821 protein-coding genes, 14 tRNA genes and 8 pseudogenes (2 of these 843 cut by a window edge) are annotated in these 893,363 nt (G+C 67.1%); 432 read left to right on the top strand and 411 right to left on the bottom strand.

Translation table 11 applies throughout. From position 1 onward, the window contains the following. Positions 1-2,142: the 5' portion of a YccS family putative transporter gene (yccS, locus tag ACEOAB_RS22355; RefSeq protein WP_495653125.1), read on the bottom strand. 69 nt of this gene lie to the left of the window's left edge; the window shows 2,142 of its 2,211 coding nt (coding positions 1-2,142); it begins with the start codon at positions 2,140-2,142; its stop codon lies beyond the left edge, outside the window. Between the two features lie 39 nt (positions 2,143-2,181). Then, positions 2,182-3,516 carry an NUDIX hydrolase gene (locus tag ACEOAB_RS22350; protein WP_495653124.1) on the bottom strand — a complete coding sequence of 445 codons (1,335 nt, stop codon included), beginning with the start codon at positions 3,514-3,516 and terminating at the stop codon, positions 2,182-2,184. A 128-nt stretch (positions 3,517-3,644) separates the two neighbouring features. On the opposite strand from ACEOAB_RS22350, the gene ACEOAB_RS22345 reads away from it, so the two are divergent. After that, positions 3,645-4,862, top strand: a complete 1,218-nt coding sequence (locus tag ACEOAB_RS22345) for an acyl-CoA dehydrogenase family protein (RefSeq protein WP_413751222.1) — start codon at positions 3,645-3,647, stop codon at positions 4,860-4,862. A gap of 24 nt (positions 4,863-4,886) precedes the next feature. Here ACEOAB_RS22345 and ACEOAB_RS22340 read toward each other — a convergent pair whose 3' ends face one another. The 3 genes and pseudogenes from ACEOAB_RS22340 to ACEOAB_RS22330 form a co-directional block, all read right to left on the bottom strand. Beyond that, positions 4,887-5,585 carry a response regulator gene (locus tag ACEOAB_RS22340; RefSeq protein WP_056594144.1) on the bottom strand — a complete coding sequence of 233 codons (699 nt, stop codon included), beginning with the start codon at positions 5,583-5,585 and terminating at the stop codon, positions 4,887-4,889. After that, the gene (locus ACEOAB_RS22335) at positions 5,582-6,832 is read right to left on the bottom strand and encodes an ATP-binding protein (RefSeq protein ID WP_495653123.1); all 1,251 of its coding nucleotides are present in this window, start codon (positions 6,830-6,832) and stop codon (positions 5,582-5,584) included. The genes ACEOAB_RS22340 and ACEOAB_RS22335 overlap by 4 nt, the downstream gene beginning before the upstream one ends. A gap of 77 nt (positions 6,833-6,909) precedes the next feature. Continuing rightward, positions 6,910-7,161, bottom strand: a pseudogene (locus ACEOAB_RS22330) (ATP-binding protein); the annotation flags it as partial. A gap of 170 nt (positions 7,162-7,331) precedes the next feature. Between ACEOAB_RS22330 and ACEOAB_RS22325 the strand changes: the two are divergent. Both ACEOAB_RS22325 and ACEOAB_RS22320 read left to right on the top strand, forming a co-directional pair. Continuing rightward, positions 7,332-7,487: a hypothetical protein gene (locus ACEOAB_RS22325; protein ID WP_495653122.1), complete on the top strand. Its 156-nt coding sequence runs from the start codon at positions 7,332-7,334 to the stop codon at positions 7,485-7,487. Then, entirely contained in the window at positions 7,484-8,323 is an 840-nt protein-coding gene (locus ACEOAB_RS22320) for an intradiol ring-cleavage dioxygenase (RefSeq protein WP_413750936.1), read from the top strand. The genes ACEOAB_RS22325 and ACEOAB_RS22320 overlap by 4 nt, the downstream gene beginning before the upstream one ends. A 46-nt stretch (positions 8,324-8,369) precedes the next feature. Here ACEOAB_RS22320 and ACEOAB_RS22315 read toward each other — a convergent pair whose 3' ends face one another. The 3 genes from ACEOAB_RS22315 to ACEOAB_RS22305 all read right to left on the bottom strand — a co-directional run bounded on the left by ACEOAB_RS22315 (position 8,370) and on the right by ACEOAB_RS22305 (position 12,216). Beyond that, positions 8,370-9,050 (bottom strand): response regulator, encoded by a 681-nt coding sequence (locus tag ACEOAB_RS22315; protein ID WP_495653121.1) that lies wholly within the window; start codon positions 9,048-9,050, stop codon positions 8,370-8,372. A 17-nt stretch (positions 9,051-9,067) separates the two neighbouring features. Beyond that, positions 9,068-11,470 (bottom strand): outer membrane protein assembly factor BamA, encoded by a 2,403-nt coding sequence (gene bamA / locus ACEOAB_RS22310; protein ID WP_413750934.1) that lies wholly within the window; start codon positions 11,468-11,470, stop codon positions 9,068-9,070. Between the two features lie 77 nt (positions 11,471-11,547). Continuing rightward, complete coding sequence (locus ACEOAB_RS22305) at positions 11,548-12,216, bottom strand: nuclease-related domain-containing protein (protein WP_056594129.1); 669 nt, start codon at positions 12,214-12,216, stop codon at positions 11,548-11,550. Positions 12,217-12,408: 192 nt separating this feature from the next. Here ACEOAB_RS22305 and ACEOAB_RS22300 point away from each other — a divergent pair, with 192 nt between their 5' ends. The 5 genes from ACEOAB_RS22300 to ACEOAB_RS22280 all read left to right on the top strand — a co-directional run bounded on the left by ACEOAB_RS22300 (position 12,409) and on the right by ACEOAB_RS22280 (position 15,446). Continuing rightward, entirely contained in the window at positions 12,409-13,569 is a 1,161-nt protein-coding gene (locus ACEOAB_RS22300) for a porin (protein WP_413750522.1), read from the top strand. Positions 13,570-13,656: 87 nt separating this feature from the next. Continuing rightward, positions 13,657-13,905 (top strand): hypothetical protein, encoded by a 249-nt coding sequence (locus ACEOAB_RS22295; RefSeq protein ID WP_413750521.1) that lies wholly within the window; start codon positions 13,657-13,659, stop codon positions 13,903-13,905. Next, positions 13,905-14,528 (top strand): ATP-binding protein, encoded by a 624-nt coding sequence (locus ACEOAB_RS22290; protein ID WP_413750520.1) that lies wholly within the window; start codon positions 13,905-13,907, stop codon positions 14,526-14,528. Before ACEOAB_RS22295 ends, ACEOAB_RS22290 begins: the two co-directional genes overlap by 1 nt. A gap of 94 nt (positions 14,529-14,622) precedes the next feature. Further along, positions 14,623-15,156: a hypothetical protein gene (locus ACEOAB_RS22285; RefSeq protein WP_495653120.1), complete on the top strand. Its 534-nt coding sequence runs from the start codon at positions 14,623-14,625 to the stop codon at positions 15,154-15,156. A gap of 98 nt (positions 15,157-15,254) precedes the next feature. Then, positions 15,255-15,446 (top strand): DUF3606 domain-containing protein, encoded by a 192-nt coding sequence (locus tag ACEOAB_RS22280; protein ID WP_235507977.1) that lies wholly within the window; start codon positions 15,255-15,257, stop codon positions 15,444-15,446. Positions 15,447-15,467: 21 nt separating this feature from the next. Here ACEOAB_RS22280 and ureG read toward each other — a convergent pair whose 3' ends face one another. The 3 genes from ureG to ureE all read right to left on the bottom strand — a co-directional run bounded on the left by ureG (position 15,468) and on the right by ureE (position 17,666). Beyond that, a complete protein-coding gene (gene ureG / locus ACEOAB_RS22275; protein WP_056594123.1) occupies positions 15,468-16,118 on the bottom strand; it encodes an urease accessory protein UreG in 651 nt (216 codons plus the stop codon). Positions 16,119-16,134: 16 nt separating this feature from the next. Further along, the gene (locus tag ACEOAB_RS22270; RefSeq protein ID WP_413751341.1) at positions 16,135-16,815 is read right to left on the bottom strand and encodes an urease accessory protein UreF; all 681 of its coding nucleotides are present in this window, start codon (positions 16,813-16,815) and stop codon (positions 16,135-16,137) included. Positions 16,816-17,093: 278 nt separating this feature from the next. Beyond that, positions 17,094-17,666: an urease accessory protein UreE gene (ureE, locus tag ACEOAB_RS22265; protein ID WP_413751200.1), complete on the bottom strand. Its 573-nt coding sequence runs from the start codon at positions 17,664-17,666 to the stop codon at positions 17,094-17,096. A gap of 71 nt (positions 17,667-17,737) precedes the next feature. Between ureE and ACEOAB_RS22260 the strand changes: the two genes are divergently transcribed. Next, positions 17,738-17,965: an AbrB/MazE/SpoVT family DNA-binding domain-containing protein gene (locus tag ACEOAB_RS22260; RefSeq protein ID WP_007833196.1), complete on the top strand. Its 228-nt coding sequence runs from the start codon at positions 17,738-17,740 to the stop codon at positions 17,963-17,965. Further along, the gene (locus ACEOAB_RS22255; protein WP_413751199.1) at positions 17,962-18,366 is read left to right on the top strand and encodes a type II toxin-antitoxin system death-on-curing family toxin; all 405 of its coding nucleotides are present in this window, start codon (positions 17,962-17,964) and stop codon (positions 18,364-18,366) included. Before ACEOAB_RS22260 ends, ACEOAB_RS22255 begins: the two co-directional genes overlap by 4 nt. Positions 18,367-18,369: 3 nt before the next feature. On the opposite strand, the gene ureC is transcribed toward ACEOAB_RS22255, so the two are convergent. Genes ureC through ACEOAB_RS22235 form a run of 4 tightly spaced genes read right to left on the bottom strand, consistent with a single transcriptional unit; the run spans position 18,370 to position 21,335 of the window. Then, complete coding sequence (gene ureC / locus ACEOAB_RS22250; RefSeq protein ID WP_413751198.1) at positions 18,370-20,088, bottom strand: urease subunit alpha; 1,719 nt, start codon at positions 20,086-20,088, stop codon at positions 18,370-18,372. Positions 20,089-20,090: 2 nt separating this feature from the next. Continuing rightward, positions 20,091-20,396: an urease subunit beta gene (locus ACEOAB_RS22245; protein WP_056594107.1), complete on the bottom strand. Its 306-nt coding sequence runs from the start codon at positions 20,394-20,396 to the stop codon at positions 20,091-20,093. 2 nt (positions 20,397-20,398) lie between these two features. After that, positions 20,399-21,004: a HupE/UreJ family protein gene (locus ACEOAB_RS22240; RefSeq protein ID WP_495653119.1), complete on the bottom strand. Its 606-nt coding sequence runs from the start codon at positions 21,002-21,004 to the stop codon at positions 20,399-20,401. Between the two features lie 28 nt (positions 21,005-21,032). Beyond that, positions 21,033-21,335, bottom strand: coding sequence for an urease subunit gamma (locus ACEOAB_RS22235; protein ID WP_056594100.1), 303 nt, complete (start codon positions 21,333-21,335; stop codon positions 21,033-21,035). 104 nt (positions 21,336-21,439) lie between these two features. On the opposite strand from ACEOAB_RS22235, the gene ACEOAB_RS22230 reads away from it, so the two are divergent. The 4 genes from ACEOAB_RS22230 (at position 21,440) to ACEOAB_RS22215 (ending at position 28,250) form a co-directional block, all read left to right on the top strand. Next, positions 21,440-25,033, top strand: coding sequence for a hybrid sensor histidine kinase/response regulator (locus tag ACEOAB_RS22230; protein ID WP_495653118.1), 3,594 nt, complete (start codon positions 21,440-21,442; stop codon positions 25,031-25,033). After that, positions 25,030-26,061: a response regulator gene (locus tag ACEOAB_RS22225; RefSeq protein WP_495653117.1), complete on the top strand. Its 1,032-nt coding sequence runs from the start codon at positions 25,030-25,032 to the stop codon at positions 26,059-26,061. The genes ACEOAB_RS22230 and ACEOAB_RS22225 overlap by 4 nt, the downstream gene beginning before the upstream one ends. A gap of 88 nt (positions 26,062-26,149) precedes the next feature. Then, positions 26,150-26,872 (top strand): PA4824 family protein, encoded by a 723-nt coding sequence (locus tag ACEOAB_RS22220; RefSeq protein ID WP_495653116.1) that lies wholly within the window; start codon positions 26,150-26,152, stop codon positions 26,870-26,872. A 133-nt stretch (positions 26,873-27,005) separates the two neighbouring features. Next, complete coding sequence (locus ACEOAB_RS22215) at positions 27,006-28,250, top strand: threonine synthase (protein ID WP_495653115.1); 1,245 nt, start codon at positions 27,006-27,008, stop codon at positions 28,248-28,250. A 35-nt stretch (positions 28,251-28,285) separates the two neighbouring features. On the opposite strand, the gene ACEOAB_RS22210 is transcribed toward ACEOAB_RS22215, so the two are convergent. Beyond that, entirely contained in the window at positions 28,286-28,912 is a 627-nt protein-coding gene (locus ACEOAB_RS22210) for a helix-turn-helix transcriptional regulator (protein WP_056594086.1), read from the bottom strand. A 94-nt stretch (positions 28,913-29,006) separates the two neighbouring features. On the opposite strand from ACEOAB_RS22210, the gene ACEOAB_RS22205 reads away from it, so the two are divergent. Continuing rightward, the gene (locus ACEOAB_RS22205; protein WP_413749495.1) at positions 29,007-30,158 is read left to right on the top strand and encodes a threonine synthase; all 1,152 of its coding nucleotides are present in this window, start codon (positions 29,007-29,009) and stop codon (positions 30,156-30,158) included. A gap of 4 nt (positions 30,159-30,162) precedes the next feature. Here ACEOAB_RS22205 and ACEOAB_RS22200 read toward each other — a convergent pair whose 3' ends face one another. Together ACEOAB_RS22200 and ACEOAB_RS22195 are read right to left on the bottom strand one after the other, a co-directional pair. Next, positions 30,163-31,149, bottom strand: a complete 987-nt coding sequence (locus ACEOAB_RS22200) for an ornithine cyclodeaminase family protein (protein ID WP_413749494.1) — start codon at positions 31,147-31,149, stop codon at positions 30,163-30,165. A 57-nt stretch (positions 31,150-31,206) separates the two neighbouring features. Then, a complete protein-coding gene (locus tag ACEOAB_RS22195; protein ID WP_007833220.1) occupies positions 31,207-31,515 on the bottom strand; it encodes a hypothetical protein in 309 nt (102 codons plus the stop codon). 180 nt (positions 31,516-31,695) lie between these two features. Here ACEOAB_RS22195 and secA point away from each other — a divergent pair, with 180 nt between their 5' ends. Genes secA through ACEOAB_RS22165 form a run of 6 tightly spaced genes read left to right on the top strand, consistent with a single transcriptional unit; the run spans position 31,696 to position 41,016 of the window. Then, complete coding sequence (secA, locus tag ACEOAB_RS22190) at positions 31,696-34,482, top strand: preprotein translocase subunit SecA (protein WP_413749493.1); 2,787 nt, start codon at positions 31,696-31,698, stop codon at positions 34,480-34,482. Positions 34,483-34,512: 30 nt separating this feature from the next. Beyond that, positions 34,513-35,742: a bifunctional glutamate N-acetyltransferase/amino-acid acetyltransferase ArgJ gene (argJ, locus tag ACEOAB_RS22185; RefSeq protein WP_413749492.1), complete on the top strand. Its 1,230-nt coding sequence runs from the start codon at positions 34,513-34,515 to the stop codon at positions 35,740-35,742. Further along, the gene (locus tag ACEOAB_RS22180) at positions 35,739-36,614 is read left to right on the top strand and encodes an ATP-binding protein (protein ID WP_413749491.1); all 876 of its coding nucleotides are present in this window, start codon (positions 35,739-35,741) and stop codon (positions 36,612-36,614) included. Before argJ ends, ACEOAB_RS22180 begins: the two co-directional genes overlap by 4 nt. Then, positions 36,611-37,057 (top strand): NUDIX domain-containing protein, encoded by a 447-nt coding sequence (locus tag ACEOAB_RS22175; protein ID WP_413749490.1) that lies wholly within the window; start codon positions 36,611-36,613, stop codon positions 37,055-37,057. The genes ACEOAB_RS22180 and ACEOAB_RS22175 overlap by 4 nt, the downstream gene beginning before the upstream one ends. 3 nt (positions 37,058-37,060) lie before the next feature. Then, the gene (locus ACEOAB_RS22170; RefSeq protein ID WP_413749489.1) at positions 37,061-39,028 is read left to right on the top strand and encodes an acyltransferase family protein; all 1,968 of its coding nucleotides are present in this window, start codon (positions 37,061-37,063) and stop codon (positions 39,026-39,028) included. 17 nt (positions 39,029-39,045) lie between these two features. After that, positions 39,046-41,016, top strand: coding sequence for an acyltransferase family protein (locus ACEOAB_RS22165; protein WP_413749488.1), 1,971 nt, complete (start codon positions 39,046-39,048; stop codon positions 41,014-41,016). Positions 41,017-41,028: 12 nt separating this feature from the next. On the opposite strand, the gene ACEOAB_RS22160 is transcribed toward ACEOAB_RS22165, so the two are convergent. From ACEOAB_RS22160 to ACEOAB_RS22115, 10 genes are all read right to left on the bottom strand, one after another. Continuing rightward, entirely contained in the window at positions 41,029-41,241 is a 213-nt protein-coding gene (locus ACEOAB_RS22160; RefSeq protein ID WP_007833230.1) for a DNA gyrase inhibitor YacG, read from the bottom strand. Further along, a complete protein-coding gene (zapD, locus tag ACEOAB_RS22155) occupies positions 41,238-41,993 on the bottom strand; it encodes a cell division protein ZapD (RefSeq protein ID WP_056512709.1) in 756 nt (251 codons plus the stop codon). Before zapD ends, ACEOAB_RS22160 begins: the two co-directional genes overlap by 4 nt. A gap of 30 nt (positions 41,994-42,023) precedes the next feature. Beyond that, positions 42,024-43,058 carry a hypothetical protein gene (locus tag ACEOAB_RS22150; protein WP_413749487.1) on the bottom strand — a complete coding sequence of 345 codons (1,035 nt, stop codon included), beginning with the start codon at positions 43,056-43,058 and terminating at the stop codon, positions 42,024-42,026. 1 nt (position 43,059) lies between these two features. Continuing rightward, positions 43,060-44,553: an MBOAT family O-acyltransferase gene (locus ACEOAB_RS22145; RefSeq protein WP_413749486.1), complete on the bottom strand. Its 1,494-nt coding sequence runs from the start codon at positions 44,551-44,553 to the stop codon at positions 43,060-43,062. Positions 44,554-44,622: 69 nt separating this feature from the next. Next, positions 44,623-45,231 (bottom strand): dephospho-CoA kinase, encoded by a 609-nt coding sequence (gene coaE / locus ACEOAB_RS22140; protein ID WP_413749485.1) that lies wholly within the window; start codon positions 45,229-45,231, stop codon positions 44,623-44,625. Positions 45,232-45,239: 8 nt separating this feature from the next. Continuing rightward, the gene (locus ACEOAB_RS22135; RefSeq protein WP_495653114.1) at positions 45,240-46,205 is read right to left on the bottom strand and encodes a prepilin peptidase; all 966 of its coding nucleotides are present in this window, start codon (positions 46,203-46,205) and stop codon (positions 45,240-45,242) included. After that, a complete protein-coding gene (locus ACEOAB_RS22130; protein ID WP_007833240.1) occupies positions 46,205-47,434 on the bottom strand; it encodes a type II secretion system F family protein in 1,230 nt (409 codons plus the stop codon). Before ACEOAB_RS22130 ends, ACEOAB_RS22135 begins: the two co-directional genes overlap by 1 nt. 28 nt (positions 47,435-47,462) lie before the next feature. Beyond that, on the bottom strand, positions 47,463-49,196 hold the full coding sequence (pilB, locus tag ACEOAB_RS22125) for a type IV-A pilus assembly ATPase PilB (RefSeq protein ID WP_056594045.1): 1,734 nt from the start codon (positions 49,194-49,196) through the stop codon (positions 47,463-47,465). A 113-nt stretch (positions 49,197-49,309) separates the two neighbouring features. Beyond that, positions 49,310-49,386: transfer RNA gene (locus tag ACEOAB_RS22120), tRNA-Pro, on the bottom strand. 51 nt (positions 49,387-49,437) lie between these two features. Next, positions 49,438-50,430, bottom strand: a complete 993-nt coding sequence (locus ACEOAB_RS22115; RefSeq protein ID WP_056594043.1) for a polyprenyl synthetase family protein — start codon at positions 50,428-50,430, stop codon at positions 49,438-49,440. A gap of 191 nt (positions 50,431-50,621) precedes the next feature. Here ACEOAB_RS22115 and rplU point away from each other — a divergent pair, with 191 nt between their 5' ends. From rplU to proB, 4 genes are all read left to right on the top strand, one after another. Next, positions 50,622-50,933 carry a 50S ribosomal protein L21 gene (rplU, locus tag ACEOAB_RS22110; RefSeq protein ID WP_007833243.1) on the top strand — a complete coding sequence of 104 codons (312 nt, stop codon included), beginning with the start codon at positions 50,622-50,624 and terminating at the stop codon, positions 50,931-50,933. Between the two features lie 12 nt (positions 50,934-50,945). Then, complete coding sequence (rpmA, locus tag ACEOAB_RS22105; protein ID WP_007833244.1) at positions 50,946-51,206, top strand: 50S ribosomal protein L27; 261 nt, start codon at positions 50,946-50,948, stop codon at positions 51,204-51,206. A gap of 71 nt (positions 51,207-51,277) precedes the next feature. Then, entirely contained in the window at positions 51,278-52,354 is a 1,077-nt protein-coding gene (gene cgtA / locus ACEOAB_RS22100) for an Obg family GTPase CgtA (protein ID WP_413749759.1), read from the top strand. 79 nt (positions 52,355-52,433) lie between these two features. Continuing rightward, entirely contained in the window at positions 52,434-53,573 is a 1,140-nt protein-coding gene (gene proB, locus ACEOAB_RS22095; RefSeq protein WP_056594037.1) for a glutamate 5-kinase, read from the top strand. Positions 53,574-53,614: 41 nt separating this feature from the next. Here proB and ACEOAB_RS22090 read toward each other — a convergent pair whose 3' ends face one another. Then, complete coding sequence (locus ACEOAB_RS22090; protein WP_413749758.1) at positions 53,615-54,064, bottom strand: CNP1-like family protein; 450 nt, start codon at positions 54,062-54,064, stop codon at positions 53,615-53,617. Positions 54,065-54,155: 91 nt separating this feature from the next. Continuing rightward, the gene (locus ACEOAB_RS22085; protein ID WP_007833253.1) at positions 54,156-54,824 is read right to left on the bottom strand and encodes an RNA pyrophosphohydrolase; all 669 of its coding nucleotides are present in this window, start codon (positions 54,822-54,824) and stop codon (positions 54,156-54,158) included. Positions 54,825-54,971: 147 nt separating this feature from the next. Between ACEOAB_RS22085 and ACEOAB_RS22080 the strand changes: the two genes are divergently transcribed. Continuing rightward, positions 54,972-56,717, top strand: a complete 1,746-nt coding sequence (locus ACEOAB_RS22080; RefSeq protein WP_413749756.1) for a proline--tRNA ligase — start codon at positions 54,972-54,974, stop codon at positions 56,715-56,717. Further along, complete coding sequence (locus tag ACEOAB_RS22075; RefSeq protein WP_056594031.1) at positions 56,714-57,385, top strand: lytic transglycosylase domain-containing protein; 672 nt, start codon at positions 56,714-56,716, stop codon at positions 57,383-57,385. Before ACEOAB_RS22080 ends, ACEOAB_RS22075 begins: the two co-directional genes overlap by 4 nt. Before the next feature lie 7 nt (positions 57,386-57,392). On the opposite strand, the gene paeA is transcribed toward ACEOAB_RS22075, so the two are convergent. The 6 genes from paeA to hemA form a co-directional block, all read right to left on the bottom strand. Beyond that, positions 57,393-58,703, bottom strand: a complete 1,311-nt coding sequence (paeA, locus tag ACEOAB_RS22070) for a polyamine export protein PaeA (protein WP_413749755.1) — start codon at positions 58,701-58,703, stop codon at positions 57,393-57,395. A gap of 55 nt (positions 58,704-58,758) precedes the next feature. Next, entirely contained in the window at positions 58,759-59,265 is a 507-nt protein-coding gene (locus tag ACEOAB_RS22065; protein WP_056594024.1) for a cupin domain-containing protein, read from the bottom strand. Between the two features lie 16 nt (positions 59,266-59,281). Next, positions 59,282-59,611, bottom strand: a complete 330-nt coding sequence (gene grxD / locus ACEOAB_RS22060) for a Grx4 family monothiol glutaredoxin (protein ID WP_413749754.1) — start codon at positions 59,609-59,611, stop codon at positions 59,282-59,284. 29 nt (positions 59,612-59,640) lie between these two features. Then, on the bottom strand, positions 59,641-60,492 hold the full coding sequence (gene prmC / locus ACEOAB_RS22055; RefSeq protein WP_056594017.1) for a peptide chain release factor N(5)-glutamine methyltransferase: 852 nt from the start codon (positions 60,490-60,492) through the stop codon (positions 59,641-59,643). Further along, positions 60,492-61,580 (bottom strand): peptide chain release factor 1, encoded by a 1,089-nt coding sequence (gene prfA / locus ACEOAB_RS22050; RefSeq protein ID WP_413751020.1) that lies wholly within the window; start codon positions 61,578-61,580, stop codon positions 60,492-60,494. The genes prmC and prfA overlap by 1 nt, the downstream gene beginning before the upstream one ends. Positions 61,581-61,676: 96 nt before the next feature. Next, positions 61,677-62,948 (bottom strand): glutamyl-tRNA reductase, encoded by a 1,272-nt coding sequence (gene hemA, locus ACEOAB_RS22045; RefSeq protein WP_413751019.1) that lies wholly within the window; start codon positions 62,946-62,948, stop codon positions 61,677-61,679. Between the two features lie 112 nt (positions 62,949-63,060). Here hemA and ACEOAB_RS22040 point away from each other — a divergent pair, with 112 nt between their 5' ends. Further along, a complete protein-coding gene (locus tag ACEOAB_RS22040) occupies positions 63,061-63,339 on the top strand; it encodes a hypothetical protein (protein ID WP_413751018.1) in 279 nt (92 codons plus the stop codon). Positions 63,340-63,394: 55 nt separating this feature from the next. Here the strand turns inward: ACEOAB_RS22040 and ACEOAB_RS22035 are convergent, their stop codons facing one another. The 6 genes from ACEOAB_RS22035 to ugpB form a co-directional block, all read right to left on the bottom strand. Continuing rightward, a complete protein-coding gene (locus ACEOAB_RS22035; protein WP_495653113.1) occupies positions 63,395-65,704 on the bottom strand; it encodes a DUF3772 domain-containing protein in 2,310 nt (769 codons plus the stop codon). A gap of 210 nt (positions 65,705-65,914) precedes the next feature. Further along, a complete protein-coding gene (gene ugpQ, locus ACEOAB_RS22030) occupies positions 65,915-66,658 on the bottom strand; it encodes a glycerophosphodiester phosphodiesterase (RefSeq protein ID WP_413750498.1) in 744 nt (247 codons plus the stop codon). Between the two features lie 124 nt (positions 66,659-66,782). Beyond that, positions 66,783-67,790 (bottom strand): sn-glycerol-3-phosphate ABC transporter ATP-binding protein UgpC, encoded by a 1,008-nt coding sequence (gene ugpC, locus ACEOAB_RS22025; RefSeq protein WP_413750497.1) that lies wholly within the window; start codon positions 67,788-67,790, stop codon positions 66,783-66,785. A 140-nt stretch (positions 67,791-67,930) separates the two neighbouring features. Further along, positions 67,931-68,782: a sn-glycerol-3-phosphate ABC transporter permease UgpE gene (ugpE, locus tag ACEOAB_RS22020; protein ID WP_007837107.1), complete on the bottom strand. Its 852-nt coding sequence runs from the start codon at positions 68,780-68,782 to the stop codon at positions 67,931-67,933. Position 68,783: 1 nt separating this feature from the next. Then, positions 68,784-69,665: a sn-glycerol-3-phosphate ABC transporter permease UgpA gene (ugpA, locus tag ACEOAB_RS22015; RefSeq protein ID WP_056593996.1), complete on the bottom strand. Its 882-nt coding sequence runs from the start codon at positions 69,663-69,665 to the stop codon at positions 68,784-68,786. Positions 69,666-69,766: 101 nt separating this feature from the next. Beyond that, positions 69,767-71,080 carry a sn-glycerol-3-phosphate ABC transporter substrate-binding protein UgpB gene (ugpB, locus tag ACEOAB_RS22010; protein ID WP_413750496.1) on the bottom strand — a complete coding sequence of 438 codons (1,314 nt, stop codon included), beginning with the start codon at positions 71,078-71,080 and terminating at the stop codon, positions 69,767-69,769. A 228-nt stretch (positions 71,081-71,308) separates the two neighbouring features. Here ugpB and serA point away from each other — a divergent pair, with 228 nt between their 5' ends. From serA to ACEOAB_RS21915, 19 genes are all read left to right on the top strand, one after another. After that, a complete protein-coding gene (serA, locus tag ACEOAB_RS22005; RefSeq protein WP_056593990.1) occupies positions 71,309-72,541 on the top strand; it encodes a phosphoglycerate dehydrogenase in 1,233 nt (410 codons plus the stop codon). Between the two features lie 212 nt (positions 72,542-72,753). Continuing rightward, positions 72,754-76,632 carry a DUF3683 domain-containing protein gene (locus tag ACEOAB_RS22000; protein WP_413750819.1) on the top strand — a complete coding sequence of 1,293 codons (3,879 nt, stop codon included), beginning with the start codon at positions 72,754-72,756 and terminating at the stop codon, positions 76,630-76,632. Further along, entirely contained in the window at positions 76,629-77,066 is a 438-nt protein-coding gene (locus ACEOAB_RS21995) for an HIT family protein (RefSeq protein WP_413750818.1), read from the top strand. The genes ACEOAB_RS22000 and ACEOAB_RS21995 overlap by 4 nt, the downstream gene beginning before the upstream one ends. Beyond that, positions 77,066-77,479 (top strand): gamma-butyrobetaine hydroxylase family protein, encoded by a 414-nt coding sequence (locus ACEOAB_RS21990; RefSeq protein ID WP_056593986.1) that lies wholly within the window; start codon positions 77,066-77,068, stop codon positions 77,477-77,479. Before ACEOAB_RS21995 ends, ACEOAB_RS21990 begins: the two co-directional genes overlap by 1 nt. 134 nt (positions 77,480-77,613) lie before the next feature. Next, positions 77,614-78,345 carry a bifunctional demethylmenaquinone methyltransferase/2-methoxy-6-polyprenyl-1,4-benzoquinol methylase UbiE gene (gene ubiE, locus ACEOAB_RS21985; RefSeq protein WP_056593984.1) on the top strand — a complete coding sequence of 244 codons (732 nt, stop codon included), beginning with the start codon at positions 77,614-77,616 and terminating at the stop codon, positions 78,343-78,345. 32 nt (positions 78,346-78,377) lie between these two features. Next, positions 78,378-79,406, top strand: a complete 1,029-nt coding sequence (locus tag ACEOAB_RS21980) for a Tim44 domain-containing protein (RefSeq protein ID WP_495653112.1) — start codon at positions 78,378-78,380, stop codon at positions 79,404-79,406. A gap of 712 nt (positions 79,407-80,118) precedes the next feature. Beyond that, positions 80,119-81,684: a ubiquinone biosynthesis regulatory protein kinase UbiB gene (ubiB, locus tag ACEOAB_RS21975; RefSeq protein WP_056593976.1), complete on the top strand. Its 1,566-nt coding sequence runs from the start codon at positions 80,119-80,121 to the stop codon at positions 81,682-81,684. 13 nt (positions 81,685-81,697) lie between these two features. Further along, entirely contained in the window at positions 81,698-83,146 is a 1,449-nt protein-coding gene (locus tag ACEOAB_RS21970) for a high affinity choline transporter 1 (protein ID WP_413751051.1), read from the top strand. 70 nt (positions 83,147-83,216) lie between these two features. Further along, positions 83,217-83,552: an FmdB family zinc ribbon protein gene (locus ACEOAB_RS21965; RefSeq protein ID WP_495653111.1), complete on the top strand. Its 336-nt coding sequence runs from the start codon at positions 83,217-83,219 to the stop codon at positions 83,550-83,552. A 15-nt stretch (positions 83,553-83,567) separates the two neighbouring features. Then, entirely contained in the window at positions 83,568-84,200 is a 633-nt protein-coding gene (locus tag ACEOAB_RS21960) for a DUF502 domain-containing protein (RefSeq protein ID WP_007837133.1), read from the top strand. A gap of 37 nt (positions 84,201-84,237) precedes the next feature. Continuing rightward, complete coding sequence (gene aspS, locus ACEOAB_RS21955; protein WP_007837135.1) at positions 84,238-86,043, top strand: aspartate--tRNA ligase; 1,806 nt, start codon at positions 84,238-84,240, stop codon at positions 86,041-86,043. Between the two features lie 7 nt (positions 86,044-86,050). Then, positions 86,051-86,527 (top strand): dihydroneopterin triphosphate diphosphatase, encoded by a 477-nt coding sequence (gene nudB, locus ACEOAB_RS21950; RefSeq protein WP_413750809.1) that lies wholly within the window; start codon positions 86,051-86,053, stop codon positions 86,525-86,527. Next, positions 86,524-87,291: an endonuclease/exonuclease/phosphatase family protein gene (locus tag ACEOAB_RS21945; RefSeq protein ID WP_056593968.1), complete on the top strand. Its 768-nt coding sequence runs from the start codon at positions 86,524-86,526 to the stop codon at positions 87,289-87,291. Before nudB ends, ACEOAB_RS21945 begins: the two co-directional genes overlap by 4 nt. Before the next feature lie 73 nt (positions 87,292-87,364). Continuing rightward, positions 87,365-88,096, top strand: coding sequence for a GTP cyclohydrolase I (folE, locus tag ACEOAB_RS21940; protein ID WP_007837141.1), 732 nt, complete (start codon positions 87,365-87,367; stop codon positions 88,094-88,096). A 3-nt stretch (positions 88,097-88,099) separates the two neighbouring features. Then, the gene (locus tag ACEOAB_RS21935) at positions 88,100-88,522 is read left to right on the top strand and encodes a BLUF domain-containing protein (protein WP_056593965.1); all 423 of its coding nucleotides are present in this window, start codon (positions 88,100-88,102) and stop codon (positions 88,520-88,522) included. A 7-nt stretch (positions 88,523-88,529) separates the two neighbouring features. Then, positions 88,530-89,411, top strand: coding sequence for an EamA family transporter (locus ACEOAB_RS21930; protein WP_413750810.1), 882 nt, complete (start codon positions 88,530-88,532; stop codon positions 89,409-89,411). A gap of 4 nt (positions 89,412-89,415) precedes the next feature. Beyond that, positions 89,416-90,240 (top strand): DUF429 domain-containing protein, encoded by an 825-nt coding sequence (locus ACEOAB_RS21925; protein ID WP_495653848.1) that lies wholly within the window; start codon positions 89,416-89,418, stop codon positions 90,238-90,240. A 124-nt stretch (positions 90,241-90,364) separates the two neighbouring features. After that, the gene (locus ACEOAB_RS21920; protein WP_413749886.1) at positions 90,365-90,562 is read left to right on the top strand and encodes a CsbD family protein; all 198 of its coding nucleotides are present in this window, start codon (positions 90,365-90,367) and stop codon (positions 90,560-90,562) included. Positions 90,563-90,609: 47 nt separating this feature from the next. Next, positions 90,610-91,128 carry a BON domain-containing protein gene (locus tag ACEOAB_RS21915; protein WP_413749885.1) on the top strand — a complete coding sequence of 173 codons (519 nt, stop codon included), beginning with the start codon at positions 90,610-90,612 and terminating at the stop codon, positions 91,126-91,128. 93 nt (positions 91,129-91,221) lie between these two features. On the opposite strand, the gene ACEOAB_RS21910 is transcribed toward ACEOAB_RS21915, so the two are convergent. From ACEOAB_RS21910 to ACEOAB_RS21885, 6 genes are all read right to left on the bottom strand, one after another. Further along, positions 91,222-91,782 (bottom strand): ferritin-like domain-containing protein, encoded by a 561-nt coding sequence (locus ACEOAB_RS21910; protein WP_413749884.1) that lies wholly within the window; start codon positions 91,780-91,782, stop codon positions 91,222-91,224. Continuing rightward, entirely contained in the window at positions 91,779-92,303 is a 525-nt protein-coding gene (locus ACEOAB_RS21905) for a hypothetical protein (RefSeq protein ID WP_413749883.1), read from the bottom strand. Before ACEOAB_RS21905 ends, ACEOAB_RS21910 begins: the two co-directional genes overlap by 4 nt. Further along, a complete protein-coding gene (locus ACEOAB_RS21900) occupies positions 92,290-92,673 on the bottom strand; it encodes a hypothetical protein (protein WP_413749882.1) in 384 nt (127 codons plus the stop codon). The genes ACEOAB_RS21905 and ACEOAB_RS21900 overlap by 14 nt, the downstream gene beginning before the upstream one ends. 36 nt (positions 92,674-92,709) lie before the next feature. After that, positions 92,710-93,087 (bottom strand): hypothetical protein, encoded by a 378-nt coding sequence (locus ACEOAB_RS21895; RefSeq protein ID WP_007837164.1) that lies wholly within the window; start codon positions 93,085-93,087, stop codon positions 92,710-92,712. Positions 93,088-93,141: 54 nt separating this feature from the next. Beyond that, complete coding sequence (locus ACEOAB_RS21890; RefSeq protein WP_007837165.1) at positions 93,142-93,306, bottom strand: DUF1328 domain-containing protein; 165 nt, start codon at positions 93,304-93,306, stop codon at positions 93,142-93,144. Positions 93,307-93,502: 196 nt separating this feature from the next. Next, positions 93,503-94,822, bottom strand: coding sequence for a CHASE3 domain-containing protein (locus ACEOAB_RS21885; protein ID WP_413749888.1), 1,320 nt, complete (start codon positions 94,820-94,822; stop codon positions 93,503-93,505). A 130-nt stretch (positions 94,823-94,952) separates the two neighbouring features. Here ACEOAB_RS21885 and ACEOAB_RS21880 point away from each other — a divergent pair, with 130 nt between their 5' ends. Next, positions 94,953-95,585: a response regulator gene (locus ACEOAB_RS21880; protein WP_007837167.1), complete on the top strand. Its 633-nt coding sequence runs from the start codon at positions 94,953-94,955 to the stop codon at positions 95,583-95,585. A gap of 45 nt (positions 95,586-95,630) precedes the next feature. On the opposite strand, the gene ACEOAB_RS21875 is transcribed toward ACEOAB_RS21880, so the two are convergent. Then, on the bottom strand, positions 95,631-96,035 hold the full coding sequence (locus ACEOAB_RS21875) for a response regulator (RefSeq protein ID WP_413749881.1): 405 nt from the start codon (positions 96,033-96,035) through the stop codon (positions 95,631-95,633). Positions 96,036-96,280: 245 nt separating this feature from the next. On the opposite strand from ACEOAB_RS21875, the gene ACEOAB_RS21870 reads away from it, so the two are divergent. Then, entirely contained in the window at positions 96,281-98,290 is a 2,010-nt protein-coding gene (locus ACEOAB_RS21870) for an AsmA family protein (RefSeq protein ID WP_495653110.1), read from the top strand. Here ACEOAB_RS21870 and ACEOAB_RS21865 read toward each other — a convergent pair. The 3 genes from ACEOAB_RS21865 to gpmA all read right to left on the bottom strand — a co-directional run bounded on the left by ACEOAB_RS21865 (position 98,287) and on the right by gpmA (position 101,365). After that, a complete protein-coding gene (locus ACEOAB_RS21865) occupies positions 98,287-99,063 on the bottom strand; it encodes a HesA/MoeB/ThiF family protein (protein ID WP_413749879.1) in 777 nt (258 codons plus the stop codon). The genes ACEOAB_RS21870 and ACEOAB_RS21865 overlap by 4 nt on opposite strands. 12 nt (positions 99,064-99,075) lie before the next feature. Next, positions 99,076-100,518, bottom strand: coding sequence for a S41 family peptidase (locus tag ACEOAB_RS21860; protein ID WP_413749887.1), 1,443 nt, complete (start codon positions 100,516-100,518; stop codon positions 99,076-99,078). A gap of 103 nt (positions 100,519-100,621) precedes the next feature. Beyond that, positions 100,622-101,365 carry a 2,3-diphosphoglycerate-dependent phosphoglycerate mutase gene (gpmA, locus tag ACEOAB_RS21855; protein WP_007837175.1) on the bottom strand — a complete coding sequence of 248 codons (744 nt, stop codon included), beginning with the start codon at positions 101,363-101,365 and terminating at the stop codon, positions 100,622-100,624. Positions 101,366-101,437: 72 nt separating this feature from the next. Here gpmA and ACEOAB_RS21850 point away from each other — a divergent pair, with 72 nt between their 5' ends. From ACEOAB_RS21850 to nadA, 6 genes are all read left to right on the top strand, one after another. Further along, the gene (locus ACEOAB_RS21850; RefSeq protein ID WP_007837177.1) at positions 101,438-101,854 is read left to right on the top strand and encodes a rhodanese-like domain-containing protein; all 417 of its coding nucleotides are present in this window, start codon (positions 101,438-101,440) and stop codon (positions 101,852-101,854) included. 20 nt (positions 101,855-101,874) lie between these two features. Beyond that, positions 101,875-102,135, top strand: coding sequence for a glutaredoxin 3 (grxC, locus tag ACEOAB_RS21845; RefSeq protein WP_413749878.1), 261 nt, complete (start codon positions 101,875-101,877; stop codon positions 102,133-102,135). 208 nt (positions 102,136-102,343) lie between these two features. Next, positions 102,344-102,808, top strand: a complete 465-nt coding sequence (secB, locus tag ACEOAB_RS21840; RefSeq protein ID WP_007837580.1) for a protein-export chaperone SecB — start codon at positions 102,344-102,346, stop codon at positions 102,806-102,808. A gap of 25 nt (positions 102,809-102,833) precedes the next feature. Beyond that, complete coding sequence (locus ACEOAB_RS21835; protein ID WP_495653109.1) at positions 102,834-103,874, top strand: NAD(P)H-dependent glycerol-3-phosphate dehydrogenase; 1,041 nt, start codon at positions 102,834-102,836, stop codon at positions 103,872-103,874. Positions 103,875-103,899: 25 nt separating this feature from the next. Further along, positions 103,900-104,778, top strand: a complete 879-nt coding sequence (gene nadC, locus ACEOAB_RS21830) for a carboxylating nicotinate-nucleotide diphosphorylase (RefSeq protein ID WP_495653108.1) — start codon at positions 103,900-103,902, stop codon at positions 104,776-104,778. A gap of 7 nt (positions 104,779-104,785) precedes the next feature. After that, positions 104,786-105,901, top strand: coding sequence for a quinolinate synthase NadA (nadA, locus tag ACEOAB_RS21825; RefSeq protein WP_413751232.1), 1,116 nt, complete (start codon positions 104,786-104,788; stop codon positions 105,899-105,901). Positions 105,902-106,018: 117 nt separating this feature from the next. Here nadA and ACEOAB_RS21820 read toward each other — a convergent pair whose 3' ends face one another. From ACEOAB_RS21820 to ACEOAB_RS21790, 7 genes are all read right to left on the bottom strand, one after another. Next, positions 106,019-106,381 carry a 6-pyruvoyl trahydropterin synthase family protein gene (locus ACEOAB_RS21820; RefSeq protein ID WP_056593910.1) on the bottom strand — a complete coding sequence of 121 codons (363 nt, stop codon included), beginning with the start codon at positions 106,379-106,381 and terminating at the stop codon, positions 106,019-106,021. Positions 106,382-106,416: 35 nt separating this feature from the next. Beyond that, entirely contained in the window at positions 106,417-107,055 is a 639-nt protein-coding gene (gene queE, locus ACEOAB_RS21815) for a 7-carboxy-7-deazaguanine synthase (protein ID WP_413749654.1), read from the bottom strand. Beyond that, on the bottom strand, positions 107,052-107,894 hold the full coding sequence (panC, locus tag ACEOAB_RS21810; RefSeq protein WP_413749655.1) for a pantoate--beta-alanine ligase: 843 nt from the start codon (positions 107,892-107,894) through the stop codon (positions 107,052-107,054). The genes queE and panC overlap by 4 nt, the downstream gene beginning before the upstream one ends. 10 nt (positions 107,895-107,904) lie before the next feature. Then, positions 107,905-108,801: a 3-methyl-2-oxobutanoate hydroxymethyltransferase gene (panB, locus tag ACEOAB_RS21805; protein WP_413749656.1), complete on the bottom strand. Its 897-nt coding sequence runs from the start codon at positions 108,799-108,801 to the stop codon at positions 107,905-107,907. A gap of 74 nt (positions 108,802-108,875) precedes the next feature. After that, positions 108,876-110,459 carry an L-aspartate oxidase gene (gene nadB / locus ACEOAB_RS21800; protein WP_056593898.1) on the bottom strand — a complete coding sequence of 528 codons (1,584 nt, stop codon included), beginning with the start codon at positions 110,457-110,459 and terminating at the stop codon, positions 108,876-108,878. A gap of 20 nt (positions 110,460-110,479) precedes the next feature. Beyond that, the gene (locus ACEOAB_RS21795) at positions 110,480-111,316 is read right to left on the bottom strand and encodes a segregation and condensation protein A (RefSeq protein ID WP_007837595.1); all 837 of its coding nucleotides are present in this window, start codon (positions 111,314-111,316) and stop codon (positions 110,480-110,482) included. Positions 111,317-111,392: 76 nt separating this feature from the next. Continuing rightward, the gene (locus ACEOAB_RS21790; RefSeq protein ID WP_056593896.1) at positions 111,393-111,599 is read right to left on the bottom strand and encodes a DUF3460 family protein; all 207 of its coding nucleotides are present in this window, start codon (positions 111,597-111,599) and stop codon (positions 111,393-111,395) included. Positions 111,600-111,668: 69 nt separating this feature from the next. Between ACEOAB_RS21790 and ACEOAB_RS21785 the strand changes: the two genes are divergently transcribed. After that, positions 111,669-112,142, top strand: coding sequence for an outer membrane protein assembly factor BamE (locus ACEOAB_RS21785; protein ID WP_413749657.1), 474 nt, complete (start codon positions 111,669-111,671; stop codon positions 112,140-112,142). A gap of 3 nt (positions 112,143-112,145) precedes the next feature. On the opposite strand, the gene ACEOAB_RS21780 is transcribed toward ACEOAB_RS21785, so the two are convergent. The 3 genes from ACEOAB_RS21780 to metG form a co-directional block, all read right to left on the bottom strand. Beyond that, entirely contained in the window at positions 112,146-113,825 is a 1,680-nt protein-coding gene (locus tag ACEOAB_RS21780; protein ID WP_413749658.1) for a SulP family inorganic anion transporter, read from the bottom strand. 177 nt (positions 113,826-114,002) lie between these two features. Further along, positions 114,003-114,209 carry a hypothetical protein gene (locus ACEOAB_RS21775; protein ID WP_413749659.1) on the bottom strand — a complete coding sequence of 69 codons (207 nt, stop codon included), beginning with the start codon at positions 114,207-114,209 and terminating at the stop codon, positions 114,003-114,005. 17 nt (positions 114,210-114,226) lie between these two features. Continuing rightward, positions 114,227-116,320: a methionine--tRNA ligase gene (gene metG / locus ACEOAB_RS21770; RefSeq protein ID WP_056593886.1), complete on the bottom strand. Its 2,094-nt coding sequence runs from the start codon at positions 116,318-116,320 to the stop codon at positions 114,227-114,229. Between the two features lie 195 nt (positions 116,321-116,515). Here metG and ACEOAB_RS21765 point away from each other — a divergent pair, with 195 nt between their 5' ends. Genes ACEOAB_RS21765 through ACEOAB_RS21755 form a run of 3 tightly spaced genes read left to right on the top strand, consistent with a single transcriptional unit; the run spans position 116,516 to position 119,000 of the window. Continuing rightward, a complete protein-coding gene (locus tag ACEOAB_RS21765; RefSeq protein ID WP_413749660.1) occupies positions 116,516-117,547 on the top strand; it encodes an isocitrate/isopropylmalate dehydrogenase family protein in 1,032 nt (343 codons plus the stop codon). A 25-nt stretch (positions 117,548-117,572) separates the two neighbouring features. Next, on the top strand, positions 117,573-118,271 hold the full coding sequence (locus tag ACEOAB_RS21760; RefSeq protein ID WP_413749661.1) for a phosphodiester glycosidase family protein: 699 nt from the start codon (positions 117,573-117,575) through the stop codon (positions 118,269-118,271). Between the two features lie 48 nt (positions 118,272-118,319). Next, positions 118,320-119,000 (top strand): YceH family protein, encoded by a 681-nt coding sequence (locus ACEOAB_RS21755; RefSeq protein ID WP_413749662.1) that lies wholly within the window; start codon positions 118,320-118,322, stop codon positions 118,998-119,000. 31 nt (positions 119,001-119,031) lie between these two features. On the opposite strand, the gene ACEOAB_RS21750 is transcribed toward ACEOAB_RS21755, so the two are convergent. After that, positions 119,032-120,237, bottom strand: coding sequence for a patatin-like phospholipase family protein (locus ACEOAB_RS21750; protein ID WP_413749663.1), 1,206 nt, complete (start codon positions 120,235-120,237; stop codon positions 119,032-119,034). Positions 120,238-120,418: 181 nt separating this feature from the next. Here ACEOAB_RS21750 and apbC point away from each other — a divergent pair, with 181 nt between their 5' ends. The 12 genes from apbC (at position 120,419) to fdhD (ending at position 132,079) form a co-directional block, all read left to right on the top strand. Further along, the gene (apbC, locus tag ACEOAB_RS21745; protein WP_413749664.1) at positions 120,419-121,510 is read left to right on the top strand and encodes an iron-sulfur cluster carrier protein ApbC; all 1,092 of its coding nucleotides are present in this window, start codon (positions 120,419-120,421) and stop codon (positions 121,508-121,510) included. 362 nt (positions 121,511-121,872) lie between these two features. After that, entirely contained in the window at positions 121,873-122,817 is a 945-nt protein-coding gene (locus ACEOAB_RS21740) for a LysR substrate-binding domain-containing protein (protein WP_413750943.1), read from the top strand. Between the two features lie 132 nt (positions 122,818-122,949). Next, positions 122,950-124,647, top strand: a complete 1,698-nt coding sequence (locus ACEOAB_RS21735; RefSeq protein ID WP_413750944.1) for an OFA family MFS transporter — start codon at positions 122,950-122,952, stop codon at positions 124,645-124,647. A 65-nt stretch (positions 124,648-124,712) separates the two neighbouring features. Next, positions 124,713-125,060 carry a winged helix-turn-helix domain-containing protein gene (locus ACEOAB_RS21730; protein WP_042674408.1) on the top strand — a complete coding sequence of 116 codons (348 nt, stop codon included), beginning with the start codon at positions 124,713-124,715 and terminating at the stop codon, positions 125,058-125,060. A gap of 89 nt (positions 125,061-125,149) precedes the next feature. Further along, positions 125,150-125,833 carry a molybdate ABC transporter permease subunit gene (modB, locus tag ACEOAB_RS21725; protein ID WP_495653107.1) on the top strand — a complete coding sequence of 228 codons (684 nt, stop codon included), beginning with the start codon at positions 125,150-125,152 and terminating at the stop codon, positions 125,831-125,833. 28 nt (positions 125,834-125,861) lie between these two features. Beyond that, positions 125,862-126,611 (top strand): molybdate ABC transporter substrate-binding protein, encoded by a 750-nt coding sequence (gene modA / locus ACEOAB_RS21720; RefSeq protein ID WP_413750946.1) that lies wholly within the window; start codon positions 125,862-125,864, stop codon positions 126,609-126,611. Positions 126,612-126,951: 340 nt separating this feature from the next. After that, positions 126,952-127,740 carry an ABC transporter ATP-binding protein gene (locus tag ACEOAB_RS21715; protein ID WP_413750728.1) on the top strand — a complete coding sequence of 263 codons (789 nt, stop codon included), beginning with the start codon at positions 126,952-126,954 and terminating at the stop codon, positions 127,738-127,740. Positions 127,741-127,774: 34 nt separating this feature from the next. Continuing rightward, positions 127,775-128,056, top strand: coding sequence for a YlcI/YnfO family protein (locus tag ACEOAB_RS21710; protein ID WP_413750729.1), 282 nt, complete (start codon positions 127,775-127,777; stop codon positions 128,054-128,056). After that, complete coding sequence (locus tag ACEOAB_RS21705; protein ID WP_413750730.1) at positions 128,053-128,367, top strand: type II toxin-antitoxin system RelE/ParE family toxin; 315 nt, start codon at positions 128,053-128,055, stop codon at positions 128,365-128,367. Before ACEOAB_RS21710 ends, ACEOAB_RS21705 begins: the two co-directional genes overlap by 4 nt. A 106-nt stretch (positions 128,368-128,473) precedes the next feature. After that, positions 128,474-130,834, top strand: a complete 2,361-nt coding sequence (locus ACEOAB_RS21700) for an FdhF/YdeP family oxidoreductase (RefSeq protein ID WP_413750731.1) — start codon at positions 128,474-128,476, stop codon at positions 130,832-130,834. Further along, the gene (locus tag ACEOAB_RS21695) at positions 130,831-131,121 is read left to right on the top strand and encodes a hypothetical protein (protein ID WP_413750732.1); all 291 of its coding nucleotides are present in this window, start codon (positions 130,831-130,833) and stop codon (positions 131,119-131,121) included. The genes ACEOAB_RS21700 and ACEOAB_RS21695 overlap by 4 nt, the downstream gene beginning before the upstream one ends. A gap of 31 nt (positions 131,122-131,152) precedes the next feature. After that, a complete protein-coding gene (gene fdhD, locus ACEOAB_RS21690) occupies positions 131,153-132,079 on the top strand; it encodes a formate dehydrogenase accessory sulfurtransferase FdhD (protein WP_413750733.1) in 927 nt (308 codons plus the stop codon). Here fdhD and mnmH read toward each other — a convergent pair. From mnmH to ACEOAB_RS21665, 5 genes are all read right to left on the bottom strand, one after another. Continuing rightward, positions 132,013-133,083, bottom strand: coding sequence for a tRNA 2-selenouridine(34) synthase MnmH (gene mnmH, locus ACEOAB_RS21685; RefSeq protein ID WP_413750734.1), 1,071 nt, complete (start codon positions 133,081-133,083; stop codon positions 132,013-132,015). The genes fdhD and mnmH overlap by 67 nt on opposite strands. 303 nt (positions 133,084-133,386) lie before the next feature. Further along, complete coding sequence (gene phnE, locus ACEOAB_RS21680) at positions 133,387-134,187, bottom strand: phosphonate ABC transporter, permease protein PhnE (RefSeq protein WP_413750985.1); 801 nt, start codon at positions 134,185-134,187, stop codon at positions 133,387-133,389. Next, complete coding sequence (locus ACEOAB_RS21675) at positions 134,184-135,014, bottom strand: PhnE/PtxC family ABC transporter permease (protein ID WP_413750984.1); 831 nt, start codon at positions 135,012-135,014, stop codon at positions 134,184-134,186. The genes phnE and ACEOAB_RS21675 overlap by 4 nt, the downstream gene beginning before the upstream one ends. Next, positions 135,011-135,826, bottom strand: a complete 816-nt coding sequence (locus tag ACEOAB_RS21670) for a phosphonate ABC transporter ATP-binding protein (RefSeq protein ID WP_056593838.1) — start codon at positions 135,824-135,826, stop codon at positions 135,011-135,013. The genes ACEOAB_RS21675 and ACEOAB_RS21670 overlap by 4 nt, the downstream gene beginning before the upstream one ends. A 40-nt stretch (positions 135,827-135,866) precedes the next feature. Then, positions 135,867-136,727, bottom strand: coding sequence for a putative selenate ABC transporter substrate-binding protein (locus ACEOAB_RS21665; RefSeq protein ID WP_413750983.1), 861 nt, complete (start codon positions 136,725-136,727; stop codon positions 135,867-135,869). Positions 136,728-136,810: 83 nt separating this feature from the next. Here ACEOAB_RS21665 and selD point away from each other — a divergent pair, with 83 nt between their 5' ends. Next, complete coding sequence (gene selD, locus ACEOAB_RS21660) at positions 136,811-137,878, top strand: selenide, water dikinase SelD (protein WP_413750982.1); 1,068 nt, start codon at positions 136,811-136,813, stop codon at positions 137,876-137,878. A gap of 80 nt (positions 137,879-137,958) precedes the next feature. Here selD and ACEOAB_RS21655 read toward each other — a convergent pair whose 3' ends face one another. Beyond that, complete coding sequence (locus tag ACEOAB_RS21655) at positions 137,959-138,186, bottom strand: hypothetical protein (RefSeq protein WP_495653106.1); 228 nt, start codon at positions 138,184-138,186, stop codon at positions 137,959-137,961. Positions 138,187-138,390: 204 nt separating this feature from the next. On the opposite strand from ACEOAB_RS21655, the gene ACEOAB_RS21650 reads away from it, so the two are divergent. Both ACEOAB_RS21650 and ACEOAB_RS21645 read left to right on the top strand, forming a co-directional pair. Further along, positions 138,391-140,907 carry an ABC transporter permease gene (locus tag ACEOAB_RS21650; RefSeq protein WP_495653105.1) on the top strand — a complete coding sequence of 839 codons (2,517 nt, stop codon included), beginning with the start codon at positions 138,391-138,393 and terminating at the stop codon, positions 140,905-140,907. A gap of 89 nt (positions 140,908-140,996) precedes the next feature. After that, positions 140,997-142,481: an AAA family ATPase gene (locus tag ACEOAB_RS21645; RefSeq protein ID WP_413750835.1), complete on the top strand. Its 1,485-nt coding sequence runs from the start codon at positions 140,997-140,999 to the stop codon at positions 142,479-142,481. Between the two features lie 18 nt (positions 142,482-142,499). Here the strand turns inward: ACEOAB_RS21645 and ACEOAB_RS21640 are convergent, their stop codons facing one another. Then, on the bottom strand, positions 142,500-142,823 hold the full coding sequence (locus ACEOAB_RS21640) for a type II toxin-antitoxin system RelE/ParE family toxin (protein WP_056593821.1): 324 nt from the start codon (positions 142,821-142,823) through the stop codon (positions 142,500-142,502). Further along, the gene (locus ACEOAB_RS21635) at positions 142,820-143,101 is read right to left on the bottom strand and encodes a type II toxin-antitoxin system Phd/YefM family antitoxin (protein WP_056593818.1); all 282 of its coding nucleotides are present in this window, start codon (positions 143,099-143,101) and stop codon (positions 142,820-142,822) included. Before ACEOAB_RS21635 ends, ACEOAB_RS21640 begins: the two co-directional genes overlap by 4 nt. A 103-nt stretch (positions 143,102-143,204) precedes the next feature. Here ACEOAB_RS21635 and ACEOAB_RS21630 point away from each other — a divergent pair, with 103 nt between their 5' ends. Next, the gene (locus tag ACEOAB_RS21630; RefSeq protein WP_056593815.1) at positions 143,205-143,429 is read left to right on the top strand and encodes a SlyX family protein; all 225 of its coding nucleotides are present in this window, start codon (positions 143,205-143,207) and stop codon (positions 143,427-143,429) included. 7 nt (positions 143,430-143,436) lie between these two features. Here ACEOAB_RS21630 and trhA read toward each other — a convergent pair whose 3' ends face one another. The 8 genes from trhA to cyoA are packed head-to-tail and all read right to left on the bottom strand — an operon-like array spanning position 143,437 to position 150,960. After that, positions 143,437-144,123, bottom strand: coding sequence for a PAQR family membrane homeostasis protein TrhA (gene trhA, locus ACEOAB_RS21625; RefSeq protein ID WP_413750834.1), 687 nt, complete (start codon positions 144,121-144,123; stop codon positions 143,437-143,439). A 37-nt stretch (positions 144,124-144,160) separates the two neighbouring features. Then, a complete protein-coding gene (locus ACEOAB_RS21620) occupies positions 144,161-144,706 on the bottom strand; it encodes a response regulator transcription factor (RefSeq protein WP_413750833.1) in 546 nt (181 codons plus the stop codon). After that, positions 144,687-146,084: an ATP-binding protein gene (locus ACEOAB_RS21615; RefSeq protein WP_413750832.1), complete on the bottom strand. Its 1,398-nt coding sequence runs from the start codon at positions 146,082-146,084 to the stop codon at positions 144,687-144,689. The genes ACEOAB_RS21620 and ACEOAB_RS21615 overlap by 20 nt, the downstream gene beginning before the upstream one ends. Beyond that, positions 146,068-146,871 (bottom strand): SURF1 family protein, encoded by an 804-nt coding sequence (locus ACEOAB_RS21610; protein ID WP_495653104.1) that lies wholly within the window; start codon positions 146,869-146,871, stop codon positions 146,068-146,070. The genes ACEOAB_RS21615 and ACEOAB_RS21610 overlap by 17 nt, the downstream gene beginning before the upstream one ends. Further along, positions 146,871-147,275 (bottom strand): cytochrome o ubiquinol oxidase subunit IV, encoded by a 405-nt coding sequence (cyoD, locus tag ACEOAB_RS21605; protein WP_007839253.1) that lies wholly within the window; start codon positions 147,273-147,275, stop codon positions 146,871-146,873. The genes ACEOAB_RS21610 and cyoD overlap by 1 nt, the downstream gene beginning before the upstream one ends. Beyond that, positions 147,272-147,934, bottom strand: coding sequence for a cytochrome o ubiquinol oxidase subunit III (cyoC, locus tag ACEOAB_RS21600; protein WP_056594488.1), 663 nt, complete (start codon positions 147,932-147,934; stop codon positions 147,272-147,274). The genes cyoD and cyoC overlap by 4 nt, the downstream gene beginning before the upstream one ends. After that, on the bottom strand, positions 147,927-149,930 hold the full coding sequence (gene cyoB / locus ACEOAB_RS21595) for a cytochrome o ubiquinol oxidase subunit I (RefSeq protein WP_056593802.1): 2,004 nt from the start codon (positions 149,928-149,930) through the stop codon (positions 147,927-147,929). Before cyoB ends, cyoC begins: the two co-directional genes overlap by 8 nt. 1 nt (position 149,931) lies before the next feature. Beyond that, positions 149,932-150,960: a ubiquinol oxidase subunit II gene (gene cyoA / locus ACEOAB_RS21590; protein ID WP_056593799.1), complete on the bottom strand. Its 1,029-nt coding sequence runs from the start codon at positions 150,958-150,960 to the stop codon at positions 149,932-149,934. Positions 150,961-151,138: 178 nt separating this feature from the next. Between cyoA and ACEOAB_RS21585 the strand changes: the two genes are divergently transcribed. The 3 genes from ACEOAB_RS21585 (at position 151,139) to ACEOAB_RS21575 (ending at position 153,568) form a co-directional block, all read left to right on the top strand. Further along, positions 151,139-152,479 carry an MFS transporter gene (locus tag ACEOAB_RS21585; RefSeq protein WP_413750172.1) on the top strand — a complete coding sequence of 447 codons (1,341 nt, stop codon included), beginning with the start codon at positions 151,139-151,141 and terminating at the stop codon, positions 152,477-152,479. A gap of 64 nt (positions 152,480-152,543) precedes the next feature. After that, positions 152,544-153,236: an HAD family hydrolase gene (locus tag ACEOAB_RS21580; protein WP_056593796.1), complete on the top strand. Its 693-nt coding sequence runs from the start codon at positions 152,544-152,546 to the stop codon at positions 153,234-153,236. Continuing rightward, positions 153,233-153,568, top strand: coding sequence for a hypothetical protein (locus tag ACEOAB_RS21575; RefSeq protein ID WP_056593793.1), 336 nt, complete (start codon positions 153,233-153,235; stop codon positions 153,566-153,568). Before ACEOAB_RS21580 ends, ACEOAB_RS21575 begins: the two co-directional genes overlap by 4 nt. Here ACEOAB_RS21575 and ACEOAB_RS21570 read toward each other — a convergent pair. The 5 genes from ACEOAB_RS21570 to ACEOAB_RS21550 all read right to left on the bottom strand — a co-directional run bounded on the left by ACEOAB_RS21570 (position 153,511) and on the right by ACEOAB_RS21550 (position 157,696). Beyond that, positions 153,511-154,524, bottom strand: coding sequence for an isopenicillin N synthase family dioxygenase (locus ACEOAB_RS21570; protein WP_413750173.1), 1,014 nt, complete (start codon positions 154,522-154,524; stop codon positions 153,511-153,513). The genes ACEOAB_RS21575 and ACEOAB_RS21570 overlap by 58 nt on opposite strands. A 16-nt stretch (positions 154,525-154,540) precedes the next feature. Then, positions 154,541-155,284 carry an amino acid ABC transporter ATP-binding protein gene (locus ACEOAB_RS21565; protein ID WP_413750174.1) on the bottom strand — a complete coding sequence of 248 codons (744 nt, stop codon included), beginning with the start codon at positions 155,282-155,284 and terminating at the stop codon, positions 154,541-154,543. Further along, positions 155,281-155,991: an amino acid ABC transporter permease gene (locus tag ACEOAB_RS21560; RefSeq protein ID WP_413750175.1), complete on the bottom strand. Its 711-nt coding sequence runs from the start codon at positions 155,989-155,991 to the stop codon at positions 155,281-155,283. Before ACEOAB_RS21560 ends, ACEOAB_RS21565 begins: the two co-directional genes overlap by 4 nt. 13 nt (positions 155,992-156,004) lie before the next feature. Continuing rightward, positions 156,005-156,700 carry an amino acid ABC transporter permease gene (locus tag ACEOAB_RS21555; protein WP_413750176.1) on the bottom strand — a complete coding sequence of 232 codons (696 nt, stop codon included), beginning with the start codon at positions 156,698-156,700 and terminating at the stop codon, positions 156,005-156,007. A gap of 168 nt (positions 156,701-156,868) precedes the next feature. Beyond that, positions 156,869-157,696: an ABC transporter substrate-binding protein gene (locus tag ACEOAB_RS21550; protein WP_413751118.1), complete on the bottom strand. Its 828-nt coding sequence runs from the start codon at positions 157,694-157,696 to the stop codon at positions 156,869-156,871. Between the two features lie 186 nt (positions 157,697-157,882). Between ACEOAB_RS21550 and fabV the strand changes: the two genes are divergently transcribed. From fabV to ACEOAB_RS21535, 3 genes are read left to right on the top strand one after another with little or no spacing between them, the layout of a single operon-like run. Further along, positions 157,883-159,079, top strand: a complete 1,197-nt coding sequence (gene fabV, locus ACEOAB_RS21545) for an enoyl-ACP reductase FabV (RefSeq protein ID WP_056593775.1) — start codon at positions 157,883-157,885, stop codon at positions 159,077-159,079. A gap of 27 nt (positions 159,080-159,106) precedes the next feature. Further along, complete coding sequence (locus ACEOAB_RS21540; protein ID WP_007839268.1) at positions 159,107-159,526, top strand: group II truncated hemoglobin; 420 nt, start codon at positions 159,107-159,109, stop codon at positions 159,524-159,526. A gap of 38 nt (positions 159,527-159,564) precedes the next feature. Continuing rightward, positions 159,565-160,788, top strand: coding sequence for an NAD(P)/FAD-dependent oxidoreductase (locus tag ACEOAB_RS21535; protein WP_495653103.1), 1,224 nt, complete (start codon positions 159,565-159,567; stop codon positions 160,786-160,788). A gap of 145 nt (positions 160,789-160,933) precedes the next feature. Here the strand turns inward: ACEOAB_RS21535 and ACEOAB_RS21530 are convergent, their stop codons facing one another. Both ACEOAB_RS21530 and radC read right to left on the bottom strand, forming a co-directional pair. Then, positions 160,934-161,590 (bottom strand): Smr/MutS family protein, encoded by a 657-nt coding sequence (locus ACEOAB_RS21530; RefSeq protein ID WP_413335519.1) that lies wholly within the window; start codon positions 161,588-161,590, stop codon positions 160,934-160,936. Further along, a complete protein-coding gene (gene radC / locus ACEOAB_RS21525; RefSeq protein ID WP_007839271.1) occupies positions 161,590-162,267 on the bottom strand; it encodes a RadC family protein in 678 nt (225 codons plus the stop codon). The genes ACEOAB_RS21530 and radC overlap by 1 nt, the downstream gene beginning before the upstream one ends. 108 nt (positions 162,268-162,375) lie before the next feature. Here radC and ACEOAB_RS21520 point away from each other — a divergent pair, with 108 nt between their 5' ends. The 3 genes from ACEOAB_RS21520 to ACEOAB_RS21510 are packed head-to-tail and all read left to right on the top strand — an operon-like array spanning position 162,376 to position 164,746. Next, entirely contained in the window at positions 162,376-162,819 is a 444-nt protein-coding gene (locus ACEOAB_RS21520) for an FKBP-type peptidyl-prolyl cis-trans isomerase (protein ID WP_056593764.1), read from the top strand. Then, on the top strand, positions 162,816-163,784 hold the full coding sequence (gene ispH, locus ACEOAB_RS21515) for a 4-hydroxy-3-methylbut-2-enyl diphosphate reductase (RefSeq protein WP_007839273.1): 969 nt from the start codon (positions 162,816-162,818) through the stop codon (positions 163,782-163,784). The genes ACEOAB_RS21520 and ispH overlap by 4 nt, the downstream gene beginning before the upstream one ends. Next, positions 163,781-164,746, top strand: a complete 966-nt coding sequence (locus tag ACEOAB_RS21510) for a threonine/serine dehydratase (RefSeq protein ID WP_413749728.1) — start codon at positions 163,781-163,783, stop codon at positions 164,744-164,746. The genes ispH and ACEOAB_RS21510 overlap by 4 nt, the downstream gene beginning before the upstream one ends. Positions 164,747-164,851: 105 nt before the next feature. On the opposite strand, the gene ACEOAB_RS21505 is transcribed toward ACEOAB_RS21510, so the two are convergent. Further along, positions 164,852-165,253, bottom strand: coding sequence for a VOC family protein (locus ACEOAB_RS21505; RefSeq protein WP_007836081.1), 402 nt, complete (start codon positions 165,251-165,253; stop codon positions 164,852-164,854). Between the two features lie 61 nt (positions 165,254-165,314). On the opposite strand from ACEOAB_RS21505, the gene serS reads away from it, so the two are divergent. Beyond that, positions 165,315-166,646: a serine--tRNA ligase gene (serS, locus tag ACEOAB_RS21500; RefSeq protein WP_413749729.1), complete on the top strand. Its 1,332-nt coding sequence runs from the start codon at positions 165,315-165,317 to the stop codon at positions 166,644-166,646. 57 nt (positions 166,647-166,703) lie between these two features. Beyond that, positions 166,704-166,793 (top strand) — tRNA-Ser (locus tag ACEOAB_RS21495). 113 nt (positions 166,794-166,906) lie between these two features. Here the strand turns inward: ACEOAB_RS21495 and ACEOAB_RS21490 are convergent. Both ACEOAB_RS21490 and ACEOAB_RS21485 read right to left on the bottom strand, forming a co-directional pair. Next, on the bottom strand, positions 166,907-167,767 hold the full coding sequence (locus ACEOAB_RS21490; RefSeq protein ID WP_413749730.1) for a YihY family inner membrane protein: 861 nt from the start codon (positions 167,765-167,767) through the stop codon (positions 166,907-166,909). A 128-nt stretch (positions 167,768-167,895) separates the two neighbouring features. Beyond that, positions 167,896-168,099 carry a hypothetical protein gene (locus ACEOAB_RS21485; RefSeq protein WP_413749731.1) on the bottom strand — a complete coding sequence of 68 codons (204 nt, stop codon included), beginning with the start codon at positions 168,097-168,099 and terminating at the stop codon, positions 167,896-167,898. A gap of 177 nt (positions 168,100-168,276) precedes the next feature. Between ACEOAB_RS21485 and ACEOAB_RS21480 the strand changes: the two genes are divergently transcribed. The 3 genes from ACEOAB_RS21480 (at position 168,277) to ACEOAB_RS21470 (ending at position 172,144) form a co-directional block, all read left to right on the top strand. Next, positions 168,277-169,095 (top strand): SDR family NAD(P)-dependent oxidoreductase, encoded by an 819-nt coding sequence (locus ACEOAB_RS21480; protein WP_413749732.1) that lies wholly within the window; start codon positions 168,277-168,279, stop codon positions 169,093-169,095. Positions 169,096-169,250: 155 nt separating this feature from the next. After that, positions 169,251-170,267 carry a TRAP transporter substrate-binding protein gene (locus ACEOAB_RS21475; RefSeq protein WP_056593755.1) on the top strand — a complete coding sequence of 339 codons (1,017 nt, stop codon included), beginning with the start codon at positions 169,251-169,253 and terminating at the stop codon, positions 170,265-170,267. Positions 170,268-170,272: 5 nt separating this feature from the next. Next, positions 170,273-172,144, top strand: coding sequence for a TRAP transporter large permease (locus ACEOAB_RS21470; protein WP_413749734.1), 1,872 nt, complete (start codon positions 170,273-170,275; stop codon positions 172,142-172,144). A gap of 10 nt (positions 172,145-172,154) precedes the next feature. Here ACEOAB_RS21470 and ACEOAB_RS21465 read toward each other — a convergent pair whose 3' ends face one another. From ACEOAB_RS21465 to ACEOAB_RS21445, 5 genes and pseudogenes are all read right to left on the bottom strand, one after another. Then, positions 172,155-173,873 (bottom strand): tannase/feruloyl esterase family alpha/beta hydrolase, encoded by a 1,719-nt coding sequence (locus ACEOAB_RS21465; RefSeq protein WP_082572081.1) that lies wholly within the window; start codon positions 173,871-173,873, stop codon positions 172,155-172,157. 93 nt (positions 173,874-173,966) lie between these two features. After that, entirely contained in the window at positions 173,967-174,857 is an 891-nt protein-coding gene (locus ACEOAB_RS21460) for an OmpA family protein (protein ID WP_235507969.1), read from the bottom strand. 32 nt (positions 174,858-174,889) lie between these two features. Further along, positions 174,890-181,717, bottom strand: a complete 6,828-nt coding sequence (locus ACEOAB_RS21455; protein ID WP_414930048.1) for an adhesin — start codon at positions 181,715-181,717, stop codon at positions 174,890-174,892. 387 nt (positions 181,718-182,104) lie between these two features. Further along, positions 182,105-182,227, bottom strand: a pseudogene (locus ACEOAB_RS21450) (ESPR domain-containing protein); the annotation flags it as partial. A 421-nt stretch (positions 182,228-182,648) separates the two neighbouring features. Then, complete coding sequence (locus ACEOAB_RS21445; RefSeq protein ID WP_056593743.1) at positions 182,649-183,434, bottom strand: 4'-phosphopantetheinyl transferase family protein; 786 nt, start codon at positions 183,432-183,434, stop codon at positions 182,649-182,651. Positions 183,435-183,669: 235 nt separating this feature from the next. Between ACEOAB_RS21445 and ACEOAB_RS21440 the strand changes: the two genes are divergently transcribed. Then, positions 183,670-183,915 (top strand): hypothetical protein, encoded by a 246-nt coding sequence (locus ACEOAB_RS21440; RefSeq protein WP_056593739.1) that lies wholly within the window; start codon positions 183,670-183,672, stop codon positions 183,913-183,915. An 85-nt stretch (positions 183,916-184,000) separates the two neighbouring features. Continuing rightward, the gene (locus tag ACEOAB_RS21435) at positions 184,001-185,923 is read left to right on the top strand and encodes a glycoside hydrolase family 15 protein (protein ID WP_082572069.1); all 1,923 of its coding nucleotides are present in this window, start codon (positions 184,001-184,003) and stop codon (positions 185,921-185,923) included. Here the strand turns inward: ACEOAB_RS21435 and ACEOAB_RS21430 are convergent. The 3 genes from ACEOAB_RS21430 to ACEOAB_RS21420 are packed head-to-tail and all read right to left on the bottom strand — an operon-like array spanning position 185,889 to position 187,983. Beyond that, the gene (locus tag ACEOAB_RS21430; RefSeq protein WP_056512319.1) at positions 185,889-186,227 is read right to left on the bottom strand and encodes an EthD domain-containing protein; all 339 of its coding nucleotides are present in this window, start codon (positions 186,225-186,227) and stop codon (positions 185,889-185,891) included. The two genes, ACEOAB_RS21435 and ACEOAB_RS21430, sit on opposite strands and share 35 nt — an antisense overlap. A gap of 43 nt (positions 186,228-186,270) precedes the next feature. Next, positions 186,271-187,173, bottom strand: coding sequence for an NAD(P)-dependent oxidoreductase (locus ACEOAB_RS21425; RefSeq protein ID WP_056593735.1), 903 nt, complete (start codon positions 187,171-187,173; stop codon positions 186,271-186,273). A 30-nt stretch (positions 187,174-187,203) separates the two neighbouring features. Continuing rightward, entirely contained in the window at positions 187,204-187,983 is a 780-nt protein-coding gene (locus tag ACEOAB_RS21420; RefSeq protein ID WP_200955432.1) for an SDR family oxidoreductase, read from the bottom strand. Between the two features lie 127 nt (positions 187,984-188,110). Here ACEOAB_RS21420 and ACEOAB_RS21415 point away from each other — a divergent pair, with 127 nt between their 5' ends. Both ACEOAB_RS21415 and ACEOAB_RS21410 read left to right on the top strand, forming a co-directional pair. Then, a complete protein-coding gene (locus ACEOAB_RS21415) occupies positions 188,111-189,064 on the top strand; it encodes a 2-hydroxyacid dehydrogenase (RefSeq protein WP_056593732.1) in 954 nt (317 codons plus the stop codon). A gap of 13 nt (positions 189,065-189,077) precedes the next feature. After that, the gene (locus ACEOAB_RS21410; protein ID WP_413748271.1) at positions 189,078-190,160 is read left to right on the top strand and encodes an L-idonate 5-dehydrogenase; all 1,083 of its coding nucleotides are present in this window, start codon (positions 189,078-189,080) and stop codon (positions 190,158-190,160) included. 56 nt (positions 190,161-190,216) lie between these two features. Here the strand turns inward: ACEOAB_RS21410 and ACEOAB_RS21405 are convergent, their stop codons facing one another. Next, positions 190,217-191,182 (bottom strand): LysR family transcriptional regulator, encoded by a 966-nt coding sequence (locus tag ACEOAB_RS21405; RefSeq protein ID WP_413748270.1) that lies wholly within the window; start codon positions 191,180-191,182, stop codon positions 190,217-190,219. Between the two features lie 84 nt (positions 191,183-191,266). Between ACEOAB_RS21405 and ACEOAB_RS21400 the strand changes: the two genes are divergently transcribed. From ACEOAB_RS21400 to ACEOAB_RS21385, 4 genes are all read left to right on the top strand, one after another. Continuing rightward, positions 191,267-192,142, top strand: a complete 876-nt coding sequence (locus tag ACEOAB_RS21400) for an amidohydrolase family protein (RefSeq protein ID WP_413748269.1) — start codon at positions 191,267-191,269, stop codon at positions 192,140-192,142. 19 nt (positions 192,143-192,161) lie between these two features. Next, a complete protein-coding gene (locus ACEOAB_RS21395) occupies positions 192,162-193,151 on the top strand; it encodes a tripartite tricarboxylate transporter substrate binding protein (RefSeq protein WP_413748268.1) in 990 nt (329 codons plus the stop codon). 172 nt (positions 193,152-193,323) lie between these two features. Further along, positions 193,324-196,401 carry a D-2-hydroxyglutarate dehydrogenase YdiJ gene (ydiJ, locus tag ACEOAB_RS21390; RefSeq protein WP_413748274.1) on the top strand — a complete coding sequence of 1,026 codons (3,078 nt, stop codon included), beginning with the start codon at positions 193,324-193,326 and terminating at the stop codon, positions 196,399-196,401. Positions 196,402-196,594: 193 nt separating this feature from the next. Then, positions 196,595-197,320: a DUF4336 domain-containing protein gene (locus tag ACEOAB_RS21385; RefSeq protein ID WP_413748267.1), complete on the top strand. Its 726-nt coding sequence runs from the start codon at positions 196,595-196,597 to the stop codon at positions 197,318-197,320. Positions 197,321-197,362: 42 nt separating this feature from the next. On the opposite strand, the gene ACEOAB_RS21380 is transcribed toward ACEOAB_RS21385, so the two are convergent. From ACEOAB_RS21380 to ACEOAB_RS21360, 5 genes and pseudogenes are all read right to left on the bottom strand, one after another. After that, positions 197,363-198,598 (bottom strand): dienelactone hydrolase family protein, encoded by a 1,236-nt coding sequence (locus tag ACEOAB_RS21380; RefSeq protein ID WP_413748266.1) that lies wholly within the window; start codon positions 198,596-198,598, stop codon positions 197,363-197,365. Positions 198,599-198,617: 19 nt separating this feature from the next. Further along, complete coding sequence (locus ACEOAB_RS21375; protein ID WP_256220245.1) at positions 198,618-199,079, bottom strand: flavin reductase family protein; 462 nt, start codon at positions 199,077-199,079, stop codon at positions 198,618-198,620. A gap of 33 nt (positions 199,080-199,112) precedes the next feature. Beyond that, positions 199,113-200,351 (bottom strand): annotated as a pseudogene (locus tag ACEOAB_RS21370) (styrene monooxygenase/indole monooxygenase family protein); the annotation flags it as partial. A gap of 14 nt (positions 200,352-200,365) precedes the next feature. Then, entirely contained in the window at positions 200,366-201,604 is a 1,239-nt protein-coding gene (locus tag ACEOAB_RS21365; RefSeq protein ID WP_413748265.1) for a styrene monooxygenase/indole monooxygenase family protein, read from the bottom strand. 42 nt (positions 201,605-201,646) lie between these two features. Then, a complete protein-coding gene (locus ACEOAB_RS21360) occupies positions 201,647-202,438 on the bottom strand; it encodes an SDR family oxidoreductase (RefSeq protein ID WP_413748264.1) in 792 nt (263 codons plus the stop codon). A gap of 194 nt (positions 202,439-202,632) precedes the next feature. Here ACEOAB_RS21360 and ACEOAB_RS21355 point away from each other — a divergent pair, with 194 nt between their 5' ends. After that, on the top strand, positions 202,633-203,640 hold the full coding sequence (locus tag ACEOAB_RS21355; protein ID WP_413748263.1) for an AraC family transcriptional regulator: 1,008 nt from the start codon (positions 202,633-202,635) through the stop codon (positions 203,638-203,640). Positions 203,641-203,778: 138 nt separating this feature from the next. On the opposite strand, the gene ACEOAB_RS21350 is transcribed toward ACEOAB_RS21355, so the two are convergent. After that, positions 203,779-204,207 carry a winged helix-turn-helix transcriptional regulator gene (locus tag ACEOAB_RS21350; RefSeq protein ID WP_056593709.1) on the bottom strand — a complete coding sequence of 143 codons (429 nt, stop codon included), beginning with the start codon at positions 204,205-204,207 and terminating at the stop codon, positions 203,779-203,781. Between the two features lie 109 nt (positions 204,208-204,316). Between ACEOAB_RS21350 and ACEOAB_RS21345 the strand changes: the two genes are divergently transcribed. The 3 genes from ACEOAB_RS21345 to ACEOAB_RS21335 all read left to right on the top strand — a co-directional run bounded on the left by ACEOAB_RS21345 (position 204,317) and on the right by ACEOAB_RS21335 (position 206,476). After that, the gene (locus ACEOAB_RS21345; RefSeq protein WP_056593706.1) at positions 204,317-204,937 is read left to right on the top strand and encodes an FMN-dependent NADH-azoreductase; all 621 of its coding nucleotides are present in this window, start codon (positions 204,317-204,319) and stop codon (positions 204,935-204,937) included. A 174-nt stretch (positions 204,938-205,111) separates the two neighbouring features. Continuing rightward, entirely contained in the window at positions 205,112-205,753 is a 642-nt protein-coding gene (locus ACEOAB_RS21340; protein ID WP_413748262.1) for an SDR family oxidoreductase, read from the top strand. A 15-nt stretch (positions 205,754-205,768) separates the two neighbouring features. After that, on the top strand, positions 205,769-206,476 hold the full coding sequence (locus ACEOAB_RS21335; protein ID WP_413748261.1) for a DsbA family oxidoreductase: 708 nt from the start codon (positions 205,769-205,771) through the stop codon (positions 206,474-206,476). On the opposite strand, the gene ACEOAB_RS21330 is transcribed toward ACEOAB_RS21335, so the two are convergent. The 4 genes from ACEOAB_RS21330 to ACEOAB_RS21315 form a co-directional block, all read right to left on the bottom strand. Further along, complete coding sequence (locus ACEOAB_RS21330) at positions 206,444-206,833, bottom strand: GNAT family N-acetyltransferase (protein WP_413748260.1); 390 nt, start codon at positions 206,831-206,833, stop codon at positions 206,444-206,446. The two genes, ACEOAB_RS21335 and ACEOAB_RS21330, sit on opposite strands and share 33 nt — an antisense overlap. A 53-nt stretch (positions 206,834-206,886) precedes the next feature. Next, positions 206,887-207,279, bottom strand: a complete 393-nt coding sequence (locus ACEOAB_RS21325; RefSeq protein WP_413748273.1) for a VOC family protein — start codon at positions 207,277-207,279, stop codon at positions 206,887-206,889. Between the two features lie 221 nt (positions 207,280-207,500). After that, a complete protein-coding gene (locus tag ACEOAB_RS21320; protein ID WP_413748259.1) occupies positions 207,501-207,896 on the bottom strand; it encodes a VOC family protein in 396 nt (131 codons plus the stop codon). 79 nt (positions 207,897-207,975) lie between these two features. Next, the gene (locus ACEOAB_RS21315; protein WP_413748258.1) at positions 207,976-208,392 is read right to left on the bottom strand and encodes a 4-oxalocrotonate tautomerase; all 417 of its coding nucleotides are present in this window, start codon (positions 208,390-208,392) and stop codon (positions 207,976-207,978) included. 99 nt (positions 208,393-208,491) lie between these two features. On the opposite strand from ACEOAB_RS21315, the gene ACEOAB_RS21310 reads away from it, so the two are divergent. Together ACEOAB_RS21310 and ACEOAB_RS21305 are read left to right on the top strand one after the other, a co-directional pair. Further along, positions 208,492-209,136 (top strand): TetR/AcrR family transcriptional regulator, encoded by a 645-nt coding sequence (locus tag ACEOAB_RS21310; RefSeq protein ID WP_413748257.1) that lies wholly within the window; start codon positions 208,492-208,494, stop codon positions 209,134-209,136. Between the two features lie 26 nt (positions 209,137-209,162). Continuing rightward, positions 209,163-209,708 carry a PM0630 family protein gene (locus ACEOAB_RS21305; RefSeq protein ID WP_413748256.1) on the top strand — a complete coding sequence of 182 codons (546 nt, stop codon included), beginning with the start codon at positions 209,163-209,165 and terminating at the stop codon, positions 209,706-209,708. A 69-nt stretch (positions 209,709-209,777) separates the two neighbouring features. On the opposite strand, the gene ACEOAB_RS21300 is transcribed toward ACEOAB_RS21305, so the two are convergent. Next, on the bottom strand, positions 209,778-210,647 hold the full coding sequence (locus tag ACEOAB_RS21300; RefSeq protein WP_413748255.1) for an NmrA/HSCARG family protein: 870 nt from the start codon (positions 210,645-210,647) through the stop codon (positions 209,778-209,780). A gap of 29 nt (positions 210,648-210,676) precedes the next feature. Further along, entirely contained in the window at positions 210,677-211,615 is a 939-nt protein-coding gene (locus ACEOAB_RS21295; RefSeq protein WP_413748254.1) for an NADP-dependent oxidoreductase, read from the bottom strand. A 103-nt stretch (positions 211,616-211,718) separates the two neighbouring features. Between ACEOAB_RS21295 and ACEOAB_RS21290 the strand changes: the two genes are divergently transcribed. Continuing rightward, positions 211,719-212,600 (top strand): LysR family transcriptional regulator, encoded by an 882-nt coding sequence (locus tag ACEOAB_RS21290; protein ID WP_413748253.1) that lies wholly within the window; start codon positions 211,719-211,721, stop codon positions 212,598-212,600. Between the two features lie 73 nt (positions 212,601-212,673). Here ACEOAB_RS21290 and ACEOAB_RS21285 read toward each other — a convergent pair whose 3' ends face one another. Beyond that, positions 212,674-213,684, bottom strand: coding sequence for a LacI family DNA-binding transcriptional regulator (locus ACEOAB_RS21285; protein ID WP_056593673.1), 1,011 nt, complete (start codon positions 213,682-213,684; stop codon positions 212,674-212,676). A gap of 284 nt (positions 213,685-213,968) precedes the next feature. Here ACEOAB_RS21285 and ACEOAB_RS21280 point away from each other — a divergent pair, with 284 nt between their 5' ends. Genes ACEOAB_RS21280 through ACEOAB_RS21265 form a run of 4 tightly spaced genes read left to right on the top strand, consistent with a single transcriptional unit; the run spans position 213,969 to position 218,612 of the window. After that, positions 213,969-214,892, top strand: a complete 924-nt coding sequence (locus ACEOAB_RS21280) for an SMP-30/gluconolactonase/LRE family protein (protein ID WP_413748252.1) — start codon at positions 213,969-213,971, stop codon at positions 214,890-214,892. After that, on the top strand, positions 214,889-216,409 hold the full coding sequence (locus tag ACEOAB_RS21275; protein ID WP_413748251.1) for a sugar ABC transporter ATP-binding protein: 1,521 nt from the start codon (positions 214,889-214,891) through the stop codon (positions 216,407-216,409). The genes ACEOAB_RS21280 and ACEOAB_RS21275 overlap by 4 nt, the downstream gene beginning before the upstream one ends. Then, entirely contained in the window at positions 216,406-217,503 is a 1,098-nt protein-coding gene (locus ACEOAB_RS21270; RefSeq protein ID WP_413748250.1) for an ABC transporter permease, read from the top strand. Before ACEOAB_RS21275 ends, ACEOAB_RS21270 begins: the two co-directional genes overlap by 4 nt. Further along, on the top strand, positions 217,500-218,612 hold the full coding sequence (locus tag ACEOAB_RS21265) for an ABC transporter substrate-binding protein (protein WP_413748249.1): 1,113 nt from the start codon (positions 217,500-217,502) through the stop codon (positions 218,610-218,612). Before ACEOAB_RS21270 ends, ACEOAB_RS21265 begins: the two co-directional genes overlap by 4 nt. A 40-nt stretch (positions 218,613-218,652) precedes the next feature. On the opposite strand, the gene ACEOAB_RS21260 is transcribed toward ACEOAB_RS21265, so the two are convergent. Beyond that, complete coding sequence (locus tag ACEOAB_RS21260) at positions 218,653-219,054, bottom strand: phage holin family protein (protein WP_056593660.1); 402 nt, start codon at positions 219,052-219,054, stop codon at positions 218,653-218,655. A 168-nt stretch (positions 219,055-219,222) separates the two neighbouring features. Between ACEOAB_RS21260 and shkS the strand changes: the two genes are divergently transcribed. Then, positions 219,223-220,638, top strand: a complete 1,416-nt coding sequence (shkS, locus tag ACEOAB_RS21255) for a surface-behavior sensor histidine kinase ShkS (protein ID WP_413748248.1) — start codon at positions 219,223-219,225, stop codon at positions 220,636-220,638. A 160-nt stretch (positions 220,639-220,798) separates the two neighbouring features. On the opposite strand, the gene ACEOAB_RS21250 is transcribed toward shkS, so the two are convergent. From ACEOAB_RS21250 to ACEOAB_RS21215, 8 genes are all read right to left on the bottom strand, one after another. Beyond that, a complete protein-coding gene (locus ACEOAB_RS21250; protein WP_007837193.1) occupies positions 220,799-221,401 on the bottom strand; it encodes a LuxR C-terminal-related transcriptional regulator in 603 nt (200 codons plus the stop codon). Between the two features lie 73 nt (positions 221,402-221,474). Continuing rightward, complete coding sequence (locus tag ACEOAB_RS21245) at positions 221,475-222,815, bottom strand: tryptophan--tRNA ligase (RefSeq protein ID WP_413748247.1); 1,341 nt, start codon at positions 222,813-222,815, stop codon at positions 221,475-221,477. 14 nt (positions 222,816-222,829) lie between these two features. Then, positions 222,830-223,501 (bottom strand): site-2 protease family protein, encoded by a 672-nt coding sequence (locus ACEOAB_RS21240; protein ID WP_056593650.1) that lies wholly within the window; start codon positions 223,499-223,501, stop codon positions 222,830-222,832. A 40-nt stretch (positions 223,502-223,541) separates the two neighbouring features. Next, positions 223,542-224,177 (bottom strand): L-threonylcarbamoyladenylate synthase, encoded by a 636-nt coding sequence (locus tag ACEOAB_RS21235; RefSeq protein WP_056593646.1) that lies wholly within the window; start codon positions 224,175-224,177, stop codon positions 223,542-223,544. An 18-nt stretch (positions 224,178-224,195) separates the two neighbouring features. Beyond that, positions 224,196-225,173 (bottom strand): DMT family transporter, encoded by a 978-nt coding sequence (locus tag ACEOAB_RS21230; RefSeq protein WP_413748246.1) that lies wholly within the window; start codon positions 225,171-225,173, stop codon positions 224,196-224,198. Continuing rightward, a complete protein-coding gene (locus ACEOAB_RS21225; RefSeq protein ID WP_413748245.1) occupies positions 225,170-226,027 on the bottom strand; it encodes a 3',5'-nucleoside bisphosphate phosphatase in 858 nt (285 codons plus the stop codon). Before ACEOAB_RS21225 ends, ACEOAB_RS21230 begins: the two co-directional genes overlap by 4 nt. Before the next feature lie 97 nt (positions 226,028-226,124). Beyond that, complete coding sequence (locus tag ACEOAB_RS21220) at positions 226,125-227,168, bottom strand: transporter (RefSeq protein ID WP_495653102.1); 1,044 nt, start codon at positions 227,166-227,168, stop codon at positions 226,125-226,127. Between the two features lie 9 nt (positions 227,169-227,177). Further along, entirely contained in the window at positions 227,178-228,821 is a 1,644-nt protein-coding gene (locus tag ACEOAB_RS21215) for an inorganic phosphate transporter (protein WP_413750736.1), read from the bottom strand. A gap of 146 nt (positions 228,822-228,967) precedes the next feature. Here ACEOAB_RS21215 and ppk2 point away from each other — a divergent pair, with 146 nt between their 5' ends. Continuing rightward, positions 228,968-229,888 (top strand): polyphosphate kinase 2, encoded by a 921-nt coding sequence (gene ppk2 / locus ACEOAB_RS21210; RefSeq protein WP_413750737.1) that lies wholly within the window; start codon positions 228,968-228,970, stop codon positions 229,886-229,888. 63 nt (positions 229,889-229,951) lie between these two features. After that, complete coding sequence (locus ACEOAB_RS21205; RefSeq protein ID WP_413750738.1) at positions 229,952-230,992, top strand: extracellular catalytic domain type 1 short-chain-length polyhydroxyalkanoate depolymerase; 1,041 nt, start codon at positions 229,952-229,954, stop codon at positions 230,990-230,992. Positions 230,993-231,016: 24 nt separating this feature from the next. On the opposite strand, the gene ACEOAB_RS21200 is transcribed toward ACEOAB_RS21205, so the two are convergent. Continuing rightward, a complete protein-coding gene (locus ACEOAB_RS21200) occupies positions 231,017-231,943 on the bottom strand; it encodes an AraC family transcriptional regulator (protein ID WP_056593628.1) in 927 nt (308 codons plus the stop codon). A gap of 116 nt (positions 231,944-232,059) precedes the next feature. Between ACEOAB_RS21200 and ACEOAB_RS21195 the strand changes: the two genes are divergently transcribed. The 8 genes from ACEOAB_RS21195 (at position 232,060) to urtE (ending at position 240,363) form a co-directional block, all read left to right on the top strand. Continuing rightward, entirely contained in the window at positions 232,060-232,449 is a 390-nt protein-coding gene (locus tag ACEOAB_RS21195; RefSeq protein WP_413750739.1) for a nuclear transport factor 2 family protein, read from the top strand. A 73-nt stretch (positions 232,450-232,522) separates the two neighbouring features. Continuing rightward, positions 232,523-234,001 carry an MFS transporter gene (locus ACEOAB_RS21190; protein WP_495653101.1) on the top strand — a complete coding sequence of 493 codons (1,479 nt, stop codon included), beginning with the start codon at positions 232,523-232,525 and terminating at the stop codon, positions 233,999-234,001. 88 nt (positions 234,002-234,089) lie between these two features. Next, positions 234,090-234,416: a nucleotide pyrophosphohydrolase gene (locus ACEOAB_RS21185; RefSeq protein ID WP_413750330.1), complete on the top strand. Its 327-nt coding sequence runs from the start codon at positions 234,090-234,092 to the stop codon at positions 234,414-234,416. 116 nt (positions 234,417-234,532) lie between these two features. Then, on the top strand, positions 234,533-235,801 hold the full coding sequence (gene urtA / locus ACEOAB_RS21180) for an urea ABC transporter substrate-binding protein (RefSeq protein ID WP_413750329.1): 1,269 nt from the start codon (positions 234,533-234,535) through the stop codon (positions 235,799-235,801). A gap of 161 nt (positions 235,802-235,962) precedes the next feature. Beyond that, positions 235,963-237,510 carry an urea ABC transporter permease subunit UrtB gene (urtB, locus tag ACEOAB_RS21175; RefSeq protein ID WP_413750332.1) on the top strand — a complete coding sequence of 516 codons (1,548 nt, stop codon included), beginning with the start codon at positions 235,963-235,965 and terminating at the stop codon, positions 237,508-237,510. Then, the gene (gene urtC, locus ACEOAB_RS21170; protein WP_413750328.1) at positions 237,507-238,724 is read left to right on the top strand and encodes an urea ABC transporter permease subunit UrtC; all 1,218 of its coding nucleotides are present in this window, start codon (positions 237,507-237,509) and stop codon (positions 238,722-238,724) included. The genes urtB and urtC overlap by 4 nt, the downstream gene beginning before the upstream one ends. A 55-nt stretch (positions 238,725-238,779) precedes the next feature. After that, positions 238,780-239,658 carry an urea ABC transporter ATP-binding protein UrtD gene (gene urtD / locus ACEOAB_RS21165; protein WP_056593612.1) on the top strand — a complete coding sequence of 293 codons (879 nt, stop codon included), beginning with the start codon at positions 238,780-238,782 and terminating at the stop codon, positions 239,656-239,658. Between the two features lie 12 nt (positions 239,659-239,670). Continuing rightward, positions 239,671-240,363, top strand: coding sequence for an urea ABC transporter ATP-binding subunit UrtE (urtE, locus tag ACEOAB_RS21160; protein WP_007837230.1), 693 nt, complete (start codon positions 239,671-239,673; stop codon positions 240,361-240,363). 19 nt (positions 240,364-240,382) lie between these two features. On the opposite strand, the pseudogene ACEOAB_RS21155 reads toward urtE, so the two are convergent. Further along, positions 240,383-240,544 (bottom strand): annotated as a pseudogene (locus tag ACEOAB_RS21155) (fumarylacetoacetate hydrolase family protein); the annotation flags it as partial. Positions 240,545-240,549: 5 nt separating this feature from the next. Here ACEOAB_RS21155 and ACEOAB_RS21150 point away from each other — a divergent pair. From ACEOAB_RS21150 to ACEOAB_RS21135, 4 genes are all read left to right on the top strand, one after another. Then, a complete protein-coding gene (locus ACEOAB_RS21150; RefSeq protein WP_413750327.1) occupies positions 240,550-240,654 on the top strand; it encodes a DNA adenine methylase in 105 nt (34 codons plus the stop codon). A 388-nt stretch (positions 240,655-241,042) separates the two neighbouring features. Further along, entirely contained in the window at positions 241,043-241,708 is a 666-nt protein-coding gene (locus tag ACEOAB_RS21145) for a peptidoglycan recognition protein family protein (RefSeq protein WP_413750326.1), read from the top strand. Further along, positions 241,705-242,274: a hypothetical protein gene (locus ACEOAB_RS21140; protein ID WP_413750325.1), complete on the top strand. Its 570-nt coding sequence runs from the start codon at positions 241,705-241,707 to the stop codon at positions 242,272-242,274. The genes ACEOAB_RS21145 and ACEOAB_RS21140 overlap by 4 nt, the downstream gene beginning before the upstream one ends. Before the next feature lie 345 nt (positions 242,275-242,619). Continuing rightward, positions 242,620-243,870 (top strand): MFS transporter, encoded by a 1,251-nt coding sequence (locus ACEOAB_RS21135; RefSeq protein WP_495653100.1) that lies wholly within the window; start codon positions 242,620-242,622, stop codon positions 243,868-243,870. A gap of 22 nt (positions 243,871-243,892) precedes the next feature. Here ACEOAB_RS21135 and ACEOAB_RS21130 read toward each other — a convergent pair whose 3' ends face one another. Continuing rightward, positions 243,893-244,555 carry an anti-sigma factor family protein gene (locus tag ACEOAB_RS21130; protein WP_495653099.1) on the bottom strand — a complete coding sequence of 221 codons (663 nt, stop codon included), beginning with the start codon at positions 244,553-244,555 and terminating at the stop codon, positions 243,893-243,895. Further along, positions 244,542-245,129: a sigma-70 family RNA polymerase sigma factor gene (locus ACEOAB_RS21125; protein ID WP_413751022.1), complete on the bottom strand. Its 588-nt coding sequence runs from the start codon at positions 245,127-245,129 to the stop codon at positions 244,542-244,544. Before ACEOAB_RS21125 ends, ACEOAB_RS21130 begins: the two co-directional genes overlap by 14 nt. 149 nt (positions 245,130-245,278) lie before the next feature. Between ACEOAB_RS21125 and ACEOAB_RS21120 the strand changes: the two genes are divergently transcribed. The 17 genes and pseudogenes from ACEOAB_RS21120 to ACEOAB_RS21040 all read left to right on the top strand — a co-directional run. Further along, on the top strand, positions 245,279-246,535 hold the full coding sequence (locus ACEOAB_RS21120) for a YVTN family beta-propeller repeat protein (RefSeq protein WP_495653098.1): 1,257 nt from the start codon (positions 245,279-245,281) through the stop codon (positions 246,533-246,535). A 78-nt stretch (positions 246,536-246,613) separates the two neighbouring features. After that, positions 246,614-248,161: an alkaline phosphatase D family protein gene (locus ACEOAB_RS21115; RefSeq protein WP_495653847.1), complete on the top strand. Its 1,548-nt coding sequence runs from the start codon at positions 246,614-246,616 to the stop codon at positions 248,159-248,161. A gap of 86 nt (positions 248,162-248,247) precedes the next feature. Beyond that, on the top strand, positions 248,248-249,258 hold the full coding sequence (locus ACEOAB_RS21110; RefSeq protein WP_413751386.1) for an aldo/keto reductase: 1,011 nt from the start codon (positions 248,248-248,250) through the stop codon (positions 249,256-249,258). 198 nt (positions 249,259-249,456) lie between these two features. Next, entirely contained in the window at positions 249,457-250,932 is a 1,476-nt protein-coding gene (locus ACEOAB_RS21105) for an efflux transporter outer membrane subunit (protein WP_495653097.1), read from the top strand. 4 nt (positions 250,933-250,936) lie between these two features. Continuing rightward, the gene (locus tag ACEOAB_RS21100) at positions 250,937-252,175 is read left to right on the top strand and encodes an efflux RND transporter periplasmic adaptor subunit (protein WP_413749180.1); all 1,239 of its coding nucleotides are present in this window, start codon (positions 250,937-250,939) and stop codon (positions 252,173-252,175) included. Beyond that, positions 252,172-255,339 (top strand): efflux RND transporter permease subunit, encoded by a 3,168-nt coding sequence (locus ACEOAB_RS21095; protein ID WP_413749179.1) that lies wholly within the window; start codon positions 252,172-252,174, stop codon positions 255,337-255,339. Before ACEOAB_RS21100 ends, ACEOAB_RS21095 begins: the two co-directional genes overlap by 4 nt. 33 nt (positions 255,340-255,372) lie before the next feature. Continuing rightward, the gene (locus tag ACEOAB_RS21090) at positions 255,373-256,092 is read left to right on the top strand and encodes a heavy metal response regulator transcription factor (RefSeq protein ID WP_413749178.1); all 720 of its coding nucleotides are present in this window, start codon (positions 255,373-255,375) and stop codon (positions 256,090-256,092) included. Continuing rightward, complete coding sequence (locus ACEOAB_RS21085) at positions 256,089-257,486, top strand: heavy metal sensor histidine kinase (RefSeq protein ID WP_413749177.1); 1,398 nt, start codon at positions 256,089-256,091, stop codon at positions 257,484-257,486. Before ACEOAB_RS21090 ends, ACEOAB_RS21085 begins: the two co-directional genes overlap by 4 nt. A 122-nt stretch (positions 257,487-257,608) precedes the next feature. Continuing rightward, positions 257,609-258,547: a VTT domain-containing protein gene (locus ACEOAB_RS21080; RefSeq protein WP_413749176.1), complete on the top strand. Its 939-nt coding sequence runs from the start codon at positions 257,609-257,611 to the stop codon at positions 258,545-258,547. Positions 258,548-258,685: 138 nt separating this feature from the next. Next, positions 258,686-259,912: an MFS transporter gene (locus tag ACEOAB_RS21075; RefSeq protein WP_413749175.1), complete on the top strand. Its 1,227-nt coding sequence runs from the start codon at positions 258,686-258,688 to the stop codon at positions 259,910-259,912. A 67-nt stretch (positions 259,913-259,979) separates the two neighbouring features. Beyond that, a complete protein-coding gene (locus tag ACEOAB_RS21070) occupies positions 259,980-260,966 on the top strand; it encodes a hypothetical protein (RefSeq protein WP_413749174.1) in 987 nt (328 codons plus the stop codon). A gap of 37 nt (positions 260,967-261,003) precedes the next feature. Next, positions 261,004-262,395 (top strand): cache domain-containing protein, encoded by a 1,392-nt coding sequence (locus ACEOAB_RS21065; protein WP_413749173.1) that lies wholly within the window; start codon positions 261,004-261,006, stop codon positions 262,393-262,395. Further along, a complete protein-coding gene (locus ACEOAB_RS21060; RefSeq protein WP_413749172.1) occupies positions 262,392-263,033 on the top strand; it encodes a response regulator in 642 nt (213 codons plus the stop codon). The genes ACEOAB_RS21065 and ACEOAB_RS21060 overlap by 4 nt, the downstream gene beginning before the upstream one ends. A 336-nt stretch (positions 263,034-263,369) precedes the next feature. After that, a complete protein-coding gene (locus ACEOAB_RS21055) occupies positions 263,370-263,618 on the top strand; it encodes a hypothetical protein (protein ID WP_413749171.1) in 249 nt (82 codons plus the stop codon). 291 nt (positions 263,619-263,909) lie between these two features. Then, positions 263,910-265,169 carry a PIN domain-containing protein gene (locus tag ACEOAB_RS21050; protein ID WP_413749170.1) on the top strand — a complete coding sequence of 420 codons (1,260 nt, stop codon included), beginning with the start codon at positions 263,910-263,912 and terminating at the stop codon, positions 265,167-265,169. Between the two features lie 151 nt (positions 265,170-265,320). Beyond that, on the top strand, positions 265,321-265,830 hold the full coding sequence (locus ACEOAB_RS21045) for a hypothetical protein (RefSeq protein WP_413749169.1): 510 nt from the start codon (positions 265,321-265,323) through the stop codon (positions 265,828-265,830). A 17-nt stretch (positions 265,831-265,847) separates the two neighbouring features. Next, a pseudogene (locus ACEOAB_RS21040) lies at positions 265,848-266,009 on the top strand (SAM-dependent methyltransferase); the annotation flags it as partial. 77 nt (positions 266,010-266,086) lie between these two features. Here ACEOAB_RS21040 and map read toward each other — a convergent pair. Then, a complete protein-coding gene (map, locus tag ACEOAB_RS21035; protein WP_413749168.1) occupies positions 266,087-266,833 on the bottom strand; it encodes a type I methionyl aminopeptidase in 747 nt (248 codons plus the stop codon). Between the two features lie 206 nt (positions 266,834-267,039). On the opposite strand from map, the gene ACEOAB_RS21030 reads away from it, so the two are divergent. Then, positions 267,040-267,717, top strand: a complete 678-nt coding sequence (locus ACEOAB_RS21030; protein ID WP_413749167.1) for a methyltransferase family protein — start codon at positions 267,040-267,042, stop codon at positions 267,715-267,717. 89 nt (positions 267,718-267,806) lie between these two features. On the opposite strand, the gene ACEOAB_RS21025 is transcribed toward ACEOAB_RS21030, so the two are convergent. The 5 genes from ACEOAB_RS21025 to ACEOAB_RS21005 form a co-directional block, all read right to left on the bottom strand. Then, positions 267,807-268,370 carry a hypothetical protein gene (locus ACEOAB_RS21025; protein ID WP_413749166.1) on the bottom strand — a complete coding sequence of 188 codons (564 nt, stop codon included), beginning with the start codon at positions 268,368-268,370 and terminating at the stop codon, positions 267,807-267,809. A 149-nt stretch (positions 268,371-268,519) separates the two neighbouring features. Beyond that, positions 268,520-268,930, bottom strand: a complete 411-nt coding sequence (locus tag ACEOAB_RS21020) for a GFA family protein (RefSeq protein WP_413749165.1) — start codon at positions 268,928-268,930, stop codon at positions 268,520-268,522. Positions 268,931-269,145: 215 nt separating this feature from the next. Next, positions 269,146-269,394: a DUF1272 domain-containing protein gene (locus ACEOAB_RS21015; protein ID WP_413749164.1), complete on the bottom strand. Its 249-nt coding sequence runs from the start codon at positions 269,392-269,394 to the stop codon at positions 269,146-269,148. Positions 269,395-269,505: 111 nt separating this feature from the next. Beyond that, positions 269,506-271,305 carry a sensor histidine kinase gene (locus tag ACEOAB_RS21010; protein ID WP_413749163.1) on the bottom strand — a complete coding sequence of 600 codons (1,800 nt, stop codon included), beginning with the start codon at positions 271,303-271,305 and terminating at the stop codon, positions 269,506-269,508. Between the two features lie 25 nt (positions 271,306-271,330). Continuing rightward, positions 271,331-272,035 (bottom strand): response regulator transcription factor, encoded by a 705-nt coding sequence (locus ACEOAB_RS21005; protein WP_495653096.1) that lies wholly within the window; start codon positions 272,033-272,035, stop codon positions 271,331-271,333. A gap of 239 nt (positions 272,036-272,274) precedes the next feature. Here ACEOAB_RS21005 and ACEOAB_RS21000 point away from each other — a divergent pair, with 239 nt between their 5' ends. The 4 genes from ACEOAB_RS21000 to ACEOAB_RS20985 all read left to right on the top strand — a co-directional run bounded on the left by ACEOAB_RS21000 (position 272,275) and on the right by ACEOAB_RS20985 (position 276,325). Next, on the top strand, positions 272,275-274,422 hold the full coding sequence (locus tag ACEOAB_RS21000; RefSeq protein ID WP_413750310.1) for a carboxypeptidase regulatory-like domain-containing protein: 2,148 nt from the start codon (positions 272,275-272,277) through the stop codon (positions 274,420-274,422). Between the two features lie 150 nt (positions 274,423-274,572). Beyond that, positions 274,573-275,199, top strand: a complete 627-nt coding sequence (locus ACEOAB_RS20995) for a DUF938 domain-containing protein (RefSeq protein ID WP_056593551.1) — start codon at positions 274,573-274,575, stop codon at positions 275,197-275,199. Between the two features lie 181 nt (positions 275,200-275,380). Beyond that, positions 275,381-275,671, top strand: a complete 291-nt coding sequence (locus ACEOAB_RS20990; RefSeq protein ID WP_056593546.1) for an HU family DNA-binding protein — start codon at positions 275,381-275,383, stop codon at positions 275,669-275,671. Between the two features lie 123 nt (positions 275,672-275,794). Further along, a complete protein-coding gene (locus ACEOAB_RS20985; protein WP_056593543.1) occupies positions 275,795-276,325 on the top strand; it encodes a C40 family peptidase in 531 nt (176 codons plus the stop codon). A 4-nt stretch (positions 276,326-276,329) separates the two neighbouring features. Here the strand turns inward: ACEOAB_RS20985 and ACEOAB_RS20980 are convergent, their stop codons facing one another. The 5 genes from ACEOAB_RS20980 to ACEOAB_RS20960 form a co-directional block, all read right to left on the bottom strand. Continuing rightward, positions 276,330-277,013, bottom strand: a complete 684-nt coding sequence (locus ACEOAB_RS20980; RefSeq protein WP_413750311.1) for a DUF2894 domain-containing protein — start codon at positions 277,011-277,013, stop codon at positions 276,330-276,332. Continuing rightward, positions 276,988-277,641, bottom strand: coding sequence for an OmpA family protein (locus ACEOAB_RS20975; protein WP_413750313.1), 654 nt, complete (start codon positions 277,639-277,641; stop codon positions 276,988-276,990). The genes ACEOAB_RS20980 and ACEOAB_RS20975 overlap by 26 nt, the downstream gene beginning before the upstream one ends. After that, positions 277,641-280,001, bottom strand: coding sequence for a DUF802 domain-containing protein (locus tag ACEOAB_RS20970; protein ID WP_413750312.1), 2,361 nt, complete (start codon positions 279,999-280,001; stop codon positions 277,641-277,643). Before ACEOAB_RS20970 ends, ACEOAB_RS20975 begins: the two co-directional genes overlap by 1 nt. Then, positions 279,998-280,708 carry a DUF3348 domain-containing protein gene (locus ACEOAB_RS20965; protein WP_056593530.1) on the bottom strand — a complete coding sequence of 237 codons (711 nt, stop codon included), beginning with the start codon at positions 280,706-280,708 and terminating at the stop codon, positions 279,998-280,000. Before ACEOAB_RS20965 ends, ACEOAB_RS20970 begins: the two co-directional genes overlap by 4 nt. Positions 280,709-280,821: 113 nt before the next feature. Next, positions 280,822-282,069 carry an FAD-dependent oxidoreductase gene (locus ACEOAB_RS20960; protein WP_495653095.1) on the bottom strand — a complete coding sequence of 416 codons (1,248 nt, stop codon included), beginning with the start codon at positions 282,067-282,069 and terminating at the stop codon, positions 280,822-280,824. A gap of 227 nt (positions 282,070-282,296) precedes the next feature. On the opposite strand from ACEOAB_RS20960, the gene ACEOAB_RS20955 reads away from it, so the two are divergent. The 5 genes from ACEOAB_RS20955 to ACEOAB_RS20935 all read left to right on the top strand — a co-directional run bounded on the left by ACEOAB_RS20955 (position 282,297) and on the right by ACEOAB_RS20935 (position 287,920). Then, positions 282,297-284,372: a carbon starvation CstA family protein gene (locus tag ACEOAB_RS20955; protein ID WP_056593525.1), complete on the top strand. Its 2,076-nt coding sequence runs from the start codon at positions 282,297-282,299 to the stop codon at positions 284,370-284,372. Between the two features lie 4 nt (positions 284,373-284,376). Continuing rightward, positions 284,377-284,583 carry a YbdD/YjiX family protein gene (locus ACEOAB_RS20950; RefSeq protein WP_413750351.1) on the top strand — a complete coding sequence of 69 codons (207 nt, stop codon included), beginning with the start codon at positions 284,377-284,379 and terminating at the stop codon, positions 284,581-284,583. A 204-nt stretch (positions 284,584-284,787) separates the two neighbouring features. Beyond that, complete coding sequence (locus ACEOAB_RS20945) at positions 284,788-286,962, top strand: TonB-dependent receptor (RefSeq protein ID WP_413750352.1); 2,175 nt, start codon at positions 284,788-284,790, stop codon at positions 286,960-286,962. A 115-nt stretch (positions 286,963-287,077) separates the two neighbouring features. Next, the gene (locus tag ACEOAB_RS20940; protein ID WP_413750353.1) at positions 287,078-287,497 is read left to right on the top strand and encodes an SEL1-like repeat protein; all 420 of its coding nucleotides are present in this window, start codon (positions 287,078-287,080) and stop codon (positions 287,495-287,497) included. A gap of 147 nt (positions 287,498-287,644) precedes the next feature. Then, complete coding sequence (locus ACEOAB_RS20935) at positions 287,645-287,920, top strand: hypothetical protein (protein ID WP_413750354.1); 276 nt, start codon at positions 287,645-287,647, stop codon at positions 287,918-287,920. On the opposite strand, the gene metC is transcribed toward ACEOAB_RS20935, so the two are convergent. The 4 genes from metC to ACEOAB_RS20915 form a co-directional block, all read right to left on the bottom strand. After that, positions 287,893-289,137, bottom strand: a complete 1,245-nt coding sequence (gene metC, locus ACEOAB_RS20930) for a cystathionine beta-lyase (protein WP_413750355.1) — start codon at positions 289,135-289,137, stop codon at positions 287,893-287,895. The genes ACEOAB_RS20935 and metC overlap by 28 nt on opposite strands. A 49-nt stretch (positions 289,138-289,186) precedes the next feature. After that, positions 289,187-290,197, bottom strand: coding sequence for a Bug family tripartite tricarboxylate transporter substrate binding protein (locus ACEOAB_RS20925; protein WP_495653094.1), 1,011 nt, complete (start codon positions 290,195-290,197; stop codon positions 289,187-289,189). A gap of 57 nt (positions 290,198-290,254) precedes the next feature. Next, complete coding sequence (locus ACEOAB_RS20920) at positions 290,255-291,835, bottom strand: rhodanese-like domain-containing protein (protein ID WP_495653093.1); 1,581 nt, start codon at positions 291,833-291,835, stop codon at positions 290,255-290,257. An 82-nt stretch (positions 291,836-291,917) separates the two neighbouring features. After that, positions 291,918-292,508, bottom strand: coding sequence for a cysteine dioxygenase family protein (locus ACEOAB_RS20915; RefSeq protein ID WP_413750292.1), 591 nt, complete (start codon positions 292,506-292,508; stop codon positions 291,918-291,920). Between the two features lie 107 nt (positions 292,509-292,615). On the opposite strand from ACEOAB_RS20915, the gene ACEOAB_RS20910 reads away from it, so the two are divergent. Next, on the top strand, positions 292,616-293,494 hold the full coding sequence (locus ACEOAB_RS20910; RefSeq protein ID WP_413750291.1) for a LysR substrate-binding domain-containing protein: 879 nt from the start codon (positions 292,616-292,618) through the stop codon (positions 293,492-293,494). Between the two features lie 27 nt (positions 293,495-293,521). Here the strand turns inward: ACEOAB_RS20910 and ACEOAB_RS20905 are convergent, their stop codons facing one another. The 9 genes from ACEOAB_RS20905 to ACEOAB_RS20865 form a co-directional block, all read right to left on the bottom strand. Beyond that, positions 293,522-295,069, bottom strand: coding sequence for a diguanylate cyclase domain-containing protein (locus tag ACEOAB_RS20905; RefSeq protein ID WP_413750290.1), 1,548 nt, complete (start codon positions 295,067-295,069; stop codon positions 293,522-293,524). A gap of 139 nt (positions 295,070-295,208) precedes the next feature. Continuing rightward, the gene (gene lplT, locus ACEOAB_RS20900) at positions 295,209-296,414 is read right to left on the bottom strand and encodes a lysophospholipid transporter LplT (RefSeq protein WP_413750289.1); all 1,206 of its coding nucleotides are present in this window, start codon (positions 296,412-296,414) and stop codon (positions 295,209-295,211) included. Beyond that, entirely contained in the window at positions 296,411-297,238 is an 828-nt protein-coding gene (locus ACEOAB_RS20895; protein ID WP_082572059.1) for a GNAT family N-acetyltransferase, read from the bottom strand. The genes lplT and ACEOAB_RS20895 overlap by 4 nt, the downstream gene beginning before the upstream one ends. Positions 297,239-297,249: 11 nt before the next feature. After that, positions 297,250-298,344, bottom strand: coding sequence for a hypothetical protein (locus ACEOAB_RS20890; RefSeq protein WP_413750288.1), 1,095 nt, complete (start codon positions 298,342-298,344; stop codon positions 297,250-297,252). Further along, on the bottom strand, positions 298,344-299,288 hold the full coding sequence (locus ACEOAB_RS20885) for a methyltransferase (protein ID WP_413750287.1): 945 nt from the start codon (positions 299,286-299,288) through the stop codon (positions 298,344-298,346). The genes ACEOAB_RS20890 and ACEOAB_RS20885 overlap by 1 nt, the downstream gene beginning before the upstream one ends. Next, positions 299,285-300,196, bottom strand: a complete 912-nt coding sequence (locus ACEOAB_RS20880) for an iron-containing redox enzyme family protein (protein WP_413750286.1) — start codon at positions 300,194-300,196, stop codon at positions 299,285-299,287. The genes ACEOAB_RS20885 and ACEOAB_RS20880 overlap by 4 nt, the downstream gene beginning before the upstream one ends. A 107-nt stretch (positions 300,197-300,303) precedes the next feature. Beyond that, complete coding sequence (locus ACEOAB_RS20875) at positions 300,304-301,134, bottom strand: urease accessory protein UreD (RefSeq protein ID WP_495653092.1); 831 nt, start codon at positions 301,132-301,134, stop codon at positions 300,304-300,306. 135 nt (positions 301,135-301,269) lie between these two features. Continuing rightward, positions 301,270-301,797 (bottom strand): nucleoside deaminase, encoded by a 528-nt coding sequence (locus ACEOAB_RS20870; RefSeq protein WP_056593473.1) that lies wholly within the window; start codon positions 301,795-301,797, stop codon positions 301,270-301,272. Next, positions 301,794-302,819, bottom strand: a complete 1,026-nt coding sequence (locus tag ACEOAB_RS20865; protein ID WP_413751099.1) for an ABC transporter substrate-binding protein — start codon at positions 302,817-302,819, stop codon at positions 301,794-301,796. Before ACEOAB_RS20865 ends, ACEOAB_RS20870 begins: the two co-directional genes overlap by 4 nt. 334 nt (positions 302,820-303,153) lie before the next feature. On the opposite strand from ACEOAB_RS20865, the gene ACEOAB_RS20860 reads away from it, so the two are divergent. Then, the gene (locus ACEOAB_RS20860; protein WP_413751098.1) at positions 303,154-304,236 is read left to right on the top strand and encodes an aromatic ring-hydroxylating dioxygenase subunit alpha; all 1,083 of its coding nucleotides are present in this window, start codon (positions 303,154-303,156) and stop codon (positions 304,234-304,236) included. A gap of 300 nt (positions 304,237-304,536) precedes the next feature. On the opposite strand, the gene ACEOAB_RS20855 is transcribed toward ACEOAB_RS20860, so the two are convergent. Further along, complete coding sequence (locus ACEOAB_RS20855) at positions 304,537-305,838, bottom strand: D-amino acid dehydrogenase (protein ID WP_413751131.1); 1,302 nt, start codon at positions 305,836-305,838, stop codon at positions 304,537-304,539. Positions 305,839-305,966: 128 nt separating this feature from the next. Between ACEOAB_RS20855 and ACEOAB_RS20850 the strand changes: the two genes are divergently transcribed. The 3 genes from ACEOAB_RS20850 to lpxO all read left to right on the top strand — a co-directional run bounded on the left by ACEOAB_RS20850 (position 305,967) and on the right by lpxO (position 307,851). Next, positions 305,967-306,434, top strand: a complete 468-nt coding sequence (locus tag ACEOAB_RS20850) for an Lrp/AsnC ligand binding domain-containing protein (protein WP_007836101.1) — start codon at positions 305,967-305,969, stop codon at positions 306,432-306,434. Between the two features lie 25 nt (positions 306,435-306,459). After that, positions 306,460-306,861 carry an OsmC family protein gene (locus tag ACEOAB_RS20845; protein ID WP_413751130.1) on the top strand — a complete coding sequence of 134 codons (402 nt, stop codon included), beginning with the start codon at positions 306,460-306,462 and terminating at the stop codon, positions 306,859-306,861. A 93-nt stretch (positions 306,862-306,954) separates the two neighbouring features. Next, on the top strand, positions 306,955-307,851 hold the full coding sequence (gene lpxO / locus ACEOAB_RS20840; RefSeq protein ID WP_413751129.1) for a lipid A hydroxylase LpxO: 897 nt from the start codon (positions 306,955-306,957) through the stop codon (positions 307,849-307,851). On the opposite strand, the gene ACEOAB_RS20835 is transcribed toward lpxO, so the two are convergent. Next, the gene (locus ACEOAB_RS20835; RefSeq protein WP_495653846.1) at positions 307,852-308,766 is read right to left on the bottom strand and encodes a LysR family transcriptional regulator; all 915 of its coding nucleotides are present in this window, start codon (positions 308,764-308,766) and stop codon (positions 307,852-307,854) included. Between the two features lie 86 nt (positions 308,767-308,852). Between ACEOAB_RS20835 and ACEOAB_RS20830 the strand changes: the two genes are divergently transcribed. The 3 genes from ACEOAB_RS20830 to ACEOAB_RS20820 all read left to right on the top strand — a co-directional run bounded on the left by ACEOAB_RS20830 (position 308,853) and on the right by ACEOAB_RS20820 (position 310,355). After that, positions 308,853-309,281 (top strand): GlcG/HbpS family heme-binding protein, encoded by a 429-nt coding sequence (locus ACEOAB_RS20830; RefSeq protein ID WP_413751433.1) that lies wholly within the window; start codon positions 308,853-308,855, stop codon positions 309,279-309,281. A 215-nt stretch (positions 309,282-309,496) separates the two neighbouring features. Then, positions 309,497-309,718 carry an oxidoreductase-like domain-containing protein gene (locus ACEOAB_RS20825; protein WP_495653091.1) on the top strand — a complete coding sequence of 74 codons (222 nt, stop codon included), beginning with the start codon at positions 309,497-309,499 and terminating at the stop codon, positions 309,716-309,718. A gap of 190 nt (positions 309,719-309,908) precedes the next feature. Then, positions 309,909-310,355, top strand: a complete 447-nt coding sequence (locus tag ACEOAB_RS20820) for an SRPBCC family protein (protein ID WP_413749081.1) — start codon at positions 309,909-309,911, stop codon at positions 310,353-310,355. Positions 310,356-310,427: 72 nt separating this feature from the next. On the opposite strand, the gene ACEOAB_RS20815 is transcribed toward ACEOAB_RS20820, so the two are convergent. The 5 genes from ACEOAB_RS20815 to ACEOAB_RS20795 all read right to left on the bottom strand — a co-directional run bounded on the left by ACEOAB_RS20815 (position 310,428) and on the right by ACEOAB_RS20795 (position 319,632). Then, positions 310,428-310,808 carry a cupin domain-containing protein gene (locus ACEOAB_RS20815; RefSeq protein WP_413749082.1) on the bottom strand — a complete coding sequence of 127 codons (381 nt, stop codon included), beginning with the start codon at positions 310,806-310,808 and terminating at the stop codon, positions 310,428-310,430. A gap of 126 nt (positions 310,809-310,934) precedes the next feature. Further along, positions 310,935-312,302 (bottom strand): HlyD family type I secretion periplasmic adaptor subunit, encoded by a 1,368-nt coding sequence (locus ACEOAB_RS20810; RefSeq protein ID WP_056593449.1) that lies wholly within the window; start codon positions 312,300-312,302, stop codon positions 310,935-310,937. Between the two features lie 44 nt (positions 312,303-312,346). Then, complete coding sequence (locus tag ACEOAB_RS20805; RefSeq protein WP_413749083.1) at positions 312,347-314,071, bottom strand: type I secretion system permease/ATPase; 1,725 nt, start codon at positions 314,069-314,071, stop codon at positions 312,347-312,349. Further along, positions 314,068-315,861: a type I secretion system permease/ATPase gene (locus ACEOAB_RS20800; protein WP_413749084.1), complete on the bottom strand. Its 1,794-nt coding sequence runs from the start codon at positions 315,859-315,861 to the stop codon at positions 314,068-314,070. The genes ACEOAB_RS20805 and ACEOAB_RS20800 overlap by 4 nt, the downstream gene beginning before the upstream one ends. 90 nt (positions 315,862-315,951) lie before the next feature. After that, positions 315,952-319,632, bottom strand: a complete 3,681-nt coding sequence (locus ACEOAB_RS20795) for a beta strand repeat-containing protein (protein WP_413749085.1) — start codon at positions 319,630-319,632, stop codon at positions 315,952-315,954. Between the two features lie 295 nt (positions 319,633-319,927). Between ACEOAB_RS20795 and ACEOAB_RS20790 the strand changes: the two genes are divergently transcribed. Then, a complete protein-coding gene (locus tag ACEOAB_RS20790; RefSeq protein WP_413749086.1) occupies positions 319,928-320,761 on the top strand; it encodes a helix-turn-helix transcriptional regulator in 834 nt (277 codons plus the stop codon). Positions 320,762-320,772: 11 nt separating this feature from the next. Here ACEOAB_RS20790 and ACEOAB_RS20785 read toward each other — a convergent pair whose 3' ends face one another. From ACEOAB_RS20785 to ACEOAB_RS20770, 4 genes are all read right to left on the bottom strand, one after another. After that, complete coding sequence (locus ACEOAB_RS20785; protein ID WP_413749087.1) at positions 320,773-321,543, bottom strand: ABC transporter permease; 771 nt, start codon at positions 321,541-321,543, stop codon at positions 320,773-320,775. A gap of 10 nt (positions 321,544-321,553) precedes the next feature. Continuing rightward, positions 321,554-322,399: an ABC transporter ATP-binding protein gene (locus tag ACEOAB_RS20780; protein ID WP_413749088.1), complete on the bottom strand. Its 846-nt coding sequence runs from the start codon at positions 322,397-322,399 to the stop codon at positions 321,554-321,556. After that, positions 322,399-323,433, bottom strand: coding sequence for an ABC transporter substrate-binding protein (locus ACEOAB_RS20775; RefSeq protein ID WP_413749089.1), 1,035 nt, complete (start codon positions 323,431-323,433; stop codon positions 322,399-322,401). Before ACEOAB_RS20775 ends, ACEOAB_RS20780 begins: the two co-directional genes overlap by 1 nt. A gap of 181 nt (positions 323,434-323,614) precedes the next feature. Continuing rightward, positions 323,615-325,915, bottom strand: a complete 2,301-nt coding sequence (locus tag ACEOAB_RS20770; protein WP_413749090.1) for an NADP-dependent malic enzyme — start codon at positions 325,913-325,915, stop codon at positions 323,615-323,617. Between the two features lie 231 nt (positions 325,916-326,146). On the opposite strand from ACEOAB_RS20770, the gene ACEOAB_RS20765 reads away from it, so the two are divergent. Then, positions 326,147-327,481 (top strand): NAD(P)/FAD-dependent oxidoreductase, encoded by a 1,335-nt coding sequence (locus tag ACEOAB_RS20765; RefSeq protein WP_413749091.1) that lies wholly within the window; start codon positions 326,147-326,149, stop codon positions 327,479-327,481. Positions 327,482-327,591: 110 nt separating this feature from the next. Here ACEOAB_RS20765 and ACEOAB_RS20760 read toward each other — a convergent pair whose 3' ends face one another. From ACEOAB_RS20760 to gcl, 3 genes are read right to left on the bottom strand one after another with little or no spacing between them, the layout of a single operon-like run. Continuing rightward, the gene (locus ACEOAB_RS20760; RefSeq protein WP_056593422.1) at positions 327,592-328,500 is read right to left on the bottom strand and encodes a 2-hydroxy-3-oxopropionate reductase; all 909 of its coding nucleotides are present in this window, start codon (positions 328,498-328,500) and stop codon (positions 327,592-327,594) included. A gap of 23 nt (positions 328,501-328,523) precedes the next feature. Then, on the bottom strand, positions 328,524-329,309 hold the full coding sequence (gene hyi / locus ACEOAB_RS20755; RefSeq protein ID WP_413749092.1) for a hydroxypyruvate isomerase: 786 nt from the start codon (positions 329,307-329,309) through the stop codon (positions 328,524-328,526). 24 nt (positions 329,310-329,333) lie between these two features. Next, positions 329,334-331,124 (bottom strand): glyoxylate carboligase, encoded by a 1,791-nt coding sequence (gene gcl, locus ACEOAB_RS20750; protein ID WP_495653090.1) that lies wholly within the window; start codon positions 331,122-331,124, stop codon positions 329,334-329,336. Between the two features lie 111 nt (positions 331,125-331,235). Between gcl and ACEOAB_RS20745 the strand changes: the two genes are divergently transcribed. Continuing rightward, positions 331,236-332,138: a LysR family transcriptional regulator gene (locus tag ACEOAB_RS20745; protein ID WP_413749094.1), complete on the top strand. Its 903-nt coding sequence runs from the start codon at positions 331,236-331,238 to the stop codon at positions 332,136-332,138. Between the two features lie 323 nt (positions 332,139-332,461). Here ACEOAB_RS20745 and ACEOAB_RS20740 read toward each other — a convergent pair whose 3' ends face one another. From ACEOAB_RS20740 to ACEOAB_RS20690, 11 genes are all read right to left on the bottom strand, one after another. Next, positions 332,462-333,958: a carotenoid oxygenase family protein gene (locus ACEOAB_RS20740; protein ID WP_413750769.1), complete on the bottom strand. Its 1,497-nt coding sequence runs from the start codon at positions 333,956-333,958 to the stop codon at positions 332,462-332,464. A 7-nt stretch (positions 333,959-333,965) separates the two neighbouring features. Then, positions 333,966-334,412 carry a DUF2141 domain-containing protein gene (locus ACEOAB_RS20735; protein WP_413750768.1) on the bottom strand — a complete coding sequence of 149 codons (447 nt, stop codon included), beginning with the start codon at positions 334,410-334,412 and terminating at the stop codon, positions 333,966-333,968. A 136-nt stretch (positions 334,413-334,548) separates the two neighbouring features. Beyond that, positions 334,549-335,664: an AI-2E family transporter gene (locus ACEOAB_RS20730; protein ID WP_056593404.1), complete on the bottom strand. Its 1,116-nt coding sequence runs from the start codon at positions 335,662-335,664 to the stop codon at positions 334,549-334,551. A 161-nt stretch (positions 335,665-335,825) separates the two neighbouring features. Continuing rightward, the gene (locus tag ACEOAB_RS20725) at positions 335,826-336,530 is read right to left on the bottom strand and encodes a GntR family transcriptional regulator (protein WP_413750767.1); all 705 of its coding nucleotides are present in this window, start codon (positions 336,528-336,530) and stop codon (positions 335,826-335,828) included. 8 nt (positions 336,531-336,538) lie between these two features. Continuing rightward, positions 336,539-337,876 carry a C4-dicarboxylate transporter DctA gene (locus ACEOAB_RS20720; RefSeq protein ID WP_413750766.1) on the bottom strand — a complete coding sequence of 446 codons (1,338 nt, stop codon included), beginning with the start codon at positions 337,874-337,876 and terminating at the stop codon, positions 336,539-336,541. A 213-nt stretch (positions 337,877-338,089) separates the two neighbouring features. Then, positions 338,090-338,614: an SCO family protein gene (locus ACEOAB_RS20715; RefSeq protein WP_495653089.1), complete on the bottom strand. Its 525-nt coding sequence runs from the start codon at positions 338,612-338,614 to the stop codon at positions 338,090-338,092. 71 nt (positions 338,615-338,685) lie between these two features. Then, complete coding sequence (locus tag ACEOAB_RS20710) at positions 338,686-339,162, bottom strand: hypothetical protein (protein ID WP_495653088.1); 477 nt, start codon at positions 339,160-339,162, stop codon at positions 338,686-338,688. A 2-nt stretch (positions 339,163-339,164) separates the two neighbouring features. After that, positions 339,165-341,078: a galactose oxidase-like domain-containing protein gene (locus ACEOAB_RS20705; RefSeq protein WP_413750337.1), complete on the bottom strand. Its 1,914-nt coding sequence runs from the start codon at positions 341,076-341,078 to the stop codon at positions 339,165-339,167. A 150-nt stretch (positions 341,079-341,228) separates the two neighbouring features. Continuing rightward, positions 341,229-342,443 (bottom strand): L-dopachrome tautomerase-related protein, encoded by a 1,215-nt coding sequence (locus ACEOAB_RS20700; protein ID WP_413750336.1) that lies wholly within the window; start codon positions 342,441-342,443, stop codon positions 341,229-341,231. Positions 342,444-342,488: 45 nt separating this feature from the next. Further along, entirely contained in the window at positions 342,489-342,782 is a 294-nt protein-coding gene (locus tag ACEOAB_RS20695; protein ID WP_413750335.1) for a putative quinol monooxygenase, read from the bottom strand. Between the two features lie 14 nt (positions 342,783-342,796). Beyond that, positions 342,797-343,591: an SDR family NAD(P)-dependent oxidoreductase gene (locus ACEOAB_RS20690; protein ID WP_056593385.1), complete on the bottom strand. Its 795-nt coding sequence runs from the start codon at positions 343,589-343,591 to the stop codon at positions 342,797-342,799. Positions 343,592-343,722: 131 nt separating this feature from the next. On the opposite strand from ACEOAB_RS20690, the gene ACEOAB_RS20685 reads away from it, so the two are divergent. From ACEOAB_RS20685 to ACEOAB_RS20675, 3 genes are all read left to right on the top strand, one after another. After that, the gene (locus ACEOAB_RS20685) at positions 343,723-344,628 is read left to right on the top strand and encodes a LysR family transcriptional regulator (RefSeq protein ID WP_413750334.1); all 906 of its coding nucleotides are present in this window, start codon (positions 343,723-343,725) and stop codon (positions 344,626-344,628) included. Positions 344,629-345,030: 402 nt separating this feature from the next. After that, the gene (locus ACEOAB_RS20680) at positions 345,031-345,309 is read left to right on the top strand and encodes a phage integrase family protein (protein WP_056593379.1); all 279 of its coding nucleotides are present in this window, start codon (positions 345,031-345,033) and stop codon (positions 345,307-345,309) included. A 44-nt stretch (positions 345,310-345,353) separates the two neighbouring features. Beyond that, positions 345,354-346,004, top strand: a complete 651-nt coding sequence (locus ACEOAB_RS20675) for a hypothetical protein (protein ID WP_413750333.1) — start codon at positions 345,354-345,356, stop codon at positions 346,002-346,004. A gap of 27 nt (positions 346,005-346,031) precedes the next feature. Here ACEOAB_RS20675 and ACEOAB_RS20670 read toward each other — a convergent pair whose 3' ends face one another. After that, the gene (locus ACEOAB_RS20670; RefSeq protein ID WP_056593373.1) at positions 346,032-346,991 is read right to left on the bottom strand and encodes a Bug family tripartite tricarboxylate transporter substrate binding protein; all 960 of its coding nucleotides are present in this window, start codon (positions 346,989-346,991) and stop codon (positions 346,032-346,034) included. Positions 346,992-347,065: 74 nt separating this feature from the next. Then, positions 347,066-348,325: a CaiB/BaiF CoA transferase family protein gene (locus tag ACEOAB_RS20665; RefSeq protein ID WP_495653087.1), complete on the bottom strand. Its 1,260-nt coding sequence runs from the start codon at positions 348,323-348,325 to the stop codon at positions 347,066-347,068. Positions 348,326-348,433: 108 nt separating this feature from the next. Between ACEOAB_RS20665 and ACEOAB_RS20660 the strand changes: the two genes are divergently transcribed. Then, positions 348,434-349,315 carry an SMP-30/gluconolactonase/LRE family protein gene (locus ACEOAB_RS20660; protein ID WP_413750202.1) on the top strand — a complete coding sequence of 294 codons (882 nt, stop codon included), beginning with the start codon at positions 348,434-348,436 and terminating at the stop codon, positions 349,313-349,315. An 8-nt stretch (positions 349,316-349,323) separates the two neighbouring features. Here the strand turns inward: ACEOAB_RS20660 and ACEOAB_RS20655 are convergent, their stop codons facing one another. Continuing rightward, a complete protein-coding gene (locus ACEOAB_RS20655; protein ID WP_413750203.1) occupies positions 349,324-350,235 on the bottom strand; it encodes a LysR family transcriptional regulator in 912 nt (303 codons plus the stop codon). A 99-nt stretch (positions 350,236-350,334) separates the two neighbouring features. Between ACEOAB_RS20655 and ACEOAB_RS20650 the strand changes: the two genes are divergently transcribed. From ACEOAB_RS20650 to ACEOAB_RS20605, 10 genes are read left to right on the top strand one after another with little or no spacing between them, the layout of a single operon-like run. Further along, positions 350,335-351,426, top strand: a complete 1,092-nt coding sequence (locus ACEOAB_RS20650) for an LLM class flavin-dependent oxidoreductase (RefSeq protein ID WP_056593364.1) — start codon at positions 350,335-350,337, stop codon at positions 351,424-351,426. A gap of 37 nt (positions 351,427-351,463) precedes the next feature. Further along, a complete protein-coding gene (locus ACEOAB_RS20645) occupies positions 351,464-352,420 on the top strand; it encodes a flavin reductase (RefSeq protein ID WP_413750204.1) in 957 nt (318 codons plus the stop codon). A 56-nt stretch (positions 352,421-352,476) separates the two neighbouring features. Continuing rightward, positions 352,477-353,679 (top strand): acyl-CoA dehydrogenase family protein, encoded by a 1,203-nt coding sequence (locus ACEOAB_RS20640; protein WP_056593361.1) that lies wholly within the window; start codon positions 352,477-352,479, stop codon positions 353,677-353,679. Positions 353,680-353,682: 3 nt separating this feature from the next. Continuing rightward, complete coding sequence (locus ACEOAB_RS20635; protein WP_495653086.1) at positions 353,683-354,819, top strand: acyl-CoA dehydrogenase family protein; 1,137 nt, start codon at positions 353,683-353,685, stop codon at positions 354,817-354,819. Then, the gene (locus ACEOAB_RS20630; RefSeq protein ID WP_413750206.1) at positions 354,816-355,577 is read left to right on the top strand and encodes an enoyl-CoA hydratase/isomerase family protein; all 762 of its coding nucleotides are present in this window, start codon (positions 354,816-354,818) and stop codon (positions 355,575-355,577) included. Before ACEOAB_RS20635 ends, ACEOAB_RS20630 begins: the two co-directional genes overlap by 4 nt. A 3-nt stretch (positions 355,578-355,580) precedes the next feature. Beyond that, positions 355,581-357,713, top strand: coding sequence for an acetate--CoA ligase family protein (locus ACEOAB_RS20625; protein ID WP_495653085.1), 2,133 nt, complete (start codon positions 355,581-355,583; stop codon positions 357,711-357,713). Further along, positions 357,710-358,474 (top strand): SDR family NAD(P)-dependent oxidoreductase, encoded by a 765-nt coding sequence (locus tag ACEOAB_RS20620; RefSeq protein ID WP_495653084.1) that lies wholly within the window; start codon positions 357,710-357,712, stop codon positions 358,472-358,474. The genes ACEOAB_RS20625 and ACEOAB_RS20620 overlap by 4 nt, the downstream gene beginning before the upstream one ends. Then, a complete protein-coding gene (locus ACEOAB_RS20615; protein ID WP_413750701.1) occupies positions 358,471-358,860 on the top strand; it encodes a VOC family protein in 390 nt (129 codons plus the stop codon). Before ACEOAB_RS20620 ends, ACEOAB_RS20615 begins: the two co-directional genes overlap by 4 nt. Continuing rightward, positions 358,857-359,408 carry a nuclear transport factor 2 family protein gene (locus ACEOAB_RS20610; RefSeq protein WP_413750702.1) on the top strand — a complete coding sequence of 184 codons (552 nt, stop codon included), beginning with the start codon at positions 358,857-358,859 and terminating at the stop codon, positions 359,406-359,408. Before ACEOAB_RS20615 ends, ACEOAB_RS20610 begins: the two co-directional genes overlap by 4 nt. Further along, on the top strand, positions 359,405-360,571 hold the full coding sequence (locus ACEOAB_RS20605; protein WP_413750703.1) for an acyl-CoA dehydrogenase family protein: 1,167 nt from the start codon (positions 359,405-359,407) through the stop codon (positions 360,569-360,571). The genes ACEOAB_RS20610 and ACEOAB_RS20605 overlap by 4 nt, the downstream gene beginning before the upstream one ends. Positions 360,572-360,579: 8 nt before the next feature. Here the strand turns inward: ACEOAB_RS20605 and ACEOAB_RS20600 are convergent, their stop codons facing one another. From ACEOAB_RS20600 to ACEOAB_RS20590, 3 genes are all read right to left on the bottom strand, one after another. Beyond that, the gene (locus ACEOAB_RS20600) at positions 360,580-361,920 is read right to left on the bottom strand and encodes an MFS family transporter (protein ID WP_413750704.1); all 1,341 of its coding nucleotides are present in this window, start codon (positions 361,918-361,920) and stop codon (positions 360,580-360,582) included. A gap of 149 nt (positions 361,921-362,069) precedes the next feature. Beyond that, positions 362,070-362,684, bottom strand: coding sequence for a response regulator transcription factor (locus tag ACEOAB_RS20595; RefSeq protein WP_007839077.1), 615 nt, complete (start codon positions 362,682-362,684; stop codon positions 362,070-362,072). Beyond that, positions 362,681-364,861, bottom strand: coding sequence for a sensor histidine kinase (locus tag ACEOAB_RS20590; RefSeq protein ID WP_495653083.1), 2,181 nt, complete (start codon positions 364,859-364,861; stop codon positions 362,681-362,683). The genes ACEOAB_RS20595 and ACEOAB_RS20590 overlap by 4 nt, the downstream gene beginning before the upstream one ends. Before the next feature lie 117 nt (positions 364,862-364,978). Between ACEOAB_RS20590 and ACEOAB_RS20585 the strand changes: the two genes are divergently transcribed. The 11 genes from ACEOAB_RS20585 (at position 364,979) to ACEOAB_RS20535 (ending at position 371,381) form a co-directional block, all read left to right on the top strand. Next, a complete protein-coding gene (locus tag ACEOAB_RS20585) occupies positions 364,979-365,866 on the top strand; it encodes a LysR family transcriptional regulator (protein WP_056593326.1) in 888 nt (295 codons plus the stop codon). 476 nt (positions 365,867-366,342) lie between these two features. Beyond that, positions 366,343-366,618, top strand: a complete 276-nt coding sequence (locus tag ACEOAB_RS20580) for a hypothetical protein (protein ID WP_495653082.1) — start codon at positions 366,343-366,345, stop codon at positions 366,616-366,618. 93 nt (positions 366,619-366,711) lie between these two features. Further along, positions 366,712-367,038: an NIPSNAP family protein gene (locus ACEOAB_RS20575; RefSeq protein ID WP_056594446.1), complete on the top strand. Its 327-nt coding sequence runs from the start codon at positions 366,712-366,714 to the stop codon at positions 367,036-367,038. 271 nt (positions 367,039-367,309) lie between these two features. Then, positions 367,310-367,582: a hypothetical protein gene (locus tag ACEOAB_RS20570; protein WP_413749911.1), complete on the top strand. Its 273-nt coding sequence runs from the start codon at positions 367,310-367,312 to the stop codon at positions 367,580-367,582. A 126-nt stretch (positions 367,583-367,708) separates the two neighbouring features. Then, the gene (locus tag ACEOAB_RS20565) at positions 367,709-368,218 is read left to right on the top strand and encodes a hypothetical protein (RefSeq protein WP_413749912.1); all 510 of its coding nucleotides are present in this window, start codon (positions 367,709-367,711) and stop codon (positions 368,216-368,218) included. 91 nt (positions 368,219-368,309) lie between these two features. After that, positions 368,310-368,702 (top strand): hypothetical protein, encoded by a 393-nt coding sequence (locus tag ACEOAB_RS20560; RefSeq protein WP_495653081.1) that lies wholly within the window; start codon positions 368,310-368,312, stop codon positions 368,700-368,702. Between the two features lie 188 nt (positions 368,703-368,890). Next, entirely contained in the window at positions 368,891-369,295 is a 405-nt protein-coding gene (locus tag ACEOAB_RS20555; protein WP_413749914.1) for a VOC family protein, read from the top strand. Between the two features lie 98 nt (positions 369,296-369,393). Beyond that, a complete protein-coding gene (locus tag ACEOAB_RS20550; protein WP_413749915.1) occupies positions 369,394-370,017 on the top strand; it encodes a DUF2625 domain-containing protein in 624 nt (207 codons plus the stop codon). Positions 370,018-370,103: 86 nt separating this feature from the next. After that, the gene (locus tag ACEOAB_RS20545; protein ID WP_413749916.1) at positions 370,104-370,361 is read left to right on the top strand and encodes a hypothetical protein; all 258 of its coding nucleotides are present in this window, start codon (positions 370,104-370,106) and stop codon (positions 370,359-370,361) included. 65 nt (positions 370,362-370,426) lie between these two features. Continuing rightward, a complete protein-coding gene (locus tag ACEOAB_RS20540) occupies positions 370,427-370,801 on the top strand; it encodes a hypothetical protein (RefSeq protein ID WP_413749917.1) in 375 nt (124 codons plus the stop codon). 58 nt (positions 370,802-370,859) lie between these two features. Further along, positions 370,860-371,381, top strand: a complete 522-nt coding sequence (locus tag ACEOAB_RS20535) for a phosphatase domain-containing putative toxin (RefSeq protein ID WP_495653080.1) — start codon at positions 370,860-370,862, stop codon at positions 371,379-371,381. 469 nt (positions 371,382-371,850) lie between these two features. On the opposite strand, the gene ACEOAB_RS20530 is transcribed toward ACEOAB_RS20535, so the two are convergent. From ACEOAB_RS20530 to ACEOAB_RS20490, 9 genes are all read right to left on the bottom strand, one after another. After that, the gene (locus ACEOAB_RS20530; protein WP_413749920.1) at positions 371,851-372,741 is read right to left on the bottom strand and encodes an NAD(P)-dependent oxidoreductase; all 891 of its coding nucleotides are present in this window, start codon (positions 372,739-372,741) and stop codon (positions 371,851-371,853) included. Between the two features lie 7 nt (positions 372,742-372,748). Next, the gene (locus ACEOAB_RS20525; protein WP_495653079.1) at positions 372,749-374,197 is read right to left on the bottom strand and encodes an aldehyde dehydrogenase family protein; all 1,449 of its coding nucleotides are present in this window, start codon (positions 374,195-374,197) and stop codon (positions 372,749-372,751) included. Between the two features lie 22 nt (positions 374,198-374,219). Then, complete coding sequence (locus ACEOAB_RS20520) at positions 374,220-375,623, bottom strand: amidase (RefSeq protein ID WP_413749922.1); 1,404 nt, start codon at positions 375,621-375,623, stop codon at positions 374,220-374,222. A 4-nt stretch (positions 375,624-375,627) separates the two neighbouring features. Further along, complete coding sequence (locus tag ACEOAB_RS20515; protein ID WP_413749923.1) at positions 375,628-377,121, bottom strand: ABC transporter substrate-binding protein; 1,494 nt, start codon at positions 377,119-377,121, stop codon at positions 375,628-375,630. Between the two features lie 50 nt (positions 377,122-377,171). Beyond that, positions 377,172-377,993, bottom strand: coding sequence for an ATP-binding cassette domain-containing protein (locus ACEOAB_RS20510; protein WP_495653078.1), 822 nt, complete (start codon positions 377,991-377,993; stop codon positions 377,172-377,174). Next, positions 377,990-378,985: an ABC transporter ATP-binding protein gene (locus tag ACEOAB_RS20505; RefSeq protein WP_413751339.1), complete on the bottom strand. Its 996-nt coding sequence runs from the start codon at positions 378,983-378,985 to the stop codon at positions 377,990-377,992. Before ACEOAB_RS20505 ends, ACEOAB_RS20510 begins: the two co-directional genes overlap by 4 nt. Positions 378,986-378,990: 5 nt before the next feature. Beyond that, on the bottom strand, positions 378,991-379,872 hold the full coding sequence (locus ACEOAB_RS20500; protein ID WP_413751340.1) for an ABC transporter permease: 882 nt from the start codon (positions 379,870-379,872) through the stop codon (positions 378,991-378,993). After that, on the bottom strand, positions 379,869-380,819 hold the full coding sequence (locus tag ACEOAB_RS20495; protein ID WP_056593294.1) for an ABC transporter permease: 951 nt from the start codon (positions 380,817-380,819) through the stop codon (positions 379,869-379,871). The genes ACEOAB_RS20500 and ACEOAB_RS20495 overlap by 4 nt, the downstream gene beginning before the upstream one ends. 333 nt (positions 380,820-381,152) lie before the next feature. Beyond that, a complete protein-coding gene (locus ACEOAB_RS20490; protein ID WP_413749508.1) occupies positions 381,153-382,235 on the bottom strand; it encodes a tartrate dehydrogenase in 1,083 nt (360 codons plus the stop codon). 311 nt (positions 382,236-382,546) lie between these two features. Here ACEOAB_RS20490 and ACEOAB_RS20485 point away from each other — a divergent pair, with 311 nt between their 5' ends. Continuing rightward, positions 382,547-383,404 (top strand): aldo/keto reductase, encoded by an 858-nt coding sequence (locus tag ACEOAB_RS20485; protein WP_413749509.1) that lies wholly within the window; start codon positions 382,547-382,549, stop codon positions 383,402-383,404. Positions 383,405-383,420: 16 nt separating this feature from the next. Here ACEOAB_RS20485 and ACEOAB_RS20480 read toward each other — a convergent pair whose 3' ends face one another. From ACEOAB_RS20480 to ACEOAB_RS20470, 3 genes are all read right to left on the bottom strand, one after another. Beyond that, entirely contained in the window at positions 383,421-384,917 is a 1,497-nt protein-coding gene (locus ACEOAB_RS20480; RefSeq protein WP_413749510.1) for a nucleobase:cation symporter-2 family protein, read from the bottom strand. A gap of 148 nt (positions 384,918-385,065) precedes the next feature. Beyond that, complete coding sequence (locus ACEOAB_RS20475) at positions 385,066-386,322, bottom strand: alpha/beta hydrolase family protein (protein WP_413749511.1); 1,257 nt, start codon at positions 386,320-386,322, stop codon at positions 385,066-385,068. Between the two features lie 10 nt (positions 386,323-386,332). Further along, a complete protein-coding gene (locus ACEOAB_RS20470) occupies positions 386,333-387,382 on the bottom strand; it encodes an SDR family oxidoreductase (RefSeq protein ID WP_413749512.1) in 1,050 nt (349 codons plus the stop codon). Between the two features lie 149 nt (positions 387,383-387,531). Between ACEOAB_RS20470 and ACEOAB_RS20465 the strand changes: the two genes are divergently transcribed. Beyond that, positions 387,532-388,230: a TetR/AcrR family transcriptional regulator gene (locus ACEOAB_RS20465; protein WP_413749513.1), complete on the top strand. Its 699-nt coding sequence runs from the start codon at positions 387,532-387,534 to the stop codon at positions 388,228-388,230. A 53-nt stretch (positions 388,231-388,283) separates the two neighbouring features. On the opposite strand, the gene ACEOAB_RS20460 is transcribed toward ACEOAB_RS20465, so the two are convergent. Genes ACEOAB_RS20460 through ACEOAB_RS20450 form a run of 3 tightly spaced genes read right to left on the bottom strand, consistent with a single transcriptional unit; the run spans position 388,284 to position 391,309 of the window. Beyond that, positions 388,284-389,039 carry a GntR family transcriptional regulator gene (locus ACEOAB_RS20460; RefSeq protein WP_495653077.1) on the bottom strand — a complete coding sequence of 252 codons (756 nt, stop codon included), beginning with the start codon at positions 389,037-389,039 and terminating at the stop codon, positions 388,284-388,286. 14 nt (positions 389,040-389,053) lie between these two features. After that, positions 389,054-389,794: an aspartate/glutamate racemase family protein gene (locus ACEOAB_RS20455; protein ID WP_413749514.1), complete on the bottom strand. Its 741-nt coding sequence runs from the start codon at positions 389,792-389,794 to the stop codon at positions 389,054-389,056. 21 nt (positions 389,795-389,815) lie between these two features. Further along, positions 389,816-391,309 carry an NCS1 family nucleobase:cation symporter-1 gene (locus ACEOAB_RS20450; RefSeq protein WP_413749515.1) on the bottom strand — a complete coding sequence of 498 codons (1,494 nt, stop codon included), beginning with the start codon at positions 391,307-391,309 and terminating at the stop codon, positions 389,816-389,818. A 364-nt stretch (positions 391,310-391,673) separates the two neighbouring features. On the opposite strand from ACEOAB_RS20450, the gene ACEOAB_RS20445 reads away from it, so the two are divergent. Together ACEOAB_RS20445 and ACEOAB_RS20440 are read left to right on the top strand one after the other, a co-directional pair. Further along, positions 391,674-392,060 (top strand): VOC family protein, encoded by a 387-nt coding sequence (locus ACEOAB_RS20445; protein WP_413315623.1) that lies wholly within the window; start codon positions 391,674-391,676, stop codon positions 392,058-392,060. Positions 392,061-392,069: 9 nt separating this feature from the next. After that, positions 392,070-392,981, top strand: a complete 912-nt coding sequence (locus ACEOAB_RS20440; RefSeq protein WP_413749516.1) for an amino acid ABC transporter substrate-binding protein — start codon at positions 392,070-392,072, stop codon at positions 392,979-392,981. Positions 392,982-393,066: 85 nt separating this feature from the next. Here ACEOAB_RS20440 and ACEOAB_RS20435 read toward each other — a convergent pair whose 3' ends face one another. Continuing rightward, positions 393,067-394,002, bottom strand: a complete 936-nt coding sequence (locus ACEOAB_RS20435) for a LysR family transcriptional regulator (RefSeq protein ID WP_413749517.1) — start codon at positions 394,000-394,002, stop codon at positions 393,067-393,069. Between the two features lie 135 nt (positions 394,003-394,137). Between ACEOAB_RS20435 and ACEOAB_RS20430 the strand changes: the two genes are divergently transcribed. The 3 genes from ACEOAB_RS20430 to ACEOAB_RS20420 all read left to right on the top strand — a co-directional run bounded on the left by ACEOAB_RS20430 (position 394,138) and on the right by ACEOAB_RS20420 (position 397,134). Continuing rightward, positions 394,138-395,790, top strand: coding sequence for a sensor histidine kinase (locus tag ACEOAB_RS20430; protein WP_495653076.1), 1,653 nt, complete (start codon positions 394,138-394,140; stop codon positions 395,788-395,790). After that, a complete protein-coding gene (locus tag ACEOAB_RS20425) occupies positions 395,787-396,473 on the top strand; it encodes a response regulator transcription factor (RefSeq protein ID WP_056589494.1) in 687 nt (228 codons plus the stop codon). The genes ACEOAB_RS20430 and ACEOAB_RS20425 overlap by 4 nt, the downstream gene beginning before the upstream one ends. Positions 396,474-396,648: 175 nt before the next feature. Beyond that, complete coding sequence (locus tag ACEOAB_RS20420; RefSeq protein WP_413749518.1) at positions 396,649-397,134, top strand: SgcJ/EcaC family oxidoreductase; 486 nt, start codon at positions 396,649-396,651, stop codon at positions 397,132-397,134. A gap of 14 nt (positions 397,135-397,148) precedes the next feature. On the opposite strand, the gene ACEOAB_RS20415 is transcribed toward ACEOAB_RS20420, so the two are convergent. Further along, on the bottom strand, positions 397,149-398,879 hold the full coding sequence (locus ACEOAB_RS20415) for a CehA/McbA family metallohydrolase domain-containing protein (protein WP_495653075.1): 1,731 nt from the start codon (positions 398,877-398,879) through the stop codon (positions 397,149-397,151). Positions 398,880-399,044: 165 nt separating this feature from the next. On the opposite strand from ACEOAB_RS20415, the gene ACEOAB_RS20410 reads away from it, so the two are divergent. Further along, positions 399,045-401,078, top strand: a complete 2,034-nt coding sequence (locus ACEOAB_RS20410; RefSeq protein ID WP_495653074.1) for a putative bifunctional diguanylate cyclase/phosphodiesterase — start codon at positions 399,045-399,047, stop codon at positions 401,076-401,078. Between the two features lie 6 nt (positions 401,079-401,084). Here the strand turns inward: ACEOAB_RS20410 and ACEOAB_RS20405 are convergent, their stop codons facing one another. The 4 genes from ACEOAB_RS20405 to ACEOAB_RS20390 all read right to left on the bottom strand — a co-directional run bounded on the left by ACEOAB_RS20405 (position 401,085) and on the right by ACEOAB_RS20390 (position 405,838). Beyond that, entirely contained in the window at positions 401,085-402,311 is a 1,227-nt protein-coding gene (locus ACEOAB_RS20405; protein WP_413749032.1) for a M20 family metallopeptidase, read from the bottom strand. 20 nt (positions 402,312-402,331) lie between these two features. Next, positions 402,332-404,110 carry a 2-oxo-4-hydroxy-4-carboxy-5-ureidoimidazoline decarboxylase gene (gene uraD / locus ACEOAB_RS20400; protein ID WP_413749033.1) on the bottom strand — a complete coding sequence of 593 codons (1,779 nt, stop codon included), beginning with the start codon at positions 404,108-404,110 and terminating at the stop codon, positions 402,332-402,334. An 81-nt stretch (positions 404,111-404,191) separates the two neighbouring features. Further along, entirely contained in the window at positions 404,192-405,157 is a 966-nt protein-coding gene (gene puuE / locus ACEOAB_RS20395; protein WP_056589509.1) for an allantoinase PuuE, read from the bottom strand. Positions 405,158-405,163: 6 nt separating this feature from the next. After that, complete coding sequence (locus tag ACEOAB_RS20390) at positions 405,164-405,838, bottom strand: GntR family transcriptional regulator (protein WP_007838350.1); 675 nt, start codon at positions 405,836-405,838, stop codon at positions 405,164-405,166. Positions 405,839-405,920: 82 nt separating this feature from the next. Between ACEOAB_RS20390 and uraH the strand changes: the two genes are divergently transcribed. Beyond that, the gene (uraH, locus tag ACEOAB_RS20385) at positions 405,921-406,271 is read left to right on the top strand and encodes a hydroxyisourate hydrolase (RefSeq protein ID WP_007838349.1); all 351 of its coding nucleotides are present in this window, start codon (positions 405,921-405,923) and stop codon (positions 406,269-406,271) included. Between the two features lie 119 nt (positions 406,272-406,390). On the opposite strand, the gene ACEOAB_RS20380 is transcribed toward uraH, so the two are convergent. Further along, positions 406,391-406,891 (bottom strand): hypothetical protein, encoded by a 501-nt coding sequence (locus tag ACEOAB_RS20380; RefSeq protein ID WP_413749034.1) that lies wholly within the window; start codon positions 406,889-406,891, stop codon positions 406,391-406,393. 52 nt (positions 406,892-406,943) lie between these two features. Between ACEOAB_RS20380 and xdhC the strand changes: the two genes are divergently transcribed. The 3 genes from xdhC to ACEOAB_RS20365 all read left to right on the top strand — a co-directional run bounded on the left by xdhC (position 406,944) and on the right by ACEOAB_RS20365 (position 410,576). Then, positions 406,944-407,753, top strand: coding sequence for a xanthine dehydrogenase accessory protein XdhC (gene xdhC / locus ACEOAB_RS20375; protein WP_056589514.1), 810 nt, complete (start codon positions 406,944-406,946; stop codon positions 407,751-407,753). A 214-nt stretch (positions 407,754-407,967) separates the two neighbouring features. Then, positions 407,968-409,173: a urate hydroxylase PuuD gene (locus ACEOAB_RS20370; RefSeq protein ID WP_413749035.1), complete on the top strand. Its 1,206-nt coding sequence runs from the start codon at positions 407,968-407,970 to the stop codon at positions 409,171-409,173. Between the two features lie 62 nt (positions 409,174-409,235). After that, positions 409,236-410,576, top strand: coding sequence for a glycerate kinase type-2 family protein (locus ACEOAB_RS20365; RefSeq protein ID WP_413749036.1), 1,341 nt, complete (start codon positions 409,236-409,238; stop codon positions 410,574-410,576). 12 nt (positions 410,577-410,588) lie between these two features. On the opposite strand, the gene ACEOAB_RS20360 is transcribed toward ACEOAB_RS20365, so the two are convergent. Beyond that, complete coding sequence (locus tag ACEOAB_RS20360) at positions 410,589-411,176, bottom strand: LURP-one-related family protein (RefSeq protein WP_413749037.1); 588 nt, start codon at positions 411,174-411,176, stop codon at positions 410,589-410,591. A gap of 235 nt (positions 411,177-411,411) precedes the next feature. Here ACEOAB_RS20360 and ACEOAB_RS20355 point away from each other — a divergent pair, with 235 nt between their 5' ends. Next, positions 411,412-412,854, top strand: coding sequence for an NAD-dependent succinate-semialdehyde dehydrogenase (locus ACEOAB_RS20355; protein ID WP_056589527.1), 1,443 nt, complete (start codon positions 411,412-411,414; stop codon positions 412,852-412,854). A gap of 16 nt (positions 412,855-412,870) precedes the next feature. Here ACEOAB_RS20355 and ACEOAB_RS20350 read toward each other — a convergent pair whose 3' ends face one another. The 10 genes from ACEOAB_RS20350 to ACEOAB_RS20305 form a co-directional block, all read right to left on the bottom strand. Then, the gene (locus ACEOAB_RS20350; RefSeq protein WP_056589530.1) at positions 412,871-413,587 is read right to left on the bottom strand and encodes an MgtC/SapB family protein; all 717 of its coding nucleotides are present in this window, start codon (positions 413,585-413,587) and stop codon (positions 412,871-412,873) included. 361 nt (positions 413,588-413,948) lie between these two features. Continuing rightward, positions 413,949-416,714 (bottom strand): magnesium-translocating P-type ATPase, encoded by a 2,766-nt coding sequence (mgtA, locus tag ACEOAB_RS20345; protein WP_413749038.1) that lies wholly within the window; start codon positions 416,712-416,714, stop codon positions 413,949-413,951. A gap of 218 nt (positions 416,715-416,932) precedes the next feature. Continuing rightward, complete coding sequence (locus tag ACEOAB_RS20340) at positions 416,933-417,127, bottom strand: hypothetical protein (protein ID WP_413749039.1); 195 nt, start codon at positions 417,125-417,127, stop codon at positions 416,933-416,935. 342 nt (positions 417,128-417,469) lie between these two features. Further along, positions 417,470-417,892: an acyl-CoA thioesterase gene (locus tag ACEOAB_RS20335; protein ID WP_413749040.1), complete on the bottom strand. Its 423-nt coding sequence runs from the start codon at positions 417,890-417,892 to the stop codon at positions 417,470-417,472. Continuing rightward, a complete protein-coding gene (locus ACEOAB_RS20330; protein WP_056589542.1) occupies positions 417,892-419,193 on the bottom strand; it encodes a TRAP transporter large permease in 1,302 nt (433 codons plus the stop codon). The genes ACEOAB_RS20335 and ACEOAB_RS20330 overlap by 1 nt, the downstream gene beginning before the upstream one ends. Further along, positions 419,190-419,714 carry a TRAP transporter small permease gene (locus ACEOAB_RS20325; RefSeq protein WP_235507884.1) on the bottom strand — a complete coding sequence of 175 codons (525 nt, stop codon included), beginning with the start codon at positions 419,712-419,714 and terminating at the stop codon, positions 419,190-419,192. Before ACEOAB_RS20325 ends, ACEOAB_RS20330 begins: the two co-directional genes overlap by 4 nt. 3 nt (positions 419,715-419,717) lie before the next feature. After that, complete coding sequence (locus ACEOAB_RS20320) at positions 419,718-420,794, bottom strand: TRAP transporter substrate-binding protein (RefSeq protein WP_413749041.1); 1,077 nt, start codon at positions 420,792-420,794, stop codon at positions 419,718-419,720. 46 nt (positions 420,795-420,840) lie between these two features. After that, the gene (locus ACEOAB_RS20315; RefSeq protein WP_413749042.1) at positions 420,841-422,082 is read right to left on the bottom strand and encodes an alpha-hydroxy acid oxidase; all 1,242 of its coding nucleotides are present in this window, start codon (positions 422,080-422,082) and stop codon (positions 420,841-420,843) included. 22 nt (positions 422,083-422,104) lie between these two features. After that, positions 422,105-423,721, bottom strand: a complete 1,617-nt coding sequence (locus ACEOAB_RS20310; protein WP_495653073.1) for an indolepyruvate oxidoreductase subunit beta family protein — start codon at positions 423,719-423,721, stop codon at positions 422,105-422,107. An 11-nt stretch (positions 423,722-423,732) separates the two neighbouring features. Beyond that, complete coding sequence (locus ACEOAB_RS20305) at positions 423,733-425,892, bottom strand: thiamine pyrophosphate-dependent enzyme (protein ID WP_056589552.1); 2,160 nt, start codon at positions 425,890-425,892, stop codon at positions 423,733-423,735. 91 nt (positions 425,893-425,983) lie between these two features. Here ACEOAB_RS20305 and ACEOAB_RS20300 point away from each other — a divergent pair, with 91 nt between their 5' ends. From ACEOAB_RS20300 to ACEOAB_RS20215, 18 genes are all read left to right on the top strand, one after another. Further along, positions 425,984-426,901, top strand: a complete 918-nt coding sequence (locus ACEOAB_RS20300) for a LysR family transcriptional regulator (RefSeq protein WP_495653072.1) — start codon at positions 425,984-425,986, stop codon at positions 426,899-426,901. A 64-nt stretch (positions 426,902-426,965) separates the two neighbouring features. Then, positions 426,966-428,219, top strand: a complete 1,254-nt coding sequence (locus ACEOAB_RS20295) for an Nramp family divalent metal transporter (protein ID WP_200955401.1) — start codon at positions 426,966-426,968, stop codon at positions 428,217-428,219. Positions 428,220-428,229: 10 nt separating this feature from the next. Next, positions 428,230-429,009 carry a sulfite exporter TauE/SafE family protein gene (locus ACEOAB_RS20290; protein WP_495653071.1) on the top strand — a complete coding sequence of 260 codons (780 nt, stop codon included), beginning with the start codon at positions 428,230-428,232 and terminating at the stop codon, positions 429,007-429,009. 174 nt (positions 429,010-429,183) lie between these two features. Further along, a complete protein-coding gene (gene xdhA, locus ACEOAB_RS20285; protein WP_413750106.1) occupies positions 429,184-430,788 on the top strand; it encodes a xanthine dehydrogenase small subunit in 1,605 nt (534 codons plus the stop codon). 2 nt (positions 430,789-430,790) lie between these two features. Next, positions 430,791-433,241, top strand: a complete 2,451-nt coding sequence (gene xdhB / locus ACEOAB_RS20280; RefSeq protein ID WP_413750105.1) for a xanthine dehydrogenase molybdopterin binding subunit — start codon at positions 430,791-430,793, stop codon at positions 433,239-433,241. Positions 433,242-433,403: 162 nt separating this feature from the next. Continuing rightward, the gene (locus ACEOAB_RS20275) at positions 433,404-434,396 is read left to right on the top strand and encodes a LysR family transcriptional regulator (RefSeq protein WP_413750104.1); all 993 of its coding nucleotides are present in this window, start codon (positions 433,404-433,406) and stop codon (positions 434,394-434,396) included. A 79-nt stretch (positions 434,397-434,475) separates the two neighbouring features. Further along, on the top strand, positions 434,476-435,876 hold the full coding sequence (locus ACEOAB_RS20270; protein ID WP_056589570.1) for an NCS2 family permease: 1,401 nt from the start codon (positions 434,476-434,478) through the stop codon (positions 435,874-435,876). A 111-nt stretch (positions 435,877-435,987) separates the two neighbouring features. Further along, entirely contained in the window at positions 435,988-437,502 is a 1,515-nt protein-coding gene (locus ACEOAB_RS20265; RefSeq protein ID WP_495653070.1) for an ABC transporter ATP-binding protein, read from the top strand. After that, on the top strand, positions 437,495-438,640 hold the full coding sequence (locus ACEOAB_RS20260; RefSeq protein WP_056589579.1) for an ABC transporter permease: 1,146 nt from the start codon (positions 437,495-437,497) through the stop codon (positions 438,638-438,640). Before ACEOAB_RS20265 ends, ACEOAB_RS20260 begins: the two co-directional genes overlap by 8 nt. 334 nt (positions 438,641-438,974) lie before the next feature. Next, complete coding sequence (locus ACEOAB_RS20255; RefSeq protein ID WP_007839100.1) at positions 438,975-439,895, top strand: ABC transporter permease; 921 nt, start codon at positions 438,975-438,977, stop codon at positions 439,893-439,895. A 47-nt stretch (positions 439,896-439,942) separates the two neighbouring features. Beyond that, the gene (locus ACEOAB_RS20250; RefSeq protein WP_413750481.1) at positions 439,943-441,115 is read left to right on the top strand and encodes a BMP family ABC transporter substrate-binding protein; all 1,173 of its coding nucleotides are present in this window, start codon (positions 439,943-439,945) and stop codon (positions 441,113-441,115) included. 315 nt (positions 441,116-441,430) lie between these two features. After that, entirely contained in the window at positions 441,431-445,459 is a 4,029-nt protein-coding gene (locus ACEOAB_RS20245; protein WP_413750480.1) for a TOMM system kinase/cyclase fusion protein, read from the top strand. An 18-nt stretch (positions 445,460-445,477) separates the two neighbouring features. Then, positions 445,478-446,272 (top strand): BMA_0021/BMA_0022 family TOMM bacteriocin, encoded by a 795-nt coding sequence (locus ACEOAB_RS20240; RefSeq protein WP_413750479.1) that lies wholly within the window; start codon positions 445,478-445,480, stop codon positions 446,270-446,272. A gap of 19 nt (positions 446,273-446,291) precedes the next feature. Then, positions 446,292-447,122 (top strand): class I SAM-dependent methyltransferase, encoded by an 831-nt coding sequence (locus ACEOAB_RS20235; protein WP_495653845.1) that lies wholly within the window; start codon positions 446,292-446,294, stop codon positions 447,120-447,122. Then, positions 447,115-449,253, top strand: a complete 2,139-nt coding sequence (locus ACEOAB_RS20230) for a TOMM precursor leader peptide-binding protein (protein WP_413750536.1) — start codon at positions 447,115-447,117, stop codon at positions 449,251-449,253. Before ACEOAB_RS20235 ends, ACEOAB_RS20230 begins: the two co-directional genes overlap by 8 nt. Positions 449,254-449,275: 22 nt before the next feature. Then, positions 449,276-450,214, top strand: coding sequence for an FHA domain-containing protein (locus ACEOAB_RS20225; protein WP_413750535.1), 939 nt, complete (start codon positions 449,276-449,278; stop codon positions 450,212-450,214). A 104-nt stretch (positions 450,215-450,318) separates the two neighbouring features. Further along, on the top strand, positions 450,319-450,975 hold the full coding sequence (locus ACEOAB_RS20220) for a RhiA family protein (protein ID WP_413750534.1): 657 nt from the start codon (positions 450,319-450,321) through the stop codon (positions 450,973-450,975). Positions 450,976-451,034: 59 nt separating this feature from the next. Continuing rightward, on the top strand, positions 451,035-451,478 hold the full coding sequence (locus ACEOAB_RS20215; protein WP_235507889.1) for a hypothetical protein: 444 nt from the start codon (positions 451,035-451,037) through the stop codon (positions 451,476-451,478). A 150-nt stretch (positions 451,479-451,628) separates the two neighbouring features. Here ACEOAB_RS20215 and ACEOAB_RS20210 read toward each other — a convergent pair whose 3' ends face one another. Further along, positions 451,629-452,021, bottom strand: coding sequence for a nuclear transport factor 2 family protein (locus tag ACEOAB_RS20210; protein ID WP_413750533.1), 393 nt, complete (start codon positions 452,019-452,021; stop codon positions 451,629-451,631). A gap of 222 nt (positions 452,022-452,243) precedes the next feature. Between ACEOAB_RS20210 and ACEOAB_RS20205 the strand changes: the two genes are divergently transcribed. Next, positions 452,244-453,305 (top strand): adenosine deaminase, encoded by a 1,062-nt coding sequence (locus ACEOAB_RS20205; protein ID WP_413750532.1) that lies wholly within the window; start codon positions 452,244-452,246, stop codon positions 453,303-453,305. Here ACEOAB_RS20205 and ACEOAB_RS20200 read toward each other — a convergent pair. Beyond that, positions 453,266-454,570: an MFS transporter gene (locus ACEOAB_RS20200; RefSeq protein WP_495653069.1), complete on the bottom strand. Its 1,305-nt coding sequence runs from the start codon at positions 454,568-454,570 to the stop codon at positions 453,266-453,268. The two genes, ACEOAB_RS20205 and ACEOAB_RS20200, sit on opposite strands and share 40 nt — an antisense overlap. Before the next feature lie 96 nt (positions 454,571-454,666). Here ACEOAB_RS20200 and ACEOAB_RS20195 point away from each other — a divergent pair, with 96 nt between their 5' ends. Then, positions 454,667-455,608, top strand: a complete 942-nt coding sequence (locus tag ACEOAB_RS20195) for a LysR substrate-binding domain-containing protein (protein ID WP_413748765.1) — start codon at positions 454,667-454,669, stop codon at positions 455,606-455,608. Between the two features lie 161 nt (positions 455,609-455,769). Continuing rightward, the gene (locus tag ACEOAB_RS20190) at positions 455,770-456,873 is read left to right on the top strand and encodes a BMP family ABC transporter substrate-binding protein (protein ID WP_413748764.1); all 1,104 of its coding nucleotides are present in this window, start codon (positions 455,770-455,772) and stop codon (positions 456,871-456,873) included. Between the two features lie 110 nt (positions 456,874-456,983). On the opposite strand, the gene ACEOAB_RS20185 is transcribed toward ACEOAB_RS20190, so the two are convergent. Continuing rightward, positions 456,984-457,865, bottom strand: a complete 882-nt coding sequence (locus tag ACEOAB_RS20185; protein WP_413748763.1) for a LysR family transcriptional regulator — start codon at positions 457,863-457,865, stop codon at positions 456,984-456,986. Between the two features lie 103 nt (positions 457,866-457,968). Here ACEOAB_RS20185 and ACEOAB_RS20180 point away from each other — a divergent pair, with 103 nt between their 5' ends. The 6 genes from ACEOAB_RS20180 to ACEOAB_RS20155 all read left to right on the top strand — a co-directional run bounded on the left by ACEOAB_RS20180 (position 457,969) and on the right by ACEOAB_RS20155 (position 464,149). After that, entirely contained in the window at positions 457,969-458,574 is a 606-nt protein-coding gene (locus ACEOAB_RS20180) for a short chain dehydrogenase (protein ID WP_413748762.1), read from the top strand. Next, the gene (locus ACEOAB_RS20175) at positions 458,571-459,557 is read left to right on the top strand and encodes an NHL repeat-containing protein (protein WP_413748761.1); all 987 of its coding nucleotides are present in this window, start codon (positions 458,571-458,573) and stop codon (positions 459,555-459,557) included. Before ACEOAB_RS20180 ends, ACEOAB_RS20175 begins: the two co-directional genes overlap by 4 nt. A 76-nt stretch (positions 459,558-459,633) precedes the next feature. Beyond that, positions 459,634-460,920 carry a guanine deaminase gene (gene guaD, locus ACEOAB_RS20170; RefSeq protein ID WP_413748760.1) on the top strand — a complete coding sequence of 429 codons (1,287 nt, stop codon included), beginning with the start codon at positions 459,634-459,636 and terminating at the stop codon, positions 460,918-460,920. A gap of 73 nt (positions 460,921-460,993) precedes the next feature. After that, positions 460,994-461,560, top strand: a complete 567-nt coding sequence (dcd, locus tag ACEOAB_RS20165; RefSeq protein WP_015866656.1) for a dCTP deaminase — start codon at positions 460,994-460,996, stop codon at positions 461,558-461,560. A gap of 109 nt (positions 461,561-461,669) precedes the next feature. Further along, positions 461,670-462,554, top strand: coding sequence for a KPN_02809 family neutral zinc metallopeptidase (gene ypfJ, locus ACEOAB_RS20160; RefSeq protein WP_007837323.1), 885 nt, complete (start codon positions 461,670-461,672; stop codon positions 462,552-462,554). Positions 462,555-462,685: 131 nt separating this feature from the next. Further along, on the top strand, positions 462,686-464,149 hold the full coding sequence (locus ACEOAB_RS20155; protein ID WP_007837321.1) for a DEAD/DEAH box helicase: 1,464 nt from the start codon (positions 462,686-462,688) through the stop codon (positions 464,147-464,149). A gap of 36 nt (positions 464,150-464,185) precedes the next feature. On the opposite strand, the gene ACEOAB_RS20150 is transcribed toward ACEOAB_RS20155, so the two are convergent. The 5 genes from ACEOAB_RS20150 to ACEOAB_RS20130 all read right to left on the bottom strand — a co-directional run bounded on the left by ACEOAB_RS20150 (position 464,186) and on the right by ACEOAB_RS20130 (position 468,983). Then, positions 464,186-464,407, bottom strand: coding sequence for a hypothetical protein (locus tag ACEOAB_RS20150; RefSeq protein ID WP_082571993.1), 222 nt, complete (start codon positions 464,405-464,407; stop codon positions 464,186-464,188). A gap of 133 nt (positions 464,408-464,540) precedes the next feature. Further along, on the bottom strand, positions 464,541-466,166 hold the full coding sequence (locus tag ACEOAB_RS20145) for a rhodanese-related sulfurtransferase (RefSeq protein WP_495653068.1): 1,626 nt from the start codon (positions 466,164-466,166) through the stop codon (positions 464,541-464,543). Next, complete coding sequence (locus ACEOAB_RS20140; protein WP_413748758.1) at positions 466,163-466,768, bottom strand: cysteine dioxygenase family protein; 606 nt, start codon at positions 466,766-466,768, stop codon at positions 466,163-466,165. Before ACEOAB_RS20140 ends, ACEOAB_RS20145 begins: the two co-directional genes overlap by 4 nt. Further along, positions 466,765-467,745, bottom strand: a complete 981-nt coding sequence (locus tag ACEOAB_RS20135) for an ABC transporter substrate-binding protein (protein ID WP_413748757.1) — start codon at positions 467,743-467,745, stop codon at positions 466,765-466,767. Before ACEOAB_RS20135 ends, ACEOAB_RS20140 begins: the two co-directional genes overlap by 4 nt. Beyond that, on the bottom strand, positions 467,742-468,983 hold the full coding sequence (locus ACEOAB_RS20130) for an acyl-CoA dehydrogenase family protein (protein ID WP_413748756.1): 1,242 nt from the start codon (positions 468,981-468,983) through the stop codon (positions 467,742-467,744). The genes ACEOAB_RS20135 and ACEOAB_RS20130 overlap by 4 nt, the downstream gene beginning before the upstream one ends. 110 nt (positions 468,984-469,093) lie before the next feature. Here ACEOAB_RS20130 and ACEOAB_RS20125 point away from each other — a divergent pair, with 110 nt between their 5' ends. From ACEOAB_RS20125 to ACEOAB_RS20100, 6 genes are all read left to right on the top strand, one after another. Further along, positions 469,094-470,104 carry an ABC transporter substrate-binding protein gene (locus ACEOAB_RS20125; RefSeq protein ID WP_413748755.1) on the top strand — a complete coding sequence of 337 codons (1,011 nt, stop codon included), beginning with the start codon at positions 469,094-469,096 and terminating at the stop codon, positions 470,102-470,104. A 31-nt stretch (positions 470,105-470,135) separates the two neighbouring features. Further along, positions 470,136-471,254, top strand: coding sequence for an LLM class flavin-dependent oxidoreductase (locus ACEOAB_RS20120; protein WP_413748754.1), 1,119 nt, complete (start codon positions 470,136-470,138; stop codon positions 471,252-471,254). A 147-nt stretch (positions 471,255-471,401) separates the two neighbouring features. Beyond that, positions 471,402-472,220, top strand: coding sequence for a class II aldolase/adducin family protein (locus tag ACEOAB_RS20115; protein ID WP_413748753.1), 819 nt, complete (start codon positions 471,402-471,404; stop codon positions 472,218-472,220). A gap of 14 nt (positions 472,221-472,234) precedes the next feature. Continuing rightward, entirely contained in the window at positions 472,235-473,206 is a 972-nt protein-coding gene (locus ACEOAB_RS20110; protein WP_413748752.1) for an ABC transporter substrate-binding protein, read from the top strand. Positions 473,207-473,569: 363 nt separating this feature from the next. Continuing rightward, positions 473,570-474,268, top strand: coding sequence for a fumarylacetoacetate hydrolase family protein (locus tag ACEOAB_RS20105; RefSeq protein WP_413748751.1), 699 nt, complete (start codon positions 473,570-473,572; stop codon positions 474,266-474,268). Positions 474,269-474,365: 97 nt separating this feature from the next. Further along, positions 474,366-475,283, top strand: a complete 918-nt coding sequence (locus tag ACEOAB_RS20100; RefSeq protein ID WP_413748750.1) for a helix-turn-helix transcriptional regulator — start codon at positions 474,366-474,368, stop codon at positions 475,281-475,283. 49 nt (positions 475,284-475,332) lie between these two features. Here ACEOAB_RS20100 and ACEOAB_RS20095 read toward each other — a convergent pair whose 3' ends face one another. The 8 genes from ACEOAB_RS20095 to pdxR all read right to left on the bottom strand — a co-directional run bounded on the left by ACEOAB_RS20095 (position 475,333) and on the right by pdxR (position 487,003). After that, positions 475,333-476,451: a hypothetical protein gene (locus ACEOAB_RS20095; protein WP_413748749.1), complete on the bottom strand. Its 1,119-nt coding sequence runs from the start codon at positions 476,449-476,451 to the stop codon at positions 475,333-475,335. A gap of 115 nt (positions 476,452-476,566) precedes the next feature. Further along, the gene (locus ACEOAB_RS20090; protein WP_056589646.1) at positions 476,567-477,673 is read right to left on the bottom strand and encodes a DUF6708 domain-containing protein; all 1,107 of its coding nucleotides are present in this window, start codon (positions 477,671-477,673) and stop codon (positions 476,567-476,569) included. Positions 477,674-477,862: 189 nt separating this feature from the next. After that, positions 477,863-478,987: a hypothetical protein gene (locus tag ACEOAB_RS20085; RefSeq protein WP_413748748.1), complete on the bottom strand. Its 1,125-nt coding sequence runs from the start codon at positions 478,985-478,987 to the stop codon at positions 477,863-477,865. A 9-nt stretch (positions 478,988-478,996) separates the two neighbouring features. Further along, entirely contained in the window at positions 478,997-481,411 is a 2,415-nt protein-coding gene (locus ACEOAB_RS20080; protein ID WP_495653067.1) for a T6SS effector BTH_I2691 family protein, read from the bottom strand. Next, a complete protein-coding gene (locus ACEOAB_RS20075) occupies positions 481,375-481,668 on the bottom strand; it encodes a toxin VasX (protein WP_413750915.1) in 294 nt (97 codons plus the stop codon). The genes ACEOAB_RS20080 and ACEOAB_RS20075 overlap by 37 nt, the downstream gene beginning before the upstream one ends. Before the next feature lie 19 nt (positions 481,669-481,687). Beyond that, entirely contained in the window at positions 481,688-482,650 is a 963-nt protein-coding gene (locus ACEOAB_RS20070) for a DUF4123 domain-containing protein (protein ID WP_413750914.1), read from the bottom strand. A gap of 118 nt (positions 482,651-482,768) precedes the next feature. Further along, a complete protein-coding gene (locus ACEOAB_RS20065; protein WP_413750913.1) occupies positions 482,769-485,150 on the bottom strand; it encodes a type VI secretion system Vgr family protein in 2,382 nt (793 codons plus the stop codon). Positions 485,151-485,506: 356 nt separating this feature from the next. After that, positions 485,507-487,003 carry a MocR-like pyridoxine biosynthesis transcription factor PdxR gene (gene pdxR, locus ACEOAB_RS20060; protein WP_495653066.1) on the bottom strand — a complete coding sequence of 499 codons (1,497 nt, stop codon included), beginning with the start codon at positions 487,001-487,003 and terminating at the stop codon, positions 485,507-485,509. 104 nt (positions 487,004-487,107) lie between these two features. On the opposite strand from pdxR, the gene ACEOAB_RS20055 reads away from it, so the two are divergent. Next, a complete protein-coding gene (locus ACEOAB_RS20055) occupies positions 487,108-487,824 on the top strand; it encodes a GNAT family N-acetyltransferase (RefSeq protein WP_413749286.1) in 717 nt (238 codons plus the stop codon). Positions 487,825-487,836: 12 nt separating this feature from the next. Here ACEOAB_RS20055 and ACEOAB_RS20050 read toward each other — a convergent pair whose 3' ends face one another. Next, positions 487,837-488,682 carry a symmetrical bis(5'-nucleosyl)-tetraphosphatase gene (locus ACEOAB_RS20050; protein ID WP_413749287.1) on the bottom strand — a complete coding sequence of 282 codons (846 nt, stop codon included), beginning with the start codon at positions 488,680-488,682 and terminating at the stop codon, positions 487,837-487,839. 23 nt (positions 488,683-488,705) lie between these two features. Here ACEOAB_RS20050 and ACEOAB_RS20045 point away from each other — a divergent pair, with 23 nt between their 5' ends. The 5 genes and pseudogenes from ACEOAB_RS20045 to ACEOAB_RS20025 all read left to right on the top strand — a co-directional run bounded on the left by ACEOAB_RS20045 (position 488,706) and on the right by ACEOAB_RS20025 (position 493,823). Then, positions 488,706-490,019, top strand: a complete 1,314-nt coding sequence (locus tag ACEOAB_RS20045) for a hemolysin family protein (RefSeq protein ID WP_413749288.1) — start codon at positions 488,706-488,708, stop codon at positions 490,017-490,019. A 59-nt stretch (positions 490,020-490,078) separates the two neighbouring features. Then, entirely contained in the window at positions 490,079-491,017 is a 939-nt protein-coding gene (locus ACEOAB_RS20040) for a lipopolysaccharide kinase InaA family protein (RefSeq protein ID WP_413749289.1), read from the top strand. Positions 491,018-491,050: 33 nt separating this feature from the next. Beyond that, the gene (locus ACEOAB_RS20035) at positions 491,051-492,031 is read left to right on the top strand and encodes a VWA domain-containing protein (protein ID WP_413749290.1); all 981 of its coding nucleotides are present in this window, start codon (positions 491,051-491,053) and stop codon (positions 492,029-492,031) included. Further along, positions 491,928-493,387 (top strand): annotated as a pseudogene (locus ACEOAB_RS20030) (adenylosuccinate synthetase). Before ACEOAB_RS20035 ends, ACEOAB_RS20030 begins: the two are co-directional and overlap by 104 nt. A 232-nt stretch (positions 493,388-493,619) precedes the next feature. Then, positions 493,620-493,823 (top strand): hypothetical protein, encoded by a 204-nt coding sequence (locus ACEOAB_RS20025; RefSeq protein ID WP_495653065.1) that lies wholly within the window; start codon positions 493,620-493,622, stop codon positions 493,821-493,823. A 56-nt stretch (positions 493,824-493,879) separates the two neighbouring features. Here ACEOAB_RS20025 and ACEOAB_RS20020 read toward each other — a convergent pair whose 3' ends face one another. Next, the gene (locus tag ACEOAB_RS20020) at positions 493,880-495,079 is read right to left on the bottom strand and encodes an amylo-alpha-1,6-glucosidase (RefSeq protein ID WP_495653064.1); all 1,200 of its coding nucleotides are present in this window, start codon (positions 495,077-495,079) and stop codon (positions 493,880-493,882) included. A gap of 47 nt (positions 495,080-495,126) precedes the next feature. Then, positions 495,127-497,028, bottom strand: a complete 1,902-nt coding sequence (locus ACEOAB_RS20015) for a GspE/PulE family protein (protein ID WP_413749294.1) — start codon at positions 497,026-497,028, stop codon at positions 495,127-495,129. Positions 497,029-497,190: 162 nt separating this feature from the next. Between ACEOAB_RS20015 and ACEOAB_RS20010 the strand changes: the two genes are divergently transcribed. Next, complete coding sequence (locus ACEOAB_RS20010) at positions 497,191-497,532, top strand: hypothetical protein (RefSeq protein ID WP_056590389.1); 342 nt, start codon at positions 497,191-497,193, stop codon at positions 497,530-497,532. Positions 497,533-497,570: 38 nt separating this feature from the next. On the opposite strand, the gene ACEOAB_RS20005 is transcribed toward ACEOAB_RS20010, so the two are convergent. From ACEOAB_RS20005 to ACEOAB_RS19975, 7 genes are all read right to left on the bottom strand, one after another. Beyond that, positions 497,571-498,011 carry a cupin domain-containing protein gene (locus ACEOAB_RS20005; protein WP_413749295.1) on the bottom strand — a complete coding sequence of 147 codons (441 nt, stop codon included), beginning with the start codon at positions 498,009-498,011 and terminating at the stop codon, positions 497,571-497,573. An 80-nt stretch (positions 498,012-498,091) separates the two neighbouring features. After that, the gene (locus ACEOAB_RS20000; protein ID WP_413749296.1) at positions 498,092-498,553 is read right to left on the bottom strand and encodes a GNAT family N-acetyltransferase; all 462 of its coding nucleotides are present in this window, start codon (positions 498,551-498,553) and stop codon (positions 498,092-498,094) included. Positions 498,554-498,630: 77 nt separating this feature from the next. After that, the gene (locus ACEOAB_RS19995; RefSeq protein ID WP_413749297.1) at positions 498,631-499,611 is read right to left on the bottom strand and encodes a LysR family transcriptional regulator; all 981 of its coding nucleotides are present in this window, start codon (positions 499,609-499,611) and stop codon (positions 498,631-498,633) included. Between the two features lie 432 nt (positions 499,612-500,043). Beyond that, positions 500,044-500,766 (bottom strand): Crp/Fnr family transcriptional regulator, encoded by a 723-nt coding sequence (locus tag ACEOAB_RS19990; RefSeq protein ID WP_413749298.1) that lies wholly within the window; start codon positions 500,764-500,766, stop codon positions 500,044-500,046. Between the two features lie 52 nt (positions 500,767-500,818). After that, positions 500,819-501,451 (bottom strand): helix-turn-helix transcriptional regulator, encoded by a 633-nt coding sequence (locus ACEOAB_RS19985; RefSeq protein ID WP_413749299.1) that lies wholly within the window; start codon positions 501,449-501,451, stop codon positions 500,819-500,821. Further along, positions 501,448-502,230: a Crp/Fnr family transcriptional regulator gene (locus ACEOAB_RS19980; RefSeq protein WP_413749300.1), complete on the bottom strand. Its 783-nt coding sequence runs from the start codon at positions 502,228-502,230 to the stop codon at positions 501,448-501,450. The genes ACEOAB_RS19985 and ACEOAB_RS19980 overlap by 4 nt, the downstream gene beginning before the upstream one ends. Before the next feature lie 30 nt (positions 502,231-502,260). Next, positions 502,261-503,637 (bottom strand): EAL domain-containing protein, encoded by a 1,377-nt coding sequence (locus tag ACEOAB_RS19975; RefSeq protein ID WP_413749301.1) that lies wholly within the window; start codon positions 503,635-503,637, stop codon positions 502,261-502,263. A gap of 377 nt (positions 503,638-504,014) precedes the next feature. On the opposite strand from ACEOAB_RS19975, the gene ACEOAB_RS19970 reads away from it, so the two are divergent. Further along, on the top strand, positions 504,015-505,016 hold the full coding sequence (locus ACEOAB_RS19970; RefSeq protein WP_413749302.1) for an alpha/beta hydrolase: 1,002 nt from the start codon (positions 504,015-504,017) through the stop codon (positions 505,014-505,016). Positions 505,017-505,031: 15 nt separating this feature from the next. Here ACEOAB_RS19970 and ACEOAB_RS19965 read toward each other — a convergent pair whose 3' ends face one another. From ACEOAB_RS19965 to ACEOAB_RS19940, 6 genes are all read right to left on the bottom strand, one after another. After that, positions 505,032-508,118, bottom strand: coding sequence for an autotransporter outer membrane beta-barrel domain-containing protein (locus ACEOAB_RS19965; RefSeq protein WP_495653063.1), 3,087 nt, complete (start codon positions 508,116-508,118; stop codon positions 505,032-505,034). A gap of 400 nt (positions 508,119-508,518) precedes the next feature. After that, positions 508,519-509,823: a c-type cytochrome gene (locus ACEOAB_RS19960; protein WP_413751321.1), complete on the bottom strand. Its 1,305-nt coding sequence runs from the start codon at positions 509,821-509,823 to the stop codon at positions 508,519-508,521. Continuing rightward, complete coding sequence (locus ACEOAB_RS19955) at positions 509,820-512,072, bottom strand: xanthine dehydrogenase family protein molybdopterin-binding subunit (protein WP_495653062.1); 2,253 nt, start codon at positions 512,070-512,072, stop codon at positions 509,820-509,822. Before ACEOAB_RS19955 ends, ACEOAB_RS19960 begins: the two co-directional genes overlap by 4 nt. Beyond that, positions 512,069-512,572 carry a (2Fe-2S)-binding protein gene (locus tag ACEOAB_RS19950; RefSeq protein ID WP_056589718.1) on the bottom strand — a complete coding sequence of 168 codons (504 nt, stop codon included), beginning with the start codon at positions 512,570-512,572 and terminating at the stop codon, positions 512,069-512,071. The genes ACEOAB_RS19955 and ACEOAB_RS19950 overlap by 4 nt, the downstream gene beginning before the upstream one ends. Positions 512,573-512,757: 185 nt before the next feature. Next, positions 512,758-512,979 (bottom strand): DUF1059 domain-containing protein, encoded by a 222-nt coding sequence (locus ACEOAB_RS19945; protein WP_007835573.1) that lies wholly within the window; start codon positions 512,977-512,979, stop codon positions 512,758-512,760. 19 nt (positions 512,980-512,998) lie between these two features. Then, on the bottom strand, positions 512,999-514,060 hold the full coding sequence (locus ACEOAB_RS19940) for a class I SAM-dependent methyltransferase (protein ID WP_413747924.1): 1,062 nt from the start codon (positions 514,058-514,060) through the stop codon (positions 512,999-513,001). Between the two features lie 144 nt (positions 514,061-514,204). Between ACEOAB_RS19940 and ACEOAB_RS19935 the strand changes: the two genes are divergently transcribed. Together ACEOAB_RS19935 and ACEOAB_RS19930 are read left to right on the top strand one after the other, a co-directional pair. Further along, on the top strand, positions 514,205-514,693 hold the full coding sequence (locus ACEOAB_RS19935; protein ID WP_413747925.1) for a helix-turn-helix transcriptional regulator: 489 nt from the start codon (positions 514,205-514,207) through the stop codon (positions 514,691-514,693). A gap of 87 nt (positions 514,694-514,780) precedes the next feature. Next, positions 514,781-515,983, top strand: a complete 1,203-nt coding sequence (locus ACEOAB_RS19930) for a DUF2252 domain-containing protein (protein WP_413747926.1) — start codon at positions 514,781-514,783, stop codon at positions 515,981-515,983. 10 nt (positions 515,984-515,993) lie between these two features. On the opposite strand, the gene ACEOAB_RS19925 is transcribed toward ACEOAB_RS19930, so the two are convergent. Then, positions 515,994-516,515, bottom strand: coding sequence for an Lrp/AsnC family transcriptional regulator (locus ACEOAB_RS19925; protein ID WP_056589728.1), 522 nt, complete (start codon positions 516,513-516,515; stop codon positions 515,994-515,996). A 92-nt stretch (positions 516,516-516,607) separates the two neighbouring features. Here ACEOAB_RS19925 and ACEOAB_RS19920 point away from each other — a divergent pair, with 92 nt between their 5' ends. The 9 genes from ACEOAB_RS19920 (at position 516,608) to ACEOAB_RS19880 (ending at position 522,194) form a co-directional block, all read left to right on the top strand. Further along, complete coding sequence (locus ACEOAB_RS19920; protein WP_413747927.1) at positions 516,608-520,216, top strand: indolepyruvate ferredoxin oxidoreductase family protein; 3,609 nt, start codon at positions 516,608-516,610, stop codon at positions 520,214-520,216. A 132-nt stretch (positions 520,217-520,348) separates the two neighbouring features. Next, a complete protein-coding gene (locus ACEOAB_RS19915) occupies positions 520,349-520,558 on the top strand; it encodes a hypothetical protein (protein ID WP_157610012.1) in 210 nt (69 codons plus the stop codon). A 205-nt stretch (positions 520,559-520,763) separates the two neighbouring features. Next, positions 520,764-520,840: transfer RNA gene (locus ACEOAB_RS19910), tRNA-Leu, on the top strand. 20 nt (positions 520,841-520,860) lie between these two features. Beyond that, positions 520,861-520,938: transfer RNA gene (locus ACEOAB_RS19905), tRNA-Pro, on the top strand. Between the two features lie 16 nt (positions 520,939-520,954). Beyond that, positions 520,955-521,030 (top strand) — tRNA-Trp (locus ACEOAB_RS19900). A 19-nt stretch (positions 521,031-521,049) separates the two neighbouring features. After that, positions 521,050-521,125: transfer RNA gene (locus ACEOAB_RS19895), tRNA-Asp, on the top strand. A gap of 139 nt (positions 521,126-521,264) precedes the next feature. Continuing rightward, positions 521,265-521,338 (top strand) — tRNA-Cys (locus ACEOAB_RS19890). Between the two features lie 27 nt (positions 521,339-521,365). Continuing rightward, a tRNA-Asn gene (locus tag ACEOAB_RS19885) sits at positions 521,366-521,442 on the top strand. A 35-nt stretch (positions 521,443-521,477) separates the two neighbouring features. Beyond that, positions 521,478-522,194 (top strand): SIR2 family NAD-dependent protein deacylase, encoded by a 717-nt coding sequence (locus ACEOAB_RS19880; RefSeq protein ID WP_056589735.1) that lies wholly within the window; start codon positions 521,478-521,480, stop codon positions 522,192-522,194. A 106-nt stretch (positions 522,195-522,300) separates the two neighbouring features. Here the strand turns inward: ACEOAB_RS19880 and ACEOAB_RS19875 are convergent. The 6 genes and pseudogenes from ACEOAB_RS19875 to ACEOAB_RS19850 all read right to left on the bottom strand — a co-directional run bounded on the left by ACEOAB_RS19875 (position 522,301) and on the right by ACEOAB_RS19850 (position 528,905). Beyond that, positions 522,301-522,376 (bottom strand) — tRNA-Thr (locus tag ACEOAB_RS19875). Between the two features lie 25 nt (positions 522,377-522,401). Beyond that, complete coding sequence (locus tag ACEOAB_RS19870; protein WP_056589738.1) at positions 522,402-523,412, bottom strand: class 1 fructose-bisphosphatase; 1,011 nt, start codon at positions 523,410-523,412, stop codon at positions 522,402-522,404. A 26-nt stretch (positions 523,413-523,438) separates the two neighbouring features. Further along, positions 523,439-526,116: pseudogene (gene pepN, locus ACEOAB_RS19865) on the bottom strand (aminopeptidase N). After that, complete coding sequence (locus ACEOAB_RS19860) at positions 526,103-526,774, bottom strand: HAD family hydrolase (RefSeq protein WP_056589745.1); 672 nt, start codon at positions 526,772-526,774, stop codon at positions 526,103-526,105. The pseudogene pepN and the gene ACEOAB_RS19860 overlap by 14 nt, the downstream one beginning before the upstream one ends. After that, a protein-coding gene (gene prfB, locus ACEOAB_RS19855; RefSeq protein WP_413747929.1) for a peptide chain release factor 2 occupies positions 526,774-527,878 on the bottom strand; the annotation gives its coding sequence in 2 pieces (ribosomal slippage) (positions 526,774-527,796 and positions 527,798-527,878; 1,104 coding nt in all). Before prfB ends, ACEOAB_RS19860 begins: the two co-directional genes overlap by 1 nt. Before the next feature lie 214 nt (positions 527,879-528,092). Further along, positions 528,093-528,905, bottom strand: a complete 813-nt coding sequence (locus ACEOAB_RS19850; RefSeq protein WP_413747930.1) for a MetQ/NlpA family ABC transporter substrate-binding protein — start codon at positions 528,903-528,905, stop codon at positions 528,093-528,095. Positions 528,906-529,141: 236 nt separating this feature from the next. Between ACEOAB_RS19850 and ACEOAB_RS19845 the strand changes: the two genes are divergently transcribed. The 4 genes from ACEOAB_RS19845 to ACEOAB_RS19830 are packed head-to-tail and all read left to right on the top strand — an operon-like array spanning position 529,142 to position 531,906. Beyond that, positions 529,142-530,014 carry a methionine ABC transporter ATP-binding protein gene (locus tag ACEOAB_RS19845; RefSeq protein WP_413747931.1) on the top strand — a complete coding sequence of 291 codons (873 nt, stop codon included), beginning with the start codon at positions 529,142-529,144 and terminating at the stop codon, positions 530,012-530,014. Continuing rightward, a complete protein-coding gene (locus tag ACEOAB_RS19840) occupies positions 530,007-530,669 on the top strand; it encodes a methionine ABC transporter permease (RefSeq protein ID WP_007835547.1) in 663 nt (220 codons plus the stop codon). Before ACEOAB_RS19845 ends, ACEOAB_RS19840 begins: the two co-directional genes overlap by 8 nt. Before the next feature lie 33 nt (positions 530,670-530,702). After that, a complete protein-coding gene (locus ACEOAB_RS19835; protein WP_413747932.1) occupies positions 530,703-531,530 on the top strand; it encodes a MetQ/NlpA family ABC transporter substrate-binding protein in 828 nt (275 codons plus the stop codon). A 25-nt stretch (positions 531,531-531,555) separates the two neighbouring features. Then, a complete protein-coding gene (locus ACEOAB_RS19830; protein WP_056589758.1) occupies positions 531,556-531,906 on the top strand; it encodes a cupin domain-containing protein in 351 nt (116 codons plus the stop codon). Between the two features lie 197 nt (positions 531,907-532,103). Here the strand turns inward: ACEOAB_RS19830 and ACEOAB_RS19825 are convergent, their stop codons facing one another. Continuing rightward, on the bottom strand, positions 532,104-533,033 hold the full coding sequence (locus ACEOAB_RS19825; protein ID WP_056589761.1) for an alpha/beta fold hydrolase: 930 nt from the start codon (positions 533,031-533,033) through the stop codon (positions 532,104-532,106). Positions 533,034-533,159: 126 nt separating this feature from the next. Between ACEOAB_RS19825 and ACEOAB_RS19820 the strand changes: the two genes are divergently transcribed. Genes ACEOAB_RS19820 through ACEOAB_RS19805 form a run of 4 tightly spaced genes read left to right on the top strand, consistent with a single transcriptional unit; the run spans position 533,160 to position 535,759 of the window. Then, positions 533,160-534,221, top strand: a complete 1,062-nt coding sequence (locus ACEOAB_RS19820; protein ID WP_413747933.1) for an aldo/keto reductase — start codon at positions 533,160-533,162, stop codon at positions 534,219-534,221. Next, positions 534,218-534,709, top strand: a complete 492-nt coding sequence (locus ACEOAB_RS19815; RefSeq protein WP_413747934.1) for an aminoacyl-tRNA deacylase — start codon at positions 534,218-534,220, stop codon at positions 534,707-534,709. The genes ACEOAB_RS19820 and ACEOAB_RS19815 overlap by 4 nt, the downstream gene beginning before the upstream one ends. Positions 534,710-534,762: 53 nt before the next feature. Next, complete coding sequence (gene plsY / locus ACEOAB_RS19810; RefSeq protein WP_413747935.1) at positions 534,763-535,398, top strand: glycerol-3-phosphate 1-O-acyltransferase PlsY; 636 nt, start codon at positions 534,763-534,765, stop codon at positions 535,396-535,398. A 7-nt stretch (positions 535,399-535,405) separates the two neighbouring features. Further along, a complete protein-coding gene (locus ACEOAB_RS19805; protein ID WP_413747936.1) occupies positions 535,406-535,759 on the top strand; it encodes a RidA family protein in 354 nt (117 codons plus the stop codon). A gap of 10 nt (positions 535,760-535,769) precedes the next feature. Here ACEOAB_RS19805 and ACEOAB_RS19800 read toward each other — a convergent pair whose 3' ends face one another. Both ACEOAB_RS19800 and ACEOAB_RS19795 read right to left on the bottom strand, forming a co-directional pair. Beyond that, a complete protein-coding gene (locus ACEOAB_RS19800) occupies positions 535,770-536,414 on the bottom strand; it encodes a retropepsin-like aspartic protease family protein (RefSeq protein WP_413747937.1) in 645 nt (214 codons plus the stop codon). 10 nt (positions 536,415-536,424) lie between these two features. Continuing rightward, the gene (locus tag ACEOAB_RS19795; RefSeq protein ID WP_007835529.1) at positions 536,425-536,910 is read right to left on the bottom strand and encodes a YajQ family cyclic di-GMP-binding protein; all 486 of its coding nucleotides are present in this window, start codon (positions 536,908-536,910) and stop codon (positions 536,425-536,427) included. A gap of 45 nt (positions 536,911-536,955) precedes the next feature. Between ACEOAB_RS19795 and murB the strand changes: the two genes are divergently transcribed. Next, positions 536,956-538,008: a UDP-N-acetylmuramate dehydrogenase gene (gene murB, locus ACEOAB_RS19790; RefSeq protein ID WP_495653061.1), complete on the top strand. Its 1,053-nt coding sequence runs from the start codon at positions 536,956-536,958 to the stop codon at positions 538,006-538,008. A 4-nt stretch (positions 538,009-538,012) separates the two neighbouring features. Further along, complete coding sequence (locus ACEOAB_RS19785; RefSeq protein WP_413747939.1) at positions 538,013-538,855, top strand: glycine-rich domain-containing protein; 843 nt, start codon at positions 538,013-538,015, stop codon at positions 538,853-538,855. Positions 538,856-538,939: 84 nt separating this feature from the next. Here ACEOAB_RS19785 and argG read toward each other — a convergent pair whose 3' ends face one another. The 4 genes from argG to ACEOAB_RS19765 form a co-directional block, all read right to left on the bottom strand. Continuing rightward, complete coding sequence (gene argG, locus ACEOAB_RS19780) at positions 538,940-540,280, bottom strand: argininosuccinate synthase (protein ID WP_413747940.1); 1,341 nt, start codon at positions 540,278-540,280, stop codon at positions 538,940-538,942. A gap of 16 nt (positions 540,281-540,296) precedes the next feature. Next, the gene (ppnP, locus tag ACEOAB_RS19775) at positions 540,297-540,623 is read right to left on the bottom strand and encodes a pyrimidine/purine nucleoside phosphorylase (RefSeq protein ID WP_413747941.1); all 327 of its coding nucleotides are present in this window, start codon (positions 540,621-540,623) and stop codon (positions 540,297-540,299) included. A gap of 125 nt (positions 540,624-540,748) precedes the next feature. Then, positions 540,749-541,327, bottom strand: a complete 579-nt coding sequence (locus ACEOAB_RS19770; RefSeq protein ID WP_413747942.1) for a hypothetical protein — start codon at positions 541,325-541,327, stop codon at positions 540,749-540,751. Positions 541,328-541,385: 58 nt separating this feature from the next. Next, a complete protein-coding gene (locus ACEOAB_RS19765; RefSeq protein ID WP_056519447.1) occupies positions 541,386-541,739 on the bottom strand; it encodes an ArsC family reductase in 354 nt (117 codons plus the stop codon). Positions 541,740-541,775: 36 nt separating this feature from the next. Here ACEOAB_RS19765 and folC point away from each other — a divergent pair, with 36 nt between their 5' ends. The 9 genes from folC to ACEOAB_RS19720 all read left to right on the top strand — a co-directional run bounded on the left by folC (position 541,776) and on the right by ACEOAB_RS19720 (position 549,073). Next, positions 541,776-543,083, top strand: coding sequence for a bifunctional tetrahydrofolate synthase/dihydrofolate synthase (gene folC / locus ACEOAB_RS19760; RefSeq protein ID WP_413747943.1), 1,308 nt, complete (start codon positions 541,776-541,778; stop codon positions 543,081-543,083). Positions 543,084-543,144: 61 nt separating this feature from the next. Continuing rightward, positions 543,145-544,035, top strand: coding sequence for an SPOR domain-containing protein (locus ACEOAB_RS19755; RefSeq protein ID WP_056589794.1), 891 nt, complete (start codon positions 543,145-543,147; stop codon positions 544,033-544,035). A gap of 21 nt (positions 544,036-544,056) precedes the next feature. Then, a complete protein-coding gene (locus ACEOAB_RS19750; RefSeq protein WP_007835514.1) occupies positions 544,057-544,542 on the top strand; it encodes a CvpA family protein in 486 nt (161 codons plus the stop codon). Between the two features lie 12 nt (positions 544,543-544,554). Beyond that, positions 544,555-546,057: an amidophosphoribosyltransferase gene (gene purF, locus ACEOAB_RS19745; RefSeq protein WP_056589797.1), complete on the top strand. Its 1,503-nt coding sequence runs from the start codon at positions 544,555-544,557 to the stop codon at positions 546,055-546,057. Positions 546,058-546,068: 11 nt separating this feature from the next. Continuing rightward, complete coding sequence (locus ACEOAB_RS19740; protein ID WP_056589800.1) at positions 546,069-547,295, top strand: O-succinylhomoserine sulfhydrylase; 1,227 nt, start codon at positions 546,069-546,071, stop codon at positions 547,293-547,295. 4 nt (positions 547,296-547,299) lie between these two features. Beyond that, entirely contained in the window at positions 547,300-548,688 is a 1,389-nt protein-coding gene (gene gltX, locus ACEOAB_RS19735) for a glutamate--tRNA ligase (protein ID WP_413747944.1), read from the top strand. Between the two features lie 36 nt (positions 548,689-548,724). Continuing rightward, positions 548,725-548,800: transfer RNA gene (locus ACEOAB_RS19730), tRNA-Ala, on the top strand. A 51-nt stretch (positions 548,801-548,851) separates the two neighbouring features. Further along, positions 548,852-548,927 (top strand) — tRNA-Glu (locus tag ACEOAB_RS19725). A 69-nt stretch (positions 548,928-548,996) separates the two neighbouring features. After that, positions 548,997-549,073: transfer RNA gene (locus ACEOAB_RS19720), tRNA-Asp, on the top strand. Positions 549,074-549,292: 219 nt separating this feature from the next. Here ACEOAB_RS19720 and ACEOAB_RS19715 read toward each other — a convergent pair. Together ACEOAB_RS19715 and ACEOAB_RS19710 are read right to left on the bottom strand one after the other, a co-directional pair. Then, positions 549,293-550,468: a M20 aminoacylase family protein gene (locus tag ACEOAB_RS19715; RefSeq protein WP_413747945.1), complete on the bottom strand. Its 1,176-nt coding sequence runs from the start codon at positions 550,466-550,468 to the stop codon at positions 549,293-549,295. A gap of 10 nt (positions 550,469-550,478) precedes the next feature. Further along, a complete protein-coding gene (locus ACEOAB_RS19710) occupies positions 550,479-551,462 on the bottom strand; it encodes a tripartite tricarboxylate transporter substrate binding protein (protein ID WP_413747946.1) in 984 nt (327 codons plus the stop codon). Between the two features lie 132 nt (positions 551,463-551,594). On the opposite strand from ACEOAB_RS19710, the gene ACEOAB_RS19705 reads away from it, so the two are divergent. Continuing rightward, positions 551,595-552,479, top strand: coding sequence for a LysR family transcriptional regulator (locus ACEOAB_RS19705; protein WP_056589812.1), 885 nt, complete (start codon positions 551,595-551,597; stop codon positions 552,477-552,479). Between the two features lie 103 nt (positions 552,480-552,582). Here the strand turns inward: ACEOAB_RS19705 and ACEOAB_RS19700 are convergent, their stop codons facing one another. Beyond that, the gene (locus ACEOAB_RS19700; protein ID WP_413747947.1) at positions 552,583-553,200 is read right to left on the bottom strand and encodes a TetR/AcrR family transcriptional regulator; all 618 of its coding nucleotides are present in this window, start codon (positions 553,198-553,200) and stop codon (positions 552,583-552,585) included. Between the two features lie 54 nt (positions 553,201-553,254). Here ACEOAB_RS19700 and ACEOAB_RS19695 point away from each other — a divergent pair, with 54 nt between their 5' ends. Beyond that, a complete protein-coding gene (locus ACEOAB_RS19695; protein WP_413747948.1) occupies positions 553,255-553,983 on the top strand; it encodes a nitroreductase family protein in 729 nt (242 codons plus the stop codon). Between the two features lie 72 nt (positions 553,984-554,055). Here ACEOAB_RS19695 and ACEOAB_RS19690 read toward each other — a convergent pair whose 3' ends face one another. The 3 genes from ACEOAB_RS19690 to ACEOAB_RS19680 all read right to left on the bottom strand — a co-directional run bounded on the left by ACEOAB_RS19690 (position 554,056) and on the right by ACEOAB_RS19680 (position 556,412). Beyond that, positions 554,056-554,514: a hypothetical protein gene (locus tag ACEOAB_RS19690; RefSeq protein ID WP_413747949.1), complete on the bottom strand. Its 459-nt coding sequence runs from the start codon at positions 554,512-554,514 to the stop codon at positions 554,056-554,058. Between the two features lie 147 nt (positions 554,515-554,661). Then, the gene (locus ACEOAB_RS19685) at positions 554,662-555,714 is read right to left on the bottom strand and encodes a HAMP domain-containing sensor histidine kinase (RefSeq protein WP_413747950.1); all 1,053 of its coding nucleotides are present in this window, start codon (positions 555,712-555,714) and stop codon (positions 554,662-554,664) included. Positions 555,715-555,716: 2 nt separating this feature from the next. After that, the gene (locus ACEOAB_RS19680) at positions 555,717-556,412 is read right to left on the bottom strand and encodes a response regulator (protein ID WP_495653060.1); all 696 of its coding nucleotides are present in this window, start codon (positions 556,410-556,412) and stop codon (positions 555,717-555,719) included. A 143-nt stretch (positions 556,413-556,555) separates the two neighbouring features. Here ACEOAB_RS19680 and ACEOAB_RS19675 point away from each other — a divergent pair, with 143 nt between their 5' ends. Genes ACEOAB_RS19675 through ACEOAB_RS19665 form a run of 3 tightly spaced genes read left to right on the top strand, consistent with a single transcriptional unit; the run spans position 556,556 to position 562,247 of the window. Next, on the top strand, positions 556,556-558,022 hold the full coding sequence (locus ACEOAB_RS19675) for an efflux transporter outer membrane subunit (RefSeq protein WP_495653059.1): 1,467 nt from the start codon (positions 556,556-556,558) through the stop codon (positions 558,020-558,022). An 8-nt stretch (positions 558,023-558,030) separates the two neighbouring features. Then, on the top strand, positions 558,031-559,149 hold the full coding sequence (locus ACEOAB_RS19670; RefSeq protein ID WP_413747953.1) for an efflux RND transporter periplasmic adaptor subunit: 1,119 nt from the start codon (positions 558,031-558,033) through the stop codon (positions 559,147-559,149). Continuing rightward, complete coding sequence (locus tag ACEOAB_RS19665) at positions 559,146-562,247, top strand: efflux RND transporter permease subunit (RefSeq protein WP_413747954.1); 3,102 nt, start codon at positions 559,146-559,148, stop codon at positions 562,245-562,247. The genes ACEOAB_RS19670 and ACEOAB_RS19665 overlap by 4 nt, the downstream gene beginning before the upstream one ends. A 16-nt stretch (positions 562,248-562,263) precedes the next feature. Here the strand turns inward: ACEOAB_RS19665 and ACEOAB_RS19660 are convergent, their stop codons facing one another. Then, entirely contained in the window at positions 562,264-563,163 is a 900-nt protein-coding gene (locus ACEOAB_RS19660) for a LysR family transcriptional regulator (RefSeq protein WP_413747955.1), read from the bottom strand. Positions 563,164-563,271: 108 nt separating this feature from the next. Between ACEOAB_RS19660 and gstA the strand changes: the two genes are divergently transcribed. Both gstA and ACEOAB_RS19650 read left to right on the top strand, forming a co-directional pair. Then, positions 563,272-563,883 carry a glutathione transferase GstA gene (gene gstA, locus ACEOAB_RS19655; RefSeq protein ID WP_413747956.1) on the top strand — a complete coding sequence of 204 codons (612 nt, stop codon included), beginning with the start codon at positions 563,272-563,274 and terminating at the stop codon, positions 563,881-563,883. A 133-nt stretch (positions 563,884-564,016) separates the two neighbouring features. Beyond that, complete coding sequence (locus tag ACEOAB_RS19650) at positions 564,017-564,391, top strand: HU family DNA-binding protein (RefSeq protein WP_056589839.1); 375 nt, start codon at positions 564,017-564,019, stop codon at positions 564,389-564,391. Positions 564,392-564,492: 101 nt separating this feature from the next. Here the strand turns inward: ACEOAB_RS19650 and ACEOAB_RS19645 are convergent, their stop codons facing one another. Then, positions 564,493-564,702, bottom strand: coding sequence for a hypothetical protein (locus tag ACEOAB_RS19645; RefSeq protein WP_056589843.1), 210 nt, complete (start codon positions 564,700-564,702; stop codon positions 564,493-564,495). Positions 564,703-564,857: 155 nt separating this feature from the next. Between ACEOAB_RS19645 and ACEOAB_RS19640 the strand changes: the two genes are divergently transcribed. From ACEOAB_RS19640 to ACEOAB_RS19630, 3 genes are all read left to right on the top strand, one after another. Next, positions 564,858-565,334 carry a hypothetical protein gene (locus ACEOAB_RS19640; protein ID WP_495653058.1) on the top strand — a complete coding sequence of 159 codons (477 nt, stop codon included), beginning with the start codon at positions 564,858-564,860 and terminating at the stop codon, positions 565,332-565,334. Between the two features lie 93 nt (positions 565,335-565,427). Further along, on the top strand, positions 565,428-567,266 hold the full coding sequence (locus tag ACEOAB_RS19635; RefSeq protein WP_495653057.1) for a bifunctional metallophosphatase/5'-nucleotidase: 1,839 nt from the start codon (positions 565,428-565,430) through the stop codon (positions 567,264-567,266). A gap of 169 nt (positions 567,267-567,435) precedes the next feature. After that, complete coding sequence (locus tag ACEOAB_RS19630) at positions 567,436-568,020, top strand: BPSL1445 family SYLF domain-containing lipoprotein (protein WP_007833372.1); 585 nt, start codon at positions 567,436-567,438, stop codon at positions 568,018-568,020. A 35-nt stretch (positions 568,021-568,055) separates the two neighbouring features. Here ACEOAB_RS19630 and ACEOAB_RS19625 read toward each other — a convergent pair whose 3' ends face one another. Further along, complete coding sequence (locus ACEOAB_RS19625) at positions 568,056-568,883, bottom strand: plasmid replication/partition related protein (protein ID WP_413747959.1); 828 nt, start codon at positions 568,881-568,883, stop codon at positions 568,056-568,058. A 156-nt stretch (positions 568,884-569,039) separates the two neighbouring features. Between ACEOAB_RS19625 and ACEOAB_RS19620 the strand changes: the two genes are divergently transcribed. The 10 genes from ACEOAB_RS19620 (at position 569,040) to ACEOAB_RS19575 (ending at position 603,383) form a co-directional block, all read left to right on the top strand. Further along, positions 569,040-569,552 carry a sigma-70 family RNA polymerase sigma factor gene (locus ACEOAB_RS19620; protein ID WP_413747960.1) on the top strand — a complete coding sequence of 171 codons (513 nt, stop codon included), beginning with the start codon at positions 569,040-569,042 and terminating at the stop codon, positions 569,550-569,552. Between the two features lie 144 nt (positions 569,553-569,696). Continuing rightward, positions 569,697-569,948 carry an MbtH family protein gene (locus ACEOAB_RS19615; protein ID WP_413747961.1) on the top strand — a complete coding sequence of 84 codons (252 nt, stop codon included), beginning with the start codon at positions 569,697-569,699 and terminating at the stop codon, positions 569,946-569,948. Beyond that, entirely contained in the window at positions 569,948-570,691 is a 744-nt protein-coding gene (locus tag ACEOAB_RS19610; RefSeq protein ID WP_413747962.1) for a thioesterase II family protein, read from the top strand. Before ACEOAB_RS19615 ends, ACEOAB_RS19610 begins: the two co-directional genes overlap by 1 nt. A gap of 66 nt (positions 570,692-570,757) precedes the next feature. Continuing rightward, entirely contained in the window at positions 570,758-576,049 is a 5,292-nt protein-coding gene (locus ACEOAB_RS19605) for a non-ribosomal peptide synthetase (RefSeq protein WP_413747963.1), read from the top strand. Then, positions 576,049-580,689, top strand: coding sequence for a type I polyketide synthase (locus tag ACEOAB_RS19600; protein WP_495653056.1), 4,641 nt, complete (start codon positions 576,049-576,051; stop codon positions 580,687-580,689). The genes ACEOAB_RS19605 and ACEOAB_RS19600 overlap by 1 nt, the downstream gene beginning before the upstream one ends. Positions 580,690-580,699: 10 nt before the next feature. Further along, entirely contained in the window at positions 580,700-580,924 is a 225-nt protein-coding gene (locus ACEOAB_RS19595) for a hypothetical protein (RefSeq protein WP_495653055.1), read from the top strand. Beyond that, positions 580,855-587,184, top strand: coding sequence for an amino acid adenylation domain-containing protein (locus ACEOAB_RS19590; protein WP_495653844.1), 6,330 nt, complete (start codon positions 580,855-580,857; stop codon positions 587,182-587,184). The genes ACEOAB_RS19595 and ACEOAB_RS19590 overlap by 70 nt, the downstream gene beginning before the upstream one ends. Continuing rightward, complete coding sequence (locus ACEOAB_RS19585; RefSeq protein ID WP_495653054.1) at positions 587,184-596,159, top strand: amino acid adenylation domain-containing protein; 8,976 nt, start codon at positions 587,184-587,186, stop codon at positions 596,157-596,159. Before ACEOAB_RS19590 ends, ACEOAB_RS19585 begins: the two co-directional genes overlap by 1 nt. 4 nt (positions 596,160-596,163) lie before the next feature. Continuing rightward, positions 596,164-599,316 (top strand): non-ribosomal peptide synthetase, encoded by a 3,153-nt coding sequence (locus ACEOAB_RS19580; RefSeq protein ID WP_056589885.1) that lies wholly within the window; start codon positions 596,164-596,166, stop codon positions 599,314-599,316. Then, positions 599,316-603,383 carry a non-ribosomal peptide synthetase gene (locus tag ACEOAB_RS19575; RefSeq protein ID WP_413748338.1) on the top strand — a complete coding sequence of 1,356 codons (4,068 nt, stop codon included), beginning with the start codon at positions 599,316-599,318 and terminating at the stop codon, positions 603,381-603,383. Before ACEOAB_RS19580 ends, ACEOAB_RS19575 begins: the two co-directional genes overlap by 1 nt. A gap of 53 nt (positions 603,384-603,436) precedes the next feature. Here the strand turns inward: ACEOAB_RS19575 and ACEOAB_RS19570 are convergent, their stop codons facing one another. The 4 genes from ACEOAB_RS19570 to fhuF all read right to left on the bottom strand — a co-directional run bounded on the left by ACEOAB_RS19570 (position 603,437) and on the right by fhuF (position 608,975). Next, complete coding sequence (locus ACEOAB_RS19570) at positions 603,437-605,818, bottom strand: TonB-dependent siderophore receptor (RefSeq protein ID WP_413748339.1); 2,382 nt, start codon at positions 605,816-605,818, stop codon at positions 603,437-603,439. Positions 605,819-605,984: 166 nt separating this feature from the next. Beyond that, positions 605,985-607,286: a lysine N(6)-hydroxylase/L-ornithine N(5)-oxygenase family protein gene (locus ACEOAB_RS19565; protein WP_413748340.1), complete on the bottom strand. Its 1,302-nt coding sequence runs from the start codon at positions 607,284-607,286 to the stop codon at positions 605,985-605,987. A gap of 66 nt (positions 607,287-607,352) precedes the next feature. Then, positions 607,353-608,189, bottom strand: coding sequence for a formyltransferase family protein (locus ACEOAB_RS19560; RefSeq protein WP_413748341.1), 837 nt, complete (start codon positions 608,187-608,189; stop codon positions 607,353-607,355). 45 nt (positions 608,190-608,234) lie between these two features. Beyond that, positions 608,235-608,975 (bottom strand): siderophore-iron reductase FhuF, encoded by a 741-nt coding sequence (fhuF, locus tag ACEOAB_RS19555; protein ID WP_413748342.1) that lies wholly within the window; start codon positions 608,973-608,975, stop codon positions 608,235-608,237. Positions 608,976-609,245: 270 nt separating this feature from the next. Here fhuF and ACEOAB_RS19550 point away from each other — a divergent pair, with 270 nt between their 5' ends. Continuing rightward, positions 609,246-610,937 (top strand): cyclic peptide export ABC transporter, encoded by a 1,692-nt coding sequence (locus ACEOAB_RS19550; protein WP_495653053.1) that lies wholly within the window; start codon positions 609,246-609,248, stop codon positions 610,935-610,937. A gap of 62 nt (positions 610,938-610,999) precedes the next feature. Here ACEOAB_RS19550 and ACEOAB_RS19545 read toward each other — a convergent pair whose 3' ends face one another. From ACEOAB_RS19545 to ACEOAB_RS19530, 4 genes are all read right to left on the bottom strand, one after another. Further along, on the bottom strand, positions 611,000-612,037 hold the full coding sequence (locus ACEOAB_RS19545; protein ID WP_413748344.1) for a FecR family protein: 1,038 nt from the start codon (positions 612,035-612,037) through the stop codon (positions 611,000-611,002). Continuing rightward, on the bottom strand, positions 612,034-612,651 hold the full coding sequence (locus tag ACEOAB_RS19540; protein WP_056589912.1) for an RNA polymerase sigma factor: 618 nt from the start codon (positions 612,649-612,651) through the stop codon (positions 612,034-612,036). Before ACEOAB_RS19540 ends, ACEOAB_RS19545 begins: the two co-directional genes overlap by 4 nt. A gap of 192 nt (positions 612,652-612,843) precedes the next feature. Beyond that, a complete protein-coding gene (locus ACEOAB_RS19535) occupies positions 612,844-614,271 on the bottom strand; it encodes an FAD-binding oxidoreductase (RefSeq protein WP_413748345.1) in 1,428 nt (475 codons plus the stop codon). Continuing rightward, positions 614,268-614,681: a DUF2069 domain-containing protein gene (locus ACEOAB_RS19530; protein ID WP_413748346.1), complete on the bottom strand. Its 414-nt coding sequence runs from the start codon at positions 614,679-614,681 to the stop codon at positions 614,268-614,270. The genes ACEOAB_RS19535 and ACEOAB_RS19530 overlap by 4 nt, the downstream gene beginning before the upstream one ends. Before the next feature lie 109 nt (positions 614,682-614,790). Between ACEOAB_RS19530 and ACEOAB_RS19525 the strand changes: the two genes are divergently transcribed. Continuing rightward, complete coding sequence (locus ACEOAB_RS19525) at positions 614,791-616,002, top strand: YihY family inner membrane protein (protein WP_007835041.1); 1,212 nt, start codon at positions 614,791-614,793, stop codon at positions 616,000-616,002. Here ACEOAB_RS19525 and ACEOAB_RS19520 read toward each other — a convergent pair. After that, complete coding sequence (locus tag ACEOAB_RS19520) at positions 615,999-616,337, bottom strand: Mpo1-like protein (RefSeq protein ID WP_413748362.1); 339 nt, start codon at positions 616,335-616,337, stop codon at positions 615,999-616,001. The genes ACEOAB_RS19525 and ACEOAB_RS19520 overlap by 4 nt on opposite strands. A 123-nt stretch (positions 616,338-616,460) precedes the next feature. Between ACEOAB_RS19520 and ACEOAB_RS19515 the strand changes: the two genes are divergently transcribed. Next, complete coding sequence (locus ACEOAB_RS19515) at positions 616,461-616,844, top strand: thioredoxin family protein (RefSeq protein WP_056589928.1); 384 nt, start codon at positions 616,461-616,463, stop codon at positions 616,842-616,844. A gap of 12 nt (positions 616,845-616,856) precedes the next feature. After that, on the top strand, positions 616,857-617,519 hold the full coding sequence (locus ACEOAB_RS19510; protein ID WP_413748347.1) for an NAD-dependent epimerase/dehydratase family protein: 663 nt from the start codon (positions 616,857-616,859) through the stop codon (positions 617,517-617,519). 9 nt (positions 617,520-617,528) lie between these two features. Here the strand turns inward: ACEOAB_RS19510 and ACEOAB_RS19505 are convergent, their stop codons facing one another. After that, a complete protein-coding gene (locus tag ACEOAB_RS19505) occupies positions 617,529-618,470 on the bottom strand; it encodes a LysR family transcriptional regulator (RefSeq protein ID WP_495653052.1) in 942 nt (313 codons plus the stop codon). A gap of 114 nt (positions 618,471-618,584) precedes the next feature. On the opposite strand from ACEOAB_RS19505, the gene ACEOAB_RS19500 reads away from it, so the two are divergent. Together ACEOAB_RS19500 and ACEOAB_RS19495 are read left to right on the top strand one after the other, a co-directional pair. Then, a complete protein-coding gene (locus ACEOAB_RS19500; RefSeq protein ID WP_413748349.1) occupies positions 618,585-620,012 on the top strand; it encodes a M20 family metallopeptidase in 1,428 nt (475 codons plus the stop codon). An 8-nt stretch (positions 620,013-620,020) separates the two neighbouring features. Further along, entirely contained in the window at positions 620,021-621,010 is a 990-nt protein-coding gene (locus ACEOAB_RS19495; protein WP_413748350.1) for a Bug family tripartite tricarboxylate transporter substrate binding protein, read from the top strand. 7 nt (positions 621,011-621,017) lie between these two features. On the opposite strand, the gene ACEOAB_RS19490 is transcribed toward ACEOAB_RS19495, so the two are convergent. Continuing rightward, positions 621,018-621,824 (bottom strand): alpha/beta fold hydrolase, encoded by an 807-nt coding sequence (locus tag ACEOAB_RS19490; RefSeq protein ID WP_056589944.1) that lies wholly within the window; start codon positions 621,822-621,824, stop codon positions 621,018-621,020. 326 nt (positions 621,825-622,150) lie between these two features. Further along, on the bottom strand, positions 622,151-623,488 hold the full coding sequence (locus tag ACEOAB_RS19485) for an O-acetylhomoserine aminocarboxypropyltransferase (RefSeq protein ID WP_056589948.1): 1,338 nt from the start codon (positions 623,486-623,488) through the stop codon (positions 622,151-622,153). A 153-nt stretch (positions 623,489-623,641) separates the two neighbouring features. On the opposite strand from ACEOAB_RS19485, the gene ACEOAB_RS19480 reads away from it, so the two are divergent. Continuing rightward, positions 623,642-624,097, top strand: coding sequence for a CBS domain-containing protein (locus ACEOAB_RS19480; RefSeq protein ID WP_056589951.1), 456 nt, complete (start codon positions 623,642-623,644; stop codon positions 624,095-624,097). Positions 624,098-624,238: 141 nt separating this feature from the next. Here ACEOAB_RS19480 and ACEOAB_RS19475 read toward each other — a convergent pair whose 3' ends face one another. Together ACEOAB_RS19475 and add are read right to left on the bottom strand one after the other, a co-directional pair. Then, a complete protein-coding gene (locus ACEOAB_RS19475) occupies positions 624,239-625,216 on the bottom strand; it encodes a Bug family tripartite tricarboxylate transporter substrate binding protein (RefSeq protein ID WP_495653051.1) in 978 nt (325 codons plus the stop codon). 8 nt (positions 625,217-625,224) lie between these two features. Further along, entirely contained in the window at positions 625,225-626,316 is a 1,092-nt protein-coding gene (add, locus tag ACEOAB_RS19470) for an adenosine deaminase (protein WP_413748352.1), read from the bottom strand. Positions 626,317-626,402: 86 nt separating this feature from the next. Here add and ACEOAB_RS19465 point away from each other — a divergent pair, with 86 nt between their 5' ends. Then, positions 626,403-627,368, top strand: coding sequence for a LysR family transcriptional regulator (locus ACEOAB_RS19465; protein WP_413748353.1), 966 nt, complete (start codon positions 626,403-626,405; stop codon positions 627,366-627,368). A 5-nt stretch (positions 627,369-627,373) separates the two neighbouring features. Here ACEOAB_RS19465 and ACEOAB_RS19460 read toward each other — a convergent pair whose 3' ends face one another. Continuing rightward, complete coding sequence (locus ACEOAB_RS19460) at positions 627,374-628,591, bottom strand: polyhydroxyalkanoate depolymerase (protein WP_413748354.1); 1,218 nt, start codon at positions 628,589-628,591, stop codon at positions 627,374-627,376. Positions 628,592-628,672: 81 nt separating this feature from the next. On the opposite strand from ACEOAB_RS19460, the gene ACEOAB_RS19455 reads away from it, so the two are divergent. After that, the gene (locus ACEOAB_RS19455; RefSeq protein WP_056589967.1) at positions 628,673-629,329 is read left to right on the top strand and encodes a glutathione S-transferase; all 657 of its coding nucleotides are present in this window, start codon (positions 628,673-628,675) and stop codon (positions 629,327-629,329) included. 21 nt (positions 629,330-629,350) lie between these two features. On the opposite strand, the gene ACEOAB_RS19450 is transcribed toward ACEOAB_RS19455, so the two are convergent. Next, positions 629,351-630,178 carry a helix-turn-helix domain-containing protein gene (locus ACEOAB_RS19450; RefSeq protein WP_056589969.1) on the bottom strand — a complete coding sequence of 276 codons (828 nt, stop codon included), beginning with the start codon at positions 630,176-630,178 and terminating at the stop codon, positions 629,351-629,353. 111 nt (positions 630,179-630,289) lie between these two features. Here ACEOAB_RS19450 and ACEOAB_RS19445 point away from each other — a divergent pair, with 111 nt between their 5' ends. Both ACEOAB_RS19445 and ACEOAB_RS19440 read left to right on the top strand, forming a co-directional pair. Further along, positions 630,290-631,276: a tripartite tricarboxylate transporter substrate binding protein gene (locus ACEOAB_RS19445; protein WP_413748356.1), complete on the top strand. Its 987-nt coding sequence runs from the start codon at positions 630,290-630,292 to the stop codon at positions 631,274-631,276. Positions 631,277-631,305: 29 nt separating this feature from the next. Continuing rightward, positions 631,306-632,625 (top strand): Rieske 2Fe-2S domain-containing protein, encoded by a 1,320-nt coding sequence (locus ACEOAB_RS19440; RefSeq protein ID WP_413748357.1) that lies wholly within the window; start codon positions 631,306-631,308, stop codon positions 632,623-632,625. Here the strand turns inward: ACEOAB_RS19440 and ACEOAB_RS19435 are convergent. The 6 genes from ACEOAB_RS19435 to ACEOAB_RS19410 are packed head-to-tail and all read right to left on the bottom strand — an operon-like array spanning position 632,622 to position 636,790. Beyond that, positions 632,622-632,969: a DOPA 4,5-dioxygenase family protein gene (locus tag ACEOAB_RS19435; protein WP_413748358.1), complete on the bottom strand. Its 348-nt coding sequence runs from the start codon at positions 632,967-632,969 to the stop codon at positions 632,622-632,624. The two genes, ACEOAB_RS19440 and ACEOAB_RS19435, sit on opposite strands and share 4 nt — an antisense overlap. A gap of 7 nt (positions 632,970-632,976) precedes the next feature. Next, the gene (locus tag ACEOAB_RS19430) at positions 632,977-633,609 is read right to left on the bottom strand and encodes a DUF4166 domain-containing protein (RefSeq protein WP_413748359.1); all 633 of its coding nucleotides are present in this window, start codon (positions 633,607-633,609) and stop codon (positions 632,977-632,979) included. Continuing rightward, positions 633,606-634,670, bottom strand: a complete 1,065-nt coding sequence (locus ACEOAB_RS19425) for an SRPBCC family protein (RefSeq protein ID WP_413748360.1) — start codon at positions 634,668-634,670, stop codon at positions 633,606-633,608. Before ACEOAB_RS19425 ends, ACEOAB_RS19430 begins: the two co-directional genes overlap by 4 nt. Before the next feature lie 42 nt (positions 634,671-634,712). Beyond that, the gene (locus tag ACEOAB_RS19420) at positions 634,713-635,672 is read right to left on the bottom strand and encodes an SAM-dependent methyltransferase (protein WP_495653050.1); all 960 of its coding nucleotides are present in this window, start codon (positions 635,670-635,672) and stop codon (positions 634,713-634,715) included. Positions 635,673-635,704: 32 nt separating this feature from the next. Further along, positions 635,705-636,127, bottom strand: coding sequence for a thiol-disulfide oxidoreductase DCC family protein (locus tag ACEOAB_RS19415; RefSeq protein ID WP_413750590.1), 423 nt, complete (start codon positions 636,125-636,127; stop codon positions 635,705-635,707). Between the two features lie 60 nt (positions 636,128-636,187). Then, a complete protein-coding gene (locus tag ACEOAB_RS19410; protein ID WP_413750591.1) occupies positions 636,188-636,790 on the bottom strand; it encodes a GbsR/MarR family transcriptional regulator in 603 nt (200 codons plus the stop codon). A gap of 116 nt (positions 636,791-636,906) precedes the next feature. Here ACEOAB_RS19410 and ACEOAB_RS19405 point away from each other — a divergent pair, with 116 nt between their 5' ends. The 3 genes from ACEOAB_RS19405 (at position 636,907) to ACEOAB_RS19395 (ending at position 640,359) form a co-directional block, all read left to right on the top strand. After that, positions 636,907-638,001: a PA0069 family radical SAM protein gene (locus ACEOAB_RS19405; protein ID WP_413750592.1), complete on the top strand. Its 1,095-nt coding sequence runs from the start codon at positions 636,907-636,909 to the stop codon at positions 637,999-638,001. A 390-nt stretch (positions 638,002-638,391) separates the two neighbouring features. After that, a complete protein-coding gene (locus tag ACEOAB_RS19400) occupies positions 638,392-639,318 on the top strand; it encodes a LysR family transcriptional regulator (protein WP_413750593.1) in 927 nt (308 codons plus the stop codon). A 339-nt stretch (positions 639,319-639,657) separates the two neighbouring features. Continuing rightward, entirely contained in the window at positions 639,658-640,359 is a 702-nt protein-coding gene (locus ACEOAB_RS19395) for a hypothetical protein (protein ID WP_056590004.1), read from the top strand. 58 nt (positions 640,360-640,417) lie between these two features. Here the strand turns inward: ACEOAB_RS19395 and gnd are convergent, their stop codons facing one another. Continuing rightward, positions 640,418-641,839 carry a decarboxylating NADP(+)-dependent phosphogluconate dehydrogenase gene (gene gnd, locus ACEOAB_RS19390; protein ID WP_413750594.1) on the bottom strand — a complete coding sequence of 474 codons (1,422 nt, stop codon included), beginning with the start codon at positions 641,837-641,839 and terminating at the stop codon, positions 640,418-640,420. Positions 641,840-641,984: 145 nt separating this feature from the next. Here gnd and ACEOAB_RS19385 point away from each other — a divergent pair, with 145 nt between their 5' ends. Next, positions 641,985-642,956 (top strand): AraC-like ligand-binding domain-containing protein, encoded by a 972-nt coding sequence (locus ACEOAB_RS19385; protein ID WP_056590411.1) that lies wholly within the window; start codon positions 641,985-641,987, stop codon positions 642,954-642,956. A 99-nt stretch (positions 642,957-643,055) separates the two neighbouring features. Next, positions 643,056-643,784: an alpha/beta fold hydrolase gene (locus tag ACEOAB_RS19380; protein ID WP_413749331.1), complete on the top strand. Its 729-nt coding sequence runs from the start codon at positions 643,056-643,058 to the stop codon at positions 643,782-643,784. A gap of 5 nt (positions 643,785-643,789) precedes the next feature. Here ACEOAB_RS19380 and ACEOAB_RS19375 read toward each other — a convergent pair whose 3' ends face one another. Genes ACEOAB_RS19375 through ACEOAB_RS19330 form a run of 10 tightly spaced genes read right to left on the bottom strand, consistent with a single transcriptional unit; the run spans position 643,790 to position 650,851 of the window. Further along, the gene (locus ACEOAB_RS19375) at positions 643,790-644,401 is read right to left on the bottom strand and encodes a 3'-5' exonuclease (RefSeq protein WP_413749330.1); all 612 of its coding nucleotides are present in this window, start codon (positions 644,399-644,401) and stop codon (positions 643,790-643,792) included. Next, positions 644,398-644,793 carry a TfoX/Sxy family protein gene (locus ACEOAB_RS19370; RefSeq protein ID WP_056590016.1) on the bottom strand — a complete coding sequence of 132 codons (396 nt, stop codon included), beginning with the start codon at positions 644,791-644,793 and terminating at the stop codon, positions 644,398-644,400. The genes ACEOAB_RS19375 and ACEOAB_RS19370 overlap by 4 nt, the downstream gene beginning before the upstream one ends. After that, positions 644,790-645,179 carry a VOC family protein gene (locus ACEOAB_RS19365; protein ID WP_056590019.1) on the bottom strand — a complete coding sequence of 130 codons (390 nt, stop codon included), beginning with the start codon at positions 645,177-645,179 and terminating at the stop codon, positions 644,790-644,792. Before ACEOAB_RS19365 ends, ACEOAB_RS19370 begins: the two co-directional genes overlap by 4 nt. 25 nt (positions 645,180-645,204) lie before the next feature. Then, complete coding sequence (locus ACEOAB_RS19360) at positions 645,205-645,699, bottom strand: GNAT family N-acetyltransferase (protein WP_235507899.1); 495 nt, start codon at positions 645,697-645,699, stop codon at positions 645,205-645,207. Positions 645,700-645,742: 43 nt separating this feature from the next. Next, positions 645,743-646,621 (bottom strand): S-formylglutathione hydrolase, encoded by an 879-nt coding sequence (gene fghA / locus ACEOAB_RS19355; RefSeq protein WP_413749329.1) that lies wholly within the window; start codon positions 646,619-646,621, stop codon positions 645,743-645,745. Further along, on the bottom strand, positions 646,618-647,541 hold the full coding sequence (locus ACEOAB_RS19350; protein ID WP_495653049.1) for an alpha/beta fold hydrolase: 924 nt from the start codon (positions 647,539-647,541) through the stop codon (positions 646,618-646,620). The genes fghA and ACEOAB_RS19350 overlap by 4 nt, the downstream gene beginning before the upstream one ends. A 20-nt stretch (positions 647,542-647,561) precedes the next feature. After that, a complete protein-coding gene (locus ACEOAB_RS19345; protein ID WP_056590032.1) occupies positions 647,562-648,668 on the bottom strand; it encodes an S-(hydroxymethyl)glutathione dehydrogenase/class III alcohol dehydrogenase in 1,107 nt (368 codons plus the stop codon). A 38-nt stretch (positions 648,669-648,706) separates the two neighbouring features. Beyond that, the gene (locus ACEOAB_RS19340) at positions 648,707-649,357 is read right to left on the bottom strand and encodes a glutathione S-transferase family protein (RefSeq protein ID WP_413749327.1); all 651 of its coding nucleotides are present in this window, start codon (positions 649,355-649,357) and stop codon (positions 648,707-648,709) included. Further along, a complete protein-coding gene (locus ACEOAB_RS19335; RefSeq protein ID WP_413749326.1) occupies positions 649,354-650,196 on the bottom strand; it encodes an aromatic ring-hydroxylating dioxygenase subunit alpha in 843 nt (280 codons plus the stop codon). Before ACEOAB_RS19335 ends, ACEOAB_RS19340 begins: the two co-directional genes overlap by 4 nt. A 10-nt stretch (positions 650,197-650,206) precedes the next feature. Next, positions 650,207-650,851, bottom strand: a complete 645-nt coding sequence (locus ACEOAB_RS19330) for a Rieske 2Fe-2S domain-containing protein (protein ID WP_413749325.1) — start codon at positions 650,849-650,851, stop codon at positions 650,207-650,209. Between the two features lie 229 nt (positions 650,852-651,080). Here ACEOAB_RS19330 and ACEOAB_RS19325 point away from each other — a divergent pair, with 229 nt between their 5' ends. Together ACEOAB_RS19325 and aroQ are read left to right on the top strand one after the other, a co-directional pair. Beyond that, positions 651,081-652,052: a LysR family transcriptional regulator gene (locus ACEOAB_RS19325; protein ID WP_413749324.1), complete on the top strand. Its 972-nt coding sequence runs from the start codon at positions 651,081-651,083 to the stop codon at positions 652,050-652,052. A 27-nt stretch (positions 652,053-652,079) separates the two neighbouring features. After that, positions 652,080-652,520 carry a type II 3-dehydroquinate dehydratase gene (gene aroQ, locus ACEOAB_RS19320; protein WP_007835124.1) on the top strand — a complete coding sequence of 147 codons (441 nt, stop codon included), beginning with the start codon at positions 652,080-652,082 and terminating at the stop codon, positions 652,518-652,520. A gap of 73 nt (positions 652,521-652,593) precedes the next feature. Here aroQ and ACEOAB_RS19315 read toward each other — a convergent pair whose 3' ends face one another. The 19 genes from ACEOAB_RS19315 to ACEOAB_RS19225 all read right to left on the bottom strand — a co-directional run bounded on the left by ACEOAB_RS19315 (position 652,594) and on the right by ACEOAB_RS19225 (position 674,664). Next, complete coding sequence (locus ACEOAB_RS19315; protein ID WP_413749323.1) at positions 652,594-654,117, bottom strand: SpoVR family protein; 1,524 nt, start codon at positions 654,115-654,117, stop codon at positions 652,594-652,596. Continuing rightward, positions 654,114-655,406 (bottom strand): YeaH/YhbH family protein, encoded by a 1,293-nt coding sequence (locus ACEOAB_RS19310; protein ID WP_007835132.1) that lies wholly within the window; start codon positions 655,404-655,406, stop codon positions 654,114-654,116. Before ACEOAB_RS19310 ends, ACEOAB_RS19315 begins: the two co-directional genes overlap by 4 nt. Positions 655,407-655,454: 48 nt before the next feature. Then, on the bottom strand, positions 655,455-657,377 hold the full coding sequence (locus ACEOAB_RS19305; RefSeq protein WP_056590049.1) for a PrkA family serine protein kinase: 1,923 nt from the start codon (positions 657,375-657,377) through the stop codon (positions 655,455-655,457). A gap of 916 nt (positions 657,378-658,293) precedes the next feature. Continuing rightward, a complete protein-coding gene (dnaJ, locus tag ACEOAB_RS19300) occupies positions 658,294-659,433 on the bottom strand; it encodes a molecular chaperone DnaJ (protein ID WP_007835135.1) in 1,140 nt (379 codons plus the stop codon). A gap of 108 nt (positions 659,434-659,541) precedes the next feature. Next, on the bottom strand, positions 659,542-661,479 hold the full coding sequence (gene dnaK, locus ACEOAB_RS19295) for a molecular chaperone DnaK (protein WP_056590052.1): 1,938 nt from the start codon (positions 661,477-661,479) through the stop codon (positions 659,542-659,544). A 121-nt stretch (positions 661,480-661,600) separates the two neighbouring features. Beyond that, a complete protein-coding gene (grpE, locus tag ACEOAB_RS19290) occupies positions 661,601-662,176 on the bottom strand; it encodes a nucleotide exchange factor GrpE (RefSeq protein ID WP_082572003.1) in 576 nt (191 codons plus the stop codon). Positions 662,177-662,401: 225 nt separating this feature from the next. After that, entirely contained in the window at positions 662,402-662,752 is a 351-nt protein-coding gene (locus ACEOAB_RS19285; protein ID WP_056590059.1) for an FKBP-type peptidyl-prolyl cis-trans isomerase, read from the bottom strand. Between the two features lie 84 nt (positions 662,753-662,836). After that, entirely contained in the window at positions 662,837-663,259 is a 423-nt protein-coding gene (locus tag ACEOAB_RS19280) for a winged helix-turn-helix transcriptional regulator (RefSeq protein ID WP_056590415.1), read from the bottom strand. 176 nt (positions 663,260-663,435) lie between these two features. After that, positions 663,436-664,287: an archaetidylserine decarboxylase gene (gene asd, locus ACEOAB_RS19275; protein WP_413749571.1), complete on the bottom strand. Its 852-nt coding sequence runs from the start codon at positions 664,285-664,287 to the stop codon at positions 663,436-663,438. Positions 664,288-664,380: 93 nt separating this feature from the next. Further along, the gene (locus ACEOAB_RS19270; protein WP_413749572.1) at positions 664,381-665,376 is read right to left on the bottom strand and encodes a Bug family tripartite tricarboxylate transporter substrate binding protein; all 996 of its coding nucleotides are present in this window, start codon (positions 665,374-665,376) and stop codon (positions 664,381-664,383) included. A gap of 35 nt (positions 665,377-665,411) precedes the next feature. Beyond that, entirely contained in the window at positions 665,412-666,479 is a 1,068-nt protein-coding gene (locus ACEOAB_RS19265; RefSeq protein WP_413749573.1) for a lactonase family protein, read from the bottom strand. Positions 666,480-666,489: 10 nt separating this feature from the next. After that, positions 666,490-667,467 (bottom strand): tripartite tricarboxylate transporter substrate binding protein, encoded by a 978-nt coding sequence (locus tag ACEOAB_RS19260; RefSeq protein WP_413749574.1) that lies wholly within the window; start codon positions 667,465-667,467, stop codon positions 666,490-666,492. A gap of 72 nt (positions 667,468-667,539) precedes the next feature. Continuing rightward, on the bottom strand, positions 667,540-668,301 hold the full coding sequence (locus ACEOAB_RS19255; RefSeq protein ID WP_056590071.1) for an SDR family NAD(P)-dependent oxidoreductase: 762 nt from the start codon (positions 668,299-668,301) through the stop codon (positions 667,540-667,542). Between the two features lie 22 nt (positions 668,302-668,323). Beyond that, positions 668,324-669,898 carry a galactarate dehydratase gene (gene garD / locus ACEOAB_RS19250; protein ID WP_056590074.1) on the bottom strand — a complete coding sequence of 525 codons (1,575 nt, stop codon included), beginning with the start codon at positions 669,896-669,898 and terminating at the stop codon, positions 668,324-668,326. 50 nt (positions 669,899-669,948) lie between these two features. After that, positions 669,949-671,244: a TRAP transporter large permease gene (locus ACEOAB_RS19245; RefSeq protein ID WP_056590077.1), complete on the bottom strand. Its 1,296-nt coding sequence runs from the start codon at positions 671,242-671,244 to the stop codon at positions 669,949-669,951. A gap of 146 nt (positions 671,245-671,390) precedes the next feature. Beyond that, complete coding sequence (locus ACEOAB_RS19240) at positions 671,391-671,879, bottom strand: TRAP transporter small permease (RefSeq protein WP_056590080.1); 489 nt, start codon at positions 671,877-671,879, stop codon at positions 671,391-671,393. Between the two features lie 66 nt (positions 671,880-671,945). Further along, positions 671,946-672,923, bottom strand: coding sequence for a TRAP transporter substrate-binding protein (locus ACEOAB_RS19235; RefSeq protein ID WP_413749575.1), 978 nt, complete (start codon positions 672,921-672,923; stop codon positions 671,946-671,948). 39 nt (positions 672,924-672,962) lie between these two features. Then, positions 672,963-673,859: an SMP-30/gluconolactonase/LRE family protein gene (locus ACEOAB_RS19230; RefSeq protein ID WP_413749576.1), complete on the bottom strand. Its 897-nt coding sequence runs from the start codon at positions 673,857-673,859 to the stop codon at positions 672,963-672,965. Further along, positions 673,849-674,664: an NAD-dependent epimerase/dehydratase family protein gene (locus tag ACEOAB_RS19225; protein ID WP_413749577.1), complete on the bottom strand. Its 816-nt coding sequence runs from the start codon at positions 674,662-674,664 to the stop codon at positions 673,849-673,851. Before ACEOAB_RS19225 ends, ACEOAB_RS19230 begins: the two co-directional genes overlap by 11 nt. Positions 674,665-674,883: 219 nt before the next feature. Here ACEOAB_RS19225 and ACEOAB_RS19220 point away from each other — a divergent pair, with 219 nt between their 5' ends. The 6 genes from ACEOAB_RS19220 to ACEOAB_RS19195 all read left to right on the top strand — a co-directional run bounded on the left by ACEOAB_RS19220 (position 674,884) and on the right by ACEOAB_RS19195 (position 681,318). Continuing rightward, on the top strand, positions 674,884-675,753 hold the full coding sequence (locus ACEOAB_RS19220; RefSeq protein WP_413749582.1) for a FadR/GntR family transcriptional regulator: 870 nt from the start codon (positions 674,884-674,886) through the stop codon (positions 675,751-675,753). A gap of 110 nt (positions 675,754-675,863) precedes the next feature. After that, positions 675,864-676,865, top strand: coding sequence for a Bug family tripartite tricarboxylate transporter substrate binding protein (locus ACEOAB_RS19215; RefSeq protein ID WP_413749579.1), 1,002 nt, complete (start codon positions 675,864-675,866; stop codon positions 676,863-676,865). Between the two features lie 54 nt (positions 676,866-676,919). After that, entirely contained in the window at positions 676,920-677,831 is a 912-nt protein-coding gene (kdgD, locus tag ACEOAB_RS19210) for a 5-dehydro-4-deoxyglucarate dehydratase (protein WP_007836417.1), read from the top strand. Between the two features lie 47 nt (positions 677,832-677,878). Next, entirely contained in the window at positions 677,879-678,328 is a 450-nt protein-coding gene (locus ACEOAB_RS19205; protein WP_413749580.1) for a nuclear transport factor 2 family protein, read from the top strand. 112 nt (positions 678,329-678,440) lie between these two features. Continuing rightward, positions 678,441-679,796 (top strand): glucarate dehydratase, encoded by a 1,356-nt coding sequence (gudD, locus tag ACEOAB_RS19200; RefSeq protein WP_413749581.1) that lies wholly within the window; start codon positions 678,441-678,443, stop codon positions 679,794-679,796. Between the two features lie 85 nt (positions 679,797-679,881). Then, positions 679,882-681,318, top strand: a complete 1,437-nt coding sequence (locus ACEOAB_RS19195) for an aldehyde dehydrogenase family protein (RefSeq protein WP_495653048.1) — start codon at positions 679,882-679,884, stop codon at positions 681,316-681,318. A 294-nt stretch (positions 681,319-681,612) separates the two neighbouring features. Here ACEOAB_RS19195 and ACEOAB_RS19190 read toward each other — a convergent pair whose 3' ends face one another. Further along, positions 681,613-683,166, bottom strand: a complete 1,554-nt coding sequence (locus tag ACEOAB_RS19190; protein ID WP_413751207.1) for an ABC transporter permease/substrate-binding protein — start codon at positions 683,164-683,166, stop codon at positions 681,613-681,615. Between the two features lie 113 nt (positions 683,167-683,279). On the opposite strand from ACEOAB_RS19190, the gene ACEOAB_RS19185 reads away from it, so the two are divergent. Further along, positions 683,280-684,344 (top strand): ROK family protein, encoded by a 1,065-nt coding sequence (locus tag ACEOAB_RS19185; protein WP_413751208.1) that lies wholly within the window; start codon positions 683,280-683,282, stop codon positions 684,342-684,344. A 13-nt stretch (positions 684,345-684,357) separates the two neighbouring features. Here the strand turns inward: ACEOAB_RS19185 and ACEOAB_RS19180 are convergent, their stop codons facing one another. The 5 genes from ACEOAB_RS19180 to ACEOAB_RS19160 form a co-directional block, all read right to left on the bottom strand. Continuing rightward, complete coding sequence (locus tag ACEOAB_RS19180) at positions 684,358-685,890, bottom strand: efflux transporter outer membrane subunit (RefSeq protein ID WP_495653047.1); 1,533 nt, start codon at positions 685,888-685,890, stop codon at positions 684,358-684,360. A 15-nt stretch (positions 685,891-685,905) separates the two neighbouring features. Beyond that, positions 685,906-687,024, bottom strand: coding sequence for an ABC transporter permease (locus tag ACEOAB_RS19175; RefSeq protein WP_413750940.1), 1,119 nt, complete (start codon positions 687,022-687,024; stop codon positions 685,906-685,908). Positions 687,025-687,035: 11 nt separating this feature from the next. Beyond that, positions 687,036-688,166 (bottom strand): ABC transporter permease, encoded by a 1,131-nt coding sequence (locus ACEOAB_RS19170; RefSeq protein ID WP_413750941.1) that lies wholly within the window; start codon positions 688,164-688,166, stop codon positions 687,036-687,038. Further along, a complete protein-coding gene (locus ACEOAB_RS19165) occupies positions 688,163-689,941 on the bottom strand; it encodes an ATP-binding cassette domain-containing protein (protein ID WP_413750942.1) in 1,779 nt (592 codons plus the stop codon). Before ACEOAB_RS19165 ends, ACEOAB_RS19170 begins: the two co-directional genes overlap by 4 nt. Before the next feature lie 153 nt (positions 689,942-690,094). Further along, a complete protein-coding gene (locus ACEOAB_RS19160) occupies positions 690,095-691,105 on the bottom strand; it encodes an HlyD family secretion protein (protein ID WP_495653046.1) in 1,011 nt (336 codons plus the stop codon). A 103-nt stretch (positions 691,106-691,208) separates the two neighbouring features. Between ACEOAB_RS19160 and ACEOAB_RS19155 the strand changes: the two genes are divergently transcribed. Next, a complete protein-coding gene (locus ACEOAB_RS19155) occupies positions 691,209-691,880 on the top strand; it encodes a TetR/AcrR family transcriptional regulator (RefSeq protein ID WP_413749599.1) in 672 nt (223 codons plus the stop codon). On the opposite strand, the gene ACEOAB_RS19150 is transcribed toward ACEOAB_RS19155, so the two are convergent. Genes ACEOAB_RS19150 through ACEOAB_RS19140 form a run of 3 tightly spaced genes read right to left on the bottom strand, consistent with a single transcriptional unit; the run spans position 691,858 to position 695,087 of the window. Next, on the bottom strand, positions 691,858-693,237 hold the full coding sequence (locus ACEOAB_RS19150; protein WP_056590134.1) for a phospholipase D-like domain-containing protein: 1,380 nt from the start codon (positions 693,235-693,237) through the stop codon (positions 691,858-691,860). The two genes, ACEOAB_RS19155 and ACEOAB_RS19150, sit on opposite strands and share 23 nt — an antisense overlap. A 34-nt stretch (positions 693,238-693,271) precedes the next feature. Continuing rightward, a complete protein-coding gene (locus ACEOAB_RS19145; protein WP_056590137.1) occupies positions 693,272-693,937 on the bottom strand; it encodes a glutathione S-transferase family protein in 666 nt (221 codons plus the stop codon). A gap of 28 nt (positions 693,938-693,965) precedes the next feature. Then, positions 693,966-695,087, bottom strand: coding sequence for a 5-methyltetrahydropteroyltriglutamate--homocysteine S-methyltransferase (locus ACEOAB_RS19140; protein WP_056590139.1), 1,122 nt, complete (start codon positions 695,085-695,087; stop codon positions 693,966-693,968). A gap of 277 nt (positions 695,088-695,364) precedes the next feature. On the opposite strand from ACEOAB_RS19140, the gene ACEOAB_RS19135 reads away from it, so the two are divergent. From ACEOAB_RS19135 to ACEOAB_RS19115, 5 genes are all read left to right on the top strand, one after another. Further along, positions 695,365-696,537 (top strand): ABC transporter substrate-binding protein, encoded by a 1,173-nt coding sequence (locus tag ACEOAB_RS19135; RefSeq protein ID WP_413749854.1) that lies wholly within the window; start codon positions 695,365-695,367, stop codon positions 696,535-696,537. A gap of 139 nt (positions 696,538-696,676) precedes the next feature. After that, positions 696,677-697,549, top strand: a complete 873-nt coding sequence (locus tag ACEOAB_RS19130) for a branched-chain amino acid ABC transporter permease (protein WP_206178198.1) — start codon at positions 696,677-696,679, stop codon at positions 697,547-697,549. Beyond that, the gene (locus tag ACEOAB_RS19125; protein WP_056590149.1) at positions 697,550-698,548 is read left to right on the top strand and encodes a branched-chain amino acid ABC transporter permease; all 999 of its coding nucleotides are present in this window, start codon (positions 697,550-697,552) and stop codon (positions 698,546-698,548) included. After that, positions 698,545-699,306, top strand: a complete 762-nt coding sequence (locus ACEOAB_RS19120; protein ID WP_056590151.1) for an ABC transporter ATP-binding protein — start codon at positions 698,545-698,547, stop codon at positions 699,304-699,306. The genes ACEOAB_RS19125 and ACEOAB_RS19120 overlap by 4 nt, the downstream gene beginning before the upstream one ends. Beyond that, positions 699,299-700,003, top strand: a complete 705-nt coding sequence (locus tag ACEOAB_RS19115) for an ABC transporter ATP-binding protein (protein ID WP_413749853.1) — start codon at positions 699,299-699,301, stop codon at positions 700,001-700,003. Before ACEOAB_RS19120 ends, ACEOAB_RS19115 begins: the two co-directional genes overlap by 8 nt. Here ACEOAB_RS19115 and ACEOAB_RS19110 read toward each other — a convergent pair. From ACEOAB_RS19110 to ACEOAB_RS19100, 3 genes and pseudogenes are all read right to left on the bottom strand, one after another. Further along, positions 700,000-700,656 carry a DsbA family protein gene (locus ACEOAB_RS19110; protein WP_413749852.1) on the bottom strand — a complete coding sequence of 219 codons (657 nt, stop codon included), beginning with the start codon at positions 700,654-700,656 and terminating at the stop codon, positions 700,000-700,002. The genes ACEOAB_RS19115 and ACEOAB_RS19110 overlap by 4 nt on opposite strands. Next, positions 700,650-701,543: pseudogene (locus ACEOAB_RS19105) on the bottom strand (MBL fold metallo-hydrolase); the annotation flags it as partial. The pseudogene ACEOAB_RS19105 and the gene ACEOAB_RS19110, both read right to left, overlap by 7 nt. 140 nt (positions 701,544-701,683) lie before the next feature. Then, positions 701,684-702,586, bottom strand: coding sequence for a LysR family transcriptional regulator (locus ACEOAB_RS19100; protein ID WP_413333890.1), 903 nt, complete (start codon positions 702,584-702,586; stop codon positions 701,684-701,686). A 100-nt stretch (positions 702,587-702,686) separates the two neighbouring features. Here ACEOAB_RS19100 and ACEOAB_RS19095 point away from each other — a divergent pair, with 100 nt between their 5' ends. Genes ACEOAB_RS19095 through ACEOAB_RS19085 form a run of 3 tightly spaced genes read left to right on the top strand, consistent with a single transcriptional unit; the run spans position 702,687 to position 705,891 of the window. After that, complete coding sequence (locus tag ACEOAB_RS19095; protein ID WP_413749851.1) at positions 702,687-703,634, top strand: hydroxymethylglutaryl-CoA lyase; 948 nt, start codon at positions 702,687-702,689, stop codon at positions 703,632-703,634. After that, complete coding sequence (locus tag ACEOAB_RS19090; RefSeq protein ID WP_413749850.1) at positions 703,631-704,839, top strand: CaiB/BaiF CoA transferase family protein; 1,209 nt, start codon at positions 703,631-703,633, stop codon at positions 704,837-704,839. The genes ACEOAB_RS19095 and ACEOAB_RS19090 overlap by 4 nt, the downstream gene beginning before the upstream one ends. 41 nt (positions 704,840-704,880) lie before the next feature. After that, a complete protein-coding gene (locus ACEOAB_RS19085) occupies positions 704,881-705,891 on the top strand; it encodes a tripartite tricarboxylate transporter substrate binding protein (protein ID WP_413749849.1) in 1,011 nt (336 codons plus the stop codon). Positions 705,892-706,021: 130 nt separating this feature from the next. Here ACEOAB_RS19085 and ACEOAB_RS19080 read toward each other — a convergent pair whose 3' ends face one another. The 3 genes from ACEOAB_RS19080 to rpoD form a co-directional block, all read right to left on the bottom strand. After that, on the bottom strand, positions 706,022-707,149 hold the full coding sequence (locus ACEOAB_RS19080) for an HPP family protein (RefSeq protein ID WP_495653045.1): 1,128 nt from the start codon (positions 707,147-707,149) through the stop codon (positions 706,022-706,024). Between the two features lie 14 nt (positions 707,150-707,163). Continuing rightward, complete coding sequence (locus ACEOAB_RS19075; RefSeq protein ID WP_413748297.1) at positions 707,164-708,399, bottom strand: multidrug effflux MFS transporter; 1,236 nt, start codon at positions 708,397-708,399, stop codon at positions 707,164-707,166. Between the two features lie 90 nt (positions 708,400-708,489). Further along, positions 708,490-710,676, bottom strand: a complete 2,187-nt coding sequence (rpoD, locus tag ACEOAB_RS19070) for an RNA polymerase sigma factor RpoD (RefSeq protein ID WP_235507900.1) — start codon at positions 710,674-710,676, stop codon at positions 708,490-708,492. Between rpoD and ACEOAB_RS19065 the strand changes: the two genes are divergently transcribed. After that, positions 710,669-711,001, top strand: a complete 333-nt coding sequence (locus ACEOAB_RS19065) for a hypothetical protein (RefSeq protein ID WP_413748298.1) — start codon at positions 710,669-710,671, stop codon at positions 710,999-711,001. The genes rpoD and ACEOAB_RS19065 overlap by 8 nt on opposite strands. Positions 711,002-711,124: 123 nt before the next feature. Here ACEOAB_RS19065 and dnaG read toward each other — a convergent pair whose 3' ends face one another. Then, entirely contained in the window at positions 711,125-713,152 is a 2,028-nt protein-coding gene (dnaG, locus tag ACEOAB_RS19060; protein ID WP_056590426.1) for a DNA primase, read from the bottom strand. Positions 713,153-713,239: 87 nt separating this feature from the next. On the opposite strand from dnaG, the gene ACEOAB_RS19055 reads away from it, so the two are divergent. Continuing rightward, a complete protein-coding gene (locus ACEOAB_RS19055; protein WP_413748299.1) occupies positions 713,240-714,181 on the top strand; it encodes a YihY/virulence factor BrkB family protein in 942 nt (313 codons plus the stop codon). Here ACEOAB_RS19055 and ACEOAB_RS19050 read toward each other — a convergent pair. Then, positions 714,129-714,887 carry a 3-hydroxyacyl-CoA dehydrogenase gene (locus ACEOAB_RS19050; protein WP_007830663.1) on the bottom strand — a complete coding sequence of 253 codons (759 nt, stop codon included), beginning with the start codon at positions 714,885-714,887 and terminating at the stop codon, positions 714,129-714,131. The two genes, ACEOAB_RS19055 and ACEOAB_RS19050, sit on opposite strands and share 53 nt — an antisense overlap. A gap of 130 nt (positions 714,888-715,017) precedes the next feature. Further along, a complete protein-coding gene (locus ACEOAB_RS19045; protein WP_007830664.1) occupies positions 715,018-715,569 on the bottom strand; it encodes a phasin family protein in 552 nt (183 codons plus the stop codon). 185 nt (positions 715,570-715,754) lie between these two features. Between ACEOAB_RS19045 and ACEOAB_RS19040 the strand changes: the two genes are divergently transcribed. Further along, positions 715,755-716,198 carry an acyl-CoA thioesterase gene (locus ACEOAB_RS19040; protein ID WP_056590190.1) on the top strand — a complete coding sequence of 148 codons (444 nt, stop codon included), beginning with the start codon at positions 715,755-715,757 and terminating at the stop codon, positions 716,196-716,198. Here ACEOAB_RS19040 and ACEOAB_RS19035 read toward each other — a convergent pair. Further along, positions 716,188-716,628 carry a hypothetical protein gene (locus ACEOAB_RS19035; RefSeq protein ID WP_056590193.1) on the bottom strand — a complete coding sequence of 147 codons (441 nt, stop codon included), beginning with the start codon at positions 716,626-716,628 and terminating at the stop codon, positions 716,188-716,190. The two genes, ACEOAB_RS19040 and ACEOAB_RS19035, sit on opposite strands and share 11 nt — an antisense overlap. Before the next feature lie 41 nt (positions 716,629-716,669). Next, positions 716,670-716,903, bottom strand: coding sequence for a CsbD family protein (locus tag ACEOAB_RS19030; RefSeq protein ID WP_056590196.1), 234 nt, complete (start codon positions 716,901-716,903; stop codon positions 716,670-716,672). Between the two features lie 184 nt (positions 716,904-717,087). Between ACEOAB_RS19030 and pncB the strand changes: the two genes are divergently transcribed. The 5 genes from pncB to ACEOAB_RS19005 are packed head-to-tail and all read left to right on the top strand — an operon-like array spanning position 717,088 to position 723,302. Next, the gene (pncB, locus tag ACEOAB_RS19025) at positions 717,088-718,308 is read left to right on the top strand and encodes a nicotinate phosphoribosyltransferase (RefSeq protein ID WP_413748300.1); all 1,221 of its coding nucleotides are present in this window, start codon (positions 717,088-717,090) and stop codon (positions 718,306-718,308) included. A 35-nt stretch (positions 718,309-718,343) separates the two neighbouring features. After that, positions 718,344-719,756, top strand: coding sequence for a sodium:proton antiporter (locus ACEOAB_RS19020; protein WP_495653044.1), 1,413 nt, complete (start codon positions 718,344-718,346; stop codon positions 719,754-719,756). An 11-nt stretch (positions 719,757-719,767) separates the two neighbouring features. After that, entirely contained in the window at positions 719,768-720,754 is a 987-nt protein-coding gene (locus ACEOAB_RS19015; RefSeq protein ID WP_413748302.1) for a 2-hydroxyacid dehydrogenase, read from the top strand. Positions 720,755-720,774: 20 nt separating this feature from the next. Next, a complete protein-coding gene (locus ACEOAB_RS19010; RefSeq protein WP_413748303.1) occupies positions 720,775-722,142 on the top strand; it encodes a DNA recombination protein RmuC in 1,368 nt (455 codons plus the stop codon). Continuing rightward, entirely contained in the window at positions 722,139-723,302 is a 1,164-nt protein-coding gene (locus tag ACEOAB_RS19005; RefSeq protein WP_007830685.1) for an MFS transporter, read from the top strand. The genes ACEOAB_RS19010 and ACEOAB_RS19005 overlap by 4 nt, the downstream gene beginning before the upstream one ends. Here the strand turns inward: ACEOAB_RS19005 and ACEOAB_RS19000 are convergent. The 3 genes from ACEOAB_RS19000 to earP all read right to left on the bottom strand — a co-directional run bounded on the left by ACEOAB_RS19000 (position 723,299) and on the right by earP (position 726,078). Further along, complete coding sequence (locus ACEOAB_RS19000; protein WP_007830686.1) at positions 723,299-724,162, bottom strand: LOG family protein; 864 nt, start codon at positions 724,160-724,162, stop codon at positions 723,299-723,301. The genes ACEOAB_RS19005 and ACEOAB_RS19000 overlap by 4 nt on opposite strands. 119 nt (positions 724,163-724,281) lie before the next feature. Continuing rightward, positions 724,282-724,836, bottom strand: a complete 555-nt coding sequence (efp, locus tag ACEOAB_RS18995; RefSeq protein ID WP_007830687.1) for an elongation factor P — start codon at positions 724,834-724,836, stop codon at positions 724,282-724,284. 153 nt (positions 724,837-724,989) lie between these two features. Continuing rightward, a complete protein-coding gene (gene earP / locus ACEOAB_RS18990; RefSeq protein WP_495653043.1) occupies positions 724,990-726,078 on the bottom strand; it encodes an elongation factor P maturation arginine rhamnosyltransferase EarP in 1,089 nt (362 codons plus the stop codon). Between the two features lie 75 nt (positions 726,079-726,153). Here earP and ACEOAB_RS18985 point away from each other — a divergent pair, with 75 nt between their 5' ends. Then, entirely contained in the window at positions 726,154-727,578 is a 1,425-nt protein-coding gene (locus tag ACEOAB_RS18985) for a M20/M25/M40 family metallo-hydrolase (protein ID WP_413748305.1), read from the top strand. A gap of 51 nt (positions 727,579-727,629) precedes the next feature. On the opposite strand, the gene ggt is transcribed toward ACEOAB_RS18985, so the two are convergent. Beyond that, on the bottom strand, positions 727,630-729,699 hold the full coding sequence (ggt, locus tag ACEOAB_RS18980) for a gamma-glutamyltransferase (protein WP_413748306.1): 2,070 nt from the start codon (positions 729,697-729,699) through the stop codon (positions 727,630-727,632). Positions 729,700-729,840: 141 nt separating this feature from the next. On the opposite strand from ggt, the gene uvrC reads away from it, so the two are divergent. From uvrC to ACEOAB_RS18965, 3 genes are read left to right on the top strand one after another with little or no spacing between them, the layout of a single operon-like run. Beyond that, the gene (uvrC, locus tag ACEOAB_RS18975; RefSeq protein WP_056590218.1) at positions 729,841-731,805 is read left to right on the top strand and encodes an excinuclease ABC subunit UvrC; all 1,965 of its coding nucleotides are present in this window, start codon (positions 729,841-729,843) and stop codon (positions 731,803-731,805) included. 47 nt (positions 731,806-731,852) lie between these two features. Further along, a complete protein-coding gene (pgsA, locus tag ACEOAB_RS18970; protein ID WP_007830693.1) occupies positions 731,853-732,419 on the top strand; it encodes a CDP-diacylglycerol--glycerol-3-phosphate 3-phosphatidyltransferase in 567 nt (188 codons plus the stop codon). After that, positions 732,416-733,303, top strand: coding sequence for a DMT family transporter (locus tag ACEOAB_RS18965; protein ID WP_413748307.1), 888 nt, complete (start codon positions 732,416-732,418; stop codon positions 733,301-733,303). The genes pgsA and ACEOAB_RS18965 overlap by 4 nt, the downstream gene beginning before the upstream one ends. A gap of 18 nt (positions 733,304-733,321) precedes the next feature. Here ACEOAB_RS18965 and ACEOAB_RS18960 read toward each other — a convergent pair whose 3' ends face one another. Then, positions 733,322-734,281: a LysR family transcriptional regulator gene (locus tag ACEOAB_RS18960; protein WP_413748308.1), complete on the bottom strand. Its 960-nt coding sequence runs from the start codon at positions 734,279-734,281 to the stop codon at positions 733,322-733,324. Positions 734,282-734,352: 71 nt separating this feature from the next. On the opposite strand from ACEOAB_RS18960, the gene ACEOAB_RS18955 reads away from it, so the two are divergent. From ACEOAB_RS18955 to ACEOAB_RS18930, 6 genes are all read left to right on the top strand, one after another. Next, positions 734,353-735,273 (top strand): alpha/beta fold hydrolase, encoded by a 921-nt coding sequence (locus ACEOAB_RS18955; protein WP_413748309.1) that lies wholly within the window; start codon positions 734,353-734,355, stop codon positions 735,271-735,273. Continuing rightward, positions 735,270-736,355 carry a tartrate dehydrogenase gene (locus ACEOAB_RS18950; protein ID WP_056590230.1) on the top strand — a complete coding sequence of 362 codons (1,086 nt, stop codon included), beginning with the start codon at positions 735,270-735,272 and terminating at the stop codon, positions 736,353-736,355. Before ACEOAB_RS18955 ends, ACEOAB_RS18950 begins: the two co-directional genes overlap by 4 nt. 219 nt (positions 736,356-736,574) lie before the next feature. Beyond that, on the top strand, positions 736,575-736,847 hold the full coding sequence (locus ACEOAB_RS18945) for an HU family DNA-binding protein (RefSeq protein WP_007830705.1): 273 nt from the start codon (positions 736,575-736,577) through the stop codon (positions 736,845-736,847). A gap of 29 nt (positions 736,848-736,876) precedes the next feature. Beyond that, a tRNA-Val gene (locus ACEOAB_RS18940) sits at positions 736,877-736,952 on the top strand. Between the two features lie 78 nt (positions 736,953-737,030). After that, complete coding sequence (locus ACEOAB_RS18935; RefSeq protein ID WP_495653042.1) at positions 737,031-738,947, top strand: peptidyl-prolyl cis-trans isomerase; 1,917 nt, start codon at positions 737,031-737,033, stop codon at positions 738,945-738,947. Positions 738,948-739,061: 114 nt separating this feature from the next. After that, entirely contained in the window at positions 739,062-739,736 is a 675-nt protein-coding gene (locus ACEOAB_RS18930; RefSeq protein WP_007830713.1) for a histidine phosphatase family protein, read from the top strand. Between the two features lie 16 nt (positions 739,737-739,752). On the opposite strand, the gene ACEOAB_RS18925 is transcribed toward ACEOAB_RS18930, so the two are convergent. Both ACEOAB_RS18925 and ACEOAB_RS18920 read right to left on the bottom strand, forming a co-directional pair. Further along, a complete protein-coding gene (locus ACEOAB_RS18925) occupies positions 739,753-740,088 on the bottom strand; it encodes a hypothetical protein (RefSeq protein ID WP_413748311.1) in 336 nt (111 codons plus the stop codon). A gap of 40 nt (positions 740,089-740,128) precedes the next feature. Next, positions 740,129-740,377: a GlsB/YeaQ/YmgE family stress response membrane protein gene (locus ACEOAB_RS18920; RefSeq protein WP_007830716.1), complete on the bottom strand. Its 249-nt coding sequence runs from the start codon at positions 740,375-740,377 to the stop codon at positions 740,129-740,131. A 275-nt stretch (positions 740,378-740,652) separates the two neighbouring features. On the opposite strand from ACEOAB_RS18920, the gene ACEOAB_RS18915 reads away from it, so the two are divergent. Next, a tRNA-His gene (locus ACEOAB_RS18915) sits at positions 740,653-740,728 on the top strand. Positions 740,729-741,014: 286 nt separating this feature from the next. After that, entirely contained in the window at positions 741,015-741,359 is a 345-nt protein-coding gene (locus ACEOAB_RS18910) for an H-NS histone family protein (protein WP_413748312.1), read from the top strand. Positions 741,360-741,443: 84 nt separating this feature from the next. Here the strand turns inward: ACEOAB_RS18910 and ACEOAB_RS18905 are convergent, their stop codons facing one another. Beyond that, the gene (locus tag ACEOAB_RS18905; protein ID WP_413748316.1) at positions 741,444-742,430 is read right to left on the bottom strand and encodes an NADPH:quinone oxidoreductase family protein; all 987 of its coding nucleotides are present in this window, start codon (positions 742,428-742,430) and stop codon (positions 741,444-741,446) included. A 127-nt stretch (positions 742,431-742,557) separates the two neighbouring features. On the opposite strand from ACEOAB_RS18905, the gene surE reads away from it, so the two are divergent. From surE to rlmD, 5 genes are read left to right on the top strand one after another with little or no spacing between them, the layout of a single operon-like run. Then, positions 742,558-743,316: a 5'/3'-nucleotidase SurE gene (surE, locus tag ACEOAB_RS18900; protein ID WP_056590693.1), complete on the top strand. Its 759-nt coding sequence runs from the start codon at positions 742,558-742,560 to the stop codon at positions 743,314-743,316. Position 743,317: 1 nt separating this feature from the next. Continuing rightward, positions 743,318-744,091 carry a protein-L-isoaspartate(D-aspartate) O-methyltransferase gene (locus ACEOAB_RS18895; RefSeq protein ID WP_056520707.1) on the top strand — a complete coding sequence of 258 codons (774 nt, stop codon included), beginning with the start codon at positions 743,318-743,320 and terminating at the stop codon, positions 744,089-744,091. An 11-nt stretch (positions 744,092-744,102) separates the two neighbouring features. Continuing rightward, positions 744,103-745,014 (top strand): peptidoglycan DD-metalloendopeptidase family protein, encoded by a 912-nt coding sequence (locus tag ACEOAB_RS18890; RefSeq protein ID WP_413748313.1) that lies wholly within the window; start codon positions 744,103-744,105, stop codon positions 745,012-745,014. Positions 745,015-745,018: 4 nt separating this feature from the next. Next, positions 745,019-746,065: a sigma-70 family RNA polymerase sigma factor gene (locus ACEOAB_RS18885; protein WP_413748314.1), complete on the top strand. Its 1,047-nt coding sequence runs from the start codon at positions 745,019-745,021 to the stop codon at positions 746,063-746,065. Between the two features lie 30 nt (positions 746,066-746,095). After that, positions 746,096-747,544, top strand: a complete 1,449-nt coding sequence (gene rlmD, locus ACEOAB_RS18880; RefSeq protein ID WP_495653041.1) for a 23S rRNA (uracil(1939)-C(5))-methyltransferase RlmD — start codon at positions 746,096-746,098, stop codon at positions 747,542-747,544. Between the two features lie 45 nt (positions 747,545-747,589). Here rlmD and ACEOAB_RS18875 read toward each other — a convergent pair whose 3' ends face one another. Continuing rightward, entirely contained in the window at positions 747,590-748,291 is a 702-nt protein-coding gene (locus ACEOAB_RS18875; RefSeq protein WP_056590706.1) for a Bax inhibitor-1/YccA family protein, read from the bottom strand. 165 nt (positions 748,292-748,456) lie between these two features. Here ACEOAB_RS18875 and ACEOAB_RS18870 point away from each other — a divergent pair, with 165 nt between their 5' ends. Next, positions 748,457-748,864, top strand: coding sequence for a GlcG/HbpS family heme-binding protein (locus ACEOAB_RS18870; RefSeq protein ID WP_007830736.1), 408 nt, complete (start codon positions 748,457-748,459; stop codon positions 748,862-748,864). A gap of 181 nt (positions 748,865-749,045) precedes the next feature. On the opposite strand, the gene hemP is transcribed toward ACEOAB_RS18870, so the two are convergent. The 6 genes from hemP to ACEOAB_RS18840 all read right to left on the bottom strand — a co-directional run bounded on the left by hemP (position 749,046) and on the right by ACEOAB_RS18840 (position 752,385). Continuing rightward, the gene (gene hemP / locus ACEOAB_RS18865) at positions 749,046-749,258 is read right to left on the bottom strand and encodes a hemin uptake protein HemP (protein WP_056590709.1); all 213 of its coding nucleotides are present in this window, start codon (positions 749,256-749,258) and stop codon (positions 749,046-749,048) included. A gap of 93 nt (positions 749,259-749,351) precedes the next feature. After that, positions 749,352-749,765, bottom strand: coding sequence for an ExbD/TolR family protein (locus ACEOAB_RS18860; protein ID WP_007830740.1), 414 nt, complete (start codon positions 749,763-749,765; stop codon positions 749,352-749,354). 5 nt (positions 749,766-749,770) lie between these two features. Beyond that, positions 749,771-750,484 carry a MotA/TolQ/ExbB proton channel family protein gene (locus tag ACEOAB_RS18855; protein WP_056590712.1) on the bottom strand — a complete coding sequence of 238 codons (714 nt, stop codon included), beginning with the start codon at positions 750,482-750,484 and terminating at the stop codon, positions 749,771-749,773. Positions 750,485-750,506: 22 nt separating this feature from the next. Further along, positions 750,507-751,190: an energy transducer TonB gene (locus tag ACEOAB_RS18850; RefSeq protein WP_414930041.1), complete on the bottom strand. Its 684-nt coding sequence runs from the start codon at positions 751,188-751,190 to the stop codon at positions 750,507-750,509. A 125-nt stretch (positions 751,191-751,315) separates the two neighbouring features. After that, positions 751,316-751,588 (bottom strand): (2Fe-2S)-binding protein, encoded by a 273-nt coding sequence (locus ACEOAB_RS18845; RefSeq protein WP_081502622.1) that lies wholly within the window; start codon positions 751,586-751,588, stop codon positions 751,316-751,318. Positions 751,589-751,704: 116 nt separating this feature from the next. Continuing rightward, a complete protein-coding gene (locus ACEOAB_RS18840) occupies positions 751,705-752,385 on the bottom strand; it encodes a Fe2+-dependent dioxygenase (protein ID WP_413751421.1) in 681 nt (226 codons plus the stop codon). Between the two features lie 214 nt (positions 752,386-752,599). Here ACEOAB_RS18840 and ACEOAB_RS18835 point away from each other — a divergent pair, with 214 nt between their 5' ends. The 4 genes from ACEOAB_RS18835 to ACEOAB_RS18820 all read left to right on the top strand — a co-directional run bounded on the left by ACEOAB_RS18835 (position 752,600) and on the right by ACEOAB_RS18820 (position 755,595). Continuing rightward, entirely contained in the window at positions 752,600-753,136 is a 537-nt protein-coding gene (locus ACEOAB_RS18835; RefSeq protein ID WP_413751254.1) for a hypothetical protein, read from the top strand. A 128-nt stretch (positions 753,137-753,264) separates the two neighbouring features. Beyond that, a complete protein-coding gene (locus ACEOAB_RS18830; RefSeq protein ID WP_413751255.1) occupies positions 753,265-754,587 on the top strand; it encodes a DDE-type integrase/transposase/recombinase in 1,323 nt (440 codons plus the stop codon). A 1-nt stretch (position 754,588) separates the two neighbouring features. Beyond that, the gene (locus tag ACEOAB_RS18825; protein ID WP_495653010.1) at positions 754,589-755,383 is read left to right on the top strand and encodes an ExeA family protein; all 795 of its coding nucleotides are present in this window, start codon (positions 754,589-754,591) and stop codon (positions 755,381-755,383) included. Continuing rightward, positions 755,380-755,595: a hypothetical protein gene (locus ACEOAB_RS18820; RefSeq protein WP_413751391.1), complete on the top strand. Its 216-nt coding sequence runs from the start codon at positions 755,380-755,382 to the stop codon at positions 755,593-755,595. The genes ACEOAB_RS18825 and ACEOAB_RS18820 overlap by 4 nt, the downstream gene beginning before the upstream one ends. Positions 755,596-755,829: 234 nt before the next feature. On the opposite strand, the gene ACEOAB_RS18815 is transcribed toward ACEOAB_RS18820, so the two are convergent. From ACEOAB_RS18815 to bfr, 7 genes are all read right to left on the bottom strand, one after another. Then, a complete protein-coding gene (locus ACEOAB_RS18815) occupies positions 755,830-758,226 on the bottom strand; it encodes a catecholate siderophore receptor Fiu (RefSeq protein ID WP_413748223.1) in 2,397 nt (798 codons plus the stop codon). A gap of 234 nt (positions 758,227-758,460) precedes the next feature. Continuing rightward, the gene (locus tag ACEOAB_RS18810) at positions 758,461-759,822 is read right to left on the bottom strand and encodes a sulfite reductase subunit alpha (protein WP_413748224.1); all 1,362 of its coding nucleotides are present in this window, start codon (positions 759,820-759,822) and stop codon (positions 758,461-758,463) included. Continuing rightward, positions 759,819-760,823, bottom strand: coding sequence for an FAD:protein FMN transferase (locus tag ACEOAB_RS18805; RefSeq protein WP_413748225.1), 1,005 nt, complete (start codon positions 760,821-760,823; stop codon positions 759,819-759,821). Before ACEOAB_RS18805 ends, ACEOAB_RS18810 begins: the two co-directional genes overlap by 4 nt. A gap of 17 nt (positions 760,824-760,840) precedes the next feature. Continuing rightward, a complete protein-coding gene (locus tag ACEOAB_RS18800; RefSeq protein ID WP_413748226.1) occupies positions 760,841-761,650 on the bottom strand; it encodes a DUF4198 domain-containing protein in 810 nt (269 codons plus the stop codon). Between the two features lie 50 nt (positions 761,651-761,700). Next, entirely contained in the window at positions 761,701-762,201 is a 501-nt protein-coding gene (locus ACEOAB_RS18795) for a DUF2271 domain-containing protein (protein WP_371127353.1), read from the bottom strand. 65 nt (positions 762,202-762,266) lie between these two features. Beyond that, entirely contained in the window at positions 762,267-762,911 is a 645-nt protein-coding gene (locus ACEOAB_RS18790) for a PepSY-associated TM helix domain-containing protein (RefSeq protein WP_413748227.1), read from the bottom strand. 120 nt (positions 762,912-763,031) lie between these two features. Beyond that, the gene (gene bfr / locus ACEOAB_RS18785; RefSeq protein WP_007830763.1) at positions 763,032-763,508 is read right to left on the bottom strand and encodes a bacterioferritin; all 477 of its coding nucleotides are present in this window, start codon (positions 763,506-763,508) and stop codon (positions 763,032-763,034) included. 263 nt (positions 763,509-763,771) lie between these two features. On the opposite strand from bfr, the gene ahpC reads away from it, so the two are divergent. Then, positions 763,772-764,335, top strand: coding sequence for an alkyl hydroperoxide reductase subunit C (gene ahpC, locus ACEOAB_RS18780; protein ID WP_007830764.1), 564 nt, complete (start codon positions 763,772-763,774; stop codon positions 764,333-764,335). An 89-nt stretch (positions 764,336-764,424) separates the two neighbouring features. After that, a complete protein-coding gene (gene ahpF / locus ACEOAB_RS18775; protein ID WP_007830766.1) occupies positions 764,425-765,996 on the top strand; it encodes an alkyl hydroperoxide reductase subunit F in 1,572 nt (523 codons plus the stop codon). A gap of 60 nt (positions 765,997-766,056) precedes the next feature. Here ahpF and ppsR read toward each other — a convergent pair whose 3' ends face one another. Then, the gene (gene ppsR, locus ACEOAB_RS18770) at positions 766,057-766,878 is read right to left on the bottom strand and encodes a posphoenolpyruvate synthetase regulatory kinase/phosphorylase PpsR (protein WP_007830768.1); all 822 of its coding nucleotides are present in this window, start codon (positions 766,876-766,878) and stop codon (positions 766,057-766,059) included. 185 nt (positions 766,879-767,063) lie between these two features. Here ppsR and ppsA point away from each other — a divergent pair, with 185 nt between their 5' ends. The 7 genes from ppsA to dnaB all read left to right on the top strand — a co-directional run bounded on the left by ppsA (position 767,064) and on the right by dnaB (position 773,251). Further along, positions 767,064-769,457, top strand: coding sequence for a phosphoenolpyruvate synthase (gene ppsA / locus ACEOAB_RS18765; protein WP_056590729.1), 2,394 nt, complete (start codon positions 767,064-767,066; stop codon positions 769,455-769,457). Between the two features lie 163 nt (positions 769,458-769,620). Continuing rightward, entirely contained in the window at positions 769,621-770,097 is a 477-nt protein-coding gene (locus tag ACEOAB_RS18760) for a hypothetical protein (RefSeq protein WP_413748228.1), read from the top strand. A gap of 114 nt (positions 770,098-770,211) precedes the next feature. Further along, entirely contained in the window at positions 770,212-770,586 is a 375-nt protein-coding gene (gene rpsF, locus ACEOAB_RS18755; protein WP_007830775.1) for a 30S ribosomal protein S6, read from the top strand. A gap of 4 nt (positions 770,587-770,590) precedes the next feature. Further along, positions 770,591-770,905, top strand: a complete 315-nt coding sequence (priB, locus tag ACEOAB_RS18750; protein WP_056590733.1) for a primosomal replication protein N — start codon at positions 770,591-770,593, stop codon at positions 770,903-770,905. A 21-nt stretch (positions 770,906-770,926) separates the two neighbouring features. Further along, complete coding sequence (gene rpsR / locus ACEOAB_RS18745; RefSeq protein WP_007830781.1) at positions 770,927-771,208, top strand: 30S ribosomal protein S18; 282 nt, start codon at positions 770,927-770,929, stop codon at positions 771,206-771,208. A gap of 12 nt (positions 771,209-771,220) precedes the next feature. Beyond that, entirely contained in the window at positions 771,221-771,673 is a 453-nt protein-coding gene (rplI, locus tag ACEOAB_RS18740) for a 50S ribosomal protein L9 (protein ID WP_007830783.1), read from the top strand. Positions 771,674-771,844: 171 nt separating this feature from the next. Continuing rightward, positions 771,845-773,251 (top strand): replicative DNA helicase, encoded by a 1,407-nt coding sequence (gene dnaB, locus ACEOAB_RS18735; RefSeq protein WP_413748229.1) that lies wholly within the window; start codon positions 771,845-771,847, stop codon positions 773,249-773,251. A gap of 9 nt (positions 773,252-773,260) precedes the next feature. Here dnaB and ACEOAB_RS18730 read toward each other — a convergent pair whose 3' ends face one another. The 8 genes from ACEOAB_RS18730 to ACEOAB_RS18695 form a co-directional block, all read right to left on the bottom strand. After that, positions 773,261-774,010 (bottom strand): helix-turn-helix transcriptional regulator, encoded by a 750-nt coding sequence (locus tag ACEOAB_RS18730; protein ID WP_413748230.1) that lies wholly within the window; start codon positions 774,008-774,010, stop codon positions 773,261-773,263. Beyond that, on the bottom strand, positions 774,010-774,141 hold the full coding sequence (locus ACEOAB_RS18725) for a hypothetical protein (protein WP_268810529.1): 132 nt from the start codon (positions 774,139-774,141) through the stop codon (positions 774,010-774,012). The genes ACEOAB_RS18730 and ACEOAB_RS18725 overlap by 1 nt, the downstream gene beginning before the upstream one ends. Further along, positions 774,138-774,587 carry a GyrI-like domain-containing protein gene (locus tag ACEOAB_RS18720; RefSeq protein ID WP_413748231.1) on the bottom strand — a complete coding sequence of 150 codons (450 nt, stop codon included), beginning with the start codon at positions 774,585-774,587 and terminating at the stop codon, positions 774,138-774,140. The genes ACEOAB_RS18725 and ACEOAB_RS18720 overlap by 4 nt, the downstream gene beginning before the upstream one ends. A gap of 11 nt (positions 774,588-774,598) precedes the next feature. Beyond that, entirely contained in the window at positions 774,599-775,048 is a 450-nt protein-coding gene (locus ACEOAB_RS18715; protein WP_495653040.1) for an EVE domain-containing protein, read from the bottom strand. A gap of 7 nt (positions 775,049-775,055) precedes the next feature. Continuing rightward, positions 775,056-775,433 (bottom strand): VOC family protein, encoded by a 378-nt coding sequence (locus tag ACEOAB_RS18710; RefSeq protein WP_007830797.1) that lies wholly within the window; start codon positions 775,431-775,433, stop codon positions 775,056-775,058. A gap of 145 nt (positions 775,434-775,578) precedes the next feature. Next, positions 775,579-777,354, bottom strand: coding sequence for a PhoH family protein (locus tag ACEOAB_RS18705; protein WP_056590748.1), 1,776 nt, complete (start codon positions 777,352-777,354; stop codon positions 775,579-775,581). Positions 777,355-777,565: 211 nt separating this feature from the next. Continuing rightward, positions 777,566-778,042, bottom strand: a complete 477-nt coding sequence (locus ACEOAB_RS18700) for a peroxiredoxin (protein WP_007830801.1) — start codon at positions 778,040-778,042, stop codon at positions 777,566-777,568. 149 nt (positions 778,043-778,191) lie between these two features. Continuing rightward, positions 778,192-778,575 (bottom strand): Mth938-like domain-containing protein, encoded by a 384-nt coding sequence (locus ACEOAB_RS18695; protein WP_056590750.1) that lies wholly within the window; start codon positions 778,573-778,575, stop codon positions 778,192-778,194. 121 nt (positions 778,576-778,696) lie between these two features. Here ACEOAB_RS18695 and ACEOAB_RS18690 point away from each other — a divergent pair, with 121 nt between their 5' ends. The 6 genes from ACEOAB_RS18690 to ACEOAB_RS18665 are packed head-to-tail and all read left to right on the top strand — an operon-like array spanning position 778,697 to position 784,822. Continuing rightward, on the top strand, positions 778,697-779,929 hold the full coding sequence (locus tag ACEOAB_RS18690; RefSeq protein WP_413748232.1) for a pyridoxal phosphate-dependent aminotransferase: 1,233 nt from the start codon (positions 778,697-778,699) through the stop codon (positions 779,927-779,929). Positions 779,930-779,987: 58 nt separating this feature from the next. Then, positions 779,988-781,310 (top strand): homoserine dehydrogenase, encoded by a 1,323-nt coding sequence (locus tag ACEOAB_RS18685; protein WP_056590756.1) that lies wholly within the window; start codon positions 779,988-779,990, stop codon positions 781,308-781,310. Beyond that, positions 781,307-782,722: a threonine synthase gene (gene thrC, locus ACEOAB_RS18680; RefSeq protein ID WP_413748233.1), complete on the top strand. Its 1,416-nt coding sequence runs from the start codon at positions 781,307-781,309 to the stop codon at positions 782,720-782,722. The genes ACEOAB_RS18685 and thrC overlap by 4 nt, the downstream gene beginning before the upstream one ends. An 18-nt stretch (positions 782,723-782,740) precedes the next feature. Next, the gene (gene mobB, locus ACEOAB_RS18675; RefSeq protein WP_413748234.1) at positions 782,741-783,286 is read left to right on the top strand and encodes a molybdopterin-guanine dinucleotide biosynthesis protein B; all 546 of its coding nucleotides are present in this window, start codon (positions 782,741-782,743) and stop codon (positions 783,284-783,286) included. After that, on the top strand, positions 783,279-784,565 hold the full coding sequence (locus tag ACEOAB_RS18670) for a molybdopterin molybdotransferase MoeA (RefSeq protein ID WP_413748235.1): 1,287 nt from the start codon (positions 783,279-783,281) through the stop codon (positions 784,563-784,565). Before mobB ends, ACEOAB_RS18670 begins: the two co-directional genes overlap by 8 nt. A gap of 5 nt (positions 784,566-784,570) precedes the next feature. After that, the gene (locus tag ACEOAB_RS18665; RefSeq protein ID WP_056590769.1) at positions 784,571-784,822 is read left to right on the top strand and encodes a MoaD/ThiS family protein; all 252 of its coding nucleotides are present in this window, start codon (positions 784,571-784,573) and stop codon (positions 784,820-784,822) included. On the opposite strand, the gene dapA (ACEOAB_RS18660) is transcribed toward ACEOAB_RS18665, so the two are convergent. Further along, positions 784,809-785,705 (bottom strand): 4-hydroxy-tetrahydrodipicolinate synthase, encoded by an 897-nt coding sequence (gene dapA / locus ACEOAB_RS18660; protein ID WP_413748236.1) that lies wholly within the window; start codon positions 785,703-785,705, stop codon positions 784,809-784,811. The two genes, ACEOAB_RS18665 and dapA (ACEOAB_RS18660), sit on opposite strands and share 14 nt — an antisense overlap. A 255-nt stretch (positions 785,706-785,960) precedes the next feature. Between dapA (ACEOAB_RS18660) and ACEOAB_RS18655 the strand changes: the two genes are divergently transcribed. Next, the gene (locus ACEOAB_RS18655) at positions 785,961-786,437 is read left to right on the top strand and encodes a molybdenum cofactor biosynthesis protein MoaE (protein ID WP_056520632.1); all 477 of its coding nucleotides are present in this window, start codon (positions 785,961-785,963) and stop codon (positions 786,435-786,437) included. Between the two features lie 121 nt (positions 786,438-786,558). On the opposite strand, the gene ACEOAB_RS18650 is transcribed toward ACEOAB_RS18655, so the two are convergent. Further along, positions 786,559-787,551 (bottom strand): Bug family tripartite tricarboxylate transporter substrate binding protein, encoded by a 993-nt coding sequence (locus ACEOAB_RS18650; RefSeq protein WP_413748237.1) that lies wholly within the window; start codon positions 787,549-787,551, stop codon positions 786,559-786,561. Between the two features lie 109 nt (positions 787,552-787,660). On the opposite strand from ACEOAB_RS18650, the gene clpB reads away from it, so the two are divergent. The 5 genes from clpB to ACEOAB_RS18625 all read left to right on the top strand — a co-directional run bounded on the left by clpB (position 787,661) and on the right by ACEOAB_RS18625 (position 793,027). Further along, the gene (gene clpB, locus ACEOAB_RS18645) at positions 787,661-790,282 is read left to right on the top strand and encodes an ATP-dependent chaperone ClpB (RefSeq protein ID WP_056590775.1); all 2,622 of its coding nucleotides are present in this window, start codon (positions 787,661-787,663) and stop codon (positions 790,280-790,282) included. 6 nt (positions 790,283-790,288) lie between these two features. Next, positions 790,289-790,633, top strand: a complete 345-nt coding sequence (locus tag ACEOAB_RS18640; RefSeq protein WP_495653039.1) for a hypothetical protein — start codon at positions 790,289-790,291, stop codon at positions 790,631-790,633. Positions 790,634-790,742: 109 nt separating this feature from the next. Next, positions 790,743-791,927 (top strand): acetyl-CoA C-acyltransferase family protein, encoded by a 1,185-nt coding sequence (locus ACEOAB_RS18635; RefSeq protein ID WP_413748239.1) that lies wholly within the window; start codon positions 790,743-790,745, stop codon positions 791,925-791,927. Between the two features lie 4 nt (positions 791,928-791,931). Beyond that, positions 791,932-792,339, top strand: coding sequence for an alternative ribosome rescue aminoacyl-tRNA hydrolase ArfB (gene arfB / locus ACEOAB_RS18630; protein ID WP_413748240.1), 408 nt, complete (start codon positions 791,932-791,934; stop codon positions 792,337-792,339). A 106-nt stretch (positions 792,340-792,445) separates the two neighbouring features. Next, the gene (locus ACEOAB_RS18625; protein ID WP_056590787.1) at positions 792,446-793,027 is read left to right on the top strand and encodes a DUF3299 domain-containing protein; all 582 of its coding nucleotides are present in this window, start codon (positions 792,446-792,448) and stop codon (positions 793,025-793,027) included. Between the two features lie 21 nt (positions 793,028-793,048). Here ACEOAB_RS18625 and ACEOAB_RS18620 read toward each other — a convergent pair whose 3' ends face one another. From ACEOAB_RS18620 to ACEOAB_RS18605, 4 genes are all read right to left on the bottom strand, one after another. Further along, on the bottom strand, positions 793,049-793,933 hold the full coding sequence (locus ACEOAB_RS18620) for a LysR substrate-binding domain-containing protein (protein ID WP_056590791.1): 885 nt from the start codon (positions 793,931-793,933) through the stop codon (positions 793,049-793,051). A gap of 13 nt (positions 793,934-793,946) precedes the next feature. Then, positions 793,947-795,665, bottom strand: coding sequence for a SulP family inorganic anion transporter (locus ACEOAB_RS18615; RefSeq protein WP_495653038.1), 1,719 nt, complete (start codon positions 795,663-795,665; stop codon positions 793,947-793,949). Between the two features lie 166 nt (positions 795,666-795,831). After that, positions 795,832-796,275 carry a DUF2501 domain-containing protein gene (locus ACEOAB_RS18610; protein ID WP_413748242.1) on the bottom strand — a complete coding sequence of 148 codons (444 nt, stop codon included), beginning with the start codon at positions 796,273-796,275 and terminating at the stop codon, positions 795,832-795,834. An 85-nt stretch (positions 796,276-796,360) separates the two neighbouring features. Next, a complete protein-coding gene (locus ACEOAB_RS18605) occupies positions 796,361-797,716 on the bottom strand; it encodes a M20/M25/M40 family metallo-hydrolase (protein WP_495653037.1) in 1,356 nt (451 codons plus the stop codon). Between the two features lie 134 nt (positions 797,717-797,850). Here ACEOAB_RS18605 and ACEOAB_RS18600 point away from each other — a divergent pair, with 134 nt between their 5' ends. Then, positions 797,851-798,738, top strand: coding sequence for a LysR substrate-binding domain-containing protein (locus ACEOAB_RS18600; protein WP_056590803.1), 888 nt, complete (start codon positions 797,851-797,853; stop codon positions 798,736-798,738). On the opposite strand, the gene ACEOAB_RS18595 is transcribed toward ACEOAB_RS18600, so the two are convergent. The 4 genes from ACEOAB_RS18595 to ACEOAB_RS18580 form a co-directional block, all read right to left on the bottom strand. Beyond that, positions 798,735-799,943 (bottom strand): beta-ketoacyl-[acyl-carrier-protein] synthase family protein, encoded by a 1,209-nt coding sequence (locus ACEOAB_RS18595; protein ID WP_495653036.1) that lies wholly within the window; start codon positions 799,941-799,943, stop codon positions 798,735-798,737. The two genes, ACEOAB_RS18600 and ACEOAB_RS18595, sit on opposite strands and share 4 nt — an antisense overlap. Next, positions 799,940-800,191, bottom strand: a complete 252-nt coding sequence (locus tag ACEOAB_RS18590) for an acyl carrier protein (RefSeq protein WP_056520612.1) — start codon at positions 800,189-800,191, stop codon at positions 799,940-799,942. The genes ACEOAB_RS18595 and ACEOAB_RS18590 overlap by 4 nt, the downstream gene beginning before the upstream one ends. Positions 800,192-800,287: 96 nt before the next feature. Beyond that, positions 800,288-801,022, bottom strand: coding sequence for a phosphatase PAP2 family protein (locus ACEOAB_RS18585; RefSeq protein ID WP_413748481.1), 735 nt, complete (start codon positions 801,020-801,022; stop codon positions 800,288-800,290). Between the two features lie 63 nt (positions 801,023-801,085). After that, on the bottom strand, positions 801,086-801,967 hold the full coding sequence (locus ACEOAB_RS18580) for an AraC family transcriptional regulator (protein ID WP_495653035.1): 882 nt from the start codon (positions 801,965-801,967) through the stop codon (positions 801,086-801,088). Between the two features lie 89 nt (positions 801,968-802,056). On the opposite strand from ACEOAB_RS18580, the gene ACEOAB_RS18575 reads away from it, so the two are divergent. Further along, a complete protein-coding gene (locus tag ACEOAB_RS18575; protein WP_413748479.1) occupies positions 802,057-803,316 on the top strand; it encodes an MFS transporter in 1,260 nt (419 codons plus the stop codon). Positions 803,317-803,359: 43 nt separating this feature from the next. Next, positions 803,360-804,112: a sulfite exporter TauE/SafE family protein gene (locus tag ACEOAB_RS18570; protein ID WP_056590817.1), complete on the top strand. Its 753-nt coding sequence runs from the start codon at positions 803,360-803,362 to the stop codon at positions 804,110-804,112. Positions 804,113-804,133: 21 nt separating this feature from the next. Here ACEOAB_RS18570 and ACEOAB_RS18565 read toward each other — a convergent pair whose 3' ends face one another. Next, a complete protein-coding gene (locus ACEOAB_RS18565; protein WP_200936029.1) occupies positions 804,134-805,051 on the bottom strand; it encodes an AEC family transporter in 918 nt (305 codons plus the stop codon). Positions 805,052-805,153: 102 nt separating this feature from the next. Between ACEOAB_RS18565 and ACEOAB_RS18560 the strand changes: the two genes are divergently transcribed. The 7 genes from ACEOAB_RS18560 (at position 805,154) to ACEOAB_RS18530 (ending at position 811,325) form a co-directional block, all read left to right on the top strand. Continuing rightward, entirely contained in the window at positions 805,154-806,128 is a 975-nt protein-coding gene (locus tag ACEOAB_RS18560; protein ID WP_413748478.1) for a tripartite tricarboxylate transporter substrate binding protein BugE, read from the top strand. A 69-nt stretch (positions 806,129-806,197) separates the two neighbouring features. After that, entirely contained in the window at positions 806,198-807,118 is a 921-nt protein-coding gene (xerD, locus tag ACEOAB_RS18555; protein ID WP_413748477.1) for a site-specific tyrosine recombinase XerD, read from the top strand. Positions 807,119-807,146: 28 nt separating this feature from the next. Continuing rightward, the gene (locus ACEOAB_RS18550) at positions 807,147-807,893 is read left to right on the top strand and encodes a DUF72 domain-containing protein (protein ID WP_413748476.1); all 747 of its coding nucleotides are present in this window, start codon (positions 807,147-807,149) and stop codon (positions 807,891-807,893) included. A 102-nt stretch (positions 807,894-807,995) separates the two neighbouring features. Then, positions 807,996-808,988 carry a Bug family tripartite tricarboxylate transporter substrate binding protein gene (locus tag ACEOAB_RS18545; RefSeq protein ID WP_413748475.1) on the top strand — a complete coding sequence of 331 codons (993 nt, stop codon included), beginning with the start codon at positions 807,996-807,998 and terminating at the stop codon, positions 808,986-808,988. 44 nt (positions 808,989-809,032) lie between these two features. Beyond that, positions 809,033-809,608 (top strand): TetR/AcrR family transcriptional regulator, encoded by a 576-nt coding sequence (locus ACEOAB_RS18540; RefSeq protein WP_413748474.1) that lies wholly within the window; start codon positions 809,033-809,035, stop codon positions 809,606-809,608. A 95-nt stretch (positions 809,609-809,703) separates the two neighbouring features. Beyond that, the gene (locus ACEOAB_RS18535) at positions 809,704-810,837 is read left to right on the top strand and encodes a thiolase family protein (protein ID WP_413748473.1); all 1,134 of its coding nucleotides are present in this window, start codon (positions 809,704-809,706) and stop codon (positions 810,835-810,837) included. A gap of 41 nt (positions 810,838-810,878) precedes the next feature. Further along, positions 810,879-811,325, top strand: coding sequence for a MaoC family dehydratase (locus tag ACEOAB_RS18530; RefSeq protein WP_413748472.1), 447 nt, complete (start codon positions 810,879-810,881; stop codon positions 811,323-811,325). A gap of 11 nt (positions 811,326-811,336) precedes the next feature. Here the strand turns inward: ACEOAB_RS18530 and ACEOAB_RS18525 are convergent, their stop codons facing one another. Beyond that, positions 811,337-812,158, bottom strand: coding sequence for a ferritin-like domain-containing protein (locus tag ACEOAB_RS18525; RefSeq protein ID WP_413748471.1), 822 nt, complete (start codon positions 812,156-812,158; stop codon positions 811,337-811,339). A 36-nt stretch (positions 812,159-812,194) separates the two neighbouring features. Here ACEOAB_RS18525 and ACEOAB_RS18520 point away from each other — a divergent pair, with 36 nt between their 5' ends. Both ACEOAB_RS18520 and hslO read left to right on the top strand, forming a co-directional pair. Beyond that, positions 812,195-812,719, top strand: a complete 525-nt coding sequence (locus ACEOAB_RS18520) for a gamma carbonic anhydrase family protein (protein ID WP_007830877.1) — start codon at positions 812,195-812,197, stop codon at positions 812,717-812,719. A gap of 30 nt (positions 812,720-812,749) precedes the next feature. Further along, entirely contained in the window at positions 812,750-813,757 is a 1,008-nt protein-coding gene (gene hslO, locus ACEOAB_RS18515; RefSeq protein WP_413748470.1) for an Hsp33 family molecular chaperone HslO, read from the top strand. A gap of 30 nt (positions 813,758-813,787) precedes the next feature. Here hslO and ACEOAB_RS18510 read toward each other — a convergent pair whose 3' ends face one another. The 7 genes from ACEOAB_RS18510 to pyrG form a co-directional block, all read right to left on the bottom strand. Beyond that, on the bottom strand, positions 813,788-814,750 hold the full coding sequence (locus tag ACEOAB_RS18510) for a hypothetical protein (protein ID WP_413748469.1): 963 nt from the start codon (positions 814,748-814,750) through the stop codon (positions 813,788-813,790). Between the two features lie 28 nt (positions 814,751-814,778). Further along, positions 814,779-815,450: an AAA family ATPase gene (locus ACEOAB_RS18505; protein ID WP_413748468.1), complete on the bottom strand. Its 672-nt coding sequence runs from the start codon at positions 815,448-815,450 to the stop codon at positions 814,779-814,781. Next, positions 815,447-816,070, bottom strand: a complete 624-nt coding sequence (pnuC, locus tag ACEOAB_RS18500) for a nicotinamide riboside transporter PnuC (protein WP_413748483.1) — start codon at positions 816,068-816,070, stop codon at positions 815,447-815,449. The genes ACEOAB_RS18505 and pnuC overlap by 4 nt, the downstream gene beginning before the upstream one ends. Positions 816,071-816,205: 135 nt before the next feature. Next, positions 816,206-816,484 carry a cell division protein FtsB gene (gene ftsB / locus ACEOAB_RS18495; RefSeq protein WP_007835683.1) on the bottom strand — a complete coding sequence of 93 codons (279 nt, stop codon included), beginning with the start codon at positions 816,482-816,484 and terminating at the stop codon, positions 816,206-816,208. 21 nt (positions 816,485-816,505) lie between these two features. Next, positions 816,506-817,789 carry a phosphopyruvate hydratase gene (eno, locus tag ACEOAB_RS18490; RefSeq protein ID WP_413748467.1) on the bottom strand — a complete coding sequence of 428 codons (1,284 nt, stop codon included), beginning with the start codon at positions 817,787-817,789 and terminating at the stop codon, positions 816,506-816,508. Between the two features lie 48 nt (positions 817,790-817,837). Beyond that, a complete protein-coding gene (locus ACEOAB_RS18485; protein ID WP_007835679.1) occupies positions 817,838-818,128 on the bottom strand; it encodes a DUF1330 domain-containing protein in 291 nt (96 codons plus the stop codon). Further along, positions 818,125-819,807, bottom strand: a complete 1,683-nt coding sequence (pyrG, locus tag ACEOAB_RS18480) for a CTP synthase (protein ID WP_007835677.1) — start codon at positions 819,805-819,807, stop codon at positions 818,125-818,127. The genes ACEOAB_RS18485 and pyrG overlap by 4 nt, the downstream gene beginning before the upstream one ends. Before the next feature lie 124 nt (positions 819,808-819,931). Between pyrG and coaBC the strand changes: the two genes are divergently transcribed. The 4 genes from coaBC (at position 819,932) to ACEOAB_RS18460 (ending at position 822,750) form a co-directional block, all read left to right on the top strand. Next, entirely contained in the window at positions 819,932-821,155 is a 1,224-nt protein-coding gene (coaBC, locus tag ACEOAB_RS18475; protein WP_413748466.1) for a bifunctional phosphopantothenoylcysteine decarboxylase/phosphopantothenate--cysteine ligase CoaBC, read from the top strand. Continuing rightward, positions 821,155-821,622, top strand: a complete 468-nt coding sequence (locus ACEOAB_RS18470; protein ID WP_056590869.1) for a hypothetical protein — start codon at positions 821,155-821,157, stop codon at positions 821,620-821,622. The genes coaBC and ACEOAB_RS18470 overlap by 1 nt, the downstream gene beginning before the upstream one ends. After that, positions 821,619-822,065, top strand: a complete 447-nt coding sequence (gene dut / locus ACEOAB_RS18465; RefSeq protein ID WP_056590872.1) for a dUTP diphosphatase — start codon at positions 821,619-821,621, stop codon at positions 822,063-822,065. Before ACEOAB_RS18470 ends, dut begins: the two co-directional genes overlap by 4 nt. A gap of 184 nt (positions 822,066-822,249) precedes the next feature. Continuing rightward, the gene (locus ACEOAB_RS18460; RefSeq protein ID WP_413748465.1) at positions 822,250-822,750 is read left to right on the top strand and encodes an outer membrane lipoprotein; all 501 of its coding nucleotides are present in this window, start codon (positions 822,250-822,252) and stop codon (positions 822,748-822,750) included. A 64-nt stretch (positions 822,751-822,814) separates the two neighbouring features. Here ACEOAB_RS18460 and ACEOAB_RS18455 read toward each other — a convergent pair whose 3' ends face one another. Further along, the gene (locus tag ACEOAB_RS18455; RefSeq protein ID WP_056591127.1) at positions 822,815-823,339 is read right to left on the bottom strand and encodes an FKBP-type peptidyl-prolyl cis-trans isomerase; all 525 of its coding nucleotides are present in this window, start codon (positions 823,337-823,339) and stop codon (positions 822,815-822,817) included. Positions 823,340-823,353: 14 nt separating this feature from the next. Between ACEOAB_RS18455 and ACEOAB_RS18450 the strand changes: the two genes are divergently transcribed. The 3 genes from ACEOAB_RS18450 to ACEOAB_RS18440 all read left to right on the top strand — a co-directional run bounded on the left by ACEOAB_RS18450 (position 823,354) and on the right by ACEOAB_RS18440 (position 825,343). Then, positions 823,354-824,496 (top strand): JmjC domain-containing protein, encoded by a 1,143-nt coding sequence (locus ACEOAB_RS18450; protein WP_413748464.1) that lies wholly within the window; start codon positions 823,354-823,356, stop codon positions 824,494-824,496. Then, positions 824,486-824,989, top strand: coding sequence for a hypothetical protein (locus ACEOAB_RS18445; protein ID WP_056591122.1), 504 nt, complete (start codon positions 824,486-824,488; stop codon positions 824,987-824,989). Before ACEOAB_RS18450 ends, ACEOAB_RS18445 begins: the two co-directional genes overlap by 11 nt. Before the next feature lie 93 nt (positions 824,990-825,082). Then, positions 825,083-825,343, top strand: a complete 261-nt coding sequence (locus ACEOAB_RS18440; protein ID WP_413748463.1) for a hypothetical protein — start codon at positions 825,083-825,085, stop codon at positions 825,341-825,343. A gap of 79 nt (positions 825,344-825,422) precedes the next feature. Here ACEOAB_RS18440 and ACEOAB_RS18435 read toward each other — a convergent pair whose 3' ends face one another. The 6 genes from ACEOAB_RS18435 to ACEOAB_RS18410 form a co-directional block, all read right to left on the bottom strand. Next, a complete protein-coding gene (locus ACEOAB_RS18435; protein WP_413748462.1) occupies positions 825,423-826,199 on the bottom strand; it encodes an MBL fold metallo-hydrolase in 777 nt (258 codons plus the stop codon). A gap of 5 nt (positions 826,200-826,204) precedes the next feature. Next, complete coding sequence (gene bamC / locus ACEOAB_RS18430; protein WP_413748461.1) at positions 826,205-827,284, bottom strand: NlpB/DapX family lipoprotein; 1,080 nt, start codon at positions 827,282-827,284, stop codon at positions 826,205-826,207. A gap of 116 nt (positions 827,285-827,400) precedes the next feature. Beyond that, positions 827,401-828,291, bottom strand: a complete 891-nt coding sequence (dapA, locus tag ACEOAB_RS18425; protein WP_413748460.1) for a 4-hydroxy-tetrahydrodipicolinate synthase — start codon at positions 828,289-828,291, stop codon at positions 827,401-827,403. 78 nt (positions 828,292-828,369) lie between these two features. Beyond that, positions 828,370-828,939, bottom strand: coding sequence for a class I SAM-dependent methyltransferase (locus ACEOAB_RS18420; RefSeq protein WP_413748459.1), 570 nt, complete (start codon positions 828,937-828,939; stop codon positions 828,370-828,372). 13 nt (positions 828,940-828,952) lie between these two features. Continuing rightward, the gene (locus ACEOAB_RS18415) at positions 828,953-829,093 is read right to left on the bottom strand and encodes a hypothetical protein (RefSeq protein WP_413748458.1); all 141 of its coding nucleotides are present in this window, start codon (positions 829,091-829,093) and stop codon (positions 828,953-828,955) included. A gap of 18 nt (positions 829,094-829,111) precedes the next feature. Beyond that, the gene (locus ACEOAB_RS18410; RefSeq protein ID WP_056591104.1) at positions 829,112-830,338 is read right to left on the bottom strand and encodes an MFS transporter; all 1,227 of its coding nucleotides are present in this window, start codon (positions 830,336-830,338) and stop codon (positions 829,112-829,114) included. Positions 830,339-830,518: 180 nt separating this feature from the next. Here ACEOAB_RS18410 and ACEOAB_RS18405 point away from each other — a divergent pair, with 180 nt between their 5' ends. From ACEOAB_RS18405 to ACEOAB_RS18385, 5 genes are all read left to right on the top strand, one after another. Then, positions 830,519-830,974, top strand: a complete 456-nt coding sequence (locus tag ACEOAB_RS18405) for a DUF2846 domain-containing protein (protein ID WP_413748457.1) — start codon at positions 830,519-830,521, stop codon at positions 830,972-830,974. Positions 830,975-831,065: 91 nt separating this feature from the next. Continuing rightward, complete coding sequence (locus tag ACEOAB_RS18400) at positions 831,066-833,063, top strand: DNA topoisomerase IV subunit B (RefSeq protein ID WP_413748456.1); 1,998 nt, start codon at positions 831,066-831,068, stop codon at positions 833,061-833,063. Between the two features lie 14 nt (positions 833,064-833,077). Then, on the top strand, positions 833,078-833,995 hold the full coding sequence (locus ACEOAB_RS18395) for a lytic transglycosylase domain-containing protein (RefSeq protein WP_413748455.1): 918 nt from the start codon (positions 833,078-833,080) through the stop codon (positions 833,993-833,995). Between the two features lie 73 nt (positions 833,996-834,068). Continuing rightward, complete coding sequence (gene parC, locus ACEOAB_RS18390) at positions 834,069-836,480, top strand: DNA topoisomerase IV subunit A (RefSeq protein ID WP_495653034.1); 2,412 nt, start codon at positions 834,069-834,071, stop codon at positions 836,478-836,480. Beyond that, entirely contained in the window at positions 836,480-836,671 is a 192-nt protein-coding gene (locus ACEOAB_RS18385) for a hypothetical protein (RefSeq protein WP_413751378.1), read from the top strand. The genes parC and ACEOAB_RS18385 overlap by 1 nt, the downstream gene beginning before the upstream one ends. A 25-nt stretch (positions 836,672-836,696) precedes the next feature. Here ACEOAB_RS18385 and ACEOAB_RS18380 read toward each other — a convergent pair whose 3' ends face one another. Beyond that, the gene (locus tag ACEOAB_RS18380; RefSeq protein WP_413751377.1) at positions 836,697-837,818 is read right to left on the bottom strand and encodes an MBL fold metallo-hydrolase; all 1,122 of its coding nucleotides are present in this window, start codon (positions 837,816-837,818) and stop codon (positions 836,697-836,699) included. Positions 837,819-838,286: 468 nt separating this feature from the next. On the opposite strand from ACEOAB_RS18380, the gene ACEOAB_RS18375 reads away from it, so the two are divergent. Beyond that, a complete protein-coding gene (locus ACEOAB_RS18375; protein ID WP_413750238.1) occupies positions 838,287-839,879 on the top strand; it encodes an esterase/lipase family protein in 1,593 nt (530 codons plus the stop codon). A gap of 22 nt (positions 839,880-839,901) precedes the next feature. Further along, entirely contained in the window at positions 839,902-840,432 is a 531-nt protein-coding gene (locus ACEOAB_RS18370) for a cysteine hydrolase family protein (protein ID WP_413750237.1), read from the top strand. On the opposite strand, the gene ACEOAB_RS18365 is transcribed toward ACEOAB_RS18370, so the two are convergent. After that, entirely contained in the window at positions 840,433-842,142 is a 1,710-nt protein-coding gene (locus tag ACEOAB_RS18365; protein ID WP_413750236.1) for a hypothetical protein, read from the bottom strand. A 142-nt stretch (positions 842,143-842,284) separates the two neighbouring features. On the opposite strand from ACEOAB_RS18365, the gene ACEOAB_RS18360 reads away from it, so the two are divergent. From ACEOAB_RS18360 to ACEOAB_RS18305, 12 genes are all read left to right on the top strand, one after another. Next, positions 842,285-842,956 carry an amino acid ABC transporter permease gene (locus ACEOAB_RS18360; RefSeq protein WP_007835644.1) on the top strand — a complete coding sequence of 224 codons (672 nt, stop codon included), beginning with the start codon at positions 842,285-842,287 and terminating at the stop codon, positions 842,954-842,956. A 24-nt stretch (positions 842,957-842,980) separates the two neighbouring features. After that, complete coding sequence (locus ACEOAB_RS18355) at positions 842,981-843,634, top strand: amino acid ABC transporter permease (protein ID WP_056591074.1); 654 nt, start codon at positions 842,981-842,983, stop codon at positions 843,632-843,634. Positions 843,635-843,688: 54 nt separating this feature from the next. Further along, positions 843,689-844,486 carry a transporter substrate-binding domain-containing protein gene (locus tag ACEOAB_RS18350; protein WP_413750235.1) on the top strand — a complete coding sequence of 266 codons (798 nt, stop codon included), beginning with the start codon at positions 843,689-843,691 and terminating at the stop codon, positions 844,484-844,486. Between the two features lie 27 nt (positions 844,487-844,513). After that, positions 844,514-845,269, top strand: a complete 756-nt coding sequence (locus tag ACEOAB_RS18345; protein ID WP_007838571.1) for an amino acid ABC transporter ATP-binding protein — start codon at positions 844,514-844,516, stop codon at positions 845,267-845,269. Continuing rightward, the gene (locus ACEOAB_RS18340; protein WP_495653033.1) at positions 845,270-846,013 is read left to right on the top strand and encodes a sugar phosphate isomerase/epimerase family protein; all 744 of its coding nucleotides are present in this window, start codon (positions 845,270-845,272) and stop codon (positions 846,011-846,013) included. Between the two features lie 16 nt (positions 846,014-846,029). Beyond that, positions 846,030-846,983 carry a sugar kinase gene (locus ACEOAB_RS18335; RefSeq protein ID WP_495653032.1) on the top strand — a complete coding sequence of 318 codons (954 nt, stop codon included), beginning with the start codon at positions 846,030-846,032 and terminating at the stop codon, positions 846,981-846,983. Further along, positions 846,983-847,972, top strand: a complete 990-nt coding sequence (locus ACEOAB_RS18330) for a 2-hydroxyacid dehydrogenase (RefSeq protein ID WP_413750233.1) — start codon at positions 846,983-846,985, stop codon at positions 847,970-847,972. Before ACEOAB_RS18335 ends, ACEOAB_RS18330 begins: the two co-directional genes overlap by 1 nt. Before the next feature lie 198 nt (positions 847,973-848,170). Next, positions 848,171-849,196 (top strand): LacI family DNA-binding transcriptional regulator, encoded by a 1,026-nt coding sequence (locus tag ACEOAB_RS18325; protein WP_056591058.1) that lies wholly within the window; start codon positions 848,171-848,173, stop codon positions 849,194-849,196. Positions 849,197-849,242: 46 nt separating this feature from the next. Beyond that, entirely contained in the window at positions 849,243-850,085 is an 843-nt protein-coding gene (locus ACEOAB_RS18320; RefSeq protein ID WP_413750406.1) for a MurR/RpiR family transcriptional regulator, read from the top strand. Positions 850,086-850,326: 241 nt separating this feature from the next. Beyond that, entirely contained in the window at positions 850,327-851,781 is a 1,455-nt protein-coding gene (locus ACEOAB_RS18315; protein WP_413750405.1) for an MFS transporter, read from the top strand. A gap of 20 nt (positions 851,782-851,801) precedes the next feature. Next, complete coding sequence (locus ACEOAB_RS18310) at positions 851,802-852,461, top strand: aspartate/glutamate racemase family protein (protein ID WP_413750404.1); 660 nt, start codon at positions 851,802-851,804, stop codon at positions 852,459-852,461. Between the two features lie 16 nt (positions 852,462-852,477). After that, complete coding sequence (locus tag ACEOAB_RS18305; RefSeq protein ID WP_413750403.1) at positions 852,478-853,845, top strand: MFS transporter; 1,368 nt, start codon at positions 852,478-852,480, stop codon at positions 853,843-853,845. 15 nt (positions 853,846-853,860) lie between these two features. Here the strand turns inward: ACEOAB_RS18305 and ACEOAB_RS18300 are convergent, their stop codons facing one another. From ACEOAB_RS18300 to ACEOAB_RS18280, 5 genes are all read right to left on the bottom strand, one after another. After that, positions 853,861-854,319: a RidA family protein gene (locus tag ACEOAB_RS18300; protein WP_056591047.1), complete on the bottom strand. Its 459-nt coding sequence runs from the start codon at positions 854,317-854,319 to the stop codon at positions 853,861-853,863. Then, on the bottom strand, positions 854,316-855,287 hold the full coding sequence (locus tag ACEOAB_RS18295) for a transglutaminase family protein (protein ID WP_413750402.1): 972 nt from the start codon (positions 855,285-855,287) through the stop codon (positions 854,316-854,318). Before ACEOAB_RS18295 ends, ACEOAB_RS18300 begins: the two co-directional genes overlap by 4 nt. A 25-nt stretch (positions 855,288-855,312) precedes the next feature. Further along, positions 855,313-856,140 (bottom strand): basic amino acid ABC transporter substrate-binding protein, encoded by an 828-nt coding sequence (locus ACEOAB_RS18290; protein WP_413750401.1) that lies wholly within the window; start codon positions 856,138-856,140, stop codon positions 855,313-855,315. 127 nt (positions 856,141-856,267) lie between these two features. Beyond that, positions 856,268-859,009 (bottom strand): circularly permuted type 2 ATP-grasp protein, encoded by a 2,742-nt coding sequence (locus ACEOAB_RS18285; RefSeq protein ID WP_495653031.1) that lies wholly within the window; start codon positions 859,007-859,009, stop codon positions 856,268-856,270. Positions 859,010-859,071: 62 nt separating this feature from the next. Beyond that, positions 859,072-862,584 (bottom strand): transglutaminase family protein, encoded by a 3,513-nt coding sequence (locus tag ACEOAB_RS18280; protein ID WP_495653030.1) that lies wholly within the window; start codon positions 862,582-862,584, stop codon positions 859,072-859,074. A gap of 141 nt (positions 862,585-862,725) precedes the next feature. Between ACEOAB_RS18280 and ACEOAB_RS18275 the strand changes: the two genes are divergently transcribed. The 3 genes from ACEOAB_RS18275 (at position 862,726) to ACEOAB_RS18265 (ending at position 867,794) form a co-directional block, all read left to right on the top strand. Next, positions 862,726-865,164 carry a DNA internalization-related competence protein ComEC/Rec2 gene (locus ACEOAB_RS18275; RefSeq protein WP_495653029.1) on the top strand — a complete coding sequence of 813 codons (2,439 nt, stop codon included), beginning with the start codon at positions 862,726-862,728 and terminating at the stop codon, positions 865,162-865,164. Positions 865,165-865,326: 162 nt separating this feature from the next. Beyond that, positions 865,327-866,823 carry a circularly permuted type 2 ATP-grasp protein gene (locus ACEOAB_RS18270; RefSeq protein ID WP_056591025.1) on the top strand — a complete coding sequence of 499 codons (1,497 nt, stop codon included), beginning with the start codon at positions 865,327-865,329 and terminating at the stop codon, positions 866,821-866,823. Between the two features lie 14 nt (positions 866,824-866,837). Beyond that, the gene (locus ACEOAB_RS18265; protein WP_007831588.1) at positions 866,838-867,794 is read left to right on the top strand and encodes an alpha-E domain-containing protein; all 957 of its coding nucleotides are present in this window, start codon (positions 866,838-866,840) and stop codon (positions 867,792-867,794) included. Positions 867,795-867,812: 18 nt separating this feature from the next. Here ACEOAB_RS18265 and ACEOAB_RS18260 read toward each other — a convergent pair whose 3' ends face one another. The 3 genes from ACEOAB_RS18260 to ACEOAB_RS18250 all read right to left on the bottom strand — a co-directional run bounded on the left by ACEOAB_RS18260 (position 867,813) and on the right by ACEOAB_RS18250 (position 871,851). Next, entirely contained in the window at positions 867,813-869,435 is a 1,623-nt protein-coding gene (locus tag ACEOAB_RS18260) for a phosphoethanolamine transferase (RefSeq protein ID WP_495653028.1), read from the bottom strand. A gap of 121 nt (positions 869,436-869,556) precedes the next feature. Continuing rightward, on the bottom strand, positions 869,557-871,053 hold the full coding sequence (gene glpK, locus ACEOAB_RS18255) for a glycerol kinase GlpK (protein ID WP_495653027.1): 1,497 nt from the start codon (positions 871,051-871,053) through the stop codon (positions 869,557-869,559). A 27-nt stretch (positions 871,054-871,080) separates the two neighbouring features. Then, positions 871,081-871,851, bottom strand: a complete 771-nt coding sequence (locus tag ACEOAB_RS18250; RefSeq protein WP_007831595.1) for a DeoR/GlpR family DNA-binding transcription regulator — start codon at positions 871,849-871,851, stop codon at positions 871,081-871,083. Between the two features lie 189 nt (positions 871,852-872,040). Here ACEOAB_RS18250 and glpD point away from each other — a divergent pair, with 189 nt between their 5' ends. From glpD to ACEOAB_RS18170, 16 genes are all read left to right on the top strand, one after another. Beyond that, complete coding sequence (gene glpD, locus ACEOAB_RS18245; RefSeq protein ID WP_495653026.1) at positions 872,041-873,621, top strand: glycerol-3-phosphate dehydrogenase; 1,581 nt, start codon at positions 872,041-872,043, stop codon at positions 873,619-873,621. 23 nt (positions 873,622-873,644) lie between these two features. Further along, the gene (locus ACEOAB_RS18240; RefSeq protein WP_056591006.1) at positions 873,645-874,718 is read left to right on the top strand and encodes an ABC transporter ATP-binding protein; all 1,074 of its coding nucleotides are present in this window, start codon (positions 873,645-873,647) and stop codon (positions 874,716-874,718) included. A 1-nt stretch (position 874,719) separates the two neighbouring features. Next, positions 874,720-875,790 (top strand): ABC transporter ATP-binding protein, encoded by a 1,071-nt coding sequence (locus tag ACEOAB_RS18235; RefSeq protein ID WP_413750099.1) that lies wholly within the window; start codon positions 874,720-874,722, stop codon positions 875,788-875,790. A gap of 34 nt (positions 875,791-875,824) precedes the next feature. Continuing rightward, on the top strand, positions 875,825-876,715 hold the full coding sequence (locus ACEOAB_RS18230) for a carbohydrate ABC transporter permease (protein WP_056591001.1): 891 nt from the start codon (positions 875,825-875,827) through the stop codon (positions 876,713-876,715). Next, positions 876,712-877,524 (top strand): carbohydrate ABC transporter permease, encoded by an 813-nt coding sequence (locus ACEOAB_RS18225; RefSeq protein WP_056590998.1) that lies wholly within the window; start codon positions 876,712-876,714, stop codon positions 877,522-877,524. Before ACEOAB_RS18230 ends, ACEOAB_RS18225 begins: the two co-directional genes overlap by 4 nt. Before the next feature lie 134 nt (positions 877,525-877,658). Beyond that, positions 877,659-877,967 (top strand): DUF2160 domain-containing protein, encoded by a 309-nt coding sequence (locus ACEOAB_RS18220; RefSeq protein ID WP_007831606.1) that lies wholly within the window; start codon positions 877,659-877,661, stop codon positions 877,965-877,967. A gap of 100 nt (positions 877,968-878,067) precedes the next feature. Beyond that, the gene (locus ACEOAB_RS18215) at positions 878,068-879,801 is read left to right on the top strand and encodes an ABC transporter substrate-binding protein (RefSeq protein WP_007831607.1); all 1,734 of its coding nucleotides are present in this window, start codon (positions 878,068-878,070) and stop codon (positions 879,799-879,801) included. A 200-nt stretch (positions 879,802-880,001) separates the two neighbouring features. Continuing rightward, positions 880,002-881,006, top strand: a complete 1,005-nt coding sequence (locus ACEOAB_RS18210) for a dialkylrecorsinol condensing enzyme (protein ID WP_413750100.1) — start codon at positions 880,002-880,004, stop codon at positions 881,004-881,006. After that, positions 880,996-882,129 (top strand): beta-ketoacyl-ACP synthase III, encoded by a 1,134-nt coding sequence (locus ACEOAB_RS18205; RefSeq protein ID WP_413750101.1) that lies wholly within the window; start codon positions 880,996-880,998, stop codon positions 882,127-882,129. Before ACEOAB_RS18210 ends, ACEOAB_RS18205 begins: the two co-directional genes overlap by 11 nt. Positions 882,130-882,131: 2 nt before the next feature. After that, entirely contained in the window at positions 882,132-882,527 is a 396-nt protein-coding gene (locus ACEOAB_RS18200) for a DarG family dialkylresorcinol biosynthesis protein (protein ID WP_413750102.1), read from the top strand. After that, positions 882,524-883,504, top strand: coding sequence for a BtrH-related acyltransferase DarH (darH, locus tag ACEOAB_RS18195; RefSeq protein WP_413750103.1), 981 nt, complete (start codon positions 882,524-882,526; stop codon positions 883,502-883,504). The genes ACEOAB_RS18200 and darH overlap by 4 nt, the downstream gene beginning before the upstream one ends. A gap of 315 nt (positions 883,505-883,819) precedes the next feature. Beyond that, on the top strand, positions 883,820-884,728 hold the full coding sequence (locus ACEOAB_RS18190; RefSeq protein WP_495653025.1) for an ABC transporter ATP-binding protein: 909 nt from the start codon (positions 883,820-883,822) through the stop codon (positions 884,726-884,728). A gap of 8 nt (positions 884,729-884,736) precedes the next feature. Continuing rightward, positions 884,737-885,894 (top strand): ABC transporter permease, encoded by a 1,158-nt coding sequence (locus tag ACEOAB_RS18185; protein ID WP_413750252.1) that lies wholly within the window; start codon positions 884,737-884,739, stop codon positions 885,892-885,894. Further along, positions 885,891-886,166 (top strand): acyl carrier protein, encoded by a 276-nt coding sequence (locus tag ACEOAB_RS18180; RefSeq protein WP_007831618.1) that lies wholly within the window; start codon positions 885,891-885,893, stop codon positions 886,164-886,166. The genes ACEOAB_RS18185 and ACEOAB_RS18180 overlap by 4 nt, the downstream gene beginning before the upstream one ends. Beyond that, a complete protein-coding gene (locus ACEOAB_RS18175) occupies positions 886,163-887,233 on the top strand; it encodes a beta-ketoacyl synthase N-terminal-like domain-containing protein (RefSeq protein ID WP_413750251.1) in 1,071 nt (356 codons plus the stop codon). Before ACEOAB_RS18180 ends, ACEOAB_RS18175 begins: the two co-directional genes overlap by 4 nt. After that, on the top strand, positions 887,230-887,718 hold the full coding sequence (locus ACEOAB_RS18170) for a hypothetical protein (RefSeq protein WP_413750250.1): 489 nt from the start codon (positions 887,230-887,232) through the stop codon (positions 887,716-887,718). The genes ACEOAB_RS18175 and ACEOAB_RS18170 overlap by 4 nt, the downstream gene beginning before the upstream one ends. Before the next feature lie 9 nt (positions 887,719-887,727). Here the strand turns inward: ACEOAB_RS18170 and ACEOAB_RS18165 are convergent, their stop codons facing one another. The 5 genes in view from ACEOAB_RS18165 to ACEOAB_RS18145 are tightly spaced (at most 53 nt apart) and all read right to left on the bottom strand, a layout consistent with a single transcriptional unit that may run on beyond the window. Then, entirely contained in the window at positions 887,728-888,348 is a 621-nt protein-coding gene (locus ACEOAB_RS18165) for an HD domain-containing protein (RefSeq protein ID WP_413750249.1), read from the bottom strand. Between the two features lie 4 nt (positions 888,349-888,352). Then, positions 888,353-889,453 (bottom strand): lytic murein transglycosylase B, encoded by a 1,101-nt coding sequence (gene mltB, locus ACEOAB_RS18160; protein ID WP_056590962.1) that lies wholly within the window; start codon positions 889,451-889,453, stop codon positions 888,353-888,355. 53 nt (positions 889,454-889,506) lie between these two features. After that, a complete protein-coding gene (locus ACEOAB_RS18155; protein ID WP_495653024.1) occupies positions 889,507-891,528 on the bottom strand; it encodes a transglutaminase TgpA family protein in 2,022 nt (673 codons plus the stop codon). Between the two features lie 13 nt (positions 891,529-891,541). Continuing rightward, complete coding sequence (locus ACEOAB_RS18150; protein WP_495653023.1) at positions 891,542-892,519, bottom strand: DUF58 domain-containing protein; 978 nt, start codon at positions 892,517-892,519, stop codon at positions 891,542-891,544. Then, a protein-coding gene (locus ACEOAB_RS18145) for an AAA family ATPase (protein WP_007831639.1) crosses the window boundary here: on the bottom strand, positions 892,516-893,363 show its 3' portion. The gene runs 73 nt beyond the window's last position; 848 of the gene's 921 nt are visible here — the last part of the coding sequence; the start codon falls outside the window, past its right edge; the stop codon is at positions 892,516-892,518. The genes ACEOAB_RS18150 and ACEOAB_RS18145 overlap by 4 nt, the downstream gene beginning before the upstream one ends.

Raw genomic sequence — 893,363 nt, 5'->3', positions numbered from 1 at the left:
GTCGATCTGCAGCCAGATCAGGCCGAGTTCGGTGTGAAGGGTTCGCGCCTGCGGGTCGTTGCTGGTGGCGACGGCCTGCGCCAGTGCGGCCCGAGCCGCCGGCTCCGCGGCGGCATCGCCCGGCGCCTCGATCAGGCCCTTTTCCAGCCCGGCCGCCAGCCCTTCGAGGGCCGCGATCGCTCCTTCGGCCGCCGTTTGCAGCAGTGCCATCTGCGCCGAGTCGGGCAGCGCCGCACGGTGGGCGCCCAGGGCCGAGAGGTAGCTCAGCAGCGTGTGCGAGCGGATCAGAAAGCGCAGCGCCACCCCCGCGCGCGGCCGCACGTAGCCCGGCTCGCGGAACATGTCCGACACCGCCGTGGACAGCGCCGCGTCCGCGTTGTGGTCGTTGCGCCGCGCCAGCCGGTAGTCGAGGTGGTCGCGCGCGCCGGTGCGGTACTGGCCGACGATCTGCCGCAGGTAGCCGGCATGGCCGCGCATCGCGGCCGCGGCCAGCTCGTTGATGCGCCGCGCCTGCCAGTGCGGCAGCACCAGCAGCACGGCCAGCCCGGCGATCGCGCTGCCGATCGCGGTGTCGACCAGCCGCGGCACCAGCAGCACGCCGCTGTCGCCGACCTGGTTGAAGCACATCAGCACCAGCAGCGTCATCGATGCGGTGGCCAGCAGGTAGCGCGTGGCGCGGGTCGCGAAGAACAGCACGCCGGCCGCCACCGCGATCACCGACTGCACCAGCGGCTGCGGAAACAGCTGCAGCAGCGCCCATCCGGCCACCACGCCGAGCGCGGTGCCGGCGATGCGCTGCCCCATGCGCGAAATGGTGTCGCCGTAGGTCTGCTGGCAGACGAACAGCGTGGTCAGCAGGATCCAGTAGCCCTGCGCCGGGTGAATGGCCCGCATCACCCCGTAGCCCGCAACCAGCGCGATCGACAGCCGCAGCGCGTGGCGAAACAGCGCAGAGCGCGTGGTGAGCTGCCGCCGCACGCGCTCGACCGCATCGCGCCACGAGCGTGGCGAGCGGTCGAACAGGCCCATCTCGGTGCGGCCCGCGCGCGCCGACGGCTGGCTGGCACCCGAGAGCTGGCCGTCGAGCAGCGCGAGGTTGCGCGCCAGCGCCTCGACCGATGCCAGCAGCGCCAGCCGCGCGGGCGTGTCGGCCCGCGCGCGCTCGTGCTCGATGGCACTGCGCAGGTCGGCCAGCGCCTGCACGGTCTCGGGACCGACCTCGAAGGGCTCGCGCCGCGCGATCGAGTCGGCCAGCCGCTGGCAGGCCAGCCCCTGCAGGCCCAGCACGCGCTGGCAGCGGTAGAGCAGGTCGCTGTGGAAGAAGGCATCGGCCAGCGCGTTGTAGTCGTCGTGCGAGGAGCTGGCGCGCTCGTGCACGTCCTGCGCGATCAGGTAGAGCCCGCGGTAGCGCGAGAGGCGCCCGGTCGGGGCGCGCGCGCCGATGCGCAGGAAGATGCTTTCCTTCGCGGCGTTGAGCTCCGCCACCACCTCGGCATTGAGCTGCGCGAGCGCGAGCCGCTTGCGCTCGATGTCGATGCCGCGCAGCGGCTCGAACAGCGAAGCCTTGAAGCGCACGAAGTTGCCCAGCACCGTGAACAGCGTCACCAGCCGCGCCTGCACGGGCTGCGCCGGAAAGGCCGCGCACCACAGCACCGAGAACACGCCGTACCAGGCCGCGCCGGCCAACAGCAGCAGGGGCTCGCGCCCGCGCTGCACCACGCCGTGCGAGCCCAGGTTCTCGATGCCGAGCGTGGCGTACATCGCGAGGATCAGCGTCGCGTATGCGATCGCCTTGTAGCGCGCTCCCACCGCACCGAGCATCGTGAGGCAGAAGGCCGCGAGCGCCAGCCCGGCGATGAACAGCAGCGGAAGGCTGAACGCCGCCTCGACCGCGAACGCGATGGCGGCGAAGCAGCCCAGCGTGACCACCTGCGCGCGCAGCCGGCCGCGCCAGCTGTCATCGGTCTCGGCGAGCGCGCTGGCGATGGCGCCGAGGAACAGCGGGATCACCGCATCGGGATGGCCGGTCCAGGCGCAGCCCGCCATGAGGCTGCCGAGGGTGAGAAGGATGCGCACGGGCTGCGCGCGGGAAGCGAAGGACCGCAGCCGCTGGCGCAGCGCGTCGGGAGACAGGGGAGGCATGGGCGCCGATCTTGCACGATGCGTGCCACCGTCATGCGGCTAGGAGGCCGGTAGGCTGCGCAGGAAGCCGTGGCGCAGAGCGATCCACCTGGCCTGGCCGTCGTCAGCTGCTGGGCCGGCGCCGAGGCCCGCGAGCACCATCCGGTCTTCGACCTGCAGGAACTGGCGGGACGGCGCGCCGCCGGTGCCGGGCAGCACGCGCAACTTGGCATCGCCGAGATCGATCTGCTCGCCCGGTGCGGGCGATGCGGTGGATGCATCGGGCCAGGCCTCGCGCAAGGCGCGCGTCTCTTCTTCGGTCGTTGCCTGCGTCGACAGGAGCCATCGCACCCGGCCAGGTGCCGCCGCGACGAGGGCCGCGAGGTGCCCGGGGCTCGCGGGCAGCGCGTCGATCAGTGCGCAATCGCCGCCCGCGATGCCCACGAAATAGCTGTGCGTCAGCGCGCCCGATGCATCGGCCTCGCCCGTGACCCGCAAGACCCGCGCCGACAGCCGCATCACCAGACCGGCCTCGTGCGCATAACGGCCGCCGCCCTTGCCATCCGGATCGACGTGCCCGACTTCCTCGTACGCCGGCTCTTCCATGTTCACCGGCCGCCGGCCCGCCGGACCGTCCGCCAGCCGCGGCATGACGCGCGGGATGTGCGCCAGGCCGCGCGCATGGGCCATGAGCTCGGCTGTGCTTGCGAACTGCGCGAGCTGTTCGAGGATGCGGCGCGTCACGTTCATCAGCTTGAGCCCGCGCGCGGGCGCCACGGCCTCGGCCGGCCGCAGCCACATGTGCTCGACCGTCTCGCGCCCGTCGGGCCGCACGTTTTGCGCCTCTGGCATCGGCGCGAGAAAGAAGCGCGTGTCGAAGCGGCGCGGCATGCCCGGCGGCGTGAGCCAGTGGCTGAAGTAGGCGAGCCGGTCGGCCGCGAGCTGCCAGCCGTGCCGGTCGCACAGCGAAATCAGCGCGTCGGTGCCTTGCTCGGCCTCGTCGCGCATGGCGGCGAGTTGCGCGGGCGGCAGCTTGTCGAGCGCCACCGGCCGGCCCGTGCCGTCGGTCGCGAACAGCACGCCGGCTTCCTCGAAGCATTCGCGGATCGCGGCCGCGTAGTAGTCGAGGCCGCCCTCCGGCACCGCGAGGCGTTCGCTCGCGGCGCTGTCGTCCAGGCCGCCGCAGTGCCCGTGCAGGCTGCGGTCGTGGGCGTCGATCACGCCGCCCGGGAACACGCTGGCGCCGCTGTTCTGGTCGTCGGCCTTCTCGGCCCGCCGCAGCATCAGTACCTCGAGCCCATGGCTGCCGTCGCGCAGGACGATGAGGGTGGCGGCCGAGCGCACGGGGCGCGGCGAAGCGGGGCGTGGCGTGGCGTCGGAGGTGCTGGCGGTCATGCGCACATTGTCGCGCCGGCGGCTGCTGCGAAGGCGACAGCACAGGCCCTCGGCTGTCGCATGAACGACCGTGCGAAACACCATGCGCCGCGTACCTTCAATGCACATCGACTGTTGAAGGACGCACCATGCATTTCGAATTCACCCCCCGGGCGATCGCGCTGCGCGACGAGCTGCTCAAGTTCATGGACGAGTTCGTCTACCCGAACGAGAAACGCCGCGAGGAAGAGCTGGCCGCCAACGCCCGCGCCGGCCGCCCCTATGCCGAACTGCCGATGATGGCCGGCCTCAAGGCCAAGGCGCGCGAGCGCGGGCTGTGGAACCTGTTCCTGCCCGAGGCCGAGCATGGCCCCGGCCTCACCAACGTCGAGTACGCGCCGCTGTGCGAGATCATGGGCCGGCGCTACTGGTGCGCGGAAATCTTCAACTGTTCCGCACCCGACACCGGCAACATGGAAGTGCTGGCCCGCTACGGCACCAAGGCGCAGCAGGAGCGTTGGCTCACGCCGCTGCTCGCGGGTGAGATCCGCTCGTCGTTCGCGATGACCGAGCCTGAAGTCGCATCGAGCGACGCCACCAACATCCGCTGCAGCATTCGCCGCGAAGGCAACGAGTACGTCATCAACGGCCGCAAGTGGTACATCACCGGCGCGATGAACGAGCGCTGCGAGATCTTCATTCTGATGGGCAAGACCGACCCCGACAACGCCGACCGCCACAGGCAGCAGTCGATGATCCTCGTGCCGAAGAACACGCCGGGCATCACCATCGTGCGCGACATGCAGCTGCTCGGCATGTACGACCCGCCGTTCGGCCACCCCGAGATCGTGTTCGACAACGTGCGCGTGCCGGCGGAGAACATCCTGCTCGGCGAAGGCCGCGGCTTCGAGATCGCGCAGGGCCGCCTCGGCCCCGGGCGCATCCACCATTGCATGCGCGCCATCGGCATGGCCGAGTCCGCGCTCGAGATGATGTGCCGGCGCCTCGTGTCGCGCACCGCCTTCCACAAGCCGCTGTCGGAGCAGGGCGTGTGGCGCGAGCGCGTTGCCGAGTCGCGCATGCTCATCGAGCAGTCGCGCTGGATGGTGCTCAACGCGGCCTACCGCATGGACACCGTGGGCAACAAGGTCGCCGCCAAGGAGATCGCGATGATCAAGGTGCTCACGCCCAACAACTGCGTGAAGGTGATCGACTGGGCGATGCAGGCCTTCGGCGCGATGGGCCTGAGCCAGGACACGCTGCTCACCCACTTCTACGCCTACGAGCGCCACCTGCGCGTGGCCGACGGCCCCGACGAGGTGCACCGCAACGCGATTGCGAAGCAGGAGCTGGCGGCCTACCAGTAAGAAGAGGAGGAGCGCGAAAGGCGCTCAGCGCGCGGCGTCGGCCGGCGCCTCCCACGCGAAGCCGACGCCGTACACCGACCGGATCCAGTCGTATTCGGGCGTCACCGCGCCGAGCTTGCGGCGCAGGTTCTTCACGTGGCTGTCGATGGCGCGTTCCGTCACGTCCACCGTGTCGTCGTAGGCCAGCTCCAGCAGGCGGGCGCGCGAGAAGATGCGCCCCGGATGCCGCGACAGCACCTGCAGCAGCCCGAATTCGCGCCGCGTGAGGTTCAGCGGCGTGCCTTCGAGCGACGCGCGCCAGTGCACGTCGTCGAGCACCAGCCCCGGCGCCTCGCTCTGCGACGCCGAGCCCTGCAGGCCCGGTGCGGTGCGCCGCAGCACGGCGCGCACGCGCGCCACCAGTTCGCGCGGCGAGAAAGGCTTGCACACGTAGTCGTCGGCGCCCAGCTCCAGGCCCAGCAGCCGGTCGACCTCCTCGATGCGCGCGGTCAGCATGATGATCGGGTGCGCCGTGTGCTCGCGCGCGCGGCGCAGCACCTCGATGCCGTCGAGCCGCGGCAGCATGATGTCGAGCAGCGTGAGGTCGGGCGGCGTGGCGACGATGCTTTCCAGCGCGCTGTGCCCGTCGGTGAAGTGCTCGGTTTCGTAGCCCGCGTGGCGCAGGTAGTCCTGCACCACCGAGGCGATGTCGATTTCGTCTTCGACGATGACGATGCGTGTCATGACGGTGCCGCCAATGGAAGTGTGATGGTCACGCGCAGCCCGCCCAAGGGCGAGGCCGACGCGTCGATGGTGCCGCCGTGCGCCTCGATGGTCGCGCGGCAGATCGAGAGACCGAGCCCGGAGCCGCCGTGTTCGCGGCTGCGCGAGCTCTCGCCGCGGAACAGGCGGTCGAACAAGCGCGGCAGCTCGGCCTCGGGTACGCCGGGCGCGCTGTCATCGAACAGCAGGGTGAGGCAGTTGCCGGTCCATGCGCCTTCGACCGTGACGTCGATGCGCAGCGTGCCGCCGTCGTTGGTGTAGGCCAGCGTGTTCTCCAGCAGGTTCATGAAGACCTGGTGCAGCCGGTGCGCGTCGCCGTCGATGGTCGGCTGCGCGGAGGCGCCGATGAGGTCGATGGCGCGCCGGTCCACCGCGATGGCGCGCCTGGCGAAGCGGTCGCGCGTGTGGTCGAGCGCCTCCTTCAGCAGCGACAGCGGGAACACCGTGGTAGTGAGCAGGTCGCTCTGCGGTTCACGCATGCTGCTGCGCAGGTCGTCGACCAGCTGGCCGAGGCGGATCACCTGCCGGTGCAGCCGCAGCGCGGTGCGTTCGTCGAAGGTGCGAACGCCGTCCTGCAGCGCCTCGATCTCGGCACGCATGGCCGCCAGCGGCGTGCGCAGCTCGTGCGCCGCGTCGGCCAGCCAGGCGCGGCGCGAGGCTTCCACCGTGTCGAGGCGCTGCGCCATGTCGTTGAAGGTCCGCCCGAGCAGCGCCAGCTCGTCCGAGCCCTGCACCGCGACGCGGGTGGACAGCCGCCCGCGCGCCAGGTCCTGCGCAGCCTGCGTGAGCTCGTCGATGGGCCTGAACCAGCGGCGCGCCAGCAACCACGACAGCATCAGCGCGAAGCCGAGGCCGCACAGGCCGGTGAGCACGATCACGCCCGACCGCCGGGCGACGAAGGCGCGGTCGGCTTCGCTCTCGAGGCCCCGCATCGGCGTGAGCGCGAGGTAGCCGATGACCGTCCGGTCGCGCCGGATCGGCGTGCGCGCGGCGTTTTCCAGATCGACGTTGGCGCCCACCACGCGCGCGCCGTGCGCGTCGAGCACGGCCAGCCGCTGGAAGATGGAGTCCGGCATCTCGCGCAGATCCGGGAAGGGCCACGGCGGCGGCATGGCCGGCCCCCGGCGCGGCAACAGGTCGAGTTGCTGCGGCGGCAGGGGCGGCGGGCCGCCGTCGGCGCCGTTGTCGGGCGGGGCATCGCCGCGCATGGCGCGGTGTTCGTACCAGGGGGCAACCGCCGCTCGTCTGCGTTGCCGTTGCCCGCGGCGCCGTCGAGCACGGCAGCCAGCCGGCCCATCTGCAGGCGGCGCCAGGCGTCGTCGTTGTCGTGCAGGCTCTTCCAGTCGCCATTGGCGACGTAGTGCTTCAGCAGCAGCTGCGAGAGCCAGTCCATGCGCCGGATCTCGATCTCGGCCACGTAGGAGCCCAGGCCGCGCTGCAGCGCAATGATCGAGAGGCCCGCGAAGCTGATCAGCAGCACGATCAACAAGGCGGCCAGCGCCAGGAAGATCTTTCTGGAAAGGGTCAGGTGAGGCATGGGCTCGGGGAAGGCATGGCCGCATTCTGCGACATGCACTGCGGGCAGGCGTTGGGGGGCTTCATGGGCAAGCGGTTGATCATCGGGGTCGAATGTGGAGGAAATTGGGAGAGAGGTTCTCCCACATTTCTCCCGAATCGAGCCGCACGATGGAGCCCATGAGCCCTCGCATGGACCTGCCGCTGCTGCTGGCGATCACGGTGTTTTTCTGGCTGGTCGCGCAGGCATGGACGCTGCTCGTCTTTTGGGCGGAAGAAGGCGCCACGCGGCCCTCGGCGCCCGTCGCGCCGCGTCCTGGGCCGATCAGGAAGGATAAGAAGCCATGACACCCCCCGATTCACAACTTCCCCTCGGGCGCCGCGGCCTGCTGGCCGCCCTCGGTGCGGCGGGCCTTTCGGCATCGGCACGCCCGGCGCCGGCCGCGCAGCGCCGGTTGCCGCTGACCGCGCAGACCACCGAGGGACCGTACTACCTCGACCTTGCGTTGGACCGCAGCGACATCACCGAAGGGCTTGAAGGCGTGCCGCTGGACGTGCGCTTCACCGTGTGCGACACCGCCGGCCGGCCGCTGCCGAAGCTGCGCGTGGACCTGTGGCACTGCGACATGCAGGGGCGCTACTCGGGCTTCGGCGAGCAGGGCGACGACCGTGCGCAGTCGTTCGAGGGCAAGACCTTCCTGCGCGGCAGCCAGCGCACCGACCGCGAAGGCATCGTCTCCTTCGGCACCGTGTACCCGGGCTGGTATGCGGGCCGCACCACGCACATCCATTTCAAGGTGATCAATGGCGCGCATGTCGTGCTCACCTCGCAGTTCTTTCTGCCCGATGCGCTGAGCGAGTTTCTCTATACGCAGGTGCCGCTGTACCAGCGTGCGCGAATGCGCGACACGCTGAACAGCGTCGACGGCATCGCGCTGAAGGCCGGCGGGACGGTGCTTGGTGCGGTGCGCGAGGAGCGTCAGCGCTATGTTGCCACGCTTGCGCTGGTGGTGGACCCGGCGGCGGTCCCGGTGATCGACCGGCCTCCGAGGCCGGGCGGTCTGCCCCCGGGTAGCCCATTTCCCGGTTCGACGCCGCTCCCTGGTGCCCGTCCACCGCGGCCCCGCGCTCTGGAAGGCTCCGCGCGCATCCGCGCGATGGTGCCGCCGCGCGCCGAAGGCTGAGCCTCGCCAGCCACATGCGCACGCGGAGTCGCGACGGCGCGCCGCCTCAGGCCGGCCGCTCCGCGAAGCAGAAGCCCACGCCATAGACCGAGCGGATCCAGTCGTGCGACGGCACGGCGTCAGCGAGCTTCCTGCGCAGGTTCTTGATGTGCCCGTCGACCGCGCGCTCGTTCACGTCGAACGCTTCCGGAAAGGCCGCTTCGAGCAGCTTGGAGCGCGTGAACACCCGGCCGGGGTCGCGCGAAAGCGCACGCAACAGCAACAGCTCGCGGCGCGTCGGCCTCAGCGCGCGCCCTTCCAGGCAGGCGTTGCCGCGCGGGTCGTCGAAGCGCACCGCGGCCGAGGGCATGGCGGCTTCGCGCCACTGCGCGTGCCGGCGCAGCACCGTGTGGATGCGCGCCACCACCTCGCGCGGCGAGAAGGGCTTGCAGACATAGTCGTCGGCGCCCAGGTCGAGCGCCAGCAGCCGGTCAGCCTCCTGCGTGCGCGCCGTCAGCATGATGATCGGGTGGTTGCCGTGCGAGCGCACCTTCTCCAGCACCTGGATGCCGTCGATGCGCGGCAGCACCACGTCGAGCAGGGTGAGCGCCGGCGGCGCGCTCAGGATGCGCTCCAGCGCCGCCGCGCCGTCTTCGATCTGCTCGACCTCATGGCCCGCGCCCTGCAGGTGGCCCAGCAGCAGCGGCGCGCTGTCGCGCCCGTCTTCCACCAGCAGGATGCGGCTCATGCTCAGGACCCTGGTGCTCAGAAGGAGGTTCCGATCTGGAACTGGAAGCGCTGCGTGCGGTCGGCCGCGATGCCGTTGGCGGTGTCGGCCTTCTGGTAGAGCAGCGGCACCGCATAGGCCAGCCGCAGCGGGCCCAGCGGGGAGATCCAGCTGATGCCGATGCCGGCGGAGGCTCGCAGGCGGTTCTGCGCCTTCCATTGCGCGTCCGTCATGCTGGCGGTGCGGTCGGCGAACACGTTGCCTGCATCGAAGAAGCTGTACAGGCGCAGCGTCTTGTCGTTGCCCGCGCCCGGGAAGGGCGTGCTGAACTCCATGTTGAAGATCGCCTTGCGCGTGCCGCCGAGCGCGCCGCCCGTGACCGAGTCGACCGGGCCGAGCGAGTTCTGCTCGAAACCGCGGATCGAGCCCAGGCCGCCGGCGTAGAAGTTCTTGAAGATCGGGTAGGTGCTGCTGCCCAGCGCGCGCGCATAGCCTAGCTGGCCGTTGATGGCCAGCGTGTACTGCTTCGACAGCGGGAAGTACTGCTGGTACTGGTAGTTGGTCTTCAGGTAGCGCAGTTCGCTGCCCACGCCCATTTCGAGGTTGGCGCTCTGCAGCTTGCCGCGCGTGGGGACCAACGCGCTGTCGCGGTCGTCGCGCGACCAGCCCAGCGTGGCCGGGATACCCACCACGCTCGAATTGGCGCAGGTCACGCTCGGCACGGTGCCCGTGCACTTGAAGTAGTCGAGGTACGCCTGCGGCGTGGCGGTGTAGACATAGGAGCCGTTGACCAGCGTGTAGGTGCCGTTGGTGCCGGGCGTGAACGACCAGCGCTCCAGGCCGATGCCGAGGAACACGGTGTCCTGCTCGCCCACCGGGAAGCCGAAGCGGACCGAGCCGCCATCGCTCGCGAGCTTGTAGTTGCCATCAGCCTCGTAGTAGGGCCGCGTGGTGGTGTGGAATACGTTCAGCGTGCGCGAGATGCCGTCCTTGGTGAAGTACGGATCGGTGGCCGTGAGCGAGATGGTGCGGTTGTACGAACTGGTGTTCACGCTCAGCCCCAGGTAGTTGCCGCTGCCGAACACGTTCTCCTGCGTGATGCCGAAAGTCAGCGAGATCTTGTCGGTCGACGAGTAGCCCGCGCCCAGCTGCAGCGAGCCGGTGGGTTTCTCGGTCACGTTTACCACCAGGTCGACCTGGTCGGGCGAGCCGGGCACGTCGACGGTGTCGACGTTCACCTCGGTGAAAAAGCCCAGGCGGTCGACCCGGTCGCGCGAGGCGCGGATCTTGTTGCCGTCGTACCAGGCGCCTTCGTACTGGCGAAACTCGCGGCGGATCACCTCGTCGCGCGTGCGGGCGTTGCCGCCGATGTTGATGCGGCGCACATACGCGCGCCGCGAGGCCTCGGCCTTCAGCACCAGCGTGACGCGGTTGTTCGTGCGGTCGATCTCGGGCTCGGCCTTTACGCGCGCGAAGGCGTAGCCGAAGGTGCCGAAGTAGTCGGTGAAGGCCTTGGTGGTGGCCGCCACGTCCTCGCCGTTGTAGGGCTTGCCGGGGCGGATGGTGACCAGGGTCTTGAACTCGTCCTCGTGGCCCATGTAGTCGCCCGCGAGCTTCACGCCGGCCACCACGAACTTCTCGCCCTCGGTGATGTTGATCGTGAGGGTCAGCGTCTGCCGGTCGGGCGAAATGGCGACCTGCGTCGACTCGATGCGGAACTCCAGGTAGCCGCGCGTGATGTAGTAAGAGCGCAGCGTCTCCAGGTCGCCGTTGAACTTGGTGCGCGAGTACTGGTTGGACTTCGTGTACCAGTCGAGCCAGCCGCCCGTGTCCTGGTCGAACAGATCGAGCAGTGTGCTCTCGCTGAAATCCTTGTTGCCGACCACGTGCACTTCCTTGATGCGCGCGCTCTCGCCCTCGGTCACGGTGAAGGTGATGTTCACGCGGTTCCTCTCCAGCGGCGTGACGGTGGTGACGACCTGCGCGTTGTAGAGGCTGCGGCTGATGTACTGCCGCTTGAGCTCCTGCTCGGCGCGGTCGGTCAGCGCCTTGTCGTAGGCCTGGCCTTCGGCGAGGCCGACCTCGCGCAGCGCCTTCTGCAGTGCGGCCTTGTCGAACTCCTTGGTGCCCACGAAGTCGACATCGGCGATCGAGGGGCGTTCTTCCACGATCACCACCAGCACGCTGCCGTTGACGTCGATGCGCACGTCCTTGAAGAGGCCGAGTTTGAAAAGCTCACGGATGGCGGCGCTGCCGCGTTCGTCGCTGTAGGTATCGCCGGTGCGCAGGCCCATGGTGGCGAAAACGGTGCCGGGTTCGACGCGCTGCAGGCCTTCGAGGCGGATGTCCTTGACGGTGAACGGCTCGACGGCCCAGGCGGGGAAAGCGGCGAGCGAGGCGAGCAGCGCGGATGCCGCTGCGAGAGACTTCGGTAAGTGCATCGCCGCATGGTCCTTGCCAATGTCGGAGAAATTTGGGACTTTTCTCCGGCTGCCCCGGGGTGCTCGGGGTCTTTACCTTACTGCAACCCCATGGCGTTTGTGGTCATCCACGCCGGCACGGTTTCGGTGCCGGCAGCCTGGCTGATTTTTTCGCGGCAGTTCTGCAGATGGTCTTCGAGCGACAGGCCGCCCTGTATCTCCAGCAGGCGCTCCACCGTGCGGTCGATACCTTCGGCATCGAGCAGCCGGCAGGTGCGCGCGGTGCGGCCGTTGTTGCGCACGAGGCGCGCGATGTAGGGCAGGTCCCGCTGCGTGATGACGGCGGCCGGCATCACGCCTTCGAGCTCGATCCCTTCGCACGGCAGCAGCACGAAGTACTGCAGCCGCAGGTCGTCAGGCAACAGGCTGCGCAGCTGCGTGGTCTTGCGCCCGCCCTGCCATGCGGGGTCTTTCACCTCGCGAGCGCTCTTGCAGCCGTTCAGGCGCAGGAACCAGCGCGGCGGGGACTGGTCCGATTTCTTGCGATAGACGAAGGCATTGCGCCAGGCCTTGATCTCGAACAGGTAGATGCCGGTCTCGCAGACCAGCACGGCGTCGATGCGCGCGGTGGGCACCGCGTGCCCCTCGGGCATCGGGATGATGAGGTTGCGAAGAATGCGCAGGTAGGAAAAGGCGGGGCTGAATGCGCTGGCGAGTTGCTGCACGCCCAGCGAGGTGGCAATGGTGCTTTGCAAGGCAATGGTCATGGAGGACTCCTTCGGCCATCGAGCATCGCGCGGCTTTGGGGAGACTTCTTGTGCAAGGTGTTTCCTGCGGTGGCGTGCAGGCAAACAACAGTCCGTGCAAAGCAGGAGGCATTCACAAGATTCCTCCGAATTTGAACGAGACGATGCGTGCCGGCTGCTCGATGGAGAGCCGCTGCAACTGGAGAACCCTGAATGAAGAAAACCCTCACGGCATTCGCTGCCCTGGCCGTCTGCGGGCTGGCCTCTGCCCAATCCTCCGTCACGTTGTTCGGCGTCGTCGACGCGGGCCTGACCTACCAGTCGGCGACCTCGCGCGACGCGACCACCGGCGCATCGGTGAAGTCCAGCAAGACCAGCCTGGCCAACTCCGGCTACAACTCCAGCCGCATCGGCTTTCGCGGCACCGAAGACCTCGGCGGCGGCCTGGCCGCGAGCTTCTGGCTCGAAGCGCCCATCACCAACGACGACGGCGCCACCGGCATCGCCACCTTCGCCCGCCGCTCCACCGTGAGCCTGTCGGGTGGCTTCGGCGAGCTGCGCCTGGGCCGCGACTACACGCCCACCTTCTGGAACGACACCGTGTTCGACCCGTTCGGCACCAACGGCTCGGGCACCAACGTCATCAGCACCGTCAGCGGCAACACCACCATCAACAACGCCAACTACGTGCGCGCCAGCAACTCGGTGGGCTACTTCCTGCCGCCGAACCTGGGCGGCTTCTATGGCCAGGTGCAGTACAGCCTGCACGAGAACGCCAGCACCGACGCGACCAGCACCACGGCTGCTTCCAGCAGTACCGCCGGGCGCTACGTCGGCGGGCGCTTCGGCTACGCCAACGGTCCCCTGGACGTGGCACTGAGCGTGGGCCGGAGCACGGTGGTGGACACCACCGCGCTGGAGCGCAAGGTGCAGACCATCAACCTGGGCGCTTCGTACGACTTCGGTCCGGTGAAGCTGTTCGGTGAGCTGTCGAACGTGAAGAACAAGTTCGACTACGCGGCAGCGGCCGACACGCACGACACCTACAACGGCTACCTGATCGGCGCGACCGTGCCGGTGGGTGCGGGCCTGATCCGCGTGGCGTACTCGCAGGTGCGCTACAACGAAGGCACGGCCGGCATCACGGGCGAGGACCCGCTGGCGCGCAAGTTCGCGGTCGGCTATGTGCACAACCTGTCCAAGCGCACGGCGCTGTATGCGACGGTGGCGCGCGTGAACAACCGCAACGACGTGAACTACACGGGCAGCCTGGTGTCGGCCAGCACCACGGGCTACGGCAGCGCGGGCGTGAGCTACACGGGCCTGCCGCGTTCTTCCACCGGCTACGACTTCGGTATCCGTCACGCGTTCTGATGCAGGGCGCGCGCCGCGCGGGACAAAAGGGCGCGTGCTCTTTTCTCCCGCACGGCTTTTGTTTTTCAGTCAGCAGTGAGATTTCCAATGGACCGAATCCGACTCTTCGCGAGCGTGCTGATGGCCGGCGGCTTGGCCGGCTGCATCATGCTGCCTCCGCCCCCTCCACCCATGCTCCATGGTCCCGCGCCGGGCTTTCGCGGCGAAGGGCCACCGATGAACTACGGCGCACGCAGGCCGCCGCCGCCCGGCTGGGAAGCCTGCGACGGCGCGCGGGACGGCTGCATGCGCGGCATGCCGGGCCAACCCGACGGCCAGGCTCCAGGAGCCCGTTGATGACCGGGGCGCAACTGCACTCCGGCAACCTCGGCACGATCATCGCCGGCGTGATTCTCCTCGGCATGGCCGGCGTGGCCTGCATGATGATTTCGCTGTTCGTCACCAACCTGCGGCAGGGCGCGAGGGCGCGCGAGCTCGCGGCGCAGGCCCGCGGCGAGGCGCAGCAAAGGCTGGGCGCGAGCCGCGTGCAAGACCTGCGGCCGCTGCTCGATGCCGCCCCGGCCTGCCGGGACATCCGCCTCGACATCCAATTGCCGCCAGAGGCCGTTCCCGTGCTGGCGATAGAGGCCGAGCTGCGTGAGCTGCTCGCCAAGGTCGCGGCATATGCGGCCAGCGTGATGCGCGCAGGCGCGACGCTGCAGGTTTCCGCCCAGGCGGAGGGCGGGCAGGCGGTGATCCACTGGCGCGACCTCGATGCCGTCGACGTGCGGCCGCCGCTGGCGAGGTTCTTCGACAACGCCCATGCGGCGGCAGCCGACGCCAGCGCCCGGGCCTGCGAGCGCATCGCCAGCCGCCATGGCGGACGCATCTACTCGGCGCCGCATGCAGGAGGCGTGCTGGGGCTGACGCTGCGCCTGCCGCTGCTGGCCGGCGAGCGCGTTCTGGGGTTGGCCGGCTGAACGGCTGACTGATCGACGCCGGCCGGCCGGAACGGGCCTCCTGGAACTCCGCGCGATACTCGCGGTCCCACGGTGCCGCCGCCTTTCTTCCCCGATGCCGAACGTGCGATCCATTGCTTCCCCGACCTCTTTTCTCCGCGCGTTCGCCGCGAGCGCGGCCCTTCTCGCCGCCGGTGCGCTGCATGCGCAGGCCTTGCCGGCGGGCGTGCACCTTGGCATGTCGGCCGAGGAACTGCGGGCCGTGCTGCCCGCGGCCGAGCGCGTGCAGCGCCCGCAGCGGCTGAGCGGCGGGCTGGCCGGCAGCTGGCGCGCGGCCCCGGTCGAGATGGCGGGGCTGCTGTTCGAGCCGACCTTCTTCTTCGCCGCCTCGGAGCTGCGCCGCGTCGAATACGTGGCAGCGGTACAGGTCACGCCCGACAACGGCGCGGCCGCCTTCGCGGCGCTCGTGCGATGGGGCCGAGGGGTGTTCGGCAATGAGCTCGCATCGCGCGACCCGGGCAGCGCGTACGCCGCATGGGTGAGCAACGACACCGACGTCTACGTGCAGCAGCAGGCCGGCGATCCGCGCCGCGCGAGCGTGCGGCTGGTCTACAAGGCGCGGCAGCTGCGCGACGGCAGCGAACTTTGAGCTTCGCCGCACCATGGGAAGTTGTCCTGCAAGCCGATTCGAATCTGTCTGGCCGGCGGCGCCCGGCCGGCGGAGAGACTGCCGTCTCCAAATTCTTCATGGAGACGACGATGCCCGAGGCCAGCGAGGTCCGCATTCCGCAGGACGATGAGCAGATCGATGTCACCGACCTGAAAGAGGTCGACTACTGGACAAAATGGTTCGGCGTGACCGAGGCTCGCCTGCGCACGGCCGTGGCGTCTGCCGGCACGCGCAGGGACGATCTGCGCGTCTACCTCGGGTTGCCCTGAAGCGGCTGCAGCCGCGCTGCTTCAGGCGGCGGCCAGCATGCCCCGTTCCTCGATGAACGCGACCACCTCGGCCACGCCGGTGAGCGTCTTGAGGTTCGTCATCACGTAGGGCCGCTGGCGGCGCATGCGCTGCGTGTCCTGCTCCATCACGTCGAGGTTGGCGCCCACGTAGGGGGCGAGGTCGGTCTTGTTGATGACGAACAGGTCGCTCTTGGTGATGCCGGGGCCGCCCTTGCGCGGAATTTTTTCGCCGGCCGCCACGTCGATCACATAGATCGTGAGGTCCGACAGCTCGGGGCTGAAGGTGGCCGCGAGATTGTCGCCGCCCGATTCGACGAACACGATGTCGGCGTCCGGAAAATCCTCGAGCATGCGGTCGATGGCTTCGAGGTTGATCGACGCGTCCTCGCGGATGGCGGTGTGCGGGCAACCGCCCGTCTCGACGCCCATGATGCGTTCGGCCGGCAGCGCACCAGCCACCGTCAGCAGGCGCTGGTCTTCCTTGGTGTAGATGTCGTTGGTGATGGCGATCAGGTCGTACTTGTCGCGCATCGCCTTGCAGAGCATTTCGAGCAGCGTGGTCTTGCCCGAGCCGACCGGGCCGCCGATGCCTACGCGCAGCGGGGGCAGTCTCTTGGTGCGATGGGGGATGTGGTGCAGGGCGGAGGTCATGGAGGGTGTGTCCGGTTCAGCTTCGGAAGAGGCGGGAATATTGTGTTTCATGGCGGGCCGACAACACCGCCAGCAGGGGCGCGAAGGCCTGGCGCTGGTCGTCGCCGAGGGCCATGGCGCGGGTCACGGCATCCGGGATTTCCTGCGCCAGCCGCCCGAGGATGCGCTGGCCCGCGCTCTGGCCGAGCGGCACGGCCTTGACGGCGGCGGCGACCATGTTCTCGGCCCAGCCGAAGGCGAAGGCCAGGCAGCCGTCGTGCACCGTGGCGCCGGTGCGGCCAACTGCGAACGCGAAGGCGATGGGGTAGCTTGCAGGCAGGTCGGCGAAGACGTCGGCGGTGTCGGCATGGTGCAGCTTGAGCCACTCGACGAAGGAGCGGCCCATCTGTTCGGTCTGCAGGAAAAATTCGGCCGATTCGCGGGTGCTTATCACCCACTGATTGAGTTCGCGGATGCGCGGCAGGTCGTTGGCGCGCCAGGCCGCGATGGCCTGCGCGAAGGCGGCGAGATCGCCACGCGCGAAGCTCAGGTGCAATTGGTCTGCGATCCATTCGGCGGCCTTGGCCTCCGAGTCGACGCCGGCCCATTCCACCGCCGCCTCTATGCCTTCGGAATACGAGAAGCCGCCCACCGGCAGGGCCGGGGAGGCGAGCCAGATGAGCTGCAGCAAGCTGTTGGCGCTGACTGGGTTGGGCATGTCAGTTTTGCACCGGGCGGCTTTGTTCGGGGTGCGTGCACAGGCCACCGGGTACTCCCCTCCGCGAATGTCCCCCGCCTTCGGCTCCTCCTTTATTTCGCTGCGGGGAGCACCCGGTGCCCTGTGCACGATGGGCGCTGCCGTTGTTTCGCTCGATCAACAAGTGCTCTGAACGATCACGACGGCGGGGTGCCTTGCGCAGCGAAATAAAGGAGGAGGCCGCAGGCCGGGGGACATTCGCGGAGCAAGGTACCCCGTCGGCGTGAGCGCGCCCCGGATCACGCATGGCCATGATCGTCGAGCAGTTCCGGCGCGAGCACGAGCGGCTTCGGCCCTTTGCTGCCGCTATGCGAGTGCCCATGGTCATGGCTGTGACCCCCGCCGTGCGAATGCTCATGCGAACCATAGGCGCCGCTCTCGGGCTCGAAGGCTTCTTCCACCGCGACGACGATCAGGTGCATCGAACGCAGCATGTCGGCCAGCACATGATCGGGCTCGATCTTCAGGTGGTCGGGTCGGAGCTCGATCGGCACATGGCGGTTGCCCAGGTGGTAGGCCGCGCGCGTCAGGTCGAAGGGCGTGCCGTGGGCCGTGCAATGCGTGATGCGCAGAACCGGCTGCGGCGCGGCGATGACGCGGACCAGCGAGCCGTCTTCGGCCACCAGCACATCGCCGCCCCGCACGGCGGTGCCGCGTGGCAGGAACACGCCGATCTGGCGGCCCTGCGAGTCGGTGGCGTCGAAGCGGCTTTTCTGACGGATGTCCCAGTCGAGTTCGATGGTGGCGGCGCGCTTGAGCAGCACGGGCGCAAGGCCGCGGCCCAGGGGCATGAGTTTGTTGGCGGTGAGCATGGTGGCTTGCGGCTCCAAATGAGGCGGGCTAATATAACGTTCGTTATAACTTCTGTTCAACGGAGCGTCCAATGTCCGCCCTCAAACTGACTCAGATCGGTAACTCTGTCGGCATCATCCTGCCCAAGGAAGTGCTGGCGAGCATGAACGTGGGCAAGGGCGACACCGTCTACCTCACGCAGGCCGCCAACGGCGGGGTCACGATCACGCCGTACGACGACGAGTTCGAGCGGCAGATGGAGGCGGCGCGCCGCGTCATGAAGAAGCGGCGCAATGTTCTGCGCGAGCTTGCCAAGTGAGCGCCGCCAACCAACACTGGGTCTGGCTGAACCTGAGTGTGATCCAGTTGGTCCATGAAGAACAGCTCGCCGAGCATGGTGGTCCCGCCGGTGTGCGTGACGAGGGAATGCTTGCATCCGCCATGGGCCGACCGCAGAGCCGCGCGATGTACGAATCTCCCGATGCGGCCACGCTGGCCGCGAGCTACGCATTCGGCATCGCCCGCAACCACCCGTTCGTGGACGGCAACAAGAGAACCGCATTCGTTGCGATGGAAACTTTCCTCGATCTCAACGGATTCGAGCTCCTCGCGTCCGACGAGGACTGCGTACTGAAGACGCTCGGCCTCGCGGCGGGGGAGATCGACGAAGCCTCCTTTGCCCAATGGATTCGCGAGAACCTCGCACCGCGCAGCCCCTGACATTCAAAACAGGAAATACCGCTGCGCCATCGGCAGCAGCTTCGCCGGCTCGCAGGTCAGCAGGTGCCCGTCGGCGCGCACCGCGTAGGTCTGCGCATCGATCTCCATCTTCGGCGTGTAGCCGTTGTGGATCAGATCCTTCTTGCGCACGTTGCGGATGTTCTTCACCGCGCTGAGGTTCTTGCTCAGGCCGTAGCGTTCCTTGATGCCCGAGGCCAGGCCGGCCTGCGAGACGAAGGTCAGCGAGCTCTTCGCGAGCGAGCCGCCGTACGCGCCGAACATCGGCCGGTAGTGCACCGGCTGCGGCGTGGGGATCGACGCGTTCGGGTCGCCCATCGCAGCCATTGCGATGGTGCCGCCCTTCAGGATGGTGAAGGGCTTCACGCCGAAGAAGGCGGGCTTCCAGATCACGATGTCGGCCCACTTGCCGACTTCGAGCGATCCGACCTCGTGCGCGATGCCGTGCGCGATGGCCGGGTTGATCGTGTACTTGGCAACGTAGCGCCTGGCGCGGAAGTTGTCGTTGCGCTCGTTGTCTTCGGGCAGCGTGCCGCGCTGCAGCTTCATCTTGTGCGCGGTCTGCCAGGTGCGGATGATGACTTCGCCGACGCGGCCCATGGCCTGGCTGTCGGAGCTGAACATGCTGATCGCGCCGAGGTCGTGCAGCACGTCTTCGGCGGCAATCGTTTCCTTGCGGATGCGCGATTCGGCAAAGGCCAGGTCTTCGGCGATGCCGGCGTCGAGGTGGTGGCACACCATGAGCATGTCGACGTGCTCGTCGAGCGTGTTCACGGTGTAGGGCATCGTGGGGTTGGTGGACGACGGCAGGAAGTTGGCCTCGCCCACCACGCGCAGGATGTCGGGCGCATGGCCGCCGCCCGCGCCTTCGGTGTGGAAGGCGCAGATGGCGCGCCCGCCCACGGCCGCGATGGTGTTCTCGACAAAGCCCGATTCGTTGAGCGTGTCGCTGTGGATGGCCACCTGCGTGTCGGTGGCGTCGGCCACGTCGAGGCAGTTGCTGATGGCCGCGGGCGTGGTGCCCCAGTCTTCATGCAGCTTCAGGCCGATGACGCCGGCTTCGATCTGCTCGTGCAGCGCGTGCGGCAGGCTTGCATTGCCCTTGCCGAGGAAGCCCAGGTTCATCGGGAACGCATCGGCCGCCTGCAGCATGCGCTCGATGTGCCAGGGGCCGGGCGTGGCGGTGGTCGCGAAGGTGCCGGTGGCGGGGCCGGTGCCGCCGCCGAGCATGGTGGTGACGCCGGAGGTCAGCGCCTCCTCGATCTGCTGCGGACAGATGAAGTGAATGTGGCTGTCGATGCCGCCGGCGGTGACGATGTTGCCCTCGCAGCTGATGATCTCGGTGCCGGGGCCGATGACGATATCGACGCCCGGCTGCACGTCGGGGTTGCCGGCCTTGCCGATGGCGGCGATGCGGCCGTCCTTCAGGCCGATGTCGGCCTTGACGATGCCCCAGTGGTCGAGGATGAGCGCGTTGGTCAGCACCGTGTCGACGGCGCCCTGCGCACGCGTGCGCTGCGATTGCGCCATGCCGTCGCGAATCGTCTTGCCGCCGCCGAACTTCACCTCTTCGCCGTAGCCGCCGGCGCGCAAGGTGTAGTCAGCCTCGACTTCGATCAGCAGGCCGGTGTCAGCAAGACGGACCCGGTCGCCCACGGTGGGGCCGAAGATTTCTGCGTAGGCGCGTCGCCCGATGGTGGCCATGTTTAGAGCTTCCCTTGAACCAGGCCGCGAAAGCCGTAGACGATGCGATCGCCCGAAAAATCGACCAGCTCGACCGTGCGCTGCTGGCCCGGTTCGAAGCGCACCGCGGCGCCCGATGCGATGTTCAGCCGCATGCCGCGCGCGGCCTCGCGATCGAAGCCGAGCGCGCCGTTGGTCTCGGCGAAGTGGTAGTGCGAGCCGACCTGGATCGGCCGGTCGGCGGTGTTCTGCACCACCAGCGTGAGGGTGCGGCGGCCGGGGTTGAGCGTGTGCTCGCCGTCGTCGGTGAGGAGTTCGCCGGGGATCATGTTCAGACGGCCTGTGCCAGCAGCGACGCACCGAGCACCACCACCGCGGCGCCGGCCACGCGCGGCAGCCATGCGTTGGCGTGGCGCAGCGCCCAGCCCACCGCGATGCCCGCGAGGTGCAGCAGCACGGTCGCACCGACCATGCCGGCCAGCGTAAGGGCCGCGCCTTCTTCGCTCGCCAGTTCGTGGCCGTGGGCCACGCCATGGAAAACGGCGAACACGCCGACCACCGTCATGGCGACCACGGCCGGCAGGTGAACGCGCGTGGCCACCAGCAGGCCCAGCACCAGCAGCGAGGCCGCGATCATCGGCTCGACCGCCGGCAACTGCACGCCGGCCAGGCCCATCAGCGCGCCCACCAGCAGCATGCCGGCGAAGGCCAGCGGCGCCCAGAGCAGATCGGGCCAGGCGCGGCGCGCGGCCAGCGCGCTCCAGAGGCCGACCGCGACCATGGCGGCGAGGTGGTCGGCACCGGTCAGCGGATGCAGGAAGCCGGTGGTGAAGCCGTGATGCAGGCCGCCGTCGACGCCGGTGTGGGCGCTGGCTGCGAGGGGCAGCACGAGGGCGGCGAACAGTGCGAGGCTTCTGGAAGCAGTGGTCTTGCGCATGGAAAAAATCCTTCTTGTTCTGGGTGTGTCAGACGATCGGCTGGTGGACGGTTACCAGCTTGGTGCCGTCGGGGAAGGTGGCTTCGATCTGGATGTCCGGGATCATCTCGGCGATGCCGTCCATCACGTCGGCGCGGGTCAGCACGCCGCGCCCGTCGCTCATGAGCTCGGCGACGCTCTTGCCGTCGCGAGCGCCTTCCATCACGGCGGCGGAAATCAGGGCGATGGCTTCGGGGTAGTTGAGCTTGAGGCCGCGGGCCTTGCGGCGTTCAGCCAGCAGCGCCGCGGTGAAGATCAGCAGCTTGTCTTTTTCGCGCGGGGTCAGTTCCATGGGATCGGCATCGGGTGGCGGAGGGTGGCGGCCATTATGGGCAAGCCGGCTTCTTTGCAACAGTCGTGCCCTGTTCGCCAAAAGTCGTACGTGTGGCACGAAAGATGCACCGAAACGGTGTGAACGCTGCCAACACACCCACCACCCCCGACGACGCGCCGCAGCGCATCGTCAAGGTGCGGCGCGACTACAACAGCTGGGTGGCCAGCGAGACGCTGGAAGACTACGCGCTGCGCTACACGCCGCAGCGCTTTCGCAAGTGGTCCGAATGGCGGGTGGCCAACACGGCCTTCGGGGCGGCGTCGTTCCTGATCCTGGAAGCGGTGGGCGCCACGCTGCTGGTGCAGTACGGCTTTGCCAACGCCTTCTGGGCGATCCTGGCGACGGGGCTCATCATCTTCCTGGCGGGCGTGCCGATCAGCGTGTATGCGGCGCGCTATGGCGTCGACATGGATTTGCTCACGCGCGGCGCGGGTTTCGGCTACATCGGCTCGACGCTCACCTCGCTGATCTATGCGAGCTTCACCTTCATCTTCTTCGCGCTCGAGGCGGCAGTGATGGCCTATGCGCTGGAACTGGCGCTGGGCATCCCGCCTGTGTGGGGCTACCTGGTGTGCGCGCTGGTGGTGATCCCGCTGGTCACGCATGGCGTGTCGGCCATCAGCCGGCTGCAGCTGTGGACGCAGCCGTTGTGGCTGCTGATGCTGGTGGTGCCTTTTGCCTATGTACTGGTGCGCGATCCTGGTGCATTCGCGGGCATCGTGCACTACAACGGGGTTCGCTCGGGCACGAATGGCTTCAATCTGCACCTGTTTGGCGCCGCGCTCACGGTCGGCATCGCGCTGATCACGCAGATGGGCGAGCAGGCCGACTACCTGCGCTTCATGCCCGCGCGCACCGCGACCACGGCGCGCCGCTGGTGGGCCGGGGTGCTGGCCGGAGGGCCGGGCTGGGTGGTGCTGGGCGTGCTCAAGATGCTGGGCGGGGCGCTGCTGGCCTACCTGGCGCTCACGCACATGGTGCCGGCCGACCGGGCGGTCGATCCGAACCAGATGTACCTCGCGGCCTACGAATACGTGTTTCCGCACTACGGGTGGGCGGTGGCGGCCACGGCGCTGTTCGTGGTGATCTCGCAGCTCAAGATCAACGTGACGAACGCCTATGCCGGCTCGCTGGCCTGGAGCAACTTCTTCTCGCGCGTGGCGCACAGCCATCCGGGGCGCGTGGTGTGGGTGGTGTTCAACGCGCTGATCGCCTTCATGCTGATGGAGATGAACGTGTTCGAGGCGCTGGGCGACGTGCTCGGTCTGTTCGCCAACATCGCCATCGCCTGGATGATGGCCGTGGTGGCCGACCTCGTCATCAACAAGCCGCTGGGGCTGTCGCCGCCGGGCATCGAGTTCAAGCGCGCGCACCTGTGGGACATCAACCCGGTGGGCGTGGGCGCGATGGCGCTGGCCTCGGTGCTGTCGATCACCGCGCACCTGGGCATGTTCGGCCCGCTGGCGCAGGCCTTCTCGGCGCTGATCGCACTCGGCACGGCGCTGGTGGCGTCGCCGCTGCTGGCCTGGGCGACGGGGGGCAAGTACTACCTGGCGCGCGGCTCCGATGAACACCACGGCGCGGTGGCCTTCGCGCCCGCCGAAGGTCCGCGCGCGGTGCGCTGGGCCAAGGTCGAGACCGGCAGCTACCAGCGCCTGAAGGTGCAGCACTGCGTGATCTGCGAGCGCGAGTACGAAGGGCCGGACATGGCGCATTGCCCCGCCTACCAGGGCGCGATCTGCTCGCTGTGCTGCACGCTCGATGCGCGCTGCGGCGACCTGTGCAAGCCGCATGCGAGCCTCTCGTCGCAGTGGTCCGGCGTGCTGCGCTGGCTGCTGCCGCGCCGCAGCTGGCGCTACCTCGACACCGGGCTCGGCCACTTCCTGCTGCTGATGCTGGTCATCGTGCCGCTGCTGGCCGTGGTGTTCGGCGTGCTGTACCAGCAGGAGCTGCGTGCGTTCGGCGAAGGCGCGCTGGAGCTGGCCTCCGAGGCCGACGTGGCCGCGGCGCTCATGGGTGTGCAGAAGCTGTCGCTGCGCTCGGGCTTCCTCAAGGCGTACATGGCCTTGCTGGTCATCGCCGGCATCGTCGCGTGGTGGCTGGTGCTGGCGCACCAGAGCCGCAAGGTGGCGCAGGAAGAATCGAACCGCCAGACCCATCTGCTGGTGCGCGAGATCGAACTGCACCGCGAGACCGACCGTGCGTTGCAAGCCGCAAAACAGATCGCCGAAGAGGCGAGGGCCGTGGCCGAGCAGGCCCAGCGCGCCGCCGACCAGGCCAACCAGGCCAAGAGCCGCTACATCAGCGCCATCAGCCACGAGCTGCGCACGCCACTCAACAGCATCCTCGGCTATGCGCAGCTGATGGGCGAAGACCATTCGGTGCCGCCGCACCGCCAGCAGGCGGTGGCGGTCATCAAGCGCGGCGGCGAGCATCTGCTGTCGCTCATCGAAGGTACGCTGGCCATCGCGCACATCGAGGCCGGCAAGCTCACGCTGCATGCGCGGCCGATGCGCTTCGCCGACACGATGCGCGAGCTGGCCGACATGTTCGAGCTGCAGGCGGCGGAGAAGGGGCTGCAGTTCCACTTCGATGCTGCAGGCGCGTTGCCCGAGGTGGTGCGCGCGGATGAAAAGCGCGTGTGCCAGATCCTCATTAACCTGCTGGGCAACGCGATCAAGTTCACGGCGGCCGGGCAGGTCACGCTGCGGCTGGCCTATGCGCGCGAGTTCGCGTCGGTGGAGATCGAGGACACGGGACCGGGCATGCCGGCCGAGGACATCGAGCGGATCTTCGAGCCGTTTGCGCGCGGGAATGCAGCGGGCGCATCGGCCGCGCCGGGCGCGGGCCTGGGGCTCACCATCGCCAAGATGCTCACCGACCTGATGGGCGGCGAGATGAAGGTGCAGAGCACGCCGGGCGTGGGCTCGCTGTTCTGCGTGCGCCTGTTCCTGCCGCGCGTGCACGACGCCATGGCCGGCACCGGCCGACCGCTGCCGGTGCAGCGCGCGCGGCGCGGCTACGAAGGCCCGCGCCGCCGCCTGCTGGTGGTCGACAACGAGGAGGCCGACCGCGACCTGCTGGGGCATGTGCTCGCGCCGCTGGGCTTCGAACTGCGCAGCGCGGCCAGCGGGCACGATGCGCTGGACCTCATCGCCGCCGGCTACCGGCCCGACGCGATGTTCGTCGACCTCGCGATGCCCGGCATCGACGGCTGGGAGACGATCCGCCGCGCGCGCAAGCTCGGGCTGACCGAGGCCTCGGTGGCCATCGTCTCGGCCAATGCGTTCGACAAGGGGCTCGACAACGACGTGGGCATTGCGCCCGAAGACTTCTTCGTGAAGCCCGTGCGCCACACCGAACTGCTCGACTGGCTCGAACGCCGGCTCGGGCTGCAATGGACCGACACCGCCGCCGGGCCTGCGCCCGTTGCCGTTGCGCGCCCGCTGCTGCCACCTTCGCTGGAGCGCCTGCGCGCACTCGAGGAAGCGGTGGGGCTGGGCTACTTCCGCGGCATCATGAACCAGCTCGACGCCATCGACGCGGCGCAGCCCGAATGCAGTACATGGACCGAGGCCCAGCGCACGCTGGCCCGCCAGTTCCAGTTCGAAGCCATGAGCCGCGCGCTCGCCGACGCCCTCGAAAGCGCCGCATGACACAGACGCCACCCCCCGCCGTGGAAACATCGCCGCTCGCCAGGACGCTGCGCGAGCAGCAGGGCGCCAACAGCGACCTCGTGCTGATCGTCGACGACGTGCCCGACAACCTCGCGGTGCTGCACGACGCGCTCGACGAATCGGGCTACACCGTGCTCATCGCCACCAACGGCGAACAGGCGCTGCAGCGCGCCGCGCAGGCGCGGCCCGACATCGTGCTGCTCGACGCGATGATGCCGGGCATCGACGGCTTCGAGGTGGCGCGCCGGCTCAAGGCCGATGCGGCCACGGCGCACATTCCCATCGTGTTCATGACCGGGCTCACCGAGACCGAGCACCTCGTGGCCGCGCTGGAAGCCGGGGGCGTCGACTACGTCACCAAGCCCATCAAGCCCAAGGAAGTGCTCGCGCGCATGAACGTGCACCTGCAGAGCGCGCACCGCGCGCGGCAGGACGCGCGGCAGGCCGGGCAGGCGCGCAATGCGCTCGATGCCTTCGGCTACGCGAGCATCACCGTGCGCCTGCCCGAAGGCCGGCTGATCTGGCAGACGGCGCTCGCACGCGACCTGCTGCAGCGCTACTGCGACACGCGCGCGCCCGAGACGCCGCCCGCGGTGCTCGAATGGCTGCGCAGCCACACGCCCGATGCGCGCCAGCGCGGCATCGAGCCGCCGGCGCTGTCCATCGTGCAGGGCGCGAGCAGCCTCACCCTGCGGCTGCACCAGCAGACCAGCAGCGACGACGAAGGCGACGAGTGGATGATCGTCATGCGCGAGGTGTCCGACACCGCCGTGATCGAGGCCATGAGCCTGAGCCTGAAGCTCACGGCGCGCGAGGCCGAGGTGCTGTACTGGGTGGTCAAGGGCAAGACCAACAAGGACATCGGCGAGATCCTCGGCAGCAGCCCGGCCACCGCCAAGAAGCATCTCGAGCGGGTGTACGTGAAGCTCGGCGTCGAGACGCGCACGGCCGCGGCCGGCGTGGCCATCAAGCGCATCCGCGAGTTGCAGCCGCAGTTCGAGCTCTGAGGTTCCATGGCCGACGGTTCCCTGCGCTGTGTCATGGCGCCTCCTTGCAGCGTCCCTAGAATGGCTCGAGGGCCACGGGACACGCGCGATGAAGAACAACAGGCACAACAGGACAACACCCCGACCGCCATGCCGCGGCTGGATGCTCGCTGCTTCCTGCCTGTTCGTGAATCTGGGCACGAGTCCTGGCGCACGGGCCGCCGGCCATTTCGACGTGGACGACGCCAGCACCCTCGACCCGGGCCAATGCCAGTACGAGACCTGGTGGAGCCGCACGGGCACGGAGCCGGTCACGGGGTTCCACCTCGGGCCCGCCTGCCGGGTCGGTCCCGTCGAGCTGGGCCTGAACTTCGACCGCACCTCGGTGCAGGGCGTGCACTCGGTCACCGGCGGGCCGCAGGTCAAATGGAATTTCTACGGACAGGCGGCGGATGCGCCGTTCAGCGCCGCCGTGTCGGCCGGCATCGTGTCGGACCTGCGGCGCGGCGGCCGCATGGGCGGGCAGTTCGTCGTGCCGGTGACGTGGCGCCCGGCCAGCAGCCTGCAGGTGCACGTCAACCTCGGTGCCGACTGGGCGCAGGGCACCGGCCTTCGCACGCCGCGCGGCGGCGCGGGCGTCGAATGGGCGCTGAACGACACCGTGTCGCTCATCGCGGAACGCAACCGCGCGGCGGGCGTCTGGACTTCGCGCATCGGCGGGCGCTTCAGCCTCACGCCGCTGATCAGCGTGGACGTGAGCGCGTCGCGCACCGGGCCGCAGGGCGTGCGCGGCTTCGCGATCGGGCTGAACCACGAATTCACCTGGAAGTGAGCGGCGAGTGCCTGCCGCCGGAGGCGCTGTATCCGATTTCCGCGAATCGCATCGATGAGCCTGGTTGTCGATCGCGTATCCGGCCCTGCGCAATTTTTGATTCCGACTGCAAAAGATTTGGTGACAACCTCCCATGCCTGATCCCGTGACGACATCGCCCGTGCTGGACTTCAAGTTCGCCGCTCCTCCCCTCGATTCCGCGGCTCATCCTTCGGGCAACCCCTTGGGCATGGCGGCGCGCAACCGGACACCCAGGCCCGTGCGCAACCCGAACCTGCGCGGCCTGCAGTGCCTGCGGTGCGATGCGCTCTTCCCCCTCGCGCTGGCGCACGACGGATGTCCCGCGTGCAGGCGCGGAGGCCTTCACGTCGCGCTGCGCGCCAGCTACCTGCCCGGCGGCGCCGAAGCGATGCCCATGCCCTACACCTCCGGCTTCGCGCTGGGCGAAGGGCAGACGCCGCTGCAGGACGTGCCCGAGCTGGCGCAGCAGTTCGACGTGGGGCGGCTGGCCATCAAGGACGAGTCCTGCAACCCCACCGGCTCGCACAAGGACCGCATGACCGCGGTGGGCGTGGCGCAGGCGCTCGATTTCGACGCCCACACGCTGGTGCTGGCCTCGTCGGGCAACGCGGCCGTGTCGGCGGCGCACTATGCATGGGCCGCGGGCCTGGGCTGCGAAGTGGCCACCTACGAAGGCATGCCGGCCACCTATGCGCGGCAGCTCGACGCACTCGGCGCGCGGCGCTATGTGTTCGCCGACAACGCGGGCCGCTGGGCCTTCGTGCGCGAGCGTGCGCAGCACCCCGGCTACTTCGCGCTGACCAACTACCGCCTGCCCGCGCTGGGCAGCGCGCCGCTGGCGATCGAAGGCTACAAGCCGATCGCGCTCGAATGCGTGGCCGATGGCGGGTTGCCGGACCACATCGTGATTCCCACCGCGCGCGGCGACCTGGCCTGGGGCATCTACGCGGGCTTTCGCGACCTGCTGGCCGCGGGGCGCATCGCACGCCTGCCGAGGCTCTGGCTCGTGGAGCCGTTCCCGCGCCTGGCGCGCGTGCTCGCGGGCGGCCCCCTCAACGACAGCTACCCGGGCCACACCGCGCAGTTCTCCACCGCCGGAGCCACCGTCACCTACCTGCAATGGCAGGCCGCCGCCGCGACGGGCGGCGGCGCGGTGGTCGTGGGCGACAACGAAGCGCGCGCCGCGCGGCGGCTGCTCTCGGCCTCCGGCATCAGCGCCGAGCTGTGCGCGGCCGGCGGCCTGGCCGCCCTGCGGCAGCTGCGAGAGAGCAACGCCGTCGCGGCCGACGCGCATGTGGTGCTGATGCTGACCGCCAGCGCGGCCGGCGATCCGAGCTGGCCCGACCGTCCTGTCTAGCCTTCGGCCTGCAGCCGCAGTAGACGGCGAGCGCCTTACTTCGCGTCGCTATAGACCGTGGCGCGCGACACGCCCATGTGCGCCGCGGCAATCTCGGCGCCGCGGCGGACCTCCAGCAGGCCGGCCTTCTTCAGTTCCTGCACCAGCTGCTTGCGGTCGGCGGGCTTCAGTGAGCGCGAGGTGGTCGCGCGCGATGCCGCGAACTCGTCGATGCGCGCATGGATGCGGTCCGAGTGGTTGCCGCCGGTCTCGAGGTGCTCGTGCACATCCTTGTCGTCGATCTTCGTGAACTGCGAGATCGCGCCCTGGAAGCTCTGGAACAGCGTGAGGTCGACGTTGAGGCAGAGCGCGGCCACGTATTCGCCGCTGTCGTCCTTGATGCCGATGGACGTGCTCTTGACCTTGCGCCCGTCGGGAAAGGTGTTGGCGTAGTTCGCGATCACCGCCGGAAACTCCGGGTCGCGGATGCGCGCGAGGCCCAGCTCGGTGACCGGCTGGCCGACCTCGCGGCCGCTCAGGCTGTTCTCGATGGCGTAGATCGCGTTCTTCGGGTTGCTCAGGTCGTGCACCACCACTTCGCAGAAGGGCGCAAAGGTCTGGCCCAGGCCTTCGGCCATGTTGCGCAGCATGTCCAGGAGCTGCTTGTTCGGCTTCTTCTTCATGCCGTGGAATGTATCCAGCTCTGGACGGACAATCCAATTCATACAAAAAGTACAGTGTTGGATGTATTATCCAGTTTTGTACTGGAGCCCGCGAATGACCGCGAGAGAACGCGCACGCTATGTCGATCCCCGCACCGGCAGGCACTACGACCTGTCCGAACGCCGATGGCGCTCCGACGACGGCCACCCGATGATGGTCACGCCGCTGCCCGGCATCGGGCGCGACGACATCGATTCGCGCGTCCGCTCGCTGTGGCGCTATCGCGCGGCGCTGCCCGTGGCGATCGACCAGCCCGCGAGCATGGGCGAAGGCTGCACGCCGCTGGTGCAGAAGCGCTGGGGCGGCTTCGAGCCCTACTTCAAGCTCGAGTGGTTCAACCCGACCTGCAGCTTCAAGGACCGCGGCGCGGCGGTGATGATGTCTTTCCTGCGGCAGATCGGTGTCGATGCGGTGCTGGAAGACAGCTCGGGCAACGGTGGGGCGGCCATCGCCGCGGCCGGCGCGGCGGCGGGCATGCGCGTGAAGGTGCTCGCACCGAGCTACACGCCCGCGCCGAAGGTGGCGCAGATCCGCGCCTTCGGCGCCGAGGTGCAGCTGGTGCCGGGGCCGCGCGAAGAGTCCGAATACGAGGCGGTGCGCCAGTCGGAATCGATCTTCTATGCGAGCCACAACTGGCATCCGTTCTTCCTGCAGGGCACGAAGACGCTGGCCTACGAGCTGTGGGAAGACCTGGGCTTCACCGCGCCCGACAACGTCGTGATTCCGACCGGCGCGGGCAGCAATGTGCTCGGCTGCTGGATCGGCTTCAAGGAACTGCTGGCGGCGGGGCAGATCGCGAAGCTGCCCCGCATCTTCGTGGCGCAGCCGCTGAATTGCTCGCCGATCGATGCGAGCTTCCTGGCGGGGGCCGACACGCTGGTGGAGCGCATCGTGCGGCCGACGATTGCCGAAGGCACGGCGATCAAGCGGCCCGTGCGGCTGCGGGAAATCCTGCAGGCGCTGCGCGAGACGGATGGCAAGACGGTGGCGCTGACCGAAGAGCAGATCGCGGCGGCGGTGCGCCGGCTGGCAGCGAGCGGGCTTTACGCGGAGCCGACGTCCGCCTCGGCCGCGGCGGCCATCGAGGTGCTGGCGCAGCGCGGTGACATCAAGGCCAGCGAGACGACGGTCGCGTTGCTGACCGGCACCGGCCTGAAATCGACGCAGTTCATGACCGAGCTGTTCGGCAGCGCCGTCGCCGTGTAGCCAGCTACCAGGGCCACGCGATGCGTGTGCCCGTACCCGTTTCGTCGGCGCGCGCATGCAGCAGGCGCGCGACGGTCAGGTCCTGCAGCGCGAGGCCGGTCATGTCGAAGACGGTGATGTCGGCAGGGCCCCGCTCGAAGGGCGTCTTGCCGCTCAGCAGGTCGCCCAGTTCGATGCATGCCGTGTCGGGCGCCCATTGGGTTTCGCCGATCTGCTGCGCCTGCGTCCGGTCGTCGACGAACAGCCGCACGCGCGGCAGCAGGCCGTCAGGAAGTTCGCGCTTGCCCCGGGTGTCCGCGCCGACGCAGTTCAGGTGCGTGCCGGGCTGAACGGCTTCGAGATCGAAGAGCGCGCCGCCGCCCGGGGTGGCGGTGATCACGATGTCGCTCCGGGCGACTGCAGCGTTGCGGTCGGTGGCCGGCACGATGTTGCAGCGGCCGGCGAAATGCGCCTCGAACGCCGCATTGCGCTGGCCATTCGCGCTCACATAAAGAACCTCGCGCAGCAAGGGCATCAGCCGCAGCGCGAAGTCGAGCTGGATGCGCGCCTGCACGCCGGTGCCGAAGAGGCACAGCCGCGTGCTGTCGGCGCGTGCGAGCTGCTGCAGGCCGAGCCCGCCTGCCGCGCCGGTGCGCACGGTCGTCACCGTGTTGCCGTCGATGACGCACAGCGGCCGGCCGGTCGCGGGGTCGATCAGCAGGATCGTCGCCTGATGCGGCTCGCCGCCGCGCTGCCGGTTGGCAGGCCAGAAGCCCGCGGCCTTGAAGCCGAGCAGGCCCTGGGCCTGCACGTCGCCGGACTTGATGCCGAACACCCCGCCCGTGCGCAGCGGCTCGCGCACGACCGGAAAGACGCGGCCCTCGCGCTCGCTGTGCAGCACGAAGGCCTCGCGCACGGCCTGCAGCACATCGTCGGGGGAGAGGAGGGTGTCGACCTGGTGCTTGTCGAGCAGCAGGAGCTGGGCATTGGAAGGCGCGATCGCGGATGTCATCTGGAAATATTATCTACTTCCAGACAAAACATCAAACTTCGACGCATTGACCGACTGTCAGCGTCCGGTGTGAACCTTGATCCGGATGGTCGCCACGTCCCATCCCCGGTTCTTGAGCCGCGTCACCAGCATCGGCGACAGCTGGCGCAGCTTGGCGGCCGCGGCGCTGCCCTTGACCAGCAGGCACCAGACGTCGCCCTCCGCCGGTCCGGCCTGGATGGCGCTGCGCATGGCCGGCGGGATCAATCCCTCGACAGCCTTGAGCCGCTCCGCAGCGTCGCGTGCGCGCGCCATCAGGCTGCCCAGGGTGGGCGAGCCTTCCGCTGCGTCCTGCAGCGAGATGGGAGGGGGCGTGCGGCGATACATGGGTAATCCAGGGGTTAGAAACAAGACAGCTAAAATGCCCGGTTTGCCGGCGTTCGCGCCGGAAAAAGGCCGCTTGCTTCAAGCTTGATTTTGAAGCGGGTGCGCCCAACTGCTTTCACCATATCTTAGGGAATCCGGTCGCAGTGCCTGCCGTATCAGGCGCCCGCCCATCTCCACCCAATGGCAACCAACTTCCTGACCCAGATCTTCGGCAGTCGCAACGACCGGCTCCTCAAGCAGTATCGCAAGACGGTGGAACGCATCAATGCGCTCGAACCCGAGTTCGAGAAGCTCAGCGACGATGCGCTGCGCGCCAAGACACAGGAGTTCAAGGACCGCATCGCCAAGGGCGAAACGCTCGACGACCTGCTGCCGGAAGCCTTCGCCACCGTGCGCGAAGGCTCCAAGCGCGTCATGAAGATGCGCCACTTCGACGTCCAGCTGCTCGGCGGCATGGCGCTGCATAACGGCAAGATCTCCGAAATGCGCACCGGTGAAGGCAAGACGCTGACCGCCACGCTGCCGGTGTACCTGAATGCGCTGTCGGGCCAGGGCGTGCACGTGGTCACGGTGAACGACTACCTGGCCAACCGCGACGCGACCTGGATGGGCCGCCTCTACAACTTCCTCGGCCTCTCGGTGGGCATCAACCTGCCGCAGATGCCGCGCGAGGAAAAGCAGGAGGCCTACCGCAGCGACATCACGTACGGCACGAACAACGAATACGGCTTCGACTACCTGCGCGACAACATGGTCTACGAGCCCGGCGACCGGGTCCAGCGCGGGCTGAACTACGCGATCGTCGACGAAGTGGACTCGATCCTGATCGACGAGGCCCGCACACCGCTGATCATCAGCGGCCAGGCCGAAGACCACACCGACCTCTACCTGGCCATCAACAAGGTGGTGCCGTTGCTCACCAAGCAGGAAGGCGAAGCCGATCCGCGCACGGGCGAGGGCGTCACGGTGCCCGGCGACTTCACGGTCGACGAGAAGACGCACCAGGTGTTCCTGACCGAAGACGGCCACGAGAACGCCGAGCGCATCCTGGGCGAACTGAAGCTGATTCCCGAGGGCGCGTCGCTCTACGACCCGGCCAACATCACGCTGATGCATCACCTGAATGCGGCGCTGCGTGCACGCCACCTGTACCACCGCGACCAGCACTACGTGGTGCAGCAGGGCGAGGTGGTCATCGTCGACGAATTCACCGGCCGCCTGATGACGGGCCGCCGCTGGAGCGATGGCCTGCACCAGGCCGTGGAAGCCAAGGAAGGCGTGGAGATCCAGGCCGAGAACCAGACGCTGGCTTCCATTACCTTCCAGAACTACTTCCGCCTATACGGCAAGCTGGCCGGCATGACCGGCACGGCCGACACCGAAGCCTACGAGTTCCAGGAGATCTACGGCCTCGAGACCGTCATCATCCCGCCCAACCGCGTGAGCAAGCGCGAAGACCAGCTCGACCGCGTCTACAAGACGACGCGCGAGAAGTACGAGGCGGCCATCCAGGACATCCGCGAATGCTACGAGCGCGGCCAGCCGGTGCTGGTGGGCACCTCGTCCATCGAAAACTCGGAAATCATCGACGGCCTGCTCACGCAGGTGGGCCTGCCGCACCAGGTGCTGAATGCCAAGCAGCATGCGCGCGAAGCCGACATCGTGGCGCAGGCCGGCCGCACGAAGATGATCACCATCGCGACCAACATGGCCGGCCGCGGCACCGACATCGTGCTGGGCGGCAACATCGAGAAGATGATCGAGGCCATCGAGGCCGACGAAGGCCGCGATGAAGCCACCAAGCAGGCCGACATCGCGCACGTGCGTGCCGAGTGGACCAAGGACCACGAGTTCGTCAAGTCGCTCGGTGGCCTGCGCATCATCGCGACCGAACGCCATGAATCGCGCCGCATCGACAACCAGCTGCGCGGCCGTTCGGGCCGCCAGGGTGACCCGGGCTCCTCGCGCTTCTATCTGAGCCTGGACGATCCGCTGATGCGCATCTTCGCGGGCGACCGCGTGAAGGCGATCATGAACCGCCTGAAGATGCCCGACGGCGAAGCCATCGAGGCCGGCATCGTCACGCGCAGCATCGAGAGCGCGCAGCGCAAGGTCGAGGCGCGCAACTTCGACATCCGCAAGCAGCTGCTCGAATACGACGACGTGTCGAACGACCAGCGCAAGGTGATCTACCAGCAGCGCAACGACATCCTCGACGCGGGCGACCTCACGGCGCAGATCGCGGCGCTGCGTGAAGGCTGCTTCACCGACCTCGTGCGCCAGTACGTGCCCAGCGAATCGGTCGAAGAGCAGTGGGACCTGGACGGGCTCGAGAAGAGCCTGTTCAACGAGTGGGGCATCGACATGCCGCTCAAGAAGGAAGTCGAAGCCTCGGACGCCATCGCCGACGAGGACATCGTCGAGAAGGTGCTCAAGAATGCCAACGAAACCTTCGACGCCAAGGTCGCATTGATCGGCCAGGAGAACTTCACCCAGTTCGAGCGCATGGTGCTGTTGCAGAGCATCGACACCCACTGGCGCGAACACCTGGCCTCGCTCGACTACCTGCGCCAGGGCATCCACCTGCGCGGCTATGCGCAGAAGCAGCCCAAGCAGGAGTACAAGCGCGAAGCCTTCGAGCTCTTCGGCCAGCTGCTCGACTCGGTGAAGAACGAAGTCACGCGCCAGCTGATGACGGTGCGCGTGCAGTCGGGCGAGCAGCTCGAGGAAGCCGCGGAAGCGATGGAAAGCCGCGGCGAGAACGTCTCGAACATCACCTACTCGGCACCGACCGAGACGGGCGAGGTCGAGGTCCGCGTCGACGAGGAAAACCAGCGCCGCATCGCGGCTGCCGGCCTGGGCGCGCTCAGCGCGGAGGCCGCGGCTTTCGCGCGCGTCGGCCGCAACGATCCGTGCCCCTGCGGCAGTGGCAAGAAGTACAAGCAGTGCCACGGCAAGCTCAGCTGACCCCGCAACCCATTCGTTAGAGAAATCGCCATGCCAGTGAATCTGTCCGCCCCCGATCCTGCCGCCTTGTTCGCGGTGCCCGGCGTCCGCATCGGCGTGGCCGAAGCGGGCGTGCGAAAAGCCAACCGCAAGGACCTGACGGTCGTGCTGATCGACGAGGGCTCGGCGGTCGGCGGGGTGTTCACCCAGAACCGTTTCTGCGCCGCGCCGGTGCAGGTCTGCCGCGACCATCTGGCCGCGAACTACGGCATCCGCGCGATGGTGATCAACACCGGCAATGCGAACGCCGGCACGGGCGAAGACGGCCTGATGCGCACGCGCTCCACCTGCATTGCGCTCGCGCGCAAGCTGGAAATCGCGCCTGAGCAGATCCTGCCGTTTTCCACCGGCGTGATCATGGAGCCGCTGCCCGTCGACCGCATCGAGGCGGGCCTGCCTGCTGCACTGGCCGATGCCGATGCGAACCACTGGGCGCGCGCGGCCGAGGGTATCATGACCACCGACACGATCCCCAAGGCCTTCAGCCAGCGGGTGCAGATCGGCGATGCCACGGCCACCATCACCGGCATCAGCAAGGGCGCCGGCATGATCCGTCCGAATATGGCGACCATGCTGGGCTTCATGGCGACCGACGCGAAGATCGATCCCTCGCTGATCCAGCCGTTGGCCAGGCTGTTGGCCGACGCCTCGTTCAACCGCGTGACCATCGACGGCGACACCTCGACCAACGACTCGTTCGTGGTCATCGCCACGCAGAAGGCGGCGCACGCCCCCATCACCTCGCTCGACTCGGCCGATGGCCATGCGCTGGTGGCCGCGATGCAGAACGTGGCGCGCCAGCTGGCGCAAGCCATCGTGCGCGACGGCGAAGGCGCGACCAAGTTCATCACCATCCAGGTCGATGGCGGCAAGGACGCTGCCGAGTGCAGGCAGGTGGCGTACGCCGTGGCGCATTCGCCGCTGGTCAAGACGGCCTTCTATGCCAGCGACCCGAACCTGGGCCGCATCCTCGCGGCCGTCGGCTATGCGGGCATCGCCGACCTCGACCAGACCGGCATCGACCTGTTCCTCGACGACGTGCACGTGGCGGTCAAGGGCGGGCGCAACCCGTCGTACCGTGAGGAAGACGGCCAGCGAGTGATGAAGCAGAGCGAGATCACGGTGCGTATCGGCCTGGGCCGCGGCAATGCCAGCGAAACCGTGTGGACCTGCGACTTCAGCCACGAATACGTGACGATCAACGCCGATTACCGGTCATGAACGAGCAGTTCCAGAAGCTGCTCGAGCGCGCCGAACAGCTGATCGGCCGCATCGAGTCGATCCTGCCGCAGCCGCTGTCGGCCCCCGCCGACTGGAACGCGTCGATCGCCTGGCGTTACCGCCGCCGCAGCTCGGGCCATGGCGTGCTCGAGCCCGTGAAGCACGTGGCCGCGATGGCGCTCGACAGCCTGAAGGAAATCGACGTCCAGAAGGAAAAGATCGAGCGCAACACGCGCCAGTTCGTCGAAGGCAAGCCGGCCAACAACGTGCTGCTGACAGGCGCGCGTGGCACGGGCAAGTCGTCGCTGATCCGCGCCTGCCTGCAGGCCTACGCGCCGCAGGGCCTGCGGTTGATCGAGGTCGACAAGGCCGAGCTGACCGATCTGCCCGACATCGTCGAGGTGGTCTCGCAGCGGCCCGAGAAGTTCATCGTGTTCAGCGACGACCTGAGCTTCGACGAGGGCGAGCCGGGATACAAGGCGCTGAAGTCGATCCTCGACGGCTCGATTGCGGCGTCGACGCCCAACGTGCTGATCTACGCGACCAGCAACCGGCGCCACCTGCTGCCCGAGTACATGAAGGACAACCTCTCGTACACCCACACCGAGGATGGCGAGGTGCATCCAGGTGAAGTGATCGAGGAAAAGATCTCCCTGTCGGAGCGCTTCGGCCTCTGGGTGAGTTTCTATCCCTTCAGCCAGAACGAGTACCTGGCGATCGTCGCGCAGTGGCTCTCGTCGTTCGACGTGGACAAGGCTGCGATCGAGGCCGCGCGGCCCGAGGCGCTGGTCTGGGCGCTGGAGCGCGGCTCGCGCAGCGGCCGCGTGGCCTACCAGTTCGCGCGCGACTACGCAGGCCGGAGCAACGCGTGACCGAAGCGCGCAAGCACACCGAGGTCGCGGTCGGCGTGCTGATCCGCCTGTCCGACGACGCACTGCTGCTCTCGACCCGGCCCGAAGGCAAGGCCTATCCGGGCTACTGGGAGTTTCCCGGCGGCAAGATCGAGGCGGGCGAGACGGTCGAACAGGCATTGCGGCGCGAGCTGCATGAAGAACTCGGCATCACCATCGACGGCGCCGAAGTCTGGAAGGTCACGGAGCACGACTACCCGCATGCGCTGGTGCGCCTGCACTGGTGCAAGGTCACGGCCTGGAGCGGCGAGTTCGAGATGCGCGAGGGCCAGCAGATGGCCTGGCAACAGCTGCCGCTGGAGGTGGCGCCGGTGCTGCCGGGTGCCTTCCCGGTGCTGCAGTGGCTGTGCGAAGAGCGTGGCCTGCCGTTCGTGGCGCCGCCGGTTGTCGCGCCGGCTTCCTGATTGATGCACCCCAAGTACCGTCCGGACATCGACGGGCTGCGCGCGATCGCGGTGGGCTCCGTGCTGGTCTATCACGCCTTCCCGAAGGCGCTGATGGGCGGTTTCGTCGGGGTCGACATCTTCTTCGTGATCTCGGGTTTCCTGATCACGACCATCATTCTCCAGAGCCTCGCGGCGGGCGACTTCACGTACCGCGACTTCTACGAGCGGCGCATCCGGCGGATCTTTCCGGCACTGATCGTGGTGCTGCTGGCGACGCTGCTTGCCGGCTGGTACCTGCTGCTGTCAGACGAGTTCGCCGAGTTGGGCAAGCAGACCGTGGGCGGCACGGCGTTCGTCGCCAACCTGGTGTTCTGGGGTGAAGCGGGCTATTTCGACACGGCCGCTGAAACCAAGCCGCTGCTGCACCTGTGGTCGCTGGGCATCGAGGAGCAGTTCTACATCTTCTGGCCGCTGCTGCTCGGGTTCGCATGGCGCAAGCGCTGGCCGATCGTGCGCATGGTGCTGGCGGTGGCGGCGGTCTCGTTCGTGGTGAACGTGGCGACGGTGCATCCGCTGCCGGCGGCGTCGTTCTACTCGCCGGCCTCCCGTTTCTGGGAGCTGATGGTCGGCGGCATCCTGGCCTGCATGCGGCTGAAGCCGCCGGCGCCGAGCGCATGGCGCAGCCATGTGCAGTCGGTGCTGGGCGTCGGGTTGATCGTGCTCGGCCTGGTGATGATCCGCAGCAACAAGGCGTTCCCGGGCTGGTGGGCGCTGTTGCCCACGCTGGGCGCGGTGAGCTGCATCGCCGCGGGGCCGGCCGGGGTGCTGAACAGGTACCTGCTGTCGAACCGGGTGATGGTGTGGGTCGGGCTCATCAGCTACCCGCTGTACCTGTGGCACTGGCCGCTGCTGGCGTTCGTGCGCATCGTGGAAGCCGATCCGCTGCATCCGGTGCCGGCCTACCGCGCTGCCGCGATGGTGGCGAGCGTGCTGCTCGCGTGGGCCACGTACCGCTTCGTGGAGCGCTTCGCGAGGAATCGCCCGGGGGCAGGCACGTTGAAGGCGCTGGGCGCCGGCATGGTGCTGGTGGCCGTGGCGGGCGCCGCGATCTTCCTGGGCGTGCCCGAGCCGCGCAACAGCAGCCCCAAGCTGCAGACGGTGGCCAACGCCACGCTGGACGCCGATTACTACGGGGGCTTCAAGCTCGACCAGATCGGCGAGCAACTGATCTACAAGGTCGGTGGCGGGCCCAAGCGGGTGCTGTTCCTGGGCGACAGCCACGTGCAGCAGTACGCGCCGCGCGTGATGGAGCTCGCACGCACGCTGGCGATGGAAGGCAAGTCGGCCTGGTTCGCGACCCAGGGCGCCTGCCCCGCGGTGCCCGGCGTGTACGCGGACAAGAACATCGGCTGCGCCGAGCGGCGCGACGCGATGCTGGCCTATGCGCTGGGCCCCGAGGTCGACTCGGTGGTGATCGGCGGCTGCTGGAACTGCTACTTCGTCGGCCAGGGCGCCACCGACTACTACTTCCGCGACAGCAGCAACAAGATCCACTCGTTCCAGAACGGCGACGGCATCGAGCGTTCGCTGGCTTCGATGGAGTTCACGCTGCGCGAGCTGGCGCGCCACAAGAAGGTCTACCTGCTGCTCGACAACCCTGCCGGCACCGAGTTTTCGCCGAAGCGCCTGATCGAGGGCAGCCGCCTGACGCACATGGAGGTCATGACCTCGACGCCGACGGCGCCGCTGCCGGCCGACCAGAAGCAGCTCAATGACCGGCTGCGCGCGATCGCGGCCGCGAGCGGGGCCGAAGCCATCGACGCGATGGCGGTGCTGTGCAAGGACGACCAGTGCCTGCGCACGATGCCCGACGGTTCGCCCGCCTACAAGGACGCCGACCACCTGCGCCCGCGCTACACCCGGGAAGAGGCGAGCTACTTCGACCGCACGGTGCGCACCGCGCCTGCCGCACAGCAGCCGTCGCGCTGAGCGGGCTCTCGCCAACCATGCATCCCAAGTACCGCCCCGACATCGACGGCCTGCGTGCCATCGCGGTGGGCTCGGTGCTGGCGTACCACGCCTTTCCGAGCCTGCTGCCGGGCGGCTTCATCGGGGTCGACATCTTTTTCGTGATCTCGGGCTTCCTGATCACGACCATTCTTTTGCAGAGCCTGGCTGCGGGCGATTTCAGCTACGGCGATTTCTATGCACGGCGCATCCGGCGCATCTTTCCGGCGCTGGTGCTCGTGCTGCTCGCGACGCTGGCTTTCGGCTGGTACGTGCTGCTGCCGGGCGAGTTCTCGCAGCTCGGCAAGCAGACCACCGGCGGGGCTGCCTTCTTCGCCAACCTCGTCTTCCTGGGCGAGGCGGGCTACTTCGACGCCACGGCGGAGACCAAGCCGCTGTTGCACCTGTGGTCGCTGGGCATCGAGGAGCAGTTCTATATCTTCTGGCCCTTGCTGCTGGGGCTGGCCTGGCGCAGGCGCTGGCCGATGCTGCGCGTGACGCTGGCGGTGGCGGTGATCTCGTTCCTGGTCAACGTGCTGACCGTGCAGCCGCACCGCGCGGCGGCGTTCTATTCGCCGCTGTCGCGTGCGTGGGAGCTGATGGCCGGCGGCCTGCTGGCGGCGATGCGGCTGAAGGCCGCCAGCAATGGTTCGGCGCAGCAGCGTCCGTGGACGAAGCATGTGCAGTCCGTCGTCGGCATGGGCCTGATCGTGCTCGGCCTCTTCATGACGCGCAGCACCAAGGCGTTTCCGGGCTGGTGGGCGCTGCTGCCGGTGCTGGGCGCCGTGAGCTGCATCGCCGCCGGCCCCAACGGCGTGCTCAACCGGTATCTGCTGTCGAACCGCGTCATGGTGTGGATCGGGCTGATCAGCTATCCGCTGTACCTCTGGCACTGGCCGCTGCTTTCGTATGCGCGCATCGTGGCGGGCGGGGAGCCGCCGCTGCAGGTGCGCATCGTGCTGGTGGCGGCTGCGGTGGTGCTGGCCTGGGCCACTTATCGTTTCCTGGAGCGCTTCGTCAAGCTTCATCTCTCGCAAGGCATGCTGCGCGGACTGGCGGGCAGCGGCGCGGCGCTGGCGCTGGCCGGCGCGCTGGTCTTCCTGGGTACGCCTCCTCCGCGCAACGACAGCCAGGCCCTGCAGGCGGTGGCCGACGCAACGCGCGAAGACAACTACTACGGCGGCTTCGAGGAGACCGCGCTGGGCGGGCAGTTCGTCTACCGCACCGGCAGCGGCAGGCACAACGTGCTGCTGATCGGCGACAGCCACGTCGAGCAATACGCACCGCGCGCGCTCGAGCTGGTGCGCACGCAGCCCGGCAAGGCCCGCACGGTGTACTTTGCGACCAAGGGCTCGTGCCCGCCCGTGCCCGGCCTGTTCAGCAGCGCCGACACGGGGTGCGAGGAACGGCGCCAGGCCGTGCTCGACCTGGCGCTCAAGCCGGACATCGATTCGGTGGTGATCGGGGGCTGCTGGAGCTGCTACTTCACTGGCGCGGGGCCCACGGTGAACTACTTCCTGGACGACAGGAAGGCCGTGCACCCGTTCCTCAACGGGGACGGCATCGAGCTGTCGCTGAAGTCGCTGGGCGAGGTGCTGAAGCGCCTGTCGGCGCACAAGACGGTCTACCTCGTGCTCGGCAATCCGGTCGGGATGGATTTCGATCCGCTCAAGCAGATCCAGGGCAGCCGACTCGGGGGCATGACGGCCGCCGGCGGACAGCTCAAGGCCCCGATGCCGCAAGACCAGGCCGTGCTCAATGCGCGGCTGAAGCAGGTGGCCGAGGCCAACGGCGCGCGGGTCATCGAGCCTTTTGCGAGCCTGTGCGCCGACGGCCAGTGCATTCGCAGCATGCCCGATGACGGTTCGCCGGCCTACAAGGACATCGGCCACCTCCGGCCCAGGTACGCACGCAGCTTCGCGACCTACATCGACCCTGCATTGCTCGACGAGGACGCCGGCGGCAAGTAGCCCTGCGGCCGCCTACTGGATCTTCGGGTCGCCGAAAGGCTCGTCGTCCGGCGGCGCTTCGGCCGGCATGCGGAATTCTTCGCTGGCCCAGGCGCCCAGGTCGACGCCCTTGCAGCGTGCGCTGCAGAAGGGCCTGTAGGCGTTGCTCGGCGCGTATATGCTGTCGCCGCCGCACGTGGGGCAGCGGACGATCCGCTCGCCCTTGCTGTTCAACCGCGTTGTCATGCGCAGAGGGTCAGCTCGAAGGGCGCGTCGTCCGAGCTTTGGTGAAGGCGATCGTCCGCGTCGTGGCGCATCAGGCGCACCGAGACCATGAGGCGGTTGCCGCTGATTTCAGGGATCAGGCCCAGCTTGGGATCGATGCGCAGGCGCAGCAGCTGGAAGCTGCGGCCCTGCGGCAGGTTCTGCTGGAACTGGCCGTTGCTGGCGATCACCTTGTAGGGCACGTCGGCATCGCGCAGCAGCTTGAGTAGCAGGTAGATCGACGAGGCCAGGGGCGAGAGCGTGTTCGACCAGCGTTCGAGATCGGCGCGGCGGCTGGCGGCGGGGCGGTGCTGCCAGGCGTAGTAGGCGGGCAGGTCGAACTCGCAGGTGCCGCCCGGAATGCCGGCGCGGCTGCGAATGCTCATGAGCCACTCGTTCTCCGTCAGCGCCTGGCCGGCCTTGCCGGCCACGCTGTTGAGGGCGGTGAAGTTGCCTTCGAGCTGGCCGACGACCTGGTCGAGCACGGCCTCGGCGATGGCCGGATTGCCCCGATAGCTGTTGAAGACGTTCTTGTGCTTGTCGAGGTCGCGCAGCACGTCGGCCTTGAGGTCGGCGCGCGCGGCGACGTCCATGATCTCGAAGATCGTGACCAGGGCGTAGTGATGGGACAGCGGCGATTCAGCGGGCACCAGTTCGCCGAGGCGGCGAAACAGGTGCTCCAGCCGCAGATACGTGCGGATGCGCTCGTTGAAGGGGTACTCGTAGAGGATCACGCGTTTCGTTTTTTCACGTCGGGTTCGGGCTCATTGCGATCTGGCCGCCGGTGCGGGCAACACCTCGCGCACAGCCTCCAGCATACGCTGGCCGAAAAGAATGTAACCCCGGGTCGAAACGTGGGTCTCGTTGGCGGGGAAAAGATCCTTCACCTTGAATCGGTTCTGCTCGGCCAGCGCAAACAGGTCCGGCCCGATATTTTGCGGGTTGAATGCGGCGCGGAATGCATCGGCATGGTTTTGTTGCAAATACACGGTGGTCTTGTTGGGCACGACCATCCACACCACCTTGTAGGGGGCGGCCGTGCGCTCGAAGCGCTTCATGAATTGCGCGGACTCGGCCGTCAGAGCCTCGTTGACGCGGTCTTCGGCGGTCATCAGCAGCTTGTTGCAAGCGCGGTGGCTGAACTGCTTGCAGCCATCGGGCACCACGCGCGCGTCGATCAGCGGACCCCAGCGCTCGGGCGTGTTGGTCCAGCTGTCGGAGGCCAGGATCTCCTTGGTGTTGTGGTACGTGAACCAGCCGCTGAGCAGCTGGGCGTCCCAGTTGAGCTGGAAGCCGGGCGCGGGCCTGGCCGGGTTCTCGAACGGCGGCGGCGTCGGCTTGAAGGCGTGCTTCATCGTCTTGCAGCTCTCGGACTTCTCGATGCGGTCCTGCAGCAGGCGCTCGATGCTCTCGACGATCACGACCTTGCCCTTGAAGCCCGACTTCTCGAGCCAGCTCGGGAAGTCGTCGCACAGCGTGCCGCCGAGATTGTCCCAATGGGTGGTCGTCATCTTGTAGCCTGCGCCCACGAGGGACGCCTGCCAGGCGTAGCGCACGGAGAAGCTGTCGCCGATCACCAGGATGTCGGATTCGTTGATTGGCCAGGTCTTGACGTCGGCATCGGGAATCGGCGGCGGTGGCACCTGCCAGCCGAACTCGCGCTCCGAGATGCGCCCGATGCGGGTCAGGTCGCCGTAGGGAACGGGGGTGAAGAGGCTGGCGACCAGCAGCGCGCAGCACACCAGGTAGCCCGCGGCGAAGATGCGAAGCCAGGTCCTGGCCGATTTCGTGTCTTCCATGTCAGAACTGGAAATAGAGGAAGGGGCTGTAGCTGCCGAACTTCGACACGCACAGGCCAAAAAGATAGACGCAACCCAGGCCCGTGACCCAGGTGGCCAGGCGCTGCAGGCGGGGGCGTCCGGCCAGGCCCGCGACGTTGGGAATCCAGCGGTCGAGCGTGATGGTGGGCGGCAGCGCCAGGCAGATCACCAAGCCGGCGAAGACGGTCTGGAAGAACTCGGGCTTGCGGAACGGCACGCGGAATTCGCTGAAGGCCGACACGGGCGCGCCGTGCAGGCCCAGCATGCCCTTGTAGATCTCGACCGCGGCCGTCATGCTGTCGGCCCGGAACACCACCCAGGCGATCATCACGCACAGGAAGGTGATGAACCAGCCGATCACGCGGCCGTACCAAGTGGTCTTGGTGTTGCCGCGGCGCACCTTGGCGTTCCAGAAGTGGTTGACCATCAGGTACGCGCCGTGCAGCGCGCCCCAGATGACGAAGGTCCAGGCCGCGCCGTGCCACAGGCCGCCCAGCAGCATCGTGAGAAAGAGATTGATGTAGCGCCGCGCCGGGCCCTTGCGGTTGCCGCCGAGCGGCACGTAGAGGTAGTCGCGCAGGAAAGTCGACAGCGAGATGTGCCAGCGCCGCCAGAACTCGATCATGTTGGTCGACTTGTAGGGCGACCTGAAATTGAGCGGCAGCTGCACGCCCACGCACAGCGACAGGCCCACCGCCATGTCGGAGTAGCCCGAGAAGTCGAAATAGATCTGCAGCGTGTAGGCCAGAACACCGAACCAGGCCGTGTACAGCGAGGGCATCACGCCTTCGTGCACGCCCTTGAACATCATGTCGGCGTACTGTCCCAGCGGGTCGGCGATCAGCATCTTCTTGGCCAGGCCGAAGACGAAGATGCCCAGTCCGAGCGCCACGTTGTTCGCGTTGAACCGGTAGGTGGCCGGATTGTTGAACTGCGGCATCATCTGCGCGTGATGCAGCACCGGGCCCGCGATCAGGTGCGGGAAGTAGGTCACGAACAGCGCGTAGTGGACGAAGCTGCGCTCATGCACCTTGCCCTGCCAGCAGTCGACCAGGAAGGCGATCTGCGTGAAGGTGTAGAACGAAATGCCGATCGGCAGCACGATGTGCACCAGGTCGATCTGCGAGAAGCCCGCGGCCGCCAGCCCGGCATCGACGTTTTCCAGGAAGAAGTTGGCGTACTTGAAGACGGCCAGCACACCGAGGTTGACCACCAGCGCGATGATCAGCAAGGCCTTGCGATGCTTGTCCTCGCGGCCCGGAGAAGGCGTCAGCCGCAGTCCGAACCAGTAGTTGATGCAGATCGATCCCAGCAGGAGGGGCAGTGCCTTGACGCTCCACCACCCGTAGAAGAACAGTGACGCCAGTGCCAGGAAACCCGCCGCCGACCGGGGGCTGCGCGTACCGATCAGGAAGAAGCCGATCAGGACCAGCGGGAAGAAAACGAAGATGAAGGGATACGAATTGAAAAGCATCGTGAGGGGCGCTGAGGCGTGCGCCGTTTGACGTGGTCGTCGTGTAGCCGTCGCGGCGTCAACCCCAAATTATCGCGTGCCTGCCCGGATCCACCGTTCCCAGAGACCCTGAACCTGCTGGCCGAGTTCCTCCAGCGTCAGGGACTCGTTGAAAATGACCGCATCGGCGGCGGCCCGGCGCGCCGGGCGCGTGGCCTGCTGGGCAATCACCGCCTTGACCGCTTCGGGGGCCCAGCCCGAGCGCGCGACGACGCGTTTCAGCTGCGTTTCCTCGGTGGCGTCGACCACCAGCACCCGGTCGACGAGGGTGCGCCAGCGGCCGGATTCGACGAGCAGGGGAACATCGAACACGACGACAGCGTCCTCGCCGGCCGCCGCGGCCAGGCGCTGGGTTTCGGCGCCGATCAAGGGGTGGAGGATGGATTCGAGGCGGGCCTTGGCACCTGCATCCGCGAACACGATCTGCCGCATGGCGGCCCTGTCCAGGCCCCCATCGGAGGCGATGATTTCGGCGCCGAAAGCGGCTTCGAGGGCCGGCATGGCGATGCCGCCCGGGAGCGCGATGGCCCGCGCGATGGCGTCGGTGTCCACCAGCACCGCCCCCTGGGCCACCAACAGCCCCGCGACGGTACTCTTGCCGCTGCCGATGCCGCCCGTCAGGCCGATGCGCCGCACCATGCGGTGTGTCAATGGATCAGTGCGCCGAGGGGAAAGGCGAACGGAATCCATTGCCTCACGATTTCGGGGCCCGCCACGAGGCAGACGAGGCCCGCGCCGGCCAGGAAGGGGCCGAAGGCGATGGGAATGTCCTTGTGCGCCAGTTTGCCGGCGACGCGCAGCGTCACGCCGATCACCGCGCCCACCAGCGAAGAGACGAGGATGATCGCGATGAGATAGTCGGCGCCGAGCCAGGCGCCCAGCGCGGCAAGCAATTTGAAGTCTCCATAGCCCATGCCTTCCTTGCCCGTGACCAGGCGAAAGCCATGGTACACAAGCCAGAGGCTCAGGTAGCCGAACACGGCACCCCAGACGGCAGAGTTCAGCGGCACGCCGGTCCAGCCCATGGCCGCACCGACCAGGCCGAGCCAGAGCAGGGGGTAGTTGAGCGAGTCGGGCAGGAACTGGGTGTCGAAATCGATCAGGAACTGACAGATCAGCAGGGCGCCGAATGCGGCCCAGAGCACCCCGGCCGGCGTGATGCCGAAACGCCAGGCGCAGAGCGCGAACAGCGCGCCCGTGACCAGCTCGACCAGCGGGTAGCGAGGACTGATCGAAGTCTTGCAAGACGCGCAACGCCCGCGCAGCACCAGATAGCTCAGCACGGGAATGTTCTCGTACCAGCGGATCTTGTGCCCGCAGTTTCCGCAGCGCGATGCGGGGCGCGTGAGGTCGAAAGGGGGCTGCGCTTCGAGGACCGCGGCGGCCTTGTCGGCCGCCGCTTCCAGCCCCGCGGGAGGCGACACTTTCGGACCGAAGGCCAGCGACCACAGCGAGGGCGCATCCTTCGACGGCATGAGGTTGGCAACGGCATCGGCGAGCCAGTCGCGATACATCATCACCGGCGTGCGGTAGATGACGACGTTCATGAAACTGCCGATCAATAGCCCCAGCACACCGGCGAACGCGGTGTCGAACTCCCTCGAAACGAGCATCAGACGACCTGGCCGAGCTTGAAGATGGGCAGGTACATCGACACCACGATGCCGCCGATGATGGTGCCGAGGAACACGATGATGATGGGCTCCATCAGGCTCGAGAGGCCCGCGACCATGTCGTCCACTTCGGATTCGTAGAAGTCGGCGGCCTTGCCCAGCATGTGGTCGATGGAGCCCGACTCTTCGCCGATGGCGGTCATCTGGATCACCATGGAGGGGAACAGATTGGCGTTGGTCATGGCCGAGGTGAGGCTGGTGCCTGTGGAAACCTCCTGCTGGATTTTCGCCGTGGCGTCGCCATAGACGCTGTTGCCCGAGGCGCCGCCCACCGAGTCGAGGGCTTCGACGAGGGGGACGCCTGCCGCGAACATGGTGGCCAGCGTGCGGGTCCAGCGTGCCACGCAGGATTTCTCGATCAAGGTACCGAAGATTGGAATGCGCAGCAGCAGGCGGTCCATGACCTTCTGCACGCGCTCGTTGCGCTTCCACGCCTGCATGAAGAAGTAGAGGCCGCCGCCGATGCCGCCGAAGATCAGCCACCAGTACGAGACGAAGAATTCGCTCATGGCCATCACGAACAGCGTTGGCGCAGGAAGGTCGGCTCCGAACGAAGTGAACACCTGCTTGAACGCAGGAATCACGAAGATCATGATGATCGCGACCACCACGAAGGCCACGACCACCACCGAGGTCGGGTACATCAACGCCGACTTGATCTTGGATTTGATCGCCTCGGTCTTCTCCATGTACGTGGCAAGGCGGTCCAGCAGGTCTTCCAGAATACCGGCCGCTTCGCCGGCCTCCACCAGGTTGCAGTAGAGATTGTCGAAATACTTCGGGAACTTGCGGAAGGCGGCCGACAGCGAGGTGCCGGTTTCCACGTCGCTGCGGATGTCGTTGAGGAGCTTGGCCACGCTCGCGTTCGCATTGCCGCGCCCGACGATGTCGAAGGACTGCATCAAGGGCACGCCGGCCTTCATCATGGTCGCCAGCTGGCGCGTGAAGATGGCGATGTCCTTGGGCTTGATCGCCTTGCCGGAGCGCATGCGGCGCTTCTTGATCTTGGAGGCGAGCACGCCCTGGCGGCGCAGTGCGGCCTGTACCTGGTTTTCGCCGGCGGCCCGAAGTTCGCCGCGCACCGCCTTGCCGTTGCGGTCCTTGCCTTCCCATTCGAAGACAAATTCCTTGTGCGTGGGCTGGGAGCGGGTGGATGCCACTGTTGCCATTCGATCTCCGGTTCTCAGTGTGTGTTCGTTATTCGTTGGTGCAGGCCACCACTTCTTCCAGCGAAGTGAGACCTTGCATGACTTTTCGCAGACCCGACTGGCGCAGCGAACGCACGCCTTCTTTTTCGGACTGCTGAGCGATGTCGAGCGCGCTACCGTCGCGCAGGATGATTTCCTGGATGGCTTCCGAGATCGGCATCACCTGGTAGATGCCCACGCGGCCCTTGTAGCCGCCGTTGCAGGCGGAGCAGCCGACGGGGCGGTAGGGCTTCCAGGTGCCGTCCAGATCTTCTTCCCTGAACCCTGCGTCGAGCAGCGTTTCGCGCGGAACGTCGGCCGGCATGCGGCAGAGGGTGCACAGCCGCCGGGTCAGGCGCTGTGCGGTGATCAGGATCACGCTCGATGCGATGTTGAACGGCGCGATACCCATGTTGCGCATCCGCGTGAGCGTCGTCGGCGCGTCGTTGGTGTGCAGCGTGGAGAGCACCAGGTGGCCCGTTTGCGCCGCCTTGATCGAGATGTCGGCGGTTTCGAGGTCGCGAATTTCGCCGACCATGATGATGTCCGGATCCTGCCGCAGGAAGGCGCGCAGCGCGGCCGCGAAGGTCAGGCCCGCCCGTTCGTTGACGTTGACCTGGTTGACCCCGGGCAGGTTGATTTCCGACGGATCTTCCGCCGTCGCGATGTTGACGCCCGGCTGGTTCAGCAGGTTCAGGCAGGTGTAGAGCGACACCGTCTTGCCGGAGCCCGTGGGGCCGGTCACCAGGACCATGCCGTAGGGCCGGCCGATGGCGTGAAGGAGCCGTGCCTTTTCGTCTGCGTCGTAGCCCAGAGCGTCGATGCCCAGGCGCGCGCTGCTGGGGTCAAGGACACGAATGACGATCTTCTCGCCGAACAGCGTGGGCAAGGTGCTCACGCGGAAGTCGATGACGCGATCGGGCCCGATCTTGAGCTTCATGCGGCCGTCCTGCGGCACGCGCTTTTCCGAGATGTCGAGCCGAGAGATGACCTTGATGCGCGAGGCCAGCTTGTCCTTGATGACGGTGGGCGGGCTGGCGATTTCGCGCAGCTCGCCGTCGATCCGGAACCGCACGCGGTACTGGTGCTCGTAGGGCTCGAAATGGATGTCCGATGCGCGCATGCCGATCGCGTCGAGCAGCATCTTGTGGAGAAAACGCACGACCGGTGCGTCTTCGACTTCGGCGACCGCCTGCTCGTTGCTGTCGCCCGAGGTGTCGGCCGTGACGTCATCGAACTCGAACTCGCTGCCGACGATGTTGTTGATCGTTTCCGCTGCACTGACGGCGGCGGCTTCGATCATTCGCGACAGCTTGTCGTATTCCGCGATGACCCAGTCGACGCCCATCTGGGAAGCGAACTTGATCTTCTCTGCCGCCTGTTGGTCCGAGGGGTCGGCTGTTGCAACAATCAGACGGTTGTTGCGCTTGCTGAGGACGACGATGCGGTACGCGTGGCACAGCTTCGGGTCGAGCAGGTCCTTGGGCAGGCGCTGGGGATCGATTGCGTCGAGGTCGAGCAGCGGGGCGCCGAAGGCGGTGGAAAGGGTGTGGGCGAGATCGGCGGCCGAGACGGCGCCAGAGCCGGTCAGCTCCGCGATGAAGCTGGTGCGGCCGCTCAGGGACTTCTGGTAGATGTCCTCGGCCGCCCTGGCAGGAAGCTTGCCTGCCGACACCAGGGCGCGAGCAAGCCCGGGGAGGGCAATCTGCGAGGTTTCTTTAACTGGAAGTTCGGCTGCGGCCATTCAACGAATGAAAAAGATGTGAAAAAATGCTTCACGATCATCGCTGAACAGGCCTTTGCTGTAAATCGCTACACAGCAACAGGCATGGCCATTTATTTATGCCAGCCAATGGCTGGTCGGGGTGAGAGGATTCGAACCTCCGGCCTCTACGTCCCGAACGTAGCGCTCTACCAGGCTAAGCTACACCCCGATGGTTGCAAGAAAAAAGAAATCGTCCTAGATGCCAACTCAGGTGAGGTGTTCAGGCACGTCGCTCAAGCAACTGAGCCGCCAATTGTAGCAAACCTGAAGCGTGCAAATTGGACGGGAGGTCCTTCAATGCATGAATTGCTCGCTGTGCTTCGGCGGCGGCGGCGGCGCGCGAGGCAGCAAGGGCGCCGGTTTCGCGCACGATCTCGACGACCTTGCCCAGCTGGGTGGTGTCGCCCGCTTCGATGGCGGCGCGCACCAGTTCGCTCTGCGCCGGGGTTCCGTGCTGCATCGCGAAGATGAGCGGCAGTGTGGTCTTGCCTTCGCGCAGGTCGTCGCCGACGTTCTTTCCTGTCTCGTTGGCATCGCCCGCGTAGTCCAGTACGTCGTCGATCACCTGGAAGGCGGTGCCGAGCGCCTGTCCGTAGGTGGCGCAGGCTTCCTCCACTTCGGGGGTGGCGCCCGCCAGCACGGCCGCCAGGCGGGTGCTGGCTTCAAACAGCTTCGCGGTCTTGGAGCGGATCACGCGCAGATAGGCGGCCTCGTCCAGCGATGCGTCGTGCATGTTCATCAGCTGAAGCACCTCGCCCTCGGCGATCACATTGGTTGCTTCGGCCAGGATCTGCATGACGCGCATGTTGTTGGCATCCAACATCATCTGGAACGCGCGCGAATAGAGAAAGTCGCCGACCAGCACGCTGGCCGGGTTGCCGAACGATTCGTTGGCAGTCGCCCGGCCGCGCCGGAGGGTCGATTCATCGACCACGTCGTCGTGCAGCAGGGTGGCTGTGTGAATGAACTCCACGACAGCCGCCAGATTGAAGCGCTGCTCGCCCGTATAGCCCAAGGCGCCCGACATCAGCAGCAGGAGCGCCGGCCGCAGGCGCTTGCCGCCAGCCGAGATGATGTATTTGGAAACCTGGCTGACCAGCGGCACGCCCGTGTCGAGGCGGCGGGCGATCACACGGTCGACTTCGACCATGTCGCCGGCAATCAGGTCCAGCACGGTGGCGGTGGGGGAGGTGTCGGCGGCGGGAACTGGCAAAGCGGAGGCGCGGAGCGCTGCGGAGGATGAGGGCGACCCAGGCTGGGGAAGGGCCGGAAGGCGCAAATTATAGGGAGCCGCCACGGTTTGCCGGGAGCGCTTTGGGCTGGGAGTGGTTAGCAAGCACAAACCGCGCTATAATCTTGGGCTCTGCGGAATTCGCTGCGGAGACTCATTTCTAAGAGGTTTACATGTACGCGGTCATAAAAACCGGCGGCAAGCAGTATCGCGTTGCTTCCGGCGAAAAAATTAAAGTAGAACAGATTGCTGCGGACGTAGGCCAGGAAATCGTGATCGACCAGGTTCTGGCCGTCGGAAACGGCGCTGAAATCAAGGTTGGCACGCCCCTGGTGTCCGGCGCAACGGTGACAGTCACGGTACTGTCACACGGCAAGCACGACAAGGTGCACATCTTCAAGATGCGTCGTCGCAAGCACTATCAGAAACGTCAAGGCCATCGCCAGCAGTTCACCGAACTGCAAATCGGCGCGATCGCCGGCTAAGGAGCACATTCCATGGCACAGAAAAAAGGCGGCGGCTCAACGCGAAACGGGCGCGATTCCAAGCCCAAGATGCTCGGCGTGAAGGCTTTCGGCGGCGAACTGATCAGCGCAGGCTCGATCATCGTGCGCCAGCGCGGCACCCAGTTCCACCCCGGCGTGAACGTCGGGGTGGGCAAGGACCACACGCTGTTTGCCCTGGTCGACGGCCACGTGTCGTTCGGTCACAAGGGTGCACTCAACAAGCACACGGTCAACGTGACCCCCGCGGCGTAAGCCTCGAGTCACTTCGACCTGCCCGAGGCCCCGCATTGCCGGGGCTTCTTCATTTGTAAACTGGACATCCCATGAAGTTCGTCGACGAAGCCTTCATCGACATCGCCGCGGGCGATGGCGGCAACGGCTGCGTGTCGTTCCGTCATGAGAAGTACAAGGAATTCGGCGGCCCCAACGGCGGCGACGGTGGCCGCGGCGGCCACGTCTTCGCGGTGGCCGATTCGAACCTCAACACCCTGGTCGACTTTCGCTACTCGCGCCGGCACGAAGCCAAGCGCGGCGAGCACGGCATGGGCTCCGACATGTTCGGTGCCGCGGGCGACGACATCACGCTCAAGATGCCGGTCGGCACGATCATCTCCGACGCCGAAACGGGCGAAGTGCTGTTCGAACTGCTGAAGGAAGGCGACGTTATCACCATCGCCAAGGGCGGCGACGGCGGCTTCGGAAACATGCGCTTCAAGAGCGCCATCAACCGCGCGCCGCGCCAGAAGACCCCGGGCTGGCCGGGCGAGAAGCGCAGCCTCAAGCTCGAACTCAAGGTGCTGGCCGATGTCGGCCTGCTCGGCATGCCGAACGCGGGCAAGTCGACGCTGATCAGCGCGATTTCGAACGCCCGCCCGCGCATCGCGGACTATCCCTTCACCACGCTGCACCCGAACCTGGGTGTCGTGCGCGTCGGTCCGGAGCAGAGCTTCGTGGTGGCCGACCTTCCCGGCCTGATCGAAGGCGCTTCCGAAGGCGCTGGCCTGGGCCATCTCTTCCTGCGGCACCTGCAGCGCACGCGCCTGCTGCTGCATGTGATCGACATGGCGCCGTTCGACGACAACGTCGACCCGGTCGCACAGGCCAAGGCCATCGTCGGCGAGCTCAAGAAGTACGACGCGGCGCTCTACGAAAAGCCGCGCTGGCTCGTGCTCAACAAGCTCGACATGGTGCCGGCCGAAGAACGCGCAGCGCGCGTCAAGGACTTCGTGAAGCGCCTGCGTTTCAAGGGGCCGGTGTTCGAAATCTCGGCGCTCACGCGCGAAGGCTGCGAACATCTGGTGCAGGCCATCTATCAGCAGGTCAAGGCGCAGCAGGTGGCCGAGCATGCGCCGGTGGTCGTCGACCCGCGCTTCACGCCGCTGCCTCCCGAGGGCGCTTGAGCGGCACCGCAGCATTGCCCGTGATGCTGCCAACGGACAGATAGACAGACAAAAGCAACCTCGCAGCCTTCACCGCAAAATGACCTCGAACTCCGGATCCACAGCCTTGCGGGATGCCCGCCGTATCGTCGTCAAGGTGGGCTCCAGCCTCGTGACCAACGAGGGACGCGGCCTCGACGAGGCAGCCATCGGCGAGTGGTGCCGGCAACTGGCCGCGCTGGTGCGCGAGGGTCGCGAGGTCGTCATGGTGTCGAGCGGGGCGATCGCCGAAGGCATGAAGCGCCTTGGCTGGCGCACCCGGCCGCACGAGGTCCATGAACTGCAGGCCGCCGCGGCCGTCGGCCAGATGGGCCTGGCCCAGATGTACGAAACCAAGCTGCGCGAAAACGAGATCGGCAGTGCGCAGGTGCTGCTGACCCATGCCGACCTGGCCGATCGCGAGCGCTACCTCAATGCCCGTTCGACGCTCGTCACGCTGCTCAAGCTGGGCGTGGTGCCGGTCATCAACGAGAACGACACCGTCGTCAACGACGAAATCAAGTTCGGCGACAACGACACGCTCGGTGCGCTCGTGGCGAACCTCGTCGAGGCCGACGCGCTGGTCATCCTCACGGACCAGAAGGGCCTGTACACGGCCGACCCGCGCAAGGACGCCGACGCGAAGTTCGTGCACGAAGCCGCCGCGGGCGACCCGGCGCTCGAGGCCATGGCGGGTGGCGCCGGCTCCAGCATCGGCCGCGGCGGAATGATCACCAAGATTCTTGCGGCCAAGCGTGCGGCCGGCTCGGGCGCCTCCACCGTCATCGCCTGGGGGCGCGAGTCCGATGCCCTGCTGCGCCTGGCGCAAGGCGAATCCATCGGTACGCTGCTGGTGGCGCAGACCGCCAAGCACCAGGCCCGCAAGCGCTGGATGGCCGATCACCTGCAGCTGCGCGGCGCCGTCGTCGTCGACGCGGGCGCTGCCGCCAAGGTGCGTGCCGAAGGCAAGAGCCTGCTGCCGATCGGCATGACCAGTGTCTCGGGCGAGTTCTCGCGCGGCGACGTGATTGCGGTGCGCGACGTCGATGGCGTCGAACTGGCCCGGGGCCTGGCCAACTATTCGAGCGTGGAAGCACGCCTGCTGTGCCGCAAGCCCTCGAGCGAATTCGAGCGCCTGCTGGGCTATGTCGCGGAACCCGAGATGGTCCATCGCGACAACATGGTGCTGATGCCCAGCTGATGAAAACAACAACGGGGCGCAAGGCCCCGTTGATGGATTGACTACTGCACTTCCCGTATCGGGTTGCGTATGTTCTGGACCATTTCCCCGATCGAGGCGCGCGGCGCATTGCCGCGGCACAGGGCCTGGCGCGACAGCGCCCGGGTGTAGCTCGAATTCAGGTCGCTCAGGCGCTTCCACTCGGGCTTGGCGACGTCTTGCCAGGCGCCGTTGTTGTAGCGCGCATAGCTCTTCATTTCCGCGGTCGAGCAGCGTACGCCTTCATAGAAGGCATTGACGGCGCCGCCATTGCGGTTGTGTGCCACCACCACGTAGCGCACGATGCCGTCGCCCGTGATCGCAATCGTGTTCGGGTCGATGCCGAACTTCAAGCTCATGTACGGCGGCATTTCGATCGGCAGCAGGCGGCTTTCGCTGAAGGCCGGTGGTGGGGGCGTTGCGGTTTCCTCCCACTCTTTATCCGTCTCGTAGCGCTTGGGCGGCGGCGGCATGCCTGCCTGGGCCCAATCGGCATTGTCCGTGTCGTGCGGCCCCGAGGCGCATCCTGCAAGGATGCCGAAGCAGGCCAAAAGAAGGGCGCGTTCAGCGTTGCGTCGGAAGGAACGGCGCTTTGTTGTCGTGGACAGGAGGTTCATCGCTCGCAGAAGGAATGTCGGGATGCGGATCGAAACTGCCGCCGGGCGGCAGGTCCAGTCCGGGAGGCGCCCCGGCGTCCAGCGAATGGCGCTCGAATTCTCGGGCGCGCACGTTGCTGCGCAGGAAGCGGTTGCGGAAATCCTGCCGTGGCAGGTAGCGAGCAAGCTCGGTCAGCGCCATCTCATAGACGCCGCGCTTGAACTCGACGACCACGTCGAGCGGCACCCAGTAGTCATGCCAGCGCCAGGCGTCGAATTCGGGATGGTCGGTGGCACGCAGGTTGAGATCCCAGTCGTGGCCGGTGAGTTGCAGCAAATACCAGATTTGTTTCTGGCCCTTGTAGTGGCCCCGTGCGTCACGGCGGATGAACCGATCCGGCACCTCGTAGCGCAACCAGTCGCGGGTACGGGCCACGATGCGCACATGCTCCGGATGGAGCCCCACTTCCTCGTGCAGTTCCCGGAACATGGCTTGCTCGGGACTTTCGCCGCGGTCGATGCCGCCTTGCGGAAACTGCCAGGAATGCGTGCGTATGCGTTTGCCCCAGAAAACCTGGTTTCTCTGGTTGAGCAGGATGATGCCGACGTTGGGCCTGAAGCCGTCCCGGTCGAGCATAATCAAACCCCAATTTTTGAACTGAGTCGATTATGCATGCCGGGTTGCCCTCGGCAAGCTGCCGATGCCAGGCTCTCAGGGTCTCTCCGGGGGAGCAGTCCCCCACTTCCAAACTTCGAATCCAGCGAATCCATCACCGCAATCCCGATGAAAGCTTCCCGATTTTTTGTCTCCACCCTCAAGGAAGCGCCCGCTGACGCCGAGGTCGCGAGCCACCGGCTCATGATGCGCGCCGGCATGATCAAGAAGCTCGGCACGGGCATTTACACCTACATGCCCATGGGACTGCGCGTGATCCGCAAGGTCGAAGCCATCGTGCGCGAGGAGATGAACCGCGCCGGCGCCGTCGAGATGACGATGCCCGTGGTGCAGCCGGCCGAGTTCTGGCAGGAGACCGGCCGCTTCGAGAAGATGGGCCCCGAGCTGCTGCGCATCAAGGATCGGCACGACCGCGACTTCGTGATCCAGCCGACCAGCGAAGAGGTGGTGACGGACATCGCGCGCCAGGAAATCCGCAGCTACAAGCAGCTGCCGAAGAATTTCTACCAGATCCAGACCAAGTTCCGCGACGAGCGCCGTCCGCGCTTCGGCCTGATGCGCGGGCGCGAATTCATCATGAAGGACGCCTACAGCTTCGACCGCGACCTCGACGCCGCCAAGGCCAGCTACCAGGTCATGGCGCAGGCCTACCGCAACATCTTCGACCGCTTCGGCCTGCGCTATCGCGCCGTGGCGGCCGACAGCGGTGCCATCGGCGGCGACCTGAGCGAAGAGTTCCAGGTGATCGCCGCCACGGGTGAAGACGCCATCGTCTATTGCCCCGACAGCAATTACGCCGCCAACATGGAAAAGGCCGAGGCCCTGGCCCCGGCCGGCCCGCGCCCCGCCGCCGCCAAGGCGCTCGAGAAGACGCCCACTCCGGGCAAGGCCACCTGCGAAGACGTTGCAGTGCTGCTCGGCGTGCCGCTGTCGACCACAGTCAAGTCGCTCGTGCTGGCCACCGACATCGTCGACGACGCAGGCAACCTCAAGGGCTCGCAGGTCTGGCTGCTGCTGCTGCGCGGCGACCACGAGATGAACGAGATCAAGGTCGGCAAGCTGCCGGGCCTGGACAAGGGCTTTCGCTTCGCGACCCTGGCCGAGATCGACGAGCACTTCGGCTGCAAGCCGGGCTACCTTGGCCCGCTGAACCTCAAGAAGCCCGTCAGGATGGTGGCCGACCGCGAGGTGGCTGTCATGGCCGACTGGATCACGGGCGCCAACGAGATCGACTTCCACATGACCGGCGTCAACTGGGGCCGCGACCTGCCCGAGCCCGACCTGGTCGCCGACCTGCGCAACGTGGTCGCCGGCGACGCTTCGCCCGACAGCAAGGGCGTGCTGGCCATCGAACGCGGTATCGAGGTCGGCCACGTGTTCGTGCTCGGCACCAAGTACAGCAAGGACATGAACGCCACCTACCTCGACGAAGGCGGCAAGCCGCAGTTCCTCGAGATGGGCTGCTACGGCATCGGCATCACGCGCCTGCCGGCGGCGGCCATCGAACAGAACCACGACGAGCGCGGCATCATCTGGCCCGACGCGCTGGCCCCGTTCACGGTGGTGGTCTGCCCGATCGGCATGGACCGCAGCCCCGAGGTCAAGGTGGCGGCCGAAGCGCTGTATGAGCAACTGCTCGCTGCCGGCGTCGACGTGCTGCTCGACGACCGCGGCGAGCGCCCCGGCGCGATGTTCGCCGACTGGGAGCTCATCGGTGTGCCGCACCGCGTGGTGATCTCGGACCGCGGCCTGAAGGAAGGCCAGCTCGAATACCAGCACCGCCGTGACACGGCGGCCACCAAGGTGCCTGCGGCCGGCATCGCGGAGTTCATCACCGGCAAGCTCGCGAAATGAGCGTGGAGGGCGGCCTCTCGCGACGCCAGTGCCTGGGCGGCGCCGTGACGGCAAGCGCCCTCGCCATGCTGTCGCTGCCTCAGACCGCCCTGGCCGGTGCGCAGATCGAGGAGCCGCTGATCGACTCGGTGCGCACCGCGCTCAGTTCGGCCATCCACAACAAGGCACCGCCGGTGCCCCAGTTCGCGAACACCGAGGCCCGGCTCGCCTACCTGCGCTGGCTGGGCGAGATGAGCGAGCGGCTGCGCAAGAAGGTTGCCGATGCGCCGTCGCGCATCGAATTCCTCCAGACCGCCTGGTACGAAGCCAAGCGCTCGGGGCTCGACGTGAGCCTGGTGCTCGGGCTGGTCCAGGTCGAGAGCAATTTCCGCAAGTTCGCCGTGTCGAGCGCCGGTGCGCGTGGCTACATGCAGGTCATGCCGTTCTGGACGCGCGTGATCGGCGACGCCGACCCGGCCAAGCTGTTCCACATGCAGACCAACCTGCGCTTCGGCTGCGTCATTCTTCGCCACTATCTCGACCGCGAGAACGGCGACCTGTACATGACGCTGGGCCGCTACAACGGCAGCCGCGGCAAGTCGCCATACCCGAACGCGGTGTTCGCGAACCAGCGGCTCTGGGTGTTCAACGACAGGGAGCGCGAGAAGGACCCCGCCTCCGCAGGCTGAGCCTCCGTCAGCCGGCCGGCGCCTTGGCGGTGGCCGAGCCCTTCGTGACCATCACCTGGTCGATGCGGTAGCTGTCCACGTCCATCACCTCGAAGGTGTAGCCGCCCCAGGTGACGTTGTCGGTGCGCTTGGGTACGCGGCGCAGCATCACCATCAGGAAGCCGGCCAGCGTCTCGTACTCTTCCGAGTGAGGCAGTTCGTCGATGTGCAGCGCGCGCTGCACGTCCTGGATGGGCGTGACGCCGTCGATCAGCCACGAGTTCTCGTCGCGCTGCACGATCTGCTCCTCGTCCGGCATGGAGACGAGGTCGCCCATCACCGTACTCATCACATCGTTGAGGGTGATCACGCCCACCACGAGGCTGTATTCGTTGACGATGATCGCGAAGTCCTCGTGCGCCTGCTGGAACTGCTCGAGCACTTCGGTGAGCGACAGGCGATCGGGAATCACCAGCGCCTTGTGCAGCGGCAGGCCCTGGTCGAAGGCCAGCGGCTGGCCGCTGAGCACACGCTGGAACATGTCCTTGGCATCGACGTAGCCGAGCACGTGGTCGATGTCGCCATCGCACACCGGGTACGCCGAGAAGGGCTCGGCCACGATGCGCGCACGCAGCACCGTCTCGGGGTCGTCGTGCAGGAACCAGGCGATGCTGTCGCGCGCCGTCATCACACTGCTGACCAGGCGCGTCTCCAGCTCGAACACGTTGGCGATCACCTGCTGCTCGCGCACCGCGAGCACGCCGGCCCGTGCGCCGGCCTCGGTCATCGCGAGGATGTCGGCCGAGGTGATCTTGTCGTCGCGCGCCATCGGCATGCCGAGCACTTTGAACAGCAGGTCGGTGCAGCGCGTGAAGAACCACACCAGCGGCTTGAAGGTGGTGATCAGCACCTGCATCGGTCCGACCATGCGCACCGCCAGTTGCTCGGGGTTGCTCATGCCCAGCCGCTTGGGGAACAGGTCGGCGAACACCAGGAACACCGCGATGATGATGACGAACGAGCACAGGAAGGCCGCGTTGGTGGAGGCCTCGGCACTCAGCCATTTCTCGAAGAAGACCGCGAAATACGGGCTGAGCGAGCCCTCGCCCACGACACCGCCGAGGATCGCCACCGCGTTCAGGCCGATCTGCACCACGGTGAAGTAATGGCCGGGTTGCTCCTGCACGCGCAGCACCTTCTCGGCCCGGGGGTCGCCCTCGTCGGCCATCTGGCGCAGGCGCAGGCGGCGCGAGGCGGCCAGGGTGATTTCGGCAAGGGAGAAGAACGCGCTCATCGCGATCAGCAAGGCGATGATGAGCAGGCTTTGGGTCAGGGTCATGGTGGCACGTCGAAGACGGCCACCATGGTGCCATGACTCGGCACCCGAAAAGTGCTCAGACCCCGCCCTGCGGATGCGTGGGGTCGACCCAGAGGACCGATTCGGGTTTTTCGACGGGTTCGATGTCGAGGTTGACCGCCACCGCTTCGCCATCGCTGCGGCACAGCACGCATTCAAGCGTCTCGGTCGCGCTGGCGTTGATCTCCTGGTGCGGCACGTAGGGCGGCACGTAGATGAAGTCGCCCGGTCCGGCCTCGGCCGTGAACTCGAGCTTCTCGCCCCAGCGCATGCGGGCCCTGCCGCGCACCACGTAGATCACCGATTCGAGGTGCCCGTGGTGATGGGCGCCGGTCTTGGCATCGGCGTGAATGGTCACGGTGCCGGCCCAGAGCTTCTGCGCGCCCACACGGGCGAAGTTGATGGCCGCTGCCCGGTTCATGCCGGGCGTCTGGGCGGTGTTGGCGTCGAGCTGGTTGGCCGCGATCACGCGCACGCCGTCGTGCTTCCAGGCCTGGTCGCCTTCTTCATGCGAATGGCCGTGATCCGCGTGATCGTGGCTCATTGCGGGCCCCGTGGAATCAGGCCGCGGCGTCGCCGCCGATGACTTGCTGCAGTTCGCCCGATTCGTACATCTCCATCATGATGTCCGAGCCGCCGACGAATTCGCCCTTCACGTAGAGCTGCGGAATCGTGGGCCAGTTGCTGTATTCCTTGATGCCCTGGCGGATGCCGTCGTCTTCGAGCACGTTGACGGTCTTGAGCGTCTTCGTGTCGACACCGACCGCCTTCAGGATCTGGATCGCGCGGCCCGAGAAACCGCACATCGGAAAGCTTGCGTTGCCCTTCATGAAGAGCACGAGGTCGTTGGTTTTGACGAGGTCGTCGATGCGTTGCTGGGCGTCGGACATGGGGACTCCTGAAAAGTGGGCTGGGGGGATTATTTCACCGTGCGCCAGATTCCGCCGGAGCAGCGCTGGATGCCGGCGAGGTCGTCGCGGCTTTGCACTTCGGCGAAACCGCGCGCGGCGAGCAGTTGACGCACGGCCGCGGCCTGGTCGTGGCCGTGCTCGAGCAGCAGCCAGCCGCCTTCGGCGAGGTGGCCGGGAGCGTTCTGCACGATCTGGCGGATGTCGTCGAGGCCGTCGGCGCCCGCGACCAATGCGGAAACGGGTTCGTGGCGCAGGGCGGGCAGGTGCGGGTCGCCGGCGGCGATGTACGGCGGGTTGCTTGCGATCACCGTGTAGCCGCTGCTGGCGCCGTCGAGCCAGCTCGCTTCGGTGAAGCACACCGGCAGGCCGAGGCGCTGCGCGTTGGCCTGGGCGACCGCCAATGCGTCGGCGCTGGCGTCGACCGCGTCGACTTGCGCATCGCGGCGGGCATGTTGCAGGGCCAGCGCGATCGCACCGCTGCCCGTGCCCAGATCAAGCACGCGCGGGGCGACATGACCTTCGAGGCACTGCAGCGCCCATTCGACCAACGCCTCGGTGTCGGGCCGCGGCACCAGCACGCGTGGATCGACCTGCAGGGCGAGGCCGTGGAACTCCTTCTCGCCGAGCAGGTAGGCGACCGGCTCGCCCGCGAGGCGGCGTGACAACTGCGCGGAGAGCGCGGACCACGCCGCGTCGGGCATCGCATCGGTGTCGTGCGCCAGCAGCCAGGCGCGGTCATGCGGCGCCCGGCCCAGCGCGTGCAGCAGCAGCAACTGCGCGTCGAGCCGCTCCACGCCCAGCGCGACGGCCGCGGCCAGCGCCTGCGCCACGGTGGACGGCTTCGGGTCGTCGGCGGTCATCACGCTGGCAGGCTCGATTCCAGCTCGACCAGCTGTTCGGCCTCACGCGCGGCGCGCAGCGCGTCGAGCACGTCGCCAAGGTCGCCTTCCATGATCGCGAGCAGCTTGTAGAGCGTGAGGTTGATGCGGTGGTCGGTGAGCCGCCCCTGCGGAAAGTTGTAGGTGCGGATGCGGTCCGAGCGGTCGCCGCTGCCGATCAGGCCCTTGCGCATGGCCGCGTCCTTGGCCGCTCGCTCGCTGCGGTCCTTCTCCTGGATGCGCGCCGACAGCACCTGCAGCGCCTTCGCCTTGTTGCGGTGCTGGCTGCGGTCGTCCTGGCACTCGGCCACGATGCCGGTCGGGATGTGCGTGATGCGCACGGCCGAGTCGGTCTTGTTGATGTGCTGTCCGCCCGCGCCGCTCGCTCGGTAGGTGTCGATGCGCAGGTCGGCCGGGTTGATCTGCACGGCCACGGTTTCGTCGGGCTCGGCCAGCACGGCGACCGTGCAGGCGCTGGTGTGGATGCGGCCTTGCGTTTCGGTCGCCGGCACGCGCTGCACGCGGTGGCCGCCCGATTCGAAGCGCAGGTGGCCGAACACCTCGTCGCCGATGATGCGGATCACCACTTCCTTGTAGCCGCCGAGTTCGCTTTCGCTTTCGCTCACCACCTCGCAGCGCCAGCCGGCACGCTCGCAGTAGCGTGTGTACATGCGCAGCAGGTCGCCCGCGAACAGGGCCGATTCGTCGCCGCCGGTGCCGGCGCGGATTTCGAGGAAGGCGTTGCGCGCGTCGTCGGGGTCCTTCGGCAGCAGCAGGCGCTGCAGTTCTTCCTCGAGCTGCACCAGCTCGGCTTCGGCGCCCGCGATTTCTTCCTTCGCCATCTCGGCCATGTCGGGGTCGTCGAGCATTTCCGTGGCACCGGCGATGTCAGCCTCGCGCTGCCTGTAGCGCTCGTAGCGGCCGGCGATCTGCGTGACCTCGGCATGCTCGCGCGAGATGGTGCGGTACTGCGCCATGTCGCTCATGATGTCTTCGCGCGAGAGCAGGAAGTCGAGCTCGCCCAGGCGTTGGGCGTAGCGTTCGAGTTGGTGGCGCAGAAAGGATTTCACGGAGGAACGGGGCTCGAAAAAATGGGGAGGTGCTGCCGCAAAAGGGCAGCGCGCATGAAGACCGCGGCCGATCGGGCCTGGCGACGACGAGCGCCGCTAACGCTCTTTGCGCAGGAACAGGCGCGAGATGGCCTGCGCCGTCTGTTCGCGCGAGGCGGCATCGCCCGCGTGCAGCTCGGCCATGGCGCCGTGCATCATCTTCTGCGTGAGCCCGCGCGACATGGCCTCGAGCACGGCATCGACCGATTCGCCCCTGGCCAGCAGCTTGCGCGCGCGCGCCATTTCGGCGGCACGCCATTCGTCGGCTTGCGCGTTGAGCTGCTGGATCAGCGGCACGGTGCCGCGCTGGCCCAGCCAGTGCATGAAGCTCTGCACGCCCGCGTCGATGATGACTTCGGCCTGCGCGACGGCCGCCTGGCGGTTGGCCTGGCCCTGTTGCACGACCTGGGCGAGGTCGTCGACGGTGTAGAGATAGATGTCCTCGAGCGCCTTCACTTCGGGCTCGATGTCGCGCGGCACGGCCAGGTCGACCATGAACATCGGGCGGTGCTTGCGTGCCTTGAGCGCGCGCTCCACGGCGCCCAGGCCGATGATCGGCAGCGTGCTCGCCGTGCAGCTTACGATGATGTCGAACTCGGCGAGCCGCGACGGCAGGTCGGCCAGACGCATCGCTTCGGCGCCGAAGCGCGAAGCCAGTTTTTCGCCGCGCTCGAGCGTGCGGTTGGCAATGGCGATCGACCTGGGTTCCTTGGCCGCGAAGTGCGTGGCCGCGAGGTCGATCATTTCGCCTGCGCCGACGAACAGCACGCGCGTTTGATGAATGTCTTCGAAGAGCTGGCCAGCGAGCCGGACCGCTGCGGCGGCCATGCTGATGGAGTGCGCGCCGATCTCGGTGGCCGTGCGGACTTCCTTGGCCACCGCAAAGGAGCGCTGGAACAGCTGGTTCAGCGTGCTGCCGAGCGCGCCGGCGGTTTCGGCCGCGCGCACGGCGTCTTTCATCTGGCCGAGGATCTGCGCTTCGCCGAGCACCATCGAGTCGAGCCCGCTGGCCACGCGGAAGGCATGGCGGGCGGCTTCGTCGTCCTGAAGCGTGTAGGCGTGCGATCGCAGCAGGGCCGGGGCCACGCCGCCGCTTTGCGCCAGCCAGCCGAAAGTGTGGTCGAGTGCGGCGTGTTCCGAGGCGCAATAGATCTCGGTGCGGTTGCAGGTGGAGATGATCGCGGCCTCGACCTGGGGGTGGCGGCCGGGGGCAAAGGAACTGCGCAGGCTCTGCAGCGTGGGGGCGATCTGGTCGAGCGCGAACGCGAAGCGACCGCGCAGGTCGAGCGGCGCGGTCGTATGGTTCAAGCCGAGAGCCCAGACTGACATGGCCGTGATTATAAAATCAGCAGCCGCATGAGCTTTGCGGAGGGACAAATGGCTTTCCCTATGACAGCCATATCCTTCGCCGCATATCCCGGCGCATGCGCAATCCCCTCCGATGGACCTGCTGGCCCTCCTCGATCACCTGCTCAATTTTGTCGCTCCTGCGGCCTTCCTGGCCCTGGTGCTGGCTCTTGCCGGCCGGTTCCTGGGCAGCGGGCGCACCGGCGTCCCGCGCTGGTGGGTGCAGTGGGCGCTGACCTTTGCCGTGGGTGTGGGCGTGTCGGTGATCGGCCTCGTGGTGTTCGGGCGCGACGGGATGATGGCGACCTACGCTGCGCTCGTGGCGGCCTGCGGCACCGTCCAGTGGCTGGCGATGCGCGGCTGGCGCCGCTGAGGGCCAGCCAGCCCCGAACCTGGCCTGCCTTGGCGCGCTGCCGCCGCAGCGAGGCTCAGGTCGGCATGCCGGGGATCGGCGAGTTGGACGTCGCGGGCGCCGGCGCTGCCGCGGCCGGCTCGGAGGGGGCCATCATGAATGTGGTCGGCGTCGCCATCGGCAGCGCGGCCTTCCTGAGCTCGTCGAGGATCACGAACAGCAGGTCGCTGCGCACGCCGCCCGCAAGCCGGGGGCTCGCCACATAGGCGATCGCCTGGAAGATCAGCAGCCCGTTCTCGATGCCCTCGAGCGTGAGCGATGGCGCCGGCGTTTCCAGCACGCCTTCGTGCCCCCTGCAGGCCGCGAGGATCAGATCGCGCACGCGCTGCGCGTCGGTGGTCAGCGGCATCGGCAGGCGGATCAGTACGCGGCCCTCGGCATTGGCCAGCGTCATGTTGCGAACCGTCTTGGTGATGAACTCCGAGTTCGGCACGATGAGTGTCGAACGGTCGCCCAGCTGGATCTCGGTGGCGCGCACATTGATGCGCCGCACGTCGCCCTCGGCCGTGCCCAGCACCACCCAGTCGCCCACCTTCACCGGCTGCTCCGCCAGCAGGATCAGCCCGGAGATGAAGTTCTGCACGATCGCCTGCAGGCCGAAGCCGATGCCCACCGACAGTGCGCTCGCCACCCACGCGATGCGCTCGATGCCGATGCCCAGTGCCGACAGGGAGAACGCGATCACCAGAATGCCGCCTACGTAGCCCAGCAGCGTGGAGATCGAGCTCTGCATGCCTGGTTCGAACTGCGTGTTCGGCAGGTAGCTGCGCGTGAGCCAGCGCTTGAAGATGCGCAGCACGATCAAGCCCACCACCGCAACCGTGATCGCGCTCAGGATCGCGCCCGGAACCAGCTGGAACTCGCCCACCTTCACGCCGGTTCCGAGCTTGCCGCTGCGCTGGAACACTTCGCTCGGAGATGTGCCCAGCGGCGCGGCCAGAGCGATCAGCATGTAGACGAACAGCGCCACGCGGCTGATGCCCGACAGCACCGTGGCCGCCTGGTCCAGCGTCTGCGGTGCGAGGCCGAAGCTCTTCTGCAGCTTCTGGCCGAAGGTGCTGCGCGAGGCCACGCTGGCCATGAACACATCGTCGGCGAACTTGAACAGCACGTAGAAGGCAGCGGCCACGATGCCGCTCCAGGTCAGCTGCGAGGCCAGGAAGCTGCCCAGCGCCACGTAGCCCAGCGCCACCAGCACCCAGATGGCGATCATCAGCATGCCGATCAGCGCCACCAGCAGGCCGACCCACATCGGCCGCTCGGGCAGGCCGGCCTCGGGCGCGTCGGCGCGCAGCGCCTTGAGCCGGTAGATCACCGTGCCCACCAGGGCGGTCAGCACCAGCGCCGTCAGCACATGCGTGGTCACCACGGCGGCGAAGCTGGCGTCGATCAGCGCATTGATCTCGGCCGGCGTCCAGGCCAGTGCCGCCACCAGCGCCACCAGCCAGGGCAGCGCGGCAAGCCGGCTGGCCGTGGCGTCGGGGATCGGCGGCAGCCGCCACGAGGGGCGCGAAGTGGCCAGCAGCGCGCGGCCCAGGCCGATGACGAAGGCCATGAAGGTCAGCGCCTGCGCCGCCGATTGCAGCGCCTTGCGCGCCTGCGGGTCCCAGGTGGCATAGGTCTTGAGCACTTCCACGAAGCCGTGCGCGGCCACCGCCACCAGCAGCACGTGGCTCGCGACGATGGCGATCACCAGCAACGAGCGGCGCAGCCGGCCGGCCGGCAGCACCCGCATGGAGAGCCGCGCCAGCAGGTGCTCGGCGCCCCAGACGCCCAGGAAGGCCAGCAGCAGGGCGCCGATCAGCGCGGCGATCACCGCCGTGCGCGACGCGGGTGCCAGCGCCTGTTCGATGCCGTCGCCGAGGGCCGTGCCCATGGCCTGCAGCCGCGCCAGGTCATCGGGCCAGGCCTCCTGCAGGTCGTTCCAGAAGGCCTCGGTGAGCGGCGAGGCCGCGCGCTCGGTGAGCTGCGCCTCGAACAGCGCGCGCCGCTGCGTGACCAGGTCGGCGCCGCGCTGGCGCACGTCGATAGACAGAAGCTTCGCAAGCCGGATATCGGCGTCGAGCGCGTTGCGCTCCTTCGTCAGCTGCGCGCGCTGGCGCGTGATGCCGGGGTCTTCGGTGGTGCCGGCAGCGGGCGGGTTGCCGAGCTCGCCCAGGCGTGCGTTGAGGTCTGCGAGGTCGCCGGTGCGCGCGGCGACGAATTTGTCCGCCTGCGCGCCGATGTCGTTGATCTGCCCGATTTGCTTGCGCGGGTCGTCCTCGGCGTCGCCGCCCTTGCCCGGGTCGGCGGTGAGCTTGTTGAATTGCGCCCGCAGCTCGGCCACGGTGGGCGCGGGGCTGCCGCGGCGGCGGTGTTGGCGCTGTTGTTGGGATTGCCGGTGCCGGCGTTCATGCTGGCCTCGGGCTGCGCGAACGCGCCGCACACCGACAGGGCCAGCAGGATGGCGAGGCCGAAGCCCGCCAGGCGAGAGGTCCGATTCATGGCCGCATCATAGAAGCGGCCATGAGGTAAGAGCCTGTAAGAAGCGTGCGCCTCAGCCGGCCGGGCTGAAGAGGTCGACCCGGTCGGTGATGATGCCGTCGGTACCCAGGCCGATCAGCCGCTGCGCCGCCCATTCGTCGTTCACCGTGTAGCTCAGCGCGCGCATGCCGGCGCCGTGCACCTGCGCCACCACTGCGGCGTCCCACAGCGCGTGGTTGCAGACGATGGCCACGCAACCCAACTGCTGCGCGGCTTCGAGCCAGCCGTTCCACAGCGTGTCGAGCAGCAGGCCGCGCGGCAGCTCTGGCTGCACCGCTTGCGCGCCTTTCAGCGATTCGACCTCGAAGGACGTGAGCAGCGGCGGCACGGCAGCGCCTTGCCACAGGCGCGCAGCCTCACGCGCCACCACCTCGCCGGTTTCGCGCTCGACGCCCGGCGTGGGTTTGATCTCGATGTTCAGCAGGTGGCCGTTCGCCAGGCAGTAGCGCGCGAGGTTCTCCAGCGTGGGCAGCGGCTCGCCCGCATGGGCGCGTGAGTGCCAGCTGCCCGCATCGAGGTGCGCCAGCGCGCTCCAGGGCTGCGCGCCGCCGGTGCCATGGCCGCTGGTAGTGCGGTCGAGCGTGGCGTCGTGCATCAGGAAGACAACGCCGTCGGCGCTGAGCTTGGCGTCGCACTCGAACATGCGGTAGCCGTATGCCGCGCCAAGCCGGAACGCGGCAAGCGTGTTCTCGGGAGCCAGCTTGCCGGCGCCGCGGTGAGCGACCCAGCGGGGGTAGGGCCAGGGTTTCATGAGCATTTCTTGAGTTGGCTTTCGGCTTCTTCGTGGGACACCGCGGAACCGGCTTTGCCGGGCCGCTGGTGTCGCCCCCGGTAGGGGGTAGGAGAAGCGACACGAAGTGCGCGAAGCCTGGGGGCGAGCATTAATCCGCGCGCTTGCCGGAGCCGGCGTCGAACCAGTGCAGCTTGTCTTCGCGCGCGGCGATCTTCACCGTGTCGCCTGCCACCGGCGGATGGTCGCCTTCGTCAGTGCGCATGATGATCTGCTCATCACCGATGCGGCCGTACACCAGGCGCTCGGCGCCCAGCAGCTCGACCTGCTCGACCTGCACCGTCCAGCCGCTCTCGTCCAGCTTCAGATGCTCGGGGCGAATGCCCAGGATCTGGCCCGGGCGCACGCCCGGCGCGTGCTTCAGCAGGTTCATCGGCGGCGAGCCGATGAAGCTCGCCACGAAGGTGGTGGCCGGTTTGGAGTACACCTCTTCGGGCGTCGCGAACTGGTCCATCACGCCGCCGTTCATCACGATGATGCGCTGCGCCAGCGTCATCGCTTCGACCTGGTCGTGCGTGACGAACAGCGAGGTGATGCCGAGTTCGCGGTGCAGCTTCTGGATTTCGAGGCGCGTCTGCGCGCGCAGCTTGGCGTCGAGGTTCGACAGCGGCTCGTCGAACAGGAAAACCTGCGGCTGGCGCACGATGGCGCGGCCCATGGCCACGCGCTGGCGCTGGCCGCCGGAGAGTTCGCGCGGCTTGCGCTCCAGCAGGTGGCCGAGTTCGAGGATCTTCGCGGCCTTGTCGACGCGCACCTTGATCTCGTCGACCGGTACCTTGGCGATCTTCAGGCCGTAGGCCATGTTCGCGAACACGCTCATGTGCGGGTACAGCGCGTAGTTCTGGAACACCATGGCGATGTCGCGCTCGGAGGGCTCGAGCTGGTTCACCACCTTGCCGCCGATGGCGATCTCGCCGGCCGAGATTTCCTCCAGGCCGGCCACCATGCGCAGCAGCGTGGACTTGCCGCAGCCCGAAGGGCCCACGATCACGATGAATTCATGGTTGGCGATCTCGGCGCTCACGCCGTGGATGACCTGGTTGGCTTTCGGCCCGTGGCCGTAGCGCTTGATGACGTTGCGTAGGGAAAGTGCAGCCATGTTCTTCTCGATTTCGGCCTCGACCACGAGGCGCTGTTATTTCCAAAACCACCGCGGAACCGGCTTTGCCGGGCCGCTGGTGGTGCCCCCGGCAGGGGGAAGGCGTAGCGACACGAAGTGCGCGAAGCCTGGGGGCGAGCCTATTTCTCTGTATCAACAAGGCCCTTGACGAACCACTTTTGCATCAGCACAACCACCAGCGCGGGCGGCAGCATGGCGAGGATGGCGGTGGCCATCACGACGTTCCATTCGTTCTGGCCGTCACCGCCGGCGATGAGTCGCTTGATGCCGACCACGATCGGGTACATGTCCTCGTTGGTGACCGCCAGCAGCGGCCACAGGTACTGGTTCCAGCCGTAGATGAACTGGATCACGAAAAGCGCGGCAATGCTGGTCTTCGACAGCGGCAGCAGCACGTCGAAGAAGAAGCGCATCGGGCTCGCGCCATCCATTCGCGAGGCCTCGGTGAGTTCCTCGGGCACGGTCAGGAAGAACTGGCGGAACAGGAAGGTGGCCGTGGCCGACGCGATCAGCGGCACCGTGAGGCCCGCGTAGCTGTTCAGCATGCTCAGGTCCGACAGCACCTTGTAGGTGGGCAGGATGCGCACTTCCACCGGCAGCATCAGTGTCACGAAGATCGCCCAGAAGCAGATCTTCTTGAAGGGGAAGCGGAAGTAGACGATGGCGAAGGCTGACAGCAGCGAAATGGCGATCTTGCCGATGGCGATGACCAGTGCCGTTACCAGGCTGACCCACATCATGTGGGCCACCGGGGCGTTGGAGCCTGCGCTGCTCGCGCGGCCGAAGAGCGCGCCCTTGTAGCTGTCGAGCATGTTCGAGCCTGGCAGCAGCGGCATCGGCCGCTGCACGATTTCCTGCGCGGTGTGGGTGGACGCCACGAAGGCGAGGTAGATGGGGAAGGCGACGATCAGGACGCCGAGGATCATCACCACGTGGGCCAGGACGCCCTGAGTGCTTCTTCTTTCAACCATGTCAGTACTGCACCTTTTTCTCGACGTAGCGGAATTGCACGATGGTGAGCGCGATCACGATCACCATCAGCACGACCGACTGCGCGGCCGAGCCACCCAGGTCCAGCGCCTTGAAGCCGTCGTGATAGACCTTGTAGACGAGGATTTCCGTGTCCTTGCCCGGACCGCCTTCGGTGGCCGCGTGAACGATGGCGAAGGTGTCGAAGAACGCGTAGACCACGTTCATCACCAGCAGGAAGAAGGTGGTGGGCGACAGCAGCGGGAACTGCACCGTCCAGAAGCGGCGCCATGGGCGCGCGCCGTCGATGGCCGCCGCCTCGATCAGCGACTTGGGAATGGACTGCAGGCCGGCCAGGAAGAACAGGAAGTTGTACGAGATCTGCTTCCACACCGCGGCCATCACGATCAGCGTCATCGCGTGCTTCGAATTGAGCAGGTGGTTCCAGTCGATGCCGATCTTGCCGAGCGCGTAGGCGACCACGCCCAGCGAGGGGGAGAACATGAAGACCCAGAGCACGGCTGCCACGGCGGGCGCCACGGCGTAGGGCAGGATCAGCATGGTCTTGTAGAACATGCCGCCGCTCACGATGCGATCGGCAAAGACGGCCAGCGTCAGCGACAGGCTCAGGCCTATGGTGGCCACCAGCACCGAGAAGACGGCGGTGGTCTTGAACGACTCGCCATAGGCCGGGTCGTCGAACAGGTCCTTGAAGTTCTGCAGCCCGACGAAGTCGACGGATGTGCCGAATGCGTCCTGCTGCTGGAGCGATTGCAGGATGGCTTGCCCTGCCGGCCAGAAGAAAAACACGAGGATCACCGCCATCTGCGGTGCCAGCAAAAGCCAGGGCAACCAGCCCGAGCGAAAGAAAACGCGTTTTTCCATGAACCCTCTACATAAAAAATCCCGCCCAGCCCACTCTTGCGCAAGAGCGGACGGGGGCGGGCGATGTTAGCCGGACACGCGAGGGGTCCGGTCGTCGATCGTCAGCTCTTGTTGGCCTTCTGGAAGCGTTCCAACTGCTCGTTGCCGCGGGTCACGATGGCGTCGAGGGCTTCCTTGGCGGTTTTCTTGCCGTTCCAGACCTGTTCGAGCTCTTCGTCCTCGATGGCGCGGATCTGCACGTAGTTGCCCAGGCGGATGCCGCGACTCTTGTCGGTGACCTTGCGGATCATCTGCGTCACGGCCACGTCGGTGCCGGGGTTCTGCTTGTAGAAGCCCGATTCCTCGGTGAGCTTGTACGAGGCAGTGGTCACCGGCAGGTAGCCGGTGCGCTTGTGGCTGGCCGACTGCACTTCAGGCGTCGAGATGAAGCTGAAGAACTTGGCCACGCCCTTGTACTCGGCCGGTTTCTTGCCCGACATGACCCACAGGCTGGCGCCGCCGATCACGGTGTTCTGCGGTGCGCCCGGCACGTCCGGGTAGTAGGGCAGGGGAGCCAGGCCGTAGGCGAACTTGGCGTTCTTCGCCACGTTGCCGTAGAAGCCCGAGGACGTGTTGATCATGGCGCACTCGCCAGAGACGAACGAGGCTTCAGGCACGTTGCCGCGGCCCTTGTAGATGAACAGGCCCTGCTTGGCCATGCTGGCCAGGTTCTCGATGTGGCGCTGGTGCAGCGGCGAGTTCACCTTCAGGCGCGCGTCCAGGCCCTGCAGGCCGTTGGCCTTGCTCGCGAACTCCACGTTGTGCCAGGCCGAGAAGCTCTCGACCTGCGTCCAGTTCTGCCAGGCCGTGGTGAACGGGCACTTGTGGCCGCTGGCCTTGAGCTTGGCGGCGGCGGCTACGACTTCCGGCCAGGTCGACGGGGCCTTGTCGGTGGGCAGGCCGGCGGCCTTGAAGGCGTCCTTGTTGAAATAGAAGATGGTGGTCGAGCTGTTGAACGGGAAGCTCAGCATCTGGCCGTTGGGGGCGGTGTAGTAGCCGGCCACGGCGGGGATGTAGGCGGCCGGGTCGAACTTCTCGCCCGCGTCCTTCATGACCTGGCCCACCGGCACGATCGCGCCCTTGCTGGCCATCATGGTGGCGGTGCCCACTTCGAACACCTGCAGGATGTGCGGCGCGTTGCCGGCACGGAAAGCCGCGATGGACGCCGTCATCGATTCGTCGTACGTGCCCTTGAAGGTCGGGATGACCTTGTATTCCTTCTGGCTCTCGTTGAACTGCTTGGCCAGGTCGTTGACCCACTCGTTGTTGACGGCGGTCATCGAGTGCCACCACTGGATCTCGGTCTGGGCCTGCGCCACGTTGAACAGCGTGGTGGCGGCCAACGCCGATGCCAGCGCGAGCGTCTTGAATCGCATGAAGACTCCTGAAGGGAAAAATGGAAAGCGCGGATGCTAGGGCATGTGCATGACACAGCCGCGTCACATTGGCGCACGGAGCGCCGCTTTCTTCCAATCAGGGAAACCCCTTTGGCCTCATGCCCGGCGCGGGCGGCGGCCCTGCATGCTGCGCTGCACCATGCTAGCATCGCCCTCCCTTTTTCTGGCCTAGCTTGTCGCCATGGCCGGGGCTTCCGCGAGACCGCCATGAGCAGCAAAACCTCCCTCGACAAAAGCAGGATCAAGTTCCTCTTGCTCGAAGGCATCCACCCCTCGGCCGTGGAGGTGCTGCGCGCCGCCGGCTACACCAACATCGAGTCGCTGCCGGGCGCGCTGCCCGACGCCGAACTCAAGGCCAAGATCGCCGACGTTCACTTCCTGGGCATCCGTTCGCGCACCCAGCTGACGGCCGAGGTGTTCGCCGCCGCCCACAAGCTGGTGGCCGCCGGGTGCTTCTGCATCGGCACCAACCAGGTCGACCTCGAAGCGGCGCGCGAGCATGGCGTGGCCGTTTTCAACGCCCCGTACTCCAACACCCGCTCGGTGGCCGAGCTGGTGCTGGCCGAAGCCATCCTGCTGCTGCGCGGCGTGCCCGAGAAGAGCGCGGTGGCGCATCGCGGCGGCTGGCTCAAGTCGGCCGACAACGCGTTCGAAATCCGCGGCAAGACGCTGGGCATCGTGGGCTACGGCTCGATCGGCGCGCAGCTGTCGGTGCTGGCCGAGGCGCTGGGCATGCATGTGGCCTTCTTCGACGTGGTCACCAAGCTGCCGCTGGGCAATGCGCGCCAGGTGCGCGAGCTGCACCAGCTGCTGGCGCAGAGCGACATCGTGACGCTGCACGTGCCCGAGACCCAGGCCACGCAATGGATGATCGGCGCGGCCGAGATCGCCGCGATGAAGCCGGGAGCCATCTTGCTGAACGCCTCGCGCGGCACGGTGGTCGAGATCGAGCCTCTGGCCGAGGCCCTGAAGAGCAAGAAGCTGCTGGGCGCCGCCATCGACGTGTTCCCGGTGGAGCCGCGTACCAACAAGGACGAGTTCCTGTCGCCGCTGCGGGGGCTGGACAACGTGATCCTGACGCCGCACATCGGCGGATCGACGATGGAGGCGCAGGCCAACATCGGGCTGGAAGTGGCCGAGAAGCTGGTCAAGTACAGCGACAACGGCACCTCGACTTCTTCGGTCAACTTTCCCGAGGTGGCGCTGCCGGCGCACCCGGGCAAGCACCGCCTGCTGCACGTCCACCGCAACGTGCCGGGCGTGCTGTCCGAGATCAACAAGATCTTCTCGGACAACAACATCAACATCTCCTCGCAGTTCCTGCAGACGAACGAGAAGATCGGCTACGTGGTGATGGACATCGACGCGGCTTCTTCCGACCTGGCGCTGGAGAAGCTGGCGAAGGTGAGCGGGACGATCCGCAGCCGCGTGCTGTTCTGAAGGTCTTTCTCCTTCCCCCGCGGGGGTATGGGCGGGATGGGGGCATCTCCCAACTGGACGCCATGCATTTGCGAGCGCCGTCGTGCCCCCACCCCAACCCTCCCCCAGCGGGGGAGGGAACAATACCGGTACCGAGGCAGGGACCCGTCCCCTGACCTAAAATCCCCAGCCCGGCTATGGGCGCGCAGCGCCCGGCCGAGGCGCCCCACCCGATGAATGCTCCGACCGCGTTGAATACGCTGTTGTCACAGGCCGCAGAGCCCGTACGACTGCGCGAGATCCCGTACAACTACACCAGCTTCTCCGACCGAGAGATCGTGATTCGCCTGCTGGGCGAGCGCGGCTGGGAACTGCTCCAGACCCTGCGCGCCGAGCGCCGCACCGGCCGATCGGCGCGCATGCTCTACGAGGTGCTCGGCGACATCTGGGTCGTCCAGCGCAACCCCTACCTCGTCGACGACCTGCTCGACAACCCGCGCCGCCGAGGCCAGCTGGTCGACGCCCTGCGGCACCGCCTGGCCGAGGTGCAGAAGCGCCGCACACCCGACAGCGACCTGCCGCGCGACCAGCTCGTGGGTGAACTCACCGGCCTCGTGGGCGAGGCGGTGGCGGCCTTCGACACCAAGTTCCGCGACGTCGCCGCCCTGCGCCGCAAGGCCACGCGTGCGCTGCGCCGGCTCACGGCCAAGGACAACATCAAGTTCGACGGCCTGTCGCGCGTCTCGCACGTGACCGACGCCACCGACTGGCGCGTGGAGTACCCGTTCGTGGTGCTGTGCCCCGACACCGAGGCCGAGATGGCGCTGCTGGTGAAGGGCTGCATCGAGCTGGGCCTGACCATCATCCCGCGCGGCGGCGGCACCGGCTACACCGGCGGCGCCATCCCGCTGACATGGAAGAGCGTGGTCATCAACACCGAGAAGCTCGAGGCGATGACCGAGGTCGAGCACATGTCGCTGCCCGGCCTGGCCGACCCCGTGCCCACCATCTGGACCGAGGCCGGCGTGGTCACGCAGCGCGTGGCCGATACGGCCGAGCGCGCCGGCTTCGTGTTCGCGGTCGATCCGACCTCGGCCGAGGCCTCGTGCGTCGGCGGCAACGTCGCCATGAACGCCGGCGGCAAAAAAGCCGTGCTCTGGGGCACCGCGCTCGACAACCTCGCCTCGTGGCGCATGGTGACGCCGCAGGCCGAATGGCTCGAAGTCACTCGCATTGGCCACAACCTCGGCAAGATCCATGACGCCGAAAGCGCCGTGTTCGAGCTGCAGTACTACGCGGCCGACGGCAAGACGAAGCTGCGCACCGAGCGCCTCGACATTCCGGGCCGCACCTTCCGCAAGGAAGGCCTCGGCAAGGACGTGACCGACAAGTTCCTCTCGGGCCTGCCGGGCATCCAGAAGGAGGGCTGCGACGGCCTCATCACCAGCTGCCGCTGGGTGGTGCACAAGATGCCTGCGCACACGCGCACCGTGTGCCTGGAGTTCTTCGGCAACGCCAAGGACGCCGTGCCCAGCATCGTCGAGATCAAGGACTTCATGTTCGCCGAGCAGAAGCGCTCGGGCGTGCTGCTGGCCGGCCTCGAACACCTGGACGACCGCTACCTGAAGGCCGTGGGCTACGCCACCAAGTCGAAGAAGCACGGCGGCCTGCCGAAGATGGTGCTGTTCGGCGACATCGCCGGCGACGACGCCGATGACGTGGCCCGCGTCACCTCCGAGGTGGTGCGCATCGCCAACTCGCGCAGCGGCGAAGGCTTCATCGCCATCAGCCCCGAGGCGCGCAAGAAGTTCTGGCTCGACCGCAAGCGCACGGCCGCCATCAGCAAGCACACCAACGCCTTCAAGATCAACGAGGACGTGGTGATCCCGCTGCCGCGCATGGCCGAGTACAGCGACGGCATCGAGCGCATCAACATCGAGCTCTCGCTGCAGAACAAGCTCGCGCTCACCGACGAACTCGAAGCCTTCCTGCTGCGCGGCAACCTGCCGCTGGGCAAGACCGACGACGCGCATGAAATCCCGGCGGCCGAGCTGCTCGAAGACCGCGTGGCTCAGGCCGTCGCGCTGGTGCAGGGCGTGCGTGCGCTCTGGGCCGAATGGCTGCGCGACGTCGACACGCTGTTCCCGCAGCTGCAGGACCACACCCTGCGCGCCAGCTGGAAGACCCAGCTGCGCCAGCCGCTGCAGGAAATCTTCAGCGGCGTGGAGTTCGCTCCCATCGTTGCCGAGTGCGCGGCCATCCACAAGCAGGTGCTCAAGGGCCGCGTGTGGGTTGCGCTGCACATGCACGCGGGCGACGGCAATGTGCACACCAATATCCCCGTCAACAGCGACAACTACGACATGCTGCAGACCGCGCATGCCGCGGTGGTGCGCATCATGGCGCTGGCGCGCAGCCTCGACGGCGTGATCTCGGGCGAGCACGGCATCGGCATCACCAAGCTCGAATTCCTGAGCGACGAGGAGCTGCGTCCGTTCACCGAATACAAGGCCAAAGTCGACCCCGAAGGCCGCTTCAACAAGGGCAAGCTGCTGCGTGCGCCGGCAGGCCAGGCTCAGACGCTGCACGCCGACCTGACCAACGCCTACACGCCGAGCTTCGGCCTCATGGGGCACGAGTCGCTGATCATGCAGCAGAGCGACATCGGCGCCATTGCCGACAGCGTGAAGGACTGCCTGCGCTGCGGCAAGTGCAAGCCGGTGTGCGCCACGCACGTGCCGCGCGCCAACCTGCTCTACAGCCCGCGCAACAAGATCCTCGCGACTTCGCTGCTGGTGGAGGCCTTCCTGTATGAAGAGCAGACGCGGCGCGGCATCAGCATCAAGCACTGGGAAGAGTTCGAGGACGTGGCCGACCACTGCACCGTGTGCCACAAGTGCCTCACGCCGTGCCCGGTGAAGATCGATTTCGGCGACGTGTCGATGAACATGCGCAACCTGCTGCGCAAGATGGGACAGAAGAGCTTCCGTCCCGGCAACGCGGCCGCGATGTTCTTCCTCAACGCGACCAATCCGCAGACCATCAAGGCGGTGCGCGCGGGCATGGTGGGCGTGGGCTTCAAGGCGCAGCGCCTGGCCAACGACCTGCTGCGCGGCCTCGCGAAGAAGCAGACCGCGGCGCCGCCGGCCACGCTCGGCCCGGCACCGGTCAAGGAACAGGTGATCCACTTCATCAACAAGAAGATGCCGGGCAACCTGCCGAAGAAGACGGCGCGCGCGCTGCTCGACATCGAGGATGCGGACTACGTGCCGATCATCCGCAACCCGAAGGCGACCACGTCGGAAACCGAGGCGGTCTTCTACTTCCCGGGATGCGGGTCGGAGCGCCTGTTCTCGCAGGTCGGCCTTGCCACGCAGGCCATGCTGTGGCATGCGGGGGTGCAGACGGTGTTGCCGCCGGGCTACCTGTGCTGCGGCTATCCGCAGCGCGGCAGCGGGCAGTACGACAAGGCGGAGAAGATGATCACGGACAACCGCGTGCTCTTCCACCGCGTGGCCAACACGCTCAACTACCTCGACATCAAGACGGTGGTGGTGAGCTGCGGCACCTGCTACGACCAGCTGCAGGGCTACCAGTTCGACAAGATCTTCCCGGGCTGCCGCATCATCGACATCCACGAGTACCTGCTGGAGAAGGGCATCACGCTGGCCGATGCCGGCGGTGGCGGCTACCTCTATCACGACCCGTGCCATTCGCCGATGAAGCAGCAGGACCCGATGAAGACCGTGAAGGCGCTGGTCGGCGACAACGTGCTCAAGAACGACCGCTGCTGTGGCGAGTCGGGCACGCTGGGCGTGTCGCGGCCCGACATCTCGACGCAGATCCGCTTCCGCAAGGAAGAGGAACTGAAGAAGGGCGAAGCCGCGCTGCGCGACAGCGGCAAGGTCGGCGAGAAGGACAACGTGAAGATCCTCACCAGCTGCCCGAGCTGCCTGCAGGGCCTCTCGCGCTACGGCAACGACCTGAACAACGGCCTGCTCGAAGCCGACTACATCGTGGTCGAGATGGCCAACAAGCTCCTCGGCAAGGACTGGATGCCGGAGTACGTGGCCGCGGCCAACCAGGGCGGGATAGAGCGGGTGCTGGTATGACGGTGCAAGGCTGCCCGCTCTGCGAAGGCCATGGCGGACGCGTCGTGTTCGAGGGCGTGAAGCTGCGCGTCATCCACGCGGAAGAGGCGGGTTTCCCGGCCTTCTATCGCGTGGTCTGGCGCGCGCATGCGCCGGAGTTCTCGGACCTCGACGCAGCCGACCGCGCGCTGTGCATGGACGCGGTGGTGGCGGTGGAGCAGTGCCTGCGCGAGCACCTGCATCCCGCCAAGATGAACATCGCCGCGCTCGGCAACATGGTGCCGCACCTGCACTGGCATGTGATCGCGCGTTTCGCCGATGACAGCCATTTCCCGGGCTCGGTATGGGCACCCGTGCAGCGCGCGCGGAATACCGCGCACGAGGCGCATGTCGCTGCGCGTCTGCCGGCCGTCGAGGCTGCGATGATCGAACGCCTGGGTACAAGGAGCTTCTGATGGCAGGCTTGAAACAGGGCGCACCGACGCCGCAGTCGATCACCGTGCACGGTCAGTCGCGCGTGCTCGAAGTGGGCTTCTCGGATGGCGCGACCTTCCGCATTCCCTTCGAGCTGATGCGCATCTACTCGCCGTCGGCCGAAGTGCAGGGCCACGGCCCGGGCCAGGAAATCCTGCAGACGGGCAAGCGCGACGTCGAACTCGTCGACCTCCAAGCGGTCGGCAACTACGCCGTGCAGCCGACCTTCAGCGACGGCCACAGCACCGGCATCTACTCGTGGGACCTGCTCTACGAACTGGGCGCGAAGCAGGCCGAGCTGTGGGCTGCCTACGAGCGACGGCTGGCCGAAGCGGGCGTCGAGCGCGACGCGCCGATGCTCGACAAGGGCGGCCACGCCTGCGGCAGCCACTGAGCCGCGAATCCGCGCGGTGCTCTTGAAAAGATAGCCCCGCGCCCAGGAAGGACGGGCGGAAAAAGCAACAAATGTCCGCCGTACGCGCGGGGTCGTCGGCTTGATGTGAAGGCTTCCGGCCTAACATCGGTTGCATGAGTACCACACACTTCGGCTTTGAAACGGTCGACGAAAGCGAGAAGGCGCGCCGCGTGCGCGGCGTCTTCGATTCGGTCGCCTCGCGCTACGACGTCATGAACGACCTGATGTCGGCCGGACTGCACCGCGCCTGGAAGGCATACACCGTGATGGTCGCGAACGTGGGCGAAGGCTCGCGCGTGCTCGACATCGCAGGCGGCACCGGCGACCTCGCGCTCGCCTTCGCGAAGAAGGTCGGCGCCAGCGGCCAGGTGGTCCACACCGACATCAACGAGGCCATGCTGCGCACCGGCCGCGACCGTCTGCTCGACGCCGGCGTGTCGCTGCCCACCATGGTCTGCGACGCCGAGAAGCTGCCCTTTCCCGACGATCACTTCGACGTGGTGACGGTGGCCTTCGGCCTGCGCAACATGACGCACAAGGACATCGCGCTCAAGGAAATGAACCGCGTGCTCAAGCCTCGCGGCAAGCTGCTCGTGCTCGAGTTCTCGAAGGTCGCGAAGCCGCTGGCCAAGGCCTACGACTGGTACTCCTTCAACGTGCTGCCACGCCTGGGCAAGCTCGTGGCCGGCGACGACGCGAGCTATCGCTACCTCGCCGAATCGATCCGGATGCATCCCTCGCAAGAGGAGCTCAAGACCCTCATGAAAGAGGGCGGTTTCGGACATGTGGACTATCACAACATGACTGGGGGAATCGCCGCCCTCCATGTTGGAATCAAGTGTTGATGACGCGAATCTTTCGCTCAAGAGGAGACGACATGAAGAGTTTGGGTTCTTTGTTTTTGGCAGCTGCATTGGTGCTGGTCAGTGTCCAGGCCGAGGCTGCCCGCTTGGGCGGTGGCAAGTCCGTCGGACGGCAGTCGTCCAACGTGACGCAGCGCGAGGCCGCCCCGTCGGCAGCGCCCGGCGCCCCCGCGCAGAGCGCGACCAACGCTGCAGCGGCGAAGCCCGCAACACCCGCACCCGCGGCAGCCGCGCCGAAGCGTCCGTGGGGCGCCATGCTCGGCGGCCTGGCCGCCGGCCTGGGCCTCGCATGGCTCGCGCATTCGCTCGGCCTCGGCGCCGGGTTCGGCAACATCCTGCTGATCGGCCTGCTCGTGCTCGCTGCAGTGGTGGTGTGGCGCATGATCAAGTCGCGCTCGCAGCCTGCCGGCAACGGCCAGGGCGGCTTCGCCTTCCAGGGCGCGGGCGCCAGCCCGAGCAACGCCAGCGCGCCGGCGCAATACAGCCCGGCCAACGTGGGCAACGACGCATCGGCACGTCCATGGGAGCGCAATGCCGCCGCCTTCGACGCCACCCCGTCGAACGACGCGCCGCACGGCAGCAGTCTCTCGGCAGCGGGTGCCGCGGCCGGTGGCAGCATGATCGGCTCGGCGCTCGGCGGTTCGCAGTCCTGGGGCATCCCCGCGGGCTTCGACGTCGACGGCTTCCTCGGCGCCGCCAAGCGCAACTTCGTGACGCTGCAGGACGCCTGGGACCGCGCCGACGTGTCGATGCTGCGTTCGATGATGACCGACGGCATGGTGGACGAGATCCGTACCCAGCTGGCCGACCGCGCCAGCCACACGGGCGGCGCCTCGAACAAGACCGAAGTCGTGATGCTCGACGCCAAGCTGCTCGGCATCGAGGAATTGCCCGACGCCTACATGGCCAGCGTGGAGTTCTCCGGCATGATCCGCGAAGACGCCTCGGCCGGCCCGGGCCCGTTCCGCGAAGTCTGGAACATGACCAAGCCGACCAGCGGCAACGGTGGCTGGCTGGTGGCCGGCGTGCAGGCCCTGCAGTAAATAAAGGCGCGCCCCCAGGCTTCGCGCACTTCGTGTCGCTTCTCCTACCCCCTACCGGGGGCAACACCAGCAGCCCGGCAAAGCCGGTTCTGCGGTGTTTCTGGAAAAGGGCATGCGGTCCATGAGTCGCAGGGCGCTACAGTGACGGGATAATGGGGACATGGCCACACCATCGTCCCCATTTTCTTTTCTCGGCGACCTTTTCAACCGCATCGGCGAGCGTCTGCAGCCCCCGGACTGGGCGGTCCACGAGATCCAGCATCGCGCGGTCCTGTTCCTGAACCACGTGCTGCAGCAGGAGCCCGAGGCTCAGCAGCGGCTGCTGCGCCAGCAGGGGCGGGTAGTGCGTTTCCAGTGGCGCTTCGTGACGATGGAGCTGGTGGCCACGCCGGCCGGCCTGCTCGACCTGGCGCCTGAGGGCTCGGTGCCCGAACTGACGCTCACCGTCATCGACGAATCCCCCTTCGAGATCGCCCGCGCCACGCTGCGCGGCGACAAGCCGGCCGTGCAGATCATCGGCGACGTGCAGCTGGCCGCCGAGGTCAACTGGCTGGTCGACCACGTGCGCTGGGACGTCGAGGACGACCTGGCCCGCCTGATCGGCGACGTGCCCGCACACGCTCGGCAACGGCGTGCGGCGCGTCGTGGGCGCGCTGCGCCAGTTCGTCGGCGATCGCTCGGCCAAGGCTGGCGGCTCGGCGAGCGCGGCCGAATGAGGCGCTTCTACCGCGGCCTGTTCATCGTCTGGGTCGCACTGCGCTACGGCCTCGACGAGCTCGTGCTCACGAGCTTCCAGAAGCCCTGGCTGCGCGTGGTGGCGCGTGTGGTCTCGTTCGGGCGCAACCTCGACGCGCCGCGCGGCCAGCGCCTGCGTGAGGCGCTCGAGCGGCTCGGCCCCATCTTCGTGAAGTTCGGCCAGGTGCTGTCGACCCGGCGCGACCTGCTGCCGCCCGACATCGCCGACGAACTGGCTTTCCTGCAGGACCGCGTGCCGCCGTTCCCGTCGGCGGTGGCCATCGCCACCATCGAGCGTGCGTTCCGCCGTCCGGTGGGCGACGTGTTCGTGCAGTTCGACGAAACACCCATCGCCAGCGCGTCGATCGCACAGGTGCACTTCGCGACCATCCGCACCAACCAGGGTGAGGAGCGCGAAGTGGCGGTCAAGGTGCTGCGTCCCAACATGCGCGGCGTGATCGAGAAAGACCTGGCGCTGATGGCCATGATGGCCGGCTGGATCGAGAACCTCTCGGCCGACGGCAAGCGCCTGAAGCCGCGCGAGGTGGTCGGCGAGTTCGACAAGTACCTGCACGACGAGCTCGACCTAGTGCGCGAGGCCGCCAACGCGGCCCAGCTGCGCCGCAACATGGCCGCGCTCGACCTGGTGCTGATCCCCGAGATGTTCTGGGACTTCTGCCATCCCGAAGTCATCGTGATGGAGCGCATGAAGGGCGTGCCCATTGCGCAGATGGACCGCCTGCGCGCGGCCGGCGTCGACATTCCCAAGCTGGCGCGCGACGGCGTCACGATCTTCTTCACGCAGGTGTTCCGCGACGGCTTCTTCCACGCCGACATGCACCCCGGCAACATCCAGGTGAGCCTGGCGCCCGAGACCTTCGGGCGCTACATCTCGCTGGATTTCGGGATCATCGGCACGCTGACCGAGTCGGACAAGGAATACCTGGCGCAGAACTTCGTGGCCTTCTTCCGGCGCGACTACAAGCGCGTGGCCGAGCTGCACCTCGAAAGCGGCTGGGTGCCGGTGGGCACCCGCATCGACGAGCTGGAGGCGGCCATCCGCACCGTCTGCGAGCCGTACTTCGACCGGCCGCTGAAGGAAATCTCGCTGGGCATGGTGCTGATGCGCCTGTTCCAGACCTCGCGGCGCTTCCACGTCGAGATCCAGCCGCAGCTGGTGCTGCTGCAGAAGACGCTGCTGAACATCGAGGGCCTGGGCCGCAACATCGACCCCGAACTCGACCTCTGGGCCACGGCCAAGCCCTTTCTCGAGAAGTGGATGGTCGACCAGATCGGCCCCAAGAAGCTGTTCCAGCAGCTCAAGGCCGAGGCGCCGCGGTACGCCAAACTGCTGCCCCAATTGCCGCGCCTGCTGCACGATTTCCTGGAGAATCGCCCCGCCGACAACCGCCGCGAGCTGCTCGAACTACTGGCCGAGCAGAAGCGGACCAACCGGCTGCTGCAGACCATCGTCTACGGTGGCATAGGTTTTGTATTGGGGTTGCTCGCCATGCAATTGCTGGTGCGCGTGCGTCTGTTCTAGAGGAGTTTCTGCCGTGTTGCTGACGCTGGTCATCGTCTATTTGCTGGTCACCATCGCGATCGGTCTTTATGCCGCCAAGCGGGTGAAGAACACCACCGACTTCGCCATCGCCGGGCGGCACCTGCCGCTCTACATGATCGTCACGACCACCTTCGCGACCTGGTTCGGCTCCGAAACGGTGCTCGGCATTCCGGCCAAGTTCATCGAGGGCGGGCTCAACGGCGTGATCGAGGACCCATTCGGCGCGGGCACCTGCCTGATCCTGGTGGGCCTGTTCTTCGCGGGCAAGCTCTACCGCATGACGCTGCTGACCATCAGCGACTACTACCGCGAGCGCTACGGCCGCGGCGTCGAGGTGGCCTGCTCGCTCATCATCATGCTGAGCTACCTGGGCTGGGTGTCGGCGCAGGTCACGGCGCTGGGGCTGGTGTTCAACCTGCTGTCGGGCGGCGTCATCAGCATTCCCATGGGCATGGTGATCGGCGTGATCTCGATCCTGGCGTACACGCTGTTCGGCGGCATGTGGTCGGTGGCCGTCACCGACTTCATCCAGATGATCATCCTGGTGGCCGGCCTTGCCGTGATCGCGATGTTCGCGGGCAACATGGCCGGCGGCGCCGACAAGGTGGTGGCCTTCGCGGTCAGCAAGGACCTCTTCAAGTTCTGGCCCGAACCCAACTGGCACGACATGGTGTTCTTCCTCGCGGCCGCCATCACCATGATGCTGGGCTCCATCCCGCAGCAGGACGTTTTCCAGCGCGTGATGTCCGCCAACAGTGCCAAGGCGGCGCAGCGCGGGCCGGTGATCGGCGGCCTGGCGTACATCCTGTTCGCCTTCGTGCCGATGTTCCTGGTGGCCAGCGCGCTGCTGATCATGCCGGAGCAGACCGCCACCCTGCTGAAGGAAGATCCGCAGAAGGTGCTGCCCACGCTGGTGCTGCAGAAGATGCCGTTCGTGATGCAGGTGCTGTTCTTCGGTGCGCTGCTGTCGGCCATCAAGTCGACCGCCTCGGCCACGCTGCTGGCGCCCAGCGTCACCTTCACCGAGAACATCTGGCGCCAGTTCCGCCCCGCCGGCACCGACCGCCAGAACCTCATGACGATGCGCATCACGGTCCTGCTGTTCAGCGCCGCGGTGCTTGCCTACGCCATCCGCATGCAGGGCACGCCGATCTACGAACTGGTGTCGGGCGCCTACCAGGTGCCGCTGGTCGGCGCCTTCGTGCCGCTGGTGTGCGGCCTGTACTGGCGCCGTGCCACCACCCAGGGCGCCATCGCCTCGATCGTCCTGGGCATCGGCATATGGCTGCTGTTCCTGTGGATGCCCTGGGGCAGTGCGTTTCCGGCCCAGCTGGCAGGGGTGCTGTGCTCGTTCGCGGGCATGGTGGCCGGATCGCTGCTGCCGCAATGGTTGGCGAACACTCACACGCCGCACCGGCCTTTGACGACGGAACCGGCCTGAAGCAGGGGGCAGCCCTATAATCGAGGGCTTTGCGAGCGGCAGCTGCGCCGCTTTTTTGACCTCATTTCCCATGCCCATCTACGCCTACAAGTGCAGTGCCTGCGGCTTTGCCAAAGACGCTTTGCAGAAGATGTCCGACGCGCCCCTCACGGTGTGTCCGGCGTGCGGCGCGAGTGCGTTCGAAAAACAGGTCACGGCCGCCGGCTTCCAGCTCAAGGGCTCGGGCTGGTACGTGACCGATTTCCGTGAGGGCGGCGGCAAGAAGTCCGAACCGTCCACGGCGCCCGCGTCCAGCGACGGCGGCAAGTCCGCCGAGTCTTCCTCTTCCACAACCGTCGTCGCGCCGAGCCCCGCTCCGGCGCCCGCCGCACCGGCCCCCGCGCCGGCCGCGGCCAGCGGCGACTGATCGATCCCGACCGCCATGCTCGCCCTGCGCAAATGGTTGCTGTCCGGCCTGCTGGTCATCGTGCCGCTGGTCATCACGCTCGGCGTGCTGAACTGGATCATCGGCACGCTCGACCAGACGCTGTGGCTGCTGCCCGCGCAGTGGCAGACCTGGCTCAGCGACCACAAGGTGCGCGGCCTGGGCGTGCTGCTCACGCTGGCCATCCTGCTGGTGGTGGGCGCCACGGCCAGCAACTTCGTCGGCAAGCGCCTGCTCGGGTGGGGCGACGCCGTGGTGCGCCGCATTCCGGTGGTGCGCTCGATCTACTCCAGCGTCAAGCAGGTGTCGGACACGCTGTTCTCCGAGAACGGCAATGCCTTCCGCACGGCGGTGCTGGTGCAGTGGCCGCGCGAAGGCGTGTGGACCATCGCCTTCGTGACCGGCGCGCCCGGCAACGAAGTCGCTGAACACCTCGGCGAAGGGGAATTCCTCAGCGTCTACGTGCCGACCACGCCCAACCCCACGGGTGGCTACTTCGTGATGCTCAAGCGCAGCGACTGCATCGAACTGAAGATGAGCGTGGACGAAGCGCTCAAGTACATCGTCTCGATGGGGGTGGTCGTTCCAGGCGGCCCCGCCACGGTGGCGGTGAAGTCTTCCAACTCATAAAAACGAACGCGCCCACAAGGCGCCGGAATAGATTCTTATGGCCATGCGTACTCACTATTGCGGTCTCGTGACCGAAGCCCTGCTGGGCCAGACCGTCACCCTGTGCGGCTGGGTCAACCGCCGCCGCGACCATGGCGGCGTGATCTTCATCGACGTGCGCGACCGCGAAGGCTACGTGCAGGTGGTGTGCGACCCCGACCGCGCCTCGACCTTCGCCGTCGCCGAGAACCTGCGCAACGAGTTCTGCGTGCAGATCACCGGCCTCGTGCGCGCACGTCCCGAAGGCACGACCAACGACCAGCTCAAGAGCGGCAAGATCGAAGTGCTGTGCCATGAACTCAAGGTGCTGAACCCCTCGGTCACGCCCCCGTTCCTGCTGGACGACGACAACCTGTCGGAAACCACTCGCCTCACGCACCGCGTGCTCGACCTGCGCCGCCCGGCCATGCAGCGCAACATGATGCTGCGCTACAAGGTGACGATGGAAACGCGCAAGTTCCTCGATGCCAACGGCTTCATCGACATCGAGACGCCGATGCTGGGCAAGTCCACGCCCGAAGGCGCGCGCGACTACCTCGTGCCCAGCCGCGTGCACGACGGCAGCTTCTTCGCGCTGCCGCAGTCGCCCCAGCTCTTCAAGCAGCTCTTGATGGTGGCCGGCTATGACCGCTACTACCAGATCGTGAAGTGCTTCCGCGACGAAGACCTGCGCGCCGACCGCCAGCCCGAATTCACGCAGATCGACATCGAGACCTCGTTCCTCGCCGAAGAAGAAATCCGCGAGATGTTCGAAGGCATGATCCGCAACGTGTTCCGCAACGCCGCGGGCATCGACCTGCCGGTGTTCCCGACCATGACGTACGGCGACGCGATGTTCAAGTACGGCTCGGACAAGCCCGACCTGCGCGTGAAGCTCGAGTTCACCGAGCTCACCGAACTGATGAAGCGCGTGGAATTCAAGGTGTTCTCGAATGCCGCCACCATGAAGGGCGGCCGCGTGGTCGCGCTGCGCGTGCCTGGCGGCGGTGCCGAAGGCGGCCTGTCGCGCGGTGAAATCGATGCGTACCAGGAGTTCGTGAAGATCTACGGTGCCAAGGGCCTGGCCTACATCAAGGTCAACGACGCAGCCGCCGGCCGCGAAGGCCTGCAGAGCCCGATCGTGAAGAACCTCGACGACAGCTCGCTGGCCGAGATCATCGCCCGCACGGGCGCGCGCAACGGCGACATCCTGTTCTTCGGTGCCGACAAGGAAAAGGTCGTCAACGACGCCATCGGCGCGCTGCGCGTGAAGATCGGCCACAGCGCCTTCGGCAAGAAGGCGGGCCTCTTCGACGACCGTTGGGCGCCGCTGTGGGTGGTCGACTTCCCGATGTTCGAGTTCGACGAGGAAGGCCAGCGCTGGAGCGCCGTGCACCATCCGTTCACCGCACCGAAGGACGGCCATGAAGACCTCATGGACACCGCGCCCGAGAAGTGCATCGCCAAGGCCTACGACATGGTGCTCAACGGCATCGAGATGGGTGGTGGCTCGGTGCGTATCCATCGCGAGGAAGTGCAGAGCAAGGTGTTCCGCGCGCTCAAGATCAGCGCCGAGGACGCGCAGCTCAAGTTCGGCTTCCTGCTCGACGCGCTGCAGTACGGCGCGCCGCCGCACGGCGGCATCGCCATCGGCCTGGACCGCCTCGTCATGCTCATGACCGGCGCCGAGTCGATCCGCGACGTGATCGCCTTCCCCAAGACCCAGCGCGCGCAAGACCTGCTGACGCAGGCGCCGAGCCCGGTCGACGAGAAGCAGCTGCGCGAGCTGCACATCAAGCTGCGCAACACGCCCCAGGCAGCCTGATACGGCCATGACGACCAGCCCCCGACCCTGGAAGATCCCGGAGTCGGTGCTGGTCGTGATCCACACGCCGGCGCTCGATGTGCTGCTGATCCGGCGTGCGGATGCCGAGACCGACTTCTGGCAGTCGGTCACCGGTAGCAAGGACGCCGCCGACGAGCCCCTCGCGCTCACCGCGGCGCGAGAGGTGGCCGAGGAAACCGGCATCCGGTGCGGCGAGGGCACTGCGCTCGCCCCGCAGCTGGCCGACTGGCAGCTGCGCAATGTCTACGAAATTTATCCACGGTGGCGCGCCCGCTATGCGCCCGGCGTGACGCACAACACCGAGCACCTGTTCGGCCTCTGCGTACCCGATCGCCTGACGCCCACGCTCGATCCGCGCGAACACACCGACTGGAAGTGGCTGCCGTACCGCGAAGCGGCGGACGCCTGCTTTTCCCCGTCGAACGCCGAAGCCATCCTGTTGCTGCCAGAATTTGCGCGATGAACCAGCCGGCAGCCACATCAGCGCAGAACCTCCGGGTCGCGACCTACAACATCCACAAGGGTGTGCAGGGCATCGGGCCCGCGCGACGGCTCGAAATCCACAACCTGGGCCACGCGATCGAGCAGCTCGACGCCGACATCGTCTGCCTGCAGGAGGTGCGCAAGATGAACCGGCAGGCCGCCACGCGCTTCGCGCACTGGCCCGAACTGCCGCAGGCCGACTTCCTCGCGCCAGAGGGCTACACCGCGGTCTACGAGACCAATGCCGTCACGCGCCACGGCGAGCACGGCAATGCGCTGCTCACGCGCTGGCCGGTGCTGCGCACCAGCCACCAGGACATCTCCGACCACCGCTTCGAGCAACGCGGGCTGCTGCACGTGGTGATCGACGTCGAGGGCCGCAGGGTGCACGCCATCGTGGTGCACCTGGGGCTCATCAGGGGCAGCCGGGTGCGGCAGGTCGCGCGCCTGCGCGAGTTCATCGACCGAGAGGTGCCGCCCGAGGAGGCCGTGGTGGTCGCGGGAGACTTCAACGACTGGGGTGCCCGCATGCGCTACGCCATGAACGCCATGGGACTGCGCGACACCAGCGATCTGCGCGGTGCGCGCACGCTCACTTACCCCTCGCGCCTGCCGGTGGCGCAGCTCGACTTCGTCTACGGGCGCAGGTTGGAGCCGCAGGCCTGCACGGTGCCGCGTGGGCCGATCTGGGCCCGCATGTCCGACCACTTGCCGCTGGTGGCTGATTTCTCGCTCCTCAATTGATAGCATTGCTCCAAGAAGGGACGGGCGTTGCGGGCCCGAATGTCTGGAGCCATTCACTGGTACGATCCCCGCCATGCTGAGGAAAACCGACGTCGACCCGCGCCCCGATCGAAACGACGATGACGAGGGCACGCCCGTCTCCGTGAAGATCCGCGAGCGCATCACCGCAGCGCGCAAGCGCTTCAACGCCAACGACAACATCGCCGAGTTCATCGAGCCCGGCGAGCTGGAGACCTTGCTCGACGAGGTCGAGGTCAAGATGAAGGGCGTGCTCGAAAGCCTGGTCATCGACGTCGAGAACGACCACAACACCGACAACACCGCGCGCCGCGTCGCCAAGATGTACCTCAACGAGGTGTTCAAGGGCCGCTACGTGGCGCCACCCTCGCTCACCGAGTTTCCCAACGCCGAGCACCTGAACGAGCTGATGATCGTCGGCCCGATCACCGTGCGCAGCGCCTGCTCGCACCACTTCTGCCCGATCATCGGCAAGCTGTGGATCGGCGTGATGCCCAACGAGCACACCAACGTGATCGGCCTGTCGAAGTACGCGCGCCTGGCCGAGTGGGTCATGGGCCGTCCGCAGATCCAGGAAGAAGCCGTGGTGCAGCTGGCCGACCTGATCCAGGAAAAGACGCAGCCCGACGGCCTCGCGCTGGTCATGGAAGCCGAGCATTTCTGCATGGCCTGGCGCGGCGTGAAGGAAATGGACAGCAAGATGATCAATTCCGTGATGCGCGGCGTGTTCCTGAAAGATCCGAGCCTGCGCCGCGAATTCCTCTCTCTCCTGCCAAGAAAGGGCTGAGCCATGCTGGTCCGACTTCTCTACGCCAGCCGCGCCGTCGACACCAGCCCCGAGGCCATCGAGGCGATCCTTGCGCAATCGCGCTCGCACAACACGACATGCGGCATCACCGGCATCCTCTGCTACGGCGCGGGCACCTTCCTGCAGGCCATCGAAGGCGGCCGCACGGCGATCAGCGAGCTCTACGGCCACATCCAGCGCGACGGGCGCCACAAGGACGTGGTGCTGCTGCACTACGAGGAGATTTCCGAGCGCCGCTTCGGCGGCTGGACGATGGGGCAGGTCAACCTGTCGAAGCTCAATGCCTCGACGCTGCTGAAGTATTCCGAGAAACCCGAGCTCAACCCGTATGCGGTCTCGGGCAAGGTTTCGCTGGCGCTGCTAGAGGAACTGATGGCCACCGCGGCCATCGTCGGCCGCCACTGATCCAGGGGTGCCGCTTTCCGCGTTCGCACTGATCCTGCTCGCCGGGATCATCCATGCAGGCTGGAACATCGTCGCCAAGAAGGCGAACGGCGATGCGCGCTTCAGTTTCCAGGCCAGCGTGTTCAACATGCTGGTCTGGGCCCCCGTGGGCATCACGCTGGGCTGGAACGTGGTGCCCGGCTGGGGCATGGCCGAATGGGGCTTCGTCGTGCTCAGCGGCGTGCTGCACGTCTTCTATTTCATCGTGCTGCTGCGCGGCTACCGCAGGTCGGACCTGACCGTGGTCTATCCGCTCGCGCGTGGTTCGGGGCCGCTGCTGTCGTCGCTGGTGGCGGTGCTTTTTCTCGGCGAGAAGATCAGCCTTTTCGGCGTGGCCGGCATCGCAGGCGTGGTGCTCGGCGTGTTCCTGGTGGCGGGCGGCCCGAAGCTGTGGCGCAAGGCGCACGACCCGGTGCAGCGCGAACGGGTGCACAAGGGCATTCGCTATGGCGTGCTGACCGGCGGCTTCATCGCAGCCTACACGGTGGCTGACAGCTATGCGGTCAAGTTCCTCGTCATGTCGCCGATCCTGCTCGACTACTTCGGCAACCTCGCGCGCATCGTGCTGCTGCTGCCGGTCGCGCTGAAGGACCGCGCCGCGACCGCGCGCATGTGGCGCTCGCAGTGGAAGTATGCGCTGCTGGTGGCGGTGTTCAGCCCCGTGTCGTATGTGCTCGTGCTCTACGCGGTGCAGCAGGCGCCGATCTCGCACGTCGCGCCGGCGCGCGAGGTGTCGATGCTGTTCGCCGCGCTGATCGGCGGCCACCTGCTGCGCGAAGGCGACCGGCTCTTGCGGCTGCTGGGCGCGCTGTTCATCGCCGCCGGTGTCGTGGCGCTCGCGATGGGCTGAGGCCGTGGTGCTGTTCGGCTGCGATTTTTCCAGCGCGCCGACGGCACGCAAGCCGATCGTGGTGGCTGCCGGTGAACTCGCCGATGGCAATCGCGTCGTGCTGACTGGCTTGCAGCGCTTCTCGACTCTCGGGGCATGGGGCGAATGGCTGTGCGCCACGCCCGCCTGGACCGGCGGTTTCGACTTTCCATTCAGCCTGCCGCGCGAACTCGTCGAGCATCTTGGATGGCCGGTGCAATGGGAGCCGTTGATGGCCCATTACGCCAGCCTGAGCCGCGCCGAAATCCGCGAGACCTTCGCCGCATTCTGTGCGGCGCGTCCCGTCGGCGGCAAGTTCGCCCGCCGTGCGACCGATGGGCCCGCAGGTTCAAGCCCGTCGATGAAATGGGTCAATCCGCCGGTAGCCTACATGCTCCACGCAGGCGTGCCGCGTCTGCTGGCGGCCGGTGCACGCATTCCCGGCCTGCACGCCGGCCCTGGCGCGGACCGCATTGCGCTGGAGGCCTATCCCGGCCTGCTGGCGCGCGAACTCATCGGGCGCCGCAGCTACAAGAGCGACGAGCTGCCGAAGCAGACGCCCGAACGGCTCGCCGCACGCACCGATCTGCTGGCCGCGCTCGAAGCCGGCACCTCGCGCCTCGGCCTGCGGCTTGGCGTCACCGCGCCGCAGCGCGCCGAACTGCTGGCCGATGCCCGCGGCGACGACATCGACGCGGTGCTGTGCCTCGTGCAGGCGGCCTGGGCCCTGCAGCGCGCGCAAAGCCCCGGGCCCGGCCATGGCCTGCCGCGGGATTTCGATCCGCTTGAAGGATGGATCGTCACCGCCTGAGCCTCGTTGTCCTACACCGCTTCGGGCTTCCGTCGGCGTTCGCGACCGTCGGCCAAAGCCTAGATTGAAATCGGCGGGTCGTTCCGGCCCACGCATTTCATCACCCGATCAGGAAGGAAGCGACATGAACAAGGACCAATTGGCAGGCCGCGTAGAAGAAGCCAAGGGCAAGTTGAAGGAAGTGGCCGGCAAGGCCATTGGCAGCGAAAAGCTCGAAGGCAAGGGCATTGCCGAACAGGCCGCCGGCAAGGTGCAGAAGACCTACGGCGACGTCAAGGAGCGGGCCAAGGACGCCATCAAGTCGGGCGCCAACAAGCTGTGACGCCCATTTCCCGTGCGCAATCGAGCGACGGACAGGAGGATTTCCATATGAACAAACACACTACCCCCATCACCATGCCGCATTCGCGCGTGTGGCTCGCCGTGCTCGTGGCCGGCGCTGCGCTGACGCTGGTCGGCTGCGACAAGTCCGACAACCGCACGGCGGGCGAGAAGCTTGACAGTGCGGTGAGCAAGACCGAGAAGGCCGCCGATACCGCGGCGGCCAAGACCGGCGAGGCCGTCAGGGATGCCAAGGCCAAGGTCGAGTCGTCCAGCACCACGGCCGAGGTGAAGGAAGGCATGGCCAATGCCAAGCAAGCCGCCAAGGACGCCGGCGCCGCAATGAGCGCGACGGTGGACGATGCCGCCATCACGGCCTCCGTGTCCGCAGGCCTGGCCAAGGACCCGGACCTCAGCGCGATCAAGATCGACGTCGACACGAAGGGCGGCGCCGTGAGCCTGAAGGGACCCGCACCCACCGCTGCGGCCAAGGCGCGCGCCGAGGAGATCGCCAAGGGCGTGCGGGGCGTGACATCGGTGAACAACCAGCTCGAAGTGAAGGGCTGATCGCCATCGTGCGCCAGCCGCAAAAATGAAGAAGCCCGGTCTCTGCCGGGCTTTTTCTTTGGCGAGAGCCCTCCAGGCCCTCGGCTCGATGGCTCAATGGCCGAGCCAGTCCTTCAACTCGTCGGCATGCTCTTCTTCTTCCGAGAGGATGTCCTCGAGCATGCGGCGCGTGGTCGGGTCCTTGTCGCCGATCAGGGTGATCATCTGGCGGTACGCCTCCACCGCGATGCGTTCGGCGACGAGGTTGGCGCGCACCATCGATTGCAGGTCGGTCGACTCGTCGTAGGCCGCATGGCTGCGGTCCAGCAGGTGGCCGGGTGCGAAGTCGGGCTCGCCGCCCAATTGCACGATGCGCTCGGCGATGCGGTCGGCGTGTGCCGACTCGGCGTTGGCATGCACGAGAAACTCGTCTGCAATGGCGGGCGACTCCACGCCGTTGGCGGTGAAGTAGTGGCGCTTGTAGCGCAGCACGCAGACCAGCTCGGTGGCGAGGGCGTCGTTCAGCAGCTTGACGACGTCGTCGCGCCAGGGGCCATAGCTGGGCGTGACGGCGCCTTCGTCGAGGCTGTTGCGCGCGGCGTCCAGGCCGCCCTGGTCCAGCACCAGGTGCTTGTGCTGAGCCGCCTTGGAGGATGAGGAAACATCGACTTTCATGGAGGGTCCTTTCGTGGGGGGCTTGTGGTCTTGCGCATCAACGTGTTGACGAGGTCGGCCACGTCGGATGTCTTCAGTACCGCTGCAAGCACGGCCGTGGTCGACAGCAGGCGCCACGGCTTCACGAGTACCAGCACCGCGCCTGTGGCCGCGGCCGCGGCCATCAGCTTGGCCGGCTCCTTGCGAGCGTAGTGTTCGAGCAGCGGGCGGGCCAGTTGGCCGACCGCGTGTGCCGGATGCCGGCGCCACCAGCGTTCCACCACGCCGCGGCCCATCGAGAGCCACACGTTGTTTCGTCCCCGCCGCGGGTTTTGCAGGTGCCGGTTGCGTCGCGGCGCGGCGGCCGATGTGTCGTCGAACGCGTATTCCAGTTCGTCCTCGGGCTCGCGGCCGCGTTCCGCCCGGGGTTGTGCGTCGTCGTTCGCGGCGTCCGCATCGCCGTTCAGCTGCCGCACCAGCGCGCGCCGCGAGAGGGCCAGGCGCTGCTGCGGGGTGAGGGGGGAGCGTTCATCGCTGTTCATGGGCAGCTCCGGCGTCGCGCAAGGCCTGCAGGTCGGCACCGAGCTGCGAGCGCAGATCGTCGAAACCGTAGCTCGGAACGGACTTCATCGCGTACCACGTACAGATGGCCGCTATCACCAGCGCCACGCCCGGCACGGCCACGAGCACCCAATGAAAGCTGCCGTGCATCACGCCCAGCAGCACGGCTACCCCCGTCAGTCCAAGGGTCAGCGCGGCGCAGGCCGCAGCCAGCACGCCTGCGACGATGCGGGCGACGAGCCCGCGCCCCGCCTGCGCGGATTCCTGGCGCACGAGGGCGGCGTAGTTGGCGAGGTGTTCAGCGACCAGTTCCGGATGCCCGAGCACCGTGGAGAAAATCGGATGAAGCATGGTGCCGGGATGGGTGGAGCGAAAAAGGTCGGCGGATCAGTAGTCGTCCCGGCTGCGGCGGCTGGCCAGCACGATGAGCGCAGTGATGGCCGCGCCGGCGGCTGCGGCCAGAAGCACCGAGCGCACCGGCTGGTCGGAGATGTAGCGGCCCGTGACGTCGGCAGCCTGTTCGAGTCGGCGCTGCGCACGTGCGCTGGTGGTGGACGCGGCGTCCAGCCCGCGCTGAACGGCCTGCTGCACGCGGGCAGCCAACTGCTCGACGGCGGGTTCGGCATCGCGTTGCAGGTCGCGGACCTTTTCGCCCGCCGCATTCACCGCGTTCTGTGCATAGGCGCGGGTCGTTTCGACCGCTTCGCGCGCGGTCTGGCGGGCGTCGTCGGCGAGTTGCGAGGGAGTCTTGGTCGTCGTGTTCATGTGAAAGTCCTTTCCGGAAAAATGAAATGCGCAAGCCTGTTGATCGTAACGACGCTACTTGCGTCGTAGCAAGCCGGCAAGGAAGCTCGCAATCGCGAGGATCGCGAAGATCACGAAAAGGATCTTGGCAATGCCGACCGCGCTGGCGGCGATGCCACCGAACCCGAACAGGGCCGCGATCAACGCGATGACCAGAAACACCACGGCGTAATGCAACATGCGGAACTCCTTCGAGGCTGCCCTCGTTGTGTTGTAAGCGGCGCATGCCGGACCCCGCGGAGGAAGTACCGGATGGCACAGGTGCAACCTTAAGTGGGGCACTGCCGCAGACCTGTCAGCGGCCGGGGGCGGGGTGCGTAGGAGATGGCCGAGTCGCCCTGCGCCGATGTGTGAAGGAGTACCGCTGTCCGGCGTCTCAAACGGGTTTGACGATGGGCAGCATGGCACTCAGGCGCGTGCCCCTGCCCGGCGTCGACGACACCGTGAGCTTGCCGCGCGCCGCCTCCACCCGATGCCGCATGCCCGCGAGGCCGTGCGTCGATGGCCGCATGCGCTGCGTGTCGAAGCCCTTGCCGTTGTCCGCCACTTCCACGATCACGTGGTTTTCATAGTTCTTCAGCACGATGGTGGCTTCGCTGGCCTCGGCGTACTTGCCGATGTTGGTGAGGCTCTCCTGCACCATGCGGTAGATGGTGAGCTGGCGCGATTCATCCATGGTCACCGGCTCCAGCGCCATCTCGATCTGCAGGCCCGAGCGCTCCCCGAATTCGCGCCCCAGGATCTCCAGCGATGCGACCAGCCCCAGGTTCGAGAGCGACGACGGCCGCAGGTCTTCGATGATGCGGCGCTTGAGCGCGATGCCGCTGTTGAGCAGCTCGGTCAGATGCTGCAGCCGCTGGGTGGCGTCGGGTGCGTCCGTCAGCCGCGACTTCAGCCGCGCCACGTCCAGCTTGGCGGCGGTGAGCAGCGAGCCCAGTTCGTCGTGCAGCTCGCGCGCGAGGTAGCCGCGCTCGGTTTCGCGCACATCCTGCAGGTGGGTAGCCAGTTCAGCCAGCGAGGCGGTGCGTTCGAGCACTTCGTCTTCCAGCGCATTGCGCTCGCGCTGCAGGGCCTCCTGCTGGCGCTCGCCGATGGAGCGCAGCGCATGCGTCTGGCGCAGGTACAGGAAGAAGGCGATCAGCGCCGCCAGCGCCACGATGGCGGTGCCGATGCGCGCCAGCTGAAGCGAGCGCAGCACCTGCTGCTGGCTTCGCTGCAGGGTGTTGTTGCTGGCCTTCACCAGTTCGCTCGCTGTCGTGCGGATGGCGTCCATCTCTTCGCGGCCGACGTCGGTGGTGATGACGAATTTCCAGGCGTCGTCCTTGCCGTCCTGGCGCAGCCGCACGCTCATGTCCATCTCGGCCACCTTGCGCAGCACGTGCTTCGACAGTTCGGCCTGCTGGGTGAGTTCGGCCGGCTTGGCGGCGTACAGCCGGCGCAGCGTGGCGAGATGGCCGTCGACCTGCTTGACCGCGTCGTCGTAGGGCTTTCGGTAGCTCGCCTCGCCGGTCAGCAGGTACCCTCGCTGGCCGGTTTCGGCATCCAGCATGTTCTGCAGGATCTGGTTGAGCGTTCCGCGCACCTGCTGCGCCTCGTCGATGTCGGCCAGGGCGCGGCTCGACTGCCGGTAGCCGGCCTCGTTGATGCCGACGAGGGCCAGTGCAGCCAGCGCCGCGAGCAGCAGGCTCACGGCCATTCGTGGAGGGGCTAACCAGTGCATGAAACTTTCAAGGTCGCTTGACGCGCAAGTTCGTGAATAATTGATAACAATCAGGGACCGGTATGTTGCGACCCGCATGCCCGCAACACAACGACGAAAGTAACAGATGATCAAAATCGGAATTGTGGACGACCACGCCATCGTGCGATCGGGCCTCCGGCAGTTCTTCTCCGAGCACGTGGACCTGCGCGTGGCGGGTGAAGCGGCCAGCGGGCGCGAGGCCATCGAACTGGTGCGCACCACGGAGCTGGACGTGCTGGTCATGGATCTTTCGATGCCGGGGCAGAGCGGGATTGACGCGCTCGCGATGATTCGCGCCAAGGCGCCGGACGTGGGCATCCTGATCCTCAGCGGCTACCCTGAAGAGCACTACGCGATGAACCTGATCCGGCAGGGTGCGAGCGGTTACCTGAACAAGGAATGCGATCCCATCGAGATCGTCAACGCCATTCGCACCATTTCGCTGGGCCGGCGCTACATCACGCCCGCTGTGGCCGAACTGCTGGCCCGCCAGCTCGACCGCAAGGACGACGCCGCGCCGCACGAGCAGCTCTCGGAGCGCGAGTTCCAGGTGTTCCTGAAGCTCGCCAAGGGCGAGACCGCCGGCGACATCGCCAAGACGCTGTCGCTGTCGGTAAAGACCGTGAGCACCTACCGCACGCGCCTGATGGAGAAGATGAACCTCTCCTCCAACAGCGACCTCACGTACTACGCACTGAAGAACAAGCTGATCGATTGAGATCGGCCAGCGAGCGGGAAGGGGCCCCATGCAGCGGCTCCTTCTTCAACCCGTTCCGGACGAGGAATGCAGCGCCTTGGCCTGCCCGATGCAGAAGTCGACCAGCGCGTCGATTTCGTTCGACTTGTCGAACACCGCATCGACCCCGAACTCGGCGCAACGCCGCCTGATGTCGGGCGTCGCATAGTTGCTGAGAACCACTACCTTCTGCACGGGCTTGCGCGACTGGCAGGCCTGGAGCACCCCCAGGCCGCTGCCTTGCTTGAGAAAGAGATCGACGATGACGAGGTCCCACTCGCCATCGTGGCCGAGCAGCCATGCGCGGGCGCCGCTTTCGGTTTCGGCGAAGCCAACCACCGTGGTGCAGGTAAGTTCTTCGAGCGTACCAATGAGGTTTTCACGGATCGTGAGGTTGTCTTCGACGACGTAGGTCTGCAATCTGGAATGCATGCCGAACCGCGCTTCCTCTGAGGTTGGCAGGCGCATTCGCGGCGCCTAGCTCCATGACCGCCTGCATATCGAGTGTGGGACGCTTCTGTCGCCCCATCATGCAAGCTTCGGCGTGCGGCTGTTGTAGGCGGGTTCCGACGCGTACACCCGCCCAAGTCTGCAACGCACCTTCGTAGGCGGCGCCTCACGGTTTTTGCGGCCCGCCGCCGACCCGGACGACGCGATGCCCGGAGTGACAATGACCCATGGCAACGATGATCCTTCGCAACCGGCCTCTCTGGCAGAAGCTGCTCGCATTCGTCGTGCTGCTGTTCGCGGCGCTGCTCATCGCGCTCGTCTTCTTTCCTTGGGACACGCTGCGCGGACCGGTCAGCCGCTATGTCAGCGAGCAAACGGGGCGCAAGTTCGAGATCACGCGGCGGCTCGACGTGGGCCTTGGCTGGGGGCAGGCGACGGTCAAGCTGGACGGCATCGAGTTTGCCAATCCCTCCTGGGCGCGCGACCCGTACCTGGTCAAGGCGGACCGCGCCGAGTTCGACATCCGCGTCTGGCCGCTGATCAGGAGCAAGGTCGTCATTCCGCGGCTGTTGCTGTTTTCGCCCACGCTCGGGTTGCAGATGGAGGCCGACGGGCGCCGAACCTGGGCGCTCGGCAAGGACACCTCCGACCCCGGCACGGTGCCCGACATCGGCCTCATCCAGGTCGATACCGGCGTGGTCGACTTCCTTGCCAAGCACCTGGCCGTCGACCTGCATGCCGACCTGAGCTACGACAGCAGCCGCGGCGAAATGCCGCTCGACTACCGCATCAAGGGCCGCTACAAGGGCCAACCGCTGACCGCCAGTGGCCGCACCGGCAACGTGCTGCAGATCAATGCCGCGGGTGCGCCGCCATTCCCGATGGAAATCAATGCGGCCGCCGGCCAGACCCAGCTGAAGGCCGCCGGCACCATGGCCGAGCTGTCGGGGCTCGACGGCATCGACGCCAAGTTCGAGATCAAGGGCCAGACGCTGGGCGCGCTGTACCCGCTGCTCGGCATCGCGCTGCCGCAGACTTCGCCCTATGTCCTGAGCGGCAAGCTGGGCAAGCGCGGCAAGCTGTGGCAGGCCACCGGCCTCAACGGCAGGCTGGGACTGTCCGACATCGCCGGCGACATGCGCTTCGACCAGGCCGGCCAGTTGCCGTACCTGGCGGGCGAGCTGCGGTCGCGCGTGATGGACATGGACGACCTCGGCCCGTTGATCGGCCTGCAGCCCACGGCGCGCACTGCCAACGCCGTGGAAGGCGTGGCCCCGCCCCCGACCATCACGCAGGTCAGGCGCCCGGGTGGCAAGGTGCTCCCCGCGACCCCGCTTGACTTCGAGCGCGTGCGCGCGATGAACGCCGACGTGAAGTACACGGCCGACCGCATCCGCAACGTGCGCGACATCCCGCTCGAGCGCGGCAGCGTGCAGGTCAAGCTGGCCAACGGCGTGCTCACGCTCGATCCGCTCGACCTCGGCATGGCTGGCGGCAGGTTCGCCGGCGCGATCCGCATCGATGCCTCGAAGAACCCGGCGGATATCCGCGCCTCGCTCGACGTGCGGGCGATGCAGCTGGCCCGCCTCTTTCCCAAGCTCGAAACGACGGGCAACAGCGTGGGGCGGCTGGACGGGCGCATCAACCTGTCGGGCTCCGGCAGTACCGTGGCCAACTGGCTCGGGGGCGTGTCGGGCGACGTGGCGGTCATGTCGGGGCGCGGCCAGTTCGGCAACCTGCTGCCGGTGTTCGCGACGCTGGTGGGCGGTGACATCATCAAGTTCGTGCTGCGCGGCGACCGCAACGTCGAGCTGCGCTGCGCGGCGTTGGCCTTCGACGTGAACAAGGGGCTGATGACGGGGCGCACGATGATGGTGGACACGACCAACGCCGTGTTCATCGCCACCGGCCAGGCCAACCTGGCAACCGAGGGGCTCGACTTCGTGATCCACCCGGAGCCCAAGAGCAAGAACATCCTGTCGATCCGCACGCCGCTGGTATTGAATGGCACCTTCGGAGCGCCGAGGGGCGGCCTGCAGGCGGGGCCGTTGGCGGGACGCGGTCTGGCCGCGCTGGCGCTGGGCGCCGTCAATCCGCTGCTGGCACTGGCCGCGACCGTCGAAACCGGTCCGGGCGCGGATTCCGATTGCAAAGGCGTGCTGGCTCAGGCGAACACCCCCGCGGCCGGGGCGCCCGCCAAGGGTGCAGCCCGCGCGAAGGGCGCAAAGCAGCCCTAGATGACGCCGTGGACGGGTAGGGCGGGGCGCTGCGCGCAGACGCTGCAGTGCGGGTCGCGCGCCACGCGCAGCGTGTCGAATGAGGTGCTGCGTCCGTCGAACATCAGCAGCCTGCCCGCCAGCGACGGCCCGATGCCGGCCAGCAGCTTCAGCGTTTCGCTGGCCTGCAGCGTGCCGATAGTCCCGACCACGGGGCCGAACACACCCAGGACGGCGCAGCGCGTTTCCTCGAAGGCCGCATCGGGCGGAAACAGGCAGGCGTAGCAGGGCGAGGCGGCGTCACGCGTGTCGTAGACGCTCAACTGCCCGTCGAAGCGGATCGCCGCACCGGCCACCAGCGGCCTGCCATGGGCCACGCAGGCGCGGTTGACGGCATGCCGCGTGGCAAAGTTGTCGCAGCAGTCGACCACCACGTCAGCCTCGGCCACCAGGCGCGACAGCAGCGCCTCGTCGGCGCGCAGGGCGTGGGTTTCGATGGCGATGTCGGGGTTGATGTCGCGCATGGCCTGCGCGGCCGATTCGACCTTGGCGAGGCCCACCCGCGCATGGGTGTGGGCGACCTGGCGCTGGAGATTGGTGAGATCGACTTCGTCGTCGTCGACCAGCGCGATGTGGCCGACGCCTGCTGCCGCAAGGTAAAGGGCAACCGGCGAGCCCAGCCCGCCGGCACCTATGACAAGAACTCGCCCGGCACTGACGCGCGCCTGCCCGTCGATGCCGAACTCCTCCAGAAGGATGTGGCGCGAGTAGCGCAGCAGATCGCTATCTTCCATGCGCCGCCCGGCTCAGTTCTCTTTCTTTTCTTCCTTGTTGTCGACGATGACCTGCGTCTTGCTCACGAGCACCGGCTGGCCCTTCAGGCGGTTGAGCGCCTGCACCAGCGGGAAGTCCTTGTCGGTGCCGAATTCGGGCACCTTGCGGTCCTGCGGCGGCTTCTTGGCTTCTTCCTCGAGGCGCTTGCGGGCTTCGTCGCGGGCCTTTTCACGTTCCGGGTCCTTGACTTCGGGGCCCTGGCCGCTGGCCAGGTGCTTCTCGAGGTCGGCTTCGCGCATGCGCAGGGCGGCAAACGGGCTGCCTTCGGCGCTTTCGTCGATCAGCACGTTGGGCACGATGCCCTTGGCCTGGATGGAGGTGCCGCTCGGCGTGTAGTAGCGCGCCGTGGTGATCTTCAGGCCGGTGTCGGGGCCCAGCGGGCGCACCGTCTGCACGGAGCCCTTGCCGAAGGTCTGGCTGCCCATGACGGTCGCGCGCTTGTGGTCCTGCAGCGCGCCGGCCACGATTTCGCTGGCCGAGGCCGAGCCTTCGTTCACCAGCACCACCAGCGGCACGTTCTTCAGCGCGGCCGGCAGGCTGCGCAGCGGGTCGCTTCCGGAGCGGCGCTGGTAGAACTCCGGCGCCGCCTTGTAGACCGACTTGCTTTCGGCCAGCTGGCCGTCGGTGGTGACCACCGTGACGTTCTCGGGCAGGAAGGCCGACGACACCGCCACCGCCGCGTCGAGCAGGCCGCCCGGGTCGTTGCGCAGGTCGAGCACCAGGCCCTTGAGGTTCGGATCTTCCTTGTACATCTCGTCGATCTTCTTCACGAAGTCGTCGACGGTGCGTTCCTGGAACTGCGACAGGCGGATCCAGCCGTAGCCGGGCTCGATGATCTTGCCGCGGACCGATTGCGTGCGGATTTCCTCGCGCGTGATCGTGACCGGGAAGGTGCGGCTCTCGTCCTTGCGGAAGATGGTCAGCAGCACCTTGGTGTTGGCTTCGCCGCGCATGCGCTTGACCGCCTCGTTCAGCGACAGGCCGCGCACGGCGGTGTCGTCGATCTTGGTGATCAGGTCGTTGGGCTTCAGTCCGGCGCGGAAGGCCGGGGATCCTTCGATGGGCGAGACGACCTTGATCAGGCCGTCTTCCTGCGAAATCTCGATGCCCACGCCGACGAAGCGGCCGGTGGTGCCCTCTCGGAATTCCTTGAAGGACTTCTTGTCGAAGTACTGGGAATGCGGGTCGAGACCGGCGACCATGCCCGAAATGGCGTCGGAGATGAGCTTTTTCTCGTCGACCGGCTCGACGTAGTCGCTCTTGACCATGCCGAAGACGGCAGCGAGTTGCTGCAATTCCTCGAGCGGCAGCGGCGCAAGCGATCCGCGTGCGACGGTCTGCAACGAGACGGTGGTCAGGACGCCGGCAACGGCGCCGGCGGCGACCCAGCCGGTGATCTTCAGTTTCTGGCCCATCATGAGTGGTTGTCCTTGTCGGCGGCTGTCAAACCAATATACACAGCTTGGAAGCAATTTGCCTGCCGGGGTTCCACGTAGGGACCGGCAGAAAAGGGTTTCTTCAGCCTTTACCTTGCGAAGCCACCGCGGCGGCGGCCTTTTCGGCGGCCGCGGCATCGCCCAGGTAGTAGTGGCGCATGGGCTTGAGGTCGTCGTCGAGCTCGTAGACCAGCGGGATGCCGTTCGGGATGTTCAGGCCGACGATGGCGTCGTCGGAGATGCCGTCGAGGTATTTCACCAGCGCCCGGATCGAGTTGCCGTGGGCCGCGACGACCAGGCGGCGCCCGGTGCGGATGGCCGGCGCCATCGATTCGTTCCAGAACGGCAGCACGCGCGCCACCGTGTCCTTCAGGCACTCGGTCAGCGGGATCTGCTCGGGCGACAGCTTGGCGTAGCGCACGTCGCTGCGCTCGCTGCGCGGGTCGTCGGCTTCCAGCGGCGGGGGCGGGGTGTTGTAGCTGCGGCGCCAGACCAGCACCTGCTCGTCGCCGTACTTCTTGGCGGTTTCGGCCTTGTTCAGGCCCTGCAGGCCGCCATAGTGGCGCTCGTTCAGGCGCCAGGAATGGACCACCGGCAGCCATGTGCGGTCGAGCTCGTCGAGCGTGTGCCACAGGGTGCGGGTGGCGCGTTTGAGGACGCTGGTGTAGGCGACGTCGAAGTCGTAACCTTCTGCTTTGAGCAGCCGGCCGGCCTGCTTGGCCTGCTCGACGCCGGTTTCCGTCAGGTCGACGTCGGTCCATCCGGTGAAGCGGTTTTCGAGATTCCAGGTCGATTCGCCGTGACGGATCAATACCAGTTTGTGCATGTGGGAGGCCTTTGGCTGCGCTTGCGAAACCTCGCATTCTAAAATCCCCGGTTTGCCATTCAAGGAACCCCCGTGAAATTGATCGAATTCGTCACCGCGAACTGGATGCTGATCCTGATCGCGCTCAGCTCCGGCGCCATGCTGGCCTGGCCGCTGGTACGGGGTGCGGGCGGCGGAACGCTCACGGCCCAGGGCGCCGTGCAGCTCATCAACCGCGAGCGCGCGGTGCTGGTCGACGTGCGCGAGCCGGAAGAATTCGCCACCGGCCACATGATCGGCGCCAAGAACGTGCCCCTGAACCAGCTCGAGGAAAAGCTGACGGGTGCTGTCAAGAACAAGACCGTGCCGCTGCTGCTGGTATGCGCCACCGGCACCCGCGCCCAGCGTGCCGTGGCCATGGCCAGGAAGCTGGGCTACGAGCAGGCCCAAGCCGTGGCTGGCGGACTCAAAGCCTGGAAAGACGCTAACCTGCCGGTTGAAAAAGCCTGAGTCTTCCCAAGGTAGAGAGCATGCAAGCCGTCAAGATGTACACCACCGCCGTCTGCCCCTACTGCATTCGTGCGAAGCAAATCCTGAAGTCCAAGGGGGTCGAGCAGATCGAGGAGATCCGCATCGACTCCGACCCGCAGGCCCGCAACACCATGATGGAGATCACCCAGCGCCGCACGGTGCCGCAGATCTTCATTGGCGACACCCATGTGGGCGGCTGCGACGACCTGATGGCCCTCGACGGCCGCGGCGGCCTCGTGCCCCTGCTGCAGGGCGCGTAAATAGGCTGCTCTCCCCCAGGCTTCGCGCACTTCGTGTCGCTTCTCCAACCCCCTACCGGGGGCAACACCAGCGGCCCGGCAAAGCCGGTTCCGCGGTGTTTCACGGATGAGCCTCATCGTGGGGCGATAATCTTGAGTCCATTCATCTGCAGCCCGCTGCGGGAACCTCTCCCCGGCGGGCATTGTTTTGATCCTCGAAAGTTCAGTCATGGCCGACCAGCAAGCCCAAGATCCCGTGTTCCAGATCCAGCGCGTCTACCTCAAGGACCTGTCGCTCGAGCAACCCAATTCGCCCGCGATCCTGCTGGAACAGGAACAGCCCACGGTCGACATCCAGCTCGGCGTGGACGCCCAGCCCGTGACTGACGGCATCTTCGAGATCACCGTCTCGGCCACCGTGCAGACCAAGATCGGCGACAAGACCGTGTTCCTGGTCGAGGCCAAGCAGGCCGGCATCTTCGAGATCCGCAACCTGCCGGAAGACCAGATGGGCGCGATCCTGGGCATCGCCTGCCCGCAGATCGTCTACCCGTACCTGCGCGGCAACGTTGCTGACGTGATCCAGCGCGGCGGCTTCCCGCCCGTACACCTCGCCGAGATCAACTTCCAGGCGATGTACGAACAGCAGCAGGCGCAGGCCGCCGGCCAAGCCGCGCCGACCCTCGCGCAGTAAACCGGCACAGACGCCGCCAACGCCGATGAAGATCTGCGTTCATGGCGCCGGTGCCTGGGGCACGGCAGTCGCCGTCAACGCGGCGGCTCGCCACGAGGTCACGCTCTGGGCGCGCGATGCCGCCCAGGCCGACGCCATGTCGGCCGCGCGCGAAAATACCCGCTACCTGCCCGGGCTGGCTTTGCCGGCCTCGCTCGCCGTGCGCGCGGGCGACATCGGCCAGGCGCAGGCCGGCGCCGACCTCGTCATCGTGGCCACGCCCATGGCCGCCCTGCGCGAACAGCTCGTCGCGCTGCGCGGTACCACCGCGGCGGTGGCGTGGCTGTGCAAGGGCGTCGAGCCCGCGCTCGACAGCTCTCCCGAATCCTTTGGCCTGCTGGCCCACGAAATATGGGCGCAGGTTGCTCCTGATTTGAGAGCGGGCGTGCTCAGCGGCCCCAGCTTCGCGCAGGAGGTTGCCGAAGGGCGGCCGACCGCGCTGGTGGCCGCCAGCCCGCATGCCGCCGTGCGCGACACACTGGTCGACGCCTTCCACGGACCCGCGCTGCGCGTCTACGCCAACGAGGACATCGTGGGCGTGGAAGTGGGCGGCGCGGTCAAGAATGTGCTGGCCATCGCCACCGGGCTGTGCGACGGCCTCGCGCTGGGGCTCAACGCCCGCGCGGCACTCATCACCCGCGGCCTCGCCGAAATGACCCGCTTCGGCCTCGCGCTGGGCGCCCGCGCCGAGACCTTCATGGGCCTTTCGGGCCTGGGCGACCTCGTGCTGACCTCCACCGGCGACCTGTCGCGCAACCGCAAGGTCGGCCTGCTGCTGGCCCAGGGCCGCACGCTGGCGCAGGCCGTCGATTCGCTGGGCCATGTGGCCGAAGGCGTGTATTGCGCCCGCACCGTGGTGCAGCGCGCGCGCGGCCTTGGTGTCGAGATGCCGATCGCCGAGGGCGTGGTCGCCCTGCTCGACGGCCGCGTGAGCCCGCAGGACGCCGTGGCCGCCCTGACGGGCCGCGACCCGGTGCCGGAATCGGTCCAGCCAGGCGCCGAGGCTTCCCCTCGTCAATCCTCCTGAAGAAAAAACGCAGAGACAAAGAGCCATGAGCCTTCGCTTCGATTTTTCAGCGTCGGCCGTGGCCGCGCTGGCCCTGTCCGATGCCACCCGCGCATTGCAGGATGACGTTGCCGACGGCGACCTCACCGCGTCGCTGGTCGATCCCGTCCGCACCGCCCGCGCCCGCGTGCTGGCGCGCGAATCCGCCGTCGTGTGCGGCGCGCCCTGGGTCGAGGCCACGCTGCGCCAGCTCGACCCCGGCGTGCGCATCCACTGGCTTTGCGCCGAAGGCGAGCGTTGCGCGGCCGACCAGACCGTGCTCGAGATCGAAGGCTCTGCCCGCGCACTGCTGACGGCCGAGCGCACCGCGCTCAATTTCCTGCAATTGCTGAGCGGGGTTGCCACCAAGACCGCCCTGTATGCCGACGCCGTGCGTGGCACGCGCGCCCGCATCGTCGACACCCGCAAGACGATTCCGGGCCTGCGCCTCGCTCAGAAATACGCCGTGCGCACCGGCGGTGGCCTGAATCACCGCATCGGCCTGTACGACGCGGTGCTCATCAAGGAAAACCACATCGCCGCAGCTGGCGGCGTGGCGGCCGCCCTGCGCGCCGTGGCGCCGGTGGCTGCACAGGCCGCCTTCGTCGAGGTCGAGGTCGAAACGCTGGCCCAACTGCACGAGGCGCTGGACGCCGGCGCGCGCATGGTGCTGCTCGACAACATGGATTTGCCCACGCTGCGCGAAGCCGTGCGCATCAACGACGAAGCGGGCGAAGGCCGCAAGGCCGTGCTGGAAATCTCCGGCGGCGTCACGCTGGACGGCCTGCGCGCCCTGGCCGAAACCGGTGTCGACCGGATATCGGTGGGCGCGTTGACCAAGGATGTCAAAGCCATCGACTATTCGATGCGTTTCCAGGAAGGCTGATCCGCCCATGTCGTCTCCGGTCATCGACATCGACTACGAACAGCCCGCGCCGCAAGGCTCGGCCTGCGACACGCGCCACGCCTGGGCCCGCGTGCCGCCCGAACCTTCGTCCCACGAGCGCATCGCGCTGAAGGAGCGCATTCGCCGCCTGCTGCGCGAACGCAACGCGGTGATGGTTTCGCACTTCTACGTGCATCCCGACCTGCAGGACCTGGCCGAGGAAACCGGCGGCATCGTGAGCGATTCGCTCGAGATGGCGCGCTTCGGCCGCGACCATGCCGCGCAGACGCTGGTGGTGTCGGGCGTGCGCTTCATGGGCGAGACCTCGAAGATCCTGTCGCCCGAAAAGCGCGTGCTGATGCCTGACCTGGACGCGAACTGCTCGCTCGACCTGGGCTGCCCGGTCGAGCAGTTCAGCGCCTTGTGCGACCAGCACCCCGACCGCACCGTGGTCGTCTACGCCAACACCAGCGCGGCCGTGAAGGCGCGCGCCGACTGGCTCGTCACGTCGAGCTGCGCGCTCGACGTGGTGAGTGCCCTGCACGCGGCGGGCCAGAAGATCCTCTGGGGGCCCGACCGCCACCTAGGCGACTACATCCAGCGCCAGACTGGCGCGGACATGGTCAGCTGGAACGGTGCCTGCATCGTGCATGACGAATTCAAGGCGCTGGAGCTCGAGCTGCTCATGAAGGAGCACCCGAAGGCGAAGGTGCTGGTGCACCCGGAATCGCCGTCGGACGTGATCGCGCTGGCGGATGCGGTGGGTTCCACCTCGGCCATCCTGAATGCCGCGCGGCGCATGGACGCCAGCGAATTCATTGTCGCCACGGACACCGGCATGCTGCACAAGCTGCGCACGCTGAACCCCGGCAAGACCTTCATCGAGGCGCCAACCGCCGGCAACGGTGGCACCTGCAAGAGTTGCGCGCATTGCCCGTGGATGGCGATGAACGGGCTGGTGGAGCTGGCGAATGCGTTGGAGAGCGGTGCGGGCGAGATCCATGTCGATCCGGCGCTGGGCTTGCGGGCGCGTGTGCCGATCGACCGCATGCTGGCGTTTACTGCCGGGCTGAAGAACGGCCAGGCCCCGGGCAGCTTGGTTGCCGGCATCGGCGCGGCTTGACCCCGTCTTGCTCCTTCCCCCTCTGGGGGAAGGTCGGGATGGGGGCAGGCAGAGCGCTCGATGGTGACGCCGCTTGCCCCCACCCCGGCCCTCCCCCAGCGGGGGAGGGAGAAAAACCTAGAAATCCACGGTGCAGGAGTCGCCCAGCGCCTCCCGCCACACCTTCACGCGCGCCAGCGACGGCCGCAGGTCCGGCAGCGCATCCGCGATGAACACGCACAGGTTCTCCAGCGTCGGCGGATGCAGCCCCGGCACGTCGTCCAGCAGGTGATGGTCCAACTGCTCGCGCACGTCTTCCAGCCGACGGCGCAGCAACCCAAGATCGATCACCATCCCCGTCACGGGATCGCGTTCCCCCGCGAGCCAGACCTCGGCGTGGTACGTGTGGCCGTGGATACGGCGGCTGCCTTCGATTTCGATCTCGCGCTTCAGCGTGTGGGCGGCGTCGAAGAAAAAGCGTTGGCTGATGGTGAAGCGCATCGTCAAAAAGGAAACTCAAAAATAAGGGCCGTCACTCAGCGGATGCCAGTGATCTTGTGCGTCTGGACGCTGAGCCGCCACACGGGTTGCTTCATGCATTCGGCAATGCAAAGCTCGGTGTTCGCGACCCGGTCGGGGTCGTCCATGGGTTGCAGGAAGCGGTGCGTGAACTCGCCGGTGCGTGCCATCGTGTCGAGGTCGAACTCGGTCTGCGGCCACACCAGTTTCAGTTCCTGGCCGCGCTGCTGCACCCACGGCGCACCGGCCTTGGGGCTAATGCACAGCCAGTCGATGCCCTCGGGCGCCTCGACGGTGCCGTTGCTCTCGACCGCGATGCGGAAGCGCCGCGCATGCAGCGCATCGACCAGCGCCGTATCGACCTGCAGCAGCGGCTCGCCGCCGGTCAGCACCACGAGGCGATGCTCGGCGTCGTTCGCCGGCCATTGCGCGGCGATGGTGTCGGCGAGCTGGTCGGCATTCTTGAACTTGCCGCCCAGCGTGCCGTCGGTGCCCACGAAGTCGGTGTCGCAGAAACGGCAGATGGCCGAAGCTCGATCTTCCTCGCGGCCGGTCCACAGGTTGCAGCCCGCAAAGCGACAGAACACGGCCGGCATGCCGGCCTGGCCACCTTCGCCCTGCAGGGTGTAGAAGATTTCCTTGACGCTGTAAGTCATAAGGCGGAGGGAGCTTCGATTTCCAGGTTGTCGATCAGCCGCGTGGTGCCCAGGCGCGCAGCGGCCAGCGCCACGAGCGGTTCGCTGACGGCCGGTGCCTGCAGGTCTGAGCGGCGCCGCAGCACCAGATAGTCCGGCTGCCAGCCGCGCTGCGTGAGCGTTTGCATGGCCCGCGCTTCGATCGCGGCCAGGTCGCGTTCGCCCGATCGCACCGCCTCGGCCATGGCCTTCAGCGCCTTCGACAGCTGCACCGCCTCCGCGCGCTCGTCCTTGCTCAGGTAGCCGTTGCGCGACGACAGTGCGAGCCCGTCCTCCGCGCGGAAGGTCTCGCCGCCCACGATCTCGATGGGTAGCGCGAACTGCCGCACCATGTGACGGATCATCATCAGTTGCTGGTAGTCCTTCTTGCCGAACACGGCCACGCGCGGCTGTACGCACTGAAAGAGCTTCATCACCACGGTGCACACGCCGATGAAGAAGCCGGGGCGAAAGTGCCCTTCGAGGATGTCGGCCAGGGCAGGGTCGGGGTGCACCTTGCAGGTCTGTGGTTCGGGGTAGAGCGCCCTTTCGTCGGGCGCGAACAGCACGTCGCAGCCGGCGGCGCGCAGCTTCTCGCAGTCGCTGTCCCAGGTGCGCGGGTAGGTGTCGAAGTCTTCGTGCGGCAGGAACTGCAGGCGGTTCACGAAGATGCTCGCCACCGTCACGTCGCCCAGCGGTTTCGCCTGCTTCACCAGGGCCAGGTGGCCGTCGTGCAGGTTGCCCATGGTGGGAACGAAGGCAGGGCGCTTGAAGGCGGCGAGGTGGTCGCGCAGTTCGGCGACGGTGTGTGCGATGTACATGAGCGGTTCCTTACCAGGCGTGGCGTCGGTCGTCGGGGAAGCTGCCGTCCTTGACGGCCTGCACATAGGCCTTGAGCGCGGGCAGCACGCCCGGCGCATCGGCCATGAAGTTGCGCACGAACTTCGGCATCTTGCCGAGGTTGATGCCCAGCATGTCGTGCAACACCAGCACCTGGCCGGCGGTGGCCTTGCCGGCGCCGATGCCGATGGTGGCGCAGTGCTGCAGTTCGGCGGTGAGTTCGGCGGCCAGCGCGGCCGGAACCATCTCCAGCACCAGCATCGCGGCGCCCGCGTCCTGCAGCGCATGGGCCTGCTGCTTCAGCAGTGCGCCGGCGGCGTCGCCCTTGCCCTGGACGCGGTAGCCGCCCAGCGCATGCACGGTCTGCGGCGTCAGGCCGAGGTGCGCGCACACCGGGATGCCGCGCTCGACCAGGAAGCGCACGGTCTCGGTCGTCCAGCCGCCGCCTTCGAGCTTGACCATGTGCGCGCCGGCCTGCATCAGCACCGTGGCGCTGCGCAGGGCCTGTTCGCGCGACTCCTGGTAGCTGCCGAAGGGCAGGTCGGCGATCAGCCAGGTCGTGCCCTGCACGCGGCGCAGGCCGCGCGAGACGCTGTCGGTGTGATAACGCATGGTGTCCAGGCTCACGCCCACCGTGCTGTTCAGGCCCTGGCAGACCATGCCGAGCGAATCGCCGACCAGCAGGCAGTCGATGCCCGCTGCATCGGCCATGGCCGCGAAGGTGGCGTCGTAGGCCGTGAGCATCGCGATCTTCTCGCCGCGTGCATGCATGTCGGCCAGGCGCGGCAGGCTCACGGGCTTGCGCGAGGCGAGCGGGGAGGCCGGCGGCAGCGTGCCGTAGGGCGAGGACGGTGGTGCCTCGGGTGCGGGGGGTGTGGTGTTCGACATGGTTGGGTTTCTCCCTGCGGGCGTCGGTGGCCGGGCATCCTTGAGTGAAGAAGACAACGAAGCGGGTGGGTCGATCAGTCGGCCGGCGGCACCAGCACCGTGGGCGCGGTGGGCTCGGCGAGCGAAGGATAGTCGCGGCTGAAATGCAGGCCACGGCTCTCGTGCCGGGCCTGCGCGGAACGCACGATCAGCTCGGCCACCTGCACCAGGTTGCGCAGTTCGAGCAGGTCGCGCGTGACGTGGAAGTTCGCGTAGAACTCCTGGATCTCGGCCTGCAGCAGCGCGATGCGGTGGCTCGCGCGCTCCAGGCGCTTGTTGGTGCGCACGATGCCGACGTAGTCCCACATGAAGCGGCGCAGCTCGTCCCAGTTGTGCGAGATGACCACGGCTTCGTCGGCATCGGTGACGCGGCTCTCGTCCCACGCGGGCAGCTCGGTGCGTTCGCGCACCGGAGTCGCGGCAATGGCGCCGGCCGCCGCGCGCGCGAACACCATGCACTCGACCAGCGAGTTGCTCGCGAGGCGGTTGGCGCCGTGCAGGCCGGTGCAGGCGGTCTCGCCGATGGCGTAGAGGCCCGGGATGTCGGTGCGCCCGCTCAGGTCGCTGAGCACGCCGCCGCAGGTGTAGTGCGCGGCCGGCACCACGGGGATGGGCTCGCGCGTGATGTCGATGCCCAGCTCCAGGCAGCGCGCCAGGATGTTGGGGAAGTGTTCCTTGAGGAAGGCGGCCGGCTGGTGCGAGATGTCGAGGTAAACGCAGTCGAGGCCGTGCTTCTTCATCTCGAAGTCGATGGCGCGGGCCACCACGTCGCGCGGCGCGAGTTCGGCGCGCTCGTCGTGCTTCGGCATGAAGCGCGTGCCATCGGGCAGCTTGAGCAGCCCGCCTTCGCCGCGCACCGCCTCGCTGATCAGGAAGGACTTGGCGTGCGGGTGGTACAGGCAGGTCGGGTGGAACTGGATGAACTCCATGTTCGACACCCGGCAGCCCGCGCGCCACGCGGCGGCAATGCCGTCGCCGGTGGCGGTGTCGGGGTTGGTGGTGTACAGGTACACCTTGCCCGCGCCGCCCGTCGCCAGGATGGTGTGCGGCGCGCGGAAGGCCAGCACCTCGTCGGTCTTGTCGTCCAGCGCGTACAGCCCCTGGCACGACGGATCGTCCAGACCGAGCTTGGTGCCGGTGACGAGGTCGACCAGCGTGTGGTGCTCGAACAGCGTGATGTTGGGCGTGCGGCGCACGCGCTCGATCAGCACCTGCTGCACGGCCGCGCCGGTGGCGTCGGTCACGTGCACGATGCGGCGCTGGCTGTGGCCGCCTTCGCGCGTCAGGTGCAGGTCGCCGCCTTCTTCCGAGAACGGCACGCCGAGTTCGCGCAGCCAGCCGATGGCCTCGGGCGCATGCTCGACGACGAAGCGCGTGGCTCCGGGGTCGCACAGGCCGGCGCCGGCCACCAGCGTGTCTTCCACGTGCGCGTCGAAGCTGTCGCCAGCCGCCAGCACCGCCGCGATGCCGCCCTGCGCCCAGGCACTGGAGCCATCGTTCAGCGCGCGCTTGGTCAGCACGGCCACGCGGTGCGTGGGGGCCAGGTGCAGCGCGGCAGAAAGACCGGCGAGGCCGCTGCCGACAATGAGGACATCGAAGTCGCGAACGGCGGAAGTCACAGGCGTGGGAATTGGTTGGGTCAGGCCGGCGAGTAGGCCAGTCGAACGTAAATAGGGGCGAAGGCTTCCGCCTGCGTGATGTCGATCAACGTCTCCTTCGCGAGCTCGAGCATCGCGATGAAGGTGACGATCAGCACCGGCGTGCCGCGCGACACGTCGAACAGCTTCTCGAACTCCACGAAGCGCTGCCCCTGCAGGTGGCGCAGCACGATGCTCATATGCTCGCGCACGTTGAGCTCCTCGCGCGAGATCTTGTGGTGCTGCACGAGCTTGGCGCGCTTCATGATGTCGGCCCACGCGTCACGCAGCTCGACCACGTCCACGTCGGGGAAGCGCGGCTTCAGTGACTGCTCGATGTAGACCTGTGCCTTCCAGAAGTCGCGGCCGTAGGTCGGCATGGCGCTGATGGCGGCGGCCTGCAGCTTGGTCTGCTCGTACTCGAGCAGGCGGCGCACGAGTTCGGCGCGCGGGTCTTCGGCCTCCTCGCCGTCGGCCACCTTCTTGGGCGGCAGCAGCATGCGCGACTTGATCTCGATCAGCATCGCGGCCATCAGCAGGTACTCGGCCGCGAGTTCGAGGTTCGTCTGGCGAATCTCGTCGACGTAGCTCAGGTACTGGCGCGTGAGCCCCGCCATCGGGATGTCGAGGATGTTGAAGTTCTGCTTGCGGATCAGGTAGAGCAGCAAGTCCAGCGGGCCTTCGAAGGCCTCCAGGAACACCTGCAACGCCTCGGGCGGGATGTACAGATCCTTCGGCATCGCGAACAGCGGCTCGCCATAGAGCCTCGCGAGCGCGACCTGGTCGACCACATCGGGCATGGCGACCACCAGCGTGCCGTTGTCCTCGTCTTCGCTCATCGGTCGATCACTATTGTTTTAATAGCGACCGACGCAATGCGGACGGGCATTTGCTGCCAATTCGGCATCAAGAAGATTACTTGGATTGCGTCTGGTAGACGTAGGGTTGCATCGGGATGCGGGCTTCGCTGTACTCCTCGAGCAGGCTGCGGTCGAGGTGCTTGTCCCAGAGCAGGGCGCGGCCGGCGCGCTGTTCGGCCTCCAGCGTCGGCTTCTTTTCCTTCATCTCCTCGATGAAGTTCGTGATCTCGGAGGTGTAGTGGGGGCGGCGGAAGATGGACATAGACTGGACCTTTATGGCGCGAATTTTACCGGGGACGGCATGAAGCAACGGCAAGGGTGGCGGATCGGCATGGCAACAGGGTTTCTGGCAGCGGTGATCGGGCTCGCGGCATGCGACCCGAAGAACATCAGCGAACTTGAAGAGGGCGTCTCCACCGAGGCCGACGTGCGCGCCCGGTTCGGCGAGCCCGAGAACATCTGGGACGTGCCGAACGGCCGCGTCCTCGAGTACAACCGCCAGCCGCAGGGCCAGAAGAACTACATGATCACCATCGGCGCCGACGGCAAGATGAGCGCGCTGCGCCAGGTGCTCACGCCACAGAACTTCGCCAAGGTGCAGCCCGGGATGATGATGGAAGACCTGCGCAAGCTGCTCGGCAAGCCCGCCAAGATCACGCCCTATGCGCTCAAGCGCGAGACCGAATGGGAATGGCGCTGGGTGCAGCCGCCGAACTCGGCCATGGTCTTCACCGCCACGCTGAACGACGACCAGCGCGTGGTGCGCAGCGGCTCCTCGCCCGACCGCGGCACCGAGGCGCCGTAGCGTTCAGGCGCCGTGGCCCGCGCCGGGCCGGCCGGTCGTCAGTTCCTCGGCGAAACCCGAGCGCTCCAGCACTTCCAGCGGCTGCGGCTGCAGCGACTCGATGCGCAACTGCCCATCGCGCGCCAGCACCGCGCGGTGCAGCTGCCGCAGCGCATCGACGCCCGTGGCATCGATGTAGATCAGGTGCGTGGCGTCCAGCACCAGCGTCATGCCGCGCGGCGCGCGCTCGGCGGCGTTCACCGCCTCGTCGAGCTTCGCGGCTGCACCGAAGAACATCGCGCCGTAGAGGCGGTAGGTGATCACCGGCGGCTGCAGCGTCACCAGCTCGACGCCGAACAGCCCGCTCATGCGCCGGATGAAGAGCGCGCAGGCCAGCACGATGCCTGCCTGCACCGCCACCGTCAGGTCGAACACCACGGTGAGGAAGAAGGTGCCGAGCATCAGCAGCCGGTAGTGCCGGCTGAAATGCCGCAGCTGGGTGGGCGTGAACTCGCGCCATTCGCCCATATTCAGTCCCACGAACACCAGGATGCCCGCCAGCACCGCGAGCGGCACGTGGCGCGCCAGCGGCGCGGCCAGCAGCACCACGGCGAGCAGCGTGAGCGCATGCACGATGCCCGCGATCGGCGAGGTGCCGCCCGAGCGGATGTTCGTCACGGTGCGCGCGATGGTGCCGGTGGCCGGCATGCCGCCGAAGAAGGGCGTGACGACGTTCGCGATGCCCTGCGCCATCAGCTCCTGGTTGGGGTCGTGGCGCGGCTGGCCGCTGAGCTGGTCCGACACGCGTGCGCACAGCAGCGACTCGATGGCGCCGAGCAGCGCGATGGTGAGCGTGGGCGTCACGAGCTGCTTCACCGTTTCCCACGAGAAGTCGGGCAGCGCGAAGCCCGGTACGCCTTCGGGAATGCCGCCGAAGCGCGTGCCGATGGTTTCCACCGGCAGCGCGAAGCCCCACGACACCAGCGTCAGCGTGACCAGCGCCACGATGGGCCCTGGCATGCGTGCACCCACCTGCACGGCGCGCGTGCGCGCCACGCGGCCCGCGACGCGCAGCACCGCGGTGCCCACCTTCGAGTCGCCGCTCAGCAGCAGCGGCCACAGCGCCAGCCCGGCCACGCAGGTCACGCCGAGCGCGAAGGCATAAGGGTTGAAGGTGCCGATCTGCAGCGCCATTGCATGCAGCTGCGAGAACACGTCGGCCGGCATCTTCGCCACCGTCAGCCCGAGCAGGTCTTTCAATTGCGACAGCAGGATCAGCACCGCGATGCCGTTGGTGAAGCCCACCACGATCGACAGCGGCACGAAGCGCACCAGCCGCCCGAGCCCGAACAGCCCCGCCATGAACAACAGCACGCCTGCGCAGGCGGTCGAGATCAGCAGGTTCGCCACGCCGTAGCGCTCGACGATGCCGTAGACGATCACGATGAACGCTCCCGCCGGCCCGCCGATCTGCACCGCCGAGCCGCCCAGCAGCGAGATCAGGAAGCCCGCGATGATCGCCGTCCAGATGCCCGCCTCGGGCTTCAGCCCCGAGGCGATGGCGAAGGCCATGGCCAGCGGCAGCGCCACGATGCCGACCGTGGCGCCCGCGCCCAGGTCCTTGAAGAAGCGCTCGCGGTTGTACCCCGTGAGCGAGTCCATCAGGCGTGGGCGGAAACGGGTGAGGTTTAGCGGGGATTGCATGGGATGCCCATTGTGGACTGCCGTTCCCGTGCGAACTTTCGATTAACTTATCCAATTTCTTCGATGCCCGCGAGCCGCATGCGGGGGCTGAGGTCCGCCTTCGTGCGCAAGGAGAAGGCGCCGCACACGCCGCCGCACCTGGCCCGGCTGGGCCTGGCGGACTGACCGAGTTCCCGCCTACTCGCTGTCGGGAATCACCGCATCGGCCGCCGCGCCCACGGCCTTGCCGGTGATGCGCGCGGTGCCGATGGCCGCGTCGGCTGCGAGGCCCACCACGCCGGCGCCCACGCTCACTGCGGTGCTCGCCACCGACACCACGGCGCAGCCGCTCAACAGGGCGGAAAGCGGGAGAAGCAGAAGGGCGCGATGCAGCAGCGTGGCCATGGCGATGTCCTTTGCGATCAGCGAACCCGCATGCCCGGCGTTGCGCCAGGCCACGGTTCCAGCACGTGGATGCCCGGATGGGCCTTCTCGTCGCCGTGGCTGGCGGCCAGCACCATGCCTTCGCTGATGCCGAACTTCATCTTGCGCGGCGCCAGGTTGGCGACCAGCACCGTGAGCTTGCCCACGAGCTGCTCCGGCTGGTAGGCAGAAGCAATGCCGCTGAACACGTTGCGCGTCTTGCCTTCGCCGGCGTCGAGCGTCAGGCGCAGCAGCTTGGTCGAGCCCTCGACCTTCTCGCAGGCCACGATCTTCGCGATGCGCAGGTCGATCTTCGCGAAGTCGTCGATGGTGATGGTGGGCGCGATGGCTTCACCGCCTGGCAGTGCGCCTTCCGAGGAGGCGGCAGCGGCCGGTGCGGGTTCGGGCGCGTCGAACAGCTTGTCGACCACCTTGGCGTCGGCGCGCTGCATCAGGTGCTTGTACTCGCCGATGGCGTGGCCCGCCGGCAGCGACTGCGCGGCGTCCGTCCAGGCCAGCGGCGAGATCTTCAGGAAGGCTTCGACGTTCACGGCCAGCGCCGGCAGCACCGGCTTCAGGTACAGCGTGAGCAGGCGGAAAGCCTCGATGCAGACCGTGCACACGTCGTGCAGCCGTGCCTCGGCGCCTTCCTTCTTGGCCAGCTCCCAGGGCTTGTTCTGGTCGACGTACTCGTTCACCTTGTCGGCCAGCGCCATCACCTCGCGCAGCGCGCGGGCGTAGTCGCGGCCGTCGTACAGCGAATGCAGTTGCGAAGCCGCGTCGCGCAGCGCGAACAGCAGCGCGTCGCCGTCGGCCGACACCTCGCCGAGCTGGCCGCCGAAGCGCTTGCCGATGAAGCCGGCCGCGCGGCTCGCGATGTTGATGTACTTGCCCACGAGGTCGCTGTTGACGCGCGCGACGAAATCCTCGGGGTTGAAGTCGATGTCCTCGTTGCGGCCATTGAGCTTGGCCGCGATGTAGTAGCGCAGCCATTCGGGGTCGAGCCCGATCGACAGGTACTTCAGCGGGTCGATGCCCGTGCCGCGGCTCTTGCTCATCTTCTCGCCGCTCACCGTGAGGTGGCCGTGCACGTACACGGCGTCGGGCGCCTTGCGGCCGCTGAAGTGCAGCATCGCGGGCCAGAACAGCGTGTGGAAGGTGATGATGTCCTTGCCGATGAAGTGCACCTGCTCCAGCTCGGGGTCGGCCATGTACTCGGTGTACGAGATGCCGTCGCCGCCGAGCTCGATGCAGCGCTTGTCGAGCAGGTTCTTGAGCGAAGCCAGGTAGCCCACGGGCGCGTCCAGCCACACGTAGAAGTACTTGCCCGGCGCATCGGGGATCTCGATGCCGAAGTAGGGCGCGTCGCGGCTGATGTCCCAGTCGCCGAGGCCGCCCTTGCCTTCGTCGTCCTTGTAGAGCCACTCGCGGATCTTGTTCTGTACTTCGCTCTGCACGTGGCCGGCGGCCGCGGTCCATTCCTTCAGGTAGGCCTCGCAGCGCGGGTCCGAGAGCTTGAAGAAGAAGTGGTCGGAGCTGCGCAGCTCGGGCTTGGCGCCCGACAGTGCCGAGTAGGGGTTGATCAGCTCGGTGGGCGCGTACACGGCGCCGCACACCTCGCAGTTGTCGCCGTACTGGTCCTTCGAGTGGCAGTTGGGGCACTCGCCCTTGATGAAGCGGTCGGCCAGGAACATGCCCTTTTCGGGGTCGTAGAACTGCTCGACGCTCTTGGTCTCGATGAGGCCGTTGGCGCGCAGGTCGCGGTAGATGTCCTGCGCGAGCTGGTGGTTCTCGGGCGCGTCGGTCGAGTGCCAGTTGTCGAACGAGATGAAGTAGCCGTCGAGGTAGGGCTTGCGGCCCGCGGCGATCTCGGCCACGAAGGCCTGCGGCGTCACGCCGGCCTTGTCGGCCGCGATGGTGATGGCCGCGCCGTGCGCGTCGTCGGCGCAGACGAAGTTGACCTCGGCGCCGTTCATTCGCTGGTTCCGCACCCAGATGTCGGCCTGGATGTACTCCATCATGTGGCCGATGTGGAACTTGCCGTTGGCGTACGGCAGGGCGGTGGTGACGAAGAGCTTGCGCGGGGCGGACATCGGGGAGGGCGCTTTCGGGAGTGGCTGACGGGAGAACCGCGCATTTTAGGTGGCGGCGTCGACCGGTGTGTTTGACGGCACTTTCGCGTACCACAAACACCTCAAGCAAAAACCGTCTTGAGCACCGGGCCACTCGGCACTGTCTCGTGCGCGACGTATGCTCCAGCCCCCGATACACAACGCGAGACGCAGCCGATGACCACTTCCATTCCCGCAACCCTCATCCCCGGCGACGGCATCGGCCCCGAAATCGTCGACGCCACGCTGGCCGCGCTCGATGCGCTGAAGGCCCCCTTTGCCTGGGACACCCAGATCGCCGGCCTCGGCGGCGTCAAGGCTTCGGGCGATCCGCTGCCACAGGCCACGCTCGACAGCATTCGCCGCACCCGCCTCGCCCTGAAGGGCCCGCTGGAGACGCCTTCGGGCGGTGGCTACCGCTCGTCGAACGTGCGGCTGCGCGAGGAGTTCCAGCTGTATGCCAACCTGCGCCCGGCGCGCACCATCATTCCCGGCGGCCGCTTCGACAAGATCGACCTCGTGGTCGTGCGCGAGAACCTCGAAGGCCTCTACATCGGCCACGAGCACTACGTGCCCATCGACGGCGACCCGCACGCCGTGGCCATGGCCACCGGTATCAACACCCGCCAGGGCAGCCGCCGCCTGCTGGAGTACGCCTTCGACACCGCCGTGGCAACGGGCCGCAAGAAGGTCACGATCGTGCACAAGGCCAACATCATGAAGGCGCTCACGGGCATCTTCCTGGAGACCGGCCTCGACCTCTACGAGAAGAAGTACAAGGGCAAGTTCGAGCTCGACACGGTCATCATCGACGCCTGCGCGATGAAGCTGGTGCTCAACCCCTGGCAGTTCGACATGCTGGTCACCACCAACCTGTTCGGCGACATCCTGTCCGATCTCGTGGCGGGCCTGGTCGGCGGCCTGGGCATGGCGCCCGGCGCCAACATCGGCACCGACGCGGCGATCTTCGAGGCGGTGCACGGCTCCGCGCCCGACATCGCCGGCAAGGGCATCGCCAACCCGACCGCGCTGCTGCTGGCCGCCGCGCTGATGCTCGACCACGTGAAGCTGCCCGAGCTGGCCACGCGCCTGCGCAAGGCCATCGACGAGACGCTGAACATCGACAAGGTGCGCACGGGCGACCTGGGCGGTACGGCGGGCACGGCGGCGTTCACGACGGCGCTGGTCAGCCGCATCAACGGCGGTTGAGCGGCGCAGGGCTCGCAGACGCTGTATGAAACGGCTTCTGCTGCTCCTGGCGGCCCTGCTGTTTGCAGGACTCGCGGCGGCGGACCGGGGCTTCACCGTGGTGAGGGTCGACCTGCGCACCGAGCGGCTCGAGCTGTTCCTGCGCGACGACGCAGGCGTGCCGTTCAAGCGCTTCGACCGGCTCGATGCCTGGCTGAAGGAGCACCACCGGCAACTGGACTTCGCGGTGAACGCCGGCATGTACCACGAGGACTTTTCCCCGGTCGGCCTGCTGGTGCGCGACGGCCGCGAAGAAGCGCCGCTCAACCTGGCGGATGGCGCGGGTAACTTCTTCCTCAAGCCCAACGGTGTGTTCCTCGTGTCGGACGCGGGGCCGCGGGTGGTCGAGTCGTCGGAATATCCGGCGCTGGCCAAGGGCGTGCGCCTCGCGACGCAGTCGGGTCCGCTGCTGCTGCGCCATGGGGTCGTGCATCCCGCCTTCATTCCCCATTCCGATTCGCGCAAGATCCGCAACGGCGTCGGCGTGATCGGCCACACGGCCATCTTCGTGATCAGCGAAAAGCCGGTGAATTTCCACGAGTTCGCGCTGTACTTTCGCGACGTGCTCCACTGCCGCGATGCGCTGTACCTCGACGGCACGGTCTCGGCCCTGCATTCGGCAGCGCTGCACCGGAGCGACTTCGTGCGGGAGCTGGGGCCTATGCTCGGCATCGCGTCGCCTTGAATGCGGTTGCCGCCCTTCGCGTTTTCACCCTCGATCCTTGCCTGAGCCATGTCCACCCCATCGCTGCCCGTCCTGTCCCTCCTCGAAACCCGCGTGCTCGGCGTGCTCGCCGAAAAGCAGCGCACCGTGCCCGACAGCTACCCGCTCACGCTCAATTCGCTGGTGTCGGGCTGCAACCAGAAGACCAGCCGCAACCCGGTGCTCGAGCTCACCGAGTCGCAGGTGCAGGCCGCCATCGACAGCCTGAAGGGCTACAGCCTCGTCGCCGAAACCAGCGGCGGGCGCGCCTTCCGCTACGAGCACAACGTCGACCGCGTGCTGCGCATTCCGTCGCAGTCGGTCATCCTGCTCACCGTGCTGATGCTGCGCGGGCCGCAGACGGCGGGCGAACTGCGTATCGCCTGCGACCGCATGCACAACTTCGCCGACATCTCGTCGGTGGAAGGCTTCCTCGACGAGCTGGCGGAGCGCCCGGCCGGCGCGCTGGTGGTGAAGCTGGCGCGCCTGCCCGGCGCGCGAGAAAGCCGCTGGGCGCATCTGTTGAGCGGTGCGCCGGCCGAAGAGGTGGCAGGGCCGGCGTCCGAGGCATCGCACGCCGGTCACGATGTGTCGCTCGGCGAGGTCGCGGCGCTGAAGGCCAATGTGGCACGCCTCGAAGCCGAGGTGGCATCGCTGAAGGCGCTGCTGGGGCGAGTGTGTTCCGAGCTGGGTATTTCCGAAGGGGGCTGAGCACGCCCGCCAGACAGCCGGGAAGCGGGGCTCACGTCGCGGCGAGCGTCTCCCACCCGAAGAACCGGAGCACTTCGTCGCGCTGCCGCATCGCATCGGCGCGTCCGAGCGCCATCAGGTCGCGCGTGTACGCCGAGTCGAACAGCAGGTAGCTCGCGAGCGCGCCGCCCTTCACGTCGGCTGCAACCTTCGAGCCGCCCAGCAGGTGCCGCACCGCGCCGGGCAATGCATCGACGTGGCGCGCAGCGATCACGTCCAGCCGTTCCGAGGGCGAGATCACCAGCAGGTCGAGCGGGCGCAGCGTGCTCGCCGCGCGCGCCTCTTCGGGAACCAGCCCCAGCGTGTGGTTGATGCGGCGCAGGCGCTCGATGTCCACGGCCAGCGCATCGAGAAAGATGCTCGACAGCGCATGGCCCGCGATCTGCGCCATCGTCGGATAGCCGCTGTGGGTGTTGGGCGCCGTGGTGTCGCGCGGCTCGTGCATGCGGCCCGCGCCGATTACCACGATGCGCTGCGCGCCGAGGTGGATCGCTGCCGCGATGGGCGCCGACTGGCGCATCGAACCGTCGCCGAAGTATTCGGTATGGCCTTGCATCGGCAGGGCCGTGGCCGGAAACACGAACGGAATGGCCGACGACGCCAGCAGGTGCGCATGCGTGATGCGGTCGCGCACCGACAAGCGCTGCGATCGCACCCACGGCTCCATCGGTACGGCGGCCTCGAAGAAGGTGACGTGCTCGCCCGAGCTGTAGCTCGATGCGGTCACGGCCAGCGCCTGCAGGTGGCCGTCCTTCATGAGCTGCGGCAGCCGCTCGAGCGGCACCATGCGCTGCAGAAGCTCGGCCAACGGCGCGTTGTCGAGCAGCGACTTCGGCTTGATGCGCATCCAGTTGGCCGCGAAGCGCCCGAACCCGAGCAGCATGCGCCAGCGCGTTCCGCTGCCGATCACCGAGAGCGAATCGGCACGGTACACCTGCTCGGCGCGGAACCGGCTCCAGACCTCGGCGATGTTCGCCACCACCTGGTCGAAGTCGTCGGCGCCGCAGGCCAGCGCGGCCGCGTTGATGGCGCCGGCGGAGGTGCCGGTGATGACGTCGAAGGGATTGCCGGTGCCGGTGGCCGCCGGTCCGGCCGCGCGGCGGATATCGGCAATGGCTTCGAGCACGCCGACCTGGTAGGCGGCCCGGGCGCCGCCCCCGGTGAGCAGGAGGCCGGTGGCGGGACTGGTCTCTGTCATTTTGTCGTTGCCATGAGCCATTGAAAGAAGACCTGGATTCCCCGTTTTCTTGCGGAACACCGCGGAACCGGCTTTGCCGGGCCGCTGGTGTTGCCCCCGGTAGGGGGCGGGAGAAGCGACACGAAGTGCGCGAAGCCTGGGGGCGAGCCACTAGACTACCGGCCATTCAGGAGTTTGATCAATGGCACTCACCCCAGAAGGGCTCATGGACGCGCTCAAGGCCGTCACGGACCCTAACACCGGCAAGGAATTCGCGGCGAGCCGGTCGCTCAAGAACCTGCAGATAGCGGAGGGCGACGTCTCGTTCGACCTCGAACTCGGTTATCCGGCGAAGAGCCAGCACGCGGCCATCCGCAAGGCGCTGGTGGCGGCAGCCAAAGCGGTACCGGGCGTGGAGAACGTGTCGGTCAACGTCGTCACCAAGGTCATCAGCCATGCGGTGCAGCGCGGCGTGCAGCTGATGCCCAACGTCAAGAACATCGTCGCGGTGGCCTCGGGCAAGGGCGGCGTGGGCAAGAGCACCACGGCGGCCAACCTGGCGCTGGCGCTGGCGTCCGAGGGCGCCACGGTCGGCCTGCTCGACGCCGACATCTACGGCCCGAGCCAGCCCATGATGATGGGTATCGAAGGCCGCCCCGAAAGCGCCGACGGCAAGACCATGGAGCCCATGGAGCGCCACGGCGTGCAGGTGATGTCCATCGGCTTCCTGGTCGACCCCGACCAGGCCATGGTCTGGCGCGGCCCCATGGCCACCCAAGCGCTGGAGCAGCTGCTGCGCCAGACCAACTGGAAAGACCTCGACTACCTGATCGTCGACATGCCCCCGGGCACCGGCGACATCCAGCTCACGCTCAGCCAGCGCGTGCCGATGACCGGCGCGGTGATCGTCACCACGCCGCAGGACATCGCGCTGCTCGACGCGAAGAAGGGCATCAAGATGTTCGAGAAGGTCGGCGTGCCGATCCTCGGCATCGTCGAGAACATGGCGGTGCACATCTGCTCGAACTGCGGCCATGCGGAGCACATCTTCGGCGCGGACGGCGGCAGGAAGATGGCGGCCGAGTACCAGATGGAGTACCTGGGCGCATTGCCGCTGGACATCAAGATCCGCCTGCAGGCCGACAGCGGCGCGCCCACCGTGGTGTCCGATCCGGACGGCGATGTGGCCGGCATCTACAAGGCGGTTGCACGCCGCGTGGCCGTGGGCATCGCCGAGAAGGCGAAGGATTTTTCCTCCAAGTTTCCGACGATCTCGATCAGCAAGAACACCTGAGGGATGAAGCCCTGCTTTTCGATTGGGTGCGTTGCGCGTGATGTGTGTCGTTGTTCGGGGCGCGCTCACGCCGACGGGGTACCTTGCTCCGCGAATGTCCCCCGGCCTGCGGCCTCCTCCTTTATTTCGCTGCGCAAGGCACCCCGCCGGCGTGATCGATCAGAGCACTTGTTGATCGGCCAGCACAAGAGCAGCGCTGGTTGTGCACAGGGCACCGGGTGCTGCCCGCAGCGAAATAAAGGAGGAGCCGAAGGCGGGGGACATTCGCGGAGGGGAGTACCCGGTGGCCTGTGCACGCGCCCCGGACAAGAGCCTCAGAAACACAAGCACCCCGCGACACGACACGCGCCGGAGCCACAGGCATGAACCTGCTCGCCTCGATGCGCTATCTGGTGGCGCTCAACGAGCACAAGCACTTCGGCCGCGCCGCGCAGGCCTGCCACATCACGCAGCCGGCGCTGTCGAACGCGCTGCGTGCGCTCGAAACCGAGTTCGGCGTGGTCATCGTCAAGCGCGCGCGCGTCTATGTCGGCCTCACACACGAAGGCGAGCGCGTGCTGGCCACGGCGCAGCGCATGCTGCGCGACAACGAAGTGCTGCTGCAGGAGCTGCGCAGCGACGTGGACAACCCGCACGGGCGCCTGCGCATGGCCGCGGTGCCCACCGCCATTCCGATGCTCTCGCGCTTCGCGGCCATGCTGAACCAGCGGCATCCGGGCATCCTGCCGGTCGTGCTGTCGATGAGCTCGCAGGAACTGGAGACGGGGCTCGAAAGCCTGTCGATCGACCTTGCGCTCGGCTACACGGAGCGCATGCACCTGCCGGGCATCAAGCTCACTGCCTGGCCGCAGAGCGTCGAGCACTACTTCCTGCTGCGGCGTGCCGAAACGCCCTCGGTGGACGAACTGCGCATCGGCCAGCCCGTCACCTGGGCCGAGGCCGGCAAGCTGCCGCTGTGCCTGCTCACGACCGACATGCACAACCGCGCCATCATGGACCAGGCGCTGCGCGAAGCCGGCGTTCCGGTGGCGCCCGCCATCGAGACCAACTCCGTGCTTGCGCTCGCGCTCGCGGTCAGCGCGGGCACGGTCAGCAGCGTGCTTCCGGGCGCCATGGTCGCGGCCGTGCGCAGCCATCGCGAGCTGGAGGCGCTGCCGCTGGTGGCGCCCGAAGTGCTCACGCCGATCGGCTTCATGACGCAGGACGGCGTGCGCTCCTCGCGTGCGCTCGAAGCCGCGCTGGCCTTCCTGCAAACCGCCGAGTGGCGTGAGCAGGTGCGCATCCACAGCGGGGCGCTCGGCGACTGAGCACTGGCTGGGCATTTAATTATTGAATCGGCCGATGCGCCGAACGAATTTGACGGAGTGTGAAACGTTCTGACACACTCCGCGGCCCGGATTCAAACACAAGAGTTACAAATCCGGCCAACAAGGAGAAATATGGCAGGCTCAACTGCAGGCGTTCTCGATGGAGATCGCATCGTCGGAGGAGGGGCGCAACCGCAACCTGGCTTCCTGGAAAAGGAACGCATCATCGCGGGCCCTGGCTTCAACCGCTGGCTGGTGCCCCCCGCCGCACTGGCCATTCACCTGTGCATCGGCATGGCGTATGGCTTCTCGGTGTTCTGGCTGCCGCTGTCGAAGGCGCTCGGCACGGCCGGCACCGGCGCCCAGGCCTGCGCCAAGGACATGAGCTTCTTCGCCGAGCTCTTCGCCACCAACTGCGACTGGCGCGTGGCCACCCTCGGCTGGATGTACACGCTGTTCTTCGTCTTCCTCGGCTGCTCGGCGGCCCTGTGGGGCGGCTGGCTCGAGCGCGCCGGTCCTCGCAAGGCCGGCGTGGTGTCGGCGCTGTGCTGGTGCGGCGGCATGCTGTTGTCGGCGCTGGGCATCCACCTGCACCAGTTCTGGCTGATGATCCTCGGCTCGGGCGTGATCGGTGGCATCGGCCTCGGGCTCGGCTACATCTCGCCGGTGAGCACGCTGATCAAGTGGTTCCCCGACCGCCGCGGCATGGCCACCGGCATGGCCATCATGGGCTTCGGCGGCGGCGCGATGATCGGCTCGCCGCTGGCGGTCGACCTGATGAAGCGCTTCAGCACCGCTACCGACGTGGGCGTGATGCAGACCTTCGTCGTGATGGCGCTCGGCTACTTCGTGTTCATGATGGCTGGCGCGCTGGGCTACCGCGTGCCGCCCTCGGGCTGGAAGCCCGAAGGCTGGACCCCACCTCCGGCGCAGACCACCAACACCATGATCACGCAGCGCCACGTGCACGTGAAGAAGGTCTGGGGCATTCCGCAGTTCTGGCTCGTGTGGCTGGTGCTGTGCATGAACGTGAGCGCCGGCATCGGCGTGATCGGCATGGCCTCGCCGATGCTGCAGGAAGTGTTCGGCGGCGCGCTGATCGACCTGCCGGCCAAGTACGGCCAGCTCGACAAGACGCAACTCGCGGCCATCGCGGTGGTGGCGGGCGGCTTCACGGCGCTGCTGTCGCTGTTCAACATCGGCGGGCGCTTCGTGTGGGCCAGCCTGTCGGACAAGCTGGGCCGCAAGCTCACCTACACGGTGTTCTTCGTGCTCGGCGGCATCCTGTACGCGAGCATTCCCTCGTCGGCCGGCGCGGGCAGCAAGCTGCTGTTCGTGGGCGCCTGCTGCGTGATCGTGTCGATGTACGGCGGCGGTTTCGCCACGGTGCCGGCGTACCTCGCCGACCTGTTCGGCACGCAGTTCGTGGGCGCCATCCATGGCCGCCTGCTCACCGCGTGGGCCACGGCCGGCATCCTCGGCCCGGTGGTGGTGAACTACATGCGCGAATACCAGCTGGGCCTGGGCCTGCCGCGCGAGCAGGTCTACAACCAGACCATGTACATCCTCGTGGGCATGCTGGTGATCGGCTTCATCGCCAACCTGCTGGTGCGCCCGGTGGCCGACAAGCACTTCATGACCGACGCCGAGCTGGCCGTCGAGAAGAAGCTGGCGCATGAAAAGGCCTCTGCGGCCGAAGTGGGCAGCGGCTCTGGCCGCGCCGACACGGTGAGCCCTGCGGTCGTGGCGCTGGCGTGGGTGGCAGTGGGTATTCCGCTGGCTTGGGGCGTCTACAAGACGCTGGTGAGCGCGGCGAAGTTCTTCAACTAGGAACGCTTTCCCGGGGCTTTGCGAAGGGAACCGAGCCTTGCGGCATGGTTTACCCTTCGCGCCAAATGAAATCCAAAGTCCAGTTCCGTCTGCGCGTCTATCGAGACGACGCCATCGCCATCGGCCCCGGCAAGATCGCCGTGCTCGAAGCGGTGGCCGAGACCGGTTCGATCTCGGCGGCGGCCCGCCTGCTGGGCATGTCGTACCGCAGGGCGTGGATGCTGATCGACGAGATGAACCAGGCACTGGTCTCGCCCGCCGTGAACACCGCGGCCGGCGGCTCGCGCGGCGGCGGCACCGCGCTCACGCCGGTGGGCGAGGAAGTCGTCAGGCACTACCGCGCCATCGAAAACGCGGCGAAGCTGGCCACGGCTGCGGACATCCGTGCGCTGACGCGGCTGCTGGCACCGTAACGCTATATCGATCGGTATATGGGGCAGCTCACGCCGTGCATCTTTGCGGTGTGGCAGCGTCCGTCGTGCAACAATCCCGTCGTATCCCAATGAATACGACGAATGCCTTCATCGCCTCGACCGACTGGTCACCCCTGGCGCTGTCGCTCAAGGTCGCCGCGGTCGCGACCGTGCTGGCGCTGATTGCGGGCGTGGCGCTGGGCTGGGTGTTCGCACGCAAGAAGTTCTTCGGTGCCACCGTGCTCGAAGCCGTGTTCATGCTGCCTCTGGTGCTGCCGCCCACGGTGATCGGCTACGCCATCCTTGTGGCGGCCGGGCGCCGCAGCCCTCTGGGTGCGTGGCTGCGCGAGCACCTCGACTACACCATCATCTTCAGCTGGCACGGCGCCGTGGTGGCCTCGGCCGTGGTGGCGCTGCCGCTGGTGCTCAAGTCGGCCAGCGCGGCATTCTCGGGCGTCGACCGTTCGCTCGAAGCCGCGGCCAGCACGCTGCGTCAGTCGCCGCTGTCGGTTTTCCTGCGCGTCACGCTGCCGCTGGCATGGCCCGGCATCCTGGCCGGCACGCTGCTCGCGTTCGCACGCGCGATGGGCGAATTCGGCGCGTCGCTGATGGTGGCAGGCTCCATTCCCAAACAGACCCAGACGCTGTCGATGGCCATCTACGACGCTGTGCAGGCCGGTCACGACGACCTCGCGCTGCTGCTGGTCGTCGTGACCTCGCTGCTGTCGATCACTGTGCTGGTGCTGTCGAGCCGCTTCTTCTCGCTTCGCTGATTTCGTTTCCATCATTCTGGAGTTCTTCATGCGTCCGTTCCGCCTTCTGTCGTTGGTTCTCGCACTCGCCCTGCCGCTGGCTGCAGGCGCGCAGCAGATCACCGTGTCCGCCGCCGCGAGCCTGACCGACGCGTTCAAGGAAATCGGGCCGAGGTTCGAAGCTTCCAAGGCCGGCGCCACGGTGCGCTTCAACTTCGCCGCGTCGGGCGTGCTGCTGCAGCAGATAGGCCAGGGCGCGCCGGTGGACGTGTTCGCCAGCGCCGACCAGGAAACGATGAACCGCGGTGTCGAGCAGAAGGCCGTCGACGCCGCCACGCGCAAGGACTTCGTCACCAACAGCCTGGTGCTCATCGAGCCCGCCAAGGAGGGCGTGGGCGTCAAGACGCTGCAGGACCTGGGCGGCGCGAACGTGAAGAAGATCGCCATCGGCAAGGTCGCCACCGTCCCGGTCGGCCGCTACACCAAGCAGGTGCTGGACAACGCCAACCTCTGGACCGCGCTCGAACCGAAGTTCGTGCAGGCCGACAGCGTGCGCCAGGTGCTCGACTACGTGAGCCGCGGCGAGGTCGAGGCCGGTTTCGTCTACCGCACCGATGCAGCCGTGGCCGGCGACAAGGTGAAGATCGCCTTCACGCCCAACGGCCACACGCCTGTGACGTATCCCATCGCCGTGGTGGCCGAGAGCAGGCAGAAGGCTCTGGCCGGTGACTTCATTGCCTTTCTTTCGACGCCTGCCGCGCAGGAAGTGCTTACGCGTTACGGGTTCGGGAAGCCGTGACTCCCGAGATGAGATCCTGTTGCTTCATGCGTCGCGTTGTGGGGGCTTCGGGGTGCGCTCACGCCGACGGGGTACCTTGCTCCGCGAATGTCCCCCGGCCTTCGGCCTCCTCCTTTATTTCGCTGCGCAAGGCACCCCGCCGGCGTGAGCGTTCAGCGGAGCGGTCGAACGGCCGGCACAAGCGCCGCGTCCATCGTGCACAGGGCGTCGGGTGCTCCCCGCAGCGAAATAAAGGAGGAGCCGAAGGCGGGGGACATTCGCGGAGGGGAGTACCCGGTGGCCTGTGCACGCATCCCGGAACGAAACAGGTACCGTGCCCCAGAACAATGGAGCAGCAAGGATGATCGATGTCGACCTGAAGCTCACGGTAGCCGACGGCAGTCGACGCTTCGATCTGGCCGTGCGTTTCGCAACGGACGTGCCCTTCGCCGCGCTCTACGGCCCTTCGGGTGCAGGCAAGTCGCTGACCCTGCAGGCCATTGCCGGCCTGCTGCATCCCAGTGCCGGCCACGTGCGGCTCGACGGCCGCACGCTGTACGACGCGGCCCAGGGCATCGACGTGCCCGCGCCGGCGCGGCGAATCGGCTACCTGTTCCAGCACTACGCACTGTTCCCGCACCTGAGCGTGCGCGAAAACGTGGGCTTCGGCTTGACCGCATGGCACCGTCGCAAGCCGGCCGCGCAAGACGCCGAGCGCGTACAGGCCCTGCTCGAAAGCTTCGGCCTCGCCGCACTGGCCGACAGCCGGCCGCAGAACCTCTCGGGCGGCCAGCAGCAGCGCGTGGCGCTCGCGCGCGCGCTGGCCTGCGAGCCGCAGGTGCTGCTGCTCGACGAACCCTTCGCCGCACTCAACCCCATGCTGCGCGCGGAGTTGCGTAACGAACTCGCGCAAGTGCGCAGGCAATGGGGCATTCCCGTGCTGATGATCACGCACGACATCGAGGACGTGCTCGCACTGGCTGACGTGGCCTTCGTCTACAAGGACGGGCAGGTGGTGCGCGAGATCGACTTGCACAACGCCCAGAGCCGCGACTTTGCGTTGCGGGATATCGCTGGTGTGCAGGATGCCGAAGACACGCCGCTGCGCAGCAAGTTGCGCAGACTGCTGATGCAGGACGCACGCGGTTGACGATCGTGTATCGCATACGCGATACAATTTGGCGATGAAAACCGCCACCATCCCTTCTGTGCGTGTGGAGCCCGAGTTTCGGGACGAAGTCGAGCAGGTACTCGGCGAGGGCGAGTCCTTGTCGCAGTTTGTCGAGGCTGCGGTGCGCGCTTGCGTTTCGCAGCGAAAGAGTCAGGCCGAATTCATTGCGCGCGGCATGAAATCGCTGGCCAGCGCGCGCCGCAGCGATGAATACTTCGATGCAGGCGAGGTGATGCGTCGCCTCAAGACAAAACTCGATTCGGCGAAGAAGCAGCAGAGTCAGGCGCGCCGGTGAGTTATGCGGTCCGGTTTACCCGGGAGGCGGCCGAAGACCTTGAACGCCTGTACGACTTCGTGATCGAGCGGGAGCTCGCCAGGGGTGGTGATCTGGCATTGGCCGCCCGCGCCCTCGAGGCCATCGAAAACGGCATTGCCGCGCTCAGTTTTTCACCATTTACTTGCCGCAAGGCGGGCGACAGCCCATTCATTCGCGAACTCGTGATTCCATTCGGCGGAAGCGGTTACGTTGCATTGTTCGAAATTGAGGCGAACGACTCGATCGTCGTCGCCGCTGTCAGGCACCAGCGAGAAGACGACTACCACTGAGCGAGGATGCATGCCGCTGCGGCGGTGCCCTTCATTTCCTTTTTGAATCACCGCATGTCCCGATTCAATTTGACGCTCTGAAGGCCCACGGCGAACACTCGCTGCCATGAGCAGTGAGCAGAAGATCGAGTTTTACAAGGGCCCCGCGGGCGGTTGGGGCGCGTTGCGCAGCGTGACCAACGCGCTGCTGCGGCAGGACATTCCCATCAAGGGCGCGAAGACGCTGCTCTCGGCCAACCAGCCCGACGGTTTCGACTGCCCCGGCTGCGCATGGCCCGACCGCAACCATGCCTCCACGTTCGAGTTCTGCGAGAACGGCGTCAAGGCCGTGGCCGCCGAAGCCACCGCGCGGCGTGCCGGCCCGGAACTCTTTGCAAAGCACACCGTGGCGCAACTGGCCGAGCAGAGCGATTTCTGGCTCGAAGACCAGGGCCGCCTCACGCACCCGATGGCCTACGACGCGGCCAGCGACAAGTACGTGCCGATCGAATGGGACGACGCCTTCGCGCGCATTGCGAAGCACCTGAACGCGCTGCCCGACCCGGACCAGGCCATCTTCTATACCTCGGGCCGCGCGAGCAACGAGGCCGCCTTTCTCTACCAGCTGTTCGTGCGCGAGTACGGCACCAACAATTTTCCCGACTGCTCGAACATGTGCCACGAGCCCAGCGGCAGCGGCATGCGCCCGCAGTTCGGCGTGGGCAAGGGCACGGTCACGCTCGATGACTTCGAGAAGGCCGACGCGATCTTCATCTTCGGCCAGAACCCCGGCACCAACCATCCGCGCATGCTCGGCGAGCTGCGCGCGGCCTCGAAGCGCGGCGCGCGCATCGTGAGCTTCAACCCGCTGCGCGAGCGCGGGCTGGAGCGCTTTGCCGATCCGCAGGACAAGCTCGAGATGGCCACCATGGGCTCCACGCCCATCAGCACGCACTACTTCCAGCTGCGCGTGGGCGGAGACTTCGCCGCCGTCAAGGGGATGATGAAGCACGTCATCGAGCGCGAGGACGAAGCCATGGCGCGCGGCGAGCCTCCGGTGCTCGACCATGAATTCATCGCCACGCACACCACCGGCTTCGAAGCGCTGGCGGCCGACCTGCGTGCCGAGTCGTGGGACATCCTGGTGCAGGAGTCGGGCCTGAGCGAAGCGCAGATCCGCGCCGCGGCCGACGTGTACCTGGGTGCGAAGAGGGTCATCGCCTGCTGGGGCATGGGCATCACGCAGCACCAGCATTCGGTGGCCACCATCCAGATGATCGGCAACTGGCTCATGCTGTGCGGCCACATGGGGCGCGAAGGCGCGGGCGCCTGCCCGGTGCGCGGCCACAGCAACGTGCAGGGCGACCGCACCATGGGCATCTGGGAAAAGCCGCCTGCCGCGCTGCTCGACCGGCTGCAGCAGGTGTTCGGTTTCGAGCCGCCGCGCCGCAATGGCGTCGACACGGTCGAGGCCATACAGCTCATGCTCGAGGGCAAGGGCAAGGTGTTCTTCGCGCTCGGCGGCAACTTCGCGGCGGCCACGCCCGACACCTACCAGACCTGGAAGGGCCTGCAGAAGTGCGATCTCACGGTGCACGTGACCACCAAGCTCAACCGCAGCCACGTGATCCACGGGCGCGAGGCGCTGATCCTGCCGTGCCTGGGACGCACCGAGATCGACATGCAGGCCGGCGGCCCCCAGGGCGTGACGGTGGAAGACTCGATGAGCATGGTGCACATCTCGATGGGCATCAACCCGCCCGCATCGGAGCACCTGCTGTCCGAGCCGGCCATCGTGGCACGGCTCGCCGCGGCCACCCTCGGCGCGCGCAGCGGCACGCCGTGGCTGTCGCTGATCGAAGACTACGCGCGCATCCGCGACAAGATCGAAGCCGTGTTCGACGACTTCAAGGATTTCAACGCGCGTGTCGCGCACCCCGGCGGCTTCCGCCTGCGCAACACCGCGAGCGAGCGGGTGTGGAACACCGCATCGAAGAAGGCCGTGTTCTTCACGCACGCCGTGCCGCTGGACACCCATTCGCACCGCGCCCGCGCGCGCTTTGCGAAGAAGGGCGACACCATCGTCTTCACGCTGCTGACCACGCGTTCGCACGACCAGTACAACACCACCATCTACGGAATGGACGACCGCTACCGCGGCGTGTTCGGCCAGCGTCGCGTGGTCTTCATCAACGCCGAGGACATTCGGGCGCTGGGCATGAAGGACGGCGACTGGGTCGATCTGCAGACGGTGTGGAACGACGGCCAGGAGCGCCGCGCCGACCGCTTCAGGCTGGTGGCCTACGACATCCCGCGCGGCAACCTCGCGGCGTACTACCCCGAAACGAACCCGCTGGTGCCGCTGTCGTCGGTGGCGGAGAACGCGGGCACGCCGACTTCCAAGTCCATTCCCGTGGTGCTGGTGCCGCACGAACTGCCGATCCAGAAACTGGCGGAGGACGAGGCCGCTGCGGAGGCGCTCGAATGAGCGCATTGCTCGAAGACAGCCTGTCCGTGGCGATCCTGCGCATGCTCGCGCAGGCGCCGGACGACGCTGGCGTCTCGCTGCCGCGCCTGGGCAAGCGGCTCGGGCAGGGCGCGAGCGTGCTGATGCGCCGGCTCACGCTGATGGGCGATGCGGCCATTGGCGGCGTGCGCGGCCCCGGCTGGGTGCGCGTGGTGCAGCACGACGACCGCTGGGTGGCACACCTCCAGGCGCCCGGACGGGCCCAGGTGCAAACGCTGCCGCCCCTTGCGGACGAAAACCGCGACTGAGCAGACAATGGCAGGCCCACCCGGAGCCACCATGTCGAAGCCAGACCTCGCCAATCTCGCCGATCCCGAAGACACCCTGCCGCCGCTCTCGCGGCATGCCGTGCATGTCTTCGGTGAGCGCGGCGTTGCGCCCGAAGGCGTGGTGCGCGACGACACGCTGGCGGCCGAAGTGCCGGTGGCGCTGGTGTTCAACGGCGTCTCGCACGCGGTGATGATGGCCACGCCGCAAGACCTCGAAGCCTTCGCGCTCGGCTTCGCACTGAGCGAAGGCATCCTCGACACCGCGGCCGATTGCCGCGGCATCGAGGTGCGCACGGTCGATGCCACCGACGCGGGGCTGCCCGAAGGCATGCCCGGCATCGAGGTGCAGCTCGAGATTTCCACGCGCAGCTTCGAGCGCCTGAAAGACCGCCGCCGCAGCCTCGCGGGCCGTACCGGCTGCGGCGTGTGCGGTGTCGAGAGTTTCGCGGGGCTGGACCTCACGCCGCAGCGCGTGCCGCAGCGCGACTGGATCGAGCGCATCGATCTGGCCACCGTGCTGCGCGCCTTCGCCGCCATGCCGCCGCGCCAGATCCTCAACGCCGAAGCCGGCGCGATCCACGCTGCCGCGTGGGCCACGGTCGGCGGTGAACTCACCGACCTGATGGAAGACGTCGGCCGCCACAACGCGCTCGACAAGCTGCTCGGCAAGCTCGCGCTGGCGGGCCGCCTCGAGGAGCCGGGTTTCGTGCTGATGTCCAGCCGCGGCAGCCACGAGCTTGTGCGCAAGTGCGCGCGCCTGGGCATTGCGGCGATGGCGACCATCTCTGCGCCGACCTCGATGGGCGTGCGCATGGCCGAGCTCAGCGGTCTGCGTTTCTGGGGCCTGTGCCGCGCACCGCGCGGCGTGCTCTATGCCGACGGGCTCGCGGGTTCGCCGAGCGCCAGCACCGCATCGGCCACCGCCTCGATGCCCTGATCCGACAGGTCGGGCGCCGCCACGCGCTGGCGCTGCGCCCAGGCGCGGAAGTGCAGCTCCTGCGATTTCTGGTAGTGCGGGTCGTAGTGCAGCGCCATCAGTTCCGCGAACAGGTGCGGCAGGTCGGCCTCGTGTGCCCACTGCTGCCAGCGCGCCACCGTTTCCTTGCCCTGCAGTTCCTTCAGCACGCCGAGCTTGTCGGCCAGCGCGTTGCGGTCGTCGCCCAGGTAGGCGTAGTCGCGCAGCAGGTAGGCCAGGCGTGCCTCGGGCGTGGCGGACACCTCGATGCACGGCGCCGCGCGCATCTGCGCCACCAGCGACAACGGCAGCGACAGCCGCCCGATGCGGATGCTCTCGCCCTCGACGTACAGCGGGCGCGACAGGTCGATGGTTTCGAGCACGGCCGCGATGCGCGTCTCGAAATGCTTTTGCGACGGCTGCGGTACGCCCGGCAGCGAACCCAGCAGCGAGCCCTTGTGGCTGGCGAAATCTTCGAGGTCGAGCACCTGCGCACCGCGCGCGGCCAGCGCATGCAGCACGCGGGTCTTGGCGCTGCCGGTGGCGCCGCAGATCACGCGCAGGTCGAGCTTGGGCGTTAGTGTGTCGATTTGCGAGATCACGTGGCGGCGAAAACTCTTGTAGCCGCCCGCGAGTTGCTGTGCGTCCCAGCCGACGAGACGAAGCCACGTGACCATCGAGCCGCTGCGCATGCCGCCACGCCAACAGTAGACCAGCGGCTTCCAGTTCTCGGGCCGGTCGGCCAGCGTCTCGCGCAGGTGCCTGGCGATGTTGGCCGCGACCATCGCTCCGCCGATGCGCCGGGCCTCGAAGGCGCCGGTCTGCACATAGACGGTGCCGACGATGTGGCGCTCCTCGTCGTCGAGCACGGGGCAGTTGATGGCGCCGGGAATGTGGTCGAGCGCGAACTCGGCCGGCGAGCGGGCGTCGATCAGCGTGTCGAAGGCGTGGCGGTCGGCGACTCGTACGGGCTGGCGGTGACTCATGGCTGGAACCTCATGGTGTCGATTGTCGGTCTTGCTGTTCGGGGCGCTTGCACAGGCCACCGGGTGCTCCCCTCCGCGAATGTCCCCCGCCCTTCGGGCTCCTCCTTTATTTCGCTGCGGGGAGCACCCGGTGTCCTGTGCACGAGGGCACGCTGCTGGTTTGCGGCCGATCAATCAGTGCTCTGAACGATCACGCCGGCGGGGTGCCTTGCGCAGCGAAATAAAGGAGGAGGCCGCAGGCCGGGGGACATTCGCGGAGCAAGGTACCCCGTCGGCGTGATCGCACCCCTGACCGGGAGCACATCAAGCGTAAGCAGGCCCCAGTCCCTTGCGCAACCGAGCGCTGGCAAGGTCGACAAAGGTGACCAGCACGAACATCGCGATGAGCACCGTCATCGCCTGCTGCTGCTGGAAGATCGACAGGTGAAAGTACAGCAGCTGCCCCAGCCCGCCGCCGCCCACGAAGCCCAGCACGGCCGCCATGCGGATGTTCATCTCCCATCGGTAGAGCGTGTAGGCCACCCATTGCGGCAGCACGATGGGCAGGCTGGCGTAGCTGAAGGCGGTGACCGCGTTGGCGCCCGAGAGCGTCAGCGCATGCTCGGGCTCGCGCGGCGCGTTTTCCAGTGCTTCGGCGAACAGGCGGCCCAGCACACCCGTGGTGTGCAGCGACAGGGCCAGCGCGCCGGCGAATGGGCCGATGCCCGCGGCCAGCACCATCAGCGCGGCCCACACGAGTTCGGGCACGCTGCGCAGGAAGTTCAGGACGAAGCGCGCCACGTGGCTTGGCAGCCAGCCGGTGCGGCCCGATGCAGGCAGCGCAAGCACCGCTCCCGCAATGGCCGCCAGCACCGTGCCTAGGGCCGACACCGCCAGCGTCTGCAAGGCACCGTTGCCCACCTTGGCGAGGAAGTCCGGCGAGTGGTCGGGCGGGAAGAACTCGGCGATGAACTTGCCCATGAGCCGGAGCGACTCCGACGAGCCGAGCGCGCGGTAGTCGATGCCCAGGTAGACAAAGCTCGCGACCACCGCCGCGCCGATCAGCAGCAGCGCGATGCGGCAGCGCCAGCACGGCGGCGGGCGCGGGGGCAGCGGCGCGGTCATGCCAGCAGCCTCCGCAACGCATTGCTCAGCAGGTCGGCCAGCAGCACCAGCGCGAGGAACACCAGCAGGATGCTGCTGGCCTCGCCGCCGTTGAGCATCTTCATCGACTGGTCCATCAGCTGCCCCAGCCCGCCAGCGCCCACGAAGCCCATCACCACCGAGGCGCGCACGGCGCATTCCCAGCGGTAGACGGTGTACGAAGCCAGTTCCTGCGCTGTGTTCGGCAGCAGGCCGTAGCACAGCGCCACGACCCGGCCGCTGCCGCTTTCGAGCAGGGCGCGCGCGGGGCGCGTGTCGGTCGATTCGAGGATCTCCGCGTAGACCTTGCCCAGCATGCCGCCGTAGGTGATGGCCAGCGCCAGCACGCCCGAGGCCGGGCCGAGCCCGAGCGCGCGCACGAACAGCAGCGCCCAGACGATTTCCGGAATGGCGCGCAGCACCATCAGCAGCCAGCGCGCGGCCTGCCGCACGATGCCCGCCTGCACGCGGCCGGGCCCGGGGCCGATGCGCGAGATCGAAAGCGCGCGCGTCGTCACGAAGCCGAGCGGCGCACCGATCAGCAGCGCCAGTGCGGTGCCGGCCGTGGCCATGGCCAGCGTTTCGAGCGTGGCCTTGAAGAGCATCGCGAGGAATGCGGGCGAGCCTTCGGGCGGAAAGAAGCCCGCCAGGAATCCGCCGATGACGGCGAGGTTGCCGCTGCCGAACAGTGCCCACGGCTTGAACTCCGACAGCGCCAGCATCGGCCACGCGATGACGAGCGCGGCGAGCCATCCGGCCAGCCGGCGCGCCGCATGCGGGTCGCGCTGCGCGATGGCGTTCGAGGTCAAGGGCAGTCCGGCCGGTGGAAGGCCGCCTCCATCGCAGCGCCCGCCGGCAGCGGCCGCTGCGTGGCGATGCCGCCTTCGCTCGCATACAGCGCGTCGAGCATCGCGGCCGTGACCTGCGTGGCAGGCAGGTCGAACATCACCTGCCCGTTGCGCATGCCGACGATGCGCGGGAACCAGCGCAGCGCCAGGTCCACCGCATGCAGCGAGGCCACCAGCGTGGCCCCTGTCGATTCGCTTTGCGCAACGAGCTGGCCGACGGCGGCATCGGCCAGCGTGGGGTCGAGCGCGGACACGGGTTCATCGGCCAGCAGCAGGGCGGGGCGCTGGTACAGGGCGCGCGCGATGCCGACGCGCTGCAGCTGCCCGCCCGAGAGGCGGTCGCAGCGGTCGAACAGGCGGTCTTCCATGGCCAGCCGCGACAGCGCTTCGTGTGCGCCGGCAATGTCCGACGGATAGAACAGCGAGCCCAGCGCGCGCAGCGTGGACCATTCGCCGAGCCGGCCCGCGAGCACCGCGGTGACCACGCGCAGGCGCGGCGCGATCGGCGGCGCCTGGTGCACGGTGCCGATGCGGGTGCGCAGCTTCTTCAGCGCTGCGGCCGGCAACTGCCAGGGCTGTGCGCCCAATGCCTGCACTGCGCCCTCCGTCGGCCGCAGCGCCGCACCGAGTACGCGCAGCAGCGTGGTCTTGCCGGCGCCCGAAGGGCCGATGACGGCGATGCGTTCGCCGTCCTGCGCGGCGAGCGTCACTCCGACCAACGCGCGCTGGCCGTTGGCGTGGACCACGCCGATGGCATCGAGGGAGAAGCTCACGCTGTGGGGCTTTCGGGGGGCGCCCCCGCCTTCCACAAACTCACTTGATCAAACCCGCCGACTTCCCCGCCGTCTCGATCCCGTCGTAGTTCGACGCCTTCGTCGGGATGAACTTGCTCGCGCGCTGCAGCGCCATGATTTCCTTGTGCGCGGGGTTCGCCGGATCGAGCTTCAGGAACGCGTCGGTCAGCTTCTTCTGCAGCGTGGCGTCCATGCCCGGGCGCACCGTCCAGTTGTAGTCGTAGTAGGTCGGCGTGGTCGCCAGCACGCGCACCTTGGCGGCATTGGGGTTCTTCGATTCGACCAGCTTGTCCCACACCGACGCGTTGAGCACGCCCGCTTCGGCGCGCGACGCGGCCACGAAGGCCACGGTGGCGTCGTGCGCGCCCGAGAACGCGACGGTCTTGAAGTCCTTCTCGGGGTTGATGCCGGCCTGCAGCAGGAAGTAGCGCGGCATCAGGCTGCCCGAGGTCGACGAGGGCGCGCCGAAGGCGAAGGTCTTGCCCTTCAGGTCTGCCAGGGTCTTCGCGGTGCTGTCCACCGGCACGATGAACTTGCTGGTGAACACCTCGTCTTCCGCGCGCTGCACGATCGGCACCGCGCCGCCGTTGGTGCGGATGCGCGCCTGCACGAAGGTGAAGCCGCCGAGCCAGGCCAGGTCGATCTTGTTGGTGGCCAGGCCTTCGACCACTGCGGCGTAGTCGGTCACGGGCGTGAACTGCACGTCCATGCCGGTTTCCTTCTTGAGGTAGTCGCCCAGCGGCGTGAACTTGCGCTGCAGCTCGGTGGGCGCCTCGTCGGGAATGGCCGAGACGCGCAGCACGCCCTGGGCGAGCGCGCCGAAGCTGGCGACGGAAACGGCGAGCGCGAGCGCCAGCTGGGTGAGAGTTGTCTTCTTCATGGATGTGCCTCGAAAACGTGCAGCGGGTGCGGGAAAGGTAAGGACGGGATTGTAGAAAGCGGGGCCGCTTCGATAATCGGCCCATGAACCCAACGCTCATGAACCCGCTCGCGCCCTTGCGCCTCACGAGCTTTTCGCATGGTGGCGGCTGCGGCTGCAAGATCGCGCCCGGCGTGCTGTCGCAGATCCTGAAGAACCACGCCGGCGGCATGATTCCGCCCGAACTCATGGTGGGCATCGAGACCGCCGACGACGCGGCCGTCTACAGGCTCAACGACCAGCAGGCACTGATCGCGACCACCGACTTCTTCATGCCCATCGTGGACGACCCCTACGAGTTCGGCCGCATCGCCGCGACCAACGCCATCAGCGACGTGTACGCGATGGGCGGCCGGCCGATCATGGCGCTGGCCCTGGTGGCCATGCCGATCAACCAGCTGCCGGTGGAAGTCATCGCGGAGATCGTGCGCGGCGGGCAGGACGTGTGCCGCGCGGCCGGCATCCCGATCGCGGGCGGCCACACCATCGATTCGGTCGAGCCGATCTACGGCCTCGTCGCAATGGGGCTGGTGCACCCGGATCGCGTGCGGCGCAACGCCGATGCGAAGGCGGGCGACGTGCTGGTGCTGGGCAAGCCGCTGGGCGTGGGCGTGTTGTCGGCCGCGCTCAAGAAGGAGCAGCTCTCCGAGACGGGCTACCGCCAGCTGATCGAGAACACGACGAAGCTCAACACGCCGGGCATCGCGCTGTCGGCGCTCGACGGCGTGCACGCACTGACCGACGTCACGGGCTTCGGGCTGGCGGGCCACACGCTCGAACTGGCGCGAGGCGCGAAGCTGACGGCAGTGGTCGAGTGGTCGAAGGTGCCGTTGCTCGACAACGTGGTGGCGATGGCTGGCGCGGGATTCGTGACTGGCGCCTCGGGGCGCAACTGGGCGGGCTATGGCACCGAGGTCGAACTCGCAGCCGGCCTGCCGGCCACTGCGCAGAACTTGCTGAGCGATCCGCAGACATCGGGCGGCCTGCTCGTGAGCTGTGCGCCGGAAGCGGTCGATGCAGTGCTGAAGATCTTCCGCGACGAAGGCTTTGCGCGAGCGGCAGTCATAGGCCGTGTGGAGGCTGGCGAACCCTCGTTGCGCGTGATTTCGTAGGCCCCGGCATTTCTCCCTCCCCTTCCGGGGGGGCAGGGGTGGGGCAAGCGGCGCTCGATAACCGGATCTGGCGGCCGGCGCTACTTGGGCGCCGCAGCGTCGCCGCCGCTCGGCGCGGGTGCCGCGCCGCCGGAGGAACTGCCGCCATTCGGGCCGCTCATGCCGCCGACACCGGAGTCGGCGGGCCTGATGCCCGCCGGGCTCGCGCCGGTCACCTTCGGTGCGGGGGGTTTGGGATCGCAGGCACTGGCCAGCACACCTGCAACCAGGCACAGGCCGACGATCTGCAAGCGCTGGCATCGTGGCATAGACACTCCTTGAGAAAGGATGGTCCGACAAACAAACAGGCTGTTTTTCTTGCCTCGTCCGTCGCTCGCCGAATGCCCGGTTTGCGACAGAACGGGGCGTGTTTGCCGCATCATGCGGCAGCATCCTGTCGGGATCAAGGGGCGCAAGGGCGCAATAACCCTTGGAGCCGGCCGTGCCCCCGACTGTCGGCTATCGTTCGCGCCATGAATGCCTCCCTTCGCCTGGGTTGGCGCACGCTCTGGCGCGACCTGCGCGCCGGCGAGTTGCGCCTGTTGATCGTCGCCGTGCTGCTGGCCGTGGCTGCGCTCACGGCCGTCGGCTTCTTCGCCGACCGGCTGCAGGGTGGGCTGAAGCGCGATGCGCGCCAGTTGCTGGGCGGCGATGCGGTGATCGTCAGCGACAACCCGACCCCCGCGGCCTTCGTGGCGCAGGCCAGGGCGCTCGGCCTGGAAGGTTCCGGCACCTACGGCTTTCCGACCATGGCCCGGGCCGAAGACGCGCAGGGCGGCGCCAGCAAGCTGGTGGCGCTCAAGGCCGTGGCCGCGGGTTATCCGCTGCGCGGCAGCCTTTTGACCTCGGCCACCCTCGAAGGCCCTGGCAAGGCCACGCGAGACATCCCACTGCCGGGCGAGGTGTGGGTCGATGCCTCGCTGCTCGACGCGCTCGCGCTCAAGGTCGGCGACACGCTGCTGCTCGGCGATGCCGGCCTGCGCGTCGGCCGCGTCATCACGCTGGAACCCGACCGCGGCGCCGGCTTCATGAGCTTCTCGCCGCGCGTGATGATCAACCAGGCCGACGTCGCGCGCACCGCACTCGTGCAGCCGGCCAGCCGCGTCGGCTACCGCTATGCGGTGGCGGGCAGCGACGCGGCGGTGAAGCGCTTTTCCGACTGGGCCGACGCCACCATCAAGAAGGGCGAGCTGCGCGGCGTGCGGCTCGATTCCTTCGAGAGCGGCCGGCCCGAGATGCGCCAGACGCTGGATCGCGCCGAGAAATTCCTGAGCCTGGTCGCGCTGCTCGCCGCGCTGTTGTCGGCCGTGGCCGTGGCGCTGGCCGCGCGCGGCTTTGCGGCCAGCCACCTCGACGACTGCGCGATGCTGCGCGTGCTGGGCCAGAGCCAGCGCACCATCGCCGTCGCCTATGCCTTCGAGTTCGCGGTGATCGGCATCGTGGCCAGCGCGCTGGGCGTGGCGATCGGCTTCGCGGTGCACTACGTTTTCGTGCTGCTGCTGGCCGGGTTGGTCGAAACCGCGCTGCCCGCGGCCACAGCGTGGCCGGTGGCCTTCGGGCTGGGCATGGGGCTCACGCTGTTGTTCGCCTTCGGCCTGCCGCCGGTGCTGCAGCTGGCCCGCGTGCCGCCGCTGCGCGTGATCCGGCGCGACGTGGGCGGCCTCAAGCCCGCTTCGCTCGCGGTGCTGGGTGTCGGCGTCGCGGGATTCGCGGCGCTGCTGATGGCGGCGAGCAGCGACATCAAGCTGGGCCTCATTGCCGTCGGCGGCTTCGCGGGCGCGGTGGCCGTGTTCGCGCTGCTGAGCTGGCTCGCTGTGAAGGTGCTGCGCCGCAGCGTCAACGAAACCACCGCGCCGCGCTGGCTGGTGCTGGCCACGCGGCAGATCTCGGCGCGGCCGGCGTATGCGGTGGTGCAGGTCAGTGCGCTGTCGGTGGGGCTGCTGGCGCTGGTGCTGCTGGTGCTGCTGCGCACCGACCTCGTCGCGAGCTGGCGCCAGGCCACGCCGCCCGACGCGCCGAACCGCTTCGTCATCAACGTCATGCCTGACCAGAGCGACGCCTTCCAGAAGTCGCTGCGCGACGCGGGCGTGCGCAAGTTCGACTGGTATCCCATGATCCGCGGCCGCCTCGTGGCCATCAACGACAAGCCGGTGTCGCCCGACGACTACGCCGAGGACCGCGCCAAGCGGCTGGTGGACCGCGAGTTCAACCTCAGCAACAGCGTGGCCGCGCCCGCGCACAACAGCATCACGGCCGGCAGGTGGACGCCCGACGCGACCGGCGAGGTGAGCGTGGAAGAGGGCCTGGCCGAGACGCTGGGCCTGAAGCTCGGCGACTCGCTGCGCTTCGACATCGGCGGCATGCAGAGCGAGGCGCGGATCACCTCGCTGCGCAAGGTCGACTGGGGTTCGATGCATGCCAACTTCTTCGTCATGTACACGGTGGCTTCGCTGGCCGACGTGCCCACCACCTACATGGGCGCCTTCCGCGCGCCCGAGACGCGAGGCTTCGACAACGCGCTGGTGCGCAGCTATCCGAACGTCACCAACGTGGACATGAGCGCCACCATCAACCAGGTGCAGCGCGTGCTCGACCAGGTGATCCGCGCGGTCGAATTCCTGTTCGGCTTCACGCTCGCGGCCGGGCTGGTGGTGCTGTTCGCGGCTGTCACGGCCACGCGCGAGGAGCGCGCGCGCGAGTTCGCGGTGATGCGCGCGGTGGGCGCGCGCGCCAGCCTGCTGCGGCAGGTGCAGCGCGCAGAGCTGGCGGGTGTCGGGCTGCTCGCGGGTTTTCTTGCGAGCATCGTGGCCTCGGCGATCGGCTGGGCGCTGGCGCGCTATGTGTTCGAGTTCACGTGGAGGGCCTCGCCCATCGTGCCGGTGGCCGGTGCGCTGGCCGGCGCGGTGCTCGCGCTGGGAGCCGGATGGTGGGGCCTGCGCGACGTGCTGCGCCGCCCGGTGGTCGACACGCTGCGCCGCGCTGCCGAGTAGCAAACTTTTTCTTCGGATGCGGGCCGGACGGGGCCGGGGAATGCAATACATTCCCCGGCCCCGTATTCAATTCAGAAGAAGCTTTCTACATGCGCTTGGCGTCATTCCAGATCACCAACTTTCGCTCGATCAACGACAGCGGCCTCATCGATTCCACACAGCAGATCACGGCGATCCTCGGACGGAATGACAGCGGCAAATCGAACCTGCTGCGCGCACTCCACAGCCTGAACCCGGCAGAGGGCCTGGCCGAACTCAGCCCCATCAAGGACTTTCCGCGCCACCGGCGGCTTGAGGAGTGCACTGGCGATACGCCGGTCGTCTTCACGCGCTGGCGCCTCGACGAAAGCGAGCAGGCTGAACTGGCCGGGATCCTCCCGCGCGCGTCAGGCGTGCGCTACGTCACGGCGGCCCGCGGCTATGCCACCGTGCGCCGGGCCGGGCTCGAAGGGCTCAGTGCGCTGTCGCTCGACGTGAGCGACATCAAGGGCAAGGTCCGCAAGATCGTGCCGGCCGTCAAGGCCGCCGCCGAGAAGGTCGCCGAGGAAGCGAAGGCGACGCTGGAGCAGGAGGCCGACACCTTCGACGCCGCGATGATCATGAGCCCCGACTACATCAAGTGGTCGGCTGGCGCGGTGCAGGCGGCGCAGGCCTTGCGCAAGGCGCTGGCCGTGGCGCGCGCCGAACTCAGCGACAAGCAGGAGCAGATGCTGGCCGAGCTCGAGGACATGGCCCTGTCCATCGCCAACGACGCGCCCGCGCTCGCCCGCGCGCAGGCCTGGGTGCTCGAGAAGCTGCCGCGCTTCATCTACGTCGACGAATACCCGACGCTGCCCGGCCGCCAGAACATCGCCGAGTACCTGGGGCGCGAGGGCTGGGGCCAGCTCACGCCCGAGCAGCAGAGCTTCGGCAGGCTGTGCAAGGTCGCGGGGCTCGACCTGCGGCAGCTGCAGGCCCTGCTGGAGAAGAACGACCAGGCCACGCGCAACCAGCTCGTCAACCGCGCCGGCTCGGTGGTGACCGCCGAGATCCGCCGCCTGTGGAAAGACCGGGCGCTGAAGGTGCGCTTCAACCTCGACGGGCAGTATCTCGACACGCTGGTGTCGGACCCGAACGGCGCCTACGAAGTCGAAGTGAACCTGGAGGAGCGCAGCCGCGGCTTCCAGTGGTTCTTCTCGTTCTACATCGCGTTCTTCGCCGACACCCGGGGCGGCCGTGCGGAAGACGCGATCCTGCTGCTGGACGAGCCGGGCCTGCACCTGCATGCCCATTCGCAGGCGGATCTGCTCGCGCATTTCGAGAAGGACTTCGGCAACCAGATCGTCTACACCACGCACTCGCCGTTCATGGTGCCCGTGCACCGGCTCGACGCGGTGCGCACGGCCAGCCTGGACGAAGCCACCGGCACGACGGTGAGCAACACCGCGCAGGGGGATGCGCGAACGTTGTTTCCGCTGCAGGCCGCACTGGCGCTGGGCCGGATGCGGAGCGAGCCCGCGAAGGCGCCGCCGCAGGAGGCGCGCGTCGAACGCTCCGAAGCGCCGGCCAGCACCATGAATGAAGAGGCTGCCTAACAGGCACCGGCCGCCTGCTCAAGCGCCTGCGACCAAGCGTCGCATGAGCAGGCCTTTCAAATCTCTTCGTGTATCGCAGACGACGTGGATGTAGGCAGTGTCTGCTCTCACTTCGTAAATGATGCGATTCATGCCCGCGATGACTTGCCGGTATTGGGCCGCGTTCAGGTTTTCGAGCTCTTCGGGAATCCGGCCTGCCTGCGGATGTGCTTCGATCATCGCGACGGACTTCCTGATCTTCCCGTAGCTGGACGCCCAGGCCTCCGTGCCGAAATTCTTGATTACGTAGCGCCTCAGGTCCTTCAGGTCGGTTTCTGCGGAGCGCAGGAACACAACTTTCATTGCGCGTCTGCTGCGTCTTCTTGGTCCAGATCGGCAAATACGTCCGTTGCGGACCGGAACTGGCCCTGTTCGATTTCCCTGTTGCCGAGTGCCAGGACCTTGAGAAGCGCGAGCGTGGCTTCTTGCTCTTCGTAGGAGCGAACGTCCATCACGACGAGCTTGGCTTCACCATTCTGGGTAATGAGCAAGGGTTCGCGGGTATCGGAGAGAGTCTTCACGATGTCCGCGGCGTGGCTCTTGAGATAGCTGATGGGCTTGACTTGAGTTGAAAGATTCATGGCGCGTCATCCCGGTGCCGTTGTCGATCGGACTCATTATGGTCCGAATTCAGTCCGACTCATCGCGCCGGAGCTTTGTACGCTCTTCCTGTCCAATAGCGCCATGGAAAACCCACCCCACGACCTTGCGGAACGCCTGACCGAACTCGAAATCAAGTCGAGCTACGCCGAAGACCTGCTCGACCAGTTGAACATGACGATCTACCGCCAGCAGCAGCAGATCGACCGGCTGATCCTGCAAGTCACCCAGCTCCGGGAGCAGAGCCAGAACGTGGCGCAGGATGGCTCGGCGCGCAACCCGCGCGACGAGCTGCCGCCGCACTATTGAAGGCAGGTCAGCCGTGCGAGTGCCAGAGCACGGCGAAGAAATGGCAGGTGCTGCCGGCCAGCACGAACAGGTGCCACACCGAATGGGCGAAGCGCACCTTGTTGTCAAACAAGAAGACCACGGCCCCAGCCGTATAGAAGAGCCCGCCGGCCACGAGCCAGCCCAGCCCCGCCGGCGACATGCGCTCGTACAGCGGCACCGCCGCCATCAGCGCCATCCACCCCATTGCCACATAGAGCCCGGTCGACCACAGTGGATGCTGGAGCCGGTTGAACAGCTTGGCGCTCACGCCCAGCACGGCCGCCGCGCAGATGGCGCCGAACAGGGTCCACCCCAGCGGACCGCGCAGCACGCCGAACACGAAGGGCATGTAGCTGCCCGCGATGAACAGGTAGATGGCCGCGTGGTCCAGCCGGTTGAACCAGGCCTTGGCGCGACCCATGGGCAGTGCGTGGTACAGCGTGGAGATCAGGTACAGCACGATGGCCGTGCCCGCGAACAGGCAGGCGCCGACTATGCCCGCGGCCTGCCCCTTCTGCGCCGCGCTGTAGACCAGGATGGGCAGCGCGGCGATGGCCAGCGCCAGGCCCAGGCCGTGGCTCAGGGCGTTGAAGAGCTCCTCCATCGCCGTCTGGTTGCGTGCCGCCAGGGCGGAGGTGCGTGGCGAAGTTTGCGTCCGGGAAAGGGCTGTCATCGGGACCTCATGCGAGTTGGATGGTTGGGCTGCTCGGCTACTTGACCTGCTGCTTGCCCAGCTTGCGCGCCAGCGTGCGCCGGTGCATGCCGAGCCTGCGCGCGGTCTCCGAGATGTTGAAGCCGGTTTCGGCCAGCGTCTCGTGGATGCGCTCCCATTCAAGCGTCTTGATCGAGGTGGAGCGGTTGGTCAACTCCACCTCGGTGGTGCCGGTGGCGCGGCCGAAGGCGGCCTCGATGTCGTCGGTGTTCGACGGCTTGGCAAGATAGTGGCAGGCGCCGAGCTTGATTGCTTCCACCGCGGTGGCGATGCTGGCGAAGCCCGTCAGCACCACGATCAGCATCTTGGGGTTGTGCCGGTGCAGCATCTGCACGCAGGCCAGGCCCGAGGCCTCGCCGTTGAGCTTGAGATCGACCACCGCGTAGCCCGGCGATGAGGTGGCGAGCAGCGCCTCGACGTCTGCGAGGTTGCTGGCGAGCGCCACGGCATAGCCGCGCCGCTCGAAGGAGCGGCCGAGCGTGCGCGCGAAGGCGTCGTCGTCCTCGACGATCAGCAACTGGCGCTCAGCTCCGGTTTCGGTCATGGCCTTCCGTTTCGATGGTCTCGCCGGCGAGGACTTCTTCGTCCTCTGCTTCCTCTTCTTCCAGCACGATGGCCGCGAGCGGCAGCGTGATCGTCACGATCGCGCCGCCCTCGGGCCGGTTGGCCGCCGCGACGCGGCCGCCCACGGTGCGCGCCACGTTGACGACCAGGAACAGCCCCAGCCCGCCGCCGGGGCGTCCCTTGCTCGACTGGTAGGGCTTCCCGAACTCCTTCAGGATGGCCGGCAGGAAGCCGGGGCCCGCGTCGGTGACCGTGATCGTCAGCGCGTCGGCGTCATGCGCCGCCTCGAGGCGCAGCCAGTGCGGCGACGCCTCCAGCGCATTGTCGAGCACGTTGCAGATCATCTGCTTCAGCGCCGAGTCCGAGACCATGGGCAGGTCGCGGCCGAAGCGGTTGTCGTATTCGAAATCTTCCACCGGGCGGGTGGTGCGCCACTCTTCGATCAGGTCGTCGAGGAAGGTGCTGACGGTGGTTTCCTCGGAAGACTCGCCGCGCGCCTCGCCGGCCGACAGCAGGATGCCGCTCACGATGCTCTTGCAGCGCTGGATCTGCAGCTCCATCTCGGCCACCTCGGTCAGCAGCTCGGGGTCGGAGCTGAAGTGCGGCAGCCGGCGCCAGTCGCCGAGGATCACGGCCAGCGTCGCCAGCGGTGTGCCCAGCTCGTGCGCCGCGCCCGAGGCCAGCAGGCCCATGCGCACGATGTGTTCTTCCTCCGAGGCGCGCTGGCGCAGGTCGGCCAGCCGCGCGTCGCGCGCGCGCAGGTTGCGGCTGATGCGGGTGATGAAGATCACGAGCAGCGCCGCGTTCAGCGCGAAGCACACCAGCATGCCCTGGACGAAGGGGCTCCAGAGGCCGCGGTCGTGGTCCAGCGGCAGCGCGAGCGGGCGCGAGAACAGCGCCAGCCCGGCGAAGCAGATGCTGGTGATGACCACGATGGTCCAGGTCGACCATGGCTTCAGCAGCACCGCGCCCAGCGTCACCTGCAGCAGGAACAAAAACACGAAGGGGTTGGTGGCGCCGCCGCTCAGGTAGAGCTGCGCGGTGAGCGTGGCCACGTCGACCAGCAGCGCGAGGAACAGCTCGCCGTTCGCCACGCGCCGGTGGTTGCGCGAGCGCAGCAGGCTGACCATGTTGAAGAGCGCCAGGCAGGCCAGCACCTGCAGCATGTGGTCCAGCGGCAGGCGGATCGCGAAGCCGTAGTGCACCACCAGGATGGTGACTACCTGCCCGACCACGGCGAACCAGCGCAGCTGGATCAGCTGCTGCATGTTCTGGTGGCCGGTGGCGTTGTCGAGGCTCGCGACACCGGCGCGGGGGGCGTGCAGCTCCCCTGCGATCGCCTCAATCGCGGCGGGCATCTTCGGCGGGGCGGGTGTCGGCATGGGCCGCATTTTCGCTGCGCCGCACGAACCAGGCGGCGATCAGCACCATCAGCGCCAGGCCATACCAGGTCAGGGCATAGACGAGATGGCTGTTGGGGAAGGCGATGACCGTGAGGCCGGCAGCGGGCCACGCGGGGGTGTCGGCGTTGGCCATGGCTTGCGCGGGGGGCGCCTCGGCATCGACGAAGTAGGGCGCGACGTCGTTCAGGCCGCGCGCCGCGGCGATGGCCTGCACGTCGCGCGAGAACCAGCGGTTGCTAGCCGGATCGTTCTTGCGCAGGAAGCCGCCCTTGGGCTCGGTCAGGCGCAACAGGCCGGCGACGGTGGTTTCGCCCTGCGGCTCGGGCGCGGTGCGGGCCGGGCGCTCGCGCGCCTCGGGTGGCACGAAGCCGCGATTGACCAGCACCACGGTGCCTTCGGTCGTGCGCAGCGGGGTCAGCACCCAGAAGCCCGCGCCGAGCTTCGTGCTGGCCTGCACCAGCGTTTCCTTGTCGTGGAGGAAGGTGCCGGCGAGGCGGACATGCCGGTATTCGTCGTTGGCCGCGTTGACCGTGGGCCATTCGGTTCGCCCTGGAGCCGTGGCGGCCGGGGCATGCACGCGCTGGTCGACGCGGGCGATGAGATCGAGCTTCCAGGCCCTGCGCTCGACCTGCCAGGTGCCGAGCGCGAAGAAGCCGGCAAAGGCGAGTGCGGCGCAGACCGCCAGCGCTACCCGCGCCACCCGCGAGGTATCGGAGCGCTGGCACGCGGCCTGCTGCGCCATCAGGGCATGTTCTTCATGTCGTGCATCGAGTGCGGCATCATGTTGGTGTTCATGTGGTACATGACCCACAGCGAACCGGCCAGCGTGATGACCACGAGCACCAGCGTGAAGATCAGCGCCAGCATGTTCCAGCCGCCTTCGGACTTGGCGTCCATGTGCAGGAAGTACACCATGTGCACCACGATCTGCACCACGGCAAAGGCCAGGATGACCAGCGCGGTGGTGCCGGGCTTGTCGAAGACCTTGCCCATCACGATCCAGAACGGAATGGCGGTGAGGATCACGGCCAGCACGAAGCCGGTCATGTAGCCCTTGAAGGTGCTGTGGCTCACCGGGCCGTCGTCGTGGCCGTGGTCGTCATGGCCATGGGCGCCATGGCCGGCGGTTTCGATATGCGCGCTCATTGCAGCGATCCCATCAGGTACACGAAGGTGAAGACGCCGATCCAGACCACGTCCAGGAAGTGCCAGAACATCGACAGGCACATCAGGCGGCGGCGGTTGGCGGCGGTGAAGCCGTGCTTGGGCAGCTGGATCATCAGCACAATGAGCCAGACGATGCCGAAGGTCACGTGCAGCCCGTGGGTGCCCACCAGCGCGAAGAACGACGACAGGAAGGCGCTGCGCTGCGGGCCGGCGCCTTCGTGGATCAGGTGCGCGAACTCGTACAGCTCCAGGCCGATGAAGCCCGCGCCCAGCAGGCCGGTGATGGCCAGCCAGACCAGCACGCCGCCCATGCGGCGCTGCTGCATCTGGAGCACAGCGAAGCCGTAGGTGATGGACGAGAACAGCAGCAGCGAGGTGTTGATCGCCACCAGCGGCAGGTCGAACAGGTCGGCGCCCGAGGGGCCGGCTGCGTAGCTGCGGCCCAGCACGCCATACACCGCGAACAGGCAGGCGAAGACCAGGCAGTCGCTCATCAGGTAGAGCCAGAACCCGAGCAGCGTGCCGTTCTCGGGGTGGTGGTCTTCGTTGCGGACGTTGAACACCTCGAAGGTGGGCACGCTCGAGGCGTTGCCCACGGTGTTCGCGTGGCTGGAGGGGAGGGCGGTACTGTTAAGCATGGGCGGCCAGCAGGCGCGTGCGCGCGTCTTCGGTGCGAACGACTTCATCCGCCGGGATGTGGTAGTCGCGCTTGTAGTTGAAGGTATGGATGATCACGGCGGCGAGCATGGAGAAGAAGCCGATGCCGGCCACGAGCCACATCTGCCAGATCAGCGCGAAGCCGCACACCGCCGCCAGCGCGGCGATGATGAAGCCGGCGGCCGTGTTCTTGGGCATGTGGATCGGGCTGAAGCCTTCCACCGGACGCTCGTAGCCGCGGGCCTTCATGTCGGACCAGGCGTCGTTGTCATGGATGCGCGGCGTGAACGCGAAGTTGTAGGCCGGCGGCGGCGACGAGGTCGACCACTCCAGCGTGCGGCCGTTCCACGGGTCGCCCGTGGTGTCGCGCAGCGACTCGCGGCGGATGTAGCTCACCACCAGCTGGATGATGAACGAGCCGATGCCCAGCGCGATCAGCACGGCGCCGAAGGCGGCGACCTGGAACCAGATCTGCAGCGACATGTCCTGGAAGTGGTTCATGCGGCGCGTGACGCCCATCAGGCCCAGGATGTACAGCGGCATGAAGGCGAACCAGAAGCCGACGATCCAGAACCAGAACGAGCACTTGCCCCAGAACGGATCGAGCTTGTAGCCGAAGGCCTTCGGGAACCAGTAGGTGATGCCTGCGAGCATGCCGAACAGCACGCCGCCGATGATCACGTTGTGGAAGTGGGCGATCAGGAACAGGCTGTTGTGCAGCACGAAGTCGGCCGGGGGAACGGCCAGCAGCACGCCGGTCATGCCGCCGATCACGAAGGTGATCATGAAGCCGATGGTCCACATCATGGGCAGTTCGAAGCGGATGCGGCCGCGGTACATGGTGAAGAGCCAGTTGAAGATCTTCGCGCCCGTCGGGATCGAGATGATCATCGTCGTGATGCCGAAGAACGAGTTCACGCTGGCGCCCGAGCCCATGGTGAAGAAGTGGTGCAGCCACACGAGGTACGACAGGATCGTGATCACGACCGTGGCGTACACCATCGAGGCGTAGCCGAACAGGCGCTTGCCGGAGAAGGTCGAGACCACTTCCGAGAAGATGCCGAAGGCCGGCAGGATCAGGATGTACACCTCGGGGTGGCCCCAGATCCAGATCAGGTTCACGTACATCATGGCGTTGCCGCCGAGGTCGTTCGTGAAGAAGTTGGTGCCGACGTAGCGGTCGAGCGACAGCAGGGCCAGCACGGCGGTCAGCACCGGGAAGGCGGCGACGATCAGCACGTTGGTGCACAGGGCGGTCCAGGTGAAGACGGGCATCTTCATCATGGTCATGCCGGGCGCGCGCATCTTCACGATGGTCGCCAGCAGGTTCACGCCGGACAGCAACGTGCCCACCCCCGCTATCTGCAATGACCATATGTAGTAGTCCACCCCCACGTCGGGGCTGAAGAGGATGCCCGACAGCGGCGGGTAGGCCAGCCAGCCCGTCTTGGCGAACTCACCGACGAACAGCGACGCCATTACGAGGCCGGCGCCGAAGGTGGTCATCCAGAAGCTGAAGTTGTTCAGGAACGGGAAGGCCACGTCGCGCGCGCCGATCTGCAGCGGCACCACGAAGTTCATGAGGCCCGTGACCAGCGGCATCGCCACGAAGAAGATCATGATCACGCCGTGGGCGGTGAAGACCTGGTCGTAGTGGTGCGGCGGCAGGAAGCCGGCGTTGTCGCCGAAGGCCATGGCCTGCTGGGCCCGCATCATCAGGGCGTCGGCGAAGCCGCGCAGCAGCATCACCAGGCCCAGGATGATGTACATGATGCCGATCTTCTTGTGGTCGATGCTGGTGATCCAGTCGCGCCACAGCATGCCCCACAGCTTGAAGTAGGTCAGTGCGCCCAGCACGGCGATGCCGCCCAGCACCACGCCGGCGAAGGTCGCGAGCAGGATGGGTTCGTGGAAGGGAATCGCCTCCCAGGAGAGGCGGCCGAAGACGAGCTTCGTCAGGTCTAGGTTCTGCAACATCTTATTCTTCGGTGGTGCACATCGCGGTGACGTACTTGCGCTTGGGCGAATCGAGGGAGTCGGCCTGCCAGGCCTGCTTGGTGGCGACGTTGAAGGCACCGGGCTTGCCCAGGCCGCCGTCGGCGTCGATGGCCATCATTTCCTTCATGCACATCTTGTTGCGGTCGACGCACAGGTTGAGGATGGCGTCGTACAGCGCGGGGTCCACCGATGCGTAGTGGCGCACGGGCTCGCGCTCGCTCGGCACTTCGAGCTTCTTCTGGTAGAGCTCGCGCGTGAGTTCACCGTCCTTGCCGGCCTTGACCTTCTGCACCCACTGGTCGAAGTCGCCGTTGCTCAGGCCGTGGAACTTGAAGCGCATGCCCGAGAAGCCGGCGCCGCTGTAGTTGGCGGAGAAGCCTTCGAACTCGCCCGGCTTGTTGATCACCGCGTGCAGCTTGGTCTCCATGCCCGGCATGGCGTAGATCTGGCCGGCCAGCGCGGGGATGAAGAAGGAGTTCATGACCGAGGAGGCCGTGATCTTGAAGCTGATCGGGCGGTCCACCGGGGCGGCCAGCTCGTTCACCGTGGCGATGCCCTGCTCGGGGTAGATGAAGAGCCACTTCCAGTCGAGTGCCACCACTTCGACCACCAGCGGCTTGGCTTCGGCCGGGATTGCGCGTTGCGCGTCGAGGCGGCGCAGCGGCTGGTAGGGGTCGAGCGTGTGGGTGCTGATCCAGGTGATGGCGCCCAGCGCGATGATGATGAGCAGCGGTGCCGCCCAGATCGCCAGCTCGAGCTGGGTCGAGTGGTCCCAGTCGGGGCTGTAGGTGGCCTCCTTGTTCGACTGGCGATAGCGCCAGGCAAAGAAGATGGTCAGGGCGATCACCGGGATGATGATGATCAGCATCAGCACGGTGGAGACGACGATGAGGCGTCCCTGCTGATTGGCGATGTCGCCGGAGGGGTTCATCAACACCGTGTTGCAGCCCGCCAGGAGCATGGCGGAAAGCAGCAGGAGTGATCGGCGAAGGTTCTTGAGGATGTGCATGCCGGGGGAAAAGAGGTGCAGGGGCGACGCAAAAAGACCCCACAATCTACGCTCGAAGACGGGTTTCGCCTATTGGACGTTTTGTCCTATGGCGGTAAATGTGTTTCGGTGCGACGCTCTAGGTTCTCCATGGTCTTATGTGTCGCGTCCAGGCGTGACACCTGAATTACAGCAAGCAATGACGACGTCCAGCATCAGTCCGCAAGGCGCACAGCCGCTGCCGAACTCGCCCGAGCAAGGCGGCGCCCGGCAGGGCGACGACCACTCGCACATCGCCCCCGGCGAGATCGCGGTCGGCGTGATCATCGGCCGCGCCTCCGAATATTTCGACTTCTTCGTCTACGGCATCGCCTCGGTGCTGGTGTTCCCGGCGGTCTTCTTCCCCTTCGAGCAACACCTCGAAGGTGTTCTGTACTCGTTCCTGATCTTCTCCTTCGCCTTCATCGCGCGTCCGTTCGGAACTGTCATCTCGATGATGATCCAGCGACGTTTCGGGCGCGAGGCCAAGCTCACGCTGGCGCTTTTCGTGCTGGGCACCTCCACCGCCGGCATCGCCTTCCTTCCGGGCTACGCGAGCCTCGGCTTCACGGCCATCGTGTTGCTGTCGGTGTTTCGCTTCGGCCAGGGCCTGGCACTGGGCGGCTCGTGGGACGGCCTGCCTTCGCTGCTGGCGCTGAATGCGCCCGCCAACCGCCGCGGCTGGTACGCGATGCTGGGCCAGCTGGGTGCGCCCATCGGCTTCTTCATTGCCAGCGCGCTGTTCGCCTATCTGTATTCGAGCCTGCCGTCCGAGGACTTCCTCGACTGGGGCTGGCGCTATTCCTTCTACGTGGCCTTCGCGATCAACGTGGTGGCGCTGTTCGCCCGCCTGCGCCTGGTGGCCACCGACGAATACTCGCGCCTGCTCGAGGAACGCGAACTGGAGCCCACCAGCGTGACCGAGCTGGTCCGCTCGCAGGGCGCCAACCTGCTGATCGGCGCCTTCGCCGCGCTGGCCAGCTATGCGCTGTTCCACCTGATCACCGTGTTCCCGCTGTCGTGGATCACGCTGTACTCCGATCAGTCGGTCAGCGAATTCCTGGTCGTGCAGATGATCGGCGCGGTGCTGGCCGCAGCCGGCATCGTGGCCTCGGGCCTGCTGGCCGACCGTATCGGCCGCCGCTTCACGCTGGGCGGCCTGGCTGCCGTGATTGCCGCATTCAGCGGCTTCGCCCCCACGCTGCTCGACGGTGGCCGTCTCGGCCAGGACATCTTCATCCTGGTGGGCTTCGTGATCCTGGGCCTGTCGTACGGCCAGGCGGCCGGCGCCGTGACCTCGAACTTCGCGCCCAAGTACCGCTACGTCGGCGCGGCCCTGACGGCCGACCTGGCCTGGCTGATCGGCGCGGCGTTCGCGCCGCTGGTCGCGTTGGGCCTGTCGGCCCACTTCGGCCTGGCGTACGTCAGCGTCTACCTGCTGTCGGGCGCGGTCGCCACGCTCGCGGCGCTGGGGCTGAACCGGGCGCTGGCGCGCGACTGACCCGCTGCGCAGCCGTTTCTTACAAAAGGGGGCGGTTAGGCCCCGTTTTAATTAGGATGCTCCGATGTTCGCCGCCGCAATTTTCGACATGGACGGGCTGCTGATCGATTCGGAGCGCCCCATCATGGCCGCCTGGATCGAGGCCGCCCGCACGCTCGGCATCGAGCTTTCGCATAGCGAGTACCTGCAGGTCGTGGGCCTGGCCACCGCCGAGTCCGAACGCATCCTCGCGTCGCTGCTCGGCGGCCCGGAGGCCTACCGCCATGCCATCGGCCATGTGCGCCAGCGGCTGCAGCTGGCGCGTTCCGACGGCACGCCGCTGTTTCCCATCAAGCCCGGTGCGGGCGAATTCCTGGCGGCGCTGCGCGAGCGCGGCACGCGCTGCGCCGTGGCCTCGTCGTCGACCAGCGGGCAGATCCAGGCCTGTCTCGGCAGCCTCGACGTGCTCCATCACTTCGAGGCCTTCGCGGGCGGCGACGAGGTGGCGCGCGCCAAGCCCGATCCGGCGCTCTACCTGCTCGCGGCCGAGCGCCTGGGCGTGGACCCGGCGGACTGCATCGCCTTCGAGGACAGCGAGAACGGCGCCAAGGCGGCGCTGGCGGCCGGCCTGCGGGTGGTTGTGGTGCCCGATCTCAAGCATCCGCCCGAGTCCATCGTCGAGCAGGCCTTCCACGTGCTCGATTCGTTGCACGACGCGCTGGGGCACCTGCCGCGCTGGTTTCCGCAACAGGCGGCGCAGAAGGCGCAACCCGCATGATCAAGATCGGCACGCTCTGCCACGTGGTCGACAGCTGCCTGGCGTCGCCTTTCACCGAGCGTGCCGTGGGCCGGATTGTGGAAGTGGTGTCCGCGCCCTACGAAGCGCCCAGCGAGCGCTACCTGCCCGGCACCTACTACGACGTGCTGTTCGAGGGCTGGACCTTCTACTGCCGCAGCGACAAGCTCGTGCCCATTTCCGACCCCGACGCCGAAGTCGAGCGCTGGGAGGACGTCTTCCTCGAAGAGCCCGGCCTCCTGCCTGCGCCTGCTCCTCAGAGCACCTCGTCGCGCAGCTGCGGAAAGACCTTCGATACCTTCGCCAGCAGGTAGTCGCCATAGCGCCCGCTGAAGGCGTGCACGTTGGCACGGTCCCAGCGCTCGGCGCTGTCGTCGCGCGCTTCGGCACCTGCAAGGCCGTCGATGCGCTGCACGCGAGCCTCGAAGTTCGGATCGAAGAACAGCGGGAACGACAGCCGGTCGTGCCCCGAGGTGTTGCGCTTCACGCGGTGCGGCGTCGACTTGTAGAGCCCGCCGGTCATGCGGTCGAGCATGTCGCCGATGTTGCAGACGAAGGAGCCGGGAATCGGCGGCGCGTCGATCCATCCGTCCGGCGTGTGCACGGCGAGGCCGCCTACGGTGTCCTGGTGCAGGATGGTGAGCAGCCCGTAGTCGGTGTGCTCGCCCACGCCCCATTGCACGTCGAGCCCTTCGGGCACTGGCTGCGAGGGGTAGTTGAAGAGGCGGAACAGGATCAGCGGGTCGGCCGTGTAGCGTTCGGCGAAGTAGCTCGCGGGCAGGCCCAGGCTCAGCGCGATGCCTTCCATCAGCCGGTGGCCGAGCTGCGTGACGGCCGCCATGTAGTCGAGGATGGTCTCGCGAAAGCCCGGCACATCGGGGAACAGGTTCGGCCCGTGCACCGGTGTCTTCGCCTGCACCAGCGGATGTGTGGCGGGCAGCTCGGTGCCGAGGTAGAGGCCTTCCTTCCAGTCGGGCCGGCCCGAGGTCAGCTCGCCGCCCAGCGGGAAGAAGCCGCGCCAGGCGCGCCCGCCGAGCGCCATGCGCCACTGCATCTTGGCTTCTTCAGGCAGGTCGAAGAAGCGGTGGCTCAGGTCTTCGAGCCGCTGCACCAGCGCGGCGTCGACGCCGTGGCCGGTCACGTAGAAGAAGCCGTGCGCGCGGCAGGCGGCGCCAATCTGCGCGGCCACGCCATCGCGTTCGGGCGCACCGGCCACGAGGGGCGAGACGTCGATCACGGGCAGCGAGAGAAGGGATTCGGATGTGGACATCGTCGTCGAAAGCATGTCACGCGTCCCGCGCGAACGGCGAGCGGATGTCCGAAAGAAACTGCTGCGCGCGTGGGTGCTGAGGGCGGTTGAAGAAATCATCGGGCGTGGCGCGTTCGAGCACCTTGCCCTCGTCCATGAACAGCACGCGGTCGGCCACCTCGCGCGCGAAGCCCATCTCGTGCGTCACGCAGACCATCGTCATGCCGTCGCGCGTGAGGTCGCGCATCACCAGCAGCACCTCACCGACCATCTCGGGGTCGAGCGCGCTGGTGGGTTCGTCGAACAGCATCAGCGGCGGCTGCATGGCCAGCGCGCGGGCAATCGCCACACGCTGCTGCTGGCCGCCCGACAGTTCGCTGGGCCACGCGTTCGCCTTGTTCGACAGGCCCACGCGCTGCAGCAGCGCCATCGCGCGCTCCTCGGCCTCCTTGCGCGTGAGCCCGCGCAGCTGCATCGGCGCCATGGTGCAGTTCTGCAGCACCGTGAGGTGCGGAAAGAGGTTGAACTGCTGGAACACGAAGCCGATGCGCGAGCGGAAGGCGTTCACATCCAGGCCGGGCGCATGGATGTCCTGGCCGTCCACCGCGATGCGGCCCGACTGGATCGGCTCCAGCCGGTTGAAGGTGCGGATCAGCGTCGACTTGCCCGAGCCCGAGGGCCCGCACACCACGACGACTTCGCCCTTGTGGATGGTCTCGGTGATATCGACCAGCGCGTGGTAGCTGCCGTACCACTTGTTGACTTTTTCGAGTTCGATCATGCGGACACCTTGGGTGCGACGGTGGACATGCCGCGGCGCGCGAGCCGGCGTTCGAGCCAGTAGGCGAAGCGCGACAGGCCGAAGCAGAGGATGAAGTACGTGCCGCCCAATATGAGGTAGATCTGCGCGGGCTTGGTGAACACCTGGGTGTTGATCTGCGTCGCGATGAACGACACCTCGGCCAAGCCGATGATGTAGCCCAGCGAGGTCTCCTTGATGGTCGAGACGAACTGGTTCACCAGCGAGGGCAGCATGCTGCGCAGCGCCTGCGGCAGCACCACGAGGCGCATCGCGCGGCCATAGCCCAGGCCGAGCGCGCGGGCGGTTTCCATCTGCCCGCGCGGCAGGCCCTGGATGCCGGCGCGCACGATCTCCGCGAGGTAGGCGGCGTCGAATATCACCAGCGCGATCAGCATGGTGGTGAACTGGTCGGTCTTCACGCCCGTGACGCTCGGCAGGAAGAAGTAGGCCCAGAAGATCACCATCAGCAGCGGCAGGCCGCGCACCACGAACACGAAGCCCGTGACCGGCCAGCGCAGCCAGCGCCATGGGCTGACGCGCGCCAGCCCGAGCACGATGCCCAGCGGCAAGGCGAGCACCAGCCCGCAGGAGGCCAGCAGCAGCGTGAGCACCAGTCCGCCGAGCGGGCCGTTGGGGTACTGCCCGATGAGGAAGTAGACCCAGTAGTCGTTGATGATGTCGAGCATCAGCGGGCTGCCTTCATATGGTTCTCACCGGAAAGCGGTGGTGATACCAGGTCGCCAGCCCCGTGATCGCCAGCGACACCGTCAGGTAGGCCGCGCTCGCGAAAGCGAAAGACTCGAAGCTGCGGAAGGTCGCGCTCTCGACCTGGCTAGCCTGGTACATCAGCTCGGCCACACCGATCACAGTGGCGATGGAGGTGTTCTTCCAGAGGCTCAGCGTCTGCGAGATCAGCGGCGGCACCGTCACGCGCAGCGCCTGCGGCAGCACCACGCGGCGCATGGTGGCGAGGTAGCTGAAGCCCATCGCGCGGCCGGCCTCGAACTGCACCGTGGGGATCGCGCGGATGCCGCTGCGGATGTCCTCGGCCATGAAGGCCGCCGTGTACAGCGACAGCGCGATGACCGCGCTGTAGGCCTCGATGTGCCCCGCGTAGAGCCATTGCTTGATGTCCTCGGGCAGCAGCTCGGGCGCGCCGAAGTACCAGAACAGCATGTGCGCGAGCAGCGGGATGTTGCGGATCGACTCGACGTACGCGAAGCCGAGCCAGCGCAGCGGTGCGAAGGGCGAAAGGCGCAGCAGCGCGACCACCAGCGCGAGGGGGAGCGCCAGCACCAGCGCGGCCGCGAGCAGCTGCAGCGACAGCAGCAGGCCCGCGACCAGCATGTCGTGGTACTTGCCGGTGAGCAGCAAGGAATAGTCGAACAGGGGCATGGGGGGCGACAGTATCACCGTCGCAGAGGGAATTTGCTCCCTCCCCCGCTGGGGGAGGGTTGGGGTGGGGGCACGACGGCGATCGAAACGTCATGGCCTGTGCTGAGGCCGCTTGCCCCCATCCCGGCCTTCCCCCAGCGGGGGAAGGAGAAAGACCGAAGACCGGGCTCAGTCGATCTTGTCGCTGTCGAGCTTGAAGTCGCGCGACTGGAAGCCCGAGGCCGTGTTCGGGCCGTACCACTTGATGAAGATCTTCTGCGCCTCGCCCGACTTCTCGAGCTCGCGCAGCGTGTCGTCCACCACGGCCTTCAGGCCGCTCTCGCCCTTCTTGATGCCGATGGCCAGCGCCTCGGTGCTCAGGTTCTGCTTGAGCACCACGTACTGCGCCTTCTGCGGGCCGAGCTTGGCGTAGCTGCGCAGCAGCGCGGCCTCGTCGTCCACATAGCCCACGCCCTTGCCCTGCTGCAGCGCCTGGAAGGCCTGCTGGCTCGTGTCGAAGGTCACGACCTCGACGTTGGGCACGGCCTTGCGGATGTTGGGTTCCTGCGTGCCGCCGCGGATGGTCAGCACCTTCTTGCCGGCGAGCTGCGGCACCTCGGTGATGCCGCTGTCCTTCTTCACGATGGCCTTCTGGCCGGTCACGAAGGTGGTGAGCGAGAAGTCGATTTGCGCCTCGCGCTCCTTGTTGTGCGTGAGGCCGGCGGCGACCAGGTCCACGTGGCCCTGCTGCAGCTCGGGAATGCGCGCGGCCACCGCGATCTGCTTGAGCACCGGCTTCACGCCGATTTTCTTTGCAATGGCGTTCACCAGGTCGACTTCGTAGCCGACGATCTGGCGCGTCTTGGGGTCGACGAAGGTCGCGGGCTCGTCGGTGCCGAGCACGCCGACGACCAGCTCGCCCTTTTTCTTGATGTCGGCCAGCTGGTCGGCGTGGGCGAGGGTACCGAGCATGAAGGTGGAAGCGGCGACGGCCGCGGCGAGCAGGGTGTGGCGCATGGGTTGTCTCTCTCCTGGAGGAAATTCAGGGCCGAACCATATCAACAAAGCCCTGGAACCATAAATCTTCAATCGACATATGCATATGGGTAAGCTGAATACGTTCGTTGCAGGCTGGGTTAAATTCGCGGCCCAAAAAGCGCGCGTCCACCGTCTTCTTCCCGCATCTCATCCAGCGAGATCCCCATGATCATCAAACCCCGCGTGCGCGGCTTCATCTGCGTCACGACCCATCCCACCGGCTGCGAAGCCAACGTCAGGCAGCAGATCGACTACGTCAAGGCCCAGGGCCCCATCGCGGGCGGTCCGAAGAGGGTGCTGGTGATCGGCGCATCGACGGGCTATGGCCTGGCCGCGCGCATCACGGCAGCCTTCGGCTGCGGCGCCGACACGCTCGGCGTGTTCTTCGAGCGCGCGGGCAGCCAGAGCAAGCCCGGCTCGCCCGGCTGGTACAACACCGCCGCCTTCCACCGCGCAGCGGCCGCCGAAGGCCGCTATGCGAAGAGCATCAACGGCGACGGTTTTTCCGATGCGGTGAAGCAGCAGGCCATCGACACGATCCGCGCGGACCTCGGCCAGGTCGACCTCGTCGTCTACAGCCTGGCTGCGCCGCGCCGCACGCACCCGAAGACGGGCCAGGTCTTCAACTCGGTGCTCAAGCCGGTCGGCAAGTCGGTGAACCTGCGCGGCCTCGACACCGACAACGAGACCATCAAGGAAACGGTGCTCGAAGCCGCGACACAGGAAGAGATCGACAACACCGTGGCCGTGATGGGCGGCGAAGACTGGCAGATGTGGATCGACGCACTACAGCAGGCCGGTGTGCTGGCCGACGGCGCGAAGACCACGGCCTTCACCTACCTGGGCGAGCAGATCACGCACGACATCTACTGGAACGGCTCCATCGGCGCCGCCAAGAAGGATCTCGACCAGAAGGTGCTGGGCATTCGCGCACAGCTGGCCGCCAAGGGTGGCGACGCGCGCGTGTCGGTGCTGAAGGCGGTGGTCACGCAGGCGAGCTCGGCCATTCCGATGATGCCGCTGTACCTGTCGCTGCTGTTCAAGGTGATGAAGGCACAGGGCACGCATGAAGGTTGCATCGAGCAGGTGCACGGGCTCTATGCCGACAGCCTCTACGGCAGCGCGCCGCACCTCGACGAGGAAGGCCGCCTGCGCGCGGACTACAAGGAGCTGGCGCCGCAGGTGCAGTCGCTGGTGCAGGCGCAGTGGTCACAGGTGACCAACGACAACCTCTACGAGCTCACCGATTTCGCCGGCTACAAGACCGAGTTCCTGCGCCTCTTCGGCTTCGCGGTGGAGGGCGTGGACTACGAGGCCGACGTGAACCCGGATGTGGACATTCCGGGCCTCGTGCAGGTCTAGGAAGCGACCGGAGGGATACTCCCGCCCATGCAGATTCAAGAAAAGCCGCCCGCCGGCACGCCGTTCGACTGGATCGGCGGCGAACCGAAGGTGGAGGCGCTGGTCGAGCGCTTCTACGACCTGATGGACCTCGAGCCCGCGTATGCGCAATTGCGCGCCGTGCACGGCACCAGCCTCGACAACGCGCGCCAGCGCCTGTTCTGGTTCCTCTGCGGCTGGCTCGGCGGGCCGCAGCACTACACCGACCGCTTCGGCCATCCGATGCTGCGCGCGCGCCACCTGCCGCAGAGCATCGGCGGCCACACCATCGGCATCAAGGAGCGCGACCAATGGCTGGCCTGCATGGACCAGGCCATGGGCGAGACGGGTGTGCCCGAGGACTTGCGCGCAAGGCTGCGCGACTCCTTCTTCAAGACCGCCGACTGGATGCGCAACCGCGGCGAGTGACCGACCCCACAACGATTCCGAAAGACGTTTCTCTCATCATGAATTCCATCGTCATCATCGGCGGCGGCCATGCCGCGGCCCAGCTCTGCGTCGGCCTCGCTGAAGCCGGGCAGGGCGCGCGCGTGCAGCTCGTGTGCGAAGAGGCGTGCGAGCCCTACCACCGCCCGCCGCTGTCCAAGGCCTTCCTCAAGAGCGCGGAGGAAACCACGCAACTGCACAAGGCCGCCGACTGGTACCGCGAAGCGGGCATCACGCTGCACCTGGGCGACGCCGCCGTGGCGATCGACCGCGAGGCGCGCACCGTCACGCTGCGTTCGGGCGCGGTGCTGCCGTGGGAGCGCCTGGTGCTGGCCACCGGCACGCGCGCACGCCAGATGCCCGATCTGAAGCCGGGCCTCGAAAACGTCGCGAGCCTGCGTGCTGCCAATGAAGCGCACCGCCTGCGCGAGCGGCTTGCATCGGCCGAGAAGGTGACCGTGCTCGGCGGCGGCTTCATCGGGCTCGAGGTGGCGGCCACCGCCAAGGCGCTCGGCAAGTCAGTGCAGGTGATCGAAAGCGCGCCGCGCCTGCTGGGCCGCGCCGTGTCGCCCGAGCTGTCGGCGCATGTGCTCGCCACTCATCGCGCGGCCGGCATCGACATCGTGCTCGGCGCGCAGACCGGTGCCTTCGAAGTCGAAGGCGACCGGCTGGTGTCGATCCAGGTCAACGGCGTGAAGCAGCCGGTCGACCTCCTGCTGCTCGGTATCGGCGCCGTGCCCGAGACGGCGCTCGCACAGGCGGCCGGCATCGAGTGCGCCGACGGCATCGTGGTCGACGGCCACATGCAGACTAGCGCGGCCGGTGTGCTCGCGGTGGGCGACTGCACGCGCTTCCCCGATCGCCGCGCGGGCCGCGCGCTGCGGCTCGAATCGGTGCAGAACGCCAACGACCAGGCGCGCACCGCGGTGGCCACGCTGACCGGCGCGGCGCGTGCGCACGACGCGGTCGCGTGGTTCTGGTCCGACCAGGGCGGCATGCGACTGCAGATGGTGGGCCTGATGCCGGCCGAAGGCACGCCGGGCCTGAGCAGCGTGCGCCGGCCAGGGCCGAAGCCCGATGCGTTCTCGCTGTTCCACTATGTCGATGGGCAGCTCGTGTGCGTGGAATCGGTGAACGCGCCGGTCGACCACATGATGAGCCGCAAGCTGCTTGAAGCGGGGCGTAGCCCTGATGCTGCGGCGGTGGCGGATGCGGCGGTTCCCTTGAAGAACCATTTGGCTTAAGCCGCCTGCGTGTCTTGCTCCCTCCCCCGCTGGGGGAGGGTAGGGGTGGGGGCACAACGGCGGTGGATGAGGCGCGGCCCGTGCAAAGGCGGCAAGACCCCATCCCAGCCTTCCCCCGGAAGGGGAAGGAGCAAGGCAGAACGCGTCAGCGCCGCGTGGGCGCCAGCAGCACGACGAGGGCCCCGGCGCCGCCTTCCGCCGGCTTCGCCTGCACGAACGCGATCACCTCGTTCTTCTGGATCAGCCAGCGCTGCGCCTTGGTCTTCAGCACCGGCTGCCTGCCTGGCGAGCCCAGGCCCTTGCCGTGCACCACGCGCACGCAGCGCAGCCCCTGCTTGCTGGCATTGCGGATGAAGCCGCCGAGCGCCTCGCGCGCCTCGTCGCTGCGCAGCCCGTGCAGGTCGACCTGCCCCTGGATCGCCCATTCGCCCTTGCGCAGCCGCGCCGTCACGTCGGTGCCGATGCCGGGTCGGCGGAAGCTCATGGCGTCGTCCACGTCGAGCAGCGTGGTCACGTCGAACTCGTCGGAGAGCGACTCGCGCAGCACGCGCTGTTCGTCGAGCTGGTGCTGCACCGGGATCGGTGCTGGCGGCAGCGGCGCAAGCGGCACTGCGGCCTTGCGGCGCAGCGGCTCGGTGGCGCCGATGGCACGGGCAAAGAGGTCTTTCTCGGCGGCGAGCTTGCGTTCGGCCGCGGCCTTTGCGGCCGCCTCGGCGGCTTCGCGCTCGCGGGTTTCGGCGAGCGTGCGCTGCACCTGCTTGAGGTCGGCGAGGTTCTTGAGAGACGGGGCGCGTGCGGCCATCAGAGCACGCCCTTCTCGGCCATCGAGAAGCTCTGTCCGGGGCTCACGATGATGTGGTCGAGCACCCGCACGTCCACCAGCGCCAGCGCGGCGCGCAGCGTCTGCGTGAGCGACTCGTCGGCGCGCGAGGGCTCGATGTTGCCGCTGGGGTGGTTGTGCGCCAGCACCACGGCCGCGGCCTGGTGGTGGATGGCGCGCGTGACGACCTCGCGCGGATAGACGCTGGTCTGCGTGAGCGTGCCGCGGAACATTTCCTCCAGCGCGATCATGCGGTGCTGCACGTCGAGGAACACCACCGCGAACACTTCGTAGGGGCGCGAGCCGATGTGCAGCTGCAGGTACTGCTTGACCGCGTCGGGCGAGTCGAACACCGTGCGCTCCCGGAGCCTTTCACCCATGGCGCGGCGCGCCAGTTCGAGCACCGCGATCAGTTCGGAGCGCTTGGCGCTGCCGCCCATGCCCTTGATGGTCTTGAGCTCTTCGGCGCCGGTATGCAGCAGGCCCGAGAGGCCGCCGAAGCGCTCGAGCAGCTGCTGCGCCAGCTGCAGCACGTTCATGCCCGCCACGCCGGTGCGCAGCAGCAGGGCCAGCAGCTCGGCGTCGGCCAGCGCGGATGCCCCTCGCGAGATGAGTTTTTCGCGGGGACGGGCGTCGAGAGGGAGATCCTTGAATGCCATGAAACCCTGGGGTGAAACCTTGGCGGAGCCGGGTGAAGCCCCGGTCCTTAAAATGAGGTCCAGTTTATCGGGACACCCACCTTGTCTTTGCCCACCTCCGTTGCCCCCATGTCCCAACTCGTGACTTCCGGCTCCTTCCTGACCCTGCACTACCGGCTGGCCGGCCCGGCGGGCGACATCATCAACACCTTCGCCGACAAGCCCGCGACCCTGTCGCTCGGCACCGGCGAGCTTTCTCCAGCCATGGAGCAGCGCCTGATGGGCCTGGAAGAAGGCACGCATGCCACCTTCGAGCTGCCCGCCGGCGAGGCCTTCGGCGAGCGCAACCCCGACATGCAGCAGTGGGTGGCCAGGAAGCTGCTCGCGCAGATGGGCGACCCCGACGAGCAATACGCCACGGGCGACGTCGTGCAGTTCCCCACGCCCGACGGCACGGGCAGCTATGCGGGCGCGGTGATCGAATCGAATGACACGGCGGTGCGCTTCGACTTCAACCATCCGCTGGCCGGCCAGCCCGTCACCTTCGAAGTGAAGCTGATCGGCGTGCTATGAACCCCGATATCTCGGAAGTCATCCTTGCCGAACCGCGCGGCTTCTGTGCGGGTGTCGATCGCGCCATCGAGATCGTCGAGCGCGCCATTGCCAAGTTCGGCGCACCGATCTACGTGCGCCACGAGATCGTGCACAACACCTACGTGGTGAACGAGCTCAAGGCCAAGGGCGCGATCTTCATCGAGGAACTGTCCGACGTGCCGCCCGGCGCCACGCTGGTGTTCAGCGCACACGGCGTGAGCAAGGCGGTGGAGCAGGAGGCGCGCGACCGCGGCTTCGAGATCTTCGACGCCACCTGCCCGCTGGTGACCAAGGTGCACGTCGAGGTCGCCAAGCTCGCGAAGGAGGGCTTCGAGTTCATCATGATCGGCCACAAGGGGCACCCCGAGGTCGAGGGCACGATGGGCCAGCTCAGCAGCGGCATTCACCTCGTCGAAGACGTGGCCGACGTGGCGAAGGTCTCGCCCTCGCAGACCGAGAAGCTCGCGGTGGTTACGCAGACCACGCTGAGCGTGGACGACGCGGCCGAGATCGCCGCCGCCGTGCGCACGCGCTTTCCGGCCGTGCGAGAGCCCAAGCAGCAGGACATCTGCTATGCCACCCAGAACCGCCAGGACGCGGTGAAGATCATGAGCCCGCAGGTCGACCTCGTGATCGTGGTCGGCAGCCCCACCAGTTCCAACAGCAACCGGCTGCGCGAACTGGCGCAGCGGCTGGGCACCGAGAGCTACATGGTCGATTCGGCCGAAGAGCTCAAGCCCGAGTGGTTCGAGGGCAAGACGCGCATCGGCCTCACCGCCGGCGCCTCGGCCCCCGAGGTGCTGGTGCGCGAGGTGATCGAGCGCGTGCGCGCGTTCGGCGCGGTGTCGGTCCGCAAGATGGACGGCATCGAGGAAACCATCAAGTTTCCGCTGCCCAAGGGGCTCAAGCTCGACGACATTCCGCCTCCAGGACACATCTCTTGAACGACAAGAAAACCCCCGACTGGCGCTCTGAAATAGATAGCGCCTCCCGCAGGCTGAGCGAGCGTGCTGGCCACTTTTTGCGCGAAACCCCGCTATGGAAGCTGCCCGCGGCCGCCTTCGGCGTCGCGGCGCCGGGCGCCGAGATCTGGCTGAAGCTCGAGCACATGCAGGTCAGCGGCAGCTTCAAGGCGCGCGGCATGATGAACCGGCTGCTGGCCAACGACATTCCCGACAGCGGCGTGGTTGTGGCCTCGGGTGGCAATGCGGGCATTGCCACGGCGGCCGCGGCGCGCGCGCTGGGCGTGCCTTGCCAGGTGTTCCTGCCGGGCGTGTCGCCTGAGGCCAAGCGCGCGCGGCTGCGTGCGCTGGGTGCGGAAGTGGTCGTCGTCGGCGAGCTCTACCCCGATGCGCTGGCCGCCTGCCTGACGCGTCAGAAGGAATCCGGCGCCTTGCTCACCCACGCCTACGACCAGCCCGAAGTGGTGGCCGGCGCGGGCACGCTCGGCCGCGAGATCGAAGAGCAGGGCGGTCTTCCCGATGCGGTGCTCGTGAGCGTCGGCGGCGGTGGGCTGATCGGCGGCCTCGCTGGTTGGTTCGAGCAGCGCGCCCGTGTGGTGGCGCTCGAACCCGAAAAAGCGCCCACGCTGTTTCGCGCTCGCGAGGCCGGCGAGCCGGTCGACGTGGAGGTGGGCGGCATCGCGGCCGATTCGCTCGGGGCGCGCCGCCTCGGCGCCATTTCGTGGGAGATCACGCAACAGCAGGTGCGGCACGCCCTCCTGCTGTCCGATGAATCCATCCGCGCCGCCCAGCAGTGGCTGTGGAAAGAGCTGAAGCTGGCGGTGGAGCCGGCCGCAGCGCTGCCGCTGGCCGCGCTGCAGACCGGTGCCTACGTGCCGAGTGCGGGCGAGAAGGTGTGCCTGATCATCTGCGGGGCGAACGTCGACCCCGCGACGGTCGCCTGAGAGTCGAAGGCCGCCGCCGCCGGGCCGCCCCAAGGCGAGCCGCGCCTCCCCCTTGGGGGGTGGCGAATTACACGGAGCGAAGCGCAGTGAAAAGCCGGGGGGCCTTCATTTTTCGCAGTTCACCATCCACGCCACGCCGAACTTGTCGGTGAGCATGCCGAAGCCCTTGGCCCAGAACTGCGGGCCGTAGGGCATCGTGACCTTGCCGCCTTCGGCCAGCGCGTCGAACAGCTTCTTGCCTTCGTCCACGCTGTTCGCCTGCACCGAGAGCGAGAAACCCTTGTAGCCTTCGAAAGGCCACTCCGGCGGGGCGTCCGAGGCCATCAGCTTGTGGCCGCGGGCCTCGAGGGTGGCGTGCATGATCTTGTCCTTGTGGCTGGCCGGCGTCTGGGCGCCCATCGGGCTCTCGCCGAAGGTCATGCTGAAGGCGACCTTGCCGTCCAGCGCCTTGGCATAGAAGGCGAGCGCTTCGGCGGCATTGCCGTTGAATGTCAGATAGGCTTCCATCGTTTTCCCCTTCGAGGTGGGTGAGTGGGATCGCGATGCTACGCCCACCTAAAATCCCCCCATGCTTGACATCACCCTGCTCCGCAAAGACCTGGCCTCCGCCGTGGCCGGCCTCGAAAAACGCAAGAAGAACCAGCCGTACCTCGACGTGTCGGCGTTCACCGCGCTCGAGGCCGAGCGCAAGACGCTGCAAACCCGCACCGAGGAAATCCAGGCGCGCCGCAACACGCTGAACAAGCAGATCGGCCCGCTCAAGGCCAAGGGCGAATCGGTCGATGCGCTGATGGCCGAAGTCAACGCGCTCAAGGCCGAGCAGGAATCGCAGTCCAGGCGCCTCGAAGAGATCCAGCCCGCGCTGCATGCGCTGCTGCTCGCGGTGCCCAACCTGCCGCACGCCAGCGTGCCGGTGGGCGAAGACGAGGCCGGCAACGTCGAGATGCGCCGCTGGGCCCCGAAGGGCGGCGCCGGCGCCAGCGCCACGCTGCTGGGCTTCGCGCCCAAGGACCACGTCGACCTCGGCGCGCCGCTGGGCCTCGACTTCGAGATGGGCGCCAAGCTCTCGGGCTCACGCTTCTCCGTCATGAAGGGTCCGATCGCCCGCCTGCATCGCGCGCTCGCGCAGTTCATGGTCGACCTGCAGACCGAACAGCACGGCTATACCGAGTGCTACGTGCCCTACGTGGTCAACGCCGCCACGCTCAGCGGCACCGGCCAGCTGCCCAAGTTCGAAGGCGACCTGTTCGCCGCGAAGAAGGGCGGCCAGGACGGCGAGCCCGCGCCCGACCATTCGGCGCTGTACCTCATCCCGACCAGCGAAGTGCCGCTGACCAACTTCGTGCGCGACGAGGTCGTGCCCGAGGCGCAGCTGCCCATCAAGCTCACGGCCCATACGCCATGCTTCCGCTCCGAGGCCGGCAGCGCCGGGCGCGACACGCGCGGCATGATCCGCCAGCACCAGTTCGACAAGGTCGAGATGGTGCAGGTCGTGCATCCTGAGAAGAGCTACGACGCGCTCGAGCAGATGACCGACCACGCCGAAGCCGTGCTGCAGGCGCTGGAACTGCCGTACCGTGTGGTGCTGCTGTGCACCGGCGACATGGGCTTCACGGCCGCCAAGACCTACGACCTCGAGGTGTGGCTGCCGGCGCAGGACACCTACCGCGAGATCAGCTCGGTCTCGAACTGCGAAGCCTTCCAGGCGCGCCGTTTGCAGGCCCGTTTCAAGAACGCGCAGGGCAAGAACGAACTTGTGCACACCCTCAACGGCTCCGGCCTGGCGGTGGGCCGCGCGCTGGTAGCCGTGCTGGAAAACCACCAGAACGAAGACGGCTCCATCAACGTGCCCGCGGCGTTGCGTCCGTACCTCGGTGGGCTCGAAGTTTTGCGCGGCTGAGACGCGAGGCCTCGAAGACTCGTTTTTCTCGGCTATAATCTGAGGCTCGACAGCACCGGAGAGGTGGCAGAGTGGTCGAATGTACCTGACTCGAAATCAGGCGTACTAGCGATAGTACCGAGGGTTCGAATCCCTCCCTCTCCTCCAAGAAGTCAATAAACAAGCGCCTTTCGGGGCGCTTTTTTATTTTCTGAACCGTTGTTTCCATCCGCATTCTTCGCTGTTGGCAAAGAACGCCCAAAGGGCGCTCGGGGCGGAGACTAGGGCCGCTGCATGACTTCCCGTTGACTTCGCTGCCCGGTCCGAGCTGCCTTCCCCGGCTGTCGCCGTCGCGCAAGAGCCAGGTTGGCCGTGATCATGGCCGCGACCAGCGTGATCAGCCACGAGAAGTACACCCACAGCAAGAAGATCGGAAATGCCGCGAACGCCCCGTACAGCGCCTTGTAGGTCGGCACCTTGACGAGGTAGGTGGCGAAGCCCCGTTTGCCCAGCTCGAAAGCCGCGCTGGCGATCAAGCCGCCCGCGATGGCGTCGCGTAGCCGCACCTTCGTGTTCGGAACGAAATAGAACATGCTCGTCAGCGCGGTCACGCCGAGCACGAGCGGCCCGAGGTCGAGCACGAAGGCGAGCGATGGTGGCAAGGCGCCGATCAGACCCAGGGAAACGCCCAGCACGTACGACGTTGCCCACAGACTCAGACCCATCACGGGTGGCCCGACGGCCAACATCAGCAGGTACAGGCCGACCCTTCTGAAGAAGGGCCGATTCCTCCTCACTTCCCACATCTGGTTCAACGCGTTCTCCACGGTCAGCAACATCGCGACGGCGGTTCCCAGCAGGAAGAGCGAGCCGACCCAGGTCAGGCTGCTGGCATTAGCGGCGAACTGGTCCAGATACTTGAGGACCGTGCGCGCGATGTCTGGCGGCAGCAGCCTGCTCAGCAGGAACTCATGAATCGCGTCTTTGAATCGCTTGAAGATCGGGAATCGCGTGAACAGCGCGAAACTCGTCGCCAGCAAGGGCACGATGGACAGCAAGGTCGTGAATGTCAGGCTTCCGGCGACCTGGGGCAGGCGTTCTTTCCTGGCGCGGTGGATCGTCAGGCGGGTCAGAGTGAACATGTATCGCTGAAAGAGGAGGGGGCGGCTGGCTTCGCGGACGGACAAGCCGCTGCATGCGATTTTGAGGCCTGCAGCTGACGCCTTTCGGCAAGGCCCACCTTCGATGCGTCGTAGATCGAGGCATTCACTCAGCCGCCCCGCTGCCGGATCTTCGGCAAGCACGACAGCAGCGCCTTCACCTGCGGCGAATCGTCGGACTTGCGCCAGATGGCGACGGTCTCGACGATGGTCTTCTCGCCCTTCATGCTGGTAGTCCTCGTGAAGGCGCGCAGCATCGGCGGCAAGAATGAATAGGCCGGCAGGCTGATGAAGCCGAGCGGCAGCGAACCCATGAAGCACGCTTGCGCATGGTGTCGGCCGGCGGCCAGCACGGCGCGTGCGTCGCGGCGGCCCCGAAGCACTAAGCTTCTGCCCGGCCCGCACGTGACCTTCGAGGTCAGGCTCGAGGAATGGCTGCCGGCTTCCGGATCCCGAGTTCCTTTTTTCCCTTCAACCCAACGCACCACATCATGAGCACCACATCACCAGCCCGCATCGCCGTCGTCACCGGAGGCGCCCGCGGCATCGGCCGCGCCGTCGGCGAATGGTTTCTTCGCCACGGCTGCAAGGTCGCCTTGCTCGACTGCGACAGCGCAACGCTTGACAGCACGATCTCGGAGATCGCCCGCCCCGGCGATCTGCTCGGCATCCATTGCGACGTGTCCGATCCGGCGCAGGTCGACCGCGCCGTGGCGGCCGTCGTTGCAAAGTTCGGCCGCGTGGACGCGCTGGTCAACAACGCCGGTGTGGCCATCTTCAAGCCGGTGCTGGAAACCTCCTTCAAGGAATGGCGCACGGTGATGGCCACCAACCTCGATGGCGCCTTCCTCTGTACCCAGGCGTTCGGCGCGGTGATGGCCGGCAACGGCGGCGGTGCCATCGTCAACGTCGCCTCGATCTCCGGGCTGCGGGCCAGCACGCTGCGCGTGGCCTATGGCACCAGCAAGGCCGCGCTCATCCACATGACGAAGCAGCATGCGGTCGAACTCGGCGATGCCGGCGTGCGCGTGAACGTCATCGCCCCCGGCCCGGTAGAAACCGAAATGGCCAAGCTCGTGCACAGCGTGGCGATCCGCTCCGACTACTACGACGCGATTCCGCTGAACCGCTACGGCACCACCGAGGAGATGGCGAATGTCATCGGCTTCCTGTGCAGCCCCGAAGCGAGCTTCATCAACGGCCAGGTCGTGGCCGTCGACGGCGGCTTCGACGCGGCGGGCGTCGGCCTGCCAACCCTTCGCCGCCGCAAGGCCGAAGCCGGGGCGGAACTGCCAGGGGCCAAGGCATAACGAAACTGCCGTACATCATCGGCTGGGGCCACACGCGCTTCGGCAAGCTCACCAAGAACGACATTCGAACGCGCCTCGTCGAGCACGGAGAATCGCAGCCGGCCATGCACGGCTGAGCCACCGATCACAATTACGAACCACCAAGGAGACAAACCATGAGCATTTCCCGTCGCACCATTCTTCGCAGCGCCGCCGCGGCCGCCGTTGTCGCCGCCCCCGCGGGCAGCGCCTTCGCGCAAACCAAGGCCGAGTTCACCTACAAGTACGCGAACAACCTGCCGGTGACGCATCCGATGAACCTGCGCGCCAAGGAGATGGCCGATGCGATCCGCACCGAGACCAACGGCCGCGTCAACATCCAGATCTTCCCGAACAACCAGCTCGGCTCCGACACGGATGTGCTGAGCCAGCTGCGTTCGGGTGGCGTCGAGTTCTTCACCCTCTCGGGCTTGATCCTCTCGACGCTGGTGCCGGCGGCATCGATCAGCGGCGTCGGCTTTGCGTTCAAGGACTACCCGAGCGTGTGGAAGGCGATGGATGGCGAACTGGGCGCCTACATCCGCGCGCAGATCGCCAAGGCCGGCATCGTGCCGATGGAAAAGATCTGGGACAACGGCTTTCGCCAGATCACCTCGTCGTCCAGGCCCATCGCGACGCCCGCCGACCTGAAGGGCTTCAAGATCCGCGTGCCGGTGTCGCCGCTGTGGACCTCGATGTTCAAGGCCCTCGATGCGGCGCCGGCGTCGATCAACTTCGCCGAGGTCTATTCCGCGCTGCAGACGAAGATCGTCGACGGGCAGGAGAACCCGCTGGCCATCATCTCGACGGCCAAGCTCTTCGAGGTGCAGAAGTACTGCTCGCTGTCCAACCACATGTGGGACGGCTTCTGGTTCCTGGCCAACCGCCGCGCCTGGGAGAAGCTGCCGGCCGACCTGCGCGCCATCGTTGCCAAGCACATCGACGCGGCCGGCCTGAAGGAGCGCGACGACGTGGCGCAGCTCAACGCCGGGCTGCAGACGGAACTGGCCGGCAAGGGCCTGGCCTTCAACCAGCCGGATGCCGCCGCCTTCCGCGACCAGCTTCGCAAGGCCGGCTTCTATGGCGAATGGAAGGGCAAGTACGGCGACGAGGCATGGGCCCTCCTGGAACGCTCCGTCGGCAAGCTGGCATGAGCGCGATGAGCCCCACCGGCCACGGCGTGCAGGCGTCGCCGGCGGTGAGCCCCGCTTCGCCGGCGGCGCGCATCGACCGCGTTCTCGGGTTCATCGTCGAAGCGTCCGCCGGTGCGCTCGTGCTGGCGGACATCGCCGTGCTGCTGGCCGGCGTCGTGGCGCGCTTCGCGTTCCACAGGCCGCTGGTCTGGTCCGACGAACTCGCCTCGATGCTCTTCATCTGGCTGGCGATGCTCGGTGCCGTGGTCGCCCTGCGGCGCGGCGAGCACATGCGCATGACGGCGCTGGTCTCGCGCCAGGCGCCAGCGCGCCAGCAGTTGCTCGAGGCCATCAGCGTGTGCGCGTCGCTGGCCTTCCTCGCGATGGTGGCCTGGCCGGCGTGGGAATACGCCTCGGAGGAGCGCTTCATCACCACGCCGGCTCTCGAGATCTCGAATGCATGGCGCGCTGCGGCGCTGCCTTGCGGCATCGCCCTGATGATGCTGTTCTCGGTGCTGCGGCTGTTCAAGGAGGCCGACTGGCGCACGGGCACCAAGGCCTTCGCCGCCGTGGCCATCGTGATCGGCGCCTTCGCGCTGGGCCGCGGCGTCTTCGAAGACCTGGGGCGCTACAACCTGCTGATCTTCTTCGTGGGCGTGGTCGGGGCAAGCGTGTTCAGCGGCATTCCCATTGCCTTTGCGTTCGGCCTGGGGACCATCGGCTACCTGGCGCTGGGAACGGACACCGCGCTGCCGGTGATCATCGGCCGCATGGACGAGGGCATGTCGCACCTGATCCTGCTGGCCGTGCCCCTGTTCGTGTTCCTGGGGCTGCTCATCGAAATGACCGGCATGGCCAAGGCCATGATCGCCTTCCTCGCGGGCCTGCTGGGCCACGTGCGCGGCGGCCTGCAGTTCGTGCTGGTCGGGGCGATGTACCTCGTCTCCGGCATCTCGGGGTCGAAGGCCGCCGACATGGCCGCGGTGGCGCCGGCGCTCTTTCCGGAAATGAAGAAGCGCGGCGCCAGCGAGGGCGACCTGGTGGCGCTGCTCTCGGCCACCGGCGCGCAGACCGAGACCGTGCCGCCGAGCCTGGTGCTGATCACCATCGGATCGGTCACGGGCGTCTCGATTGCGGCGCTGTTCACCGGCGGGCTCCTGCCGGCCGTGGTGCTGGGGCTCACGCTGTGCGTCGTTGTCTGGCTGAGGGCGCGGGGCGAGGATCTCAGCCATGTGGAGCGCCCCTCGCGGCGGCAAGTGGCCAAGCTGGCGGCGATTGCAGTGCCGGCGCTGGCATTGCCCTTCATCATCCGCGCGGCTGTCGTCGAAGGCGTGGCCACGGCCACCGAGGTCTCGACCATCGGCATCGTCTATGCCGTGCTGTCGGGCCTGCTGGTGTACCGCCAGTTCGACTGGAAGCGCGTCGGGCCGATGCTGGTGGCGACGGCATCGCTGTCGGGCGCGATCCTGCTGATCATCGGCACCGCGACGGGAATGGCCTGGGGACTGACGCAGTCGGGCTTCTCCAGCTCGCTGGCGCAGGCCATGACCGGGCTGCCGGGTGGCGCGCCGATGTTCCTGGCCGTTTCGCTGGTCACCTTCGTGGTGCTCGGCTCGGTGCTCGAGGGCATCCCGGCCATCGTGCTGTTCGGCCCGCTGCTGTTCCCGATCGCCCGCCAGCTCGGCATCCACGAGGTGCACTACGCCATGGTCGTCGTGCTGTCGATGGGACTGGGGCTGTTCGCGCCGCCGCTGGGCGTGGGCTACTACGCGGCGTGCGCGATCGGGCGGGTGCATCCGGACAAGGGCATCCGGCCCATCGTCGGCTACATGCTTGCGCTGCTGGTCGGCACGGTGCTGGTCGCCGCGGTGCCGTGGCTCTCCATCGGGTTCCTTTGATGGAGCCTGCTCAAGGCGTCGCCGCGCGGCACTGGTAGCTCGACGCCTGCATGCGGTCGCCACCTGCGTAGTGCGGGTACGCGGGGTAGCGGCACATCGGTCGAGACGCCTGAACGGCAAACGGCGGCAGCGGCGCGTTGACCGTTTGCACCAGCGCGTCTGCGGGCGCAGCGCCCGTGCTCACCCATCGGTCCAGCGGATCCAGGAGGTCCACCATCGTCGGCACCGGCGCGCCGCCTCCGACCGCCCGGGAATTGCCGCTGTGTGTCGAGCCCGGTGAAACATACAGCCGCACGGATCTTTCCACGGCCGGTGCTCCCATGCGCGCCACGAGCGCACCGTGGTACTGGATTCCCATGAGGGGGCTCTGTGCGCGGTCGGCGGCGTTCTCGCGCACGATCAGCTTGCCGCCGCGAGCGAAGAATGCCGAAAGGTCCGGGTCGGTGGCGTCGATCATCGCGGAGGTCTTCTGGACCTGCGCCTGGAACTCCTGGGGACGATAGCGGCGCACGTCGTAGTCCTTGTCGCGGGCGACGGCGTAGCGGATCCAGTTGCTGCCGTAGATCCACTGCGTCGAATGGCGCGCCGCATCCGGAGGAGCAATGGGCGCCGCCGTGCCGGAGACCCAGCGCACCATGTTCAGGGCGGAGGGACCGTCGAGGCTGTCCTCATGGCCGTACAACCACTGCGGGTAGGTGGTGAGCCCGTTGGCGATGGGAAAGGGAAAAACATACGGCGAGTGGATGCCGCGGACCAGCCGCAGCTGCGCGTCCGACAGGCATTGCAAGCCTGCATCGCCGCCGCCGGGGCAGCGCAGCGCCTGCAGGTCGACGCGGGCCTGGCAAGCCATGTAGTTGTTGACGACGCCGTCGGCCAGCCCGTCGAGCGCGTCGCAGGCATCGGAGGTGGCTTTCGCGATCAGCGGGACCTTGCCGGCCTGGAGCCAGTCGTCGTGCTGCGGCACCTGGTTGCGCACGAATGCATGGAACAGGCCGGTCCAGTTGATGACGGGCACCACGCTGACGATGCCGTCGTAGTCGGCCGGGAACCGCTGCGCCATCATCATTCCTTCGCGCCCGCCCTCCGAGCCGCCGAAGTAGTACGTGCGCTGCGGCGGTCGTGCGTAGTAGGCGCGCATGAGGTCCACGGCCGCGTCCTTCACCTTCTTGTACGAAGCGAACGCGAAGTTCTCGAGCATCTCGTCGTTCAGCGCAAAGGCGCCTGGCTCGCCGGGAGGGAAGGCGCTCGCCTGGTGGCCCGAGTCCTGGCCAAAGGTCGCATAGCCCCGCGCGATGGGCAGCGGGTCGCCCGGCGCGGCGTCGCGCAAGGGCGCGAGGCCGGTGATCAACACGCCGTTGAAGCCACCGCCGCCGTATTGCAGGGCCTTTCCGTTCCATTCGGTCGGAAGGTTCAGCTGGAAGTTGATGACTTGCGCGGCAGGGTCACGCGATGCGATCGTGCCCGTGACCTTGCAGAACCGGGGAAGGGCCGGCACAAATGCACCGGCGTTGTCCGCTCCTGCCGTGGCGGGCGCCAGCACGGCGGAGGTGACCGAGGCCCTGCCGCTGGGCAAGCCGATGGCGCCCGGTTCGATGACATGGCGTGCCAGTGACGCACAGGAAGTTGCCAACTGCTCGGCGGTCGGCGGCACGGTGCCGCAAGCCGTCAGCGAGAGCCCGGCCGCGGCGAGGGCGGCGTGAGCGAAGGCACGGAGGGTGAAATGGGGCATCGTGTCTCCAGACACCGCTCTGCGGCGGCGCGGCGCCATCTTACGGTCGAAACTGCCGGCGGGCCGTGCGTTCGGCATGGCCCGCCACGGAGTTCACCGCTGCGCAGACACCTCGATCTCCACGCGGCGGTTCGGGGCGAGGCAGTCGATCAGGTCCGAGCGCCTCGTCTGCGCGCAATGCACCTTCGGCTCCGATTCGCCCTTGCCCTGCACCTGCACGGCCTGCGCCGGCACGCCGGCCTGCACCAGGTAGTCGCGCACGGTGTTGGCGCGCGCCAGCGAGAGCGCCTGGTTGTAGCTGTTGCTGCCGAGCCGGTCGGTATGCCCGGTCACCCTGATCGAGTCCACCGGCCTGGCGCTGTTCCTGAGGTCGCGTGCCAGTGCGTCCAGCTTGCGCCGTCCCTCGGGAAGCAGGTCGGCCAGCGAGCGGCCGTCGAAGCGGAACAGGCCGTCGGCGCCGAGCGTCGTCTTTGCAGGCAGAACCACCTGCTGGACGGTAGCGGCCGGCTTCGCCGCGGACATCGGCTTGAGCAGGTCCGCGCAGCCCGGTCCCTTCCAGTACATGCCGTCGGTCAGCACGTCTGCATTGAAGCGGACCATGTACTGGCAGGTGATGTATTCCGGGCCGGCGCCGGTGCGGAAGTGGAAGATGTAGTTCCACTCGCGCACGCCGCCCAGGCCTTCGCGAAAGTGCGGAAAGCCCAGCAGCTCGCGCACCTGGTCCTTGCCCATGCCGGTGCGCATGGCGCGCAGGGCCTCGGGGCTCGGAAAGGCGCCTTGCTGCCATTTGGCCGAGTCCAGCGCGGGGAAGTCCTCGTCCTTCGGCGGTGCCGGGTTCTCCGAAGCGGCCCTGGCCTGCATCTCCGGCGTGATGGTGTAGCTCGGGCTGGCGCAGCCGCCGGCCACGAGTGCCGCGAGGCAGAGTGCGGCGAGCGGTGCGGTACGGACCGTGAAGAAAGTCTTGGCTTGAAGAGGCTTGTTCATGATGGAGTTCGTCCAGTTCATCCGTATGGCGATCAGTTGAAGACCCATTCCGCGCCAACGGTGGCGCCCACCCCGGCACGGCTGGTGGCCACGCCGCCGGTGATGCTCCAGGCGTTGTTCTCGGAGGTGCGCCGGAAACTGATGCCCACCGCGCCCTGGCCCTTGAAGGAGCCCGCGCCGATGCGCATGACCGTCTTGCCCGGAACGTAGCTCGCAGGCATTTGCAGGGCCATGGCCGCGGCAACCCCGGCATAGGCGTTCTTCTCGACGTTGTCGATGCGGCTGTTGGTCGCATCGATGCGGTTGTTCAGGCCGCCGCTGACCGCGTTCAACTGGTTCACGTTGACGGCGTCGGTGCCCGCCACGCCCGGCGCCACGTTGTGCACCGTGACCGGGCCGGTGGCGTTGCTGCCGCCCATCGTCACGCTGTTGTGGTTGATCGTGCCGTCCGCGTTGCTGTCGTACTTGACCGCCGACTGGTCGATCGCAGCGACCGTGCCCTGTACACCCCGCAGCTGCGAGACGTTGACCGCATCGCTGTCGGCCGTGCCCGCGGCCACGCCGCTGATCTGCCGGAACTGGCCGCTGGCTGCATTGCCCACCGATACCGCCGCCAGCGTGCTGGTGGTCGCGCCGATGGCAATGCGCTGCGCGGCAGTGGCGGTGGGCGGGATGTAGCCGGCCACGCCCGCGGCGGTGGAGGCCACCGAGCCCGCGCCCAGCGCCACACCGCCGGCCTGCGTCACGCTGGTGCCCGCGCCCAGCGCCACGCCTTGCACGGCGGCGGCCGACGACTGCGTGCCCAGCGCGATGGAGTCGGCCATGTGCGAGGTCGCGCCCTGGCCGATCGCAATGCCGCCCGGCGCGCTTTGCTGCACCACCGCGCCGTTGCCGATGCCCACGCCGTTGTTGCCGTTGACCACCGTCTGCGGGCCCACGGCCACCGACTCCGCGCCGATGGCCAGCGAGTCCGCCGCGGCGGAGTTGGCGTGGAAGTACAGCGTCGGCGTCACCGCGAAGGACGTCAGCGCGCCCGACAGCTGCCGCACCGTGACCGCGTCCTGCGCTTGCGTGCCGTCGGCCACGTTGGTGATCTGGCGGTAGGTGGTTGCACTGCCGACCGACAGTGCGCCCAGCAGGGTGCGGTCGGTGGTGTTGTAGGAAATCAGCGAACTGCCGGCCGGAATGCTGCCGGTGGAAGGCGCGACCGCCCGGTCGGAGACGGCACCCGAACCGATGGCCACTGCACCGGCAACCGTTGCGCTCGCATCCTTGCCCGACGCGATGGCATCGGCACCCGTCGCACCGAGGTTGTCTTCGTTGCCGCCGCCGGTGGAGTTGACGCTGTAGTACCTGATCTTGTTGGCCGTGACCGTGGTGCTGAGGTTCTCGATCGACTGGTTGGTGGCGAACAGCTGCGAGCCGTTGATGGCATCGGTGCTGGTGCCGGAGATCCGACCGGCCGCCACGTTGGTGATGGTGCGTTCGGCACCGACCGTGCCCACGCTGACCGTGCCCACCGGGGTGGTGCCCTGGAAGTTGTAGGTCGTGCCGTTGATCGTCGTGCTTGCAGTCCCCACGGCAGCGGCCGTGGCCGAACCCGCGCCCAGCGCCACGCTGTTGGCGTCCGCGGCCGTGGCCCCCAGGCCGATGGCCACCGCCGAAGCGCCACCCGCCGCCGCGTTCTTGCCCGACGCGATGGCGTTGGTGCCGGTGGCGCCGAGGTTGTCTTCGTTGGTGCCGCCGGTGGAGTTGACGCTGTAGTACTTGGTCTTGTTGGTCGTGACCGTCGTGCTGAGGTCTTCGATCGACTGGTTGGTGGCGAACAGCTGCGAGCCGTTGATCGCATCGGTGCTGGTGTTGGAGATCCGGCCGGCGGCCACGTTGGTGATCGTGCGCTCTGCGCCCACCGCACCCACGCTCACCGTCGAAGTCGGCGTGGTGCCCTGGAAGTTGTAGGTCTTGCCGTTGATGGTCGCACTGGCCGTGCCGACGGCCGCCGTGGTGATCGAGCCGGAGCCCAGCGCCACATCGCCCGCACTGGCAGTCGCCGTCGCTGCATCGCCGATGGCCACGCTGCCGGCCTTGCCGGCCGTGGAGCCGTTGCCCAGTGCCACCGAGCCCTGGCCGATCGCCTTGTTGCCATTGCCGATGGCGACTGCACCGTTGGCCTGGTTGGCCGCGGTGGCCGAGGCCGTGCCGTCGCTGTTGGCGATGTTGTTGGCACCGCCGGTGAAGGCCCCGGTACCGCTGGCATAGCTCGGATCGCCGATGGCAACCGCCCCGTCGCCGTAGGCCGTGTTGCCCGAGCCGATCGAGATGGCCTTGCCGCCCGTGGCCTTCGCGTTCTTGCCGATGGCCACCGCCTCCGCCGAATCGGCCGTCGCAGTGCTGCCGATGGCGATGGTGTCCGCGGCGCTGGCGCGCGCGCCGTTGCCCATGGCAATACCGCTTGCACCCGCGGCCAGGGCGTTCACGCCGGCAGCCAGGGCATTGATGCCCGTGGCGCCGTCGTTCGCATAGTTCCCCTGCTGCGTGCCGTTGTCGTTCACGCTGTAGTAGTGGATCTTGGACGCATTCACCTGCGTGGTCAGCTGGGTCACGTTCACCGCATCGGTGGGCGCCACGCCGGGCGCCACGTTGGTGATGACCGTGTTGCCGGCATTGATGCCGGTATTGGTCACGCTCGGTCCGCCCGTGATCGTGAGGCCGTTGTTGTTCAGCACCGTGCCGCCGGTGGTCACGCTGGTGAAGTTGGGCGTTGCGCTGGTGGCGATCTGCACCTCCGAGCCGTTCTGCGTGATGGCGACGTTGTCTCCCGCCGTGTAGGTGGCGGTGCCGCCCGGTGCGATGTTCTGCACGCTGGTGCCCGTCGCCGTGCCCGTGCCCGTCCGGGCCGTGGTCATGTTCCAGCCCTTGCTGGCCGTGGAGCCGATGTTGGCCAGCTCGGCGTTGGTGGCGAACAGCTGGCTGCCGTTGATCGCGTCGGTGCTGGTACCGGAGATCCGGCCGGCCGCGACGTTGGTGATCGTGCGCTCGGCGCCCACTGCGCCCACGCTCACAGTGCTCGTCGCGGCGGTGCCCTGGAAGGTGTGGACCGTGCCGTTGACGGTCGCGCTAGGTGTGTTGACCACGGCCGCCGTGACCGAGCCCGAGCCCAGTGCCACGTCGCCCGCGTTGGTGCCCGCCGACGCGCCGGTGCCCAGTGCCACCCCGTTGACGACGCTGGCCGCGGCGCTATTGCCCATGGCCACGCTGCCGGTGGCTGCCTTGGTGGTGCTCGCGCCCACGCCCGCGGCGATGGAGTTGATGCCCAGTGCGCCGTCGTTGTTCACGTTGGCACCGGCCACCCCGTTGTCGTTCACGCTGTAGTACTTGGTCTTGCTGGCTGCCACCGTGCTGGTCAGCTGGGTCACGTTCACCGCATCGGTGGGTGCCACGCCGGGCGCCACGTTGGTGATCACCGTGTTGCCGGCATTGATGCCGGTGTTCGTCACGCTCGGCCCGCCCGTGATCGTGAGGCCGTTGTTGTTCAGCACGGTGCCGCCGGTGGTCACGCTGGTGAAGCTGGGTGTGGCGCTGGTGGCGATCTGCACCTCTGCACCGTTCTGCGTGATGGCGATGTTGTTGCCCGCCGTGTAGGTGGCGGTGCCGCCCGGGGCGATGTTCTGCACGCTGGTGCCGGTGACCGTGCCGGTGCCCGTCTGGCCTGTGGTCACGTTCCAGCCCTTGTTGGCCGTGGTGGCCACGTCGTCGATCGCGGCGTTGGTGGCGAACAGCTGGCTGCCGTTGATCGCGTCGGTGCTGGTGCCGGAGATTCGGCCGGCCGCGACGTTGGTGATGGTGCGCTCGGCGCCCACCGTGCCCACGCTCACCGTCGAAGCCGGCGTGGTGCCCTGGAAGTTGTAGGTCTTGCCGTTGATCACGGTGCTGGCCGTGCCGACCGCAGCGGCCGTCGCGGAGCCGGAGCCCAGTGCCACGCTGTTGGCGTTCGCAGCCGTCGCGCCCAGGCCGATGGCCACTGCCGAGTTCCCCGCCGCCGTCGCGTTCTTGCCCGATGCAATGGCATCGGTGCCCGTGGCGCCGAGGTTGTCCTCGTTGCCGCCGCCGGTGGAGTTCACGCTGTAGTACTTGGTCTTGTTGGCCGCCACCGTGCTGGTCAGCTGGGTCACGTTCACCGCATCGGTGGGCGCCACGCCGGGGGCCACGTTGGTGATGAAAGTGTTGCCGGCATTGATGCCGGTATTGGTCACGCTCGGCCCGCCCGTGATCGTGAGGCCGTTGTTGTTCAGCACCGTGCCGCCGGTGGTCACGCTGGTGAAGTTGGGCGTGGCGCTGGTGGCGATCTGCACCTCCGCACCGTTCTGCGTGATGGCGATGTTGTTGCCCGCCGTGTAGGTGGCGGTACCGCCCGGGGCGATGTTCTGCACGCTGGTGCCCGTGACTGTGCCGGTGCCCGTCTGGCCTGTGGTCACGTTCCAACCCTTGTTGGCCGTGGCGGCCACGTCATCGATCGCGGCGTTGGTGGCGAACAGCTGGCTGCCGTTGATCGCGTCGGTGCTGGTGCCGGAGATCCGGCCGGCCGCAACGTTGGTGATCGTGCGCTCGGCGCCCACCGCGCCCACGCTCACCGTCGAAGCTGGCGTGGTGCCCTGGAAGTTGTACGTCTTGCCGTTGATCACGGCGCTGGCCGTGCCGACGGCCGCAGTCGTGGTCGAGCCGGAGCCCAGTGCCACGTCGCCTGCATTGTTGGCGACCGAATTCGAGCCCAGCGCCACGCTGTCCGCCGCCTTGGCGCTGGCCGTGTCGCCCACGGCGACGCCGCCCGCAGCCGCGACGGACGAGGCATTGCCGAGCGCCGTGGCACGCGCTGCCGCGGCGTTCGCGCCGGGGCCGACGGCCGAGGCGTTCACGCCGGATGCGCTGGCAAATTCGCCGACCGCCAGGCTGTTGGTGGCGCTGGCGGTGGAGAAGGCGCCCACCGCCGTGGAGCCGCTGACGCCCGATGCCACGGCGTTGACGCCAATCGCGGTGCTGCTGACCGCCGACGCCTTGGTGCCGGTGCCGATCGCAATGGCGTCGCCGGCCGATGCGCTCGACTGAAAGCCCTGCGCCACGGACTGATCGCCCGAAGCCGACGCGGCGACGCCCGCTGCCAACGAATTCGCTCCGGTCGCGCCGTTGTTCGTGTAGTTCGCCTGCTGCGTGCCGCCGTCGTTCACGCTGTAGTAGTGGGTGGGCGTGCTGGCCGCGATGGCCTGCACCGCCTGGTTGGTGGCGTAGAGCTGCGAGCCGTTGATGGCATCGGTCGAACTCGACGAGATCCGCCCCGCCGCCACGTTGGTGATGGTCCGCTCGTTGCCCCCGCTGCCCACGCTGATCGTGCTGGTTGGCGTAGTGCCGGCGAAGTTGTAGGTGGTACCGCCGATCACCGCGCTGGCCGTGCCCACCGCAGCGGCCGTCACGGAGCCCGAGCCCAGCGCCACGTCCCTTGCATTGTTGGCAATGGCCGTATCGCCGAGGGCGACGGCGCCCGCCGCCAGCGCCTTGCTGGTGCTGCCGAGCGCGACGCTGCCCTGGCCGACCACGATGTTCTGGAAGCCGATGCCCACCGCGCCGCGCGCCGCCGTGCCGGCAGTGCCGACCGCCTGGCCGCCGCCGCCGACCATGTTGGTGTTGCCCATGGCCACGGAGCCGTCGCCCGTGGCTGTGTTGTCCAGGCCATTCGCAATCGCGCCGTTGCCGGTGGCGGTGTTCGGGTCGCCGATCGCCACGGCGCCATTGCCGTTGGCAACGTTGCCGGCGCCGATGGCCACTGCTCTGCCGCCGGTGGCCGTCGAGCCGGTGCCGATCGAGACTGCATCGCCGGAATTGGCGATCGCGCCGTTGCCCATGGCGATCGCATTGAGCGCCGAGGCCTTGGCGCTGCTGCCGATCGCGATCGCCTGCGCTGCAGTTGCACTGGCGAGCGCGCCCAGTGCGGTGGCGTTCTGGTCGGACGCCAGTGTGCCGAACCCCAACGCGGTTGCGCGTGCGACAGTCGCCGTGGCGTTGTTGCCCATTGCCACGGTGCCGTCGGCCGCGGCATTGGCCCCCGACCCTGCCGCGACCGAACCCACGCCACCCGAAACAGCCTGATTGCCCATGGCCAGCGAGAAGTCGGCCGAGGCATTGGCGAGGTTGCCGAGCGCTGCTGAACTGATGCCTGCCGCGTTGGCCCGTGTGCCGATGGCCGCGGAATCGGTGCCTCCCGCCTGAACTCCCCAGCCGCCGGCGAACGCACGCGCACCGGTGGCCGTCGAGCTGACGCCGACCGCGGTGGAGTTCGTGCCAGCGGCATTGGCGAAGGTGCCCAGGGCGCTGGCGCCGGCAGCAGTAGCTTGCGCGGCGGCGCCAAGCGCGACTGCGTTGGTGTTGCTCGCGACTGTGCCGGAGCCAAGCGCCACTGCTGCGGCGCCCGAAGCCGCGGCGTTCGGGCCGAGAGCTGCCGAATTCGCCGCGGTTGCTCTGCTCTGGAAGCCGAGGGCGGTAGTGTTGGTCTGGGATGCCGTCACGTCGGTGCCGATGGCAACGGCACCGACCCCTGTGGCCCCCGTGCCCGCAACCGTGCGCGAGCCGAGGTAGAGCGAATTCAGCTGGGTCGCGATCGACTGGAAGCCGATGGCAACGGCATTCTGGGCTGTCGCGGTGGCGGAAGTACCTTGGGCGACGGTATCCAATGCGGCCGCGTTCACCTGGTACCCCAGGGCGACGCTGCGCAATCCGGCCGCACTTGAGCCTGCGCCCAAGGAGACGGCGTTGGCCCCGCTGGCAACCGCAAGCGTGCCCATTGCAACGGCATTGCCGCCGCTGGCGGTCACGTCCGTGCCAATTCCGATGGCGCCGCCGGCGAGTGCACCTGTCGTGGGTCCGGTACGAGCGCCCAGATAGATGGAGTTGATGGCCGAGGAATAAGCCTGAAAGCCCAGGGAAATGGAATTCTGTCCGGAGCTCAGGGAGGCATATCCCACTGCGAGCCCGCCGAGCAATTGGGCTTGCGCGCTAGCACCCAGCGCGGTGGCTCCGATCCCCGATGCCGCGGCGCCAAAGCCCATGCATGAGGCGGTGCTGTTGTACGCGTTGTAAGGCGCTGGAGTGCAAGTCACCGACTGTGCCAGCGCCAGCGAAGACCACCCGATCCCGCCTAGCGCCAGCAGCGCGCTCACGATCCCGGCCCTCAAGTGTCCCGATGCGGGCGATGTCAGCGCGCCGGTCGCGCCGGCGGCCGCCACGGAACTCCCGCTGCGCTTGCCACAGGCCCGTGTGTTTTCCGACGCGGCGACCCAGGCGCCAAGGGATTCATTCCAGAGTGAGCGATAAGTTCTATTCATGACCCCATCCATCCAATTAAAAAAACAGTGATCGGTCCTAGGACCTTGTCCCTGCGCACTATTTGTTAGTTATTGCAAACAAATGTTAATTGGAGGGTGGGCGATTGCAATCTGCCTTGTCGCTTTTAGGAGGCAGTTTGTCGAATTGATTTAAATTTTCAAACGCAGATTATTTATTAATAGTAATAACAAGTTACTAAAGAATTGAATGTTTACCATGGAAACTTCCTTTGTCAATCGTAGATTTTGGTGGTAATGAATATCTGTTTCTCGCAGGAGAAAAGGAACCGATAGCTCTTTTTAGTGCATCGTTCTACTTGCGAGATATTTATGGAAACGATGTTCCATGGCAGTCATGCCGCTTGACAAGGCCCGCGATCGGCCTCGTGCGAAATTTGGAAGACCGTTCCGCCCCGGGGAGTCAACCGACCGGCGACCGGCGCGTCACCGCGCTCTGGAACTCTTCGACCGAGGCAAGCAGCGGCGATGCCTTCCAGCACACGAGTTGCACGCCTTCCTCCGGTTGCATGCGCTCCAGGCAGAGGGCGACGGCATGCGCGTTGTCCGGCTGGAGCTGCCAGAACTGCCAGCGCGCAGCTGAATCGTCGAGGTCGTCCTCGAAGCCGATTGCCACCTCATGCGCGCCTTCGAAACCGAAGGAGAACCGGTCCAGCGGAAGCGACAACCCCATGCCGCGCGCCTTGATGTAGCTTTCCTTGAGCGTCCAGAGATCCCAGAACCGGGAGGGCTGAAGCTCGGCCGGAAGCTGCTGCAGCGCCTGCGCCTCGTGGGCGGAAAAGAACTGCTGCGCAACCTCCAGCGGGGCGGCCCTGGCCGTGTGCTCGACGTCCACGCCCACTTCGCGCTCGACCGTCAGCGCCACCACGATGAGCGAGGCGCTGTGCGAAATGTTGAAGCGAAGACGCTGCGCCTGCGGCAGCGCATTGGCGATCCGCGGGCGCCCATAGGCGTTGGTTTCGAACCGCCAGTCGCGCGGCGCGATGGGTGCGTAGCGGGAGAGCAGCGAGCGGATCAGCCACCGCGTCATGAGGTACCGGCGCCTGTCGCGGGCGAAGTGGAAGCGCCCGTGCTTTTCGCGCTCCTCGGGCGTCAGCAGGGCCATGCCTTCTTCGTGGGCGGGGTCGTCCTGTTCGGGAACGTACAGGTGCCACAGGTGGACCTGGCGCGAGTCGATCTGCAGTTGCATTCGCAATTCTTGCTTGATTTTTCAACTCGTCCGGCGGGTTCTTCAGCTGGGCTTAAGGTGGCCCGCCCATACTGGTGTCGACGGTCTGCTGGCGTTGGTAGAGGTCGCTCAGGCACCCACCCATTGGGGGTGGTTCCTCGAGGCCGGCGATCGTCACATTTTCAGGAAAAGGCCCTTGGCACCGCTGGCTGGAACATTGAGCCGCGGCTCCCGGAGAACTATTCTTCGATCTGCCATGGCCCACAAATTCTCCGACTTCGATCTCCCCGAAGGCTGGACTTGCCAAGTGGACCTCAAGAAGGCCCCGGAAGGCACCTGCGCCGGCAAGGCCGAACTCCGCCAGGGGCGGGTGCAGCGCTGCGTGTTCGTGCTGGCGCAGCAGCCTTCGCGCGAAGCCGCGCTCGAACGGGTCAGGTTCCGTGCACGGTTTTTCGTGGACGAATGGATGACCCGCCCTGGGGGGCGTGATCCTCAGGCCTGACACGCCCGCGGAAAGGCGTTGTCCGTCAGCAATCCGCGCCTGCCGCTGGCGCACCCCGCCCGCGCGCGCGAAAAGACTCGGGCTCTTGCCAAAGACCTCCAAGCACCCCTCCGGACGGCTCCATGCCGACCGCCTCATCGGCGACTACGCGCTCATCGGCTCGACCCACAGCGCGGCGCTGGTGCACCGCGGCGGCGACATCGAATGGCTGTGCCTGCCGCGCTTCGATTCCGCGGCCATGTTCGCCAGCCTGCTCGGCGACGAGCGCAACGGGCACTGGACGATGCGTGCCAAGGACCGCAATGCGCGCATCACCCGGCGCTACCTGCCCGGCACCGTGGTGCTCGAGACCACGATCCGCACGGCCAAGGGCGTGGCCATCGTCACCGACTTCATGCCCCGCCCCGCCATCGACGGCACGCACGAGGTGGTGCGCATCGTGCGGGGCGTGCGCGGCATCGTCGCCATGCACACCGAGTTCCGCATCCGCTTCAACTACGGCGAGTGGTGCCCGTGGATGGAGCGGCGTGACGGCGCGGTGTTCGCCACCGCCGGGCCCGACTCGGTGCGCATCAGCTCCGGCGTGCCGCTGACCAACGAGAACTTCGCGAGCTTTGCCGACTTCTCCGTCTCGGCGGGGCAGTCGATCGCGTTCAGCCTCGACTGGTTTCCGTCGCACCTGAAGCCGCCGGTGACGCGCGACGCCAGCGCGCTGCTGGCGCGCACCGTGATCGAGTGGAGCGCATGGACCGGGCGCTGCGGCTACGGCGGCGAATTCCACGAGCCTGTGATGCGCTCGCTGCTCACGCTCAAGGCGCTCACCTACGAGCCCACCGGCGGCATCGTCGCCGCGCCGAGCACTTCGCTGCCCGAGCGGCCCGGCGGCGAGCGCAACTGGGACTACCGCTTCTGCTGGCTGCGCGACGCGGCGCTCACGCTCTACGCGCTGATTGGCTCGGGCTACGTCGAGGAGGCCAGCGCATGGCGCTGGTGGCTGATGCGGGCGGTGGGTGGCTCGCCCGAGGAGCTGCAGGTGATGTACGGCCTGCACGGCGAACGCTCGCTCACCGAGCTCGAGCTCGGCTGGCTGCCGGGCTACGAGAACAGCCGGCCGGTGCGCATCGGCAATGGCGCGCACGGACAGCGGCAGCTCGACGTGTACGGCTCGGTCATCGCGGCCTTCCATGCGGCGCGCAAGGCCGGGCTGGCGGACATGGACAAGGTGTGGCCGCTGGAGCGCGCCGTCGCGAAGCAGCTGACGGCGCTGTGGAAGGAGCCCGACTGCGGCCTCTGGGAAGTGCGCGGCGAGCCGCGCCACTTCGTGCACTCCAAGATCATGTGCTGGCTGGCCTTCGACCGGATGATCGCGAGCGCGACGGAATACGGGCTCGAAGGCCCTGTCGAGCGCTGGCGCGAGGTGCGCGACGAGATCCACGCCGAAGTCTGCGCACGCGGCTACGACGCCGGGCGCAATTCTTTCGTGCAGTTCTACGGCGCTGACACGGTGGACGCGGCGCTGCTGTGGATGCCGCTGATCGGCTTCCTGCCCATTCACGACGAGCGCGTGCAGGGCACCATCGCGCGCATCGAGAAGGAGCTGATCTTCAACGGGCTGGTGTACCGCTACCGCACCGAGAAGGGCGTGGACGGCCTCGAAGGCGGGGAGGGCGCTTTCCTCGCGTGCAGCTTCTGGTTGTCGAACGTGTACGTGGCCATGGGCAGGATGCGCAAGGCGCGGGCGCTGTTCAAGCGCCTGCTGGCGCTGGGCAACGACCTGGGCCTGTTCGCCGAGGAGTACGACCCCGTCGCACAGCGGCAGCTCGGCAATTTTCCGCAGGCGTTCTCGCACATCGGGCTGATCAACAGCGCGCATGCGCTGGTGTCGGCGGCCGGCGGCGTGTGGGAGTTGGCGGACCTCGACGGCAAGGCGCAGCCGAAGAAGCCAAACAAGACGGCGAGGAAGAAGACGCCGCTCAGGCGGCCGCGAGCGCGAACTCCTCGGCGCTGAACACGGTGTGGAAGACCGTGCCGTCGAACATCTCGAAGAGCTTCTTCGAGACCTCGCGGCTCTCGTAGCGCACGGGCGAATCGAGCGCGATGGCGATGTCCTCGCGGCTCGCATAGCGGATCGACAGCACCATTGCCAGTTCGGGATCGCTCACGTCGCTTTCGAGCTGGCGCAGCACGCGCACCTCGAGCGCGCCGGGGAAGCGGGTCCACAGCGGCACGAGCTTTTCGTGCACGTGGCGGTCGAATGCTTCTTCCATGCCGGCCTTGACCCGGCCCCTGAAAAACGCGCAGCGGATGAACATGGGTTTTCTTCTTTCCTGGTTGAAATCCGTGGGTGCGGCCGTTTCAGCCGCGGGCGTAGCCGTCGAACTGCCGCATCATGGCCGCCGTGTCTTCGGCACCGAGCCCGGCCGCAACGAAGCTGCGGTGCAGTTCCGAGACGGCGCCCGCCAGCGGCATCGGCAGGCGCTGGCCCTGCGAGAAGGCCTGCACCGCCTCGAGGTCCTTCAGCATGTTGTCGATGCGCCCGGTAGGCGTGTAGTCGCGCGCGGCCATCTTGGGGCCGAACTCGCGCAGAATCTGGCTGTCGGCGCGGCCGCCGGCCAGCGCGGCGGGCAGCTTCGAGGCATCGACGCCGCCGGCCTCGGCCAGCCGCACCGCCTCGGCCACGGCCTGGAAGCCGATGGCGCAGAGCAGCTGGTTGACGAGCTTGGTGGTCTGGCCCGCGCCGCTGTCGCCCATGCGGGTGTAGTTGGCGCACAGGCTGTCCATCACGGCGCATGCGCGCTGCACGTCTTCGGCGCTGCCGCCGGCCATCACCGTGAGCTGCCCGAGCAGCGCCTTGGGCGCGCCGCCGGAGAGCGGTGCGTCGACGAAGCCCATGCCCGTGCGCTCGCGCAGCGACTGCGCGAGCCGGCGCGTGGACGGCGGGTCGATGGACGACATGTCGATCAGCAGCCGCTTCGCATCGACCGGCGCAGTGGCGATGCCGGCCTCGCCGAAGATCGCGCGCTCCACCACCGCCGCCGAGTTGAGGCTGGTGATCACGAAGTCGCTGGCCGCTGCTGCCGCCTGCGCGGTGCCGGCGGCCTGCGCGCCATGCGCCTGCAGCGCCGCGACCTTGGCCGTATCGAGATCGAACACGTTCACCCGGTGCCCGCATTCGAGCAGCCGGCGCGCGATGGCCGTGCCCATGATGCCCACGCCGATCACGGCGACGCGCTGGCTGGGGGCAGGTGCGGTCGTCATGCGGAGGCTTTCATCATGCAGTGCACGGTGCTACAGGCTCGCGGTGATGCCGCCATCCACATACAGGATGTGGCCGTTGACGAAGCTCGACGCCTCCGAAGCCAGGAAGATGGCCGCGCCGCCCAGCTCTTCCACGTCGCCCCAGCGGCCGGCGGGCGTGCGGCCCGAGAGCCACGCCGTGAAGGCCTCGTCGGCCACCAGCGCCTGCGTGAGTTCGGTCTTGAAGTAGCCCGGCCCGAGGCCGTTGACCTGGATGCCGTGCTTGCCGAGGTCGATCGCCATGCCCTTGGTGAGCATCTTCACTGCGCCCTTGGTGGCGGCGTAGGGCGCAATGCCCGGGCGGCCCAGCTCGCTCTGCACCGAGCACACGTTGATGATCTTGCCGCGCTTGCGCTCGATCATGCGCTGGGCCACGAAGCGGCCGACCAGGAACACGCTGTCGATGTTGGTGGTGACTATCTTGTGCCAGGCATCGACCGGGAATTCGGCGAACGCGCCGCGGTGCTGCATGCCGGCGTTGTTGACGAGGATGTCGATGGCGCCGATGTCGGCCTCGATGGCGGCCACGCCCGCCTCCACCGCGGCGGCGTCGGTCACGTCGAAGGCCATGGCCTCTGCCGCAATGCCCTTGGCGCGCAGGGCGTCGCGGGCGGCGGTGAGCGCCGCTGCGTCGCGTGCATTGAGCACCACGCGCGCCCCGGCGTTGCCCAGCGCCGCGGCCAGCGCGAAGCCGATGCCCTTGCTGGAGCCGGTGATGAGGGCGGTGCGCCCGGAAAGGTCGAACAGTTTCAAGGGAGGCTCCTGGTCCATGACAGCCGGAGAAGTTACCGGTATCTTTTGGAGTCGTCAATGGGTAAAACCTGCGCTGGCGTTATCTCTTGCGGGCGATTAAAGTTACCGGTATCTAATTGAATCGACACCCGCAGGAGAGACCCGTTTGAACGCTACCGCTACATCCCCGCACGTGCTGATGCCCGGCGCCTACCCGGAATGGGACATGGCGCCGATGCAGGCCGCTTACACGCTGCACCGCCTGTGGGAAGCGCCCGACCGGCAGGCTTTCATCGCCGAGCACGCGCCGCACATCCGCGCGGTCGCCACGCGTGGCGAACTGGGCGCGAATGCCGAGCTGATCGCCGCGCTGCCGAAGCTGGAGCTGATCGCCTGCTACGGCGTGGGCACCGACGGCATCGACCTCGCCGCCTGCCGTGCACGCGGCATCCGCGTGAGCAACACGCCCGACGTGCTCAACGGCGACGTGGCCGACCTCGCCGTGGGGCTCACGCTCGCGCTGCAGCGCCGCATTCCGGCGGGCGACCGGTTCGTGCGCAGCGGCGCATGGGCCAACGGCGGCATGCCGCTGACCAGGCGCGTTTTCGGCCAGCGCATCGGCATCGCGGGCTTTGGCCGCATCGGCAGCACCATCGCGCGCCGGCTCTCGGGTTTCGACGTGGAGCTGGGCTACTTCAGCCGCACGCCGAAGCAGGACAGTCAGCATCGTCACTTCGCCAGCTTGCCCGCCATGGCCGACTGGTGCGACGTGCTCATCGTCATCCTGCCGGGCGGCGAAGCCACGCGCGGCATCGTCAATGCCGAGGTGCTGCAGGCGCTGGGCCCCAAGGGCTGGCTGGTGAACGTGTCGCGCGGCACCACCGTCGACGAAGGCGCGCTGCTGCAGGCGCTGGAGGCGCGCGCCATTGCCGGCGCCGCGCTCGACGTGTTCCTCAACGAACCGCGCATCGACCCGCGCTTTGCCGCGCTCGACAACGTGGTGCTGCACCCGCACCATGGCAGCGGCACCGAACAGACGCGCCGCGCCATGGGCGAACTCGTGCGCCGCAACCTCGAGGCCCACTTCGCGGGCCAGCCCCTGGTCACTCCCGTTGCCTGAAGGAAGAAACATCATGCGTTTGCGTTGTATGTGCCTCGTGATCCACGCCCCCGACGACCTGCGCCTGGACGAACAGGACGCCGGCGAGATCGGCCCGGGCCAGGTGCTGGTGAAGGTCGGCATGGGCGGCATCTGCGGCTCCGACCTGCACTACTTTCACAACGGCGGCTTCGGCACCGTGCGCATCAAGGAGCCGATGGTGCTGGGCCATGAAGTGGCCGGCACCGTGGTGGCGGTGGCGCCCGGCGTGGAGAGCGTGCGCATCGGCGACAAGGTGGCCGTCAACCCGAGCCGCCCGTGCGGCGCCTGCAAGTTCTGCCTCGAGGGCCTGCCCAACCAGTGCCTCGACATGCGCTTCTACGGCAGCGCAATGCGCACGCCGCACGTGCAGGGCGCGTTCCGCAACATGCTGCTGTGCGAGGCCACGCAGTGCGTGAAGGTGGCCGAGCACGTGCCGCTGCGCCTGGCTGCGCTGGCCGAGCCGTTCTCGGTCGGGCTGCACGGCGTGTCGCGTGCCGGCCCGCTGCTGGGCAAGCGCGTGCTGGTGTCGGGCTGCGGGCCCATCGGCGTGCTGGCCATCGCGGCGGCGCGCGCGCACGGCGCGGCCGAGATCACTGCCACCGACGTGGTCGACGAGCCGTTGGCCATCGCGCGGGCCATGGGTGCCGACAACGTCATCAACGTCGCGAAGGAAAAGGCCTGGGTGTCGCGCCATTCGGCCGACAAGGGCACCTTCGACGTGATGCTCGAATGCTCGGGCAACGAGCGCGCACTGCGCGACGGGCTCGAGGTGATGCGCCCGCGCGGCGTGGTCGTGCAGCTGGGGCTGGGCGGCGATGTGAGCATTCCGCAGAACATGGTGGTGGCCAAGGAACTCAGCATCTGCGGCTCGTTCCGCTTCCATGCGGAGTTTGCGCTCGCGGTGCGGCTCATCAACGAAGGGCGCGTCGACCTGTCGCCGGTGGTGACGCACACCTTCCCGATGCTGCAGGCGCGCCAGGCCTTCGAGCTGGCGAGCGATCGGCAGAAGGCGATGAAGGTGCTGATCGATTTCGCGGATGCGGGTGCGGAAAGCGCGGAGGCTGCCGCGGCCTGAGTCGCGAGGAATGCAAAGGCCGGGGAAGGGCTTTTGCCCCGCTCATCGATCCGTCGTCAGTCCTGGACCTGGGATTGGCGATGGGCATCCTGAAAGATCCGATGGATCAGCTCCCTGAACCATTTATGGCCGGCGTCCTGGTCGTTGCGTGGATGCCAGACGGCGTCGATGGACAGCGCCAGTTCAGGCAGCGGGAACGGAAAGGCGACGCAGCCCGAGCCTGAAAGCACGCTGCCCATCCAGTGGGCCGGCATGGCGGCCACCAGGTCGGTGGATTCGATCACCGGCACCATGCCTTGCCAGGTGGGCACCTGGATCATGACCCGGCGTGCCAGTCCGCGTTCCGCCAGCAACTCGTCGATGATGCTGCTGCCCACGCCCGAAACCTTCAGGTGCCCCAGTTCGAGGTATCTCTCGAGGGTCAGCGGAGCCGACGCAGCAGGATGGTCCTTCCTCATCAACACCATCCATCGGTCATCGAGTATTCGTCGCGAGGCGGAAAGCACGGACTGCCCCCGCGAAACCGAGAGCCTGATTTCGACCCCTTCGTATTCCACACGGTCCGTGGGCTGGCGCATCTCGAACGATTGCACCGACAGACTGACGCCCGGCGCCACGTGGCGCAGCTCGGTGCACAGACGCGGCAGCAGCAGGACGCCGACGTAGTCCGACACGCGCAGGAGGAAGGTTCTTCGTGCCGTACCGGGATCGAAGTCTCCTGCGACGCCGATCGCGTTCTCGATTTCGCTGAAGGCCTTTCGAAAGCTCTTCGCGAGGCGAACGGCTTCCGGCGTTGGAACCATGCCTTCCGCGGTTCGCAGCATCAACGGGTCTGCGAACTGCTCCCGGAGGCGGCGAAGTGCGTGGCTCACTGCCGAAGACGTCAAGTTGAGGCGGGCCGCTGCCCTGGTCACGCTCCGCTCTTCGACCAGCGCTTCGAACATCACCAAGAGGTTGAGATCGATCTTCCGAAGGTTGATGCCGGCGCGATCTTTGCTCTCGGAATGCTGAATGTTATTCATTTTAATGATGATAACAATGAATTTGACTAACCTCCTGCGCGGCCAAAACAATCGCTCTGCATTTGAAACAGGCGGTTGGAAACGATGGAAATCACAGGTCAGGGCGGCTCCGCGTCACAGGCATCAGCCCGTGAACAAGAACGAATCTTCGCGAAGGGGGCCTGCGATACGCACCTGCATGTCTTCGGATCTGCAGAAGAATTTCCGCTGATCCCCGAGCGTTCGTACACCCCGGCGCCGGCCACGATCGAGCAGTACTGGGCCGCCTATCGGCCTCTCGGCGTCGATCGGTGCGTTCTCGTCCAGCCGAGCGTGTACGGCCGCGACCACTCGCTCCTGAAGCGGACATTGCGCCAGGCCGCCGAGGGCAGCATGCGCGGCGTGGCCGTGATCTTCGAAGACACGCCCGACGACGAGCTGGAGGAGCTGCATCGAACCGGAGTCCGCGGCGCCCGATGCAACGCGCTGTTCAATGGCGGGGTGTCGGCCGCCAGCCTGCTGTCGATCGCAGACCGGGTGAAGCAGTTCGGGTGGCATATCCAGTTGCTCGTTAACGTCGATGTGGACATCAGCCTAGTCCAGCGCCTGTGCGAGATGGGCACGACCGTCGTGGTGGATCACTTCGGCCATCCATCGAACTGCAGCGATGCCGAGGGCAGGGGCGTCAGGAGCCTTCGCAGCCTGCTTCGCGAGGGATGCGCCTGGGTCAAGTTCTCGGGCGCCTACCGGCTGTCTGCGACGGCTTCGGGTGTCGATCCCGCCGTGCTGCCGCTCGCGCACAGCCTGGCAGAGGCGAATCCCGATCGCATCCTCTGGGGATCGGACTGGCCTCACCCCGGCATCGACGCCAAATCGACCGCCAGCATCGAGCTGGCAAACCTGATCACCCGCTGGTTTCCCGAGGAAATCAGACACAGGGCCTTGGTCGAAAACCCGACCCGGCTCTATTGGAAAGACTGATTTCTAAAAGGAGACATCCATGTTCAATCAAAAGTCCAGCCGCAGAAACTTCTTGCAGGGTGCAGCGTCGCTCGCTGCCTGCGCAGCGATACATCCGGCCGTTTCACAGAGCCGTTTTCCCTCGAAGCCGATCATCCTGGTGGTTCCCTTCGCGCCTGGAGGGAACGTGGACATCGTCGCCCGGTCGCTGAGCGTGCCGCTGATCAGGCTGGTCGGCCAGTCCGTGATCATCGACAACCGTGCCGGCGGCGGCGGCGCCGTGGGAACGGGCGCGGTTGCGAGAGCCGAGCCCGACGGGCACACCCTGCTGGTAGCGACGCCCGGTCAATTGGGAACCCTTCCGGAGATCATCAGGCTGCCCTACAAGGCCGACAGTCTGACGCCGGTTGCTTTGCTCAGCCGTACGCCCGTCGTCGTGGTCGTGCGCGCCAACGACGCACGGTTCAAGACCGCTGCGGACTTCCTCAAAGTCGCCAAGGCTGCCAACCAGAGTGTGACGGTCGGTCACGCAGGCCCCGGCTCTCCCAACCACCTGGCGCTGCTCCAATTCGAGGATTCCGCCAAGGCGCAAGTCAATGCCGTGCCCTACAAGGGTTCGGGCCCCGCCCTGGTCGATCTGATGGGCGGCCAGATCGACGCCGTGGTCGACCAGATCACAAGCTCCACCCCGCACATCAAGAGCGGCGCGTTGCGTGCTCTCATCGTGCTGGGCCCTCAGGGCGGCGGGCTTCTCGCCAACGTCCCGACACTTGCTCAACTGGGCCTGCCGGTGTTCGACGCAACCACCTTCGTCGGATTGTTCGTGCCCCGTGGCGCGCCCGCCGCCAGCGTCGCCAGCCTGCAGGACTGGGCCGCCAAGGCCGTGGCCCAGCCGGAGTTTTCCAACGTGATCAGAGACCTGGGCAGCGAGCCCGTGGGAGGCACCGGCGCTGCACTCCAGAAGCTGGTCAGCGCCGAGGAGGCCCTGGCTGCGCAGATGGTCAAGCAGGGACGCCTGAAGTCCGACTGATCGGCACCGGATCGCCTGGCGCGAGGATCGCGAGGCGCATGACTTCTTGGAAGGAAAGCGGCCGTGCGGGCGCTGCCGGTTGGCGCAGGCTCTTGCGGCTTTCCCGGCCGCGACCTTGCAAGCACAGGCGGGCCGGCCGACTGCCCCTCGCAACCGTGGGACCCCGAAATTGATTGAGATCATTCCCGCCCCAGTCGCGCTGCAAAGCGGCTACCGGCGCTTTCTTCATGCATTGGCCGCGGCAAGCTTCCGGGGCGAGATATCGCCGCGATACGCCGACCGCACCGTCCTCGCCACGGACAATTCGATCTACCAGCGCCTGCCCCAGGCCGTGGTCTTTCCGCTGGATGCGGCGGACGTCGAAACGCTCACAAGGCTGCTCGCCGCGCCGGAGCATCGGCAGGTGGTCGTTTCCGCGCGAGGCGGCGGGACGGGCACCAACGGGCAGTCACTGACGGACGGCATCGTGGTGGACCTTTCCCGGCATCTCAATCGGATTCTCTGGATCGATCCCGTCCGGCGAGTGGCGAGGGTGCAGGCGGGCGTGGTCAAGGACCAGCTCAACGCGGCGTTGCAGGAGCACGGGCTCTTCTTTGCCCCGGAGCTGTCGACCTCCAACCGCGCCACGATAGGCGGGATGATCAACACGGACGCGAGCGGCCAGGGAAGTTGCACCTACGGCAAGACTCGTGACCATGTGCTCGAACTGGACGTCGTCATGCTGGGCGGCATTCGCTTCTCGAGCAGGTCTGTCGATGCCGGCGAACTGCAGAGGCAGCTGCAGCAAGACGGGCCGGTGGGCGCCGCCTGGCGCTGTGCACACCGGATCGCCACTCGGCACGCCGACTTGATCGCCGCACGCTTTCCTCCCCTGAATCGCTGCCTCACCGGCTATGACCTGGCGCACCTCAAGGAACCCGGCGAACGCTTCAATCTCAACAGCGTCCTGTGCGGCGCCGAGGGGTCCCTGGGATTCGTCGTCGAGGCCGAAATCGGGCTGCTCCCCATTCCCCGGCATTCGATGTTGGTCAACGTGCGATACGCCGGCTTCATGGATGCGCTGCGGGACGCACGATTCCTGATGCAGCATCGCCCGCTGTCGATCGAAACCGTCGATTCGCAGATGTTGAGCCTGGCGATGGGCGACATCGTGTGGCAGGACGTGGCGGAGTATTTCCCCGTCGATGGCGACAGGCTGCCGACCCGTGGGATCAACCTGATCGAATTCTGTGGCGACTCGGAGGAGGAACTGCGCGCACGCGTGGCCGCCTTCGTCGATCGTCTGGCCGACGACGCCGCTACAGCTCGCATCGGCCACACGGTCGCTTCGGGCAAGGCATGCGTCGAGAAGGTCTACGCCATGCGCAAGCGCGCTGTCGGATTGCTGGGCAACGTGCCGGGGGAGGCCCGACCTCAGCCTTTCGTCGAAGACACCGCAGTGCCGCCGGAGAAGCTTGCCGACTACATCGAAGAGTTCAGGTCGTTGCTCGATGGGCATGGGCTGAGCTACGGCATGTTCGGCCATGTGGATGCGGGTGTGCTGCATGTCCGGCCGGCGCTGGACCTGAGAAACCCAGCCCACGCGGCGTTGATCCGCACGATCTCCGACGAGGTCGCCAGGTTGACGCTGAAGTACGGCGGCGTGTTGTGGGGGGAGCACGGAAAGGGAGTCCGCTCCGAGTACGCACCCAAGTATTTCGGTCCGCTGTATCCGGCACTGCAGGAACTCAAGGCTGCGTTCGATCCGTACAACCAGTTGAATCCGGGAAAGATCGCCACTCCCGCGGGGCAGCCGGCGCGGTTGCTGCGCATCGACGAGGTCCCTTTGCGTGCCGACGCCGATCGCCAGATCGACGAGCGCGTCTGGCAAAGCCATGCAAGTGCGGTTCGCTGCAATGGCAACGGCGCCTGCTACAACTTCGACCCCGACGATGCGATGTGCCCGTCATGGAAGGCCACGCGTGAACGCAGGCATTCGCCGAAGGGCCGTGCGGCCCTGATGCGGGAGTGGCTGCGTTTGCAGGGCAATGCGGGGGTCGACGTACTCGGGGTGGCCGCGCAACGGCCTTCGTTCGTCGCCGGATTCGTCAGCCGCTGGAAGAGCGGCCGTGGGCGCATGGCGGCCGGCAATGGTTCCGATGATTTTTCCCACGAGGTCTACGAAGCGATGAGCGGCTGCCTGGCCTGCAAGTCGTGCGCGGGGCAGTGCCCTGTCAAGGTCAATGTCCCGGATTTCCGCTCGCGCTTCCTGGAGCTCTATCACTCCCGCTACTCGCGACCGATGAAGGACTACCTGATCGGCTCGCTCGAATTCAGCGTGCCGTTCTTCGCGCGGGTTCCGTGGCTCTACAACGGCGCGATGTCTTCGGCCCTGTTGCGCCGCATGCTCGAGCGCTATGCGGGCATGGTCGACAGTCCGCTGCTGAGCCGCTTCGACTTCCAGGCCACGCTGCGTCGCTGGGGCATACGCAGGGCCACTGCGCGATCGCTGGCAGCGCTGACGGATGCGGAACGGGGCAGATCCGTCGTCCTCGTGCAGGATGCCTTTACGCGCTATTTCGATACGCATGTGTTCTCGGCCCTCATCGAGCTCGCTTCACGGCTGGGGTACTCGGTGTGGCTGGCGCCCTTCATGCCCAACGGCAAGCCGCTTCATGTACTGGGGTTTCTGCAGGGGTTCGGCCGTGCGGCGCTCAAGAACGCGGCGATGCTCGACGAGTTGGCGTCGTGCGGCGTGCCGCTCGTCGGCCTCGACCCTGCCATGACGCTCGCGTATCGACAGGAATACGCGAAGCTTCCCTCGCTGGAAAAGCCTCCCGCCGTGCTGCTTCCGCAGGAGTGGCTACTGGATGTCCTGCCCCGGAGGAATCCGGAACCCGCATCGGGAGACTTCCGGCTTCTGGGTCATTGCACCGAAAGGACGAACGCCCCTGCAGCCGCGGCGTTGTGGCCCGAGGTGTTCGCCCGCGCCGGATTGAAGCTCCAGCCGCAAGCCAGCGGCTGCTGCGGTATGTCGGGTACCTACGGCCATGAGAGCGTGAACGTCGAGACTTCCCGCCATATCTACTCCCTATCCTGGGAGCCAATACTGAAGGACGGGGAGACGCGGAAGACGGAGTTCCTGGCCACGGGCTACTCCTGTCGCAGCCAAGCCAAGCGAATGGAAGGCCGGCAGCTTCGGCATCCCGTGGAGATACTGCTCCAGCTCTATGCCCAGCCTGCGTCATCCGCAACGGGCCAACGGCACTGACCTGCGCTGCGCGATGAGGGATGCGGGCGCCGAAGCTGCTGCGGCCTGACGGGGCTCTTCCGCTGAAATCCTGGAGGAAGTTGTTTCGGGCATCGCTATTCCTACGTGAACTGGCGCAAGAGGCCGGCGGCGCGGTGCGAACCGCAGGCTCAGGTTGCTGCATATCGACGTTCAACAAAACGGAGGTATGCAGATGTCCAGACTCAACGACGAATGGAAGGTCGAGAAGCACGGCCCGCTCGAAATGCTCGGCGAAGGCTTGCACACCGTGGCGGGCGAAATCGTCATGCCGCTCGGCCATTTTCCACGCCGGATGACCGTGCTCACATTGCGGGGCCGGCGACTCGCCGTGTGGAGCGCCATTGCGCTGAGCGAGCCGCAGATGGCGCAACTTGAAGCGCTGGGGTCGGTCGACTTTCTGATCGTGCCCGGCGCATCGCACCGCCTCGATCTCAAGGCCTGGAAGCGGCGCTATCCGAACGCGAAGGTTGTCTGCCCGCCCGGCGCGCGCGAAGCCGTGGCCGAGGCCGCGCCGGTGGATGCGACCACGGACGTGCTCGACGACCCGACTGTGGCGTTCCAGACCGTGCCGGGCGTCGGCGACAAGGAGGCCGCCCTGGTCATCCGGCGCGCGGACGGCACCTCGCTGGTCGTCAACGACATCATCGCCAACGTGCACCATCCCGACGGCCTGGGCGCCAAGGTGATGGCGCGCCTCATGGGCTTTGGCGTCAAGGAACCGCAGATGCCCTGGGTGGGCGAAAAGATGTTCGTCAAGGACCATGCGGCGCTGGCGGCTGCACTGCGTGCCTGGGCGGCCGAGCCGGCGCTGGCGCGTATCGTGGTGAGCCATGGCGACGTGATCGCCGAACGACCGCGCGAGGTGCTGGAGAAAATCGCAGCCGACATTGCACAGTGAGGCTTGAAGTGCCGCGGCGCCCCTTCGAGCCCCGGTCGCCCTCTAACGGGTCATCAACGTATTCGACGGCAGCGTCTCGTCCAGCAGCTTGCGCGCCGTCTCGATGCCCGCCACCGGCAGCAGCTTGGCGTCGAGCAGGCCGACCTGCACCAGCACGCTGGCCTGGTCCCAATAGATGTGCTCGTGATAGAGCTTGTTGCCGCGGAACTTGATGACGGCGAGCAGCGGTATCTCCACGCGCTTTCCGGTCGGCTTGACCCCCGGCAGCATCCACGGGATCTCGGTGGTGTGCGTGAAGCAGAACAGCATCTCGTCGACCACCTGCGTGGCGCCCACCGTGCGCGAGATGGGCACCAGAGAGGTGTCGGGCGGATTGCTGTTGACGAAGTGGTTCGTATAGAACGCATGCAGCGCCTTGTAGCCCACGCCGCCGGTCATCGTGGGAATGTGATTGACGTACGGCTCGGCCACCATGGTGCTCATCGTGTCGTCGACGTTGCGCGTGGCGAACTCGTATTCGCAGTGCTTGTCCCACAGCGCCGAGAGGTCGTAGTGCGGGCCGATGGCGTCCTTCAGCGTGGCGATGCTGCGCTCGTGCGCCATCAGCGCGGAAGGCTTGTGGAAGTGCTCGCCGCCGGCGCGCGCGAAGGCGTGGTCCATGCCCGGATACACGTACAGGGAAACGCCGGGGCGGCCCTTGAGCGTGGCGACGATGCGGTCGCGCGCCTCGGGCGGGCAGAACTTGTCGAGCTCGGCGATGTGCAGCGTGAGCGGCCGCTTGATTCGGTCGGCCTCGCCGAGCGCGGCGTCGATGCCCACGCCGTAGTAGCCGACCGCCGCGTCCGCGTCGGTGCGGCATGCGGCCAGGTACGCGAGCTTGCCGCCAAGGCAGAAGCCGAGCACGCCGACCTTCTTGCCGGGCACCTCGGCGCGCGCGCGCAGCGCATCGATGGCGGTCTGCATGTCTTCCATGCCCTTGGCCTCGTCGAAGCCGCCGTAGAGCGCGAAGGCGCGCTGCCAGTCGGCCTCGCTGTAGCCGAGCTCCACGTTCGGCTCCTGCCGCCAGAACAGGTCGGGCACCAGCGCCACGTAGCCTTCCTCGGCGTAGTAGTCGGCCACCTCGCGCATGGTGTGGTTGATGCCGAAGATTTCCTGGGCGATCACCAGGCCCGGGCCAGTGCCCGCCGCGGGCAGCGCGAGGTAGCCGCGGAAGGTGCCGCCGCCGTCGGCGGCTTTCATTTCGATGTATTGGCCTGAAGCCTGAGCTCTCTCTTGCATGTGGTTCTCCGTGTGCGTTCTATTGCAAACATTCCGGGTGCCGCGTCGTCACCTGGTAGTAGCCCGAGTGAAAGACCAGCGGCTCGCCGTCGAAGCGGTCGTAGCGCTCTACTTCGCCGATGAAGATGAGGTGGTCGCCTCCATCGTACTGCCGCACGTTGCGGCAGACGAATCGTGCGATGACGTCGTTGAGCAGCGGCACGCCTGCCGTGCCCTCGCAGCAATCCACGCCGCCGAACTTGTCGGCCTGCGGCGTCGAGAACTGGCGCGACAGGTGATGCTGGTGCGCCGCCAGCACGTTGATCGCGAAATGGCTGGCGCCGGTGAAATCCGCCACGCTCGGTGCGTTGCGGGCCAGGCTCCACAGCACGAGTGGCGGGTCGAGCGACACCGACGAGAACGAGTTGGCCGTCATGCCCACGCGGCGCCCGTCGATGGCGCGCGTGGTGATGACGGTCACGCCGGTCGAGAACTGGCCCAGCGCCTTGCGGAAGTCGCGGCGGTCGAACCGGTCGACTGCCGCCTCGCGGGCCCTGGCTTCCAGGAAGCGGTCGGCCTCCGCGGCATCGAACCACCAGGGCGCGAAGGTGCGCGGATCGTCGAAGCCGTTGACCAGCGTGCTCGCCACCGGGGGCATGTGCGTCGCGCTCTGCAGCAGCTTGTGCACGTGGGGCAGGGGCGGCGCGAGCAGGCTGTGGGTCCATGCGGTGGCCCAGCGTGCGTAGCCTTCCCAGTAGCGGTCGAAGGTCTGCTGCATCCACTCGGCATCGAATGGCGCGTGGCCGTGCTCGAGGATGCGCTTGAGATAGATGTCGGCGCTCTTGGCCGCGTTGTTCGAGCCCTGCCCGGTGATCGGGTCGTTGAGCACCACCACGTCGGCCAGGCCCAGCACCTTGCGCCCGGAAGGCAGCGTGGCCACCGGCTTGCGCACCGTCGGTGCGAAGCTGCCGACGAGCACGCCGTTGTCGTCGGCCAGTTCGATGTGCCGGCAACGCTCGGCTTCCCAGGGCAGGAAGGTGTCGAGGATCCACTTGCTGCGCGCGAGGTGCTCCTGCGGCGTCTTCACATCCGCCCAGCAATCCATCGGACCGCCCCGCACGCCTTCGAACACCATGATCTCGCACGGACCGGTGGTGGTCAGCGCAGGGAACACGAAGTACTCGCCGACACCGGGAATCAGGTTGAAGCACACCCGCGCATACGGCTGCGCCGGCAGCATGCCCTTGACGTAGGTGAGGGCCAGCACGCGCTGCGGTGCGTCGAACGGGGAGCGCTCGGCATCGCGCTCGAACAGCTTCGAGATCTCGCCCTTGCCGCTGGCCACGACCACGAGGTCGTGCGTCTGCGCGCATGCCTCCAGGTCGCCGAGGCCCACATCCTGCAGCACGAGGCGGCCGCCGCGTTGCTCGAACTCGTTCATCCATCCGGGGATCTTGATGCGCTGGTCGACCGACTGCGCCGGCCCGTCGAGCCTCGCGCTCCATTCGATGGCCTTGCCGCCCTGCGGATTGCGCACCGTCATGCCGATGCCTTCCACGCACGGGCATTCACCGGCCCAGAAGTCCAGCCCGAGCTCGCGCTCGGTCTGCAGTGCGGTTTCGAACATGCACTGGCTGGACATGACCGGCCCTTCGAAGATCTCCCGCGCCGTGCGGTTCGAGAAAACCGTCACCTCGTGCCCGGCCCGCTGCAGGCCCAGCGCGAGTTGCATGCCGGACTGTCCGGCGCCGACGATGGCCACGCGTCTTGTCATACGCTGTACCCGCGTCAGGCGGCGGCCGCCCAGGTCTCGATGTAGCGGTCCGCCTCCACCGAGTCCGCGAACCACGGGAAGAAGGTGCGCGGATCGTCGAAGCCGTTGGCGATCGCGCTGGCCAGCGGTGGCATTGCACCGGCGCTGCCTAGCAGCTTGAGCACGTGGGGCGGCGGCGGCGCGAGCAGCATGTTGGTCCACTGCGTGACCCATTGCGAGTAGCCGAACCAGTAGCGGTCGAAGGTCTGCTGCATCCACGCCGCATCGCCGGGACCGTCGCCGCGCGCGAGGATGCTCTTCAGGTAAGAGTCGGCGCACTTGGCCGCGTTGTTCGAGCCCTGTCCGGTGATCGGGTCGTTGAGCACCACCACGTCGGCCAGGCCCAGTACCTTGCGCCCCGAGGGCAGGGTGGCCACCGGCTTGCGCACGGTGGGCGCGAAGCGGCCTGCGAGGATGCCGTTGTCGTCGGTCAGCTCGATGTCGCTGCAGCGCGCGGCCTCCCACGGTGTGAAGGTGTCGACGATCCACTTGCTGCGCGCGAGGTGCTCCTGCGGCGTCTTCACGTCCGCCCAGCAGTCCATCGGCCCGCCGGGCACGCCTTCGAACACCATGATCTCGCAGGGCCCCGTGGTGGTCAGCGCAGGGAACACGAAGTACTCGCCGACGCCGGGAATCAGGTTGAAGCAGACGGCCGAGAACGGATCGCGCGGCGCCATGCCCTTCACGTAGGTCAGCGCCAGCGCGCGCTGCGGCTTGTCGTAGGGCGACTTGTGGGCATCGCGCTCGAACAGCTTCGAGATGTCGCCCTTGCCGCTCGCTACCAGCGTGAGGTCGTGGCTTTGCGCGCAGGTCTCGAGCTCGTCGATGCCCGCGTCCTTGAAGACCAGTTCGCCGCCCTTGCGCTGGAACTCCGCCATCCACGCCGGGATCTTCACGCGCTGGTCGACCGACTGCGCGCTCGAATTCAGCCGGGCCGCCCAGTCGATGGCCTTGGCTCCCTTCTGCTCGGGATGCGGCACGGCCAGGCCGATGCCGTCCACCGTGGGGCATTCCTTCGCCCAATGGTCCAGCCCCAGGTCGCGCTCGATCTGCAGCGAGGTATGGAACATGCACTGGCTCGACATCACCTTGCCGTGGCGTATGTCGTCGCCCGTGCGGTTGCTGAACATCGTGACCTCGTAGCCCGCGCCCAGCAGGCCTAGCCCCAGTTGCAGGCCCGACTGGCCCGCGCCGACGATTGCGATTCGCTTCATTGCCTTGCTCCTTGTCTGTTTGCTTGCTTGCTTGCTTGCCGGTCAGTCCATCAACCTGGGAATGGCGGGCACGGCCTGCTCCGGGCCCATGGCGGCGTAGCCGCCGTCCACCGCGTAGTCGGCGCCGGTCACGAAGCTCGCGTGGTCCGAGCACAGGAACAGCACCACCTGCGCCACCTCGTCCGGATCGCCGACGCGCCCCAGCAGGTGATAGGGCGCGGCCACGCGATCGGTCTTGGCCCGGTCGCCGCCGGTGAGCCGGTCCATCACGGCCGACCACGTCCAGCCCGGCGACACGCTGTTCACGCGGATGCGGTCGGGCGCAAGGTCCATCGCCATGTTGCGGGTGAGCTGCGCCATCGCGGCCTTGCTGACCGGGTAGAGCCATCGCCCCGTCTGCGCCACGCGCGACGAGATGCTCGTGAAATTGACCACCGCGCCGCCGCCCGCCGCGACCATGTGCGGATGCACCGCCTGCAGCATCGCCACCGCGCTCGCCACATTCACGTTGAACGATGTGAGCCAGTCGGCGCGCGGCGACTTGAAGCCGTCGTCCACGTACGAGCACGCGAGGTTCACGAGAAAGTGCACGCCGCCGTGCCGCTGCACCGCCTGTGCCACGCACGCCGCCACCTGCGCGTCGTCGGTGATGTCGGTGTGCACGAAACGCGCGCCAGTGCCGAGCGAATCGGCCAGCGCCTGTCCGTTGGCGGCGTCGATGTCCGCGATCACGACCTTCACGCCGGCCGCGTGCAGCGCACGCACCACGCCGGCCCCTATCAATGTGGAGCCACCGGTGACGATGGCGCTCCTGCCTTCGAGTCCCTTGAACATGACGCTTGCTCTCCTTGGTGGATCGACCGGGCCGGGCTGGCCCGTGGGTCGTACCTTAGGAGGCGAGGGGGCGCCGGCGCATCCCGCAAGCGCAGGCCCTGTCCCTGGCGCGCATGTTTTTGCCGAGGGGCGATCCGAATTGTGGGCTGGGATGCTTTTTGCTAGGGTGACCTGGCCCCATGGAAACCGCTGCCATGACCCCCCGGCTGCCGCTGCAGCGCTATCGATTGTTCGAGAGCCACGACATGGACGAGGCGCGCGAAAGCGTGGCCCGCGTGTTCTGCCCGCATGGCCTGACCATGCTGCGGCCCCGCACCGAGCTCGACGCCTGCCACCACAGCGCGCGCCTGCACCGCGACGTGAGCCTGAACTATGTGCAGTACGGCCCGGGCGTGCAGATCGAGCCGGGCTATCTGCAGGATTTCTTCCTGTTGCAGATTCCGTTGCGCGGCGGCGCCGAAATCCGCTGCGGTGCGCAGCAGGTCGACGCAACGCCGAGCCTCGCCTCGCTGCCGTCGCCGACCGAGCCGCTCTCCATGCGCTGGGCCGACGACAGCCCGCACCTGATCGTGCGGCTGGCCCGGGCGGCACTGCTGTCGCGGCTCGAGTCGCTGCTGCAGGCGCCTGTGCGGCAGGCGCTGGTGTTCGACCTCGGCGTGCCGCTCGACAACCCCGCGCTCGCGCCGCTGGTGCACTTCATCGACTACCTGCGGCTCACGCTCGACGCTGGCGGCAATGCGCTACAGGCGGGCAACCGCCTTGCGGAGCACGCCGAGGAATACCTGATGTCCAGCCTGCTGATGTCGGCGGGCCACAACCACTCGCGCGCCCTGGCCAGCGATGCGCAGCGCAGCCTGCTGCCGCGCGTCGTGCGAAGGGCGCAGGAATTCATGGCGGCGCATGCCGAGCAGCCCGTGTCGCTGGCCGACGTGTGCCGCGAAGTCGGCTGCAGCGCGCGTGCGTTGCAGCTGGCGTTTCGCCAGCACGCGGACCAGGGGCCGATGGAATTCCTGCGGGAGCTCAGGCTCGACAGGGTGCGGGCCGAACTGCTCGTGTCGGCGGCAAGCAATGACGGCGGTGTGCGCGAAGCGGCGGAGAAATACGGCTTTCTGCACCTGGGCCATTTCGCTGCGCAGTACCGTGCGCGCTTTGGGGAGCGGCCGTCGGAGACTTTGGCGCGCGGAGCGCTCGCTCGCGACTAATGCCCAACCTGCGCTGCTTATTTCAAACCGCTTCTCCAGCGTGAGCCGTCAACTGCGCCTCGGATCGGAGGAGCCGCTGTTTATGCACACATTTCTGTACCGCTGCGCACCAGTCGGCCGACGGGCGGCCTGGCCTATTCAACGCTGCCGGTAAGCCGGATATTGCCCTGCAGCCTGCCCTTCGGGCGCCTCGTCGAAGCGCTTCTGCGATTCCGCGATGGTCGACTTGTTCTGCTCTGCCCAGACCACCAGCGCCATCACCGGCTCCAGAAGCGTCTCTCCCAGCTCCGTAAGCTGGTAGTCCACGCGCGGCGGAATGGTCGGAAACATCGTCCGGGTGACCAGGCCGTCGCGCTCGAGCCCACGCAATGTCAGCGTCAGCATGCGCTGGGAGATGCCCTCGATCTCGCGTCGCAGTTCATTGAACCGTCGGGTTCCGCTGCGCAGCGTGGCGATGATGTACAGGCTCCACTTGTCGCCGATGCGGTCCAGGATTTCGCGCGTTGTCTCGCATGCGCGATCGGAAGGCTTGGGAATCTCGGAGAGGTCGATGTGACTCGGTGACATATTTGTACCTTCTTGTGGAGCTTCGGTAGGAACCATACCATCCTTTGTACCGATGGGTAATCAAGTTCTTCTTGATTATCTGGTTCCTTTTTTAGCCCTCAAGAAGTTCATGAGTCACATCCTTCTCGTCATCTCCAGCCCCCGCGGCTCGGAGGCCCTGTCCACTCGGTACGCGACCCAATTGGCGAAGCAGCTTGCAGCGCGGCGCCCAGGCACCACGCTCACCGTCCGCGACCTGGCAGCGGCCCCGCTGAACCACATCGGCGAGGCCTACGTGGTGGGCCGCGCCACGCCTCCCGACGCCCGAACGGCGTCGCAGGCTGAGGCCGTCCAGTTGGCCGAAAGCCTGGTCGCCGAACTGGCTGCAGCGGACACCATCGTGATCGGCTCGGCCATGATCAACTTCGGGCCGCCCACGCCCTTGAAGGCCTGGTTCGACTACGTGACCTGGCCCGGTGTCACCTTTCGATACGCGGGCGGTTCGGTCGAAGGCCTGCTCAAGGGCAAGAAGGTCTACCTGGTCACTGCCAGCGGGGGCGACTTCTCCAAAGCGCCACTCGCCGCCTGGGACTACCAATCCGGCTATCTCAAGCACCTGCTCGGCTTCATCGGCTTGACCGACATCGAGCACCTGCGCGTCGAGGGCATGGCCTACGGGCCCGAGGCGGCCCAGGCCGCCCTTGCTTCGGCGGACGACGCCTTGCAATCCCTGCTCAAGCAGGCCGCCTGACCCGGAGCACCCCATGCCGAACGTTCGATTGATCAGCCTGCCCCCCTCCGCATCTCGGGCATGGCGGATCGGACCCTGGACCGCGCAGATGCCCGGCCTGAAAACTAGCGCGACCCTTGGCACCGAACGCGGCTGCCCGTTGACCGCACATCCCGACCGCGTGGAGGCGACGCGATGAGGATCGCCCTCTTTGGCGCGACCGGGCCCACCGGCAAGTTCGTGATCGAGGAAGCGTTGCGACAGGGGCACAGCCTGTCGGTCTACACGCGCGACGGCAGCAAGCTTCAGGCGTTCAACGGGCGAATCGACGTTGTCGTGGGCGATCTGCAAGACAAGGGCGCGATCGCCAGGTGCGTGCACGGTGGCGACGCTGTCATAAGCGCGCTTGGCCCCAACGGCCTCAAGGTGCAGGGCGACCGGCCCGTGATGCACGGCCTGTCCAACATCATCGCGGCCATGAAGCAGTCGAACATCCGCCGCCTGATCCAGATCTCCACCGCGGCCTATCGCGACCCGAAAGACGGATTCGCCTTCAACGTGCGCGCCTTCGCGCTGCTGTTCAAGGTCATCGCCCGCAAAGGCTTCGAGGACATCAGGGCCACCGCCGAACTGATCGCGCAGTCGGACCTCGAATGGACGCTGGTGCGGATCCCGAACCTCAAGGACGGCCCCGAGGCGGGCGCGATCGACATCGGTTGGTACGGCAAGACCGGGCTCGGCATGAAGCTGTCGCGAGGCAACCTGGCCAAGTTTCTGGTCGACCAGGTCGACGACACCCGGTTCATTCGCTCGGCCCCTGGCATCGCGGACCACTGAGAAGGAAAGGCAATCATGCTTCACATCGACCTCTACGCCGAGATCACGTGCCCGTGGTGTTTCGTCGGCCTCCATCGGCTCGACAAGGTACTGCAGGAGCACTTCTGCGATGTCCGCGTGGCCATCCGGCATCGTCCGGTCGTGCTGCTGCCCGACGCACCCGCCACGGGACTCTACATTCCCGAATTGCTTCATTCGCGCTATGGTGTGACCGATCCGAAGACGGCGTTTGCGCGACCCGAGGCCGCGGCGCGCGCCTCCGGCTTCGGCCTCGAACTCAGTCGACAGTTGTGGACATATCCGACCCAGCCGGCTCACGCCCTCATCCTTGCCGCCGCTGAGCGGGGGACTCAGCATCAACTCGCGATCGCCATCACCGACGCCTACTTCCTCGATGCGCGCAACATCGGCGACGTCGATGTCCTCGCGGACGTTGCCGTACACCATGGATTCGATCGCCAGGAAGCCCGTGCGGTCACGCTCGATCCTGCGGCGCGCAAACAGGTCGAAGAAGAAGTCGCCACGGGCGCCGCTGCGGGCATCCGATCTGTCCCTCACTTTGATTTCGGTTCTGGAGTCGCCATTAGCGGCGGCCGGAGCGAAGAAGAAATAGCGGCGGCAGTTCGCGAAGCCATCTATCGCCGAGCTTCGGGGCGGCCGCATTCTGCCCGTCGGACGCTTCATCCCACATCAACATCGCGGGCGCTCCATGGCGGTCGTTGAAGCGCTGAAGCCTAGCTTCGCGAAGAACTCGGCGGCACCTTCTCTTCCTGCTCGAAGCACCCATGTGATGCTCGGTTCAGACCCGACGAGCCGCTCGACGAGTGCCCGTCCGATGCCTCGCGTGCGATGCGACTCAGCGACCACCACCATAGACAAGTACCCATTGGAAATTCCATCGGTGATTGCGCGGGCGAAGCCGACAATTTGGTCATCTGCCACCGCAACCAGCGCTCGCTGCGACGCCGATATCAGTCGGCCGAGATCCTCAACGTCACCGACCCGATGGGCCCACCCGTTGCTCACCAGCAAGCGATGGACTGTGTCGAAATCGGCAGGGGCAATGCTGCGAACTAGCATCCCTGCTCCTCGTGAAAACTTGCGTGACTGCGCCGTTGTTGGGAAGGTCCGGTTCAAGCGCCGATGGGCGAGCAAAGCTCAACAAGTGCACCATCCGGGCAGCGCAAGTAAGACACGACCTGTCCCCAGGGCTTAGTACGAGGCGGGGCCAGTTCTATTGCACCAGCCGCCAGCGCTCGCGAATGCGCAGATTCAACATCGTCGGTGACAAAACCAAGCTCCATCCCCAAAGGCTTCGTCGATTCCGAAGCGGAAACATGACCGCCTTCGAAGTTCGCGGACGCCAACTCGTGTGCGGCAAATGCAAGGGTCGTCCCCCCACTCTCCAATTCACCATACGTGCCGGATTCATGCAGGAAGCGCTTGGAGAAGCCAAATGCCTGCTCAAAGAATTGAAGCGAAGCCTTGACGTTTGGCACGTAGATGATGGTGTATCCGAACTTCATTGAAGATTTGACTGTTGGTTCGCCTACCAGCCCGATGCTGCGGCGCACAGTTCGATCTTGCCACGTCACTATCGGTAAGGATGCCTCGAACGTCCGGGCGGCCTCCGTCAACACTTCCGCCAGTGACTCCGCCTGCGGCCGGCCTGGCCGCAGGATCTGTTGCAGCGGAACGGCCCCCGTCTCGAAGAAGACCGTGCCCAACAGGTGCGCTGCCAATGATCTCACTCAGCGCAGTTCAGCATCCACTGAACACCGAAACGATCGGTCAATTTGCCGTAGTAGTCGCCCCAGGGCTGGATGCCCAAGGGGGTTGTGATTGTCCCGCCAGCACCCAGGGCCAGGAAGAGCTTGTTCGTGGAATCTCGGTCGTCCATCGCGAGCAAGTGCGCGGAGCCCCGCATCGGCTCGGCGTCTTCGTTGTCTGAGGCATAGAAGAGCAGGCCTGGCCCCTCAAACTTGGCGTGCATGACCTTGCCGCGCATGGCCTCGTTCTTCACGGGCATGCCATCGACTCCGTAGCGAAGCACCTCGACGACACGGCCAAGACCGCATTGCGCATAGAAAGACAGGGCCTGATCGCAGGTTGTGGTGAAGAACAGATAGTTCGAGAGTTGCATGATGGCGTAGTTGATGTGAGTGGGGCTACGACAAGGTCCGCACCAGTAGGGAGACCGCGTTGCTGCCCCCCCGGATGTGTCAGGCCGAAGCGGCCCCTTCGCCGAGCTGCGCATTGGTGAGGGCCATCCCGGCAATGCCCCAGGCCCCGTCCACCGCGTGCACCACGTTGACCCATATGCGCTCCTTCGGGTGGCGCGCGCCAGACAGCTCATGAATGATGCTCGTGGCCTCTTCGATGTAGCCGACTTGCACATCCCGACTGGCGAACGCAAAGGATGGGACCTTCCATTCGACGAAGGCCACGGAGGCCTCCTTTGATCCGGAGTAGGTGTGCTCCTTCGGCAAGACGTGGATCGAGCCAACGATGTTGGGCGTCAACGCCTTGTTTCCTGCGAGGCCGTGCCACTTGAGCATGGCATCGGACAGGCGGCTGAACGCGACTTTCTCCTGGCCTTTCGGGAGAACGCCCTCGGTGAGGGTGAGCGTAAGTGGCATGGGTACTCCAAGTAGAAGGAACGGCGTCGACTCACACGCTGCGATCTGCAGGGCATTTCAAGTAACGACCGTTATTCGATAATACATAACGATCGTGTTTTGAACAACTACAATCGTCGACTTCACATGTCGAAGGAGCTCCTCGTGTCAAGGTCCGAACAGAAGGTGCAGACGCGGCAACGCATCCTTGAGGGCGCAGGTCGCGGGTTTCGCAAAGCTGGATTCGGCGGGATCGGGGTGGACGGCCTGGCGAAGGAGGCAGGCCTGACATCGGGTGCCTTCTACGTTCATTTCGACTCGAAGGCCGACGCATTCCGAGAATCGGTCGCACAAGGCATGGCCGAATTGCGGGGTGGCGTGCTGTACTTTCAGGAAAAGCACGGACGCGCTTGGTGGGCGGAGTTTGTACGCTTCTATCTCAGTGCGAAGCGCACCTGTGACTTGTCAGAGAGTTGCACGCTGCAGACGATGCCGGCGGAAGTGGCGCGATCGGACGAAGCCTCCCGTACAACGTTTGAGAAGGCTTTGCGCGATGTTGCGCAGGCGATCGTCGATGGTCCCGCCTCACCCGCTGCGCCGCGGGATATCGGAGCCGCTTGCGCCGCCCTCTCTTCGCTGGCGGGCGCTGTCACGCTCGCACGTGCCGTTGGGGGCGGCGCCTTCGCGGACCAGATCGCTGCAGGGACGGAACACGCGTTGCTCGGCGCATCAGGCGGAAAGAGTCGGTCAAAGCCAGTTTCTTGAGAGTCGCTTGCTGAGCCTCATTCACCATGAAATATATTCGCCACCTTCTTGTTCTTTTCGCCGCGGTCGCGTGCACCCACATTGGCGCCCAAACGACGGGCGCCGCGTCGCATGGATCCATTTCTGAATCCAATGCCGCAGTGTTCAAAGCTTGCGCCGTCGCTCCGAAAGCGAATGGAGCGTGTCCGCTCGATGCGGTCTTCGGCCTCTTCAAGCTCGCGCCGAACAACGACGTGCTGGACTTCAAGGTTTCGAACACCGTCCCTCGGGTCGTCAACCAGAGCTACGGTTGGATCCTGAAACTCAACCAGAAGACTGGCAAGGTCCGCGTTCTCGAACGCATGACATTGCCGGAAACCCCGAAGACATGGGGCGCCGGTGGCCAGCCTTATGGCATGTCAACGGATCGGAAGACTCTTTCGCTGGACGTGACCCTGACCATCTACGACGGCACCATTTCGAAGTCTTGGAGCGTGGCCAACGGCGACCCTCCCGGCCACTACCTGATCAGCGCCTACGTCGAAGGCTCCGCCCCGGTGCAGTTCGAGTTCGACGTCATCGATCCAAGATGACCAACTGCCGTAAACCTGTGGGTTGAACTCGTTTCAACTCCACAGATTTCCGACTGGGTCGAGGCCGGGCTACGACGCGGCAATGGCCTGCTTGACGAAGTCGGCGTATTTGCGCAGAGGACGGCCGAGCATGGCCTGCAGGCGATCCGCTGCGCCGTCCGCGCCATGCATGCCGAACTTCTGAATCCCCGCCATCATCAAGCGCATGTCGTAGGCAAGCCAGGACGGCGCCATCGAGGCCATCTGTCCTTCGAAGGCCGCCACGTCGTCTCCGCCATAAGTCACTTCGCGACCGAGCGCGGCACTCCAGATCCTGGCCACCGACTCTCCGGTCAGCCGCTCGGGCCCGACCAGCTCCAGCGTCGCACGTGGCAGCGGCGCGGGGGCGCGGTCGCGGCGCAGCAGTTCGGCAACAGCGACGTCCGCGATGTCTCGTGCATCGATCATCGCGACGCCTGCCGAGCCGATCGGCATCGGGTAGACGCCGTAGCCCTGGATCACCTGCTGGACCATGCGATCGTTCTGCATGAAGTAGGCAGGGCGAAGAATGGTCGCCGGAATGTCGAGGCTCTCGATCATTCGTTCGACCGTGTGCTTGCCGGTGAAGTGCGGTACGTTGGTGAACTTGTCCGCGTGGATGACCGACAGGTAGACGACGCGCTCGATACCGGCCTCGCGCGCCAGGTTCAGCGCGACGAGGGCTTGCGTCACTTCGTCGGGCGTGACGGCGTTCAGCAAGAACAGCGTGCGCACCGACGACAGTGCCGCGCGCAATGAGGCCACGTCGGTCAGGTCGCCGACGATCTCCTTGACGCCCGCCGGAAAGCTTTGCTTTCCGGACGTGCGAACGAACGCACTGACTTCGGCGCCGGCGGCGGCCAGGCCTTGGACAACGAGGGAACCGATGGTGCCGGTGGCACCGGTGACGAGAATGCTCATGGAAGTCTCCAGGGGTGGTCGGGGGTAAATCAAAGTGAAAAGTCCGCGACGACCTTGCCGATGCGAGGGTCTGTGCGATTGCGTTCGATGGCCGCGGGGATGTCGTCGAAGCCCACGACTTCGCCGAGCTTCGAGATCAGCGTGCCTTGGGCGATTTCCGCCCCCAGCCGCTCCAGGAGGGCGGTGTCCGGCTTGTTCATGAACCACAGTCCGCGGCGGCCAGGAGGCGTGCGTGCAAGGATGTCGGGCGAGGTCGTGCCGACGATCGCGCCGTCCTTCGTCAGCACCTGCCACGAGCGATCGAGCACTTCGCCGCCGACATAGTCGAGCACCAGATCGATGTCCCGAGCGATCGACTCGAAGCGTTGGGTCCGGTAGTCGATGACGTGGTCCGCGCCCAGGCTGCGCACATATTCGACGTGTGCGGTCGACGCCGTTGCGAAGACTTCGGCGCCTGCCTGCTTGGCGTACTGCACGGCATAGCCGCCCAGCCCGCCCGCCGCACCGTGGATCAGGATCCGCTGGCCTGCGGCGATCGGGCCCGCGTGGTGCAGGCTTTGCCAGGCTGCCACGGCCGCTACCGGGACGGCGGCCGCATGGATGTCATCCATGCCTTGGGGCGTGCGCACCAGGTTCGCCTCGTCGACGGCCACGACATCGGTATAGGCACCGAGGCCGCCCAATGGCCCCATGACGCGATCGCCCACGCGAAAGCGCGAGGTGCCCGGGCCGAGCGCCTCGACGGCGCCCGCGAGTTCGATACCCAGCACGGCGGGCAGCTGAAGCGGGAATGCCTCCCGGACGAAGCCTTCACGAACCTTCCAGTCGATGCCGTTCACGCCGGCGGCTCGAACGCGGACCAGGACCTGGCCCGGTCCGGCTGCGGGCCGCGCGATCTCGGCGATCTCGGCAGCGGCAGCACCGCCATAGGCCCGGATCAGCACAGCGCGTTGCGTGGTGGTGGTCATTTCAATTTCCTCATCTCGAAGTTGCGATGAGGAGAAGATAGGCCGTTGCATCGGCAAAACGAAGACGCGAAAATGAAGACACCTCGTCTCAAATTCGGAACACATGGACCTGAACGCATTGACCGACTTCGCACTCGTCGCAGCGAATGGAGGCCTCGGAAAGGCAAGCCGTGCGAGCGGAAGATCGAAGGCCACCCTGTCCCGGCGCATCGCGGACCTGGAAGAGCAGCTCGGTGTGCGGCTCATCGAGCGCAGCGCCCGCGGGCTCAAGCTCACGGAAGCCGGCCAGATGCTGATGGATCGCACCGAAGGGCCGATGCACGAGGTGGCCGACGCCATGACGTCCGCTCGCGAGGGCTTGTCGATACCGCGCGGACGCCTGCGCGTTGCTTCGCCGGTGCTGTTCTCCCAGCTTGCGATGGGGCGCATTTCCGCCGAGTTCTGCGCGGCTTACCCCGACGTCACGTGCGAGGTGGTGGCGGACGATCGCCTGGTCGACCTCGTCGAGGAGCAGTTCGACGCCGCGATCCGGATCAATCCAAGCCCTGACAGCAGCCTCGTAGGTCGGTGCTTCGCGAAGGACCGGCTGGTGGTCGTGGCCGCGCCATCCGTGCCCATGCCCAAGCCAGGCAAAGGCAAGGTCAGCCCTGTTCCCAGCGTCGTTTCAACAAGCTTTCAACCCACGAATTGGACGCTCGACGACGGACGCCTTGTCCTGGAGCCGATCCCGAGGCTGAGACTTTCCTCGTTCCTGATGATTCGCGACGCTGCGATTGCGGGTGCGGGCGCCGCCCTGATGCCGCAGTCCATCGCGTGGAACCAACTGACTCGCGGAGATCTGGTTCAGTGGGGCACGGTTTCGGGCGTGGAGGTCGCGCTCTGGGTCCTGCATACATCGCGACGGCTTCCCGCGCCGAAGGTCCGCGCGTTTGTCGAATTCATGTGCGGGCGATATCCGGAGGGGTCTCTCGTACTGAACGGCTAGAAGACCGGTCGGTCGAATTCGCGAGGGAAGTGATGGACCTGGTACAGGTCTGCGCGCTGCGAGAGCGCTGGGCCTACGAACTCTCCCGCTGCTCGATGTGGAACGGAATCAGCACCGTCTCCGCAGGCGGCCGATGCCCTTCGCGCGCACCGTCGATCACGCGCAGCAGCAGCTCGCCGGCCGCCTTGCCGATGCCCACGCAATCCACCGCCACGGTGGTGATGCGCGGATGGCAGGCGCGCGCCACCTCGAAATCGCCGAAGCCCGCGATCGCGATGCGGCCCGGCACGTCCCAGCCGCGGCGCTGGCATTCCATGAGTGCACCGAAGGCCGAGAGGTCGGACACGCAGATCACGGCATCCACGTCGGGCCACTGCCGGATCAGCTGCGCCACCGCCTCGCCGCCTTGTGCCATCGAAATGGGCGGCTGGCCGAAGCTGATGACGTGGCCGTCGGGCAGACCCAGTTCGCGGATCGCCTGCGCGTAGCCACGCTGCCGGTCGGCGCCACGCGTGTCGCGGTTCGAGGTGCCGCCGATGAAGGCGATGCGCCGGTAGCCCTTGCTGTGCAGATGCCGCACCATCGAGGCCGCTGCCTCCGCGTTCGAGAAGCCGACCGTGTGCTCGATCGGCGTGGCGGGCAGGTCCCAGGTCTCGACCACCGGCACGCCGGCCGCCTGCAGCATCGCGCGTGCGGCGGGCGTGTGCGAGCCGCCCGTGAGGATCACGCCCTCGGGCCGGCGCGCGAGCATGGCGCGCAGCAGGCGCTCTTCGGTTTCCACGCGGTAATCGGTGTAGCCCAGCAGCACCTGGAGGCCGCGCGCTTCCACGGCCGCGGTGATGCCCTGTGCGGTTTCCGAAAAGTTGGAGTTGTTGAGCGAGGGGATCAGCACCGCGATGAAGCCCGAGCGCTTGCTGGAGAAGGTGCGCGCCGTCTGGTCGATGACGTAGCCCATTTCCTCGCAGGCCTGCAGGATGCGCTGGCGCAGCGCCTCGGAGGTCACGCGGTCGCTGCTCGCGCCCCGGTTGAGCGCGCGCGACACCGTCATCTTCGACACGCCGACGCGCGCGGCCACGTCGGCCATCGTCGCAGGACGGGCGAGGGGGGCGGCGGTGGCTTTGTTTGGAGGCAAGGGGCTTCTTTCTCTCTCGGAAATGCGGGTTCGAGGATATGCGACGCAAGAGCGACGTGTAATCAGATACCGATAACCAATGACGTGCAGAAATCGATGCACAAAAGAATACGGCGAATCAGGATTTTCCAAGAGTGAAAAAGGCGCAACAGGCATACGGGAAAAGCCTAAGTTACCGGTATCTTTTTGAGTGCCACACTGCGAGCCCCAAGTTCAGGGAAACCAGCGCTGTGGCCATGACCATCGAAGTCTTCGACTCCCGTTTTGCCTCCGTTGCCCGCGATGCCGGCCCGCTCGAGCGCCTGTGCACCGGCGCTGCCTGGAGCGAAGGCCCGGTGTGGATGCGCGAAGACGGCGCGGTGCTGTGGAGCGACATCCCCAACAACCGCATGCTGCGCTGGCATGCCGAGGCCGGCATGAGCGTGTGGCGCGAGGGCGTGGAGTTCACCAACGGCCACACGCGCGAAGCCGATGGCGCCCTGCTGCACTGCTCGCACGGCCGGCGCGCCATCGTGCGCACGCGCTTCGGCTCGGGGCTGCTGCCGCAGGACGACGAGGTGGTGGTCGACCGTTACCAGGGCCGCCGCCTCAACTCGCCCAACGACATCGTCGTGAAGCGCGACGGCAGCATCTGGTTCACCGATCCGCCGTACGGCATCGTGTCCGACCATGAAGGGCACAAGGCACAAAGCGAGCTGGGCCGAAACCATGTGTTCCGCTTCGATCCCGCGAGCGGCGCGCTGCGCTCGGTGAGCGACTTCGTCGAGGAGCCCAACGGCCTGGCCTTCTCGCCCGACGAAAGCCTGCTCTACGTGAGCGACACGTCGGCCGCGTTGCGCACCGACGGCTCGGGGCATCACCACATCGTCGCCTTCGACGTGATCGGCGGGCAGGACCTCGGCAACCCGCGCGTGTTCGCGGTCGTGGCGCCGGGGCTCGCGGATGGCTTTCGCGTCGACGTGCACGGCTTCGTCTACACGAGCAGCGCCGACAGCGTGCAGGTCTACCACCCCGACGGCACGCGCATGGCGCGCATCGCGGTGCCGGAGAAGGTGGGCAACCTGACCTTCGGCGGCAGCGACGGCGACGAGCTGTACGTGTGCGCCTCGACCTCGCTCTACCGCATCCGCCTGAACACCCGCGGGGCGGCCGGCGCATGAGCACCGCCTCTCCACTGCTGCAGTTCCAGTCGATCAGCAAGCGCTTCGGCGGCACGCAGGCCGTCGACAGCGTCACGCTCGACGTGCGCGCCGGAGAAATCATCGCGCTGCTCGGCGAGAACGGCGCGGGCAAGTCGACGCTCATCAAGCTGCTCGCCGGCATCTATCCCGCCGACCAGGGCGAGATTCTTTTCGACGGCAAGCCGCAGGCCGACTGGCGGCGCAGCGACCGGCGCGAGCAGCCGGTCGCCTTCATCCACCAGGACCTGGGCCTCGTCGAATGGATGACGGTCGCCGAGAACGTGGGCCTGGGCACCGGCTATCCGCGCCGCTTCGGGCTCATCGACTGGTCCGCCGCGAACGACACGGCGCGCCGCGTGATGGCGCGCGTGGGTTGCGACATCGACCCCGGCCGCCGTGTGTTCTCGCTCACGCGCGCCGAGAAATCGCTGCTCGCCATCGGGCGCGCGCTCGAGGTGAAGGCGCGGCTGCTGGTGCTCGACGAGCCCTCGGCCAGCCTGCCGATGAGCGACGTGGAGCGCATGTTCGGCGTGCTGCGCGAACTGCGCCGCCAGGGCATGGCGATGCTGTACGTGTCGCACAGGCTCGACGAGGTGATGGCGATTTCAGACCGCGCGGCCGTGATGCGCGACGGCAAGCTGGTGGCCGTGAAGACCACGGCGCAGACGAACGAGGGCGAGCTTGTCGGGCTGATCGTCGGCAAGGCGCTGTCGGCTTCGGTGCAGAAGGCGAAGGCTCCGGCGCGGCGCGAGCCCGTGCTGCAGCTCGATGGCGCGGCCAGCGGCAACGCCGGACCATTGAGCCTCGCGGTGCACCGCGGCGAGGTGCTGGGCCTCGTCGGCCTGCGAGGTGCGGGCCACGAGGCCATCAGCCGCGCGATCTTCGGCCGCGAGCCGCTGTCGGCCGGCCGCATGCAGCTGCTCGGCAATGCATGCGATTTCACCTGCCCGGCGGACGCCATTCGAGCGGGCGTGGCCTACGTTGCGGGCGAACGGCTCGAGGAGAACCTCGCCGGCTCGATGACCGTGCTCGAGAACCTCTTCCCCAACGCCGCGTTGCACGGCGACCGCGGCCTGGCCTTCGACCGCCCGCGCCGCGAGAACGGCCACGCGCTCTCGCTCATCGCGCGCTTCGACATCAACCCGCCCGCGCCTTCGGCCGAAGTGCAGCAGCTCTCCGGCGGCAACCAGCAGAAGGTGGTGCTGGCGCGCTGGTTCCATCTCGACAAGCCGCTGGTGGTGCTCGAGGAGCCGACTGCCGGCGTGGACGTCGGCGCCAAGCGGCAGATCTACGGCGTGCTGCGCGAGCGCGCAGAGGCCGGCACGGCGCTGGTCGTCGTCTCCACCGACTTCGAGGAAATCGCGACTGTGTGCACGCGCGTGCTCGTGTTCCGCGACGGCCTGATCGCCGCCGAACTCGCGGGCGAGGCGATCACGGTCGAAAGACTCCTGGCATTGGCAGCAGGCGCGGCAACGCGCGAGGAAATATCAGCATGAGCAGTTCGATCAAGTCCACGGCGCTGGAGCCCGACAAGTCCCTCGACGGCGAAGCCATCTCCCTCGCGCAGAGCATCGGCCGCGCGATGCCGGTCTACGGGCTGGTGGTGCTGATGGTGGCGCTGGCGCTGCTGTTCTCGCTGCTGCTGCCCGACACCTTCCCGACGCTGTTCAACCTGCGCGCGATCCTGGCCGACAAGTCGGTGATCGCGCTGCTGGCGCTGGCCGCGACCATCCCGATGATCACCGGCAAGATCGACCTCACGGTGGGCTACGGCATCGTGCTGTGGCACATCCTCGCGATCAGCCTGCAGACGCAGCTCGGCCTGCCGTGGCCGGCGGCGGTGCTCGTCGTGCTGCTGTGCGCGGCGCTGTTCGGCGTGCTCAACGGGCTGCTGGTCGAGCTCGCGCAGATCGATTCGTTCATCGCCACGCTGGGCACCGGCACCGTGATCTACGCGGTGGCCATGTGGCACAGCGGCGGTCGGCAGGTGGTGGGCGAACTGCCCGACGGCTTCGTGGGCATCGCGGGCGGCAGCCTGCTGGGGCTGCCGGTGGGCGCGTTCTATGTGCTCGCGGTGAGCGTCACGCTGTGGATCGTCACCGAGTTCACGCCGCTGGGCCGCGCGCTGTACGTGATCGGCGCGAACCCGAAGGCGGCGCAGCTCAACGGCATTTCGGTGCGCAGGCATGTGATGGGCGCGTTCGTCGCCTCGGGGCTGCTGTCGGGCTTCGCGGGCGTGCTGCTGGCCTCGCGGCTGCAGATCGGGCAGGCGAGCGTGGGGCTCGAATTCCTGCTGCCGGCGCTGGTCGGCGCCTTCCTCGGCTCCACCACCATCCGGCCGGGCCGCGTGAACGTGTGGGGCACGCTGGTCGGCGTGGCCATTCTTGCCATCGGCATCTCGGGCATCCAGCAGTTCGGCGGCGCCTTCTATGTGGAGCCACTGTTCAACGGCCTGACGCTGCTGGTGTCCATCGGCATCGCGGGTTGGGCGCAGCAGCGGCGCAACCGTTCGATCAAGCGGCGCATCGCCGAGCGCCAGCTCGACCACGCGCAGCCCGTTCCCATCACAACCACCGGAGACAAAGCATGAAGAAGAGTGTTCTCGCGCGCACGGCCGCCGCCGTGCTGGCCCTGTGCGCCGCCACGCTGGCGCATAAGGCGATGGCCGACGACTTTCTCGCAGCGGCGAAACAGAAGGTCGAGGTCGCGACCATGACCAAGGAGAAATGGGACGGCCCCACCGCCGGCCCGAAGGCCGCCGCCGGCAAGACCATCGTCTTCGTCGCGGGCGACATGAAGAACGGCGGCATCGTCGGCGTCAGCAAGGGCGTGGAAGAAGCGGCCCGCGCCATCGGCTGGACGGTGCGCGTCATCGACGGGCAGGGCACTGTGAGCGGTCGCACCGCCGCGCTCAACCAGGCGCTGGCCGTGAAGCCTGCGGGCATCGTGGTCGGCGGCTTCGACACCACCGAGCAGAAGGCCGCGTTCTCGGGCGCGGCCAAGTCGGGCATTCCGCTGGTCGGCTGGCACTCGGGCGAGCAGCCCGGCCCGAACGACAAGGCGGGCCTGTTCGCCAACGTGACCACTGTGACCGACGACGTGGCCGACGTTGCCGCCTCGTGGGTGGTGGCCGACTCCAACGGCAAGGCCGGCGTGGTGATCTTCACCGACTCGCAGTACGCGATTGCGCTCTACAAGGCGCGGGCGATGGAGGCCGTCATCAAGAAGTGCGGCGGCTGCACCGTGCTGAGCTTCGAGGACAGCCCGATTGCCGAAAGCTCCACCCGCATGCCGCAGCTCACCACCTCGCTGCTGCAGCGCTTCGGCGACAAGTGGACGCACTCGCTGGCCATCAACGACCTGTATTTCGACTTCATGGGCCCGTCGCTCACGGCGGCCGGCAAGAAGGGCGACGCCAACCCGAAGGCCGTGTCGGCCGGCGACGGCTCCGAGGCCGCGTACCAGCGCATCCGCACGCAGCGCTTCCAGGCCGGCACCGTGCCGGAGCCGCTGAACATGCAGGGCTGGCAGATCGTCGATGAGCTGAACCGCGCCTTCGCCAAGGAGAAGTGGTCGGGCTACGTGCCCAAGGTGCACCTCGTGACGGTGGGCAACGTGGGCAAGGACGGCGGGCCGAAGAACGTGTTCGATCCGGACAACGGGTACCGCGACAAGTACAAGGCCGTCTGGGGCAAGTAGGGCGCGTCGCTCGATGTCTTTCGCCTGAGCGCGAAGGCGCTCAGAGCCAGTTGCCGCTCTGCGGCATCTGCACCTTCTCGGCCGGGTCGCTGCCCGTGACGAACGAGCCGATGAAGATGCTCAGCAGCGAGATGAAGATGCTCGCGAACAGCGCGGTCCAGAAGCCCGACACCCGGAAGCCTTTCACCAGCGCGGCCACCAGCAGGATCATCAGCGCATTGATGACCAGCAGGAAGAGGCCGAAGGTCACCAGCGTCAGCGGCAGCGTGAGCACGATCAGCAGCGGCTTGACGATCGCGTTGGCCAGGCCCAGCAGCAGCGCCGAGACCACCAGCGCACCGGTGCTGTCGAACTTGAGCCCGCGAAAGAGGTGGCTGGCCACCCACAGAGAGAGGGCGGTGATGGCCCAGTGGATGAGGAAGGGGGTCAGGTTGTTCAGCATGGGGTTCGGGTTGCACAAGCAGATGCCATGTTAGCCGGGTGCCCGTGCCCACCCCGTCCACCGGCAAGGGCATGAACTCTTCCTGCTTAAGGGCCGGATTGGCGGGTGCCGTTTTCGAAGGTTACGTGGTGAAACGATGTCGGGCGGCCCGTTAAGATCCCCGGTCTTATGGCCAATGCGTCTATCGCCAGCATGACCCCCGCCCCGGCTTCGGCCGACGAAGCCGAATCATGGGTGCGCGGCGAACTCATTCGCAGCCTCATGCGCTCTGCGAAGGGCTCGTATTTCGTTTCGGGTGCGCTGATGCCGGCGATGGTCGGCCTGAGCTGGGCCTACGTGCCCCGCTGGGAGCTGCTCACCTGGCTGATGGCAGGCTTGCTCGCCACTGCATGCCGTGCCTGGGGCGCACAGGTCTACGCGGTGCGCTATGCCGGGCGCAGTGCGGCGGCGCAGCAGCAGTTCACCGAACGCTATGGCTTCGTCTGGAGCACCAGCGCGGTGGTGTGGGGCCTCTCGGTGCTGCTGTTCTTCGAGCGCACGCCGCAGGTCAACCAGTTCATGAGCTGGCTCATCGTGGCCGGCGTGGGCACCTTTCCACTGAACGGGCTGGCGCTGCATCCGCCGCTGCTCAAGCGCTACGTCAACACGCTGTTCATCACGATGCTGGGCGCGGTGCTGATCCGGCTGGTGTCCATCACGCTGCAGCATCCGCAGTTCCAGTTCGGCTACCTGATGCCGGTGCTGCCGGTGCTGCACTGGTTCCTGCTGCTGCGGGCGGGGAGGCACATCCACGAGACGGCGCGCAACAGCCTGGAGCTGCTGTTCCATAACCATATCCTGATCAAGTCGCTGACCCAGCAGCGGCAAGCGGCGGTATCGGCCGTGGCCATGAAGAACCGCTTCCTGGCCAGCGCTGCGCACGACATGCGCCAGCCGGTACTGGCACTTTCGTTGTATGCGGATTGGCTGCGCAACGAGCCTGAACTGGTGCTGGAGCTCGCGCCCAAGATCGTGCGCGCCACGCACGCAGTGAATGCGTTGTTCGACTCGATGTTCGACCTGGCGCGCATCGATTCGGGCCAGGTGCGCCTGCACGTCGAGCGGGTCGACATGTCCGAGCTACTGCACGACCTCGAACTGCAATACCGCCCGGTAGCCGAGAGCCGCGGGCTGGACTTCCGCGTGCACGTGTGCGAAGGCTCGTTCCTGACCGACCCGATCCGCGTGCGCCGCATGATCGGCAACCTGCTGGCCAATGCGATCAAGTACACGACGGAAGGCGGCGTGCTGCTGGCTGCGCGGCAGACGCGCGACGGCCTGCGCGTGGAGGTGTGGGACACCGGCATCGGCATCGCGCCCGAGCACCTGCGCGATGTGTTCCTGGAGTTCTACAAGGTGGCAGACCATGCCGGCACCTCCGACGGCTTCGGCCTCGGGCTGGCCATCGTCGCGCGGCTGTCGCACGTGCTGGGCCACCCTGTCAGCGTGCGTTCGCGCCTGGGCCGCGGCAGCGTGTTCCGGGTGGCGCTGCACGACGCCGACGAGGCGGTGGCACAGGCGCGGGTGAGTGCGTCGGGTGGTTGAGCAATCGTCCTCCAGCGCCCTTGTGCCGCCCATAAAAAAACCGCGCAGATGCGCGGTTTTTCATTTCCAGAAACACCGAGGAACCGGCTCCGCCGGGCCTCAGGTGTTGCCCCCTGCAAGGGGGTTGGCGCAGCGACACGAAGTGCGCGAAGCCTGGGGGTCAACCAGACAACAAACCGTTCGTGCGCGCGTAGTGCAGCGCCTGCGTACGGCTCTTCACGCCCAGCCTGCGGAACAGGCGCCACAGATGCACCTTCACCGTGTGCTCGCTGATCTCCAGGTCAGTGGCGATGTCGCGGTTGCTCATGCCCTTGTCGAGCATGGCGATCAGCTGCGTCTGGCGCTTCGAGAGCTTGCCGCTGTTGGCGGCCGGCATCTCGTCGGCTTCATCTTCCGAGCCTGCCATCAGCAGGCCGCGCAAGGCCGCCGCCAGCTCGTTGGAGCTGGCCGACTTCTCGATGTAGGTGTCGGCGCCGGCCTCGATGCAGGCGTCCTCCATGTCCGCGGACGGCGCCGCCGAATACACGGCGATCGGCACGTTCGGATAGACCTGCTTGACCGCGATCACGCCCGACACGCCATTGGTGTCCGGGAGCTTCAGGTCCAGGCAGAAGAGGGTCGGCGCGCCACGCTGCTGCACAGAGCCTGCGAGCTTGTCGAGGCGCTCGAGCTCGACGATGTTCTCGGCCGGGCGCAAGCGCCGCAAGACCATCACGATCGCGTCGCGCATCAGGGGGTGGTCGTCGATGACATAAATGCTCATGTTTTCTTCCTTTGTGATCGCACCGTCTTCTCTCGTCCTGCTCACCGGCAGGTAAGCCGATGGGTTTGCCGGATCAACTCCCGCTGGTCGTGGGTGTTGCCTCCGCCAGTGCCTCAAGCGCCTCGGTGACGGCGCGTGTTTCTTCTGTCCCGATGGGTTCCAGCTGGCCGGCCAACGCGGCCAGCGTGGTCAGCGTCTGGCCGCGCTGCGCCTGCAAGAGCGCGATGGTACGGCCCGCTTCCTGCGGCGACGTGAATCCACGGCTCTGCAGCAGGGTTTCGCCGCGCGCATCCAACAGCTTGAAATAGAAAAGCCCGTCCGCCTTCTCACGGTACTGCTTGAAGCTGGGCTTCGCGACCTTGGCCGCCCGGGCTTGCCCGGAGTCCTTGCCGGCCGCGAGATTGCGCAGGCCGACCGCATGGCGCAGGCTGGCCATGAAGGGCTTCGACAGGGCCTGCGCCTTCGCGGCGCCGGCGAGCAGGATGCGCTCGATTTGGGCCGGGTCGTTCATGAGCGCGTCGTAGCGTGCGCGCAGCGGTGCCACTTCCTGGTCGATGCGCTCGAACAGCAGCTGCTTGGCGTCGCCCCAGCCGATGCCGCCGGCATATGCCTTGCGAAGCGACTCGGTTTCCTCGGCGCTGGCAAAGGCCTGGTAGATCTGGAACAGGGCCGAGCCCTCGGTGTCCTTGGGCTCGCCGGGCGCGCGCGAGTCGGTCACGATGCTGGCGATCTGCTTTTGCAGCTGCGCGCGCGGCGCGAACAGGGGGATCGTGTTGCCGTAGCTCTTGCTCATCTTGCGGCCGTCGAGGCCGGGCAGGGTGGCGACGGCGTCGTCGATCTCGGCTTCGGGCAGCGTGAAGTGTTCGCCGTACTGGTGGTTGAAGCGCTGCGCCATGTCGCGCGCCATCTCGATGTGCTGTACCTGGTCGCGGCCCACGGGCACCTTGTGGGCGTTGAACATCAGGATGTCGGCGCCCATGAGCACCGGGTACATGAAGAGGCCGGCCGTCACGTCGGCGTCGGGGTCCTCGCCCTTGGCCACGTTCTTGTCGAGCTGCGCCTTGTAGGCGTGCGCGCGGTTGAGCACGCCCTTGCCGGTGACGCAGGTGAGGAACCAGGTCAGCTCGGGGATCTCGACGATGTCCGACTGGCGGTAGAAGGTGACGCGCTCGGGGTCGAGCCCGCAGGCCAGCCAGCTGGCGGCGATCTCGAGGGTGGAGCGCTGGATCAGCGCCGGCTCCTGCACCTTGATGAGTGCGTGGTAGTCGGCCAGGAAGAAGAAGCTCTGCACGCCAGTCGCGACGCTTTGCCGCACCGAGTGGCGGATCGAGCCGACGTAGTTGCCGAGGTGCGGCGTGCCCGAGGGCGTGATGCCGGTCAGGACGCGCAGGGGAGCTTTGGAGGACGGGGCCATGGGACGAACAGGACTTAGAGCAGCAATGCCTTGAGCGGCGTGATGAGCAGGTTGATGACGAAGTAGCCCACGTCCATCAGCGGGCGCAGCCAGTAGGTGCTGACGACGCCCGCGATGACGAGGCCCATCACGATGAAGAAGCCGTACGGCTCGATGCGCGCCAGGAACATCTGGGCCTGCCCGCTGGGCAGCAGGCCCGCCAGCACGCGCCCGCCGTCGAGCGGGGGCAGCGGAAACAGGTTGAAGGCCCACATCACGAGGTTGACCAGGATGCCGCCTTGCGCCATCTGAATGAAAAAGTGTTTACTGTCGAAGCCGGCCGCGACCAGCACTATGAACAGCACGGCCCACAGGATCGCCTGGATGAAATTGGAGACGGGCCCCGCCAGCGCCACCCAGATCATGTCGCGCTTCGGGTGGCGCAGCCGCCCGAAGTTGACAGGCACCGGCTTGGCATAGCCGAACAGGAAGGCGCCCGAGGTTGCGAAGTACAGCATCAACGGCATCAGGATGGTCCCGATGGGATCGATGTGCTTCATCGGGTTGAGGGTGACGCGTCCCATGACCTCGGCCGTGTCGTCGCCGAAATGGCGGGCTACATAGCCGTGTGCCGCCTCGTGCACTGTGATCGCGAAGATCACCGGCAGCGCGTAGATCAGGATGGTCTGTATCAGGTTGGAATCCACTGGGCGATTGTGTCAGATGGGAGTGGTTATCAGCCCGATTTCAGAGGCCGAGCACGGCCAATGCGCCGCGCCCTTGCCGCACCACGACCGGGTCATCGCCCGTGCCCATGGGCGTGAGGTCGACCACGGTGGTCGGTTGCGAAGGGCAGGCGCCGGCATCGATGACCGCAGCGATCTGCTTCTCGAAGCGTTCTCGAATCGTCTGCGCGTCGTTCAGCGCTTCGGTCTCGCCCGGTGCGATCAGCGTGGTGGCCAGCAGCGGCGCGCCGTGCAGCGCAAGCAGCTCCAGCAGCACCTTGTGGTCGGGCACGCGCAGGCCGATGGTCTTGCGCTGCGGATGGCTCACGCGGCGCGGCACTTCCTTGGTCGCTTCGAGCAGGAAGGTGTAGGGGCCGGGCGTGGCCGCCTTCAGCAGGCGGTACTGCTTGTTGTCGACGCGTGCGTAGTTGGCCAGCTCGCTGAGGTCGCGGCACAGCAGGGTGAGGTGGTGCTTCTCGTCGACCTGGCGGATGCGGCGCAGCTGGTCGACCGCGTCCTTGTCGTCGAGGTGGCAGGCCAGCGCGTAGCTGGAGTCGGTAGGCACGGCCACGATCTCGCCGCGCCCCAGCAGCGCGGCGGCCTGCTTCAGCAGCCGCTGCTGCGGGTTCTCGGGGTGGACTTCGAAGTACTGGGCCATGAAAGAACAATCTCCTGATCAGGATTCGGTGGGTTCGATCGGCACGCGGCGCTCGCGCACCGTGAGCCACGCACCGGCCGCGCCGCAGACTGCGATCAGCGCCATGCCGATGAGCGAATAGCGGTCGGGCATCTGTGAAAAAACGAGCCAGCCGCCCAGCATGGCAAAGGCGATCTGGGCATAGAGGTACGGCGTGAGCGTGGAAGCCGGCGCGCGCTGGTAAGCCAGGATCAGGATGAAGTGGCCCACCGTGCCCATGAAGCCCATCAGGCACAGCAGCGCCCACCATTCCCACGAAGGCAGCGTGGCCCATACGAAAGGCAGCGCAAGCGACGCGAGCAGCGTGCCGACCCAGCCCGTGTAGAAGTGCATGGTGAGCGGGTTCTCGGTCTGCGCCAATTTGCTCGTGAGCACCTGGAACCACGCGTTGGTCAGCACCAGCCCGATGGGCAGCAGGACCGCCCAGCCAAAAGCCTCGCCGCCCGGGCGCAGGATGACGAGCGTGCCGATGAAGCCGCCCGCCACCAGCATCCAGCGCAGCGGCGAGACCTGCTCCTTGAGCACGGTGGCCGCCAGCAGCGTGATCACCAGCGGCGCGATCAGCACGATCGAAGTGAACTCGGCCAGCGGCATGTAGCGCAGGCTCAGGAAGGCCAGCGTGCTCGACACCAGCAGCAATGCGCCGCGCAGCACCTGGTAGCGCGGGTGCCGCGTGCGCAGCAGCGCCGCGCCGTGCAGCGGGAGCAGCACCGCCGTGGTTGCCACCGCCTGGAAGGCATAGCGAAACCAGACGGCCATCAAGATGGGCACGCCGGCGGTCGAGAACTTGGTGGCGGTGTCGAGCGTGGCGAAGCAGGCGCTCGCGACCAGCACCATGCCGATGCCCGCGAGGATGCGTTCCGATTCCTTGCTGCGGCTGCGCTGCTGCGCCACGCGTGCATTCGCCAGCGCAACAGTAGCCGCGTTGTCGATACCGGGCCCGGAGCTCTGCCTCACTGCTGGATGCGATCGCCGAGCAGTTCCCACACAGGAGTGAGCGCACCGGGCAACGGCGGCAGCTTGCCGAGGTCGCAGTGGCTCTCGTCGGGGCTGTGGAAATCGCTGCCGCGCGAGGCGGCGAAATCGAACTCGAGCGCCTTGTCGGCGTACTCGACGAACTCGGCCGGCGTGTGGCTGCCGGTGACGACCTCGATCGCCTTGCCGCCGTGCGCCTTGAATTCGAGGAACAGCGCGTACTCCTCGTTGGCCGTGAACTTGTAGCGGCCCGGGTGCGCGATCACGGCCATGCCCCTGGCGCCGGTGATCCATTGCACCGCGTCCTTCAGCGTGGCCCAGCGATGCGGCACGTAGCCGGGCTTGCCTTCGGTGAGGAACTTGCGGAACACCTCGGGCGTGTCGCGGCAGTGGCCCTTCTCGACGAGGAAGCGCGCGAAGTGCGTGCGCGAAATGAGTTCGGGGTTGCCGACGAACTTGAGCGCACCTTCGTACGCGCCGTGGATGCCGACCTTCGCCAGCCCCTCGGACATTTCCTGTGCGCGCTTGCCGCGGCCGCCGCGCGTGTCGTAGAGGCCTTGCGACATGGCCGCGTCGTCGGCATCGAAGCCCAGGCCGACGATGTGCACCGTTTCGCCCGCGAAGGTCACGGAGATCTCGGTGCCGGTGAGGTAGCGCATGCCATTGGCACGGGCCGCGGCGGCGGCGCGATGCTGGCCGCCGACCTCGTCGTGGTCGGTGAGGGCCCAGAGTTCGACCCCGTTGGCGGCTGCGCGCGCGGCCAGTTCTTCGGGCGTCAGTGTGCCGTCGGAGACCACGGAGTGGCAGTGAAGATCGGCATTGAGGATGGAGGACACCCCGCCATTCTAGGGGGTCTGGAACATCGATGCGGGCGCATGGATGCTGCGCGAGACGCTACTAAATAAATAGCATTACTGCGCCGTGGCGCGGGGCTCAGCGCTTCTTGCGGAAAGCCGCCCAGGCCGCCACCGCGGTGAAGCTCGCGACGATCGCCACCACGATCCAGAAGCCGTGCTTGTGGTCCGCCAGCGGAATGCCGCCCACGTTCATGCCGAACAGGCCCGCCAGGATGTTGATCGGCAGCGCCAGCACCGTGACCACCGTCAGCACGAACAGGCTGCGGTTGTTGTCCTCGTTGACGTTGGCGGCAATTTCTTCCTGCAGCAGCTTGATGCGCTCCTGCAGCGCCTGCATGTCGCGCAGCACCACCGAGAACTCCTCGGTCGAGCCGCGCAGCGCCTGCGCGTCGGGCTCGGCCATCCACGCGGGAGGCCCCTGCAGCAGGCGGAAGAGGGCGGCCGGCTCGGGCGCCAGCAGCCGCTGCAGCCGCACCAGCAGCCGGCGCAGCACGCCCAGCCGCGCGCGCTTGTGGTCGAGGCGGCCGGCGAGCAGTTCGTCCTCGATGCGGTCGATGCGCGAGGTGACGCCGCGCACGATCTTCACCAATACATCGGCCTGCGCGCGCAGCAGGTGCTCGAGCAGCTCGGTGCTCGAGCGCGGCGCGTCGCCCGCCTTCACGGCCGTGCGCAGCGTGTCGACCGAGCGCAGCGGCTTGGTGCGCGCGGTGACCACGAGGCGCGGGCCCACGCTGATCCACAGCGTGGAGATGTCCGAAGGCTCGAAGCTGAACTCGAAGTGCACGTCGTTGATGACGGCGATCAGCGAGTCGTCGTCGCGCTCGATGCGCGTGGAAGGCAGGCCTTCGTGCAGCGTCTCGTAGAAGGTGTCGGACAGGTTCGCGTGCCGCAACAGCCAGCGCTCCGCATGCGCGTGGCTCAGGTTGAAGTGGAGCCAGACGTACGCGGGGTTTTCCTCGGTGCATTCACGGTCGCGCTCTTCGGCCAGCCATGCGGCGGCCTGCGCCGAGTCGATGGCCCGCGCGGGCTCTGGCGCCGAGGCGTCGAAGAGATAGCCGGAGATCAGCCCGGCTTCGTCGCCGCCATAGGACTGGGCGGCGAGGTCATGGAGTGCCGACAAGATGCGTGGTCAGAAAATGCGGGTGAACAGCCAGTAGAGCGACCCCGACAGCAGCATCGCCACCGGCAGCGTGAGCACCCAGGCCAGTGCGAGGTTGCGCAGCGTGGACATCTGCAGGCCCGAGCCGCTCGCCGTCATGGTGCCGGCCACGCCGGAGGACAGCACGTGCGTGGTCGACACAGGCAGCCCGTACATGTCGGCCGCACCGATGGTGATCATCGCCACCACCTCGGCCGAGGCGCCTTGCGCGTAGCTCAGGTGCGTCTTGCCGATCTTCTCGCCCACCGTGACGACGATGCGCTTCCAGCCGATCATCGTGCCCAGCCCCAATGCGATGGCGACCGCAACCTTGACCCACAGCGGGATGAAGCGCGTCGCATCGTCGAGTTCCTGGCGGAACGCGCCCACGCGCAGCTTCGTCTCGCCGTCGAACTTGGCGGCGCCGCTCTTGTCGAGGTGGCGGATGGCTTCGGAGGCCAGGTACATGTCGTTGCGCACGTTGGCGACGGCCTCGGCGGGCACCGCTGCGAGCGAGCCGTGCCTGCGCACCTGCTCGCCGATGCTGCCCGCGGTCGCGGCCAGCGCGGGCACGACGGCAGGACTGAATTCGCGCGTGCGCACGTAAGTGGAAAGCGTCTCGCGCGCAGCGGCGGGTTGCGGCGCCGCCTGCTGGGCGGGCAGCGAACCGGGCACGCTGCGGCTCAGCGCGTTCTGCGCCATCTCGGCCACGGCCACGAACTTCACGGTCTCGTTGGCGGGCATCGCGCGGTTCAGCGCATAGGCCATCGGCACCGTGCCCACGAGGATCAGCATGATCAGTCCCATGCCCTTCTGGCCGTCGTTGGAGCCGTGCGCGAACGACACGCCCGTGCAGGTCAGGATCAGCAGGCCGCGGATCCACCACGGCGGCGGCTCGCTGCCCTTGGGCTCTTCATACAGTGCGCGGTTCTTCACGAAGGCGCGCAGCGCCAGCAGCAGAAGGGCGGCGCAGCCGAAGCCGACCATCGGCGACAGCAGCAGCGAGTAGCCCACCTTGGTGGCCTGCGCCCAGTCGACACCGCTGGTGCCGTCGCGGCCATGCATCAGCGCATTGGCCACGCCCACGCCGATGATCGAGCCGATCAGCGTGTGCGACGAAGAAGCCGGCAGCCCCAGCCACCACGTGCCCAGGTTCCAGATGATGGCGGCGATCAGCAGCGCGAACACCATTGCGAAGCCCGCGCCCGAGCCCACCTGCAGGATCAGTTCCACCGGCAGCAGCGCGATGATGCCGAAGGCCACCGCACCGCTGGACACCAGCACGCCCAGGAAGTTGAAGAAGCCCGACCACACCACCGCGAAGTTGGGCGGCAGCGAGTGCGTGTAGATCACTGTGGCCACCGCGTTGGCCGTGTCGTGGAAGCCGTTGACGAACTCGAAGCCCAGTGCAATCAGCAAGGCCACGCCCAGCAGGATGTAGGGCACCCAGGTGGTGACCGGCGCACCCGAGGCCGTGACGTCGCCGACCAGGCTCCAGGCCGTGAAGAGCAGGCCGGCGGCCAGCAGGCCCACGAAGGTGATCAGCGTGAGCGGGCCGGGCTTGGCGTCGAGCTTGGGCCGGTGCGCGGCGGACGCCGGCGGCAACTCGGCATGCGGGGCTGCGAGCGTGTTCATGGACGATTCTGGGGTGTTGGAATGGCTCCAGATGGTGTTCGCGCCGTGTGACAACGGCGTGTCAGTCGGCCTCGAACCGTCACGCAGCCGTCATATGGGGCGAGCAGCATGCTTTTTCCGACCCTTTCACTTTCTTCTTGCCCACCATGCTGACGAGCGCACTTCCCGACCACGAAGACCTGATGCAACGCATCGCCCGCGACCTGATCGACAGCTACGACGAAGAGCTCGAACTGGAGATCGAGGACCGCAACATCGACGGCCTCGATCCGTCAGCCACCGCGTCCGCCGACAAAGCCGCCCGCCAGGCCTACTTCAAGGAGCTGTTCCGCCTGCAGGGCGAACTGGTCAAGCTGCAGGACTGGGTGCAGCACAGCAAGCAGAAAGTCGTCATCCTGTTCGAAGGCCGCGATGCGGCGGGCAAGGGCGGCGTCATCAAGCGCATCACGCAGCGCCTGAATCCGCGCGTGGCCCGTGTCGCCGCATTGCCCGCGCCCAACGACCGCGAACGCACGCAGTGGTACTTCCAGCGCTACGCCGCGCACCTGCCTGCCGCGGGCGAGATGGTGCTGTTCGACCGCAGCTGGTACAACCGCGCCGGCGTCGAGCGCGTGATGGGCTTCTGCACGGACGACGAGTACGAGGAGTTCTTCCGCACCGTGCCCGAGTTCGAGAAGATGCTGGTGCGCTCGGGCATCAAGCTCATCAAGTACTGGTTCTCCATCACCGACGACGAGCAGCACATGCGCTTTCTCGGCCGCATCCACGATCCGCTCAAGCAGTGGAAGCTGAGCCCGATGGACCTCGAAAGCCGCCGCCGCTGGGAGGAATACACCAAGGCGAAGGAAATCATGCTCGAGCGCACCCACATCCCCGAGGCGCCGTGGTGGGTGGTGCAGGCGGTCGACAAGAAGAAGGCGCGGCTGAACTGCATCAGCCACCTGCTGGGCCAGCTGCCCTACAACGAGGTGCCGCATCCGCCGGTGGAGCTGCCGGAGCGCGTGCGCCATGCGGACTACCTGCGCCAGCCCGTGCCGGCCAACATGATCGTGCCGGAGATCTACTGAGGCTCCGGATGGCGGGAGGGCCGCCGTTTGGCCGCCCGGCGCTTTGCCTTCACACTGCGCGCCATGGCCCGTCGTTCCACCGCTTCCGTCTTCGCCCGTGCCTACGAGCGCAACCTCAAGGCACTCACCAAGATCACGCTGAGCAACAGCAAGCGCGTGGCGGGGCAGGTGCAGCGCGCCACCGCCAAGCGGCTCAAGCCGCCGCCGGGCCGTGGCGACTGGCTCAGCGGCATGGCGATGGGGCCGGGCGGCGCGCGCGGCTATCACCTGTTCCGTCCGGCCGACCTGCAACTGCAGCCCGGTGAGAAACTGCCGCTCATGGTCATGCTGCACGGCTGTGGCCAGACCGGGCGCGACTTTGCCGCGAGCACGCGCATGAACGCGCTGGCCGTGCGCCAGCGCTTCCTGGTGCTCTACCCCGAGCAGGACCGCATCGCCCATCCGCAGGGCTGCTGGAACTGGTACGAGCGCCGCTCCGGCAAGGCCGACGCCGAAGCCGCGACGCTGATGGCCGCCATCGACCAGGCCTGCATGCTGTATCCCGTGGACCGCGACCGCGTGGCGCTTGCCGGTCTCTCGGCCGGCGCGAGCATGGCGGCCCTGCTTGCGACGCGCTATCCGAACCGCTTCCGCGCCGTCGTCATGCATTCGGGTGTGGCGCCCGGCGCAGCGAAGTCGTCGGCCACCGCCCTCGGCGCCATGCGCGGACAGAACGTGCCGCCGATGCCCGCCACGGCGGTCGGCAAGGCGATGGGCGCCGCGGCTGTCTTCACCACCTTGCCGCCGATGCTGGTGCTGCACGGCGATGCCGACGCAGTGGTCGCGCCGAGCAATGCCGTCAGCAGCGCCGCGGTGTGGGCCACGGCCGTGGGCGCGCGGCCCGGACTGCCGCGCGACATGCAGCGCGGTAAGCGCCGCGCGATGCGCGTGACCGACTTCAGGCGCAAGGGCCGCGCGCTCGTCACGCTGTGCGAGATCGCGGGGCTGGGCCATTCGTGGAGCGGTGGCGCGCCGAAGCTGCTGTTCAGCGACCCCGAGGGGCCCGATGCCACGCGCATGGCCTGGGCCTTCGCGGCGGCGCAGTTCAAGGCCGCAGTGCCGTAGTGAAGGCCTGAAGAAAGGAAGGCGCTACGCCGTGGCGCCTTCGCGCGCGGCGGCCCGCCACGCACCGGGCGCAATGCCCTTCTCGCGCTTGAAGGCCTTGCTGAACGCGGCCTCCGATTCGTAGCCCACCGCGCTTGCGATCGCACCCACCGCGGCATCGCCCTGGCCGAGCATGTTGCCGGCCTTGAACATGCGCCATTGCGTGAGGTACTCCAGCGGCGACTGCCCCACGCGCTCGCGAAAGCGCTGCGCGAAGGCGGAGCGCGACAGGCTCGCAGCGCCGGCCAGCGCCTCCACCGTCCAGCCGCGTGCGATGTCCTTGTGCATCGCGCGCAGGGCCGGGCCGATGCGCGCGTCGGCCAGCGCGGCCAGCCAGCCCGTCTGCGATTCGCCATTGGCCGCGACGTGCGCGCGCACCGCCTGCACGAACACGATGTCGGCCAGCCGGCTCACGAGCAGGCTGGAGCCGAGACCCGGCTCGCCTGTTTCCATCGCCAGCAGCTGCAGCGTGCCCTGCAGCGCCAGGGCGCGTGCCTGCTCCATCTTCACGTGCAGCAGCACCGGCAACAGCGCCAGCAGCGGCTGCGCTGCGCGCTGGTCGAAATGAAACCAGCCGCAGATCACCGAAGCGGCGGTGCCCGTGCCGCCCAGTTCCACCAGCCCGCCGATACGGTCGCGCACGACGGAGGTGCAGCTCACCGTGGGCGTGTTCGGATGGTCGCGCAGGATGTAGGGCGTGCCGTGCGCCAGCACATAGCAGTCGCCCGCCGCCAGCGCCACCGGCTGCGCCACGCCCTCGACCTCGAGCAGGCAGCCGCCGCGCACCACGAGCCCGAAGCGCGCGCTCTCGCCGCCGGCCAGGCTCAGGCCCCACGGCGCACCGGCCTCGAGGCGGGCATACAAGGCGCTTCGCACGCGCATCGCGGCAAAGACATCGTCGAGCGGGTCCATGGGCGGCTCCTGTGGTGTTGGACGAATGGACAAGAAGGGCGGATTTTCAGGCATTCACTGTCCAACTGTCGAGGCCGAAACTGCGGCTTCACTCTTGCAGAACACCGGAGCAGACCATGAATGAAAGCAATGAATCCGCCGAAGAACTCGCCGAGCGCTACGTCGCCGCCTGGAACGAGCCCGACGCCACCGTACGCCGCACTGCAATCGCCGGCCTCTGGGTGCCCGAGGGCGAGCACTACGTGCGCACGCAGCAGGCCAAAGGCTACGAGGCGCTGCACCAGCGCGTCACCGGCTCGCACGAGAAGAACGTGCGCGATGCGGGCTTTCGCTTCGTCCGCGCGGGCGATGCCCAGTTCCTGCGCGACGCGGTGATGTTCCATTGGCACATGGTCCCGACTGCCGGTGGTCCCGTGGCAGCGCTGGGGCTGGAGTTCCTGGTGCTGGCCGGGGACGGCCGCATCGCCGTCGACTACCAATTCATCCTGCCGACGCCTTCCGTCTGAGCGGCCGGCGCATCGGCCATGACCTCGCAGGTCATTGTCGTCGCGCCCCTTTCTCCCAACACTGGTTACCACCATGACTCAGTCGAACATCGCTGCCTCGGCAGCATCGCTTTCTCCATCGGGCGGCCAGCAGAGCGCAGGCGCGACCGGGCCCGGCCGGCTCGGCCTGTGGGTCATGCTCAGCGGCACCTTCCTGGTGGTGCTGGACTTCTTCATCGTCAACGTCGCGCTGCCGTCGATGCAGCGCGAACTGCTGGCAAGCGCCGGCACCTTGCAACTGGTGGTGGCGGGCTACGGACTGGCCACCGCGGCGGGACTGATCACCGGCGGACGGCTCGGCGACCTGTTCGGCCGGCGCCGCATGTTCATGCTGGGCCTGTTGCTGTTCACGCTGGCCTCCGCGGCCTGCGGCTTCGCGCCGAATGCCGAGCTGCTGGTGTCCGCGCGCGTGCTGCAGGGCCTGGCCGGCGCGCTGCTGCAGCCGCAGGTGCTGGCGATGATCGGCCTGGCCTACACCGGCGAAGGCCGGGCGCGCGCCTTCGCGGCCTACGGGCTCACGCTGGGGCTCGGTGCCACGCTCGGGCAACTGGTCGGCGGCCTGCTGATCCACGCCGATCCGGCGGGGCTGGGCTGGCGCAGCTGTTTCCTCATCAACGTGCCCATCGGGTTGCTGGCATTGGTGCTCGCGCCGCGCGTCATTCCGCCGCTGGCGAACCACGGCAACAGCAGGCTCGACCTCGCCGGCATGCTGCTGGCGGCCGCGGGCTCGGTGGCCGTGGTGCTGCCGCTGGTGGAAGGCCGCGAGCAGGGCTGGCCGCTGTGGAGCTGGCTGTGCCTTGCGGCTGCGCTGCCGTTGCTCGCCGCATTCGCTTTTCAGCAGCGCCGGCTCGCCGTGCGCGGCGGTGCGCCGCTGGTGGCGCCGGCGCTGCTGGCCAACGGCCGCTTCGTCACCGGCCTGCTCACCACGCTGGCCTTCTACGTGGGCAACGCCTCGCTGTACTTCGTGCTGGCGCTGTACCTGCAGCAGGGCCTGGCGCTGGGCCCGTTGACGTCGGGCATGGTCTTCACTTCGCTCGCGGTCGGTTTCTTCGCGACGTCGATGGCCGGTGCGCGCCTCGCACGGCGTTTCGGCGGCAAGCCGCCCATCGCGCTCGGCGCCCTCGTGCTGGCGGCGGGGCATGCGCTGCAGTTCGTCAACGTGGCGGGATGGGCGGGCCATTCGCACGTGGTCGCCTGGATGGTCCCGCTGCTGCTGGTGCAGGGCGCGGGCCTCGGCATGGTGATGGCGCCGCTGGTGTCCACCGTGCTGGCCGGCCTGCCGCCGCAGCATGCGGGCGTGGCCTCGGGCGTGCTGTCGATGGTGCAGCAGGCGAGCAACGCTCTGGGGGTGGCGTTGATCGGGATCCTGTTCTATGGGAGGCTGGGAGATGCGGCGGACACCGCTGCGTATTCGGGCGCATTCGGGGTGGCGCTGGTGTACCTGATGGTGTCGGCTCTTCTCGTCGCGATGTTCCACTGGCGAGGCACCCGGCCCTCGGCGCCCCGGTTGTGACGTCTTGCCCAATCTGGGTATTTGCATGCCCAGATTGGGTTTCTTCCCTGGAGCCGTGCCACACTCGCCGCCCGACGACTGGTGTGCCATGGAATCCGATCTGACCTCACTCACCCAAGCCTTGCGCGACTTCGCCCAGGCCCGCAACTGGGAGCAGTTCCACTCCCCCAAGAACCTCGCGTCGGCGCTCTCGGTCGAAGCCGCCGAGCTGCTCGAACATTTCCAGTGGCTCACCGAAGCGCAGAGCCGCTCGCTGCCGGCCGACAAGCGCGCCGAGATCGGCACGGAGATCGCCGACGTCTTCCTCTACCTGCTCCAGCTCGCCGACAAGCTCGGCATCGATCTGATGGAAGCGGCAAGAAGCAAGATGCTGGTCAACGCCCGGAAGTACCCGGCACCGCCGCCGTCCGCCTGAGTACCTCCGTGTACGCCACCCGGCGTATTTCCCCGTCCTGGTGCATTCCGCAAACTCCCTCCCACGCCAGCACAGCGCTGGCGCCAAGGTCAACCAACCCCGGAGCAGGAGTCCACATGCAACGTCGTTTCACACTCAAGGCGCTCACCGCCGCCGTCGCGCTGGCCAGCATTTCTGCTGCGCCCGCATTTGCCGCCGACACCATCAAGGTCGGCGTGCTGCACTCGCTGTCGGGCACGATGGCTATCTCGGAAACCGTGTTGAAGGACACCGTTCTGATGGCCATCGACGACATCAACAAGAAGGGCGGCGTGCTGGGCAAGCAGCTCGAGCCCGTGGTGGTCGATCCGGCTTCCAACTGGCCCCTGTTCGCCGAGAAGACCAAGCAGCTGCTCGGCCAGGACAAGGTCTCGGTGATCTTCGGCTGCTGGACCTCGGTGTCGCGCAAATCGGTGCTGCCAGTGGTCGAGGAAATGAACGGCCTGCTGTTCTACCCCGTGCAGTACGAGGGTGAAGAACTCTCGAAGAACGTGTTCTACACGGGCGCCGCGCCCAACCAGCAAGCCATTCCGGCCGTCGACTACTTGATGAGCAAGGAAGGCGGCGGCGCCAAGCGCTGGGTGCTGCTGGGCACCGACTACGTGTACCCCCGCACCACCAACAAGATCTTGCGCGCCTACCTGAAGAGCAAGGGCGTGAAGGACACCGACATCGACGAGAAGTACACGCCGTTCGGCCACAGCGACTACCAGACCATCGTTGCCGACATCAAGAAGTTCTCGGCCGGCGGCAAGACGGCGGTGGTCTCGACCATCAATGGCGACTCCAACGTGCCCTTCTACAAGGAACTGGGCAACGCCGGCCTGAAGGCCAAGGACGTGCCGGTCGTCGCCTTCTCGGTGGGTGAAGAAGAACTGCGCGGCGTGGACACCAAGCCGCTGGTGGGCCACCTGGCCGCATGGAACTACTTCATGTCGATCAAGAACCCGACCAACACGGCTTTCATCAAGCAGTGGAGCGAGTACGCCAAGGCCAAGAACATCGCCGGCCACAAGGACAAGCCGCTCACCAACGACCCGATGGAAGCCACCTGGATCGGCATCCACATGTGGAAGCAGGCGGTCGAGAAGGCCAAGTCGACCGACACCGACAAGGTGATCGCCGCCATGGCCGGCCAGACCTTCACGGCGCCCTCGGGCATCGTCTCGAAGATGGACGAGAAGAACCACCACCTGCACAAGAGCGTGTTCATCGGCGAGATCAAGGCCGATGGTCAGTTCAACGTGGTGTGGAAGACGCCGGGTCCGGTGAAGGCGAAGCCTTGGAGCCCGTACATCGAAGGCAACGACAAGAAGCCGGATCAGCCTGCTGGCAAGTCGATGTAACTGGGCTCGCCCCCAGGCTGCGCGCACTTCGTGTCGCTTCGCCTTCCCCCTACCGGGGGCAACACCTGAGGCCCGGCAAAGCCGGTTCCTCGGTGTTCCCGAATGAGAGAACCGCTGTGCATTCATTACTGCGCTCAATTTCCTTCTGTGCGACGGCGCTGCTGCTGCTGGCGGCGGCGCCTGTTCACGCGCTGACCGCCGACGAAGCAAAGGCCATCGCCTCCGGCGAATCCGAAGCCCGCATCGCCGCGCTCAACAAGGCCGTGCTCACGGCCGACGAGAAGACCGCCGCCTTCATCCAGGCGATGTCCGACGACGCAGTCAAGTACACCGAAGACAAGGTCTTCCTGATGAAGGACGACAAGGGCTTCGACCCCGTCACCGGCGCCGAGCTGAAAGTGCCCGACACCGCCGAAGACGTCGTCAACAACAACCTCATGCGCGGCGCGCTCGATGCCGCGCAGGCCGCGCTCAAGCTCACGAGCAAGGACGACGCGGTGCGCGCCGAAGCCGCACAGGCCCTGTTCAAGGAGCCCGACGAATCGCGCATCCCGATGGTCGAGAAGGCGCTGGCCGCCGAGACCAACCCGAAGATCAAGGCGCAACTCGAACTGGTGCGCGCCGCCAGCATGCTCACCAGCGCCGACAAGGCCAAGCGCCTCGTGGCCGCGAAGGAACTGGGCAACAACCGCAACCCCGACACCAAGCTGCTGCTCAACCAGCGCCTGACCGACGAAACCGAAGCGGACGTCAAGGCCGCCATCGTCGCGTCCATCGCCAGCATCGACGGCTCGCTGGTCTGGGGCGACCGCATCAACGCCGTGTTCAGCGGCATCAGCCTGGGCTCGGTGCTGCTGCTCGCCGCGCTGGGCCTCGCCATCACCTACGGGCTGATGGGCGTCATCAACATGGCGCACGGCGAGCTGATGATGATCGGCGCCTACGCCACCTACGTGATGCAGGGCATCTTCCAGAAGTACCTGCCCGAGTCGATGTTCGGGCTGTACCTCGTCGCTGCGATCCCGGTGTCGTTCCTCGCATCGGCGCTGGTCGGCGCGGTGCTCGAACGCGGCGTGATCCGCTTCCTCTACGGCCGCCCGCTCGAGACGCTGCTCGCTACCTGGGGCATCAGCCTGATGCTGCAGCAGCTCGTGCGCACGCTGTTCGGCGCGCAGAACGTCGGCGTGGAAAACCCCGGCTGGATGAGCGGCGGCTTTTCGATGCTGAGCAACGTGACGCTGCCGTGGAACCGCATCTGCATCATTATTTTTGCGGCGCTGGTATTGATCGCGATGGGCTGGCTCATCGGCAAGACGCGGCTGGGCCTGTTCGTGCGCGGCGTCACGCAGAACCGTCCGATCGCCTCGTGCATGGGCGTGAACACGGCACGCATCGACACCTACGCTTTCGCGCTCGGCTCCGGCATCGCGGGCCTCGCGGGCTGTGCGCTGAGCCAGATCGGCAACGTCGGCCCTGATCTCGGCCAGAGCTACATCGTCGACAGCTTCATGGTGGTCGTGATGGGCGGCGTCGGCCAGCTCGCAGGCACCGTGTACGCGGCGCTGGGGCTGGGCATTCTCAACAAGTTCATCGAAGGCTGGGCTGGCGCGGTGCTCGCGAAGATCGCGGTGCTTGTCTTCATCATCATCTTCATCCAGAAGCGGCCCCAGGGCATCTTCGCGATGAAGGGCCGGAGCGCGGAAGCATGAGCAAGGTCACGTTGCCAACCAAGGGTCCGCTGCTGAGCGGAAAGGGCTGGACGGCCTTCTTCGTCGCGCTGATCGTCGTGTGCGCGGTCGCGCCGGTGCTCAACATGTGGGTGCCCGCGGACAGCCCGCTGCACATGAGCGACTACGCCGTGGCGCTGGTCGGCAAGATCATGTGCTACGCCATCTGCGCGCTGGCCATGGACCTGATCTGGGGCTACACCGGCATCCTCTCGCTGGGCCATGGCCTGTTCTTCGCGCTCGGCGGCTACATGATGGGCATGTACCTCATGCGCCAGATCGGCCGCGACGGCAACTACAAGAGCGACCTGCCCGACTTCATGGTGTTCCTCGACTGGAAGGAGCTGCCCTGGCACTGGACCTTCAGCGGCAGCTTCCCGCTGACGCTGCTGCTCATCGTCGCGGTGCCCGGCCTCATCTCCTTCGTGTTCGGCTTCTTCGCCTTCCGCTCGCGCATCAAGGGCGTGTACTTCTCGATCATCACGCAGGCCATGACCTTCGCGGCGATGCTGCTGTTCTTCCGCAACGAGACGGGCTTCGGCGGCAACAACGGCTTTACCGATTTCAAGCGCATCCTGAACATCCCGATCGCCACGCAGGAAATGCGCATGACGCTGTTCGCGCTCACCGGCCTCACGCTGCTGGGCTTCTTCCTGTTCGCGAAGTGGCTCATCGGCAGCAAGTTCGGCCGCGTGCTGCAGGCCATTCGCGACGCCGAGACGCGCGTGATGTTCTCGGGCTACAACCCGCTGCCGTACAAGCTCACGATCTGGGTCATCTCCGCCATCATGTGCGGCGTGGCCGGCGCGCTGTACGTGCCGCAGGTCGGCATCATCAACCCCGGCGAGATGAGCGCGGCCAACTCCATCGAGATCGCGATCTGGGCCGCGGTGGGCGGGCGCGCGACGTTGATCGGGCCGATCATCGGCGCCTTCATCGTCAACGGCGCGAAGAGCTGGCTCACGGTGGCGTACCCCGAGTACTGGCTGTACTTCCTGGGCGCCTTGTTCATTGCTGTCACGCTGTTCCTTCCGAACGGCATCGTGGGGCTGGTGCGCAAGTGGTTGTCGAGGGAGAAGAAGCAGGCGCAGCCAGAACACGTGCAGGATGCACGCCGCGCCGTTGCGGCAGAGCAGGGCGTCGAGCCCGATGCTCTTGCATCGTTGCCCGTCGATGCGAAGGGAGCACGCGCATGAGCCGCCGGGCCGCTCCCCAGGCGAATACCGCAGCGCGAAGCGCGGAGGTTTCTCAATGACTCCCGACCTGATGGAAGCCGGCGCCGAGCGCGCCGCACGGGCCCATGGCCTGCCGTACGACAGCGGCAGCACCGAATCGGGTGGCCGCGCCGCCGACTTCGGCCGCCACGTCACGCCGGGCGAGGTCGACGTCACGCACGGCCGTATCCTCTACCTCGAAGACGTGAGCGTGAGCTTCGACGGCTTCAAGGCCATCAACAAGCTGTCGCTCGACATTGCGCCCGGCGAACTGCGCTGCATCATCGGCCCCAACGGTGCGGGCAAGACCACGATGATGGACATCATCACCGGCAAGACGCGGCCCGACTCGGGCACCGTGTTCTTCGGCAGCACCATCGACCTGCTGCGCCACCGCGAAGCCGACATCGCGCAGCTGGGCATCGGCCGCAAGTTCCAAAAGCCCACCGTGTTCGAGCACCTGACCGTGTTCGAGAACCTCGAGCTCGCGCTGAAGACCGACAAGGGCGTGCGCGCGTCGATGCTGTTCAGGCTCGACTCGGCGCAGAGCGACCGGCTGGCCGAAGTGCTGCAGACCATCCACCTTGCCGACAGCGTGTCGCGCCTGGCCGGGAACCTGAGCCACGGCCAGAAGCAGTGGCTCGAAATCGGCATGCTGCTGATGCAGGACCCGAAGCTGCTGTTGCTCGACGAGCCCGTGGCCGGCATGACCGACGAGGAAACGGCGCGCACGGCGGAGTTGTTCCTCACGCTCAAGGGCAAGCATTCGCTGATGGTGGTGGAGCACGACATGAGCTTCATCCGCACGATCTCCGAAATCGTCACCGTGCTGTGCGACGGCTCCGTGCTTGCGCAGGGCACGCTGGACGAAGTGCAGGCCGACGAGCGCGTGATCGAGGTCTATCTCGGCCGCTGAGGAACCGAACCCATGCTCACAGTCAAGAACATCCACCAGTACTACGGCGGCTCCCACATCCTGCGCGACGTGAGCTTCGAGGCCACGCTGGGCAAGGTCACCGTGCTGCTCGGCCGCAACGGCGTAGGCAAGACCACGCTGCTCAAGTCGCTGATGGGCCTCGTCCCCATCAAGAGCGGCAGCATCGAACTCGAAGGCAAGCCGATCCAAAAGGCCACGCCCTACGACAGGGCCAGGGCCGGCATCGGCTTCGTCCCTCAAGGCCGCGAAATCTTCGCCAGGCTCACGGTGGAAGAAAACCTGCGCATGGGCCTCGCCTACAAGAGCGGCAGCACGCCCATCCCGCAGGAACTGTTCGAGCTGTTCCCCGTCCTCAAGCAGATGATCAACAGACGAGGCGGCGACCTCTCCGGCGGCCAGCAGCAGCAGCTCGCCATCGCGCGCGCGCTGGCCCCCAAGCCCAGGCTCCTGATCCTCGACGAGCCCACCGAAGGCATCCAGCCGAGCATCATCAAGGACATCGGCCGCGTCATCCGCATGCTGGCCGACCGCGGCGACATGGCCATCGTGCTGTGCGAGCAGTACTACGACTTCGCCCAGGAATTGGCCGACGACTACCTCGTGATGGAGCGCGGCGAAGTCATCGCGCGCGGCCTCGGCAAGGACATGGAGGCGCAGGGCGTGCGCCAGCTCGTGGCGATCTGAACACGCCACGCGTCGTCCTTCAGACGATGCGCACGGAGAGGTTCGGCAGGCCGTCGATGTGGATCTCGACTAGGTCACCGCGCACCACCGGACTCACGTTCTCGGGCTTGCCCGACTAGATGATGTCGCCGGGCATCAGCTCGAAAGCCTGCGACAGGCGGCTGATCTGCTCGGCCACCGATTTGCATGGCCATCGACTACACGGTGGGCGGCGGGGCCAACCGGGCGGAGCGGCAGGAACTGATCATTTGCAACTGGGATCGGGAGGCCGAGCCGGCGGGGTTGCTCTGAGTCCGGCAGTTCGTCAGGCGGAGAAAAGCGGCACGGGGCGTGACAAATTGCCGCTCTGCCCACGGGCGCTGGCTGCGCTCGGCGATGAAACGTCTCGCGCCCCGCGTACAAATCTTCATCCGCGCCGGAGATAGCCTGGGACGCAATCACCGTAGTCTTTTGGTTGACTGGTGCCTATGCCCGAGTCGATAAGATGCCGCGGGATCGCCCGTTCGGGCGGTCGAATAGGGAGAGAACTCATGTCAACGAACACGAATTCCGTAGCACAGGCGCCGTGCTCGGAGCCCAGATCACACGGGCGCGTCGAAGCAAACCCCATCGTTAGTTGACTTGGCATGTTCTGCGCACCGCACGCCAACGGGCGATAAATAATTCTTCAGGAGGCCGCATGACAGTTCAAATTGATACAGACGGAATGATCATTCACGCCAGAGTCCGCAATGCTCGCAGCCCTGCCATCGAACGCGGCAGACGCGCCAGCACGATCGCAGGCATCGTCGTGCACCAGACCGATGCGGATACTTCGGCATCCTCATTGAACAGCTACACACGCCCAAAGGCCAATGGCGCGCACTTTCTCATCGACACCGATGGGACCATTTACCAGACAGCGGCGATCTACCAGCGTACGAACCATGTCGGGCCGTTGAAGGCGAGATGCCTGATCACTGGGAAGTGCTCTCCGCGAGATTACCCTGCGGGAGTGAACGCGGTGGACCCAATGCATCGCGTCGAGATGCGCAGGGCAACTGGCGACCGGTACCCAAGCAACATGGAAGCCATTGGTATTGAGATGGTGGGCAGAGCCAGGCTGCCAGCAGGTTTCCAACCGCCAAGAAACAACAAACTCTCCGCGGACGAGTTGAGAGGAAGGTACGGCGTATACGACACACCGAACGCCGCCCAGAACCAAGCGCTCTCGTGGCTTGTCAGGGCGCTTGAGGACTCCATGCAGATCGCACCGAGTGAGGTCTTTCGACATCCAGAGGCCAGCAGAAAAAATACGACAGAGGCGCAAGGTGCAAATTGGAACCTGCCCATCCCGACGCCATGAGAAAGGTCAACATTTTTGCGGTAACGCTGGTTACCGTCGCTATGGCCTTGTCGGCTCACGCGGCAGATAAACGCTATCCGGCAACCTTTGTAAAGTCGATCAAGATCGACGAGCCGTCGGGGAAAACAGCGTGGGAGAACAAGGATTTTCTAGACTGTCAAGATGTTGTTTTGACTGACGAAGATGTGCTTTACGCGCTACGTCATATGCGCAGGGTCTCAAAGAGGTCGTATCTCAGGCCGCAGGCGCAAGAAACTGGATGCGAGGGCAGCGCACTCATTACCTTCAAGAACGGAAAGACGCTCGCTATTGGCATTGAGCCTACGGGGAGAATCAGCACTGCGGAGTTGGGCGAGGAACTTGAGCCCACGACTGATCCTGGAAGCTATTACGACTGCGAGCCCTGCAATCATCGCAAGATGGCACGGCTCAAAGACGCTCTGAACCGGGCAGATGAGCGGCGACTCAAGCGGCTAGAGGCAGAAGGTCAGATTCCACCAGATCAGGCAGAACCACGGCTCAAAGCGCTGCGAGAAAGCCGCGAGCCCAAACCATCCAAGAACTGAGGTCCACACTGCCTGATATCCGGGTACGGGATCAGACACCAGGTTGGGAGAGCCCTGTGCTGGAACACTCTGGCTGTCCTTCTGGACCATCGGTGCGCTGAGAAGGTCTGAATGAACCTGCTGCGCCTCCCGATCTTGCATCTGCGGTTCTCACCGTACGCGAGTACGGTTCCGGTTCTCGATGCAAGCTCGGGGCGCTCGCGACGGTTCCTTCACACCGTCTGAGCACCCGGCGGGGCCCTGTGAGTACCGGGCCTTCGGCATCTCCGTATCGGTGCAAATTCAGGGTTTACCCTAAAATTCGGCTTCTGCCCGTCGCCGCCGGGCACCTCCAGGAGCCTGGCCTTGAACGCCTCCCCACCCGCGCTGGACAGCGCGGACACCGACATTTCCGCTTCTTCCTCTTCGCCTGCGCCGCGCGTCAACTTCCTGCGGGCCGTGCTCGCGCTCGGCGTCGGCGGCTTCGCCATCGGCACCGGCGAGTTCGTCATCATGGGCCTGCTGCCCGAAGTGGCGAAGGACATCGACGTGAGCATCCCGCAGGCCGGCCACGTCATCAGCGCCTATGCGCTCGGCGTGGTCATCGGCGCCCCCGTGCTCGCGGTGCTCGCCGCCGGCTGGCGCCGCCGCGCGCTGCTGATCGCGCTCATGGCCGTGTTCGCGGCCGGCAATTTCGCCAGCGCCGCGGCCCCCAACTACCTGCTGCTGAACCTGCTGCGCTTTGCCACCGGCCTGCCGCACGGCACCTACTTCGGCGTGGCCGCGCTCGTGGCCGCCACGCTCGCGCCGCCGGGGCGCCGCGCGCGGGCCGTGGGGCTCGTCATGCTGGGGCTCACTGGCGCCACGCTGGTCGGCGTGCCCATCGCGGCGTGGCTGGGCCAGTACTTCGGCTGGCGCGCGGCCTTCGTGTTCGTCGGCCTCATCGCGCTGGTGGCCATCGCGCTGCTTCGCCGCGACATCCCCGACCTTGCGCCGCCCGCGGGCGCCAGCCCCTGGCGCGAGCTCGGCGCGCTCAGGCGCAAGCAGGTGTGGTTCACGCTCGGCATCGCCGCCATCGGCTTCGGCGGCATGTTTGCGGTGTTCAGCTACATCAAGCCCACGCTGATCGAGGTGGCCGGCATGTCCATCGGCGGCGTGCCCTTCGTGCTTGCGCTGTTCGGCCTCGGCATGGTGGTGGGCAACCTCGTGGGCGCGCGGCTGGCCGACAGATCGGTGATGCGCACCATCGGCGGCGTGATGGTCTATGCGGCGCTGGTGCTCGCCGTGTTCACCTTCGCGGCGCACAACGTGGTGGCGGCATCGATCAACGTGTTCCTCATCGGCACCACGGTGGCCATCGGCCCGGCGCTGCAGATCCGTCTGATGGACGTGGCCGGCGATGCGCAGACCCTTGCCGCCGCGCTCAACCACTCGGCCTTCAACATGGCCAACGCGCTCGGCGCATGGCTCGGCGGCGTGGCCATTGCGGCGGGCCTGGGCTGGACTTCGACCGGCTGGGTCGGCGCGCTGCTGGCGCTCGCCGGCATGGGCATCTTCGGCTGGGCGGTTGCGAGCGCGCGCGCCGCTGCGCGCCGGCCGGAAACGGTCGCCTGCTGAGGAGCGGCCTTCGGCCGGCGTTTCAGGGGGCGCTGCGTTCGCGCAGCAGCGCCGCGAAGCGGGCCAGTTCCGCTGCGTTCAGGTCCGACACCGCCCAAAGCTGCATGCCGCCCCGCGCCCAGCGCTCCAGCTGGTAGCCCTGCCGCGTGGAAGGCACCGGCGCCTCTGCTTGCGCCTTCCGGCTCGGCCAGACAAACACATTGATCACATGCGGCCCCGAGCGGTACACCAGCGCCGCCACGGTGCGCCCGTCGAGATAGTCGAGCCGCCCGCCCGTCAACGGAAAGCCTTCGGCGGCCAGGTCGATCACCGGTGGCGAAAAGTCGAGCTTGCCCGCGAACCACGGCTTGACCGTGTGCTGGTCGGACGAGGCCACGTCGGCCAGGTGCGAGGCCATCAGCGAACGCACGTGGTTGGCGGTGACGGCTTCGGCGAGCGCATCCGAAGCGGAGGGCAGGGGCGTCACGAGCAACGCCAGCGCCACGCCCCAGGCCGTGGCGGCACCGGTGGCGAACCAGGCCAGCCCGTGCCACCAGGTGCGGCTTTCGCGCGCGCGCGACGAGGGGGCGGCTACGGTTTCGGCCCGCACCGCGCGCGTGATCCGTTCGGCGAGTCCGCCGGGCGGCGCATGCCGTGCGGCGTGGCGCCGGATCAGCATGCCCAGTTCGTCCTCAGACATTGACATGGCGTGTCTTTCCTCCTTCATCCCCGTGCCCGCCGGGGCGTTCGTCGCGCAGGCTCTCGCGCAGCAGCGCCCGCGCGCGCGACAGCCGCGACATCACCGTGCCCAGCGGCACGCCTGCGATGCGCGCGATGTCCTCGTAGCGCATTTCTTCCAGCTCGCGCAGCACCACGACCTCGCGGTACACCGGGGGCAGTGCGTCGATGGCGGCGTTGACGCGCTCGCCCTGCGTGCGCTGCTCCCACTGCCGCGCCGGATCGCCCGCGTCGGCAGGCGAGGGGAAGTCGGCAGCCTCGCTGTCGCGCAACTCGTCGAACTCCACCTGGTCGGCCAACTGCCGGTTCTGCCGCATCCAGTCGTAGCAGGCATTGCGCACGATGCCCAGCAGCCACGGCCGCGCGCTCTCGCCGCGCAGGCTTTCGAAGAAGCGGAACGCGCGCAGGTAGGCCTCCTGCACCGCGTCGTCGGCGAGCTGGTCGTCGCGCAGCAGCCAGCGCGCAAGGTTCCAGGCCGCATCGAGGTGCGGCAGTGCGGCGGCTTCGAACTGGCGTGTGCGATCGGTCGTCAACAGGCTCAAGGGGCTCCTTCTTCCTGCATGACGGGGCGGCCCGGCGCTTTATTCCATCTTTTTTCAACGACCTGCCTGGAATAAGCAGGGCACGTCATGCGTCATGCCCTGTACGGATTCTGCTTGTTCGCGCTCTCTTCATCAGGAGGTTTTCCACCATGATCGCCACGCCCGGTTTTGCACGCATCCTCGTCCTGCTCTCGGCCCTCGCGGCCTCGGCCGCACCCGCGCTCGCGGCCGGGCCCAAGGCCTACGTCGGCAACTTCAAGGACAGCACCGTCAGCGTGATCGACACAGGCACCGAGCGCGTCGTCGCGACCGTGCCCGTCGCGGCGGGGCCCGACGGCATCGTCATTGGGCCGGACGGGCGCAGCGTGTTCGTCAGCGGCTCCGGCGCCTCGGCCGTGAGCGAGATCGACGCGGCCACCGACCGCGTCGCGCGCAGCATCGACGTCGGCAAGGGCCCGCAGGGCCTGGCCATGACGGCGGACGGCAAGTGGCTGCTGGTGGCCGTCAACGGCGACGACCGCGTGGCTTTCGTCGACACCTCGGCCCACGGCGTGAGCGCCACGGTGCCGGTGCCCAAGCCGCACACCATCGCCATCCGGCCCGACGGGCGGCAGGCCTACGTGGCGTCGCAGGAGCCCGGCCACTTCGCGCTGGTCGTGATCGACATGGCGACCCGGGCCGTGGTCACGCAGATTCCACTCGACAAGCCGCCGCGCGACCTGGAGTTCGATGCCGACGGCAAGGCGCTGTATCTCACGCTGGCCGGCGTGGCCGCGGTGCAGGTGCTCGACCCCGCCACCAACCAGTGCGGCGCGCCGGTTCCCACGGGGGTGTCGCCGCACATCGCGCAGCACTTCGCCGCAATGGCGAGCGGCGTGGTGGTGGTGCAGGGGCCTGGCGAGGTGTTGCTGTTCGACCCCGCCACGCGTGCGTCGGTGCGCAGCATCGGCGTGGGCAAGCAGCCGCACTGGCTGGACCTGTCGGCGGACGGAAAGAAGCTGTGGGTGAGCAACGAGGGCTCGAACGATGTCAGCGTGGTTGACCTCGCGGGCGGCCCGATGCACACGGTGGCGGTGGGCAATGCGCCGCGCAAGATCGCCGTGCAGCGCACGGGCGCTTCGGAAGGCGCGCATGCAGGGGGTTCGGCGCACGTGGCCATCCGCAACTTCGCCTTCGAGCCCGCGCAGATCACCGTCAAGGTCGGCCAGACGCTGACCTGGCAGAACGACGACGGCGCGCCGCACGGCGTGGTCTTCAAGGACGGTTCGAGCGGCATCGACCTGCTGCTGCCCGGCAAGGCCTTCGCGCGCAGCTTCGACAAGCCGGGTGTGTACGAGTACGCCTGCTCTGTGCATCCGTACATGACGGCGCGCGTCACCGTGGTGGGGGCGCAGTCCCGGTCGTGACGGCACCGGTTGACAGCTGCGAGCGAAGCGAACGACAGTGCGGCGAATGATCTGTGTAGACATCGTCGCGTGCCTGGAATGAAGGTGGCGCAACTTTCTCGCCGTCGCCTGTTGCGCGGCGGGCTGGCGGCCGCGTCGCTGGCGCATCCCTTCCTGAGGCTGAATGCGCAGCAGGCCTCGCGCGAACTGTTCACGCTGGGCGTGGCCTCGGGCGTGCCGCGCCCCGATGGCTTCGTGCTCTGGACGCGGCTGGCGCCCGATCCGCTGCAGGGCGGCAGCATGGGCGATGCGCCCGTCGAAGTGCGATGGGAAGTCGCTGCCGACGAGGGCTTCGGGCGCGTCGTGGCGAAGGGCTCGGCCACTGCGGCAGCTGAGCTCGCCCACTCTGTGCATGTCGAGGTGCAGGGCCTGCTGCCGGGGCGCCCGTACTGGTATCGCTTCACCGCAGCCGGCGCGCGCAGCCCCATCGGCCGCACGCGCACCGCGCCTGCCGAAGGCGATGAGTCCGCGCAACCGCTGCGCTTCGCCTTCGCCTCCTGCCAGCAGTACGAGCAAGGCTTCTACGCGGCCTACCGCGACATGGCCGCGCAGCCGCTGGACTTCGTCGTGCATCTCGGCGACTACATCTACGAAAGCTCCTGGGGCTCGCGCCACGTGCGGCGCCACGAGGGCGGCATTCCGACCCAGCTGGCCGGGTTCCGCGACCGCTACGCGCTCTACAAGACCGATCCGCACCTGCAGGCCGCGCACGCCGCCTTTCCCTGGCTCGTGACCTGGGACGACCACGAGGTGGCCAACGACTACGCGAACGACGTATCGCCGCGCACCGTCGATCCCGCACAGTTCCTCGCGATCCGCGCGGCCGCCTACCAGGCCTGGTACGAGCACATGCCGGTGCCCGCCAGCATGCGCCCGCGCGGGCCCGATGCCACCATCTACGGCCGCCATCGCTTCGGCCGCATGCTCGACGTGCTGTTGACCGACGGACGCCAGTACCGCTCGCGCCACGCCTGCCTCGCGGGCCGCAGCGCGTCGCCGCTGGCCGACTGCCCCGACCGGCTCGCGCCCGAACGCAGCTTCTTCGGCGCGGCGCAGGAGGCCTGGCTCGCGCGCGAACTCGCGGCGCCGCCCGCGCGCTGGACCGTGCTCGCGCAGCCCACGCTGCTCGCCGAGGCCGATCGCAAGCGCGGCCCCGAGCACGGATACTGCATGGACGGATGTGACGGCTACGTCGCCGCCCGCGCGCGCCTGCTCGACGGGCTGGCCGCACACAAGGCGCGCGGCGGCAACGCGCTGGTCGCGAGCGGCGACGTGCATGCCTTCTGGGCCGCCGACCTGCGGCGCGAGGCGCAAGGGCAGGCGGTGGCGACCGAATTCGTCGGCGGCGCCATCACCTCCGAAGGGCCGAGCGCCGCCAACGTGGCGAACATGCTCGCGAAGAACGAGCACCTGCGCTACGGCCGCGGCGACAAGCGCGGCTACGCGCTCGTGACGCTCGATGCACGCGGCTGCGAAGTCGAGTTCCGCGCGGTGGAGGACGAGAAGAACGCCGAGTCGGCCGTGGCGCCCATGGCCCGCTTCTCGGTGGCCCGGGGCGCGCCCGGCGTGCATCTCGAAACCACCTGAATCTCCGCCGCCTGCAGGATCGCGCGCCCGTGCCTATGATGGCCGCCGCCATTCTTCATCCCTCTCTTTCCTCGGAGCGAGACCCCATGAGCATTCCCACCATCCGCCTCGGCCGCACCGGCCTCACCGTGTCGCGGCTCGCCCTCGGCACCATGACCTTCGGCCTGCAGACCGACGAGACGGTGTCGCACCAGATCCTCGACAAGGCGGCCGAAGGCGGCATCAACTTCCTCGACACTGCCGACGTGTACCCGCTCGGCGGCACGGTCGAGACCACCGGCCGCACCGAGGAAATCATCGGCCGCTGGCTGCAGAAGCAGGGGCCCGCGGGCCGCCGCCGCTTCGTCGTCGCCACCAAGGCGGTCGGCAAGGTCGGCCCGAACAGCTGGGACCAGGGCGCGTCGCGCAAGCACCTGCTGGACGCCATCGACGCTTCGCTCAAGCGGCTGCAGACCGACCACGTCGACCTGTACCAGCTGCACAGCGACGACCGCGAGACGCCGCTCGAAGAGAGCCTGGAGGCGCTCGACGTGATCGTGAAGTCGGGGCGGGCGCGCTACATCGGCGTGTCGAACTTCCTGGCCTACCGGCTGGCGCGCGCGCTGGGCAAGGCCGAGCTGCACAAGCTCACGCGCTACGTGTCGGTGCAGCCGCGCTACAGCCTGCTGTTTCGCGAGATCGAGCGCGAGCTGCTGCCGCTGGCCGCGGAAGAAGGCCTGGGCGTGATTCCCTACAACCCGCTGGCCGGCGGGCTGCTGACCGGCAAGTACAAGCCCGGTGCGAAGCCGGAGGAGAACACCCGCTTCACGCTCGGCACCGCCGGCGGCGTGTACCAGGACCGCTACTGGAACGAGCGCAGCTTCAACACCGTGACGCGGCTGCACAAGCTGGCGGACGAGGCCGGCGTGCCGCTGGCCACGCTGGCCGTGGCGTGGGTGATGGCGAATCCGCTGATCACCGCGCCGCTGCTGGGTGCGAGCCGGCCCGATCAGCTGGATGCGACGCTGGCCGCCGCCGAATACAAGCTTGATCCGGCGCTGAAGCAGAAGCTCGACGAGCTGACTGCCGAATACCGCAAGGGCGACGCCCCGCGCTGAGTTTGTCTTGCTCCTTCCCCCTCTGGGGGAAGGCCGGGATGGGGGCAGGCCGTCGCGCAGGTGCCGCGCTTTTTCGATCGCCGTCGTGCCCCCACCCCAACCCTCCCCCAGCGGGGGAGGGAGCAAAACCGAAACTGTCAAAACTGTCAGTTAGTCGACAGCGAGGGGTTTGATGGGGGTGCCTAGAGTGCCCTCATCATGGTTCTTTCCGACATACCTCATCTCCCGCGCGCAGCCCTCGCGCTGGCCGCCTTGCTCCTCGCGGGCTGCGCCGTCGGCCCCGACTACGTCCGCCCGCAGCTGGATGTGCCCGCCGCGTTCAAGGAAACCGGCGGCCCCTGGAAGACGGCCGCCCCACAGACCATCGACGCCGACCATCCCTGGTGGGACGCCTACGGCGACAGCACCTTGAGTGCGCTGATCGTGCAGGCCAACGCGGCCAACCAGAACATCCGCGTGGCCGAGGCGCAGTACCGGCAGGCACAGGCCATCACCGCGGCAGCGCGCGCCGGCTTCTTCCCCTCGGTGGGCCTGAATGCCGGCGCCACGCGGGCCCAGACCAACAGCACCGGCACCGTCAAGCTCGGCACCACCGACACCTTGGGCCTCGGCGCGAGCTGGGAGCCCGACATCTGGGGCGCGGTGCGCCGCTCGGTCGAGGCCGGCAATGCCGGCGCGCAGGCCAGCGCCGACGACCTGGCCGGCGCGCGGCTCAGCATCCAGACCGCGCTCGCGCAGGACTACCTGCAGATCCGCGTGATCGACCTGCAGCGCAGCCTGTACGCCAGCACCACCGCCGCCTACGCCAAGGCGCTCGAGCTCACGCAGCACCAGTACGCGGCCGGCACCGTGCTGCGCTCCGACGTGGCGCTGGCCGAGAGCCAGCTCAAGACCGCGCAGGCGCAGGCGGTCGATCTCGAAGCCCAGCGCAGCCAGCTCGAACACGCCATCGCAGTGCTGACCGGGCAGGCGCCCGCGTCATTCACGCTTCCGCCGCTCGAAACATCGTCGAATCCGCCCACCGCCGAATCGCTCTCGTCGGCCGCCGCGCTGCACCTGCAGCTGCCCGTGACGCCCGCCGGCCTGCCTTCGGCGCTGCTTGAGCGCCGCCCCGACATCGCCGGCGCCGAGCGCCGCGTGCAGGCGGCCAACGCCAACATCGGCGTGGCCAAGGCCGCCTACTACCCGCAGATCGTGCTCAGCGCCAGCGGCGGCTTCAGCGCGGCCACGCTGGGCACGCTGTTCAACACGCCCAGCCGCGTGTGGTCACTGGGCGCGGCGTTGGCGCAGACCGTGTTCGACGGCGGCCTGCGCAAGGCACACACCGACCAGGCCGTGGCTGCCTACGACGCCTCGGTTGCGCAATACAAGCAGACCGTGCTCGCCGGCTTCCAGCAGGTCGAAGACAACCTCGCCACCCTGCGCGTGCTCAACAACGAATCGACGCTGCAGGCCGACGCCGTGCGCGCCGCGCAGCTCGCCGAGCGCCTGGCGCTGAGCCAGTACCGCGCGGGCACTGCCACCTACCTCAGCGTGGTGACGGCGCAGACGCTTTCGCTCACCAACCAGCGCACGGCCGCGCAGGTGCTCGGCCGCCAGCTGGCCGCCAGCGTCTCGCTGATCGCCGCCACGGGCGGCGGCTGGAGCGCCGCAGAAACGACTTCCGGGAATTGATGCCATGACGACGACCGCAGAAACCACCACGCCCCCCTTGTTCCAGCGCCGCTCCACCTGGCTCGCGACTGCCACCCTGGTGCTCGTGCTCGGCGGCGGCGCCTGGGCGCTCACCCATCACACCGCCAACGCCGCCAAGCCCGATGCACCCAAGACGCCGCCCGTGCAGGTGACCACCGCGCGCGTCACGCCGCAGACGGTGCAGGTCTACCGCTCGGGCATCGGCACCGTCGCCTCGATGGCCACCGTGACCGTCAAGGCGCGCATCGACGGCCAGCTCGACAAGGTCGGCTTCGTTGAAGGGCAGGACGTGAAGGCCGGCCAGCTGCTCGCCCAGCTCGACCCGCGCACGCTGCAGGCGCAGCTCGCGCAGGCGCAGGCCACCCGGGCCAAGGACCAGGCCACGCTGGCGAATGCGCGTGCCGACCTCAAGCGCTACACCACGCTGCTCTCGCAGGACGCCGCGACGCAGCAGCAGGTCGACACGCAGAAGGCCCTGGTCAACCAGCTCGAAGCCGCCGTGCAGAACGACGCCGCCCAGGTGCAGTACGCCGAGGTGCAGCTCAGCTTCACGCGCATCTCTTCGCCCATGAACGGCCGGGTGGGCGCGCGGCTGGTGGACCCGGGCAACATCGTCCATGCAGCCGACACCGGCGGGCTGGTCGTCATCAACCAGATCGACCCCATCGCCGTGCAGTTCACGCTGCCCGAGGACGCTGTGCAGGACATCAACCGCGTGCAGCAGCAGAGCAGCCAGCCGCTCTCGGTGGTGGCCTATGACCGCGCTGGCACGCAGATGCTGGGCACCGGCAAGCTGATATTGCTGAACAACCAGATCGACACCACCAGCGGCACCGTGCAGCTCAAGGGCAACTTCGCCAACCCGCAGCACACGCTGTGGCCCGGCCAGTACGTCAACGTGCGGCTGCAGCTCGACCGCAGGCCCGACTCGCTCACCTTGCCCGCCGCCGCCGTGCAGCGCGGACAGGACAGCACCTACGTCTGGACGGTCGATGCCGAGAACAAGGTCGCCAACGTACCGGTGCACGTGGTGCAGATCGCCGACGGCACGGCGGTGATCGACAAGGGCCTGGAGGCCGGCCAGCGCGTGGTGATCGATGGCCAGTACAAGCTCAAGCCCGGCGCCACCATCGTCGAGCCGCCGCCCGCGGCGAAGACTGCCGTGAAAGACGCGGTGAAGGACGCAGCGAAGGTCGCCAGCAGCAGCGGGAGCCGCAATTGAGCATCTCCGCCGCATTCATCAAGCGCCCCATCGGCACCACGCTGCTGGCGCTGGCCATCCTGCTGGTCGGCGCGGCGGTGTTTCCGCTGCTGCCGGTGGCGCCGCTGCCGCAGGTCGACTTTCCGACCATCCAGGTCTCGGCCAATCTGCCGGGCGCCAGCCCCGAGACCATGGCGTCGAACGTGGCGCAGCCGCTGGAGCGGCAGTTCTCGCTGATCGCCGGGCTTTCTCAGATGACCTCGACCAGCGGCCTGGGCTCCACCCAGATCACGCTGCAGTTCGACCTCGACCGCAGCATCGACGCCGCCGCGCTCGACGTGCAGGCCGCCATCAATGCATCGACCGGCCAGCTGCCCGCCAACCTGCCGAGCCCGCCCACCTTCCGCAAGGTGAACCCGGCCGACGCGCCCATCCTCATTCTTTCGGTGCAGTCGAAGACGCTGCCGCTCACCGAGGTGAACGACTACGCCGACAACATCCTCGCGCAGCAGATCTCGCAGATATCGGGCGTGGGCCTGGTCAACATCGGCGGGGCGCAGAAGCCAGCGGTGCGAGTGCAGCTCGACCCGGCCAAGCTCGCCGCGCTGGGCCTGAGCCTGGAAGACGTGCGCACCGTGCTCGCATCGGCCACCGTCAACGCGCCCAAGGGCACCATCGACGGGCCCAACCAGAGCTTCACCGTCTACACGAACGACCAGCTGCTCAAGGCCAAGCCGTGGAACGACGTGGTGCTGGCCTACCGCAACGGCGCGCCCATCCGCGTGAGCGACCTGGGCGTGGCGGTGGACGGGCCCGAGAACGCGAAGATCGCCGGCTGGGCCTACGCGGGCGCCGCAGCGCCCGAGGGCAGCAACGTGCAGAACGGCCGCTCCATCGTGCTGGCCATCACCAAGCAGCCCGGCGCGAACGTCATCGAGACGGTGGACCGCATCAACGCAGCGCTGCCGAGGCTGAAGGCGTCGATCCCGCCGACGGTGGACGTCAACGCCATCATCGACCGCACCCAGACCATCCGCGCCTCGGTGAAGGACGTGGAGTTCACGCTGCTGCTGACCATCGCGCTGGTGGTGGCCGTGATCTTCGTGTTCCTGCGCAACGTGCCGGCCACGCTCATTCCCAGCGTGACGGTGCCGCTGGCACTGCTGGGCACGGTGGCGGTGATGTACCTGCTGGGCTACAGCCTGGACAACCTCTCGCTCATGGCGCTGACCATCGCGGTCGGCTTCGTGGTGGACGACGCCATCGTGATGCTGGAGAACATCTACCGCTACGTCGAAGAGGGCATGTCGGCGGTGGAGGCCGCGTACAAGGGCGCGGGCGAGATCGGCTTCACCATCATCTCCATCTCGGTGTCGCTGGTGGCGGTGTTCATTCCGCTGCTGCTCATGGGCGGCATCGTCGGGCGGCTGTTTCGCGAGTTCGCGGTGACGGTCACGCTCACCATCGTGGTGAGCGTCGTGATCTCGCTCACGCTCACGCCCATGCTGTGTTCGCGCTTCCTGAAGAACGAGCACGGCAACCAGCACGGTCGGCTCTACCAGCTCTTCGAGCGAGGCTTCGACGCCATGCTCGGCGCCTACAAGCGCGGGCTGCACGTGGTGCTCGACCACCAGTTCATCACGCTCATGACCTTCATCGCCACGGTCGCGGCCACGGGCGTGCTGTTCGTGTTCATTCCCAAGGGCTTCTTTCCGCAGCAGGACACGGGCTTCATCTCGGGCTTTGCAGAATCGGCGCAGGACGCTTCCTTCGCGTCGATGAACGCCCGCATGGTCGAGCTGGCCGACGTGGTGCGCAAGGACCCGGACGTGACCGGCTTCGGCATGAACGGCAGCTCGTCCACCTACAACACCGGCAACTTCTACATCAGCCTGAAACCGAAGGACGAGGGCCGCACCGCCAGCGCCGACGAGGTCATCGCGCGGCTGCGACCGCAACTGGCCAAGGTGCAGGGCGTGAACCTGTTCCTGCAGGCCGGGCAGGATATCCGCGTGGGCGGCCGGGCATCGCGCACGCAGTACCAGTACACGGTGACCGACGCCAACCTCGACGAGCTCAACACCTGGGCGCCCAAGCTGCTGGAGCGCTTCAAGCAGCTGCCCGAGATCACCGACCTGGCCACCGACCAGCAGAACGCCGCGGCCTCGGCCGTGCTCACCATCGACCGCGACCGCGCATCGAGCTTCGGCATTTCGCCGGCCGCCATCGACGCCACGCTGTACGACGCCATCGGCCAGCGGCAGGTGGCGCAGTACTTCACGCAGCTCAACAGCTATCACGTGGTGCTGGAAGTGACGCCCGAGCTGCAGCAAGACCCGGCGCTCTTCAGCAAGCTGTACCTCAACTCGCCCCTCACCGGCCAGCAGGTGCCGCTGTCGACCTTCGTGAAGGTGGACACCAGCAAGACGGCCTATCTCTCGATCAGCCACCAGGGCCAGTTCCCGGCCGTGACCATCTCGTTCAACCTCGCGCCGGGCCATGCGCTGGGCGACGCGGTGAACGCCATCAACAAGGCGCAGGCCGACATGGGGCTGCCGCAGTCGCTCACCGGTTCGTTCCAGGGCACGGCGCAGGCCTTTCAGGATTCGCTGTCCTCTCAGCCCTACCTGATCGCGGCGGCGCTGGTGGCGGTGTACATCGTGCTGGGCCTGCTGTACGAGAGCTACATCCACCCGCTGACCATTCTCTCGACGCTGCCCTCGGCCGGCGTGGGTGCACTGCTGATACTGATGGCGGGCGGCTACGACCTGAGCGTGATCGCGCTGATCGGCATCATCCTGCTCATCGGCATCGTGAAGAAGAACGGCATCATGATGATCGACTTCGCGCTCAAGGCCGAGCGCGAGCAGGGCATGACGCCGCACGACGCCATCTACCAGGCCTGCCTGTTGCGCTTTCGCCCGATCATGATGACCACCATGTGCGCGCTGCTCTCGGGCCTGCCGCTGATGCTGGGCCACGGCTCGGGCTCGGAGCTGCGCCGGCCGCTGGGCTACGCGATGGTCGGCGGGCTGATACTCTCGCAGGCGCTCACGCTGTTCACGACCCCGGTGGTCTACCTGTACCTCGACCGCGCCCACTACTGGTACATGCGCCGCAAGGAAGCGCGCAAGGCCCGGAAGGAAGGCAAGGCCCAGTCGGCCGCCGCGGTGCAGCACGGATGAGCGCCACCGGTTGACGCAGCGCTAACCCAAGCCATGAAGATCCTGATTGTCGAAGACGAACTGAGAACCGCGGACTACCTCTCCAAGGGGTTGACCGAGCAGGGCTGCGCGGTCGACATGGCGCACAACGGCATCGACGGCCAGCACCTGGCGCTCACGCACGAATACGACGTGATCGTGCTCGACGTGATGCTGCCGGGGCAGGACGGCTTTTCGGTGCTGCGCGCATTGCGCGCCGTGAAGCAGACGCCGGTCATCATGCTCACCGCGCGCGATCGAGTCGAAGACCGCATCAAGGGCCTGCACGAGGGCGCGGACGACTATCTCGTCAAACCTTTCTCCTTTCTCGAACTGCTGGCGCGGCTGCAGGCGCTCAACCGGCGCGGCCGCAAGCAGGAGCCGATGCAGCTGCGCATTGCCGACCTGCAGATCGACCTGCTGGCACGCAAGGCTTCTCGTGGCATCGGCGGCGGCAGCACGCGCATCGACCTCACGGCCAAGGAGTTCGCGCTGCTGGCCGTGCTGGCGCGCCGCCAGGGCGAGATCCTCTCGAAGACCGCCATCGCCGAGCTGGTGTGGGACATGAACTTCGACAGCAACACCAACGTGGTCGAGGTCGCCATCAAGCGGTTGCGCGACAAGATCGACGTGCCCTTCAGCCCGAAGCTGCTGCACACCATCCGGGGCATGGGCTATGTGATGGAAGTGCGCGACGGCGAGAACGCAGCGCAGGGGGAGGGCGCGGCGCCGTGAAGCGCTCAATCACCGCGCGGCTGGTCATCATGTTCGCCGCGGCGGCGCTCGCGACCTTTGCGCTGATCGGGTTCGCACTGCACAACGTGTTGGCCCGCGAGCTGGAGCGGCATCAGTACGAAGAACTCGACACCACGCTCAAGAGCCTGCAGTTCTGGATCAGGACCATCGGCACCCCCGAGCGCTGGAGTCGCGTGCAGGCGCGCATGGACACGCTCACGCCCGAGGACGGCAGCGTGCGCTTCTGGGTGCTCAGCGACGATCCGCGCTTTCAGTACGGTAAGGGCCTGGCCGAAATCGACGGCCTTGCGCGCGAGGCCAACGGCCACACCGGCAGCATCGTGCTGCCGGGGCAGGAGCGGCCGTTTCGCACGCTGTCCGTGCACATCGACGCCTTCGAGCAGCGGCCGGCCGTGCGGCTGATCGTCGGGCGCAACACCGAGCCTTATGCGCGCACGCGCCAGGCCTTTCTGACCGCGCTGGTCGCGCTCGGGCTGGGCGCGGTGCTGGTGGTGGCCGTCGCGGGCTACTGGATCGCGCGCGTGGGGCTGAGGCCGCTGGAGCGGCTGTCAAAAGAGGCGCAGGCGCTGCGGCCCAAGACCTTGTCGCAGCGGCTGCAGTCGCAGTCTTTGCCGGTCGAGCTCTCGGCGCTGGCCGAGGCCTTCAATGGCGCGCTCGCCCGGCTGGAGGAAGCCTACGGCCAGCTCGAGGCCTTCAACGCCGACGTGGCGCACGAGCTGCGCACGCCGCTGGCCAACCTCATCGGCAGCACGCAGGTGGCGCTGTCGCGCCAGCGCAGTGCGGGCGAGTTCCAGGAGGTGCTGCAGGCCAACCTCGAAGACCTGGAGCGGGTGCGCTCCATCGTCAACGACATGCTGTTCCTCGCGCGCGCCGACCGCGGCGAAGTGGCCACCGGACTGGTGCTCACGCCGGTGGCGCAGGAAGTGCGCAAGACCATCGAGTTCTTCGAGTTCGTGCTGGACGAGACTCACGCACAAGTGGTCATCGAGGGCGACGTGTTGGCCGAGGCGCGGCTGGAAAGCGCGCTCTTCCGCCGCGCGATGTCGAACCTGCTGCAGAACGCCATCGAGCATTCGAAGCCGGGTGCGCAGATCGCGGTCACGCTGCGCGAGGAAGCGGCTGCGACGTGGATCACCGTGTCGAACCCGGGCGAGCCCATCGGCGGGCACCATCTGCAGCACCTCTTCGACCGGTTCTACCGCGTCGACGAGGCGCGCAACGACGGCGGCGAGCACCACGGCCACGGGCTGGGGCTGGCCATCGTGAAGGCGGTGGCGAGCATGCACGGCGGGCAGGTGTGCGCAGCCAGCGAAGGCGGCCTAAATACCTTCGGCTTCAGCGTATCGCGCGCTTCGGGAAAGCTTGCTGGCTGAAGCCATCCTGCAATGGCCTGTGCCCGGTACGTTCTTGGGCCATGCCGGAGAATCGCTGCCGGCATGAACAGCACGCAACCTCCGCAATTTCCACCCCCATCCGGGCCACGACAAGGGCAGCCATGGCGCAGCTGATGTCCCTGCTCGTGCAGAACGCGATCCTGGTGGTGTTCGCCGCCAGCTTCGCCGCGCGCCTCGGGCTACCCGTGCCGGCGGCCGCGGTGCTGGTGCTCACCGGCGCGCTGCTGGCCGCCGGCGATGTCTCGGTGCCCGGCGTGGTGATGGCTGCGGTCATCGCCAATCTGCTGGGCGACGGTGCGTGGTTCTATGCCGGGCGGCGCTTCGGCTACCGCTTCATGCGCATGCTGTGCCGCATCTCGCTGTCGCCCGACACCTGCGTGCGGCGCGGCGAATCGCTCATCACCGATTGGGGCGGCCTCTCGCTCGTGGCTGCCAAGTTCGTGCCGGGCGTGTCGGTGGTGGCGCCGCCGATGGCCGGGGCGCTGGGCATGTCGGTGCGGCGCTTCATCGGCTTCGACGTGGGCGCGGCGCTGGTCTGGACGGGGCTGTTCCTCGGGCTGGGCTGGGTGTTCCGCAACCAGATCCAGGAAGTGCTGGCCGTGCTGGCGCAGGCCGGCGGCATCGCCACCGCGGCAGTGGCCGTTGTGCTGCTGGTGATCCTCGCGGTGCGCTACTGGCGCCGGCGCGCTTTCATGCGGCTCACGGGCATGCCGCGCATCTCGGTGGAAGAGCTGCACGAACTGCTGAACGGCGAAGAGCCGCCGCTGGTGATCGACGTGCGCGGCCAGGCCGGCGTGCAGGTCGATCCGCGCCGCATTCCGGGTGCTCAGTCGTACACGCTCAAGGCGCTGCAGCAGCGCAGCCTCGACCTGTCGCACGCGGCAGGGCGCGACGTGGTGCTGTACTGCAATTGCCCCAACGAGGTGTCGGCCGCGCAGGCCGCGCGCGTGCTGTTGGCGCGTGGTGCGCGGCGGGCCCTGCCGCTGACGGGCGGGCTCGATGCGTGGGTGGCCTCCGGCCGGCCCACCAGCACGGACTGACCGAGGCAGCTGAGCGAAGAAGGGTCAGCCCCTTCGCCTGCAGAGACCAGGCGCCCGTGCTAAGGTGCCGCGCTCCGGGTTAACCCTTGTGTTGACCCCGCTGCCCGACACCTCCCCCGCCAGCCAAAGAGGCTCCTCGTGCCATCTCCTCAAGCTCCACTTTCTTCCGGCGCGCAAGCGCCCGGCCTCAGCCCGGCCCTCACGCTGGTCTTCGCCGTCGCATGCGGCCTGTGCGTGGCCAACATCTACTACGCGCAGCCGCTCATCGGCCCCATCTCCGACACGCTGCAGCTGCACACCGGCCTGGCCGGGCTCATCATGACGCTCACCCAGCTCGGCTACGGCGCCGGCCTGCTGCTGCTGGTGCCGCTGGCCGACGTGGTCGAGAACCGCCGGCTCATCGTGGGCGCGCTGTTCGGCGCGGTGATCGGGCTGGTGGGCATCGCGTTGTCTGACTCGGCCATCACCTTCCTGGCCGCTTCCTTCGTGGTGGGGGCTTGCGCGGTCGCGGCGCAGGTGCTGCTGCCCTTCGCCTCGCACCTCGCGCCCGAGGCCACGCGCGGCAAGGTGGTCGGCAACATCATGGCCGGCCTGCTGGGCGGGATCATGCTGGCACGTCCCTTTGCCAGCGTGGTGGCTTCCGCGCTCGGCTGGCGCGCGGTGTTCTGGGTGTCGGCCGTGCTGATGGCCACGCTCATCGCCGTGCTGTGGCGCGCGCTGCCGCAGCGCCGGCCGCATGCGTCGGTGGGCTATGCGCGCACCATGGCCTCGCTGCCGGGCATCGTCTGGCACACGCCCGTGCTGCGCCGGCGCGGGCTGTACCAGGGAATGATGTTCTCCGGCTTCCAGGCCTTCTGGACGGCCGCGCCGCTGGCGCTGGCGCATGAATTCGGCATGGGCCAGGGCGGCATCGCGGCCTTTGCGCTGGCCGGCGCCGCCGGTGCGCTGATGGCCCCCATCGCCGGCCGGCTGGCCGACCGTGGCCTGACCCGTCCGGCCACCGGCGCCGCCATTGCCGTTGCGCTGTTCTCCTTCGTGCTGGGCGCCGTCGCCATGCACTACCGCTCGCTGGCGGGGCTGGTCGCGGCCGGCATCCTGCTCGACGGCGCGGTGCAGCTGTGTCAGGTGCTCAACTTCCGCAGCCTCTTCATGCTCGCGCCGGAGCTGCGCGGCCGGCTCAACGGCCTGTTCATGACCTTCATCTTCATCTGCGCGGCCGTGGCCTCGGGCATTGCGGCCGCCGTGTACGCCTTTCATGGATGGAGCGGGCTGTGCCTGCTGGGCGGCGGGTATGTGCTGGTGGCGCTGCTGCATTACGCGACCGAGTTCCGCCGGCAGCCTTTACCCGCAGCCGTGGGCCAGTAGCCGGTGGTAGCCGGCAGCCGACGCATGCGCCCGTAGACTCGCCCGCTTTTGCGTTCAATTGCCTTCAATGAGTTCTCCGGCTTTTTCGCGGTCCATCCAGGTCACGCAGATCGATGCCAGCGGCATCTGGCCCATCCTGCTGCTTTGCACGGCCTACTCCGTCCTGATGTTCGCGGGGACCGTATGGCTTCTCGACCCCGACGCGACGGGCTGGCGCATTGCGCGCGACATGGCGGCCATGCTCGTGCTCTTCGTGCTGTGGCTTGTGGGCCTGGTGGTCGTCGTGCGTGCTTGGCTCTGGGTCGAAGCGCATTGGCTGCCATCGGGCAAGCGCCGCGCAAAGCTGTTCAGCGGACGCACGCAGGTCGACGCCGGTGAAGGCGGCTTCTGCGTGCAGGGCCTGGGCCATGTCGACTGGATCGACGTGCTGGCCATCGAAGGCATTCCCGACAGCGACAACTACCTGATCGTTCACACCCGGCCGTTCAGGAAGCTGCTGCTGACCGTGTGCGTCGACGAACTGGCCCCGGTCATCAGCCACTACCTTGCCCTCAGGAGCAGCATCGAGGCAACGCGCTGGGGCAAGCGGCAAAGCCGCGCCATGGTTTTCTGCTGGCGGTGCTTCAGGGCCTGGATCTGGGCGGGGTACGCGCTCGCGGGCGCGGTGGGCATTGCGCTGCTCCTCAATGCGGGGGATGCGGGCTTCGTGAAGACTGCGGTGGGCCTTTGCGTGCTCATGCCGCTGGTCGCGTGGCTGGTCTGGGCCATTCCCATCTCGCAGATCAGCACCTTCTCGCCTTCGCGGGTGCGCGCCTTCGAGCTTGATGGCACACGGCTGCACAGCACCGACGGCGAATGGCAGTTCGACCTGCGCCGGGACCGCATCAGCCGCCGCCGTGTGAGCGGCATCGGCTACGAGTTCACCTTCCTCGCCATTCGTCCGGAGTCGGGGAAGGGGCTCGACCTGATCCTCGAAGGCGGCGCCGACCAGGACGCGCTGCTCGACGCCCTGGACGACCGCGGCCTGCTGCCGCTGACGAACCCCGAGTTCTGAAAGGCCGGCCAGGCGGCGGTGGTAGCCTTGCCCCCCGATGAACCTCCGCACCAAGATCGTTGCGCTCGCCGTGGCACCCTTGCTCATCGCACTGGTGCTCGTGGCCCTCGCGGTGCGCCACCAGGAGCATGACCTCGCCCAGCGCGAGCGCGCCCTCATCGAGCGCAGCTACATGGACCAGCGCCGCAGCGAACTGCGCAGCTACGTCGACCTGGCCGTGAGCAACCTGCTTCCGCTGTACGAATCCGGCCAGGACGACGAAGCCACCCGCAACGAGGCCCTGCGCCGCCTCGCCGCGCTCAACTACGGCGACGACGGCTACTTCTTCGTCTACGACCTCGAGGGCAACTCGCTCATGCACTCGCGCCAGCCCGAGCTGGTCGGCAAGAACCTCTGGGAGCTGCGCGACTCGCGCGGCCGCTACACCATCCAGGAACTGATCAAGGGCGCGAAGGAAAACGGCGGCGGCTACATCGAATACGAGTGGCGCAAGCCATCGAGCGCGCAGATGGCGCCCAAGCTCGGCTACGTTACGGCGCTGCCGCGCTGGAACTGGATGGTCGGCACCGGCCTGTACCTCGACGACATCCAGTCGACCATGGACACCCTCGACCGGCAGATGAACGCCAACGTCACCGCCACGCTGCTGTGGATTGCCGGCATCGCTGCGCTGTGCCTCGGCGTGGTCAGCGCCGCCGGCCTCTTGTTGAACCTCAGCGAGCACCGCACGGCAGAGGCCAAGCTGCGCTTGCTCGCGCGGCGCGTGGTGCAGTCGCAGGAAGAAGAACGCGGCCACCTCGCGCGCGAGCTGCACGACGGCACCAGTCAGACGCTGGTGTCGGCCAAGCTGCTGATCGAGTCCGCCGTGGAGTCGCTCGACCGCCAGCAGCACACCACCACGCCGCCCGCGCTGGCCAAGGCGCTGCAGCGGCTCAACGATTCGCTGATCGAGGTGCGCCGCATCTCGCACCGCCTGCGCCCAGCCTTGCTCGACACACTGGGCCTGCCCGCCGCGCTGGAGCGGCTGGTCGACGAGTTCAGGGAAGAGGGCGGCGTCGATGCGTCGATGATGGTCGGCGGCGAATCCTTCGAGCTGCAGCCCGAAGTGAAGACCGCGCTCTTCCGCCTGACGCAGGAAGCATTGACCAACGTGCGCAAGCACGCGCACGCACAGCACGTGCACATAGCGCTGAACTTCGACGACGAAGAGGGCGTGCGACTGGAAGTGAGCGACGACGGCACCGGCTTCGACATTCAGGCCGTGCAGCTCGACCCGCGGCGCGGCATCGGCCTGCGCAACATGCGCGAGCGCATGGAGGCCATCGGCGGGCGGCTCACCATGAACTCCAACGCGGGGCGCACCTCCATCGAGGCCGAGGTGCCGGCCCGCAGCGCGAAGGCCGAAGCACCCGCATCCACGACAACATGATGACGACGAAGACCATCCGGCTTTTTCTTGTCGACGACCACCCGCTGGTGCGCGACGGCCTGCGCGCCCGGCTCGGCTCCATGCCCAACCTGCAGATCGTCGGCGAGGCCGGCAGCGCCGCCGAAGCGCTGGAGCTGGTGGAAAGCGTGCGGCCCGACCTCATGCTGATGGATGTCGGCATGAAGGACATGAACGGCATCGAGCTCGCGGCACTGCTGCTGCAACGCCAGGGCGCGCCGCACATCGTGATGCTCAGCATGTACGACAACCCCGAGTACGTGCAGAAGGCCCTGCAGGTGGGCGCGCGCGGCTATGTGCTGAAAGACGCGCCCGCGGCCGAGATCGTCGCGGCCATCGAGGCCGTGTCGGCGGGCGGTACGTTCCTGAGCCCGGCCGTGTCGAAGAAGCTGTTCCGCACGCAGGAGCCGAGGCCCTTGCTCACCCCGCGCGAGAGCGAGATTCTTTCTGCGCTGGGGCGAGGGGAATCGAGCAAGCAGATTGCGCGTGACCTGGGCCTGAGCGTGCGCACGGTGGAGGCGCACCGGCAGAGCATCAAGCGGCGGCTGGGGATCGAAGGGCAGGCCGAGCTCATCAAGTACGCGGTGGAGCATGCGCGGGAGTTTGGGCAGGGCTCCTGAGTCGCGCTTGCCTGCTTTGTTGACTGTCAGCGCTTTGTGTACCGACGCTGCCGATTGGCGATTACTCGAAGGAATCGAGGAATCTTCAACAGAAGTTCTTTCTGTGCGAGGCTGGCCTTCTATACAGTGAATGCCCCTGTGGTCGAACGACCCACCAAGTGGGCATGGAGGGCACTACTTCTTTTTGCACCAATGAACGAACCGCTTCGCCTCACGGCGGGCTGTTGATGCGGCATGCATCGACGCGAACGTGGGGCACAAAAGGCGACGGCCAAGGTGCGCGAACACCCTGACCGTCTAACCAAGTGACGTGCTGAACTATGGAAGGGCACACCAATGGCTGAACGAATTATGGCCGGGCCTGCGAGGCCGGCATCTGCGGACGCGACCACGACACCCGATGCGTCCGATCTTCTTGAGAACAAGTTGGAGCAGTTGAACTCACTGCTTTGGTGCTTCTACGGCGCCGGAGACGGATGGTTCCAGGATGCGGGGGAGGCACATCGGGAGAATCTGCTTTGGATTGCTTCTGATTTGGCGCGGGAGGCGGTGGAGTTGTATCAGGAGATGAGCCCGGCTGGGTGAGGGCTCTGGGCGCCAAGTCTTCGAAGATGGCTTGGCGCTCGATGTGGCACTTCGGTTTCTACAGCGAGCTTCCGCTTCGCAGCAGTTGCGGTCTTCTGGTGGGTTCGTGCCAAACTTCGGCATCCGGGCGGGAAATGATCCCGCACGTCTGCGGCAGAGCTCGGCGTCTGGCCAAGACCTATCCACTGAAGAACTATTCTTCAAGATCTCGATGGATGTGCACGGTCTTCGCTAGTTGGCTCGGATTTCCCGCCTGCTCGGTCGACCGCAATAGGCCTCAGGAGTTTCTTGGTGAGCACAATCTCTAACCAGACCTTTGTCGTCCTCGATACAAACCTGCTGCTTCACTTCAGGCAGCCGGACCAGATGGACTGGACCCCCGTCGGCGACGATGTCGTACTGCTTGTCTTACCCATTGTTTTGAGAGAACTCGAGAAGACAAAAGCGCTTGGTGCAAATCTGCGTGTGAAGCAACGGGCGGGCAAGATGGTGTCATGGCTCGCACATCTTCTTGATGACGGGCAAGAAGTTCCACTCAGACCAGGCGTCGCTCTCCGTTTTATCGGCGACGAGCCACAGTTGGACTTCGCGATCCATAACTTGGTTCGCGAAGTTCAAGATGATCAAGTTGTCGCTTCGCTGATAGACCTAGTGAATCGGCTGTCATCCGCCCCCGTCTTGTGTACTGCCGACATGGGACTTCGCGTCAAGGCCAAGCAGCGGGGGTTTAAGCTTCATGTTCCGCCGGAGAGCGAACGACTAGCTGAGGAGTCTGATCCGAAAGATAAAGAGCTCTCCGAGCTTCGTCACGAACTGCAGCAGCTCAGAGTCAAGGTGCCAAAGCTGTCTGCTGGCTTTGTGGATGGGAATCTGCACTTCAAGCCCAAACTAGTTCCCGTGCCAGCAGTCCCGTACAGCCTAGAGCAGGTGAAATTGCTGTACCGACCCATGGCGGCTGTAGAGCAGACTCCGTCTCCCGGTTCCATCGGAGACTTTGTGAAGATGTTTAGCGCACCAACTGGGTATGTGGTTGAGCTCTATAACAAGCAATTGGAGGACTTCTTTTCGGAGTACGAAAGGTACTTGGAAAAGTTTGATGCATGGTCTCGCGCCATTCAACGATGCTTCCTATTCGACCTCAGGCTGACGAATGCAGGCACAACGCCTGCGACTGATGTCGACGCGATCTTCACGTTCCCGGAGGGAGTGAAAATTCTGCAAGCTTCGAAGATCCCAGAGCCCCCCAAAAGTCCAGTGGCGCCCGAGGTGCCGAAGCATGCTTTTGGTCCGTTAGGTGGCGTGAATCTCGTGGCACCGCGCTTGCACGGAGGCCCGATGCCCGGGGGAATCAAACACCCGTGGGTGCTGTCTTGTCAAGCGAATCGAGTTCACCTTAAGCTCGACAGACTCAAACATGGCTTCGATTTTTCGGTCCCCCAGTTGGCAATCGCATTCTCAGATCAAGGCGTTCGTTCAATCTCGTTCCAGGCAGAGTTGACGGCGAACGAACTATCTTCTCGGATTGAATCTGAACTTCATCTTGTTTTTTAAGCATGAGGTTGGTTTTCACGCAATTGAGGCGGTCGCTATTACTCTGGAGAGGCCCTTCTTTACTGCGGAAGAATTAGGTAAAAATATTTCAACTTACCGTCGCTGGAGACATTAGGTCTTCAAAGACCTAGGCCTGCTCTTGTCGTTCTCTATGACTAACACCGAATTGTTGTCCTATTTGGGCGCAATCACAGGCGTGATTGGCTCTGTTACTGGCATCTCCGGAGCCATCATGGGCTACCTTAGCTATCGCAAAGCAGGAGTGATCAAGTCGCTTGAGTTACGTCTGGAGCTCACGAAGGTTGGCGTCGAGGTGTTCCAGAAGGCAGACGACCTTGGCGCTCTTCTCAATCGTGCTAAACGGTCTAGAGATGCTGTTGCAGCAGCGACCGGAATGTATATGTCCGGCGCTCGTGAGAAATGGTTGCGGCAACTTGCGGCTGACGAAGAGTCTCTAGCAACGATAAACGAGTCGGTCGACGATCTGAATGTTGACTATTCCAAGTCGACGTTGCAACAGCTTGAGAAGGCAATGGGAGAACTTCACGCACTTCGAGTGAGCGTGGAGGGAATATCTGCGAGATATGCAGCCTCCGTCAGCGAAGATGATCGAGCCCGCGAATTTCTCCGTGATCAGGCGCACGCAAGGAGCAATCACTAGACTCAAGCGGTGAAGGCGCCTACTGCCAGGGAACGCCGCTACGCAGCGAGATCGAGGCGCGCGATGCCAATGCGCTTCAGGCGGCGACGGACTGGCCGGCGCAGCTCATCGCCAGCCGCCATGGCGAAGGCCCGGTGGCCGGCAAAATCCAGGCGCATGTGATCGTGGCGACGGGGTAGAGCCGGAGGTGAGGGCGCTGTCTTCAGCGTCCGGTTGAAGAGCCCAGGCCGGCTTCTGCGCGAAGCCGGTCGATCGATCAATGCATCGTGACAACGATGGGCGCACCCTTCGTGATGATCATCGTGTGCTCGTACTGCGCAGACAGGTTGCCGTTCACGCCCGCAAGCGTCCAGCCGTCGGAAGCCTCGGTGACGATGCGGCTCTTGGTCGACAGGAAGGGCTCGATGGTGATGACCATGCCTTCGTGCAGCGTGCGCATGTCCGAAGGATCGAAGTAGCCGGGAATGTGCTCGGGCTCCTCATGCAGCGCGCGGCCGACGCCGTGGCTCGCGAGGTTCTCGATGATCTTGAAGCCGTAGGCCTTTGCAGTGCGCTCGATGGCGGCGCCGATCCTGTTGATCGGCTGCCCGGCCCTGGCGGTCTTCATCGCTTCGGCGAGGGCGGTGCGGGTGGCGTGGCAGAGGCGGGTCTTCTGTGGCGTGGTCGGCGGCACCACGGTGGTTCCGCCGGTGTCGGCGAAGTAGCCGCCGAGCTCGGCCGACACATCGACGTTCAGCACGTCCCCGGCCCGGATGATCCGGTCTCCGGGAATGCCGTGCGCGGCCTCTTCGTTGATGCTGATGCAGGTCGTGCCCGGAAAGTTGTACGTGAACTTAGGCGCTGACCGTGCACCGTGCTCCTCCAGCAGCCGCTCGCCGATCAGGTCGAGCTCGCGCGTGGTCATGCCGGGTTCTGCGGCATCGAGCATCCGCTGCAGCGTCAGTGAAACGATGCGGCCGATTCGCTTCAGGGCTACGACGTCGTCTTGTGTTTCGATGGTCATATCGGGTCCTTGTGAAAGAGATGGGCGCAGGACGAAGGCCCGCCGGACTGGGGCTTGTCGTCAATTCTGGCCGACTGTAGCCGCAGGAGCGGTCGGCGCGAAGGCCCCTGAGTTGCCGGTTTTCGCCCTCCAGAGCGGGCATCGGAAATCTCGCACTTGGGCCGCTTGTTGCGGAGCGGGGCCTCGGATATACCATTCACTCGTTTATGGACCCGCTCTACAAGAAAGCCATCGCGCAAGGGGTTGCGGGGATGGCCGTATTCGTCGTCTTCATTTTCTTGCCCGCGGGCACGTGGCAATACTGGCAAGGCTGGCTCTTCATCGCAGTCTTTTCCGCCTCGACCATCGGCTTCACCGTCTATCTCACCCTCCACGACAGGCCGCTTCTCGAACGCCGCATGAATGCCGGGCCACAGCATGAGAAAGAGTGGTCGCAGAAGATCATCGTGTCGCTCATCATCCTCGCGTTTTTTATTTTCATCATCCTGCCTTCACTCGACTATCGATTCGGCGTCTCGCCGGTGCCCGCATACCTGTCCCTTGTCGGGAACATCGTGATCGTCTTGTCGTTCCTCTTTATTTTCTGGGTGCTGAAGGTCAATAGTTTTGCAGCAGCCAACATCAGTGTCGCGGAAGATCAAAAAGTGATCGACAGCGGCCCCTACGCTTATGTGCGTCATCCCATGTACGCTGGCGCGCTCTGGCTTTTCATCGGCATGCCGCTTGCGCTCGGCTCGTGGCTCACGATCTGTCTCGTCCCGCTCATCCTGCCGGTGCTTCTCTGGCGGCTTCTCGATGAGGAAAAAATCTTGCGCCGCGATCTTCCCGGGTACAACGAATACGCAAGCCGTGTACGTCATCGTCTCATTCCGCACCTCTGGTAGGAAGTGGGGCAGCCGCTTACAAGAAGTCGGTGCGCTGGAGGCGGTCGGTTGGCGGTGAGCGCCGGGGTGCCTATCGAACAGTCCGAACCTTAGATGGCGGGCCGCGGATCCTTATCTGCGATGGAGAGATCGATCGGAACCCGGATCTCGCGCGTGACGTTCCCGGGCATCTCGAACATCAGCGTGATGTGCCCTTTGACGCGTTCGAAGGTCTTGTCCAACTTCACCTGGAAGCCTCGTTGACTGCACAGGACGTTGTCGTAGGTCCAGAGTGCAAAGTCCTGCAGCGACGCAGCCCTGATGTCGTCCTTCATCCGGAGCTTTTCGTGCTTCTCGTTGGTTAGTTCGTAGTCCTTGACCCTGTAGGTGACGAATTCGGCGATGTCGTCGTTTCTGCTGACGATGTGACCGTTCCGCTTGTACTCGTCGACCTTGGCCTTGGGCAGCGGGTAGTAGGTCAACAGGTCGAACTCGCTCGCCGGCTTCTTCTTGATCAGCGTCATGTCGGAATTGAGGACCATCACATGGGCGCCGAGATGCGTGAGCAACGCTCGTGCTTCGTCTGCCGGATACGGAAAGCGTGGTGTGGCGTAGGCCTGACAAGCGAACAGGGCAAGCAGGGCGGACAGGACCAGCGGCAGCAACTTCTTCATCGATGAACCAATGTGAGGTGAATGGCAAATGCTACGCCGGCGATTCCACGATCAAGAATGGTCTTCATTGGTCATGCGTGCTTTTCTAGTTCCGCTTTAGCCCGATTCAGCCTTGACCTCCAGAGACCGGTTCTTGCCGATTCTTGCCTCTACGACCGTCCTCGCGGAAAGTGTTGAACAGGCTCAGGAATCACAACCCAATCGTGCTTGCGCTCCTCCCAAACCGACCGAACGGGCGCCGGGTATGTTGGATCGCAGATTGCGCCAACAGCGATGCCAATCAACGCGGGATGCCGCCCGGCGCGGGCATAGACGGTAGATCCGCAAGTCGGGCAGAAAAAGGTTTCGAATGTGCCACCTGTTGCGGTCGCCCTCTCGTAGCGAGTCGCTTCGCCTGTGATCTTGACGCTCTCATCGGCGTAGTAGGCCAATACGCCGAAGGGTGACCCGCTTCGCCGCTGACAGTCGTGGCAATGACAAGCGACAACCGAGGAGCTCGGCCCCGGTAAATTTACGGAGAGCAGACCGCACTGGCACTTGGCCAAGAGTTCAAGGGGCATGAGAGAGGCATGCATAGTGGTCCGGTGCTCGAAAGGCGAAGCTGGGGGAGCCTTCGTGGACGTCACCACAGCAACTGCATTTGAAAGCGAAGATGGCAGCCATGAGCTCTGAGCCCTCCATTTGAAATCGGCTTCGGGGCGAACTGATCGCGCCCTCCAAGCGTCCGCGTGTGGCCGCGACAAGTCGGCGGCATAACTGAGCCAGCGAAGTGAAGTCAGGTTGCTGCCGCGCAACCCCCGGGCTTGAACACCCGCGCGGTCGAGCCCGGGTACTTCTCAAGCTTGGCAGCCGACCGCGACGGGCGCGGGAGCAACTCCCCGCCGCAGTTTGGGCATGTCCCGGCGAGGCGCTGGATGGAGCAATCGCTGCAAAACGTGCATTCGAAGGAACAGATACGGGCATCCGCTGAATCCGGCGGCAAATCTCGGTCGCAGCACTCACACCCAGGACGCATTTGAAGCATGGGGAAACCTCGGGAAGCTTGGTCGGTGGAGCTTAAACGAAGGCGAACTGGACGATGACGGCGAGCGTCGGCTCCTGGCCGCGTCCGGCCGTCTTCCTATGCGCTTGGTGCCTAAGCCATGGGCAAACTCAGCTCGACGATGGTGCCGTGCGGCTGCGCATGCTGGATGACAAGGGCCGCGCCGATGGACTGCGCCCGTGCCCGCATGTTGCCCAGGCCGTGGCCGGACACGCGGCCCTGTTCCGCGGAAATACCGGTTCCGTCGTCTTGCACGCGCAGTTCGAGCCGGTCGGGGCCTTCGACCCGCCTTGCCGTCACGCGCACGGTGGTGGCCGCTGCGTGCTTCAGCACGTTGGTGAAGGCTTCGAGCAGGATGCGTTGGACGTTGAGCACCGTGGTCGGCGTCAGGCCGTGCATCTCGGGCAGCGCCGCCACCTCCCATTCGACCCGCAGCCCCGCGGCCTGCAGCCGCGGCTGCAGCCGATAGCGCAGCGTGGCGAGGACCGTGGCGAGGTCGCCGTTCACCGGCTGCAGCGAATCGACCGCAATGCGCAGTTCGTCGAGCGCCGCGTGAGCCTGTTCCTGTAGCGCCTCGGCAGCGGCGCCGCCTTTCTTCATCATGCTGAGCAGTCCTACCAGATGTGCGCCCACGCCGTCATGGATGTCGCGCATGATGCGTTGGCGCTCCTGCAGCGCGGCCTGCTCCTCGCTCTGGCGCTGCTGCAGTCGATGAGACACGCCGAGCTCGGCTTCCCGCTCGGCGATGCGCCGCACCAGCGAGGCATTGAGCTCCCTGTATGCGGCCACCTGACGAACGTAGTGCCCCGCGACTGTCCCGCCCATTGCCAACACCAGGAAGAACACGGCCAGCGGCAGCATGGCGTAGGACATCGAGCCCGACTCGGGAACGCGGACCACCATGAGGTCGCGCGCACCGGCGACGATCGCCGCGACGCCGGCCAGGCACATCAGCGTCGACTCCCATGTTGGCGCCAGCCACATCTTGCGCACGATGCTGTACACCATCACCGTCGCCGGTAGTTGCAGGCTGCCGAGCACCAAGGTGTAGATCAACGGCTGGCGCCACAGAAAGCTGGCCGTTACGGCGCATACGCACAGCCCGAGGTACACCCAGAAGGCAACCCGCATCCAGGGGCGCAGCTCGGCGATCGCCACCATGACGAAGCGCGCCATCAGCAGCAGGAGCACGCAGAGCGCGATGCCGCCGACCGCGCCCCACGCCGGCCACGGCAGCGGCGGCGTGATCAGCAGCCGGCCGGAGATGGTCGTCACCCCGAAAAGCGAGATCAGCGCGAAGATGCCATACAGGCCCTCCCGGTGCTGCCACCACAGGCCGCCCGCAATCAGCCCCATGAACACCAGTGCCCAGGTGATCGCGGTGGGCGCGGACTGGCGCCAGAATTCATTGGTGCGATACATCGGGACCACCACCGACTGGACGCCGAAGATGACCGCGCTGAGTCCGCCCCAGCGGGCGGGCTGCACCGCCGCATCCACCTGCAGTTCGGTGGGGGCGTCATGCGAGAGCAGGGCTGCCGGCACGGTCATCAGGACCGGTAGTTTGGCCATGTCCGTCGACTCGTCGCCCAGCTTGCCCAGCTTGGCCACCAGATGGCCGCCGACGCGCACCTCGACCTGGTTGCCGATGCGCGGAAAAAAAAGCGCGTATGGCTCCTCACCGCGGACCGGCGGCAGCATGAGCTGATAGCGGGCCCTGCCGCCGCCGTGAGGGTGGTCGATGTCCCACCGATGCGGCAGGGCGCGCTCGACAGGCGGCTCGGCCGGGCTTCCATCGGGCCAGAGCGTGACGAGCGCGCGGTCGATCTGCACGAAGCCCGCGTCGGCCCCACCGCCCGCATCGCCGGCATTGCCCGCCTCGGCGCTTGGCACGGCCAGCAGCAGCGCGAGCGCCAGGCTAGCGATCCAGCAAGCCCAGTTGACGGGCCTCGAAGACCGCCTCGGTTTTCGAATGCACGGCAAGTTTGCTGTAGATGCTCTTGACATGGGTCTGGATGGTGCTGAGCGAAATGCCGAGCAGGCTCGTCAGTTCGGGGTAGGTGTAGCCGCGGGAAACCAGGGCGAGGACTTCGGTCTCGCGCGGCGACAGCGAGGCGGCGGCGGGCGCCTGGGCTGGCCCGGGCGCGGCCGCAGCGACCGGTGCGACCGGTGCGACCGGTGCGGCCGCGCCGGGCGCCATGCGGGTCAGCAGCTGGCGCGCAATGATCGGCGACATGGGCGAGCCGCCGGCGTGCAGCTGCAGCACGTGGCGCGACAGATCGTCCTCGGTGCCATCCTTGAGCAGGTAGCCGCGCGCGCCGGCCTCGAAGGCCCGGATCATGTTGGCCTCGTCGCCGAACATCGTGATCACCATCGTCTCGGCCTTCGGCGCGAGCTGGCGGCACCACTCGATGACCTCGAAGCCCGAGCCGTCGGGCAGGCCGAGATCGACCAGCAGCACATCGGGCCGCCCCTCGCGCAGCCATGCGCGGATCTCGCCGGCCGTGGCCGCCGTGAACACCAGTTCCAGCGCCGGGCTCTGGGCCACCGCGCTGCACAGGCGCTCGCGCGTGCCGGCCTCGTCCTCGACCAGCGCGACGCGGACGCGGTCAACGGCGGTCATTGCACAGCGCGGCCGCAGGGGGTGTCGCGAGCACAGTTTTCATTCAGGTCTCTTTCCTGGGAACCGGTGAGTGACAGGCCCGCACGCATGCGCGCGTGGGCTTCCGATGCGCGAGCTTTGCCTGCTTTGCACAGGCCGCGTATCCCGCGATCAGGGGAGGCGGCCTTCAGCCTTCTTTCGCACACTGCGCTCCACATTTTGTGACATCCGGCTCTGCTTTTTTACGAGGACCTCCCGACATGACATCTTTCAAGAAAACGCTGTGCGCGACTGCGGCAAGTACCAGCTTGGTGCTGTTGGCCGCTTGTGGTGGTGGCGGCGGCGGGGGCAGCGGCGCTGCCCTGTTCCCCATTGCCGGGTCGCCGCCAGCGGCCCCGCCGTCGACGCCCCCATCGGCGCCGCCAGCCTCGAACCCGCCGCAGACCTCATCGCAGTTGTCCGGCGTGGCCGCCACCGGCGCGCCCTTCGCGGGCGCCAACATCGTCGTCGTCGACCAGACCGGCGCCACCGTGTGCACGACGCAGACCGACAGCGCAGGGGCCTACGCCTGTGCCCTGCCCGCCAGTGCCAAGGCCCCGTTCGTGATCACGGCCCAGCGCGACGACCTGACGCTCTACAGCACGACCGCCAGCACTACGGGGGGCACGGCCAACGTCTCGCCGTTGACCACCATCATCGTTTCCCGGCTGTCGCCGGACGGCAACCCCGCCAGCCTGGCCGGTGCCATCCAGGCGAACCCCGGCGCCCTGACCGCAGCCTCGATCCAGCAGCAGGTGACGAGCCTGGTCGCCGCACTCCAGCCGCTGCTGAGCACGCTGGGCCAGGGGACGCTCGATCCGGTCTCCGGCGTCTTCGTGGCCGACGGCACCGGCCCGGACAAGGTGCTCGACGCCATCTCGGTGAGCGTGCGCCCCGACGGCACCGCCGCCAACATCGAGATCACGGTCAAGACCGTCCCCGCGACCGAGGGCAGCGCGCCCGTTTCGATCACTTTCCGTTCCAGCGACAGCAACACGCCGACGCTGCCTCCGATCGCGGCCGGCGATCTGGCGCAGGTGCCGTCGCCCGCGGCGGTCGCGGCGCTGTTCGACAAGGTCACGGCATGCTTTGCACTGCCGCTGTCGCAGCGCGTCAACGCGCCGAACGACACGTCGGCCGTGACGGGTACGGCCACCGACGTGATCGCGCCTGCCTGCCGCACGATGTTCGTCGGCGACGACCCCGGCACCTACTACCAGAACGGCTCGTACGTGGGGCGCGACAGCAGCAACGCCGGCGCCTTCGCGGGCCTGTTCAGGCCCGGCACCACCGGCCTCAAGTGGGACCGCGGCAACTTCGAGCATGTCCGCGCGAACGGCGACCTGCTCCTGAGCTACCGCACGACGGACGTGTCCGGCAACGTCGACTACGACACCATCGTCGCGCGCAACGTGAACGGCACGCTCAAGCTGTCGGGCAACGGCTATACCTACGCCGCCCGCGTGCGGCCTTATTCCGAACATCGCGAGCTGATCAATACGCCGGACTTCAGCTACTACACGACGGGCTACAACGTCAACATCGACAACAAGACGGACGGCAACGGCAATTCGATCTTCAGCCAGGTGGTGCTGACGACCCCCACCGGCTCGACGCGGGTCTACCTGCCGACCGCGGGGCTGTCCTATCTCGTCGCCGCGAAGGACGATGGCGTGACGCCGACGTCCGGCAGCGTCTTCCGCCTGCGCGGCGAGTACCAGAACACCGCGACGGCGGGCAACCCCAGCGACAGGGAGAGCAGCCTGTTCTTCCTGAGCCCGCAGTACAGCGACGCGCAGATCAGCGCGCTGAACGACCAGAGCGTCTGGAAGCTCGAGTTCGTGCCGGTGGGTGGCGCTGTCGGTAATCCCGGCAACGTGACGCAGTCCTACCGCACGCTGTCGCGGGCGCAGAGCATCGGGGAGATCCGTCAGGTCGCCTTCGTCGGCCTGACGGCGGCGATGCGCTCGCAGCTGATCTCGGCAAGCTCGGCCACGGGCAACATCGTCTTCGGCGCGCCAAGCCAGAACGATCCGAACCTCATCGACTTCAGCGCCGACGGCAACCTGGACGCATGGACCGTGCCGCAAGGCGCGCTTCCCCCCACGTCGTTCACGGCGTACGGGCGCGCACCGAGCCCCGGCCCGGGCCAGCAGGGCGCGCGCTTCAACGACAGCACGGGCGTTGCGAGCCAGGCACGCTCGGTGGTCCTGCGCTGCTCGACGCAGACCGTGAACGATCTGCACTGCGACAACAGCCTCGGGCTGCAGTACGCCGCAGGCACGTCGGTCAACAACTTCGAGCTCTGGGCACGCACGTCCCGCCAGCTGGAGGTGAGCAAGAAGGTGGCGCTCTACGAGTTCCACTGAATCGGCATCGAGCCCGTTGCACGGCCCCGCCTCGGCGGGGCTTTTTCATTTGCGGGTTGGCGCTCGATGCGCGGTAGCTGGGCCTTCATGGCAACATTGAAATACCCTTGCCCCGATGTCTTTCAAACCACCTCATCAAAGTCCCCCCGAATGCCCGACCTTCCCCACAGCCCCGCCGCCGACCGCAACAAACAGCCCATTCTGGATGCGCTGACCCGCATCCTCGGCGAGCGTGGCACTGTGCTGGAGATCGCGTCCGGTACGGGGCAGCACGCTGCCTGGTTCGCGGCAGCCATGACTCAATGGGTATGGCAACCCACCGACGCAGATGCCCGCATGCTCCCCGCGATTGCAAGCCGAGTCGCAGAAGCTGCGCAGCCCAATCTCCGCCCGCCGCTCCTGCTCGACGTGATGGCCCCTCAATGGCCATTGCAGGGTTCCGCATCCGCTGAAGAAGAAAAGAAGTTCGACGCGATCTACTGCGCCAACATGCTGCACATCGCGCCTTGGACCACATGCGCTGCCTTGATGCACGGGGCCGCGCGGCATCTGCTTCCTGGCGGCGTGTTGATCACGTACGGGCCGTATTTGGAAGATGAAGTTCCAACGGCGCCGGGCAACCTCGCGTTCGACGAAGACTTGCGTGCCCGAAATTCCGCATGGGGCATTCGCCGCCTGGAAGACGTGACGGCAGAGGCGCACCGAGCAGGCCTCGTGCTGCGCGAGCGGCATGTAATGCCTGCGAACAACCTGCTGCTGGTCTTCGGCTTCCGGTGAATACGGGGTGCAGTCCGTTGCGCGGGAGATTCTTCCCGCGCCAGCGTGCATCGATCACGATGTTTCACTTTTGAAACGCGCGCGTGTCCCGCTCCTTCGGCGGGGCGTATAAAGTTCGAGCCCGGTGCGCTCTGCGCCACTCATTTCCCTTCAACCGTCCGATCAAAGAAAGAACCTCATCTTGAACAAGACCGACCTCATCACGGCCATCGCCGCCGACACCAACCTCAGCAAGGCCGACGCCGCCCGCGCGCTCGACTCCACCATCGAAAACCTGTCGCGCGCCCTGGCCGGCGGCGACACGGTGCAACTGATCGGCTTCGGCACCTTCGCCGTGGCAAGCCGCCCCGAGCGCACGGGCCGCAATCCGTCGACCGGCGAGCCGATGACCATCAAGGCCAGCAAGGCGCCCAAGTTCACCGCCGGCAAGGCGCTGAAGGACGCGGTCAACGCGCCCGCCGCAGGCCAGTAAGAGCTTCTTTCCTTCCTCCGTGGCGCCGGCGCAGCAGCGCACGGCCTGCGGAGGGGCCATCTTCAGGTCGCCGTCGCGTTCCGCGCTAGAGTCCGTGCACGTTCACAAGCTCAGCCATCCGACATGCCCGACGCACCTGTGCCAACGCCACGTTCCCACGCGCTCTTGCTGCCGCTGCTGCAGTGGCTGCTTCGGCTCCTTCCGATAGGGGCCTGTCTTCTGGTTCTGGGCTGCGCAGGCCCTACCGGGCCAAGGCCGGGAGCCGCCGTCACCAGCACGCTGACGGCCGAACAAACCAACAGCATCGCGATCCACGCACTGGGGCTGGTCGGCACGCCGTACCGCTATGGCGGCAACACGCCGGACGGCGGCTTCGACTGCAGCGGCCTCATCGGCTACGTCTATCTCAACAGCGTGGGGCAGTCGCCGCCGCGCACGGTGGCGCGGATGGCGGCCTTCGGCAGTCCGGTCGCAATGTCCGACGTTCGCACCGGCGACCTCGTGCTCTTCGGTTCGTTCGCACCGACGCATGCCGGCATCTACGTGGGCGGAGGTCGCTTCGTGCATGCGCCGTCGACCGGCGGCGAGGTGCGGCTCGACAGGCTCGATGGCGTGTATTGGTCGCGCCAGCCGATGCAGGCGCGGCGGCCCTGAGGGGTCAGGCGGACTTGCCGCGACCGCTCTTCTTGGCAGGGCCTTCGGCGCGCGGGCTCGCCGCACCCGCCGCGGCACTGCTGCCGTTCAACTGATCGACCCACGACAACGCATCGACATACGACATGAACCGGTTGAGGTATTCCGGCGACAGGTCGCGCATCAGCTTGAGCGAACGGTGCACGAGGTGATGCGAGTTGAGGGGGCCTGCGTTTTCCGGCACCTTCGCCAGCGATTGCGTCAAGCGCCGATCCGCGCTGAGCTTGGACCATGTGCTCTTGAAGTAGCGGATCGACTTTAGTTCGGTGGAAGGCGAAGAGGCAGGGAGGCCGCGTGCCGCATTGCCCGCAGCGGGGGGCGAGCTATCGCCAAGCACTGGTGCATGCCGGGCAATGTGATCGACGAGGCCGGCAAGCGCCCCGCGCTCCGGTGCGGCTTCCTGTTTCGCCGCATCCGCGGGCCGCGCCTTCTCCAGATCCTCTCCGTACGCAGCAAGCAGCGTGAGCACCTTGTCGTCCAGAATGCGCCGGGCCTCGCCGCTGTACGCGGCCGCGCGCCTGGCCATCGCCTCGATGACACGAAAGCGCACGGGATCGAAGCGATGATCGCCGCGCTTGATCGACGCGGCGACCATCGCGGCGGTGTCGAGGCAAGTCTCGTGATCAGTCACGGGGCTTTGCGCCGGCATTGTTGGAGGGCCTCGGCGTGGGCGCCATTTCCACGCGCCTGTTCTTCGAGCGCCCCTCGGCATCCGCATTCGAGGCCACCGCCTGCTCAGACCCGAACGCCGCCGCGAAGATCGACGACGACGGAATGCCCGATTCGATCAGCGCCCGCGTCACCGTCAAGGCACGCTGCGCCGACAGCTCCCAGTTGTCTGCAAACTGTCGCGCGTTGTCGCGCATCTGCCGGTCGTCGGTGAAGCCGCTCACCATCAGGATCTCGTCGCGCGACTTGAGGTACGCGCTCAGCGGCGCGGCCAGGCTCTTGAGCAGTTGCCGGCCTTCGGGCTGAAGCTCCGCGGAGTTGAAGGCAAACAGCACGCTGCCGCTGATGCCGATGCGGCCGTTGTTCAGCGTCACGCGGCCGGCCGCGAGCGGCCCCGCGAGAGCCTGCTCCAGCGTTTGCCGTCGCTTGGCCTCGGCCTGCCGCTGCTTGACCTCGGTCTCCAGCTTGGACGCGAGCTCCAGTTGCATGCCGATCGCGCACACCAGGATCAGCACAAAGGCCCCGAGCAGGCCCGCCATCAGGTCGCCGAACACCGCCCACACCGGCACGCCCGGTTCGTCGAAGCCGGCGTCGAGGTCTTCGCGCATCATGCTTCGCTGTCCACCGGTGCCTGCTGTTGCTGGCGGCTGGCGATCTGCTGCATGTCTTCGACGATCTGCTTCTGCGACATGATGCTCAGGTCGATGACTTCGCGCGCCTGCGCGACGTAGTAGGCCAATTGCTCGTCGCTGCGCGCGATGGACTTGCCCAGCGCGCCTTCGATGCGCTGCAGGTGGCCCACGAGCTTGTCGTTCGACTGGCTGAACAACTGCACGGCAAGGCCGAAGGCTTCGCCGAGGCTCGCCACTTCGACGGCGCTGCCGGTGATCTGCGCGGCAACGGCGGCCATCTTCTCGGACTCGGCGTCGGCCTTCTCGGTGAAGCGGCTGCCCACGCGCTCCAGCAGGTCCGCCGATGCGGACACCAGCGTGTCGATGGCCGTGCGCTGTTCGGTGGAGGCATGGTTCACGGCGTCGAGCAGGGTGGCCAGCGTTTCGAGGATGCGGCTGCGCTCTTCCAGCATCGCGTTGTCGCGGGTCATGCTGTCGGCGAGTTTCTGGCGCAGCTCGGTGACAACCTCGGCTGCGGCGCGCGGTGCTTCCGCTGCGGCTTGCAGCAGCTGCGCGATCTCGGCAACGGTGTTCTTCGCATGCGCCTCGGTCTGGGCCGACATGTCCCGCGCGGTTTGCGCCATGGCGTCGATCAGCTGCTGTTGCTGGCTCGCGTTGTGTGCGCCGGCCTGCTGCCATTCCTGCTGCAGCGAGGCAGCCATGGTGGTCAGCGATTGCGTCCACGCCAAGAGGCGTTGTTCGTCGCGCGATGCCATCTCGGACACGATCTCGGCCGCGGCCCGTGGCGCTTCCGAAGCCGCCTGCAGCAACTGTGCGATCTCGGCGACGGTGCTCTTCGCGTGCGCTTCGGTCTGGGCCGACATGTCGCGCGCGGCCTGCGCCATGGTGTCGAGCAGCTGTTGTTGCTGGCTCGCGTTGTGTGCGCTGGCTTGCTGCCATTCCTTTTGCAGCGAGGCGGCCATGGCCGTGAGCGATTGCGTCCAGGCCGCGAGGCGTTGCTCGTCGCGCGATGCCATGTCGGTCTGCAGCTTCGCATGTGCGCCATCGACCGTGTGCAGCAGCGACGCGGTGTGCTGCGCGAAGGCGGCGGCGGCCGACGACAGGGCCTGGTGCGTATCGCCCGAGAGTTTTTCGCTCACGCGCTGATGCTGCGCAAGCGCATTGCCCCAGGTGTCCGACACGTTGCCCACGGCGCTTTCGAGGCGGGCGGAGACGGTGTCCACCAGCGCGGCCGAGCGTTGCTCGAAGGTCTGCGCGAACTGGTCGTGCGAGCCGCGCATGTCCTTCGACAAGGCTTCGCTCGTGCGCTGGTGTTCAGCGAGCGCTGTCCTCCAGGTATCGGCCACGCGGGTGGTGGTGGCCTCGAAGCGGGTCGACAGGCCGTCGAGCTGCTGCTGCACGGTCTGCGAGATGGTGTCGTGCAGCGTGGCCGTTTCGCGCGCGATGCCGGCCATGGTGGCTTCGACCACCGGCTGGATCGCCGCGCCGGCGACGCGTGCGCTCTCGGTCAGGCTCTGCTTCAGCGACTGGTCGACGGAAGCGGCGAGGCTGCCGTACACGGCCTCGGCCTTGCTGTGGAAGTGGTCCTGGCTGGTGGCGAGGCGTTCGTTCAGCGCGTGGCTCTGGCGTTCCATCGCCAGCATCATGGCCTGCAGCTGGCCGACCAGCTCGGGCATGGCGTGGGCCTGCTGCTGCAGCAGCTTGAACGATTCCTCACGCTGATGCGTGAGCGAGAAGACGCGCAGGGTGGTCGCGATCTGGGTGTCGAGCAATTGCCCGGCCTGCAGCCGCTCGCGCCGGCTCAGCGCCGAGGCCAGGCCCAGCATCGCCGATGCGGCCACGCCGGCCACCGAGGTGCCGAAAGCCAGTCCGAGGCCCTTCACGGGAGCGGACAGCGAGTCGCGGATGGTCTGCAGATCGGTCGAGCTTTCCAGCGCGAGGCCGGTGCCCTTGAGCGTGACCACCATGCCGACGAAGGTGCCGAGCATGCCCAGCAGCACGAGAAAGCCGGCGAGGTACGGCGTCATCGCCGGGCCGGGCAGGCCGACGCGTTCGCCCTCGATGCGCAGGCGCACCGCGTTCTGCAGCGAAGGATGCAGCCGGCCGAGCCATGCGCCGAGGTTGTCGGGCGGGGCGGAGAGGTCCGCCACGGCCTGCGTCAATGTGGAGGTGGCCTGCTGGAAGCGATGCAGTTCCAGCGCGCCCATGAGGTAGGACGCGCCGATGATCGCGGTGACGGCCAGCGCCAGCGGGTTCGTGCCGATGTATCCGGCGCCCACCCAGCCGACGACGGCCAGGCCTGCGACAAAGACGGCATATTGAAGGAAGCGGGTCATGGGGTCCTGGTGGCCTGGGTGCGAAGTGCTTCGAGCAGCCCTTCGACCGGTTGAAATCGAAAGTCCAGTTCGGCGAGCAGCACGTCCTGGGCGTCTTTGCGGAACACGTCCAGCCACGCGTCGGTGGGCTGGGTGCCGCTGTCTGTCTCTGCTTCGTCAGGCGTCTCGGCGGCCTTGCGCAAGCGCTCGAAGTGCTTTTCGAGCATCCCGGGCACGGCCGACAGCAGGCTGTGCTCGCGCGCCTCCAGCACCTGCGCCATGACCACGTCCACCGACGCCAGCCGGGCCATGGCCGGCGATTTGGCCGCCAGCGCCGAGCGCAGCCGGCTGCGCAGCGAACCGACACCGGCCTCCATCGCCTGTTGCCGGGCGAGGTAGCGCCGGCGGTACGGGGTGAACTCTGGCGTCGCGTCCTTGCTGGTGCCGAAGGTGCTGTCCTCGGCGATGGCATTCGCCAGGGCGGCTCTCACGCGTTGGCATTCGCCTTCTTCGGTGTTGCGGGGAGCTCGGGTGCCGGGCTGTGCCGTCGTTGCCGGTGCGCCATCGAGCGCCGCGGACAGCGAGATGGCATCGGTCCATCCGAACCACTGGCTCAGTCGGTCGGCGGTGGGTTGTGCGGGTTCGCGAGCATCGATGTCGGCCAGTCGGGAAAGCAAGCGAATGAGCGCCGAGCCGTTGAAACTTGTGCGCCTGAAAACTTGCCCCATACCGCTTGAACGCGCCTGATCGAAAAACCTGGCAGTCTACAACAGCGACCTCTCGCAGAGGCCTGCCCGGCGGCCTCCCCAGGCCCCGGCTGTGTAACGAAATGCCAGTTCCATCACGCCCGTGGCGACTTCACGTGCTCGGGCCGCACGCCCATGCCCACGGTCCGCGCCGGCAGCCTGCGCAGCAGCGGCCAGCGCGCCAGCAGCCGCAGCGGCCAGGGCAGGTGCCCGGAACCGGACGCCAACTCGCCGCCGAGCACGGGCACCAGCACGCGGTCCTGTACCAGACGCTGCGCCGCCTGCGTCACGCGCACCGGCCATTCCCTGCGGCGCTGGAGCTGGGGCAGCAGGGCGTCGATTTCCTTCTCGCTCGCAGCGCCGGCCAAGGCCTGGGCCAGCAGGTTGGCGGCGGCCCCGGCATCCTGCACGGCGAGATTGATGCCGACGCCGCCCACCGGCGACATCGCATGCGCCGCGTCGCCGATGCACAGCAGCCCTCGGCACGACCAGGCCTCGAGGCGGTCGACCGTCACCTCGAGCAGCTTCACCGCGTCCCAGCCGGGCAGTGCCGATGGCAGCCGGGCGGCGAGAAAGGGGGCGACCGTTCCGATCTCTTCATGGAACGCCCCGATGCCCCGGGCCTGCAGCGCGGCGTGGCCGCCCTTGGGAATCACGAAGGCGCATTGCCAGTAGTCGCCGCGGTTCAGCATCGCCAGGAAGCGCCCGCGCGCGATGTAGCCCCCGGTGGTGGAAGGGTCGCCGGCCTGCTTGGGAATGGCCATCCACAGCGCGTCGATGGGTGCGCCGTAGCTGATGTGCGGCAGCGCCGCGGCATCGCGCAGCGCGGAGTGCCGGCCATCGGCTGCCACCACCAGCGAGGCGTGCAGCTCGACATCCTGCGGCTGGCCCGCGCGGCCGCTGCGCCGTACCTTCACACCGTTGACGCGTCCCTTGTCCTGCAGCAGGCCGATGACCTCGGCATCGGTCCACAGCTCGAAGCCCGGGTAGCGCCGGGCCTCGTCGCACATGAAATCGAGGAACTCCCATTGCGGCATCAACACCAGGAACTTGCCGTGCGCGGGCAGGTGCGTGAAATCGGCCACCGGGATGCTGCGGCCTTCGAAGGTGACGCGCAGTTCCTCGATGCGGTCGTGCGGGCGCTGCAGGAAGGCGTCGAGCAGGCCCAGCTCGTGCAGGATCTCGAGCGTTGACGGGTGCACGGTGTCGCCGCGAAAGTCGCGCAGGAAGTCGAGATGCTTTTCCAGCACGACGACGGGCACGCCGGCCCGGGCCAGCAGAAGGCCCAGCACCATGCCGGCAGGACCGCCACCTGCGATGCAGCAGCGTGGTTGTGTGTCCATGGCTTCGATTCTTTCGCCCCCTGATCGCGTCCTGATGAGGGCTCACATGTTCGCGCCTGGTCCGGTTCCTGCGTGTAGGCCCGCAGGCATTGCACTGCGGGACGGCGCTTGCCGTACCCGGGTTTTCCATTACGCAAAGCCACGCATGCACTCCGCGCAGTCCGACGGATGCGCCCGCGCCGCAGCCCGGCAAAACTCCTCGGGTTCAATATAGAGGAGACATCCGCATGCACAGCATCCGACGCCATCTGGTGTGGCTGGTCGTGGCCGTGGTCGGCGCATTCGCGCTCGGCACCGTGGCCCTGACCCGAGGCGAAAGCGTCAACGCCCTCTGGGTGGTGGCCGCCGCGATCTGCACCTACCTGATCGCCTACCGCTACTACAGCCTGTTCATCGCCGACAAGGTGCTGGGGCTGGACGGCAACCGCAAGACGCCGGCACACCGCCACAACGACGGCCTGGACTACGTGCCGACCGACAAGAACGTGCTGTTCGGCCACCACTTCGCGGCCATCGCGGGCGCGGGTCCGCTGGTGGGCCCGGTGCTCGCGGCGCAGATGGGCTACCTGCCCGGGCTGCTGTGGATCCTGGCGGGCGTGGTGTTCGCCGGTGCGGTGCAGGACTTCATCATTCTGTTCATCTCCACGCGGCGCGACGGCCGCTCGCTCGGCGACCTCGTCAAGCAGGAGATGGGCGCGGTGCCCGGCATGATCGCGCTGTTCGGCACCTTCATGATCATGATCATCATCCTGGCGGTGCTGGCGCTGATCGTGGTGAAGGCGCTGGCCGAATCGCCGTGGGGCACCTTCACGGTGGCCGCGACGATTCCGGTGGCGCTGTTCATGGGCGTGTACCTGCGCTACATCCGCCCGGGGCGCATCGGCGAGGTGTCGCTGATCGGCTTCGTGCTGCTGATGCTGGCCATCTTCGGCGGCCAGGCCGTGAGCCAGAACCCCGAGTGGGCGCCGCTCTTCACCTTCGACGGCAAGGCGCTCACGTGGATGCTGGTGGGCTACGGCTTCATCGCTGCGAGCCTGCCGGTGTGGCTGCTGCTGGCGCCGCGCGACTACCTGTCGACCTTCCTGAAGATCGGCACCATCATCGCGCTGGCCATCGGCATCGTGTTCGTGATGCCGACGCTGCAGATGCCGTCCGTCACGCAGTTCGCGCAGGGCAACGGCCCGGTGTGGGCGGGCAGCCTGTTCCCGTTCTTGTTCATCACCATCGCCTGCGGCGCCGTCTCGGGCTTCCATGCGCTGATCTCTTCGGGCACCACGCCCAAGATGCTCGACAACGAGCGCCATGCGCGCTTCATCGGCTATGGCGGCATGCTGGCCGAATCCTTCGTCGCGGTGATGGCGCTGGTCGCGGCCTCGTGCATCGAGCCCGGCATCTACTTCGCGATGAACAGCCCCGGCGCGCTGGTCGGTACGACCGCGCAGCAGGTGGCGGCCACGGTGTCGAGCTGGGGCTTCGTGATCACGCCCGAGATGCTGCTGCAGACCGCCAAGGACGTGGGCGAGACGACGATCCTCGGCCGCGCAGGCGGTGCGCCGACGCTGGCCGTGGGCATGGCCCACATCCTCCATCAGGTGATCGGCGGGCAGGCCATGATGGCCTTCTGGTACCACTTCGCGATTCTGTTCGAGGCGCTGTTCATCCTCACGGCCGTCGATGCCGGCACGCGCGCCGGCCGCTTCATGCTGCAGGACCTGCTGGGCAGCTTCGTGCCCGCGCTCAAGCGCACCGATTCGCTGCCGGCCAACCTCGTCGCCACGGCGCTGTGCGTCGCGGCCTGGGGTTACTTCCTGTACCAGGGCGTGGTCGATCCGCTGGGCGGCATCAACACGCTGTGGCCGCTGTTCGGCATCTCCAACCAGATGCTGGCCGCGGTGGCGCTGATGCTGGGCGTGGTCGTGCTGTTCCGCATGAAGCGCGAGCGTTATGCGTGGGTGGCCATTGCGCCGGCCGCGTGGCTGCTGGCGTGCACGCTCACGGCGGGCTGGCAGAAGATCTTCTCGGCCGACCCGAAGATCGGCTTCCTCTCGCACGCCGCGAAGTACACCGACGGCATCGCCAACGGCGTGCTGGTGGCGCCGGCCAAGACGCCCGAGGCCATGTCGCGGATCGTCTTCAACGACCGCCTCGACGCGGCGCTGTGTGCGCTCTTCATCTTCGTGGTGCTGAGCGTGCTGGTCTACAGCATCAAGGCCTGCCTCGCGGCGCGCGCGGCCAACCGGCCGACCACCAAAGAGACGCCGTTCGAGCCGGTGGGCGCCGCCGCCGCAACGGCCGCGCACTGACGCCATGGGCCTCGCATTGCCGGAAGCCGGGCGCTACTTTGCGCGCTCGCTCAAGCAGTCTCTGCGGCTCATGGTCGGGCTGCCCGACTACGACGCCTACCTGACGCACATGGCGGCCACCCACGCGGACCGCGCGCCGATGAGCTACGAGGCCTTCTTCCGCGAGCGGCTGGAGGCACGCTACGGGGCCGGCAAGGGGCGTTGCTGCTGACGCGTCGCTGCATCTAGAATCCTGCGGTCGCGCGACGCGATCCCTTCGCCCAAAGCCCTGGCCACCGAGCCGGTGCGAGCTGGCGAAGGCACCCAACCCAGATTTTCTCCAGGCAGGGCGTACACGGTTTCTCCATCCGAGCGATGGGGAGCCGGTGTGGCGCTTCGCGATTTCAAGAACAAATCGCCCTGAGGGAATTTCGCCATGTCCGTCCGTTCTCGCGCGCCGCGTTTTCGCCTGCGCCATCCGTCCCTGTTCGTTGCCGCCCTGGCCGCCGCTCACTGCGCGGCACAGGCCCAGGCCCAGAGCGCCCCCAATGAAGGCAGCACGCTCAAGGAAGTGACCGTCAGCTCCGAGCAGGACGTCGGCTATGCACCGTCCATCGGCAGCACTGCCACCAAGGGTTCCGCGCCCCTGCGCGACATTCCGCAGGCGGTCAATGTGGTGCCGGCGCAGCTGCTGCGTGATCAGGGCGCGACCTCGATGCAGGACGCGCTGCGCAACGCGCCCGGCGTGTCGTTCAACGCGGGCGACGGCCAGCGCGACCAGGTGGTGATCCGCGGCTTCACCGCCATCGCCGACTGGTTCGTCGACGGCGTGCGCGACGACGCGCTGTACTTCCGCGACCTCTCGGACACCGAGCGCATCGAGGTGCTGAAGGGGCCGGCCGCGGTGCTGTACGGTCGCGGCTCCTCGGGCGGCCTGGTTAACCGCGTGACCAAGAAGCCGGTCTTCGACCGCACCTTTGGCGAAGTCTCGCTCGGCCTCGGCACGCACGACTTCAAGCGGCTCACCACCGACCTCAACACGCCCATCGGCGAGAACATGGCGTTTCGCCTCAACGTCGCGCGCGAGAAGTCGGGCAGCTACCGCGACCAGCAGTTCATCGACCGCTACAACATCGCGCCATCGCTGGCCATCAAGTTCAGCCCGCAGACCGACCTGCTGCTGCAGTACACCAACGCCTACGACCAGCGGCTCACCGACTTCGGCATTCCGGCGCTCAACGGCCGCCCGGTGAACGTGCCCATCGGCACCTACTACGGCTCGGCCTTCGGCAAGCGCGACGACACGACCACGACGAAGGTGCAGTCGTTCACCGCCACGCTGAACCACCGCTTCAGCGACACGCTGAGCCTGCGCAACACCACGCGCTATTCCAGCTACGAGCTCGACCGCTACAACACGCTGCCCAGCGGCACCACCGACCCCGTTCGCCTGACCGTGGGCCGCACGCGCGGCTTCATCCTGCGCGACGAGAGCAGTTGGTTCAACCAGACCGACCTCACATGGCGCAACGAGCTCGGCGGCTTCAAGCAGGAATGGCTGCTGGGTGCGGAGTTCGGCCAGCAGGAGAAGCGGGCGTATTCCGTGTCGTCGGCCACCGGCTTCGAACGCGTGAGCATCCTGAATCCGGCGGCCGCACCCGCGCCGATCCCGCTCGCGAGCTACCTGGCCAGCAGTGCGATCCCGAGCAACACGCGCTTCAAGACCGCCGCGCTCTACGCGCAGGACCAGATCACCCTGGCACCGCAGTGGAAGGCGCTGATCGGCGGGCGCTACGACGTTTTCGGGCAGGACACCTCGTTCGAACGCACGCTGGCGCCGCTGTCGCGCACCGATCGCAAGTTCAGCCCGCGCGCGGGCGTGGTCTGGCAGCCGAGCGAAACGCAGTCGTACTACGTGTCGTACAGCCGCTCGTTCCAGCCTTCGGCCGAGACCTTCGCGCTGTCGGCCAGCAACACCGCCAACGACCCCGAGATCACGGTGAACAAGGAGATCGGCGCCAAGCTCGACTTCCTGGACGGCGCGCTCAACCTCACTGCGGCGGTGTTCAATCTGGAGCGCTCGGGCATCAAGAACACCGACCCGACCAATCCCGCACGGCAGATCAACGTGGGCACGCAGCGCACCAACGGCATGGAGCTGGCGCTGGCCGGCAAGCTGCCGGGGCGCTGGGACATCAGCGCGGGCTATGCGTACCTCGACGGCCGCATGACCAAGTCGCTGGCCACGGTGAGTTCGCTGCAGTTGCCGGTGGGTGCGGCGATGCCGGTGCAGGGCAAGATCGCGCCCCTCACGCCGCGGCACTCGGCTTTCGTGTGGCTCATGAAGGACCTGGGCAACGGCCTGAGCGCGGGCGGCGGCGTCAACTACGTGGCCGCGCGCTATGCGTCGCTGAGCAACCTCGTCACCCTGCCTTCCTATGTCACGGCAGACCTGGCCGCGAGCTACAAGACCGGTCGCTACGAGATTTCGGCGAACCTGAAGAACATCACGAACCGCAAGTACTACGTGTCGGGGCATGGCAGCGTGGACAACCTGATCATGCCGGGGCCCGGGCGCGAATTGCAGGTGATGCTGACCGCGAAGTTCTGAGGCGCGGGCGCAGGCTCAGTCTCCGGCTGAGGCGGCCTGCGCGAAATCCGGCTTCTCCGTTCGGCGCGGCCGCGCGACGATGCCTCCACGACAACACTATTCGTGGAGAACATCGATGCCATCCGAACTCAACCTGATGACCGGCCTGTCGCTGCGCTTTCGCGTGCTGCTGTCGGGCGTGCTGTTGCTGGTGGCCGCGCTCAGCGCCGCGCATCCGTCGGATGCGGGCGTCGAGCTGCATGCGGAGCAACGCTTCCAGCTGGCCCTCGAAGCAGAGGCCGATCGCGACTACCGCACGATGCTCGTACAGCTGCGTCAGGCCGCCACCGAAGGCCATGCCGAGGCGCAGGAGATGCTCGGCATGGTGCTGCTTACCGGCCCGACGCTGTACGGCACGGCCGTGAAGGCCGACCGCTGCGAGGCAGGGGCGTGGATGCGCCGCGCGGCAATGCAGGGCAGCGAGACGGCGAAGGTGCAGCTGACCTTCCTGAACCGGCTGCGCGCCTCGCCTGCGGGGAAGCGCGCCTGCGAATGAAGGCGTCTTCGTTCGCCGGGCTCGCGAAGATTTCGCCGCTGCAGGCGGGAAGTTGGCCTACTCGCAGCGTCTGCGCCCGCGCATGGGCGAAGGCCGCGGGGCAGCGCAAGCTCAAGGCTCGACCATTCCGCTACAAGGATCTTCACCATGCGCAAGCCGACGACTCTCCCACGCCATCCCGAGGACGTCACGCAACTCGATGTGTCCCAGGCCGTTCTCGAGGACGAGGAGAACCCCAGCGCCCTGCGCGCACTCACGCCGCATGAGCGCGCCTTGCTGTTTCCCGCGCGCGATGGCTGGGGCGCCGCGTGCGGGCGCGCCGTGCGCAGCCTGACGAGCAGTCCCGTGAAGCTGCTGGGCGCCGCGGCGGTGGTGGGGCTCGCGCTGGCCCTGGTCTACGCGAAGCGCCCGGACCGGGCCTGAGCGTCCGCGCCGTGCTGCTGAGTTTGCATTGCAGCAAACCCGCGCTCCAGATCGGCCATCAGATCCGAGGGCGCCTCCAACCCGATGTGCAACCGCACCACCGCCCCGCGCCCGCTCCAGTCCGTCACGCTGCGCGCCGCACGCATGTTGGTCCACGCCACCAGGCTTTCATAGCCGCCCCATGACGAGCCACGCCCGAACAGCGTGAGTGCATCGACGAAGCGCTCGACTGCAGCGCTTTCGATGCCTGGCTGCAGCTCGATGGACAGCAGCCCGTTCGTGCCCTTGCAATCCCGTTTCCAGAGGTCGTGCCCCGGATGCTGTGGCAGTGCCGGGCAGAACACGGTCGCCACCTCGGGCCGCTCCTGCAGCCAATGCGCCACCTCCAGCGCATGCCGCTCGTGCATCTGCAGCCGTGCCGACAGCGTGCGCATGCCGCGCAGCACCAGCCATGCGTCGTCGGGGCTCACGGTCATGCCGAATGCATCGCAGCGTTCGTTGAGCGGGCGCCATGCGGCTTCGGTCGTGGCGACGGTGCCCATCATCACGTCGGAGTGGCCCGAAAGGTACTTGGTCGCGGCCATCGTCGAGATGTCCGCGCCCAGCGCGAGCGGGCGGTACTGGACGCCCGATCCCCAGGTGTTGTCCGCCGCGAGCAGCGCGCCGCGCGCATGCGTCAGTTCCGCGAGCTTGGGCAGGTCGCACATCTCGTAAACCAGCGAGCCGGGGCACTCCGCATACACGAGCCGGGTGTTCGGCTCGAACAGTTCCTCGATGCCGCTGCCATCCGCCGCGAAGAACGAACTGCGGATGCCGTACGGCTCGAGGAACGAATGCACGAGATTGCGCGTGGGCTCGTACACGCTGTCCGACATCAGCACGTGGTCGCCCGGCTTCAGGTACGACAGCAGCACCATGCCGATGGCGGCAAGGCCTGTCGGAAAGAGCCGGGTGCGGTAGGCGCCTTCGAGTTCGCTCACCGCATCCTCGAGCGCGAAGGTGGTCGGCGTGCCGCGTGCGCCATAGCTGAAGATGCGTTCGTCATCGCGCCGTGCACGCGCGTCGCGCATCACGCCCACGCTGTCGAACAGCACGGTGCTCGCGCGCACCAGGGGCGTGTTGACGGGCGATCCGCCGGCGTATGACGGCGTCTTGCCGGTGCGTGTGAGCCGGGTGTCGAGCGTCAGGTCGGCGGGGACGGTGTGCGAGTCGGACATGGTGAGGAGAGGGCGAAAGGAGGTCGGGCCGCTATGTTGCGCCAATCATTCAATCGGCGCGTGCACCCGAAAGCTTGACGATGCGCGACCAGCGGTCGATGTCCTGGCGCAGCTGCGCCGCGAAGGCGTCCGGCGAATTGGCCACCACCTCGCTGCCGCCGTCGGTCACGAGCTTGCTCACTTCGGGCAGATGCAGCGTGCGCACGATGGCTTCGTTCAGGTAGGCCACGCGTTCCGGCGGCGTGCCGGCGGGCGCGAAGAAGCCGTACCAGTCTTCGAAGCGTGCGCCGGCATAGCCCAGTTCCTCCAGTGTCGGCACCTTCGAGAACACGCCGATGCGGCGCGGGCTGGTCACGGCCAGCACGCGCAGCTTGCCGCTCTGCACGAAGCCGGCGACCGAGGCGGTTGACGTGACCAGCACGTCCACCTGTCCGCCGAGCAGGTCGGTCAGCGCAGGGCCGGCGCCCTTGTAGGGCACGTGCGTCATCTCCACGCCGTTGTCCTTGGCCAGCACCACGCCGACGAGGTGCGACAGCGTGCCGTTGCCGGGCGTCGCATAGGTCACCTTGCCGGGGCTGGCCTTGGCCTTCGTCGCGAGGTCGGCGAAGCTCTTGAGGGGCGAGTTGGCGTCCACCACCAGCGCGAGCGGTGCGGCGTTGATCTGCGTGATGGGAATGAAGCTCTTGATCGGATCGAAGCCCGGCGCCGCATACAGCGTGGGATTCACGGCCATGATCGACACCTGCGAGGTGAGCACGGTGTAGCCGTCGGGCTTGGCGTCGGCCACGGCCTTGGCGCCGATGTTGCCGCCCGCGCCGCCGCGGTTGTCGACCACTGCCGCCTGCCCCATGATTTCCGGCAGGCGCGTGGTGACGAGGCGCGCCGTTGCATCGTTGCCGCCACCGGGCGGAAAGGGCGAGATGAACTTCACCGTCTGCGAGGGGAAGCCGTTGCGTGGCGCCAGCGGTTCGGCGGCGGCTGGCTGCAGGGCGAGCGCCGCGAGCCATGCGGCGGCGACGGCATAACGGGCGATGTGCGGGATGCGGCTGGCGAACGACATGACGGAACTCCTGGAATAGGAACGGACAAGGACGAACGGAAAGCGGAACCGGGGATGTCAGCCGTGCGATGCGGCGGCGGGCAGACGGAAGGCGGCGCGCTCCTGCGCATCGAGCTGCGCGACGAGGCCTGTCTCCCATGCGAGGTAGCGGCGCGCGGCTTCCTTGTTGCCGTCGTGGCGGTCGTGCACGAAGAACAGGTAGTCGATGCAGTCGACGTCGGCGGGCAGCGCGGGCGTGGCCTCGACGGGCAGGCCGGCGGCGCGCCATGCGGCCATGCCGCCCGCCAGCAGCAGCGGGGCGCTCGGCAAGCCCGCGAGCTCGGAGGCCGCGGCCCATGCCGCGAGTGCGGCGTCGTCGGCAACCAGCACGAGCTGGCGCGTCTCGGTGTTCGCGTCGCGGGCGAGGCGGGGGCGGATCGACCAGCGGGCCTGCGCGATGTGGCCGGCGCGAAACTGCATGCTGGCGCGCAGATCGACTACCGCCACCTCGTTGCGCTCGATGCGCGCGGCGAGCGCCTGCGCATCGATGGTGGCCAGTGCGGGCGCGCGGGGCGGGGCGGCAGGCGCGAGCGACAGCCCGCTCGCCAGCCCGCCTTCGAGCACGCTCGCGTCGTGCCCCATCTGCCGCAGCCAGCTCGCGATGGTCGGTGCGCGCACGCCGTCGTTGTCGAACAGCACGAGCCGCGCGCCGCGCACGCCGACGTACTGGTCACCGGCCTGCATCAGCTGTCCGCCCGGCGTGTGCTGCGCTCCGGGCAGGCTGCCGGCCGCGAATTCTTCCGGCGTGCGCACGTCGCACAGGAACAGGCTGCGCTCGGCGTCGTCGGCCCACTGCCGCACGGCCTGCGCGTTCACCATCGGCACGTCGAAGCGGGCGGCCAGCGCCCTGGCGGCGGGACGCAGGTCGGTGTTGCCGCTGTCGTCCGCGTAGCGCCGCGTGCCGCCGTGCTCCAGCGTGTGATCGGCCAAATACCAGCCCTGCGTGCCGTTCTCAAGTGCATAGACGGGGTTGGGCAGCCCCAGGTTGATGAGCGTCTGCGCGCCGATGATGCTGCGCGTGCGGCCCGCGCAGTTGATGACGATGGGCGTGGTGGTGTCGGGCACCAGCCGGCGCACGCGGTAGGCCAGCTCGCCGTTGGGGCAGCAGGTGGCGCTCGGGATGTTCATCTTGTGGAACTCGCTGGCGGGGCGGCCGTCGAGCACCACGACCTTGTCCTTGCGAGCCAGCATCTCCGCGAGCTGGCCGGCGCTGACGCGGGGCGTGTGATAGACCTCCTCGGCCAGTTCGCCGAAGGTCTTCGAGGGCAGATTGACGCCCGCGAAGAGCACGTAGCCCGCGGCCTTCCAGGCGCGGGCGCCGCCTTGCAGCACGTGCACGTTGCCGTAGCCCAGCACGGCGAGGCGCGCGGCGGCGCGTTCGGCCACGTCGGCATCGCCTTCGTCGTACACCACCACGCGCACGCCGCGGCGCGGCACGAGGCGCGGCGCATCGATCTCCAGCCGGCTGAAGGGCAGGGGAATGCCGTAGAAGAGATGGGCCTCGCCGTACTGGCCGTGCTCGCGCACGTCGAGCAGCGCGATCTCGCCGCCGTCGTGCAGCCAGGATTTGAGGGTCTTCGGGTCGATGGAAGAAGTCATGAGGCGAGTCGTCGGGACGAATGGAATCCTGCGAGACCACGCTGCGCGGCCCGCATGAAGGCGAAGCGAAAAAAAGATGCGGTTAGCGGCGCGTCTGCACGCCGATGCCCATGGTCTGGTACGTGCCCGCGTCGAGGTCGTAGGCGGTGCGCTGGTTCAGCGTTTCGAGCGCGCGGCCGTACATGTGCAGGTGGCGGATGACCTGCTCGCCCTGGATCTCGACCGAGTGGATGTCCTCGGGCATCAGCGCGATGCCCTTGCCCGGCGCGACGACCACCAACTCCGTCTGCTTCAGCTTGCCCACGCCCGGCACGCTGCCGTCGTCGGTGCGCTCGTACACGCGGTTGTGCTCGGTGCCTTCCACGGCCGCGATGCAGGCCCAGGTCGTGTGGTTGTGCGGCACGATCTTCTTGCCCGGGCGCATCACGTTCAGGTACAGCGCATAGCTCTGGTCCGGGTCTTCGGCGATCAGGTAGCGGGCCTGGTGCTCGCCGGCCTCGGGCGGCGGGAAGTCGGCGGCGCCCCAGTATTCGGTGTGCGCGGCCAGGCCTTGAAGCGAATCGAGCACCGCGTCGAGCTTTTCCCGGGTGGCTTCAGCGCCGGCTATGGCCTTCTTCATGTCGGCGATGGACGCCTCGACGGCCCGGCTGCGTTGCTCGGATGGGGTGCTCATGCGGTTTTCTCCAGTGGGGTTGCCTGTTCGGTGTGCATCCACTGTAGTGACGGGGGCGTGACGCAACAATCCAGCTGGCGCAGGAAACACTTCAATAAAATTAATACATGCCCACGCTCGATCTCGAACTGCTGCGCTCCTTCGCGGCCGTCGTCAGCCACCAGAGCTTTGCCGCCGCCGCTGTGCACCTGGGGCGCACGCAGTCGGCCATCACGCAGCAGATGCAGCGGCTGGAGGAGCAGATCGGCCACCCGCTGTTCGCCAAGCAGGGCCGGCAGAAGCGGCTCACGCAGCACGGCGAGAGGCTGCTCACCTACGCGCACCACATGCTCGCGGTGAACGACGAGGCGCTGCGCAGCCTGCGGCAGGGGCAGCTCGAAGGCAACCTGCGCATCGGCGCGCCGCACGACGTGGCCGAGACCATGCTGCCGCTGCTGCTGGCCGAGGTGGCGCGCACGTCGCCGCTGCTGCAGCTGGACATCCACATCGGCCGCAGTCCCTACCTGATGACCTCGCTCAAGAGCGGCGAGGTCGACATGATCATCTCCAACCGCGCCGATGCGCAGTCGCAGTTCGAGGGCGTGGTGCTGCGCAACTCGCCCACCGTGTGGCTGTGCGCCGCGGGCTACGTGCACGACCCGGCCAAGCCGGTGCCGCTCATCATGGCGGACGGGCCCAGCATCTTCCGCCGCATTGGCCACGAGGCGCTCGACGCGGCGGGCGTGGCCTGGACGCCGCGCTACACCTCGTCGAGCCTGATCGGCATCAAGGCTGCGCTGCGTGCGGGGCTGGGCGTGACGGCCCGCGGCGTGGAGCAGCTCGACGCGGGCCTGCGAGTGCTCGGCGCGGGCGACGGCATGCCGCGGCTGCCCGACCTGGCGTACTACCTCTACGTGCGCAGCCACGTGGTGAATCCGGTCACGCGGCAGGTGTTCGAGACGTTGAAGAAGCACCTGCGGCTGCCTCGGACCGACATGCCGGCGTAGGGGCCGCGGCAGCGGACGAGGTCGCGCTCAGCGCGGCGTCGGCGTCACCGCATAGTTGCCGTGTCCGCTCTGCTTGGCCCGGTACATGGCCGCGTCGGCCGCGGCGAGCAGGTCTCGCGGCGTTTCGTCGCCGTTGCCCAGCGCGATGCCGATCGATACGCCGATGACCGTGTCGCAATGCCCCATCCCCAGTTGCAGCGGCCGGGCGATCGCGTCGATGCAGCGCTGGGCCAGGGTCGTCGCGCCCTGTTCCGCGGAGCTTTCGAAGTCGGCGGCCAGCAGCACGAATTCGTCGCCCCCGATGCGCGCCACCGTGTCGGTCTGCCGTACCAGGCCCTGCAGCCGTTGCGCGATTTCCAGCAGCGCCTTGTCGCCCGCCTCGTGGCCGAGCGTGTCGTTGAGTTTCTTGAATCCGTCGAGGTCGAGGTAGAGCACGGCCATCTGGCGCGCATGCCGCTTGGCCCGTGCCAGCGCCTGCTGGAGCCGTTCGTCGAGCAGCTTGCGGTTGGGCAGGCCGGTCAGGCTGTCGTGGTGGGCCAGGCGCGCCAGGGCCTCCTGGTTGTCGAGCAGCTTGGCCAGCAGCCGGTTGAAGGCCTGCGTCAGGTGCCCGATCTCGTCGTCGCGCACCACCCGCAGCGGCGTCAGCGCGAGTTCGCCGCGGGTCATCCGGTCGGCCTGGTCGGCGGCGCGCAGCAGCGGCCGCAGCAGCCACGCCATGATCAGCCCGATCACGATGAGTACCGCTGCCACGGCGGGCGCGCGTTGCTGCAGGATGAAGGTCTGCATGCGCCCCACCGGGGCCAGCGCTTCCGAAACGGGCAGCCGAGCCACCACGAACCAGCCGCTGTTCGGCACCGATGCGATGGCGGAGATCTCGTCGATGCCCTTGGCATTGCGCGTCGTCCCGCTGCCGCGATAGCCCGCCATGGCGCGGTCGTGCAGAGGGTTCACACCGTCGGGCGGGGTGGGCGTGAGGGACATCGAGACGTCCGTCGAGGCCACGAAGATGCGGTCGCGCGGTGACACCACCAGGATGCCGCCGGCTTCGCCCACGCGCCCCTGTTGCAGATGGTCGAGCAGGCCGTCGGCCGAGAGGTCCGCCGTGCCGAGCAACACGGCGGCCACCTGCCCGGCTGCGTTGCGCACGGGCACGGCCATGGGCAAGACCGAGTGTCGGGAGGCTGTGGCCCACGGACGGCCCGGCGCGGACTGCCCCGCGCGCGCGGACGCGAATTCCGAACCGTCCGTTGCGAGCTGCCCCGTGCCGTCGAGCCGCTTGCCGGTGGCGTCCGCGACCATCAGGCCGAGCGGAAAGACGGGGCTCAGCGTGCTGCGCTCCGCCAGCCATGCCCGCAGCCGGTCGGGCTGCGTCAGGAGTTCCGGCGGCAGGGTGGCCGCCAGGCGTTCGAGGAACGACAACCGCTCGCCCAGGTAGTTGTCGACGTTGCGCGCCACGTAGGCGGCCAGCGCCGTTTGCTGTACCGCCACCGATCGGGTCAGCTCCTCCCGCAGGAAGCGGCTGAGCTGGATGTAGCTGCCGGCGGTTCCCACCACCGCCATCAAAAGGCCCATCATGAGCAGTCGAACAACCAGGCTGTTGGCAGATTTTCTGAAGTTCACTCTGGCGGCTGGGCGTGGGGCGGTAGGTGCGGGACTGTATCCCAAGCGCCCATGCGCCCCCTCACGGATGCCTCCTGGCAGGCACCCTTGCGGGCTACACGTTCTGGGATGCGAGCGCGTCGCGTGCCGGCCGCAGCCGACGCGACCAGGCGAAGATGCCGCCCATGGCCAGCACCAGGAAGCCAGCGAATCCCGCCAGCGTGGGCAACAGCGGCGCCTCGAAGTAGATCAGCGCACCGTACATCCCGAGCATGGCCAGCGAGGCCAGGCTCTCGTTGAAGTTCTGCACCGCGATCGACTGGCCCGGGTTCATGCGCAGCAGGCCGCGGCTTTGCAGCAGCGCGTTCATCGGCACCAGCAGCAGGCCCGCGAGCGCGCCGATCACCACCAGCAGCGCGGCGGCGATGGCGGGCTGCGTCACCAGCGTCATCAGCAACACCATGGCACCCAGCGCGATGCCCAGCGGCAGCGCACGCAACGCGCGTTCGAGCGGAAACCAGCGGGACGCACCCATGGCACCGCCCGCCATGCCGATGGCCACCGCGATCTGCAGCAGCGCGCCCTGCGACAGCGCCAGCCCCAGCCGCTCGGCGGCCCAGCGCAGCACCAGGAACTGCAGCGTGGCCGACGCGGCCCAGAACAGGCTGGTGACGGCCAATGAGATGCGTGCGTCGACATCGCGCCACAGCAGCATCAGCGAGCGTCCGAAATCCCGCAGCAGCCGGCCCGGATGCGCCAGCGCCGCGCGATCGCGCGCCGGGTTGTGCGGAATCGCGAGCGTGCAGGCGGCGGCCAGCAGGTACATCGCACCGATGGCGGGCAGGGCCAGGCCCCTGTCGACCAGCGTGCTGCCCAGCGCCACGCCGAGCAGGATCGACAGCACCGTGCCCGCCTCGATCCAGCCGTTGGCGGCGACCAGCTCGTCCCGCGGCATCAGCTCCGGCAGGATGCCGTACTTGGCCGGCGAGTAAGCCGCCGCGCCCAGGCCGACCAGTGCGTAGGCCACCAGCGGCTGCACGTGCCACAGCAGCAGGGCACAGCCGCCGAGCTTGACGAGGTTGGTGGCCATCAGCACGCGACCCTTCGGTGCCGCATCGGCCACCGCGCCCGCGAAGGCGGCCAGCAGCACGTAGGAGAGGTAGAAGAACAGCCGCAGCGCGGGCGTCATCCAGCCGGGCGCGTGGCGCTGCATGAGCAGGCCGATGGCGACGATCAGCAACGCGTTGTCGGCCAGCGAGCTGAAGAACTGCGCCGCCACCACCGAGGCGAGTGCGCGCCGTGATCGCGCCCGCAACGTCACGCGGCGACGCCGAAGAAGTGCTGGCGGTAGCGCGGCGCCACGTCGTCCACGCGCAGCATCATCGGCAGGTCGGCGGTGTTGAACGCGACATCGAGCGCGGGCGGTCCGAGCAGGCGCGCGCCGCAGCGCAGGTAGCCCTTGATGAGCGGCGGCGCGGCGGGAGGCGCGGTGTCGCTGTCGGCATCGGCTTCCGCGTCGGTGTCCAGCGGCAGTGCGATGCGCGGCTCCACGCGCCAGCGCTGCTCGACCAGGTGCGTGCGGCACAGCCGGTGCCACAGCCGCGCGGCAGTCAGGCCCTGGTCGTCGAGCCCGATGCTGGCGCAGCCGATCATGGTGTCGAGTGCGTGGTCGACCATGTACTGCCCCAGCGCGGCCCACAGCGCCATGATCACGCTGCCCGAGCGCCAGTCTGCATCCACGCACGAGCGGCCCAGCTCCAGCGCCCGCGCACGCAGCGGCGCGAGCGGCGCCAGGTCGAACTCGGTGTCGGTGTAGAAGCCGCCTGCGCGGCGCGCTGCTTCCGGAGTCAGCACGCGGTAGGTGCCGATGAGCGGGCCGCGGCCGTGCACCGGGTCCACTGCATGCACCAGCAGGTGGTCGCAGAAGGCGTCGAAGCGGTCGGCATCGAGTCCTGGCGGCGTGCCTTCGGGCGGCGTGAGATGGGCGCCCATTTCCTGCGCGAACACGCGAAAGCGCAGGCGCTGGGCGTCGCGCACGTCCTCTTCGCAATCGGCCCAGCGGGTTTCCAGCACGGGCGCCGCGGTAGCAAGCGGCGCGAGCGAACGGCGGGGCAGGGCGTGCGAAGCGGTGATGTCCATGTGCATGTGGCAACGATTCAGTTGGATGGCGGATAGCGGTCGACCAGACGGTTCTGCCGCCGGTTGAGCCGTGCGAGGGCGAGCAGGCCAATGGGCTGTACGCCGGCCTTGCGCTGCGCGGCGCCGATGGCGAACAGCAGCCGCTGCTTGGCGAAGACCATGCGAAAGCCCTGCAGCACGCCGATGTCGGGGTCCCAGGCCTCGATGGCTTCGGAGCCCGCGCCGTTGATTTCCATGATGGTGAAGCCGCGCCCGGCGCCGAGTTCGCGCAGGCTCTCGTAGCGCACGTCGAAGCGTCCGAAATGGAAGTCGGGCATGTCGCGCGCGATGGCGTCGATGGCGCGCACCAGATCGGACGTGATGAGCGCCGCGCCGTCGCGGTACAGCCCGCCGACGCGGGTCGAGCCGATGGTGGCCAGCCGAACCTGCTGGCCAGCCGCCGGCACGCTCTCGGATGGCACGCTGCATTCGTGGCGCGGCGAGCGCGCGATGCGGCGCGCGCGCACGTCGGCCGCTACGAGCTGGGCCACGGTGCTTCGGCCGTCGCCCGTCACGCGCGGGAAGTAGCGCAGCGCGAGGCCGATGATGCGGCCCTCGCCGGTGACGGGATCGCGTGCGTAGAAGATGCCCGCCTCGCCTTCCTGCGGCAGGTAGCGTTGCAGCACGACCGTTTCGCCGGAAGGAAAGACGGCCAGGTACGCTCGCAGCGCAGCCATGTCGGACAGCAGACGAACGCCGTAGCCGCACAGGCCGAGGTCGGGCTTGGCGACGATGGGAAATGCGAGGCCGTTCTCAGCCATGGTTTGCCGCAAGGCGTCTTCGTTCGCCGTGCCATCGTTGAACACCGCGCAGTAGTCGGCCGTGAGCGAGCGCGCCAGCGGCCCCATGCCGCGGAAGTATTCGAGCTTGCCTTCGCCCACCAGCCCGCCCGAGGTGAGATGCGGGTTGGCCGCCGACGGCAGGGTGGCGCCACCGTAGCGCAGCGACAGCCACAGCCACTGCACCACCAGCGGCACGCAGATGAGCCACTTGGGCATGCGCTCCAGCACACTGCATTCGCGCACCACGGCGAGCCGCGCGGTGTCGGCGCCGAGGTCGAGTCCGGCGGCCATCACGCGGCCTCCGCTGTGCGCGTGGCAACGAGCCCGACGGCGGCGATGCGGTCGATGTGCGCATACACCGGGCGTTCCAGTTCCTCGCCGAACACGTCGGGGTCGATCTCGGCATAGGACCACTCGAAACCCGACGCGGTGAGCAGCGGCCGTATCTCGGCAAGGAACGGGTCTTCGCCATCGACCATCGCCACGCCGGTGTAGAGCAGCAGCTGCCCGCCCGGCGCCAGCCGCTTCAGCGACTCGGCCGCGATGCGTACGCCGAGTGCCCGCCCGAGCCGCGCGCCGCCGTGGCGGTAGGCGCGCTGCGCGGCATCGTCGAGGTAGGGCGGGTTCGACACGATGAGGTCGAAGTCGCCTTCGACCGCCGACAGCGCATCGCCCTGCGCGAGCGTCACAGGGATGCCGGCGGCCTCTGCATTGACGGCTGTGTACTCCAGCGCCAGCGGGTTGATGTCATTCATCACGATCGTGCAGGGCGCGTCCATCGCCGCCAGCGCCCGCGCCACGGCAATGCCGCCCGCGCCGCTGCCGCAGCCCACGTCGAGCACGCGCAGGGGCTGCTTCGTCTTGCGCGGGTTCAGCGTATCGCGGATGAAACGCCCGAAGCGATGCGTGTCAGGTCCGAAGAACACGGCGTTCTCCTCGACCGTCGGGTAGGCCGAGTGAAAGAACAGGTCGTCGCCGAGGCTGGCGATGCGCACCGTGCTGCGCAGCAGCGACCCCGTGTGCCGCACGATGCCGGCCTGCTCCATGCCGGCCAGCAGTTCCGGCGGCACGGCGCCCGCTTCGAACGGCAGGTTCCAGCCGAAGATGTCGCGCAGCGTTGCACCCGGTTCGCGCCCGCGCCGCGCGAGCACGCGCTGGTGGGTCAAGGGCGTGACGGTCGTGAAGCGATAGTCCGTGGCCGCCACCTGGCGCAGCACGCCGGCCGCGTTCATCATGCGGCGACCTCCTCGGTCTGTTGCAGTTCGGGCAGTTCGGCGGTGTAGCGCGCGAAGCAGCGTTCGCCGCAAACGAGCCGCATCAGAGCGCCTTCGGCGATGAACTGCCCGCAGGACGGATCGGCCTCGACCAGCGGCCGGATCACCTCGCGTATCCACGCGCGCGAGTGCGACACGTCGAGCGCCGCATGCAGGTCGAAGTAGGCGCGCGCACGGCCGCTCAGGCCCAGGCGGCGCATGCCGGCCGCCACCTGCTTCACGCGCCCGGGCGCCGTGAGCTCGATGACGCCGAGCGCGCCGATGGCGTGGTACGCATAGCGGCGCGTGGTCGCCAGCCCGACCATGGTGTTGGCGAGCGCGAGCGACTCCCACACGGTGGTGTCGATGGCCGGATGCAGGTCGAGTTCGCGCACCATGTGCTCCAGCATCTGGCCGTGCATGGCGCTGCGCTTGCCGTGGCCCATCTCGTCCCAGAAGTTGCGCGCGCATTCGAGCTTGGGCTGCGGCGGCAGCTTGACCTGGGTGCAGGCCAGCAGGTCTTCGAAGCCCGCCTCGCCCGCGGCCTCCTGCGTGAGGAACCAGCGCATCTGCGGCAGCGCGGCCTCTTGAGCCAGCCAGTCGAACAGCGGGTGATGCTGGCCGGGGCCCGTGCGCGAGAGCGACTCGAACCAGTTGGCGAAATGGTCCGCATTGCCGGCCGAGGCCGATGCCGCCACCTGCACCGTGGTGCGCAGGGCTTCGAGGTACCTGCCTTCGATCAGGCGGCATTCATGCTCGCGGGCGAGTTCGTCCTGCCAGTGGGGCGACGGGCGGCCGAACTTCAGCCGTGCGGCGTTGAAGTGCGCCAGATGCCGATGAAGCTGCGTTTCCGCGTGGGTGTGGGCGTTCGGGGCGTCGTCTGGAGACATGGCCGATCCTCGTCATCCGCTGGGCAAAAGAGGCAGCGTGCGCCTTTGCAAAGCGGCTGTCCGTCAGACGGCGCCTACAGATTGGCCCCCAGGGCCGAAGATGGGGCTCAGGTCGCCCAGATGCGCGGCGTGGCCGCGGGCAGCTGCCACAGCTCGCCGCGCCATGCCTGCCAGACCTGCCGCAGCAGCTGCATCGCGGGCTCGACCACGGGCGCGAGCACGCGCAGTACGACCACTTCGGCATGCGGGCTTGTGGCACCGGCGCTGCCGGACAGGGGGCTTGCTTCGAGCAATGTGCGTGCGTGCGCCAGCAGGGCGTCGCGCCGGGCGCGCGCCACCGGCGAGCCCGCGACGAAGAACAGCGAGGCCAGGCAGCGATGGCCGCCGAGTCCGATGTGGCTTTGCAGCAGCCGGTGGTCGGCCGCGTCGATGCGCCCGCGCTCCAGCCACACGCCGGGCACCTCGATGTGCTGCAGGTAGCTGCCGCGCTCGAAGGGCTGGTTGGCATTCGGCAGGCCGAGCGCGGTGATGTCCCAGCCGATCAGCTCGGCGCCGGGCTCGAGCTCGATGGAAAGCCGGTTCTCCGCCTGGCAGCCGCTGTAGCAGATGGCTTCGAGCGGCAGCCATTCGAGCCGCGCGCCGGCCGCGAGGCGGATGCGCGTGCGCTGCAGCGCCAGCTCGCCCTCGCTGCGGTAGAAGCGCGAGGCGCCCGGCGTGGTGATGAGCCCGTGGCTGCCGTCGGTGCCTTCGATGTCGATGTCCAGCGTGTCGCCGCCCACCAGCCCGCCCGGCGGATGCACCAGCACGTTGTGGCAGACGGCATCGCCCTCGGGGTACAGGCTCTGCAGGATGCGCAGCGGGCCGTCATGGCGAAAGCGGGCGACGGTGCGGGCGGCTTCTTGTTTGTAGTCGAGATGGAGACGGGCGTGCCAGGGCATCGAGAGAGTCTAGAGCGTGTCGGCCAATCGGATTTTTCGTGGAACACCGCGGAACCGGCTTTGCCGGGCCGCAGGTGTTGCCCCCGGTAGGGGGTTGGCCAGCGAAACGGAGTGCGCGCAGTCTGGGGGCGAGTCCTATTTCCAGGCGCCGTCGTGCGCGGCACTCGCTTCGTCGATCAGCGCCGGTCCGATGCATTCGATCGGATGCGGCGAGGCGCGGAAGACGTCGCGGCACGACAGCTCTGCATCGCGCTGGTCCTGCCGCTCGCCGCGGAACACGCGCAGTCGCTCGGCATCGATGCCGAACACCACGCGGCCGATGTTCGACCAGAAGATCGCGCCCGCGCACATCACGCAGGGCTCGCCCGAGGCGTAGATCGTGGCGCCAGCGAGTTCCTCGCGCGAGAGCTTGCGCTCGGCCAGTGCGCGCAGCGCATTGATCTCTGCATGCGCCGTGCAGTCGCCGGTCTCGGCATTGCTGTTGCCAGCCTCGGCCAGCACCTCGCCGGCGGCCGAGACGATCACGGAGCCGAAGGGGCGGTTGCCCCGGCGGCGTGCCGCGTGCGACCAGACGATGGCCTTGCGCAGGTAGCGGCCGTCGCGTTCATCGAGTGCTGTTTCGGCGGGATAGTTGACGGTGTGGGTGTCGCTGTGGAAATTCATGCTTTGGGAAGGGAGCGTTCGCTGCGCAATGGGAGCATCGAAGTATTGAAGATGGCGTCGGACGCGGGCTTGATCTTGAGGCCGAAGACATCGGCCACTTCGTCGACCTGCTGTTCGAGCAAGAGCTTCCGGATGTCGCCGAGGCCATGGTCGCGCGTGTCGGCCGCGCCCACGTACTGCGCGGTGATGCCCCAGCGCTCGAGTTCGATTTTCTCATCGAGGATGGGCTCGCGCTGGCGCATGGCCGCGATGCTCGGCGCCGGATTGGAAAAAGTCTCGACGATGGCGCGGTTGCTCGCGCGCAGGAAGGCCGCAACCACCTTCGGGTTCTGCGCGATGAGGTTGCTGCCCGCGAGGATCGCGTTGCCGTACAGATTGACACCCGCGTCGGCGTACTTGAGCACCGACAGTTCCTCGGGCTTCATGCGCGCGAACAGCGACACGGCCGAGTCGTGGAAGTAGGTGGCGGCATCGACGTCGCCGCGCACCATCACGTTGTCGCGCGCGCTGAAGTCGGTGGTCTGCCACTGGAAGGCGTCGGCGCGCATGCCCTGCTTGCGCGCGACCAGGGGCCATGCACGGCGGGTCGATTCGACGGCGGCGGCGGCCACCTTCTTGCCCGCGAGGCTCTTGAAATCCCCGGTCACGCCGCGGTCCTTGCGGCCGATGATCGCGAACGGTGCGCGGTTGTAGTACTGGTAAACGGCCTGCACCATCGGCGTGCCGGGGTTCTGCGCGTTGAACTCGACCAGCGAACTGATGTCGCCCAGGCCGAGCTGGTAGACACCGCTGGCGATGCGGGTGATGGAGGCGACCGAGCCGGCGCCGGTGTCGATGCTCACGTCGAGCCCCTCGTCCCTGTAGTAGCCCTTGGTCTGCGCGAGGAAGAAGGGCGCGGTCTGGCCGTTGATGCGGAAGTCGAGCGTGAACTTGAGCGGGGTGAGCCTGGCGCCGCCCTGCGCGAAGACGGCGGGAGCGGCAAGGGTGGCGGCGCTGGCCGCGAGGAAGGATCGACGTTGCATGTGGGGCCTCGGAAGCTTCGGTTCTTGAATCCCTCCGCAAAAATGCGACGGGCGTTTCAAGAGCAATTTCCGGGCGGGCGCACGTTCGTGGTGCGTGCGCTGCTGAACGCTTCTACTCTTGCGGTGGGTCATGCACGACGCATGCCAAGGGATTTCGCTCGGGCATTGCAAGGGAAAACGTGCACCGACCAGGAAGCCGCGCCACAATCCGGGCGCGCAATTTGCAAGGCAGATTACGCAGAGTAGAAGCGTTCAGCCAGGCGACGGTTCCCGTCGATGGCAGGAAATTGCTCTTTCAGTTCGTCCCCCACACGACCACCGAAGGAGTCCGCGCATGCTCGTCACCCAACAACCCGCCTTCCGCAAGTTCTGGCATGCCGTCATGCCGCTTACCGAATTGGCCAACGGCCCGAAGCCTTTCAGGCTGCTGGGCGAAGACATCGTTCTCTTCATCGACGCCGACGGCCAGCCAGCCGCGTTGCGCGACCGCTGCTGTCACCGAACCGCGAAGCTCTCGAAAGGCTGGTGCGTGGACGGCGAAGGCCGGGCCTGCGGCACCGGCGCCATCCAGTGCGGCTACCACGGCTGGACCTACGACCGCAGTGGCCAGGTCATCCGCATTCCGCAGTACGAGGCCGACCGCAAGATCTCGCCCGAGTACCGCACCACGGCCTACCGCTGTACCGCGCGCTACGGCTATGCATGGGTGGCGCTGGAGGAGCCCATCGCCGACATCCCGGCCATTGCGGAGTTCGACGACCCGGGCTACCGCACCATCTTCCAGTTCTACGAAGAGTGGCAGACCAGCCCCATGCGCGCGCTGGAGAACTCCTTCGACAACTCGCACTTCAGTTTTGTGCACCGTGCCACCTTCGGCGTGGCCGCGAGCCCGAAGCCGAGCAAGTACGAACTGGTGGAGAACGAATCGGGCTTCTATGCGGAGACGGTCATCGATGCGGCCAACCCGGTGAAGTTCCACGCGATCAGCGGCGTGACCGACCCGATCACCACGCGCCACATGCGCAACGCGTATTACCTGCCGTTCTCGCGCCGGCTCGACATCGAGTACCCGAGCGGCGTGCGCCACATCATCATCAACTGCTTCACGCCCATCGACGACGGCCGCATGCAGCTGTGCCAATGGCTGTTCCGCAACGACACCGAGGCCGACTGCACGGCGCAGATGCTGATCGACTTCGACGACGCGGTGACGCGCGAGGACAAGGACATCCTCGAATCGACCGACCCCGATGCGCTGGTCGATACGCGGCGGCGTGGCGTGGAGTATTCGATGGAGTCGGACCGGCCCGGCATGCTGATCCGCAAGCACCTGATGCAGCTGCTGGCGAAGCATGGCGAGGCGGAGGTTTATCGCGGCATGAGCAACGCGGTGATTCCGATTGCCAAGGTTGCTTGAAGACCTGTCTTCGGTTTGTGTGTGCGCGCTGTTCAGGGCGCGCTCACGCCGACGGGGTACCTTGCTCCGCGAATGTCCCCCGGCCTGCGGCCTCCTCCTTTATTTCGCTGCGCAAGGCACCCCGCCGTCGTGATCGATCAGCGCGGTGGTTGAACTGCCGGCATAAGCAGAGCGCCCATCGTGCACAGGGTGCCGGGTGCTCCCCGCAGCGAAATAAAGGAGGAGGCCGAAGGCCGGGGGACATTCGCGGAGGGGAGTACCCGGTGCCCTGTGCACACGCCCCGAACGACAGCGCCAGTGTCAGGCAGCAGCAGTCGCGGGGTTCGGGCGCGAAGCGTGCGACGAGCCCTGTTCGTAGCGGTCCATCGCAAGGCCATCGGTGCGGATCTCCGGGCGCTGGCCCATCACCATGTCGGAGATCAGCTTGCCCGAGCCGCAGGCCATGGTCCAGCCCAGCGTGCCGTGGCCGGTGTTGAGGAACAGGTTGGCATAGCGCGTGCCGCCGACGATGGGCGTGCTGTCGGGCGTCATCGGGCGCAGGCCGGTCCAGAAGCTGGCGCGCGGCACGTCGCCGCCGGGGAACAGGTCGGTCACCACTTTCTCGAGCGTGGCACGGCGGGCAGGGTTCAGGCGCAGATCGAAGCCGCCGAGCTCGGCCATGCCGCCCACGCGGATGCGGTTGTCGAAGCGCGTGACTGCGACCTTGTAGGTCTCGTCGAGCACGGTCGATTGCGGCGCGAGCGACTCGTCGAGCAGCGGTACGGTCAGCGAGTAGCCCTTGACCGGGTACACCGGAATGTCGAGGCCCAGCGAGGCGATGGCGGCGCGCGAGTAGCTGCCGAAGGCCATCACGTAGCGGTCGGCCGTGAGGATCTTGCCGGCGGTGGTGCGCACGCCGGTGATGCGGCCGCCGTCGGTTTCGAGGCCGTCGATGGTCTGGCCGAAGCGGAAGTCGACGCCCAGGCCGCGTGCGATCTCGGCGAGGCCGCGCGTGAACAGATGGCAGTCGCCGGTTTCATCGTTGGGCAGGCGCAGGCCACCCGTGAGGCGGTCGCGCGCGCCGGCCAATGCGGGCTCGACGCGGGCGAGCGCATCGCGGTCGAGCAGTTCGTAGGGCACGCCGCATTCCTCGAGCACCGCGATGTCGCGCTGCACCGCGTCGAGCTGGGCCTGCGTGCGAAAGAGTTGCAGCGTGCCGCCGGTGCGCTGCTCGTACTGCAGGCCGGTGTCGGCGCGCAGCTGCTGCAGGCAGCCGCGGCTGTATTCGGCCACGCGCATCATGCGTTCCTTGTTCACCGCATAGGCCTCGGGCGAGCAGTTGCGCAGCATCGCGGCCATCCAGCGCAGCTGGAACAGCGTGCCGTCGGGGCGGATCGACAACGGCGCGTGCTTCTTGAACATCCACTTGATCGCCTTCAGCGGAATGCCCGGCGCGGCCCACGGCGTGGAGTAGCCCGGCGACACCTGGCCGGCGTTGCCGAAGCTGGTTTCCTCGGCGGGGCCGGCCTGCCGGTCGAGCAGGGTGACCTCGGCGCCCGAGCGTGCGAGGTAGTAGGCCGTGGTGGTGCCGATCACGCCGCCGCCGAGAACGATGACTTTCATGGTGTATTCGCCGATTCAGATGGAATGAGTGGAATCTAAAGTGCACAATGCAGTGGATTCCATTGTTTTCAGTGAATTGACAGTGAAATTCACTGAGACTCATCGTCCAATGCCGCGCCAGAAGTGAAATGCCCGAACTCGACCGAATCGACCGCCGCATCCTCGATCTTTTGCAACGCCAGGGCCGCGTTTCCATGACCGAGTTGGCCGAGCACATCGGCCTGTCGGCCTCGCCCTGCGCCGAGCGCGTGAAGCGCATGGAGCGCGACGGCGTCATCACCGGCTATCACGCGCACGTGTCGCCCGAGGCACTGGGCAAGACGCTGCTGGTGTTCGTCGAGATCAAGCTCTCGGCCAAGTCGGGCGACGTGTTCGACAAGGTGCGCAAGGAGTTGCTGCACATGCCCGAGGTGCTCGAATGCCATCTGGTGTCGGGCAGCTTCGACTACCTCGTGAAGGCGCGCCTGAGCGGCATGAGCGAGTACCGGCACCTGCTGGGCGACATCCTGAAGAAGCTGCCGGTGGCGGCCGAGTCGCACAGCTACGTGGTGATGGAAGAAATCAAGGAAACGCTGATGCTGGCGGTCGACCGCTGAGCACACGCATCATTCAAGGACAGGCATGACCATTTCGATTCGCCGCGACGGCACCACCGGTACGCGCCACATCCTCAAGATCCGCAACCACGAGATTCCGGTCGACGCCTCGCCCGCGGGCGGCGGCAGCGACGCGGGCCCCGAGCCGCATGACCTGTACGACGCTTCGCTCGCCGCATGCAAGGCGCTCACGGTGCTGATCTACGCGCGCCGCAAGGGCATTCCGGTGGAAGACATCGAGGTCGTGGTCGACCGCGACGCCAGCGAAGAGCGCAAGGGCGTCTACCGCCTCAAGTCGGGCCTGCGCCTGAGCGGCGAGCTGAGCGAAGCGCAGCGCGACGAACTGCTGCGCGTGGCGGGCAAGTGCCCGGTGCACAAGCTCATGACCGAGGTGAAGACCGAGATCGAGACCGGCTGGGCGGACTGAGCGCCAGGTGCCGCACGGCCAAAAGGCGTGGTCAGGTCCGTTTTGGAGCAAGGATTTACACTAGCCGGTGCCGTTTACAGGACACTTTCAACAATGAAGTGGGTCATTCTTGCCATCTTCGCGCTCAGTGCGCTCTACGTTCATTTCCGCGGCCAGGTGCGGCATCGCTTCTTCAGGCAGCTCTCCGACCACTCGACCTTCCTCGCTCCGCTGAACGTCTTCATGTACCTTTTCTCGAAGGTGCCGGGTACACCGTACCTGTCGCCCGCGCAGTTCCCCGAGATGCGCGTGCTCGAAGAGAACTGGAAGGTCATTCGCGAGGAAGCGCTGGCCATGCGCAATGGCGGCAGCATCAAGGCGTCGAGCCAGTTCAACGACGTGGGTTTCAACTCCTTCTTCAAGAGCGGCTGGAAGCGCTTCTACCTGAAGTGGTACGACGAGGCGCACCCCTCGGCCGCCGTGCTGTGCCCGCGCACCACCGAGCTGCTGAAAGGCATCGGCACCATCAAGGCCGCCATGTTCGCCGAGCTGCCCCCGGGCAGCCGCCTGGTGCGCCACCGCGACCCGTTCGCCGGCTCGCTGCGCTACCACCTGGGCCTGTGGACGCCGGGCGTCGAAGGCTGCTACATCGACGTGGACGGCCAGCGCTACCACTGGCGCGACGGCGAGGCCGTGGTGTTCGACGAGACCTTCATCCACTACGCCGAGAACACGACCGACCACGACCGCGTGATCCTGTTCTGCGACATCGAGCGTCCGCTGAAGTACCGGTGGGCCAGCGCCGTGAACCGGTGGTTCGCGAAGAACCTGCTGGCCGCCGCCGCGTCGCCCAACGATGCCAGCGACAAGACCGGCGGCATCAACCGCGCCTTCAAGTACATCTATCAGATCCGCGTGATCGGCAAGCGCCTGAAGGCATGGGACAAGCGGGCGTACTACCTCGTGAAGTGGGCCATCTTCGGCGGCCTGGCGCTCTGGATCTTCTGGTAATCACGCAAGGCGCCCGGCGTGGGCGCCGACCATTTCCGCCAGCGCGTCGGCCACGGTCCTGACGCGCGGCGAGCGCCTCACGTCGGGGTGCACCACGCTCCACACCTCCCGCATCACAGGCCGGACTTCGCCCGGCACTTCGATAAGTGCGGCATCGTCGCGCGCCATGAAGTCCGGCAGCATCGCGAGGCCCAAGCCGCAGCGGCAAGCGTTGTGCAGGGCCGTGAGGTCGTTGCTGCGGAAGACGAAAGGACGCGTGCCGGCAAGCTCGATCAGCAACTGCTGGTGCGGCACGTTGCCGGGCGAATCGCTGTAGCCCAGAAAGCGCCAGGCAGCCTCCGCGCGCGTGAGCCACACCGGCGCTGCGTAGAGGCGGAAGGCCAATTCGCCGAGCTTGCGTGCGGCGAGGCCGGGCTCGGTCGGGCGCATGAAGCGGACCGCGATGTCCGCGTCGCGGCGCTGCAGGTTGGCGCTGCGGAGTTCGCCGACGATGTCGAGCGCGATGCCGGGCCACCGGTCAGCCTGCGCGGCCCACAGCGGCACGATAAAGTGCCTGGCAAAGGCCGGCGGCGCCGAGACGCGCACCGTGCCTTGGTCCGCCGTGTTCGCCGCGGCGACACGCGCGAAGGCGAGCACTTCCTGCTCGAGCCGCTCGGCGGGTGCGAGCAGCGCTTCACCTTCGTCCGTCAGCGCCCAGCTTCGCGGCAGGCGGTCGAAGAGGCGCACGCCGATGTGCGACTCCAATGCGCCGACGCGGCGCGCGACCGTCGAATGCTCCACGCGCAACTGCCGCGCGGCACCCGAGAGGCTGCCCTCGCGCGCCACGGCCACGAAGAAGCGAATGTCGTCCCACGCAAGGGACGCAAGGGAAGCGGGCGCGGAGGCATCGGGGCGGTGAGCTGGCGATTCGTGCACAACGGATGCGAAGTTTTGGGGAATGGCCAATCATTCTGCCCGCCGATATCGTCCTGTGCATCGTTCGTCACTTCACAGGATTCGCCATGAGCACCGCGCAACAAAGCTTCGTTTCCTACGGCCCGCCCGTCTCCCTCGACACCGCCCGGCGCGTGGCCGCGGCCGCCGAAGCCGAGGCGCGCGCCAACGGCTGGCCGATGGTCATCGCGGTGATGGACAGCGCCGCCAACCTCGTGGTGCTGCACAAGATGGACCACGCGCAGACCGGCAGCGTCGAGATCGCACAGGCCAAGGCGCGCAGCACCGTGCGCTTCAAGCGGCCGACGCGCGTGTTCGAAGAGGCACTGGCCGCGGGCGGGCTGAACCTGCGGCTTTTGGCCACCGAGGGCGCATGCCCGCTCGAAGGCGGCTTGCCGCTGATGCACCAAGGCTGCCTCGTCGGCGCCATCGGCGTCTCGGGCATGCAGTCGACGCAGGATGCGCAGGTGGCGGCCGTGGGCGCGGAGGCGCTCTGACCGCGCGATCCGCACGCGCTCATGGTGCGCGGCGATGCACCGTCGCTCGAACACGCGCTCACCAACCTGCGCGGGCGGGGCGCGGGGGCTGGGTCTTCACCTCGTGGCCCAGGTCACTCGGCTGCATCGCGGGCGGCTGACCATCGGGTCGAGCGAATCGGGCGGCGCGAAGATGGGGCTCGAGTTGAATCTGGATGTGTGAGAACCTCGCCGCCATGAATCTCATCGACCGGCTGCCCGAGCCCACGAACCTTGCCGGCGCGCAAGCGTTGATTGCCCGCGTGCAGGCGGTGCTCGATGCCCAGGGGATCGCCATGCGCGCGCCGCCGCCCGAGCCCACCACCTGCAGCGGCCGCGGCTGCAACGGCTGTGTGTGGGAGGGCTGGCTTGCCGCCGTGGCCTACTGGCGCGACGAGGCCTCGCTGCTGCTCGATTGAAGGCTCAGGCATGGCGCCTCTGGCCGCGGCAAGGGGCGCTCTCCCTGCCGGACAGGACATCGATCAGGCCGGTGCGCCGGAGGACTTTGCGGGTGTCCTACCCGGCCGGCAGATTTCCGCTGACGGTTACGAGTCCGCAATGCACCCACGATGGTTCCGACCAATGCGCAAGAGGTCGAACGAGAACGTCATGACAATTGCAGAACCCGACCTTTCCGCCCGCCCCATTCATTGCGTCGTCGAGCGCAGGATGGCCTGTGCCCCGCACGCGATCTTCCTGGCCTGGACGCAGCAATTCGATCGCTGGTTCGCCGCACCGGGCACCGTGTTGATGGCGCCGAAGGTGGACGCGCCGTTCTTCTTCGAAACCCGGCATGGCGAACAACGGCATCCCCACTATGGTCGATTCCTCCGCCTCATGCCCGATCGACTGGTCGAAGTCACGTGGTTGACCGGCGCAGGCGGCACCGAAGGCGCCGAGACGGTGGTCACTGTCGACATCGCGCCGAATGGTTCCGGGGCACTTGTCCGCCTGACGCATTCCGGCTTTCCGAACGAGGCCTCCATGCGGCGCCATGACGAGGCATGGAGGGCGGTACTGGAACACCAGGAAAACATGCTGTCGAGTGGCACTTGACAACTATTCATCGGGAACCGGCAGCGTCGCGGAAGCGAGGTAGAACATGCTCGCCAATACAACCACGTCGGGTCAGCTCTTGGGCTTTGCGTATTCCTCTGCGCTCATCACCTCGAGGCCGACGAACGAGTCGTTGCCTTCGACCCACGCGTCGTGACCCGGCGGAATGGTGTACGACATGCCTTCCTCGATGACGGTCTGCGAGCCGTCATTCATTTGCACGGTGATCCGCCCGGACACTGCGTACCCGACGTGAGCCACCTGGCAACTGTCCGTGCCCACGACCGGCTTGATGCATTTCGACCAGCGCCACCCGGGCTCGAACCTGAAGCGTCCGAGCGTGTAGCCCTCGAGACGGACCACTTCGACGCGGGTCTTGTCGGGCTGCCGAACCTCGTCCGGTTCGTCATGGGATTTCGTCTGAAGCTTGCTGACGTTCATTGGACTTGCCATCGCGACTCTCCTTGCACGAGCGAGCAACTGGTTCGCGGCAGCCTCGTGCCAAGCCGCACGTGAACGATTGAACAGTAGTCCAGGGCCACCTGTGCGGTGACCCGGAAGCCGTGTTTTCTTTACTGGTCATTCTTCCTTCATGGAGGCTGCGACGCGCTTGGTGAGCGGGTGCAGGAGGTAGACGAGCAGCGAGCGTTCCCCCGTCTTGAAGACCACCTCGACCGGCATACCCGGCTGCAGCGAGCGTTTGCCCAGCTTCCTCAGGCCCTCCTGCGTCACCGCCACCCGCGCGAGGAAATAGCTCGTGTTGGTCTGTGGGTCCGTCAATAGATCGCCGGATACCGAAACCAGCCGGCCCTGCACCACGAGCTGCGGAGAATGGGCAAACGTCGAGAAACGCACGTCCACCGGTATGCCGGCGTGGACGCGGTCGATCAGATGGGGTGGCACTCTTGTTTCAAGCAGCAAGGGCTCGTTGGCAGGCACCACATCCATCAGCTTTTGCCCCGGCGCGATCACGCCGCCCACGGTCTGCGCCACCAGCGCCACCACCTGGCCCGAAGCGGGCGAGCGGATCTCGGTGCGGCCCAGTTCGTCCCGCAAGGCGAGGAACTTCTCGAAGTCTCCAAGCACCTCGCGGCTGACTTCCGCCTGCTGCGTCTCCACTTCCTTGTGGTACTCCTGCTGCCTGGCGATGGCACGCTGGCGAAGCTCCGCGACCGACCGCCGGGCCCGGCCCATGTTGCCGATGAGCTCGGCAATGAAGGTGCTCGATTCCGCTGCCTGGCGTTCCATCTCCAGCTGGCGAGTGCGCGGGACATAGCCTTCGGCAACCATCTTGCGTGTCTGGGTCAGTTCCTCGTCGAGAAGCGAAAGCTGGGTTCGGCGGCTGCTCAACATGCTCGCGTAGGCTTGGGACAACGCTTGCTGGCCCTGGATGTTCTCTTCGATCGATTGCAGGTCGGCGCGCAAGGCGGCGCGGCGCGACCTGAGCAATTGCTCCTGGTTGAACATCTGTTGCCGGATCAGCGGGTCCGTGGCAGCCGCCTGCAAGTCCGGATGGAATTCGATGATGTCCTGTCCCCCCTGCTCGGCCAGCAGGCGGCCTTGTATGGCGCGAAACCCCAGGTAGCGCTGCCGCACGGTTTCGAAGCTCGCCCTGGCCGCGGCGTCGTCGAGCTTGAACAGCAACTGGCCTTCCTGGACTTGATCGCCTTCGCCGACCCGCACCTCCTTGAGGATGCCTCCGATCTGGTGCTGGACCGCCTTGCGCTTCGTGTCGATGGCGACCTGCCCCTGGCTCGGCACGCCCTCGTCCAGCGGAGCAAATGCGGCCCACAGCAGAAACCCGCCGAACCCTGCGACCAAGGCCCATGCGCCGATTCGCCCTGCGCGTCCAAGCTCGTTTCCGAGTCCATTGGCATCTTGCGATCGATCGTCCTCGATCGGCGAGGGGACGGAACTCACGTCTCTGAGAAGATTCGGTTTGGCCATTTGGAACTCCCTGCGAGATGAATCGAGGACAGGACGGCGCCGGATCAGGCCGACTGCACCAAGGCCGCCGGTCGCACGTCGGGCCGAGGGCGACGAAAAGACGCGAGCACGGCATCGCGTGGTCCGTCCGCCGTCAATTCGCCATCGCCCAGAACCATGAGGCGGTCGGCCACGGCCACCGCGCCCTGACGGTGGGTCACCAGGAACACTGTTGTCCCCTTGGCCTTCAGCTCCCGTATGGCTCGCAGCAGCGCTGCTTCCCCGGCATCGTCCAGATTGGCATTCGGCTCGTCCAGAACAATGAGCGATGGGGCGCCATAGAGCGCCCGGGCCAGCCCGATGCGCTGCCTCTGTCCCCCGGAAAGCAGGCGCCCCGCGTCCCCGATGGGGGTGTCGTAGCCTTTGGGAAAGCGCAGGATCGTCTCGTGCAGGCCGGCGCTGGATGCCGCCTCGATGACCTTGCGCGAATCGACCTCGCCGAGCCGCGCGATGTTCTCGGCAATGGAGCCCCCGAACAATTCGACGTCCTGCGGCAAATAGCCAAGATGCGGGCCCAGCTCGAGGCGATTCCAGCCCCGGACCGGCACGCCGTCGAGCAGCACCGCGCCACGGGACGCCGTCCAGATTCCGACCATCACCTTCACCAGCGTGGACTTGCCCGAGCCGGAAGGTCCCAACACCGCGACCACGGTTCCCGCGGGGACCGCGAATGAAATGTTCTTCAGGATCGGGGCCATGCGCCCTGCGGCCTCCGCAAAGACGCCTTGCAGGCTGATCTCGCCGGTGGGCGCGGCTCGGGCAGGGACAGGCGCCTGCTCGGGGAAGTCGGCCAGCAGTTTCTCAAGACGTTCGAGTGCGGCACGGCAGGAGACAAACCCTCGCCACGCGCCGAGCAGCTGGTCGATGGGCGCGAGGGCACGGCCCATCAGCACATTCGCCGCAATCATGGCGCCTGCCGACAACTGGCCATCGATCACCAGCAGCGCGCCCGCCCCCAGCGCGAGCGACTGTTGGCTGTAGCGTATGAATTTGCTCCAGCCGGCGACGCGATTGACAAAGCCGTGCGCGGACGCGCTCTTGTCCATGCAGGCCGCGTGCTGGCGATTCCAGCGCTCTTGCAGGTTGGTGACCATGCCCATCGATTCGAGCACCTCGATGTTCCGAAGCTTGCTCTGCAGGTCGCTCATCGTCTCGCTCGCGGCTTTCAGGGCCGCTTCCGATGGCGCGACGGTCTTCCTCTGGCCGAACCAGGCCAGTGCGGCCTGGACCAGGGCGAACCCAAGCGCCAGGACGCCGAGCCAGGGATGAAGAAAGAAGATCACCGCGATGTAGATCGGCGCCCAAGGTGCATCGAAGAGCGCAAAGACGCCCAGGCCGGTCAGGAACTGGCGGATCTGGTTCAGGTCTGCGAACGGCCTGGACGCTGTGGATGCCGACTGGCCGAGGTAGGCCTGAAAGCTCCCGTTGAACACCCGGGTGCTCAGTTGCCGGTCGAAGCGCAGGCTGGCCCGCACCAGCAGGCGCGAGCGCAGCCATTCCGACAAGGCCAGCGCACAGAAAAGGAACATCGTGATCAAGGAAACCGCGAGCAGGGTCAGTTCGCTTTGACTGGCCAGCACGCGGTCGAACAGCTGCAGCATGTAGATGGTCGGCGCGAGCATGAGCAGATTGGTCAGGAAGCTCAGCATTCCGACCAGCAGGAACTCCCTGCGGAAACCCCAGAGCGCGCGCCCCAGTTCGCTGCGGTTGAAGAGCGGAGGTTTCTTCATGGCAGTGGACTCGCCTGAAGCGCGGCGCTCGCAGCGGTTGCGGCATCGCGCGGCTTCGGTACGGGGCTGTTGGCCGCCTTGCGCATCCGGTCCACCGCCTGCTCGCCGGCTTGCCGCAGCGCAGCCAGGACCTCGTCGCGTGCGCCGAATGCCTGCATTGCGCCGTCGCACAGCACCAGCATCTTGTCCGCCACGGCCAGCACGCTGGTGCGGTGCGTCATGACGACGAATGTCGTGCCGCGCGCCTTGAGCTTCGAAATGACAGCCGCCAATGCGGCGTCGCCGGCGTCGTCGAGGCTCGAATTCGGTTCATCGAGCACCACCAGCGCGGGCTCGCCGTAGATCGCGCGTGCCAATGCGACCCGCTGCCGCTGCCCGCCCGACAGCACGGTCCCTTCGGGGCCGATCGGGCTGTCGTAGCCCAGCGGAAGGCTCGCGATGCAGGCGTGCAGGTCGACGGCCAAGGCTGCCGCTTCGACCTTCGCGGGCCGCACCTCCCCGAAGCGCGCGATGTTCTCGGCCACCGTGCCCTCGAGCAGTTCCACGTCCTGGGGCAGATAGCCGATGTGCGGGCCGAGTTCGCTCTTGTCCCACGCGAACACGTCTGCGCCGTCCAGCCGCACCTTGCCGCTCGTCGCGGGCCAAAGGCCGACGATCAGGCGTGCCAGGGTCGTCTTCCCCGCGGCAGAAGGACCCACGACGGCAAGCACCTCGCCGGGCACCAGGCCGAAGGCCACGTTCTTCAGAATGGCCGGACCGCTGCCCGGAGCGCCGGCAACGAGGCTTTCGACTTGCAGCGCGCCTTTGGGCGGCGGCAAGGACATCGTGTCCGGTCTTTGGGCGATGACGCCCAACAGGCTGTTCAGGCGCTGCCATGCATCGCAGGCATTCACCACCGCGCGCCATTGCGTCACGAGCTGCACCAGCGGCGCCAGGGCCCGGCCGCCGAGGATCGAGCCGACGACCATCATTCCGGCGCCGCCGTTGAGCTGGTTCTTCAGCAGCAGCCAGGCACCCAGGCCGAGCAGCAGGGAACCCATGGCGACCTGCAGGAACTTGCTGACGGCCTGATAGGCCCCGGCACGGTCCGAAGCGATGGCCTCGCGCTGCAGGAAGTCGCGTCGCTTGCCCATCCAGCGGCGATGGACGTCCGGCAGCATGCCCATCGACTCGATGACCTGCGAGTTTCGGAGCGCGGCGTCCGCATACTGCTGCGCTTCGATCGCGCTGCGATTGGCCGACACCAGCGGCGGCCGCGTGCTCCGGTCGTTGATCCACCCGACGAACACCTGCAGCAGCGAGCCCACGACGGCCGACAGGCCCAGCACAGGGCTGATGGCGAACATCAGCCCCACGAAGACCAGCGAAACCGGCGCTTCCATCAACGCCAGCAACGGCGGTGAATACAGGAACTCCCGCAAGGTTCGAAGGTCATTGAGCGGCTGCACGGTCCCGCCCGGCAGCCGCTTGAGACCCGCTTCGAAGATGGCGCAGAACACGCGGTCCCGCATCTTCCGATCCAGTTTCTGCCCGGCCTGGTACATCACCTCCGCGCGTGCCCAGTCGAGTATTTCCATCAGGCAGTAAGCGGCCAGGACCAGCAATGTCAGCATGGCCAGCGTGAGCGTGCTGCGGCTGTTCACCACTCGCCCATACACCTCCAGCATGTACCCGCTCGGAGCCAGCAGCAAAAGGCCGGAGCAAACACTGAACCAGGCCGCCCGCACGAAGTAGGCGCGGAGCGTTGTCACCGCCTGCCGCAATTCGCCAGACTTTTCCTGAGGCTTCATACCACCTCGCAGGTTCGACATCAGTACGCCTGAGCACAGGCCAGGTGAGAAGGGGGCGGCATTTCTGCTGCCCCCTTGCGCCAGGACTCGCTACGCAATCGCTTCCGTTTGCTGGGTCGTGCCTATCAGGTTGGCCACGCCGTCGATCTCCAGGTGGACATCGAAGTTGAAGCCCGCGAAGTCGGCATCGCCATCGATCACCTGACCCACGAAGTTCAGGTCCACGTCCGAATTGATCGTCGTCGATGTGATCACATCGATCTTGATGATCTTGAACACATCGTTGTCCGCCGTATCGGCATAGTTCGAGCCGGTCGCGGTCAGATTCACCGTGTTATGCCCGGTTAGGCTGATGCCCGTGCCGGTGATTTCTTCGGTGCTGCTCAGGACCTGCACGCCCGTGATCTGGTAGTTGGCGCTGTCGTAGTCGTCCTCGCCGATGCTGACCACCTTCAAGCCTCCTCCGGCCGATTGATAGTCCGCCGCGGAGTTGGCGACCAGGAGCCTGGTCGTGGTGGTGTTGTCCGACGCCTTGAACAGCTTCAGCAGAACAACCACATCCTCGCCGTCCGTGATCTGGTCGATCGTGATGTTGATCGCGTCGGCGTAGGCCGTGTCCGTACCGACGATGGCCGCCCCTGGGCGCTGCGGTGGACTCGTCAGATTGGGGTTGCTCACCGGATTCGACTTGTAGAAGTCGAAGTTCAGCAACTCGCCGGATTGGACGGTATCGGAGTTCACGCCGAGGGTGTTGGTTGCGACGTTGACGAAACCGGCACTCTCGCTGGTGAAGGTTTCACCCGCCGCAAACGCGTGATTGTTGCCCGCCAACAGATCGCTGGAGTCGCTCGGAGGCGTGGACGCCCTGGCCGAAAGCACGCCGAAGAAGTCGTTGCTGTATTTCTGGACCACGATCTCCGGCGAGTTGTTGCCTTCCGTGTCGTAGTTGAAGGATGCCAGCGGCGCACTCGTGGAGAACGTCGTTTGTCCTCCGAAGACCTGATCCAGGTCGAAGGAGAAGGTGCCGTCCGTCTTGTTGAAGACGACCGTGCCCGTTGCCGCCTGCGTCGTCGTCGACGTCGGCCCGGGGTAGTAGTTGAAGCCGAACTTGTAGGTGACCGTCGTGGCGTCTTCGGCGAAGTGCGAGACGGTTGCATCGGTGATGGGCCGCCCGCCGCCGGTCGTTCCGGTCAGGCTGTTCAGCACGATGCCGTCGGTCGACGCGTTGTCCACGTCGTCGGCGCCAACGGAGATGTTGTAGGTCCCCGCAATGGGCTGGGCGTTGTTCGTTCCGTTGAGGTCGGAGATGGAGGTCACCGTCGGGCCGTCGTCGTCGAACTTGATGTTGGCGCCGATATTGAGCACCTTGGAATCGGTCGCGGTATCGCCATCACCGTCGGTGAGCGTCACGGCATTGGTCAGGGTGATCAACGTGTCGACCAGCGTGGCCTGCTGGGCCGCGTAATTCGACGAAGAACCCGGCAGCGCGTGGTCGATCTCGGCAAACTGCTGCAGCGTCACCGAACCGGTCCCGCTCACCGTGAGGTCGAAGATGGTGTTGGCCGCCGTGATGCCGGCCGCGGTGGCGGAGGACGATCCGACGACCGTCGTGCCAATCAGGTACAGCTTGATGCTTGCACCGTCGCTCGAGAGCCCCGAAGCTCCCCCTTGCGTTGCCACGCCGAGCGCATAGGTCGATGTGGTGCTGCCCGCTCCATCGGCGCCATAGCTGCTCGACGTCACGCCGAAGGCCGTCGAGAAGTTCTGGGTGGCGGAGTCGGTGGCCGCTGCGATGGTCTGGGCGTCCTGGGTATTGAGCAGCGCCGTGTCGGTGGGCGTTGCCAGCACGATCGTCGGGCCGTCGTCGTCGAACTTGATGTTCGCGCCGATGTTGAGCACCTTGGAATCGGTGGCGGTGTCGCCATCGCGATCGGTGAGCGTCACGGAATCGGTCAGGGTGACCAGATCGTCGGCCAGCGTGGCCTGCTGCGCCGCGTAGTTCGATGAAGCACCCGGCAGCGCGTGGTCGATTTCGGCGAACTGCTGCAGCGTGACCGAACCGGTTGTGCTCACGGCCAGGTCGAAGATGGTATTGGCCGCTGCGACGCCGGCCTCGGTGGCGGAAGTCGAACCGATGACCTTGCCGCCCAGCAGGTACAGGTAGATGGTCGCGCCATCGCTCTTGAGTCCGGAATCTCCCCCTTGCGTCTTCACGCCGAGCGCGAAGCTCGAGTCGGTCGTTCCCGCCCCGTCGGTGCCGAAGCTGCTCGAAGTCGTGCCGAAGGCGGTCGCGAAGTTCTGGGTGGCGGAGTCGGTGTTGGTTCCGATGGTGTCGGCGTCCTGCGTGTTGAGCAGCGCGGTGTCGGTGGGCGTCGCCAGCACGATGGACGGGCCGTCGTCCTCGAAGTTCATCATGGAGCCGACTTCTGCCGTTGCATTGGAAACCTGCAGCAGCCGGAAACCCCCGATGTCGAAGTCGGCGTGGGTGTTGCCCGAGGCATTGAGGGCCGCCCCGTTTTCGACGAGTACGCGGTTGTGGTCCGCCGAGGTCGTGTATTCGATCGAGTAGCCGGCCTTGACGCCGGTGATCATCGCGACGCCGTTGGTGATGCTGATGGCGATGGTCGAACTCTGTCCGCCCTCGGTGCCGCCCGAGAAGGTTTCGAGAACCGCTCCGGTGACGGAGTCGAGCACGCGCACGCTCGTGATCGAAATCATCGCGTCGTTCGCATAGCCGTCGATGAAGCTGTTGCCGGACTCGACTGCCGTGCTGTATGCGGTGACCTTGACCTGGGCACTCTTTCCGCTTTGCAACTGCACGACGTCGAAATCGGCGGTCCTGGCTCCGAACATGCCGGTGAAGTCGATGTTCGACTCCAGATCGGCCTCGTTCTGGTCCAGGTTCGGAATGGTGACATCCGCCCTGGCGCCGGTCACGAACGTGAAGCGGATGCCTTCCTGCTCGGTGATCATCTGGCTGTTGGTGCCGAACGTGGTCGGCCCGCCGGCCTGGCTGGTGTTGATCGTGTCGCCGGTCGTGATGTTGATGTCGTCGGCGGTGCTGTTGGGGTTGGGGCCTGACTGATTTGCCGGGTCCTTGCCCGTCGCGATGATCGACACGTCGGAAATCCGGCCGTTGACGATCGTCGGGTTGTCTTTCGTGAACATCAGGAACAGGTTCTGGCCGGATGGCGCGTTTGCGAGGTTGAACTCCGTATCCTGGCTGACGCTGACGAAGACCTTGTTCAGGAGGTTGACCGCATCGTCGGGATTGGTCGCATCGGGGTTCGCTATCGCTTCATACTGGACCATCCACATCTTGGCGCCGGTCACCGGGGTTCCCGTCTCCTCCAGGTAGGCGGCGAACACGACGACATTGAGGGCCGTCTTTCCGTAAACGATGTTGTTGTTGGTCGGATCGGTGTACAGGAAGATGTCTTCGCCGTCAGCGGTGTTGAGACCGCTGTCGAAGCCATTGAGCGGAGCGCCGTTCGCGTCCGTGAAGGAGATATCGGTGACTGTGCCGGATATGCTGAACGTGAATGCGTTGGTGCCGGTATTGGTCCCGTTATAGCCGCTCAAGGCGGCGTTGATGGCGGTGCCGACACTTTGGGCCGCCAGGCGGCTGCTGAAGGCCGTCGGCAGCGAGCTTGCGGAGATGTCATTGTCGTTACTGTCGCCGGCAGGAGCGGGAGTAGCGGCAAGGTTCTGCAAATTGGCGGATTCGTCCAGAGTGACGGTCGAGCCGGCCGTCAGATTTAGCGCGGGCATAAACACTCCTCGGTTTGGAAAAAAATGCCGACAGGTCGATGCACCCGATCGATGCGCATTCGCTGGCAATCAGTCAGGTCCATGTATCAGCAGGGAGGGATGCTGAACCGCGAGGCGGCGCGCTGTCCATAGGATAAAAGTTGTCACCCAAAGGATGACGCGCTGTGTCGGGCGTGCGCCCGTCATGCCCCTAACCTTTTGATACCTTGCGAGGGCCGCGGACCTATCTGCACGATGACGCGGTCTTTATCATTACCTCCCGGATACCTCCAAAACAAGCGCTTCGGAGGAAGCCATGGCAGAAGCCCCACAGTCGTCTGCTGGGCTGGAACCTGTGTGGAACGTAGATTCGCGGCCGTTCACGCAAGACTTCCGCCCGCTGTCGCCATTTGCACCACCCGCGCTGTGGACATCGAGCTGTTTTCAGCCAGCTTGCCTGGAGATTCCATCTCCTGCGCCGTACCCTGCGGTCGAAAGCCGTGTTCCGGTTCTCGTCGCAACCTGCCTGGGCCGCGCATCGACGCTGTTCGGGCTGGTCCTGTTGGCCTCGAGGCACTCGGCCGGACGGATGTACCGGATCGAGCACGCGGAAATGAACAGCATCTCCGAGCTGGAAGCGCGCTGCCTGCAGCAGGCGCCCCGTCTGCTGCTGGTGGACATCGCGTTGATTGCGCCGGAAAGAGTCAACAAATTGGACGATCTGCGCCGACGCTTTCCCGCCACCGACTGGCTCCTCGGCTGGGAGGAGCCCTCAATGCTCGGGCTGGATGCAGCGATCCGAAGTCAGGCGCGCGGCTGCGTCGAGTGGGCCGCGAGCGCAGAGCAGTTCGCGCAATCGCTGGATGCCGTGCTGGCAGGCACCCTGGGCTTCCCGGGGCCGGTGTTGCAGGCACTTTATCTGTCCGTGCTGCGATTGAAGGCATCCGGCGGGCGGCCGGCGTCCTGTGCGATATCGCCTGCAATGACACTGACCGCACGAGAGAACGAGGTGCTGTCGCTGATGTACCGTGACATGACCAACAAGCAGATCGCCGAGCGACTCGGCATCAGTGTCAACACGGTCAAGAAGCACCTCGCCCATGTGTTCGCGAAGCAGGGGCAGCACAGCCGACGCTGGCACCTCGCCTGATCCGGCGCGGCCTACTGGTTCTGCGACCCGCGGTGTGCCCAGCCTGTGGTGTGCTTCTCGATCACGCTGAACAGTTCGTACATCAGCATGGCCATCGCGCCCACCACCATCAGGCCCGCAAAGGCCAGGCCCATCTGCATGGCCGAGCCGGCCGAGATCAGCAGGTAGCCGATGCCTTCGTTGGCCGCCGTCATCTCGCTCACCGTGGTGCCCACGAAGGCCAGCGTGATGGCGACCTTCAGCGAGCCGAAGAAGTACGGCATGGAGCGCGGCAGGCCGATCTTCATGAGCACGTCCCAGCGCTTGGCGCCCAGCACGCGCAGCACGTCTTCCAGCTCGGGCTCGAGCGTGGCGAGGCCGGTCGCGATGTTCACCATGATCGGGAAGAAGCTGATCAAAAAGGCCGTGAGGATCGCCGGCCCCGCGCCGATGCCGAACCACACCACGAGGATGGGCACGAAGGCCGCCTTGGGCAGCGCGTTGAAGGCCGTCATCAGCGGGTAGATCGCCGCATACGCGATGCGCGAGCTGCCGATCACGAAGCCCAGCAGCACGCCCACCACGATCGCCAGGCCGAAGCCCGCCATCGTGACCCAGAAGGTGCGCCACGCGTGGCCCGCGATGATTTCCTTGAATTCCCAGAACTGGCTCCAGATGCGCAGCGGGCTCGGAAAGATGAAGTCCGAAACCTCGAAGCCCGCGCAGATCACCTGCCACAGCAGGATCACCGTCACGAGCAGCAGCCATGGCGACCAGCGTTCGATTTGCTTGGTGTTCTTCATGGCGCGTTCCTCAGTGCGCCGCCGCCGTGGCGCCGGCGGCATTGCCGCGGATCGCGCCGATGTGCCCGCGCAGCTCCAGCACGATGTCGGTGAACTCCTTGGTGTAGGTGAGTTCGAGCTCGCGCGGACGCGGCAGCTCGATGTTGCGCTTCACCACGAAGCGCCCCGGGCTCTTGCTCATCACGTACACGGTGTCGGCCAGGAACACCGATTCGCGCAGGTCGTGCGTCACCAGGATCACGTTGAACTGCTGCTCGGTCCAGAGGTCGCGCAGGATGCACCACAGCTCTTCGCGCGTGAAGGCATCGAGCGCGCCGAAGGGCTCGTCGAGCAGCAGCATCTTGGGCTCGTGGATGAGTGCGCGGCAGATGCTCGCGCGCTGCTGCATGCCGCCCGAGAGCTGCCACGGAAACTTGTCTTCATAGCCCGCGAGGCCCACCTTCTGCAGCAGCTTGCGTGCGCGCTCGACGTACTCCTTGCGCTTGGCCTTGAAGTTCGAGCGGTAGGGCTCGACGATCTCCAGCGGCAGCAGCACGTTGTCGACCGTGGTGCGCCACGGCAGCAGCGACGGCGCCTGGAAGGCCATGCCCGAGATCTTCAGCGGCCCGGTCACGTTCTGTCCGTCGATGCGGATCTTGCCCATTGACGGCATCTTCAGCCCGGTCGTGAGCTTCATGAAGGTCGACTTGCCGCAACCCGAGGGGCCGACGATGGCGATGAACTCGCCGCGCTTGACCTTCAGATCGATGGCCTCGACCGCGAAGTGGTTGGCGCGAAGAAGCTCCTCGTTGTAGGCGAGCCAGACGTCCTGGAAGTCGACGAAGGGTGCGGTCGCGTCCTGCGATGCGTCCACCATCACTTCTTCGACAGGATGTTCAGTTCGGCCGCCGGCGGCAGCAGCGAGGCGGTCCACACCGCGTCGGGACTCACGCGCGTCTTGGTGCCGAACGCGTCCGACACCTGCGAGGCCATCAGCGACATGCGGCCCGCGTTGACCGTGCCGAAGCCTTCGGCGCGCGCGTCGGCGCTGTTGATGACGGTGTCGATGGCCAGCTGCAGGCGGCGCGTTTCGAGCTTGCTGTCGATGATGCCGTCGCGCGCCTTCACCGATTCGATGGCCACGGCCGGGTTGGCGACGACTTCCTTCGCGCCCTTGGCAAAGGCCGAGAGGAATTTCTTCACCGCTTCCGGGTTCTCCTTGATGAGCTTGGGCGACGCGATGATCACGTTGCCGTACAGCTTCACGCCGTAGTCGGGGTAGGGCAGCACGACGATGTCGGCTGCCTTGGCGCCGCGCGCCTCGAGGTTGAGCAGCGAGGTGAAGGTGAAGCCGGTGATGGCGTCGATGTCGCCGCGCATCAGCATGGTCTCGCGCAGCGTCGGGTCCATGGCGGTCCAGTTGACGGGACCGATGTTGTTGGCCTTCGCGAAGATCGGGAAGGCGCGGCGGCCGGCATCGAACACCGGCGCGCCGAGCTTCTTGCCGGCGAGGTCGGCGGGCTTGGTGATGCCGCTCTTCTTGAGCGCCATGACCGAGGCCGGCGTGTTGTTGTAGACCATCATCACCGCGACCGGCTTGTTGGGGCTGTCGGGGTTGTTGGCGTGGAACTCCATCAGCGCCGCGAGGTCGGCAAAGCCCATGTCGTAGGCGCCCGAGGCCACGCGCGTGACGGTGCCGCCCGAGCCGTTGCCCGCGTCGATGCTCACGTCGAGCCCGGCGGCCTTGAAGTAGCCCTTGGCGGCGGGATGCAGGAACAGCGCGGCCGGTCCTTCGAAGCGCCAGTCGAGCTGGAACTTGATCGGCGTCGGGCTCTGGGCAAGGGCCGGTGAGAGGCCGAAGCTGAGGGCCGAAGCGGCGAGGAAGGACTGGAGCAGTTGGCGCTTGTTCATGCGGTATCCGTGATGTGAATGCTTCGGCATTCAAGCAAAAACGGTGCCCGCACGCGATTGGTGCGAACCCTCCCGGTGGATCGATGCGGTGCGCCATCTGCACCTCCCAAATGCAAAAACGCGGCATTGCCGCGTTTTTGGCACCGAAGGCGGGCAGTTCGCCCGCCGGATGGCCCGGTGGTTACTTGTCGACGGTCACTTTCGCCACCGCCAGCGCCGTCATGTTGATGATGCGGCGCACCGTCGACGACGGCGTGAGCACGTGCGCCGAGCTCGCGGCGCCCAGCAGCACCGGGCCGACCGTGATGCCGTTGGCACCGGTCATCTTCAGCACGTTGTAGAGGATGTGCGCCGAATCGAGGTTCGGGCACACCAGCAGGTTGGCTTCGCCGCTCAGCGTGGTCTCGGGCAGGGCGGTGCGGCGGACGTCTTCCGACAGCGCCGCGTCGCCGTGCATCTCGCCGTCGCATTCGATGTCGGGCGCCAACTGCGCGAACAGGTCGCGCGCCAGCCGCATCTTGCGGGCCGAGGCGCGGCTGGAGGTGCCGTAGTTCGAGTGCGACAGGAAGGCCACCTTCGGCGGCAGGCCGAAGCGGCGCACTTCCTCGGCGGCCATCACCGCGATGCTCGCCAGCATCTCGGCGCTCGGGTCTTCGTTCACGTTGGTGTCGGTGATGAAGATCGTGCCCTTGTCGAGCGTCAGCGCGTTCAGCGTGGCGAAGCCGGGCGCGTCGCGCTTCAGGCCGATCAGGTTGCGGATGTGCTCCAGGTGCACGTCGAAGCGCCCGACCAGGCCGCAGATCATCGCGTCGGCGTCGCCCAGGTGCAGCATCAGCGCGGCGATGGTGGTGTTCGAGCGGCGCACCATGGTCTTGGCGGCCTCCGGCGTCACGCCGCGGCGGCCCATGATCTTGTGGAAGCTCTCCCAGTAGGTGCGGAAGCGCGGATCGTCCTCGGGGTTGACGATCTCGAAGTCGGTGCCCGCGCGGATGTGCAGGCCCGCCTTCTTGATGCGCGCCTCGATCACGGCAGGGCGGCCCACCAGGATCGGCTGGGCCACGCCTTCGTCCACCGCCCACTGCGCGGCGCGCAGCACGCGCTCGTCTTCGCCTTCCGCGTAGGCCACGCGCTTGGCGGTGGCGATCTTGGCGGCGCTGAACACCGGGCGCATGAACATGCCGGTCTGGTAGACGAAGCGCGTCAGGTGCTGGCGGTAGGCGTCCATGTCCTCGATCGGGCGCGTCGCGACACCCGAGGCGGCGGCGGCCTTGGCCACGGCCGGCGCGATGCGCAGGATCAGGCGCGAGTCGAAGGGCTTCGGAATGATGTAGTCGGGGCCGAAGGCCAGCTCCTGGCCGGCGTAGGCGGTGGCCACTTCCTCGCTGATGTCGGCCTTGGTCAGCTCGGCGATCTCGCGCACGCAGGCCAGCTTCATCTCTTCGGTGATCTTGCTGGCGCCGCAGTCGAGCGCGCCGCGGAAGATGTACGGGAAGCACAGCACGTTGTTGACCTGGTTCGGGTAGTCCGAACGGCCCGTGGCGATGATGCAGTCCGGCCGCACGGCCTTGGCCAGCTCGGGGCGGATCTCGGGCTCGGGGTTGGCCAGCGCCAGGATGATGGGCTGCGTGCCCATGGTCTTGACCATCTCGGCGCTCATGACGCCGGGGGCCGAGCAGCCCAGGAACACATCGGCGTCCTTCACCACGTCGGCCAAGGTGCGGGCACCGGTGTCTTTCTGGGCGTAGCGCGCCTTGGATTCGTCGAAACCGCCCGCGCGGCCCATGTAGATCAGGCCCTTGGAGTCGCAGGCGTGGATGTTGGCCGGCTTGGCGCCCAGGCCGACCATCACGTCGAGGCAGGCGATGGCTGCGGCGCCCGCGCCCGAGACGGCGATTTTCACGTCCTCGATCTTCTTGCCGACCAGCTCCAGCCCGTTGAGGAGGGCTGCGGCCGAGATGATGGCCGTGCCGTGCTGGTCGTCGTGGAACACCGGGATGTTCATGCGCTCGCGCAGCTTCCTCTCGATGTAGAAGCACTCGGGCGCCTTGATGTCCTCGAGGTTGATGCCGCCCAGCGTGGGCTCCAGCGCCGCGATGATCTCGACCAGCTTGTCGGGGTCGCGCTCGGCCAGCTCGATGTCGAACACGTCGATGCCGGCGAATTTCTTGAACAGGCAGCCCTTGCCTTCCATCACCGGCTTGGCGGCCAGCGGGCCGATGTCGCCCAGGCCGAGCACGGCGGTGCCGTTGGTGATGACGCCCACCAGGTTGCCGCGCGCCGTGTATTCGGAGGCCGTGGCGGGGTCTGCGGCGATGTCGAGACACGGATAGGCCACGCCCGGCGAATAGGCCAGCGACAGGTCGCGCTGGTTCAGCAGGGGCTTGGTCGGGGTGATCGAGATCTTGCCCTTGACGGGTGAGCGGTGGTATTCGCGCGCTGCCTCGCGAAGTGCTTCTTCTGCGGGGGAAAGGGGTGCAGCCATGAAAGTCTCCTTGTTTCTGACGGGCAATGAGGCTACCGCAAAAGCGCGGCCCCTTTGTACAGGGGGAATGCCGAAAACGCCTGAATCCATATCTTCGGCGTGATGGAGTTGGCCGGCCGGTTGGCTAAACTGCGCGATCGTTACCTGCGGGGGCTCACGGCTTGCGATTGGCTGGTGCTGGCCCCGGGGTAGCGCCAACAGCGATAAAACCACAACGAGGGGCAACAACGCATGACATCAGGACCTTTCACCGGCAACGACCCCGATGTCGTGGTCATTGGCGGGGGCCCTTCGGGCTCCACTGTGGCCGCCTTGCTCGCGGACAAGGGCCACGACGTGGTGCTGATCGAGAAGGCGCAGCATCCGCGCTTTCACATCGGCGAGTCGCTGCTGCCGATGAACATGCCGCTGTTCGACCGGCTGGGCGTGCGCACAGAGGTCGAGGCCATCGGCATTCGCAAGCACGGCGCCGAGTTCGTTTCGCCCTGGCACGACCACAGCAGCCACTTCAACTTCGGCGAGGCGATGGACAAGAGCTTTCCGTACGCGGTGCACGTGCGCCGCTCGGAGTTCGACGAGCTGCTGTTCCGCCACGCCGCCGCGCGCGGCGCACGCACCTTCGAGGGCCGGCGCGTCACCGGCGTGGACATGGACGCCGACACCGGCGGCGAGAAGCGCCCGCTGGTCAAGGTCAAGGCCGACGACGGCACCGAAACCACCTGGCGCCCGCGTTTCGTGATCGACGCCAGCGGGCGCGACACCCTGCTGTCGAACCAGTTCGACGCGAAGCAGCGCAACCGCAAGCACGCCAGCGCGGCCCTGTACGGCCACTTCGCCAACGCCGAGCGCCGGCCGGGCCGCTTCGAGGGCAACATCACGCTGTTCTGGTTCGACCACGGCTGGTTCTGGTACATCCCGCTGAAGGACGGTACCGTGAGCGTTGGCGCAGTGGCTTCGCCGGCCTACTTCAAGCGCCGCAAGGGCTCGCTCGAAGAGTTCCTGATGGAAACCATCGCGCTCGCGCCCAAGCTGGCCGCGCGCCTGAAGAACGCCACGCTGATGGAAGGCGCCACCTCCACCGGCAACTACGCCTACGACTCCAAGTTCTGCCGCGGCGACCGCTTCATGATGGTGGGCGACGCCTATGCCTTCGTCGACCCGATGTTCTCCTCGGGCGTGTACCTGGCGATGAACAGCGGCTTCGAGGCCGCCACCGCGGCCGACCACTGGCTCAAGGGCGAGGCGAAGGAGGCCGAGAAGGCCTTCCGCCACTACGAGAAGGTGATGAAGCGCGGACCCAGGATGTTCTCGTGGTTCATCTACCGCATCACCTCGCCGGCCATCCGCCGCCTGTTCATGAACCCGCGCAACGTCTGGCGCATGCAGGAGGCGATGCTGTCCATCCTGGCCGGCGACCTGTTCCGCGACACGCCCATCGGGCCGCGCTTCTGGGGCTTCAAGGTGACCTACTACGCGTCGTGCCTCGGCATCCTGCCGCAGGCCTTCAAGACCTGGGCATGGCGCCGACGCAACCTGAAAGAGTCGCTCGAAGCCGCCAAGACCTGATTCTTTCCGAGGAACACCGCGGAACCGGCTTTGCCGGGCCGCAGGTGTTGCCCCCGGCGAGGGGGAAGGAGAAGCGACACGAAGTGCGCGAAGCCTGGGGGAGTGCCTGGTCAGTCCGGGGTCACCGTGTGCTGCGCGAGCGCTTCGAGCGCGCGCACCAGCGCCGAGTGGTCCAGCTGGCCGTAGCCCATGGCCGCACAGGCGTTCATCAGCTGCGCCGCGTTCGCCGTCTGCGGCAGCGCCACGCCCAGCGAGCGCGCGCTCTGCATCGCGAGGTTCAGGTCCTTCTGGTGCAGCGCGATGCGAAAGCCCGGCGCGAAGGTGCGCTTGATCATCCGCTCGCCGTGCACTTCGAGGATGCGCGAGCTGGCGAAGCCGCCCATCAGCGCCTGCCGCACCTTGGCGGGATCGGCGCCGGCTTTGGAGGCGAACACCAGTGCCTCGCCCACGGCCGCGATGTTCAGCGCCACGATGATCTGGTTGGCCACCTTGCAGACCTGGCCGTCGCCCGCGCCGCCCACCAGCGTCACGTTCTTGCCCATCCTGTCGAGCAGCGGCTTCACGCGCTCGAAGGTGCCTTCGTCGCCGCCGCACATGATCGTGAGGCTGGCGGCCTTGGCGCCCACTTCGCCGCCCGAGACCGGCGCGTCGATGTAGCCGGCGCCGAGCGCGACGATGCGTTTGGCGAAGCCCTTGGTGGCAATCGGGTCGATGGAGCTGCAGTCCACCACGATCTTGCCGCGCGAATCCTTCAGGCCTTCGGCCACGCCGTGCGTTCCCGGCTCGCCGAACAGCACCTTTTCCACGTCGGGCGTGTCGGGCACCATGATGAAGATCACGTCGGCCTGGCGCGCCACTTCGGCTGCCGAGGCGCAGATTGTGGCCTTCGAGATGAAGGGCTCGGGCGTGTTGCCCTGCGTGTTCACGAACAGCTGATAGCCCGCGTCGAGCAGGTGGCCCGCCATGGGCGCGCCCATGATGCCGAGGCCGATGAATCCGATTTTTTGCTGGGTTGTCATGTCTCTGTTTCCTTGTTCGATGCTTATTGCTGTTGGGTGAGCGCCTGGCGCCATCCCAGGCCTTCGACCGTGGAGGCGCGGGGCTTGTATTCGCACCCGATCCAGCCGTCGTAGCCGAGCGAATCGATGTGCCGGAAGAGCCACGGGTAGTTGATCTCGCCCGTGCCCGGCTCGCCGCGGCCCGGGTTGTCGGCCAGCTGGATGTGGCCGATGCGCGCCAGCTGCTTCGTGAGCGTGTTGCCCAGTTCGCCTTCCATGCGCTGCGCGTGGTAGATGTCGTACTGCACGCGCAGGTTGGCCGAACCGACTTCGTCGATCAGCGCCAGCGCCTGGTCGGTGCGTGTGAGGAAGAAGCCCGGAATGTCGAAGGTGTTGATGGGCTCGATCAGCAGGCGCAGGTCGGCCGTTTCGAGTTCGCGTGCGGCGAGGCGCAGGTTCGCGACCACCGTCTTGTGCGCGGCCTCGGTGGTCACGCCCGCGGGCACCTTGCCGACGAGGCAGTTGACCTGCGGGCAGCCGAGCGCCGTCGCGTAGTCGATCGCCATGGCGATGCCTTCGGCGAACTCGCCCGTGCGGTCGGGGTGGCAGGCGATGCCGCGCTCGCCCTTGTCCCAGTCGCCGGCGGGCAGGTTGTGCAGCACCTGCTGCAGGCCGTTGTCGCGCAGGGCGGCAGCGAGTTCCTTCTTCTCGAAGGGGTAGGGGAAGAGGTACTCCACGCCTTCGAAACCCGCCTTGGCGGCGGCCTCGAAGCGTTGCATGAAGGGAAGCTCGGTGAAGAGCATCGTGAGGTTGGCTGCGAACTTGGGCATGTCGGTTCCCTTCTTTCTTTCTCTTCAATCGAGCAGGGCCGCGACGGCAGTCGGCGCATCGGCCAGCGTCTCGGCCAGCGGCTCGAACTCGGTGATGTTGTCGATCTCGGTGCCCATCGCGATGTTGGTCACGCGCTCCAGCATCACCTCGATCACCACCGGCACGCTGAACTCCGCCATCAGCGCTTCGGCGCGGCGGATGGCCGGTGCGATCTCTTCCTGCCTGTTCACGCGGATCGCCTTGCAGCCCAGGCCTTCGACCACTTTGAGGTGGTCCACGCCGTAGCTGCTCTCGATGCCGGCGTCCGGGCCGGCGTTGATGTTGTCGAACGCGAGCTGCACGCAGTAGTCCATCTCGAAGCCGCGCTGCGCCTGGCGGATCAGGCCGAGGTAGGAGTTGTTGACCACGATGTGGATGTACGGCAGCTTGAACTGCGCACCCACGGCCAGCTCCTCGATCATGAACTGGAAGTCGTAGTCGCCCGAGAGCGCGACGATCTTGCGCGTCGGGGCGGCGGCGCGCACGCCGAGCGCGGCCGGAATGGTCCAGCCCAGCGGGCCGGCCTGGCCGCAGTTGATCCAGTGGCGCGGGTTGTACACGTGCAGGAACTGCGCGGCCGCGATCTGCGAGAGCCCGATGGTGCTCACGTAGCAGGTGTCGTTGCTGAAGTTGTTGTTCATGCACTGGTACACGCGCTGCGGCTTCATCGGCACGTCGTCGAAGTTGGTCTTGCGCAGCATGGTCTTCTTGCGCTCGATGCATTGCCTGGCCCAGTCGCGGCGGTCGGGCAGGCGGCCTGCGGCCTTCATTTCCTCGGCCACTTCGACGAACAACTGCAGCGCGGCCTTGGCGTCCGAGACGATGCCGAAGTCGGGCGTGAACACGCGGCCGATCTGCGTGGGCTCGATGTCCACGTGCACGAACTTGCGCCCCTTGGTGTAGACATCGACCGAGCCCGTGTGGCGGTTGGCCCAGCGGTTGCCGATGCCGAGCACGAAGTCGCTCGCGAGCATCGTCGCGTTGCCGTAGCGGTGGCTGGTCTGCAGGCCGCACATGCCGGCCATCAGCGGGTGGTCGTCGGGAATCGCGCCCCAGGCCATCAGCGTGGGAATCACCGGCACGCCGGTGGCTTCGGCGAAGCGCACCAGCAGGTCGGACGCATCGGCGTTGATGACGCCGCCGCCGGCCACGATCAACGGGCGCTCCGCCGCGTTGAGCATCGTGATGGCCTTCTCGATCTGCGCGCGCGTGGCGGCGGGCTTGTAGGGCTTGAGCGGTTCGTAGCTGTCGATGTCGAACTCGATTTGCGCCATCTGCACGTCGAAGGGCAGGTCGATCAGCACCGGGCCCGGACGGCCCGAGCGCATCAGGTGGAAGGCCTGCTGGAACACCTGCGGCACCTGGCCCGGCTCGCGCACCGTGACCGACCACTTGGTGACGGGCTTGGAGATCGACTCGATGTCGACCGCCTGGAAGTCTTCCTTGTAGAGCCGTGCGCGCGGCGCCTGGCCGGTGATGCAGAGGATGGGAATCGAATCCGCCCAGGCCGAGTACAGGCCCGTGATCATGTCCGTGCCCGCCGGGCCCGAGGTGCCGATGCACACGCCGATGTTGCCGGCCACGGCCCGCGTGTAGCCCTCGGCCATGTGCGAGGCGCCCTCGACATGGCGCGCGAGGATGTGCGCGATGCTGCCGCGCTGGCGCAGCGCCGAATACATCGGGTTGATCGCCGCACCCGGCACGCCGAAGGCCTGCGTCACGCCTTCCTTCTCCATCACCAGAACCGCGGCCTGGACCGCTGTCATCTTTGCCATCTAAGTCTCCTTTGGGATGCGCTCACTGTAGGAAGCGGGGCGAATTCCAAGAAGACGGCTGCGGACCATATAACCTATTCCAGGTTGGAATAAGTGACTACCATCCGGCCCATGGACAGATTGCTTGCAATGGAAATGTTCGTTCGCGTGGTCGAGACCGGCAGCTTCTCGAAGGCCGCGCGCGAGTTCAACACCACCCAGCCCACCGTGACCAAGCAGATCGCCGCCACCGAGGAGCGGCTGAAGGTGCGGCTGCTCAACCGCAACACGCGCGGCGTGAGCCTCACCGAGCCGGGCGCGCTCTACTACGAGAAATGCAAGACCATCGTGCGCGAGGCCGAGGAGGCCGACAGCATCGTGCAATTGCTGCAGAACCAGGCGCAGGGGCTGTTGCGCGTGGGCACGTCGGTGGCGTTCGGGCGGCGCGTGGTGGTGCCGCTGGCGCTCGAATACATGAGCCGGCATCCGCAGGTCCAGCTCGACCTGAGCTTCGAGGACCGCTACGTGGACCTGATTGCGCAGGGCATCGACGTCGCGATCCGCATGGGCAAGCTGGCCGATTCGTCATTGGGCGCGCGCTACCTGGGCGTCAATCCTTGGGCGATGGTGGCGTCGCCGGCCTACCTGAAGAAGCACGGCACGCCCAAGCGCGCGCAGGACTTGAGCGCGCATGTGGCGCTGATCTACAGCAGCGTGGTGGGCGACGAGTTCTGGCGCATGCACACGCCCAGGGGCGAGCCGGTCACGGTGCCGGTGTCGGGCCGTTTCCGCTCGAACAACCTCTCGGCCGTGCTGGCCGCGGCGCGCGACGGGCTGGGCATTGCGCTGATGCCGCGCTACGTGGCCAGCGACTCGCTCGCCACGGGCAAGGTGCGCGAAGTGCTTGGCGACCATGCGCTGCCCGAGCAGGAGATTCATGCCGTCTTTCCTTCGCCCAAATTGGTGCCGGGCAAGGTGTCGGGCTTTGTTGCCTTCCTGCAAGGGCGCTTCGACGAAGGATGGTGGGCGAGCTGAGGCGTTGTTTCGCGGGCTGTTCAGGGCGCGTGCACAGGCCACCGGGTACTCCCCTCCGCGAATGTCCCCCGGCCTTCGGCCTCCTCCTTTATTTCGCTGCGGGGAGCACCCGGTGCCCTGAGCACTGGACGCGCTGCTGGTGTACAGCCGATCAACGACCGCTCTGTCCAACGATCACGCCGATGGGGTGCCTTGCGCAGCGAAATAAAGGAGGAGGCCGCAGGCCGGGGGACATTCGCGGAGCAAGGTACCCCGTCGGCGTGATCGCACCCCGAACAATCACGACGTGCGGCCACAAAGGACTATAGACAGCACATCCCTCGTCAGGCAGGCACGAAGGCCCCGTGCAAACCCAACGGCAGTGCGTAGGGCAGCGTGGCCTGTGCCACCGGCCCTGCCCCGAGGTGATCCGCCGCCAAGCACGACAGCACGGTTTTCTGCCGGCCGAAGTCGAGCGCCGTGCCCAGCACCCAGCCCGGCTTCGAGCCGTCCGGCACGAAGACGTGTTCTTCCACGATGGCCTGCGCGCCGTAGCTGAAGCGCTGGCTGCGGCCGGTCTCGACATCGGTGCGTGCAATTGCGCCGAAGCCCGGCAGATCGCGCCGGATCTGCGTGGCATGGACCACATGGCGGTGGCGCAGGCCCACGCGGCGTGGATCGATGCGCGGGAACTCGGCGTCCTGCGCCAGCGCCGTTTGCGTGGCCTGGCCCGTGCTCAGGTTCAGCGTGGCGACGGTCAGATACGGCTCGGTGCTTTTCACGCGGCGCCCGCGCATCACTTCGCGGCTGCTCGTGAACACCGAGTCGGCGTTGTCCGAGCGCACATAGTCGACGTGGATCAGCGTGCCGCGCGGCGTGACTTCTTCCCAGGCGTTGCCGACGTGGAACAGGAAGCCGGCAGGCAGCGTCAGCAGCTGGCGCCGCTCCCAGTTCTGCTTGTCGACGACCAGCACGCGCATGCCGAGCTCGGGCCGCCAGACGTGGGCATCGAGAAAGCTCGCACCGGCCTCCTTGCGCTTGCCGTCGTAGACCAGTGGCGGCATCAGGAACACGAGATGCCGCTCGGTCACGGCGAAGTCGTGGACCATCGGCATGTCGGCCACCGGCACCACGGCAGCGCGCCGCAACGTGCCCTCGGAGCTGATCTCGTACAGCGCCAACAGGCCCTGGCCGGAGCTGACGCCGAAGTTCCAGACCGTGCCGTCCGAGTCCACCTTGGGGTGGGCCGAGAAGGGCATGCCCGCGAGGTCGGCGCGCCAGGTTTTCAGGCCCAGCGTTTCCAGCGTTCGCGCGTCGATGCGCGTGGCCGAGCCGCCTTCCCAGAGCGCCAGCACCTCGCCCTGCATCGGCAGCACACTGGTGTTGGCGACGTTGATGCTGTCGGCCGAGGTCGGCGGCTCGACGCCCGGCGGCATGGTGCCGAAGGCCTCGAACAGCCGGCGGCCGGCTTTCACCTCGGCCACGCGCTTGGGCGTGGCGACATAGCGGCCCTGGTGCCGCACGTCGGTCCCTTCGATCGCGAGGCGATGCACCATGCCGTCGCCGTCGAACCAGTGGTGGTAGCGCTCGCCGCCCAGGTCGTGCCCGGCCGGACCGATGCGGAACAGCGTGCCGGCCACGGCGTCGGGAAAGCGACCGCGCACCGTGGCGCGGGTGAGCGGCATGTCGTCTGGCGGCGTGGCGAAGCCGATCTTCCAGGGGGCGCCGGAGGCTTCGTACTGGGCTTGCCAGTCGTCGGTGCCCGCGGCGCGCGCCAGCGGTGCCAGAAGCGGAAGGGCGCCGGCGGATGCGAGCAGGCGCAGGAGTTCGCGTCGTTCCATGCTTGCCTCAGCGCAGGTGAATGATGGTTTGGAGATCGGCGTCGACCCGGATCGCAGCGGCCTCGAAATCAGGCGCGGCGCGGTTGCCCTTGGCATCGTTCGAGAAGCCGTAGCGCTCGGTCGGCATGCCCATGAGATTGGTGTCGAGCTTGCCGTTGCCGTTCTCGTCGGCGAATGCCCGCAAGGCGTAGCGGCCCGGTGCCAGGCCCGCGAACACGAGGCGGGCCTTGCCGGCCTGCATCGGCACGGTCTGCGCGGCCACCGACTTGCTGTCGGCGTAGCCGGCGGCGTCGCTGTACAGCGCGACGTAGAGCGTGGCATCGGCGGCGGGGCCGTCGGCGACGCTCAGGCTCAGGTCGGCGGCAAGGGCGCCCAATGGCGAGAAAGGCGCAAGGATCGCGGCGGTGCACAGTACGCGCACGGCCGGGCGGGACAGGAGGGCGGGAGGTTGCATGGCGGGGCCTCTGGAAGTTGGAGGCCCGACGATCTCGCAGGCCACCCGCTGTGCCCAGCGCCATGCGACGGAATGCAGGATTGCGCGCGCGAAATGCACGCGGCGGGGAGCAGGCGGGCTCGCACCCGCCCGTGCCTCAGCCCCTTTTCCTGTCCTTGAGGCTTTCCGCGCGTTCTGAACTTTCGGCCGGTTCGTGCTCCACGCCCACGTGCCCCGAGTCCGCGAACAGACTCCACGCCGCCATGAACAGCGCCGCGATCACCGGCCCGATCACGAAGCCGTTGATGCCGAAGATCGCCATGCCGCCGATGGTCGACATCAGCACGATGTAGTCGGGCATCTGCGTGTCCTTGCCCACCAGCACGGGGCGCAGGATGTTGTCGACCAGGCCGATCACGAACACGCCCACGAAGATCAGCACGCCGCCCTGCCAGAAATGCCCCGTGGCCAGGAAGTAGATGGCCACCGGCCCCCAGATCAGCGCTGCGCCCACGGCGGGCAGCAGCGACAGGAAGGCCATCAGCACCGCCCACAGCAGCGCGCCCTGCACGCCGAGGAACCAGAAGGCCAGCCCGCCGATGGTGCCCTGCGCGATGGCCACTGCCACGTTGCCCTTCACCGTCGCGCGGATCACGGTGGTGAACTTGTTCAGCAGGTAGTGCGTGTGCGGCTTGGCCAGCGGCACGGCGTCGCGCATGGTCTTCGACAGCGTCGCGCCGTCGCGCACCAGGAAGTACAGCAGGTACAGCATCACGAAGAAGCTGACCACGAAGTCGAAGGTGTTCTGGCCGATGGCGAGCGCCTGGCTTGCGATGATCTGGCTGGCCTGCCCGGCGATGGCCGAGATGCGCGCCTGCCATGCCGCCATGTCGCCGAGGTCGAAGCGCTCGACCAGGTTCAGCAGCCATTGCGGCGAGGCATCGAGGATCTGCTGGAAGTAGGCCGCGAAGTTGATCTGGCCCGAACGGATGTTCTGCGTGACCAGCGCGATCTCCTGCACCAGCGAAACGCCCACCATGGCCAGCGGCAGGATCACGATGAACAGGCAGATGGCCAGCGTCGACAGCGCCGCGAAATTGGGTTTGCCGCGCATCTTCTTCAGCAGCCATTTGTAGAGCGGCGTGAACAGGATCGCCAGCGCCACGCCCCACAGCACCGCGCCGAAGAACGGCATCAGCACCCAGAGGAAGGCGACGGTCACGGCGGCGAGAAGGGCGAGGAACACGCCGCGCTGGAGTTGGGGTGAGTTCATAGGTGTCCCGGACTGTAGCCGAGCGGGAACCCGCGGCCGTGTCAGCCGGCGCGCCCTTGCGCAGTGCAACAGACTCGAGGGCGGGATTCGCCCCAAACGATGGCGGGCTGGTTGTTGCCTGCTATCGAATAAAGAGCGTTTCGCGGCAATAGTGCACAACTTCAGCGCTTGGTGCGCGGCAGCGCCACGGGCGCCAGCGTGGCGCGCAAGCGGCTTGGCGCGTCCGCTTCGGCGGCAGCATCCACTTCGAGTGCACGCTCGACATTGCCGATGTGATCGAGCATCAGCAGGCGCGCCTTGGCCGTGTCGCCCGCTTCGAGCGCCGCCACGATGGCGCGATGCTCCGTGCACGACTGTCCCGCTTCGTGCTTCGACTGGTAGAGCGTGGCCGCCAGCGTGGTGCGCGCCGTGAGGTCGCGCAGCACGTCGACCAGCAGCTGGTGCCCCATCTGCTCGGCCAGGCAGACGTGGAAGTCGGCCAGCAGGAAGGCGCGGGTGGCGGCGTCGGCGCCGTCGATGGCGCGCTGCTCGTCGGCGATGTGGTCGCGCAGCTTGCGGATCACCTTCGACAGCGGCCGCCCCGCGCTCGCTTCCAGGATGCCCGCCTCGACGATGCGCCGTGCCGAGAACGCATCGCGCGCCTCTTCGGCCGAGGGCTCCACCACGTACCAGCCGCGGCGCGATTGCACTTCGACGAAACCGCGCGCCTGCAGCTGCATCAGCGCCTCGCGCACCATCGTGCGGCTCACCGAGAAGTTCTCCGCCAGCGCCTGCTCGCCGAGCCGCTCGCCCGGTGCGAGCTTCTGCGCGAGGATGGCCTCGACGACGCGTTCGGCAATGACGGTGGGGCTGACGTCGGCAGGCATGTCTTTTTTCAGTGGGCGCTGGAGGCGGTACCGGTGCCAGCGTTTACCACGGACCCGGCTTCGGCCAGCGGCTCGTCGTCGGGCGAATAGCTGCCGTTGAGCACCGCATGCGCGCGTTCGCGGTCGATGTCCCCTTCCCAGGCGGCAATGGCCACGGTCGCCACGCAGTTGCCGATCAGGTTGCCCAGCGCGCGGGCGATGCCCATGAACCAGTCGACCGACAGCACCAGCACGAGGCCGATGGCGGGAATTGCGGGAATGGCATGCAGCGTAGCAGCCAGCACCACGATGGCCGAGCCCGGCACGCCGTGCGCGCCCTTGGAGGTGACCAGCGCGATCGCGAGGATCGTCAGCAGGTCGGCCATCGAGATCGGTGTGTTGGTGGCCTGTGCGATGAACACGGCCGCCAGCGTGATATAGATCGAGAAGGCGTCGAGGTTGAACGAGTAGCCGGTCGGGATCACGAGGCCCACGGTCGAATCGCGGATGCCCATGCGGCGCAGCTTGGCCATGATCTGCGGCAGCACGCTGTCCGACGAGGTGGTGGCGAACACGATGGTGAGCTCTTCGCGCAGGTAGCGCAGCAGCTTGATCAGGCTGAAGCCCGACATGCGCATCACCAGCCCGAGCACCACGAACACGAAGATCAGCACCGCGCCGTAGAAGAGCGCGACCAGCATGCCCAGCTGCTTGAGCGAACCGATGCCGTACTGCCCCACGGTGAACGCGATGGCGCCCAGCACGCCCAGCGGCGCCAGCTTGATGATGATCCCCATGATCTTGAACAGCACCAGCGAAAGCACGTCGACCACCACCGCCACCGGCTTGCCGCGATCGCCCAGCAGCGTGAGCGCGCAGCCGAACAGCACCGCGAACAGCAGCACCTGCAGCACGTCGCCGGTGGCGAAGGCATTGACCACCGTGGTCGGAATGAGCTTCATCAGGAAGTCGATCGTGCCGCCGCTCGTGAGCTTGTCGGCGTTCGACGCATAGGCACTCATCGCGGTCGCATCGAGCTTGGAGGGGTCGACGTTCATGCCCGCGCCGGGCTGGAACACGAAGGCCAGCACCAGGCCCATGGCCAGCGCGATGGTAGTCAGCACCTCGAAGTAGATGAGCGACTTCACGCCCACCCGGCCCACGCGCTTGAGGTCTCCCGCGCCGGCGATGCCATGCACCACCACGCAGAACACCAGCACCGGGATGATCATCTTGATCAGCTTGATGAAACCGTCACCGAGCGGCTTGAGCTTGACGGCGTACTCGGGCGCCAGGAGCCCCGCGAGCACGCCGAGCACCAGCGCGATGACCACCTGACCGAAAAGCGATTTGGCGAAGCGGGGCATGGAGTCTCCTGTCTGTCTTTGCCTGAGGTTTGCATGCAAGCAAACGCTTGTCTTGCATACAAGAACTGTAGGCAAGAAGACTTCGGAGGAGACAGAGGGTATTCCCGGGCACGGGTGATCGTGACGCCGAGCGCGGCCGCCTTTGAGCGCCTTTCGCTTGTCAGCATTGGCGCGCGGGACCACGCGACCGCGGGCGCGAATGCGAACTGCAACCTAACCGATCTGCCGCAGCCCGGCCATGACCTCTTCGGCCGGCGGCAGTTCGCTGGTACGCCAGACCAGGCGGGCATGGCGATCGAACAGGTAAACCTGGCCGGTATGGCGGTCGCCCGCCGCCGCGCCTCCCGTGAACAGCGAGAACATCGACTCGAGCGCCTCGGGGGCCGGCGCCGCCGCACTCCATGTTGGCCTGGCGCCGAAACGCCGCAACCAGGCGCTCAGTGCGGCGGGGTCGTCGGCGAGCGGGTCGATGCTCAGCGACAGCAGGCGCACCGCCGTGTGGCGCTCGGCCAGCAATGCCGCCTGCAGCGTCGAGAACAAGGCCCCCTGGATCGGGCAGACGGTGCTGCAACCGGTGAACATCAATTGAACGGCGGTCGGGCCGCCCCGCAACTGCGCCGCGAGCACCGGCGTGGCGCCGTCGTGGCGCCGCAGCGGCAAGGCCGGCGCCGACACCGCCGGCATCACGGGGCCGACGCTGGCGTTTGCACGGGCCGCAGGCACACCCAGCCAAGCCATTGCACCGGCGGCAATCAGGCGCCGGCGCCCGAGGGGTGCAGCCCGGGCGGGTATGAGGGGGCCACGCGCGTTCATTCGGGAAGGGCCTGCGTGAGGTAGTCCCACAAGGCCGCGCACTGGCCCTGGTCGGCATCGAAGCGCGGCATGGCTCGGGGCAGCGTGACGTGGGCCGGGTCGACGCCGGTGCGCAGCGTGCGGCAGAAGGATGCGCTGTCGTACGCGACGGGCGGGCCGCCGCGCCGCGGAAAGACTTCGCGCAGTTGGCGCCGGTCGAGCGGCGGCGCGAAGCCGGAGACCGCGGCAGTGGACTTGCCGGGGCCCGCATGGCACTGGATGCAGCGTGTCGCTGCGCCCGGCAGCGGCGCGCTGTGGCCGGACAGCGTGCCGGCGAGTGGCTCGGTGCCATCGAACAGGCGCGCACCACGCGCCGCGGAGGAATGCCCGCCGGCCTCACGCTCGCCGGGCCATGCCTGGCCGGCGGCCAGTGCGGTTCCGAGCGCCAGCGCCAGCGTCATCGAAAGCCTCGGCTTGCGAAGCGTGCCGGCCACTGCTACCGGATGTTGATGGTGCGCGCCACGCTCGGCACGCCGCCGTCGTCGAGCGCGAACAGCATGTAGTTGCCCGGCAGCACCGTGCCGCGATCGGCCGGAATCGCCAGCTGGTAGTTGCCTGCCGTGCCCGTGAACGACAGCGGGATGCGACGCTGGTCGGTGTTGACCGAGTGCGTGGCGGATGCCATGCGCACCAGTGCAAAGCGGGCCGCCGCGCGGTCGGTCGCCACGGCGATCTGGCTCCCCCACGTGGCGCTGGCCGGCGCGGCCGTGATGGCCGGGCGGGGTGCCGGCGAACCGTCGCTCGTCAGCAGGTAGGGTGGCGTGTAGATCTCCGCATCGGGGTGGTCGCCCGCGCAGTCGCACAGCCCGCCGCCGCCCGCCAGCACGCGTCCGTCCATCAGCAGCAAGGCCACGCTGTGATAGTTGCGCGGTTTCTGCATCGGCGGCAGCGTGATGAAGCTCTCGAGCCCCGGGCTCCACAGCTCGGCCGCCAGCACGCTGTAGGAGTCGGAGAACGGAACGGGCTGCGTCTGCCCGCCGATCACGAACACCTCGCCGTTGGGCAACACCACGCTGTTGACAAAGGTTCGGCCATAGGCCATCGGCGAGAGCTTGCGCACCGTGGGCGGCGTCGGCGCGCCCGCGCTGATGTCGATGATGTATGCGGTCTTGAAGGCGTCTCCGCTGTCGTGGTTGGGCGCGCCGCCGAGCTTGAGGATCTTGCCGATGTCGTACATCACGGCGCTGGCCGTCATGGCATAGGGGTCGTCGCTGCGTGGACCGGCCTGCAGGATGGCGCCGCTGCCGCGCGTGTCGATCCAATGCATCGCTGCCGCGGGACCGGCGTGGAACACCCAGCCGTTGGCGGCGCCGAACAGCCACATGTGGTTGTCGCCCCGGTAGACCCCGGCCGCGTCCGGGCCGGCCAGCGGCGGGTCCGAGACATTGCTCGCGTCGGGCATGTTGGCCGGCACGCCGGACAGCGTGCGCCAGGTCTGGGTGACGGCCGACCACACCTCGCCGTACTTGCCGCCCTGCCCACCGTTCCACGACCCCCCGACTGTGAACACGGAGCCGTCGGACATCGTCGTGCTCGCCTGGTAGGCACGTGTGATACCGAGTTGCGCACCTGCCACCCAGCCGCCCAGCGCCGGGTTGTAGATCGAGGTCTTCGCCGCGTCGCTGCCGCCGCTGACCAGCACGCTGCCATCGCCCAGCATGCTCAGGCCGGGGCAGAACATCTGGTGGCCCGTGGCCGTGACCATCAGCGGGCTGGCGCTTCGCGTGACGGGGTCGAACACCGAGGTGTAGGTGTAGGCCTCGTTGCTGTTCGTGCTGAAGCTGGTGGGCGAGCGGGCCGCCCACATCAAAAGCTTGCCGTCCGGCAGGTTGGCGGCCGACGCGGGCACGAGCGGCAGCGCGATCGGATCGGACCAGGGCTTCACTGCGGCGGTCGATTGCGCTGCCGTGTACCCGGCGGCCGTGAACGGGTACTCGTTGGCCGGCAGCCACTTCCCCTTGAATCGGGAGCGCAGCCTGACCACGAGTCCCGCGCCGTCGATGGGAAGGTTTGTCACCGTCAGCGTTGTCGCGCTTGTCGTTGTGTCCACCACGGGTGTCGTCGAAGAGGCCGACAGGATCGTCAAGCCGTACTGGTTGGCGCCCGTGTTGCTCCAGACGAAGGTCGCGCTGCGGCTGGCGAACTTGGTGCCGGGGGACGGGCTGGTGAGGGTCGCCGGCTGTCCGTCCGGCGGCACCGGCTTGTTGGCCGATGCGGACGTGCTCGCCAGCGCCGGATCGTGGCCCTGCGCTCTGGCGCCGCCTCCTCCGTCGCCGCCGGACCCCACCAGGAACACCAGGGATGCATATGCAAGCCCGCGCGCGGCGCGCGGCGATGGAACGCTGATCATCGCTGCTCCTTTATTTTTGTTCGTCGTCAGACGAGTGCGCAGCTTATTCCTTGGGTGTGCGAGAAGCAATAAAAAGTATTCAATATTGGCCCGCCGTGGGACGGGTCATCGCCAGGAAGCGGGTGACAACCCCTCCATGCCCCCGTACTTTCAGTTGGCCTTGGTCTTCCGGCCGTCGAGCGGCAGACGCCACAACTCATAGCGCTCCTCGCCACTCTTGACCGAACCCGCGAAGTGGTTGTTCAGCGCGCTCGACGTGAAAACCAGATCGCCGCCCGGAAGGATCGCGGGCGTATCGGGCCACTGAACGCCGTCGTCGGATGCGATCAGCGACATCGCCCGGGTGCGCGGGTCGTACTTCACGATGCCGTTGCGGGTGACGTCCGTGATGTAGAGCTTGCCCTTGGTGTCGGTCACGATCCCGTCCGTGTTGCCGCCTACCGCGCCGAGATCGCGGATGGCTGCGGCGATCTGTTCATCGCTCGACACCGCATTGCGCAAGACCGATGTCGGGACCGAGCGGGCGCGCGTTCCTGTCGTCACGGTCCAGTACAGCGTGCGCGCATCGGGCGACAGCGCGATGCCGTTGATGCCGAGCAGCAGCGGGTTGCCCGGCCAGACTTCCGCGCCGTGGGAGACGACCTTGACGCCGGGTTCGATCTGCAGGCTCGGGTGCCTGTCGAGTACGCGTCGGGCCACACCCGAGGCGAAGTCCACGACGATCAGGCCCACCATGTTGGCGGGTGCGCTGCGCATGCCGCTGTCGGAGATGTAGGCGATGCGGCGGCGCTCGTCCACGGCGATGTCGTTGAGGAAGCTGCCCTTGCGGTCGGCCACGCCGTCCAGCGCGATGCGCTTCACGGTGCGCCCCGACTTCAGATCAAGTACCAGCACTTTCTGGGCACCCGCGGGAGCCTCGGTCTCGCCGGCGACGAAACCCATGTCGAGCGCCCACAGCCAGCCGTTCCTGCGGTCGACATGGAAGCCGAGCACGTTGCGCAGGCTGTCCTGCGGCGCGGCAGCCACGGCGTTGCCCGAAATCGAAGGAAATGCGGTCAGCCGCGCGGGACCGGTCTCCGCCCGGGTGTCGAGCCTGCTGAGTGTTGCGGGCGCAGACGCCGACACGAGGCGTGGCGTGCTCACGTAGGCGGTGCCTCGTGCATCGAAGTGCAGCCCTGCGATGGGCGCGCTGACCGAGGAGGCGAACGGGGCCGGGTCCTTGCCGTCCTTCGAGGGCTCCCAACTCACGCCGGCATAGCTGCGCCAGCGCTCGAGTGGAAGGCTGTCCGCCGCGTTGGCGGCTTGCTGGTGATGGAGGAGGGCGGCCAACGCGAGGGCCGCGAGTTGAAATGAACGATGGCGCATGATGAAAAAACCTGATGTGAAAAGAAATGGCCAGGCGAGCCGCGGTCAAGCCACCTGGCGCAACTGCAGAAGTTCAAAGGCCCCGATCAAGGGACCCGCATTGGCGCGAAATGCGTCCATGTGGGCTCCGCGCATATGGCGCTCCCAGGATGTCCGGTCGAGCCACCGTTCGAAGAACACGACCTTTCCAGGCTGATCGATGGCCTCATGCAGTTCATAGCTGATGCAGCCCGGCTGCTCGCGTACAACCTGGACCAGCTTCGCCTGGGCCTGGACCAGCGCCTTTTCGTGACCTGGCTTGGCTTGAACGAGTGCGACGATGACGAGATCGTTGGGCATGCTGGATTTCCTGTTCAAAGGATCGAGCGGAAGGTCCCGCCTTCGACGCGCACGGCGGCGCCGTTCGACGCCGCACCCAAGGGGCTCGCAAGCAGCGTCACCATGGCCGCGATCTCATCCGCTTCGATCATTCGTGCGATCAGGGAACTGGGCCGGTAGGTCTGGAAGAAGTGGGCCTCGATCTCGGCGTCGGTCATGCCGGCGCGCGGCGCCGTCTGCCGCAGGTAATCCACGATGCCTTCCGAGCGGGTGGCGGAAGGCAGCACGCTGTTGACGGTGACCCCGGTGCCCTTGGTCAGCTCGGCCATGCCGCGCGACACCGCGAGCTGCGCCGACTTGCTGACGCCGTAGTGCACCATGTCCGGGGGCGTGAAGGCGCCGACCTCGCTCGACATGAAGATCACGCGGCCCCAGTTCTTCTGGAGCATGCGCGGGAAATAGTGGCGCGACAGGCGCACGCCCGACATCACGTTGACGTCGAGCATCCGAAGCCAGTCTTCGTCGGTGATGTCGGCAAAGGGCTTGGCCTCGTAGTAGCCGAGGTTGTTCACGAGGATGTCCGTGTCCGGCTGTGCGCCGATCAATGCAGCCACCCCTTCGGTGGTGCTCTGGTCGGCGACGACGGTCTTCACCTCGCTGCCTGGCGCCGCGCCAACGATTTCGGCGGCTGCCGCATCGAGCTTGTCGCGGCTGCGTCCGGTGATCGTGACCGACACGCCTTCGCGCGCCAGGGAGCGGGCGATGGCCAGTCCGATGCCGGCCGTCGCGCCGGTGACGATGGCGGTCTTGCCCTTGAGTTGCATGTCCATGGTGGGTTCCTGTTGGTTGTTGGTTATGGCCGGTGACGCGCTCGCGGTCGCAGCGATGACTTGAATGTATTGATTGCACTCGTGGGGATAAACTGGCCTTCGAGGAAAATATTTATTCTCGAAAGGACCAAATGAGTCGCAGATTCGGTCACCTCGGTGATGTGGAGACCTTCGTCACAGTGGTCGAGAAGGGATCGATGACGACGGCCGCGGTCGCGCTGGCCACGACGCCATCAGTGCTGAGCCGGGCGATCACGCGCCTCGAGGCGCGCTTGGGCGTGCAATTGCTGCGGCGAACCACCCGGCGCCTGAGCCTGACCGAGCAGGGGCGGCTGTACCTGGAGCAGTCGCGCGCGGCCTTCGCGCTGATCGACGAGGCCGAGCGCACGATGCAGGGACAGGGCGATGAGTTGAAGGGCAGCGTACGGTTGAGTGCCCCCACCACCTATGCCCATCATCGATTGCCTGCGTTGCTGCAGCGCTTCTCGGCACAGCATCCACAGGTGCGCATCGAGTTGAACATCACCAACCGCAACGTAGACCTCGTGGCGGAAGGCTACGACCTGGCCATCCGGATGGGCAGCCTGCCGGACAGCGGACTGGTCGCGCGCAAGCTCGAGGACGCGGCCATGTGCCTGATCGCCGCACCGAGCTATATCGCCCGCGCCGGGGCGCCGGCAGGCATCGGCGACTTGGCGCGGCATAGCTGCCTGGCTTTCGTGATGCCCAGCACCGGGCGGGTGTCGCCGTGGATCCTGCGGGCGGATGGACGCGACGTCGATTGGGTGCCGCAAGGCGGCTTGCAGGTATCAGACGATGTGCTGGGCGTGGTCACGCTCGCCCAAAGCGGCCTTGGCATATGCCAGACCTATGACTTCATCGCGCAGGATCTCATTGCGCAAGGGCGAGCCGTCGAGGTCCTGGCACCGGCGCGTGGTCGTTCGCGGCCGTTTTCGGTAATCTATGCACCGCATCGGCGGCTGTCGTCTGCATCGAGGGCGCTGATCGATTCGCTTGTCGCGACCACATCCGAATAGTCGTGGTGCTTGGTAGTTTGCGAGTCCGACTCGCCTCGATATCGAGGTTCTCGCAACGCCAGCTTCCGCAGGCTTGGCTGATCAACGGTTTGCGTGTCTTTGGGGCCTCCGGTTTGTTCCCCGTGGGCAATAAGGAGGAGCAACAGGCTCTTCTGCGGTAAACCCTGATCGTCTACCAGACACATGTCCAAGAATCGGACACGCAATTTGTCTGAATGACTTGCATCACCCAGCCGGCCATTCAGAAATCCCTTGCGGATCAACGCCTTGGCGGTTGGCACGCCCCGTGCAAAGTACAGCGGAAGCCCATCCGATCCACCCCGGCCAGTGCGCTCGCTGCGACGCACGGGTTCGCATTCGCGCAGGGGGCCGGTACACGTTGCGCAGGAAGAAGAAGACCCCATGGACACACCGCAAGCGCGCCGAAATGCGCCGCAAGCCCACGACAGCGTTGCAGCCTGGTTCGAACCGCTGCTGTCCGAAAGACTTTCACAGGCGGGCTTCGGCACGCTGAGGCAGCTGGTGCGGCGCATCAACGATGCGGGCATGACGTGGTGGTATCCGGTGCGCGGCATCGGCGTCAGGCGCGCCGAACGCGTCGTGCAGTGGCTGCATGAACAGCAGGAAAGCACAGGCATGGAAGTGAGCCTGCCGCCGCACGGGCGCCGCCATGCGCCTTGACCCATCCGGATAATGGCGCCCTTCGTATCAGCAGCAAGGCAAGGATGAGCGCCGCGGATTTCCTTTTCTCCCCCGAAGTGCAGAAGCTCCTCACGGTGTTGTACGCGGCCCCCGATCAACAGTTCCCGACGAATGAGCTTGCACGGCGCTCGAAGCTGGCCGAGGCCGAGGCCGCCCTCACCGTTGAGCATCTCGTTCGCAGCGGCATCGTGAGGCGGCAGGCGGCGAAGGCAGACCAGGCCGAGACGGTCCAGGTCGATCGCTCCTTCGTCTTCCACGACGAACTCCGGAGCATCGCGCTGAGATCGTTCGCCGCGGCAGAGCCGATCCGCTCCATGCTGCGGTCCAGGTTCAAGGACTCGGTGGTGCGCGCGTTCGTGCTGGGAGAGGACGCGCAGGGCACCGTGGAACTGCTCGTCGTGCACGGCCAGCTGGTCCCGGACGAAGCCGCCATGGCGGCGGCTTGCCAGAAGCTGTCGAAAACCATGGGCCGGCACCTCAAGGTGCACGTCATCCCGCTCGGGAGATTCAACGACATGTCACCGCGCGATCCGTTGTCATCCAGGATCTCGGCAGCCACCGTGCATGAGATCGTCGCGCTGGGGGATACCAAGGCAGCGCTGCCCGTCGAACGAGGTGGCCTCTTGCAGGCGGCCAGGAAGAAGTTGGCGACGCTGGCCAGGCCGTCTGCCTGACGACCCACGGCGCGCGCCGCGCCCGGCTCAGTGCGACTGCTTCGGCAGGTTCAGGCTCTTGAGCATCGGCACCCAGCGCTCGAACTCGGTCTGCACGAACTTCGCCAGCTCTTCAGGCGTGCCGCCGCGCGGCTCCATGCCCATGGCGCGCGCGCGAGTGACGAAGTCGGGCTGCGCGATCACCTCGTTCACGGCCTTGTTCAGGCGGCGGATCGATTCGCCCGGCGTGCCGGACGGTACCGAGAGCGAATACCACAGCACGGCCTCGAAGTCGTAACCCTGCTCCTTGAAGGTCTGGGCGTCGGGTACCTGCGGCAGGCGCTGGCTGTCCATCACGCCCAGCACGCGCAGCTTGCCGGCCTGGATCAGCGACAGCGAACCGGTCAGCGAGGTGCCGTGGATGTCGATGGTGTTGCTCAGCAGCGCCTGCACGGCCGGTGCATCGCCGTTGAAGGGCACGTGCGTCGTGCTGAAGCCGTTGTTGCGCTCGAAGCTCAGCGGCGCAAGGTTGGTCAGGATGGCCTCGCCCGGCGAGCCGCGGTTGATCTTGCCCGGATGGGCCTTGGCGTAGGCGACCATCTCCTTGATGTTCTTGTAGGGCAGGTCGATGCGGCCGACGATGATCGCTGGCTGGTAGCCGATCTGCGAGACGGGCGCGAAGTCCTTCTTCGGGTCGTAGGGCAGCTTGTCGTACAGCACGGTGTTGTTGGCCAACGTGCCGAGCGACGAGACCAGCACCGTGAGCCCGTCGGGGCGCGAGCGGGCCACGTAGTCGGCGGCGATGATGCCGCTGGCGCCGGGCTTGTTCTCCACGATGACCTGCGTGCCCTTCTTCGTGAGCTCGGAAGCCAGCAGGCGCACGTATTGGTCGGTGCCGCCGCCGGCTGCGAAGGGCACGACCAGGCGGATGGGTTGCTGTGCCTGCGCCGCGCCTGAAACCACGGCCAGCCCGAGCAACAGCGGGGCGATGAGTTTTCGATAAATCACTTTGTCTCCGATCTCTTTTAGGGGGTGAATGGCTGCCGCCAGTCCAGTCGAGGCAGTCTATCGACGGGGCCGGCTCAAGGTGCTGCAGGGTGTGAAAAGCTGCTTTGTAGGTTGCGCACCGGCACGGGCGGGTTCGCCCCCTTGACGACGCCGGCTTCGCGCAGTGCCTCGATCTCGGCGGCGCCGTAGCCCGCCTCGCGCAGCAGTTCCTCGGTGTGCGCGCCGTGTGCCGGCGCGGCCTGGGTCCGGCGGCGCGGCGTGTCGCACAGCTCGTAGGGCAGGCCGAAGCTGGCGTAGCCCGGCACGTCGCCGTTGGGCGCGGCCTCGATGACCATGCCGCTGGCGCGGAAGTCCGCTCCCGCGAGCGCATCGGCATAGCTGCGCACCACGCCCACCACGATGTTGTTGCGCGTGAGCAGTTCGACGCACTCGCCGGTACCGTAGTGCGCGAGCCGCTCGCTCACGGCCGCCTTCATGGCGGGGCGGTTGGTCACGCGCAACTCGTTGGTGAGAAAGCGCGCGTCCGTCGCGAGCTCGGGGCAGCCGATGGTCTCGCACAGCCGCACCCAGTGCGCCTGCACGTAGGCCGAGATCACCACCATGCCGTCGCGCGTGCGGAAGGTGTCGGCCGCCGGCGCGCTCAGCGGCTGGCCGTCGCCGCTGCGCGTGGGCTCCACGCCGCGCACCATGTAGTCGCTCCAGTTGGCCAGCTGCAGGTTCAGCGCCACCTCCAGCAGCGACACGCGGATGGTCTCGCCGCGGCCGGTGCGCTCGCGGCGGAACAGCGCGGCCAGGATGGCCTGCGTCGCCACCTGCACGCTGGCCGTGTCGATGATGGTGGCGCCCACCTTCTGCGGCAGGCCCTGCGGCTCGCCGGTCACGGACATGAGGCCGCTCTCGGCCTGCGCCGCGATGTCGTAGCCGGGCCGGTCGCGCGAGGGCGCATCGGCCGGGAAGCCGCTGATCGAGACGTGCACGAGGCCCGGGTGCGCCGCGCGCAGCGCTTCGGCGCCCAGGCCCAGCGCGTCGGCGGCGCCGGGGCGAAGGTTCTGCACCATCACGTCGGCGCCGGCGATCAGGCGGCGCGCCACCTCCAGCCCGCGGGGCTGGCGCAGGTCGAGCGCAATCGACTTCTTGCTGCGGTTGTAGGCGCGCAGCATCGCGTGGCCGAAGTGCCCGGTGTGGCGCGCCATGTCGCCTTCCATCGATTCGATCTTCAGCATCTCGGCGCCGAGGTCGCCCAGCGACATCGCCGTGCCGGGGCCCGCGATGTAGTTGCCGAGCTCGACGACGCGAATGCCCTGCAGGGGCGGTGGAGCGGTGGGTTCGTTCATCTGCCGGACTCTAGGAGCGTGCGGCCGCCATGGGAGAGCACGACGCGCAAAGCTGGTTTTCACGATGCGCCGCCGGCCGTGCGCCGTGCGTTGCCACACTGCGGTCCCATGGATGCATTCACTGTTCGGGAACTCGGCACGACCCGGGACCTGCTGGGCGAAAGCCCCTGCTGGGATACGCGCTCGGGCGCCGTCTGCTGGATCGATTCGCTGGCGGGCACGCTGCACCGCCACTGGCCCGGCAGCGGGGAGTCGGAGCAGCACAGCCTGCCCGCGCCCGTCGGCTCGATTGCGTTGTGCGAAAGCGGCGCGGTGCTCGTGGCGTTGAAGCACGGCTTTGCGCACTACGACCTGAGCACGCGCACGCTGCAGACCATCGCGCTGATCGACACCGACCGCCCGGACGTGCGCCTCAACGACGGCAAGTGCGACCCGTGGGGCAACTTCGTGGCGGGCACGCTGCACGTGCATCGCCAGCCCGGCGAGCCCATCGGCGGTGGGCTGTACCGGTTACGGCCCGGTGGCGACGTCGAACTGCTGGCGGACGGCTTCGCATTGACCAACGGCCCCTGCTTCAGCCCGGACGGCCGAACCTTCTACGTGGCCGACAGCCCGCTGCGCACGATCTGGGCCTACGACTATTCACCGCACGGGCCGCTCGCCAACAAGCGTGCCTTTGCGCAGACCGACAGCTTCGGCTCCGGCCCCGACGGCGCGACCGTGGACGCGGAAGGCTTCGTGTGGAGCGTGCTGCCACGTGTCGGCAGGATGGCGCGCTTTGCGCCCGATGGCCGCGTGGACCGCGTCGTCGAACTGCCCGCAACGCATCCGACCAGCCTGTGCTTCGGAGGGCCCGGGCTCGACAGGGCCTTCGTCACTTCGCTCTCGAAGAGCACCAACCTCTCGGGCGACCGCCCGCAGGACGGGGCGCTGTTCGAAGTGAGCGGATTACCCGCCCCCGGCCTGCCGCCGCACCGCTTCGGCGGCTGACGCCTTCTTCAGGCGCCGTCGTTTTCGCGCAGCGCCTCGGCCATGAAGTCGACGAAGGCGCGCACCTTCAGCGGCAGCGTGCGGCTCTGGCGGAACACCGCGTAGACACCGTTCGAGAACGCGCGCACCGCGAAGCGGTATTCGGGCAGCAGGCGTACCAGCGTGCCGTCCTGGATGCAGCCGCGCACCGTGGGCTCCGACAGCAGCGCGATGCCCATGCCGCCCATGGCGGCCAGCCGCAGCAGCTCGCCGTTGTTCGAGTTCAGCACGCCCTGAACGGCCAGCTCCTGCTGCACGCCCTGTTCGTCGATGTACTTCCAGGTGACCGCCTCGTGCTCGCGCTTGTAGGTGAGGCAGCGCACCTGCAGCAGGTCATTCGGGTGGCGGATGCGCTTGTGCACCTTCATGAAGGCGGGGCTCGCCACCAGCACCTCGTCGCTGCTGAGCAGCCGCTTGATGACGAAGTTGGAGTCGTTCGATTCGCCGGTGCGGATGTCGATGTCGAAGTCCTGCTCCACCAGGTTCACCGGGTGCTCCGACAGCTCCAGTTCGAGCCGGATGTCGGGGTGGCGCTGCGCGAAGCCCGGCAGCAGCGGCCCGATGACGCGCAGGCCGATCTGCGTGCGCGAGTGGATGCGCAGGCGCCCCTCGGGCAGCAGCTTCGAATTGCGCGCCGCTTCCTCGGCCCGTGCCATGGCCTCCAGCACCACCTCCGCATGCTCCAGGAAGGCCTGGCCCGCCTCGGTCACCTTGAGGTTGCGGCTGGTGCGGTCGACCAGTTGCACGCCGAGTTCTTCCTCCAGCGCGCTGATGCGCCGAGAGATGGTGGCGGGCGACAGGCTCAGGCTGCGGCCGGCCGCCGAGAGGCTGCCCTTCCTCTGGACGATGACGAAGATCCGCAGCGAATCGAGGGCCTTCATTTCAATAAGCGCAAAGAAGCTGTGCGAAGCGTGGTGAGCCGGGCGGGGACCCCACTCCTACGATCAAGGCACGTAACCAAGCCCACAAGGAGACCAGCAATGGATTTCGGAATCTTCATATTGATGCAGCAGCGAAACAAGCACAAGACGTCGCACCAGATCCTGCGCGACGCGGTGGAACAGACGCGCCTGGCCGACGAGCTGGGCTTCGGTGCCGCGTGGTATGCCGAGCACCACTTCAGCAACTACGGCCTGTGCTCGTCGCCGCTGACCATGATCGCGCATTGCGCCGCGGTCACCCGCAACATCCGGCTGGGAACCGGCATTGTCGTCGCACCGCTGTACCAGCCCGCGCGCCTGATCGCCGATGTGGCCATGGTCGACCAGCTGTCCAACGGCCGTCTCAACCTGGGCATCGGTTCGGGCTACCAGCATTTCGAATTCGAGCGCTTCGGCGTCTCGCTCGACACCGCCAAGGCGCGCACGCTGGAGATGCTCGACATGCTCGAGCTGGGCCTGAAGCAGCCCAAGTTCAGCTATGACGGCGAGTTCTACCAGCAGCCCATGAGCGCCATCAGCCAGCGCGCGGTGCAGCAGCCGATGCCGCCGATGTGGATCACCAGCGTCGACCCGACCTTCGTGACCCGCGCGGTGCGCGGCGGCCACCATGTGTTCGTCTCGGGCGGCGACGGCGGCGTGGAAAAGCTGCGCCAGACCCGCAACCTGATCGACAAGGTCGCGCTCGCCGAAGGCAAGGACCCGGCCCAGGTGCAGGTCGGCGTGCTGCGCGCGGCCTACGCCAGCGACAACAAGGACGAGGTCGAGCGCTACCTCGACTGCGCACGCTTCCAGCGCCGCATTGCCGTGAGCCTGAAGCGCCGCACCGCCCAGGTGGCCGACGACTACCAGGTCGAGGAAGGCATCGTCGAAGGCGAGGCCACGCTCGAGGAAATGCGCGCCAACCTGCCGGTGGGCTCGGTGGACCAGGTAATCGAGCGCGTGGTGAAGGAAATCCGCACGCTCAAGCCCTGCCACTACGCGTTCCAGACGCAGATGGGCGACTTCGACCACCCCACCATGCTGCGCCAGCTGGAGCTGTGGGCCAAGGTGATCATGCCCGCGGTGCAGCGCGAGATTGCCAACGACCCGCCGCACGTCGCGCAGGTCGTGCCCGAACTCGCAGCCGCCTGAAACGGCGCGGCCCGGTGACTCATCCGAGGGGAAAGCCATGACCCATGCCCTGTCCGACGTGACTCAGGCCCCGCCGATCGAGCCGATGCTGTTCCGCCAGCTGCTCGGCTGCTTCCCGACCGGCGTGGCCGTCATCACGACGCGCGACGCGAACGGGCGGCCGGTCGGCCTGACCTGCAACTCGTTCAGCTCGGTGTCGCTGGAGCCGCCGCTGGTGCTGTTCAGCCTGCGCAAGGCCAGCAGCCTGGTGGGCGCGTTCAGCGAGGCCGAGGGCTTTGCCATCAACATCCTCTCGCAGAGCCAGGACGCGCTGTCGGGCCGCTTCGCCTCCAGCAAGATCGCCGACAAGTTCGAAGGCGTGGCATGGCGCGCCGGCCCGCTGGGCATGCCGGTGATCGACGACTGCCTGGCCAGCTTCGAGTGCAGCGTGCATGCCTGCCACGAGGCGGGCGACCACCACATCTTCATCGGCGAAGTGAAGCACATGGGCGGCGGCGGCGCCGACCATGCGCTGGTGTTCTACAAGGGCGCCTACATGATGCTGGCGGAGTCGCTGCGCACGCTGGTGATCCAGGGGCGGCTGGGCTCGGCCGATCTCGACGAGGCCTACCGCACGCTGTACGGCACGCTGCTGCGCCTGGCCTGCGAACGCGCGAGCGAAGCCGAACTCGAAGCGGTCGAGCAGGCCGTCGATGCCATCGAACGCCACCAGCCCGCCGACACGATCGCACAGCGCATCGAATCGGCCAGCCGCTTCTTCTGCGCCATCGCGGACGCGGGACACAACGAGGCGCTCATGCTGATGGCGCAGACCATGACCGCCATCCTGCGCGAACGCATGACGCATGTCGTTCCCGTGCTGCCGCGGCCCGACCTGTTTCCGCTGCGGCGCGAAGTGGCGCGGTGCCTGCGCCGGCGCGACGCCGGCGGCGCCGTGGCCGCGCTCGACGAACTGATCACCAGGCTGCGCAAGGACGCCCCCGCGGCCGCCTAGCACCGATTGGCGCGGCAAGGCGCCGCGCATGGACCACAGGACAGGAGACAACGAACATGTCGAACACCGACACCCCCGCCGCCACCGCTGCCAGCGGCGAGGCGCACGCCTACGCGGACTTCCGCCGCGAGCTCGAGGACTTCGCGCGCAGCGCATGCCCCCCGGAGATCCGCGCCGTCGTGGCCGCGGGCCAGAAGATCACCAAGCGCGAATACCTCGGCTGGCAGAAGATCCTCACCGCCAGGGGCTGGGGCGCGCCCAGCTGGCCGCGCGAGCACGGCGGCACCGGCTGGGACATCATGCAGCGGCTGATCTTCGAGGAGGTGATGGCCGAGGCCGACTGCCCGCCGCTGTACCACCATGGCCTGGGCCACATCGGCCCTGTCATCATCCGCTTCGGCACGCCCGAGCAGAAGGCGCGCTTCCTGCCGCGCATCCTCGACGGCAGCGACTGGTGGTGCCAGGGCTACTCCGAGCCGGGCTCGGGCTCCGACCTGGCCTCGCTCAGCACCAGCGCGCGGCTGGACGGCGACGAGTACGTCATCAACGGCCAGAAGATCTGGACCTCGCACGCGCACGAAGCCAGCATGATCTACATGCTCGTGCGCACCTCGAAGGAAGCGAAGAAGCAGGACGGCATCTCGCTGGTCCTGGTGCCCATGGACACGCCCGGCATCACCGTGCGGCCGATCCACACCATCGACGGCTGGCATCACCTGAACGAAGTGTTCTTCGACGAAGTGCGCGTGCGCGCCGACAACCTGATCGGCGAACCCGGCAAGGGCTGGACCTGCGCCAAGTTCCTGCTCGAGCGCGAGCGCCTGCCCCCGGCCAACGTGGCGCGGCTGGAGCTGGTGCGCCGGCAGGTCACGCAACTGGTCGAACAGGCCGCCAAGGCTGCAGCGGGACGCCGCGATTTCGGCAGCCTGCGCTACCGCCTGCTGCTGGCGGAGGCCGACGTGAAGGGCGCGCGCGTGATGATGGCCCAGGCCACCGACGACCTGATCCACCAGCGCCCGCTGGGCGTGCAGCCCTCGGCCATCAAGATGACCTGCGCCGACGTGGCCCAGCGCCTGACCACCATCGCGCTCGACGCGGTCGGCCCCGACGCCGCGCACCGCTTCCTGGTGGAGCAGGGCGAGGGCGAGCCCGGTGCCGCCTGGGTGCAGAACTACCTGTTCACCCGCGCCCGCACGATTGCCGGCGGTACCTCGGAAGTGCAGCGCAACGTCGTTGCCAATGAATTGCTGGGAGCCTGAAAAGTGTCGACGTCATTCACCCCTTTGTTCCCCGGCATGCTGCTGGACGCCGCGGCGCGCTTCGCGCAGGACAACGAGACCACCAAGGACTTCGCCGGCACCGACCCCGTGCGCGAGATGGGCTGGACCTGCACGCTGGTGCCCGAGGAAGCAGGCGGCGTCGGCGGCACGCTGTCCGACCTGGCCTCCATCGTCGTCGGGCTCGCCACGCACGGCGTGCACCTGCCCGTGATCGAAACCTGCGCGGTCGCGCCGCTGCTGTTGCAAGCGGCCAATGCCGACACCTCCGCGCGCTGGCTCGAAGCGGTGTGCGAAGGCAGCGCGAAGATCGCGCCGCTGACCTCGCTCTCGGCCTCGCTCGACGAGGTCGCCCTGACGGCGAAGCAGCTGGACATCGGCTACGCGTTGACCGGCGAGGTGAAGGGCGTGGACGTGTCGCTGGCGGCCACGCACCACCTGGTGCCCGCCACGCTGCAAGGCAGCGGCGAAACGGCGCTTTTCCTGGTCGATCACGAACACATGCCCGCACCCAGCGCCACCTATCGCACCATGGAAGGCCGGCGCAGCGCCGACTTCAGGCTCGACGGCCTGACGGTGCCGGCGGTGGCGTGCATCGCACGCGGCGCCGCGGTGGACGCGGCCATCGAGCAAGCCGACAACGCCGCGCTGCTGCTCACCGCGGCAGATACCGTGGCCGCGCTCGCCACGCTGATCGAGCAGACCGTGAAGCACCTGCAGGAGCGCCGCCAGTTCGGCGTGGCGCTGGCGTCGTTCCAGGTGCTGCGGCACCGCACGGCGGACATGTATGTGCGCTATCTCTGCGCCAAGGGCCTGCTGATGCACGCCTTCCAGGAACACGAGCGCGGCGCCGCTGACCTGCGCCGCACGCTGCGCCTGATGAAAGTCTCGCTGGCCGAGACGGCCCGGCTGTGCGCCGAAGGCGCGATCCAGATGCACGGCGGCATGGGCGTCAGCGAAGAGGTGCTGGCCACCCGCATGGCGCAGCGCCTGCTCGCCTCCGAGTTCCGCTACGGCGACCGCATGGCGCATGCGTCGCGGCTGCTGTATTCCCCGACCGAAGCCGCCGCTGCCGATGCGGCGGCCTGCGGCATGTCCCACGTTGCCAGGAGTTCGTCATGAGCGTCAGTCTTGAAGTTTCCGAGTTCGTCGCCGTCGTGCGGCTGGACAAGCCGCCCGTCAATGCGCTGAGCCGCGACACGCGCCACCGCCTGATCCAGGTGTTCGACGAGATCTCCGAGCGCGACGACATCCGCGTGGCCATCCTCACCGGCACCGGCAAGTTCTTCTGCTCCGGCGCCGACCTGAAGGACCGCCCCTCGGCCGACAAGCCCGGCGACTTCCTCGACCACAACCGCTGGACCCGCGAGACCGGCAACGCCATCCGCGAATGCGCCAAGCCCGTCATCGCGGCCGTCAACGGCCCGGCACTGGGCGCGGGCTTCGGCCTGATGGCCGCGTGCGACATCTTCCTGGCCTCCGACGACGCGAGCTTCGCGATGCCCGAGATCAACGTGGGCCTGGCCGGCGGCGTCTCGATGCTGCGGACCATGTTCGGGCGCTCGTTCACGCGCCACATGTTCTTCACCGGCATGCGCGTGCCGGCTGCCGAGCTGTACCGCCGCGGCGTGCTCGACGAGGTGGTTCCGGCGGAAGAGCTCATGCCCGCCGCGCTGCGCCTTGCGCAGGAGATGGCCTCCAAGAGCCCGATCGCGCTGGCCTATGCCAAGCAGGCCGCCAACATGATGGACGTGATGCCGCAGCGCGACGGCTACCGCTTCGAGCAGAACATCACCATGGCGCTGTCGCGCACCGAGGACGCCAAGGAAGCGCGCCAGGCCTTCCTGGAAAAGCGCCCGCCCGTGTTCAAGGGGCGCTGAGCGATGGCGACAGTCGAAGTCGAAGTGGGCAAGGGGCTGGAGGCGCTCTTCAAGCCGCGCTCGATCGCGATCTTCGGTGCGTCGGACGACGTGACCAAGATCGGCGGGCGGCCGCTGCAGTTCCTGCAGAAATACGGCTACCGCGGTGCGATCTATCCGGTCAACCGCAAGGGCGGCACGGTGCAGTCGCTGCCCGCCTATGCGAACGTTGCCGAGCTGCCGTCGGTGCCCGACCTGGCCGTGATGGCGGTGCCGCCCGATGCGGTACTCGAAGCGGTGAAAGACTGCGCCGCGCGCGGCGTGCGCGCGGCCGTCATCCTGTCTTCGGGCTTCTCGGAGATGGGCGAAGAGGGCAGCCGGCTGCAGGCGGCCATCGGCGAAGTCGCCAGGGCATCGGGCATGCGCGTAGTGGGGCCGAACTGCCTGGGCTCCATCGGCGTGGCGGACAGGAGCATCGCCACCTTCTCGGTGGCGCTGGAGTCGTCGTTCCCGACGGCGGGCCCGGTGGGCATCGTGTCGCAGAGCGGCAACCTCGGCAGCTACACGATGCGCCTGGCCGTCGAGCGCGGCATCGGCATCAGCCGCCTGCTGACCACGGGCAACGAATGCGACGTCGACATTGCCGACGGCATCGCCTCGCTGGCGACCGACCCGGCCACTTCGGTCATCCTGTGCTGCATGGAAACTTGCCGCGACGCGGCCAAGCTGGTGCGTGCACTGGCCATGGCGCGCGAGGCGGGCAAGCCGGTCGTGGTGCTGAAGGTGGGCGTGTCGTCGGCCGGCAGCGAAGCGGCTGCCTCGCACACCGGTGCACTCGCCGGTTCGGACGCGGTGTTCGACGTGGTGCTGCGCAATGCCGGCGCCATTCGCGTGCCCAGCATCGAGCAGCTGCTCGAAGTGGGCCATGCCGTGTCGGTGGTCGGCACGGCGCGTGCGCCGAAGGGGCCGCGCGTGGCGCTGGTCACGGCATCGGGCGGCTTCGGCGTGCTGATGGCGGACGCCGCCAGCGCACAGGGGCTGGAACTGCCGAAGCTCTCGGCCGCCACGCAGGAGCGCATCGTGGCCGCGCTGCCCTACGCATCGCCGGGCAATCCCGTCGACATGACGGCGCAGGTGTCGAGCCGGCCCGAGCTGCTGGTGCAGGTGCTGTCGGCGGTGGCGCAAGACGCGAGCTGCGACGCGGTGATCCTGCAGTCGGCATACGCCTTCCAGATGCCGCGGCTGCGCGACATTTACATCGCGGCGCTGGAGCAGGTGCGCCGCGCGCATCCGTCGCGGCTCGTCCTGCTGTGCTGCAAGGCACCCCCCGACACCATGGCGCAGCTGAACGAGATGGGCTTTCCGACGGTGGAGACCATCGATGCCGCGTGCGCCACGCTGGCGGCGCTGGTGCGCCTGGGCACGCGCGGCGACCAGGCCGAGGTGGCGACCACGCTGCCTTCGTCCGAGGCGCTGCCGTCCGAAGCCTTCGCCAACGAGGCCAGTGCCAAGGCCGTGCTCGCGCAGGCCGGCATCCCGGTGCTGAAGGAAGTCACGGCCAGCGGTTGGTACGAGGCACTGGCCGCGGCGCGCGACATCGGTTTTCCGGTGGTGCTGAAGATCGTCTCGCCCGACATCCCGCACAAGACCGAGGTCGGCGGCGTGGTGACCGATGTGCGCTCCGAGGCGCAGCTGCGCGACGAATACGACAGCCTGCTGGCGCGCGTCGCGCAGAAGGCACCGCAGGCGCGCATCGCCGGCGTGCTGGTGGCGCAGATGGCGCAGGGCGGCACCGAGCTGATCCTCGGCACCACCAAGGATCCGGTCTTCGGCCCGGTCGTGATGGTGGGCCTGGGCGGCATCTATGCCGAGGTGCTGCGCGACGTGGCGCTGCAGGTGGCGCCGGTGACCGAGGCGCAGGCCATGCAGATGCTTCGCTCGCTCAAGGCCTTTGCGCTGTTCGACGGCGCACGCGGCCGGCCGAAGGCCGACGTGGCGGCCGCGGCGCGCGCCGTCGCGGCACTTTCGCAGTTCGCCGCGCGGCATGCGCGCAGCGTCGCCGAGATCGACATCAACCCGCTGGTGGTCCTCGACCACGGGCACGGTGCCTTCGCGCTCGACGCGCTGCTGGTGCCGGAAACGAAAGACAAGCCATGAATGCATCACAGTCCCTCGAAGGCCGCGTGGCCTTCATCAGCGGCGCGGGCCACGGCATCGGCCGAGCCACCGCGCTGGCCTTCGCCCGGCTGGGCGCGACGGTCGGCGTGAACGACCTCAAGGCCGAGTTCGTGGAAGACACCGTCGCGGAGATCCGCCGCCTTGGCGGCAAGGCCGTGGCGGTGCCGCAGGACGTGTCGAGCCGCGAAGGCATGCGCCTGGCGGTGCAGCGCCTTGCCGGCGAGGCGGGCCGGCTCGACGTGATGGTCAACAACGCGGCCTGGGTGCGCTACCAGCCGCTGATGGAAATCACGCCCGAGGTGATGGACCGCATGGTCGACATCGGCTTCAAGTCGGTGATCTGGGGCATCCAGGCCGCGGCCGAGGCGATGGACCCGGAACGCGGCGGCGCCATCATCAACGTGGCCTCCGTCGCCGGCTTCAAGTCGCCCGCGCGATCGGTGGTGTACAGCGGCCTGAAGGCCGGCGTGCTCGGCATCACCCGTGCCGCGGCGGCCGACCTGGGCGCGCGCCGCATCCGCGTGAACGCCGTGGCGCCCGGCGCAGTGCCGACCGAAGGCACGGCCAAGCACCGCAACGCCGAGCTCGACGCGAAGCGCATCGCGCGCACGCCGCTGGGCCGGCTCGGCACCGTGGAAGACATCGCCGACGCCATCTGCTTCCTGGCCGGCGACGGCTCGCGCTTCGTCAACGCGGAGGTGATCCGACTGGACGGCGGCGCATCGGAGACTTCGCTGTGAGCGCCGAGGGCATTTCTCCCCAGCGCCTGCAGAACGTGTACGTGGTGGCGCAACGCCCGGCCGAGCTGCATGCCTTCTACGAATCGGCACTGGGGCTGAAGCTCAAGTTCCGCGACAAGGACCGCTGGTTCCAGTACGGCGTGGGAAACACCAGCGTGGCACTGGCCTGCACCGAAGAGGCCGCACCGGCGACCTCCGGCGTGGTGATGGTGTTCGAGGTGGGCGACTTCGCCGGTGCGCAGGAGCGCATCACCGGCGCGGGCGGCGAGGTGATCGGCACGCGCGACATGGGCGCGCACGGCGCGGTGATGTCGCTGCGCGACCCGGAAGGCAACGTGGTGCAGCTGTTCAAACGCGCCGCAGCGCCAACGGCCCCGGCGGCATGAACCCGCGCGCACCGCTGCAGGCGCTGCTCGATCGCGAGGCGATCCGCGAGTGCCTCTACCGCTACTGCCGCGGCATCGACCGCGTCGACGAAGAGGCCCTGCGCTCGGCCTACTGGGAAGACGCCACCGACTGCCACGGCGCCTGGAACGGCAGCGCCGAAGGCTTCATCACGCAAGCGCTGCAGCGGCTGCGCCAGGGCGGGCGGCGCGTGCACCAGGTGAACAACATCGCGATCGAGCTGCATGGCGACGTGGCTGCGGTGGAGAGCGGCTTCTTCGCACTGCAGGCCCCTGCCGATGCGCCCGCGAAGCGCACCCTGCTGTGCGGACGCTACCTCGACCGCTTCGAGCGCCGCCAGGGCGAATGGCGCATTGCCGCGCGCACGGTGGTGTACGACTGGATCGAGGAGCGCGAACGGCCCGAGCTCACACGCAGCGACGCCGTGCTGTTCGGCGCGCGCCAGCCGGCCGGCTGCGCGGCGCCGAACGACATGCTTTATGCGCTGCTGCGGGATGTGCGCGCGGCGGACAACGAGGCGAAGCCATGATCAGAGACAGCGAGAAATTCCAGGCCATGCTCGCCGAGGTGCGCGGGTTCATTCATGACGAATGCCTGCCGCTGGAGGAGCAGGTCGACCGCGACGACCTGATTCCCGAACCGGTCGTCCAGCGCATGCGCGAGATCGGCCTGTTCGGCCACAGCATCCCCGAGGCCTTCGGCGGCGCCGGCCTGACCACCGAGGAACTGACGCTGGTGAACCTCGAGGTGTCGCAGGTCGCGACCGCATTCCGTGCGCGCTTCGGCGGCAACACCGGCATCGCATCGGAGTCGCTCGTGGTCGACGGCACGCCCGAGCAGCAGCGCCATTACCTGCCGCGGCTGGCCAGCGGCGAGCTGACCGGCTGCTTCGCACTCACCGAGCCCGAGGCCGGATCGGACGCCACGGCGCAGAAGACGGTGGCGGTGCGCGACGGCGACAGCTTCGTCATCACCGGGCAGAAGTGCTTCATCACCAACGCGCCGATCGCGAACCTGTTCACCGTGTTCGCCCGGACCGACCCGAACGCGAAGGGCGCGGCCGGCATCAGCGCCTTCCTGGTCGAGCGCGGCGTGCCCGGCCTGTCGACCTCGCAGCCCTACCGCAAGATGGGCCAGCATGGCTCGCCGGTGGGCGAGGTCAGGCTGGAAGGTGTGCGCGTGCCGGCCTCGGCCATCGTCGGCGGTGTCGAGGGGCAGGGCTTTCGCACGGCGATGAAAACGCTGAACAAGCAGCGCATCAACCTGGCCGCGCTGTGCATCGGCCCTGCTATCCGGCTGGTGGAGGAAATGGCGCGGCAGGCGCAGTCGCGCCGGCAGTTCGGCCAGCCCATCGGCGACTTCCAGCTGGTGCAGCAGATGATTGCCGAGAGCAACACCGAGGTGCATGCGGCGCGCGCGCTGGTGCTGGAGACGGCGCGCAAGAGGGACGAGGGCATCGACGTGACGATGGAAGCGTCGATGTGCAAGCTGTTCGCCTCCGAGATGTGCGGCCGGGTCGCCGACCGGGCCGTGCAGGTCTTCGGCGGCAGCGGCTTCATTGCCGGCAACGTGGCCGAGCGCTTCTACCGCGACGTTCGGCTGTTCCGCCTCTACGAGGGAACGAGCCAGATCCACCTGGTCAACATCGCGAAGCGGACCCTGGCGCTGGCCGCGCAGGGCGCCGCTTCCTGAAGCACTGTTTACTTGTCGTGATGCAGGTACGTCGCCTGCTTCGGCAGCAGCAGGCTCACCAGGAACACCACGCCCATCATCGCCGTCACGTACCAGTAGAAGTACGACTCGTGCCCGATCGACTTCAGCCCCAGCGCCACGTACTCCGCGCTGCCGCCGAAGATCGCATTGCCCACCGCGTAGGACAGCCCCACGCCCAGCGCGCGGATCTCGGGCGGGAACATCTCGGCCTTCACGATGCCGCTGATCGAGGTGTAGAAGCTCACCACCGCCAGCGCGAGCGTGATGAGCACGCCCGCCACCATCGGGCTGCCGACGCTCTGCAGGTTGCTCAGCACCGGCACCGTCATCAGCGCACCCAGCGCGCCGAACAGCAGCATGTTGTTGCGCCGGCCGATGCGGTCGGACAGCGCGCCGAACACCGGCTGCATGCACATGTAGATGAACAGGCAGGCCGTCATCACGTTGCTGGCGGTCTTGATCGACATGCCCGCCGAATTCACCAGGTACTTCTGCATGTAGGTGGTGAAGGTGTAGAAGATGAGCGAGCCGCCGGCCGTGTAGCCCAGCACCACGAAGAAGGCGCGCTTGTGGTTGGTGAACAGCTCGCGCATGGTGCCGGCGCCCTTGGCGGCGCGGGTCTTGGTGCTGGCGGTCTCGGTCAGCGTGCGGCGCAGCATGAGGGCCACCACGGCAGCCACGGCGCCGAGCACGAAAGGAACGCGCCAGCCCCAGCTTTTGAGCTCGGTCTCGTCGAGCATCTGCTGCAGCACCACGACCACCACCACGGCCAGCAGCTGGCCGCCGATCAGCGTGACGTACTGGAACGACGAGAAGAAGCCGCGCTGGCCGCGCATGGCCACTTCGCTCATGTAGGTGGCGGTGGTGCCGTATTCGCCACCGACCGACAGGCCCTGCAGCAGCCGCGCCGCCAGCAGCAGCGCGGGCGCGGCGGCGCCGATCTGCGCGTAGGTGGGCAGGCAGGCGATGACCAGCGAGCCCACGCACATCATGACCACCGAAGTGACCATCGATGTCTTGCGGCCCTTGCGGTCGGCCAGGCGGCCGAACAGCCAGCCGCCGATCGGACGCATCAGGAAGCCGGCGGCGAACACGCCGGCGGTGTTCAGCAGCTGCACGGTCGGGTCCGACTTGGGGAAGAAAGCCGGCGCGAAATAGATGGCGCAGAAGGCGTAGACGTAGAAGTCGAACCATTCCACCAGGTTGCCCGACGAGGCGGCAAAGATGGCGAAGATGCGCTTGCGCTTTTCTTCGAAGGTATACGGCGTGTTGTTGGCGGTCGCGTCCGGGCCGGAGGCGCCGACGCTCGCACTGGCGATGGTGGTCATGGAAAGGTGTCCTTGTCTCTGGCTGCGGCTCGCCGCAAAGCCGCGCGAAACCGTACCGGCAAGTCTGTCCGGCCGCCGCCGCGCTGTCGTCCGTAGCCGCCCCCCCGGCGGCTACGTATCGGTACGCAAGGGTAAATACCTAGAAAGAACTACAGCCCGTGTTCCCGCAGGAACCGGTCGAGCTGGTGGCTGTTCGCGAGCCCCAGCTTGGCGAACACGTGGGCGCGGTGGGTTTCCACCGTGCGCTGCTCCAGCGGCGCGAGCTCCAGGGCGATCTGCTTGTTGGGCTTGCCTTCGGCCACCAGCCGGGCGACCTGCATTTCGCGCGGCGTGAGCTTGTCCCACAGCGCCTGCGCGGCTTGGCGGGCCTGTCGGCGCACGGCGATTTCGCCGGCGCGCTGCAGGGCCCGGGCGATGCTGTCGAGCAGGCGCTCGTCATTGCAAGGCTTCTCGAGCCAGCCGAAGGCGCCGTTCTGCACCGCCTCGACGGCCATGGGGATGTCGCCGTGGCCGGACAGGAAGATCACGACCAGCGGGCTGTCCTGTGCGCGCAATGCATCGAACACCTGCAGCCCGCTCACGCCCTCCATGCGCAGGTCGAGGATCACGCAGCCCGCGCGCTGCAGGTCGGCGCCAGCCAGGAAGGCCTCGCCCGAGGCAAAGGTCTGCACCGCGTAGCCGCGCGACAGCAGCAGGAGGCCCAGCGAGCGGCGCACGGCCTCGTCGTCGTCCACCACGCACAGGTTGTTGGCAAGAGCGTTCATGGGGGTGAGATCTCCAGCTCGAGGGTGAAAACCGTGCCACCGCCGTCCCGGTTGGCAAAGGACAGCCGGCCGCGATGGGCCTCGACGATGGTGCGGCAGATGTTCAGGCCCAGTCCCAGTCCGCCGGTCTTGGTGGTGAAGAAGGGCGCGAACACCTGCTCGGCCAGCGCTGCGTCGATGCCCGGCCCGCGGTCGGCCACGCGGATGTGCATGCGTCCTGCCAGCACCTCGGCCTCGACCTCCACGAGCCGCTGTTCCGGCGGCGTGGCCTGCATCGCCTGCAAGCTGTTGGACAGCAGGTTCAGCAACACCTGCTCGAGCAGCACGCGGTCGCCGCGCACCTCGGGCAGCCCCGCCGGAATACGGACTTCGGCGCGCGCCTGCCGCATCCGCATCTCGCCCTGCAGCAGTGCCAGCGCGTTCGCCACCAGCGCCGCCACGGCGCAGTCCTCGGTGCCGACGGTGCGCTGGCGCACGAAGCCGCGGATGCGCCGCACGATCTCGGCGCTGCGCTGGGCCTGCGCCATGGTCTCGTCGAGGCTGCTGACCAGCAGCTGCTGGTTGCCCTGTTCCGCGAAGGCCTTGGCCGCGCTCGCGAAATTGCTCAGCGCCATCAGCGGCTGGTTCAGTTCGTGGGCCAGCGTGGAGGCCATCTCGCCGAGGCTGGCCAAACGCTGGGCGTGCTGCAGCTGCTCGTCGTTCTGGCGCTGGCGCAGCTCGGCGCGCTTCTGCTCGGTGATGTCCACCACCGAGCTCATCCAGCCGCTGTGCTGGCCGTCGGCGTCGATCAGCGCGGCGGTGTAGACCATGGTGATCACGTCGTGCCCGTCGCGGTGCCGCAGGCGCGACTCGAAGCCCGAGCGCGCGGGCTGGCCGCTCATCATGGCGTCGTACTGGCGCCAGTGCTGCGCCACGTCGTCGGGGTGCCAGTAAGGGTAGGGCGGCAGCTTGCCGAGCAGTTCGTCGGCGTCGTAGCCGGTCATCTCGCAGAAGGCCGGGTTGACGTAGATGATGCGGCCCTCCAGGTCGCGTGCGCGCATGCCCACAAGCAGCGAGTCTTCCATCGCCTTGCGGAACGCGTGGGCCTCGTCGAGCTCGTGGGTGCGTTCGCGCACGCGCAGCTCCAGGTCGCGCCGTGCATCGCGCTGCTCGGCGAAGCGGCGTTCGCGCAGCTGCCAGTACAGGCCGCCCAGCAGCAGCACGCCCGCGCACAGCAGGCCCAGCATCCAGGTGCGCTCGCGTGCGCGGGTGACTTCGGCGTGGTCGGCCATCACCGTCAGCGTCCAGCCCAGGTCGGGCAGCGGCTCGTCCACTGCGAGGAAGCGGCGCGGCTGGCCGCCGATGTCGGTGCGCACGAGGTAGCCGGGCTCGCCTTCGGCACGTTCCACTTTCCACGGCAGTGCCGCGAAGCTGGTGCGCGCGCCGTACTGCTGGTCGCGCTGCATGCCGTCGAGTTCCGCGGCGCCCAGCGCGCGCGTGGCCTGGTACATCCACGACGGCACCGAGCTCAGGAACACGATGCCGCGCGCGTCGGTCAGCAGGATCGGGTCGCGCGAGAAGGTCCAGGCTTCCTGCAGCTGGCGCAGGCTGACCTTCACCGCCACCACGCCCAGCACGGCGCCGCCGTCGGGCCGCACCGGCGCGGAGATGAAGAGCCCCGGCTCGCCGGTGGTCTGGCCCACGCCGTAGAACAGGCCGTTGCGCCCCGCGCGCGCGTCGCGGAAGTAGGGGCGGTTGGCATACGACTCGCCGACGAAGCTCTGCGGCGTTGCCCAGTTGCTGGCCGCCAGCGTAAGGCCCTGCAGGTCGATGAGGTAGAGCGCGTCGGAGCCCGCCTGCCGGTTCACCTCTTCGATGTAGCGGTTGGCGCGCTGCTTCACGGCCGCGTCCTGGGGATGGGCCAGCGCGGCCAGCACGTCCGGATGCAGGCTTGCAGTGAATGGCAGGTAGCTGTACTTGCCGGCGGCGTCGCGCAGGCCCAGCACGTGGACTTCCATGGCGCGGCGGATCGAGTCGGCCTGGAAGTTCGCCTCGCGCCTCGCGGCCCACTGGCCCGCCACGCCGATCAGCAGCAGTGCCAATACGCCCGCGGCGATCCAGCCGGCCAGCGCGCGGTGGCGCGGGCGGGGCGGGGAGGGCGGAGGTGTTTCGGGCGTGATGGGCGGCGGGGGCGGCATGGACGGCACGGGGGATGGGGCCGATCGGCGCGGCCCGGGGGATTTTGCCCTCATCCTTGCGCCTGCGCCCGCCCTCGCGGGCGCGACAATGCCAGCCTCCCAGATCGACCCGAACCCATGAGACCCGACCTCGATTCGCTGGCGCTTTTCCTGCGTGCCATTGAGCACGGCAGCCTGTCGAAGGCCGCCGCCGAGAGCCACATGGTGCTGTCGGCCGCGAGCCGCCGCCTCGCCATTCTCGAAGGCCAACTTGGCGTCGCGCTGCTCAATCGCACGTCGAAGGGCGTGACGCCCACCGGTGCCGGCGAATCGCTCGCCATGCATGCGCGCCAGATCCTGCGCGACGTCGACCGCATGCGCGCCGACCTGTCCGACTACGCGCAGGGCGCCACCGGCCGCGTGCGGCTGCATGCCAACGCGTCGGCCATGGGCCAGTTCCTGCCCGACGACGTGGCGAGCTTCCGCCAGCGCTACCCGGAGATCCGCGTGAGCGTGGAGGAGCACCGGAGCGTCTACATCGTGCAGGCCATCCGCGACCGGCAGGCTGACGTGGGCGTCATCACCAGCGAGGCGGCCGACCCGGCGCTCAACTTCATTCCCTACCGCACCGACCGGCTGGTGGCCATCGTGCGGCAGAAGCATCCGTGGCGCGGGCGCGAGGTATCGTTCGAGGAACTGCTCGATTTCGATTTCGTGGGGCTCGAAGACGATTCCGCCATCTCCCGCACGATGGAAGACGCCGCCATGAGCGCGCGCAAGGTGCTGCGCCTGCGCGTGCGGGTGAAGAGCTTCGAGGCGGTGTGCCGGATGATCGAAGCGGGCATGGGCGTGGGCATCCTGCCCGAGGGTGCTGCTGTGACTTACCGCAAGGAGATGAAGCTGCGTTTCATCAATCTCACCGATGCATGGGCTTCACGGCGGATGTACTTGTGCACGCGGCAGGAGGCGTTGAGCTTTCCGCAGCGACGGCTGGTCGATCACTTGCTGGCGCGCGGGATGCCTTAGAGCTCGCGCTCGGGGTCATTCGGGGCGACGCTCACGCCGACGGGGTACCTTGCTCCGCGAATGTCCCCCGGCCTGCGGCCTCCTCCTTTATTTCGCTGCGCAAGGCACCCCATCGACGTGAGCGTTCAGAACCGCTGCTGACTGACACGGCACTGGCCCATGAGGTCCGCGCGCGGCGCATTGCGGAAGCTGCATTTGTTGGCGGTTGCCGAGACTTCGTGCCGTCTGGAATGGCTGCTTCGCTGGGTTCTTCTCTACAGTGGATGCCCCTGTCACTCCATACCCCAACAAGGGAACAAGGAAGGCGCAACAAACCAAGCCACCGAGATGTTTGAAGGCTGCTTGCCTCGCGGCAGGTTGTCGGTGCGAAAGCAGCGATGCAGATGCGAGGTATCAAAAGGCGACGGCCGAGGTGTTATCAGCACCCCGACCGTCTAACCAAGTTCGTGCAACTACCTTGGAGGAAACGCACAAAAATGGCTACCAAGACTATAGCCCGGCCTCGCACGCCGGTAGCTTCCGAAGAAAACGCCCAAGACCCGGCGGATCTTCTCGAAAACACACTCTCTCAACTCGAAGCTCTTCTGTGGGTGTGCCACGGGGAAGACATCGACTGGTGCAGCGGGGATGGGCCTCGACAACTGAACAACCTGCTTTGGCTTGCGGCTGAACTCGCTCGCAAGGCTGGGGAGCTGTTTCAGGTGAGCGAGAAGGCGCGACGCGGAATGCCTGAGACTGTTCATCTCCTTTGACGGCGGATGGACCTCTGGCAGCACAATGTGAGCTTGGCGGTCACGCCCGCCGCCTCGTCAACTTGCAACAGCTTTTCTTAAGGACTGATGTCGATGATCTACGAACTACGCATCTATACCGCAATGCCTGGCCGGCTACCCGACGTTCTTGCCAGATTTCGCGATCACACCGCGGGCATCTGGAACCGGCTGGGAATTCGTCAACTCGGATATTGGACGACTGCAATCGGGCCTGACAGCAACGCGCTTACCTACATGCTTGTCTGGGAGAGCCTGGCCGATCGTGAGGTCAAGTGGGGCAAGTTTGTCGTCGATCCCGAATGGGTCGAGGTCAGAAAAGCGAGCGAGGCAGCCGGACCAATTGTTGCGAAGATGGACAACTCGTTCTTGGCGCCAACCTCTTTCTCGCCTGCGAAATAGTCTCTTCCGCGGCGGACGACACAGTTGGCTGGGACGCGGTATCAACGCCCAATGCCTCTTCAGTCTGTCCTGGAGTGCTAATGACCGGGTCTACGCACCACCATTCAGCCCGTCGTGGACGTTGACGTTCAAGAAGAGTATTGGTCAACGATTCGAGAGGTCGTGTTGGCGCGAAGCGCCGAAAAGCAGGTTGCTTGAACCCAGGTACGTGTGCTCCTACGGCAGAATTCGGCAACTAACGGACCTTTGACGGTGGGTTAGATTCGGGCCCATGACGCGTTCACGAAAACCTCTAGAGGCCGCCGTCGGCAAGCTCATTGCGGCGATTCAGAAGGAATGGGGCAATGAGGCTGGCGAGCCGGAATCGGCTGCAAGCGAAAATGCCATGCATGCGGCGCACAAACTGCTGCAAGCCGCGTCCAAGCTCGGGTCAATCGAGAGTGTCATCGGCCCGGGCCCCGTATCTACGTATTTGGGCGCGCAGTGGGTTCAGGCCCATCCGCGAGTCCTTCCATACATAGAGATCCTCGAAGGCAGTCAATGAGCAGCGGACGGGCCGTTGGGTTTGACGCCTGCCGGCCAAGACCGGTCGGTCGACGCCACGGCACAATTTGCCCAGAACCGGACGTTCGGTCGATTTCGTCGAAACTGCCAAGGTGATTCGATGGGGATGAAAAGCTTTCTGTATGGTTACATCGAAGAGGCATGGCCAGGAGCCAGGGCTGATGGCTCGGCCGTTCGCCGACAACTCCTTCTAGACAACACGCGGTCTATCGAGAAGCACAACGAAGGGAAGCTTCAAATGTTGCCCCTTGAAGACAAGTGGCCCCCTGTAAGCAGGCACATGTTTGCATGCCCACCGTTGGATGCATCGATGATCAACTTCAGGACTCGCCTGATCCACTTCGCCGCGTCACTCAAAGAGGTCGACTTCGAATTGCGCGACTGGCTCGATAAGTTCGAAGCGCTGCTACGTCAGCTCTACTGGGAGAAGGCCGTTGTTCACTTCGACGGCGCTTACATTGGTGCGCAGAAATTTGAATGGCGCCCAGCCATCGAGTGGGTTCATCGCTTAACGGATGGCGTCTTGGAGCCTATCGTCGATTGGACATTTGACAGTTCCATTGAAAAATTTGAGCTCAATCAATTTCGTAATGATCCAACCAGAGATTTCAGGTGAGGCTCACAATGTTCACGCAACTTCCGAAGTACCGCGATAGTGGCTACATTCGCCCAAAAGCCGACTTTTTACATCGTTAACAAGGCACAGCATGCTTGCATTTCGAGTCCAACTCAACGATCAGCAGCCAGCAATTGGAGGAGCGGACGATTTGGGCGTGCTGACGACAACCATCACAGCTGTTGGCAAGCTTGGGTCTGCAAGCCGCCCTCACAGAGCCATCGAGGACGTTGACATTCACCTCCGTCTTGGTGGGCTTACTTCGCGAGGCCCCGGAATCCAAGACGATCATCTGGTCTGGTTTGAGGCCCACGACCTCAAGCCGGGTGACAAGGTGTTCTTGGAGGTCATCGAAGCCGCTGCAGCAGATCCTGTCCAAAGTGGAGAACCAGCTCGGCAAAGAGCGGATGACGAGCGGGATTACTACGAGCATTGCAAGAGGGTGTACTTCGAGTTGAAGGAGAAGTACGACGGCACTGTCTAACCCAACCTTAAAGAGCATGTCACCCAGTCTGATTGACTTAGGATTCAGCGCAACACGCCGCTTCTGAGCGTCCGCTATTTGGCAATAGCGAGGATCGCTTGGGGCCCTTTCGCGACGGTAGCGCGACCGGCTACAGTCGGCCACAAGCGGACGTTTGGAGCTACCCTCCAATCTCTAGAGGAGCCAATGTGTTTTCTCATATCTTTGTGAGCGTCAGTGACTTCGAGCGTGCCTTGCGCTTCCACAGTGCGGTGATGGAAAGCCTTGGTGTGCAGTTACGCTTCTGCGAGCGAGGCAAGCCCTGGGCTGGCTGGCACAGCGAAAATAGCACGCGCCCATTCTTCGTCATTTGCAAACCTTACGACGGACGACCGCACAGTCCTGGAAATGGGCAGATGATTGCCTTCGAGGCAGCCAACAGAGAGGTGGTCCGAACGGCATATCAAGCCGCCTTGGAGAACGGTGGCACCAGCGAAGGTGCTCCAGGGCTTCGCCCGCAATACCACGCCCAATACTATGGCGCCTACTTTCGCGACCCTGACGGAAACAAGTTCTGCGTTGCGTGTCATGCCTCGGTGTCTGAAGACGCATGAAGGTGCGTCGGCGAACGGACCGGCCGGCTGCAGTCGGCTACAACCGGACGTTCACCTGTGCGGCTGAATTCCTAGAACTAGACGTTGAGGGATGAAAATTGCGTTCGCTAAATGAGCTTGTGGAAGTCGAAGAGCCAGCGTTGCCCCTGGTTGAGGAGTGGGCTGCGAATGCCGAACTGCCCGTCGAGATACTGCCCCCTTCCTCACACTGCAATGATGTCCTCGTCGAATTGCAAGTGACCACTCGGTCCGTCCTGGGCGCCATCACCCATGGGACGGGCGGCATCCTGGTAGACGGTGGATGGCTAAGAATGCTTGGCTCTGGGCATCAAAGACTGACCCGCAACATAGCGACGTGGAACAGCGGGCGGTCTAACGGGTTTTGTCTTGTGGCGGACGATGCCGTTGGTGGTTTTTTTGCGCTTAATGGTGGCGCATTCGGCGACGACCGAGGTTCGGTGTACTACTTTGCGCCCGAGACCCTCAAGTGGGAGAGCTTGGGGGTTGGTCACGCCGCATTCACGCAGTGGGCATTCACCAAGCGGCTTCATACCTTCTATGCTGGCATGCGCTGGGCCGGCTGGGAGGAAGAGGTCGAGAAGCTTCCGGGAGATCAGTGCTTTAATTTCTATCCATTCCTGTGCAGCGAGCAGGGGTCGACGCAGACCAGCTCGAGACGCCCCGTCCCTGTAGCCGAGCAGTACGCCTTCAACACGGCATAGCGGCAACTTCCAAGCCATTTCGGTGTGGCAGGATGCGGCCAGAACCAGCCACTCAGCCATCCCTGCAAATCACTTCGGAAAAGAACATGATCTTCCTAGCAATTACGCCCAGCGGCCTGAAGGACGCACTGCGTGAAGCGGCAAGATCTGGTGCCACAGTTTGGTGCGGTGCAGATGCTGTCTCAGAAGAAGACTTCGACACTTTAAAAGTGGGAGGCCTGACGCGCTTCGACTACCAATTGGAGTCGCGCGATCCGCTCGTATTGGCTGACGCGCTCGATACCGTCCACCAGCACCACCCGGATGAGGTCGTCTGGGTCGAAGCTGCGGCTGCCAAACGCTGACGCCATCCGGCTACAACCAGTCATTTGCTGCAAGGGCACAATCGGGGCAAGAGCGGAGAGTCACTATGGACGAAGTAGAAGCGCTGTCGAAGACCATCGAGATGGGACGTCCACGCTGGGGCGCTATCCTACCGACCTTCTGGTGGGATCTTGAAGACAAGGAATGGCACGTGACTTTTGACTCTGAAGTGACGTTCCGATTTCGCCAGAGCGACGGCCAATTTGTTGACGATACCAATGGTTTGGATGCGGTGACTGCCTTTCGCATAGCCAGAAATCATGCCCTGCGAGAAGAGGTGCGATGGGCTCCTGCTTTTTCTATCAGCCGAAAGACTGGCGAATGGCACGTCGGTGCTCGGCAATCACAACTCGGCGGCCAGATATCCATCGTCGTTGGTGATGATGGCTCTATAAAGTCGATGTCTGTCAACCCCAAATAGGAGCAGTTGGCGGCCAGAAGCGGCTGACCCCCGAGATGGACCGGTTCCCTACAACACGTTGAAACGTCTATTCATGTTTGAGCCGTCGCTTCGCTGGGTTAGTGGCATTAATCCTCATCGCTTAGCCCTAATGCCGCGTCCACGTGGTGGTGAATGGCTCCGTGAAGAGGTCGAAGCATGGCGCGGCGCAAAAGTCGGATGGGTCGTCTCTCTGCTCGAGTCTCATGAGGTTCGCGAACTGGAGCTTGAGTCGGAAGCCTCTCTGTGTTCCGAATACGGCATTGAGTTCCGGTCCTTCCCCATTGCCGACCGCGGCACACCGGCATCGACACGCGAGCTATCCGTCTTGCTTAGTCAATTGCACTCCGAGCTTGTGCAAGGCGAAGCAGTCGCCATCCATTGCCGCGCAGGTATCGGTCGCACTGGATTGGTAGCTGGCTGTCTGCTTCATTTGCTTGGCGTACCTGGCAAGGACATCTTTCACGTGCTCAGCCGCTCTCGCGGCGTGGCCGTTCCTGACACTGTGGAGCAGGCCGAGTGGGTTGAGAGGTTCGCGCGTGCACACCCCAAGGCGATTTAGCCGTATAGCTGGCCGGCTGATTTCCTCCGCGACGAACTTCCGCTTTGGAGAAAGCCGTACAGCCGCTTCGGTTAAGGGTTGTCCAACACCTGCCCATGTGAGAGGACGACGCCGAGCATGAGGACGGCTTGAGGGCAGGTGTTGGACAACCCTTAACCGAAGCGAGCATTGAACGCAGTCATGCCAGTGTCGACCGTGGCCGACGCCGGGCCCTTCGGAGTTCTGCTTGTCCAGTGCCCGTCTCTCACAAAAGCTCAGTGGTGCGCCCGAGCATGTCCACCTGCAATCCGCCGCAGCGCTCGAACCGCCAACGCCACAGCCGCGCTCATCGTGCGCAGGGCATCGGGTGCTCCCCGCAGCGAAATAAAGGAGGAGGCCGCAGGCCGGGGGACATTCGCGGAGGGGAGTACCCGGTGCCCTGTGCACGCGCCCCGAACAACGGCGCCACAAAGAGCAAGAGCAAAAAGAATCAGCGCAGCGCTTCGACCAGATCGAGCACCATCCGGTCCGGCCCGAATTTCTCGACACCCTGGGTCAGCAGCGCATCTACAGCCTGCGCAATGCCATGGCTGGAAGACGACTGCTCCGCCATGTCGTTGTAGTACCCGAGATCCTTCTTGGCATTGGCCATCGAGAACTTCAACGAGTCGGTGCTGCCCGTCAGCAGCTTGGGCTTGACGCGTTCCAGCGCCACGCCGTTGCCGCCGCCTTTGGCGAGCACATCCACGAACACATCCGGCGCCACGCCCGCGCGCTGCGCGCAGGCAGCCGCTTCGCACAGCAGCGCGACCGTGCCGAGCGACACGAAGTTGTGCAGCAGCTTCATCGCATGACCGGCGCCGATGCCGCCCACGTGCGTGACGTTCTCGGCAAAGCAGCGCAGCAGCGGCAGGCACGAAGCCAGCACCTCGGCGTCGCCACCCACCAGCAGGTTCAGCCGGCCCTCGGCGGCTTCCTTCGCGGTGCGCGTCATGGGCGCGTCGATGAACCTGCCGCCCTTGGCGCCCACCGCTTGCGCCACATTCGCGGTGGAGGCGGGCACGGCCGTCGAGCAGTCGATCACCACCGTGCCGGGACGCAGGGCAGTCAATGCACCCTTGTCGCCGAGCATCACCGCCTCTACCTGCGGCGTGCCGGTGACGCAGAGGATCAGCACGTCGACTTGCGCGGCCAGCGCGGCTACGTCCTTCACCGAGGTGGCGCCGGCCTTCAGCAGGCCGTCGATCGGCTGGTTGCCCGCGTGTTCCAGCACGGTCAGCTGGTGGCCGTGCTTGACGATGTTGCTTGCGATGCCGTGGCCCATCAGGCCGACGCCGACGAGGCCGACTTTGCGTGGGGCTTGCTGTTCAGTGGTGGTCATGAATTGTTCATCCGTGCTTGATGGCGATGGTCTTGAGGGTCGTGAATCCGAGCAGGGCCTCGAAGCCCTTCTCGCGGCCGAAGCCACTCGATTTCACGCCGCCGAAAGGCAGTTCTACACCACCCGCCGCACCGTAATTGTTCACGAAGACCTGCCCGCAATGCAGCTTGTGCGCCATGCGCAGCTGGCGCGCGCCGTCGCGCGTCCACACGCCGGCCACCAGGCCGAAGTCCGTGCCGTTGGCCAGGCGCACCGCCTCGGCCTCGTCGGCGAAGGGTGTCACGGCCAGCACGGGGCCGAAGACCTCGCGCTGCGCCAGGTCGCTGTCGTGCGGCACGTCGCGGAACAGCACGGCCTCCTGGTAGAAGCCGGTGGCTGATGCGTTGGGCGACACCGCGCCGCGTGCCGCCACCTTCAGGCCGCTGGCCTCGGCGGTCGCGACCATGTCGCGCACCTGGCGAAACTGCTTCTCGTTGATGAGCGGACCCATGTCCAGGTCTTCGGCGGGCGTGCCTGCGCGAACGGCCGCGAAGCGCTTCGCGAGGCGCTGCACCACCTCTTCGTACACCGACTGCTCCACCAGCACGCGGCTGCCCGCCGAGCAGGTCTGGCCGGCGTTCTGGATGATGGCGTTGAGCAGCACCGGCTCGGCCGCGTCGAGGTCGGCGTCGGCGAACACGATCTGCGGCGACTTGCCGCCCAGCTCCAGCGTCACCGGGCAATGGCGCTCGGCCGCGGCCAGGCCCACGCTGCGGCCCGTCATCGTCGAGCCGGTGAACGAGATGTGGTCGATGCCCGGGTGCGCGCACAGTGCCGCGCCGGCTTCCTTGCCGTAGCCCGTCACCACGTTGAGCGCGCCGGCCGGAAAGCCCACCTCGGTCGCGATCTCGGCCAGGCGCAGCAGCGACAGGCTCGCGTCTTCTGCCGGCTTCACCACGCAGGCGTTGCCCGCCGCGAGCGATGCGCCCACGCTGCGGCCCGCGATCTGCATCGGGTAGTTCCAGGGAATGATGTGCCCCGTCACGCCGTGCGGGATGCGCACGGTCAGCACGGTGTAGCCGCGCTCGTAGGGCAGGGTGTCGCCATGCAGCTTGTCGCAGGCGCCGGCGTAGTACTCGAAGTAGCGGGCCAGCGCGGTCGCGTCGTTGCGCGCCACGCGCAGCGCCTTGCCGGTGTCGCGCGCTTCCAGCTGGGCCAGCTCCTCGTGGTGTTCCAAGACGGCGGCACCGAGCTTGGCGAGCAGGCGGCCGCGCTGCAGCGCGGTCATGCCGCCCCAGGGGCCGTCGAAGTTCTCGCCCATGGCCTGGCGTGCGGCGCGCACGGCGGTGTCGACGTCGGCAGCCGTGCCGCGCGCGATCTCGCCGAATTTCTGGCCGTCGCTCGGGTCGATCACGTCGATGGTGGCGTTGCCTTCGGACGGTACGTGGCGGCCGTCGATGTAGTGGGTGGCGTTCATGAGGTTGTCTCCTTGCGGCCGATCACTTGGGTTCGGGCCAGGGGTGTTGGGCTTCGCGGATCTGCTCGAAGGCGCGGCTGAACTGCAGCACGCCCAGGTCGTCGAAGCGGCGCCCGGCGATCTGCAGGCCGATGGGCAAGCCCTCGGCTGAATAGCCGCAGTTGATCGAAGCAGCAGGCTGCTCCGACATGTTGTAGGGCACCGTGAAGCCGATGTGCTCCAGCGGCAGCATCGGGTCGTTGGTCGGCGAGGCGTGGTCCGCGGGCGCGGGCATGTTGGGCGACACGGGCGAGATCACGAAGTCGTAGGCCTTGGTGGCAGCGACGGTGGCCGCGCGCGTGGCGACGAACTGGCTGTAGGCGTCGAAGATGTGCGCGCCCGAAAAGCCGGCGGCACTCTCGGCCCACTCGCGGATGTACGGCAGGATCTTCGCGCGCTTTTCCGCAGCCATCGCCTGCATGTCGATGCACGAGCGCATGCGCCAGAAGTGGTCCATGCCCTGCAGCATCTTCGGCGTCATGAAGGCACCGATTTCCTCCACATGCGCGCCGGCCGCCTCGATGCGCTTCGCGGCGCGGCGCACGGCCTCGGCAATCCGCGGATCGAGCGGCAGGCCGCAACCCGCGTCCATGTGCAGCGCCACGCGCTTGCTCTTGAGGAACGACGGGTCGACCTCGAAGGCGCTCCAGTCGATCGCCGGTGGCGGTAGTTCCGAGTAATCGCGGTCGTCGGGCTGCGCGATCGACGCCATCATCAGCGCCGAGTCGGCCACCGTGCGCGTCATCGGCCCGGCGCAGCGGCCCATGTAGGGCGTGCTCAGCGGAATGCGGCCGAAGCTGGGCTTGAGCGTGTAGATGCCGCACCAGCTCGCCGGCAGGCGCAGCGAGCCGCCGATGTCGGTGCCCACGTGCAGCGGGCCGTAGCCGGCGGCAGCCGCCGCACCCGCACCTGCGCTGGAGCCACCGGGCGTGCGCGACAGGTCCCACGGGTTGCGCGAGAGCTCATGAAAGCTCGACAGGCCCGACGACAGCATGCCCAGGTCGGGCATGGTGGTCTTGGCGACCAGCACCGTGCCGTCTTCCTTCAGGCGCGCGGCGGGTGGCGAGTCTTGCAGCATCGGCACGAGGTCGTAGGCCGCGGTGCCCAGCGGCATCGGGTCGCCTTCGGTCGCGAGGTTGTCCTTGATGGTCACGGGCACGCCGTCGAGCGTGCCGCGCGGCTGGCCGGCCAGCCAGCGTGCTTCGGAGGCGCGCGCCTGTTCGAGCGCCAGTTCGGGGCGAAACAGCCACGTGGCATGCAGCTCGGGCTCGTACGCGGCGATGCGCTCGTTGACCGAGCGTGCCACTTCGACCGGCGAGAGTTCCTTGGCGGCGTAAGCTGCATGCAGCTCCTGCACGCTCAGGGAATACAAGGGCTTGGTCGTCATCGCATCAGCTCCACGAGATCGCGGCCAGGTCGTTCACGACGATCGGCATGCTCGGCCACAGGCCCTTCACTTCCTTGCGCGCGATGGTCGGGAACACCGCCTGGTACAGGAAGCCGTTGACCGCGTCGGTGGCCAGCTCGCGCTGCGCCTCGGCCAGCAGGTCGGCGCGGCGCTTCTTGTTCTCTTCGTTCTGGATGGCGGCGAACAGGTCGCGGAACTTCTTCGAGTCGTAGCCCCAGTAGTAGTCGGGCTCGGTGTACTTCACGAGGTCGAAGGGCTCCACGTGCGCGACCATCGTCAGGTCGAAGTCGTGCGCACCGCCGAAGGTGCCGCTGAGCCACTGGGCCCATTCGACGTTCTGGATCTTCACGTTGATGCCGACCTGCGCGAGCTGGGCTGCAATCATCTCGCCGCCTTGCCGCGCATACGAGGGCGGGGGCAGCTGCAGGCGCAGTTCGAGCGGCGTCTTCACGCCGGCCTCGGCCAGCAGCTTCTTCGCCTTCTCTACGTCGTAGGGGTTCAACGCCGTGGTGTCGATGAAGCCTGGCGCGCCGAGCGCGTAGTGGCTGCCGATGGGCTTGCCGAAGCCATCTGCCGCGCCCTGGACGATCGCGTTGCGGTCGATGGCCGCCAGGATCGCCCGGCGCACGCGCACGTCGTCCAGCGGCTTCTTGCGGTTGTTGATGGTGAGGATCACCTTGCCGCGCGTACCGACCTCGATCACCTGGAAGCGCGGGTTGCCCTTGAACTGGCTCACCGAGCGCGTGCCGGCGCGCGGGAAGATGTCGATGTCGTTCGACAGCAGCGCGGCGGTCTGCGCGGCGGTGTCCGACATGAAGCGGAAAACGAACTTCTCGGTCTTCGCGAGGTTCGGGTCGCGGTACGTTGGCGACTTCACCAGCGTGCACGAGGCGCCGCGCTGCCAGGCGCTCAACTTGTACGGGCCGGTGCCCACCGGCGCGGTGGCGTTGGTCTCGGCGCTCTTGGGCTCCACGATGCAGGCGGTCGACTGGCCGAGCATGAAAGGCAGGTCCGGGTTGGGCAGCGTGCTGTTCACGCCGACCATGTACTCGTCGAGCACCACGGTGCCGATCTCGCTGAAGAAGCGCTTGTCCTTGTTGGTGCTCTTGGCGCCGCCCGCGCGGTCGAACGAGAACTTCACGACCGATGCGTTGAAGGGCTGGCCGTTCTCGAAGCGCACGCCCTTGCGCAGCTTGAAGACGAAGGTCTTCATGTCGGGCGACGAGGTCCAGCTCTCGGCCAGCATCGGCGTGACCGAGCCGTCGGCGTTCACCTTGGTGAGCGTCTCGAAGATGTTGTACTGCGTGATCTCCGCGATGGCCGATGCGGCGCCGGTCGTCGGGTCCAGGCCCGGCGGTTCGAGCGGCATGCCGATCGTCAGCGTGTTCTTGCCGGCCTGCGCGCGCGCCTGGGGCAGGAAGACACCCGGGATTGCCGCGGCCATGGCGGAAGTCATGAGTGTGCGTCGCTTCAACATTCGGTAGTTCCTGGAGGTGAGGGTGGTGGAAAGAAAGAACGACTGCCCGGCTAGCGGGACGGCGTGTGCAGAACGGCGGAAAGCAGGGTGCGCGTGTACTCGTGCTGCGCGTGCCGGAACAGGTCGGCCGGGCGACCTCGCTCGACGATGCGGCCCTTGAAGACCACGCACACTTCATCGCACAGGTGGTTGACCACCGCGAGGTCGTGGCTGATGAGCAGGTAGCTGATGCCGAACTGCTGCTGCAGGTCCTGCATGAGGTTGAGCACCTGGGCCTGCACCGACACATCGAGCGCGCTGACGGGCTCGTCGGCCACGATGAGCTTGGGCCGCGTGATGAGAGCGCGCGCGATCGCTATGCGCTGGCGCTGGCCGCCCGAGAACTCGTGCGGGTACTTGTCCATGTCGGTGGTGCGCAGGCCGACTGCGGCGAGCGCTTCGGAGGCACGCTCGCGCTGCACGGCGCGGCTCGTTTCGGCCAGCGCCTCGAGCGGCTCGGCGACGATGCGCGCGACGGTCTGGCGCGGGTCGAGCGAGCCGTAGGGGTCCTGGAACACCATCTGGAAATCGCGCCGCGCGGTGCGCAGCTCGGCTTTCGGCAGCGTGTGCAGGTCGCGGCCTTCGAGGCGTACGCTGCCCGAAGTCGGCGTGTCCAGCGCCATCACGAGGCGCGCGATGGTCGACTTGCCCGAGCCCGATTCGCCCACGATGCCGACGCTCTTGCCGGCGCGCACCTCGAAGCTCACGCCATTGAGCGCCTTCACGGTCGGCGGCGGGCCGAAGAGCTTTTCGCGCGGCAGCGCGTAGTGGCGGTAGAGGTTGCTCACGGCCAGCAAGGGCTGGCCGGCGGTGGTGCTGGGTGGCTGGCTCATGCGGTGGCCGCCCTGGCGTTCGACGCGGCGATCTCGCCCAGCCGCAGGCAGCTCACGGCATGGTCGTTCGGCAGCATCGTGGCGCGTGGCCGCGTGCTCTGGCAGAGGTCGATGCTATGGGCGCAGCGGCCCGCGAAGGCGCAGCCCCGGGGCATGTCGACCAGCTCGGGCACGCTGCCCTGGATGGTCGGCAGCCGGCCTGCGCGCACCGCGCCAATGGCGGGGCGCGCCGCGAACAGGCCGCGCGTGTAGGGATGGGCGCGACCGGCAAAGACCACGTCCGTCGGGCCGCTCTCGACCGCGCTGCCGCCATACATCACGAGCATGCGCTGCACGCTGTTGGAAATCACGCCGAGGTCGTGCGAGATCAGGATCAGCGCCATGCCCATTTCCTTGACCAGGCCCTGGATCAGGTCGAGCACCTGCTTCTGGATGGTGACGTCGAGCGCGGTGGTCGGTTCGTCGGCAATCAGCAGGTCGGGCCCGCAAGCGAGCGCCATCGCGATGCCGATGCGCTGGCGCTGGCCGCCGGAGAATTGGTGCGGATAGGCGTCGAGGCGCGAGGCCGCGTCGGGAATGCCCACGCGGTCGAGCAGGTTCAACGCCTCCTTGCGGGCCTGTTCCTTGGTCAGGCCGCGGTGCAGCCGCAGCGGCTCGCCGACCTGGCGCGCGATGGTGTGCACCGGGTTCAGCGCCGTCATCGGCTCCTGGAAGATCATGCCGATGCGGTTGCCGCGGATATGGCACATCTGCTTCTCGGGCAGGCCGACGAGTTCCTTCCCATCGAGCTTGATGCTGCCTGCGACCTTGGCGCTCGACGGCAGCAGGCCCATGAGCGACATCACGGTGATCGACTTGCCGCAGCCCGATTCGCCGACGATGCCCAGCGTTTCGCCGCGCTCCAGCGAGAACGAAATGCCGCGCACGGCCTGCGCCGGCCCGCGCTGGGTCTGCAGGCCTATCTGGAGGTTGTTGACTTCGAGGAGGGGCATGGCGCTTACCGGGCTCTGGCCAGGCGCGGGTCGAGCAAGTCGCGCAACCCGTCGCCCAGGAGGTTCAGCCCGAGCACAGCGAAGGCGATCGCCATGCCGGGGAAGACGGCCAGCAGCGGCTGCTGGAACATGAGGGTCTGCGCCTCGCTGAGCATGCGGCCCCACGAAGGCTGCGGTGGCTGCGTGCCCAGGCCCAGGTAGGAGAGGGCGGCCTCGGCCAGGATGGCGATGGCGAAGCGGATCGTGATCTGAACGATCAGCACGGCCGAGATGTTCGGCAGCACATGCTGCATCGTGATCGCGAAACTGCCCTTGCCGCAGGCGCGCGCGGCGGCCACGTACTCGCGCGACCAGATGGCGTTGGCCGAGGCGCGCGTGATGCGCGCGAAGGTCGGGATGTTGTAGATGCCGATGGCCACGATGGCATTCACGATGCCCGCGCCGAACACGGCGGTCATCATGATGGCCGAGAGGATCGCGGGAAAGGCCAGCGTGAAATCCGACAGCCGCATCACTGCTTCCTCGACCCAGCCGCGCTTTGCGGCGGCCAGCAGGCCCAGCGCCGTACCGACCACAAGGCCGATGCCGACCGCGATCACGCCGACAAGGATCGACGCGCGCGCGCCGACCAGCAGCAGTGAAGCCACGTCGCGCCCGAACGCGTCGGTTCCGAGCCAATGCGATGCGGAGGGCGCCTGCATCTTGTTCGCCATGTCCATCGCATACGGCGACCACGGCGTCCACACGAACGAGACCAGGGCGGCGACGAGCAGCAGCGCGGCCAGCACGCCGCCGATGACGAAGCTGCGGTGTTTCAGCGCGCGGCGCCAGAAGCCGGGGAGCTTGATGAGCGGCGCAGCACTTGGGGCGGTGATGACGGAGCTCATATGTCGCTGGCCTTGATGCGCGGATCGATCACTGCGTACAGCACGTCGACCACGAAGTTCACGATCACCACCATGGCCGCCAGCAGCATCACGCAGTTGCGCACCACGATCAGGTCGCGGTTGCTGATGGCTTGGAAGATCAGGCGGCCCAGGCCCGGCAGGTAGAACACGTTCTCCACCACGATGGTGCCGGCCAGCAGCTCGGAGAACTGCATGCCCATGACCGTGATGACCGGGATCATGGCGTTGCGCAGCACGTGGGTCCACAGCACGGCACGCTGTGAGACACCCTTGGCGCGCGCCGTGCGCACGAAGTCCTCGCGCATCACCTCCAGCACTGCCGAACGCGTGATGCGCGCGAGGATCGCGGCCTGCACCACCGCCAGCGACAGCGCAGGCAGCAGCAGCGACTTGATGCCCGCGAAGAAGCCCTCGCCCCAGCCCTCGAAGCCGCCAGCGGAGAACCACTGCAGCTGCACCGAGAACACGAGGATCAGCAGGATGGCGAACCAGAAGTTCGGGATCGCGATGCCGACCTGGGCCATGCCCATCAGCCCGACGTCGCCGAGCTTGTTGTGGCGTGCGGCAGCCGTCACGCCCACCAGCAGCGCGATGACGACGGTCAGGGCCATCGCCATCATGGCCAGCGGCACGGTGAGCGCGAGGCGTTCGAGGATCAGGTCGAGCACGGGCGAGCTGTAGGCGTAGCTGTCGCCGAGGTTGCCGGTCAGCAGGCCGCCGATCCAGTGCCAGTAGCGCGTCCATGCGGGCTGGTCGAGACCGAGCTTGGTGGCCAGGGCGGCGACGGCTTCGGGCGAGGCGTCCGGCCCCATGAGCATCTGCGCTGCGTTGCCCGGAAGAATTTCCAGAACGAGGAACACGATGACCGAGGCGCCGATCAGCGTGCCGATCAGCGTCAGCGTGCGCTTGAGCAGGAAGAGGCCCATGTCAGTGACTCCGCTGCGTGGTGTTGTGTTGCGGTGTGTTCGGGGTGCGTGCACAGGCCACCGGGTACTCCCCTCCGCGAATGTCCCCCGGCCTGCGGCCTCCTCCTTTATTTCGCTGCGGGGAGCACCCGGTGTCCTGTGCACGAGGGCACGCTCTGGGTGCACGGCTGATCAACGACTGCTCTGTCCAACGCTCACGCCGACGGGGTGCCTTGCGCAGCGAAATAAAGGAGGAGGCCGAAGGCCGGAGGACATTCGCGGAGCAAGGTACCCCGTCGGCGTGAGCGCACCCCGAACGACGCACCCCGTACCGACCCCTGGCTTCCAGATGCGTCATGCAGAAATGCACTCGGCAATCGCGCGGCCCACGTCCATGGTGTTGGCCGTGCCGCCCATGTCGCGGGTGCGCGGACCTTCGCTCAGTACAGTCTCGATGGCCGACAGCACGGCGGCGGAAGCCTGCGCGTAGACGGGATCGTCGCCGCCGAGGTGGTCCAGCATCAATGCGGCCGACCAGATCTGGCCGATGGGATTGGCGATGCCCTTGCCTGCGATGTCGGGCGCCGAGCCATGCACGGGCTCGAACAGCGACGGGAACTTGCGCTCGGGGTTCAGGTTGGCCGAGGGCGCGATGCCGATGGTGCCGGTGCAGGCCGGGCCCAGGTCGGACAGGATGTCGCCGAAGAGGTTGGAGGCCACGACCACGTCGAACCAGTCGGGGTGCTGCACGAAGTGCGCGCAGAGGATGTCGATGTGGAACTTGTTCGTCGCCACGTCGGGGTAGCGCGTGGCGATCTCGGCCAGGCGTTCGTCCCAGTAGGGCATGGTGATCGAGATGCCGTTTGACTTGGTGGCGGCCGTCAGGCTCTTGCGCTTGCGGCGGCTGGCGAGCTTGAACGCGTAGTCGATGATGCGGTCCACGCCGGTGCGGGTGAACACGGCTTCCTGGATCGCCATTTCGCGCGGCGTGCCTTCGAACAGGCGGCCGCCCACGGAGGTGTATTCGCCCTCGGTGTTCTCGCGCACCACCAGGAAGTCGATGTCGCCGGGCTTGCGGTGCGCCAGCGGCCCGGGCACGCCGGGCATCAGGCGCACGGGGCGCAGGTTGACGTACTGGTCGAAGTCGCGGCGGATCTTGATGAGCAGGCCCCACACGGCGATGTGGTCGGGCACCTTGTCGGGGGCGCCCACCGCGCCGAAGTAGATGGCGTCGTGGCCCTGGATCTTGTCGGCCCAGTCGGCCGGCATCATCAGGCCGGTGCGCACGTAGTGATCGGAACCCCAGTCGAAATGGTCGTAGGAGAAGTCGATGCCGAAGCGGCGACCCACCGCGTCGAGCACGCGCAACCCTTCGGGCATGACCTCGACGCCGATGCCGTCTCCGGGAATGACGGCAATCCTGTGCTTCTTCTGCATTGACTCAACCTGTTCCAAGTTCGTTGCGTTCGGGGGCCGGCGCCTGCGACGCTGGGCTGTTGAAAAATTCTAGGAGCGAGGGGTGGGGGTGCGGTGGGGGTTGGCACTCAAACCGCATTGACAAGATCAGAAGGCGAAGCGTCGAGGTTTCAGAGAGGAGCTCGTCAATCCACTGTCACGGAATCGACTTCGATTTCGAAAAATTAGAAGGCTGGAGGCGCCCTGGGCGAACGCCGTGCTGCTGCACGGAGCACCGGGACAGTCGTCGCCGGAGGGCTGACACGGCCTTGTGTCCCCCGTACCATGGCCCGATGCGAACACTCCAACTTCCCACCGGCGGCGAGATGCCCGTCCTCGGCCTGGGCACATGGCGGATGGGCGAAAACGCGGGTCATCGCGCGGCGGAGGTGAAGGCCGTGCGCGAGGCCATCGCCCTCGGCTACCGGCTCATCGACACCGCCGAGATGTACGGCGAAGGCGGGGCCGAAACGGTGGTGGGCCAGGCCATTGCCGAGGCCCTGCGCGCGGGCGACGCTCGGCGCGAAGAGCTCTTCGTCGTCAGCAAGGTCTATCCGCACAACGCCAGCCGACACGGCACGCGCGACGCGTGCGAGCGCAGCCTGAAGCGGCTGGGCCTCGACGCCATCGACCTCTACCTGCTGCACTGGCGCGGCAGCCATCCGCTGCGCGAGACGGTCGCCGCGATGCAGTCGCTGGCGGCCGACGGGCGCATCGGCCACTGGGGCGTGAGCAACTTCGACACCGACGACATGGAAGAGCTGATGCAGGCCGTGGGCGACGGGCCGGGCTGTGCGGCGAACCAGGTGTACCTGTCGCTCGGCGAGCGCGGCCCCGAGTTCAGCCTGCTGCCCTGGCAGTGCGAACGCGGCATGCCGCTGATGGCCTACAGCCCGATCGACCAGGGGGCGCTGGCCGAAGACGATGGGCTGGGCGAACTGGCCGGCCGGCTCGGCGTGACGGCTGCGCAGCTTGCATTGGCCGCCGTCGTCGCACGGCCCGGCGTGGCCGCGATTCCGAAGGCAGTGCGCAGCGCGCACCTGAAGGAGAACCTGGCCGCCGCCGATCTTCAGCTCGATGCGGCGACCCTGGCCGAGCTGGACCGCCTGCATCCACCGCCGCGGCGCAAGACGCCGCTGGCGATGATCTGAGAAGAAGAAAGACGGATCAGTGCGCCTCGGCCTGCTTGGCCGCGGCGATCACAGCCTGCTCGTCGTGCTTCGCGCCGTTGAGGAACAGGTTGAGCAGCACGGCCGCAATCGACGCCAGCAGAATGCCCGACTCGATCAGCGAGTGGATCGCGTGCGGCATCCATTGCTTGAAGTTGGGTGCGATCAGCGGAATCATGCCCACGCCGATAGCCACCGCGACGATCATCGCGTTGTGGCGGTTGGTCTTGAAGTCCACGCCCGAGAGGATGCGGATGCCCGTGGCCGCCACCATGCCGAACATCACGAGGCCCGCGCCGCCGAGCACCACGGTGGGTAGCGATTCGACCAGCGCGGCCATTTTCGGCAGCAGGCCCAGCACGATCAGGATCGCGCCGCCGGCCACGCACACGTAGCGGCTCTTGATGCCCGTGACGGCCACGAGGCCCACGTTCTGCGAGAAGCTGGTGTACGGGAAGGTGTTGAAGATGCCGCCGATCAGCGTGCCCAGGCCGTCGGTGCGCAGGCCGCGCGCCAGGTCCTTCTGGCTGATCTTGCGGTCGGTCATTTCACCGAGCGCGAGGAACATGCCGGTCGATTCGATCATCACCACGATCATGATCAGCGTCATGGTGAGGATCAGGATCGGGTCGAACTGCGGCATGCCGAAGTGAAAGGGCAGCACCACGTCCACCCACGCGGCCTTGCCCACCTTCTCATAGGTCATGAGGCCGGTGACCGAGGCCACCACCGCACCGATCACGATGCCCAGCAGCACCGAGATGTTGGCGATGAAACCCTTGGCGTACTTGACGATCAGCAGGATCGACACGAGCACCAGCGCAGCCACGCCGAAGCCAGAGAGGTCCGCGTACTTGGGGTTGGGCACGGTGGGCATGATCGCAAAGCCCTTGGGCACCGCGGGAATGGAGCTGCCGGGCGAGGTGACCTCGGCCAGCCACTTCGCATACACCGGGTCGACCAGCGCGGGCGCCGTCGGGCCCACGGGGTTGCCGAAGATCCAGTTGATGCCCACGCGCATCAGGCTGATGCCGATGACCGTGATGATGGTGCCCGTGACCACCGGCGGAAAGAAGCGCAGCATGCGGCTCACCAGCGGCGCGATCAGTATCGACACCACACCCGCGCCGATGATGGCGCCGAACAGCAGCTGCGCGCCGTTCTGGCCCGGGTTGGCGTTGGCGATGGCGACCATTGGCGCCACCGACGCGAAGGTCACGCCCATCATCACGGGCAGCTTGATGCCGAAGAACTGCGTGGCACCCAGCGCCTGGATCAGCGTGGCGATACCGCAGCAGAACAGGTCGGCCGAGATCAGCAGCGCGACCTCGTCGGGCGAGAGCTTGAGCGCTCGGCCGACGATGAGCGGCACCGCGACCGCGCCCGCATACATCACCAGCACGTGCTGCAGGCCTAGGGCCGCGAGCTTGCCTGAAGGCAGGCGCTGGTCCACGGGATGGACTGTTGGAACAGTGGAAGAGGTCTCGGCCGTCATCGTGTATCTCCTGGCGCAGCAAGGGGAGAGAGGCGTGAACGGCGCGGTGTTCCGTGGCGTCCACCTAGTGTGTACGCCAAACTGTATACAATTTATGCGGCAATCCGGATGCAGGAAAACCCGCATCGCGGGCGCCGGGCGAAGACGATCAGTTTTCCAATTTCAGCCGCCGCATGAGCCAGTTCGCGGTGAACTCGAAGTGCTCTCGCATGTTCGACTCCGCCGTGTGGCCATCATCCCCAAATACCAGTTGCGTCACATTGAAGCCAAGAGCCGCAAGAGATGCAGGTTCATCTCTGGAGACGAGGTCTTCGCGGGCGCCGTTCACCATGAGAATGGGTTTGTGCAACTGCACCGCGGTTGGCATCTTCAATTGACGTGAGAGTTGGAAGGCCTCGTAGTATTCGCACATCGCCTGACGAGGCGTCGTCTGCGGATTCATGTTGGCAAACACGGTGTAGGGCGCGACGATCCATGCAGGCGCTGTCTTGCAATGCGCTTGTCCGAAGCTCGAGTCGCTGGGGCCGCCTATGTTGACGATCGCTTTGTAGAAGTCGTTCTTAAGCCCGCCAAGCGTTCCCAAGTAGCCCCCCATGCTCCAGCCGTACACGGCCACTCGGCTTGCGTCCAGATCGCTGCGGGTCTTGATGTAGTCCGCAACCGCGTCGAGCATCGCGGAGGACTCCGGACGGAATCCCAACTGGTTCTCCCCGGTGTCCGGATTTTCCACAATGAGGGTTGCGAACCCGCGGCCCATGAAGTAGTCGCTGTGCCGGATCATCTCCGTCTTCAGGTTGTCGAGGCCGCCGAGAACGACCAGCACCGGCAGCTTTTCGTTGCTGCCGCGTCGTGCCGACGGGGCTCGGAGGTAGCCAATGAATTCTTTCTCTCCGGTCTTGAACGTGATCCGCTGGAACGGTTTTCCCAGGACCGCGTAGGCTCGTTCGGTCGCCTGCAGATCCGCAGTGGGGGCACGCTTGGGCAGCCGATTCATCCGCAGATAGAAGGCGGCCTTCTTGTATTCGGCCGATGCGGCTGCGCTGTCGCCCCGCTCTTCGGCCACGCGGGCTCGTTCCAGATGCACCTGGGCGGGCTTGCTGAATGTCGCTTGCCAGGCTGCCTGCGACGGCCCGGCATGTTCCGGCAGCGTTCCAACGACGTCGTCGAACGTGCTTGCTTCGATGCCGGCATCCTCGAGCCACCAACAGATGTTGAATTTGAACGAAGGATGCATGCGAGCGATGCCTCCCGGGTACTCCGCCTGTCCTTTCCTGCAGAACTCGGCCATGCTGTCCGCCGCCCTGAGCGAGGGGATGCCCTGCGCCGCGGATTCGTGCGGCGCTGCCGCGACAAGAAGGACGGCTCCGAAGGCCGTCAAAAGTTTCAAGATCGATTTGTTCGTCACGGTCTTTCCTTTATTGGGGCGACGCACTGGGCAGCCAGCCATTGCCGCGGTACCAGGCGACCGTATCGGCAACGGTTTGCTCGATCGGGCGAAACTTCAGTTGAAGCTTCTGCTCGCTCTTCGTGTGGTTGAAATGACTGCGCCCCGCCTCCTTGCGCATCAGCCGCACCGTCGCCAGGCTGAGCAGGATGGGCTTGCCGCTGATCCGCGCGTAGAGCTCCTGTGCCGCCGCCAGGAGATACAGGAGCGGGAAGGGCAAGTTGCGTGTCGGCGTCTTGATGCCCGCGATCTTCCCCAGCAAGGGCACCAATTCCTGCATCGTCATGTGGCGGCCGGCAGCCAGATAGCGTTCGCCGCGCTGCCCGTGCTCCGCGGCCGAAATCTGCGCCCTCGCTACATCGCGGGCATCGACAACGGAAAAGCTTCCAGGCAGCAACCCAGGCAATTTCCCAAGCACCACATCGTTGACAAATTGCCCTGACGAGGTGGGGCCGATATCGGCTGGCCCCCACATCCACCCTGGCAAGACAAAGCTCGCGTGCATGTCCGGGTGCGCTGCAAGAAAGGCCGACACGACTTGATCGGCCAGTATCTTGCTGCGGTAGTAGTCGTCGTCGGCATCTGCCAGGTCACGCAGACAGGTCTCGTCGATGGGCATGCCCGGCTCGCCATTCAGCACCGCGATGGATGAGGTCTGAACGAAGCGCCGGATGCCGGCGTCGTATGCCCGCTCGATGAGCTGCTGCGTGCCGTCCACATTGATGCGTTTGAGCTCTTCCCAGTGGCTGCCGCCCTTGAAGTTGTCCCGGAAGAAGGCGGCGGTGTGGAACACCACGTCGCATCCTTGCAGTGCCCTGGAGAAAGCGGGTACATCCGCCATGTCGCCCAGCACCAATTCGACGCCTTTCACCCCCGCAAACTGCTGCTGACCTTTGGTCTTCGAGCGGGCGAGGGCCTTGACGGAGACCCCGCGCGCGACCAGCTCGCGCACAAGGTTGTTGCCGAGAAGGCCGGTGGCGCCGGTGACAAACGCGAACCTCGGGCTCTTGGGTTTTTCCATATCGATTGAGTTTCAAAGATCAAGTGAGCTTTGAATGTATCTTCGGCATTTTGAAATATCAAGTGATATCTGAGGCGGTGTGCAGCCTTGCCTACGGAAGCACGCGACCGCCGGTCGATATCCAAAGTTCATGTGATATCTTTTGAGGCATGAGTCCCACGACAGCAAGAAGGCGCCTGACCCGTGAGGAAAGCCGGGCGCAGACTCGCGAGCGTCTGATCGACACCGCGCAGCACCTGTTCGTGTCGAACGGCTATGGGGGCGCGTCGATCCGCGACATCGCGGACAAGGCGGGCTACTCCCAAGGCGCCTTCTATTCGAACTTCTCGAGCAAGGAAGACGTCCTGCTGGAGTTGCTGCGACGGCACATGGAAGCGGAAGCGACGCAGCTTTCCACGGTCTTGGGCAACGACGCGCAACAGCCCGAACAGATGCTGGCCGAACTGGAAGCCTGGGCTTCCACGCTCAATCACGATGCCGACTGGTGCATGCTTTCCATCGAACTGCAGTTGCATGCCAACCGCAGCCCGACGTTCGCTGCGGAGTACCGGAAGGTGTGGGACAAACACCGCTCCGAGATCGGCGGCGTGATCGGCCTGTTGTTCGACAAGCTCGGGCGCTCGCCCCCTGCCGCACCGGACGAACTGGCCGCGGCCTTCATGGCACTCTCGCATGGGCTGGCACTGCAGCGGATGAGCACGCGCCCGGATCCCTCGGGCCGGCTGATCATGGTGTTCCTGCGCGGACTAATCGCAAGTGCGGAATGCCGGGGAACTGCAGCTGTCGCACCGGCCGACTCCTCTTCGCGCGCGCCTAAGAAGCACGCTGCGAAGAAAGCTCGGCGCTGAATCGCACCCGGGTGCCCAGGGCACCTTCGAGGTGTCTGTCCTGCTGACCCTTCCTAGGCGAGCAGCGCCTTCACCAGATCGAGCTGCCGGTCGGGCTTCTCGGTGCCCAGTTCGAGGCTCGCCTCGATGCGCTCCAGATGGTCATTCATGCTCTTCACGGCGGCCTCGGCATCGCCCTTGCGGCACAGGCGCAGGAAATCGGCGTGCTCGTCCGACGAGCAGTGCGGGTCGTTCGACGAGTGGTACAGCATGGCGATCAGCGAGCTGCGCGCCACCAGTTCGCGCACCAGCTCGGCCAGCGTGCGGTTGCCCGTGGCCTCGGCCAGCGCCACATGGAAGTCGCCCAGCAGCTTCTCGCGCACGGTGCCCGTGGTGGTGGTCTGGCGCAGCGCTGTGCGTTCGAACTTGATGTGCTGCTCCAGCACTTGGTAGTCGCGCGTCCGTGCGGCCGCGACGAACAGGCGCACCACCTCGCTTTCGAGAATGCGGCGCACCGCGAACACCTCGCGGGCCTCTTCCACCGTCGGCTGGCAGACGAACGCGCCCTTGTCGGGAATCATCTCGATGAGCTTGTCCTTCGACAGCATCAGCAATGCGGCGCGCACCTTGGTGCGGCTCACCGAATAGACCCGGCCCAGCGCCTCTTCTCGCAGCCAGGTGCCGGGCGGCAGGCGCTTCTCGACGATCGCGGTGGCGATGTCGTTGGCGATGCTTTCGATGGAGCTATTCTTGTCGGCTGCGGCCGCGCCGTTCTCGGCTGGAACGGCGATGGCGGGGGGTACGGAAGATTTGGAACTGGCGCGGGGCATGCGCGGATTGTGGCCTAGCTCGAAAGCGTAAAGCCTTCCAGTGCGCCAACGATGGGCTTGGGCAAGGGCTTCGCCAGCTCCCCGCGCTTGCTGGTGCGCAGCTTCAGGGCGACGAGCGACTCGATGAGCTTGGTGCCCGCGGCCACGCCGTCGATCACGGGCACGCCGAGCACTTGCTCGATGTGCGCGCACAGGTCGGTCATGCCGGCGCAGCCCAGCACGATGCAGTCGGAGCCGTCTTTCTCGAGTGCGCGCCGGCATTCGTCGACGATGCGTTCGCGCGCACGCGAGCCGGGCTCCTCGAGTTCGAGCACCGGCAGCTCGCAGGCGCGCACGTTGGCGCAAAAGCGCTCCATGCCGTAGATCTCGGCCAGGTGCCAGGCCTGGCCCATGGTGCGGCCCAGCGTCGTCACTACGCTGAAGCGGCTGCCCACCATGCTGGCCAGGTGCATCGCGGCTTCGGCGATGCCCACCACCGGTCCGCGCGCCAGTTCGCGCGCGGCCTTCAGGCCCGGGTCGCCGAAGCAGGCGATCACGTAGCCGTCGATGTCGCCCTCGCGTTCGCCCGCCGCGATCTCCTGCAGCAGGCCCGGCACGGCCAGCGCCTCGTCGTAGTGACTCTCGATGGAGACCGGCCCCATGGCCGGGCTCACGGCGACGATCTCGGTGCCGGAGTGCGCCACCGCGCGGGCGCAGGCACCGATCTTCTCGGTCATGCTCCAGGTGGTGTTGGGGTTGATGATCTTGATGCGCACGGCGCTCCCTTTCTCTTCAGTTCAAGTCTTGTTGTTGCGGTTCAGCACGGCATAGAGCACGAAGCCCAGGCCCATGCCGATGAACCACGCATAGTTCGCGCCACCGCGCAGCGTCGGCACCATCACGCACAGGATGGGCACGATGGCCGCCGGCACCAGCGCCTGGATCGCCTTCGGGTTGTAGCCGCTGCTGTACCAGTACTCGCCCTTCGGGCTCATGCTGTAGAGCGCGTCCACGTCGATGCGCTGCTTGCGCACGATGTAGTAGTCGGCAATCAGAATGCCGAACAGCGGCCCGATGAACGAACCCAGCACGTCGAGCGTGTAGTGAATGACCTCGGGGCTGTTGTACAGGTTCCATGGTGTAAGAAACACCGAGCCCACCGCGGCGATCATGCCGCCCGTGCGCCAGCTGATGTGCTGCGGGGCCACGTTCGAGAAGTCGAAGGCCGGCGAGACGAAGTTGGCCACGATGTTGATGCCGATGGTCGCGATCATGAAGGTCAGCGCGCCCAGCACGACGGCGGTGGTGCTGTCGATCTTGCCCACGGTGTGCACCGGATCGGTGATCAGTTCCCCAAAGACGGGCAGCGTGGCGGCGGTGGTGATGACCGTCAGCAGCGAGAAGAATACGAAGTTCACCGGCAGGCCCCAGAAGTTGCCCTTCTTCACCGCATCGAAGCTCTTGCCGTAGCGCGAGAAGTCGCCGAAGTTGAGCATCGGGCCGCTGAAGTAGCTCACCACCAGTGCAATGGCCGAGAGCATCACGGGCAGCGCGTCCCAGCCCTGGAACTTGATGCCGCCCAGGTTCAGGTCGATCTTGCTCCAGCCCGCCTTCCACACCAGCCAGCCGCACAGAACGGCCATGACCACGTACACCGCCGGGCCGGCCCAGTCGATGAACTTGCGGATGGCGTCCATGCCATGCCAGAACACGAAGGCCTGCAGCACCCACATGACCATGAACGCGACCCAGCCGAGGGCCGACAGGCCGACGAAGCCGTGCTGCGCAACATCGGCATACGGCGCCAGGCCCGGCGCCATGTGCAGCGCCAGCACCATGAACGCCGCCGACGCGAGGTACGTCTGCACGCCGTACCAGGCCACGGCGATCAGCCCGCGGATGATGGCCGGGATGTTGGCGCCCAGTACGCCGAAGGGCGCGCGGCACACCACCGGGTAGGGCACGCCCGTCACCTGGCTGGGCTTGGCCACGAGGTTGCAGAAGAACTGCACGATCACGATGCCGACCAGCAGCGACACCAGCACCTGCCAGCTCGACAGGCCCAGCGCGAACAGGCTGCCGGCCGTGATGTAGCCGCCCACGCTGTGCACGTCGGACATCCAGAAGGCAAAGATGTTGTATTGGCCCCAGGTCTGTTTCTTCAGCGGGGCGAGGTCTTCGTTGGTCAGGCGCGGGTGGTAGCCCGGCTTGATGACGGCGTTCGATTCCGCGTGCGGCGCAATGCCGGCTTCGCTTGCCCCCGCGGGGGCCTGGCTGACGACTGTGCTCATGGTCATTCCTCGTGCGGGTGGTGGATTGGAATCCGTTTTGACGCAAATTTCGCGCCGGTTTTTCGGATGCGTTATTTGTATACAAAAATTGCACTCAATCAAGACCATTCGAGGAATCATATATCCGTAGATTCCCTGATGTGTGTGGCGCTGTTGTTCGGCTGGGCCACGGCGCACAGGCACGACGGTGGCAGGTCGCCGGACCTCCATGGGCGATTGATCGAAATTCTTGTCGCTCAGATGGAAAATATATCGTTTTCCATTGTGAGAGGTGCTGCTTAGAGTCGGGTCCATCCCCACTCTCCCGATGGAAAGCCCCATGAGCAACACAGCCACCCGCATTCCGTTTCATCTTGCGTTCCCGGTGCGAGACATCGCCGAGGCGCGCGCGTTCTACGGCGACTTGCTTGGATGCCCTGAAGGCCGCAGCGCGCCTGAATGGGTCGACTTCGATTTCTACGGCCACCAGATCGTGGCGCACCTGGCACCCGACGAATGCGGCCACCGCCAGAGCAGTTCGGTCGACGGTCACGACGTACCCGTGCGCCACTTCGGCGCGATCGTTCCGATGGATCAATGGCAGGCCATGGCCGACAAGCTCGTGGCTCGCCAGACAAAGTTCGTCATCGAGCCCTACATCCGGTTCAAGGGAGAGCCCGGCGAGCAAGCGACGATGTTCTTTCTGGACCCCTCGGGCAACGCGATCGAGATGAAGTCGTTCGCCGACTTGAGCTCGCTCTTCGCACGCTGAAAGAACTGCATGGCCAAGAGCAGCAAAAGGAGCCTTGCCTTCGCAGCGGCGCTTGCCGTCGTCTGCGGGGCTGCGGCGGCGCAAACCGACACCTTGAAGAAGGTCAAGGAGTCGGGCTCGATTTCCGTGGGTGTCCGCGATGCGTCGGGTGCCATGTCGTTCACCCTGGGTCCCAACAGGTACACCGGCTTTCACGTGGAGATCTGCGAGCGGATCATTGCCGACATCAGGAAGGCGGTTCAACTCGACAGGATCGGCGTGAGGTACCAGCTCGTGACGCCACAGAACCGGATTCCCCTGGTTCAAAACGGTACGGTGGATATCGAATGCGGCACGACGACCAACAATGCAGCGCGGCAGAAGGAGGTTGCCTTTGCACCGACGCTCTATGTCGAAGGCGTTCGCATCGCGGTCAAGGCCACGTCGGGCATCACGCGCCCCGCGCAGCTGGCCGGCAAGACCGTGGCGGCCACGACAGGAAGCACGTCCGTGCCGGCGCTGAGAAAACTCAAGCGTGAGGGCGCGAACGGTATCGAGGAGGTGCTCGCCAAGGACAACAGCGAAGGATTCCTGCTCCTCGAGGCGGGCCGCGCCGAAGGATTCGTCGCCGACGGGCAGATCCTCGCGACGTTGATCTCGAAGAGCAAGGAGCCGGAAAAATACAGGCTCCTGGACCAGGTTCTCAGCGTCGAGCCGCTCGCGATCATGTTCCGCACGGGAGATCCTGCATTCAAGAAGCTGGTCGACGACAGCGTCGTGGCATTGGCCAGGAGCGGCGAAGTCGCACGGATCTACGACAAGTGGTTCATGCAGCCGATTCCGCCTCACAACGCCAGGGTTGGGCTGCCGGCAAACGCCATGACAAAGGCTGGCTGGGCCGACCCCACGGACAAGCCGATGGAGTCTTACGAGTCCCATTGACTGCCGATGGTGCGCGGAAAGTCGGCAGAACCAGCGGTTCCGAGTCCGGCCCGCATGCGAGGCGATCGAGCGGCGCTCCCCGGCTTCAGGTACGGCGCGGGATCGATGCCCTTGCGCGGCTGGCATTCCGCGCAGGCGATGTGTTCGGCTTCGCTTCAGCCGCATCGCGCAGGCATTGGGCGAAGTGCGCAACCATGGGCGGGCTGGCCCGGGGCTTTCGCTGGAGCAGGCCGATCTCGCGGTGGAAAGTGACCGCGCCCAAGGAGACGATGCGCACCTGCGCAGGCAAGGGCAGATGCGCCTCGACCAGCGGCACGAGCGCCACGCCCAGGCCCCTGGAGGCCAAGTGGATCAATCCGGGAATCTCGTCGACCTCGATCGCATCGTTGACCGCCAGGCCTTCCCGACGCAGAAACCCCTCGACCATCCGCCCTCCGAACGAAGCCCTGTCATAGCGCAGGAATGGCTGTTCCTGGATCAGCGTGCGCCAATTCTTCGTTGCCGGCAGGGCCTTGGGCACCACCAGCACGTAGGGCTCGTGCACCAGTGGCTGCCACGTCAGGTCGGCAGGCATGCCGAACGGAGGGCGGATGATCACTGCGGCATCGATCTTTCCGGCGTCCAGGTCGTCCATCAGGCGCATCGAGACGCCAGGCGACACATGGACACGCACGAGAGGAAAGGATTTGCGCAGTTGCTCAAGCGCACGCGCCAGCAGCGTGGGCTGCGCCGAGGCAATCGAACCTACGCGAAGAAGCCCCTGGGTGGCGTTGTCGTGAGGAAGCTCCCCGAGCTTGGCGAACAGCGCGCAGATTTCTTCTGCCCGCGGCAAGGTCGTCTGGCCTGCGACATTCAAGGTGGCCGATCGGCCTGTTCTGTCGAAGAGCTCGAACCCCAGGGCTTCTTCGAGTCGCTTCATCTGGCTGCTCACCGCCGATTGAGTAAGCCCGATTCGATCGCCGGCCGCCGCGAAGGTGCCGAGCTTGCACACCGCAATGAAGGTCTTGAGTTCGTTGATCACCCTGGAAGCATCGCAAACATCGATGCTCGGGTCAACCAAGCATCATCGCAGGTGATCGATGCCGACCCGTCGAGCGGCATGGGCTATTCTTCGAACCCTTCAAAACGAGTGTTCGCCAGCGCGCCGCACCGATCGATGCCTTCCATCAAATTCCGCACGCGGCTCTCGCTGGCCTTCGCAACGCTCGTTGCGCTGGTGTGCATCCAGGCCGGCTTCATCTACCTGGGTTCCGAGCGCGTTACTTTCGCCAAGCAGCACAGCCGGCTTGCGAGCGACATCCTGTCCGATCTGCTGGAGCTGTCCACCAACAAGCAGCGGCTGCGGGTCTGGGCCTCGCAGCGGCTGATGAATGGCGACGCACCGATCGAGGCACGCGACCGCTGGCTGGCCGGCATGCGGACCAGCGCGGCCAGCCTGCGCGACCTGACGCAGCGCGACCTGGACTGGTGGACCCAGGCTTCCTCGGCGCGCGGCACGCCGGTGCCCGAGGCGGCGACCCAGCTGGCGGCCAGCATCGACCTGCTCGACGCCAACATCGCCGAAGTCCAGGCCCGCCTGCTGCGGCTGGAGCCGTTGGAGCAGGGCGCGGAGTTTTCATCGGTGTGGCAGCAGCTCAACCAGGTGTTCGACGTGACGCGCGGGCGCGACCTGCGCGAACTCGTCAACGGTGCGATCGCGCGCCAGCGCGAGGCCGTGCCGGTGGCACGCAAGGCCACGGAACGCGCCGTCGAGGTGCTGCGCCTGCAGGCCATCGGCCTCGCAGTGCTGACCCTGGTGGCCGCGGTGCTGATCGCCATTCGCCTGAATCGGCGGCTGCAGGCGCCCATCGCCGGCCTGCTGGCCGGCACGCAGGCCCTGCAGGCCGGCCGCATGGACCACCGCCTGGAGGTCGGGTCGAGGGACGAGTTCGGCCAGGTGGCGGAGCATTTCAATGCCATGGCCGCTGAGCTGCAGCAGCGCCGAAGCGATGCCGAAGCCGCGCGGCACAAGCTCGAAGCGGCGGTGGACGCGCGCACGGCCGAGCTGCAGTCCGCCCACGTCACGCTGCAGAACATCGACCAGCGCCGCCGTCAGCTGTTCGCCGACTTGAGCCACGAACTGCGCACGCCGGCCACCGCCATCCGCGGCGAGGACGAGATCGCACTGCGCGGCGCCGACAAGCCGCCGGCCGAATACAAGCTGACGCTGTCGCGCATCGTCGGCGGCGTGGAGCAGCTCGCGCGGGTGATCGACGACCTGATGCTGATCGCACGCGCCGAGGCCGACCAGCTCGTCATTCGGCAGGACCGGGTGGACCTGGGCCTGCTGGTCGGCGATGCGGCCGAGCAGGCCGAGGCGCTGGGTGCGCTGCATGGGGTGGGGGTGCGCCTCGATGCGCCGCACGACGCGCAGCCGGCGCTTGTCCACGTGCACGCCGATGCCGATCGGCTGCGCCAGGCCCTGATGATCGTGCTGGACAACGCGGTGCGCTATTCGCGCCCGGGCGGCGCGGTTCGCATCGGTTGGCGCGAGCTCGACGGAGGCGTGGAAATCGCCGTGCGTGACCAGGGCATCGGCATCGACGCCGACGAGCTGCCCACGGTGTTCCAGCGCTTCACGCGTGGCCAGCGCGCCCGGGCACACCGCGTCGACGGCACCGGCATCGGCCTGTCGATCGCGCAGGTGATCGTTTCCGCGCACGAAGGCCGCATCGACATCGAGAGCGAGCCGTTCGTGGGCACGACGGTCCGCATCCGGCTGCCCCGTTTCGACGGCACCGATTTCCCCACGGCGCCGGAGGCCGCATGAACAACATCCTGGTGGTCGAAGACGATCCGCGCGTGGCCGACTTCCTGCAGCGCGGCCTGCGCGCCGAAGGCTATGGCGTGCAGCTGGCCCGCACCGGAACCGAGGGCCTGGCGCTGGCGCGCAGCGGCGAGCCCGCGCTGCTCATCCTCGACCTGATGCTGCCCGGCCTCAGCGGCCTGGAGCTCTGCCAGACGATGCGCGCCGAAGGCCACCATGTGCCCGTGCTGATGCTCACGGCCATGAGCTCGCTGGAGGCCAAGGTCAACGGCCTGCGGCTGGGCGCGGACGACTACCTCACCAAGCCTTTCGCTTTCGAGGAACTGCTCGCGCGCATCGAGGCGCTGCTGCGGCGCGGGCGCGAGCAGCGCGTGAAGGCGAGCAGCCTGCAGGTGGCCGACCTCGTGCTGGACCGCGAGCGCATGCAGGTCACGCGGGCCGGCCAGCCGATCGCGCTGACCGCGAAGGAGCTGGCTTTCCTGGAACTGCTGATGAGCGCACCCGGGCGCGTGTACAGCCGCGAGCGCATCCTCTCGAACGTGTGGGGCACCAACGAGGACCCGCTGACCAACGTGGTCGACGTGTACGTGCGCCGGTTGCGCGCCAAGATCGACGAGGGTCATCCGCTCGCGCTGCTCAAGACCGTGCGCGGCTTCGGCTACCGGCTCGACGCGCAGGAGGCCTGAGCGCGCGCGGGGGCGCCCGTTCATCCGTTGTTCATCTGCGCTTCAACTCGCATTCATGGCCCGACACGGGTCGTGTTCATGAGCGCGCCACAGACTTGATTCCTGCCTCGCGAATGCGGTGCAGCGCCGGCCGAAACCGGTGCTTCAACAACTTCCACAACAAGGAATCATCTCCGTGAAGAAAAGTCTCGTCGCCAGTGCCGCCCTCGGCGTCCTCTCTCTCACGCTCGCCACCGGCGCGCTGGCCCAGGGATCGGGTACGGCCGTCTGCACGCCGGTGGATGCGGCGCAGGTCAGCGCCCTGTTCGACCGCTGGAACAACTCGCTGCGCACGCTGGACCCCGACAAGGTGGTCGCCAACTACGCCGCCGACGGCGTGCTGCTGCCGACCGTGTCGAACCAGCCGCGCACCAACCCGGCCGAGATCCGCGACTACTTCGTCAAATTCCTCAAGGGCGAGCCGCAAGGAAAGATCGACCAGCGCGTCATCAAGATCGGCTGCAACGTGGCGCAGGACGTCGGCACCTACACCTTCCGCTTCAAGGACGGCGGCACGGTGCACGCGCGCTACACCTACGTCTACGAATGGGTGAACGGCCAGTGGCTGATCGCGCATCACCACTCGTCGGCGATGCCCGAGGCGCGCGCCCCGAAGAGCTGACCGGCAGCGACTGCCTACTGTGCGGCGACCTTCACGAACACCGGGTTCGAATAGAACCAGAGGTCGCTGTAGTTGCGCGCGTTGATCGCGTTGAAGCGCGCCACGTTGTCGGTGCCCGTGGTCTGCGCATCGGGCAGCGGCTCGCCGCCGGCGGTTTCGTTGGGCACGTCGGTGCCCAGGTTGGTGCCGCGCAGGCGGAAGTACTGGTTGTTGCCGGCCTTCACCGTGTAGCTCACGGTGAAGTAGCCGTCGGCGTCGAGCTTCCAGTCGCTGCGGGTGAAGCGCTTGAGCACGCGCGTCGACGGGTTGGTGTCGCGCGAGTAGCCCGGCGTGCCCGGCAGCTCGGGGCCGGTCACGTCGCCCGCGATCAGGTCGATGTGGTCGACCACCGGCTTCACGTTGGCGAAGCGGCCGCTGCCGAGCTGATACTCGAAGTTGTTGCGCTCGGGGCTCTTGAAGCGGATGGTGATCTTCAGGTCTTCACCCGAGTTCGCGCCCAGCTCCGAGCCCATTTCGCCCGTGCCCTTGGCGCCTTGCACCTTGAAGTCGAGCGCGTCGATCAGGCCGCCGTTCACAGCGAAGAGCTTGCCCGTGCGCATGGCCGCGAGCAGCGACTTCGGGTCCTTGATGTCTCCCCACAGGTGGTTCCTGGCGTACTCGCCGGGCGCGTAGCCGCTGCTGTACTGGCCCTGCGAGACGGTGAAGTGGTAGTCGGAGTCGGCCACGTTCCAGATGTGGCGGCCTTCGGAAAGCAGCGCGTCCCAGGTGCCACCCAGTTTGGCGACGAGGTAGTCGACGCCGCCGTAGGTGCGCGAGGGCAGGTTGGCCGCGATATAGGCGCTGTTGTAGCCGCCACGGTCGGGCTCCATCTGGTTGCCGACCATGCCTTCGAGCGAGAACACGATGTTCGGCGCGAGGTCGTTCATCTCGCGCAACTGGGCGATCGTGTACTTGCCAGGGTTGCGCGACGGGTGGTTGATCTGCAGGTAGCTGGTGTCGGGGTAGTTCTTCTTGAGCCAGGCGATGGCCGCGAGCGTCTCGGCGTGCGTGTTGTAGCCGGTGCCGGCCTTCGGACCCCATGCGGCGACGTCGGCGGCCGGGAAGAGGGCGGGGTCGCGGTTGGTGAAGAGGTACTCGAACTGGTTCGCCGCCTTGAGCGCGGCGCCCGACATGGGGTTGTCGGTCAGGATGCCGACGTTGCCGTGGTCGTGCGAGGGCATGTCCCATTCGAAGGCCGTGAAGATCGTCTTGTCGGCGTACTTGCCGCTGGCCTGCAGCGCCTTGATGCGTGGCACCTGGTACTTGGCCATGCCTTCCGAAAACGGAATCTGCGCGGCCAGCTTGTTGCCGTCGTTGTCGTAGGAAGACAGGCGCAGGTGGTCGGACAGCGCCGCCCAGTCGAGCCCGAACTGGTCGAAGGCCTTGGCCAGCACCTGGTCGAGCGTGGAGATCTGCTGGGTGTCGTCCGACTGCATCGTGTGGATGTGCAGGTCGCCGACGGTCCAGCGCCCGGGCGGCACGGACGGAGCGGGATCGGCCGGCTGCGCAGGGGCTGGGGCCGGGGCGGGCGCGGGTGCGGGTGCAACGGCAGTCGGGCTGCTGGGTGTCGTGGGGAAGAAGGCCGGGGCGCTGGAGCCGCCTCCGCCACCGCAACCGGCAAGCGCGAGCGTGCCGATGGCGAGTGTGGAGAACAGGCTGCGGCGGAAGGGCAGGGTGGTTGGGAGAGCAGTCGGGAAGGTGGGCATGGCGGGCTTGAAAAAAGCGACGCGCACCTGGAGTGCGCGTCTCTGCGAAAGCCGCGAGTCTGGGATGGGGCCATGACATCCGGGTGAAAGTCGAACGAAAGTTCGTTGTTACCGCGCACCAGTCGGGGCGCCGGCGTGGCCCACGCCCTAAACTGTGCCCCTTCCATGATTCCCCGCGCGCCTTCCCCCGAGCTCACTGCGTCCGTCGACGACCAGGTGCTGTCTCGCACGGTGCGCACCGACCAGCTCGTGGCGATACGCCGCAGCGTGCTGCGGGCCCTTCCGATCAACGTGGTGCTGAGCTGCGCGGCGGCGCTGATCGCCGTCAACGCCGGCCGCGCGTTCGCAGGGCTGTGCTGGCTGCTGCTGTCCCTCATGGTGAGCGGAGTACGCAGCTACATCTGCCGCTGGCCGTTCGCACCGTCGCCGGGCACCACGCCCGACAGCAGCGTCGCCACATCGCCGAGCGCCCGTCCGGTCGAATGGCACCTGCGGTTGACGGCCGGCCTGGCCGCGGTGTCGGGCTGTGTGTGGGCGCTCATTCCGCTGCTGTGCGACGGCTACTCCTCGCCGCAGGCGGTGTTCTACCTGACGGTGGTGTGCGGCATCTGCGCGGGGGCGGTCACCTATGGCATCGCCTATGCGCTCGTGCCCATCGGCTTCATCGCGCCGGCGCTGCTGTCGGTGGCGGGCTGCCTGGTGTATGCGGGCGGCTTCGACAACCTGTGCCTGGCGGCGCTGGTGCTGCTGTACCTCGGGGCGCTGACGCGCGGCGCGCTGCACAGCGACAAGGCCTTCCGCGAAGGCAGCCGCATCCGCAACGAAGCCACCGCCATGGCCGCCCAGCTGCGGCTGGCGCACGCGCTCTCGCTGGATGCAACGCAGCAACTGGCCTTCCGGGCCTCGCACGATTCTCTTACCGGCCTGTTCAACCGCGAGGGCTTCACCGAGGCCGCGACGCTGCGCATCGCCACGACCGATGGCCGCCAGCACGGCCTGCTGCTGCTGGACCTCGATGGCTTCAAGGCGGTGAACGACGCCTTCGGCCACAAGGCCGGCGACCGCGTGCTGCAGGACGTGGCCCGCTGGCTGCAGCGGGAAACTGCAGACATGGAGGCCATCCTCGGGCGTTGGGGCGGCGATGAATTCGCGCTGCTCTACAGCCTGGGGGGCGAGCGGCAGGCGCCCGCGGCCATCGCGCAGGGGCTGATCCGTTCGGTCTCCTTCGCCACGGCGCACTACGGCGGCCACCTGGGCGTGAGCATCGGCATCTCGGTGTCGGGCGAGGCCGAGATCGCCGACATGATCAGCTTCGCCGACGAGGCGCTCTACGAGGCCAAGCGCCTTGGGCGCAACCGCTGCCAGCTCTTCGACAAGGCGCTCAACCAGCGGCTGGCCACGCGGCGGGACGTGGAGCGCGACCTGCTGCGCGCCATCGAGGCGCGCGACATCGGCGTGTGGTTCCAGCCGATCATGAACAGCGAAGGCTGCGAGGTCCACAGCCTCGAGGCGCTGATGCGCTGGAACCATCCGCGCCACGGCCAGATCGCTCCCGAGGAGGTGATCTACGCGGCTGCGAGCACCGGCGTGGCGGAGCCGCTGCTGCGGCACCTGGTCGACGAGGTCTGCCTGGCCATGCGCCAGCTCGAGGCCGCGGGCTCCAGCCTGGCTGCCGCGCCGGTCGCCATCAACGTCTCTCCACGCGAGATGGCGCAGCTCGCGGTCGACGACATCGTGCTGGGCATGCTGAAGGAGCGCGGCATCGCGCCGCGCCGGCTGCAGATCGAGATCACGGAAGAGGTGGCGCTCGACACCCATGCCACGCGCGGCCGGTTGAGCACGCTGTCGGCCGCGGGCGTGGCGATCGTGGTCGACGACTTCGGCGTGGGCTATTCGTCGCTGGCGTCGCTGCGCAGCGAGCACGTGCGGCAGGTGAAGATCGACCGCAGCTTCACCCTCGGCCTGTCGTCCTCGCCGGGCAACGTGGTGTTGGTGGATGCCATCGTCCAGCTCGGCCGCTCGCTGAACATCCAGGTCGTGGCCGAAGGCGTGGAAACGCAGGACGAGCTCGAGGCCCTGCGCGCGCTGGGCTGCAAGCTGGTGCAGGGCTACCACCTGGCGCGGCCCGCGCCGCTGGCCGAACTGATGGCGTGGGCGGCTTCGCGGGTGGCGCTGCCGGCGCTCGCCAAGGGCGCCTGAGCCGGATCAGGCCAGCAGGTCGCAGAGCGTGCGCGCGATCACCTTGGTGGCGCGGCGCAGGTCTTCGAGCACCACGCGCTCGTCGCTGCGCTTGGCATGCGACTCGAGCACGGTGCGCGGGCCGGCGCCGTAGATCACGCCCGGAATGCCGGCTTCGACATACAGGCGCACGTCGGTGTACAGCGGGGTGCCCATGGCCTTGATAGGCTCGCCGAACAGTTCGCCGCCGTGCTTCTGGATGGCATCGACCAGCGGCTTGTTGCCGGCCAGCGGCTGCATCGAATTGGCGAGCAGCAGGCGCTTGATGTCCACCGTGATGCCCGCGCTTTCGGCGGCGGCATCGGCGATCACCTTGCGGATCGTGGCCTCGACCTCGACCGGGTTTTCCTCGGGGATCATGCGGCGGTCGAGCTTGAACACCACCTTGCCGGGCACCACGTTGGTGTTGGTGCCGCCCTCGATGCGGCCCACGTTCAGGTACGGGTGCGTGATGCCCTCGACCTTCGACGTCACCTGCTGGTAGAGCGTGTTCTGCGCATAGAGCGCGTTGAGGATCTTCGTGGCGCCCTGCAGCGCATCGACGCCGGTGGTCGGAATGGCGGCATGTGCCATCTTGCCGTGCACCGTCACTTCCATCTGCAGGCAGCCGTTATGCGCGGTGACCACTTCATAGCTGAAGCCGGCCGCGATCATCAGGTCGGGCTTGGTCAGGCCGTTCTTGAGCAGCCAGCCCGGGCCGAGGATGCCGCCGAATTCTTCGTCGTAGGTGAAGTGCAGCTCGACGCTGCCCTTGGTCGGTTTCGCTACCGCTTCGAGCGCGCGCAGCGCGAAGGTGAAGCTCGCGAAGTCGCTCTTGCTGACCGCGGCGGCGCGGCCGTAGAGGCTGCCGTCGGCGATCTCGCCACCGTACGGGTCGTGCGTCCAGCCTTCGCCCGGGGGAACCACGTCGCCGTGGGCATTGAGCGCCACGGTGCGGCCTTCGTTGCCGTACTTGCGGCGCACGATCAGGTTGGTGATCGATTCGAGGCCGTACTCCTTCACGTCCTGCACGGGCACGGCGTGCTTCTCGGCGTCGAGGCCGAAGTCCTTCAGCAGTTCGGCGGTGCGTTCGGCGTGCGGCGCGTTGTTACCGGGCGGCGTGTCGGTGGGCACGCGCACCAGTTGCTGCAGGAACTGCACTTCTTCGTCGAAGTGGGCGTCGATCCAGGCGTCGAGTTTGGCGTAGTCGGTCATGGTTGTTCTTCTGTGGTCGGTCAGTGGGCTTGCTCGGTGGCGAGGTTGTCCAGCAGGAGCTGGAATGCTTGCACCGCCAATTGAATATCGTCGTTGGTGCTCGATTCGAGCGGGTTGTGGCTGATGCCCGAGTTGATGCCGCGCACGAAGAGCATGGCCTGCGGCATCACCTCGTGCAGCTTCATCGCGTCGTGGCCGGCGCCGCTGGGCATGCGGAAGAGCGGAATGCCGAGGGCATCGACCGCTTTTTCCCAGCGCTGCTGCCAGGCCGGCGCGCTCGGGGCGGCGGCGGCGCGCATCGTCTCCTCGAGCTCGTAGCGAACGCCGCGGCGCTCGCAGATGTCCTTCAGTGCGTTGACCACGTCGTTGGCCAGCGCGTCGCGCTGCGCGTTGTTGGGCGCGCGCAGGTCGAGGCTGAACTTGCAGCGCCCCGGCACCACGTTGATGGAGCCGCTGGGCACTTCGAGCATGCCGACGGTGCCGACCGAGTCGCCGTCCTTCGCCGCGCGCTGCTCGGTGTAGAGGATCAGTTCGGCGACGGCGGCGGCGGCGTCGCGGCGGCGGTCCATCGGCGTGGTGCCGGCGTGGCTGGCCATGCCGATGACCTCGCCCACGTAGCGCACGCTGCCGTTGATGGAGGTGACGATGCCCAGCGGCAGGTCGAGCTCGGTCAGCACCGGGCCCTGCTCGATGTGCACTTCGACGAAGCCGAGGTAGCGGACCGGGTCGCGCTGGATCTTCGGAATGTCTTCCTGCTTCAGGCCCGCGTGCTGCATGGCCTCCCGCATGGTTATGCCGTCGGCGTCCTTCTGGTCGAGCCAGCGCGGGTCGAAATGGCCGATGAGCGCGCCGGAGCCCAGGAAGGTCGCCTTGTAGCGCTGGCCTTCTTCTTCCGCGAAACCCACCACCTCGAAGGCGAAGGGCAGGCGCCTGCCTTGCCGCTTGAGTTCGCGCACGCAGGCCATAGGCACGAAGATGCCGAGGCGGCCGTCGTACTTGCCGCCGTTGCGCACGGTGTCGTAGTGCGAACCGGTGAGCAGCGTCTTCGCGTCGGGCGTGCTGCCTTCATAGCGACCCACCACGTTGCCGACCGCATCGATGTGCACCGAGTCGAAGCCGCACTCGCGCATCCACGTGGAGATCTGCGCGGCGCAGGCACGGTGCGCATCCGTCAGGTAGGTGACGGTGAGCTGGCCCTTCTCGGCGTAGCCCGGGTCGGTGTGCACCGCGAGCTGTTCCTGCCAGTCCCACACGTCGTTGCCGAGCGTGACGTCGGCGGCGAACTTGTCGTCCAGGCGGATCTCGGCGATGCGATGGATGTTGCGCAGCGCCTCGCCGAGTTCGAACCCCGGGTGGTTGTACAGCCGGCGCTCGAAGGTGTCGATGATTTCGCGCTTGGCCAGCCCCGTGCCGCGCGGGCCGCGCACCGCGAGGATGAACGGAAAGCCGAACTTCGCGTTGTAATCGGCGTTGAGCTGCTGGATCTTCGCGAACTCCTCGGGCGTGCAGTCGGTCAGGCCGGCCTTGCTCTGCTCGTTGGTCGATTCGGCCGTCAGCGTCTTGCTGACCATGGCCTTGCCCGCGAGCTCGGGGTGGGCGCGGATCAGGCCGATCTGCTCGTCGGCCGACGACGCGGCCAGCGCCTGCACCAGCGCGTGCTTGAGGTGCGCGAGCGAGCGGAAGGGGCGCGCGGCCAGCGCGCGCTGCGCGATCCAGGGCGAGTGCTCGTAGATGCCGTCGAGCAGTGCGACGGCTTCGGCCGGCACCGCGGCGTTGAGTTGGGCGATGGTGAGGCTCATGTCGTTCCTTGTCTTTCTCCCTCCCCTTTCGGGGGAGGGTTGGGGTGGGGGCACGCGGCGCTCGCAAAGTGGCGGACCATGTCAGGCACCCGGCAAGGCGGCATCGAACGGATGAGTCTTCATCCAGTGGCGCGCGATGTCCAACCGCCGGCAGACCCACACGCGGTCGTGCTGCGCGATGTGATCGAGAAAGCGCTGCAGCGCCGTGATGCGGCCGGGCCGCCCGAGCAGCCGGCAGTGCATGCCGATGCTCATCATCTTCGGGCTGTTGTCGCCGTTCGGGTCGCCCTCGGCATAGAGCGCATCGAAGCTGTCCTTCATGTACTGGAAGAACGGATCGGCGTGCGAGTAACCCTGCGGCAGCGCGAAGCGCATGTCGTTGCAGTCGAGCGTGTAGGGCACGATGAGCTGGGGCACCACGCTGCCGTCGGTCTTCTGCACCTTCATCCAGAAGGGCAGGTCGTCGCCGTAGTAGTCGCTGTCGTATTCGAAGCCGCCGTAGTCGGCCACGAGGCGGCGCGTTCTCGGGCTGTCGCGGCCGGTGTACCAGCCAAGCGCCCGCTCGCCGGTGAGCTTCTCGATGGCTTCCATGCCCAGGCGCATGTGCTCGCGCTCGGTGGCTTCGTCGAGGTTCTGGTAATGAATCCAGCGCCAGCCGTGGCAGGCGATCTCGTGGCCGAGTTCCTTGAAGGCAGCCGTGAGCTCGGGGTAGCGCTCCAGCGCCATGCCCACGCCGAACACGGTCAGCGGCAGGCCGCGCTTCTCGAACTCGCGCAGGATGCGCCACACGCCGGCGCGCGAGCCGTATTCGTAGATGCCTTCCATGCTGATGTGCCGGTCGGGAAAGCTCGCCGGGTTGAACATCTCGGAGAGGAACTGTTCGGAGCCCGCATCGCCGTGCAGCGTGGCGTTCTCGCCGCCCTCTTCGTAGTTGAGGACGAACTGCACCGCGATGCGCGCGCCGCCCGGCCACTGGGCGTGCGGCGGGTTGCGGCCGTAGCCGACGAGGTCGCGCGGGTAGGGCAGGGTGGTGTCGTAGACGGTCATGGATGTTCAGGCCAGGGCGAGCGAGATGTCGTTGGTGGGAACCTTGCGGTCGAACGTGAGGTTGGCCTCTACGTGCTCCAGGTGTTCGGTCATGAGGCGCACGGCGCGCTCCTCGTCGCGCGCGGCCAGCGCCTTCACGATGTCGGCGTGCTCGTCGTTGGAGTGCTCGGCCGCGCTGGCGCTCTGGTACATCAGCGTGATGAGGGCGCAGCGCGAGATGAGTTCGCCGAGGATCTGCGCCAGCACCTGGTTGCCCATGAGCTCGGCCATGCGCACGTGGAAGTCGCCGAGCAGTTCGGTGCGGCCCGAGATGTCCTCGCCCGAGACGGCGGATTTTTCGAGCGCGACGTGTTCCTTCAGCGCCTTGATCTTGGCCGGCGTGACGGTGCGCACGAACTCGCGCGTCATCTCGGCCTCGAGCATGCGGCGCACGGCGAACACCTGCCTGGCCTCGTCGACCGCGGGCGCGGCCACGAAGGCGCCGCGCGCGGGTTCGAGCCGAATGAGCTTGTTCTGCGACAGCTGGAACAGCGCCTGCCGTACCAGCGTGCGCGACACGCCGAAATGATCGGCCAGCTTCTGCTCGGCCAGCTTGGTGCCGGGCTGAAGCCGGTGCTCGACGATGGCCTTCGTGAGGGCATCGACGATCGAACGGGTGGTGGAGGACTCCATGTTTTTCATGATAGACCCAAAGCCGGTAACTGTATACACTTTTGTCCACCGGAATTTCCCGCACCCGATTCCATCTTTGAAGGAGCGCCCCATGGGCCTGAGCACTCACGTACTGGACACGATGCACGGCGGCCCGGCGGCCGGCATGGAGGTGGCGCTGTACACCACCGACGGCGACGCCGCCACGCTGGTGAAGCGCTTCACGCTGAATTCGGACGGCCGCAGCGACGGGCCGCTGTACGACAACAACTCGCTCAAGGCCGGCACCTACCGGCTGGTGTTCGACGTGGCGGGCTACTTCAAGGCCCGCGGTGTGAAGCTGCCCGAGCCGAACTTCCTGAACAAGGTGTCGCTGGACTTCGGCGTGGCGCACACCGACCAGCACTACCACGTGCCGCTGCTGGTGAGCCCGTGGAGCTACTCGACCTACCGCGGGTCTTGATGCTCGCCCCCAGGCTTCGCGCACTTCGTGTCGCTTCGCCAACCCCCTACCGGGGGCGGGCCGGCCGCTTCGGGCGGCCGTGCGCGGCGGCCCCCGCGCAAATGCCTCCGGGTGTGTCTTCAGTCCCCTTGCTGTTGGCCTTCAGTCAGGGTGTCGAGCTGGAAGCGCCCGCTCTTGTCCCACAGCCAGGTGTCGGTCCATGTGACCGCGCCGAGGCGGGGGGCGGCGGGGAAGGGCGCGGCCTTCAGCACCATGCGCTCGATCTCGGCAATGACCTCGGGTGCATGCTTGGGCGCGCGCAGCCAGTGCATCGACAGCACCTTGCCGCCGGCATCGATGTGGACCTGCAGCGTGCCGACCGCATAGAGCATCGGCGGCAGCTGGCCACTGTAGATGCGCGACTTGTTGGCGTCGTAGATATGGCGCGCTGCGTCGCGACGGTAGTCTCGCGCATTGGCCGCATTCGATCCGTGCGACACCGGGGCGGCCGCACTCTGTTCGACCTTGGCCGCGCTCAACTGGCCGGGAACGGTCCCGGGGCTCCCGCAGCCGGCGAGCCAGAGTGCGGAAATGACGGATGCCACCAGGGCAAGGTGGCGCGGCGTAAGCTGACGGTTCATCGCAGGTTTATACCGTGAGTCTCGTGCAACCCCGCAACCGAAGGTGTCGGAAATGAACGGCATGGTCGATCAGCTGCTGGCCCGTCTTGCCCGCGAAGACGCGGTGCTGGTGCGCGTCGAGTCGACGCAGGGCTCGGCGCCGCGCGAGGCCGGCACCTGGATGGCGGTGTGGGCCGACGCGCTCACGGCCACCATCGGCGGCGGGCAGCTCGAATTCCAGGCCACGAAGGAAGCGCGCGAGCTGCTGGCGGGCACGCGCGCCCCCTTCGACGGCATCCAGCGCTATCCGCTCGGGCCCAGCCTGGGGCAGTGCTGCGGCGGCGTGATGTTCCTGTCGTACCAGCGCATCACGGCGGCCGATGCGCCGAGGCTGCAGCGCGAACTGGTTGCGCAACTCAAGCCCGTGGCGCTGTTCGGCGGCGGTCACGTGGGCGCCGCCTTGGCTCGGCTGCTGGCCGCGCTGCCGTTCGCGGTGCGCTGGATCGACAGCCGCGACGGCGTCTTCCCCGAAGAGCTGCCGGCACAGATCGACACCGAGCATTCCGAGCCCGTGCAGGACGCCGTGGCCGCGCTCGCGCCGGGCAGCCGCGTGCTGATCATGAGCTTCAGCCATGCCGAAGACCTCGACATCGTCATCGCCTGCCTCAAGCGCCTGCGCGAGCGCAATGACCTGCCGTACATCGGCCTGATCGGCAGCAAGACCAAGTGGGCCACCTTCAGCCACCGGCTCGAGGCGCGCGGCTTCACGGCCGACGAACTGGCGCGCATCACCTGCCCCATCGGCGTGCCCGGCATCACCGGCAAGGAGCCCGAGGTGATTGCCGTCGCAGTGGCGGCACAGTTGTTGCAGTCGCTGGGCTGAACAGGGTTTTCCCCGGCGGCGACGCTCAAAAAACCATCCCGCCTTGTGTCAAAACTGTATACACTTTCGGTCCACAACAAGCCGCAGCGGAGCGAGGCCCATTTCATGGCGCCTGCGTTCGCGGCACTTTCTCTGCTTACAGCGCCCGCGGTGGTGAGCAGGCTGAAACCCTTTGGCGGCGTCCCCACGCGCCGAAAGGGCTGAGAGAGAGCACATGGAAAGCTACTACCTCGACTGGGCCAACCTGCTGCTGCGCTGGGTCCACGTCATCACCGCCATCGCCTGGATCGGCGCCTCCTTCTACTTCGTGATGCTGGACAACAGCCTCGAGAAGCCGCAAGACCAGGAATCGCTCGACAAGGGCGTGGGCGGCGAACAGTGGGCCGTGCACGGCGGCGGCTTCTACAACATGCAGAAGTACGCGCTGGCGCCGAAGAAGCTGCCGGACCACCTGCACTGGTCGTACTGGGAGAGCTATTCGACCTGGATCACGGGTTTCTCGCTCTTCACCATGTCGTACCTGTGGAATGCGAGCACCTACCTGATCGACAAATCGAAGATGGACTGGCAGCCCGGCGCCGCCATCGGCGTGGCGCTGGCCTTCTTCGTCGTGTTCTGGATGGTCTACGACGGCATTTGCCAGGTCTTCGGCCGGCGCAAGAACGGCGACACCATCGTCGGCGTGCTGATCGCTCTCTTCATCGTCTTCGCGACCTGGCTGGCCTGCCAGTGGTTCGCGGGCCGCGCGGCCTTCCTGCTGGTGGGCGCCATGATGGCCACGACCATGAGCGGCAACGTGTTCTTCTGGATCATTCCCGGCCAGCGCAAGAACGTGCAGGCCCTGCGCGAGGGCCGCCCGGTAGACCCGGTGCACGGCCAGCGCGGCAAGCAGCGCAGCGTGCACAACACCTACTTCACGCTGCCGGTGCTGTTCGCGATGCTGAGCAACCACTACAGCTTCACCTACACGCACAAGTACAACTGGATCGTGCTGCTGCTGATCATGCTCGGCGGCGCGGCGATCCGGCAGTTCTTCGTGGTGCGCCACCGCTTCAAGCTGGGCAACGCGGGCAACCCGCTGCCCTATGCGCTGATCGGCATCGTGGTGCTGGGCCTGACCATCGTCTGGATGAAGCCCGAACCCGCGGCCGCGACCGCCGTGGCTGCCGCTGCGCCCGTTGTGCCGTTCAAGGACGTGCAGAAGGTGCTCGAGCAGCGCTGCTACATGTGCCACGGCGCGGCCACGCAGATGAAGAACGTGCGCGTCGATTCGCCCGAACAGGTGGCCGCGAATGCGCAGGCGATCTACCAGCAGGTGGTGGTCACGAAGATCATGCCTATGAACAACGCCACGGGCATTACCGACGAAGAGCGGGCCCTCGTCAGCCGCTGGTTCCAGGCTGGCGCCAAGACAAACTAGACCGGGATCAAGAGTGCGGGGCGCCGTGCCCTGCACAATCGCCGGTTGGAGACAAGCAAGCCATGACCGCATCGAATCCATCCTTCGGCCCCGCCCCCGATCCGCGCGAGGCCCCGCGCGCCTTCCTCGAACACATCTACCGCGTGGCGGTGGATCGGGCACTGCCGCTGTCCACCTTGGGCGCCCACCTGCCGCCCCCGCCCAAGGGCCGCACGCTGGTGCTGGGCGCCGGCAAGGCCGGCGGCTCGATGGTGCAGGCGCTCGAAGCCCTGTGGCCGGCCGATGCGCCGCTGTCGGGGCTCGTCGTCACGCGCTACGACCACATTCCGCCGCGGCCCGAAGGCGTGCCGCAACGCATCGAGATCGTCGAGGCCGCGCACCCCGTGCCCGACGCGGCCGGCCAGCAGGCCGCCGAACGCATCCTCGCGCTGACGCAGGGCCTGACGGCCGACGACCTCGTGCTGTGCCTGATCTCGGGCGGCGGCTCGTCGCTGCTGGTGCTGCCGGCCGAGGGCCTGACGCTGGCCGACAAGCAGCGAATCAACAAGCAACTGCTCGAAAGCGGCGCGGGCATCGGCGAGATGAACTGCGTGCGCAAGCACCTGTCGCGCATCAAGGGCGGCCGGCTGGCGGCTGCATGCGCGCCGGCGCGCGTGGTGACATTGACGATCAGCGACGTGCCCGGCGATGACGCGGCCGTCATTGCGAGCGGCCCGACCGTGCCCGACGCCACCACCTGCGCCGACGCGCTCGCGATCCTCGACCGCTACGGCATCGAGGTGCCTGCGCCGGTGCGCGCCCGGCTCGAAAGCGGCGAACTCGAAACGCCCAAGCCGGACGATGCCGTGTTCCACGGTCACGCAACCCACATGATCGCGACGCCGCAGCAGTCGCTCGAAGCAGCGGCCAGGGCGGCCCGCGAGGCCGGTATCGAGGCGCACATCCTCAGCGACGAGATGGAAGGCGAGTCGCGCGAGGTCGGCAAGGTACATGCCGCATTGGCCCGCGCCGTGGCGCACCGCAGCGAGCCGTTCGCGCGGCCCTGCGTCATCCTTTCGGGCGGCGAGACCACGGTCACGATCCGCCCGCGCCAGCCCGGCCAGGCCAAGGGCCGCGGCGGCCGGGCCGGCGAGTTCTGCATGGGGCTGGCCGGCGCGCTCATGGGTCAGCCGCAGGTGTGGGCGCTGGCCGCCGACACCGACGGCATCGACGGCGTGGAAGACAACGCCGGCGCCTTCGTCACGCCCGACACGCTGGCGCGCGCCGCGGCGGCCGGCAAGAAGCTGTCGGACCACCTCGACCGCAACGATGCGTACGGCTATTTCGACGCCATCGGCGACCTGTTCGTGACGGGCCCGACGCACACCAACGTCAACGACTTCCGCGCGCTGCTGGTGCTGTAGGCCGGAAGCGCCTCACTCCTTGAGGACCATGTCGATGCACATCACCGCCGCCACGATCAGCAGGCGGCGGGCGTCGTTGGACGGCACGCCCGGATCGATCGACAGCATGTAGTTGTCGGCGGTGGTGAACAGTTCCTTGCCCAGCCCGGCCCACTTCTTGGACACGGCGGCGAACTCGGTGCTGCCCTGCACAAAGCGGAAATCCCAGCTGGTCCACTTGCCCCTGAGCGTGCAGGCGATCCGCTCCTGTGCGTCGAGCACGTCGAACTTGCCGCCGATGGAGAAGAGCTTCTGCTTGAACGAGCCGACGACCCGGTCGTTGCCGTCGAGCACCTGCACCTTCGACAGGAAGATGGACACGCCGCGCTTGACTGACAGCACCTTCTGCCCCTCGGGCGTGGACACGACCACGTCGAACGGCGTGAAGCGCTTGTAGTCGGTGAAGCGCAGCAGCTTGCTGAAGAAGCCGAGGTTCGGCTCGCGGCATTCCAGGATCTTCTGCTGCGAGTGCGGATCGAAGATGTCGTAGTTGTTGGCGGCCTTGAAGATGCCGACGTGTTCCTTGATGAAGAACAGGTTGTTGCTGAGCGCTGCGTGCATGGATTTCCCTCGGTCCTCTGTGTGTTGGTTTGGCGGGGATTATGTTCGGCGCGCATGACGGCCCCATGCCCGGCCCGTGACCGGTGGTGGGCGGGGTTTGCGAACTCGGGTTAATCTATGCCCCCCGGCGGCCTGTGGCTGCCGTTGTCGCCGGCGCACCCTTCCGGGTGCCGCGTCGCACATCCAGATTTCCCATTCCTCCTTTCATCATCCAGTCCCGAAGGAAAAGTTCGCCATGACCGCCACCTACACCGACACCCGCCTGCTGATCGACAACGAATGGGTCGACGCCACCGGCGGCAAGACGCTGGACGTCGTGAATCCGGCCACCGGCAAGGCCATCGGCAAGGTGGCGCATGCCAGCATCGCCGACCTGGACCGCGCCCTGGCCGCCGCCCAGCGCGGCTTCGACAAGTGGCGCAACACCCCCGCCAACGAGCGCGCTGCCGTGATGCGCCGCGCTGCCGGCCTGATCCGCGAACGCGCCGGCGACATCGCCAAGCTGCTGACGCAAGAGCAGGGCAAGCCGCTGGCCGAAGCCAAGGGCGAAACGCTGGCCGCCGCCGACATCATCGAGTGGTTCGCCGACGAAGGCCGCCGCGTGTACGGCCGCATCGTCCCCTCGCGCAACCTTGCCGCGCAGCAGCTCGTGCTGAAGGAGCCGCTCGGCCCCGTCGCAGCATTCACGCCGTGGAACTTCCCGATCAACCAGATCGTACGCAAGCTCGGCGCCGCCCTGGCGACCGGCTGCTCGTTCCTGGTGAAAGCGCCTGAAGAAACTCCCGCATCGCCCGCCGCGCTGCTGCAGGCTTTTGTCGACGCCGGCATCCCGCCCGGCACCGTCGGCCTCGTGTTCGGCAACCCCGCCGAGATCTCGAACTACCTGATCTCGCACCCGATCATCCGCAAGGTCACGTTCACCGGCTCCACCCCGGTCGGCAAGCAGCTGGCCGCGCTGGCCGGTTCGCACATGAAGCGCGTCACGATGGAACTGGGCGGCCACGCTCCGGTGATCGTGGCCGAAGACGCCGACGTGGCGCTGGCCGTCAAGGCCGCGGGCGCCGCCAAGTTCCGCAATGCAGGCCAGGTCTGCATTTCGCCGACCCGCTTCCTGGTGCACAACAGCCTGCGCGAAGAATTCGCCCGCACGCTGGTCAAGTACACCGAAGGCCTGAAGCTCGGCGACGGCCTCGCCGAAGGCACGACCATCGGCCCGCTCGCCAACGCGCGTCGCCTCACTGCGATGGCCCATGTGCTGGAAGACGCGCGCAAGAAGGGCGCCACCGTGGCCGCAGGCGGCGAACGCATCGGCGACACGGGCAACTTCTTCGCCCCCACCGTGCTGACCGACGTGCCGCTGGACGCCGACGTGTTCAACAACGAACCCTTCGGCCCCATCGCCGCCATCCGCGGCTTCGACACGCTCGAAGAAGCGATTGCCGAAGCCAACCGCCTGCCGTTCGGCCTGGCCGGCTATGCCTTCACCAAGTCGATCAAGAGCGCGCACCTGCTGAGCCAGAAGCTCGAGCTCGGCATGCTGTGGATCAACCAGCCCGCCACGCCTTCGCCGGAAATGCCGTTCGGCGGCGTGAAGGATTCGGGCTACGGTTCGGAAGGCGGCCCGGAAGCGCTCGAGGCCTACCTGAACACCAAGGCTGTTTCGATCCTCGGCGTTTGAGTCGGCCCCGACTCATTCACTCCTCGGCGGTGGCATTCCAGAAGGCTTGCTGCACGCCGTCGAGCGATTCGAGATCTTCAATGACACGGTCGAGCTCCGCGGGCTCGACCGCCGTTGCATAAAGCGTCGCACCGATCTCGGTGTCGGCCGGCCCGAACGGATGCTGGTCGACATCGCGTACCGGATAGTTCGCGGCTTCGAGCAACAGCAGCAGCTGGTCCATCACCTCGGGCCGTGCCGCGCGTGAACAGATCACGCGCACCACATACGTCGCCTCGCTCGCTTCCTCGCTGATCGGCTGCCGGTTGATGCGGTTCACCACGGGCCGCAGCAGCGTGTTGCTCGCCAGCACGAACAGCGCTGCGATCAGTGCTTCTCCCAGCAGGTTCGCGCCCGCGCAGGCGCCCACCGCGGCCGACCCCCACAGCGTGGCCGCCGTGTTTAGCCCCGTGACGTTGGCGCCTTCCTTCATGATCGCGCCCGCGCCCAGGAAGCCAATGCCCGACACCACGTAGGCCACCACGCGCACTGCGCCGCCGCTGCCGTCGAGCCGGTTCGCCAGATCGACGAATACCGCAGCACCTACCGCCACCAGTGTGTTCGTTCGCAGGCCTGCGGTGCGTTGCCGAACCTGCCGCTCCAGGCCGATCAGCGAGCCGAGGATGAAGGCCGCCGCCACGCTGACGAAGGTGTCGAGCAGCGAGTGGAAGTTGATGTTCTGGATGGCTTGCATTGGATGGATTCCTTTCTTGTTGTGATTTCGGTGTGCAGTTTGTGGGGGCCGGGTGTCATGTGCGTGTCACGGGGCGTTCGGAAGGTTGCTGTTCGGGGTGTGCTCACGCCGACGGGGTACCTTGCTCCGCGAATGTCCCCCGGCCTTCGGCCTCCTCCTTTATTTCGCTGCGCAAGGCACCCCGTCGGCGTGAGCGATCAGAGCGGTCGTTGATCGGCCGGCACAACCGCAGCGTCCATCGTGCACAGGGCGTCGGGTGCTCCCCGCAGCGAAATAAAGGAGGAGGCCGCAGGCCGGAGGACATTCGCGGAGGGGAGTACCCGGCGGCCTGTGCACACGCCCCGAACACTCAACGGAAAGATCACTGCCACCCATACCGCCGCGTGTACCATCCCTTCACACCCTGCGTCAGCAGCGCATACCCGAGCAGCATCGCGACCAGCCAAGGGAAGTACATCAACGGCAGTGCCTGCAGCTTGAAGTAGTGCGCCAGCGGCCCCATCGGCAGCCAGATGCCCACGGCCGCGATCGCCGAGCCCATGATCAGCAGCGGCCACGCCGCACGGCTTTGCAGGAACGGGATCTTGCGCGTGCGGATCAGGTGCACGATCAGCGTCTGCGACAGCAGTCCTTCGACGAACCAGCCTGACTGAAAGAGCGTCTGGTGGCCCACCGTGTTGGCTGCGAACACGAACCACATCACCGTGAACGTGAGGATGTCGAACACCGAGCTCAGCGGCCCGAAGAACACCATGAAGCGCCCCAGGTCCGCCGGGTTCCAGCGCTGCGGCGCCTTCAGGAATTCATCGTCCACGTTGTCGAACGGAATCGCGATCTGCGACACGTCGTACAGCAGGTTCTGCACCAGCAGATGCAGCGGCAGCATCGGCAGGAACGGAAGGAACGCGCTCGCCACCAGCACCGAGAACACATTGCCGAAGTTCGAGCTCGCCGTGAGCTTGATGTACTTGAGCATGTTCGCGAAAGTACGGCGCCCCTGCACCACGCCTTGCTCCAGCACCATCAGGCTCTTCTCCAGCAGGATGATGTCGGCCGACTCCTTGGCCACGTCCACCGCGCCGTCCACCGAGATGCCGATGTCCGCGGCGCGCAGCGCGGGCGCGTCGTTGATGCCGTCGCCCATGAAGCCGACCACATGCCCGTTGGCATGCAGCGCGTGCACGATGCGCTCCTTGTGCGCGGGCGTGAGCTTGGCGAACACCTGGTGCTGTTCCACGAAGATGCGCAGGTGGGCGTCGTCCAGCTCCTCGACCTCGCGGCCGAGCACCATGCGGCCGACCTCCAGCCCCACGTCGGCGCAGACCTTGCGCGTGACCAGTTCGTTGTCGCCCGTCAGCACCTTCACCGACACGCCATGCTCGGCCAGCGCGCGCAGCGCCGGTGCGGTCGATTCCTTCGGCGGATCGAGAAAGGCCACGTAGCCCAGCAGCGTGAGTCCCGATTCGTCGGCCACGCCATAGGCTGGCTTCTGCGCCCCGGCCGCCAGCGCACGGCTGGCCACGGCCACCACGCGCAGGCCCTGGGCATTGAGCTCCGACGCCACGCGATGGATGCGCGCCAACACCTCGGCATCGAGCGCCAGCACCTCGGCGCCGCGCTCGACCGAGGTGCACACCGACAGGATCTCCTCCAGCGCACCCTTGCAGATCAGCAGGTGCTCGCTGCCGCCATTGGCCACCACCACCGACATGCGGCGGCGCGAGAAGTCGAAGGGCACTTCGTCGATCTTGCGCCAGGCTGTCTGCAGGCGGGTCTCGAGCTGCATCTCGGCGTGGCTCAGCACGGCCTTGTCGAGCAGGTTCTTCAGCCCCGTCTGGTGAAAGCTGTTCAGGTAGGCCAGCTGCAGCACATGGTCCGACTCCTCGCCCCAGGCGTTGGTGTGGCGCTCGAGCACGATGCGGTCCTGCGTCAGCGTGCCGGTCTTGTCGGTGCACAGCACATCCATCGCGCCGAAGTTGTGAATCGCCTCGAGCCGCTTCACGATCACCTTCTGCCGCGACATCACCACCGCGCCCTTGGCCAGCGTGGCGGTCACGATCATCGGCAGCATCTCGGGCGTGAGACCGACCGCGATCGACAGCGCGAACAGCGCCGCCTCCCACCAGTCGCCCTTGGCCACGCCGTTGATCACCAGCACCAGCGGCGCCATCACCAGCATGAAGCGGATCAGCACCCAGCTCACGCGGTTGATGCCGGCCTGGAAGGCGCTGGTGCCGTGGTCGGTGGCCGTCACGCGCTGGGCGAGGGCGCCGAAGAAGGTGCGGTCGCCGGTGTGCACGATCAGCGCGGTGGCTGTGCCGCTGATCACGTTGGTGCCCATGAAGAGCAGGTTCTCGCGCTCGAGCACGCCCGCCGCGTGGTCGCCGCGGTCGACGACGAATTTCTCCACCGGCATGGCCTCGCCCGTCAGCGCGGACTGGCTGATAAACAGGTCCTTGGCGGTGAGCAGGCGGCAGTCGGCCGGAATCATGTCGCCGGCCGACAGCGCGATGACTTCGCCCGGCACCAGGTCGCGCATCGGCACCTCGACGCGCACCGTGCCGGCGTGCGTGGCGTCGAAGCCCTCGGTGGCGGCCACGCCCGCCTTGTAGCCCGGTGCGGGGCGCAGCACGGTCGAGGTGTTGCTCACCATCGCCTTGAGCCGGTCGGCCGCCTTGTTGGAGCGCGACTCCTGCAGGAAGCGCAGCACGGTCGACAGCACCACCATGCTGCCGATCACGAGCGTTGCCTTCATGTCCTCGGTGACGTACGAGACCAGCGCCAGCACCGTCAGCAGAAGGTTGAACGGGTTGCGATAGCACTGCCACAGGTGCTGCCACCAGGGCAGCGGCTGCTCGTGGCGCACCTCGTTGCTGCCGAGGCGCTTGCGCAGCACTTGCGCGTGGCCTTCGCTGAGGCCCCGAGGCGAGCTGTCGAGCCTGGCGAGCATGTCGCCCGCATCGGTGCGCGAAGCGGCGCTAAGCGCCCTGGCGATGTCCGGCGGCATGCTGGCGGAGCCGGTGCCGACGGGCTTCGAGCCCAGCAGCGTCTGCCAGCGCTCGAAGTGATGCAGCATGTGGCGGCTGCGCAGGAAGCTTTCGAAGAAAGACTTCAGGACGTTTTTCATGGGGTTCTCCTTCGGGGCGGCCGCCGCCCGCCCCGGGGAGAACCACCGGCCTCAACGAGCCAGGGGCAACCCTTTGCGAAGCGCGGCGGCGGGCCGCGTTGTTATTGCTGCAATCGATCGAAGCGAAGGGGGCGCGCTACGGCGCCAACGAGAGGCTGGGTCCATGGAGTGCTCCTGTGTTGCTGGCAGGTCGAGGAAGGACGGGCGCGTGGAGCGGCTCAGCGGCGGCGCGTGCAGGTCGGCTGGAGCACGAGAAAGCTGCGGATGCGGCGCGTGGTCCACAACGCGGCGGCCTGGTCCAGCGCCGCATCGACGGCCGGCGCTGCGGCAGCATCGACGGTGCGCGCAGGCTCCTGCGCAGACGAGCGAACGCGCTGTTCGTGCGGCTGACGACGAAGATGAAAGTGACGCATGACAAGGCTCCTTCGCGTTGAAGGGCCTCGCGCACGGACGCACGCAAGCTGACTGAAAAAGTCAGTAACGAGAACGACGGGAATCGGGAGGAGGGAGCCGCTTGCCGCAAGGCAAGAGAGTCACGCTGTGTGCACACCGGCACGCAGCGCGGGGGGAGCCTGCGCTAGAGAGCCGGGTGTGTCACGCCTGCCGAGGCACGCGTCTTGTCACTGATCCAACTGGCACTGTCCACGCACGGGGCTCCGAAATGAAGATTCCGGATTGTTGCACTGCGGCATGCGGCGAGTCAACCCTTGGGACGGCGTTCCATGATGCGGTGCAAGGTCTTCTCGCGACGCGACCTATTCGCAGAGCGCGCGAATCGATGGCGGAATCTGCACCGCGCGGATGCCGCCGCCCTCGCGCTTCGCAGCGAAGATCCGCACCTCTTCGCATTCGAGGATCAGGTCGTCCCCGCGCGTCGCCCGGTACGTCTGCACGAAGCTCTTCTCGCGCCACTCGGTGATGCGCACCGCAATGTGCAGCGTGTCGCCGTAGGTCGCCGCCTTCACGAAGCGCGTGTGCGTGTCGACCAGCGGCGTGCCGATCACGCCGAGCGTGCCCGTCGCTTCTTCCCAGCGCGGCACGCCGCATTCGGCAAAGAAATGCCGCGAGGCCGCATCGATCCAGCGGAAGAAGTTGGGAAACCAGACGATGCCGGCCGGGTCGCAGTCGCCGAATTCGATGCGCACGGTGTAGACGATTTCTTTGTCGCTGTTGCTCATCAGCCCATTCTCGTCGGCAGCCACAGGGCAATGATGGGAAAGGCGATCAGGATCACCAGCCGCACGATGTCGGTCACGATGAACGGCAGCACGCCCTTGAAGATGGTGGTGAAGCTCACGTCCTTCACCACGCTCTTGATGACGAACACGTTCATGCCCACCGGCGGATGGATCAGCCCCAGCTCCACCGTCATCACGATGATCACGCCGAACCAGATCGGGTCGAAGCCCAGGTGCACGATCACCGGATAGATGATGGGCACGGTCAGGATGATCATGGCCATCGCGTCCATCAGGCAGCCGAGCACCAGGTACATCAGCATGATGAGCGCCAGCACGCCGTAGCGGCCGATGCCCAGGCCGGTGAGGAACTCGGTGAGCTTCTGCGGGCTTTGCGTGATGGTGAGGAAGTAGCCGAACAGCAGCGCGCCGATCAGCACGGTAAACACCGCCGCCGCCGTGCGCGTGGCCGAGAGCAGGGCCTCGCGGATCTTCGGGCCGTCGAGCTTGCGCCGCACCAGCCCGAGGATGAATGCGCCGCTCGCGCCCACGCCGCCCGCTTCGGTCGGCGTGAAGAAGCCGCCATACAGGCCACCGATCACGAACACGAACAGCACCAGCGGCGCCCACACGTTCTTCAGGTCCTTGAAGCGCTCCGACCACGGCTTGACCTCGCCGCCAGGGAGCCAGTCGGGCCGCAGCTTGACGATGATGGCAATGGTCATCACGTACATCGCCATCGCGAGAACGCCGGGCACGATGCCCGCCATGAAGAGCTTGCCGATGTCCTGCTGCGTGAGGATGGCGTACACCGCCAGCACCGTCGATGGCGGCAATATCGCGCCCAGTGTGCCGCCCGCGGCAATCACGCCGGTGGAGAACGACTGCGGGTAGTTGAAGCGCCGCATCTCCGGGTACGCCACCGCCGAGAAGGTCGCGGCCGTGGCCACCGACGATCCGCAGATCGCCGCGAAGCCGCCGCACGCCACCACGGTGGCCACGCCGAGCCCGCCGCGCAGGTGGCCGATCATCGAGTTGGCGGCCTTGAAGAGCTCGCGGCTCACGCCCGAGACCGACACCAGCGCGCCCATCAGCATGAACATCGGGATCACGCCGAAGGTGTAGTCGGTCACGGTGCGCATGGAGGTCTGGCCGACCAGCTTCAGCGCGGGGCCGGGGCCGACGAGGTAGCTGTAGCCGGTGACGCCCACCAGCCCCATCGCCATGCCGACCGGCACGCGCAACAGCATCAGGACAAAGAGGGCGACGAAGCCCAGGACTGCAACTGCATCGGGACTCATTCGTCGGCCTTCTGTTCAGCGTGGACTTCTTCGAGCTGCTCCGGATGGAAGATCAGCCGGTAGGTGCGGATGGCGATCAGCAGCACCGCGCACACGTCGCCCGTCCAGGCCACGGCGTAGAAGGGCCAGGTCGGGATGTTGAGGTCGTAGGTCTGCACGTTGTCGACGTAGGTGCCGCGCACCTTGTCGAACAGCATGATGGTCTGCACCGCTACCACGAACAGCAGAACCAGCGTGGCGAACACGTCGATCACGCGCTTCATGCGCGGGCTCGCCGCCGTCCACACCAGGTCGACGGTGATGTGGCCGCCCCGGTAGCTGGTGGCCGCGATGCCCCAGAAGATCAGGATGCCCAGCAGCATGCGGCCGAAGTCGTACGCATCGGGAATCGAGGTGTCGAAGAACTTGCGCAGCACCACGGCCACGAAGATGTTGAGCGCGACGATCCCAACGAAGATGGCGGCGAGCCATTCGATCGTGTTGATCGCGCGGTCCATGTAGCGGACGGACCGGGCAGCCATCGTTCAGAGCGCCGACTTGTTCTTGGCGAGGCTGGCTTTCAGCGCATCCATCACCGCCTTCGGGTCTTCGCCCACTTTCTTCACGCTCTCGGCCCATTGCGCTTCCGACGGCGCCGCCGCCTTGCGCCATGCATCGAGCTGCTCCGGCGTGAGCTTGTAGATCTCGTGGCCCGGCAGCGCGGCCATCTTGGCGTGCCCCGCGAACTCGAAGTCCGCCCACGGACCGGCCACCTTCTGTGCCCATTCGCTGGTGCAATGGCCGTCGATCACCTTCTTCTGTGCGGTGGACATGGCGTCGTACTTGCCCTTGTTCATCACCCACACGAAGGGCGTGACGTAGAGCGGCACGTCCATGTGGTACTTCACCACCTTGTCGATGCCGAACAGGCCGATGGAGCCCCACGGGAAGGTGATGGCGTCGGCCACGCCGCGCTCCAGCATGTCGCGCGACTCGGGCGCGGAGGCCTGCACGTTGGTGCCGCCCAGCGAGGTGATGAGCTGGCCCACGGTGCTGGTGGCCGGGCGCACCTTCATGCCCTTGATGTCGGTGGGCATGGTGATCTTCTTGCGCGAATGGAAGGTGCCGGGGTCGTGCACGAACGCGAAGCAGTACTTGACGTCCTTCATCTCCTTGGCCGCGTAGTTGCGGTACCAGGCGTCGATGGAGGCCGAGCCCTCCTTGCCGTTGGCGAACAGGAAGGGCAGCGACGCACCCGCCATCACCGGGAAGCGGCCGGGCTGGTAGCCGGGGTTCACGTACGAGAAGTCGGCGATGCCGTCGCGCGCCATGTCGTAGTGGTCGAAGGCCTTGCCGAGCTGTTCCGACGGAAACAGGATCGCGGTGATGGTGCCGCCCGATTCCTTCTTGATGTCGTCGGCCCAGGCCTGCAGCGCGGGGTTGAGCGGGTGTTGCGCGGGCACCCAGCTCGACAGCTTGAGCTGCACCGGCTTGTCTTGCGCCTGCACGGCGGGCGTGCCCGCGACGAGCGCGGCGCAGGCTGCGAGCAGGGCGAGCGGGCGGATGCCGGCGATGCGTTGCGGGCGCGTGCCGCGGCGGCGGGGATGGCGATTGGTTTTCATGGTCTCCTTCGTTATGGGTGGCGTGAATCGTCGAACTGAGGTGAGCCTAGGCAGGCGCGTGTGCGGGGTAAATGGAGGGTTTCCCGCGCGTGCCTTCCAGCGGCCGTTGCGCGAAGCCGTTCTGTGCGTCGGGCGAACGCGGTGCGGGCTGGTCGACGTGGCGCGGCCCGAGCTCGCACGCATGCGCCGCGCCGAGCAGCGTCATCGTGCGTTCGGTCTCCTGCGCCAGCAACTGCAGCACCGACAGCGCGCCCTGCTCGCCGTCGCAGGCCAGTCCATAGAGCGGCGCGCGGCCAAGGAGGACCGCGCGAGCGCCCAGTGCGAGCGCCTTCACGACGTCGCTGCCGCGCCGGATGCCTCCATCCATGAGCACGGGAATGCGGCCGCCGACCGCATCGGCAATGGCGGGCAGCGCTGCGATGCTGGCCGGTGCCGCGTCGAGCTGGCGTCCGCCGTGGTTCGAGACCACGATGCCGTCCGCGCCGTGCCGCACGGCACGCCGGGCGTCTTCCGCGCCCAGCAGGCCCTTGACGAGCAGTGGGCCGTCCCAGAGCCGGCGCAGCCACGCCAGGCTTTCCCAGGTCAGCGTGCGGTCCATGGTGCGCGAGAGCAGCGCGGCCTGGGCTTGCGGGGAGATGGGGGTGCCGTCGTCGTCGGGCAGCAGGTTGGCGAACCGCGGCATGCCACTGCGCGCGAGCCGCAGCAGCCATGCGGGGCGCCGCGCCATGTCGAGCAGCGTACCGGGCGTGAGCCGCATCGGCACGCGGAAGCCGTGGCGCAGGTCGCGTTCGCGCAGGCCGCCGACGGGCACGTCCACCGTGAGCACCAATGCCTCGAAGCCGGCCGCGCGCGCACGGTGCACGATGCGCTCGGCGATGGCCCGCTCGCCCATCACGTAGAGCTGCATCCACAGCGTGGCATCGGGGGCGGCGGTGCGCACGTCCTCGATGCGGGTGTTCGATGCGGTCGAGAGGATGAAGGGCACGCGCGCGGCCTGCGCGGCGCGGGCCAGCAACGCATCGGCATGCGGGCGCACGATGCCGGCCAGCCCGATAGGCGCGACCGCGAACGGCGCGCGCCAGCGGCTGCCGAAGAGTTCGATGCCGATGTCCAGCATGCTCGTGTCGCGCAGACACTCCGGGATCAGCGGCAATGCTTCCAGCGCATCGCGGTTGCGCCGGAGGCAGCGTTCGTCTTCCGCGCCGCCGTCGACATAGTCGAACACCAGGCGCGGCAGCACGTGCCGGGCGCGGCGCCGGTAGTCCTCGACATTGAGCAGCAGTGCCATCGCGGGGGCCTTCCTTTCTGTCTCAGGCGCTGCCGGCGGGCTTGCGCTTCATCCAGCGGATGGGCTGCGCCTTGACGGGGCGGGCGGGCGCGCCGTGTTCCACCAGCGCCGCATCGAGTGCCTTGCCTGCGTCGTCGGCCAGTGCGGCCGTGCGCGCGGCGGCGACGGCCCGCGCGCGCTCGGCCGGCGCAATGCCGGGCTGCGCGGCGAGGTGGTCCGTCATGTGCAGCAGGTTCTCCTTGCCGCGTTCGTTGGTGCTGCCGTAACCCTTGATGAGCCGCCCGCACAGCGCCAGCTCGTGGCCCAGGGCCCACGCTTCGCGCGTGCCCGCCTCCACGGCGGCGAGCCAGCGTTCGATCAACGCCTGCTCCTCGGCAAAGCGGCTGCCGCGGCGGCGCAGCCAGCGCAGCGAAGCCAGCAGCCGCAGCGAGGCCATGCCGAACACCGAATGGCTGCCCACCTTCAGCGGCAGCGCCCACGGCGCGAGGCCGCGCGCCTGCCGGCCCCGGTCCCAGGCCGTCACGCGGCGTGACAGCGCAGGAGGCAGCAGCGCCGCGAACTCTGCGGCGCCGGGCTTGAAGTGGTCGTAGACCTTCACGATGTCGTCGTCGGCGGCCCGCACCTCTTGCCGCACCCGCTGTGCGCGGCTCGCGCGGCCCTTGAGCGCGGCAACGCGCACGATGTCGTCGAAGGCCATCCACAGCGCGAGCCAGCGCGCCATCTCCCGGGTGATGGCGAAACCCTGCGTACCGGCCGGATCGGCTGCGCGCTCGGCGTCGAGCACGCGGGCCAGCCGCTCGGCATAGAGCGCGGCGTAGGCGGCGTCCTGGTAGTCGAGCACGCGGGCATGGCCGAGCGTGAGCATGTCGTGCACGGCGGGCGGGAAGCGCCGTGCGAGGTCGGCGGGCAGGGCGCCGGCCGGCGGAGGCGCGTCGTGGGTGTCGCCGGCGAGCACGCTGCTGACGAACGCAGCCTGCACGCGCGGCGCACTCACCGCGTCGAAAGCCGCCGCAAAGCCGCGCAGGCTGGCGGCCGCCATCTTGCCGAGCTTGCCGGGTGCGCTGGTATCGCCGCCACGCACCACGTGTTCATAGGCCCCACGCGGGAACGGGAACAACCCGCTGCCCGCGATGGCGCCGAGCATCACCGCGCTGACCACCGTGCCGCTGTCGCGCGCGATGGCATTCATGTCGAACACGTGGTGCTCGCGGCTGAAGGCCTTCACCACGTCGACGAGGCGCTGCGCATCGGCGCGGCCGTCGCCGGGCTCCATGCGTTCGGCCGTCGTGAGGATGCGCGCCGACGAACTGATGACCAGCGTGCGCAGCGGCGCGCTCATGCCGTTGCCGATCTGGCGCGCGGTCTCGAGCAGCTCGGACGACACGATCGCGTCGAGCGTGCCCGGCACCGGGCTCAGGCTGAACACCGGGCGCCTGCCGCCAAGCTGCGCGAGCGGCACGGGAAACACCTCGATGTAGTAGGTGGTGGCGCCCGTGCGCTGCGCCACGTCGGGAATCGACGTGCTCTGCGCGGCGTAGCCGGCGTGGCGCGCGATGTCGACCAGCCATTCGGTGAGCACGCCGCCGCCTTCGCCGCCGAGGGCGCAGACGAGCAGGGTGATGGGGCGGTTGTTCTCCATGCCTTCGCTCCTCATGCCGGTTGAAGTGCACGCACGACCGCGCCGCGCAACCCGTGCAGCAGGCGTTCATGCCACTTCGGGTTCTGCACCACCTCGGCCCGGTAGAAGCTCGGGCACAACGTGGCCGCGTGCGCATTGGCGCCGCACAGCCCGCAGCCCACGCAGCCGTCGATCACGGTGGCCACGGGGTCGACCTTGAGCGGATCGGGGTTGTCCTTGAGCGTGAGCGTCGGGCAGCCCGACAGGCGGATGCAGGCGTGGTCGCCGTTGCACACGTCCTCGTCGACGCCGTACTTCACGCGCACCACGCGCTCGCCGCGTTGAAGCAGGCCGGCGAGCCACGGCTTGATGCGGCGCTGGCGCTCGAGCTGGCATTCACCCTCGGCGATCACCACCTTCAGGCCGTTGAAGTCGCTGGTGAGCGCTTCGGTGAGCGTCTTGCGCATGCGCTCCACGTCGTAGGTGGTGACGGTGCGCATCCATTTCACGCCCAGGCCCTTGAGCGTGTCCTCGATGGTCTGGTTCTTGTCGACCAGGCTCTGCTGCTTGTCGACGGCGCGCTCCTTGATCTCGTCGTCGGGCGTGGAGATGATGTCCTGCGTACCGGTGGCCGAGGTGTAGCCGTTCTTGAAGATCAGCAGCACCGCGTCGTCGCCGTTGAACAGCGCGCTCTGCACGCCGGTGAGCAGGCCGTTGTGCCAGAAGCCGCCGTCGCCCATGATCGAGAGCGTGCGGCGGTTCATCATCGGCGCCACGCCCGCGCGGCTCGCGAGGCTCATGCCGTAGCCGAGGATCGAGTGGCCCATCGAGAAGGGCTCGAAAGTGCCGAAGGCATGGCAGCCGATGTCGGCTGCAATGTGCACCGGGCCGGTCTCCTGCTGCGCGAGCTTGAGCGCCGAGAACACGGGCCGCTCGGGGCAGCCGATGCAGAAGCTCGGTGGCCGGTTGGGCAGCGGTGTGGCCAGCTGCCGCGCCACCGCTTCGCGGCGTTCGCGATTGCCTGCCAGCCAGGCCTGCGCGGAAGACAGGGCCTCGCTCGCCGCGATGTACTGCGCGGCGAATTTGCCGATACCGCCCGACAGCACTTCGACGCCGTACTCGCCCGCCGAAGGCAGCATGTCCTTGCCGTGCAGCGGCGTCTGGATGTCGCGCCGGCGCAGCAGCGTGGCGATGTCCTGCTCGATGTATTCGGGCTGGCCTTCCTCCACCACCAGCACCGCGCGCTTGCCCACGCAGAAGTCGGCAACCTGCTCCGGCACCAGCGGATAGGTCACGTTGAGCACGAGGATCGGGATGTCCGTCTCGCCGAAGGCGTCGGCCAGCCCCTGTTGCTGCAGGCTGCGGATCAGCGCGTTGTAAAGCCCGCCCTGCACCACGATGCCGAGGTCCGCGTGGCGCCCGCCGGGCATCAGCTCGTTGAGGCCGTGCTCGACGATGTAGCGGCGCGCCGCCGGCATGCGTTCGTCGCCCTTGAGCTTCTCGTGGCGGAAGGTGACGGGCGGGTGTGCGAGCCGCATGTAGTCGAAGCCCGCGGGCTCGGTCATCAGCGCGCGGGTCGAGACGGCGGGCGCGATGTTGTCCTTGCACTCGAAGCTGCCGCGCACGTGGCAGGTGCGGATGCGCAGCTCCATCAGGCAGGGCATGTTCGAGCTTTCGGACAGGCGGAAGCCTTCCTCCACCATGCGCACCATCACGCCGAGGTCGGGCCGCGGATCGAGCAGGCACATGCTCGACTTGAGCGCATAGGCATGCGTGCGTTCCTGGATCACGCTGGCGCCTTCGCCGTAGTCCTCGCCCACCACGACCAGTACGCCGCCCGTGACGCCCGGCGAAGAGAGGTTGGAGAGCGCATCGGCCGCCACGTTGGTGCCGACTATCGATTTCCAGGTGACCGCGCCGCGCAGCGGGTAGTGGATGGAGGCGCCGAGCATGGCCGCGGCCGAGGCCTCGTTCGAGCAGGCTTCCACGTGCACGCCCAGCTCGTCCATGTAGGCCTTGCCCTGGACCATGACGTCGAGCAGGTGCGACACCGGCGCCCCCTGGTAACCGCCGACGTAGGCCACGCCCGACTGCAGCAGGCCCTTGGTGATCGCGAGGATGCCCTCGCCGTGGAAGGTGTCGCCTGCGCCGAGGCGCAGCATCTCCACTTCCTTGCTGAATGAAACTTCCATCGTGTCTCGCCGTGTTCTGGTCTTGAGGGGGGAACGCGGCAGTGTGGTGGGTGCGGCGCCATACTTCAATAAAATAATCCAGCTATCCAATATGAACTCGGTGCATATCGACGAGGTGGACCTCAACCTGCTGCGGCTCTTCGATGCGGTCTACCGGACCCGCAACGTGAGCCGCGCGGCAGAGGCCCTGGGCCTGACGCAGCCGGCCGCCAGCCACGGCCTGACCCGGCTGCGCCTGCTGCTGGGCGATGCGCTCTTTACGCGCACCCCCGGCGGTGTGGCGCCGACGCCGCGCGCCGAGCGGCTGGCGGTGTCGGTGCAGTCGGCGCTGGCCACGCTGCAGCAGGCGCTGAGCGAGCCCGAGCGCTTCGATCCGGCGGCCTCGCGCAAGCTGTTCCGCATCCACATGAGCGACATCGGCGAGGGGCGCTTCCTGCCGCCGTTGATGGCGCGGCTGCGCGAGCTGGCACCGGGCCTGCGGGTCGAGACCAAGCCGCTGGCGGCGGGCGAGATCACCACCGCGCTGGACAGCGGCAAGGTCGACTTTGCTTTCGGTTTTTTGCCCCACGTGAAGGACACGCAGCGCGCCCAGCTGCTGAAGGACCGCTACATCGTGCTGCTGCGCAAGGACCATCCCTTCCTGAAGCGCCGGCGCAGCGGCCAGGCATTGCTCGATGCGCTGCAGGAGCTCGACTACGTGGCCGTGCGCACGCACGCCGACACCCTGCGCATCCTGCAGCTGCTGAACCTCGAGGACCGGGTCCGGCTGACGACCGAGCACTTCATGGTGCTGCCGGCCATCGTGCGCGCGACCGACCTGGCGGTGGTGATGCCGCGCAACATCGCGCGCGGCTTTGCCGGGGAGGGCGGCCATGCCATCGTCGAGCCGCCGTTTCCGCTGCGCGACTTCACGGTGTCGCTGCACTGGAGCAAGCGCTTCGAGGCCGACCCGGGCAACCGCTGGCTGCGGCAGGTCATTACGGCGCTGTTCTCGGAGAAGGCGTCATGAGAAGCCATGAGCCCGCGCGCGATTCATGTACTGGTCAGGCTCGGCATGCCACCATCGGGCGAACATGAAGAAACGCATTCCCTCCTTCCTGCGCCACGTCGGCCCGGGCGTCGTCACCGGCGCGGCCGACGACGATCCGTCCGGCATCGCGACCTACACCCAGGCCGGCGCGCAGTTCGGCACCGGGCTGCTGTGGACGGTGTTCCTGTCGCTGCCGTTCATGGTGGCGATCCAGCTGGTGTCGGCGCGCATCGGGCGCGTGACCGGCAAGGGCGTGGCGGCCAACCTGCGCGAGCACATGCCGCGCAGCTTCCTGGTCGTGCTGGTCTTCCTGCTGGTGGTGGCGAACACCATCAACATCGCGGCCGACATTGCGGCGATGGGGGAGGCTCTGCAGCTGGTGGTGGGAGGCGGGGCGCATTTCCACGCGCTGGTCTTCGGCGTGGTGACGGTGCTGCTGCAGGTGTTCGTGCCCTACCGCAAGCTGGCCCACATCCTCAAGTGGCTGACGCTCACTCTGTTCGCCTACGTTGCCGCGGTGTTCGCGGTGCAGGTGGAATGGGAGCGGGTGCTGCACGACCTCGTGGTGCCCAGGCTGCAATGGAGCGGCGACTACTGGATGATGATCGTGGCGCTCCTGGGCACCACGATCTCGCCCTACCTGTTCTTCTGGCAGGCGTCGCAGGAAGTCGAGGAGCTTCGGCTCAAGGGCGGGCGGCGCGGAACGGACGAGGAGGTGCGGCACGACCTGCGGCGCGTGCGCCTGGACACCTGGGTGGGCATGACCTTCTCCAACCTCATCGCCTTCTTCGTGATGGTGGTGGGCGCATCGGTGCTGTACACGGCCGGGGTGCACGACGTGACCTCCGCGGCGCAGGCGGCCGAGGCGCTGCGCCCGCTGGCCGGCGATTTCGCCTTCTGGCTGTTTGCCGGCGGCATCATCGCCACCGGCCTGCTGGCCGTGCCCGTGCTCGCGTCTTCCGCGGCTTATGCGGTGGCCGAGGCTTTCGGCTGGGGAGAAGGGCTGGAGCGGCACTGGCGCGAGGCCAAGGAGTTCTACGGAATCATCGCAGTGGCCACGCTGGTCGGCACGGCGCTCGACTTCACGCCCATCGACCCCATGAAGGCGCTTTATTGGAGCGCGGTCATCAACGGGGTGGTAGCGGTTCCGATCATGGCGGCCATGATGATCCTGGTGACGCGCGAGAAGGTGATGGGCGTGTTCACCTCCGGGCGCCGGACCCGGTGGCTCGGCTGGGGCGGCACCGCCCTGATGGGATTCGCGGCCCTGATGATGGGCTGGGACATGATGCGCTGAGACCGGACCCGTGCAAGCGATTCTTTCGGGGGCCGGCCCGGTGCTGGTCTTCATGGCCTGCGTCGCGCTCGCCACCTACGCGCAGAACCTCACGGGCTTTGCATTCAGCCTGATCCTGCTCGGGCTGGTGTCGGTGCTCCACGTCGCCAGCGTGAGCGACACCGCCAACGCCGCCACGGTGCTGAGCCTGATCAACGCATGGACGTACTTCCGCGCCCGGCCCGGCGTGGTGCCCTGGCAGCTCATGAAGCCGGCGCTCAATGGCAGCACGGTCGGCGTGATCGTCGGGCTCGTGCTGCTGAACTGGCTCAGCGGCGACGCGGTCGACTGGCTGCGCGGACTGCTGGGCGTGTCGATCCTGGGCTGCGCGGTGCTGCTGGTGCTGCAGGCCAGGCCGCGGCCGGCGGTGTCCGGCCGCGCGAGCTTCGCCGTCGTCGGCGGGTTGTCGGGCGTGCTGGGCGGGCTGTTCTCGAGCTCGGGGCCGCCCATCGTCTTCCACATGTACCGCCAGCCGCTGGACCGCGAGCTGGTGCGCCGCGCGCTGCTGCTGATGTTCGCGTTCAACTCGCTGGTGCGGCTCGTGATCGTGGTGCCGACGGGGCACTTCTCGTGGCGCGCGGCGCTGCTGGCCGGCTGCGCGATGCCGGTCGTCTACGGCGCGACGCGGCTGCACCACCGGCTGCCGAACAGGCTGCAGCCGCGCACGCTCAAATGGCTGGTCGGCGGCCTGCTCGCGGCGGCGGGTTCCACGCTGGTCGCCACGGCGTGGGTGGCCATCGCGCACAGCTGACCGCCGACGGGGCCTTCGCGTGGCCCGGGAATTGCAGCATGCGCGCAAGGGTTTCCCCGTACGTGGCATACCGACCCCCACATACGCGTTATGGGCGCCCCCGTATGCAGGACCCCGGACAAGCCGCTAACGTCCATGACTGACCCACGACGGGTCTCCCACGAGCCCAAAAGCATGAGCACCGACAGCAGCACCAGCAGCCAGATTCAACCGATCCGCTTCTTTCATCGCGGAAGGATCGTCGACGTCACCGGCGTCCACCCGACCCGCTCCGTGCTCGACTGGTTGCGCGAGGACGCCCGCTGCACCGGCACCAAGGAAGGCTGCAACGAGGGTGACTGCGGCGCCTGCACCGTCGTCATCGGCGAACTCGCCACCGATCCCGACGCCGAAGGCACCATCGACGGGCTGAACCTGCAGACCATGAACGCCTGCATCCAGTTTCTTCCCACGCTGCATGGCAAGGCGCTGTTCACGGTCGAGGACCTGAAAAGCCAATGCAAGACCGGGAAGACCGCTGAAAAGAAGCAGCATGCCGTGCACACACTGCACCCCGTCCAGCAGGCCCTGGTCGACTGCCACGGCTCCCAGTGCGGCTTCTGCACGCCCGGCTTCGTGATGTCGCTCTGGTCCGCCTACGAGCACCACCAGGCCGAAGGCACGCAGCCCACCCGCCAGCAGCTGGCCGACGAACTCTCGGGCAACCTGTGCCGCTGCACCGGCTACCGCCCGATCCTCGATGCCGGGCAGCGCATGTTCGACCTGCCGGCCGTGCGGCTCGACACGAAACCGGTGGTCGCGGCCCTCACCGCGCTGCATAACGACGGCCTCGACTATGCCGCGCCGCTCGGCGCGCGCATCGACCACTTCCATGCGCCGAAGACACTGGCCCAGCTCGCCGCGCTGCGCGAGCAAAAACCGCGTGCCCAGCTGCTGGCCGGCTCGACCGACGTCGGCCTCTGGGTCAACAAGCAGTTCCGCGACCTGGGCGACATCATCTACGTGGGCGACGTGGCCGAAATGAAGACCATCGAAGACCGCAAGGACGAGCTCTACATCGGCGCCGGCGCCTCGCTCGAATCCGCTTTTGCCGCGCTGGTCGAGCGCGTGCCGAGCCTCTCCGACGTATGGCTGCGCTTCGCCTCCCCGCCGATCCGCCATGCCGGCACCATGGGCGGCAACGTCGCCAACGGCTCGCCCATCGGCGATTCGCCGCCGGTGCTGATGTCGCTCGATGCGCAGATCGAGTTGCGCCGCGGCGATGCGGTGCGCCGCATGCCGCTGTCAGAGTTCTATCTCGACTACATGAAGAACCAGCTGCAACCGGGCGAGTTTGTCCAGGGGCTGGCCGTTCCGCACGCTGCGCTGCGCCGCCAGGTGCGCGCCTACAAGATCAGCAAGCGCTTCGACTGCGACATCTCGGCGCTGTGCGCGGGCTTCGCCATCGAACTCGAAGCCGGCAGCGACACGGTCAAGGCCGTGCGCCTGGCCTTCGGCGGCATGGCCGCCATCGTCAAGCGCGCTGCGAACGCAGAGGCGGCCTTGCTCGGCAAGCCATGGACGCAGGCCAGCGTTGCCACCGCCAAGCTCGCGCTGGCACAGGACTTCAAGCCGCTGTCGGACATGCGCGCCTCGGCCGACTACCGGCTGCAGGTGGCGCAGAACCTGATCCAGCGGCTCTGGCTCGAGACCCGCGCCGAAGACGCCCTGTCGCTGGAAGAAACCAGTGTCTGGAGCGTGATGCCCCATGCCACCAAGGCCGCCGCCGAAGGAGTCTGACCATGAACAAACCCATCGACGCCCGCCTGCTGCAGCCCGCCGAGGCCTTTGCCGATTACCTGGCCAACACCGCCGCGCGCATCGACGTCGGTGCCGAAGCGCTCGCGCACGATCTTGGCGCGCGTGTCGGCATCAGCCGGCCGCACGAGTCGGCCCACCTGCACGTGGCCGGCGAAGCGACCTACATCGACGACATTCCCGAACTCGCCGGCACGCTGCACTGCGCGCTGGGCCTGTCGCCGGCCGCTAACGGCCGGGTCACGGCGCTGTCGCTCGACGCGATCCGCGCGATGCCCGGCGTGGTCGCGGTGCTCACGGCCGACGACATTCCCGGCAGCAACGACTGCGGCTCGATCGTCCACGACGACCCGATCCTGCTGCCCGTGAACCACGGCGGCGAGATCCGCTACCTCGGACAACCCGTGTTCGCCGTGATCGCCGAGACGCGCGATGCCGCGCGCCGCGCCGCTGCGAAAGCCAAGGACGCGATGACCATCGAGGCGCAGCCGCCGGTGCTCACGCCGCAGGCAGCGCACGAACGCGGCCAGTACGTGGTGCCGCCGATGCACATCGTGCGCAGTGGAGGCAGCGCCAACGAGGGCGACGAGGCCGCTGTGCGCGCCGCCATCGCCAAGGCGCCGCACCGCCACAAGGCCACGCTCGACGTGGGCGGCCAGGAACAGTTCTACCTCGAAGGCCAGATCAGCTACGCCATTCCGAAGGAAGGCGGCGCGCTGCACATCCACTGCTCGACGCAGCACCCGAGCGAAATGCAGCACCTGGTGGCGCATGCGCTGCACCTGCAGTCGAACGAAGTGCATGTCGAATGCCGGCGCATGGGCGGCGGCTTCGGCGGCAAGGAGTCTCAGTCGGCGCTGTTCGCCTGCGTGGCGGCCATCGCTGCGCGGCAGCTGCAGCGCCCGGTCAAGCTGCGGCTCGACCGCGACGACGACTTCATGATCACCGGCCGGCGCCACTGCTTCTGGTACGAGTACGAGGTCGGCTACGACGACGAGGGCCGCATCCTCGGCGCCGAGATCACCATGGTCTCGCGCGCCGGCCACTCGGCCGACCTGTCGGGTCCGGTGATGACGCGCGCGCTGTGCCACTTCGACAACGCCTACTGGCTGCCCAACGTGGCCATGCACGGCTTCTCGGGCAAGACCAATACGCAGAGCAACACGGCGTTCCGCGGCTTCGGCGGCCCGCAGGGCGCCATCGCCATCGAGAACATCATGGACTCGGTGGCGCGCGAACTGAAGTGCGACCCGCTCGACGTGCGGCGCGTCAACTTCTACGGCAAGACCGACAACAACGTCACGCCGTACCGCCAGACCGTGACCGACAACATCGTCCATGAACTCGTGGCCGAGCTGGAAGCCAGCAGCGACTACCGCGCGCGGCGCGAAGACATCGCGGCCTTCAACAAGACGAGCGTGGTGCTCAAGCGCGGCCTCGCGCTGGCGCCGCTGAAGTTCGGCATCTCGTTCAACGTGAAGCACTTCAACCAGGCCGGCGCGCTGGTGCACGTGTACACCGACGGCTCGATCCTCGTGAACCACGGCGGCACCGAGATGGGGCAGGGCCTGAACACCAAGGTGGCGCAGGTGGTGGCGCACGAGCTGGGCGTGAGCTTCGAGCGCGTGCGCGTGACCGCCACCGACACCACCAAGGTGGCGAACACCTCGGCCACGGCAGCATCGACCGGCGCCGACCTGAACGGCAAGGCCGCGCAGGACGCGGCACGGCAGATCCGCGAGCGCCTAGCCGAATGCGCGGCCGAGCGCCATGGCGGCAAGGCCGGCGAGGTGCGCTTCGCGAACGACAAGGTCGAGGTCAATGGCCGCTCGCTGGCCTTCAGCACCGTGGTGGGCGAGGCGTACCTCGACCGCAAGCAGCTGTGGTCCGATGGCTTCTACGCTACGCCCGGCCTGAGCTGGGACAAGGACAGGATGCAGGGCCGCCCGTTCTACTACTACGCCTACGGCGCGGCCGTGAGCGAGGTGATCGTCGACACGCTCACCGGCGAGTGGAAGTTGTTGCGCGCCGACATCCTGCACGACGCGGGCAAGTCGCTGAACCCGGCGGTGGACATCGGCCAGGTCGAAGGCGCCTTCATCCAGGGCATGGGCTGGCTTACCACCGAGGAGCTGGTGTGGCATCCGCAAAGCGGCATGCTCACCACGCACGCGCCCAGCACCTACAAGATTCCGACGGCCAACGACTGCCCGCCGGTATTCAACGTGCGTCTGTTCGAAGGCCAGAACTTCGAGGACTCGATCCACCGCAGCAAGGCTGTGGGCGAGCCGCCGCTCTTGCTGCCGTTCTCGGTGTTCTTCGCGATCCGCGATGCGGTGTCTGCCGCGGGCGGCCACCGCATCGATCCGCCGCTGAAGGCGCCGGCCACGAGCGAGTCGATCCTTCGTGCCATTACCGCTGTCCAGTCCGCATAGTCACTCGTAGACTTTGGCGCATGTCCAAAGTCCTCCCAATGCCCTACCTCCTGATCCCCTTCGCGAAACACCGCGGAACCGGCTTCGCCGGGCCGCTGGTGTTGCCCCCGGCAGGGGGTTGGCGAAGCGACACGAAGTGCGCGAAGACTGGGGGGGCGCCACATGCGTGACCAAGCGCTTTTCGACAAGATCGATCTCCATCTGATCCGGGTGCTTCACACCGTGCTGACCGACCGCAGCGTCTCGCGCGCCGCCATTCGCCTGGGCATGTACCAGCCGGCCGTTTCGGCCGCGCTGAAGCGCCTGCGCGAGCTGTCGGGCGACCCGCTGCTGGTGCGCTCGGGCTCGGGCATGGTGCCGACCGATGCGGGGCTGCGCATGATCGAGCCCGCCGCCAGCATCCTGCGCGCGGCCGAGATGCTGTTCTCCGACGCGCGCGGCTTCGAGCCGCAGTCGGCCGCCACCACCTTCCGCATCGCGGCCAGCGACTACATGGACCCGCTGTTCCTGCCGATGCTGGTGGCGCATGTGAAGCGCGAGGCGCCGCTGTGCCAGATCGAGATCCATGCGCTCTCACCCGACTCGGACTACCACGGCCACCTCGCGCTCGGCCAGGTCGACCTCGTGATCGGCAACTGGCTCAAGCCGCCGGAAGACCTGCACATGGCGCGGCTGTTCGGCGACGAGGTGGTGTCTCTGGTCAACAAGGACCATCCGGCGGTGCGCCGCGGCTGGGACCTGGAGACCTGGCTCGCGGCCGAGCACATCGCGCCCACGCCCATGCACCCGGGTGGGCGCGGCATCATCGACCAGATGCTCGACGAGCTGGGGCGGCAGCGCAACATCACGGCGCGCTGCGCGCACTTCAGCCTCATTCCGGACATGGTGGCCTCGAGCCTGCTGGTGCTGACCACCGGGCGCCAGTACTGCGAGCGCTTCGCGTCGCGGCTGCCGCTGAAGATTCTCGATTGCCCCGTGGCGCTGCCGCGCCTCATGTACTACCAGCTCTGGCACGAACGCACCCATTCGTCGAGCTCGGCGCGCTGGCTGCGCGAATGCATCAAGGACGTGGCGGCGTCGCTGCGTCCAACGGTTTCCGCGATACCGGGCGCCGCGGCGCGCCTGCCCGCAGCGCCTGAAACCTTCGATCCCTGAGAGATCCCCGTTCGCGCCGGCGTCGTGAGCGGGGGCAACGATGAAGCAACCGCCACTACAACAGCTGGAGACAAGCGAAATGAGTACGTTCGAACAGGCGCCGCAGGGCGCCGATCCCCGCGCGCCGGGGCATGTCGAGTCCGCCCGTGCGCGTGCGGCCGTGAGCGGCGCAAGCGGCCCTGGCCTGCTTGAACGCGTGTTCAAGCTCAGCGCGCACAACACCACGGTGCGCACCGAAGTCATCGCGGGGCTCACCACCTTCCTGACGATGGCCTACATCATCTTCGTGAACCCCTCGATCCTGGGCGACGCGGGCATGCCGAAGGGCTCGGTCTTCGTGGCCACCTGCCTCATTGCGGCGCTGGGCACGCTGATCATGGGCCTGTACGCCAACTACCCGATCGCCATGGCGCCGGGCATGGGGCTGAACGCCTACTTCGCCTATGTGGTGGTGCTCGGCATGGGCTACACGTGGCAGGTCGCGCTGGGCGCGGTGTTCATCTCGGGTTGCCTGTTCCTGATCGTCACGGTCACGGGGCTGCGGGAGCTGTTCATACAGGGCATACCGCAGTCGCTGCGAACGGCGATCACGGTGGGCATCGGCATGTTCCTGGCGCTCATCGCATTGAAGAGCGCGGGCGTCGTCGCGGCTTCGCCCGCCACCTTCGTCACGCTGGGCGACCTGCACTCGGCGCCGGTGATCCTGGCTACGCTGGGCTTCCTCATCATCGTGGCGCTCGACAAGCTCAAGGTGCGCGGCGCGATCCTGATCGGCATCGTCACGGTGACGGTGCTGTCGTTCTTCTTCGGCGGCAACAAGTTCCACGGCGTGTTCGACGCGCCGCCGTCCATCGCGCCGACCTTCATGCAGCTCGACATCCTGGGCGCGCTCAAGGGCGGCATCCTGAACGTGGTGCTGGTGTTCTTCCTGGTCGAGATGTTCGACGCCACCGGCACGCTGATGGGCGTGGCCAAGCGCGCCGGCCTGCTGGTGCCGGGCAAGATGGAGCGTATGAACAAGGCGCTGCTGGCCGACAGCGGTGCGATCTTCGCGGGCTCGCTGCTCGGCACCTCGAGCACCACGGCCTATGTGGAGAGCGCGGCCGGCGTGCAAGCGGGCGGACGCACCGGCCTCACGGCCGTTGTGGTGGCGCTGCTGTTCCTGGCCTGCCTGATGATCTCGCCGCTCGCGGGATCGGTGCCGGCCTACGCCACCGCGCCGGCGCTGCTCTTCGTGGGCTGCCTGATGCTGCGCGACCTGGTCGAGCTCGACTGGGAAGACACGACCGAGGTGATCCCTGCCGCTGTCACCGCGCTCACGATGCCCTTCACCTATTCCATCGCCAACGGCCTGGCCTTCGGCTTCATCACATACGCCGTGCTGAAGCTCTGCACCGGCCGGGCACGGGAAGTGCATGCAATGGTCTGGGTCATCGCCGCCGTGTTCATGTTCAAGTTCGCCTATATCGGCGGACACTGACTTGAACTGAGCAAAGCGCCGTCGGGCGCCGATGGTCGCGGGGACGTTATTAAACTGATAGCTGTTTCCGCTTTGTTGCTGTTGACGAGACAAAAATCCACGAAACCCGGCATGACAACCCCAAGACTCCAACTGGCGAACATCACCAAGCGATATCCCGCGGTGGTCGCCAACAGCGACATTTCCCTGGCCGTGCAGCCCGGCGAGATCCACGCCGTGCTCGGCGAGAACGGTGCCGGCAAATCGACCCTGATGAAGATCATCTACGGCTCGGTCAAGCCCGACGAAGGCACCGTCATGTTCGACGGCCATGCCGTGAACCTGCGCAACCCGCAGCAGGCGAGGGCGCTGGGCATCAGCATGGTGTTCCAGCACTTCAGCCTGTTCGATACGCTCACGGTGGCCGAGAACGTCTGGCTGGGACTCGACAAGTCGCTGCAACTGGCCGAGGTGGCGCGCAGCATCACGGCCAAGGCGAGCGAATACGGGCTCGACATCGACCCGGCGCGGCCGGTGCATACGCTGTCGGTGGGCGAGATGCAGCGGGTCGAAATCATCCGCGCGCTGCTCACCAACCCCAAGCTGCTGATCCTCGACGAGCCGACCTCGGTGCTGACGCCGCAGGCGGTCATCAAGCTGTTCGCCGTGCTGAAGAAGCTGTCGTCCGAGGGCTGCAGCATTCTCTACATCAGCCACAAGCTGCACGAGATCCAGGAGCTGTGCAGCGCCTGCACCGTGCTGCGCGGCGGCAAGGTCACGGGCGTATGCAATCCGCAGAACGAAAGCACGCAGTCGCTGTCGCGGCTGATGATCGGCAGCGAGCCGCCGCCGCTGCAGCACCGGCCGGTGCATGCGGGCGCGGTGGCGCTGCGCGTCGACGGGCTGTCGCTGGCGCGCGAAGACCAGTTCGGCATGGACCTCGAGGGAATTTCGTTCGAGGTCCGCGCGGGTGAAGTGGTCGGCATCGCCGGTGTCTCCGGCAATGGCCAGCGGGAGCTGCTCTATACGCTGTCGGGCGAGGACGTGCGCGCCGATGCGCCGATGGTCCGGGTGTTCGACCAGCCCGCCGGCCGGCTGCGCCCGCGCGCGCGCCGCGCGCTCGGCCTGCACTTCGTGCCCGAAGAGCGGCTGGGCCGCGGGGCGGTGCCCACGCTGGGGCTCGCGCACAACCTGCTGCTCACGCGCGGCGATGCGGTGGGCCGGGGCGGATGGATCCGCACCGGCGCGCTCGAGCGGCAGGCGAAAGCCATCATCGAGCGTTTCAAGGTCAAGGCCGGCGGCCCGCGCGCGGCGGCGCGGTCGCTGTCGGGTGGCAACCTGCAGAAATTCATCGTCGGGCGCGAGATCGACGCCAACCCGAAGCTCTTCATCGTCTCGCAGCCGACCTGGGGCGTGGACGTGGGCGCGGCCGCGCTGATCCATGCCGAGATCCTCGCGCTGCGCGATGCCGGCTGTGCGGTGCTGGTGATCAGCGAGGAGCTCGACGAGCTGTTCAACATCTGCGACCGGCTGCACGTGATCGCCAAGGGCCGGCTGTCGCCTTCCATCGACCGCGCGGCCGCGACGCTGCCGCAGATCGGCGAATGGATGAGCGGCCTGTGGAAGAAGGAGGCGGCCCATGTTTAAGCTCGAACCCCGTCCGGAGCTTTCGCGCTTCTGGAGCTATGCCTCGCCGATATTGGCGCTGGCGATCACCGTGCTGATCGGCGTGGCGCTGTTCGCGGCGCTCGGCAAGGACCCGGTCAAGGGCCTGCTGGTGTTCTTCTACGAACCCATCAAGAGCGGCTACGCCATCGGCGAGCTGATGGTCAAGGCCACGCCGCTGCTCATCATCGCGCTGGGGCTGGCCGTGTGCTTTCGCTCGAACGTGTGGAACATCGGCGCCGAAGGGCAGTTCGTGTTCGGCGCCATCGCGGCCGGTGGCGTGGCGCTGCTGGCTGACAAGACCACCGGCCAGTGGATCGTGGCCGCCATCCTGGTCGCGGGCGTCCTCGGCGGCATGGTGTGGGCGGGCATAGTCGCGTTCCTGCGCGACAAGTGCAACGCCAACGAGATCCTGGTGAGCCTGATGCTGGTCTACGTGGCGACGCTGCTGCTGGGCTACATGGTCTATGGGCCGTGGAAGGATCCGAACGGCTACAACTTCCCGCAGACCAAGACCTTCGAGGCGGTCACGCAGATTCCGCGCCTGTTCAAGGGCTCGCGCGTGAGCATCGGGCTGGTCATCGCGCTGGTGGGTGCCGGGGCGCTGTGGGTGTTCCTGTTCCGCACGCGCGCGGGCTTTGCGCAGCAGGTCGGCGGGCTGGCGCCGGCAGCCTCGCGCTACGCAGGCTTCTCGGCGCGGCGCGCGGTGTGGATCGCGCTGCTGACCTCAGGCGGCGCGGCCGGCCTCGCCGGTGCGCTCGAAGTGGCGGGGCCGCTCGGCCAGCTCACGCCCTATGTGCCGGCGGGCTACGGCTTCGCGGCGATCATCGTGGCCTTCGTCGGGCGGCTGCATCCGGTGGGCATGATCTTCTCGGCCCTCCTCATGAGCATGTTCTACATCGGCGGCGAACTGGCGCAGTCGCGGCTCGGCCTGCCGAAGTCGTTGACCGGTGTGTTCCAGGGGCTCTTGCTCTTCACGCTGCTGGCATGCGACACGCTCATTGCCTATCGCATTCGCCGCAAGGCGGCTGTCAAGGCTGCTGGCTTGACGACAAGTTCTCTGCAGGCGAGCACACCGCTCACTGCGCCTGTCGCGCGGCCGAGCGAAGGAGCGCTTTGAATGAAGGCCTTGGCTTCGATTCGAGTGCCGCGTGTGTCGTGGGGCGCTCACGCCGACGGGGTACCTTGCTCCGCGAATGTCCCCCGGCCTGCGGCCTCCTCCTTTATTTCGCTGCGCAAGGCACCCCGCCGGCGTGAGCGTTGGACAGAGCCGTCGTTGATCAGCCCGCACCACAGCCGCGCCCATCGTGCTCAGGGCACCGGGTGCTCCCCGCAGCGAAATAAAGGAGGAGCCGAAGGCGGGGGACATTCGCGGAGGGGAGTACCCGGTGCCCTGAGCACACGCCCCGAACAACAGCCCTCGAACACAAGCAACCCGCGCCGGAGCAACTGACATGGACAGCTACGCACTCCTCCTGGGCTCCACCCTGAGCGCCGGAACGGTCCTCGCCATCGCGGCGCTGGGCCTGTTGATCAACGAGAAGGCCGGCATCGTCAACCTCGGCGCCGAGGGCCTGATGCTCTGCGCCGCCATCGCCGGCTTCGCGACGGTGGTCACCACGCACAACCCCTGGCTCGGCTTCCTCGCCGGCATGGCGGCCGGCGCGCTGCTCTCGGCCTTCTTCGGCGTGCTGGTGATCTGGCTCAACACCAACCAGTACGCGACCGGCCTCGCGCTCAGCCTGTTCGGCGTCGGCTTCTCGGCCTTTGCCGGCATCAACTTCGTGCAGGCCAAGCTGCCCGCGAGCGTGAGCTACGCCATCCCCGTGCTGGGCGACATCCCGCTCGTCGGCCCGGCGCTGTTCCGCCATCACCCGATGGTGTATTTCGCGGTGGTGCTGACCGTCGCGCTGATCTGGTTTCTCTACCGCACGCGTGCCGGCCTGGTGCTGCGCTCGGTCGGCGAGTCGCCCGAGTCGGCGCATGCGCTGGGCTATCCGGTGCGGCGCATCCGCTTCATGGCGGTGATTGCGGGCGGCGCGCTGTGCGGACTCGCGGGCGCCTACCTCTCGACGGTGTACACGCCGCTGTGGGTCGAGGGCATGGTGGCAGGGCGCGGCTGGATCGCGCTGGCGCTCACCACCTTCGCCACCTGGCGGCCGGTGCGCGTGCTGCTGGGCGCGTACCTGTTCGGCGGCGTGTCGATGCTGGGCTTTCACCTGCAGAGCAGCGGCGTCGACGTGCCGGCGCAGTTCCTCAGCATGCTGCAGTACATCGCGCCCATCGTGGTGCTTGCGCTGATCTCGCGCAACCCGGCGTTCATTCGCGCCAACATGCCGGCCTCCATCGGGAAACCGTTCTACCCCGGCTCATAATCGTGTTTCGTTTTTCCGCCAACCTGTCCTTTTGAGGATTTCCGACAATGAATGATCTGAACAAGCGCTCCCTGCTCAAGCTGGCCGCCCTCACGGCGGTCGCTTCGGCGGCCCTGATCGGCTGCGGCAAGAAAGAAGAAGCGGCAGCACCGGCCCCAGCGCCCCCGCCGGCCCCGGCACCCGCCGCTGCCGCACCGGCTCCGGCAGCGCCGCTGAACATCGCATTCGCCTATGTCGGACCCGTGGGCGACGGCGGCTGGACCTTCGCGCACGACAACGCGCGCAAGGCGCTCGAAAAGGAATTCGGCGACAAGATCAAGACCACCTTCGTCGAAAGCGTGCCCGAGGGCGCCGACGCCGAGCGCGTGTTCCGCGACATGGTCGGCCAGGGCAACAAGCTGATCTTCGGCACCACCTTCGGCTACATGGAGCCGATGCTCAAGGTCGCCGCCGACAGCAAGGACGTGAAGTTCGAGCACGCCACCGGCTACAAGACCTCCGACAACATGCGCACCTACGACAGCCGCACGTACGAAGGCGCGTACATGGCAGGCGTCATTGCCGGCGCCATGACCAAGAGCAACACGCTGGGCGTGGTCGGCTCGGTGCCGATCCCCGAAGTGCTGCGCAACATCAACAGCTTCACGCTGGGCGCGCAGTCGGTCAACCCGAAGATCACGACCAAGGTCGTGTGGGTCAACGAGTGGTTCAGCCCGCCCAAGGAAACCGAGGCCGCCACCGCCCTCATCAACGGCGGCGCCGACGTGCTGTTCCAGAACACCGACTCGCCTGCCGTGCTCAAGACCGCGCAGGAAAAGGGCAAGCGCGCCTTCGGCTGGGACTCCGACATGACCGCCTATGGTCCCAAGGCCCACCTGGCCTCGGCCACCATCAACTGGGCGCCGTACTACATCAAGGCCACCCAGGAAGCCCTGGACGGCAAGTGGACCACCGGCCAGAGCTGGTGGGGCGTGAAGGAAGGCGCCATCGACCTCGTGTCGATCGCCGATGACGTGCCGGCCGAAACCAAGGCCAAGGTCGAGGAAGTGAAGAAGGGCCTGAAGGACGGCAGCTTCGTGATCTGGAAGGGCCCGATCCTCGGCCAGGACGGCAAGGAAGTGGTCGCCAAGGACGCGGTGGCCGACGACAAGTTCCTCTCGGGCGTGAACTTCTACGTCAAGGGCGTCGAAGGCAAGGTGCCGGGCGGCGACAAGAAATAGGCTCGCCCCCAGGCTGCGCGCACTTCGTGTCGCTGCGCCTTCCCCCTACCGGGGGCAACACCTGCGGCCCGGCAAAGCCGGTTCCGCGGTGTTCGCGAAGGGGCCCGGGCTGCGCCGGGCGGCAGCATATACACCGAAAAGTTCTAACAACCCGCACTTGTTGCGGGTTTTCTTTTTTTGGAGTGTTGCCCGCCTGAAAAGTCTTTGTGTCCGCTACAGTAACAATTAGTGTCACTATTGCGTACCGTGGCAGCGCGGGACGCGGCCGAGGCAGGTCCCGGAGGACCATCAACGTTCCATCACGACGAGGCTGAAATGCAGGATGTCGCCACCAACCCCACGCACGCAGCGTTGCAACCGCAATTGCCGGAACCGCTGGAGATTCCGGGCTACGACCTGTTGGAGGAGCTGGGCGCAGGCGGCTACGGCACCGTCTATCGTGCGCTGCAGCAGCGCACGGGCACCGTGGTCGCGATCAAGGTCGTCAAGCTGCAGGTCGGCAGCCAGCGCGTTGCGCGTTTCCACCGCGAGACCAAGCTCTGTGCCGCGCTGCACCATCCGCACATCGTTCAGCTGCTCGACAAGGGCGAGCAGGGCGCCTGCGTCTATGGCGTCTTCGAGTACGTGCCGGGAGAAACGCTCACCAGCCTGATCCGGCGCAAGGGCGCTTTGACCGCCCCCGAAACCGCCCACCTCATGGCGGAAGTGCTGGATGCGCTGGACTGCGCGCATGCCGCGGGCATCGTGCATCGCGACCTGAAGCCAGACAACGTGATGGTCACGTTCACCGGCGCCGTCCCGCATGCGAAGGTGCTGGACTTCGGCATCAGCACCGTCATTCCCACGAACAGGGGCGCCGAATTCCTGACGCTCACGATGACGGAAGAGTCCCTGGGCACGCCGGCCTACAGCGCACCCGAGCAGCTGCGCGGCGAACCGCCCGGCGTCAAGTCCGATCTGTATGCCTGGGGCCTGATGTTCATCGAATGCCTGACCGGCGTGCCCGCCATCCGCGGCGCATCGGCGGCGGAGATTCTTCATCAGCAACTGAGCCCGCAGGAAGTGCCGCTGCCCTCGGAAATCGCCAGCCATCCGGTGGCCTCCGTGCTACGGCAGGCATTGAGGAAGAAGGCCGCCGACCGCTGCGATTCCGCGGCCACGCTGCTGGCCGAACTCGGGCGCCTGCGGCTGGACGACCTCGTGGGCGTGCTGCGCTCGGCCAAGCAGGCGCAGGACGAGGCGCTGGCCCATACCGTGGTGACGACGCGCGGCTTCTCCGAGAAGCGGCAGCTCACGGTGCTGTGCTGCAGCGTCTCGGTCTGGCCGGACGCCGACGCCGAGGGCGCCGACGATGCCTTGCCCTCGGACATCGAAAAACTGGAGCTGCTGCAGCGCAACGAGCTCACCCTGTTCGCGGAGACCGCCACGCGGCGCGGCGGATTGCTGGCGGGCACGCTGGGCGACCGGATGATCGTGCTGTTCGGCTATCCGCACGCCAGCGACACCGATGCGCGGCAGGCCGGCATGACGGCGCTGGAGTTGATTGCATTGAGCCGCCAGCGCTCGGCTGCCATCGAGCAGGCGCACGGCGTGCATCTGGGCATCCGCATGGGCATGCACACCGGCATGGCGGTGGTGGCCGCCGGAGAAATCCCGTCGGGCCATGCCGTCAACGTTGCGGTGCGGCTCGAGGGCGTTGCCGAAACCGGCACGCTGCTGGCGAGCGAAAGCAGCTACCGGCTGCTGGGGCGCCATGCGCGCTTCGACAAGGCCGGTAGCGTGGCCCTGCCGGGGCAGTCCGGCGGCATCCAGACCTATTGCCTCAGCAGCAAGCGGCAGGCGTCCATGCTGCACGAGTCGGCGGAACAGGCACTGCACGAGGCGTGCATTGGCCGCGAGCCCGAACTGCAGCAGCTGCGCGAGGCGTGGGCCCAGGCCCGGCAAGGCCAAGGCGGCGCGGTGTGGATTCGCGGCGAGCCCGGCATCGGCAAGTCGTGTCTCGCCGACATGTTGCGCGAGCAAGTGGCGCAGGAAGGCTGGCAGACCGTCAGTGCGCAGTGCCAGCCCGAAAGTCAGAACAACGCGCTGACGCCGTTCCTGGCACTGCTGCGCCAGCGGCTCGACGCAGCGCCCGACGCCGCCACGCCAGACGCCCGGCGCGAGCGGCTGCGCGAGGCCCTGCATGCGGCCGGCTGCGACGGCGAGGTGGTGCTGCCGATCTTCTGCGCATGGCTTTCCCTGCCGCTGGGCGACAGCGCGCCCAGCCAGATGTCTCCCCCGATGCAGAAGGCGCTGTTGCTGCAGTCGATCGCGCAGTGGCTGCTGCACATGGCCGAGGCGGCGCCGCTGCTGCTCCTGCTCGAGGACGTGCATTGGGCCGACCCCACGAGCATCGAGTTTCTCGAGCAGCTGGTTGCGCAGCTGCCGCAGCGGCGCGTACTGCTGGTGCTGACCGCGCGGCCGGAATGGGAGAAGCCGCCGGAACTGCAGGCGGCGTGCATCGAGGTGCGCCGTCTGGAAGACGCGCAGGCGGCCGAGCTGGCCCGGCAGGCGCTGGCGCCGAGGGTCGCTGCGCCGCAGGTGATCGACAACGTGGTCGCGCGCACCGACGGCGTGCCGCTGTTCATCCAGGAAATGGCGCGCATGCTGCTCGACGCCTACCTGGTGGAGAAGGACGGCGTCTGGGTCTTCAAGGACACCGCGCAGCCGGCGGCCATTCCGGTCACGCTGCGCGACTCGCTGGTCAGCCGCTTCGACCGGCTGGGCCCCGTCAAGGGCCTGCTGCAGCTGGCCGCCACCATCGGGCGGCAGTTCGATGCCGAGCTGCTGTGCGCCTGTTCGGGCAAGCCTCCCGAAGCCATGGACAAGGACATGGCCGTGCTGCACGACGCGGGCCTCGTTGCGCCGGCCGGGCCGCCGGGCGCCTTCATCTTCCGCCACGCGCTGATCCGCGACACCGCCTACGAGTGCATGCTCGTCGCGCAGCGCCAGCAGCAACACCGCAACGTGGCGCAGACGCTGCTGGACAGCCAGCCGCAGCGCGTGGCGGACGAGCCGGGCAGCGTGGCCCAGCACTGGGCGGATGCGGGCGAGCACGCGCAGGCCATGGCGCTGGCGGTGCAGCAGCTGCGCATTACCCAGCACCGCTCGCTGAACGACGAAACCATTTCCTACGCCCAGCACATCGACGGCTGGATGGCGCGCCTCGATGGCGCCGCGCAGCGCGAGGCGCGCCTCGACGTGAACAGCTACGTCACGCAGGCGATGATGAACAAGTACGGCTGGGCGCATGCGCAGGTGGTGGACCGCATCGCCCTGTCGCAGGAACTGCTCGACGACAACGTGCCCCGCGAGAAGCAGGTGCAGCACCTGTGGACGCTGATCACCTTCCACCACGTCGCGAGCAACCGCGCCGAGGTGCAGCGGCTGAGCCAGCGGCTGCTCGACCATGCCGTGCAGCAGCAGGACCAGGGCGTGTTCGTAGCGGCACAGACCTATCTTGGGCTCGCGCACTATTCCGACGGCCAGTTCGAACTCGGCGAGCAGTCGCTGACCGACGCCATCGAGCGCTACAGCCCCGAAGCGCACGCGCACCATGCCGCCGACTTCGGCTTCGACACCCGCGTATGGGCCACCACGGGGCGCGCGCTGGTGCGCTGGTTCGCGGGCCACGACGCGGCCGCCCGCACCGACGCCGCGAACGCCGTCCGGTGGGCGCGGGAGATGTCGCACATTCCGTCGCTGAGCATGGCCCTGCTGTACCAGAGCCTGGGCCACCAGGCCCGCAACGACAAGGCGCGGGCGCTGGTCAGCACGGGCGAACTGCTCGGCATCACCGCGCGCTATGGCCTGCCGGCGTTCCAGGGGTATGCGGAAATCATCCGCTGCTGGGCCACCGGCGACGTCGACAGCATCGCGCAAGCCGACGCCTGGGTGCAGGCGCTGTGGGGCATGGGCTGCCGCTATTGCCAGACCTACTACCGCGCCTTCGCCGCCGACACGCTGGCCGCCAACCAGCGCTGGAGCGAAGCGCTCGAGCGCATCGACGAGTGCCTGCGCATGGCGGATGAGCTCAAGGAAGGGCTCTACAGATCCGAGCTCCATCTGCAGAAGGCCCGCTACCTGCAGGCCTCCGGCGGTGAGCGTGAGGCGGTGGCTGCGTGCTTCGCGCAGGCCGCCGACGTGGCGCGCGAGGGGGCCAAGCACAGGACCGAGTACGAGGCCCTGGCGGCGTTGCAGGCGCTGGCACCAGAAAGCCCCGACGTGGCCGCACGCCTGGAGGAACTGGCCGGCCTGCGGTCGGAGTTGTCTGCACGCATGCCCCTGCATGCATCTGTTTCTTGAACCAAGGATGAAGTGACCATGACCCCTCAACGCCAAAGCGCCGAACCGCTGCTCGAATTCCGCCTTGCCTATCTCCGAGGCGTTGCCCGATCGTGGCAGGACGATGCCTACCGCCGCGAACTGCTCGACCAGCAGGACATCCAGCCCATGCTGCGCCGCGACTTCGGCCTGCCGACGATGTGGCCGCAAGTCGACATCAGGCTCTTCCAGAATCCGGATCCGGACATGCGCGCCGAATGGAAGCCGATGCAGACCTCCGGCTGGGTCGGCCCCGACGATTCCTTCATCATCGTGCTGCCGCAGGCGCCGTCCTCGCATGCCGCGGAGGCGCTGGCCGCCTACTACCAGGTGTTCCCGAACTTCATGGGCGGCGCCGTCGCCTTCGAAGCGCCCGAAGCGTCCACCCCCGGCCTGATGAAAGCCGCGCTGCCCACGGGCCTGGGCATCCCCGGCGGCGGCGAAGGTTCGCTGCTGGCGTTCGGCGGCCTGGTGCTGCGCGCGATCGCGCTCGCATGGCAATCGCCGGAGTTCCTTTTCGACCTGACGCGCGACCCCGACACCGACAAGGCGCCGGTGCTGAGCCAATGGCTGGGCTACAACAATCCGTTCAATTTCAAGATCCTGTTCACGACCAATTCCGCCTTCACGTGGGACACGGCGCGCGGCGAATGGAACCTGGAGAATGCCGACGGCTCGCCGATCAAGAACGGCCTCCTGCTCAACTACCCGAACGCGCCGGTGGAAGAGGGCATGCGGGCGATCGCGCTCACCTCGTACAACAACACGGGCGACCCCTATCCCTTCACCTGCTGAGTCCGCGGTCGACCGGGGGCTGGCCACGGGCGCGCTGCAAGGCGCCACGGCCACGCTCCTGCTGACGCTGGCCGCGCGCGCCGAGGCCAGTCGCCTGCGCGGCGATGCGCAGGCGTTCTCCGATCCCGAGGCGCAGCGCATCGCGGCGTCGCTGCCCTTCGACCTCTCGGCCTATGCGATGGACGCGGCATTCGTCAGGAGCGTGGTCCTGCGTGCCGCGCTGTTCGACCGTTTTGCGGCCGAGTTCCTCGCAACCCATCCGGGCGGCCTGTGCATCACGTTGGGCGCGGGGCTGTGCACGCGGCGCAGCCGGCTCGGGGCCGCCGTGGCGGCAGGCTCCCGCTGGTTGAACATCGATCTGCCTGAGGCCATCGGCCTGCGGGCGCAGCACATGGCGCGCGGCGAAGGCGAGACCGACCTCGCATGCTCGATCCTCGACGACGCGTGGCTCGACGCCGCCGGCCTGCCCGGCGAGCGGCCCGTGCTCGCGATGCTGGAGGGCGTCTGCCCCTACCTGCCGCAGGCGCCGCTGGAGGCCCTGCTGCGCCGGTTGGCCGGGCGCTTCGAGCACGGCGCGACGCCGTGCACCGTCGTGCTCGACCATGTGCATCCGGTGCTCGCGCGCCAGCCCATGGCGGTGGGCGGCAAGCGGCTGCCGGTGGTGTCGGGCTTCGAAGATGCCGTGCAGATCGCGCGTCTGCATCCGTCGATGCGGGTGCTGTCCGAAGACCACATCTATGCCCAATTCTCCGAACAGCATCGGCTGTTCGAAGCGGCGTTCCAGGCTGCGACAGGTGCCTGGCCCTATGCCGTCGTGCGCCTTGCACTGGGCCCGCAAGACGATGCGTAGCGCCGCGGCACCGGATTTCTTCGGCGACGTTTTCCGGTGGCATGAGAAGCACCTGCCGCCGGTCGTGCTGAAGGACAACCTGCTGCTGTTGAGCGAGAACGAGCTGCTCGTGCTCGGCTCGCCGGGCGTCATTGCCCTCGAGCAGGTGCTGCGCGAGCGTGTCAGCCTCGCGGCGCATTGCCGCAGCGAAGGCGCGGCGGCGCCGCTCGCGGAAATGCTGCATGCGCTCGAAGCATTGGCGCGCCAGGGCCTCGTGCGACCCGCTGCGATGGACGGCGGCGAGCCGTACCTCGTGCCCGATTTCTCGGTGGAGCCCGTGCGCGCGGCCGTCTCCGATCACGTCGATTTCGTCGTGCTGTCGCAGGCCGTGAACGACGATGCGGCACGGCACTGGGGGCAGGGGATCGCCGAGGCGGGCGACGCCGGCCTCACCCTCGTGTTCTGCGACGACTACCTGGACCCGCGGCTCGGCGTGATCGATGCGCAGCAGCGCGCTTCGGGGCGTCCGTGGCTGCTGGTCAAGCCGACCGGCGAGCAGGCCATGGCCGGCCCGGTCTTCAGGCCGCGCGCGAAGCCGGCCGGCCCCTGCTGGCATTGCCTCGCGCATCGGTGGCTCGGGAACCGGCCGGCGCGCGCCTGGTGGCAGGACCGTCACGGCGGCATGGTCATCGGCCTGCCCGTGCGCGCCGGCGACGGGCTTGTCGGCGAACGCCTCGATCGACTGCTCCCCATCGCCACGCAACTCGTCGCGCACGCCGATGCGCAGGTGCGCACGCTGGATTCACTGCAGCCGCATTTCGTCTTCGGCCGTCCCCAGTGCCCGCAGTGCGGAACGCCGGGACTCATGGCGCAGCGGCAACGCGAACGCATCGCGCTGGCGCCTGGCCTTCCCACCGCCCGGCGCGATGGCGGCTGGCGCACGGTACCTGCCTCGGCCACGGTGGAGCGGCTGGCGCGCCACGTCAGTCCGCTGTGCGGGGTGATCGCGCAGGTGCGGCCGCTCAACGCCGAATCCGACGACGCGCTGACGGTCTATCGCAGCGAGATCTTCAGGACTGCACCGGCCGGCGGCGACGCGCTGCCCGGCCCGCTGACCCAGGTTTGCCTCGGCAAAGGCATGTCGCTGACGCAGTCCCGCGCCAGCGCTTTGTGCGAGGCGGTCGAACGCCACGCCGCCTTCTACCAGGGCGACGAGGCCTCGGTCGTCGCGCTCGCCGCCGACCTCGACGCGCGCTGCGTCCAGCCGCAGGCGCTGGCGCTCTTCAGCGATCGGCAACGCGCGCGGTTCGACACGGAGAAGCCACCGCACGCCGTGGCGAGCTCGTCCGCCGCGCCGGGGCAGCCCGCGTGGTGGACGCCCGCCTGGTCGCTGACTTCCGATGCCCGCTGCTACCTGCCGCTGGCTTTCTGCTTCGCGAATGCGCCGGTGCCAAGCCAGTGCCACGTCAACTGGACATCGAACGGATGCGCCGCCGGGAACACGCGCGAGGAAGCCATCCTGCAGGGCTTTCTGGAACTGGTGGAGCGCGATGCCGCAGCCATCTGGTGGTACGGCGAGATCCGCAGGCCGGCCATCGACCTGGGCGGCCTGTGCGCCGAAATCCGCCAGCGCGTCGAGCGCACCTGCGGCCCGGAGTGGGAGCGCTGGGTGCTCGACATCACCCATGACTTCGGCATCCCGGTGGCGGTTGCCGTCGGCCGGCATGGGCAAACGGGCGAGTGGGCCATCGGCTTCGGCTGCAGCACCGACCGCGCGCTGGCCTGCGAACGCGCGCTCACGGAAATGAGCCAGCTGATCGCGGCCGGCAAGACCTTCGCAATGCAGCGCGCCGGCTTTCTCATGCCGTCGAAGGTGAGCGACGCCGTGCCGGCGCCGGCCGCGCAGACGGATATCGCCGAAGAAATCAGGCGATGCGTCTGCATTGCCGCTGCCCTCGGCTTGGAGACCATCGTCCTCGACCACACGCGCCCCGACATCCCGCTGTGCACGGTGAAGGTGGTCGTGCCCGGCCTGTGCCACATCTGGCCGGAGCTGGGCAACCCGCGCCTGTACAAGGTGCCCGTCGCCATGGGATGGCGCGACACTCCGATGAGCGAGGGCGACCTCAATCCACAGGCGCTCTACGTCTGACCTCGCGAGAGAGAATGCACCGATGGCTATTTTCAGGAACAAGCTCGACGGGCGCGCCACCATGCTGCGGCCCGTGCATGCCTTCGGCCGCCGCGCCTCGGCGTGCCAGACGGTGCTGAAGGCGCCGGACGTGTCACAGGTCCATGCGCTGGTCCGGTGGAACAGCCGCGCATGGGAGATCGTCGACCAGAGCCGCAACGGCACCACGTTGAACGGCGAGCGGCTGCCGGGCGGCCGCTGGACCGTCTTGCCCGCGGGGGCCGAAGTCCGCATGGGCGTGGGCGATGAAACGGTCTGGATCGCGGACGACCTCGCGCCGCCGGCCACCTGCCTTTTTCCGAGCGAGGGGCGCGGCGCCGCCGTGGTGCTGAACCTCCGCGAAAACCTGCTGCCGGACGAGCAGCAGCCTGAAGTGAACGTGTATTTCCACGAAGGCAAATGGATGCTCGAGCACATCGGCGGCATCGAGTACCTGAGCGATGGCACCGTGGTGCGCACCTCAGGCAGCACCTGGGAGTTCGTGCTGGGCGACGACCTGGCGTCCACGTCCGAGAACCCGATCGCAGCCTCGGCGCCGGCCTCGGCGGAGGTTTCACTGCACTTCAACGTCAGCCAGAACGAGGAGCACACGAGCCTGAGCGTGGTGGCGGACGGCAAATCGGTGTCGCTCGGCGAACGCATCCATCACTACACCCTCGTCACGCTGGCCCGCGTGCGGCAGCAGGACGCGCAAAGAGGCGTAGCGCCGCAGAGCCAGGGCTGGATCGGGCTGGACGAACTCTCGCGCATGCTGGGCGTGGAGCCCTCGTACGTGAACATCCAGATCTTCAGGGCGAAGCACCAGATCCTCAATGCGTTGGCGCCCCGGCTGGCCGAGCCGCCGCTGGTCGAGCGGCGGCGCGGAAACGTGCGCCTCGGCAACTATCCCTTCGAGATCCAGGGCGGCGCACAGCGCGTGTAATCGCCTGTAATTTCATTCTCCCCCGGCGATCCCTAGAGTGAGGTCCAGTTCGGTGCCGTTGCGGCACCAGCTGCCCGATCCATCACTTCCGGAAGAGAGTTGCCATGGGGATGATCTATTCAGTCACGGTCAACAACCATGCAAGTCATTCGGCTTATTTCATGGTGTTCCAGAACGACCCGACGCAATGGGCGCCGAATGCGCTGTCGCTGGCCTGGTTCGCCGAGTTCTCGAACCCGGGCCCGAGTTCGCGCGTCAAGTTCCAGTGGAGCGTCGACACCGGCTTCTCCTGGGCTGAAACTGGCGAACTGCAGCCCGGCACCCAGTTCACCGCCACGGAAACCTACGACGCGACCGGCCTGAACAACAAGATCACGCTCGACTACGACCGTGCCTACCGGTTCGTGAACCCGATCCCGGGACCCGATCGGTCGCGGTTCTATCTCGCCGAGTCGGCCAGCGTCCCGGGCAGGTCCGCGGCTGCCGTGGGCGTGACCATGGGAGGCAGCACGGTGTATGCGGCGCAGGCACGCCCCAACCAGAACCTGGCCTTCTCGCCGCGCCCCCGCTACTTCATCGCCTATGGCGACTACGAGGAAGGCGATGTGATCGACGTCAGCGCGATCAACAACCCACTCGAGTTGTCGTATCCGGCCGGCGTCTATGCGCTGACCACCACATTGAACGCCGATGGAACCTGGGACCAGCCAAAGAGCCTGGCCCATTCCAACGCGAGCCGCCTGCGGCTGCTCGCGGTTTGAATTTTCAGCTGTCACACCTCCTGGTTCCCTCGAGGCACCCATCATGAGAAGCACACGCCATGCTGCAGAACATCCTTTCACCGTTTCTTGCACCTCGCCAGCCGCTTCAATCGAGCTTGGGGAGTCAGGCAATGCGCCCACAGCAAGCCGCCGTTGAGCGGGTAGCGACGCGGCGCGTGTTCCTGGTGCCCCCAGGTGCCCGTCTGCAGGACCCCAACGTCGATTGCCTGGCCATGGACGAGGAGGTCTGGGAGCGCGGCTATACGCTCGTGATTGACGAAGTGAAGCGCGGCCCGCTGCAGGACTTCTGGAAGCACTACTACGGCACCTCCGCCGAAATGGCGATGTCCGGCAACGGGCTGATGGAGTTCCGCAAGGACATCATGGCGATCACCCCGGATTGCCTGAGCGAGCCGGCCGTGTTCCGGTTTCTCGTGCAGCTGACCCGGATGTGCGTGCGGGCGTACAGCGTGCAGGGCAGCCTGCACGTCGTCGCTGAATAAACACTCCCCCAGGCTACGCGCACTTCGTGTCGCTGCGCCAACCCCCTCGCCGGGGGCGACACCTGCGGCCCGGCGGAGCCGGTTCCGCGGTGTCTCGCGAAGGGGCCGCGCTGGTTCGACGCTCTGGGCGTGCCGGGCGCATTGGCACTGTCAGGATTGCGGGGGCTGGAGCTGCGCCGCCATCTTCTGGTGGATCAGGTTCACGGCATTCAGCGGGCGCAGCATCACCTTGAACTCGGTGATCCTGCCTGCGTCGTTCCACTTCATCATGTCGACGCCGTTGATCTGGATGCCATCCAGCTCGAGCGCGAATTCGAGCACCGCATCGCGCTCTGACCTGAGTTCGCGCACATAGCGGAAGCTCTCGTTGAAGAAGACCTGGAACGCCGCCGCCAGATACTTCTGCGTGATGGCCTTCCCGACCTGGGGCTTGTGCACCACCGGCGAATGGAAGACGGCGTCGTCGTCGAGCAGGGCATCGAGCCCCGCCGCATCGCGTTCCTTGACGAGCCGGTGCCAGGTGGCGAGGGTGTCGATGGGCATGTGTCTCCTGAAGGGGCGGTGGAAATGCCGACATTTGACGTACTCGCACACGGCATGGCAAGGCATCGGGCGCGCCTATGCGACTGCGCGGCCGGCGTCTTCTGCCCCGCGCTGACCAGCTCGGCACGCAGCATCGACTGACACCTATACGGTTTCGGGCATCGCGCCGGCGGTGGCTGGCTTTATGCTGCGAGGGATCACAACGCAGCAGCAGTCCCCACCATGACCGATTTCCGCCCCTCTTTCGACAAGAGCTTCGACCGCATCGCCGCCGAGCGCCTGCCCGAGCTGCTGCGCGCCATGCCCAAGGCCGAGCTGCACATGCACATCGAGGGTTCGCTCGAACCCGAACTCATCTTCGCGCTCGCGCAGCGCAACGGCGTGTCCATTCCGTACGCCAGCGTCGAGGAGTTGCGCCGCGCCTACGCCTTCACCAACCTGCAGAGCTTTCTCGACATCTACTACGCCGGCGCCAGCGTGCTGCTGAAGGAACAAGATTTCTACGACATGGCCTGGGCCTACCTGGAGCGCGCCGCGGCCGACAACGTGGTGCACACCGAGATGTTCTTCGACCCGCAGACGCACACCGCGCGCGGCGTGGCGATGGAAACCGTCGTCAACGGCCTGCACCGCGCATGCGTCGATGCGCGGCCGAAGCTGGGGGTGAGCGCGGCTCTCATCCTGTGCTTCCTGCGCCACCTGAGCGAGGAAGAGGCTTTCGAGACCCTGGAGCAGGCGCTGCCGTTTCGGGACAAGTTCATCGGCGTGGGGCTCGATTCGAGCGAAGTCGGCCACCCTCCGGAAAAGTTCGCGCGCGTGTTCGCGCGCTGCCGCGAGCTGGGTTTTCACCTCGTCGCGCACGCGGGCGAAGAAGGCCCGCCCGAGTACGTCTGGAGCGCGCTCGACGTGCTCAAGGTCGAGCGCGTCGACCACGGCGTGCAAAGCACCAAAGACCCGGCGCTGATGAAGCGGCTCGCACAAGACCGCATCCCGCTCACCGTGTGCCCGCTGTCGAACCTCAAGCTCTGCGTGTTTCCCGACCTGTCGCAGCACAACCTGGGCGCGCTGCTCGACGCGGGCCTGGTCGCCACTGTCAACTCGGACGACCCGGCCTACTTCGGCGGCTACATGAACCAGAACTTCACGCAGACCTTCGCGGCCACGGGGCTCAACGCGCAGCAGGCCTGGCAACTCGCGGCGAACAGCTTCGAGGGCAGCTTCATCGACGCGGCCGCAAAGCGCGCCTACGTCGACCGGCTCAACGCGGTCTTCGCGACCTTCTGATCGGCAGTGGCTGCGGTATTGGGCGGCACCAGCAGTGGCATTGCCACCAGTGCACAGGCGCTGGCCGTGAGCGACACCAGCGGCCAGCCTTGCAGCGCCAGCAGGTGCGGAATAGAGAAGGGCGTGATGAAGCACACCAGGAACACGCTGGTGTTCGCCATACCCAGGGCCGTGCCGGCGCGTGCCGCACCGGCCAGCGTGGCGAGCTCGGTGTAGGCCACGCCGTGCCATGCCGACACGCAGACACCGCTCACACCCAGCAGCCCGACCAGCGCGATGCGCAGCGCCAGTGAATCGGCGACATGTGTACCGGCGGCCATCACCAGCACCGCGAGTGCAGCGAACAGCAGCACGCTGAGCGCGCTGCAGGCGCGCAGGTAGGCCGGCCGGTTGCGGCGGCGGTCGGTCCAGCGACCGCTCCACACGCGCATCACCATCGCACCGACCTGCGTGAAGACCATCGTGGCGGTGATCGTCGCCAGGCCCGCGTGTCCGAAGTCGTGCAGGAACACAGTGCCGAAGGACAGCACCGCGAACTGCGGCGCGCAGAGAATGCCGATGCCCAGCACGATGCGCCACACGCGGGCGTCGCTCAGCGGGCCGCTCTTCGGCATGGCACGCGCTTCGGCCGTGGCCTTGGTACGGGGCGCAATGGGCGGCTCGTGCACCCAGGCCCAGCTCATGGCCGCGCTCAATGCGCACAGCAAGGCCAGCAGGCCGTAGAGCGCGGCAAAGCCGAAGTGCAGCGCGACGAAGGGCAGCACCAGCGCGCCGATCCCGCCGCCCAGCGGCACGGCCGTCTGCCGGATGCTCATTGCAAGGCCGCGCTCGCCGGCCTCGAACCAGGTCATCACCGCGCGGCCGCTGGCACCGTTGACGCTGCCGCCCAGCAGGCCGACCAGCAGCAGCCCGGCGCCGAGCCAGCCGAGGCCGGGAATGTGCCCTGCGCCCGGCGCGGCCCACAGCGCCATCGCCACCAGCGCGATGGCCGTGCTGCCCAGGCCCGTCAGCAGCACGGGGCGGTCGCCCCAGCGGTCGGTCAACAGGCCCCACGGCAGCTCGCTCACGGCAATGCCCAGCCCCATGACGCCCAGCACCAGCCCGAGCGTGGCGTTGTCGAGCTGGTAGCCGGTGCGCATCAGCACGGCGGTCATGGGAATGCCGCTGAAGGCCACGGAAAAGGCCGCGTTGGCAGCCACGCCTGCAGCCAGCACCTTCCAGCGGTGGCGCGGCGAAAACGAAGAGGAGTGGGGTGAAGGGGTCATGTTGCAGGGCAGTGTCGGCTGCTGCAAAGGTTTTGAAAATCAGAAAATAATGAGCCCATCGTCCCGAAAATCAGGACGATAAGAAAAGGACCCGACATGAGCCAGGTGATGTTCGATCTCGACGTGCTGCGCACCTTCTCCACCGGCATCGCGCTCGGCAGCTATGCGCGCGCGGCCGACAGGCTGGGCCGCTCGACCTCGGCGGTGAGCGCGCAGCTGAAGAAGCTGGAGTCGCAGGCCGGCACCGTGCTGTTCCGCAAGGCCGGCCGCGGGTTGGAGCTCACCGATGCAGGCGAGACGCTGCTGACCTATGCCCACCGCATGCTCGAACTGAATGAAGAAGCCGGCGCCGCCATGCGCGGCACCGACCTGCAGGGCTGGGTGCGCCTGGGCCTGCAGGAAGACTTCGGCGAGACGCTGCTGCCCGCCGTGCTTGGCCGCTTCGCGCGCGCCCACCCCAAGGTGCGCATCGAGGCCTGCGTGGCGCGCAGCGGCGAACTGCGCGAGCGGCTCGAACTCGGCCAGCTCGACCTGGCACTGGCGTGGGACGCGGGCGACCAGCCCCTGTCGCCCTACGCCGAACGCGTCGCGCGCCTGCCGCTGTTGTGGATCGGCCCGAAGACGCCCGACAGGGTCGAAGCACCCTGGTGGACGGAGCGCGAGAGCCGCGGCGCCGGGACGCGCCAGGCCAGGAGCAAGGAGCCGCTGCCGCTGATCATGCTCGACGCCCCGTGCCCGTTGCGCGAGATCGTGATCACCGCGCTCGACCGCGCCGGCGTGCCGTGGCGCCGGGCTTTCGGCAGTGCCAGCCTCGCGGCGCTGTGGGCTGCCGCATCGGCCGGACTGGGTCTGACGGTGCGCACGCCCTTCGGGCTGCCCTCGCACGTGCGCGCCATCGATCGCGCGACGCTGTCCCTGCCGCCGCTGCCGCAGATTTCGCTCGTGCTCTATCGCGCGCAGGCCCACTCCGAGGCCCCGGCGAGCCGGCTGGCCACGCTGTTGCTGGAGGCTGTGCGCCAGCATGTGCAGCTCGAGTAGAAAAACGGCCGAACGACGGACGGCGACCCCGTTGCGCGCCTGCCGTTTGGCGGCGGCACCCATCGCGGTGCCGGGAAGGCCGCACTAAAATCCGAACCCCGCAGCCGGGCGTCCCGGCCGGTTGCGGGTTGTGCTTTTCCGGGGCCATGTAGAGGAACACCATGTACAAAAACCTCGCGGGCCGCGCCGTTCTGGCGTGCGTTGCCGCTTGCTTTTTCTTTTCTCCCGCCTTCTCGCAGACGCAGCCGCCCAAGGCGCCGCTGAAGATCGGCTTCGTCTACGTCACGCCCGTCACCGATGCCGGCTGGGTGCGCCAGCACGAGGAAGGCCGCAAGGCCGTCGACGCGGCGCTGGGCGGCAAGGTCCAGACCACCTACGTCGAGAACGTGGCCGAAGGCGCCGACGCCGAGCGCGTGATCCGCGACCTCGCGCAGCAGGGCAACACGCTCATCTTCACGCCGAGCTTCGGCTACATGGAGCCGACGCTGAAGGTGGCGAAAGACTTCCCCGAGGTGAAGTTCGAATCGATCACCGGCTACAAGACCGCGCCCAACGTCGCGACCGCCAATGCGCGCTACTACGAGGGCCGCTACCTCGCGGGCATCGCGGCCGGCCGCATGACGAAGACCAACATCGCCGGCTACGTCGCGGGCTTCCCGATTCCCGAGGTGCTGCAGGGCATCAACGCCTTCGCGCTCGGCATGCGCTCGGTGAATCCGGCTGCGAAGGTCCACGTGGTGTGGCTCAACGAGTGGTTCGATCCGCCGAAGGAGCGCGACGCCGCGATGGCGCTGTTCGACCGGAACGCCGACGTGGTGGCCTTCCACACCGGCTCCACCGCCGTGATGGCCGCGGCGCAGGAGCGCGGCAGGATGGCCGTCGCCTATCACTCCGACATGCGCAAGATCGCCCCCGACGCCCAGATCGTCGCGGTCACGCACCAGTGGGGCGGCTACTACACGCAGCGCGCGAAGGCCGTGCTCGAAGGCAGCTGGAAGAGCAGCAACCTCTGGGGCGGCGTGAAGGAAGGAATGATCCGCGTCGGCGACTTCGGCACCAAGGTGCCCAAGGCCGTGCAGGACGAGGTGCTGGCGCGGCAGAAGGACATCGCGGCCGGCAAGCTGCAGCCGTTTCGTGCGGTGGCCGCCGACGTGCGCGACAACGAAGGCCACGTCGTGATCGCCAAGGGTGCGCAGCTCAATGACGAGCAGATCCTGAAGATGAACTGGCTGGTCGAGGGTGTGCAGGGGCGGGTGGCCCGTTAACGGGCTTGCGGGCCGACGGCTTTGCCCGTGGCGATGGAGCTTCGGCGCAACAGGGTCTTGATTCGCTGGCGAAGCAGCGCAGGCGTCATTTATCAGTGGAACGCGGATCTTCAGCCCAGCCGCTCGACCACAAAGTCCACGAAGGTCCGCAGCTTGGCACTCGGCCGCGCCTCCGGCAGCCGCATGATGTGCACCTGCCGCGTGGGAAGTTCCCACCCGGGCAACAGCCGCACCACCTGGCCCGAAGCGATGGCGGGCCCGAGCAGCGCGTCGGCCTGCACGATCACGCCTACGCCGGCCATGGCTGCGGCCAGCAGGGCCTGGCCGTTGTTGGTGGTGAGCGGGCCGCGCACGGGCACATGCACCGTCTTGCCCTTGCGCGTGAAGCGCCATGCATGGTCCGGCCCCCAGGTCGCGAAGCCCAGCAGCGGGAAGGCCTCCAGCTCGGATGGGTGCTTGGGTTGCCCGTGGCGCGCGACCCATTCGGGGCTGGCCACCGCGTACATGCGCGACAGCGCCAGCGGCCTCGCAATGAGCCGTTCGTCGACCGCGGCGCCCGAGCGGATGCCGCAGTCGAAGCCTTCCTCCGCGAGATCGACCACGCGGTCGTTGAGGCTCAGCTCCACCTTCACCTGCGGATAGGCGGCGATGTACTCGCCGATCACGGGCGTGAGCCGGTGCGCGCCATACGCCACCGGCGCGGTCACGCGCAGCACGCCCTGCGGCATGGCGCGCAGCGACTCGGCCACGCCGTCGGCGATGTGCACGCTGGAGAGCACGTCGCGGCAACGCTCGAGATAGGCAGCGCCGATTTCCGTGAGCGAATGGCGGCGCGTGGTGCGCTCCAGCAGGCGCGCGCCGAGCTGTTCTTCGAGCGCGCGGATGTGCTTGCCGACCATCACGGCCGACAGGTCGAGCGCCTCCGCGGCGGCAGCGAAGCTGCCCGCATCCACCGTGGCAACGAAGACTTCCATGGCGCGCAGCTTGTCCATATTGAAAACCCAAAGTTTCGAATGACCGAACCGGATGGCAATTTATCAAATTGATGGTTCGCAAAACAATGGCCACCTGTTCATTCAATCCGGCGAGGTTTTCATGAGAGTTCTGGTTGTGGGCGCGACAGGCGCCATCGGCAGTGCGGTGGCGCAGGCACTGGCCGAGCGCCACCACGAGGTGATTCGCGCAGGCCGCACGCGTGGCGAGCACCAGGTCGACATCACGAGCGACGCGAGCGTCGAGGCGCTGTATGCGGCGGTCGGTCGGGTCGATGCCATCGTGTCGGCGGCGGGCGGGCTGTTCTTCGGGCCGCTGAACGAGATGCGGCCGGCCGACTTCAATGTCGGCCTGCAGGACAAGCTGCTCGGCCAGGTGCGGCTCGCGCTGCTGGGCCAGCATGTGCTGCGCGACGGTGGGTCGATCACGCTGACCACGGGTGTCGCGGCCGACGATCCGGTTCGCGGCGGAGGCAATGCGGCTGCCGTGAATGCGGCGGTCGAGGGTTTCGTGAAGGGCGCGGCGATCGAGCTGTCGCGCGGCCTGCGCATCAACGCCGTGAGCCCGACGCTGCTGACCGAATCGGTGGCGGCGTACGGCGCGCTCTTCCCGGGCGTTGAAACGGTATCGGCCGCGCGCGTGGCGCTGGCCTACGTGCGCAGCGTCGAAGGTCCGCTGACGGGGCGCGTTTTTCGCGTGTGGCAATGAGGAGGGCGCGCGCACTGCTGCTCGGAGCGTCGCTCGCGTACGTCGCGGCGACGGCCTCGGCCGCGCCGCCCGCCGTACAGGCCCTGCCTGACGACTGGTATCCGGAAAGCGTCGCCATCGGCCCCGACGGTACGTTCTACGTCGGCAGCTGGCGCGAGGGCGCGGTCGCGCGGCTGAAGCCGGGCGTCGCCCCGAAGGCCGAAGTGCTGGTGAAGCCCGGCGCCAACGGGCTTGCGAACGGGCAGGGCGTGCTGGTCGATGCGAAGCAGCGGGCGCTGTGGATCTGCTCGGGCAACAGCGGCTTCACCACCGTGCCGCAGACGCCGAGCGCGCTCAAGCGTTACGACCTGGTCACCGGCGCACCGCGTGCCAGCTATGCGATGCCCGACAACGGCTACTGCAACGACCTTGCGCAGGACGCGCGCGGCAATCTCTACGTGACCGACTCCTACCACCCGCGCGTGCTGAAGCTCGCACCGGGTGCTGCCGCACTCGCGGTCTGGAAGGAAGACCCGGTGCTGTCCGGTCCGGGTCCCTACAAGGGGCTGAACGGCATCGCCATCGACGGCGGGCGCGATGTCTACGTGAGTCTCGTGGCGGCAGCTTCCTACGTGCTGCGCATCGGCCTGGGCACCGACGGCCATGCGGGCGAGGTCACGCGCATCGAAGCTCCGCGCGTGCTGAAGAACGTCGACGCGATCCGCGCCTGGAAGCCGGGCCGGCTCGTGCTGTTCGAAAGCAATGCCTTCGGCGACGGCCCCTATGGCGGCCAGGTCACCGTGGCGCGCATCGACGGCACCAAGCTCGGCCTGCAGACGGTGGTGGCGGGGCTCAACGACCCGTCGTCCGGTGCGGTGTGGGGCAACCGCGTCTATTTCATCGAGTCGAAGTATTCGCTGCTGACCAAACGCAAGGACGGCGATGGGCCTGTGCCGACCGGCGTGCCCTTCGACATCCAGTCGCGCGAACTGCCAGCACGCTGAGTGCATTCCGCATATAGCACTCATACGCGAGTGGAAATCGTGGGCCGGCGGGGCTGGATTACCCTCCCTACCCACGATGAAAAAAGCCTACCGCGCCTCCCTCCTGCGATTCGATGCCGCCGGCCAGCCCGTTTTCGATGAAGACGGGCTGCTGGTCGTCGCCCCTGACGTCACCGGCCGCCAGCGCGTGCTCGACGCCGGCAGCCATGCCGCCGTTGCGCCGCGCCACCCCGATGCGCACACGACCCACCTGCCCGGGCGCATCCTCGCGCCGGGCTTCGTGGACATGCACATCCACTTTCCGCAGACCGACATCATCGGTTCGCCCTCGCCGGGGTTGCTCCCCTGGCTCGAGAACTACACCTTCCCCGCCGAAAGCAAGTTCGTCGACCCTGCGCATTCGAACGAAGTGGCCGAGGTGTTCTTCGACGAACTGCTGCGCAACGGCGTCACCACCTCGCTGACCTTCGCGACTTCGCACGTGGCCTCGGTCGACGCCTTCTTCGAAGGCGCCCAGCGCCGCGGCCTGCGCATGATCACGGGCAAGGTGCTGCAGGACCGCAACTCGCCCGACGGCGTGCGCGATGAAACCGAGCAAAGCCTGATCGATACCGAGGCACTGATCCGCAAATGGCACAACGTCGACCGCCTGGGCTATGCCATCACGCCGCGCTTCGCGCCCGCGAGCACCGAAGCCCAGTTGCGCGGCGCGGGCGAACTGGCCGCGAAGTACGCCGACACCTGGGTCCAGTCGCACGTGGCGGAGAACCGCGACGAAGTGAACTGGGTGCGCGAGCTGTACCCGAAGGCGCGCTCCTACCTCGACGTGTACGCCGGCTTCGGCCTGATGCGCGAGCGCGCCGTGTACGCGCACTGCATCTACCTCGACGAGGCCGACCGCGAACTGCTGCGCGAGACGAAGACGGCCGCGGCCGTGAGCCCGACCAGCAACCTGTTCCTCGGCAGCGGCTTCTTCGACTTCGGCGCGGCCGACCGCGTGGGCTATCCCTATGGCCTGGCCAGCGACGTGGGCGGCGGCACCAGCTTCAGCCCCTTCCACACCATGATGGCGGCCTACTACGTCGGCCGCGAGGGCCAGACCAAGGCCGGCCTGAGCATCGCGCCTTCCGAACTCTGGTGGCGCCACACCGGCGGCGCGGCGCGCGCGTTGGGGCTCGACGGCGTGGTCGGCAACCTGCAGCCGGGCTGCGAAGCCGACTTCCTGGTGCTCAACCCTTCGGCCACGCCGTTGCTGGCGCGCAAGACGAAGCTGGCGAACACGCTGGAAGAAATGCTCTTCGCGATGATCGTGCTGGGCGACGACCGGTTGGTCGAGCGCACGGTGATTTCGCAGGCGCTGTAGCACCCGGGGCCGCTGGGAGGGTGGTGGCGCATGCCACAATTCGCGCCATCTCCCCCCGCAGCAGCGACAGCAAATGAGCATCAAGAGCGACAAATGGATCCGGCGCATGGCCGAGCAGAACGGCATGATCGAGCCCTTCGAGCCCGGCCAGGTGCGCGAGGCCGCAGGCCACAAGATCATCAGCTACGGCACCTCGAGCTATGGCTACGACATCCGGTGCGCGCCTGAATTCAAGGTCTTCACCAATATCCATAGCACGGTCGTCGACCCGAAGAACTTCGACGAGAAGAGCTTCGTCGACATGCACGGCGACTACTGCATCATCCCGCCCAACAGCTTCGCGCTGGCGCGCACCGTCGAGTACTTCCGCATCCCGCGCAACGTGCTGACCATCTGCCTGGGCAAGAGCACGTACGCGCGCTGCGGGATCATCGTCAACGTCACGCCGTTCGAGCCCGAATGGGAAGGCTACGTGACGCTCGAATTCAGCAACACCACGCCGCTGCCCGCCAAGATCTACGCGGGCGAGGGCTGTGCGCAGGTGCTGTTCTTCGAGAGCGACGAGGTCTGCGAGACCAGCTACAAGGACCGCGGCGGCAAGTACCAGGGCCAGCGCGGCGTCACTCTGCCAAAAACCTGACGTATTGCCAGCCGGCCGCTGACGGCCGGTTACCCTGGGGGGCGCCGGGGCAAGTACCATCCTGCGAACGCCGGCAAATCCTCCTGCAATGGCCGGCAAGGAGACTGCGATGAGATGGGAAGGCAACGAACAATCGGACAACGTCGAAGACCGCCGCGGTGAAGGTGGTGGCGGTGGGGGTGGCTTCATCGGCGGGCGCAGCATCGGCATCGGGACCATCGCGGTCGCGCTGATCGCGGGCTGGGTCTTCGGCATCAACCCCCTCACGGTACTGAGCCTGCTCAGCGGCGGTGGCGGTCCGGCCCAGGTACAGCAACAACAACAGGGACCCGCGCCCAAGCCGCCGTCCGGCGACCGCGAAGCGGCGTTCGTCTCGACGGTGCTCAAGAACACCGAAGTCGTGTGGACGGCCGTATTCCGGCAGAACGGGGGCACCTACCACGCACCGCGCCTCGTGCTGTTCCGCGATGCCACGCCCACGGCCTGCGGCACGGGGCAGTCGGCCATGGGGCCGTTCTACTGCCCGGGCGACCAGAAGGTCTACATCGATCTCGGCTTCTACGACACGCTGAAGAACCAGCTCGGCGCGCCGGGCGAGTTCGCGCAGGCGTACGTCATTGCGCACGAGGTCGGCCATCACGTGCAGGACGAACTCGGCATCACCGCCAAGGTCGACGGCATGCGCGGCCGACTCAGCCAGACGCAGAACAACGCGATGAGCGTGCGCGTCGAGCTGCAGGCCGACTGCTTCGCGGGCGTGTGGGCCCACCATTCGCAGGAGTCGAAGAAATGGCTCGACCCGGGCGACATCGAGGCCGCGATGAACGCTGCACAGAAGATCGGCGACGACGCTTTGCAGCGTTCCGCGGGCCGTGCGGTGGTGCCCGACAGCTTCACCCACGGATCGAGCGCGCAGCGCCAACGGTGGTTCGGCTCGGGCTATCAAAGCGGCGACATCAAGGCCTGCGACACTTTCAATGCACGCAGCCTTTGAGCTGCATGCCTCCGAATGCCTCGTAAGTGCTGGCTGGATTGCTATTGAATAAATAGCAATTCCATGGGCGCGGGCGTTGTCATGCCGAAGTCACTGCCGTTTTTTGCGGCGATGCGACAATAGCGGGCTCAATGACAAGCTCCTTCTCCAATCTAATGCTGGCGGAACCGCTGGCGCGCGCCGTGGCCGAAATGGGCTACGAGACCATGACACCGATCCAGGAGCAGGCCATTCCGGTCGTGCTCTCGGGCCAGGATGTGATGGGCGCCGCCCAGACAGGCACCGGCAAGACGGCGGCGTTTTCGCTCCCGCTGCTGCAGCGCATGCTCAAGCATGAAAACGCCTCGACCTCGCCGGCGCGGCACCCGGTCCGGGCCCTCGTGCTGCTGCCCACGCGCGAACTGGCGGACCAGGTCGCGCAACAGGTCAAGCTGTACGCCAAGTACACCAACCTACGCAGCACGGTCGTGTTCGGCGGCATCGACATGAAGCCGCAGACGCTGGAACTGAAGAAGGGCGTCGAAGTGCTGGTGGCCACGCCGGGCCGGCTGCTCGATCACATCGAAGCCAAGAACGCGGTGCTCAACCAGGTCGAATACGTTGTGCTCGACGAAGCCGATCGCATGCTGGACATCGGCTTCCTGCCCGACCTGCAGCGCATCCTGAGCTACCTGCCCAAGCAGCGCACCACGCTGCTGTTCTCGGCGACGTTCTCGCCTGAAATCAAGCGCCTCGCCAGCAGCTACCTGCAGAACCCCGTCACCATCGAAGTGGCGCGGCCGAACGAAACGGCTTCCACCGTCGAGCAGCATTTCTACAGCGTGGGCGACGACGACAAGCGCCGTGCGCTCAAGCAGATCGTGAAGCAGCGCGGCATCACGCAGGCCTTCGTGTTCGTCAACAGCAAGCTCGGTTGCGCGCGCCTCGCACGCTCGCTGGAGCGCGATGGCCTGCGTACCACCGCACTGCACGGCGACAAGAGCCAGGACGAACGCCTGAAGGCGCTCGCCGCGTTCAAGGCCGGCGAAGTCGATCTGCTGGTGTGCACCGACGTCGCGGCACGCGGCCTCGACATCAAGGACGTGCCGGCGGTCTTCAACTTCGACGTGCCGTTCAACGCCGAAGACTACGTGCACCGCATCGGCCGCACCGGCCGCGCCGGCGCTTCGGGCCTCGCCGTGAGCTTTGCCAGCGGTGGCAACGACGCGCGCCTGGTGGCCGACATCGAGAAACTGATCAAGAAGAAGATCGAACTTGAGCCGGTCGAATTCGAGGAAGACCGCCCGCGCGGCCGCATCAACGACGGACGCCGCCACTGGCGCGAAGAAGGCGAAGCCGGTGATGCACGCGATGTGCTCGACCAGCCGCGCGAGCGCCGCGAAGCCGAAGCCCGCCGCGGCGGTGGACGCCCGCACCGCGCGCCGTCGGCGCCGCGCGATCCGTTCTTCGACAAGCCCTACGAGCCCGGCGAGCCGGACGCCACGCCCGCCTGGGAAGCTGCCGCCAAGGCAGCTACGCCCGCGCGCGGCATCTCCAGCAACATCAAATCCAAGCGCAAGGTTGCGGCGCTGTTCAAGAGCGCCGAACCGAGCTAGCTGGCCTGGCTGCGCAGCGGCGTCAGCCGCCGCAGCTCAGCGCCATCCGCGGTGCCAGCCGTATTGCGGGTGGCGCCAGCCCCAGCCGTAGCGCGGGTGGTAGGCCCATGTGAACCCGACGCCTGGCGACACGTACGTCGGAGCGACGTAGGCCACGCCCGGAGGCGCCGCATAGACGGGTTGAGCCGGCGCAACCACGCAGCCGGTCAGGGTGGCTGCCAGCGCGGCAGCGGACAGGGTAAGAACGGGAAATCTCATGGCAAAGCTCCTGGAACGAGTTGTTGTCGATATGAATCTCCAACGCCTTGCCGCTTAGCCGGATGACGGCCTTTACCCTGGCGACACAGTGTCACCAGCGTGTCGAAATCCTTTCAAAATGCTTTCTCGCGTGTCAGATCACGTTGAAGTGATGCGTGCCGTCGCGTCCCAGCTGTGCGACCAGGCCGTACTCCCAATCGAGGTAGGCCTGCATCGCTTCGGTGGGGGCCTCAGTGCCCTCGTAGGGGCGGCGGTAGCGGTCGGTGCGGGCGGTCGCGAGGCGCGTCTCGCCGGTCTCCGCTTCGAGGCCTGCTGCGAACCAGGCCGCGTTGCCACCCGCCAGCACACGCACCTCGATGTCGCCCTTGCCGCGCGCATCGAGCAGGGCGCGCAGGTCGGCTGCGGCATAGCGTGCGAGCAGGCTGCTGCCGCAGGTCAGCACGTAGCGCTGCGCGGGTGGCATGACGGCGTCGAGCGCCTGCGCGAGTTGTGCGCGGATCGCGTACCAGGCGCCCGGAATGTGGCGCTTCACGTAGTTCGCGCTGGAGGTCACGTCGATCACCGCCGTGCCGGTTTGCTGCTGCAGCAGCACCGCGAGGTCCTTCGGTGCGATCTCGCCCACGGCAGTGGCGACAGGTGGATAGGCGCTCGCCGGTGCCGCCGTTTCGGTGAACGCCGCAGCCGTCGGCACCACTTCCGGCACGTAGGCCTCCCACCCCATCTGCGCGAGCCATGAGGCGCTCATCGAAGCGCGCACGCCATCGTCGTCCACCAGCACGATGCGCGCGCCGCGCACCGGCACCTGGTGATCCGTTTCCTGCACCAGTTGTCCGCCGGGTGCGCTGGCAAAGCCGGGCAGGTGGCCGGCCGCATATTCCTCAGGTGTGCGCACGTCGAAGCGATACACGGTGCGTCCCGGCGCTTCGAGCGTTTGCAGTGCGTCGAGTGCAATGCGGCGCACGCTGGCCAGATCGGCCACGCGCCTTGCATCGGCCTGCGCTTGCGCGCGATGCGCCGGCGACACCGCAAGGGGCGCCTGCCGGTCCGCGCCATGGTCCAGCACCTGCCCCGCGAGCTTCCATCCGATCGTGCCATTGCGAAGCGCCGCCACCGGGTTCGGAATGCCCGCATTCACCAGCGACTGCGTGCCGATGATGCTGCGCGTGCGCCCCGCGCAATTCACGATCACCTGCGTGGCCGGATCGGGCGCCAGCTCGCGCACGCGCAGCACCAGCTCCGCGCCCGGCACGCTGGTGGCCGAGGGAATGCTCATCGTCTGGTATTCGTCGAAGCGGCGCGCGTCGAGCACCACCACGTTGGCCTTCGCATCGACCAGCGCTTTCACCTCGGGTGCAGAGAGCGAGGGCGTGTGCCGCTCGTGCGCGACCAGTTCGCCGAACGACTTGCTCGGCACGTTCACGTCGCGGAACAGTTCGCCGCCCGCCTTGCGCCAGCCCTCGAGGCCGCCTTCGAGCAGGTGCACGTTCGTGTAGCCCAGCGCGGCCAGCGTGTTCGCGGCCAACGGGGCAAGGTCGGCGTCGTCGTGCTCGCCGTACAGCACGATCAGCGTGTCGAGCCGCGGAATGCGCCGCCAGGCCTCGATCTCGATGCGCGAGAGCGGCAGGTTCGCTGCCCACAGCGGGTGTTCCTGTGCGAACGGATCTTCCTCGCGCACGTCGAGCAGGGCGGTTTCTTCGCGTGCGATGAGCCGCGCGCGCACGGCGGCGAAGGGCAGGGTGGGAAAGGAGGCAGTCGTCATGCGGTTGTCGAAGAAGATCCGAGTTCGGCGCAGCGGTCCCACAGGTTGGGCAGCAGCGCATTGGAGTATCCGGAGACGAAGGGCTTGCGGCCGCCCTGCGCCGGGTAAGTATGCCGCCGCACGGCGCCGATGTTCGCGCCGTAGACGTGGATGCTGATCGATACGCGGTCCGCATGCGCGTTGTGAACGCGGTGCAGATCGCCGACGGTGGGCGACACGGCTTCCACGTCACCGGCATCGAGCCGCACCGCTTCGCCTTGCGGCTGCGCGCGGCCCTGCGCGTCGAGCACATGGCCCTGGCTGTACTCCGCGCCGCGCAGCATGCCGATCAGTCCCCACACCGTGTGGTCGTGCACCGGCGTGGCCTGCCCTGGTCCCCACACGAAGCTCACGACCGAGAAGCGCTCGGTGCTGTCCGCGTGCAGCAGGAATTGCTGATAGCGCACCGGGTCGGGTTGTGCAAAGGCCTCGGGCAGCCAGTCGTCGCGCGCCACCAGCGTGCGCAGCAGCGCGCCGCCTTCCGAAAGAATGCGGGGCTCGTCGGGCGCGCTGTCGAGCAGCCGGCCGAAAGCGCCGACGAATTCGCGCAACGGCGCGATCACGCCGCGCGCTTCCAGACGTTGGTGTCCGTGATCGCGCGAACGTCGACGCGTACTGGCAGGATGCCGTCGCGCGCCGAGCGGTCGGCCACGGCCTGCAGCGCGACGATGTCCGCCTCGCTCACCGGCCGGCCCGCCACGGACGCCCGCGCCGTGATGATGCGAGAGGACTCGATCGGAAGCCGCGTGAGCTGGCTGTAGGCCTGCGCGTAGGCCTCGGGGTTGGCCAGCGCCCAGTCGCCCGCGCGGGCCAGCCGGTCCAGAAACTGCACGATGGCCGTGCGCCGGGCCGGATCTGCCAGCGAATGTTCGCTCGCGGTGATGAAGCCCAGGGCGGTATTGATGCCGCGCCCGTCGCGCAGGATGCGCCCGCCCTGCTGCAAGGCAATCGTGTAGTACGGATCGAAGATGGCCCACGCATCGATCTGCTTCGACGCGAAGGCGGCTGCCGCATCGGTAGGCAGCACGAACTTCACCGTCACCTCGCTGCGCGGCACGCCGGCTTCTTCGAGCGCACCGTACAGCTGGTACTGCGAGATGCTGCCGCGCGCCGACGAGACGATCACCGTCTTGCCGCGCAAGTCGGCCACGCTTCGCAGCGGCGAATCAGGCTGCACCACGATGCCCAGCGAATCGGCCTTGCCGACGCGCGTGGCGACGATCTTCAGCGGCGTCTTTCCGACGGCCGCCGCCAGCACGGGCAGGTCGCCGGCCATGGCCGTGTCGACCGCCGCGCTGCGCTGCGCCTCGAACAACGGCGCCGCGCCCTGGAAGTTGGCCCAGCGGTAGGCGAAGGGGGCGCCTTCGAGCGTGCGCGAGGCCTCGAACAGCGAGCGCAGGCCGCCGGCCTGGTCGCCGAGCACCAGCGTGGCTTGTGGCTGTGCAAAGGCGCGCAGCGAACCGGCTGCAGCCAATGAGAGTGCGGCGCCTTGCTTGAACCAATCGCGGCGCGAAGTTTTCGGGAAGAAACGGGATGTCATGCGGCGACTCCCGGCGACAGCAGCGCACGCTTGCCCGCCGCGACCAGGATTGCGTCGTTCTGCGGCGTGTGGATGCGGCTGCACAGCACGTCGCGGTAGTGCCGCTCCAGCGGGTTCTGCCGCGTGAGGCCGTGGTTGCCGCTCAGCTGAAGGGCCAGCTCGACCGCGCGGACCGCGTTGCCCGTTACCGTGTACTTGAGCAGGCCGCTGTCGGCGGCCGGCGGTGGATGGCCGTCATCGACAGCGGTGGCCGCCTCGTCGAGCAGCACGCGGTCGGTTCGCAGCAGCGCCTCGATCTCGCCCACATGCTCCTGCGCGCGCGGCAGGCTCGCCAGCGGCGCGCCGAGGCTGCCGGGCGCGCGCTGGTTCAGGAAGCCCACCAGCCAGTCGCGCGCGGCCGTCGCTACCGCGTCGTAGAGGCTGCCGAGCAGCACCGTCATCCATGCCTGTTGCGTGGCACGGGCGTCAATGTCGGTCTGGCTGCCCGCGTCGGCCGCCCAGTCGGCCGGCGCGCGCAGGTCTGCTGCATGGTCGAGGCCGATGGCGACGTTCTCGAACACCACCTCGTGGCTGCCCGAGGCGCGCAGGCCCAGGTGGTCCCAGCTGGGAATCACGCGCACGCCGGGTGCTTCGCGCGGCACCAGGAACACGCCGGTGCGCGGCGTGGCCTCGTCGGTGCGGGCCCACACCGCGAGCCAGCTCAGGCCGTCGATGCCGGTCGTATAGAGCTTGTGGCCATCGATCTTCCAGCCGCTACCCTCGCGCCGCGCGACCGTGCCGGGCAAGCCGCCGCGGGCGGGCGAACCCAGCACGGGCTCCACCCGCAGCGCATTGATCAGCGCGCCGCGCGCCACCGCATCGCGCGCCACGCGTTCGCGCAGCTGCGGCGGCCAGCGGCTGTCGGTGCGCGTCAGTGCGTGGTGCTGCAGATAGGTCATCGTGAGGATCAGCGCCGTGGCTGGCTCGCCGCGCGCCACGGCCGCGATCACGCGCCGTGCCGTTGCCAGCGTGGCGCCGCCGCCGCCGTGTTCGGCGGGAGCGACGAGCCCGATGAGCCCGTGCGCCTGCAGCGCCGCGAAGTTCTCGCGCGGAAAGGCGCCACTGCGGTCATGGTCGGCTGCGGTGGCGGCGAACTGCACCGACAGCCGCGCCAGCACCGCGGCATCGACGTTGGCGGGCGGGGGAGGCGATGGTTCTTCAGGCGTGGCCGGCGCGCGGCGCAAGGGGAGTGCACTCATGGTGCCCAGACGTTAGCGGGCCGCCTGGCGCCGGAAAACGACGCATCCCGCATATGCAAACTCGTTTTTCTGCGTTCGCTTCCGCTGCCTGTCTGGTTACGGTCCGGTGGATGAAAACAGACTTCCTTCTTGACCGGCGCCGCCTGCTGCAAGCCGCCGCCGCGTGGGGCACGGCTGCAACCGCCGGAGCAGCGGGCCTGGCCCAGGCTGCGTCGCCCTCGCGCGACCTGTCGGGCGTCACGCTGCGCGTGGGCACCTACAAGGGCCTCTGGCGGCCGCTGCTCGCCGCTTCGGGCCAGGCCGACACGCCCTACAAGATCGACTGGCGCGAGCTCAACAACGGCGTGCTGCACATCGAGGCCATCAACGGCGACGCGCTCGACCTGGGCTCGGGCAGCGAGATTCCGCCGGTGTTCGCGGCGCGGCAGAAGTCCAGCGTGAAGCTGGTGGCCGTGACGCACGAAGACCTGAACAACCAGGCCACGCTGGCGCGCAAGGATGCACCCATCCGCAGCATCGCCGACTTCAAGGGCAAGCGCGTGGGCTACGTGCGCGCCACCACTTCGCACTACTACCTCGCCAGGCAATTGGCCGAAGCGGGCCTGTCGTTCAGCGACATCCAGGCCGTGAGCCTCACGCCGTCGGACGGCCTCTCGGCCTTCGCGCGCGGCGATCTCGATGCCTGGGCCATCTATGGCTACAACGGCCAGTTGGCGCGCACGCAGTACGGCGCGCGGGTCATCAAGACCGGCGTGGGGTATCTCTCGGGCAACTTCCCCATCTACGCCAATCCGCGTGCGCTCGACGATGCATTGCGCCGTGCTGCGCTGGGCGACCTGCTGCAGCGACTGCAACGCTCGTTCGCGTGGATCAACGGCAACTTCCTGGCCTACGCCCGCGCGCAGTCGGCCGAAACGCGCGTGCCCGTGGGCGACATCGTCGAGCTCTTCAACCGCCGCAGCGGCGAGTACAGCCTCGGCCCCGTCAGCGATGCGGTCGTGCGCAGCCACCAGGACGTGGCCGACACCTTTCTGAAGATCGGCGTGCTCGACGGTCCGGCTGACGTCAAACCGCTGTGGGACCGCAGCTTCGAGAACGTGCTGCGCCTGCCCGCCGCCTGACATCCACTTTCCATTCACGAGGACAAGAACCATGAGCCAGCAACACCAGGACGGCGTCGAATTCATCGGCATGATCCAGGGCCAGAAGGTCTCGGAGATCCATGCCGCCAAAGGGCCGTCGATCGACCGCGACTACGTGCGCGCCTTCGCGCAAGCCCACGAGAAGGCCGGCTTCGACCGCGTGCTCGTGCCGCACCACTCGACCAGTCCCGACGCCACGCTCACGGTGGCGTACGCCGCCTCGGTCACCGAGCGCATCCACTTCATGCTTGCGCACCGCCCCGGCTTCGTCGCGCCCACGCTGGCCGCGCGGCAGTTTGCCTCGCTCGACCAGTTCAGCGGCGGCCGGCTTGGCGTGCACTACATCTCGGGCGGCTCCGACGAGGAACAGCGCCGCGACGGCGACTGGCTCGATCACGACCAGCGCTACGCCCGCACCGACGAATACCTCGAGGTGCTGCACAAGGTATGGACGGCCGACAAGCCCTTCGATCACGAAGGCGCGCACTACCGCTTCCAGAACGCCTTCTCCGAAGTCAAGCCGGTGCAGACGCGCGGCGGCAAGCCGCATGTGCCGGTGTATTTCGGCGGGGCTTCCGAGGCCGCGATTCCGGTCGCGGGCAAGTACGCCGACGTGTACGCGCTGTGGGGCGAGTCGCTCGACCAGGCGCGCGAGCTCACCACGCGAGTGCGCGCCGAGGCGGCGAAGCATGGGCGCGGCGTGCGCTTCTCGGTGTCGTTCCGTCCGATCCTGGCGGAGACCGAAGAGGCCGCGTGGGCGCGCGCCGAGAACATCCTTGCGGAGACCAAGCGCCTGCGCGTGGTGCAGGGCTACAACCGCGGCGGTCCGCAGCAGAGCGAAGGCGCGAAGCGTTTGCTGGCTGCGGCCGAGAAGGGCTCCCGGCTCGACAAGCGGCTGTGGACCGCGGTGGCACAGGAGATCGGCGGCCGCTCGAACAGCACCGCGCTGGTCGGCACGCCGGAGCAGGTGGCCGATGCGCTGCTCGACTACTACGACCTGGGCGTGACGACCTTCCTGATCCGCGGCTTCGATCCGCTGGAGGATGCGCTGGACTATGGGCGCGAGCTGATTCCGCGCACGCGGGAGTTGGTGGCGCAGCGCGCTGCGTCCATCCGCAAAGCTGCGTGAGTCATGAATTTCTCCCTCCCCCTCTGGGGGAGGGCAGGGGTGGGGGCAAGCGGCGTTCAACACCGTCATGGCTTTGAAGCCGTCGAGCCCCCATCCCAACCTTCCCCCAGAGGGGGAAGGAGCAAAAACCGAATACCTGGAGTGCCCATGAGTGCCGTTCTTTCCATCGACCGCCACGCGTCGCTGAAGCTCAACCCGAACCCGCAACAGAAATACTGGTTCGACCCCATTCCTGCGCGCCCCACCGTCCAGGCCGAGCGCCGCCATCGTCAGGAGCGCCTGGCCGGCGCCTTCCGCCTGTTCGCGCGCTTTGGCTTTGCGCAGGGCCTGGCCGGCCATATCACCGCGCGCGACCCCGAGCTGAGCGACCACTTCTGGGTCAACCCGCTCGGCATTCATTTCTCGCGCATCAAGGTGTCCGACCTGCTGCTCGTCAATTCGAAGGGCGAGACCGTCATCGGCGAAAGGCCGCTCAATAAGGCCGCCTTTGCCATCCACGCCGCGATCCATGAGCACAACCCGAAGATCGTTGCCGCCGCCCACACGCATTCGACCTCCGGCAAGGCCTGGTCCACGCTGGGCCGCAAGCTCGACACCCTCACGCAGGACAGCTGCGTGTTCCACGAGGACGTGGCGTTGTTCGACGACTTCACCGGCATGGTGGTCGACACCAGCGAGGGCGAGCGCATCGCCCGGGCGCTGGGCGACAGGAAGGGCGCCATCCTGAAGAACCACGGCATCCTGACGGCCGGGCCTACGGTGGAAGCCGCTGCGTGGTGGTACATCGCGCTCGACAACGCCTGCCACACGCAACTGCTCGCCGAAGCCGCCGGCAAGCCGCAGCCGATCGACGAAGAAACCGCGCGCCACACGCACAGCCAGATCGGTGGACCCGAAGGTGCCATCCATTCCTTCGACAGCCTCTACGAAGGTCTGCTCGAAACCGAGCCCGAACTCCTGCTGTGACGACGGGCAATGTCATGAACTTCAGCACATCCATTGCCCCCGGTTCCCGCCGCCGGTTTCTCGTCCAGGGCGCATCGGTTGCCGCCGCTGTCGCCCTGCCGGGAGCGGTTGCCGCACAGGGCCGTCCGGTGCTCAAGGCCGGCGACCAGAAGGGCGGCCTGCGCGCGTTGCTCGAAGCGGCGGGCGGGCTCGAGGGGCTCGGCTACGACATCCAGTGGTCGGAGTTCCCGGCCGCGGCACCGCTGGCCGAAGCACTCAATGCCGCTGCGGTCGATTCGGGCCCGATCGGCGACGCGCCGCTGATCTTTGCGCTGGCGGCGGGCACGCGCGTCAAGGCCATAGGCGCGAACCGCTCCGACTCCTACGGCACGGCCGTGCTGGTGCGGCCCGACTCACCGCTGAAGACCGCCGCCGACCTCAAGGGCAAGAGCATCGCGACGAACCGCGGCTCCATCGGCCACTACGTCACGCTGAAGGCCATCACCTCGGCCGGCCTCAAACCCGAGGACGTGAACATCCGGTTCCTCGCGCCCGCCGACGCCAAGCTTGCGCTCACGCAGGGTTCGGTCGATGCCTGGGCCACGTGGGAGCCATACACCGCATTGGCCGAGGTCAGCCACCATGCGCGCGTGCTCGTCAGCGGGCGCGGCCTGCTGCCGGGGCTCAGCTATCTCGCGGCCACCGACAGCGCCATCGCGGCCAAGCGGCCCGTGCTGCAGGACTTTCTGCAGCGCGTGGTGAAGGCGCAGCTCTGGTCGTACCGCAACGTCGACGCCTACTCGGCCGCGTTGGCGCGCATCATCGGCATTCCTCCCGAGGCGGCGAAGCTGCAGTTCGAACGCCGCCAGCAGAAGTGGGTGGCCATCGACGCGCAGGTCATCGCCGACCAGCAGGGCACGGCGGACTTTTACCGGCAGGTCGGGCTTATCAAGCAGCCGCTCGATGTGAAGGGCACCTTCGATACGGGGTTCGGTGTGGCTGGCTAGCAATTCGTGCAGCAGCTGTTCAGGGCGCGATCCCGCCGACGGGGTGCCTTGCTCCGCGAATGTCCCCCGGCCTTCGGCCTCCTCCTTTATTTCGCTGCGCAAGGCACCCCATCGGCGTGATCGTTGGACAGAGCGGTCGTTGATCAGCGGTTCACCAGCAGCGTGCCCTCGTGCTCAGGACACCGGGTGCTCCCCGCAGCGAAATAAAGGAGGAGGCCGCAGGCCGGGGGACATTCGCGGAGGGGAGTACCCGGTGGCCTGTGCACGCACCCCGGAAAAAAACCGAGATGAAACCGTAGCTGAGTCCAAGACTCGCATAAATGCGTCCCCAGGGCGCAGGGCGGTGGTGGCTAGAGTCGTCGAATGACCACCGACACTCCTTACGCCATTCCCCCCGCGCCCGTTCATTCGCTGCCCATCCAGGGCGAACGCGCGCGCTTCCCGGTCAACCGCATCTTCTGCGTGGGCCGCAACTACTCCGAGCACGCCCGCGAGATGGGCCACAACCCCGACCGCGAACCGCCGTTCTTTTTCATGAAGCCGGCCAGCGCCATCGTGGCCGATGGCGGCGAGTTCGCGTACCCGACGCTGTCGAACGACGTGCACCACGAGATCGAACTCGTGGTCGCGCTCAAGACCGGCGGGTCGAACATCGCCGCTGCGGACGCGCTGAGCCATGTGTATGGCTACGCCGTCGGCCTCGACATGACCCGCCGCGACCTGCAGGGCGAGGCCAAGAAAATGGGCCGCCCCTGGGACACCGGCAAGGCCTTCGACGGCTCCGCGCCCTGCGGCGAACTCGTGCCCGTGGCAAAGGCCGGCCACCCCTCGACGGGCGAGATCCGCCTCGAAGTCAACGGCACGCAGCGCCAGGTCGGCGACCTCGCCGACATGATCTGGAACGTGCCCGACACCATCTCCTACCTGTCGACACTGTTCACGCTGCAGCCCGGCGACCTGATCTTCACGGGCACCCCGGCCGGCGTCGCGGCCGTGCAGCGCGGCGACCGCATGCGCGGCACGGTGGCGGGCGTGGGCGCGCTGGAAGTCGCGGTCGTCTGAGCTCGAGGACGGCCCGCGCATCGAGCCGGGCCGGCCTTCCGGGCCGCGAGTTGGCGTACCCTCGCGGGCAGACGCCTGCCGACCCGCCCGTTTTCCGATGCGCACCTCTCCCTCCACGTCCGTCCGCACCTACGGCATGCACGAGCGTGCCGACCACCTCGACTTCGACATCCGCTTCCAGGGTGCGCGCAACGAGCTCACGCTGCCGCACCGGCACGCGTACTTCCAGATCCAGATCGGCATCGAGGGCAGTTCGCAGCAGGCCATCGGCGGCGAGGTGCGCCCCTTCGGCCCGCGCCACCTGAGCTTCGTGCTGCCGTACCGGGTGCACGTGATTCCACATCCGCCCGATGCGCTGTACTGCATCGTCAACTTCGACCAGCGCTTCCTGTGGCCCGAGCTCGAGGTCGATGCGCTCGACCTCGATGACGTGTCGCTCGCGCGCTACCCCGACCTCGCGCCCTTCCTGTTCCAGGAGTACGTCGACTTCGCCTTCGACGAGGCCGACTTCGCCCGCGTCCGCGGCTGGCTCGACGAGTTGCACGCGCTGAACGCGGGCCGCAGCTTCGGTGCCAAGATCGCGATGCGCGGCATCGTGCAGCAGATCATCGCCCTGGCCTGCATGCGGCAGGAGCAGGCGCTGATGCGCCTTTCGCTGCAGCACAACGGCAAGACCTCGCAGCGAGACGCGTTGCAACGCGTGGTGCGCTACGTGCGCGACAACCTCGACAAGCCACTGTCGCTGACCGATGCCGCGGCCGCCGCGTTTCTCTCGCCCAACTACCTTGCAAACCTGCTGCGCAAGGAAACCGATCGAACATTCACCGACCTGGTGACCGAGCGGCGCATCGAGCGGGCGAAAGAACTGCTGTCCTCCACCTCGCTGCTGGTGCGGGAGATTGCGCACCAGTGCGGGTTTGCGGACGAGGCCTATTTCAACCGGCGGTTCCGGCAGTGGGTGGGGAACACGCCGAGGAGCTTTCGGCGTGAGCATGTGGTGAGTACGCGGGGGTGATTCGTGCCGGATGGATTGCGGGCGCCGGCGGCCACGCATGGAGTCGCACTCATGCCTTGCGCGACATTGCTTTCTGCAGCGCCTCTGCCGTTCCCCAGTGCTGCAAGAACTCGATCTCGTCGGCCTTGCTCAGCTTGCCATGCGACCGATAGACGAGCGCTGTCATCACCGCACCCGTTTGCACAGGCTTGTCTTCCGGCTCGCCAATGCCCGAGTCGCTTTGCCACTCCTTTGGGAATGCCGGCCAGGAGCAGGTGAGCTGGCTCATCATGTGAAAGCTGGTCTCCATGAAGCCCGGCTTTTGCTCCAGCCTGTACTGGCGAGCGTCGGGCTTGCCGCAATAGGTGGTGTAGTCCGGATGCAGGTAGCGGGCAATGCCCTTGTAGGTGGAAGAGGCGTCGGCGGGAAGGTGATCGACCGTGGGGCCGACCTCCATGTACTGGCGGATGTACTCCCACAGATACGCCGCGTTCTGCGTGCCCGAAAGGCCCGGGCCGACGAAGATGCAGTCTTCACCCTTCGCACTCGGATCGGCCGGGTCGAAGGGCGGGTGGTAGAGCGCCAACGCCTTGATGGTCTGCTTGGCGCCCGCGCTGGCACCTTCGGGTTCGAAAAGCGCCACCAGACGCTCCCAGTCAAGCACCACATTGCCTCCGCAATAGCCGGGTCGCAGCACGTACACCTTGCGGGTGAGCCGGTTGAAGCGAATGCGTCCGCGTGCGTCAGTGAAGAAGCAGGTTCGCATGCCCATGTAGTGGAACCACGCGAAGATCATGAAGGCGCTGGCCAGGGCGAGGGGAAGCAACAGGAGCCAGCCGAGCCACAGATCCGTTGACGAAACACGGTCGCTGATCATGAAGAAGAAAATGATCTGCCCGAAAAGCAAAGGATGAACTGCCAATCCGTACCACATCCAGATCAGCACGGCAGCCGGCAAGACGACGTAAAGGTTCCCCATCCCTGCACGCCACTGCAAATCCCATCCCGGATTGCATAGTTCCAGGTACGCATCGTTCTGGGCATAGGCCGCTCGGCCTGGCATCTCGATGCCGCGTGCGCCGGAGCGGTGAGTCGGCCAGTATTTTTGTCCCTCAAGGTTGATATGGGCGCGGCTTTTTCCAGGGGAGCGGTGCCGGGCCAACCGGTAGCTGTTTTCGCGAACGAACATGAACTCCTCAGTTCGGTTGTGGCTCGGCCTGCAAAGCCTCAGATCGATTGCAGTTTGGCCCGCAAAGTCGAAGCCTTGCGTACACCCGCAGATGCTCGGCTATTGATCGTCGGGCTCATGCCTTGCGCGACGTTGCTTCCTGTAGCGCCTCGGAAGTTCCCCAGTGTCGTAGGAACTCGATTTCGTCGGCCTTGCTCAGCTTGCCTTGTGCCCGATAGACGAGCGCTGTCATCACCGCACCCGTTTGCACCGGCTTGTCTTCCGGTTCGCCAATGCCAGAGTCGCTTTGCCACTCCTTTGGGAATACCGGCCATGAGCAGGTGACCTGGCTCATCATGTGGAAGCCTGTCTCCATGAAACCTGGACGTTGCTCAAGTTTGTACTGCTCGGCACTGAGTTTGCCGCAGTAGGTGGTTTGTTCCTGGCCAATGCGTTCGGGAATGCTTGCTTGGCCCGGGCCGTGCGCCATATAGCGGCGGATGTATTCCCACAGTGGAGCAGCTTCACTCGAAGCGGATAGGCTGGGGCCGACGAACAAGCAGTCTTCGCCAAGGCCTCGGGGGTCGTTGATATCGATGGGCTTGCAGTAAAGCACCAGCGCACGCCGTTGCAAGCGGGTGTTCTCACGGCGCCGGAAGATCGTGTCGTAAATCGTCCAGTCCAATACCGCGCATATGCGATCCCAATCGAGCACGACGTTCCCACCGGCGAACTTCGGCCGCAGTACGTAGACCTTGCGTGTAACACGATTGAATCGAATTCGGCCGCGAGCGAAGGTGAAGAATGATGGCCTGATGACTCCAGGGAATACGGAGAGGTGCCAATAGGCATACATCAATGCCGCGCATGGAGACAGGAAGAGCCAGCCGAACCAGATATAGATCGCGCGTGCCTCAAGTGAACCAAACCAGAGAAAAAGTATGTTTCCAGTGAGCAGTGGGTGTATTGCAAGTCCATAGAACATCCATAGCGTCAGAAAAACTGCAGTTCCCACAAAAAGCAACATGGGGACGGCCATCCATTGTTCTGACCAACCCGGATTGCACAGTTCCAGGTACCGATCATTTTGCGCATACACAGACCGGGCAGGGAACTCGGCTGCAGCGTCGGCGCGTTCGTTAACTCGCCACAACCTGTCGGTCTCATCCGCGTGCGCACAACGGCGGCTTTCGACCAATGAGCGCTGGCGAACAATTCGGTAGAAGTTTTCAAATGCAAACATCGGACTTCGATCAGTTGGCCGACTGGAGCTCAGCCTGGACGTTGGCGAACTTCTGGGAGGGCTCCCGCAGATTGGCGTGAATCAGCGTCTTCCTCTTATTGTTGAACGGACAGCCTGCTGGCTAGTTGATTCACTCTCCTCCCTCTACACAGAGACAGCGACATCGCCGCTGGCTATTTGCAGTCGCTTTCACTCCTTGTGTGACATTGCTTCCTGCAGCGCCTCTGCTGTTCCCCAGTGCTGCAAGAACTCGATCTCGTCGGCCTTGCTCAGCTTGCCTTGTGCCCGATAGACGAGCGCTGTCATCACCGCACCCGTTTGCACAGGCTTGTCTTCCGGTTCGCCAATGCCCGAGTCGCTTTGCCATTCCTTCGGGAATGCCGGCCATGAGCAGGTGATCTGGCTCATCATGTGAAAGCTGGTCTCCATGAAGCCCGGCTTTTGCTCCAGCCTGTACTGGCGAGCATCGGGCTTGCCGCAATAGGTGGTGTAGTCCGGGTGCAGGTAGCGGGCGATGCCCTTGTAGGTGGAAGATGCGTCGGCGGGAAGGTGATCGACCGTAAGGCCGACCTCCATGTACTGGCGGATGTACTCCCATAGATGCGCTGCTTCTTGCGGGCCCGAAAGGCCCGGGCCGACGAAGATGCAATCTTCACCCTTCGCACTCGGATCGGCCGGGTCGAAGGGCGGGTGGTAGAGCGCGAGCATGGCAATGCTTTGTTTATCCCAACGATTGGTGCTTTGCGGATCAAAGAGGGCGATGAGTCGCCCCCATTCCAATACAACATTGCCGCCGCAATAGTCGGGGCGCAGTACATACACTTTGCGAGTCAGTCGGTTGAAGCGGATGCGGCCCCTTGCATAAGAGAAAAAGCATGAGCGCATTCCCATTCGATAGAGCCACATGTAGATCAAAAAGGAACTGCCTATCGCCAGCGGAAAAAGCACTATCCAACCCATTAGCAAAAATGGCCAATCTCTTGGCTGATAGTCGACTACAGGAAAGAAGAAAATAATCTTTCCAAACAGCGCCGGGTGAACCGCGAAACCATACCAGCACCAGATAACTAAAAGCGCAGGCAAGATAACAAAGAGATTGCCGATGCCGGCACGCCATTGCAAATCCCAGCCGGGATTGCACAGTTCCAGGTACGTGTCGTTCTGGGCATAGGCAGTCCGACTGGGCATCTCGACGCCTCGTGCCCCGGAGCGGTTGATCGACCAGTGCTTCTGGCCTTCCAGATTGATATGTGCTCGACCTTGACTTATTCCCGAGCGACGCAAATGCGCGTAACCCTCTTCTCGTACAAACATGTCCGTTCCTTATGCAGGCTGCAACTCAGCCTGCACGTTGCTTAGCGTCTGCAGGGTTTCTTGCAGGTTCTCATGAATTGGTTTTTTCCCACTCCGATCCTTGTTCAAAGGGATATCGCGGAGCCATGCGATCCAGCTGTCTTCGCTCAGCAGAAGAATTGCAATGGCTGCACCGATGACAAGTACGGCGCCAACTAGTCCAAACACGGCGGCTGCAATGGCCCATCCAGCAGCGCCGGCACCTGCTCCAACTGCAAAGACTCCTGCCGCTGTTCCTGCGATTGTGAATAGAGTACCGACTGCGCTGGCGACTTGAAACGCTGCCAAGCCAATTTGTCCTCTTTCTCTCGACTTCCACGCATCCATCGCATCCAACACCGCCGATACGGCTGCTGCGGGCCCCAGGAACTTGAAAGCCGTCAACCGGAGGCTACTCAAGTGCGCAGCCTTGATCGAGTCCAGCCCTTGCTCCAAGGCCTTGTACTTGTAGATGTCTGCACCCTTCACCCCCTTGTAGATGGTGTCCTCATAGGCCTTGGCCCGCCAGTCGTACAGACTGCCGATGCCTTGCAGGGTCTGTCCCATCATGTCGACGCCGCTGCGCGCGTCGAGCTTATTGCCAAACTGGTTGCCCTTGATGATGGCGCTGGCTACATCGAACAGTCCGCCCAGCATGGCTGCGCGCGTGCCAGGTGCGGCCCTGCGCGCGCGCTGTAGCGCCTTTGCCTTGTCCGCTCGGGTGACCGGGTCGGCGATACCCTGCAGTTTTTTGGCGCGCAGCTCGATACGCTTGATGTTTTCGGCTACGTCGCTCTTGAGTTGCGCGATTTCACTCTGCACGGTATTGCCCATGGTGCTCATGCCTGCAAGCGCCAAATGCTGCGTCAGCCGCGCGCCCACGGCGGAGGCAGGCAGCGCGTTGATGCCTGTCATCGCACGCGCGCTCAGCAGGGAGAAAACCTGACCGGCCCAAGCCGACCTGCGCAACAAGGCGGGCGCATCGTGTCGGCCCGCTTGCTCGATGAAAGCCAATGCCTTGTCGCCCAGTGCCAACCGGCCCGCGACGAGTTTGAGGGTGTTGGCCAGCCCGTCGGCCAGCGCAGTTTCGGGGTTCGGTGCCGGCAGAGGCTTCGGGGCACTGTCGATTTCCTTGTAGGTGGCCTTGAGCGTGGCGCTGTTGAAGCACAGCATGCGAGACAGGGCATGGTTGTCCCAGACGGCGATTTTCTGCAGCCAGGTTCGTCCCCATGTGTGGCTCTCCAGATTCACCATGCATTGCGCCAGCTGCAAACTCAAGCTGGCACCGCCGCCCAGCTTGTCGATCCTGTCGTCTTTACCGCTATAGCGATCGATAGCTTTCCAGATTTCCTCGCTGGCCAGCCAATTGCCTTGGTCGTGCCCAAGCTTGTCGCGCAAGGCTGAAAGGCGATCGTACGCAGGCTTGTGCGCGTGTTCCAAGAAGGCCTCTGCAGCGGTGGCATCGAACAGCTCTGAAAATTTTCCGTCTATCTCCTTGATGGATTCGTCCAACTGTCTCTTCTTGTTGTATTCCCGGTTCTCGTTGCGCGTAGCAAGTGCCGACGCGCGCTCACGTGGATCGTTTGGCAGCGGGGCGTAGAACATCTTGGACTCCTCATAGCCCTTGTTCACGGATATCGCGGCCCCTTTCTTGATCAGGTCGCGGAGGCTTTGCGCGCCGATCGCCGTTTGGAGTACCCACTCGTTCGTGACGCCCGTGGCGAAGCCAGCTGCCCGATGCACCTGCCAATGGGCATAGGTGACCTGCACCTCGGATTGCAGATGTCCCAACTCCTGACAGATGCCGATGGCATCGTTGCAGGCCACCACCGCTCCCTTGTGAACTTGCAGGAACTCGGCCATCTTCCTCAGCCGCTTGCCATGGGCGTTGTCATAGGTCGGGCCGGTGCGTTTTCGGGTGTCGTAGGACACGTCGTCGGTTCCGGTGAAGTCACCCATGGCCGTCACCCCCGGTGTTCGGACTTCCACTTGCTCCTCATAGTCGCCCCAGCCCCGCTCCTGCGCATTGCTTCCCATCAGTCCGTACATCTGCGGCTCGCAGGCATCGCGAACTGCTTCGGTGCTCAACGCACTGAACTCCACCACCTGCCCATTGAGCTGCCCGGGCTGCAGCGTGTCCTTCTGGCTCGTGCTCCCGCCCGCCCATCCCGCAACGTCGAAGCCTTGCATGTACTTGCCCAGGTTCGGCTCGATCTCTTTCTTCAAGTGTTCGTAGTCGATGGGGTCCGGGTGGAACATGTAGTCGAGCTTTGTGACGTTCTTTGCGTCACGCACCCACACCATCGAGCTGTTGGCCCCGCGGAACTCCATTTCGCACGCCGGATGAGACTCGGCCGCCTGCGGCAATGTCACCGGAAACTCGCCCAGGTAGCCGTGCGGATGCACGATGTAGCCCTGCCATTCGGGGGGACGCCCTTTCGCTCGATGCGCACGTAAAGATAGCCCGCGCGCAGCATGCGCACGTTGTACAGCGCCGTCTGCATCGAGACGCCTCCGGGTCGGGCTTGCAACTGGCCCATGGGTTGCAGCGGCTTGAGGGCGTTCATGCCTTTGGTTTGCGCGCTGTAGGCCGCCGCATAGCGGACAAAGAGTATGGGCAGGCCTTTGCGGTCGCAGTTCTTGCAAGGTGTGGCGCAGGGCATCGGGGCTTTCTTTCTTTTCTTATCTCGCAGAAACGGCGTCGGCGTATGCGGTGCCAAAACGCAGGTCCGGCTGGCGGCGCAACGCGTCCAGGATCCGGGCGAGCAGGGCGGCTTCGCTTGGCGACTGCCAGAAGGCCTCGCGGTTCGCCCCTTGGGTCGGATGTGCTCGCCAGGTGAGGTCGACGAAATCTTCCAGGTTGTCGTCGTTCAGGCCGAGGCTCTGGCCTTGGGCCAGCAGGTGGCTCATTGCGGCGCCGTCGGGTTGCCGGTCGACGGGCACGCCATTGCCCGCAAGGCGCGCCCAAACGCGATGGCCCGCCGGCGCAGAATGCGCAGCCTGCCATTGGGGCAGGTCGAAACCCAGGCGGCCGACGGATGACGACGACAGCGCTTCGGCGTTGCCGTCGGGCCTGGCGGATGCCTGGAACCACTCGGGCTCGCGAGAGGTGGCTAGGACGTCCTGCTGCACCAAGTCGGCCAAGGACCATGGTCCCCACGGCTGCTCCAGCGTCCACCAGCGCCGCACGGGGCCGAGCCACTGTTGCCGCTGCGCGTCGGACAGCACGGGCCATGCGCGCTGCAGCACGCGCGGGTCCTGATAGCGGAAGAGGCGCGCGCTGCCATCGGCAGGCGACAGCTGATCGCCCAGCACCGCCCAATGATCGGCAATGGCCACGGCGATAAATTCGCTGAAGAGGACGCCGCACAGGGGTTGCCGCATCTGGCGCTGTTCGGCCTGCACCCAGGCTTGCACGAGCCATCCGGGCAGATCATTGGCGACCAGGCGTGCGAGCGCTGGGTGCGGGGATGAATCGGCCCAATGCTCCGGCAACTGCAGCAGGCAGGGCGCGTCTTCCTCGCGGTGCTTGAAGTGGCGGTCGGGCACGGCCACGCGTTCCTCGGCCATGCCGGGGTAGTGTTCTTCGAGGGCGGCGGTCAATGCGCCGGCGTGCCAGTTCTCGAGCACGAGATAGGCGCGCAAGGGGCGCCTTCCGGCAGCGTCGGACACTCGAGCTGCTGCGTTGAATGCCGATCGCAGTTGCCGGACCAGCGCAACGCAGCGTGGGTCCGAAGGTGTGTTGTCGGGAAGCGTCATCGGGTCAACGTGCCAAGGAGCCCGAGCCTTCGTTGGCCGCGCCGTTTTCCCTGAGCTTGCAGTCCGATTCGCTGTGCGGCTTGACCGGCAGGCTGGCTGGCCCGACCAGGCTGTGGCTCGCCGCATGCTCGCGCCAGATGCCCATCGTGCCGTGCTCGATGCCATTCGCGTTCCAGCGCGTGTAGCTCGAGCCGCCGTTGATCAGCACTTCGTCCCTGGCGGTGATCGTGATGCGGTTGGCCTCCAGCTTGATGTTCATCTTGGCCAGCACATTGACGCTGGCCTTCAGCGCCCTGATGTCGATGTCGGAACTGCCGGAGGTGAGTTTCATGCCCGCCTTGTGGGCGAACATGCGCACGGCCTCCTTCGCACTGACCAGCAGGCTCTTGCCGGCGCCGATGCTGGCATGCGCGCCGCTGGTGATGGCCGTGTGCTCGCCACTCACGATGTGCGTGCTGCCGGCGGCCGTGGCCTGGATGCCCGCGGGGCTGGCCAGCGTCAGGTGCGGCTCCTGGAATTCGGGGAAGATGCCGTGGGCCGGGTCGCTGCCATGGCCCTTGATGTCGTCGTTCTGTTCCTTGAGCGCCTTGGCTACCTCGTCCTGGTCGCCTGCCTGGTGCGCCTTGGCCTCCTGCGCAGCCTGACTCAATCCCTCGTGCAGGTCGCGCCCCTGCGTAAGCCGCGCCACCGTCTCGCCCATGTCGGTAACGTGGGCCTGCGCGTTGTGGCGTGCCTCGGTGCTCAGCAGCAGGCCGTTCGCGGCCCGCACCGCACCATGCCCGTCGGTGCGCAGTTCGAAGCCCTGGCCCCGGTCGTCCTTGCGGCCTGCCACGTCCTCGATGCGCGCGATGTACCCCAGGCTCAGGCTGGAGCTTTGATGGTCGCTCTTGAGCTGGGCCTGGACCTTGCCGCTCGAATCATCGAGTGCGAGATGGTTGCTGCGCCCGCCGCCCAGTTCCCGGCTGCGGATGCCCGAAAGGTGCTTCTGATCGGGCAGCTGCCAGGCCGGCATCTCGTCGGCGTTGTGCACACGGCCGGTGACGATGGGGCAGTCCGGATCGCCATTGAGGAAGTCGATGATGACCTCCTGCCCGATGCGCGGTAGCGCCGCCATGCCGAAGGTCGAACCAGCCCAGGCCGTCGACACGCGCACCCAACAGCTGGAGTGCTCGTTGTCCTCGCCGATGCGGTCCCAGTGGAACTGGACCTTGATGCGGCCGTACCGGTCGGTCCAGATTTCTTCGCCGGCCGGTCCCACCACGACGGCGGTCTGCGGGCCTTGCGTGCGCGGCTTGGGTGTCGTGCGCCGCGGGCGCCAGGCGAAGCTCGCGGGCTGTGCATCGAAGGTGAAGCGCTGCACGGAGCCCTCGGCGCCGTTTTGTCCTTCACTGGCCTGGATGGTCTCTTGCAGGTGATAGCCGACACCGAGCAGCAGGTACTGCCGGTTCTGGTCGTCGCGCGGGTGGCCGGCGAGGCGGAAGGTGTAGCCCGGCGCCAGTTCGCGCAGGTTGGAGCGGCCCCTGGCCCGGCTGCGCTCGCTCAGTTGTTCCTCCGTGCGGAGGCGCGCGTAGTCCTCGCCGTCGCCGTGCTGAATGAAACCACCCGGCCACTCGTAGGCTTCGTGGCTGTCGTGGTCATGGCCGGGCGGCATTTGCTGGCGGCTCGCCAGGTCGGCCCTCGGCTTTTCGAAGTCGTAGTCGTCGGTGTAGTGGTGGCCGGAGCGAATCTCTTCAGCCTGCTCCCATGCATGAATGCGCTCGCTGGGCTCCAGGCCTCCCGTCATGCCCGAGTTTTCGTGGGGGTGGTAGCGCACCGTCTCGCCGCTGGGCAAGGGGCCGTGTGAGCAGGCGATGTCGTCGGCAAAGACCAGCACGTGCTGCTCGGCCTCGTGCCGGAAGTAGTAGTAGATGCCTTCGTGCTCGCACAGGCGCGAGACAAAATCGAAGTCGCTCTCGTGGTATTGAACGCAGTAGTTCCAGGTGCGGTAACTGCGGCTGAGCTTCTGTTCGAGGGGATAGCCGTAGCGGCTGAGCACAGCGCTCAGGATGTCCGGAACGGTCTGGTCCTGGAAGATGCGGAAGTCGCTTCGGCGGGTGGCGAGCCATAGCCATGGGCGCAACCGCATCTTGTAGAACGACTGTCGCGCATCTTCCTGCGAAAGACCGAAGCGCGTGACGATGCCGGCAAGGTAGCGCAGGGCGCCGCTCTCGGTTTTCATCGCGACGGTGGCGGCCTTGCCCAGCAGGGTCTTGGGATCGATGGCGTTGCTGTTGCCCAGCAGATCGACTTCAAAGACGTAAGCCTGGCTGAGCGTCTCTCGACCGACGAGGCGGCGAAATTGCAGTGCTGTGCCCAAGGGCGTCTGGATCGTGACGCGTCGGTTCACGGATGGCGCCCCCACGGGATCGGCAAGATCACCGGGGACGCGACGAATGTTGTCGCAATGGCGTGAGTCACGCACTCTCCCTGCTGTCGTTATTGATTGCTGCTTGCCTGTGAGAGCGAATGGCCAGCTCTCGATGCGTCGTCGTGCACTGCGACAGGACGCTTCAAGCGATTGCAATTATGTGATTCCAATGTTCGGCAACGCGCAGGTTTTGCCTTTTGGCGTAGGGATTCTTGTGGCAGGTATGCCAACAAGTTGACATGCCAAATCAACGCTTGCTTACGACGGATGTAGTCAATGGTCTCCGAGCCCCTTCTTTGTTTAAACGAAAGGACTCTTGAGCCGTGTGATGCTGGCTAATCCTGCGATGCAGCTGCGCGCGCGAACTGTGACAAGCGTTTGACCAGCGGCTCGATCAGCTCCATGGGCGTGTTCCCGTAGCCCAGTACCAACCCGTTGTCCGATGGCGTCGGCCGCATTGCAAACCCCGACAGCGGAAACGGCGCGATGCCATGTCGCAGCGCCTCGGCCGCGATCCGGCGGTCATCGATGCGCGCGGGCAACCGCACCGTCAGATGCAGCCCGCAGTAGCCGCCGTCGATTTCGTGCGGCACCTTGAAATGCCTGTTCAGCGCGAGCCGCAGCGCCTGCTGCCGGCCGCGGTACAGCCGCCGCATGCGGCCAAGGTGCCGGCTGAACTGCCCGCTCTCGATGAAGTCGGCCATGGCCAGCTGCTCGTAGCGATGCCCGCCGCGCAGCATTTCTTTCAGCGGTGCCTGCACGGCCGGCAGCAGCTGCGCGGGCAGCACGAGAAAGCCCAGCCGCAGCGACGGAAACATCGTCTTGCTGAAGGTGCCGACGTAGAGCACGGGCGCGTCGTCCACCAGCCCCTGCATCGCGCCGATGGGCTCGCCCGTGTGGCGGAACTCGCTGTCGTAGTCGTCCTCGATGATCCACGCGCCGTGCTGGCGGGCTTGCGCGATCAGCGCGAGCCTGCGCGCGATGCTCAGCACCGAGCCGCCCGGGTACTGGTGCGAGGGCGTGGTGTAGATCAGCCGGGGCGGGTGCTTTTGCCAGTCGCGCTCGTTCACGCACAGGCCTTCGGCGTCGACCCGCACCGGCACGATGCGCAGGTCGCCCGCATGCATGGCGGCCTTCACGCCGCGGTAGCCAGGGTCTTCGACCCAACCGGTCTCGCCCGGGTTGGCCAGCAGCCGCACGCACAGCGAGATGGCCTCCTGCGCGCCTTCGGCGACGACGACCTGTTGCGGCTCGCAGCGCACGCCGCGCGCCACCGATAGGTGCCGCGCGATGGCCGCGCGCAGCGGCGGTTCGCCCAGCGGGTCGCCGTAGCCCAGTGCCAGGGAGCCGCCGAGGCGGATCGCGCGGTCGAGCGAGCGCCGCCATGCGGCCAGCGGAAAGTGCGACAGCGCGGGTACGCCGGGGCGCAGCGCGGCGCCCGTGTCGGCGCGCGAAAAGCTCGGCGCGATCTTCGCGAGCCGCTGCGCGGTGGCCGGCTCGCCGGGCGGCCCGGCTGATCGCTCACGCTCGCGTTTCGATGGCGCCGGCGACGAAAGCTCGGTCACGCGCGTGCCCTGCCGGTCGGGCCGCACATAGCCTTCGGCTGCCAGATGCTCGTAAGTCGCGGTGACCGTGTTGCGCGAGATACCCAGCGCCTCGGCCAAGGCGCGCGAACCCGGCAGGTGGCTGCCGGGCGCGAGGCTGCCATCGAGGATGGCGCTCGTGAGCCGGTCGTGCAACTGGCGTTGCATCGGGCCGGCCTCGGGTTCGCGCGAGAGCGGGGAGTCGAGCAGAGCGGACGAGAGAGAAGGGCGGGTAGATCGTGGCACCATGAAATTTCTCTTTCATGGCACTTTCCGTGGCGCCACGTTGGGGGTACTTTAGCGGTCTTCGGCCCAGCCGTTCACCTCTTCATCCAATGAAAGTGCCTTCACCCATGTCCGCCCGCCAAAACGAGTTCGGCCAGTCCATCGGTCCCGATCTTCCCGAATGGACGCCGCGCGCCCAGCCGCCGCGCCGCCTGGTCGAAGGCCGTTTCTGCAGGCTCGAACCGATCGATGCCTCGAAGCACGCCAACGATCTGCACGCCGCCTACGCGCAGGCCCCCGATGGGCGCGACTGGACCTACCTCGGCATCGAGCGCCCCGCCGAAGCGGAAGGCACCCGCGCCTACATCGAGCGCATCGCGAAGAGCACCGACCCGCTGCACTTCGCCGTCATCGACAGGCAAAGCGGCCGCGCCGTGGGCTCGCTGGCGCTGATGCGCATCGACCCGGCCAACGGGGCTATCGAAGTGGGCACCGTCAATTTCTCGCCGCTGCTCAAGAACACGCCGATGTCCACCGAAGCGCAGTACCTGCTGATGAAGCTCGCCTTCGACGAACTCGGCTACCGCCGCTACGAGTGGAAGTGCGACAACTTCAACGAGCCATCGAAGCGCGCGGCGCTGCGGCTGGGCTTCAAGTACGAGGGACTGTTCCGCCAGGCGGTGATCTACAAGGGCCGGGGCCGCGACACCGCGTGGTTCTCGATCATCGACAGCGAGTGGCCCGCGTTGCGCACCGCGTTCGAGCGCTGGCTGGCGCCCGGCAACTTCGACGCGCAGGGGCGGCAGCGCATGTCGCTCGACAAGTTCCGGCTGGCTTCCGCCTGACGGCCCTGCCAGTTATTTGCCCGGCTTCTGCGACTGCTCGCAATCGACCTGGATCAGCTCGCGCTCGTCCAGCGTCGCGCCGATGCGCACCGCGCTCAGGCAGCCGCCCCACACGCAGCCGGTGTCGATCGAGAGCAGGTCGGGCCGCGACAGCCAGCCCAGCGTCGACCAGTGGCCGCAGGCGATCGTGGCCTTGGCCGTCTTGCGCCCGGGCACGTCGAACCACGGCATGTAGCCTGCGGGCGGGGCGGCCGCGCTGTCTTTGGCCTCGAACTCCATCACGCCTTCAGGTGTGCAGAAGCGCAACCGCGTCAGCGCATTGACGATGGCGCGCAGCCGAGCGCTGCCCGTGAGCGTGTCGTGCCATTGCGCCGGCTCGTTGCCGTACATCGACATCAGGAACTCGCCCAGCGCCGGCCCGCGCAGCACCGACTCGACCTCGGACGCCAGCGCCAGCGTGTCGCCCACCGTCCACTGCGGCAGCACGCCCGCATGCAGCATCAGCAGGTCGCCGTCGCCAATGCGCATGTGCAGCGCCATGTGCTGGCGGCGCACCCATTCGAGCAGCGCCTCGCTGTCGGGCGCGGCCAGCACTTGGGCCAGCGTGTCCTTGCGGCCGGCCTTGCGTGCGCCGTGCGCCACGCCCAGCAGGTGCAGGTCGTGGTTGCCGAGCAGGCTCATCGCCGAGGCGCCGTAGCCCTGCACGCGGCGCAGCACCGCGAGTGAATCGGGGCCCCGGTTGACCAGATCGCCCAGCAGCACGATGGTGTCGCGGCTGGGGGAGAAATCGATCTTCTGCAGCAGCCGGCCGAGGGGGGCGTCGCAGCCTTGCAGGTCGCCAATCAAGTAAAGTGACATTCCCTCATTCTCTCCCTCAGTTCATGGATGTCTTCCTCCTGGCCTTGCTGACCACGCTCAACGCGTTGTTCGCAATGTCCGAAATGGCCCTTTCCACCAGCCGGCGCGCACGCCTCGCGGCACTGGCCGAAACGGGAGACACCGGCGCGGTGGCCGCGCTGAAGCTGATGGAGTCGCCCACGCAATTCCTCTCGACGGTGCAGATCGGCATCACCTCCATCGGCATGCTCAGCGGCATCGTCGGCGAAGCCGCCTTTGCCGAGCCGCTCGCGGTCTGGATGGAAGGCGTCGGCATGGGACGCGGCACCGCCAGCGTCGCGTCCACCGCGGTGGTTGTCACCTGCATCACCTTCTTCACCATCATCTTCGGCGAGCTGGTGCCCAAGCGCATCGGCCAGCTCTACCCCGAGCCGGTGGCGCGATGGGTGTCGCGCCCCATGCGCGGGCTGGCCAAGGGCGCCAAGCCTTTCGTGTGGCTGCTGGCGGGCGCCACGGCCACCATGCTGAAGGTGCTGCGCATCGACGCCAACGCGGCCCGTTCTGTCACCGAGGAAGAAATCTCGGCCAGCCTCGAAGAAGGCGTGGACGCCGGCGTCATCGAACAGCACGAGCACCAGATGGTGCGCAATGTGTTCCACCTCGACGACAGGCGCCTGTCGTCGCTGATGATCCCGCGCGCCGACATCGAATGGCTCGATGCTTCGTTCACCGTGGAGCAGGCGCTGCAGCAGGTTGCCGACGCGGCCGAGCTCAACCTCGTTCATTCCTGGTACCCCGTGTGCCGCAACTCGCTCGACGACGTGGTCGGCGTCGTCAGCGTGGCGCAACTGCTGCGCCTGGGCTCGGCGCATCGCGGCGTGCTGGGCCAGGAGGCGACGCCCGCCGTGTTCGTGCCCGAGACCCTCACCGGCATGGAGCTGCTGGAGCAGTTCCGCGCCCGCGCCGGCCGCCTCGTGTTCGTGGTCGACGAGTACGGCGTGGTGCAGGGCCTCATGACCCCGCGCGACCTGCTCGAAGCCATCACCGGCGAACTGCAGCCCGGCATGCAGACCGACGCCTGGGCGCGCGAGCGGGCCGACGGCGTGTGGGAGCTCGACGGCCTCATGCCCGTGTCGGAGCTGCGCGCACGCCTGGGCATCCGCGAATTGCCCGATGAAGAGCGCGGGCGCTACAACACCGTCGCCGGTTTGCTGATGTCCGTGTCGGGCCACCTGCCCGAGGTGGGCGAGCGCATCGACTGCGCCGGCTGGTGCTTCGATATCGTCGCGCTCGAAGGCCGCCGCATCGACCGGGTGCTGGCGTCGCCCGACCCGACGGCGCCGCCCAAGGAAGATTGAGGCGGGGGCCGGCCATGCTGTCTTTGCTGGCTCTCAGCTGCCCCCAATGCTCCGCGCCGTTGCCGCGCGCTGCCCGCTGGCGCACCGTCAACTGCAGCTACTGCGGCACCACCGTCACCCGAGGCACGGAAACCGTCGAGCGCGAGAGCTTCCGCGCCGCGCTGCGCCGGGCCAATGCCGACGTGCCCGGCGGCCGCATCCTCACATGGCGCGGCGCACGCTACCGCGTGCTCGCACCGCTGGCCACCGGGGAGCACAGCGAAGTGCTGTTCGCCGAACGCCTCGGTGCACTGCCCGAGCGCGTCACGCTCAAGCTCGCGCGAGACAGCGCCGCCAACAGCGTGCTGGTGCGCGAAGGCGCGGTGCTCCAGTCGCTGCAAGACCTGCCGGTGCCGGGCGCTGCCTATTTCACCCGCCGCCTGCCGCAGCCGCTGGGCCTGGGCATTGCCGAAGGCCTGGGCGACGGTGCCCGCCAGGCGCTGGTGCTGCGCCACCCGGCAGGCTTCTGGGGCAGCCTGCAAGACGTGCAGCAGGCCAACGCCCAAGGCATCGATCCGCGCCACGCCGTGTGGATCTGGCGCCGCATGCTCGAAGTGCTGGCCTTCGTGCACGGTGCCGGCTGGACGCACCGCGACCTGTCGCCCGCGCATGCGCTCGTGCATCCGCGCGACCATGGTGTGCTCGTCATCGGCTGGTCGCGCGCGCAACATGCGAGCGGCGCGGCCCACAATGCCGCCGCCGCACGCGACCTGATGCAAGCCGCCTGGACCGTGCGCGCCGTGCTGCACGGCGGTGCGGCCGGCGAGCCAGGTTTCGGCGCTCACACACCTGCGCCGCTCGTGGCCTTGCTGCGCCAGTGCAGTGAAGACAGTGCCGCCTGCCAGCGCCTTGGCGCGCAGGGCATCGAGCAAGCGCTCTCCACCGCGTCGCGCGAAGCCTTCGGCGCGCCGCAGTTCGTTCATTTCGATCCCGCGCCGACGCACCGCACCGGCGCCTGAACCGCACATACGCACCAAGCTAGGAGTCACTTCATGGGCTACGGAAACTACTCGCATGCCGCCCACACGGCACTCATCGCCGACCGTGCCACCAAGCCGGGCGCCGAGGTCTTCACCCAGCGCTCCACCCATCCGCTGATGAACCCGCAAGGGCTGAAGGTGCGCGAGTCGCGCGACAACGCCGATCATCCGAACTCGCTGGGCATCGTCTTCGCGCTCGATGTCACTGGCTCCATGGGCGATATTCCGCAGACGCTGGCGCGCAAGGAGCTGCCCACGTTCATGAAGCTGCTGACCGACTGCGGCGTGGCAGACCCGCAGCTCATGTTCATGGCCATCGGCGATGCCACCTCCGACCACGCGCCGCTGCAGGTCGGCCAGTTCGAATCGACCGCCAATCTCATGGACCAGTGGCTCACCTGGAGCTATCTCGAAGGCGGTGGCGGCGGCTCGGGCGAAGAGAGCTACGAGCTCGCCTTCTACGTCATGGCCCAGCACACCGACATGGACTGCTGGGTCAAGCGCAAGAAGCGCGGCTACCTGTTCGTCACCGGCGACGAACTGCCGTACCCCGCCGTCTCGCGCCACCAGATCGAAGGCCTCATCGGCGAGAAGCTCGACGAGGACATTCCCATCGAGGAGGTCATCGCCGCCGCGGCCGAAACGACGAACCTGTTCTTCCTGATTCCCGATGCCCAGCGTCGCCGCCGCTGCGAGCCGCGCTGGCGCGAACTGCTGGGCGATCACGTCATCTGCATGGATTCGCCGGACGACGCCTGCGCCGTGGCCGCCGGCATCGTCGCCCTCACCGAAAAAGCCGTGCCCAGCCTCGACGCGCTGGCCGGCGTGATGGGCGGCACCGGCATGGCAAGGGAACGCGTGGGTGGCGTGATGCACGCGCTCGAGGGCTATGCCGCGCTGCTCGATCCGACTGCGCCGCGCCGCGCGCCGCCGGCCGTGGCCATGGGCGCGGCAGGCCCGCGCTCCTCGTGGTGGAAGCGGCTCTTCGGCTGATGACCGAGTGAGCTCCAGCACCGCAGCGGCGGCCACGCGCTACGTCTCGCTGCTCGGCCTCGGCTTCGGGGACTGCGGCAAGGGGCTCTTCACCGACCACCTGTGCGGCGCGCTGCAGGCCCACACTGTCGTTCGCTTCAACGGCGGCGCGCAGGCCGGGCACAACGTGGTGCTGGCGGATGGGCGACATCACACCTTTTCTCAGTTCGGCGCCGGCAGTTTTCATGCGGGCGTGGGCACCGTGCTTGCGAGTCCGGTGGTGGTGCATCCGACGGCGCTGCGCGTCGAGGAAGCGGCATTGCGGCGGGTGGGCGTGGAAGATGCGTTCTCGCGCCTGCTGATCGATGCGCGCTGCCGCGTGACCACGCCCTTCCATCAGGCGGCAGGCCGTTTGCGCGAATGGACGCGGGGGAGGGGGCGCACGGCAGCTGCGGTGTAGGCGTTGGCGAAACCGTGCGGCATGCACTCGCCGCGCCTGATGAAGCTCTGCACTACGGCGATCTGCTGCACCCCGTCCGCGCGCTCGACAAGCTGGAAGCGTCGCGCACCGCGCTGCTGCGTGAGTTCGCCACGAACGCGGCCTCCGCGCATGCCGATGCAGCGCAGGAACTCGCGATGCTCCATGACGACTCGCTTGCACAGCGCTGGCTCGATGCCGCCGCGCCGTGCCTGGCGCAGTCACCGCCTGCGGGGGCGGACCGCATCGCCGAGCGTCTTGCGCTGCCCGGCGCCGTGGTCTTCGAGGGCGCGCAGGGCGTGCTGCTCGACGAGTGGCGCGGGTTCCATCCGCACACCACGTGGAGCACCATCTCCACGGCGGCGGTCGAGGCCGTGCTGCGCGACGTGGGCATCGACGCACCCGTGCAGCACCTCGGCGTGCTGCGCAGCTATCTCACGCGCCATGGCCCGGGACCGCTGCCCACGCACGACCGGGCGCTCGACGCGCGGTTGCGCGAGCCGCACAACGCGGACGAAGGCTGGCAGGGCGTGTTCCGCAGGGGCCACCCCGATGCGGTGCTGCTGCGGTACGCGCTGGATGCGGCAGGCACGCTCGACGGGCTGGTGGTGAGCCACCTCGATGCGGTCGAAGGCGCGGGGCTGCGCTGGTGCGCCGGTTACCGCACGGCGGAGGCGGGCCGCCTCGCGTCGCTACCGCTCGGCGGCGTGCGCGATCTCGACCATCAGCATGCATTGACCCGACTGCTGCAAGGCGCCGAGCCGATCTATGAGCCGCACGCCGTCGCAAGCCCGCATGCATGGGTGGCGTACGCCGAGGCAACGAGCGGCTTGCCCGTGCGCTTCGGCGCTTTCGGCCCGACGCGCGAAACCGTGCGCGACCGCAAGCATCTTCCTTGAGAGACTTCGTGAGCTACAACATTCCCTTGATCGTCGGCGCCGCATCGAGTGCCATTGCCGCGCTGCTGCACATCTGCATCATCTTCGGCGGACCGGCGTGGTACCGCTTCTTCGGCGCGGGCGAACGCATGGCGGCGGGCGCGGCGGCCGGGCATCTGTATCCGCCCATCGTCACGGCGGGCATCGCCTGCGTGCTGGGGGGTGGGCGGCCTATGCGTTGTCAGGGGCCGGGGTGTTGCAGCCGCTGCCGCTGCTGGGGTTCGTGCTGCCCGCGATCACGGCCGTGTACCTGGTGCGGGGCCTGGTGGCACCGGCGATGTTCGTGTTCGCCCGGCGGCGGTTGACCGCCTTCTGGGTATGGAGCTCGATGATCTGCCTGGGGTTCGGCATCGTGCATCTGGTGGGGGTGGTGCAGGTGTGGGAGCGGCTTTCTTGAGGGGCGACGGGGCGATGTCGAGGCCGGCGGCGGCCTGACGGGCCGGCCGCCCTCATTCACCAGGCCACCCCATACCCCAGCAACTCCCGCCGCGCCAGCAAAAACGCGGCCGCAATCCAGCTCTGCCCCGCCATCCCCATCGGCGCGAGCGTGCGCCCATGGAACCACTCCGTGAACCGCCAGTCGTCCTGCGCGTTCGCTTGCGCCAGCCGCGCAAGCTCGGTCCACGCCTGCTGCTGCAGCCCCAGCCGCGCCAGCGCCATCACCCAGAACCCGCCGACGAACGGCCAGATTCCCCCGTTGTGGTACTGGTGCACGATGTTCTGTCGATGCCGCCCCATGTAGGCCCGCCACAGCTCATGCTGCTGAGACAGCGGATGCAGCACCACGCGCAACGGGTAGGGCTGCGATGCATGCGCCGCGTCGATGGTCCGCACGATGCGCTGCGCCATCGCCGCATCGGCCAGTCCGCTCTGAATCGCCAGCACGTTGCCGAACACGTCGCCTTCGTCGCCGACCACCGCGAGATTGACGAAGCTCAGGTACAGCCCCGGGTCGCGCCGGCCGCGCCGCGCATAGTGCCGCAGCAGCCTAGCGCGGTGGTACTCGGGCAGGTCGCGCTGGAACGGATTGAACAGGTGATTGAAATGGTGCCGCGTTTCCTCGGCGTGCTCGAGCGCGAAGCGGCGCTTCACGTCGAACCACAGCGCGTTGGTGTACAGCACGTAGCCCGAGCGCGGCATGATGTCGGCCCAGTCGCTGGCCTCGTTCTGCTGCAGCAGGCGGAAGTGCTGATGCTCCTGCGCGAGCAGCCAGTGGATCGCGCGTTCGACTTCGGCGCGCCAGTGCATGGCGCCCACACTGCCGTGCCTGCGCACGTGGTCCACCGCGATGAGCCACCACAGGGTGGCGTCGATGCAGCCCAGGTACCAGAAGTCGGCGTCCTGGCCCTCGGGATCGACGTACTTCGGAATCTGCCCGTTGGCCGCCTGCTGCGACGCGAGCGCGTCGAGGCTGGCCACGGCGCCTTGCTCCAGCGCGGGCACGCCGCTGCCGCACATGGCCATGACGCAGATGGCGGCGTCGCGGCCGAAGATGCGCGTGTAGCGCCGCGCCACGGCGGCCTTAGTACGGCTGGCGGCCAGGATGCCATGCGGCGTGAGGTTGCCTCCCAGCAGTTCGAGCGAGGCCCGCGCACAGGCATCGATCAGCGCCAGCGCGGAAGCGTCGAGGTTCGGGGCCGGGCGCGTGGTCATGGGGTGGGGCATTCGCAGGCTCGGGCCGCCGGACCGTCGTGCCTCGCTCACACGTTGCTGGTCGCGCGCACTTCCTCGATGGTGGTGTGCCCGGCCAGCACCTTCTCGATGCCGTCCTGCCGCAGCGTGCGCATGCCCTCCTGCAGCGCCGTCTGCTGGAGTTCTTCCGCACGCGCGCCGGTCTGCACCTGGCGGCGCAGCGTTCTGGACATCGTCATCAGCTCATGGATGCCCACGCGCCCCTTGAAGCCGGTGTCGCCGCAATGCTTGCACCCGGTGCTGGTGTAGCTGTGCAGGTGGCCGTCGCGGCCGTAGCGCTGCATCCAGTCGTCCTGCACCGTCTTGCGCTGGACCGCGTCGTTTTGCTGCGTGCCGAATGCGTGCATGTAGTCGTTCAGCAGTTCGTCGACCGTCTCCGGGCTCGCGGGCGTGCTGCTGGTGCAGCGGGTGCAAAGGCGGCGCACCAGCCGCTGCGCCAGCACGGCCAGCAGCGAGTCCGCGAAGTTGAACGGGTCCATGCCCATGTCGAGCAGGCGGGTCACGGTTTCTGGTGCGCTGTTGGTGTGCAGCGTCGACAGCACGAGGTGGCCGGTCAGCGAAGCCTCGATGGCGGTCTTCGCGGTTTCCTCGTCGCGGATCTCGCCGACCATGATCACGTCCGGATCGGCGCGCACGAAGGCCCGCAGCGCCTTTGCAAAGGTCCACTCGATGCGCGGGTTGATCTGCACCTGGCGCAGCCCGGTCTGCGTGATTTCGATCGGGTCTTCGGCGGTCCAGATCTTTCGCTCCGGCGTGTTGATGTGCATCAGCGCCGAGTGCAGCGTGGTGGTCTTGCCCGAGCCCGTGGGGCCCACGCACAGCACCATGCCGTAGGGGCGCTCGACGGCCTTGGTCAACTCCGCGAGGTTGTTCGGCGAGAGGCCCAGCTTGTCCATGGGAATGGGCCTGGCCGACGCCAGGATGCGCATCACCACGTCTTCGAGGCCGTTGTTGGTAGGGATGGTCGCCACGCGCAGTTCGATGCGGTGCTGCGGCGAGTACTTGGCGAAGTTGATCTTGCCGTCCTGCGGGTTGCGCTTTTCGCTGATGTCCAGGTCGCACATGATCTTCACGCGCGCGACGATGGCGTTGCGGTAGCTTGGCGGCAGCTCCAGGTAGGTGTAGAGCAGGCCGTCGCGGCGAAAGCGGATGCGGGTCTTTTCCTGGCCGGGATAGCTTTCGATGTGGATGTCCGACGCTCCGTCTCGGTGCGCCTCCAGGATCATGCTGTTGATCATCCGCACCAGGGAGTTGTCCGACTGCTCGATGGGCGCCTCGGGGGCGGGCGCGGCGGGGCCTTCCTTCTCGAGCGTCTGCAACAGTTCGCTGGTGCCGGCCATGTCGAATTCGAGGGGCCGGCTGGGATCGAGGTTCGACGAAAAGACGCCGGGAGCGGGGGTCGTCGACTCGCCGATTTTTTCGTAGGCTGCGTGCAGCACGTTGTCGAGGTCGATGCATTGCCCGACGACCGGGGTGACCTTCATCTGCGCGATGAACTCCACCTCGTCCAGGGCCGAATGCCGGCTGGTCGGGTCGTCGATCGCAACCACGAGGCGCCCCTCGTGCAGCTTCAGCGGCATGACCTGCAGGCGCTGGGCCACTGCGTACGGCAACTTGCGCAACGCGTCGGCCGCCGCAGGGAACAGGTGCAGGTTGACGAGGGGATAGCCCATCTTGCGCACCAGCGCGGTCTGGAGCTGGCCCTTGCTGACGATGCCCATGCGCACCAGCATCTGGCCCAGCGGCACCGTGGGCTCGAGCTGTTGCCGCGCCAGCCCCGAGCGAAGCTGATCCTCGGTGATCATGCCCAGCGAAATCAGCGCTTCGCCGATCCGTGCGATCGGCGTGCGGCTCTGGGCTTCGAGTGCGCTCAGGAGCTGCTCGGGCATGACGACTTCGTTGGCGGGCATGGGCGATTTCCTGTCTGGTTTCGGACACTGCATCGTAGAGCGGGATTCATGCGCTTGCCATCACTTCAACTTGTGAGTACGCAAGTTCTCATGTCAGGGCCCGAACCCTGAATCTCCTTTTGTCCTACGCGGACCGCCTGCCACCCGCCTAGCATGTCGGCGATGCGTCAATTGATTCTTGCGACAACCCTGGTGCTGGTCGCTGCCGCCGCAGCGGTGCAGGCCGAGCCCGTCAAGGTGCCCGTCGACAGCGATGAGAAGGGCACCGTCTACGTGGCCCCCAACGTGAACCCGACCGAAACCTCGGCCACCGTCAAGGGGGCGAGTTTCGGCGTGCTGCGGCCGGACGGCAGCGGCACCTACATCGGCACCGACACCTCCACGCCACGGCCCACCTACTCGCTGGGTGCGAGCACCGGCGGCAATCTGTCGCTCTCGGGCGGTGTTCAGTCGGACGGCAAGGCCAACAACGGCGTGAAGGCCGGCATTACCTTCAGGTACTGACAGGAGGGCCGCGCGCGCGTCAGAAGGTTTTGTCGGACCTACGCAGCAGGCTGCGCGGGCAGCGCCGGCGTCAGCCCGTAGCGCGACATCACCGCGACCAGCTTCGCCTTGTCGGGCGGTCCGCCCGCATTGACCACGGCCGCGACCTCGCGAAAGTACTGCGCGCCGATGTCCGGCGTGAGCACGACGATCGCGCGCGCCGTCTGCGATCCGACATTGCGAAAGCCGTGCACCGAGCCGCGCGGCGTCGACATCCATTCGCCGGGTGTCAGCTCGCGCGTTTCGGCATCGACCGAATAGGTGACCGCGCCTTCCACGACATAGAAGAACTCCTCGTTGTCCCGATGGCTGTGCGGTGGCGGCACGTTGGCGCCCGGCGGCAGGGTGAGTTCGAACACCCCCATGCTCCCTGTCGCGGTGCCATCGACCAGATAGCGAATTTCGAGCTGACCTGCCTTGATCACTTCATCGCGGTTCATGTGTTTCTCCTGTCGCTGGTGCCCTGGCGTTGACTCTACGGCGTTGCAGGAAAAAGATAAATCGCCTATTTTTCGCAGGCTCAGACCAGCGTGCCGTAGACGATGAAGCCGTCGTGCGTCGCGACCTTGTCGTACAGCGTGCGGCCGGCCGTGTTGGTCACATGGGTCTGCCAGTACACGCGGCGTACGCCCGCGTGCTTCGCGCGCTCGTAAACGCCCTGGATCAGCTGGCGGCCCACGCCGCGGCCGCGTTCTGAGGGCAGCGTGAACAGGTCCTGCAGATAGCAGGTCGGCTCGAGCCGCGTGGTGCTTCGGTGAAACAGGTAGTGGGTGAGCCCGACCAGTTGCCCGTCGCGCTCGGCGACCAGCGCATGCACCGGCTCGTAGGCATCGAAGAAGCGCTGCCAGGTGGCCTGCGTGATCTCGTCGGCAAGCGCGGTCGCGCCCTCGCGTCCGTAGAAGGCGTTGTAGCCGTCCCACAGCGGCTTCCATGCCGCGTAGTCGTCGGGTGTGGGAGGGCGGATCTGGAGGGGCGTACTCATCGCGTGTGCTGCCTGCATCTTAAAAAATGCGATTGCAACACAACGCGTGCCGCTCCCAAGCTTCGGTCAGCTCGGCGCTATTGGCTACTGCCGACCTGCTCCTGCGCCTTGGAACGGGTGCATCCAGGCGGCATCACCGCCACCGGTAGCGCGGGCGGCAGCGCCGGACCCTCGGTCAGGGCGCCCATCGATTGCTCCAGGAAGTCGAGCATCGCGCGCATCGCGGCGCTGTTGTGGCGGCGCTGCGAGTAGGCCGCGTACAGCCAATGGTCGCGCGGCATGTGCTCGCGCAGCACCGGCACCAGCGCTCCGCGCTCCAGGTGCGACTGCGCCAGCGGCTCGGGCACGTAGGCCACGCCCACACTGCGCAGCGCCAGCTCGATCAGCGCGACCGCGTCGTTGGCTTCCATGCGGCTGTGCACGGGCACGTCGTACTGCCTGCCGTCGGTCTCGAAGGGGAGGTGGGTGGTCGGCTTCGCCGAGTAGCTCAGCACCTCGTGGCGGCTCAGATCCTCGGGCGTCTGCGGCATGCCGCGCTGCGCCCAGTAGGCCGGCGTGGCGCAGACCACCATGTCGAACTGCACCAGCCGGCGCACGATCAGGTTCATGTCGTCGATGCGTCCGCCGGTCAGGTGCACGTCGATGCCTTCCTCGATCAGGTCGAGGTCGTCGTTGGTGAACACCAGGCTCACGTACACGTCGGGGTAGCGCTTGATGAACTCGGCGATCACGTCCGAGAGCCAGCCGGCGATCAGCCCATGCGGCGCGCTCATGCGCAGGCGTCCGCGCGGGTGCGAGCCGTGGGCCTGCAGGTCGTTCAGGGTGTTCTCGGCCATGGTCACCAGCTCGGTGCTGCGGTCGAGCAGCACCTGGCCGGCGTCGGTCAGGCTCAGGGAGCGGGTGGAGCGGTTCAGCAGGCGCACGCCGCTGCGGGTTTCGAGCTCCGCCACGTAGCGGCTGACCGTGGCTTTGGACATGCCCAGCGAGATCGCTGCGCGGGAGAAGCTGCGCCGGAACGCGACTTCGCGGAATGTTTTGATGAGATCGAGGCCGTCCATGGGTGGACGCATTGTTCCAGCATCGGAGATGAGGCCGTGGGCGTAGGGACATACCACCTGCCATGTGGCTGTACGGCGCCTGTCTTGCCAACGAGCGATACGGAAGCGTATTACCCGACCCGCATCACTGTCCCGTATACCCCACAGCGCTCGCCTCCCGCGCACGCGCATCATCCACCGCTCGTTCGGAGCGAAGCTGGCGTCTTCCACAATTCGCACACCGATAAAGACGCAGCCAGGGCAGCAGGCGCATCCACCCACTGCGATGAATGCGCCCAAGGTGCGCGATGCTGCACGGACAAGCGACGAACAGGTGAGGCATGGAATGTCTGTGTAGAAACAACGGGATGAAATCTTTGTTCGATTCTTCCGCCTCCCCCTGGCGAATGCAACTCACCGGTTCCAGCTATTTTTTCGCTCTTGTGTGTTCGGCTACGGCGTGGAAGGCGGCAAGCCGAAGTCTGTCCCCGCGAAGTCCTGGGGAACATGCACGCCCTGCGAATCGCGCAGCAACACGCCGCGCCTTTCCATCTCCCGCATCGTCCTGTTGACGACCTCGCGAGAAACGCCGGCGTAGGAGGCGATGACACCCTGCGTGACGCGCTTGTCGTAGGCCTCGTGGCCAGCGGGAGCTATCTGGGTCATCTTGTGGAGTACACGGCCGACCATCTCTTCCGAAGAAAGCGAAGAGATGCGCCTGATCTGACGGCGCAGGACATTCATGCGGGCAGCCTCTGCACCAAGCAATTCCAGTGCGATGCCGTGATGCCGCTCGCAAAGCGCCCTGATCGCCGGCACGGGAACGAGGTATATCGTGCTGGGAAGCACCGCGATCAATCTGTGCGGAGCCAGATACTGCGGTTCGCTCAGTGAGCCGCCAAGATAGAAGTCGTGCCGGCGAATGAAATCCGTGGTCACTTCCGTATCTTCCTGCGCGCCGTCACGGCCTTGGGCAACCACGCGCACCAGGCCGCTTTCCACGCAGTAGAACGAACGCGTCCATTCGTTCGACGCAAGGATGGTCTCGTTGCGAGCGTATGAACGCAGCTCGCAAAGCTGCCCGATGGCCGAACGTTCCACCAGCGGCAAGCGGGCAATCAATGGATGCAGGTGCACGCTGCGATGATGAAAGCCGGCAGGTCGAAACGCAATCACCCGAATTAGGGATTCCTTACTACAGCATCCCATCGCGCCGCGGCAGCTATTTCTATTCGCAGGCCTCCAGATCGATCAAGCCCTTCTGCATGGCATCGCGCACCGCCTGGGCACGCGACTTCACTGCCAGCTTGCGATAGATGCTCTTCGCATGCGCATCCACCGTGTGCAGCGAGCGATGGCTCAGTTCGGCAATCTGGCGGTTGCTCAGGCCTTGAGAAATCATCCGAAGCACGTCGAGTTCGCGACGCGAGAGCGCGCGGCCTCCAGTGCCCGAGCTCGCCGATGGCGGGAGGCGCGTTTCCTCTGGTTGCAACGGGACCTTCGCTTGTGCCGGCAACGAAGCCGAAGGCGGTAGTTCAGGCCCCAGGACCGCACGCCCCCGTTCCACGATGCACCACGCGATCCGCATCGCCGTGGCCGAATCGCCCTCGGCAATCAGGCGCATCAGAAGGACGAGTTCCCGCTGAGCCGCTTTGGCGAACAGCAGGGCAGCGGCGGTTGAGGAAGTCGACGAATCGATTTGTGGCACTCCATTGCTGATCCCGTCCATGCGCGGCTCGCCGCCGTTGGAACCGGCCGTGTGCACGGACGATGATTCCCGCGAGCCTTGTTCGGGCCGCGTGGCAATCCGCATGCTCTTTTCTTTGGACATCGATGCCTTCAAATAGCGCAGTGCGATCAATCGTCCTCGGGTTTGCGCCCAGATGGGGCGCTCGCCGGGTCCGGGAAGCTCTCGAAGAAGATCGGTTCGACCTGGTTCGGCTCGGTACGCGCCAGGTTTTCCTCGGCGGGCAAGAGGCTGCCGAAGTCGGTGGACGCGAAATTGGCGGGCACGTGCACGCCTTGATCGTCGCGTCGCACGAGGCCGCGTTGTTCCATGTCGCGCATGGTCTTGTTGACCACTTCGCGCGACAGACCCGAGTAAGAGGCGATCACCGATTGGGAGATGCGCTTGTCGAACGCCCCCATGCTCGAGGGGGCCAGCACGGTCAGCTGGTGCAGCACGCGGCTCACGACGTCTTCGGTGGACAGCGCCGACATGCGCCGCAGCTGGTTGCGCATGACGGCCATGCGTTCGATCGCGAGTTCCAGCAGCCTGATGGCCACCTCGGGGTACGAACTGCAGATCTTGCGCAACGCCACGACGGGGATGAGGTGCACTGCCGCGGGCAACGCGGCGACCAGCGTGTGCTTGGCCTGGTAGGTGTCCTCGGAAAGAGACGGACCGATGAAGAACTCGTTCTGGCGGATGAAGTCGGTCGTGACATTGGTGGCATGGGCGCGGCCCTTGCCATGCTCCACCACGCGCAGCAGTCCGCTGGCCACGCAATAGACGCAATCGCTCGAGCTGCCGGCCGCGAGCACCACTTCATTGCGCCGGTAGGAGCGCAGCTGGCTGCTCTGGACCAGCGCAACGCGTTCGGCCTGCGACACGTTGGCGAAGAGAGGGTTCAGGTACATGGTTGAAGAAAATCCGTGCCGGGGATCGAGTCACCCGAAAGGATGCCCGGGAGCGACAGCAGCAGGCCTGGCGGCCGGCTCGGTGCCACGCACGCCGTAGCCCTGCAGCCACCGCGCGCCCACGCGCGAAGCGATGTGCATGTCGTCTTCGCGCTCGATGCCGTCGACCACGACCTGGGCCGCGAAGTGCGTGCAAAGGGAAATCATGCCCTGCAGGCACTCGATGCCGAAGGTGTCGTCGCGCGCACGCCGCAGCAGCGACGCGTCGAGCTTCACGATGTCAGGCCCGCAGGACTGCAGCGCGGCGAGGTTGTCGTTGCCGCCGCCGATGTCCCGCACGGCGATGCGGCAACCGCGCAATTGCATCTGCACGCAGAAGTCGTGGGCGGCCTCGAGATCGGCTAGCGTGGCGCTGCCCACGATCTCGATCACGAGGCGCGAGGCCAGCGCGGGCTCTTCGTCGAGTGCCGAGCACAGCGAGGCCCACCAGTGGTCGAGCTTGGTGCTCTGCGCGCAGATGCCCACGCCGATGTGCGCGGAGGTTTGCGACCGCAGTTCCGCCAAGGCCTGGCGCACCGCGATGCGATCGAACGCGCGAGCCAGCCCCAGCCGCTGCAGGCACGGCAAGAACACCTCCTGTGCAAGAAGCGCCGGTTCGCTGCGGCTCGGCGGCAGACGCACGCGCCCTGCGAGGTAGAAGGTGCTGGCATTGCCGCCAGCGTGCACCACAGGCTGCCATTCGAAGGAGAGCGCCTCGGTGCGCAGCGCTTCGCTGACGCGCACGGCGACTTCCATGTCGGAGCGGTAGCGCTGGCACCATTCGTCGGCCCTGTTCTCGCGCAAATCCGGAAACGGTTGCGCAGTCCACAGGGCGAACTCGATCTCCGACGTGCCGAGCTGCTCGGGCGGACGCACCTCGATCCAGTCGGCATGCAACTGCACCATCGCGGCGATGCCCTTCGCACGCACCGGTTCGGCGCCAAGCACGGCAAGCAGCGTCTCGATGGGGCGGCTCCGGTGGCGCACGTCGTGCGGCAGCTCACGGATGTTGCGCGCGCCGCAGACGAACGCGTCGTTGGCCCACAGCAGGAAGCAGTCGTCGCGCAGCCGGGCCATGTCGGTGGCGGCCGAGGTGAGGAAGTGGGCGCACAGGCGGCGCTGTATTTCCAGGCTGGCGGCGGCTCCGAAATCCTGCCCGTAGGCTTCAATGAGGTGCGGCAGGTTCGCGATGAACACATAGGCGCAGGGCCTGCGCGGCGCAGTTTGCAGGGCGGGTGCGGCGTCGGTTGCAACAGATGGCGCGGCCCGCGCGCTTCGCTCGGCATGCTCCCCGTGCACGCGGCCTTCCGCCGCTGTGCGTGGAGCCCATGCGACGGACCACGGAGTCTGTGGTGAGAGGGCGACCATCTGATCCTCCTTCGAACATTTCGTTTTATGAACCTTCCGGATGCTACGGATTGCAACGGTAGTTGACAGCGCTTTCGCTTCCCAACTGTGTTTCCCGTCACATCTGCCCCGTGGCTCGCACTGCGCCAGCGAAAATTTCATTCCCTTTTGGCGTGCATGGAGTAGCGCATTCCAGGCAGGTTTTTTCAAGATAGCCAAAAGGCTGCGCGCCGACAGCGAAAGATCGATTGCACAAAGGGTGCGGTCGATAAGCTGAAGCGGAAAGTACGCGTACGGCAAATCTGCGTTGTCGATGGACGACCATGGAAAGCCGTCGTGAGAGAACGCCGGTGGTGGCACCATCGGGATCAGTGAAGCACTCGTCGAAACTTCTGGTGATGCGCATGATCCTTTGGAGCGCTGCAATCGTCGCCCTGGCCATCCTCATGGGCGTCGTGTACGAGCAGGCCGGCCGCTACCGCGCGGCGCGCGACTTCCCCGCGCCCGGGAAGATGGTCGACATCGGCGGGCGAAGAATCCAGCTGGATTGCCGAGGCTCCGGCTCGCCGACCGTCGTGTTCGAAGCAGGCCTGAGCGCCGACGGTTCGTTGAGCTGGTCGGCCGTCCAGCCGAAGATCGCAGCGCACACACGCGCCTGCTCATACAGCCGCGCGGGGCTGATGTGGAGCGATCCTTCGGAGGCGCCTCACAGCGCAAGGCAGGTGGCGCACGATCTTCACGCGGCACTCGCCCGTGCGGGCGAGCAAGGCCCCTACGTGCTGGTCGGCCAGTCGCTGGGCGGCCTCTTCGCCACGAGCTTCACGAGGCACTTCGGCGCCGAGGTGGCGGGGCTGGTTCTCGTCGACCCTTCGCATCCGGACCAGGTCGCGCGCGTCGCGGACTTCATGACGGAGACGCGGTCGTTGCGCTCGCGCATCGCCGTGTCGCTTGCGTGGTCCGGCCTGCTGCGCGCGGCGGCTCCCTCGCTGCTGCCGCAGGCGCGGAACCAGGCTGCGCGCGATGCGCAGGCGATCCGCGCCTTTGCGCCGAAGTCGTTGGGCACGCAGTTGGTGGAAAGCGATGCGACCGACGCGATGCTCGCCGAGGCCGGCGCCTTCCGCGACCTGGGCAACCGCCCGCTGGTGGTGCTCACCGCGATGGCACCGTACACCGAGGCGGAGCTCCGGGGGATGAAGATCACGCCCGCGCAGGGCACGCAGGTACAGGCCATCTGGAAGCAGCTGCACGAGGACGAGGCGACATGGTCCTCGCGAGGCAGGCAGGTGCTGTTGCCGAACGCCGGTCACGACATCCAGTTCGACGACCCGGATGCGGTGATCGACGCGGTGCTGTCCGTCGTCGCGGCGGTTCGCGCGGATCTCGGCGCCGCGCCGCACTGACGCAGCGGCAGTGCCTTACCAGCGGACCTTCACGCCCACGCTGGCGTCGATGCTGCTCTTCGTGCGCGTGGCGCCGCCCGAGGCCCACAGCTTGCCCAGCTCCGCGTACAGGCTCATGTTCGGCGTCAGCTGCAGCGTGGCGCCTGCCGCCAGCTCGGTGCTGGTGCCGCCGGTGCGCGTGGCGATGTCGGTGTACGCCGCGGGGCCGATGAAACGGGTGAGGTCGGTGCCGCCGCCGCTGCGGTAGACGTTGACCCGCACGTAGGGCTGCAGCAGGCCGGCGGAGGTGGTGATCTCGCCCTTGACCCGCACGCCCGCGCGCGCCAGCCAGCCGCTGTGGCTGTCCTGCTGCACCAGGGCGCCCGGGATGCCCGTGTCGTGCAGGCTCACGCGCTGGTGCACCAGCTGCAGCTGGGGCTCGAGGGTCCAGTTCGGCGCGATGGGGAAGGCCTGGCCCACCTCGATGGAGGCCAGCAGGCTGTTGCCGCTGCCGGAACTGCCGAAGCCCAGCGTGGGTGCCGCCGTGTAGCGGTGGCGGCCGGCCTGCAGCACGCCGTCCACGTACAGGCCGCTGCCGTTCTTCCAGGTGGCATAGGCGCCCAGGTACTGGTTCTGCAGGTCGTTGGAACCGGCCGCGTAGTTCGCAAGGCCGCGGGCGAAGCCGGTCACGCGCACGTCGCCGTCGAGTTCGCCGATATAGACGCCGGCGCGCCAGTTGGCGTCGGCCCACAGGTCGGTGCCGGCCTGGAAGCCCGTGAGGCGCCCGTTGCTCGCGGGGCTGACCGTGCCGCTCTGGTCGATGGTGCGGTTCGTGCTGATGAGGCGCGCCCAGGTCTGGCGGTAGCCCTGGTCCGGCGTGGCCGTGTTGGCACCGGCCGGGCCGTCGTCGCCCACGCGCTGGTGCATGTTGCCCAGCATCGCCAGGTTGGATTGGCGCAGCTGCTCGGGCAGCGCCGCGTACAGCGGCACTTCGGCGCGGTAAGTTGGCACGATCACGCCGCCACCATTGCCGCCAGTACCACCCCCAGTGCCGCCGCCAGTACCGCCACCGTTCCCGCCACCGGCCGGCGGGACGATGACGGCGCTGGAGCGCAGGTACCAGTTCTCGCCTGCGCCGGTCGCGTCGGCGGCGTACAGCCGGTACTCGAAGGCGCCGGCATCGACGTGGCCGCCCGCCAGGGCGAAGGCGCTCTTCGTGGTCTGCGCGGTGGTCGTGGCGCCGTTCAGCGCGCTGACGACTTCGATGCCGTTGCCGGCGGTCAGCGCACCCAGGCCTCCCAGGTTGGTGATCTGCACGTTGGTCGTGCCGCTGGCAATGGCGGTGCTGCCGCTGAGGACCAGCCGGTCGCTCGCGCTGGTGCTGTCGCCCAGCGCCGTGCCCAGGCGCAGCGTGCCGCCGTTGCCCACCCACGGTCCTGTGACCGTGAGGATGGTGCCGGGCGCGCCGCCCAGCAGCGAGACGGTGCCGCCGTTGGCCATGGATGCGATGGTCTGGCTCTGGCCGGCCAGGTCCAGCGTCGCGCCCGAGGCGAACGTGAAGGCGCTGATGCTGCTGAAGGTGCTGGCAGCGCCGGCGCGCAAGGTGCCGGCGGCGACGTTGGTGGCGCCGGTGTAGATGTTGGCGCCGCTCAGGGTGAGGGTGCCCGCGCCGTCCTTCACGAGGCTGCCGGCGCCCGAGATCGGGCCCGTCCAGCCCATGTCGTGGCCGTTGGTGTTGAAGGTGCCCGTGACGCCCAGCAGCAGGGCATTGCCCAGGCTCAGGCCACCCGCGCCGGCGATGATGCTGGCCGTGGCGCCGCTGTCGATGGCAACGGCGCCCGACAGCGCCGCGCCGGTGTTCAAGGTGAGGCTGTTGCTGCCGCCAGTGAACTGCACGGCCGACGCGCGGGTGATGCCATCGCCGCCCAGTCCGCCGGAGATGGCGCCGCTGCTGCTGATGGCGAGGTTGGCGCCCATCACGCCCACGCCGCCTGCACCGTTCGCGCCGCTCGCGCCCCCGTTGCTGTTGGCGCCGCCGATGCCGCCGGCGCCACCGGCGATGGAGCCGCTGTTGGTGATCGTTGCCCCGGCGCCCGTGGCCCCCAGGCCGATGCCGCCGTCGCCGCCAGCGCCCGGCGCGCCGGTGCCTCCCGCGCCGCCGCCGCCGGCTCCGCCAGCACCCCCGGCGCCAGCCGTGACTGCGCCGGTGTTGACCACGGTCACGACGCTGCCGGTCAGCGTGATGCCGTTGCCGCCGGCGCCGCCGCCGCCGCCCGAGGCGTTGCTGCGCGCCGGCAGCAATTCGGACCCGCCTGCGCCGCCGGCCCCGCCCGCGATGGTGCCGCTGTTGGTGAACGTGAGGCCCGGCGTCGTGGCGTTCAGGAAGAACCCGCCGCCGCCGCTGCCGCCGCCACCGCTTTGCGAGAAGGCGCCGCCGCCCTGGCCGCCCGCGCCGCCCGTCGAACTGCCGGAGGCCGTGTAGTTGCCGAGCGGGCCGATGAGGATGGACCCATAGCCTCCCGCGCCGCCGCCGCCGGCCGCCCAAAAGCCGTTGCCGCCCGCGCCCCCGGTGCCGCCCGTGTAGCTGTCCGAGGAGGAAGAGACGCCGCTGCCGATCGACGCGCCCTGGAAGCCACCCCCGCCGCCGCCGCCGTATCCGTTGCCGTTGCTGAAGTCGCCGGTCTGGGACTGGCCCGCGCCGCCGTTGTCGCCCTGCATCACGCCCGGGCCGACGACGTTGCTGGTGGTTCCTGCCGCGCCGCCCGTGCCGGCGGTGGCGCCGCCGAAGGAGCCGATGTTCGCGTTGGAGCCCGCCGTGACGCCGGTATCGGTCGACGACCCACCGGCTCCTCCGCTGGCGCCCACCGTGGTGTCGTTGAGCCCGCCGCTGCCACCGCTGCCGTTGCTGCCGCCGCTACCGGCGTGCAGCGTCGGGTCGCCGACGGGCTGGCCGCCGGCGCCGCCAGCCGCCAACGCCGGCCCGGCGCCCAGGAGCAGCACCGCCACGGCCACGGCCCCCAGTTCGCCCAGCCGCGCTGACCGCGCGTGGCCGCGCGAGGTTTCGGGGGCGGCGACCCAAGTGCCGAGCGTTGGATTCCACAGGGTTCGAAAAATCTTGTTCATGGCTTCAATCGTCCGTTCGTTACCTGGCGGGCAGGCTCCCGTGCGCCGGAGCACTCTCTTCTTGCGCATGCAGATGTCTTGGTTTCTGTTTGCAAGACAAAATGTAAGTACGCGTATGGGGCGGCGATATGCCCGGAACCGGGTACCCCTGAGGAGGCCGACGGGGAGTGCGTGGGAGCATGCAGCCGGGGCCGTGACCTCTCGGCATGGCTCGCGGCGCGACGGCGCGGGCCTCTTGGGGCCGATCTCGAGGGCCGCAGGCGTCAGGGGCGGAGCGCCGACTGCCGCGGAACTCCTTCGAACTGTGTCTTAAAGTAACCGATGTTTCGTGCCGGATACAGCACTGTTCGGCCGTTGCGGCCGTTGCGGCCGATCCGGTCCTCCCCCGGGGGAGGGGGCGTCACTGCATGCGCTGCTTCGCGACGAACTCCGGCGTCACCGTGCCCTGCTTGTTGCCGAATTGCGCGATCACGTAGTTGGCGAGCGCCGCGACTTCGGTGTCCGTGTAGGCCTTGCCGAAGGCCGGCATGTAGACCTCCTTGTCGTGCACGCGCATCCTCACGCCCTGCAGGATCATCTGCGTGACGTTGGAGCCATCGGGGTCGTTCACACCGCGCGTTCCCAGCAGCGATGCGTTGGCCGTCTGCTGGCCTTGCCCGTTCCACTGGTGGCAGCTCGCGCATGCCGCAGCAAAGAGCCTGAGCCCTTGCTCGTGGCCCTCGGCCGTGTTGGCGGCCGGTGCCGCCGCACTCGCCGCAACGGCCCACGGTGCCTTCGCATCGACCTCGATCGGCGCCTTGCCCGACTTCGCCGGCACCGTGCGCAGGTAGCTCACGAGCGCCGAGGCGTCCTCCGGCTTCAGGTATTGCAGGCTGTGTTCCACTGCCTCGCCCATGGGCCCTGAAGCCGAGCCTCGGCCCTCGGCATACCCGGTCGTGAGGTACGAGGCAAGCTCGGCATCGCTCCATGCGCCGATGCCGTTCTTCGCATCCGACGTGATGTTGTATGCGCGCCAGCCCTGGACCGACTCGCCCGCGAGGTCGTTGCCCCTTTCCATCGCGAAGGCGAAGTTGCGCGGCGTATGGCATTCCGCGCAGTGGCCGAGCGCCGTCGCGAGGTACTTGCCCTGGTTCCATGCCGGCGGCTTGGACGCATCGGCCTCGAAACGGGTGCTCTTGAAGAAGGCCGCATTCCAGAAACCCATGGCCCAGCGCTGGTTGAACGGAAAGCCCAGGTCGGCCTCCCTGTTCGGCTGGTTCACCTTGGGCAGGCTGAAGATGTACGCCTTGATCGCGAGGATGTCCTTGCGGCTCAGCGCGGTGTACGAGGTGTACGGGAACGCCGGGTACAGGCGCTTGCCGTCCTCGCCCACGCCGTCGTGCAGCGCGCGCACGAACTGGTCGTCGCTCCAGTTGCCGATGCCCGTGGCCGGGTCCGCGGTGATGTTCGACGAGTAGATCGTGCCGAAGGGCAGTACAAAGGGCAGGCCGCCCGCAAAGGGCTGCCCCTTGCCGGGCACCGTGTGGCAGGCGATGCAGTCGGCGGCCTTGGTGAGGTATTCGCCGCGCACCAGCAGCGCCGCATCGGCCGGCGCACCGGCCAGCACCGGCGCCTCGCCCTCGGAACCGTCGGTGCGGTTCAGGAAGAAATACAGCGCCGCGCCAACGACGAACAGCACGACCAGCACCTTGAGGAACCGCTTCATGCCGCGCTCCTTGCGCCGTGCCCGGCATCGGCGATCTTTTTCTTCAGCGCCTCCTTGTCCTGCGCCAGCAGCGCACGGTTCACCGGCAGCGCGCGCAGCCGCACGCCCGTGGCCGCGAAGATCGCGTTGGCGAGTGCGGGCGCCGCAATGGCGGTGCCGACCTCGCCGAGCCCGCCGGGCGCCTCGCCGCTCTTGACGGTATGGACCTCGACCGGCGGCGCCTCGTTGATGCGCAGCATCCGGTAGTCGTGGAAGTTGCTCTGCTCGATGGCGCCTTCGCGCAGCGTGATCTCGCTGAAGAGCGCGGCGCTCAGGCCGAACAGCAGGCCGCCCTGGATCTGCGCCTCGATGGAGCTCGCGTTCACGGCAATGCCGCAGTCGAGCCCGACCACCGCGCGCCGCATGCGCACCTCGCCCTGCGGCGTGACCTCGACCTCGACGATGGCGCACACGCGGCTGCCGAATGCATCGCCCACGGCCACGCCGCGCCCGACGCGGGCCGGCAGCGTGCCCTTGCCCCAGCCGATCTTGTCGGCGGCCAGGTCGAGCACCGCGAGCGTGCGCGGGTTCTTCTTCAGCATCGCGCGCCGATAGGTCACGGGGTCTTTCTTCGCGCGCTGCGCCAGTTCGTCGATGAAGCTCTCCATCACGAAGAGGTTGTGCGTCGGCCCCACGCCGCGCCACCAGCCGACGTTCAAACCGGGCGGCATGTCGTGCCGCACCCACTCGACCTTGAGGTTCGGCAGGTCGTAGCAGGGCTCGGCCACGCATTCGATCAGATCGCTGTCCATGCCGTCCTTGCCCATGAAGGCCGGAGCCCATCGGCCCAGCACCGTGCCGCCCGCAATGCGGTCGCCGAACCAGAGGATCTGGCCGTCGCCGTCGACCACAGCCGAGATGTCGTCGTGGTACATAGGCCGCACGATGTCGTGGCGAATGTCTTCCTCGCGCGTCCACACCACCTTGAGCGGGTAGGGCACCTGCTTGGCGAAGGCCACGGCCTGCTCGACCGAATCGGTCTCGAGCCGGCGGCCGAAGCCGCCGCCCAGGTACTGGTTGTGCAGCACGACCTTGTCTTCCGCAAGGCCGGTGACCTTGGCCGCGGCGCTCACGCAGCGCGTTGGCACCTGCGTGCCGACCCAGATCTCGCACTCGCCGGGCCGCACGTGCACCGTGGTGTTGAGCGGTTCCATCGTTGCGTGGGCCAGCATCGGCAGGTCGTAGGTCGCCTGAACCAGCGTGCCTTCGGGCCGCTTGCCCGTTTCCTTGCCGCCCATCGCCTTGTCCTTCGCCAGCGCACCGGCCAGCGCCGCGCGCAGCTGCTGCGTGGTGAGCGCGGCGTTCTGTCCCGGCGTCCACTGCACGTTCAATGCATCGAGACCCCGCTTCGCGGCCCAGAAATGCTCACCCACCACCGCAACCGCGTCCTTGATGCGGAGCACGTCGATCACGCCCGGAATCGCACGCGCGGCCTTGTCGTCCACCGAGGCCAGCACGCCGCCGAGCGTGGGGCAGGCCTTGACCGTCGCCACCTTCATGCCCGGCAGGCGCACGTCGATGCCGAACTGCGTGCTGCCGTCGACCTTGCCGGCCGAGTCGACGCGCCGCAGCGGCTGGCCGATGAGCTTGAAATCCTTCGGTTCCTTCAGCGTCACCTTGGCGGGCATCGGCAGCTTGGCGGCCGCACCGGCGAGCGCGCCGAAGCCGAGTTGCCGGTTCGACGGCGCGTGGCTCACCACGCCGCGCGCGACCGTGCAGCTCGCAGCATCGACCTTCCACTGCGCGGCGGCAGCGCTCACCAGCAGCGTGCGCGCCACGGCGCCGGCCTCGCGCAGCACGCCGTAGGTGCCGCGCGTACTGGTCGAGCCGCCGGTGATCTGGCCGCCGAGCAGCGGCATGCCGTACAGCGCCTCGTTCGGCGGCGAGTGCTCCACGCGCACCTGGTCGAGCTCGACGCCGAGCTCCTCGGCCAGCAGCATCGCCGAGCCGGTGTAGATGGCCTGGCCCATCTCGGCCATCGGCATCACGAGGCGCACGCCGCCATCGGCGTCGATGCGAATGAACGCGTTCGGCGCGAAGGCGGGGTTGCCATCCGCCAGCGCAGCGGCCGCGTCGGCGGGCTGCTGCCGCGGGCTGATGGCGGCAAACGCCTTGCTCCCGCCGACCCAGGTGAAGGCCAGCGCAAGGCCACCGGCCTGCAGTGCGCCGCGCCGGCTGATACCCACGGCACCCACGGCGGCCGGCTTCACGATGCGCTCCTGACAGGCATCGCGACGACTGACTGCAGCACCTCGGCCTTGCCGGTGGCGGCCTGCTTGATGGCCGCGCGAATGCGCGAGTAGGTGCAGCATCGGCAGATGTTGCCCGACATGGCCATGTCGATGTCGGCGTCGCTCGGGTTGGGCGTGCGCTTTAGCAGCGCGGTCGCGGACATGATCTGGCCGGACTGACAGTAGCCGCACTGCACCACGTCGACGTCGAGCCACGCCTTCTGGATGCTCTTGCCGGCCGGTGTCTGCGAAACGGCTTCGATGGTGGTGACGGCCTTCTTGCCGATGGTGCCGATCGGCAGCACGCATGAACGCACGGGCTGGCCGTCGAGGTGCACGGTGCAGGCGCCGCACTGCGCGATGCCGCAACCGAACTTGGTGCCGGTGAGGCCGACGACGTCGCGCAGTGCCCAGAGCAGCGGCATGTCGTCGGGAGCGTTGAGGGCAACGGACTGGCCGTTGATGTTGAGATCGATCATGGACCCGCCTTCTTGTCTGGTTCGCCGTGGTGGCAGCGAACCATAGCGCGACTTCGGAAAGCGCGCTCGGCGGGCAAGGCAGCACTCAAGCGGGCTGCTCGGATTTCATCGGCGGGTGCTCATTGCAAGCACCCGAAGGTATTCATCGCCGTGCGAAACGGCGCTCGGGTCCGCGCAGGATCGTCTCAGGCGGGAGCCTTCTGTGCGGGCGCTTGCACCGGCGGCGTGCCGGTCTTGAACATGCTCGCCAGTTGCTTGCGCAATTCGGGCGTGTCGGTGTGGCCGTGGACGGCCACGGCGTGCTGGACGGCGGCATCGAGCAGTTCGCTCTCGCTGTCTGCGGACAGCGCGACACTGCAGTTCATCGTGCTCGGATACTCGCGGCAGTCGATGTATTGGCGTGACATGGCAGCTCCTGGAATGTCCTCACGGACGTGCTTCGAAAATCAGGTTGAATGGCGTCTCGCTGGCGCGGCGGAAATGCGTGAATCCGCCTTGCGTGACGACGTCGCGCAGGCGCGCCTCGCCCGCCTGCGCACCGAGGCAAAGACCCACCTCCTGCGAGCGCGAGGCCGGCGTGCAGATGAAGTTCGACGCTGAATAGAACACGCGCCCCACGGGGTTGATGTTGTCCTCCAGCCGGTCGTTGGCGAACGGCTCCACGAGCATCCACGTGCCCTGCGGCTTGAGGCTTCGCCGCACGTGCGCCGCTGCGCCGACGGGGTCGCCCATGTCGTGCAGGCAGTCGAAGAACGCAACCAGGTCGTAGTCTTCGCCGGGAAAGTCCTTCGCGCTCGCGACCTCGAAGCGCAGGCGCTTCGCATCGTCGATGCCGGCCTTGCGCGCCGTTTCGCGCGCGCGTTCGATCGAAGGTGCGTGGTAGTCGAAGCCGACGAAGCTGGACTCCGGATAGGCCTGCGCCATCAGCAGCGTCGATGCACCGTGCCCGCAGCCAACGTCGGCCACGCGCGCGCCGCGCTCCAGCAGCGGGCCGACACCTTCGAGCGCCGGAATCCACTGGCTCACCAGGTTGGCCGCATAGCCGGGCCGGAAGAAACGCTCGGTGCCGTTGAAGAGGGCGGGGTCGTGTTCGTGCCAGCCGATGCCCAGGCCCGTGCGCATGGCCTGGACCATCTTGGGAATAGCCTTGAACTGCGCCACGGCGATCTGGAAGGCGCCGGGTACGAAGGCCGGGCTGCCTTCCTCCGCGAGCGCGAAGGCCTGCTCCTCGGACAGCGAGAACAACTCGCCCTTCGGTTCGTACTGCACATAGCCGCTGGCGGCCTGTGCCGAGAGCCATTCGCGCAGGTAGCGCGGGTCGGTCTGGGTGCGGCGGGCCAGCGCCTCGGCGGTGGCGGGGCCTTCGGCCAGCGCCTTGTACAGGCCCAACTGGTCGCCTACGACGATGGTGGCTGCGTGCATCACGGCACCGATGTCATGGACGAAGTTACCCATGAACGCGTTAAGCCGTGTTTCGTCGATAGCCATGTGTATCCCCTTCGCCCGCCGTCGGCATACGCGGCGCTTGCCTGCCTATACTGAGTCGGCGGCAAGGGCCTGCGAGCATCCTGCGTCTCGATGCATGCAGGCGCCATACGCAGCAATGCGTATGTGCCGTGAAAGGGGCATGCCATGACGCACCTGACGCGCAACGACTGCGCAAGCGCACTTCGCCTGCTGGAGCAGCTGGAGTCCGGGCATTCGCCCGTGCGGCATCGCGAGGCCGGCAGCAATGGCTTGCGCACGACCCTGCACGTCGCCAAGGCACCGGGCCGGCGCGAATTTCGCCAAGCCGAACTGCAGGCCGACTACTGCCGGCGCGTGGGGCTGGAGCATGCGGTGGCGGTGGCCTTGCTATACCGGCTGGCCCACCGCACCGAGCCGCCGTTGCCCGATGGGCCGGCCATGAACGCACCGCCCCCCGGCCTCACGCCCCGCGAGGGCGAGGTCATGCAGTGGCTCTCGCGCGGCAAGACCGACGCCGAGATCGCCGCCCTGCTGGCGATCAGCCCGCGCACCGTGCACAAGCACCTGGAGCACGTCTACGTGAAGCTGGGCGTCGAGACGCGCACGGCGGCCGTGCTGCGCTCGCTCGGCATGGGCAGGCCCGACATGCCCTGAAAAAAGCGCGCCCGGCAGGCAAAGCCGGGTATCGGCACGCGTTGGCCGAGAATCTGCCGCTCATTCAAGCGGGAAACGAACAACGCCATGCTGAACGTCGCCAAGATCATCCGCAACTTCAACGCCGGGCGCGACCCCGAGCGCCTGGTGATGAAGTACGCCAATCTGCGCGCCAATCCCTTCGTCTTCCTGCGCGGCACCTGCCACCTGTTCTACGACCGCCTGCCGGCCGATGCGCTGTTCACCAAGGCGCCAGCGGCCTGGCTGTGCGGCGATGCCCATCTGGAGAACTTCGGCAGCTACAAGGGCGACAACCGGCTCGCCTACTTCGATCTCAACGACTTCGACGAGTCGGCACTGGCGCCTGTGACGTGGGAACTGGTGCGCTTCCTGTCGAGCATCCTGGTGGCCGGCGGCAGCCTGCGCGCCACCCCCGACGATTCGAACGCGCTGTGCAAGGTGTTTCTCCAAGGCTATGCCGATGCATTGGCGCTCGGCAAAGCCCGTTGGGTGGAGCGCGACACCGCCAGCGGCCTCATTCATGAACTGCTCGCGACGCTCAAGGCCCGCACGCGCGCCGCCTTTCTCGACAAACGCACCGAACGGAAGAACGGCGGCCGGCGCATTCGCCGCGACGGCGAGCACGCGCTGCGAGCTGACAAGGACGGGCGCGACCGGGCGGCCAGGCTGATCGACGCATTCGCGGCGTCGCAGGACAACCCGGGCTTCTTCAGGGTGCTCGACGTGGCGCGGCGCATCGCCGGCACCGGCAGCCTGGGAATGGAGCGCTACGTCGTCCTGGTCGAAGGCAAGGGCTCGCCCGACGGCAACTACCTGCTCGACCTGAAGCAGGCAACGTCGTCGTCGCTCGTGCCGCACCTGAAGATCAGGCAGCCCGCGTGGCCATCGCAGGCGCATCGCGTGGTGGCAATCCAGCGCCGCATGCAGGCTGTGTCGATGGCCTTCCTGCACCCGATCGTCGATGGCAACTCTTCCTATGTGCTGCGCGACTTGCAGCCCAGCGAGGACCGGGTGAGCCTCGACGTGCGCCGCACCGGACTGGGCCAGGTCAGCGGCGTGATCGAAGAGATGGGGCAACTCATGGCCTGGGCGCACCTGCGCAGTTCGGGGCGCCAGGGCTCGGCCATCGCAGACGCGCTGATCGACTTCGGCACCTCGGCCAAGTCGTGGCGCCGCGACCTGCTGGACGCTGCGCACCAGTGCGCAACGCAAGTCGAGAGCGACTGGAAGGCCTACTGCCAGGCTCATGACGCGGGGAAGATGGCGTAGCCATGCAGCCCTAGCTTCGCCGCGGCCCAGCGGCGCGTGCCTTGCCAGGCAGCAGGTGGTCGAGCGGCAGCGCTGTCTCCGACTTGATCTCGCGCAGCACGATGCTCGAGCGCACGTGCGTCACGCCGGGCAGGCTGAACAGCACCTCGTGCAGGAAGCGTTCGTAGTGCTTCATGTCCGGCACGGTCACGTTGAGGATGTAGTCCGCCGGTCCGGTGGCCGACACGCAGCGGATGATCTGCGGGCTCGCGGCCACGGCCTCCTCGAAGCGCTGCACCATCGCCTCGCTATGGCGGTCGAGGTTCACCTCGGCCACGGCCGACACGTGCAGGCCCACCAGTTCGGGGTCGACCAGCGCCGTGTAGCCGCGGATGACGCCGGCCGCCTCCATGTCCTTGATGCGCTTCCAGCAGGGCGTGGGCGACAGGCCTACGGTCTCTGAAATCTGCTGCACCGTCTGGCGGCCGTCATGCTGCAGTGCAGAAAGAATCTTGAGGCAATGCTCGTCAAGAGAAAGAGAATCGACGTTCATGGCGAACTCCGAGAAGATTATTCTTCAAACAAGGGTTGGCGCCAGTGTATTGAAGAAGCACTTCCGCGGGGCATCGCAGAACAATTCCGGGCATGAACGCCCCACACAACGCGACCGCACTCAGGCGGCCCGGCTACCAGCTCTCCGACAACCTCTGGGCCCCGTCGGGCTCGGTCTTCCTCACCGGCACGCAGGCACTGATCCGCGTGCTGGTGATGCAGGGCCGACGCGATGTGCAGCGCGGCCTGCACACGCAGGGCTTCGTCAGCGGCTACCGCGGCTCGCCGCTGGGGATGGTCGACCTGGCGATCTGGAAGGCCGGCGAACGGTTCAAGGAAACGGGCATCCGCTTCGTGCCGGCCGTCAATGAAGAGCTGGCGGCCACGCAGGTGCTGGGCACGCAGCGCGTCGAGTCCGACCCCGAGCGCACCGTCGAAGGCGTGTTCGCCATGTGGTACGGCAAGGGCCCGGGCGTGGACCGCGCGGGCGATGCGCTCAAGCACGGCAACGCGTACGGCTCGTCGCCGCATGGCGGCGTGCTGGTGGTGGCGGGCGACGACCACGGCTGCGTGTCGTCGTCGATGCCGCACCAGAGCGACCACGCCTTCATGGCCTGGCGCATGCCGGTGATGCAGCCCTCGTGCATCGCCGAGTACCTGGAGTTCGGCCTGTACGGCTACGAGCTGTCGCGCTACTCAGGGGCGTGGGTCGGCATGGCGGCGCTGTCGGAGGTGGTCGAAAGCGCGGGCACCGTGGACCTGGACGTGGTCAACGCGCGCGTCGAGGCCTGGGAAGACGCCGACACCGTGCGCGCCGCCACCGGCCATCGCGCGCCAGCGGACGGTCTGCACTACCGCTGGCCCGACCTGCCTTCGCTGCGCATCGAGTCGCGGCTCGAAGACAAGCTCGCGGCCGTGGCCGCATTCACCAAGCGCAACAGCATCGACCGCTACGTCATCGTGAGCGAGCACGCGAAGGTGGGCATCGTCACCTGCGGCAAGGCGCATCACGACTTGATGGAGGTGCTGCGCCGGCTCGAACTGTCGCCGGAGCAACTGGCCCGCGCCGGTGTGCGGCTCTACAAGATCGGCCTGAGCTTTCCGGTGGAGCAGACGCGCATCAAGGCCTTTGCGCAGGGGCTCGAAGAAATCCTCGTCGTCGAGGAGAAGGGCGCGGTCGTCGAGACGCAGCTGCGCGACATCTTCTACAACGCACCGGCCAATGCGCGGCCCCTGCTCGTGGGCAAGCACGACCGCGAAGGCCAGCCGCTGGTGTCGGCGCTCGGCGAACTGCGCCCGTCGCGGCTCATCGAGCTGGTCGCGCACTGGCTGGCCGTGCACTTCCCCGACAACCACGACCTGGGCGACCACCTGCAGCACGTGCGCGACTTCACGCCGCCCGAGCTGCTCGGCAACGCGAGCGACGCCGTCAAGCGCGTGCCGTACTTCTGCGCCGGCTGCCCGCACAACACCAGCACCAAGGTGCCCGAAGGCTCGACTGCGCGCGCCGGCATCGGCTGCCACTTCATGGCCAACTGGATGGACCGCAGCACGGCAGGGCTGATCCAGATGGGCGGGGAGGGCGTCGACTGGATCTCGCACGCCATGTTCACGAAGACGCCGCACGTGTTCCAGAACCTGGGCGACGGCACCTACTACCACTCGGGCTATCTCGCGATCCGGCAGGCCGTGGCGGCCAAGGCGACGCTCACCTACAAGATCCTGTTCAACGACGCGGTGGCGATGACCGGTGGCCAGCCTGTCGACGGCGCGATCAGCGTGGACGCCATCGCGCGGCAGGTCGAGTCCGAAGGCGTGAGCAAAGTCGTCGTCGTCAGCGATGCCATCGGCAAGTACGACGACATCAAGGACCGCTTTCCCAAAGGCACCGAGTTCCACGACCGCGCCGCGCTCGACGACGTGCAGCGCCGCCTGCGCGAAATGGCCGGCGTGACCGTGCTCATCTACGAACAGACCTGCGCGGCCGAGAAGCGCCGCCGCCGCAAGAAGGGCGAGCTGGCCGATCCGCCCAAGCGCCTGTTTATCAACGAAGCCGTGTGCGAAGGCTGCGGCGACTGCGCCGTGCAGAGCAACTGCGTGGCCGTGCTGCCGCACGAAACGCCGATGGGCCGCAAGCGCAAGATCGACCAGACCAGCTGCAACAAGGACTATTCCTGCGCCAAAGGCTTCTGCCCCAGCTTCGTGGGCGTGACAGGCGGCAAGCTGCGCCGCAAGAGCGGCGCGCTGGCCGCTGGGCGCGACGCCTTCCTGCATCGCGTGGCCGCACTGCCGCACCCCGCAGAGCATGTGTGGGCCGCGCCGTACGACCTGCTCGTGACCGGCGTGGGCGGCACCGGCGTGGTGACCGTCGGCTCGGTGATCGCGATGGCCGCGCACCTCGAAGCCAAGGCCGCGAGCGTGCTCGACTTCATGGGCTTCGCGCAGAAAGGCGGCTCGGTGCTGAGCTTCGTGCGGCTGGCCGATTCGCGCGAGCGGCTGCACCAGGTGCGCATCGACACGCAGCAGGCCGACGCCATCCTCGCCTGCGACGTGGTGGTCGGCGCGTCGGCCGATGCGCTGCAGACCGTGCGGCACGGACGCACGCGCGTGCTGGCGAACATCCACGAGATTCCGGTGGCCGAGTCGCTGCGCAACCCCGATGCCGATCTGCATGTGGACCTGCTGCTGGAGAAGATGCGCTTCGTCGCCGGAGAGGAGCAGGTCGAGACCTTCGACGCGCAAAGCCTCGCGGAAGAATTCCTCGGCGACACGCTGGCGGCGAACATCGTGGCGGCGGGCTATGCATGGCAGCGCGGCTTGGTGCCGCTGAGCCTTGAGGCGCTGATGCATGCGATCGAGCTGAACGGCGTGGCCGTGGCGGCCAATCAATCGGCGTTCTCGCTGGGGCGGCTCGCGGCGGGCGACCCTGCGGCGCTCGACCAGTTGCGCGCAGCGCCCACGGACGCACACGCTTCGCAGGCCGACGAGCGCCCGCTCGACGTGCTGATCGCCGATGCACGCCGCCACCTGACGGGCTACCAGAACGCCGCGTGGGCAGACCGTTTCGAGGCGCGCATCCGCAGCCTGCGTGCGCGCGAGGCTGCACTGGCGGGCGGCGATGCGAGCCTGCCTTTCACGCGCAACGCGGCGCGCAGCCTGCTCAAGCTCATGAGCTACAAGGACGAGTACGAGGTGGCGCGGCTCTACACCGACGGCGAGTTCGTGAAGAAGCTGTCGGAGCAGTTCGAAGGCGACCTGAAGCTCGAATTCCACATGGCGCCCCCGCTGGTCTCGCGCGCCGCGAACGGGCATGCGCCCGCCAAGATCCGCATCGGCGGCTGGATGCTGCCCGCCATGCGCTGGCTGGCGCAGGGCAAGCGGTTGCGCGGCACGGCGTTCGATCCGTTCGGCCGCACCGGCGAGCGGCGTACGGAGCGCGAGCTGATCGCGCATTTCGACGGGCTGTTCGATGCGATGGCCGGCGAACTCTCGGCCGGCAACCAGGCAACGGCCGCGCGCATCGCGGCACTGCCGCTGTCGATTCGCGGCTTCGGCCACGTCAAGCTCGCGAACCTCGAAGCCGCGAAGGTGCAGGAGGCGGAGCTGCTGCACCGGTTTGCACCGGCGCACTATGCGAAGCCGGAGCGTGCGCCGGGGGCAGGGCAGATTCGGGGGATTGCGATCGTGGCTGGTGCGCGATAGTGGCTGCCTTGATGAGCTTGTCGCGTGGGCTGTGTGGCCACCACGGGACTTCAAAAAAAGTCGATCAAAGTTGTTGACGATTGTGTAAAGACTATTTACAGTCCAATCCACTCAACGCCAACAGGACATATCGTGAAAGCCGCACAGATCCGCATCTACAGCACCTGCCCCGCATCGGGCAATGTGTTCGTGCGTGTCGCGTCGCGTGACGGCCTTGGCTTTGGTCTGCTGCCGTCGTTGCAGCAACTCGATCAATACCCGTACCCCATGCAAGAGCCGCAGGCCAATCTGTGGCCGAGCGATTGCAAGGATCAGGTGCAACCGGGTGGAGGATGCGTGTAGACGCAGACCTCCCAAGCTCTCTCAAGCAGAGGCCCGGACACCGCAAGGTTCCGGGTCTCTTTGTTTTTGCCTCACTCAATCTTTTCAGGCAGCGATCGTGCTGCATGACATCGGGCTCCAGCCCCGTGAACGCTCTTTAAAAATTCGCAAGCAACGAGGCGAGACCGGCCACTGGAACGGATCGTCGCCTCACATCACCTATTCAGCCCTGGTGACGAAACTGGCAAACGTGTCCGCCTTAGAAGCGGAATTCTGGGAGTTCGAGTCTCCCCCGGGGCACCAATTTTCTCGAACAGATTTCTCTGGGTGTAGTGTCAATCTGGTAGACGGCCTGCCTTGGAAGCAGGAGGCTGCAGGTTCAAATCCTGCCACTCAGACCATCTATTTTTTCTCTTCGCGTGTGTAGCTCAATTGGCAGAGCACTGGACTCCAAACCCAACGGTTGAAGGTTCGACTCCTTCCGCGCGCGCCAGTCACTCTTTTTCTTCCTCGTTCCGCTAACTCAGTGGCCAGAGTGCCTCCCTGTCCAGGAGGAAGCCAGGGGTTCGACTCCCCTGCGGAACGCCATTCATCAACTCGTCTCTTCGCGGATCGTGAGCAGCACTGGCGACTGCAGCGGGCTGTAACCCCGCCTCCTTTGGAATACTTCGTTCGACTCGAAGACGATCCACCATCTTCTTCCCTCCACAAATCAGCAGCAGTTTTCGGCGCGGTAGCAAAGCGGCTGTGCAGCGGATTGCAAATCCGTCCAGACCGGTTCGACTCCGGTCCGCGCCTCCATTCACATCACATTCTTCAATCCATTTTTCCCCGATAGCTCAGCTGGTAGATGCGGCGCACTGTTAATGCGCAGGTCACACGTTCGATCCGTGTTCGGGGAGCCAATAATTCAACAGCAAAGCCAAAGGAGTGCCGAAGCATGAAATCCCGGGTCCAGCCGAACAAGATCGTCGTGCTCTCGGGCTCCGGCGTGAGCGCCGAGAGCGGCCTGCCCACGTTCCGCGATGCCAAGGGCTTGTGGAACAGCTACTCGTGGCAGGAGCTCGCAAGCCCGGACGGCTGGCAGCGGCACCCGGAGGCGGTGCTTGCCTTCTACAACGAGCGGCGTGAGAAGGCATGGCAGGCACAGCCGAATGCCGCGCACATCGCGATCGCCTCACTCGAGCCAGCGTATGAGGTGGTGATCGTCACGCAGAACGTCGACGCCTTGCACGAGCGCGCGGGCTCGCGCAACGTGCTGCATCTGCACGGGCAACTCGCGTATGCGCGCGGAACGCCCGAGTCCGACCCGAAGCGCTATCGCATCGACAGCGATCCCATCGCAATGGGTCAGCTGTGCGAAGACGGCACGCAACTGCGGCCCGACATCGTCTGGTTTGGCGAAGCCGTGCAGCACTTCGAGGAAGCCGAAGAGCACGTGGCCACCGCAGCGCGCGTGCTGGTGGTGGGCACGTCGCTCACGGTCCATCCGGCTGCATCTCTTGTTCGATACGCGGACCGCACCGCGCAGAAGGTGCTGGTTGCGCTCGACATGGAAGAGGTGCCGCATGGCTTCACTTTCCTGCAGGGCAGGGCGACGGAGGTCGTGCCTGCGCTGGCCCTGAAATGGTTGAGCGAGGTGTCGGCGGCTTCGTAGCTGAACTCGACGCGGCAAACCAAAAGGCCCGCCATCGTTCGATGGCGGGCCAAATTCCGCATAACGAAAAAGCCCGCTACCTTTTTGGATAGCGGGCTTTTAGTTTTGGTGCCGGAGAGATGAATCGAACACCCGACCTTCTCATTACGAATGAGCTGCTCTACCGACTGAGCTACACCGGCGAAGCCTCAGATTATAGCCAAGAAATCAAGGCTTCTCGGCGTGGTACTGCGTCAACCGCTCAACTTCGTTACGCGAACCCAACATCACGCTCACCCGCTCATGCAGTTTCGTGGGCTGCAGGTCCAGGATGCGCTGCTTGCCGTTGGTCGCGGCGCCGCCGGCCTGCTCGACCAGCCAGCTCATGGGGTTGGCCTCGTACATCAGGCGCAGCTTGCCGGCCTTTTCGGGCTCGCGCTTGTCCCACGGGTACATGAAGACGCCGCCGCGCATCAGGATGCGGTGCACGTCGGCCACCATGCTGGCGATCCAGCGCATGTTGAAGTCCTTGCCGCGCGGGCCTTCCTTGCCGGCCAGGCATTCGTCGATGTAGCGCTTCATGGGCTCGTCCCAGTGGCGCATGTTGCTCATGTTGATCGCGAATTCCTTGGTGTCGGCCGGAATCTGGATGTCTTCCTGCGTCAGCACGAAGCTGCCTTGCTCGCGGTCGAGGGTGAACATGGCCACGCCGTTGCCCACGGTCAGCACCAGCGTCGTCTGCGGGCCGTAGATGCAGTAGCCGGCGGCCACCTGCTGGGTGCCGGGCTGCAGAAAGTCGCTTTCCTGCACGCCGGGGTGGTCGTCGGGCTTCTTCAGCACGCTGAAGATGGTGCCGATGCTGACGTTCACGTCGATGTTGCTGCTGCCGTCGAGCGGGTCGAACATGAGCAGGTATTCGCCCTGCGGGTAGCGGTTGGGCACCACGTAGATGCTGTCCATTTCCTCGCTGGCCATGGCCGCGAGGTGGCCGCCCCATTCGTTGGCCTCGATGAGCACTTCGTTGGCGATGATGTCCAGCTTCTTCTGGATCTCGCCCTGCACGTTCTCGCTCTCGGCGGTGCCGAGCACGCCGCCCAGCGCGCCCTTGTTGACGGCCTGGCTGATGCTCTTGCAGGCGCGCGCGACCACTTCGAGCAGCAGGCGCAGCTGGCCGGGGATGAGGCCGTCGGCGCGTTGTTGTTCGACGAGGTAGCGGGTGAGGGAAATCTTTTGAGCCATGTGTTTTCCGGGTTCGGGTTTCTTCTTCAGTTGCCTGCGAGAGCGCGGGTCACCACTTCATGTGTGTCCTTGCTCAGGTCGGGCTTGGAGGCCACGCGGGCGATGGCTTCGCGCGCGGCGCTGCGGTACGGTTCGGCCAGCTTGCTCCAACGATCGAGCGCACGCGCGAGGCGGGCGGCGACCTGGGGGTTGATGGCGTCGAGCTCGATCACGCGCTCGCTCCAGAACACGTAGCCGGCCGCGTCGGGGCGGTGGAAGGCGCCGGGGTTGGCGCTGCAATAACTGAAGATCACGCTGCGCGCGCGGTTCGGGTTCTTCAGCGAGAAGTCGGGGTGCTTCATCAGCTGCTTCACCAGCGGCAGGATGTCGCCGCCGCGGTCGCTGGCGCCGGCCTGCAGCGAGAACCACTTGTCGATGACCAGCGCCTCGTCCTTGAAGATGGCGTGGAAGCGCGCGAGCGCCTGCGCCGCCAGCGTGTGGCCCGACGACACCAGCGCGTTGAGCGCGTTGAAGCGGTCGGTCATGTTGCCCGCGTCCTTGAAGCGCTGCAGCGTCTTGCCCGGCCACACGGCGTCGCCCGAGGCGCGCGCCGCCAGGCACAAAAAGTTGAGCGCCATGCCGGCCAGCGCGCGGCGGCCCGACGAGGTCGGGTCGGGGCTGTAGGCGCCGGTGTCGTGGTGCTCTTCATAGGCCCACTGCCAGTCGGCGAAGAGGGCGGTGGCCAGCTGGGCGCGCATGGCTTCGCGTACGAGGTGCACACGCTGCGGGTCGACCACGTCGAGCTGCTCGGCGATGTAGGTTTCCGACGGCAGCGTGAGCACCAGTTCCTTGAAGGCGGCGTCGAGCTGCGGGTTGCGCAGCACGCTGCGCATGGCGTCGATGTACGCGTCGTTCAGTACCGGCGTGGTGTCGGTGGCCAGCGCTGCAGGGCATTGCCGCGCTGGCCGGCTTCCCAGCGATTGAACGGGTCGGGGTCGTTGGCCAGCAGGGTGAGCAGTTGGGCGTCGGTGTACTCGAAGTCGAGGATCACCGGCGCGCTGAAGCCGCGCAGGATGGAAGGCACGGGCTCGGCGTCGAGGCCGGTGAAGGTGATCTGCTCGCCGGCGCGCGACAGCACCACGGTGCGCGTGCCCTGCGTCGCTTCGCTCTCGCCTTCGAGCTGCAGCGGCAGTTCGCGGCCGCTGCTCGCGTCGAGCAGGCCCACGTTCAGCGGAATGACGAAGGGCTCCTTGGTCGGCTGGCCCGGCGTGGGTGGGCAGCTCTGCACCACGCTCAGGGTGTAGCTGCGGTTCTGCGCGTCGTACACGCCGTGGGCCGCGAGGCGCGGCGTGCCGGCCTGGCTGTACCAGCGCTTGAACTGGGGCAGCAGGCGGGCCAGTTCCGAGTCGGGGTTGGCGTCGGCAATGGCCTGCGCAAAGTCGTCGCAGGTCACGGCCTGGCCGTCATGGCGCTCGAAGTAGAGCGTGATGCCGCGCTCGAAGCCCTTGCGGCCGACCAGCGTCTGCATCATGCGCACCACCTCGGCACCCTTCTCGTAGATGGTGACGGTGTAGAAGTTGCTGATCTCGATGTAGCTGTCGGGCCGCACCGGGTGGGCCATGGGGCCGGCATCCTCGGGGAACTGGGCGGTGCGCAGCACGCGCACGTCTTCGATGCGCTTGACGGCGCGGGCCGATGCATCGGCGCACAGGTCCTGGCTGAATTCCTGGTCGCGGAAGACGGTGAGGCCTTCCTTCAGCGAGAGCTGGAACCAGTCGCGGCAGGTCACGCGGTCGCCGGTCCAGTTGTGGAAGTACTCGTGGCCGACCACGCTCTCGATGTTGCTGTAGTCGGCGTCGGTGGCGGTGGCCTGGTTGGCCAGAACGTACTTCGTGTTGAAGATGTTCAGGCCCTTGTTCTCCATGGCGCCCATGTTGAAGTCGCTGGTGGCGACGATCATGAAGCGGTCGAGGTCCAGCGGCAGGCCGAAGCGGGCTTCGTCCCATAGCACCGAGTTGATGAGCGAGTTCATCGCGTGCTCGGTCTTGTCGAGGTCGCCGGCGCGCACGTACACCTGCAGCAGGTGTTCCTTGCCGCTGCGCGCCTTGATGCGCTGCTCGCGTGCCACCAGCTTGCCGGCCACCAGGGCGAACAGGTAGCTGGGCTTCTTGAAGGGGTCGACCCACTTCGCGAAGTGGCGGCCTTCGGGCAGTTCGCCCTGCTCGACGAGGTTGCCGTTCGACAGCAGCACCGGGTAGGCAGCCTTGGCGGCGCGCAGCGTCACGGTGTACATCGCCATCACGTCCGGACGGTCGAGGAAGTAGGTGATGCGGCGGAAGCCCTCGGCCTCGCACTGCGTGAAGAAGGTGTCTTCGCTCACGAACAGGCCCATCAGCTTGGTGTTCTTGATGGGGCAGCAGGTGGTGAAGATTTCGAGCTCGAATGCGTCGGGCAGGCCATCGATGACGAGCTGGTCGCCCTCCATGCGGAACGACGCGCCCTGGCCATTGACGAGCACGCGCGCCAGGTTCAGTTCGTCGCCGTGCAGGCGCAGCGGTTCCAGCGGCACCTCGGGGTTGCGGCGCATCTGCATGCGGTTGAGCACGCGGGTCTTGGCGGGGTCGAGGTCGAAGGTGAGGTCGACGGTGTCGATCCAGTAGGCCGGAGCGGCATAGTCTTCGCGGCGAATGGCAATCGGTTGCCCTTGAGCGTCACGCAACATCATCGAGTGTCTCCAGAAAATTCGAATGGGCGAGTTCGTCGTAGTCGCGAACCGCGGCAATCACATGGGGGCCGGCAAGCTCGGCGGCGGTATGGGTGCTGCATACGGCCACGGCACGCATACCGCCGCGGCGGGCGGCTTCGATGCCGAAGGGCGCGTCTTCAAAAACGATGCAGCGTTCGGGCGCAACGCCGATGCGGCGTGCAGCTTCGAGAAAAATGGCGGGTGTGGGCTTGCCGCTGAAGCCTTCGTCGCCGCCCACTATGGCCAGCGGCAACGGATCCATCTTCAGGCGCGACATGGCGAACTCGATGTTGTGCCTGTCGCCGGCCGTGCCGACCGCCACCTTCAGCCCGCGCGCGACGGCCGCCTTGGCGAAGGCGGAGAAGCCCGCCACTTCGGCGAAGTTGTCGCTGAACATGGCGCGGTAGATTTCTTCCTTCTCGTGCACCAGCACCTGGCACTCGGCGTCGGAGAGGTCGCGCTCGAACAGCTCGCGCATGCACTCGGTGCCGGTGCGGCCCGTGGTGCGCGCGAGGATGTCGCTCACGTCGAGCTTCAGCCCGTGGCGCGCCACGAACTCCACCCACGACCGCGCATGCCAGGGCATGGAGTCGATCATGGTGCCGTCCATGTCGAAGATCAGCGCTTCGACCTTCATCAGACGCCTTGCTTCAGAGAGGCTTCGATGAACACGTCGAGATCGCCGTCCAGCACCTTCTGCGTGGCCGACACTTCGACGTTGGTGCGCAGGTCCTTGATGCGGCTGTTGTCCAGCACGTAGCTGCGGATCTGGTGGCCCCAGCCCACGTCGGTCTTGCTGTCCTCGAGCTTCTGCTGCTCTTCCTGGCGCTTGCGCATCTCGTGGTCGTACAGGCGCGAGCGCAGGCGCTTCCACGCCACGTCGCGGTTGCTGTGCTGGCTGCGGCCGTCCTGGCACTGCACCACGATACCGGTCGGGATGTGCGTCAGCCGCACGGCCGAGTCGGTCTTGTTGATGTGCTGGCCGCCGGCGCCGCTGGCGCGGAAGGTGTCGGTGCGCACGTCGGAAGGGTTGATCTCGATCTCGATGGAGTCGTCGATCTCCGGGTACACGAAGATGCTGGCGAAGCTGGTGTGGCGACCGCCCGACGAGTCGAAGGGCGACTTGCGCACCAGGCGGTGCACGCCGGTCTCGGTGCGCAGCAGGCCGAAGGCGTAGTCGCCCTCGACCTTGATGGTCGCGCCCTTGATGCCGGCGGTGTCGCCGGGCGTTTCGTCTTCGATCTGCGTCTTGAAGCCCTTGCGCTCGGCGTACTTCAGGTACTGGCGCAGCAGCATGCTGGCCCAGTCGCAGGCCTCGGTGCCGCCGGCGCCGGCCTGGATGTCGACGAAGGCGTTGAGCGGGTCGGCCGGGTTGTTGAACATCCGGCGGAATTCGAGCTGCTTGATGTCGGCTTCGAGCGTGGCGGCGTCATCGGCAATGGCCTGCAGGCCGTCAATGTCGCCTTCTTCCTTCGACATCTCGTAGAGCTCGGTGTTGTCCGAGAGCCCGTTGGTGAGCCGGTCGAGCGTGACGACCACGTCGTCGAGCGACTTCTTTTCCTTGCCCAGTTCCTGGGCCTTCTTCGGGTCGTTCCAGACGTTCGGGTCTTCGAGCGATGCGTTGACTGTCCTCAGTCGTTCAGCTTTGGCATCGTAGTCAAAGATACCTCCGTAAATCGACCGTACGGACGCTCAGGTCCGCGAGCATTGCGCCGATTTGGTTGATCTGTTCTGCGTCCATGGGGTGTCCTGACTGTGAGGGTTGGTGTTCGGGGGAACCCGACATTTTCTCACGCTCCGAAAACCCGCCCTGCCGAGGCCCTGTATTGCTCCTTCCCCCTCTGGGGGAAGGCTGGGATGGGGGCGGCTCCCGCATTCGGCGCGGCTCAGGTTCGAGCGCCGCCGTACCCCCACCCCAGCCCTCCCCCAGCGGGGGAGGGGGAAATACCCCGAAATCAGAACGCGGGGATCAGCGAACCCTTGAACTGCGTCTCGATGAAGCTCTTCACCTCCGGCGACTGGTACGCCGCCACGAGGCGCTTGGCCCAGGGCTTGTCCTTGTCGGCGCGGCGCACGGCGATCAGGTTGGCGTACGGGCTCTTGGCGGCTTCCTTGATGACGGCGTCCTTGTTCAGCGACAGGCCGGCCTTCTCGGCGTAGTCGTTGTTGATGGCGGCGATGGTCAGGTCGTCGAGCGAACGCGGCAGCTGGGCTGCGTCGAGCGCCACCAGCTTCAGCTTTTTCGGGTTGGTCACCACGTCGAGCGGCGTGGCGGTGTTGTTCTTCACCGCCTCGGGCTTCAGCGTGATGAGGCCGGCGGTCTGCAGCAGCAACAGCGCGCGGTTGCCGTTCGACGGATCGTTCTGAATGCCGACCGCCGCCCCATCGGGCAGCTGGTCGATCGATTTGATCTTGCGCGAGTAGAAGCCCAGAGGCGCGGTGATGGTCAGGCCCACCGGCACGATGTCGAAGCCGCGCGCCTTGTTCTGGTTGTCGAGGAAGGGCAGGTGCTGGAAGGCGTTGGCGTCGAGGTCGCCCGAGGCCAGCGCCGCATTGGGCAGCTGGTAGTCGTTGAACACCACGACCTGGATGTTCAGGCCGTCCTTGGCGGCGACCTTCTTGACCACCTCGAAGATCTGCTCGCCGTTGCCGACGGAGACGCCGACCTTGAGCGTGTTCTTGTCCTGCGCGAAGGCGGTATTGCCGGCGAGGAGGGTGGCGGCGAGCGCGGCCAGGGCGAGGGTGCGGCGGCGGAAAGTGCTGTGCATGTCGTTGTGCGAAATCAAAAAATGAAGGCGCGAATGTGGCATTGCGGACGCCGTTTGGAAACGAACCAATGCGCATATCTATATGGCGCATTGGTTTACACGTTCGTGCCCTTATGTGTTCTGAGGCATAAGCAAGCGCCGATTTGTTCGTTCCCTTTCGTTGCCTTTCTTTTCATACTCGACACCTTTTCGCGAACCTCCGCGACCTGCGCGCTGCGCGGGCCGCGCTTTTCTCCATGACCCAACCCACGCCTGACTCGGGCCGCGACATTCACGCGGCGCCAGTCATCCGTCTTCAATCGGTGCAGAAGTCCTTCGCCTTGCCCAACGGCGAGGTGTTCGACGCCGTGCAATCGCTGTCGCTCGACATCCAGCAGGGCGACGTGTTCGGCCTGATCGGCAAGAGCGGCGCCGGCAAGTCCACGCTGCTGCGCCTCATCAACCTGCTGGAGCGGCCCGACGCGGGCAAGGTGCTTGTCGGCGGGCGCGACCTCACCACGCTCTCGCGCCGCGAACTGCGCGACACGCGCCAGAACATCGGCATGATCTTCCAGCAGTTCAACCTGCTGCAGAACGCCACGGTGTTCGACAACGTGGCCTTCCCACTGAAGATTCACGGCCGCCACTCGAAGGCCGAGATCGATGCCCGTGTGCGCGAGTGCCTGGCCCTGGTCGGCCTGGCCGAGAAGATCGACACCTACCCGGCCCAGCTCTCCGGCGGCCAGAAGCAGCGCGTGGCCATTGCCCGCGCGCTGGCGCCGCGCCCGCAGGTGCTGCTGTGCGACGAGCCCACCTCGGCGCTCGACTCCGAAACCACGCGCTCGCTGCTCGAAACGCTGCGCGAGATCAACCAGAAGATCGGCGTGACCATCGTGATCGTCACGCACGAGCTGTCGGTGGTCGAAGTGCTGTGCCGCAACGTGGCCATTCTCGAGAAGGGCCGGCTCGTGGAGCAGTTCGCGGTCGATGCACCGAGCGAAGAGCGCAAGACCGCACTGGGTCGCGAGATCGACGAGCTGGTGCGTCGCCGCGAACGCGAGGCGCGCCTGCCGGTCGAGCCGCGTCCGGCTTCGGTACAGCGCAACGTGCTGGAGGCGGCCTATGTTTGAGAACATCGCCCCCATCCTCCCCGAGCTGTGGGTCGCCACCGGCCAGACCTTCATGATGCTGGCCATCGGCCTCTCGGCCGCGGTGCTCATCGGCGGGCCGCTCGGCATCCTGCTGTTCCTGCTGGGCCCCGGCCAGTCGCTGGAGAACAAGCCCGCGTTCCTGGTGCTCAACTGGCTCGTGAACACGGTGCGTTCGTTCCCATTCATCATCCTGCTGGTGGCCTTGGTGCCGTTCACGCGGGTGATTGCGGGCACGTCGATCGGGCCGCTGGCAGCAGCGGTGCCGCTGTCGTTTGCGGCCATTCCCTACCTGGCGCGGCTGGTCGACCAGTGCCTGCGCGAAGTGCCGCGCGGCGTGATCGAGGCGGCGCATGCCATGGGCGCGACCGAGCTGCAGATCGTCTGGCGCGTGCTGCTGGTCGAGGCCCGCTCGGGCCTGGTGCTGGCGCTGACCGTGCTGGCCGTGAGCTTTCTCTCGTACTCGGCCGTGGCCGGCGTGGTGGGCGGCGGCGGCATCGGCGACCTGGCCATCCGCTACGGCTACTACCGTTTCCAGACCGACGTGATGGTGCTCACCGTGGCGCTGCTCGTGGTGCTGGTACAGATCCTGCAATTCGTGGGCAACACCACGGCAAGCAGGCTCGACAAGCGTTGATTCCTTCTTTTTCCCCCTAGCTCTCCCTTTCCCATGAAGACCGTATTCCTGCGTCGTTCCGTTCTCGCCCTGTCCCTGGCTGCCGTCTCGCTCGGCGGCCTCTCGCTGCAGGCCCACGCGCAAGACCCCGCCAAGAAGAACCTCGTGATCGGCGGCACCGCCGGCTCCAACGCCGACCAGCTCAAGGCCGGCATCGTGCCCATCCTCGAGAAGAAGGGCTACAAGGTGAAGCTGGTCGAGTTCAACGACTACGTGCAGCCCAACCTCGCGCTGGCCCAGGGTTCGCTCGACGCCAATTTCTTCCAGCATCAGGTCTACCTGAAGAAGTTCGCGGCCGACCAGAAGCTCGACCTGGCCGAACTGGTGCAGGGCCCGATCGCGCCGATGGGCGTGTATTCGACCAAGCGCAAGACGCTGGCCGACGTGAAGGAAGGCGACCGCGTGACGCTGCCGAACGACCCGAGCAACCTGGCCCGAGCGCTCGTGCTGCTGGAGCAGAACAAGCTGATCACGCTCAAGCCCGGCATCGACGCGTTGCGCTCGACGGAAAAGGACGTGGCCGAGAACCCGAAGAAGCTGAAGTTCATTCCGCTCGACGCCGCGCAACTGCCGCGTTCGCTGGGCGACACCGAGTACGCCATCGTCAACGGCAATTTCGCGATCTCGTCGGGCCTGAAGCTCACCGAGGCCGTGGTGCTGGAAAAAACGCCGGACTACTACCTGAATGTGGTGGCCGTGAAGACCGCCGACAAGAACACCCAGTGGGCCAAGGACATCGCCGAGGCCTACCGCTCGAAGGAGTTCAAGGCGGTGGTCGACAGCAAGTTCCAGGGCTATGCCAAGCCCAGCTTCCTGCAGTAACTTCGCAGACAACAAAGGACGCCCCATGCCCGTGCTCGCCGTATTCGATGCCCAAGGAAGCTGGCGCGACACGCATGTGTGCGACGGCTGGATCACCGAGCACCTGGCCGGGCAGGGCGTGAGTTGGGGGCGTGGCAAGAAGAAGGGGCAGCGCGTGCTGGAGAGCGCTGGGCTGTTTTATGTGCCGACCGCCGACGGCTACCTGGGGCTGCTTGTCGAGGCCGGCGAATGGGTGTCGGTGCCGGACGGCAAGCCGCATTTCTTCGATGCGGGCGAGGTTGAGTCGTTCGACGCCTTGCCTGCTTCGTTGCCGCTCTTCGAGGCTTTCGTCGAAGAAGTTCTCTCGCTGACGGGCAACGACGCAGACGAAGAGTAAAGAGCGGGTGCTCCTGTTCAGGGCGCGTGCACAGGGCACGCTGCTGGTGTGCGGCCGATCGACAAGTGCTCTGAACGATCACGACGGCGGGGTGCCTTGCGCAGCGAAATAAAGGAGGAGGCCGCAGGCCGGGGGACATTCGCGGAGCAAGGTACCCCGTCGGCGTGAGCGCGCCCTGAACAGCGCCCCCCGTCCCCTCAGGATGCCAGGAACGCTTCGATCATCCGCGCCACGCGCTGCGGCTGGTCGTGGTGCAGCATGTGGCCCGCGTCTTCGAGGCGCTCGATGCGGCTGTTGCCGACCGACTTCAGCCGCTCGTGGAATTCTTCTAGCGTGTAGCGGTTCTTCCACCAGCCTTGCAGGCTGTCGTCCGCGGCCTCGACCATCAGCAGCGGCGCGGTGATGCGCGCATACAGCGCCAGCGTTTCGTCGACCCGGAAGATGTGGGCGTTGACGATCTTGTGGGCCGCCTCGCCGAGGATCTGCCAGCGTTCGCTGCCATCGGGCTGCGCCTGGTTGGCCGACCAGTGGCTGGCGAGCCACTGGGCCTTGTCGGGCGTGAGGCGCGGGTTGGTCTTCATGAGGCGGCGCGCCACGCCGTCCACGGCCGAGTAGCCGGCCAGCGCCATTTCGCCGCGGTGCAGGCGCTTGAGCTCGTCGATCCACTGGCCGTAGCGCGCGGGGGCTTCCTCGGGCTTGCGCGCGGGCATGCCGAAGCCTTCGAGGTTGACGAGGCGGCGGATGCGCTGAGGCCGCACACCGGCATAGTGCATGACGACGTTGCCGCCCATGCTGTGGCCGACGAGGTCGACCTGCCGTGCGTTGTCGCCCTCGCCAGCGTAGTGGTCGAGCAGCCATTCGAGGTCGGCCAGGTAGTCGGCGAGCCAGTAGTTGTCGACGCCGCCGCCGTCGGTCAGGCCGAAGCCGCGCCAGTCGGGAGCGATGATGAAGCGGTCCTGCTCCATTGCATCGACCACGAACTGCCACGACGCCGCCACGTCCATCCAGCCATGCACCAGCACCAGCGGCGGTCGCGCATCGGAGGGCTGGCCCCAGAGGCGCACGTGGTAGCTGAGGTTGCGCACGGGCACGAATTCGCTGCGGGAGGGGCGGAGGACTTGGTACATGGGCGCCGATGATAAGGAGGCCTTTGTGATGACGCAGTCCGGCGCACGACAGCCGGCCGTCACGGATTGCTCGGGTTTTGGCGCAGCGGCCAGCGGGTTGCGGGTCGGGGCGGTAGCATCCCGCGCATGAAAAAGATCCAACTCGGTCAAAGCGACCTGCACGTCACCCCGATCTGCCTCGGCACGATGACCTTCGGCGAACAGGTCGACGAGCCCACCTCCCACGCCATCCTGAGTCGCTCGCTCGAGCGCGGCGTCGACTTCATCGACACCGCCGAGATGTATTCGGTGCCCGCGCGCAAGGAAACCTACAGCGTCACCGAAACCATCATCGGCAACTGGTTCGCCGCCAACCCCGGTGCGCGCCAGAAGCTGGTGGTTGCGACCAAGGTGGCCGGCCCGTCGCGCGGCATGCCCTGGGTGCGCGAGGGCAGCGGCATGACGGCGGCCGACATCGAGGCCTCGTGCAACGCCAGCCTGAAGCGGCTGCAGACGGACGTCATCGACCTCTACCAGATCCACTGGCCGGAACGCCACGTGCCGATGTTCGGCAACGTCTACTACGACCCGGCGAAGGAAACATCGCAGACCCCGATCCAGGAGCAGCTCGAAGCGCTGGGCAGGCTGGTGAAGGCGGGCAAGGTGCGCGCCATCGGCCTGTCGAACGAAACGCCCTACGGCGTGCACGAGTTCGTGCGGCTGGCCGAGCAGCACGGGCTGCCGCGCGTGGCGACGGTGCAGAACGTGTACAGCCTCATCAGCCGGGGCCACGAGAACGCGCTGGACGAGACGATGCACCGGCTGGGCGTGTCGCTGCTGGCGTATTCGCCGCTGGCCTTCGGCCTGTTGACGGGCAAGTACGACCAGAGCGGCATCGAGGGGCCCGATGCGCCCAAGGGCGCGCGGATTTCGAGTTATGAATCGGTGCGCAAGCAGCGTTGGGGCCGTCCCGATTCGCTGCGCGCGGCCAGGCGCTACAACCAGCTGGCGCGCGACAACGGCCTGACGCCGACCCGACTGGCGCTGGCCTTCTGCTACACGAAGTGGCAGGTGGCGAGCACGATCATCGGCGTGACCTCGCTGGCGCAGCTGGAAGAAGAACTGGACGCGTACGGCACCACGCTGTCGCCCGAGATCCTGGCGGAGATCGACAAGATCCGCTGGGAAATCCGCGATCCGGCGGCGTGAGCAAGAAGACCCACGTGTCCGAAACGCCCGCAACGCAGCTGTTGCGGACGCACAAGGTCGCGTTCACGGAGCATCCCTACGAGTACGTCGAGCACGGCGGTGCGCAGCGGGGCGCCGAGATGCTCGGGCTCGACCCGTTCACCGTCATCAAGACGCTGGTGATGCAGGACCAGGACGCCAGGCCGCTGATCGTGCTGATGCACGGCAACCGCACGGTGTCTACCAAGAACCTCGCGCGGCAGATCGGCGCCAAGTCGGTCGAGCCCTGCAAGCCCGAGGTGGCCCAGCGGCACAGCGGCTACATGGTGGGCGGCACGTCGCCGTTCGGCACGCGGCGCGAGATGCCGGTGTACGTGGAGGCCACCGTTCTCGAGCTGCAGAAGATCGTGCTCAACGGCGGGCGCCGGGGCTACCTGATCGGCATCGATCCGCAGGTGTGCGTGGCGCTGCTGGGCGCGAAGCCCGTGCAGTGTGCGCTGGCAGAATAGCCGGCGGCGGTCGTCGCCGGATAGAACAACAACCATCTCCGCGGAGCGCCGCCTTGAGTTTCAACTTGCCTTCCCTCATCGCCATCGTGGCGTCGTACCTGATCGGCTCGCTGTCCTTCGCGGTCATCGTGAGCAAGGCGCTCGGCATGGCCGATCCGCGCAGCTATGGCAGCAAGAACCCGGGCGCCACCAACGTGCTGCGCTCGGGCAACAAAGGCGCGGCGTTGGCCACTCTGCTGCTCGATGCGGTCAAGGGCTGGGTGCCGGTGTTCTTCATTCACCGATTCGGCGCGCAATGGGGGCTGGGGGAGGGGGTTGCCGCGCTGGCCGGCCTGGCTGCGTTCCTCGGCCACCTGTATCCGGTGTTCTTCGGCTTCCAGGGCGGCAAGGGCGTGGCCACCGCGGCGGGCGTGCTGGTGGGCATCGCGCCCTGGCTGGGGTTGGCGACGGGCGCCACATGGCTGATCGTCGCGGTCTTCTTTCGTTACTCGTCGCTGTCGTCGCTGGCGGCCGCCTTCTTTGCGCCGGCCTACTATCTGATCGGCGGCGGCATCGCGTGGCCACTCGACCGCACGGTGCTGATCGCGATCATCGTCATGAGTCTGCTGCTGATCTGGCGGCACCGCGAAAACATCCGCCGGCTCGCGGCCGGCACGGAGTCGAAACTCGGCTCGAAGAAAAAGGCTTGAAAACACCATGGCTTCCATCACTCGCTTCCACGTCGGCCCCCGCCTCTCCGAGACGGCAGTGCACAACGGTACCGTCTACCTCGCGGGCCAGGTGCCCGACGACACCACGCAGGACATCCGCGGCCAGACCGCGCAGGTGTTGGGCATGGTCGACCGCCTGCTGGCCGAGGCCGGCAGCGACAAGTCGCGCATCCTCATGACGCAGATCTTCCTGGCGGACATCACCGACATCACCGCCATGAACGAGGTGTGGGACGCGTGGATTCCGGCCGGCAATACGCCGCCGCGTGCGACCGTGCAGGCCAAGATGGCCAATGCGGCCTACAAGATCGAGATCGTCGTCACGGCCGCGCAGGCCTGACACCGGGGCTTCAATAGCGTTTTTCGAGGACCATCTGGTCCGCGTCGCGCCGCATCGAGAAGCGATTGATGAAGCTGTTGCCCAGCAGCACGAAGGGCATGGCCTGCGGCGAGACGATGGCGTCGATGTCGTAGACCTCGACGTCGCCCACGCGCACCGATTGCAGGCGCAGCCGGTAGCCCTGCGCCTGCCCGTTGGCGGTGTTCATCACGACGCGCTGGCCCTTGCTGTAGTCGAGCCCGATGCGCAGGGCATCGTCGGCCGACAGTGCGATCGACGTGGCGCCCGTGTCGAGCATGAAGGTGACGGGCCGGCCGTTGATGGCGCCCTGTGTCATGAAATGCCCGCGGCTGTCGGCCGACAGCACGACGCGGCTGCCCCCACCGCCCGTTCCGCCCCCGCCACCGATGCTGACCGGCGTGTCCATGCGCAGATTGACGCGCTTGCCATCGAGTTCGACCACGGCCTGCTCGGCCTGCAGCGACACCAGTTTCACGCCCTGGTAGCTCTCGCCAACCGCGACGGTCTTGGGCGGGTTGCCGTTCACGATCAGGATGGCGCGGCTGCCGATGCTGCCGGTCAGGGTGACCGAGCCGGCGGCATGCGCCACGGCAGCGGCAGCCAGCAGCTGCGCTGCGACGACGAGCGCTTTCATGCGGGCGGGCTCAGTCGCGGAAGTTGTTGAACGTGAGCGGCATGTCCGGCACGTCCTTCTTGATGAGCGCCATCGCGGCCTGGAGATCGTCGCGCTTGGCGCCGGTGATGCGCACCGCGTCGCCCTGGATCGCGGCCTGCACCTTGAGCTTGCTGTCCTTGACGATGCGGGTGATTTTCTTGGCCTGCTCGCTCTCGATGCCGCTCTTGATCTTGATGACCTGCTTGACCTTGTCGCCGCCCATCTTCTGGACGTCGCCCTTGTCGAGGAAGCGCACGTCGACGCTGCGCTTGGTGAGCTTGCTGCGCAGGATGTCTTCGACCTGCACGAGCTGGAACTCGGCGTCGCCGATCATGGTGATCTCCTTGTCCTTGAGCTCGACGGCGGCGGCCGTGCCCTTGAAATCGAAGCGCGTTGCGATTTCCTTGGCGGTGTTCTCGACCGCGTTCTTCACTTCGGGCAGGTTGGGCTCGCAGACGGTATCGAAGGACGGCATGGACTCTCTCCTGAATTCACTTGTGCTGGATGCGACAATTCTCCCATGATCGTGGAGTCCAACGTCCCGCTGCAGCCCTACAACAGCTTCGGCATCGTCGCGCGTGCGCAGCATCTGGTGCGCATCGCCAGCAAGGCCGACCTGGTCGCGCTGCATGCCGACGAGGCATGGCGCGATGCGCCCCGCTTCGTGCTGGGCGGCGGCAGCAACATCGTGCTCACGGGCGACGTCAAGCCGCTGGTGCTGAAGATCGAGATCAAGGGCCTGCGGCTGGTGGAAGAAACCCCGCGCGCCTGGATCGTCGAGGCCGGTGCCGGCGAGAACTGGCACGACGCCGTCGAATGGATGGTGCGCAGCGGCTACCCGGGGCTCGAAAACCTGGCGCTGATTCCGGGCACGGTGGGCGGCTCGCCGGTGCAGAACATCGGCGCCTACGGGGTCGAACTGCAGGACCGCTTCGAGTCGCTCGACGCCTACGACCTGGAAACCGGTCGCAGCTTCGTGCTCGACGCCGCGCAGTGCGCCTTCGGCTATCGCGATTCGGTGTTCAAGCACGTGCGCAGCGGCCCGAACGACTTCGGACTGGCAGGCCGGGCGGTGATCACCCGGGTGCGATTCCGTTTGCCCAAGCCGTGGAAGGCCGTGGTCGGCTACCTCGACCTGGAGCGCAAGATGGAAGAAACCGGCAACTTCACGCCGGACGCCCAGGACATCTTCGACTGGATCTGCGCCATCCGCCGCGCCAAGCTGCCCGACTGGCGCGTGCTGGGCAACGCCGGCAGCTTCTTCAAGAACCCGACGGTCACACCCGAGCAGTGCGCCGACATCATTGCGCGTGACCCGAAGATCGTGCACTACCCGATGGCCGACGGCAGCATCAAGCTTGCGGCCGGCTGGCTCATCGACGCCTGCGGCTGGAAAGGCAAGTCGGTGGGCAACGCCGGCGTGTACGCGCGGCAGGCGCGGGTGCTGGTCAACCGCGGCGGCCGCGAGAACCCGGTGACGGGCGGCGAGGTGATGACCCTGGCCAAGGCCATCCAGACCAGCGTGTACGAGCGCTTCGGCATCCGGCTGGAGCCGGAACCGGTGGTGGTCTGACGGCATGGATCTCGATTTCCTGCACCTGAATTTCCGCCGCCGCATCGGCGCCCTCGTGTGGGCCCGGCGCGCGGTGCCGCTCGTCGCGCTGGCCGCCGTGTTCCTGGGTTCGCGCCGCTGGGGCTCGGTGGTGGCCGTGATCGTGGTGGCGCTGCTGTTCTCGGCGGTGCTCAAGTTCCTCGAAACCAGCCTGCGCCGCCAGTTCATCCGCGAGGCCCGGCTGCCGCCGTTCCTCATCGGCAAGCTGCGCGAGGCGCATCCGCAACTGAGCCGGCGCGACGCCGAGCTGGTGCTGCGCGGCCTGCGCCAGTTCTTCATGTCGCACCTGCGCAGCGACCGCAAGTTCGTCGCCATGCCATCGAAGGTGGTCGACACGGCGTGGCACGAGTTCATCCTGCACACGCAGGGCTACCAGAACTGGTGCAAGGCGGCCTTCGGCGCCATGCTGCACCACAGTCCGGCCGAGGTGCTGGGCAAGGACGCCCGGCGCAACGACGGCCTGCGCCGCACCTGGTACTGGGCCTGCAAGGAGGAGAGCATCGATCCGCGCAAGCCGGCTCGGCTGCCGCTGCTGTTTGCGCTGGACATCAAGTTCGCCATTGCGGGCGGCTTCCACTATGTGCCCGACTGCCGTGCGGTCGAGCGGCACATCGGTTCCGACGCCCAATGCGGCACCAGCTTCGGGGAATCGTCATCGTCGGATGGCGGCAGTGCGGGCGATGCCGGCGGGTTCGGCGGCAGCGAATCGAGCAGCAGTGGCGGCGATGGCGGCTCCAGCGATGGCGGTGGCTCGTCCGACGGCGGAGGCGGTTGTGGCGGCGGCTGTGGTGGAGGCGGCGGCGACTGATACCCTGTCAGCGCGCACCAAAGAAAAACGGGCCCGAAAGGGCCCGTTGGCGTTTCTGCCCCCGGGGGAGGCAGGGCGCGGCGATCAGTTCGCGTCGCCGTCGTTGGCCAGCTTCGGCAGCGAAGCGCCTTCGCTCGACGACAGCAGGCCGACCTGCGTGTAGATCGCGAGCTTCTCGCGCGTGTCGACGATGTCGAGGTTGCGCATCGTGAGCTGGCCGATGCGGTCCAGCGGCGTGAACGCGCCCTCGACCTTTTCCATGCTCAGGCGCTCGGGCTTGTACGTGAGGTTGGCCGACTCGGTGTTCATGATCGAGTAGTCGTTGCCGCGGCGCAGCTCGATCGTCACCTCGCCGGTGATGGCGCGTGCCACCCAGCGTTGCGCCGTCTCGCGCAGCATGATGGCCTGCGGGTCGAACCAGCGGCCCTGGTAGAGCAGGCGGCCGAGCTTGCGGCCGTTGTCGCGGTACTGCTCGATGGTGTCTTCGTTGTGGATGCCGGTGACGAGGCGCTCGTAGGCGATGAACAGCAGCGCGAGGCCGGGCGCCTCGTAGATGCCGCGGCTCTTGGCTTCGATGATGCGGTTCTCGATCTGGTCGCTCATGCCCAGGCCGTGGCGGCCGCCGATGCGGTTGGCTTCGAGGATCAGGTCGACCAGGTTCGAATAGCGCACGCCGTTTAGCGCAACGGGTACGCCTTCTTCGAAGCGCACCGAGACGGTCTCGCGCTTCACTTCGACTTCGTCCTTCCAGAAGGCCACGCCCATGATGGGCTGCACGATCTGGATGCCGCTGTTCAGGTGCTCGAGGTCCTTGGCCTCGTGCGTCGCGCCGAGCATGTTCGAGTCGGTCGAGTAGGCCTTCTCGGCCGACATCTTGTAGGCGAAGCCGGCCTTCTGCATGAACGCTGACATCTCGGCGCGGCCGCCCAGCTCGTCGATGAAGACCTGGTCGAGCCAGGGCTTGTAGATCTTCAGGTTGGGGTTGGTGAGCAGGCCGTAGCGGTAGAAACGTTCGATGTCGTTGCCCTTGTAGGTGCTGCCGTCGCCCCAGATGTGGACGTCGTCTTCCTTCATGGCCGACACCAGCATCGTGCCGGTGACGGCACGGCCCAGCGGCGTGGTGTTGAAGTAGGTGACGCCGGCGGTGGTCACGTGGAAGGCGCCGGCCTGCAGCGCGGCGATGCCTTCGTTGGCGAGTTGCACGCGGCAGTCGATCAGGCGGGCGTTCTCGGCGCCGTAGAGCATCGCCTTGCGCGGGATCTCGTCGTAGTCGGGCTCGTCGGGCTGGCCGAGGTTGGCGGTGTAGGCGTAGGGGACGGCGCCCTTCAGCTTCATCCAGTGCAGCGCTGCGCTGGTGTCCAGGCCGCCCGAGAAGGCGATGCCGACCTTCTGGCCGGCGGGTACGTTTTGGAGGATGGTCGACATGTCAGGAGGTCCGGTTTCAGCCGAAGTGGCAGATGTAGCTGTAGGGCTCGCCAGTCACGCGGATCTGGAAGCTCGAGTTGCCCGGCACGTTGAACTTCTGGCCCGGACCCGAGGCAATCCATTCGGTGCTGCCCGCGAGCTGGTACTCGCAGCTGCCGCCGGTGCCTTCCATGATTTCAGGCGCGCCGGTGTTGAAAGTGAGGGTGGACGGCAGGATCACGCCGACCGATTTCTTCGTGCCGTCCGCCAGCGTGAGGCTGTGGCTCACGCATTTGCCGTCGAAGTACACATTGGCCTTGGTGGCCACTGCGGCGCTGTTGAGAGTGTCGGTAGTCGTCGTCATTGGATGGCGCCGGCGCGGGAGCGGTCGGCAAATCGAGGACGCACCGCACCAGCGGCGCACCCGTCAAGGGTTGGAAAAGTCCTCGATTTTAGGGGCTCGGGCGGCATGGGCCGCCGGCCAGCGGCTCAGCGGTGCCAGCCGCGGTATCCGCCACCCCAGCCGCGGTAGTAGCCACCGCCCCAGCCGCGCGAATAGCCGAGGTTCAGCGAGAAGCCGACCGGCGGATAGACGTAGGGATAGGCATAGGGGTACGGGTAGGCCGGCTGCACGTAGACGGGGGCGGCATACACCGGTGCCGGCTGGTAGACCGGCGCGGGGGCGTTGGAGACGACCACGCCCGGCTCGGGCACCACGTTGTCCCATGGCGAGCCGCCGTACTGCGGATAGCCGTTGTCGGCCTCGACCGGATAGGGCTGCAACTGCGGCTGTGGCGCCACCGGTGAGGTCGTCACGCCGTAGGCGCTGGCCTGGATCGAAATGGTCGCGCCGGGCCGGCTGTTCATGCGGGTGGTGTACTGGCGGCCGTTGTATTCATACGTGACGTTGTAGTTGACGTCGCTGCCGGTCGTTTCGCGGATCGGCGTGGCGGAGATCACGCGGGCCTGGACCATCTGGTTCTGCTGGGCGTGCACGAGCCCGGTGCCGGCGGCCAAGGTTGCGGCCACGGAAATGCCGGCGAGGGTGCGAAAAACGTGCGTGTTCATGGTGTGTTTCTCCTGCGGATCGGGGTTGGAGGCCGGGCAGCAGGCCGGGTTCCGGCGTTTACACGGCGTTGACAGCCCAGGCGTCGGCGTCGAACCCTGTCGTAACGGGTTTTTTCGCCCCCCAGTTGACCACCGGCCGCTTGATCAGGCTGGGGTTGGCCAGCAGCACGGCGCGGGCCGAGCCGGCATCGACCACGCCCTCGCGGGTGGCGTCGTCCAGCTTGCGCCAGGTAGTGCCCTTGCGGTTGACCAGGGCCTCCCATCCGGGCTTTTTCAGCCACTGGTCGAGCTCGGCCTCGGGCACGCCCTGTTTCTTGAAATCGTGGAAGGTGTAGGCCACGCCATGTTCATCGAGCCAGGCGCGGGCGCGCTTGACGGTGTCGCAGTTCGGAATGCCGTATAGGGTTGTCATGCCCGCGATGATGCCCTGGGCGGCCAGTCGGCGACAATGCCGGCCTCCATGGAAACCCTTAACGACTGGCTCGCGCGCGCCGAGCACCTCCATCCCAAGAACATTGAACTCGGGCTCGAGCGCGCCAAGGAAATGGCGCAGCGCCTCGGCCTGCGCTTCGGCTGCCCCGTGATCACGGTGGCGGGCACGAACGGCAAGGGCTCGACCTGCGCCATGCTCGAATCGATCTTGACGCACGCGGGCTATCGCACGGCGGTGTTCACCTCGCCGCACCTCGTGCGCTTCGAAGAGCGCCTGCGGCTCAAGGGCGAAGCCGTCGATGCTTCCAAACTGATAGCAAGTTTCGAAGTGGTGGAAAAGGCGCGCGGCGACATGAGCCTGACCTACTTCGAGTTCACGACGCTCGGCATCCTGCATTGCATGACCGAGGAAAAGCCCGACGTGGCGATTCTCGAGGTCGGCCTGGGAGGGCGGCTCGACGTGGTCAACATCATCGACACCGACTGCGCGGTCATCACCAGCATCGACCTCGACCACATGGAATACCTCGGGCCCGACCGCGAAAGCATCGGCTTCGAGAAGGCCGGCATCATGCGGCCGGGCAAGCCCGCCATCGTGAGCGACCCGATGCCGCCGCAGAGCGTGATCGACCATGCGAACGCGATCGGCGCCGACCTCTGGCGCTTCGGGACCGACTTCAACGTGTCGGGCGACAAGCAGCAGTGGGGCTGGTCGGGTCGTGGCCGGCGCTACAGCGGGCTGGCCTACCCGGCGCTGCGCGGGGCCAACCAGCTCATCAATGCGGCCGGCGTGCTCGCGGCGCTCGAAGCCCTGCGGCCGCAGTTGCCGATCACCGCGCAGGCCGTGCGCAACGGGCTCGCGATGGTCGAGTTGCCGGGCCGCTTCCAGATCGTGCCGGGCGAGCCCGCGCTGGTGCTCGACGTGGCGCACAACGCCCATGCCGTGGCCGCGCTGGCCGAGAACCTCGACGCGATGGGCTTCTATCCCACCACGCACGGCGTATTCGGCGTGATGGCCGACAAGGACCTCGCACCGATCCTCGCGCGCATCGGGCCGCTGATCGACCGCTGGTACTTCACCGACCTGCCCACGCCGCGCGCCGCCAAGGCCGCCGACCTGCTGGCCAGCTGGCAGGCGCAGAACACGCGCACCGACGCCTCGGGCAGCGTGCACGCGGGCCCGATGGAAGCGTTGCGCGCAGCCATCGAGCAGGCGGGGCCCGCTGATAGAATCGTGGTCTTCGGATCGTTCTTCACCGTGGGTGGCGTGCTCGAAAACGGCACCCCCCGGCTGCAAGCCAAACACCTGCTGCCAGGCGGCTGATCGTCGGGCTGTCCACACCATCTGGCACCACCTCGCTGCACTCCTTCAGGGATCGAACTTCATGGCGTTTTTCAAGTTCCGCACGCGCGGCCCGCAAGGCAACGAAGGACGCAGCGCCCCAGCCGCCGTCCCCGCGGAAAGTGTCGAAACCATGCGTCGGCGTGCACGCCACCGGTTGCTCGGCGCAGCGGTGCTGGTGCTGCTCGGCGTGATCGGTTTTCCGCTGCTGTTCGATACGCAGCCGCGCCCCGTGTCGGTCGACATTCCCATCGAGATTCCCGACCGCAACAAGGTCAAGCCACTGCCCGTGCCCGCTGCACCGGCGCCCACCACGAGCAGCGCGCCGGCAGCGCCCGACAGCGGCAGCAGTTCGCGCGTGGCTTCGGCGTCGTCCGGCGGCATGATCACCGAGACCGCCGACGGCACGGTGATCGAATCCGGCAGGCCCGTGCCCAGCACGCCGCCCGTCGCGGCCGCCGAGCCCAAGCCGGAGCCGAAGCCCAAGCCGGAGCCCAAGCCCGAGGCCAAACCTGAACACAAGCCGGAGGCCAAGCCCGAACACAAGCCGGAACCCAAACCCGAGCCCAAGCCGAAGCCCGAACCCAAGCCCGAAGCGAAGCCCAAGCCGGCCGACTCGGGCGATGCTGCCCGTGCCCGCGCGCTGCTCGAAGGCAAGCCCGTCGCGACGGCTGCCGCGCCGAAGCCCGCCGCCGATGAAAGCGGCCGCTTCGTGGTGCAGGTCGGCGCTTTCGCCGATGCCGACAAGGCGCGCGAAGTGCGCCAGAAGCTCGAGAAGGCCGGCCTCAAGACCTACGTGCACGTGGCCAAGACGGCCGACGGCGAGCAGCGCACGCGTGTGCGTGTGGGCCCCTTCGGTTCGCGTGCCGAGGCCGACCGCGCGGCGGAAAAGGTCAAGGGCTTGTCTTTGGCGGCTGCGATCCTCACGTTGTAAGAGCTGTCGCCTGCTGTTGCCGTGGCCTTGCTCGACTGGATCGCCGTCGCGCTCATCGGGGTGTCGATGCTGTTCGGCCTGATGCGCGGGCTGGTGTTCGAAGTGATTTCGCTGATCGGCTGGGTGGCGGCTTTCATTGCCGCCCAGTGGCTGGCTTCCGGCGTGGCGGCATGGCTGCCGTTCGGCGATCCGCAGGGGGCGTGGCGTTATCCGCTGGCCTTCGTGCTGGTCTTCGTGGCGGTGGTGTTCGGCGTGGGCCTGGTGGCAGCGCTCACGCGCAAGTTGATCACGGTCGTGGGTCTGCGGCCGGTGGACCGGATTCTGGGAGCGGCGTTCGGTGCGGCGCGGGGTGCGGTGGCCCTGCTCGTGCTGGCCGTCGTTGTTCATTTGCTGGTGTTGAGCGACAGTGCCTGGTGGCACGAATCGCGCAGCGCCATTGTTCTCGATGCGGCATTGCAGGGCCTGAAACCCGCGCTGCCTGAAAAGTTGGCAAGCTACCTGCCCTGAGAGGAATCGTTCATGTGTGGAATCGTCGGCGTTGTCAGCAACGCACCCGTCAATCAGCTGCTCTATGACGCGATGCTGCTGTTGCAGCACCGTGGCCAGGATGCGGCCGGCATCGTGACCTTGCTCGAGCGCAAGTTCTTCATGCACAAGGCCAAGGGCATGGTCCGCGACGTGTTCCGCACGCGCAACATGCGCGCGCTGCCGGGCAGCGTGGGCCTGGGCCAGGTGCGCTATCCGACCGCCGGCAATGCCTACAGCGAGGAAGAGGCGCAGCCCTTCTACGTGAACGCGCCCTTCGGCATCGTGCTGGTGCACAACGGCAACCTGACCAACGCGCATGCGCTGCGCGCGGAGCTGTTTTCCACCGACCACCGCCACACCAACACCGAGAGCGACTCCGAGGTGCTGCTCAACGTGCTGGCGCACGAGCTGGAGCGCTCTTCGCGCGGCGTGCCGCTGCACCCGGCCGAAGTGTTCGCCGCGGTCAAGAACATGCACAAGCGCCTGCGCGGCTCGTACGCCGTGGTGTCGCTCATTGCCGGCCACGGCCTGCTCGCCTTCCGCGACCCCTACGGCATTCGCCCGCTGTGCATGGGCCGCAGCGCCGACGGCGCCGTGATGGTGGCCAGCGAATCGGTCGCGCTCGAAGGCTCGGGCCATGTGTTCGAGCGTGACATCGCCCCGGGCGAAGCCGTGTTCATCGACCTCGAAGGCAAGGTGCACTCGATGCAGTGCGCCGAGTCGCCCACGCTGAACCCCTGCATCTTCGAATTCGTGTACCTCGCGCGCCCGGACTCCGTGCTCGACGGGATCTCGGTCTACCAGGCGCGCCTGAACCTCGGCGAAACGCTGGCCAAGCGCGTGGTCTCGACCGTGCCGCCGAACCAGATCGATGTGATCATCCCGATCCCCGAGTCGAGCCGCCCGAGCGCCACGCAGCTCGCGCACCTGCTGGGCGTGCCGTACCGCGAAGGCTTCGTGAAGAACCGCTACGTGGGCCGCACCTTCATCATGCCGGGGCAGGGCGTGCGCAAGAAGTCGGTGCGCCAGAAGCTCAACGTGATCGCCAGCGAATTCAAGGGCCGCAACGTGCTGCTGGTCGACGACTCGATCGTGCGCGGCACCACCAGCCAGGAAATCGTGCAGATGGCGCGTGACGCCGGCGCGCGCAAGGTCTACCTGGCCAGCGCCGCGCCGCCGGTGCGCTACCCCAACGTCTACGGCATCGACATGCCGACCAAGGGCGAACTGGTGGCGCACGACCGCACGGTCGAGCAGATCCGCGAACTTATCGGCTGCGACGCGCTGATCTACCAGGACGTCGATGCCATGAAGCGCGCGATCGGCTCGCTCAACCCCAAGCTCGACGGCTTCGACGCATCGTGCTTCGACGGCGTGTACGTGACCGGCGACATCGACACCGAGGCCATCTCGCGCATGAACGGCAACCGTCCCCGCATCGAAGAGACCGAAGAAGATTCTTCGCGCCTCGCGCTTCCCAACCTCAGCGAGTGAGAGCAGACGAAGTGACCGACGAAGAACGAACACTGCCGCCCGGGCTGCATCCGGAGACGCTCGCACTGCGCACCGGGCTCGCGCCGAGCCAGTACGGCGAGCATTCCGACGCGCTTTTCCTGACCAGCGGCTTCGTGCAGCCCGACGCCGAAACCTCGATGCGCCGTTTCGCGGGCACCGAGCCGGGCTTCACCTACTCGCGCACCTCGAATCCGACCGTGACCAGTTTCGAGCAGCGTATCGCGGCGCTCGAAGGTACGGAAGCGGCGATCGGCGCTTCGACCGGCATGGGCGCGATCCTCATGATGTGCATGGGCCTGCTGAAGGCCGGCGACCATGTGGTCTGCTCGCGCTCGGTGTTCGGCTCCACGCTGAACCTGTTCGGCAAGGAGTTCGCCAAGTTCGGCGTCGAGACCACCTTCGTGTCGCAGACCGACGTGGCCGAATGGCGCGCAGCCGTGAAGCCCAATACCAAGCTGTTGTTTGCCGAGACGCCGACCAACCCGCTGACCGAGGTCTGCGACATCCGCGCGCTGGCCGATGTGGCGCATGCGGCGGGCGCGCTGCTGGCGGTCGACAACTGCTTCTGCACGCCGATCCTGCAGCGTCCGGCGGCGCTGGGCGCCGACCTCGTCATCCACTCGGGCACCAAGCACCTCGACGGCCAGGGCCGCGTGATGGCGGGCGCGATCTGCGGTCCCTCGAAGCTCATCGTCGACGTGTTCGGGCCCATCGTGCGCACCGCCGGCATGGCGCTGGCGCCGTTCAATGCGTGGGTCGTGCTCAAGGGTATCGAGACGCTCGGCATCCGCATGAAGGCGCATTGCGCGAACGCGATGGACATCGCTCAATGGCTCGAGAAGCAGCCGGGCGTTGCACGCGTCTACTATCCCGGGCTCGCCTCGCATTCGCAGCACGAGCTGGCGATGCAGCAGCAGTCGGGGCAGGGCGGCGCGGTGGTGTCGTTCGACGTGGTCGGCGACTCGCCCGAGACGGCGCGCGCCAATGCCTTCCATGTCATGAACAGCACGCGCGTGGTGAGCCTTGCCACCAACCTCGGTGACGTGAAGACCATCATCACGCACCCCGGCACCACCTCGCATGGCCGCCTCACCGAAGCGCAGCGCCAGGCGGCCGGCATCGGCCAGGGGCTGATCCGCCTCGCGGTCGGCCTCGAGCACGCCGACGACATCAAGGCCGACATTGCGCGCGGCCTGAGCACCCTGAATCCACGATAACGAAATGACCGGCAAAGTACGCACCCGCATCGCACCATCCCCCACGGGTTTCCTTCATCTGGGCACGGCACGCACGGCCCTCTACTCGTGGGCCTATGCGCGCCACCATGGCGGCGAGTTCGTGCTGCGCATCGAGGACACCGACGTGGCCCGCTCCACGCAGGACTCGACCGACCAGATCCTCGCGTCGATGCACTGGCTCGGCCTCGACTACGACGAAGGCCCGATCTACCAGATGCAGCGCCTCGAGCGCTACCGCGAAGTCATCGCACAGATGCTCGCGGCCGGCACCGCCTACCACTGCTACTGCACGCCCGCCGAACTCGACGAGATGCGCGAAGCGCAACGCGCGCGCGGCGAGAAGACGCTGTATGACCGCCGTTGGCGCCCCGAGCCGGGCAAGGTGCTGCCGCCCGTGCCCGAAGGCGTGCCGCCGGTGGTGCGTTTCTGCAATCCGCCCGAAGGCGACGTGACGTGGAACGACCTCGTGAAGGGCGAGATCACCATCAACAATCGCGAGATCGACGACCTCATCATCCTGCGGCCCGACGGTGTGCCGACCTACAACTTCGCGGTGGTGGTCGACGACTGGGACATGAACATCACCCACGTGTTCCGCGGCGACGAGCACATCAACAACACGCCGTGGCAGATCAACATCTTCCGCGCACTCGGTGCACCGCTGCCCCAGTTCGGCCATGTGCCCGTGATCCTGGGCGACGATGGACAGAAGCTCTCGAAGCGCCGCGGCGCGGTGAGTGTCACGGCCTACGAAGAGAACGGCTACCTGCCCGAGGCCATGCTCAACTACCTCGCGCGCCTCGGCTGGAGCCACGGCGACGACGAGCTCTTCACGCGCGAACAGATGGTGAGCTGGTTCGACGGTTCGCACTTGTCGAAGAGCCCCGCGCAGTGGGACGCGGCAAAGCTTGCCTGGGTGAATGCGCAGTACATCAAGGCGAAGAGCGGCGACGAGCTCGCCCCGCTTGTTGCAGCACAGTTGCAAAAGCGCGGCATCGTTGCCGATGAACGTTTGCCTGCGATCTGCGCGCTGTTCAAGGACCGTTGCGACACCACGGTGGCGCTGGCGGGGTGGGCTGCCGCGTTCTATGCGGACATCGACGTGACCGAAGCCGATCGCGCGCAGCACATCACCGATGCAGTGAAGCCCGCGATTGCAACACTCGTTGAAAAATTGATGGGCGTGACCTGGGATAAGGCCTCAATCGCAGTTACCATCAAGGAAGTTCTCGCCGCACATGCATTGAAAATGCCGGTGTTGGCGATGCCAGTACGAGTGCTTGTGATGGGAACATCGCAGACACCGTCCCTCGATTCAGTGCTCGAAATTTTTTCCCGCGAAAAAGTTATCGAGCGATTGAAAAAGGCCTGAAAAATCGGGCTATAATTCGAGGCTCGACACCCACACGGGGGTATAGCTCAGCTGGGAGAGCGCTTGCATGGCATGCAAGAGGTCATCGGTTCGATCCCGTTTACCTCCACCATCAAAGTGTCGAGAAGGTTAGAGATGCTGATCGCAGCACGTCCAAGGTTTTGACCCTATCGTCTAGAGGCCTAGGACACCACCCTTTCACGGTGGCTACCGGGGTTCGAATCCCCGTAGGGTCGCCAGTTTCATGCAAGTGAAGCAGGCACGAGTCGTCAACACTCGGCTCCGCAAGGAGTGAACGTTGTCTACCAGGAGTGGTAGTTCAGTTGGTTAGAATACCGGCCTGTCACGCCGGGGGTCGCGGGTTCGAGTCCCGTCCACTCCGCCAAGCTTAGAAGCCCTTGCGAGTCAATGACTTGCAAGGGCTTTTTCTTTGGTGGCGCTAGCAGTTTTGGTGGCAGCCCAATGCTCTGCCTGCGTACCTGGGTGGGCGCTCGTGCTCCTCTCATGCCACGCCTTCGTGGGCCCCGGTTCGGTGCAGTGGCGCGCCTTCCTCGGCCAACCCCATGTCCAAGCGGTCCAGGGCAACAACGAGCGCGGTCTGCCGTTAGTTCAAGAAGCGCTCGGTCAGCAGCACCCAGTAAGCCGCACCGACCGCGACGTTGCCGTCGTTGAAGTCATAGCCGGGGTTGTGCACCATGCATGCACCGTGGCTGTCGCCCTCGCCGTTGCCGATCAGCAGGTAGCTGCCAGGCACGCGCTCCAGCATGAAAGCGAAATCCTCGCTGCCGGGCACCGCCGGGGCCTGCAGCGTGACGCGTTCCGGGCCCAGCAGTTCCAGCGCGACCTCGCGCGCGAAGGCGGTTTCCTTGGGCGTGTTGACCAGCACCGCGTAGCCCGCGCGCCAGTCGATCTGCGCCTTCACGCCAAAGCTTTCGGCCTGCGCCGCGATCAGGGCCTTGATGCGCTCTTCCAGGTGCTGGCGGACGCCGCGATCGAGTGCGCGCACGCTGAGTTCGAGCGTGGCGCTCTGCGGGATCACGTTGTTGGCCTTGCCGGCGTGCACCGCCCCCACCGTCACCACCGCCATCTGCAGCGGATCGATGTTGCGCGACACGACGGTCTGCAGCGCCATCACGATGCTGGCCGCGGCCACGATCGGATCGGCCGCCCGATGCGGCATGGCGCCGTGGCCGCCGATGCCGGTGAGCGTGATCGTCGCGTAGTCGGACGACGCCATCGCCGCGCCCTCGCGCAACGCCAGACGGCCCTGCGGCAGGCCCGGCATGTTGTGCATCGCGAAGATGGCGTCGCAGGGGTACTTGTCGAACAGGCCCTGTTCGATCATGCGCAACGCGCCGCCGCCGCCTTCTTCGGCCGGCTGGAAGATCAGGTTCAGCGTGCCGTCGAAGCGGCCGCGCTCGGCCAGGTGATGCGCAGCGGCGAGCAGCATGGCAGTATGGCCGTCGTGGCCGCAGGCATGCATCACGCCGCCGTGCTCGCTCGCGTAGTCGAGCCCGGTGGCTTCGTCGATGGGCAGTGCATCCATGTCGGCACGCAGGCCAAGGCGGCGCTCGCCGTTGCCGCGCACCAGCCGGCCGACCACGCCGGTGCCGCCGAGGCCGCGTTCCACCGCATAGCCCCAGGCCTCCAGCCGCTCGGCGACCAGGGCCGAGGTGCGGTGTTCGTCGAAGCCGAGCTCGGGATGGCGATGGATGTCGCGCCGGATGTCGATGAACGCATCGGCCTGCGCGTGCAGATCGTCGAGGAGGGTGGTGTTCATGGGTGTCGCTTCACTGGGGTTGCAGGTGGATGGACTTGGCGATCTCGCGGTAGCGCGCGGTCTCCGCCTCGAAGAACCTCGCCGACTCGGCCAGCGTCATCGGCGCCGCGACGACCTGGGTCTGGGCCGCGAGCTGCGTGCGCACGCCCGGGTCCTTCAAGGTCGCACCGATGGCCTTGTGCAGTTTCTGCACCACCTCTTCAGGCGTGTTCTTCGGCACCATGAAGCCGCTCCAGATCTTGTATGCGAAGTTCTTGAGTTCCTTGCCTTCGCTCGCGGTCGGCACGTTCTTCAGCAGCTCCGAGCGCTGCGCACCGAGCTGGCCGATGACCTTGAGCCGGCCCTGCTCGGCCAGCGCGCCCATGGCGGCGCTGTAGACCAGCACCGCGAAGTCGACCTGGCCCCCACCAATGTCTTGCAGCAGCGGCGCGTTGCCCTTGTAGGGCGCGTGCACCAGCTTGATGCCGGCGTCCTGCTGCACCTTTTCAAGAATCAGGTGGTAGAGCGAGCCGATGCCCACGCTGCCATACGAGAGCGGCTTGTCGGCCGACTTGCGGGCCAGCGCGATCAGCTCGTCCACGCTGTCGGCCGGCAGATCCTTGCGGGCGACGAAGACCATCACAGCGTCGGACACCGGATGCACCAGGCGGAAGTCCTCGGTCTTGAGCTTGACCGCCGCGTTGGCCAGCGGCGCGAGGATCACCTCGTTGGGCGAGCCCTGGAAGATGTAGTAGCCGTCGGCCGGCGCCGCCAGCACCTTCTGCGCCCCCATGGCGCCGCTCACGCCGCCCAGGTTTTCCACGATCACCTGCTGGCCCAGTTCCTTGCCCAGTGGCGTGGTGAAGATGCGCGCCGCAGCGTCCGACGGACCACCGGCCGGATAGGGAACCATCAGGTTGACGGGTTTGGTCGGGTAGCCCTGGGCGCTTGCAAGGCCGGCGGCCATCAGCAGGGCGCAACAGAGAAGAAGCGGACGTCGGTACAACGAGGCCATCGGAACTCCTGAAGGGATGCCGGCGCGGTAGGCCGGATGCGGACGAATCCTAGGAGCCGGCAAATCGAACGTCCAATGCATTGTTGGATGCATTAGCATGAATGCAATGCATCCATCCCGAGGGCGCGCGCCGTGAAACTGGTCCAGCTCCGACACCTGATCTCCCTGGCGCAGACCGGTTCCTTCAGCAAGTCCGCGCTGGACCTGCACCTGACGCAGCCGGCGCTCAGCCGCAGCGTGCGTGCGCTCGAGGACGAACTGGGCATGCCGCTGGTCGACCGCATCGGCCGGCGCAACGAGCTCACGGCCTTCGGGCGCGAGGTGCTTGAGCGCGCGCGCGAGCTGGTGTTCGAGGCCGACGAACTGCGCGACAGCGGCCGCAGGCTGCGCGAGGGGGAGAGCGGCGTGTTCCGTATCGGACTGGGCTCGGGGCCGGGCGCCATGCTGATGACACCGTTCCTCCTGCATATGGCGACGCGGCATCCGAAGATGCGCGTAGCGGTGGCGCGCGGCGGCACCGATCTGCTGGCCCAGGCATTGCGCGAGCGCACGCTCGATGCGCTGGTGGTGGATGCGCGCTCGCTCAAGCCCGCGCCCGACCTGAACGTGAGCCTGGTGAGCGAGATGCGCGGAACCTTCATGTGCCGCCGCGGCCATCCGCTCACGCGGCTGCGCAAGGGCGTGAGCTTCGAGGCCGTGCAGCGCTATCCGATCGCCTCCATTCCCTTGAGCGACGAGGTCGCCCGCATGCTGGTCGAGGCCTATGGGCCGCAGGCGCATCCCGCGCATTGCGTCAACGTTCAGTGCGAGGAGATTCCGAGCCTGGTCGAAGTGGCTCGTCGCAGCGATGCGGTGCTGCTGTCCATCCGCGCCGCGGCGCCCGACCTCGTCGAGCTGAAGATGGAGCCATCGCTCCTGGGCGTGGCCCGCTTCGGCATCGTGACGCTGCGCCGGCGCACCGAGGCGCCGGCGATAGGGATCCTGCGTGCCCTGGTGCAGGAACTGATGCACGACTGAGGCTCAGGCGAAGTCGATCCCGCACCTATGCCAGGAGCAGCCTCCCCGCGAGGTTTGGAACGCACCTTGCCGGCGACCTCGGTGCGCAGCGCCCGAACGCGCCTCAGCGCCGACGCGCGAGGTATCCCTCCAGGAGCGCCACGATCTCCTGCACGAAATCCGCCCGCGCCAGAACTTCGGGCCGGTGCGAGGCGTTCTCGTGGATCACGGCGTGCGCCGCCACGAGCCCGATCTGGAGTGCGAATTCGGGATCCGGAACGTTCTTCATGTAGGGGCGCAGCGCTTGCAGCAGCCGCTGGTCAACGGGGCTGCCATCGCGCCGCACGCACCTGACCGATCGCGGCAGTTCCTCGGCGATCGCCCGGTGGACGGCTGGAGCGATCTTGTGCTCGTCCACCATCGACTGCACGAGGACGCCGAGCGCATCGCGCAGCGAGCGCTGGACGGGTAGCTGCGAGAGCGCGTTCGCCAGCGTTTGCCGTGCCTGGGCCACGTGGCGGCGCTCCAGCTCGGCGACGATGGCCTCCTTGTTCGGGAAGTACTGGTAGAGCGAGCTGATGTTGACGCCGGCGCGCTCCGCGATCGCATTGGTGCTCAGCTTGTCCCATCCGCGCTTCACCAGAATGTAAGTAGCAGCTTGCGTTATGGCGTCCACCGTGGCGCGCGAACGCTCCTGGCGCGGTGTTTTCCGGGGAGTCACCGATGGCTTCTTCGTTTTCAAGCGCGGCTCCGAATGCGAGTATCGAATAACAAAGCAAAAGCTTAGTATTTCTCCATGCAGAAGCAAGACATTTCTTTATCGTGGGCCGCGTTCCAGGACCTGAACCGCCGTCGCCGAGCCATCAGGGACTTCGATGGCAACCCGATCCCCGAGGAACAGGTCAGGGCCCTGCTGTCCGAGGCCACCCAGGCGCCCTCCAGCGGCAACCTGCAGCCCTACAGGCTGCACTGGGTCCGGGACCCGGGCGTGAAGGCAAGGATCGCCGCCGCCTGCAATGGCCAGCGCGCGGCCAGCTCGGCGCCGACGCTGGTGGTCATCGAGGCGGGTCGCGAGATCGCGCTCGGCACCGCGGCCCTGCAACGGGCTCACATCGAGGGATCGAGCGACTTCACCGAGCGCGGCAAGAACTATCACCGCGGCCAGATGCGGATGTTCGATCGCGTCCTCGGGCTGGGCTCCTGGCCGATCTGGACGCCGCTCGTGTCGATTGCCGCGCTCCTCAAGCCCAGCCTCTCGCTGCTGCCCATCGGACACCTGGGCAGCCGCGCCTGGGCTGCCCGCAATGCCGCCTTTGCAGCTCAGACGCTCATGCTGGCTGCATCGGCCAGCGGGATCGACTCCTGTCCGATGGAAGGCTTCTCGGCCCCGAAGGTCGCCGGAATCCTCGGGCTGCCTCGCGCGACGGTCATCCCGGTGGTCATCGCACTGGGCTACCGGGCCGTGGAGGCAAGGATCGATGCCAAGTGGCGCAGGCCCATGGCAGACGTGGTCGTGGAGCACTGAAGCCATTCGTTCCGCCGGGGCGGACGGCTCGACCGTCAAGCGGCGTCCACGTGCGTCAAGAAGTGCAAAGCCTCAGGTCCGCGCGCACCATCGGCCGGCCCATCGGGCAGGCCAGCGGGAGCGAGGAGCCTGTTCTGCGCTCATCCAGTGCCCGAATGCCTGCCTGCCGCTGCCGGACCAGTGCAGGTGGACGCTTCGCATGTCCGCGGTGGAGCGCATGGCGTTGCGGCCCATGCTGCACGGATGGAAGACCCTGAAGCCGCGTGCAAAGACGATCTCCAGTATCCAGTGGGACCGGCTGTCCGGCCGGCCGTGCAGTACGAAGCGGCCGTCGGCGGCGAGAACCTTCGCGCCATGTACCTGATGGATGCCGGGTTCGATGTCGTTCCATCGCCTGACGTAGCGCCCGTACATGCGGAACAGCGCCAGCCTCGTCTCGGCATCGTCCAGCACCGCGCCGAAGTCGGCGCAGGACCAACGGTCTCCATCCGGAGGTTGCCCGCCTGTCCAGTACGCATCCGTTTCGTTCATGTTCGCCTCTTCCGAGCTGCCCGTATCCTCGTGCGTGAGGACGGACGGGTATGGCTCGAATGTCGCGGACCGCGCCGTAAAGGGACCTCCGGATACGTCAAGAACTGCAAAGGCCGGCGCAGCCTTGCAGCCGCGTCCGCCGCGCCTTCAGTTGCGCACCGGCAGCGCCAGCGTGACGACGAGCCCGCCCCCTTCGCGCAGGGTGGCCTCCACGGTGCCGCCATGCAGCAGCATCGCGCGCCGCGCGATCGCGAGGCCGAGGCCCGTGCCGCTCACCGATTCGCTGCCCTCGACTCGCGTGAACGGCTCGAAGATGGCCTGCAGCATTCCCGCAGGCACGCCGGGGCCGCGGTCCTGCACGGTGGTGACGAGCATCCTGCCGCCTTCGGCGATGCGCGCGTCCACCTCGATTCGGCTGCCGGGCGGGCTGAACTTCAGGGCGTTGCGGATGACGTTCTCGAAAGCCCGGTAGACGAGCTCGCCGTGCGCCACGATGACGAAGCTGCCCGACGCGTCCAGGCACAGCGTGCGCTGCGATGCGCGGGCCTCGAAGTCCGCGTCGTCGGCAATGGCCTGCAGCAGCTCGATGACGTCGATGCGCTGCTGCGGCACGCCATTTGGCCCGGCATCCAGGCGGTGCAGGGTCAGCAGCTCCTCGATCAGCATGTCCAGCCGCTCGCTCTCGAGCATGATGCGCTCGATCATCGCGACCGCCTGCGCCGGGTCCTGTTGCAGCAAGCCGATCGCCGCCTGGAGCCGGGTCAGCGGCGAGCGCAACTCGTGGGAGATATCGTGCATCAGCGCGCGGTTGGCCTGCGCCAGCTGCTCGATCCGCGCGGCCATGCGGTCGAAGTCGTGCGCAAGGTCGGCGATCTCGTCGCGCCGGCCGCTCATCAGCGGTCCGACCCGAGTATCGAGGCGGCCCTCCGCGAAGCGGTCCATCGCCCAGCTCAGGTGATGCAGCGGGCGCGACAGATACCACGCGAACAGCAGGCTGATCAACAGCACGGCACCGGTGACCGCCAGGAACGGCACCACCGGCACCGGGCCCCACATCGGCAGGCCTTCGGGCGGCGGCGGTGCCTCGTGGCCGGTGAGATACAGGTAGCCCGTCATGGCGCCGATCGCCAGCACCATGCTCATGACGATGGCGAACAGCAACTTCCAGAAGAGGCTGCCGAGCCGGCGTTCGCTTCTCACGGCTAGTCCTCGAGCAATTGATAGCCCCTGCCGCGCACGCTCTGGATCCACGATTCGCCGTCCGGCCGCATGCCGAGCTTCTGGCGGATGCTGCTGATGTGCACGTCGATCCGGCGGTCGAAGCGCGCCAGAGGCTTGCCGAAGGCCTGCTGCGAGATGGTTTCCTTGCTGACGAGCTGCCCGGCGTGGCGCGCCAGCACGTCGAGCAGGACGAACTCGGTGCCTGTCAGCTCCAGGGGGTGGCCGCGCCACAGCGCACGCCGGCTGCCGGGCCACAGCGCGAGCTCTCCCACCTGCAGCATGCGCGGATTCGCCGCGGTGCTGGTCGGCTCGCGCGTTTCGGTTCGCCGCAGGATCGCGCGGATGCGCGCGGCCAGTTCGCCGGGCGTGCAGGGCTTGGGTACATAGTCGTCCGCGCCCATGTCGAGCCCGACGATGCGGTCGATGTTCTCGCCGCGGGCGGTCAGCATCAGCACCGGCACCTGGCTCGTGGCGCGAATGCGCCGCAGCGCCTCGATGCCCGACATGCGCGGCATCATGATGTCGAGCACGACGATCGCATAGACGCCGCGCGCCGCTTCCGCGACGCCGCTTTCGCCGTCGCGCACCACATGCACGTCGAAGCCCTCGCGCACGAGGTACATCGACAGCATCTCGGTCAGGTCTACGTCGTCGTCGACAAGGAGTACGCGGGGCATGGATCGGTCGTGAATACGGCCCGGAGTATCGCGCCGTTGGACGCAGGGCTCCCGCCGGTGCCTGTTCTTTTTACCCAACTTAACGCCGCCGAACCGTGGCGAACGGAGGGCATTCCTACGATGCCTGAACTCCCATCGACACCATGCGTTCCTTCTTTCCAACCCGTCTTGCCGTCGTCCTGGTGCTGCCCCTCGCGAGCCTCGTGCTCGCGGGTTGTGCCGTCGGGCCCACCTATTCGGAGCCGGCGCCCGCGACTCCAGTCGCCTGGCAGGCCGTGCGGCCTCACGGCGGCAATGCCGGCGCGATGCGCGACTGGTGGCGGCAGTTCGACGACCCCACCGTCGCGCAGTTGGACACGCTCGCGGATGCGAACAGCCCCAGCCTCGCGAAGGCATGGGCGGGTATCGAGAAGGCGCGCGCAACGCTGACCACCGCGCGTGCAAGCGGCTTGCCGAGCCTCGACGGCAGCGCATCGCTTTCCCGGGCGCGCCAGCAATCCATGTCGGGCGCCCTGGCCACGGACACCACGCGCAGCGCGGGCCTCGACGCGGCATGGGAGGTCGACCTGTTCTCCAAGGTGCGGCGCAATGCCGAGGCGGCCGAGGCGCGCGCCGATGCACGCGTGGCGGACTGGCACGACGCGCGCGTGTCGCTCGCGGCCGAGGTGGCCGACACGTACGTGCAATATCGCGCCTGCGAGCTGCTGGCCGATGCCTACGAGCGCGAGCAGGCGTCGACGCAGCAGACCGAACGGGCGACGGCTGCATCGGTGCGGGCGGGCTTCAGTGCGCAGTCCGATGCCGCCCTGGCGCGCGCGAGCCTCGCGAGCGCGGCCTCGACGCTGATCTCGCAGCGCGCGCAGTGCGATCTGCTCGTCAAGTCCCTGGTCGACCTGACCGGGCGCGACGAGCCCGCGCTGCGCACGTTGTTGACCGTCGGCAAGGCCGCCGACGGCCGCCTGCCCGAGCCCGCGGGCCTGGAGGTGCAGAGCGTGCCGGCCAATGCGCTGCGGCAGCGGCCCGACCTCGCCTCGCTGGAGCGCGAGCTGGCCGCGAGCAGCGCCGAGATCGGCGCTGCGCAGGCCGACCTGTACCCCAGCCTGTCGCTGTCGGGCTCGGTCTCGATCTCGGCCACGCCGGGCACCTCGGCCTTGACGACGTGGTCGCTCGGCCCGTCACTGTCGATCCCGCTGTTCGACGGCGGCAAGCGCCGCGCCGCGGTGGTCACCGCGCAAGCCAGCTACCAGATGGCGCTCGCCAGCTATCGGCAAGGCGTGCGCACCGCGGTGAAGGAGGTCGAACGCTCGCTCGTCAACCTGGACAGCACGGCGCGCCGCGTCGAAGAGGCCGAGCGTGCGGACCAGAACTACCGGCACTACTTCCAGGCCACGCAGGTGAACTGGCGCGCGGGCCTCGAAAGCCTGCTGACGCTGGAAGAAGCGCGCCGCTCCGCGCTGTCGGCGGAAATCAGCCTGATCACGCTGCGGCGCGATCGCATCGAATACTGGATTGCGCTCTACAAGGCGCTCGGCGGAGGCTGGCAGCCGGGCACGCCGGCAGCGGCATCCGGCGACACGCCCACCGAAGCTTCGAACAAGACAAACTCATGAGAATTCCGTTGAACAAATCCCTGCGCGCCGCTGCGGTGGCGCTGGCCATCGCTTTGGCGGGCGGCGCCGTCGTCTGGAGCAAGGCCCCGGCATCCGCGTCCGATGCAAAAACGCCCAGCGTGCTGACCGTGGTTGCCGTCACGCCGAAGACCGAGGCCTGGCCGGAGGTCGTTCAAGGCAGCGGCCCGCTGGCTGCCTGGCAGGAAATCATCGTCAGCCCCGAGACCGGGGGACTGCGCATCGCCGAGCTCCTGGTCGACGTGGGCGCGAGCGTCAAGCGCGGCGATGTGCTCGCGCGGCTGGCCAACGAAAGCCTGCAGGCCGACCTGCGCAAGCAGGAGGCCTCCGTTGCGCAGGCACGCGCCACGCTGGAGCAGGCCGCGTCGAACCTGCGGCGAGCCCGGGATGTCGAAAGCAGCGGCTCGCTCTCGGCGCAGAAGGTCGAGGACTACCGCATCACCGAGGCGACGTCGCGTGCATCGCTCGCGTCGGCCGAGGCCGAGCTCGACAGCATCCGGCTCAAGCTGCGGCAGACGCGCATCGTCGCCGTCGACGACGGCGTGGTGTCGTCGAAGTCGGCGGTGCTCGGCAACGTCGTCAGCGCGGGCGCCGAGATGTTCCGGCTGGTGCGCCAGGGCCGCGTGGAATGGCGCCCGGAACTCGATGCCCGGCAGGTGTCGCGCCTGCGGGTTGGTCAGAAGGCGTACGTGAGCTTGCCGAACGGCGAGCGGGCCGAGGGCCGCGTGCGGCTGGTCGGCCCGACGCTGAGCACCAGCACCGGTCGCGCGACGGTCTACGTCAGCCTGCCGACCGGCGGGCCGCAGCGGCTCGGCATGTTCGTGAACGGTGTCATGGAGCTCGACCCCCGGCCGGCGCAGACGCTGCCGCAGACGGCCGTGACACTGCGCGACGGCCGCGCCTATGTCTACCTGCTGGGCAACGGGAACAAGGTCGCAAGCCTCGCGGTGACGACCGGACGCCGGCAAGGCGAGCGCGTGGAAGTGGAGGGCCTGCCTGCCGGCGCGCGCGTCGTCGCCGAAGGCGGGGCCTTCCTGTCCGAGGGTGCGCAGGTGACGGTGGCTGCGGCGCAAGAGACGGCCGGTGCGCAGCAGGAGGCGGCCCGATGAACTTCTCGTCATGGTCCATCCGCAACCCGGTGCCGGCGCTGCTGCTTTTCGCGCTGCTGACCGTGCTGGGGATCGTCGGCTTCCGCCAGCTGCAGATCCAGAATTTTCCCGACATGGACCTGCCGACGGTCCAGGTCACGGCCACGCTGGAAGGCGCGGCGCCTTCGCAGCTCGAGACCGAGGTCGCGCGCAAGATCGAGGACAAGCTGGCCTCGCTGAGCCGCCTCGACCACATCGCGACGACGATCACCGACGGCTCGGTGTCGATCAGCGTGAGCTTCGAGATCGACAAGAACGGCGAGGAGGCGCTGAGCGAAGTGCGCAACGCGGTGGACAGCGTGCGCGCCGAGCTGCCCTCGAGCATGGCCTCGCCGACGGTCTCCAAGCTCACGACGGCGGGCTCTGCCTTCCTGACCTACACGATCGAATCGGCAACCCTGGACGAGCAGGACCTGTCCTGGTTCGTCGACAACGACGTCACGAAGGCGCTGCTCGCGGTGAAGGGCGTCGCATCGGTCGCCCGCGTCGGCGGGCTCGACCGCGAGGTGCACGTCGACCTCGATCCCACCCTGATGGCGGGCCTGGGCGTGACGCCGTCGGACGTGTCTGCGAAGCTGACGGCGACACAGAAGGAAAGCTCGGGCGGGCAGGGCGACATCGGCGGCCTTCGCCAGTCGACGCGCATGATCGCGACCGTCGGCACGCCGGCCGAGGTCGGCGCGATCACCCTGGCCCTGGCCGATGGCCGCTATGTGCGGCTCGACCAGATCGCGCGCATCACCGACGGACGCTCGGACCCCACGACGCTCGCATTCCGCGACGGGCGCAAGGTCATCGGCTTCCAGGTGACGCGCTCGCGCGGCTACTCGGACGTTGGCGTCGCCGACGCGGCGCGCGCCGCGGTGGGCCGTTTCGCGCAGGCCCATCCCGAGGTCCGGATCGCCGAAGCGAGCGACACGGTCGCTCCGATCCAGGACAACTACGAGGGCTCGATGCACCTGTTGATCGAGGGCGCATTGCTGGCGATCGTCGTCGTCTGGTGCTTCCTGCGCAACTGGCGCGCGACCTTCGTCGCGGCCACCGCGCTGCCGCTGTCGATCGTGCCGACCTTCGGCGTGATGGCGCTCGCCGGCTACTCGCTGAACACGATCACGCTGCTGTCGCTGTCGCTCGTGGTCGGCGTTCTCGTCGACGACGCGATCGTCGAGATCGAGAACATCGAGCGTCACCTGCGCATGGGCAAGACGCCATTCCAGGCGGCGATGGAGGCGGCCGACGAGATCGGCCTGGCGGTCATCGCGACGACCTTCACGCTGGTGGCCGTGTTTCTGCCGACCGCGTTCATGGGCGGCATCCCGGGTAAGTTCTTCCGCCAGTTCGGCATCACCGCATCGGTCGCGGTGCTGATGTCGCTGCTGGTCGCGCGGCTGCTGACGCCGATGATGGCCGCCTACATGCTGAAGCCCGCGAAGGCCGGTGCGCAGGCCGAGGCCGACGGCCCGCTGATGTCGCGCTACCTCGGCTGGGTACGCGCCACGCTGTCGCACCGCCGCGCGGTCATCGCGGCCTCGGCCGTCTTCGTGCTCGCCTCCCTGGGCATCGCCATGTTCCTGTCGACCAGCTTCCTTCCGGCGCAGGACAAGGCACAGAGCAGCGTGACGATCAAGCTCGCACCGGGAAGCACCCTGCAGGCAACTGCCGCGGCAAGCCGGCGCGCCGCCGAGCTGCTGCGCGCGCTGCCCGAGGTGCGCACCGTCTTCGTTTCGGCAGGCACCGCGACCTCGGCGTCCAGTCCCACCTCGTCGTCGTCCGCCGCCGACCTGACGAGCGCGACCTTGACCGTCGATCTCGTGCCGCGCGGCGACAGGCACCTGAAGCAATCGGGCGTGGAGGCGAAGATGCGCGAGGTGCTGCGCGGCATCCCGGGCGCACGCGTCACGGTCGGCAGCGGCGACAGCGGCGAAGCGCTGCAGATCACGCTCGCCGGCGACGATCCGGGAACCCTGTCGAGCGCTGCGGCCGAGGCCGAAGTGCAGCTGCGTGCGCTGAAGGGCATCGGCAACGTGACGTCGAGCGCGGCGCTGCAGCGCCCCGAGATCCAGGTGCGGCCCGACACCGCGCGGGCTGCCTCGTTCGGCGTCACGTCCGAGGCGCTCGGCGATGCCGTGCGCCTGGCCACCTACGGCGACTATTCGACCGCGCTGCCCAAGCTGAATCTGCCGCAGCGCCAGATCGCGATCCGCGTGCGCATGGACCCGGCGCTGCGCGGCGACCTGGACAGGGTGGCCGACCTGCGGGTGCAGGGCAGCAACGGCAGCGTGAGCCTGGGCTCGGTGGCCGAGGTCGCGCTCGGCAGCGGACCTTCGCAGATCGACCGCCTCGACCGCTCCCGCAACGTCACGCTGTCGGTGGAGCTGAACGGGCGCCCCATCGGCGACGTGCAGCGCGAGGCGCTGGCGCTTCCGGCGCTGCGCTCGCTGCCGGCCGGCGTGCGCAGCGTCGACCAGGGCGAGGTGCAGCGCATGGGCGAGCTGTTCCGCAGCTTCGGCACGGCGATGGCCATCGGCGTCTTCTGCATCTACGCCGTGCTCGTCCTGCTGTTCCACGACTTCCTGCAGCCCGGCACCATCCTGGCCGCGCTGCCGCTGGCCCTGGCCGGTGCGTTGTTCGCTCTGTGGATGACCCAGCAGCCGTTCTCGATGCCGGTCGTCATCGGCGTGCTGATGCTGATGGGGATCGTGACGAAGAACTCCATCTTGCTCGTGGAGTACGCCATCCTGGCGCGGCGCGAGAGGGGCCTCGGACGCTTCGAGGCGCTGATCGACGCCTGCCACAAGCGGGCGCGGCCGATCGTGATGACGACGATCGCCATGGGCGCCGGCATGCTGCCGAACGCCCTGGGCCTGGGCGCCGAACCGAGCTTTCGCCAGCCGATGGCGATCGTGGTCATCGGCGGCCTCCTGACTTCGACGGTGCTGAGCCTGCTCGTGGTGCCGGTGGTCTTCACGCTGGTCGACGATCTGCTGCTGCGGGCTCGCCGCTTCGTCGGGCGTCGCTCGCAGGCAACCGGCAGCCGCGACCCTGCCGTCGAGATGTGATTGCCGGGCGCTTGCCTCAGCCTGCTGCCGGGCGCGTCACACCTGCAAGATGCTGCTCGCTCGACAGCAGGAAGTCGATGAAGGCGCGTACGCGCCGAGGCATCGATCGGCCTGCCGGATAGACCAGCGACGCGAGCTTGGGCGCGGGTTCGAACTCGCGCAGCAATCGTTCGAGCCGGCCGTTGGCGAGGTGCTCGCCCACCACGAACATCGGCAGGTGCGCGACGCCCAGTCCGGCCACTGCCATCGCTGCGAGATGGTGCATGTCGTCCGAACGCACGTCGGCCCGTGCCGCGATCTGCAGCGGGCCTTCGGGTGTCGTGAAATTCCATGGGTCCTCGCGGCCGTCGGGCCGCGAGGGCCGCGTCGCCGGCTTCGCGAAGCAGCCAGGCGCAGCCACCGTGACGAACTGTCCGTAGCCCAGCGGCCGCGCCACCAGGCTCGAATCGGGCAGGGCGCCCACTGCAATCGCGACATCCAGTCCAAGGTCGAAGACATCGGACAGCCGCATGGTCGACACGATCTCGATGCGCAGTTTCGGATGCCGCGCAAGCAGCGCCGGAAGCAGCGGCGCCACGAGGAACGTGCCGAACAGCGGCGGCAACCCCAGGCGCACCGTGCCGGCCACGGCACGCGTGCCCGCGCTCGCTTCCTCCGCCGCTTCGGCCAGCAGCTCGAACGCCCGCGCACAGCGTTCGTGAAACGCCATGCCTTCCTCGGTCAGGTGCAGGGCCCGCGTGGTGCGCGCCAGCAGCCGCACGCCGAGGTCGCTTTCGAGCCGGCCGATGGCCTTGCTCACGGCCGACGGGGTCATCGAATGCAGCGCCGCGGCGGCGGTGAAGCTGCCCGCGTCGGCCACCGTCACGAACACGCGCGCATCGGCCTGCGAGATCGGCAACTCGTGAGTCCGGTTCATCAATCTTGTGCTCTCAACCCGCTTTTTCATGAAGCCCCTCGCGGCCACCATTCGTGGCGTGCACATCACTTCGACGCAAACCGATCCGACCACACACAGGAGCCTTTCGTGAAACTCTTCTACAGCCCCGGCGCTTCTTCATTGTCCCCGCACATCGTGCTGCGCGAGGCCGGCCTGAGCGCGGAGATGGTCCGCGTCGACCTCGAGACCAAGACGCTGCCCGCCACCGGCCAGAGCTATCTGCCGATCAATCCGATGGGCAAGGTGCCCGCGCTCGAACTCGACGACGGGGCGGTGCTTACCGAAGGCCTCGCCGTGCTGCAGTACCTCGCCGATCTTGTGCCGGCGTCGCGGCTCGCGCCGGCGGCCGGCACCATGGCCCGCCATCGCCTGGCCGAAGCCCTGAGCTTCGTGGCCACCGAGCTGCACAAGGGCTTCGCGCCGATGTTCGATCCCGACGTGCCCGCGAGCTACAAGCACGGCCTTGTCGCGGACACCCGGGCCTTCGAGCGTGTCGCCTCGCTGGTGCAGCCGGGGCCGTACATCCTCGGTGAGCACTTCACCGTCGCGGATGCGTACCTGTACCCGATCCTGCGCCTCGGTCGGCACGCGGGGCTCGATTTTTCCCCCTGGCCGGCGATCGTTCGCTACATGGAATCGATCGCGAAACGCCCCGCCGTTCGCGCCGCGATACTGGCCGAAGGCCTGATCGAAGGCTGATCGACGAAGGCCTGAAGCGACCGCGTTACATCCGGCCTCTCTCAGTCGAATAAACTCCGCCCCGCTTGCAGCTTGTATTCGTGCTGCGCCGCCATAGGCAACATGGCGAAATCAAACCTATCAGGAAACTCAGTTGAACCGCATCGAACTCGTCGAAAAAATCGCCGCCGCCCATAACGTCAGCAAGGCAGAAGCCGCGCGCATCCTCGAGACCGTCACGGGCTCGATCGTCGCCGCAGTGAAGAAGGGTGACCCCGTCCAGATCGTCGGCTTCGGCACTTTCAAGCAAGTGGCGCGCGCCGCACGCTCGGGCTTCAACCCCAGCGCCGGCACCAAGATCAAGATCGCCGCACAGAAGGTGCCGAAGTTCGTGCCGGGCGCCGCCTTCAAGGCCGCCGTGGACCCGAAGGCTGCAAAGCGCAAGGCCGACAAGGCCGTGGTTGCAAAGCCCGCAGCGAAGAAGGCCGCCGCACCCGCCAAGAAGGCCGTGGCTGCGAAGAAGAAGTAAGAACCGGCAGTGATGCACCGCAGCCTCGCGCTGCGGATGCAGAACAATGAAGAACGGCCCCTCGGGGCCGTTTTTCATGGGCGGTGCACATGCGCATCGCTTCAGTCGGTCTGAATCACGCCCTCGCTCAGATAGCGCTGGTATTCGGCAAGCGGAATGGCCGTCGTCTGAATGTTGCCGGCATCGCCCCAGCTGATGACCGCGCTGTCGGGTGCCAGCTCGACCTCGATCGGTCCTTGGGGAATGAGGATCAGGGGGCCGTCGCCGGCCCGGTATTCGACATTTCCTGTGACTTTCGCGTTCGCTGCCATGGGTTCGTTCCTCGGGATGTTTGGGGAATGCGGGAGGCGGACCTCGAGCGTATCGGATCCGGCCCGGCTCGGGGTCATCGCGCCGCCGCGATGCGTGTAGGCGGGGCGGCCGTCACACCGGCGTCACGCGTGGCGTGGCACGCTCGCGCCTCGAAATGACGAATCCCCTCGGCAGAATTCTCGCGGCGTCGATCGCCTGCCTCGCGATCCTGGCGGCCGCCGTCGCGTGGCACCCGACCGCCGGCGGCGACGCACAGGTCCGAACGGCCGATGCAGCGACCCCATCGCTGGAAATCCGCTGGCATGGCGGCGGCATCGTGCTGCAGGGCGCGGTGCAGGACGCCGCCACGCAGCAGGCGCTTGCCGAGGGCGCGGCCGCGCGACTGGGCGGCGAGAGCGACCAGGTGACCGACTGGCTCGACATCACGCCCACAGCGCTGCCCGTGGCCGACGCCGCGTCGCTCGCGCGGCTCATCAACCTCGGGCAGGAGGGCTGGCACCTGCAGCGCGGGCCGACCGAAGGCTGGCTCGCGGTGCAGTCGCTGACCGACGAGCGCAGCGTGCAGGCGAGGGCGCTGCTGCAGGCCGCCTTCGGCCCCGGGGTCGCGGTGCGCCTCGTGCCGTTGCCCTGAGCGGCCGATCTTCTTGCACAGCCGAGGGGCCTTCACGGTCTCGTCATGTGCCGTCCCCAGCATCGACTGCATTCCAAAACAGAGGAGAGGTCCATGCATCCATCGTTAAAGCACCTTGCCGTCGCGGGCGTGGTGGCCGCCACCCTGGCCGCCTGCGGAGGCAGCGGCAGTTCGAACAATTTCGTTCCTTTCGTGCCGCCACCCGCGGCCAGCAATCCGCCGGCACCCGCACCTGCACCTGCACCTGCCGTGCCCGGCACCGTGGACGTGAAGCTCATTGCCTTCAACGACCTGCATGGCAACCTCGAACCGCCGAAGCTGTCGATCAACGCGCCCGCCAAGGGCGGCGGCACGGTGCCGGTGCCGGCCGGCGGCGCGGCCTACATGGCCTCGGCCATCGCCTCGCTCAAGGAGAAGAATCCGAACAACGCGGTGCTGTCGGCCGGCGACATGATCGGCGCCTCGCCGCTGGTGTCGGCGCTGTTCCTCGACGAGTCGACCATCGAGGCCGTGAACGCGATGAAGATCGATTTCAACGCGGTCGGCAACCACGAGTTCGACAAGGGCCAGACCGAACTGCTGCGCATGAAGAACGGCGGCTGCGCGAAGAACACCGCGCTCGAGCCGTGCCGCGTCAACAAGAACTTCCCGGGCGCCAACTTCGGCTTTCTCGCGGCCAACACCGTGAAGGGCGACGGCAACACGCTGTTCCCCGCCACCGGCATGAAGACCTTCACGAAGGACGGCGCGACAGTGAAGGTCGCCTTCATCGGCATGACGCTGAAGGGCACGCCGAACATCGTGACGCCCGCCGGCGTCGCAGGCCTGAGCTTCAAGGACGAGGCCGACACCGCCAACGCGCTGATCCCGCAGCTGAAGGCGCAGGGCGCGGATGCCATCGTCGTCGTGGTGCACGAGGGCGGCACCACCACCGTGGGCTACAACGACAAGAGCTGCGCCGGCCTGAGCGGCGACATCCTGCCGATCCTTAACAAGCTCGACACCGCGGTGGACGTCGTGATCTCGGGCCACACGCACCGCTCGTATGTGTGCGACTACGGCAAGACCAATCCGGCCAAGCCCTTCCTGCTGACCAGCGCCGGCCAGTACGGCACGCTGCTGACCGACATCAATATCACCATCGACACCCGCACCCGCAAGGTCACGGCCAAGGCCGCCGACAACGTGATCGTGCAGGGCGAGGCCTACACCAGCGGCGCCACCACCGTCGCGCTGACCGACCAGTACCCCGCCTTCGGCAAGAACCAGGAAGTGGCCGCGCTCATCGGCCAGTACCTCGCCATCGCCGCGCCGCTGGTGCAGCGCGTGGGGGGCTCGCTCACCGCGACGGCCACGCGCACGCAGACCGCGTCGAAGGAAAGCGTGCTGGGCAACCTGATTGCCGACGCGCAGCTTGCCGCCACCAGCCCGGCGGGCAAGGGCGCCGCGCAGATCGCCTTCATGAACCCGGGCGGCGTGCGCGCCGACCTCGCACCGGCCGGCGACGGCAGCGTGACCTACGGCCAGATCTTCGCGGTGCAGCCATTCGGCAACAGCCTGGTGGTGAAGACCATGACCGGCGCGCAGATCAAGGCGGTGCTGGAGCAGCAGTTCAACAGCGGTTCCAACACGGTGGCCTCACCCAAGGTGCTGCTGCCGTCGGCCAGCCTGAGCTACAGCTACAGCCTCTCGGCGCCCGCCGGTTCGCGCATCGGCAACATGGCGCTCAACGGCACCGCGATGGCCGACGCCACCAGCTACCGCGTGACGATGAACAGCTTCCTGGCCACCGGCGGCGACAACTTCACCGTCTTCAACCAGGGCACCGACGCACTCGGCGGCGACCAGGACGTGGACGCCCTGGAGGCCTACATCAAGGCGAACAGCCCGCTGGCGCCGCCGGCCACCGGCCGCATCACTGTTCTGCCCTGAGCGGACGCTGACGAGAAGGGGGGCCACCGTTCGCCGACGCCGTGACTTCGCGTAGGCCGATGTCGCAAGCCGGATTTGCCCCTCTTTGGCGGATTTAGCATGGAACTTGTCTGCCGCCGACGGCAGAGCTTTGTTTGCCGATCCATGTTTTTTTGCAAAGGAATCCGCCATGAAAACCATGAATCTCCGCACGCTGGCGCTTTCGTCCGCCGTGGCGGCGTGCAGCCTGGCTTTTGTCGGGTGCACCACCACGCGGCCGCAGGATCAGGCCAGCAGCGCGTCTTCGCGCACATCCATCGACGCCCAGGTCGATGCCTCGTTGTCCAAGCTCTATGACTCCGTGAAGGGCTCGCGCGATCTGGTCGCCAGGTCGAGCGGGGTGCTGGTGTTTCCCGCCGTGGTGGGTGCCAGCATGGGCGTGGGCGCCGAGTACGGCCGGGGCGCGTTGCGCGTGAACGGCCGCACGCAGTCCTACTACAGCACCACCGCCGGATCGGTGGGCTTCCAGGCAGGTGCGCAGTCGAAGGCGGTGATCTACGTGTTCACCACGCAGGCGGCGCTGGACAAGTTCCGCAGCAGCAAGGGCTGGACGGCAGGTGCCGACGCCACGGTGGCGCTCGCCACCATCGGGGCCAACGGAAGCATCGACACCAACACGCTGCGCCAACCCGTGGTGGGCTTCGTGATGACGAACGTCGGGCTGGAAGCCGGCGTCTCGCTGTCGGGCGCGAAGATCAGCGAGATCCAGCTGTAGAAAACGCGTCGGCCTGCTTGTGCAGGCCGATGCGCTCAATGGCCGAGCTGGGCCTGCAGTTCGGCCACCTGCCGGCGCAGGGTTTCGTTCTCCGCCGTGAGTTCGGCCACGCGCTGCTGCAGCGCCTGTACCGTGTCAGGCGCGTCGTGCGCATCCGCTTCGGCGGACTCTTCGCGCGGCTTCTTCTTCGATTCGCGCACGCGCTTGGCGGCCTGCTTGAGTTCGTCCTTGCCGGCGTTCGCGGCCGAGACCTGCTCCTCGGCCGGCAGCGTGGCGACCGCGGCCGCGGTGTTGATCGAGATCACGCCCGACTTCACGGCCGCCACCAGTTCCGGCGCGGCCTGCTTCTGGATCTTTTCGATCATGCCCACCTGGCTGCTGCTGAGCCGCGCGGCGCGGGCGATGGCTTCGCGGCTGTTCAGCGGGGCGGGCGGAGGCATGGGAGCGCCGTCGGCGGGCGGATCGACGTCGAACGGCGGGTCGGACGGATCGTGCGCGGCGTCCGGCGGCGAAGCCGGCTGCGCCACCGCGCGGGTGCGCTGCTGATCGACGATGTCCTTCTTGCGCAGCGCGAGCACGCCGCGCAGGAAGTCGGAGATGCTGCGCCGGCCCAGGTGCTGATCGATCATCCAGAGGTGCACGTCGTCGATGCTCTTGAAGCGCGTGTTCTGCACCGTCTGGAAGGGCAGCCCGTGCTTCTGGCAGATGCCGTAGCGGTTGTGGCCATCCACCAGCACGTCGCCCCACAGCACCAGCGCGTCGCGGCAGCCCTCGGCGAGGATGCTGCGTTCGAGGGCTTCGTATTCCTCCGGCGTCAGGGGGTCGATATAGGCTTTGAGGTCTTCGTTGACGACGATGTTCATGGGCAGGGGGACGCGGCGGGAAAAGCGAGCAAAGGGGCGGGATTTTAGATGTCTCTGTTTGGTGCGCCCAAACGTCTATGGAAGTGAGGGCACATCGCAAATCTTGGGTGGCGCCCCTTCATAGATAGTAATGATTCTTATTTAAATATGCAGCCCATGTCTTCGCCCGAGTCATCGCTGGGAGATGTCTTCGTCGCCAACCGGGCCCAGCTCTGGCACGTTGCTCGCAGGATCGTGCGCACCACCGATCTCGCGGACGACGTGGTGCAGGATGCCTACCTCCGCATCGCCGACGGCGCCTGCCGCAAGATCGACAAGCCCATGGGCTACTGCTGCCAGGTGGTACGCAACCTGGCGCTCGACCATTGCCGCCGCCAGTCGCTCGAGGCCACCTACCGCACCTTCGACATCGATGTCGAGACGTTGGACGTGCCCGGGCCATCTTCGCCGGACTGCCTGATGCGTGACCGCCAGGCCGTCGGCCTGATCGAGCAAGCGCTGTCGCGGCTTCCCGCGAGAACGCGCGCGGCGTTCCAGCTCTACCGCCTCGAAGGCCTCACGCAGCGCGGCATCGCGGCGCAGATGGGCTGTGCGCTCGGGCTCGTGAACCGCCTCATCGCCGAGGCTGACGAAGCCGTCGGCGCCATGCGCCACCTGATCAACGATTGACGTGTGTGGCCCCCCCCCGGGGGGAGTGAACAGATTCGCTCCCGAACCGTCATGTTGATCAGAAGCGCAGCAATCGACCGCCCGCCGGTCCGGTTGCCCGTCCGCTTTCCTGCCGCTTCCCCGATAACCGCACAAGGACGCACCATGTCTACCAGCTGCTTCGACCGCGAAGACGAAACCTTCATCGTCCTGGTCAACCACGAAGACCAATATTCCATCTGGCCGCATTGGAAGGCCGTGCCCAGCGGCTGGGTGGCCGTCGACGGCGTCAAGGGCGACAAGAAGACGGCGCTCGACTACGTCGAGAAGAACTGGGCCGACATGCGTCCGAAGTCGCTGCGCGACTGGATGGCGGCGCAGGAAAGTGCGCCTTCCGCGCAGGCTGCCGCGCTCTGATGGCCGTGCCGGCGAGGGTGTCGCTGCTGTGCCTGCCGTGCGCGGGCGCCAGCGCAACGATGTACCTGCGCTGGCGGCCCCTGCTGCCGCGCTGGATCGAGATCGTGCCCGTCGAGCTGCCGGGCCGCGGCATGCGCATGGGCGAGCGCTTCGTCGAAAGCTTCGATGCCCAGGTCGCGCGCATCTGCGCCGAACAGGCCGATGCGATGCAGGGCAGCTTCATGCTCTTCGGCCACAGCATGGGTGCGTTGCTGGCCTACGGCGTCGCGCAGCGGCTTCGCGCGCTGGGCCGGCCGTTGCCGCGGGCGTTGCTCGCATCGGGCAGTTCGGCGCCATCGCGGCGCGATCCCGGCCGCTTGCCCGACACGCATGACGACGCCGCGCTGACCGCCGAACTGCGCAAGCAGGGCGGCACCCCCGAAGAAGTGTTCGCCAGCGCCGAGCTGATGCGCATCACCCTCGACACGCTGGGCGCGGACTACCGCGTCTGCAAAAGCTTCGCCTATGCGGTGGATGCGCCGCTGCCGATGCCCCTGCATGTCTTCGCGGGCCACCAGGACGACATCGACGCCCTGCGCATGGAGGCGTGGTCGGCGCATGCCGGCGACGCGTTCACGCTCGACTGGTTCGACGGCGGCCACTTCTTCATCCGCCAGCGCGAGACCGCCTTCCTCGATGCATTGGCGCGGCGCGTGGGCCAGGCCATGGCCGGAGGACGGCATGCACCCCATGCGGTTGCATGACGCCTTGCCCGAACGCAGCCGGCCCGACGCCGGCTGCGCCCTTTCCGACTATCTGAAGTGAGCGAGATGGCACGCACAACGACAACCGCGGTGGCACCGAACCAGGGGCACCCCGAATCCGCGAACTTCGTGGAACACCTGCGGGCATTGGCGCAGGCGCGGCCCGACGACGTCTGGCTCACGGTGGCCGGAGAAGCGAACGGCGCCTGCTTCGAGAAGCCCGTCAGCTACGCAGTCTTCGAGACGCGCGTGCGTGCGCTGGCGGCGCGCCTGCAACAGCAGTTTGCGAAAGGCGACCGCGCCCTCGTCATGCTGGACAACGACGACCACTACGCCGTGAGCATGCTGGCATGCTTCTATGCCGGCGTGATCGCGGTGCCCGTGTTCCCGCCTGAATCCATGCGGCCCCAGCATCTCGCGCGCCTGACGGGCATCGCGGACGATTCGCAGGCCCGCTGCATCCTCACCTCGTCGGCGATGCAGGCTGCAATGAAGAGTGCCGCAGAGTCGTTCGCGCAGGCGTCGATGATCGCCGTGGACGCGGTGGACGGCGCTCTCGCCGACGCATGGACCCCGTTCTCGCCCGCGCAGGACGACCCCGCATTCCTGCAGTACACCTCGGGCTCGACCTCCGCGCCCAAGGGCGTGATCGTGACGCACCGCAACCTCATGGCCAACGAGCGCGCCATCCGCGAGGGCATGGGCATCGGGCCGGACGACAAGTTCGTGTCGTGGGCGCCGCTGTATCACGACATGGGCCTGATCGGCGGCCTCATGCAGCCGCTCTACAGCGGTATCCCGCTGGTGCTGACCTCGCCGCGCTACTTCCTCGAAAGCCCGGTGCGCTGGCTCGAACTCATCTCGCGCCACCGCGCCACGCTGAGCGGCGGCCCCGACTTCGCCTACCGCCTGTGCCTCGACCGCGTGAAGGGCTCGCGGCTCGCGGGGCTCGACCTGTCGAGCTGGCGCGTGGCCTACACCGGCGCCGAGCCCGTGCGCGCCGACACCGAAATTGAATTCATCGAGCGGTTCGCGCCCGTGGGCTTCGATCCCCGCGCGGCGTACCCCTGCTACGGCCTGGCCGAGGCGACCCTGTTCGTCACTGGTGGACAACGCGGCGGTGGATTGGTCGCGCGCAGCTTCTCCAGCAGCGCGCTCGCAAGAGGCGAGGGCGTTGAGAGCGCGGAAGGCACCCTGCTGGTCGGCTGCGGCGCCGCGCAAGGCCACCAAGTGCGCATCACCGACACCGCCTCGCTGGCCGCGCTCGGCACGGGCCGCATCGGCGAGATCTGGGCCAGCGGCCCGAGCATCTGCGCCGGCTACTGGGGCAAGCCCGCCGAAACCCGCGAGACCTTTGCCGAGCATGGAGGGCGGCGCTGGCTGCGCACCGGCGATCTCGGCTTCCAGCACGACGGGCAGCTCTACGTCACGGGCCGCATCAAGGACCTGATCATCGTGCGCGGCCACAACATCTACCCGCAGGACATCGAGCGCACCATCGAAGCCGAGGTCGAGGCCGTGCGCAAGGGCCGCGTCGCCGCGTTCGCGGTGGCGGGGCCGCAAGGCGAGGGCATCGGCGTGGCGGCCGAGGTGTCGCGCAGCATGCAGAAGCTGGTGGCGCCGCATGTGCTCGTCGAGGTGCTCGGCGCCGCCGTGAGCGAGGTGTTCGGCGAAGCGCCGGCCGTTGTGGCGCTGCTGAACCCCGGCGCGCTGCCCAAGACCTCCAGCGGCAAGCTCCAGCGCCAGGCGTGTCGCGCGGGGCTCGCGGCGCGCAGCCTCGATGCCTACGCGATCCACGAGCACGGGGCCTTCACGCTCGGCGCGAGCGGTGCGCCGGTGCCGGCCGAGGCGCGGGTGTTCGACGATGTCGCGCAGGCGGTGGCGGGCATCTGGCGCGAAGTGCTCAGGTGGCCCGAAGGGCGCACGCTGGCGCACGACGCTCACTTCTTCACTTCGGGCGGCAATTCGCTCGCGGCGGTGCAGGCGGCCGCGCGCATCGCGCGGCGCTGGAACATCGAGTTCGGCATTCGCGACCTGTTCGAACAGCCCCGGCTGAATGCCTGCGCGGATGCAGTGCGCAGTCGCAATGCGAACCCGGTCTCTGCTGCGCCCGGCGCGGCCATCGAGCCGCTGTCCGCCGAGCGCCGGCTGCAGCCGCTGCCGCTGTCGCATGCGCAGGAACGCCAGTGGTTTCTGTGGAGGCTCTCGCCGCAAAGCACCGCGTACCACATGAGCGGTGCGCTTCGCCTGTCGGGCGCGCTGGACGCCGCCGCGATGCACGCCGCATTCGAAGACATCGCCGCGCGCCACGAGTCGCTGCGCACGGTGTTCCTCGCCGGCGCGGACGGCGCCGCCGAACAGCTGATCAGTCCGTCGTGGGAGCCGTTGCTGAGCCTTGTCGACCTGCGCCACCTCCCGCCCGGCGAACGCGAAGCGCGCGCCGCCGAGGAAGCGCGGCGCCTTCACGCCACGCCCTTCGACCTGACGCAGGGGCCGCTGCTGCGCGTGGCGCTGGTGCGCCTGTCGGACACGTCGCATCTGCTCGTGGTGGTGATGCATCACATCATTTCGGACAGCGCGTCGATGCAGGTGCTGCTCGACGAATTCGCGGCCGGCTATGCCGCGCGGCTGCAGGGCGACACGCAGCGCCGTGCCGGCGCGCGCGTCCAGTACGTGGACCATGCCGTGTGGCAGCGCGGCTGGCTGGCCGCTGGTGAAGCCGAACGGCAGCTGGCCTGGTGGCGCGAGCAGCTCGGCGACGAGCACCCTGTGCTGTCATTGCCGACCGACCGTCCTCGCACCGCGCAGATCGGCTACAGCGCGGCGCGGCACAGCGTCGATGTGCTCGCCGCGCTGCTGGCCGGCCTGCGCCAATCCGCGGCGTCCGAGGGCGCGACGCTCTTCATGGTGCTGCTGGCCGGGTTCCAGGCGCTGCTGCATCGCTATACGGGGCTCGAGGACATCCGCGTCGGCGCGCCGGTGGCCAACCGCAGCAGGGTCGAGGCCGAAAGCGTCATCGGCTTCTTCGTCAACACGCTGGTGCTGCGCAACCCGATCGGCGCGCGCATGCGCCTGTCGCAGGTCGTCGCGCAGGCCCGGGAGGCGGTGTTGGGTGCGCAGACGCACCAGGACCTGCCTTTCGAGCAACTGGTCGAGGCGCTGCAGCCGCAGCGCAGCCTGGGCCAGAGTCCGCTGTTCCAGGTGATGTTCAATCACCTGGCCGAAGACTACCGGGCGCTGGCGCAATTGCCGGGGCTCGAAGTGGCGCACTACGCGCTGCCCGATGGAGAGGCGCAATTCGAGCTGGTGCTCGAAGCGCGCGAGACGCCCGATGGCAAGTTGACGCTGGGCTTCGTCTATGCGGCGGAGTTGTTCGATCGTGAGACGGTCGAGCGGATGGCGGGGCACTACGTGGCGGTGCTGCATGCGCTGGCCTGGCAGCCCGAACTGGCGGTAGGCGACGTGCCGCTGATGGGTGCGGCCGAGCGCGCGCAGCTGGCGGCGTGGGGCGAGAACACCCGTCGCCACGAAGGCGCACAGCCCGTGCACCGGCAGATCGAGGCGCACGCGAGGCTGAAGCCCTCGGCACCCGCGCTGGTCTTCGGCGACGAGGCGCTGAGCTATGCCGAACTCAACGCCCGTGCCAACCGGCTGGCCCATCGCCTGATCGCCTTGGGTGTACGGCGGGACACGTTGGTCGGGATCTGCTCGGAGCGCTCCACCGAAATGATGGTGGGCATCCTCGCCGTCCTCAAGGCCGGTGGTGCTTATGTGCCCCTGGACCCCGAGTACCCCGCAGAGCGCCTAGCCTACATGGTCGGGGACAGCGGCCTTTCGCTGCTGCTCACCCAGCGCCATCTGCGTTCGTTGGTCCCCGGCACCGAAGCCCTCCAGGTGCTTGAACTCGACACGCTCGATACCTTTTCGGAGTCCGCAGCCGATCCTCAAGTCCCCCTGCACGGCGAACACCTCGCCTACGTCATCTACACCTCCGGTTCCACCGGCCGCCCCAAGGGGGCCGCCATCCGCCACGCGGCACTCTTCAGCTGCATGGCCTGGATGCAAGCGTTCTACACGCTCGAAGGTGTCGATACGGTCCTGCACAAGGCCCCCTTCGGCTTCGACGTGTCCGTCTGGGAGATGTTCTGGCCGCTGACCTCGGGCGCCCGGCTGGTCATCGCCAACCCCGGCGACCATCGCGACCCGGTGCGCCTGGTCGAACTGATCCGGAAACACCAGATCACGACGCTGAACTTCGTGCCCTCGATGCTGCAGGCCTTCCTGGCCTACGAGGGCATCGAGGCGACGACCAAGTTGAAGCACATCATCTGCGGCGGCGAGGCCATGCCCACAGCCACGCAGAAGGAAGCGCTGCAGCGACTGGGCGGCGCCACGCTGCAGAACCTGTACGGCCCGACCGAGACCACCATCCACGTCACCCAGTGGACGTGCCGCGACGACGGTAGCACGCAGGTGCCGATCGGACGGCCGATCAGCGACACGCAGGCGCATGTGCTGGATGCGAGCCTGAACGAAGTGCCGGTGGGCGTGGCAGGCGAGCTGTACCTGGGCGGCATCCACCTCGCACGCGGTTATCTGAACCGAGCCGGCCTGACGGCCGAGCGCTTCATTGCCACCGACAACGGCAACAGGCTGTACCGCACCGGCGATCTGGTGCGCTGGAGCAACGAGGGCCAACTGGAGTACCTGGGGCGCATCGACCACCAGGTGAAGGTGCGGGGCTTCCGCATCGAGCTGGGAGAGATCGAGGCGCAGCTGCAGGCGCAGCCCGAGGTGCGGGAGGCGGTGGTCGTCGCGAACGAAGGCCCCTCGGGCGCAAGGCTGGTCGCTTACGTATCGGGCCAAGGCATCGACACGGCGGCACTGCGCGAGCGCTTGGGCGAAGCGTTGCCCGACTACATGGTGCCCGGCGTGCTGATGGTGCTCGATGCGCTGCCGCTGAACGCCAACGGCAAGGTCGATCGCAAGGCGCTGCCTGCGCCCGAGTTCAACAGCGACAGGGCGTACGAAGCGCCCCAAGGCGAAGTCGAACAGGCCCTTGCTGCCATCTGGGCCGAAGTCCTGCAGGTCGACAAAGTCGGCATCCACGACAACTTCTTCGACCTCGGCGGGCACTCGCTGCTGCTGGTCCGCGTGCACCGCCTGCTCGAAGACAGGCTGCGCGCCACGGTCCCGCTGGTTCATCTTTTCAAGTACCCCACGGTCGGTTCGCTGGCCCGGTGGATGGCACGCGGCGTCGCCGCGCCCGCGTCCTCGCCCACGGCCGGAGACGACCGCGCATTGCGCCAGCGCGCCGCCTTGCTTCAACGCCGCCAATCCGCGGAAAGAGTCAACTGATGCACACCCTCGACGAACAGCCGGACCACCCTGAACAACCCGGTGCGACCGGCATCGAGATCGCCATCGTCGGCATGGCGGGCCGCTTCCCCGGTGCCGATGATGTCGATGCGCTCTGGCGCAACATCCGCGACGGCGTGGAGTCCGTGGACAGCTTCACCGACGAGCAGCTGCGCGCGCAAGGCGTCCCGCAGGAACTGCTCGACGACCCGGCTTACGTGAAGGCCGGCACCCGGTTCAAGGGCTTCGACCAGTTCGACGCCGGCTTCTTCGGCTACTCGCCGCGCGAGGCCGAGTACCTCGACCCGCAGCAGCGCATCTTCCTGGAATGCGCTTGGGCCGCGCTCGAGCACGCAGGCTGCGACGCGCAGCGCTGGCCGGGCAAGGTCGGCGTGTATGCGGGCGAAGGCCCCAACCTGTACCTGATGCGGCACCTGCTGCCCGCATTCGGCCTGGGCGACGGCCGCGGCATCGCCGACCTGCTGGGCCTCATGAGCGGCAACTCCGGCGGCTCGCTGTGCACCCGCGTGGCCTACAAGCTCGACCTGCGCGGCCCCGCCGTGACCGTGCAGACCGCGTGCTCGACATCGCTGGCCGCGGTGCACACCGCCTGCCAGGCGCTGCTGGGCTACGACTGCGACATGGCGCTGGCCGGCGGCGTGTGGCTCAACCTGCTGCAGGACGGCGGCTACCTCTACCAGGAGGGCGCCATCCTCTCGCCCGACGGCCACTGCCGCGCCTTCGACGAGAAGGCCGCCGGCACGGTGATCGGCAGCGGCGCCGGCATCGTGGTGCTCAAGCGCCTGGACGACGCGCTGCGCGACGGGGACACCATCCACGCCGTCATCAAGGGTAGCGCCGCCAACAACGACGGTGCCGACAAGGTCGGCTTCACCGCACCCAGCGTGAACGGCCAGGCCGAGGTCGTCCGCGCGGCGCAGCTGATCGCGGGCGTGAGCGCCGCGTCGGTGGGCTACGTCGAGGCACATGGCACGGGCACGGTGCTCGGCGACCCGATCGAGATGGCCGCGCTGACGCAGGCCTTCCAGGCCGGCTCCGACCGCACGAACTACTGCGCCGTCGGCTCCGTGAAAACCAACATCGGCCACCTCGACGCGGCTGCCGGCGTCACCGGCCTCATCAAGGCGGTGATGGCGCTGAAGCACCGCACGCTGCCGGCCAGCCTGCACTTCGAGCGGCCGAATCCGCAGATCGATTTCGCGGCCAGTCCGTTCTACGTCAACGCCGCGACGAAGCCCTGGCCCGCCGGCCCTACGCCACGCCGTGCCGGCGTGAGCTCGTTCGGCATCGGTGGCACCAACGTGCATGTGGTGCTCGAAGAGGCACCCGCCGCGAAGCCTGCCGAAAGCTCTTCCGGCTGGCAGGTGCTGCCGCTGTCGGCGCAGCACCGCGCCGCGCTGCGGGAGGCCGGCCAGCGGCTGGGCGCTCATCTCGAAGCGTCCGCCGATCAATCGCTCGCGGACATCGCGCATACGCTCCAAAGCGGCCGCCGCGCGATGCCGCTGCGCGCCGCCATCGTCGCCAACGGCCAAGCGATGGGCGCGCAGGCGCTGCTCTCGCCCGAATGCGGTTTCGAGCAGGTGATGCGCGCGCCGGCCACGGCGCCCGAGCTCGCCTTCCTCTTCCCCGGCGGCGGCACGCAGCACGCGAACATGGGCGCCGCGCTGTACCGCGACGACCCGGTGTTCCGCGGCGAGGTCGACCGCTGCTGCGCGTTGCTGAACGACGCCATGGGGATGGACCTGCGCCAGCTGCTGTACCCCGCGGCCGGCGCGGAGGCCGCGGCCGACGAGAAGCTTTCGTGCATTGAGTACACGCAGCCGGCGCTGTTCATCGTCGAGTACGCGATGGCCCGCGCATGGATGGCGCGTGGCGTGCGGCCCGCCGTGATGCTGGGCCACAGCCTCGGCGAGTACGTGGCTGCCTGCCTGGCCGGCGTGTTCAGCCTCGAAGACGCGCTGCGCATCGTCGCCGCGCGCGGTCGCCTCATGCAGTCGATGCCCGCCGGGGCGATGACGGCCATCGCGCTGAGCGAAGCCGGGCTGAAGCCGTTCCTCGGCGCCGGCTGTGACATCGCCGCGGTCAACGGCGAGCAGCTCTGCGTGCTTTCGGGGCCGCTGCTGGCCATCGAGGCGGCCGAGAAGCAGCTGCTCGCAAGCGGCCTCCTGCCGCGCCGCCTGCATGTCGCCATCGCGTCGCATTCGGCCATGACCGAGTCGATCGTGGCCGAGCTGCAGAAGGTGATTGCCTCGGTGCCGCGCCATGCGCCGCGCATTCCGTTCATCTCCAACGTCACGGGCGAGCCGATCACCGCCGCGCAGGCCATCGACCCGGCCTACTGGGGGCGCCATCTGCGCGGCACGGTGCGCTTCGCCGACGGGCTGGCCGCGCTGCTGCGCGTGCAGGGGCGCGTCGTGCTCGAGGTGGGGCCCGGCGAAACGCTGGCCGGCCTGGCGCGGCAGCATCCGCAAGCCGATTCGGCCGTGGGCATCTGGTCGAGCCAGGCGCATCCGCAGCAACAGGCCCGCAACGAGCGGCAGCTGGCCAGCGTGACCGGTGCGCTCTGGTGCGCCGGCGTCGAGATCGACTGGGCCGCCTGCCGCGCGGGCCAGCCGCGCCGCCAGGTGCCGCTGCCGAGCTACCCGTTCCAGCGCCAGTCGTACTGGGTGGAGGCGGGCACCTTCGAGGGCGGCGCCAACTCGAAGCTTTCGAATCCGGCAGCCGACGTGTTCTACGTGCCGGCCTGGAAGCGCACCGAGCCGCTGCACGCCGTGCGCAGCCCCGCACCGGCCGGCACCTGCACGCTGGTGTTCGGCGAAGCAGGCAGCCTTGCCGACCACCTGGTTCGCCATCTGCGCGAAAGCGCCGATGCGCATCCCGTCGTGTGGGTGGAGCAGGGCCCGGGCTTCGTCGAGATCGGCCCGCGTCACTACGCCGTGCGCCCTGGCGAGCGCACCGACCACGAGCAGCTGCTGCGCAAGGTGCAGGCCGAAATCGGCCCGGTGTCGAACATCCATCACCTGTGGGGCGTGGACGGCGAGTCCGCTGTGCCTTCCTCGTCGAGCGAGCTGCTGGAGCGCGGCTTCTTCAGCCTGCTGGCCCTGGCGCAGGCGCTGGACAGCACGGCGGGCGGGCGCGAGCGCAAGCTGTCGCTGCAGGTCGTCACCAACCGGATGGAAGACGTCTCGGGCCTGGAGCCGCTGTGTCCCGAGAAGGCCACGCTGTTCAGCCTCGCCAAGGTGATCGGTCAGGAGTATCCGCATATCGGCTGCCGCGTCGTCGACGTGGTGCTGCCCGCAGCCGCCAGCCGGGCCGAGGCATGGCTGGTGGAGCAGCTTGCGGCGGATGCGCCCCCGATGCGCGACGAGCCGCTCGTGGCCTATCGCGGGCCGCACCGCTGGGTCAAGGGCTACGAGCCGCTGGCGCTGCCTGCGCAGGGCGCAGGGCCGCAACAGCGCCTGCGCACGCACGGCGTTTACCTGATCACCGGTGGCCTGGGCGGCGTGGGCCTGTCGGTGGCACGGCATCTCGCCAGGTCGTGGCAGGCCAGGCTGGTGCTGCTCGGCCGCTCGGCGCTGCCCGAGCGCGCCGCGTGGGAATCGCTGGCTGCCTCGCCCGAGCAGCCTGCGGCCCTCCGCCAGAAGCTGCTGCAGCTGCTCGAACTCGAAGCCCTGGGTGGTGAAGTGCTCGTGCTGTCGGCGGACGTGGCCGACGCCGCGCAGATGCAGGCTGCGGCCGCGCAGGCCCGGCAGCGCTTCGGCGCCATCCACGGCGTGATCCACGCGGCGGGCCATGCCAGCAGCGGCATGATCGGCCAGCGCACGCGCGCCATGGTCGAGGCCGTGTTCGCGCCCAAGGTGCGCGGCACGCAAATCCTGCTGGAAGCATTGCGCGGCGAGCCGCTCGATTTCGTGCTCTTCTGTTCGTCGATCTCCAGCATGGCCGGCGGCCTGGGCATGAGCGACTACGCCGCCGCCAACGCCTACCTCGACGCACTGGCCGCACAGGCGCGGCGCAGCGCCGGCCACGCGGTCTTCTCGGTCAACTGGGACGCCTGGCGCGACCTGGGCATGGCCGCGGGCATGGTGCTGCCGGAGGGCGTGGGCATGGACGGCCCCGAAGGCGCGCTGGCGCTGGAGCGCATCGTCAATGGCTCGGCGCATGCGCAGGTCGTGATCTCGACGACCGACCTCGCGCAGCGGCTCGGCGAACTCGACAGCGGCATGCTGGCGCTGATCGAGAACGGCCCCCTGGCCCACGCCGCGCGCGCCACGCGCCGCAACCACCCGCGCCCCGCGCTCGACACGCCCTATGTCGCGCCCGAGGGCGATCTCGAAACCGGCCTGGCGGCCGTGTGGCAGGACATGCTGGGCATTACCGCCATCGGCGTGAACGACAACCTGTTCGAGCTGGGCGGCGACTCGCTGCTGGCCATCCAGATCCTGGCGCGCGTGCGCAAGGCCTACGACATCGAACTGCATCCGGCCGCCTTCTTCAAGGCGCCCACCATCGCCGACCTGGCCCTGCTGGTCGAGACCCGCCTGATCGAAGAGATCGAGAACGCCGACTTGGCCGATGCCGTCGCCGCGGCCACGGATCGCCTGCCCGCCACCGCCTGAAGAACCCGCCATGTCCGAACTCCACGACATCTCCGAGCGCCGCGCCAGCCTGAGCGCGGAACAGCGCGCCAGGCTGAAGGAGCGATTGCGCGGCGCAAGCGCCGGCATGCAGCAGCAGACCGGCACGAGCGCCATCCCCCGCGCCCGCCCCGCGACCGCGCGCCGCTGTCCTTCGCCCAGCGCAGGCAGTGGTTCCTGTGGAAGCTGGACCCGGCCCGCACGGCCTACCACCTGAGCGGCGGCCTCGTGCTCGGCGGGCAGCTCGACGCCGACGCCCTGCGCGCGAGCGTGCAGGCGCTGGTCGATCGCCACGAGTCGCTGCGCACCGTGTTCCGCGAGGCGGGCGATGGCGAGGCCGAGCAGGTCATCCAGGAAGCGGTGGAGGTCGCGCTGCCCTGCATTGACCTGAGCACGCTCGACACCGACGCGCGCGACGCCGCGATCCGGCGCGAGGAGCACCGCATTCGCGCCGAGCCCTTCGACCTCACGCGCGACCCGCTGATGCGCGCCGTGCTGCTGAAGACGGATGCGCGAACGCATCGCTTGCTGGTGGTGATGCACCACATCGTGTCGGACGGGTGGTCGGTGCAGCTCACGCTCGACGAGCTGGCCGCGCTGTATGCCGCGCGCGTGCATGGACAGGCCGCGGCGCTGCCCGCGCTGCCTGTCCAGTACGCCGACTACGCCGTGTGGCAGAACCAGTGGCTCGACGGCGGCGAGGGCGAACGGCAGCTCGCCTGGTGGCGCGACCAGCTGGGCACCGAACACCCGGTGATCTCGCTGCACACCGACCGACCGCGCAACGCCGACGGCCGCTACAGCTCGGCGCGCGTCACCGTCGCCTTGCCCGGCGACACGCTTGCCCGCCTGCGCCAATCCGCGACGTCCGAAGGCGCGACCCTGTTCATGGCCCTGCTCGCGGGCTTCAACGCATTGCTGTTCCGGCACACGGGGCAGACCGATGCGCGCGTGGGCGTGCCCATTGCCAACCGCAACCGCGCGGACACGGCGGGCGTGGTGGGCTTTTTCGTCAACACGCAGGTGCTACGTTCGCAGATCGATGCAAGGACGACGCTGGCGCAGCTGCTGGTGCAGACGCGCGACACGGCCATCGGCGCGCAGACGCACCAGGACCTGCCGTTCGAACAGCTGGTCGGCGCGCTGCGGCCGGAACGAAGCTTGAGCGCGAACCCGCTGTTCCAGGTGATGTTCAACCACGTGCGGCGCGACCACCGTTCGCTCGCCGAGTGGCCGGGCGTGTCGGTCGAGCGGCTGGACTTCGAGGAAGAAGACGCGCAGTTTGAACTGACGCTGCAGACGATGGAGTTCGAGGACGGACGGGTCGAGGCGAGCTTCCTGTATGCGGACGAGTTGTTCGATCGGGAGACAGTCGAACGGATGGCAGGGCACTACCTTGCGGTGCTGCAGGCGTTGGCAGGGCAGCCGGAGCTGGCGGTGGGCGACGTGCCGCTGGTGGGTGCGGCCGAGCGCGCGCAGCTGGCGGCCTGGGGCGAAAACATGCACCGCCACGAAGGCGCACAGCCCGTGCACCGGCAGATCGAGACGCATGCGAGGCTGAAGCCTTCGGCACCCGCACTGGTCTTCGGCGACGAGGCGCTGAGCTACGCCGAACTCAACGCCCGTGCCAACCGGCTGGCCCATCGCCTGATCTCGCTGGGCGTCCGGCAGGACACGCTGGTCGGGATCTGCGCGGAGCGCTCCACCGAGATGCTGGTGGGCATCCTCGCCGTGCTCAAGGCCGGTGGTGCCTATGTGCCCCTGGACCCCGAGTACCCGGCAGAGCGCCTCGCCTACATGGTCGAAGACAGCGGCCTCTCCTTGCTGCTCACCCCGCGCCACCTGCGTTCGTTGGTCCCCGGCACCGAAGCACTCCAGGTGCTCGAACTCGACACGCTCGATACCTCTTCAGAGTCCGCAGCCGATCCTCAAGTCCCCCTGCACGGCGAACACCTCGCCTACGTCATCTACACCTCCGGCTCCACCGGCCGCCCCAAGGGTGCCGCCATCCGCCACGCGGCACTCTTCAGCTGCATGGCCTGGATGCAAGAGTTCTACACGCTCGCAGGCGCAGACACCGTGCTGCACAAGGCCCCCTTCGGCTTCGACGTGTCCGTGTGGGAGATGTTCTGGCCGCTGACCTCGGGCGCCCGGCTGGTCATCGCCAACCCCGGCGACCACCGCGACCCGGTGCGCCTTGTCGAACTGATCCGAAAGCACCAGATCACGACGCTGAACTTCGTGCCCTCGATGCTGCAGGCCTTCCTGGCCTACGAGGGCATCGAGGCGACGACCAAGTTGAAGCACATCATCTGCGGCGGCGAGGCCATGCCCGCAGCCACGCAGAAGGAAGCGCTGCAGCGCCTGGGCGGCGCCACGCTGCAGAACCTGTACGGCCCGACCGAGACCACCATCCACGTCACCCAGTGGACGTGCCGCGACGACGGCAGCACGCAGGTGCCGATCGGACGGCCGATCAGCGACACGCAGGCGCATGTGCTGGACGCGAGCCTGAACGAAGTGCCGGTGGGCGTGGCAGGCGAGCTGTACCTGGGCGGCATCCACCTCGCACGCGGTTACCTGAACCGAGCCGGCCTGACGGCCGAGCGCTTCATTGCCACCGACAACGGCAACCGGCTGTACCGCACCGGCGATCTGGTGCGCTGGAGCAACGAGGGCCAACTGGAGTACCTGGGGCGCATCGACCACCAGGTGAAGGTGCGGGGCTTCCGCATCGAGCTGGGAGAGATCGAGGCGCAACTGCAGGCGCAGCCCGAGGTGAGGGAGGCGGTGGTCGTCGCCAACGAAGGCCCCTCGGGTGCCAGACTGGTCGCTTACGTATCGGGCCAAGGCATCGACACGGCGGCATTGCGCGAGCGCCTCGGTGAAGCGTTGCCCGACTACATGGTGCCCAGCGTGCTGATGGTGCTCGATGCGCTGCCGCTGAATGCCAATGGCAAGGTCGACCGCAAGGCGCTGCCTGCGCCCGAGTTCAACAGCGACAAGGCGTACGAAGCGCCTCAGGGCGAAGTCGAGCAGGCCCTTGCCGTCATCTGGGCCGACGTGTTGGGCGTGGCCCGCGTCGGCCGCCATGACAACTTCTTCGAGCTCGGCGGCGATTCCATCCTGAGCCTCAAGGTGACCGCGCGCGCGGCCAGGGCCGGCGTGCCGCTGAACCCGCGTCAGGTGTTCGAACACCAGAGCCTGTCGCGCATCGCGCGCGCCGTGCAGGGCGGCCAGCCTTCGGAAACGCAAGCGATCCCCGTGCTGACGGCGGCGCAGCGTGCCGGCACGCTGGCGCTGTCCCATGCGCAGATGCGCCAATGGTTCCTGTGGCAGCTCGACCCGCAGAGCACGGCGTACCACATCAGCGGCGCGCTGAAGCTGGCGGGCCCGCTCGACGTGAGCGCCGTGCGCGCGAGCTTCGATGCGCTGGTGCAGCGCCACGAGTCGCTGCGCACCGTGTTCCGCACCGACGCGCAAGGCCTGGCCGAGCAGGTGATCCGCGAAGCCGCTGCGCTCGACATCGCGGTGGTCGATCTCTCGGCGTTGCGCAACGAGCAAGAACGCGAAGCGCGCAGCAACGAAGAAGCCTCGCGCCTGAGCCACACGCCCTTCGACCTGGCTGAAGGCCCGCTGCTGCGTGTCGGCCTGATCCGCCTGGCCCCTGAGGAACACATGCTCGTCGTGGTGATGCACCACATCGTGTCCGACGGCTGGTCGATGCAGGTCGTGGTCGACGAGTTCGTCGCCCAGTACGGCGCGCACGTGCAAGGCGCGACCGCAGCACTGCCGCCACTGCCGATCCAGTACGCCGATTACGCCGCATGGCAGCGCGACTGGCTGGAGGCCGGCGAGCGCGAGCGCCAGCTGGCGTACTGGAAGCAGCACCTCGGCACCGGTCAGCCCGTGCTGCAACTGCCCGCCGACCGCGCACGCAACGCGGATGGCCGCTACACCGCGGTACGGCACGGCTTCGAACTGCCGAACGATCTGGTTCGCAAGCTGCACAAGCGCTTGCAGGCCCAGGGCGCGACGCTGTTCATGGGCCTGCTCGCAGGCTTCCAGGTGCTGCTGAACCGCTACACCGGCGAGCCGGACGTTCGTGTGGGCGTGCCCATTGCCAACCGGCACCGGGCGGAGACCGAAGGCGTGATCGGCTTCTTCGTCAACACACAGGTGCTGCGCAACGTGCTGGACGGCCGCGAGAGCCTGTCGCAGGTGCTGGCCCGCGCGAAAGACGCGGCCCTCGGCGCGCAGGCGCATCAGGACTTGCCCTTCGAGCAACTGGTGGAAGCGCTGCAGCCGGAGCGCGTTCCTGGCGCGAACCCGCTGTTCCAGGTGCTGTTCAACCATCAGCGGGGTGACGCTGCTGCGCTGCAGGGCATGCCCGGTCTGACGTTGACCGAGTGCAACCTGGGGACGCAGGCGGCGCAGTTCGAACTGACGCTGGAAACCACCGAGGATGCCGATGGCCGCGTGCGCGCGAGCCTGCGCTATGCGGCGGAGCTGTTCGAGCCGCGGACCATGGAGCGCATGGCGGGCCATTACCTCGCTGTGCTGAACGCCTTGGCCGACCACCCCGAGCAGACGGTGGGTGAGGTGGCGCTGCTGGGTGAAGCCGAGCGTGCGCAACTGGCCTCGTGGGGTGCCTGCAGGCAGGCAGCCGAAGCGGGCGAGCCGATCCACCGACTGATCGAGAAGCAGGTCCGCGCGCGCCCCGAGGCGCCGGCGCTGTGCTTCGGCGATCAGACCGTGAGCTACGGCGAACTCAACGCGCAGGCCAACCGCCTTGCACACCGGCTGATCGTCCTGGGCGTGAAGCCCGAGACGAAGGTGGGCATCGCGGTGGAACGCTCCATCGAGATGGTGGTGGGCATCCTGGCGATCCTGAAGGCCGGAGGCGCCTACGTGCCGCTGGACCCGGAGTACCCCGCGGACCGGCTGGCCTACATGGTTCAGGACAGCGGCATCGCGCTGCTGTTCACGCAGAGCCACCTGCAGGTGCCGGGCACCGAGGCGCTGCAGGTGCTGGCGCTCGACACCCTCGACGTTAGTGCGGAACCCGATACCAATCCCGATATCGACCTGCGCGGCGAGAACCTCGCCTACGTCATCTACACCTCCGGCTCAACCGGCCGTCCCAAGGGCGCGCAGCTGTGCCACCGCAACGTGACACGGCTGCTCGACGCCACCGACGCATGGTTCCACTTCGGTCCGGGTGATGTCTGGACGATGTTCCACTCCTACGCCTTCGACTTCTCCGTGTGGGAGATCTTCGGCGCGCTGTGCACCGGCGGCAAGCTGGTCATCGTGCCGTTTTGGGTCAGCCGCTCGCCCGAGGACTTCCTGCAGCTGCTGCAGGCGCAGAAGGTGACGGTGCTCAACCAGACGCCTTCGGCCTTCGGCCAATTGATCAGCCTGCCGCAGGCCTACCAAGACCCTCTGTCTCTGCGCGTGGTGATCTTCGGTGGCGAAGCACTCGACCCGCAGCGCCTGCGCCAATGGATTGAGCACCACGGCGACGATAGCCCGCAACTGATCAACATGTACGGCATCACCGAGACCACGGTGCACGTGACCTACAAGCGCATCACCGCCGAGGACCTGGGCCAGCAGCGCAGTCCGGTCGGTCTTGCCATCCCCGACCTCGGACTGCGCGTGCTCGATGGGCAACTCAACCCGGTGCCGGTGGGCGTGGCGGGCGAGCTGTATGTCTCGGGCGCCGGGCTCGCGCGCGGCTACCTGAACCGCGAAGGCCTGACGGCCGAGCGCTTCGTTGCGGCGGAAGGCGGAGAGCGGCTGTACCGCACCGGTGACCTGGTGCGCTGGAGCAACGAGGGCCAATTGGAGTACCTGGGCCGCCTCGACCACCAGGTGAAGGTGCGGGGCTTCCGCATCGAGCTGGGGGAGATCGAGTCGCAGCTGCTGGCGCAGCCCGAGGTGAGGGAAGCGGTCGTCATTGCGAACGAGGGACCGACGGGCACGCGGCTCGTGGGCTACGTGTCAGGGCAAGACCTCGACACGACGGCACTGCGCGAACGCCTGGGCGAAGCATTGCCCGACTACATGGTGCCGAGCGTGCTGGTGGTGCTCGATGCACTGCCGCTGAACACGAACGGCAAGGTGGACCGCAAGGCGCTGCCGGCACCGGAGTTCTCGGCGGGCAACTCATATGAAACGCCACTGGGAGAGACGGAAGAGAAGCTGGCCGCGATCTGGGCGGAAGTGCTGGGCGTGCAGCGCGTGGGCCGCAACGACAACTTCTTCGAACTCGGCGGCCATTCGCTGCTGTCCGCGCGGCTCGTGGCGCGCCTGCATGCCGCCATGCACAGCGAACTCACGATCCGCGACGTCTTCCAGCACCCGACCCTGGCCGCCATGGCTGCCCGGATCGCCGGGGCCCTCCGGGACAGCCCCGTGGTCCAGGCCCTTTCAGAAATCGATTCGCTGATCGACAGCATGGAGACCGTTTGATGGAAACCACCGCAGCCCGCCGCATCGCCGAGCGCTTCTCCCGGTTGCCGGCCGAGCAGCGCCGCGTGGTGTACGAGGGCATCCGTTCCAAGGGCCTGACGCTCGACCAGTTTCCGATCCTGCCGCGCGAAGACGCCGCGCAGGACCGCTGCCATGTCTCCTACGCGCAGTTGCGCCAGTGGTTCCTGTGGCAGCTCGATCCGCAGAGCACGGCCTATCACATCAGCGATGCACTCAAGCTCACGGGAGCGCTGGACGTGGACGCGGTGCGCACCAGCTTCGAGGCATTGGTGGCACGCCACGAATCGTTGCGCACGGTGTTTCGCGCCGATGCCGACGGACTTGCCGAGCAGGTGATCCGCGAGGACGGCCAACTCGACTTCTCGCTGCTGGACCTGAGCCTGGCGGACGCCGACGCTCGCGAGGCCATGGCCCGCGAAGCGGCACAACGCATCGGCAACACGCCCTTCGACCTGACGCAGGGACCGCTGATGAGGGTGGCGCTGATCCGCCTAGCGCCCGAAACGCACGTGCTGGTGCTGGTGATGCACCACATCGTCTCGGACGGCGGCTCGCTGCAGATCATCGTGGACGAGTTCGTGGCGCAGTACCGCGCCTGCGTGCAGCGCGAAGCCGTGGTGTTGCAGCCGATGCCGATCCAGTATGCCGACTACGCGGTGTGGCAGCGGCACTGGCTGGAGGCTGGCGAGCAGGAGCGCCAGCTCGCCTACTGGAAGACGCAGCTCGGCGGGACGCAGCCGGTGCTGCAACTGCCGCTCGACCACGCCCGCAGGCCCGATGGCCGGTACGGCGCGGCCACCCAGCGGTTCGAATTGCCCGCGTCGCTGGTTCAGGGCCTGCAGAAGCGGGCTCGGCATCAGGAGGGCACGCTGTTCATGGTGCTGCTGGCCGGCTTCCAGGTGCTGCTGGGACGCTACAGCGGCCAGGAAGACATTCGCGTGGGCGTGCCGATCGCGAATCGCCATCGCATGGAGACCGAAGGCGTCGTCGGTTTTTTCGTCAACACGCAGGTGCTGCGCGCGGTGGTGGACAGCCGCGCCAGCCTGCTGCAGGTGCTGGCGCGGACGCACGAAGCGGCACTGGGTGCGCAGATGCATCAGGACCTGCCGTTCGAGCAATTGGTCGAGGCGCTGCAGCCGGAGCGTGTGCCGGGCATCCAGCCGTTGTTCCAGGTGCTGTTCAATCATCAGCGCGGAGATTTCTCGGGACTGAATGGGCTGCCGGGACTCGCGTTGGAACCCTATGGCCTGGGAGCGCAGACCGCGCAGTTCGATCTGATGCTGGTCACCGACGAGAGCCCTGACGGTCGGCTGCATGCGACGTTCAGCTATGCGGCGGAGCTGTTCGAGGCCTCGACGATCGAGCGCATGGCGGACCACTACCTGGCGGTGCTGCAGGCGCTGGCGGACCACCCCGAACAGGCGGTGGGCGAGGTGGCGCTGCTGGGTGAAGCCGAACGCGCGCAACTGGCATCGTGGGGCGCGTGCAGGCAGGCAGCCGAAGCGGGCGAACCGATCCATCGGTTGATCGAACGGCAAGTGCGCGCGCGCCCCGAAGCACCCGCACTGTGCTTCGGCGATCAGACCGTGAGCTACGGCGAACTCAACGTGCAGGCCAACCGCCTTGCACACCGGTTGATCGCCCTGGGCGTGAAGCCCGAGACGAAGGTAGGCATCGCGGTGGAGCGCTCCATCGAGATGGTGGTGGGCATCCTGGCGATCCTGAAGGCCGGAGGCGCCTACGTGCCGCTGGACCCGGAGTACCCCGCAGACCGGCTGGCCTACATGGTGCGTGACAGCGGCATCGCGCTGCTGCTCACGCAAAGCCACCTGCAGGTGCCGGGCACCGAGGCACTTGAAGTCCTGGCACTGGACACGCTCGATCTGTCCACCGAGCCGGAGAGCAACCCCGATATCGACCTGCACGGAGAGAACCTCGCCTACGTGATCTACACCTCCGGCTCCACCGGCCGGCCCAAGGGCGCGCAGCTGTGCCACCGCAACGTGAGCCGGCTGCTCGGCGCCACCGACACATGGTTCCATTTCGGTCCGGGTGATGTCTGGACGATGTTCCACTCCTACGCCTTCGACTTCTCCGTGTGGGAGATCTTCGGCGCGCTGTGCACCGGCGGCAAGCTGGTCATCGTGCCGTTTTGGGTCAGCCGCTCGCCCGAGGACTTCCTGCAGCTGCTGCAGGCGCAGAAGGTGACGGTGCTCAACCAGACGCCTTCGGCCTTCGGCCAATTGATCAGCCTGCCGCAGGCCTACCAAGACCCTCTGTCTCTGCGCGTGGTGATCTTCGGTGGCGAAGCACTCGACCCGCAGCGCCTGCGCCAATGGATCGAGCACCACGGCGACGACAGCCCGCAGCTGATCAACATGTACGGCATCACCGAGACCACGGTGCATGTGACATACAAGCGGATCACGGCGGCGGACCTGAGCCAGCAGCGCAGTCCGGTCGGCCTTGCCATCCCCGACCTCGGACTGCGCGTGCTCGATGGGCAACTCAACCCGGTACCGGTGGGCGTGGCGGGCGAGCTGTACGTCTCGGGCGCCGGACTGGCTCGCGGCTACCTGAACAGGGCGGGCCTGACATCGGAGCGCTTCATTGCGACGGAAGGCGGAGAGCGCCTGTACCGCACAGGCGACCTGGTGCGCTGGAGCAACGAAGGCCAGCTGGAGTACCTGGGCCGCATAGACCACCAGGTGAAGGTGCGGGGCTTCCGCATCGAGCTGGGGGAGATCGAGGCACAGCTGCAGGCGCAGTCAGAGGTGAGGGAAGCGGTGGTCATCGCCGACGAAGGCCCGACGGGCACGCGGCTCGTGGGCTACGTGTCGGGGCACGACATCGACACGACACAGCTTCGGCAGAAGCTCGGCCAGAAGCTGCCCGACTACATGGTGCCCGCGGCGCTGGTGGTGCTCGACGCACTGCCGCTGAACACGAACGGCAAGGTGGACCGCAAGGCCCTGCCGGCGCCGGAGTTCACGAGCGAGCGCGCCTACGAGGCGCCCGCAGGCGAGGTGGAAGAAAAGCTGGCCGCCATCTGGGCCGAGGTGCTGGGCGTGGCGCGCGTGGGGCGCAACGACAACTTCTTCGAGCTCGGCGGCCATTCGCTGCTGGCGCTGCGACTGCTGGAGCGCATGCGCGCCCAGGGCTGGTCGACGCAGGTGCGCACGCTGTTCCAGCAGCCCCAGCTCGACGCCTTCGCGCAGGCTCCGACACCAGCGCCTGCGCGGCAGGAGCTGGCCGTTCCGCCCAACGGCATTCCGGCGGATTGCCGGGCGATCCAGCCGGAGATGTTGACGCTGGCGACCCTGGATGCATGGCAGATCGCGCGCATCGAGGCGGCGGTGCCGGGCGGGGCGACCAACATCCAGGACATCTACCCGCTGGTGCCGATGCAGGAGGGGATGCTCTTCCACCACCAACTGCAGGCCGAGGGCGACGCATACATCACGCTGAACCGCCTGAGCTTCGAAAGCCGCGAAAGGCTCGAGCATTTCGTCGCCAGCTTCAACGAAGTGATCGCGCGCCACGACATCCTGCGAACGGCCGTGATGTGGGAAGACCTTCCTGAACCGATGCAGGTGGTGCATCGCAAGGCCGTGCTCGAACTCCAGTGGCTGGCCGATGCCGGGCCGGGCGGCGCGAACGCGACAGCGCGGCTCGATGCCCACGTCGACCCCGCGTACTACCGCATCGACGTGCGCAAGGCGCCGATGCTGAGGGCGATCGCGGCCCACGACGCTGACAACGGCCGCTGGCTCCTGCAGCTGGCGAACCATCACCTGGTGGTGGACCACACCACGCTGGAGCTGGTCGTCGAGGAAATCGCGCTGATCCAGCAAGGGCGCAGCGCCGGGCTGCCGGCGCCCGTACCGTTCCGCCACTTCGTCGGGCAGGCCAGGCTGGACCTGAGCCAGGCCGGGCACAAGGCCTTCTTCAGCCAGATGCTCGCCGATGTGGAGGAGCCGACGGCACCGTTCGGCCTGCTCGACGTGCAAGGCGACGGCACCCGGGTGCGGGAAGCCTCGCTCGCGCTGGATGCACGGCTCGCATCGCAGGTCAGGAGCCAGGCGCAGAGATGCGGCGTGAGCGCCGCGGCGCTGTTCCACATGGCCTGGGCGCTGGTGCTGGGCAAGACCACGGGCAGGGACGACGTGGTGTTCGGCACCGTGCTGTTCGGCCGCATGCAGGGCGGTGCGAATGTCGACCGGGCACTGGGCATGTTCATCAATACGCTGCCCGTGCGCATCCGGCTGGGAACGCAAAGCGTGCAGGCGTGCGTGCGCCAGACGCACACGGCGCTGAGCGAACTGATGCATCACGAGTACGCCAGCCTGTCGCTGGCGCAGCGCTGCAGCGCGCTACCGCAGCGGATGCCGCTGTTCACGGCGCTGCTGAACTACCGCTACGGCGCGCAGCAGGGCAAGGAAAAAGAGAAGGGCCTGCTGTGGGAAGGCATGGAGGTCCTGGGCAGCAGGGAGCGCACCAACTACCCGATCGAGATGTCGGTGGACGACCTGGGCGAGGGCTTCCACCTGGTCGCGCAGATTCACGAAGCGGTGGATGCCACTCGCGTGTGCGGCCTGATGGTCGCCGCTGTCGAGGCCGTCGTGCAGGGCCTGTCGGGGCAGCCCGAGCGGCTGGCCTGCGAACTCGAGGTGATGTCCGGCGACGAACGGCGCCAGCTTGCCGCATGGGGCGAAAACTCCACGCGGTATGCGCAGGACGAGCCGGTGCATCGGCTGATCGAGCGGCAGGCGGCACTCAGGCCGGACGCGACAGCGCTGGTCTTCGGTGACGAGGCGTTGAGCTATTCGGAACTCGACGCACGGGCCAATCGCCTGGCGCATTGCCTGATTGCCCTTGGCGTGAAGCCGGAGACGAAGGTGGGCATCGCGGTGGAGCGCTCCATCGAGATGGTGGTGGGGGTCCTGGCGATCCTGAAGGCCGGCGGGGCGTACGTGCCGCTCGACCCGGAGTACCCCGTGGACCGTCTCGCCTACATGGTGGCCGACAGCGGCATCGGATTGCTGCTCACGCAAAACCACCTGGCCGCCCTGGTGCCGGGCGCCGAGGCGCTGCAGGTGCTGGCGCTGGACACGCTGGACACCGGCAGCCACTCCGATGCCGCCCCGCAGGTCGCGCTCGGAGGCGAGAACCTGGCCTACGTCATCTACACCTCCGGCTCCACGGGAAAGCCCAAGGGAGTGATGGTGCGGCACCGGTCGCTCAGCCACTTCATGCTGAGCATGATGGAGGCGCCGGGCATGACGCAGGACGACGTGCTGGTCGCAGTCACCTCCCTGTCGTTCGACATCGCCGCGCTGGAGCTGTACCTGCCACTGCTCAGCGGCGCGCGCCTCGTGCTGGCACCGAGGGACGTGGTGCGCAACGGAAGTGCGCTCGGCGAACTGATGGACGGGTGCGGTGCCACCGTGCTCCAGTCCACGCCCGCGGGCTGGCGGCTCTTGCGGGCCGCTGGATGGAATGGCGGCCGGGGCGCGAACTTCAAGGGCCTGTGCGGCGGCGAGGCGCTGCAGGAAGACCTTGCGCAAGACCTGCTGGCGCTCGGCGTCGAGCTCTGGAACATGTACGGCCCCACCGAAACCACGATCTGGTCGACGGCGGCCGCGGTTCGCGGCAGGCCCCGCATCGGCGGGCCGATCGCGGCCACGACGCTGCACGTGCTGGACGGCTTCCTCAACCCGTCGCCCGTGGGCGTGCCAGGCGAGCTGTTCCTGGGCGGCATCGGCCTGGCACGGGGCTATTTCCGGCGCGCGGGCCTGACGTCCGAGCGTTTCATCGCGGCGCAGGACGGCCAGCGGCTGTACCGCACGGGCGACCTCGTGCGCTGGAGCACGGAAGGCCAGCTGGAGTACCTGGGCCGCATCGACCACCAAGTGAAGGTGCGGGGCTTCCGCATCGAGCTGGGCGAGATCGAGACGCAGCTGCTGGCGCAACCCGAGGTTCGCGAGGCCGTGGTGGTGGCGCGCGAGAGCGCGAACGGCGCATCGCTGGCCGCCTACATCGCACTGCAGGCAGGGCAGGCGGCAGACACGGCGACGCTGCGCGACCGCCTCGCTGCGGCACTGCCCGACTACATGGTGCCGGCCGCCATCGTCGTGCTCGAGCGCCTGCCCCTGAACGGGAACGGCAAGATCGACCGCAAGGCGCTGCCGGAGGTGGAGTTCGCGAGCGACCGGGCATACGAGGCACCCGAAGGCGCGGTGGAAGAGAAGCTGGCCGCGATCTGGGCCGAGGTGCTGGGCGTGCCGCGCGTGGGGCGGCACGACAGCTTCTTCGAGCTCGGCGGGCATTCGCTGCTGGCGGCACAACTCGCGTCGAGGGCGCGCGTCGATGGCGGATTAGACCTGCCGCTGCGGAGGATATTCGAGCACCCGGTGCTTCGCGACCTCGCGAATGTCGCCCGGCAGGCGCGGCACGAGAGCCCGTTGTCCGCTCGCGTGCCGGTGCTGCAACCGGTCGAGCGCGTGGCCGACATGAAGCTCTCGCCCGCGCAGCAGCGCCTGTGGCTGGTGAATCGGCTGTCGGACGCATCGGACGGCAAGCACGCGGCCTACAACATTTCGGCGGCGCTGCGCTTGTCGGGCGCGCTCGATGTCGACCTGGTGCGCGCCACGCTCGACGCCATCGTGCAGCGGCACGAAGTGCTGCGCACCTGGTTTCCCGAGAACGACGATGGCGATCCCGTGGCTCGCATCGCGCCAGGAAGCGACCTCGTCGTTGCGCTGACGGATCTTTCGCACCTCCCGGCCGAAGTGCAGGCGAGGGCGATGCACGATGCGCTCGCCGCGCATGCGGGCACCGCGTTCGACCTGGCCACCCGCCCGGCCTTCGCGGCAGCCGTCCTGCGCCTGCAGCCCGAGGAACACGTGCTGATGCTGTGCGTGCACCACATCGTGTTCGACGGTTGGTCCGAAGCCGTCTTCATCCAGGACTTCATGGCCCTGTATGCGGCGCTGCGGGAAGGGCGCGGCTCACCCCTTGCGCCGCCCGCGATCCAGTACGCCGACTACGCCGACTGGCATCACCGCAAGCTCGCGCAGAACCTTGCGCAGGACGCCGCGTTCTGGCGCGGCTACCTCGAGGCCGCCCCCGCCGTGTCCACGCTCAGGCCCGATCACGCCCGGCCTCCAGTGGCGTCGGTGGCGGGCGACACGGTCGGCATCGAGATCGGGCACGAGCTCGCGCAGGCGCTGCACGGGCTGGCGCGGGAGCAGAAGACCTCGCTGTACGTGCTGCTGCTGTCGGCCTTCCTGCTCGTGCTGCACCGGCAGGCCGCGTCGGACGACCTGGTGATCGGCACCGACGTCGCCGGGCGCGATCATCCGGCGCTCGAAGAGCTGATCGGCTTCTTCGTCGGCGTCGTGCCGCTGCGTTCCCGGCTCGCGCCCGCGCTGCCCTTCGTGCAGTGGCTCTCGAGGGTCAAGGAGAGCACGCTGTCGGCCTTCGAACACCAGGACGTGCCCTTCGACCAGATCGTCGAACTGGTCGGCGCGCCCCGCAGCCGCCAGCACAGCCCGCTGGTGCAGGTGCTGTTCGTCATGCAGAACATGCCCGAGGGACGCTTCGAGATCCCCGGCGTGGTCGTCGAACCGATCCCACGGTCCGGGACGACATCGAAGTTCGATCTCGCGGTGGTCATGAGCGAGAACGAAAACGGCCTGCGGGCCGAGTGGACCTTCGCCTCCAGCCTGTACCTGCGCGAGACCATCGAGCGCGCATCCACGGCGTGGCGCGATCTCCTGCAGCAGGTCGTCGCGGCACCCAACGGCGTGCTGGAGAGCTTCGTCATTCCATCCAACACGGAAAGAAACACCATGCCGTCTACCTCGCCCGCGCTGGGCAAGCTGCAGAAGCTCAAGAAATTCACCGCCAAGGATCGCGACGTCCAGGCTGCACCGCGCTCGCCCGTGCGCACCTCCTTCTTGTCGGACCAGCGGACTTTCCCACTGGTCATCGAGGCCACGAGCAGCGACATCGACGCGGTGGCATGGGCTCGGGAGCAGGGCGCGTACATCGAGGCCAGCCTCGGCAAGCACGGCGGCATCCTGCTGCGCAATTTCGGCCTGCGCACGCCGCAGGAATTCGAGGCCTTCGCGGAGGTGATCGAGCCCGAGCTCTACGGCGGCTACGGCGATCTTCCGAAGAAGGAGGGTGGGCGCAACACCTACCGTTCGACGCCGTACCCCGAGCGCCAGATGATCCTGTATCACAACGAGAGTTCGCACCTCGACCGCTGGCCGCGCAAGCAGTGGTTCTTCTGCGAGCTGCCGTCGCCCGTGGGCGGCGCGACGCCCATCGTCGATTGCCGCGAGATGCTGCGCCTCCTGCCGGCCGGCATGGTGGCCGAGTTCGAGCGCAAGGAGCTGATGTACGTGCGCACCTTCATGCCGCGGTTCGACGTGAGCTGGAAGGACTTCTTCAAGACCGAGAGCAAGGCCGAGGTCGAGACGCGCCTCGCGCTGGCCGGCACCGCCTGGCGCTGGCTGGACGACGACACGCTGCAGACCCGCACCCGCTGCCCGGCGGTGATCACGCATCCCGTCACCGGCGAGCGCGTCTTCTTCAACCAGATCCAGCTGCACCACGCGAGCTGCCTGGAGGCGGACGTGCGCGAGGACCTGCTGGCCATGGCCGGCGGCCTGGAGTACCTGCCGCGGCATGTGACCTACGGCGACGGCACGCCGATCGACGACGAGACCATGGCGGTCGTCGGCCGCGCCTACGAAGCGTGCGCCGTGCGCTTCGACTGGCGCCAGGGCGACGTGGTGATGCTCGACAACATGCTCGCGGCACACGCGCGGGACCCGTACGAGGGGCTGCGCAAGATCGTGGTCGCCATGGGAGCGATGTGCGACCGCGCCGCGCTTGCGCAGGCTCCTGGCGCCGCTCGGCAACCCGCTGTGTTCGAGGGTTGAAGCCATGGCTGCCATTCTCGAAACCACGACTTCCTCGCAGCCGCTCAGTCCCGAGCAGCGTGCCATCCGGGCGCAGCATGGTGAGCAGGCCGCTCCCGGCGCGCCCAAGCTCGTGCTGCAGGCCGATCTCGACGGCGAGCTCGATGCGGCGCGCCTCGAGGCCGCGGCCCGCGCGGTCGTGCAGGCCCATGTGGCCTTGCGCTCGGCGGTGTTGCAGGTTCCCGGCTTCCGGGGTCTCAGGCAACAGGCCCTGGATGCGGCGGCTGCGCTGCGCTGGCAAAAAATCGACCTTCGCGGCAATGCCGACAGCGCGGCCGCGCTGGCCGACTGGATCGCCGCATGCACGCAGGAGCCGCTGGATGTCGCGAGCGGCGCGCCGCTGCGCATCGGGATCGCCCGGCTCGGCGAAACACGGCACAAGCTCGTGCTGGTTGCGAGCGTGTTCGCCGCGGACAAGGGCAGCCTGCACGGCCTGCTGGATCAGATTGCAACGGCTTACCTCACTGGGCAGGCCGTCGATGCGGACGAGGTCTTCCAGTACACGCAGTTCGTCGAATGGCGCCAGGACCTCGAAAGCGGCGACGAGGCCGCCGAGGGGCGCGGCTACTGGCAGGCTTGCATCGACCGCGCCGATGTGCTGCAGGCACCGCGCCTGAACACCCGGATGGACGGGGTACGCGCGGTCGCGTCGCCGGCGCGTGCCAGCCTCTCTCTTCCTCTCGATGCGGCGCTTGCCGCCCGCACGCAGGAAGCGGCCGGGCAGCTCGGGTGCGGCACCGACCTGCTCCTGCAGGCCGTGTGGTGGCTGCTCGTGGCCCGTCTGACCGGCCACAGGCCTTTCGTCGCCGGCTGGCAGAACGATTGCCGGCACGACTACGAAGTGATGCGGGGAGCGGTGGGCGTCTTCGAGAAGATCCTGCCCGTGGTCGTGGACATCGCGCCCGAGGAGCGCTTCTCCGACTGGATCGCACGCCTGGGCGAAATGCTCGAGGCGCACGCCGAGGCCCAGGAGTACTGGGCGATCGATGCGCCGCCGATTTCTGCGCACCTCGACGTGGGCTTCGGCTTCGACGAGATGCCGGTGCTCTCGCACGGTACCGTGGCCTGGCGCGTGGATACCGTGCCCGGGCCGCTGCCTTGTTTCGAACTGGCCATGCAGGTCGGCCGGGCCGGGCAGGCTTTCACGCTGTCGGTGCATGCGGATGCGTCGCGCTATTCGTCCCAGGCCGTGGAGCGGCTGCTGTGGCAGTACCAGACCTTGCTCGAGGATGCCGTGGCGCAGCCTCGCGCGCCGGTCGGCAGCCTCGCGCTGGTCGGTGAGCGCGAGCGCGAATTGCTGCTGCTGGCAGCGCGCGGTGCGACGGCCGATTTCGGAAGCCTCACGCTGGCCGGGCAGGTCGCCCGCTGGGCGCGGACGACGCCGGACGCGCCCGCGCTGGAGGCTGGCGACGTGCGGCTGAGCTATCGCGAATTCGATGCGCGAATCAACCGGATGGCGCACTGGCTGCAGGCCCGGGGCGCTGCGGCCGGAACGCTGGTGGCGCTCAACCTTCCGCGATCGGCCGATCTGCTGGTGGCGATGCTGGCGAGCTGGCGCATCGGGGCGGGCTACCTGCCGCTGGACCCCGAGTGGCCCGCCGCGCGCCGCCAGGCCGTGCTGGAAGACGCCGTGCCGTCGCTCGTGCTCCATGCGGCAGGCGTGCCTTCGGCCGGCGATGCGCCGTGGCGGCAGGCATCGCTGGACGACATGAACCTCGACGGTGTCGCCGACAGCGCGCCGGCATACCAACCCGCGATGCAGGGTCTGGCTTATGTGCTCTACACCTCGGGTTCGACGGGGACGCCCAAGGGCGTGGTGATCGGGCAGGGGCAGTTGCTCAACTACGTGGCTGCGGTGTCATCGGCCATGGACCTGGCTCGCTGCCGCCGCTGGGCGCTCACAAGCTCCGTCGTCGCGGACCTGGGCAACACGGCGCTCTTCGGTGCGTTCCACAACGGTGCCTGCCTCGTCGTGGCGGGAGCGGGCGACGTGAAGGATGCGCGCGCCTTCGCCGGCTTCATGCGCGAACGCCGGATCGACGCGCTCAAGATGGTGCCCTCCCACCTGGAGGCCCTGCTCGAGGACGAGGCGCCGAAGCTGCCCGGCACGCTGGTGCTGGGCGGCGAGGCCGCACCGCGCTCGCTCATCGAGCGCATCGCCAGGCTTGCACCGGATACCGCGATCTACAACCACTACGGCCCCACGGAAACGACGGTGGGCGTGATGGTGCACCGCGTATCGGCGGGCGAGGCCGCGTCCCCGGTGCTGCCGCTGTCGCGCGTGCTGGCGAACAACCGCGTCCATGTGCTGGACGAAGCCTTGCGCATGGTGCCGAGCGGCGCGCTGGGGGCGGTGTATGTCGGCGGTGCGCAGCTGTGCCGCGGCTACCTGAACCGGGAGGTGGAAGGCGCCTTCGTGGCCGATCCGTTCGAGCCGGGGCAAGAGCTCTACCGCACGGGCGACCTGGCCTGCGTGCTGCCCGAAGGCGGCATCCGCCTGGCGGGGCGGGCGGACGACCAGATCAAGATACGGGGCTTTCGTGTCGAGCCGGCCGAGGTGGAGGCGGTGTTGCTGTCGCAGCCCTGCGTGCGACAGGCCGTGGTGCTGGCGGTGCCGGGCGGCGGAGGCGACGCCGAACTCCGGGCCTTCGTCGTGGGTGACGGGGCGCTCGCGTCGGAGACCGGCCGCTCGGCTCTGGCAGGACGGCTGGGCACGCTGCTGCCCGCGCACATGGTGCCTGCGCGCTGTACCTTCGTCGCGGAGTTCGCGAGGCTGCCGAACGGAAAGATCGACCGGCAGTCGCTGCTGCTGTCCGCAGCACGCAGCGATGACCGCAAGCCGGTGGCGGCGGCACCGCGCGACGCGCTCGAATCGGTGCTGGCCGAGTGCATGGCAAGCCTGCTCCAGCGCGACGCCATCGGCGTGGAAGACGACTTCTTCGAACTGGGAGGGCACTCGCTGCTCGTGATCAAGCTGGTGGCGCGCATCCGCAAGCAGCTGCGGATCGACATCGCGCCGGGACTGGTGTTCGACCATCCCAGCGTCGCCACGCTCGCAGCGGCGCTTCGCACGATGGAGAACGAGGGATCGGTTTCGGCATACAGGATGGAACAGTGATGAACAGCAGCAATGCGGCGCGGCGGATTTCAGCGAAGAACGGATGGGCGGATGACGATGGCGACGACGAAATCCTCCGTTGCGTGTCGGACGGCGACGAGGTGCCGTTGTCCCCTGCGCAGGAGCAGCTGTGGTTCCTGCAGCGCCTGGAGCCGGGGCTGACGGCCTACAACCTGCCGCGGACGTTCCGCCTGCACGGCCCGCTGGACGCGGATGCGCTCGAGCGCGCGTTCCAGGCCGTGATCGATCGCCACGGCATCCTGCGCACCCGCTTCTTCGAGAAAGACGGCGTTCCCATGCAGCAGATGGTGCGGGACGTGAGGTTCATGCTGGAGCGGTTCGATCTGTCCCTGGAGTCCGGGGCCGCGCGGCAGGCGCGCGTCGATGCGCTGACGGGCGAGACGGCCCTGCATGTGTTCGACCTGGACGCCGCGCCTGCATTGGTGGCCAGGTTGATCCGGCTGTCGGGCCAGGAGCATGTGCTGACGGTCTGCCTGCACCACATCGTGTCGGACGCGTGGTCCAACCCCATCCTCGCTGCGGACCTCGCTTCGGCCTACCGCCTGGCATCGGCTACGGGTGCGGCCGTGCGGCTCCCGGCCTTGCCGGCCCAGTACGCCGACTACGCGCTGTGGCAGCGCGAGCGCCTGCAGGGCGAGGGCCTGGCGAAGCAACTGGACTACTGGAACGCCCACCTGGGTGCCGATGTGCCACCGCTGGAACTGCCGCTCGACGCGGCACGCCCTGCGCGGCAGACCTTCGACGGTGCGGTGCATCGCTTCGCGCTGGAGCCGGCGCTGGCGGTGGCGTTGCAGAAGTTCTGCCGCACGGAGAAATGCACGCCCTTCGTGGTCCTGCTCGCGGCGTGGCAGATGCTGCTGGGCCGGTACAGCGGCCAGAACGACTTTGCCGTCGGCGTGGCCAATGCCGGCCGCCATCGCGACGAGGTGCGCGATCTGGTGGGGTTCTTCATCACGACCCAGGTGTTCCGCGTGCGGCTCGAACCGCGCGCCACGTTGCGCGAAATCTGCCGGCGGGTGCGGCGCGATTCGCTATCCGCACTGGAGCATGCGGACCTTCCCCTCAATGCGCTGCTGGCCGGCCGGAACGAAAAGCGCGACGCGTCGCGCAACCCGTTGTTCCAGGCGATGTTCGGCGTGCAGATGAGCGACAGCGTTGCCGACCTCGCGTTCGGCGACGTGCGCGCGGAGCAGGTTGGGGGCGGCAACGCGAGCGCCAAGTTCGACCTGTCGCTGGATTTCTTCATCGAACCGACGCGTGCGTACGCGCAGATCGAATACAACACCGACCTTTTTGGGGAGGCCACCGTGGCGCGGCTGGCGGGCTGGTATGTGCGCCTGCTCGAGACGTTGACGGTCGATCCGGAGCAGGTCTTTTCGGACATCGATCTTTCGAGCGATGCGGAGCGTGCGCAACTCGCGGCCTGGGGTTCGAACACGCGGAGCTTTCCGGATGCGACGCCGATCCATCGGCTGATCGAGAAGCAGGTCCGTGCGCGCCCCGAGGCGCCGGCGCTGTGCTTCGGCGATCGGACCGTGAGCTATGGCGAACTCAACGCGCAGGCCAACCGCCTTGCACACCGGCTGATCGTCCTGGGCGTGAAGCCCGAGACGAAGGTGGGCATCGCGGTGGAACGCTCCATCGAGATGGTGGTGGGCATCCTGGCGATCCTGAAGGCCGGAGGCGCCTACGTGCCGCTGGACCCGGAGTACCCCGCGGACCGGCTGGCCTACATGGTTCAGGACAGCGGCATCGCGCTGCTGCTTACGCAGAGCCACCTGCAGGTGCCGGGCACCGACGCATTTGAAGTCCTGGCCCTGGACACGCTCGACCTGTTCGAAGAACCGTCGCACGATCCGCAGCTCGATCTGCACGGCGAGAACCTCGCCTACGTGATCTACACCTCGGGCTCCACCGGCCGTCCCAAGGGCGCGCAGCTGTGCCACTGCAACGTGACACGGCTGCTCGGCGCCACCGATGCCTGGTTCGGCTTCGGCCCCAAGGACGTGTGGACGATGTTCCACTCCTACGCCTTCGACTTCTCCGTGTGGGAGATATTCGGTGCGCTGTGCACCGGCGGCAAGCTGGTGGTCGTACCGTTCTGGGTCAGCCGCTCGCCGGAAGACGTTCTGCAGCTGCTGCGCAGTGAGCGCGTCACCGTGCTCAACCAGACGCCTTCGGCCTTCGGCCAGTTGATCAGCCTGCCGCAGGCCTACCAAGAGCCTCTGTCGCTGCGCGTGGTGATCTTCGGCGGCGAAGCACTCGACCCGCAGCGCCTGCGCCAATGGATCGAACACCATGACGATGACAGCCCGCAGTTGATCAACATGTACGGCATCACCGAGACCACGGTGCATGTGACCTACCGGAGGATCACGGCGGCGGACCTCGAGGGGCAGCGCAGCCCGGTCGGGCTTGCCATTCCGGACCTCGGATTGCGCGTGCTCGATGGGCAACTCAACCCGGTACCGGTGGGCGTGGCGGGCGAGCTGTATGTCTCGGGCGCTGGGCTCGCGCGTGGCTACCTGAACCGCGAAGGCCTGACGGCCGAGCGCTTCATTGCCACCGACAACGGCAACCGGCTGTACCGCACCGGTGACCTGGTGCGCTGGAGCAACGAGGGCCAATTGGAGTACCTGGGCCGCCTCGACCACCAGGTGAAGGTGCGGGGCTTCCGCATCGAGCTGGGGGAGATCGAGTCGCAGCTGCTGGCGCAGCCCGAGGTGAGGGAAGCGGTCGTCATTGCGAACGAGGGACCGACGGGCACGCGGCTCGTGGGCTACGTGTCGGGGCACGACATCGACACGACACAGCTTCGGCAGAAGCTCGGGCAGAAGCTGCCCGACTACATGGTGCCGAGCGTGCTGGTGGTGCTCGATGCACTGCCGCTGAACACGAACGGCAAGGTGGACCGCAAGGCGTTGCCGGCGCCGGAGTTCGGCCGTGCACCGACGTGCGACGAGCAGCCGAAGGAGGGCGCGCAGGGCGTGCTCGAAGCGGCACTAGCAGCGATCTGGGCCCAGGTGCTGGGTGTGCCGCGCGTGGGGCGCCACGACAACTTCTTCGAGCTGGGCGGCGACTCACTCGTCGCGCTCAGGCTGCTGGCCAGGATCAACAAGTCCCGTGTGCTGAGCGTGCAGATATCCCTGCAGGATCTGCTCGAGAAGCAGACGATCGCCCGGTTGGTCGCGCAGCTGGACATGGGCGCGCCGCCGCAGCCTGTCCAGTTGCTGAACGCGTATGCCGGGCCGGCGGATGCGATGCCGCTGTTCTGCGTGCCGCCCGCGCTGCGCCATCCGATCGACTACCGGCCGATGGCGCGCCACCTGGAAGACTCGCGTGCCGTCTACGGCCTGAGCTACGCGGACGACGTCGCCGGACTGGATTCCATCGAGCAGATGGCCCGGTACTACGTCGATGTCATCCGCAGGACGCGGCCACAGGGGCCCGTCGGCATCGTCGGCTGGTCATTGGGAGCAGTTGTCGCGGTGCATGTCGCCAGCCTGCTGGAACAGCAGGGCGTGGACGTCGCCTTCCTCGGCATGGTCGACAGCTTTCTGCTGGACGAGAGCTTCGATCCGCACGGCTGGTACCAGGACTTCCGGGATTTCGTCCTGGACACCGCGAGCGGCAGCACGGACCGCGAGGCCGTCGACGCGATGCTCGACAGCTTCGAGCCGATCCGCTCGGGCTCCGACGAGACCGTGCGCGACGCCGTCGAGGAAATCGTGGCGGCGGCCGGCATGGGCATGAAGCCGGGCGACATCTTCCGGGGGATCGTCGCCACCCGGCGCATGAACGCGATCACGCAAAAGATCACCGCATTCCCGCGCGTGAAAGTGGCGCCGCATTTCTGGTGGAAGAAGGGGCGGGCGGTTGCCCAGAAGAACGCGCTCCTGTCGCAGTTCGGCGGCAAGGCGCAGGTTTCGCTCGAGGTGAATGCCGACCATCAGGGCATCGTGCGCAACGCTGCGCTGCTGAGCCATCTGCATGCGGCCATGTGCGATGCGCAGCAGGCCAGGGAGAAGGCAGACGCGCGCCGATGATGGCGAGCGAAAGATGACTCTCCCCCGCATTCACGCGGGGGAGAGTCATCGGATCAGAACTTGTACCGGGCGGTCAGGGTCGCCGTGCGGAGAGTGCCCTGGTAGCACTGTCCGTGGTAGCAGATCGAGTTGTACTGCTTGTTCGCCAGGTTGGAGATGTTGAGCGCGAAGCGCCACGGGCCGCGCTCGTAGTGCGCGGCCGCATCGAGGAGCGTCACGCCGCGTTCGTACGTGGTGTTGTGCTCGTCGTTCTGGCGCTTGCCGATGTAGCGCACGCCACCGCCGAACCCCAGGCCGTTGCCCATGGTGTAGTCGAGCCACACCGAGGCGGTCTGCTTGGGCACGAGCGGCGGGATCTTGCCGATTTCGTCCGCATCGGCGCTGTTGAGCACCTTCATGTCCAGCCAGGTGTAGGCGGCGGAGATGTTCAGGCCCGGTGCGAGCTCGCCCTTGGCTTCCAGCTCGAGGCCGCGGGAGCGCTGCTTGCCGATCTGGCGCCCCTCGGCGGTCGTCGGGTCGTAGGTGACCACGTTGGTCTTGCGCAGGTCGAAGACTGCCGCGGTGTACGAGGTGCGCGAGCCCGCGGGCTGGAACTTGACGCCGACCTCGACCTGCTTGCCGCTGCTGGGCTTGAAGGGTTGGTTGTTCGCGTCGACGCCGCTGTTGGGCAGGAAGGACGTGGTGTAGCTCATGTAGGGAGCCCAGCCGTTGCCGAACAGGTAGCTGATGCCTGCCCGGCCACTGAACGCACTGTCCGATCGCCGGGTATGGCTCCTGGCCAGGTAGTTGTCGGTGAGCTGGCGCACTTCGTCGTGGCGACCCCCCAGCGTGACGACCCAGTTGTCGCCGAACTTGATCTGGTCCTGGGCGTAGAAGCCCGTCTGGCGCGTCGATTGGGCCACGTCGGTCAGCGGGATGGTGGGCATCGCCACGGCCTGGCCGTAGACGGGCGCCCAGATGTCCAGGGTCGGCGCCGCGCCGCGGAAGCGCCGCTGCTTGCCTTTCTGGTCGCTGTAGTCGACGCCCAGCAGCACCGTGTGCTGGACGGAGCCGTACTGCAGCTTGCCCTGCACGCTGGTGTCCAGCGTGGCCAGGTTCACGGGGTCGTTCCAGGTCCTGGCAACGCGGGAGAGCGTGTGTCCGTCATTGCCGAGCGAACCGGCCCAGACTGCTCGCCTGTCCAGGGCGATCTGGCTGTAGCGGAAGTTCTGGCGCAGCGTCCAGGTGTCGTTCAGGGCCGTTTCGAAACGGTAGCCGATGGCGCTCTGCGACTGCTTGAGCTGGCCGAAGCTGTAGTCGCCCACCTTCACCGGATAGAGAACGTAGTCCTGGGTGAGGTAGTACGGGTCTTCGGCCGTGTTGTTCTTGAGAAACTCCCCGAAGACGGTCAGCGAGGTCGTCGAATTGGGTTGCCAGCGCACGGACGGCGCAATGTAGCTGCGCGTGCGGTTCAGCTTGTGGCCGTCGGGATACTTGTCCTGGTCGTTGCTGTCGAGACCCACCCCGACCACGCGATAGCTCAGGTCGGTGTTGCCGATCCTGTCGCCGAGGTCGAATGCCAGCTGCTTGCGCTGGTAGCTGCCGTACTGCAGTTCGATCTCGCGGATCCGCTCGCCGGTCGGCTGCTTGCTCACGCGGTTGACGATGCCACCGGCGTCTCCCTGGCCGAACACCATCGACGAAGGACCGCGCAATACCTCCACGCGCTCCAGCGCGTAGGGCTCGGTCAGGTAGTAGGTGGGGCCGAACGCCGGCTGCGCGAGCCCGTCCCTGTAGACACCGTTGGAAGAGGTACTGAAGCCCCGCAGCAGGATGTATTCCCAGCCGCGGTTGTCGGGGCCGTAGGTGTTCGTCGTGACGCCCGGCGTGTAGCGGATGGCCTCCATGACGTCCTGTACGCCGCGCGCATCCATTTCCTCGCGGCCAATGACGGAGATCGACTGCGGCACCTCGATGAGCGGCGTGTCGGTCTTGGTGGCCGTGCTGCTGCGGCGGGCCACATAGCCGGACACCGGGCCGGTGGGCGATTCCTCGGCGTTGGCCACCACCTGCACCGCGGGCAGGGTGCCCTGCGAGCTGGAAGCGTCGGCAGCGCGGCGGATCGCGAGGCCGCCGCTGGCGGTGCGCGTGGCTTCCAGCGAAGTGCCCGCGAGCATCTGGCGCAGGGCCTGGTCGACCGTGAGCTTGCCTTCCACGGCGTGCGAGCTGGTGCCTGCGACCACTTCGCCGGCGGCGAATACCTGCACGCCGGTCTGGCGCGAGAACTCGTTGAGCGCCGCGCCGAGCGCCTGCGATGGCACCTTCACCTCGAACACCTGCGCCGCGGCCTGACCGGAAGCCTGCGCTGAAGCTACAGGGGCCCAGACGGTGAGAACGGAACCGAACGCCGCGGCAAGCGCGGCGTTCAGCAGATGTTGGCGAGGCAGGGGACGCATAGAAGAACAACTCCAGTTTTTTGAATTACGACGCATTCACATTCAGGTGCGGGGGCCGGCCCGATTTCCGGTCTCTGGCGCATCTATGAGTAAGACGTTCGAACTCATCAAACAGAGACACCACGTCCTAAGACTTTTTCGCCGTCGCGGTCCGGCGACCCCGGATTCAGGTCTGGACCGCCTCGGGTTCCGGCCTCAGGTGGAGCGGCGTGCCGGCCGGCGCGGCCAGCAGGGCGCTGCCGATTTCGCCGGTACGCACCGAGGTGACCGACAGCAGGGTGTCGCTCAGGCCGTGCGAGTCCTCGCAGGCGCCTTGCAGGTAGATGGCCGGATGGAAGCCGGGCGCGGCCTGCACGCGGTAGTGGCGGTCGACCGTGTAGTCGCCGAGGTAGCCCGCCAGCGGCGCGAGCAGCGCCTTGTGGTGCTCGCGCACATAGCCGGTGGCGAGCACCACGGCGTCGTAGCGCACCGTGTGCTCGCGCTGGGCGTTCTGGTCCCACAGCGCGAGGTACACGCCCTGGCCGTCGGCCGTGGCACTGCGGATGTCGTGCCGGCGCAGGAAGCGCAGGCGGTTGCCGCCGGTCACGCGCTGCTGGTAGAAGGCCTTGTAGATCTGCTGGATCAGCTCCAGATCGGCCACCGCGTAGTTGGTGTGCCAGAACTCGTCGAGCAGCGCGGCGCGCTCTTCCTCCGAGCGGCTGAAGGTGTAGTCGGTGAACTCGGCATTGAAGATCTCGTTCACGAAGGGGCTGTCGTCCGCCGGGCGGATCGAGCGGGCACGCGTGATGAGGTCGACCTGCGGCGCGCCGGGGCGGCCCTGCAGGTCCATGAAGATCTCGGCCGCGCTCTGTCCCGCGCCCACCACGGCGATGCGGCGCGCGTCCGGCAGCTGCGCGATGTCCTGCAGGTAGCTGCTCGAATGGAAGACGCGCGGGTCGCTGCGCAGCGCACGGAAGCCGTCGGGGATGTTCGCCGCGCCGCCGATGCCGACCACGAGGTTGCGCGCGAGCCGCTCGACCAGCTTGCCCGCGTGGTTGCGCGAGCGCACGCGCAGCAGTGCCACCTCGCGGCCCCTTTCCTCGGGCAGCACCTCGAACACTTCCTCGCCGTAGGCGCAGGCGTCCTCGAACTGCTCGGCGGCCCACGAGAGGTAGTCGTTGAACTCGTGCCGGCTGGGGAAGAAGCTCTTCAGGTTGACGAAGTCGGTCAGCCGGCCTTTCTCGTGCAGGTAGTTGATGAAGGTGAAGCGACTGGTCGGGTTGCGCAGCGTCGCCAGGTCCTTCATGAAGGAGATCTGCATGTGCGCCTGGTCCAGCAGCATGTGCGGATGCCAGGCGAAGCTCAGCTGCTTCTCGATGAAGAGCGTGTCGAACGGCCGGCCGGCGTGGCGCTTTTCCTCGAGTGCGATGGCCAGGGCGACGTTGGACGGGCCGAACCCGATCCCGACCAGATCATGGACGTGTGGCATTGAAATCAACTCCTGTGGTGGAGGGCGGTGTGGAAGAAGACAGGACGCTCGGCGGGCGCGCGATGTTCACGCGTCCACCGTCTCGGCCATCAGGGCCAGGCCCTGGTGGAGCGCGGGAAAGAGGCTGTGGTTGAAGTTGTTCCAGCGCAGCTCGAGGATGGTGTCCTCGGGGTCGATGTCGGTGCCCAGCACGTCGAAGATGACTTCGCCCGAGTCGATGCCGGTGTCCACGTAGTGGAAGGAGGCGCCGGTCTTGCGCACCGGCTCGACCGCGACGGTCTCGCGCGTTTGCCAGTCGATCACCCGCTGGCCGCGGGCGCCATACAGCGCGTCGAGCGTGGCCCAGGCGCCTCGGCGCTCGAAGGGCGACTCCAGCCGCGTGATGCCCGGGTGGATGTTCACGATCCTGCGGAAGAACGGGCTTTCCGGCCGGGCCAGCCGGTCGAGGATCACCAGCAGGCCGTCGAGCACGACGAGGTCGGCCTCCAGCGCGTGCAGCCGATCGAGCAGGCGCTGCTCGAACTCCTTCTTGCCGGCGGCGCGTTCGGCGGCCGCGTCCAATGGCAGCCGCCGGTAGGTCGAGGGCACGTTGTGGAACATGTCGTTGACGCGACGGCCCTGCACCTGCAGCTCGCCGGGGTGGATCCAGCGGCGGGCGGGATCGAAGCCGAAGCCGTACTCCCGCAGCGCCTGCCGGTCGCGCGGCGAGCCCTCGTCGTCGTCGAACAGCACGGCCTCCAGCGAGTAGGCATCGCCCAGCGGTGTGCGGTCGAGCGCCTCGGCCAGGTACTCCAGCGGGGACTTCATGTAGCGCTGCCCGCCCTTGTAGTCGATGTACTGGCCGGCCTGGTCGGCCGCCGCATTCCTCAGGGACATGATGTAGACGAGTCTTGCCTTGGACATGGTGATGCGCTCGGTAGTGGGTGGAAGAAGTGGGATGTGGTGATGTCAGCGGTGCGCAGGCGACAGCGGGCAGGCGCCGCAATGGCCTTCGCGGGGCAGCAGGTGGAAAAGGCAGCACTGGCGGTGCAGCTTCATCGTCCGGTCGCGGCCTTCGAGGCGCAGATGGACTTCGCGCTGCGGGCCGGGCAGGGGATTGGTCCATGCCGGCCAGGCGGGCTCGTGCAGCAGTCGTTGCCTGTCGCGGGCGATCGGCGGCGATCCGCCGGTCAGCGCAAGCGCTTGCTCGAGCACCGGCTCGAGGTTGCGTGCCGCGTTGCCCCACAGGATCTTGGGCGGAATGCCCGTCAGGCGGCACAGCGCCGAGAACAGCGGCTCCAGGTGCTGCCGCAGCAGCGCCGAGTAGCGCTCCTCGGTGGTCGCGCCGCGCTGCGGCCGGCCCAGTTCGCGGATGTGGAAGCTCAGCGGCCGGGCGTGCGGGTCGAGGTGCACCCACACCTGCTCCGCGGCCACGGGAAAGCCATGCTGCAGCACGCTGGCGGCGGCCGCGACCGGTGGCAGCAGCATGCCGAGATAGGCCATGCTCCAGGACGACGCCGCGGCGCGCAGGTCTTCGCCTTCGACCCCGAGGTGCGATGCGTGCAGGCGCAGCACGCGGCCCAGCAGCCCGTGCGAGCGCACCAGATCGGCGACGTGCAGCGCGCCCGCGGGCGGCTGCGGCGCGCACTGCAATGCCTCGCCGTGCGGCGCCAGGTCGCCCTGGAACAAGGGCTCCAGCAGGGCGATCATGGGTTCGTCGGGCAGGAGGGGGCACCGGCGGTGCGGCGATTTGCAGGGCGCATGAAGCTAGGACGGTTGGGCCCCGCAGGTGTTCATGCGCACCGTGTTCGAACCGCTGCGTGAACATTTGCGCGGACCGTCCGTCAAGTGGGGTACAGGCAGCCCGCTGCCGTCCGCAGCCCTGTCGGCGCGGCGGGCCGTCATTCCGTTTCGCGTCCGGCGGTAAGGCTTGTCCGCGCCGCCGGGCCCCAGTCGCCCGAGGGCGGAAAGAGTTCCTGCATGACAACAGCCCTCGGTCCCGACGGCGAGTTCGCACGCCTGCTCAAGCCGTTCCTGCCGTGGATGCTGCTGTCGGCGGTCACCGGCATCGGCGCGGGTGCGGCCACGGTCGCGCTGCTGGGCACCATCAACCAGGTGCTCAACCGGCAGGGCGGCCTTTCGGGCGGTCTGCTGCTGACCTTCATCGGGCTGTGCGCGGCGGCGCTGTTCGGGCGCATGGTGTCCGATGTCTCGACCAACTTCGTCGGCCAGCGGGTGGTCGCGCTGGTCCGCAAGAGCCTGGCGCAGAAGATTCTCTCGGCGCCCATCGATGCCCTGGAGCGCTACCGCACCCACCGGCTGATGCCGGTGCTGTCGCAGGACGTGGACATGGTCAGCGACGTGGCGTTCGCGCTCGCCGCGACGCTGATCGCCTGCGTCACGGCACTCGGCTGCCTGGCCTACCTGGCCTACCTGTCGCTGCCGCTGTTCGGCGTGCTGGTGGTGGCGCTGGCGATCGGTGCGATGGTGCAGGCCATGGCGCAGATCCGCGGCGTGAACGGCTTCTGGAAGGCGCGCGAGCACGAAGACCAGCTGCACAAGGCCTATCGCGCGATCAGCGAGGGCGCCAAGGAACTGCGCATGCACCGCGCGCGCCGCCAGCGCATGTTCGGCGGGCAGATCGAGCGCATCGTCGACAACATCCGCGCGGTCAACGGGCGTGCGATCAACACCTTCGTCATGGCCACCGCGTTCGGCTCGGGCCTGTTCTTCCTGCTGATCGCGCTGATTCTGGGCTGGGCCTCGTTCCGGCCGACCGAGCCCGCGGTGCTCAGCGGCTTCGTGCTGGTGCTGCTGTTCCTCAAGGGGCCGATGGACCAGATCGCGGGCGCGCTGCCTGCCGTGGGGCGCGCGCGGGTCGCGTTCCGGCGCATCGCCGACCTGTCGGCGCGCTTTGCCACGCCGGAGCCGCACCTGCACGTCGGCCGCGCCGGCAGCGAGCTGAAATTCGAACACGAGATCGCGCTGCGCGGCGTGCGCTACGCGTTCGATGCGCCCGAGGGCGGCGAGGCCTTCGCGCTGGGGCCGATCGACCTGCGGCTTCGCCGCGGCGAGATGGTGTTCGTGGTGGGCGACAACGGCTCCGGCAAGACCACGCTCGTCAAGCTGCTGCTGGGCCTGTACGCGCCGCACGAGGGCCACGTGGCGATCGACGGCGCCGCGGTGGACGCCGAGCGCCGCGACGACTACCGCCAGCTCTTCACCACCGTGTTCTCCGACTTCTACCTGTTCGAGGACCTGGCCGCCGGCGAGGGCGAAGCGCACGGCGAAGCCAGCATGCAGGTGCTGCCGCAGCGCGCGTTGCCCTACCTGGAGCGTCTGGAGATCGCCCACAAGGTGAGCCTGAAGGACGGCGCCTTCACCACCACCGACCTGTCGACCGGCCAGCGCAAGCGGCTCGCGCTGGTGCACGCCTACCTGGAAGGGCGGCCGGTGCTGGTGTTCGACGAATGGGCTGCCGACCAGGACCCGACCTTCCGCCACCTGTTCTATACCGAGCTGCTGCCCGAGCTGCGCGCGAAGGGGCACCTGCTGGTCGTGATCTCGCACGACGATCGCTACTTCCACCTGGCCGACCGCGTGATCACCATGCGCGCGGGCCGCATCGCGGACGACCGGCCTCGCGCCCACCTGGAGAGCCTTGCTGCATGAGCTCCCGTGGGCAAAGCGCGCGGCGGTGCCCGGGGCGCGGGCCGGTGGGCGTTGGCTTTTCGTCAGCGAGCCAGCAGCGCCACGCTCCCGTCGGGGCGGGGCGCGACCGTGAGCGGCAGGATCGTCGGCAGCGCGGCCATCAGCCCTTCGGAGTCGTTGACGCGGAAGCGGCCGGACAGCCGCATCGCGTCGATGCGCGGGCTGTCGCTGACGATGGGCCGCGTGCGGTAGCTGTTGACCGCGGCCAGTGCATCGCCCAGCGGCGTGTTCTCGAACACCAGCCAGCCATCGCGCCACGCGGACAGCGCGGCCGTGTCGGCCTGCTGCACGCGGCCGGCCTGGCCGTCGGCGATCTCGACGCGATCGCCCGCATACAGGTCGATCGCCGCGCCTTCGGCCCCGGCGAACCCGGGGCGCGGCGCCACACCCACGCGCACGTGGCCGTGCTCCACGCCCACGGTGATCGGCCCGCCGCGGTCGCGCACGGTGAACGCGGTGCCGACCACCTCGATGACGGCGGCGCGCGTTTGCACGTGCAGCGGGCGGTCCTTGTCGGGTGCGACCTCGAAGCGCACCTCGCCGCGAGCCATGTCGACGAGGCGGCGGTTGCGGTACAGGGTGACCTCGACGGAGCTCTGCGGCGCGAGGTCGAGTCGGCTGCCGTCCGCGAGCGTCACCTTCAGCATCTGCGCGGTGGCTGTCCGGTAGGTAGCGTGGGACACCGGCTGCTGCCAGTACCACTGCACGCCGCGCCCCGCGACGAGGCCGGTGCCCAGCAGGGCCGCCACCGAGAGCAGCATCTTGCGGCGTTGCTGGCGGTGCGGTGACTTCGCCGCGGCTCCCGCATGGGCCATCAACGTGCCGCCGGGCTCTTCGAAATGCGCGCGCAGGCCGTTCGCCATGCCGCCGAGTGCGTCCCAGCGCTGGCGCGCTTCCTGGACGGCCGCGGCATGCTCCGCCGATTTGCCGCGCCATTGATGGAGTGCCAGGCGGGCGCTGCTGGCGGCCTCGCCGGGCGCCATTTCGCCTTCCACGATCAGCGCCAGCGCGCGCTCGATCAGCCGTTCGCGCGGAGCGCTCGCCGCAACGATGCCGTTCACGAGAAGTCTTCGGCCAATGCGGCGTCGAAGCCGGGGCGGTTCATCAAGACCTGCGGCTCGATCAGCTCGGAGCGCAGCTCTGCGAACACGCGCGAGCAGTCGATGGTGGCGCGCAACAGGTGCTTGGCCACGGCCATTTCGGTGATGTTCAGCCGCTGCGCGATCTCGGCGCGCGTGTGGCCGTAGGCGCGAAAGAGAAGGAACACCTCGCGGCGGCGCGGCGGCAGCTGTTCCATGGTTTCGACCACCCGCGTCAGCACCCGCTGCTGGGCGACGACGTATTCGCTGGACTGCACTGTCCGGTGCATGCCGGCGTCTGCATGCGAACCGGCCCAGTCCTGCGCCACCTTGCGGCGCCGCGCGTCATCGACGCACAGGTTGCGCGCCACGCGAAAGAGCAGGGCGCGAGGCGATTCGATGCCACCGTTGTCCTTCATGTCGTCCGGCGCCGCATCGATACGGGCGGCTCCGCGCGACTTCGTGGCCTGTGCGTACACCCGCTCGAAACTCGACTGCGCGATGTCGGCCGCGTAGTGAGGATCCCTCAGGTCGCGAGTGAGCTGCCGGCGCAGGTCCGCATAGTGAGCTACAAGTTCCTGGACGAGGTCGCGCATCCGGCCGCCTTCTCGCAAGCATCGACATGGCCCCGGAACCGGCCGCTGGTCATGCCCGCAAGATCGCCGCCTCCTGCAAGGAACGACGAACTGGCGGTGCCGGTACTGCGCTTCGGTGATCCCGGGGGAGGGAGTTAATAAGAATTATTCTTATTGAGTGTATCACCGAGTTGCCGGCTCCGGCCTCCCGAACTAGACCCGGATCACCCGCCCCGGGTTCAGGATGTTCTTGGGATCGAGCCCGCGCTTGATCGCCCGCATCATCTCCAGCGCCACCGGCGACTTGTGCTTTTCCAGCTTGTCGACCTTGAGCGAGCCCACGCCATGCTCGGCCGAGAACGAGCCGCCGAACTTCTCGACCGCGTCGTACACCAGCGTGTTGATGCGCTCTTCCTCGTTCTTCAGGAAGGCCTTGGTGTCGATGTTCTCCGGCGCCTGCACGTTGTAGTGCAGGTTGCCGTCGCCCAGGTGGCCGAAGTTCACCAGCCGCACGCCGGCGATCTCGCGCGCCAGCAGCGCATCGGTCTCCGCCACGAACGCGGGGATGCGCGACACGGGAATGGAAATGTCGTGCTTGATGTTCAGGCCTTCCTCGGCCTGCGCGAGCGGAATGCTCTCGCGGATGTGCCAGAGCTGGTGCGCCTGCGTAAGGTTCTCGGCCACTACCGCGTCGGTCACGCAGCCGTCTTCGAAGGCGGTTTCGAGCAGCGCCTCGAAGCGCGCGCGTGCATGGTCCTCGGATTCGCTGTCGGAGTTTTCCAGCAGCACGCAGTACGGCACGGCATCGTCCTCGATGAACGGCACGCGCAGCTGCGGCATGTGCTTGTCGACCAGGCTCAGCGCAAACTTGCCCATCACCTCGAAGCCCGTGAGGCCCGAGCCCAGGTGCTTGTGCGCGAGGCCCAGCAAAGTGACCGCGTGGTCGAGCGAAGGCACCGCAGCCCAGGCCGTGAGCTGCGCGGCCGGCGGGGGGTAGAGCTTCATGGTGGCGGCCGTGATGATGCCGAGGGTGCCTTCGCTGCCGATGAAGAGGTCGCGCAGGTCGTAGCCGGTGTTGTCCTTGCGCAGGCCGCTCGTGCCTTCCCAGATCTCGCCCTGCGGCGTGACCACTTCGAGGCCCAGGCACAGCTCGCGCGTGTTGCCGTAGCGAACCACCTGCGTGCCGCCTGCGTTGGTCGCGAGGTTGCCGCCGATGGTGCAGCTGCCTTCGGCCGCAAGGCTCAGCGGGAACAGGTAGCCCTGCTTTTCGGCGGTTTCCTGCAGCGTCTGCAGGATGCAGCCGGCCTCGACGGTCATCGTGAGGTTGGCGCCATCGACGGTGCGGATGGCGTTCAGCCGCTGCAGGCTCAGCACCACCTGCGTGCCGCTTTCATCCGGAATGGCGCCGACGGCGAGGCCGGTGTTGCCGCCCTGCGGAATGACGGCCGTGCCGGCCGCGGCGCAGGCCTTCACCACGTCGGCCACCTGCTGTGCATTGGCCGGCCGTACCACGGCCAGCGACTTGCCGCGCGCGCGCTTGCGCCAGTCCTGCTCGTAGGCGGTGAGGTCGCCCTCGTTCAGCACGTGGGGTGCGCCGACGATGGCGCGCAGTTGCTCGATGAGGGACGTGGCAGTGGTCATTGGGCGGAGGTCTCCAGTGGAAGGGCAGCAGCAGCTTTGGCGTGGCGCAAGCGCAGCCGCACATGCCAGGCGCAGGCCGCGAAGAGCACGAGGCACAGCAGCACCTCGATCAGCGCGAGCACTTGCCCCACGCCGTTGATGTCGCTCCAGGCGCGCACCACGCCCTCGGTGAAATAGAGCCAGACCATCAGGCTGACCCAGCGGTAGGTGTACATGCGGTTCTTCCACAGGCCCGCGAGCGGAATGACGAGCGGCAGCACCTTCAGCGCCAGCAGCGAGCCGCCCGGACGCAGCGGCGCCAGCCACAGCTCCCATGCGAGGCCCAGCACGATGAGGCCGACAAGGCTGCCCACGGCGGCCCAGCGGGTGGCGCGAACGGAGGAGGGCGGGAGCGGCGAGTTGGTTTGCATGAGCGGAACACCGCGGAACCGGCTTCGCCGGGCCGCCGGTGTTGCCCCCGGCGAGGGGATTGGCGCAGCGACACGAAGTGCGCGGAGACTGGGGGAGAGTTTGGTTCTTATGATAGCCGCCATGAATCGCAGGCAACTTTGGAGGGATCTTTCGCGCTTTCCGTGGGGCAACACCGCAGCGGTGCTGGGCGAGCGCTTCCGCGAAGACCGGCTCGGCCTCACGGCCAGCAGCCTCACTTTCACCACCACCATCGCGATGGTGCCGTTCTTCACGGTGGCGCTGGCGCTGTTCACCGTGTTCCCGATGTTCGCGAAGATGCAGGGCCGGCTGCAGCGCTGGCTCATCGAGAGCCTGATTCCCGACAACATCGCGCGGCAGGTGCTGGGCTACCTGAACCAGTTCTCGAGCAAGGCCGGCGGCCTGGGCATCGCGGGCCTGGTCGTGCTGCTGATCACCGCCATCGCGCTGATCCTCACGATCGACAAGACGCTCAACAACATCTGGCGCGTGCGCTCGCCGCGGCCGTTCGCGCAGCGGGTGCTCATCTACTGGGCGGCCATCACGCTGGGGCCGATCATCCTCGCGGTGAGCCTGTCGACCACCTCGTACGTCGTCTCGGCCACCAGCGGCGTGGTGGGGCGCGGCATGGTCAAGCTGTTCTTCGACACCTTCGAATTCATGCTGCTGGCGGTCGGCATGGCCTCGCTGTACCACTACGTGCCCAACACCAACGTGCGCTGGTCGCATGCATGGGCCGGCGGCATCTTCGTGGCGGCCGCCATCGAGATCGCCAAGCGCGTGCTGGGCTACTACCTGAGCCTCGTGCCCACTTATTCGGTGCTGTACGGGGCCTTCGCCACGGTGCCGATCCTGCTCGTGTGGATCTATGTGGCCTGGGTGATCGTGCTGCTCGGCGCCGTCATTGCGGCCTACCTACCGAGCCTGCTGACCGGCGTGGCGCGGCGCGGCGGCGCCGCGGGCTGGCCGCTGCAGCTGGCCATGGAAACGTTGCAGCACTTGGCCCGCGCGCAGGCCATGCCGGCCAAGGGCATGGGCGCGAGCGAACTGGTCACGCGCATGCGGGTCGACGCGCTGCAGCTCGCGCCGGTGCTTGAAACACTGGTGGCGCTCGACTGGATCGCGCCGCTCGCCGAAGAGCCCGCCAACGAAGACCCGCGCTACGTGCTGCTCGCGGACCCCTCGACGCCGGTCGAGCCGCTGCTGAAGGAGCTGCTGATGCCGCAGGCCGAGCCGCTGGAAGACCTCTGGCAGAAGGGGCCGCTGCGCTCGCTGAGGCTGGGCGACGTGCTCCTGATCTAAATCTTCACGCGCCCCAGCCAGATGTCCCGGTACATGGCCCAGTCGCCCATGAAGGAATAGAGCGGCCGCTTGAACGAGGCCGGCTTGTTCTTCTCGAACCCGAAGTGCCCGACCCAGGCGAAGCCGTAGCCCGCCACCAGCCCGGCCAGCAGCCACAGCGGGTTGAGCGTGACCACCAGCGCCACCAGGCACAGCAGCGACAAGGTCGAGCCGGCGAAGTGCAGCCGCCGGCAGGTGAGGTTGGCGTGCTCGCTCAGGTAGAACGGGTAGAACTCCGCAAAGCTCTTGAATTGGCGCGGATCGACGGCAGATCCGGTGGCAGCCGAGGTGTTCATCATGCGACTCTCCTGTGCCCCCGAACCCCGGCGAGTCCCGTGGACGAGGGCTTTGTCCATAATAGCCACGACCTCCCGGCCGTACCACCCCGGCCTTCCGATCACACCACCGACGCATCAGCCTTGAGCGCCCTTCCAAGCAACCCCGAATCCGCCGAGCCGGCCAGCGATGCGCCGTGGGTCGTGTGCCTGTGCGCCGAATGGTGCGGCACCTGCCGCGACTACCGGCCGCTGCTCGAACAGGTGGCGCGCGCGCATCCGCAGTTCCGCTTTGCGTGGGTCGACATCGAGGACCACGCCGACATCGCCGATGCCTTCGACGTCGAGACCTTCCCGACCCTGCTGGTCGCGGGTGCCGACGGCACACGTTTTCTCGGCCCGCTGCTGCCGCATGCCGAGACGCTGTCGCGCATGCTCTCCGCGCTGCAGCCGCCGAAGCCCTCGAGCCTCGACGTCGACCTGCTGCTGGCGGTGCTGAACAAGAAGCCGGCTGTCTTCGCGGTCTGACCGGAGCCTCCCATGAAGATCCTGATTTTTGGCGCCACCGGCATGGTGGGGCAGGGCGTGCTGCGCGAGTGCCTGCTCGCGCCCGATGTCGAGAGCGTCGTCGCCATCGGTCGCAACCCCACGGGGCAGCAGCACACGAAGTTGCGCGACCTGGTCCACAAGGATATGTACGACTACGCCGCCATCGAGTCGCAGCTTCAGGGCTTCGACGCCTGCTTCTTCTGCCTCGGCGTGTCGTCGGTCGGCATGAAGGAGCCCGAGTACAAGCGCATCACCTACGACCTGACGCTGGCCGCCGCCACCGTGCTCGCGCGGCTCAACCCGGGCATGACCTTCACCTACGTGACGGGCGCCGGCACCGACAGCAGCGAGCGCGGCAGCAGCATGTGGGCACGCGTGAAGGGCGCGACCGAGAACGCCCTGCTGCGCCTGCCGTTCAAGGCGGCCTACATGTTTCGCCCCGGCATGATCCAGCCGATGCATGGCGTGCGCTCGAAGACGCCGCTGTACGACGCCGCCATCTTCGTGCTCAAGCCCGTGCTCGGGCTGGCCTATCGCCTGTGGCCGAACCGGGTGACGACCACCGAGAAGGTCGGCCGCGCGATGCTGGCGGTGGCGCGCAACGGCGCACCGAAGGTGCTGCTCGACCCGGCGGACATCAACGCGCTCGGTTGAGCTTCTTCTTCAGGCGGCGGCCCGCGCGCGGCCGAGCTTGCGCCGGCCCGCGCTGGTGATCGCGCCTACCAGGTGCTCGACGAAGTCCTGCGCCAGCGGCGGCAGCGTGCGGCCTTCGAGCGCCAGCACCTGCAATTGCCGCTGCTGCAGCGGCGCTTCCGCGAAGGGCCTAGCTACCACGGTGCCCGCGTCGATCAGGTGCATCACCGTGAGATGGCCCGAAAGCATCACGTCGGGCGTGCGCAGCAGCGGCAGCAGCACCGACGAGAAATTGCTCACGAAGATCGCGTGGTACTGCAGCCCCTGCAGGCTGCAGGCCTGGTCGAACAGCTGGCGCGCGGTAACGCCCTTGTCGCCCACGGCCAGCGGGTAGCGCACCGCATCGGCCACCGACACCACGCGCTGCCGCGCCAGCGGATGGTCGGGCCGCAGCACGGCATACACGGGCGCGGTGGCCGAGTGCTCGACCTTCAGGCCCGGCTCCGGCGCCACCACGTACTTGAGGGCGATGTCGGTCTCGCCGCGCGCCAGCAGCGCGCTCACGCCGTCGGGCGAGCCCACGTGCAGTTCGAGCTGGCAGCCCGGGTGCGCGGTTTCGAAGCTGCGCATCACCAGCGGCATGAAGTGTCCCGCGAAGCCTTCCGTGCAGGCCATGCGGATGCGCCGCGCGCCTTGCCCGCCCAGGTCGCGCACCTGTTCGACGACCTGCTCGATGTCGAGCTGCGCATTGCGCAGGTGCGCCGCCAGCCGCTCGCCGGCGGCGGTCAGTGCCATGCCGCGCGCGTGCCGCTCGAACAGCGGCGTGCCCAGGCTGTCTTCGAGCTTGGCGATCTGCCGGCTCACCGCCGACGACGCGACGAACAGTCGCGCCGCGGCCTGGTTGACCGAGCGGCGGCGCGCCACTTCGAGAAAGTGGCGCATCGGAATGCTGAGGAGGGGGAGCGTCGTCATGGCGGCCGGGGGTGTTGCCTTCAAGGCAATGGTAGCTTGCCAAAACGATGCTGGAAGCATCGGCCCGCAGGCCTTGTACTTGCTGCACCCGATGGACAGACAAGGAAACCCTTCATGCAACGCACAGACAGCCTGGCCGCTGCCGCCGCCTACTTCGACGCAGGCAGCTTCTTCGCCGACCTCCAGCGCCGCGTCGCCTTCCGCACCGAAAGCGACACCGGCGCCGCTACGCCCGCCCTGGAGGCCTACCTGCGCGAGGAGCTGGTGCCGCCGCTCGCGGCGCTGGGCTTCGCCTGCGAGGTGATCGCCAATCCGGTACCCGGCGGCGGGCCCTTCCTCATCGCGCGCCGCATCGAGGACCCGGCCCTGCTCACGGTGATGACCTACGGCCACGGCGACGTGGTCAGCGGGCAGGACGCGCACTGGGAAGAAGGCCTGGCGCCATGGGCGCTCACGGTGCGCGGCGAGCGCTGGTACGGCCGCGGCACGGCCGACAACAAGGGCCAGCACAGCATCAACCTCGGCGGCCTTGCAGCTGCGATCGAGGCGCGCGGCGGGCGCCTGGGCTACAACGTGACGTGGCTGGTCGAGATGGGCGAAGAGGCCGCCTCGCCCGGCCTGCATGCGGTGTGTGCGCAGGAGCGCGACAAGCTGCGCGCCGACCTGTTCATCGCCAGCGACGGCCCGCGCGTGAGCGCGCAGCGGCCCACGCTGTTCCTCGGCTCGCGTGGCGCGGTCAACTTCAGCCTGCGGCTGCGCGCCCGGCCTCGCGGCTACCACTCGGGCAACTGGGGCGGCGTGCTGGTCAACCCGGGCACGGTGCTCAGCCACGCTGTGGCCTCGCTGGTGGATGCGCGCGGCCGCATCCTGGTCGAGGCGCTGCGCCCGCCGCCCGTGACGCAGGCGGTGCGCGATGCGCTGGCCAGCATCGCCATCGGCGGCGGCGCGGACGACCCCGAGGTCGACGAGGGCTGGGGCGAGCCCGGCCTGAGCCCGGCCGAGCGGCTGGTGGCCTGGAACACCATTGAGGTGCTGGCACTCGGTGCGGGCTCCGCGACGCGGCCGGTCAACGCCATTCCCTCGGAGGCCGTGGCGCATTGCCAGCTGCGCTTCGTGGTCGGTACGCCGTGGCAGGACCTGCAGCAGATCGTGCGCGCGCACCTCGATGCACACGGCTTCCGCCAGGTCGAAGTGCAGATCACGCTGACCGGTGCGGCCACGCGGCTCGATGTCGAGAACCCGTGGGTGGGCTGGGCGCGCCAGTCCATCGAAAGGAGCAGCGGCCAGCGCCTCGACCTGCTGCCCAACCTCGCCGGCTCCCTGCCCAACGACGTCTTCGCCGACCTGCTGGGGCTGCCCACGCTGTGGGTGCCGCACTCGTACCCGGCCTGCGCGCAGCACGCGCCCAACGAGCACCTGCTCGCGCCGCTGGCGCGCGAGGGCCTGCAGATCATGGCCGGCCTGTACTGGGACCTGGGCGAGCCGGGCCTCGCGCCGTGGGCCGCCGGCCGGCTTTCGCAATCCGCTTCCACTCTCTCCTGACACGCACCATGGACATCGCCATCTCCCGTCGCCGCTTCGGCCTGCTGCTTTCCGCTTCCGCCGTCGCGGGCCTCCACACGCCCGCCTTCGCGCAGGGCACCTGGCCCGAACGGCCCATCAGGCTGGTGGTGCCCTTTCCACCGGGCGGCGGCACCGACCTGGTCGCGCGGGCGATGGGGCAGACGCTGTCGGAACAGCTCGGCCAGCCCATCGTGATCGACAACAAACCCGGCGCCTCCACCATCATCGGCACCGACGCGGTCGCCAAGGCCGCGCCAGACGGCTACACGCTGCTGCTGTCGGGCTCCACCAGCTTCAGCGTGAACCCGGCCCTGCGCGCCAAGCTGCCCTACGATACGGTGCGCGATCTCGCGCCCATCGCCATCGTGGCGCGCACGCCGCTGGTGCTGGTGGTGGGCAAGGGCCAGCCCTGGCAATCGCTGCCGGAGCTGGTCGCGGCGGCCAAGGCCAAGCCCAGGAGCATTCGCTACGCCACCTTCGGCTCGGGCTCGGGGCCGCATCTGTCGGGCGAACTGTTCGCGCTGGCTGCGGGCATCCAGCTGCAGGACATTCCGTACAAGGGCAGCAGCCAGAGCGCGCTGGCGGTGATCGGTGGCGAGGTCGAGATCGCCATCGACACCGTGGCCGCCGTGGCGCCGCACGTGCGTTCGGGCAAGCTGCGCGCGCTGGGCATCGTGGGCGCGACACGCTCCAGCACGCTGCCCGAGGTGCGTACGCTGGCCGAGCTGGGCCTGCCCGACGCCACCTTCGACGCCTGGTACGGCTTTGCCGCGCCGGCACGCACTCCGGTGCCGGTGATCGACAAGCTCGCCCGCGCCGTCACCGCGGCCATGGGCAACGCGGCGCTGCAGGCGCAGTTGCGTGCACAAGGCATGGAGCCGGTGGCCATCGGCGCGGCGGCGTTCCGCGCGCAGATGGAGGGCGAGATTTCACGCTACCGCGCGCTGGCGCACCGCGCGGGCATCGCGGCGGAATAGGCCGGCGCTACGACGCCGCGAAGTCGCGCAGCGCGAACAGCACCGCGTCGGGCGCCTCGCTCATCAGCGAGTGGCCGGCGTGCACCGTCACCACCTTGGCGTTGCGGGCCTTGCCGACCAGCGCCTTGGTGGCGCGCGGCGGCGTCATCTGGTCGGCATCGCCGAGCAGGAACAGCACCGGGCACTGCACTTTCTCCATCGCGGCCTCGCCGTTGGCGTAGTCGTTGCAGGCCTTGAAGCCGACGTGGAACACGTTCGCCTCGCGGTTGCTCGCGAGCACGCGCCGCATCAGCGCGCGCGAGCTGCCGTAGAGCCAGGTGCCGGGGCCGAGCGAGGAGGGCGGGGGGGCGAGCAGCGAATGCGAGAAGGTGTTGACCATCGCGATGGCGCGCTGCGGGTCGTTCAGCGCGCCGTCGAGTAGCGCAGGCGACACCGCCATCGGGTAGGCGGTGCCGACCATCGCGAGGTGCGTGATTCGCTCGGGCGCACGCGAAGCCGTTTCGAGCGCGATCAGCGAGCCGAAGCTGTGGCCAACGAGCGCGGCCTTTTGCACGCCGGCCGCGTCGAGCAGGGCAATAACGAACTGCGCAGCGTCCTCGACGCTCGCGGGCGGCGGGCCGTCGCTCTTGCAATGGCCGGGCAGGTCGACCGCGAGCACGTTCCAGCCGTGGTTGGCGAACCAGCGGCTCTGCAGGATCCACACGCTGTGATCGTTGAGTACGCCGTGGATGAAGACGACGGTGGGCTTGGCTGCATCGAAGGGCTTGCCGCCGGTGTAGCAGTAGCTTGTGTGGCTGTTGACGGTGTAGTTCATTTCAGTTTTCCGCCGGGTGTTCGGTTCTGGGAGCGCCTGGGTTCGGGGTGCGTGTACAGGCCACCGGGTACTCCCCTCCGCGAATGTCCCCCGCCCTTCGGGCTCCTCCTTTATTTCGCTGCGGGGAGCACCCGATGCCCTGTGCACGATGGGCGCAGCTCTTGTGCTGGCCGATCAACCGCCGCGTCCATTGATCACGCCGATGGGGTGCCTTGCGCAGCGAAATAAAGGGGGAGGCCGCAGGCCGGAGGACATTCGCGGAGCAAGGTACTCCGTCGGCGTGATCGCCCCCCGAACCGCGCCGAATCGAAACACAGCGTCCCATCTCAAGTCCCCGCCTTTTCCGCAGCTTTAAGTGCACGCTTCAGGTCGTCGATCAGGTCAGCCGGATCTTCGAGCCCGATCGACAGCCGGATCGTCCCCTGCGAGATGCCCGCGCCCGCCAGCGCCTCGTCGGTCATGCGGAAGTGCGTGGTGCTCGCCGGGTGGATCACCAGGCTGCGGCAGTCGCCCACGTTGGCGAGGTGGCTGAACAGCTTCAGCGCCTCGATGAAGGCCTTGCCCTGCGCGCGGCTGCCCTTGATGTCGAAGCTGAACACCGCGCCTGCGCCCTTCGCGCCGTGGCGCAGCAGCTTTTGCGCAAGCGCATGGCTCGGGTGCGATTCGATCAGCGGATGCCCCACACGCGACACGAAAGGATGGCTCGAAAGAAATTCGACCACCTTCTGCGTGTTGTCGATGTGGCGCTCCATGCGCAGCGGCAGCGTCTCGATGCCCTGCAGGATCAGCCACGCCGTGTGCGGGCTCATCGAGGCGCCGAAGTCGCGCAGGCCTTCTCGGCGGGCGCGCAGCAGGAAGGCGCCGACGGTGCTTTCCTCGCTGAACACCATGTTGTGAAAGCCGTCGTAGGCCTGCGTCAGCTCGGCGAATTTGCCCGCGCTGCCATCGGCAGCGCTTCGTGATGCCTTCTCCCAGTCGAAGCTGCCGCCGTCCACCACCACGCCGCCGATGACGGTGCCGTGGCCCGACAGGAACTTGGTGGCCGAGTGGTAGACCAGGTCGGCGCCCCAGTCGAAGGGCTTGATGAGATAGGGCGAGGTGAGCGTGGAGTCGACCAGCAGCGGCACGCCGGCTTCGTGGGCGATGTCGCTCACGGCCGGGATGTCGAGCACGTCCAGGCCCGGGTTGCCCACGGTCTCGCCGAAGAACAGCTTGGTTTCGGGCCGCACCGCGGCGCGCCAGGCGTCGAGGTCGCCGGGCTTCACGAAGGTGGTGGTTATGCCGAAGCGGCGCATCGTGTAGTGCAGCAGGTTCTGCGAGCCGCCGTACAGCGCCGTGCTGGCCACGATGTGCGAGCCGGCGCCCATCAGCGTGGCCACCGACAGGTGCAGCGCCGCCTGCCCGCTGGCGGTGGCGATGGCGCCGATGCCGCCCTCGAGCGCCGACACGCGCTGCTCCAGGACCGCGTTGGTCGGGTTGCTGATGCGCGAGTACACATGGCCCGCGCGCTCCAGGTTGAACAGGGCGGCCGCGTGGTCGCTCGACTCGAAGACGAAGGAGGTGGTCAGGTGGATCGGCACCGCCCGCGCGCCGGTCGTGGGGTCGGGCGCGGCGCCGGCGTGCAGCGCGAGGGTGTCGAAACCGGGGTCGGAATAACCGGGCATGAGGGCCTTTCTGTGGCTGAGCGTTGTCTCCTGGCAATGCCCCGTTACGTCTGCAATTCATGCGTCTGCGACATGGGCGCTCAGGTCGGCGTCGATTGTGGGCTATATTCAAATCGGCACGCCGCCGAGATAGAAGTCCGAGAGGAGCAAACGATGAAAGTCAGCGACATCCTTCGCGTCAAGGGCAATACGCTCTTCACCATCACGCCAGACGACCTGCTGGCAGAAGCCGCCAACACCATGGCGGAAAAGGACATCGGTTCGCTGGTGGTCATGGAGCACGGCGACCTGGTCGGCATGCTCACCTTTCGCGAAGTGATCGTTGCCGTCGTCAACAACGGCGGCCAGATCGGCACCACGCTCGTGCGCAAGGCCATGGACGACGCTCCGGTTACCTGCACCCTGGAAACCGACCTCGACGAAATCCGCCGCATCATGCTGGAGCGCCACGCGCGCTACATGCCCGTGATGGACAAGCGCATGCTGATGGGCGTGATCAGCTTCTACGACGTGGCCAAGGCCGTGGTGGACAGCCAGAACTTCGAGAACAAGATGCTCAAGGCCTACATCCGCGACTGGCCCGCGGAAGACGAGAGCAAGACCGGTTGATTCGGATGTGGTGCCAGGTGCAACGCCCGGTGCCATGCGAGAACACCGAGGAACCGGCTTCGCCGGGCCTCAGGTGTTGCCCCCGGCGGGGGGTAGGCGAAGCGGACACGAAGTGCCGCGCAGCCTGGGGGCGAGCCCTGCCTATTCCTTGATGTTGGCGGTCTGCACGATCTTCTGGTTGCGGGCGTACTCGGCCTGCACGAACTTCTCGAATGACTCGGCCGTGCCGCTGCCCGGCAGCGCGCCTTGCTCCACGAGCTTGCTGCGCACGCCTTCTTCCTGCAGCACCGCGTTGAGCTCGCGGTTGATCTGCGCGACCACCGCAGGCGGTGTCTTCGCGGGCGCGAAGATGCCGGTCCAGCTCACCATGTCGAAGCCCTTGAGGCCGGGCATCTCGTCGAAGGTGGGCACGTTGGGCAGCGCGGCCAGCCGCTTGCTGCCGGTGATGCCGAGCGCCTTCAGGCGCTTGCCGTTCACGTGCGGGATGGCGCTGGTGCTGACCAGCATCGCCAGGTCGACCTGGTCGCCGATCACGTCGGTGGCGATCTGCGCGCCGCCGCGGTAGGGCACGTGCGTGACGAAGATGCCGCTGCGTTCCTTCAGCAGCTCCATGGCGAGCTGCAGCACGGTGCCCACGCCCGAGGTCGCGTAGTTGTACTTGCCGGGCTTGGCCTTCGCGAGCTTCACGAAGTCGCCGAAGGTCTGGGCCTCCAGGCCGGGCCGCGCCACCAGCACCATCGGCGCGGTGTTGAGCAGGCCCACCGGCGCCAGGTCTTTCAGCGGATCGAAGCGGAAGGCCGAGGGGTTCACCAGCTTGCCGATGGCGATGGCGCTGTCGGGCCCCGCCACCAGCGTGTAGCAGTCGGGCGCCGCGTTCACGGCCTTGGCCACGCCGATGGCGCCACCCGCGCCGGCCACGTTCTCGACCACCACCGACTGCTTGAGCCGCTCGCCGAGGCGCTGGGCCACGAGGCGCGCGTTCACGTCCACGCTGCCGCCGGCCGTGAAGGGCACGATCAGCGTGATGGGCTTGGCCGAGGGCCACGCCTGCGCGAGGGCCACAGTGGGCAGGGCGGTGCAGAGCGCGACGGCGAGAAGCAGGCGGCGGGGCGTATTCATGGCGTGGGTCATCCGTGGGTGGAGGGAGTGGGTTCTGTGTCGAGGCGGGCGCGCAGCGAATCGAATTCATCGCTCCACTGCGCTCGCCATGCGCGGCGCTGCGTGTCGTCGATCCACGCGCCGTCGAGGCCGTTGTGCATGAAGCCGCGCAGGTCGTCCAGGCCGAAGCCGAAGTCGCGCACCATCATCAGCCAGGCTTGCGTGGGCGTGACCTTGTGCAGCGTCGGGTCGTCGGTGTTGGGGTGGATGCGCAGGCCCAGGCCGGGCATGCGGCGGATCGGATGGTCCAGCGCCCAGCGCTCGGGCGCCAGCGTGCGCAGGTAGTACGAGTTGGTGGGCACTACGGTGAAGATCACGCCGCGCTCGGCGCACCGGCGTGCGTAGTCGGGCTGGTCGACCACCGTGTAGCCGTGGTCGATGCGGTCGACCTTCAGATCGTCGAGCGCGGTGCGCACGTTGGTCCAGGGCATGCCGAACTCGCCTGCGTGGGCGGTGGTCTTGAGGCCGGCCTTCTTCGCGTCGGCATAAGCCTGGGCGAAGAGCTCCGGCGGGCGGTCGACCTCGCGGTAGTCGATGCCGATGCCGATCACCTCCTCGCAGCGGTGCGCCTTGACCCATTCGACCATCTCCACGGCGGCCTCGGGGCTGGCTTCGCGGTCGATGGCTGCGATGAGGCGGCCGACGATGCCGAACTCCTGCTGCGCATCGTGGATGGCGCGCACGATGGCGCCTTGTGCGAGCGAATAGGCAATGCCCGAGGCGTGCACCGTGCCGGTCGGGTTCCAGAAGAACTCGGCGTAGCGCACGTTGTGGGCGGCCGCGTCCTGCAGGTATTCGAGCGTGAGCTGGTAGAGGTCGCCGGCGCTGCGCACCAGCTGGGCGTCGAGCGCGCGCAGCACGCGCAGCACGCCGACCGGTTTTTCGCCGCGCGTGTAGAAGCCCTCGATCTCGTCGGCCGCCAGCGGCGAGCCCGCGCGCTGGTTGAGCTGCTTGAATGTTTCGTGGCGCACCGTGCCGAACAGGTGGCAATGCAGCTCGGCCTTGGGGATGGCGCGGAGCATCGATTCCAGCGTGAGCGGGGCAGGGGTGGGGCTGGTCATGCGGACCAGTCTAGTAACGGCAGCCTCATAAGGAAAATTTTGAATTTCTATAATTTGATTCGCTGAATCAATAACCGGAAGTGCCCATGGCCGCCTTGCCCCTGCGTGCGCTCACGCTGCGCCAGCTGCAGTTCTTCTCGGTGCTGGTGGAAGAAGGCCAGTTCGGCCGCGCGGCCCGCAGGCTGGCCATCACGCAGCCGGCTTTGAGCAACGCCATCAAGCAGATGGAAAAGCTGCTCGGCGCCGAACTGCTGACGCGTTCCACCCACCGGCTCGAACTCACGCCCGTGGGCGCCGAAGTGCTGGCGCGCACCGACTTTCTCGTCAACACCTTCGAAGTGGCACTGCGCGACATCGAGAGCACGGTGCAGCGCGGCCGCGCCTTCGTGCGCATCGGCGTGATTCCCTCGGCCAGCGCGCGCGTGGCGGCGGCGGCCAGCGAATTCCTCAAGAGTGGCGGCGAGCGCGAGGTGGAACTGGCCTGGCGCGACGCGCCCTCGAACACGCTGCTGGCCGAACTGCGCAGCGGCCAGATCGACATGGCGGTGGCCGCGATCACCGAGCCGCCGGGCGGCTTGACCTGCATCGACCTGTTCCGCGACCCGCTGGTGCTGGTGGTGCGGCGCGACCACGCACTGGCCGCGGCCGGCGGCGCGAACTGGGAGGCCATCGGCAGCGAGCGGCTGGTGCTGTTCGAAAGCGGCAGCATGCCAGCGCTGGGCAACCCGGCGCGCGCGCAGTTCGCGCAGGGTGCGGAGCCGTATCGGGTGAGCTATTCCGAGACGCTCTATGCGCTGGTGCGCAGCGGACAGGCGCTGGGGCTGATGCCGCGCCTGTACACCTCGTCGCTGCGCGACCCCGAACTGGCCGTGGTGCCGCTGCTGAAGCCGCGCATCGAGCGCCGCGTGGTGCTGGCCTACCTGCCGGGGCCGATGCGCAACGTGGTGGCGCAGGAACTCATTGCCTTCCTGCGCGAGCGCCTGCCGCAGGCCGGCGAAGCGACGGTGCGGCGCGTGAGCGGCAAGGGCACGCGGGCGCGGCGTCAACCGTAGTCAATTCAGCCCAGCTCGGCCGCGGCGTGGATCGTCTCGCGCACGCGCGGGTAGATCTGCGCGTTCCACTTGCTGCCGCTGAACACGCCGTAGTGCCCGACGCCGGCCTGCAGGTGGTGCGCCTTGAGGTAGGGCCGTATGCCCGTGCACAGGTCTTGCGCCGCCACCGTCTGGCCCACGGCGCAGATGTCGTCGCGCTCGCCTTCCACCGTGAGCAGCGCGGTGCGGCGGATGGCCGCCGGGTTCACGGTGCGCTCGCCCACGGTGAGCTTGCCCAGCGGCAGGTCGTAGGTCTGGAACACGCGCTCCACCGTCTCCAGGTAGAACTCGGCGGGCAGGTCGTTCACCGCCAGGTACTCGTCGTAGAAGGTGCCGATGGTGCGGGCCTTCTCGACGTCGCCCTCGACCAGGTGGCTGTACATGTCCTGGAACTGCTTCTTGTGCCGCTCGGGGTTCATGCTCATGAAGGCCGAGAGCTGCAGGAAGCCCGGGTACACGCGCCGCATCATGCCGGCGTGCGGCCACGGCACGTGGCTGATGAGGTTGCGCCTGAACCAGTCGATGGGCCGGTCGGTGGCGAGCTTGTTCACGGCGGTCGGGTTGATGCGGCAATCGACCGGGCCGGCCATCAGCGTCAGGCTGCGCGGCGTGGCGGGGTTGTCGTCCTCGGCCATCAGCGCGGTGGCGGCCAGCGCGGCCACGCAGGGCTGGCATACCGCCACCATGTGCACGCCCGGGCCCACGGCCTCCAGGAAGCCGATGAGCTGCAGCGTGTAGTCGTCCAGCCCGAAGCCGCCATGCCACAGCGGCACGTCGCGCGCGTTGTGCCAGTCGGTCAGGTACACGTCGTGGTCGCGCAGCAGGGTGCGCACCGTTTCGCGCAGCAGCGTGGCGAAATGGCCCGACAACGGTGCGGCCAGCAGAACCGGCGGATGCACCGCATCGGTGATCTTGCGGAAGTGCAGCAGGGTGCCGAAGGGCGAGACGAGGGCTTTCTCCTCGTGCACGGCCACCTCGGCGCCATCGGAAACCACGCTGTGGATGCCGTAGTCGGGCCGCGTGTGGGTCAGCCGCATGCGCGAGAACACCTCGAACTGCGCGGCCATGCGCCGCATCATGGTGCGTTCGGTGCCTTCCTTCCAAAGGGCCTGGCCCAGGTACTGCGCCGCGAGCCGCGCCGGAGAGAGCAGGTCGGCTTGGTTCTGGTAGGCCCGGTACAGCATGGGTCTCGAGCAGGCAAGTTGCGGGCCAGCCGCATGGCATGGCGCTTGCACGCAACTGCGCAAAGCCCAAGGAGCTAGACGATGGCCAAACCCGTTCTCACCATCAGCAGCAAGAACTACGGCGCGTGGGCGCTGCGCGGCTGGCTGATGTGCAGGCTGGCCGGGCTGGACTTCAGCGAGAAGGTCATTCCGCCCGACGACCCGGCCATGAAGGCCGAGATGCTGCTGCTGTCTTCGTCGATGCTGGTGCCCTCGCTGCAGCACGGCGGCGTGAAGGTGTGGGACACGCTGGCCATCGGCGAGTACCTCAACGAGATCAAGCCCAAGGCCGGCCTGCTGCCCGACGACATCGCCGCCCGTGCCCACTGCCGCGCCATCTGCGGCGAGATGCATTCGGGCTTTTCATCGATGCGCGGCGCGCTGCCGATGAACATCAAGGCCCATTTCAAGAACTTCAAGGTGTGGTCGCGCGCGCAGGCCGACATCGACCGCATCGTCGCCATCTGGCGCGAATGCTTCAAGGCCTACGGCGGCCCTTTTCTGTTCGGCAAGCAGCCGGGCGTGGCCGATGCGATGTACGCGCCGGTGGTCACGCGTTTCCTGAGCTACGACGTGGCGCTGGACAGCGTGTGCGCGACCTACTGCAAGCGGGTGATGGAACTGCCGGCCATGAAGGAATGGGTGGCTGCGGCGAAGCAGGAGCCCGACGAGATCGACGAGCTGGATGCGGAGTTCTGAACTCCGTCCCCGCCTCGCACTTCATTCATTGGCGGGCGGCGGCGCGAAGCCGGCCTGCGCCAGCTTGCGCTCGATGTTCTGCGCGGCCTGCTGCATGTCGGCAAGGTGGGCGGACACGATCTCGCGCTCGCTCTTCACCGCCGGCAGCCAGGCGCAGCTGAGGCAGCCCACCACCTGGTCTTCATGCCGCAGCGGCACCGACACCGCGCCGAAGCGGTCGGGCGAATCCAGACTGGTCGAGGTGGGATCGCGCGCCACGTAGCCCAGGTCGCGCGCGTGCGCCACCATGCGGCGGACGTTCTCGGGTCGCCGCGCGCCGCGGTCGAAGTCGTTCGGCGAGCGCGCCAGCGCGGCGAGGATCTCGCGCCGCTCTTCCTCGGGGCAGAACGACAGGTAGCAGCGGCCCAGAGACGACAGCAGCATCGGCGGCCGGAAGCCCAGCGCGCGGTAGTTGACCGCCAGCCCGTTGCGCGGGCGGTCGGTGTCGAGGATGAGCATGGCCGTACCGTCGCGCACGCCCAGGTCGATGGGCCAGGGCACCAGCCGCTGCAGCGTGGCGCGCGCGGGCGCCGCCAGTGCCGACAGCCGCGTGCGCCATGCCGCCGTGGGCCCCGATTGGCCGGTGGCCGACGCGGGCACATAGCGCTTGTCGTGCTCGCTGCGCTCGACCCAGCCCGCCTGCTGCAGCGTCTTAAGGATGCGCAGCAGCGTGGCCTTCGACAGGCCGGTCTGCCGGTGCAGCTCCTGCAGCGTCACGGCCGATGATCGCTGGATGGCCAGCATCACGTCGAGCCCGCGGCGCAGCGCATCGATCGACTTCACGCTCTGCGTGCCCATGGTGTCCGACATGCGGGCCTCCAGAAAAAGGTTCACTCAGTGAAACTATATCTTCTGGCCGCGCGACCTCGTTCCTACAGTGCGTTCGACCCCAACGTCGTCCCACCGAGAAGGAAAAAGAGCATGTTGTTTCATACCCGGAACGCGGCCCGTGCCGCTGTTGCAGCCGTTCTTTCGCTATGCGCCGCCACGGCGGCCATGGCGCAGGCCTGGCCCACGAAGCCCATCACCATCGTCGTGGCCTACCCGGCGGGCGGTGACACCGACGCCATCGCGCGGACCTATGCCGAGAAGCTGTCGCAGCGCGTCGGCCAGCCGGTGCTTGTCGACAACCGGCCCGGCGCGAGCGGCATGATCGGCAACGTGTGGGTCGCCAAGGCGCAGGCCGACGGCTACACGCTGCTGTTCACGCCCAGCACCTTTCCGATCGCGCAGCATGTGCTGAAGACCGGTCCCGGCGTGGCGCATGACGTGGTGAAGGACTTCACGCCCATCGTGAAGACAGGCAACATCCCGTTGCTGCTGGTCACCGCGCCTGCGACCGGCATCCAGAGCGTGGCGCAGCTCGTGGCCGGCGCGAAGGCCGGCAAGACCTTCACCTACGGCACGCCGGGCGCGGGCTCGCCGATGCACATCGCGGGCGAGCTGCTCAACAAGGACGCGGGCATCTCGGCCACGCACGCGCCGTATCGCGGCGTGGCGCCGGTGGTGAACGACACGCTGGGCGGCCACGTCAGCGTGGGCTGGATCACGCCCGGCGCGGTGGCGGGCCACATCGCCGCCGGCAAGCTGCTCCCGCTCGCCGTCGCGGAGCGCCAGCGCACGAAGCTGATGCCCGACGTGCCGACCTTCATCGAGCTGGGCTTCAAGGACGTCGACGTGAGCGCATGGATGGGCCTGCTCGGCCCGAAGGCGATGCCGGCCGACGTGGTGCAGGCGCTCAACAAACACTTCAACGAGATCCTGAAGATGCCCGACGTGCAAGCCAGGATGGCCGCGCTCGGCATCGAACCCGTGGGCGGCGCGCCCGCCGTTCTGGCCAAACAGATCTCGGATGACGACCAGCGCTTCGGCCGGCTGGTGCGCGAGTTCGGCATCCGCGCCGATTGAAGACAGGCGACAAGCAAGGAGACCAAGCAATGTTGAGCGAAGAAAAAAACCGCCTGCTGACCGAAGTGGGCCCCGGCAAGCCGATGGGTGACTACCTGCGCCGCTACTGGCACCCGATCGCAGGTGCCAGCGAGTTCGACGGCAAGGCCGTGAAGCCGCTGCGCATCCTCGGCGAAGACCTCGTGCTCTACAAGGACCTGAGCGGCAACTACGGCCTGGTCGACCGCCGCTGCCCGCACCGCAACGCGGACATGTCGTATGGCTACGTCGAGCAATGCGGCCTGCGCTGCAGCTACCACGGCTGGCAATACGACCAGAGCGGCCAGTGCGTGCACCAGCCCTTCGAGGAAACGCTGGACCCCGGCGCGCGCATGCGCATGAACACGAAGATCAAGGCCTACCCGGTGCAGGAGAAGGCTGGCCTGCTGTGGGCCTACATGGGCCCGCAGCCCGCGCCGCTGCTGCCTGACTGGGAGCTGTTCAACTACAAGAACGGCTTCGCGCAGGCGGTGTTCGCGGAGATTCCGTGCAACTGGTTCCAGTGCCAGGAGAACTCCATCGACCCGGTGCACTTTGAGTGGACCCACAACAACTGGACCACGCGGCTGCAGGGCGACGAAGGGCCCTACGTGCCGACGCACCTGAAGCTGGCTTTCGAGGAGTTCGAGCACGGCTTCGTCTACAAGCGCCTGCGCGGCGGCGAGCGCGAGGACAACGTGATGTGGACCACCGGCCGCGTCACGCTGTGGCCCAACGGCTTCTTCCTGGGCCATCACTTCGAGTGGCGTGTGCCCATCGACGACCACCATACGCTCAGCGTGCTGTGGGTGCTGAGCCGCGTGCCGAACGAGCAAGAGCCGTACGTGCAGGAGCGCATTCCCTCCTGGTACGGACCCATCAAGGACCCGGCGACGGGCCGCTGGATCACCAGCCACGTCGCCAACCAGGACTTCGTGGTGTGGGTGGGGCAGGGCACCGTCACCGACCGCACGCGCGAGAAGCTGGGCCAGAGCGACAAGGGCATCGTGATGATGCGCCGCCGCTTCTTCGAGGAGCTGGAGGCGATGCAGGCCGACCCGGCGCACGAGCCCAAGGGGCTGATCTGCGATCCGGGGAAGAACCGTGACGTTTTCCTGCCCTCGGCATGCCGCGACGAGATGATCAACGGCCTGCCGCGCAAGGAACTGGCGGCGCATCCGCTGCTGGGGCCGTATCTGAAGGACTTCTTCGGGCAGGCCGGCCAGCCGGATGATGTGCGTGCGGCTTACGAGAAGGCCATCGGCCAGAAGGTCGAGGGCGCCACCTTCTTCAAGGTGCACGGCGCCGGCGCCGAAGAAGAAAAGGTCTAGTGGCGGAACATCCGCAGGTCGAGCTCGCTTTCCTCGCCCAGCCACATGGCGTGCGTCGTGTGGTCGGCGAGGTCGTCGCCCGTCACGCCATGGATGAACACGTCGAGCCCGTCGCGGTTGGCCTCGAGCCATTCGATGACCTGGTCGAACTCGGCGGCGTCGAAGGCGATCTGGCAGCTCCAGTGCGGATGCGGCCCAACCAGCCGCTCGTGCACGCGGCCGACCACCACCATCAGCTCGCGGCCCGCGCGTTCGCAGAGGGCCTTGGCCTGCGCGAGCGTGTCGGGGCCGAAATAGACGTGGGCGTGGTACTGGGCGTAGAGGTTTTCTGGACGGCGCGGCATGGTGCGCTCATTGTGATCCCGTTCGCGGGCCGAGGTGAAAGCGCCCGCTGTAGCGGAACACGTCGCCGAACCAGCGGTGGCGCAGCAGCATCTTCATGGTGAAGCGGTCGGCATCGGTCGGGTCGGGCCGTTCTTCGACGTAGGCGGTGCCGAGAAAGAGGCCGAGCGGCAGTGGAATGCGCAACCCCGCGATGCGCCAGATATAGCCCATGTCGCGGAACACCACCGCGCCTTCTTCCGCGCTCACAGCGAGGCGCATGCCGATGCCGAAGCGTACGTACTCGATCACCTCGCTGCCTTGAGCCGTGTCGTGCTTCATGTGCGAGCGGAAGTGGAAGGGAGGCCTGCCGCGGAAGCGGAAGACGCGGTCCCAGTAGAGCGTGGCGTTCCCGGGGCTGCAGCGGTAGTGCACCTCGATCGGCACTTCCTTGCCCTGGTGCGGCACCAGCGCGCCGAACAGCCGGCCGAAGGGCATCAGCAGCGCGGCCCAGGGCGCATGCCAGACCTCGTCCATGGTGCCGCGCACGCAGACGTGGTCGTCGGAGAAGGGCCGCATCGTGTAGTGGCGGCGGATGACGTCGCCAAGCCGGTGCCAGGCGGGGCCCAGCGCTTGCTGGAATACGGGCTGCACCGTCGTCATCCGGCGATGGCCGCCGTTGCCGTGGCCTCGCTGCGCGCCTTGTAGAAGCGCAGGATGTTCTCCGAGGCGTCGTCCAGCAGCAGGTGCATGACACGGTCGGCATACCAGTTGAAGCTGGTGCTCAGCCGCCACGACACCGCCACGCGCAGCTCGGTGCCGCCGTCACGCGGTGTCAGCGTGTAGGTGGCGTCGTGCAGGTCGAAGTACTGGCCGCCGATCATCACGTGGTCGTCGAGCGCGCCGGCCGGGAAGGAGTCGGGCGAGAAGCGGAAGCGCCACTTCAGCAGGCGGTTGGGCTCCCACTCGGTGATGACCTCTTCGAAATGCACGTTCTTCTGCCACTGCACCTGGCGCACGCGGCCCTCGGGCGTGTCGACCGTCACGCCCGACACGGGCATCGGCACGCCGATGCGGTAGGCCCATGCATCGCCGACCTCGGCGGGGCGGATGTCGCTCGCGGCATTGAGCTCGTGCCACACCCGCTCGGCCGGCGCTGCGATGAAGAGCGCGCGCGAGGTGTTCGAGAAGCGGTCGGGGTTGGGCAACTGGGGCTCGATGGCGCCGAGCACCAGCGGCAGCATCGCGAAGCTGTAGATGGCCTGCTTGGGCCAGTTGGTGACGCGGCACACGATGCCCATCGCGAGCCCGCCCACGCTGCCCATGGTGGCGAACAGCGGCACGATGACGATGGCGCAGATCAGGCCTTCGATGAACACCAGCAGCGTTCCGCCGACGAAGAGCGAGGTTGCCACCCACGGCGCCCAGATGTAGTACCACCAGTTGCGACGCTCGATGCGCTCGGCCATGTACACCGTGACCGCGCCGCACACCGCGGGCACGAAGTAGACGAAGGAAGCCAGCATGGCCGAGTAGGGCTTGCCGGGGGCGCTGCTGAAAAGGAGGCGCAGCACGAGCGCGACCGCGGCGCCGATGGCCATCGGCCAGAACCAGCCGAAGGGCATGCCGCGAACGGGCTTGGGCTGTGCTTCTTCGCTCATCGCGGGCTGCGGTTCGACGGGGGCCAGCCCGGCGAACCTGCTTTCTTCGGGATCGTTTTGCATGAAAAGCCTCTTCTCCTCTGTCTGTTTGTATTCGTGTTGCGCTCAGTCGGCGCAGCGCCTGGCGGTGACCATGCAGTAGTCGAAGTCGCGCCAGAACATGCCCAGCGCCAATGCGCAGTAGCTGGCCACGATGTGCTTGCGCCGCCATGGGCTGAGCTTGCCGCGCGCCTTCCAGAGTTCGGCCAGCGTGAAGCGCGTGGCCAGCACCGGGATGTGCAGCGCGCTGGGCGCGACGCGCCAACGCAGCGACTTCACTTCCACGTCGTCGAAACCGTGCTCGTGCAGCGCAGCGATGAAGTCTTCGCGCACGGCCAGTGTGGGAACGGCCCAGCTGTCGGCCCACAGGCGGTGCAGCCAGCCCGCGAGGCGACCGGGGCTGCGGCGAAGCAGGAAACCGTCGACGACCGCGAGGCGCGCGCCGGGCTTCAGCAGCCGCGCGGCTTCCCGGATGAAGTCGGCCTTGCCGGTGCCGTCGGCATAGCAGGCGCTCTCGATGGCCCACGCGCCATCGGCCTGTGCGGCGGGCAGTCCGGTGCGGGTGTAGTCGGCTTCGAGGTGCGCCATGCGGTCGGCCACGCCGGCGGCGGCGTCGAGCTTCGCGGCGATGCGGTTCTGCACGGCAACGTTGGTCACGGTGATGGCATACAGCGAAGGGTTGTCGCCGACCAGCGTGCGCGCGGTGGCGCCGGCGCCGCAGCCCAGGTCGATCACGCAGCGGCGTTGCGCCGCGCTGCCGGGCCGTGCCTGGCCGAGCTGCAGCGCGCGGCCGACCACGCGGTTCATTTCCACCAGCATGCCTTCGCGCCGCAGCGGGTTCAGGCCCGCGCGCCAGAAGCCGAAGTGCATGTTGTAGCTGGGGCTCCACGCGCTGTAGTCGACTGCGACTTCGGTGAAGTAGTCCTGCGTGTCCTCGGCCGTGATGGGCGCGCTAGCGTGGCTCGCCGGCATACGCAGGGTCGTTTCGTGGGGCGTGCGGAGGTCGGGCCGGAAAACAGTGGACATGGCGATTCCCTCAGATGGTTGTTCGTTGGTTTTCAGAGGCGGCAGTTGCCGTCGTCGCAGGAGGGCGCGACGCGCCCCGCCAGCCTTGCGGCCAGCCAGCGCGGAATGCGGTAGCGGTTGCGCGCCAGCAGCGCATAGGCGCGGTCGGCCAGTGGCGCGACCAGAGGCAGGTCGAGCAGGAAGCCGCCGCTGGACAGGCCGACCGCCGTGCGGCAGATGCGGATCGCCGGCACGCCGACGAAGACCCGGCCTTCGGCGTCCGATACGTGGATGGCCGCCATCAGCGCGCTGCGCGGGGCCGGACCGCTGCTGAACGCCGCTGGCGAGCAGTCGACCAGTTGCAGCCGGCCTGCCGCGTCGCGCGCCTTGAGGCTGCCCATTTCGGCCGAGCAGATCGCGCAGCTGGCGTCGAAGTAGATCGTGAGCGGGTAGGCGGGAAGGGCGGGGCGGCTCATGGTGTTCTTGGTTATCGATATTTCTGTCAAAACAGAAATGAATGGGCAAAAAAAGAGACCTCAGATCATCGGCAGGCTGGCATGGTGCGCGTCGGGGTCATCGCCCTTGCCGCCCTTGCCGCCCTTGCCGGGCGACGCCGATTCGCCGCGAACGAACTTCTGCACGCTGGCGCCCAGCGTCATCACCTTGTCGAGCGTGCCGGGCGACAGCCGCAGCATTTCGTCGGCCCAGGTGGCGAGCTTGTCCATGAGTTCCATGGTGGAGCGGATGCGGTCCTGCGCATCGGCGGGCTCCTTCTGGAAGTCGGGGCTGGAAACCAGTTCGCGCAGCACGCGCACGGTCGGGTCGAACTCGCGTTCCTTGCGCTCGCGCACGACGGTGCGGAACAGCTCCCACACGTCGACGCTGGTCTCGAAATAGTCGCGGCGATCGCCCAGCGTGTGGGTCACGCGCACGAGGTTCCAGGCCTGCAGCTCCTTGAGGCTGTTGCTGATGTTGGAGCGGGCCACGCCGAGCGTTTCGCTCAGTTCCTCCGCGTTCATCGGCTTGCCGTGCGCGAAGAGCAGCGCGTGGATCTGCGAGACGGTGCGATTGACGCCCCACATCGAGCCCATTTCACCCCAGTGCAGCACGAACTTGCGTTGAATGTCGGTGAGTTCCATGGCGTCGAGTTTAGGATTTACGAAATTTCTGTCAATAGAGAAATAGAAAAATCGGCGACGAATGTGAATCGGTGAAATACTGTATGAATACACAGTATTCAAGCCAAGGAGCTGTCATGCCAACTGCACGGATTCCCATTCACGTCATCAAGGGCCGCGGTGCGGTCACGCAACTCGCGCATCGTTTTTCGAAGGACGAGCGCAACGCCTTCGACGACGGCTGGGGCACGCTCGAAGAAAGCGTGGCCGAGGCCGACGAGCTGCAGCCCATCGCCACCGAGATCCGCTTCGAGGACGTGAAGTCGGTGCTCAACGAGAACGACTCGCCCGACGTCCCCTTCGACCGCTCGATCAATCCGTACCGCGGCTGCGAGCATGGCTGCATTTATTGCTTTGCCCGGCCCACGCACAGCTACCTGAATCTCTCTCCGGGCCTCGACTTCGAGACCAAGCTCATCGCCAAGCGCAACATCGTCGAGGTGCTGCGCGCCGAACTTGGGCGCAGGAGCTATCGACCCAGCCACGTCGCCATCGGAACCGCCACCGACTGCTACCAGCCCATCGAGCGCGAACTGCGGCTCACGCGCTCGATCATCGAACTGCTGAAGGAAACGCGGCACCCGTTCGCGCTGGTCACCAAGTCGAGCGCCATCGAGCGCGACCTCGACCTGATCGCGCCCATGGCGGCCGACCGCCTTGCGGCCGTGTATGTCACCGTGACCACGCTCGACGGCGAACTCGCCCGCAAACTGGAGCCGCGCGCCGCAGCGCCGCATCGGCGGCTGCGCACCATCCGCACGCTGGCCGCGGCCGGCGTGCCGGTGGGTGTGAGCGTGGCGCCGCAGATTCCCTTCGTGACCGAAGACATGGAACTGGTGCTCGAGGCCGCGTGGGAGGCCGGCGCGCGCAGCGCCTTCTACACGGTGGTGCGGCTGCCCTGGGAGGTGGCGCCGCTCTTCAAGGAATGGCTTGCGCTGCACTATCCGCAGCGCGCCGACCGCATCATGGCGCGCATCCACGAGATGCGCGGCGGCAAGGACTACGACGCCGACTTCGCCACGCGCATGAAAGGCTCGGGTCTGTGGGCCGACCTGATCCACCAGCGTTTCGAGAAGGCCGCGAAACGCCTCGGCTTCAACCGCGAGCGCATTCCGCTGGACATCACCGCGTTCCGGCCGCCGGGCGCGGTGGGGCAGGGCAGTTTGTTCTAGGTGTGCGGGCTGGAGGCCCGGTGGACAAGGTGGACCACGGCCCCGCCCTGCCGGGCCATTTGTCCCGCAAAGATTTATATATGAATCGGCAAAAGGCCAATTGCGGAAAAAACGTCTTGGCGGAGATAGTGGATTAGATCAACTATCCGCTATTTCCCTATAAATGGCGGCCGCGCGGAATAGCTCGCGGCGATGGCCTATTTGAAGTTTATTTTGCGGAGGCACCCGTCGATGATAATTGGTCAGTTGCTGCTCAGTTTCTTGTAATTGTATCCGCGCCTGATAGATTTTGATCGATTGCAAAGCAGTGATTGATCGATAGCAAAAACGGAATTGATAAATCGAAGCGCGCAAGCAAATTTGAAATCACCTATTGACAGAAAGAATCTCGTGCTCGACCTGAATGAAGTCGCAATGTTCGTCCAAGTCGCGCGCTTCGGCAGTTTTGCCGAGGCGGCGCGGCAGCTGCGCATGCCCTCGGCAACGGTGAGCCGCCGCATCCAGCAGCTCGAGGCGCGCCTGGGCACCCGGCTGATGCAGCGCTCGACCCGCAAACTGACGCTGACCAGCGCGGGAGAAACCTTTCGCGAACGATGCGGCCCCGCGGTCGAGGAGCTGATCGAAGCGGGGCAATCGCACGTCTCCGGCAGCCAGGAGCCGTGCGGCCCGGTACGGGTGGCTGCATCGGCCAGCTTCTTCGAATACTTCGAGATGGAATGGGTGACGGCGTTTCTCGATGCACATCCTTTGGTCCAACTCGACTTCGTTCTCAGCGATGTCCCGGCGGATCTCATTGCCGATCGCATCGACGTGGCGTTTCGCATTGGCCCACTGGCGGACTCGAGCTACGTTTCCCGAAGGATTTTCGCGAGCGACGCTGGCCTCCTGGCCAGCCCTGCCTACCTGGCGGCGCACGGTGTACCCGGCACTCTGCAAGAGCTGAGCGAGCACGAATGCCTGACGCAGCCACCGGAAACCGGCAGCCACGCCATCTGGCGCATGCAGGGGCCTGACGGTACAGAGGAAGAGGTGCGAGTGAGAGGGCGCTTCACCAGCAATGTGCAGGTGGCGCTGCGCAGGGCCGCCTGCGCCGGGCTCGGCATCGTCGCGTTGCCGGCGGTCCTGACGGCATCGGAAGTGGCCACGGGCCAGCTGGTGCCCGTGCTGCCGCAGTACATGCGAGCGGGCCGCGGCATGAGCGTGGTGTATCCCAGCCGCCAGCAGCGTCCCCTGGCAGTTTCGGCATTCGTCGACATGGCGGTGGAAAAACTCTGCCTGCAGGAATGGCTGCCGCTGGCCAGCGCGGAGCCGGCGTGAGCGAGGGCGGGTGGCCTCAATTGACGCGACCCATATTGGGGAATTGAGCTTTTTCTTGGTGCATGACATGCAATATGTCATGCCCATTGCCTCAAAACTGAGTGGCTGAACCTCACTGGCGGCGCTAGCAACGAGTCATAAAGTAGTAAAAAATTGTCGCATGCGCTGATTTGTTTCATGCGGAATGTCCTTGCGGACGGCTTCGAATGGGACGCCTCTTTCAGCACAGGCCAATTCATCCATTTTCATCGTTTTCAAGATGGGTCGAACTTTATTTAGCAAGGGAGATAGTGGATGCAAATTGATCGAATTGGCACGAAGTGCGGGTGGTGAACTGACATGAGCGCTGCAAGCAGGACATGCCCATCGCTGAGGCTCGGCGTCTACAAGCTGCCGCTTGCCGAAGTCGTCGTGATCCAGACGATCGTGCGGCTGTATGCGAGCGACGCCGCGTTCCCGTGGCAGCTGGTCAATGCGCCGCCGTACGACGCGCTGCTGGTCGATGGTGCCGCCGTGGAAGAGGGTTGCCCGCAGGTGGCCGGCATGGCCGCTGCCGTGCTCAGGCTCACGCGCATGCATTCGGGCGGAAAGCCGGACACGCTGGAGCGGCCGATACGTGCCGACAGGCTGCAGCAATGGCTCAAGAGCACCGAGCACGCGCTGCGCGAGGCGACGCCCGCGCGGTTGACGCTGGACGACGCAGCCGCCCTGGAGATCGAAGTTTCCGATTCGGTCCGCTTCATGCTTCGCCGCTGGCCGCCAGCCCTGCTGTTGCGCAACGACCTCGACAACATCCGCATGGCGAGCCTGCTGGCACGGCGTGCATTGAATGCGGGCGAACTGGCCGGCATCAGCCAGCTTCCGTTCTCCCAGTGCGTTTTATTCCTGCATTCCCTGCAAGCAGCCGGCGTGCTTGAACTGCATGTGGGGCCGGCGGTGCCTTCCTACGCGCCGCGCAGCGACGGGGCAGTGCGACGCGACTTCGGGATAGGTCTCATGAACGGCATCCGCCGCCGGCTGGGCCTGCGAACCTCATGCTGAAGGAAGGATGAGGGAACTTCTGAGGGAGGTCCGGTCCTGCCGCGCCACGAGAGCCAACTCACCCGATGACTTCAGGCCAGTCCGTATGGAAGAACTGTCCTTCGGGCTTGTCGGTGCGCTCATACGTGTGCGCGCCGAAGAAGTCGCGCTGCGCCTGCAGCAGGTTCGCCGGCAGGCGCTCCGTGCGGTAGCTGTCGTAGTAGGCCAGCGAGGCGCTGAACGCAGGCACCGGAATGCCGTTGCTCACCGCCAGCGCCACCACCTCGCGCCAGTTCTGCTGCGTGCGGTTCAGCAGGTCCTTGAAGAACGGATCGAGCATCAGGTTGCCCAGCGCCGGGTCGGTGCGGAAGGCGTCGGTGATGCGGTTGAGGAAGCGCGCGCGGATGATGCAGCCGCCGCGCCAGATGGAGGCGATGCCGCCGAGGTCGAGCTTCCATTGCTTCTTGTCGCCCATCGTCTTGATGAGGTCGAAGCCCTGCGTGTAGCTGATCACCTTGGACGCATACAGCGCGTCGTGCACCTTGGCCACCAGCGCCTTCTTCTCGAGCGAGAGTTCGATCTTCGGGCCCTGCAGCAGCTTGCTCGCCGCCACGCGCGCCTTCTTCTGCGACGACAGCACGCGCGCCTCGACCGCGGCGTTGATGGTGCTGATGACCACTGCGTTCTCGGCCGCGTTGATCAGCGTCCACTGGCCCGTGCCCTTCTGGCCCGCCTTGTCGAGGATGAGGTCGACGATGGGCTTGCCCGTTTCCGGGTCCTTCTGTTCGAGCGCCTTGGCGGTGATCTGGATCAGATAGCTCTGCAGCTCGCCGTTGTTCCATTCGTTGAAGATCGCTGCCATCTCGTCCGTGCTGAAACCGGCCGCCTTGAACAGGCTGTAGGCCTCGCAGATCAGCTGCATGTCGCCGTACTCGATGCCGTTGTGCACCATCTTCACGTAGTGGCCGGCACCGCCGGGGCCGATGTGGATCACGCAGGGCTCGCCGTCCACCTTGGCCGCGATGCTCTCGAAGATAGGCTTCATCACCTCCCAGGTGGAAAGCGGACCGCCCGGCATGATCGACGGGCCCTTGCGCGCGCCTTCCTCGCCGCCCGACACGCCCGCGCCGATGAAACGCAGGCCCTTGGCTGCAAGGTAGGCGTCGCGGCGCTCGGTGTCGGTGTAGAGGCTGTTGCCGCCGTCGATGACGATGTCGTCCTTGTCGAGCAGTGGAATGAGCTGTTCGATCACCTGGTCGACCGGCGCGCCGGCTTTCACCATGATCTGGATCTTGCGGGGCCTGGCCAGGCTCTGCACGAACTCCTCGAGCGTCTTCGCGCCGACCAGCTTCTTGCCGGGGTTGGCCGCGATGAAGGCTTCGGTGGTCGCCTCGGTGCGGTTGTACACGCTGACCTGGAAGCCGCGGCTTTCCACGTTCAGCACAAGGTTCTGGCCCATCACGGCCAGGCCGATCAATCCGAAATCGCTTTTGTTGCTCATGGCCCGTTCTTTCATGTGCGTGCGCCGGAATGCCAGCGCACCGGTTTGGTTTGCGGCACATTTTGCCGGTGTCAGGCCCGGGACAGGGCCGCGGGCGGTTTATTCCCGCTTGGCAAGCGGGCATGGCTTGGGTATGTTGGCGCGCATGAACGACGCTGCCATCCACCGCTGGTCCACCGACGCCGTGCCGCCCGCGCAGCGGCTGGACTACTGGGTGGGTGCGGTCTGCGAGGGCTTCCTGGAGATGGACGTGACCAGCCCGGTGGCGGGCAGCTTCGGCGCCACGCTGGAATCGGCGCCGCTGGGCCCCATCGTCGTCAACCAGGTGCGCGGCAGCGCGCAGGACGTCTACCGCACGCGCCGCGCCATTGCCCACAGCCGCAACAACTACTTCTACCTGCTGTGCAAGACTGACTCGGCCTGGGTGGCCGTGCAGGACGACCGCTCGGCGCGGCTGCTGCCGGGCGACGCGGTACTGGTCGATTCGCGCCGGCTCTACGAATTCCACCTGCTGCAGTCGGCGGACACCATCTCGCTCGAACTGCCGACCGCCTGGGTCGATGCGTGGATTCCCGACGCGGGCGACCAGGTGGCGCGGCGCATCGACGGGCATTCGAGCTGGGGTGGCGTGCTGTGCGGCTTCGTGCGGCAGCTCTCGCCGGAGCTGGCGGCCAGGCCGCCGATGCCCGCCGAACTGCTGAGCGACCAGCTCGGCGGCCTGCTGGCGCTGGCCACCGGCAGCGGCTTCGCGGATGCACCCGACAAGGGCAGGGCGGCACTGCGCCGCCGCGTGCTCGACGCCACGCGGGAGAGGCATGCGGAGCCGGGCCTGACGGCCGCGAGCGTGGCGCGCGGGCTGGGCATTTCGGAGCGCAGCCTGCATCGCTGCCTGGCTGGCGGCGGTGAAAGTGTCGCTGAGAGCTCCACCACCTTCGCTGTTGCGTTGGCCGGTTTCCGCATGGCGGCGGCGCGCCGCATGCTCGCTGATGCACGTTTCGACCGGCTGGGCATCGCCCAAATCGGGTATCGCGTGGGCCTGGCCGATGCTTCACACTTTGTTCGCCAATGCCGCGCGCACCTGGGCTCCACACCCGGCGAACTGCGGCGCCGGCGCTGAACTGGCGCGAACCGGCCATCCGCGTGGCAGGCATCGGCCATTCGCGGCATCGCCCTGTTCCTAAAGTTCCTCTCCATCGCAACAACGAAAGAGACACCCATGTCCGACACCTACGTTCTGGTCCACGGCGCGTGGCATACCGGCGCCGAGATCGAAGCCGTGGCCGACGGCCTGCGCGCAGCCGGCCACACCGCGTACTGCCCCACGCTCGCGGGCAACAACCCCGGCGACGACCGCGCCAGCACCACGCTGGAAGATGCGATCGCCTCGGCCGTGCGCTACATCGAGGAGAAGAACCTCACCGAGGTCCGCCTCGCGGGCCACAGCTACGGCGGCATGGTGATCTCGGGCGTGGCGGACCGCATCGCGCCGCGCCTGAAGCGGCTGGTGTACATCAACGCCTTCGTGCCGCTCGATGGCGAGTCGCTCAACGACATGGTGCCGCCGCCCTACGTCGCGATGTTCGACGCCGTGGCGGCGGCCAATGCCAACGCGGTGACCCTGCCTTTCGAGATCTGGCGGGAAGCCTTCATCAACGACGCCGACCTGGCGACCGCGCAGGCGGCCTACGAAAAGCTCAACCCGCATCCGTACCGCACCTTCACCGACAAGATCAGGCTGCGGCAGCCGCTGGCCGCGCTGGCGCTGGGCAAGTCGTACCTCAACTGCCAGCAGGACACCGCGATGCCGCACGGCATGCCGTGGCATCCGCGCCTGTCGGAGCGGCTGGGCCTGTTCCGCTTGGTGGAGTGCCCCGGCAGCCACGAGATGTTCTTCTCGAATCCAGGGCGGCTCGCGCAGGCGATCCTGGAGGCGGGGCGGGACTGACCCAGTCAGTTGCCGCCGAAGAGCGCGTCGTACACGCGGATGGATGCGTAGGCGTCGTTGGCCGCGTAGCGGATCTGCGCCTCGGTGAGCTGCCGGTTGGCCCAGTTCGACGTGGTCGCCTTGCGCGACTTGATGAAGCGGCGGTTGAACACCAGCGCCACGGCCGCCTTCACGCCGACCGACTTGCGGTAGCCGCGGTGGCGGAATTCGGTGTCGATGTCGAACACCGCCTTCGGCTCGATGCCGAGCCGCAGGCGGATCAGCGTGAGATCGCCCGAGAGGCCGAAGCCGACCTTGCGCAGCTCGGCCGAGGCGATCAGCGCGGCCACCACCGGGTTGCACTCGGTGCGGTGCAGCTGGAACAGCCACGCCGTGTCGCGCGTCGAGAACTGCACCACGTGCGGGCCGCCCGATACCTCGTTCTTCGCGAAGGTGGGCTTCGATTCGGTGTCGAAGCCGGCGATGCCGGCTGCCAGCAGCGTGGCGGCCGCGCGCTCGGCCTCCTGCAGCGTGGTGACGACGACGATGTCCTTGGGACCGAGGCCTTCGAAGGGTTCGAGCAGCGCGATCTGTTCGCGTTCGGGAAGGGGCGGGAGCGTCGGGTTGTGGGCGCTCACCGGGAGGCTGCCTTGCTTGTCTTTTTCTTCACTGCGGCTTTCCTGGCGGGTGTTTTCTTCGGCTTCGGCGGCTGGCCCGAGCGCAGCGCCGCCTCGTAGGCGCGGCGGCCCCAGAGTGCGGCTTCGTGCCGGTCCTCGAACAGGTCCGCCGGGGCTTGCCGGTACGACATCGGCATCGACTGGCCCTGGCGCACGTAGGTGAACGGCGGCAGGTCGAGCGCGTCGAAGTACGGCGCGCTCTCGGCATCCGACTTGAGGTAGAGCGTGTCGTTGGCCACGAGGGCGATCATGCGGTCCTCGTGCCACACGCCATGGCCGCCGAACATGCGGCGCGTGCGGATGCGGCCCAGGCGCTCGAAGGTTTCGTGCAGGCTATCGACGAAATCGCTCATGCCGTGATCTCGATGCGGTTGCCGTCCGGGTCCAGCACCACGCTTTCGTAGTAGCCGTCGCCGGTGCGGCGCGGGCCGTCGAGCAGCGGATGGCCGTCGGTCTTCAGGCGTTGCGTGAGTTCGTCGACTGCCGCGTCGGAGCCCACGCTGATCGCGAGGTGCGTCCAGCCCATGCGCTGTGCCCCGGCCTCCGCCGTCACGGGAGAGAGCGTGCTCGTCGTCATGGCCTCGATGCGTGCGCCGTCGCCAAGGCTCAGGAAGCACGAGGCAAAGCCCTTGGCCGGGTTGACGTAGCCCGCGCCGGCGGTGGCGCCGAAATAGTCGACATAGAAGCGCTTGCAGCGCTCGAGATCGGTGGTCCAGAGTGCGATGTGGTCGATGCGCATGGAGCGGGGAAAAATTGGAATGGATTCAGCCGATGCGCCATGGCGGGCGCGAGGGCGACCAATGGTAGGCGATGCGTTCGCGGCCGCTCGCCGGATGGCGGTCGACCGCGCCGCGCTGGAGGCCATAACGCTCGTAGAAGCGCTGCGCCGGCGTGTTGGTGGCGGCCACGTGCAGCCACCAGCCGGTCGGAAAGCGAACGCAGGCCTCGTCGAGCAAGGCCTTGCCCAAGCCCTGGTTGCGCAGGTGGGGCTCGACGAAGAGTTGCGCCACGTACTCGCTGCGCTCCAGCAGCACCATGAACGCCAGCACCTGCCCGTCGCGCTCCGCCAGCACCACGTCGGCGGGCGACCCGAATTCGGTCTGCACGCGGCGCAGCCAGTGGGCGATCGGTTCGATATGGGGGAGGCCCCGGTTGGCCGCGATCCACGCGCGGCGCCAGATGCCGGCCAGCACCATGTTCTCTTCGGCGGTGCCTTCGCGCGACCGCAGATGGAAGGCGGGAATTTGGGCGGCGGACATGTGTTTCATGATACGGCGCGAGGCCGCCGCGGTCGATGAGGCTTTACGCGCGCAGCGTTTGCGCGTGGTGCGCGATGTGGTCGGCCATGAAGCTCTGGATGAAGTAGTAGCCGTGGTCGTAGCCCGCGTGGCGGCGCAGCGTGAGCGGCTGGCCGGCTGCGAAGCAGGCGGCCTCGAACGCCTCGGGGTGCAACTGCTCGGCGAGGAACTTGTCGGCCAGGCCCTGGTCGACGAGGATGCCTTGCGGGTAGGGCGCCGCGACCTGCGATTTCATGAGCGCGCTGGCGTCGTGCGCCAGCCACTGGGCGCGGTCGGCGCCGGGGCGGCCCAGGTAGCCGCCGAACGCCTTCTCGCCCCATGGGCACTGCGTGGGGGCGCAGATCGGCGCAAAGGCCGAGAGCGACTTGAAGCGCCCCGGATGCCGCAGCGCCAGCGTGAGTGCACCGTGGCCGCCCATCGAGTGGCCGGAGATGCCGATGCGCTCGCCATCGATGGCGAAGTGCCGGGCCACCAGCGGCAGCAGCTCGTGCACGATCCAGCTTTCCATGCGCCAGTGCGTGGCCCAGGGTTCGCGCGTGGCGTCGAGGTAGAAGCCGGCGCCGATGCCGAAGTCCCAGTCGTCCTTCGCGCCGGGCACGCATTCGACGGCAGGGCCGCGCGGGCTGGTGTCGGGCGCGATCAGCGCGATGCCCAGGCTCGCGGCCATGCGCTGTGCGCCGGCCTTCACCGCGAAGGTTTCCTCGTTGCAGGTCAGGCCCGCGAGGTAGAGCAGGGCGGGCACGCGCTCGTGTGCGACCTGCGGCGGCAGGTACACCGAGAAGCGCATCGGCAGGCCGATTTCATGCGAGCGGTGCTCGTGGAAGCTTTGCGCGCCGCCGAAGGCATGGTGTTCGGAAAGGGTCTTGGGGCTGTTGTCGGTCATTGCGGGTTCTGGCTGCGCAGGGCGGGCACGAGTTCGAGCACGGCATCGGCAAAGACGCGCGGTGCTTCCTGCGGCATGTTGTGGCCCACGCCGGGCACAAGGCGGTGCGAACGCGGCCCGCTGAAGCGGTGCGCGTGCGCCGCTGCGTCGGCGGGCGGGCGCACGCCGTCGTCGAGGCCGTCGAAGGTGATGGTGGGCACTGTGATCGTGGGTTGGGCCGACAGGCGGCGTTCGATATACGCATAGGCCGGGTCGCCCGGCACGAGGCCGAAGCGATGGCGGTACGACTGGATTACCACGTCCACGAAGTCGGGATGGTCGAAGGCGGCGGCGCTGCGCTCGAAAGTGGCGTCATCGAATTTCCACGTGGGCGACCACAGCTTCCACAGCAGCTTCGTGAGCGCCTTGCGGTCTTTCCCGAGGCCGGCGCGGCCGCGCTCGCTGTGGAAGTAGTACTGGTACCAGAGGCTGTGCTCGTTGGCCGGCGTGTCTGGCTCCATCGCCTTGGCAATGTCCTGGATGTTGTAGCTGTTGAAGGACACCAGCCCCGCGACGCGTTCGGGCCACAGCGCCGCGACCACGCAGGCGGCGCGGCCGCCCCAGTCGTAGCCGGCCAGCACCGCGCGCTCGATCTTCAGCGCATCGAGCAGCGCGAGCAGGTCGGCGCCCAGCGCGGCCTGCTCGCCCGAGCGCGGCGTGGCCTCGCTCAGGAAGCGCGTGGCGCCGTAGCCGCGCAGGTACGGCACGATCGCGCGGCAGCCCTGGTCGGCCAGCATCGGCGCGACTTCGGCATACGTGTGGATGTCGTACGGAAAGCCGTGCATCAGCAGCACCGGCGGGCCATCGGCGGGGCCGGTTTCGAAGTACGCGACTTCGAGCACACCGGCCTCGATCTTGCGCAAGGGCTCCATGCGGGTCATGGCCGGTGCCTCCAGCGGTCTTAGTAAAGGACGACGCCGCGGATGGACTCGCCGCGCTTCATCAGATCGAAGCCCTTGTTGATGTCTTCCAGCGGCATGGTGTGCGTGATGAGGCTGTCGATGTCGATCTTGCCTTCCATGTACCAGTCGACGATCTTCGGCACGTCGGTGCGTCCGCGCGCACCGCCGAAGGCCGAGCCTTCCCACTTGCGGCCGGTGACCAGCTGGAACGGACGGGTGCTGATCTCCGCACCCGCCTCGGCCACGCCGATGATGATGCTGCGGCCCCAGCCCTTGTGCGTGCACTCGAGCGCCTGGCGCATCACCTTGGTGTTGCCGATGCACTCGAAGCTGTAGTCGGCGCCGCCGTCGGTCAGCTGCACGATGGCGTCGACGACGTTCTCGGTGTCCTTCGGGTTGATGAAGTGCGTCATGCCGAACTTGCGCGCCATGGCCTCACGCTCGGGGTTCAGATCGACGCCGATGATCTTGTCGGCGCCCACCATCTTCGCGCCCTGGATCACGTTCAGCCCGATGCCGCCGAGGCCGAACACCACCACGTTGGCGCCGGCTTCCACCTTGGCCGTGAAGATCACCGCGCCGATGCCGGTGGTGACACCGCAGCCGATGTAGCAGACCTTGTCGAAGGGCGCATCCTCGCGGATCTTGGCCAGCGAGATCTCGGGCGCGACCGTGTAGTTGCTGAAGGTCGAGGTGCCCATATAGTGGAAGATGGGTTTGCCGTCGAGGCTGAAGCGCGAGGTGGCATCGGGCATCAGGCCCTTGCCCTGCGTGCCGCGGATCAGCTGGCACAGGTTGGTCTTGCGGCTCAGGCAGAACTTGCACTGGCGGCATTCGGGCGTGTAGAGCGGGATGACGTGGTCACCCTTCTTGAGCGTGGTGACGCCGGGGCCCACGTCGACCACGATGCCCGCGCCTTCATGGCCGAGGATGGCCGGGAAGATGCCTTCGGGGTCGGCGCCCGAGAGGGTGTAGTAGTCGGTGTGGCAGATGCCGGTGGCCTTGATCTCGACGAGCACCTCGCCGAACTTCGGGCCTTCGAGGTCCACGGTTTCGATGGTGAGTGGGGCTCCGGATTTCCAGGCGACGGCGGCTTTGGTTTTCATGGTGTTCGGTCTTCAGAAGCGGGGATGGATGAGGATTCTCAGGCAGGGCCAGCAGGGAAGATACCCGACATGCCGATGAACCCGGGCAGGTGGCGGAAATCCCAGACCCAGTTTCGCAGCGCGGGAAACTCGTCGAGCGAAATGCCGCCCTCGCCGGCGAGCGCGACATACGGGAAGCAGGCAAGGTCGGCAACGGTCGGATCGGGTGCCGAGGCCAGCCAGTGCAGCCCGGCGCTCGCCTGTTCGGCGAGATGGTCGTCGAGCATGCGGAACACTGCGCGCGCGCCGCTGCGGCAGGCCTCGATGTCGAGGTGGTGATAGCCGAGCGCATCGTGCAGCCGCGCGGCCGATGCCGTGCGCGTGATCTCGTCGGCGGTGGCGAGCCACATCGCGATCTGGCCGCGCAGCTTCGCGTCGCAGGGATACCACCGGCCTTGCGTGTCGTAGAAGCTTGCGAGGTACACAAGGATGGCTTGCGCATCGCGCAGCAGGAAGCCGTCGTCGTCGAGCACCGGGAGCTGGCCGAGCGGGTTGACGTTTGCAATGAACGCGGCGGACTTGTGTTCGCGTCCCGGAAAGAAATCGACCGGCACCGTGTCGTACGCGATGCCCAGCCAAGCCAGCATCTGCCGCACCTTGAAGCAGTTGCCCGACAGCGGGTAGTCGTAGAGCTTGATCGTCGTCGTCATGCCGCTGCCCTCACGCCGAAGCGCATGCCGCGCTCGCGCAACCAGCGCCGGTAGGTGACGGAGGAGGTGTCGCCGCGCGTCGGTGTCTCGGCGCGGCCTTCGAGCGGCATACGCTTGAAGGCATGGTTCTCGAGGATCGGCTTGTCCTGGCCGAAGATGGTGTGCTGGAAGGCGATGAGCTCGGCATTGGTGGAGTCTTCGTCGTAGCAGGCGAGGACGGTGTGGGCGATCACGTGTTCGTCGTCGACGGGCTGCAGGAAGAGGCCGATCGCGTCGAGTTCGCCCGCGCGAAAACTCGACTTGTAGAGCATGGCCGAGAAGGGCTGCATCACGCGGTACTTGTAGAACACCTCGCTGCCCGAATCGTGCGCGGCCGAGGCGCGCGGCTGCCAGAAGCGGCAGTCGGTGGCCCAGATCTCGCCGGTGCCGGGATCGACCTGCACCTCGTATTGCGCCACCTCGGTGTGCGGCACCTTGCCGAGGTAGTCGGCGTGCACGAAGGGAAAGTGCGCCATGTCGAGAAAGTTCTCGATCACGCGCAGCCCCGACACCGCCACGCCGATGCCGCCGCAGTCGACGATGCGGCGGCCGGGCTCGGCGTATTCCGGAAACTCGAAGAGGGGACGCGCGGGGCGGCCGCTCGGGCAGACCCAGAGATAGCCGTACCGCGACTGCGCGGCGAGCGGCCGGTCGCCGAGGCGGCAGTGAGGCGTGCCATCGGCATCGGTGCAGAGTTGCACGGTTTCGCCCAGCAGGCGGGTCGTCCGGGGCATGGGCGCGGCAGGCCCGACGACCAGCCAGTCGTCGAGCATGTTGGGATCGTCTGTGACGAAGGGCATGGTGGTTCCTTCAGCCTTGTGGTTGTGCTTCGAACTCGGAGCGCAGGTTCCGCGCGGCCGCGTGCAGCGTCTTCATCGCGCTGGAGCCGGGGGCGGCCTCTGTCCACAGGTGGACGAAGGTGAGCCGGGGCTGCGCTTCGAGCAGCAGCGCGACGGTCTTCACCTCGTTGAGCGTGCCCTGCCAGGCACCCGACCCAGCGTCGATGGCGAAGCCCTGCCGTGCGAGGGCTTCGCGCACGGCCTGCGCGCCGGCGCGGACGGTCAGCGTGCGGCAAAAGTGCCAGCCGGCCGGTACGGCGCCGGCCAGCGACGGCGGCGCAGCCGAGATGTCTTGCGCAAGGTTGACCCACAGCATGCCCGCGGCATCCACCGCGGCGAACACCTTGGCGCAGACGTTGCGCGGCGCCTGCATGGCCGGGTGGGCCGGAATGTGGGTGCACTGTCCGCTGCCCGCGGCGTACTGCCAGCCGTGGTAGGCGCAGGAGAGGCGGTTTTCGATCACCCGGCCGAGCGTGAGGCGCACGCTGCGGTGCGGGCACCGGTTTTCCCACGCCTGGGCGGCGCCGTCGGCCGAGCGCCAGAGCGCGAGTTCCTGGCCTTCCGCGAAGCCGGCGACGATGTTGGCGCCGGCGCGCACGCCGGCGGAGGGTTCCACTGGATGCCAGGTGCAAGCGTGTGGATTCGTCATGTTGCCCCGGTTGAAAGCAGGGTACGTCGGGTAGCGCTGTGCATCGGGGTTTTCTCCAGTCGTGGGAGCTCGGGGCTCGGTGGGGATGGCATAGCATTCGGTGTGCCGCCAGCAAGCACCGAACCTACCGTTTCTGTTCCCCTGATGAAAGCCAAATGCCGAGACGCAACTTTTCATTCCTGAAACGCTGGCCCGCATGAGCCGCATCGATCTCGCGCTGATCGAAGCCTTCGTGCTCGTCGTGCAGAGCGGCAGCCTGACGAAGGCCGAGAGCCTGTCGGGCGTGTCCAAGGCCACGCTGAGCCGCCAGCTCACGCGGCTGGAGGAACTGCTGGGTGCGCAACTGCTGATGCGCAGTTCGCGCAGCGTCGCGCCGACCGAGGCGGGGCGCGCGTTCTTCGCGCGCTGCGAAGGACTGCTCGACGAGGTGACGGGCCGGCTGGAAACGGCGTGCACCGAAATCCAGGAGATCACGGCCGGCGTCTCGGGCAGCCTGTCGCTGCTGTCCGATACCCAGTTCAGCACCTCCTTCGTCTGCCATGTGGTGAAGCTGTTCCTCGAATCGCACCCCAACGTGCGCTGCCACCTCGACGTGGCGAGCCGCCTGAACGCGCCGCAGATCGGCGAGGTGGACTGCTATGTCTGCTCGGAGCCGCCCGATGTGCCGAACCTCGTTGCCAAGCTGCTTGGGCGGCTGAATTACGGCCTCTATGCGAGCCCGCAGTACCTGGAACGGCAGGGCACGCCACAGGCGCCCGACGAGCTGCTGCGCCATCGGTCGATCGTGATGAAGGAGGGCTCAGGGCCATCCCAGGTGCTGCTGGTGTCGGGCGCGTCGGGCAGCTATGCGTTTCGCCCGGAGCCGGCTTTCGAGACCAACGACCACTGGGTGATGAAGACCTTCTGCATCGACGGCTTCGGCATCGCGTTGCTGCCAGCCTTTTTCGCCCGGCCCGAAGTGGCGCAGGGCGTGCTGGTGCCGGTGTTGCCGCAATGGCAGCCGGAGCCGCGGCGCATCTACTGCGCCTTCCAGCGGCAGCGCTACATGGGGCAGAAGCTGCGGGCGTTCGTCGATCTCATGGCGCGCTGCGTGGTCGACATCGATTCGTACAACTACTACGTCGGCTCGTCCGCAGCCAGGCCGCCCCGGGCGGTCGCGAGACCATAATGGAGGTCGCCTGACGCCTCATCCATCATGAAGAAAATACTCGTCCTCAACGGCCCCAATCTCAACCTGCTCGGCACTCGCGAGCCCGAACAGTACGGACGCGACACGCTGGCCGATGTCGAGCGCCTGTGCAAGGACACGGGCGCGAAGCTCGGCGTCGAGATCGAATGCCGCCAGTCGAACCACGAAGGCGTGCTGGTCGACTGGATCCAGGAAGCCGGCCGTGAAGTTGCTGCCGGCAACATGCTCGGCGTAGTGATGAACCCCGGTGCCTACACGCACACCTCGATCGCGCTGCACGATGCGATCAAGGGCGCGAGCGTGCCGCTGATCGAACTGCACATCTCGAACGTGCATGCGCGCGAGGAGTTTCGGCACAAGTCGTACATCTCGCCTGCGGCGCGCGGGATCATCGTGGGGCTGGGCGTGAAGGGCTACACGCTTGCTATCGCGGCCTTGGTTCCCTGAGGGGAGTTTTCGCGGAACACCGCGAAACCGGCTTTGCCAGGCCGCTGGTGTTGCCCCCTGCAAGGGGGTTGGCTTAATACTGCTGCTTGGGCGCCGCGGCCTTCCAGCTGCGGCTGATGCGCCCGGCGCTGTCGATGCTTTCCAGGTGCACGTCGAAACCCCAGAGCCGCGCGACGTGCTTCAGCACTTCTTCCGCCCCGTCGTGCAGGGGCAGGTTGTTGCGCTGCGTGTGGCGCAGCGTCAGCGAGCGGTCGCCGCGCGTGGCCACGCTCCACACCTGAATGTCGGGTTCGCGGCTGCTGATGTCGTACTGGCGTGAGAGCGATTCGCGCAATGCGTGGTAGCCGCTGTCGTCGTGGATGGCGGACACCTCGAGCTCGGCCTCGCTCTGGTAGTCGCGGATCGAGAACAGGCGGAAGTCGCGCATCGTCTTCGGGCTCAGGAACTGGCCGATGAAGCTCTCGTCCTTGAAGTTGCGCATCGCGTAGTCGAGCGTCTTGACCCAGTCGGTGCCCGCGAAATCGGGGAACCAGCGGCGGTCTTCCTCGGTCGGCTTCTCGCACACGCGGCGCAGGTCGGTCATCATCGCGAAGCCGAGGGCATAGGGGTTGATGCCACTGTAGGCGCGGTGGCCCACCGGCGGCTGGAAGATCACGCCCGTGTGCGAGCTGAGCCACTCCATCATGAAGCCGTCCGCCAGCTGGCCGCGGTCGTACATTGTGTTGAGCAGCGTGTAGTGCCAGAAGGTGGCCCAGCCTTCGTTCATGACCTGCGTCTGGCGCTGCGGATAGAAGTACTGTGCGATCTTGCGCACGATGCGCACCACCTCGCGCTGCCAGGGTTCGAGCAGCGCGGCGTTCTTCTCGATGAAGTAGAGCAGGTTCTCCTGCGGCTCCGACGGAAAGCGCCGCGCTGCATCGGACTCGGCCGCTTGCTCGGCCCGCCGGGGCAGCGTGCGCCAGAGGTCGTTCACCTGCTGCTGCATGTGGCGTTCGCGGTCGGCGCGCTGGATGCTTTCCTGCGCCAGCGAACGCTTCTGCGGACGCCGATAGCGGTCGACGCCGTAGTTCATCAGCGCATGGCAGGAGTCGAGCAGTTCTTCCACCGCATCGAGGCCGTGGCGCTCCTCGCACTCGGCGATGTAGTGCCGCGCATATACCAGGTAATCGATGATGGACGAGGCGTCGGTCCACATCCGGAACAGGTAGTTGCCCTTGAAGAAACTGTTGTGGCCGTAGGCCGCGTGCGCGATCACCAGGGCCTGCATGGCCATGGTGTTCTCTTCCATCAGGTAGGCGATGCACGGATCGGAGTTGATGACGATCTCGTAGGCCAACCCCATGTGGCCGCGCTTGTAGTTCTTCTCGGTCGAGATGAACTGTTTGCCGTACGACCAGTGGCGGTAGATCATGGGCATGCCCACGCTGGCGTAGGCGTCCATCATCTGCTCGGCGGTGATGACTTCGAGCTGGTTCGGGTACACGTCGAGGCCGTAGCCCTTGGCGGTAAGGGCGATCTCGGTGTGGTAGGTCTCGATGAGTTCGAAGGTCCAGTCGGAAGGGCTGGGCAGGCGGTCTAGCACTCGTTCGGTGATCATGATGCCACCCCTTCCTTCTTGAACAGGTCGCGGAACACCGGGTAGATGTCTTGCGCGTCCGACACCTTGCGCATCGCAAAGTTGGGCTCGACGCCTTCGAGCTGCTGGTATTCCTGCCACAGGTTCTGCTCGGTCTCGGCCACCTGCACGTAGGCGTAATAGCGCACCACGGGCAGGATGTCGTTGACCAGCAGCTCGCGGCAGCGGCCGCTGTCCTGGTGCCAGTTGTCGCCGTCGCTGGCCTGCGCGCCGTACACGTTCCATTCTCCGCTCGGATAGCGTGCCTTGATGATCTCGTCCATCAGCACCAGCGCGCTCGACACCACGGTGCCGCCGGTTTCCGTGGCGTGGAAGAACTCTTCTTCCGTCACCTCCTGCGCCTGCGTGTGATGGCGCAGGAACACGAGGTCGATGGTCTCGTAGTGCCGCGTGAGAAACATGTAGAGCAGCATGAAGAAGCGCTTGGCCATGTCCTTGCGCGCTTCGTCCATCGAGCCCGACACGTCCATCAGGCAGAACATCACGGCCTTGGCGCTGGGCACGGGCGTCTTCACGCGGTTGCGGTAGCGCAGGTCGATGGGGTCGATGTAGGGCACGTGCCGCATGGTGCGGCGCAGCTCGGCTATCTGCTCTTCGGTCTCGCGTATTTCCTTCTGGATGAGCGCCTGGTCGGCCTGCGGGTGCTGCTTCAGGTGTTCGAGGTGCGCTTCGAGGCGCTTGAGCTCCTTGCGAGGCTCGCCGCCCAGCGCGATGCGGCGGGCGAGCGCGCCGCGCATCGAGCGCACCACGTGCAGGTTGTTGGGCGAGCCGTCGCTCGTGAAGCCGGCCCGGTGGCTCTTCCACTCGGGCACGTCGGCGATCTGCGTGCGGATGAGGTGCGGCAGAGCGAGGTCGTCGAAGAACACGCGCATGAACTCTTCGCGCGTCAGGCGGAAGACGAAATCGTCCTCGCCTTCGCCGCTGTCGCCGGCCTCGCCGCTGCCGGAGCCGCTGCTGCTCCCTCCTTCGGGGCGCTTGATGCGGTCGCCCTTCAGGTACTCCTGGTTGCCCGGATGCACGTATTCGCGGTCGCCGCCGCGCGCGTGCCCGAACACCGGTTCGGACACATCGTGGCGCGGCAGGGTCACATCTTCGCCTTGCTCCAGTTCGCGGATGTTGCGGCCGCTGACGGCGCGCCTCACCGCTTCCTGGATCTGCCCCTTGTAGCGCCGGAGGAAGCGCTCGCGGTTGCCAATGGACTTGTTCTTGCCCGATAGCCGGCGGTCGATGATCTGCTGCAGGATGGCCACGATGGTTTCAGAGCTCCTTGCAAAAAGAGGACGAACGAAGGGTCGTCGTTATGAACTCTTGCGCACTCGCAGGTACCACTCGCAGAGCAGGCGAACCTGCTTGGCCGTATAGCCCTTCTCGACCATGCGGGTCACGAAGTCTTCGTGCTTCTTCTGCTCGTCGGCGCTGCTCTTGGTATTGAAGCTGATCACCGGCAGAAGCTCTTCGGTATTGGAGAACATCTTCTTCTCGATCACCGAACGCAGTTTTTCGTAGCTGGTCCACGCCGGGTTGCGCCCCGCGTTGCCAGCTCGCGCGCGCAGTACGAAGTTGACGATCTCGTTGCGGAAGTCCTTTGGGTTGCCGATGCCTGCCGGCCGCTCGATCTTCTCGAGTTCGGCATTGAGCGATGCGCGGTCGAAGACTTCGCCGGTGTCCACGTCGCGGAACTCCTGGTCCTGGATCCAGTAGTCGGCGTAGGTCACATACCGGTCGAAGATGTTCTGGCCATACTCGCTGTAGCTCTCGAGGTAGGCAGTCTGGATCTCCTTGCCGATGAACTCGGCATAGCGCGGCGCCAGCAGTTCCTTGATGTAGCTGATGTACTTCTGCTCGACCTCCGGCGCGAACTGCTCGCGCTCGATCTGCTGTTCGAGCACGTACATCAGGTGCACCGGGTTCGCGGCCACTTCGGAGCTGTCGAAGTTGAAGACCTTAGAGATGATCTTGAAGGCGAAGCGCGTGGAGACGCCGCTCATGCCCTCGTCGACGCCCGCGTAGTCGCGGTACTCCTGGATCGACTTGGCCTTGGGGTCGGTGTCCTTGAGGTTCTCGCCGTCGTACACCTGCATCTTGCTGAAGGTGCTGGAGTTCTCGGGCTCCTTCAGGCGCGTGAGCACCGAGAGCTGGGCCATCATGCGCAGCGTTCCGGGGGCGCAGGGCGCCTGGGCCAGCGACGAGTTGCGCACCAGCTTCTCGTAGATCTTGATTTCTTCCGAGGCGCGCAGGCAGTACGGCACCTTGACGATGTAGATGCGATCGAGGAAAGCCTCGTTGTTCTTGTTGTTGCGGAAGGCCTTCCACTCGCTCTCGTTGCTGTGCGCGAGCACGATGCCGTCGAACGGGATGGCGCCGAAGCCTTCCGTGCCCTTGAAGTTGCTTTCCTGCGTGGCGGTCAGCAGCGGGTGGAGCACCTTGATGGGTGCCTTGAACATTTCCACGAACTCCAGCAGGCCCTGGTTCGCGAGGCACAGGCCGCCGGAGTAGGCATACGCGTCCGGATCGTCCTGGGCATAGGTCTCGAGCTTGCGGATGTCGACCTTGCCGACCAGCGAGGAGATGTCCTGGTTGTTCTCGTCGCCGGGCTCGGTCTTGGCGACGGCGATCTGCCGCAGCACGGACGGGAAGCGCTTGACGACCTTGAACTGGCGGATGTCGCCACCGTACTCCTCGAGCCGCTTGACGGCCCAGGGCGAGAGAATTCGGTTCAGGTAACGGCGTGGAATGCCGTATTCCTTTTCAAGGATCTCGCCGTCCTCGATCGAGTCGAAGAGGCCGAGCGGGGATTCGTTGACCGGCGAACCCTGAATCGCGTAGAAGGGCACGTGCTCCATGAGCTGCTTCAGGCGCTCGGCGATCGAGCTCTTGCCGCCACCGACCGGACCCAGCAGGTAAAGGATTTGCTTCTTTTCTTCCAGCCCCTGGGCGGCGTGGCGGAAATAGGACACCACTTGTTCTATGGCGTCTTCCATGCCATAGAACTCCTTGAACGCCGGATAGATCTTGATGACCTTGTTCGCGAAGATGCGCGAAAGGCGGGGGTCGTTGCGCGTGTCGACCAGCTCGGGATCGCCGATGGCCTTGAGCATGCGCTCCGACGCGGTGGCATAGGCCGTGGGATCGCGCTTGCAGATGTCCAGGTAGTCCTGCAGCGAGATGACTTCCTCGCGGGTGCGCTCGTAGCGGGCGGCAAAGTTGCTGATCACATCCATGGTCACGCCTCCATCAAGTCTGTGGGCTTTTGGCCCGATGGCTTGCAGCAAAGGCCTTGTGCAACACTTAAAGGTTGCCTGCCCATGGCTGCATGCCGCGGAAAACTCCCTTACTACAATCTGCTAACAATCAGCATAAAGCAAAGATTGAACCTGGCAAATCATTTGTAAATTCAGAACCACACCGGCAAGTAAAGTTCCACAAAAAACAAGGAACTACTTTTCGGATTTCAGTTAAATTCAAAGGCTCGCGTTCCTAATTCTCTCCGGGTGAAAACACCTATGCCGGATGGCCATCGTCCGTTTTTGCCTTTTCTCCGGGAAAAAATCGCCTATTGAGCTTCGAGGCTCAAAAAAAACAGGCGCTCCTGTTGCAATAACGCGCGATCTGCCGTTTGGTTTATTGCTCAGCCAAAAAAAATATAAAAGCAAACCCTGGGCCACTTTGGGATAGGCGGCTTGCGTGAACTGACGTCGGTGCCGGGCTTGGGGAGGAGTCGGCATGTTCCTCGGAGGTGTGTTGCGCACCGTTCCTGTGCTCGCCGTCGGCTTCAGGGGCCTGTGTGCACCAGTTCGAAGACCCCGGTGTGAAGAATGGTCAGGAAGTGACCGGTGCTGGCGATGAAGCCATTGCCGAATGAAGTCCCCGGTGCTACATGGCAGACGAAAAAAGCGGGTCGAGGCGCCGCACTGCAGTGCGACGGATGCGGGATCCTGGCCCTTCAGCAGGGCCTGCACATCTTCGGTGCTCAAGAGGGCGGCTGCCCCTCCCGGGCTTTGTCGACGATGCGGTACTCGCCGCTCAACCGAGCGGGTCCGGTCGATTCACCGGCCTATGAGATGAGACTGGCCATGCCGGCCAGTCCGCAGCACAACACAAGGCTCCTGTGGGGGAAGCCTGGTGTGTGCCGTGCGATCAACTGAAGAATTCCTTCGCCTTGTCGAACCAGCCCTTGTCGGTCGGGCTGTGCTTGTCGCCGCCCTTCCTGAGCGACTCGTCGAGCTCTTTCAGCACCTTGCGTTGGTGCTCGGTGAGCTTCACGGGCGTTTCGACGCGCACGTGGCAGTACAGGTCGCCGGGGTAGCTCGAGTTCACGCCCTTGATGCCCTTGCCACGCAGGCGGAACTGCTTGCCGCTTTGCGTGCCTTCGGGAATGTCGATGGCCGCCGCGCCCTTGAGCGTGGGCACGTTGATCTCGCCGCCAAGCGCTGCCGTGGTCATGCTCACAGGCACGACGCAGTGGAGGTTGTCGCCGTCGCGCTCGAAGATCTCGTGCTTCTTGAGCCGGATCTCGATGTACAGGTCGCCCGGCGGGCCGCCGTTGACACCGGGCTCGCCGCTGCCGGTCACGCGCATGCGCTGGCCATCGTCGATGCCTGCGCGGATCTTCACTTCGAGCGTCTTGTTGCGCTTGATCTTGCCCTGGCCGTGGCACACGGTGCAGGGCTCGGGAATGATCTTGCCGCTGCCGTGGCAGGTGGGGCAGGTCTGCTGCACGCTGAAGAAGCCCTGGCGCATCTGCACCGCGCCCGCGCCGTGGCAGGTGGTGCAGGTGATGGGTTTGGTGCCGGGCTTCGCGCCCGAGCCGTGGCAGGTGTCGCACTCGTCCCAGGTCGGGATGCGGATCTCGGTGGTCTTGCCTTCGGCAGCCTCCTCGAGCGTGATCTCCATCGCGTAGCTCAGGTCGCTGCCGCGGAACACCTGGCGCCCGCTGCTGGTGCGGCCGCGGCCGCCGCCACCGAACACGTCGCCGAAGATGTCGCCGAAAGCTTCCGCGAAACCGCCGAAGCCCTCTGCGCCCGGGCCGCCGCGCATGTTGGGGTCGACGCCGGCATGGCCGTACTGGTCGTAGGCCGCGCGCTTCTGTCCGTCGGACAGCATTTCGTAGGCTTCCTTCACCTCCTTGAACTTGGCCTCGGCCTCCTTCGAAGTGTCGCCGTGGTTGCGGTCGGGGTGGTGCTTCATCGCGAGCTTGCGATAAGCCTTCTTGATTTCATCCTCGCTCGCGTTCTTGGGGACGCCGAGGGTTTCGTAGTAGTCGCGTTTGGTGGCCATGGCAGGTCGATCAGCGGATCAGGGGAGCAGCGGGAACTCGGGTAGCTTGAAGCGAGAAAGGCTGGAGCACCCTTTCAGGTGTTCCAGCCTCGGTCAATGGACTGAAGATCAGCCCTTCTTGACTTCCTTCACTTCGGCGTCGACCACGTTGTCGTCGGCCTGCGCGTGCGCAGCAGCTTCCGCGCCAGCCGGGCCCGATGCGCCCGAGGCACCTGCGGCCGCCTGCGATTCGGCATACATCTTCTCGCCGAGCTTCTGGCTCGCGGTCATCAGCGTGTTGGTCTTTTCCTCGATCGCCGACTTGTCTTCACCCTTGAGGGCTTCTTCCAGATCCTTGATCGCGGCTTCGATCGCTTCCTTCTCGGCAGCTTCGAGGCTCGCACCATGTTCGCCCAGCGACTTCTTCACGCTGTGCACCATGGCCTCGCCCTGGTTGCGCGCCTGCACGATTTCGAGCTTCTTCTTGTCGTCTTCGGCGTTGAGCTCGGCGTCCTTCACCATCTTCTGGATCTCGTCCTCGCTCAGGCCCGAGTTCGCCTTGATGGTGATCTTGTTTTCCTTGCCGGTGCCCTTGTCCTTCGCGCCGACGTGCAGGATGCCGTTGGCGTCGATGTCGAAGCTCACCTCGATCTGGGGCGTGCCGCGCGATGCCGGCGGAATGCCTTCGAGGTTGAACTCGCCCAGTGCCTTGTTGCCCGCTGCGATGTCGCGCTCGCCCTGGAACACCTTGATCGTCACGGCCGGCTGGTTGTCTTCGGCCGTCGAGAAGGTCTGCGCGAACTTCGTCGGGATCGTGGTGTTCTTCGTGATCATCTTGGTCATCACGCCGCCCATGGTCTCGATGCCGAGCGACAGCGGGGTCACGTCGAGCAGCAGCACGTCCTTGCGATCGCCCGAGAGCACTTGCCCTTGAATGGCGGCGCCGACGGCCACGGCTTCGTCGGGGTTCACGTCCTTGCGCGGTTCCTTGCCGAAGAAGGCCTTCACCTTTTCCTGCACCTTGGGCATGCGGGTCATGCCGCCGACCAGGATCACGTCGTTGATGTCGCTCACGCTGATGCCGGCGTCCTTGATGGCCAGGCGGCAGGGCGCGATGGTGCGCTCGACCAGCTCGTCGACCAGGCTTTCCAGCTTGGCGCGGGTGAGCTTGATGTTCAGGTGCTTCGGACCCGAGGCATCGGCCGTGATGTAGGGCAGGTTGATGTCGGTCTGCGCGCTGTTCGACAGCTCGATCTTGGCCTTTTCGGCGGCTTCCTTCAGGCGCTGCAGGGCCAGCACGTCCTTGCTCAGGTCGACGCCTTGCTCTTTCTTGAACTCGGCAATGATGTAGTCGATGATGCGCTGGTCGAAGTCTTCGCCGCCTAGGAAGGTGTCGCCGTTGGTCGACAGCACTTCGAACTGCTTCTCGCCATCGACATCGGCGATCTCGATGATCGACACGTCGAAGGTACCGCCACCCAGGTCATACACGGCGATCTTGCGGTCGGCCTTGTCCTGCTTGTCGAGGCCGAAGGCCAGGGCAGCAGCGGTGGGTTCGTTGATGATGCGCTTCACGTCGAGGCCCGCGATGCGGCCGGCGTCTTTCGTGGCTTGGCGCTGGGCATCGTTGAAGTAGGCCGGCACCGTGATCACGGCTTCGGTCACGGTTTCGCCGAGGTAGTCTTCGGCCGTCTTCTTCATCTTGCGCAGGATGTCGGCGCTGACTTGCTGCGGGGCGATCTTCTTGCCGCGCACTTCCACCCATGCGTCGCCGTTGTCGGCCTTGGCGATGGTGTAGGGCATCAGGTCGATGTCCTTCTGGACTTCCTTTTCCTCGAACTTGCGGCCGATCAGGCGCTTGATCGCGTACAGCGTGTTCTTGGGGTTGGTGACTGCCTGGCGCTTGGCCGAGGCACCGACCAGCACTTCACCGTCTTCCTGATAAGCGACGATCGACGGCGTGGTGCGCGCACCTTCCGAGTTCTCGATCACACGCGTGGTGTTGCCTTCCATGATCGACACGCACGAGTTGGTGGTGCCGAGGTCGATGCCGATGATCTTTGCCATGCTCTTTACTCCTGAAAGCCTGAAAAATATGTTGTTATGAACTTGTGGATAACCCGTCGCGATTCAAGGTATGAAGCGGGGATTTCCTGTGGGAATCTTGTGTGCCGATGACCGCTGGCGGTTACTTCGGCGCGCTGACCGTGACCAGCGCCGGGCGCAGCACCCGGTCGTTGATGGTGTAGCCCTTCTGGAGCACGGTCACCACGGTGTTGGGTTCCTGCTCGGGAGCGGGCACTACCGAGATGGCCTGGTGCTGGTGCGGATCGAACTTGGTGCCGGGCGCAGGGGCCACTTCGATCACCTTGTTGCGTTCGAGCGCGCTCTTGAGCTGGCGCAGCGTGGCTTCGGCGCCTTCGCGGATCTGCTCGGGCGTGGCGTCCTTGATGGCCAGGCCGGCTTCGAGGCTGTCGGTCACCGGCAGCAGGCTCTCGGCAAAGGCCTCGACGGCGAACTTGCGGGCCTTGGTGATCTCGTCGTCGGCGCGGCGGCGGGCGTTCTGCACGTCGGCCTGCGCGCGCAGGTACTGGTCGGCCAGTTCGGCATTCTTGGTCTGCAGGGCAGCGAGCTCGCCTTGTGCCACGGCCAGGGCGTCGAGCGCCTCGGCTTCATTGGCGGCCTGCGCTGCCTCCAGTTCTTCGGGGCTTGGCTCGCCTTGCAGCATTTGGGAATTCTGTGCGGATTGTTGCGGGTCAGACATTTTTCAAAGAACCGGCGTGCGCCGGAAAACAAACGATAGCCAGCCACATGGGGCTGCTCTAAAGCTTTTCAAGCGTAAAAATGCGGCCAAAAGGGCCGTAATACAGGTCGCGAAGTGGTTTTCGCGAGGGACACCGAGGAACCGGCTTCGCCGGGCCTCAGGTGTCGCCCCCGGTAGGGGGTTGGCGCAGCGGACACGAAGTGCCGCGCAGCCTGGGGGCGAGCCTCAATGCGCGTCGAGCAGCTCGACGTCGAACTTCAGGGTGGCGTTCGGGGGGATCACGCCGCCGGCGCCGCGGGCACCGTAGCCCAGCGATGCGGGAATGATCAGCGTGCGCTTGCCGCCGATCTTCATGCCGGCGACGCCTTCGTCCCAGCCCTTGATGACCTGGCCGGCGCCCAGCGAGAACGCGAAGGGGTCGTTGCGGTCGCGGCTGGAGTCGAACTTGGCGCCTTGCGTGCCGTCGTTGTAGAGCCAGCCGGTGTAGTGCACATGCACATGCTGGCCGGCCTTGGCTTCGGCGCCGGTGCCGACTTCGGTGTCTTCGTATTGCAGGCCGGAGGGGGTGGTGGGCATGGGAAACGCTCCTTGCGTCGATGTGAGATCAATGGATCGAAGGCGCGGAGTTTACCGAGGCCGGGCAGGGCGGCCTGTCGTCCTTCAGGTCTGGCTGGTGTCGTCGGAGGGCGGCGCGGGTGTGGGAGCAGGGGCTGCCACAGGGGCGGGAGCGGGTGCGGCCGCTGGCGAAACTGCGGCGGCGGCTGGTGCCGGGGCTGCTGCCTTCTTGAGCTGCCCCAGTTGCCACTTGCCTGCAAAGGCCTGCAGGTCGGACAGTCGCTTGAGCAGGTCTTGCCCGCTCAGCGTGAGGCTGTAGCCGTCGCTGCCGTGGCCGACGATGCCGGCCTCGCGCAGTTCCTTGATGCGGGTGTTGAGCGTGTTGGGAGTGATGCCGCCCACGCTGTCCTGCAGCAGCCGGAAAGTCTGCGCGTGGCCATCGCGCAGGGCCCAGAGCACGCGCAGTGCATAACGGGCTTCGAGCAGGGCGAGCAGCTGGCTGACGGCTGCGTTTTCCTTGGTACTCATCGACATCATCTCCTCGAAGCTGGGCGGGCCGTCGACCTTGGGGCAGGGCGATGCTTCGCGTTCTTGTGGTGGGTTACGGACCGTCTCGTTGGCCGGCGACTATAGCGCAAATGATGAGGATGCTACTAGTTTTATAGCTGCCAGGGCTTGCTGCATGCGGGTTGTGAGACAAAGCCTCACAAACTGGCGTAGTTGGCCATGGCTTCGCCCAGCCGGATCGCGCGGCCTGGCGACCATGCCGGGTTGAAGGCCAGCGCAGGCGCCGGGAAGAGCATGACGACCGTCGAGCCGAGCAAGAAACGGCCCATCTCGTCGCCCTTGCGGATGTCGATCTGCCGGTCGTTGTAGCTCCACTCGCGCAGTTCGCCCACGCGCGGCGGATTGACCACGCCGTGCCACACCGTGGCCATGCTGCCGACGATGGTGGCACCCACCAGCACCAGCACGAAAGGCCCGCGCGCCGATTCGAAGACGCACACCACGCGCTCGTTGCGTGCGAACAGGCCGGGCACGCCGCGCGCCGTGGTCGGGTTCACCGAGAACAGGTCGCCCGGCACGTGGATCATGCGCACCAGCCGCCCGTCGCAGGGCATGTGGATGCGGTGGTAGTCCTTCGGGCTCAGGTAGAGCGTCGCGAAGCTGCCGTGCGCGAACTTCGCGGCCAGCGCGGCGTCGCCGCCGACCAGCGCGGTGGTCGTGTAGTCGTGGCCCTTGGCCTGGAAGATCTGGTCGCCGCGGATCGCGCCGAACTGGCTGATCGCGCCGTCCACGGGGCAGACCAGGTCGGCCTGCGCGATCGGCCGCGCGCCGGGCTTGAGTTCGCGCGTGAAGAACTGGTTGAAGCTCTTGTAGTGGTGGATGTCCGACTCGAGCGCCTCGCCCATGTCCACGCCGTACTTGGCCACGAAGCGCCGGATGATCCACGTCGTGACGGCGCCCCGTTCCTTGCCCGCGACCCAGCCGGCGAAATTGGTCAGGGCCTGCTTGGGGAACAGGTATTGGGGCAGTACAGCGGAGCGGTCGGACACGTGGGAGAGGCCTGGAATGCGAAATCGGAAGGGCATTCTATAAAGCGCTTCTCCCCGGGAGCGTAGGAAGCTTCCCTTGGTTCGGGCCCGCCGTCAGTCGGCCTTGATCCCCGCGGCCTTGATCACCTGCGCCCACTTCTCCACCTCGGCCTTCTGGAACGCCGCGATCTGCGCGGTGCTCAGGTCGGCCGGTTCCATGCCGAAGCCCTTGAGCTTGTCCTGCATCTCGGGCGCGGAGAGGATCTTGCGGATCTCGGTGTGCAGCCGGTCGACCACCGGCGCCGGCGTGCCCGCGGGCACGAAGATCGCCTGCCACGAAACGACCTCGAAGTCCTGCAGGCCGGGCACGCCCGACTCGGCCACCGTCGGCACGTCCGGCATCGAGGCCAGCCGCTTCGACGAGGTGACCGCAATCGCGCGCAGCTTGCCGCTCTGGATGTGCGGGCCGGCCACCACCGTGGTGTCGAACATCATGTCGACCTGTCCGCCGATCACGTCCTGGATCGCCGGGCCGCTGCCCTTGTACGGAATGTGCGTGAACTTCACGCCCGACTTGAAGGCCATCAGCTCCAGCGCCAGGTGCTGCGAGGTGCCCGTGCCGGCCGAGGCCGACGAGAGCCCGCCGGCCTTGGCCTTGCTGGCTGCGATCACGTCCTTCAGCGTCTTGTAAGGGCTCGCCTGGTTCACCACCAGCACCACCGGGTTGGTGCCGATCAGCGTCACCGGCGCGAACGACTTCTGCGGGTCGTAGCCCAGCTTCGGATACAGGCTCACGTTGATCGCGTGCGAGCTGATCGTGCCGCCGACCATCGTGAAGCCGTCGGGCGCGGCGCGCGAACCGACCTCGGAGCCCACGCTGCCGCCGGCGCCGCCCTTGTTGTCGATGATCACGCTAGTGCCCAGCACGGGCCCGAGCTTCTGCCCGATCAGGCGGGCCAGCACGTCGGTGGTGCCGCCGGCGGGAAAGGGCACGAGGTAGGTGATGGCCTTGCCCGTCGGCCAGTTGCCGCCGCCCTGTGCGAAGGCGGCCGGAAGGCCGGCGGCGAGCGAAGAGGCGAGGGCGGTGCGAATGAGTGTGCGGCGTTGCATGCAGGTGTCTCCTTGTGATGGGTGGTGCGGGGCCGTCAGGGCATGTCGACGATCTCGATCCAGTTCGGGTTCTTGCCGACGTCCAGGTGCTGGGGCTTGCCCAGCGCGCCGGTGGCGGCGTCGATGGCGTAGAGCGAGATGCCGTGCGATTCCTGTCCGGCGGCGATGAGATAGCGCCCGCTGGAGTCGATGGCGAAGCCGCGCGGCACTTTCTCGGTCGGGGTCTGGCCCAGCGGCTGCAGTTGTCCGGTGGCCGCATCGACCTTGAATGCGGAGAGCGTGCTCGAAGTGCGCTCCGACGCGTACAGGTAGCGCCCGTCGGGCGTCAGGTGCAGGTCGGCGGCCCAGGGCTTGCCGGTGAAGCCGGCGGGCAGCGTGGTCGTGCTCTGTTCGAGCTTGAGCGTGCCGCGCACCGCGTCCCATGCGAACACGTGCAGGGCGGCGTCGAGTTCGTCCAGCAGGTAGACGTGGCGTTGCGCCTTGTCCCAGATGAAGTGGCGCGGGCCCGATTTCGCGGATGTGGTCGTCAGTGGTGGATCGTTGGGCGACAGCAGGCCCTTCTCGGCGTCGAAGCGCCAGCTCGACACGTTGTCGCCGCCCAGGCTGGTGGCCAGCACGAAGCGGTTGCTCGCGTCTGCGTGAATGGCGTGCGCGTTGGGCCCGGTCTGGATCAATTGATGGACGGGGCCCGCGGCGCCGTCCTTGCCGATGGAGTTGACCGTGATCTTGCCGCCCTGGTAGGAGGCCGCGAAGAGCCACTTGCCGCTCGCGTCCAGGTCGATGTTGGCCATGCTGTCGGCCAGCGGCGCCTCGCCGAGCTTCTGCAGCTTGCCGGTGGCGCCGTCGATCGACAGCGAGGCCACGCGAAACGGCTGCGAGCGCAGCGCGGCATACAGCACGCGCTTGTCGTGGCTCACCACCATCGGCATCACCGTGCCGCCCACGTTCAGCGTCTGCACCGGCTTGAGCGCGCCCTGGGCGCGGTCGAGCTCGAGCACCGAGATTTCCTGGCTGTCCGCATTGGACACGTAGACCCAGGTGGCGGCCGAGGCGGGGCCGATGGCGGCCAGCCACAACAGCGACGCGATGGTTTTCTTTTTCATGGTCTGTGGTTCAGGGTTTGATGTTCAGTTTGGTGATGAGCTGCTTGAAGTACACGTTGTCCTTGGCCAGCGTCTCCTTGAACACGGCGCCGTCGGTGTAGACGTAGCCCAGGTTCTGCTTGTCCATCACCTCGTGCATCAGCGGCTCGGCGGCGGTCTTTGCCGTCATCTCGCGCAGCTTCGCCATCACTTCGGGCGGTGTGTTCTTCGGCGCGCCGAGGCCGCGCCAGGTGCCGATCGACAGGTCGATGCCGCGCTCCTTGGCGGTGGGCACCTTCTCGAAGCCCTTCACGCGCTTGTCGGCCATCACCATCAGCACCTTGAGCTTGCCGCCCTGGACGTGCGTGGTGACTTCCGCCGGGCTCACCGCCACGGCCTCGATGTGTCCGCCGAGCAGCGCCAGCACCGCCGGCGCCGCGCCCTGGAACGGGATGTGGCCGAACTTCGCGCCGGTCTTGTCTTCGAGCGCCGCGGCGGCAAGGTGCCAGATCGAGCCGTTGCCCGAGTTGCCCACGCGCACGCTCTCGGGCGACTTCTTCGCGGCCGCCAGGAACTCTTCGATGGTGTTCCACGGCGCGTCGGCCTTCACGGTGATCGCCGCCGGATCGGCGTTGAGCTGTGCGATCGGCTGGAAGTCGTCGTAGTTGAACTTGGCAAGGCCCAGGTGCGGCAGCGTCAGCAGCTCGACCGTGAGCACCGCGAGCTTGTAGCCGTCGGGCTTGGCGTTGATCACCTCCGTCCAGCCGATGGCGCCGCCCGCGCCGGGGCGGTTGACGATCACGATGCTCTGCGAGATGTGCTTGCGGCTCGCCTCGGAAAAAGCGCGAGCCAGGCCATCGGTGCCGCCGCCGGGCTGGTAGGGCACCAGCAGCTCGATCGGACGATTCGGAAAATCGGCTTGCGCCGCGGCCGGCGCGGCCAGCCCGAGCGAGAGCGCGGCCGTGGCCGAGAGGGCGGCGATGCCGCGGACAAGCTGGATTCTTTTCATGGTGTCGTCGTCTCCGTTGTTGATCTGATCCCGGGCCTCGCGGAAGGCCTCCTCGTGTTCTTCGTGCGTGCCTCAGGGCATGTACTGGCCGCCGTTCACCTCGATCACCTGCCCCGTGACGTAGCCGGAGAGCTGCTCCGACGCCAGGTACAGGAAGGCGCCGACGCATTCCTCGGGCACGCCGATGCGGCCCATCGGAATGCTGGCGCGGAAGTTCTCCAGCATCGCGGGCGTCGAGAAGCGGTCCTGGAACGGGGTCTGGATCACACCGGGCGCCACCGCGTTCACGCGGATGCGGTCGCCCACCAGCTCCTTCGCGAGCCCGTGCGTCGCCGTGCTCACGAAGCCCTTCGAGCCCGCGTACAAATAGGCGGCCGGCCCGCCGCCGGTGCGTGCCGCGACCGAGGTCACGTTGATGATGTTGCCGCCGCCCTGCGCGCGCATCAGCGGCACCACCTCGCGGCAGTAGGCGAGCACCGAGCGCGCGTTGATGTGCATCACCTCGTCGAACAGCGCGTCGTCGAACTCGGCGATCGGCACGCGCTTGACCAGGCTGCCGGCGTTGTTGACGAGCACGTCGATGCGTCCCAGCTGCGCCGCGGCCTGCTTCACGCATTCGCGGATCGCGGCCGTGTCGCGCACGTCGGCCTTCAGCGCGAATGCGGTGCCGCCGGCCGCGCGGATGGTGTCGACCACCCCGTTCGCCGCATCGGCCGAGCTGTTGTAGTGCACCGCCACGCGCATGCCGCGCGCCGCAAAGGCGACGGCCACCGCGGCGCCGATGCCGGTGCTGGCGCCGGTGACCAGCGCTGTCTTGTCCTTGAGGTCTTCCATGTCTTTGCTCCGTACGAAGGGATCAGGTCACGGGTGCCGGGTTGAACAGCACCAGCGCGTTGTGCAGCTTCCAGTGCTCGGCCCAGGTTTTCTTGCGGCCGCTGGCCACGTCGAGCATCAGCCTGAACAGCTCCCAGCCCACGTCCTCGATGCTGGCCTCGCCGTCGGCGATGCGGCCCGCGTTCACGTCCATCAGGTCGTGCCAGCGGCGCGCGAGGTCGCTGCGCGTGGCGACCTTGATGACCGGCACTTCGGCCAGCCCGTAGGGTGTGCCGCGGCCGGTGGTGAACACATGCAGGTTGATGCCGGCCGCCAGCTGCAGCGTGCCGCAGATGAAATCGCTGGCCGGCGTGGCGGTATAGATCAGGCCCTTCTGCATGGCCTTCTCGCCGGGCGCGAGCACGCCGCTGATCGGCGCCGAGCCCGACTTGACGATCGAGCCCATCGCCTTCTCGACGATGTTGGACAGCCCGCCCTTCTTGTTGCCCGGCGTGGTGTTTGCGCTGCGGTCGACGCGGCCCTTCTGCAGATAGTCGTCGTACCAGGCCATCTCGCGGATCATCGCCTCGGCCACCTCGGGCGTGGACGCGCGCGAGGTGAGTTGGTCGATGCCGTCGCGCACCTCGGTCGTTTCCGAGAACATCACGGTGGCGCCCGCGCGCACCAGCAGGTCGGTGCAGAAGCCCACGGCAGGGTTGGCGGTGACGCCCGAGAAGGCGTCGCTGCCGCCGCACTGCACGCCCACCACCAGTTCGCTGGCGGGTACGGTTTCGCGCCGGCGCCTGTTGAGCCGCGCGAGGTGTTCGTCGGCCTGGCGCATGACCGAGTCGATCATCGACATGAAGCCGATGTGTTCGTCGTCCTGCAGGCAAACCACGTCGAGCTCCGTGTCGCCAGGTGCCTCGCCGCGCTTGTCGACGATCGGAATGCTTCCTGGCGGCAGCAGCCGCTCGGGCTGCAGCTTCTCGCAGCCCAGGCTCACCACCATCACCTCGCCGCCGAAGTTCGGGTTGAGGCTGATGTTGCGCAGCGTCCGGATCGGCACGATGGCATCGGGCGCATCGATGGCCACGCCGCAGCCGTAGCTGTGCTCCAGCGCCACCACGTCGTCGACGTTCGGGTACTTGGGCAGCAGCTCGGCCTTGATGCGCTGCACCGCGAAGTCGGTCACGCCGGCCACGCATTGCACCGTCTGCGTGATGGCGAGGATGTTGCGCGAGCCCACCGAACCGTCGGCGTTGCGGTAGCCCTCGAAGGTGTAGCCCTCCAGCGGCGGCAGGGCAGGGGGCTTGACCGTCGCGATGGGCAGGCCGTCGAGCCCGGGCGCCACCGGCATGCGCATCACGCGCTCGTGCACCCAGCTGCCGCGCGGCAGCGCCTTCAGCGCATAGCCGATCACCACGTCGTAGCGGCGGATGGCGTCGCCTTCGGCCAGGTCGGCCAGCGCGACCTTGTGGCCTTGCGGAACGTTGTCGACCAGTCGCAGGCCGTCGGCGAATTCCGCGCCGGCTTTCAGGCCGCCGTCGTTGGCGACGATGGCGACGTTGTCCGCAGCGTGGATGCGGATGTAGAGCGGAGGTCTTGCGGTGTCAGGCATATCAGGCTTCCAAGGCGGCAGGAAAATCGCGGTCCCTTCGTGGAACACCGTCATTTCACGATCATGAACATGCTCGGCAGCCAAGTCGAGAAGGCGGGAACGAAGGTGACCACGCCGAGGGCGAAGATCAGCGCTCCATAGAACGGCCAGATGGTCTTCATCACCGTGCCCACCGAGACCCCGCCGATCGCGCAGCCGACGAACTGCGTCGTGCCCACGGGCGGCGTGTTCAGGCCCAGCGCGCAGTTGATCAGCATCACGATGCCGAACTGCACCGAGGTCATGCCGTAGTGCTGTGCAATGGGCAGGAAGATCGGCGTGCACAGCAGGATGGTGGCCGCCATGTCCAGGAAGGTGCCCAGCACGAACAGGATGATGTTGATCAGCAGGAAGATCACCCACGGCGTGCTGGTCACCTGCGACAGCATCTCGCCCGTGAGCTCGGCCACGCCGTACAGGCTGATGAGGTAGCCGAAGGTGCTCGAGATGCCGATCAGCAGCAGGATCACGCCCGTGGTGCGCACCGCCTTCGAGGCCGCCTTGACGAAGTGCTCCCACTTCAGCGTGCGGTACACGAAGATCGTGAGCGCCAGCGCATAGAGCACCGCCACGGCGGCCGATTCGGTCGCGGTGAACACGCCCGACAGGATGCCGCCCAGGATCAGGATCACGATGAACAGGCCCGGCAGGGCGGCCGCGAACGAGCGCGCCACGATGGCCCAGCCCGGGAAGCTGCCTGCGGGGTAGCCGCGCTTCACCGCCACCAGGTAGGCGGCCGCGAGGTTGCTGATGGTGAGCACCGCCGCCGGCAGCAGCGCGGCCAGGATCAGCGCCGCGATCGACACCTTGCCGCCCGCTGCGAGCGAATAGATGATCAGGTTGTGGCTGGTCGGCATCAGCGCGCCCACCAGTGCCGCGTGGGTCGTCACGTTGACCGCGTAGTCGGCGTGATAGCCCTCCTTCTTCATCATCGGGATCATCACGGCACCCATGGCCGAGACGTCGGCCACAGGCGAGCCCGAGACGCCGCCGAACAAGGTGCAGGCCACCACGTTCGACATGCCGAGGCCGCCGCGCACGTGGCCCACGAGGTCGCGCGCCAGGTTGACGATGCGGTCCGCGATGCCGCCGTAGAGCATCAGCTCGCCCGCGAAGATGAAGAACGGAATGGCCAGGAACGAGAAGATGCCCATGCCGGAGGTCATCTGCTGGAAGCCGACCGCCAGCGGCAGGCCTTCATAGAGCAGCGTGGCCAGGGCCGACAGGCCGATGGAGAAAGCCACCGGAACGCCCAGCAAAAGGAAGAGCGTGAACGAGATGCAGAGAATCAACAGGGGAATGGTCATGATCTGGCCGCCTCGCCGGTGGTGGGGGCGCTATGGACTGTTCGTGGAATGCCGCGGAACCGGCTTTGCCGGGCCGCAGGCATTGCCCCCTGCAAGGGGAGCGGAGAAGCGACACGAAGTGCGCGAAGCCTGGGGGTGTGCATTCGTTATCCCCAGGCGGGTTCGACTTCGCGGCCCTGGGCCAAAGCGATGATGTGTTCGATCGAGAACATCACGATGAGGACACCCGCCACGGCGGCGGGCACGTATTTCCAGCCCTCGGAGATCCAGAGCGTGGGCAGCCTGTAGTCCCACACCGATTCGGCAAGCGAGGCGCAGTTCCAGGCCATGGCGATGCCGAACAGAAGGATCAGCGCGTGGATGAGGTATTCCATCTTCAGCCGCAGCCAGTCGGGCGCGAGCACGAGGAACGATTCGAGGCCGATGTGGCCCGCGTCGCGCACGCCCACCGCCACGCCGAGCATGGTGACGTAGAGCACCAGCAGCAGCGCGAGGCTTTCGGCCCAGGTGGGAGTGTTGTTGAGCACGTAGCGGCCGAACACCTGCCAGCTCACGGCGCAGATCACCGCGACGAGACCGAGGATGCCCAACCACATGCAGGCACGTGCGAGAGTGCGGCAAAGTTTGGTGTACATAATTTTCTTTGCGCTTCCCCGCAGGGGGAAGGAGGGGGAGCGAGTCGAGTCGAAGGGGAAACGGACTTACTTCGTGTCCTGCACGCGCTTGACCAGGTCCTTGAGCTTCGCGTCCGTGATGAACTTGTCGTACACCGGCTTCATCGCGGCCTGGAACGGGGCCTTGTCGACCTCGATGATCTCGGCGCCCCCGGCCTTCACCGTGGCCAGCGACTTGATCTCGCGCTCTTCCCACTGCTTGCGCATGTAGGGCACCGACTCCTTGGCGGCCTGGCGGATCCAGCCCTGCTCCTCGGCCGAGAGCTTGTCCCACACGCGCTTGGAGAACAGCAGCATCTCGGGTGCCATCGAATGCTCGGTCTTGCTGTAGTACTTGGCCACCTCGAAGGCGCGCGCGCTTTCATACGTGGGGTAGTTGTTCTCGGCGGCGTCGATCAGGCCGGTCTTCAGGCCCGTGTAGACCTCGCCCATGGGCATCGGCGTGGCGTTGGCGCCCATGGCTTCGAGCATCGACACCCACAGGTCCGACTGCTGCACGCGCACCTTCAGGCCCTTCATGTCGGCGAAGCTGCGCACCGGCTTCTTGGCCGTGAACATCGAGCGCGCGCCGCTGTCGTAGTAGGCCAGGCCCACGAAGCCCTGCTTCTCGCACGACTTCAGGATCTCTTCGCCGATCGGGCCGTCCAGCACCTTGTGCAGGTGGTCGACCGAGCGGAACAGGAAGGGCATGGTCGGCACCTGCGTCTCGGCGCAGATGTTGTTCATCGGGGCGATGTTCACGCGCACCATCTGCAGCGCGCCGATCTTGGTCTGCTCGATGGTGTCCTTTTCGCTGCCGAGCGAACTGTTGTTGAACACCTTGATGCTGTGCTTGCCGCCCGACAGCGCCTTCAGGCGTTCGCTCATGAACTTCACCGCGGTCACGGTGGGGTAGTCGTCGGGATGGATGTCGGCCGAGCGGAACTCGGTGGCGTGTGCAGCCAATGTGGTCAGCGCGGCTGCGGCGCACGCGGAAAGTGCGACCAGGGTCTTGCGGAACTTCATTTGTCTCTTCCTCTGCTTGGGGGTTGTCGAAAAAATGGGTCAGGTGCCGAAGGCCGGCTCGGACATGCCCGCGATGCCGGCACCGGGCCGCAGCGCGAACACCCCGCCGGCCAGCGGCTGGTCCGACAGGTCGATGCCGCCGGGGCGGATGGAGGTGACGAAGAGCGTGTCGAGGTCCGGGCCGCCGAAGGCGCACATGGCGGGCTTCTTCACCGGTACTTCGAGCGAGCGGTCGAGCCGGCCGTCGGGCGTGAAGCGGTGCACCAGGCCGGCGTCGTTGCCGCAGATCCAGTAGCAGCCGTCGGTGTCCATGGCGGCGCCGTCGGGGCGGCCGGGCAGGGGCTTCATGTCGATGAACAGGCGGCGGTTGGTGGGCGTGCCGGTGTCCGTGTCGTAGTCGAAGGCCCAGACGGCTTGCACGCTCGGGTGCGAGTCCGAGAGGTACATCGTGCGGCCGTCCGGGCTGAAGGCCAGGCCGTTGGGCACGATGAGATCGTCGAGGCGCGCAGCGGCGTTGTCGCTGCCCTTGCCGTAGCTGTAGAGGCGGCCGATGTGCGCACCGGCCGCCATGTCGAGCAGCATCGTGCCGGCCCAGAAGCGGCCCTGGCGGTCGCAGCGGCCGTCGTTGAAGCGCATGGCCGGTGCCGTATGCGCGACGGGGGCGAGCGGGCTGGCGGCCAGCGTGCCGTCGGCCTGCGGCTTCAGCGAGAACAGGCCGCTTTCCATGCCGGCGATCCATTCGCCGGGCACGTCGGCGCGCGGCGCGATGCAGGCGATCATTTCGTTCGCCGTCCATTGCGCATGGCCTTCGCTCGCGTGCCAGCGGTTCAGCGTGCGCGCCGGAATGTCGACCCAGTACAGCGCCTGCTGCGCGGCATGCCACACCGGGCTTTCGCCGGTGCCGTTGCGCGCGTCGAGAACCAGTTCAGCTTGCATCGCCGAAGGGGCCTTGCGCGGTGAAGGCGCCGCCCTGGTAGATGGCGTTCGGGTCGGTCGGCGCGACAGGTGGTTGTGCCTCGACCTTGTCGCGGAACACCTCCGAGCTGTCTTGCGGCACGAAGCCCAGGTGCGCGGCCGCGCTGTTGTCCCACCACACGTCGCGGTTGTTCGACATGCCGTAGACCACCGTGTGCTTCACGTCCGGCGTGAACAGCGACTTCTCGATCAGCGTCGTCAGGTCGCGGTAGCTGAGCCAGGTGCTCATCATGCGGCGGTTGGCGGGCTCCGGGAACGAGGAGCCGATGCGGATGCTCACGGTCTCGATGCCCCAGCGGTCGAAGTAGAACTGCGCCATGTCCTCGCCAAAGGACTTCGACAGGCCGTAGTAGCCGTCGGGCCGGCGCACGGCGTGTGCGTCGATGTGTTCGCTCTGCTTGTAGAAGCCGATCACGTGGTTCGAGCTCGCGAACACCACGCGCTTCACGCCGCGGCGGCGCGCGGCTTCGTAGACATTGAACACGCCCTTGATGTTGGCTTCAAGGATTTCCTCGAACGGGCGCTCCACCGACACGCCGCCCAGGTGGACGATGGCGTCGCAGCCCTCGACCAGCGCATGCACTGCCGCCTTGTCCGACAGGTCGCAGGGCACGACTTCCTCGCTCGCGTCCACGGCCGGCGAAAGCGAAGCGATGTCCGACAGGCGCAGCGTGCCGGCAAAGGGTTTGAGCCGCTCGCGCAGCACCTTGCCGAGTCCGCCGGCCGCGCCGGTCAGGAGGAGGCGGTTCATCTTCTTGTCTGTCATCGTTGCGCGTCCATACATTCAGGAGTCATGGTTTCCGAGGGCCCGCCGTCACGGCGCTTTTCTGAAAGCGGCCGGTACGATGCCGACGGAGCGAAGTCAAAGGGCTGCATGTCGGTGCCGTGGAAGCCGAAAGCCGCAGGCGAAATGGCCGGCGGCGCCAGGAGATGTGAGATGAGTTATCTGTTGTCGTACAACTAGTTGGAGATTATCATCGTGGCCATGGCTCAGTCGACTGCGGGTAATCCCTTGGAATCACAAACGCCGACGGAAACGGCGTCTGCCGCTTCGGCTGCGGGAGCCGCTTTCGTGGGGCGACCGCGCCAGCGCGCACGCGGCCTCGCGCATGGGCTGGTGGAAGACCTGGGCGAAAAAATCCGCAGCCAGTCGCTGCGCCCGGGCGACAAGCTGCCGACCGAGTCGGCCATCATGCAGGCCTATGGCGTGAGCCGCACCGTGGTGCGCGAGGCGCTGTCGAAGCTGCAGGCCGGCGGGCTGGTCGAGACGCTGCACGGCGTGGGCACCTTCGTGCTGCAGCCGCGGGCGGGCGGGGTGTTTCGCCTCGATCCCGGCGAGATCGCTGCATCGGTCGACGTGCTGGCCGTGCTGGAGCTGCGCATCAGCCTGGAAACCGAATCGGCCGGCCTCGCCGCCAGCCGCCGCACCGACGAGCAACTGGTCGCCATGCGCCAGGCGCTCGACGACTTCGAGCGCAACGTGGTCGTGGCGGGCGACACCGTGGGGCCGGACTTCCGCTTCCACCTGCAGATCGCCGAATCGACCGGCAACCCCTATTTCGCGGACATCATGCGGCACCTGGGCACCACGCTCATTCCGCGCACGCGCATCAGCGCCATCCGCACGCACGAGGGTGGCGCGCCCTATCTGAATCGGGTCAACCGCGAGCACGAGGAGATCTACGCGGCCATCGCGCGGCGCGACCCCGAGTCGGCGCGCGCGGCCATGCGCATCCACCTGACCAACAGCCGCGAGCGGCTGCGCCTGGCGCAGGAGGCCGCGCAGCAGAAGGCGAAGGCCGATGCGGCCGCAGGCACGGCCGCGCCGTCGCCCGACGACATTCCCTCCAGCTGAATTTTTCTTGCCGGCCAGGCTGGACAAGTTGTTTTTCTAGTTGTACGATGACTGATAACTCGCTCGGACATGGGCGAAGCCATGACGACCATCGAACAACTGGAGGCAACATGACCATCAACCGGCGCGGCGCACTCGGTGCCGCACTCGCCACCACCCTGGCCGCCAGCCTGCCGCTGAGCGCCATCGCGCAGGGCGCGCAGCAGGGTGGGGGCGGCAACTGGCCCTCGAAGCCGATCCGCATCATCGTCCCGTACCCGCCGGGCGGCTCATCCGACATCATTGCGCGCTCCATCAGCCAGCCGCTGTCGGAGGCGCTGGGCCAGTCGGTCATCATCGACAACAAGGCCGGCGCCAACGGCAATCTCGGCGCCGACCTGCTGGCCAAGGCACCGGCCGACGGCTACACGCTGATGCTGTGCGACCTCGGCGCGCTGGCCATCAGCCCGTCGCTGTACCCCAAGCTGCCGTTCGACCCGTCGAAGGATTTGCGCAGCGTGTCCATGCTGGCCTACTCGCCGCACCTGTTGGTGGTGCACCCCTCGGTGCAGGCGAACACGCTGAAGGAACTGGTCGAGCTCTCGAAGAAAAGCGACTTCAACTTTGCCGTGACCGCCAGCGGCAGCACGGCGCACCTCGCCGGCATCGAACTGCAGCGCAGGGTCGGCGCCAAGTGGGAATACGTGCCCTACAAGGGCGGCGTGCAGGCCGTGCTCGACACCGTCTCGGGCCAGACGCAGGTGCTGATGAACGGCATGCTCGCCACCTACCCGCACGTGCAGTCCGGCAAGCTCAAGCTGATTGCCGTGTCCAAGTCCACGCGCATGCCGCTGATCGGCAACGTGCCGACCATCGCGGAGCAGGGCGCCCCCGGCTACGAGTCGGGCACCTGGCAGGGCGTGGTCGCGGCGCGCGGCGTGCCCGACGCGGTGATCGCCCGGCTCAACAAGGAACTGGTGCGCATCATCCGCACGCCCGACATCCGCGCACGCCTCGCGGGGCAGGGCGCAGAAGTCGTGACCATGACCGTGGCCGAGCAGGACCAGTTCTTCGCCAAGGAGCGCGCGCGCTGGGCGCAAGTCATCAAAGAGGCCAACGTCAGGCTCGACTGACCGGCTGCCGCACATCTTTTTCTTTCCCCCCAAATCTTCACTGGACTCTTCCCGATGAACCCGCAAGAACTCAAGACCATCATGGGCTCCGGCCTGCTCTCGTTCCCGTTGACCGACTTCGACAGCAACGGCGACTTCAACAAGAAGGGCTACGTCGAGCGCCTCGAATGGCTCGCCCCCTACGGTGCCAGCGCTCTGTTCGCGGCCGGCGGCACGGGCGAGTTCTTCTCGCTGACCGGCGACGAATACCCCGGCATCATCCAGACGGCCGTCGACACCTGCCGCGGCGTGGTGCCGATCATTGCTGGCGCCGGCGGCCCCACGCGCTTCGCCATCCAGTGCGCGCAAGCCGCCGAGAAGGCCGGCGCGCACGGCATCCTGCTGCTGCCGCACTACCTCACCGAAGCCGGCCAGGAAGGCCTGGCCGCGCACGTCGAGGCCGTGTGCAAGAGCGTGAAGTTCGGCGTGATCGTCTACAACCGCGCCACCAGCCGCCTGAAGCCCGACACGCTGGCCGGCCTGGCCGAGCGCAACCCCAACCTCGTCGGCTTCAAGGACGGCATCGGCGACATCGAGGCCATGGTCGCCATCTACCAGAAGATGGGCGACCGCTTCGCCTACCTGGGCGGCCTGCCCACGGCCGAGGTCTATGCCGCTGCCTACAAGGCGATGGGCACGCCGGTGTATTCGTCGGCTGTCTTCAACTTCATTCCGAAGACCGCCATGGACTTCTACAAGGCCGTGGCTGCCGACGACCTGCCGACGCAGCACCGCCTGCTGAAGAACTTCTTCATGCCCTACCTCGAACTGCGCAACCGCACACCGGGCTACGCCGTGAGCATCGTGAAGGCGGGCGCCAAGATCGTCGGCCACGACGCGGGCCCGGTGCGCGCACCGCTCACCGACCTGAAGCCCGCGGAGATGGAACAGCTCAAGGCGCTGATCGACGCGCTCGGCCCGCAGTAAGCAGGCAAGCTGTCGAACACGAACAACAACAACACGGAGACAAGGCAATGTTCCTCAAGAAGCTCTTCCTGATTGCCGCCGCGGTGGCCGCGTTCTCCGGCTGCTCGATGATGCCGGCGGGCAATGCGGCATCGGCCTCGCCCGAAGTGGCCGCCGCCGCCGAGCGCCTGCGCATCGCCATGATCGATCCGACCGCCGCCGCGCTCGGCGCGCTGGTGGCCGACGACCTGAGCTATGGCCACTCGAGCGGCAAGGTCGACACCAAGGCCAGCTTCATCGGCGACCTGGTGGACGGCAAGTCGGACTTCGTGGCCATCACGATCACCGACCAGACCATCAAGGTGGTCGACGGCCAGACCGCCATCGTGCGCCACACGCTCGCGGCCGACACCAACGATTCGGGCAAGCCCGGCAAGGTGGCGCTGAAGATCCTCGGCGTCTGGCAGAAGCAGGGCGGAAGCTGGAAGCTGCTCGCCCGCCAGGCCGTGAGGATCTAATACTCCCCAGGCTTCGCGCACACCCTTGCCGGAGCAACACCAGTGGCCCCGGCAGAGCTGGTTCCCGCGGTGTTTCCCGAAGGGGCCGGCGCGGTTTTTGGATTGATTCGAAATGACATCTTCAGATTCCACTTCTCCCGTCAACGGTGCCCCTGTCGTCACCGGCATGCGCGTGGTTCCCGTCGCGGGCCACGACAGCATGCTGATGAACCTCAGCGGCGCGCACGGTCCGTTCTTCACGCGCAACCTGCTGATCCTGACCGACAGCGCCGGCCACACCGGCGTGGGCGAAGTGCCGGGCGGCGAGAAGATCCGCCAGACGCTCGAAGACGCGCGCGGCCTCATCGTCGGCCAGCCCATCGGCCGCCACAACGCCGTGCTCAACAGCATGCGCAGCGCCTTCGCCAACCGCGACAGCGGCGGCCGCGGCCTGCAGACCTTCGACCTGCGCGTGACCATCCATGCAGTGACCGCCGTCGAGGCGGCGTTGCTCGATCTGCTCGGCCAGCATCTCGAAGTGCCCGTGGCGGCCCTGCTCGGCGAAGGCCAGCAGCGCGACGCGGTGCAGATGCTCGGCTACCTTTTCTACGTGGGCGACCGCAACAAGACAGACCTGCCGTACGAAAGCGACCCCGGCGCCGACAACGACTGGTTCCGCCTGCGCCATGAAGAAGCCATGACGCCCGAGGCCATCGTGCGCCTGGCCGAGGCCACGCATGCGCGCTATGGTTTTACCGACTTCAAGCTCAAGGGCGGCGTGCTGCGCGGCGAAGAAGAAGTCGAGGCGATCCGCGCGCTGCACGAGCGCTTTCCGCAGGCGCGCGTCACGCTCGACCCGAACGGCGGCTGGCTGCTGCAGGACGCGATTCGCCTGTGCCGCGACCTGCACGGCGTGATGGCCTATGCCGAAGACCCGTGCGGCGCCGAAGGCGTGTTCTCGGGCCGCGAGGTGATGGCCGAATTCCGCCGCGCCACCGGCCTGCCGACAGCCACCAACATGGTGGCAACCGACTGGCGCGAGATGGTGCACAGCCTGTCGTTGCAGTCGGTCGACATTCCGCTGGCCGATCCGCACTTCTGGACCCTGCAGGGCTCCGTGCGCGTGGCGCAGCTGTGCCAGGCCTGGGGGCTGACCTGGGGCTCGCATTCGAACAACCACTTCGACGTGTCGCTGGCCATGTTCACGCACGTGGCGGCCGCGGCGCCGGGCAAGGTCACCGCGATCGATACGCACTGGATCTGGCAGGACGGCCAGCACCTGACGAAAGAGCCGCTGCAGATCGAGGGCGGCTTCGTGAAGGTGCCCACGCGCGGTGGCCTCGGCGTGGAACTCGACATGGATGCAGTCGAGAAGGCGCACCAGCTCTACCTGAAGCACGGCCTGGGCGCGCGCAACGACGCGCAGGCAATGCAATACTTGATTCCGGGATGGACTTTCGACAACAAAAAACCTTGCATGGTCCGTTGAAGGTTTAGTCTCCCGTTTCCATTTCCGCAGCCGGACACCCAGTGCTCCGGCTTCTTTCTTTCCATCGAGCAGCAAGGAACCCCTCATGCAAAACTTCGACAACCTGATCGGCGGCGAATGGCGTGCCGGCGCAAGCTACAGCCCCAACCTCAACCCCAGCAACCTGTCCGACGTGCTCGGCCAGTACACGCAGGGCGACGCTTCGCACGTCGAGGCTGCCGTTGCTGCCGCCACCGCTGCCTTTCCGGCCTGGGCCACGGGCAGCATCCAGGCGCGCTCCGACGCGCTCGACAAGATCGGCACCGAAATCCTCGCGCGCAAGGAAGAACTCGGCACGCTGCTGGCCCGTGAAGAAGGCAAGACCCGCGCCGAAGGCATCGGCGAAGCCACGCGCGCCGGCCAGATCTTCAAGTTCTTCGCCGGCGAATGCCTGCGCCTGTCGGGCGAAGTGCTGCCTTCGGTGCGCCCGAACATCGGCGTCGAAATCACGCGTGAACCGGTCGGCGTGGTCGGCCTCATCACGCCGTGGAACTTCCCCATCGCCATCCCGGCCTGGAAGATCGCGCCTGCGCTCGCTTTCGGCAACTGCGTGGTCCTGAAGCCTGCCGACCTCGTGCCGGGCTGCGCCTGGGCGCTGGCCGAAATCATCAGCCGTTCGGGCATCCCGGCCGGTGTGTTCAACCTCGTGATGGGCCGCGGCAGCGTGATCGGCAACGCGCTGGTCAACCACCCCGGCATCCATGCGATCAGCTTCACCGGCTCGGTCGGCGTGGGCCGCAACATCGCCGTGCAATGCGTCACCAACCACAAGAAGGTGCAGCTCGAGATGGGCGGCAAGAACCCGCAGGTGATCCTGGATGATGCCGACCTCGCGCAGGCCGTGGAGCTCAGCGTGCAGAGCGCGTTCTATTCCACCGGCCAGCGCTGCACCGCGTCGAGCCGCCTCATCGTGACCGAAGGCATCTACCCCAAGTTCATCGAGGCGATGAAGGCGCGCATGGCCAAGATCAAGGTCGGCGATGCGCTCGCGCAGGGCACCGACATCGGCCCCGTCTCGTCCAAGTCGCAGCTCGACCAGGACATGGAATACGTTGCCATCGGCAAGGGCGAAGGCGCCACGCTGGCGGCCGGCGGCGAGCTGCTGAAGCTCGACACCGACGGCTACTACATGTCGCCCGCGCTCTTCAGCGAATCGGCCGCCGCGATGCGCATCAACAAGGAAGAGATCTTCGGGCCGGTCGCAAGCGTGATCCGCGTGAAGAACTACGAAGAGGCGCTGGCCACGGCCAACGACACCGAGTTCGGCCTTTCGGCGGGCATTGCGACCACGAGCCTGAAGTACGCCACGCACTTCAAGCGCCACAGCCAGGCCGGCATGGTGATGGTCAACCTGCCGACAGCGGGTGTGGACTACCACGTGCCGTTCGGCGGCCGCAAGGGTTCGAGCTACGGTCCGCGCGAGCAGGGCAAGTATGCGCAGGAGTTCTTCACTACCGTGAAGACGGCTTACACGCTGGCCTGATCCTTTTGCGGCTTTGAGCGCGCTGTGTTCGGGGCGCGCTCACGCCGACGGGGTACCTTGCTCCGCGAATGTCCTCCGGCCTTCGGCCTCCCCCTTTATTTCGCTGCGCAAGGCACCCCATCGGCGTGATCGATGGACGTAGCGCTTGTGCGGCCAGCACAACGACTGCGTCCATGTGCGAAGGGCATCGGGTGCTCCCCGCAGCGAAATAAAGGAGGAGGCCGCAGGCCGGGGGACATTCGCGGAGGGGAGTACCCGGTGCCCTTCGCACACGCCCCGAAAGAAACGAACGATTCAGGAAGGCAGCGAAGACGGCGGCACGCGACGACGCCGCCGCATCAGGTATTCCACGAGTTCGAACAGGCCTTCGCTCAGCAACGCCAGCGCAGCCGCCGGCAATGCGCCCGCAACGAGCAGTTCGCGATCGTTGAGCGCCAGCCCCGTCACGATGCGCTCGCCAAAGCCACCCGCACCGATGAAGGCCGCGATGGTCGCCGTGCCGATGGCGATCGAGGTCGCGGTGCGCACGCCCGCCAGCAGCGTGGGCAGTGCCAGCGGCAGCAGCACCAGCCGAAGGCTCTGCGGCGGTGTCATGCCGAGTGCAGTGCCGGCCATCCGCAGGCCGTTGGGAACTTCGGCCAGGCCCGTCACCGTGTTGCGCATGATCGGCAGCAGCGAATAGAGCGTCAGCGCGATCAGCGCCGGCAGTGCGCCGATGGCGCCCAGCATCGAGATCAGCACCGCCAGCAGCGCCAGCGAAGGCACGGTCTGCAGCAGGCTCGCGAAACCCAGCACCACCGCGCGCAACCGAACGTGCGCAAACACCAGGATCGCCAGCGGCACGCCGATGAGAATCGCGACGCCGACCGACACCGCCACCAGCAGCAGATGCTGTCGCGCGAGCTTCCACAGGTCCGGCCCGAACAGCTTGGCCATGAAGCCGCGCCGCGCTTCCTGCGGCTGCGCCTTCGCGCCCTTGCCCGCGCTCGCGAGGAAGTCGCGCGCGATGGTGTCGAAGGGCACGCTCTGCAGCTCGGCCCGCGCATTCATCGCGATCATCGCGCGCTCGTCGACGCGGCCTTCGAGCGTCTTCAGCGCGGCCCAGGCCTGCGGCAGCCGCGTGGGCAGGTCGAGCTTGTAGAGCACCACCGCGTCGTAGCGCGGAAAGTACTTCCTGTCGTCTTCCAGCACGCGCAGGCCGAGGTGGTCGATCTTGGCGTCGGTGGTGTAGATGTCGATCACGTCGATCTGCTTCGCGGCCACCGCGTCGTAGGCCAGCCCGTGGTCGAGGCCGGTGGGCATCTGCGTGAAGCCGTAGCGCCCGGCCAGGCCCTTCCAGCCGTCCGCGCGGCCGATGAATTCGTTCGACAGGCCGAACTTCAGCTCGGGGTGCTTCGCCAGGTCGCTCAGCGTGCGCAGGCCCAGCCGCTCGGCGTCGGCTGCGCGCACCGCGAGCGCATAGCCGTCGTTGAAGCCCAGCGGAATGGCCACGCCCAGGCCCATCGGCGCGAGCGCCGCGTTCATGGCTTCGCGCGTGTCCGCCGGCGTGCCCTTGAGGATTTCGAGCGCGATGGTGCCGGTGTATTCGGCGTACAGGTCGATGGCGCCCGAGCGCAGCGCCTCGTACACGATGGCCGTGTTGCCAAGGCCTTGCCGCACGATGGGCGCCGAGGCGGTGTGCGGCGCCGCCGTCTGCGCCAGCAGCTCGGCCAGGATGTACGACTCGGTGAAGCGCTTGGAGCCTACGCGCAGCGTCTCGTCCGCGGCTTGTGCGGGGGCGGGCGCGATGGCAAGCCATGCGAGGGCGTACAGCAGGGCGGCGCGCCAGAAACTGCGGGGCAGATGCATCCGGGCCAGTGTATAGACATCGCTCCGTTTGGCGCGCACCCGCCGCTCTCCTACACGCCGTGGTGCGCGGTGCCGATGGGGCGGCTCGTTGATCGGGCCCACAGTCGGTTGCCATGAAGAGCCGCTCCACGAAGAACGAACTCCCCGGCCCCGACGTCCACGGCCTGCGCGAGCTGCCGGGCGTGCAGGTCGACGGCTACAGCCTGCAGCTGCGCGACAAGGACGGTTTTGTCGGCGATCAGGCCAGCCAGACGGCCTTTCGCGAACTGCTCGAACGCTGGCGCAAGCGCCGCCGCAGGAAGGGCAAGGACCCGCTGGGCGTTTCGCATTCGCGCGACCTCGGCAAGGGGGAGCTTGACCGCGCACTGCAGGAAAAGAAGGCCACCGAGGCCTCCGACGTGATGCATGGCGCCATCGAGGAGTTCGCGCAGGAGCTGGCCCTGGTGATCCAGCGCTTCATGCGCCAGCCCTCGTGGCGGAAGGTGCAGCGCATCGTGGTCGGCGGCGGCTTTCCCGAGAGCGACGTGGGCGAGCGCGCCATCCTGCAGACCGGCGCCATCCTCGAGGAGATGGGCTTGCAGGTGCAGATCGGCCGCCTCTCGCACGACGTGGACGACGGCGGGCTGATCGGCTGGGCGCACCTTGTGCCGCGCGCCATGCTGAAGAAGCACGACGCGATCCTCGCGGTGGACATCGGCGGCACCAACGTGCGCTGCGGCATCGTGAAGACGCGCCACCGCAAGGCGCACGACTTCTCGCTCGCGAAGGTGGTGCGGCGCGAGAAGTGGCGCCATGCGGACGAAGGGCCCGACCGGGGCGGCATGGTCGAACACATCGCCGACATGCTGGAAGACATGGTCCGCTACAGCGAGCGCAGGAAGATCCGGCTCGCGCCCTTCGTCGGCATTGGCTGTCCGGGCCTGATCCGGCCGGACGGCTTCATAGCGCGCGGCGCGCAGAACCTGCCCGGCGACTGGGACAGCCACGCCTTCCACCTGCCCAGCCAGCTGTGGCAGCGCATGCCGATGATGGGCTCGGGCCCGACGCTGGCGCTGATGCACAACGACGCGGTGGTGCAGGGCCTGAGCGAACTGCCTTTCATGCGCGACGTGCGGCACTGGGGCGTGCTGACCATCGGCACGGGGCTGGGCAACGCGAGCTTCACGAACCGGCTTTGAGGCCGGGGCTGCATTACCGGTGTTCGGTCTGCGGGCCTTCCAGCACCAGCGTGCCACCACCCAATGCCTTGTAGACCGCCACCAGCCCGACCGCGAGCCGGCTTGCGCTCTGCGCCCGGTCGCGTTGCGCCTGCAGCAGCGTGCGGCGCGCATCGAGTTCGACGCCGAAGTCGGTGAGTCCGCCCGCGTGGCGCGCATGTGCCAGCACCAGCGCGTCGCGGCTGCGGCGCTCGCGCTCGGCCAGTTCGGTCTGCCGCTGCCGCTCGGCGGCGTAGGCGGTGAGCGCCGAGTCGATCTCGTGCCAGGCCTTGAGCACGGTCTGCTGAAAGGCCATGGCCGCTTCCTGCTGCTGCAGCTCGCGCAGCTCCACGGTGCCGCGGCGGCGTCCGTTGTCGAAGATCGGCAGGCTGATCGACGGGCCCACGTGCCACTGCCGGCTGCCCCATTCGCCGAAACGTTCGCTGCCTACCGATTCGTAGCCGAAGCCGACGCCCAGCGTCACGCGCGGATAGAGGTCGGCCACGGCCACGCCGATGCGGGCGGTGGCTGCATGCAGCTGCGCCTCGGCGGCCGCGATGTCGGGGCGGCGGCGCGCGAGTTCGGCGGGCTGGCCCAGCGCGAGGGCGGGGAGCGCCGGGGCGTCGAGTGCGTCGCCGGTGGCGGTGTCGGCCAGTTCGGTGTTCAGCGCGCCGGGCGCGGCACCGGCCAGCAGCGTGATGCGGTTCATCGCATCGGCTTCCTGCTGCAGCAGCGCGGGAATGCGCGCGCGCAGTTCGGCCACCAGCGCGCGCTGGCGTACGGGGTCCAGGTCGGTGACGAGGCCGCCGTTGGCGCGCGCCTGCACCAGTTCGAGCGACTCGGCGGCTGCCGCGATGTCGGCGCGCGCGATGCGCAGTTCGCGCTGCGTGCCGCGCAGCTCGAAGTAGTTGCGCGCCAGCTCGGCCTGCACACTGAGCCGGGCCTGCCGCAGCAGCGCGGACGAGGCGCTCGCGTCGGCATCGGCCGCCTCGATGGCCCGGCGCACGCGGCCCCACAGGTCGATCTCCCACGAGGCATCGAAGCCGGCCTGGTAGAGGTTGTAGGGCTCGCTGAGCGTGCGGATGAGCTGGTCGCGGTTGGAGACCGACGAGCCAAGCGCATCGATCATCCGCGTGGCGGCGCCGCTTTCGCTCTGGCGCTGCCGGGTGACGCCGGCGCTCGCATTCACCTGTGGCCCCTGCTGCGCCGCCGTGGTGGTGCGCTGTACGCGGCTTTGTGCGAAGCGCAGGGCGGCAGTCTGAAGGTCGGGGTTGCTTGCGAGCACCATGGCTTCGAGGCGGTCCAGCACCGGATCGTTGAAGGCCCTCCAGTCGCCGGATGCGATGCCGCCGGTGGAAGCGCCTTGCCGTTCCGCGCCCAGAAGTGCGGGCGAGCCGCCATGCCAGGCAGTCCAGTCGGCGGGCGTGCGCACCTCGGCCGGCTTGTGGTCGGGCCCCACCGCGCAGCCGGCGAGCAACAGGGAGAAGGCGAAGGCGGTCGCGGCGCGAGGAGCGGACAGAAGAGGCATGGCGTGCTCCCGGTTTCAGACAAGACGGTTGCGGAACAGCCAGGCCGCCAGCGGCAGCGTGATGGCGGCGATGACGGCCAGCGGAATCAGGTTGTGCCAGACCGTGCCCAGCCCCACGCCTTCGAGGTACACGCGCTGCACGAGATCGATGGCAAAGCGCAGCGGGTTGGCCAGCGTGGCCACCTGCAGCGCGTGCGGCATGTTGCGCACCGGCGTGGTCAGGCCCGACAGCAGCATCAGCGGCATCAGCAGCACGAATGCGTAGAGCATGGCCTGCTGCATGTTGGCCGACACGGCCGAGATCGACAGGCCAATGCCCACGCTCGCGACCGTGAAGAACACCAGCCCCGTGTACAGCGTGAGCAGCGAGCCCGCCATCGGAATGCGGAACCAGAACAGCGCCACCAGCAGGATCAGCGACGACTGCACCAGCCCCACCAGCACCGGCGGCAGCGCCTTGCCGATCATGATCTCGAGCGGCGACATCGGCGTGACCAGCAGCTGGTCGAAGGTGCCTTGCTCGCGTTCGCGCGCCACCGACAGCGCGGTGAGCAGCAGCGTCTGCAGCATGCTGAGCGCAGCGATCATGCCGGGCAGCAGGTTCCAGCGCGTTTCGAGGTTCGGGTTGAACCATGCGCGCGATTCGATGACCAGCGGCGACGGCGGGGCGCCCGCGCGCGCGCGCAGTTCCGCGTTGTAGCGTTCGACCACCGCGCTCACGTAGCCCGCCGCCGAGCCCGCGGTGTTGGAGTTGCGCGCATCGAGGATCAGCTGGATCGTCGTGGTCTGCCCCGCGCTGAGCTGCTGCTCGAAGTTGGCGGGAATCTGGAGGACGAGCAGCGCCTGCTCGGTGTCGATCACCTCGCGGATGTCGGCCTGCGAGCGCAGCGTGGCCACGCGGTGGAACACGCCCGTGCTGTCCAGGTGCGCGATGAGTTCCGACGAGGCGCCGTTGCGGCTCTGGTCGAGCAGCGCGTACGGTACGTTGGTGAGGTCGTAGGTCGCGCCGTAGCCGAAGACCAGGCTCTGCAGCAACGCCGGCGCGACCAGGATGGCGCGCGTGGCCGGGTCCTTGAGGATCGTCAGCAGCTCCTTGCGGCAGAGGTTGGCGATGCGCATGAGGAAATCGATCATGGCGTCGGCCCTCAGTCGAGGCTCTTGCGCGTTACCGCGCGCGCCACCAGCAGCAGGCCCACCGCGTACGCCAGCAGGATCGCGCAGTTGCGCCAGATCAGCGGCCACACGTCGCCGGCGAGGAACAGCGTCTTGATCAGGTCCATGAAATAGGTGGCCGGCAGCAGGTGCCCCACCACCCGAACGGCAGTGGGCACGTTGCGCAGATCGAACAGGAAGCCCGACAGCATCATCGAAGGCATGAAGGTCGCGATCAGCGCCACCTGGCTCGCGAGGAACTGGTTGCGCGTGACCGACGAGATCACGAGGCCCAGGCTCACGGCCACGATCAGGTACAGCATCGAGCTGAACACCACCACCAGCAGCGAGCCGTACATCGGCACCGCGAACAGGTAGCGCGCGGAGAGCAGGCACAGCGTGAGCCCGAGCATGCCGACCGCGAAGTACGGGATGATCTTGGCCAGCAGGATCTCGACCGGCCGCACCGGCGTGACGAACAGCGCCTCCAGCGTGCCGCGCTCCCATTCGCGCGCCATCACCAGCGCGGTGAGGAAGGCGCCGACCAGCGTCATGATGAGCACGATCAAGCCCGGCACCAGATACCAGGTGCTGGTGTTCGCGGCGTTGAACCACATGCGCTGCTCGATGGCGACGCTGCCTGCGGGTGGGGCGCCGGCAGCGTTGCCGTTGCGGTCCGCCTGCCGCACGCCCGCTTGCGCGAGGGCGCCGCTCACATAGGCCTTGATGATGCTCGCGCGCCCCGCGTCCGAGCCATGCACGATGAGCTGCACGCGAGCATTGCCGGCAGCGAGCGCGCGCGAGAAATCGGCCGGCACGCGCACGATGCCGTCGACCTTGCGCTCTTGCATCAACGCTTCGGCGTCGTGCATCGAGCCCAGCAGTATTGGCGCGATGGTGGGCGAGAGCTGCAGCCCGGCAATGGCCTCGTGCGCGGTCGGCGAGGCGTCTTCCATGACCACCGCCACGGGCGCGTTCTTCACGTCGAGCGACATGCCGTAGCCGAAGATCAGGATCAGCACCATCGGCAGCAGGATGCCGATGGCGAGGTTGCTGCGGTCGCGCAGCAGCTGGCGGAACTCCTTGCGCGTGAGGGAGACCAGGCGGGACCGGAAGCCGTTCATGCCGCCACCTCTTCCGTGCTCTTGTGCCGCGCCTTCTCGACGATGCCGATGAAGGCCTGTTCCATGTCGATGCGTCTCTCGCCGTCTTCCTCGCCCAGCGCCTGCGCGCGCACCTCCTGCGGCGTGCCGATGGCCAGCACCTTGCCTGCGTCCTGGATCACGATGCGGTCGCAGTACTCCGCCTCTTCCATGAAGTGCGTGGTGATGACGACCGTGGTGCCGCCTTCGGACAGAGCCGTGATGCGGCGCCAGAACTCGCGGCGCGCGAGCGGGTCGGCGCCGCTGGTGGGCTCGTCGAGGAACAGAATCTCGGGCTCGTGCAGCAGGCCGGTGGCCATCGCCAGGCGCTGCCTGTAGCCGCCGGCCAGTTGGCCGCTGGGCGTGTCGAGTGCCTGGGCAAGGTCGAACTGGTGCAGCACCGTGTCCATGCGCTCGCACAGCTTCGCGCCGCGCAGGCCGTAAGCACCCCCGAAGAACGAGAGGTTCTCGCGCACCGTGAGGTTGCCGTAGAGCGCGAACTTCTGCGAGACGTAGCCGATGCGCTGGCGTGCCTGTGCGCGTGCATGCCGCAGGTCGACGCCGGCCACGCGCAACTGGCCGCCGCTGGCGGGCAGCAGGCCGCAGAGCATGCGGAAGGTGGTGGTCTTGCCCGCGCCGTTGGGGCCGAGCAGGCCGAAGATTTCGCCGCGCCGCACCGAGAAGCTGGTGTTGGCCACGGCGACGAAATCACCGAAGCGGCGCACGAGGTCCTTGACCTCGATGACCACCTCGCCGGGTTTGCCGTCGGGCGTCGCCATGGCCGCTGGCGGAATGGTGTCGCTGGCGGGCGATGGCTGCGTGCGCAGCAGCATCATGAAGCCGTCTTCGAGGCGCGGCGCGACGGGCTCGGTGTGCGCGCCGTCGAGCAACGCATCGAGCCGCGCGCCGTCTGCTTCCTCGCGGCGAATGAAGCGCACCTCGCCGCCCTGCGGCACCGCATCGACGATGTCCTGCCGCGCGTCGAGCAGGCGGGCCTGAAGCAATCGCGGCGGTTCGCCATCGGGCGGCGTTGCGACAAAGCAGAGGCCGCGCGCCCGGTCGCGCAGTTCGCCGGGCGCGCCCTGCACCAGCAGCTTGCCGCCGCGCAGCACGAACACATGGCTGCAGCGCTCGGCCTCGTCGAGGTAGGCGGTGCTGACGATGACCGAGAGCTTTTCGTCGTCGACCAGCTGCTGCACGATCTCCCACAGCTCGCGGCGCGAGAGCGGGTCCACGCCCACGGTCGGCTCGTCGAGCAGCAGCAGGTCGGGCGAGCGCACCAGCGTGCAGGCCAGCCCGAGCTTCTGCTTCATGCCGCCCGAGAGCTTGCCGGCGGGGCGGCTGGTGAAGCGGCCGAGGTCGGTCATTTCCATCAGCCGTGCGTAGCGCTCGCGCCGCTGCGCGCGCGGCACGCCGTGCAGGTCGGCGTAGAGGTCGAGGTTTTCCTGCACGCTGAGGTCGTCGTAGAGGCCGAAGCGCTGCGGCATGTAGCTGATGCGGTCCTGCACCGCCTGCGGGTCGGCCGACACGTCGATGCCGAGCACGCGCAGCTCGCCCTGGTCGGCGCGCATCAGGCCGGCCATGAGGCGCAGCAGCGTGGTCTTGCCTGCGCCGTCGGGACCGACCAGCGCGGTGAGCGTGCCGGCGGGTACTTCGAGCGACACGTCGTCGAGCGCGTGCACGGTCGCGGCCGGCGCCTTCGGCACGAAGCGCTTGTGCAGCGAGCGCCCGGCCACGGCCGGCCCGGTGCATTGCATTCAACAGCCCTCCGTGTGGGAGGTCTTGCTCCTTCCCCCGCTGGGGGAAGGCTGGGATGGGGGCAGGCAGAGCGCTCGATGGGTACGCCGTCTGCCCCCACCCCAGCCCTCCCCCAGAGGGGGAGGGAGCAATGCAGGAAGAAGGACGGTCATTCAGGGCCTGCCCGTCGAAGACAGCTGCAGCCGCACCGTGGCCGGCATGCCGAGCCGCAGCCGGTCCTCCTTGTCGTCGACCATCACCCGGATCTCGTAGACGAGGCTGCTGCGCAGCTCCTCCGTCTGCACGGTCTTGGGCGTGAACTCGGCCACCGACGAGATGTAGCCGACCTTGCCCGCGATGGCTTCGCCGGGTTGGCTGTCGGTGCTCACGCGGGCCTCCTGCCCGGCGCGCACGCGGCCGAGGTCGGGTTCGGCCACATAGGCGCGCACCCATTTGGGATCGGTGATGGCGAGCGTGAAGGCCGGGCGCTGCGGCGAGGCCATGTCGCCCGGTTCGAGCAGCCGGGCGCGCACGACGGCATCGATGGGCGCCTTGAGCTCGGCCTCCGCGAGCTGGTGGTTCATGAGCGCGAGCTCGGCGCGGGCCGATTCGAGCTGGGCCTGCGCCTGCCCGATGTCTTCCTTGCGCGGCCCGGTGACGACCAACTGCTGCGCCTTGCGCGCGTTGTCGAGCTGCGCCAGCGCCACCTTGCGCCTGGCCTGCGCGCTGTCGAGGTCCTGCTGGCTCACCGCGCGGCCGGCCGTGGTGGTGCCGATGGCCTGCAGGCGCGCGAGCTGCTGCTGCGCCAGTTCGGCATCGGCTTGCGCGGCGGCCACCTGGGCGCCGGCCTGCGCCACTTCCTCGGGGCGGCTGCCGGTCTTCAGGCGCAGCAGGGCCTGCTCCTGCACGCCGATGCGCGCCTGCGACTGCGCCGCGCGCAGCACCAGCGAGCGGGTGTCGAGCCGGCCCAGCACCTGCCCGGCACGCACGCGGTCGCCTTCGCGCACCATCAGCTCGGCCACGCGCTCGTTGGCGTTGAAGGCCAGCGAGACCTGGCGCAGGTCGACGTTGCCGTACAGCACGAGCTGATCGGAGGGCGCGGCCGAGCGATGCGCGTACCACCAGCCGCCCGCTGCCGCGATGACTGCCACGGCGGCGATGGCGATGAGGGGTTTCCTGTTCATGGCGTGTGTCCTGACGAGGCTGCTGCTGTCCCGGGCCCGATGCGATGTTATCAAATTGAAATTTGAATTTGAAGTATTTTTTCGTTTGGGTTAGCCTCGGGGCATGGCAACCCGCACTCCGCGCACCGACGGCAACACCACGCGCCTGCACATCCTCGAGACCGCAGGGCGGCTGTTCGCGGCGCAGGGTTTCGCGCAGAGCACCAGCAAGGAAATCTGCACCCGCGCGGGCACCAACATGGCCGCGATCAACTACCACTTCGGCGGCCGCGACGGGCTCTACGAAGCGGTGCTGATCGAGGCGCACAGGCAACTGGTGAGCCTCGACGAGCTGATGGCGCTGTCCATGGAGTCCACCGATGCGCGGCTCAAGCTGCGCGCCTTCCTCACGCACATGGTCGAGATGAGCGCGCAGCCGAAGGCGCCGTGGGGCTTCCGGGTGGTGCTGCGCGAGGCGCTGTCGCCGTCGCCGGCCATGCCGGCGATGATCCAGCGGGCGGTGCTGCCCAAGGCCAAGCTGCTGCGCGGCATCATCGGCGAGATCATGGGCTTGCCCGGCGACCATCCCTCGGTGCAGCGCAGCCTGCTGCTCACGGTGCTGCCGTGCCTGGTGATGACGGTGGCGCCCAAGGACCTGAGCAGCAAGGTGCTGCCGGCCCTGAAAGACACGCAGGCGCTGGCGGACGACCTGATGCGTTACGTGCTCGCCGGGCTCGACGCCGTGGCGAAGGAAGCCAAGGCCGCCGAGCCGACTACAGCTGGAAAGCGACGGTGAGCAGCAGCCCCTCGGCCACGTCGCGCAGCAGCCCCGGTCGCCGCGCGCGGTAGGGTTCGCCGGCCGAGGCGGTGGTCTCGATCCACTCGGCCAGCCAGTCAATGTTGTCCTGGCCGTAGAACACCACGGCGGCCTCGTGGTTCAGCAGCAGGCTGCGCAGGTCGAGGTTGATCGAGCCGCAGATGGCGAGTTCGTCGTCCACCACCACGGCCTTGGCATGCGCCATGAACGGCAGCATGCAAAAGCTCACGCCTGCGCGCGCCAGGTCGCGCATGGCGCGTGCGCGCACGAAGTCGGCCAGGCGGTGGTTCGACTTCGCCGGCATCGCGATGGTCACCTGCACGCCGCGCCGCGCGGCCAGCCGCAGAGCGTCGCGCAGGCCGTCGCCGGGCACGAAGTAGGGCGTGATCGCGAGGATGCGGTGCTCGGCGCGGAAGCACGCGTCGATCAGCAAGGCGTGCGCCGTGTCTTCGGTCTGGTCGGGGCCGCTCGGCAGGAACTGGGCCATGGCCGTGCCCGGGCCCTCGGCAACGTCGTCGCACGTGATGGCGCGGGCCTTGCGGCTGCGCACCGAGGTCCAGTCGTGGTCGAACTGGCGCGCCGCCGCTGCGGCTACGCTGCCGCGCAGGTCGAACGACAGGTCGTGCCAGGCCTCGGGATGCTTGTCGCTGCCGGTGAAGTATTCGCCCGCGAGGTTGCGCCCGCCCGACCAGAGCCAGCTGTCGTCGGCGATGGTGAACTTGCGGTGGTTGCGCAGGTTGCGCGGCCCGATGCGGCGCAGGCTGAAGAAGGGGCGGAACACCGCCACCTCGCCGCCCGCCGCCCGCAACCGGTCGAAGTGATGGCGCGGCAGCGACAGCGCGCCGAAGCCGTCGAGCAGCACCCGCACCTTGAGCCCGTCGCGCGCCCGCCTGGCGAGCCGCTCGATCACCGCATGGCCGAGGGGGTCGTCGCCGATGATGAAGGTGCACACGTCGATGCGCTCGCGCGCGCCGTCGATCACCTGCCACAGCGCCTCGCGCGCGGCCTCGCCGTCGGCGTGCATGCGGATCGCGCAGCGCCCCGGCGGCGCGAGGCCGAAGCTCTCGATCAGGTCGGCCGCCCAATGGCCCGGCGGCACCGAGCGCGGCGGCCGCGGCGAGCCAGCGGGACGCAGCTTGCGCTGGCCGAACAGCAGGTACATCGGCAGGATGAGGTAGGGCATCAACACCAGCCCCATGACCCAGGCGATGGCCGTGGTGGGTGCGCGCTGCTCGCGGCGCGCGCGCGTGGTCAGGACGTAGACCAGCAATGCGAAAGTGACGACGAGGAAATGCTGCGAAGGAGAGGGCAGCCAGTCGAACCTTGTGATCGGCATGGAGCGATGATGCCTCGGAGCCTTGGCCCGGCCTTCAGCGTTGAAGGAAGGCCGGCACGCCGCGCCCCTGCGAGGCCAGGAACCGCATCATCGGGTCGACTACCGCGCGCACCGCGGGGCGGTCGCCCACGCGTTTGCGCCAGGCCAGCAGGCGCGGCGTGGCGTCGGTCATGCCGGCGCCTTTGCGGTCGGCGAACACGCAGGCCATGTAGAAGGCGATGTCGGCAAAGGAGTAGGGGCCGGCCAGGTACTCGCGCGTGGCGAGCAGGCCTTCCATCTCGTCGTAGAAGCGCGCGCAGCCGGCGCAGGCTGCGATCGCCGGGGCACTCTGCATGGCCTCCTGCAGGCCGAAGAGCTTGATGACGTTAGGAAAGAAGACCTCGTCGGACTTCTGTTCCAGCTGCCGCGCGCGAGCCCGGTCGGCAATGCCTTCGGGCCACAGCGCCGGGCTGGGATAACGGTCTTCCAGGTATTCGAAGATCTGCGTCGAGTCGAAGAGCGAAACCTCGTCGTCGACCAGCACCGGTACCTGCTGCTTGACGGGGTTGACCCGAAGCACCTCGGGGTGCTTGGGCTCGTAGGCGTCGCCCTCGATGAAGGGCACCATGACCAGTTCGAAGGCAAGGCCTTTTTCGCGCGCCGCGATCTCGACCTTGGCGCCGAACATGCTGAGGGGGCCGGAGTAGATGTGAATCGTCATGGGCCCCGACTTCAACAGAAATGGCGCTTCAGGTCGAGCCCCAGACTTCCTGTGCCGTCTCCACCACGAGGCGCAGCTTGGCGCGCTGCGCTTCCACCGCGATGTTGTTGCCGTGCACCGTACTGGAGAAGCCGCACTGCGGCGACAGTGCGAGCTGTTCGAGCGGGGCGTACTTGGCGGCATCTTCGATCCGGCGCTTGAGCTCGTCCTTGTCCTCCATCTCGCCGAACTTGGTGGTCACGAGGCCGAGCACCACGGTCTTGCCCTTGGGCAGGTAGCGCAGCGGCTTGAAGTCGCCCGAGCGGGCGTCGTCGTATTCCATGAAGTAGGCGTCGAGATCCATCTCTTTCAGCAGCGCCTCGGCCACGGGCTCGTAGTTGCCGGCCGCGGCGTGCGTGCTCTTGAAGTTGCCGCGGCACAGGTGCATGGCCAGCAGCATGCCCGGCGGCTTCTGTGCGACCACCTTGTTGATGAAGGCCGCGTAGCGATGCGGCAGCTCGTTCGGGTCGTCGCCGCGCTTGCGGGCGGCTTCGCGCATGTGCTCGTCGCACAGGTAGGCGAGGTTGGTGTCATCCATCTGCACGTAGGTGCAGCCGGCGTCGGCCAGCGAGCGCAGCTCGTCGCCGTAGGCGTTGGCCACGTCGTCGTAGAACACCGGGTCGAGCTCGGGATAGTGTTCCTTGCTGATGCCGGCGCGGCCGCCGCGGAAGTGCAGCATGGTCGGCGAGGGGATCGTCACCTTCGGCGTGCGGCCTGCCGACAGCTGGCTCTTGAGGTACTGGAAGTCGGCGAGCTGGATGTCCTTGACGTGGCGCACCTTGTCGATCACGCGCATCGCCGGCGGCGCCAGTTCCTCGGTGCCGTCGGGCTTGCGGATGGTGACCGGAATGTCGGTCTTCACGCCGCCGAGCTGGTCGAGGAAATCGATGTGAAAGTAGGTGCGGCGGAACTCGCCGTCGGTGATGCTCTTCAGGCCGATGTCTTCCTGGAAGCGGACGATCTCGGTGATGGCCTTGTCTTCGACCAGGCGAAGCTGCTCGGGCGTGATCTCGCCCTTGGCCTTCTGCTCGCGCGCTTCGAGCAGGTACTTGGGGCGCAGGAAACTGCCCACGTGGTCGTAGCGGGCGGGCAAGGCGGCGTGCTGTGACATGGATGACTCCGTCGTGATGGGGGAACGAGCGGAACATCGTATCGCCTTCGAAACATCGGCGGCTTGAATCAAACGACTCGCCCCGGCTCCGCTTACTGCGCCGACGGCAGACGCGCACGCAGGCAGAAGCTGCCGTGCGCGATGATCGCGCGGTTCATCTGGTTATCGCGCAACAAAGAATCCCGTCGGAGGCCGCTAGGTGATTGCCAGCTGCGCCGGGTGTTGCAAAGTGTTGAAAATAGCCCGGGTCCGCGTTCCGCCCCTCAAAGGAAAAACCATGCAAAGACGCCATCTCATCCAGACCGCCGCCCTGTCGGCGCTAGCGCTTTCAATGTCGCTGGCCAGCGCCCAGGACAACAAGTTCAAGATCGGCCTGATCCTGCCGATGACGGGCCAGTCGGCCTCCACCGGCCGCCAGATCGAAGCCGCCGCGCGCCTCTACATGGCCCAGAACGGCGACACCGTGGCCGGCAAGAAGGTCGAGCTGATCGTCAAGGACGACACCGGCCTGCCCGATGTCACCAAGCGACTGGCGCAGGAACTGGTGGTGAACGACAAGGTCAATGTGCTGGCCGGCTTCGGCCTCACGCCGCTGGCGCTGGCCGTGGCACCGATCGCCACGCAGTCGAAGACGCCTGAAGTGGTGATGGCCGCCGCCACGTCGAGCATCACCGAAGCCTCGCCCTACATCATCCGTTCGAGCTTCACGCTGCCGCAGGTGTCGGTGGCCATGGGCGACTGGGCGCCGAAGAACGGCGTGAAGACAGTCGTCACGCTGGTGGCCGACTACGGTCCCGGCAACGACGCCGAGAAGTTCTTCAGCGAGCGCTTCCAGCTCAACGGCGGCAAGGTGATCGAGAAGCTGCGCGTGCCGCTGCGCAACCCCGACTTCGCGCCGTTCCTGCAGAAGGTGCGCGACGCCAAGCCCGACGCGCTGTTCGTCTTCGTGCCTTCGGGCGCGGGCGCGGCCGTGATGAAGCAGTTCCTCGAGCGCGGCATGGACAAGGCCGGCATCAAGATGATCGCCACCGGCGACGTGACGGACGACGACCAGCTCAACGACATGGGCGATGGCGCGCTGGGCGTGGTCACCTCGCACCACTACTCGGCCGCGCACCCCTCGGCGATGAACAAGAAGTTCGTCGAGGCCTTCCAGAAGGCCAACCCCAAGATGCGCCCCAACTTCATGGCCGTGGGCGGCTATGACGGCATGCGCGTGATCTACGAAGCGCTCAAGACCACCAAGGGCCAGGGCGGCGGCGAAGCGCTGCTGGCGGCCATGAAGGGCCAGGTCTTCGAGAGCCCGCGCGGCCCGGTGCTGATCGATGCGCAGACGCGCGACATCGTGCAGGACGTGTACCTGCGCAAGGTCGAGAAGAAGGACGGACAGCTCTACAACGTCGAGTTCGACGTGATCAAGGGCGTGAAGGATCCGGGCAAAGCTAAATAATGCTCGCCCCCAGGCTGCGCGCACTTCGTGTCGCTTCGCCTTCCCCCTACCGGGGGCAACACCTGCGGCCCGGCGAAGCCGGTTCCGCGGTGTTTCCCGAACGGGCCGCTTTTGTGCAGCACGCTGATAGATAGCTGACATGTTGACCATTCTTTTCGACGGCATCGCCTACGGCATGCTGCTTTTCGTGCTCGCCGTCGGCCTGGCCGTGACGCTCGGGTTGATGAACTTCATCAACCTCGCGCACGGCGCCTTCGCCATGGCGGGCGGGTACCTCACGGTGTTCGCGATGCAGAAGCTGGGCATGCCGTTCCTGGCCTGCCTGCCGTTCGCGTTCATCGTCGTCGCGTTGGCCGGGGCATTGCTCGAACGCACGCTCTATCGGCCGATGTACGGCAAGCCGCACCTCGACCAGGTGCTCTTTTCCATCGGCCTCGCCTTCATGGCCGTGGCGGCCATCGACTACTTCGTGGGATCGTCGCAGCAGAACGTGCAGCTGCCCGAGTGGCTGCGCGGCCGTACCGAAATCGGCGACGGCGCGCTGCTGCTGGGCATGGGGCACTACCGGCTCTTCATCATCGGCGTGTGCGCAGTGCTCACGGTGGTGCTGCAGCTCATCCTCTCGAAGACGCGTTTCGGCAGCCGGCTGCGCGCCGCGGTCGACGATCCGCGCGTGGCGGCGGGGCTGGGCATCAACGTGAACATCGTGTTCCTGCTGACCTTCGCCGTGGGCTCCGGGCTCGCGGGGCTGGGCGGTGCGCTGGGCGCCGAGATCCTCGGGCTCGACCCGACCTTTCCGCTCAAGTACATGATCTATTTCCTGATCGTGGTGTCGGTCGGCGGCACCTCGTCGATCACCGGGCCGCTCGCGGCGGCGCTGCTATTGGGCATTGCCGACGTGGCGGGCAAGTACTTCATTCCGAAGATGGGTGCGTTCACCGTCTACCTGCTGATGATCCTCATATTGATGTGGCGGCCCCAAGGCCTGTTCACCCGCAAAGGGGGGCGCTGAATGAGCACGCCTTCTTCTGCGACCGATCTCCAGTCGGCCCTGCTGCGCAAGGCGCGCTGGCACCCGCTCGAGTTCGTTGTCTGGGCCGTGGCCTTCGCGCTGCCGCTCGTGATGCCTTCGCACTCGCTGCTGATCAACGAGATCGCCATCGTCGCGCTGTTTGCGATGTCGCTCGACCTGATCCTCGGCTACACCGGCATCGTGTCGCTGGGCCATGCCGCCTTCTTCGGCTTCGGCGCGTATGCGGCGGCGCTGTTCGCCAAGCTCGTGATGCCCGACCCGACCGTGGGGCTCGTGGTCGCCACTGTGCTCTCCGCGCTGCTGGGCCTCGTCGCCAGCGTGACGATCTTGCGCGGCAGCGACCTCACGCGCCTGATGGTCACGCTCGGCACCGCGCTGCTGCTGCTCGAACTCGCCAACAAGCTCGACTGGCTCACCGGCGGTGCCGACGGCCTGCAGGGCGTGGTGATGGGGCCGGTGCTCGGCCTGTTCGACTTCGACCTGTACGGCCGCACGGCCGCCTGGTATTCGCTGGCCGTGATGCTGCTGCTCTTCCTGCTGATGCGCCGGCTGGTGCATTCGCCGTTCGGCGCCACGCTCAAGGCCATTCGCGACAACCGGCTGCGCGCCATGGCCATCGGCATCCCGGTGGTGTCGCGCCTTGCGGTCATCTACACCGTGGCAGCCGGCATCGCCGGAGCCGCGGGCGCGCTGCTGGCGCAGACCACCGGCTTCGCCTCGCTCGACGTGCTGGCCTTCGACCGCTCGGCCGACGTGCTGCTGATGCTGGTCATCGGCGGCGTGGGCTGGCTCTATGGCGGCGTGGCGGGCGCGATCGTGTTCAAGCTGCTGCAGACCTGGCTGTCGGCCGTGACGCCGCAGTACTGGATGTTCTGGATCGGCCTGATCCTGGTGCTGCTGGTGCTGGTCGGGCGCGACCGGCTGCTGAAGCCCTGGACGTGGTACGGCGCCGGCAAGAAGAAGGGTGGAGCGGCATGAGCGACACCGTTCTTTCCACCCACGGCCTCGTGATGCGCTTCGGCGGCATCACGGCCACCAACAACGTGTCGATGGAGCTCAAGCGCGGCGCGCGCCATGCGCTGATCGGCCCCAACGGCGCGGGCAAGACCACGCTGATCAACCAGCTCACGGGCGTGCTCACGCCGACCGAAGGCCGCATCACGCTGCTCGGCGAAGACATCACGACGCTCGCGCCGCACAAGCGCGTGGCGCGCGGGTTGGTGCGCACTTTCCAGATCAACCAGTTGTTCGATTCGATGACGCCGCTCGAAACGCTGGCGCTCGTGGTGTCGCAGCACCAGGGCATCGGCGCGCAATGGTGGCGTCCGCTGGGCGCCAGCAAGGCGATCGCGGAGCGCGCGGCGCAACTGCTCGAACAATTTCACCTGAGCGACGTGGCACAGCAGCAGGTGAAGCACCTGGCCTACGGCAAGCGCCGCCTGCTGGAAATCGCCATCGCGCTGGCCTGTGAGCCACGCGTGCTGCTGCTCGACGAGCCGGTGGCGGGCGTGCCCGCAGGCGAGCGTGAGGAGCTGTTGCAGACCGTGGCCGCGCTGCCGGCCGACGTGTCGGTGCTGCTGATCGAGCACGACATGGACCTGGTGTTCAGTTTTGCCGACCGCATGACGGTGCTGGTCAACGGTACGCTGCTGACCGAAGGCGACCCCGAAACCATCGCCAACGATCCCAAGGTGAAAGAGGTCTATCTGGGCCACGGAGAAACCGCCCATGTCTGAGCTGCTGCGCACCGAGAACCTGAGTGCCGGCTACGGCGAGGCCGTGGTACTGCACGACGTGGCGTTCGCGCTCGGCGAAGGCCAGACGCTGGCGCTGCTGGGCCGCAACGGCACGGGCAAGACCACGCTGATCAACACGCTTGCCGGCGCCACGCGCCAGCATGGCGGCAGCATCACGCTGAGCGGACAGGCGCTGCACAAGCTCGCGCCGCATCAGCGCGCGGCGGCCGGCATCGGCTGGGTGCCACAGGAGCGCAACATCTTCAAGTCGCTCACGGTGCACGAGAACCTCACGGCCGTGGAACGGCCCGGCAAGTGGAATCCGCAGCGCGTCTACGAGATGTTCCCGCGTCTCGCGGAGCGCAAGACCAACCTGGGCACGCAGCTGTCGGGCGGCGAGCAGCAGATGCTGGCCGTGGGCCGCGCGCTGGTGCTGAACCCCAAGCTGCTGCTGCTCGACGAGCCGCTCGAAGGGCTCGCGCCGATCATCGTGGAGGAGCTGCTGCGCGCCATCCGCCGCATCACGCAGGACGAGGGGCTGGCCGCGATCATCGTGGAGCAGCATCCGCAGGCGATCCTCGCGATTTCCGACGAGGCAGTGGTGTTGGACCACGGCACCATCGTGCACAAGGACAGCGCCGCGGCGCTGCGCACCCAGCCGCAGGTGCTGGACCGGCTGCTGGGCGTCGCGCGCTAGACGAGTTCCGCGAGGCGCGCCTTCCAGTCTTCGGCACGGCCCAGCCACGGGCCGATGTCGATGCGGCTGGCGCTGCCATCGGCCCGCGTCAGCACGAAGGTCGGAAAGCCCTGGCCGCCCGCGCGTTGCAGCAGCTGGCGGCTTTCGGCGATGTGCTGCGCGGTCGCTTCTCCCGCCAGGCGCTCGACGGCTGCAGCAAAGGCTTCGGCATCGAAACCGAGCTCCGCGGCCACCGCCTTCAGCACTTGCGCATCGGCGATGCGGCGGCCTTCGACATAGTGCGCACGCTGCAGGCGATGCACCATGTCCAGCCCGCCGCCTGAGCGCAGCGATTCGGCCGCGAGGATGGCGGTGATCGGCGGCTCGGAATCCATCACCGCGCCGGTGTCGCGCAGCAGTCCTTCGAAGTAGCCTTCGCCGAAGGGCTGGCCCGTCATCTCGGCGATGCGCCGGTCGTGCGGCATCACGTACTCGCGCCATTGCGGCGTGATCGCGCGGCGGTTGGCGCCGGTCATCATGCCGCCGCCATGGAACGCGACCTGCAGGCCCGGCACGTTGCGCGCCGCATCGACCAGCGGCGCGGCGGCGTAGCACCAGCCGCACAGCGGGTCGAAGATGTAGTGAAGGGTGGTGGTGTCGTTCACTGCGGCCATTTCATTTCTCCCTTGATGACCTTGGCGCCGAGTTCCAGCGACGAGGCGCCTTCCAGCTTCGGGTAGCGCTTCTTCATCGCGGCGATCAGCGCGACCGAGTCCTTGGCCTTGGCGGCTTCGGTCTCGAAGGCCTGCAGGTAGCTGCGCGTGAACTTCACAGAGGCCAGCGTGTACGGCGCCGAGCCGTTGGCGTTCGGCAGGTAGTGGCCGGGCACCACGGTCTTCGGGTGCAGGGCTTCGATGCGGCCCAGCGTCTTGATCCACTCCTGGCGCGACTCGAGCGTCTGCGTGTCGGCCACCCACACGTGGATGTTGGCCGAGACGGGGATGCCGCCGACCACGGCCTTCAGCGAAGGAATCCAGCCAAAGCTGCGTTCGGGCGTGGGGCCGTCGAGGCCGACGACCTGGATCTTGCGGCCTTCGAGCGTGAGGCTGTCGCCGGCCAGCGGCTCGGGCACGACCAGCGCCTTGGGCGCGTTCTCCTTGAGGATCGGGCCCCAGTGCGCGAGCTTGCCGTCCTTCGAGGCCTGGATCGCGGCCACGGTCTGCGGCGTGGCAACGATCTTCGCGTCGGGGAAGGCGGCCTGGATCACGTCGAGGCCGAAGTAGTAGTCGGGATCGCTGTGGCTGATGTAGACCGTGGTGAGCTTCTTGCCCGTGGCCTTGATCTTCTGCACCAGCGCCTCGGCGTCGTTGCGCTGGAACTGGGCGTCGATCAGCACGGCATCGGTCTGGCCGGTGACGATTTCCGACGAGACCGGGAACATCGATTTCGTGCCGGGGTTGTAGACGTCGAGTTTGAGGGGCTGGGCGGCCTGGGCGGCAAGCGGGGCGAGGCTCAGCGTGGTGGCGAGGGCAGCGGCGGAGAGGAGGGCTCTGCGGAACATGGCGGCGATCTTTCTGAATGTGTGATGTGAAGAGGTGACAGCGCTGAATGCCCCGAATGTTAGGTTGCGAAAATCGAAACAAAAACCCGATGATTCACAACGAATAGTTTCGGATTTCGGCCGAATGGGCTTCCGGATCGTCAGTCCGTGGCGCACCGCTCGAGGTGCGCGACCAGCAGCTGCGCCGACGGCGACAGCGCCGCCTCGCCGCGAAAGCAGATCGCGAAACGCCGACGCGCCCACGCGTCGGTGAGCGGCATCAGCCGCAGGCCGAAGGCATCGGTGAAGGGCCGCGCCACCTCCGCCGGCACCACGCTGATCGCGAGCCCGGCCCGCACCACCCGCAATGCCGCGTCGAAGTTGGAAACCAGCACGCGGTACACCAGCGGCTTGCCCGCCACCGCCGCCTCGCGCGCCAGCATCAGCTGCACGGCGCTCAACGCCGGCATGCCGACGAATTCGTGGTCGAGCACCTGCTCGAAGCGCACGTGCTCGTGCCTTGCGACGGGATGCGACGGGTGCGCGACGATGGCGAGGTGGTCGGAGCGGTAGTTGCGCCGCTCCAGGCCGTCGAGGTCGGCGGCGTCCCAGCACAGGCCGATGGAGGCGCTGCCCTCGCGGATGCCGCGCACGATCTCGGGGCTCACGCGCTCTTCCATGTCGACGCGGATGTTGCGGTGGGCCGGGTCCTTCAGAAAGCCCGCCACGTCTTCCGCCAGCGATTCGGCCATGACCGACGCCGAGGCCAGGATGCGCACATGCCCGCGAGCGCCGCCCGCGTAGGCGGCCATGTCGCGCTCGATGCGGTTGACGCTGCCGAGCATCGCGCGGGCGTGCTCCAGCAGGGTTTCGCCGGCCGGCGTGGGCACCACGCCGCGGCGCTTGCGCAGCAACAGCGGCGTGCCCACCGCTTCTTCGAGCTGGGCCAGCCGCTTGCTGATGGCCGAGCCGACGATGCTGGCCTGCTCGCCAGCGCGCGCGATGCTGCGCGTTTCGCAGACGGCGACGAACAGGCGCAGGGTGGTGAGGTCGAGGTCTCTCATGGTGTTCCGTTCTGGAATCAAATGGCTTCCAAAATATACCTTCTGGGTCGAATTGGAACTTCTAATATCAACGCCGTACCCTCACGACGGAGACAAAGTCTTGATTCACCCCTTCCTGCCGCCCCGCGCGGTCGTCCGCGAAGTGGGCCTGCGCGACGGCCTGCAGAGCATCGCCCGCGTGCTGTCCACCGAACGCAAGCTCGAATGGATCCGCGACGCGCATGCGGCCGGCCAGCGCGAGATCGAAGTCGGCTCCTTCGTGCCGGCGCACCTGCTGCCGCAACTGGCCGACACGGCCGAACTGCTGGCCTATGCGAAGACCTTGCCGGGCCTCTTCGCGTCGGTGCTGGTGCCCAACCTGAAGGGCGCGGAGCGTGCCATCGCGGGCGAGGCCGACCTGATGATCGTGCCGCTCTCGGCCAGCCACGCGCACAGCCTCGCCAACCTGCGCAAGACGCCCGACGAGGTGGTGGCCGAGGTGGGCCGCATCCGCGCCGCGCGCGATGCCGCGGGCTCGAAGACGCTCATCGACGGCGGCGTGGGCACGGCCTTCGGCTGCACGCTCCAGGGCCACGTCGACGCCGACGAAGTACTGCGGCTGATGCAGGCGCTGCTCGACGCGGGGGCCGACCGCGTGAGCCTTGCCGACACCGTCGGCTATGCCGATCCGGCGATGGTCCGCAGCCTGTTCGAGCGGGCGCTGCGCATCGCGGGCGACCGGCTGTGGTGCGGCCACTTCCATGACACGCGCGGCCTCGGGCTGGCCAATGTCTATGCCGCGCTGGAAGTCGGCGTGACGCGCTTCGACGCCTGCCTCGCCGGCATCGGCGGCTGCCCGCATGCGCCCGGGGCCAGCGGCAATGTCGACACCGAAGATCTCGTCTTCATGCTCGAGAGCATGGGCGTCGCGACCGGCGTCGATCTGCCGAAGCTGCTCCAGCTGCGCAAGCGCGTGGCGGGCTGGCTCGAAGGCGAAACGCTGCAGGGCACGGTATGGCGCGCGGGCTTCCCGAAGACCTTCGCGGCCACGGCGGGGGTCACGGCATGAGCACGACCGGCACCCAAGAAAAGCGCCTGCCGCTCGCCGGCATCCGCGTGGTCGAGTTCACGCACATGGTCATGGGGCCGACCTGCGGCATGGTGCTCGCGGACCTGGGCGCGGAAGTCATCAAGGTCGAGCCGATCGAGGGCGACCGCACGCGGCACCTGCTGGGCGCGGGGGCCGGCTTCTTTCCCATGTTCAACCGCAACAAGAAGAGCATTGCGCTCGACCTCAAGAAGCCCGAGGGCATCGAGGCCGCGCTGCGCCTGTGTGCCACCGCCGACGTGGTGGCGCAGAACTTCAAGCCCGGCACCATGGACAAGTACGGCCTGGGCTATGCCGCGCTCGGCAAGCTCAACCCGCGCCTCGTGTACGTGAACCACACCGGCTTCCTGCCCGGCCCGTACGAGCACCGCACCGCACTCGACGAGGTGGTGCAGATGATGGGCGGCCTCGCCTACATGACCGGCCGCCCCGGCGATCCGCTGCGTGCCGGCACCAGCGTGAACGACATCATGGGCGGCATGTTCGGCGCCATCGGCGCCATCGCCGCGCTGATGCAGCGCGCCGAGACCGGCAAGGGGCAGGAGGTGCAGTCCGCGCTGTTCGAGAACAACGTGTTCCTGGTCGGCCAGCACATGCTGCAGTACGCCATCACGGGGCAGGCCGCCGCGCCGATGCCCGAGCGCATCTCGGCGTGGGCGCTGTACGACGTGTTCACCGTGAAGGACGGCGAGCAGATCTTCCTGGCCGCGGTGAGCGACGCGCAGTGGAAGACCTTCTGCGACGCGCTGGGCTTCGACGACCTGAAGGCCGACCCGGCCCTGCGCACCAACAACGACCGCGTGCGCTTGCGGCCCACGCTGCTGGCCGATCTGCGCCAGCGCCTGGCCGATCGTTCGGCGGCGGAACTGTCGGCGATCTTCGAGGCCAGGGGCCTGCCGTTCGCGCCGATCACGCGGCCGGAAGACCTGTACGAAGACCCGCACCTGAAGGCCACCGGCGGGCTCGTGGACATCCGCCTGCCCGACGGCGAGCGTGCCGGCGAAACGGCGCAGACGACGCTGTTCCCGATCACGCTCGGCGGCGAGCGCCTTGGCGTGCGCCTGAATCCGCCCACGCTCGGCGAGCACACGCGCGAACTGCTGGCCGAGCTGGGCTATGCACGCGAGCAGGTGGACGCCCTGCACGCCGATTCGGCGGTGGCCTGAGCCTGCGATCCTTTTCCCAAAACATAAAGAGAGACAAGACCATGACGAAGACACTTCCCTCGACGAACCTGAATCGCCTGAACCGCCGCGCGGTGCTCGGCCTCGGCGCGTGCGCCGCCGCGGTGGCCGCGATGGGTGTGCGTCCCGCGTTCGCGCAGGGCTCCGACAAGCCCATCCGCTTCATCCTGCCGATCAGTGCCGGCTCGGGTGTCGACACCATCGTGCGCGCGGCCGCGCCCGCGCTCGGCAAGGCCTTCGGCCAGCCGGTGTTGATAGAGAACCTGCCGGGCGCGGGTGGCATCACCGGCGCGGCGGCCATCGTCAAGGCCGCGCCCGACGGGCTCACGCTGGGCATGGTGTCGAACAATCACGTCATCAATCCGGCGGTGTTCAAGAAGATGCCCTTCGACGCGATCAACGACGTCACGCCGATCAGCGTGGTGGGCGCGACGCCGCTGGTGCTGCTGGTGAACCCGAAGGTGCCCGCGAAGAACGTGAAGGAACTGGTGGCGCTGCTGCGCGCCAAACCCGGGGGCTACAACTACGCCTCGTCGGGCAACGGCACCATCATCCATCTTGCCGGCGAGATGTTCATGGACGAGGCCGGCGTGAAGGCACGGCACATCCCCTACAAGGGCACCGGGCCGATGGTGACCGACATGATCGGCGGGCAGGTCGAGATGGGCGTGGTCGCGCTGCCGGCCGTGCAGCAGCACATCCGAAGCGGGGCGCTGCGCGCCATCGGCCTGTGCGGGGCGACGCGCTCGCCGGCCGCGCCGGAGATTCCGACCATCGCGGAGCAGGGGCTGCCGAACTACGCGGTCGAAGGCTGGTTCGCGGTGATCGGCCCGCCGAAGATGCAGGCGGCCGACGTGCAGCGCGCGCACGATGCGGTGGCCGCGGCCTTCACCAGCGCCGAAGTGCGCGAAGCGATGGACAAGCAAGGCAACGTCATCAAGCCCACGACGCCCGAGCAGGCCGCGAGCTACTTCCGCAGCGAGGCCGCGCGCTATGCGGCGCTGGTGAAGAAAGCGAACGTGGTGCTGGAGTAAGGTTCTTGCTCCTTCCCCCTCTGGGGGAAGGCTGGGATGGGGGCAGGCGGCCGTCGATGAGGCGCTGCGTTGCGGCCGATGCCGTCGTGCCCCCACTCCGACCCTCCCCCGGGCAGGGGAGCAAGAAAAATCAAGCAGGCCCGACCGCGCGGTACAACGCCCGCACGAAATCCGACTGCGTGATCATCCCCGTCAACCGCTTCTCGCCGTCGATGATCGGAATGTGGTGATGCCCGCCCTCGGAGAACAGCGGCACCAGGTCGACCACGGGCCGGTCCGCACTGGCCACGCGCACCTGGCGCGTCATGATCTGGCCGACCACCTCCGGCTTGTTCGACATCACCGTGCGCGTGGCGCGGATCAGGTCGCGCAGCTTGCCGGCGATGCCGTCATGGTGCTGCAGGTCGAGCTGGCGGAAGAAGTCGGCCTGCGTGACGATGCCGACCACGCGGCGTGTGCGGTCGGTGACGGGCAGGGCCTTGATGTGTCGTTCGTGCATCAGCGTCCAGGCTTCCTGCAGCGGCGTGCCGAACTCCACCGAGATGGGCACGCTGGACATGATGTCGGCGCAGGTCAGCGTACCGAGGCGCCGCTTGTACGACTCGAGCTCGGTTTCGCGGATCAGCGATTCGAGGTCGTCCCGGCTGATGTCGAGCACCTGGTTGTAGCGCGTCAGCACCGCGTCGATGTCGGCCTGGCTGAAGCGCGCATCGGCAGCGGGCGGGCGCACCACCTGCACGTGCGGATAGCGCCGCCCGGTGAGCGTGTTGTAGGCCACGCCGGCCAGCACCAGCAGCAGCGAATTGGTGAGGAAAGGGAAGAGGGCGGCCGAGAAATGCGTGGTGTGCGTCAGCACCGCCAGCAGCGCCGCGGCGCCGCCGGGCGGGTGCAGGCAGCGTGCACTGAACATCAGGCCGATGGCGCCGGCCACGGCCACGGCGGCGGCCAGCGCGGGGTCGGGAATCCAGTTGGCGGCGGCGATGCCGACCAGCGCCGACAGCGTGTTGCCGCCGATGACCGACCACGGCTGCGCCAGCGGGCTCGCCGGCACGGCGAACACCAGCACGGCGCTGGCGCCCAGCGGCGCGATCAGCCAGACGGTCGCGGCGAGCGGGCCGGCCAGCCACCGGCACAGCAGCGCCGTGGCCAGCAGCCCGAGGCCGGCGCCCGCAACCGCGCGCAGCCGTTCGCGCGCATCGACGGTGGTGCGGCCCGGCAGCCAGGCGCGCGCGTGATTCAAGAGTGCCTCGAACCGCATCGCAGCCTCCGGCCTCAGCCTTCGTGAGCCACCAGGCGCCCGATCTCGGGCCAGCGGCCATGCAGCCACACCCATGCGACCAGGCCGATGCCGAGCATGCCCATGGAGGTCAGCGCCAGCGCGAGCGTCGAGTGCATCACCAGCGGCGCCACCGCACCGGCCACGATGCCGTTGGCGGTGGAGCCGATCACGGCCTGCAGCGACGAGCCCATGCCGCGGCGCTCCGGGTGCAGGTCGAGCACCAGCAGCGTGACCACCGGCACCATCAGCGCCCAGCCGAAGGCGAATACCGCGAGCGGCCACAGCGCCCAGGCCACGTGCGCCTCGAAGAAGGTGTTGGCCACCACGTTGACCACCGAAGTCGCCAGCATGATGACGAAGCCGTCGCGGATCTGCCGCTTGGGCGCCACCTTGCCGGCCATGCGGCCGCTGGCACGTGCGCCGAGCATGATGCCGCCGATCGTCAGCAGGAAGAACCAGAAGAACTGCTGCGGCTGCAGCGCGAGGTGGTCGCCCAGGAACGCGGGCGCGGCCAGCACGTAGAGGAACATGCCGTTGAAGGGCACGCCACTCGCGAAGGCCAGCAGCAGGAAGCGCGGGTCGGAGCACAGGTCCCAGTAGCCGCGCAGCAGGTACCGCACCTGGAAGGGCTGGCGGTGGTCCTTGTGCAGCGTCTCGGGCAGCAGCTTGTAGTTGGCGGCGAACAGCACCACGCCCACGGCCACCAGGAACCAGAACACAGCATGCCAGCCCGCGTGCACGAACAGGAAGCCGCCCACGATCGGCGCGATGGCCGGGGCCACGCCGAAGTAGATCGTGACCTGGCTCATCACCCGCTGCGCCTCGGCCGGCGGGAACATGTCGCGGATCACCGCGCGCGAGACCACGATGCCGGCGCCGGTCGAGAGGCCCTGCAGCCCTCGGAACAACACGAGCTGCGTGATGTTCTGCGACAGCGCGCAGCCCAGCGAGGCGAGCGTGAACACTGCCAGTCCCCACAGCACCACGGGCCGGCGGCCGAAGCTGTCCGACAGCGCGCCGTGGAACAGGTTCATGAATGCGAAGCCGAACAGGTAGGCCGAGAGCGTCTGCTGCATCTCGGCCGGCGTGGCGCCGATGGAGCGCGCGATGCCCGAGAAGGCCGGGATGTAGGTGTCGATGGAGAAGGGCCCGAGCATGCCGAGCACTGCGAGCAGCACGGCAAGCGCCCAGCGTGGGGCTTGCCAGAGCTTGTCTGCATCGGGATTCATGAGGTTTGCTCCATTCTTCTTGTCGCGAAGGCCAAAAAAGAAAGCGCCCTTGCGGGCGCCTCCTCGTCAGAGAAATACCGGGAGACCGGCTTAGAGCGTATCAATAAAGCTGCGCAGCTTGTCGGAGCGGCTCGGGTGCTTCAGCTTGCGCAGCGCCTTGGCCTCGATCTGGCGGATGCGCTCACGCGTCACGTCGAACTGCTTGCCGACCTCTTCCAGCGTGTGGTCGGTCGACATCTCGATACCGAAGCGCATGCGCAGCACCTTGGCTTCGCGCGGCGTGAGGGAGTCCAGGATGTCCTTCACCACGTCGCGCAGGCCGGCTTGCATGGCGGCCTCGATGGGGGCCGTGTTGCTGCTGTCCTCGATGAAGTCGCCCAGGTGCGAATCGTCGTCGTCGCCGATGGGGGTTTCCATCGAGATCGGCTCCTTCGCGATCTTCATGATCTTGCGGATCTTGTCTTCCGGAATCTCCATCTTCGCGGCCAGGATGCCGGCGTCGGGCTCGAAGCCGAACTCCTGCAAGTGCTGGCGCGAGATGCGGTTCATCTTGTTGATCGTCTCGATCATGTGCACCGGGATGCGGATGGTGCGCGCCTGGTCGGCGATCGAGCGGGTGATGGCCTGGCGGATCCACCACGTGGCGTAGGTCGAGAACTTGTAGCCGCGACGGTATTCGAACTTGTCGACCGCCTTCATCAGGCCGATGTTGCCTTCCTGGATCAGGTCGAGGAACTGCAGGCCGCGGTTGGTGTACTTCTTGGCGATGGAGATCACGAGGCGCAGGTTGGCCTCGATCATTTCCTTCTTGGCGTCGCGCGAAGACGATTCGCCTTCGTTCATGCGCTTGTTGATGTCCTTGAGCTGGGTCAGCGGCACCACCACGCGCGACTGGATGTCGGTCAGGCGTTGCTGCAGTTCCTGCACCGGCGGAATGTTGCGCGCGAGCACGGCGCTCCAGGGCTTGCCGGCGGCGGCCTGCTTCTCGACCCACTTGAGGTTCAGCAGGTTCGACGCGATGCGGTTGCCGTTCTTGTCGTAGCCGCTGAAGTCGCGAATGAACTCGTCCTGCGGGAAGCCGCACTTGTCCACGATGATGCGGCGCAGCTCGCGCTCCTTCTTGCGCACGTCGTCGACCTGCGTGCGCACCAGGTCGCACAGCTTCTCGATGGTCTTGGCCGTGAAGCGGATGGTCATCAGCTCTGCGGACAGGGCCTCCTGGGCCTTGACGTACGCCGGCGTGCCGTAGCCTTCCTTGTCGTAGATCTTGTGGACTTTCTCGAACATTCCGGCGATGCGGTCGAAGCGCTCGAGCGCTTCGCGCTTGAGTTCCTCGAGCTTCTTGGTCAGGGCCTTGGAGCCGCCCTTGCCGTCATCGTCGTCTTCCTCGTCGAATTCGTCGAAGTCTTCTTCGGCCACGTAGTCGTCGGCCTCGTTGGGGTTCGAGAAGCCGTCGACGATGGTCGAGATGACGACCTTGCCTTCGCGGATCTCGGCGGCCAGGCGCAGAATTTCGGCGATGGTGGCGGGGGAGGCCGAGATGGCCTCCATCATGGCCATCAGGCCGCCTTCGATGCGCTTGGCGATTTCGATTTCGCCTTCGCGCGTCAGCAACTCGACCGTGCCCATTTCGCGCATGTACATGCGAACCGGGTCGGTGGTGCGGCCGAATTCGCTGTCCACCGTGGACAGGGCCGCTTCGGCTTCTTCCTCGGCTTCTTCCACCGTGGTGGCGGTGGGCGCGGTGTTGTTCAGCAGCAGGGTTTCGGCGTCGGGCGTCTGCTCGTACACCGCCACGCCCATGTCGTTGAGCATGGTGACCACGACTTCCATGGTCTCGGCGTCGACCAGCTTGTCGGGCAGGTGGTCGGAGATTTCGCCGTGCGTGAGGTAGCCGCGGGTCTTGCCCAGCGTGATAAGGGTCTTCAGGCGCGAACGGCGCTTGGCCAGGTCTTCTTCGGAGAGCACGGTCTCGTCGAGGCCGAACTCCTTCATCAAGGCGCGTTCCTTCGCCTTGCTGATCTTCATGCGCAGCGGCTTGACCTTTTCTTCGGTGGTCGTGGCAGCCGCGGGCTCGTCGCCGGCCAGATCTTCCTCGATGTCCGACAGGTCGATGTCGTTCTCGGGCGCATCCTTGTCAGCCTTGGGCTTGCGGCCGCGCTTGGCGCCGGTGGCAGGCGTGGCGGCGCCGGCGGCCTTGGGCGGGCGGCCGACTTTCTTGGCTGCCGGGGCGGCTGCTTTTTTGGGATCGTCGAGAGAGGTCGATTTCGTGGGCACGGTTTTCACTTTCGTTGCGGCTGCCGATCTGGATGCGGCGGCGGCCGTCTTGGTTGCCGGCTTCGCGCCGGCTTTCAACGGTTTTTCTGCTGCGGGCTTGGTGGCGACGCTTTTGGCAAGTGAAGGAGCAGGCTTCTTTGAACTGGGCATACGACCTCGTTACGGCAAGAAAGAACAAGCGAAATCACAGGCGCACCGTCACAAGGACAGCGCCACCACAGCCCGTGCACAGGCACGGACTAAAAACAATTGGGAAAGAGGAATGAATTCCTCAGCAGGCAAGATGTCGGGCGAACATTTGGTGTGCAGTCCTTGCGGTTATTGACCCTTTCCGCCGGAATTTACCGTTGGAGTGCGTTGCGCTAGGGGTCGGCCCGGAGGTGCTGCTGTCGCTCTTGCCTAATTTCGCCAGTTGCGAAGCCCTACATTATAGCGTGTTGCGCAAATTTCAAGCAGTTTCTGAACCCGAGGCGCGCAGGCGAGCGCGCAATTCGAGCCGCCGGGTTTCCAGTGCCTTGTAGCGCTCCAGGGCTTTCGGGTCTTTCCCGACGGCCGCGATGGCTTCGCTCTGCTGGGCCTTGAGGCGGTCGTCGAGCATGAAATCGAGCACGCTGGCGAGTTCGCGGGCGGCGTCGGCCAGGTGCTGCGCTTCTTCGCCTTCGGGGATGGGCCCGGCTTCGGAGACGGACATCAACCGCTCGGCCAGCGGCTCGAAGCCGAGTCCGCGCAGGCCTTCGCGCAGGGCTGCCCAGGGCTGGACACCGTGCTCGTGCAGCTGGCTGTCGAGCCAGGTGAAGAGGGCACCGTGGTGGCCGGGCAGTTCGCAGAGCATCAGGTGGAGCTCGTGCGACAGGGCTTCCCACTGCGCCATGTTCGACAGCAGCAGCCGCACCGCCACGTCGGGGCGGCTGGGTGGGGCGCCGCGTCCGCGCAGGGGCTCGATGGGTTCCTCGAACTTGCCGCCCCAGCGCTTGCCGCCCTTGCCCGTGAACTTGCGCTGCTGGAACTTGGGCTTGCTATCGCTTTCATAGCGAGGCGGCTCGTAGTCCTGGGGCGGAGGCATGTCCGGGTAGTAGTCGTCGCCGCCGCCACCGCTGAAGCCCGGGGGCTCGCTGTGGCGCTGCGGCGCCGGTGCGCCGCCGGCCTTGCGCGGGCCGGGCGTGGAGGCCCAGAGGTCCGACAGCGCCGCTGCATCGAGCTGCACCAGCGTTGCGATCTCGCTCAGCAACTGGCGCTTGAGTGCGCCGTCGGGCATGGCGCTCCAGAGCGGGCGCACGTTGCTCGTCATGTGGGCGCGGCCCTCGGCGGAAGTCAGGTCGCAGCCTTCGCGAGCGGCTTCGAGCATGAAGCGCGACAGCGGCGTTGCCTCGTTCACGAAGCGGGCGAAAGCCTCGGCGCCGTGCTCGCGGATGAAGCTGTCGGGGTCGTGCTCGGCCGGCAGGAACAGGAACTTGATGCTGCGCACATCGGTGGCGTACGGCAGCGCGCCGTCGAGCGCCTTGCGCGCGGCGCGCCGGCCCGCGGCGTCGCCGTCGAAGCTGAACACCACCGATTCGGTGAAGCGGAAGAGCTTCTGCACATGCTCCGTGGTGCAGGCCGTGCCGAGCGTGGCCACCGCGTTCGGAAAACCGAGCTGCGCCAGCGCCACCACGTCCATGTAGCCCTCGGTGACGAGTGCATAGCCGCGGTCGCGGAAGGCGGCGCGGGCTTCGTAGAGCCCGTAGAGCTCGCGGCCCTTGCTGAAAACGGGCGTTTCGGGCGAGTTCAGGTACTTGGGCTTCTCGTCGCCCAGCACCCGGCCGCCGAAGCCGATGCATTCGCCCTTCACGTTGCGGATCGGGAACATCACGCGGTCGCGGAAGCGGTCGTAGCGCTTCGCCTCGGCCTCGCTGAGCTGGCCTTCCTCGTTGTTGACGATCACCAGCCCGCTCTCGGCGAGCAGCGGGTCGTCATAGTCGGGAAACACGCTGGCCAGTGCGCGCCAGCCGGCCGGTGCATAGCCGATGCCGAACTGCTTGGCCACTTCGCCCGACACCCCCCGGCCCTTCAGGTATTCGATGGCGCCGGGCGCCTGCCGCAGGTGCTTGCGGTAGGCGTCGCCGGCCTTTTCGAGCACGTCGGTCAGCGTGGCCTGCTTCTGGCGCTGGCTGGCGGCGCGGGCGCGCTCGGCGGGGGAGGCGTCGTCTTCCGGCACCTGCAGGCCGTACTGGCCGGCCAGGTCGTGCACCGCCTCGACGAAGCCCATGCCGGCATGCTCCATCAGAAAGCCGATGGCGTTGCCATGCACCCCGCAGCCGAAGCAGTGATAGAACTGCTTGGTCGGGCTGACGGAGAAGGAGGGCGATTTCTCGCCATGGAACGGGCACAGGCCCATGAAATTGGCGCCGGCCTTCTTGAGCTGCACATAGCGGCCGACGATCTCGACCACATCGGCGCGCGCGATGAGTTCCTGGATGAATGAAGCGGGGATGGTCATGTAGGCGAAGAGCGGCAAATGATACGCAAGCGGGTGAAGCCTCGCGGCCCGGCGGCATACTGAAAGCGACTGGATCCACGCACGACGATGCCCAAACCCCTGCAACACATTGCGCCGCTGCTGCGCCACCCCCTGCGGTTCGCCTGGGATGTGCTCAAGGAATTTCGCGCCAACCAGGGCCTGCTGCTCGCGGGGGCGGTGGCGTACTACGCCTTGCTGTCCATCGTGCCGCTGCTGATCGTGAGCGTGATCGCGCTGTCGCACGTCATCGAGCAGGCCGAGCTGCTGCGCACCATCGGGCGGTACCTCGAATGGCTGTTGCCGGGGCAGTCGAAAGCCATCGTTGGCGAGCTCTCGAGCTTCCTGGACCATCGCGACGTGCTGGGGCCGGTGCTGCTGGTGACGATGATCTTCTTCAGCTCGCTGGCCTTCAGCGTGCTCGAAAGTGCCATGGCGGTGATCTTTCACCACCGCAAGGCGGACCACAAACGCCATTTCCTGGTTTCGGTGGCCATGCCCTATGTCTACATCCTGTGCCTGTGCGTCGGGCTGCTGCTCGTCACGCTGGTGTCGGGCGCGCTGCAGCTGGTGGGGCAGGAAAGCGTCGACCTGCTGGGGCGCAGCTGGTCGCTGTCGGGTGTTTCGGGGTTGCTGCTGTACCTGCTGGGGCTGGGTGGCGAGATCTTCATGCTGACCTCGCTCTACCTCGTGATGCCGGCCGGGCGCATGTCGCTGCGCCATGCGCTGCTGGGCGGCGTGACGGCCGCGCTGCTGTGGGAGGCCACGCGGCGCGTGCTGATCTGGTATTTCTCGACGCTGTCGCAGGTGAACGTGGTCTACGGCTCGCTCACCACGGCCATCGTGGTGCTGCTGAGCCTGGAGATCGCCGCCACGCTGGTGCTGCTGGGCGCCCAGGTGATCGCGAACTACGAGCGCCTGGACCGCACCGGCAGCACGAAGCCGCCCAAATCCGCTCTCAGCGGGGAGCCAATCGAATCGCTCCGTCCAGACGAATCACCTCGCCGTTGAGCATGTCGTTCTCGATGATGTGCTTCGCCAGCTTGGCGTAGTCCTCGGGCGTGCCCAGGCGGGAAGGGAAGGGCACGCTGGCGGCCAGGGCATCCTGCACTTCCTGCGGCATGCCGAACAGCATGGGCGTGCCGAAGATGCCCGGGGCGATGGTCATGTTGCGGATGCCGCTGCGTGCGAGGTCGCGGGCAATGGGCAGCGTCATGCCGACCACGCCGCCCTTCGAGGCGCTGTAGGCGGCCTGGCCGATCTGGCCGTCGTAGGCCGCGACCGAGGCGGTCGAGATCAGCACGCCGCGCTCGCCGGTGGCTTCGGGCTCGTTCCTGCCCATGGCGTCGGCCGCCAGGCGGATCATGTTGAAGCTGCCGATCAGGTTGACCGTGACGGTCTTGCTGAACACGGCCAGCGCGTGCGGGCCGTTCTTGCCCACCGTCTTCTCGGCCGGGGCGATGCCGGCGCAATTGACGAGGCCGACCAGCTTGCCGAGCTTGAGCGCGGCGGCCACCGCGGCCTGGCCGTCGGCTTCCTGGCTCACGTCGCACTTGACGAACACGCCGCCGATTTCCCTGGCAACCGCTTCGCCCTTGTCAGCCTGCATGTCGGCGATCACCACCTTGGCGCCATTGGCCGCCAGCATGCGCGCCGTGCCTTCGCCGAGGCCCGAAGCGCCACCGGTCACGATAAAAACCTTGCCGTCGATCTGCATGGAGAGTCTCCTGAAATGAGACCCGCATTATCGAAGAGGCCCGCCAGACGAAAAAAAGGCCTCGTCGTGAGACGAGGCCCTGAATTGGATCCGTGAGGACCCAAGGAGACAACTGGTGGTGGTCGCCAGCTTAGCGCTTGCGCGAAGCGGTTGCGGTCTTTGCGGCGGCAACGGCTTGCGTGGACACGGCATTGAAGTTGGCTTCGGCGACGTCCGATGCTTGCTTGACGGCCTTCTGGACCGATTCGAAAGCGTTGTTGGCGGCAGCCACGGCGCTCTTCAGCACGGCAACGGCGGTTTCCGAACCGGCGGGGGCGTTCTTGGAGGCGCTGTCGACCAGGCCGACAAAGGCTTGCTGGGCTTCGGCAGCCTTGGCTTCGAAGGCCTTGCCGAATTCGGCGCCGGTGCCTTGGGCGATGTCGTACAGGTGACGGCTGTAGGCAGCGGTCTTTTCAGCCAGGGGCTGGAACAGGCTGGCTTGCAGCGTCAGCAGCTCTTGGGCGTCCTTGACGCTCAGGGCGGCTTGGGCGGTGCTCTGGGCTTCGACCAGGGCAGCCTTCGAGGCGGTCACGTTCAGTTCGACGAGCTTCTCGACGCCTTCGAAAGCCTTGGTGGTCAGGCCGAAGAGGGTTTCGAGGTTTGCCTTTTGGGCGGCGAGGATTTGGTCAGCGGTCAGGGCCATTTGGGAAATCTCCAGAAGGGATGATTGAGTGGTCGATTCACGTTGCGCTGTCTCGCCGTCTATGTTGCGGTGCAGCATGGCCTCAAGTATAGGCAGCTGAGTTTTGCGATCAAGGGGTTTTTGCTGCCATGCAGCAATTTAGAAGCCGTCTTCTAAATTCGGCTTCCCGGGCAAAATGCCGCGCGATGAGCGCCCCGACCAAACCAATCCCCCAGGCCCGCGGCAGCTACCGCGCTTTCCGCAGCATTCCGACGCGCTGGGCCGACAACGACATGTACGGCCACGTCAACAACGTCGTCTACTACAGCTGGTTCGACACCGCGGTGAATGCACTGCTGATCGAGCGCGGCGCGCTCGATATCCACGAGGGCTCCACGATCGGCTTCGTGGTGGAGACGCAGTGCAACTATTTCGCGCCCATCGCGTTCCCGCAAACCGTCGAGGCGGGCATTCGGGTGGCCCAGGCGGGCCGGTCGAGCGTGCGGTATGAAATCGCGCTGTTCGCCGAGGGCGCGGACAGCGCTGCGGCACAGGGCCACTTCATCCACGTCTACGTGGACCGCGTCACGCAGCGCCCGGTACCGCTACCCGAGGCGCTGCAACGCGTGGTCGATTCGCTCAAGGCTTGACCGGCGCGGTCCGTTCTGAAGTTCCTGCGGTCTTCTTCATCGCCTTGATGTCGGCCTTGCCCTGGGCTTCGTCGGCCTTGGCCTGCTTCACGCAGGCGGCCTTCGCATCGCCCTTCTGGTCGTCGCACTTTTCCTTCGCGACTTCGTAGGTGGCCTTCACCTTCTCTTCAGCCACGTTGCGGGCGTGGCTGTCGCTCGGCTGGTACTGCTGCTCCAGCTCGGCCTTGGCGACGTTTTCCTTGCCCTTGGCTTCCTTCTGGCAGACGTCCTTGGCGTTGTCCTTCATCGTGTCGCACTGGGCCTTCGCGACCTTGTAGTCGGCCTCGATCTTTTCCTTGGCGACCTTGTATTCATCCTTGGTCATGGCGCTGGCCTGCGTGGCCACGAAGCAGGTGGAGGCGAGGGCCAGCATGAGGAGATGTTTTTTCATGGGATGTTTTCCTTCCGGAGTGGATGAAATTCAGGAGCTGTTCAATAGCGTTCGAACCAGAGCGCGTCCGGCGTGCGGCCATCGCGCGATTCCCAGTCCTTGACCTGCTTCTCGGCTTCTTCGCGGCTGATGCCGTGGCGCTCCTGGATGCGCCCGAGCAGCTGGTCGCGCTTGCCGGCGATGACGTCGAGGTCATCGTCGGTCAGCTTGCCCCATTGCTCCTTGACTTTGCCCTTGAGCTGTTTCCAGTTGCCTTCGATGGTGTCCTTGTTCATGCAAACCTCCTTTGACTTTGAGCCAGGTTGATCCGGCGGGCCGTGTGCTTCGCCGTGGAATCACTGTCATCGGGGGGATTCACCCTCACGGTAGGACGTGCAGTTCAGGCCCCGTAGGCAGAGGCCGACTCACCCCGTGATAATCGAACGGACGCCGAAAGTTTGAGACACCGCGCACAGCACCATGATCATTCACAGCCTGCTCGACACCGACCTCTACAAGTTCACGATGATGCAGGTGGTCCTGCATCACTTCCCCGGGGCCCGGGTCGAGTACCGCTTCAAGTGCCGCAACCCCGGCGTCGACCTGGCGCAGTTCGCGGGACAGATCCGGGACGAGGTGCGCAGCCTGTGCTCGCTGCAGTTCCGCGACGCCGAGCTGGCCTACCTGCGCTCGATGCGCTTCATCAAGAGCGACTTCGTCGACTTCCTCGGGCTCTTCCGGCTCAACGAGAAGTACATCAACATCGTTCCCCAGCCCTCGGGCGAGCTCGAGATCCGCATCAAGGGGCCGTGGCTGCACACCATCCTGTTCGAGATCCCGGTGCTGGCCATCGTCAACGAGGTGTACTTCCGCAATACGCAGAAGAAGCCCGACTTCGAGGAAGGCCGCCGCCGCCTCGAAACCAAGATCGCCCAGCTGCAGGACGCCGGCCTCGCCGACCTGAAGATCGCCGACTACGGCACGCGCCGCCGCTTTTCCAAGGACTGGCACGAAGAGGTGCTGCGTACGCTGACCGCCCGCCTCGGCGCCGTCACCTCGCCGCCGGTGCAGGCGCCGCCCGGCACGCGGCTGCCGCAGCTCGCGGGCACCAGCAACGTGCTGTACGCCATGAAGCTGGGCCTGATCCCGCTGGGCACCATGGCCCACGAATACCTGCAGGCCTGCCAGGCGCTCGGCCCGCGGCTGCGCGACAGCCAGATCTTCGGCTTCGAGAGCTGGGCGCGCGAGTACCGCGGCGACCTGGGCATCGCGCTGTCCGACGTGTACGGCATGAACGCGTTCCTGCGCGACTTCGACATGTACTTCTGCAAGCTCTTCGACGGCGCCCGCCACGACAGCGGCGACCCGTTCCAGTGGGGCGAGCGCATGCTGGCGCACTACGTCGCCAACCGGGTCGATCCGCGCACCAAGACGCTGATCTTCAGCGACGGCCTCACGGTGCCGCGCACCATCGAGCTCTACCAGCAGTTCCGCGGCCGCTGCCAGTTGGCCTTCGGCATCGGCACCAACCTCACCAACGACCTGGGCTACGAGCCGCTGCAGATCGTCATCAAGATGATCCACTGCAACGACCAGCCGGTGGCCAAGCTGTCGGACACGCCATCCAAGAACATGTGCGAGGACGAAAAATACCTGGCCTACCTGCGCCAGGTCTTCGAGATCGAGCAACCCCCGGCGTGAAGGCTGTACTGGCCCCTCTGGTACGGTACGGCCCCATGAAAAAACCCCTTCGCCTTGCGGCGGCCGCGCTGCTGCCGCTGATGTTTCCCGCGCTGGCGATGGCCGCCGACTTCGACGGCGCCGCGCTCTCGCCGCTGTGGGGCGTGCCGTTCGCCGGCATCCTGCTGTCGATCGCGCTGTTCCCGCTGCTGGCGCCGGGCTTCTGGCACCACCATTACGGCAAGGTTTCGGCGGCCTGGGCGCTGGCCTTCCTGCTGCCCCTTGCCGCCACCTTCGGCGTTTCGCTGGCCGGCGCCCAACTCGTGCATGCGCTGGTGGAGGAGTACATCCCCTTCATCATCCTGCTCACGGCGCTGTTCACCGTGGCGGGCGGCATCCACATCCGGGGCAACCTGCACGGCGCGCCCGGCCTCAACACCGGGCTGCTCGCCATCGGCGCGGTGCTCGCGAGCTTCATGGGAACCACGGGCGCGTCGATGCTGCTGATCCGGCCGCTCATTCGTGCCAACGACAACCGCATGCACCGGGTCCACGTGGTCGTGTTCTTCATCTTCATCGTTTCCAACGTGGGTGGCTCGCTCACGCCGCTGGGCGATCCGCCGCTGTTCCTCGGCTTCCTGAAGGGCGTCGACTTCTTCTGGACCGCGAAGAACATCCTGCCCGACACGCTCTTCATCCTGGCCGTGCTGCTCGCGCTGTTCTACGCCATCGACCGCCACTACTACCGCAAGGAGGGCGTGCTGCCGGTCGACCCGACGCCCGACACGAAGCGCATCGGCTTCGACGGCGCCGTCAACTTCTGGCTTCTGGGCGGCGTGGTCGCGTTCGTGCTGCTCAGCGGCTTCTGGAAGTCGCCCGTCGGCTTCGATGTCTTCGGCACCCGGGTAGGCCTGCCGGGCCTGGTGCGCGACGCGGGCCTGATCGCCATCACGCTGCTCTCGCTGAAGATCACGCCGGCCAAGGTGCACGCCGACAACCAGTTCGAGTGGGGCCCCATGGCCGAAGTGGCCAAGCTGTTCGCGGGCATCTTCCTGACCATCATCCCGGTGATCGCGATGCTCAAGGCCGGCACGCAGGGGCCGTTCGGCGCCGTCGTCTCGGCCGTGGCGCGCGCCGCCGGCCAACCCGACCCGGCGATGTATTTCTGGGCCACGGGCATGCTGAGCTCCTTCCTCGACAACGCGCCGACCTACCTCGTGTTCTTCAACACCGCGGGCGGCGACCCGGCGGCGCTGATGACCACCTACGCCAACACGCTGGCCGCCATCTCGGCTGGCGCGGTGTTCATGGGCGCCAACACCTACATCGGCAACGCGCCCAACCTGATGGTCAAGGCCATCGCCGAGAGCCGCGGCGTGCGCATGCCGAGCTTCTTCGGCTACATGGCGTGGTCGGTGGCCATCCTGGTCCCGCTGTTCGTTCTTTCCACCTTCATCTTCTTCCGCTGAGTGCAAACATCATGAGCAAGCCCAAGATCCTGGTCGCGCGCGCGATCTTTCCCGAAACCATCGAACGCCTCTCGCAGCACTTCGAGGTCGAGTCGAACCAGTCCGACGAGAGCTGGAGCAAGGAACAGTTGATCGCGAAGCTGCAGGGCAAGCAGGGCGCCTTCACCACCGGCAGCGAGCGCATCGACGCCGCCGTGCTCGACGCCTGCCCCGGCCTGAAGATCTGCGCCAACATGGCGGTGGGCTACAACAACTTCGACGTCGACGCGATGGCCGCGCACGGCGTGCTCGGCACCAACGCGCCCGACGTGCTGACCGAGACCACGGCCGACTTCGGCTTCGCGCTGCTGATGGCCACGGCGCGCCGCATCACCGAGAGCGAACACTTCCTGCGCGCGGGCAAGTGGCAGAAGTGGAGCTACGACATGTTCGCGGGCTCGGACATCCACGGCTCGACGCTCGGCATCATCGGCATGGGCCGCATCGGGCAGGGCATCGCGAAGCGCGGTGCACACGGCTTCGGCATGAAGGTGGTCTATCACAACCGCTCGAAGCTCGACGCCGCGCTCGAGACGGAATGCAAGGCCAGCTACCTGAGCAAGGAAGAGTTGCTCAGGACGGCGGACCACGTCGTGCTGGTGGTGCCCTATTCGCCGGCCTCGCACCACACCATCGGCGCGGCCGAGATCGCGCTGATGAAGCCGACCGCCACGCTCGTCAACATCGCGCGCGGCGGCATCGTCGACGACGCGGCGCTGGCCACGGCCCTGCGCGAAAAGCGCATTGCCGCCGCGGGCCTCGACGTGTTCGAGGGCGAACCCAAGGTGCACCCCGACCTGCTGACCGTGCCCAACGTGGTACTGACGCCGCACATCGCCAGCGCCACCGTGCCCACGCGCCGCGCCATGGCCGATCTCGCGGCCGACAACCTCATCGCGTACTTCGGCGGCAAGGGGCCGCTGACACCCGTGACGCCCGTTCCTCCAGCCGGCAAATAAGCAGAGGCAGTACCGCAACCTTGGACGCTTCGCTGATCCTCATCGGACTGGCCGCGCTCGCGGTCATCCAACTCGTGCTGGTGATCTGGTTGCTGGCCCGCCGGCAGCCCCCGTCCGACCACAGCGACGTGTTGCGCGTGCTGGCCGCCCTGGGCTCGGCCAACGAACGCACCGAGCGCGAACTGCGCCACGACATCGGCGAAAGCTCGCGCGGCGTGCGGCAGGAAACCGCGCAGGCCTTCGCCACTTTCCAGCAGGCGCTGGTGCAGCAGGGCGCCGAAGCCACGCGCACGCAGAATGCGCAGCTCGACGCGTTCTCCCTGCAGCTCGCGTCCCTGCAGAAGACGCTGGCCGACACGCTCAGCACGCAGCTGCAGGGTTTGAGCGAATCGAATGCACGCCGCCTGTCCGAAGTGCGCGCGACCCTGGAAGCGCAGCTCGCGCAGCTGCAGCAGACCAACGCCGTCAAGCTCGACGAGATGCGCAAGACGGTCGACGAGAAGCTGCAGAGCACGCTCGAGGCGCGCCTCGGCGAAAGCTTCAAGCAGGTGGCCGACCGGCTCGAGCAGGTGCACAAGGGGCTCGGTGAAATGCAGACGCTGGCCGTGGGCGTCGGCAGCCTGCAGCGCGTGCTGACCAACGTGAAGACGCGCGGCGTGTTCGGCGAAGTGCAGCTCGAGGCGCTGCTCGAACAGGTGCTCACGCCCGACCAGTACGCCAAGCAGATAGAGACCAAGCCGCGCAGCGGGCAGCGTGTCGATTTCGCGATCCGCTTTCCGGGGCGAGGCGAGGACGGTGCGCCGGTGTGGCTGCCCATCGACGCCAAGTTTCCGCGCGACGACTACGAGCGGCTCATCGACGCGCACGAACGCGCCGATGCCGTGGGTGCCGATCTGGCGGCCAAGGCGCTCGAAGCGCGCATCCGCACCGAGGCCAGGTCGATCGCCGACAACTACCTCGCTGCGCCGCACACCACCGATTTCGCCATCCTCTTCCTCCCGGTCGAGAGCCTCTATGCCGAGGTGCTGCGCCGTCCCGGCCTGATGGATGCCATCCAGCGCCAGCACCGCGTGACGCTGGCCGGCCCGACCACCTTGCTCGCGATGCTCAACAGCCTGCACATGGGCTTTCGCACGCTGGCGCTGGAGCAGCAGGCCTCCGAAGTCTGGAAGGTGCTGGGCGCAGTGAAGACCGAGTTCGAGCGTTACGGCGAATGGGTCGCGCGCGTCAAGGAGCAGGTGGCCAAGGCTTCCGACACGCTCGACAAGGCCGACACGCGCGCCAAGCAGATGCGCCTGGCGCTGCGCAAGGTCGAGGCGCTGCCCGAGGCGCAGTCGCAGGCGTTGCTGCTGCCCACCGCCGACAGCGAGGCCGAAGACACCCCGTGAAAGGTTCCGAACTGCTGCGCGTGATCGGGGCCCAGGTGTGCCTGCACGCGACCATGGCCGGCATGCGGCTCGCCACGCCGCTGCTGGCGCTGCAGCAGGGCTACAGCGCCGCGGCGGTCGGCCTGCTGATCTCGCTGTTTGCGCTGACGCAAGTCTTCCTTGCATTGCCTGCCGGACGCTTTGCCGACCGATACGGTTTCAAGCGGCCGCTGTGGCTGTCGGTCATTGCGGCAGTCGTCGGCGCGGGGCTCGTGGTGATCTTTCCGATCTTTCCGGTGATGTGCATTGCAGCCCTGCTGACAGGCGGCGCCACGGGTGCGACGGTCATCGCGCTGCAGCGGCACGTCGGCCGCTCGGCCACCGACGCGACGCAGCTCAAGCGCGTGTTCAGCTGGCTCGCCATTGCGCCGGCCGTGGCCAATTTCGTCGGGCCCTTCCTGGCCGGCATGCTGATCGACCATGCGGGCCGCTCGCCCGCGGACATGCTCGCGTTCCGCATTTGCTTCGCGGTGATGGCGGCGCTGCCCATCCTCTGCTGGATGCTCGCGCGCGGCGCGCACGAGCCACCGCCCGCCGCGCCCGTGCCGGGCGCCACGCCGACCCGCGCTTGGGACCTGCTGCGCGAACCGATGTTCCGCCGCCTGCTGTTCGTGAACTGGCTGCAGTCGTCGAGCTGGGACGTGCACGCCTTCGTGCTGCCGGTGCTGGGGCACGACCGGGGCATCAGCGCCTCGGTGATCGGCTCGATCCTCGGCGCCTTCGCGATCGCGGCGGCGGTCGTTCGCGTGGTGCTTCCGGTGATCGCCTCGCGCGCTTCGGAGCGCAGCGTGATCCTGAGTTCAACGGCCGTCACGGCGATGGTGTTCGCGGTCTATCCGCTGCTGGACTCGGCCCTGAGCATGGGCGTGTGCTCGGTGGTGCTCGGCTTTGCGCTGGGCGCGGTGCAGCCGATGGTGATGAGCATGCTCCACCAGATCACGCCGCACACCCGCCACGGCGAGGCGCTGGGCCTGCGGCTCATGACCATCAACGCGTCGAGCGTGGCGATGCCGATGCTGTTCGGCTCGCTCGGTGCGCTGATCGGCATCGGCGGCGTGTTCTGGGTGGTGGGAGGCGTGGTGGCGCTCGGCGCGCGCGCCACCTGGGGCCTCAAGGTCTAGAGCTTGTAGAAGCGCTTGATCGCGCTCCATGCGTCTTCGGGCGCGTCGACGTATTCGAAGAGCTTCACGTCGCCCGGCGAGATCACGCCCTCGTCGACCAGAAAGTCGAAGTCGATCAGCCGCTTCCAGTAGTCCGAGCCGAACAGCACGATCGGCACCGGCTTCGACTTCTTCGTCTGCACCAGCGTGATCACCTCGAACAGTTCGTCGAGCGTGCCGAAGCCGCCCGGAAACGCCACCAGCGCCTTCGCACGCATCATGAAATGCATCTTGCGGATGGCGAAGTAGTGGAACTTGAAGCTCAGCGCCGGCGTGACGTACGGGTTGGCCTCTTCTTCCATCGGCAGCGCGATGGCCAGGCCGACCGAGAGGCCGCCGCCTTCGTGCGCGCCGCGGTTGGCCGCCTGCATGATGCCGGGGCCACCGCCGGTGCAGACGAAGAGCTTGTCCTGCGGCTCCTTGTCGTTGCTGTACTGCGCGACCATCTTGCCGAAGGCGCGCGCCTTCTCGTAGTAGTGCGAATTGCGCGCCAGCCGGCGCCAGCGCTCGGATGCCGCGGCGTCGCCGGCGGCATCGGCCTGCGCGATCATGGCGGAGGCGTCTTCCTCGCTGCGAAAGCGCGCGCTGCCGAACACCACCACGGTGTTCTCGATGCCATGGGCGCGCTGCTCGAGATCGGGCTTCATCAGCTCGAGCTGCATGCGGATGCCGCGCGTCTCCCGGCGCAGCAGGAACTCGGGGTCGGCGAAGGCGATGCGCGAGGGATCGGGGTCGAGCGGCAGGCCTTTGTCCGCATGGGACTGGAGCGTGGCCCAGGCATCGGCGAGGCGTTTGTCGTGAATGTTGTGCGTGTTGTTCATGAGAAAACCAGACGGAAGGACCTTGGGAGATTGTGCAGCGTTGCAACTGCCATGCCCACCAACAAAAAAAGCTCCTTGCGGAGCTTTTTTCGAGGGTGGCGGTCAGCCGGGAAGGAGGCTCAGACGCGCTTGCGGTATTCGCCGGTGCGCGTGTCGATTTCGATCTTGTCGCCTTGCGACACGAAGAGGGGCACGGGCACTTCGAAGCCGGTGGCGATCTTGGCGGGCTTGAGCACCTTGCCCGAGGTATCGCCCTTGACGGCGGGCTCAGTCCAGGTAATTTCGCGCTCGACGCTGGTCGGCAGTTCGACCGAGATGGCCTTGCCGTCGTAGAACACCACTTCGACGGCCATGCCGTCTTCGAGGTAGTTCAGGGCGTCGCCCATGTTTTCGGCTTCGACTTCGTACTGGTTGTAGTCGGCGTCCATGCAGACGTACATCGGGTCGGCGAAGTAGGAGTAGGTGCAATCCTTCTTCTCGAGCACGATCTGGTCGATCTTGTCGTCGGCCTTGAAGACCACTTCGGTGTTGAAGTTGGCGATCAGGCTCTTCATCTTCATGCGCACGGTGGCGGAGTTGCGGCCGCCGCGGCTGTATTCGGTCTTGAGGACGACCATCGGGTCCTTGCCGTGCATGATGACGTTGCCGGCGCGGATTTCTTGAGCGATTTTCATAACAGGGTCTCTGGATGTTGGCCGCTCGGTGCACGGGGCTGCCGGCGACGCTTGCCGGCATTGTTGGCCCCGCGGTACAGGTCCCGCGGCAGGTTTAGCGGAGAGCATCTCGAATCGTTGAGATTCGGGCCGAAATCCGCAAAGCCCACTATTTTAGCTTTTTTGGCCGATCAGTTTCCGCAGTTGCGTGACCAGATCGTCCTGGGCGAGCAGCCGCGTGCGGGCGTCCAGTGCTGTTTCGAGCCATGGGCCCTGTGTTTCAGGCAGCGGCAGGGCACTGCCGACGAAGCCGTTCCAGGCGTGGTGGAAAAGCCGCAGCGAGGGCGGGGCGCCGAGCCAGTCCAGCCAGGCGTTCAGCTTGACGTGGTGGGCATCGTCGTCCTGCGGGTAGATCTGCCAGACCAGCGGCGCGCCGGCCCAGAGGGCGCGCACCAGCGAATCCTCGCCGCGCACGAAATTCAGCTCGCAGGCCCAGAGCAGGTGATCGAAGTCGGGCTGCGTGAGATAGGGGAGGTATGAAATTGATAGCGCGCCGCGCCCGTGGGGCGATGGGGCGCCCCCAAAACAAGCCTGGACTGCCTGGGTGGCGCGGCCCGCCGTCACCAGCAGGCGCGCGGGTTCGGGGCCTTCCGCCAGCCGGGCGAGCAGGGCGGCCAGCGCAGGCGGCTCGTAGCAGAAGAGGGAGAGCAGGCGTTCGCCGGTTCGCCATGGGATCTGCCGTTCGGCCAGCCACTGCACCCGGTCGAAGCGTGCCCGGCGTTCCATCAGGTCGGGCTCGCGCAGCAGCCCGCCCGTGACGGGCGTGAAGCCCGGATAGAAAAAGCGCTTGGTCAACCCGGCGCCGGGACCCCTGAACACCGGCGATGGCAGCCCGTGCAGCCGCTCCACGTATGGCTCGGCCGACAGGTACTCGAGATTGATCCACGCCAGGCCCGGCCTTTCGGCGAAGCGGGCAATCGACTCCGGCGCCGGCTCGCAGCCGAAGGCTTCTATCAGCACGTCGGGCGCCGGCCCCGCTACGGCAGCCTGAAGTGCAGCGGCGTCGAGCCAGTCGATCACCTCCACGCCGTCGCGACCAGTGCGAGCCTCGGGCGCCATCCAGCGCAGCGCCGCCGCATCGTCGATCCACAGCCGCACGCGTTCGCCGAGCGCAGCCAGCTGGCGGGCCAGCCGCCAGCAGACGCCGAGGTCGCCGTGGTTGTCGATGACCTTGCAGAAGATGTCCCATTGCCTCGATTGCATGGGCGCGAGTGTGCCCGTGTTCGTGGACGGTGCTTGCTATGCTGTCCGGCACAACCACCACCGGAGAGAGAACCCATGAGGATGAAGACCTTCCGTGCCGCGAGAACCGTGCTCGCTGTCTCGCTGGCCCTGTGCGGCATGACCGCTGCCATGGCGCAGACGCAGACCCCGGCGGCCCTCACGCCGCAGCAGCAGCGCTTTCACGACATCTATAAGGAGTTGATCGAGATCAACACCAGCCATTCGGTGGGCGACAACACGGTGGCCGCGCGCGCCATGGAAAAGCGCTTGATCGAATCAGGCTTCGCGCCCGGCGACATCCAGATCTTCGAACCCTTCCCGAAGAAGGGCAACATGGTGCTGCGCTTCAAGGGCGACGGCAGCAAGAAGCCGCTGCTGCTGCTGGCCCACATCGACGTGGTCGAGGCCCGGCGCGAAGACTGGAAGACCGACCCCTTCAAGCTGCAGGAAACCGGCGGCTACTTCACCGCGCGCGGTGCCATCGACGACAAGGCGATGGCCTCGGCGCTGGTCTCGGTGATGGGGCAGCTGAAGCAGGAGGGCTTCAAGCCCAAGCGCGACATCATCCTGGCGCTGACGGCCGACGAAGAGCGCGGCGATGCGCTCAGCAACGGCGCCTTCTGGCTCATCAACAACAAGCCCGAACTGCTGCAGGCGGAGTTCGGCATCAACGAAGGCGGCGGCGGCGAGCTGCGCGGCGGCAAGCCCAACCTGCACCGCATGCAGGTGGCCGAGAAGATGTACACCACCTACATGCTGGAGGTGCGCGACGTGGGCGGCCACAGCTCGGTGCCGACCAAGACCAACCCGATCTATGCGCTGTCCGCCGGCCTGGAGCGGCTGGGCAACTTCAGCTTCCCGGTGAAGCTCGCGGACGTCACGAAGACCTACTTCGCGCGCAGCGCTCCGTTCGCCACCGGCCAGCTGGCCGACGACATGCGCGCGGTGGGCGCGGGCAACCCCGACGCAGCGGTCATCGATCGCATGTCGGCCAACCCGGCCTACAGCGCGCAGTTCCGCACCACTTGCGTCGCGACTATGGTGCAGGCCGGCCATGCCGAGAACGCGCTGCCGCAATCGGCCAAGGCCACGGTCAACTGCCGCATCCTGCCGCACGACGATCCCGAGGAAGTGGAGCGCCTGCTGACCCAGGCGGTCGGCAACGACAAGATCGTGGTGCGCAACATGGGCAAGCCGCTGCGCAGCCCGGCGTCGCCGCTGAACGGCGACCTCGTGAAGACCGTGGAGTCGCTCACGCAGCAGATGTGGCCCGGCGTGCCCGTGGTGCCCGCGATGAGCACCGGCGCCACCGACAGCCGCTTCATGCGCAACGCGGGCATCCCGATGTACGGCGTGACCGGCATGTTTCTGGAGCCGTCCGATGCGCGCGCGCACGGGCTCGACGAGCGCATCGAGATCCAGCGGCTTTATGACGGCCGGGAGTTCCTGTACCGGCTGGTGTCGGAGCTGGCGAAGTAGGCGCGCCGATGAGCGACGCCTGCGAGCACCACTTCGTCCAGGCCAACGCCCTCAGGGCGTGAAGGTATCGCCCAGCACGATGCCTTCGCGCCGCGGGTCGGCGCCGCCTGTCAGCACGGTCTTGCCGCCCACGCTGGTGCGGATGATGGTGCTCACGCCGCTGGACTGCGCCGAGACCGACACCTTGTGACCCAGTCCGATCAGCCCGGCGACCAGCGGGTCGTTGAGGCCCGAGTTCGTCGCGTCGATGTTCGGATGCTCGCCGCCGACATTGGTGGTCACGCTGTTGGAGGCGCCGAAGTCGACCAGTGACGTGGCCTGCTGGGCGTCGAGCCCCCAGTCGAGCGCACCGACCAGCGTCTTCACGACGTACTGGATGATGGTGCCGCCGCCCGGCGAACCGGTGCCCATGACGAATTCGCCCATGTTGCCATCGGCCTGCTTCCTGAATACCAGCGTCGGCGCCATCGTGCTGCGCGGGCGCTTGCCCGGTGCGACGCGGTTGGCCACCTTGATGCTCGGATCGACCGTGTCGTTCGGGTTGGCCGAGAAGTCGGTCAGCTGGTTGTTCAGCATGAAGCCCTGCGTCATGTGGAACGAGCCGAGCGTGCTTTCCACTGTGGTGGTCATCACCACCACGTTGCCCTGCTTGTCGACGATGGTGAAGTGCGTGGTGCCATGCTCCTCGGTCTTGTCGATGCCCAGCGGCACCGCGCCCAGGTTGCCCGCCTGGGCAACGCCCATGCTCTTCGCCAGGCTGATGAGGCTGGCGCGGCTCTGCAGATAGGGCTTGTTGATCAAGGTGTCGACCGAGCCGCCCGGCAGCGGGACGAAGTCGGTGTCGGCCACGTACTTGTCGCGGTCTGCATAGGCCAGGCGCTCGGCCTCGCTCACCAGGTGCACGCCCATCACGGTCGGCTTGCCTCCCTCGATGCCGATGGCGGTCGGCTTGTACAGGCCCAGGTTGAAGGTCTCGAGGATGCCCAGGCTCGCCACCACCGCGATGCCGCCCGAGGAGGGCGGCGACATGCTGCACACGTAGTAGTCGCGATAGGTGCCGCAGACCGGGTCGCGCCGCTTGGCCTTGTAGTTGGCCAGGTCGGCCAGCGTGGTCTTGCCGGGGGTGATGGCCGAGCCGTCGTTCGCGGCGGCCGTGACGCCGATCTTGTCGACGATGCCCTGGGCGATGTCGCCCGTGTAGAAGGCGTTGGCGCCTTGCGTCGCGATGGTGGTCAGCGTCTTGGCGTAGGCCGGGTTCTGCAGGCGGGTGCCCAGCGCTTTCGGCGTGCCGTCGGCGTTGAAGAAGTAGGCCGTGGCCTCGGCGTCGCGCTTGAGGCTGGCGGCCGACGACGAGATGGCGGCGGTCATGCGCCCGCCGATCAGGAAGCCGTCGGAGGCCAGCGTGATGCCGTAGCTGAAGAGGTCTTTCCAGGGCAGCTTGCCGTGGTCCTGGTAGGCGATGTCGAGCATGCGCACCGCGCCGGGCGTGCCGATCGAGCGGCCGCTGGCGCGCGCGCCGCCGGGCTTGGGCAGGCTGGTGTCGGTGGCGTCGTCCACGTAGCGCAGGTAGTTCTCGGTGGCCGCGGCGGGCGCGGTCTCACGGCCGTCGTAGGCCTGCACCTTCTTCGTCGCGGCGTCGTAATAGAGCATGAAAGCGCCGCCGCCCAGGCCGCTCGATTGCGGCTCGACCAGCCCCAGCACGGCCTGCACGGCCACCGCCGCATCGACTGCGCTGCCGCCGGCCTTCAGCACGTCGCAGCCGGCGCGCGTGGCCAGCGGGTGGTTGGCGACGACCATGTAATTCTTCGCGTAGACCAGCTTGTGCCCCGGCGCGTAGCCCGAGGCCGCCTCGGGCGCGGCCGGATCGCCGGCATCCCCCGAGCCGACCACCACGGAGGAGTTGCCGGTCGAGGTGAGGCAGCCGTTGTCGGGTGCGGGCGGGGCGGGCTGCTGGGCCGGCTGGGTGGCCGGCTGGTTGGCCGCGTTGATCGCGGCGATGGTTGCAAGAGTCGTTGCCGTGTCTTGCGCGTCATTGCGGGAGGAGCCGCCGCAGCCCGCGAGGCTCAGCGAGAGCGCGATGGGCGAGAGCGCCCACCAGGCGCGCCTGTTGTTCTTGTTCATGCAGATTTCCCGAATAGGTATGTTGAAAAACCCGGGCGCTCCTCGCGCCCGTGGCTATCTTCAGCAGGTTTCATTCCAGCCGCGTCGGGGTTTGCGCGCAGGCGGGCGCCGGGCCGCGTGCCGCGCGCCACAATAGCCGCCATGTCAGACGTGCATTCCGATCAATTGCTCAGCGAAGTTGCGGCCCTGCCGCAGCTGCCGGGCGTCTACCGCTACTTCGACGCGGCCGGCGCCGTGCTCTATGTGGGCAAGGCGCGCAACCTCAAGAAGCGGGTCGCCAACTACTTCCAGAAGAACCACGGCGGCACCCGCATCGGCCACATGATCTCGAAGATCGTGCGCATGGAGACCACGGTGGTGCGCTCCGAGGCCGAGGCGCTGCTGCTCGAGAACAACCTGATCAAGACGCTCAAGCCGCGCTACAACATCCTGTTTCGCGACGACAAGAGCTACCCCTATCTCAAGATCGCGTCGCACCAGTTCCCCCGGCTGGCGTACTACCGCGGCGCGGTCGACAAGAAGCACCGCTACTTCGGGCCGTACCCGAGCGCCTGGGCGGTGAAGGAATCGATCCAGCTGCTGCAGAAAGTGTTCCGCCTGCGCACCTGTGAAGACACGGTGTACGCCAACCGCACGCGGCCTTGCCTGCTGTACCAGATCAAGCGCTGCAGCGGGCCGTGCGTCGGCTACGTCGCGCCCGATGCCTATGCGCAGGACGTGGCCAGCGCCGAGGCCTTCCTGATGGGCGATACGCAGCTCGTCCTCTCCAAGCTCGAACAGCGCATGACGGCGCACGCCGAGAAGCTCGAGTTCGAGCAGGCGGCCGAGCTGCGCAACCAGATGTCCGCCATCTCACGCGTGTTGCACCAGCAGTCGATCGAGATCGCGTCCGACAAGGACGTGGACATCCTGGCCGTGAAGGTGCAGGGCGGCAAGGCCTGCGTGAACCTGGCGATGGTGCGCGGCGGCCGGCACCTGGGCGACCGGCCGTACTTTCCCGTGCATGTGGAAGACGCGGCGCAGATCCACCACGGCGAACTCGACGACGAAGAAGAGGGTGGTCCGCCCGCCGCGGCCGACCCGATCGAGGTGCAGGTGCTCGAGGCCTTCATCGCCCAGCACTACATCGACGTGCCGGTGCCGGCCACGCTGGTGCTGAGCGAGCAGGTGGGCCGCGAGCTGATCGAGGCGATTTCGCTGCAGGCCGGCACGCGCGTGACGGCGGTGTTCCAGCCGCGCGAGCAGCGCCGGCACTGGCTCGAAATGGCCGAGACCAACGCCAAGCTGCAGCTGGCCCGGCTGCTCGCCGAGGAGGGCTCGCAGCAGGCGCGCACGCGCGCGCTGGCCGATGCGCTGGAGCTGGCATCGGACGACCTCGACAATTTCCGCGTCGAGTGCTTCGACATCTCGCACACCGCGGGTGAAGCGACGCAGGCTTCATGCGTGGTGTTCGAGCACCACGCCATGCAGAACAAGGAGTACCGCCGCTACAACATCGAGGGCATCACGCCAGGCGACGACTACGCGGCCATGCGCCAGGTGCTGCACCGCCGCTACGGCAAGCTGGCCGAGGCGATGGCGGCCGAGACCGACGCCCTGCCTCCGGGCGACGCCGAGAGCGACGGCAGCGAGGCGCCGGTGAAGATCAAGGCCGCGCGCATGCCCGACCTGGTGCTGGTCGACGGCGGCAAGGGGCAGGTGTCGATGGCGCGCGAGGTGTTCAGCGAACTGGGCCTGCCGCTGTCGCTGATCGTCGGGGTCGAGAAGGGCGAGGGCCGCAAGGTCGGGCTCGAGGAACTCGTGTTCGCCGACGGCCGCGAGAAGGTCTACCTGGGCAAGGACTCGGCCGCGTTGATGCTGGTGGCCCAGATCCGCGACGAGGCGCATCGCTTCGCCATCACCGGCATGCGGGCCAAGCGCGCCAAGGTGCGGGTCGGCGGCAGCCAGCTCGAAGATATTCCGGGCATCGGCCCGAAGCGGCGCGCGCGGCTGCTGCAGCGCTTCGGCGGCATCCGGGGCGTGGCGGCGGCGAGCGTGGAAGACATCGCGTCGGTCGAGGGGATCGCCTCCGACCTGGCGGAGGAAATCTACAAGGCCTTGCATTGAGGGCGTGACCCCGCTGGGGGTTAATGCCGCCATGACACAATCAAGCGATGTTCTGGACCCTGCCGACCATCATGACCTGGACGCGCATCGTCGCGATCCCCCTGATCGTCGGCGTGTTCTACCTTCCGATCAGCGAGCCGATGCGCAACCTGATCGCCACGGTGATGTTCATCGTCTTCGCCGCCACCGACTGGCTCGACGGCTTCCTGGCGCGCCGGCTCAACCAGACCTCGGCCTTCGGCGCCTTCCTCGATCCTGTGGCCGACAAGTTCCTGGTCTGCGCCTCGCTGCTGGTGCTGGTGCATCTGAACCGGGCCGACGTGTTCGTGGCGCTGATCATCATCGGCCGCGAGATCGCCATCTCGGCGCTGCGCGAATGGATGGCGCAGATCGGCGCGAGCAAGAGCGTGGCGGTCCACATGATCGGCAAGGTCAAGACGACCGTGCAGATGATCGCCATTCCGTTCCTGCTTTTTGACGGGCACCTGTTCCGGGTGATCGACACCGGCGTCTGGGGTCAGTGGCTGATCTGGATCTCGGCCGTGCTCACGATCTGGTCGATGGTGTACTACCTGCAGAAGGCCATTCCGGAAATCCGGGCCCGCACCAAATGACCGCAGCGGCCACGGCCCGCAGCGCGGGCTGGCTGCGGGCGATGCCGGCGGTCTTCGTGTTGATCTGGAGTACCGGCTTCATCGTCGCGCGCTACGGCATGCCGTATGCGCCGCCCCTTAAGTTCCTGGCCGTGCGCTATGCGTTGTCGCTGGCTTGCTTCGGCCTGTGGGTCGCGCTCGCGCGGGTCGCGTGGCCGCAGCAGCGCGCGCAGTGGGGGCACCTGGCGGTCACGGGCATCTTGATGCAGGCCGGCTACCTGGGCGGTGTGTGGGCCGCCGTGCGGGAAGGCATGGGCGCGGGGCTGGTGGCGCTGCTGGTCGGCATCCAGCCGGTGCTGACGGCGGTCTGGCTGTCTTTCCACGGCGGCCGCATCTCGCAGCGGCAGTGGGGCGGGCTGGGGCTTGGTTTCGCGGGCCTGGTGCTCGTGGTGCTGCGCAAGCTCGGGCAGGGCGGCGAGGTGAGCGTGCTGACGATGGGGCTCACGCTGATGGCGCTGGTATCGATCACGGCGGGCACGCTGTACCAGAAGCGCTTCGTCGCGCCGTGCGATGTGCGCAGTGCAAGCGCGGTGCAGATGGCGGCCGCGCTGCTCGTTACATTGCCTTTCGCGGCGCTGGAGTCGGAGAGCATCCAGTGGAACCTGCACTCCGGCGGCGCGATGGCTTGGTCGGTGCTGGCGCTGTCGCTGGGTGGCAGTTCGCTGCTCTACATGCTGATCCAGCGCGGCACGGCCACGGCCGTCACGAGCCTGCTGTACCTGGTGCCGCCCTGCACGGCCGTGATGGCGTGGCTGTTGTTCTCCGAGCCGATCACGCTGGTGACGGTGCTGGGCATTGCGCTCACCGCGGTGGGCGTGAGCCTCGTGGTGCGCAACGGCCGCTGAACGTCGGCGCTTTTCTCTTCAGCGCGCATCGGCCTTGCCCGGCTTCCAGGGCTCGCCGCGGAACTGTTCCACCAGGTGATCGACCAGCAGGCGCACCCGCCGCGGCGTCTTCGGCCGCCAGGGCGCGATCCAGTGGATGTCTGCTTCCGTCATCGCGTATTGCGGCAGCACGCGCACCAGTTCGCCGCTCGCGAGTTGGGGTGCGATGTCCCACAGGCTGCGCAGCATGACGCCGTGCCCGGCCACGCACCAGTCGCGCACCATCTCGCCCGAGTTGCTGGCCAGCGGCCCCTGCACACGCACGCGCGCCGTGCTGCCGTCGCGCACATGACGCAGGGTCCAGAGTGCGTATTGGCGCTGGCTGGCATCGCCGTTCTCGCGCGCGACCAGGCAGTCGTGCGAGGCCAGCGCCTCGACGGTGCCCGGCGTGCCGCGGCGCTTCAGGTAGGCGGGCGAGGCGGCCAGCACGCGCTGGTTGCGCGCGATGCGCCGCGAGATCCAGTCGGCCGCACGGCGCTGCTGCACCGCCCAGAGCCAGACTGCGCCGTCGTAGCCCTCGGCGCCGAGGTCGGGCAGTTGCTCGGTCAGCAGCAGTTCGATCTGGAGTGCAGGGTGCCGCGCCTGGAAAGCGGCCAGCGCCGGCCCCAGCCAGCGGCGGCCGAAGCCGAAGGTCGCGGCCAGGCGGACGGTGCCGGTCAGTTCGTTCTGGCGTTCCCCGAGTTCGCTTTCGAGCGCGGCGAAGCCGTCGAGCAGCGCTCGCGCATGCAGGCAGACCGCCTCGCCCTCGGCCGTGACGCTGAGCCGCCGGGTGGTGCGCTCGAAAAGGCGCTGGCCCAGGCGCGCCTCCAGCGCACCCAGCCGCTTGGTGATGACCGAGGGCACGACGTCGAGCGTGGCCGCTGCGCCCGCCAGGCTGCCCTGGTCGCGAATGGCCAGCACCAGTGCCAGGTCGCCACGATCCATCGAGAGGGGATTCATGCCATATCGGAAAGTATGAATTGGCTGATTGTTGCTTGATGATCGTCCGGGTGCAACGCACAATCGTTTGCGTGACGGCTTCCTTCCTCTCCTTTCCCACTTTCGACATCGAGCGCGATGGCGTGCGCATCCACGGCCGCATCGGCGGGCGCGGCGCTCCGTTGCTGCTGCTGCACGGCCATCCGCAGACGCATGCGATCTGGCATCGCGTGGCTCCGGCGCTGGCCGAGCGGTTCACCGTGGTCGCCGTCGACCTGCGCGGGTATGGAGATTCGGGCCGGCCGGCGGCCGATGCCGAGCACATCGTCTACAGCAAGCGCGAGATGGCGCTCGACGCGCTCGCCGCCATGCGGCACCACGGCTTCGAACGTTTCGGCGTGCTGGCCCATGACCGCGGCGCGCGCGTGGCGCACCGGCTCGCCGCGGACCATCCCGCCGCAGTCGAGCGGATGCTGCTGCTGGACATCGCACCCACGCTCGCGATGTACGAGCACACCTCCGAAGCCTTCGCCAAGGCCTACTGGCACTGGTTCTTCCTGATCCAGCCGCCGCCATTGCCCGAGGCGCTGATCGCGTCCGACCCCGTGCGCTACGTGCGCAGCGTGATGGGCGGGCGGCATGCCGGCCTCGCGCCCTTCGCGCCCGAGGTGCTGGCCGAGTACGAGCGCTGCGCCGGCATCGCGGGCACGGCCGAATCCATCTGCGAGGACTATCGCGCCTCCGCCACCATCGATCTCGTGCACGACCGCGCCGACATCGCCGCCGGCCAGCGCCTGGCACAGCCGCTGCGCGTGCTGTGGGGCGAGCACGGTGCGGTCGGCAAGGCCTTCGACGTGCTCGCGCTGTGGCGCGAACGCGCGGCAGAAGTGTCGGGCCGCGCGTTGCCGTGCGGTCATTACGTTCCCGAAGAAGCGCCGGGCGAGTTGCTCGCCGAGGCGCAGGCATTCTTTTCGCCTTTCACCCATCTAGAACGAGCAGGAGCCACACCATGAGCACCCACAGAATCGCAGTCATCGCCGGTGACGGCATCGGCAAGGAAACCATGCCCGAGGGCCTGCGCGTGCTCGATGCTGCGGCGCGCAAATTCGGCATCGACCTGAAGTTCGACCACTTCGACTTCTCGAGCTGGGACTACTACGAGAAGCATGGCCAGATGCTGCCCGACAACTGGAAGGACCAGATCGGCGGGCACGACGCCATCTTCTTCGGCGCGGTCGGATGGCCCGAGAAGATCGCCGACCACATCTCGCTGTGGGGCTCGCTGCTGATGTTCCGCCGCGAGTTCGACCAGTACATCAACCTGCGTCCCGCGCGCCTGATGCCCGGCATCATCGCGCCCGTGGTGCGGCGCGACGGCACGCCGCGCGAGCCCGGCGAGATCGACATGTACATCGTGCGCGAGAACACCGAGGGCGAATACTCGAGCATCGGCGGACGCATGTACCAGGGCACGCCGCGCGAGATCGTGGTGCAGGAAACCGTGATGTCGCGCATCGGCGTCGACCGGGTGCTGAAGTTCGCCTTCGAGCTCGCGCAGTCGCGGCCGAAGAAGCACCTGACCAGCGCTACCAAGTCGAACGGCATCTCGATCACCATGCCGTACTGGGACGAGCGCGTGGCGGAGATGGGCAAGAACTACCCGGGCATCAAGCTCGACAAGTTCCACATCGACATCCTCACGGCGCACTTCGTGCAGCGGCCCGACTTCTTCGACGTGGTGGTGGCGAGCAACCTGTTCGGCGACATCCTGTCGGACCTGGGGCCGGCCTGCACCGGCACCATCGGCATCGCGCCGAGCGCCAACCTGAATCCCGATCGCACCGCGCCGTCGCTGTTCGAGCCGGTGCATGGCTCGGCGCCCGACATCGCCGGCAAGGGCATCGCCAACCCGATCGGGCAGATCTGGTGCGGCGCGATGATGCTGGAGTTCCTGGGCCACAAGCAGGCGCACGACGCCATTCTTTCGACCATCGAAAAGGTGCTCGCGCCCCAAAGCGGAGCGCCGCGCACCCCCGACATCGGCGGAACGGGCAGCACCAGCGACGTGGGCAAGGCGATCGCCGCCGCCCTTTGAGCCGCCCTGAAAAAGGGCTTCACGAAAGGCCTCTAAAATCGCGCGCTCCGCTGATCGGCATGGCTTTGTGTCTTATTGACACCCTGCAGACCAGTGGTTGTAATCCTCGCTGGCAGCGCGCTGCCGAGGCGTCAGTCTTGCCAGGCTCTGGGGTCGCATCGTTTGCGGCCAGGTCGCAGCTGACGGAAGCCGACCAACTTTTTCCTACAAGGGGCCCTTGTGAACAAGACCGAACTGATTGAGCACATCGCAAAGAACGCCGATATTTCCAAAGCCGCAGCGACGCGTGCACTCGAATCCACTATTGGCGCCATTCGCACCACGCTCAAGAAAGGCGGCTCCGTTTCGCTCGTCGGTTTCGGCACTTTTGCAGTAGGCAAGCGCGCGGCCCGCACTGGCCGAAATCCCCGCACCGGCGACGCGATTAAAATCAAGGCAGCCAAGATCCCGAAGTTCCGTCCGGGCAAGGCGCTGAAAGACGCGCTGAACTAAGACGTTAGACTCGGAAAGTATTCCCGGTGGGGTGCTTAGCTCAGTTGGTAGAGCGGCGCCCTTACAAGGCGTAGGTCGGGGGTTCGAGCCCCTCAGCACCCACCACCCACCCGATGCAAAGGCGAACCGCAAGTTCGCCTTTTTTATTGCCGTCCGACAGCCGTCGAAAAAGAGTGTTCAAGCATGTTTGATACCTTCCGCAAGTACAACAAGGTCGTCATGATTTTCTTGTTCTTGCTGATCATTCCCTCGTTCGTGTTCTTCGGCGTCGAGCGCTATCAGGGATTCGGCCGCGACGAGAAGGTCGCCCGCATCGAAGGGCACGACATCACGAAGCCTGAATGGGATCAGCAGCACCGCGTCGAGACGGACCGCATTCGCCAGCAGTCGCCCAACGTCGACCCGACCTTGCTCGAGTCGGACGCATTGCGCTACGCCACGCTGGAGCGCATGGTGCGCGACCGCGTGCTGGCCGCCGCGGCGGCCAAGGTCAACATGACGGTGTCCGAAGAGCGCCTGTCGCGCATCTTCGCGCAGGACCCGGGACTGGCCGCATTCCGCACGCCCGACGGCAAGTTCGACCGCGAGGCCTTCCAGCGCGTGACCGGCCGCACGCCGGAGCAGTACGAGGCTTCGGTGCGCTCCGACATGGCAACGCAGCAGGTGTTGCTGGGTGTCTCGGGCACGGCCTTCACGCCGCCTGCATTGGCCGCCACGACCATCAATGCCTTCTACGACAGCCGCGAAATCCAGGTGGCGCGCTTCGGCCCCGACAGCTTCGCCTCGAAGGTGACGGTGAGCGATGCCGACATCGAGGCCTACTACAAGGGCCACACGGCGCAGTTTCAGGCGCCCGAGCAGGCCAGCATCGAATACCTCGTGCTCGACCTCGACGCGGCCAAGAAGAACGTCGTCGTGAACGAGGCCGACCTCAAGACCTACTACGAGCAGAATGCCTCGCGCTTCGGCACCAAGGAAGAGCGCCGTGCGAGCCACATCCTGATCACCGCGCCGTCCAGCATGCCCGCGGCCGATCGCGAAAAGGCCAAGGCCAAGGCCGAGCAGTTGCTGGCCGAAGTGAAGAAGTCGCCTGCCAGCTTCGCCGAAGTTGCACGCAAGAATTCGCAGGACCCGGGTTCGGCGGAGAAGGGCGGCGACCTCGACTTCGTGACGAAGGGCGCCATGGTCAAGCCTTTCGAAGACGCGATGTTCGCGCTCAAGAAGGGTGAGACCAGCGGCGTCGTCGAAACCGAATTCGGCTATCACATCATTCGCCTGACCGACATCAAGCCGGCCGTGGTGCCGCCTTTCGAGCAGGTGCGCGCGACCATCGAGAACGACATGCGCTCGCAGCAGGCCACGCAGGAGTTCGCGAAGGCCGCCGAAGCATTCACCGACGCCGTCTACCAGTCGCCCGACAGCCTCAAGCCCGCTGCCGAGAAGCTGAAGCTCACGATCCAGACGGCCAACAACGTTGCGCGCGTGCCCGCACCGGGCAGCACCGGCCCGCTGGCCAGCCGCAATTTCCTGAGCGCGCTTTTCGCAACCGATTCGCTTGAACGCAAGCAGAACACCGAGGCGATCGAAGTCGGCCCCAGCCAACTCGCATCGGGCCGAGTGACGAAGTACACGCCTGCACATCCGGTGCCGCTGGCCGACGTCAAGGACAAGATCCGTGCGCAACTCATTGCCGAGCGCGCTGCGGTGCTGGCCAAGACCGAGGGTGAAGCCAAGCTCGCCGCGTGGACTGCCAAGGCGGACGGTGCGACCTTCGGCGCGCCCCTGACCGTGTCGCGCCGCGAAGCGCAGTCGCCGCCCCTGCCGGTCATCGATGCCGCGTTGCGTGCCGACCCTTCCAAACTGCCCGCTCTCGTGGGCGTGGACCTCGGCGCGCAAGGCTATGTCGTGGTCCGCGTGACCAAGGTCGTTCCGCGCACGCCGCCGGCGCCCGAACTCGCGAAGCAGGAACAGGCACAGGTCGGCCAGTCCGTGGCTGCCGCAGAAGATGCCGCCTACTACAACCTGCTGAAAGACCGTTTCAAGGCCGAGATCCTGGTGCCGAAGCCGACGGAGACGCTGCCGCCCGCCGCCGGCCGCTGACGTACACAGCGCTGCCAGACAGCCCGAGCCGACCGCTCGGGCTTTTTTTTGGGCCCCATGAGCCGGTCGCCCGAGGGACAAGCTGCGCTTCGGCTTCTTGCCAGAATCCTGTGCATGGGAACCCTCTATCTCGTGCGCCACGGACAGGCCAGTTTTGGCGCTGCCGACTATGACAACCTGAGCGAACTCGGACACCGGCAGTCCGTTCGCCTCGGCGAGTACTGGCGTGAGCGCGGCATGAAGTTCGATGCCGTCATCACCGGCACGTTGAAGCGCCATCGCCAGACTTGGGAGGGCATCGCCAAGGGCCTCGGCCTGGAGCGCGACGACGTGCTGCCGTGGCCCGGCCTCAACGAATACGACAGCGAGGCGGTCATCGCCACCATCCACGAAGGCAAGCTGGAGAAGCCCGATTCGCCGGAGATGTACCGCCATCACTTTCGCCTGCTGCGCGAGGGGCTGGGCGCGTGGATGCAGGGCAGGACGACGCCGGCCGGAATGCCGAGCTATGTCGACTTCATGGCGGGCGTGACGACGGCGCTCGATCATGTGCGCGGCAAGCACCATGGCGCAAAGGTGCTGGTGGTGTCGAGCGGGGGGCCGATCAGCACTGCGGTGGGCCATGTGCTGGGGACGAGCGCGGAGACGACGATCGAACTCAACCTGCGTATTCGCAACACCTCGGTGACGGAGTTCGCCTTCACACCCAAGCGGCACATGCTCGTGACCTACAACACGCTGCCGCATCTGGACGGCCCCGCCTACGAAAGTTGGGTCACCTACTCCTGAAGTCCTTGCCGTCGCGTCAGGCCTGCCACACGCCGTAGCCGGCCTTGCGCAGCGCGATGCCGAGATCGACCTCCATCAGGCGCGCGTCCTCGTAGGTCATGGGGTTGTAGCGTTCGTAAAGCGCCGGCAGCAGGTGCAGGCCGAACTCCTGAACGAAGCTGTTGGCCTGGATGCCGGCCTTGTGCTTGTCGAAGCGGATGTCGGGGTCCAGGCCGGTCATGCCGACGTAGACGAAGGGCTTGCCGAGTTGGTAGTCGGGGTTGGCCCGCCTGAAGCGGCGGTTGTTCCATACGCGGTCATCGAGCTCGACCACGTAGACATGATGCTTGGTGCGCGCTTTGCGGGGCATCATGATGGCCGTGCGCGTGAAGCGGCACGGCCCATTCTTCGCATCAGCTCTTGCGCTTGATCAGGCCGTAGATGATGAGCAGCACGATCGCGCCCAGCACCGATGCGATGAACCCCGCGCCCTGGCCGGCGGTGTACCAGCCCAGCGATTGGCCGACGTAGGTGACGATCAGCGAACCGGCAACGCCGATGATGGTCGTGACGATGAAGCCGGCGGAGTCATCGCCTGGCTTGACGGCCCGCGCCACAAGACCCACGACGAACCCGATCAGGATGGTCCAGACGATGCTCATGAAGAAATTCCTTTGAGATGTGGTGAAGTGGAGATGGCCAGAAGCCATGCCCGTCGGCGCGGGTCGCATTGATGATAGCGGAGCGATATGCCTGTCGGTGCCGTCGATGAAGATCGGACAGGCGGGCGAGAATTTTTGCCGACCACCGCGATCGCGAGAGGCATCGAAGCGCCAGCGCCGATCCCGGCGGGGAGGCAAAATGTAGCTTTCGAGCCTCGCCATTGATTGCCGTCGTCAAAACAGCGATTTTTAACGCTACAATCGTAGGCTCTACGGTGGCTGTAGCTCAGCTGGTAGAGTCCCAGATTGTGATTCTGGTCGTCGTGGGTTCGAGTCCCATCAGCCACCCCAAAATATCTCCTTTGTGCTATTGCGCAATAGCGCTCAAAAGGACAGCAACGCCGGGTTTTCCCGGCGTTGTCATTTCCGGCCGCCGCATCTTCTTCTGCCTGCGCGCCGCTCTCCTCTCTCTTTTTTCTCGTCTTGCTCGTATATAAAGCGCCCGTGGCGGCTGGCTTTATGTTGCGAGTTGTTGCAATAACGCAATGTGCCGCCGTTTTTTTCGCCCGGCAGGACGCTTGTGGCAAATGTAAACTGAATTAAAATCCACCCGTTTTCAATTTTCAGGAGTCCAACAATGGCTTCGACCCTCGCCGATATCAATTCCCAGATCAAGAAGCATGACGAGCAGATTGCGCAATTGCGCAAGCAGGCCGAAGACCTGCGCAACCAGGAACGCGCGGGCGTGGTCGAAGAGTTGCGCAAGAAGATCGCCGAATACGGTTTGACGGCCTCCGATCTGAAACTCACCGGCCGTGCGGGCGCCGTCAAGCGCAGTGCAGGCGCCGCGCCTGCCAAGGCTGCCGCCAAATACCGCGGCCCGACGGGCGAAACCTGGTCGGGTGGCCGTGGCCGCAAGCCGCGCTGGGTGACCGAGGCATTGGCTGCGGGCAAGTCGCTTTCCGAGTACGAGATCAAGTAAGCGCCCCTGGCTTCCCCGGGCTGTGGCCCAATAAAAAAGCCCGCATGCGCGGGCTTTTTTATTGGGTGTTCGCGGGTGGTGCGCTCAGTTCACCATCACCAGTTTTCCTTTGACGCCGCGCGAGCCCATGTGCGCGTATGCAGCCTTCAATTCCGCCATGGGCATCGTACTGTCGATCACCGGCTTGATCTTTCCCTGGCCGTACCACTGTGCCAATTCGGCCATCATCTGTGCATTGGCCTTGGGCTCGCGCCTGGCGAAATCGCCCCAGAACACGCCGACCAGCGAAGCGCCTTTCAGCAGTGTCAGGTTCAATGGCAGTGATGGAATCGGGCCGGACGCAAAACCGACGACCAAATAACGGCCGCGCCACCCAATGGAGCGAAAGGCGGGCTCTGCAAAATCGCCGCCCACCGGGTCGTAAATGACATCCGGTCCTTTGCCGTCGGTGGCGGCCTTGACGGCATCGCGAAAACCGTTGGGCAGTGCATGCGTCGTGTAGTTGATCGTCGCGTCGGCGCCGATGGAACGGCAAAGCTCGCATTTTTCGTCGGTGGAGGCTGCTGCAATCACTCTGGCCCCGGCAGCCTTTGCGATCTGGATGGCCGCCGTGCCCACGCCGCCTGCCGCGCCGAGCACCAGCACGGTTTCGCCGGCCTTGAGTTGCGCTCGGTCCATCAGTGCGTGCCACGAGGTGGCGTAGATCATGATGAAAGCCGCGGCATCGACGTGGCCGAAACCTTCGGGCAACGGCATGCACAAGGCCGCGGGTGCCAGTGTGTGGGTGCCGAAGCCGCCCGTGCCCGACAGGCAGGCCACGTTCTGCCCGACCTTGAGGTGTGTGACGCCGTCGCCGACTGCCTGGATCACGCCAGCGTATTCGGAGCCCGGCACGAAGGGCAGGGGCGGCTTCATCTGGTATTTGTTCTGCACGATCAGCAGATCGGGGAAATTCAGGCTCGCAGCCTTGATTTCGATCAGCACCTGGCCCGGGCCCGGGGTCGGGGTCGGCAGTTCCTTCCAGGTCAGCGCGTCGACGCCGGTGGGGTTTTCGCAAAGCCATGCGTGCATGCTCGAGTCTCCTTCGTGTGAGTCGGATGGGGCCAAAGAATGCGGGCGATGATAGGCGGCGCGGCAGGGTGGGCTTGTCCCTGCTGCGACGCACCCGGCGCCTACAATCCCGGGCATCCAGGACACCATGAAGATACTAATTTCCAACGACGATGGCTTTCAGGCGCCGGGCATCGTCGCACTGCACGACGCGCTCAGGGACATCGCCGATGTCGAGGTGGTCGCGCCCGAGCACAACAACAGCGCCAAATCGAACGCGCTGACCCTGGCGGCACCGCTCTATGTGCGCGAGGCGCACAACGGCTTTCGCTACGTGACGGGCACGCCGGCCGACTGCGTGCACATCGCGCTCAAGGGCCTGCTCGACTACCGGCCCGACCTGGTGGTCTCCGGCATCAACAACGGCGCCAACATGGGCGACGACACCATCTATTCGGGCACGGTCGGCGCGGCGATGGAGGCCTATCTGTTCGGCATTCCGGCCATCGCGTTCTCGCAGATCGAAAAGGGCTGGGCGCATGTGGATGCGGCCGCCCAGGTGGCGCGGCGGCTGGTGCAGCAGATCGAGCGCGAGCGCATGCTGGGGGGCGCCGCCTTCCTGCTCAACGTGAACGTGCCGAACCTGCCTTTCGACGAGCTGAAGCCCGTCAAGGTCTGCAGGCTCGGCCGCCGCCATGCGGCGGAGAAGGTAATCACCCAGGACAGCCCGCGAGGCGAAACCATGTACTGGATCGCCGGCGCAGGCGGCGCCAAGGACAGCGGCGAAGGCACCGACTTCCATGCCGCTGCAGCCGGCCACGTCGCGCTGACACCGTTGCAGGTCGATCTGACCGACCACGCCAACCTTGGCCAATGGCGCGAGACGGTGGCCCGTCTCGGCAATTGACATGGCCACGCAGCGGCCGAGTTTCCCCGTTCGCCTGACACCCACCGCTTCGGCCGCCACGCGAGGGCGCATGCCCGCCGTGCCGGCCAAGCCCATGGTGCCGTCCACGCCTTCGATGGCTTCCGATGCCGTGCGCGCGCGCATGGTGCAGAGGCTCGCGGCGCAGGGCATCTCCGATCCGCGGGTGCTGCGCGCAATGGGCGCCGTGGAGCGGCATCGCTTTGTCGACAGTGCGCTGGTCAACCAGGCCTACGAAGACACGAGCCTGCCGATCGGGTTGGGACAGACCATTTCGAAGCCCAACGTGGTGGCCCGCATGATCGAGCTGCTGATGGGCGCACCCGCGCTGGCTGGAAAGCCGCAGGACAAACTCGGCCGCGTGCTCGAGATCGGCACCGGTTGCGGCTATCAGGCTGCGGTGTTGAATCATGTGGCCACCGAGGTCTACAGCATCGAGCGCCTGCGCGGCCTGCACGAGCGCGCGCGCGCCAATCTGCGGCACTTCCGCCTGGCCACGGTTCATCTGATGCTGGGCGACGGGATGATCGGCTATGCCAAGGGCGCGCCCTACGCCGGCATCATTGCCGCGGCTGGCGGCGAAGCCGTGCCTGAGGCCTGGATTGCGCAGCTCGCGGTGGGTGGCCGCATCGTGGCACCGACCCATTCCGCAAGTGGTGGCCAGGCCCTTGTCGTCATCGACAAGACCCCACGGGGACTGGAGCGCCTCATTCTTGAGGCGGTTCACTTTGTCCCCCTAAAATCAGGCATCGCTTGAAGGAATAACAAATGCAGGGTTTTGGCAATCGGAGTTGGTTCGCTGGCGTCACGTTGGCCTTTGTGCTCGTGATCGCGGGCTGTTCCACACCGCGCGGGCCGGCGCCGGTCGAAGACCGCGGCACCATGTCGCGCGCGCCTGGCGCAGCAGTGCCCGGCGGCCCGCCCATCACCACCGACGCCAACGGCAAGCCGCTCGCCGGCATCGAAAATTATGGCAAGCCCGGCTACTACGCCGTGCGTCCCGGAGACACCATTCGCCGCATCGGTGCCGACACCGGCCAGCGCTGGCAGGACATCGTTCGCTGGAACAACATCGAGAACCCCGACCTGATCGAGGTCGGCCAGGTGCTGCGCGTGATTCCGCCGGCAGGTTCGGGAACGGTCGTCGCGGCCGCGCCTGCAACACCGCCCGCCGCTTCGCCCGAAGGTGTGGTCACGAAGCCCGTGACGCCGCAGCCTGCGGTGGTGCCCTCGGTGCCCGCCAGCAGCGCGACGACCAAGCCGCCGGTCACGGCTTCGCCGGCCGGTCCCGGCAGCGGAAATGTGGGTGATGAAGACATCGGCTGGATCTGGCCTGCGAGCGGTTCGCTGATCGCGGGCTTCGATGAGGCCAAGAACAAGGGCTACGACATCAGCGGCAAGGCGGGCGACCCCGTGCTGGCCGCCGCCGACGGTCGCGTGGTCTATGCGGGCGCAGGCCTGCGTGGCTACGGCAACCTGATCATCCTGAAGCACAACAACACCTACCTCACGGCGTATGCCCACAACCAGACGCTGCTCGTGAAGGAAGACCAGTCGGTTCAGAAGGGCCAGAAGATCGCCGAAATGGGCAACAGCGACGCCGATCGCGTGAAGCTGCATTTCGAGATCCGCCGCCAGGGCAAGCCCGTCGATCCTTCGCGCTACCTCCCCGGCCGGTGATGCCATGGCTGCCTCCCGCCCCCGCCGCACGCTGTTGCCCGTGCGCGGGTTGGCGGGCAGGGGCAGCCCTTCTTCCGACAACGGTCGTCATGAGTTCAACGGTGAGAGCGTTCACCCGCCACCGGAAGAGGGCTTAGAACCACCAACGGCAGACGGCGTACTGCCTGCAGGCGCTGCGAGCGAACAAATCGGCGGCGAGGGCGCGGATGCATTGACCATCTACTTGCGCCAGGTCCGTCGCACCGAACTCTTCACGCCTGCGCAGGAGTACCAGACCGCATGCGCCGCGCGAGCCGGCGACTTCGCGGCGCGGCAATCGATGATCGAGCACAACCTGCGGCTCGTGGTCAATATCGCCAAGAGCTACCTGGGCCGTGGCGTGCCGATGTCGGACCTCATCGAGGAAGGCAATCTCGGCCTGATGCATGCCATCACCAAGTTCGAGCCCGAACGCGGTTTTCGCTTTTCCACTTACGCGACCTGGTGGATCCGCCAGTCCGTCGAGCGCGCGGTCATGACGCAGGCGCGCGCGATCCGGTTGCCGGTGCATGTGGTGCGTGAGCTGCAGCAGGTGCTGCGGGCCCGCCGCACACTCGAAGGCGATGCCGAATTCCTCGCGCATCGGCCCGATGGCGTGCGCGTGGAAGACATCGCCGCGCTGCTCGGGCGCGAGGTGCAGGCGGTGGCCGACCTGCTGGCCCTGTCCGAAGCCCCGCGCTCGCTGGACGCGGGTGACGCGCGTGGGGACGAGGGCTTCACGCTGGCCGACACCGTGGCTTCCGAGGACGGGCAGGGCAGTCCGACCGACGTGACGCACATGCACGAGGTGGAGCGCCTGCTCGACCAGTGGGTGCACGCCCTCGATGCGCGCGAACGCGAGGTGCTGGAGGGGCGCTATGGCCTGCACGACCGCGAGCCCGAAACGCTGGAGGTGCTGAGCGTGCGCCTCGGCCTCACGCGCGAGCGCGTCAGGCAGATCCAGAACGAGGCGCTGGCCAAGATGCGCCGCCAACTGGCCCGCTCCGGCGTTGGGCGCGACGCGCTGTTCTAGCTGCCTCGGCCACGCTGAGACAATCGGGGTATGACGGAATCCATCGAAGAAAACAAAGCCCCCGCGAAAGTCCCCACGAATCCCGGTGAAGAGTGGCTGCAGGTCGAGTCTCTCGACCTCGACGCGCAGGGCGTATCGCACAAGGCCGACGGCATGGTCGTGTTCATCGAAGGCGCATTGCCTTTCGAGGAAGTGCAGTTCAATGTCCATCGCCGCAAGAACAACTGGGAGCAGGGTACGGTCACGGCCATCCGCCGCGAATCGTCGCAGCGCGTGCGCCCGGGCTGCCCCCATTTCGGCCTGCACACGGGCGCCTGCGGCGGCTGCAAGATGCAGCACCTGGATGCGGCCGCCCAGGTGGCCGTGAAGCAGCGCGCATTGGAAGACAACCTTTGGCACCTCGGCAAGGTCAAGCCCGAGAACCTGCTGCGGCCGCTCGAAGGGCCGACCTGGCATTACCGCTACCGCGCGCGCCTCTCGGTGCGCCACGTGGTCAAGAAGGGCACGGTGCTGATCGGTTTCCACGAGCGCAAGAGCCGCTACCTGGCCGACATGCAGGTGTGCCCCGTGCTGCCGAAGCAGGTCAGCGAGATGCTGATGCCGTTGCGCGCGCTCATCGGTTCGATGGATGCGCGCGAAACCTGCCCGCAGATCGAACTGGCCTGCGGCGACGCCCCCGACTCAACGCGGCTCGGCACCATCGCGCTGGTGCTGCGGCATCTTGAACCGCTCTCGCGCGCGGACATTGATCGGCTGAAGGCCTTTGCCGAGAAGAACGAGGGCGTTCAATGGTGGCTGCAGGCCAAGGGGCCGGACACCGTGAAGCTGCTGGAAGAGGGCGGCACGCCGCTGGCATACCGGCTGCCCGAGTTCGACGTCACGATGCCGTTCAAGCCCACTGACTTCACGCAGGTCAATCCGCACATCAACCGGGCGCTGGTGGGCAAAGCACTGCGTTTGCTCGACGTGCAGCCCGACGAGCGCGTGATCGACTGGTTCTGCGGTCTTGGCAACTTCACCTTGCCGCTGGCGAGCCGGGCCCGCGAGGTGCTGGGCATCGAGGGCAGCGACACGCTGGTGGCACGCGCAACCGACAACTTCAACAGGAATCAGCCTGCGACGTCGGCCCGGCGGGCACTGTCGCCCGCCGCTTTCGTGGCGCGCAACTTGTTCGACATGACGCCGGCAATGCTCGTGGCCGACGGCAGTGCCGACAAGTGGCTGGTCGATCCGCCGCGCGAAGGCGCCTTCGCGCTGGCCAAGGCCATGGCCGACCTTCATCAGCAGCCCGAACTACGGACCGATGGCTGGACACCGCCGAAGCGCATCGTGTACGTGAGCTGCAATCCGTCGACGCTTGCGCGCGATGCCGGCTTGCTGGTGCACCAGGCGGGCTACCGCTGCACCTTCGCGGGGGTGGTCAACATGTTCCCGCACACCGCGCACGTCGAGTCGATTGCAGTCTTCGAGCTGGAATGAAAAAAGGGCCCTTCCGGGCCCTTTTTCTTGCTGCGCGTTATTCGCTCAGTCGCGTTCGCCGCCGAAGATGCCCAGCAGTGCCAGCAGGCTCTGGAACACGTTGAACAGGTCGAGGTACAGCGCGAGCGTGGCGCTGATGTAGTTGGTTTCGCCACCGTCCATGATCTGCTTCAGGTCATAGAGCATGTAGGCCGAGAAGATGCCGATGGCGGCCACCGAGATGACCAGCATGCCCGTGGTCGAACCGACGAACACGTTGATGATGGCGCCGAACATCAGCACCAGCGCGCCGACGAACAGGAACTTGCCCATGCCCGACAGGTCGCGCTTGATGACCGTGGCCAGCGAGGCCATCACGAGGAACACGCCAGCGGTGCCGCCAAAGGCCGTCATGACGAGTTCGGAGCCGTTCTTGAAGCCCAGCACCATCGCGATCAGGCGCGACAGCATCAGGCCCATGAAGAAGGTGAAGCCCAGCAGCACGGGCACGCCGGCGGCGGAGTTCTTGGTCTTTTCGATGGCGAACATGAAGCCGAACGCGCCGCCGAGGAAAACCATGAGGCCCAGCCCGCCCGTGAGCGAGCGGGTGATGCCGGTGCTGACGCCGATCCATGCGCCCAGCACGGTGGGCAGCATGCTCAGCGCGAGCAGCCAGTAGGTGTTGCGCAGCACGCGCTGGCGTTCAGCCTGCGCCAACGGCTGGCCATAGCCAGCGGAAGTGTCTAGGGTGGTAACGCGGTCGTTCATGGCCGGAGCTCCTGTGGTTGCTGCAGTGACGCAGTTTGGGCGCATTCTAGGGGGCTGCAAGAGGGGGAGTCGAAAAGACCGTATGCGGGGTGTTCCCAAGCCCCGAAGACACCCCTGGCGGCAGGGCCGTTATGCTGTCGGGTTTTCACGAAACCAGAGCCCATCATGAAGACCAAGTCATTCCTCGAACTTGCCGACGTCAAGGCCGTGGCCGCAGCGGCCGAAGCCGAGGCCCTCAAGAACAACTGGGCGGTGACCATCGCCATCTCCGACGACGCGGGCAACCTGCTCTGGCTGCAGCGGCTGGATGGTGCTGCGGCATTGTCTTCGCACATTGCGCCTGCCAAGGCCCACACGGCAGCCATGGGCCGGCGCGAAAGCAAGGTCTATGAAGACATCATCAACGGCGGCCGCACGGCGTTCCTGACGGCGCCTGAAGTGCAGGGCCTGCTCGAAGGCGGCGTGCCGATCGTCAAGGACGGCCACGTGATCGGCGCCGTCGGCGTGAGCGGCGTGAAGTCGAACGAAGACGCGCAGATCGCCAAGGCAGGCATCGCCGCCCTCGGCCTCTGAGTTTTTCTTCCGCACCAAGCAAAACGCCGACTTCGAGGTCGGCGTTTTCTTTTTGGTGCTTCAGCGTGAAAAAAAGCTTGGCTAGTCGGCGAACCGTTGGCTAGCAAAAAACGACCCTTCGGAGATGAATCTCCTCGAGTCGCCCCACGATGAAACTTGCGCGAAGGGCGGACTGGACGACCTACTTGGTCAGGATCAGCTTGCCGAGTTTGGTGGCCTGAAGCCGGTAGAGGGAGCCGTTGTGCATGATGCTCACGGTCTTGCTTCCCTTCAGAAGCTCGGTGCTCTCGAGCATTGGCGCCGGACGCATTGCCTGGATGGACGCATGGCCGCCACCCGACTGGTCGAGCGAAGGATGGTTCAGGACAGAAAAGGCATTCGGTGTGGCTGGCATCTGGATTTCCCTATCGAAGCGATGAGTTAATGATAATGATTCGCAATAAAAAGTCAATCGTCGCGATCGACTTTTTTGACTTGCGATGTCAGATCACTTCGCTTCGGGCTCCGTGATGAAGCCGATCTTGCGCACGCCGGCTTCGCGAGCCTCCGACATCGCCTTGGCCACGCGCTCGTAGCGCACGGCCTTGTCGCCGCGGATGTGCAGCTCGGGCTGCGGTTCCTTGGCGGCTTCGGCGGCGAGGCGGTTGGGCAGCTCGCTGTCGTCGATCTTCTGTTCGTTCCAGTAGTACGAGCCGTCGGCCGTCACGCTGAACAGGATGTTCTGCGGCTTCGGCTGCTCGGGTTCGCTGCTGGCGCGCGGCAGGTCGATGTTGACCGCGTGCTTCATCACCGGCACGGTGATGATGAAGATGATGAGGAGCACCAGCATGACGTCGACCAGCGGCGTCATGTTGATCTCGTTCATCACCTCATCGGGTTCGTCCTGTGTACCGAAGGCCATGGTGCTCAGCCCTTCTTGAGCGGAACCACGACGGCGTCGCTGCCGCTTTGAACGCGGGCGCCGGTCACGAAGTAGGCATGCAGGTCGTGCGCGAAGGCGTTGAGCTTGGTCAGCACGAACTTGTTGCCGCGCACCAGGGCGTTGTAGCCCAGCACCGCGGGGATGGCCACGGCCAGGCCCAGGGCCGTCATGATCAGCGCTTCACCGATCGGGCCGGCCACCTTGTCGATGGTTGCCTGGCCGACCGAGCTGATGCTCATGAGCGCGTGGTAGATGCCCCAGACCGTGCCGAACAGGCCGATGAAGGGGGCGGTCGAGCCCACCGATGCCAGCACGGCCAAGCCGGTTTGCAGGCGAGCGGTGAAGGCGTCGATGCCGTTGCGCAGGGCGCGCGTGATCCAGTCGCTCACGTCGAGCGCGTCATGCAGATGGGCCTTGGTGTTGCGGTGGTGCGCTGCTGCTTCGCGGCCTTCGAGGGCCAGCGCACGGAACGGGTTGCTGTCGTCCTTGCCGAGCTTGTTCAGCGCGGTGGCGAAGTCTTCGCTGTGCCAGAAGTCTTGCGAATGCTTGGCGAGGCGCTTGTATTTGATGACGTCGAGCGCCTTGACGATGATGACGATCCACGACGCGAGCGACATGCCGATCAACAGTACCGCGACGGCCTTGGTGACGAAGTCGCCCTGATGCCAGACGTTCATCAGGCCAAATTGGGAATCCATACGAAGTTGCTCCAGAGAAAAATTAGTTCAGGACGTAGTTGACGGGGGCGTCATAGGACATGGCCTGCACCACGCCGTTGATCTTGCCGGGCACGAAGCGGCATTTCATGATGTATTCGACTGCGGCTTCGTCGAGGCGATCGAAGCCGCTGGATTTCTTGACCTCGGCACTCTTGGGCAGGCCATCGACGCCGACGAGCACCCGCACGATGACCTTGCCTTGCTCGCCGAGCCGCTTGCTCATGGCGGGGTAGGTTGCCTTGGGGTTTTGAAGGTAGTCGGCGTTGCTCGAGGGCATCTGCACCGCTGGAGGCGCCGGGGGTGCAGGTGGTGGCGCGGGCGGCGTCGGCGGAGCGGGAGGTGCCGGCGGCGTTGCCGGAGGCGGCGGTTCGGTGGTGCCGACGGGCGCCTGGGGCGCCGGCGTGGGCTTCGGCTCGCGGATCGCCTGGGGCCGCGGCGGAGGCGGGGCCTTGGCTTTGGGCTGAGGCGGTGGTGGGGGCGGCGGAGGCGGATCTGCCTTCGGCTTCGGCGGTTCGACGAACTGGCCCAGTATTTCGACTGGAATCACCACCTCGGCGGCGCGGCGTAGCAACCCGCTCTGCAGCGCCCAGAGCGCAGCCGCATGGAACAGGATGACGCCGCCGGCAATGACGACATTGCGCGAAAGGCCGAGGACGGAAGGGGGGGGGGCAAAGCGGTCAGACACGATCAACCATTCGAATGCGGGCGCCGTGAAAGGTGCCCCGATTTCAGCAAAACCGCTACGAAGACAGCACTTGCGCCAGTTGCGCTACTTGCGAAAGATCCACCAGACCGAGCCTGCAACCAGGATCAGGCTGCCGCCGAGTGTCGAGAAGAGTTCCATGCCTTGCTTTCCTTGATGGAGTTGGCAAGCTGGATCGCCCTCGGACCCGATTCGCAGCTCAGTGCTGCGACCGGATGCGAAGCGCTGCACTGCGCGACGATATCTCGCGCGCACCCTTCACATTGGCCACACTGGGTGGCCACGCCAAGTTCGAACTGAACCTCGTCGAAAGTCATGCCGGCCCGCACGTGGCGTGCGATTTCTCGGTCGGAGACTCGGCGGCAGACGCAAACGATCATGGTTGTGAAAGCGGCAGTTGGCTGGCTGTTGGATTTGCTTGATTATAAATAAGAATCCGTCGCATTCACAATAACCATGTGTTACTGATTCATGCAGGTGAGCCAGATCCCTGGATTCAGACCTCGGACCAGAGCCGAAGCAGGTTGTGGTAGTGGCCGGTCAGCGCCACGGTTTCCTCGCCCTCGCCGAAGCGCGCACGAAGTTTCTGGATGTTCTGGTCGAGTTCGAACAGCATGCCGCGCTGCTGGTCGCTGCGCACCATGCTCTGCAGCCAGAAAAACGAACAGATCCGCGCCCCCCGGGTCACGGGGCGGACGCGGTGCAGGCTGCTGGCCGGATAAAGAATGAGGTCGCCGGCCGGCAGCTTCACTTCGTGCGAGCCATAGGTGTCGATGACCTCCAGCTCGCCGCCCTCGTAGTCCTCGGGGTCGCACAGGAAAAGCGTGCACGACAGGTCGGTGCGCAGTTGCTGGTTGACGCCGGGCAAGGCCCGCACCGCACCGTCGACATGAACGCCGTAGTGCTCGCCTCCCTCGTAGCGGTTGAACAGCGGCGGCACGAAGCGCAGCGGCAGCGCGGCCGAGAAGAACAGCGCGTGCCGGGCCAGCGCGGCCAGAACCGTGCTGCCGAGTTGCCGGCCCACCGGGGACTGCTCCGGCAACTGGCGGTTGCGCTTGACCTGTGCGCCTTGTGCACCGACCGTCTCGCGACCGTCGGTCCATTGCGTGGCGTCGAGTGCGGCGCGCATTTCGCGCACCTGGTCGGGACTCAGCACATCGGGCACATGCAGCATCATTTTTCAGGATCTCCGCAATGAGAAAAGCCTCGGCGCGCGCAGTGTTATGTCCGTCGTTGTTCCGGGCCTGCGGTCGCCGGGTGTCCTTTGGACTTTTAGAGCCGACTTGAGAATGCAGCCTGTTCAAGGCCGGGACAAGGCGCAAACAAGATAGGCCGGTTCTCCTTTGTTATCGTGAAGTTACCAAGCACCACGAAGCAACTGAGACCAGCCTATGCAGCGGATTCTAGCGAGCATCACCAGCCTCGAACAACACGCTCAGGCCTTGGCCGAAGGTGGTGAGGCTTACCGCCCGACAGCGTGCCCGCACTGCCGGCATGGCGGGCTGTGGCGACACGGTTGCTATCACCGCAAGGCCGATCGCGGCGCGGGTCGCGGCGAGTCGCTCAATCCGGTGGCGGTGCTGCGCTTCCTGTGCCGGGCATGCGAGCGCACGTGCTCGCGGCTGCCGGCATGCATCGCGCCTCGGCGCTGGTATGACTGGGCCGTGCAGCAGGTGGTGTTGTTGCTCGTGTTGAGTGGCTGCTCGGTGCACCGTTGCGCGGTCTGCACGTGCCGTGATCGCCGCACCGTGCGGCGCTGGAGGGACTGGCTGCGGGGTCGCAGCGAGGGCTTTGCCTTCTTCCTGCGTAGCCGGTTCCCGGAGTTCGGACGATTCGCCGATCACGAATCGTTCTGGCGCAACGTGATCAACAGACTGTCGCTGCAGCAGGCCATGGCCTGGCTGGACCGGGACCTGATCGTCCCGTGATGAGTCGCCCCTGAATCGCGCGCGGACAGCGCAGGCCCCGCCCGGGCGGGGCCCCACACACTTTGCCCCCTGCCGTCGCAGACGGATCGCCGCTGTCATCGGACCTCCACAACCTGAAGGTGCATGACATGAAGCAAATCGATCCCAAGGCCTTGTTCCGGCTGTCCGTGCTGGGGCCACTGGTCAGCCGCGAACGACTCGAGCGTGGCGAGTTGCAGCAGGTGATCCGCGAACTTGCGCAGCGCGAGTACGCCATTCCCCAGTCGCAGCGCCGCCATCTGGGCGAGAAGACCATCCAGGCTTGGTACTACGCATGGCGCCGCGAGGGCATCAATGGGCTGGAACCCAAGATCCGTGCGGACCGCGGTCAGTCCAAGATCGCGCCGGCGATCCAGGAGGCGGTGCTGGCGGCCAAGCGGGACAATCCGCGGCGCTCGATCCGCCAGATCCTGCGTTTGCTCGAAGTCGCCGGAATCGTGGCGAGCCAGAGTCTGTCGCGCTCGGCGATTCATCGGCTGCTGCACCGGCACGGCCTGTCGCAGATGGCCGGCTCGGCCAGCCTGCCCGAGGAGAAGCGCAGCTTCACAGCCGAGTTCGCCGGCTCGATCTGGTACGGCGACGTGATGCACGGCCCGCGTGTTCCCGTCAAGGGGCAGCTGCGCAAGACCTACATGGTGTCGCTGATCGACGATGCCTCGCGACTGGTCGCGCACAGCGCGTTCTGCCTGGGCGAGACCGCGCTCGATGTCCAAGGGGTGCTCAAGCAAGCGCTGTTGCGTCGTGGAGTGCCAACCAAAATCGTTGTCGACAATGGCGCCGCTTACCGGGCCCACACCCTGCAGGGCTTGTGCGCTCGGCTGGGCATCCATCTCATCTTCTGCCGCCCTTATGCCCCAGAGGGAAAGGGGAAACTCGAGCGCTGGCATCGGACATGTCGGGATCAATTCCTCACGGAGATTGACGAGCGCCACATCACGAGCCTGGGCGATCTCAATGCCCGTCTGTGGGCCTGGCTTGAGCAAATTTACCACCAGACGGCGCACGGCGGCCTCGGTGGCATGACGCCGCTGGCGCGCTACCAGCGCGACCTGCCCAGGATCCGCAGCCTGGGTGCCAAGGCCGCTCATCTCGATGCGCTGTTCCACCACCGGGTGCCGCGCTTCGTGAGGAAGGACGGCACGGTGTCCTATCTGGGCCGGCGCTTCGAGGTGCCCTATGAGCTCTCGGGCAAGACCGTCAGGCTGGTGGTCGATCCGCACGCCGAGCGTGTCGTGGGCGTCGAGGACGAGGCTGGTGCATCGCTGGGCAGCGCCACCGAGCTCGATCAACTCGCCAACCAGCACCGCACCCGGCGCAAGCCCGACCCCGACGTGGCCACAGGCAGTGTGCGCAGTGGTCCCAACCTGGTGGAGATCGCCCTGGCCCAGTACCACGGCACGAAGGAGCAATGACATGTACCTTCAGCACTTCGGCTTGCGCCACCCGCCGCTGGGCAAAGATGTTGCCCAGCCCTGGGATGACGGCGCCCTGGAACAACTCACCCAGCGCTTCAACTGGCTGCTGCAATCGCCGGGCATCGGCCTGCTCACCGGCGAGCCCGGCGTGGGCAAGACTGCCGCCCTGCGCAGCCTCACGCGCGCGCTCAACCCGCACCGCTACCTGGTGCTCTACCAGGCCGAGACCGACTTCGGGCGCGTGGACATCTACCGCGGCCTGGCGCGCGCCCTGGGGATCGAGCCCAGCTACCGGCGCGCCCAGCTCTGGCGCGACATCAAGCAGCGCGTGCACGAACTGGTCGACACCAAGCAGGTGACGCCGTTGTGGATCATCGACGAGGCGCAGAACCTGCCGTGCGAGTTCTTCCGCGACTTCCCCGCGTTCCTGAACTTCGCCTTCGACTCGCGCGACCTCATCACCGTCTGGCTCGTCGGGCATGTGGCATTGGCGCAGATGCTCGAGCGTGCGCCGTATGCCGCGCTGTACAGCCGCATCCAGGCCCGCGTCCAGCTCAAGCCCGTGGTGGAGCGCGAACGCTTCGCCGCGCTCATCGAGCACGCCCTGACGAGTGCCGGTTGCCAGCACACCGTCGTCTCCACCTCGGGCATGGAAATCCTGCGCCAGGCCTCCAAGGGCCTGCCCCGGCAGGCCGGGCGCATCCTGTGCACCGCCATGCGACTGGCCGTGCCCAAGGGGCTCAACCATCTGCCGGACGAGGTCCTGCAACTGGCCATCGCGGAGCTGCAATGAAGAAAGCCTCAACACCAAAGAGGTTCGACGACGTGCCGCTGCCCAGGCTCAGCGACGATGCCGCCGTCGAGATCTACCACTTCCTCGAATACCTCTTCGATCTCTTCGAAGCGCGCTACGGCGATCAGATCAGCCGCTTCTACGAAGACCGCTCCAGGCACAACCTCGTCGAACCAGACCCGAACCTCGAACTCGACGACCCGCCGTTCTGAGGTCCCCGCCAACTTGCTCATCAACGCCGCCAGCTTGACCGCCGGCGGCGTTGCTCATGGTGCCTCGCGAGTGCCTGCGATCACGCCCGACCGGTCGACCGCTGACCACCTTCGTCTCACCTTCCTCGCGGTCCGCGTCCGGGCTATGCGAGCCCGGGACGCCACCCTCCGATCGGCCTCACTTAGCGCGGGACCGGCTCTCGAAACTATCGTGGGACGTAACACGCAGGACCGTCAGAACGCGAAGTTCGCGGTGATCTTCGCCGAGCGCGGCGTGCCCGGCGTGTAGCGGTAGCCGCTCTTGTTGACGGCTGCCACGTAGTCCTTGTCGAACAGGTTGTACAGGTTCAGCTGGATGTCGATGTTCTTGTTGATGCGATAGGACGCCATTGCATCGACCACCCAGTATGAATCGACGTAGGCCGGCGTTCCCACCGCGCTGTCGGTGCCGCGCTGCAGCTTGCCGTTGTAGCGTGCGCCGCCGCCGATGGTCAGGCCGAACGGAAACTGGTAGGTGGTCCAGAGCGTGAAAGCCTTCTTCGGCGTGTAGGCGAGGGCGGTCGATCCATCCGCCAGCACCGAAGAGCCGCTCAGCACGCGGGTGTTCATGGTGGTGAAGCCCGAGCTCACGCCCCAGTTGTCGGTCAGGGCGCCCGACAGGCCCAGCTCGACGCCCTGCACGCGCTTCTTGCCGGTCTGGAAGTACTGCTGCGAGACCGTGTCCTGCACGACTTCGTTGCTGACGTCGGTGCGGTACAGCGCTGCAGTCAGCGCCACGCGCTTGTTCATCACGTCCCACTTGGTGCCGACTTCGTAGGTCTTCGCCTTCTGCGGCAGGAAGTCGGTTCGCCCGGTGCTGTTGCCGGTGCCGCCGGCGGCCAGCTGGAAGTTGGCGCCGCCCGGTGGCTGCGCGGCGGTGCCGTAGGCCGCGTAGATGCTGCTGTTCTCGGTCGGCTTGTAGACCAGGCCGATCTTGCCGGACAGCAGGTTGTCCGACAGCTTCAGGTTGGTCGGCGTGATCGTCGAGGTCTGGGGGCCGTTGCCGGTGCGCGCCAGCGTCAGCGCGGTGGCGTTGTACGTGGTCAAGTAGTGGTCGTAGCGCAGGCCGGCGGTCAGCTGCCACTGCTCGTTGAACTTGAGCGTGTCGAAGGCGTAGAGGCCGATGGTGTCGGTGCTGCCGTCGGAACCCGTTCCGTTGGCGATGCGGTTGTAGCCGCTCACGTACGGATTCGGGTTGTACAGGTTGGCGGCAGGCCACGAGCCGGCCGCGGCCAGCGTGGTGCCCACGCTCGGGTAGCCTGCGGCGTAATAGTTGTTGGCGCGCTGCGTCTCGCGGACGAATTCGAGGCCGCCATTGAACGAGTGGCCGATGCTGCCCGTGTTGAACTTGGCCGACACGCTCGTCTGGTTCGTGAAGATCGTGTTTTCCTGGTCCTTGTTGGTGGGCAGGTTGCGCGTGATGGTCCAGCTGGCGGGAATCGTCGGGATGACCGTGTTGATGAAGCCCGCGTTCGCGGCCGGCAGCTGGCCCACGCCGCTTGCCGACGCCGTGAGGCCGCCGCCCGTGAACGACGTCAGCATGTAGTCCTGCGAGGTCTTGCCGTAGCGGGTGGTGTTGCGGAGGGTGATGTCCGGCGTCAGGTCGTGCTCGATGCGCGCGGTGAACATGTCGGCCTTCACGTTGTCGAAGTCCGAGCTGGTGCCGTAGAAGTTGCTCGAGGCCACGCGCGCGGCGGAGTTCAGGTAGGTGCGGCGCGCCAGGCCTCGCGTGATCGCGGTGGCATCCGGCGTGCTGTAGCCCGGCAGTCCGATGGTGGGCACGCCGCCGTCGGGAATGTTGTTCTGCTCGACGTGCAGGTAGTCGAGGAAGATGCGCGTCGGGCTGTTCAGCCCGAGTGCCAGCGACGGGGCGATCGCCGTGCGCTTGTTCTTGACGAAATCGCGGCCGGCAACGCCGCCGTCTTCGGTCACTGCGTTCAGGCGGAAGGCCGCGCCGATGCCGTTGGCGCTGCTCAGCGACTTGTTCCAGTCGACGCTGCCGCGCTTGAAGTCTGCGCTGCCGAAACTCATCGAACCCAGGAAGCTGTCTTCGAGCTTGGGCTTCTTCGTGACGAGATTGATGTAGCCGGTAGGCGAGGTGCGGCCCACGTCGGTGCCCGACGGGCCCTTCACGACCTCCAGCTGTTCGATGTTGAACACGTCCCGCGACACGGAGCCCAGGTCGCGGATGCCGTCCACGAAGATCGCGCTCGAGCTGTCGAAGCCGCGCATGAAGACGGCGTCTCCAGTGTTGGTGTTGCCGTTCTCCCCGAGGAAGAAGGTGCCCACGCCGGGCGTGTTGCGTAGCGCCTCGGTCAGCGTGGTTGCACCCTGTTCGCGAATGATCTGTTCCTTGATGACCTGGATGGTCTGGGGCGTGTTCACCAGCGGGGCCGTGAACTTGGGATTCGACGAGTTGTCGGCCTTGTAGTCGGCGGCGGTGCTGTCCTGCACCCGGACTTCAGGCAGTGCACTACTCGACTGGGCGAGGGCCGCCGGGGCTGCGATGGCGATCAGTGTGGCGGCGGCAGCGCTCGAAAGGTGTGGAACGGCGCGCACAACGGTGTGTTTGCGGCTCTTGATGTAGGCCATGAAGTTTTCTCCGGAAAGGACAGGCGTCAGGACTCGACTGGCGATGTCTTGGCGGCCTGCGTTCTCCGGGAGAAGCGGGGCAGACTGGCTGGGTGAGTCGATTTGCAAAGTGCTTGTAAATCGCCTCAAATGATATTGCTTCTCAATACGTAAGTTCGCAGCCGAAGCCGTATTAATTCAAAAGTTGTCTCGGTTTGTTGCTGCCACGCAACTGGTGCGTGCGGCAGCGAGGGCTCAGTAGACATCGCGGCGATAGCGTCCGCTTGCCGCCAGTTCGCTCATCAGCGTCTCGCCAGCGACCTGCCGCAGTGCGGCGTCGACACCGGACGCCATGCCCTGCAGGCTTCCGCAGACATAGACAGCCGCGCCGTCGTGCAGCCACTGCAGCAGGGTGTCGGCCGACTGCAGCAACCGGTGCTGGACGTAGAAGCGCTCTGCCTGATCGCGTGAGAACACCATGTCGAGCCGCTGCAGCACGCCGCCGGCCTGCCAGGCTTCGATTTCTTCGCGGTACAGGAAATCGTGCGCGGCTTGGCGTTCGCCGAACACCAGCCAGTTGTCGTGCCTGCCCGCGGCGGCACGGGCTCGCAGGTGGGAGCGCAGTCCAGCCAGCCCGGTGCCGTTGCCGATGAGGATCAGGGGTCGCGTCTCGTTGCCGTCCAGGCGGAAACCTCGATGGGGACGCAAACGCAGGGCGACGGTGTCGCCAACGCTGAGGGTGGAGGTGAGCAGCCCCGATGCTGCTCCCAGCGTGCCGTCGGGATGCTGCTCCTGCCGGACGAGCAACTGCAATTCGCCATCGGCGTGTACGGATGCGATCGAGTAGTCGCGCGGGCGCGCTGGATCGCTCGCCGTGGCCACCTGCGCCAGGTCGCCCGACATCCAATGGGGCATCGCACCCATCTGCGGAACCAGTCCGAGATGGAACACCGGTGCGCCGACGCTGCCCGGATTGAGCCGCTCGCGCGCAATCAGCCGCCACTGCGTGAAGCTGGTTGCCGCCCCTTCGATGCTGACCGTCGGCGCTTCGCCCCATTGCGCGTGCCACGCAGCCAGCGCGGCGGGCTCGCTGTTGTCGACCTCGATGCGATCGAACTCGCGCGTGGCGCCCGTCGCAAGAAGCCACTCGTCGAGCGCGCGACCGAAGCCGCAGAAGTTGGCGTATTGACGGTCGCCAAGGGCCAGTACGGCGTAGCGCAGCGAGGACAGCGCGGGCGGTGAATGCATGACGCGCTCGGCGAACACGCTGGCCCCATCGGGCGCATCGCCTTCGCCGTAGGTGCTGGCGATGAAAAGCGCGCGCCGCGCGGCGGTCAGCGTCGGGGCATCGAGCGCGTTGAGTTCCATCACGCGTGCCGGCGTGCCTGCCGCGCTCAATTGCCGTGCGGTCTGCCAGGCGATGTTTTCGGCCTGGCCGGTCTGGCTCGCGAACAGTACAAGGACGGGGGGCTCGTCGCTGCCTTCCGAAAGCGCTGCCGCATTGCGCACGGCGGCCGCTTGCCGCCTGCGCTCGCGCAGGTAGACCGATGCGCAGAGCGCCGCATACGCAGCCACGGTGGAACCCGCGCCAAGTGCGCGCCAGCCAATGTCGTTCATGCCCCGGCCGGTGCGGGCCACGCGCGCGTAGCCCGCACCGCAGGCGATGCGTCGCCATGGCTCACGAGCAGTGCGGCAATGTCGTGCCGCTGCGCGAAGTCGAATCCTTCGTCCGGCCCCAGTACCGTCAGCACGGTGGCCAGCGCGTCGGCCTGCATGCATTCGGTGTGCAGCACGGTGACGCTGGCCAATGCATGGGCGGCCGGCTCACCGGTGCGTGGATCGATGGTGTGCGACCAGTTGCGCCCCTGATGCGTGCGGCGGTGCCACCGATCGCCCGAAGTGGCGATCGCCATGTCGGCAAGCGCCACGCGCTGCGCCACTGCCGGGTCGCCGTCGACGAGCACCTGCCAAGGCTGGCCACCGGGGCGTCGCCCGATGCCTCGCAGTTCACCGCCGACTTCAAGGAGAAGGTCCGTAAGGCCGAGCGCGCGCAAGGCTTCGACGCCACAGTCGACCGCGAAGCCCTTGGCGATACCCGAAAGATCGAGCGCAACGCCACCCGGCTGCAGCAGCGAGCCATCGGCCGCATCGAACGCCAGCCGTGGCCAGCCGACGCACGCACGCGCATCGGCCAGGACCTGCGCAGAAGGCAGGCCGCCTTCGTGTGCTTCAGGGCCGAAGCCCCAGCAGGCGACCAGCGGACCGATCGTCGGATCGATCGCGCCACCGCTGGCCGTTGCCCATCGGTCCGCACAGCGCATCACTTCGGCGAACTCCGCGGGCAGCACGTGGCGTGACCCGGCTGGCGCCCGGTTGAACCTACTGATGTCGGAGTCCGGCTCCCAGTTGCTCATCTGCGTGACCACGCGGCCAAGCGCCGACTCGACCGCCGCGCGAACCTCCGCCAACGGCAGCATCCGCGGATTGTCGAAGCGCAGCGACCAGGTGGTGCCCATGGTCTGCCCGCCCGACTGCTGGAGCGTGGCGGGATCGGCGGCGCGTGGGACGGCCGCGTTGGCGTAGCCGCCAGCGCGCCAGGTGCTGAACGAAAGGCCCACGGTGGTTGGCTGCCGCGTCAGGGCATCACTTCAAGGGTTGCCGCGTAGCTCAGGCGGCGTTCCTTGGCTTGCGGCACCGTGGTCTTGGTGTCCTTGGTGCTGGCGTCGAGCCAGTACATCCCGGCGGCGGGCCAGGTCACGCTGAACTGGCCCTTGTCGTCGGTCTTGAGCTTGATTTCCTCGAGCTTGTCGCGGTACTGGGTATTGCCTGCGGTCACGGTCACTTCGAGGCCCTTGGCGGGCTGGCCGTCGAGGTTCAGCGTAAAGGTGGCCTTCTCGCCCTTGACCAGGTCGGTCGGGCTGCCGGTGGAGATCAGTTCCAGCCCCTGGCCGACGGGCTTGAGCGCCGAAGGCTTGCCGACGGTCACGAAGGTCTCGATGCGGCCGGACGATTGGGTGATCGTCACCTCCTGTGCATCGACCGGGATCTCCTTGCCGATGGTTTCGGCCGTGCCGCGCGCGCGCTTGGCCTGGCCCGTGGCCTTGTCCTTCCAGCTTGCGAAGGCGCCGGCGTTGGTCACCGCGATGCGGTAGGTGCCCGGTTGTGCCACGTTCACGTCGAACACGTTGCGCAGCTTGAGCTTGGCTTCGGTCTCGGGCTTGACGGTGCTGCCGTCGGGCGCGGTGATCTGCAGGCCGTCGAGCCGCAGCGGCGCGTGGTTCGCGACGAACAGGTCGTTCGATACCGCGGCATCGACGGTCACGGTGTCGGCCTTGGAGAACACGGTGGACGAGGGCAGCAGCCAGGCGTTGTGCGCCTGGGCGAGCGAGGCGACAGCCGACAGGGCAATGGCGAGGGAGGCGGCGCGCAGTGTGAAGCGGGTCATGGCAGTTCCTTGATGGGGGCTGGCGGTAAGGCGGTAAAAGGGGGGGGCGGTCAGGGCTTGAGTTCGAGCTTGATCTCGCCGAGCTCTTCCTTGCCCGTGGCGGTCGGCTGCGCCGCTGCCGTCGGGGGCCACTGGAAGGGAATGCTCACGACCTCGCGTCCGCCGACTTCGCGTGCGGCTTCCACCACGAGCTTGTAGGCGCCCGGCGCGAGCTTGGGCATGGGCGCCGTGCCTTCGGTGAAGCTCAGCTGGTGCTTGCCGGCCGGCTTGGTCGCGCCCGTCACGCCATCGACCGGCACCGCGAGTTCGCGGCCACCGCGGCGCCACCACTGGCGCATGTCCTTCAACCACTTCGTGCCTTCGCCCTCGGGGTTGTTGGTCTTGGTGCGCACGTCGTACCAGACGGCCAGCGTACCGGCAACGGTGTTGTCGGCGCGCTCGATCCAGGTCGCCACGTAGGGGCGGTGGTACTCGGACACGTTCAGCCGCGGGATCTCGATGTTGACGGCCAGCCCCGACGCGAAGGCCGGGGCCGCGAACAGCGCCGACATGGCCAGCGGCGCGAGTGAATAGCGAACGTGCACGGGAAACCTCTTTTCCTGGATCGATGAATGAATCAGTGAATGAACAGCAGCGCGAGCAGCACCGGCACGACGAGCCCCATGCCCACCATCGGCCACGTGAAAGGCCGGTTGCCCGCGTGCATCTTGAGAATGAACAGGCCGGTGATCGAGAAGACCAGTGCGGCGCCCGCGAAGATGTCGATGAACCAGCTCCACGCGGCGCCGGTGTTGCGGCCCTTGTGGAGGTCGTTGAAATAGGAGAGCCAGCCGCGGTCGGTGCGCTCGTATTCGATCTCGCCGTCGGCCAGGCTCAGGCGCAGCCAGGCGTCGCCGCCAGGGCGGGGGAGCGAGAGGTAGATTTCGTCGTCCGACCACTCGGCCTCGCGGCCTGCGGTGCCGACGTCCCATTGCTTCCGCACCCAGGCCTGCAGTTCGGCGGGCAAGGGCGCCTTGCCCTTGAGGGCCTTGGCGGCCGGCAACTGCTTTTCGAGTTGCGCGCGCAGGGCTTCATCGACCGAACCGCTCAGCTTCGTGACGGCCGGCCGGGCCTCGATCTGCCCCGCGTGATTGAGCGTGAAGCCCGTGACGCTGAACAGGATCATGCCGATCAGGCAGATCGCCGAGCTCACCCAATGCCATTCGTGCAGGGTCTTGAGCCAGTAGGCACGGCGGCGGTTGTCGGGGCGGGGGGCAGTCATCGAAGGCGCGGATTTTATCCGTGCGAATGAGAATGACTGTTATTCGTGACGGGTTAAGTTACGTAAAGCAATAAAAAACGGGACCGAAGTCCCGTTGATCGACAGCTGCGAAGGCTTCGCTTACTCGAGCTCGCCCATCTGCGACTGCAGGTAGTTCTGCACCCCGACCTTGTCGATCAGGTCGATCTGGGTTTCGAGGAAGTCGATGTGCTCTTCCGTGTCGTCCAGGATCTCCTGGAGCAGATCGCGCGAGACATAGTCGCGCACCGATTCGCAATGCGCGATGCCGTCCTTGATGGTCGCTTGCGCGCCGGTTTCGGCGCCGAGGTCGCAGCGCAGCAGTTCGGGCACGTCTTCGCCGATGTTCAGCTTGCCCAGGTCCTGCAGGTTCGGCAGGCCGTCGAGCATGAAGATGCGGTCCATCAGCTTGTCGGCGTGTTTCATTTCGCCGATCGATTCCTCGTATTCCTTCTTCGCCAGCTTGTCCAGGCCCCAGTGCTTGAGCATCCGGTAGTGGAGGAAGTACTGGTTGATTGCGGTCAGCTCGTTCTTGAGCTGCGCCTGCAGATGTTCGATGACCTTGGGGTCGCCCTTCATGATCGTTTTTCCTTGTTCTGAAAGAGGCGATTGTCCGGGTCCTCGCAGGGCCCGCGCAAGCATTCCCCTGCGCAGTCGGTCTGCATGCGTACGAGGGTGATAGGCGTTCGTATTCGGGCGGGAAGCGAAGGCGAGGACGCCTTTGTTTTTCATAGGCCGCACCGATGTTATTGATAGCTCAATGCTATGAGAGTGTCATATTTGGTAGTTATACTCATGGCTCGCACTTATTTTTGTCCACCCGCAGCATCCAAGGAATCACCATGTCCCTGATCAACACCCAAGTCCAACCCTTCAAGACCCAGGCCTACCTCAACGGCAAGTTCATCGATGTGTCCGACGAGACGCTCAAGGGCAAATGGTCCGTGCTGATCTTCATGCCGGCGGCCTTCACCTTCAACTGCCCGACCGAAGTCGAAGACGCGGCCGACAACTACCCCGAGTTCCAGAAGCTGGGTGCCGAGGTCTACATCGTGACCACCGACACGCACTTCTCGCACAAGGTCTGGCACGACACCTCGCCGGCCGTTGGCAAGGCGAAGTTCCCGCTGGTGGGCGACCCGACCCACACGCTGACCAACGCTTTCGGCGTGCACATCCCCGAAGAAGGCCTGGCACTGCGCGGCACCTTCGTGATCAACCCCGAAGGCATCATCAAGACCGCCGAAGTGCACTCCAACGAAATCGCCCGCGACGTCAAGGAAACCCTTCGCAAGCTCAAGGCAGCGGTCTACACCGCCGCCCACCCGAACGAAGTCTGCCCTGCCAAGTGGAATGAAGGCGACAAGACCATCGCACCGTCGTTCGACCTCGTCGGCAAGATCTAAGCGCCCCGCGCGAAAGCCCGGGCGCTCACGAGGCCCCGGGCTTTTTCGTCCCCAGTTGATAGTTTCCAGTTATCGAAAGAGAGTCCCTCATGCTCGACGCCAGCACCAAAGCCCAATTGAAGAGTTACCTCGAACGCGCCACGCAGCCGATCGAGATCGTCGCCTCGCTCGACGACGGCAAGGCCTCGGGCGAGATGCTGTCGCTGCTGAAGGATGTCGCCGAAGCCTCGCCGCTGGTCAAGCTGACCGAAAGCCGCGACGACAACCACCGCAAGCCCTCGTTCTCGGTCAACCGCCCGAGCGAAAACCACGGCCCGCGTTTTGCCGGCCTGCCGATGGGCCATGAATTCACGTCGCTGATCCTTGCCTTGCTGCAGATCGGCGGCTATCCCCCGAAGGTCGAGCAAGCCGTGCTCGACCAGATCAAGGCGCTCGACGGCGATTTCGAGTTCGAGATCTACGTCTCGCTCACCTGCCACAACTGCCCCGACGTGGTCCAGGCGCTGAACCTGATGGCAGTGCAGAACCCACGCATCCGCACCACGATGATCGAAGGCGGCACTTTCCAGGACGAAGTGAAGGAACGGCAAGTGATGGCCGTGCCGACCGTGTTCCTGAACGGCACCGAGTTCGGCCAGGGCCGCATGAGCCTGGAGGAAATCCTCGCCAAGATCGACACCAGCGGCGTCGAGCGCGAAGCGAAGAAGATCGCCGCCAAGGATCCGTTCGACGTGCTGATCGTCGGCGGCGGCCCTGCCGGCGCCGCTGCGGCCGTCTACGCGGCACGCAAGGGCATCCGCACCGGCGTCGCCTCGGAGCGCTTCGGCGGCCAGGTGCTCGACACGCTGGGCATCGAGAACTTCATCTCGATCAAGGAAACCGAAGGGCCGAAGTTCGCGCATGCGCTTGAAGAACATGTGCGCGACTACGACGTCGACATCATGAATCTGCAGCGTGCCAAGGCGCTGGTGCCCGGCAATGGCCTGATCGAAGTGCAGCTCGAAAGCGGCGCCTCGCTCAAGAGCAAGTCGGTCATCATCTCGACCGGCGCGCGCTGGCGCAACATCAACGTGCCTGGCGAGCACGAGTTCAAGAACAAGGGCGTGGCCTACTGCCCGCACTGCGACGGCCCGCTGTTCAAGGGCAAGCGCGTCGCGGTGATCGGCGGCGGCAACTCGGGCGTCGAAGCGGCGATCGACCTGGCCGGCATCGTGGGCCACGTCACGCTGATCGAGTTCGACACGGCCCTGCGCGCCGACGCCGTGCTGCAGCGCAAGCTCCAGAGCCTGAAGAACGTCGACATCTTCACCAACGCACAGACCACCGAGATCACCGGCGATCAGAAGGTCAACGGCCTGGTCTACAAGGACCGTGCGACGGGCGAGCTGAAGAAGGTCGAGCTTGAAGGCGTGTTCATCCAGATCGGCCTCGTGCCCAACACCGACTGGCTCAAGGGCACGGTCGAGCTGTCGAAGCACGGCGAGATCCTAGTCGACGCGCGCGGCCAGACCTCGGTGCCCGGCGTGTTCGCGGCAGGCGATGTGACGACCGTGCCGTTCAAGCAGATCATCATCGCGGCCGGCGACGGCGCGAAGGCGGCGCTCGGCGCGTTCGACCACCTGATCCGCACTTCGGCGCCCGCCGCGCCGGCGGCCGCCTGACCGGCTGCCCGATGCAAGAAGGGGTCATCGCAAGTCGATGGCCTCTTTTTCTTTGAAGCCTCAGTAGTTCAGCCGCTCCGGCCGCAGTTCCTGCAGGATCGTCGTCGCGATCTCCTCGATCGACTTGGTGGTGGTCGAGAGCCAGCGGATGCCGGCGCGTCGCATCATCGCCTCGGCCTCGCTCACCTCGTGGCGGCAGTTCTCGAGGCTGGCATAGCGCGAATCGGGGCGCCGCTCGTTGCGGATCTCGCTCAGGCGCTCGGGCTGGATCGTCAGGCCGAAGATCTTCTTGCGGTGCGGCATCAGGGCCGGCGGCAGCTGGCGGCGGTCGAAATCCTCCGGAATCAGCGGGTAGTTGGCGGCCTTGAGGCCGTGCTGCATTGCCAGGTAGAGCGAGGTGGGCGTCTTGCCGCTGCGGCTCACGCCAACCAGGATCACGTCGGCGCCCTGCAGGTCGCGGTTGCTCTGGCCATCGTCGTGCGCCAGGCTGAAGTCAATGGCCGCGATGCGGGCGTTGTATTCCTTGCTCTTGCTGACGTCGCTGAAGCGGCCGATGCGGTGGTTCGACTTCACGGCCAGCTCGATTTCCAGGGGCCGCACGAAGGTGCCGAACATGTCGAGCAGCATGCCCTTGCAGCCGGTTTCGATCACTTCCAGCACGTCCATGTTGGCCAGCGTGGTGAAGACGATGGGGCGAACGCCCTCGATTTCGGCGGTGTGATTGATCTGCCGCACCGCCTGGTGTGCCTTGTCGACCGTGTCGGTGAAAGGCAGCCGGACATGGCGCGGTTTCATCTCGAACTGGGCCAGAACGGCGTTGCCGAAGGTCTCGGCGGTGATGCCGGTGCCGTCGGAAATGAAGAAAACAGTGCGTGTATGCATGGTCTTGCGGTCTTGTCCTGCGGCGCGCGCGACCTTGCCACGCCTACAATCCGGGCCATTATCGGGAATCCGCTTTCCCAACCCCCAATTCTTTCCATGCACACCGCGCCCGCACCCAAAGCAACGACAACGATCGTGCCGCGCCGTCTGCATGCGGCACCGGTTTCAACTTCTGGAGCTTTCCCATGTCTGCACTTTTCGACGCGACCGCCCTGGTCGTACCGTTTGAAAACCTGAGAATGACCGACGTCGAGGCGGTTGGCGGCAAGAACGCCAGCCTCGGCGAAATGATCTCGCAGCTGCCGCAGGGCGTGCGGGTGCCGACCGGTTTCGCGACCACGGCCCACGCATTCCGCCAGTTCCTGGCCCACGACGGCCTGGCCGACAAGATCAGCAAGCGCCTCGCCGCGCTCGACACCGAAGACGTGCGCGCGCTGGCCGCCGCCGGCGCGGAGATTCGCGCCATGGTCGAGGCCCAGCCTTTCCCGGCCGACCTGCAGAAAGCCATCGGCGAGGCCTTCGCCACGCTGAGCGCCGGTAACCCCGCCGCCTCGTTCGCCGTGCGTTCCTCGGCCACCGCCGAAGACTTGCCCGACGCCTCTTTCGCCGGCCAGCAGGAAACCTTCCTGAACGTGGTCGGCATCGACGACGTGCTGCACAAGATGAAGGAGGTGTTCGCCTCCCTCTACAACGATCGTGCCATCAGCTACCGCGTGCACAAGGGCTTCGAGCACGACGTGGTCGCGCTGTCGGCCGGCGTGCAGCGCATGGTGCGTTCCGACCTCGGCGCTGCCGGCGTGATGTTCACCATCGACACCGAGTCGGGCTTCGAAGACGTGGTGTTCATCACCTCCAGCTACGGCCTCGGCGAAACGGTGGTGCAAGGCGCCGTGAATCCCGATGAGTTCTACGTCCACAAGCCGACCCTCAAGGCCGGCAAGAAGGCCGTGATCCGCCGCAACCTCGGCTCCAAGCTGATCCAGATGGAGTTCGCCACGCCCGAAGAGAAAAAGGCGAGCGGAAAGCTGGTGAAGACCACCGACGTCAAGGCCGAGCAGCGCAACCGCTATTCGCTGAGCGACGCTGACGTCGAACAACTCGCCAGGTACGCACTGGTCATCGAAGAACACTATGGCCGTCCGATGGACATCGAGTGGGGCAAGGACGGCACCGACGGCCAGCTCTACATCCTGCAGGCGCGCCCCGAGACGGTGAAGAGCCAGCAACAGGGCAAGGCCGAGCAGCGCTACAAGCTGCTGGGCAAGGGCGCCGTGCTCGCCGAAGGCCGTGCCATCGGCCAGAAGATCGGCACCGGCCCTGTGCGCCTGGTGCACAACATCAGCGAGATGGACAAGGTGCAGGCCGGTGACGTGCTCGTCACCGACATGACCGACCCCAACTGGGAACCGGTCATGAAGCGCGCCGCCGCCATCGTCACCAATCGCGGCGGGCGCACCTGCCATGCGGCCATCATCGCGCGCGAACTGGGCATTCCGGCCGTGGTCGGCTGCGGTGACGCAACCGACCTGCTGAAGGACGGCACGCTGGTCACCGTGAGCTGCGCCGAGGGCGACACCGGCTTCATCTACGACGGCCTGCTCGAGACCGAAGTGACGGAAGTGCAGCGCGGCGTGATGCCCGAGATCGACATCCAGCTGATGATGAACGTGGGCAACCCCCAGCTCGCCTTCGACTTCGCGCAACTGCCGAACCACGGCGTGGGCCTGGCGCGGCTCGAATTCATCATCAACAACAACATCGGTGTGCACCCGAAGGCGATCCTCGACTACCCGAACGTCGACAACGACCTGAAGAAGGCCGTCGAGTCGGTGGCCCGTGGCCACGCCTCGCCGCGTGCCTTCTATGTCGACAAGGTCGCCGAAGGCATCGCGACCATCGCGGCGGCCTTCTGGCCCAAGAAGGTCATCGTGCGCCTGTCGGACTTCAAGTCGAACGAGTACCGCAAGCTGATCGGCGGCAGCCGCTACGAGCCGGAAGAAGAGAACCCGATGCTGGGCTTCCGCGGCGCCGCGCGCTACCTGAGCGCTGATTTCGGCGAAGCCTTCGCGATGGAATGCGAAGCGCTCAAGCGAGTGCGCAACGACATGGGCCTGACCAACGTTCAGATCATGGTGCCCTTCGTGCGCACGCTGGGCCAGGCCGAGCGCGTGACCGGCCTGCTCGCCGAGCACGGCCTGAAGCGCGGCGAGAACGAACTCAAGCTGATCATGATGTGCGAGGTGCCGAGCAATGCCATCCTGGCGGATGAGTTCCTGCAGTACTTCGACGGCTTCTCGATCGGCTCGAACGACCTCACCCAGCTCACGCTGGGCCTGGACCGCGACTCGGGCCTCGAACTGTTGGCCGCCGACTTCGACGAGCGCGACCCGGCCGTCAAGGCGATGCTGAGCCGCGCCATCAAGGCCTGCAAGGACCAGGGCAAGTACGTCGGTATCTGCGGCCAGGGCCCCAGCGACCATCCGGACTTCGCACTGTGGCTGGCGGAGCAGGGGATCGAATCGATCTCGCTGAATCCCGACAGTGTGATCGACACCTGGCAGCAGCTCGCCAAGCGCTGACCCGCAAAGGCACTGGGCCATGGGCCCGCCGCGCTACAGACTTCGGGAATCCCCACAGGGGGATTTCCCGCGTCAGCTTGGTGTCATTGAAACAAGATGCGTTTCCGATGTCAGACTTGCGGCTTAACGGGGCGCATCCCGGCAGCTCGCGGGGGACACCATCATGATTCTTGTAAAGACAGACGCCGGCCAGCAGGTCCTCAAGGATCGCTCGGTGCCGCTCACGCCGCGCCAGCGATCGGCATTCATCCTGTTCGACGGCAAGCGCTCGGTCGATGACGTGATCGCCGCCGGCATGGGCATCACCGCGGAGGACATCAATCAGATGGTGGAACTGGGCGTGCTGGCGCCGGTGGGCGGCAAGCCTGCGGCGGCGCCGGCCGGGGAGGCCGTGGCCCCCGAAGTTCCGAAGCCGGCTGTGGATGCCGCCGGCTCCGGGCGCAGCAAGCAGCAGCGGTACAAGGACGCCTATCCGATCGCCACGCAACTCACCGGCAGCCTGGGGCTGATGGGTTTCCGGCTCAACCTGCAGGTCGAGGGCACCACCAGCTACGAGGACCTCGTTGCGCTGGCGCCGAAGATCCGCGCCGCCGTCGGGCCAGAGAAAGCCGCGGCGCTCGACAAGGCCCTCAACGACTGAGTACTTGCCGGGATGGCCGATACAGGGCTATAATCGCCGGCTTTGCCTTGCCACACTGCGCCCGACGCTGCAGGTGGCTTTTCCTCTTCTTCGGAAGAATCCACAAGGAGTGCCATGCGTCACTACGAAATCATTTTGCTGATCCACCCGGATCAGAGCGAACAAGTTCCGGCCATGCTGGAGCGCTACAAGGGCCTGATCACGGCCGGCGGCGGCAAAGTCCACCGCGTTGAAGACTGGGGCCGCCGTCAGCTGGCCTATCAGATCAACAAGCTCAACAAGGCTCACTACCTGTGCGTCAACATCGAAGCTGAACAAGCCGTGATGGGCGAACTGGAACACGCGTTCAAGTTCAACGATGCCGTGCTGCGTCACCTCACCGTCCAGAAGAAGAAGGCCGAAACCGGTCCTTCGTCGATGATGAAGACGGTCGAGCGCGAAGAAGCCCGCAAGGCCCAGCAGGCCGAATACGCCGCCAACAACAACTGATGGCGTGACTGCTGCCGCTGCGGCAACCGGGGTCAACCAGCTTCTGCTGACCGCCTCCGTTGCCGAACTCGGAGCCCTGCGATACACGCCAGCCGGCTTGCCCGCCATCGACCTGAAGCTCGAACACGAATCGACGCTCCAGGAGGCAGGCAAACCCAGGCAGGTGAAGACGGCCCTCAAGGCCGTTGCCTTCGGCGCCATCGCCGAACGGCTCGCAAGACAGTCGATGGGAAGTCTCTGGCGTTTTCAGGGCTTCCTGGCGACACCGGGCAACGGCAAGCATCCGGTCCTGCACATCCAGGATTTTCAGCAAGATTAATTTTCGACAAGAGGTCCCCAAATGGCCACGTTCAAGAAATTCAACAAAGACAAGCGCCCGAAGCGCAACACCCAGTCGCTGCTGTTCAAGCGCAAGCGCTTCTGCCGCTTCACCGTCGCTGGCGTCGAAGAAATCGACTACAAGGACATCGACACGCTGCGTGATTTCATCAGCGAAAATGGCAAGATCATCCCCGCACGCCTGACCGGCACGCGCGCGATCTACCAACGCCAGCTGAACACCGCCATCAAGCGCGCGCGCTTCCTGGCCATGGTGCCGTACAGCGACCAGCACCGCGTCTAAGGAGCCGAGACCATGCAAATCATTCTTCTGGACAAGGTTCTGAACGTCGGCGGCCTGGGCGATATCGTCAAGGTCAAGGACGGCTACGCACGCAACTTCCTGATCCCGACGGGCCGCGCCCGCCGCGCCACCGCCGCCAACAAGGCCGAATTCGAAGCCAAGCGCGTCGAACTCGAAAAGGCTGCGGCTGCCAAGCTGGCCGAATCGCAAGCCCAAGGCGAAAAGCTCGGCGGCACGACTGTCAAGCTGACGCAAAAGGCTGGCGTCGACGGCCGTCTGTTCGGCTCGGTCACCAACGGCGACATCGCCGAAGAACTGGGCAAGCAAGGCTACAAGGTTGCCAAGTCGCAAGTGCGCCTGCCCAATGGCCCGATCAAGGTCGTTGGCGACAGCACCGTGAGCGTTGCGCTGCACACCGACGTGGTGGTCGACATCACCGTGACGGTCTACGGCGAAACCGCCTGATCGTCTACGGCGCCTCCGTGCGCTGCAGCAAAAGCCGCCTTCGGGCGGCTTTTCTTTTTCTGCGCTCGGGTTATCCAGTCGATTGCACTGGAAGATCACTGTTTATTCACAACCTTGTCCACACGCGCATCCGCGTGCGCGGCTTAGCATGCAGGGTTGCAAGGGAAGTCCATGTCCGCCGTTTTCTCCTATGCCGACAATGACCCGTCGGCCGATCGCCAAGTCGCTCAACTGCGCATTCCGCCTCACTCCATCGAGGCCGAATCGAGCGTGCTCGGCGGCCTGCTGCTCGACAACGGCGCCTGGGACCGAATGGGCGACCTGCTGGTCGACGGTGATTTCTATCGCCACGAGCACAAGCTGATCTATGCCGCCATCGGAGGGCTGATCAATGCCAGCAAGCCAGCCGATGTGATCACGGTCTACGAGCAACTGCAGAACCTCGGCAAGGCCGACGAGATCGGCGGGCTCGTGTACCTGAACTCGCTCGCGCAGTACGTGCCCAGCGCGAGCAATATCCGCCGCTATGCCGAGATCGTGCGCGAGCGCTCGATCCTGCGCAAACTCGTCACCGCCAGCGACGAGATTGCGACCAACGCCTTCAACCCGCAGGGCAAGGCGGTCGACAAGATCCTGGACGAAGCCGAACAGAAGATCTTCAACATCGGCGAAGAAGGCACGCGGATGAAGCAGGGCTTCCAGAGCATGGATGCCCTGGTGGTTGACCTGCTCGACCGCGTGACCGAAATGGCCGAGAACCCGAACGACATCACGGGCATTCGCACCGGCTTTCACGACTTCGACAAGATGACCTCCGGTCTGCAGCCGGGCGACATGATCGTGCTGGCCGCGCGTCCATCGATGGGCAAGACCTCGCTCGCGATCAACATCGCCGAGCACGTGGCGCTCGAGGAGGGGCTGCCGGTGGCGGTGTTCTCGATGGAAATGGGTGCCTCGCAACTCGCGGTGCGTATCGTCGGCTCCATCGGGCGCATCGACCAGGGCCACCTGCGCACCGGCAAGCTCAGCGACGAGGAATGGCCGCGCCTCACCGAAGCCATCGAGAAGCTGCGCACCGTGTCGCTGCACATCGACGAAACGCCGGGCCTGTCGACCAGCGAACTGCGTGCCAATGCGCGCCGGCTTGCGCGCCAGTACGGGCGCCTTGGCCTGATCGTGGTCGACTACCTGCAGCTGATGTCGACCAGCAGTTCGGGCGACGAGAACCGCGCCACGGCCGTGGGCGAAATCTCGCGCGGCCTGAAGATGCTGGCCAAGGAACTCAAGTGCCCGGTGATCGCGCTGTCGCAGCTCAGCCGCGGCGTGGAAAGCCGCACCGACAAGCGCCCCATGATGAGCGACCTGCGCGAATCCGGCGCCATCGAGCAGGACGCGGACATCATCATGTTCATCTACCGCGACGACTACTACAACAAGGAGTCGAAGGAGCCGGGCGTGGCCGAGGTGATCATCAGCAAGCACCGCAACGGTCCGACCGGCACTGTCAAACTGGCCTTCCTGAAGCCGATCACCAAGTTCGAGAACCTGGTGGGCTACAGCAACAACGACCAGTACTGACGCAGCGCGTCAGCCAGCGTTGCTGCCGGACCAGGGCGGCGAGGTCGGTGGCTTTTGCTTCATCGCCTTGCCGTGCGCCGTCTCGGCCTTCACCTGCCGCAGCAGGTCGGCCAGCGTCTTGCCGGGTTCGTCGCGAAAGCGCTCGGGCAGCATTTCGATCGTGTCCATGCGGTCGAGGCGAAAGCCGCGGAAGTCGTTGCGCAGCTCGCACCAGGTCGAGAGCGTCCAGACCTTGCCCCAATAGAAGCAGCCGAGCGGGCGAACCGTGCGTTCGCTCGCATCGCCTGACACATCGTGGTAGCTCAGTCGCAGCTTGTTGTGCGACTGCACCGCCTCGCGCAGCGTCTGCAGCCGCGTGCGCAGCGTGTCGTCCAGGCCCATTGCAGGGGCATAGAGTGCCAGCGCCTCGGCCGAGACGCGTGCCGCCGGCGGCAGCACCGACAGGATCTTGCCCAGCCCGGTCTCGATGTCGCGCGCCAGTGCCGGATCGACCCAGCTCTGCGCGAGCCGCGCCGCGGCCATCAGCGCTGAGGCCTCGTCCTGCGTGAACATCAGCGGCGGCAGCTCGAAGCCCGCGCCCAGCCGGTAACCCACGCCGGCCTCGCCCTCGATGGGCACACCCTGGTGCTGCAGGTCGGCCACGTCGCGGTACACCGTGCGCTCCGACACCTCGAGGCGCTGCGCCAGGAACGCAGCCGTGGTGAGCCGGCGTCCGCGGATGAGCTGCACGAGTTGGAAGAGGCGGTCGGCGCGGCGCATCAGCGGGTTTCGGTGAGCTTCTTCGCGAAGCCTTCGACGAAGCAGTGCTTGCCGCGCTGCATGGCCGCCTTGACGTTCGGCAGATGAAGGCAGCCAGCCAGCCGGGCGCGCCGGTTTTTCCTGATGTTCATGAAACTCCGATGTAGACCGCCACCCTGTCAGGCCCTTCGTAGGCTTCGAAATCGCTGCGGTAGCTGCGCGCGATTTCCGGGTGAGCTTCGAAATACTGCCAGATGCGCTGCCAGGTGGCGATGATCATCTGCGGCATCTTGCCCTGGCCGGTGAACACGAGGTAGTTGCCAGCCTCGATGGCAAGGCTGCCTTCGCCGCCCGAGACGGCGACGCCCGTCGTCACGTCGAAGGCGTCGCGGGCGTCCGACTCGTAGGCCGAGTAGACACCGAAGAGGCGGACGTCAGTGGTGCGGTGCGGCGTTGACTCGTATGTCTGTTCGCCGAAGAACCGATCCCACAATGCGCCGATGCGGGCCGTGGCGGGGGCGTTTTCTTCACGGTTGGTGGTGCGGGCGGTGAGGCCCGCGACGCGGAAGGCGTCCTGGTGTTGGCGGATGGGTTCCATAGGGCTTGTCCTCAAAGTGCCAGCGTCTTCGGATCGGCCTTCATGGCCCGGACGATCAGCTTCATGTCGGCATCGGTGATGTCGAACATGCCGAAGCGAAACTTGTAGCCCCATTGCCTGGGGTTCTCGATGAAGGCCAGGCGCTCGATCAATGGCGCGATCGGCGCCTCGCACCCGGCCGCGTAGGCCACGTCGCGCCGCCACGGCACGAAGCCGTCGCCCATGTCGAACTCGTAAGGCTCGCCGGGCTGCACGACGCCGATCGACACGAAGCTCTGCAGCTTGTCCGTGCCGCCGAACACCGTGGCCGGCGAGTAGTAGACGACGCGGTCGCCCGCCGCGACCCGCTTGAGCGGCGCATGCTTGCCATGGCCGACCTGCATGAAGCCGAGCGGCCGGTGGTCGCGGCCGCGCCGAGCATGCACGGCGCTGGCCACGGCGATCCAGTTGCGTTGCGTCATGACGGAATCACTCCAGGGAGTGGAGGCCGACCTCGTTGCCTTCGGTGTCGCGCAGGTGGGCGATGAAGCCCATGCCAGGCGGCAGCGCGGACTTGGGCGCCACGATCTGGCCGCCGGCCGCCTCGACCCGCGCGAGCACGGCGTCGATGCTGGGCATGCAGTCGAGGTAGATGCGGATGCCGGTGCCGGCGCGCGCGCTCGCGTTGGCGCCGGCCTGCAGGGCGCCGCCGGTAGCGGGATCGTCATAGGGGAACACGGCCAGCGTCTGGCCACCGAAGTTCTCCCGGCGCAGCTTGCGGGCCAGCACGGTTTCGTAGAAGGTTTGCGCGCGGTCCATGTCGGCGACGGGGATCTCGAACCAGCTGATGGCGTTCTGCTTGTACATGGGTGTTCTTTCGTGTGGTTGAAGGAGCCCCGATGGTGCGGACCGGCTCCTGACAACGTCTTGTCAGCAGGCTGTCATCGCAGGCGAAAAAAAGCCCGCGACGCCCCTTGGGGCACGCGGGCTCTTGTCGGCCAGGAGCCGCGGCTTAGAGCACGTCGCTCGCGAAATCCGCCAGCCGCGAGCGTTCGCCGCGCGCCAGCGTGATGTGCCCGCCGTGCGGCCAGCCCTTGAACTTGTCGACTGCGAAGGTGAGGCCCGAGGAGCCTTCCGTGAGGTACGGTGTGTCGATCTGCGCAAGATTGCCCATACAGATGATCTTGGTGCCGGGGCCGGCACGGGTGATCAGCGTCTTCATCTGCTTGGGCGTGAGGTTCTGCGCCTCGTCGATGATCACGTACTTGTTGAGGAAGGTGCGCCCGCGCATGAAGTTCATGCTCTTGACCTTGATGCGGCTGCGAATCAGCTCGTTGGTGGCCGCGCGGCCCCATTCGCCGGCACCGCCGCCGTCGCCCTTGGCCAGGAATTCGAGGTTGTCGTCGAGCGCGCCCATCCAGGGGCCCATCTTTTCTTCCTCGGTGCCGGGCAGGAAGCCGATGTCTTCACCCACGCTCACGGTCGCGCGGGTCATGATGATCTCGGTGTAGCGGCGGTCGTCGAGCACCTGCGTGAGGCCGGAGGCCAGCGCCATCAGGGTCTTGCCGGTGCCGGCGGTGCCGGTCAGCGTGACGAAGTCGATCTCCGGGTCCATCAGCAGGTTCATCGCGAAGTTCTGCTCGCGGTTGCGCGTGTTCACGCCCCAGACCGCATTTTTGCCCGAGCTGTAGTCCTTCAGCGTCTTGAGCACCGCGGTCTTGTCGCGGATCTCGGTGACGCGGGCGTACATGCTCGGCTCGCCGGGCGCCTCGAAGTACACGAACTGGTTGATATACAGGTTGGGCACCAGCGGGCCGCTGATCCGGTAGAAGGTGTTGCTGCCGCTCTGCCAGCTCTCGACCGTCTTGCTCTGGCGGGTCCAGAAGTCGGGCGGCAGCGCCAGCGAGCCGGCGTAGAGCAGGTCGCCGTCTTCCAGCGTCTTGTCGTTCTGGTAGTCGTCGGCGGCCAGGCCCAGCGCACGCGCCTTGACGCGCATGTTGATGTCTTTCGATACCAGCACCACTTCCTGCTTCGGCTTGCCCGGCCGGTCCTTGGCGTACTCGTCGCGCAGCGCGTGCACCACGCCGAGGATCTGGTTGTCGGCCTTGCCCTGGGGCAGGCTGATCGGCAGCGAGTAGTCGAGCGGAGCGGTCTGGAAGAACAGCCGGCCGCCGGCCTCGCGGTGGCCGGTGGTGTCGAGCTTCAGGCCCCTGTCGATGTCGGCGTCCTGCGCGGCGGCCAGCGCGTCGAGCGTGCGGCTGGTCTGGCGGCCGTTGCGCGCGACTTCGGTGGTGCCTTTCTTGTGGCCGTCGAGCTCTTCCAGCACGATCATCGGCAGGAAGATGTCGTGCTCCTCGAAGCGGAACAGGCACATCGGGTCATGCAGCAGCACGTTCGTGTCGAGCACGAACAGCTTGGCGGGGCCGGTGGATTTGCTGCGTTTGGGCCGCGCCGGTGCCTGCGGCGCCGGGGCGGGAGCAGGGGAAACGGCGACGACCGGTGCCTTCGTCTCAACCTGGATGAGGGCTTGCGGCTGGGGCGCGCTCACGGGCGCGGGCGCCGGTTTCGACTTGGCCCGGCGTGCCGGACGCACGGTCTCGCCGCCGCCGGCACCGTCGGTGCCGAGGCTGTCGAACAGTTCCAGCGGCTGCGGGCTGCGCGCCGTGGTCTCGTCAGCGCGCGAATCGCCGGAGCGGCGCGAACCCCTGTGCGAGGACCGGGCGGGTGCGTCGATCGCGTCCGGCGAGAGCAATGCAGCGCGTTTCGTGGGGGCGGGAGGCAATGGCATGTGTCAGATCGCTCGCAGAAAGTGGGAACCAGAAAACAAAAAAGCCGCCTGAAGACCAAGGCGGCTTTGTTCGGGGGATGCGGTCGTGGAGCTCAACGGCATGAGCCCATTATGCACACCGCGGATGACGCGCCGGGGGCACTTTACGCACTGCGTTGGGCATTTCCCACGCAAGAGCGGAAAAGCGCACGTCCGGCTCGCCGGGAGGCGGTCAGGCGGCCTTCTTGAGCGCCTTGACGGCCTTGAGCACGTCGTCGACATGGCCAGGAACCTTGAGCCCGCGCCATTCGGCCTTCAGGATGCCGTCGGCGCCGATCAGGAAGGTGCTGCGCTCGATGCCCTTGACCTTCTTGCCGTACATGATCTTGTTCTTGACGACACCGAACATGTGGCACATTTTTTCTTCGGTGTCGGCGATGAGTTCGAAGGGCAGCTCGAGCTTGGCCTTGAATTCGTCGTGCGACTTCATGTTGTCGCGGGATACGCCGAACACCGTGGCACCGGCCTTTTCGAAGTCCTTATAGCGGTCGCGGAACTGCATGGCTTCGGTAGTGCAACCCGGAGTGTTATCTTTCGGGTAAAAATACATGACCAGCACATGGCCGAGATGCGAGGTATTCGAGACCTTGAGGCCGCCCGTGGCGTTGGCGTCGAATTCAGGAATGGGTTTGTTGACAACGATCGCCATGAAACTTGTTTTCTCCGTTAGATTCCGCTCCTGAGCCCTCTCGCCCCGTTTCGGACGGGGCTTGCTCAAGGAATGGAGGATTGGTCGTTGCTAACTTAGGGGTAGCTGGCCTGTTCGCAACCCGGTATTTTACCCCGAAAACACCTCTCTCAGCCACGCGGCGGGCTCTCGACCAGCAGGGCGGCGATCACGTGCCGGCCTTCTCCAGCCAGGATGTTGTAGGTTCGGCAGGCGGCAGCGGTGTCCATGGTCTCCACACCGGTGCGTTGCGCCATCAGGGGCTTCAGCCAGCCAGGCTGGGGAAAGCGGATGCGGTTTCCGCTGCCGAAAATGATCAATTCCGCGCCCAGGGAGGCCAGTTGCTCGAAATGTTCGGCGCCGAGCTGGTCGAAGCTCGAGCAATTCCATTCGAAGCGCTCGCCGCGCGAGCCCACCACCACGCTGCCTTCGACCTTTTCGTTGTTGATCGCAACCCAGCCGGGGCCGTGCGCGGTAAGGGACTGGGCGTCGGATTTGTCGGGCTGGAGCTTCATCTGGGCACTGGGAACTGTGGTCAAATTATAGGTTTTCCCTAGTGCCACGGGGCTCGCAAGGGCCTTTGCCTTCGAGTAAGCAACCCGTTTCAACCCGTTAATCCGCGCCCGGGAGGGCCCTTTGAAGCAGCTCAAGAAATCGGCCAAGCTGGCCAACGTTCTCTATGACATCCGCGGTCCCATCATGGATGCCGCCAAGCAGATGGAAGAGGACGGCCAGAAGATCATCAGGCTCAACATCGGCAACCTCGCCGTGTTCGGCTTCGATGCTCCCGAGGAAATCCAGCAGGACATGATCCGCAACCTGCCCGCATCGGCCGGTTACTCGGACAGCAAGGGCGTCTTTGCCGCGCGCAAGGCGGTGATGCACGAGACGCAGAAGCAGGGCATTGCGGGCGTCACCCTCGACGACATCTACCTGGGCAACGGCGCCAGCGAACTTATCGCCATGTCCACCAACGCGCTGCTCAACGACGGCGACGAACTGCTGCTGCCAGCCCCCGACTACCCGCTGTGGACCGCCTCCACGAGCCTGTCGGGCGGCACGCCGGTGCATTACCTGTGCGACGAGGCCAACGGCTGGATGCCGAACCTCGACGACATCCGCGCCAAGATCACGCCGCGCACCAAGGGCATCGTGGTCATCAACCCGAACAACCCGACCGGTGCGCTGTATTCCGACGAACTGCTCAAGAGCATCGTGGGCATCGCGCGCGAACACAGCCTCGTGATCTTCGCCGACGAGGTCTACGACAAGGTCCTTTACGACGGCGTCAAGCACACCGCCATCGCCAGCCTGTCGAGCGACGTGCTCACGCTCACCTTCAATTCGCTTTCCAAGAGCTACCGCTCGTGCGGCTACCGCGCCGGCTGGCTCGTGGTGTCGGGCGACAAGCGCAGCGCGCAGGACTACATCGAGGGCCTGAACATGCTCTCGAACATGCGCCTGTGCGCCAACGTGCCGGGCCAGTGGGCCATTCAGACCGCGCTCGGCGGCTACCAGAGCATCAACGATCTCGTGTGCGAGGGCGGCCGCCTGCGCCGCCAGCGCGACCTGGCCTACGAACTGATCACCGCCATTCCGGGCGTGAGCTGCGTTAAACCCAGCGCAGCGCTCTATATGTTTCCCAAGCTCGATCCGGAGGTCTATCCGATCGACGACGACCGCCAGTTCTTCCTCGAGCTGCTGAAGGACACCCGCGTGATGCTGGTGCAGGGCACCGGCTTCAACTGGGCCACGCCGGATCACTTCCGCATCGTGTTCCTGCCCCATGAGGACGACCTGCGCGAGGCCATCAACCGCATCGCGAGGTTCCTGGAGCAGTACCGCCTGCGCCGCAAGTCGCGCCCATGAAGCCTGCCTGCATCGCTGCTGCCGCCACACCATCGAAACCATGAACGCGACCATCCCAATGAAACCCATCCAAGTAGGCCTGCTCGGTGCAGGCACGGTCGGCAGCGGCACCTTCAAGGTGCTGCAACGCAACCAGGAAGAGATCAAGCGCCGCGCCGGCCGCGGCATCGAGATCACCATGGTGGCCGACCTCGACACCGCCCGCGCTCGCGAAGTGGCCGGCGAGGGCGTCAAGGTGGTTGCCGATGCGCGCGAAGTCATCGCCAACCCCGACATCGACATCGTCATCGAGCTGATCGGCGGCTACGGCATCGCCAAGCAGCTGGTGCTCGAGGCCATCGCGGCCGGCAAGCACGTGGTGACGGCCAACAAGGCGTTGCTCGCCGTGCACGGCACCGAGATCTTCGCGGCCGCGCACGCCAAGGGCGTGATGGTGGCCTTCGAGGCTGCGGTGGCCGGCGGCATCCCGATCATCAAGGCGCTGCGCGAAGGCCTCACGGCCAACAGCATCCAGTGGCTGGCCGGGATCATCAACGGCACCACCAACTTCATCCTGTCTGAGATGCGCGACAAGGGCCTGGACTTCGCGACCGTGCTCAAAGAAGCGCAACGCCTGGGCTACGCCGAAGCCGATCCGACCTTCGACATCGAGGGCGTGGACGCCGGCCACAAGGTCACGCTGATGAGCGCCATCGCCTTCGGCATTCCGGTGCAGTTCGACAAGGCCCACATCGAGGGCATCACCAAGCTCGCCGCGCAGGACATCAGGTACGCCGAGCAGCTGGGCTACCGCATCAAGCTGCTGGGCGTTACCAAGCGCACCGCCAAGGGCATCGAGCTGCGCGTGCACCCGTCGCTGGTGCCGTCCAAGCGCCTGCTTGCCAACGTCGAAGGCGCTATGAACGCGGTGGTGGTGCACGGCGACGCCGTGGGCACCACGCTCTACTACGGCAAGGGCGCGGGCAGCGAGCCGACCGCCAGCGCCGTGATCGCCGACCTCGTCGACATTACCCGCCTGCACACGGCCGACGCCGCGCACCGCGTGCCGCACCTGGCCTTCCATCCCGACGCAATGAGCGACCTGAAGGTGCTGCCGATGTCGGAAGTCGTCACCAGCTACTACCTGCGCCTGCGCGTGGCCGACCAGGCCGGCGTGCTCGCCAAGGTCACGGGCCTGCTGGCCACCGCCGGCATCAGCATCGACGCCGTGCTGCAGCGCGAAGCCGACGAGGTGGGCGGCGAAGGTTCCACGCAGACCGACCTGATCATCCTCACGCATGACGCGCGCGAAGGCACCGTCAACGACGTGATCGCCGAATTGCAAGCACTGCCGACCGTGCTCGAACCCATCGTGCGCATCCGCAAGGAAGAGTTGAAGTGAACTACCTGAGCACCCGCGGCCACCCGGACCGCAAGCGCTTCTGCGAAATCCTCCTCGAAGGCCTTGCGCCCGATGGAGGCCTCTATCTGCCCGAGGCGTATCCGCAGGTCGACACTGCCACGCTCGCCAAATGGCGCGCGCTGCCGTACGCCGAACTGGCCTTCGAGATCCTCTCGCTCTACATCGACGACATTCCGCCGGCCGACCTGAAGGCGATCTGCGCGAAGACCTACACCGCCGAAGTGTTCGGCACCGACGAGATCGTGCCGCTGCGCGAGCTCGAAGACGGCGTGTACCTCGAAGCCCTGTCCAACGGCCCCACGCTGGCCTTCAAGGACATGGCGATGCAGCTGCTGGGCAACTTGTTCGAGTACGAGCTGGCCCGCCGCGGCGCGGAGCTCAACATCCTCGGCGCCACCAGCGGCGACACCGGCAGCGCGGCCGAATACGCCATGCGCGGCAAGAAGGGCGTGCGCGTCTTCATGACCTCGCCCGACGGCCGCATGAGCCCGTTCCAGCAGGCGCAGATGTTCAGCCTGCAGGACGAGAACATCCACAACATCGCCATCACCGGCGTGTTCGACGATTGCCAGGACATCGTCAAGGCCGTGTCGAACGACCTGGGCTTCAAGCGCAAGTACCGCATCGGCACCGTCAACTCGATCAACTGGGCGCGACTGCTGGCGCAGGTCGTCTACTACTTCGCCGGCTATTTCCAGGCCACGGCGAGCAACGACAAGCCGGTGAGCTTCACCGTGCCCTCGGGCAACTTCGGCAACGTCTGTGCGGGCCACGTGGCGCGCTCGATGGGCCTGCCCATCCAGACGCTGGTGGTCGCCACCAACGAGAACGACGTGCTCGACGAGTTCTTCCGCACCGGCGTCTACCGCGTGCGCGCGGCCGTCGACACGCACGAGACCTCCAGCCCGTCGATGGACATCAGCAAGGCCAGCAACTTCGAGCGCTTCGTGTTCGACCTGGTCGGGCGCGATGCGGCCAAGCTGCGCAAGCTGTTCGTGGACGACCTGGGCCTGCAGGGCAGCTTCGACCTCAGCGCCGACCCGGCGTTCAAGCAGGCCGCCGAACGCTTCGGCTTCAAGAGCGGCCGCAGCACGCACGCCGACCGCCTGGCCACCATTCGCGACACCGACAAGCGCTTTGCCACGCTGGTCGACCCGCACACGGCAGACGGCCTGAAGGCCGCGCGCGAACAGCTCGTGCCCGGCGTGCCGATGGTGGTGCTCGAAACCGCGCTGCCGATCAAGTTCGCGGCCACGCTGGTCGAGGCGCTCGGCGCGGAGCCCGCGCGGCCGAAGAAGTTCGAAGGCATCGAGGCGCTGCCCAAGCGCGTCGTCAAGCTGCCTGCGGATGCCGAGGCCGTCAAGGCCTACATCGCCGAAAACTGTGGCTGATCGCGGTCGCGCCGGGACATGAAAGTCGTCGGTTTCGCCGGCTATTCGGGCGCGGGCAAGACCACGCTGCTTGAGCGCCTGATCCCGGCGCTCAAGCAGCTCGGCCAGCGCGTGTCGGTGGTCAAGCATGCGCACCACAAGTTCGACATCGACCATCCAGGCAAGGACACCTACCGCCACCGCGAGGCGGGTGCCTTCGAGGTGGTCGTCGCCTCCGACAAGCGGCTGGCCGTGATGCGCGAGTTCGAGGCTCCCGTCGAACTCAGCGTGCACCAACTGCTGGCCGAGGTGCACCCGGCTGCCGACTGGGTGCTGGTCGAGGGCTTCCGCCACAGCGACGTGCTCAAGATCGAGGTCTGGCGGCTGCCGGAAGCGGGCGAGCCGTCGCGGCCTGTGCTGTACGCGGACGATCCTTTCGTCATCGCTGTGGCCACCGATGCGCCCGCCAGCCTGCCGTCGCCCACCGAGCGGCCGTTGTTCGACCTCAACGACGCCGAGGCCATTGCGAGGTGGTTGATCGACAGCGGCGACCGCTTCGAATACAACCCCGATCACCATGGCTGATTCACCCGTTCCTTTCGCCGCTTCTTCCTCGCGCCCGCCGCTGATGCCGCTCGATGAGGCGATCGCGGTCCTGCTCGCGAAGGCATTGCCGAAGCTGCCCGCCGAGAGCGTCGGTACCTTCGACGCCGACGGCCGTGTGCTTGCGCAGGACCTCGTCTCCGGCCTCACCGTGCCGCCGCGCGATAACAGCGCGATGGACGGCTACGCCGTACGCGCGGCCGACTGTGCCGCATCGGGCGCCGAACTGAAGGTGACGCAGCGCATCCCCGCAGGTACCGTCGGCACGCCGCTCGAGGCCGGCACCGCGGCGCGCATCTTCACGGGCGCGCAGATCCCCGAAGGCGCCGATGCCGTCGTGATGCAGGAAGACACCACGGCCACGCCGCAGGAAGGCAGCCTGGGCTCGGTGCGCATCGCCATCGTTCCCGCTGCCGGCCAATGGGTCCGCCGCGCGGGCGAAGACGTGGCCTCGGGCGACGTCGTGCTGAAGAAGGGCGAGCGCCTCACGCCCGCCGCCCTCGGCCTCGCGGCCAGCGTGGGCTTCGACCGCCTGCAGGTGGCCCGCAAGCCGCGCGTGGCCATGCTCTCCACTGGCGACGAATTGGTGATGCCCGGCGAGGTCGCGCCCGACGCGATGAAGCCCGGCGCCATCTACAACTCCAACCGCTTCTTCATGCGGGCCCTGCTGCGCCGCCTGGGCTGCGAAGTGAACGACCTGGGCATCGTGCCCGACGACCGCGAAGCCACCATCGCCGCGTTGCGCGATGCGGCGGAGACGAGCGACTTGATCATCACCACCGGCGGCGTCTCCGTCGGCGAGGAAGACCACATCTGCGCGGCACTGCAATCGCTGGGCGAGTTGCAGCTCTGGTCGCTGTCGATGAAGCCCGGCAAGCCTTTCGCCTACGGCTCCATCGCGCGCCGCAACGGGCAGGGCGCCTGCCATGTGACGGGGCTGCCCGGCAATCCGGTGTCGAGCTTCCTGACCTTCCTGATGCTCGTGCGGCCCTTCCTGTTGGCGCTGCAGGGCGCCACGCGCGTCGCGCCGGAAGCGGTGAAGATGCGCGCCGATTTCGACTGGTTGCGCGCCGACAAGCGCCGCGAGTTCCTGCGCACGCGGCGCAACGCGGACGGTGGCCTCGACCTGTTCGGCAACCAGAGTTCGGGCGTGCTGACCTCGATGGTCTGGGGCGATGGCTTGATCGATAACCCGGCCGGCCGGACGATCAAGGCGGGCGACACCGTCGACTTCATTCCGTTCGCGTCGTTGCTGGGTTGAGTCACATGAAGATCCAGATCCGTTACTTCGCCTCGGTGCGCGAAGCCCTTTCCAGCAGCGGCGAAACCGTCGACACGAAGGCCGGGACGCTTTCGGCCCTGCGCGACGAACTCATCGCCCGGGGCGGCGCCTACGCCACCGCGCTTGCACGCGGCAAGGCGGTGCGCATGGCGCTCGATCAGGCGATGAGCGACGAAGCCGCCGCCTTGGGCGAAGGCTGCGAAGTCGCTTTCTTTCCACCCGTCACGGGCGGTTGAGCGAGGCGTCGAGCGTCACCAGGCGCTCGCGCAGGCCGTCGGATGCGCGGGTCATCGGCGAGCGCAACTCGTCCTGCATTTCGCCCGCATGCGCCAGCAGCGCCTTCAGCGGGCCGGGATTCGGTTCGGCAAAGAGCATCTCCACCAGCGGTTGCAGCGCCTGCCATTCGGCGCGCGCCTCGGCCAGGCGGTTGTCCGCCAGCAAACGCACCAGCCGCACGAAGCGGCGCGTCTGCACATTGCCGCTGGCCGCGATGGCGCCCGCGCCGCCTTCGGCCATGGTGCCGAAGATCTGGTGGTCCTCGCCCGTCAGAACCTGCAGCCGGCCGTCGGCGATCACGGCGCGCGTCTTGGCCATGTCGCCGCCGCAGTCCTTGATGCCGCGGATGCGCGGATGTTCGGCCAGCGCCAGCAGCGTGTCGCGAGCGATGGTGACGCCGGTGCGATAGGGAATGTCATAGACCAGCACCGGCACCGTGCTGGCATCGGCGATGGCGCGGAACCATTCGAGCAGGCCGGCCTGCGACGGCCGTACGTAGTGCGGCGCGGCCACCAGCAGGCCCGCCAGCGGGCGTTCCGAGAGCTTGCGAGCCCAGGCCGTGGCCCTGCCCAGGTGGTAGCCGGAAATGCCCATGATCACCGGCAGTTCGCCGGCCGCGGCCAGCACGGTATCGAGCACGGCCAGTTGCTCGGCTTCATCGAGCGCGGCGGCCTCGCCGGTCGAGCCGCAGGGCACGAAGCCCGTCACGCCATCGTCGGCGAGCCGCCGCGTCAGCGCGGCGAGGGCGGCATGGTCTACCGCGCCATCGCGGAACGGGGTAACGAGGGCCACCCAGAAGCCGGAGTAATCAGGGGTGGTGGAGCTTGGTTGTTGTTGAGGCACGCGGGCTTCCTTTCAGGAATCGACCGATGGAATGAACCATCGCCCGATGCGCGCACAACCCGAAAGGGGCCAAAGCCTTTTGCAGGTTCCGTCGCTCATCCGACGACGGAACCTCGGCTCCGGTCAGACGAGCTTTGGTTTTTTGGCTTTGTTGCTGCCCTGGCGCGCGCAACGGCTCTCGGGGTGCGAAAGCACTGAGGAGAGCGTGGCGAGGCAAGGCATTGCCGCAGTCTATCGCGATGCCACAATCCGGAGATGAGCGTTGCGCGTGTTTCGATCCAGACAGCCGATTTCGACCTGGGCCAGGAGGTCGCCGCGTTGCGTGCCGGCGACAAGCGCGTGGGTGCTGTCTGCAGTTTCGTGGGAACCGTGCGAGATCGAAACGACGGCAGCAGCGTGGCTTCGATGGAGCTGGAGCACTACCCCGGCATGACCGAGAAGGCCATCGAGGCCATGATCGACGAGGCGCACAAGCGCTTCGATATCCTGGGCGCGCGCGTGATCCACCGCGTGGGCCTGTTGCAGCCGCTGGACCAGATCATGATGGTGGCGGTGGTGTCGGCGCACCGCGGCCAGAGCTTCGAGGCCTGCGAATTCTTGATGGACTATCTCAAGACCCAGGCGCCGTTCTGGAAGAAAGAGCAGACGCCCGAAGGCGCCCGCTGGGTCGATGCGCGCGTGGCCGACGACGCGGCGCTGGCGCGCTGGGGCATCAGCGCTCCGAACGCCTGACTTGTCTTGTTCCCTCTCCCCTTGGGGAGAGGGTTAGGGTGAGGGGGCCGCAGCGCTCATTCGACAACTCGCTCTTGCGAAGGCCGCTGGCCCTCACCCCGAGGGGAGAGGGAGCAAGATGTCAGAGGGGTTTGAATCCGCTGGACTGAATGATCCGTTCCCAGGTCTGCGTGTACGTGCGCACGCGGCCCGCGAACTGGCCCTGCGGCTCGTAGCCGACCGTCAGCCCCATCGTCGTCAGCTTCTGCTTCACGTCGGGCATCGCCAGCACCTTCTGCAGCGCATCGCCGTACTTGTCGATGATCGGCTGCGGCGTGCCCACCGGCGCGAAGATGCCGTAGTAGGGCAGGTCTTCCAGGTTCGCAAAGCCCAGTTCGGTGAAGGTCGGCACGTTCGGAATCACCGCCTGGCGCTTGGCGCCGATGGAGGCCACGATGCGCACCTTGCCCGCCTTGTGGTTCTCGATGAAGTCCGGCACCGAGGCGATGCCCGCGGTGATCTGGTTGCCCAGCATGTCGGCCGTCATGGGCGCGCTGCCGCGGTAGGGCGCGGGCTGCACGTCGATCTTGTACTTGTCCGAGATCATCTTCACCAGGAACTCGGGGATCGAGGCCGGCGCCGGGATGCCGATGGTTTCCTTGCCGCCCTTCTGCGTGCGGACCCATTTCACGTACTCGTCGATGCTCTTGGCCGGCGTGCCGCCCGACACCGCCAGCACGTTGGCGAAGGTGGCGAAGCCAGCCACGGGCACGAAGTCGGTGGCGGGGTTGAAGCCCGGGTTCTTCACCACCTGCGGCAGTATCGATATGGTGTGGTCGTGCGACAGGAACAGGGTGTGGCCGTCGGCCGGCGAAGACTTCAGCACCGTCGCCGCGATCTGCCCGCCCGCGCCGGCGCGGTTCTCGACCACCACCGGCACGCCCAGCACGTCCTTGAGTTTTTCGCCCAGCGTGCGTGCAATGGCGTCGCTGCCGGCACCGGCGGGGAAGCCCACCAGCAGGCGGATCGGCGTGCCGCTCTGGGCCTGCGCGGGAGCCAGCAAGGCACCCGACAAACCCAGTGCCAGCAGCAGCTGCACCCCGCGCGACACGACATTGCGCCTTGAAAAGAACATGATGGACTCCAAAAACAGCCGAAGGGAAAAGAACCTGAAAAAGCCCCGCAAGCGGATTTGCACTTGAAGGGACTGCGAACGGCCCTATTTTGAATGCAGGAATCAAGCCATGCGACAAGACAAACTCACCACCAAATTTCAGGAAGCACTGGGCGACGCACAGTCGCTCGCGCTGGGCAACGACAACGCCTACATCGAGCCGGCCCACCTGCTGCTCGCGATGCTGCGCCAGGACGACGGCCCGCGCGCCCTGCTGGAGCGTGCCGGCGTCAACGTACCGGGCCTGACGCAGGCGGCCGAAGCCGCCATCAAGAAGCTGCCGCAGGTGCAGGGCCACGACATCGTGCAGGTCGGCCCCGAGCTCGGCAAGCTGCTGCAGGCCACCGAGAAGGAAGCCATCAAGCGCAACGACCAGTTCATCGCCGGTGAACTCTTCCTGCTGGCGCTGGCCGACAGCAAGGCCGACATCGGCAAGATCGCCAAGGAAAACGGCCTGAGCCGCAAGTCGCTCGAGTCCGCCATCGACGCCGTGCGCGGCGGGCAGGGCGTGAACAGCGCCGATGCCGAAGGCCAGCGCGAAGCCCTCAAGAAATACTGCCTCGACCTCACCGAGCGCGCCCGGCTGGGCAAGCTCGACCCGGTCATCGGACGCGACGAGGAAATCCGCCGCGCCATCCAGGTGCTGCAGCGCCGCACCAAGAACAACCCCGTGCTCATCGGCGAACCCGGCGTGGGCAAGACCGCCATCGTCGAAGGCCTGGCCCAGCGCATCGTCGCGGGCGAGGTGCCCGAGTCGCTCAAGGGCAAAAGGGTGTTGTCGCTCGACATGGCCGCGTTGCTGGCTGGTGCCAAATTTCGCGGTGAGTTCGAGGAGCGGCTGAAGACTGTTCTGAATGAACTCGCGAAGGACGAAGGCCAGACCATCGTCTTCATCGACGAGCTGCACACCATGGTCGGTGCCGGCAAGGCCGAAGGCGCCATGGACGCGGGCAACATGCTCAAGCCCGCGCTCGCGCGCGGCGAGCTGCACTGCGTGGGTGCCACCACGCTCGACGAATACCGCAAGTACATCGAGAAAGATGCCGCCCTGGAGCGCCGCTTCCAGAAGATCATCGTGGGCGAGCCCAGCGTCGAAGCCACCATCGCCATCCTGCGCGGCCTGCAGGAGAAGTACGAAGTGCACCATGGCGTGCAGATCACCGACCCGGCCATCGTGGCCGCGGCCGAGCTGTCCGACCGCTACATCACCGACCGCTTCCTGCCCGACAAGGCCATCGACCTGATCGACGAGGCTGCGGCCAAGATCAAGATCGAGATGGACTCCAAGCCCGAGGTCATGGACCGGCTCGACCGCCGGCTGATCCAGTTGCAGATCGAGCGCGAAGCCGTGCGCCGCGAGAAGGACGAGGCCTCGCAGAAGCGCCTGGGCTTGATCGAGGGCGAGATCGAGAAGCTGCAGAAGGAAATCGCCGACTACGACGAGATCTGGCAGGCCGAGAAGGCGCAGGCCCAGGGCAGCGCGCAAGTGCGCGAAGACGTCGACAAGATCAAGTTCCAGATCGAGGAATGGAAGCGCAAGGGCGACTTCAACAAGGTTGCCGAACTCCAGTACGGCCAGCTGCCCGCGCTCGAGAAGCGCCTGAAAGAGGCCGAGGCCAGCGAGGCGAGCAAGGGCAAGTCCAGTGCGCCCACGCTGCTGCGTACCCAGGTCGGCTCGGAAGAAATCGCCGAGGTCGTGGCGCGCGCCACCGGCATCCCGGTCGCCAAGCTGATGCAGGGCGAGCGCGACAAGCTGCTCGTGATGGAAGACAAGCTGCATGAGCGCGTCGTCGGCCAGGACGAGGCCATCGGTGCGGTTGCCAACGCGATCCGCCGCTCGCGCTCGGGCCTGTCCGACCCGAACCGCCCCACGGGCTCGTTCCTGTTCCTCGGCCCCACGGGCGTGGGCAAGACCGAGCTGTGCAAGGCGCTCGCGGGCTTCCTGTTCGACAGCGAAGACCACCTGATCCGCATCGACATGAGCGAGTTCATGGAGAAGCACTCGGTCGCCCGCCTGATCGGCGCGCCACCGGGCTACGTGGGCTACGAGGAGGGCGGCTATCTCACCGAAGCCGTGCGCCGCAAGCCCTACAGCGTGGTGCTGCTCGACGAGGTCGAGAAGGCCCACCCTGACGTGTTCAACGTGCTGCTGCAGGTGCTCGACGATGGCCGCCTGACCGACGGCCAGGGCCGCACCGTGGACTTCAAGAACACCGTGATCGTGATGACGAGCAACATCGGCTCGCCCATCATCCAGGCCATGGTGGGCAAGCCCTCGGAAGAGATCAAGGAAGCGGTGTGGGACGAGCTGAAGAACTACTTCCGCCCCGAGTTCCTGAACCGCATCGACGAGACGGTCGTGTTCCATGCGCTGGACGCGAAGAACATCGAATCGATCGCCGCGATCCAGCTCAAGGTGCTGCAGGCGCGGCTCGCGAAGATGGACCTGGGGCTGGAGGTTTCGCCGGCGGCGCTGGCGGAGATCGCCAAGGTCGGCTTCGACCCGGTGTTCGGCGCGCGGCCCTTGAAGCGCGCCATTCAGCAGCGCATCGAGAACCCGCTGTCGAAGCTGCTGCTGGACGGCAGCTTCGGGCCGAAGGACACGATCGAGGTCACGACCGACCCGATCCGGTCGCCCGGACAGTTTTCCTTCGGCAAGGCGGGGGAACCAACGGCGGCTGCTTCGGCCTAAAGTCGGATGATGAACTTCATTTTTCGCGTCATTCTTCTGCTCCTGGGGCTGGTCTTCGCGGCCAGCCTGGCCGTGGCGGTCATGCTGCTGGCGGCCGTGTGGGGTGTGCGTTACGCCTGGGGGCGTCTCACGGGCAAGCCCGTGACGCCCTGGATGTCTTCGATGGGCGGGCGCTTCAGGCCGCGCTCGGGCTTCGATAAATTTCGCCATGCGGCACAGCCGGCCGAACCGACAGCCGCGGACGTGGCCAATGCGCGGGCGCGCGGCGAGTCGGTGGAGCGCCCGGTGCGCATCCGCGGCAGCGCCGGCGACGTGACCGACGTGGCGCCGAAGCCGGTTTCGCGCGGCTGAGGCCCCGGTATTCCGGGCGCGACAACCCGTTGCGCCGTTCGCCGTCAGAATCGTCTTCCTGCAGCCGCCGCCGAGCGCGGCTTTCGCTTTCATCCAGGAGAGACATTCCATGACCTCGCGCGACATCTTCGTGGTCGGCACTGCCCGCACCGCCATCGGCACCTTCGGCGGCGCGCTGAAGGACGTGCCCAATACCCAGCTGGCCACCACCGCCGTCAAGGCCGCCATCGAGCGCAGCGGCGTGGCCGCCGATGCCATCGGCCATGTGGTGATGGGCAACGTGATCCCCACCGACGTGAAGGATGCGTACCTGAGCCGCGTGGCCGCTATCGACGCGGGCTGCCCGATCGAGACGCCGGCCTTCAACGTCAACCGCCTCTGCGGCTCGGGCCTGCAGGCCATCGTGTCGGCCGCGCAGGCCATTGCGCTGGGCGACTGCGACATCGCCATCGGCGGCGGCTCGGAATCGATGAGCCGCGGCCCGTACTTCGACACCTCGGCGCGCTACGGCGCGCGCATGGGCGATGCGGTGCTGGTCGACTACATGCTGGGCATCCTGCACGACCCGTGGGAGAAGATCCACATGGGCATCACGGCCGAGAACGTGGCCGCGCGCTACGGCATCACACGCGAGCAGATGGATGAGTTGGCCGTCACCAGCCAGCAGCGCGCGGCGGCGGCCATCGCGGCGGGCCGCTTCAAGGAGCAGATCGTTCCGGTCGAGGTGAAGACGCGCAAGGGCGTCGTGCTGTTCGACACCGACGAGCACGTGCGTGCCGACACCACGGTCGAGACGCTGTCGAAGATGAAGCCTGCGTTCAAGAAGGACGGCCTCGTGACCGCCGGCAATGCCTCGGGCATCAACGACGGCGCCGCAGCCGTGGTGCTGGCCGAAGGCGGCCGCGTGAAGGCGCTGGGGCTCAAGCCGCTGGCGCGCCTCGTCGGCTACGCGCATGCGGGTGTCGAGCCTGCATACATGGGCATCGGCCCGGTGCCCGCCACGCGCAAGGTGCTGGAGCGCACTGGCCTGAAGGTCAGCGACTTCGACGTGATCGAGTCGAACGAAGCCTTCGCGGCGCAGGCCTGCGCGGTCATCAAGGAGCTGGGGTTCGATCCGGCCAAGGTGAACCCGAACGGATCGGGCATTTCGCTGGGTCACCCGGTGGGCGCGACCGGCGCGATCATCACGACGAAGGCGATCGCCGAGCTGCAGCGCGTGCAGGGGCGCTATGCGCTGGTCACGATGTGCATCGGCGGCGGGCAGGGCATTGCCGCCATCTTCGAACGGGTCTGAGCGCATGCTTCGTCCGGCCGTCCTGATCGACCCCGACGAGGTCGACTTCAGCGCCATCCGGGCGCAGGGCGCGGGCGGGCAGAACGTCAACAAGGTGTCGAGCGCGGTGCACCTGCGCTACGACATCCACGCCAGCTCGCTGCCGGCCGACGTGAAAGAGAGGCTGCTCGCGCTGCGCGACAGCCGCATCACGCAGGAGGGCGTGTTCGTGCTCAAGGCGCAGCAGCACCGCACGCAGGAGATGAACCGCGCCGACGCGCTCGCGCGGCTGCAGACTGTGGTCGACAGCGTGGCCACCGCGCCGCGCGTGCGGCGCGCGACCAAGCCGACCTATGGCTCCAAGCAGCGCCGGCTCGAAGGCAAGAGCCAGCGTTCGCAGATCAAGAGCCTGCGCGGGCCGGTACGCGACTGAGCGCGCATTCGGCTTCGTTGCGCTGAATTCCTCTGATCTGGGACGAATTGAGTGCAAAAGGCCCTGCTTTACGGGTCTGAAACATCTCCCAAGCAGAATCGTGATCATGAGAAGGCTCTTTTCGCGCGCCGTGTTGGCTGTGCTTCTGCTTGCGTCGGCCGCGGCGCTCCTGACCGGCTGCGGTCCAGGGACAGCGGCGGTGCAGGGCACGAGCACGGCCGCGGCCCCTGAACTCAAGTGGGAAGCGCTGATTCCCAAGAGCTGGGACCCCACCAAACGCTACCGCAACATCAGCCTCGAAGCGCTGCGCGACAACGATCCGCGCGCGATCCAGATGCTCGACGAGATGCGTGCCGTCTGGGACAACGCCCCGGTCAACGTGGCGCTCGACGGCAAGGCGGCCAAGCTCGCGGGCTTCGTCGTGCCGCTCGACGCTGCGCAGGACGGCATTCGCGAATTCCTGCTGGTGCCGTATTTCGGCGCCTGCATCCACACGCCGCCGCCGCCCGCCAACCAGATCGTGCACGTGATCGCGCCTGCCGCCGTGAAGGGCCTGCACGCGATGGACACGGTGTACGTCAGCGGCACGCTGAAGGCGGCGCGCTACTCGTCGGCGGACATGGGCGTGAGCGGCTACGAGATCAAGTCGGCGTCCGTGGAACGCTTCGTCGCGAAGCAGGCGCAGTAAGCAGCGCCGCCGCCCGCGCACTCAGGCCATGCGCTGCGACAGGAAATCCAGAAACGACGTGATGCGCGCCGACAGCTGCGTGTTGCGGTAGTACACCGCGTTGACCGGCTGGCGCACGTCCGCCGAGTCCTTTGCCAGCACCTGCACCAGCGCGCCGCTGGCGCGGTCGGCACCCGTCATGAAGTCCGACAGGCAGACGACGCCCACACCGGCCAGCGCCAGCTGGCGCAGCGTTTCGCCGCTCGATGCCATCAGTGTGGGCGCGATGTTCCATTCGTCGCCATGCACGCCACGCAGGGGCCAGCGGTTCAGCGACTCGGGTTGGGTGAAGCCCAGCAGCACATGTTCGGCGAGGTCGCTCACCTTGCGCGGCTTGCCGTGTGCCTCGAGGTACGCAGGGCTCGCGAGCACGCGCAGGCGGTGCGTGCCGAGCGGGCGCGCATGCAGCGTGGAGTCGCGCAGCGGGCCGATACGGATCGCGATGTCGGTGCGGCGCTCCAGCAGGTCGATGGGCAGGTCGTCGGTGTCGAGTTCGAGGCTGATCTGCGGATAGAGCTTTCGGAACTCCGGCACCAGCGGCACGATGGCGTGCAGCATGAAGGGCGAGGCGGCGTTCACGCGCAGCCGCCCGGCCGGTTGCTGGCGGCGCGCGGCCATCTGCTCCTCGGCATCGTCGATGGCATCGAGGATGGCGCGCGTGCGCTGCAGGAAGGCCGCGCCTTCCTCCGTGAGTTCGAGCCGTCGCGTGGTGCGGCGCAGCAGCGTGGTGTCGAGCTTCTGTTCGAGCCGGCTCAACGCGCGGCTGATGCCCGAGACCGTTTGCGCCAACTGCTCGGACGCAGCCGTGATCGAGCCCGTGTCCACCACCGTGCGGAACGCGACCAGTTCTTCGATGGTGGACTTCATGGGCGCTGGCAGGTCAGGCGGCGGCTTCCTGTTCCTCGGACTCGTCGATACGCGGCATCAGCGCCGCGAGCGCTTCGCCATCGGTGCGATAGCTGAACAGCATCGGTCCCGGCGCCAGCAGGCCGGCGCGCTCCAGCACCTGCATCGCGGGCAGCTTGAGGCCGCTCAGGTGCAGGCGGATGCCCTTGGATTCCATCATCCGGCGGATCGAGCCGAACACTTCGGCGCCGGTGATGTCGATGCGATTGATGGGCTGCGCGAACAGGCACACGTCGGTGAGGTCGGGCCGCTCGGCCAGCGCCACCGTGAGCGGGCGTTCGAGCGTGGAGGCCGAGGCGAAGTCGAGCTCGGCGTCCATGCGCAGCGCATAGAGCTGCGGCGCCAGCGGCGGCAGCTTCCAGAGGTTGCGGTCGCGCAGGCTGCCGTCGGGGTGCAGGCCCACCTCGATGATGCGCGGATGCAGGTGGCGGTACATGTAGTGCGCCATGCTCGCCAGCAGCCCGCCGAGCACGCCCCAGTAGATGCTGGGGGCGGTCGCGATGGTCAGCACGAAGGTGCCGAAGGCAATGCCGGCCTCGATGCGCGAGATGCGCCACAGCGCCGTGAAGCTCGCGGGCTTCACCAGCCCGAGGATGGCCGTGACCACCACCGCCGCCAGCACCGCCTGCGGCACGTGGTACAGCAGCGGCATCAGCCACAGCAGCGCACCGGCCACCACCGCCACGCTGAACAGCGTGGCCCAGCCGGTCTGCGCGCCTGCATAGAGCGTGATGGCCGAGCGCGAGAACGACGAGCTGGTGGGAAACGCGCCCGTGAAGCCCGAGGCCAGCTTGGCGAGGCCCTGGCCGATCAGATCCTGGTTTTCGTTCCACAGCGTGCCGGCGCGCGCGTTGTCGACCTTGGCGCTCGACGCGGTTTCGAGGAAACTCACAAGCGTGATCATCAACGCCGGCAGCACCAGCGCGCTGAAGGTGCTCATGGGCAGCAGGCCCGGCCAGTAGAGCGAGGGCAGGCCCGAAGGCAGGCTGCCCACCACCGCACCGCCGCGCAGCGCGTAGTCGACGAGCCAGCTGATGGCGGCCGCGCCGGCCACCAGCGCCATCGTGGTCGGAAAGCGCGGCAGCAGGCGCTTGCCCAGCCACAGCACCGCGATGCTGCCGAGCCCGAAGGCAATGGCCACGAGGTCGGGTAGCGGGCCGCCGCGCAGCACCTGCGCAATGGTCCGCCCCGTGAAGCCCAGCAGCGCGGGCAGCTGCGAGATGGCGATCAGCACCGCCGCGCCTTGAGTGAAGCCGATAAGCACCGGCGAATTGACCAGCCGCAGCAGCCAGCCGAAGCGCCCCGCGCCCAGCACGATCTGGATGGCGCCCGACATCAGCGTGAGCCACACCGCCATCGCCACCCATTCGGCGCTGCCTGCAACCGCCAGGGGCGCGAGCGAGGCGCCGACCAGCAGGCTGGTGAGCGCGGTGGGCCCGACCGACAGCCGCTGCGACGAACTGAACATCACCGCGATCAGCGCGGGGAACAGCGCCGCGTACACCCCCGTCACCAGCGGCATGCCCGCCAGCGCCGCATACGCCACGCCTTGCGGGATCACCATCAGCGCCACGGTGATGCCGGCCATCGCCTCGCTGCGCAGCAATGCGGCGGAAGGGCGGGGCCAGGCCAGGCACGGGACCCAGCGGGAGAGGCGCTGGCGCAGGGAAGGAGAAGTTGTAGCCGGATTCATGAATAACGGATGGCACGCGCAATGGCGCTGGAATGCTGCGCGGGCACAGGGAGCTTACGCGGCCAGTCGGGGAATGCCGCGGAGCCGGCTTTGCCGGGCCGCTGGCATTGCCCCCGGCGAGGGGGTGTGCGAAGCGACACGCAGTGCGCGAAGCATGGGGGTGTGTCTAGATGAGCGAGGTGGCGTTCTTGAGAACGTAGTCGCAGGCCTTGGTCTTGACCTTCGACGACAGGAGCTTGAAGTTCAGCGACTTGCCGTCTCCACCTTTCAGCAGGCCCTTGGCGCCGCTGGCAAAGCCGGTTTCCTGCTGCTTCTGACCGGTGATCTTGGCGAGCAGCTTGTCTTTCACCGAGGCCGCGTCGCCGCCCAGGTAGTTGTTCTTGACGCAGTACTGCAGCACGCCGGCCGCGTTGCCGACGGTGCTGGAGCCGATGGCGGGCATCTTGAAGCCGAGGTTGCCGAGCGAAGAACTACCGCTGTTGCCGCCTTGTGGATTGGCACTGACGGCCTCGCCAGCCTTTTCCTTCAACTGGTCGAGCAGGTCGTTGGCCTGGGCCGAGGCGCCTGCAGCGAGCAGCGCGAGGGCGATGAGGGTGGAGCGGGCGTGCATGATGTCCTCCTGTCGGTAGCGTGGTGGAAAGCGGCCACCAGCATAACGGAGACGCCGGGGCGAAGCCCCGGCTGCACGCGCGCTCTTACTTCGAGCGCGGCGGGCGCTTTTCGAGCAAGGGAGCGCTCGTGCCCTGCACGCCCACCAGGCCCAGCACGGTCACCAGCGAGTTCTGTGCACCCTTCCAGCCGTCGGTCACGTCGATCCACTCTGACAGCGCGTGGAAGCCGCCGGTCTTGCCGCCGCCGCCGATGATGATGGCCGGGATGCCCAGCGACATCGGCACGTTGGCGTCGGTGCTCGCGCCTGTCAGCAGCGTCTTGTGGCCGAAGGCGGCGTTCGAGCGGGTGGCGGCCTCGACGATCACGGTGTCCGACTGCGTGCGGCCGCCCGGACGGTCGCCGATGAGCTTGGTGCTCACGCTCAGCGTGTTGACGTTCCAGCGCTTGTTTTCCTCGACCACGGCTTCGTCGATGGCGGCGAGGATCTTCTTTTCGGTCTCCAGCAGCGGTGCCATTTCGTCGGAGCGGATGTCCACCGCCATGCGCGCGTCCGGCGCAATGGTGTTGACCGAAGTGCCGCCACCCACGGTGCCGACGGTGAAGGTCGTCTTCGGGAAGCTCGGCGTGCGGATCTCGGCGATCTTCGCGATCGCGCGGCCCATGCCGTGGATGGCGCTGGGCACCTGGCCGAAGGCGCCGTAGCTGTGGCCACCGGGACCCCTGAAAGTCACTTCGTAGCGGTGGCTGCCGGTGCCCAGCATCAGCACCGAGCCATCGGGCGCGGGCTCGAGGCCGACCATGCCGTCGATGTCGAGGTTGTCCCGGAAGATGGCCTTGATGCCGCGCAGGTTGCCGAGCTCTTCCTCGCCCACGTTGCCCACGATGAGCAGGTCGCCCACAGTCTGGATCTTGTTGTCGTTCAGCACCTTGAGCCACGAGAGCAGCACCGACAGGCCCCGCGTGTCGTCGGAGATGCCGGGCGCGTAGAGCTTGCCGTCGCGCTCCTTGACCTTCACGTCGGTGCCGGCGGGGAACACCGTGTCGAGGTGGGCAGAGATCAGCAGCTTCGGCCCGTTGCCCGTGCCCTTGCGCAGGCCGACCACGTTGCCTTCGGCGTCGATCTTCGCGTCCGCCAGGCCGAGGGCCTTCATGCGCGCGAGGAATGCCTCGGCGCGCTTCTGTTCCTTGAACGGCGGCGCCTCGATCTCGGTGAGCATCTTCAGGTCTTCGACCGAGCGCTCGTGGTCGGCCTTGACTGCGTCGAGCAGTTTCTGGATGGCGGGCGATGCCATCAACTGCGTGTAGGCCTTGTCGACTTCGGGCCGCACCTGCGTCGGCGTGGCGGCGACGGCGCCGGTCTGGGCGTGCGCGAGGCCGGCGGCCGCGGAGGCCAGGGCGAGGACGAGCGGGGCGAGGCGAAGTGACATGGGGCGGGGCATGGTCGGGGATGTCCTTGGGGGTGAAGCCGGGTTGGGGACGCGGGCGCGGCGTCGCCGACGATTCTTATGGCTGTGTTAGGCATGCGCTCTGGTTTAATCTTTGGCGTTGTCAGTTTTTCTAACGAGGCCCCGCCATGCGCCGCCACATTCCCAGCACCCGCGCGTTGCTGATCTTCGACGCGGTGGCGCGCCACCATGGCGTGGGCAAGGCTGCGGAGGAGCTGTGTCTCACGCACAGCGCGGTGAGCCAGCAGCTGCGCCTGCTGGAGACACAGATCGGTGTGCGGCTGGTGCAGCGCACGGCGCGCGGCACCGAGCTCACCGAGGCCGGGCGGCGCTATCACGGGCAGGTTTCGGGCGATCTGCTGCGGCTGCAGAACCACACGCTCGAAGCCATGGCGCAACGCACCGACGGCCTGCGCTTGCTGGTAGGCGCGGTGCCGGTGCTGGCCGAGGGCTGGCTGACGCCGCGGCTGCCGGAATTCATCGCCCGGCACCCGGGCTGCAGCCTGCACCTGCAGGTGTTCCCGACGCATCTCTACATGGAGGACATGCCCTTCGACGTGGGCGTGCAGTACGACGACGCGGTGTGGCCTGGCGCGAATGCGTTGCCGTTGATGGGCGAGTCTTGCGTTGCAGTGTGCTCACCCAAAGCGAAGGGGCGCCCGGCGATGGCGCGCGGTGACTTCCGCTCGGTGCCGCTGCTGCAGCTGCGCACGCGCATGGGCGCGTGGGAGGAATGGTTCGGGCAGACGGCGCATGCGCGGCCGCCCGAGAACCTGGTGGCGGGGCATCGCTTCGATCTGTTCTCTTCGCTCGTTGCCGCAGTGCGTGCCGACCTCGGCGTGGGGCTGGTGCCCGAGTATTTCGTCGAGCGTGAATTGCGCTCGGGCGAACTGTTGCTGGCCTGCCCGCACAGGGCGCCGTCGAGCCGGGGCTACAGCGTGTTCGTGGCGCCGAGCCGCACGGACGATCCGCTGGTCGGCGCTTTCGTGGAATGGCTCTGCGCGGCGGCTGCCTAGGCGCGGCGAAAGAGCAGCACGGAGTTCGTGCCGCCGAAGGCGAACGAATTGCTGATGGCGGCCTCGAGCGAGGGTGCCGCTGATTCGTCCTGCATCACGAGGTTCAGGCTGCAGTCCGGATCGATCTCGCGGCAGTTTGCATTGGGCGGCAACTGACGCTGATGCAGCGCCAGCACGGTGACGAGCGCTTCGATAGCGCCCGCCGCGCCGAGCATGTGGCCGTGCAGCGCCTTGGTCGAGCTCACGCGCAGCGTGTCGAGATGGTCGCCCCACACATCGGCCAGCGCATTGCGCTCGACCACGTCGCCGATGCGCGTGGCCGTGCCGTGTGCATTGCAGTAGCCCACGTCGCGCGGCTGCAGGCCGGCCTGGCGCAGGGCGGCGCGCAGTGCGCGGGCCTGGCCCGGGGCGTCGGGCTTGGTGAGATGGGTGGCGTCGCTGCTCAGGCCCCAGCCGGCCAGCGTGGCGTAGCGGCGGGCGCCGCGGGCGCGTGCGCGCTCGGCGGATTCGAGAATCAGGAAGGCCGCGCCCTCGCCGAGCGCAAAGCCGCTGCGGTCGGTGGCGAAGGGCCGCACCGCGCCGGCCGCTTCGCCGGGCTGGAAGGTGGCCAGCGTCTGCATGGCCTGCCAGGCCACGACCACGCCCGGCACGATCAGCGCTTCGCTGCCGCCGGCAATCGCGATGTCGACTTCGCCACGCTGCACGGCCTTGGCCGCTTCGGCGATCGCGGCCGAAGAAGAGGCACAGGCGACGGAGTAGGTGAGCACCGGGCCCTGCACGCCCTGGCGCATTGCCACGTGGGCGGCCGGCGCGTTGGGCATGAAGGCCGGAATGGTCAGGGGCGAGACGCGGCCATTGCCGCGGTAGGCCGCTTCGAGCGCCGCGGCGCCGCCCATGCCGCAGCCGGCAAAGACGCCCATGCGCTCGGGGTCGGTGTCGGCGGTGCCGAGGCCCGCGTCGCGCATCGCTACGTCGGCGGCGGCCACGGCCAGCTGGCTCACGCGGTCGACGCCGGCGAGCTGCAGCTTGGTGAACCAGCGGGTTTCATCGAAGGCGACGGTAGCCGCGGCGGCCGGCTTGGGCAGATCCGCAAAGACGGGCTGGATGGCCGAGCGGCCTTGCAGCAGGGCCTGGAACAGCGCGTCGGGCTCGCCGCCATGCGGCGCCACGACTCCCAGTCCGGTGACGGCGACCTCGTGGCTCACGCGGTGTTGGCGGTTTTGGCGGCCCGGACCTTGTCGACCAGCAGCGCGAGTTCGGCCAGGGTGTCGATGCTCGCGTCCTCGTCGGGCATGGTGATGCCGAAGTGGTCTTCGATGGCGAACAGAAATTCCGCGAGGGCGAGTGAATCGAGTCCGCCGGTTTCCCGCATCGAGGCGTGGGGGTCGAGCTTCGACGGTTCGATGTCGTACTTCTCGTGGATCAGGTCCTGCAATTCCTTCAGCGAACTCATCGTGCAATGCCTGTCGTCATGTGCCGCTGATCGATTGTCACCCTGTGCGGGTGCCATTGAATCGATCCCTTCCTCGTCGGCCAGTGGTGAGTGTGGTCAGTGAGCGTCGATGATATCCGCTCCCACGCGAGGGGCATCCCCTCGCAAACGCGGTTTTGGTCGCCAACGCAGAGAGGGCAGCGCGAAGGCCATGCCCAGCAGCGCGCCGGCCGCCACGTCCAGCGCCACGTGCTGCTTGACCGCCAGCGTCGAGTAGGCGATGGCGGCGAACCAGGTCCAGTTCAGCACGCGCCACAGGGCCGGCGTGCGCGCTTCGCGCAACACATGCTCGATGCGGATGGCGGTGAAGATGGCCACGGCCACATGCATCGAGGGGCAGGCGTTGCCCGCCGCGTCCACGCCCTGCAGCATCGCGAAGCCGGGGTAGCCCGCAGCATCGATGGCCATGGGGGGGATCTGGGTCGGCCAGAAGTAGAAGAGGCCCAGGCCCGTGATGCAGAGTGCGCCGATCCACAGTCCGTAGACCACCAGTTCCCGGAACGTGAGCTGCAGGCCCGGCGCGACGCCCACATAGACCCAGAGCGAAAGGTACGCGCCCAGCGTGTAGGGCTGGAACGGAACCAGGTGATCCAGCGGCGTCAGCGGCATCACCGCGATCGGAAAGGCCGGGTTGCGCAGCAGGTGGAAGTAGCCGATGAAGAACAGCCACGTGAAGACCGTGGTGCCGACCGCCTTCAGCAGGAAATGGCGGCGGATGCGCAGCCAGATCTCGGCGGTCCAGGTGGGTGGCCGGGCGTCGGGCGCCATGTGCAGGGGGATCGGTGAGTGCATGGTGTTGTCGGCCGCCGATCTTGCCAGAGCGCCATGACGATCCCCCGCAATGCCCCCGCCGTGTCAGGTGGGGGCGGGGCGCTTGCGGTGCTGGAACGAAGTCGGGGAGCGGCCCGTGGCCGCCTTGAACATCGCGCAGAAGGCACTGTCGGTGGCATAGCCGCTGGCGGCAGCCACCTGGCTCACGGCCATGCCGCGTGCCAGCAGCGGCAGCGCATGCTCCATCACGGCCTGCTGGCGCCTTTGCTGCCAGCTCATGCCGAGCTGGTCGCGGAACAGGCGCGCCACCGTGCGCTCACTGGCGCCGATGGTGGCGGCGCGCTCGGCCAGCGTGGCACGGTCGGCCGGGTTGCGCAGCAGCGCCTCGCAAAGCTGGCGCAGGCGCTTGTCGGTGGGCAGCGGCACGTCGATGCGGATCTGCGTGGCGCGCTCCACTTCATCGATCAGCAGCGGCGCGATCATGCGTTCGCGCTGCGGCGCATGCGGGTCGGCGGGCGGCAGGCCGTCGGGCGTGGTGTCGAGCGCGAGCATCAGCGCGCGCAGCAGCGGGCTGATTTCGAGCACCTCGCACTTTTCCCAGGTGGGGGCGATCCAGGCGTGCAAGTAGACGGTGCGCAGCTCGGCGTCCTCGATCAGCGTGATGCTGTGCGGCATGTTGGCCGGCACCCAGAGCGCGCGCGAGGGCGGCACGATGTAGCTGCCGTCCTGCGTGCTCAAGCGAATCACGCCGCGGGTGGAGAAAGTGAGCTGCGGCCACGGGTGCTCATGCAGCTCGACCAGCGTGTCGGCGCTCAGGAAGTGCTCCTTGGCGCGCAGCGGGCGCACCGCGTCGGGTGCGTAGAGGTGCGGCGTGAGAGAGGCGACGCTGGTGATCGGGGCAGGGGCTGCGCCGCGCGGCCTGACGGGCACGGCGCTCCTGGAGGTGGGTGAGGCGGCGCTTGGCATAGTTTCGACAAATGTTGTCGCTGTATCGCCATTCTGCCGCGTCTCTGGCGCATAGCATCGATGCCCGGCCCGTTTTTTTGTAGCAATCCATGTCTTCCACTTCGTCCACGACTGCCATTTCTTCCCCTCCCACCACCTTACGCACCGACGCCAAACTGATCGGGCTGGTCGGCCTGGCCCATGCGGTCAGCCATTTCAGCCAGCTCATCCTGGCGCCGCTGTTCCCGTGGCTCAAGGACGCGTTCAATGTGAGCTATGTCGAGCTGGGCGCGGTGCTCACGGTGTTCTTCGTGGTTTCGTGCATGGTGCAGGCGGCCTCGGGCTTCATCGTCGACAAGCTGGGCCCGCGGCCGGTGCTGTTTGTCGGACTGGGCGCGCTGGGCCTGGCGGCGTTCGGCTACGCCGCGGCACAGAGCTACTGGATGCTGCTGGTGTGCGCGGTGGTCGGCGGCATCGGCAACGGCGTGTTCCATCCGGTGGACTACACGCTGTTCAACCGCAAGGTCGCGCCGACGCGGCTGGGCCATGCCTACAGCGTGCATGGCATCACCGGCAGCCTGGGCTGGGCGCTGGCGCCGGCCTTCGTGGTGCCGATCGCCATCGCGTACTCGTGGCGCGTGGCGCTGGCCTCGGCGGGTGTCGTGGCGCTCGTGGTGCTGCTGGTGCTGTGGGTGTACCGCAGCGTGCTGTCGCTCGACGCGGCGGCCGTGCACAAGGCCACGGGGCAGGGCGAGCCCGCGCCGGTCGGCGGCGAGTTCGACTTCCTGCGCATTCCGGCCGTGTGGATGTGCTTCGGTTTCTTCTTCTTCTATGCCGCCGTGATCAGCGTGGTGCAGACCTTCGCGCCGGTGGCCGCCGGGCACCTGCATGCGGTGCCGGTGGCGCTGGTGGCGGTGTGCCTCACGGTCTACATGGTCGCGAGCGCGGCCGGCATGGTGGTGGGCGGCTTCCTGGCGTCGGACCCGTCGCGCTGCGAGCGCATCGTGGGCGCGGGCTTCGGCATTGCGGCCGCACTGGCGTTGGTGCTGGCGTTTGCGAGCTTTCCGCCGATCGTGGTGCCGGTGCTGTTCGGCGCCATGGGTTTCGTCTCGGGTGTCGCCGGGCCGTCGCGCGACCTGCTGGTGAAGAGGTCGACGCCGCCCAATGCGACGGGGCGCGTCTACGGCGTGGTGTACGCGGGGCTCGACATCGGGCAGGCGATGGCGCCGCTGGTGTTCGGGCGGCTGATGGACCATGGGCAGTACACGAGCGTGATCGTGGGGCTGGCGCTGGTGCAGGGCGTGCTGATCGCCAGCGCGTTCAATGTGCGCCGCGTGCGGCGTACCGCGCTGGTGCCGGTCTCGGCCTGAGCCACCTTCTCTTGATTGAAGTGCGGTCGATATCATCGGCCGCATGCAAGCCTTGTACGTCTACGTGATCGCTGGAGCCGTGCTGGCGGGCTTCGTGCAGGGCCTGTCGGGCTTTGCGTTCGGGCTGGTGGCGATGTCGGTCTGGGCGTGGACACTGGAGCCGCAGCTCGCGGCGGTGCTTGCGCTTTTCGGGGCGCTCACGGGGCAGGTGATCGCGGCCGTGACCGTGCGGCGCTCTTTCGACAGGAACACTCTCTGGCCCTTCGTGTTGGGCGGGCTGGTGGGGGTGCCGTTCGGTGTCTGGCTGCTGCCGCACCTCGACCTTGTCGTTTTCAAGCTGTGCCTTGGCGTGCTGCTGGTGCTGTGGTGTCCGGCGATGCTGATGTCGCAGCATCTGCCGAAGGTTTCGTTTGGCGGGCGTGTGGCTGATGGAGTGGCCGGTGCCATCGGTGGTGCGATGGCGGGCATCGGTGGGTTCTCGGGGGCCATACCCACGCTCTGGTGCACGCTGCGCGGCTTTCAGCGCGACACGCAGCGCGCAGTGATCCAGAACTTCAATCTGTCGATGCTGATGGTGGCGTTTGCCGTGCATGTGTTCAGCGGGAGCATCGAGCGCTCCGTGGTGCCGCTGCTGGGGCTGGTCGCGTTGGCCGTCGCGGTGCCGGTGCTGCTCGGTGCGCGGCTGTATATCGGGATCAGCGAGGTGGCGTTCCGCAAGCTGGTGCTCGGGTTGCTGACAGCTTCGGGAGTGGCCATGCTGGCTTCGTCCGTGCCTGCCCTGTTGCAGCGGGGATGAGCCTGTGCCCGGGGAAAGAGCTCACCGGGGTAGCGCCAGGGCAAACGGCAGGCTCACGACACCCAGCAAGGTGGACAGCGTCACCAGCCCCGCCACATAGGGCCCGTTGTAGCCCATGCGCGCAGCCAGCACATAAGCACTCGAAGCCGTAGGTACTGCCGAAAAAGCCATCAGCACCGAAGCCTGGGTCGCATCCAGCCGCAATGCCAGCGCCAGCCCCCATGCGACCAGCGGCAGCAGCAGATGCCGTATCGCCAACACCGAAGTGGCCAGCACCTTGCCTGCCCCCAGCGTGGAGAACTTCATCCCCGCCCCTGCGGCCAGCAGTCCCAATGCCAGCGATGCAGCCCCGATGCGCGTCAGCGTCGGCGTCGCCCATGTCGGCACGGCAAGGCCCAGCACATTCGCGAGCAGGCCGGCCACCGTTGCGACGATCAGCGGGTTGCGCACGAGCTGCCGCACGAAGCCGGTTTGCGCATGCCGTGTCATCGGCCACACGGCGGCGATGTTGAAGATGGGCACGCACACGCCGATGAGCACCGCGATCAGCAGCAGGCCTTCAGACCCCGCCAGCCGCTCCGCCAGCGCAAGGCAGATGAACGAGTTGAAGCGGAAGGCGATCTGCGCGCTGGCCGCGTGGTCGCGCCGGTCGATGTGGGTGCGCAGGCCCGGAACGAAGGGCAGGGCGTAGGCCATCGCGATGCCGCAGACACCGACGCCGACGCCCGCCGTGAGCAGGCTCGACGTGGCACCAAAATCCAGCGGGCTGCGCACGATCGAGTGGAACAGCAGCACGGGAAAAAGAAAGTAGTAAACCAGGCTCTCGACCTGGTCCCACACGCGGCGGTCGAGGGCGGTGTAGCGGCACAGGAGCCAACCGATGGCGATGAGGGAGAAGTCGGGGAAAAGCAGCTGAGCGTAATTCACCGCTTCGAGGATAAACCCGCTTGACCATGGGTAATCCACAGCACGAGGACTGCCCCTGAGCCGCTAGCATCCGGGCTTTCGTTTTTCGACATCAGTCAGATCAAGGAGTTATCGATGCAACGTCGTCAATGGAGCACGCTGGTGGGAGCTGCGGCACTGGTCGCGGTGGCGGGCCAGAGCTTTGCGCAGGGCTATCCGAACAAGCCCGTCGAGCTGAGCGTTCCGTTCGCACCGGGCGGCACGACGGACATCGTGGCGCGCGTGATCTCCGACCCGCTGGGCAAGGTGCTCGGCCAGCCGGTTGTGGTGATCAACCGCGCCGGTGGCGGCGGCATCGTCGGCGCGGCCGAAACGGCGCGCGCAACGCCCGACGGCTACAAGCTCGGCGTTGCCACGGTGTCGAGCACGGCGGCCAACCCGGCCATCAACCCCAAGGTGCCGTACGACCCGATCAACGACTTCACGCCGATCATCAACATCGCGGCCACGCCGAACATCATCGCGGTCAACCCGAGCTTCCCCGCGAAGAACTACGCCGAGTTCGTGGCCGAGATCAAGAAGAATCCCGGCAAGTATTCGTACGCCTCGTCGGGCACGGGCGGCATCGGCCACCTGCTGATGGAGCTGTACAAGAGCCTGACCAACACCTTCATCACGCACATCCCGTACCGCGGCGCGGGTCCGGCGCTGAACGACGTGGTGGCCGGCCAGGTGCCGATCATGTTCGACAACATCCCCTCGGCCATGCCCTTTATCACCAGCGGCCGGCTGATCCCGATCGTGGTGTCGGCGCCGCAGCGCCTGGCCGCGCTGCCGAACGTGCCGACCTTCAAGGAAGTGGGCCTGGAGCCGGTGAACCGCATGGCCTACTACGGCATCCTCGGTCCGAAGGGCCTGCCGAAGGAAGTGGTCGACAAGATCAGCGCCGGCGTGAAGAAGGCAGTGGAAGAGCCGGCGGTGCGCAAGCGCATCGAGGACACGGGCTCGCTGATCGTCGCCAACACGCCGGAGCAGTTCGCCGCGCAGATCAAGGCCGAGTACGAGGTCTACAAGCAGGTCGTCAAAAAGCAGAACCTGAAGCTCGACTGAAGATTTTTTTCCCGCACCCCGAAGCCGCTCGCATGCCGGGCGGCTTTTTCTTTTGTTATCTTGCACGGCATGACCGAGGCCTCTCCGCAGATAAAGACGCAGACATCCGACATCGACGACTTCATCGACGCGCTCTGGCTGGAAGATGGCCTGTCGAAGAACACGCTGGCCGCCTACCGCCGCGACCTCGCGCTGTTCGCGCAGTGGCTCGATGCGCAGCGCAACGGTGCCGGGCTCGATGCCGCGAAGGAGACCGACCTGCAGGCCTACATGGGCGCACGCCTGTCGACCAAGGGCAAGGCCACCTCGGCCAACCGCCGGCTCACGGTGTTCAAGCGCTACTACCGTTGGGCGCTGCGCGAGCGCCGTGTCGTGGCGGACCCGAGCATCCGGCTCGCGCCAGCGCGGCAGATGCCGCGCGCGATCAAGACGCTGTCGGAGAAACAGGTCGACGACCTGCTGGCCGCGCCCGACGTCGAATCGCCGCTCGGCCTGCGCGACCGCGCGATGCTCGAGCTGATGTACGCGAGCGGCCTGCGCGTGAGCGAGCTGGTGGCGCTCAAGGCCATCGACATGAGCCTCAACGACGGCGTGCTGCGTGTGCTGGGCAAGGGCAACAAGGAACGGCTCGTGCCCTTCGGCGGCGAGGCGCGGCGCTGGATCGAGCGCTACCTTGACGAGTCGCGCCCCGCCATCCTCGACGGGCAACAGACGCCCGACCTGTTCGTGACCGCGCGCGGCGCCGGCATGACGCGCGTGATGTTCTGGATCATCGTGAAGAAGCACGCCACCGCAGCGGGCATCCACGTCCCGCTGTCGCCGCACACGCTGCGCCATGCCTTCGCCACGCACCTGCTGAACCACGGGGTCGACCTGCGCGCGGTGCAGTTGCTGCTGGGGCATGCCGACATCTCGACCACCACCATCTACACCCACGTGGCGCGCGAGCGGCTGAAGCAATTGCACGCGCAGCATCATCCGCGCGGCTGAGCGCGCCACACAAGCCCGGGGCCCGGCAATGAATCAGGTCTTCCCCGCGTCGCTGCGCATCGGCTGCGCCGGCTGGAGCCTGCCGCGTGCCACGTGGCCCGACTTCCCGGCCGAAGGCTCGCACCTGGAGCGGTACGCGCAGCGTTTCGGCGCGGTGGAGATCGACACTTCCTTCTACCGGCCGCACCGGCGCGAAACCTATGAGCGCTGGGCCGCCAGCACACCCGCCGGATTCCGTTTCGCAGTCAAGCTGCCACAGGCCATCACGCACGAACAACGGCTGGTCGATGCGATGCCGGCCTTCGACGAATTCCTCTCGCAGGTCGCCGGACTCGGCGGCAAGCTCGGCTGCTTCATCGTGCAACTGCCGCCGAGCCTTGCATTCGATGCGCGCGTGGTGCGGCCATTCCTCGCCGGAGTGCGCCGCAGGCATGCGGGCGCGGTGGCGCTCGAGCCGCGCCACCGCAGTTGGTTCACGCCGGCGGCCGAGGTGCTGCTGTCGCACTTCGAGTTCGGGCGGGTGCTGGCCGATCCGGTCCTCTTCGATGCCGCGAGCGCGCCGGGAGGATGGCCCGGGCTGGTCTACCTGCGCCTGCACGGATCGCCGCGCCGCTACTGGTCGGCATACGACGAGGGGCTGCTGCGGCGCCTCTCGCAGCGCCTGCTGCTCGCGTGCGAGGACGGCACGCAGGGCTGGTGCATCTTCGACAACACGGCGGGCGGCGAGGCGGTCGGCAATGCGATGACTCTTGCGCGCCTGCTTCAACATCGCTGATTCGCCAGGGTCGACAATGCGGTGGAAGGGTCCAGGCTCATTCGCGAGCGCAAGCCGCCGCTGGACCGATGCAACCCACGCAGACGATCGACAGGAACCCTCATGAATTTCCTCGCTTCCTCGAAGCCTTCGCACCGCACGGCGACCCGGCTCCTCGCAGCCGCGGCACTGTGCGCTGCCTCGGGTGCGCACGCACAGGCCATTCCCAAGACGGTGCGCCTCATCGTGGCGTACCCCGCGGGCGGCGTCAGCGACGTCGTTGCGCGTGCGCTCGGCGACAGGCTCGCCGCGCAACTGGGCGTCACGGTGATCGTCGACAACCGGGCTGGCGCGAGCGGCGCCATCGGCATGGACGCCGTCGCCAAGGCCGCGCCCGATGGCGCGACGCTGGGCTTCTCGGCGATCAGCCCGCTGGTGCTGAGCCCGCACCTCGGCAAGCTTCCCTTCGATCCGCTGAAGGACATCGCGCCGGTGGCGAGCGTGATGTATTCGCCGGTGCTGCTGATCGCCACGCCGGCCACCAAGGCGAAGGATTTCCGCGCGCTCATCGCCGATGCGAAGGCGCAGCCGGGCGCGCTGCGCTGGGCCACGTCGGGGCCGGCTTCGCTCGGCCATATCGTGTTGGAGCAGCTGCGCTCGGCGGCGGGCGTCGACATCACGCACGTGCCGTACAAGGGCGGCGGCCAGCAGCTGAACGACGCCATCGGCGGGCAGTTCGAGATTCTCTCGACCAACGCGAGTCCGACGCTCACATCCCACATCCAGTCGGGCAAGCTGCGTCCGCTGGCCGTCGGTGCGCCGGCGCGGCTCGAGAGCCTGCCCCAGGTGCCCACGTTGGGCGAGCTGGGCTACAGCGCGGCGAACATCAATTCGCTGTTCGGCGTCTTCGCACCCGCGGCCACGCCGCCCGCGCTGATTGCCAGGTACAACGCCGAGATTAACAAGGCCCTGGCCAGCCCCGAGCTGCGCGCCAGGCTCACGGCCACCGACAACGTGCCGACCGGCGGCACTTCGGCTGCGTTTGCGAAAGAGATCGCCAGCGAGTTCGAAAGCAACGGACGCATCATCAAGGCCGCGGCCATCAAGGCAGATTGACCCTGCGGATTGCGGTTTGAATTTCCCTACCTTATAGTCGGTAGATGTCCTCCGCCACAGCCCTTGCCACCGGCAGCACCCGCGAGCAGATCCTTGCGGTGGCGCGTGGGTTCATCGAAACGCGCTCCTACCTGGGCTTCAGCTTCCAGGACGTGGCTGACGCGGTCGGCGTTCGCAAGGCCAGCCTGTACCACCACTTTCCGACCAAGGAGGCGCTGGGCATCGCGGTGATCCGTGGGGCCACGCAGAGCTTCAAGGACTGGGACGCGGCCCGGGCGCGCGAGCCCAAGGACGCGCTCGAATCGTATTTCCGCATGTACCGCAACACGCTGAAGGCTGGCTCGGGCATGTGTCCAGCGGGAGCATTGGCGCCTGGATGGGGCGTGATCAACGACGAACTGCGCCAGGCCGTGCAGGAGTTGCGCAATACACAGGTGACGTGGCTCACCGGTGTGCTGGGCGCACTGATGCCGGCGCGAAAGAAGGGCACTTCGGTCGCTTCGCTGGCCGCCTATGTGTTTTCCGTCTGTCAGGGCGCGCTTCTGTCGGCGCGCATGACGGGCCGCGTGGACGACTTCGACGAAGCCGTCGCGCAACTCAGGAGTTCATTGCCGGGCTGACCGCCCGGCCCAACGCGGGCACGCCTCGGCGTGCTTATTTTTTGACTTCGATGCCTACCGATTGGATGGTAGTTTCAATTTGCTGGAGAACCTTCATGAAAGCCGTCATTTCCGCCTACGCCCGTTCCCCTTTCCATTTCTCGAAGAAGGGCTCTCTCGCTGAGGTGCGGCCCGACACGCTGGCTGCTGGCGTGGTGCGCGGCCTGCTGCAGCGCACGGACCTCGACCCTGCACTGCTCGAAGACGTGATCCTCGGCTGCGCGTACCCTGAAGCCTCGCAGGGCAACAACCTTGCGCGGGTCGTCGGGCTGCTGGCCGGCCTGCCGCACGAAGTGGGCGGCATGACGGTGAACCGCTTCTGCGGCTCGTCGATGCAGGCCGTGCACATTGCCGCCGCGCAGATCGAGGCAGGCATGGGCGAGGCCTTTTTGTGCGTCGGCGTGGAGTCGATGACGATGGTGCCGCAGGGCGGCTTCAACTTCTCGCCCAACCCCGAGCTGAAGGAGGGCACCGATGCCTACATCTCGATGGGCGAGACGGCCGAGAACGTGGCGCAGCGCTGGAGCGTGAGCCGTGCCGACCAGGAAGCCTTCGCGGTGGAATCGCACCGCAAGGCGGCCGAAGCGCGCTCGCAAGGCCGGCTGGCGGGCGAGATCGTGCCGGTGCGCCTCGCCTCCGGCGACATCGTCGATGCCGATGGCTGCATCCGGCCGACCACCTCGGCCGAGGCGCTGGCGAACCTCAAGCCCGCGTTCCGTCCCGACGGCGTGGTGACGGCCGGCACCTCGTCGCCGCTGACCGATGGCGCGGCGGCGGTGCTCGTCACCAGTGACGCCTTCGCCGCGAAGCACGGCCTGCAGGCGCTGGCGCGCATCAGGTCGTTCGCGGCCGTGGGCGTCGATCCGGCCATCATGGGCATCGGCCCGATCCCCGCGACCCGCAAGGCACTGGCGCGCGCCGGCCTGAGCGCAGCCGACCTCGACGTGATCGAGATCAACGAGGCGTTCTCGTCGCAGGCGCTGGCCTGCATCCGCGACCTGGGCCTCGACCCCGCGAAGATCAACCTCGACGGCGGCGGCCTGTCCATCGGCCATCCGCTCGGCGCGACCGGCGCACGCATCACGGGCAAGGCGGCGTCGCTGCTGGCGCGCGAGAAGGGCCGCTATGCGCTGGCCACGCAATGCATCGGCGGCGGGCAGGGCATCGCGACCATCCTCGAGCGCGTCTGATCGTCCGAGAATGAGAGGTCCGTCACGACGAGGAGACCCCCATGGCCAAGCTGTACCTTGAAGACCTGAAGGTCGGTGACCGTTTCCAGAGCGGCGAACACCTGCTCGACGTGGCACAGATCAAGGCCTTCGCGCAGCAGTTCGACCCGCAGCCCTTCCACACCGACGAAGAGGCCGCAAAGAGCACCTTCTTCGGCGGCCTTGCGGCAAGCGGCTGGCACACGGCCGCGCTCACGATGAAGCTGCTGGTCGAGAGTGGCATTCCCTTGGCGGACGGCATCATCGGTTCGGGCGGGGAACTGCAATGGCCCAAGCCGACGCGGCCCGGCGACGTGCTGCATGTGGTGAGCGAGGTGATCGACATCACGCCTTCGCGCTCCAAGCCCGGCCGGGCGATGGTGACGATGCGCTGCCAGACGCGCAACCAGCGCGGCGAGGTGCTCCAGTACTTCACGCCGAAGCTGGTGGTGCACGCGCGGCCGGCGTAGGCCGCGGGCCTTCAGCGCTTGTCCGGGTGCGCCGTTGCCGAGAGCTGGCGCAATTCCTCGGCGCTGAACCCCGCCCGCCTGCGCGCTTCGAGGTTGAAAGGCGGCTTGTGCCGCGGCGCGTCGTAGCGCGCCACCAGCGCGGGGTAGGTCGCTTCGGCATCGAGGCCCTCGCCGTCGCACAGCCAGCGGTACCAGTGGTTGCCGATGGCCACGTGGCCCACTTCGTCGCGCAGGATGATGTCGAGGATCTCGACCGCGCGCAGTGCGTCGGGCGTGTTCACGCGCTTGAGCTTGGCCTGGATCAGCGGCGTGGCATCGAGCCCGCGCGCTTCGAGCGTGCGCGGCACGAGCGCCATGCGCGCGAGCACGTCGTCCTTCGTTTTCTCGCACATGTTCCAGAGCCCGTCGTGGCCGGGGAAGTCGCCGTAGCGATACCCCATGTCCTGCAGGTGCGCATGCAGCAGCGTGAAGTGCAATGCTTCTTCATCGGCCACGCGCAGCCAGTCGCGGTAGTAGGCCTCGGGCATCCCGTCGTAGCGCCATACCGCGTCGAGCGCGAGGTTGATCGCGTTGAACTCGATGTGGCAGATCGAATGGATCAGCGCGGCCCGGCCCTCGGGCGTGAAGGGCGAGCGTTTCTGCACGGCGGTGGCGGCCACGCGCAGCGGCCGTTCGGGGCGGCCCGGCACGCCGAGATCGTCGCCCTCGGTGCGGATTGGCGCGGCTGCTATGGAATCGGTAGCGGCCAGCGCAGCGGCGGCACGTGTTGCAGCCACCTTTTGTTCAGGATCGGTCAGTCGCAGCGCAGCCAGCGCGCTCAATCGGGGGTGCATCCCTACAATTCTAGTTTTTGCCCCGGAGACTCCACGATGGCCCTCTATGAACTCGACGGCGTTGCGCCGCAACTCGGTACCGGCGCGTGGGTTGCCGACAGTGCGGAAGTCATCGGCGACGTGCGGCTGGGCGACAACGCCAGCATCTGGTTCGGCGCCGTGCTGCGCGGCGACAACGAGACCATGACCATCGGACGCAACAGCAACGTGCAGGACATGTCGACGCTGCATTCCGATCCCGGTAGCCCGCTGACCATCGGCGAGAACGTCACCATCGGCCACCAGGTCATGCTGCACGGCTGCACCATCGGCGACAACTCGCTGATCGGCATCCAGGCGGTGGTCTTGAATAACGCGAAGATCGGCCGCAACTCGATCGTTGGCGCCGGCAGCGTCGTGACCGAGGGCAAGGAGTTTCCCGACAACTCGCTGATCTTCGGTTCGCCCGCCAAGGTCATGCGCACGATCAGCGACGAAGACGCCGCCCGCTTGCGCCACGGTGCCGAGCACTATGTGAAAAACGCCGTTCGCTATGCGAAGGGCCTGAAGAAAATCGCCTGATCCACAGGCCCAGCAGAAAGAAGATCCGTTTTGAGCGAGCTGCACAAATTCCTGTTCGATGGCCTGCCGGTGCGCGGCATGATCGTGCGCCTGACAGATGCGTGGCAGGAGATCCTGGCGCGGCGCGCCTCCAACACCGCCACCGGGGCCTATCCGCCGCCCGTGGCCGAGCTGCTGGGCGAAATGACGGCCGCAGCCACGCTGATGCAGTCCAACATCAAGTTCAACGGCGCGCTGATCCTGCAGATCTTCGGCGACGGCCCCGTGAAGGTCGCAGTGGCCGAGGCCAAGCCCGACCTGAGCCTGCGCGCCACCGCCAAGGTGATCGGCGACCTCCCGGCCGATGCGCACCTGCCCGACATGGTCAACGTGAACAACAAGGGCCGCTGCGCCATCACGCTCGACCCCAAGGACAAGCTGCCGGGCGCCACGCCGTACCAGGGTGTGGTGCCGCTCTTCGGCGACGACGGCGAGAAGCTGGGCAAGCTCAGCGACGTGCTGCAGCACTACATGCTGCAGAGCGAGCAGCTCGACACCACGCTGGTGCTCGCGGCTGACGACAAGGTCGCGGCCGGCCTGCTGATCCAGCGTCTGCCGGTGAAGGGCGAGGGCAACCTCGAGGGCACTTCCGGCACCTCGGACAAGGACCACGACCAGGCCAACGAAGACCAGATCGGCCGCAACGAGGACTACAACCGCATCTCGATCCTCGCCTCGAGCCTGACACGCGACGAACTGCTCACGCTCGACGTCGAGACCATCCTGCGCCGCCTGTTCTGGGAAGAAAAGCTGCTGCGCTTCGAGCCGCAGGCCGGCCTGCAAGGCCCGCATTTCGCGTGCACCTGCGGGCGTGAGCGCGTGGCGCAGATGATTCGCGGGCTGGGCGCGGAAGAGGCCGAGAGCATCCTCGCGGAGCGCGGCGACATCGAGGTGGGCTGCGACTTCTGCGGCAAGCAGTACCGCTTCGATGCGATCGATGCGGCACAGCTGTTCACGCCGCTCGGCGACCAGATCCCGGGCAGCCCGGTCGTCCAGTAGGACTCGGGCGCGCCTTGCGCCTCCGTTTTTTTATCGCGCCGAGTCGTCGAATCCGCCGAACGCGATGTCCGGCGCGCTGGTGTTGTGCTTCGACGGCAGGCTGCGCCCGAAGCGCACCTGCGTGGCCTGAAGGCTCTTCACATCGGGCAACGGCAGCACCTGCGCCGCGGCCTGCGGCGACGACTGCCAGTGCACCTCGCTCACGTCGGCGTTGTCGGGCGCGACGTACATCGAGCGCAGTACCGCGAAGGGTTGAGCGCTCGCGGTGGGCTTCGAGAGCGTCACGTCGAGCGCCGTGCGTGCGCGGCTGATCTCGTCCACGCGCACCACGGCGCTGCCGCCGTCGGTGAAGCGCACCTGGAGGGCCAGCGGCCGCGGCACGATGCGGATCGACGCGATGTTCACCACCGGCCGCGCCGCCGCCTCGACCGGGCCGAGCAGGAACGACGAGCCGTACACCCCGTCGCCGAAGCGGGCCTCGGGCAGCGGCTTGATGCGCCAGTAGCCATCGGACGGGTAGAGAACGATCGCTTCGAGCGCCTTGCCGCTCTCCTTCTTGAACACCTGCAGCAGGTGAAAGCCGCTGTCCTTGCGCTTGCCGACCTGCACGGGCACGCGCTGCGGCCGCCAGAAAGTGGGCAGTGTCATGCCCACGATGCGCCACTGCGCGTTGTCCATCAGCACGACGGTGCGTTTGCGGAAGCGGTGCGCCGGGTCGGTCGGGTGGGCGCCGCCGTCGAAGTTGCAGCCCGAGAAGTCGGGCTTGGTGACGTCGTTGCCGACCTTGTCGAGGTAGTCGGGCTGCAGTGCCTCGATGCGCATGCGGCGGATGCCGTCACCGCGCAGCGTCAGCGACACGTTGTCTTCCTCTGCGCAGGCGGTGGTCGTGGTGCCGTTCTCGACGGTGGCGGCGACGGGGGCTGCGGTGGCTGGCAGCAGCGCGGCGAAGGCGCTGCAGATCAGGGCGACACGCGCGACGGAACGAAGAGGCATCGGGTCTCCGGTGATGGGATGGGGCGCGCTACTCGCGGCGCGCGATCAGGTCGCTGAAAAGCTTATGTTCGCATTCCGGGTCGGAACACTTCTCGCAAGGCCATGACCACGAGGCGGGCTTCGCATCGGACTGGGTGCGCGTGCGGGGCCGGCCCTCGCTGCCGGCGATGGAGTTGATGGCGTTCCAGGCATTGGCGAGCCGCTCGCCGCCCGTGCCGTGCACCACGGCGTACGAGAGCTTCGCGCCTGCGAGCGCGGCGCGCACCAGCGTGTCGGTGGGCTGGCGCGCATGAGGGCCGTCGCGCATGTCGTCGGCCACCCAGGGCAGGTCGAGCGCGGTGAGCAGCGTGATGGCGTAGCGCCGCTGCGCGGCCAGCGCGCTGTCGTAGAGCGTGGTGTCGGCGAACAGCTGCTCGCTGTAGACCGCCGTCATGAGCGCCGTGGTGTCGGCCACCACCACGCCGGAGGCGGCTGCGGCCTCGATGCGGCGGCTCTGCTCTTCGGCGATGGCCCGTTGCTCGTCGGGGCGCGGCGTGCGGGCTTCGCGTTCGCACCATTCGCGCAGGTACTCGCTCACCAGCACCGTCGGCGTGCCGCGGTCCTTCAGGCGCTGCGCGATGGCGCGGGCCAGCTCGGTCTTGCCGGTGCTCTCGGCGCCCACGAGTGCGATGACGCAGCCGGTCGGCAGCATGGGCGTCATGCGCGTACCGCCTCGGCCGGCATGCGCTGCCGCCACGCAACGTAGCCGGCCACGCTGAGCACGGCGAACACTGCATACAGGCCCACGGTGAGCCACAACCCCTTGTGGATGAACAGGACCACGCTCACGACGTTCACGGCCAGCCAGATCAGCCAGTTCTCGATGAACTTGCGCCCGAGCAGGAACTGCCCGACCAGGCTCAGGCCGGTGGCGAAGCCGTCCCACCAGGGCACGTCGGTGTCGGTGAAGCGGCGCAGGAAGAGGGCGACGGCCGGCCATGCCAGTGCGCAGGCAGCCAGGGTGAAAGCGATGCCGCGCGGCGAGAGCCGGGCGACATGCAAGGCGCTGCCGTCGGCCCGATGGCCGCGCAGCCATTGCGCCCAGCCCCACAGGGCGACGAAGGCGAAGAAGACCTGGAGCGAGGCATCGCCGTAGATGCGCGCCCTGGCGAATACCACGACGTAGAGCAGCGAACTGATGATGGCCAGCGGCCATCCCCAGTGAATCTCGCGCATGTTGCAGCCGACCATGGCGAGCGCGAGCAAGGCGGCGACGAGTTCGAGCCAGCTGACAGGAGAGCCCCAGAGCAGGAATGCCGGGGCCGAGAGAAGCTCTGGGATCAGGTTCACCCCCGGAGGGCACCGTCGCGGTCTGTTCGTGGGACACCGCGGAACCGGCTTTGCCGGGCCGCTGGTGTCGCCCCCTGGAAGGGGGTTGGCGAAGCGACACGAAGTGCGCGAAGACTGGGGGTCATCCTAGTGAGCGATTTGTACGAACACTTCGTTCGGCTTGACCATGCCGAGCTCGGCGCGCGCACGCTCCTCGACCATCTCGAGGCCGTTCTTGAGGTCGTTGACCTCGGAGGTCAGGCGCTCGTTGGTCAGCGTGGCCTTGGCGTTGGCTTCTTTCTGGTCGGCCAGCTTGGTGCGCAGCTGGGCCACGTCGCGCACGCTGCCGCGCCCGTTCCACAGCTGCCACTGCAGGATGGCCAACAGGAGCAGCAGGACGATGGGAGGAACGAGACGGGCGCGCATGCCTGGCGTGTCGCGGAGGCGTTACTTCAGGTTGTAGAACGCGCCGCGGCCCGGGTAGAAGGCGATGTCGCCCAGGTCTTCTTCGATGCGCAGCAGCTGGTTGTACTTGGCGATGCGGTCCGAACGCGACAGCGAGCCGGTCTTGATCTGGCCGGCGTTGGTGCCCACCGCGATGTCGGCGATGGTGCTGTCCTCGGTTTCGCCCGAGCGGTGCGAGATGACGGCGGTGTAGCCCGCGCGCTTGGCCATCTCGATGGCGGCGAAGGTCTCGGTCAGCGTGCCGATCTGGTTGATCTTGATGAGGATCGAGTTGGCGATGCCCTTGTCGATGCCCTCTTGCAGGATCTTGGTGTTGGTGACGAACAGGTCGTCGCCCACCAGCTGCACGCGCTTGCCCAGGCGTTCGGTCAGGTGCTTCCAGCCGTCCCAGTCGCCTTCGTGCATGCCGTCTTCGATGCTGATGATCGGGTACTTGTCGACCCAGTTCGCGAGCATGTCGGTCCAGCTTTCGGCCGTGAGCGAGAGGTTCTCGCCCGACAGTACGTACTTGCCGTCCTTGTAGAACTCGCTGGCCGCGCAATCGAGGCCCAGGGCGATCTGCTCGCCGGCGGTGTAGCCGGCCTTGTCGATGGCTTCCAGGATCAGCTGGATGGCCGCTTCATGGCTTTCGACGCTGGGGGCGAAGCCGCCTTCGTCGCCGACCGCCGTGCTGATGCCGCGATCGCCCAGGATCTTCTTCAGGGCGTGGAACACTTCGGCGCCGTAGCGCACGGCCTCGCGGAAGCTCTTGGCGCCCACGGGGATGATCATGAACTCCTGCAGGTCCAGGCTGTTGTTGGCGTGCGCGCCGCCGTTGATGACGTTCATCATCGGCACCGGCAGCTGCATGCCGCCCATGCCGCCGAAGTAGCGGTACAGCGGCAGGCCCGATTCCTCGGCCGCGGCGCGAGCCACGGCCATCGAGACGGCGAGGGTGGCGTTGGCGCCCAGGCGGGCCTTGTTGTCGGTGCCGTCGAGGTCGATCATCGTGCGATCGAGGAAGGCCTGTTCGCTGGCGTCGAGGCCGAGCACGGCTTCGGAGATCTCGGTGTTGATGTTCTCCACGGCCTTGAGCACGCCCTTGCCGAGGTAGCGGCTCTTGTCGCCGTCGCGCAGCTCGATGGCTTCGCGCGAACCGGTCGATGCGCCCGAGGGCACGGCCGCGCGGCCCATGGTGCCCGATTCGAGCAGCACGTCGCACTCGACGGTGGGGTTGCCTCGGCTGTCGAGAATTTCGCGGCCGACGATGTCAACGATTGCACTCATCTTCTGTCTTTCTCTTTCTGGTCTCTTTGGCGGATGAATAAATGGGGATCAGAGGCCCTCGACGGCGATCATGTTCATGATCGCGGCGCCGGCACGCGCCTCGCGTGCCTTGAGGTACTCGGGCGTCTCGTAGAAGGCCTTGGCCTTCTCGAAGCTGGGGAACTTGAGGATCACCACGCGCGTGGGCTTCCAGTCGCCCTCGAGCGGCTGCACCTGGCCGCCGCGTACGCACACTTCAGCGCCGTGCGCCTGCATCGCGGCGCTGGACCACTTCTTGTATTCCTCGTACTGCGTCGGGTTGGTCACTTCGACGTGGGCGATGACGTAGCCACTGCTCATGCGACAGCCTTCAACGTCTTGTTGGTGCTGCCCGCGCCTTTTTCCTTGTGGTCGAGCGCCGCCTTGATGAAGGCGTTGAACAGCGGATGGCCGCCCCACGGCGTCGACTTGAACTCGGGGTGGAACTGCACGCCCATGAACCACGGGTGCACGTCCTGCGGCAGCTCGACGATTTCGGTCAGGTGCTCGCGCTGCGTGAGCGCGGAGATCACCAGGCCGGCGTTGCGCAGTTCGTCGAGGAAGTTGACGTTGGCTTCGTAGCGGTGGCGGTGACGCTCGGTGACCACGTCGCCGTAGATGCTGTGGGCCAGCGTGCCGGGCGTGACGTCGGAGCTCTGCGCGCCCAGGCGCATGGTGCCGCCGAGGTCGGACTTCTCGTCGCGCGTCTTCACGGTGCCGTCGCGGTCCTTCCACTCGGTGATCAGCGCGATCACGGGGGTGGGCGTCTCGGGGTCGAACTCGGTGCTGTTGGCGTTCTTCAGGCCGGCCACGTGGCGGGCGTACTCGATGGTGGCAACCTGCATGCCCAGGCAGATGCCGAGGTAGGGCACCTTGCCTTCGCGGGCGAAGCGGGCCGCCGAGATCTTGCCCTCGACGCCGCGCTGGCCGAAGCCGCCCGGCACCAGGATGGCGTCGTACTTGGCCAGGCGCGACACGTCTTGTGCCGAGATGGTCTCGGAGTCGATGTAGTCGATCTTCACGCGCGCATGGTTCTTCATGCCGGCGTGGCGCAGGGCCTCGTTGAGCGACTTGTAGCTGTCCGACAGGTCGACGTACTTGCCGACCATGGCGATCGACACTTCCTTTTGCGGATGCTCGACCTCGTAGACCAGGTCGTCCCAGCGCTGCAGCTTGGCGGGCGGGGTGTTGATGCGCAGCTTGTCGCAGATCAGGCCGTCCAGGCCCTGTTCGTGCAGCATGCGGGGCACCTTGTAGATGGTGTCGACGTCCCACATCGAGATGACGCCCCATTCGGGCACGTTCGAGAACAGCGAGATCTTGGCGCGCTCGTCGTCTGGAATCGGGCGGTCGGCGCGGCACAGCAGCACGTCGGCCTGGATGCCGATGGCGCGCAGTTCCTTGGCGGTGTGCTGCGTCGGCTTGGTCTTGAGCTCGCCGGCGGCGGCGATCCAGGGCACGTAGCTCAGGTGCACGAAGGCCGAGTTGTTCGGACCATTGCGCAGGCTCATCTGGCGCACCGCTTCGAGGAAGGGCAGCGACTCGATGTCGCCCACGGTGCCGCCGATTTCGACGATGGCCACGTCCACTTCGTGCGCCGTGCCGATGCCGGCGCCGCGCTTGATGTATTCCTGGATCTCGTTGGTGATGTGCGGGATCACCTGTACTGTCTTGCCGAGGTAGTCGCCGCGGCGTTCCTTCTCGAGAACGGTCTTGTAGATCTGGCCGGTCGTGAAGTTGTTGGCCTTGCGCATCCGCGTGTTGATGAAGCGCTCGTAGTGGCCGAGGTCGAGGTCGGTCTCGGCGCCGTCATCGGTGACGAACACTTCCCCATGCTGGAAGGGCGACATCGTGCCGGGGTCGACATTGATGTACGGATCGAGCTTGATGAGGGTGACTTGGAGGCCGCGCGATTCGAGGATCGCGGCGAGCGAGGCGGAGGCGATTCCCTTGCCAAGGGAAGATACGACACCACCGGTGACGAAGACAAATTTGGTCATGCCAGTTCCGGATGCGTGAATCCGGGCAGTGGGAAATTGCGATTATAGATGTGCCCTTTGCGACACCCCCCCGCCAAGGGCTTGTTGCCGTTTGTTCGATGGCCTATGAGCAACAATACGGCCCATGCAAGATCTCGCCGGCAAACATATCGTCCTGGGCCTCACCGGAGGCATCGCCTGCTACAAGTCGGCCGAGTTGTGCCGCCTGTTCGTCAAGGCGGGCGCGACCGTCCAGGTCGTGATGACCGAGGCGGCCGAGCAGTTCATCACCCCGGTGACCATGCAGGCGCTCTCGGGCCGCACCGTCTACACCTCGCAGTGGGACACGCGCGAGCCCAACAACATGCCGCACATCAACCTGAGCCGCGAGGCCGATGCGATCGTGCTGGCGCCCTGCAGTGCCGACTTCGTCGCTCGCCTGGTGCAGGGCCGCGCCGACGACCTGCTGAGCCTGATGTGCCTGGCCCGCCCGATGGACCGCGTTCCGCTGCTGATCGCGCCGGCCATGAACCGCGAGATGTGGGCCCACCCGGCCACCCAGCGCAACCTGATGCAGGTGGCAGCCGACGGCGCGACCGTGCTGGGCGTGGGCAGCGGCTGGCAGGCCTGCGGCGAAACGGGCGATGGGCGCATGCTCGAACCTGCCCAGCTGCTCGAGGACATCACGGCCTTCTTCCAGCCCAAGCTGCTGGCGGGGCAGAAGGTGCTGGTCACGGCCGGCCCGACCTTCGAGGCGCTCGACCCGATCCGCGGCATCACCAACCACTCGTCCGGCAAGATGGGCTTTGCCATTGCCCGCGCGGCCCGCGAGGCGGGGGCCGAGGTCACGCTGGTGGCCGGCCCGGTGCATTTGCCGACCCCGCGCGGCGTGACACGCGTCGACGTGCTGTCGGCGCAGGACATGCTCGAAGCGACCACCCGTGCCGCGCAGTTTGCTAGCATTTTTGTAGCTACTGCCGCCGTGGCCGACTGGCGCCCGGCCACGCAGAGCGACCAGAAGATCAAGAAGGACGGCAGCGGCAAGACGCCGGTGCTCGAGTTCGTCGAGAACGCCGACATCCTCCTCAGCGTTGCCAAGAGCGAGCGGGCACAGGCCCGAAAGCTCTTCTGCGTGGGCTTCGCGGCCGAGAGCGAGAACCTCGCCGAGCACGCCAAGGCCAAGCGCGAGCGCAAGGGCATTCCGCTGCTGGTCGGCAACATCGGCCCATTGACCTTCGGACAGGACGACAACGCGCTGCTGCTGGTGGACACCAAGGGCGTGCGCGAACTCCCTCGTGCGCCCAAGCTCACGCTGGCGCGCGAACTCATGGCCGAGATTGCCGCCCGACTTCCCGACTGGAGGGCCTGATGAATCCCCATCCCCAGTGGAACACGCCGCCGAACGGCGACTTCGCCCGCTATGTCGAGCGGCTGTCGGCGCAGGCCGCGCTGCCGAAGCGGGCGGCGAAAGAGGGCGAGCCCGGGCTCGACGTCGGCATGGGCCCGTCACCCGGCCAGCAGGGCCCGGTGAGCGCGGCCATGCAGCGCAGCGCGGAACTGCCGAACGGCGAAGTGCCGAAGAAGGAGCCCGGCTCCTTCGACCCCCTGACCCTCAAGGTGCTGGGCGCCGTCGGCGCGCTGGTGTTCCTCGTGCTGTGGGCGTCCGGCGTGCCTTTCGGCGTGCTGCTCCTGCTGGCGGGCGTGGCCATCTGGTTCGGCAAGAAATTGAAGGGCGTGAAGCTCACCCCCGGCGTCGCCAAATGGCAGCAGGTGCTGGAAGAGGCGGCCCGCAAGCAAAGAGAACAGCAACAGAAGCAAGGCAGCAAGCAAAAGTGAAAGTCGACGTCCGTATCCTCGATCCGCGCATGGTGGATCAATTGCCCGCATATGCCACCCCCGGAAGCGCCGGCCTCGACCTGCGGGCCTGCCTCGATGCCCCGATCACACTGGAGCCCAACGGCTGGCAGCTGGTGGGCACCGGCATCGCGATCCACCTGGCCGACCCGGGCTATGCGGCGCTGATCCTTCCGCGCTCGGGGCTGGGCCACAAGCACGGCATCGTGCTCGGCAACCTCGTCGGCCTGATCGACAGCGACTACCAGGGCGAACTGAAGATCAGCGCCTGGAACCGCAGCGACACGCCCTTCGTGCTGCAGCCGATGGAGCGGCTCGCGCAGTTGGTGATCGTGCCGGTGGTGCAGGCGCAGTTTCGGGTGGTCACAGACTTTGCACCTTCGCAACGCGGCGAGGGCGGCTACGGCTCCACGGGCAAACATTGAGCAAATGCTGAAGGGAAGCTGAGTTTCGGGGCGGTAAAGACCGGAACCGGCGAAGGCCGGGCGGCCTCGAAGGTTTCAGTGTGTGTTCTGGCGTCATCGCGGCGGACGCTGCGGCGTTAGTCAGGCACACGCAGGGTGCATGCATTCATCATTCGTGCACTGTTCTATCCGAGGAGCCTCCAACATGAAGATCTCAATGCGCTTTGTTTCCGTCACCGCTTCCGTGCTGGCCGTGGCCACGCTCACGGCATGCGTGGCACCGGCGCCGGTCTACCAGACCTCGCGCTATCCGTACCAGGCGCCCCCGCAAGCCATCCAGTACCGCGAAGCTTCCTACGTCGAATACGGCCACGTGGCCAACATCGAGGTGCTGCGCAGCGAAACAGCCGGCACCGGCACCACCGGCGGCGGCGCTGTCGCCGGCGGCGTGATCGGTGGGGTGGTGGGCAATCAGTTCGGCCGCGGCAACGGCCGTGCGGCGGCCACCGCGCTGGGCATCGTGGGCGGCGCCCTGCTGGGCAACACCATCGAGGCTCAGCAGAACGGGCCACGTGCCTATGAAACCTACCGCGTCTCGGTGCAGACCGACAACGGCGGCTACCGCGCCTTCGATGTGCAAAACCCCGGCGACCTGCGCATCGGCGACCGTGTGCGCATCGACAACGGCCAGATCTCGCGCATGTAGCCATCATCGGTCCCGTACGCAAAAAAGCCGAGCATGCTCGGCTTTTTCTTTGGCTGACGGAGCCTCAATGCAGCGTATGGTTGCCCGGCGCCATCGGCGCGACCTTGAAGAAGCCCGTGCCCGCCGAGCCGCGGCCGACTTCCTCTTCGGTGGCCTCGCGCACGGAGCGCACCGTGATGTCGAGCCGGATCGCGATGCCTGCCAGCGGATGGTTGCCGTCCAGCACCAGGTGCTCCGGATAGATCTCGGCCACGGTGTAGATCGCGTCTTTCGGGATGTCGCTGTTCACGCCCTGGGGAAGGGCGGAGCCGTCGAAGGTCATGCCTTCTTCCGTGCCTTCGGGGAAGAGCGAGCGCGGCTCCAGGAAGAGCAGCTGGTCGTTGAAGTCGCCGAAGCCCTGTTCGGGTTCGATCTGCAGCTGCACCCGGGCGCCGGGCTCATGGCCTTGCAGGGCCGCTTCGATCACGTCGAAGAGGTCGTCGCCGCCGACCATGAATTCCACCGGCTCGTCGAGCACGTCCAGCACGTCGCCGAGCGTGTCTTTCATGGTCCAGGTCAGGCCGACCACGCATTGTTCAGAGATTTCCATTGCAGAATTCTCCCATGGAGATCAATCAACCCCTGCCGTTGCTCGGCGGCCTGAGTGCCGCGCAGTTCATGCGGCGGCACTGGCAGAAAAAACCCTTGCTCGTCCGACAGGCGATACCCGCGATGGTGCCACCGATCGAACGTGCTGCGTTGTTCGCGCTGGCCGAACGCGAGGAGGTCGAATCGCGGCTCATCCGGCATGGCAAGGCCGGCTGGGCGCTCAAGCATGGGCCGCTGGCCCGGCGTGCCTTGCCGCCGTTGAAGCAGCCAGCCTGGACGCTGCTGGTGCAGGGCGTCGACCTGCATCACGAAGGCGCACACGAACTGTTGCAGCAGTTTCGCTTCCTGCCTGACGCGCGCCTCGACGACCTGATGATCAGCTACGCCAGCGATACCGGCGGCGTCGGCGCGCATTTCGACAGCTACGACGTGTTCCTGCTGCAGGCGCAGGGGCGCCGCCGCTGGTCCATCGGCAAGCAGAGCGACCTGCGCCTGCAGCCGGGCGTGCCGCTCAAGATCCTCGAGAACTTCGAGCCCGAGCAGACCTTCGTGCTGGAGCCCGGCGACATGCTGTACCTGCCGCCGCGCTATGCCCACGACGGCGTGGCCATGGGCGATGACTGCATGACCTGTTCCATCGGCCTGCGTTCGTCCGCATTGGGCGAACTCGGCGCCGACCTGCTGGCGCGCATGGCGCAGGCGTACGCCGAAGACCTGGAAGATGCGGGGCCTGCCGAGCTGGCGCGGTACCGCGACCCGACGCAGCCGGCAGTCGATGCACCCGCGCAGATGCCCGCCGCATTGCAGGGCTTCGCGCGCAAGGCCGTGGAGGCCGCGCTGCGCGATGCCGATGCCGTCGACCGCGCACTCGGCGAATCGCTCACCGAGCCCAAGGCCAACGTCTGGTTCGGCGAAGGCGGCGAGGCCCCCGATGCAATGCAGCGCGTGGCACTCGACCGCCGCACGCGCATGCTCTACGACATGCGGCACATCTACATCAACGGCGAGAGCTTTCGCGCCGGCGGAGCCGACGCCACGCTGATGCGCCGCCTTGCCGACCGGCGCGCGCTGGGCTCCCGCGAACTGGCCCGTGCCAGCGAAGGTGCGCTGGCGTTGCTCGGCGAATGGTGCGAGGCAGGCTGGCTTCATGCCGAATGACCACGCTGCAGCGCCGCTGAGCGAAGGCCGCTTCGATGGCCGCGAAGCCTTCGATGCGATCCTGCGCGCCGCACTGTCGGCCGCCGCGCGCGAGGGCTGGAAGGAGATCGTCTTCAGCGACCCCGACTTTGCCGACTGGCCGCTGGGCGAGCGCGCGAGCATCGAGGCGCTGCAGGCCTGGTCGGCGAGCGGGCGCCGCTTCGTGCTGCTCGCGCAGCGCTTCGATGTTCTCGAACGCGGCCACGCGCGCTTCGTGCCGTGGCGCCGCATGTGGGACCACATCATCGAATGCCGCGCGACGGGCAAGGCCGCGGGCTCCGAAGTGCCCAGTGCCATCTGGACGCCCACATGGTTCGTGCATCGCATCGACCCCGAGCGCAGTCGCGGCGTGAGCGGCACCGATGCGCCCGCCCGCCGCGCCTTGCGCGAGTCGATCGACGAATGCTGGCGTATCGCGCGGCCGGCGTTTCCGGCATCGACATTGGGCTTGTAAGCCAATGCCGCGAATGCGGCTGCGAGACATATTCGGACAGGGAGGCAGGTCTAGAATTTTTTAGTTCCAGCCTTCTTTGCCAAAGGAGTTTCCATGAAGAAGTCATCGTCCGTCCTGGTCGCCTCGCTGATTGCCGCTGCCGCGCTCGTCGCCTGCGGAAAGAAGGAGGATGCCGCGCCGGCTGTCGTGACGCCGCCTCCTGCGCCCGTGACCGAACCCGCGCCCGCTCCGGCCCCTGCCACCGATCCGGCCGCATCTGGCGCGGCAACGCCGACACCCGGCGCATCGTCCGCGCTCGATGCCGCGAACGCAGCCACCGAGGCAGCGAAGAAGAATGAAGCGCCGAAGCAATAGGCAAGGCCTCGGCACCCGCCATGATGAAAGCCGCCATGAGGCGGCTTTTTTTCTTAGGAGAGCGTGAGGACGGCGCGGCTCACACGTCGAGCCAGGGCGAGCCCTGCGATGCCGTGGCGGTGAGCATCTCGGCCTCGTCGCCGCCGAGGGCCTCGGCCATCAGGCGGCGCACGATCTCGGGCCGGTTGTTCTGCTCGCTCAGGTGCGCCGCGACCACATGGCGCAGGCCGTCGTGCAGCACCGCGCGCGCAATCTCTGCGGCGGCCGTGTTCGACAGGTGGCCGTAGTTGCCGCCGACACGGTGCTTGAGAAAGGGCGGATAGGCCGAATTCGCCAGCAGCTCGCTGTCGTGGTTGAACTCCAGCAGCAGCGCATGCACGCCGCTCAGGCGGGCCAGCACGTGGGTCGTGGCGTGGCCCAGATCGGTCAATACGCCCAGCGTGCGGTTGCCGTCGGTGCAGCGAAGCTGCAGCGGTTCGCGCGCATCGTGGGGCACGGTGAAGGGCTGCACGCAGATGTCGCCAACCTCGAACTGCGTGTCGTCGCGCGCAAGGTTCAGCAGGCCCTCGAAATCGCGCCCGCCGGTTGCGAGCCACGTGCCTTCGCTCATCCAGATGGGAATGCGGTTGCGCCGCGACAGCGAATGGGCGCAGCCGATGTGGTCGCCGTGCTCGTGCGTGACGAAGACCGCATCGATGTCGCTGGCGGCAAGGCCTGCCTGGGCCAGCCGCAGATCGAGCTGCTTGAGGCCGAAGCCGCAGTCGATCAGGAGGCGGGAGGTGCGGCCGGCGCTGGTCGCTTCGACCAGCGCGGCGTTGCCCGTGCTGCCGCTGCCGAGGCTTCGGAAGCGGAGCATGCGGGTTACTTCAGGTCGTCTGCAATGACCTTGACGATGCGCTCGGCGTTGGCCGAGGTTTCAGGTGCACCGGCTGCGTCGAGCACGGACACCGTCGTGGCTTCGCCCTGTCCCTTGACCGAGATGCGGAACTTGATCGGTGCTTCGTCCTTGGGCGAACTGCTGAACAGCTTGCCGAAGAAGCCGGGCTCCTTCTTGTCGGGGTTCGGGGTCACGTAGCGCACGTAGTACAGGCCGGCGCTGCGGTCGCGGTCTTCCACGGTGAAGCCGGTGCGGTCGAGCGCGAGGCCGACGCGGCGCCATGCGCGCTCGAAGCCTTCGCTGATCTGCACGACCGGCTGGTTGCCGACCTTGGCGACGGTGGCGGTCTTGGTCGCCGCGGTGGTGGCGGCCAGGATCTTCGACTGCTCTTGCGAGACGCCGAGCTTGACCATCAGGCGGCGCAGGAATTCGGTCTCGAGTTCAGGATCGCTGGGGCGGGGCTGCCACACGGTCTGGTCCTGGCGCGAGTTGTTGTAGACCTCCTGCATGCCGCGGTGGCTGATGAAGATCTCGGTGCCGTTGGGCGTGCGTTCCAGGCGGGTGCGGAAGCGGTCGAGTTCGCCGGTCGAGTAGACCGAGTCGACCAGCTTGCCCAGCGTGCCGCGGATGATGTCCTGCGGCAGCTTGGCGCGGTTCTCGGCCCAGTCGGTTTCCATGATGCCCAGGTTGCGCTGGTCGGTGGTCAGCAGGAAGCCGCTTTCCTGCCAGAAGTCCTTCACCGGGTCCCACAGCTGGTCGGGCGTGCGGTTGACGACGATCCAGCGCTGCGTGCCCGAGCGCTCCATGCGCACGTCGCCGAGGTTGCTCACGGCGGTGGGCACGCCCGGGGCGTTGGCGATGCCGGCCTGGTAGGCATTGGCGGTCACGGCGCCGCCGGGGATGGCGTAGCGGTTGTCGCGCGAGAGTTGGGAGAGATCGGGTGGGACTTCGAGCGTCGGGGCCTTGCCTGCACTCTTGTAGTCGATCTTGTCGCTCTCGAGGACGGAGCAGGCGGCGAGGCTGGCAACGAGGGCCAGCAGTGCAAGTCGCGAAAGGTTCTTCAACGTCGTCTTCCTTGTTGGAATGGTTCGGTCAATCTAGGGGCCGCAGTGCCCGCCATCTCAGAGCACGGTTCGGGCAAAAGGTTGCTTAACCTTGCTGCGGCCAGGGGAAAGAGTGCTCAGCCCTTCAGCAGGCCGGTGGCGCGCAGGGCGCCTTCGACTGCGAGGCGGCTCGCTTCGCCGAGTTCGGTGAGCGGCAGGCGCAGCGTGCCGCCGCACAGGCCGAGCCGGGCCATGGCCCACTTCAGCGGGATCGGGTTGGGCTCGACGAACAGGTTGCGGTGCAGCGGCATCAGCTCGAACTGGATCTGCATGGCGCGCTTGACGTCGCCCGCCAGTGCAGCCACGCACAGTTCGTGCATCTTGCGCGGTGCGATGTTGGCCGTGACGCTGATGTTGCCCTGCCCGCCGCAGAGCATGAGCGCGACCGCGGTCGGGTCGTCGCCGGAATAGACGGCAAAGCTCTTCGGGAGGTCGCGAATGAGCCACTGGGCGCGTTCGATGTTGCCCGTGGCTTCCTTGATGCCGATGATGCCGGGCACCTGCGCCAGGCGCAGCACGGTGTCGTGCGCCATATCGGCGACGGTGCGGCCGGGCACGTTGTAGAGCACGACGGGCAGGTCGCCCACGGCTTCGGCGATGGCCTTGAAGTGCTGGTACTGGCCCTCTTGCGTGGGCTTGTTGTAGTACGGCACGACCTGGAGCTGCGAATCGGCGCCGACGCCCTTGGCGAACCTGGCGAGCTCGATGGCTTCCTTGGTCGAGTTCGCGCCACAGCCGGCCATCACGGGCACGCGGCCCCGGGCCTGCTCGACCGAAACACGGATGATTTCGCAGTGCTCTTCGACATCGACCGTCGGCGATTCGCCGGTGGTGCCGACCACGCCAAGGCAGTCGGTGCCTTCTTCGATGTGCCAGTCGATGAGCCGCCGCAGGGCGGGGTAGTCGACACTGCCGTCGTCGTGCATCGGCGTGACGAGCGCGACGATGCTGCCTGTCAGTTGCTCCAAGGGGAATCTCTTTGTCGGTGGACGAAAGTGCCGATTCTACTTACTCCGGCGTGCCGCAAGACAGCCGCCCCGGCCCCCTCAGTTTCCCGCAAGGAGGTGCCGGGGCGGCTGGCCGGCGTCGGTGCCAGCGGGGCGGATGGCGGCAACGCGCTGCACGAAGCGCGCCGGTTCGGGAATGAAGCCGTCCTCGTAGGCCACTACGTGCAGGCCGGCGCAGGCCGTCAGCAGTTCGCCGGGCTGCAGCAGGAAGTCGGGGCGCGAGGGCTTGCCGACGGTCTCGTTGCCCGCCGCGAAGGTTTCGTAGAGCAGCACGCCGCCCGGTGCCACCGCGGCCACGATGTCGGCCATGCGCGGGCGCCAGAGGTAGTTGGTGACGATCACGGCGCCAAAGGCCTGGCCGGCGAAGGGCCAGGGGCCCGACTCGATGTCCGCCGCGACGGTGCGGCCGAAGGCGCCGGCCGCCGCTATGGCTTCAGGCGAGCGGTCGACGCCGGTGGCCGGATGCCCGCGGCCCGCGAACCACTGCATGTGCCGTCCGGCGCCGCAGGCCACGTCGAGCACCGTGGCGCCGGACGCAAGCAGGTGCGTCCAGCGGACGATCCATTCGGAAGGCGCGGACAGGCCGTGCATCGGTGCGGCATCTTTCATGGCGGGGCGGGCCTCAGAAGCAGGACCAGATCTGGTCGACCAGCGTCACGAGGAAGTCCGGGTGCACGTAAAGCGCGAACACGCCGCCCAGCGCTGCCAGCGCGGCGGCCAGCCAGCCCGCGTGGACGATGTGGTGGCGCATTTGCGAAGTCATGACCGTGTTTATACGCAATCAGCCCGCGGCCCCCAGCGGCTGTGGCGACGAGCGCGAGATGGCGCTTTCCTTCACCGGCAGGTTGATCAGCGCCGCGAACACGCCCAGCGCGATGGCGATGTACCAGACGATGTCGTAGCTGCCCGTGGTGTCGTACAGGTAGCCGCCGAGCCACACGCCCAGGAATGAGCCCACCTGGTGGCTCAGGAACACGAAGCCGCTGAGCATCGACAGGTGCGCCACGCCGAAGATGCCCGCCACGATCGCGTTGGTCGCAGGCACGGTGGACAGCCACAGGAAGCCCATCGCCGCCGAGAACACATACACGCTGAGCGGCGAGATCGGCACCAGTAAAAACAGCGCGATCGACACGGCCCGTGCGAAATAGATCGCCGCCAGGATCTTGCGCTTGGCCAGCTTCTGCCCCAGCAGCCCCACCGTGTAGGTGCCGAACACATTGAACAGCCCGATCAGCGCCAGCGCATAGCCCGCCACTTCGGCCGGCAGGCTCCGGTCGCGCAGGTAGGTCGGCATGTGGATGCCGATGAACGCAAGCTGGAAGCCGCAGACGAAGTACCCCGCCATGAGCAGCCCGAAGCTCGGATAGCGGAAAGCCTCGCCCACCGCCTGCAGCACCGATTGTTCGCGGTGCCCGGCCAGTGCGGACGTCTTCGGTTCGCGCAGTCCGAAGGCCATCGGGATGATCACCAGCACCAGCACCGCCACCACGGCAAGCGCCGTCTGCCAGCCGAGGTGCCCGATCAATCGCCCCTCGATGGGCGCCATCAGGAACTGCCCGAAGGAGCCTGCCGCCGCCGCCACGCCCATCGCCCACGATCGCCGTTCGGCCGGAATCTGCCGACCGATCACGCCGTAGATCACCGCATAGGTCGAGCCCGCCTGCGCCGCGCCGATCAGCACGCCCGCGCTCAGCGTGAAGAGCAGCGGCGTTGGCGAATGCGCCATGCCGAGCAGCCCCAGCGCATAGAACACCGAGCCGCCGATCAGCACCCGGAACGCGCCGAAGCGGTCGGCGAGCATGCCCGCGAACACGCCGAAGATGCCCCATGAAAGATTCTGGACCGCCAGCGCGAACGAGAAGGTCTGCCGGCTCCAGTCCTGCGCCTGCGTGATCGGCTGCAGCCAGAGCCCGAAGCCGTGGCGGATGCCCATCGACAGCGTGACGATCATGGCCCCGCAGAACAGGACTTGCTTGATGGAGAGGGCGGGGGCTGGGGCTTGCATCGCGTCGAATGTAGCGACTTGCGGGCTTTGGCAGGCGGCAGGTCGGCCGACGGCATTGATGATTTATCGAGGCGGCTTTGATGCGATCGGCGCATCAAAACCGGTGAGGGCCTCGCAAACCCTTGTGTGTGATTTGTTACATTTGTCTTTCAGCGCACTGCCCCACAAGGAATCCAGACAATGAGAAGAACCGCCCTGAAGTTCGCCGCGCTCGCGGTGCTGACGATCCTCACCGCAGGCTGCGCCAGCACGGGCGTCACGCACCAGGACATGGCCGGCACCATTCCCGCCGTGAAATCAGGCGAGGGCCGCATCTACTTCTTCCGCGCCGCGACACCCTACGGCTCGGCACTGCAGCCCCTCATCCGCCTCAACAAGGTGGTGGTGGGCGCATCGAAGTCCGGTGGTTTCTTCTACGTGGACCGTCCGGCCGGCACCTACCTGGCCGCGACCACGACCGACCCCAGGAAGACGCTCGGCATACCCCTGGAAGCCGGCGAAACCAAATACGTGCGCATGTCGCCATCGTTCGGCCTGGTGATCGGCAGCATCGTTCTCGACCTCGAGCCGTCCGAAAAGGCCAGGCCCGAACTCGCCTCGCTGTCCTATACCGGCCAGGCCATCATTACCAAGTAAGTCCGGTCATCGTGCAAACTTTCGGCTTCCGGCTGAAGGTTCCTGTATGGGTATCCAGTCATTTGGTGGCGACTGACTACAATCCGCCCCCATGGCGACTCCCCTCAAGACTCCCCCCAGTTCAGCGTCCGCATCGTCCGGCTACTCGGAAGGCTCCATCCGCGTGCTCAAGGGCCTCGAGCCCGTGAAGCAGCGCCCGGGCATGTACACCCGGACCGACAACCCGCTGCACATCATCCAGGAAGTGCTCGACAACGCCGCCGACGAGGCGCTGGCGGGCTACGGCAAGAAGATCAAGGTCACGCTGCATGCCGACGGCTCGGCCAGCATCGAAGACGACGGCCGGGGCATTCCGTTCGGCCTGCACCCCGAAGAAAAGGCGCCCGTGATCGAGCTCGTGTACACCCGGCTGCACGCGGGCGGCAAGTTCGACAAGGGCTCGGGCGGTGCCTACAGCTTCTCGGGCGGCCTGCACGGCGTGGGCGTGTCGGTGACCAATGCGCTGTCGAAGCGGCTCGAAGTCACCTCGCACCGCGAAGGCTCCGTCGCCAAGCTGGCCTTCAGCGCCGGCGACGTGATCGAGGCGCTCGAAATCCGCAAGCTCGAAGCCGGCGAGCGCCGCCAGGGCACCACCGTGCGCGCCTGGCCCGACGCCAAGTATTTCGAGACCGCGATGCTGCCCATGGGCGAACTCACGCACCTGCTGCGCAGCAAGGCCGTGCTGATGCCCGGTGTGAGCGTCACGCTCGTCAATGAGAAGACCAAGGAAACCCAGCAGTGGCTCTACAAGGGCGGCCTGAGCGACTACCTCATGCAGACGCTCAACGGCGACCCCGTCATTCCGCTGTTCGAAGGCAGCGGCCACGCTGACAAGAACGCCGACAACTTCGCCGAAGGCGAGGGCGCCGACTGGTGCGTGGCCTTCACGGAAGACGGCCAGCCGGTGCGCGAGAGCTATGTCAACCTGATTCCCACCAGCGCCGGCGGCACGCACGAAAGCGGCCTGCGCGACGGCCTCTTCACCGCGGTCAAGGGCTTCATCGAGCTGCACTCGCTGCTGCCCAAGGGCGTGAAGCTGCTGCCCGAGGACGTGTTCGCGCGCGCCTCGTACGTGCTCAGCGCCAAGGTGCTCGACCCGCAGTTCCAGGGGCAGATCAAGGAGCGCCTGAACTCGCGCGACGCCGTGCGCTTGGTATCGAGCTTCGTGCGCCCCGCGCTCGAACTGTGGCTCAACCAGCACGTCGACTATGGCCGCAAGCTCGCCGAACTGGCCATCAAGGCCGCGCAGACGCGCCAGCGCGCCGGCCAGAAGGTCGAGAAGCGCAAGGGCTCCGGCGTGGCCGTGCTGCCCGGCAAGCTGACCGACTGCGAAAGCAAGGACATCAGCCACAACGAAGTCTTCCTGGTCGAGGGCGACTCCGCCGGCGGCAGCGCCAAGATGGGCCGCGACAAGGAAAGCCAGGCGATCCTGCCCCTGCGCGGCAAGGTGCTCAATACCTGGGAAGTCGAGCGCGACCGGCTCTTCGCCAACACCGAAATCCACGACATCTCGGTGGCCGTGGGCGTCGACCCGCACGGTCCCGCCGACTCGCCCGACATGAGCGGCCTGCGCTACGGCAAGATCTGCATCCTGAGCGATGCCGACGTGGACGGCTCGCACATCCAGGTGCTGTTGCTCACCTTGTTCTTCCGGCACTTCCCGAAATTGATCGAAGCCGGCCACGTATATGTCGCGAAGCCGCCATTGTTTCGGGTCGACGCACCTGCGCGCGGCAAGAAGCCGGCCTCCAAGGTCTATGCGCTGGACGAGGGCGAACTGACCGCCACGCTCGACAAATTGCGTAAAGACGGCGTTCGCGAAGGCGCCTGGAGCATCAGCCGCTTCAAGGGCCTGGGCGAAATGAGCGCGGAACAATTGTGGGAAACCACGCTCAATCCAGACACCCGGCGCCTGATGCAGGTCCAATTGGGGCGGTTCGACTTCACGGCCACCCAGGGCGAGATCACCAAGCTCATGGGCAAGGGCGAAGCGGCAGCGCGGCGCGAACTCATGGAGTTGCGGGCCGACGATGTCGACATCGACGTCTGATTTCTCCACCACGCATGCCAGCTTTCAAGCGTTCGTTGTTGCTTTCGGCCTTCCTGCTGTGCATGCAGCAGGAGGCGGCGCACGCCGCTGACATCTACGGCTACGTCGACAGCAAGGGCGTCGCGCATTTCGCTGCCGAGAAAGTCGACGAGCGCTACCAGGTCTTTTTCCGTGGCGGCCAGAGCTTCGACACGGCGCAGGGCCTTTCTCCGCTGGGCCGCAGCGCTCGCAAGCTCGATGGCAAGGTGCCGGCCGCGTCGCAGTCGCTGTTGGCCATGTTCGAGGCCTCGCCCGGCTACAAGACCGCCAAGTCCGCGCTGCGCGACGCATCGAACAAGCACGACATCGACTACGAACTGCTCCAGGCCCTGGTCGCGACCGAGTCGGGCTTCGACGCGCAGGCCGTCTCGCCCAAGGGCGCCATGGGCCTCATGCAGTTGATGCCCGCGACGGCTCAGCGCTATGGCGTGTCGGCCGACAAGCGCGCGACCATCGAGAAGAAGCTGTTCGACCCGCGCATCAACATCGCTGCCGGCTCACGCTACCTGCGCGACCTGATCGCGATGTTCCCGGGTCAGATCGAACTGGCGCTGGCTGCCTACAACGCAGGTGAGGGGGCGGTGCAGCGTGCGGGCAACAAGATCCCGAACTACAAGGAAACGCAGAACTATGTGCAGACCGTGCTGCAGCTGTATGCGTACCTGAAGCCTTCGGCAGTGACGGTGGGCGGCAATCTTCGGGGTGGCAGTGGCGGCGGCAGGATGCCGGGGCGCATCCGCATGGAAATGGCGGTGCCCAAGGGCGGCGCGATCGGCCGCGGCAACATGCCCTCCGAATCGCCGCGCAGCGCGCCGGCGATGCCCGAACAGCCCGACGTGCCGACCGGCGCGGCCGAGCCGGGCGCCACCGCGCCGCCGTCCCCGCTGTCCTGACTTCCGGGGACTGCCAAGTACCGTCGAAGCTCCGTCCTCGCGACCACAAACTGTTTTTCTTTCCCTCTCATTCATGGACGACTCCCAACCTCCGCTCGATCTCCACGGTCCCACCGACGGCGACACGACCCTGACCCTTGCCGACTACGCCCAGACCGCCTACCTCGAATACGCGCTCAGCGTGGTCAAGGGCCGCGCGCTGCCCGATGTGTCCGACGGGCAGAAGCCGGTGCAGCGCCGGATCCTGTACTCGATGTCGCGCATGGGCCTGGGCTTCGGCGGCACCAACGGCACCGTGGGTGCCAAGCCCGTGAAGAGCGCGCGCGTGGTCGGCGACGTGCTCGGCCGCTTCCATCCGCACAGCGACCAGGCCGCGTACGACGCGCTGGTGCGTATGGCGCAAGATTTTTCGCAGCGCTATCCGCTGGTCGATGGCCAGGGCAACTTCGGCAGCCGCGACGGCGACGGCGCCGCGGCCATGCGCTACACCGAAGCGCGCCTGGCGCGCATCACCAGCCTGCTGCTCGACGAGATCGATGAAGGCACGGTCGACTTCATTCCCAACTACGACGGCAGCACCGAAGAGCCGCGCCTGCTGCCCGCGCGGCTACCGTTCACGCTGCTCAATGGCGCCAGCGGCATCGCGGTCGGCCTCGCCACCGAGATCCCGAGCCACAACCTGCGCGAGATTGCCGACGCCTGCGTGGCGCTGATCAAGTCGAACGGCAAGCTCAGCGAGGAAGAACTCTTTGCCATCGTGCCCGGCCCCGACTACCCGGGCGGCGCGCAGATCATCAGCAGCGCGAGCGACATCGCCGATGCCTACCGCACCGGCCGCGGCTCGCTCAAGGTGCGCGCGCGCTGGAAGATCGAAGACCTTGCGCGCGGTCAATGGCAGTTGGTGGTCAACGAACTGCCGCCGGGCGTCAGCACGCAGAAGGTGCTCGAAGAGATCGAGGAAATCACCAACCCGAAGGTCAAGACCGGCAAGAAGGCGCTGAGCGCCGACCAGACGCAGCTGAAGGCGGCGATGCTGTCGGTGCTCGACGTGGTGCGCGACGAGTCCAGCAAGGACGCGGCCGTGCGCCTCGTGTTCGAGCCCAAGACCTCGCGCATCAGCCAGGACGAGTTCATCACCACGCTGCTCGCGCAGACCTCGCTCGAGACCTCGTCGCCGATCAACCTGACGATGGTCGGCATCGACGGCAAGCCCACGCAGAAGTCGCTGCGCCAGATGCTCAACGAGTGGATCGCGTTCCGCGAGGTCACCGTCGAGAAGCGCTCGCGGCACCGGCTCAACAAGGTGCTGGAACGCATCCACATCCTCGAAGGTCGGCAGCTGGTGCTGCTGAACATCGACGAGGTGATCGCGATCATCCGCGCGGCGGAAGATCCGAAGGCGGCGCTCATTGCGCGTTTCAACCTCAGCGAACGGCAGGCCGAGGACATCCTTGAAATTCGCCTGCGCCAACTTGCGCGGCTCGAAGCCATCAAGATCGAGCAGGAGCTCTCGGGCCTGCGCGACGAGCAGAAGAAGCTCGAAGACATTCTCGGCAGCCCGACCGCATTGCGCCGCCTGCTCGTGAAGGAAATCGAGGCCGACGCCAAGACCTTCGAGGACGCGCGCCGCACGCTCATCCAGGCCGAGAAGCGCGCCGTGGCCGAGGTGAAGGTGGTCGATGAGCCCGTCACCGTCATCGTGTCGCAGAAGGGCTGGGTTCGCGCGCAGAAGGGCTGGGCGAGCGAGAAGGCCGCGGGCAACGGTGCGAACGGAGAGAAGGGCGCAGCGCCCGAATACAGCTTCAAGTCCGGCGACGCGCTCTACGGCGCCTTCGAATGCCGCAGCGTCGACACGCTGCTGGTCTTCGGCAGTGCCAAGGACAAGAGCGTGCGCGTCTACACCGTGCCCGTGTCCTCGCTGCCCGGTGCGCGCGGCGACGGCCAGCCGGTCACCACGCTCATCGAGCTCGATGCCGGCACGCACGTCACGCATTTCTTCGCCGGCCCCGTCGGCGCCAGCGTGCTGCTTGCCAACACCGGTGGCTACGGCTTCATCGCCACGGTCGAGAACATGATGTCGCGCCAGCGCGGCGGCAAGGCCTTCATCGACGTGGGCGAGGGCGAGCAGCTGTGCCGTCCGTCGCTGGTGGGCGGCGCGAGCGGCGCCGAGCCGATGCCGGCCGCCACGCACGTGGCCTGCGCCTCGACCGGCGGCCGCATCCTGACCTTCGACATCACCGAGCTCAAGAGCCTGCCGAAGGGCGGGCGCGGCCTCACGCTGATCGACCTCGAGGCCAAGGACACCCTGGCCGGCGCCGCGGCCTACACGCGAAGCGTGAAGATCGAGGGCATCGGCCGCGGCGGCAAGGAGCGCGATGAAACGCTGGAAATCCGCACGCTCAACAACGCCCGCGGCAGCCGTGCGCGCAAGGGCAAGGCGGCCGACCTCGGCTTCAAGCCGTCGAGCATCGTGCGGGTGCAGTGATGGGCGGCATCGACATCAGCGTCATCGGGCTCTTCATTGCCGTGGTCACCGGGTTCGGCAGCTATGTGCTGGGTAAGCGCATGCGCGAGAAGCGGGCGGCGAAGAAGCGCGAGAAGGACCGCATCGCTTCGCAGGCGAACGAGACGCGGCAGGTGCGCCGGGCGCGGGAGCGCAAGGAGCGCGGCGAGTAGGCTGGTAACGGGGCGGCAGGGCCGATCAGCGCAGGCCGGTCCACCAGCGCACATTCGTGCGCGCCTGCCCCACCGTCACCACCTCCCCGATCACCGGCGTCGCCAGCTCGATCTTCTTTGCCTCCGCGAGGTTCGCGATGCGGTCCAGCGGGTCGCGCCAGGTGTGGAAGGAGAGGTCGAAGGTGCTGTTGTGCACCGAGAAGAACACCTTGCCGCGCAGGTCCTCGAAGGCCTGCACGCTTTGCTCGGGCGTCATGTGCACGGCGGGCCACATGCTGTCGTAGGCGCCGTTTTCCATCAGCGCGATGTCGAAGCCGCCGAAGCGTTCGCCGATCTGCTTGAAGCCGGGGAAGTAGCCCGAGTCCCCGCTGTAGAACAGGCGCTGCTCGCCGCTCTGCACCACCCACGAGGCCCATAGCGTGCGGTCGCGGTCGCTCAGCGTGCGGCCCGAGAAATGCTGCGCAGGCGTGGCGGTGAGTTTCACGCCGTCGTGTTCGCCGCTTTGCCACCAGTCGAGCTCGCTCACGCGCTCGGCTGGCACGCCCATCACGGCGAGCCGCGCGCGCACGCCGAGCGGCACGAAGTAGTGCCGCACGCTCTTCGAGAGGTACTCGATGGTCGCCACGTCGAGGTGGTCGTAGTGGTCGTGCGAAAGGATCACGCCCTCGATCGGCGGCAGCTGTTCGAGCGCGATCGGCGGCTGGTGAAAGCGCTTCGGTCCGGCCCACTGCACCGGCGATGCACGGTCGCTGAACACGGGGTCGATCAGCCAGTACTTGCCGCGCAGCTTCAGCAGATGCGACGAGTGGCCTAGGCGCACCACGTGGTTGGCCTTGGTGTCGAGCGCATCGAGCGCGCTGCGGTCCAGCGCCTGCACGGGGATCGCATCGATCGGCACGGTGTCGACCTTGCTGCCCACGACGAAGCGCGACCAGATGCGCCATGCGCTGGCCTGGGCCGGCAGGTCGGGGTTGGCCATGTTGTGGAAGCCGCCGTCGCGGAACTGCGGCGAGTTGTCGTAGCGCGTTTCGCCACCGCCGGCGGCGCCGCAGCCCGCCACGAACGCGCAGCCGGCGGCCGCCAATGCGGTGCCGCGGCGCAGCAGCTGAGGCAGGTAGGAGCCCTGCGAACCTGAATCGTCAGCCATGGGAGTGCCTTCTGGATTGTGTTTGTCGGATGGCGCGAGACTAGCGACGATGCGCGTTTCAATGGTTTCAGCCGTAGAAACATTTGGGGAGCGGGGGTATCTGGGGCGCTTGTCCGGGGTGCGTGCACAGGCCACCGGGTACTCCCCTCCGCGAATGTCCCCCGGCCTTCGGCCTCCTCCTTTATTTCGCTGCGGGGAGCACCCGATGCCCTGTGCACGCGGGCACGCTGCTGGTGCACCGCTGATCAACAACCGCTCCGCGTAACGCTCACGCCGATGGGGTGCCTTGCGCAGCGAAATAAAGGGGGAGGCCGAAGGCCGGAGGACATTCGCGGAGCAAGGTACCCCGTCGGCGTGAGCACGCCCCGAACAACGAACAGTCCTATGCCATGCGCGATATGGCGCCCCCCTTCACGCCTGGGCAAACTGAAAGTCTTCATCGATCCCAAGGAACGAGGCGGCAGATCCATGAGCACCAATCGCTATCCCATCATCTACGTGCGTGGCTACGCCATGACCGAAGCGGAGCGCGACGACACCGCCGCCGATCCGTTCTGCGGTTTCAACATCGGCTCCACGGTGTATCGCGCCACCGTCAAGAAGGAGGCGCCGGCGCGGAAGTTCGTCTTCGAGTCGCCCATGGTGCGGCTGCTGGCCGACTTCCAGTACCAGAGCGTCTACCAGAACGGCCTGGACATCCTCGACCCCGACTGGAAGCCCTCGCCCGACGAGAACGGCAGGGACGTCGACGGCATTCCCTCGGCCTCGGTCATCATCTATCGCTACTACGACTCGGGCTCCGAGCTGCTCGGCGACGGCCGGGCCAGGGACATCAAGGTGTACGCGCAAGGCCTGAGCCAGTTGATCCTGCGCGTGCGCGACCTCGTGGCGCTGCGCGAGGGGCCCGGCTCCTCGCCCGCGGATTTCCGCTGCTACCTCGTCGCGCATTCGATGGGCGGCCTGGTGGTGCGCGCCTTCCTGCAGAACCCTGAGCTCGGCGACGCGGCCGCGCGTGCGTGCGTCGACAAGGTGTTCACCTATGCCACGCCGCACAACGGCATCGACATGGGCGGCATCAACGTGCCGGCCTGGCTCACGGCGGCCGAGATGAACACCTTCAACCGCGAGAAGATGTCGGAGTTCATGGCCACGCCGGCGGTCAACGGCCGCATGGACTACCTGCCGGCCACGGCCTTTCCGGCCGAGCGCTTCTTCTGCATGGTCGGTACCAACCGCGGCGACTACGAAAGCGCCAAGGGCCTGTCGCGCATGTTCGCGGGCCACGGCAGCGACGGGCTCGTGCGCATCGAGAACGCCTCGCTCTGGGCCTCCGACGCGGCGGGCAAGACGCAGCCGGTGGCCACCGCCTACACCTACCGTTCGCACTCGGGCTTCTTCGGCATCGTCAACTCCGAAGAGGCCTACCAGAACCTCGTGCGCTTCCTGTTCGGCGACGTGCGGGTCGACCTGTGGTTCGACGTCGAAGGCGTCACGCTGCCGCCCGACCTGCCCAAGGGCGCCGACGTCGATGCGCTCTACCAGGTCGAGCTGCTCGCCGCACCGCGCGGCAAGCGCTGGTACCTGAGCCGGCGCGTGGCCGAGGAAGATTCGCCCGCCTGCCGCACGCACAAGGAACTGACCGACCCGGCCAGGGCGGATCGCCGGTCGATCTATCTTTCCACAGTGTTCCTCGCCAACAGGGCCCGCGTGAAGCAGGACCGCCCGACGCTGGCCTATGCCATGACGCTGGGCGTGCGCGTGCCCGACTACCAGGTCAACAACAAGTTCTGGCTCGACGGCCACTACGAAGGCAGCTCGCTGTTCCGCGACACGCTGGTCATCGAGATCGCGCCGCCCGCGCCCGGCGATCCGGCGCAGAAGTGGAACGTCAAGTACGGCTGGCAGACCGACACGGCGGGGCAGGCTTCGCTGCCGATGAGCCCGAAGCAGCTGGCCAGCGGCAAGCTGCAGTTCATGGTGCCGCTGTCGAGCCTCGGTGCCGCACCGGCGGCGCCCGGCATCAGCGGGAAAGTACGGCTCGAAGTGAGTGCCTGGAACTGAGGGGAGCCGCTACGATGGGCGCATGAACACTGCCGTCCTCGTCATCGATGTCCAACGTGGCCTTTGCGACGATCCGCCGCGCCCCCATGAAGCCGGGCAAGTGATGCAGCGCATCAACGCGCTCACCGAACGTGCCCGTGCAGCCGGAGTGCCTGTGGCCTTCATCCAGCACGAGAACGCGGTCGACCTGGAATTCGATTCCGAGCGCTGGCAGCTCGCCGGCGCGCTGAACACCGATTCGCGCGACGTCCGCATCCGCAAGACCACGCCCGACTCCTTCCTGCGCACGCCACTCGAAGCCTGGCTGTCGGAGCATGGCGTGAAGCGCGTGGTGGTCTGCGGCTATTCGTCGGAGTTCTGCGTCGACACCACCGTGCGCCGCGCCGCCGCGCTGGGCTACCACGTGGTGCTTGCGGCCGACGCGCACACCTCGCACGACAAGCCGCACGCGACGGGCGCGCAGATCCGTGCGCACCACAACGCCACGCTGTCGGACATCACAAGCTTCGGGGTGCCGATTCGCGCGGTGGACAGCACCGGCATCGCGTTCTGATCAGTCGGCGCCGGGCCGCCACACCCGCGCCAGCGCGGCCATCTTCCCCTTGAAGCCCAGCTTGTCGTTCGACAGTGCGTCGATGAAATCCGACAGCCGCTGCGACTTCACCATCGTGTAGATCGTGAGCCAGGTCGTAAGGACGAACACCACGCCGAACCACAGCGCCTTGCGCCACAGCGGCGCGTCGGCCTCGGCCAGCAGGTTCATGCCGAGGAAGCCGGTGGTGATGGTGCCGATCAGGCCGAACAGCGTGACCACTGTGAGGCGCACCACGGTGCTGGCCTGTCGGCGCAGGCTGTCGGCGTCGAGATACGTATTCATGTCGGCGATGCGCGCCTTGACCTCGTCGTAGAGCGGGTCGAGCCCGAGGTGCGTGGCGCACATGTGCGACAGCGCGCGCACCTGCGCCTGTTCCGAGATCTCGTGGAACCAGTAGCGGTGCGTGAAGCGCAGGAAGCGCTCGAAGCTCGCTCGGATCGCGCGCTTGAACTGCTTCACACTCGGCGTGCTGCGGATGTCGAGCCGCTTGAGCGCCTCCACCAGCTGGTCGGAGAACATCAGCAGCGAGGCCTTCTGGAAATGCGCGATGAGGAACAGCAGGAAGTGCTGGTGCCTGAACTGCGCGAGCACGCCGCGGTCGCGGCAGCAGAAGAACTCGGAGTGCGCATCGCCCACCACGATGAGGGCGTGGCCGTTGCACAGGTAGCGCGTGTTGGGCGCCGCGCCGGCGTTGACCCAGAAGCGGTCGTAGCAGTACTTGTGCTCGAAGTCGGCGAGATGGTGGTCGGCGTAGGGCAGGTGGGCGTCGGTGGTGCCGGCACCCGTTACCAGCGCGAGCCGCACGAAGTCGTCGCGCGTGAGGCGGCGCGGGTCGTCCAGCGACAGATAGGCCATGACCGGCATGCGGTAGTACTCGATCTGCCGGTAGCGCAGCACGCCGGGGTCTTCCGAATGGTCGCTCACTAGCGGCTGCATGAGGTAAGCCCAGTGCGAGGAGATGCGCGGCGCGCGGTGCTGCGCCACGTGCGAGAGGAAGCTCTCGCGCTGCTGCGCGTCGGAGCTTGCGAGGACGCGGCCGTCGGCGCCCAGCCATTCGACGCTCGCCATGCAATGCAGCGCCGAACCATCGGCCTCCCAGCCGGAAGGGTAGGCGCGGCCGAAGCGGTAGAGAACGTCCTGCGCCTGCGCGAGGCTCAGGTGGTCGGCCCCGACCTCGAGGTTCACCATGACCACGTCGATGTCGAAGAAGAAGTAGAGGTCGCAATGCACCACGTCGAGCGTGACGGGCGCGTCGCCCGCGCGGGCCACCACGCGCACCGATGCGATGTCGTGGCGGCGGAAGACGCGCATCGGTGAATCGCCGTCGTTGCCGGAGGCCGGGCCGCCGCTGCTGCCGTTGCGCGAGCGGCCCTCGCCGTAGAGAAAGCGCTGCACGTACGGCAGGAAGCTCACGAACTCGTTGTAGTGCCGCTCGTGAAAGCGGCTGCTGTCGCCGGTGTATTCGTCGACCTCTTCGCGCCATGGCGAGGCATCGCCCATCTCGCGCAGCACATGCCAGGGCGCGTGGTGGTGCGCGTGCCCGGCGTCCGGCGCAGGCATCAGCCGCAAGGGCCAGAGCAGGGCCTGGCGGAAGTGCTGCACGGTGGGGACGCCTGTGGAGAGCGCAGTTGCCTCTGTGGGCATGGTGGCCGCGGGTGGGTTCAGCATGGCTCAGTGTAGGCAGAAGGCGAGACAAAACGACCACCTAGGGGAATCCCTAGGCAATCGTGAAACCGGTTTCAGATAAGCTGCGAGCATTGCTTTCGAGGCATGCACGCGCCACGCGCGCACCTTCCGGGTTCGCCCCTCCATGAACTACCAGTTTCAATTCGACGCCGTCTTCGCCGCCTGGCCGTTGCTGCTCAAGGGCACGTGGATCACGGTCCAGCTCTCGCTCGTGGCCACGGTGCTCGGCCTCGTGGTCGCCATCTTCTGCGCCTGGGGCAAGACCTCCGGGCCGGGCTGGCTGCGCTTCATCGTGAATGCCTATATCGAGGTGATCCGCAACACGCCATTCCTCGTGCAGCTGTTCTTTTTCTTCTTCGCGCTGCCGGCCATCGGGCTGCGCTGGTCGCCGCAGACGGCCGCGCTCGTGGCCATGGTGGTGAATCTCGGTGCGTATGCGACCGAGATCATTCGCGCGGGCATCGAGTCGATCCCCAAGGGGCAGATCGAGGCGGGCAGGGCGCTCAACCTCAAGCCCTGGGAAATCTTCCGCTTCGTCATCATCAAGCCCGCGCTGAAGGCCATCTACCCGGCGCTCACGAGTCAGTTCATCCTGCTGATGCTGAGTTCGGCGGTGGTCTCGGTCATCTCGGCCGACGACCTGACCTCGGTGGCCGCCAACCTGCAGTCGCAGACCTTCCGCAGCTTCGAGATCTACATCGTCGTGGCTGCGATCTACCTCGCGCTGGCGCTGGCCTTCTCGACGATGTTCAAGCTGATCTACAGGCGCACGCTCAACTATCCGGACCGCCGGTAAGAAACGACGGACGGAGACAACACCATGCGCACCTTCGGCTTTCCCGAATTCCTTTTCATCCTCGAAGCGGCCAAGTGGACGCTCGCGCTGTCGGCCATCGCCTTCGTGGGCGGCGCGATCCTGGGGCTCATCGTCGCGTTGATGCGCACGTCGCAGTCGACGTGGGCGCGCGGCGTGTCGACCACTTTCATCCAGATCTTCCAGGGCACGCCGCTGCTGCTGCAGCTGTTCCTGGTGTTCTTCGGCGCGCCGGTGCTGGGGCTGGACATCAATCCGTGGGTGGCTGCCGGTGTCGCGCTCATCCTGAACAGCGCTGCTTTCCTCGGCGAGATCTGGCGCGGTTGCATCGAAGCCATTCCGCGCGGCCAGTGGGAAGCCGCCGAGGCGCTGAGCCTCAAGTACACGTCCCGCATGCGCGACGTGGTGCTGCCGCAGGCCTTCAAGATCGCGCTGGCGCCCACGGTGGGCTACGTGGTGCAGATCATCAAGGGGACGTCGCTCGCGGCCATCATCGGTTTTGTCGAGGTCACGCGCGCCGGGCAGATCGTCAACAACGCCACCTTCCAGCCGCTCATCGTGTTCTCGGTGGTGGCGGCCATCTACTTCGCGATCTGCTGGCCGCTGTCGCTGCTGGCCGCGCGCATGGAGCGCCGCCGCGCCCGGGCGCTTGCCCGCTGACCCTTTCCGTTTTCTCTTTCTCGTCGCTTCCTTTCTTATTCAGGAGACACACCCATGACCCGTACCACCACCCGCCGTGCCGCGCTCGCCGCGCTGGGCCTCGGCGCCGCCCTCACCGTGTTCACGTCTTTCGCCTCGGCGCAGAGCGTGGCCGACATCAAGAAGAAGGGCGAGATCACCATCGGCATGCTGGTCGACTTCCCGCCCTACGGCACCACCGATGCGAAGAACCAGCCCGACGGCTATGACGCCGACGTGGCCAAGCTGCTTGCGAAGGACTGGGGCGTCAAGGCCAACATCGTGCCGGTCACGGGCCCCAACCGCATCCCGTTCCTGCTGACCAACAAGGTCGACCTGCTGGTCGCCTCGCTGGCCATCACGCCCGAGCGTGCCAAGCAGGTGCAGTTCTCGCAGCCTTACGCGGCCGCGACCATCGTGCTGTATGGCGCGACCAAGGCCCCCATCAAGGCGGCAGGCGACCTGAAGGGCCTGCGCGTGGGCGTGGCCCGTGCTTCGACGCAGGACGTGGCCGTGACCAAGGCCGCACCCGAAGGCACCGAGATCCGCCGCTTCGACGACGACGCCTCGGCCATGCAGGCGCTGATCTCGGGCCAGGTCGATGCCATCGGCTGCTCGGTGACCGTGGCGGCGCAGATCGCCAAGCGCGTGCCTGCCGGAACCTACGAAAACAAGTTCACGCTGGTGCAGCAGTCGATGGGCATCGCAATGCGTCCGGGCCAGGAGGAGCTGCACAAGGCCGTGAACGACTTCGTGCAGAAGAACACCGCGAACGGCGAGCTGAACAAGCTCTATCAAAAGTGGCTGCAGGCTGACCTGCCGAAGATGCAATAAGCGAAAGCGCTTGAAGGGAATCCTGGCATGACGACGGAATCGATCATCCGCATGGAAGCGGTCAACAAGTGGTACGGTGAATTCCAGGTGTTGACCGGCATCGACCTGTCGGTGCGCCAGGGCGAGCGCATCGTGATCTGCGGGCCTTCGGGCTCGGGCAAGTCCACGCTCATCCGATGCATCAACCGGCTCGAGACGGTGCAGAAGGGCCGCATCGTGGTCGACGGCATCGACCTCACGGCCGGTGGCAAGAACGTGGATGCCGTGCGCGCCGAAGTCGGCATGGTGTTCCAGCAGTTCAACCTGTTCCCGCACCTCACCATCCTGGAGAACTGCACGCTGGCGCCGATGCGCTCGCGCGGCATGACGAAGGCGCAGGCCGAAGAGGTGGCCATGAAGTACCTCACGCGCGTACGCATTCCCGAGCAGGCCGGCAAGTACCCTAGCCAGCTCTCCGGCGGCCAGCAGCAGCGCGTGGCCATTGCCCGCGCGCTGTGCATGGCGCCCAAGATCATGTTGTTCGACGAGCCTACTTCCGCGCTCGACCCCGAGATGGTCAAGGAAGTGCTCGACACCATGATCGGCCTTGCCGAAGACGGCATGACCATGCTCTGCGTGACGCACGAAATGGGTTTTGCCCGCAGCGTGGCCGACCGCGTGATCTTCATGGCCGACGGAAAGATCGTCGAGCAGGCGCCGCCGGAAGAGTTCTTCGGCAACCCCAAGGACGAGCGCACGCGCCAGTTCCTCGGCCAGATCCTCAGCTCCCACCAAGCGCACTGAATGTCCTTTTCCGTTCTGATTTCTCTGTCGTCCTTCGGTGCGGCCGAGGTGGGGCGGCATGGCCAGCTCTGGTGCTCGCAGCTGGCGTTGGCGGCTGGCGCCGATTCGGTGGAAGTGCGCGGCGAGATGCTGCGCGACGCCGAGGCCGAACTGCCCGCGCTGAGGGGCCTCGCTTCCGTGTACTCCAGCCCCGAGGGCCTGTGGGCCCAGGGCGGCTGGCTCGACAGCGCCGCGCTCAAGCGCGGCATCGCCGCGGCCACGCGCATAGGTGCCAAGCGGCTCAAGATGTCCATCGGCGACTTCCAGGCCTCGTCGCACGGCTCGCTCTGGGGCCTGAAGGTGGAGCTGGCCGAAACCCGCGTCGAGCTGCTCATCGAGAACGACCAGACCGCGCGCGCCGGCACGCTGCCCGCGCTGCAGACTTTCTTCGAGGTGGCCGACTGCGCCGGCGTGCCGCTCGGCATGACCTTCGACATGGGCAACTGGCACTGGCTCGGCGAATGCCCGCTGCAGGCGGCGCAGGCGCTGGGCCACCGCGTGCGCTACGTGCATTGCAAGGGCGTGCAGCGCCTGCCGCACAAGTGGGTGGCGGTGCCGCTGGGCGATTCGGCCGCGCCGTGGCGCGCGGTGCTGCGTGCATTGCCGGCTGACGTGCCCCACGCCATCGAATACCCTCTTGCAGGCGACGACCTGCTGGCCGTTACCCGCGCGCAGATCGATTTCATCCGCGCCGTGCGCGCGTAGATCGGGAGACACACACATGACAGAACCCACCGCCTTCGACGTCGCCCTGTTCGGCGAAGCCATGCTGCTGCTCGTGGCCGACCGGCCCGGTCCGCTGGAAGACGCCCAGTCGTTCCACAAGCGCACCGCCGGCGCCGAGACCAACGTGGCCATCGGGCTCTCGCGCCTGGGCCTCAAGGTCGGCTGGGCCAGCCGCCTGGGCACCGACTCGATGGGCCGCGCGCTGCTGGCCGCGATGCGGGCCGAGGGCATCGACTGCTCGCACGTGATCACCGATGCGACGCAGCGCACCGGCTTCCAGTTCAAGGGCCGCGTCACCGATGGCGGCGACCCGCCGATCGAATACCACCGCAAGGGCTCGGCCGCGAGCCAGATGGGCCCGGCCGATGTCGACGAGGCCTGGCTGCGCTCGGCGCGCCATTTGCACGCCACGGGCGTCTTCGCCGCCATCTCCGACACCAGCCTGCAGGCCGCGCTGAAGACCATGGACGTGATGCGCGCCGCGGGCCGCACCATCTCCTTCGACACCAACCTGCGCCCGACGCTGTGGTCGTCCACCGAGACCATGCGCCACTGGGTCAACGAACTCGCCTCGCGCGCAGACTGGGTGCTGCCCGGCATCGAAGAGGGTCTGCTGCTCACGGGCCACGACAAGCCCGAGGACGTCGCGAAGTTCTATCGCGAACGCGGCGCGAAGCTGGTGGTCGTCAAGCTCGGCGCCGAGGGCGCCTACTACGACAGCGACGTGGCCGGCACCGGCGGCGTCGACGGCTTCCCGGTGAAGGAAGTGATCGACACCGTGGGCGCGGGCGACGGCTTCGCGGCCGGCGTGGTGAGCGCGCTGCTCGAAGGCCGCAGCGTGCCTGACGCCGTGCGCCGCGGCGCGTGGATCGGCGCGCGCGCCGTTCAGGTGCTGGGCGATACCGAAGGCCTGCCGACGCGGGCGCAACTCGAAGAAGCGGGGCTCTGATGACCATGACCGAGAAGAAAAACATCCTCGTCTTCCGGCCGCTGCCTGAAGATCAGCTGGCGCGCCTGCAGGCCGCGCACCACGTCACCGAGGCCGATCCGCGCAAGGAGCCCGAGGCATTCGCCGTCGCGCTGCGCACCGCGCACGGGTTGATCGGATCGAGCCATACGGTCGATGCCGCGCTGCTCGATGCGGCGCCGCAGCTGCAAGTCATTTCGAGCGTGTCGGTCGGTGTCGACAACTACCCGCTGGCCGAACTGCACAAGCGCGGCATCGTGCTGTGCCACACGCCCGACGTGCTGACCGAGACGGTGGCCGACACTGTGTTCGCGATCCTCATGGCCACGCAGCGCCGCGTGGTCGAACTCTCGAACCTCGTGCGCGAAGGCCGCTGGACCAGGAACATCGGCGAAGAGCTCTTCGGCACCGACGTGCATGGCAAGACGCTGGGCATCCTGGGCTTCGGCCGTATCGGGCAGGCCGTGGCAAGGCGCGCCGCACTGGGTTTTGGCATGCCGGTGCTGTACCACTCGCGCCGTGCGGTCGACCTGGCTGCGCAGGCGCCCGAACTGCAAGGCCGCGCCACGCACACGCCGCTCGACGATCTGCTCGCGCGTGCCGACATCGTGCTCGCGATGCTGCCGCTGACCGATGCGACGCGCGGCATGATCGACGCGGCCTTTTTCGCGCGCATGAAGCCCGGTGCGTCTTTCATCAACGGCGGCCGAGGCGCCACCGTGAACGAAGACGCGCTGCTGCACGCCCTCGATCACGGCACGCTGCGCGCCGCCGGCCTCGACGTGTTCGCGAAGGAGCCGCTGCCGGCCGAGTCGCCGCTGCGCACCCACCCGCGCGTGACGCCGCTGCCGCACATCGGCTCGGCCACGCACGAGACCCGGCACGCGATGGCGGAGCTGGCGACGACCAATCTGCTGCAGGTGCTGGCCGGGGAGAAGCCGACGGCGCCGTACGACACGGCGGCCGCATGAGCTCAGCCGGGCTTTACTCCCTCCCCCTCTGGGGGAGGGCAGGGGTGGGGGCAAGCGGCGCATCCACCGGGCGCTCTGCCTGCCCCCATCCCCACCTCGGTGCAGGCAGCCAGAGGCTGCCGCTCTTCAGGCCGTCCAGTTCCGCGCAGGCGGAACTGGAGCCGCGGCCTTCAGCCCCAGAGGGGAAGGGGCAAGACCATGAAGCCGACCGGCCGTGCCACCATCGCCGATGTCGCCGCGGCGGCCGGCGTCTCCAAGGCCACCGTCTCGCGCTTCCTCAATCACCGCGAGCGCCTGCTGAGCCCCGACATCGCCGCGCGCGTCGAAGTCGCCATCGCCGCGCTGGCCTATTCGCCGAGCCCGATGGCGCAGGCCCTGAGCCATGGACGTTCGCGCCTCATCGGCCTGATCGTGGCCGACATCACCAACCCGTATTCCGTCGCGGTGCTGCGCGGCGCCGAGAAGGCCTGCCAGGACGCCGGCTATCTCGTGATGCTGTTCAACCTCGGCAACGAGAGCGAACGCGAGCGCGAAGCCATCGATGCGCTGGCGGGCTACCAGGTCGACGGCTTCATCCTCAACACGCTGGGTCGGGGCAGCAACGTGGTCGATGCGGTCACGCTGCACGGCAAGCCGGCGGTGCTGGTCGACCGCCGCCACGCGGGCATGCACACGGACTTCGTCTCGCTCGACAACCCTGCCGCGATGACGGCCACCTGCGGTCACCTGGTCGAAGGCGGCTACCGCGATCTGCTCTACGTCACGGAGCCGCAGAAGGACGTGAGCTCGCGGCGCGAACGCACGGCAGCGTTCGGCGCTTGCGTGGCCGCGCATGAGCCACGCGTGGCGGGCGAGGTGTTCGAATCGGTCGAGGGCGAGAGCGATGCGCTCGACGAGGCTCTGCGCGCCTTGCGCCAGCGCGCCAAACGCGGCCGACGCGCGGCCGTGGTCGCGGGCAATGCGGTGGTCACGCTGCGCATTGCGCAGGCGATGGCGCGGCTGGGCTGGCAGTTCGGCACCGACCTGGGCTTTGTCGGCTTCGATGATCCGGAATGGGCCTCGCTCATCGGCCCCGGCCTGAGCACCGTGGCCCAGCCCACCGACGCCATCGGCCGCACCGCCGCGAGCTGCCTGATCGAGCGGCTGCGGGGACTGGATGCGGCGCCGCGGCAGTTGCTGCTGCCCGGGGAGCTGGTGGTGCGGGGCTCGTCGCGGGCGCTCTAGCATCCGCGAACAGTTGAAGCTGGCATCATCGCGTGCCCAGACCGCCATGTCACCTTCCGCAGACTCCTTCGTTCGCCGCGTTCGCAGCCAGCTCGACCAGCTGTCCGCGACGGAGCGCCAGCTTGCCGACTTCGTGCTGGAGTTCCCGGGCGAGCTGGCGAGCTATGCCGGTAACGAACTGGCGGAGCTTGCGGGCGTGTCGCCCTCGACGGTAAGCCGCTTCATCCGCCGCATCGGGTACGAGAACTACGAGGAGGCCCGGCGGCAGGTCCGTGAGGAAAAGCAGACCGGCTCGCCGCTGTTCCAGAACGCCACCGAGGCTTCCAAGCGCGGCCACCTGGTGGCCACGCATTTCCAGCAGTCGCAGGCCAACCTGGCCAGTACCTTCGATCGGCTCGACGACCGGCAGATGGCAGAGATCGTCAAGGCGATCATCGGCGCGAACCAGGTGCTGATCTTCGGCAGCCGCAGCAGCCACGCCTTCGCGCAGTACCTGCGCTGGCAGATCATCCAGGTGGTCCCGCGCGTCACCGCCATTCCGGGGCCTGGAGAAACGCTGGCCGAGCACCTGGCCGGGCTGGGCACGCGCGACTGTGTGATCGTCTTCGGCACGCGCCGGCAGACGCGGCAGATGGACACCCTGCTGGAGGCCGCGAGCCGCATCGGCGCGCGCATCGTCTACATCAGCGACCGGGCGTCGCCGGACTTTGCCGGTGCCACCTGGTCGCTGCAGTGCGATTGCCGCGGCCCGGGGCTGCTGGACAACCACACCGCGGTGATGGGCGTGTGCGATCTGCTCGCCACCATGGTGATCGAGGCCTCCGGCTCCGCCGGCCGCAAGCGGCTGGCAGCCATCGAGCTCGGCCACGAGGAAAACGACGAGCTCTGAGCCGCACGCCAACGGTGCGCACCCGCACGTTCACGGTGCGCCAGGCCTGAAATTTCCCCTGTAGTTCTCCGAAAGTTCGGGCATGGCGCTTGCTCATGTTCGCCCGTGACTGAAATTTTGATTTCATGAAACATATATAGGTGAAATCGATATGTCATTGCAACGGGGTCGCCGATAGCATGCGAAAGGCGATTCCGGACAGCACCGAGCAAGCACTTCTTCCTTTCTCAAGGGGTTTCCAATGGCTGGACCTGCACTTTCCTCCGGGCCTGACTCGCCCCGGGTTGCCGAGCTCGACCGCGCGCTCGACAAGATCGGTGTCACGCGCTCGCATCACACGATCATCTTTCTGATCCTGATCGGTTGCCTGTTCGACAGCTTCGAGCAGAACGCCGTCGGCATCGTGGGGCCCATGCTGCGCCAGCAGTGGGGCCTGAGCGCATCCGACATCGGCCTGCTGAACACCGTCACCTTCACCTGTGCGGCGATCGGGCGGATCGTCTCGGGCTTCATTGCCGACCGCTACGGACGCCGCGTGATGCTGTCGCTCGACCTGCTGCTGTTCACGCTCGGCGCGGGCGTCTGCGCGATGGCGCCGAACTTCACGGTAATGGCGCTCGGGCGCGCCATCGTCGGCTTCGGACTCGGCGGCGAGATTGCCATTGCGGTGACCATGCTGGCCGAGTTCTGCTCGACCAGGTTCCGCGGCACGGCTGTGGGGCTGGTGAACGTGGGAGCGGGCGGCCTCGGCAACTTCCTCGCGCCGGGCTTCGGCCTGCTGGTGTTCTGGATGTTCCCGGGCGACAACGCGTGGCGCTGGCTCTTTGCCTGCCTCATGGTGCCGGCGCTGCTCGGCGCGTTCTATCGCCGCTACATCCCGGAAACGCCGCGCTTCCTGCTCTCGCAGGGCCGCGTGAAGGAGACCAACGCGGTGCTGTCGCGGCTGGCGTCGGGCCGGCTCTCGGCGAAGAAGGTGCCGCAGCAGCAGTACATCAACGAGGACGGCGCGGACGCACAGCCCGCGAAGGTCAAGGTGCGCGTCACCGAGATCTTCCGCGGTGCGCTGGCGCGGCGCACCATCCCGCTGTGCATCACGATCTGGATGACCTACGGCGCGCAGATCTCGGTGCTCACGCTGATGCCGACCATCCTCGTCACGCTGGGCTACAGCATGTCGAAGAGCCTGGTGTTCACGATGGTGATGCAGGGAGGCAGCCTGCTGGGCGCCATTGCGGCGTCGCTGCTGGGTTTTCACTTTCCGCGCAAGCGCGTGCTGACGGCCGGCGCCGTGTGCGCCTGCCTGGCGGCCCTGACGATCGGCTTCGTGGCCAAGAGCATCGCCGTGATCCTCGTTGCGGGCGCGGTGTTCCAGTTCTTCGTGCTGCTGCTGAACACGACCATCTGGATCTTCGCGCCGGAGCTCTACCCGACGCGCGTGCGGGCTTTCGGCACCGCCTTCATCCTGGCCACGGGCACCGCGGCGGGCGCGTTGATGCCGCTCGTCGCCGGTCGCCTGTTCGATGCCTTCGGCCTCGTCGGCGTGTTCGGGCTGGCGGCCGGCATGTACGCGGTCTTCGTGATCAGCGTGCAGAGCGTGCCGGAAACCTATGGCCAGTCGCCCGACGCACTGCCCCTGCCCGGTGAAGGCCCGGCCACCGACGCCACCCCGGCCGCCAAGATCGCGCAGCCGGGTTGAACTTCCAGAAAGCCTCTTGCATGACGGACATCCTGCTCATCAACCCCAACTCGTCGACCGCCACCACGGAGATGATGGCGAAGATCGCCAACGGCGAGGCCCCCGCGGGCTGCCGCGTGACCGGCCGCACCGCCATGGGCGGGCCCTCGATGATCGTCAACGAGCAGGAGCTCGAGGCCGCCGCCGCCGAGGTGCTGAAAGTGTGGCGCGAGGCTGGCGCCGCGCGCTGGGACGGCGTGATCGTCAGCGCCTTCGGCGACCCGGGCATCGACCTCGTGCGAGCGAACGCGAGGGTGCCGGTGGTCGGCATCGCGGAGGCGTCGATGCGCGAGGCGAGCGATGGGCATCGGCGCTTCGGCATCGCCACGGTGACGCCCGAGCTGGTGGCACCCATCGAGCGGCGCGCCCGTGCGCTCGGGTTGCTCGGCCTGTACGCCGGCACCCGCCTGACACAGGGCGACCCGCGCGAACTGGCGGCCGAACCGCAAGCGCTGGAGGACGCGCTGGCACGGGCCGTGCAGCGCTGCATCGACGAAGACGGCGCGGAGGCCGTGATCATCGGCGGCGGCCCGCTGGGCCAGGCCGCGCTGGCGCTGGCACCGCGCTTCGGCGTGCCGGTGATCGCACCGATTTCCGCCGCGATGCGGCAGCTGTGTGCGCGACTCGAAGTCGCGTCCTGAACACGAGGAGCAAGACATGAGCACGAGCACGGCGGCAAATCCGGGCGCATCTGCAGCGGCGTCCGGCACGGGCGTGGACTCGCTCGCGGAACGCGACCTGACCTTCAGGCGCATCGTCTGGCGCCTGATTCCCTTCCTCACGCTGGTGTGGTTCCTGGCGTGGATCGACCGCGTCAACGTCGGCTTCGCGAAGCTCACGATGATGAACGACCTGCAGTGGTCCGACGCCATCTACGGCGCGGGTGCGGGCGTGTTCTTCATCGGCTACTTCTTCTTCGAGGTGCCGAGCAACATGCTGCTGCAGAAGTTCGGTGCCAAGAAGACCATCATGCGCATCACCATCGGCTGGGGCGTGGTATGCGTGCTCATGGCCTGGGTGAAGACACCGCTGCAGTTCTATGCGCTGCGCTTCCTCATGGGTGCGTTCGAGGCAGGCCTGCAGCCCGGCGTGATCCTGTACCTGACCTACTGGCTGCCCGCGCACCGGCGCGGCAAGGCGCTCGCGTTCTTTGTCTCGGCTTCGGCGCTGTCGCTGATGTTCGGCAGCCCGATCGCCGCCTACCTGATGGAAGCGCTCGGCGGCGTCGGTGGCTTTCGCGGCTGGCAGTGGCTGTTCGTGATCGAGGGCATTCCATCGATCGTGGCGGGGGCCGCGGCGTACTTCGTCCTCAGCGATTCGCCCGCCAAGGCTCGCTGGCTGAGCACGCGGCAGAAGGCGCATGTCGATAGCGAACTGGCGCTCGAAGCCAGGAGCCTGGGCCACCGCGAGCACAGCTTCCTGGCATCGATGCGCAACCCGCAGCTCTGGGTGCTCACGCTGATCTTCTTCTGCATCGTGGCGGGCAATGCCACGCTGGTGTACTACGGGCCGAGCATCGTGCGGGAGGTCGGCGTGAACGACATCAAGACGCTGGGCTGGGTCATGGCGGGCATCTACGCCTGCGGCTGGATCGGGATGATCGGCAACGGCTACCTCTCGGACCGGCGCAAGGAGGTGAAGTGGCACACGGCCATCGCGGCCGGGCTGGGGGCGCTGGGCCTGCTGCTCACGGCCTACTTCCTGGGCCAGAAAAACATGGCCGGCGTGATCGTGTCGCTGGCGTTGTCGTCGGCCGGCACGATGGGCTCGATCCCGATCTATTGGCAGATACCGAGCCGCTACCTGTCTGCCACGGCGCTGGTGGTGGGCCTGGCGTTCATCAATTCGGTGGCCAACCTGGCGGGGTATTTCTCGCCGCAGCTGCTGGGCTACCTGAAGAGCAGCACGGGGCAATATGCGCAGGGCCTGACGATCATCGCGGCGGTCGAATGCATGGCGACGGTGCTGATCGTGCTGTTCGTCTCGCGCGAGAAGGCGCGCAGCCCCGCGCCGGGCGTCAACTGAAAAAGATCGGCGGGATCAGCCGACTTCGGCGATCAGCTCGATCTCCACGCAGGCTCCCATCGGCACCTGCGCCACGCCGAAGGCGCTGCGTGCATGCGCGCCCTTTTCGGGGCCGAAGACTTCGGCGAAGAATTCGCTCGCGCCGTTGGTCACGAGGTGCTGCTCGGTGAAGGTGCCGACCGAGTTCACGAGGCTCATCACCTTGACGATGCGCTTGACCTTGTTCAGGTCGCCCACGGCCGCGTGCAGCGTGCCGAGCAGGTCGATGGCGATGGCGCGTGCGGCTTGCTTGCCTTCCTCGGTGCTGATGTTGGCGCCGAGCTGGCCGGCCCAGACCTTGCCGTCCTTCTTCGCAATGTGGCCCGAGAGGAACACGAGGTTGCCGGTCTGCACGAAGGGCACGTAGGCGGCCGCGGGGGCGGCGACCGGGGGCAGGGTGATGCCGAGGCTGGAAAGTTTGTCGTAAACGCTCATGGAGACTCCTTGTCTTGGGAAGGCGATTGTGTCTGTGTTTGCGGCAGGCCCTCGATCACTTCCCCCACGGGCTGCACGGTCACGCCGACCCGCAGCGTGTGCCTGGCGCCGCCATGGAGTACGCCGCGCATCGGCGACACGTCGGAATAGTCGCGGCCGATGGCGAGCGTGACGTAGTCCTCGCCCGGCTGGCGGCCGTTGGTGGGGTCGAAATCGGCCCAGCCGCCCGCGCTCTCGGGACCGTCGTCCTCGCCCTTTCCGGGCAAGTACACCGACACCCAGGCGTGCGACGCATCGGCGCCCACCAGCCGGGGCTGGCCGGGCGGCGGCTGCGTCAGCAGATAGCCGCTGACGTAGCGCGCGGGCAGGCCCATGGTGCGAAAGCACGCGATCATGATGTGGGCGAAGTCCTGACACACGCCCTTGCGCTGTGCGAGCGCCTCGACGGCGGGGGTGTTGATCTCGGTGCTGTCGGCGTCGTACGCGAAGTCCTCGTACATGCGCTCGGTGAGGTCCATCGCCACGTCGAAGGTGGGACGGCCGGGCACGAAGCTGGCGCGCGCATAGGCCGCGAAGTCGCCGTGGCGCGGCACGTAGGGCGACGGAAAGACGAACTCCGAGGCCGCATCGAAGGTGGCGTCCTTGCGGAAGCGGAAGCGCTCGCGCACGGCTTCCCATGGCAGCTCGCGCGCCACGGCGGGCGACAGCACGGGCTCCGAGGTTTCGACCACGCTCTCGGCCGTGACGACGAGCCGGTCGTGCGTGGCTTCGAGTGCGAAGAAGGCGCGCGTGTTGCCGTACAGGTCGGCCAGTTCGTTGCGCTGTGCAGGCGCCGGCTCGATGGCAAGCCGGTGGCTCACGAGCCGCTGCGATTCGGTGGCCAGCGGCTTGAGGTGGGCGAGGTGCTGCGCGGTCTCGACCGGCGGCGAGTACTCGTAGCGCGTTTCGTGGGTGACGTGAAGCAGCATGATCGACAGTGCCCGTTGCGTGGATCTACTTGGCCTCGGCGCCGAAGTGCGAAGCGTAGATCTTCGCGTAGGTGCCGTCGGCCCGGATGCCTTCGAGGCCCTGGTTGATCCTGGCCAGCAGTTCGGCGTTGCCCCTCTTCACGGCAATGCCGTACTTCTCGACCGGAAAGCCTGCGTCGCTCACGGTCTTGAAACCGCCCGCGGTGTTGTTCGCGATGTAGTGCACCACCACGCCGTTGTCTGCCACCACGGCCTGCACGCCGCCGGCCTCGAGTTCCTTGAGCGCGAGCGGCGTCGATTCGAAGCGCTTGATGGCGGTGCTCGATTTGCCCAGCAGCTTGCCCACGACCTCGTCGCCGGTGGTGCCGTTCTGCACGCCGACCTTCATGTCCTTGATGTCCTCGAATTTCGCGACGGGCGAGTCGATCTTCACGGCGATCAGCTGCCTGGCGTCGAAGTAGGGCTGCGAGAAGTCCATGGTCTGGCGGCGCTCGTCGGTGATGGTGATGGCCGACACCAGCAGGTCGCGGTCGCCCTGGTCGAGCGCATTGAAGATGCCTTCCCACGGCGTGTTGACGAACTTCACCTCGAAGCCCGCCTTCTGCGCGACCGCCTTCACCACGTCGATGTCGAAGCCCACGATCTCGCCCTTGTCGTTCTGCGATTCGAAGGGCGTGTAGGCGGCGTCGGTGCCGACCACCAGCACGCGGGCGGCGGCCGGTGCCGCCGGTGCACCGGTGGCGGACGGTGCGGATGCCGGCTCCTGCTTGCCGCAGCCGGCGATGGCGAGGGCCGCGAAGAGGCCCGCGGCGGTGAGTGCGAAGCGGCGGTTGATGGTGACGCGGTGGGGCATGGCGGTGCTTCTCCGTGAACTTATTGTGGAACGCCGCGGAACCGGCTTTGCCGGGCCGCAGGCGTTGCCCCCGGCGAGGGGGTGTGCGTAGCGACACGAAGTGCGCGAAGCATGGGGGAGTGCCTGTTCACGCCCCGACGGAGCGCAGCGATTCGGAGGTCAGCGTGAAGTAGCGTGTGCCGATGGCGTCCGACACATGGTAGGCCGCCGTCTCGCAGTTGGCGAGCAGTTCGGCGAGGGCCGGATAGTTGCCGTGAGGCCCCGTGGCGCAGAGGTGTTCGAGCGTCCAGCTGGCCGGATCGGACAACTCGTACGACAGCGCCGTCAGCTTGCCGGGCGCACTGCCGGCCAGCCGCGCGATGCGTCCGCGCAGCGTCTGCGTGACCCATGCGAGCGAGCGCGGGTTCTCGGCGTCGAGCACCAGCAGGTCGACCATGGTGGCGACGTCGCGGCGCTGCTGGTAGCGGGCATGGAAGGTGATGGTGCTGTCGAACAGCGCCACCATCGCCTCGAAGCCGCTGACCTCGTGCACGGCGCCGTTCTCGAAGCCGGCCTCCAGGGCGTTCGACAGGAAGCCCAGGCGTTCGATATGGCGGCCGATGGACAGCAGGCGCCAGGCATCGTCGCGCGTCATGCGGTCGGTTTGCGCGCCGGTCATGGCGGCCAGCGCGGTGCTGGCGGATTCGAGGGCGCGCAGCGCGGCGCCGGTGGCAAAGTTGCCTTCGCCGGCCTGCTCGGCCGCGCGGCGCAGGAAGTCGGTTTCGGCGCGCACGATCTGGTTCCAGTTGTCCTGCGACAGGCGTTCGCGCACGGCGGCCGCGGCCTGCCGGATGCACCTCAGGCTGAAGCCCACGCTGCCGCCGCGCTCCACGTCGCCGAGTTCGGCGATCAGTGCGCGTTCGAACACCCGGCGCGACTTCGGCGCGCTGGGCGCCTCGGCGGGCACCAGCGCATTGCGCAGTGCCATGCGGTGCAGCCATTCGAGCAGCGGGCGCGACGACTGGTCTTCGCTGCCCAGCAGGTTGAGCGTGAGGCGCGCGAGGCGCACGGCGTTCTCGGCGCGCTCGGTGTAGCGCCCGAGCCAGAACATGTTCTCCGCGGCGCGGCTGGTGACGGGCGCGCGGTGCCGCGCGAGCGAAGCCGGCGTGGCGTGCGGCTGCAGCAGCGTGGTGCGGTCGACCTCGCCATGGGTCTGCACCCACACGTCGGCGCTGCTGCCGCCGCGCTGCATCGAAGCGATCTGCGCGTCGGGGCCCGCGAGCCGGGCCAGGCCGCCGGGCAGCACGCGCCACGACTGCGCGCCGTCGCTCACCGCGAACACGCGCAGCAGCACTGCGCGCGGCGCGATGTGGCCCGGGCCCATGTCGTTGGCCCAGGTGGGCATCTGCGACAGCGGCAGATAGCCCTGCACGGTGTGGCCGTCGCCTTCGCGCACGATGCGGCCGGCCCATTCGTCGAGCTCGCGCCGCCCGAGCTGGCTGCCGAGCACGGCGTCGAAGCTGGCGTGGCCGTCGAAACCGGGGTAGGTGGGCTTGATGGCGCAGTCGGCCAGTTGCGGCAGCACCGATTCGAGCGCCGCGCGCTCGCCGCACCACCAGGTGGGCAGCGCGGGCAGCTTGAGCTTCTCGCCGATCAGGCGGCGCGCCAGCCCCGGCAAAAAGCCGAGCAGCGCGGGCGATTCGAGGAACGCCGAGCCCGGCATGTTGGCCACCAGCACATTGCCGGCGCGAATGGCCTGCAGCAGGCCGGGCACGCCGAGCGTGGAATCGGGGCGCAGCTCCAGCGGATCGAGGAACTGGTCGTCGAGCCGCTTGATGAGGCCGTGCACCGGACGCAGGCCCTGCAGCGTCTTGAGGTACAGCCGCTGGTCGCGCACCGTGAGGTCGCTGCCCTCGACCAGCGTGAGGCCCAGGTAGCGCGCGAGGTAGGCGTGCTCGAAATAGGTTTCGTTGTACGGGCCGGGCGTGAGCAGCGCGATGTGCGGCGGCACGCCGGCCGGGCACATGCGCTGCAGGCCTTCCATCATGGCGCTGTAGGTGGCGGCCAGGCGCTGCACGTGCAGCGCCTCGAAGGCTTGCGGAAACTGCCGCGTGATGGCCAAACGGTTCTCGAGCAGGTAGCCCAGGCCCGAGGGCGCCTGGGTGCGCTGCGAGACCACCCACCAGTTGCCGTCGGGGCCGCGCGCGAGGTCGAAGGCCGCGATGTGCAGCCAGGTGTCGCCCGGCGGCTTCACGCCGTGCAGCGCGCGCAGGTAGCCGGGGTGGCCGCGCACCAGCGCCGGCGGAATGAGCCCTTCGGCCAGCAGTTGCTGCGGACCGTAGACGTCGGCCATCACGCGGTCGAGCACGCGCACGCGCTGCAGCACGCCGGCCTCGATCTGGCTCCAGCTCTCGGGCGAGACGATCAGCGGGAACAGGTCGAGCGACCATGGCCGCTGCGGGCCGTTGGCGTCGGCGTACACGTTGTAGGTGACGCCGTTGTCGCGGATCTGGCGCTCGAGGCTGGCTGCCCGCCGGGGCAGGTCGCTGAAGCCGTCGGGGCCGAGCTGGTCGAAGAAGGCGTTCCAGGCGGGCGTGAGCGGCGGTTGTTCGCCGGTCGGGGCCTGTGTCTGCGTCTGGGATTGCGTTTGGGACTGGGACTGCGATTGCGACTGGCCGGGCGCCACCGGCCGCTCCCCGGCGGCGTCATAGAGCGGCGCAGCGGCGGCAGGCAGGGCTCCCGCCGCCGGCCGCACGGGCGCAGCCACCGTGGCCGCTCCGCGCAGTTCATCGAAATGACCGGGCAGGGCCGGAGGGGCGAGCGCCGACGCCAGGGCCGCTGGAAACTCCAGCGCCTCGGCGTCGAACAGGGATTCGTTCAAAGGTTCCACAGGGGTGGATTGTCACACTGCCGTCACGGGGTGTCCGTTTGGGCAGTGTGCCGGATGACCCCCTACCGCCGCAGGTCCAGCGTGAACGGGAATTCGCGGCTGCCCGGCAGCTCGATGGTCGCCGGGGGCGTGCGCATGAGCCCGGGCGTGTGTCCGGTGCGGGTGAAGCGCGAATGGCGGCGGCTTTCGGCCTCGTAGGCGTTGACCGGGAAGGTGTCGTAGTTGCGCCCGCCCGGGTGGGCGACGAAGTACTGGCAGCCACCCAGCGAGCGCTTCATCCAGGTGTCGACCAGGTCGAAGGTCAGCGGCGCATGGGCCTTGATGCTCGGGTGCAGCGCCGAGGGCGGGTTCCAGGCCTTGTAGCGCACGCCGGCCACGAACTCGCCCGTAACGCCTGTGGGCTGCAGCGGCAGCACCTTGCCGTTGACGGTGACGACATGGCGGCTTTCGTTCAGGCCGGTCACGCGCACCTCGATGCGCTCCAGCGACGAATCGACATAGCGCACCGTGCCGCCGGCCGAGCCTTCCTCGCCCATCACGTGCCAGGGCTCCAGCGCGTTGCGCAGCGACAGCTCCACGCCCATCGCCTGCATCTGGCCCACGAGCGGGAAGCGGAACTCGAAATGCGGCGCGAACCAGTCGGCGTCGAAGGCGTAGCCGGCCTGGCGCATCTCGCTGATGACGTCGTCGAAGTCCATCTTCACGAAGGTCGGCAGCAGGAAGCGGTCGTGCAGCTCGGTGCCCCAGCGGGTGACGGGCGCCTTGTAGGGCTCGTCCCAGAAGCGGGCCACCAGCGCGCGGATCATCAGTTGCTGCGCGATGCTCATGCGCGCATGCGGCGGCATCTCGAAGGCGCGCAGCTCCAGCAGGCCGAGGCGGCCGGTGCTCGAGTCGGGCGAGTAGAGCTTGTCGATGCAGAACTCGCTGCGGTGCGTGTTGCCCGACACGTCGATCAGGATGTTGCGCAGCGTGCGGTCGACCAGCCATGCGGGCATGTTGGCGCCGTAGATCTCGCGGTTCTTCGCGATCTCCTTCAGCGCGATTTCCAGTTCGTAGACCTGGTCGTTGCGCGCCTCGTCCACGCGCGGCGCCTGGCTGGTCGGGCCGATGAACATGCCCGAGAACAAATAGCTCAGCGACGGGTGGTTGTGCCAGTAGAGCAGCAGGCTGGCCAGCAGCTCGGGCCGGCGCAGGAAGGGGCTGTCGGCCGGCGTGGCGCCGCCCATCACGAAGTGGTTGCCGCCGCCGGTGCCGGTGTGGCGGCCGTCGGTCATGAACTTCTCGGCCGACAGGCGGGTTTCGAAGGCGGCGTTGTAGAGAAACTCGGTGTGATCGACCAGTTCCTTCCAGTTGTGCGCCGGGTGGATGTTGACCTCGATCACGCCCGGGTCGGGCGTGACGGCCAGCATCTTCAGGCGCGGATCGCGCGGCGGCGGATAGCCTTCCATCACGATGCGCATGCCGAGTTCGCGCGCGGTGGCTTCGACGGCCGCGACGAGGTCGAGGTAGTCCTCCAGGCGCGCGAGCGGCGGCATGAAGACGTAGAGCACGCCCGAGGCATTGCCCTTCTTCTCGGCCGCGGGGCCGTTGGCGCGGCGCGGGTCGCGCACTTCGACGCACAGCGCGGTGCGCGTGACCCAGTGGGCCGATTCGCCGCGCAGCGGCTGGCGCGTGGTGGTGGACGACTTGTCGGCAGCCTCGTCGGCGGCCGTGGCTGCGTCGCCTTCGCCTGCACTGCCCGGCGCCTGCATGCGCAGCGAGGCCGGCACGACGGGTGGCGTGCCGAAGGCATAGGGCACGGCGCCGCGGTCACCCTCCGCACCGCCTGCCGCCACGGCATAGCGCGCACTGTAGTCGGCCGCGCTCGGCAGCGCACCGCGCGGCGCGGTCGGGTCGCGCTCGATCAGGTAGGGGTAGTCGCCTTTGCTCGCCCACGGCTGCGAGTCGAGCGGCAGGCGGTAGCCCATGGGCGAGTCGCCCGGGATCAAGTAGAGCCGGTCGTCGCGCAGGAACCAGGGCCCGGTCTTCCAACCGGGGCCGGCGAGCGCGGGTGCATCGCTGTTCGCGTTGCCGGGCTCGATGGGCAGCATGTAGCCGATCACCGCGTCGAGCTTCTGCGTGAACACGCGGCGCAGGCGCACGCGTTCGAGTTCGTCGTCGAGCTTCGACTCGAAGGGGTCGACGTTCACCGGCAGGCGGCGTTCGCGCCAGAGGTAGTAGTAAATGTCTTCGTAGCCGGGCTGGATGTAGCGCTCGGTCAGGCCGAGCTTGTGCGCCAGCACGGTGGTGAAGCGGCGCGCGTCCTCGCTCGTGTACTGCGTGGGAAAGCGCTCGTCGGCGAAGAGCTCGGGGTCGTGCCACAGCGTCTGGCCGTCGGCGCGCCAGAAGATCGACAACGCCCAGCGCGGCAGCTGCTCGCCCGGGTACCACTTGCCCTGGCCGAAATGCAGGAAGCCGCCCTTGCCGTACTCGGCGCGCAGCTTGTGCACGAGCTCGGTGGCGTAGCCGCGCTTGGTGGGGCCGAGCGCGTCGGTGTTCCATTCGGGCGCGTCGCGGTCGCTGGTGGCCACGTAGGTGGGCTCGCCGCCCATGGTGAGGCGCACGTCGCCGGCCTTCAGGCGCGCATCGACGGCGTCGCCCAGGGCCAGCACTTCGGACCATTGCTCTTCGGTGTAGGGCTTGGTGACGCGCGGCGATTCGTAGATGCGCGTGACCTTCATTTCATGGCCGAACTCGACCTCCGACTCATCCACGCCGCCCTCGATGGGCGCCGCGCTCGATGGCGTGGGCGTGCAGGCCAGCGGAATGTGGCCTTCGCCGGCCAGCAGGCCCGAGGTGGCGTCGAGGCCGATCCAGCCGGCGCCCGGCAGGAACACCTCGCACCAGGCGTGCAGGTCGGTGAAGTCGACCGTGGTGCCGCTCGGGCCGTCGAGCGCTTTCACGTCGGGCGTGAGCTGGATCAGGTAGCCCGAGACGAAGCGCGCGGCCAGTCCGCAGTGGCGCAGCAGCTGCACCAGCAGCCAGCCCGAGTCGCGGCAGGAGCCGCTGCCGCTGGCGAGCGTTTCTTCCGGCGTCTGCACGCCGGGTTCCATGCGGATCAGGTAGTTGACGTCCTGCTGCACCTGCTGGTTGATGCCGACCAGGAAGTCGATGGTGCGCTGCTCCTTGCGCTCGACCTTGTCGAGGTAGGCCTCCAGCAGCGGAGTGACCGGGTCGGCCACGAGGTAGGGCGCGAGCTCTTCGGCCTGCGAGGCTGTGTACTTGAAGGGGAAGTTCTCGGCCTGCGGCTCGAGGAAGAAGTCGAACGGGTTGTAGACCGCCATCTCGACCACGAGGTCGACCGTGACCTTGAACTCGCGCGTCTTCTCGGGGAACACCAGCCGCGCCTGGTAGTTGGCGAACGGGTCCTGCATCCAGTTGACGAAGTGCTCGGCCGGCTCGACCCGAAGCGAGTACGAGATCACGTTGCTGCGGCAATGCGGCGCGGGCCGCAAGCGCACGACCTGTGGGCCCAGCTGCACCGGGCGGTCGTATTTGTAGTGGGTGACGTGGTGGAGAGCGGCGTGAATGGACATGCGTTTTTATGTGCAGTGCTGCGAGATTGCATCGAAAAGATGTCTCTTGTGAGACGCATACTAGCCCAGTTGCAAAGCAATTAACGCGCCACTGAGCGTGACTTTGGGGAGGGTTTGCATCATGGGTTCGGGAGTTTCTCGTTGACGCCGTTTCGCGCGTCCGGCGGCGCCGCGGGCAGATCGTGGGTGTTCGCGGCGCTGTGCGGTTCGCTGCTCGGCGCGGTCCTGCAGTTGCAGCAGGCGGGGCTTTGGCGGGCAGGGATGTATGCGGGTTTGCTGCTCGTGGCCGGGGCCGGCCTGTGGTGGCGGCGCCTGTCGGGCCGGGGGCTGTTGATGGCCTCGCTCGTGTGCGGCGCAATGGCGGGTGCGGGGCTTGCGGGATGGCGCGCCGCCGTCTACGCGGGCGGTGCGCTGGACCCGGCGCTCGAAGGGCGCGACCTGCAGGTCACCGGTGTCGTGTCGGAGATGCCCCAGCGCAGCGAGGGCGGGACGCGGTTCCGTCTGGATGTCGAGTCTGCGGGCTGGGCCGACCCCGGCGAGGACGGGCGGCCCACCGTGCCTGATCGCATTGCCCTCGGCTGGTATTCGGAAGGCTCAGGCCTGTGGGACCGGGCGTCTGAAGGCCGCGCACCGTTGGCCAGCACCGTCGGCCCCCTCCACGCCGGCGAGCGATGGCGCCTGACGGTGCGCCTGAAGGCGCCGCACGGCAACCGCAACCCCCACGGCTTCGACAGCGAACTCTGGATGTGGGAGCAGGGCCTGCATGCCGGCGGACACGTGCGAACCGGCGCGCGCGATGCGGCGCCCGCGCTCGTTGCGCCTACGTGGCGGCATCCCATCGAGCGCGCACGCGAAGCCGTGCGCGACGCCGTCTTCGAACGCGTGCCCGACCGCGCCCAGGCAGGCGTGATCGCAGCTCTGGTCACCGGCGACCAGAGCGCCATCGATCGCTCGGGCTGGGACGTCTTCCGCGCCACGGGCGTGGCGCACCTGATGTCGATCTCCGGCCTCCACGTCACCATGTTCGCCTGGCTGGCCGCGCACGTCGTCGGCCTGCTCTGGCGGCGCAGCGCCCGGCTGATGCTGCGCTTGCCCGCGCAGCAGGCCGCGCTGGTGGGCGGCGTCCTGCTCGCCACGCTCTATGCGCTGTTCAGCGGCTGGGGCGTGCCTTCGCAGCGCACGGTCTGGATGCTGGCGACGGTCGCGCTGCTGCGCCTCACGGGCCGGCGCTGGCCCTGGCCGCATGTGTGGCTGTTGACGGCGGCCGTGGTGGTCGCGCTCGATCCCTGGGCCTTGATGCAGGCCGGTTTCTGGCTCAGCTTCGTGGCGGTGGGCGTGCTGTTCGCCACCGATGCCGGGGTGCCCGGAGAGCGGAAGACGGGCGCGTCTTTCCGGCTGCTCCAGTTCCTGCGCGAGCAGTGGGTCATCACGCTCGCGATCACGCCGCTCAGCCTGCTGCTGTTCCAGCAGGTTTCGCTGATCGGCCTGCTGGCCAATGCGGTGGCGATCCCCTGGGTCACGCTGGTGATCACGCCGCTGGCGATGCTCGGCGTGGCCGTGGCGCCGCTTTGGGACCTGGCGGCCCGCGCCGTGCAGGTGCTGGCGCTGCTGCTGCAATGGCTGGCCGGACTGCCGTATGCCACGCTCTCGGTGGCCGCGCCGCCCTGGTGGATGGCCGCCTGCGGCGTGGCCGGCGGTGCACTGCTGGCCATGCGGCTGCCCTGGTCGCTGCGCACCCTCGGCATCCCACTGCTGCTGCCGGTGCTGCTGTGGCAGGCACCCCGGCCCGCGGCCGGCGAATTCGAACTGCTCGCTGCCGACGTCGGCCAGGGCAACGCGGTGCTCGTGCACACCGCGACACACAGCCTGCTCTACGACGCCGGCCCGCGCTACAGCCTGGAAAGCGATGCCGGCCATCGCGTGCTCGTGCCGTTGCTGCGGGCGTATGGCGAGCGCCTCGACACGCTGGTGCTGAGCCATCGCGACCTCGACCACACCGGCGGCGCGCCCGCGGTGCTCGCGATGCAGCCGCAAGCCGCGCTGCTGAGTTCCATCGAGGCCACCCACCCGCTGCAGACGATGCGTGCGGCGCGGCGTTGCGAGGCGGGGCAGGCCTGGAGCTGGGACGGCGTGCGCTTCGAGGTGCTGCATCCGTTCGACACCGACTACCGCGGCTTCACCAAACCCAATGCGGTGTCGTGCGTGCTGCGCATCGACAGCGGCCGCGCCGTGGCGCTGCTGGCCGGCGACATCGAGCGGCTGCAGGAGACAGCGCTCGTCACGCGCACGCCGGAATTGCTGCGCGCCGACGTGCTGCTGGCGCCGCATCATGGCAGCAAGACCTCGTCGAGCCCGGCGTTCCTCGACGCGGTGAAGCCGCGCATCGCCATCGTCCAGGCGGGGTACCGCAACCGCTTCGGCCATCCGGCGCAGGAAGTGGCGGCGCGCTACCTGGAGCGCGGCGGGCAGTTGGTCGAAAACACCCGGTGCGGCGCGGCGCACTGGAGCAGCGTGCGCCCCGGGGACGTGGCCTGCGAGCGTGAGCGGAACGCGCGATATTGGCAGCACAGCCTGCCCTGAAGCCGGCTCAGGATTTTCGGGGGGAGGCCGTTGTTCCTGCCATCATCGGGGGGCTTGCACCAGGCCGAAAAAAAAGTCGCTCGACCCGTACGCGGCCTCGGCATAAGGGGTTCTACTGGCCCTGAACTTGCTAAGCTATAGCTCAAGGAGATTGGTCGTCCCATGCACAAATTCGACGAGATGTATGAGCAGTTGCCCTATGCGGGGGCTGCGATCCGACAGCACTACAAGCGCTACGACCAATGGCTCGCGAAGCAACCCGGTGAGGTGATGCGTTCGCGGCGTGAAGAGGCGGAAATGATTTTCCGCCGGGTCGGCATCACCTTCGCGGTGTATGGCGCGAAGGATGAAGATGGCTCCGGCACCGAGCGGCTCATCCCGTTCGACCTGCTGCCTCGCATCATTCCGGCCCACGAGTGGGAGAGCATGGAAAAGGGGCTGGTGCAGCGCGTCACGGCGCTCAACCGCTTTCTTCATGACGTCTACCACGACCAGGAAATCATCAAGGCCGGCATCATCCCGGCCGAGCAGATCCTGAACAACGCGCAGTTTCGCCCCGAGATGATGGGCGTCAACGTGCCGCACAACGTCTACTCGAACATCTCGGGCATCGACATCGTGCGCGCGCCCGATGCCGAGGGCAATGGCGAGTACTACGTGCTCGAAGACAACCTGCGCGTGCCCAGCGGCGTGAGCTACATGCTCGAGAACCGCAAGATGATGATGCGGCTCTTCCCCGAGCTGTTCAACCAGAACCGCATCGCGCCGGTCGCGCACTACCCCGACCTGCTGCTCGAGACCCTGCGCGCCAGTGCGCCGCCGGCCACGGCTGAGCCCACGGTGGTGGTGCTCACGCCCGGCATGTACAACAGCGCCTACTTCGAGCACGCCTTCCTCGCGCAGCAGATGGGCGTGGAGCTGGTCGAGGGGCAGGATCTGTTCGTCAAGGACAACTTCGTCTACATGCGCACCACGCGCGGGCCGAAGCGCGTCGACGTCATCTACCGCCGCGTGGACGACGACTTCCTCGACCCCGAGGTGTTCCGCCCCACGTCCACGCTCGGCTGCGCCGGCCTGATGCGCGCCTACCGCGAAGGCAACGTCGTCATCTGCAATGCCGTGGGCACCGGCGTGGCCGACGACAAGTCGATCTACCCGTACGTGCCGAAGATGGTCGAGTTCTACCTCGGCGAGAAGCCGATCCTGAAGAACGTGCCCACCTACATGTGCCGCAACAAGGACGAGCTGCAGTACACGCTCGACAACATGAAGGACCTGGTCGTCAAGGAAGTGCACGGTGCCGGCGGCTACGGCATGCTGATCGGGCCGGCCGCCACGCAGGCCGAGATCGAGGACTTCAAGAAGGCCGTGATCGCCAAGCCCGACGGCTACATCGCCCAGCCCACGCTGAGCCTGTCGACCTCGCCCACCTTCGTGGACGCCGGCATCGCGCCGCGCCACATCGACCTGCGCCCCTTCGTGCTCTCGGGCAGCGAAGTGCAGATGGTGCCCGGTGGCCTCACGCGCGTAGCGCTCAAAGAGGGGTCTCTGGTGGTCAACTCGTCGCAGGGCGGCGGCACCAAGGACACCTGGATTCTCGAAGCCGACCGCGTGCCCAAGCCCAAGGCGGCGCCCGCTCAGTCGCAAAGCCAATCGTAGTAGGAGCACCACCGATGCTGTCACGCACCGCCGACCATCTCTACTGGATGTCCCGCTACACCGAGCGCGCCGAGAACACGGCGCGCATGCTGGACGTCAACTACCAGACCTCGCTGCTGCCGCAGTCCGCCGAAGTCGCCAAGTACGGCTGGCAGGGCGTGCTCTCCATCAGCGAGCTGCTGCCCTGGTACAACAAGAAGTACGACCAGATCGCGCCCAAGGAAGTGATGGAGTTCATGGTCAAGGACGAGAGCAACGCCTCGTCGATCGTGTCCTGTCTCAAAGCCGCGCGCGAGAACGCCCGTGCCGTGCGCGGCGCGCTCACCACCGAAGCCTGGGAAACGCAGAACACCACCTGGCTCGAAGTGAACCGCATGCTGCGCGCAGGCGACTTCGAGCGCGACCCGGGCCAATTCTTCGAATGGGTCAAGTTCCGCTCGCACCTCTCGCGCGGCGTCACGTTGGGCACCATGCTCCAGGATGAGGCGTTTTATTTCTCGCGCCTGGGCACCTTTTTGGAGCGCGCCGACAACACCGCGCGCCTGGTCGACGTGAAGTTCCACGCACTCAACAGCGAGTTCTTCGGCACCGCCACCGAGGAAGACCAGGAGTACGACTTCTATCACTGGAGCGCGATCCTGCGCAGCGTCTCGGCCTTCGAGGTCTACCGCAAGGTGTACCGCGACGTGATCAAGCCCGAGCGCGTGGCCGAACTGCTGATTCTTCGTGCCGACATGCCGCGCTCGCTGCACGCGAGCCTGGTCGAGGTGGTGAACAACCTCGCGAAGGTGCAGAACGAGCAGAGCGCCGAAACCCAGCGCCGCGCCGGCAAGCTGCTGGCCGACCTGCAGTACGCGCGCGTCGACGAGATCCTGGCGACCGGGCTGCACGCGTACCTCACGCAGTTCCTCGACCGGGTGAACGAGCTGGGCGGGCGCATCAGCCAGGACTTCCTGGTTCCTGCGCACTGAGCGCGGCCCCGGCCGTCCTCAGCGCGAGAACGACTCGACGGCCACCGGTATCTGCGGCGCCTGCCAGCGGTAGGCGCCGCCCAGCACATTGCGCTCGGGCCTTTGCCCGCTCCACTGGATGTGGAGCAGGTCCATCAGCGCCCACCCCGTCCAGTCCGCGCGAAACGGTTGCTGCTGCGCCTCGGCCGTAGGCAAGGGCTGCCGGTTGCGCCACACCACGGCCGGAATGCGATAGCCCGATGCGGTCGATGGGCTGTGGCCGGCGCGGTCGCTGACGTGGCCCACTTCCTGGCCGTGATCCGAGAGGTACATCCACGCGCGGTAGTCGCCAGGTTTGCCCGCGGTGCGTGTTTGCTGCAGCAGCTCCGACACCACGAAGTCGTGATACAGCAGCGCAGCGTCGTACTCCTGGCGGAAGCGGCGCACCCAGGCCGAGCGGCCGTCTTTCACGAGGCCGTTCTCGACCGCGTCGACATCGTCGTCGAAGGGATTGGCGTTCTCCGGAAAGCGCAGGCTGTAGTGCGGATGCGCGCCCATCAGGTGAACGACGATGAGCTTGCGGTCGGTGCTCGCATCCTGCAGTGCCTCCTGCACGCAGTCGAGGATCTCGCCGTCGAGCGAGGCGCTGGCGCGGCCCGGCGTGCGGTTGACCATGTCCACCACGTCGGCGAGGCGCGCATGCTGCTGCTCGATGGCGAGGTCGTCGTGGTTGCTGATCCACCAGACCTTGTAGCCCGCGGCGCGCGCCAGCGCCAGCACATGCGGCGGGTTGTCGCTGTCGGGCAGGCCGAAACGGAACATGTTGCGCAGTGTGGGCAGGGTGCTGGCGTCGACCGACCATGCGTTCTTCAGCACCGCCATCTGCCCTCCGGTCTGCGCCCTGTGCGCCAGCAGGCGCGGCGTGGTTGGGCGGCCGTAGCCGTACAGGGCCATGTTGTCGCGGTTGATGCTGTCGGTGATGACCAGCACGACGGTGGAGGGGCCTGCCTGCGATATGACGGGCGCGATGCTCCTGGCCTGCGCCATCAGGCGGTCGCGCTGTGTCTGCTGGTCAGCCCAGGCGGAGCGCAGCGTGTGGACGGAGTTCGCCCACTGCGTCCAGAAAATCGCGGGATGCAGCCGGCGCCAGGGCTTGCTTGCATAGGCCGCGCATGCGGCGAGCAGCAGCAGCGCGAGCAGCGCCACGGCCCATCGCGCGGGCCGGGCAGATGGGGCCATCGCACCGCGCCGCGCGAACATGCCCACGAGCGTGCCCGCAACGGCCAGCACGGCACACCACACGGCCGCGGAGCGCCAATGCATCCACAGGTATTCGGTGCCTTCGCGCGCGTTGGTGTTGGCTGCGGCGCCGAGCACCATCGCGCTGTCGGGCGCGGCCTGGTAGGTGTCGAGCAGGTAGGCGCGCACTGTACCGTCGAGCGCGAAGCCCATGGCCCAGAGCCAGACCAGCAGGGTGCGCAATCGCCGCATCTGCGTGCTGCGCAATGGCCACGCGAGCCACAGCACCATGGGCGCTGCAAGCACCGCGAGCTGCGCGATGCGCCGGCCGTCGTGGCCCAGCGCGATGAGCGCCAGCAGTGTTGCACCTACTACGCCGCAGGCGGGCAGGGCATTGCGCGGCGGGGAGGGACGGGTGGTCAAGCAGGTAGCGCGGGAGGTCGGGGCGGGCGCATTCTGCCCCGGGGCCTGCGCTGCGCGCCCCAGTGCCCCGATGGTGGCGAGGTATTTGCGCCGCCCACGGGGCTGGTAGCCTCCGGGGCGATCAGGTCGCCGTGGCCTGCCGCACCGCGCGCTCCCAGCGCGCCATCGATTCCTCGGCCTGCGCGCGGCCCATGGTGGGCATGAAGCGCCGTTCGATCTTCCACAGCTTCGACAGCTGGCGCGCGTCGGTGTAGACGCCGGTCGACAGCCCCGCGAGGTACGCGGCCCCGAGCGCGGTGGTCTCGATCACTTCGGGCCGCACCACCGGGATGCCCAGCAGGTCGGCCTGGAACTGCATCAGCAGGTCGTTCACGCTCGCGCCGCCGTCCACGCGCAGCTCGGCCACGGGCTTGCCGCCGGCGGCCACTGCGTCGCGGCTCATGGCCTGCAGCAGCGCGGCGCTCTGGTAGGCGATGCTTTCGAGCGCGGCGCGCGCGATGTGCGCGACCGTGGTGCCGCGCGTGAGCCCCGTGATCGTGCCGCGCGCGTCTGCGTCCCAGTAGGGCGCGCCGAGGCCGGTGAAGGCCGGCACCATCATCACGCCGCCCGCGTCGGGCACGCTCTCGGCGAGCGACTGCACCTCGGCGCTGCCCTTGATGGCCTTGAGTCCGTCGCGCAGCCACTGCACCACCGCGCCGCCGACGAACACGCTGCCCTCCATCGCGTACTGCGGCGTCTTGTCGGTCTGCGCGGCGCTGGTCACGAGCAGTCCGTTGTGCGAGGGCTGGAACGCGCCGCCCGTGTGCATCAGCAAAAAGCAGCCGGTGCCGTAGGTGTTCTTGGCCATGCCGGCCTCGAAGCAGGCCTGGCCGAAGAGGGCGCTCTGCTGGTCGCCGGCCACGCCGCCGATGGGCAGCGTATGACCCAGCAGTGCCGCGTCGGTATCGGCGAAGTGCGAGCTCGACGGCTGAACTTTCGGCATGAGCGCGGCCGGGATCTCCAGTGCGGCGAGCAGGTCGGCGTCCCATTCGTTCCGGTGCACGTTGAAGAGCATGGTGCGCGAGGCATTGCTCACGTCCGTCACGTGCACCTTGCCGCCGGTGAGCTGCCACATGAGCCAGCTGTCGACGGTGCCGAAGGCCAGTTCGCCGCGCTCGGCCTGCGCGCGCGCGCCGGGCACGTTGTCGAGCAGCCAGCGCAGCTTGGTGCCGGAGAAGTACGCGTCGATCACCAGCCCGGTCTTCTCGCGGATGGTGTCGGTCATGCCTGCGTCGCGCAGCTGCGCGCACAGCGGCTCGGCGCGGCGGTCCTGCCAGACGATGGCGTGGTGCACCGGCTGGCCGGTCTTGCGGTTCCACAGGACGGTGGTCTCGCGCTGGTTGGTGATGCCGATGGCGTGGATGTCGGTGGGCTTGAGCTTGGCCTTCACCAGCACTTCGCGCGCGGTGGCGAGCTGGCTGCGCCAGATTTCCATCGGGTCGTGCTCGACCCAGCCGGGCTGCGGATAGATCTGCGTGAGTTCCTTCTGTGCGATGGCGACGATGTGGCCTTCGCGGTCGAACACGATGCTGCGCGAGCTGGAGGTGCCTTGGTCGAGGGCTAGCAGGTAGGTGGTCATAGGGTCAATGTTTCTCTGAGTCCGTGCTCATGATTCACGCGCGATTTCCAGGCGCACCTGCGCTGCATGCAGCAGGTCCGCAAAAGGCGCAGGCGGCTCCGCATCCGTGAACAGCCGGTCGATCTGCGACAGCGTGCCCAGCTGGATCATCGCGGGCCGGTTGAACTTGCTCGCATCGGCTGCCAGCCACACCTCGCGTGCCTGGGCAATGATGGTCTGCGCGACCTTCACCTCGCGCAGGTCGAAGTCGCGCAGCGAGCCGTCGGCCTCGATGCTCGACACGCCGATCAGGGCGATGTCGACCTTGAACTGGCGGATGAAGTCGATGGTGGCCTCGCCCACGATGGCGCGATCGCGGGGGCGCACCGAGCCGCCCGCCACGATCACCTCGCACGAGGTGTTACCGCTCAGGATGGTGGCCACGTTCAGGTTGTTGGTGATCACGCGCAGGCCGGTGTGGCGCAGCAGCGCCTTGGCGATGGCCTCGGTGGTGGTGCCGATGTTGAGGATCAGCGAGCAGTCGTTGGGCACCAGCTCCGCCACGCGGCGGGCGATGCGCGCCTTGCCTTCGGCATGCAGCGTCTCGCGCTGCTGGTAGCCGATGTTTTCCGTGGTCGAGCTGGGCATGCGCACGCCGCCGTGAAAGCGCGTGAGCAACCCCTCGTCGGCCAGCCGCTGCACGTCGCGCCGCACGGTCTGCAGGGTGACGCCGAGCATGTCGGCCAGCTGTTCGACGGTGACGGAACCGCGCGTTCGCACGGTGTCCAGGAGGTTGATCTGGCGCGGGTTGGAGTTCACAGAGGCGTCGTGGAAAGCGGGAAGACTGGGGCAAGGGTACAGCGCGTGCCACTTTAAAACGAACGAAAACGAAGACGAGTAAGGGAAAACTCGGAGGAAAATCGCGCTAAAAGGAACCCAAGTGAAAAAACACGAAAATACAATGGCCGCCGTCAGTGACCAACGTCACGCTTCAACGGACTCCTTTCTGTGAGCGATTTTTCTTCCAGTTCGCCCGCGCCTGCCACCGATTGCGACGTGCTGATCGTCGGCGGCGGCATCAACGGCTGTGGCATCGCGCGCGACCTCGCTGGCCGCGGCTGGCGCGTGGTGCTGTGCGAAAAGGACGATCTCGCCTCGCACACTTCTTCTTCCTCCACCAAGCTGATCCACGGCGGGCTGCGCTACCTCGAGTACTACGAGTTCTCGCTTGTGCGCAAGGCGCTGCAGGAGCGCGAGGTGCTGCTCAAGAGCGCGCCGCACATCATGTGGCCGCTGCGCTTCGTGATGCCGCATGACCCGTCGATGCGCCCGGCCTGGATGATCCGCATCGGTCTGTTCATGTACGACCATCTCGCCAGGCGCGAGGTGCTGCCGGGTTCGCGCAGCGTCGATCTGCGCAAGCACGCGGCCGGCAAGCCGCTGAAGGATCAATACAAGCGCGGCTTCATCTATTCCGACGGCTGGGTCGACGACGCACGCCTCGTCGTGCTCAACGCGCTCGATGCGCAGGCGCGCGGCGCCGAGGTGCTGACCCGTACGCGCTGCGTGCACGCGCAGCGCGACGCCGACGGCTGGACCGCCACGCTGCAGGGCGCCGACGGCGGCAAGCGCACGCTGCGCGCCCGCGCGGTGGTCAACGCCGCGGGGCCGTGGGCCGAATCCTTCCTGCGCGGCGTCGCGCAGTCGGCCAAGGGCGAGGCGCTGGCCACCAAGAGCCTGCGCCTGGTGAAGGGCAGCCACATCGTGGTGCCGCGCCTCTTCGAGCACGACCATGCCTACATCTTCCAGAACCCCGACAAGCGGATCATCTTCGCCATTCCCTACCAGGACGAGTTCACGCTGATCGGCACCACCGACATCGAGCTCACCGGCGACGACCCCGGCGCCGCGCGCATCGCGCAGGAAGAGGTCGACTACCTCTGCACCCAGGCCAGCCGCTACTTCGAGAAGCCCATCGTGCCGGCCGACGTGGTGTGGACCTACTCGGGCGTGCGCCCGCTGCTCGACGACGACTCGGGCGACCCTTCGGCCGTCACGCGCGACTACATGCTCGAATCGAACACCACGGCCGCGCCGCTGCTGTCGGTGTGGGGTGGCAAGATCACCACCTTCCGCAAGCTGGCCGAAGACGCGGCCGACGAGGTCGGCAAGATGCTCGGCCAGTCGAGCGCGCAACGCCCGGCCTGGACCGACGGCGCCTTCCTCGCGGGCGGCGACCTGTCGGCCTGGATCGGCGCCGCCAGCCGGCCCGACGACGATTTCGAGCGCTTCGTGTCGGCCGTGCAGGCCAGGTATCCGTGGCTCTACGGCCAAATGACGCGCCGCCTTGCGCGCGGCTACGGCGCCCGCATTGCGGACCTGCTCGGCGACGCGAAGTCCTTTGCCGACCTGGGCGCCGAAGTGGCGCCCGGCCTGTACGAACGCGAACTGCGCTTCCTGCAGAACCACGAATGGGCCGTGAGCGCCGAAGACGTGCTCTGGCGGCGGTCCAAGCTGGGGCTGCACTACACGGCCGAAGAGCGCGGGCAGGTCGCGCTCTGGCTGCAGTCCCATCCCAAGAGCAACTAGATCCGTAAAAGAGAGCAGCGCCAATGCAATTGACACTGGAGCGCGTCACCAAGAAGGTGGGAGCGCAGACATGGCTCTACGAGCAGAGCATCGCGCCCCGAAGCGGCGCGGTCACCGTGCTGCTCGGCGCCACGCAGGCCGGCAAGACCAGCCTCATGCGGCTGATGGCCGGACTCGACACGCCGACCGAAGGCAAGGTGCTGGTCGACGGCAAGGACGTGACCGGCATGCCCGTGCGCGAACGCAATGTCGCGATGGTCTACCAGCAGTTCATCAACTATCCGTCGCTCAAGGTGTCGGACAACATCGCCTCGCCGCTGAAGCTGCGCGGCGAGACGAACATCGAGGCGCGGGTGAAGGCGCTGGCCGAGAAGCTGCACATCGGCATGTTCCTCGACCGCTTGCCGGCCGAGCTCTCGGGCGGGCAGCAGCAGCGCGTGGCGCTGGCGCGCGCGCTTGCCAAGAACGCACCGCTGATGCTGCTCGACGAGCCGCTGGTCAACCTCGACTACAAGCTGCGCGAAGGCCTGCGCGAAGAACTCACGCAGCTCTTCGCCACCGGCGACTCGACCGTGATTTATGCCACCACCGAACCCGGCGAGGCCTTGCTGCTCGGCGGCTACACGGCGGTGATGGACGCCGGCGAACTGCTGCAGTACGGCCCGACCGCCGAGGTGTTCCATGCGCCGCAATCGCTGCGCGTGGCGCGAGCCTTCAGCGATCCGCCGATGAACCTGCTGCAGGGCACGGCGGCTGCCGGCAAGGTGCAACTCGCTGGTGGCCCCGCGCTGGCGCTGGCCTTGCCTGAAGGCGTATCGGGTGCGGTCACGGTCGGCCTGCGCGCGAGCGCATTGAACGTGGGCGCGAGTGAGGGCGACATCGCCTTGCCCGGCAAGGTGGAGCTGGCCGAGATCTCGGGCTCCGACACCTTCGTGCACGTCGAGACCGCGGTGGGCGAACTGGTAGCGCAGCTCACCGGCGTGCATCGTTTCGAGCTGGGCGCGCCGATCACGCTGTACTTCAGCGCGTCGCAGGCCTATGTGTTCGATGCCAGTGAAAAACTGGCGCTGGCGCCCGCATGGCGCAAAGGAGCTTGAGATGGCACGCATCGATCTCGACCTGGCCCACGCCTACCGCGCGAACCCCACGCAGGACAGCGACTACGCGCTGCTCCCGCTGAAGATGAGCTTCCGCGACGGCGGCGCTTATGCCTTGCTCGGCCCCTCGGGCTGCGGCAAGACGACCATGCTGAACATCATCTCGGGCCTGCTCGTGCCTTCGCAGGGCACGGTGAGTTTCGACGGCCGCGACATGACGCGGGCCACGCCGCAGGAGCGCAACATCGCGCAGGTGTTCCAGTTCCCGGTGATCTACGACACCATGACCGTGGCCGAGAACCTCGCGTTCCCGCTGCGCAACCGCAAGGTGCCGGCCGACCAGATCAAGAAGCGCGTCGGCGAGATTGCCGAGATGCTCGACATGAGCGGGCAGCTCAACCAGCGCGCTGCAGGCCTCGCGGCCGACGCCAAGCAGAAGATCTCGCTGGGACGCGGGCTGGTGCGCAGCGACGTGTCGGCGGTGCTGTTCGACGAGCCGCTCACCGTGATCGACCCGCACCTGAAGTGGCAGCTGCGCCGCAAGCTCAAGCAGATCCACCGCGAGCTGAAGCTCACGCTGATCTACGTGACGCACGACCAGGTCGAGGCGCTCACCTTCGCCGAAGAGGTGGTGGTGATGACGCGCGGCAAGGCCGTGCAGGTGGGCAGCGCCGAGGCGTTGTTCGAGCGGCCGGCCCACACCTTCGTGGGGCATTTCATCGGCTCGCCGGGCATGAACTTCCTGTCCGCGACGAGCGCGAACGGCACCATCGAAGTGGCGGGCACGCCGCTGGCGTCCACGCGTGAATTGCCGCAGGGGGCGCTGAAGATCGGTATTCGTCCCGAGTACCTGCGCCTGTCCAGCGCCGGCGCCCCGGGCGCGGTGCCGGGCGTGGTGAAGCAGGTACAGGACGTGGGCACGCACGCGATGCTGAGCGCGGAGGTCGACGGCGGCGTGGTCAAGGTGCGCATGCACTCGGACGAAAAACCACCATCGGTGGGCGACACGGTGTGGCTGCGGGTGCTGGATGCGCATACCTGCTACTACAAGGATGAGGAGCTGGTGGCATGAACAACCTGATTCCAGAGAGGGAAGGAGCCAAGCCATGAACGCAACCAACAAACCCATCAATCAAAAAGCCTGGTGGCTCGTGCTGCCGGTGCTGATCTGCGTCGCCTTCTCGGCCATCGTGCCGCTCATGACGGTGGTCAACTACTCGGTGCAGGACATCATCTCGCCCGAGCGCCGCGTGTTCGTGGGCACCGAATGGTTCGCCTCGGTGATGCGCGACGACGAGCTGCACCAGGCGCTGTGGCGCCAGCTGGGCTTCTCGCTGTCGGTGCTGCTGGTCGAGATTCCGCTGGGCATCGGCCTGGCGCTGTCGATGCCGGCCAAAGGCTGGAAGTCGTCGGCCGTGCTGGTGGTGGTGGCGCTGTCGCTGCTCATCCCGTGGAACGTGGTCGGCACCATCTGGCAGATCTACGGGCGTGCCGACATCGGCCTGCTGGGCCACGCGCTGCAGACCCTGGGCATCGAATACAACTACACCGGCAGCGCCGCCGATGCGTGGCTCACCGTGCTGGTGATGGACGTGTGGCACTGGACGCCGCTGGTGGCACTGCTGTGCTACGCGGGCCTGCGCTCCATTCCCGACGCCTACTACCAGGCCGCGCGCATCGACGGCGCGAGCAAGTTTGCGGTGTTCCGCTTCATCCAGCTGCCGAAGATGCGCGGCGTGCTGATGATCGCCGTGCTGCTGCGCTTCATGGACAGCTTCATGATCTACACCGAGCCCTTCGTGCTGACGGGCGGCGGGCCGGGCAATGCGACCACCTTCCTGAGCCAGTACCTCACGCAGAAGGCCGTGGGACAGTTCGACCTGGGGCCGGCGGCGGCGTTCTCGCTGATCTATTTCCTCATCATCCTGCTGTTCTGCTTCGTGCTCTACAACTGGATGCAGCGGGTCGGTACGCAGGAAGCGGAGGTGGAGAAATGAACGAGAAGAGATTTCACAAGCGCAGCATCTTCCTGGTGCTGTACATCCTGTTCGCGCTGCTGCCCATTTACTGGATGGTCAACATGAGCTTCAAGACGAACGAGGAGATCCTGTCGAGCTTCTCCTTCTTCCCGACGCAGCTCACCTGGGCCAACTACGCGCGCATCTTCACCGACGAGTCGTGGTACTCGGGCTACATCAACAGCCTGATCTACGTGGCGATCAACACGGTGATCTCGCTGACCGTGGCGCTGCCGGCGGCCTATGCGTTCTCGCGCTACTCGTTCCTGGGCGACAAGCACGTGTTCTTCTGGCTGCTGACCAACCGCATGACGCCCCCCGCGGTGTTCCTGCTGCCGTTCTTCCAGCTCTACAGCACAGTCGGCCTGATGGACACGCACCTGGGCGTGGCGCTCGCGCACCTGCTGTTCAACGTGCCGCTTGCGGTGTGGATCCTGGAAGGCTTCATGAGCGGCATTCCGCGCGAGATCGACGAGACGGCGTACATCGACGGCTATTCGTTCCCGCGCTTCTTCCTCACCATCTTCCTGCCGCTCATCAAGGCCGGCGTGGGCGTGGCGGCGTTCTTCTGCTTCATGTTCAGCTGGGTCGAGCTGTTGCTGGCACGCACGCTCACCAGCGTGAACGCCAAACCCATCGTCGCGACGATGACGCGCACCGTGAGCGCGTCGGGCATGGACTGGGCCACGCTGGCAGCGGCCGGCGTGCTGACCATCGTGCCGGGCGCGATCGTGATCTGGTTCGTGCGCCACTACATCGCGAAGGGTTTCGCGATGGGGCGCGTTTGAAGGATGGTTTCTCTCCCTCCCCTTCCGGGGGAGGGCAGGGGTGGGGGCAAGCGGCACATCCATCGAGCGCCGATGCCCCCATCCCAACCTTCCCCCGGAAGGGGAAGGAGCAAGAAAAGACAAGGAGATAGAGCATGTTCGACTGGATGGTATGGACCACCCCCGTGGCCGTTTTCTTCAGCTGCATCGCACTCATGCTGGTCGGCATGACGGTGTGGGAATTCAAGTCGCCCACCACGCTGCGGCGCGGCTGGCTGCCGATGGCCACCACGCGTGGCGACCGGCTGTTCATCGGGCTGCTGTCGGCGGCGTATGTGAACCTGGTCTTCATCGGCCTGGCGGGCAAGTTCCAGGAGTGGTTCAGCCTCGAGGCCGAGCCATCGATCTGGATCAGCTTCGTGCTGTCGATGGGCCTGCTCGCGCTGGTGATGCGCAAGGGCTGAACATTTCCTTTCGTCTTCTCAGACGCGTTCCGGCTCTCCGCCTCCCCGGAGCCGTGATCGAACACAACACCGGGGAAGCAACAACCGAGGAGACAACTTCATGAAGATGCGCTACACGGCATTGGCACTGGCGGCGGCGATGTTCGCCGCGCATGGTGCGGCGACGGCTGGCGAGGCCGAAGCCAAGAAATGGATCGACAGCGAGTTCCAGCCATCGACCTTGTCCAAGGACAAGCAGATGGAGGAAATGAAATGGTTCATCGATGCGGCCAAGAAGCTGCAGGCCAAGGGCGTGAAGGAGGTGTCCGTCGTCTCCGAAACCCTGACCACCCACGAATACGAGTCGAAGACACTGGCCAAGGCCTTCGAGGAAATCACCGGCATCAAGGTCAAGCACGACCTGATCCAGGAAGGCGACGTGGTCGAGAAGCTGCAGACCTCGATGCAGTCGGGCAAGTCGATCTATGACGGCTGGATTTCCGACTCCGACCTGATCGGCACGCACTATCGCTACGGCAAGATCATGTCGCTGACCGACTACATGAAGGGCGCCGGCAAGGAGTTCACCAACCCCGGCCTCGACCTGAAGGACTTCATCGGCACCAGCTTCACCACCGCGCCCGACGGCCAGCTCTACCAGTTGCCCGACCAGCAGTTCGCCAACCTGTACTGGTTCCGCGCCGACCTGTTCGCGCGCAAGGACCTGCAGGACAAGTTCAAGGCCAAGTACGGCTACGACCTGGGCGTGCCGCTGAACTGGAGCGCCTATGAAGACATCGCCGAGTTCTTCAGCGTCGACGTGAAGACCATCGACGGCAAGCCGATCTACGGCCACATGGACTACGGCAAGAAAGACCCGTCGCTCGGCTGGCGCTTCACCGATGCATGGCTGTCGATGGCCGGCTCCGCCGACAAGGGAATTCCCAACGGCATGCCGATCGACGAATGGGGTATCCGCGTGGCCGACGACAAGTGCACGCCTACCGGCGCCTCGGTGTCGCGCGGCGGTGCCACGAACTCGCCAGCCGCCGTGTACGCGCTCACCAAGTACATCGACTGGATGAAGAAGTACGCGCCCAAGGAAGCCATGGGCATGACCTTCGGCGAATCCGGTCCAGTGCCGGCCCAGGGCCAGATCGCGCAGCAGATCTTCTGGTACACGGCCTTCACCGCCGACATGACCAAGAAGGGCCTGCCGGTCGTGAACGACGACGGCTCCCCCAAGTGGCGCATGGCCCCCGGCCCGAACGGTCCGTACTGGAAGCAGGGCATGCAGAACGGCTACCAGGACGTGGGCTCGTGGACCTTCTTCAAGGGCCATGACGCCAACAAGACGGCGGCAGCATGGCTCTACGCGCAGTTCATCACCGCCAAGACCACCTCGCTGAAGAAGTCGATCACCGGGCTGACGTTCATCCGCGACAGCGACATCCGTGCGGACTACTTCACGCAGAACGCCAACAAGTACGGTGGCCTGATCGAGTTCTATCGCAGCCCGGCACGCGTGGCATGGACGCCGACCGGCACCAACGTGCCCGACTATCCGAAGCTCGCGCAGCTCTGGTGGAAGAACGTGGCCGAGGCCGTCACGGGCGAGAAGACCCCGCAGAAGGCAATGGACAACCTGGCCGACGAGATGGACAACGTGATGGCCCGCCTCGAGCGCGCCGGCATGGCCCATTGCGCGCCCAAGCTCAACCCGAAGGGCGACCCGGCCAAGTACCTGAGCGACGACCACGCCCCGTGGAAGAAGCTGGCCAACGAAAAGCCGAAGGGCGAGACCATCGACTACAACAAGCTGCTGACCGCCTGGAAGGAAGGCAAGGTGCGCTGAGCCTTGCGCACAGCGTCCGCGTTCTGAAAAGATCGCCGCGACAGGGGCCGTGCCGCGAGGTGCGGCCCTTTTTTGTTCTTTTCCCGCATTGCGGCCATATGACCGATCCGGCCGTCTGATTGGCGCGACGCATGACCAATGGCAGATGCGCTTGGCACGGGCTTCGCGTACATTCGACGGCCCCCGAAACGCCACCGCCAGTGACCTCCAGCCTTTCCAGCCCCCCACGTACGGACCCAGCAGCCGCCCCTCGAAGCGTCAAGCGCGTCCTGGTTCTGCGCTATTCGCAGTCCGGCCAGCTCGACGAGGTCGCCGAGCAGATCGTCGCCCCGCTGCGCGCCGACCCCTCGATCCAGGTGCACGAAGAAACACTGCGGCCGCAGAAGCCGTATCCCTTTCCCTGGCCCTTCCTGACTTTCTTCGACGCCTTCCCCGAGTCGGCCCACATGAAGCCGCAGCCGCTCGCGCCGCTGTCGCTCACGGGCGAGGAAGACTTCGACCTGATCGTGCTGCCGTACCAGGTGTGGTTCCTGGCACCTTCGCAGCCCGTTGCGGCTTTTCTGAAGCACCCAGTGGCGGCGCGGCTGCTCACGGGCAAACCCGTGGTCACGGTCATTGCGTGCCGCAACATGTGGCTGCTGGCCCACGAGAAGCTCAAGGGCATGCTCGACGACGTGGGTGCGCGCCTGATCGACAACGTGGTGCTCACCGACCCCGGCCCCACGCTCGCCACCTTCTTCACCACGCCGGCCTGGCTGATCTGGGGCCGCAAGCGCGGCTTCTGGGGCATGCCCGATGCTGGGCTCAGCACCGCACAGATCCGCGGCACCGCCCGCTTCGGACGTGCCCTGCGCGATGCGTTGCACAGCGGCCAGGAGCGCGGCACGCAGCCGTTGCTGGCCGGCCTGGGCGCCGTGCGGGCCGACGCGAAACTGCTCATCAGCGAGAAGGCCGGCACCCGCAGCTTCTACCTGTGGGGCAAGCTGATCATGGCGGCCGGCGGCCCCGGTGCATGGCAGCGCAAGCCGCTGCTGCTGCTGTACGTGCTGTTCCTGATCGCGCTGATCGTCACGGTGGTGCCGGTGAGCCTGACGCTGCAGGCGCTCCTGCGGCCTTTGTTCAGAGGGTGGCTGACTAAAATGACGGCTCAATTCGAGTGCCCGTCGGGCTCGGCCACGGATCGCACCGCTCTCTATGACAACTGATGTCTTCCTGACCCGCACCGCCGCCTTTCTGCCGTTTCCTCCCGTCAGCAATGAAGACATCGAAGACGTCCTCGGCCGCATCGGCGGCAAGGCTTCTCGTGCGCGGCGGCTGATTCTTCGCAGCAACGGCATCCAGTCGCGCCACTACGCCATCGACCGCGCCACCGGCGAGCTGGCCATGAGCAATGCGCAGCTCACCGCGTCGGCCATCCGCGCGCTCGGCGATATCGGCCCGGTCGACTGCCTTGTCACCGGCACCTCGCTGCCCGACCAGCTCATGCCCAACCACGCGGTGATGGTGCATGGCGAACTCGGCTGGCCGCGGCTCGAAGTGGTGGCCTGCGCGGGCATCTGCCTGGCCGGCGCCACCGCGCTGAAGCATGCGTGGCTCTCGGTGCGCGCGGGCGATGCGCGGCGTGCGGTGGCCACGGGTTCGGAGCTGGCCTCGGCCGTGATGCGCGGCTCGCGCTTCGAGGCCGAGCTGGACCACAAGCTCGAGGCGCTGGAGGCGCGGCCCGAATTGGCCTTCGAGAAGGACTTCCTGCGCTGGATGCTGTCCGACGGCGCCGGCGCCGTGCTGCTGGAGCGCGAGCCGCGCGGACCGCTGTCGCTGCGTGTCGATTGGATCGACCTGTCGTCGGCTGCGCATGAGCTGCCGGTGTGCATGTACGCCGGCGCCGAGAAGAATGCCGAAGGCGGCCTCGACGGCTGGGGGCGCAAGACGCCCGCCGAATGGCAGAGCGAGTCGACCTTCGCCGTGAAGCAGGACGTGCGCCTGCTCAACGAGAACATCGTGCGCGCCACGCTGGGCGAGCCGCTCGCGGCCATCATCGAGCGGCGCGGACTGAAATCGGCGGACATCGACTGGTTCCTGCCGCACCTCTCGTCGCAGTATTTCGTCGAACCGGTGAGCCAGTGCCTCGAATCGCTCGGCTTGCACATTCCGCGCGAGCGCTGGTTCAGCAACCTCGCGAGCAAGGGCAATACAGGTTCGGCGTCGCCGTACATCATGCTCGACGAGCTGTTCCGTTCGGGCCGCATCAAGCCAGGCCAGAAGCTGCTGATGTTCGTGCCGGAGAGCGGCCGCTTCTCCAGCGGCTTCATCTACATGGAGGCGGTGTAGCCATGGACCTCGACGCAGTACCGCAGGAGGGAAATGCGACCCTCGACGGCCATTCCAAGCTGATGTACGCCCGCGACGCGCAAGGCCGCGTCGTCACCACCACTTCGCGCGGCTGGGAGGCGGAGGAGATCGTCACCAGCCATGCGGTCGACGTGCTCGTCGAGCAGGCGCAGGCCGCGAAGGAGCGCGTGAAGGCGGGGCAGGCCTCGCCGCTCGAATACTGGATGTACGAGCGTCGCATGGACGTGGCGCTGCTCTCGCAGACCAGCGGCTTCTGGCAATGGCGCGTGCGGCGCCACCTGCAGCCGCACCATTTCGCGGCGCTGTCGCCGGCCCAGCTCGCGCGCTACGGCGAAGCGCTGGGGCTTTCCGTCTCCACCCTGCAAGGCCTGCCGTGAAATTCCAACACCAACAGGCGGCGCACTGCGAAAGCGGCGTCATCTCCAGCCTGATGCGCCACCACGGCGCACCGATGAGCGAGAGCATGGCGCTCGGCCTGTCGTCCGCGATCTCGTTCGCGTACCTGCCCTTCATCAAGCTGTCGGGCCTGCCACTCATTTCGTACCGCATGCCGCCCAAGGCCATCATCAAGGGCCTGCTGGCGCCGATGGCCGCGCGCTTCCGCTTCGAGACCTTTCGCAGCGCCGAGGCCGGACAGCAGCGGCTCGATGCTTTGCTGGCCGATGGCCAACTCGTGGGCCTGCAGACCTCGGTCTACTGGCTGCCGTACTTTCCGCCGAACATGCGCTTCCACTTCAATGCGCACAACCTGCTGGTGTACGGCAAGGACGGCGACGACTACCTGATCAGCGACCCGGTGTTCGAAGAGCCCGTGCGCTGCCCGAGCGGCGACCTGGCACGCGCTCGCTTCGCCAAGGGCGTGCTGGCGCCGAAGGGGCTCATGTACTACCCGCAGGCCATCGATCGCAAGACGGTCGATGCGGCCTCCGTGGTCAAGGCCATCCGCAAGACGGTGCGCAACATGCTGGCGCCCATTCCCATCGTCGGCGTGCGCGGCATGCGCACGCTGGCCAAGCGCATGCAGAAGCTGTCGCCGACCGATTCGCGCAGCGTCGACTTCATCGGCCACGTGGTGCGCATGCAGGAAGAAATCGGCACGGGCGGGGCGGGTTTCCGCTTTATCTACGCGGGCTTCCTGCAAGAGGCGGCACAGCTGCTCGACAAGCCGCAACTGCAGCAGATGTCCGAGCGGCTGATCGCCATCGGCGACGGCTGGCGTGCGTTCGCGCTCAAGGCAGCGCGCATGGTGAAGGGGCGAGAGGCGGTCGACCCCGCCGCGCTGGCTGCCAAGCTGCACGAGCAGGCGCAGCAGGAAGAAAACTTCTTTCGCGACCTGAAGGCTGCCGTGGCCTGAGATGGGGCGTTGTTCTTTTCTTCTTGATGTTCGTTGTTCGGGGCGCGATCACGCCGACACGGTGACCTTTTTCGCGAATGTCCCCCGGCCTTCGGCCTCCTCCTTTATTTCGCGAAAAAGGCCCCCGCATCGGCGTGATCGCTCAGAGCACTGGTTGATCGGCCGCAAACCGGCAGCGTGTCCAGTGCACAGGGCACCGGGTGCTCCCCGCAGCGAAATAAAGGAGGAGGCCGCAGGCCGGGGGACATTCGCGGAGGGGAGTACCCGGTGGCCTGTGCACACGCCACAGTCACCCGGCAACTCGAGGCCAAACCCATGCTCGAGTTGAAGACCCTCAGCCACCGGTATCCGAACGCCGGCGCCCCCGCGCTGGTGGACGTGTCGCTCGCCGTGCCACGGGGCTGCGTGCTGGGCCTGCTGGGCCCCAACGGCGCAGGCAAAACCACGCTGATCTCGCACTTGTCGGGCGCGCTTGCGGTGCAGTCGGGCGAAATCCGCATCGACGGCCAGCCACTGCAGCAGGTGCGTGCGAAGGCCCCGACGCGCATCGCGGTGGCGCCTCAGGAGCAGGCGTTCTATCCGATGCTCACCGTGGCGGAGAACCTGGCGGTGTTCGCTGCTGCGGGAAGGCTGTCGGGCGCGCGCAAGAAGGAACGCATCGAAGCCTGCACGCAATTCGCGCAGCTGGAGCAGTTCGCGGGCGTGAGCTCCGAGCGGCTCTCGGGCGGCCTCAAGCGCCGGCTCAACCTTGCGATTGCCTTGCTGCCCGAGCCCGAGCTGATGCTGTTCGACGAGCCCACCGTGGGCGTCGATCCGCAATCGCGCGCGTTCATCCTCGACGCCATCCGGAGCCTCGCGCAGCAGGGCGCGGCCGTGATCTACGCCTCGCACTACATGGAAGAGATCGAGGCCATTGCAGATCGCGTCGCCATCCTCGACCGTGGGCACGTGCTGCGCGAAGGCTCGCTCGACGAGCTGCTGTCGAAGAGCGCGATGCTGCTCACGCTGGCCGCCGACGGGCTCGACGCCGGCATGCTCTCGCGCTTCGGTACGGTGGAGCAGGGCGGCGCGCACTGGCGCATTCACCTCAACCCCGGCAGCGGTCCGGGGCCGGTGCTGGCTGCTTTGGAAGCGGCGGGCATCGAGGTGCGCCACGCCGAATTCGGCCGCCACGACCTGGAGCAGCTGTTCATGGCGCTCACCCACCGCTCGTTGCGCGACTGAAGAACCCCATGCTCCTCGCGCTCATCAAGAAAGAACTGCTCGCCCTCGTGCGCGACATGCATGGCCTTGCCGCGCTGTTCCTGATGCCGATGGTCTTCATCGTGCTGATGTCGCTCACGCTGAAGGATATCTACCGTCCACCCCTGGCGGAGCTGACCTATGCCATCGACATGCGAGACACGGCCACGCCCGCGCAGTGGCTCAAGCAGCTCTGGCAGCGCAACCATGGCGCGCCGCAGCCGCTTGGCAACGACTGGCAGGCACGGCTGCGCAACGGCTCGCTCAAGTACGTGATCGTGATGGAGCCGGGCCTGTCGGAAGAGCTGGAATCGGCTGCGCTGTCGACCAAGGCGTACATCCATCTGCTGACCGAACCCGGCATCGACGCCAACCTGTTCAACGCACTGCGCGCCGAACTCATCGGCGCCTCGGGCGAGCTCAAGGCGCGCCTTGCGCTGGCGGTGCCCGGCACGGCCAGCCCTGCGCCCGAGGCTTCCATCGAGGCGATGGTGCGCGCCGAGCGCTTCTCCACCGCCGGCCCGCGGCCCACTTCGGTGCAGCAGAACGTGCCGGCCTGGCTGGTGTTCGGCATGTTCTTCGTGGTGGCCTCGCTGTCCAGCCTGTTCGTGCAGGAGCGCAGCTCGGGCGCCTTGGGCCGGCTGCAGGGCCTGGGCGTGTCGCGCACCATGCTGCTGATGTCGAAGGCGCTGCCGTACCTGGGCGTGAACGCGCTGCAGGCCGTGCTGATGCTCGCGGCCGGCATCTGGTTCATGCCGCTGGTCGGCGGCGACGCGCTGTCGCTCGCGGGCATCCACTGGGGCGCGCTGCTGCTGTCGCTCGCGGCCGTGAGCCTCGCCGCGGTGAGCCTGTCGCTCGCGCTGGCCTGCCTGGTGCGCAGCCACGCGCAGGCCGCCACCATCGGGCCGATGGTCAATGTGCTGATGGCGGCGGCGGGCGGCATCATGGTGCCCAAGTTCGTCATGCCGGGTTTCATGCAGCGGCTGGTCGAGATTTCTCCGATGAACTGGGGGCTCGAAGCGCTGCTGACCGTGCTGCTGCGTGGCGGCGGCGTGGCCGATGCGCTGCCGCAGATCGGCCGGCTGGCCGTGTTCGCGGCGCTGATGTTTCTTCTGGCTGTTTTTCTGTTTCGCAGGCGCGCATCGTGAGCACCACCGTCACCCCTGAATTCATTGCCAGCCTCAAGGCCATGGTGCTCGAAGCCGTCGAGAAGGACGCGCCCCCGGGCGGCCTCGGCGACGACGAGCCGCTGTTCGGCCCCGAGGCCCGGCTCGACCTCGACTCGCTCGACGCGCTGCAGGTGTCGATGACGATCCAGCAGCGCTTCGGCGTGCGCATGCCCGACAGCAAGGAAACGCGCCGGGCGATGACTTCCATCGCTCATCTGGCGGAACACCTCGCCCTGGCGGGCAAGGCATGAGCGATGTCTACCTGGGCGGCACGGGCCTGGCCTGTGTGCTCGGCGACGACGTTCCGTCCGTGCTGGCGTCGCTGCGGCGCGGCGGCGTGCCGCCGACACCGGTGGCGGTGGCAGAGGGAATCCACTGGCCGGTGTACGCGCTGGCGCCGAGCGAAGGCGACTGGACGCAGCGACTGTGCCGCACCGTGCGTAGCGTGGCCGCGCAGACCGGCGACTGGGGGCCGCGCACGGCACCGCTGTTCGTGGCTTCGTCGTCGCTCGACATCGGCTTCATGGAGCACGAGAAGCAGGACCTGCGGCTCGGCGGCGACCTGCAGGACTTTGCCGATGTCGTGGCCCGCGCGCTGGATTGGAAGGGGCCGGTGTTCACCGTCTCGACCGCCTGCACATCGGCGCTGAACGCGGTGCTGGCGGCCGCCGATCTGATCCGCAGCGAAGAAGCCGACGAGGCACTGGTGATCGGCATCGAACTCGACAACCGCTTCACGGTCGCCGGCTTCGGTGCGATGCAGTTGCTGGCGCCCGACCGTGCGCAGCCCTTCGGCGCACAGCGCAAGGGGCTGGTGCTCGGCGAAGCGGTGGCTGCATTGCGACTGACATCGCGTCCTGCGCGCTGGCAGGTTGCGGGCGGCGCCAACGTGGTCGACGGACGCAACCCATCGGGCACCGAAGCCACGGCCGTGCATGCGATGTGCCGCGGCGCGCTGGCGCAGAGCGGCCTGCGGCCCGGCGACATCGACCTGATCAAGGTGCAGGCGGCCGGCAGCCCGGTCAACGACGCCATCGAGGTGGAAGCGCTGAAGCAGGTGTTCGATCCGCTGCCGCCGCTGGTGTCGCTCAAGTCGGCGATCGGCCACACGCTGGGCGCGGCAGGAGCGGCGGAACTGGCCTTGCTGGTCGGCTGCATCGAGGATGGCGTCTGGCCGTCGGTGGACTATCCGCTCGATGCATCGCTCGGCATTGCGCTGAGCAAGGAGGCGCCGCGGAAGCTGCGCAACATCCTGCTCAACGTGGTGGGCTTCGGCGGTGGGCATGCTTCGCTGGTGCTGAAGGATGCCGGCCCATGAGCACTTGGCACGCCACCGCCCATTTCATCGCGCATCCGCCGCCGGTCGACTGGCGCGATGACCTCGCTCGCCGCATCGGCCGCCGGCCGCGCCGCGTCGGCCTGTGGACCGAGCTGGCGATGTACGGCGCACGCTGCTGCCTCGACGCGGCGGACGAGGCCGCATTGCCGGCCGGCGCGCGCATCCGCGTCGCCAGCCAACGCGGCGCATGGGGCGCTACGCATGCCGGCCTGACCCAGCTCGATGCGGGCCTGCCGATGCCCTTCACCTTCATGCAGAGCCAGCCCGCGCTGATGCTGGCCGAGGTCGGCCGCTGTCTCGAATGGCAAGGCGACGCCAGCTTTGCGCTGTGCCGCGATGCGGCGCGCGCGCTGCAGCTGGCGAAGCTGGGCGCGGCGCGCGACGGCCTGCTGTTCGGCATCGTGGAAGAAGAGCGCAATGACGAGCCGCCACGCACCGAATGGTGGCGGCTGGTGCCCGCCTGACGAGGCCGGTCAGCCCGCGATGGAACGCTGAAGGTTGAGGCGCGCCTGCGCTTCGAGCTGCGCGTGCATCCGCGGCGTTGCGTAGATGGCCTGGCGGTCGAGAAAGCGCTGAAGAATCGCGCGGCGGCGCGGCAGGCGCACCTCGTCCGGAACGAAGGCGTACTCGGCATGCACCTGCCGCTCGTATTCGTCGAAACGCCCACGTTCCGCGCCGAGGATTGACAGGTCGATGTCGATCAGCAGCTCGGCATCGCGGCCTTCGGGCACGGCGTCGTGGCGCGTGGCCATCACGAGCGCATGCACCCGTGCGGCGGCTGCGTTGCCCACACCGGCTTCGAGCAGGGCCTCGCGCGCCCAATCGGCGCTGCGTGCCTCGTTGTCGTGGGCGTGCACGTCGTAGATCGCGTCGTGGAACCACAGCGCGAGCGCCACTTCACCGGGGCGTTCGGCCAGCGCCTTCTCGCGCTCGAACCACGCGAGGCATTCGCCCAGGTGCTGCACCGTGTGGTAATGGCGTTGCGGTTCACCGTAGCGGCGCTGCAGTTCGGCGCACAGCGCTTCGCCGGGCGATTCGACGCCCAGCGCATGCCAGGCCTCGTTCCAGTTCGCGCGCAGCGCCTCGGGCGTCATGGCGCTATTGCTCCATCGCCGCCTTGACCTCTTGCCCAAGGTCGAGCACGGACATGGCGTAGTAGCTGCTCCAGTTGTAGCGCGTGATCACGTAGAAGTTGCGCGTGCCGGCCACGTAGGTCGGTGGCGCATCGGCGCCGTTCTGCAGCTCGATCAATGCGAGCAGGCCCTTGTGGTTGATGCCGTCGCCTTCGGGCACCGCGCCGGCAGCCACGAAGCTGTCGGTGCTGAAGGTCGGCAGGATGTCGGGCGCCAGCAGCAGCGCCTTCTGCAGCCGCGCTTCCTCGAAATGCACCGGATAGATCGCCGGCATGCCGGCCTTCCAGCCGAAGGCCTTGAAGTAGTTGGCGACCGAGCCGATCACGTCGGCCGGGTTGTTCACGAGGTCGATGCGGCTGTCGCCGTCGAAGTCGACCGCGTACTTGGCGATGCTGCTGGGCATGAACTGCGGCATGCCCATGGCGCCGGCATAGCTGCCGACAGGCGTGAGCGGATCGTCGGCGGTGCGGCTCTCGGTGCTCAGGAAGCTTTCGAGCTCTCCGCGGAAGAAGGCCTGGCGCTCGGCTGCGCGTGGATGGCCTTCGGGAAAGTCGAACGAGAGCGTGGCCAGTGCATCGATCACGCGGAAGTTGCCCATGTTGCGGCCGTAAATGGTCTCCACGCCGACGATGCCGACGATGATTTCCGGCGGCACGCCGTACGCCTGCTCGGCGCGGGCGAGCGTGTCGGCATTGGCGCGCCAGAAGCGCACGCCGGCCGCGATGCGCACCGGGTCGATGAAGCGGCTGCGATAGGTCTGCCAGTTCTTCACCGTGCCGACCGGGCCCGGCAGCATCAGCCGCGGCACGTTGGGCAGGAAGCGCGCGCTGCCGATGGTGGCGCGCACCCAGTCGCGGTCGAGGCCGCGGCGCTCGGCCACTTCGTCGGCGAACTTCATCGCGTCGTCGCGCGTGGCGTAGGGCGTGCTGCCGCGCACCGGGCTGGCCGCTGCGCTGCGGCCGTTGGAAGACTTCTGGGCTACAGCCCCCGTGGACCATGCGCAGCAGGCGGCGAGGAGGGCGGCTGCCGCAGCGGCGCGCGAAGGCGTGGGGAGGAAAAATCGCATGGACTGATTGTGCCGTCCGCCCACATGGCCCCTCTTCGGGGACACATGTGGTTTCAGCCGCGTGGGTGGTCGGTCGGCCAGGCGATGCGCCGGAACTCGGCGCGCAGGGTGGAGAGCGAGTCGGGCGTGGCCGGCGCGTAGCGCTGTGCCTCGAGCTTGAGCAGCCAGTCGCGCACGGCCTGCGCGGCGGGGCCGAAGTGTGCGTCGGCCGCCTGCGCCATCTGGCGCGGCGGGGCAGTGTCGGGCACCTGCAGGCCGGCCTTGGCGAGCCGCGCGCGCGCCCGGCCCAGCAGGCGCAGCCATGGGTCGTGCCGGCTGCGCTCCCACAGCGTCCAGCCGGCGCCAGCCAGGCTCGCGCCCACCAGCAGGTAGAGCAGCACGTAGGCCAGGTCTTCGAGGCTCGGCGCCTTGAAGCCGATGTTCTTCAGCAGGTTGAGCTGGCGGCTCTGGGTGTAGTTGAGCACCCACTGGTTCCAGCCGTTGTTGACGGCTTCCCACGCCGCGCGGATGTTCTGCACGAGGGTGGGGCTCATCGAGCCGAAGGCGCCCGCGATCAGACCCGGTTGCGGCTGGAGCCGCTGTGTCTGGCCGATGCGCCCCGGGGCCACCGAGCCCGTGGGATCCACGCGCGTCCAGCCGATGCCTTCCTGCCAGATCTCGGCCCATGCATGGGCATCGCTCTGGCGCACGATCCAGTAGTTGTCGACGCCGTTGAGTTCTCCGCCCTGGTAGCCCGTCACGATGCGCGCCGGGACGTTCAGGTTGCGCATCAGCACCACGAAGGCCGAGGCGATGTGCTCGCAGAATCCCTCCTTGCGGTCGAACCAGAACTCGTCGGCCGTGTCGTTGCCATAGATGCCCGGCTCCAGCGTGTAGCTGTAGCCGCCGGTGCGCAGGCGCCGCAGGGCAGCCTGCACGAAGGCCTGCGCGTTGGCGTTGGCCAGCGCGGGGTCGGCGCGCATCTCGGCGGCGAGGGCAGCGGTGCGCGGGTTGGTGCCGGGCGGCAGCGCCAGGTATGCCTGGAGCTGGCCGCCCGTGCGCTTCAACGGGCCGCTCTGGAACTGCGTGTAGCTCTCGGCGCGGTAGCGCACCAGGTCGGTGACGGGACGGTTCGCGATCCATTGCAGGTCGGGCGTGCCCGTGACCTCGAAGCCGGGTGCTGCGGGAGGTTGCTGCGACGCGTCGAGGGTCAGCAGCCAGGGGCGGTTGCTGGCTTCGAGCGTGACCTCGTAGCGCACGGCTTCGCCGCTCACGCGCAGGTTGGGGGACCATTGCGCGCCGCGCGCCCATGACGGCAGCGCGGTCCATTCACGGCCGTCGAACTGCGCCAGCACCGGTCCGCGGAAATAGAGTTGGCTTTGCGGCGGCGCCCGGTCACCGTCGAACTTGATGCGCGCGGCGATGCGGTCGTCGAGCGCCAGTTCGGCGATGGTGCCGACGCGCATGGTGTTCGACAGGCCGCTGCGCCCCACCATGGCGTCGCTGGGTGTGCCCCACAGCGGCGCGAGGCGTGGGAACAGCAGGAACAGCGCGAGCATGATCGGCGCGCCCGCCAGCGCCATCCAGCCCGCCATGCGTGCGGCCTGCATCAGCGGCGGCCGACCCACCGGCATGTGCGCGTTGACCAGTGCGGTCAAAAGGCCCAGCAGCGCCAGCAGCATGGTGAACGCGGTCAGCAGCGACTGCGAATAGAAAAAGTTCGTGAGCATCGCGAAGAAGCCCAGGAAGAAGACGACGAACGCATCGCGCCGCGCGCGCAGTTCCAGCGTCTTGAGCGCGAGCAGGCTGACGATCAGCGTGACGCCCGCGTCGCGGCCCAGCAGCGTGCGGTGCGTGGCGTAGGTGGCGCCGAGGATCAGCGCCAGCAGGGCGAGGCGCCACCACTTGCTGGGCAGGGAGCGCCCCTGTACGGACAACGAGGCGCGCCAGAGCAGCACCATGGCCGTGATGGCCGTGCACCACCAGGGCAGGTTCTCGATCTGCGGCAGCAGGATCAGACCGATCACGCAGAGCAGGAAAAGGGTATCCCGCGCGTCCCGGGGGAGTGCGGCGAGTTCCCGTATGACTCGGTTCATGCGGCGGTTCCGTTCAACACAGCGCCAAGGCCTCGAGGCAGGCGCGCCGGTGGGCTTCGCCTTGCGACGGCTTCATGACCCGGCCCTCTACCCGGATGCCGTAGTCCACGCCGAGCCGGTCGGCCATCAGCACCCACGCGCACAGGCGCGAGAGGCGGGCTTCGGCATCGGCAAGACCGGTGCTCCGCGCGTCGAGCCAGAGTTCTTCGCGCTGGGTCTGCTGCGTGTCGCGGCTCACCAGCTCTTCCGATCCGGCTGCCTGTGCGCGCGCGGCCTTCTTCCAGACCACGAGCTTCAGCGGATCGCCGCGGCGGTAGGCGCGCACGCCGTCGTACTCGCCGGCGTTGTGCGCCCGCAGCGAGGCGGACATCGCCGCCGGCCCCGACAGCGGCTCGCCCGGCGGCAGCGGCGGCGGATGCGCCTCGGGCGTGGGGTAGACCAGCATCTGCGCGGCCGGCTGCCAGACTGTCCACACGCGGAACGTGCCGAGCGGAAAGCGCGTCTCGGCCGTGAGCGGCGGCACCGGGTGCAGCCCGCGCCGCTCGGGCTGGAACGCGATCTCGACGGTGGAGGTTCCCTCGGCCGGCACGTCGGTCCAGGCCCATTGCCCGCTGCCGCGCACGGCCATGCCGATGCCGTAGCGCACGCGGCGCCGGGTGTTGTGCAGCACCACCCGGAAGACGGCGGCGGCGCCCGCGTAGTGGGCATCGGGCGGCACCAGGTGCATCGCCAGCCCGCGCAGCGTGCCGTGGCATACGTGCATGCCCACGGCCACGCTGCCGGCGAGCAGGAAGGTCAGCAGGTAGCCGAGGTTGAGCTGGTAGTTGATCGAGGCGATCAGCAGCACCAGCAGCGTCGCGCCCAGCGTCCATCCGGCCCGCGTGGGCACGATGTAGACATTGCGCTGCGTGAGCTCCAGCGTGTCCGACGGCGGACGGCGCGACAGGAACCAGCTGTCGATGCGCGAGCGAAGGGCGCCTGCAGGGCTCACGGCAATGGCACGGCGGCGATCATCGCGCGCACCTGCTCCACGGCACCGCGCCCGGCGTCGCCCACCGGCGTGAGGCGGTGCGCGATCGTTTGCGGCAGCACGGCCTGCACGTCGTCGGGCGCGACGTAGCTGCGGTTGGCCAGCAGCGCCTGCGCCTTGGCCGCACGCAGCACCGCGATGCCGGCGCGCGGCGACAGGCCCTGCAGGAACCAGCGGCCCGAGCGCGTGGCCGCGATCAGGTCCTGCAGGTAGTTGAGCAGCGGCTCGGCCGCATGCACCTGCTGCACGCGCTGCTGCAGGGCCGTGAGTTCGCCGGCGGTCAGCATGGCGGGCAGGGAGGCCAGCATTTCGCGGCGGTCGCCGCCCGCGAGCAGCAGCCGCTCGGCGGCGCGGTCGGGGTAGCCGAGCGAGATGCGCATCAGGAAGCGGTCGAGCTGCGACTCGGGCAGCGCGAAGGTGCCGAGCTGGTCCTGCGGGTTCTGGGTGGCGATCACGAAGAAGGGCGTGGGCAGCGGGCGGGTTTCGCCTTCGACGGTGACCTGCTTTTCCTCCATTGCCTCGAGCAGCGCGCTCTGGGTCTTGGGGCTGGCGCGGTTGATCTCGTCGGCCAGCAGCACCTGCGCGAAGATCGGCCCGGGGTGGAACACGAAGGCCTGCTGGCCCCGGTCGTAGATCGCCACGCCCGACAGGTCGCCAGGCATCAGGTCGGCCGTGAACTGCACCCGCGAGAACTGCATCCCGAAGGTATGCGACAGCGCGTGGGCGAGGGTGGTCTTGCCCACCCCCGGCACATCCTCGATCAGCAGGTGCCCACCCGCCAGCAGGCAGGCCACGCAGTCGCGCA

The sequence above is a fragment of the Variovorax sp. Varisp53 genome (assembly GCF_059491555.1).
Note: the sequence above shows the minus strand (reverse complement) of the source record. Positions and strands in the feature narration are given on the sequence as shown.

Excerpts from the sequence above, each read along its gene's own strand:
- apbC (WP_413749664.1), top strand. The coding sequence starts at position 120,419 with ATGGCACTCACCCCAGAAGGGCTCATGGACGCGCTCAAGGCCGTCACG.
- ACEOAB_RS18200 (WP_413750102.1), top strand. The coding sequence starts at position 882,132 with ATGGACCTCGACGCAGTACCGCAGGAGGGAAATGCGACCCTCGACGGC.
- ACEOAB_RS21315 (WP_413748258.1), bottom strand. The coding sequence starts at position 208,392 with ATGCCACTTACGCTCACCCTCACCGAGGGCGTTCTCCCGAAAGGCCAG.
- ACEOAB_RS18205 (WP_413750101.1), top strand. The coding sequence starts at position 880,996 with ATGACAACTGATGTCTTCCTGACCCGCACCGCCGCCTTTCTGCCGTTT.
- ACEOAB_RS19365 (WP_056590019.1), bottom strand. The coding sequence starts at position 645,179 with ATGCGCATCGACCACATCGCACTCTGGACCACCGATCTCGAGCGCTGC.
- ACEOAB_RS19050 (WP_007830663.1), bottom strand. The coding sequence starts at position 714,887 with ATGCAGATCGACGGCAAGGTTTTTATCGTGACCGGTGGCGCTTCGGGC.
- ACEOAB_RS20370 (WP_413749035.1), top strand. The coding sequence starts at position 407,968 with ATGGAAAGCTACTACCTCGACTGGGCCAACCTGCTGCTGCGCTGGGTC.
- ACEOAB_RS18175 (WP_413750251.1), top strand. The coding sequence starts at position 886,163 with ATGAGCGATGTCTACCTGGGCGGCACGGGCCTGGCCTGTGTGCTCGGC.
- ACEOAB_RS19075 (WP_413748297.1), bottom strand. The coding sequence starts at position 708,399 with ATGAATCCCGATGCAGACAAGCTCTGGCAAGCCCCACGCTGGGCGCTT.
- ACEOAB_RS22150 (WP_413749487.1), bottom strand. The coding sequence starts at position 43,058 with ATGGAAGACACGAAATCGGCCAGGACCTGGCTTCGCATCTTCGCCGCG.
- ACEOAB_RS21265 (WP_413748249.1), top strand. The coding sequence starts at position 217,500 with ATGAAGAAGAGTGTTCTCGCGCGCACGGCCGCCGCCGTGCTGGCCCTG.
- ACEOAB_RS22260 (WP_007833196.1), top strand. The coding sequence starts at position 17,738 with ATGTCCGCCCTCAAACTGACTCAGATCGGTAACTCTGTCGGCATCATC.
- ACEOAB_RS20745 (WP_413749094.1), top strand. The coding sequence starts at position 331,236 with ATGGACAGATTGCTTGCAATGGAAATGTTCGTTCGCGTGGTCGAGACC.
- ACEOAB_RS18965 (WP_413748307.1), top strand. The coding sequence starts at position 732,416 with ATGACCGCAGCGGCCACGGCCCGCAGCGCGGGCTGGCTGCGGGCGATG.
- grxC (WP_413749878.1), top strand. The coding sequence starts at position 101,875 with ATGCAAGCCGTCAAGATGTACACCACCGCCGTCTGCCCCTACTGCATT.
- ACEOAB_RS19080 (WP_495653045.1), bottom strand. The coding sequence starts at position 707,149 with ATGCGGTTCGAGGCACTCTTGAATCACGCGCGCGCCTGGCTGCCGGGC.
- ACEOAB_RS20200 (WP_495653069.1), bottom strand. The coding sequence starts at position 454,570 with ATGACCCCTTCACCCCACTCCTCTTCGTTTTCGCCGCGCCACCGCTGG.
- ACEOAB_RS20770 (WP_413749090.1), bottom strand. The coding sequence starts at position 325,915 with ATGGCTGCACCCCTTTCCCCCGCAGAAGAAGCACTTCGCGAGGCAGCG.
- ACEOAB_RS20585 (WP_056593326.1), top strand. The coding sequence starts at position 364,979 with ATGAGACCCGACCTCGATTCGCTGGCGCTTTTCCTGCGTGCCATTGAG.
- ACEOAB_RS20850 (WP_007836101.1), top strand. The coding sequence starts at position 305,967 with ATGCCCGAACTCGACCGAATCGACCGCCGCATCCTCGATCTTTTGCAA.
- ACEOAB_RS18505 (WP_413748468.1), bottom strand. The coding sequence starts at position 815,450 with ATGACGCCCATGCTGCCGACCGGCTGCGTCATCGCACTCGTGGGCGCC.
- ACEOAB_RS20580 (WP_495653082.1), top strand. The coding sequence starts at position 366,343 with ATGGCTACCAAGACTATAGCCCGGCCTCGCACGCCGGTAGCTTCCGAA.
- ACEOAB_RS20005 (WP_413749295.1), bottom strand. The coding sequence starts at position 498,011 with ATGAACCGCGATGAAGTGATCAAGGCAGGTCAGCTCGAAATTCGCTAT.
- ACEOAB_RS18635 (WP_413748239.1), top strand. The coding sequence starts at position 790,743 with ATGACCTCGCGCGACATCTTCGTGGTCGGCACTGCCCGCACCGCCATC.
- ACEOAB_RS21560 (WP_413750175.1), bottom strand. The coding sequence starts at position 155,991 with ATGCTCGACATCATCAACGACTACTGGGTCTACTTCCTCATCGGGCAG.
- ACEOAB_RS18295 (WP_413750402.1), bottom strand. The coding sequence starts at position 855,287 with ATGCTGCTTCACGTCACCCACGAAACGCGCTACGAGTACTCGCCGCCG.
- ACEOAB_RS18240 (WP_056591006.1), top strand. The coding sequence starts at position 873,645 with ATGCAATTGACACTGGAGCGCGTCACCAAGAAGGTGGGAGCGCAGACA.
- grxD (WP_413749754.1), bottom strand. The coding sequence starts at position 59,611 with ATGTCCGACGCCCAGCAACGCATCGACGACCTCGTCAAAACCAACGAC.
- ACEOAB_RS21835 (WP_495653109.1), top strand. The coding sequence starts at position 102,834 with ATGAAGATCTGCGTTCATGGCGCCGGTGCCTGGGGCACGGCAGTCGCC.
- ACEOAB_RS19045 (WP_007830664.1), bottom strand. The coding sequence starts at position 715,569 with ATGGCCCTGACCGCTGACCAAATCCTCGCCGCCCAAAAGGCAAACCTC.
- ACEOAB_RS21875 (WP_413749881.1), bottom strand. The coding sequence starts at position 96,035 with ATGCATTCCAGATTGCAGACCTACGTCGTCGAAGACAACCTCACGATC.
- ACEOAB_RS21630 (WP_056593815.1), top strand. The coding sequence starts at position 143,205 with ATGGAAAACCCACCCCACGACCTTGCGGAACGCCTGACCGAACTCGAA.
- ACEOAB_RS19770 (WP_413747942.1), bottom strand. The coding sequence starts at position 541,327 with ATGAACACGCACGTTTTTCGCACCCTCGCCGGCATTTCCGTGGCCGCA.
- pyrG (WP_007835677.1), bottom strand. The coding sequence starts at position 819,807 with ATGACCAAATTTGTCTTCGTCACCGGTGGTGTCGTATCTTCCCTTGGC.
- proB (WP_056594037.1), top strand. The coding sequence starts at position 52,434 with ATGACCTCGAACTCCGGATCCACAGCCTTGCGGGATGCCCGCCGTATC.
- ACEOAB_RS19620 (WP_413747960.1), top strand. The coding sequence starts at position 569,040 with ATGTCTTCGCCCGAGTCATCGCTGGGAGATGTCTTCGTCGCCAACCGG.
- ACEOAB_RS21290 (WP_413748253.1), top strand. The coding sequence starts at position 211,719 with ATGGACCTGAACGCATTGACCGACTTCGCACTCGTCGCAGCGAATGGA.
- ACEOAB_RS20230 (WP_413750536.1), top strand. The coding sequence starts at position 447,115 with ATGCGTAGCGCCGCGGCACCGGATTTCTTCGGCGACGTTTTCCGGTGG.
- ACEOAB_RS21665 (WP_413750983.1), bottom strand. The coding sequence starts at position 136,727 with ATGAAGAAGACAACTCTCACCCAGCTGGCGCTCGCGCTCGCCGTTTCC.
- ACEOAB_RS19585 (WP_495653054.1), top strand. The coding sequence starts at position 587,184 with ATGGAAACCACCGCAGCCCGCCGCATCGCCGAGCGCTTCTCCCGGTTG.
- ACEOAB_RS20405 (WP_413749032.1), bottom strand. The coding sequence starts at position 402,311 with ATGACCGACTACGCCAAACTCGACGCCTGGATCGACGCCCACTTCGAC.
- dnaB (WP_413748229.1), top strand. The coding sequence starts at position 771,845 with ATGTCCGCCGTTTTCTCCTATGCCGACAATGACCCGTCGGCCGATCGC.
- ACEOAB_RS22240 (WP_495653119.1), bottom strand. The coding sequence starts at position 21,004 with ATGCGCAAGACCACTGCTTCCAGAAGCCTCGCACTGTTCGCCGCCCTC.
- ACEOAB_RS20010 (WP_056590389.1), top strand. The coding sequence starts at position 497,191 with ATGCGTCAATTGATTCTTGCGACAACCCTGGTGCTGGTCGCTGCCGCC.
- ACEOAB_RS21440 (WP_056593739.1), top strand. The coding sequence starts at position 183,670 with ATGGCCCACAAATTCTCCGACTTCGATCTCCCCGAAGGCTGGACTTGC.
- ACEOAB_RS18840 (WP_413751421.1), bottom strand. The coding sequence starts at position 752,385 with ATGATGCTGCATGTGCCCGATGTGCTGAGTCCCGACCAGGTGCGCGAA.
- ACEOAB_RS20265 (WP_495653070.1), top strand. The coding sequence starts at position 435,988 with ATGACAACCCCAAGACTCCAACTGGCGAACATCACCAAGCGATATCCC.
- ACEOAB_RS18270 (WP_056591025.1), top strand. The coding sequence starts at position 865,327 with ATGCACAAATTCGACGAGATGTATGAGCAGTTGCCCTATGCGGGGGCT.
- ACEOAB_RS20300 (WP_495653072.1), top strand. The coding sequence starts at position 425,984 with ATGAACTCGGTGCATATCGACGAGGTGGACCTCAACCTGCTGCGGCTC.
- ACEOAB_RS21530 (WP_413335519.1), bottom strand. The coding sequence starts at position 161,590 with ATGGCCGCACGCGCCCCGTCTCTCAAGAACCTCGCCGACCTCAAGCAG.
- ACEOAB_RS21330 (WP_413748260.1), bottom strand. The coding sequence starts at position 206,833 with ATGCTAGTTCGCAGCATTGCCCCTGCCGATTTCGACACAGTCCATCGC.
- ACEOAB_RS21520 (WP_056593764.1), top strand. The coding sequence starts at position 162,376 with ATGTCCCAACTCGTGACTTCCGGCTCCTTCCTGACCCTGCACTACCGG.
- ACEOAB_RS21350 (WP_056593709.1), bottom strand. The coding sequence starts at position 204,207 with ATGTCACCGAGTCACATCGACCTCTCCGAGATTCCCAAGCCTTCCGAT.
- selD (WP_413750982.1), top strand. The coding sequence starts at position 136,811 with ATGAACCCAACGCTCATGAACCCGCTCGCGCCCTTGCGCCTCACGAGC.
- ACEOAB_RS19535 (WP_413748345.1), bottom strand. The coding sequence starts at position 614,271 with ATGACCACTGCCACGTCCCTCATCGAGCAACTGCGCGCCATCGTCGGC.
- ACEOAB_RS21000 (WP_413750310.1), top strand. The coding sequence starts at position 272,275 with ATGACATCTTTCAAGAAAACGCTGTGCGCGACTGCGGCAAGTACCAGC.
- ACEOAB_RS21945 (WP_056593968.1), top strand. The coding sequence starts at position 86,524 with ATGAACCAGCCGGCAGCCACATCAGCGCAGAACCTCCGGGTCGCGACC.
- ACEOAB_RS19920 (WP_413747927.1), top strand. The coding sequence starts at position 516,608 with ATGAACGCCCCACACAACGCGACCGCACTCAGGCGGCCCGGCTACCAG.
- ypfJ (WP_007837323.1), top strand. The coding sequence starts at position 461,670 with ATGAGATGGGAAGGCAACGAACAATCGGACAACGTCGAAGACCGCCGC.
- ACEOAB_RS20115 (WP_413748753.1), top strand. The coding sequence starts at position 471,402 with ATGAGTGCCGTTCTTTCCATCGACCGCCACGCGTCGCTGAAGCTCAAC.
- ACEOAB_RS22350 (WP_495653124.1), bottom strand. The coding sequence starts at position 3,516 with ATGACCGCCAGCACCTCCGACGCCACGCCACGCCCCGCTTCGCCGCGC.
- ACEOAB_RS20575 (WP_056594446.1), top strand. The coding sequence starts at position 366,712 with ATGATCTACGAACTACGCATCTATACCGCAATGCCTGGCCGGCTACCC.
- ACEOAB_RS19160 (WP_495653046.1), bottom strand. The coding sequence starts at position 691,105 with ATGAACAGGAAACCCCTCATCGCCATCGCCGCCGTGGCAGTCATCGCG.
- ACEOAB_RS20695 (WP_413750335.1), bottom strand. The coding sequence starts at position 342,782 with ATGCCCAACGATCTCGTCATCGTCGCACTCGTTCAAGCCAAGCCAGGT.
- ACEOAB_RS20310 (WP_495653073.1), bottom strand. The coding sequence starts at position 423,721 with ATGGAGAACAACCGCCCCATCACCCTGCTCGTCTGCGCCCTCGGCGGC.
- rpsR (WP_007830781.1), top strand. The coding sequence starts at position 770,927 with ATGGCCACGTTCAAGAAATTCAACAAAGACAAGCGCCCGAAGCGCAAC.
- uraD (WP_413749033.1), bottom strand. The coding sequence starts at position 404,110 with ATGAGCCTCACCATCGCCCAACTCAACGCCGCGGTGCCGGCCGAAGCC.
- ACEOAB_RS19755 (WP_056589794.1), top strand. The coding sequence starts at position 543,145 with ATGGCGTTTTTCAAGTTCCGCACGCGCGGCCCGCAAGGCAACGAAGGA.
- ACEOAB_RS18235 (WP_413750099.1), top strand. The coding sequence starts at position 874,720 with ATGGCACGCATCGATCTCGACCTGGCCCACGCCTACCGCGCGAACCCC.
- ACEOAB_RS20530 (WP_413749920.1), bottom strand. The coding sequence starts at position 372,741 with ATGACCACCACTGAACAGCAAGCCCCACGCAAAGTCGGCCTCGTCGGC.
- ACEOAB_RS21215 (WP_413750736.1), bottom strand. The coding sequence starts at position 228,821 with ATGAACACGCTCGCAGCCCCGCATGCCGAGTTGCCGCCGGCGTCCGCC.
- ACEOAB_RS20055 (WP_413749286.1), top strand. The coding sequence starts at position 487,108 with ATGTCCGCCCGCCAAAACGAGTTCGGCCAGTCCATCGGTCCCGATCTT.
- ACEOAB_RS22215 (WP_495653115.1), top strand. The coding sequence starts at position 27,006 with ATGCCTGATCCCGTGACGACATCGCCCGTGCTGGACTTCAAGTTCGCC.
- ACEOAB_RS19830 (WP_056589758.1), top strand. The coding sequence starts at position 531,556 with ATGCCCGTGCTCGCCGTATTCGATGCCCAAGGAAGCTGGCGCGACACG.
- ACEOAB_RS19695 (WP_413747948.1), top strand. The coding sequence starts at position 553,255 with ATGCAGAAGCAAGACATTTCTTTATCGTGGGCCGCGTTCCAGGACCTG.
- ACEOAB_RS21920 (WP_413749886.1), top strand. The coding sequence starts at position 90,365 with ATGAACAAGGACCAATTGGCAGGCCGCGTAGAAGAAGCCAAGGGCAAG.
- ACEOAB_RS21460 (WP_235507969.1), bottom strand. The coding sequence starts at position 174,857 with ATGAACAAGCCTCTTCAAGCCAAGACTTTCTTCACGGTCCGTACCGCA.
- ACEOAB_RS18370 (WP_413750237.1), top strand. The coding sequence starts at position 839,902 with ATGAACACTGCCGTCCTCGTCATCGATGTCCAACGTGGCCTTTGCGAC.
- ACEOAB_RS20250 (WP_413750481.1), top strand. The coding sequence starts at position 439,943 with ATGAATGATCTGAACAAGCGCTCCCTGCTCAAGCTGGCCGCCCTCACG.
- ACEOAB_RS18360 (WP_007835644.1), top strand. The coding sequence starts at position 842,285 with ATGAACTACCAGTTTCAATTCGACGCCGTCTTCGCCGCCTGGCCGTTG.
- ACEOAB_RS20090 (WP_056589646.1), bottom strand. The coding sequence starts at position 477,673 with ATGTTTGCATTTGAAAACTTCTACCGAATTGTTCGCCAGCGCTCATTG.
- ACEOAB_RS20175 (WP_413748761.1), top strand. The coding sequence starts at position 458,571 with ATGAGGAGGGCGCGCGCACTGCTGCTCGGAGCGTCGCTCGCGTACGTC.
- pdxR (WP_495653066.1), bottom strand. The coding sequence starts at position 487,003 with ATGGTGCCACGATCTACCCGCCCTTCTCTCTCGTCCGCTCTGCTCGAC.
- ACEOAB_RS18885 (WP_413748314.1), top strand. The coding sequence starts at position 745,019 with ATGGCTGCCTCCCGCCCCCGCCGCACGCTGTTGCCCGTGCGCGGGTTG.
- ACEOAB_RS20500 (WP_413751340.1), bottom strand. The coding sequence starts at position 379,872 with ATGAGCTCCGTCATCACCGCCCCAAGTGCTGCGCCGCTCATCAAGCTC.
- ACEOAB_RS22160 (WP_007833230.1), bottom strand. The coding sequence starts at position 41,241 with ATGACAACGCGGTTGAACAGCAAGGGCGAGCGGATCGTCCGCTGCCCC.
- ACEOAB_RS21300 (WP_413748255.1), bottom strand. The coding sequence starts at position 210,647 with ATGAGCATTCTCGTCACCGGTGCCACCGGCACCATCGGTTCCCTCGTT.
- ACEOAB_RS18190 (WP_495653025.1), top strand. The coding sequence starts at position 883,820 with ATGCTCGAGTTGAAGACCCTCAGCCACCGGTATCCGAACGCCGGCGCC.
- ACEOAB_RS18155 (WP_495653024.1), bottom strand. The coding sequence starts at position 891,528 with ATGAACCGAGTCATACGGGAACTCGCCGCACTCCCCCGGGACGCGCGG.
- serA (WP_056593990.1), top strand. The coding sequence starts at position 71,309 with ATGAGCAGCAAAACCTCCCTCGACAAAAGCAGGATCAAGTTCCTCTTG.
- ACEOAB_RS20320 (WP_413749041.1), bottom strand. The coding sequence starts at position 420,794 with ATGAAAACCAATCGCCATCCCCGCCGCCGCGGCACGCGCCCGCAACGC.
- ACEOAB_RS18340 (WP_495653033.1), top strand. The coding sequence starts at position 845,270 with ATGTCCTTTTCCGTTCTGATTTCTCTGTCGTCCTTCGGTGCGGCCGAG.
- ACEOAB_RS20425 (WP_056589494.1), top strand. The coding sequence starts at position 395,787 with ATGAACAACATCCTGGTGGTCGAAGACGATCCGCGCGTGGCCGACTTC.
- ACEOAB_RS19395 (WP_056590004.1), top strand. The coding sequence starts at position 639,658 with ATGAGCGCTGCAAGCAGGACATGCCCATCGCTGAGGCTCGGCGTCTAC.
- ACEOAB_RS21610 (WP_495653104.1), bottom strand. The coding sequence starts at position 146,871 with ATGGCGCAGCAGGCCGCGTGCCAGCGCTCCGATACCTCGCGGGTGGCG.
- ACEOAB_RS19120 (WP_056590151.1), top strand. The coding sequence starts at position 698,545 with ATGAGCGACACCGTTCTTTCCACCCACGGCCTCGTGATGCGCTTCGGC.
- ACEOAB_RS18570 (WP_056590817.1), top strand. The coding sequence starts at position 803,360 with ATGCAAGCCTTGTACGTCTACGTGATCGCTGGAGCCGTGCTGGCGGGC.
- ACEOAB_RS18820 (WP_413751391.1), top strand. The coding sequence starts at position 755,380 with ATGAAGAAAGCCTCAACACCAAAGAGGTTCGACGACGTGCCGCTGCCC.
- ACEOAB_RS20775 (WP_413749089.1), bottom strand. The coding sequence starts at position 323,433 with ATGAACAAGCGCCAACTGCTCCAGTCCTTCCTCGCCGCTTCGGCCCTC.
- ACEOAB_RS20685 (WP_413750334.1), top strand. The coding sequence starts at position 343,723 with ATGAGTCGCAGATTCGGTCACCTCGGTGATGTGGAGACCTTCGTCACA.
- ugpC (WP_413750497.1), bottom strand. The coding sequence starts at position 67,790 with ATGGCTGCACTTTCCCTACGCAACGTCATCAAGCGCTACGGCCACGGG.
- ACEOAB_RS19345 (WP_056590032.1), bottom strand. The coding sequence starts at position 648,668 with ATGAAAACCAAAGCCGCCGTCGCCTGGAAATCCGGAGCCCCACTCACC.
- ACEOAB_RS19615 (WP_413747961.1), top strand. The coding sequence starts at position 569,697 with ATGTCTACCAGCTGCTTCGACCGCGAAGACGAAACCTTCATCGTCCTG.
- ACEOAB_RS18315 (WP_413750405.1), top strand. The coding sequence starts at position 850,327 with ATGGCTGGACCTGCACTTTCCTCCGGGCCTGACTCGCCCCGGGTTGCC.
- ACEOAB_RS21995 (WP_413750818.1), top strand. The coding sequence starts at position 76,629 with ATGACGGTGCAAGGCTGCCCGCTCTGCGAAGGCCATGGCGGACGCGTC.
- ACEOAB_RS19245 (WP_056590077.1), bottom strand. The coding sequence starts at position 671,244 with ATGACCATTCCCCTGTTGATTCTCTGCATCTCGTTCACGCTCTTCCTT.
- ACEOAB_RS19130 (WP_206178198.1), top strand. The coding sequence starts at position 696,677 with ATGTTGACCATTCTTTTCGACGGCATCGCCTACGGCATGCTGCTTTTC.
- ACEOAB_RS21620 (WP_413750833.1), bottom strand. The coding sequence starts at position 144,706 with ATGACCGAAACCGGAGCTGAGCGCCAGTTGCTGATCGTCGAGGACGAC.
- ACEOAB_RS18460 (WP_413748465.1), top strand. The coding sequence starts at position 822,250 with ATGAAGATCTCAATGCGCTTTGTTTCCGTCACCGCTTCCGTGCTGGCC.
- ACEOAB_RS20605 (WP_413750703.1), top strand. The coding sequence starts at position 359,405 with ATGATCAGAGACAGCGAGAAATTCCAGGCCATGCTCGCCGAGGTGCGC.
- ACEOAB_RS20630 (WP_413750206.1), top strand. The coding sequence starts at position 354,816 with ATGAGCGTCAGTCTTGAAGTTTCCGAGTTCGTCGCCGTCGTGCGGCTG.
- ACEOAB_RS21130 (WP_495653099.1), bottom strand. The coding sequence starts at position 244,555 with ATGTCAATGTCTGAGGACGAACTGGGCATGCTGATCCGGCGCCACGCC.
- ACEOAB_RS21405 (WP_413748270.1), bottom strand. The coding sequence starts at position 191,182 with ATGAATAACATTCAGCATTCCGAGAGCAAAGATCGCGCCGGCATCAAC.
- ACEOAB_RS18685 (WP_056590756.1), top strand. The coding sequence starts at position 779,988 with ATGAAACCCATCCAAGTAGGCCTGCTCGGTGCAGGCACGGTCGGCAGC.
- ACEOAB_RS18290 (WP_413750401.1), bottom strand. The coding sequence starts at position 856,140 with ATGCCCCACCGCGTCACCATCAACCGCCGCTTCGCACTCACCGCCGCG.
- queE (WP_413749654.1), bottom strand. The coding sequence starts at position 107,055 with ATGACTTACAGCGTCAAGGAAATCTTCTACACCCTGCAGGGCGAAGGT.
- ACEOAB_RS22210 (WP_056594086.1), bottom strand. The coding sequence starts at position 28,912 with ATGAAGAAGAAGCCGAACAAGCAGCTCCTGGACATGCTGCGCAACATG.
- ACEOAB_RS21360 (WP_413748264.1), bottom strand. The coding sequence starts at position 202,438 with ATGTTCAAGGGACTCGAAGGCAGGAGCGCCATCGTCACCGGTGGCTCC.
- ACEOAB_RS18810 (WP_413748224.1), bottom strand. The coding sequence starts at position 759,822 with ATGAACGACATTGGCTGGCGCGCACTTGGCGCGGGTTCCACCGTGGCT.
- ACEOAB_RS21820 (WP_056593910.1), bottom strand. The coding sequence starts at position 106,381 with ATGCGCTTCACCATCAGCCAACGCTTTTTCTTCGACGCCGCCCACACG.
- ACEOAB_RS20495 (WP_056593294.1), bottom strand. The coding sequence starts at position 380,819 with ATGGGCCTCTTCCTGCTCAAGCGCACGCTGACGCTGATCGGCACGCTG.
- ACEOAB_RS18615 (WP_495653038.1), bottom strand. The coding sequence starts at position 795,665 with ATGAATCCGGCTACAACTTCTCCTTCCCTGCGCCAGCGCCTCTCCCGC.
- modA (WP_413750946.1), top strand. The coding sequence starts at position 125,862 with ATGCGTCCGTTCCGCCTTCTGTCGTTGGTTCTCGCACTCGCCCTGCCG.
- ACEOAB_RS20675 (WP_413750333.1), top strand. The coding sequence starts at position 345,354 with ATGAGCGCCGCGGATTTCCTTTTCTCCCCCGAAGTGCAGAAGCTCCTC.
- ppsR (WP_007830768.1), bottom strand. The coding sequence starts at position 766,878 with ATGCATACACGCACTGTTTTCTTCATTTCCGACGGCACCGGCATCACC.
- ACEOAB_RS19260 (WP_413749574.1), bottom strand. The coding sequence starts at position 667,467 with ATGAAAAGAATCCAGCTTGTCCGCGGCATCGCCGCCCTCTCGGCCACG.
- ACEOAB_RS20855 (WP_413751131.1), bottom strand. The coding sequence starts at position 305,838 with ATGAAAGTCATCGTTCTCGGCGGCGGCGTGATCGGCACCACCACGGCC.
- ACEOAB_RS20940 (WP_413750353.1), top strand. The coding sequence starts at position 287,078 with ATGCCATCCGAACTCAACCTGATGACCGGCCTGTCGCTGCGCTTTCGC.
- ACEOAB_RS20360 (WP_413749037.1), bottom strand. The coding sequence starts at position 411,176 with ATGCACGCAGCGCTCAGCAACAACCTGTTCTTCATCAAGGAACACGTC.
- ACEOAB_RS21780 (WP_413749658.1), bottom strand. The coding sequence starts at position 113,825 with ATGCAATCCCCGCTAAACCTCACCCGTTTCCGCCCACGCCTGATGGAC.
- eno (WP_413748467.1), bottom strand. The coding sequence starts at position 817,789 with ATGAGTGCAATCGTTGACATCGTCGGCCGCGAAATTCTCGACAGCCGA.
- ACEOAB_RS21325 (WP_413748273.1), bottom strand. The coding sequence starts at position 207,279 with ATGAAGTTCGGATACACCATCATCTACGTGCCAAACGTCAAGGCTTCG.
- ACEOAB_RS18310 (WP_413750404.1), top strand. The coding sequence starts at position 851,802 with ATGACGGACATCCTGCTCATCAACCCCAACTCGTCGACCGCCACCACG.
- ACEOAB_RS21445 (WP_056593743.1), bottom strand. The coding sequence starts at position 183,434 with ATGCAACTGCAGATCGACTCGCGCCAGGTCCACCTGTGGCACCTGTAC.
- ACEOAB_RS19090 (WP_413749850.1), top strand. The coding sequence starts at position 703,631 with ATGAGCACGACCGGCACCCAAGAAAAGCGCCTGCCGCTCGCCGGCATC.
- ACEOAB_RS19795 (WP_007835529.1), bottom strand. The coding sequence starts at position 536,910 with ATGCCGTCCTTCGATACCGTCTGCGAGCCCAACCTGCCCGAAGTGAAG.
- ureC (WP_413751198.1), bottom strand. The coding sequence starts at position 20,088 with ATGGCCACCATCGGGCGACGCGCCTACGCAGAAATCTTCGGCCCCACC.
- nudB (WP_413750809.1), top strand. The coding sequence starts at position 86,051 with ATGACGACCAGCCCCCGACCCTGGAAGATCCCGGAGTCGGTGCTGGTC.
- ACEOAB_RS20965 (WP_056593530.1), bottom strand. The coding sequence starts at position 280,708 with ATGGGGCAAGTTTTCAGGCGCACAAGTTTCAACGGCTCGGCGCTCATT.
- ACEOAB_RS19270 (WP_413749572.1), bottom strand. The coding sequence starts at position 665,376 with ATGCAACGCCGCACACTCATTCGCACCGCCCTCGCCTCTTCGCTCGCC.
- panB (WP_413749656.1), bottom strand. The coding sequence starts at position 108,801 with ATGTCGAACACCACACCCCCCGCACCCGAGGCACCACCGTCCTCGCCC.
- ACEOAB_RS21915 (WP_413749885.1), top strand. The coding sequence starts at position 90,610 with ATGAACAAACACACTACCCCCATCACCATGCCGCATTCGCGCGTGTGG.
- cyoA (WP_056593799.1), bottom strand. The coding sequence starts at position 150,960 with ATGCACATCCTCAAGAACCTTCGCCGATCACTCCTGCTGCTTTCCGCC.
- ACEOAB_RS21655 (WP_495653106.1), bottom strand. The coding sequence starts at position 138,186 with ATGCCACGATGCCAGCGCTTGCAGATCGTCGGCCTGTGCCTGGTTGCA.
- add (WP_413748352.1), bottom strand. The coding sequence starts at position 626,316 with ATGACCAGCCCCACCCCTGCCCCGCTCACGCTGGAATCGATGCTCCGC.
- ACEOAB_RS19410 (WP_413750591.1), bottom strand. The coding sequence starts at position 636,790 with ATGGAACTCACCGACATTCAACGCAAGTTCGTGCTGCACTGGGGTGAA.
- ACEOAB_RS18625 (WP_056590787.1), top strand. The coding sequence starts at position 792,446 with ATGAGAAGGCTCTTTTCGCGCGCCGTGTTGGCTGTGCTTCTGCTTGCG.
- ACEOAB_RS19550 (WP_495653053.1), top strand. The coding sequence starts at position 609,246 with ATGACAACAGCCCTCGGTCCCGACGGCGAGTTCGCACGCCTGCTCAAG.
- ACEOAB_RS19235 (WP_413749575.1), bottom strand. The coding sequence starts at position 672,923 with ATGAAGTTCCGCAAGACCCTGGTCGCACTTTCCGCGTGCGCCGCAGCC.
- ACEOAB_RS20545 (WP_413749916.1), top strand. The coding sequence starts at position 370,104 with ATGATCTTCCTAGCAATTACGCCCAGCGGCCTGAAGGACGCACTGCGT.
- ACEOAB_RS19340 (WP_413749327.1), bottom strand. The coding sequence starts at position 649,357 with ATGACGACGACGATCAAGCTCTACGACTACCCGCTGTCGGGCAACTGC.
- clpB (WP_056590775.1), top strand. The coding sequence starts at position 787,661 with ATGCGACAAGACAAACTCACCACCAAATTTCAGGAAGCACTGGGCGAC.
- urtC (WP_413750328.1), top strand. The coding sequence starts at position 237,507 with ATGAGCAAGGTCACGTTGCCAACCAAGGGTCCGCTGCTGAGCGGAAAG.
- ACEOAB_RS20970 (WP_413750312.1), bottom strand. The coding sequence starts at position 280,001 with ATGACCCGCTTCCTTCAATATGCCGTCTTTGTCGCAGGCCTGGCCGTC.
- ACEOAB_RS19850 (WP_413747930.1), bottom strand. The coding sequence starts at position 528,905 with ATGCACAGCACTTTCCGCCGCCGCACCCTCGCCCTGGCCGCGCTCGCC.
- ACEOAB_RS21015 (WP_413749164.1), bottom strand. The coding sequence starts at position 269,394 with ATGCTTCAAATGCGTCCTGGGTGTGAGTGCTGCGACCGAGATTTGCCG.
- ACEOAB_RS19995 (WP_413749297.1), bottom strand. The coding sequence starts at position 499,611 with ATGGACGGCCTCGATCTCATCAAAACATTCCGCGAAGTCGCGTTCCGG.
- ACEOAB_RS18220 (WP_007831606.1), top strand. The coding sequence starts at position 877,659 with ATGTTCGACTGGATGGTATGGACCACCCCCGTGGCCGTTTTCTTCAGC.
- ACEOAB_RS20735 (WP_413750768.1), bottom strand. The coding sequence starts at position 334,412 with ATGCAACCTCCCGCCCTCCTGTCCCGCCCGGCCGTGCGCGTACTGTGC.
- ACEOAB_RS18985 (WP_413748305.1), top strand. The coding sequence starts at position 726,154 with ATGAGGATGAAGACCTTCCGTGCCGCGAGAACCGTGCTCGCTGTCTCG.
- ACEOAB_RS19085 (WP_413749849.1), top strand. The coding sequence starts at position 704,881 with ATGACGAAGACACTTCCCTCGACGAACCTGAATCGCCTGAACCGCCGC.
- ACEOAB_RS19785 (WP_413747939.1), top strand. The coding sequence starts at position 538,013 with ATGGATCTCGATTTCCTGCACCTGAATTTCCGCCGCCGCATCGGCGCC.
- ACEOAB_RS20150 (WP_082571993.1), bottom strand. The coding sequence starts at position 464,407 with ATGAGATTTCCCGTTCTTACCCTGTCCGCTGCCGCGCTGGCAGCCACC.
- ACEOAB_RS20915 (WP_413750292.1), bottom strand. The coding sequence starts at position 292,508 with ATGAGCACCCCATCCGAGCAACGCAGCCGGGCCGTCGAGGCGTCCATC.
- ACEOAB_RS20705 (WP_413750337.1), bottom strand. The coding sequence starts at position 341,078 with ATGATCAGCGTTCCATCGCCGCGCGCCGCGCGCGGGCTTGCATATGCA.
- ACEOAB_RS21710 (WP_413750729.1), top strand. The coding sequence starts at position 127,775 with ATGAAAACCGCCACCATCCCTTCTGTGCGTGTGGAGCCCGAGTTTCGG.
- ACEOAB_RS21100 (WP_413749180.1), top strand. The coding sequence starts at position 250,937 with ATGACGACGACCGCAGAAACCACCACGCCCCCCTTGTTCCAGCGCCGC.
- ACEOAB_RS19710 (WP_413747946.1), bottom strand. The coding sequence starts at position 551,462 with ATGGCCTCGTTGTACCGACGTCCGCTTCTTCTCTGTTGCGCCCTGCTG.
- ACEOAB_RS19975 (WP_413749301.1), bottom strand. The coding sequence starts at position 503,637 with ATGGTCGCCCTCTCACCACAGACTCCGTGGTCCGTCGCATGGGCTCCA.
- ACEOAB_RS19265 (WP_413749573.1), bottom strand. The coding sequence starts at position 666,479 with ATGAAAAAGAAAACCATCGCGTCGCTGTTGTGGCTGGCCGCCATCGGC.
- ACEOAB_RS20415 (WP_495653075.1), bottom strand. The coding sequence starts at position 398,879 with ATGCCCACCTTCCCGACTGCTCTCCCAACCACCCTGCCCTTCCGCCGC.
- ACEOAB_RS19040 (WP_056590190.1), top strand. The coding sequence starts at position 715,755 with ATGAGCGCCCCGACCAAACCAATCCCCCAGGCCCGCGGCAGCTACCGC.
- ACEOAB_RS19475 (WP_495653051.1), bottom strand. The coding sequence starts at position 625,216 with ATGAATACGCCCCGCCGCCTGCTTCTCGCCGTCGCGCTCTGCACCGCC.
- ACEOAB_RS21645 (WP_413750835.1), top strand. The coding sequence starts at position 140,997 with ATGCGCTTGGCGTCATTCCAGATCACCAACTTTCGCTCGATCAACGAC.
- ACEOAB_RS20830 (WP_413751433.1), top strand. The coding sequence starts at position 308,853 with ATGAGCACCGCGCAACAAAGCTTCGTTTCCTACGGCCCGCCCGTCTCC.
- surE (WP_056590693.1), top strand. The coding sequence starts at position 742,558 with ATGAAGATACTAATTTCCAACGACGATGGCTTTCAGGCGCCGGGCATC.
- dcd (WP_015866656.1), top strand. The coding sequence starts at position 460,994 with ATGAGCATCAAGAGCGACAAATGGATCCGGCGCATGGCCGAGCAGAAC.
- xdhA (WP_413750106.1), top strand. The coding sequence starts at position 429,184 with ATGAGCACCGACAGCAGCACCAGCAGCCAGATTCAACCGATCCGCTTC.
- ACEOAB_RS21080 (WP_413749176.1), top strand. The coding sequence starts at position 257,609 with ATGGCGCAGCTGATGTCCCTGCTCGTGCAGAACGCGATCCTGGTGGTG.
- ACEOAB_RS21580 (WP_056593796.1), top strand. The coding sequence starts at position 152,544 with ATGTTCGCCGCCGCAATTTTCGACATGGACGGGCTGCTGATCGATTCG.
- ACEOAB_RS21400 (WP_413748269.1), top strand. The coding sequence starts at position 191,267 with ATGGAAATCACAGGTCAGGGCGGCTCCGCGTCACAGGCATCAGCCCGT.
- ACEOAB_RS20485 (WP_413749509.1), top strand. The coding sequence starts at position 382,547 with ATGCGAACACTCCAACTTCCCACCGGCGGCGAGATGCCCGTCCTCGGC.
- ACEOAB_RS18410 (WP_056591104.1), bottom strand. The coding sequence starts at position 830,338 with ATGCAAGCCCCAGCCCCCGCCCTCTCCATCAAGCAAGTCCTGTTCTGC.
- ACEOAB_RS21615 (WP_413750832.1), bottom strand. The coding sequence starts at position 146,084 with ATGCCCGCCGCGATTGAGGCGATCGCAGGGGAGCTGCACGCCCCCCGC.
- arfB (WP_413748240.1), top strand. The coding sequence starts at position 791,932 with ATGCTTCGTCCGGCCGTCCTGATCGACCCCGACGAGGTCGACTTCAGC.
- ACEOAB_RS19220 (WP_413749582.1), top strand. The coding sequence starts at position 674,884 with ATGGCTCAGTCGACTGCGGGTAATCCCTTGGAATCACAAACGCCGACG.
- ACEOAB_RS19870 (WP_056589738.1), bottom strand. The coding sequence starts at position 523,412 with ATGGCTCAAAAGATTTCCCTCACCCGCTACCTCGTCGAACAACAACGC.
- ACEOAB_RS19835 (WP_413747932.1), top strand. The coding sequence starts at position 530,703 with ATGAAGACCGTATTCCTGCGTCGTTCCGTTCTCGCCCTGTCCCTGGCT.
- ACEOAB_RS21355 (WP_413748263.1), top strand. The coding sequence starts at position 202,633 with ATGACCCCCCGGCTGCCGCTGCAGCGCTATCGATTGTTCGAGAGCCAC.
- ACEOAB_RS20330 (WP_056589542.1), bottom strand. The coding sequence starts at position 419,193 with ATGAGTCCCGATGCAGTTGCAGTCCTGGGCTTCGTCGCCCTCTTTGTC.
- ACEOAB_RS18605 (WP_495653037.1), bottom strand. The coding sequence starts at position 797,716 with ATGCCCCGCCCCATGTCACTTCGCCTCGCCCCGCTCGTCCTCGCCCTG.
- ACEOAB_RS20945 (WP_413750352.1), top strand. The coding sequence starts at position 284,788 with ATGTCCGTCCGTTCTCGCGCGCCGCGTTTTCGCCTGCGCCATCCGTCC.
- ACEOAB_RS18265 (WP_007831588.1), top strand. The coding sequence starts at position 866,838 with ATGCTGTCACGCACCGCCGACCATCTCTACTGGATGTCCCGCTACACC.
- ACEOAB_RS21465 (WP_082572081.1), bottom strand. The coding sequence starts at position 173,873 with ATGCCCCATTTCACCCTCCGTGCCTTCGCTCACGCCGCCCTCGCCGCG.
- xdhB (WP_413750105.1), top strand. The coding sequence starts at position 430,791 with ATGAACAAACCCATCGACGCCCGCCTGCTGCAGCCCGCCGAGGCCTTT.
- ACEOAB_RS21550 (WP_413751118.1), bottom strand. The coding sequence starts at position 157,696 with ATGCGCCACACCCTGCTCGCCGCGGCCGTCGCCGCTTCCACCTTCATG.
- ACEOAB_RS19800 (WP_413747937.1), bottom strand. The coding sequence starts at position 536,414 with ATGAAAGCGCTCGTCGTCGCAGCGCAGCTGCTGGCTGCCGCTGCCGTG.
- ACEOAB_RS21990 (WP_056593986.1), top strand. The coding sequence starts at position 77,066 with ATGGCAGGCTTGAAACAGGGCGCACCGACGCCGCAGTCGATCACCGTG.
- fdhD (WP_413750733.1), top strand. The coding sequence starts at position 131,153 with ATGTCGAAGCCAGACCTCGCCAATCTCGCCGATCCCGAAGACACCCTG.
- ACEOAB_RS21005 (WP_495653096.1), bottom strand. The coding sequence starts at position 272,035 with ATGACCGCCGTTGACCGCGTCCGCGTCGCGCTGGTCGAGGACGAGGCC.
- urtA (WP_413750329.1), top strand. The coding sequence starts at position 234,533 with ATGCAACGTCGTTTCACACTCAAGGCGCTCACCGCCGCCGTCGCGCTG.
- ACEOAB_RS21320 (WP_413748259.1), bottom strand. The coding sequence starts at position 207,896 with ATGCAACTCTCGAACTATCTGTTCTTCACCACAACCTGCGATCAGGCC.
- ACEOAB_RS22305 (WP_056594129.1), bottom strand. The coding sequence starts at position 12,216 with ATGACCATTGCCTTGCAAAGCACCATTGCCACCTCGCTGGGCGTGCAG.
- rpmA (WP_007833244.1), top strand. The coding sequence starts at position 50,946 with ATGGCACAGAAAAAAGGCGGCGGCTCAACGCGAAACGGGCGCGATTCC.
- ACEOAB_RS19505 (WP_495653052.1), bottom strand. The coding sequence starts at position 618,470 with ATGACGACGCTCCCCCTCCTCAGCATTCCGATGCGCCACTTTCTCGAA.
- garD (WP_056590074.1), bottom strand. The coding sequence starts at position 669,898 with ATGCCTGACACCGCAAGACCTCCGCTCTACATCCGCATCCACGCTGCG.
- ACEOAB_RS20135 (WP_413748757.1), bottom strand. The coding sequence starts at position 467,745 with ATGACATCCCGTTTCTTCCCGAAAACTTCGCGCCGCGATTGGTTCAAG.
- ACEOAB_RS19155 (WP_413749599.1), top strand. The coding sequence starts at position 691,209 with ATGGCAACCCGCACTCCGCGCACCGACGGCAACACCACGCGCCTGCAC.
- ACEOAB_RS21045 (WP_413749169.1), top strand. The coding sequence starts at position 265,321 with ATGACTAACACCGAATTGTTGTCCTATTTGGGCGCAATCACAGGCGTG.
- ACEOAB_RS19980 (WP_413749300.1), bottom strand. The coding sequence starts at position 502,230 with ATGTACCTGAACCCTCTCTTCGCCAACGTGTCGCAGGCCGAACGCGTT.
- ACEOAB_RS21475 (WP_056593755.1), top strand. The coding sequence starts at position 169,251 with ATGAGCATTTCCCGTCGCACCATTCTTCGCAGCGCCGCCGCGGCCGCC.
- ACEOAB_RS18560 (WP_413748478.1), top strand. The coding sequence starts at position 805,154 with ATGCAACGTCGTCAATGGAGCACGCTGGTGGGAGCTGCGGCACTGGTC.
- folE (WP_007837141.1), top strand. The coding sequence starts at position 87,365 with ATGCTGAGGAAAACCGACGTCGACCCGCGCCCCGATCGAAACGACGAT.
- ACEOAB_RS20825 (WP_495653091.1), top strand. The coding sequence starts at position 309,497 with ATGAATCTCATCGACCGGCTGCCCGAGCCCACGAACCTTGCCGGCGCG.
- ACEOAB_RS20450 (WP_413749515.1), bottom strand. The coding sequence starts at position 391,309 with ATGAGCACAGTCGTCAGCCAGGCCCCCGCGGGGGCAAGCGAAGCCGGC.
- gltX (WP_413747944.1), top strand. The coding sequence starts at position 547,300 with ATGACCGGCAAAGTACGCACCCGCATCGCACCATCCCCCACGGGTTTC.
- ACEOAB_RS20955 (WP_056593525.1), top strand. The coding sequence starts at position 282,297 with ATGCACAGCATCCGACGCCATCTGGTGTGGCTGGTCGTGGCCGTGGTC.
- ACEOAB_RS22225 (WP_495653117.1), top strand. The coding sequence starts at position 25,030 with ATGACACAGACGCCACCCCCCGCCGTGGAAACATCGCCGCTCGCCAGG.
- ACEOAB_RS19350 (WP_495653049.1), bottom strand. The coding sequence starts at position 647,541 with ATGACCCGCATGGAGCCCTTGCGCAAGATCGAGGCCGGTGTGCTCGAA.
- ACEOAB_RS19360 (WP_235507899.1), bottom strand. The coding sequence starts at position 645,699 with ATGTCCGCCGCCCAAATTCCCGCCTTCCATCTGCGGTCGCGCGAAGGC.
- ACEOAB_RS18875 (WP_056590706.1), bottom strand. The coding sequence starts at position 748,291 with ATGAACGACCGCGTTACCACCCTAGACACTTCCGCTGGCTATGGCCAG.
- ACEOAB_RS18795 (WP_371127353.1), bottom strand. The coding sequence starts at position 762,201 with ATGTCGGCGCTGTTCGCGGCCCCGGCCTTCGCGTCGGGGCTGGCCGTC.
- ACEOAB_RS21090 (WP_413749178.1), top strand. The coding sequence starts at position 255,373 with ATGAAGATCCTGATTGTCGAAGACGAACTGAGAACCGCGGACTACCTC.
- ACEOAB_RS19285 (WP_056590059.1), bottom strand. The coding sequence starts at position 662,752 with ATGCCCACCACCCCCTCCGGCCTGCAATACGAAGACACCGAAGTCGGC.
- argJ (WP_413749492.1), top strand. The coding sequence starts at position 34,513 with ATGCCAGTGAATCTGTCCGCCCCCGATCCTGCCGCCTTGTTCGCGGTG.
- ACEOAB_RS18300 (WP_056591047.1), bottom strand. The coding sequence starts at position 854,319 with ATGAGCGTTTACGACAAACTTTCCAGCCTCGGCATCACCCTGCCCCCG.
- ACEOAB_RS22135 (WP_495653114.1), bottom strand. The coding sequence starts at position 46,205 with ATGCTCGTTTCGAGGGAGTTCGACACCGCGTTCGCCGGTGTGCTGGGG.
- ACEOAB_RS20440 (WP_413749516.1), top strand. The coding sequence starts at position 392,070 with ATGGCCAAGAGCAGCAAAAGGAGCCTTGCCTTCGCAGCGGCGCTTGCC.
- ACEOAB_RS18670 (WP_413748235.1), top strand. The coding sequence starts at position 783,279 with ATGGCTGATTCACCCGTTCCTTTCGCCGCTTCTTCCTCGCGCCCGCCG.
- ACEOAB_RS19660 (WP_413747955.1), bottom strand. The coding sequence starts at position 563,163 with ATGAACCGGACTCACGAGTTGCCGATCTCGCAGGCCGATGCGCGCGTG.
- cyoD (WP_007839253.1), bottom strand. The coding sequence starts at position 147,275 with ATGAGCGCGCATATCGAAACCGCCGGCCATGGCGCCCATGGCCATGAC.
- ACEOAB_RS18365 (WP_413750236.1), bottom strand. The coding sequence starts at position 842,142 with ATGCTGAACCCACCCGCGGCCACCATGCCCACAGAGGCAACTGCGCTC.
- ACEOAB_RS19845 (WP_413747931.1), top strand. The coding sequence starts at position 529,142 with ATGACCCAACCCACGCCTGACTCGGGCCGCGACATTCACGCGGCGCCA.
- ACEOAB_RS20255 (WP_007839100.1), top strand. The coding sequence starts at position 438,975 with ATGGACAGCTACGCACTCCTCCTGGGCTCCACCCTGAGCGCCGGAACG.
- ACEOAB_RS20105 (WP_413748751.1), top strand. The coding sequence starts at position 473,570 with ATGACCACCGACACTCCTTACGCCATTCCCCCCGCGCCCGTTCATTCG.
- ACEOAB_RS20260 (WP_056589579.1), top strand. The coding sequence starts at position 437,495 with ATGTTTAAGCTCGAACCCCGTCCGGAGCTTTCGCGCTTCTGGAGCTAT.
- ACEOAB_RS20525 (WP_495653079.1), bottom strand. The coding sequence starts at position 374,197 with ATGAACGCCACCCACTACATCGACGGCCGCCACGTACCGTCCGAAGGC.
- ACEOAB_RS21480 (WP_413749732.1), top strand. The coding sequence starts at position 168,277 with ATGAGCACCACATCACCAGCCCGCATCGCCGTCGTCACCGGAGGCGCC.
- ACEOAB_RS22335 (WP_495653123.1), bottom strand. The coding sequence starts at position 6,832 with ATGCGCGGCGATGCCCCGCCCGACAACGGCGCCGACGGCGGCCCGCCG.
- ACEOAB_RS21055 (WP_413749171.1), top strand. The coding sequence starts at position 263,370 with ATGGCTGAACGAATTATGGCCGGGCCTGCGAGGCCGGCATCTGCGGAC.
- ACEOAB_RS20740 (WP_413750769.1), bottom strand. The coding sequence starts at position 333,958 with ATGGAACGACGCGAACTCCTGCGCCTGCTCGCATCCGCCGGCGCCCTT.
- gudD (WP_413749581.1), top strand. The coding sequence starts at position 678,441 with ATGACATCTTCAGATTCCACTTCTCCCGTCAACGGTGCCCCTGTCGTC.
- ACEOAB_RS19485 (WP_056589948.1), bottom strand. The coding sequence starts at position 623,488 with ATGCCCGGTTATTCCGACCCCGGTTTCGACACCCTCGCGCTGCACGCC.
- ACEOAB_RS19805 (WP_413747936.1), top strand. The coding sequence starts at position 535,406 with ATGGCTTCCATCACTCGCTTCCACGTCGGCCCCCGCCTCTCCGAGACG.
- dnaJ (WP_007835135.1), bottom strand. The coding sequence starts at position 659,433 with ATGGCCACCAAACGCGACTACTACGAAACCCTCGGCGTCCCCAAGAAC.
- ACEOAB_RS19925 (WP_056589728.1), bottom strand. The coding sequence starts at position 516,515 with ATGAACGTCGATTCTCTTTCTCTTGACGAGCATTGCCTCAAGATTCTT.
- ACEOAB_RS21105 (WP_495653097.1), top strand. The coding sequence starts at position 249,457 with ATGGTTCTTTCCGACATACCTCATCTCCCGCGCGCAGCCCTCGCGCTG.
- ACEOAB_RS20565 (WP_413749912.1), top strand. The coding sequence starts at position 367,709 with ATGAAAAGCTTTCTGTATGGTTACATCGAAGAGGCATGGCCAGGAGCC.
- metG (WP_056593886.1), bottom strand. The coding sequence starts at position 116,320 with ATGTCCGCCCCGCGCAAGCTCTTCGTCACCACCGCCCTGCCGTACGCC.
- ppk2 (WP_413750737.1), top strand. The coding sequence starts at position 228,968 with ATGCTGACGAGCGCACTTCCCGACCACGAAGACCTGATGCAACGCATC.
- nadC (WP_495653108.1), top strand. The coding sequence starts at position 103,900 with ATGAGCCTTCGCTTCGATTTTTCAGCGTCGGCCGTGGCCGCGCTGGCC.
- ACEOAB_RS19000 (WP_007830686.1), bottom strand. The coding sequence starts at position 724,162 with ATGAACAACACGCACAACATTCACGACAAACGCCTCGCCGATGCCTGG.
- ACEOAB_RS20075 (WP_413750915.1), bottom strand. The coding sequence starts at position 481,668 with ATGCCCTGCGCCACACCTTGCAAGAACTGCGACCGCAAAGGCCTGCCC.
- ACEOAB_RS22235 (WP_056594100.1), bottom strand. The coding sequence starts at position 21,335 with ATGGAACTGACCCCGCGCGAAAAAGACAAGCTGCTGATCTTCACCGCG.
- dnaK (WP_056590052.1), bottom strand. The coding sequence starts at position 661,479 with ATGGCAAAGATCATCGGCATCGACCTCGGCACCACCAACTCGTGCGTG.
- ACEOAB_RS20815 (WP_413749082.1), bottom strand. The coding sequence starts at position 310,808 with ATGGCAAGTCCAATGAACGTCAGCAAGCTTCAGACGAAATCCCATGAC.
- bamA (WP_413750934.1), bottom strand. The coding sequence starts at position 11,470 with ATGCACTTACCGAAGTCTCTCGCAGCGGCATCCGCGCTGCTCGCCTCG.
- ACEOAB_RS20380 (WP_413749034.1), bottom strand. The coding sequence starts at position 406,891 with ATGAACCGTCAGCTTACGCCGCGCCACCTTGCCCTGGTGGCATCCGTC.
- ACEOAB_RS19715 (WP_413747945.1), bottom strand. The coding sequence starts at position 550,468 with ATGAACACCACCCTCCTCGACGATCTGCACGCGCAGGCCGATGCGTTC.
- ugpB (WP_413750496.1), bottom strand. The coding sequence starts at position 71,080 with ATGCGATTCAAGACGCTCGCGCTGGCATCGGCGTTGGCCGCCACCACG.
- ACEOAB_RS19840 (WP_007835547.1), top strand. The coding sequence starts at position 530,007 with ATGTTTGAGAACATCGCCCCCATCCTCCCCGAGCTGTGGGTCGCCACC.
- ACEOAB_RS20465 (WP_413749513.1), top strand. The coding sequence starts at position 387,532 with ATGAGTCCCACGACAGCAAGAAGGCGCCTGACCCGTGAGGAAAGCCGG.
- ACEOAB_RS18485 (WP_007835679.1), bottom strand. The coding sequence starts at position 818,128 with ATGAGCAGTGGCTACGTCATCGCCCACGTCGAAGTGACCAACCCGACG.
- ACEOAB_RS19440 (WP_413748357.1), top strand. The coding sequence starts at position 631,306 with ATGTTGAGCGAAGAAAAAAACCGCCTGCTGACCGAAGTGGGCCCCGGC.
- ACEOAB_RS20620 (WP_495653084.1), top strand. The coding sequence starts at position 357,710 with ATGAATGCATCACAGTCCCTCGAAGGCCGCGTGGCCTTCATCAGCGGC.
- ACEOAB_RS19640 (WP_495653058.1), top strand. The coding sequence starts at position 564,858 with ATGACGAATCCCCTCGGCAGAATTCTCGCGGCGTCGATCGCCTGCCTC.
- ACEOAB_RS18550 (WP_413748476.1), top strand. The coding sequence starts at position 807,147 with ATGAATCAGGTCTTCCCCGCGTCGCTGCGCATCGGCTGCGCCGGCTGG.
- ACEOAB_RS19970 (WP_413749302.1), top strand. The coding sequence starts at position 504,015 with ATGCGCATGATCCTTTGGAGCGCTGCAATCGTCGCCCTGGCCATCCTC.
- ACEOAB_RS21065 (WP_413749173.1), top strand. The coding sequence starts at position 261,004 with ATGAACCTCCGCACCAAGATCGTTGCGCTCGCCGTGGCACCCTTGCTC.
- ACEOAB_RS21270 (WP_413748250.1), top strand. The coding sequence starts at position 216,406 with ATGAGCAGTTCGATCAAGTCCACGGCGCTGGAGCCCGACAAGTCCCTC.
- ACEOAB_RS18395 (WP_413748455.1), top strand. The coding sequence starts at position 833,078 with ATGCCAGCTTTCAAGCGTTCGTTGTTGCTTTCGGCCTTCCTGCTGTGC.
- pilB (WP_056594045.1), bottom strand. The coding sequence starts at position 49,196 with ATGGCCGCAGCCGAACTTCCAGTTAAAGAAACCTCGCAGATTGCCCTC.
- argG (WP_413747940.1), bottom strand. The coding sequence starts at position 540,280 with ATGTCGACCATCCTCCAAAACGTACCCGCCGGCCAGAAGGTCGGCATC.
- ACEOAB_RS20270 (WP_056589570.1), top strand. The coding sequence starts at position 434,476 with ATGAGTACGTTCGAACAGGCGCCGCAGGGCGCCGATCCCCGCGCGCCG.
- ACEOAB_RS20925 (WP_495653094.1), bottom strand. The coding sequence starts at position 290,197 with ATGTCGTTCGCCAGCCGCATCCCGCACATCGCCCGTTATGCCGTCGCC.
- ACEOAB_RS21020 (WP_413749165.1), bottom strand. The coding sequence starts at position 268,930 with ATGCCCCTTGAACTCTTGGCCAAGTGCCAGTGCGGTCTGCTCTCCGTA.
- ACEOAB_RS20315 (WP_413749042.1), bottom strand. The coding sequence starts at position 422,082 with ATGGCACTGCTGCTCAATGTCGAGGACTACCGGCGCCGCGCCCGGCAC.
- ACEOAB_RS19520 (WP_413748362.1), bottom strand. The coding sequence starts at position 616,337 with ATGAACACCTCGGCTGCCACCGGATCTGCCGTCGATCCGCGCCAATTC.
- ACEOAB_RS21910 (WP_413749884.1), bottom strand. The coding sequence starts at position 91,782 with ATGAAAGTCGATGTTTCCTCATCCTCCAAGGCGGCTCAGCACAAGCAC.
- ACEOAB_RS20920 (WP_495653093.1), bottom strand. The coding sequence starts at position 291,835 with ATGACTTCTTCCATCGACCCGAAGACCCTCAAATCCTGGCTGCACGAC.
- ACEOAB_RS19335 (WP_413749326.1), bottom strand. The coding sequence starts at position 650,196 with ATGCCCTTCGTCACAGACGATCCCAACATGCTCGACGACTGGCTGGTC.
- mltB (WP_056590962.1), bottom strand. The coding sequence starts at position 889,453 with ATGCGATTTTTCCTCCCCACGCCTTCGCGCGCCGCTGCGGCAGCCGCC.
- ACEOAB_RS19880 (WP_056589735.1), top strand. The coding sequence starts at position 521,478 with ATGAAATCCCGGGTCCAGCCGAACAAGATCGTCGTGCTCTCGGGCTCC.
- ACEOAB_RS21060 (WP_413749172.1), top strand. The coding sequence starts at position 262,392 with ATGATGACGACGAAGACCATCCGGCTTTTTCTTGTCGACGACCACCCG.
- ACEOAB_RS19445 (WP_413748356.1), top strand. The coding sequence starts at position 630,290 with ATGTTGTTTCATACCCGGAACGCGGCCCGTGCCGCTGTTGCAGCCGTT.
- ACEOAB_RS18335 (WP_495653032.1), top strand. The coding sequence starts at position 846,030 with ATGACAGAACCCACCGCCTTCGACGTCGCCCTGTTCGGCGAAGCCATG.
- ACEOAB_RS19940 (WP_413747924.1), bottom strand. The coding sequence starts at position 514,060 with ATGGCTATCGACGAAACACGGCTTAACGCGTTCATGGGTAACTTCGTC.
- ACEOAB_RS21885 (WP_413749888.1), bottom strand. The coding sequence starts at position 94,822 with ATGGCCGTGAGCCTGCTGCTCGCGGCGCTGGCTGCACTGGCCCTCGTC.
- ACEOAB_RS21190 (WP_495653101.1), top strand. The coding sequence starts at position 232,523 with ATGACTCAGTCGAACATCGCTGCCTCGGCAGCATCGCTTTCTCCATCG.
- rplU (WP_007833243.1), top strand. The coding sequence starts at position 50,622 with ATGTACGCGGTCATAAAAACCGGCGGCAAGCAGTATCGCGTTGCTTCC.
- ureG (WP_056594123.1), bottom strand. The coding sequence starts at position 16,118 with ATGACCTCCGCCCTGCACCACATCCCCCATCGCACCAAGAGACTGCCC.
- ACEOAB_RS18580 (WP_495653035.1), bottom strand. The coding sequence starts at position 801,967 with ATGCCAAGCGCCGCCTCACCCACCTCCAGGAGCGCCGTGCCCGTCAGG.
- ACEOAB_RS20155 (WP_007837321.1), top strand. The coding sequence starts at position 462,686 with ATGACAAGCTCCTTCTCCAATCTAATGCTGGCGGAACCGCTGGCGCGC.
- ACEOAB_RS18825 (WP_495653010.1), top strand. The coding sequence starts at position 754,589 with ATGTACCTTCAGCACTTCGGCTTGCGCCACCCGCCGCTGGGCAAAGAT.
- ACEOAB_RS20780 (WP_413749088.1), bottom strand. The coding sequence starts at position 322,399 with ATGGTGGACGCATCGCAGGACGCGACCGCACCCTTCGTCGACTTCCAG.
- ACEOAB_RS20650 (WP_056593364.1), top strand. The coding sequence starts at position 350,335 with ATGGATTTCGGAATCTTCATATTGATGCAGCAGCGAAACAAGCACAAG.
- ACEOAB_RS19600 (WP_495653056.1), top strand. The coding sequence starts at position 576,049 with ATGCACACCCTCGACGAACAGCCGGACCACCCTGAACAACCCGGTGCG.
- ACEOAB_RS19170 (WP_413750941.1), bottom strand. The coding sequence starts at position 688,166 with ATGAACGGCTTCCGGTCCCGCCTGGTCTCCCTCACGCGCAAGGAGTTC.
- ACEOAB_RS20305 (WP_056589552.1), bottom strand. The coding sequence starts at position 425,892 with ATGGAAGTTTCATTCAGCAAGGAAGTGGAGATGCTGCGCCTCGGCGCA.
- ACEOAB_RS21295 (WP_413748254.1), bottom strand. The coding sequence starts at position 211,615 with ATGACCACCACCACGCAACGCGCTGTGCTGATCCGGGCCTATGGCGGT.
- ACEOAB_RS20875 (WP_495653092.1), bottom strand. The coding sequence starts at position 301,134 with ATGCCCTGGCACGCCCGTCTCCATCTCGACTACAAACAAGAAGCCGCC.
- ACEOAB_RS19495 (WP_413748350.1), top strand. The coding sequence starts at position 620,021 with ATGGACATCGCCATCTCCCGTCGCCGCTTCGGCCTGCTGCTTTCCGCT.
- xerD (WP_413748477.1), top strand. The coding sequence starts at position 806,198 with ATGACCGAGGCCTCTCCGCAGATAAAGACGCAGACATCCGACATCGAC.
- ACEOAB_RS20595 (WP_007839077.1), bottom strand. The coding sequence starts at position 362,684 with ATGAACGCTCTTGCCAACAACCTGTGCGTGGTGGACGACGACGAGGCC.
- fghA (WP_413749329.1), bottom strand. The coding sequence starts at position 646,621 with ATGACCGACAACAGCCCCAAGACCCTTTCCGAACACCATGCCTTCGGC.
- ACEOAB_RS21235 (WP_056593646.1), bottom strand. The coding sequence starts at position 224,177 with ATGGCCCAGTACTTCGAAGTCCACCCCGAGAACCCGCAGCAGCGGCTG.
- ACEOAB_RS20905 (WP_413750290.1), bottom strand. The coding sequence starts at position 295,069 with ATGATGGGCCTTTTGATGGCGGTGGTGGGAACCGCCGGCAGCTACATC.
- hemA (WP_413751019.1), bottom strand. The coding sequence starts at position 62,948 with ATGTCAGTCTGGGCTCTCGGCTTGAACCATACGACCGCGCCGCTCGAC.
- folC (WP_413747943.1), top strand. The coding sequence starts at position 541,776 with ATGCCGGCCTCCATGGAAACCCTTAACGACTGGCTCGCGCGCGCCGAG.
- ACEOAB_RS19180 (WP_495653047.1), bottom strand. The coding sequence starts at position 685,890 with ATGCCTCTTCTGTCCGCTCCTCGCGCCGCGACCGCCTTCGCCTTCTCC.
- ACEOAB_RS20350 (WP_056589530.1), bottom strand. The coding sequence starts at position 413,587 with ATGCAAGCCATCCAGAACATCAACTTCCACTCGCTGCTCGACACCTTC.
- ACEOAB_RS19405 (WP_413750592.1), top strand. The coding sequence starts at position 636,907 with ATGCCAACTGCACGGATTCCCATTCACGTCATCAAGGGCCGCGGTGCG.
- ACEOAB_RS21795 (WP_007837595.1), bottom strand. The coding sequence starts at position 111,316 with ATGAGCGAAGACGAGGACAACGGCACGCTGGTGGTCGCCATGCCCGAT.
- ACEOAB_RS21150 (WP_413750327.1), top strand. The coding sequence starts at position 240,550 with ATGGCCATCGACTACACGGTGGGCGGCGGGGCCAACCGGGCGGAGCGG.
- ACEOAB_RS21275 (WP_413748251.1), top strand. The coding sequence starts at position 214,889 with ATGAGCACCGCCTCTCCACTGCTGCAGTTCCAGTCGATCAGCAAGCGC.
- ppnP (WP_413747941.1), bottom strand. The coding sequence starts at position 540,623 with ATGACGACGACTACCGACACTCTCAACAGCGCCGCAGTGGCCACCAAG.
- ACEOAB_RS19630 (WP_007833372.1), top strand. The coding sequence starts at position 567,436 with ATGAAAACCATGAATCTCCGCACGCTGGCGCTTTCGTCCGCCGTGGCG.
- ACEOAB_RS22295 (WP_413750521.1), top strand. The coding sequence starts at position 13,657 with ATGGACCGAATCCGACTCTTCGCGAGCGTGCTGATGGCCGGCGGCTTG.
- efp (WP_007830687.1), bottom strand. The coding sequence starts at position 724,836 with ATGAAAATCGCTCAAGAAATCCGCGCCGGCAACGTCATCATGCACGGC.
- trhA (WP_413750834.1), bottom strand. The coding sequence starts at position 144,123 with ATGACAGCCCTTTCCCGGACGCAAACTTCGCCACGCACCTCCGCCCTG.
- ACEOAB_RS21365 (WP_413748265.1), bottom strand. The coding sequence starts at position 201,604 with ATGAAGCGAATCGCAATCGTCGGCGCGGGCCAGTCGGGCCTGCAACTG.
- ACEOAB_RS18730 (WP_413748230.1), bottom strand. The coding sequence starts at position 774,010 with ATGCGCCGCGCCGACCGCCTCTTCCAACTCGTGCAGCTCATCCGCGGA.
- ACEOAB_RS21485 (WP_413749731.1), bottom strand. The coding sequence starts at position 168,099 with ATGGGTTCGCTGCCGCTCGGCTTCATCAGCCTGCCGGCCTATTCATTC.
- ACEOAB_RS22085 (WP_007833253.1), bottom strand. The coding sequence starts at position 54,824 with ATGCTCGACCGGGACGGCTTCAGGCCCAACGTCGGCATCATCCTGCTC.
- ACEOAB_RS20560 (WP_495653081.1), top strand. The coding sequence starts at position 368,310 with ATGCTTGCATTTCGAGTCCAACTCAACGATCAGCAGCCAGCAATTGGA.
- murB (WP_495653061.1), top strand. The coding sequence starts at position 536,956 with ATGATCGTGGAGTCCAACGTCCCGCTGCAGCCCTACAACAGCTTCGGC.
- ACEOAB_RS21585 (WP_413750172.1), top strand. The coding sequence starts at position 151,139 with ATGACGACGTCCAGCATCAGTCCGCAAGGCGCACAGCCGCTGCCGAAC.
- ACEOAB_RS18960 (WP_413748308.1), bottom strand. The coding sequence starts at position 734,281 with ATGAATCCCCTCTCGATGGATCGTGGCGACCTGGCACTGGTGCTGGCC.
- ACEOAB_RS21120 (WP_495653098.1), top strand. The coding sequence starts at position 245,279 with ATGATCGCCACGCCCGGTTTTGCACGCATCCTCGTCCTGCTCTCGGCC.
- ACEOAB_RS18450 (WP_413748464.1), top strand. The coding sequence starts at position 823,354 with ATGGAGATCAATCAACCCCTGCCGTTGCTCGGCGGCCTGAGTGCCGCG.
- uvrC (WP_056590218.1), top strand. The coding sequence starts at position 729,841 with ATGTCAGACGTGCATTCCGATCAATTGCTCAGCGAAGTTGCGGCCCTG.
- aroQ (WP_007835124.1), top strand. The coding sequence starts at position 652,080 with ATGAAGAAAATACTCGTCCTCAACGGCCCCAATCTCAACCTGCTCGGC.
- ahpF (WP_007830766.1), top strand. The coding sequence starts at position 764,425 with ATGCTCGACGCCAGCACCAAAGCCCAATTGAAGAGTTACCTCGAACGC.
- ACEOAB_RS21115 (WP_495653847.1), top strand. The coding sequence starts at position 246,614 with ATGAAGGTGGCGCAACTTTCTCGCCGTCGCCTGTTGCGCGGCGGGCTG.
- serS (WP_413749729.1), top strand. The coding sequence starts at position 165,315 with ATGCTTGACATCACCCTGCTCCGCAAAGACCTGGCCTCCGCCGTGGCC.
- ACEOAB_RS18790 (WP_413748227.1), bottom strand. The coding sequence starts at position 762,911 with ATGACTGCCCCCCGCCCCGACAACCGCCGCCGTGCCTACTGGCTCAAG.
- ACEOAB_RS18585 (WP_413748481.1), bottom strand. The coding sequence starts at position 801,022 with ATGCACTCACCGATCCCCCTGCACATGGCGCCCGACGCCCGGCCACCC.
- ACEOAB_RS18375 (WP_413750238.1), top strand. The coding sequence starts at position 838,287 with ATGAGCACCAATCGCTATCCCATCATCTACGTGCGTGGCTACGCCATG.
- ACEOAB_RS18350 (WP_413750235.1), top strand. The coding sequence starts at position 843,689 with ATGACCCGTACCACCACCCGCCGTGCCGCGCTCGCCGCGCTGGGCCTC.
- ACEOAB_RS20145 (WP_495653068.1), bottom strand. The coding sequence starts at position 466,166 with ATGACGACTGCCTCCTTTCCCACCCTGCCCTTCGCCGCCGTGCGCGCG.
- ACEOAB_RS21285 (WP_056593673.1), bottom strand. The coding sequence starts at position 213,684 with ATGGCCGACGTGGCCGCGCGCGTCGGCGTGTCGAAGATGACGGTGTCG.
- gcl (WP_495653090.1), bottom strand. The coding sequence starts at position 331,124 with ATGGCAAAGATGACAGCGGTCCAGGCCGCGGTTCTGGTGATGGAGAAG.
- ACEOAB_RS21965 (WP_495653111.1), top strand. The coding sequence starts at position 83,217 with ATGCCCATCTACGCCTACAAGTGCAGTGCCTGCGGCTTTGCCAAAGAC.
- ACEOAB_RS19150 (WP_056590134.1), bottom strand. The coding sequence starts at position 693,237 with ATGCCGATCACAAGGTTCGACTGGCTGCCCTCTCCTTCGCAGCATTTC.
- ACEOAB_RS21425 (WP_056593735.1), bottom strand. The coding sequence starts at position 187,173 with ATGACGACCGCACCTGCCCCCAGCCAGCGCGTCGCCGTGATCGGCGTG.
- ACEOAB_RS21730 (WP_042674408.1), top strand. The coding sequence starts at position 124,713 with ATGAAATCCAAAGTCCAGTTCCGTCTGCGCGTCTATCGAGACGACGCC.
- modB (WP_495653107.1), top strand. The coding sequence starts at position 125,150 with ATGAATACGACGAATGCCTTCATCGCCTCGACCGACTGGTCACCCCTG.
- ACEOAB_RS20885 (WP_413750287.1), bottom strand. The coding sequence starts at position 299,288 with ATGATGAACGCGGCCGGCGTGCTGCGCCAGGTGGCGGCCACGGACTAT.
- ACEOAB_RS20860 (WP_413751098.1), top strand. The coding sequence starts at position 303,154 with ATGCTCGTCACCCAACAACCCGCCTTCCGCAAGTTCTGGCATGCCGTC.
- ACEOAB_RS20275 (WP_413750104.1), top strand. The coding sequence starts at position 433,404 with ATGCGTGACCAAGCGCTTTTCGACAAGATCGATCTCCATCTGATCCGG.
- ACEOAB_RS19195 (WP_495653048.1), top strand. The coding sequence starts at position 679,882 with ATGCAAAACTTCGACAACCTGATCGGCGGCGAATGGCGTGCCGGCGCA.
- ACEOAB_RS20195 (WP_413748765.1), top strand. The coding sequence starts at position 454,667 with ATGAGCCAGGTGATGTTCGATCTCGACGTGCTGCGCACCTTCTCCACC.
- ACEOAB_RS20845 (WP_413751130.1), top strand. The coding sequence starts at position 306,460 with ATGACCATTTCGATTCGCCGCGACGGCACCACCGGTACGCGCCACATC.
- ACEOAB_RS18610 (WP_413748242.1), bottom strand. The coding sequence starts at position 796,275 with ATGCACGCCCGCTCCACCCTCATCGCCCTCGCGCTGCTCGCTGCAGGC.
- ACEOAB_RS18845 (WP_081502622.1), bottom strand. The coding sequence starts at position 751,588 with ATGATCGTTTGCGTCTGCCGCCGAGTCTCCGACCGAGAAATCGCACGC.
- ACEOAB_RS21305 (WP_413748256.1), top strand. The coding sequence starts at position 209,163 with ATGAAATATATTCGCCACCTTCTTGTTCTTTTCGCCGCGGTCGCGTGC.
- ACEOAB_RS20215 (WP_235507889.1), top strand. The coding sequence starts at position 451,035 with ATGCTGCAGAACATCCTTTCACCGTTTCTTGCACCTCGCCAGCCGCTT.
- ACEOAB_RS20570 (WP_413749911.1), top strand. The coding sequence starts at position 367,310 with ATGACGCGTTCACGAAAACCTCTAGAGGCCGCCGTCGGCAAGCTCATT.
- grpE (WP_082572003.1), bottom strand. The coding sequence starts at position 662,176 with ATGTCTGACCCGCAACAATCCGCACAGAATTCCCAAATGCTGCAAGGC.
- ACEOAB_RS20410 (WP_495653074.1), top strand. The coding sequence starts at position 399,045 with ATGATTCCCCGCGCGCCTTCCCCCGAGCTCACTGCGTCCGTCGACGAC.
- ACEOAB_RS21895 (WP_007837164.1), bottom strand. The coding sequence starts at position 93,087 with ATGAACACGACGACCAAGACTCCCTCGCAACTCGCCGACGACGCCCGC.
- ACEOAB_RS19665 (WP_413747954.1), top strand. The coding sequence starts at position 559,146 with ATGAACTTCTCGTCATGGTCCATCCGCAACCCGGTGCCGGCGCTGCTG.
- bfr (WP_007830763.1), bottom strand. The coding sequence starts at position 763,508 with ATGAAGGGCGACCCCAAGGTCATCGAACATCTGCAGGCGCAGCTCAAG.
- ACEOAB_RS19765 (WP_056519447.1), bottom strand. The coding sequence starts at position 541,739 with ATGACAACCCTATACGGCATTCCGAACTGCGACACCGTCAAGCGCGCC.
- ACEOAB_RS19305 (WP_056590049.1), bottom strand. The coding sequence starts at position 657,377 with ATGGATGTGATCAGCAACTTTGCCGCCCGCTACGAGCGCACCCGCGAG.
- ACEOAB_RS20185 (WP_413748763.1), bottom strand. The coding sequence starts at position 457,865 with ATGGACAAGCTGCGCGCCATGGAAGTCTTCGTTGCCACGGTGGATGCG.
- ACEOAB_RS18525 (WP_413748471.1), bottom strand. The coding sequence starts at position 812,158 with ATGCACCCCCGATTGAGCGCGCTGGCTGCGCTGCGACTGACCGATCCT.
- ACEOAB_RS18855 (WP_056590712.1), bottom strand. The coding sequence starts at position 750,484 with ATGGATTCCCAATTTGGCCTGATGAACGTCTGGCATCAGGGCGACTTC.
- ACEOAB_RS19035 (WP_056590193.1), bottom strand. The coding sequence starts at position 716,628 with ATGAAAAAACATCTCCTCATGCTGGCCCTCGCCTCCACCTGCTTCGTG.
- ACEOAB_RS18185 (WP_413750252.1), top strand. The coding sequence starts at position 884,737 with ATGCTCCTCGCGCTCATCAAGAAAGAACTGCTCGCCCTCGTGCGCGAC.
- ACEOAB_RS21380 (WP_413748266.1), bottom strand. The coding sequence starts at position 198,598 with ATGCAAGAGAGAGCTCAGGCTTCAGGCCAATACATCGAAATGAAAGCC.
- ACEOAB_RS20660 (WP_413750202.1), top strand. The coding sequence starts at position 348,434 with ATGGATGCATTCACTGTTCGGGAACTCGGCACGACCCGGGACCTGCTG.
- mobB (WP_413748234.1), top strand. The coding sequence starts at position 782,741 with ATGAAAGTCGTCGGTTTCGCCGGCTATTCGGGCGCGGGCAAGACCACG.
- ugpQ (WP_413750498.1), bottom strand. The coding sequence starts at position 66,658 with ATGCTCATGAAACCCTGGCCCTACCCCCGCTGGGTCGCTCACCGCGGC.
- ACEOAB_RS18700 (WP_007830801.1), bottom strand. The coding sequence starts at position 778,042 with ATGGCGATCGTTGTCAACAAACCCATTCCTGAATTCGACGCCAACGCC.
- ACEOAB_RS21345 (WP_056593706.1), top strand. The coding sequence starts at position 204,317 with ATGAGTCACATCCTTCTCGTCATCTCCAGCCCCCGCGGCTCGGAGGCC.
- ACEOAB_RS20050 (WP_413749287.1), bottom strand. The coding sequence starts at position 488,682 with ATGTCACTTTACTTGATTGGCGACCTGCAAGGCTGCGACGCCCCCCTC.
- ACEOAB_RS18540 (WP_413748474.1), top strand. The coding sequence starts at position 809,033 with ATGTCCTCCGCCACAGCCCTTGCCACCGGCAGCACCCGCGAGCAGATC.
- ACEOAB_RS18600 (WP_056590803.1), top strand. The coding sequence starts at position 797,851 with ATGCGCCGCCACATTCCCAGCACCCGCGCGTTGCTGATCTTCGACGCG.
- coaBC (WP_413748466.1), top strand. The coding sequence starts at position 819,932 with ATGCAAGATCTCGCCGGCAAACATATCGTCCTGGGCCTCACCGGAGGC.
- ACEOAB_RS22180 (WP_413749491.1), top strand. The coding sequence starts at position 35,739 with ATGAACGAGCAGTTCCAGAAGCTGCTCGAGCGCGCCGAACAGCTGATC.
- ACEOAB_RS20935 (WP_413750354.1), top strand. The coding sequence starts at position 287,645 with ATGCGCAAGCCGACGACTCTCCCACGCCATCCCGAGGACGTCACGCAA.
- ACEOAB_RS18415 (WP_413748458.1), bottom strand. The coding sequence starts at position 829,093 with ATGACTTCGCAAATGCGCCACCACATCGTCCACGCGGGCTGGCTGGCC.
- ACEOAB_RS18650 (WP_413748237.1), bottom strand. The coding sequence starts at position 787,551 with ATGTTCTTTTCAAGGCGCAATGTCGTGTCGCGCGGGGTGCAGCTGCTG.
- ACEOAB_RS20655 (WP_413750203.1), bottom strand. The coding sequence starts at position 350,235 with ATGAAGGCCCTCGATTCGCTGCGGATCTTCGTCATCGTCCAGAGGAAG.
- ACEOAB_RS19315 (WP_413749323.1), bottom strand. The coding sequence starts at position 654,117 with ATGATCACCGAACGAGTGCTAGACCGCCTGCCCAGCCCTTCCGACTGG.
- ACEOAB_RS18590 (WP_056520612.1), bottom strand. The coding sequence starts at position 800,191 with ATGAGTTCGCTGAAGGAATTGCAGGACCTGATCCACGAGAAGTACGAC.
- ACEOAB_RS22340 (WP_056594144.1), bottom strand. The coding sequence starts at position 5,585 with ATGACACGCATCGTCATCGTCGAAGACGAAATCGACATCGCCTCGGTG.
- ACEOAB_RS22195 (WP_007833220.1), bottom strand. The coding sequence starts at position 31,515 with ATGTATCGCCGCACGCCCCCTCCCATCTCGCTGCAGGACGCAGCGGAA.
- ACEOAB_RS22200 (WP_413749494.1), bottom strand. The coding sequence starts at position 31,149 with ATGACATCCGCGATCGCGCCTTCCAATGCCCAGCTCCTGCTGCTCGAC.
- ACEOAB_RS18930 (WP_007830713.1), top strand. The coding sequence starts at position 739,062 with ATGGGAACCCTCTATCTCGTGCGCCACGGACAGGCCAGTTTTGGCGCT.
- ACEOAB_RS20095 (WP_413748749.1), bottom strand. The coding sequence starts at position 476,451 with ATGTTCGTTCGCGAAAACAGCTACCGGTTGGCCCGGCACCGCTCCCCT.
- ACEOAB_RS22230 (WP_495653118.1), top strand. The coding sequence starts at position 21,440 with ATGCACCGAAACGGTGTGAACGCTGCCAACACACCCACCACCCCCGAC.
- ACEOAB_RS20730 (WP_056593404.1), bottom strand. The coding sequence starts at position 335,664 with ATGAACTCACCCCAACTCCAGCGCGGCGTGTTCCTCGCCCTTCTCGCC.
- ACEOAB_RS22270 (WP_413751341.1), bottom strand. The coding sequence starts at position 16,815 with ATGCCCAACCCAGTCAGCGCCAACAGCTTGCTGCAGCTCATCTGGCTC.
- rplI (WP_007830783.1), top strand. The coding sequence starts at position 771,221 with ATGCAAATCATTCTTCTGGACAAGGTTCTGAACGTCGGCGGCCTGGGC.
- ACEOAB_RS20190 (WP_413748764.1), top strand. The coding sequence starts at position 455,770 with ATGTACAAAAACCTCGCGGGCCGCGCCGTTCTGGCGTGCGTTGCCGCT.
- ACEOAB_RS21490 (WP_413749730.1), bottom strand. The coding sequence starts at position 167,767 with ATGTTCACTCTGACCCGCCTGACGATCCACCGCGCCAGGAAAGAACGC.
- ACEOAB_RS19455 (WP_056589967.1), top strand. The coding sequence starts at position 628,673 with ATGGCCAAACCCGTTCTCACCATCAGCAGCAAGAACTACGGCGCGTGG.
- ACEOAB_RS19575 (WP_413748338.1), top strand. The coding sequence starts at position 599,316 with ATGAACAGCAGCAATGCGGCGCGGCGGATTTCAGCGAAGAACGGATGG.
- ACEOAB_RS21555 (WP_413750176.1), bottom strand. The coding sequence starts at position 156,700 with ATGCCCCTGTTCGACTATTCCTTGCTGCTCACCGGCAAGTACCACGAC.
- ACEOAB_RS20645 (WP_413750204.1), top strand. The coding sequence starts at position 351,464 with ATGACCCATGCCCTGTCCGACGTGACTCAGGCCCCGCCGATCGAGCCG.
- ACEOAB_RS21870 (WP_495653110.1), top strand. The coding sequence starts at position 96,281 with ATGGCAACGATGATCCTTCGCAACCGGCCTCTCTGGCAGAAGCTGCTC.
- ACEOAB_RS19625 (WP_413747959.1), bottom strand. The coding sequence starts at position 568,883 with ATGAACATCGTCGTCAACGAAGACCTCAAAGCCTATATCGACCCCCTG.
- ACEOAB_RS18225 (WP_056590998.1), top strand. The coding sequence starts at position 876,712 with ATGAACGAGAAGAGATTTCACAAGCGCAGCATCTTCCTGGTGCTGTAC.
- ACEOAB_RS19185 (WP_413751208.1), top strand. The coding sequence starts at position 683,280 with ATGAAGAGCCGCTCCACGAAGAACGAACTCCCCGGCCCCGACGTCCAC.
- ACEOAB_RS20820 (WP_413749081.1), top strand. The coding sequence starts at position 309,909 with ATGACAATTGCAGAACCCGACCTTTCCGCCCGCCCCATTCATTGCGTC.
- ACEOAB_RS22170 (WP_413749489.1), top strand. The coding sequence starts at position 37,061 with ATGCACCCCAAGTACCGTCCGGACATCGACGGGCTGCGCGCGATCGCG.
- purF (WP_056589797.1), top strand. The coding sequence starts at position 544,555 with ATGTGTGGAATCGTCGGCGTTGTCAGCAACGCACCCGTCAATCAGCTG.
- ACEOAB_RS22220 (WP_495653116.1), top strand. The coding sequence starts at position 26,150 with ATGAAGAACAACAGGCACAACAGGACAACACCCCGACCGCCATGCCGC.
- ACEOAB_RS19540 (WP_056589912.1), bottom strand. The coding sequence starts at position 612,651 with ATGCGCGACCTCGTCCAGGAACTTGTAGCTCACTATGCGGACCTGCGC.
- ACEOAB_RS18170 (WP_413750250.1), top strand. The coding sequence starts at position 887,230 with ATGAGCACTTGGCACGCCACCGCCCATTTCATCGCGCATCCGCCGCCG.
- ACEOAB_RS19565 (WP_413748340.1), bottom strand. The coding sequence starts at position 607,286 with ATGCCACACGTCCATGATCTGGTCGGGATCGGGTTCGGCCCGTCCAAC.
- ftsB (WP_007835683.1), bottom strand. The coding sequence starts at position 816,484 with ATGCGCGCCCGTCTCGTTCCTCCCATCGTCCTGCTGCTCCTGTTGGCC.
- ACEOAB_RS20625 (WP_495653085.1), top strand. The coding sequence starts at position 355,581 with ATGGCGACAGTCGAAGTCGAAGTGGGCAAGGGGCTGGAGGCGCTCTTC.
- ACEOAB_RS21860 (WP_413749887.1), bottom strand. The coding sequence starts at position 100,518 with ATGGGCCAGAAACTGAAGATCACCGGCTGGGTCGCCGCCGGCGCCGTT.
- ACEOAB_RS21025 (WP_413749166.1), bottom strand. The coding sequence starts at position 268,370 with ATGAAGAAGTTGCTGCCGCTGGTCCTGTCCGCCCTGCTTGCCCTGTTC.
- ACEOAB_RS18860 (WP_007830740.1), bottom strand. The coding sequence starts at position 749,765 with ATGGCCTTCGGTACACAGGACGAACCCGATGAGGTGATGAACGAGATC.
- ACEOAB_RS22290 (WP_413750520.1), top strand. The coding sequence starts at position 13,905 with ATGACCGGGGCGCAACTGCACTCCGGCAACCTCGGCACGATCATCGCC.
- map (WP_413749168.1), bottom strand. The coding sequence starts at position 266,833 with ATGACCATCGAAACACAAGACGACGTCGTAGCCCTGAAGCGAATCGGC.
- kdgD (WP_007836417.1), top strand. The coding sequence starts at position 676,920 with ATGAACCCGCAAGAACTCAAGACCATCATGGGCTCCGGCCTGCTCTCG.
- ACEOAB_RS20870 (WP_056593473.1), bottom strand. The coding sequence starts at position 301,797 with ATGAATTTCCACAGCGACACCCACACCGTCAACTATCCCGCCGAAACA.
- ACEOAB_RS20390 (WP_007838350.1), bottom strand. The coding sequence starts at position 405,838 with ATGAAAAACATGGAGTCCTCCACCACCCGTTCGATCGTCGATGCCCTC.
- ACEOAB_RS22090 (WP_413749758.1), bottom strand. The coding sequence starts at position 54,064 with ATGCCGCCGCCGCCCAAGCGCTACGAGACGGATAAAGAGTGGGAGGAA.
- ACEOAB_RS20120 (WP_413748754.1), top strand. The coding sequence starts at position 470,136 with ATGAGCCAGCAACACCAGGACGGCGTCGAATTCATCGGCATGATCCAG.
- cgtA (WP_413749759.1), top strand. The coding sequence starts at position 51,278 with ATGAAGTTCGTCGACGAAGCCTTCATCGACATCGCCGCGGGCGATGGC.
- ACEOAB_RS19190 (WP_413751207.1), bottom strand. The coding sequence starts at position 683,166 with ATGCATCTGCCCCGCAGTTTCTGGCGCGCCGCCCTGCTGTACGCCCTC.
- ACEOAB_RS19460 (WP_413748354.1), bottom strand. The coding sequence starts at position 628,591 with ATGCTGTACCGGGCCTACCAGAACCAAGCCGACCTGCTCTCTCCGGCG.
- ACEOAB_RS21740 (WP_413750943.1), top strand. The coding sequence starts at position 121,873 with ATGAACCTGCTCGCCTCGATGCGCTATCTGGTGGCGCTCAACGAGCAC.
- ACEOAB_RS18870 (WP_007830736.1), top strand. The coding sequence starts at position 748,457 with ATGAAGACCAAGTCATTCCTCGAACTTGCCGACGTCAAGGCCGTGGCC.
- ACEOAB_RS19680 (WP_495653060.1), bottom strand. The coding sequence starts at position 556,412 with ATGCCCCGCGTACTCCTTGTCGACGACGACGTAGACCTGACCGAGATG.
- ACEOAB_RS18325 (WP_056591058.1), top strand. The coding sequence starts at position 848,171 with ATGAAGCCGACCGGCCGTGCCACCATCGCCGATGTCGCCGCGGCGGCC.
- secB (WP_007837580.1), top strand. The coding sequence starts at position 102,344 with ATGGCCGACCAGCAAGCCCAAGATCCCGTGTTCCAGATCCAGCGCGTC.
- ACEOAB_RS18710 (WP_007830797.1), bottom strand. The coding sequence starts at position 775,433 with ATGTACAAGCAGAACGCCATCAGCTGGTTCGAGATCCCCGTCGCCGAC.
- rpsF (WP_007830775.1), top strand. The coding sequence starts at position 770,212 with ATGCGTCACTACGAAATCATTTTGCTGATCCACCCGGATCAGAGCGAA.
- ACEOAB_RS20720 (WP_413750766.1), bottom strand. The coding sequence starts at position 337,876 with ATGCCCCGCTTCGCCAAATCGCTTTTCGGTCAGGTGGTCATCGCGCTG.
- ACEOAB_RS20890 (WP_413750288.1), bottom strand. The coding sequence starts at position 298,344 with ATGGCCGCCGGACTCGACCTCGGCGCCGACACCGCGCGGCTCGCCGTG.
- ACEOAB_RS20760 (WP_056593422.1), bottom strand. The coding sequence starts at position 328,500 with ATGACAACCCAGCAAAAAATCGGATTCATCGGCCTCGGCATCATGGGC.
- ACEOAB_RS19860 (WP_056589745.1), bottom strand. The coding sequence starts at position 526,774 with ATGAAGGTCGAAGCGCTGATCTTCGACATGGACGGCACCATGATCGAC.
- ACEOAB_RS21750 (WP_413749663.1), bottom strand. The coding sequence starts at position 120,237 with ATGACAGAGACCAGTCCCGCCACCGGCCTCCTGCTCACCGGGGGCGGC.
- ACEOAB_RS19960 (WP_413751321.1), bottom strand. The coding sequence starts at position 509,823 with ATGAAGCGGTTCCTCAAGGTGCTGGTCGTGCTGTTCGTCGTTGGCGCG.
- ACEOAB_RS20100 (WP_413748750.1), top strand. The coding sequence starts at position 474,366 with ATGCGCACCTCTCCCTCCACGTCCGTCCGCACCTACGGCATGCACGAG.
- ACEOAB_RS20340 (WP_413749039.1), bottom strand. The coding sequence starts at position 417,127 with ATGCGTCACTTTCATCTTCGTCGTCAGCCGCACGAACAGCGCGTTCGC.
- ACEOAB_RS21260 (WP_056593660.1), bottom strand. The coding sequence starts at position 219,054 with ATGCTGAACAACCTGACCCCCTTCCTCATCCACTGGGCCATCACCGCC.
- ACEOAB_RS21650 (WP_495653105.1), top strand. The coding sequence starts at position 138,391 with ATGAATGCCTCCCTTCGCCTGGGTTGGCGCACGCTCTGGCGCGACCTG.
- ACEOAB_RS19610 (WP_413747962.1), top strand. The coding sequence starts at position 569,948 with ATGGCCGTGCCGGCGAGGGTGTCGCTGCTGTGCCTGCCGTGCGCGGGC.
- ACEOAB_RS18380 (WP_413751377.1), bottom strand. The coding sequence starts at position 837,818 with ATGGCTGACGATTCAGGTTCGCAGGGCTCCTACCTGCCTCAGCTGCTG.
- ACEOAB_RS21570 (WP_413750173.1), bottom strand. The coding sequence starts at position 154,524 with ATGTCCACATCCGAATCCCTTCTCTCGCTGCCCGTGATCGACGTCTCG.
- ACEOAB_RS18575 (WP_413748479.1), top strand. The coding sequence starts at position 802,057 with ATGTCTTCCACTTCGTCCACGACTGCCATTTCTTCCCCTCCCACCACC.
- ACEOAB_RS19325 (WP_413749324.1), top strand. The coding sequence starts at position 651,081 with ATGAGCCGCATCGATCTCGCGCTGATCGAAGCCTTCGTGCTCGTCGTG.
- ACEOAB_RS18890 (WP_413748313.1), top strand. The coding sequence starts at position 744,103 with ATGCAGGGTTTTGGCAATCGGAGTTGGTTCGCTGGCGTCACGTTGGCC.
- ACEOAB_RS21700 (WP_413750731.1), top strand. The coding sequence starts at position 128,474 with ATGAGCAGTGAGCAGAAGATCGAGTTTTACAAGGGCCCCGCGGGCGGT.
- ACEOAB_RS20765 (WP_413749091.1), top strand. The coding sequence starts at position 326,147 with ATGACATCAGGACCTTTCACCGGCAACGACCCCGATGTCGTGGTCATT.
- ACEOAB_RS18305 (WP_413750403.1), top strand. The coding sequence starts at position 852,478 with ATGAGCACGAGCACGGCGGCAAATCCGGGCGCATCTGCAGCGGCGTCC.
- urtE (WP_007837230.1), top strand. The coding sequence starts at position 239,671 with ATGCTCACAGTCAAGAACATCCACCAGTACTACGGCGGCTCCCACATC.
- ACEOAB_RS22075 (WP_056594031.1), top strand. The coding sequence starts at position 56,714 with ATGAGCGTGGAGGGCGGCCTCTCGCGACGCCAGTGCCTGGGCGGCGCC.
- ACEOAB_RS22130 (WP_007833240.1), bottom strand. The coding sequence starts at position 47,434 with ATGGCAACAGTGGCATCCACCCGCTCCCAGCCCACGCACAAGGAATTT.
- ACEOAB_RS21430 (WP_056512319.1), bottom strand. The coding sequence starts at position 186,227 with ATGTTCATCCGCTGCGCGTTTTTCAGGGGCCGGGTCAAGGCCGGCATG.
- ACEOAB_RS19225 (WP_413749577.1), bottom strand. The coding sequence starts at position 674,664 with ATGACAGACAAGAAGATGAACCGCCTCCTCCTGACCGGCGCGGCCGGC.
- mnmH (WP_413750734.1), bottom strand. The coding sequence starts at position 133,083 with ATGAGTCACCGCCAGCCCGTACGAGTCGCCGACCGCCACGCCTTCGAC.
- ACEOAB_RS19570 (WP_413748339.1), bottom strand. The coding sequence starts at position 605,818 with ATGCGTCCCCTGCCTCGCCAACATCTGCTGAACGCCGCGCTTGCCGCG.
- ACEOAB_RS19205 (WP_413749580.1), top strand. The coding sequence starts at position 677,879 with ATGTTCCTCAAGAAGCTCTTCCTGATTGCCGCCGCGGTGGCCGCGTTC.
- ACEOAB_RS18905 (WP_413748316.1), bottom strand. The coding sequence starts at position 742,430 with ATGCACGCATGGCTTTGCGAAAACCCCACCGGCGTCGACGCGCTGACC.
- ppsA (WP_056590729.1), top strand. The coding sequence starts at position 767,064 with ATGTCTGCACTTTTCGACGCGACCGCCCTGGTCGTACCGTTTGAAAAC.
- gnd (WP_413750594.1), bottom strand. The coding sequence starts at position 641,839 with ATGAGCAACAAAAGCGATTTCGGATTGATCGGCCTGGCCGTGATGGGC.
- ACEOAB_RS21635 (WP_056593818.1), bottom strand. The coding sequence starts at position 143,101 with ATGAATCTTTCAACTCAAGTCAAGCCCATCAGCTATCTCAAGAGCCAC.
- phnE (WP_413750985.1), bottom strand. The coding sequence starts at position 134,187 with ATGACCGCGCCGCTGCCCCCGCGCCCGCCGCCGTGCTGGCGCTGCCGC.
- ACEOAB_RS19690 (WP_413747949.1), bottom strand. The coding sequence starts at position 554,514 with ATGAACGAAACGGATGCGTACTGGACAGGCGGGCAACCTCCGGATGGA.
- ACEOAB_RS19525 (WP_007835041.1), top strand. The coding sequence starts at position 614,791 with ATGATAGCCGCCATGAATCGCAGGCAACTTTGGAGGGATCTTTCGCGC.
- ACEOAB_RS21695 (WP_413750732.1), top strand. The coding sequence starts at position 130,831 with ATGAGCGCATTGCTCGAAGACAGCCTGTCCGTGGCGATCCTGCGCATG.
- ACEOAB_RS19145 (WP_056590137.1), bottom strand. The coding sequence starts at position 693,937 with ATGACGATTCACATCTACTCCGGCCCCCTCAGCATGTTCGGCGCCAAG.
- ACEOAB_RS18455 (WP_056591127.1), bottom strand. The coding sequence starts at position 823,339 with ATGGAAATCTCTGAACAATGCGTGGTCGGCCTGACCTGGACCATGAAA.
- ACEOAB_RS20355 (WP_056589527.1), top strand. The coding sequence starts at position 411,412 with ATGACCGCCACCTACACCGACACCCGCCTGCTGATCGACAACGAATGG.
- secA (WP_413749493.1), top strand. The coding sequence starts at position 31,696 with ATGGCAACCAACTTCCTGACCCAGATCTTCGGCAGTCGCAACGACCGG.
- ACEOAB_RS20785 (WP_413749087.1), bottom strand. The coding sequence starts at position 321,543 with ATGAAGAACACCAAGCAAATCGAACGCTGGTCGCCATGGCTGCTGCTC.
- ACEOAB_RS19175 (WP_413750940.1), bottom strand. The coding sequence starts at position 687,024 with ATGATCGATTTCCTCATGCGCATCGCCAACCTCTGCCGCAAGGAGCTG.
- shkS (WP_413748248.1), top strand. The coding sequence starts at position 219,223 with ATGGCCAATGCGTCTATCGCCAGCATGACCCCCGCCCCGGCTTCGGCC.
- ACEOAB_RS21755 (WP_413749662.1), top strand. The coding sequence starts at position 118,320 with ATGTCCACCCCATCGCTGCCCGTCCTGTCCCTCCTCGAAACCCGCGTG.
- ACEOAB_RS19415 (WP_413750590.1), bottom strand. The coding sequence starts at position 636,127 with ATGAGCCGCCCCGCCCTTCCCGCCTACCCGCTCACGATCTACTTCGAC.
- fabV (WP_056593775.1), top strand. The coding sequence starts at position 157,883 with ATGATCATCAAACCCCGCGTGCGCGGCTTCATCTGCGTCACGACCCAT.
- ACEOAB_RS18835 (WP_413751254.1), top strand. The coding sequence starts at position 752,600 with ATGCAGCGGATTCTAGCGAGCATCACCAGCCTCGAACAACACGCTCAG.
- ACEOAB_RS22205 (WP_413749495.1), top strand. The coding sequence starts at position 29,007 with ATGACCGCGAGAGAACGCGCACGCTATGTCGATCCCCGCACCGGCAGG.
- ACEOAB_RS22065 (WP_056594024.1), bottom strand. The coding sequence starts at position 59,265 with ATGAGCCACGATCACGCGGATCACGGCCATTCGCATGAAGAAGGCGAC.
- ACEOAB_RS21340 (WP_413748262.1), top strand. The coding sequence starts at position 205,112 with ATGAGGATCGCCCTCTTTGGCGCGACCGGGCCCACCGGCAAGTTCGTG.
- ACEOAB_RS21145 (WP_413750326.1), top strand. The coding sequence starts at position 241,043 with ATGACAGTTCAAATTGATACAGACGGAATGATCATTCACGCCAGAGTC.
- ACEOAB_RS19125 (WP_056590149.1), top strand. The coding sequence starts at position 697,550 with ATGAGCACGCCTTCTTCTGCGACCGATCTCCAGTCGGCCCTGCTGCGC.
- ACEOAB_RS19465 (WP_413748353.1), top strand. The coding sequence starts at position 626,403 with ATGGCCGCCTTGCCCCTGCGTGCGCTCACGCTGCGCCAGCTGCAGTTC.
- ACEOAB_RS18470 (WP_056590869.1), top strand. The coding sequence starts at position 821,155 with ATGAATCCCCATCCCCAGTGGAACACGCCGCCGAACGGCGACTTCGCC.
- ACEOAB_RS19240 (WP_056590080.1), bottom strand. The coding sequence starts at position 671,879 with ATGTACACCAAACTTTGCCGCACTCTCGCACGTGCCTGCATGTGGTTG.
- ACEOAB_RS19635 (WP_495653057.1), top strand. The coding sequence starts at position 565,428 with ATGCATCCATCGTTAAAGCACCTTGCCGTCGCGGGCGTGGTGGCCGCC.
- ACEOAB_RS22145 (WP_413749486.1), bottom strand. The coding sequence starts at position 44,553 with ATGCTTTTCAATTCGTATCCCTTCATCTTCGTTTTCTTCCCGCTGGTC.
- ACEOAB_RS18280 (WP_495653030.1), bottom strand. The coding sequence starts at position 862,584 with ATGTCCATTCACGCCGCTCTCCACCACGTCACCCACTACAAATACGAC.
- ACEOAB_RS19450 (WP_056589969.1), bottom strand. The coding sequence starts at position 630,178 with ATGTCGGACACCATGGGCACGCAGAGCGTGAAGTCGATCGATGCGCTG.
- ACEOAB_RS20125 (WP_413748755.1), top strand. The coding sequence starts at position 469,094 with ATGAAAACAGACTTCCTTCTTGACCGGCGCCGCCTGCTGCAAGCCGCC.
- ACEOAB_RS20490 (WP_413749508.1), bottom strand. The coding sequence starts at position 382,235 with ATGCAGAAGAAGCACAGGATTGCCGTCATTCCCGGAGACGGCATCGGC.
- cyoC (WP_056594488.1), bottom strand. The coding sequence starts at position 147,934 with ATGCTTAACAGTACCGCCCTCCCCTCCAGCCACGCGAACACCGTGGGC.
- ACEOAB_RS18830 (WP_413751255.1), top strand. The coding sequence starts at position 753,265 with ATGAAGCAAATCGATCCCAAGGCCTTGTTCCGGCTGTCCGTGCTGGGG.
- ACEOAB_RS19030 (WP_056590196.1), bottom strand. The coding sequence starts at position 716,903 with ATGAACAAGGACACCATCGAAGGCAACTGGAAACAGCTCAAGGGCAAA.
- ACEOAB_RS19020 (WP_495653044.1), top strand. The coding sequence starts at position 718,344 with ATGAAAAAACCCCTTCGCCTTGCGGCGGCCGCGCTGCTGCCGCTGATG.
- ACEOAB_RS20665 (WP_495653087.1), bottom strand. The coding sequence starts at position 348,325 with ATGAACGAACCCACCGCTCCACCGCCCCTGCAGGGCATTCGCGTCGTC.
- ACEOAB_RS20805 (WP_413749083.1), bottom strand. The coding sequence starts at position 314,071 with ATGAAGAAACCTCCGCTCTTCAACCGCAGCGAACTGGGGCGCGCGCTC.
- ACEOAB_RS20335 (WP_413749040.1), bottom strand. The coding sequence starts at position 417,892 with ATGAGCAACAGCGACAAAGAAATCGTCTACACCGTGCGCATCGAATTC.
- ACEOAB_RS18950 (WP_056590230.1), top strand. The coding sequence starts at position 735,270 with ATGAGCACCCACAGAATCGCAGTCATCGCCGGTGACGGCATCGGCAAG.
- ACEOAB_RS18895 (WP_056520707.1), top strand. The coding sequence starts at position 743,318 with ATGGCCACGCAGCGGCCGAGTTTCCCCGTTCGCCTGACACCCACCGCT.
- ACEOAB_RS20950 (WP_413750351.1), top strand. The coding sequence starts at position 284,377 with ATGGGCCTCGCATTGCCGGAAGCCGGGCGCTACTTTGCGCGCTCGCTC.
- ACEOAB_RS21540 (WP_007839268.1), top strand. The coding sequence starts at position 159,107 with ATGCAGATTCAAGAAAAGCCGCCCGCCGGCACGCCGTTCGACTGGATC.
- ACEOAB_RS18620 (WP_056590791.1), bottom strand. The coding sequence starts at position 793,933 with ATGAAGTCCACCATCGAAGAACTGGTCGCGTTCCGCACGGTGGTGGAC.
- ACEOAB_RS20715 (WP_495653089.1), bottom strand. The coding sequence starts at position 338,614 with ATGGCTTGGCTGGGTGTGCCTGCGGCCCGTGCAAACGCCAGCGTCGGC.
- ACEOAB_RS18815 (WP_413748223.1), bottom strand. The coding sequence starts at position 758,226 with ATGGCCTACATCAAGAGCCGCAAACACACCGTTGTGCGCGCCGTTCCA.
- ACEOAB_RS20505 (WP_413751339.1), bottom strand. The coding sequence starts at position 378,985 with ATGCCCCTCCTCGAAGTCAACAACCTCCAGATAGGCCTGCAGACCCAG.
- ACEOAB_RS20480 (WP_413749510.1), bottom strand. The coding sequence starts at position 384,917 with ATGACGGCCGAGACCTCTTCCACTGTTCCAACAGTCCATCCCGTGGAC.
- prmC (WP_056594017.1), bottom strand. The coding sequence starts at position 60,492 with ATGACCGCCGACGACCCGAAGCCGTCCACCGTGGCGCAGGCGCTGGCC.
- ACEOAB_RS18420 (WP_413748459.1), bottom strand. The coding sequence starts at position 828,939 with ATGAAAGATGCCGCACCGATGCACGGCCTGTCCGCGCCTTCCGAATGG.
- ACEOAB_RS21140 (WP_413750325.1), top strand. The coding sequence starts at position 241,705 with ATGAGAAAGGTCAACATTTTTGCGGTAACGCTGGTTACCGTCGCTATG.
- ACEOAB_RS19110 (WP_413749852.1), bottom strand. The coding sequence starts at position 700,656 with ATGGCCGCAGTGAACGACACCACCACCCTTCACTACATCTTCGACCCG.
- ACEOAB_RS20985 (WP_056593543.1), top strand. The coding sequence starts at position 275,795 with ATGCCCGACGCACCTGTGCCAACGCCACGTTCCCACGCGCTCTTGCTG.
- ACEOAB_RS19140 (WP_056590139.1), bottom strand. The coding sequence starts at position 695,087 with ATGTCACAGCACGCCGCCTTGCCCGCCCGCTACGACCACGTGGGCAGT.
- ACEOAB_RS18215 (WP_007831607.1), top strand. The coding sequence starts at position 878,068 with ATGAAGATGCGCTACACGGCATTGGCACTGGCGGCGGCGATGTTCGCC.
- ggt (WP_413748306.1), bottom strand. The coding sequence starts at position 729,699 with ATGAACAAGAACAACAGGCGCGCCTGGTGGGCGCTCTCGCCCATCGCG.
- ACEOAB_RS19510 (WP_413748347.1), top strand. The coding sequence starts at position 616,857 with ATGAAGATCCTGATTTTTGGCGCCACCGGCATGGTGGGGCAGGGCGTG.
- ACEOAB_RS19380 (WP_413749331.1), top strand. The coding sequence starts at position 643,056 with ATGTCCGACACCTACGTTCTGGTCCACGGCGCGTGGCATACCGGCGCC.
- ACEOAB_RS20210 (WP_413750533.1), bottom strand. The coding sequence starts at position 452,021 with ATGCCCATCGACACCCTCGCCACCTGGCACCGGCTCGTCAAGGAACGC.
- ahpC (WP_007830764.1), top strand. The coding sequence starts at position 763,772 with ATGTCCCTGATCAACACCCAAGTCCAACCCTTCAAGACCCAGGCCTAC.
- ACEOAB_RS21900 (WP_413749882.1), bottom strand. The coding sequence starts at position 92,673 with ATGCTTCATCCGATTTTCTCCACGGTGCTCGGGCATCCGGAACTGGTC.
- ACEOAB_RS20000 (WP_413749296.1), bottom strand. The coding sequence starts at position 498,553 with ATGAGTACGCCCCTCCAGATCCGCCCTCCCACACCCGACGACTACGCG.
- ACEOAB_RS20880 (WP_413750286.1), bottom strand. The coding sequence starts at position 300,196 with ATGTCTCCAGACGACGCCCCGAACGCCCACACCCACGCGGAAACGCAG.
- ACEOAB_RS20690 (WP_056593385.1), bottom strand. The coding sequence starts at position 343,591 with ATGGACATGCAACTCAAGGGCAAGACCGCCATCGTCACCGGCGCGACG.
- rlmD (WP_495653041.1), top strand. The coding sequence starts at position 746,096 with ATGACGGAATCCATCGAAGAAAACAAAGCCCCCGCGAAAGTCCCCACG.
- ACEOAB_RS22285 (WP_495653120.1), top strand. The coding sequence starts at position 14,623 with ATGCCGAACGTGCGATCCATTGCTTCCCCGACCTCTTTTCTCCGCGCG.
- ACEOAB_RS22315 (WP_495653121.1), bottom strand. The coding sequence starts at position 9,050 with ATGAGCCGCATCCTGCTGGTGGAAGACGGGCGCGACAGCGCGCCGCTG.
- ACEOAB_RS20515 (WP_413749923.1), bottom strand. The coding sequence starts at position 377,121 with ATGTTGAAGCGACGCACACTCATGACTTCCGCCATGGCCGCGGCAATC.
- ACEOAB_RS19135 (WP_413749854.1), top strand. The coding sequence starts at position 695,365 with ATGCAAAGACGCCATCTCATCCAGACCGCCGCCCTGTCGGCGCTAGCG.
- ACEOAB_RS19370 (WP_056590016.1), bottom strand. The coding sequence starts at position 644,793 with ATGAGCGATTTCGTCGATAGCCTGCACGAAACCTTCGAGCGCCTGGGC.
- ACEOAB_RS18405 (WP_413748457.1), top strand. The coding sequence starts at position 830,519 with ATGAGAAGAACCGCCCTGAAGTTCGCCGCGCTCGCGGTGCTGACGATC.
- ugpA (WP_056593996.1), bottom strand. The coding sequence starts at position 69,665 with ATGGAAAAACGCGTTTTCTTTCGCTCGGGCTGGTTGCCCTGGCTTTTG.
- ACEOAB_RS18435 (WP_413748462.1), bottom strand. The coding sequence starts at position 826,199 with ATGCTCCGCTTCCGAAGCCTCGGCAGCGGCAGCACGGGCAACGCCGCG.
- ACEOAB_RS19425 (WP_413748360.1), bottom strand. The coding sequence starts at position 634,670 with ATGCAAAACGATCCCGAAGAAAGCAGGTTCGCCGGGCTGGCCCCCGTC.
- paeA (WP_413749755.1), bottom strand. The coding sequence starts at position 58,703 with ATGACCCTGACCCAAAGCCTGCTCATCATCGCCTTGCTGATCGCGATG.
- ACEOAB_RS21385 (WP_413748267.1), top strand. The coding sequence starts at position 196,595 with ATGTCCAGACTCAACGACGAATGGAAGGTCGAGAAGCACGGCCCGCTC.
- ACEOAB_RS20110 (WP_413748752.1), top strand. The coding sequence starts at position 472,235 with ATGAACTTCAGCACATCCATTGCCCCCGGTTCCCGCCGCCGGTTTCTC.
- ACEOAB_RS21205 (WP_413750738.1), top strand. The coding sequence starts at position 229,952 with ATGGCCCGTCGTTCCACCGCTTCCGTCTTCGCCCGTGCCTACGAGCGC.
- pncB (WP_413748300.1), top strand. The coding sequence starts at position 717,088 with ATGATCATTCACAGCCTGCTCGACACCGACCTCTACAAGTTCACGATG.
- ACEOAB_RS18925 (WP_413748311.1), bottom strand. The coding sequence starts at position 740,088 with ATGATGCCCCGCAAAGCGCGCACCAAGCATCATGTCTACGTGGTCGAG.
- ACEOAB_RS21535 (WP_495653103.1), top strand. The coding sequence starts at position 159,565 with ATGAATTCCATCGTCATCATCGGCGGCGGCCATGCCGCGGCCCAGCTC.
- ACEOAB_RS20035 (WP_413749290.1), top strand. The coding sequence starts at position 491,051 with ATGGGCTACGGAAACTACTCGCATGCCGCCCACACGGCACTCATCGCC.
- ACEOAB_RS20600 (WP_413750704.1), bottom strand. The coding sequence starts at position 361,920 with ATGACCACCATCGCCAGTGCGAGCGTCGGCGCCTCCGGCCCGGACGCG.
- ACEOAB_RS18385 (WP_413751378.1), top strand. The coding sequence starts at position 836,480 with ATGGGCGGCATCGACATCAGCGTCATCGGGCTCTTCATTGCCGTGGTC.
- ACEOAB_RS20205 (WP_413750532.1), top strand. The coding sequence starts at position 452,244 with ATGACCGATTTCCGCCCCTCTTTCGACAAGAGCTTCGACCGCATCGCC.
- ACEOAB_RS20795 (WP_413749085.1), bottom strand. The coding sequence starts at position 319,632 with ATGCCCGCGCTAAATCTGACGGCCGGCTCGACCGTCACTCTGGACGAA.
- ACEOAB_RS19255 (WP_056590071.1), bottom strand. The coding sequence starts at position 668,301 with ATGGAAGACCTCAAGGACAAGACAGCGCTGGTCACCGGCGCCAGCACC.
- fhuF (WP_413748342.1), bottom strand. The coding sequence starts at position 608,975 with ATGATCGCCCTGCTGGAGCCCTTGTTCCAGGGCGACCTGGCGCCGCAC.
- ACEOAB_RS21505 (WP_007836081.1), bottom strand. The coding sequence starts at position 165,253 with ATGGAAGCCTATCTGACATTCAACGGCAATGCCGCCGAAGCGCTCGCC.
- ACEOAB_RS21715 (WP_413750728.1), top strand. The coding sequence starts at position 126,952 with ATGATCGATGTCGACCTGAAGCTCACGGTAGCCGACGGCAGTCGACGC.
- ACEOAB_RS22040 (WP_413751018.1), top strand. The coding sequence starts at position 63,061 with ATGGACCTGCTGGCCCTCCTCGATCACCTGCTCAATTTTGTCGCTCCT.
- ACEOAB_RS21565 (WP_413750174.1), bottom strand. The coding sequence starts at position 155,284 with ATGATCGAACTCGAAAAAGTCAACAAGTGGTACGGCAGCTACCACGCG.
- ACEOAB_RS18665 (WP_056590769.1), top strand. The coding sequence starts at position 784,571 with ATGAAGATCCAGATCCGTTACTTCGCCTCGGTGCGCGAAGCCCTTTCC.
- ACEOAB_RS20995 (WP_056593551.1), top strand. The coding sequence starts at position 274,573 with ATGCCCGACCTTCCCCACAGCCCCGCCGCCGACCGCAACAAACAGCCC.
- ACEOAB_RS18655 (WP_056520632.1), top strand. The coding sequence starts at position 785,961 with ATGAGCGTTGCGCGTGTTTCGATCCAGACAGCCGATTTCGACCTGGGC.
- ispH (WP_007839273.1), top strand. The coding sequence starts at position 162,816 with ATGAACCCCGATATCTCGGAAGTCATCCTTGCCGAACCGCGCGGCTTC.
- ACEOAB_RS19500 (WP_413748349.1), top strand. The coding sequence starts at position 618,585 with ATGCAACGCACAGACAGCCTGGCCGCTGCCGCCGCCTACTTCGACGCA.
- ACEOAB_RS19645 (WP_056589843.1), bottom strand. The coding sequence starts at position 564,702 with ATGGCAGCGAACGCGAAAGTCACAGGAAATGTCGAATACCGGGCCGGC.
- ACEOAB_RS18935 (WP_495653042.1), top strand. The coding sequence starts at position 737,031 with ATGTTTGATACCTTCCGCAAGTACAACAAGGTCGTCATGATTTTCTTG.
- ACEOAB_RS19115 (WP_413749853.1), top strand. The coding sequence starts at position 699,299 with ATGTCTGAGCTGCTGCGCACCGAGAACCTGAGTGCCGGCTACGGCGAG.
- ACEOAB_RS20590 (WP_495653083.1), bottom strand. The coding sequence starts at position 364,861 with ATGCCGCCCCCGCCGCCCATCACGCCCGAAACACCTCCGCCCTCCCCG.
- ACEOAB_RS19965 (WP_495653063.1), bottom strand. The coding sequence starts at position 508,118 with ATGAACAAGATTTTTCGAACCCTGTGGAATCCAACGCTCGGCACTTGG.
- ACEOAB_RS22000 (WP_413750819.1), top strand. The coding sequence starts at position 72,754 with ATGAATGCTCCGACCGCGTTGAATACGCTGTTGTCACAGGCCGCAGAG.
- ACEOAB_RS19420 (WP_495653050.1), bottom strand. The coding sequence starts at position 635,672 with ATGTCCACTGTTTTCCGGCCCGACCTCCGCACGCCCCACGAAACGACC.
- ACEOAB_RS20640 (WP_056593361.1), top strand. The coding sequence starts at position 352,477 with ATGTCGAACACCGACACCCCCGCCGCCACCGCTGCCAGCGGCGAGGCG.
- ACEOAB_RS20680 (WP_056593379.1), top strand. The coding sequence starts at position 345,031 with ATGGACACACCGCAAGCGCGCCGAAATGCGCCGCAAGCCCACGACAGC.
- ACEOAB_RS18720 (WP_413748231.1), bottom strand. The coding sequence starts at position 774,587 with ATGGAACCCATCCGCCAACACCAGGACGCCTTCCGCGTCGCGGGCCTC.
- ACEOAB_RS22325 (WP_495653122.1), top strand. The coding sequence starts at position 7,332 with ATGGACCTGCCGCTGCTGCTGGCGATCACGGTGTTTTTCTGGCTGGTC.
- ACEOAB_RS19280 (WP_056590415.1), bottom strand. The coding sequence starts at position 663,259 with ATGAGTACCAAGGAAAACGCAGCCGTCAGCCAGCTGCTCGCCCTGCTC.
- ACEOAB_RS20180 (WP_413748762.1), top strand. The coding sequence starts at position 457,969 with ATGAGAGTTCTGGTTGTGGGCGCGACAGGCGCCATCGGCAGTGCGGTG.
- ACEOAB_RS20800 (WP_413749084.1), bottom strand. The coding sequence starts at position 315,861 with ATGAAGCCTCAGGAAAAGTCTGGCGAATTGCGGCAGGCGGTGACAACG.
- ACEOAB_RS21410 (WP_413748271.1), top strand. The coding sequence starts at position 189,078 with ATGCGTTTGCGTTGTATGTGCCTCGTGATCCACGCCCCCGACGACCTG.
- ACEOAB_RS21200 (WP_056593628.1), bottom strand. The coding sequence starts at position 231,943 with ATGGACCCGCTCGACGATGTCTTTGCCGCGATGCGCGTGCGAAGCGCC.
- puuE (WP_056589509.1), bottom strand. The coding sequence starts at position 405,157 with ATGACCGTCTACGACACCACCCTGCCCTACCCGCGCGACCTCGTCGGC.
- ACEOAB_RS21790 (WP_056593896.1), bottom strand. The coding sequence starts at position 111,599 with ATGTCCATCTTCCGCCGCCCCCACTACACCTCCGAGATCACGAACTTC.
- ACEOAB_RS20130 (WP_413748756.1), bottom strand. The coding sequence starts at position 468,983 with ATGAGTGCACTCCCCTTGCGCCGCGCGCCGGCCACGCCTGAAGAACCA.
- ACEOAB_RS21785 (WP_413749657.1), top strand. The coding sequence starts at position 111,669 with ATGGCAACAGGGTTTCTGGCAGCGGTGATCGGGCTCGCGGCATGCGAC.
- ACEOAB_RS19825 (WP_056589761.1), bottom strand. The coding sequence starts at position 533,033 with ATGTACCAAGTCCTCCGCCCCTCCCGCAGCGAATTCGTGCCCGTGCGC.
- ACEOAB_RS20325 (WP_235507884.1), bottom strand. The coding sequence starts at position 419,714 with ATGGCTGCCCGGTCCGTCCGCTACATGGACCGCGCGATCAACACGATC.
- ACEOAB_RS21420 (WP_200955432.1), bottom strand. The coding sequence starts at position 187,983 with ATGGACCAGGAGCCTCCCTTGAAACTGTTCGACCTTTCCGGGCGCACC.
- ACEOAB_RS18165 (WP_413750249.1), bottom strand. The coding sequence starts at position 888,348 with ATGACGCCCGAGGCGCTGCGCGCGAACTGGAACGAGGCCTGGCATGCG.
- ACEOAB_RS20865 (WP_413751099.1), bottom strand. The coding sequence starts at position 302,819 with ATGCAACGTCGATCCTTCCTCGCGGCCAGCGCCGCCACCCTTGCCGCT.
- ACEOAB_RS20510 (WP_495653078.1), bottom strand. The coding sequence starts at position 377,993 with ATGAGCCAGCCACCCAGCACCACCGCCGGCCAGCCCTTGCTGGCCGTG.
- ACEOAB_RS18920 (WP_007830716.1), bottom strand. The coding sequence starts at position 740,377 with ATGAGCATCGTCTGGACCATCCTGATCGGGTTCGTCGTGGGTCTTGTG.
- dnaG (WP_056590426.1), bottom strand. The coding sequence starts at position 713,152 with ATGACCATCCCCGCTTCATTCATCCAGGAACTCATCGCGCGCGCCGAT.
- ACEOAB_RS21760 (WP_413749661.1), top strand. The coding sequence starts at position 117,573 with ATGAAACGGCTTCTGCTGCTCCTGGCGGCCCTGCTGTTTGCAGGACTC.
- ACEOAB_RS21575 (WP_056593793.1), top strand. The coding sequence starts at position 153,233 with ATGATCAAGATCGGCACGCTCTGCCACGTGGTCGACAGCTGCCTGGCG.
- ACEOAB_RS20895 (WP_082572059.1), bottom strand. The coding sequence starts at position 297,238 with ATGCACATGGACATCACCGCTTCGCACGCCCTGCCCCGCCGTTCGCTC.
- ACEOAB_RS21765 (WP_413749660.1), top strand. The coding sequence starts at position 116,516 with ATGACCACTTCCATTCCCGCAACCCTCATCCCCGGCGACGGCATCGGC.
- ACEOAB_RS20225 (WP_413750535.1), top strand. The coding sequence starts at position 449,276 with ATGGCTATTTTCAGGAACAAGCTCGACGGGCGCGCCACCATGCTGCGG.
- ACEOAB_RS21030 (WP_413749167.1), top strand. The coding sequence starts at position 267,040 with ATGGACCCGCTCTACAAGAAAGCCATCGCGCAAGGGGTTGCGGGGATG.
- ACEOAB_RS20540 (WP_413749917.1), top strand. The coding sequence starts at position 370,427 with ATGGACGAAGTAGAAGCGCTGTCGAAGACCATCGAGATGGGACGTCCA.
- ACEOAB_RS18695 (WP_056590750.1), bottom strand. The coding sequence starts at position 778,575 with ATGAAGCTCCAGCCCGACAAATCCGACGCCCAGTCCCTTACCGCGCAC.
- nadA (WP_413751232.1), top strand. The coding sequence starts at position 104,786 with ATGTCGTCTCCGGTCATCGACATCGACTACGAACAGCCCGCGCCGCAA.
- ACEOAB_RS19230 (WP_413749576.1), bottom strand. The coding sequence starts at position 673,859 with ATGCAAGCTGAACTGGTTCTCGACGCGCGCAACGGCACCGGCGAAAGC.
- ACEOAB_RS20295 (WP_200955401.1), top strand. The coding sequence starts at position 426,966 with ATGAAGAAACGCATTCCCTCCTTCCTGCGCCACGTCGGCCCGGGCGTC.
- ACEOAB_RS20725 (WP_413750767.1), bottom strand. The coding sequence starts at position 336,530 with ATGCCTGCCGACGTCAGCCCCACCGTCATTGCCGAACGCGTCGTCGAG.
- ACEOAB_RS18910 (WP_413748312.1), top strand. The coding sequence starts at position 741,015 with ATGGCTTCGACCCTCGCCGATATCAATTCCCAGATCAAGAAGCATGAC.
- ACEOAB_RS19595 (WP_495653055.1), top strand. The coding sequence starts at position 580,700 with ATGTCCGAACTCCACGACATCTCCGAGCGCCGCGCCAGCCTGAGCGCG.
- mgtA (WP_413749038.1), bottom strand. The coding sequence starts at position 416,714 with ATGAAAAACGTCCTGAAGTCTTTCTTCGAAAGCTTCCTGCGCAGCCGC.
- earP (WP_495653043.1), bottom strand. The coding sequence starts at position 726,078 with ATGCAATCGAGGCAATGGGACATCTTCTGCAAGGTCATCGACAACCAC.
- ACEOAB_RS20470 (WP_413749512.1), bottom strand. The coding sequence starts at position 387,382 with ATGGAAAAACCCAAGAGCCCGAGGTTCGCGTTTGTCACCGGCGCCACC.
- ACEOAB_RS18800 (WP_413748226.1), bottom strand. The coding sequence starts at position 761,650 with ATGACCCGCTTCACACTGCGCGCCGCCTCCCTCGCCATTGCCCTGTCG.
- ACEOAB_RS21735 (WP_413750944.1), top strand. The coding sequence starts at position 122,950 with ATGGCAGGCTCAACTGCAGGCGTTCTCGATGGAGATCGCATCGTCGGA.
- ACEOAB_RS21245 (WP_413748247.1), bottom strand. The coding sequence starts at position 222,815 with ATGGCCCCGTCCTCCAAAGCTCCCCTGCGCGTCCTGACCGGCATCACG.
- ACEOAB_RS20975 (WP_413750313.1), bottom strand. The coding sequence starts at position 277,641 with ATGCGCGAAGACCTCGACGCCGGCTTCGACGAACCGGGCGTGCCGGTG.
- ACEOAB_RS20015 (WP_413749294.1), bottom strand. The coding sequence starts at position 497,028 with ATGCCCGCCAACGAAGTCGTCATGCCCGAGCAGCTCCTGAGCGCACTC.
- ACEOAB_RS21395 (WP_413748268.1), top strand. The coding sequence starts at position 192,162 with ATGTTCAATCAAAAGTCCAGCCGCAGAAACTTCTTGCAGGGTGCAGCG.
- ACEOAB_RS21470 (WP_413749734.1), top strand. The coding sequence starts at position 170,273 with ATGAGCCCCACCGGCCACGGCGTGCAGGCGTCGCCGGCGGTGAGCCCC.
- ureE (WP_413751200.1), bottom strand. The coding sequence starts at position 17,666 with ATGCTCACCGCCAACAAACTCATGCCCCTGGGCCGCGGCCTTGCGCCC.
- ACEOAB_RS18355 (WP_056591074.1), top strand. The coding sequence starts at position 842,981 with ATGCGCACCTTCGGCTTTCCCGAATTCCTTTTCATCCTCGAAGCGGCC.
- uraH (WP_007838349.1), top strand. The coding sequence starts at position 405,921 with ATGGGCCTGAGCACTCACGTACTGGACACGATGCACGGCGGCCCGGCG.
- ACEOAB_RS18510 (WP_413748469.1), bottom strand. The coding sequence starts at position 814,750 with ATGCCTCTTCGTTCCGTCGCGCGTGTCGCCCTGATCTGCAGCGCCTTC.
- ACEOAB_RS19675 (WP_495653059.1), top strand. The coding sequence starts at position 556,556 with ATGCGTTCCTTCTTTCCAACCCGTCTTGCCGTCGTCCTGGTGCTGCCC.
- ACEOAB_RS21185 (WP_413750330.1), top strand. The coding sequence starts at position 234,090 with ATGGAATCCGATCTGACCTCACTCACCCAAGCCTTGCGCGACTTCGCC.
- lpxO (WP_413751129.1), top strand. The coding sequence starts at position 306,955 with ATGAAGTGGGTCATTCTTGCCATCTTCGCGCTCAGTGCGCTCTACGTT.
- ACEOAB_RS20430 (WP_495653076.1), top strand. The coding sequence starts at position 394,138 with ATGCCTTCCATCAAATTCCGCACGCGGCTCTCGCTGGCCTTCGCAACG.
- ACEOAB_RS21110 (WP_413751386.1), top strand. The coding sequence starts at position 248,248 with ATGAGCATTCCCACCATCCGCCTCGGCCGCACCGGCCTCACCGTGTCG.
- ACEOAB_RS19935 (WP_413747925.1), top strand. The coding sequence starts at position 514,205 with ATGACGCACCTGACGCGCAACGACTGCGCAAGCGCACTTCGCCTGCTG.
- ACEOAB_RS21250 (WP_007837193.1), bottom strand. The coding sequence starts at position 221,401 with ATGAGCATTTATGTCATCGACGACCACCCCCTGATGCGCGACGCGATC.
- ACEOAB_RS20520 (WP_413749922.1), bottom strand. The coding sequence starts at position 375,623 with ATGACGACCAAGCCCTTGTATTCCCTGAGCGTGCAGGAGCTGCATGCA.
- ACEOAB_RS18445 (WP_056591122.1), top strand. The coding sequence starts at position 824,486 with ATGCCGAATGACCACGCTGCAGCGCCGCTGAGCGAAGGCCGCTTCGAT.
- ACEOAB_RS19165 (WP_413750942.1), bottom strand. The coding sequence starts at position 689,941 with ATGCAATGCACCGGGCCGGCCGTGGCCGGGCGCTCGCTGCACAAGCGC.
- ACEOAB_RS18725 (WP_268810529.1), bottom strand. The coding sequence starts at position 774,141 with ATGAACATCAGGAAAAACCGGCGCGCCCGGCTGGCTGGCTGCCTTCAT.
- urtD (WP_056593612.1), top strand. The coding sequence starts at position 238,780 with ATGACTCCCGACCTGATGGAAGCCGGCGCCGAGCGCGCCGCACGGGCC.
- ACEOAB_RS20245 (WP_413750480.1), top strand. The coding sequence starts at position 441,431 with ATGCAGGATGTCGCCACCAACCCCACGCACGCAGCGTTGCAACCGCAA.
- ACEOAB_RS20365 (WP_413749036.1), top strand. The coding sequence starts at position 409,236 with ATGACCGCATCGAATCCATCCTTCGGCCCCGCCCCCGATCCGCGCGAG.
- ACEOAB_RS20610 (WP_413750702.1), top strand. The coding sequence starts at position 358,857 with ATGAACCCGCGCGCACCGCTGCAGGCGCTGCTCGATCGCGAGGCGATC.
- guaD (WP_413748760.1), top strand. The coding sequence starts at position 459,634 with ATGAAAAAAGCCTACCGCGCCTCCCTCCTGCGATTCGATGCCGCCGGC.
- cyoB (WP_056593802.1), bottom strand. The coding sequence starts at position 149,930 with ATGTTGCAGAACCTAGACCTGACGAAGCTCGTCTTCGGCCGCCTCTCC.
- ACEOAB_RS18230 (WP_056591001.1), top strand. The coding sequence starts at position 875,825 with ATGAACGCAACCAACAAACCCATCAATCAAAAAGCCTGGTGGCTCGTG.
- ACEOAB_RS18320 (WP_413750406.1), top strand. The coding sequence starts at position 849,243 with ATGTCACCTTCCGCAGACTCCTTCGTTCGCCGCGTTCGCAGCCAGCTC.
- ACEOAB_RS19820 (WP_413747933.1), top strand. The coding sequence starts at position 533,160 with ATGAAAAAGATCCAACTCGGTCAAAGCGACCTGCACGTCACCCCGATC.
- ACEOAB_RS22280 (WP_235507977.1), top strand. The coding sequence starts at position 15,255 with ATGGAGACGACGATGCCCGAGGCCAGCGAGGTCCGCATTCCGCAGGAC.
- xdhC (WP_056589514.1), top strand. The coding sequence starts at position 406,944 with ATGAACGGCATGGTCGATCAGCTGCTGGCCCGTCTTGCCCGCGAAGAC.
- ACEOAB_RS19580 (WP_056589885.1), top strand. The coding sequence starts at position 596,164 with ATGGCTGCCATTCTCGAAACCACGACTTCCTCGCAGCCGCTCAGTCCC.
- ACEOAB_RS18760 (WP_413748228.1), top strand. The coding sequence starts at position 769,621 with ATGATTCTTGTAAAGACAGACGCCGGCCAGCAGGTCCTCAAGGATCGC.
- ACEOAB_RS21335 (WP_413748261.1), top strand. The coding sequence starts at position 205,769 with ATGCTTCACATCGACCTCTACGCCGAGATCACGTGCCCGTGGTGTTTC.
- ACEOAB_RS18705 (WP_056590748.1), bottom strand. The coding sequence starts at position 777,354 with ATGCCATTGCCTCCCGCCCCCACGAAACGCGCTGCATTGCTCTCGCCG.
- ACEOAB_RS21905 (WP_413749883.1), bottom strand. The coding sequence starts at position 92,303 with ATGAACAGCGATGAACGCTCCCCCCTCACCCCGCAGCAGCGCCTGGCC.
- ACEOAB_RS21980 (WP_495653112.1), top strand. The coding sequence starts at position 78,378 with ATGAAGAGTTTGGGTTCTTTGTTTTTGGCAGCTGCATTGGTGCTGGTC.
- ACEOAB_RS22320 (WP_413750936.1), top strand. The coding sequence starts at position 7,484 with ATGACACCCCCCGATTCACAACTTCCCCTCGGGCGCCGCGGCCTGCTG.
- ACEOAB_RS19430 (WP_413748359.1), bottom strand. The coding sequence starts at position 633,609 with ATGACGACGGTGCAGCCCGTATTCCAGCAAGCGCTGGGCCCCGCCTGG.
- ACEOAB_RS19215 (WP_413749579.1), top strand. The coding sequence starts at position 675,864 with ATGACCATCAACCGGCGCGGCGCACTCGGTGCCGCACTCGCCACCACC.
- ubiB (WP_056593976.1), top strand. The coding sequence starts at position 80,119 with ATGAGGCGCTTCTACCGCGGCCTGTTCATCGTCTGGGTCGCACTGCGC.
- ACEOAB_RS18640 (WP_495653039.1), top strand. The coding sequence starts at position 790,289 with ATGATGAACTTCATTTTTCGCGTCATTCTTCTGCTCCTGGGGCTGGTC.
- ACEOAB_RS18545 (WP_413748475.1), top strand. The coding sequence starts at position 807,996 with ATGAATTTCCTCGCTTCCTCGAAGCCTTCGCACCGCACGGCGACCCGG.
- ACEOAB_RS20980 (WP_413750311.1), bottom strand. The coding sequence starts at position 277,013 with ATGCCGGCGCAAAGCCCCGTGACTGATCACGAGACTTGCCTCGACACC.
- ACEOAB_RS19930 (WP_413747926.1), top strand. The coding sequence starts at position 514,781 with ATGCTGAACGTCGCCAAGATCATCCGCAACTTCAACGCCGGGCGCGAC.
- ACEOAB_RS19480 (WP_056589951.1), top strand. The coding sequence starts at position 623,642 with ATGAAAGTCAGCGACATCCTTCGCGTCAAGGGCAATACGCTCTTCACC.
- ACEOAB_RS21865 (WP_413749879.1), bottom strand. The coding sequence starts at position 99,063 with ATGGAAGATAGCGATCTGCTGCGCTACTCGCGCCACATCCTTCTGGAG.
- aspS (WP_007837135.1), top strand. The coding sequence starts at position 84,238 with ATGGCCATGCGTACTCACTATTGCGGTCTCGTGACCGAAGCCCTGCTG.
- radC (WP_007839271.1), bottom strand. The coding sequence starts at position 162,267 with ATGGCATTCAAGGATCTCCCTCTCGACGCCCGTCCCCGCGAAAAACTC.
- ACEOAB_RS19055 (WP_413748299.1), top strand. The coding sequence starts at position 713,240 with ATGCCCAAACCCCTGCAACACATTGCGCCGCTGCTGCGCCACCCCCTG.
- ACEOAB_RS19560 (WP_413748341.1), bottom strand. The coding sequence starts at position 608,189 with ATGTCCAAGGCAAGACTCGTCTACATCATGTCCCTGAGGAATGCGGCG.
- ACEOAB_RS22300 (WP_413750522.1), top strand. The coding sequence starts at position 12,409 with ATGAAGAAAACCCTCACGGCATTCGCTGCCCTGGCCGTCTGCGGGCTG.
- ACEOAB_RS20240 (WP_413750479.1), top strand. The coding sequence starts at position 445,478 with ATGACCCCTCAACGCCAAAGCGCCGAACCGCTGCTCGAATTCCGCCTT.
- ACEOAB_RS21935 (WP_056593965.1), top strand. The coding sequence starts at position 88,100 with ATGCTGGTCCGACTTCTCTACGCCAGCCGCGCCGTCGACACCAGCCCC.
- ACEOAB_RS21960 (WP_007837133.1), top strand. The coding sequence starts at position 83,568 with ATGCTCGCCCTGCGCAAATGGTTGCTGTCCGGCCTGCTGGTCATCGTG.
- ACEOAB_RS19015 (WP_413748302.1), top strand. The coding sequence starts at position 719,768 with ATGAGCAAGCCCAAGATCCTGGTCGCGCGCGCGATCTTTCCCGAAACC.
- ACEOAB_RS20910 (WP_413750291.1), top strand. The coding sequence starts at position 292,616 with ATGCCCACGCTCGATCTCGAACTGCTGCGCTCCTTCGCGGCCGTCGTC.
- ACEOAB_RS19945 (WP_007835573.1), bottom strand. The coding sequence starts at position 512,979 with ATGTCACGCCAATACATCGACTGCCGCGAGTATCCGAGCACGATGAAC.
- ACEOAB_RS21070 (WP_413749174.1), top strand. The coding sequence starts at position 259,980 with ATGAGTTCTCCGGCTTTTTCGCGGTCCATCCAGGTCACGCAGATCGAT.
- ACEOAB_RS20220 (WP_413750534.1), top strand. The coding sequence starts at position 450,319 with ATGGGGATGATCTATTCAGTCACGGTCAACAACCATGCAAGTCATTCG.
- ACEOAB_RS18345 (WP_007838571.1), top strand. The coding sequence starts at position 844,514 with ATGACGACGGAATCGATCATCCGCATGGAAGCGGTCAACAAGTGGTAC.
- ACEOAB_RS18535 (WP_413748473.1), top strand. The coding sequence starts at position 809,704 with ATGAAAGCCGTCATTTCCGCCTACGCCCGTTCCCCTTTCCATTTCTCG.
- panC (WP_413749655.1), bottom strand. The coding sequence starts at position 107,894 with ATGTACATCGCACACACCGTCGCCGAACTGCGCGACCACCTCGCCGCC.
- ACEOAB_RS21280 (WP_413748252.1), top strand. The coding sequence starts at position 213,969 with ATGACCATCGAAGTCTTCGACTCCCGTTTTGCCTCCGTTGCCCGCGAT.
- ACEOAB_RS18715 (WP_495653040.1), bottom strand. The coding sequence starts at position 775,048 with ATGACGCAACGCAACTGGATCGCCGTGGCCAGCGCCGTGCATGCTCGG.
- ACEOAB_RS21195 (WP_413750739.1), top strand. The coding sequence starts at position 232,060 with ATGAATGAAAGCAATGAATCCGCCGAAGAACTCGCCGAGCGCTACGTC.
- ACEOAB_RS18440 (WP_413748463.1), top strand. The coding sequence starts at position 825,083 with ATGAAGAAGTCATCGTCCGTCCTGGTCGCCTCGCTGATTGCCGCTGCC.
- ACEOAB_RS21880 (WP_007837167.1), top strand. The coding sequence starts at position 94,953 with ATGATCAAAATCGGAATTGTGGACGACCACGCCATCGTGCGATCGGGC.
- gpmA (WP_007837175.1), bottom strand. The coding sequence starts at position 101,365 with ATGCACAAACTGGTATTGATCCGTCACGGCGAATCGACCTGGAATCTC.
- parC (WP_495653034.1), top strand. The coding sequence starts at position 834,069 with ATGGACGACTCCCAACCTCCGCTCGATCTCCACGGTCCCACCGACGGC.
- hemP (WP_056590709.1), bottom strand. The coding sequence starts at position 749,258 with ATGCCAGCCACACCGAATGCCTTTTCTGTCCTGAACCATCCTTCGCTC.
- ACEOAB_RS19530 (WP_413748346.1), bottom strand. The coding sequence starts at position 614,681 with ATGCAAACCAACTCGCCGCTCCCGCCCTCCTCCGTTCGCGCCACCCGC.
- ACEOAB_RS22080 (WP_413749756.1), top strand. The coding sequence starts at position 54,972 with ATGAAAGCTTCCCGATTTTTTGTCTCCACCCTCAAGGAAGCGCCCGCT.
- ACEOAB_RS18330 (WP_413750233.1), top strand. The coding sequence starts at position 846,983 with ATGACCATGACCGAGAAGAAAAACATCCTCGTCTTCCGGCCGCTGCCT.
- ACEOAB_RS20460 (WP_495653077.1), bottom strand. The coding sequence starts at position 389,039 with ATGCCCCGCGCCAGTTCCAAATCTTCCGTACCCCCCGCCATCGCCGTT.
- ACEOAB_RS21775 (WP_413749659.1), bottom strand. The coding sequence starts at position 114,209 with ATGGCCACGCTGCTGCATCGCGCCCTTCTGCTTCTCCCGCTTTCCGCC.
- ACEOAB_RS20790 (WP_413749086.1), top strand. The coding sequence starts at position 319,928 with ATGGCAGAAGCCCCACAGTCGTCTGCTGGGCTGGAACCTGTGTGGAAC.
- ACEOAB_RS18530 (WP_413748472.1), top strand. The coding sequence starts at position 810,879 with ATGGCCAAGCTGTACCTTGAAGACCTGAAGGTCGGTGACCGTTTCCAG.
- ACEOAB_RS20085 (WP_413748748.1), bottom strand. The coding sequence starts at position 478,987 with ATGTTTGTACGAGAAGAGGGTTACGCGCATTTGCGTCGCTCGGGAATA.
- ACEOAB_RS20020 (WP_495653064.1), bottom strand. The coding sequence starts at position 495,079 with ATGACCACGCGCCCGGCCCCGAACCTCGACGCTTCCGCGCTGGCGCTG.
- ACEOAB_RS22245 (WP_056594107.1), bottom strand. The coding sequence starts at position 20,396 with ATGATCCCCGGCGAACTCCTCACCGACGACGGCGAGCACACGCTCAAC.
- ACEOAB_RS18400 (WP_413748456.1), top strand. The coding sequence starts at position 831,066 with ATGGCGACTCCCCTCAAGACTCCCCCCAGTTCAGCGTCCGCATCGTCC.
- ACEOAB_RS19605 (WP_413747963.1), top strand. The coding sequence starts at position 570,758 with ATGGCACGCACAACGACAACCGCGGTGGCACCGAACCAGGGGCACCCC.
- ACEOAB_RS20700 (WP_413750336.1), bottom strand. The coding sequence starts at position 342,443 with ATGCGCCATCGTTCATTTCAACTCGCGGCCCTCGCGTTGGCCGCCCTC.
- ACEOAB_RS22165 (WP_413749488.1), top strand. The coding sequence starts at position 39,046 with ATGCATCCCAAGTACCGCCCCGACATCGACGGCCTGCGTGCCATCGCG.
- ACEOAB_RS19385 (WP_056590411.1), top strand. The coding sequence starts at position 641,985 with ATGAACGACGCTGCCATCCACCGCTGGTCCACCGACGCCGTGCCGCCC.
- ugpE (WP_007837107.1), bottom strand. The coding sequence starts at position 68,782 with ATGGTTGAAAGAAGAAGCACTCAGGGCGTCCTGGCCCACGTGGTGATG.
- ACEOAB_RS19435 (WP_413748358.1), bottom strand. The coding sequence starts at position 632,969 with ATGCCGCGCCGTCCAGAAAACCTCTACGCCCAGTACCACGCCCACGTC.
- ACEOAB_RS19490 (WP_056589944.1), bottom strand. The coding sequence starts at position 621,824 with ATGAACTACACCGTCAACAGCCACACAAGCTACTGCTACACCGGCGGC.
- ACEOAB_RS21890 (WP_007837165.1), bottom strand. The coding sequence starts at position 93,306 with ATGTTGCATTACGCCGTGGTGTTTCTGGTCATCGCGTTGATCGCGGCC.
- ACEOAB_RS22345 (WP_413751222.1), top strand. The coding sequence starts at position 3,645 with ATGCATTTCGAATTCACCCCCCGGGCGATCGCGCTGCGCGACGAGCTG.
- ACEOAB_RS20960 (WP_495653095.1), bottom strand. The coding sequence starts at position 282,069 with ATGGACACACAACCACGCTGCTGCATCGCAGGTGGCGGTCCTGCCGGC.
- ACEOAB_RS20045 (WP_413749288.1), top strand. The coding sequence starts at position 488,706 with ATGGATGTCTTCCTCCTGGCCTTGCTGACCACGCTCAACGCGTTGTTC.
- hyi (WP_413749092.1), bottom strand. The coding sequence starts at position 329,309 with ATGCCCAAGTTCGCAGCCAACCTCACGATGCTCTTCACCGAGCTTCCC.
- ACEOAB_RS19950 (WP_056589718.1), bottom strand. The coding sequence starts at position 512,572 with ATGATCGATCTCAACATCAACGGCCAGTCCGTTGCCCTCAACGCTCCC.
- glpK (WP_495653027.1), bottom strand. The coding sequence starts at position 871,053 with ATGACCACCTACCTGCTAGCCCTCGACCAAGGCACCTCCAGCTCGCGC.
- ACEOAB_RS18520 (WP_007830877.1), top strand. The coding sequence starts at position 812,195 with ATGGCCCTCTATGAACTCGACGGCGTTGCGCCGCAACTCGGTACCGGC.
- metC (WP_413750355.1), bottom strand. The coding sequence starts at position 289,137 with ATGTCCGACTCGCACACCGTCCCCGCCGACCTGACGCTCGACACCCGG.
- ubiE (WP_056593984.1), top strand. The coding sequence starts at position 77,614 with ATGAGTACCACACACTTCGGCTTTGAAACGGTCGACGAAAGCGAGAAG.
- ACEOAB_RS20810 (WP_056593449.1), bottom strand. The coding sequence starts at position 312,302 with ATGGCCAAACCGAATCTTCTCAGAGACGTGAGTTCCGTCCCCTCGCCG.
- pgsA (WP_007830693.1), top strand. The coding sequence starts at position 731,853 with ATGTTCTGGACCCTGCCGACCATCATGACCTGGACGCGCATCGTCGCG.
- ACEOAB_RS21640 (WP_056593821.1), bottom strand. The coding sequence starts at position 142,823 with ATGAAAGTTGTGTTCCTGCGCTCCGCAGAAACCGACCTGAAGGACCTG.
- ACEOAB_RS19100 (WP_413333890.1), bottom strand. The coding sequence starts at position 702,586 with ATGAGAGACCTCGACCTCACCACCCTGCGCCTGTTCGTCGCCGTCTGC.
- coaE (WP_413749485.1), bottom strand. The coding sequence starts at position 45,231 with ATGGTGCGGCGCATCGGCCTGACGGGCGGCATCGGCAGCGGCAAGAGT.